824 protein-coding genes, 1 tRNA gene, 7 pseudogenes and 1 riboswitch are annotated in these 915,468 nt (G+C 65.0%); of the genes and pseudogenes, 446 read left to right on the top strand and 386 right to left on the bottom strand.

What is annotated here, in order from left to right; translation table 11 throughout:
* Positions 1 to 28 precede the first annotated feature (28 nt).
* A complete protein-coding gene (locus U0042_RS04430) occupies positions 29 to 820 on the bottom strand; it encodes a GntR family transcriptional regulator (protein ID WP_114812802.1) in 792 nt (263 codons plus the stop codon).
* 442 nt (positions 821 to 1,262) lie between these two features.
* On the opposite strand from U0042_RS04430, the gene U0042_RS04425 reads away from it, so the two are divergent.
* The 7 genes from U0042_RS04425 to acnA all read left to right on the top strand — a co-directional run bounded on the left by U0042_RS04425 (position 1,263) and on the right by acnA (position 10,645).
* Positions 1,263 to 2,246: a malate dehydrogenase gene (locus U0042_RS04425; protein ID WP_114812800.1), complete on the top strand. Its 984-nt coding sequence runs from the start codon at positions 1,263 to 1,265 to the stop codon at positions 2,244 to 2,246.
* A gap of 310 nt (positions 2,247 to 2,556) precedes the next feature.
* Positions 2,557 to 3,573 (top strand): HpcH/HpaI aldolase/citrate lyase family protein, encoded by a 1,017-nt coding sequence (locus U0042_RS04420; protein ID WP_114812798.1) that lies wholly within the window; start codon positions 2,557 to 2,559, stop codon positions 3,571 to 3,573.
* The gene (gene prpB, locus U0042_RS04415; protein ID WP_042304164.1) at positions 3,570 to 4,466 is read left to right on the top strand and encodes a methylisocitrate lyase; all 897 of its coding nucleotides are present in this window, start codon (positions 3,570 to 3,572) and stop codon (positions 4,464 to 4,466) included. Before U0042_RS04420 ends, prpB begins: the two co-directional genes overlap by 4 nt.
* A 51-nt stretch (positions 4,467 to 4,517) precedes the next feature.
* Positions 4,518 to 5,723: a bifunctional 2-methylcitrate synthase/citrate synthase gene (gene prpC / locus U0042_RS04410; RefSeq protein ID WP_327205031.1), complete on the top strand. Its 1,206-nt coding sequence runs from the start codon at positions 4,518 to 4,520 to the stop codon at positions 5,721 to 5,723.
* 109 nt (positions 5,724 to 5,832) lie between these two features.
* The gene (locus U0042_RS04405) at positions 5,833 to 6,369 is read left to right on the top strand and encodes a hypothetical protein (RefSeq protein WP_017773235.1); all 537 of its coding nucleotides are present in this window, start codon (positions 5,833 to 5,835) and stop codon (positions 6,367 to 6,369) included.
* A 35-nt stretch (positions 6,370 to 6,404) separates the two neighbouring features.
* Positions 6,405 to 7,856, top strand: coding sequence for a bifunctional 2-methylcitrate dehydratase/aconitate hydratase (locus U0042_RS04400; RefSeq protein ID WP_114815394.1), 1,452 nt, complete (start codon positions 6,405 to 6,407; stop codon positions 7,854 to 7,856).
* A 71-nt stretch (positions 7,857 to 7,927) separates the two neighbouring features.
* The gene (gene acnA, locus U0042_RS04395; protein ID WP_114815393.1) at positions 7,928 to 10,645 is read left to right on the top strand and encodes an aconitate hydratase AcnA; all 2,718 of its coding nucleotides are present in this window, start codon (positions 7,928 to 7,930) and stop codon (positions 10,643 to 10,645) included.
* A gap of 127 nt (positions 10,646 to 10,772) precedes the next feature.
* Here acnA and U0042_RS04390 read toward each other — a convergent pair whose 3' ends face one another.
* Together U0042_RS04390 and U0042_RS04385 are read right to left on the bottom strand one after the other, a co-directional pair.
* Entirely contained in the window at positions 10,773 to 11,057 is a 285-nt protein-coding gene (locus tag U0042_RS04390; protein ID WP_114815392.1) for a hypothetical protein, read from the bottom strand.
* 87 nt (positions 11,058 to 11,144) lie between these two features.
* Positions 11,145 to 11,852, bottom strand: a complete 708-nt coding sequence (locus U0042_RS04385) for a DJ-1/PfpI family protein (protein WP_114815391.1) — start codon at positions 11,850 to 11,852, stop codon at positions 11,145 to 11,147.
* 162 nt (positions 11,853 to 12,014) lie between these two features.
* Between U0042_RS04385 and U0042_RS04380 the strand changes: the two genes are divergently transcribed.
* From U0042_RS04380 to U0042_RS04370, 3 genes are all read left to right on the top strand, one after another.
* Positions 12,015 to 13,106, top strand: a complete 1,092-nt coding sequence (locus tag U0042_RS04380) for a GlxA family transcriptional regulator (protein WP_114815390.1) — start codon at positions 12,015 to 12,017, stop codon at positions 13,104 to 13,106.
* A gap of 258 nt (positions 13,107 to 13,364) precedes the next feature.
* Positions 13,365 to 14,645, top strand: coding sequence for a bacteriohopanetetrol glucosamine biosynthesis glycosyltransferase HpnI (hpnI, locus tag U0042_RS04375; protein WP_114815389.1), 1,281 nt, complete (start codon positions 13,365 to 13,367; stop codon positions 14,643 to 14,645).
* Positions 14,646 to 14,732: 87 nt separating this feature from the next.
* Positions 14,733 to 15,746 carry a lysylphosphatidylglycerol synthase domain-containing protein gene (locus U0042_RS04370; RefSeq protein ID WP_114815388.1) on the top strand — a complete coding sequence of 338 codons (1,014 nt, stop codon included), beginning with the start codon at positions 14,733 to 14,735 and terminating at the stop codon, positions 15,744 to 15,746.
* 63 nt (positions 15,747 to 15,809) lie between these two features.
* Here U0042_RS04370 and U0042_RS04365 read toward each other — a convergent pair whose 3' ends face one another.
* The 3 genes from U0042_RS04365 to U0042_RS04355 form a co-directional block, all read right to left on the bottom strand.
* Entirely contained in the window at positions 15,810 to 17,483 is a 1,674-nt protein-coding gene (locus U0042_RS04365) for an alkaline phosphatase family protein (RefSeq protein WP_114815387.1), read from the bottom strand.
* Between the two features lie 245 nt (positions 17,484 to 17,728).
* Positions 17,729 to 18,319 (bottom strand): YSC84-related protein, encoded by a 591-nt coding sequence (locus tag U0042_RS04360; protein ID WP_114815395.1) that lies wholly within the window; start codon positions 18,317 to 18,319, stop codon positions 17,729 to 17,731.
* A gap of 76 nt (positions 18,320 to 18,395) precedes the next feature.
* Positions 18,396 to 19,283, bottom strand: a complete 888-nt coding sequence (locus U0042_RS04355; RefSeq protein ID WP_114815386.1) for a helix-turn-helix transcriptional regulator — start codon at positions 19,281 to 19,283, stop codon at positions 18,396 to 18,398.
* A 114-nt stretch (positions 19,284 to 19,397) separates the two neighbouring features.
* Here U0042_RS04355 and U0042_RS04350 point away from each other — a divergent pair, with 114 nt between their 5' ends.
* Complete coding sequence (locus U0042_RS04350; RefSeq protein WP_114815385.1) at positions 19,398 to 20,849, top strand: MFS transporter; 1,452 nt, start codon at positions 19,398 to 19,400, stop codon at positions 20,847 to 20,849.
* Positions 20,850 to 20,924: 75 nt separating this feature from the next.
* Here U0042_RS04350 and U0042_RS04345 read toward each other — a convergent pair whose 3' ends face one another.
* A complete protein-coding gene (locus tag U0042_RS04345) occupies positions 20,925 to 21,452 on the bottom strand; it encodes a GNAT family N-acetyltransferase (protein ID WP_114815384.1) in 528 nt (175 codons plus the stop codon).
* Positions 21,449 to 22,039, bottom strand: coding sequence for a helix-turn-helix domain-containing protein (locus U0042_RS04340; protein WP_114815383.1), 591 nt, complete (start codon positions 22,037 to 22,039; stop codon positions 21,449 to 21,451). Before U0042_RS04340 ends, U0042_RS04345 begins: the two co-directional genes overlap by 4 nt.
* Before the next feature lie 301 nt (positions 22,040 to 22,340).
* Here U0042_RS04340 and U0042_RS04335 point away from each other — a divergent pair, with 301 nt between their 5' ends.
* The 3 genes from U0042_RS04335 (at position 22,341) to U0042_RS04325 (ending at position 23,755) form a co-directional block, all read left to right on the top strand.
* On the top strand, positions 22,341 to 22,718 hold the full coding sequence (locus U0042_RS04335; RefSeq protein ID WP_114815382.1) for a hypothetical protein: 378 nt from the start codon (positions 22,341 to 22,343) through the stop codon (positions 22,716 to 22,718).
* Positions 22,719 to 22,732: 14 nt separating this feature from the next.
* Positions 22,733 to 23,194 (top strand): hypothetical protein, encoded by a 462-nt coding sequence (locus U0042_RS04330; RefSeq protein ID WP_114815381.1) that lies wholly within the window; start codon positions 22,733 to 22,735, stop codon positions 23,192 to 23,194.
* Between the two features lie 132 nt (positions 23,195 to 23,326).
* Positions 23,327 to 23,755, top strand: coding sequence for a lytic transglycosylase domain-containing protein (locus U0042_RS04325; RefSeq protein ID WP_232833658.1), 429 nt, complete (start codon positions 23,327 to 23,329; stop codon positions 23,753 to 23,755).
* Here U0042_RS04325 and U0042_RS04320 read toward each other — a convergent pair.
* Both U0042_RS04320 and U0042_RS04315 read right to left on the bottom strand, forming a co-directional pair.
* Positions 23,752 to 25,101, bottom strand: a complete 1,350-nt coding sequence (locus tag U0042_RS04320) for a nitrate/sulfonate/bicarbonate ABC transporter ATP-binding protein (protein WP_327204997.1) — start codon at positions 25,099 to 25,101, stop codon at positions 23,752 to 23,754. The genes U0042_RS04325 and U0042_RS04320 overlap by 4 nt on opposite strands.
* 23 nt (positions 25,102 to 25,124) lie before the next feature.
* The gene (locus tag U0042_RS04315; protein WP_327205030.1) at positions 25,125 to 26,879 is read right to left on the bottom strand and encodes an ABC transporter permease subunit; all 1,755 of its coding nucleotides are present in this window, start codon (positions 26,877 to 26,879) and stop codon (positions 25,125 to 25,127) included.
* Positions 26,880 to 27,439: 560 nt separating this feature from the next.
* On the opposite strand from U0042_RS04315, the gene U0042_RS04310 reads away from it, so the two are divergent.
* The 3 genes from U0042_RS04310 to U0042_RS04300 all read left to right on the top strand — a co-directional run bounded on the left by U0042_RS04310 (position 27,440) and on the right by U0042_RS04300 (position 29,865).
* Positions 27,440 to 28,249 carry a creatininase family protein gene (locus U0042_RS04310; protein ID WP_114810020.1) on the top strand — a complete coding sequence of 270 codons (810 nt, stop codon included), beginning with the start codon at positions 27,440 to 27,442 and terminating at the stop codon, positions 28,247 to 28,249.
* A gap of 71 nt (positions 28,250 to 28,320) precedes the next feature.
* Complete coding sequence (locus tag U0042_RS04305) at positions 28,321 to 29,532, top strand: YncE family protein (RefSeq protein ID WP_232833285.1); 1,212 nt, start codon at positions 28,321 to 28,323, stop codon at positions 29,530 to 29,532.
* Between the two features lie 126 nt (positions 29,533 to 29,658).
* Positions 29,659 to 29,865, top strand: a complete 207-nt coding sequence (locus tag U0042_RS04300; protein WP_114810019.1) for a ChaB family protein — start codon at positions 29,659 to 29,661, stop codon at positions 29,863 to 29,865.
* Positions 29,866 to 29,916: 51 nt separating this feature from the next.
* Here the strand turns inward: U0042_RS04300 and U0042_RS04295 are convergent, their stop codons facing one another.
* The 4 genes from U0042_RS04295 to U0042_RS04280 all read right to left on the bottom strand — a co-directional run bounded on the left by U0042_RS04295 (position 29,917) and on the right by U0042_RS04280 (position 34,365).
* On the bottom strand, positions 29,917 to 30,756 hold the full coding sequence (locus U0042_RS04295; protein ID WP_114810018.1) for an ABC transporter permease: 840 nt from the start codon (positions 30,754 to 30,756) through the stop codon (positions 29,917 to 29,919).
* A 23-nt stretch (positions 30,757 to 30,779) separates the two neighbouring features.
* The gene (locus U0042_RS04290; RefSeq protein ID WP_198665253.1) at positions 30,780 to 32,042 is read right to left on the bottom strand and encodes an ABC transporter permease; all 1,263 of its coding nucleotides are present in this window, start codon (positions 32,040 to 32,042) and stop codon (positions 30,780 to 30,782) included.
* Positions 32,043 to 32,170: 128 nt separating this feature from the next.
* On the bottom strand, positions 32,171 to 33,220 hold the full coding sequence (locus tag U0042_RS04285) for an ABC transporter substrate-binding protein (RefSeq protein ID WP_114810016.1): 1,050 nt from the start codon (positions 33,218 to 33,220) through the stop codon (positions 32,171 to 32,173).
* 53 nt (positions 33,221 to 33,273) lie between these two features.
* The gene (locus tag U0042_RS04280) at positions 33,274 to 34,365 is read right to left on the bottom strand and encodes an ABC transporter ATP-binding protein (RefSeq protein ID WP_114810015.1); all 1,092 of its coding nucleotides are present in this window, start codon (positions 34,363 to 34,365) and stop codon (positions 33,274 to 33,276) included.
* 140 nt (positions 34,366 to 34,505) lie between these two features.
* Here U0042_RS04280 and U0042_RS04275 point away from each other — a divergent pair, with 140 nt between their 5' ends.
* Positions 34,506 to 36,332: a PLP-dependent aminotransferase family protein gene (locus tag U0042_RS04275; protein WP_114810014.1), complete on the top strand. Its 1,827-nt coding sequence runs from the start codon at positions 34,506 to 34,508 to the stop codon at positions 36,330 to 36,332.
* A gap of 55 nt (positions 36,333 to 36,387) precedes the next feature.
* On the opposite strand, the gene U0042_RS04270 is transcribed toward U0042_RS04275, so the two are convergent.
* The gene (locus tag U0042_RS04270) at positions 36,388 to 40,314 is read right to left on the bottom strand and encodes a DUF748 domain-containing protein (RefSeq protein ID WP_114810013.1); all 3,927 of its coding nucleotides are present in this window, start codon (positions 40,312 to 40,314) and stop codon (positions 36,388 to 36,390) included.
* A 367-nt stretch (positions 40,315 to 40,681) separates the two neighbouring features.
* A complete protein-coding gene (locus tag U0042_RS04265; protein ID WP_114810011.1) occupies positions 40,682 to 42,103 on the bottom strand; it encodes a DUF1254 domain-containing protein in 1,422 nt (473 codons plus the stop codon).
* 391 nt (positions 42,104 to 42,494) lie between these two features.
* Between U0042_RS04265 and U0042_RS04260 the strand changes: the two genes are divergently transcribed.
* The 3 genes from U0042_RS04260 (at position 42,495) to U0042_RS04250 (ending at position 48,660) form a co-directional block, all read left to right on the top strand.
* The gene (locus U0042_RS04260) at positions 42,495 to 45,020 is read left to right on the top strand and encodes a heavy metal translocating P-type ATPase (RefSeq protein ID WP_114810010.1); all 2,526 of its coding nucleotides are present in this window, start codon (positions 42,495 to 42,497) and stop codon (positions 45,018 to 45,020) included.
* A 245-nt stretch (positions 45,021 to 45,265) separates the two neighbouring features.
* A complete protein-coding gene (locus U0042_RS04255) occupies positions 45,266 to 47,296 on the top strand; it encodes a methyl-accepting chemotaxis protein (RefSeq protein WP_114810009.1) in 2,031 nt (676 codons plus the stop codon).
* Positions 47,297 to 47,502: 206 nt separating this feature from the next.
* Entirely contained in the window at positions 47,503 to 48,660 is a 1,158-nt protein-coding gene (locus tag U0042_RS04250; RefSeq protein ID WP_114810008.1) for a porin, read from the top strand.
* Between the two features lie 116 nt (positions 48,661 to 48,776).
* On the opposite strand, the gene U0042_RS04245 is transcribed toward U0042_RS04250, so the two are convergent.
* Positions 48,777 to 49,079 carry a hypothetical protein gene (locus U0042_RS04245; protein ID WP_114810007.1) on the bottom strand — a complete coding sequence of 101 codons (303 nt, stop codon included), beginning with the start codon at positions 49,077 to 49,079 and terminating at the stop codon, positions 48,777 to 48,779.
* A 590-nt stretch (positions 49,080 to 49,669) separates the two neighbouring features.
* Positions 49,670 to 49,825, bottom strand: coding sequence for a hypothetical protein (locus U0042_RS04240; protein ID WP_169743700.1), 156 nt, complete (start codon positions 49,823 to 49,825; stop codon positions 49,670 to 49,672).
* 337 nt (positions 49,826 to 50,162) lie between these two features.
* On the opposite strand from U0042_RS04240, the gene U0042_RS04235 reads away from it, so the two are divergent.
* Entirely contained in the window at positions 50,163 to 51,248 is a 1,086-nt protein-coding gene (locus U0042_RS04235) for a DMT family transporter (protein ID WP_114810006.1), read from the top strand.
* 113 nt (positions 51,249 to 51,361) lie between these two features.
* Here U0042_RS04235 and U0042_RS04230 read toward each other — a convergent pair whose 3' ends face one another.
* The 3 genes from U0042_RS04230 to U0042_RS04220 form a co-directional block, all read right to left on the bottom strand.
* On the bottom strand, positions 51,362 to 52,009 hold the full coding sequence (locus U0042_RS04230) for a hypothetical protein (protein WP_114810005.1): 648 nt from the start codon (positions 52,007 to 52,009) through the stop codon (positions 51,362 to 51,364).
* Positions 52,010 to 52,357: 348 nt separating this feature from the next.
* Positions 52,358 to 52,597: a DUF2442 domain-containing protein gene (locus U0042_RS04225; RefSeq protein WP_114810004.1), complete on the bottom strand. Its 240-nt coding sequence runs from the start codon at positions 52,595 to 52,597 to the stop codon at positions 52,358 to 52,360.
* A 91-nt stretch (positions 52,598 to 52,688) separates the two neighbouring features.
* Positions 52,689 to 54,077 carry a hypothetical protein gene (locus U0042_RS04220; RefSeq protein ID WP_114810003.1) on the bottom strand — a complete coding sequence of 463 codons (1,389 nt, stop codon included), beginning with the start codon at positions 54,075 to 54,077 and terminating at the stop codon, positions 52,689 to 52,691.
* Between the two features lie 336 nt (positions 54,078 to 54,413).
* Between U0042_RS04220 and U0042_RS04215 the strand changes: the two genes are divergently transcribed.
* A complete protein-coding gene (locus U0042_RS04215; protein ID WP_114810002.1) occupies positions 54,414 to 55,496 on the top strand; it encodes an AGE family epimerase/isomerase in 1,083 nt (360 codons plus the stop codon).
* Positions 55,497 to 55,513: 17 nt separating this feature from the next.
* On the opposite strand, the gene U0042_RS04210 is transcribed toward U0042_RS04215, so the two are convergent.
* Positions 55,514 to 57,136 (bottom strand): methyl-accepting chemotaxis protein, encoded by a 1,623-nt coding sequence (locus tag U0042_RS04210; protein WP_114810001.1) that lies wholly within the window; start codon positions 57,134 to 57,136, stop codon positions 55,514 to 55,516.
* 259 nt (positions 57,137 to 57,395) lie between these two features.
* Here U0042_RS04210 and U0042_RS04205 point away from each other — a divergent pair, with 259 nt between their 5' ends.
* A complete protein-coding gene (locus tag U0042_RS04205) occupies positions 57,396 to 57,833 on the top strand; it encodes a PaaI family thioesterase (protein ID WP_114810000.1) in 438 nt (145 codons plus the stop codon).
* 63 nt (positions 57,834 to 57,896) lie between these two features.
* Here U0042_RS04205 and U0042_RS04200 read toward each other — a convergent pair whose 3' ends face one another.
* The 6 genes from U0042_RS04200 to U0042_RS04175 form a co-directional block, all read right to left on the bottom strand.
* Positions 57,897 to 58,745: an ureidoglycolate lyase gene (locus U0042_RS04200; RefSeq protein ID WP_114809999.1), complete on the bottom strand. Its 849-nt coding sequence runs from the start codon at positions 58,743 to 58,745 to the stop codon at positions 57,897 to 57,899.
* An 84-nt stretch (positions 58,746 to 58,829) separates the two neighbouring features.
* Positions 58,830 to 59,573, bottom strand: a complete 744-nt coding sequence (locus U0042_RS04195) for an SDR family oxidoreductase (protein WP_114809998.1) — start codon at positions 59,571 to 59,573, stop codon at positions 58,830 to 58,832.
* Positions 59,574 to 59,644: 71 nt separating this feature from the next.
* Positions 59,645 to 60,532 (bottom strand): amidohydrolase family protein, encoded by an 888-nt coding sequence (locus U0042_RS04190; RefSeq protein ID WP_419150489.1) that lies wholly within the window; start codon positions 60,530 to 60,532, stop codon positions 59,645 to 59,647.
* Positions 60,529 to 61,575 carry an aldo/keto reductase gene (locus tag U0042_RS04185; RefSeq protein WP_114809997.1) on the bottom strand — a complete coding sequence of 349 codons (1,047 nt, stop codon included), beginning with the start codon at positions 61,573 to 61,575 and terminating at the stop codon, positions 60,529 to 60,531. The genes U0042_RS04190 and U0042_RS04185 overlap by 4 nt, the downstream gene beginning before the upstream one ends.
* 20 nt (positions 61,576 to 61,595) lie before the next feature.
* Positions 61,596 to 62,954: a UxaA family hydrolase gene (locus U0042_RS04180; RefSeq protein WP_232833284.1), complete on the bottom strand. Its 1,359-nt coding sequence runs from the start codon at positions 62,952 to 62,954 to the stop codon at positions 61,596 to 61,598.
* Positions 62,955 to 62,986: 32 nt separating this feature from the next.
* Entirely contained in the window at positions 62,987 to 63,310 is a 324-nt protein-coding gene (locus tag U0042_RS04175) for a UxaA family hydrolase (RefSeq protein WP_114809996.1), read from the bottom strand.
* A gap of 214 nt (positions 63,311 to 63,524) precedes the next feature.
* Between U0042_RS04175 and U0042_RS04170 the strand changes: the two genes are divergently transcribed.
* Positions 63,525 to 64,391 carry an IclR family transcriptional regulator gene (locus U0042_RS04170; protein ID WP_114809995.1) on the top strand — a complete coding sequence of 289 codons (867 nt, stop codon included), beginning with the start codon at positions 63,525 to 63,527 and terminating at the stop codon, positions 64,389 to 64,391.
* A 115-nt stretch (positions 64,392 to 64,506) separates the two neighbouring features.
* Positions 64,507 to 65,049 (top strand): hypothetical protein, encoded by a 543-nt coding sequence (locus U0042_RS04165; protein ID WP_114809994.1) that lies wholly within the window; start codon positions 64,507 to 64,509, stop codon positions 65,047 to 65,049.
* A 100-nt stretch (positions 65,050 to 65,149) separates the two neighbouring features.
* Here the strand turns inward: U0042_RS04165 and U0042_RS04160 are convergent, their stop codons facing one another.
* Together U0042_RS04160 and U0042_RS04155 are read right to left on the bottom strand one after the other, a co-directional pair.
* Positions 65,150 to 67,579 (bottom strand): GNAT family N-acetyltransferase, encoded by a 2,430-nt coding sequence (locus tag U0042_RS04160; protein ID WP_114809993.1) that lies wholly within the window; start codon positions 67,577 to 67,579, stop codon positions 65,150 to 65,152.
* Positions 67,580 to 67,615: 36 nt separating this feature from the next.
* A complete protein-coding gene (locus tag U0042_RS04155) occupies positions 67,616 to 68,845 on the bottom strand; it encodes an MFS transporter (RefSeq protein WP_114809992.1) in 1,230 nt (409 codons plus the stop codon).
* A 179-nt stretch (positions 68,846 to 69,024) separates the two neighbouring features.
* Between U0042_RS04155 and U0042_RS04150 the strand changes: the two genes are divergently transcribed.
* The gene (locus U0042_RS04150) at positions 69,025 to 69,546 is read left to right on the top strand and encodes a hypothetical protein (protein WP_157977793.1); all 522 of its coding nucleotides are present in this window, start codon (positions 69,025 to 69,027) and stop codon (positions 69,544 to 69,546) included.
* A gap of 87 nt (positions 69,547 to 69,633) precedes the next feature.
* Here the strand turns inward: U0042_RS04150 and U0042_RS04145 are convergent, their stop codons facing one another.
* The gene (locus U0042_RS04145; protein WP_114810092.1) at positions 69,634 to 71,235 is read right to left on the bottom strand and encodes a peptide chain release factor 3; all 1,602 of its coding nucleotides are present in this window, start codon (positions 71,233 to 71,235) and stop codon (positions 69,634 to 69,636) included.
* A gap of 337 nt (positions 71,236 to 71,572) precedes the next feature.
* On the opposite strand from U0042_RS04145, the gene U0042_RS04140 reads away from it, so the two are divergent.
* The gene (locus tag U0042_RS04140) at positions 71,573 to 71,968 is read left to right on the top strand and encodes a hypothetical protein (protein WP_157977792.1); all 396 of its coding nucleotides are present in this window, start codon (positions 71,573 to 71,575) and stop codon (positions 71,966 to 71,968) included.
* Positions 71,969 to 72,100: 132 nt separating this feature from the next.
* Here U0042_RS04140 and U0042_RS04135 read toward each other — a convergent pair whose 3' ends face one another.
* The 3 genes from U0042_RS04135 to U0042_RS04125 form a co-directional block, all read right to left on the bottom strand.
* Entirely contained in the window at positions 72,101 to 72,388 is a 288-nt protein-coding gene (locus U0042_RS04135) for an H-NS family nucleoid-associated regulatory protein (protein WP_114810091.1), read from the bottom strand.
* Positions 72,389 to 72,520: 132 nt separating this feature from the next.
* On the bottom strand, positions 72,521 to 73,720 hold the full coding sequence (locus U0042_RS04130; protein ID WP_114809990.1) for a serine hydrolase domain-containing protein: 1,200 nt from the start codon (positions 73,718 to 73,720) through the stop codon (positions 72,521 to 72,523).
* A 110-nt stretch (positions 73,721 to 73,830) separates the two neighbouring features.
* Complete coding sequence (locus U0042_RS04125) at positions 73,831 to 74,031, bottom strand: hypothetical protein (RefSeq protein WP_017774240.1); 201 nt, start codon at positions 74,029 to 74,031, stop codon at positions 73,831 to 73,833.
* Between the two features lie 817 nt (positions 74,032 to 74,848).
* Here U0042_RS04125 and U0042_RS04120 point away from each other — a divergent pair.
* The gene (locus U0042_RS04120) at positions 74,849 to 75,685 is read left to right on the top strand and encodes a helix-turn-helix transcriptional regulator (protein ID WP_157977791.1); all 837 of its coding nucleotides are present in this window, start codon (positions 74,849 to 74,851) and stop codon (positions 75,683 to 75,685) included.
* A 49-nt stretch (positions 75,686 to 75,734) separates the two neighbouring features.
* Here U0042_RS04120 and U0042_RS04115 read toward each other — a convergent pair whose 3' ends face one another.
* The 3 genes from U0042_RS04115 to U0042_RS04105 all read right to left on the bottom strand — a co-directional run bounded on the left by U0042_RS04115 (position 75,735) and on the right by U0042_RS04105 (position 78,308).
* The gene (locus tag U0042_RS04115; protein WP_114809988.1) at positions 75,735 to 75,968 is read right to left on the bottom strand and encodes a hypothetical protein; all 234 of its coding nucleotides are present in this window, start codon (positions 75,966 to 75,968) and stop codon (positions 75,735 to 75,737) included.
* A gap of 141 nt (positions 75,969 to 76,109) precedes the next feature.
* The gene (locus tag U0042_RS04110) at positions 76,110 to 76,685 is read right to left on the bottom strand and encodes a BON domain-containing protein (protein WP_232833283.1); all 576 of its coding nucleotides are present in this window, start codon (positions 76,683 to 76,685) and stop codon (positions 76,110 to 76,112) included.
* A 132-nt stretch (positions 76,686 to 76,817) separates the two neighbouring features.
* Positions 76,818 to 78,308 carry a sigma-54 interaction domain-containing protein gene (locus U0042_RS04105; RefSeq protein ID WP_114809987.1) on the bottom strand — a complete coding sequence of 497 codons (1,491 nt, stop codon included), beginning with the start codon at positions 78,306 to 78,308 and terminating at the stop codon, positions 76,818 to 76,820.
* A gap of 386 nt (positions 78,309 to 78,694) precedes the next feature.
* Here U0042_RS04105 and U0042_RS04100 point away from each other — a divergent pair, with 386 nt between their 5' ends.
* Positions 78,695 to 80,098 (top strand): GntP family permease, encoded by a 1,404-nt coding sequence (locus U0042_RS04100; protein WP_114809986.1) that lies wholly within the window; start codon positions 78,695 to 78,697, stop codon positions 80,096 to 80,098.
* A 36-nt stretch (positions 80,099 to 80,134) separates the two neighbouring features.
* Here the strand turns inward: U0042_RS04100 and U0042_RS04095 are convergent, their stop codons facing one another.
* The 3 genes from U0042_RS04095 to U0042_RS04085 form a co-directional block, all read right to left on the bottom strand.
* Positions 80,135 to 80,485, bottom strand: a complete 351-nt coding sequence (locus U0042_RS04095) for a hypothetical protein (protein ID WP_419150488.1) — start codon at positions 80,483 to 80,485, stop codon at positions 80,135 to 80,137.
* The gene (locus U0042_RS04090; RefSeq protein ID WP_114809984.1) at positions 80,482 to 80,814 is read right to left on the bottom strand and encodes a superinfection immunity protein; all 333 of its coding nucleotides are present in this window, start codon (positions 80,812 to 80,814) and stop codon (positions 80,482 to 80,484) included. The genes U0042_RS04095 and U0042_RS04090 overlap by 4 nt, the downstream gene beginning before the upstream one ends.
* A gap of 76 nt (positions 80,815 to 80,890) precedes the next feature.
* On the bottom strand, positions 80,891 to 81,166 hold the full coding sequence (locus tag U0042_RS04085; protein WP_114809983.1) for a hypothetical protein: 276 nt from the start codon (positions 81,164 to 81,166) through the stop codon (positions 80,891 to 80,893).
* A 376-nt stretch (positions 81,167 to 81,542) separates the two neighbouring features.
* Here U0042_RS04085 and U0042_RS04080 point away from each other — a divergent pair, with 376 nt between their 5' ends.
* Complete coding sequence (locus U0042_RS04080) at positions 81,543 to 83,105, top strand: diguanylate cyclase domain-containing protein (RefSeq protein ID WP_198665247.1); 1,563 nt, start codon at positions 81,543 to 81,545, stop codon at positions 83,103 to 83,105.
* Between the two features lie 54 nt (positions 83,106 to 83,159).
* Here U0042_RS04080 and U0042_RS04075 read toward each other — a convergent pair whose 3' ends face one another.
* A complete protein-coding gene (locus tag U0042_RS04075; protein ID WP_114809982.1) occupies positions 83,160 to 84,680 on the bottom strand; it encodes a carbohydrate porin in 1,521 nt (506 codons plus the stop codon).
* Between the two features lie 1,149 nt (positions 84,681 to 85,829).
* Here U0042_RS04075 and U0042_RS04070 point away from each other — a divergent pair.
* The 3 genes from U0042_RS04070 (at position 85,830) to U0042_RS04060 (ending at position 89,154) form a co-directional block, all read left to right on the top strand.
* A complete protein-coding gene (locus U0042_RS04070) occupies positions 85,830 to 85,970 on the top strand; it encodes a hypothetical protein (RefSeq protein ID WP_198665246.1) in 141 nt (46 codons plus the stop codon).
* A gap of 57 nt (positions 85,971 to 86,027) precedes the next feature.
* Entirely contained in the window at positions 86,028 to 87,695 is a 1,668-nt protein-coding gene (locus tag U0042_RS04065; RefSeq protein ID WP_114809980.1) for an NRAMP family divalent metal transporter, read from the top strand.
* A gap of 640 nt (positions 87,696 to 88,335) precedes the next feature.
* Positions 88,336 to 89,154, top strand: coding sequence for a flagellin domain-containing protein (locus tag U0042_RS04060; RefSeq protein ID WP_327205029.1), 819 nt, complete (start codon positions 88,336 to 88,338; stop codon positions 89,152 to 89,154).
* Between the two features lie 175 nt (positions 89,155 to 89,329).
* On the opposite strand, the gene U0042_RS04055 is transcribed toward U0042_RS04060, so the two are convergent.
* The 4 genes from U0042_RS04055 to U0042_RS04040 form a co-directional block, all read right to left on the bottom strand.
* On the bottom strand, positions 89,330 to 89,578 hold the full coding sequence (locus U0042_RS04055) for a hypothetical protein (RefSeq protein ID WP_114809978.1): 249 nt from the start codon (positions 89,576 to 89,578) through the stop codon (positions 89,330 to 89,332).
* 181 nt (positions 89,579 to 89,759) lie between these two features.
* The gene (locus U0042_RS04050; protein ID WP_114809977.1) at positions 89,760 to 90,662 is read right to left on the bottom strand and encodes a transglutaminase family protein; all 903 of its coding nucleotides are present in this window, start codon (positions 90,660 to 90,662) and stop codon (positions 89,760 to 89,762) included.
* Positions 90,659 to 93,346, bottom strand: coding sequence for a circularly permuted type 2 ATP-grasp protein (locus tag U0042_RS04045; protein WP_114809976.1), 2,688 nt, complete (start codon positions 93,344 to 93,346; stop codon positions 90,659 to 90,661). Before U0042_RS04045 ends, U0042_RS04050 begins: the two co-directional genes overlap by 4 nt.
* A 57-nt stretch (positions 93,347 to 93,403) precedes the next feature.
* Positions 93,404 to 96,967 carry a DUF2126 domain-containing protein gene (locus U0042_RS04040; protein WP_114809975.1) on the bottom strand — a complete coding sequence of 1,188 codons (3,564 nt, stop codon included), beginning with the start codon at positions 96,965 to 96,967 and terminating at the stop codon, positions 93,404 to 93,406.
* A 230-nt stretch (positions 96,968 to 97,197) separates the two neighbouring features.
* Here U0042_RS04040 and U0042_RS04035 point away from each other — a divergent pair, with 230 nt between their 5' ends.
* Positions 97,198 to 98,319 carry a zinc-binding metallopeptidase family protein gene (locus U0042_RS04035; RefSeq protein ID WP_114809974.1) on the top strand — a complete coding sequence of 374 codons (1,122 nt, stop codon included), beginning with the start codon at positions 97,198 to 97,200 and terminating at the stop codon, positions 98,317 to 98,319.
* 18 nt (positions 98,320 to 98,337) lie between these two features.
* Here U0042_RS04035 and U0042_RS04030 read toward each other — a convergent pair whose 3' ends face one another.
* Positions 98,338 to 99,348 (bottom strand): alpha-E domain-containing protein, encoded by a 1,011-nt coding sequence (locus U0042_RS04030; protein WP_114809973.1) that lies wholly within the window; start codon positions 99,346 to 99,348, stop codon positions 98,338 to 98,340.
* A gap of 70 nt (positions 99,349 to 99,418) precedes the next feature.
* The gene (locus U0042_RS04025) at positions 99,419 to 100,891 is read right to left on the bottom strand and encodes a circularly permuted type 2 ATP-grasp protein (protein ID WP_114809972.1); all 1,473 of its coding nucleotides are present in this window, start codon (positions 100,889 to 100,891) and stop codon (positions 99,419 to 99,421) included.
* 855 nt (positions 100,892 to 101,746) lie between these two features.
* Here U0042_RS04025 and U0042_RS04020 point away from each other — a divergent pair.
* The 4 genes from U0042_RS04020 to U0042_RS04005 all read left to right on the top strand — a co-directional run bounded on the left by U0042_RS04020 (position 101,747) and on the right by U0042_RS04005 (position 106,519).
* Positions 101,747 to 102,853 (top strand): porin, encoded by a 1,107-nt coding sequence (locus tag U0042_RS04020; protein WP_114810088.1) that lies wholly within the window; start codon positions 101,747 to 101,749, stop codon positions 102,851 to 102,853.
* A gap of 246 nt (positions 102,854 to 103,099) precedes the next feature.
* A complete protein-coding gene (locus tag U0042_RS04015) occupies positions 103,100 to 103,615 on the top strand; it encodes a sugar dehydrogenase complex small subunit (protein WP_114809971.1) in 516 nt (171 codons plus the stop codon).
* A gap of 2 nt (positions 103,616 to 103,617) precedes the next feature.
* Positions 103,618 to 105,228, top strand: coding sequence for a GMC family oxidoreductase (locus U0042_RS04010; protein ID WP_114809970.1), 1,611 nt, complete (start codon positions 103,618 to 103,620; stop codon positions 105,226 to 105,228).
* A gap of 1 nt (position 105,229) precedes the next feature.
* On the top strand, positions 105,230 to 106,519 hold the full coding sequence (locus U0042_RS04005) for a c-type cytochrome (protein WP_114809969.1): 1,290 nt from the start codon (positions 105,230 to 105,232) through the stop codon (positions 106,517 to 106,519).
* Between the two features lie 10 nt (positions 106,520 to 106,529).
* Here the strand turns inward: U0042_RS04005 and U0042_RS04000 are convergent, their stop codons facing one another.
* On the bottom strand, positions 106,530 to 106,961 hold the full coding sequence (locus U0042_RS04000) for a cupin domain-containing protein (protein ID WP_114809968.1): 432 nt from the start codon (positions 106,959 to 106,961) through the stop codon (positions 106,530 to 106,532).
* A 259-nt stretch (positions 106,962 to 107,220) separates the two neighbouring features.
* Here U0042_RS04000 and U0042_RS03995 point away from each other — a divergent pair, with 259 nt between their 5' ends.
* The 3 genes from U0042_RS03995 (at position 107,221) to U0042_RS03985 (ending at position 111,458) form a co-directional block, all read left to right on the top strand.
* On the top strand, positions 107,221 to 108,324 hold the full coding sequence (locus U0042_RS03995; RefSeq protein ID WP_114809967.1) for an esterase/lipase family protein: 1,104 nt from the start codon (positions 107,221 to 107,223) through the stop codon (positions 108,322 to 108,324).
* A gap of 2 nt (positions 108,325 to 108,326) precedes the next feature.
* Positions 108,327 to 109,382 (top strand): lipase secretion chaperone, encoded by a 1,056-nt coding sequence (locus tag U0042_RS03990; protein ID WP_114809966.1) that lies wholly within the window; start codon positions 108,327 to 108,329, stop codon positions 109,380 to 109,382.
* 414 nt (positions 109,383 to 109,796) lie between these two features.
* Positions 109,797 to 111,458, top strand: coding sequence for a methyl-accepting chemotaxis protein (locus tag U0042_RS03985; RefSeq protein WP_114809965.1), 1,662 nt, complete (start codon positions 109,797 to 109,799; stop codon positions 111,456 to 111,458).
* A gap of 215 nt (positions 111,459 to 111,673) precedes the next feature.
* Here the strand turns inward: U0042_RS03985 and U0042_RS03980 are convergent, their stop codons facing one another.
* Entirely contained in the window at positions 111,674 to 112,186 is a 513-nt protein-coding gene (locus tag U0042_RS03980) for a methylated-DNA--[protein]-cysteine S-methyltransferase (protein WP_114809964.1), read from the bottom strand.
* Positions 112,187 to 112,647: 461 nt separating this feature from the next.
* On the opposite strand from U0042_RS03980, the gene U0042_RS03975 reads away from it, so the two are divergent.
* From U0042_RS03975 to U0042_RS03955, 5 genes are all read left to right on the top strand, one after another.
* Entirely contained in the window at positions 112,648 to 112,893 is a 246-nt protein-coding gene (locus tag U0042_RS03975; RefSeq protein ID WP_026121314.1) for a hypothetical protein, read from the top strand.
* Positions 112,894 to 113,121: 228 nt separating this feature from the next.
* On the top strand, positions 113,122 to 114,114 hold the full coding sequence (locus U0042_RS03970; RefSeq protein ID WP_114809963.1) for a DedA family protein/thiosulfate sulfurtransferase GlpE: 993 nt from the start codon (positions 113,122 to 113,124) through the stop codon (positions 114,112 to 114,114).
* A 113-nt stretch (positions 114,115 to 114,227) separates the two neighbouring features.
* Positions 114,228 to 115,949, top strand: a complete 1,722-nt coding sequence (locus tag U0042_RS03965; protein ID WP_114809962.1) for an FAD-dependent oxidoreductase — start codon at positions 114,228 to 114,230, stop codon at positions 115,947 to 115,949.
* 157 nt (positions 115,950 to 116,106) lie between these two features.
* Complete coding sequence (locus U0042_RS03960) at positions 116,107 to 116,817, top strand: glycine zipper 2TM domain-containing protein (RefSeq protein WP_114809961.1); 711 nt, start codon at positions 116,107 to 116,109, stop codon at positions 116,815 to 116,817.
* Positions 116,818 to 117,009: 192 nt separating this feature from the next.
* Positions 117,010 to 118,221, top strand: coding sequence for a winged helix-turn-helix domain-containing protein (locus U0042_RS03955; protein WP_114809960.1), 1,212 nt, complete (start codon positions 117,010 to 117,012; stop codon positions 118,219 to 118,221).
* A gap of 87 nt (positions 118,222 to 118,308) precedes the next feature.
* On the opposite strand, the gene U0042_RS03950 is transcribed toward U0042_RS03955, so the two are convergent.
* Positions 118,309 to 118,593 carry a hypothetical protein gene (locus tag U0042_RS03950; protein WP_017774203.1) on the bottom strand — a complete coding sequence of 95 codons (285 nt, stop codon included), beginning with the start codon at positions 118,591 to 118,593 and terminating at the stop codon, positions 118,309 to 118,311.
* An 836-nt stretch (positions 118,594 to 119,429) separates the two neighbouring features.
* Here U0042_RS03950 and U0042_RS03945 point away from each other — a divergent pair.
* Positions 119,430 to 120,221, top strand: coding sequence for a class I SAM-dependent methyltransferase (locus U0042_RS03945; RefSeq protein WP_114809959.1), 792 nt, complete (start codon positions 119,430 to 119,432; stop codon positions 120,219 to 120,221).
* Between the two features lie 77 nt (positions 120,222 to 120,298).
* Here U0042_RS03945 and U0042_RS03940 read toward each other — a convergent pair whose 3' ends face one another.
* Positions 120,299 to 120,871, bottom strand: coding sequence for a cupin domain-containing protein (locus tag U0042_RS03940; protein WP_114809958.1), 573 nt, complete (start codon positions 120,869 to 120,871; stop codon positions 120,299 to 120,301).
* Positions 120,872 to 121,166: 295 nt separating this feature from the next.
* Here U0042_RS03940 and U0042_RS03935 point away from each other — a divergent pair, with 295 nt between their 5' ends.
* Positions 121,167 to 122,051, top strand: coding sequence for a 2-hydroxy-3-oxopropionate reductase (locus U0042_RS03935; RefSeq protein WP_114809957.1), 885 nt, complete (start codon positions 121,167 to 121,169; stop codon positions 122,049 to 122,051).
* 189 nt (positions 122,052 to 122,240) lie between these two features.
* Here U0042_RS03935 and U0042_RS03930 read toward each other — a convergent pair whose 3' ends face one another.
* The 3 genes from U0042_RS03930 to U0042_RS03920 form a co-directional block, all read right to left on the bottom strand.
* Positions 122,241 to 123,263, bottom strand: a complete 1,023-nt coding sequence (locus U0042_RS03930; protein WP_114809956.1) for an alpha/beta hydrolase — start codon at positions 123,261 to 123,263, stop codon at positions 122,241 to 122,243.
* A 172-nt stretch (positions 123,264 to 123,435) separates the two neighbouring features.
* Positions 123,436 to 123,861 carry an organic hydroperoxide resistance protein gene (locus U0042_RS03925; protein ID WP_114809955.1) on the bottom strand — a complete coding sequence of 142 codons (426 nt, stop codon included), beginning with the start codon at positions 123,859 to 123,861 and terminating at the stop codon, positions 123,436 to 123,438.
* 146 nt (positions 123,862 to 124,007) lie between these two features.
* Entirely contained in the window at positions 124,008 to 124,568 is a 561-nt protein-coding gene (locus tag U0042_RS03920) for a TetR/AcrR family transcriptional regulator (RefSeq protein WP_042300648.1), read from the bottom strand.
* Positions 124,569 to 124,829: 261 nt separating this feature from the next.
* Between U0042_RS03920 and U0042_RS03915 the strand changes: the two genes are divergently transcribed.
* Both U0042_RS03915 and U0042_RS03910 read left to right on the top strand, forming a co-directional pair.
* A complete protein-coding gene (locus tag U0042_RS03915) occupies positions 124,830 to 126,377 on the top strand; it encodes a methyl-accepting chemotaxis protein (RefSeq protein ID WP_114809954.1) in 1,548 nt (515 codons plus the stop codon).
* Positions 126,378 to 126,479: 102 nt separating this feature from the next.
* Positions 126,480 to 126,800, top strand: a complete 321-nt coding sequence (locus U0042_RS03910; RefSeq protein ID WP_114809953.1) for a thioredoxin family protein — start codon at positions 126,480 to 126,482, stop codon at positions 126,798 to 126,800.
* Positions 126,801 to 127,383: 583 nt separating this feature from the next.
* Here the strand turns inward: U0042_RS03910 and U0042_RS03905 are convergent.
* From U0042_RS03905 to U0042_RS03895, 3 genes are all read right to left on the bottom strand, one after another.
* Positions 127,384 to 128,991, bottom strand: a complete 1,608-nt coding sequence (locus U0042_RS03905) for a trypsin-like peptidase domain-containing protein (protein WP_114809952.1) — start codon at positions 128,989 to 128,991, stop codon at positions 127,384 to 127,386.
* 221 nt (positions 128,992 to 129,212) lie between these two features.
* Positions 129,213 to 130,223: an SDR family oxidoreductase gene (locus tag U0042_RS03900; RefSeq protein WP_114810087.1), complete on the bottom strand. Its 1,011-nt coding sequence runs from the start codon at positions 130,221 to 130,223 to the stop codon at positions 129,213 to 129,215.
* 242 nt (positions 130,224 to 130,465) lie between these two features.
* Entirely contained in the window at positions 130,466 to 130,792 is a 327-nt protein-coding gene (locus U0042_RS03895) for a chemotaxis protein (RefSeq protein ID WP_114809951.1), read from the bottom strand.
* A gap of 172 nt (positions 130,793 to 130,964) precedes the next feature.
* On the opposite strand from U0042_RS03895, the gene U0042_RS03890 reads away from it, so the two are divergent.
* Positions 130,965 to 131,087, top strand: a complete 123-nt coding sequence (locus tag U0042_RS03890) for a hypothetical protein (protein ID WP_017774191.1) — start codon at positions 130,965 to 130,967, stop codon at positions 131,085 to 131,087.
* A 106-nt stretch (positions 131,088 to 131,193) separates the two neighbouring features.
* On the top strand, positions 131,194 to 132,060 hold the full coding sequence (locus U0042_RS03885; protein WP_114809950.1) for an SDR family oxidoreductase: 867 nt from the start codon (positions 131,194 to 131,196) through the stop codon (positions 132,058 to 132,060).
* Positions 132,061 to 132,115: 55 nt separating this feature from the next.
* Here the strand turns inward: U0042_RS03885 and U0042_RS03880 are convergent, their stop codons facing one another.
* A complete protein-coding gene (locus tag U0042_RS03880; RefSeq protein WP_114809949.1) occupies positions 132,116 to 132,610 on the bottom strand; it encodes a hypothetical protein in 495 nt (164 codons plus the stop codon).
* Between the two features lie 145 nt (positions 132,611 to 132,755).
* On the bottom strand, positions 132,756 to 133,091 hold the full coding sequence (locus U0042_RS03875; protein WP_114809948.1) for a hypothetical protein: 336 nt from the start codon (positions 133,089 to 133,091) through the stop codon (positions 132,756 to 132,758).
* A gap of 222 nt (positions 133,092 to 133,313) precedes the next feature.
* Here U0042_RS03875 and U0042_RS03870 point away from each other — a divergent pair, with 222 nt between their 5' ends.
* The 3 genes from U0042_RS03870 to U0042_RS03860 all read left to right on the top strand — a co-directional run bounded on the left by U0042_RS03870 (position 133,314) and on the right by U0042_RS03860 (position 135,181).
* Positions 133,314 to 133,529 (top strand): hypothetical protein, encoded by a 216-nt coding sequence (locus tag U0042_RS03870; RefSeq protein ID WP_114809947.1) that lies wholly within the window; start codon positions 133,314 to 133,316, stop codon positions 133,527 to 133,529.
* A gap of 54 nt (positions 133,530 to 133,583) precedes the next feature.
* On the top strand, positions 133,584 to 134,870 hold the full coding sequence (locus U0042_RS03865) for an HlyD family secretion protein (protein WP_114809946.1): 1,287 nt from the start codon (positions 133,584 to 133,586) through the stop codon (positions 134,868 to 134,870).
* Positions 134,871 to 134,959: 89 nt separating this feature from the next.
* A complete protein-coding gene (locus U0042_RS03860; RefSeq protein ID WP_114809945.1) occupies positions 134,960 to 135,181 on the top strand; it encodes a hypothetical protein in 222 nt (73 codons plus the stop codon).
* A 65-nt stretch (positions 135,182 to 135,246) separates the two neighbouring features.
* Here U0042_RS03860 and U0042_RS03855 read toward each other — a convergent pair whose 3' ends face one another.
* The 3 genes from U0042_RS03855 to U0042_RS03845 form a co-directional block, all read right to left on the bottom strand.
* Positions 135,247 to 136,023 (bottom strand): SDR family oxidoreductase, encoded by a 777-nt coding sequence (locus U0042_RS03855; protein WP_114809944.1) that lies wholly within the window; start codon positions 136,021 to 136,023, stop codon positions 135,247 to 135,249.
* Positions 136,024 to 136,128: 105 nt separating this feature from the next.
* Complete coding sequence (locus U0042_RS03850) at positions 136,129 to 136,650, bottom strand: hypothetical protein (protein WP_232833282.1); 522 nt, start codon at positions 136,648 to 136,650, stop codon at positions 136,129 to 136,131.
* Positions 136,651 to 136,753: 103 nt separating this feature from the next.
* The gene (locus U0042_RS03845; RefSeq protein ID WP_157977790.1) at positions 136,754 to 137,383 is read right to left on the bottom strand and encodes a ParB-like protein; all 630 of its coding nucleotides are present in this window, start codon (positions 137,381 to 137,383) and stop codon (positions 136,754 to 136,756) included.
* A gap of 184 nt (positions 137,384 to 137,567) precedes the next feature.
* Between U0042_RS03845 and U0042_RS03840 the strand changes: the two genes are divergently transcribed.
* From U0042_RS03840 to U0042_RS03815, 6 genes are read left to right on the top strand one after another with little or no spacing between them, the layout of a single operon-like run.
* A complete protein-coding gene (locus U0042_RS03840; protein WP_114809941.1) occupies positions 137,568 to 139,760 on the top strand; it encodes a VTT domain-containing protein in 2,193 nt (730 codons plus the stop codon).
* A complete protein-coding gene (locus tag U0042_RS03835; RefSeq protein WP_114809940.1) occupies positions 139,757 to 140,581 on the top strand; it encodes an endonuclease/exonuclease/phosphatase family protein in 825 nt (274 codons plus the stop codon). The genes U0042_RS03840 and U0042_RS03835 overlap by 4 nt, the downstream gene beginning before the upstream one ends.
* A gap of 50 nt (positions 140,582 to 140,631) precedes the next feature.
* On the top strand, positions 140,632 to 140,841 hold the full coding sequence (locus U0042_RS03830) for a hypothetical protein (RefSeq protein ID WP_114809939.1): 210 nt from the start codon (positions 140,632 to 140,634) through the stop codon (positions 140,839 to 140,841).
* A 32-nt stretch (positions 140,842 to 140,873) separates the two neighbouring features.
* Complete coding sequence (locus U0042_RS03825) at positions 140,874 to 142,469, top strand: DHA2 family efflux MFS transporter permease subunit (protein ID WP_114809938.1); 1,596 nt, start codon at positions 140,874 to 140,876, stop codon at positions 142,467 to 142,469.
* A gap of 1 nt (position 142,470) precedes the next feature.
* Positions 142,471 to 144,288, top strand: a complete 1,818-nt coding sequence (locus U0042_RS03820) for an efflux transporter outer membrane subunit (RefSeq protein WP_114809937.1) — start codon at positions 142,471 to 142,473, stop codon at positions 144,286 to 144,288.
* Positions 144,285 to 145,268, top strand: a complete 984-nt coding sequence (locus tag U0042_RS03815) for a glycosyltransferase family 2 protein (protein ID WP_114809936.1) — start codon at positions 144,285 to 144,287, stop codon at positions 145,266 to 145,268. Before U0042_RS03820 ends, U0042_RS03815 begins: the two co-directional genes overlap by 4 nt.
* 92 nt (positions 145,269 to 145,360) lie before the next feature.
* Here the strand turns inward: U0042_RS03815 and U0042_RS03810 are convergent, their stop codons facing one another.
* From U0042_RS03810 to U0042_RS03800, 3 genes are read right to left on the bottom strand one after another with little or no spacing between them, the layout of a single operon-like run.
* The gene (locus U0042_RS03810) at positions 145,361 to 145,861 is read right to left on the bottom strand and encodes a DUF421 domain-containing protein (protein ID WP_114809935.1); all 501 of its coding nucleotides are present in this window, start codon (positions 145,859 to 145,861) and stop codon (positions 145,361 to 145,363) included.
* Positions 145,862 to 145,913: 52 nt separating this feature from the next.
* On the bottom strand, positions 145,914 to 148,988 hold the full coding sequence (locus U0042_RS03805) for an ATP-binding cassette domain-containing protein (protein WP_114809934.1): 3,075 nt from the start codon (positions 148,986 to 148,988) through the stop codon (positions 145,914 to 145,916).
* A gap of 38 nt (positions 148,989 to 149,026) precedes the next feature.
* Positions 149,027 to 150,820 carry a thiamine pyrophosphate-requiring protein gene (locus U0042_RS03800; RefSeq protein ID WP_114809933.1) on the bottom strand — a complete coding sequence of 598 codons (1,794 nt, stop codon included), beginning with the start codon at positions 150,818 to 150,820 and terminating at the stop codon, positions 149,027 to 149,029.
* A 431-nt stretch (positions 150,821 to 151,251) separates the two neighbouring features.
* Here U0042_RS03800 and U0042_RS03795 point away from each other — a divergent pair, with 431 nt between their 5' ends.
* The 8 genes from U0042_RS03795 to U0042_RS03760 all read left to right on the top strand — a co-directional run bounded on the left by U0042_RS03795 (position 151,252) and on the right by U0042_RS03760 (position 160,711).
* Positions 151,252 to 152,550 (top strand): glycosyltransferase family 4 protein, encoded by a 1,299-nt coding sequence (locus U0042_RS03795; protein WP_114809932.1) that lies wholly within the window; start codon positions 151,252 to 151,254, stop codon positions 152,548 to 152,550.
* Complete coding sequence (locus tag U0042_RS03790) at positions 152,541 to 153,191, top strand: HAD family hydrolase (protein WP_327205063.1); 651 nt, start codon at positions 152,541 to 152,543, stop codon at positions 153,189 to 153,191. The genes U0042_RS03795 and U0042_RS03790 overlap by 10 nt, the downstream gene beginning before the upstream one ends.
* Positions 153,188 to 154,468 carry a lipopolysaccharide heptosyltransferase II gene (waaF, locus tag U0042_RS03785; RefSeq protein WP_114809930.1) on the top strand — a complete coding sequence of 427 codons (1,281 nt, stop codon included), beginning with the start codon at positions 153,188 to 153,190 and terminating at the stop codon, positions 154,466 to 154,468. The genes U0042_RS03790 and waaF overlap by 4 nt, the downstream gene beginning before the upstream one ends.
* A gap of 17 nt (positions 154,469 to 154,485) precedes the next feature.
* A complete protein-coding gene (locus tag U0042_RS03780) occupies positions 154,486 to 156,240 on the top strand; it encodes a carbamoyltransferase (protein ID WP_114809929.1) in 1,755 nt (584 codons plus the stop codon).
* Positions 156,237 to 157,439, top strand: coding sequence for a glycosyltransferase (locus U0042_RS03775; RefSeq protein ID WP_232833280.1), 1,203 nt, complete (start codon positions 156,237 to 156,239; stop codon positions 157,437 to 157,439). The genes U0042_RS03780 and U0042_RS03775 overlap by 4 nt, the downstream gene beginning before the upstream one ends.
* 47 nt (positions 157,440 to 157,486) lie before the next feature.
* Positions 157,487 to 158,707, top strand: coding sequence for a glycosyltransferase family 9 protein (locus tag U0042_RS03770; RefSeq protein ID WP_114810085.1), 1,221 nt, complete (start codon positions 157,487 to 157,489; stop codon positions 158,705 to 158,707).
* Positions 158,697 to 159,668, top strand: a complete 972-nt coding sequence (locus U0042_RS03765; protein ID WP_114809928.1) for a glycosyltransferase family 4 protein — start codon at positions 158,697 to 158,699, stop codon at positions 159,666 to 159,668. The genes U0042_RS03770 and U0042_RS03765 overlap by 11 nt, the downstream gene beginning before the upstream one ends.
* A gap of 62 nt (positions 159,669 to 159,730) precedes the next feature.
* Positions 159,731 to 160,711: a UDP-glucuronic acid decarboxylase family protein gene (locus U0042_RS03760; protein WP_114809927.1), complete on the top strand. Its 981-nt coding sequence runs from the start codon at positions 159,731 to 159,733 to the stop codon at positions 160,709 to 160,711.
* A 15-nt stretch (positions 160,712 to 160,726) separates the two neighbouring features.
* Here the strand turns inward: U0042_RS03760 and U0042_RS03755 are convergent, their stop codons facing one another.
* The 6 genes from U0042_RS03755 to U0042_RS03730 all read right to left on the bottom strand — a co-directional run bounded on the left by U0042_RS03755 (position 160,727) and on the right by U0042_RS03730 (position 168,312).
* Positions 160,727 to 162,154 carry a c-type cytochrome gene (locus U0042_RS03755; protein WP_114810084.1) on the bottom strand — a complete coding sequence of 476 codons (1,428 nt, stop codon included), beginning with the start codon at positions 162,152 to 162,154 and terminating at the stop codon, positions 160,727 to 160,729.
* A 98-nt stretch (positions 162,155 to 162,252) separates the two neighbouring features.
* Positions 162,253 to 162,738: a hypothetical protein gene (locus tag U0042_RS03750; RefSeq protein WP_232833279.1), complete on the bottom strand. Its 486-nt coding sequence runs from the start codon at positions 162,736 to 162,738 to the stop codon at positions 162,253 to 162,255.
* Between the two features lie 160 nt (positions 162,739 to 162,898).
* Entirely contained in the window at positions 162,899 to 163,540 is a 642-nt protein-coding gene (locus U0042_RS03745; protein WP_114809926.1) for a cytochrome c oxidase subunit 3, read from the bottom strand.
* Complete coding sequence (gene ctaD, locus U0042_RS03740) at positions 163,537 to 165,573, bottom strand: cytochrome c oxidase subunit I (RefSeq protein ID WP_232833278.1); 2,037 nt, start codon at positions 165,571 to 165,573, stop codon at positions 163,537 to 163,539. Before ctaD ends, U0042_RS03745 begins: the two co-directional genes overlap by 4 nt.
* Before the next feature lie 57 nt (positions 165,574 to 165,630).
* Positions 165,631 to 166,791, bottom strand: coding sequence for a cytochrome c oxidase subunit II (gene coxB, locus U0042_RS03735; RefSeq protein ID WP_269814033.1), 1,161 nt, complete (start codon positions 166,789 to 166,791; stop codon positions 165,631 to 165,633).
* Positions 166,792 to 167,082: 291 nt separating this feature from the next.
* Entirely contained in the window at positions 167,083 to 168,312 is a 1,230-nt protein-coding gene (locus U0042_RS03730; RefSeq protein ID WP_114809925.1) for a zinc-dependent alcohol dehydrogenase, read from the bottom strand.
* Between the two features lie 154 nt (positions 168,313 to 168,466).
* Here U0042_RS03730 and U0042_RS03725 point away from each other — a divergent pair, with 154 nt between their 5' ends.
* The 3 genes from U0042_RS03725 (at position 168,467) to U0042_RS03715 (ending at position 170,759) form a co-directional block, all read left to right on the top strand.
* A complete protein-coding gene (locus tag U0042_RS03725; RefSeq protein ID WP_017774160.1) occupies positions 168,467 to 168,700 on the top strand; it encodes a DUF2795 domain-containing protein in 234 nt (77 codons plus the stop codon).
* Between the two features lie 106 nt (positions 168,701 to 168,806).
* Positions 168,807 to 169,337 carry a PRC-barrel domain-containing protein gene (locus U0042_RS03720; RefSeq protein ID WP_114809924.1) on the top strand — a complete coding sequence of 177 codons (531 nt, stop codon included), beginning with the start codon at positions 168,807 to 168,809 and terminating at the stop codon, positions 169,335 to 169,337.
* Between the two features lie 99 nt (positions 169,338 to 169,436).
* Positions 169,437 to 170,759, top strand: a complete 1,323-nt coding sequence (locus U0042_RS03715) for a cation:proton antiporter (protein WP_114809923.1) — start codon at positions 169,437 to 169,439, stop codon at positions 170,757 to 170,759.
* Positions 170,760 to 170,873: 114 nt separating this feature from the next.
* Here the strand turns inward: U0042_RS03715 and U0042_RS03710 are convergent, their stop codons facing one another.
* Positions 170,874 to 171,290 (bottom strand): response regulator, encoded by a 417-nt coding sequence (locus tag U0042_RS03710; RefSeq protein WP_327205062.1) that lies wholly within the window; start codon positions 171,288 to 171,290, stop codon positions 170,874 to 170,876.
* A 357-nt stretch (positions 171,291 to 171,647) separates the two neighbouring features.
* Between U0042_RS03710 and U0042_RS03705 the strand changes: the two genes are divergently transcribed.
* The 3 genes from U0042_RS03705 to U0042_RS03695 all read left to right on the top strand — a co-directional run bounded on the left by U0042_RS03705 (position 171,648) and on the right by U0042_RS03695 (position 173,599).
* The gene (locus tag U0042_RS03705; RefSeq protein WP_114809922.1) at positions 171,648 to 172,217 is read left to right on the top strand and encodes a DUF4142 domain-containing protein; all 570 of its coding nucleotides are present in this window, start codon (positions 171,648 to 171,650) and stop codon (positions 172,215 to 172,217) included.
* Between the two features lie 101 nt (positions 172,218 to 172,318).
* Entirely contained in the window at positions 172,319 to 172,987 is a 669-nt protein-coding gene (locus tag U0042_RS03700; RefSeq protein ID WP_114809921.1) for a UdgX family uracil-DNA binding protein, read from the top strand.
* Positions 172,988 to 173,452: 465 nt separating this feature from the next.
* Complete coding sequence (locus U0042_RS03695) at positions 173,453 to 173,599, top strand: hypothetical protein (protein ID WP_198665245.1); 147 nt, start codon at positions 173,453 to 173,455, stop codon at positions 173,597 to 173,599.
* An 88-nt stretch (positions 173,600 to 173,687) separates the two neighbouring features.
* Here U0042_RS03695 and U0042_RS03690 read toward each other — a convergent pair whose 3' ends face one another.
* The 8 genes from U0042_RS03690 to U0042_RS03655 form a co-directional block, all read right to left on the bottom strand.
* Complete coding sequence (locus U0042_RS03690) at positions 173,688 to 175,100, bottom strand: MFS transporter (RefSeq protein ID WP_114809920.1); 1,413 nt, start codon at positions 175,098 to 175,100, stop codon at positions 173,688 to 173,690.
* A gap of 90 nt (positions 175,101 to 175,190) precedes the next feature.
* Complete coding sequence (locus tag U0042_RS03685) at positions 175,191 to 176,141, bottom strand: hydroxymethylglutaryl-CoA lyase (protein ID WP_114809919.1); 951 nt, start codon at positions 176,139 to 176,141, stop codon at positions 175,191 to 175,193.
* Positions 176,138 to 177,331, bottom strand: coding sequence for a CaiB/BaiF CoA transferase family protein (locus U0042_RS03680; RefSeq protein WP_114809918.1), 1,194 nt, complete (start codon positions 177,329 to 177,331; stop codon positions 176,138 to 176,140). The genes U0042_RS03685 and U0042_RS03680 overlap by 4 nt, the downstream gene beginning before the upstream one ends.
* Positions 177,332 to 177,435: 104 nt before the next feature.
* Complete coding sequence (locus tag U0042_RS03675; protein ID WP_114809917.1) at positions 177,436 to 178,368, bottom strand: LysR family transcriptional regulator; 933 nt, start codon at positions 178,366 to 178,368, stop codon at positions 177,436 to 177,438.
* Between the two features lie 355 nt (positions 178,369 to 178,723).
* Positions 178,724 to 180,082, bottom strand: a complete 1,359-nt coding sequence (locus tag U0042_RS03670; RefSeq protein ID WP_114809916.1) for an MFS transporter — start codon at positions 180,080 to 180,082, stop codon at positions 178,724 to 178,726.
* Between the two features lie 180 nt (positions 180,083 to 180,262).
* Positions 180,263 to 180,778 (bottom strand): hypothetical protein, encoded by a 516-nt coding sequence (locus U0042_RS03665; protein ID WP_114809915.1) that lies wholly within the window; start codon positions 180,776 to 180,778, stop codon positions 180,263 to 180,265.
* Between the two features lie 283 nt (positions 180,779 to 181,061).
* Positions 181,062 to 181,541, bottom strand: coding sequence for a DUF1348 family protein (locus U0042_RS03660; protein WP_114809914.1), 480 nt, complete (start codon positions 181,539 to 181,541; stop codon positions 181,062 to 181,064).
* Positions 181,538 to 182,221 (bottom strand): TetR/AcrR family transcriptional regulator, encoded by a 684-nt coding sequence (locus U0042_RS03655; RefSeq protein ID WP_114809913.1) that lies wholly within the window; start codon positions 182,219 to 182,221, stop codon positions 181,538 to 181,540. The genes U0042_RS03660 and U0042_RS03655 overlap by 4 nt, the downstream gene beginning before the upstream one ends.
* A gap of 235 nt (positions 182,222 to 182,456) precedes the next feature.
* Here U0042_RS03655 and U0042_RS03650 point away from each other — a divergent pair, with 235 nt between their 5' ends.
* Complete coding sequence (locus U0042_RS03650) at positions 182,457 to 183,134, top strand: YceI family protein (RefSeq protein ID WP_114809912.1); 678 nt, start codon at positions 182,457 to 182,459, stop codon at positions 183,132 to 183,134.
* 49 nt (positions 183,135 to 183,183) lie between these two features.
* Here the strand turns inward: U0042_RS03650 and tdh are convergent, their stop codons facing one another.
* On the bottom strand, positions 183,184 to 184,212 hold the full coding sequence (gene tdh, locus U0042_RS03645) for an L-threonine 3-dehydrogenase (protein ID WP_114809911.1): 1,029 nt from the start codon (positions 184,210 to 184,212) through the stop codon (positions 183,184 to 183,186).
* Positions 184,213 to 184,229: 17 nt separating this feature from the next.
* A complete protein-coding gene (locus tag U0042_RS03640; RefSeq protein ID WP_114809910.1) occupies positions 184,230 to 185,429 on the bottom strand; it encodes a glycine C-acetyltransferase in 1,200 nt (399 codons plus the stop codon).
* A 167-nt stretch (positions 185,430 to 185,596) separates the two neighbouring features.
* Here U0042_RS03640 and U0042_RS03635 point away from each other — a divergent pair, with 167 nt between their 5' ends.
* From U0042_RS03635 to U0042_RS03625, 3 genes are all read left to right on the top strand, one after another.
* On the top strand, positions 185,597 to 186,247 hold the full coding sequence (locus U0042_RS03635; protein ID WP_232833276.1) for a helix-turn-helix domain-containing protein: 651 nt from the start codon (positions 185,597 to 185,599) through the stop codon (positions 186,245 to 186,247).
* Between the two features lie 120 nt (positions 186,248 to 186,367).
* On the top strand, positions 186,368 to 186,766 hold the full coding sequence (locus U0042_RS03630; RefSeq protein ID WP_114809909.1) for a DUF2471 family protein: 399 nt from the start codon (positions 186,368 to 186,370) through the stop codon (positions 186,764 to 186,766).
* Between the two features lie 93 nt (positions 186,767 to 186,859).
* Positions 186,860 to 187,897: a tyrosine-type recombinase/integrase gene (locus U0042_RS03625; RefSeq protein ID WP_114809908.1), complete on the top strand. Its 1,038-nt coding sequence runs from the start codon at positions 186,860 to 186,862 to the stop codon at positions 187,895 to 187,897.
* A 165-nt stretch (positions 187,898 to 188,062) separates the two neighbouring features.
* On the opposite strand, the gene U0042_RS03620 is transcribed toward U0042_RS03625, so the two are convergent.
* Positions 188,063 to 189,268, bottom strand: a complete 1,206-nt coding sequence (locus tag U0042_RS03620) for a DNA-binding protein (RefSeq protein WP_114809907.1) — start codon at positions 189,266 to 189,268, stop codon at positions 188,063 to 188,065.
* Positions 189,269 to 191,430: 2,162 nt separating this feature from the next.
* Here U0042_RS03620 and U0042_RS03615 point away from each other — a divergent pair.
* Positions 191,431 to 192,786, top strand: a complete 1,356-nt coding sequence (locus U0042_RS03615) for a replication initiation protein (protein ID WP_114809906.1) — start codon at positions 191,431 to 191,433, stop codon at positions 192,784 to 192,786.
* Positions 192,787 to 192,904: 118 nt separating this feature from the next.
* Here U0042_RS03615 and U0042_RS03610 read toward each other — a convergent pair whose 3' ends face one another.
* Positions 192,905 to 193,966, bottom strand: a complete 1,062-nt coding sequence (locus U0042_RS03610; RefSeq protein WP_114809905.1) for a ParB/RepB/Spo0J family partition protein — start codon at positions 193,964 to 193,966, stop codon at positions 192,905 to 192,907.
* Positions 193,967 to 193,990: 24 nt separating this feature from the next.
* Positions 193,991 to 194,653, bottom strand: a complete 663-nt coding sequence (gene parA / locus U0042_RS03605) for a ParA family partition ATPase (RefSeq protein WP_114809904.1) — start codon at positions 194,651 to 194,653, stop codon at positions 193,991 to 193,993.
* Between the two features lie 1,399 nt (positions 194,654 to 196,052).
* Between parA and arsC the strand changes: the two genes are divergently transcribed.
* Both arsC and U0042_RS03595 read left to right on the top strand, forming a co-directional pair.
* Positions 196,053 to 196,412, top strand: coding sequence for an arsenate reductase (glutaredoxin) (gene arsC / locus U0042_RS03600; RefSeq protein ID WP_114809903.1), 360 nt, complete (start codon positions 196,053 to 196,055; stop codon positions 196,410 to 196,412).
* A gap of 295 nt (positions 196,413 to 196,707) precedes the next feature.
* Complete coding sequence (locus U0042_RS03595; RefSeq protein ID WP_114809902.1) at positions 196,708 to 196,998, top strand: DUF1272 domain-containing protein; 291 nt, start codon at positions 196,708 to 196,710, stop codon at positions 196,996 to 196,998.
* A gap of 3 nt (positions 196,999 to 197,001) precedes the next feature.
* Here U0042_RS03595 and U0042_RS03590 read toward each other — a convergent pair whose 3' ends face one another.
* Both U0042_RS03590 and U0042_RS03585 read right to left on the bottom strand, forming a co-directional pair.
* On the bottom strand, positions 197,002 to 197,205 hold the full coding sequence (locus U0042_RS03590; RefSeq protein WP_114809901.1) for a zf-HC2 domain-containing protein: 204 nt from the start codon (positions 197,203 to 197,205) through the stop codon (positions 197,002 to 197,004).
* Positions 197,192 to 197,803, bottom strand: a complete 612-nt coding sequence (locus U0042_RS03585; RefSeq protein WP_114809900.1) for an RNA polymerase factor sigma-70 — start codon at positions 197,801 to 197,803, stop codon at positions 197,192 to 197,194. The genes U0042_RS03590 and U0042_RS03585 overlap by 14 nt, the downstream gene beginning before the upstream one ends.
* A 717-nt stretch (positions 197,804 to 198,520) precedes the next feature.
* Between U0042_RS03585 and U0042_RS03580 the strand changes: the two genes are divergently transcribed.
* Positions 198,521 to 198,673, top strand: a complete 153-nt coding sequence (locus U0042_RS03580; protein ID WP_198665244.1) for a hypothetical protein — start codon at positions 198,521 to 198,523, stop codon at positions 198,671 to 198,673.
* A 65-nt stretch (positions 198,674 to 198,738) separates the two neighbouring features.
* Here U0042_RS03580 and U0042_RS03575 read toward each other — a convergent pair whose 3' ends face one another.
* Positions 198,739 to 198,957, bottom strand: a complete 219-nt coding sequence (locus tag U0042_RS03575; protein WP_114809899.1) for a hypothetical protein — start codon at positions 198,955 to 198,957, stop codon at positions 198,739 to 198,741.
* Between the two features lie 416 nt (positions 198,958 to 199,373).
* Here U0042_RS03575 and U0042_RS03570 point away from each other — a divergent pair, with 416 nt between their 5' ends.
* Entirely contained in the window at positions 199,374 to 199,928 is a 555-nt protein-coding gene (locus tag U0042_RS03570) for an NADPH-dependent FMN reductase (protein WP_114809898.1), read from the top strand.
* 76 nt (positions 199,929 to 200,004) lie between these two features.
* Here the strand turns inward: U0042_RS03570 and U0042_RS03565 are convergent, their stop codons facing one another.
* Together U0042_RS03565 and U0042_RS03560 are read right to left on the bottom strand one after the other, a co-directional pair.
* Positions 200,005 to 201,081, bottom strand: a complete 1,077-nt coding sequence (locus U0042_RS03565; protein ID WP_114809897.1) for a hypothetical protein — start codon at positions 201,079 to 201,081, stop codon at positions 200,005 to 200,007.
* 264 nt (positions 201,082 to 201,345) lie between these two features.
* Positions 201,346 to 203,604, bottom strand: a complete 2,259-nt coding sequence (locus U0042_RS03560; RefSeq protein WP_114809896.1) for a hybrid sensor histidine kinase/response regulator — start codon at positions 203,602 to 203,604, stop codon at positions 201,346 to 201,348.
* Between the two features lie 690 nt (positions 203,605 to 204,294).
* Here U0042_RS03560 and U0042_RS03555 point away from each other — a divergent pair.
* The 11 genes from U0042_RS03555 to U0042_RS03505 all read left to right on the top strand — a co-directional run bounded on the left by U0042_RS03555 (position 204,295) and on the right by U0042_RS03505 (position 214,342).
* A complete protein-coding gene (locus U0042_RS03555) occupies positions 204,295 to 204,663 on the top strand; it encodes a response regulator (protein ID WP_114809895.1) in 369 nt (122 codons plus the stop codon).
* The gene (locus U0042_RS03550) at positions 204,656 to 205,279 is read left to right on the top strand and encodes a chemotaxis protein CheC (protein WP_114809894.1); all 624 of its coding nucleotides are present in this window, start codon (positions 204,656 to 204,658) and stop codon (positions 205,277 to 205,279) included. The genes U0042_RS03555 and U0042_RS03550 overlap by 8 nt, the downstream gene beginning before the upstream one ends.
* A complete protein-coding gene (locus U0042_RS03545; RefSeq protein WP_114809893.1) occupies positions 205,276 to 206,220 on the top strand; it encodes a sensor domain-containing diguanylate cyclase in 945 nt (314 codons plus the stop codon). Before U0042_RS03550 ends, U0042_RS03545 begins: the two co-directional genes overlap by 4 nt.
* Positions 206,221 to 206,496: 276 nt before the next feature.
* Positions 206,497 to 207,345, top strand: a complete 849-nt coding sequence (gene hpnD, locus U0042_RS03540; protein ID WP_114809892.1) for a presqualene diphosphate synthase HpnD — start codon at positions 206,497 to 206,499, stop codon at positions 207,343 to 207,345.
* Positions 207,345 to 208,646 carry a hydroxysqualene dehydroxylase HpnE gene (hpnE, locus tag U0042_RS03535; RefSeq protein ID WP_114809891.1) on the top strand — a complete coding sequence of 434 codons (1,302 nt, stop codon included), beginning with the start codon at positions 207,345 to 207,347 and terminating at the stop codon, positions 208,644 to 208,646. Before hpnD ends, hpnE begins: the two co-directional genes overlap by 1 nt.
* Entirely contained in the window at positions 208,643 to 210,721 is a 2,079-nt protein-coding gene (gene shc / locus U0042_RS03530) for a squalene--hopene cyclase (protein WP_114809890.1), read from the top strand. Before hpnE ends, shc begins: the two co-directional genes overlap by 4 nt.
* 2 nt (positions 210,722 to 210,723) lie before the next feature.
* The gene (locus tag U0042_RS03525) at positions 210,724 to 211,464 is read left to right on the top strand and encodes a phosphorylase (protein ID WP_114809889.1); all 741 of its coding nucleotides are present in this window, start codon (positions 210,724 to 210,726) and stop codon (positions 211,462 to 211,464) included.
* Positions 211,465 to 211,691: 227 nt separating this feature from the next.
* Positions 211,692 to 212,570 (top strand): AraC family transcriptional regulator, encoded by an 879-nt coding sequence (locus U0042_RS03520; RefSeq protein WP_198665243.1) that lies wholly within the window; start codon positions 211,692 to 211,694, stop codon positions 212,568 to 212,570.
* 218 nt (positions 212,571 to 212,788) lie between these two features.
* Positions 212,789 to 213,187 (top strand): cupin domain-containing protein, encoded by a 399-nt coding sequence (locus U0042_RS03515; RefSeq protein ID WP_114809888.1) that lies wholly within the window; start codon positions 212,789 to 212,791, stop codon positions 213,185 to 213,187.
* Positions 213,178 to 213,675, top strand: a complete 498-nt coding sequence (locus U0042_RS03510) for a DUF2000 family protein (RefSeq protein ID WP_114809887.1) — start codon at positions 213,178 to 213,180, stop codon at positions 213,673 to 213,675. The genes U0042_RS03515 and U0042_RS03510 overlap by 10 nt, the downstream gene beginning before the upstream one ends.
* A 169-nt stretch (positions 213,676 to 213,844) precedes the next feature.
* Complete coding sequence (locus U0042_RS03505; RefSeq protein WP_232833295.1) at positions 213,845 to 214,342, top strand: acyl-CoA thioesterase; 498 nt, start codon at positions 213,845 to 213,847, stop codon at positions 214,340 to 214,342.
* 230 nt (positions 214,343 to 214,572) lie between these two features.
* Here U0042_RS03505 and U0042_RS03500 read toward each other — a convergent pair whose 3' ends face one another.
* Together U0042_RS03500 and U0042_RS03495 are read right to left on the bottom strand one after the other, a co-directional pair.
* Positions 214,573 to 215,586, bottom strand: coding sequence for a VacJ family lipoprotein (locus U0042_RS03500; RefSeq protein ID WP_114809885.1), 1,014 nt, complete (start codon positions 215,584 to 215,586; stop codon positions 214,573 to 214,575).
* Complete coding sequence (locus U0042_RS03495; protein WP_114809884.1) at positions 215,583 to 218,216, bottom strand: MMPL family transporter; 2,634 nt, start codon at positions 218,214 to 218,216, stop codon at positions 215,583 to 215,585. The genes U0042_RS03500 and U0042_RS03495 overlap by 4 nt, the downstream gene beginning before the upstream one ends.
* A 176-nt stretch (positions 218,217 to 218,392) precedes the next feature.
* Here U0042_RS03495 and U0042_RS03490 point away from each other — a divergent pair, with 176 nt between their 5' ends.
* Positions 218,393 to 218,998 carry an MlaC/ttg2D family ABC transporter substrate-binding protein gene (locus U0042_RS03490; protein WP_114809883.1) on the top strand — a complete coding sequence of 202 codons (606 nt, stop codon included), beginning with the start codon at positions 218,393 to 218,395 and terminating at the stop codon, positions 218,996 to 218,998.
* A gap of 9 nt (positions 218,999 to 219,007) precedes the next feature.
* Here the strand turns inward: U0042_RS03490 and U0042_RS03485 are convergent, their stop codons facing one another.
* The 5 genes from U0042_RS03485 to ispH all read right to left on the bottom strand — a co-directional run bounded on the left by U0042_RS03485 (position 219,008) and on the right by ispH (position 224,456).
* The gene (locus U0042_RS03485) at positions 219,008 to 219,661 is read right to left on the bottom strand and encodes a response regulator (RefSeq protein ID WP_114809882.1); all 654 of its coding nucleotides are present in this window, start codon (positions 219,659 to 219,661) and stop codon (positions 219,008 to 219,010) included.
* Positions 219,658 to 221,172: a cache domain-containing protein gene (locus U0042_RS03480; RefSeq protein WP_114809881.1), complete on the bottom strand. Its 1,515-nt coding sequence runs from the start codon at positions 221,170 to 221,172 to the stop codon at positions 219,658 to 219,660. The genes U0042_RS03485 and U0042_RS03480 overlap by 4 nt, the downstream gene beginning before the upstream one ends.
* A 121-nt stretch (positions 221,173 to 221,293) precedes the next feature.
* Positions 221,294 to 222,034, bottom strand: a complete 741-nt coding sequence (locus U0042_RS03475; RefSeq protein ID WP_114809880.1) for an ABC transporter ATP-binding protein — start codon at positions 222,032 to 222,034, stop codon at positions 221,294 to 221,296.
* 313 nt (positions 222,035 to 222,347) lie between these two features.
* Entirely contained in the window at positions 222,348 to 223,499 is a 1,152-nt protein-coding gene (hpnH, locus tag U0042_RS03470; protein WP_114809879.1) for an adenosyl-hopene transferase HpnH, read from the bottom strand.
* A gap of 12 nt (positions 223,500 to 223,511) precedes the next feature.
* Entirely contained in the window at positions 223,512 to 224,456 is a 945-nt protein-coding gene (gene ispH, locus U0042_RS03465) for a 4-hydroxy-3-methylbut-2-enyl diphosphate reductase (protein ID WP_114809878.1), read from the bottom strand.
* Positions 224,457 to 225,006: 550 nt separating this feature from the next.
* Here ispH and U0042_RS03460 point away from each other — a divergent pair.
* Positions 225,007 to 226,179 (top strand): glycosyltransferase, encoded by a 1,173-nt coding sequence (locus tag U0042_RS03460; RefSeq protein WP_114809877.1) that lies wholly within the window; start codon positions 225,007 to 225,009, stop codon positions 226,177 to 226,179.
* Positions 226,180 to 226,204: 25 nt separating this feature from the next.
* Here the strand turns inward: U0042_RS03460 and U0042_RS03455 are convergent, their stop codons facing one another.
* Together U0042_RS03455 and hpnA are read right to left on the bottom strand one after the other, a co-directional pair.
* Positions 226,205 to 226,777: a hypothetical protein gene (locus U0042_RS03455; protein ID WP_114809876.1), complete on the bottom strand. Its 573-nt coding sequence runs from the start codon at positions 226,775 to 226,777 to the stop codon at positions 226,205 to 226,207.
* A gap of 123 nt (positions 226,778 to 226,900) precedes the next feature.
* Complete coding sequence (gene hpnA, locus U0042_RS03450) at positions 226,901 to 227,914, bottom strand: hopanoid-associated sugar epimerase (protein ID WP_114809875.1); 1,014 nt, start codon at positions 227,912 to 227,914, stop codon at positions 226,901 to 226,903.
* A 166-nt stretch (positions 227,915 to 228,080) separates the two neighbouring features.
* Here hpnA and U0042_RS03445 point away from each other — a divergent pair, with 166 nt between their 5' ends.
* The gene (locus U0042_RS03445; RefSeq protein WP_114809874.1) at positions 228,081 to 228,377 is read left to right on the top strand and encodes an acylphosphatase; all 297 of its coding nucleotides are present in this window, start codon (positions 228,081 to 228,083) and stop codon (positions 228,375 to 228,377) included.
* Between the two features lie 100 nt (positions 228,378 to 228,477).
* Here U0042_RS03445 and egtD read toward each other — a convergent pair whose 3' ends face one another.
* From egtD to U0042_RS03390, 11 genes are all read right to left on the bottom strand, one after another.
* Complete coding sequence (gene egtD, locus U0042_RS03440) at positions 228,478 to 229,446, bottom strand: L-histidine N(alpha)-methyltransferase (protein WP_114809873.1); 969 nt, start codon at positions 229,444 to 229,446, stop codon at positions 228,478 to 228,480.
* Positions 229,447 to 229,781: 335 nt separating this feature from the next.
* Positions 229,782 to 230,672: a F0F1 ATP synthase subunit gamma gene (locus U0042_RS03435; RefSeq protein WP_114809872.1), complete on the bottom strand. Its 891-nt coding sequence runs from the start codon at positions 230,670 to 230,672 to the stop codon at positions 229,782 to 229,784.
* On the bottom strand, positions 230,669 to 232,222 hold the full coding sequence (locus tag U0042_RS03430; RefSeq protein WP_232833275.1) for a F0F1 ATP synthase subunit alpha: 1,554 nt from the start codon (positions 232,220 to 232,222) through the stop codon (positions 230,669 to 230,671). The genes U0042_RS03435 and U0042_RS03430 overlap by 4 nt, the downstream gene beginning before the upstream one ends.
* Complete coding sequence (locus U0042_RS03425) at positions 232,206 to 232,958, bottom strand: F0F1 ATP synthase subunit B (RefSeq protein WP_114809870.1); 753 nt, start codon at positions 232,956 to 232,958, stop codon at positions 232,206 to 232,208. Before U0042_RS03425 ends, U0042_RS03430 begins: the two co-directional genes overlap by 17 nt.
* Before the next feature lie 28 nt (positions 232,959 to 232,986).
* Positions 232,987 to 233,232, bottom strand: coding sequence for a F0F1 ATP synthase subunit C (locus tag U0042_RS03420; protein WP_017774099.1), 246 nt, complete (start codon positions 233,230 to 233,232; stop codon positions 232,987 to 232,989).
* A complete protein-coding gene (locus U0042_RS03415) occupies positions 233,229 to 233,963 on the bottom strand; it encodes a F0F1 ATP synthase subunit A (RefSeq protein WP_198665242.1) in 735 nt (244 codons plus the stop codon). Before U0042_RS03415 ends, U0042_RS03420 begins: the two co-directional genes overlap by 4 nt.
* A 1-nt stretch (position 233,964) precedes the next feature.
* Positions 233,965 to 234,237, bottom strand: a complete 273-nt coding sequence (locus U0042_RS03410) for an ATP synthase subunit I (RefSeq protein WP_114809869.1) — start codon at positions 234,235 to 234,237, stop codon at positions 233,965 to 233,967.
* Positions 234,230 to 234,580, bottom strand: a complete 351-nt coding sequence (locus tag U0042_RS03405) for an AtpZ/AtpI family protein (RefSeq protein WP_232833274.1) — start codon at positions 234,578 to 234,580, stop codon at positions 234,230 to 234,232. The genes U0042_RS03410 and U0042_RS03405 overlap by 8 nt, the downstream gene beginning before the upstream one ends.
* Positions 234,577 to 235,041: a F0F1 ATP synthase subunit epsilon gene (locus tag U0042_RS03400; RefSeq protein WP_114809868.1), complete on the bottom strand. Its 465-nt coding sequence runs from the start codon at positions 235,039 to 235,041 to the stop codon at positions 234,577 to 234,579. The genes U0042_RS03405 and U0042_RS03400 overlap by 4 nt, the downstream gene beginning before the upstream one ends.
* A complete protein-coding gene (atpD, locus tag U0042_RS03395) occupies positions 235,038 to 236,537 on the bottom strand; it encodes a F0F1 ATP synthase subunit beta (RefSeq protein WP_198665241.1) in 1,500 nt (499 codons plus the stop codon). The genes U0042_RS03400 and atpD overlap by 4 nt, the downstream gene beginning before the upstream one ends.
* 158 nt (positions 236,538 to 236,695) lie before the next feature.
* Positions 236,696 to 237,244 carry a DUF962 domain-containing protein gene (locus tag U0042_RS03390; protein ID WP_114809867.1) on the bottom strand — a complete coding sequence of 183 codons (549 nt, stop codon included), beginning with the start codon at positions 237,242 to 237,244 and terminating at the stop codon, positions 236,696 to 236,698.
* A gap of 87 nt (positions 237,245 to 237,331) precedes the next feature.
* On the opposite strand from U0042_RS03390, the gene U0042_RS03385 reads away from it, so the two are divergent.
* Positions 237,332 to 238,111 (top strand): Crp/Fnr family transcriptional regulator, encoded by a 780-nt coding sequence (locus tag U0042_RS03385; protein ID WP_114809866.1) that lies wholly within the window; start codon positions 237,332 to 237,334, stop codon positions 238,109 to 238,111.
* A 72-nt stretch (positions 238,112 to 238,183) separates the two neighbouring features.
* Here the strand turns inward: U0042_RS03385 and U0042_RS03380 are convergent, their stop codons facing one another.
* The 4 genes from U0042_RS03380 to U0042_RS03365 form a co-directional block, all read right to left on the bottom strand.
* Positions 238,184 to 238,570: a hypothetical protein gene (locus tag U0042_RS03380; protein WP_114809865.1), complete on the bottom strand. Its 387-nt coding sequence runs from the start codon at positions 238,568 to 238,570 to the stop codon at positions 238,184 to 238,186.
* Between the two features lie 160 nt (positions 238,571 to 238,730).
* Complete coding sequence (locus tag U0042_RS03375; RefSeq protein ID WP_114809864.1) at positions 238,731 to 238,991, bottom strand: hypothetical protein; 261 nt, start codon at positions 238,989 to 238,991, stop codon at positions 238,731 to 238,733.
* Entirely contained in the window at positions 238,984 to 239,748 is a 765-nt protein-coding gene (locus tag U0042_RS03370; protein ID WP_114810074.1) for a DNA/RNA non-specific endonuclease, read from the bottom strand. Before U0042_RS03370 ends, U0042_RS03375 begins: the two co-directional genes overlap by 8 nt.
* Positions 239,749 to 239,880: 132 nt before the next feature.
* Positions 239,881 to 240,864, bottom strand: a complete 984-nt coding sequence (locus U0042_RS03365; RefSeq protein WP_114809863.1) for a helix-turn-helix domain-containing protein — start codon at positions 240,862 to 240,864, stop codon at positions 239,881 to 239,883.
* Between the two features lie 103 nt (positions 240,865 to 240,967).
* Between U0042_RS03365 and U0042_RS03360 the strand changes: the two genes are divergently transcribed.
* On the top strand, positions 240,968 to 242,224 hold the full coding sequence (locus U0042_RS03360; RefSeq protein ID WP_114809862.1) for a DUF1479 domain-containing protein: 1,257 nt from the start codon (positions 240,968 to 240,970) through the stop codon (positions 242,222 to 242,224).
* A 145-nt stretch (positions 242,225 to 242,369) separates the two neighbouring features.
* Here U0042_RS03360 and U0042_RS03355 read toward each other — a convergent pair whose 3' ends face one another.
* Entirely contained in the window at positions 242,370 to 242,729 is a 360-nt protein-coding gene (locus tag U0042_RS03355; RefSeq protein ID WP_114809861.1) for a DUF3564 family protein, read from the bottom strand.
* A gap of 299 nt (positions 242,730 to 243,028) precedes the next feature.
* Between U0042_RS03355 and U0042_RS03350 the strand changes: the two genes are divergently transcribed.
* From U0042_RS03350 to U0042_RS03340, 3 genes are all read left to right on the top strand, one after another.
* Complete coding sequence (locus U0042_RS03350; protein ID WP_114809860.1) at positions 243,029 to 243,451, top strand: rubrerythrin family protein; 423 nt, start codon at positions 243,029 to 243,031, stop codon at positions 243,449 to 243,451.
* 165 nt (positions 243,452 to 243,616) lie between these two features.
* Positions 243,617 to 244,957 (top strand): (Fe-S)-binding protein, encoded by a 1,341-nt coding sequence (locus U0042_RS03345; protein ID WP_114809859.1) that lies wholly within the window; start codon positions 243,617 to 243,619, stop codon positions 244,955 to 244,957.
* Positions 244,958 to 245,001: 44 nt separating this feature from the next.
* A complete protein-coding gene (locus U0042_RS03340) occupies positions 245,002 to 245,583 on the top strand; it encodes a DUF3501 family protein (protein WP_114809858.1) in 582 nt (193 codons plus the stop codon).
* A gap of 9 nt (positions 245,584 to 245,592) precedes the next feature.
* On the opposite strand, the gene U0042_RS03335 is transcribed toward U0042_RS03340, so the two are convergent.
* Together U0042_RS03335 and U0042_RS03330 are read right to left on the bottom strand one after the other, a co-directional pair.
* Positions 245,593 to 246,060, bottom strand: coding sequence for a GNAT family N-acetyltransferase (locus U0042_RS03335; protein ID WP_114809857.1), 468 nt, complete (start codon positions 246,058 to 246,060; stop codon positions 245,593 to 245,595).
* A 62-nt stretch (positions 246,061 to 246,122) separates the two neighbouring features.
* Positions 246,123 to 246,386, bottom strand: a complete 264-nt coding sequence (locus U0042_RS03330; RefSeq protein WP_114809856.1) for a hypothetical protein — start codon at positions 246,384 to 246,386, stop codon at positions 246,123 to 246,125.
* A 190-nt stretch (positions 246,387 to 246,576) separates the two neighbouring features.
* Between U0042_RS03330 and U0042_RS03325 the strand changes: the two genes are divergently transcribed.
* Positions 246,577 to 248,037 carry a PLP-dependent aminotransferase family protein gene (locus U0042_RS03325; RefSeq protein ID WP_232833273.1) on the top strand — a complete coding sequence of 487 codons (1,461 nt, stop codon included), beginning with the start codon at positions 246,577 to 246,579 and terminating at the stop codon, positions 248,035 to 248,037.
* A 40-nt stretch (positions 248,038 to 248,077) separates the two neighbouring features.
* On the opposite strand, the gene U0042_RS03320 is transcribed toward U0042_RS03325, so the two are convergent.
* The 3 genes from U0042_RS03320 to U0042_RS03310 all read right to left on the bottom strand — a co-directional run bounded on the left by U0042_RS03320 (position 248,078) and on the right by U0042_RS03310 (position 251,615).
* A complete protein-coding gene (locus U0042_RS03320) occupies positions 248,078 to 249,175 on the bottom strand; it encodes an NAD(P)/FAD-dependent oxidoreductase (protein WP_114809854.1) in 1,098 nt (365 codons plus the stop codon).
* Between the two features lie 172 nt (positions 249,176 to 249,347).
* Positions 249,348 to 250,499: an L-threonine dehydrogenase gene (gene yiaY / locus U0042_RS03315; RefSeq protein ID WP_114809853.1), complete on the bottom strand. Its 1,152-nt coding sequence runs from the start codon at positions 250,497 to 250,499 to the stop codon at positions 249,348 to 249,350.
* Positions 250,500 to 250,634: 135 nt separating this feature from the next.
* Positions 250,635 to 251,615: an aldo/keto reductase gene (locus U0042_RS03310; RefSeq protein ID WP_114809852.1), complete on the bottom strand. Its 981-nt coding sequence runs from the start codon at positions 251,613 to 251,615 to the stop codon at positions 250,635 to 250,637.
* A 245-nt stretch (positions 251,616 to 251,860) separates the two neighbouring features.
* Between U0042_RS03310 and U0042_RS03305 the strand changes: the two genes are divergently transcribed.
* The 4 genes from U0042_RS03305 to U0042_RS03290 all read left to right on the top strand — a co-directional run bounded on the left by U0042_RS03305 (position 251,861) and on the right by U0042_RS03290 (position 254,577).
* Positions 251,861 to 252,217: a YciI family protein gene (locus U0042_RS03305; RefSeq protein ID WP_114809851.1), complete on the top strand. Its 357-nt coding sequence runs from the start codon at positions 251,861 to 251,863 to the stop codon at positions 252,215 to 252,217.
* A gap of 136 nt (positions 252,218 to 252,353) precedes the next feature.
* Positions 252,354 to 252,779, top strand: coding sequence for a YciI family protein (locus tag U0042_RS03300; RefSeq protein ID WP_114809850.1), 426 nt, complete (start codon positions 252,354 to 252,356; stop codon positions 252,777 to 252,779).
* A gap of 14 nt (positions 252,780 to 252,793) precedes the next feature.
* Positions 252,794 to 253,249, top strand: a complete 456-nt coding sequence (locus U0042_RS03295; protein ID WP_114809849.1) for a VOC family protein — start codon at positions 252,794 to 252,796, stop codon at positions 253,247 to 253,249.
* A complete protein-coding gene (locus U0042_RS03290; RefSeq protein WP_114809848.1) occupies positions 253,246 to 254,577 on the top strand; it encodes an RNA polymerase sigma factor in 1,332 nt (443 codons plus the stop codon). Before U0042_RS03295 ends, U0042_RS03290 begins: the two co-directional genes overlap by 4 nt.
* 1 nt (position 254,578) lies before the next feature.
* Here the strand turns inward: U0042_RS03290 and U0042_RS03285 are convergent, their stop codons facing one another.
* A complete protein-coding gene (locus tag U0042_RS03285) occupies positions 254,579 to 255,298 on the bottom strand; it encodes an ArsR/SmtB family transcription factor (RefSeq protein ID WP_114809847.1) in 720 nt (239 codons plus the stop codon).
* Between the two features lie 721 nt (positions 255,299 to 256,019).
* Here U0042_RS03285 and U0042_RS03280 point away from each other — a divergent pair.
* Complete coding sequence (locus tag U0042_RS03280; protein WP_114809846.1) at positions 256,020 to 256,493, top strand: hypothetical protein; 474 nt, start codon at positions 256,020 to 256,022, stop codon at positions 256,491 to 256,493.
* 162 nt (positions 256,494 to 256,655) lie between these two features.
* Here the strand turns inward: U0042_RS03280 and gstA are convergent, their stop codons facing one another.
* The 9 genes from gstA to msuE all read right to left on the bottom strand — a co-directional run bounded on the left by gstA (position 256,656) and on the right by msuE (position 265,298).
* Complete coding sequence (gene gstA, locus U0042_RS03275; protein WP_114809845.1) at positions 256,656 to 257,267, bottom strand: glutathione transferase GstA; 612 nt, start codon at positions 257,265 to 257,267, stop codon at positions 256,656 to 256,658.
* 149 nt (positions 257,268 to 257,416) lie between these two features.
* On the bottom strand, positions 257,417 to 258,334 hold the full coding sequence (locus U0042_RS03270) for a LysR family transcriptional regulator (protein WP_114809844.1): 918 nt from the start codon (positions 258,332 to 258,334) through the stop codon (positions 257,417 to 257,419).
* Between the two features lie 243 nt (positions 258,335 to 258,577).
* Complete coding sequence (locus tag U0042_RS03265) at positions 258,578 to 259,360, bottom strand: ABC transporter ATP-binding protein (RefSeq protein WP_114809843.1); 783 nt, start codon at positions 259,358 to 259,360, stop codon at positions 258,578 to 258,580.
* The gene (locus tag U0042_RS03260) at positions 259,357 to 260,733 is read right to left on the bottom strand and encodes an ABC transporter substrate-binding protein (RefSeq protein ID WP_198665240.1); all 1,377 of its coding nucleotides are present in this window, start codon (positions 260,731 to 260,733) and stop codon (positions 259,357 to 259,359) included. Before U0042_RS03260 ends, U0042_RS03265 begins: the two co-directional genes overlap by 4 nt.
* Positions 260,734 to 260,801: 68 nt before the next feature.
* Entirely contained in the window at positions 260,802 to 261,857 is a 1,056-nt protein-coding gene (locus U0042_RS03255; protein WP_232833272.1) for a branched-chain amino acid ABC transporter permease, read from the bottom strand.
* Positions 261,858 to 261,865: 8 nt separating this feature from the next.
* Positions 261,866 to 262,747 (bottom strand): branched-chain amino acid ABC transporter permease, encoded by an 882-nt coding sequence (locus U0042_RS03250; RefSeq protein ID WP_114809841.1) that lies wholly within the window; start codon positions 262,745 to 262,747, stop codon positions 261,866 to 261,868.
* A gap of 16 nt (positions 262,748 to 262,763) precedes the next feature.
* Positions 262,764 to 263,558, bottom strand: coding sequence for an ABC transporter ATP-binding protein (locus U0042_RS03245; protein ID WP_114809840.1), 795 nt, complete (start codon positions 263,556 to 263,558; stop codon positions 262,764 to 262,766).
* A complete protein-coding gene (gene sfnG, locus U0042_RS03240; RefSeq protein WP_114809839.1) occupies positions 263,555 to 264,658 on the bottom strand; it encodes a dimethylsulfone monooxygenase SfnG in 1,104 nt (367 codons plus the stop codon). Before sfnG ends, U0042_RS03245 begins: the two co-directional genes overlap by 4 nt.
* Positions 264,659 to 264,692: 34 nt before the next feature.
* Positions 264,693 to 265,298 (bottom strand): FMN reductase, encoded by a 606-nt coding sequence (gene msuE, locus U0042_RS03235; RefSeq protein ID WP_114809838.1) that lies wholly within the window; start codon positions 265,296 to 265,298, stop codon positions 264,693 to 264,695.
* A gap of 529 nt (positions 265,299 to 265,827) precedes the next feature.
* On the opposite strand from msuE, the gene U0042_RS03230 reads away from it, so the two are divergent.
* Positions 265,828 to 266,907: a sigma-54 interaction domain-containing protein gene (locus U0042_RS03230; protein ID WP_114809837.1), complete on the top strand. Its 1,080-nt coding sequence runs from the start codon at positions 265,828 to 265,830 to the stop codon at positions 266,905 to 266,907.
* A 33-nt stretch (positions 266,908 to 266,940) separates the two neighbouring features.
* Here the strand turns inward: U0042_RS03230 and U0042_RS03225 are convergent, their stop codons facing one another.
* From U0042_RS03225 to U0042_RS03170, 12 genes are all read right to left on the bottom strand, one after another.
* Entirely contained in the window at positions 266,941 to 268,200 is a 1,260-nt protein-coding gene (locus U0042_RS03225) for an acyl-CoA dehydrogenase family protein (protein ID WP_114809836.1), read from the bottom strand.
* A 225-nt stretch (positions 268,201 to 268,425) separates the two neighbouring features.
* Entirely contained in the window at positions 268,426 to 269,727 is a 1,302-nt protein-coding gene (locus U0042_RS03220) for an NAD(P)/FAD-dependent oxidoreductase (RefSeq protein ID WP_114809835.1), read from the bottom strand.
* On the bottom strand, positions 269,724 to 271,019 hold the full coding sequence (locus U0042_RS03215; RefSeq protein ID WP_114809834.1) for an NAD(P)/FAD-dependent oxidoreductase: 1,296 nt from the start codon (positions 271,017 to 271,019) through the stop codon (positions 269,724 to 269,726). Before U0042_RS03215 ends, U0042_RS03220 begins: the two co-directional genes overlap by 4 nt.
* A gap of 91 nt (positions 271,020 to 271,110) precedes the next feature.
* Positions 271,111 to 272,676 carry a DUF3138 family protein gene (locus U0042_RS03210; protein ID WP_114809833.1) on the bottom strand — a complete coding sequence of 522 codons (1,566 nt, stop codon included), beginning with the start codon at positions 272,674 to 272,676 and terminating at the stop codon, positions 271,111 to 271,113.
* A gap of 65 nt (positions 272,677 to 272,741) precedes the next feature.
* Positions 272,742 to 273,656: an ABC transporter permease subunit gene (locus U0042_RS03205; RefSeq protein WP_114809832.1), complete on the bottom strand. Its 915-nt coding sequence runs from the start codon at positions 273,654 to 273,656 to the stop codon at positions 272,742 to 272,744.
* Entirely contained in the window at positions 273,653 to 274,624 is a 972-nt protein-coding gene (locus U0042_RS03200; protein ID WP_114809831.1) for an ABC transporter permease subunit, read from the bottom strand. The genes U0042_RS03205 and U0042_RS03200 overlap by 4 nt, the downstream gene beginning before the upstream one ends.
* Positions 274,621 to 275,775 (bottom strand): ABC transporter ATP-binding protein, encoded by a 1,155-nt coding sequence (locus U0042_RS03195; protein ID WP_114809830.1) that lies wholly within the window; start codon positions 275,773 to 275,775, stop codon positions 274,621 to 274,623. Before U0042_RS03195 ends, U0042_RS03200 begins: the two co-directional genes overlap by 4 nt.
* A gap of 217 nt (positions 275,776 to 275,992) precedes the next feature.
* A complete protein-coding gene (locus U0042_RS03190) occupies positions 275,993 to 277,114 on the bottom strand; it encodes a polyamine ABC transporter substrate-binding protein (protein WP_114809829.1) in 1,122 nt (373 codons plus the stop codon).
* A 92-nt stretch (positions 277,115 to 277,206) separates the two neighbouring features.
* Positions 277,207 to 278,649: an aspartate aminotransferase family protein gene (locus U0042_RS03185; protein WP_114809828.1), complete on the bottom strand. Its 1,443-nt coding sequence runs from the start codon at positions 278,647 to 278,649 to the stop codon at positions 277,207 to 277,209.
* A 28-nt stretch (positions 278,650 to 278,677) separates the two neighbouring features.
* Positions 278,678 to 280,012 carry a glutamine synthetase family protein gene (locus U0042_RS03180; protein WP_114809827.1) on the bottom strand — a complete coding sequence of 445 codons (1,335 nt, stop codon included), beginning with the start codon at positions 280,010 to 280,012 and terminating at the stop codon, positions 278,678 to 278,680.
* Between the two features lie 31 nt (positions 280,013 to 280,043).
* Complete coding sequence (locus U0042_RS03175; RefSeq protein ID WP_114809826.1) at positions 280,044 to 280,844, bottom strand: gamma-glutamyl-gamma-aminobutyrate hydrolase family protein; 801 nt, start codon at positions 280,842 to 280,844, stop codon at positions 280,044 to 280,046.
* Between the two features lie 308 nt (positions 280,845 to 281,152).
* Complete coding sequence (locus U0042_RS03170; protein WP_232833271.1) at positions 281,153 to 281,374, bottom strand: hypothetical protein; 222 nt, start codon at positions 281,372 to 281,374, stop codon at positions 281,153 to 281,155.
* A gap of 386 nt (positions 281,375 to 281,760) precedes the next feature.
* Here U0042_RS03170 and U0042_RS03165 point away from each other — a divergent pair, with 386 nt between their 5' ends.
* From U0042_RS03165 to speB, 3 genes are all read left to right on the top strand, one after another.
* The gene (locus U0042_RS03165) at positions 281,761 to 282,330 is read left to right on the top strand and encodes a cupin domain-containing protein (protein WP_114809824.1); all 570 of its coding nucleotides are present in this window, start codon (positions 281,761 to 281,763) and stop codon (positions 282,328 to 282,330) included.
* Between the two features lie 82 nt (positions 282,331 to 282,412).
* Positions 282,413 to 283,903, top strand: coding sequence for an aldehyde dehydrogenase (locus U0042_RS03160; protein WP_114809823.1), 1,491 nt, complete (start codon positions 282,413 to 282,415; stop codon positions 283,901 to 283,903).
* Positions 283,904 to 284,023: 120 nt separating this feature from the next.
* Entirely contained in the window at positions 284,024 to 284,986 is a 963-nt protein-coding gene (speB, locus tag U0042_RS03155) for an agmatinase (RefSeq protein ID WP_114809822.1), read from the top strand.
* Between the two features lie 50 nt (positions 284,987 to 285,036).
* Here speB and U0042_RS03150 read toward each other — a convergent pair whose 3' ends face one another.
* Together U0042_RS03150 and U0042_RS03145 are read right to left on the bottom strand one after the other, a co-directional pair.
* Positions 285,037 to 286,857 (bottom strand): diguanylate cyclase domain-containing protein, encoded by a 1,821-nt coding sequence (locus U0042_RS03150; protein ID WP_114809821.1) that lies wholly within the window; start codon positions 286,855 to 286,857, stop codon positions 285,037 to 285,039.
* Positions 286,854 to 287,873, bottom strand: a complete 1,020-nt coding sequence (locus tag U0042_RS03145; RefSeq protein WP_114809820.1) for an extracellular solute-binding protein — start codon at positions 287,871 to 287,873, stop codon at positions 286,854 to 286,856. The genes U0042_RS03150 and U0042_RS03145 overlap by 4 nt, the downstream gene beginning before the upstream one ends.
* Before the next feature lie 878 nt (positions 287,874 to 288,751).
* On the opposite strand from U0042_RS03145, the gene U0042_RS03140 reads away from it, so the two are divergent.
* Complete coding sequence (locus U0042_RS03140; protein WP_114809819.1) at positions 288,752 to 289,246, top strand: cupin domain-containing protein; 495 nt, start codon at positions 288,752 to 288,754, stop codon at positions 289,244 to 289,246.
* A 60-nt stretch (positions 289,247 to 289,306) separates the two neighbouring features.
* Here U0042_RS03140 and U0042_RS03135 read toward each other — a convergent pair whose 3' ends face one another.
* The 4 genes from U0042_RS03135 to U0042_RS03120 all read right to left on the bottom strand — a co-directional run bounded on the left by U0042_RS03135 (position 289,307) and on the right by U0042_RS03120 (position 293,041).
* Entirely contained in the window at positions 289,307 to 289,768 is a 462-nt protein-coding gene (locus U0042_RS03135; protein WP_114809818.1) for an SRPBCC family protein, read from the bottom strand.
* A 245-nt stretch (positions 289,769 to 290,013) separates the two neighbouring features.
* Positions 290,014 to 291,105, bottom strand: coding sequence for a TAXI family TRAP transporter solute-binding subunit (locus U0042_RS03130; protein WP_114809817.1), 1,092 nt, complete (start codon positions 291,103 to 291,105; stop codon positions 290,014 to 290,016).
* Positions 291,106 to 291,240: 135 nt separating this feature from the next.
* The gene (locus tag U0042_RS03125) at positions 291,241 to 292,302 is read right to left on the bottom strand and encodes a zinc ribbon domain-containing protein (protein ID WP_157977789.1); all 1,062 of its coding nucleotides are present in this window, start codon (positions 292,300 to 292,302) and stop codon (positions 291,241 to 291,243) included.
* Between the two features lie 322 nt (positions 292,303 to 292,624).
* A complete protein-coding gene (locus tag U0042_RS03120) occupies positions 292,625 to 293,041 on the bottom strand; it encodes a PPC domain-containing DNA-binding protein (protein WP_114810072.1) in 417 nt (138 codons plus the stop codon).
* Positions 293,042 to 293,283: 242 nt separating this feature from the next.
* On the opposite strand from U0042_RS03120, the gene U0042_RS03115 reads away from it, so the two are divergent.
* Positions 293,284 to 293,988, top strand: coding sequence for a glutathione S-transferase N-terminal domain-containing protein (locus tag U0042_RS03115; protein WP_114810071.1), 705 nt, complete (start codon positions 293,284 to 293,286; stop codon positions 293,986 to 293,988).
* 63 nt (positions 293,989 to 294,051) lie between these two features.
* On the opposite strand, the gene U0042_RS03110 is transcribed toward U0042_RS03115, so the two are convergent.
* From U0042_RS03110 to U0042_RS03060, 11 genes are all read right to left on the bottom strand, one after another.
* Positions 294,052 to 294,294, bottom strand: a complete 243-nt coding sequence (locus tag U0042_RS03110; protein ID WP_114809815.1) for a hypothetical protein — start codon at positions 294,292 to 294,294, stop codon at positions 294,052 to 294,054.
* Between the two features lie 229 nt (positions 294,295 to 294,523).
* Positions 294,524 to 294,652 (bottom strand): MFS transporter small subunit, encoded by a 129-nt coding sequence (locus tag U0042_RS03105; RefSeq protein WP_017774035.1) that lies wholly within the window; start codon positions 294,650 to 294,652, stop codon positions 294,524 to 294,526.
* Positions 294,653 to 294,700: 48 nt separating this feature from the next.
* On the bottom strand, positions 294,701 to 296,101 hold the full coding sequence (locus U0042_RS03100; protein ID WP_114809814.1) for an OFA family MFS transporter: 1,401 nt from the start codon (positions 296,099 to 296,101) through the stop codon (positions 294,701 to 294,703).
* 323 nt (positions 296,102 to 296,424) lie between these two features.
* Positions 296,425 to 297,627 carry an amino acid aminotransferase gene (locus U0042_RS03095; RefSeq protein ID WP_114809813.1) on the bottom strand — a complete coding sequence of 401 codons (1,203 nt, stop codon included), beginning with the start codon at positions 297,625 to 297,627 and terminating at the stop codon, positions 296,425 to 296,427.
* Between the two features lie 107 nt (positions 297,628 to 297,734).
* A complete protein-coding gene (locus U0042_RS03090; RefSeq protein ID WP_114809812.1) occupies positions 297,735 to 298,064 on the bottom strand; it encodes a cold-shock protein in 330 nt (109 codons plus the stop codon).
* Between the two features lie 63 nt (positions 298,065 to 298,127).
* The gene (locus U0042_RS03085; RefSeq protein WP_114809811.1) at positions 298,128 to 298,955 is read right to left on the bottom strand and encodes an alpha/beta fold hydrolase; all 828 of its coding nucleotides are present in this window, start codon (positions 298,953 to 298,955) and stop codon (positions 298,128 to 298,130) included.
* Positions 298,956 to 299,017: 62 nt separating this feature from the next.
* Entirely contained in the window at positions 299,018 to 299,434 is a 417-nt protein-coding gene (locus U0042_RS03080; RefSeq protein WP_114809810.1) for a DUF488 domain-containing protein, read from the bottom strand.
* Between the two features lie 138 nt (positions 299,435 to 299,572).
* Positions 299,573 to 299,887: a hypothetical protein gene (locus tag U0042_RS03075; RefSeq protein WP_114809809.1), complete on the bottom strand. Its 315-nt coding sequence runs from the start codon at positions 299,885 to 299,887 to the stop codon at positions 299,573 to 299,575.
* On the bottom strand, positions 299,884 to 300,246 hold the full coding sequence (locus tag U0042_RS03070; RefSeq protein WP_114809808.1) for a hypothetical protein: 363 nt from the start codon (positions 300,244 to 300,246) through the stop codon (positions 299,884 to 299,886). Before U0042_RS03070 ends, U0042_RS03075 begins: the two co-directional genes overlap by 4 nt.
* Entirely contained in the window at positions 300,246 to 301,466 is a 1,221-nt protein-coding gene (locus U0042_RS03065) for an NRAMP family divalent metal transporter (protein ID WP_114809807.1), read from the bottom strand. The genes U0042_RS03070 and U0042_RS03065 overlap by 1 nt, the downstream gene beginning before the upstream one ends.
* Before the next feature lie 19 nt (positions 301,467 to 301,485).
* Complete coding sequence (locus U0042_RS03060) at positions 301,486 to 301,959, bottom strand: hypothetical protein (protein ID WP_157977788.1); 474 nt, start codon at positions 301,957 to 301,959, stop codon at positions 301,486 to 301,488.
* 102 nt (positions 301,960 to 302,061) lie between these two features.
* Here U0042_RS03060 and U0042_RS03055 point away from each other — a divergent pair, with 102 nt between their 5' ends.
* Positions 302,062 to 302,298: a hypothetical protein gene (locus tag U0042_RS03055; protein ID WP_114809805.1), complete on the top strand. Its 237-nt coding sequence runs from the start codon at positions 302,062 to 302,064 to the stop codon at positions 302,296 to 302,298.
* A gap of 29 nt (positions 302,299 to 302,327) precedes the next feature.
* Here the strand turns inward: U0042_RS03055 and U0042_RS03050 are convergent, their stop codons facing one another.
* The 6 genes from U0042_RS03050 to U0042_RS03025 all read right to left on the bottom strand — a co-directional run bounded on the left by U0042_RS03050 (position 302,328) and on the right by U0042_RS03025 (position 308,005).
* A complete protein-coding gene (locus U0042_RS03050) occupies positions 302,328 to 302,906 on the bottom strand; it encodes a methyltransferase family protein (protein WP_114809804.1) in 579 nt (192 codons plus the stop codon).
* A gap of 208 nt (positions 302,907 to 303,114) precedes the next feature.
* Entirely contained in the window at positions 303,115 to 303,972 is an 858-nt protein-coding gene (locus U0042_RS03045) for a sigma-70 family RNA polymerase sigma factor (protein ID WP_114809803.1), read from the bottom strand.
* A complete protein-coding gene (locus U0042_RS03040; protein WP_114809802.1) occupies positions 303,969 to 304,442 on the bottom strand; it encodes a carboxymuconolactone decarboxylase family protein in 474 nt (157 codons plus the stop codon). The genes U0042_RS03045 and U0042_RS03040 overlap by 4 nt, the downstream gene beginning before the upstream one ends.
* A gap of 110 nt (positions 304,443 to 304,552) precedes the next feature.
* Complete coding sequence (locus U0042_RS03035; RefSeq protein WP_114809801.1) at positions 304,553 to 304,879, bottom strand: DUF1330 domain-containing protein; 327 nt, start codon at positions 304,877 to 304,879, stop codon at positions 304,553 to 304,555.
* A gap of 81 nt (positions 304,880 to 304,960) precedes the next feature.
* Complete coding sequence (locus U0042_RS03030; protein WP_114809800.1) at positions 304,961 to 306,034, bottom strand: phytoene/squalene synthase family protein; 1,074 nt, start codon at positions 306,032 to 306,034, stop codon at positions 304,961 to 304,963.
* Between the two features lie 150 nt (positions 306,035 to 306,184).
* Positions 306,185 to 308,005, bottom strand: a complete 1,821-nt coding sequence (locus U0042_RS03025) for an NPCBM/NEW2 domain-containing protein (protein WP_114809799.1) — start codon at positions 308,003 to 308,005, stop codon at positions 306,185 to 306,187.
* 178 nt (positions 308,006 to 308,183) lie between these two features.
* Here U0042_RS03025 and U0042_RS03020 point away from each other — a divergent pair, with 178 nt between their 5' ends.
* The 5 genes from U0042_RS03020 to U0042_RS03000 all read left to right on the top strand — a co-directional run bounded on the left by U0042_RS03020 (position 308,184) and on the right by U0042_RS03000 (position 312,465).
* Complete coding sequence (locus U0042_RS03020) at positions 308,184 to 308,345, top strand: glycine zipper 2TM domain-containing protein (RefSeq protein WP_114810070.1); 162 nt, start codon at positions 308,184 to 308,186, stop codon at positions 308,343 to 308,345.
* Between the two features lie 283 nt (positions 308,346 to 308,628).
* Positions 308,629 to 310,017 carry an ATP-binding protein gene (locus U0042_RS03015; RefSeq protein WP_114809798.1) on the top strand — a complete coding sequence of 463 codons (1,389 nt, stop codon included), beginning with the start codon at positions 308,629 to 308,631 and terminating at the stop codon, positions 310,015 to 310,017.
* A gap of 12 nt (positions 310,018 to 310,029) precedes the next feature.
* A complete protein-coding gene (locus U0042_RS03010; RefSeq protein WP_114809797.1) occupies positions 310,030 to 310,398 on the top strand; it encodes a response regulator in 369 nt (122 codons plus the stop codon).
* On the top strand, positions 310,391 to 311,002 hold the full coding sequence (locus U0042_RS03005; protein ID WP_114809796.1) for a chemotaxis protein CheC: 612 nt from the start codon (positions 310,391 to 310,393) through the stop codon (positions 311,000 to 311,002). The genes U0042_RS03010 and U0042_RS03005 overlap by 8 nt, the downstream gene beginning before the upstream one ends.
* A gap of 56 nt (positions 311,003 to 311,058) precedes the next feature.
* On the top strand, positions 311,059 to 312,465 hold the full coding sequence (locus tag U0042_RS03000; protein ID WP_419150519.1) for an HD domain-containing phosphohydrolase: 1,407 nt from the start codon (positions 311,059 to 311,061) through the stop codon (positions 312,463 to 312,465).
* Between the two features lie 48 nt (positions 312,466 to 312,513).
* Here U0042_RS03000 and U0042_RS02995 read toward each other — a convergent pair whose 3' ends face one another.
* Positions 312,514 to 312,756 (bottom strand): hypothetical protein, encoded by a 243-nt coding sequence (locus U0042_RS02995; protein WP_114809795.1) that lies wholly within the window; start codon positions 312,754 to 312,756, stop codon positions 312,514 to 312,516.
* Positions 312,757 to 312,983: 227 nt separating this feature from the next.
* Positions 312,984 to 313,556, bottom strand: a complete 573-nt coding sequence (locus tag U0042_RS02990) for an Lrp/AsnC family transcriptional regulator (protein ID WP_198665239.1) — start codon at positions 313,554 to 313,556, stop codon at positions 312,984 to 312,986.
* A 191-nt stretch (positions 313,557 to 313,747) separates the two neighbouring features.
* On the opposite strand from U0042_RS02990, the gene U0042_RS02985 reads away from it, so the two are divergent.
* Positions 313,748 to 314,764, top strand: coding sequence for a 1-aminocyclopropane-1-carboxylate deaminase (locus tag U0042_RS02985; protein WP_114809794.1), 1,017 nt, complete (start codon positions 313,748 to 313,750; stop codon positions 314,762 to 314,764).
* A gap of 40 nt (positions 314,765 to 314,804) precedes the next feature.
* On the opposite strand, the gene U0042_RS02980 is transcribed toward U0042_RS02985, so the two are convergent.
* On the bottom strand, positions 314,805 to 315,317 hold the full coding sequence (locus U0042_RS02980) for a DUF1697 domain-containing protein (protein ID WP_114809793.1): 513 nt from the start codon (positions 315,315 to 315,317) through the stop codon (positions 314,805 to 314,807).
* 264 nt (positions 315,318 to 315,581) lie between these two features.
* Here U0042_RS02980 and U0042_RS02975 point away from each other — a divergent pair, with 264 nt between their 5' ends.
* Positions 315,582 to 316,730 (top strand): porin, encoded by a 1,149-nt coding sequence (locus U0042_RS02975; protein ID WP_114809792.1) that lies wholly within the window; start codon positions 315,582 to 315,584, stop codon positions 316,728 to 316,730.
* 166 nt (positions 316,731 to 316,896) lie between these two features.
* Positions 316,897 to 320,808 (top strand): hypothetical protein, encoded by a 3,912-nt coding sequence (locus tag U0042_RS02970; protein WP_114809791.1) that lies wholly within the window; start codon positions 316,897 to 316,899, stop codon positions 320,806 to 320,808.
* A 105-nt stretch (positions 320,809 to 320,913) separates the two neighbouring features.
* Here the strand turns inward: U0042_RS02970 and U0042_RS02965 are convergent, their stop codons facing one another.
* Positions 320,914 to 322,392 (bottom strand): DHA2 family efflux MFS transporter permease subunit, encoded by a 1,479-nt coding sequence (locus U0042_RS02965; protein ID WP_114809790.1) that lies wholly within the window; start codon positions 322,390 to 322,392, stop codon positions 320,914 to 320,916.
* A gap of 15 nt (positions 322,393 to 322,407) precedes the next feature.
* Positions 322,408 to 322,839 (bottom strand): VOC family protein, encoded by a 432-nt coding sequence (locus U0042_RS02960; RefSeq protein ID WP_114809789.1) that lies wholly within the window; start codon positions 322,837 to 322,839, stop codon positions 322,408 to 322,410.
* 270 nt (positions 322,840 to 323,109) lie between these two features.
* Here U0042_RS02960 and U0042_RS02955 point away from each other — a divergent pair, with 270 nt between their 5' ends.
* From U0042_RS02955 to nirD, 9 genes are all read left to right on the top strand, one after another.
* The gene (locus U0042_RS02955; RefSeq protein ID WP_114809788.1) at positions 323,110 to 323,364 is read left to right on the top strand and encodes an RNA-binding protein; all 255 of its coding nucleotides are present in this window, start codon (positions 323,110 to 323,112) and stop codon (positions 323,362 to 323,364) included.
* 316 nt (positions 323,365 to 323,680) lie between these two features.
* Positions 323,681 to 324,223 carry an SUF system Fe-S cluster assembly regulator gene (locus U0042_RS02950; RefSeq protein WP_114809787.1) on the top strand — a complete coding sequence of 181 codons (543 nt, stop codon included), beginning with the start codon at positions 323,681 to 323,683 and terminating at the stop codon, positions 324,221 to 324,223.
* Positions 324,224 to 324,251: 28 nt separating this feature from the next.
* Positions 324,252 to 325,709 carry a Fe-S cluster assembly protein SufB gene (gene sufB / locus U0042_RS02945; protein ID WP_114809786.1) on the top strand — a complete coding sequence of 486 codons (1,458 nt, stop codon included), beginning with the start codon at positions 324,252 to 324,254 and terminating at the stop codon, positions 325,707 to 325,709.
* Between the two features lie 17 nt (positions 325,710 to 325,726).
* Complete coding sequence (gene sufC, locus U0042_RS02940) at positions 325,727 to 326,515, top strand: Fe-S cluster assembly ATPase SufC (protein WP_114810067.1); 789 nt, start codon at positions 325,727 to 325,729, stop codon at positions 326,513 to 326,515.
* 33 nt (positions 326,516 to 326,548) lie between these two features.
* Positions 326,549 to 327,874: a Fe-S cluster assembly protein SufD gene (gene sufD / locus U0042_RS02935; RefSeq protein WP_114809785.1), complete on the top strand. Its 1,326-nt coding sequence runs from the start codon at positions 326,549 to 326,551 to the stop codon at positions 327,872 to 327,874.
* Positions 327,871 to 329,124, top strand: coding sequence for a cysteine desulfurase (locus tag U0042_RS02930; RefSeq protein WP_114809784.1), 1,254 nt, complete (start codon positions 327,871 to 327,873; stop codon positions 329,122 to 329,124). Before sufD ends, U0042_RS02930 begins: the two co-directional genes overlap by 4 nt.
* Positions 329,121 to 329,576, top strand: coding sequence for a Fe-S cluster assembly sulfur transfer protein SufU (gene sufU / locus U0042_RS02925; RefSeq protein ID WP_114809783.1), 456 nt, complete (start codon positions 329,121 to 329,123; stop codon positions 329,574 to 329,576). The genes U0042_RS02930 and sufU overlap by 4 nt, the downstream gene beginning before the upstream one ends.
* Positions 329,577 to 329,603: 27 nt before the next feature.
* A complete protein-coding gene (locus U0042_RS02920) occupies positions 329,604 to 329,960 on the top strand; it encodes an SUF system Fe-S cluster assembly protein (RefSeq protein ID WP_114809782.1) in 357 nt (118 codons plus the stop codon).
* A 1-nt stretch (position 329,961) separates the two neighbouring features.
* The gene (gene nirD / locus U0042_RS02915) at positions 329,962 to 330,294 is read left to right on the top strand and encodes a nitrite reductase small subunit NirD (protein WP_114809781.1); all 333 of its coding nucleotides are present in this window, start codon (positions 329,962 to 329,964) and stop codon (positions 330,292 to 330,294) included.
* Positions 330,295 to 330,318: 24 nt separating this feature from the next.
* On the opposite strand, the gene U0042_RS02910 is transcribed toward nirD, so the two are convergent.
* The 3 genes from U0042_RS02910 to U0042_RS02900 all read right to left on the bottom strand — a co-directional run bounded on the left by U0042_RS02910 (position 330,319) and on the right by U0042_RS02900 (position 333,524).
* Complete coding sequence (locus tag U0042_RS02910; RefSeq protein WP_114809780.1) at positions 330,319 to 331,164, bottom strand: carbohydrate ABC transporter permease; 846 nt, start codon at positions 331,162 to 331,164, stop codon at positions 330,319 to 330,321.
* Positions 331,161 to 332,060, bottom strand: coding sequence for a carbohydrate ABC transporter permease (locus tag U0042_RS02905; RefSeq protein WP_114809779.1), 900 nt, complete (start codon positions 332,058 to 332,060; stop codon positions 331,161 to 331,163). The genes U0042_RS02910 and U0042_RS02905 overlap by 4 nt, the downstream gene beginning before the upstream one ends.
* 231 nt (positions 332,061 to 332,291) lie before the next feature.
* Positions 332,292 to 333,524 carry an ABC transporter substrate-binding protein gene (locus U0042_RS02900; RefSeq protein WP_114809778.1) on the bottom strand — a complete coding sequence of 411 codons (1,233 nt, stop codon included), beginning with the start codon at positions 333,522 to 333,524 and terminating at the stop codon, positions 332,292 to 332,294.
* A 250-nt stretch (positions 333,525 to 333,774) separates the two neighbouring features.
* On the opposite strand from U0042_RS02900, the gene U0042_RS02895 reads away from it, so the two are divergent.
* The 4 genes from U0042_RS02895 (at position 333,775) to thiM (ending at position 337,530) form a co-directional block, all read left to right on the top strand.
* Complete coding sequence (locus U0042_RS02895) at positions 333,775 to 334,548, top strand: SDR family oxidoreductase (RefSeq protein ID WP_114809777.1); 774 nt, start codon at positions 333,775 to 333,777, stop codon at positions 334,546 to 334,548.
* 71 nt (positions 334,549 to 334,619) lie between these two features.
* Complete coding sequence (locus tag U0042_RS02890; RefSeq protein WP_114809776.1) at positions 334,620 to 335,702, top strand: ABC transporter ATP-binding protein; 1,083 nt, start codon at positions 334,620 to 334,622, stop codon at positions 335,700 to 335,702.
* 20 nt (positions 335,703 to 335,722) lie between these two features.
* Positions 335,723 to 336,601, top strand: a complete 879-nt coding sequence (locus U0042_RS02885; protein WP_114809775.1) for a MurR/RpiR family transcriptional regulator — start codon at positions 335,723 to 335,725, stop codon at positions 336,599 to 336,601.
* A gap of 110 nt (positions 336,602 to 336,711) precedes the next feature.
* A complete protein-coding gene (gene thiM, locus U0042_RS02880; RefSeq protein ID WP_114809774.1) occupies positions 336,712 to 337,530 on the top strand; it encodes a hydroxyethylthiazole kinase in 819 nt (272 codons plus the stop codon).
* A 21-nt stretch (positions 337,531 to 337,551) separates the two neighbouring features.
* Here the strand turns inward: thiM and U0042_RS02875 are convergent, their stop codons facing one another.
* From U0042_RS02875 to U0042_RS02860, 4 genes are all read right to left on the bottom strand, one after another.
* Positions 337,552 to 337,728 carry a DUF1328 domain-containing protein gene (locus U0042_RS02875; protein ID WP_114809773.1) on the bottom strand — a complete coding sequence of 59 codons (177 nt, stop codon included), beginning with the start codon at positions 337,726 to 337,728 and terminating at the stop codon, positions 337,552 to 337,554.
* A gap of 91 nt (positions 337,729 to 337,819) precedes the next feature.
* Positions 337,820 to 339,256, bottom strand: a complete 1,437-nt coding sequence (locus U0042_RS02870; protein ID WP_114809772.1) for a cytochrome P450 — start codon at positions 339,254 to 339,256, stop codon at positions 337,820 to 337,822.
* Positions 339,253 to 340,170, bottom strand: coding sequence for an IclR family transcriptional regulator (locus U0042_RS02865; RefSeq protein ID WP_232833268.1), 918 nt, complete (start codon positions 340,168 to 340,170; stop codon positions 339,253 to 339,255). The genes U0042_RS02870 and U0042_RS02865 overlap by 4 nt, the downstream gene beginning before the upstream one ends.
* On the bottom strand, positions 340,158 to 340,997 hold the full coding sequence (locus U0042_RS02860; protein ID WP_232833293.1) for an IclR family transcriptional regulator: 840 nt from the start codon (positions 340,995 to 340,997) through the stop codon (positions 340,158 to 340,160). The genes U0042_RS02865 and U0042_RS02860 overlap by 13 nt, the downstream gene beginning before the upstream one ends.
* A gap of 419 nt (positions 340,998 to 341,416) precedes the next feature.
* Between U0042_RS02860 and U0042_RS02855 the strand changes: the two genes are divergently transcribed.
* The 4 genes from U0042_RS02855 to U0042_RS02840 all read left to right on the top strand — a co-directional run bounded on the left by U0042_RS02855 (position 341,417) and on the right by U0042_RS02840 (position 346,003).
* Positions 341,417 to 342,376 (top strand): MBL fold metallo-hydrolase, encoded by a 960-nt coding sequence (locus U0042_RS02855; RefSeq protein WP_114809770.1) that lies wholly within the window; start codon positions 341,417 to 341,419, stop codon positions 342,374 to 342,376.
* A 104-nt stretch (positions 342,377 to 342,480) separates the two neighbouring features.
* The gene (locus U0042_RS02850) at positions 342,481 to 344,220 is read left to right on the top strand and encodes an FAD-dependent oxidoreductase (RefSeq protein ID WP_114809769.1); all 1,740 of its coding nucleotides are present in this window, start codon (positions 342,481 to 342,483) and stop codon (positions 344,218 to 344,220) included.
* 70 nt (positions 344,221 to 344,290) lie between these two features.
* Entirely contained in the window at positions 344,291 to 344,548 is a 258-nt protein-coding gene (locus tag U0042_RS02845; RefSeq protein ID WP_114809768.1) for a DUF2783 domain-containing protein, read from the top strand.
* Between the two features lie 108 nt (positions 344,549 to 344,656).
* Entirely contained in the window at positions 344,657 to 346,003 is a 1,347-nt protein-coding gene (locus U0042_RS02840) for an MFS transporter (protein WP_114809767.1), read from the top strand.
* Positions 346,004 to 346,189: 186 nt separating this feature from the next.
* Here the strand turns inward: U0042_RS02840 and U0042_RS02835 are convergent, their stop codons facing one another.
* From U0042_RS02835 to U0042_RS02810, 6 genes are all read right to left on the bottom strand, one after another.
* Positions 346,190 to 347,332: a porin gene (locus U0042_RS02835; protein WP_114809766.1), complete on the bottom strand. Its 1,143-nt coding sequence runs from the start codon at positions 347,330 to 347,332 to the stop codon at positions 346,190 to 346,192.
* A gap of 474 nt (positions 347,333 to 347,806) precedes the next feature.
* Positions 347,807 to 348,745 (bottom strand): DUF2242 domain-containing protein, encoded by a 939-nt coding sequence (locus U0042_RS02830; RefSeq protein ID WP_114809765.1) that lies wholly within the window; start codon positions 348,743 to 348,745, stop codon positions 347,807 to 347,809.
* Positions 348,746 to 348,838: 93 nt separating this feature from the next.
* Positions 348,839 to 349,144, bottom strand: coding sequence for a HigA family addiction module antitoxin (locus U0042_RS02825; RefSeq protein ID WP_017773979.1), 306 nt, complete (start codon positions 349,142 to 349,144; stop codon positions 348,839 to 348,841).
* A gap of 153 nt (positions 349,145 to 349,297) precedes the next feature.
* Positions 349,298 to 350,551 carry a polysaccharide pyruvyl transferase family protein gene (locus U0042_RS02820; RefSeq protein ID WP_114809764.1) on the bottom strand — a complete coding sequence of 418 codons (1,254 nt, stop codon included), beginning with the start codon at positions 350,549 to 350,551 and terminating at the stop codon, positions 349,298 to 349,300.
* A gap of 62 nt (positions 350,552 to 350,613) precedes the next feature.
* Positions 350,614 to 353,241: a 2-oxoglutarate dehydrogenase E1 component gene (locus tag U0042_RS02815; RefSeq protein ID WP_114809763.1), complete on the bottom strand. Its 2,628-nt coding sequence runs from the start codon at positions 353,239 to 353,241 to the stop codon at positions 350,614 to 350,616.
* 241 nt (positions 353,242 to 353,482) lie between these two features.
* Positions 353,483 to 355,129 (bottom strand): methyl-accepting chemotaxis protein, encoded by a 1,647-nt coding sequence (locus tag U0042_RS02810; RefSeq protein ID WP_114809762.1) that lies wholly within the window; start codon positions 355,127 to 355,129, stop codon positions 353,483 to 353,485.
* Between the two features lie 458 nt (positions 355,130 to 355,587).
* On the opposite strand from U0042_RS02810, the gene hisN reads away from it, so the two are divergent.
* Both hisN and U0042_RS02800 read left to right on the top strand, forming a co-directional pair.
* Complete coding sequence (gene hisN / locus U0042_RS02805) at positions 355,588 to 356,421, top strand: histidinol-phosphatase (protein WP_198665238.1); 834 nt, start codon at positions 355,588 to 355,590, stop codon at positions 356,419 to 356,421.
* A gap of 93 nt (positions 356,422 to 356,514) precedes the next feature.
* Positions 356,515 to 357,171, top strand: coding sequence for an MlaC/ttg2D family ABC transporter substrate-binding protein (locus U0042_RS02800; protein ID WP_114809761.1), 657 nt, complete (start codon positions 356,515 to 356,517; stop codon positions 357,169 to 357,171).
* Positions 357,172 to 357,248: 77 nt separating this feature from the next.
* Here the strand turns inward: U0042_RS02800 and U0042_RS02795 are convergent, their stop codons facing one another.
* Positions 357,249 to 357,782 (bottom strand): GNAT family N-acetyltransferase, encoded by a 534-nt coding sequence (locus U0042_RS02795; RefSeq protein ID WP_114809760.1) that lies wholly within the window; start codon positions 357,780 to 357,782, stop codon positions 357,249 to 357,251.
* A gap of 304 nt (positions 357,783 to 358,086) precedes the next feature.
* Between U0042_RS02795 and U0042_RS02790 the strand changes: the two genes are divergently transcribed.
* The 3 genes from U0042_RS02790 to U0042_RS02780 all read left to right on the top strand — a co-directional run bounded on the left by U0042_RS02790 (position 358,087) and on the right by U0042_RS02780 (position 362,032).
* Positions 358,087 to 359,484, top strand: coding sequence for a GGDEF domain-containing protein (locus U0042_RS02790; protein WP_232833267.1), 1,398 nt, complete (start codon positions 358,087 to 358,089; stop codon positions 359,482 to 359,484).
* Positions 359,485 to 359,581: 97 nt separating this feature from the next.
* A complete protein-coding gene (locus U0042_RS02785) occupies positions 359,582 to 360,310 on the top strand; it encodes a dienelactone hydrolase family protein (protein WP_114809758.1) in 729 nt (242 codons plus the stop codon).
* Between the two features lie 195 nt (positions 360,311 to 360,505).
* Positions 360,506 to 362,032, top strand: a complete 1,527-nt coding sequence (locus tag U0042_RS02780; protein ID WP_114809757.1) for an acetyl-CoA hydrolase/transferase family protein — start codon at positions 360,506 to 360,508, stop codon at positions 362,030 to 362,032.
* Positions 362,033 to 362,039: 7 nt separating this feature from the next.
* Here the strand turns inward: U0042_RS02780 and U0042_RS02775 are convergent, their stop codons facing one another.
* From U0042_RS02775 to U0042_RS02765, 3 genes are all read right to left on the bottom strand, one after another.
* Positions 362,040 to 362,585: a cytochrome b gene (locus tag U0042_RS02775; protein WP_114809756.1), complete on the bottom strand. Its 546-nt coding sequence runs from the start codon at positions 362,583 to 362,585 to the stop codon at positions 362,040 to 362,042.
* Complete coding sequence (locus U0042_RS02770) at positions 362,582 to 363,676, bottom strand: catalase family peroxidase (protein ID WP_114809755.1); 1,095 nt, start codon at positions 363,674 to 363,676, stop codon at positions 362,582 to 362,584. Before U0042_RS02770 ends, U0042_RS02775 begins: the two co-directional genes overlap by 4 nt.
* An 89-nt stretch (positions 363,677 to 363,765) precedes the next feature.
* On the bottom strand, positions 363,766 to 364,035 hold the full coding sequence (locus tag U0042_RS02765) for a DUF4148 domain-containing protein (RefSeq protein ID WP_114809754.1): 270 nt from the start codon (positions 364,033 to 364,035) through the stop codon (positions 363,766 to 363,768).
* 320 nt (positions 364,036 to 364,355) lie between these two features.
* Between U0042_RS02765 and U0042_RS02760 the strand changes: the two genes are divergently transcribed.
* The 4 genes from U0042_RS02760 (at position 364,356) to U0042_RS02745 (ending at position 368,648) form a co-directional block, all read left to right on the top strand.
* Positions 364,356 to 365,150 carry a transcriptional regulator gene (locus U0042_RS02760; protein ID WP_114809753.1) on the top strand — a complete coding sequence of 265 codons (795 nt, stop codon included), beginning with the start codon at positions 364,356 to 364,358 and terminating at the stop codon, positions 365,148 to 365,150.
* A gap of 109 nt (positions 365,151 to 365,259) precedes the next feature.
* On the top strand, positions 365,260 to 365,781 hold the full coding sequence (locus tag U0042_RS02755) for an RNA polymerase sigma factor (RefSeq protein ID WP_114809752.1): 522 nt from the start codon (positions 365,260 to 365,262) through the stop codon (positions 365,779 to 365,781).
* The gene (locus U0042_RS02750; RefSeq protein ID WP_114809751.1) at positions 365,778 to 366,647 is read left to right on the top strand and encodes an anti-sigma factor family protein; all 870 of its coding nucleotides are present in this window, start codon (positions 365,778 to 365,780) and stop codon (positions 366,645 to 366,647) included. Before U0042_RS02755 ends, U0042_RS02750 begins: the two co-directional genes overlap by 4 nt.
* A 162-nt stretch (positions 366,648 to 366,809) precedes the next feature.
* Positions 366,810 to 368,648 carry an IlvD/Edd family dehydratase gene (locus tag U0042_RS02745; protein ID WP_269814032.1) on the top strand — a complete coding sequence of 613 codons (1,839 nt, stop codon included), beginning with the start codon at positions 366,810 to 366,812 and terminating at the stop codon, positions 368,646 to 368,648.
* Between the two features lie 7 nt (positions 368,649 to 368,655).
* Here the strand turns inward: U0042_RS02745 and U0042_RS02740 are convergent, their stop codons facing one another.
* Positions 368,656 to 369,894: a serine hydrolase domain-containing protein gene (locus U0042_RS02740; RefSeq protein WP_114809750.1), complete on the bottom strand. Its 1,239-nt coding sequence runs from the start codon at positions 369,892 to 369,894 to the stop codon at positions 368,656 to 368,658.
* Positions 369,895 to 369,980: 86 nt separating this feature from the next.
* Positions 369,981 to 370,916, bottom strand: a complete 936-nt coding sequence (locus U0042_RS02735; protein WP_157977787.1) for a phytanoyl-CoA dioxygenase family protein — start codon at positions 370,914 to 370,916, stop codon at positions 369,981 to 369,983.
* Between the two features lie 660 nt (positions 370,917 to 371,576).
* On the opposite strand from U0042_RS02735, the gene U0042_RS02730 reads away from it, so the two are divergent.
* Complete coding sequence (locus tag U0042_RS02730; protein ID WP_157977786.1) at positions 371,577 to 371,984, top strand: hypothetical protein; 408 nt, start codon at positions 371,577 to 371,579, stop codon at positions 371,982 to 371,984.
* On the top strand, positions 371,981 to 373,312 hold the full coding sequence (locus U0042_RS02725; RefSeq protein WP_114809748.1) for a sigma-54 dependent transcriptional regulator: 1,332 nt from the start codon (positions 371,981 to 371,983) through the stop codon (positions 373,310 to 373,312). Before U0042_RS02730 ends, U0042_RS02725 begins: the two co-directional genes overlap by 4 nt.
* Positions 373,313 to 373,376: 64 nt before the next feature.
* Here U0042_RS02725 and U0042_RS02720 read toward each other — a convergent pair whose 3' ends face one another.
* Entirely contained in the window at positions 373,377 to 375,020 is a 1,644-nt protein-coding gene (locus tag U0042_RS02720) for a mannose-1-phosphate guanylyltransferase/mannose-6-phosphate isomerase (RefSeq protein ID WP_114809747.1), read from the bottom strand.
* Between the two features lie 262 nt (positions 375,021 to 375,282).
* On the opposite strand from U0042_RS02720, the gene U0042_RS02715 reads away from it, so the two are divergent.
* The gene (locus U0042_RS02715) at positions 375,283 to 377,196 is read left to right on the top strand and encodes an alpha/beta fold hydrolase (protein WP_114809746.1); all 1,914 of its coding nucleotides are present in this window, start codon (positions 375,283 to 375,285) and stop codon (positions 377,194 to 377,196) included.
* Positions 377,197 to 377,262: 66 nt separating this feature from the next.
* On the opposite strand, the gene U0042_RS02710 is transcribed toward U0042_RS02715, so the two are convergent.
* On the bottom strand, positions 377,263 to 377,934 hold the full coding sequence (locus tag U0042_RS02710) for a phosphatase PAP2 family protein (protein ID WP_157977785.1): 672 nt from the start codon (positions 377,932 to 377,934) through the stop codon (positions 377,263 to 377,265).
* A gap of 773 nt (positions 377,935 to 378,707) precedes the next feature.
* Here U0042_RS02710 and U0042_RS02705 point away from each other — a divergent pair.
* From U0042_RS02705 to U0042_RS02690, 4 genes are all read left to right on the top strand, one after another.
* Entirely contained in the window at positions 378,708 to 379,520 is an 813-nt protein-coding gene (locus tag U0042_RS02705) for a Crp/Fnr family transcriptional regulator (protein WP_114810063.1), read from the top strand.
* A 159-nt stretch (positions 379,521 to 379,679) separates the two neighbouring features.
* Positions 379,680 to 380,843 carry a polysaccharide biosynthesis/export family protein gene (locus U0042_RS02700; RefSeq protein WP_198665237.1) on the top strand — a complete coding sequence of 388 codons (1,164 nt, stop codon included), beginning with the start codon at positions 379,680 to 379,682 and terminating at the stop codon, positions 380,841 to 380,843.
* A gap of 76 nt (positions 380,844 to 380,919) precedes the next feature.
* Complete coding sequence (locus U0042_RS02695) at positions 380,920 to 383,226, top strand: polysaccharide biosynthesis tyrosine autokinase (RefSeq protein ID WP_232833266.1); 2,307 nt, start codon at positions 380,920 to 380,922, stop codon at positions 383,224 to 383,226.
* A 43-nt stretch (positions 383,227 to 383,269) separates the two neighbouring features.
* The gene (locus U0042_RS02690) at positions 383,270 to 384,274 is read left to right on the top strand and encodes an acyltransferase family protein (protein ID WP_157977784.1); all 1,005 of its coding nucleotides are present in this window, start codon (positions 383,270 to 383,272) and stop codon (positions 384,272 to 384,274) included.
* A gap of 53 nt (positions 384,275 to 384,327) precedes the next feature.
* On the opposite strand, the gene U0042_RS02685 is transcribed toward U0042_RS02690, so the two are convergent.
* Positions 384,328 to 384,618, bottom strand: coding sequence for a hypothetical protein (locus U0042_RS02685; protein WP_327205028.1), 291 nt, complete (start codon positions 384,616 to 384,618; stop codon positions 384,328 to 384,330).
* A gap of 432 nt (positions 384,619 to 385,050) precedes the next feature.
* Between U0042_RS02685 and U0042_RS02680 the strand changes: the two genes are divergently transcribed.
* From U0042_RS02680 to wbaP, 8 genes and pseudogenes are all read left to right on the top strand, one after another.
* Positions 385,051 to 386,538: a lipopolysaccharide biosynthesis protein gene (locus U0042_RS02680; RefSeq protein ID WP_114809741.1), complete on the top strand. Its 1,488-nt coding sequence runs from the start codon at positions 385,051 to 385,053 to the stop codon at positions 386,536 to 386,538.
* Positions 386,539 to 386,548: 10 nt separating this feature from the next.
* Positions 386,549 to 387,541 carry a glycosyltransferase family 2 protein gene (locus tag U0042_RS02675; RefSeq protein ID WP_114809740.1) on the top strand — a complete coding sequence of 331 codons (993 nt, stop codon included), beginning with the start codon at positions 386,549 to 386,551 and terminating at the stop codon, positions 387,539 to 387,541.
* Entirely contained in the window at positions 387,538 to 388,182 is a 645-nt protein-coding gene (locus U0042_RS02670) for an acyltransferase (RefSeq protein WP_114809739.1), read from the top strand. Before U0042_RS02675 ends, U0042_RS02670 begins: the two co-directional genes overlap by 4 nt.
* Positions 388,179 to 389,330: an NAD-dependent epimerase/dehydratase family protein gene (locus U0042_RS02665; protein ID WP_114809738.1), complete on the top strand. Its 1,152-nt coding sequence runs from the start codon at positions 388,179 to 388,181 to the stop codon at positions 389,328 to 389,330. The genes U0042_RS02670 and U0042_RS02665 overlap by 4 nt, the downstream gene beginning before the upstream one ends.
* A gap of 18 nt (positions 389,331 to 389,348) precedes the next feature.
* A complete protein-coding gene (locus tag U0042_RS02660) occupies positions 389,349 to 390,287 on the top strand; it encodes a glycosyltransferase family 2 protein (protein WP_114809737.1) in 939 nt (312 codons plus the stop codon).
* The gene (gene rfbA, locus U0042_RS02655) at positions 390,284 to 391,186 is read left to right on the top strand and encodes a glucose-1-phosphate thymidylyltransferase RfbA (RefSeq protein ID WP_114809736.1); all 903 of its coding nucleotides are present in this window, start codon (positions 390,284 to 390,286) and stop codon (positions 391,184 to 391,186) included. The genes U0042_RS02660 and rfbA overlap by 4 nt, the downstream gene beginning before the upstream one ends.
* A gap of 73 nt (positions 391,187 to 391,259) precedes the next feature.
* A pseudogene (locus U0042_RS02650) lies at positions 391,260 to 392,501 on the top strand (glycosyltransferase family 4 protein); the annotation flags it as partial.
* Between the two features lie 214 nt (positions 392,502 to 392,715).
* The gene (gene wbaP, locus U0042_RS02645; protein WP_114809734.1) at positions 392,716 to 394,119 is read left to right on the top strand and encodes an undecaprenyl-phosphate galactose phosphotransferase WbaP; all 1,404 of its coding nucleotides are present in this window, start codon (positions 392,716 to 392,718) and stop codon (positions 394,117 to 394,119) included.
* Positions 394,120 to 394,209: 90 nt separating this feature from the next.
* Here the strand turns inward: wbaP and U0042_RS02640 are convergent, their stop codons facing one another.
* Both U0042_RS02640 and U0042_RS02635 read right to left on the bottom strand, forming a co-directional pair.
* Positions 394,210 to 395,826 (bottom strand): cellulase family glycosylhydrolase, encoded by a 1,617-nt coding sequence (locus U0042_RS02640; RefSeq protein ID WP_232833265.1) that lies wholly within the window; start codon positions 395,824 to 395,826, stop codon positions 394,210 to 394,212.
* A 124-nt stretch (positions 395,827 to 395,950) separates the two neighbouring features.
* Positions 395,951 to 397,159 carry a hypothetical protein gene (locus U0042_RS02635; protein WP_114809732.1) on the bottom strand — a complete coding sequence of 403 codons (1,209 nt, stop codon included), beginning with the start codon at positions 397,157 to 397,159 and terminating at the stop codon, positions 395,951 to 395,953.
* A gap of 358 nt (positions 397,160 to 397,517) precedes the next feature.
* On the opposite strand from U0042_RS02635, the gene U0042_RS02630 reads away from it, so the two are divergent.
* From U0042_RS02630 to U0042_RS02620, 3 genes are all read left to right on the top strand, one after another.
* Positions 397,518 to 398,768 carry a glycosyltransferase family 4 protein gene (locus U0042_RS02630; protein WP_114809731.1) on the top strand — a complete coding sequence of 417 codons (1,251 nt, stop codon included), beginning with the start codon at positions 397,518 to 397,520 and terminating at the stop codon, positions 398,766 to 398,768.
* A gap of 26 nt (positions 398,769 to 398,794) precedes the next feature.
* Positions 398,795 to 399,346, top strand: a complete 552-nt coding sequence (gene rfbC / locus U0042_RS02625) for a dTDP-4-dehydrorhamnose 3,5-epimerase (protein WP_114810061.1) — start codon at positions 398,795 to 398,797, stop codon at positions 399,344 to 399,346.
* Between the two features lie 708 nt (positions 399,347 to 400,054).
* Positions 400,055 to 403,744: an SIR2 family NAD-dependent protein deacylase gene (locus U0042_RS02620; RefSeq protein ID WP_114809730.1), complete on the top strand. Its 3,690-nt coding sequence runs from the start codon at positions 400,055 to 400,057 to the stop codon at positions 403,742 to 403,744.
* A 484-nt stretch (positions 403,745 to 404,228) separates the two neighbouring features.
* Here the strand turns inward: U0042_RS02620 and U0042_RS02615 are convergent, their stop codons facing one another.
* Positions 404,229 to 404,549 carry a high-potential iron-sulfur protein gene (locus tag U0042_RS02615; RefSeq protein WP_114809729.1) on the bottom strand — a complete coding sequence of 107 codons (321 nt, stop codon included), beginning with the start codon at positions 404,547 to 404,549 and terminating at the stop codon, positions 404,229 to 404,231.
* A 46-nt stretch (positions 404,550 to 404,595) separates the two neighbouring features.
* Here U0042_RS02615 and U0042_RS02610 point away from each other — a divergent pair, with 46 nt between their 5' ends.
* The 3 genes from U0042_RS02610 to U0042_RS02600 all read left to right on the top strand — a co-directional run bounded on the left by U0042_RS02610 (position 404,596) and on the right by U0042_RS02600 (position 405,937).
* Positions 404,596 to 404,733, top strand: coding sequence for a hypothetical protein (locus U0042_RS02610; protein ID WP_198665254.1), 138 nt, complete (start codon positions 404,596 to 404,598; stop codon positions 404,731 to 404,733).
* 88 nt (positions 404,734 to 404,821) lie between these two features.
* Positions 404,822 to 405,427 carry a hypothetical protein gene (locus U0042_RS02605; protein ID WP_232833264.1) on the top strand — a complete coding sequence of 202 codons (606 nt, stop codon included), beginning with the start codon at positions 404,822 to 404,824 and terminating at the stop codon, positions 405,425 to 405,427.
* A gap of 330 nt (positions 405,428 to 405,757) precedes the next feature.
* Positions 405,758 to 405,937: a hypothetical protein gene (locus tag U0042_RS02600; protein ID WP_114809727.1), complete on the top strand. Its 180-nt coding sequence runs from the start codon at positions 405,758 to 405,760 to the stop codon at positions 405,935 to 405,937.
* Positions 405,938 to 405,991: 54 nt separating this feature from the next.
* Here U0042_RS02600 and U0042_RS02595 read toward each other — a convergent pair whose 3' ends face one another.
* The 4 genes from U0042_RS02595 to U0042_RS02580 form a co-directional block, all read right to left on the bottom strand.
* The gene (locus tag U0042_RS02595) at positions 405,992 to 408,298 is read right to left on the bottom strand and encodes an LPS-assembly protein LptD (RefSeq protein ID WP_232833263.1); all 2,307 of its coding nucleotides are present in this window, start codon (positions 408,296 to 408,298) and stop codon (positions 405,992 to 405,994) included.
* Between the two features lie 90 nt (positions 408,299 to 408,388).
* Positions 408,389 to 410,683, bottom strand: a complete 2,295-nt coding sequence (bamA, locus tag U0042_RS02590; RefSeq protein ID WP_232833262.1) for an outer membrane protein assembly factor BamA — start codon at positions 410,681 to 410,683, stop codon at positions 408,389 to 408,391.
* 441 nt (positions 410,684 to 411,124) lie between these two features.
* Entirely contained in the window at positions 411,125 to 411,502 is a 378-nt protein-coding gene (locus U0042_RS02585) for a hypothetical protein (RefSeq protein WP_114809726.1), read from the bottom strand.
* Positions 411,503 to 411,919: 417 nt separating this feature from the next.
* Positions 411,920 to 413,524: an SH3 domain-containing C40 family peptidase gene (locus tag U0042_RS02580; RefSeq protein ID WP_114810058.1), complete on the bottom strand. Its 1,605-nt coding sequence runs from the start codon at positions 413,522 to 413,524 to the stop codon at positions 411,920 to 411,922.
* A gap of 314 nt (positions 413,525 to 413,838) precedes the next feature.
* On the opposite strand from U0042_RS02580, the gene ftsH reads away from it, so the two are divergent.
* The 13 genes from ftsH (at position 413,839) to U0042_RS02515 (ending at position 427,726) form a co-directional block, all read left to right on the top strand.
* Entirely contained in the window at positions 413,839 to 415,779 is a 1,941-nt protein-coding gene (gene ftsH, locus U0042_RS02575; protein WP_114809725.1) for an ATP-dependent zinc metalloprotease FtsH, read from the top strand.
* A 203-nt stretch (positions 415,780 to 415,982) separates the two neighbouring features.
* The gene (locus U0042_RS02570; protein ID WP_114809724.1) at positions 415,983 to 417,224 is read left to right on the top strand and encodes a 4Fe-4S dicluster domain-containing protein; all 1,242 of its coding nucleotides are present in this window, start codon (positions 415,983 to 415,985) and stop codon (positions 417,222 to 417,224) included.
* Positions 417,211 to 417,669 (top strand): cyclic nucleotide-binding domain-containing protein, encoded by a 459-nt coding sequence (locus U0042_RS02565; protein WP_114809723.1) that lies wholly within the window; start codon positions 417,211 to 417,213, stop codon positions 417,667 to 417,669. The genes U0042_RS02570 and U0042_RS02565 overlap by 14 nt, the downstream gene beginning before the upstream one ends.
* On the top strand, positions 417,656 to 418,546 hold the full coding sequence (locus U0042_RS02560; protein ID WP_198665236.1) for an FAD/NAD(P)-binding protein: 891 nt from the start codon (positions 417,656 to 417,658) through the stop codon (positions 418,544 to 418,546). The genes U0042_RS02565 and U0042_RS02560 overlap by 14 nt, the downstream gene beginning before the upstream one ends.
* 1 nt (position 418,547) lies before the next feature.
* Positions 418,548 to 419,351 carry an oxidoreductase gene (locus tag U0042_RS02555; RefSeq protein WP_114809722.1) on the top strand — a complete coding sequence of 268 codons (804 nt, stop codon included), beginning with the start codon at positions 418,548 to 418,550 and terminating at the stop codon, positions 419,349 to 419,351.
* Complete coding sequence (locus tag U0042_RS02550) at positions 419,341 to 420,630, top strand: Ni/Fe hydrogenase subunit alpha (RefSeq protein WP_114809721.1); 1,290 nt, start codon at positions 419,341 to 419,343, stop codon at positions 420,628 to 420,630. Before U0042_RS02555 ends, U0042_RS02550 begins: the two co-directional genes overlap by 11 nt.
* A complete protein-coding gene (locus U0042_RS02545; protein WP_114809720.1) occupies positions 420,627 to 421,163 on the top strand; it encodes a hydrogenase maturation protease in 537 nt (178 codons plus the stop codon). Before U0042_RS02550 ends, U0042_RS02545 begins: the two co-directional genes overlap by 4 nt.
* Positions 421,156 to 421,443, top strand: coding sequence for a hydrogenase/urease maturation nickel metallochaperone HypA (locus U0042_RS02540; protein ID WP_114809719.1), 288 nt, complete (start codon positions 421,156 to 421,158; stop codon positions 421,441 to 421,443). Before U0042_RS02545 ends, U0042_RS02540 begins: the two co-directional genes overlap by 8 nt.
* Positions 421,440 to 423,830, top strand: a complete 2,391-nt coding sequence (hypF, locus tag U0042_RS02535; protein WP_198665235.1) for a carbamoyltransferase HypF — start codon at positions 421,440 to 421,442, stop codon at positions 423,828 to 423,830. The genes U0042_RS02540 and hypF overlap by 4 nt, the downstream gene beginning before the upstream one ends.
* Positions 423,830 to 424,072 carry a HypC/HybG/HupF family hydrogenase formation chaperone gene (locus U0042_RS02530; protein ID WP_114809718.1) on the top strand — a complete coding sequence of 81 codons (243 nt, stop codon included), beginning with the start codon at positions 423,830 to 423,832 and terminating at the stop codon, positions 424,070 to 424,072. Before hypF ends, U0042_RS02530 begins: the two co-directional genes overlap by 1 nt.
* Positions 424,069 to 425,208 (top strand): hydrogenase formation protein HypD, encoded by a 1,140-nt coding sequence (gene hypD / locus U0042_RS02525; RefSeq protein ID WP_114809717.1) that lies wholly within the window; start codon positions 424,069 to 424,071, stop codon positions 425,206 to 425,208. Before U0042_RS02530 ends, hypD begins: the two co-directional genes overlap by 4 nt.
* Positions 425,205 to 426,254: a hydrogenase expression/formation protein HypE gene (gene hypE, locus U0042_RS02520; RefSeq protein ID WP_114809716.1), complete on the top strand. Its 1,050-nt coding sequence runs from the start codon at positions 425,205 to 425,207 to the stop codon at positions 426,252 to 426,254. Before hypD ends, hypE begins: the two co-directional genes overlap by 4 nt.
* Before the next feature lie 305 nt (positions 426,255 to 426,559).
* Positions 426,560 to 427,726 (top strand): porin, encoded by a 1,167-nt coding sequence (locus U0042_RS02515; protein ID WP_114809715.1) that lies wholly within the window; start codon positions 426,560 to 426,562, stop codon positions 427,724 to 427,726.
* Positions 427,727 to 427,861: 135 nt separating this feature from the next.
* Here U0042_RS02515 and U0042_RS02510 read toward each other — a convergent pair whose 3' ends face one another.
* From U0042_RS02510 to U0042_RS02500, 3 genes are all read right to left on the bottom strand, one after another.
* A complete protein-coding gene (locus tag U0042_RS02510; protein ID WP_114809714.1) occupies positions 427,862 to 428,779 on the bottom strand; it encodes a prohibitin family protein in 918 nt (305 codons plus the stop codon).
* Between the two features lie 355 nt (positions 428,780 to 429,134).
* Complete coding sequence (gph, locus tag U0042_RS02505) at positions 429,135 to 429,821, bottom strand: phosphoglycolate phosphatase (protein ID WP_114809713.1); 687 nt, start codon at positions 429,819 to 429,821, stop codon at positions 429,135 to 429,137.
* Positions 429,818 to 430,654, bottom strand: coding sequence for an HAD family hydrolase (locus U0042_RS02500; RefSeq protein WP_114809712.1), 837 nt, complete (start codon positions 430,652 to 430,654; stop codon positions 429,818 to 429,820). The genes gph and U0042_RS02500 overlap by 4 nt, the downstream gene beginning before the upstream one ends.
* 334 nt (positions 430,655 to 430,988) lie before the next feature.
* Between U0042_RS02500 and U0042_RS02495 the strand changes: the two genes are divergently transcribed.
* Positions 430,989 to 432,125 (top strand): beta-propeller fold lactonase family protein, encoded by a 1,137-nt coding sequence (locus U0042_RS02495; RefSeq protein WP_419150487.1) that lies wholly within the window; start codon positions 430,989 to 430,991, stop codon positions 432,123 to 432,125.
* Between the two features lie 123 nt (positions 432,126 to 432,248).
* Here U0042_RS02495 and U0042_RS02490 read toward each other — a convergent pair whose 3' ends face one another.
* A complete protein-coding gene (locus U0042_RS02490; protein ID WP_114809711.1) occupies positions 432,249 to 434,660 on the bottom strand; it encodes a TonB-dependent receptor in 2,412 nt (803 codons plus the stop codon).
* 215 nt (positions 434,661 to 434,875) lie between these two features.
* On the opposite strand from U0042_RS02490, the gene U0042_RS02485 reads away from it, so the two are divergent.
* Positions 434,876 to 435,913, top strand: coding sequence for a histidine kinase (locus tag U0042_RS02485; RefSeq protein ID WP_232833261.1), 1,038 nt, complete (start codon positions 434,876 to 434,878; stop codon positions 435,911 to 435,913).
* Here U0042_RS02485 and U0042_RS02480 read toward each other — a convergent pair.
* The 12 genes from U0042_RS02480 to U0042_RS02425 form a co-directional block, all read right to left on the bottom strand.
* Positions 435,883 to 436,554: a response regulator transcription factor gene (locus tag U0042_RS02480; RefSeq protein WP_114809710.1), complete on the bottom strand. Its 672-nt coding sequence runs from the start codon at positions 436,552 to 436,554 to the stop codon at positions 435,883 to 435,885. The genes U0042_RS02485 and U0042_RS02480 overlap by 31 nt on opposite strands.
* Entirely contained in the window at positions 436,551 to 437,780 is a 1,230-nt protein-coding gene (pqqE, locus tag U0042_RS02475; protein ID WP_114809709.1) for a pyrroloquinoline quinone biosynthesis protein PqqE, read from the bottom strand. Before pqqE ends, U0042_RS02480 begins: the two co-directional genes overlap by 4 nt.
* 4 nt (positions 437,781 to 437,784) lie before the next feature.
* Complete coding sequence (pqqD, locus tag U0042_RS02470) at positions 437,785 to 438,048, bottom strand: pyrroloquinoline quinone biosynthesis peptide chaperone PqqD (RefSeq protein ID WP_114809708.1); 264 nt, start codon at positions 438,046 to 438,048, stop codon at positions 437,785 to 437,787.
* Entirely contained in the window at positions 438,045 to 438,785 is a 741-nt protein-coding gene (pqqC, locus tag U0042_RS02465) for a pyrroloquinoline-quinone synthase PqqC (RefSeq protein ID WP_114810053.1), read from the bottom strand. Before pqqC ends, pqqD begins: the two co-directional genes overlap by 4 nt.
* A 43-nt stretch (positions 438,786 to 438,828) precedes the next feature.
* Complete coding sequence (gene pqqB, locus U0042_RS02460; RefSeq protein ID WP_114809707.1) at positions 438,829 to 439,755, bottom strand: pyrroloquinoline quinone biosynthesis protein PqqB; 927 nt, start codon at positions 439,753 to 439,755, stop codon at positions 438,829 to 438,831.
* Complete coding sequence (locus U0042_RS02455; RefSeq protein WP_114809706.1) at positions 439,752 to 440,774, bottom strand: alpha/beta fold hydrolase; 1,023 nt, start codon at positions 440,772 to 440,774, stop codon at positions 439,752 to 439,754. The genes pqqB and U0042_RS02455 overlap by 4 nt, the downstream gene beginning before the upstream one ends.
* The gene (locus tag U0042_RS02450; RefSeq protein WP_114809705.1) at positions 440,771 to 441,340 is read right to left on the bottom strand and encodes a cytochrome b; all 570 of its coding nucleotides are present in this window, start codon (positions 441,338 to 441,340) and stop codon (positions 440,771 to 440,773) included. Before U0042_RS02450 ends, U0042_RS02455 begins: the two co-directional genes overlap by 4 nt.
* A 92-nt stretch (positions 441,341 to 441,432) precedes the next feature.
* Entirely contained in the window at positions 441,433 to 442,257 is an 825-nt protein-coding gene (locus U0042_RS02445) for a formylmethanofuran dehydrogenase subunit C (RefSeq protein ID WP_114809704.1), read from the bottom strand.
* Positions 442,254 to 443,234: a formylmethanofuran--tetrahydromethanopterin N-formyltransferase gene (fhcD, locus tag U0042_RS02440; RefSeq protein ID WP_114809703.1), complete on the bottom strand. Its 981-nt coding sequence runs from the start codon at positions 443,232 to 443,234 to the stop codon at positions 442,254 to 442,256. The genes U0042_RS02445 and fhcD overlap by 4 nt, the downstream gene beginning before the upstream one ends.
* A 101-nt stretch (positions 443,235 to 443,335) precedes the next feature.
* The gene (locus U0042_RS02435) at positions 443,336 to 445,087 is read right to left on the bottom strand and encodes a formylmethanofuran dehydrogenase subunit A (protein ID WP_114809702.1); all 1,752 of its coding nucleotides are present in this window, start codon (positions 445,085 to 445,087) and stop codon (positions 443,336 to 443,338) included.
* The gene (locus U0042_RS02430; protein WP_114809701.1) at positions 445,084 to 446,511 is read right to left on the bottom strand and encodes a formylmethanofuran dehydrogenase; all 1,428 of its coding nucleotides are present in this window, start codon (positions 446,509 to 446,511) and stop codon (positions 445,084 to 445,086) included. Before U0042_RS02430 ends, U0042_RS02435 begins: the two co-directional genes overlap by 4 nt.
* Before the next feature lie 311 nt (positions 446,512 to 446,822).
* On the bottom strand, positions 446,823 to 447,710 hold the full coding sequence (locus tag U0042_RS02425) for a HisA/HisF-related TIM barrel protein (RefSeq protein WP_114809700.1): 888 nt from the start codon (positions 447,708 to 447,710) through the stop codon (positions 446,823 to 446,825).
* Positions 447,711 to 447,724: 14 nt separating this feature from the next.
* On the opposite strand from U0042_RS02425, the gene U0042_RS02420 reads away from it, so the two are divergent.
* From U0042_RS02420 to U0042_RS02410, 3 genes are all read left to right on the top strand, one after another.
* Complete coding sequence (locus U0042_RS02420) at positions 447,725 to 448,822, top strand: ATP-grasp domain-containing protein (protein ID WP_114809699.1); 1,098 nt, start codon at positions 447,725 to 447,727, stop codon at positions 448,820 to 448,822.
* A complete protein-coding gene (locus U0042_RS02415; RefSeq protein ID WP_114809698.1) occupies positions 448,819 to 449,925 on the top strand; it encodes a hydantoinase/oxoprolinase family protein in 1,107 nt (368 codons plus the stop codon). Before U0042_RS02420 ends, U0042_RS02415 begins: the two co-directional genes overlap by 4 nt.
* A gap of 78 nt (positions 449,926 to 450,003) precedes the next feature.
* Positions 450,004 to 450,594, top strand: coding sequence for an aspartate kinase (locus U0042_RS02410; protein WP_114809697.1), 591 nt, complete (start codon positions 450,004 to 450,006; stop codon positions 450,592 to 450,594).
* On the opposite strand, the gene U0042_RS02405 is transcribed toward U0042_RS02410, so the two are convergent.
* The 3 genes from U0042_RS02405 to pqqA form a co-directional block, all read right to left on the bottom strand.
* The gene (locus tag U0042_RS02405; RefSeq protein ID WP_114809696.1) at positions 450,557 to 451,300 is read right to left on the bottom strand and encodes a (5-formylfuran-3-yl)methyl phosphate synthase; all 744 of its coding nucleotides are present in this window, start codon (positions 451,298 to 451,300) and stop codon (positions 450,557 to 450,559) included. The genes U0042_RS02410 and U0042_RS02405 overlap by 38 nt on opposite strands.
* Positions 451,297 to 451,932, bottom strand: a complete 636-nt coding sequence (locus tag U0042_RS02400; RefSeq protein WP_114809695.1) for a DUF447 domain-containing protein — start codon at positions 451,930 to 451,932, stop codon at positions 451,297 to 451,299. The genes U0042_RS02405 and U0042_RS02400 overlap by 4 nt, the downstream gene beginning before the upstream one ends.
* Before the next feature lie 117 nt (positions 451,933 to 452,049).
* Complete coding sequence (gene pqqA, locus U0042_RS02395) at positions 452,050 to 452,124, bottom strand: pyrroloquinoline quinone precursor peptide PqqA (RefSeq protein WP_081601853.1); 75 nt, start codon at positions 452,122 to 452,124, stop codon at positions 452,050 to 452,052.
* A 456-nt stretch (positions 452,125 to 452,580) separates the two neighbouring features.
* On the opposite strand from pqqA, the gene U0042_RS02390 reads away from it, so the two are divergent.
* From U0042_RS02390 to rpe, 8 genes are all read left to right on the top strand, one after another.
* A complete protein-coding gene (locus tag U0042_RS02390) occupies positions 452,581 to 454,080 on the top strand; it encodes a form I ribulose bisphosphate carboxylase large subunit (RefSeq protein WP_114809694.1) in 1,500 nt (499 codons plus the stop codon).
* A gap of 79 nt (positions 454,081 to 454,159) precedes the next feature.
* The gene (locus tag U0042_RS02385) at positions 454,160 to 454,588 is read left to right on the top strand and encodes a ribulose bisphosphate carboxylase small subunit (RefSeq protein ID WP_114809693.1); all 429 of its coding nucleotides are present in this window, start codon (positions 454,160 to 454,162) and stop codon (positions 454,586 to 454,588) included.
* A 78-nt stretch (positions 454,589 to 454,666) separates the two neighbouring features.
* On the top strand, positions 454,667 to 455,716 hold the full coding sequence (cbbX, locus tag U0042_RS02380; RefSeq protein ID WP_232833260.1) for a CbbX protein: 1,050 nt from the start codon (positions 454,667 to 454,669) through the stop codon (positions 455,714 to 455,716).
* Positions 455,717 to 455,737: 21 nt separating this feature from the next.
* The gene (locus tag U0042_RS02375; protein ID WP_114809692.1) at positions 455,738 to 456,832 is read left to right on the top strand and encodes a class 1 fructose-bisphosphatase; all 1,095 of its coding nucleotides are present in this window, start codon (positions 455,738 to 455,740) and stop codon (positions 456,830 to 456,832) included.
* 128 nt (positions 456,833 to 456,960) lie between these two features.
* Positions 456,961 to 457,833, top strand: coding sequence for a phosphoribulokinase (locus tag U0042_RS02370; protein WP_114809691.1), 873 nt, complete (start codon positions 456,961 to 456,963; stop codon positions 457,831 to 457,833).
* A gap of 39 nt (positions 457,834 to 457,872) precedes the next feature.
* Entirely contained in the window at positions 457,873 to 459,927 is a 2,055-nt protein-coding gene (gene tkt, locus U0042_RS02365; RefSeq protein WP_114809690.1) for a transketolase, read from the top strand.
* A gap of 40 nt (positions 459,928 to 459,967) precedes the next feature.
* Entirely contained in the window at positions 459,968 to 461,005 is a 1,038-nt protein-coding gene (gene fba, locus U0042_RS02360; RefSeq protein WP_114810051.1) for a class II fructose-bisphosphate aldolase, read from the top strand.
* Between the two features lie 24 nt (positions 461,006 to 461,029).
* Positions 461,030 to 461,764, top strand: a complete 735-nt coding sequence (rpe, locus tag U0042_RS02355) for a ribulose-phosphate 3-epimerase (protein ID WP_114809689.1) — start codon at positions 461,030 to 461,032, stop codon at positions 461,762 to 461,764.
* Between the two features lie 38 nt (positions 461,765 to 461,802).
* Here rpe and U0042_RS02350 read toward each other — a convergent pair whose 3' ends face one another.
* The 3 genes from U0042_RS02350 to U0042_RS02340 are packed head-to-tail and all read right to left on the bottom strand — an operon-like array spanning position 461,803 to position 465,835.
* The gene (locus tag U0042_RS02350; RefSeq protein ID WP_114809688.1) at positions 461,803 to 463,185 is read right to left on the bottom strand and encodes a DUF6513 domain-containing protein; all 1,383 of its coding nucleotides are present in this window, start codon (positions 463,183 to 463,185) and stop codon (positions 461,803 to 461,805) included.
* On the bottom strand, positions 463,164 to 463,763 hold the full coding sequence (locus U0042_RS02345; RefSeq protein ID WP_114809687.1) for a flavoprotein: 600 nt from the start codon (positions 463,761 to 463,763) through the stop codon (positions 463,164 to 463,166). Before U0042_RS02345 ends, U0042_RS02350 begins: the two co-directional genes overlap by 22 nt.
* The gene (locus U0042_RS02340) at positions 463,760 to 465,835 is read right to left on the bottom strand and encodes a sigma-54-dependent Fis family transcriptional regulator (protein ID WP_114809686.1); all 2,076 of its coding nucleotides are present in this window, start codon (positions 465,833 to 465,835) and stop codon (positions 463,760 to 463,762) included. The genes U0042_RS02345 and U0042_RS02340 overlap by 4 nt, the downstream gene beginning before the upstream one ends.
* A 366-nt stretch (positions 465,836 to 466,201) precedes the next feature.
* On the opposite strand from U0042_RS02340, the gene U0042_RS02335 reads away from it, so the two are divergent.
* The gene (locus U0042_RS02335; protein WP_114809685.1) at positions 466,202 to 466,738 is read left to right on the top strand and encodes a dihydroneopterin aldolase; all 537 of its coding nucleotides are present in this window, start codon (positions 466,202 to 466,204) and stop codon (positions 466,736 to 466,738) included.
* A gap of 118 nt (positions 466,739 to 466,856) precedes the next feature.
* On the opposite strand, the gene U0042_RS02330 is transcribed toward U0042_RS02335, so the two are convergent.
* From U0042_RS02330 to U0042_RS02290, 9 genes are all read right to left on the bottom strand, one after another.
* The gene (locus U0042_RS02330) at positions 466,857 to 467,318 is read right to left on the bottom strand and encodes a hypothetical protein (RefSeq protein WP_114809684.1); all 462 of its coding nucleotides are present in this window, start codon (positions 467,316 to 467,318) and stop codon (positions 466,857 to 466,859) included.
* Between the two features lie 153 nt (positions 467,319 to 467,471).
* Positions 467,472 to 467,981: a formaldehyde-activating enzyme gene (fae, locus tag U0042_RS02325; protein WP_017774778.1), complete on the bottom strand. Its 510-nt coding sequence runs from the start codon at positions 467,979 to 467,981 to the stop codon at positions 467,472 to 467,474.
* A 144-nt stretch (positions 467,982 to 468,125) separates the two neighbouring features.
* The gene (locus U0042_RS02320; protein ID WP_114809683.1) at positions 468,126 to 469,046 is read right to left on the bottom strand and encodes a triphosphoribosyl-dephospho-CoA synthase; all 921 of its coding nucleotides are present in this window, start codon (positions 469,044 to 469,046) and stop codon (positions 468,126 to 468,128) included.
* A gap of 79 nt (positions 469,047 to 469,125) precedes the next feature.
* Positions 469,126 to 470,175 carry an ATP-grasp domain-containing protein gene (locus U0042_RS02315; RefSeq protein WP_114810050.1) on the bottom strand — a complete coding sequence of 350 codons (1,050 nt, stop codon included), beginning with the start codon at positions 470,173 to 470,175 and terminating at the stop codon, positions 469,126 to 469,128.
* 20 nt (positions 470,176 to 470,195) lie between these two features.
* Positions 470,196 to 471,206, bottom strand: coding sequence for a methenyltetrahydromethanopterin cyclohydrolase (gene mch / locus U0042_RS02310; protein WP_114809682.1), 1,011 nt, complete (start codon positions 471,204 to 471,206; stop codon positions 470,196 to 470,198).
* A complete protein-coding gene (locus tag U0042_RS02305; protein WP_114810049.1) occupies positions 471,181 to 472,410 on the bottom strand; it encodes an ATP-grasp domain-containing protein in 1,230 nt (409 codons plus the stop codon). The genes mch and U0042_RS02305 overlap by 26 nt, the downstream gene beginning before the upstream one ends.
* A gap of 44 nt (positions 472,411 to 472,454) precedes the next feature.
* Positions 472,455 to 473,405, bottom strand: coding sequence for an NAD(P)-dependent methylenetetrahydromethanopterin dehydrogenase (locus U0042_RS02300; RefSeq protein ID WP_114809681.1), 951 nt, complete (start codon positions 473,403 to 473,405; stop codon positions 472,455 to 472,457).
* A gap of 60 nt (positions 473,406 to 473,465) precedes the next feature.
* Positions 473,466 to 474,500 carry a beta-ribofuranosylaminobenzene 5'-phosphate synthase family protein gene (locus U0042_RS02295; protein WP_114809680.1) on the bottom strand — a complete coding sequence of 345 codons (1,035 nt, stop codon included), beginning with the start codon at positions 474,498 to 474,500 and terminating at the stop codon, positions 473,466 to 473,468.
* A 304-nt stretch (positions 474,501 to 474,804) separates the two neighbouring features.
* Positions 474,805 to 475,197 carry a 4a-hydroxytetrahydrobiopterin dehydratase gene (locus tag U0042_RS02290; protein ID WP_114809679.1) on the bottom strand — a complete coding sequence of 131 codons (393 nt, stop codon included), beginning with the start codon at positions 475,195 to 475,197 and terminating at the stop codon, positions 474,805 to 474,807.
* A 452-nt stretch (positions 475,198 to 475,649) separates the two neighbouring features.
* Here U0042_RS02290 and U0042_RS02285 point away from each other — a divergent pair, with 452 nt between their 5' ends.
* The 6 genes from U0042_RS02285 (at position 475,650) to U0042_RS02260 (ending at position 481,415) form a co-directional block, all read left to right on the top strand.
* A complete protein-coding gene (locus U0042_RS02285) occupies positions 475,650 to 477,476 on the top strand; it encodes a methanol/ethanol family PQQ-dependent dehydrogenase (protein WP_114809678.1) in 1,827 nt (608 codons plus the stop codon).
* Between the two features lie 235 nt (positions 477,477 to 477,711).
* Entirely contained in the window at positions 477,712 to 478,134 is a 423-nt protein-coding gene (locus tag U0042_RS02280) for a c-type cytochrome (RefSeq protein ID WP_026121428.1), read from the top strand.
* Positions 478,135 to 478,178: 44 nt separating this feature from the next.
* Positions 478,179 to 479,087: a substrate-binding domain-containing protein gene (locus U0042_RS02275; RefSeq protein ID WP_114809677.1), complete on the top strand. Its 909-nt coding sequence runs from the start codon at positions 478,179 to 478,181 to the stop codon at positions 479,085 to 479,087.
* Positions 479,084 to 479,947 (top strand): hypothetical protein, encoded by an 864-nt coding sequence (locus tag U0042_RS02270; RefSeq protein WP_232833259.1) that lies wholly within the window; start codon positions 479,084 to 479,086, stop codon positions 479,945 to 479,947. Before U0042_RS02275 ends, U0042_RS02270 begins: the two co-directional genes overlap by 4 nt.
* A gap of 51 nt (positions 479,948 to 479,998) precedes the next feature.
* On the top strand, positions 479,999 to 480,340 hold the full coding sequence (locus U0042_RS02265) for a carboxymuconolactone decarboxylase family protein (RefSeq protein ID WP_419150486.1): 342 nt from the start codon (positions 479,999 to 480,001) through the stop codon (positions 480,338 to 480,340).
* Between the two features lie 79 nt (positions 480,341 to 480,419).
* Complete coding sequence (locus tag U0042_RS02260) at positions 480,420 to 481,415, top strand: LysR family transcriptional regulator (protein ID WP_114809676.1); 996 nt, start codon at positions 480,420 to 480,422, stop codon at positions 481,413 to 481,415.
* 22 nt (positions 481,416 to 481,437) lie between these two features.
* Here U0042_RS02260 and U0042_RS02255 read toward each other — a convergent pair whose 3' ends face one another.
* Together U0042_RS02255 and U0042_RS02250 are read right to left on the bottom strand one after the other, a co-directional pair.
* On the bottom strand, positions 481,438 to 483,654 hold the full coding sequence (locus tag U0042_RS02255; protein WP_114809675.1) for a glycoside hydrolase family 3 C-terminal domain-containing protein: 2,217 nt from the start codon (positions 483,652 to 483,654) through the stop codon (positions 481,438 to 481,440).
* Between the two features lie 262 nt (positions 483,655 to 483,916).
* Positions 483,917 to 484,825, bottom strand: a complete 909-nt coding sequence (locus tag U0042_RS02250) for a LysR family transcriptional regulator (RefSeq protein ID WP_114809674.1) — start codon at positions 484,823 to 484,825, stop codon at positions 483,917 to 483,919.
* Between the two features lie 231 nt (positions 484,826 to 485,056).
* Between U0042_RS02250 and U0042_RS02245 the strand changes: the two genes are divergently transcribed.
* Genes U0042_RS02245 through U0042_RS02235 form a run of 3 tightly spaced genes read left to right on the top strand, consistent with a single transcriptional unit; the run spans position 485,057 to position 489,592 of the window.
* Positions 485,057 to 487,084, top strand: a complete 2,028-nt coding sequence (locus U0042_RS02245; protein WP_114809673.1) for a TonB-dependent receptor — start codon at positions 485,057 to 485,059, stop codon at positions 487,082 to 487,084.
* Position 487,085: 1 nt separating this feature from the next.
* A complete protein-coding gene (locus U0042_RS02240) occupies positions 487,086 to 487,625 on the top strand; it encodes a YfiR family protein (RefSeq protein WP_114809672.1) in 540 nt (179 codons plus the stop codon).
* Entirely contained in the window at positions 487,622 to 489,592 is a 1,971-nt protein-coding gene (locus tag U0042_RS02235) for a putative bifunctional diguanylate cyclase/phosphodiesterase (RefSeq protein ID WP_114809671.1), read from the top strand. Before U0042_RS02240 ends, U0042_RS02235 begins: the two co-directional genes overlap by 4 nt.
* 175 nt (positions 489,593 to 489,767) lie before the next feature.
* Here U0042_RS02235 and U0042_RS02230 read toward each other — a convergent pair whose 3' ends face one another.
* The gene (locus tag U0042_RS02230; protein WP_114809670.1) at positions 489,768 to 491,171 is read right to left on the bottom strand and encodes a PLP-dependent aminotransferase family protein; all 1,404 of its coding nucleotides are present in this window, start codon (positions 491,169 to 491,171) and stop codon (positions 489,768 to 489,770) included.
* A gap of 336 nt (positions 491,172 to 491,507) precedes the next feature.
* On the opposite strand from U0042_RS02230, the gene U0042_RS02225 reads away from it, so the two are divergent.
* The 11 genes from U0042_RS02225 (at position 491,508) to cyoD (ending at position 503,149) form a co-directional block, all read left to right on the top strand.
* The gene (locus tag U0042_RS02225; protein ID WP_114809669.1) at positions 491,508 to 491,801 is read left to right on the top strand and encodes a 2Fe-2S iron-sulfur cluster-binding protein; all 294 of its coding nucleotides are present in this window, start codon (positions 491,508 to 491,510) and stop codon (positions 491,799 to 491,801) included.
* A gap of 35 nt (positions 491,802 to 491,836) precedes the next feature.
* Positions 491,837 to 492,589: a hypothetical protein gene (locus U0042_RS02220; RefSeq protein WP_114809668.1), complete on the top strand. Its 753-nt coding sequence runs from the start codon at positions 491,837 to 491,839 to the stop codon at positions 492,587 to 492,589.
* Positions 492,590 to 492,606: 17 nt separating this feature from the next.
* Positions 492,607 to 493,956 (top strand): ATP-grasp domain-containing protein, encoded by a 1,350-nt coding sequence (locus U0042_RS02215; protein WP_114810047.1) that lies wholly within the window; start codon positions 492,607 to 492,609, stop codon positions 493,954 to 493,956.
* The gene (locus U0042_RS02210) at positions 493,953 to 495,299 is read left to right on the top strand and encodes an ATP-grasp domain-containing protein (protein ID WP_114809667.1); all 1,347 of its coding nucleotides are present in this window, start codon (positions 493,953 to 493,955) and stop codon (positions 495,297 to 495,299) included. Before U0042_RS02215 ends, U0042_RS02210 begins: the two co-directional genes overlap by 4 nt.
* 12 nt (positions 495,300 to 495,311) lie before the next feature.
* On the top strand, positions 495,312 to 496,562 hold the full coding sequence (locus U0042_RS02205) for an ATP-grasp domain-containing protein (protein WP_114809666.1): 1,251 nt from the start codon (positions 495,312 to 495,314) through the stop codon (positions 496,560 to 496,562).
* 54 nt (positions 496,563 to 496,616) lie between these two features.
* A complete protein-coding gene (locus tag U0042_RS02200; protein ID WP_114809665.1) occupies positions 496,617 to 497,504 on the top strand; it encodes an EamA family transporter in 888 nt (295 codons plus the stop codon).
* Positions 497,505 to 497,535: 31 nt separating this feature from the next.
* The gene (locus U0042_RS02195) at positions 497,536 to 498,801 is read left to right on the top strand and encodes a cystathionine gamma-synthase family protein (protein ID WP_232833257.1); all 1,266 of its coding nucleotides are present in this window, start codon (positions 497,536 to 497,538) and stop codon (positions 498,799 to 498,801) included.
* Between the two features lie 497 nt (positions 498,802 to 499,298).
* On the top strand, positions 499,299 to 500,189 hold the full coding sequence (gene cyoA, locus U0042_RS02190) for a ubiquinol oxidase subunit II (RefSeq protein ID WP_114809664.1): 891 nt from the start codon (positions 499,299 to 499,301) through the stop codon (positions 500,187 to 500,189).
* A 3-nt stretch (positions 500,190 to 500,192) separates the two neighbouring features.
* Positions 500,193 to 502,205, top strand: coding sequence for a cytochrome o ubiquinol oxidase subunit I (gene cyoB / locus U0042_RS02185; RefSeq protein WP_114809663.1), 2,013 nt, complete (start codon positions 500,193 to 500,195; stop codon positions 502,203 to 502,205).
* Between the two features lie 2 nt (positions 502,206 to 502,207).
* Entirely contained in the window at positions 502,208 to 502,816 is a 609-nt protein-coding gene (gene cyoC, locus U0042_RS02180; protein ID WP_114809662.1) for a cytochrome o ubiquinol oxidase subunit III, read from the top strand.
* On the top strand, positions 502,817 to 503,149 hold the full coding sequence (gene cyoD / locus U0042_RS02175) for a cytochrome o ubiquinol oxidase subunit IV (RefSeq protein WP_114809661.1): 333 nt from the start codon (positions 502,817 to 502,819) through the stop codon (positions 503,147 to 503,149).
* A 104-nt stretch (positions 503,150 to 503,253) separates the two neighbouring features.
* Here the strand turns inward: cyoD and U0042_RS02170 are convergent, their stop codons facing one another.
* Positions 503,254 to 504,960: a RecQ family ATP-dependent DNA helicase gene (locus U0042_RS02170; RefSeq protein WP_114809660.1), complete on the bottom strand. Its 1,707-nt coding sequence runs from the start codon at positions 504,958 to 504,960 to the stop codon at positions 503,254 to 503,256.
* Positions 504,961 to 505,157: 197 nt separating this feature from the next.
* Between U0042_RS02170 and U0042_RS02165 the strand changes: the two genes are divergently transcribed.
* Together U0042_RS02165 and U0042_RS02160 are read left to right on the top strand one after the other, a co-directional pair.
* Positions 505,158 to 506,327, top strand: a complete 1,170-nt coding sequence (locus U0042_RS02165) for a zinc-dependent alcohol dehydrogenase (RefSeq protein ID WP_114809659.1) — start codon at positions 505,158 to 505,160, stop codon at positions 506,325 to 506,327.
* Positions 506,328 to 506,357: 30 nt separating this feature from the next.
* The gene (locus U0042_RS02160) at positions 506,358 to 506,990 is read left to right on the top strand and encodes a hypothetical protein (RefSeq protein WP_114809658.1); all 633 of its coding nucleotides are present in this window, start codon (positions 506,358 to 506,360) and stop codon (positions 506,988 to 506,990) included.
* A 26-nt stretch (positions 506,991 to 507,016) separates the two neighbouring features.
* Here the strand turns inward: U0042_RS02160 and U0042_RS02155 are convergent, their stop codons facing one another.
* Entirely contained in the window at positions 507,017 to 507,967 is a 951-nt protein-coding gene (locus U0042_RS02155) for an alpha/beta fold hydrolase (RefSeq protein ID WP_232833256.1), read from the bottom strand.
* A gap of 52 nt (positions 507,968 to 508,019) precedes the next feature.
* Positions 508,020 to 508,577, bottom strand: a complete 558-nt coding sequence (locus U0042_RS02150; protein WP_114810045.1) for a TetR/AcrR family transcriptional regulator — start codon at positions 508,575 to 508,577, stop codon at positions 508,020 to 508,022.
* 717 nt (positions 508,578 to 509,294) lie between these two features.
* Between U0042_RS02150 and U0042_RS02145 the strand changes: the two genes are divergently transcribed.
* Together U0042_RS02145 and U0042_RS02140 are read left to right on the top strand one after the other, a co-directional pair.
* Positions 509,295 to 510,860, top strand: coding sequence for a methyl-accepting chemotaxis protein (locus tag U0042_RS02145; RefSeq protein ID WP_114809656.1), 1,566 nt, complete (start codon positions 509,295 to 509,297; stop codon positions 510,858 to 510,860).
* A gap of 143 nt (positions 510,861 to 511,003) precedes the next feature.
* Positions 511,004 to 512,815 (top strand): methyl-accepting chemotaxis protein, encoded by a 1,812-nt coding sequence (locus tag U0042_RS02140; protein ID WP_114809655.1) that lies wholly within the window; start codon positions 511,004 to 511,006, stop codon positions 512,813 to 512,815.
* 70 nt (positions 512,816 to 512,885) lie between these two features.
* Here the strand turns inward: U0042_RS02140 and U0042_RS02135 are convergent, their stop codons facing one another.
* Positions 512,886 to 513,620, bottom strand: coding sequence for a GntR family transcriptional regulator (locus U0042_RS02135; RefSeq protein WP_114809654.1), 735 nt, complete (start codon positions 513,618 to 513,620; stop codon positions 512,886 to 512,888).
* 307 nt (positions 513,621 to 513,927) lie between these two features.
* Here U0042_RS02135 and U0042_RS02130 point away from each other — a divergent pair, with 307 nt between their 5' ends.
* The 6 genes from U0042_RS02130 to U0042_RS02105 all read left to right on the top strand — a co-directional run bounded on the left by U0042_RS02130 (position 513,928) and on the right by U0042_RS02105 (position 521,058).
* Positions 513,928 to 514,914 (top strand): ABC transporter substrate-binding protein, encoded by a 987-nt coding sequence (locus U0042_RS02130; RefSeq protein WP_232833255.1) that lies wholly within the window; start codon positions 513,928 to 513,930, stop codon positions 514,912 to 514,914.
* Between the two features lie 120 nt (positions 514,915 to 515,034).
* Positions 515,035 to 516,549 (top strand): ATP-binding cassette domain-containing protein, encoded by a 1,515-nt coding sequence (locus U0042_RS02125; protein WP_114810043.1) that lies wholly within the window; start codon positions 515,035 to 515,037, stop codon positions 516,547 to 516,549.
* Positions 516,546 to 517,484 carry an ABC transporter permease gene (locus U0042_RS02120; RefSeq protein WP_114809653.1) on the top strand — a complete coding sequence of 313 codons (939 nt, stop codon included), beginning with the start codon at positions 516,546 to 516,548 and terminating at the stop codon, positions 517,482 to 517,484. The genes U0042_RS02125 and U0042_RS02120 overlap by 4 nt, the downstream gene beginning before the upstream one ends.
* A complete protein-coding gene (locus U0042_RS02115) occupies positions 517,481 to 518,521 on the top strand; it encodes an ABC transporter permease (RefSeq protein WP_114809652.1) in 1,041 nt (346 codons plus the stop codon). Before U0042_RS02120 ends, U0042_RS02115 begins: the two co-directional genes overlap by 4 nt.
* Before the next feature lie 60 nt (positions 518,522 to 518,581).
* Positions 518,582 to 519,505, top strand: a complete 924-nt coding sequence (locus tag U0042_RS02110; RefSeq protein ID WP_114809651.1) for an SMP-30/gluconolactonase/LRE family protein — start codon at positions 518,582 to 518,584, stop codon at positions 519,503 to 519,505.
* Positions 519,502 to 521,058, top strand: coding sequence for an altronate dehydratase family protein (locus U0042_RS02105; protein WP_114809650.1), 1,557 nt, complete (start codon positions 519,502 to 519,504; stop codon positions 521,056 to 521,058). The genes U0042_RS02110 and U0042_RS02105 overlap by 4 nt, the downstream gene beginning before the upstream one ends.
* Here U0042_RS02105 and U0042_RS02100 read toward each other — a convergent pair.
* The 3 genes from U0042_RS02100 to U0042_RS02090 all read right to left on the bottom strand — a co-directional run bounded on the left by U0042_RS02100 (position 521,051) and on the right by U0042_RS02090 (position 525,620).
* Positions 521,051 to 522,709, bottom strand: a complete 1,659-nt coding sequence (locus U0042_RS02100; protein WP_114809649.1) for an amidohydrolase — start codon at positions 522,707 to 522,709, stop codon at positions 521,051 to 521,053. The two genes, U0042_RS02105 and U0042_RS02100, sit on opposite strands and share 8 nt — an antisense overlap.
* A gap of 22 nt (positions 522,710 to 522,731) precedes the next feature.
* Positions 522,732 to 524,333 (bottom strand): DUF3138 family protein, encoded by a 1,602-nt coding sequence (locus U0042_RS02095; protein ID WP_198665234.1) that lies wholly within the window; start codon positions 524,331 to 524,333, stop codon positions 522,732 to 522,734.
* Positions 524,334 to 524,498: 165 nt separating this feature from the next.
* Positions 524,499 to 525,620 carry a polyamine ABC transporter substrate-binding protein gene (locus tag U0042_RS02090; protein ID WP_114809647.1) on the bottom strand — a complete coding sequence of 374 codons (1,122 nt, stop codon included), beginning with the start codon at positions 525,618 to 525,620 and terminating at the stop codon, positions 524,499 to 524,501.
* 200 nt (positions 525,621 to 525,820) lie between these two features.
* Here U0042_RS02090 and U0042_RS02085 point away from each other — a divergent pair, with 200 nt between their 5' ends.
* The 5 genes from U0042_RS02085 (at position 525,821) to U0042_RS02065 (ending at position 531,671) form a co-directional block, all read left to right on the top strand.
* Positions 525,821 to 526,666: a helix-turn-helix domain-containing protein gene (locus U0042_RS02085; protein WP_157977783.1), complete on the top strand. Its 846-nt coding sequence runs from the start codon at positions 525,821 to 525,823 to the stop codon at positions 526,664 to 526,666.
* A gap of 236 nt (positions 526,667 to 526,902) precedes the next feature.
* A complete protein-coding gene (locus U0042_RS02080; protein WP_114809645.1) occupies positions 526,903 to 528,207 on the top strand; it encodes an MFS transporter in 1,305 nt (434 codons plus the stop codon).
* Positions 528,208 to 528,323: 116 nt separating this feature from the next.
* Positions 528,324 to 529,877, top strand: coding sequence for a methyl-accepting chemotaxis protein (locus tag U0042_RS02075; protein WP_114809644.1), 1,554 nt, complete (start codon positions 528,324 to 528,326; stop codon positions 529,875 to 529,877).
* A 166-nt stretch (positions 529,878 to 530,043) separates the two neighbouring features.
* On the top strand, positions 530,044 to 530,955 hold the full coding sequence (locus U0042_RS02070; RefSeq protein ID WP_114810042.1) for a LysR family transcriptional regulator: 912 nt from the start codon (positions 530,044 to 530,046) through the stop codon (positions 530,953 to 530,955).
* A 158-nt stretch (positions 530,956 to 531,113) separates the two neighbouring features.
* Complete coding sequence (locus U0042_RS02065; protein ID WP_114809643.1) at positions 531,114 to 531,671, top strand: carboxymuconolactone decarboxylase family protein; 558 nt, start codon at positions 531,114 to 531,116, stop codon at positions 531,669 to 531,671.
* 152 nt (positions 531,672 to 531,823) lie between these two features.
* On the opposite strand, the gene U0042_RS02060 is transcribed toward U0042_RS02065, so the two are convergent.
* Positions 531,824 to 532,402: a TetR/AcrR family transcriptional regulator gene (locus U0042_RS02060; protein ID WP_114809642.1), complete on the bottom strand. Its 579-nt coding sequence runs from the start codon at positions 532,400 to 532,402 to the stop codon at positions 531,824 to 531,826.
* 182 nt (positions 532,403 to 532,584) lie between these two features.
* Here U0042_RS02060 and U0042_RS02055 point away from each other — a divergent pair, with 182 nt between their 5' ends.
* The gene (locus tag U0042_RS02055) at positions 532,585 to 534,024 is read left to right on the top strand and encodes an alpha/beta fold hydrolase (RefSeq protein WP_114809641.1); all 1,440 of its coding nucleotides are present in this window, start codon (positions 532,585 to 532,587) and stop codon (positions 534,022 to 534,024) included.
* Positions 534,025 to 534,294: 270 nt separating this feature from the next.
* On the opposite strand, the gene U0042_RS02050 is transcribed toward U0042_RS02055, so the two are convergent.
* On the bottom strand, positions 534,295 to 535,203 hold the full coding sequence (locus U0042_RS02050; protein WP_114809640.1) for a LysR family transcriptional regulator: 909 nt from the start codon (positions 535,201 to 535,203) through the stop codon (positions 534,295 to 534,297).
* Between the two features lie 143 nt (positions 535,204 to 535,346).
* On the opposite strand from U0042_RS02050, the gene U0042_RS02045 reads away from it, so the two are divergent.
* Positions 535,347 to 536,111, top strand: coding sequence for an SDR family oxidoreductase (locus U0042_RS02045; RefSeq protein WP_114810041.1), 765 nt, complete (start codon positions 535,347 to 535,349; stop codon positions 536,109 to 536,111).
* 93 nt (positions 536,112 to 536,204) lie between these two features.
* On the opposite strand, the gene U0042_RS02040 is transcribed toward U0042_RS02045, so the two are convergent.
* Positions 536,205 to 537,017: a class I SAM-dependent methyltransferase gene (locus U0042_RS02040; protein WP_114809639.1), complete on the bottom strand. Its 813-nt coding sequence runs from the start codon at positions 537,015 to 537,017 to the stop codon at positions 536,205 to 536,207.
* Between the two features lie 302 nt (positions 537,018 to 537,319).
* Here U0042_RS02040 and U0042_RS02035 point away from each other — a divergent pair, with 302 nt between their 5' ends.
* From U0042_RS02035 to U0042_RS02005, 7 genes are all read left to right on the top strand, one after another.
* On the top strand, positions 537,320 to 538,498 hold the full coding sequence (locus U0042_RS02035) for an ImmA/IrrE family metallo-endopeptidase (protein WP_114809638.1): 1,179 nt from the start codon (positions 537,320 to 537,322) through the stop codon (positions 538,496 to 538,498).
* On the top strand, positions 538,495 to 539,019 hold the full coding sequence (locus tag U0042_RS02030) for a DUF4411 family protein (protein WP_114809637.1): 525 nt from the start codon (positions 538,495 to 538,497) through the stop codon (positions 539,017 to 539,019). Before U0042_RS02035 ends, U0042_RS02030 begins: the two co-directional genes overlap by 4 nt.
* 316 nt (positions 539,020 to 539,335) lie before the next feature.
* The gene (locus U0042_RS02025) at positions 539,336 to 540,598 is read left to right on the top strand and encodes an MFS transporter (protein ID WP_198665233.1); all 1,263 of its coding nucleotides are present in this window, start codon (positions 539,336 to 539,338) and stop codon (positions 540,596 to 540,598) included.
* Between the two features lie 178 nt (positions 540,599 to 540,776).
* Positions 540,777 to 542,288: a sugar ABC transporter ATP-binding protein gene (locus U0042_RS02020; protein WP_114809636.1), complete on the top strand. Its 1,512-nt coding sequence runs from the start codon at positions 540,777 to 540,779 to the stop codon at positions 542,286 to 542,288.
* A gap of 30 nt (positions 542,289 to 542,318) precedes the next feature.
* Positions 542,319 to 543,329 carry an ABC transporter permease gene (locus U0042_RS02015; RefSeq protein ID WP_114809635.1) on the top strand — a complete coding sequence of 337 codons (1,011 nt, stop codon included), beginning with the start codon at positions 542,319 to 542,321 and terminating at the stop codon, positions 543,327 to 543,329.
* 97 nt (positions 543,330 to 543,426) lie between these two features.
* Positions 543,427 to 544,374: an ABC transporter substrate-binding protein gene (locus U0042_RS02010; RefSeq protein WP_114809634.1), complete on the top strand. Its 948-nt coding sequence runs from the start codon at positions 543,427 to 543,429 to the stop codon at positions 544,372 to 544,374.
* A gap of 140 nt (positions 544,375 to 544,514) precedes the next feature.
* Positions 544,515 to 545,813, top strand: coding sequence for an L-fuconate dehydratase (locus U0042_RS02005; RefSeq protein ID WP_114810039.1), 1,299 nt, complete (start codon positions 544,515 to 544,517; stop codon positions 545,811 to 545,813).
* Positions 545,814 to 545,828: 15 nt separating this feature from the next.
* Here U0042_RS02005 and U0042_RS02000 read toward each other — a convergent pair whose 3' ends face one another.
* Complete coding sequence (locus tag U0042_RS02000; RefSeq protein ID WP_114809633.1) at positions 545,829 to 546,761, bottom strand: LysR family transcriptional regulator; 933 nt, start codon at positions 546,759 to 546,761, stop codon at positions 545,829 to 545,831.
* A gap of 122 nt (positions 546,762 to 546,883) precedes the next feature.
* On the opposite strand from U0042_RS02000, the gene U0042_RS01995 reads away from it, so the two are divergent.
* Positions 546,884 to 548,305: an MFS transporter gene (locus U0042_RS01995; RefSeq protein ID WP_114809632.1), complete on the top strand. Its 1,422-nt coding sequence runs from the start codon at positions 546,884 to 546,886 to the stop codon at positions 548,303 to 548,305.
* 34 nt (positions 548,306 to 548,339) lie between these two features.
* On the opposite strand, the gene U0042_RS01990 is transcribed toward U0042_RS01995, so the two are convergent.
* Both U0042_RS01990 and U0042_RS01985 read right to left on the bottom strand, forming a co-directional pair.
* Entirely contained in the window at positions 548,340 to 549,350 is a 1,011-nt protein-coding gene (locus U0042_RS01990; protein WP_232833253.1) for a response regulator, read from the bottom strand.
* Positions 549,313 to 552,741 carry an ATP-binding protein gene (locus U0042_RS01985; protein ID WP_114809631.1) on the bottom strand — a complete coding sequence of 1,143 codons (3,429 nt, stop codon included), beginning with the start codon at positions 552,739 to 552,741 and terminating at the stop codon, positions 549,313 to 549,315. The genes U0042_RS01990 and U0042_RS01985 overlap by 38 nt, the downstream gene beginning before the upstream one ends.
* A gap of 207 nt (positions 552,742 to 552,948) precedes the next feature.
* Between U0042_RS01985 and urtA the strand changes: the two genes are divergently transcribed.
* The 8 genes from urtA to U0042_RS01945 all read left to right on the top strand — a co-directional run bounded on the left by urtA (position 552,949) and on the right by U0042_RS01945 (position 560,660).
* Positions 552,949 to 554,223: an urea ABC transporter substrate-binding protein gene (gene urtA, locus U0042_RS01980; protein ID WP_114809630.1), complete on the top strand. Its 1,275-nt coding sequence runs from the start codon at positions 552,949 to 552,951 to the stop codon at positions 554,221 to 554,223.
* 55 nt (positions 554,224 to 554,278) lie between these two features.
* Positions 554,279 to 555,196, top strand: coding sequence for an urea ABC transporter permease subunit UrtB (urtB, locus tag U0042_RS01975; protein WP_114809629.1), 918 nt, complete (start codon positions 554,279 to 554,281; stop codon positions 555,194 to 555,196).
* Positions 555,197 to 555,257: 61 nt separating this feature from the next.
* Positions 555,258 to 556,439 carry an urea ABC transporter permease subunit UrtC gene (urtC, locus tag U0042_RS01970; protein ID WP_114809628.1) on the top strand — a complete coding sequence of 394 codons (1,182 nt, stop codon included), beginning with the start codon at positions 555,258 to 555,260 and terminating at the stop codon, positions 556,437 to 556,439.
* Between the two features lie 3 nt (positions 556,440 to 556,442).
* The gene (gene urtD, locus U0042_RS01965; RefSeq protein WP_114809627.1) at positions 556,443 to 557,186 is read left to right on the top strand and encodes an urea ABC transporter ATP-binding protein UrtD; all 744 of its coding nucleotides are present in this window, start codon (positions 556,443 to 556,445) and stop codon (positions 557,184 to 557,186) included.
* 48 nt (positions 557,187 to 557,234) lie between these two features.
* Complete coding sequence (gene urtE / locus U0042_RS01960) at positions 557,235 to 557,924, top strand: urea ABC transporter ATP-binding subunit UrtE (RefSeq protein WP_114809626.1); 690 nt, start codon at positions 557,235 to 557,237, stop codon at positions 557,922 to 557,924.
* A 34-nt stretch (positions 557,925 to 557,958) separates the two neighbouring features.
* Positions 557,959 to 559,197 (top strand): formamidase, encoded by a 1,239-nt coding sequence (fmdA, locus tag U0042_RS01955; RefSeq protein WP_114809625.1) that lies wholly within the window; start codon positions 557,959 to 557,961, stop codon positions 559,195 to 559,197.
* Positions 559,198 to 559,222: 25 nt separating this feature from the next.
* The gene (locus U0042_RS01950; protein ID WP_114809624.1) at positions 559,223 to 559,567 is read left to right on the top strand and encodes an FmdB family zinc ribbon protein; all 345 of its coding nucleotides are present in this window, start codon (positions 559,223 to 559,225) and stop codon (positions 559,565 to 559,567) included.
* 67 nt (positions 559,568 to 559,634) lie between these two features.
* Positions 559,635 to 560,660: an aliphatic amidase gene (locus tag U0042_RS01945; protein ID WP_114809623.1), complete on the top strand. Its 1,026-nt coding sequence runs from the start codon at positions 559,635 to 559,637 to the stop codon at positions 560,658 to 560,660.
* A 34-nt stretch (positions 560,661 to 560,694) separates the two neighbouring features.
* Here U0042_RS01945 and U0042_RS01940 read toward each other — a convergent pair whose 3' ends face one another.
* The 3 genes from U0042_RS01940 to U0042_RS01930 form a co-directional block, all read right to left on the bottom strand.
* Positions 560,695 to 561,984, bottom strand: a complete 1,290-nt coding sequence (locus U0042_RS01940; RefSeq protein WP_114809622.1) for an SUMF1/EgtB/PvdO family nonheme iron enzyme — start codon at positions 561,982 to 561,984, stop codon at positions 560,695 to 560,697.
* Between the two features lie 186 nt (positions 561,985 to 562,170).
* The gene (gene fnr / locus U0042_RS01935) at positions 562,171 to 562,929 is read right to left on the bottom strand and encodes a fumarate/nitrate reduction transcriptional regulator Fnr (RefSeq protein WP_017774913.1); all 759 of its coding nucleotides are present in this window, start codon (positions 562,927 to 562,929) and stop codon (positions 562,171 to 562,173) included.
* Positions 562,930 to 563,028: 99 nt separating this feature from the next.
* Entirely contained in the window at positions 563,029 to 563,493 is a 465-nt protein-coding gene (locus tag U0042_RS01930; protein WP_114809621.1) for a universal stress protein, read from the bottom strand.
* Between the two features lie 310 nt (positions 563,494 to 563,803).
* On the opposite strand from U0042_RS01930, the gene U0042_RS01925 reads away from it, so the two are divergent.
* Positions 563,804 to 564,496, top strand: a complete 693-nt coding sequence (locus tag U0042_RS01925; RefSeq protein ID WP_114809620.1) for a FadR/GntR family transcriptional regulator — start codon at positions 563,804 to 563,806, stop codon at positions 564,494 to 564,496.
* 217 nt (positions 564,497 to 564,713) lie between these two features.
* Positions 564,714 to 566,234: an MFS transporter gene (locus U0042_RS01920; RefSeq protein WP_114809619.1), complete on the top strand. Its 1,521-nt coding sequence runs from the start codon at positions 564,714 to 564,716 to the stop codon at positions 566,232 to 566,234.
* A 63-nt stretch (positions 566,235 to 566,297) separates the two neighbouring features.
* Here U0042_RS01920 and U0042_RS01915 read toward each other — a convergent pair whose 3' ends face one another.
* Positions 566,298 to 566,888 (bottom strand): acyl-homoserine-lactone synthase, encoded by a 591-nt coding sequence (locus tag U0042_RS01915; RefSeq protein ID WP_114809618.1) that lies wholly within the window; start codon positions 566,886 to 566,888, stop codon positions 566,298 to 566,300.
* Between the two features lie 162 nt (positions 566,889 to 567,050).
* On the opposite strand from U0042_RS01915, the gene U0042_RS01910 reads away from it, so the two are divergent.
* Complete coding sequence (locus tag U0042_RS01910; protein WP_017774918.1) at positions 567,051 to 567,368, top strand: hypothetical protein; 318 nt, start codon at positions 567,051 to 567,053, stop codon at positions 567,366 to 567,368.
* Here U0042_RS01910 and U0042_RS01905 read toward each other — a convergent pair.
* Positions 567,352 to 568,057 (bottom strand): annotated as a pseudogene (locus U0042_RS01905) (helix-turn-helix transcriptional regulator). The gene U0042_RS01910 and the pseudogene U0042_RS01905 sit on opposite strands and share 17 nt — an antisense overlap.
* A 582-nt stretch (positions 568,058 to 568,639) precedes the next feature.
* Here U0042_RS01905 and U0042_RS01900 point away from each other — a divergent pair.
* The 12 genes from U0042_RS01900 to U0042_RS01845 all read left to right on the top strand — a co-directional run bounded on the left by U0042_RS01900 (position 568,640) and on the right by U0042_RS01845 (position 582,389).
* Positions 568,640 to 569,593 (top strand): dihydrodipicolinate synthase family protein, encoded by a 954-nt coding sequence (locus U0042_RS01900; protein WP_114809617.1) that lies wholly within the window; start codon positions 568,640 to 568,642, stop codon positions 569,591 to 569,593.
* Positions 569,594 to 569,854: 261 nt separating this feature from the next.
* On the top strand, positions 569,855 to 571,435 hold the full coding sequence (locus U0042_RS01895) for an aldehyde dehydrogenase (NADP(+)) (protein ID WP_114809616.1): 1,581 nt from the start codon (positions 569,855 to 569,857) through the stop codon (positions 571,433 to 571,435).
* Between the two features lie 175 nt (positions 571,436 to 571,610).
* Complete coding sequence (locus U0042_RS01890) at positions 571,611 to 572,552, top strand: SMP-30/gluconolactonase/LRE family protein (RefSeq protein WP_114809615.1); 942 nt, start codon at positions 571,611 to 571,613, stop codon at positions 572,550 to 572,552.
* Positions 572,553 to 572,903: 351 nt separating this feature from the next.
* Positions 572,904 to 574,025 carry an extracellular solute-binding protein gene (locus tag U0042_RS01885; RefSeq protein ID WP_419150518.1) on the top strand — a complete coding sequence of 374 codons (1,122 nt, stop codon included), beginning with the start codon at positions 572,904 to 572,906 and terminating at the stop codon, positions 574,023 to 574,025.
* Positions 574,026 to 574,193: 168 nt separating this feature from the next.
* On the top strand, positions 574,194 to 575,273 hold the full coding sequence (locus tag U0042_RS01880; RefSeq protein ID WP_114809613.1) for an ABC transporter ATP-binding protein: 1,080 nt from the start codon (positions 574,194 to 574,196) through the stop codon (positions 575,271 to 575,273).
* Positions 575,270 to 576,157, top strand: coding sequence for an ABC transporter permease (locus U0042_RS01875; protein WP_114809612.1), 888 nt, complete (start codon positions 575,270 to 575,272; stop codon positions 576,155 to 576,157). Before U0042_RS01880 ends, U0042_RS01875 begins: the two co-directional genes overlap by 4 nt.
* Before the next feature lie 137 nt (positions 576,158 to 576,294).
* Complete coding sequence (locus tag U0042_RS01870) at positions 576,295 to 577,164, top strand: ABC transporter permease (protein ID WP_114810037.1); 870 nt, start codon at positions 576,295 to 576,297, stop codon at positions 577,162 to 577,164.
* The gene (gene araD, locus U0042_RS01865; RefSeq protein ID WP_114809611.1) at positions 577,161 to 578,903 is read left to right on the top strand and encodes an L-arabinonate dehydratase; all 1,743 of its coding nucleotides are present in this window, start codon (positions 577,161 to 577,163) and stop codon (positions 578,901 to 578,903) included. Before U0042_RS01870 ends, araD begins: the two co-directional genes overlap by 4 nt.
* A gap of 256 nt (positions 578,904 to 579,159) precedes the next feature.
* Positions 579,160 to 579,393 (top strand): hypothetical protein, encoded by a 234-nt coding sequence (locus U0042_RS01860; RefSeq protein WP_114809610.1) that lies wholly within the window; start codon positions 579,160 to 579,162, stop codon positions 579,391 to 579,393.
* Positions 579,394 to 579,541: 148 nt separating this feature from the next.
* On the top strand, positions 579,542 to 580,471 hold the full coding sequence (gene epsC, locus U0042_RS01855; RefSeq protein WP_114809609.1) for a serine O-acetyltransferase EpsC: 930 nt from the start codon (positions 579,542 to 579,544) through the stop codon (positions 580,469 to 580,471).
* Between the two features lie 19 nt (positions 580,472 to 580,490).
* Positions 580,491 to 581,312 (top strand): AraC family transcriptional regulator, encoded by an 822-nt coding sequence (locus U0042_RS01850; RefSeq protein WP_114809608.1) that lies wholly within the window; start codon positions 580,491 to 580,493, stop codon positions 581,310 to 581,312.
* 99 nt (positions 581,313 to 581,411) lie between these two features.
* Positions 581,412 to 582,389 (top strand): DMT family transporter, encoded by a 978-nt coding sequence (locus tag U0042_RS01845; protein ID WP_114809607.1) that lies wholly within the window; start codon positions 581,412 to 581,414, stop codon positions 582,387 to 582,389.
* A 19-nt stretch (positions 582,390 to 582,408) separates the two neighbouring features.
* Here U0042_RS01845 and folE read toward each other — a convergent pair whose 3' ends face one another.
* Positions 582,409 to 583,080: a GTP cyclohydrolase I FolE gene (gene folE, locus U0042_RS01840; RefSeq protein ID WP_114809606.1), complete on the bottom strand. Its 672-nt coding sequence runs from the start codon at positions 583,078 to 583,080 to the stop codon at positions 582,409 to 582,411.
* A gap of 114 nt (positions 583,081 to 583,194) precedes the next feature.
* Positions 583,195 to 584,118: a LysR family transcriptional regulator gene (locus U0042_RS01835; RefSeq protein WP_114809605.1), complete on the bottom strand. Its 924-nt coding sequence runs from the start codon at positions 584,116 to 584,118 to the stop codon at positions 583,195 to 583,197.
* A gap of 136 nt (positions 584,119 to 584,254) precedes the next feature.
* On the opposite strand from U0042_RS01835, the gene pobA reads away from it, so the two are divergent.
* From pobA to pcaC, 6 genes are all read left to right on the top strand, one after another.
* Complete coding sequence (gene pobA / locus U0042_RS01830) at positions 584,255 to 585,445, top strand: 4-hydroxybenzoate 3-monooxygenase (protein ID WP_114809604.1); 1,191 nt, start codon at positions 584,255 to 584,257, stop codon at positions 585,443 to 585,445.
* 293 nt (positions 585,446 to 585,738) lie between these two features.
* Complete coding sequence (locus U0042_RS01825) at positions 585,739 to 586,440, top strand: 3-oxoacid CoA-transferase subunit A (RefSeq protein WP_114809603.1); 702 nt, start codon at positions 585,739 to 585,741, stop codon at positions 586,438 to 586,440.
* A gap of 16 nt (positions 586,441 to 586,456) precedes the next feature.
* Positions 586,457 to 587,116: a CoA transferase subunit B gene (locus U0042_RS01820; RefSeq protein WP_114809602.1), complete on the top strand. Its 660-nt coding sequence runs from the start codon at positions 586,457 to 586,459 to the stop codon at positions 587,114 to 587,116.
* A 189-nt stretch (positions 587,117 to 587,305) separates the two neighbouring features.
* Positions 587,306 to 588,685, top strand: coding sequence for a 3-carboxy-cis,cis-muconate cycloisomerase (locus tag U0042_RS01815; RefSeq protein WP_114809601.1), 1,380 nt, complete (start codon positions 587,306 to 587,308; stop codon positions 588,683 to 588,685).
* A gap of 26 nt (positions 588,686 to 588,711) precedes the next feature.
* Positions 588,712 to 589,500 (top strand): 3-oxoadipate enol-lactonase, encoded by a 789-nt coding sequence (pcaD, locus tag U0042_RS01810; protein WP_114809600.1) that lies wholly within the window; start codon positions 588,712 to 588,714, stop codon positions 589,498 to 589,500.
* Positions 589,497 to 589,886: a 4-carboxymuconolactone decarboxylase gene (gene pcaC, locus U0042_RS01805; RefSeq protein ID WP_114809599.1), complete on the top strand. Its 390-nt coding sequence runs from the start codon at positions 589,497 to 589,499 to the stop codon at positions 589,884 to 589,886. The genes pcaD and pcaC overlap by 4 nt, the downstream gene beginning before the upstream one ends.
* Positions 589,887 to 589,956: 70 nt before the next feature.
* Here the strand turns inward: pcaC and U0042_RS01800 are convergent, their stop codons facing one another.
* Entirely contained in the window at positions 589,957 to 590,205 is a 249-nt protein-coding gene (locus tag U0042_RS01800; RefSeq protein WP_114809598.1) for a hypothetical protein, read from the bottom strand.
* Between the two features lie 173 nt (positions 590,206 to 590,378).
* Here U0042_RS01800 and U0042_RS01795 point away from each other — a divergent pair, with 173 nt between their 5' ends.
* Complete coding sequence (locus tag U0042_RS01795; protein WP_114809597.1) at positions 590,379 to 590,906, top strand: DUF6496 domain-containing protein; 528 nt, start codon at positions 590,379 to 590,381, stop codon at positions 590,904 to 590,906.
* Positions 590,907 to 590,980: 74 nt separating this feature from the next.
* On the opposite strand, the gene U0042_RS01790 is transcribed toward U0042_RS01795, so the two are convergent.
* Positions 590,981 to 592,309, bottom strand: a complete 1,329-nt coding sequence (locus U0042_RS01790) for an aspartate aminotransferase family protein (RefSeq protein WP_114809596.1) — start codon at positions 592,307 to 592,309, stop codon at positions 590,981 to 590,983.
* Positions 592,310 to 592,510: 201 nt separating this feature from the next.
* On the opposite strand from U0042_RS01790, the gene U0042_RS01785 reads away from it, so the two are divergent.
* The gene (locus U0042_RS01785; protein ID WP_114810036.1) at positions 592,511 to 593,914 is read left to right on the top strand and encodes a PLP-dependent aminotransferase family protein; all 1,404 of its coding nucleotides are present in this window, start codon (positions 592,511 to 592,513) and stop codon (positions 593,912 to 593,914) included.
* On the opposite strand, the gene U0042_RS01780 is transcribed toward U0042_RS01785, so the two are convergent.
* The 15 genes from U0042_RS01780 to U0042_RS01710 form a co-directional block, all read right to left on the bottom strand.
* Entirely contained in the window at positions 593,895 to 595,505 is a 1,611-nt protein-coding gene (locus U0042_RS01780; RefSeq protein WP_114809595.1) for a methyl-accepting chemotaxis protein, read from the bottom strand. The genes U0042_RS01785 and U0042_RS01780 overlap by 20 nt on opposite strands.
* A gap of 323 nt (positions 595,506 to 595,828) precedes the next feature.
* Entirely contained in the window at positions 595,829 to 596,443 is a 615-nt protein-coding gene (locus U0042_RS01775; RefSeq protein WP_114809594.1) for a LysE family translocator, read from the bottom strand.
* Between the two features lie 102 nt (positions 596,444 to 596,545).
* A complete protein-coding gene (locus U0042_RS01770; protein WP_232833251.1) occupies positions 596,546 to 597,013 on the bottom strand; it encodes a GNAT family N-acetyltransferase in 468 nt (155 codons plus the stop codon).
* 18 nt (positions 597,014 to 597,031) lie between these two features.
* Entirely contained in the window at positions 597,032 to 597,562 is a 531-nt protein-coding gene (locus U0042_RS01765) for an aspartate carbamoyltransferase (protein ID WP_114810035.1), read from the bottom strand.
* 19 nt (positions 597,563 to 597,581) lie between these two features.
* A complete protein-coding gene (gene arsB / locus U0042_RS01760; protein ID WP_114809593.1) occupies positions 597,582 to 598,664 on the bottom strand; it encodes an ACR3 family arsenite efflux transporter in 1,083 nt (360 codons plus the stop codon).
* Between the two features lie 23 nt (positions 598,665 to 598,687).
* On the bottom strand, positions 598,688 to 599,182 hold the full coding sequence (locus tag U0042_RS01755; RefSeq protein ID WP_114809592.1) for an arsenate reductase ArsC: 495 nt from the start codon (positions 599,180 to 599,182) through the stop codon (positions 598,688 to 598,690).
* Positions 599,183 to 599,195: 13 nt separating this feature from the next.
* Positions 599,196 to 599,675, bottom strand: coding sequence for an ArsI/CadI family heavy metal resistance metalloenzyme (locus tag U0042_RS01750; protein ID WP_114809591.1), 480 nt, complete (start codon positions 599,673 to 599,675; stop codon positions 599,196 to 599,198).
* A 12-nt stretch (positions 599,676 to 599,687) separates the two neighbouring features.
* Complete coding sequence (locus U0042_RS01745) at positions 599,688 to 600,011, bottom strand: ArsR/SmtB family transcription factor (protein ID WP_114809590.1); 324 nt, start codon at positions 600,009 to 600,011, stop codon at positions 599,688 to 599,690.
* Between the two features lie 279 nt (positions 600,012 to 600,290).
* Positions 600,291 to 601,208 (bottom strand): ABC transporter ATP-binding protein, encoded by a 918-nt coding sequence (locus U0042_RS01740; protein WP_114809589.1) that lies wholly within the window; start codon positions 601,206 to 601,208, stop codon positions 600,291 to 600,293.
* Positions 601,209 to 601,256: 48 nt separating this feature from the next.
* Entirely contained in the window at positions 601,257 to 602,228 is a 972-nt protein-coding gene (locus U0042_RS01735) for an ABC transporter permease (protein WP_114809588.1), read from the bottom strand.
* Between the two features lie 61 nt (positions 602,229 to 602,289).
* Positions 602,290 to 603,357, bottom strand: a complete 1,068-nt coding sequence (locus U0042_RS01730; RefSeq protein ID WP_232833250.1) for an ABC transporter substrate-binding protein — start codon at positions 603,355 to 603,357, stop codon at positions 602,290 to 602,292.
* An 84-nt stretch (positions 603,358 to 603,441) separates the two neighbouring features.
* On the bottom strand, positions 603,442 to 605,331 hold the full coding sequence (atzF, locus tag U0042_RS01725) for an allophanate hydrolase (protein ID WP_114809587.1): 1,890 nt from the start codon (positions 605,329 to 605,331) through the stop codon (positions 603,442 to 603,444).
* Positions 605,322 to 608,984 (bottom strand): urea carboxylase, encoded by a 3,663-nt coding sequence (gene uca / locus U0042_RS01720; protein WP_114809586.1) that lies wholly within the window; start codon positions 608,982 to 608,984, stop codon positions 605,322 to 605,324. Before uca ends, atzF begins: the two co-directional genes overlap by 10 nt.
* A complete protein-coding gene (locus tag U0042_RS01715; protein ID WP_114809585.1) occupies positions 608,984 to 609,637 on the bottom strand; it encodes an urea amidolyase associated protein UAAP2 in 654 nt (217 codons plus the stop codon). The genes uca and U0042_RS01715 overlap by 1 nt, the downstream gene beginning before the upstream one ends.
* 11 nt (positions 609,638 to 609,648) lie before the next feature.
* Positions 609,649 to 610,431, bottom strand: coding sequence for an urea amidolyase associated protein UAAP1 (locus U0042_RS01710; protein WP_232833249.1), 783 nt, complete (start codon positions 610,429 to 610,431; stop codon positions 609,649 to 609,651).
* A gap of 55 nt (positions 610,432 to 610,486) precedes the next feature.
* Positions 610,487 to 610,626: riboswitch (guanidine-I (ykkC/yxkD leader) on the bottom strand.
* 453 nt (positions 610,627 to 611,079) lie between these two features.
* Between U0042_RS01710 and U0042_RS01705 the strand changes: the two genes are divergently transcribed.
* Together U0042_RS01705 and U0042_RS01700 are read left to right on the top strand one after the other, a co-directional pair.
* A complete protein-coding gene (locus U0042_RS01705; protein ID WP_017774961.1) occupies positions 611,080 to 611,244 on the top strand; it encodes a hypothetical protein in 165 nt (54 codons plus the stop codon).
* 16 nt (positions 611,245 to 611,260) lie between these two features.
* Positions 611,261 to 611,482, top strand: coding sequence for a hypothetical protein (locus U0042_RS01700; RefSeq protein ID WP_114809584.1), 222 nt, complete (start codon positions 611,261 to 611,263; stop codon positions 611,480 to 611,482).
* Between the two features lie 13 nt (positions 611,483 to 611,495).
* Here the strand turns inward: U0042_RS01700 and U0042_RS01695 are convergent, their stop codons facing one another.
* On the bottom strand, positions 611,496 to 612,251 hold the full coding sequence (locus U0042_RS01695) for a response regulator transcription factor (RefSeq protein ID WP_232833248.1): 756 nt from the start codon (positions 612,249 to 612,251) through the stop codon (positions 611,496 to 611,498).
* 255 nt (positions 612,252 to 612,506) lie between these two features.
* On the opposite strand from U0042_RS01695, the gene U0042_RS01690 reads away from it, so the two are divergent.
* From U0042_RS01690 to U0042_RS01665, 6 genes are all read left to right on the top strand, one after another.
* Entirely contained in the window at positions 612,507 to 613,145 is a 639-nt protein-coding gene (locus U0042_RS01690) for a glycine zipper 2TM domain-containing protein (RefSeq protein ID WP_114809583.1), read from the top strand.
* Positions 613,146 to 613,236: 91 nt separating this feature from the next.
* A complete protein-coding gene (locus U0042_RS01685) occupies positions 613,237 to 613,722 on the top strand; it encodes an SRPBCC family protein (protein ID WP_114810032.1) in 486 nt (161 codons plus the stop codon).
* Between the two features lie 458 nt (positions 613,723 to 614,180).
* A complete protein-coding gene (locus tag U0042_RS01680) occupies positions 614,181 to 615,704 on the top strand; it encodes a peptide MFS transporter (RefSeq protein WP_114809582.1) in 1,524 nt (507 codons plus the stop codon).
* Positions 615,705 to 615,847: 143 nt separating this feature from the next.
* Positions 615,848 to 617,347 (top strand): PLP-dependent aminotransferase family protein, encoded by a 1,500-nt coding sequence (locus U0042_RS01675; RefSeq protein ID WP_114809581.1) that lies wholly within the window; start codon positions 615,848 to 615,850, stop codon positions 617,345 to 617,347.
* A 238-nt stretch (positions 617,348 to 617,585) separates the two neighbouring features.
* Positions 617,586 to 618,026 (top strand): HU family DNA-binding protein, encoded by a 441-nt coding sequence (locus U0042_RS01670; RefSeq protein ID WP_114809580.1) that lies wholly within the window; start codon positions 617,586 to 617,588, stop codon positions 618,024 to 618,026.
* A 183-nt stretch (positions 618,027 to 618,209) separates the two neighbouring features.
* Positions 618,210 to 619,115, top strand: a complete 906-nt coding sequence (locus tag U0042_RS01665) for a proteasome-type protease (RefSeq protein WP_114809579.1) — start codon at positions 618,210 to 618,212, stop codon at positions 619,113 to 619,115.
* 124 nt (positions 619,116 to 619,239) lie between these two features.
* Here the strand turns inward: U0042_RS01665 and U0042_RS01660 are convergent, their stop codons facing one another.
* Complete coding sequence (locus tag U0042_RS01660) at positions 619,240 to 620,403, bottom strand: porin (protein WP_114809578.1); 1,164 nt, start codon at positions 620,401 to 620,403, stop codon at positions 619,240 to 619,242.
* Positions 620,404 to 620,777: 374 nt separating this feature from the next.
* Entirely contained in the window at positions 620,778 to 622,223 is a 1,446-nt protein-coding gene (locus tag U0042_RS01655) for a YhjD/YihY/BrkB family envelope integrity protein (protein ID WP_114809577.1), read from the bottom strand.
* A 397-nt stretch (positions 622,224 to 622,620) separates the two neighbouring features.
* On the opposite strand from U0042_RS01655, the gene fdnG reads away from it, so the two are divergent.
* From fdnG to selB, 6 genes are all read left to right on the top strand, one after another.
* Positions 622,621 to 625,692 carry a formate dehydrogenase-N subunit alpha gene (fdnG, locus tag U0042_RS01650; protein ID WP_114809576.1) on the top strand — a complete coding sequence of 1,024 codons (3,072 nt, stop codon included), beginning with the start codon at positions 622,621 to 622,623 and terminating at the stop codon, positions 625,690 to 625,692.
* A 10-nt stretch (positions 625,693 to 625,702) separates the two neighbouring features.
* The gene (gene fdxH, locus U0042_RS01645) at positions 625,703 to 626,638 is read left to right on the top strand and encodes a formate dehydrogenase subunit beta (protein WP_114809575.1); all 936 of its coding nucleotides are present in this window, start codon (positions 625,703 to 625,705) and stop codon (positions 626,636 to 626,638) included.
* A complete protein-coding gene (locus tag U0042_RS01640; RefSeq protein ID WP_114809574.1) occupies positions 626,625 to 627,251 on the top strand; it encodes a formate dehydrogenase subunit gamma in 627 nt (208 codons plus the stop codon). Before fdxH ends, U0042_RS01640 begins: the two co-directional genes overlap by 14 nt.
* A gap of 141 nt (positions 627,252 to 627,392) precedes the next feature.
* Positions 627,393 to 628,328, top strand: a complete 936-nt coding sequence (gene fdhE / locus U0042_RS01635; RefSeq protein ID WP_114809573.1) for a formate dehydrogenase accessory protein FdhE — start codon at positions 627,393 to 627,395, stop codon at positions 628,326 to 628,328.
* A gap of 44 nt (positions 628,329 to 628,372) precedes the next feature.
* A complete protein-coding gene (selA, locus tag U0042_RS01630) occupies positions 628,373 to 629,902 on the top strand; it encodes an L-seryl-tRNA(Sec) selenium transferase (RefSeq protein ID WP_419150485.1) in 1,530 nt (509 codons plus the stop codon).
* Positions 629,899 to 631,821 (top strand): selenocysteine-specific translation elongation factor, encoded by a 1,923-nt coding sequence (gene selB, locus U0042_RS01625; RefSeq protein WP_114809572.1) that lies wholly within the window; start codon positions 629,899 to 629,901, stop codon positions 631,819 to 631,821. The genes selA and selB overlap by 4 nt, the downstream gene beginning before the upstream one ends.
* A gap of 3 nt (positions 631,822 to 631,824) precedes the next feature.
* Here the strand turns inward: selB and U0042_RS01620 are convergent, their stop codons facing one another.
* Both U0042_RS01620 and U0042_RS01615 read right to left on the bottom strand, forming a co-directional pair.
* The gene (locus U0042_RS01620; RefSeq protein ID WP_114810030.1) at positions 631,825 to 632,220 is read right to left on the bottom strand and encodes a cupredoxin domain-containing protein; all 396 of its coding nucleotides are present in this window, start codon (positions 632,218 to 632,220) and stop codon (positions 631,825 to 631,827) included.
* 76 nt (positions 632,221 to 632,296) lie between these two features.
* Positions 632,297 to 633,310, bottom strand: a complete 1,014-nt coding sequence (locus U0042_RS01615) for a metallophosphoesterase family protein (RefSeq protein WP_114809571.1) — start codon at positions 633,308 to 633,310, stop codon at positions 632,297 to 632,299.
* A gap of 292 nt (positions 633,311 to 633,602) precedes the next feature.
* On the opposite strand from U0042_RS01615, the gene U0042_RS01610 reads away from it, so the two are divergent.
* Positions 633,603 to 633,695: transfer RNA gene (locus U0042_RS01610), tRNA-Sec, on the top strand.
* A gap of 31 nt (positions 633,696 to 633,726) precedes the next feature.
* On the opposite strand, the pseudogene U0042_RS01605 reads toward U0042_RS01610, so the two are convergent.
* The 17 genes and pseudogenes from U0042_RS01605 to U0042_RS01525 all read right to left on the bottom strand — a co-directional run.
* A pseudogene (locus U0042_RS01605) lies at positions 633,727 to 634,337 on the bottom strand (transposase); the annotation flags it as partial.
* Positions 634,338 to 634,351: 14 nt separating this feature from the next.
* A complete protein-coding gene (locus U0042_RS01600; protein ID WP_114809570.1) occupies positions 634,352 to 635,965 on the bottom strand; it encodes an ABC transporter ATP-binding protein in 1,614 nt (537 codons plus the stop codon).
* Positions 635,962 to 637,107 (bottom strand): ABC transporter permease, encoded by a 1,146-nt coding sequence (locus U0042_RS01595; protein WP_327205026.1) that lies wholly within the window; start codon positions 637,105 to 637,107, stop codon positions 635,962 to 635,964. Before U0042_RS01595 ends, U0042_RS01600 begins: the two co-directional genes overlap by 4 nt.
* 14 nt (positions 637,108 to 637,121) lie before the next feature.
* Positions 637,122 to 638,171 carry an ABC transporter permease subunit gene (locus tag U0042_RS01590; RefSeq protein WP_114809569.1) on the bottom strand — a complete coding sequence of 350 codons (1,050 nt, stop codon included), beginning with the start codon at positions 638,169 to 638,171 and terminating at the stop codon, positions 637,122 to 637,124.
* 7 nt (positions 638,172 to 638,178) lie between these two features.
* Positions 638,179 to 640,029 (bottom strand): extracellular solute-binding protein, encoded by a 1,851-nt coding sequence (locus U0042_RS01585; protein WP_232833247.1) that lies wholly within the window; start codon positions 640,027 to 640,029, stop codon positions 638,179 to 638,181.
* Positions 640,030 to 640,109: 80 nt separating this feature from the next.
* On the bottom strand, positions 640,110 to 640,520 hold the full coding sequence (locus tag U0042_RS01580) for an ExbD/TolR family protein (protein ID WP_114809567.1): 411 nt from the start codon (positions 640,518 to 640,520) through the stop codon (positions 640,110 to 640,112).
* On the bottom strand, positions 640,520 to 641,251 hold the full coding sequence (locus U0042_RS01575) for a MotA/TolQ/ExbB proton channel family protein (protein ID WP_114809566.1): 732 nt from the start codon (positions 641,249 to 641,251) through the stop codon (positions 640,520 to 640,522). The genes U0042_RS01580 and U0042_RS01575 overlap by 1 nt, the downstream gene beginning before the upstream one ends.
* A gap of 30 nt (positions 641,252 to 641,281) precedes the next feature.
* Entirely contained in the window at positions 641,282 to 642,082 is an 801-nt protein-coding gene (locus tag U0042_RS01570) for an energy transducer TonB (RefSeq protein ID WP_232833246.1), read from the bottom strand.
* The gene (locus tag U0042_RS01565; protein WP_232833245.1) at positions 642,079 to 644,229 is read right to left on the bottom strand and encodes a TonB-dependent siderophore receptor; all 2,151 of its coding nucleotides are present in this window, start codon (positions 644,227 to 644,229) and stop codon (positions 642,079 to 642,081) included. The genes U0042_RS01570 and U0042_RS01565 overlap by 4 nt, the downstream gene beginning before the upstream one ends.
* Before the next feature lie 95 nt (positions 644,230 to 644,324).
* Positions 644,325 to 644,963 (bottom strand): TetR/AcrR family transcriptional regulator, encoded by a 639-nt coding sequence (locus U0042_RS01560; protein WP_114810026.1) that lies wholly within the window; start codon positions 644,961 to 644,963, stop codon positions 644,325 to 644,327.
* A 365-nt stretch (positions 644,964 to 645,328) separates the two neighbouring features.
* Positions 645,329 to 645,682: pseudogene (locus U0042_RS01555) on the bottom strand (IS3 family transposase); the annotation flags it as partial.
* 70 nt (positions 645,683 to 645,752) lie between these two features.
* Positions 645,753 to 646,718, bottom strand: coding sequence for a TauD/TfdA dioxygenase family protein (locus U0042_RS01550; RefSeq protein ID WP_114809565.1), 966 nt, complete (start codon positions 646,716 to 646,718; stop codon positions 645,753 to 645,755).
* Positions 646,719 to 646,798: 80 nt separating this feature from the next.
* Positions 646,799 to 647,635: an ABC transporter ATP-binding protein gene (locus tag U0042_RS01545; RefSeq protein ID WP_114809564.1), complete on the bottom strand. Its 837-nt coding sequence runs from the start codon at positions 647,633 to 647,635 to the stop codon at positions 646,799 to 646,801.
* Positions 647,636 to 647,696: 61 nt separating this feature from the next.
* Positions 647,697 to 648,497, bottom strand: coding sequence for an ABC transporter permease (locus U0042_RS01540; RefSeq protein WP_114809563.1), 801 nt, complete (start codon positions 648,495 to 648,497; stop codon positions 647,697 to 647,699).
* 34 nt (positions 648,498 to 648,531) lie between these two features.
* Positions 648,532 to 649,368 carry an ABC transporter permease gene (locus U0042_RS01535; RefSeq protein WP_114809562.1) on the bottom strand — a complete coding sequence of 279 codons (837 nt, stop codon included), beginning with the start codon at positions 649,366 to 649,368 and terminating at the stop codon, positions 648,532 to 648,534.
* Between the two features lie 91 nt (positions 649,369 to 649,459).
* A complete protein-coding gene (locus tag U0042_RS01530) occupies positions 649,460 to 650,497 on the bottom strand; it encodes an ABC transporter substrate-binding protein (RefSeq protein WP_232833288.1) in 1,038 nt (345 codons plus the stop codon).
* Between the two features lie 491 nt (positions 650,498 to 650,988).
* Positions 650,989 to 651,816: a MetQ/NlpA family ABC transporter substrate-binding protein gene (locus tag U0042_RS01525; RefSeq protein WP_114809560.1), complete on the bottom strand. Its 828-nt coding sequence runs from the start codon at positions 651,814 to 651,816 to the stop codon at positions 650,989 to 650,991.
* 282 nt (positions 651,817 to 652,098) lie between these two features.
* On the opposite strand from U0042_RS01525, the gene U0042_RS01520 reads away from it, so the two are divergent.
* Positions 652,099 to 653,061: a sulfonate ABC transporter substrate-binding protein gene (locus U0042_RS01520; RefSeq protein WP_114809559.1), complete on the top strand. Its 963-nt coding sequence runs from the start codon at positions 652,099 to 652,101 to the stop codon at positions 653,059 to 653,061.
* 110 nt (positions 653,062 to 653,171) lie between these two features.
* Here the strand turns inward: U0042_RS01520 and U0042_RS01515 are convergent, their stop codons facing one another.
* From U0042_RS01515 to U0042_RS01495, 5 genes are all read right to left on the bottom strand, one after another.
* Entirely contained in the window at positions 653,172 to 654,338 is a 1,167-nt protein-coding gene (locus tag U0042_RS01515) for an acyl-CoA dehydrogenase family protein (protein WP_232833244.1), read from the bottom strand.
* 25 nt (positions 654,339 to 654,363) lie between these two features.
* Positions 654,364 to 655,428: an aldo/keto reductase gene (locus U0042_RS01510; RefSeq protein ID WP_114809558.1), complete on the bottom strand. Its 1,065-nt coding sequence runs from the start codon at positions 655,426 to 655,428 to the stop codon at positions 654,364 to 654,366.
* A 41-nt stretch (positions 655,429 to 655,469) separates the two neighbouring features.
* Positions 655,470 to 657,020, bottom strand: a complete 1,551-nt coding sequence (locus U0042_RS01505) for an ABC transporter substrate-binding protein (protein WP_232833287.1) — start codon at positions 657,018 to 657,020, stop codon at positions 655,470 to 655,472.
* Positions 657,021 to 657,139: 119 nt separating this feature from the next.
* Positions 657,140 to 658,204 (bottom strand): ABC transporter substrate-binding protein, encoded by a 1,065-nt coding sequence (locus tag U0042_RS01500; RefSeq protein WP_114809556.1) that lies wholly within the window; start codon positions 658,202 to 658,204, stop codon positions 657,140 to 657,142.
* A gap of 78 nt (positions 658,205 to 658,282) precedes the next feature.
* Positions 658,283 to 659,479, bottom strand: coding sequence for an LLM class flavin-dependent oxidoreductase (locus tag U0042_RS01495; RefSeq protein WP_232833286.1), 1,197 nt, complete (start codon positions 659,477 to 659,479; stop codon positions 658,283 to 658,285).
* Positions 659,480 to 659,787: 308 nt separating this feature from the next.
* Between U0042_RS01495 and U0042_RS01490 the strand changes: the two genes are divergently transcribed.
* The 9 genes from U0042_RS01490 (at position 659,788) to U0042_RS01450 (ending at position 668,354) form a co-directional block, all read left to right on the top strand.
* Positions 659,788 to 661,389 carry an ABC transporter substrate-binding protein gene (locus U0042_RS01490; RefSeq protein ID WP_114809554.1) on the top strand — a complete coding sequence of 534 codons (1,602 nt, stop codon included), beginning with the start codon at positions 659,788 to 659,790 and terminating at the stop codon, positions 661,387 to 661,389.
* Positions 661,390 to 661,432: 43 nt separating this feature from the next.
* Positions 661,433 to 662,413 (top strand): ABC transporter permease, encoded by a 981-nt coding sequence (locus tag U0042_RS01485; RefSeq protein ID WP_114809553.1) that lies wholly within the window; start codon positions 661,433 to 661,435, stop codon positions 662,411 to 662,413.
* 54 nt (positions 662,414 to 662,467) lie between these two features.
* Positions 662,468 to 663,436 (top strand): ABC transporter permease, encoded by a 969-nt coding sequence (locus U0042_RS01480; RefSeq protein ID WP_114809552.1) that lies wholly within the window; start codon positions 662,468 to 662,470, stop codon positions 663,434 to 663,436.
* A gap of 9 nt (positions 663,437 to 663,445) precedes the next feature.
* Positions 663,446 to 665,149 carry an ABC transporter ATP-binding protein gene (locus tag U0042_RS01475; protein ID WP_114809551.1) on the top strand — a complete coding sequence of 568 codons (1,704 nt, stop codon included), beginning with the start codon at positions 663,446 to 663,448 and terminating at the stop codon, positions 665,147 to 665,149.
* Between the two features lie 191 nt (positions 665,150 to 665,340).
* Positions 665,341 to 665,907, top strand: coding sequence for an OsmC family protein (locus tag U0042_RS01470; RefSeq protein WP_114809550.1), 567 nt, complete (start codon positions 665,341 to 665,343; stop codon positions 665,905 to 665,907).
* A 176-nt stretch (positions 665,908 to 666,083) separates the two neighbouring features.
* Entirely contained in the window at positions 666,084 to 666,800 is a 717-nt protein-coding gene (locus U0042_RS01465; RefSeq protein ID WP_114809549.1) for a haloacid dehalogenase type II, read from the top strand.
* 32 nt (positions 666,801 to 666,832) lie between these two features.
* Entirely contained in the window at positions 666,833 to 667,024 is a 192-nt protein-coding gene (locus U0042_RS01460; protein ID WP_114809548.1) for a hypothetical protein, read from the top strand.
* A 113-nt stretch (positions 667,025 to 667,137) separates the two neighbouring features.
* Positions 667,138 to 667,359, top strand: a complete 222-nt coding sequence (locus U0042_RS01455) for a hypothetical protein (protein WP_157977782.1) — start codon at positions 667,138 to 667,140, stop codon at positions 667,357 to 667,359.
* Positions 667,360 to 667,397: 38 nt separating this feature from the next.
* Positions 667,398 to 668,354 (top strand): TauD/TfdA dioxygenase family protein, encoded by a 957-nt coding sequence (locus tag U0042_RS01450; RefSeq protein WP_114809547.1) that lies wholly within the window; start codon positions 667,398 to 667,400, stop codon positions 668,352 to 668,354.
* Between the two features lie 143 nt (positions 668,355 to 668,497).
* Here the strand turns inward: U0042_RS01450 and U0042_RS01445 are convergent, their stop codons facing one another.
* From U0042_RS01445 to U0042_RS01395, 11 genes and pseudogenes are all read right to left on the bottom strand, one after another.
* Positions 668,498 to 669,511 (bottom strand): NrtA/SsuA/CpmA family ABC transporter substrate-binding protein, encoded by a 1,014-nt coding sequence (locus tag U0042_RS01445; RefSeq protein WP_114809546.1) that lies wholly within the window; start codon positions 669,509 to 669,511, stop codon positions 668,498 to 668,500.
* A 33-nt stretch (positions 669,512 to 669,544) separates the two neighbouring features.
* Positions 669,545 to 670,294, bottom strand: a complete 750-nt coding sequence (locus U0042_RS01440) for an ABC transporter ATP-binding protein (RefSeq protein WP_114809545.1) — start codon at positions 670,292 to 670,294, stop codon at positions 669,545 to 669,547.
* Entirely contained in the window at positions 670,291 to 671,130 is an 840-nt protein-coding gene (locus tag U0042_RS01435) for an ABC transporter permease subunit (RefSeq protein ID WP_114810024.1), read from the bottom strand. The genes U0042_RS01440 and U0042_RS01435 overlap by 4 nt, the downstream gene beginning before the upstream one ends.
* Positions 671,131 to 671,454: 324 nt before the next feature.
* The gene (locus tag U0042_RS01430; protein ID WP_114809544.1) at positions 671,455 to 672,786 is read right to left on the bottom strand and encodes an LLM class flavin-dependent oxidoreductase; all 1,332 of its coding nucleotides are present in this window, start codon (positions 672,784 to 672,786) and stop codon (positions 671,455 to 671,457) included.
* Between the two features lie 322 nt (positions 672,787 to 673,108).
* A complete protein-coding gene (locus U0042_RS01425) occupies positions 673,109 to 673,684 on the bottom strand; it encodes an SET domain-containing protein (RefSeq protein ID WP_114810023.1) in 576 nt (191 codons plus the stop codon).
* A gap of 582 nt (positions 673,685 to 674,266) precedes the next feature.
* Positions 674,267 to 674,656: pseudogene (locus tag U0042_RS01420) on the bottom strand (IS110 family transposase); the annotation flags it as partial.
* Between the two features lie 371 nt (positions 674,657 to 675,027).
* Positions 675,028 to 676,593 (bottom strand): ABC transporter ATP-binding protein, encoded by a 1,566-nt coding sequence (locus U0042_RS01415; protein ID WP_114809543.1) that lies wholly within the window; start codon positions 676,591 to 676,593, stop codon positions 675,028 to 675,030.
* A complete protein-coding gene (locus U0042_RS01410; protein WP_114809542.1) occupies positions 676,583 to 677,434 on the bottom strand; it encodes an ABC transporter permease in 852 nt (283 codons plus the stop codon). The genes U0042_RS01415 and U0042_RS01410 overlap by 11 nt, the downstream gene beginning before the upstream one ends.
* On the bottom strand, positions 677,431 to 678,468 hold the full coding sequence (locus tag U0042_RS01405; protein ID WP_232833243.1) for an ABC transporter permease: 1,038 nt from the start codon (positions 678,466 to 678,468) through the stop codon (positions 677,431 to 677,433). The genes U0042_RS01410 and U0042_RS01405 overlap by 4 nt, the downstream gene beginning before the upstream one ends.
* Positions 678,453 to 680,021 (bottom strand): ABC transporter substrate-binding protein, encoded by a 1,569-nt coding sequence (locus U0042_RS01400; RefSeq protein ID WP_114809541.1) that lies wholly within the window; start codon positions 680,019 to 680,021, stop codon positions 678,453 to 678,455. The genes U0042_RS01405 and U0042_RS01400 overlap by 16 nt, the downstream gene beginning before the upstream one ends.
* A 128-nt stretch (positions 680,022 to 680,149) precedes the next feature.
* Positions 680,150 to 681,061 (bottom strand): homocysteine S-methyltransferase family protein, encoded by a 912-nt coding sequence (locus U0042_RS01395; protein WP_114809540.1) that lies wholly within the window; start codon positions 681,059 to 681,061, stop codon positions 680,150 to 680,152.
* Between the two features lie 556 nt (positions 681,062 to 681,617).
* Here U0042_RS01395 and U0042_RS01390 point away from each other — a divergent pair.
* The 11 genes from U0042_RS01390 to U0042_RS01340 all read left to right on the top strand — a co-directional run bounded on the left by U0042_RS01390 (position 681,618) and on the right by U0042_RS01340 (position 695,287).
* Positions 681,618 to 682,451, top strand: coding sequence for a methyltransferase (locus U0042_RS01390; protein WP_327205025.1), 834 nt, complete (start codon positions 681,618 to 681,620; stop codon positions 682,449 to 682,451).
* Between the two features lie 167 nt (positions 682,452 to 682,618).
* Complete coding sequence (locus tag U0042_RS01385) at positions 682,619 to 684,226, top strand: ABC transporter substrate-binding protein (protein WP_114809539.1); 1,608 nt, start codon at positions 682,619 to 682,621, stop codon at positions 684,224 to 684,226.
* Positions 684,227 to 685,163: 937 nt separating this feature from the next.
* A complete protein-coding gene (locus U0042_RS01380) occupies positions 685,164 to 686,561 on the top strand; it encodes an LLM class flavin-dependent oxidoreductase (RefSeq protein WP_114809538.1) in 1,398 nt (465 codons plus the stop codon).
* A gap of 11 nt (positions 686,562 to 686,572) precedes the next feature.
* Positions 686,573 to 687,556, top strand: a complete 984-nt coding sequence (locus U0042_RS01375) for an AMP-binding protein (protein ID WP_114809537.1) — start codon at positions 686,573 to 686,575, stop codon at positions 687,554 to 687,556.
* Positions 687,553 to 688,347, top strand: a complete 795-nt coding sequence (locus U0042_RS01370; protein ID WP_114809536.1) for an ABC transporter ATP-binding protein — start codon at positions 687,553 to 687,555, stop codon at positions 688,345 to 688,347. Before U0042_RS01375 ends, U0042_RS01370 begins: the two co-directional genes overlap by 4 nt.
* Positions 688,348 to 688,362: 15 nt before the next feature.
* Positions 688,363 to 689,244, top strand: coding sequence for a branched-chain amino acid ABC transporter permease (locus tag U0042_RS01365; protein ID WP_114809535.1), 882 nt, complete (start codon positions 688,363 to 688,365; stop codon positions 689,242 to 689,244).
* Between the two features lie 13 nt (positions 689,245 to 689,257).
* A complete protein-coding gene (locus tag U0042_RS01360) occupies positions 689,258 to 690,319 on the top strand; it encodes a branched-chain amino acid ABC transporter permease (RefSeq protein WP_114809534.1) in 1,062 nt (353 codons plus the stop codon).
* A 36-nt stretch (positions 690,320 to 690,355) separates the two neighbouring features.
* On the top strand, positions 690,356 to 691,690 hold the full coding sequence (locus tag U0042_RS01355; protein ID WP_114809533.1) for an ABC transporter substrate-binding protein: 1,335 nt from the start codon (positions 690,356 to 690,358) through the stop codon (positions 691,688 to 691,690).
* Between the two features lie 95 nt (positions 691,691 to 691,785).
* Entirely contained in the window at positions 691,786 to 693,141 is a 1,356-nt protein-coding gene (locus U0042_RS01350; protein ID WP_114809532.1) for an ABC transporter substrate-binding protein, read from the top strand.
* A 1-nt stretch (position 693,142) separates the two neighbouring features.
* Complete coding sequence (locus tag U0042_RS01345) at positions 693,143 to 693,952, top strand: ABC transporter ATP-binding protein (RefSeq protein ID WP_114809531.1); 810 nt, start codon at positions 693,143 to 693,145, stop codon at positions 693,950 to 693,952.
* Between the two features lie 69 nt (positions 693,953 to 694,021).
* On the top strand, positions 694,022 to 695,287 hold the full coding sequence (locus U0042_RS01340; RefSeq protein WP_114809530.1) for an SfnB family sulfur acquisition oxidoreductase: 1,266 nt from the start codon (positions 694,022 to 694,024) through the stop codon (positions 695,285 to 695,287).
* Here the strand turns inward: U0042_RS01340 and U0042_RS01335 are convergent.
* The 3 genes and pseudogenes from U0042_RS01335 to U0042_RS01325 form a co-directional block, all read right to left on the bottom strand.
* Positions 695,284 to 695,433, bottom strand: a pseudogene (locus tag U0042_RS01335) (helix-turn-helix domain-containing protein); the annotation flags it as partial. The gene U0042_RS01340 and the pseudogene U0042_RS01335 overlap by 4 nt on opposite strands.
* Positions 695,434 to 695,765: 332 nt before the next feature.
* The gene (locus U0042_RS01330) at positions 695,766 to 696,785 is read right to left on the bottom strand and encodes an IS110 family transposase (RefSeq protein WP_327205024.1); all 1,020 of its coding nucleotides are present in this window, start codon (positions 696,783 to 696,785) and stop codon (positions 695,766 to 695,768) included.
* 153 nt (positions 696,786 to 696,938) lie between these two features.
* A complete protein-coding gene (locus U0042_RS01325; protein ID WP_114812440.1) occupies positions 696,939 to 698,069 on the bottom strand; it encodes a DSD1 family PLP-dependent enzyme in 1,131 nt (376 codons plus the stop codon).
* Positions 698,070 to 698,457: 388 nt separating this feature from the next.
* Here U0042_RS01325 and U0042_RS01320 point away from each other — a divergent pair, with 388 nt between their 5' ends.
* Both U0042_RS01320 and U0042_RS01315 read left to right on the top strand, forming a co-directional pair.
* On the top strand, positions 698,458 to 699,192 hold the full coding sequence (locus tag U0042_RS01320; protein ID WP_114812476.1) for a cupin domain-containing protein: 735 nt from the start codon (positions 698,458 to 698,460) through the stop codon (positions 699,190 to 699,192).
* Between the two features lie 3 nt (positions 699,193 to 699,195).
* The gene (locus U0042_RS01315) at positions 699,196 to 700,521 is read left to right on the top strand and encodes an NAD(P)/FAD-dependent oxidoreductase (RefSeq protein WP_114812438.1); all 1,326 of its coding nucleotides are present in this window, start codon (positions 699,196 to 699,198) and stop codon (positions 700,519 to 700,521) included.
* A gap of 83 nt (positions 700,522 to 700,604) precedes the next feature.
* Here U0042_RS01315 and U0042_RS01310 read toward each other — a convergent pair whose 3' ends face one another.
* Positions 700,605 to 701,525 (bottom strand): LysR substrate-binding domain-containing protein, encoded by a 921-nt coding sequence (locus tag U0042_RS01310; protein WP_114812436.1) that lies wholly within the window; start codon positions 701,523 to 701,525, stop codon positions 700,605 to 700,607.
* Between the two features lie 123 nt (positions 701,526 to 701,648).
* Here U0042_RS01310 and U0042_RS01305 point away from each other — a divergent pair, with 123 nt between their 5' ends.
* The 18 genes and pseudogenes from U0042_RS01305 to U0042_RS01220 all read left to right on the top strand — a co-directional run bounded on the left by U0042_RS01305 (position 701,649) and on the right by U0042_RS01220 (position 720,247).
* A complete protein-coding gene (locus U0042_RS01305; protein WP_114812434.1) occupies positions 701,649 to 702,053 on the top strand; it encodes a RidA family protein in 405 nt (134 codons plus the stop codon).
* 52 nt (positions 702,054 to 702,105) lie between these two features.
* Positions 702,106 to 703,008, top strand: a complete 903-nt coding sequence (locus tag U0042_RS01300) for a GNAT family N-acetyltransferase (RefSeq protein WP_114812432.1) — start codon at positions 702,106 to 702,108, stop codon at positions 703,006 to 703,008.
* 122 nt (positions 703,009 to 703,130) lie between these two features.
* Positions 703,131 to 704,408, top strand: a complete 1,278-nt coding sequence (locus U0042_RS01295) for an NAD(P)/FAD-dependent oxidoreductase (protein WP_114812430.1) — start codon at positions 703,131 to 703,133, stop codon at positions 704,406 to 704,408.
* A complete protein-coding gene (locus U0042_RS01290) occupies positions 704,405 to 705,862 on the top strand; it encodes an aldehyde dehydrogenase family protein (protein WP_114812428.1) in 1,458 nt (485 codons plus the stop codon). The genes U0042_RS01295 and U0042_RS01290 overlap by 4 nt, the downstream gene beginning before the upstream one ends.
* Positions 705,863 to 705,930: 68 nt before the next feature.
* Positions 705,931 to 707,139, top strand: a complete 1,209-nt coding sequence (locus tag U0042_RS01285) for a M20 aminoacylase family protein (protein WP_114812426.1) — start codon at positions 705,931 to 705,933, stop codon at positions 707,137 to 707,139.
* Positions 707,140 to 707,370: 231 nt separating this feature from the next.
* Positions 707,371 to 707,514, top strand: a pseudogene (locus U0042_RS01280) (transposase); the annotation flags it as partial.
* Positions 707,515 to 707,631: 117 nt separating this feature from the next.
* Complete coding sequence (locus U0042_RS01270) at positions 707,632 to 707,976, top strand: hypothetical protein (RefSeq protein WP_157977859.1); 345 nt, start codon at positions 707,632 to 707,634, stop codon at positions 707,974 to 707,976.
* Positions 707,977 to 708,153: 177 nt separating this feature from the next.
* Positions 708,154 to 708,405 (top strand): FxLYD domain-containing protein, encoded by a 252-nt coding sequence (locus tag U0042_RS29945; RefSeq protein ID WP_419150551.1) that lies wholly within the window; start codon positions 708,154 to 708,156, stop codon positions 708,403 to 708,405.
* 27 nt (positions 708,406 to 708,432) lie between these two features.
* Positions 708,433 to 708,780, top strand: a complete 348-nt coding sequence (locus U0042_RS01265) for a hypothetical protein (protein ID WP_157977858.1) — start codon at positions 708,433 to 708,435, stop codon at positions 708,778 to 708,780.
* A gap of 736 nt (positions 708,781 to 709,516) precedes the next feature.
* Positions 709,517 to 710,806: a quaternary amine ABC transporter ATP-binding protein gene (locus U0042_RS01260; protein WP_114812420.1), complete on the top strand. Its 1,290-nt coding sequence runs from the start codon at positions 709,517 to 709,519 to the stop codon at positions 710,804 to 710,806.
* Positions 710,803 to 711,687, top strand: a complete 885-nt coding sequence (locus tag U0042_RS01255; protein ID WP_114812418.1) for an ABC transporter permease — start codon at positions 710,803 to 710,805, stop codon at positions 711,685 to 711,687. Before U0042_RS01260 ends, U0042_RS01255 begins: the two co-directional genes overlap by 4 nt.
* A gap of 145 nt (positions 711,688 to 711,832) precedes the next feature.
* On the top strand, positions 711,833 to 712,714 hold the full coding sequence (locus U0042_RS01250; protein WP_114812416.1) for a glycine betaine ABC transporter substrate-binding protein: 882 nt from the start codon (positions 711,833 to 711,835) through the stop codon (positions 712,712 to 712,714).
* Positions 712,715 to 712,862: 148 nt separating this feature from the next.
* Entirely contained in the window at positions 712,863 to 714,158 is a 1,296-nt protein-coding gene (glyA, locus tag U0042_RS01245; RefSeq protein ID WP_114812414.1) for a serine hydroxymethyltransferase, read from the top strand.
* 62 nt (positions 714,159 to 714,220) lie between these two features.
* The gene (locus tag U0042_RS01240) at positions 714,221 to 715,108 is read left to right on the top strand and encodes a dihydrodipicolinate synthase family protein (protein ID WP_114812412.1); all 888 of its coding nucleotides are present in this window, start codon (positions 714,221 to 714,223) and stop codon (positions 715,106 to 715,108) included.
* A gap of 5 nt (positions 715,109 to 715,113) precedes the next feature.
* Positions 715,114 to 716,448 (top strand): NAD(P)/FAD-dependent oxidoreductase, encoded by a 1,335-nt coding sequence (locus U0042_RS01235; RefSeq protein WP_114812410.1) that lies wholly within the window; start codon positions 715,114 to 715,116, stop codon positions 716,446 to 716,448.
* 17 nt (positions 716,449 to 716,465) lie between these two features.
* Positions 716,466 to 717,959: an aldehyde dehydrogenase gene (locus tag U0042_RS01230; RefSeq protein ID WP_114812408.1), complete on the top strand. Its 1,494-nt coding sequence runs from the start codon at positions 716,466 to 716,468 to the stop codon at positions 717,957 to 717,959.
* A 220-nt stretch (positions 717,960 to 718,179) separates the two neighbouring features.
* Positions 718,180 to 719,181, top strand: a complete 1,002-nt coding sequence (locus U0042_RS01225; protein WP_114812406.1) for a LysR substrate-binding domain-containing protein — start codon at positions 718,180 to 718,182, stop codon at positions 719,179 to 719,181.
* A 31-nt stretch (positions 719,182 to 719,212) separates the two neighbouring features.
* Positions 719,213 to 720,247, top strand: a complete 1,035-nt coding sequence (locus U0042_RS01220) for a GlxA family transcriptional regulator (protein WP_114812404.1) — start codon at positions 719,213 to 719,215, stop codon at positions 720,245 to 720,247.
* Positions 720,248 to 720,402: 155 nt separating this feature from the next.
* Here U0042_RS01220 and U0042_RS01215 read toward each other — a convergent pair whose 3' ends face one another.
* Complete coding sequence (locus U0042_RS01215; RefSeq protein ID WP_114812402.1) at positions 720,403 to 720,993, bottom strand: dimethylsulfoniopropionate lyase; 591 nt, start codon at positions 720,991 to 720,993, stop codon at positions 720,403 to 720,405.
* Positions 720,994 to 721,125: 132 nt separating this feature from the next.
* Positions 721,126 to 722,076: a LysR family transcriptional regulator gene (locus tag U0042_RS01210; RefSeq protein WP_114812399.1), complete on the bottom strand. Its 951-nt coding sequence runs from the start codon at positions 722,074 to 722,076 to the stop codon at positions 721,126 to 721,128.
* A gap of 140 nt (positions 722,077 to 722,216) precedes the next feature.
* Here U0042_RS01210 and U0042_RS01205 point away from each other — a divergent pair, with 140 nt between their 5' ends.
* The 5 genes from U0042_RS01205 to U0042_RS01185 all read left to right on the top strand — a co-directional run bounded on the left by U0042_RS01205 (position 722,217) and on the right by U0042_RS01185 (position 731,582).
* Positions 722,217 to 723,647 (top strand): sulfatase-like hydrolase/transferase, encoded by a 1,431-nt coding sequence (locus U0042_RS01205; RefSeq protein WP_114812397.1) that lies wholly within the window; start codon positions 722,217 to 722,219, stop codon positions 723,645 to 723,647.
* A 45-nt stretch (positions 723,648 to 723,692) separates the two neighbouring features.
* Positions 723,693 to 724,994 (top strand): MFS transporter, encoded by a 1,302-nt coding sequence (locus tag U0042_RS01200; RefSeq protein ID WP_114812394.1) that lies wholly within the window; start codon positions 723,693 to 723,695, stop codon positions 724,992 to 724,994.
* 16 nt (positions 724,995 to 725,010) lie between these two features.
* Positions 725,011 to 726,399, top strand: coding sequence for an FAD-binding oxidoreductase (locus U0042_RS01195; RefSeq protein WP_114812392.1), 1,389 nt, complete (start codon positions 725,011 to 725,013; stop codon positions 726,397 to 726,399).
* A gap of 497 nt (positions 726,400 to 726,896) precedes the next feature.
* Positions 726,897 to 728,252, top strand: a complete 1,356-nt coding sequence (locus U0042_RS01190) for an MFS transporter (RefSeq protein ID WP_114812390.1) — start codon at positions 726,897 to 726,899, stop codon at positions 728,250 to 728,252.
* A gap of 279 nt (positions 728,253 to 728,531) precedes the next feature.
* The gene (locus tag U0042_RS01185) at positions 728,532 to 731,582 is read left to right on the top strand and encodes an FAD-binding and (Fe-S)-binding domain-containing protein (protein ID WP_114812388.1); all 3,051 of its coding nucleotides are present in this window, start codon (positions 728,532 to 728,534) and stop codon (positions 731,580 to 731,582) included.
* 33 nt (positions 731,583 to 731,615) lie between these two features.
* Here the strand turns inward: U0042_RS01185 and U0042_RS01180 are convergent, their stop codons facing one another.
* Positions 731,616 to 732,551 (bottom strand): LysR family transcriptional regulator, encoded by a 936-nt coding sequence (locus U0042_RS01180; RefSeq protein WP_114812386.1) that lies wholly within the window; start codon positions 732,549 to 732,551, stop codon positions 731,616 to 731,618.
* Positions 732,552 to 732,681: 130 nt separating this feature from the next.
* Between U0042_RS01180 and hpaH the strand changes: the two genes are divergently transcribed.
* Genes hpaH through U0042_RS01145 form a run of 7 tightly spaced genes read left to right on the top strand, consistent with a single transcriptional unit; the run spans position 732,682 to position 740,084 of the window.
* The gene (gene hpaH, locus U0042_RS01175) at positions 732,682 to 733,485 is read left to right on the top strand and encodes a 2-oxo-hept-4-ene-1,7-dioate hydratase (RefSeq protein ID WP_114812384.1); all 804 of its coding nucleotides are present in this window, start codon (positions 732,682 to 732,684) and stop codon (positions 733,483 to 733,485) included.
* Complete coding sequence (hpaI, locus tag U0042_RS01170) at positions 733,485 to 734,285, top strand: 4-hydroxy-2-oxoheptanedioate aldolase (protein WP_114812382.1); 801 nt, start codon at positions 733,485 to 733,487, stop codon at positions 734,283 to 734,285. Before hpaH ends, hpaI begins: the two co-directional genes overlap by 1 nt.
* A gap of 19 nt (positions 734,286 to 734,304) precedes the next feature.
* Complete coding sequence (locus U0042_RS01165; RefSeq protein ID WP_114812380.1) at positions 734,305 to 735,780, top strand: aldehyde dehydrogenase family protein; 1,476 nt, start codon at positions 734,305 to 734,307, stop codon at positions 735,778 to 735,780.
* 9 nt (positions 735,781 to 735,789) lie between these two features.
* Positions 735,790 to 736,656, top strand: coding sequence for an extradiol ring-cleavage dioxygenase (locus tag U0042_RS01160; RefSeq protein WP_114812378.1), 867 nt, complete (start codon positions 735,790 to 735,792; stop codon positions 736,654 to 736,656).
* Between the two features lie 22 nt (positions 736,657 to 736,678).
* The gene (locus U0042_RS01155) at positions 736,679 to 737,632 is read left to right on the top strand and encodes a fumarylacetoacetate hydrolase family protein (protein WP_114812376.1); all 954 of its coding nucleotides are present in this window, start codon (positions 736,679 to 736,681) and stop codon (positions 737,630 to 737,632) included.
* Entirely contained in the window at positions 737,629 to 738,618 is a 990-nt protein-coding gene (locus U0042_RS01150; RefSeq protein WP_114812374.1) for a 2-dehydropantoate 2-reductase, read from the top strand. The genes U0042_RS01155 and U0042_RS01150 overlap by 4 nt, the downstream gene beginning before the upstream one ends.
* Before the next feature lie 20 nt (positions 738,619 to 738,638).
* Complete coding sequence (locus tag U0042_RS01145; RefSeq protein ID WP_114812474.1) at positions 738,639 to 740,084, top strand: aldehyde dehydrogenase family protein; 1,446 nt, start codon at positions 738,639 to 738,641, stop codon at positions 740,082 to 740,084.
* Positions 740,085 to 740,228: 144 nt separating this feature from the next.
* On the opposite strand, the gene U0042_RS01140 is transcribed toward U0042_RS01145, so the two are convergent.
* The 3 genes from U0042_RS01140 to U0042_RS01130 form a co-directional block, all read right to left on the bottom strand.
* The gene (locus U0042_RS01140) at positions 740,229 to 741,017 is read right to left on the bottom strand and encodes a class II aldolase/adducin family protein (RefSeq protein ID WP_114812372.1); all 789 of its coding nucleotides are present in this window, start codon (positions 741,015 to 741,017) and stop codon (positions 740,229 to 740,231) included.
* Between the two features lie 36 nt (positions 741,018 to 741,053).
* Positions 741,054 to 742,376 (bottom strand): MFS transporter, encoded by a 1,323-nt coding sequence (locus U0042_RS01135; protein WP_114812370.1) that lies wholly within the window; start codon positions 742,374 to 742,376, stop codon positions 741,054 to 741,056.
* 247 nt (positions 742,377 to 742,623) lie between these two features.
* Positions 742,624 to 743,622 (bottom strand): D-2-hydroxyacid dehydrogenase, encoded by a 999-nt coding sequence (locus U0042_RS01130; RefSeq protein ID WP_419150550.1) that lies wholly within the window; start codon positions 743,620 to 743,622, stop codon positions 742,624 to 742,626.
* Between the two features lie 261 nt (positions 743,623 to 743,883).
* Here U0042_RS01130 and U0042_RS01125 point away from each other — a divergent pair, with 261 nt between their 5' ends.
* Positions 743,884 to 744,087: a hypothetical protein gene (locus U0042_RS01125; protein ID WP_327205023.1), complete on the top strand. Its 204-nt coding sequence runs from the start codon at positions 743,884 to 743,886 to the stop codon at positions 744,085 to 744,087.
* A gap of 190 nt (positions 744,088 to 744,277) precedes the next feature.
* Here U0042_RS01125 and U0042_RS01120 read toward each other — a convergent pair whose 3' ends face one another.
* Positions 744,278 to 745,174, bottom strand: coding sequence for a LysR family transcriptional regulator (locus U0042_RS01120; RefSeq protein WP_114812366.1), 897 nt, complete (start codon positions 745,172 to 745,174; stop codon positions 744,278 to 744,280).
* 80 nt (positions 745,175 to 745,254) lie between these two features.
* Here U0042_RS01120 and U0042_RS01115 point away from each other — a divergent pair, with 80 nt between their 5' ends.
* Positions 745,255 to 745,509: an aminopeptidase N C-terminal domain-containing protein gene (locus U0042_RS01115; RefSeq protein WP_114812364.1), complete on the top strand. Its 255-nt coding sequence runs from the start codon at positions 745,255 to 745,257 to the stop codon at positions 745,507 to 745,509.
* A 781-nt stretch (positions 745,510 to 746,290) separates the two neighbouring features.
* Here the strand turns inward: U0042_RS01115 and U0042_RS01110 are convergent.
* The gene (locus U0042_RS01110) at positions 746,291 to 747,217 is read right to left on the bottom strand and encodes a LysR family transcriptional regulator (protein ID WP_114812362.1); all 927 of its coding nucleotides are present in this window, start codon (positions 747,215 to 747,217) and stop codon (positions 746,291 to 746,293) included.
* Between the two features lie 296 nt (positions 747,218 to 747,513).
* Between U0042_RS01110 and U0042_RS01105 the strand changes: the two genes are divergently transcribed.
* The 10 genes from U0042_RS01105 (at position 747,514) to U0042_RS01060 (ending at position 756,837) form a co-directional block, all read left to right on the top strand.
* Positions 747,514 to 748,428, top strand: coding sequence for a SphA family protein (locus U0042_RS01105; RefSeq protein WP_114812360.1), 915 nt, complete (start codon positions 747,514 to 747,516; stop codon positions 748,426 to 748,428).
* A gap of 65 nt (positions 748,429 to 748,493) precedes the next feature.
* Entirely contained in the window at positions 748,494 to 749,657 is a 1,164-nt protein-coding gene (locus U0042_RS01100; protein WP_114812358.1) for an alpha/beta hydrolase family protein, read from the top strand.
* A 29-nt stretch (positions 749,658 to 749,686) separates the two neighbouring features.
* On the top strand, positions 749,687 to 750,637 hold the full coding sequence (locus U0042_RS01095) for a VOC family protein (protein WP_114812356.1): 951 nt from the start codon (positions 749,687 to 749,689) through the stop codon (positions 750,635 to 750,637).
* Between the two features lie 12 nt (positions 750,638 to 750,649).
* Positions 750,650 to 751,009, top strand: coding sequence for a Rieske (2Fe-2S) protein (locus U0042_RS01090; RefSeq protein ID WP_114812354.1), 360 nt, complete (start codon positions 750,650 to 750,652; stop codon positions 751,007 to 751,009).
* Between the two features lie 31 nt (positions 751,010 to 751,040).
* Positions 751,041 to 752,183, top strand: coding sequence for an FAD-dependent oxidoreductase (locus U0042_RS01085; protein ID WP_114812352.1), 1,143 nt, complete (start codon positions 751,041 to 751,043; stop codon positions 752,181 to 752,183).
* A gap of 14 nt (positions 752,184 to 752,197) precedes the next feature.
* The gene (locus U0042_RS01080) at positions 752,198 to 753,409 is read left to right on the top strand and encodes an MFS transporter (RefSeq protein WP_114812350.1); all 1,212 of its coding nucleotides are present in this window, start codon (positions 752,198 to 752,200) and stop codon (positions 753,407 to 753,409) included.
* Positions 753,406 to 754,221 carry a cyclase family protein gene (locus U0042_RS01075; RefSeq protein WP_114812349.1) on the top strand — a complete coding sequence of 272 codons (816 nt, stop codon included), beginning with the start codon at positions 753,406 to 753,408 and terminating at the stop codon, positions 754,219 to 754,221. Before U0042_RS01080 ends, U0042_RS01075 begins: the two co-directional genes overlap by 4 nt.
* Entirely contained in the window at positions 754,218 to 754,814 is a 597-nt protein-coding gene (locus U0042_RS01070) for a cupin domain-containing protein (RefSeq protein WP_114812347.1), read from the top strand. Before U0042_RS01075 ends, U0042_RS01070 begins: the two co-directional genes overlap by 4 nt.
* Positions 754,811 to 755,863 carry a fumarylacetoacetate hydrolase family protein gene (locus U0042_RS01065; protein WP_114812345.1) on the top strand — a complete coding sequence of 351 codons (1,053 nt, stop codon included), beginning with the start codon at positions 754,811 to 754,813 and terminating at the stop codon, positions 755,861 to 755,863. Before U0042_RS01070 ends, U0042_RS01065 begins: the two co-directional genes overlap by 4 nt.
* Complete coding sequence (locus tag U0042_RS01060) at positions 755,860 to 756,837, top strand: NAD-dependent epimerase/dehydratase family protein (protein ID WP_114812343.1); 978 nt, start codon at positions 755,860 to 755,862, stop codon at positions 756,835 to 756,837. Before U0042_RS01065 ends, U0042_RS01060 begins: the two co-directional genes overlap by 4 nt.
* Before the next feature lie 170 nt (positions 756,838 to 757,007).
* Here the strand turns inward: U0042_RS01060 and U0042_RS01055 are convergent, their stop codons facing one another.
* Positions 757,008 to 758,120 (bottom strand): alpha/beta hydrolase, encoded by a 1,113-nt coding sequence (locus tag U0042_RS01055; RefSeq protein ID WP_114812340.1) that lies wholly within the window; start codon positions 758,118 to 758,120, stop codon positions 757,008 to 757,010.
* A 245-nt stretch (positions 758,121 to 758,365) separates the two neighbouring features.
* Here U0042_RS01055 and U0042_RS01050 point away from each other — a divergent pair, with 245 nt between their 5' ends.
* Positions 758,366 to 759,070 carry an SDR family oxidoreductase gene (locus U0042_RS01050; protein WP_114812338.1) on the top strand — a complete coding sequence of 235 codons (705 nt, stop codon included), beginning with the start codon at positions 758,366 to 758,368 and terminating at the stop codon, positions 759,068 to 759,070.
* A 337-nt stretch (positions 759,071 to 759,407) separates the two neighbouring features.
* The gene (locus tag U0042_RS01045) at positions 759,408 to 760,556 is read left to right on the top strand and encodes a porin (protein ID WP_114812336.1); all 1,149 of its coding nucleotides are present in this window, start codon (positions 759,408 to 759,410) and stop codon (positions 760,554 to 760,556) included.
* A gap of 171 nt (positions 760,557 to 760,727) precedes the next feature.
* Here U0042_RS01045 and glcC read toward each other — a convergent pair whose 3' ends face one another.
* The gene (glcC, locus tag U0042_RS01040) at positions 760,728 to 761,498 is read right to left on the bottom strand and encodes a transcriptional regulator GlcC (RefSeq protein ID WP_114812334.1); all 771 of its coding nucleotides are present in this window, start codon (positions 761,496 to 761,498) and stop codon (positions 760,728 to 760,730) included.
* Positions 761,499 to 761,718: 220 nt separating this feature from the next.
* On the opposite strand from glcC, the gene glcD reads away from it, so the two are divergent.
* The 6 genes from glcD to U0042_RS01010 all read left to right on the top strand — a co-directional run bounded on the left by glcD (position 761,719) and on the right by U0042_RS01010 (position 770,003).
* Entirely contained in the window at positions 761,719 to 763,218 is a 1,500-nt protein-coding gene (gene glcD / locus U0042_RS01035) for a glycolate oxidase subunit GlcD (protein WP_114812332.1), read from the top strand.
* Entirely contained in the window at positions 763,218 to 764,321 is a 1,104-nt protein-coding gene (gene glcE / locus U0042_RS01030; protein WP_114812330.1) for a glycolate oxidase subunit GlcE, read from the top strand. Before glcD ends, glcE begins: the two co-directional genes overlap by 1 nt.
* Positions 764,322 to 764,337: 16 nt before the next feature.
* A complete protein-coding gene (gene glcF / locus U0042_RS01025) occupies positions 764,338 to 765,582 on the top strand; it encodes a glycolate oxidase subunit GlcF (protein WP_114812328.1) in 1,245 nt (414 codons plus the stop codon).
* Position 765,583: 1 nt separating this feature from the next.
* Entirely contained in the window at positions 765,584 to 765,988 is a 405-nt protein-coding gene (locus U0042_RS01020; RefSeq protein ID WP_017773417.1) for a heme-binding protein, read from the top strand.
* Between the two features lie 42 nt (positions 765,989 to 766,030).
* A complete protein-coding gene (locus U0042_RS01015; RefSeq protein WP_114812326.1) occupies positions 766,031 to 768,205 on the top strand; it encodes a malate synthase G in 2,175 nt (724 codons plus the stop codon).
* Positions 768,206 to 768,350: 145 nt separating this feature from the next.
* Positions 768,351 to 770,003: an L-lactate permease gene (locus U0042_RS01010; RefSeq protein WP_419150549.1), complete on the top strand. Its 1,653-nt coding sequence runs from the start codon at positions 768,351 to 768,353 to the stop codon at positions 770,001 to 770,003.
* A 68-nt stretch (positions 770,004 to 770,071) separates the two neighbouring features.
* On the opposite strand, the gene U0042_RS01005 is transcribed toward U0042_RS01010, so the two are convergent.
* From U0042_RS01005 to U0042_RS00995, 3 genes are all read right to left on the bottom strand, one after another.
* Positions 770,072 to 770,938: an SDR family oxidoreductase gene (locus U0042_RS01005; protein WP_114812322.1), complete on the bottom strand. Its 867-nt coding sequence runs from the start codon at positions 770,936 to 770,938 to the stop codon at positions 770,072 to 770,074.
* Between the two features lie 96 nt (positions 770,939 to 771,034).
* On the bottom strand, positions 771,035 to 771,943 hold the full coding sequence (locus tag U0042_RS01000) for an alpha/beta fold hydrolase (RefSeq protein WP_232833450.1): 909 nt from the start codon (positions 771,941 to 771,943) through the stop codon (positions 771,035 to 771,037).
* 54 nt (positions 771,944 to 771,997) lie between these two features.
* Complete coding sequence (locus U0042_RS00995; protein ID WP_114812320.1) at positions 771,998 to 772,933, bottom strand: type 1 glutamine amidotransferase domain-containing protein; 936 nt, start codon at positions 772,931 to 772,933, stop codon at positions 771,998 to 772,000.
* 137 nt (positions 772,934 to 773,070) lie between these two features.
* Here U0042_RS00995 and U0042_RS00990 point away from each other — a divergent pair, with 137 nt between their 5' ends.
* The 3 genes from U0042_RS00990 (at position 773,071) to U0042_RS00980 (ending at position 776,045) form a co-directional block, all read left to right on the top strand.
* The gene (locus U0042_RS00990) at positions 773,071 to 773,658 is read left to right on the top strand and encodes a TetR/AcrR family transcriptional regulator (protein WP_232833449.1); all 588 of its coding nucleotides are present in this window, start codon (positions 773,071 to 773,073) and stop codon (positions 773,656 to 773,658) included.
* A 117-nt stretch (positions 773,659 to 773,775) separates the two neighbouring features.
* Complete coding sequence (locus tag U0042_RS00985) at positions 773,776 to 774,927, top strand: TDT family transporter (RefSeq protein WP_114812318.1); 1,152 nt, start codon at positions 773,776 to 773,778, stop codon at positions 774,925 to 774,927.
* 122 nt (positions 774,928 to 775,049) lie between these two features.
* Positions 775,050 to 776,045, top strand: a complete 996-nt coding sequence (locus U0042_RS00980) for a malate dehydrogenase (RefSeq protein WP_114812467.1) — start codon at positions 775,050 to 775,052, stop codon at positions 776,043 to 776,045.
* Between the two features lie 63 nt (positions 776,046 to 776,108).
* Here the strand turns inward: U0042_RS00980 and U0042_RS00975 are convergent, their stop codons facing one another.
* The 6 genes from U0042_RS00975 to U0042_RS00950 all read right to left on the bottom strand — a co-directional run bounded on the left by U0042_RS00975 (position 776,109) and on the right by U0042_RS00950 (position 783,012).
* Positions 776,109 to 776,849, bottom strand: coding sequence for an SDR family oxidoreductase (locus U0042_RS00975; RefSeq protein WP_114812317.1), 741 nt, complete (start codon positions 776,847 to 776,849; stop codon positions 776,109 to 776,111).
* Positions 776,850 to 776,992: 143 nt separating this feature from the next.
* Positions 776,993 to 777,898, bottom strand: coding sequence for an SDR family oxidoreductase (locus U0042_RS00970; RefSeq protein ID WP_114812315.1), 906 nt, complete (start codon positions 777,896 to 777,898; stop codon positions 776,993 to 776,995).
* Between the two features lie 62 nt (positions 777,899 to 777,960).
* Positions 777,961 to 779,040 carry a HoxN/HupN/NixA family nickel/cobalt transporter gene (locus U0042_RS00965; RefSeq protein WP_114812313.1) on the bottom strand — a complete coding sequence of 360 codons (1,080 nt, stop codon included), beginning with the start codon at positions 779,038 to 779,040 and terminating at the stop codon, positions 777,961 to 777,963.
* 77 nt (positions 779,041 to 779,117) lie between these two features.
* On the bottom strand, positions 779,118 to 780,155 hold the full coding sequence (locus tag U0042_RS00960; protein WP_114812311.1) for a DUF4331 family protein: 1,038 nt from the start codon (positions 780,153 to 780,155) through the stop codon (positions 779,118 to 779,120).
* A 199-nt stretch (positions 780,156 to 780,354) separates the two neighbouring features.
* Entirely contained in the window at positions 780,355 to 781,659 is a 1,305-nt protein-coding gene (locus tag U0042_RS00955) for an MFS transporter (RefSeq protein ID WP_114812466.1), read from the bottom strand.
* Positions 781,660 to 781,674: 15 nt separating this feature from the next.
* The gene (locus U0042_RS00950) at positions 781,675 to 783,012 is read right to left on the bottom strand and encodes a PAS domain-containing sensor histidine kinase (RefSeq protein ID WP_114812309.1); all 1,338 of its coding nucleotides are present in this window, start codon (positions 783,010 to 783,012) and stop codon (positions 781,675 to 781,677) included.
* 297 nt (positions 783,013 to 783,309) lie between these two features.
* Here U0042_RS00950 and U0042_RS00945 point away from each other — a divergent pair, with 297 nt between their 5' ends.
* Positions 783,310 to 784,047, top strand: coding sequence for an SDR family oxidoreductase (locus tag U0042_RS00945; RefSeq protein ID WP_114812307.1), 738 nt, complete (start codon positions 783,310 to 783,312; stop codon positions 784,045 to 784,047).
* Here U0042_RS00945 and U0042_RS00940 read toward each other — a convergent pair.
* Together U0042_RS00940 and U0042_RS00935 are read right to left on the bottom strand one after the other, a co-directional pair.
* Complete coding sequence (locus U0042_RS00940; protein WP_114812305.1) at positions 784,028 to 784,996, bottom strand: LysR family transcriptional regulator; 969 nt, start codon at positions 784,994 to 784,996, stop codon at positions 784,028 to 784,030. The two genes, U0042_RS00945 and U0042_RS00940, sit on opposite strands and share 20 nt — an antisense overlap.
* A 92-nt stretch (positions 784,997 to 785,088) precedes the next feature.
* Positions 785,089 to 785,436: a DUF4148 domain-containing protein gene (locus tag U0042_RS00935; RefSeq protein WP_114812303.1), complete on the bottom strand. Its 348-nt coding sequence runs from the start codon at positions 785,434 to 785,436 to the stop codon at positions 785,089 to 785,091.
* 584 nt (positions 785,437 to 786,020) lie between these two features.
* Between U0042_RS00935 and U0042_RS00930 the strand changes: the two genes are divergently transcribed.
* The 3 genes from U0042_RS00930 to U0042_RS00920 are packed head-to-tail and all read left to right on the top strand — an operon-like array spanning position 786,021 to position 787,662.
* A complete protein-coding gene (locus U0042_RS00930; protein ID WP_114812301.1) occupies positions 786,021 to 786,995 on the top strand; it encodes a helix-turn-helix domain-containing protein in 975 nt (324 codons plus the stop codon).
* Positions 786,982 to 787,191, top strand: coding sequence for a hypothetical protein (locus tag U0042_RS00925; protein WP_114812299.1), 210 nt, complete (start codon positions 786,982 to 786,984; stop codon positions 787,189 to 787,191). The genes U0042_RS00930 and U0042_RS00925 overlap by 14 nt, the downstream gene beginning before the upstream one ends.
* Before the next feature lie 33 nt (positions 787,192 to 787,224).
* The gene (locus tag U0042_RS00920) at positions 787,225 to 787,662 is read left to right on the top strand and encodes a DUF3331 domain-containing protein (protein WP_114812297.1); all 438 of its coding nucleotides are present in this window, start codon (positions 787,225 to 787,227) and stop codon (positions 787,660 to 787,662) included.
* Between the two features lie 27 nt (positions 787,663 to 787,689).
* Here U0042_RS00920 and U0042_RS00915 read toward each other — a convergent pair whose 3' ends face one another.
* The 6 genes from U0042_RS00915 to U0042_RS00890 all read right to left on the bottom strand — a co-directional run bounded on the left by U0042_RS00915 (position 787,690) and on the right by U0042_RS00890 (position 794,536).
* A complete protein-coding gene (locus U0042_RS00915) occupies positions 787,690 to 788,679 on the bottom strand; it encodes a cytochrome d ubiquinol oxidase subunit II (RefSeq protein WP_114812464.1) in 990 nt (329 codons plus the stop codon).
* 32 nt (positions 788,680 to 788,711) lie between these two features.
* Positions 788,712 to 790,106, bottom strand: coding sequence for a cytochrome ubiquinol oxidase subunit I (locus U0042_RS00910; RefSeq protein WP_114812295.1), 1,395 nt, complete (start codon positions 790,104 to 790,106; stop codon positions 788,712 to 788,714).
* Complete coding sequence (locus U0042_RS00905) at positions 790,096 to 792,444, bottom strand: FdhF/YdeP family oxidoreductase (RefSeq protein ID WP_114812293.1); 2,349 nt, start codon at positions 792,442 to 792,444, stop codon at positions 790,096 to 790,098. The genes U0042_RS00910 and U0042_RS00905 overlap by 11 nt, the downstream gene beginning before the upstream one ends.
* Positions 792,445 to 792,596: 152 nt before the next feature.
* The gene (locus U0042_RS00900) at positions 792,597 to 792,941 is read right to left on the bottom strand and encodes a hypothetical protein (RefSeq protein WP_114812291.1); all 345 of its coding nucleotides are present in this window, start codon (positions 792,939 to 792,941) and stop codon (positions 792,597 to 792,599) included.
* An 89-nt stretch (positions 792,942 to 793,030) separates the two neighbouring features.
* Positions 793,031 to 793,537, bottom strand: coding sequence for a Dps family protein (locus U0042_RS00895; RefSeq protein WP_114812289.1), 507 nt, complete (start codon positions 793,535 to 793,537; stop codon positions 793,031 to 793,033).
* A 72-nt stretch (positions 793,538 to 793,609) separates the two neighbouring features.
* Positions 793,610 to 794,536 (bottom strand): bestrophin family protein, encoded by a 927-nt coding sequence (locus tag U0042_RS00890; RefSeq protein ID WP_114812287.1) that lies wholly within the window; start codon positions 794,534 to 794,536, stop codon positions 793,610 to 793,612.
* Between the two features lie 350 nt (positions 794,537 to 794,886).
* Between U0042_RS00890 and U0042_RS00885 the strand changes: the two genes are divergently transcribed.
* From U0042_RS00885 to U0042_RS00870, 4 genes are all read left to right on the top strand, one after another.
* The gene (locus U0042_RS00885; RefSeq protein WP_114812285.1) at positions 794,887 to 795,708 is read left to right on the top strand and encodes an alpha/beta fold hydrolase; all 822 of its coding nucleotides are present in this window, start codon (positions 794,887 to 794,889) and stop codon (positions 795,706 to 795,708) included.
* Between the two features lie 143 nt (positions 795,709 to 795,851).
* On the top strand, positions 795,852 to 796,238 hold the full coding sequence (locus tag U0042_RS00880; protein WP_114812283.1) for a response regulator transcription factor: 387 nt from the start codon (positions 795,852 to 795,854) through the stop codon (positions 796,236 to 796,238).
* A gap of 54 nt (positions 796,239 to 796,292) precedes the next feature.
* The gene (locus tag U0042_RS00875) at positions 796,293 to 798,116 is read left to right on the top strand and encodes an ATP-binding protein (RefSeq protein ID WP_198665354.1); all 1,824 of its coding nucleotides are present in this window, start codon (positions 796,293 to 796,295) and stop codon (positions 798,114 to 798,116) included.
* Positions 798,106 to 798,780, top strand: coding sequence for a response regulator transcription factor (locus U0042_RS00870; RefSeq protein WP_114812280.1), 675 nt, complete (start codon positions 798,106 to 798,108; stop codon positions 798,778 to 798,780). Before U0042_RS00875 ends, U0042_RS00870 begins: the two co-directional genes overlap by 11 nt.
* A gap of 41 nt (positions 798,781 to 798,821) precedes the next feature.
* Here the strand turns inward: U0042_RS00870 and U0042_RS00865 are convergent, their stop codons facing one another.
* The 4 genes from U0042_RS00865 to U0042_RS00850 all read right to left on the bottom strand — a co-directional run bounded on the left by U0042_RS00865 (position 798,822) and on the right by U0042_RS00850 (position 804,160).
* Positions 798,822 to 799,478 (bottom strand): response regulator transcription factor, encoded by a 657-nt coding sequence (locus U0042_RS00865; RefSeq protein ID WP_114812278.1) that lies wholly within the window; start codon positions 799,476 to 799,478, stop codon positions 798,822 to 798,824.
* Entirely contained in the window at positions 799,475 to 800,281 is an 807-nt protein-coding gene (locus tag U0042_RS00860; protein WP_114812277.1) for a sensor histidine kinase, read from the bottom strand. The genes U0042_RS00865 and U0042_RS00860 overlap by 4 nt, the downstream gene beginning before the upstream one ends.
* Positions 800,282 to 800,297: 16 nt before the next feature.
* On the bottom strand, positions 800,298 to 801,284 hold the full coding sequence (locus tag U0042_RS00855; RefSeq protein ID WP_232833448.1) for an alpha/beta hydrolase: 987 nt from the start codon (positions 801,282 to 801,284) through the stop codon (positions 800,298 to 800,300).
* Between the two features lie 140 nt (positions 801,285 to 801,424).
* Complete coding sequence (locus U0042_RS00850) at positions 801,425 to 804,160, bottom strand: helix-turn-helix transcriptional regulator (protein WP_232833447.1); 2,736 nt, start codon at positions 804,158 to 804,160, stop codon at positions 801,425 to 801,427.
* Positions 804,161 to 804,505: 345 nt separating this feature from the next.
* Between U0042_RS00850 and U0042_RS00845 the strand changes: the two genes are divergently transcribed.
* The 4 genes from U0042_RS00845 to U0042_RS00830 all read left to right on the top strand — a co-directional run bounded on the left by U0042_RS00845 (position 804,506) and on the right by U0042_RS00830 (position 811,890).
* Entirely contained in the window at positions 804,506 to 806,650 is a 2,145-nt protein-coding gene (locus U0042_RS00845) for a hydantoinase/oxoprolinase family protein (RefSeq protein ID WP_114812273.1), read from the top strand.
* An 11-nt stretch (positions 806,651 to 806,661) separates the two neighbouring features.
* Positions 806,662 to 808,986 (top strand): hydantoinase B/oxoprolinase family protein, encoded by a 2,325-nt coding sequence (locus U0042_RS00840; protein ID WP_114812271.1) that lies wholly within the window; start codon positions 806,662 to 806,664, stop codon positions 808,984 to 808,986.
* Positions 808,987 to 809,028: 42 nt separating this feature from the next.
* Entirely contained in the window at positions 809,029 to 809,535 is a 507-nt protein-coding gene (locus U0042_RS00835; RefSeq protein WP_114812269.1) for an acetone carboxylase subunit gamma, read from the top strand.
* Positions 809,536 to 809,862: 327 nt separating this feature from the next.
* A complete protein-coding gene (locus tag U0042_RS00830; RefSeq protein WP_419150484.1) occupies positions 809,863 to 811,890 on the top strand; it encodes a sigma-54-dependent Fis family transcriptional regulator in 2,028 nt (675 codons plus the stop codon).
* A 110-nt stretch (positions 811,891 to 812,000) separates the two neighbouring features.
* Here the strand turns inward: U0042_RS00830 and U0042_RS00820 are convergent, their stop codons facing one another.
* From U0042_RS00820 to U0042_RS00755, 14 genes are all read right to left on the bottom strand, one after another.
* Positions 812,001 to 812,477 carry a hypothetical protein gene (locus tag U0042_RS00820; RefSeq protein WP_114812458.1) on the bottom strand — a complete coding sequence of 159 codons (477 nt, stop codon included), beginning with the start codon at positions 812,475 to 812,477 and terminating at the stop codon, positions 812,001 to 812,003.
* Positions 812,474 to 812,800, bottom strand: coding sequence for a (2Fe-2S) ferredoxin domain-containing protein (locus U0042_RS00815; protein WP_114812266.1), 327 nt, complete (start codon positions 812,798 to 812,800; stop codon positions 812,474 to 812,476). The genes U0042_RS00820 and U0042_RS00815 overlap by 4 nt, the downstream gene beginning before the upstream one ends.
* Positions 812,801 to 812,811: 11 nt before the next feature.
* Positions 812,812 to 813,111, bottom strand: coding sequence for a ferredoxin family protein (locus tag U0042_RS00810; RefSeq protein ID WP_114812264.1), 300 nt, complete (start codon positions 813,109 to 813,111; stop codon positions 812,812 to 812,814).
* Positions 813,108 to 814,418 (bottom strand): FAD-dependent monooxygenase, encoded by a 1,311-nt coding sequence (locus tag U0042_RS00805; RefSeq protein WP_114812262.1) that lies wholly within the window; start codon positions 814,416 to 814,418, stop codon positions 813,108 to 813,110. The genes U0042_RS00810 and U0042_RS00805 overlap by 4 nt, the downstream gene beginning before the upstream one ends.
* Before the next feature lie 36 nt (positions 814,419 to 814,454).
* The gene (locus U0042_RS00800) at positions 814,455 to 815,594 is read right to left on the bottom strand and encodes an electron transfer flavoprotein subunit alpha/FixB family protein (RefSeq protein WP_114812260.1); all 1,140 of its coding nucleotides are present in this window, start codon (positions 815,592 to 815,594) and stop codon (positions 814,455 to 814,457) included.
* On the bottom strand, positions 815,591 to 816,439 hold the full coding sequence (locus U0042_RS00795; RefSeq protein WP_114812258.1) for an electron transfer flavoprotein subunit beta/FixA family protein: 849 nt from the start codon (positions 816,437 to 816,439) through the stop codon (positions 815,591 to 815,593). Before U0042_RS00795 ends, U0042_RS00800 begins: the two co-directional genes overlap by 4 nt.
* Before the next feature lie 15 nt (positions 816,440 to 816,454).
* Complete coding sequence (gene nifW, locus U0042_RS00790) at positions 816,455 to 816,793, bottom strand: nitrogenase stabilizing/protective protein NifW (RefSeq protein ID WP_114812257.1); 339 nt, start codon at positions 816,791 to 816,793, stop codon at positions 816,455 to 816,457.
* A gap of 34 nt (positions 816,794 to 816,827) precedes the next feature.
* On the bottom strand, positions 816,828 to 817,964 hold the full coding sequence (gene nifV, locus U0042_RS00785) for a homocitrate synthase (RefSeq protein ID WP_114812255.1): 1,137 nt from the start codon (positions 817,962 to 817,964) through the stop codon (positions 816,828 to 816,830).
* Positions 817,965 to 818,175: 211 nt separating this feature from the next.
* Positions 818,176 to 818,511, bottom strand: coding sequence for a 2Fe-2S iron-sulfur cluster-binding protein (locus U0042_RS00780; protein ID WP_114812253.1), 336 nt, complete (start codon positions 818,509 to 818,511; stop codon positions 818,176 to 818,178).
* 18 nt (positions 818,512 to 818,529) lie between these two features.
* Positions 818,530 to 820,404: a Fe-S protein assembly chaperone HscA gene (gene hscA, locus U0042_RS00775; protein WP_114812251.1), complete on the bottom strand. Its 1,875-nt coding sequence runs from the start codon at positions 820,402 to 820,404 to the stop codon at positions 818,530 to 818,532.
* A 36-nt stretch (positions 820,405 to 820,440) separates the two neighbouring features.
* Positions 820,441 to 820,764: an iron-sulfur cluster assembly protein IscA gene (gene iscA, locus U0042_RS00770; protein ID WP_114812249.1), complete on the bottom strand. Its 324-nt coding sequence runs from the start codon at positions 820,762 to 820,764 to the stop codon at positions 820,441 to 820,443.
* Between the two features lie 11 nt (positions 820,765 to 820,775).
* Positions 820,776 to 821,147 carry an iron-sulfur cluster insertion protein ErpA gene (gene erpA, locus U0042_RS00765; protein ID WP_114812247.1) on the bottom strand — a complete coding sequence of 124 codons (372 nt, stop codon included), beginning with the start codon at positions 821,145 to 821,147 and terminating at the stop codon, positions 820,776 to 820,778.
* Positions 821,148 to 821,177: 30 nt separating this feature from the next.
* Complete coding sequence (gene iscU, locus U0042_RS00760) at positions 821,178 to 821,621, bottom strand: Fe-S cluster assembly scaffold IscU (RefSeq protein WP_114812245.1); 444 nt, start codon at positions 821,619 to 821,621, stop codon at positions 821,178 to 821,180.
* Between the two features lie 74 nt (positions 821,622 to 821,695).
* A complete protein-coding gene (locus U0042_RS00755) occupies positions 821,696 to 822,934 on the bottom strand; it encodes an IscS subfamily cysteine desulfurase (protein WP_114812243.1) in 1,239 nt (412 codons plus the stop codon).
* Between the two features lie 342 nt (positions 822,935 to 823,276).
* Between U0042_RS00755 and nifA the strand changes: the two genes are divergently transcribed.
* From nifA to U0042_RS00675, 16 genes are all read left to right on the top strand, one after another.
* Positions 823,277 to 824,992 carry a nif-specific transcriptional activator NifA gene (gene nifA, locus U0042_RS00750; RefSeq protein ID WP_114812241.1) on the top strand — a complete coding sequence of 572 codons (1,716 nt, stop codon included), beginning with the start codon at positions 823,277 to 823,279 and terminating at the stop codon, positions 824,990 to 824,992.
* Between the two features lie 225 nt (positions 824,993 to 825,217).
* Positions 825,218 to 826,819 carry a nitrogenase cofactor biosynthesis protein NifB gene (nifB, locus tag U0042_RS00745; protein WP_114812239.1) on the top strand — a complete coding sequence of 534 codons (1,602 nt, stop codon included), beginning with the start codon at positions 825,218 to 825,220 and terminating at the stop codon, positions 826,817 to 826,819.
* 104 nt (positions 826,820 to 826,923) lie between these two features.
* On the top strand, positions 826,924 to 827,118 hold the full coding sequence (locus U0042_RS00740; RefSeq protein ID WP_017773450.1) for a 4Fe-4S binding protein: 195 nt from the start codon (positions 826,924 to 826,926) through the stop codon (positions 827,116 to 827,118).
* Between the two features lie 64 nt (positions 827,119 to 827,182).
* Positions 827,183 to 827,587: a HesB/IscA family protein gene (locus U0042_RS00735; protein WP_114812237.1), complete on the top strand. Its 405-nt coding sequence runs from the start codon at positions 827,183 to 827,185 to the stop codon at positions 827,585 to 827,587.
* A 14-nt stretch (positions 827,588 to 827,601) separates the two neighbouring features.
* Positions 827,602 to 828,195, top strand: coding sequence for a hypothetical protein (locus U0042_RS00730; protein ID WP_114812236.1), 594 nt, complete (start codon positions 827,602 to 827,604; stop codon positions 828,193 to 828,195).
* A complete protein-coding gene (locus U0042_RS00725; RefSeq protein ID WP_114812234.1) occupies positions 828,192 to 829,031 on the top strand; it encodes a 4Fe4S-binding leucine-rich repeat protein in 840 nt (279 codons plus the stop codon). Before U0042_RS00730 ends, U0042_RS00725 begins: the two co-directional genes overlap by 4 nt.
* Positions 829,024 to 829,425, top strand: coding sequence for a nitrogen fixation protein NifZ (locus U0042_RS00720; protein WP_114812232.1), 402 nt, complete (start codon positions 829,024 to 829,026; stop codon positions 829,423 to 829,425). Before U0042_RS00725 ends, U0042_RS00720 begins: the two co-directional genes overlap by 8 nt.
* Positions 829,422 to 829,697, top strand: coding sequence for a nitrogen fixation protein NifZ (locus U0042_RS00715; RefSeq protein ID WP_114812230.1), 276 nt, complete (start codon positions 829,422 to 829,424; stop codon positions 829,695 to 829,697). The genes U0042_RS00720 and U0042_RS00715 overlap by 4 nt, the downstream gene beginning before the upstream one ends.
* Positions 829,694 to 830,074 carry a hypothetical protein gene (locus U0042_RS00710; protein WP_114812228.1) on the top strand — a complete coding sequence of 127 codons (381 nt, stop codon included), beginning with the start codon at positions 829,694 to 829,696 and terminating at the stop codon, positions 830,072 to 830,074. Before U0042_RS00715 ends, U0042_RS00710 begins: the two co-directional genes overlap by 4 nt.
* Positions 830,075 to 830,134: 60 nt before the next feature.
* Positions 830,135 to 831,286, top strand: coding sequence for a cysteine desulfurase family protein (locus tag U0042_RS00705; RefSeq protein ID WP_114812226.1), 1,152 nt, complete (start codon positions 830,135 to 830,137; stop codon positions 831,284 to 831,286).
* 28 nt (positions 831,287 to 831,314) lie between these two features.
* Positions 831,315 to 831,533, top strand: coding sequence for a putative nitrogen fixation protein NifT (gene nifT / locus U0042_RS00700; protein WP_114812224.1), 219 nt, complete (start codon positions 831,315 to 831,317; stop codon positions 831,531 to 831,533).
* A 1-nt stretch (position 831,534) separates the two neighbouring features.
* Positions 831,535 to 831,816 carry a hypothetical protein gene (locus U0042_RS00695; protein WP_114812222.1) on the top strand — a complete coding sequence of 94 codons (282 nt, stop codon included), beginning with the start codon at positions 831,535 to 831,537 and terminating at the stop codon, positions 831,814 to 831,816.
* Positions 831,803 to 832,966 (top strand): DegT/DnrJ/EryC1/StrS family aminotransferase, encoded by a 1,164-nt coding sequence (locus U0042_RS00690; RefSeq protein ID WP_114812220.1) that lies wholly within the window; start codon positions 831,803 to 831,805, stop codon positions 832,964 to 832,966. The genes U0042_RS00695 and U0042_RS00690 overlap by 14 nt, the downstream gene beginning before the upstream one ends.
* A gap of 12 nt (positions 832,967 to 832,978) precedes the next feature.
* Positions 832,979 to 833,827, top strand: a complete 849-nt coding sequence (locus U0042_RS00685) for an SIR2 family NAD-dependent protein deacylase (RefSeq protein ID WP_114812218.1) — start codon at positions 832,979 to 832,981, stop codon at positions 833,825 to 833,827.
* 49 nt (positions 833,828 to 833,876) lie between these two features.
* On the top strand, positions 833,877 to 834,173 hold the full coding sequence (locus U0042_RS00680; protein WP_026121177.1) for a 2Fe-2S iron-sulfur cluster-binding protein: 297 nt from the start codon (positions 833,877 to 833,879) through the stop codon (positions 834,171 to 834,173).
* A gap of 13 nt (positions 834,174 to 834,186) precedes the next feature.
* A complete protein-coding gene (locus tag U0042_RS00675) occupies positions 834,187 to 834,561 on the top strand; it encodes a hypothetical protein (protein WP_114812216.1) in 375 nt (124 codons plus the stop codon).
* Positions 834,562 to 834,587: 26 nt separating this feature from the next.
* Here the strand turns inward: U0042_RS00675 and U0042_RS00670 are convergent, their stop codons facing one another.
* From U0042_RS00670 to U0042_RS00650, 5 genes are all read right to left on the bottom strand, one after another.
* The gene (locus U0042_RS00670) at positions 834,588 to 834,830 is read right to left on the bottom strand and encodes an FmdB family zinc ribbon protein (protein WP_114812214.1); all 243 of its coding nucleotides are present in this window, start codon (positions 834,828 to 834,830) and stop codon (positions 834,588 to 834,590) included.
* A 14-nt stretch (positions 834,831 to 834,844) separates the two neighbouring features.
* A complete protein-coding gene (locus tag U0042_RS00665; RefSeq protein WP_114812212.1) occupies positions 834,845 to 835,279 on the bottom strand; it encodes an ArsC/Spx/MgsR family protein in 435 nt (144 codons plus the stop codon).
* 37 nt (positions 835,280 to 835,316) lie between these two features.
* The gene (locus U0042_RS00660; RefSeq protein ID WP_114812210.1) at positions 835,317 to 835,916 is read right to left on the bottom strand and encodes an ankyrin repeat domain-containing protein; all 600 of its coding nucleotides are present in this window, start codon (positions 835,914 to 835,916) and stop codon (positions 835,317 to 835,319) included.
* 39 nt (positions 835,917 to 835,955) lie between these two features.
* The gene (locus tag U0042_RS00655; RefSeq protein WP_114812208.1) at positions 835,956 to 836,564 is read right to left on the bottom strand and encodes a hypothetical protein; all 609 of its coding nucleotides are present in this window, start codon (positions 836,562 to 836,564) and stop codon (positions 835,956 to 835,958) included.
* A gap of 101 nt (positions 836,565 to 836,665) precedes the next feature.
* On the bottom strand, positions 836,666 to 837,100 hold the full coding sequence (locus U0042_RS00650; protein WP_198665353.1) for a group II truncated hemoglobin: 435 nt from the start codon (positions 837,098 to 837,100) through the stop codon (positions 836,666 to 836,668).
* Positions 837,101 to 837,527: 427 nt separating this feature from the next.
* Between U0042_RS00650 and nifH the strand changes: the two genes are divergently transcribed.
* From nifH to U0042_RS00570, 16 genes are all read left to right on the top strand, one after another.
* On the top strand, positions 837,528 to 838,409 hold the full coding sequence (gene nifH, locus U0042_RS00645; protein ID WP_017773469.1) for a nitrogenase iron protein: 882 nt from the start codon (positions 837,528 to 837,530) through the stop codon (positions 838,407 to 838,409).
* Between the two features lie 85 nt (positions 838,410 to 838,494).
* Positions 838,495 to 839,958 carry a nitrogenase molybdenum-iron protein alpha chain gene (gene nifD / locus U0042_RS00640; RefSeq protein ID WP_114812206.1) on the top strand — a complete coding sequence of 488 codons (1,464 nt, stop codon included), beginning with the start codon at positions 838,495 to 838,497 and terminating at the stop codon, positions 839,956 to 839,958.
* Between the two features lie 90 nt (positions 839,959 to 840,048).
* Complete coding sequence (gene nifK, locus U0042_RS00635) at positions 840,049 to 841,608, top strand: nitrogenase molybdenum-iron protein subunit beta (protein WP_114812204.1); 1,560 nt, start codon at positions 840,049 to 840,051, stop codon at positions 841,606 to 841,608.
* Positions 841,609 to 841,619: 11 nt separating this feature from the next.
* Positions 841,620 to 841,940: a hypothetical protein gene (locus tag U0042_RS00630; RefSeq protein ID WP_114812202.1), complete on the top strand. Its 321-nt coding sequence runs from the start codon at positions 841,620 to 841,622 to the stop codon at positions 841,938 to 841,940.
* A 167-nt stretch (positions 841,941 to 842,107) separates the two neighbouring features.
* The gene (gene nifE, locus U0042_RS00625) at positions 842,108 to 843,601 is read left to right on the top strand and encodes a nitrogenase iron-molybdenum cofactor biosynthesis protein NifE (protein ID WP_114812200.1); all 1,494 of its coding nucleotides are present in this window, start codon (positions 842,108 to 842,110) and stop codon (positions 843,599 to 843,601) included.
* A gap of 29 nt (positions 843,602 to 843,630) precedes the next feature.
* On the top strand, positions 843,631 to 845,022 hold the full coding sequence (nifN, locus tag U0042_RS00620; RefSeq protein WP_114812198.1) for a nitrogenase iron-molybdenum cofactor biosynthesis protein NifN: 1,392 nt from the start codon (positions 843,631 to 843,633) through the stop codon (positions 845,020 to 845,022).
* Positions 845,023 to 845,047: 25 nt separating this feature from the next.
* The gene (nifX, locus tag U0042_RS00615) at positions 845,048 to 845,464 is read left to right on the top strand and encodes a nitrogen fixation protein NifX (RefSeq protein ID WP_114812196.1); all 417 of its coding nucleotides are present in this window, start codon (positions 845,048 to 845,050) and stop codon (positions 845,462 to 845,464) included.
* Positions 845,457 to 845,951, top strand: coding sequence for a NifX-associated nitrogen fixation protein (locus U0042_RS00610; RefSeq protein ID WP_114812194.1), 495 nt, complete (start codon positions 845,457 to 845,459; stop codon positions 845,949 to 845,951). The genes nifX and U0042_RS00610 overlap by 8 nt, the downstream gene beginning before the upstream one ends.
* Positions 845,952 to 845,965: 14 nt before the next feature.
* On the top strand, positions 845,966 to 846,163 hold the full coding sequence (locus U0042_RS00605; RefSeq protein WP_114812192.1) for a CCE_0567 family metalloprotein: 198 nt from the start codon (positions 845,966 to 845,968) through the stop codon (positions 846,161 to 846,163).
* A gap of 40 nt (positions 846,164 to 846,203) precedes the next feature.
* Positions 846,204 to 846,509 (top strand): ferredoxin III, nif-specific, encoded by a 306-nt coding sequence (gene fdxB, locus U0042_RS00600; protein ID WP_114812454.1) that lies wholly within the window; start codon positions 846,204 to 846,206, stop codon positions 846,507 to 846,509.
* Positions 846,510 to 846,521: 12 nt separating this feature from the next.
* Entirely contained in the window at positions 846,522 to 847,094 is a 573-nt protein-coding gene (locus U0042_RS00595; RefSeq protein WP_114812190.1) for a nitrogen fixation protein NifQ, read from the top strand.
* A gap of 99 nt (positions 847,095 to 847,193) precedes the next feature.
* Positions 847,194 to 847,784 (top strand): oxygen-binding protein, encoded by a 591-nt coding sequence (locus U0042_RS00590; RefSeq protein WP_198665351.1) that lies wholly within the window; start codon positions 847,194 to 847,196, stop codon positions 847,782 to 847,784.
* Between the two features lie 9 nt (positions 847,785 to 847,793).
* Positions 847,794 to 848,780 carry an LLM class flavin-dependent oxidoreductase gene (locus tag U0042_RS00585; protein WP_114812188.1) on the top strand — a complete coding sequence of 329 codons (987 nt, stop codon included), beginning with the start codon at positions 847,794 to 847,796 and terminating at the stop codon, positions 848,778 to 848,780.
* Positions 848,781 to 848,873: 93 nt separating this feature from the next.
* Positions 848,874 to 849,548 carry a molybdate ABC transporter permease subunit gene (modB, locus tag U0042_RS00580; protein ID WP_114812186.1) on the top strand — a complete coding sequence of 225 codons (675 nt, stop codon included), beginning with the start codon at positions 848,874 to 848,876 and terminating at the stop codon, positions 849,546 to 849,548.
* Positions 849,549 to 849,567: 19 nt separating this feature from the next.
* A complete protein-coding gene (modA, locus tag U0042_RS00575) occupies positions 849,568 to 850,317 on the top strand; it encodes a molybdate ABC transporter substrate-binding protein (RefSeq protein ID WP_419150548.1) in 750 nt (249 codons plus the stop codon).
* Between the two features lie 19 nt (positions 850,318 to 850,336).
* Positions 850,337 to 851,128, top strand: a complete 792-nt coding sequence (locus U0042_RS00570; protein ID WP_114812182.1) for an ATP-binding cassette domain-containing protein — start codon at positions 850,337 to 850,339, stop codon at positions 851,126 to 851,128.
* 52 nt (positions 851,129 to 851,180) lie between these two features.
* Here the strand turns inward: U0042_RS00570 and U0042_RS00565 are convergent, their stop codons facing one another.
* From U0042_RS00565 to U0042_RS00555, 3 genes are all read right to left on the bottom strand, one after another.
* Positions 851,181 to 851,396 carry a DUF3820 family protein gene (locus U0042_RS00565; protein WP_114812180.1) on the bottom strand — a complete coding sequence of 72 codons (216 nt, stop codon included), beginning with the start codon at positions 851,394 to 851,396 and terminating at the stop codon, positions 851,181 to 851,183.
* Positions 851,397 to 851,487: 91 nt separating this feature from the next.
* Positions 851,488 to 851,961: a RidA family protein gene (locus tag U0042_RS00560; RefSeq protein WP_114812178.1), complete on the bottom strand. Its 474-nt coding sequence runs from the start codon at positions 851,959 to 851,961 to the stop codon at positions 851,488 to 851,490.
* Positions 851,962 to 852,062: 101 nt separating this feature from the next.
* A complete protein-coding gene (locus tag U0042_RS00555; protein ID WP_114812450.1) occupies positions 852,063 to 853,112 on the bottom strand; it encodes an SDR family oxidoreductase in 1,050 nt (349 codons plus the stop codon).
* A gap of 115 nt (positions 853,113 to 853,227) precedes the next feature.
* Between U0042_RS00555 and U0042_RS00550 the strand changes: the two genes are divergently transcribed.
* Positions 853,228 to 854,244, top strand: coding sequence for an AraC family transcriptional regulator (locus U0042_RS00550; protein WP_114812176.1), 1,017 nt, complete (start codon positions 853,228 to 853,230; stop codon positions 854,242 to 854,244).
* 247 nt (positions 854,245 to 854,491) lie between these two features.
* Here U0042_RS00550 and U0042_RS00545 read toward each other — a convergent pair whose 3' ends face one another.
* The gene (locus U0042_RS00545) at positions 854,492 to 854,932 is read right to left on the bottom strand and encodes a hypothetical protein (protein ID WP_157977857.1); all 441 of its coding nucleotides are present in this window, start codon (positions 854,930 to 854,932) and stop codon (positions 854,492 to 854,494) included.
* Between the two features lie 296 nt (positions 854,933 to 855,228).
* Between U0042_RS00545 and U0042_RS00540 the strand changes: the two genes are divergently transcribed.
* Positions 855,229 to 858,774, top strand: coding sequence for an autotransporter outer membrane beta-barrel domain-containing protein (locus tag U0042_RS00540; protein WP_232833446.1), 3,546 nt, complete (start codon positions 855,229 to 855,231; stop codon positions 858,772 to 858,774).
* A gap of 93 nt (positions 858,775 to 858,867) precedes the next feature.
* Here the strand turns inward: U0042_RS00540 and U0042_RS00535 are convergent, their stop codons facing one another.
* Positions 858,868 to 859,539, bottom strand: a complete 672-nt coding sequence (locus tag U0042_RS00535) for a protein phosphatase CheZ (RefSeq protein ID WP_232833454.1) — start codon at positions 859,537 to 859,539, stop codon at positions 858,868 to 858,870.
* Between the two features lie 690 nt (positions 859,540 to 860,229).
* Here U0042_RS00535 and U0042_RS00530 point away from each other — a divergent pair.
* Together U0042_RS00530 and U0042_RS00525 are read left to right on the top strand one after the other, a co-directional pair.
* The gene (locus U0042_RS00530; RefSeq protein ID WP_114812170.1) at positions 860,230 to 861,903 is read left to right on the top strand and encodes a methyl-accepting chemotaxis protein; all 1,674 of its coding nucleotides are present in this window, start codon (positions 860,230 to 860,232) and stop codon (positions 861,901 to 861,903) included.
* 16 nt (positions 861,904 to 861,919) lie between these two features.
* Positions 861,920 to 862,462: a chemotaxis protein CheW gene (locus U0042_RS00525; RefSeq protein ID WP_114812168.1), complete on the top strand. Its 543-nt coding sequence runs from the start codon at positions 861,920 to 861,922 to the stop codon at positions 862,460 to 862,462.
* Between the two features lie 121 nt (positions 862,463 to 862,583).
* On the opposite strand, the gene U0042_RS00520 is transcribed toward U0042_RS00525, so the two are convergent.
* The 6 genes from U0042_RS00520 to U0042_RS00495 form a co-directional block, all read right to left on the bottom strand.
* Positions 862,584 to 863,660 carry a protein-glutamate methylesterase/protein-glutamine glutaminase gene (locus U0042_RS00520; RefSeq protein ID WP_114812166.1) on the bottom strand — a complete coding sequence of 359 codons (1,077 nt, stop codon included), beginning with the start codon at positions 863,658 to 863,660 and terminating at the stop codon, positions 862,584 to 862,586.
* A gap of 12 nt (positions 863,661 to 863,672) precedes the next feature.
* Positions 863,673 to 864,482: a CheR family methyltransferase gene (locus tag U0042_RS00515; RefSeq protein ID WP_114812164.1), complete on the bottom strand. Its 810-nt coding sequence runs from the start codon at positions 864,480 to 864,482 to the stop codon at positions 863,673 to 863,675.
* Positions 864,483 to 864,677: 195 nt separating this feature from the next.
* Positions 864,678 to 866,741: a chemotaxis protein CheA gene (locus U0042_RS00510; protein WP_114812162.1), complete on the bottom strand. Its 2,064-nt coding sequence runs from the start codon at positions 866,739 to 866,741 to the stop codon at positions 864,678 to 864,680.
* Positions 866,738 to 867,061 (bottom strand): STAS domain-containing protein, encoded by a 324-nt coding sequence (locus tag U0042_RS00505; RefSeq protein WP_114812160.1) that lies wholly within the window; start codon positions 867,059 to 867,061, stop codon positions 866,738 to 866,740. Before U0042_RS00505 ends, U0042_RS00510 begins: the two co-directional genes overlap by 4 nt.
* Before the next feature lie 26 nt (positions 867,062 to 867,087).
* Positions 867,088 to 867,456, bottom strand: a complete 369-nt coding sequence (locus U0042_RS00500; RefSeq protein ID WP_114812158.1) for a response regulator — start codon at positions 867,454 to 867,456, stop codon at positions 867,088 to 867,090.
* An 8-nt stretch (positions 867,457 to 867,464) separates the two neighbouring features.
* The gene (locus U0042_RS00495) at positions 867,465 to 868,619 is read right to left on the bottom strand and encodes a methyl-accepting chemotaxis protein (RefSeq protein WP_114812156.1); all 1,155 of its coding nucleotides are present in this window, start codon (positions 868,617 to 868,619) and stop codon (positions 867,465 to 867,467) included.
* Positions 868,620 to 869,257: 638 nt separating this feature from the next.
* On the opposite strand from U0042_RS00495, the gene U0042_RS00490 reads away from it, so the two are divergent.
* Positions 869,258 to 870,385 (top strand): aminotransferase class V-fold PLP-dependent enzyme, encoded by a 1,128-nt coding sequence (locus U0042_RS00490; protein ID WP_114812154.1) that lies wholly within the window; start codon positions 869,258 to 869,260, stop codon positions 870,383 to 870,385.
* 529 nt (positions 870,386 to 870,914) lie between these two features.
* Positions 870,915 to 871,265 carry a DUF4148 domain-containing protein gene (locus U0042_RS00485; RefSeq protein WP_114812152.1) on the top strand — a complete coding sequence of 117 codons (351 nt, stop codon included), beginning with the start codon at positions 870,915 to 870,917 and terminating at the stop codon, positions 871,263 to 871,265.
* 171 nt (positions 871,266 to 871,436) lie between these two features.
* On the opposite strand, the gene U0042_RS00480 is transcribed toward U0042_RS00485, so the two are convergent.
* The 4 genes from U0042_RS00480 to U0042_RS00465 are packed head-to-tail and all read right to left on the bottom strand — an operon-like array spanning position 871,437 to position 876,136.
* The gene (locus U0042_RS00480) at positions 871,437 to 872,423 is read right to left on the bottom strand and encodes an ABC transporter permease (protein ID WP_114812150.1); all 987 of its coding nucleotides are present in this window, start codon (positions 872,421 to 872,423) and stop codon (positions 871,437 to 871,439) included.
* Positions 872,420 to 873,400, bottom strand: a complete 981-nt coding sequence (locus U0042_RS00475) for an ABC transporter permease (protein ID WP_114812148.1) — start codon at positions 873,398 to 873,400, stop codon at positions 872,420 to 872,422. The genes U0042_RS00480 and U0042_RS00475 overlap by 4 nt, the downstream gene beginning before the upstream one ends.
* Positions 873,397 to 874,974 (bottom strand): sugar ABC transporter ATP-binding protein, encoded by a 1,578-nt coding sequence (locus U0042_RS00470; protein ID WP_114812146.1) that lies wholly within the window; start codon positions 874,972 to 874,974, stop codon positions 873,397 to 873,399. The genes U0042_RS00475 and U0042_RS00470 overlap by 4 nt, the downstream gene beginning before the upstream one ends.
* A 34-nt stretch (positions 874,975 to 875,008) precedes the next feature.
* Positions 875,009 to 876,136 (bottom strand): sugar ABC transporter substrate-binding protein, encoded by a 1,128-nt coding sequence (locus tag U0042_RS00465; protein ID WP_114812144.1) that lies wholly within the window; start codon positions 876,134 to 876,136, stop codon positions 875,009 to 875,011.
* Between the two features lie 422 nt (positions 876,137 to 876,558).
* Between U0042_RS00465 and U0042_RS00460 the strand changes: the two genes are divergently transcribed.
* Positions 876,559 to 877,287, top strand: a complete 729-nt coding sequence (locus U0042_RS00460) for a FadR/GntR family transcriptional regulator (RefSeq protein ID WP_114812142.1) — start codon at positions 876,559 to 876,561, stop codon at positions 877,285 to 877,287.
* A 27-nt stretch (positions 877,288 to 877,314) separates the two neighbouring features.
* Here U0042_RS00460 and U0042_RS00455 read toward each other — a convergent pair whose 3' ends face one another.
* Positions 877,315 to 878,226, bottom strand: coding sequence for a LysR family transcriptional regulator (locus U0042_RS00455; protein WP_114812140.1), 912 nt, complete (start codon positions 878,224 to 878,226; stop codon positions 877,315 to 877,317).
* A 92-nt stretch (positions 878,227 to 878,318) separates the two neighbouring features.
* On the opposite strand from U0042_RS00455, the gene U0042_RS00450 reads away from it, so the two are divergent.
* Both U0042_RS00450 and U0042_RS00445 read left to right on the top strand, forming a co-directional pair.
* Positions 878,319 to 878,765 (top strand): ester cyclase, encoded by a 447-nt coding sequence (locus tag U0042_RS00450; RefSeq protein WP_114812138.1) that lies wholly within the window; start codon positions 878,319 to 878,321, stop codon positions 878,763 to 878,765.
* 20 nt (positions 878,766 to 878,785) lie between these two features.
* A complete protein-coding gene (locus U0042_RS00445; RefSeq protein ID WP_269814050.1) occupies positions 878,786 to 879,340 on the top strand; it encodes an alcohol dehydrogenase catalytic domain-containing protein in 555 nt (184 codons plus the stop codon).
* Between the two features lie 90 nt (positions 879,341 to 879,430).
* On the opposite strand, the gene U0042_RS00440 is transcribed toward U0042_RS00445, so the two are convergent.
* Complete coding sequence (locus tag U0042_RS00440; RefSeq protein ID WP_114812448.1) at positions 879,431 to 881,170, bottom strand: IlvD/Edd family dehydratase; 1,740 nt, start codon at positions 881,168 to 881,170, stop codon at positions 879,431 to 879,433.
* Positions 881,171 to 881,489: 319 nt separating this feature from the next.
* On the opposite strand from U0042_RS00440, the gene U0042_RS00435 reads away from it, so the two are divergent.
* From U0042_RS00435 to U0042_RS00365, 15 genes are all read left to right on the top strand, one after another.
* The gene (locus U0042_RS00435; RefSeq protein WP_114812136.1) at positions 881,490 to 882,896 is read left to right on the top strand and encodes an MFS transporter; all 1,407 of its coding nucleotides are present in this window, start codon (positions 881,490 to 881,492) and stop codon (positions 882,894 to 882,896) included.
* Positions 882,897 to 882,963: 67 nt separating this feature from the next.
* Positions 882,964 to 883,776, top strand: coding sequence for an N-acyl homoserine lactonase family protein (locus tag U0042_RS00430; protein WP_114812134.1), 813 nt, complete (start codon positions 882,964 to 882,966; stop codon positions 883,774 to 883,776).
* On the top strand, positions 883,777 to 884,574 hold the full coding sequence (locus U0042_RS00425) for an SDR family oxidoreductase (protein WP_232833445.1): 798 nt from the start codon (positions 883,777 to 883,779) through the stop codon (positions 884,572 to 884,574).
* The gene (locus U0042_RS00420; RefSeq protein ID WP_114812130.1) at positions 884,564 to 885,943 is read left to right on the top strand and encodes an MmgE/PrpD family protein; all 1,380 of its coding nucleotides are present in this window, start codon (positions 884,564 to 884,566) and stop codon (positions 885,941 to 885,943) included. Before U0042_RS00425 ends, U0042_RS00420 begins: the two co-directional genes overlap by 11 nt.
* 37 nt (positions 885,944 to 885,980) lie before the next feature.
* A complete protein-coding gene (locus U0042_RS00415; RefSeq protein WP_114812446.1) occupies positions 885,981 to 886,916 on the top strand; it encodes an NAD(P)-dependent oxidoreductase in 936 nt (311 codons plus the stop codon).
* Between the two features lie 24 nt (positions 886,917 to 886,940).
* Entirely contained in the window at positions 886,941 to 887,267 is a 327-nt protein-coding gene (locus U0042_RS00410) for an NIPSNAP family protein (RefSeq protein ID WP_114812128.1), read from the top strand.
* A gap of 12 nt (positions 887,268 to 887,279) precedes the next feature.
* Positions 887,280 to 888,167, top strand: a complete 888-nt coding sequence (locus U0042_RS00405; protein ID WP_114812126.1) for an NAD(P)-dependent oxidoreductase — start codon at positions 887,280 to 887,282, stop codon at positions 888,165 to 888,167.
* A gap of 25 nt (positions 888,168 to 888,192) precedes the next feature.
* The gene (locus U0042_RS00400) at positions 888,193 to 889,623 is read left to right on the top strand and encodes an aldehyde dehydrogenase family protein (RefSeq protein ID WP_114812124.1); all 1,431 of its coding nucleotides are present in this window, start codon (positions 888,193 to 888,195) and stop codon (positions 889,621 to 889,623) included.
* A gap of 127 nt (positions 889,624 to 889,750) precedes the next feature.
* On the top strand, positions 889,751 to 890,143 hold the full coding sequence (locus tag U0042_RS00395; protein ID WP_114812122.1) for a carboxymuconolactone decarboxylase family protein: 393 nt from the start codon (positions 889,751 to 889,753) through the stop codon (positions 890,141 to 890,143).
* A 102-nt stretch (positions 890,144 to 890,245) separates the two neighbouring features.
* Positions 890,246 to 891,595, top strand: a complete 1,350-nt coding sequence (locus tag U0042_RS00390) for an MFS transporter (RefSeq protein ID WP_114812120.1) — start codon at positions 890,246 to 890,248, stop codon at positions 891,593 to 891,595.
* Positions 891,592 to 892,539, top strand: a complete 948-nt coding sequence (locus U0042_RS00385; protein ID WP_269814048.1) for an NAD(P)-dependent oxidoreductase — start codon at positions 891,592 to 891,594, stop codon at positions 892,537 to 892,539. The genes U0042_RS00390 and U0042_RS00385 overlap by 4 nt, the downstream gene beginning before the upstream one ends.
* The gene (locus tag U0042_RS00380) at positions 892,536 to 892,931 is read left to right on the top strand and encodes a cupin domain-containing protein (protein ID WP_114812116.1); all 396 of its coding nucleotides are present in this window, start codon (positions 892,536 to 892,538) and stop codon (positions 892,929 to 892,931) included. The genes U0042_RS00385 and U0042_RS00380 overlap by 4 nt, the downstream gene beginning before the upstream one ends.
* Before the next feature lie 35 nt (positions 892,932 to 892,966).
* Positions 892,967 to 893,746, top strand: a complete 780-nt coding sequence (locus U0042_RS00375) for a carboxymuconolactone decarboxylase family protein (protein ID WP_114812114.1) — start codon at positions 892,967 to 892,969, stop codon at positions 893,744 to 893,746.
* 32 nt (positions 893,747 to 893,778) lie between these two features.
* Positions 893,779 to 893,952 carry a hypothetical protein gene (locus tag U0042_RS00370; protein ID WP_157977856.1) on the top strand — a complete coding sequence of 58 codons (174 nt, stop codon included), beginning with the start codon at positions 893,779 to 893,781 and terminating at the stop codon, positions 893,950 to 893,952.
* A 126-nt stretch (positions 893,953 to 894,078) separates the two neighbouring features.
* Complete coding sequence (locus U0042_RS00365) at positions 894,079 to 894,765, top strand: GntR family transcriptional regulator (RefSeq protein WP_114812110.1); 687 nt, start codon at positions 894,079 to 894,081, stop codon at positions 894,763 to 894,765.
* A gap of 197 nt (positions 894,766 to 894,962) precedes the next feature.
* Here the strand turns inward: U0042_RS00365 and U0042_RS00360 are convergent, their stop codons facing one another.
* Positions 894,963 to 895,934 carry an AraC family transcriptional regulator gene (locus U0042_RS00360; protein WP_114812108.1) on the bottom strand — a complete coding sequence of 324 codons (972 nt, stop codon included), beginning with the start codon at positions 895,932 to 895,934 and terminating at the stop codon, positions 894,963 to 894,965.
* A gap of 94 nt (positions 895,935 to 896,028) precedes the next feature.
* On the opposite strand from U0042_RS00360, the gene U0042_RS00355 reads away from it, so the two are divergent.
* Positions 896,029 to 896,862 carry an oxidoreductase gene (locus U0042_RS00355; protein WP_114812106.1) on the top strand — a complete coding sequence of 278 codons (834 nt, stop codon included), beginning with the start codon at positions 896,029 to 896,031 and terminating at the stop codon, positions 896,860 to 896,862.
* Positions 896,863 to 896,892: 30 nt separating this feature from the next.
* Here U0042_RS00355 and U0042_RS00350 read toward each other — a convergent pair whose 3' ends face one another.
* The 6 genes from U0042_RS00350 to U0042_RS00325 all read right to left on the bottom strand — a co-directional run bounded on the left by U0042_RS00350 (position 896,893) and on the right by U0042_RS00325 (position 903,506).
* Complete coding sequence (locus U0042_RS00350) at positions 896,893 to 897,720, bottom strand: ABC transporter permease (RefSeq protein ID WP_114812104.1); 828 nt, start codon at positions 897,718 to 897,720, stop codon at positions 896,893 to 896,895.
* A 30-nt stretch (positions 897,721 to 897,750) separates the two neighbouring features.
* Entirely contained in the window at positions 897,751 to 899,004 is a 1,254-nt protein-coding gene (locus tag U0042_RS00345) for an ABC transporter permease (RefSeq protein ID WP_114812444.1), read from the bottom strand.
* Positions 899,005 to 899,056: 52 nt separating this feature from the next.
* Entirely contained in the window at positions 899,057 to 900,103 is a 1,047-nt protein-coding gene (locus tag U0042_RS00340; RefSeq protein ID WP_114812102.1) for an ABC transporter substrate-binding protein, read from the bottom strand.
* A gap of 1 nt (position 900,104) precedes the next feature.
* The gene (locus U0042_RS00335) at positions 900,105 to 901,286 is read right to left on the bottom strand and encodes an ABC transporter ATP-binding protein (RefSeq protein WP_114812100.1); all 1,182 of its coding nucleotides are present in this window, start codon (positions 901,284 to 901,286) and stop codon (positions 900,105 to 900,107) included.
* A 21-nt stretch (positions 901,287 to 901,307) separates the two neighbouring features.
* Positions 901,308 to 902,444: an SRPBCC family protein gene (locus tag U0042_RS00330; RefSeq protein ID WP_114812098.1), complete on the bottom strand. Its 1,137-nt coding sequence runs from the start codon at positions 902,442 to 902,444 to the stop codon at positions 901,308 to 901,310.
* Between the two features lie 135 nt (positions 902,445 to 902,579).
* Positions 902,580 to 903,506 (bottom strand): LysR family transcriptional regulator, encoded by a 927-nt coding sequence (locus U0042_RS00325; protein ID WP_114812096.1) that lies wholly within the window; start codon positions 903,504 to 903,506, stop codon positions 902,580 to 902,582.
* A 167-nt stretch (positions 903,507 to 903,673) separates the two neighbouring features.
* On the opposite strand from U0042_RS00325, the gene U0042_RS00320 reads away from it, so the two are divergent.
* The 11 genes from U0042_RS00320 (at position 903,674) to xylB (ending at position 915,373) form a co-directional block, all read left to right on the top strand.
* Positions 903,674 to 904,984, top strand: coding sequence for a flavin-containing monooxygenase (locus U0042_RS00320; RefSeq protein ID WP_114812094.1), 1,311 nt, complete (start codon positions 903,674 to 903,676; stop codon positions 904,982 to 904,984).
* A 69-nt stretch (positions 904,985 to 905,053) separates the two neighbouring features.
* Entirely contained in the window at positions 905,054 to 905,491 is a 438-nt protein-coding gene (locus U0042_RS00315; protein ID WP_017777249.1) for a RidA family protein, read from the top strand.
* A 10-nt stretch (positions 905,492 to 905,501) separates the two neighbouring features.
* The gene (locus tag U0042_RS00310; protein ID WP_114812092.1) at positions 905,502 to 906,179 is read left to right on the top strand and encodes a DUF1028 domain-containing protein; all 678 of its coding nucleotides are present in this window, start codon (positions 905,502 to 905,504) and stop codon (positions 906,177 to 906,179) included.
* On the top strand, positions 906,172 to 907,329 hold the full coding sequence (gene argE, locus U0042_RS00305; protein ID WP_114812090.1) for an acetylornithine deacetylase: 1,158 nt from the start codon (positions 906,172 to 906,174) through the stop codon (positions 907,327 to 907,329). The genes U0042_RS00310 and argE overlap by 8 nt, the downstream gene beginning before the upstream one ends.
* 373 nt (positions 907,330 to 907,702) lie before the next feature.
* On the top strand, positions 907,703 to 908,917 hold the full coding sequence (locus U0042_RS00300; protein ID WP_419150547.1) for an ABC transporter substrate-binding protein: 1,215 nt from the start codon (positions 907,703 to 907,705) through the stop codon (positions 908,915 to 908,917).
* A 55-nt stretch (positions 908,918 to 908,972) separates the two neighbouring features.
* On the top strand, positions 908,973 to 909,851 hold the full coding sequence (locus tag U0042_RS00295) for a carbohydrate ABC transporter permease (RefSeq protein WP_114812442.1): 879 nt from the start codon (positions 908,973 to 908,975) through the stop codon (positions 909,849 to 909,851).
* Positions 909,839 to 910,651, top strand: coding sequence for a carbohydrate ABC transporter permease (locus U0042_RS00290; protein WP_114812087.1), 813 nt, complete (start codon positions 909,839 to 909,841; stop codon positions 910,649 to 910,651). Before U0042_RS00295 ends, U0042_RS00290 begins: the two co-directional genes overlap by 13 nt.
* 13 nt (positions 910,652 to 910,664) lie before the next feature.
* Positions 910,665 to 911,699: an NAD(P)-dependent alcohol dehydrogenase gene (locus U0042_RS00285; protein ID WP_114812085.1), complete on the top strand. Its 1,035-nt coding sequence runs from the start codon at positions 910,665 to 910,667 to the stop codon at positions 911,697 to 911,699.
* A 3-nt stretch (positions 911,700 to 911,702) separates the two neighbouring features.
* Positions 911,703 to 912,875 carry an ABC transporter ATP-binding protein gene (locus tag U0042_RS00280; RefSeq protein ID WP_114812083.1) on the top strand — a complete coding sequence of 391 codons (1,173 nt, stop codon included), beginning with the start codon at positions 911,703 to 911,705 and terminating at the stop codon, positions 912,873 to 912,875.
* 47 nt (positions 912,876 to 912,922) lie between these two features.
* Positions 912,923 to 913,816 (top strand): AraC family transcriptional regulator, encoded by an 894-nt coding sequence (locus tag U0042_RS00275; RefSeq protein ID WP_114812081.1) that lies wholly within the window; start codon positions 912,923 to 912,925, stop codon positions 913,814 to 913,816.
* Between the two features lie 87 nt (positions 913,817 to 913,903).
* Positions 913,904 to 915,373, top strand: coding sequence for a xylulokinase (xylB, locus tag U0042_RS00270; protein ID WP_114812079.1), 1,470 nt, complete (start codon positions 913,904 to 913,906; stop codon positions 915,371 to 915,373).
* Positions 915,374 to 915,468: the final 95 nt, after the last annotated feature.

Raw genomic sequence — 915,468 nt, 5'->3', positions numbered from 1 at the left:
ATGCGCACAAAGCCGCGCATTCGCCGGTTCAGCTCAGATCGTTTTGATAGTAGTACCCGCTCGTGACATACCAACCGCGCCGCACCTCGACGGGCTTGTCGCCGTACGTGTACGACACGCGTTCGACGGAAAGCAGCGGAAAGCCCGACGGCACATGTAGTTGCTCGGCCACGGCCGGGTCGGCAGCCACCGCCCGGATTTTCTCGGACGCACGAATCATGCGCGTACCGAACTCGGATTCGAACATCGCGTAAAGCGGACCCTTGTACTCGGAGAGGCGCTCGAGCGTGAGGCCGCGGAACAGCCCGCCGGGCAGCCAGATCTCGTCGAGTACGGTGGCTTCGCCGTCGAACTGCAGCAGGCGCCGGATCAGCACGACGGGATCGGCGGGCTTCAGCTCCAGCTGGCGTGCGATTTCGGCTGTGGCGCGCAGGCGCCGGCATTCGAGCAGCTTGCTGACGTGCGGATGTTCCGCGCCGTCATCCGCAAGCAATCTGAGGAAGCGAAACTGGGCGCGATCTTCGCTATGGGTCGCAACGAATGTACCCTTTCCCTGGCGCCGCACGAGCAGGTTTTCCGCGGCAAGCTCGTCGATCGCCTTGCGCACGGTGCCCTGACTTACCTTGTAGCGGGCGGCGAGTTCCATCTCGCTGGGAATGATTTCACCGGGCTTCCATTCGCCGGATTCGAGGCTCTGCGTAATGAGGCCCTTGATCTGCTGGTACAGGGGGCTGAACGTAGGCGAGCCGGACGGGGACGCGCCGGTGCCGGCGCCATCCTGGCCAGGGGGGTTAGCAGTGCTCGCCGGGTTCGCATTCATGCGCGCATTTCAACATAAAGCGCGTACCGCCGTCCAGCTTTTCCAGCTCAATACATATGTCTTATATAAGACATAAGATACTGTTGACTTTGACCTGGCCCGCTCCTACACTCCACGTCGAGCCAAGGTTCGCGGGTTGCCGGCGACCGTTGCCCAGCAAGGCTTTCGAGCATGCAGGGCAGCGCACCGGCGCTGCCCTGCACAGGCTGTCGCATTCACGCAGTAGAGGTTTCGATCCGCCCCGCCGCGGCTTCCTCCAGATGCCGCCGGACGTGCCGAACGCGCTGTCGCGAAGACCGGCAACGATGCATGGATGGCGCCGCGCGCGCCCGCCGCCTGCGCTCTGCCGCGCTGTTCGTCCGTTTCATGAACGCTATGCGTAACGCCCATATAGAATGGCGTTTTACTCTGGCGTCTAACGCATCCTCCTGGAGATTTCTCAATGGCTAAGCCCGCAAAGCGCGTTGCCGTCACCGGCGCCGCAGGTCAGATCGGTTACTCGCTGCTTTTTCGCATCGCGAACGGCGACCTGCTCGGCAAAGACCAGCCCGTCATCCTGCAACTGCTCGACCTCCCGCAAGCGCAAGCTGCCGTCAAGGGCGTCGTGATGGAACTGGAAGACTGCGCGTTCCCGCTGCTCGCGGGCGTCGTGGTCACGGACGACCCGAAGGTCGCGTTCAAGGACGCCGACGTCGCGCTGCTCGTGGGCGCCCGTCCGCGCTCGAAGGGCATGGAGCGCAAGGACCTGCTTTCGGCAAACGCTGAAATCTTCACGGTGCAAGGCCGTGCGCTGAACGAAGTCGCCAGCCGCGACATCAAGGTGCTGGTGGTCGGCAACCCGGCCAACACGAATGCCTACATCGCGATGAAGTCGGCTCCGGATCTGCCGAAGAAGAACTTCACCGCTATGCTGCGCCTCGACCACAACCGCGCGCTGTCGCAGCTCGCCGCGAAGTCGGGCAAGCCGGTTGCCTCTATCGAAAAGCTCGCCGTGTGGGGCAACCACTCGCCCACCATGTACCCCGACTTCCGTTTCGCGACGGCCGAAGGCGAGTCGCTGCTGAAGCTGATCAACGACGACGAATGGAACCGCAACGTCTTCATCCCGACCGTCGGCAAGCGCGGCGCCGCCATCATCGAAGCGCGCGGCCTGTCGTCGGCGGCGTCGGCAGCCAACGCGGCAATCGACCACGTGCGTGACTGGGTGCTCGGCACGAACGGCAAGTGGGTCACGATGGGCATTCCGTCGGACGGCTCGTATGGCATTCCCGAAGACATCATCTACGGCGTGCCGGTGACCTGCGAAAACGGCGAGTACAAGCGTGTCGAAGGCCTCGAAATCGACGCCTTCTCGCGCGAGAAGATGGACGGCACGCTCGCCGAGCTGCTCGAAGAGCGCGACGGCGTGCAGCACCTGCTCGGCTAAGCCGCGCATGCAGACCAACCGGGACTCCGTTGCTGTGCGGCGGGTTCCGGTTTTTTTGCGCATGCTCTCGAGCATCCGGGCACGTGACGTCACGCGCGCTGCTTCATGTCGCCGTGCCCATGTACCTGATCCGGACGCGCTCTATCCGGCTTCGCACGCAAACGCCGCGCCCCCTGTTGGTGCGCTTCGCCGGTAGCCTCGGCGATGCGACCAAACGCCGCGCAACTTCACGCGCAGCGAAGACGGCGACGCGGACCAGAGCGCATCCGAATCAGGTTCGTCCACCCTCCATTCAGACCCCACGCCGAAGATGCGCGCCCTGACTCCAGCCGAAGTGCTGTTTGACGGCGAAGCGCCGCCCACCCTCCTGCCCGTGTGCGATCACTACGCCGGCAGCGAGAAGCTGATGCTCAAGTCCCTGGCGTTGCAGCAGGAGCTAGGTCCGGTTTTCGATATCACGCTCGACTGCGAAGACGGCGCCCAGGTGGGCCGCGAGGCCGAACACGCGGAACTGGTCGCGTCCTTCGTGGGCGGCGAGCACGACCGCTTTGGCCGCGTCGGCGTACGGATTCACGACTTCCACCATCCCCACTGGCGCGACGACGTGCGCGTGATCCTGCGCGCCGCCCGCCGTGCGCCGGCGTACATCACGCTGCCGAAAATCCGCAGCGTCGCAGACGCCGCCGAAATGTGCGCGTTCATCGAAGCCACGCGGGTGGAATTCGGCATTGCCCAGCCGGTACCCGTCGACCTGCTGATCGAAACGCACGGCGCGCTCGCACGCGTGTTCGACCTCGCCGCGCTGCCCGGCGTGCAGGCGCTCAGCTTCGGACTGATGGACTTCGTGTCCGCACACGACGGCGCCATTCCCGACACCGCGATGCGCTCGCCCGGCCAGTTCGACCATCCGCTCGTGCGCCGGGCCAAGCTCGAGATCGCCGCGGCCTGCCACGCCCGCGGCAAAGTGCCCTCGCACAACGTGACGACGGAAGTGCGCGACATGAACGTCGTAGCAAGCGATGCCGCGCGCGCCCGCAGCGAATTCGGCTACACGCGCATGTGGAGCATCCATCCCGCACAGATTCCGGCTATCGTCGCGGCGTTCGCGCCCCGCGACGAGGAAATCGTGACGGCCGCCGAGATCTTGCTGGCCGCGCAGGCCGCGCAATGGGGCCCGACGCGCTATCGCGACACGCTGCACGACCGCGCGAGCTACCGCTACTACTGGTCGGTGCTGCGCCGCGCGCGCGCCACCGGTCGCACCGTGCCGCCGGAAGCGGCGCCGCTGTTCGGGCCAGGCCGTCCTGGCGAGGAGCACGCACCATGATCGAGACCACTGATTACCGTTCCGCCGGCGCTGCGTTTCGCGCCGCCGTGGAGGCCGAGCGTCCGCTGCAGGTGGTGGGCGCAATCAATGCGAACCACGCGCTGCTCGCGAAGCGCGCGGGGTTCAAGGCCATCTACGTGTCGGGAGGCGGCGTGGCCGCCGGTTCGCTCGGCCTGCCCGACCTCGGCATCTCGACGCTCGACGACGTGCTCACGGACGTGCGCCGCATCACCGACGTCTGCGACCTGCCGCTGCTCGTGGATGTCGATACGGGCTTCGGTCCGTCCGCCTTCAACATCGCGCGCACCGTGAAGGCGCTGACGAAGGCCGGTGCAGGCGCCATGCACATCGAAGACCAGGTGGGCGCCAAGCGCTGCGGCCATCGCCCCGGCAAGGCGATCGTCGCGCAGGCCGAGATGGTGGACCGCATCAAGGCCGCCGTGGACGCGCGTATCGACCCGGACTTCGTCATCATGGCCCGCACGGATGCGCTGGCGGTGGAAGGGCTCGATGCCGCCATCGAGCGCGCCGTGGCCTGCGTGGAAGCCGGCGCCGACATGATCTTCCCCGAGGCGATGACCGAACTCGGCATGTACCGCCAGTTCGCGCAGGCCGTGAAGGTGCCGGTGCTCGCGAACATCACCGAGTTCGGCTCCACGCCGCTTTTCACCGTGGACGAGCTGCGCGGCGCAGACGTGTCGCTCGTGCTGTACCCGCTCTCGGCGTTCCGCGCCATGAACAAGGCCGCGGAGAACGTGTACCACGCGATTCGCCGCGACGGCACGCAGCAGGCCGTGCTCGACACCATGCAGACTCGCACCGAACTCTACGAGAGCATTGGCTACTACGCGTACGAACAGAAACTGGACGCGCTGTTCGGCCAGAAGAAGTAAGCACGCCGGCGAGACATCACCGCACGGCCCGCACCGCAAGGAGCAAGGCAGATGAGCGAGACCAGGCATTCGAACGGCACTCATGGCGCGGCCGCGCCCGCAGCCGCGGCGTCCGCCGCAGGCGGCTTCAAACCCAAGAAATCCGTCGCGCTTTCCGGCGTGACCGCGGGCAACACCGCGCTGTGCACCGTGGGCCGCACCGGCAACGACCTGCACTACCGCGGCTACGACATCCTCGACATCGCCGGCGCCTGCGAATTCGAGGAAGTCGCTTACCTGCTCGTGCACGGCAAGCTGCCCAACGCCGCCGAACTCGCCGCCTACAAGACGAAGCTCAAGGCCCTGCGCGGCCTGCCCGCGAACCTGAAGGCGGCGCTCGAGTGGATCCCGGCCTCGGCGCATCCGATGGACGTGATGCGCACCGGCGTCTCCGTGCTGGGCACCGTGCTGCCCGAGAAGGACGACCACAACGTGCCCGGCGCACGCGACATCGCCGACCGCCTGATGGCCTCGCTCGGCTCCATGCTGCTGTACTGGTACCACTATTCGCACAACGGCCGGCGCATCGAGGTGGAAACCGACGACGACTCCATCGGCGGCCACTTCCTGCACCTGCTGCACGGCACCGAGCCGCGCCAGTCGTGGGTCGATGCCATGCACGTGTCGCTCAACCTCTACGCCGAGCACGAGTTCAACGCCTCGACCTTCACGGGCCGCGTGATCGCCGGCACGGGCTCGGACCTGTATTCGGCCATCACGGGCGCCATCGGCGCGCTGCGCGGGCCGAAGCACGGCGGCGCCAACGAGGTCGCCTACGAGATCCAGTCGCGCTACCAGACGCCCGACGAGGCCGAAGCCGACATCCGCCAGCGCGTGGCGAACCGCGAAGTGGTGATCGGCTTCGGCCACCCGGTCTACACGATCTCGGACCCGCGCAACAAGGTCATCAAGGACGTCGCTAAAAAACTCTCGAAGGAAGCCGGCGACATGAAGCTGTTCAGCATCGCCGAGCGGCTCGAAAGCGTGATGTGGGACGCCAAGAAGATGTTCCCCAACCTCGACTGGTTCAGCGCGGTCTCGTATCACATGATGGGCGTGCCCACGGCCATGTTCACGCCGCTCTTCGTGATCTCGCGCACCTCCGGCTGGAGCGCGCACATCATCGAGCAGCGCATCGACAACAAGATCATCCGCCCCAGCGCGAATTACACGGGGCCGGAGAATTTGAAATTTGTGGCGCTAAATAGGAGAAAATAGCGTCCGCTGTGCGCTCTCGGGGCGCGTGCAGTTCAACCCGATGGCCGCAAACACGCACTGAACCCGCGGTCGTTCACGTTTAACTGATTAGATAGAAAGGCTTACTCCCATGAAGAAATTGCTGATCGCCACCGTTGTCGGCGTCCTTTCCTCGACGTTGCTGCTGACCGGCACCGATGCGCTCGCCCAGGGCGGCACGTCGACGGCCAAGCCGGCCGCCAAGCCGAAGGCACCTGCGCCGAAGCGCCGCCTGATCAAGCGCAAGCCGAATCCCGCGAAGGAAGCGAAGGTCGATCCGATTCCGGACGGCTCGGAAAAGTGGTCCTGTAACGAAGGCCTGTCGTTCATGCTTCAGGGCGACATGAAGCGCGACCAGATCGTGACGGTTCACTGGGGCAACAAGAATTACCGACTGCCGCGCGAAGTGACCACCACGGGCGCAGACCGTTTCCACGACGCCGCCAGCGGTCTGGACCTCGTCGTGATCCCGGCCAAGGCCATGCTGTTCTCCGACAAGGACAGCTCGCGTCTCGCCGACGAGTGCAAGACGCTGGCCATGGAACAAGGCTCGCCGGCGCCGACGCAAGCCAACGCGCTGAACCGCGCAGGCACCGGCGCTGCTGCCCCAGTGGGCGCAAGCCAGTAAGCGGAGCGCTCCAAGCCGCTCAACGGAAAGCCACGATGTCCGCGCCGATTTCCAATGTCCGGCCCCAGCCGGACCACGTACTGACCGACATAGTCGATTACGTGCTGGATTACCGTCTCGACAGCGCCCTCGCGCTGGAGACGGCGCGTCATTGCCTCATCGACACGCTCGGCTGCGGACTCGAAGCGCTCTCCTACCCCGCGTGCACCAAGCTGCTGGGGCCGCTCGTGCCCGGCACGATCGTGCCCCACGGCGCAAAGGTGCCGGGCACGCCATTCCAGCTGGACTCGGTGCAGGCCGCCTTCAACATCGGCGCGATGATCCGCTGGCTCGACTTCAACGACACCTGGCTCGCCGCCGAGTGGGGTCATCCGTCGGACAACCTGGGCGGCATTCTCGCCACTGCCGACTGGCTCTCGCGCACTGCCGTGGCCGCGGGCAAGCCGCCGCTCGCCATGCGCGACGTGCTGGTCGCCATGGTGAAGGCGCACGAGATCCAGGGCTGCATCGCGCTGGAAAACTCGTTCAACAAAGTGGGCCTCGACCACGTGCTGCTCGTGAAGGTGGCTTCCACCGCCGTGGTGGGCCAGTTGCTTGGCCTCACGCGCGACGAGCTCATCAACGCCGTTTCGCTCTCCTTCGTCGACGGTCATGCTTTGCGCACCTATCGGCATGCGCCGAACACCGGTTCGCGCAAGTCGTGGGCCGCGGGCGACGCCACCTCGCGCGCCGTGCGTCTCGCACTCATCGCGAAGACCGGCGAGATGGGCTACCCCTCGGTGCTCACGGCCCAAACATGGGGCTTCTACGACGTGCTCTTCAAGAGCAACCCGTTCCGCTTTCAGCGTCCGTACGGCTCGTACGTGATGGAGAACGTGCTCTTCAAGATCTCGTTTCCCGCCGAATTCCACGCCCAGACCGCGGCCGAAGCGGCCATGGCGCTGCACGGCCAGATGCAGGCGCTGGGCCGCTCCGTCGATGACATCAAGAGGATCACGATTCGCACGCATGAGGCCGCGATCCGCATCATCGACAAAGAGGGGCCGCTCGCGAATCCGGCGGACCGCGATCACTGCATCCAGTACATGGTGGCCGTGCCGTTGATCTTCGGCCGGCTCACGGCGGCGGATTACGAAGACTCCGTGGCCGCCGATCCGCGCATCGACACCCTGCGCGCGAAGATGCAATGCGTGGAAGACCCGCAGTTCACGAAGGATTATCACGACCCGGACAAGCGCTCCATTGCCAACGCGCTGACCATCGAGTTCGCCGACGGCACGGTCCTTCCCGAAGTCGTGGTCGAATACCCCATTGGCCACAAGCGGCGCCGCGCCGAAGGCATCCCGCTGCTCGTCGAGAAGTTCAGGACGAATCTGGCGCGCCGCTTTCCGGGCAAACAGCAGCAGGCAATTCTCGACGCGTCGCTCGATCAGGCCCGGCTCGAAGCCATGCCGGTCAACGAGTACGTCGATCTGTACGTCATTTGAGCTTCGAATTTGAACGTGTTTCAGGCAAACGTGTAGCAACGTCATTTCCGCGATTAAACAAGGAAAACACCATGGCCCATAACCTCCACAAAACGCTCAAGGAATTCGACAGCGGTTCCGGCAAAGGCAAGTTCTACTCGCTGCCGCAACTCGGCAAGGCACTCGGCGTGAAGATCGAGCGGCTGCCGGTTTCGATCCGCATCGTGCTCGAATCGGTGCTGCGCAACTACGACGGCAAGAAGATCGCGGAAGAACACATCGAACAGCTCGCGAAGTGGAAGCCGAACGCCGCGCGCGTGGACGAGATTCCGTTCGTCGTTGCCCGCGTCGTGCTGCAGGACTTCACCGGCGTGCCGCTGCTCGCCGACATCGCGGCCATGCGCGGCGTCGCGAACCGCGCGGGCAAAGACCCGAAGGCCATCGAGCCGCTCGTGCCGGTCGATCTCGTGGTCGACCACTCGGTGCAGATCGACTACTTCCGCCAGAAAGATGCGCTCGACCTCAACATGAAGCTGGAATTCCAGCGCAATAACGAGCGCTACCAGTTCATGAAGTGGGGCATGCAGGCGTTCGACACGTTCAAGGTCGTGCCGCCGGGCGTTGGCATCGTCCACCAGGTGAACCTCGAGTACCTCGCGCGCGGCGTGCACAAGAAGGCCGATAACGGCGACACCGTGTACTACCCGGACACGCTCGTCGGCACCGACAGCCACACGACGATGATCAACGGCATCGGCGTAGTGGGCTGGGGCGTGGGCGGCATCGAAGCCGAAGCGGGCATGCTCGGCCAGCCGGTGTACTTCCTCACGCCGGACGTGGTGGGCGTGGAACTGAAGGGCAAGCTGCGCGAAGGCGTAACGGCCACCGACCTCGTGCTCACCATCACCGAAATGCTGCGCAAAGAGAAGGTCGTGGGCAAGTTCGTCGAGTTCTTCGGCGAAGGCACGGCGTCGCTCTCACTGCCGGACCGCGCGACCATCGGCAACATGGCGCCCGAATACGGCGCGACGATGGGCTTCTTCCCGGTGGACGAAAAGACCATCGACTACTTCAAGGGCACGGGCCGCACCGAAGCCGAAATCTCCGCCTTCGAGAAGTACTTCAAGGCGCAGCAGCTCTTCGGCATTCCGAAGGCCGGCCAGATCGACTACACGAAGACGCTCACGCTCGACCTGGGCACGGTGGCGCCGTCGCTGGCGGGCCCGAAGCGTCCGCAGGATCGCATCGAGATTGGCCACGTGAAGTCCACGTTCACGGACCTGTTCTCGAAGCCCGTCGCGGAAAACGGCTTCGCGAAGAAGGCCGACGACCTCGACACGGAATACACGACCTCGGACGGCGTGAAGGTGAAGAACGGCGACGTGCTGATCGCCGCCATCACGTCGTGCACGAACACGTCGAACCCGAGCGTGCTGCTCGCCGCCGGCCTGCTCGCGAAGAAGGCCGTGGAAGCGGGCCTCACGGTGGCGCCGCACATCAAGACGTCGCTGGCGCCGGGGTCGCGCATCGTCACCGAGTACCTGACGAAGACGGGTCTCCTGCCGTACCTCTCGAAGCTCGGCTTCGAAGTGGCGGCCTACGGCTGCACGACCTGTATCGGCAACGCGGGCGACCTCACGCCGGCGCTCAACGAAGCCATCACGAAGAACGACATCGTCGCGGCCGCGGTGCTGTCGGGCAACCGTAACTTCGAAGCGCGCATTCACCCGAACATCCGCGCGAACTTCCTCGCGTCGCCCCCGCTCGTCGTGGCCTACGCGATTGCGGGCAACATCACGCGCGACCTCATGACCGAGCCGGTCGGCAAGGGCAAGGGCGGCCGGGACATCTACCTCGGCGACATCTGGCCGTCGAGCGACGAAGTCAACGCGTTGCTCAAGTTCGCGCTGGACGCCAACGCGTTCCAGAAGAACTACGCGCAGCTCACGAAGAAGGGCGACCTGTGGAGCAAGATCGAAGGCGAGGCGGGCCAGGTCTACGACTGGCCGAAGTCGACCTACATCGCGGAGCCGCCGTTCTTCGGCAAGGACTTCTCGATGCAGCCGGCCGCTTCGATCCCCACGGTCAACGGCGCACGTGCGCTCGGCATCTTCGGCGACTCGGTGACGACCGACCACATCAGCCCCGCAGGCTCGATCAAGGAAGACTCGCCCGCAGGCAAGTGGCTGAAGGAAAACGGCGTGCAGAAGGCCGACTTCAACAGCTACGGCTCGCGCCGCGGCAACCATGACGTGATGATGCGCGGCACGTTCGCGAACGTGCGCATCAAGAACCTCATGATCCCGGCCAAGGCGGACGGTACGCGCGTGGAAGGCGGCCTCACGATCCACCAGCCGAGCGGCGAACAGATGTCGATCTACGACGCCGCCATGAAGTACATCGCCGACGGCACGCCCACCGTGGTGCTGGCAGGCGAGGAATACGGCACGGGTTCGTCGCGCGACTGGGCCGCGAAGGGCACGCAGCTGCTGGGCGTGAAGGCCGTGGTGGCGCGCAGCTTCGAGCGCATCCACCGCTCCAACCTGGTGGGCATGGGCGTGCTGCCGCTGCAGTTCAAGGGCGCGGACAGCGTCCAGTCGCTCGGCATCACGGGCGACGAAACGTTCGACGTCGAAGGTCTGGGCGACAACTTCAAGCCGCAACAGGAAGTGACGCTCGTGATCAATCGCAAGGACGGCACGCAGCAACGCGTGCCCGTGCTGCTGCGTATCGACACGCCGATCGAAGTCGACTACTACAAGCACGGCGGCATTCTGCCGTTCGTGCTGCGCCAGCTGCTGGCCGCGTAAGCGTTTTGCAGGGGCTGCGCCCCGCGGGGTGCAGCCAGTTCTTGAAGCCCGACGGTGTCGGGCTTTTTTTTCGTCCGCCTGTTTCGTACGTTGCGCGCGATGACGCGTCGCGGGTACCTCCGCGCGCTCAGCCGCCGGGAAAATCCCCGAACGGATTGCCGGCGTCCTTCTTCTCCGTCGAGAGGTTGTACTCAGCACGCACGGCTTTCAGCACGGCTTCGATGTCGCGCTCGAAACCAGCCGCGTTGCCGAAGTGCTTCATCGTCCAGTTGCAGCCGCTCGCGTCGGGCTCCTGCAAATTGGGGCGCGGCACGCTTATCTTCACGCCCTCGTCGGCGATGTTGTGAATGCGGCCGAGGCGCCGCGTCACTTCTTCCTGCAAGCGCGAGGCGTTAAGCGTTTTGCGTTGCATCGGGCTCCCCTCCTGTTCTGTGCAACGGAAGTCTAGCCTGAGCCCGTGTGTGCCGGACGCACGCTGCGCTGCGCGCTATTCGCCGTCTTACGCCACTCCACCTTCGGACCACACCGCGTCGAGCTTCGCAGCGACGCGCTCCACGATCGCCTTGCGTTGTGCGAACAGCGCGGCCCCGCGCTCGCGTGCCTCGGCGACCACTGCGGCGGGCGCCGTGTCGGGCCGCCCCGCGTTGAACGGCGGCGCCGGCGCGTATTCGAGCTGCAGTTGCACGGCCTGGGCGGTGGCTTCGTCCGCGAGTTCGCTTGCGAGCGTCAGCGCGAAATCGATGCCGGCCGTTACGCCGCCGCCGGTGAAGAGGTTGCCGTCGCGCACCACGCGCTCGCGCACGGGAATCGCGCCGAGCGGCTCCAGCAGTTCGTGGAAGGCCCAGTGCGTGGTGGCGCGCCGGCCGCGCAGCAGCCCCGCGGCACCGAGCACGAGCGCGCCCGTGCAAACCGAAGTCACGAAGCGCGCGGCGCTCGCCTGCCGACGCAGGAAATCGAGCACCTCGGCATCTTCCATCAGCGCGCCCACGCCCGCGCCGCCCGGCACGCAAATCACGTCGAGCGGCGGACACGCGTCGAAGGTCGTGTCCGGCACGAGTACCAGACCACTGCTGGACGTGAGCGGCGCACGGTCTTTCCAGACAAGGTGGACAGCGGCGTCGGGCAGCGACGCGAACACGTCGTACGGACCTGTCAGGTCAAGCTGCTGCACGCGGGGAAACACCAGAAGACCGATCTGTAGCGACATGGCAAACCTCGTTTTCAAGCGGTGGATGGACAAAACCGACTCTACGCCGCCACCGTGTGGCAGTATTGCCATATAACCCTCAGTTTTTGCCAACCTGCTTGTCCGGCCGCACCTCGTCCGCACCGCCGCGACGAAGCCGCCGCCCATCACGCCGCCACCGCCATGCACGCCCCATCGCCATCCGCCGAAGCCAGCCCGCCCTCGACCCCGCGCACCATCGACCTGCTCGCCTTTCCCGACGTGCAGTTGCTCGACGTCACCGGACCGTTCCAGGTGTTCGCCTCCGCGAACGAGCTCTCGCGTGCGAACGGGCTGCCATTGCCGTACGCGCCTCGCGTGATCGCGGCGCAGCCGGGCACCGTGGTGTCGTCGGCGGGGCTTGCGCTTGGCGCGTCGCCGTTGCCCGAAGCAGGCGAGCCGTGCGACACGCTGATCGTCGCCGGCGGCAACGGGGTCTACGCCGCCTCGCGGGATATGGCGCTCGCCGGCTGGGTCCGCGAACACGCCGGGCACGCAAGGCGCGTCGCATCGGTTTGCACGGGCGCGTTCCTGCTCGCCGCGGCCGGCCTGCTCGACGGACGCCGCGTCGCCACGCACTGGACCCGCTGCACGGAACTCGCCCACCGCTTTCCGGCGCTGCGCGTGGAACCCGATCCCATCTTCGTGCGCGACGGCGCGGTGTGGACGTCGGCCGGCGTCACGGCCGGCATCGACCTCGCGCTGGCGCTGGTGGAAGACGACCTGGGCGGACAGCTGGCGCTCGACGTGGCGCGGCACCTCGTGGTGTTCCTCAAGCGTCCGGGCGGCCAGGCGCAGTTCAGCACGGCGCTCTCGTTGCAAAAGGAGAAAGGCGAGCGCTTCGCCGAGTTGCACGCGTGGATGGCAGAGCACCTCGCTTCGGACCTCACGGTCGCGGTGCTGGCCGCCCGCGCCGGCATGAGCGAGCGCAGCTTCATGCGGCACTACCGGGAGCAAACCGGACTCACGCCGGCCCGAGCCGTGGAGCAGATGCGCGTGGAGGCGGCACGCCGCTTGCTGAGCACCACGCGGCTGCCCGTCAAGCGCATTGCGGCGCGCTGCGGATTCGGCAGCGAAGAAACGATGCGGCGCAGCCTGATGCGCGCCATCGCCGTGACGCCCCAGGCTTACCGCGAGCGGTTCGCCGCGGAACAACCGCCCGCCGTGTCCCGGCCGGCGCCGGGTTCCGGCGCGCGCCCCACCCCGCAGACAGACCAACCGACACAAGCGACGTGACAAGACACCGCACAGTTTCCCGGACGTGCCCTCCCCAACCTATCCCCCGCGCATTACGCGGTAAGATGGCGTGCCGATTGCTCACACGCTCTGCCCCCGCTGCCCGACGCCTCGCCCGAATCGCATGACGGTTCATGCTGGTGTCACGGCACGGACGGCTGAATACCGCCTCGCCCTGCGTCCCGCGTCCCCGCCCGTTGCTTTCGGGCGGCGTGCCGGGGCATGGGATTCACCCAACCCTCTCCTTGGGAACAGCGGATGGAACTAGAGCCCGCCCAGAAGCGCCAGCCGGTATGGCCGTTTTCACCGAGCCTGCTCTGGCTGCTCGGCCCGGCGGGGTTGATCGCCGTGAGTACGCTCATTGCGACCGAAGGCGCGGCACACGCGCTTTCCAGCATGCTGACGTGGATCGGCTACGCGTGCGGCCTGTGTGCCGCCTTTGCCGTTTGCTACACGGTTGCGGCCACCGTACTGCTGCCGCGTTTCTTCGCAAGGCCGCGGGCCGCGCCCACGCAATACCCGGCCGTCACCGTGTTGAAGCCGCTGCACGGGCACGAATACGCGCTGCTCGAAAATCTGGAGGGCTTCTGCGCGCAGGACTACCCGGCGCCGGTGCAATTCCTGTTCGGCGTGCACGACCGCAACGACCCCGCGCTGAAAACGGTGGAGGCGCTACGAGCGCTGCATCCGCAAGCCGACATCGCCGTCGTGATCGATTCGCGGCTGTACGGCCCGAACCGCAAGATCAGCAACACGGTGAACATGCTGCCGCACGCGCGGCACGACGTGCTGGTGTTCGCGGACAGCGACGTCGGCGTGAGCGCCCATTACCTGCGCGACGTGGTGGGCGAGTTGCAGCGGCCGGGCGTCGGCCTTGTGACGTGCGCCTATCGCGGCCAGCCGGACCCCGGCTTCTGGCCGCGTCTGTCGGCGAACGCCACCAACTACCAGTTCCTGCCGGGCGTGGTGGTGGGGCTCGCACTCGGTCTCGCCAAACCCTGTTTCGGCCAGACCATTGCGATGCGGCGCGACACGCTGGAGGCCATCGGCGGCTACCTGCCGTTCGCGCACCATCTGGCCGAAGATCACGCGATCGGCGAAGCGGTACGCGCCACGGGCCAGACCGTCGCCATTCCGCCCGTCGCCGTCACGCATGCCTGCGCCGAAACCACGTTCGGGCAACTCGTCTCGCACGAACTGCGCTGGAGCCGCACCATTCGCGCCGTGGACCCCGCCGGACACCTCGGCTCGGCGCTCACGCATCCGCTGCCGTTCGCGCTCGTTGCGCTCGCGCTGGCGGGCGGAGCGGCGTGGTCGTGGGCGCTCGTGGCGGCAGCGCTCGTGGTGCGTCTCGCGCTGAAGCTCCAGGCGGACCGCACCTTGCGGCAGCCGTGCCGCGATCTTTGGCTGCTGCCGCTGTGGGATATCCTCTCGTTTGCGATTTTTGCGGCGAGCTTCGGCTCGACCCGCGTGATATGGCGGGGCGTCAGTTTCGAGGTGGACGGCAAAGGCCTGCTCTACCCCGTTCAGGACAAATGAGCCCGCAGTGAGCCCCGCCTGACGAGCCGGCGCAACGCCCGGCTGATGGAAACACCGAATGACTGAATTACTGCCCACGGATGCGGCATGAAGAAACACCTCGGCCGCATCGCGGCATTTGCCGGACTCGTTATTTCCCTTTGGCTTTTCTGGCGCGACAACCCCGGCGCCGTGCTGACCCTGATGCGCTCGGCAGGTCCGGGGCTCGTGCTCGCGGCGCTCGTGCACGTGCTGCCGATGCTCGCCAACGCGCGCGACTGGCAGACGCTGATCCGCGGCGCCAACCGCCCCAGCTTCGCGCGCATGCTGCAACTCGTGTGGATTCGCGAATCGGTGAACGGCATGTTGCCGGTTGCGCGCATTGGCGGCGAGATCACGTCGTTCCGGCTGCTGCGCCAGCGCGGGCTGCGCGCATCCACGGCCATGGCGAGCCTCGTCGTCGACATGCAGCTCACGCTCATCAGCCAGTTGCTGTTCACCATCGCGGCTATCGGGTACCTGGTGGCGCACACGGTGGGCAACTCGCTGCATCTGGCCACGAACCTGTTCTGGGGCACGCTCGCGCTCGCGCCGGTGCTCCTGCTGTTCGCGCTCGTGCAGCACGCGAATCCCTTCGAACGTCTTTCGCAGTTGCTCAACCGCGTGGCGAGCGGACAGCTCACGGCGCTCGCCGGCCGCTCCGCGCATATCGACCGCGCCATCAAGCTCGTCTGGCGGCGGCACGGCGTGGTGCTGCGCTACGTGTTCTTCTGGCAGACGCTGCAATGCCTCGGCACCGCGCTCGAAATCTGGATTGCGGTGCACTTCCTCGGCGCGAACATCAGCTTCATTGAAGCGGTCGTGATCGAGTCGCTGATTCAGGCCGTGAGCAGCGCCGCGTTCTTCGTGCCGGGCGCATTGGGCGTGCAGGAAGGCGGATTCGTGCTGATCGGCTCCGCCTTCGGGCTGGACCCTGCGACCTCGCTCGCGCTGGCCGGCGCACGACGCGTGCGCGACCTGCTCATCTACGTACCGGGGCTCTTCGCCTGGCAGTTCGCCGAATCGGCGGGTGGCCGGCGCTCGTATCGCACCCCGGCCACCGTGATGGACGGGCGACGCTGACCGCTACACGACGTCGCCTTGCGGCAGGCGAGGCGGTCCCGTCCGCCGCCTCGCCTAAGTGACTTACTCTTCGCGACCGAGCCCAAGCCCCGGCAGCGCGCGCGTGCCTTCCGCGGCCACCGAGTGCAGCAGATCCGGATCGACGTCGAGCGCGCGCAGGATCGTAGGCGCCACCTGCGTGGTCAGCACGTAATCGGGATTCGTACGGCCGGCGTGATGCAGCCCCGGGAACGACACGACGAGGCCCAGGTGGCTGTCGTCGGGTGCGTTGCCGCCGTGCTCTTCGTCCTTCTTCTTGCTCGACGTGTAGATCACGCCAGGATTCGGCTGCACGACGATGTCGGGCGTGCGGCCCAGCGACGGGTCGCCGAACTTCGCCTTCACGCTCTGGCCGTACAGGATGTACGCCTGCGGACCGTCCGCGCAGATGCCGGGCGCGTTGCAGCTCAGGTTGTCCTTGAGCGTCTTCACCACGGCGTTCAACTGGCTCGGGTCGCGCAGCCAGACGAGGCCCACGTCGTCGGTCTGCACGAAGCCCGTGCCCACCAGACCGCTGCCGTCATTGAGGTTGCCCGTCTTCGTGTTGGCCTGGCCGAAGTTGCCGTTCGGGTCCAGGTAGTTGTTGGCTTCGAGCAGCGCCGTGAGCGTGTCGCCGTTCTTCACGAGCTTCGTGTGATCCGTGGGCGACTGGCCATGCTTGGCCGTCACGATCACGAGCGTCGAAGAATAGAGATTGCGCTGCTTCAGTTCATCGACGATGCGGCCCAGCGACTTGTCGAGATACGCAATGGCGTCCGCCACCTGCGGGCCCGGCGTGAAGCTCGCATCCAGATACCCGCCGCCCTTGGCTACCGGGGCTTTCTGCGCGACGCTGAGCGTCTGGAAGTTCGTGCCGAACAGCGTGGGCACGGGCGCGTTGGTCTTGCCCGTCGAGTCCTTGCCGTCGATCTGGTTGACGAGTGCCTCAACGTGGAGGTTGTCGAACTTCTCCGTGTGCGTGTAGACGTCGGTGTAGTCGGACTGGGTGGCCGGGTCGATGGAGTTGATCTCGGTGCGCGCGAGGTCGTCCACGCCGTGACCCGACGGACCGTTCACCCAGTCGTAGCCCCATGCGTGCTTGTCGGCCCACGCGGTTCGCGCGCCGCGAACGTGCTGCTTCACGACTTCGAACACGGTGTTCGTCTTGATGTAGTTGTGCGGATAGACCGGCGTGCATACGCCGTTGATCTTCGCGTTCGGAATGGCCTGCGGATTGAAGGCGCCGCCGCCGTCGAGGTGGACGAGCGCCCCGCCGTTCTCGGCATCAATGCCGGTGGTTTCGTCGAACACGACGTTCCAGCCTTGCTTGCCCTGGCATTGCGTGTCCGAGGGCGCGTAGAGCGTGCGGTCGTAGGACACGTCGTAGAAGAGGCCCGCGGTCTTCGGCGAACCGCCCGTCACGAGCGCAGCAAGACCGGGAAACGAATCGGAAAGGCCCGGCGTGTGAGCGTTGGTGTACGTCACGCCCGATTGAGCGAGCAACGCGAGGTTCGGGCAGGTGTTGCCGGCGACACAGCGGGCGACGTCCTGTTGGTGCAGACCGTCGAAGCTGATAAGGAGCACGTGCTTCACTTGCCTCGCTTCGTGATGCTCATGCTGCTCGTCCTGAGCGGCCTGCGCCGCGGATTGCGCACCGGCGAGTCCCAGGGCTACCGCGCTGGCTGCGGCTACCGCCGACCACTTCCATGTCCGTTCCATTCGTCACCTCGTTCGTTATTGGTAGAACTATTGGGGGAAACTGCGGGGAAACATTCCGACCGAGGTGCCAATCTGCAGGGGCATTGCGTCCCGTGGATGAAGCGGGACTTTCAATTACATTCTCTTACAAGTTATTTCGTGCTCCGTATTGCTTCCATGTCGACGCGGCAACCGCACAAAAACGAAAGCCAGTGCAGGCGCGAACCTGCACTGGCTTGCTGTGCTTCAGCGATTGAGCGCCGCGCTCAGATCATGAGCCGCGACACCTTCGTGCCTTCGAGCGAGATGCCTGCCATCAAACCCGCATTGGTCAGCACGAACGCTTCGACAGGGCTCATGGCCGTCGATGTGTCGAGATTGCCGTTGGCCCCGATCTTCGCGAGCGCAACCGTTGCGTCCGCACCGGCCGACCAGCCCTGGCTCTTGAGGAAGCTGTCCAGCGCTTCCTGCGTCATGAACGCGAAGACGAGTGCCTTCGACTGCGCGCCGATCTGCAATCCGAACGAGCCGCCCAGCGTGCTGTAGTAGCCCGTGGTCTGGCCGCCCACGCGCAGCGCGCCTTCGCCGTACTGCGCGCCGAACCAGAAGCCGGCCGCAATGACGGACGGAAACACCAGCACGCCGCGCGACTTCGCAATCAGTTCCTGCGAACCGTGGACCGTGCTGTAGAGGCGTGCCAATGTGGCGTCCACGCCTGCGTTGATGTTGGCGCGCTTCTCGGTGTTGTCCGCCTGCGTGTTGCCGGTGCCTGGCGGCGTGGTAGTGCAGCCGGCCAGTGCAAGCGCGCCTGTTGCCAGCATGGCGCTGGAACCCGTGATGAACTGACGTCGACGCATGGGCATGGGTGCTTTCCTCCGACGAGTAATTGTTGATTGAAGGTTCGCGAACGTTGCCGCGTGTTCGATTGGACAACTACGACGCGGAAAGTTGCCGCCAGAGCGTCTCGCTCTCTTCGTCAGCAGGCATGTAGACGAGCAGGCGCACGCCGTTCTGCGCGGCGGACCACCAGTTGGTCTGCTGCATGCTGTACGCGCCCACCGACGCGTGACGGAACCGTTTCACGTGGTTCTCGATGCCGACCACCTGATGTCGCGGCCACAACCGGCGAAACTCCGCGGACACATTCATGTAGCGCTGCAACTGCCTTTCCCAGGCCGGGTCCTGCATGTGTTCGGCCATCGCGGCGCGAAAGAGCGCGACCATGCGGTCGAGCGCTTCCTCGCAGTCGCCGAGGCACGCGCGCCACGTCGGATGCGTCAACGCGAGGTAAAGGCAGTTGCGGTCTTCCGGCGGGATGGTGGCGAGGTCGATGCCGACGAGCCTGCAATATCCCGCGTTGAAACCGATAATGTCGAACCGCGCGCTCTGAATGACAGCGGGAAACGGGTTCATCTGATCGAGCAGGCGCTGCCACGCCTCGGAAAGCCGTTCGCAGGATGGCTTCGTCGCCACCGTGGACGGCCGCGTGACGCCGGCCAGCGTGAAGAGATGGCGCGTTTCGGTCTCGCTGCATTGCAGGGCGGCGGCCACGGCATCCAGCACCTTCGCGGAAACGCGAATGGGACGCCCCTGCTCCAGCTTCGTGTACCACGTAATGCCGATGCCCGCGAGCTGGGCCACCTCCTCGCGCCGCAACCCCGGCGTGCGCCGCCGGCCGATGCGCGGCAGCCCGAGCCGCGCCGGGTCCAAGCTTTCGCGCCGGGCTCGCAGGAACCCGGCCAGTTGTTGCAGGCGGTTCGTATCGACCACATCGCTCTCGTCCGGCGCATCGGCGAGGAACAGTTCCGGCGTGGCGTTCATTCGAGTGCTCTCCTTCGTAGCCTGACACAACTTATACCAGTCTAAGCAAACTCTGGTACCAGTCTAAAACGCTCTCCATACTAGCTTTCCAAACGCATTGAAGGAAGGCTTTCGATGACCGCACAGAATTCCCACCCCAAGCTCAGCCAGGTCGGCCTGCTGGTGCTGCTGGCTGGCCAGTTGCTTCCGCAGATTGATTTTTCCATCGTCAACGTGGCACTCGACGCCGTCGCCCACTCGCTGCACGCCACCGAAACCGGGCTCGAACTCATGGTGGCCGCCTACGGCGTAGCGTTCGCCGTGTGTCTCGCAATGGGCGGCAGGCTCGGTGACACCTTCGGACGGCGCCGCATTTTCAACGCCGGCGTGCTGCTGTTCGGCATCTCGTCGCTGCTGTGCGGGCTGGCCAATTCGATGGCGCTGCTGCTCGCCGCACGCGCGTTGCAGGGCGTGGCTGCGGCGCTGCTCGTACCGCAGATTCTCGCCACCATTCACGTGAGCCTGAAGGGCCACGCCCACTCGCGCGCCATCGGGTTTTATGGCGCAATCGGCGGGCTCGCGTTCATCGTGGGGCAGGTGCTGGGCGGATTTCTCGTATCGGCCAACATCGCGGGCAGCGGCTGGCGCAGCGTGTTCCTCATCAACCTGCCGGTGTGCGCGGCCATCCTCGCGTGCTCGCGGTGGATTCCGGAAACGCGCCGCGATCACGCCTCGGGCATCGACCGTCCCGCTACGCTGCTGCTCGCGCTCTTGATTCTCGCCATCCTGCTGCCGCTTTCGATGGGCCCTTCGCTGCACTGGTCGGCGCCGTGCATCGCGCTGCTCGCCGCAGCGGTGCCGCTCATCGTTCTGCTGTGGAAGACCGAGCTGGTGCAGGAACGCCGCGGAGTCTCGCCGCTGCTGCCGCCCACACTGCTGCGGCTGCCCAGCGTGCGCTTCGGCCTTGTCATCGCGATCCTGTTCTTCTCGTGCTGGAGCGGCTTCATGTTCGTGCTGGCGCTCACGCTCCAGGCCGGCGCGGGGCTCTCGCCGGTTCACTCGGGCAATACGCTGATCGTGCTGGGCGGCTCGTACTTCGTCGCGTCGCTCTTCACGGCGCGTGCGGTCGCCAGGTTCGGACGCACGCAAACATTGATGCTGGGCTGCGCGATCCAGATGCCGGGTCTGCTCGCACTGATCGCGACGCTGCATACGGTGTGGCCGCATCCCGGCATTCTGAATCTCGCGCCCGCCACGATGCTGATCGGCGCCGGTCAGGCGTTCATCGTGAGCAGCTACTACCGCATCTCGCTCACGGACGTGCCGCACGAACAGGCGGGCGCCGGCAGCGCCATGCTGGCCACGGTGCAACAGGCGTCGTTCGGGCTGGGCTCTGCGTCGCTAGGCGCCGTGTTCGCGCAGACCCTCCACCATTCGGGCCTGTATCTCGATGCCGTCACAGCGAGCCTCGTTGCGGAATTCTGCGTGATGCTCGTGTTGGTCGTCTGCGCCGCGGTGTATCGCAACCACGATCGAAACGTGGGCATCAACGTGGCCGTGACCGCGGCGCAGGTGCCCGTGGACTGACCACGTGTGTGCCTCGGCCTGGCGGTGCATCTGCGAGCGCGCGATCGCGTCGCTCGTCCCGCGCACCGCGGCCGTTCAAAGCTGCTTGTGATAGAACGTCGTCGCGCAGAACGTGCCGTCCGGCATGAGCGCGTACTTCGGCACCGTTCCCACGCGCTCCCATCCCGCGCGCTGATACAGGCGCTCGGCATCGCCGCCGGTCACGGTGTCGAGCACGAGCACGGTCCTGGCCGCCTCGCGCGCGGCATGGTCCACAGCGGCCATCAGCTGTTGCGCAACGCCGCGGCGGCGCGCCTTGCGATGCACGAGCATCTTCGCCACGTCGGCACGATGCGGCTGATTCTCGGGCTGCGCGAGAATCAACTGCACCGTACCGACGATCTCGCCATCCTCGCCCTGCGCCACGAGCAGCACGCGCTCGCCGCGCGCCACGCCGTGGGCGACGTCGCGCCAGAAGGCGATGGCCTTGTCGCGAGACAGCGGCCACATGAAGCTCACCGATGCCCCGCCTTCCACGCAATCGATCAACACGTCGGCCAGCGCCTCCACGCATGCGGCGGCCTCGTTGGCGCCCACTCGCATCACCGTTACGTTGGTGCTCATCCGTTCCTCCGCGTCGGCATGAAGGGCAGCGTGGTCAGCGCCACGAGATAACGCGCAGGCTTGCGCGTAGGATTGCGAAACACCGTGGGCCGATCCACCCGCATCGCGAGGCAGTCGCCCGCTTCAAGACGCCAGCGCTCGTCGCCCAGCGTGATTTCCATCGCGCCTTCGATCACCCACACCTGCTGATTGATTTCGACTTCGCGCGCACCGGTGTCGTAGGCGACACGTTTGCCGGGCGGGAAACGTACCTCGACGAGTTGAATGGGCGAACGGATAGCAGGCGACAGATGACGACGCACATAGCGTGAGCCGGGATCGGTCCATACCGCCTGCGCGCGTGCACGTGAGACCGGCGACGGCTCGTCCTGTGCAGCGGCGCTCTCTTCGAACAACGACGCAAGCGTGACGCCGAAGGCGGTGGCCAGCTTGTCGAGCACTACCGCGGTGGGGCTGCTTTCGCCTCGCTCGATCAGCGATATGTTGGAGCGGCTTACGCCACTCAGTTCGGCGAGCGCGTCGAGTGAAAGGCCGTGCGCCGCGCGAAGTTCGCGCACGCGGGCCGCAATGAGTTCGGTGACGTCCATGTGTTCCAGTTTAGTGGAAAATAAATCCACCATAAAGGAACAGACGATTGGCGGTTCGTGCGCGGCATCGGAATGCCCATGCACAAACATCTAAGGAAAACCGTTGACGGATGTGTTCGACGAACGCGCACACGTCGTACGAATAAGGCTCGCAGAGCCTTCGCAGTAGGTGCTTAAACCAGTTCGCTCTCGCCGGAAAACCCTGTGTGCCTTGCCCCTGCGTGAATTTGCGCCGAGGGGGTAAATCATTCGCCGTCGCTGCCGATAACGCAGGTCCAAAGCGTGGGAGACAACCGTGAAATTGCTTGCCAGTCTCGTCGTCGTGGCCGTCCTTGCGGGATGTGCCCAGCTCCAGGGACCGAATCAGGACGCCAGCGCGCGTACCGACATCCACACGCCTGCCGCCCCGCCGAAGCTCGTCGATTTCGTCATACCACCGGATGCGCTCGGCGCCCGCGACCCGCAGCTGACTTCGGTGCTCACGAAAGTCGGCGCGCTCGCGTCGAAGCAGTTGCAGCCTACGACGATCGTCGTTTCGGCGCTGCCGCAGGACTTTGCGTATCTGAACCAGTCCGTGAAGCGCGGCATTGCTTCGCAGCGGGCCGGGTCGGTGCGGGTAGAAAACGTGGCCGTGGGCAGTTGCCAGCCCTACAGCATCCAGCTCAAACCCACCGAGTAACCGGAGGCCGACCTATGCTTCGATTCCTGATCTGCACGGCCACGCTCGCATGCGGCACCGCATTCGCGGCCGACTCTGCAAACGTTAGCGCGCCGCCTTCACAGGCACAGGCGCAGACGCAGGCCGCTTCGGGCGGCTCGTCGTCTGCCTTCGTCATCAAGCCGACCACGGCCGCCGCCGCACCGAACCAGCTCTTTCCGCCGGTGCCGTCGCTCGCATCGCTGCCGGGCTCGGCCAGCGACGATGAAGACACGTCGGCGCCTGTCGCCACCACGGGCTCGTCGCATCGTTCGAAGAAATCGCGGCGTGCCGTCGCGAAGAAGGCGCCCGAGGTGCAGGTGCGCGTGGTTGTTACCGAGGAATCGCGCACGCAACTGGCCGCGATGGAAAAGAGACTGGACGCCGCGTTGCAGGAACGGCCGCACGACAAGCGGTCGATTGCGACGGAAGGCGTTTCGGTTGCGATGACACGTTGATGGCCGCGGTTCGTTAGCGGCAAGAAGTCATCGAGTGCAAGAAGCCGTCAGGCAATATCCGGAGTCCCTGCCATGAAACACGTTCTGTTCGCGCCGAAACGCTTCGCCGCATCCAGTCTCGTTTCGCTCGTCATGACCCTCGCCGTGCTGTCGCCCGGCGCCGCACATGCGGACGACAACCACGCAGACGACAACTGCTTCGAACGCGCGGGCACCTATCAAGGCGTGAACCCGCTCATCCTGCGTGCCATCGCGTGGTTCGAATCGAAGGGCGATCCCAATGCCGTGCATCGGAATGCGGACGGCAGCATCGACGTGGGCCAGACGCAGATCAATTCCGTGCACTTCGGCGAATTGCGCCGCTACGGCGTGCCGCCCCACGCGCTGAAGGACGCGTGCGTGAACATCTACGTGGCGGCGTGGATGCTCAAGCAAAAGATGATTCGCTACGGCAACACGTGGCAGGCGATCGGCGCCTACCACTCGGAAACGCCGCAGCTACGCGACCAGTACGCGCGCAACATTCATTCGGTACTGGTTTCGTGGGGGATGTCGGATTAAGACTCCACATCCTCGAGACTGAAGATCTCCGTCTGGTCGTTATACGAGAAGATCTCGGCATAGCGGCCCCAGTCGATCACCGTATCGAGCGTCTCTTCCGCGGCCTGGTCCGAGAGGAAGTCTTCCAGCTCCTGCTCGAAGCGCACGCGCGGCGCGCGGTGGCCCGGCCGCTCGTTGAGCACCTTCTTGATCCGCGCGGCCAGCGGCACGTTGCGCAGCAGGTGCTCCGCGAACATCATCTTGCGCTCCTGCGTGCCGAACTCCGCGAATACCCGCCCCGGCGGCGTCAGGAACACGTCCCCCTCGCGCACGTCCGCGAACCCCAGGTGCTGCAGCATCTCCGCGATCGGAAACAGGTCGTCCACCTCCAGGTGCAGCGAGCGCGCAATCTCCGGCATGTCCGCCCGCCCGTGGTACGGCGGCATCGCCAGCGTCTCGATCAGCCCCGCCATCAGGTTCGTCGACACCTGCGGCAGCCAGCTGCCCAGCTCCAGCTCCTTCTTGCCCCATCCGCCCGTCTGCCGCGCCGTCATCTTCGCGTAGATGTCGTCCACCAGCCGCCGGAACGCCGGGTCCAGCCGGTTGCGCGGGTGCCTGAACGGCACCCTGATCTCCGCCAGCACCCGCCCGGGGTTCGACGACAGCACCAGGATCCGGTCGCACATGAACACCGCTTCCTCGATGTTGTGCGTCACGATCAGCACCGAGCGGATCGGCAGCCGACCCTGCGTCCACAGGTCCAGCAGGTCCGTGCGCAGCGTCTCGGCCGTCAGCACGTCCAGCGCCGAGAACGGCTCGTCCATCAGCAGCAGCGTCGGGTCCACCACCAGCGCACGCGCAAACCCCACCCGCTGCCGCATGCCGCCCGACAGCTCGCGCGGGTACGCGTTCTCGAAGCCGTCCAGACCAATCAGGTCGATGGCCGCCAGCGCCCGCTCGCGGCGCTCGCGCGCCCCCACCCCGCGCGCCTCCAGCCCCGCCTCCACGTTCTGCAGCACCGTCAGCCACGGAAACAGCGCGAAGGTCTGGAACACCATCGCCACCCCCTCGGCCGGGCCCCTGAGCGGCTGCCCCAGGTACTCCACTTCCCCCGAGGTCGGCTCGATCAGCCCCGAGATGATGCGCAGCAGCGTCGACTTGCCCGAGCCCGAGCGCCCCAGCAGCCCCACGATCTCCCCCTCGTGCAGCGTCAGGTTCGCGTCGTCGAGCACCAGCAGCTCGCCCTGCGCCTTGTTGAAGCCACGGCTCACGTGCTTCACGTTCAGGATCTCGGCGCCCGCCACCGGTGCCACGTTCGCCGCGGGCGTCTGTCCGCCCGCCGCCGTTACCGTCTTTGGTTCCTGCATGATCTGCTCTCCGCTTCGCGCATTCAGTCGAGCCGCAGCCGCGATTCGGCGTACGCGTACAGCGGACGCCACAACAGCCGGTTGAACAGGGTGACGAACAGCGACATCACCGCCACCCCAAGGATGATCTTCGGGAAGTCCCCGTCGGCCGTGGTCTGCGCGATGTACGCCCCCAGCCCGTGCGCCACCAGCTTCGTGTCGCCCCACTGCACCGCCTCCGCGACGATGCTCGCGTTCCACGCCCCGCCCGAGGCCGTGATGGCCCCCGTGATGTAGTACGGCAGGATGCCCGGCAGCATCGCCTGGCGCCACCACTGCCAGCCCCGGATGCGGAAGTTCGTGGCCGCCTCCCGGTAGTCGTTCGGGTAGGCGCTCGCGCCCGCCACCACGTTGAACAGGATGTACCACTGCGTGCCCAGCACCACCAGCGGCGAGAGCCAGATGTCCGGGTTCAGGTGAAAGCGCACGATCGCCATCACGAACACCGGAAACAGCAGGTTGGCCGGAAACGCCGCGAGAAACTGCGCGAGCGGCTGGATCTTCTCGGCCAGCGCCGGGCGCAGCCCGATCAGCACGCCCAGCGGCACCCACACCAGCGACGACAGCGCGATCAGCACCACCACCCGCAGCAGCGTGATGAAGCCCAGCACGAACACGTGCAGCACCTCGTCCATGCCCACGCCCGTGTGCACGTACGCGATCACCCGGTACAGCACGTAGGCGGTGAGCAGCACCACGAAGATGCCCCACACGATGTCGGCCGCGCGCGTGCCCAGCGTGCGCGTCACGCCGAACGGGCTGGGCCGCTCGAACGCGGGCAGCTTCAGCGGCACGCGTGCAAGGCGCGCCAGCAGCCAGCCGAACGGCACCAGCATGCGGTGGATGAGCCGCGTGCGCCGGATCAGGTCCAGCAGCCAGGAGCCGGGCGCCGTGCCCGAACTGGTGTTCTCCATGCGGAACTTGTCGGCCCAGGCCACCAGCGGGCGGAACAGCAGCTGGTCGTAGGCGAGGATCACCACCGTCATGGCCAGGATCACCCAGCCCACCGCGTGCAGGTTCTTCTGCGCGATGGCCTGCGCCAGGTACGCGCCGATGCCCGGCAGCGTGATGGTGCTGTTGCCCACCGTGATGGCCTCGGAAGCCACCACGAAGAACCAGCCGCCCGACATCGACATCATCATGTTCCAGATCAGCCCCGGCATCGAGAACGGCACCTCCAGCTTCCAGAAGCGCTGCCAGGCGGTCAGGTGAAAGCCGCGCGAGACCTCGTCCAGGTCGCGCGGCACGGTGCGCAGCGACTGGTAGAAGCTGAAGGTCATGTTCCAGGCCTGGCTCGTGAAGATGGCGAAGATGGCCGCCAGCTCCGCGCCCAGCACGCGCCCCGGAAACAGCGCGAGGAAGAACGTCACCGTGAACGAGATGTAGCCCAGCACCGGCACCGACTGCAGGATGTCGAGCACCGGCACCAGCACCATGCCCGCGCGCCGGCTCTTGGCCGCCAGCGTGCCGTAGGTGAACGTGAACGCCAGCGACGCCACCATCGCCGCGAGCATGCGCAGCGTGGTGCGCATGGCGTACTCCGGCAGCATCGCCGTGTCCAGCGAGATGGCCTGCGTCTGCAGCGTCGACATCGGCGCGAGCGTCTGGTGAAAGCCGATGGCCGCCATCGCGATCAGGCACAGGATCAGCGGGAACGCCACAAAGTCCCAGCCGTTGGGCAGCAGCCGCCACGCCGAGGCGTTCGCGGTGCGGTTCGGATTGAAAAGAAAATCCACCATGACTCAATAAAGGCAATCGCTCAGCAAGTGGCCACGCGGGCGGGGCTCGCATCGAGCCCACGCTGCGCTATGCCGCTCCTTGCTGCTGGCTGATGTTTTCCACGAGAGCCGTACGCACGTAGCGGCGCGCAAGCCAACAAGCAGGCATGCGAACGCCACGCCAAATGGCGCGAATCAAAGGTGCACGGGGAGAATGACTGCGACGCGCACCGTCTGCCTGCTGGCAGGACGGCGGCTTAAAAAGGGAGCGCGGACGTCTTGCCGGTCAGGCGATAAAACCGTTCGAAGATCGACAACTGCTACTGTCCAAGGCATCGGCCCCTTTTGTGACGAAGCCGGAATTCTAGACATTCCGCGAACGGGAAGTCAACACGCGATTCAGCCCCGGCGTGGCTCACCGCAGGCCGTTCCGGCACCGAACGCATTGCCCCGCCACCTGCACAACCCTTGATCTCGAACAAGCCCGCAGGGCGTCCGCTCGAATACATCACTGTGATAACGTCGCAGGACATCGGGCCGGCCCCACCCTCGCCGGCCATGCTTCTTCGCAAGGACTTTTCATGCGCTTTCATGTTCGACACGCTCTCGCCGCCCTCGCGTTCGCCGCCGCGCACGCAGCGGTGGCGCAGGTGCCCAAAACGGTACAGCTGGAAGACCTCACGTGGACCGAATTGCGCGACGAGATTCGCGCCGGCAAGACCACGATCATCATTCCCATCGGCGGCACGGAGCAGAGCGGCCCTTACGTCGCGCTCGGTAAGCACAACGTGCGCGCGAAGATACTCGCCGAACGCATCGCGCAGGGTCTCGGCAACGCCATCGTCGCGCCTGTGATCGCTTACGTGCCCGAAGGCAGCTATGCGCCCACCACTTCGCACATGCGCTTTCCAGGCACCATCACCGTGCCCGACGACGTGTTCGAGAAGACGCTCGAGTCCGCCGCCAACAGCTTCAAGGTGCACGGCTTCACCAACATCGTGTTCCTCGGCGACCACGGTGGTTATCAGAACGACATCCGGCGCGCGGTCGCGCAGCTGAACAAGGCGTGGGCGGGCTCGGCCCGCGCCTTCGTGCCGGCCGAGTATTACGGCACGAGTTCGGACGGCTACGCGCAGATCCTGCGTCAGCATGGCGTGACGGACGCCGAGATCGGCACGCACGCGGGCCTCGCCGACACGTCGCTGCTGCTCGCGGTCGCGCCGCAGATGGTGCGGCTCGACAAGCTGCGCACCGCCCCGAAGCCCGGCGCGGCCGACGGCGTCTACGGCGGCGACCCGCGCCGCTCCAGCGTCGAACTCGGACAACTGGGCATCGACGCCATCGTTTCGCGCACCATCGAAGCAATCAAGAAAGAGACCGCGGGCCACTGAAGCCTGCGCCGCACACACGCGCCCGTTTATCCACCCTCTCTCTATCCAGCAACCGACAAACGGACCTCGCCATGCAACTGCGTCAACCCTTCTTTTCCCGTCGGTCACGGCTCGCCTTCGCCGCCTTCACTGCATTCGCTGCTGTCTCGTTCGCAGGCTTCGGAGCCCGCCACGCGGCCGCGGCGTCTACGGCGTCGGCCGCTTCGGCCGTGACGACCGTGCCCGGCATGCCGCCCGTGCCGAACGCCAGCAATCTCTACAGCGAAGCGGAATCCGGCCACATGAGTTCGGCCGTCGCGGGCGCGCTCGCGCGCGTCTATGTGCCGAACCTGCGCTCCAACGACGTCTACGTGATCGACCCCGCCACCTACAAGGTGGTCGATAAGTTCCAGGTAGGCCGCAGCCCCCAGCACGTCGTGCCTTCGTGGGACCTGCAAACGCTGTGGGTAGCCAACAATGCCGAAGGCCGTAACGACGGCAGCCTCACGCCTATCGACCCGAAAACCGGCAAGCCGGGCAAGGCCGTGCTGGTCGACGACCCGTACAACATGTACTTCACGCCGGACGGCAAGGAAGCCATCGTCGTGGCCGAAGCGCACGCACGCCTCGACTTCCGCGACGCGCACACCATGGCGCTCAAATCGAGCCTCGACGTGCCCCAGTGCAAGGGCATCAACCACGCGGACTTTTCCATCGACGGCAAGTACGCCCTCTTCACCTGCGAGTTCGGCGGCAAGCTGGCGAAGATCGACCTCGTGAACCGCAAGGTGGTGGGCTACCTGGAACTGGACCGCAAGGGCATGCCGCAGGATATCCGCATCTCGCCGGACGGCAAGGTCTTCTATGTGGCCGACATGATGGCCGATGGCGTGTTCGTCGTAGATGGCGACAGCTTCACGAAGGTCGGCTTCGTCAAGACCGGCGTGGGCACGCACGGACTCTATCCGAGCCGCGACGGCACGAAGCTCTATGTGGCGAACCGCGGCTCGAACCTCGTGCATGGCCCGCGTCACGGCAAGGGCAGCGTGTCCGTGATCGACTTCGCCACGCGCAAGGTCGTCGCGAACTGGCCGATTCCGGGCGGCGGCAGCCCCGACATGGGCAACGTCAGCGCTGACGGCAAGACGCTGTGGCTCTCGGGCCGCTTCGACGACGTGGTGTACGCGTTCGACACGACGACGGGCGCCGTGAAGTCGATTCCCGTGGGCATGGAGCCGCACGGCCTCACGGTGTGGCCGCAGCCCGGCCGCTATTCGTTGGGCCATACCGGCAACATGCGCTGACCGGCGGCCGCTCTCCACCGAAGGCGGGCGCGCTGAAACGGCGCGTCCGCCTTCGCGATCACGCCGCGCCCTCAGGCGCGCTTGTTGCGTCGAAGTGGAAGGCAACCCTCGCCAACGGAGCACGCCATGCCGTACGCCTCGAACGACGATCTTCCGCCATCCGTACGCAATCACTTGCCGCCTCACGCGCAGGACATCTATCGCGAGGCCTTCAATCACGCCTTCGCCTCGCATGCGGCCGACCCGGATCACGAAGAAATCGCGCACCGCATCGCGTGGGCCGCGGTGAAGCGCTCGTACGTCAAGGATGGAGACGTGTGGGTGCGGCGCTGACCGGCTTCACGCATCTGCCGGTCAGGCCATCAGTTCGGACGACGCAACCCCTCAAGCCCGCACGGCGCGCGCCGCGTTGCGGCCCCGCAGCCATTCGAGCGCGAGCAGCAGCGACGTCGAAAAGAGAATCAGGATGGTGGCGAGTGCCGCGATGGTGGGCGTGATGTTCTCGCGGATGCCGGTGAACATCTGGCGCGGCAGCGTGGTTTGATCCGCGCCGGCCAGGAACAGCGTGACCACCACTTCGTCGAACGACGTGGCGAACGCGAACAGCGCACCCGAAATTACGCCGGGCGCGATCACGGGCAGCGTGATGCGGAAGAACGTGTTCACCGGATTCGCGCCCAGCGAAAGGCTGGCGCGCACGAGGTTGTGGTTGAAGCCTTGCAGCGTCGCGGCAACCGTAGTCACCACGAACGGCACACCCAGCGACGCGTGCGCGAGGATCAGCCCCGTGTACGTATTCGCGAGCCCGAGCGGCGCGAAGAACAGGTACATGCCCACGCCCACCACGACCACCGGCACGATCATCGGCGAAATGAGGATGGCCATGAGCAGCGCCTTGCCGCGGAACTCGGCCTTCGTGAGCCCGATGGCGGCGAGCGTGCCGAGCACCGTCGCCACGATGGTGGCCGAGGGCGCGATGATGAAGCTGTTCTTCGCCGCCATGCGCCAGTCGTCAGAGGTGATCAGGTTCTCGTACCAGCGCAGCGACCAGCCCGGCATCGGATAAACGAGAAACGTGCTCGACGAGAACGACAGCGGCACGATGGCCAACACCGGCATGACGAGGTACAGCAGCGTGAGCACGGCCATGCCGCGCAGCACGAAATACCACACGCGTTCGGCGAGCGACGTATGCGGCGCGAAGAGAGGTCTGGCGAGTTTCATTGCGGGTTTCTCCGTCGCCGGCTTCAGCCGAGGCTCAGCTGCGAACGCGTGAAGCGCCCGTAGATCACGTACAGCACGGTGGTCGCGGCGAGCAGCAGCCCGCCGAGCGCACAGGCCATACCCCAGTTGATCGTCACGTTCGTGAAGTACGCGACGTAGTAGCTGACCATCTGGTCGTTCGGTCCGCCGAGCAGCGCCGGCGTGATGTAGTAGCCGATCGCGAGAATGAACACGAGCAGCGCGCCCGCCCCGATGCCCGGGTATGTCTGCGGCACGTACACGCGCCAGAACGCCGCGAAAGGATGGCTGCCGAGCGAAACCGCCGCGCGCTGATAGGTGGGTGGAATCGACTTCATCACGCTGTAGAGCGGCAGGATCATGAACGGCAGCAGGATGTGCGTCATGGAGATGTAGACGCCCACGCGGTTGAACAGCAGCGAAAGCGGCGACGAAATCAGGCCGCTCCCCATCAACGCCTTGTTGACGAGCCCCTCGCCCTGGAGGATCACGATCCATGCGGCTACGCGCACGAGAATCGACGTCCAGAACGGGATCAGCACGAGAATCATCACGAGATTCGCACGTCGTTCCGAGAGCGTGGAGATCCAGTACGCGAGCGGATAACCGAGCAGCAGCGCGAGCAACGTCACGGCCACGCTGATTGTGAAGGTACGCGTGAACACCGTGAGGTAGATCTGCTGATCGGGGTCCGAAGGAATGATGTGGCCGAACGCGTCCTGGCGATGGTCGAGCGCGGCCAGCAGGTAGAACGGCGAGTACATGCTGCTGTTCTTCGCGATGGCCTGCCAGTAGGTGACGTCGTTCCAACGGCCATCGATTTCCGCGATCTTCGCGTGGACCTGCGCGGGTGCGAGTGCGTGGCCCGCATCGTCGGTGAGCGGCATGGCGCGTGCGGTCTTCGCGACCAGCGAGCGGAAGCCGGGAATCTCGGTGTTCAGTCGGCGCGCCACAGCGCCCATGGCCTCGCCGTCCTGGATCGCAGTGAGGTCGGTGGCGAGCGCAGCGTAAGCGGCGTCGGACGGCGGGCTCTTGCGGTCCCAATCGTGCAGCACGCCGACGGTGTGCGGCAGGGCCGTGGCCACTTCGGGGTTCTGCACGGCGCGCGTCAAGAGCGCGGCAATCGGCACGACGAAAATCAGCAGCAGAAAAATTGCGAGCGGCGCCACGAGCAGCAGCGCCATCGTCCGCTTGCGCGCCTCGGCAGCCTTCAGCTCGCGCTTGAGCCGCGCAGTCGATCCGCCGGCCTCGTCGGCGGGCATCGTCATCGTCGTCACACCCTGACTCCTCTCATACTCTTCACTGCGCGAACCGTTCGCCTTTCAGCGATGGCTCGCACCGTTGCTTCCCGGGCGCGGCGCGCGGCCCCGCCCGGTCCTTCCTCACGACTGGCTGCTTACTTCGACGCCCACGAGGCGAAGCGCTGCTCCAGTTCGTCGCCGTGGTCCGTCCAGAACGAGATGTTCTGCAGCACCGCGTTCTTGCCGTTGGCGGGCGAGTTCGGCAGGTTCTCCAGCGTCTTCGCGTCGAGCGCCTTGATGGCGGCCACGTTCACCGGACCGTACGCGATGTGCTTCGCGTACTCCTGCTGCGGCTTCGGCGAGAGCGAGTAGGCGATGTACTTCTCGGCCAGATCCTTGTTCGGCGTGCCCTTCGGAATGGCCCAGTAGTCGAGGTCGTAGATGCTGCCGTTCCACACCACCTTCAGGTTCTTGCCTTCCTTCTGCGCGGCGCTGATGCGGCCGTTATAGGCGGTGGACATCACCACGTCGCCGGCCACGAGGAACTGCGGCGGCTGCGCGCCCGCTTCCCACCACTGGATGTTCGGCTTCAGCTCGTCGAGCTTCTTGAACGCGCGGTCCTGGCCTTCCTTCGTGGCGAGCACCTTGTAGACGTCCTTCGGCGCCACGCCGTCGGCCATCAGCGCGAATTCGAGGTTGTAGCGCGCGCCCTTGCGCATGCCGCGCTTGCCCGGGAATTTCTTCACGTCCCAGAAGTCGGCCCAGCCGGCGGGCGCGGTCTTCAGCTTGTCGGCGTTATAGGCGAGCGCCGTGGACCACACGAAAATGCCGGCGCCGCACGTTTGCGGCGCCTCGGGAATCAGCTCCGACTTCTTCGCGATCTTCGACCAGTCGAGCTTCTCGTACAGGCCTTCGTCACAGCCGCGGCCCAGGTCGCCCGACTCCACTTCCACCACGTCCCAGTTCACGTGCTTCGCTTCGACCATGGCCTTCACCTTGGCCTGCTCGCCGTTGTATTCGACGGCGGTCACCTTGTTGCCCGTCTGCGCCTCGAACGGCTGGTTGAAAGCGGCCTTCTGCGCGTCGCCGTTAGCGCCGCCGAAGTTGACGACAGTTACTTCCGCCGCGGCGGCGGCAGTCGCGCCGAATGCGAGGGCAAGCGTAGCGGCGGCTGCGGCGCAGCGCGTCATCCCGATCGTTTTCATGTGACTTCCTCTCTGATGGTCTTTGGTACAGGGTTGTTGTGTACAGCTGCGACTCAGGCGAACACGCGCAGATGCTCGGGCGCGAATTCGAGTGCGACCGGACGGCCGGGCGCAAAAGTGTCGAGCGCATCGGTGCCGAGCGGCACCTTCACGAAGCACTCGTCCTGTTCCGGCAGGCCGCAGCGCATGCGCACGTGGTCGCCGAAATAGATGAGACCGCGCGCCTCGCCGGCGAGCGTGTTGCCGTTCTGGCCTCCAATACCGGAAGCGAGCTTCATGCGCTCGGGGCGAATGCACGCCACCGCGGGCACGCCTGCCTTGGCGCCGCCCACGTTGCGACCCATGAGCCGGGTGCCGTCCGCAAGACGGAACGCGCAGAACTCGCCGTCGACGCTCTCCACCGTGCCGCGCAGCCGGTTGCTGTCGCCGATGAAGTTCGCGACGAATTCGTTGCAGGGCGATTCGTAGAGCCGGTCGACGGTATCGAGCTGTTGCACCACGCCCTTGTCGAACACCGCGACGCGGTCGGACATGGTGAGGGCCTCGCCCTGGTCGTGCGTGACGTAGACGAACGTCACGCCGAGCTTCTCGTGCAGCGACTTGAGTTCGTACTGCATGTGTTCGCGCAGTTGCTTGTCCAGCGCGCCGAGCGGCTCGTCCATCAGCACGAGCTTCGGTTCGAACACGAGTGCGCGGGCAAGTGCAATGCGCTGCTGCTGGCCGCCCGAAAGCTGCGCCGGATAGCGTTTTGCGAAGCCCTCCATGCGCACCATCTTCAACGCGTTGTTGACGCGCTCCGCGCGTTCGTCCGCGGACACCTTGCGCACCGACAGCGGATACGCCACGTTCTGCTCGACCGTCAGGTGCGGGAATAGCGCGTAGTTCTGGAACACCATGCCGATGTTGCGCTTGTGCGGCGGCACGTTGTTGAGCAGCTTGCCGTCGAGCCAGATCTCGCCGCCGGTCGGAAATTCGAAGCCGGCCAGCATCATCAGGCACGTCGTCTTGCCCGAGCCCGACGGGCCGAGCAGCGTGAGGAATTCACCCTGGTAGATGTCGAGGTCGAGCTGCTTGACCACGAGCGATTCGCCGTCATAGGTTTTTCGCACGCCGCGAAAACTGACGATCACGTCCCCTTTTTTCATTGCCCCAGTCCCCTCCTCACAATGCAGTTTCCTTACCATTGGCTCCTCCCGCAAGGCGGGTTTGAGCTAATGGCGTGACCCACTATAGCCGCTTACGGTTCTACAATATGGAACCATTTCATTATTCTGGATAGAGCCACTTGGACACGATCATTCTCGCGGACTGGCTGTCGGCGCGGATCGACCGCGCATGCGGAGAGCCGATGTATCGCCAGGTGCTGCGCCTGATGCAGCAGGCCATCCTCACGGGCCAGCTCGCGCCGGGCACCAAGCTGCCCAGCTCGCGCACGCTCGCCACCGACCTCGGCATTGCGCGCAACACGGTGCTGCACGTGTACGACCAGCTCACCGCCGAGGGCTACGTGATCTCGACCACAGGCAGCGGCACGTATGTGGCGGACACGCGCCCGGACAAGGCGGCCGTGAACGTGCGACGCACGCCTCGCGCAGGAGCGGCGGGTTCGTCCGGAGGTGCGGGCGGATCGGCTTCGTCGACAAGTGGCGCCGCAGTGCCAGCAGCAACAGCGGGAACGGTAACGAGCAAGGCAGCATCGACCACCGGTTCGGCGGCCAGCGAACCGTCGGCGGACACCGCAACCGCAACGCCATGCACGCAGCAACCGGGCGCGCGCCACGAGCCCGGCGCCATGTCGATGCGCGGGCAACGTCTGATCGACCAGGCCGGCGTCTCGCCCAAGCAGTGGGGCGCCTTCATGCCGGGCGTGCCCGACGTCGCGGAATTTCCCGCACGCACCTGGAGCCGCCTGCAGGCGCGCCTGTGGAAGGAAGCGAATCCGGACCTGCTCACCTACGCGCCGGGCGGCGGCTATCGGCCGTTGCGTCGCGCGCTCTCCGACTACCTGCGCGTGGCGCGGTCGGTGAACTGCACGCCGGACCAGATCATCATCACGACCGGCATCCATCAGTCGATGGATCTTGCCGTGCGTCTGCTCACCGACGTGGGCGACCGCGTGTGGGTGGAAGAGCCCTGCTACTGGGGCGCGCGCAGCGTGCTGCAATCGTCGGGGCTCACGCTCGTGCCGGTGCCCGTGGACAGCGAGGGGCTGAACCCGCGTGAATCCGATCTGCTCGATCCGCCGCGGCTCGCGCTCGTCACGCCTTCGCACCAGTACCCGCTCGGCATGGTGATGAGCCTCGCGCGCCGCCGCACGCTGCTCGAATACGCGCGGCAGCACAAGGTGTGGATCATCGAAGACGACTACGACAGCGAGTTCCGCTACGGCAGCCGTCCGCTCGCGTCGCTGCAAGGGCTCGACGAAGCGGGCCAGGTGATCTACGTGGGCAGCCTCGGCAAGATGCTGTTTCCGGGCCTGCGCATCGGCTACATGATCGCGCCGCCGCATCTTGTCGACGTGTTCCGCACGGGCGTGGCCGAGCTTTATCGCGAAGGTCAGTTGATGCAGCAGGCCGTGCTCGCCGAATTCATCATGGACGGCTATCTGACCTCGCACGTGCGCCGCATGCGGGCGCTCTACGGCGAGCGTCGCCAGATGCTGATCGACGCCATTACGCGGCACTTCGGCGAAGCGCTGCCCGTGATGGGCGACGAAGCCGGGCTGCACCTCGTACTCGGCCTGCCCGATCATGCCGACGACCGCGCGGTGGCCGCTGCCGCGTTCGACGCGGGCGTGATCGTGCGTCCGCTCACCGCGTATTACAGCGCGAACGACGCTGGCCGCGCCGGCAAGCGCGATGCAGGCGGCAGCGGTTCCACGCCGCAACGCGGCCTCTTGCTGGGCTACGCGTGCGTGCCCAACGAGAAGATCGACCCCGCCTTCGCCACGCTCGCCGGCGTGATCGAACAGCATGCATTCGGCCGCACGCGTGCAGTGTCGAACCGGGCATCGAGCCGAACGACCCTCGCAACGGCGAAGCAAAACGCCGAAGGCGCAAAAACCGAAGCGCAAACCGAAGCATCGACCGAAGCACAAACCGGCCCGGCATAAAAAATCGCGCCTCCGGGCGGTGGCCCGTGCGGCGCGATGCTTTGCTTAGTCCGACTTACTTCAATCCGAAGTCCACGCGCGTCGCCGCGCCCTTGTCGCTGATGCCGTCGGCGTTGAGCTTCGGCGCGACGATGAACACGCGGCTCGAATCCACCTTGCCGTCGAAATACTGCTGCACGCTCTGCGCGCGACGTTGTGCAAGATCACGCAGGCTGGCCTCGTTGATGGGCGCGTGTTCCGCGAGCGCGCTCTTCATCTCGTCTGCGGGCAGGGACTTCGTGAGGCCGATGAAATTGCGCGGCTTCTTGAAATCCGCAGCCTTGTAGACCTTCGCGAGATAGCTCTCGTACTCAGCCGGGTCCACCTTGATCGACATGGGGTCTACGCTTTCGCCCTTGCCGATGGTGTCCTTGAGCTTCTGCTGACGCACGAGGCGGTCCACGTACAGATTGCGCAGCGCGGGCTCGTCCACGGCCGGATCGACGCGGCCGATCAGATCGATCTTCACCGACGGCTTGTCGGCAAGCGCCTTCGCGATCTTGTCGAGTTTCTGGTTGTCGGCCTCCGTGAGCTCCGCCGAGCCCGGCGCGAATTCGACGTAGCCCAGTTCCTCGCCGCCTCCGCCGAACGCGTTCGCGAGCAGCGTGAACGGCGACGTCACGGCCTTCTGCAAAAGATTGAGCACGGCATGCCAGATCAGGCTGCCGAAACTGAACTGCGGATTGTCGAGCGAGCCCGACACCGGAATGTTCACATCGATCTGCCCTTTCGAATTCTTGAGCAGCGAGATGGCGAGGCGCACGGGCAGCTTCGTCGCCGTGTCGTTCTCGACGTGATCGCCGAACGTGAGCTGGTCGATGAACAGGTGATTGTTCGCGGTCAGCTGGTTGTTCTCGAGCTTGTAGTGCAGATCGACGTTGAGCTTGCCCTTCGTGATCGGATAGCCCGCGTACTTCGTGGAATACGGCGTGAGGTTGGTGAGTTCCACGTCGTGCGCGGTGGCCGTGAGGTCGAGCTGCGGCTTTTCGATGAGCGGATTCACCGAACCGCGAATGGCGACCGGCCCGTTGGCCGCAAGCTTCGCAGCTACGTCGACAGGCGCGGGCGTGGTGGACTGCGTGCCAAATGCACCCACCTTGCCCTGAATGTCGACCAGGTTCGCCGTGTAGTTCGGCTTCACGAAGTTGTCCGTGTAGGTCACGCGGCCGCTACGCAGCAGCAGTTCGCCGAAGTGCATGCGCACCGGGCTCTCCGGCTCTTTCGCCGCCACCACCGTAACGGACGGCGCCGACGCGGGCCGCGCGGCGGACGCCTGCTTCGCCGTAGCCGCCGCGGCGGCCGACGCTGCCGCCGCTTCCGCCGCCGTGGGCGGCGAGAGCGGCACGGGCGCCTTGCCGCTGTTGTCGCGCGTGAGCGACTGCGCCTCGCCGGTCTGATGCGCCACCACGTCCTTGAGATTGAGCTTGCCTTGCGCATCGAGCAGCACGCGACCGTAGAAGTTCGAGAACGTGACGCGGGCGGCGTCCACGTCGGTGCCGCGCTCGTCGTAATTGGCCTTCAGGTTCGTGAGCGCAAGCGAGCGCCAGCCGGCAAACGGGTCCGACGTCGCCTTGTCGAGCATCCGCACGTCCACGAGCGCCGCGTCGCCGCGATACGACGCCTTGAGCGCGTTGCCCTGCGAGGCCGCGAGGTCGCCATTCGCGGTGACGAACGCGCTCGCAATCGTCACGTTGAGCACATTGCCGAAGTACGGCTCCAGCGCGGCCACGTCGAGTCGGTCCGCATTCACGCGCACCGCGGCCTTCAGCGGCGTGGGCGTCACGTCGCCCGTCACGCCGAGCGTGCCCTTGCGGTTCACGGTGGCGTGCAGTTCCACGGGCAACGGACGGCTCATGTTGTCCGTGATCTGCTGGATCTTGAGTTGCAGCGGCGCGACGTTGAGCTTCACCGGCCGTGCCGTGGTGCTGTCGGTGAAGTTGGCTTCGGAATCCGCGAGCGAGAGCGTGCCGATGCGGTAGTGCCATTCGGGCGCGGTCGGTTGGGAGGTCTTTCCCGCTGCGTGGGCGGCGGGATGGGAAGACGCGGGTTCATGCGCTATCTCGTGCGTGCCTGCGAGGTCGGCCAGGTCGATGCGGCCGTCCTTGCGACGTTCCGCGTTCACCTTCAGGCCTTTGAGGTCTACCGCGTCGATGTCCGCTGTGTGAGCGGCCAGGTCCACCTTCTTCACCTGGACGCGGCCGTCGGCCAGGGCAATGGCGGGTTCGTTGCTCGCGCCGCTTGAGCCGCTCGAGCCGCGTGCAGCCCCTCGCATGGCGACCTTCAGCGACTTCAGCTGCATGTCGCTGGCGCCCACCTGGAGCTGGAACGGCGTGGCGCCCCAGTTCGCGCTGACGTTCGCGTGCGCGGTGAGCGTGCCGTCCAGCATCTGCGCGGCCGTCACGCTGTCCAGATACGGTTGGCGCGGCGCGAGCGGCAATGCGTTGACGTCGATCTTCGCGTCGGCCGTCTTCGCCACGAGGCCCAACGCGCCGCTCACGGCAAGCGACCCGCCGCCGTCGAACGCCAGGTTCAGCCCGTAGTGCGCGTTCGTTTTGGCGAGCGTCGAAAAATCCGCGAGCGTGGCCGAGACTTTCGTGGGACCGAACGCGACGGGCTTCGACGGCGTTTCGTCGGTGAAGCGCAGGATGCTGTCGTTGAGGGCGAAGCGCTTGATGGCGAGGTCGAGCGGTGCAGCGGCTGTGGTGGCCGTTTCGGATTTCGGGGCGGACGCCGCAGTGGCCGCCGACGCAGCGCCCGACGACGCGGAAGCCGCTGAAGCGCCAGCGGAAGCCGATGCCGACGCCGCTGCACCCGGCGCCGGCCCTGCAACCGGCGCACTGCCGACATGCGCCGCAGACGCCCCTGCCGACGTCTGCGGTGAACCCGCGAACATCCGCTGCACGCTCAGCACGCCGGACTTGTCGCGCGTGAGGGTGGCATCCGCGCCGTCCAGCCGGATCTCGTCGAAGTGATAGACGCTCTTGAGCGGCTCGAGCGTGGACGCCGCCACGTGCACCGCGCGCGCGGCGAAGAACGGCGCCTTGTTCGGGTCCAGCACGTTGGCGTCGTTCAGGTCCACCGTGCCGGAGACCGTGAGCGAAGGCGTATCGCCCGACATCAGGAAATTGAGCTTGAGGTCCGTGGACAGCTTGCCCGACTGCACCGTCACCGGCAGCTTCGCCGGCACGTACGAGATGAGACGCGGCACGTCGAGCGCATCGAGCCGCAGCGACACCTGCGACTGGCGCGACGCCGCAAACGGCAGCGTCTTGCCGTCGATGGCGAGCTGGCTGCCGTCGATGCGCGCACGCAGCAGCGGCTCCACGAAGATGTCGGTCTTCGAAGCCAGCGTCGCGATGAACGGCACGCCGAGCGACCAGCGGTCCACCACGTGCTGCTCGCCGAGCAGCCGGTCGTCGAACTCGACGCGGCCGTTCTCCAGATGAATGTTGGAAATGGAAAACGGCGTGGGCTTGCTGGACGGCTGCGAGGGCTTAGAGAACTTCTCGATCAGGTCGCTGAAATTGAAGCGTTGGGCGTCGTAGCGAACGATGTGAAAACGCGGCGAATCGATCTGCAGTTCGTCCACGATCGCGGCGCCGCGAAAGAGCGACGTCCACGAAGGCTTAACGATGAGCCGCTCCACATCAGCGAAATCGCCCGAGCCGCCACGTTCGCCGATATGCACGCGGTCGGCCTCGAATCGCAGCGTGTACGGATTGAGCGCAATACGTCCGATGGAAACCGGTCGGTCGAGTTGTTGGCTCAGTTGCTGGGCCGCAATATGGCGAATCAGCGGCGGCGCCGCGAAGAAGCCGAGCAGGCCGAACAGCACGAGAAAGACGACGAGCCCGATCCCGATACGCCGGGCCCGGCGGCTGTGCGCTGCATCGCGCACGGCGCGCAGCGAGGAAGTGAGAAATGCTTTGTTGATGCTTGCCATGCCTCGGATGTGGTCACAGGTGGAACGCGCGTGCGTTGCCCGCGAAGAGCGGGTCCGCGAGGATAGCCGCGCCGGCCAGGCCGGCGAGCCTGCGGGGCTCGCCGCGCGGCGACGGCAGACATCGCACCCAGGGCGAACCGTTGATGTTCAGGTTCGTGGAAGTATATGTCGCGGCCCTGATGGGGGACAGCGTCAGCATTGTGAATGAATGCAAAACGCAAAGCCCGGAGGGAATGCCGGCCACCAAGGCAAGCGGTGGCCGGGGCAGCGCGGCGCGATGGATAGCGGTGCTGTGCGCCGGGCGCGAGGTACCGCGTGGTGTGCTGCGCCGTGCGTGCGTCGATGGTGCGTTGTATCGGCGCGCGCCTTATTGCCGCTCGACGGCGGGCGGCTCCCAGCTGCCGTCCGTGGCCTGCGGCTTCGGCGCGTAGAGCCGCAGCACGAGCTTGAAGTCGCTGCGCGGCGCGGGCACCCAGTTGGGCATCTTCTTCGAACCCACTGCAGAGACGTACACGTCCACAGAACCGTCGCGGCTGCGCCGCAGGCCGTTGCGGTCGCTCAGCGAAACGTGCGCCGGGGCGCTTTCGCCGAGCGCGCCGTCCTTCGTGTACGCCGTAATGGACCAGAAGCCACGCACCGGCGGCAACTGCTTCGCGGCGAAGTGGATCACGTAGCGGTTCGCGCCGTTCAGCGCGTGGCCGTCGCTGTCCTGCAAAACGACCGCGCGCACTTCGTCGTCTTTCGTTCCGAGGCCCAGTTCGGTGAAAGCCGTGTAGGCACGCAGCGCGTAGTCCGAGCCGTACGCGCCCGCGTTGTCGCCGGCCCAGCTCCAGCCGTTGGCCGAGAGCAGGTTCGACGGCGCCGTCGCCACGCGGTCGCGGCCGTCGCTGAAACCGGCGGCCACCGCATCGCTCGCCGCTGCGGGCAGCGCCACAGGCTGCCCCGGCGTCACGCCGAGGTCCGAGAGAATCTTGAGCGCGTGCGGGTCGTCGGGGGCCGGCGGATTGTCGGGCAGCGCCTGCGCGAGGCGGCTGAAGAATCCGTTCGCGTCGAGTGCCGCAGCCCGAACCACGGGGTTCACGGTAGCGGCGGAGTCCGTGGCGGCCCCGTTGCTGCGCGCCGTCTGCGCTGCGGGACGCGCGTCGCCGGTGTACGCCGAAAGCGGCACCACGCGGATGGCACGCTGCAGCTTGCGCACGGCGGCAAGTTCGCGACCACGCGCGGTCTGGATGCGCACCGCGAGCCACACGTAGCGGGTGGGCACGTCGATGCGCTTCACGCCTGCCGGCAGGTCGCCCTTCCAGCCGGCCGCGGCAAACGCGACGGTCTGCGCCTTGATGCCGGTCACGCGGGTAGCACCGGCGTCGCCGGTGGACCAGACCACGTTCGTCCACATGTCGAGCGCGCGGGCATCCACGTAACGGCCGCGCGAATCGGGCAGAGAGACGATGACGGGTTCATCTGCGACGTCGAGCCAGCCCGTGGAATCGAAGGTGTCGAGGCTCGGCATGGTCGGATTCGCGGCGCCGACGGGCGGCAGCGCCTGTGCGTGGCGCAGCGTGTTGACGGGCGCCTGGCCCGGCCCGCTGCCCACGGCGGCGTCGCGCGCAATGTCCATGACGACGAGCGGATAGCCGAACACATAAGAGTCGGACACTTCGTCCTTGACCCAGCCGGTGCTTTTTTCGGTGGGCGCGGGCGCGGAAGCGCATCCCGCCAGAAAGGCAAGGCCTGCGAGCGCAGCGCAGGTCCATTGAAACGAGTAGGGTTCGCGACGATTTTTTATCATTCGTTGATTGTGCGGATCAGTCTGGTCCATAAGATGACGCCGATGGAAACAGGCTGCGCCGCGCGGCCCCGCGGCCGTCTCCTCGCTTCGCCTCGATCTTCTCCCCATCGCGCCGGGTTGTATCGTATCCCTCGCGACCAGGCATGAAAAGGCGTCAATTCGGAATTATCCCTGCCTCGCGAACGCAAAAATGGGGCGCTCCCGGCATGTGGGTCCCCACTTACTTCTAAACGATGCACTTCGCAACGATGCGTCAGGTCCGTCAAACTGACCGGCTTGACCTTCCCATGACTGGAAGGTCGATACTGCGTTCCATCTGCCGTCCGTGCGGGCGTATTTCGCCTGCGCGCCCGGTTGCCACACCCCTGCGCATTGCCATCATTCAATCGCCATGACCGATCTCTCCACCGATCTTCCCACCGAGGCGCGCGCCGAACCCGCGGTGTCGGAGCTGGAAATTACCGGCATGACCTGCGCGAGCTGCGCCACGCGCGTCGAGAAGGCGCTGGCGAAGGTGCCGGGCGTCATGCGCGCGTCCGTGAATCTCGCCACGGAAAAAGCCACCGTCGAGACCGACCGCGCGGTGGCGCCCGATGCGCTCGTGGCCGCCGTCAAGAATGCCGGCTACGGCGCCGCGCCGCTTTCCACCGATGTCGCCGAATTGGCCATCGGCGGCATGACCTGCGCGGCTTGCGCCACGCGCGTCGAAAAGGCGCTGGCGCGGGTGCCCGGCGTGGCGGGCGCCTCGGTGAACCTCGCGACGGAACGCGCCACCGTCAATCTGCGCGGCCCGGCAAGCGCGAGCGAACTCGACGCGCTGGTCGCCGCGGTGCAGAAGGCCGGCTACGAGGCGACGCCGATCGTGGAAACCGAAGCACCGCCCGCCGCCGACGGCACGGACCGCGCGCGCGCCGTCGTGCGTCGCGAACTGGCCTGGGTCGTGATGTCGGCGTTGCTAACCCTGCCGCTGATCGTGCCCATGGTTGCCGCCTGGCTGGGCGCGGACGTGATGCTCCCCGCGCTGCTCCAACTGGCGCTCGCGAGCGTCGTGCAATTCGTGTTCGGCGCACGGTTCTACCGTGCCGCCTGGAAGGCCGTGCGCGCCGGCGCCGGCAACATGGACCTGCTCGTCGCGCTCGGCACGTCGGCGGCGTATGGCGTGAGCGTCTACCAGATGGTTGTCCATCCGGACGATGCCATGCATCTGTACTTCGAAGCCTCCGCGGTGGTCATCACGCTGGTGCGCTTCGGCAAATGGCTGGAAGCACGCGCCAAGCGCCAGACCACGGACGCCATCCGCGCGCTCAACGCGCTGCGCCCCGACCGCGCCCGCATCCGGATGGGCAGCGAGGAACGCGAGGTGCCGCTCGCGCAGGTGCGCGTGGGCACGGTGGTCGTAGTGCGGCCCGGCGAGCGCGTGCCGGTGGACGGCGCCGTGCTGGAGGGCCGCACGCATATCGACGAGTCGCTGATTACGGGCGAAAGCCTGCCCGTGCCGAAGCAACCAAGCGACCCCGTCACGGCGGGCTCGATCAACGGCGAAGGCGCCATCGCGGTCAAGACCACAGCGATTGGCGCGGAGACCACGCTCGCCCGCATCATCCGTCTGGTCGAAACGGCGCAGGCCGGCAAGGCGCCCATCCAGCGGCTCGTGGACCGCGTGAGCGCCGTCTTCGTGCCCGCGATTCTCGTGGTGGCCGCCGTGACGCTGGGCGGCTGGCTACTCGCGGGCGCGTCTGCCGAGACCGCGATCCTCAACGCCGTAGCGGTGCTCGTGATTGCTTGCCCGTGCGCGCTCGGGCTCGCCACGCCGGCCGCGATCATGGCCGGTACCGGCGTGGCCGCGCGCCAGGGCGTGCTGATCAAAGATGCCGAGGCGCTCGAAATCGCGCATCGCATCAACGTGGTCGCCTTCGACAAAACCGGCACGCTGACGGTCGGGCAGCCCAGCGTCACGGCCTTCGAGCCCGCGCCCGAAACGTCCGCCGACGCAGCACTAGCGCTTGCCGCCGCCGTTCAGCGTCAGAGCGACCATCCGCTCGCGAAAGCGGTGGTGCGTCGCTGGGAGGCCGCTGGCGGCGGCGCTCACGAGCCGCCTCTGCCGACCGCTCACGCGCGCGCGGTGCTGGGCCGCGGCGTGGAAGCCGAGGTGAACGGCCAGCGCATCGCCATCGGCAGCGGCGTCTGGCTGGATGAACTCGGTGTGGCGATCCCCGCTGCGCTGGCTGCGCGCGCGGCCGAACTGGAGCACGCGGGGCAGACCGTTTCGTGGCTCTTCTCGTATGACGCTGCTGCTTCGTCGCGGCCGACGCCCGCGCCGAAGTCCAAGCCGCAGCCCGGCGCCGTGCTCGCGCTGATCGGCTTCGGCGACACCGTGAAGCCGTCCGCACGCGCCGCCGTCGCGCAACTGCGGCGCCTCGGCATTCGCAGCGTGCTGATCACGGGCGACAACCAGGGCAGCGCAGCGGCGGTGGCCAGCCATCTCGGCATCGACGAGGTTCACGCGCGCGTGCTGCCCGACGACAAGGCCCGCGTGATCGGCGACCTCAAAATCCGCACCGCAGGCATCGTGGCCATGGCCGGCGACGGCATCAACGACGCGCCCGCCCTAGCCGCAGCCGACCTCGGCATCGCCATGGCTACCGGCACGGACGTCGCCATGCACGCGGCGGGCATCACGCTGATGCGCGGCGACCCGCTGCTCGTCGCCGCCGCCATCGACATCTCGCGGCGCACCTGGCGCAAGATCCAGCAGAACCTCTTCTGGGCCTTCGTCTACAACCTGATCGGCATTCCGCTCGCCGCTTTCGGGCTGCTCAATCCGATGCTCGCGGGCGCCGCAATGGCGTTCTCCAGCGTGAGCGTCGTCACAAACGCCTTGCTGCTGCGCGCCTGGCGCCCCCGGCGTCAGGCTTAAGGGCGCGCCTGGTTCCGGGCCTGCTTGTGGTCCTCGCTCTGGTTGCGGCCAGGGCAAGGACCCTGTCCCTGGTCGGGCCCGCATTCAAGAACCGCCACAGTCTGCCGTAATTGACATGATCGTGACGTAACCCCTGCGGGGCTGCCGCGCGCGCCGTCCGCCCCATCACCGGGCCGACGCCTGGGCGCCGTGCGGCCATGCGGCGCCCGCCGCTTCCCCGCGACTTCCCAGCGCCCAGGAGGCCCATGAAAGTTCTGTTCCCGCGCGGCATGAGTGTCGGTGCGCGGCTCGCCGCGTTATCCTGCGTTCTGGTGGCGTCGATATTCGTCGTCTTCACGTGGGCGCTCACCCACACGGCCGGCCAGCAGGTGAGCCGCCAGGTGCTCGCCCGCATCGACGACCGCGACCGCGCCGTCGCCGCGATGATCCACCTCTTCGACGACGCGCTTTCCGCCGAAGTGGGCCGCTCGATGTCGCTCTTCGCCAGCTTCCTGCCGGGCGAGATCAGCGTCGACGAATCCCAGAAAGTGGACGTGAACGGCGTCGCCACGCCGACGATGAAGGCCGGCGACAAAGTGCTGAACCTCGATTTCACGATTCCCGATCAGTTCCTCGCGAAGAGCGGCGCCATCGCCACCGTCTTCGTGCGCAGCGGCGACGACTTCGTGCGCGTCACCACCTCGCTCAAGAAGCAGGACGGTTCGCGCGCCATCGGTACGCTGCTGGACCGCAAAGGTCCCGCGTATGGCCCTGTGCTCGCGGGCCGCACGTTCACCGGCCTCGCGCCGCTCTTCGGCAAGCGCTATATCACGCAATACAAGCCGGTCACGGACGCGTCGGGCCGCGTGATCGGCGCGCTGTTCGTGGGCGTGGACGTGGGCGCGCAGATTCAATCGGTGGAAGACGGCGTCCGGCAGATGAAGATCGGCAACAGCGGCTACTACTTCGTGGTGGACGCGTCGAAGGGGCCGAACAACGGCAGTTTCATCGTTCACCCGGCCGCCACAGGCCAGCACTTCGACGACGCGAACGCGCCCTACTCGCAGATGCTCGACGCGAAGGAAGGCCGCATCACGTATACGTCCGCCGACGCGACGCTCGGCGAAACCAGTCCGCGCGAAAAGAGCGTCTCGTTCATCACCGTGCCGGAATGGCAGTGGCTGGTGGGCGGCGTCGCGATTCGCGACGAAGTGATGGCCGACGTGACCGCGACGCGCGACCGCTTCGCCGCCTTGGGCTTCGCGCTCGTGATCGCGTTCGCCGTGATCTTCCTCGTGGCCGCGCGCAGGCTCGTGAGCCGACCGCTCGACGAGGCGGCCAAGGCGGCGGCGCGCCTTGCGGCCGGGGACTTAAGCGTACGCCTGGCACATGGCGGCGCTCGCGTGGGACACTGCGTCACTGCCGCCGACGCTCCCGGTGCACCCGCTTCGCATGGTCGCGTGGACGAGATCGGACGGCTCATGCACGCCATAGATGGCATCGGCGAAGGGCTCGCGCGCATCGTCACGCAGGTGCGCCACGCGTCGTCCGATATGGCGGACGGCACCGCACGCATCGCCGCGACGAGCGGCGAGATCGCTTCGCGTATCGCCACCCAGGCAAGCAGCGTGGAAGAAACGGCCGCAAGCATGGAACAGATCACCTCGACGGTTCAGCAGAACGCCGACCACGCGGCACGCGCGAACTCCGTGGTGGGCACCGCCGCGGACGCCGCGCTGAACGGCGGGCGCGCCGTGGAGCGTGTGGTGGCCACGATGAGCGATATCAACCGGTCGTCGCAGAAGATCGCCGACATCACGAACATGATCGAAGGCATCGCGTTCCAGACCAATATCCTCGCGCTCAACGCGGCCGTGGAAGCGGCCCGCGCGGGCGATCACGGCAAGGGCTTCGCAGTGGTCGCCGCGGAAGTTCGCGCGCTCGCGCAGCGCAGCGCGGCGGCCGCGAAAGAGATCGACGCGGTCATCGCCGAATCCGCTGCGACCGTGCAAAGCGGCTACCGCATTGCCGAAGAAGCGAGCTCGACGATGCAGGGCATTGTCGAGCGCGTGGACGAAGTGCGCCACATCATCGCGGACATCAGCGTTGCGTCGCGCGAGCAGTCGGGCGGCATCGAGCAGGTAAATCTGGCGGTCACGCAGATCGGCGAGGCGACGCAGCAGAATGCGTCGATGGTCTCCGAAGCCGAAAACGCCGCCGCCGGCTTGCGCGACCAGGCGGCACAGCTTGCGCAACTGGTGAGCGTGTTCAAGGTGGACCCGCAGGCGCGCGGCTGATCCGATTCCACACGTCAATATAGTGCGCGGCGGCTTCGGGCCGCGCACGCTCTTGCCTGGTTCCGCTTCATGACAGGGCGATGACATCTTCGTTCCAACCTGAGCAAGACTGTTCTCCATGCACAGCGGGTTTTCTCGCGGCGCCGCCTTCTTACACTCCTGACGCAGTTCTTTTCCCCTGCAGCAACAGTTCAGGAGCTATTCCAGTGAAGAAAAAGATTTCGTTTGCGCTTGCGACGGCGGGCGCATTCGCCGCATCGGCCGCGCACGCACAGAGCTCGGTCACGCTCTACGGGTTGATCGATGCCGGCATCATGTACACGAACAACGTCGTGAGCGGCAAGACGAGCGGGCCGCTCTGGCAAGCCACGAGCGGCAACATCAACGGCAGCCGTTTCGGCGTGCGCGGCAGCGAAGACCTGGGCGGTGGTCTCAAAGCGCTGTTCGTCCTCGAAAACGGCTTCAACGTACAAAGCGGCAAGCTCGGCCAGGACAGCCGTCTGTTCGGACGCCAGGCCTATGTCGGTCTTTCGAGCAGCCAGTTCGGCACGCTGACGCTGGGCCGCCAGTACGACTCGCTCGTCGACTATGTGGCGCCGCTCTCGGCTACCGCCGGCACTTTCGGCGACGCCAGCTTTGCGCACCCATTCGACAACGACAACCTGAACCACTCGCTGCGTATCAGCAACGCGGTCAAGTTCGCGAGCAACGACTACGCGGGCATCAAGTTCGGCGGGCTCTACGCGTTCTCGAACAACACGGACTTCGCGATGAATCGCGCCTACAGCTTCGGCGCAAGCTATACGAACGGTCCGCTTTCCGTAGCGGGCGGCTTCCTGCAGATCAATGGCTCGAAGGGCGCCACGGCAAGCAGCCCGGGGGCCGTGGACCTGGCTGAATCGACGGCGAACGGCAAGGGCGGCTTCGCCCTCGGCGCGGACCGTATGCGCTCCTTCGGCGGCGGCATCAACTATGCGTTCGGACCGTTCGTGACGGGCTTCGTCTACACGCGCAGCGAGTACGAGAATTCGGGCTCCTTCGGTTCGACGGGCGGCACCGTGAGCTTCAACAACTTCGAAGTGAACGGCAAGTATGCCGTCACACCGGCGTTGAGCTTGGGCCTCGCATACACGTACACGAACGGGCACGTGGACAACACGTCGACGTTCGGCGCGGACCCGAAGTGGCACCAGGTCGACTTCCAGACGGTCTACAAGCTCTCGAAGCGCACGGACGTCTACCTCGAAGCGATGTACCAGCACGCCTCGGGCAAGAACTACGTCGCGTTCATCAATACGGCAGGCGGCGCGTCTTCGACGGCGAACCAGGTGGTCGGTACGGTGGGCATGCGCACGCGGTTCTGATCGCACGCGACCGCGGCGCGGGGCAAAGCGATGCTCATCGCAACGCCGCCCCCGCGCAGCGGCTTCTGCCGAGGCTCCGGGCCACCGGCGCCTCGCTGTAACGCTTGCGCTGTGCTTCATGCGACGAAGATCGTGGCGACAATGGAAAGCCACATCGCGATCACGCCCGCCAGAAACGCGCGACGCGCGACTGCCACCCGCGACTCGTCGGTCTCATGCCGCATGGGCGAGGTGGCCAGCCACGGCACGCAACCGAGGCATGCGAACCCAAAGAGCGCAAGCAGCGTGACGATCACGTCACCGACCCGCCACGGCGTGGGCTCATGAATCCCCCACCACGTGAGCGAAATCATGCCGATGGAAAACACCGTCGATGCCGCCGAACTGAGTGCGACGACAGATCCCGTGGGAAATTGCATGGACGCCTCCGTGATGGGGCCGCAGGAAGATACGGCCTGATTATCGGCGTGCCCGCTTGCGGCCGACAATCGGCCGAATGGCTAACGGAGTTATCCCCATATTTTGTTGGCAAGGCTGTGGAAAACGCCCGGACATGCCCGGCAAGACACTGATGGACAACGACTTTCGCGTCGCGGCGCAGCGACGTGCAGTCGGCCGCTAAAGGCCTGCCAGCGGGATGTCTTTGCGGTTTTGGAAGTCCCCTGCACAGATCAACAGGAGCAAAGAGGCGCACCTGCGCGTGGCGCCCCGGTTTTCCACATATTTTGTTGGCAAGGGTGTGGAAAACCTGGGCACAGCGGCGGCAAGTGTCTGAACGGTAAGCGAACGCTCCGGAGGCATGTCTGGCGAGCAGCCCGGGGAACCGCGTCTATTCACAGAAGCCGGGAGAGGGCAGCAATTGAAAAGGCCGACTTCCCGTCGAGGGAAAGCCGGCCTTGCGGTGTTCTTGCTGTATCTGTGTCTACGCCGTCCTACGACGGGCCCCACGCAATTCAGCAAAGCGCGCCGCGCGAACGCTGATGCGCGCAAATAGAGCGGAAGATTCCGATCAGTCGCCCAGGATGCCGAACAGCGAAACCTGCGAGCGGCGCAGGCGTTCCGCTTCGCGGTGGCGCGCTTCGTACGAATATTCGGAGTCCATCGGCAGGTGCGGCGACGCGAAGAGATCGCTGACCTTCTGGAACAGTGCGAGGATAAAGCTCATGGCGACTCCCGGCTGGTTGGCGCTGAATGATTAAGGGTTTTCCCTGACGGATGAAGTATAGGGTTTTCCCTAAGCAAATACTAGTGCATTGCAGCATTTCTTTATAACGCTGCCGAATTGGCGGGCTGAGAAGGGTGCCGCGTTGCAGCGACACAACACATGGATGCTCTTCGCCGCGCATCTGCGCCCTCTTTTTAAACAGGGCCAACTCGCGTCATGCGCGGCCATTTGGCAAATGGCGGTGCATCTGCCGATCGGCCGACTGACGTCACGCCCCGCAGGCGTTGTATCGTGGCGTCTCGTCGCTCCATTGCCCATTCAACGAACCTTCGGCCTCATGCAAACCGCTTCGAATCCTCGCCCGGCTCGTCGGCTGAACGCGGCCTTCACGGCGCTATTGGCTGCAGCGCTCTTTGGCGCCACGACGCCGCTCGCCAAGGCGCTGCTCGGGTCGATTTCGCCCTTCATGGTGGCGGGGCTCTTCTATCTGGGCAGCGGCGTGGGGCTCGCCGTCGTCATGGCGATACAGCGAGCAAGGCGGCGTGCCAACGAAGCGGCTCATCGCGACCGCATCGCACGCCCCGAGATTCCGTGGCTGGCAGGCGCAATCGCGGCCGGCGGAGTAGCCGGCCCGGCCCTGCTCATGCTCGGCCTCACCACGACGCCGGCCGCCACGGCATCGCTGCTGCTGAACCTGGAAGGCGTGTTCACGGCGGTAATCGCGTGGCTCGTGTTCCGCGAGAACGTCGATCTGTCGGTCTTTCTGGGTATGGTCGCCATCGTGGCCGGCGGCCTGTTGCTCTCATGGCAGCCGGGTGTGGGCGGCGTCACGACGGGGGCACTCTTCGTGGCGGCCGCATGTGCCTGCTGGGCTATCGACAACAACCTCACCCGCAAAGTCTCCACCCACGACGCGACGATGATTGCCTGCGTCAAAGGGTTGGTGGCCGGCTCGGTCAATCTGGCGATCTCGTTGGGATCAGGCGCCCACCTGCCTGAAGCCGGGACCACGCTCGCCGCAATGGTCACCGGGTTTGCGGGGTACGGCGTGAGCCTTGCGCTCTTCGTTGTCGCGTTGCGCCACCTCGGCACGGCACGCACGGGCGCGTATTTCTCTGTTGCGCCACTGTTCGGCGTGGCGTTGGCCCTCATCCTCTGGCCGCAGATGCCGCCGTGGCCGTTCTGGGCCGCCGCCCTCCTCATGGGGCTGGGCGTGTGGCTGCATCTGCGCGAGCGTCACGAACACGCCCATACGCATGAGCCGATGCGGCACAGCCATCGTCATCGGCACGATGAACATCATCGGCACACGCACGACTTCGACTGGGACGGCAACGAGCCGCATACGCATCCACATCAGCACGACGCCATCGCTCATACGCACGCGCACTACCCGGACATCCATCACCGGCATTCCCACTGAAGAGGGGTGTTCGGCGCCGCGGCGTATCCGCTGGGCTCAGCGCGCATCGGCTGATCGCGGAAATGAAAGAGGCCGCACAAGGCGGCCTCGGCATGCGTCAATGGGCAACGACGTCACGCGTTGGCGGGGCGGCCGGTCTTGACGAGTTCGACTGCGGAAACGGCGTCCACAAGTCCCTTTTCGTCTTTCCCTGCGAGCAGCAGCAAGCCCGCACGCAGCAGTTCGCTCTTCTTCACCTGCACGCCTGCGGACAAACAACGCTGCTTGAGTTCGGCGATCTTCGCGTAATCCGACTTCGGCATCGTGAAACTGTCACGCACCACCTTTTCCTTCTTCGCGCGGCGTACCTTCTCTTCCGTAGCAACCGTGGCGGCTGGCTCGTTCGCTGCCTTAGCGGTCTTGGCAGCCTTGGCCGGCTTCTTCGACGCGGCTTCGGCAGCCTTCTTCTTCGCCGACGTTTCCGCAGCCTTATCCGCGTTCTTTTTCGCGGCGGCTTGCGTTGCCGTCTCGGTTACTGCTTCAGCCACTGCCTTGCTTGCCTTCTTCTGCGGCGTAGCCGGCGCCTTCTTCGCCTTCTCCGGCGCGACCTTCACCGACGCTGCCTTCTTCGCCGTCACAGCGTCACTCGCCGGCTTCGACGTAGCAGCGCGGCGGCTTCCCTTGGCAGCGGGCTTCTCGTTGTCGCCCGTCGCCGGTTCCTCTGCGCCTTTCGGGAAGTGGAACGCTTTCTTCGTTGGCTGCTTGATTTGCGGTGTATTCATCTGGATCCCCGTCGTAATTGGTATAAACAGTATATACGGTTTTCGGGTGCCGATTTTCCCCAGCTGAGCCGCCTACCGGCAACACAGGTCAGTTCACCTCAAGACACCGGAAGGGGAATAGCGAGCAAACAGAGGCTCGCCACATCGAACCCGTGTGACGAGCCGTGAGTGAAGGCTCGGCGGAAAGGCCGCGCGAAAGCGCTGTGCGGCGTTTCACGGCGCAGTCGGACGCGAGCAGCCGGAGGCAAGCAGCTGAAGGTAAGACAAGGAGCAAGGCACGCGTGAACCGTCCGCGCAGAAAAACCGCCTGCGCCCCGGCGATCACGGCCTCGGCAGCCATAGAGGGCTCTAGTGCCGCGTGCCTTCCGCCATCGACATGAGCAACGCCGTCACGTTCACGTCTTCGTCGAGTTCCGGCCAGTACAACTGCTTGCGGTCCATCGATATCGCGAAGTGCTCGCGCTCCGCCTCGGTCGCCGCTTCCAGCACGGGAAACCAGTGCAGCGGAAACTGAATGGCCCGCCCGTCCAGCAGGTCGAGCACCAGATGTGTCCTGTCGAAGTGCACATTCACTGCGTCGCCGCCCATGGTCGTCTCCCGGAAAGAGGAAAGCGACTTAAAAGATAGGCGGCAGCGGCAGGTGGTTCAAGGCGAATATCGTGTCGCGACGCGGGCCGGGTCAATGCGTCGCCGACGACGTTTTCGTCTTATGCGCGTGCTGAGATTTCGCGCTGTGCCGCCCGCCTGACGCAGCGGGATGCTGCGTGGGCTGCGAGGGACCGGCAGCGGAAGGCGCGGTCGCGACCGGTGCACCCGGTACGGCCGGTTGCGGCACGCTGACCGTCGCCGAATCCGTATCGAGCAGCGTGGCGAGCGTTGCCTGCTGATTCATCAGCATCTGCTCCATGCGCTGTTGCTGCGCGGTGGTGTCGCGCGTGAGCCGAACCAGCAGCAACGTCTGCGCGATGCCGATCGCCACCGTCGCGAGCAGCGCGCCCACCACGATGGAAAGCATCCACTTCATTCGCCGCGAGTGATCGGCGGCGGCTCGACGCTGATCGGCGATCACGCCATAGAGGGCGTCCACCGTGTCGGCAAACGCCGTCGCGCGGGCGCGGTCCAGTTCCGGGCTGACGTGGTGTGCAGCGTTGCCGGCCGCTGCGTCCGATGGCGCACTCGGCGCGCGCGGCGCTGCGAATCGCTGCGCCGAAACGCCGGGTTTGAGCGTTGCCGGGCCATTCGCGGCGATGGTCTGCTGGCGCGCCTGAAGTACGGACCGCAGTGCGTCCGAAGCTGGCGCAACGGGACTCGCGATAGACGCGAGACCTTGTGCAGACGTGATGGGTGCGTTGTGTTCCGTCACGGTCGGCGCTGGCGCGCTGCTCGTGTCCTTGTTCGGAGAACGTTCGGCGGCGTGGGCGCCGGGCCTGGCGCCGGAAGAGGGTTCGGAATCCGCATCGCGCTGCGCAGCCGCAGCACGATCACTGGAGGGCCCGGTTCCATTCGCATGCCCGCCGATGCCCGCAGCGAGCGTGTCTGTCGCTTGAGCTTCGTCGTTCGTTCGGGCCGCATCCGCAGCGCCCGAATCTGCATGTGCGTGCCCCGCAGCCTTCTTGCTCACCTCGTCCACAACACCCCGAGCCACCGGCGCCGACACAAGCGCCCCACTATCCACATCTTCCGTGGGCAGCACAGCGGCGCCCTCCGCTTTCGATGCACGTGCCGCGCGCCGCGTCGGCTTCACCTGCTCCGCCGCCGCGCCAGCCGATGCATCGAGCTGCGTCGCCGTCACCGCGGCCAGCACCGCTTCAGGCAATTCGAATCCCGAGAGCGTGCCTTGCCTCACGTCGATCTGCATCGCTTCGACCAGTCCGCGTGTGGGGTCGTCGGGAAAGAGGTCGAGCGTGCTGTCGTCGCGCGGCACGTCGGTGAGTTGCGCCAGACGCTGCACCGATTGGGCGGCGCGCGCGAGCTTGTTTTCGGTGTCCGTGGAAACGGTGGACGCGCGCCGTTTCGTGGACGCGGCGCGCGAGGAGCGAGGGGTTCTGGGTGCTGCGGAATCTGCCATAGGGAACGTGCGATTGTCGCTTCGCGGCGGCTTCACCGTGGTTCGTGTCTCGGTTGTGCCGTCACACAATGCTGTCTGGACCTGCTGCAATTTCAAGGCGGCATTGTCGCACGTAGCCGCGCTTCTGCCGACCTCATTTGCCGCTCGTTCGGCACTTCGGCGTCCTCCGAAACACGCAATGGGGTTACGCCTCAAAGCCCCGCCCGCAGGCGTTGCGCGCCCCATCCGCGATGAGAAACGCAAAGCGAAGAGCGTACAATCGCAACCTTCCCGATCTACCGCCGTCCGCGTGCACGCGCGCAGTTCCACGCACGCGCGGACACGACGCCTACCCCGATGAACGCATCCACGCCGGCCGCCTCGCTGCGCGATCATTTCTCCCAGGTGATTCTGCCGCTGTGGCGCGGCGCCGGCTTCAACGCCGCGCTGCGTCTGCCCTACGAAGCGGTGACGCCGGACGATCACCGTCCGTTGCCCGTCACCCGCTATCGCGCGATGGCGTGCGCGCGCCAGCTGTTCGTCTTCTCGCTCGCCAACGACTCCGCCCACGCGCACACGCTCTTCGACGCCCTGCGCCACACGTTCGAAGATCGTCGCCACGGCGGCTGGTTCTATAGCGTCGGCCCGGACGGCGCGCCGCTCGACACCACGAAAGATCTCTACACGCACGCGTTCGTCGTCTTCGCGTGCTCCGTGTATGGCGCGCAGTTCGGCAATCGCGATGCGCTGGGTATCGTGCACAGTACGTCCGCGCTGATCGAAGAGCGCTTCGCCGCGCGCGACGGCCTCTTCAACGCGGCGCTGGGCGACGACTTTCGCAGCGTCACCGGCACGCCGCTGCAGAATCCGCTGATGCATCTCACGGAAGCCTGGCTCGCCGCTCGCGAAGCCACGCGCGACGCCGCGTTCGACAGCGCCGTCACGCGCCTCGCCGAAGCCATCGCGCGCACGTTCGTGCACGCGCCCACGGGCTGCATCGCTGAGCTGCCCGTCGGCGCCGAGGGCAATCGCGTGGAGCCGGGACATCAGTTCGAATGGTTCTATCTGGTCTCGCGCGCGAAAGGCCTGCTCGGCAACTCGGGCCTCGACGAGGCCATGTCGCGCGCCTTCACGTTCGCGCAACAGCACGGCGTGGACCCTTCGACAGGCGGTGTGGCCGCCGCGCTCGATGAACACGGCGGCATGCTCGATGCCACGCAACGCATCTGGGCGCAGACCGAATATCTGCGCGCGCTCGCCACGCACAACGACGCCGCGGTGCGCGAGGCGTTGCCGCAGCAGATCGAGCGCTTTCGCGAGCGCTTTCTGCATGCGCGCGGATGGTACGAGTGCAAGACGCCCGAAGGGGACGTCGCGCGCGCGGACATGCCGTCCACCACGCCGTACCATCTCGCCACCGCTTACGCTGCGCTGCCTTGATGCGCTGAGGACAGCGCTCAAGCCGCCGCGAACGCCCCCGCCGGCTCCACTCGCCGCGCCGCCGACATCCCACCGCTTCGCGCGTCGCCCAGCACGGCCTCCGAAATCTCGAAGACGGAGACCGCTTCCTTCAGTTGCTGCGTCTGCTGATGCAGCGACGCCGCTGCGGCCGCAGCCTCTTCGACGAGCGCCGCGTTCTGCTGCGTCATCTCGTCCATTTGCACCACGGCCTGGTTGACCTGCTCGATGCCGGTGCTCTGCTCCATCGACGACGCGGTGATGTCCGCCATCATCTGCGTCACGCGCGAGATGGACGCCGACACGTTGCTCATCGCTTCGCCCGCGCGCTCCACGAGTTCCGAGCCGCCCTGAATCTGCGCGACGGATTCGCTGATCAGCGTCTTGATCTCCTTGGCCGATTGCGCGCTGCGCTGGGCCAGCCCGCGCACTTCGCCGGCCACCACGGCGAAGCCGCGGCCCTGCTCGCCCGCGCGCGCCGCTTCCACGGCCGCATTCAGCGCGAGGATGTTGGTCTGGAACGCGATGCCGTCGATCACACCGATGATCTCCGCGATCTTGTCCGAGCTGCGCGCAATGCCGCGCATCTTGTCGACCACTTCGTTCACGACCTCGCTGCCGCGCGACGTGGCATCGAGCGCGGTGTTCGCGAGTTCGTTCGCCTCGCGCGCGTGGTCGGCGTTGCGGCGCACGGTGGAGGTGAGTTCCTCCATGCTCGCGGCGGTTTCTTCCAGCGACGCCGCCTGGTTCTCGGTGCGGGCCGAAAGATCCGCGTTGCCCGTGGCGATTTCGTCGGCGCCGATATGGATGGAGTCCGCCACTTCACGCACCACCTTCACGGTGCGCGCCACGCTGGCCTGCATCCTCGCCAGCCCCGAAAAGAGCCGACCGATCTCGTTCGTGCCCTGAGCCCTGACCGGTTCGTCGAGCTTGCCTTGCGCGATGCGCTCGAAGTGACGCCCCGCGTCTTCGAGCGGACCCACCACACCGCGCCGCAGCGCGATATAGACGGCCGCCGTCAACGCGACGAGCACGAAGAGAATCGCGAGGCCCACGCCGTCGAACAACGCAAGGCGGCTGTCGATCGAATCGAGCGACGCGCGGCTCGCCGCCGTGCTGAACTGCACGAAATTGTGTTGCTCGGTGAGATACGCGTCCTGGAAGGACTGCGTCGGTTGATCGAGGAACGCCTGGATGTTACCCGCGTCGAGAAACTGCGCGAGTTCGGTCAGCGCGCCGTGCAGCTTCTGAAAGCGCTCGGCGAGTGCCGCCGCGCGCGCGGTGTTCTCGGCGCTCATCTTGCGTGCGCTCGTGAACGTCTCGAACGATTTGTCGGCAAGCGCGAGTTGCTCGCGCGCGTGCTGAACGATTTCGGTGGGCTCGGTACCGCCGCGAACCATCCGCGTGCCGGCGCGCGAGAGGTTGATGCGCGCATCCATCAGATGCTGGGTGGTCTCGTTCACCGCATCCATCTGCCGCAGCGCGATGTTGGAGAGATCGCCCACGTCGTCGTGCGTGCGCGTGAGCGACCAGAACCCCAGCCCCTCGGTCACCACCTGCAACACGCAGAAAGCGGCCAGAACACATAACAGGCCCGATGCGACCTTGATCTTGCTGAACATTGAACACCTGACTTGCGAGGAATAGGAAAATCGATGAGGCACGGCAGCGCGCCCCGCCACCTGCGCTCACGTCGGGGTTTACGGCAACGCAAACGTTGGCTTGAGCACAAAAAACAGGGCTGCATGGAGATCGGGCGAAGCCGACGCTGCGGCCAAACCGTCCTTGTCCGATCGCAACTCGCCTCCTATAGTCCTGAGAACGCGAACAGGGCCAGTGTGAGGGACGTCGCAGCGGACGGACCGGCCCCGAGGAACGACAATGACCGATTTACTGGATCGCGCGCGCGGCGCGCTGCATGCCCAACCGTTCAGCATGCTGCTCGGCGCCGAACTGACGCATGTGGGCACGAGGGACTTGACGCTGTGCCTGCCCGTGCGCGACGAACTGAGGCAACAGCACGGCTTCGTGCACGGTGGCGTGCTGAGCTATCTGGCCGACAACGCGCTGACGTTCGCGGGCGCGCTGGCCCTGGGCCCGAAGGTCGTGACGGGCGAATACAAGATCAACTATCTGCGGCCCGCCGTGAGCGGCGTGCTGCTCGCCCGCGCGCAGGTGGTGTACGCCAGCCGTCAACAGGCGACGTGCCAGTGCAGCGTGTTCGTGGTGGATGCCGGCGAAGAAAAACTGGTGGCCGTCGCGCAAGGCACGATCAACCGACTGCCGGAAGAAAACGGGCGCCTCGCCGCTCAGGCGTAGGCGCCCTCTGCAGAGCGTGCCGCGCAACCTGTCGCGGCGCGCCGCATGGCTCATTGGCGCAGCTTATTCAGCCGCATACGTGCGTTGCTGCTGCTCGCCCAGCCCTTGAATGCCGAGGCGCATGGTCTGCCCGGCTTTCAGATACACGGGGTTCGGCTTCACGCCCATGCCCACGCCAGGCGGCGTGCCCGTGGAGATCACGTCGCCGGGTTGCAGGCTCATACATTGCGACAGATACGAGACCAGCTTCGCCACGGTGAACACCATGGTGCGCGTGTTGCCGTTCTGGTAACGATGGCCGTCCACTTCGAGCCACAGGTCCAGGTTCTGCGGGTTCGCCACTTCGTCGCGCGTCACGAGCCATGGGCCGATAGGGCCGAACGTATCGAAGCCCTTGCCTTTGTCCCACTGCCCGGCGCGCTCGATCTGCCACTCGCGCTCGGACACGTCGTTCACGACGCAATAACCGGCCACGTAGTCCAGCGCATTCGCTTCGTCGATGTACTTCGCGGGCTTGCCGATCACCACGCCCAGTTCCACTTCCCAGTCGGTCTTCTTCGAGCCGCGCGGAATCTCCACGTCGTCGTTCGGGCCCACCACCGCGCTCGTCCACTTGTTGAAGACGACGGGCTCCGTGGGCACGGGCAGGTTCGATTCGGCCGCATGGTCCGCGTAGTTGAGGCCGATGCAGACGAACTTGCCGATGCGCCCCACGCACGGCCCGATGCGCGGATTGCCTTCCACCACGGGCAGCGAGGCGACGTCGACCGCGCGCAGCTTCGCGAGGCCCGCGTCGGTGAGCACGTCGCCTGCAATGTCGGGCACTACGTTGGACAGGTCGCGAATCTTGCCGTCGGCATCCAGCAAGCCCGGTTTTTCCTGGCCTTTCGGCCCATAACGAAGCAGTTTCATCGTTGCGTGTCCTGTGTGTTCAGTGGTGAAAAATGCTCATGCGGGTCAATGCGAGTGGTCCGTGCGAAAGCAGACGGCAAGCGCTCAATTCGCCCAGCCGCCGTCGATCACATGTGCCTGACCGGTAGTGAAGCCCGACTCGTCCGAGGCCAGATACAGCGCCAGCGCCGCGATTTCCTCGGCCTTGCCGACGCGGCCCATCGGCTGGCGCGCCACGAACGCCGCGCGCGCGGCGTCTACCGTGATGCCCTGCGCCTTGGCCTGCGCCGCGATCCGCTCTTCGAGCGAGGGCGACGCCACGGTGCCCGGACAGATCGCGTTGCAGCGAATGCCGCGCGTCACGAAGTCGGCCGCGACAGACTTGGTCAACCCTATCACAGCCGCTTTCGACGCGCCGTAGACGAAACGGTTCGGCACGCCCTTGATGCTCGACGCCGCCGACGACATGTTGATGATCGACCCGCCGCCCTTCTCGAGCATGCCGGGCAGGAACGCGCGAATGGTGCGGTACATCGCCTTCACGTTGAGATCGAACGCGAAGTCCCAGTCCTCTTCGCTCGCTTCCAGAATGGAGCCCGCGTGCACGAAGCCCGCGCAATTGAACAGCACGTCGATGGGTCCCACGTCGCGCGCGAGTGCTTCGATGGCCGCTGCGTCCAGCACGTCGAGTTTGTGCGCCTCCACAGGCTTGCCCGCGAGACCGTCGATGCGAATGTCGGTGGCGATCACACGCGCGCCTTCGCGCGCAAACAGCTCGGCCGTGGCGAGCCCGATGCCCTGGCCCGCTGCGGTAATCAATGCTGTCTTTCCGTTGAGTCTTTGTACCATGCACGGCTCCACTCGAAATGGCGCGAGCGACATACTGGCTATTGCAGCACGCGCTCCACGCGAGACATACGTCAGCGAGGTGACAGACGATAGAACGCAGCGGCATTGCCGCCGAATACGGCGTCGCGCTGTGCAGCGGAAAGTCCGGCGAGCAGCGTCTGCGCCGCGTCGTGCCAGCGCAAGTAATCGCCGTTGAGATTCAGCACCGGCCAGTCGCTGCCCCACATCAGACGCGCGGCGCCAAACGTGGCCAGCAGATGATCGACGTACGGGCGCAGCGTGGCCTCGGTCCAGCCCGGCGCCGCTTCGGTGGCGAGGCCCGAGAGCTTGCACTGCATGTGCGAAAGCTGCGCGAGCCGCGCGATGCCGTCGGCCCAGGCGCGAAAGCCCGCAGCGCCGTCGCCGTCATGAATAGGCGGCTTCGCGCCGTGGTCGATCACCACACGCAAACGCGGATAACGGCGCACGAACGTTTCGAGCGCAGGCACGTGGCGCGTGAAGATGAGCGCGTCGAACGCGAGGTCGTGCTCGATCATCGCGTCGACGGCAGGTGCGATGGGCGCGGTGGCAATCCAGTTATCGTCGGGCAGGTCCTGGAGCATCGGACGCAGACCCTTGAATTTCGGCTCGCGCGCGAGTTCGTCGATCAACTGCGGCGCGTTGGGATCGTCGAGCGGCACCCAGCCCACCACGCCCGCTACCGATTCGTCTGCGCGCGCCAGATCCAGCAGGTAACGCGTTTCATCGACAGTAGGCGCGGCCTGCACGACCACCGTGCGCGACACGTGCGCCGCTTCGCGCAGCGGCGCGAGGTCGGCGGGACCGAAGGTGCGATAGAGCGTGGTGAGTTCCGGCGTCAGCCACCCGTAGTCGCCGCGCTCGGGCTTCCAGAAATGCTGATGGGCGTCGATGCGCGGCACCGCGTTCGAATGCGCGGACGGCGTCGATGCGGCCGTCACGGCTGGTCCCCCGGCACGGGCGCCCGCGGGTCGAGCAGTCCTTCCTCGCGCAGCGCGCGCCACAACGCGGCGGGAATTGCGCGTTCGAACGAGCCCACGTTTTCCAGCAATTCGGCCGGCGTGCGTGCGCCCGTGAGCACCGTGGCTACTGCGGGATGCGCATACGGAAACTGCAACGCCGCCGCGGCGAGCGGCACGTCGTGCGCGCGGCACACGGTTTCGAGCCTTGCCACGCGCTCGATCACGTCGGGCGGCGCATCGCCGTAGTTGAACTTGAGGTCGCCCTGCACGCCGCGCGCAAGAATGCCCGAATTGAACGCGCCGCCCAGCAGGATGCTCACGTTGCGCGCGGTGCAGGCGGGCAGCAGGTCATCGAGCGTGCCCTGCTCCAGCAGCGTGTAGCGGCCCGCGAGCAAGGCGCAGTCGATGTCGAACTCGGCCATCGCTTCGAGAATGACCTGGCCTTCGTTCACACCCAGCCCCACGGCCTTCACGGCACCGGACGAACGCAGTTCGTCGAGCGCGCGAAAACCGCCGCCTTCGGTCAGTTGCTTCCAGTAGTGCGCGTTGCGCTCGCCGTGCGTGTAGCGGCCAATGTCGTGCACGAGCACGATGTCGATATCGATCATGCCAAGCCGCTGCTGGCTGTCTTCGAACGAACGCAGGATGCCGTCGTGCGTGTAGTCGTAGATGGCCTGGAACGGCAGCGGGTTTTGCCAGCCTTCGCTGCCGTCGTAGGGCGTGGTGCGCGGCACGAAGCGGCGGCCCACCTTCGTGGAGATCACGTAGTCCGCGCGCGCATAGCGGCGCAGCGCGGTGCCGAGGCGATGCTCGGCCTTCGTGTGTCCGTAGTGCGGCGCCGTATCGAAGTAGCGCACGCCCGCGTTCCACGCGGCGTCCACGGTGGCTTGCGCCTCTTCGTCGGAGAGATCGCGGTACAGGCCGCCGAGCGGCGCGGTGCCGAGACTGAGCCCGGTGACCTCCACGTCGCGGCGACCGATGCGCCGCGTGCCGGCCACTTTGGGGTGCAGCACTGCTGTCATGGTGTCTCCTCCGGGTTCGATCAGTTGGACGCGATCGCAATCGCGCCGCGCGGCTGCACACTGGCGGGCAGGCATGCGGGGCCAACCGGCTCGAACGTCTTGTAGGTCAGGATGAATTCCTGGTGACCGAGCGCCTCGGACTTCGACGGCGCGCCCTGCGCCACCGCCAGTGTCTGTTCGAACACCTCGCGCCCCACTTCGTCGAGCGTGGCGCGGCCTTCCAGAATGCGGCCGGCGTCCACGTCCATGTCGCCCGACAGATTACGGTAAGTGACCGGGTTTGCACACACCTTGATGACCGGCGAAATCGCGGACCCCACCACCGAACCGCGCCCCGTCGTGAACAGAATCACGTGCGCGCCGCAGGCAATCAGCTCGGCGATCTCGGCGTTGTCGCTGATGTTGGGAAAACCGAAGCGCGGCTCGCCGTCGGGCACCACGTCGAGCAGATAGAGCCCACCCGTGGGCGGCACGTCGCCCGGCTTCACGATACCGACGATAGGCGACGCTCCGCTCTTCGCATACGCGCCCAGCGACTTTTCTTCCTGCGTGGTGAGCCCGCCGTCGGCGTTGCCCACCGCGAACGAACCGTGACCGAGCACCGTGTAATAGCGCGCGGCCTTCTCCACGGAAGCCACGATCGCCTCGCCCAGCTCGGGCCGCGCGGCGCGGTTCTTCATGTGGTACTCGCAGCCCACCAGCTCGCCCGTTTCTTCGAAGATGCAGGTGGCGCCGTGTGCGATCAGGTGGTCGAACGCGCGGCCCACGGCAGGGTTTGCCGTGATGCCGCTCGTGCCGTCCGAGCCGCCGCAGATGGTGCCGATCACGAGTTCGTCGAGCGCCATCGCCACCTTCGGCTGCGCCGCGAGTTGCCGGCGCGCGTCGCGCACCCAGTCCACGCCGTACTCGATGGTGCTGCGCGTGCCGCCTTTCTCCTGGATAGTCAGCACCTCCACCGGACGGCCGCTTTCGCGCACCACGTCGGCCAGATAGTGCTTGTTCATGCTCTCGCAGCCCAGCGAGACGAACAGCACGGCGCCCACGTTCGGATGCGTGGCGAGCTGCTGCATCATCTTTTCCGCGTAACTGTTCGGATAGCAGCCGGGAAAGCCGATCAGATGCACGGGCGGTTGCCCTGACGCCGAATCCGTCCCACCCGCCGCACCCACCTCGAAGCCGCCCAGCGGCGCGCGGAAATGCCCGACGATCTCACGCGCCACGTGATGCGCGCACTCCACGAGATAGGCCACGGCCACCACGTTGCGCACGCCCTTGCGGCCGTCGCCGCGCAGCCAGCCTTGCAGCGCGGGCCGCGCCTCGCCCGGGTCGCCCGTTGCCGAGCCGCCCGCCGATGATTCGATTACGTCTGTTTCGCTCATGATTCGATCCGGCACGGCGCGGGCCGCCTTCGTCAGTGGTTCACGAACTCGTGGCCCGAGTCGTGGGTGTAGGTGGGCAGGTAGTCGCTTTCCAGGTTGTGGGTATGCAAGTGCTCGCCGCGCGCTGCGGGCGCGGTCATATGGCCGATGGGAGCGCCGTAGCGCACCACCTTCTCTTCTTTCGCCAGCGCGCGGCGAGCCACCTTGTGGCCCACGTCGATGGTCTTCGCCAGCGTGACGCGCTCGCCTTCGATGTCCAGCTGCGTGCCCGCTTCCAGACGCGCGCCCGCAATCAGGCAGTTGTCCTCCGGGCTCAGCAGGATCAGACGCGGGTCGGTAGGCAATGGGCCGCTCAAGTGTTTCTCCGTGATGCTCGGTGAGCTGTGGCGCTGCGTCGAACAGGGATGCGCAGATTCATTAATGAATCTATTATTCATAGACGAACCTATGGACGTCAAGGTACGCGCACCGCACCATGCGTCCGTGTTTTCCCTGGCGGCGAGGCGGCGCCTCGCCTCTACACTCACGCGCCGGGATAATCCGATGAGCAAGGCAACGGGAACGCGAGCGATGAACAACGGGGACGGAAAGGACAGCGAAGGCGCGGCAGAGCGCGATCACCAGGATCAACGCGACGAGCCGAAAGACGACTCCGACCGCTACCGCGCGCCGGCGCTCGACAAGGGGCTCGACATACTGGAGCTGCTTTCGGACCAGCGCGGCGGCCTCACGCGCGCCGAAATCACAAAGCTGCTGGGCCGTAACGCGAGCGAGATCTATCGCATGCTCGAGCGGCTCGTGGCGCGCCAATACGTGGTGCGGTCCGAAGGCGGCGACCGCTATTCGCTCTCGCTCAAACTCTTTGCGCTCGCGCACCGGCACCCGCCCATGGAGCGGCTGATCGCGTACGCGCAGCCGCTCATGCATCGCTTCGCGAACACGGCCGAGCAGTCGTGCCACCTCGCCGTCTACGATCGCGGCAACCTGCTCGTGATCGCGCAGGTGGACGGTCCCGGCACGTGGGGCATCGCGGTGCGGCTCGGTTCGCGCGTGGGTCTCGTGGACACCGGCTCGGGCCGCACCATGCTCGCGTTTCAGGCGCCGGAGCAGCGTGCGCACATGCTCGCGGAGCACACCAAGGTGAAGGGCGAAGTAGCCATCAACCACGACGCCCTGGAAGACGCCTGCGAGCGCATCCGCGCCGCCGGCTTCCTGCGCAAGGAAAGCCAGCAGATCTTCGGCGTGACGGACGTGACGTTTCCGCTGCTCGGGCCATCGGGCCAGGCCATCGCGGCGCTCACGTGCCCGTTCCTGAAACGCATCGACGAATACGTGGCGCCCTCGCTCGACGACGCCACGAACCTGCTGCGCGAAACAGCCGAAGCGCTTTCGATGTTTCGCGAGGCGGATGGGGCCAACGCGGTGGCGGCGACCTAGCGCAGCGCGCGTCCCACGCTCCGAAGCGCCGTCGAATCCGGTTAGAATGTCGCCCCTCCCGAAACCGCGCCATGCCGGGCAACCTTGCCGGCCAGCGCGCCTCATCTCGTAAGACATGGCGAAACTTCTCACCGACCACGAATTCCAGCGCTTTTCCGAACTCCAGCAGAAGCAGGCCAGCTTCACGATCACGTCCGAAGAGGCGGACGAGCTGCGCGACATCGTTGCCCGCGCGCAGAAGAAGCGCGACGATCGCGCCGCCGCGATGCAGGCCATCGAAACGTACATCCAGCAATTCGAAATCACGCCAGACGAACTCTTTTCGCCCGAGCAGATCGGCGAGGCCGCGCGCACTTACGGCCTGATTCCGGCCGCGAAGAAAGAGCGCGTGCTGCCGCCTTCGCTTACCTTCAACGGCAAGCCGTATCAGTGGGTGCGCGCGTTGCCCGACGAAGTGCGCGAGCCGCTCTTCGAGGCGTTCAAGGCAGGGCAATCGGTGAAGTCGTTCATCGCCACGCCGAAGGACGGCGCACGGTGCGCCGCCACCATCGCGCGTCTCGAGCGCGAAACCGGCGTCGAATACGCCACGGCCTGGCTCGAAGAACTGGCCATCACGCGCGGCCAGGTGAACGAAGCCGCGGCGAAGCTCGCGGCGTAATTCATGGCGCGATGTGTGGCGCGCTTTACGCGGTCATTACGACGCGGTTCGCCACGTAAAACGCTAACGCGCGCCGCAATACACGCGGCCGCGGCCACATTCACGCCGCTGGCTGGGCCGCCTGTTCCGGCTCGTCCAGCGGCAGTCTGAAGGCGACCACGCCGGGGTCGTCGGTGGAGGTCACCGTGAAGCCCACCGCTTTCGCGAGCGCAATCATGCCGGTGTTCTCGCGCAGCGCCTCGCCCACGATCCAATGCGTGCCCCGCGAGCGCACATACGCCACCAGCCTTTCCATCAGCAGCCGTCCCAGCCCCTTGCCCTTCTGGTCCGAACGCACCGCCACCGCGAACTCGGCCGTCTCGTTGTCGGGGTCCGCGACGGCGCGCGCCACGCCGAGCGTGCGTATCGAGCCGTCGGGCTTCGTCTCGGTAGCGATCAACGCCATCTCGCGGTCGTAGTCGATCTGCGTCATGCGGGCAAGCTGCGAGTGATCGAAGCTGCCCACCGCCGAAAAGAACCGCAGCCGCAGATCTTCGGGCGTCATGGACTCCACGAACTCGCGATGCGCGGCCTCGTCTTCGGGACGAATGGGGCGCACGGTGAGGCGTTGGCCGTGCCAGTCGAGGGTCTCTTCCAGCCGCCGCGGATAAGGCACGATGGCGAGCCGGCTGCGCTTGCCCGCCAGCACGATGCGCGGCGTCACGATGACCGTGCGCTCGCGCAGCACCCGCAACATGAGTTGCAGGCCGACGATCTCGCGCACGTCGCACACGGCCTGCGATAGCCGCGTGAGCGCCGCCAGCGTGGGCTCGGGCGGCACGCGCTTCGCATACGGCGTGCGGGACACGATGTCGCGCGCCAGCACCGGGTTCAGCGGCGGCAGGCCATACACGCAGAGCGGCGGCGAGACGCCGTCGATGGAAGGCGTGTCGAAGCGGAAGATGGGACCGAAGTTGTCGTCGTCGTGCAGGGCGACGGCCACGTCCACGATCGGTTTAGCGGCGCGCGACGTCGTGGCGTCGCGCGCACTCTCTTGCGCTGCTTCGGGCTCGGCCGGTTCAACGTCGAGACCGAAGCAGCGCAGCAACGATGCCGCGGCTTCGCCCGTCAGCTCCGTCGTGCCCGCCGCCAGCGCGGCCCGCGCTTCGCGCAGCGCGGCATCCACTGCGCCGGGGTGGTGAATGGGCAAGCTCTCCGGCGTCTGCATCAGGAGCTCGCGGCCCAGCCGGTAATCCACGAGACGGGCAAACGCGCGCGCCAGCCGCGCCGGCGTGCTGTGCACCGGAATGCCATGCGCGTGCAGCGCGTTGCGCGTGGCGGCATCCACGCCGCCGAAGAAGCACGCGAGCAGGCCGCGGTAGGCGTGCCGCTGGTTCTCGATCAACGCCTGCGCCACCTGCGATGCCGGCGCGCTGTGCGTGGACGCATGCACGACGAACGCCGTGCCCGTCTCGCGATGCACGGCCAGCGCCTTGAGCGCCGCGCCGAAATGCTCGGGGCGCGCGTCGTTGCCGAGCACGAGCGGGTTGCCCGCATTCGCGTGCGGGACAGCGTCCGTCACCGCGGCGCACGCCGCCTCGGGCCAGTGCGCGAGCGTGCCGCCCGCGGCGGCGAAGGCGTCGCAGGCAAGGGTGGCCACGCCGCTGTCGCTCGCGATCAGCGTGGCCGTATCGCTCGCCGCCACGCGGCCCACGCCCAGCGTTTCGATTTCGTCGAGCAGGTCGTCGAGCGCATCGACGCGCACCATACCGGCACGACGGAACGCGGAGGTGTACATCGCGTCGGCGGGATCGGTGCGGCCCGTGCGCAAGGCAAGCACAGGTTTGTTGCGCGCCGCGGCGCGCGCTGCCGACATGAACTTGCGCGCGGCGTGCACCGTGCCCAGTTCCAGCAGGATGGCGCGCGTGCCGGGGTCGCTTGCGAGGTAGTCGAGTACGTCGCCGGCGTCGACATCCGCTTCGCCGCCCAGCGCAATGGCGTGCGAGAAGCCGAGGTCGCGCGCACGCGCCCAGCCCAGCACGCCGTTGGTGAGCGCATTCGATTGCGAGACCCACGCCACGCCGCCGGCCTTCACCTGGCACGACGGCGCGCCCATGTGGGCGCCCAGCGCGGGCGACACGACGCCAAGACTGCCCGGCCCGACGATGCGCAAGAGGTGCGGACGCGCCGCGGCCAACGTGTGGCGCACGTGTACGCGGTCGTCGTCGGTGGTCGCTTCGCCTACGATGATCGCGGCGCGCGTGCCCATGCCGCCCAGCCGGTGCACGATGCCGGGCCACGTGGCGGGACGCGTGCAGATGACGGCCACTGTGGGCGCCTCCGGCAGGTCGCCGGCATCGGCAAACGCGGTATGGCCGCCCAGGCTGCCGCTGTCCGTATATTTAGGATTGACGGGCCAGAGCGGCCCCGTGAAGCCGCCCTCCGACACGCGCGCCCACACCATCGCGCCCACGCTGCCGGGCCGCAACGAAGCGCCGATCACGGCAATGGACTTCGGCCGGAATACGGCATCGAGATTGCGTACAGTCACGGCCTCTCCTTGTCGCTGGCTCCACACGATGCCCGATCATGAGCCATCCGCCCTGTGGCGTACATACCCTTTCGCGGCCAGGGCGGCGAGCGTCAACAACGCGAATGCAGCGCCGGCATAAAAGGTGGCCTGAGGCCCGAGGCGATCCCATAGTTGGCCCGCCACGACGCTCGCGATCAGCAGCGCGACGCCGCTCATCAGATTGAAGAAGCCGAACGCGGTGCCCTTCAGGTCGGCAGGCGCGGTCTGCGCGACCATGGTGGCGAGCAGCCCCTGCGTCATCGCCATATGCAGGCCCCACAGCAGCACGCCGAACAGCACCACGGGCCACTGCGCGCCGTGCGCGAGCACGATGTCCGCGGCGATCAGGACGAGCAGGCCCCGGGCGAGCAGCTTCGTGTGGCTCGCGGAATCGGCGAGCTTGCCGAACGGATAGGCCGCGAGCGCGTAGACGATGTTCATGGCCACCAGCACGAGCGGCACGAACGCGACCGGCACGCCGCTCTTCATCGCGCGCAGCACGAGGAAGGCTTCCGAAAAGCGTGCTAGCGCGAACGCGGCGCCGATGAACACGACCCACCAATACGCACCGCCCAGTTTGGCGAGGCTACTGCGCGCGAACGGATTCACGCGCGGGGCACGTTGCGTCGCGGCCGGCTCGCGTATGCCGGCGGCGAGCAGCGCCACCGACGCCAGCGCCGGAATGCCGGCCAGCCAGAACGCGAGCCGGAAGTTGTCCGAAGATAACTCCATGACCACGACGGCAAGCAGCGGACCGATGAACGCGCCTACGGTATCCAGCGCCTGCCGCAGTCCGTAAGCGGCGCCGCGCAGATGCGGCGGCGTGATGTCGGCGACGAGCGCGTCGCGCGGGGCGCCGCGAATGCCCTTGCCGGTTCGATCGGCGATACGCGCCGCGAGCACCACGCCGGAGGTGGGCGCCAGCGCGAAGAGCGGCTTGCTGAGGGCGCTCAGTCCGTAACCCGCCACCGCGAGCCACTTGCGGTGCCCGAGGTAATCGCTCAGAAGGCCCGACAGCGTCTTGACGAGCGGCGTGAGCGCTTCGGCAATGCCGTCGATCACGCCGACGATAGTGGCACTCGCGCCCAGGCTGCCGACGAGGAACATCGGCAGCAGGCTGTGCACGAGCTCGGACGACGCATCCATGAAAAGGCTCACGAAGCCGAGCGTCCAGATGGCGCGCGGAACGTGGCGCTGCAAGGGTGAAGACTGCGCAGGCTCGGTGGCGGGCGGCGGCTGGGTCATCGGAAGGCGGACCTCGTTTGGCGCGAAGGGGAACGTGCAGTATCGCATTCCGATGCTGCGGTTCTAGCGCCCGCGGTTCGCACTGCGACGGAGTCGCGCAGCGACTCAACTTTGTGCTGAAAGAGGCCGTTACCCCGGCTATCTGTCCTCGATGGACGCGCTCACGCGGGGTGCCGCTCATGAAGGTTCGTACGTTCGTACTTATGCTGGCGCTGACGACCGGTTTGGCCAGTGTGCCGTCCGCCTTTGCGCAGACTCAGTCGCAAGCAGCAGCCGTAGTTGCCGCCGACGCCGACAGCCAGGCGCTATTCGGCGCAACGCGGCTTGCGGCCACGCAGGAAAGCGCGAGAAGCGCTACGTGGACGACAGGGACCACCGGGACCACGTCGAGCGGAACAACGATTGCCGCCTTGGGCACCGATGCGTTGAGTCGCGTGAGCGGCAACGTCGGCGTCAACGTGGCGGCGGGTGCGCTCAATGTGCAGGCGAATCAGATCGCGCTGGTGTCGGGCCCGCAGGTCGACGTGGATACGAAACAGCAGACGGAAGCCGCAGTGCGGCTCGAACTGGCGGCGTCGAAATCCGCGGCGCTGGCGGCTTCGCTGGGCGCGGGCGCGCTGGCGGGCGCGAGCGGCAACATCGGTGTGAACCTGGCCGCGGGCGTGGGGAACGTGCAGGTGAATCTGCTGGCGGTGCGCTGATACGCGCGGCAGCCGTTTGTCATTGGAGGTGGTTGCAGATGTTGCGGGCAGCGCGGCCCGCTGCCCGCAACGTCCACGCGCTCGCGCTTACATCGCCTTCCTGAACGGCGCGCCCGAATGCTCACGCAGTTCGTTGAACACGATCTTCGGCCACGCCTTCTGCGCGACCTCGATCTCCGACACGTGCGACGCCAGATACGTGGGCGCATTCGATGCATCGAACGCCATACGCGCAGCGTAGGCGTCCGTGAAGCGGCGCAGCTCGCCGGCGTCCTCGCACGTCACCCAGCGCGACATGCGGTAACGCGCCGGCATGATCCGCACGTCGACCTTGTACTCGGCCGAGAGCCGGTGCGACACCACCTCGAACTGCAGTTGCCCCACGGCGCCAAGGATCATCGACCCGCCGTGCAGCGGCCGGAACACCTGGATCGCACCTTCTTCGCCCAGCTGCTTGAGCGCTTCGCCAAGCTGCTTCGCGCGCATCGGGTCCACCACTTCGATGGTCTGGAAAATCTCGGGCGCAAAGAACGGCAGACCGACGAATTGCAGGTCTTCGCCTTCGGTCAGCGTGTCGCCGAGACTCAACGTGCCATGGTTCGGAATGCCGATGATGTCGCCCGGATACGCCTCCGCCACCGTCTCGCGCCGCTGCGAGAGAAAGCTCACCACGTTGTTGGCGCGGAAGGTCTTGCCCGAACGCGTCACCTTGAGCGCCATGCCGCGCTCGAAGCGGCCCGAACACACGCGGATGAACGCCACGCGGTCGCGGTGCGCCAAATCCATATTGGCCTGCACCTTGAATACGACGCCGGTGAACTTCGGCTCGCTGGGCTCCACGGCGCGCTGCACCGTCATGCGGGCGGAAGGCGGCGGCGCGAGGTCGACCAGCGCGTCCAGCACTTCCTTCACGCCGAAGTTGTTGATGGCGGAGCCGAACAGCACGGGAGACTGCTGGCCGGCAAGGAACGCTTCGCGATCGAACGCGGGCGTGGCGCCCGAGATCAGATCGATCTCTTCCTTCGCGCGGTTCCATGCAAAGCCGAAGCGGCGCTCGCCTTCCTCGTTGCTGATGGCCTGCAGCGTTTCCACCGCGCCGCCCGCCGTGTCCTGGCCGGCGCGGAAGAGCCGCACCTGGTCGCGCTGGATGTCGTAGACGCCCTGGAATTCCTTGCCCATACCGATGGGCCAGGTGAACGGCACGGCCGCCACGCCCAGGTGCTGTTCGATTTCGTCGAGCAATTCGAGCGGCTCGCGCACTTCGCGGTCCAGCTTGTTGATGAACGTAACGATAGGCGTGCGGCGGCTGCGACAGACTTCGAGCAGCTTGAGCGTTTGCGCTTCCACGCCGTTGGCGCCGTCGATCACCATGACCGCCGCGTCCACCGCCGTCAGCACGCGGTACGTGTCTTCGGAAAAGTCTTCGTGGCCCGGGGTGTCGAGCAGGTTGATCACCGCGTCGCCGTACTCGAACTGCATCACCGAGCTCGCCACCGAAATGCCCCGCTGCTTTTCGATTTCCATCCAGTCGGACGTCGCGTAGCGGTTGCTCTTGCGGCCCTTCACGGTGCCCGCGATCTGAATGGCTCCCGAGAACAACAGCAGCTTTTCTGTCAGCGTGGTTTTACCCGCGTCCGGGTGCGAAATGACCGCGAACGTGCGGCGACGTTTGAGTTCGGAGAGTGACATCGGCAAAGGGAGCGACGGCGGCGCGCTCGCGTCCGGTGCGCGGGCGGCCTTGGGCATCACGGGTTCTGGCGCAGGCTTCGCGAGCCTCGCGGCATATGAGGCGGCGGCATGACCGGACGATGCCGCCAGCGGCGAAAATTCGCCGGAAAGGCGCGATGATACACGTCATTGGCCGCCGGTTCTGCAAAAACCGTAGGCGCCTCAAGCCACGGCTCCACAGGGCTGCAAACGGTATTTTGGGGAGCGAAGGCAGGGCCGCTCAGGGAACGTGGCAAGGGCATGAGCAGTTAGCCGCGCATCGCCGCCTTGATCGATTTTCGGGACGATCGTTCTTATCGTGCGGCATCCACATGTCCGTATTCCGATCACTCCGCTTGCGGATATCAAGCTGCTTTTCGGTATGGGCTCCCATAGCCGCATTCGCGGTTCAGAAGAACGTGCTGTTCGCCATGAGCGTCGATGGATCGGCGCGTCCCATGCGGAAACGCCACACGAAATTCAGACTGAAAAACGCGCCAAAGCCGATATGAACCGCATGAGCCATGCGGCGATAAGGCAATGCAATATCGCGAAAGAAATTCGAGAGGTGAGAGCTTGCGGGAAGCCGCAGCGGAATTCGAAGCGCGTAACGGAAATAGACCTGTCAGGCCTATGTACGCCATTTGATGCTGAATCGACCAATACGTCGGTCAATTCGTCCGAAATGAAAAGAGAGGAATGGGAAAATGAGTAAAAGAGGCGGGTAATACGGCGAAAGACGGCCCGCCGCATTCGCCCTGGCGAGCGGCGGACCTCCAATTCTGCTGACAAAAACAAGACGGATCCGCCCGGACGGAATTCACGCAAGTGGACCCGTTCGGAATGGCTATTCGATGAGGAAACGATCGCGATTCTTGCCGGCCAGCCAGGCGGGGGCACGGCCACGGCCGCTCCAGGTCTCGCCGGTCTTGGGGTTGCGGTACTTGGCGGGCAAAGGGCGCTTGCGTGCCACTGAACGCTTGCCCGAAAAGCCAAGTTCTTCGGCGGTTATGCCATATTCCGCAATCTTTTCCTTGATTTCGGCGATGGCTTGCGCGAGTTCCTTTTCGCGTGCAGCGGCAACTTCCTTATGGAGCTTTTCGAGTTGGGCAGTCAGTTGCTTATAGCTTGGCATGAGCATTTATCTCCGGTCTGCAAGGTAAGTGCCGCGATGCGTCGCACAAATGTACGCCATAAAGCGGCATGGACCGGATCGTAAACGATTAAGCGCCGTGAAGCCACCAATCGGCATGCGGTGGAACGCGCGTCAATCGTCGATTGCGTCGTAAAGGCGGCGTTCGAAGTCTGCTGCCATGGGAAACGGCTCGATCGTGCGCAGCTGGATCAGCATCACGCCGATCATGTTTTCCACGGGATCGGCGAACCAGCTTGTGCCATAAGCGCCAGGCCAGCCGAAAGAACCCGCGGAGCGATAACCGAGCGGCAATTGCTGGGCAGGATCGTCCACGACGGCGAGGCCGAGGCCAAACCCCTGCCCGGCCCAATGCACATGCCCGAATGCGGGAATACGGCGCTGGTCGCGCGTGAGGAAGTTCGAGCGCATCAGGTCCACGGAGCGATGCGAGAGCAGCCGAACGTCGTCCACGCGGCCGCGGCCCAGCAGCATGCGCGCGAACATCAGATAGTCCTGCGCCGTGGAAACGAGCCCACCGCCGCCGCTCTGAAAGCGCGCAGGGTTGACCCAGCGGCTGCGCAACGGATGGTCTTCCACCACGCGCCGCATCGTGCCCGGCGCGACGCCGTACGCCGTGGCAAGGCGCGGCAGCTGCGTCTCGTGCACCCAGAAGGACGTATCGCGCATGCCGAGCGGCACGAAGATGCGCTCGCGCAGGAACGCGTCCAGCGTCGTGCCGCATACGCGTTCGATCAGTACGCCGAGAATGTCGGTGGCGATGCTGTAGTTCCAGCGCGTGCCGGGATGAAAGATCAGCGGCAGCCGCGCCGCCTCGGCGAGCCATGCATCCGCATTCGCGAAGGCATCGCGGCGATCGAAGAGCGTCTTATAGGCCTCGGAAAGCGGCCCCATCGACGTGAAGTGATAAGCGTAGCCTGCGCGGTGCGTGAGCAGATCCAGCACGGTAACCGGCGTGCGCGCGGGTTCGGTGTTGTCGAGCGGGCCGGCGGGATCGCGCAACACCTGCGGCGATGCGAGTTCGGGCAGCCACCGCGCCACCGGCTCGTCCAGCGCCAGCCGGTCTTCTTCCGCAAGCATCATCACGGCCGCGCTCGCGACCGGCTTCGTCATCGACGCGATACGAAACAGCGTGCTGTGCTCCATAGGCGCCTGCGACGCTTCATCGCGCCAGCCGCGCGCATCGAACCACGCGGTTTCGCCATGTCGCCACGCGAGCGTGACGACACCGGCCACGTCGCCCCGATCGACATAGCCCTGCATCACCGCGCCCAGTTTTTCCAGTCGCGCAGCCGAAAATCCTGCCCGTCTCATCGAGGCCCCCTGAGTGTTCCAGTCGGCCGGCCCTGGCCGGCATGTTCTTTCAGTATGGCTGCGATGCTGATCGGCCGCGCATGGGGTGCGGTGCGCGGCCGCATGCCGGCTTATTTGGTTCGCGCCTCCAGCGCCTGAAGCGCCTCGTTCAGCCGCCGGATACGGCTGGCTTGCGACGGCACGAGATCGGCCGACTGCACCCGCGCGAGACGATTGCGCCAGTAAGACAGCGGAATGCGATCTTCCGCCGAGATTCTTGCGATGACTTGCTCCAGATGCTCAATGTCTTTTTCGAGTTGATGGTGATTCATTGCTTTCCCCGGAATTGCAATCAAGACCGCTGCACACACGCTCACGTGCGTCCGTGAGGTTTCGGCCGTGCCCTCATAGCGGAAAACTGTGCCGTTTAGTCCTTAGCCGCAACTGCGATGCGGAAAAACCTGCCCTCTCTGTGTTTGCCGGCGCACGTGTGATCCACTATAAAACGCGCGCCCCCGCGACAAACGTTGGCCTCCGCACCGAAATTCTCTTTTTCTCCGCCAAACTGGACGTGAAATGTGCGGAAAGGAGCGGAGAGATTAACGGGCGGTAATTTGCCTGTATATTCCTCATTTGGGGAAAATATGAGCAGCACGGAATGCACGTGTTCGCCGGACCGCCTTCAACATCGGGGGAACCGTGGAGCCAAGCGAGGATGAATATGACCGCCTGCTGCACCGGATATACGACACCGTAGGCGATCCACAGGCGTGGCAGGTCTTTTACGCGCAGCTTGCTGCGCTCATCGATGCGACCAGTATCCATGTGCTCGCGTTCGACAAACGCCATCAGGCGCTGTCATTCAGCGACGGATTTAACCTGTCGCCCGTGGGTGAACTGTTATATATCCAGCGATATCACAGAATCGATCCGCGGCTCGAACTGTTCTGGTCGTATCCGGCCGGAAAATGGTTCCATTGTCATCAGCATTTTGACGATGTATTTGTGCAGCAAAACCGGTTCTTTCAGGAATTCGTGATTCCCGTGGGGCGGCGCTATGTCTCCGCCTGCAAAATATTGGAAAACGAAACGGTAACTGTCATTTTTGCGTGTCTTCGCACAGCCGCACAGGGACCCTTTCCTGCCGCAATGACGGCATTTCTGGAACGGCTCACGCCGCATCTGGAACGGGCAGCGCAATTACAGGCGCAACGCTACGTGTTTTCGACGGACGCGCTCGTCGGCCACGCCTTCGTCAATCGATCGAGGCAGCCGGTCATCCTGACTTCCACGGAAGGCGAACTTCTGCGCCACAACGAACCGGCGCAACACCTGCTGCAAAGTACGTCGCTCGTTCGCATTGCCGGCCGGCGCATCGTGCTGCCCGAGCCGTTTTACAGCCGCTTTCTGGAAGATTGCGCGGAAACCGAACGGCGCGTGCGCAGCGGCGCGCCAGGTGCGTACGAGGACGCCGCCCACTATCGCGTCATGCGCATTCCCGGCGAAGCGGCGCTGCCGGCAAGGCGCCAGGGCCACAGCGGCATGGCCAGCGCGGGCGGCACGGAAGCCGCGAACGGCGGCTCGTCCACTGCGGAGCCGGGCGCCGGCAGCACCGACATGCTCTACGTCTTCTACAACCTGATCGTGCCCGGCGAGGTCTCGGCCACCTTCGGGCTGCGCACCATCGCCATGCTGATCTTCTATCATCCGCGCTCGGCGCCGCCCGTCGACGAAGATCTGCTCGCCGCCGCTTTCGATCTCACGCCGGCCGAAAGCCGCATCGCACACCTGCTCGCCGACGGCCTGACGCCCAAAGACATCGCCGCGCGCGTGGGCGTACAGCCCGACACGGTGCGCAAGCAGATGCAGTCCATCTACCAGAAGACCGGCACGAACCGCCAACCGGATCTCGTCCGGCTGCTGCTCCATCTGCCGGGCGGAAGCGCGGTGGGTTACGTACAGGCCGCGCGCGACTGGAAGTTATGAGCCGACGCCATGAAGCAAGGCGTTGAACAGAAACGTCGAAGCGGAGGCGCTATTTCGCCTGGCAGGCGAATACGAGCGTGCGCGTGTCGCCTTCGACGGAACGGCCCAGCGAATCGAACGCGCCGCCGCAGCGGGCGCGAGCCTGCTGCTCGCACGAGTCCCAACTGCCCGTGCCTGAGCAGTCCACCTGCGTGGTAGGTCGGCCGTCGGAGAGGAAGAGCGGCGGGCCGCTGCTGCAGCCCGCCAGCAGGGCAAGCGTGCTCAGCGCCGCGGCAGTTGCCAATACGCCAACCCTTGCAGTGGGCTTTCTGTCGATCCAGCGTGTGCAAAAGGAACGGTTGCGTGCCATATGGGGGACCCCGGGCTCATCGTTGTTATTCGACGCAGATTTTGCCACGTTGTGCCCCTCGCGCACTGCACCGCATCATTCAGGCGCCGCGAGCGTCTTGTACGGCAGAGGCCCGTGAGGGGTGTCGGTCACACGCATGAAGACCTGCTCGACGTCCGGTATGGCTTCCAGTTCGCGCTGTAGCGCCTGCCGGTCGAACGATGCCGGAGCACAACCCTCCGCATACACGAAGCGGCGCTGCACGGTGATCCAGATGCTCGTGCCCGCCAGTGAACGCGCCGCGGCGCCCTTGAAGTAAGCGCGAATCGCGCCGGCAATGGGCGCGTCGTACAAATAGGAGTTGGGCTTGGTGCACTTGTGGGCAAGCCAGCACGTGGTGCCGCGTTCGACGCGATAGTGGGCGTCGTCTTCGGCCTCGGCGCGGGTCATGAGCGGACCGAGCGGCAACGGACAATCGTGCACGTCCTGGGAAAGTGGGAAGAACGGATCGTTGTACCAGTTCTTGCGCTCGGTCGCGGCCTGTGCCGACGAGGCGGAAAGGTCCGATGCAGCCGTGGCTGCCGACGCCTGAGCCGCAGCCGACGATGCCGCCGCCCCAAACACGCTCGCAACCAGCGCCGCAGCAACGGCTTTCGCGATGGCACCGGCCACCGTGCGCGAACGTCGATACCGCACAGCAGACCACGCGCCGAACCGCGCAACCGCAGTCGCCTCCCCATTCCGTTGCCACGCCGCTGCCTGCCTCATCGTTGTCTCCCGATGGCGGCACGGAAACGCCGCCGGTCACACTTCGATGCCGTATGCCGCAATCTTCTTGTAAAGCGTCGCGCGTCCCATGCCGATGCGCGCGGCCGCGTCCGCGACGTGTCCATCGCAGGCCTTGAGCGCCTCGCCCAGAAAACGCTTCTCGAAGGCCGCCATCGCGTCGGCCCACGATTGCTGGGCGGGCGCGCCAGTTGTGGCCGTCGCTGTAGCCGCATCGACACCGCCCTCCGTCACATTAACCGCAGCGACGGGCGCGCCGCTCGAACCATGCGAAGCGCCGGCCACGGCGATGAACGGCGCCAGCGCGCGTGCGTCGATGCGCTCGCTGTCCGAGAGCATCACCGCGCGCTCCAGCGTGTTGCGCAACTCGCGCACGTTGCCGGGCCATGCGTGCGAGCACAACAACCGCAACGCGTCCTCCTGCAGTTCGAAGTGACCGCCGCGCGCCGCCGTGGAAAGGTCTTCCAGAATCGCGTAAGCGAGCGACTCGATGTCCGACAGCCGTTCGCGCAGCGGCGGTGCGTGGATGGTCAGCACATTGAGGCGATAGAAGAGATCGGCGCGAAAGCGGCCCGCGGCGACGAGCGTGGGCAAGTCGGCCGAAGTGGCGGCGATGATCCGCACGTCGGCGCGCACGATGCGATTCGAGCCGAGCGGTTCGAACTCGCGATCCTGCAACACGCGCAGCAGCTTGCCTTGCAGCGCCAAGGGCATGTCGCCGATCTCGTCGAGAAACAGCGTGCCGCCGTCCGCAAGCTCGAATTTGCCGACGCGACCCTTGCGGTCCGCGCCGGTGTACGCGCCCGGCGCCGCGCCGAAGAACTCGACTTCGAGCAGCGTGTCGGGAATGGCGGCCACGTTCACCGTCACGAGCGGCTTGTCCGCACGCGACGACGCGCCGTGGATGGCATGCGCGAGCAGTTCCTTGCCCGTGCCGGTCTCGCCCAGCAACAAGACCGGCGAGTCGACCTGCGCCGCGCGCCTCGCCTGGCGCTTCACCTCGAGGCTCGCCGGGCTCGTGCCCACGAAGCTCGCGAACGTGTACTTGGCGCGGCGCGCCTGAGCGAGCGACTGACGCGTCGCGATCAGCTCCTGCTGAACTCTCGAATAGTGGGAGAAGAGCGGTGTGAGCGCCTTCAGTTCGTCGAAGAGCGCAAAGCCCACGGCGCCGATGGTCGTGCCCGCATCGTCCTTGAGCGGCAGACGCGTGACGACGAGCGGTTCGCGGTCGGTCTCGAGGATATCGAGCAAGATCGGCTTGCCCGTGGTCACGACGTCGCGCATCAGGCTGTTCGGAATCACGGTCTCGCAGTCGAGCCCGATGGCCTGCTGCGGGTCCGCAAAACCGAAACGCGCGGCGTAGCGCTTGTTGATCCATACGACGCGCGCGTCGGCATCCACAATGAACGTGCCTTCGCTGAAGTTTTCGAAGGTGCGAAAGAGCGAATCCATGGCGCGGCGCAGTACATCGCCATAGGTGGCGGGCAGGCCGGCCCAGTCGTTCATCATGCTGTCAGCGTCTCCTGGCATGCTGGATGTCTCGTTGTCTCCAGTTCGAGAAAACTGTATCCCGCCATGGAGACAAGCGGCAAGCCCGTAAATACACGGATATCGGCGTGGCAAGCGGTCCACGTATGCTGCGCGGCGTCTCCATGTCGAGACAGTTTCTACGATCGTGGCGTCTACGTCGGCGTCGCACACGACACGCAGCCTGTCAGGCCAGAGACCGCAGAGGTCCGCCAGGCAAGCCGATGCGCCGCAAAGCGGCATCGAGCGAATCGTTCGCAGCCCCACGGGCACGGAACCTGCATACAGCGGCGCGCTTCATCGCGCCGCAACCTGCCCCACCGCACCCGCGAAGCCGGCGCGTACACGTAAAACAAACAGGAGACTCAATGTCCTTTGTCATCGTCCTTGCCGCCCTGGCGTTTCTGATGTTCGCCGCCTACCGCGGCTACAGCGTGATTCTCTTCGCGCCCGTCGCCGCCTTGGGCGCCGTGCTGCTCACCGACCCCGCCGCCGTGGCGCCCGTCTTCTCCGGCATCTTCATGGAAAAAATGGTGGGCTTCGTGAAGCTGTATTTCCCCGTGTTTCTGCTCGGCGCCGTGTTCGGCAAGGTGATCGAACTCTCGGGTTTCTCGGAGTCGATCGTGGCGGCCGCCATCCGGTACATCGGCCGGTCGCGCGCGAATGCCGTGATCGTGGCGGTGTGCGCGTTGCTGACCTATGGCGGCGTGTCGCTCTTCGTCGTGGTCTTCGCGGTGTACCCGTTCGCCGCCGAACTCTACCGTCAGAGCAACATTCCCAAGCGCTTGATGCCGGGCGCTATCGCGCTGGGCGCGTTCTCGTTCACCATGGACTCGCTGCCGGGCACGCCGCAGATCCAGAACATCATCCCCACCACGTTCTTCAAGACGACCGCCTGGGCTGCGCCCGCGCTCGGCGTGATCGGCTCGTTGTTCATCATCGTGGTGGGCCTCACCTATCTGGACTGGCGGCGCCGCAGCGCGATGGCGAAGGGCGAGGGCTATGGCACGGCGCTCGTGAACGAACCGGAGCGCGTGGAGACGGCGAGCCTGCCGCATCCGCTGCTGGCCGTCGCACCGCTCGTGCTGGTGGGCGTGGCGAACTTCGCGCTCACGCGCCTGATTCCGCAGTGGTACGGCGCGGCTACCTACTCCGTAGCACCGCAGGTATTGCCTGGCGTGCATGCGCCGGTCACCGCGACCATCAAGCAGGTCGTGGCCATCTGGTCCGTTGAAGGCGCGCTGCTGCTGGGCATCCTGCTGGTCGTGCTGACGGCGTTCAACCGCGTGCGCGACCGCTTCGCGACGGGCACGAAGGCCGCTGTGGCGGGGGCGTTGCTCGCATCGATGAACACGGCGTCCGAATACGGCTTCGGCGGCGTGATCGCCGCGCTGCCTGGCTTCCTCGTGGTGGGCGACGCGTTGAAGAGCATTCCGAATCCGCTCGTGAACGCAGCGGTTTCGGTGAGCTCGCTGGCCGGCATTACGGGATCCGCGTCGGGCGGCATGAGCATCGCGCTGGCGGCGATGTCCGACACGTTCATCAAGGGCGCCGAGGCCGCGCACATTCCGCTCGACGTTCTGCACCGTGTCGTGGCGATGGCAAGCGGCGGCATGGACACGCTGCCGCACAACGGCGCCGTCATCACGCTGCTCGCGGTGACGGGGCTCACGCACCGCGAGTCGTACCGCGACATCTTTGCGGTCACCGTCATCAAGACGCTCGCGGTGTTCTTCGTGATCGCCGTGTATTACGCGACCGGCCTGGTTTGAGCCCTCGCTTAAGCCCTCATTTAAGGCCGCGCCCGCTCAGAACCTCGGATGGCACTCGAACCGCAGCACCGCACCGTGCTGCTGGAGCGCTTCGATGCCGTCCGTTCGTTCGTAGGCCACGCTCGTCTGCATGCCGCGGCTTTCGCAGTAGTCGTTAGCCTCGCTCACAGCGCGTTCATGCGCGCGAGCCCACGCAAGCCGGCCGCCCGTGGCCGAGGCCGACACGGTGTAGGTGCCCGGCTTGTCGGTCGCACTCACGTCGGTTGCCGACGCGCAGCCGGCCAGTACCGCGCTCGCGGCCATCAATGAAACGACCAGCGGTCCCAGCGATCGCGCAAAGCGACGCACGGGACCCGCATGGCCGGTAGAACGAAGCGCCGCCATCATGCACACGGCCCCGTCGCTACGCGCCGCCTCGTGAGGTCGCGGCATTCCAGCGCCGCGCGCAGCTTCACGTGATCGACGATCTTCTGGCTCGTCACACGGCCCACCGCACTGCGAATCCGTTTCGCCGTGCGTAGCAGCGGCTGCGTGTCGTCCGCGCGGTGCGCCCACGCACGGGCCGCGAACCAGCCCACGATCGTCCAGCCCAGCAGGATATTCACCATCGTGATGGCGAACGCGTCGGCGTGTTCGCGCGCGTCCGCTTCGATGGAGGGAATCAGGTACAGGCTCAGCGCGGCGATCACCGCGGCGCCTTCCAGAATTTGCAGCATTGCGCCACCTCGTTATCGAACGTCGGATCTCGACGGCGCGGACCGCACACGCGGCCCGCGCCCGTTGCATCAGCGATCAATGGCCCTTGTACACGTCGCTCGCAATCGAGGCCACGTGGCGCGCACCGGATTGCGACGCGCCGTCCGCCACACCGCCGAACGCTTCGGTGGCCGCGCCGGCCTGGGCGTTCTGCTCGGACGCCACCGTCTGCGAGCTTTGTCCGCGTTGCGAAGCGGGCGCGCCGTCGGCGGGACGATAGAACGGAGCCGGGCCGTACCCGCTCGCGAACGCAGGAGCCGCAACAGCGGCGGAAACAGCGACGAGTACAGCGGCGATGAGCTTGGTCTTCATGACAACCTCCAAAAGTAATTTCGATTCGGGACACTGCGCCGTTCAGCAACTCGCTTCAGGCAGCAGCGACGTTGGAGGGGAGTTTAGAGCAGCTCTATCGAAAAACTATGCCGATAGATTGAAATCACAATTGCGGCCGCATGAACAATCGTGGCCGGCGAGGATGCCGGCGCAGGACCCCGCGCCCCTTGGGCGTTTACACCGAGTGCAGAAAGCGCCGCGGCGGCCGTAAACGAAGTAAGCAGCCGTCCGCCCGGGCGGCAGAGACCTGCGCGAACCGGTCCTTAGGGCGACGAACGGTTTCAACCAGGAAAGGCAACTCCACACGAGGCCACAAAAAGGGGGCCACGCAAACGGCCACCAGCAGGGCCACACCATGTCCGACGGACCGTTCATACTCGATTCCATCCTTGCCACACCGCCGTGCGGCAAGACCACCGTCGCCGGCTCGATTCGTGCGTCGTTGCTTTCCACGTTGTTCGAAAACACGCAGCCGCTGCTGCTCTCTGGCATTGCCAGCACGTTCGTCGCATTCGTTGCGCTCGCGCGGCTGCATCATCTGTGGGCCGCGCTCTGGATCGTCACCGACCTCGCGATACTGGCCACACGGCTCGTCATCATTCGTGGCTTCATGGCGCGCAGCCGCAAGGAAGTCGTGGACCCCATGCCCTGCGCACGCGGGTACGCGCCCGCCGGGCTGGTGGCGTGCGTTTCTTTCGGACTGGGAACCATGGCGTGCGTGATGTCCGGCGACGCGCAGCTCGCCACGCTCGCCATCATGGTGACAGCGGGCATTCTGGGCGGCATCGCATCGCGCAACGCGGCCGTGCCGCGCCTCGCCATCACGCAGCTGTGCCTGGGGGCGCTGCCCATCGGGCTAGGCGGTCTGCTCGCATGGCGCGGCGGTTGGTGGATTCTCATGCCGCCGCTCGGCCTCTATCTCGCGGCGATGGTCTCCGTGGTGCGCCGCCATTACACCGGCCTCGTGGCGTTGATGAGCGCCGAGCAGAAGCACGCCGAACTCGCCGCACGGTTCGACGCCGCGCTCGCCCATATGCCGCTCGGCCTGTGCACGCTCGACAACGCGAATCGCGTGGTGATCGCGAACCGTCGCACGGCGCAGTTGTTCGGCGCCACGGTGGAAGCGCTGAAGCTGAACGTGCCGCTGCCCGAATTCATCGGCCACGTGGGCCTGGTGAGGTTTGGCGAAACGCTGCGCCAGGAACTCGTGAAGCGCTGCACCGCATGGCTTGCGCGCGAAGCCGGTCCGCTCGACCTCGAACTCACCGACGGACGCCAGCTCGAGATGACGCGCAACCCGGTGCCGGACGGCAGCTCGGTGATCATCATCGAAGACGTGACGCAGCGGCGCGAAGCGCAGGCCCAGATTCTCTATTGGGCCTCGCACGATCCGCTGACCGGGCTGCTCAACCGGCGCGACCTGTGCGAGCAGCTGGAACGCCTGCTCGCCATACGCGATCGCGAGCCGCAGGCCACGGTGGCCGTGATGTATCTCGACCTGGACGGCTTCAAGCAGGTCAACGACGCGCTGGGCCACCACGCCGGCGACGAAGTGCTGCGGATGGTGTCCGAGCGATTACGCCGCCTGTTGCGGCAGGGCGAGATCGTGGCGCGCCTCGGCGGCGACGAATTCGCGATCGTGATCGAAAGCGCCACGCGCGCACTCGGCGCGGCGCTGGCGCGTCGCATCATCCAGCAAGTCTCGGGACCGTATCGACTACAAAGCGGCACGTTGGCGCGCATCGGCGTGAGCATCGGCATATCGTTCGCCACGCCGGACGATACGATGGAAGTGCTGATGAAGCGCGCCGACGCCGCTCTCTACCACGCCAAGGAAGCCGGCAAAGGCACGTTCCGCTTCCATACGATGGACGACGCCGAAGAGACCGCCGCCGCGGACAACGTCGCTGGTTCGTGAGGCACGCAGGCCACGCGGGCCACGCAGCGCAATGCAATGCCATGCAGGCGCAGGTCAGAACGCGACCGTGGTACGCAACCCGACAATCGCTTCATTGCCGATACGCTCCGTCACGTTCTGCGGATTCGCAATCCCGCCCGACGGTCGGAACACGTACTGGAAGTCGGCCTGCACTTGCCACCATGGCGCGATCTGATACTGATACGTCGCTTCGACCACCGTTTCGGCGCTGCGCGAGGGCGTGCCCGGCGTAAACGCCGCGGCATCGCTCGCCTCGCCTCGCGCGTGCGAACCGATGTGCGCGTAACCCACGGCGAGACCCGCCACGTCGTTGTCGCGTCCCTTGAACGGCGCCTTCAGCGTGACGCCCGCGTTCATGCCGAAGTCGACGAGATTGCGGTCGCCCGGCGCACCCATGAGACGCGCGAACACACCGATGGATCGCGGGCTGTCCGGGCTCGCGCGCCACACCATCTGATCCGCGACGGCGTAAAAGCTGTAGTCGCCGCGATGCGATGCCGGCGTACCCGTGCTCGCGGGATTGGCGAGCGAGAGGCCGGTGTTGTCGAACCGCTGATCGGCAAAGCGCTGCGTGTTGTACCAGAAGCCGAGCTTGTAGGTGCCCGGCAAGCCGGCAGGCTGCGGCGCGGAGGCGTCCGACGACGGCTGGTTGATCGCGTACTGCACTTCGCCGATAAAGAGCGCGCCGTTGTGCAGGTTGAAGTTGGTGCCGTGCGCGTTCAGCTTCTGCGCGTCGCCGGTGCCGTCGCCCGCGGGATTGCCGTCGAACACGCCCGCGAGCACCGTCACGGAATCCGACACGGCCGCACGCACGCGAACACCCAGCGACGACAGCGGATAAGCCGGGCCGCCCGCGGGCAGGTCGCTGGACGGCAGCACCGGCCAGCCGAACGTCGCGTTCATGAAGGTGTTGCCGTACTGCGTGGACATGAATTCCTGGTCGAGGCTCTGCTGCCCGACCTTCACGTCCACCTTCCCGCCCAGCAACGACTGCTGATACCAGAGTTCCCAGAGCCGCGTAGTGGCATCCGCTTCGATGCCTGTCGCGCTTTGCAGCGTCTGCAGATTGCGCGACGTGAGGTTGGTGCCGTGAATCTGGAACGCCGACACGTTGAAGGTGCCGCCCGGCAAACCGAAGGCCTTTTGCGTATCGAGCCCCAGGCCGAACTGCGTCACGCCCTGGTAGGCGCCGCCTCGCTTCACGCCGCCGGAGAGGTTGTTCAGGTACTCGCTCGTTTCCTGCAAGCCGAGCGTGATGCCGTAATTGCCGAGCCACGGACGCAGGCCGCCCATGTCGCCAAAGAGGTTCGAGCGGTCCCACAGACCCGTGGGTGCCGCTTCGGTTTGCTGCGAGCCCGCGGTCGAGGCGCCGGCCGATGTGTCGGGTTGTGCCTGCGCGCCGGACGCTCCAGTCGTCGCTGCACCCGATGCCGCGGCGGCAGCACCGTTGTTGTCGTCGGCCCATGCGCCAGGCACGATGCCCACGCACAGCAGCATGCACAGGCTCGCGGGAGCACCCGCACGCAGCAGGCTCGTCTTGAGTTTCTTCTTCATGAGTGTGATGCCAAGGTTATCCGCCGGCACTCCGGCAGGTTTCGATCAGACACGTTGCGTATGGCGCGGCCATGAAAACCGCAGCGGTTTGCGCGACAACGAAGCAAACCGCTGCGCGGATGCAACGCACGGAGACACTATCGGCACTCGCGGCAGCAGACCGCGAGCGACCGTCAACCCAGGAGCAAGACGCTGAAACAACCCGAGCGCATCGCGCGCGTGGCGCGAGAGCGCCGGAATGAAGCGCGCTAACCGACTGCGGCGAGCTAGCGGCGAAGGAGAGACCCTGCCCGCTATCTCGCGGTCATGCCGCCGGCCCGAACCGGCGAGGAACATTCACTACACGAGCCTGCGTCCACGAGGGCTTCCTTTCCATTGAAAACGGCCGGATTGTATGCGGGGCGTGAACGGAACGACAAGCAAAAATCACGTAAACGCGCGACGGCGCGAATTATTCACGAGTTATTCATTTACCGGCATTTATTTCATTTCGCTTTCGCGCTTCGACCTGCCCGGCCGATGTGTGACGCGAGAAACAAAGGCACAAAGATATCTTTGTTCTGCTTATCGAAGTCGTTGACTTGCTATTCGGCGGGCGCCTAAAATTCGAGCATCTTCACAAGCGGGGCGAATGCCTTGGATACCTGCAGTAGTCGATCTTCGAACAGTCTCACTGCCTGACCAGCAGGACGTCCGCGCTCTCTTCTTCCAGCCGCCGTCTTGCCAGCAGGCAGACGGTGCGCGTCGCAGTCCCTTCCTTCGTGCACCTTTGTTCGCGCCATGTGGCGCGCCGCAACTTGCGTTCGTTCGTTGCGGGCATCCACATGGCCATTGCGCCCGTGGCTCGCGCCGTGGGCGTCGTTCGTCCGTGCCTTGCCGCCTTGCCTCATGCGAGGCAGCGGGCGCGAGCGTGAACCAACGCGTCCGTCGCATGCGCTCTGAACCAGCGTGCGGGGCGCGCGATAAAGGAGCCGGAATGTCCGATAGCGACCCTGAACCCTTATGCACGACGTGCACGAATTGCCCGACAGGGCCCCTTTCCTATTTCCCTGAGGAAAGCGAGTAGACGCCTCCACTGCGCGCGCAAAGCGCCTTTCTCCGTCTGCTGGCTTTTCGCCCAATGCGTCCCGGGACGCACGGAGAAACATCATGAACTTCGGTCTGCTTGTCTCCCAACTGCCTCGCGTGCACGAATCGCACGCGCACTACGACACCCTGCTTTCGCTGCAGCCCCGTGAATCGCGGCCGCTTGCATGGCTCTGGCGCAGCCTCATGAAGCACTTCGCGTAACGCGCCGCAAGCGCACATCCGTCTCAATCGACAAACCGCCACTCGGGGAGAAAAACAATGTCCACGCCAGCGAACGTTTCACCACCACGCCCCCTTCAACGTAGCGCTGTTCTGGATGACGCCCACCTGGGCGACATCAAGGGCGCGCTCGGCACCATCGCCCACCACGACACGGCGCCGCGCACGCACTGGGGCGCGCGGCTACGCACGCTGCTCGCCATTCTGGGCCCCGGCCTCATCGTGATGGTGGGCGACAACGACGCCGGCGCATTCGGCACCTACACGCAGGCCGGGCAGAACTACGGCACCTCGCTTCTGTGGACCATGCTGCTGCTCGTGCCGGTACTGTTCGTCAATCAGGAGATGGTGTTGCGTCTCGGCGCGGTGACGGGCGTGGGCCACGCGCGTCTCATCTTCGAACGCTTCGGCAAGTTCTGGGGCGCCTTCAGCGTGATCGATCTGTTCCTGCTGAATGCGCTCACCATCGTCACCGAATTCATCGGCATGACGTTCGTGCTCGACTTCTTCGGCGTGTCGAAGATTGCGGGCGTCTGCATTGCGGCGGCGCTCACCATGGCCGCCGTGAGCACCGGCAACTTCCAGCGCTTCGAGCGTTTTGCGGTGTTCCTGTGTGCATTGAGCCTGCTGCTCGTGCCGGTGCTCGTCACCATTCATCCGCCCGTGAGTCAGATGGCGCATGACTTCTTCGTGCCCGGCTGGCCCTCGCACGGCAAACTCTCGGACGTGATGCTGCTCGTCATCGGCATCGTGGGCACGACCGTGGCGCCGTGGCAGCTGTTCTTCCAGCAGAGCTACGTCATCGACAAGCGCATCACGCCGCGTTTCATGAAGTACGAGAAGATCGATCTGTGGATCGGTATCGCATTCGTGCTGATCGGCGCCGTGGCGATGATCGCCTTCTGCGCGGCGCTTTACGCCGGCAAGCCCGAGGCCGGCAACTTCACGGACGCAGGCGGCGTGATCGCGAGCCTCGAAAAGTACGCGGGCCGCACGCCTGCCGTGCTGTTCGCCATCGCGCTGTTCGATGCCGCCATCATCGGCGCGGCGGCCGTATCGCTCTCCACGGCCTATGCGATCGGCGACGTGTTCAAGATTCGCCACTCGCTGCATCGGGGCGTATCGGATGCGAAGGGCTTCTACCTCGTGTACTTCGGTATCGTGGCCGCCGCTGCGGCGCTCGTGCTGATTCCGGGCAGCCCGCTCGGTCTGCTCACGGAAGCCGTGCAAACGCTGGCCGGCGTGCTGCTGCCGAGCGCCACGGTGTTTCTGCTTCTGCTGTGCAACGACAAGGCCGTGCTCGGGCCGTGGGCGAACACGATGAAGCTGAACGTCTTCACCGGAGCCGTTATCTGGGTGCTCGTGATGCTCTCAGTCATCCTCACGGCCGCCGTGATGTATCCGGACATCAGCGGTCACACGATCATCGCCGTGCTCGCGGGCGGCATGCTGCTCGCGGTGGTGGGCGGCATCGCGACGCTCGCGTCGCGCTACGTTTGTCGCGAAACAACGGACGCTGCAACGGCAAGCGCCGCCGCCCATGAACAAGCGTCGCGCGAAAGCTGGCGCATGCCGCCGCTTCACGAGTTGCCGCCGCCCAGACTCACGCTTGCAAGCCGCGTATGGATGGCCGTGCTGCGCGGCTACCTCGTGATTGCCGTAGGCCTCGTCGTCGTGAAGATCGTGCAGATGATGGTGCTCAAATAGCGAAGGCGTCAGCATCGAAGCAGAGCGCCGGGAAGCCATAACGCACGTACCCATGCTTCGGAGACAACCATGGGGGCCATCCTGTGCGGCTCGTCCGACTCGAATGAACAGACAAAACGCTGATCGCGTGCAAGCGGTTTTATCGGCGCGGCTGCTCGAGCGCGGAAGCGCGGCTGCGCGTCTTTTCGCCGACCATCAGAGCGCGCATGATGCACCGCTCGCATAGCAGAACATACCTTAAGTAACGCTTAAGAACTGTGCCCACAAGCATCGGAGCACAACGAAAAACTCGAGCAACAGCGAGGAAGAGATCGTAATGACCTGCACCATACAGGGTATGTTTCGCTTGTCGAATCGCGGCCGAAACCCGCATAATGCTTACACACCGCGCGATTCCTGCGACAGGGCGTACGGTGCTCGGATGTAGTACGAGGATTTTGTACCGGCCACCTGGCCGGTATTTTTTTGGCCTCGTGTCCGGATCTTCCCCACCATTTCGCAGTACCCCAAACAATCTCTCTCAAGTTGTTCGATCTGGCGCCGATAACACGGACAGGTTGCTGGTCCACGGACCGACAAGTACATCGCCGGCAACCTAACTCGTTATCAAACGCACATCCGCACTCCATCGAGGGGATTCATGCTTAACATCAACACCAACATTCTGTCGCTGACGACGCAGACGAACCTCTCCGGTTCGCAAAACGCCCTGTCGCAAGCCATCAACCGTCTCTCGTCGGGCAAGCGCGTGAACACCGCCGCCGACGACGCCGCCGGCCTCGCTATCGCGACCAGTCAGACGGCCGCCATCAACGCGCTGAATCAAGGCGTGATGAACGCGAACAACGGCATCTCGATGGTGCAAACGGCCTCGGGCGCGATCTCGTCGACCGTGGCCAACCTGCAGCGTATCCGCCAGCTGGCCGTGGAATCGGGCGACGGCTCGCTCGGCTCGGCAGCGCAAGCGAATCTGCAGACGGAAGTCACGACGCGTCTGACGGAAATCAACCGCGTCGAAACGCAAACCACGTTCAACGGTCAGGCTGTGCTCGGCGGCCTCGGCAGCGTGGACTTCCAGATCGGCGCATCGGCCAACCAGACCATCACGGCGAACTTCGGTTCGACCACGTGGAACGCGTCGGGCCTCGGCGTCTCGGGTATCGACATCTCGACCACCTCGGGTGCACAGAACGCGATCACCGCGATCGACGCAGCGCTGGCTCAAGTCAACAACTTCCAGGCAACGCTGGGTGCAACGCAGAACACGTTCCAGTCGGCCATCAGCAACACGCAGACGGAATCGACCAACCTGAACGCTGCCAAGTCGCAGATCGTCGACGCCGACTTCGCTTCGGAAACGGCGAACCTCTCGAAGGCGCAAGTGCTGCAACAAGCCGGTATCTCGGTGCTCGCACAAGCGAACTCGCTGCCGCAGCAAGTGCTGAAGCTCCTGCAGTAAGCATCGAACGCACGACGCGCTTATCGGTTGCGTCGCGCGCTATCGGTATGCACAGCGTGGAGTCGCCCTGGTGACCCACGTGCTGTAGAAGGTGGACGGTGAAAACCGCCCACCTTTTTTCATTGAAGCGTCATTCGACGATGTCTCGCGCGAACGTGCACGTTGCGCGTCGTCTTCAGTCGGCACGCAACGTCGACATCTCGCTGTCCAGCAACGCGCGCAATTCGCTTTCGTCGGGCTGCGTGCCCCAGTTGCGCGCGCCCGCCACAGACGCAATTGCGAACCACGAGTTGGGCGGAAACCATTCGTGAAGCAGCGCGCCGTCGCGCAGAATACGAAGGCGCCCCGTCTCTTCGCTGTACTCGGCGCACATCTCCACATTGTCGAATAGCGCGGTCACCGTTCGGTTTCTGGGTGGCAGCATGGGGCACTCCTGTCGGCTGATGGATCGTAGGCATGGCGCGGCACATGCCGCGCGCCATGCGACGTCCGGCCCGAGGGGCCGTGGACGGGAGTCTACGCATCGAAGCGATGGAGAGGTGCAACGGGTCTGCGAGTTTGGTAACGCCGGGTTACGGTGTGCGCGCAAGCACACGCAGAGCGGACTAAACCAGCGTCGGCGCGCCGCCCGTGACGTGCACCGCGACTTCGACCTGGTGCTCGCCGCCGCCCAGGATCATGCCGCGCAGCAGCGACACGTCGCTATAGTCGCGCCCCGTGGCGAGCGTGACGTGATCGAGATCGGCAAGCACGTCGTTGGTCGGATCGAGATCGATCCAGCCCACGCCGGGGCAAAACACGGAAACCCACGCGTGCGATGCATCCGCGCCGATCAAGCGCGGCGTGCCTTCGGGCGGATCGGTGCGCAGATAGCCGCTCACGTACCGCGCAGGCAAACCGAGCGTGCGCAGGCAGCCGATCATCACCTGCGCGAAGTCCTGACACACGCCGTGTCTGAGTTCGAAGGCGCGCGCGGCCGGCGTATCGAACGTGGTCGCCGCGGGCTTGTATTCGAAGTCGGCGTAAACGCGATGCATGAGGTCGATCGCACCGGCCGCAAGCGGCATATCCGGCGTGAAGCTGCGCTGTGCATAGGCACGCAGCTCGGGCAGAAGCGCGATGTTGGGCGACGCAAAGCAGAACTCGGTCTCGGGATGAAACGCGCCGCCCGCGCGAAAACGCAGCGCCTGCGCGACCTCTTCCCAAGGCGGCGTAGCGTCGGGATCCAGCGACGCCCAGCGCGGCGACAGCAGCACGGTGGTCTCGCTCGTCATCTTGAGGTAATCGTGCGGCGAGTCGAACGAGAAATAGAGCAGGTCGTTGCCGAACGCGTCCACGCGGCTCGTTCGGTACGAAGGCTCGGGTTCGATGCGCTCGCTGTGCGCCATCACACGCTGCCACGCACACGTGAGCGGGCGGATCGTCGCGAGATGCTGCGCGGTTTCCACGAGCGTGGAATAGCGGTACACGGTGTGATGCGAAACGGTCAGCACGACGTCGCCGCTCATGGGGCCACCTGCTCGGCAAGTGAATTCGCGTGGCTGAAGTAGCGCGCGCTGATCTCGTTGGATGCCGCGGCCACGTAGGCACCCAGTTGTTCGCAGAGATCGAGCAGCACCGGAAAGCGGCCGTTCTCCCCAGGCTCGCAGAGCTGCTCGAGCGTGGGCAGCGCCGCAACGGGCGGCATGAGTTCAGCAAACGGCGCACGCCGCGTGCCGCCCGCGGCCACGGCGATTTCGTCCAGCTTCTTGCGCAGCCGGTCGTACACGCCATAGAGGCCGCGCGGATTGGTCGGGTCGATCACGAGCAGATCGAGCAGCGCCGGCACCTCGAAGCGACCCGGATAAAGCGAGCGATACGTGAGCGTGCAGTCGAACAGTTGCAGCAGCAGATCGAAGCCGGCAGGCGTGGCCAGCCGGCCTTCGCTTGCGATGACGTGCAGGAACGTGGTCATCGTGGCCACCCGCTCGATGTGACGGCCAACGAAAAGCAGCCGCCATGCTTCGTCGCGCGTCATGCGGTCGCCCTGCGCCCCGCTGATAGCCGAAAGTTGCGTGGCGAGATCTTCCAGCGCCTTCATCAGTTTCATGCGGTCGTAGGGCTCGTAGCGGTCGCGGGCGGCACCGTGGTTGCCGTTACTGTTACCGCCGCCCTGACCGCCGTTCTCGAACATCTGCCGCTGACCGCCCGGCGCGAGCGACAGCCCGTCCAGCGCGTCGCGAAAGTCGTTGCGTGCGGCGAGGATGGTGCGCCAGTGGTCGTTGGAAAGCCGCCCACGCACCTCGCCGCTCGCTCTTGCCTGGCTCGCCAGATTCTGGCCGATGCTCGCGTACCCCGCGTTCTCGTGCAGGTTCGCGACGAGCACGCGCTCGAACGCGTGAGGCGAGCTGCGCGCGAGCGTATCCACCGATGGAATCAGCCCGCACTGCGCCGCGAGTTCCGTTAAGGTTCCGAACATTTCGTCGGCGTCGTTGCTTTCCAGCGACCCCAGTATCAGCCGGCACAGCCGCACGTTGTTCTCGGCGCGCTCGCCGTAACGGCCGCCCCAGAACAGGTTTTCCGCCGCGCGGCTCGATACCATGCGATGCCGGCGCGCGAGGTCGCCGGGCTTCATCGGCGAAGGCAACAGCGAGAAGGTGGAGCCCGGCTGGCTCGACAGCACCCAGGTGTCCACGCTGCTGCCGCCGAACTGCATGGAAACCGATGTCTGATGCTCCGCCGCAAGACGCGTGAAGCCGCCCGGCAGCATGTGCCACTCGCCGTTCAGATCGGCAATGGCGTAGACGCGCAGCACCGAGGGCCGGCCGCGCAGCGTGCCGTCCTCGTAACGCGGCGTGCAGGAATACGGCAACGGCTGCTGGATGGTGAACGCGTCCGCGGCCTGTTCGATGCGCGCGGCCCAATCCGCGAGACGCTGCGGTCCGCGCGCCATGCCTGCCGGAATGTTGGCCGCGCCGGGACCCGTGCTGCCGCCTTGCATGCCGGGCCATGTGGGCACGAGGAAGGCTTCGGAGATATGCGCGAACGCCTGTTGTCGCGCGGCTTCCTCGCCGCACCACCATGTCGGCACGCTGGGCAGCGCAAGCGGCTCGTTGAGCACCGCCGCGGAAATGCCCGGCAGAAAACCATGCAACGCGGGCGATTCCACGAAGCCCGCGCCCGGCATGTTCGACACCATCACGTTGCCCGCACGCATCACCTGAAGCAGCCCCGGCACGCCGATGGTCGAATCGGCCCGCAGTTCCACCGGGTCGCAGAACGCGTCGTCGAGCCGGCGCAGCAGCCCGTGCACGCGCTCCAGCCCGCCCAGCGTCTTCAGGTACAGCATGTCGTTGCGCACCGTGAGGTCTTTGCCCTCCACGAGCGTGAGGCCCAGGTAGCGCGCGAGGAATACGTGCTCGAAATAAGTCTCGCTGAAGGGCCCAGGCGTGAGCAGCGCAATGTGCGGCGAGTCGCCCTTTGCCTTGCGTTCGTCTTCGCGCATGGTGGCGCGCGCGGCCTGGGCGAGCGTGGCGATGAGCTGCGAATACGTGGGCGCAAGGCGCCTCACGCGCAGCGAGCGGAACGCATCGGTAAAGAGGCTCGAGACGATCAGCCGGTTTTCCAGCGCATAGCCGAGGCCCGAGGGCGCTTCGGTGCGCTGCGACATCACGGTCCATTCGCCCGTAGGCGCGCGCGCCAGATCCACGGCCACGATCTGCAGATACTGGCCGCCCGGCGGCGTAAAGCCCTTCATCGCGCGCAGATAGCCGGGGTGGCCGTACACGAGCGCGGGCGGCAACAAGCCACGCTGCAACAGCGTCTGTTCGCCGTAGACGTCGGCCACGATCGCATTGAGCAGCTTCGCGCGCTGCGCCACGCCGCGCTCGATCCGCGCCCATTCGTCTTCGTCGATCAGAAACGGCAGCAGGTCCAGCGCCCAGGGCCGCGGCTCGCCCTTGTCGGCATAGACGTTGTACGTGATGTCGTTGCCGCGGACCTGCTGCACCACTGACGCCGCCGCCTCGTCGAGCCCGGCCACACCGTCTTCGCCGAGCAGGCCGAAGAAGCGCCGCCACGGCTCGCGAATCGCGCCGGCAGCGTCGCGCAGCTCATCCCAGTGCCCGCCACGGGCAGGCAGGATGCGCAACAGCGCGAGTGCTTCGGCATGGTCCGCAGTGGACTCGAACGGCAGGGTCGATTGAAAAGCCAAGGTCTTGGGTGCGTTTGATCGCGTGTTTGGGCCAGTACGTCAGTCGGGTCGGTCAATTCAGGCGCGGCGAAGATCCAGCGTGAACGGGAATTCGAGGCTGCGCGTGCACGGTTCGACTTCCACAGGTCCAGGCGTATGACCGATGGTGAAGAAACGCGCGCGCCGTCGGCTTTCGGCCTCGTACGCGTTGACCGGAAAGGTCTGATAGTTGCGCCCGCCTGGATGAGCGACATGATACTGGCAACCGCCTACGGAGCGCCCGCTCCATGTGTCCACGATGTCGAACGTGAGCGGCGCGTGCACGCCGATGGTGGGATGCAGCGACGTCGCCTGCGACCACGCGCGAAAGCGCACGCCGGCCACGTGCTCGCTCACGCGGCCGGTGGGTTGCAGCGGCAGCGGCTCGCCGTTCACGGTCACCACGTGGCGGCTGCCGTTGAGGCCGAGCACGCGCACTTCGAGCCGCTCCACCGACGAATCCACGTAACGCACCGTGCCGCCCATGGCGCCCTCTTCGCCCATCACGTGCCACGGCTCCAGCGCGTGGCGCACGGTCAGCGCCATGCCGTTCGTGTCCAGTTCTCCCACGAGCGGAAAGCGGAACTCGAAATGCGGCGCGAACCATTCGCGCTCGAACGCGTAGCCGGCTTCGCGCAGATCGGCAAGCACGTCGTCGAAATCCATCTGCACGAAGGTGCCCAGCATGAAGCGATCGTGCAGTTCCGTGCCCCAGCGCGTGAGGCGCGCGGTGTACGGCGCCCTCCAGAAACGGGCTACCAGCGCGCGCAAAAGCAATTGCTGGACAAGGCTCATGCGCGCATGCGGCGGCATTTCGAAGCCGCGCAGTTCGAGCAGGCCGAGGCGGCCAGTGGGGCCATCCGGCGAATACAGCTTGTCGATGCAGAACTCCGCGCGGTGCGTGTTGCCCGTCACGTCGATCAGGATGTTGCGCAGCGTGCGGTCGATCAGCCACGGCGGCAGCCGCGTGTCCGACGCATCGCCGTACGTGCCGAGCAGATCGAGCTGGCGCTGGATCTCCGCGAACGCGACTTCAAGTTCGTAGACCTGATCGTTGCGCGCTTCGTCCACGCGCGGCGCCTGGCTCGTCGGTCCGATGAAAAGCCCGGAAAACAGGTACGAGAGCGACGGATGGTTGTGCCAGTACGCCACGAGGCTCGCCAGCAGATCGGGGCGGCGCAGGAACGGGCTGTCCGCGGGCGTGGCGCCGCCCAGCACGAAGTGGTTGCCGCCGCCCGTGCCGGTGTGGCGGCCGTCGATCATGAACTTCTCGGTGCACAGATACGATTCGTGCGCGACCTGATAGAGGTGCTCGGTGTGGTCCACGAGTTCATCCCAGTTCGACGCGGGATGGATGTTCACCTCGATCACGCCCGGGTCCGGCGTGACTTGCAGCAGCTTCAGGCGCGGGTCGCGCGGCGGCGGATAGCCTTCGATCATGACCTTCATGCCCAGCTCTGCCGCCGTGGCCTCCACGGCGGCGAGCAGGTCGAGATAGTCGTCGAGTGCGGTGAGCGGCGGCATGAACACGTGCAGCAGCTTGCGGCCGCTGCCGAACGCGTCGTCTTCCACCTTGGGGCCCGCCGCGCGGGCGGGGTCGCGCGCCTCGACGCACAGCGCCGTGCGCGTGATCCACGCCGCCGATTCGCCGCGTGCGGGCGGCCGGTTGGGCGTGCCGTCCGCGGAGCCGGTGTCGCCCCCGCCCGCGCCGCGCGCGTATGGCGCGTCGCCTGCGCCCTGTAAGCCGCTCGCGCCGCTTTCTGCGAACGCCGAGAGTCGCTCGGCAAGGCCCATGTCTTCGAGCGCGACTTCATCGGCCAGCGCCAGCGCTTCGTCGCCGGTGGCGGCCACGCCCGCGTCCTGGTACTGCATGCGCAGTTCCGCCGCGGACCGCAGCGGCACCGGCGGTGCAAACGGATCGTGCGCGTGCTGCCACGGGTAATCGCTGGAGGTGACCCACGGCAGCGAATCCAGCGGCAGACGGTAGCCCATCGGCGAGTCGCCCGGGATCAGGTACATGCGCTCGTCGCGGAAGAACCAGGGGCCGCTCACCCAGCGTGCGCCTTGCAGCGCCGGCTGGCCGCGCGCGGCCTCGCGTTCGCGCGCAAGCGGCAGCACGTAGCCCGTCACGGCCTGCAGGCCGGCGTCGAAGACGCGACGCAGGCGCATGCGCTCCAGTTCGTCGTCGAGCCGCGAATCGAACGGATCGACGTTCACGGGCAGGCGCCGTTCGCGCCACAGGTAGTACCAGACGTCCTCGTAACCGGGCTGGACGTATTGCGGGTCCAGCGCAAGCTTGCCCGCGAGGTGGTTGATGAAGCGCTGGGCGTCGTCGGACGTGTAGTACGCCGGTTCCCGTTCGTCGGCGAACAACGTGGGGTCGTGCCAGCACGGCTCGCCGTCCGTGCGCCAGTAGAGCGACAGTGCCCAGCGCGGCAACTGCTCGCCGGGATACCACTTGCCCTGGCCGACGTGCAGAAAGCCCTTCGCGCCGTAGCGGGCGCGCAGCTTGTCCATCAGCGCCACGGCATAGCCGCGCTTGGTGGGGCCGAGGGCGTCCGTGTTCCATTCGGGCGCGTCGCGGTCGCGTACCGAAACGAAGGTCGGCTCGCCGCCCATCGTGAGGCGCACGTCCATGGCCGCGAGATCTGCGTCCACCTGGGCGCCCATTTTCAGCACGCCGTCCCAGCTTTCTTCGGTGTACGGCTTCGTGACGCGCGGCGTTTCCAGCACGCGCTGGATCGACATGGTGTGCGAAAACTCCACCTCGCATTCGTCCACGGCGCCCGAAATGGGCGCCGCGCTGCCGGGCTCCGGCGTACAGGCCACGGGGATGTGGCCTTCGCCCGCGAGCAGCCCCGAGGTCGGATCGAGCCCGATCCAGCCCGCGCCCGGCAGGAACACTTCGCACCAGGCGTGAAGGTCCGTGAAGTCCACTTCGGCGCCGCTCGGACCATCGAGCGACTTCGTATCGGGCTTCAACTGCAGCAGGTAGCCGGACACGAAGCGCGCCGCCAGCCCAAGCTGGCGCAGCGTTTCGACGAGCAGCCACCCCGTGTCGCGGCAGGAACCGGAGGCGTTTTGCAGCGTCTCTTCGGGCGTCTGCACGCCGGGCTCCATGCGAATGAGGTAGCGAATCTCGTGTTGCAGGCGCTGGTTGAGGTCGACGAGGAAGTCGATTGTCTTGCGCGGCGAACGGTCGATGCTCGCGACGAAGTCCGCAAAAAGCGGCGTCGGCTCGCGCTTCACGAGATACGGCGCAAGCTCCTGCGCGAGTTCCGGCGGGTACGAGAACGGAAAATGCTCCGCATGGGGTTCGAGGAAGAAATCGAACGGGTTGTACACGGCCAGTTCGGCCACGAGGTCCACCGTGACGCGGAATTCGCGCGTGCGCTCGGGGAACACGAGCCTTGCCTGGTAGTTGGCGAATGCGTCCTGCTGCCAGTTGATGAAGTGCTCCGCCGGCTCCACGCGCATGGAATACGAGACGATGGGCGTACGGCAATGGGGCGCGGGCCGCAGCCGTACCACCTGCGGCGAGAGCCCGACGAGCCGGTCATAGCGATACTGCGTGACATGGTTCAACGCGACACGAATGGACACACCGGACTCCTCGATTGATTCCCGAATGAACCCCGCGAAGCGGGAAGAAGCGAAAGCGGCGGCACGAAGCCAGGCCCATGCTGCCGATAGCGATAAGCGTGATGACCGGAGCGCGAGCCCCGTGAAGCCGCACGATAATGCACGGCCAACGCGTGTTTACCGTGACGCCGGCGTGCGCGACATGTGCCGCCTGTGGAATGATTGTGACGACCGATGACGGAAGCCAAATAATGAAAACGTTCCATTGCGACCGCTGCCAGCAGCTTGTTTTCTTCGAGAACGTGCGCTGCGAGCGATGCGCCGCCCTGCTGGGCTACGTGCCGCAAAGCGGCGAGATCAGCGCTTTCGAAGAGGCGGGCGAGGGACTGTGGCGCCGCATCGGCGCAGGGCAGCCGCGCATGCCGGACGAGGCGGCCGGATCTGACGCCACCGCCCACGGCGCGCTCTTTCGCCAGTGCCACAACTACGCGGTGGAAAACGTCTGCAACTGGATGATCCCCGCCGATGCCCCCGACACGCTGTGCCGCTCGTGCCGCTTCACGCGCACCATTCCGAACCTCGAGCGGTCCGAGAACCGGCTCTACTGGTATCGGCTGGAAGCGGCCAAGCGGCGCCTGCTCTACACGCTGATGGCCCTGAATCTGCCGGTGCGATCGCGTCTGGAAGATCCGAAGCGCGGTCTCGCCTTCGAGTTTCTCGAAGACACCGCCGAAGACAAGAAGGTCATGACCGGACACAACCGCGGCGTCATCACGGTCAACATCGCCGAGGCCGACGACGCGCATCGCGAACAGACCCGCTCCGCGCTGGGCGAGCCATATCGCACGCTGCTCGGCCACTTCCGCCACGAGACGGGCCACTACTACTTCGACCGGCTGGTCACGGGCCGGCGCTGGCTCGCGCAGTTCCGCAAGCTGTTCGGCGACGAACGCGCCGACTACGGCGCGGCGCTCGAGGCGCACTACCGCGACGGGCCGTCCGCCGAGTGGGCGCAGTCGTACATCAGCGCATACGCCACCATGCACCCGTGGGAAGACTGGGCCGAAACGTGGGCGCATTATCTGCATATTGTGGACACCCTGGATACCGCGACCGCATGCGGGCTCGTGCTCATCCCCGAGCGACCGCACGAACCCACCCTCACGGACCGCACGCCGGTGGACGAAGCGAGCTTCGACGACCTGATGGCGCGCTGGTTTCCGCTCACCTATGTACTCAACAGCCTGAACCGCAGCCTCGGGATGCCCGACGGGTATCCGTTCACGCTGCCGCCGCCCGTCATCGACAAGCTGCGCTTCGTGCATCGCGTGGTCGCCGCAAGCGCTGCGGCGCCTGTTGCTTCGCGGCCCTGACCGCTGCATGGGCACGAGCTACGCCGCCTGCTGCTGCTCCATTTCCGGCGCGAGCGGCACGAGGAAATCGCGGCTGATGCAGCTTGCCAGTTCGTTCACGCGCGCGAGGAAATCGACGAGCCAGGCGTGCAGCCCGCCGCTCAGAATGTCGCCGATGCGCGAGTCGCGCACGTTCGCGTAAAGCTGCACTGCAAGCGCTTCGGTTTGGGCCGAGCGCGTGTTGCGCACGCGGCCAAGAATCTGCTTCGTTTCCTCGAGGCTCGCCGCGAGCGAGCGCGGCCAGTCGCCGAACAGGATCAAAAGACCCGCCACGCGCTCCGGCGTGATGACGTCGCGATACACCTTGCGATACACCTCGAAGCCCGAGACCGAGCGCAACACCGCGGCCCAGTGGTAGTAATCGAGCGAATGGGCAAGCGACTGCGCCGCGGGCTGCGCGTTCGCGCCGCCCAACTTTTCGAGCTGCTCGAGCATCTCGAACTTCACGTCGAGAATGCGCGCCGTGTTGTCCGCACGCTCGATGAACGTGCCGAGGCGAAGGAAGCAGAACGCGTCGTCCTTCACCATCGTGCCGGCCTGCACGCCGCGCGAGAGATGCGAGCGGAACTTGACCCACTCGAAGAATTCGCACGGGTCGCGCTCCAGCACGCCTTCGGCCAGCATGCGTTGCGCCTCGAGCCACGTCGTGTTGATGGTCTCCCACAATTCCGTCGTGATGGAGCCGCGCACCGCGCGAGCGTTTTCGCGCGCCGCCCGCAGGCAACTGATGATCGATGAGAGATTGGCGAGGTCCGCGGACATGAACGCGATGACGTCGCGGCTCTTCATGCCGGCGCCCTGGTGCGCGGCCGCGAAGTTGCCCGCGAGTTCCGAAATGGAAAGCATGGCGCGCCAGCCCAGCCCCGCATACTCGTCCGATTGCGGCAGCAGCGACATCTGGTAGTTCGCATCCAGCATGCGCGCGGTGTTTTCGGCTCGCTCGGTATAGCGGGCCATCCAGAAGAGATGGTCGGCAGTACGGCTCAGCATGGGTGCTCCTGAATGGCGTTGAATCGATGTATCGAAGGTGCCGGTATCGCTGCCGGCTGGCGAGCAGGCGTTATCGCTCCAGCACCCAGGTATCTTTCGTACCGCCTCCCTGTGACGAGTTGACGACAAGCGACCCTTCACGCAGCGCAACGCGCGTAAGCCCGCCCGGCACCATGCGCACTTCGTTCCCGGAGAGCACGAACGGACGCAGATCGATATGGCGCGGCGCGATGCCGGCTTCCACGTAAGTCGGGCACGTGGAGAGCGAAAGCGTGGGCTGCGCGATGTACTTGTCGGGATGCGCGATGAGCGCGGCGCGGAACGCCTCGATTTCGGCACTCGTGGACGCGGGGCCCACCAGCATGCCGTAGCCGCCCGCGCCGTGCGTTTCCTTCACCACGAGTTCGGGCAGATGGTCGAGCACGTACTGCAGGTCGCCCGGCTTGCGGCACATCCAGGTGGGCACGTTGTTGAGAATGGGCTCTTCGCCCAGGTAGAAGCGCACCATGTCCGGCACGTACGGGTAGATCGACTTGTCGTCGGCTACGCCCGTGCCTACGGCGTTGCACAGCGTCACGTTGCCGGCGCGGTACACGTCGAGCAGGCCCGCCGCGCCCAGCGTGGATTCCGGGCGAAACACGAGCGGGTCGAGGAAGTCGTCGTCCACGCGGCGGTAGATCACGTCGATGCGCTGCGGGCCTTGCGTCGTGCGCATGTAGAGGTGATGGTCGTCGACGAACAGGTCCTGGCCCTCCACCAGCTCCACGCCCATCTGCTGCGCGAGGAACGCGTGCTCGAAGTAGGCGGAGTTGTACATGCCCGGCGTGAGCACGACGATGGTGGGGTTGTCCACGCCTTCGGGCGCCGCTGCGCGCAGCGTGTCGAGCAGCAGGTCGGGATAGTGCGCCACGGGGGCCACGCGGTTGCGCGCGAAGAGTTCCGGGAAGAGCCGCATCATCATCTTGCGGTTCTCCAGCATGTACGACACGCCCGAGGGCACGCGCAGGTTGTCTTCGAGCACGTAGAACTCGCCCTCGCCGGCCCGCACGATGTCGATGCCCGCCACGTGCGCGTAGATGTCGCGCGCCACCTTCACGCCCTGCATCTCCGGACGATACTGCGCGTTGCCGACAATCTGCTCAGCGGGAATCACCCCCGCGCGCACGATCATCTGATCGTGGTAGATGTCGTAGATGAACCGGTTCAGCGCATTCACGCGCTGACGCAGGCCGTTTTCGAGCGCGGCCCATTCGTGTGCGGGAAAGATGCGGGGAATGACGTCGAAGGGAATGGTGCGTTCGGTGCCCACACCCGTTTCGTCTTTCGCGCCGTACACGGCGAACGTAATGCCGACGCGCCGGAAATTGAGATCCGCTTCCGCGCGCTTGTTGCGAATCTGCTGCTCGCTCTGCCCGGACATCCATGTGAAGAACTCGCGGTAGTGAGCCCGCGGGTCGCCTGCCTGCGGAAAGGCTGCTGCCGATACGCCGCGCACGTCCAGGTCGCTGCGTTCGAACATCTCGCTGAAGAAAGCTTGCGTCATAACCGGTCATCCAATCGTTGTGCCCGCCATCGTCCGGCCCGGTTGCACACGCGGTTCACCCGCGCGGCGACCGCTCTTCGCTCAAGCGCTTCTTCGATCGACGCAATAACACTGAACAGCGCTTGCGCTGCTCGGTATGGTGCAGCATGCGAGCATGCCGCTGCAATCTTTATCGCCCGATCGAGTAACCGCTATGCGGCGGCCTGCATTTAATCGCAGTCCGAACCGCGCTTTCATCGCTTGCTCGCAATACAGGGATGCGCCCATGCCGGCGCAAACCAGGCTCGCGATGATGGCAACCAGGCGTCGGGTCGATCAACGCAACTTCCATGCCGATTTAAGCGACGGATAAGGAATGGCTAAAGAGGCGCTGAATGCGCAGTTTGAGCGACGCTTGTTGCCGCGAAGCATTAGTCGCATGCACTGCGTTGGTGCCCGATCGTTAAGGCGTGCCCTCGCGCAGTACATCGGGCTAGTTCGGCTTCCCCAACTCGTCGCACGATTTAACAATGCCGACATCCGATGCGCCTTCGCGGCACATGGAATAACTCGTAGACGTCGCTTTGCTGCGTCTCCCGCCGTCCGCGCAAATCGATGAATAACGTGGCAGTTATGCATGCCGCGTAGCACGATTGATTCATCTCGCACACTTATTAATTGCGACAAATCGTCGCAATATGGAACCGGTTCCAATTATAATCTTGCCCGGCGCGAGACGGCGAAGCATGGAGCACTTCATTCAGCCGGCTCGTTGCAGCCGCACGGCCTGTTTGCAGTCGCTTGCACCCGTCGTTCCAGCTGCGCGCTTCCAGACAGGCCGTCCCAGAGCACAACGCCAACTTGCGGATGCCCACCATGAAACTTCGCGCCTCAACCGCCGCCGTGCTGCTCGCAGCCACACCGGCGGTGTATGCCCAAACCAGTGTCACGCTGTACGGCCGTGTGGATGGCGGCCTCGAATACCTGAATCACGTAGCCAATGGATCCGGTGGTACCTCCACGCGCTGGAGCGCGGAAGGCGGCGACTGGGGCACCAGCATGCTCGGCCTCAAGGGCGTGGAAGACCTGGGCGGCGGCCTGACCGCACTGTTCGATCTGGAAACCGCCTTGCAGATCATGAACGGCACCACCGGCGGTGGGCGCATGTTCTCGCGGCGCGCCTATGTCGGTTTGAGCGACGAACGCTGGGGCCGCGTGCAGATGGGCCGCAATCTCTTTATTGATAGCGACGGCGTCTGGGAATTCGATCCGCTCGTGCAGCAGGCCGTGTCGTCGGCGTCGCTGGTGCGCGGGCGCAACTGGCAGCAGACGAGCAACAACGTGGAGTACCACAGCCCCGTGTTCGGCGGCTTCGACGTGCAAGGCCAGTACGCGTTCGGCAACCAGTCGCGCGGCTTCAACGATGGCGCGCCCGACGACTTCGGCCGCTCGGACGGCATCATGCTCACGTACCACTCGCCGCTCTTCGACGTGCGCGGCATCTACGACGAACTGCGCGATCCGAACGGCCGTTTCAGCAATATCTTCACGGCGTCGCGCGAATATTTCGTGGGGGCCAACGTGCGCGTCTCGAAGTTCAAGATCCAGGGCGCCTACACGCACTACGCGGCGCCGGACACGCCGGCCGGTCTCGCCGACAGCGCAGACCACTACTGGCTGGGCGCCACCTACGAGCCGAACCAGCGCTGGGCCGTGACGGCCGCGGGCTTCTACATCAAGGTAGGCGAAGGCGCCGGCGATGCCGCGCACGACCCTTCGGGCCACGCAACGCTCTATGTGCTGGGTACCACCTACAACCTGAGCAAGCGAACGTTTCTCTACGGCACCGTGGCGTATCTGCGCAACAGCAGCCACGCGAACTTCTCGGTATTCGCCACGCCGCGCGACGCGAATCCGAACACGAGTCCGCTCGCAGGCGAATCGCAGACAGGCGCTTACGTGGGGATGATGCATAACTTCTGATGTGGTTTCGCGAGACGACCCGAATGCGCCGCTCGTTGTGGCCTGGGTTGTGACTTGCGTTGTGACCGGTCTCATGGGCGGGGTCGTTTTTTGCTACCGCCCGAATGCCATGCAGTCGATCAAAAGTTGGCCGCGGCGGCGCACGCGCTTCATCGCGCCGCCTGTGCCCGTCTTTACGTTTTCATTAACGCGGCCTTTGCCGGGCTTTCAACGGCACATCACGGCACACCCTCAAAGGACGATCAATTGACACGAGATGAACCACCGATCGCCAGCAGCAGCGAAGCGCCCGTGTCCCACGCGCGGCGCCATTGGCTGCAAGCCACGCTCGCGCTGACCGCCGCGAGCCTCGCGGGCTCCGCCACGCTGAAAGCGCTTGCACAAAGCCCGGCCAGCAGCGCCGACAGCGGCCAGGCGCTCGACGCGTTCATGACGCTGTCGCAGTCACTCACCGGCAAGACCGGCCTGGACCGCGCCGTCGGTGCGCGGCTCGCCGCCGCCCTGCAAAAGAAGACGCCCGACCTCGCGCAACGCGTGCCGCAGATTGCGGGTGCGCTCGCATCGGGCTCGCTGAAGCCCGACGACGAAGCGCTCGCGCTCAAGATTCTCACGGCCTGGTACATGGGCGTCGTAGACGACACGGTCGTCACGTACGAGCAGGCGCTGATGTTCAGCGTCGTGTCGGACACGCTCGTCATTCGCACCTACTGCCCCAACAAGCCCGGTTTCTGGGCGTCGAAACCTGTCGAGAGGCAATCCTGACCATGGCCGACACACAACAAGCGGATATCGTCGTGGTGGGATCGGGCGTGGCCGGAGCGCTCGTTGCGCATCAACTCGCGCTCGCCGGCAAGTCGGTGATCATGCTCGAAGCCGGGCCGCGGCTGCCGCGCTGGGAGATTGTCGAACGCTTTCGCAACCAGTTCGACAAAATGGACTTCATGGCGCCGTACCCGTCCACGCCGTGGGCGCCGCATCCTGAATATGGGCCGCCGAACAACTATCTCATCCTGAAGGGCGAGCACAAGTTCAACTCGCAATACATTCGCGCGGTGGGCGGCACCACCTGGCACTGGGCGGCTTCCGCCTGGCGCTTCATTCCGAACGACTTCAAGATGAAGACGGTCTACGGCGTGGCGCGCGACTGGCCCATCCAGTACGACGATCTCGAACCCTGGTACTACCGCGCGGAGCAGGAACTGGGCGTGTGGGGACCCAACGACGAAGACCTCTACTCGCCGCGCAAAGAGCCGTACCCCATGGCGCCGCTGCCGCTCTCGTACAACGAGGCCACCATCAAGTCGAAGCTCAACGCCTACGACGCGGCCTATCACGTCGTGACGGAGCCCGTCGCGCGCAACAGCGTGCCCTACGATGGCCGCCCCACCTGCTGCGGCAACAACAACTGCATGCCGATCTGTCCGATCGGCGCGATGTACAACGGCATCGTGCACGTCGAGAAGGCCGAGATGGCGGGCGCGAAGCTCATCGATAACGCCGTGGTGTACCGGCTCGAAGTGGGCCCGAACAAGCGCATCGTCGCGGCGCTCTACAAGGACCCGCAGGGCGTTTCGCATCGTGTGGAAGGCAAGTACTTCGTGCTCGCGGCAAACGGCATCGAAACGCCGAAGATCATGCTGATGTCCACGAGCCACGACTTTCCGAACGGCGTGGGCAACAGCTCCGACATGGTGGGCCGCAACCTGATGGACCATCCGGGCACGGGCGTGTCGTTCTATGCGGACGAAAAGCTCTGGCCCGGACGCGGGCCGCAGGAAATGACGTCGCTGATCGGTTTTCGCGACGGCGCATTCCGGTCGCAGCAAGCGGCGAAGAAGATCCACCTGTCGAACCTCTCGCGTATCGACCAGGAAACGCAGAAGATCTTCGGCCAGAAGAAGCTGCTGAAGCCCGCCGATCTCGACGCGCAAATTCGCGACCGCTCGGCGCGCTACGTGCAGTTCGACTGCTTCCACGAGATCCTGCCGCAGCCGGAAAACCGCATCGTGCCGAGCCGCACGGAAACGGACGCCATCGGCATTCCGCGCCCCGAGATCACCTACGCCATAGGCGACTACGTGAAACGCGGGGCCGCTCACACGCGCGAGGTGTACGCCACCGCGGCGAAGGTGCTGGGCGGCACGGACGTCGAGTTCCACGACGACTTCGCGCCGAACAACCACATCACCGGCTCCGTCATCATGGGCAGCGACGCACGCGATTCCGTGGTGGACAAGGATTGCCGCACGTTCGATCACCCGAACCTGTTCGTTTCGAGCAGCGCGACCATGCCCACCGTCGGCACCGTGAACGTGACCCTGACCATCGCGGCGCTCGCGCTGCGCATGGCGGACCAGCTCAAAAAGGAAGTCTGACGTGCTCAAGAAGACCCTGTTCCTGATGCTGGCGGGCGCCCTGGCGATGTCCGGCATGGCGCGTGCGGACGACTCCGCCGAGTCTGCGCCCAGCGGCGACGCCGCGCTCGTGAAGCGCGGCGAGTACCTCGCCGTGGTGGGCGACTGCATGGCCTGCCACACCACCGCGAAGGGCAAGCCGTTCGCGGGCGGCCTGCCGCTCAAGGTGCCCATGCTCGGCACGATCTACTCCACCAACATCACGCCGGACAAGAACACCGGCATCGGTACGTGGTCGTACGAAGACTTCGAACGCGCGGTGCGCAAAGGCGTGGCCAAAGACGGCCACAACCTGTACCCGGCGATGCCCTACGTCTCGTACGCGAAGATCAGCGACGACGACATGAAAGCGCTCTACGCCTACTTCGAGCACGGCGTGCAGCCTATCGACCAGCCGCAGCGCGCAAGCGACATTCCGTGGCCGCTCAACATGCGCTGGCCGCTCGCCGTGTGGAACTGGGTCTTCCTGAAGGAAGGGCCGTATCAGCCGAAGCCCGGCAAGAGCGTCGAATGGAATCGCGGCGCGTACCTCGTGCAGGGTCTCGCTCACTGCGGCACGTGCCATACGCCGCGCGGCGTCACGATGCAGGAGAAAGCACTGGACGAAACGGGCAGCGGTTTTCTTTCGGGGTCCGTACTTTCTGGCTGGGACGGCTACAACATCACGTCGGATGCCAACAGCGGCATCGGATCATGGACCGATGCGCAGCTCACGCAATACCTGCGCACGGGCAGCGTGCCGGGTGTCGCCCAGGCCGCGGGGCCGATGGGCGAAGCCGTGGAGCACAGCTTCTCGCACCTGACCGACGCGGACGTCAAGGCCGTGGCCACCTACATCCGCACGGTGCCCGCCGTGAGCGACGGCAGCACGAAGCCGCGCTACGCATGGGGCCAACCTGTCGACGACGTCGCGACGCTGCGCGGCGTCCGCTTCAACAACGCGACCGATCCGGCGCGGCTCTACCTGGGCAATTGCGCGACGTGCCACCAGGCTCACGGCGAAGGCTCTCCCGATAGCTACTACCCATCGCTGATGCACAACTCGACGGTGGGCGCGCCGAATCCGAACAACCTGGTCCAGGTCATCCTGCACGGTGTGCAGCGCAATGCAGCAGGCAACAACGTCAGCATGCCGGCATTCGCGGCCGACCTGAACGACGCGCAGATCGCGGCACTCACCAATTACGTGACGGCGCACTTCGGCAATCCATCTGCGAAGGTGACAGAGAAAGACGTGGCGAAGCTTCGGTAACTCTTCGTGGTTACGCTGCCGGGTTCTCGCTTGCTGGATCGTACGGCAGCACCTTCTCCTGCTCGTCGGGCCGGTTGCGCGCAACGATCGCGCGCGCCGGCGCCGTGTCGCTCAGATTGAACGGCTGATGCGGCACGCCCGGTGGAACGAACAGAAAGTCCCCCGCCTCCGTGATGACGGACTGCCGCAAGCCCGGCCCATAACGCGTTTCCACACGCCCCTCCAGCACGTAGATGCCTGTTTCGTAGCCGCAATGCACGTGTGGCTCGGCGTGGCCGCCCGGCGGCACCACGACGAGATGCATGGAGAGCGCACGCGTGCCCGCCGTCTCAGCCGAAAGGCCCACGAAATAAGGCAGCCGCTGCACCGTGCTGATCTCCCTGTCGGGATGCACCACGACGAGCGATGCGTTGGCGTGGGCCTGGTCGATATCGACTTGCATGAGAACTCCTTTATTGCGCGGTGCCAAGGGTTAGCCACGAGAGAAGGTGCACACGAAGCGCGAAAGCCGCATCGCTGTGCACTGCCGCGAAGTGCTGCGGCCAACTAGTGCCTCTCGTCTAATCGCGCCAATTTCGTTAGATGTACTGCGCTATTGCAAGGCACATACACTATGCTCCGCTTTCATCCATCGGCATGGGGTAGTGCGGTACGAAGCCTCGCCGGTCGAACAACAAATCGAAAATGGAGAGAGACAAAACATGAAGCGTTCACTACGTTTGGCACGTTCCCGAGTCGCCGCGCGCGCCGTTGCATGGGCGGTAACCGCAGCCTCGCTCGCAGGATGGTCGGCGCTGATCACCGTCAGCGCCACCCCGCCGGTACACGCCCAGACCGCCCCCACCAGCGACTACGCGACCACACGCTATCCCATCATCCTCGTGCACGGTCTCTCCGGCACGGACAAATACCTCGGCGTGCTGGATTACTGGTACGGCGTGCAGCAAGACCTGCAAAGCCGTGGCGCCACAGTCTACGTCGCCAATCTGTCGGGCTTCCAGAGCGACACAGGCCCCAACGGACGCGGCGAACAGCTGCTGGCCTACGTGAAGCAGGTGCTCGCCGTAACGGGCGCAAGCAAGGTCAATCTGATCGGCCACAGCCAGGGCGGACTCACGTCGCGTTATGTCGCGGCGGTTGCGCCGGAGCTCGTCGCGTCCGTGACGACTATCGGTACGCCGCATCGTGGCTCGGAGTTCGCTGACTTCGTAAAGGACTTGCTGGCCACCGACCCCACGGGCCTCTCGAGCGTTGCCGCCGCACAGTTCTTCAACCTCTTCGGCACGCTCACGAACAGCACCAACAACTCGAATCAGGACGCGTTGGCCGCGCTCAACACGCTCACCACCACCAGCGCCGCCGCGTTCAACGCACAGTACCCCAGCGCCGGGCTGGGCGCACCAGGGTCATGCCGCACAGGCGCACCTACGGAGACGGTGGGCGGCAACACGCACCTGCTGTATTCGTGGGCGGGCACTGCGGTTCAGCCTGTCGGCTCGTTGTTCGGCGCAACCGCCACACGCGACACGAGCACGATCCCGCTGGTCGATCCAGCCAATGCGCTCGACCCCTCCACGCTCGTTCTGCTCGGCACGGGCACCGTGATGATGAACCGCAATTCAGGTCCGAACGACGGCCTCGTCTCGATGTGCAGTTCGCTGTATGGCAGCGTACTGAGCACGAGCTACAAGTGGAATCACCTCGACGAGATCAACCAGTTGCTCGGCGTGCGCGGCGCGTATGCAGAAGATCCGCTCGCCGTGATTCGCACGCATGCGAATCGCCTGAAACTGGCCGGCGTGTGACCATGCCGCCGCGTTCCGGCAACGCGCCGCGTAGGCCGCGCCGCAGGTCGTTCACGGCAATCGGGCTCGCCGTCTGTGTGGCTTTCGGCCTCGCAGCAGCGGGCGCCGCGTGGTACGGGAAGACTGCCGCAAACGAACACGCGAATCACGCTCCCACCGGCATCGCGTCCGATCCCGGCCACGCCGCCGTTGCGCAGATGCGCGATGCGGCCACGCAGATCCCGCAGTTGCCGACGTCCCTCGCAGGGTCTTCCGCGCCGCGCCTGCCGCTGGACGCAGGCGGTCGTCTCGCGAAATCGCGCGCGGTGCGCGACTTCTTCGACTATTGCCTGAGCGCGCAAAGCGATTTGAGTTCGAGCGCGCTCGATGCACTGGTGAAGCGCGAAATCGCAGCCCAACTCGACGGCACGCCCGCACAGATGGAAGCGCTCGACGTGTGGCGACGCTATCGCGCGTATCTGGCTGCGCTCGCGTCGCTGCCGGACGCCGGCGCTGAGCCTGCCGGCAAGCTCGATATCGCGTCAGTCCAACTCGCGCTCGATCAGCGCGAAACGATTGCCGCACGCACGCTGGGCGAATGGAGCGCGCCGTTCTTCGGTGCCGAACAGCAGCACCAGCGCTACGAGCTTGCGCGCCTGAAGATTGCACGAGACTCCACGTTGACCGACGAGCAAAAGGCCCAGCGGCTCGCGGCGCTCGATCAATCGCTGTCGCCCGAGGAGCGTGCGACAAAGGAACGCATGCAGCGCCAACAGGCGGCGATCTCGCAGATCGCCAGGTTGCAGGAGTCGGGCGCCTCGCCGGAAGAAACGCGCGCGCAGCTCACGCCGACGCTCGGCCCCGAAGCCGCCGCGCGCGTAGTCCAGATGGAGCAGGAAGAAGCCGACTGGCGCGACCGCTATGCAGCCTACGCCGCGCAGCGCGCGCAGATCGAGGCGCAAGGGCTGGCGCCGCAGGCGCGCGATGCCCAGATCGCACAACTGCGGCAACGCATCTTCACGAAGCCGGGCGAGGCGCTGCGCGCCGCGTCGCTGGACGGCAGCGGCGCCCACCCATAGCGGCGGCCTTTCGAGGCCACGCCCGCGTCGGCAGCCTGCCGACCGCACCACACCACACCGCAGCCCGCCGCAGTTATCCCCACTTTTTGTTCGCAAGCTTGTGAACAACCTTTGCACAAATCGGCCAAGGCGTTGAGCCGAAAGGCGTATTCGCCGCGGCGTCGAATTGCGTCACGGCCGGTTCCCTTCACAGGCGTCCCAAACGAGGTCGTCAGACGTCCCTCAATGATGTTATGCAAAATCATGTGCATGAAATGCAAACACCATGACAATCAACCGCACATAGGAAAGGTTTCGTATTACCCTGGTAGATTGCCTGGATTTCCCTCAAGTAGATGGGGTTAATGCCGTTAAGACCTGTAGCGATGAACAGGACGTGTGTGTCTCACGCGCGTCTTCAATGCAAGGATCGACATGCGCAACAACCAGCCCATCACGCAGCAGGAATACGATTACTCCGCGTCGCAAATGCTCGTCTCCGCGACCGATCTCAAAGGCCGCATCCAGTACTGCAACCCGGCGTTCATCGCGGTTTCCGGCTACACGAAAGACGAACTGATCGGCAAGCCGCACAACCTGATCCGCCATCCCGACATGCCCGCCGAGGCATTCGCGGACCTGTGGGCCACCATTCAGGCCGGCCGGCCGTGGTCCGCCCTCGTCAAGAACCGGCGCAAGAACGGCGATCACTATTGGGTAGCGGCCAACGTCACGCCGGTGACGGAGCGCGGCCAGGTGGTCGGGTATCTCAGCGTGCGCACGAAACCGTCGCGCGACGAAATCCGCGAAGCCGATGCGTTCTATACGCAGATGCGCGAAGGCACGCTGCGCGGCCGCAAGCTGCGGCGCGGCCTCGTGGTGCGCACCGGCCTGCTGGGCCTCGTCGACGCGGTCATGCGCGTGCCGGTCGCCAAGCGCGCCGTGCTGGGCTACGGCGCCGGTCCCGGCGTGCTGCTCGCGGCCGGCGTTGCCGCGTGGCAAGGCATTCCGCCCACACAGTTCTGGATGGCGTTCGCCGCCAGTTGTCTCGCGAGCCTCGTCACGTGGCGCGTGCTCGTGAGCCACGTCGGCAAACCCATCGACGAGATGAAGCGCATTTCCGCGCACGTGGCGGCAGGCGACCTGACCGCCGACGTGCAGGTCATTCGTCACGACGACCTGGGCGAAGTGCTGCTCGCCCTGAACCAGCTGAAGGCGAATCTCACGGCGATCGTGCTGGACGTGCGCCAGCAGATCGACGGCATGCTGGACGCGGCGCGCGAGATCTCGACCGGCAACCTCGATCTCTCGCGGCGCACGGAGCTTCAGGCGGCATCGCTCGAAGAAACGGCCGCCACGATGGACCAGCTGACCACCACCGTGCAGGCCAACGCCGAAGCCAGCGCGCGAGCGCTCGACCTCGCGCGCGAAGCGCAGGCGACGGCCGCCGAGGGCGGTGCGATGGCGGGCCAGGTGGAGCGCACCATGGCCAGCATCACCAACGCATCGAAGCGGATTACCGACATCACTGGCGTGATCGACGGCATCGCGTTCCAGACCAACATCCTCGCGCTGAACGCCGCCGTGGAAGCGGCGCGGGCGGGCGATGCCGGGCGTTCGTTCGCCGTGGTGGCGGGCGAAGTGCGGATGCTGGCGCAACGCTGCGCGGCGTCGGCGAAGGAAATCAAGGAAGTGGTGGAAGCAAGCGTGAACGAGGTGGCCCAGGGCACGCAGCTCGTCGCGCGCACCACCGCGCAGATGCGCTCCATCGACGAAGCGGTGGCCCGCGTCTCCTCGATCATCATGGAAGTCGCGAACGCGAGCGGCGAGCAGGCCGAAGGCATCCGCCAGGTGAATCAGGCGGTCTCGCATCTGGACAGCGCCACGCAGCAGAACGCCGCGCTCGTCGAGCAGGCCGCGGCGACGGCCTCGCGTCTCGTGGAGCAGGCGGACGTGCTCGACGAAGCCGTGCGTCTTTTCACGCTGCCGGGGATGGAAACCAACGGCAATCCGGCAAACTCGGGCAGTGCGTTCCGTGCCAAGAAGGTCGCTGCACAACGCGCCAAGGCGCCCGAGGCAGACGAAATTCCGGCCTGACTGCCTGAACTCGTCAGCCGCACCGATTGATCTGAAAGATCGGCGTAAGTCCCATCTCGACGAGGTGGGTCAATCGGGTCAGGATGGCATTGTCAGGGCCGGCACGCGGGCTGGCTGACCCGAGTAACAACGGCGTTTGAACGGCTCATCCGGCGAGAACGGACGAGCCGTTTTTTTATGGCGTGCCGCCTGAAGTGCAAGCGCTGTCTCGTGGCTCACGCCTCGCCGAACAGGTTCATCTGGCGCGCCGCCGGCTGTTCGTTGCCTTCCAGCGCAAGCAGCGCCTCCTTGCGCTCGATACCGCCCGCATAGCCGGTCAACCCGCCATCGCCGCCGATCACGCGATGGCACGGCACGATGATGGCGATCGGATTGCGTCCGTTGGCGGCGCCCACGGCGCGCGCCGCGCCCAGCCCCAAACCGAGGCGGTCGGCAATACGCCCATAGCTCTCCATCTGTCCATAGGGAATTTTCACGAGTTCGTCCCAGACGCTACGCTGGAACGCGGTGCCGTGTGCGCGCAGCGGCACGGAAAAGCGTTGGCGCGCGCCCGCGAAATATTCGTCGATCTCATCGCGCGCCTGCAGCAGCACGCGCAACGTGGATGCAGGACACTCGGCCGAGCCGAAAGCCGGATCGGCCGGCGCGTACTTTTGACCGACAAAGAACACGCCGGTCAGCGCGTCATGCGCCGCACGCAACAGGATGTTGCCGAGCGGGCTCGGCATGGTGAGCCAATGCGCTTCGCTGTCCGATGTGCCACGCGATGTAATGCGCGATGTGATTGGGGAGGTCATGAGGTCCCGAGGGCGCGGGCGCCCGATCCGGTTCAGATCTTCCAGATGATAGGCGCCTTGCGCCGGCGGCGCCTGGCTTTGGCGCGCCGGCTGGCAACCGCTGGAGCGGCACGCGGCGATGACACCGCCATGACATGGCACGCGAAAACGGATACCGTCGCATGCACCGTCGCGGGGCACGCAAAAATGCGGCAGTTGCGCGGAGACTCGCGTTACACTGCTTCGACAACGCGGCGCGGCAGTCACCGCGCGGTTCACGGCGCGCCGGCCCAAAGGTCCGTCCGGCGCGCTGCAGGCGGGCGTGAGCGATGCGTGTATGCGCGGTCGCATACACAAGGTGCGATGGCCAACCCGCACAATGAATCGATCAACAACGGAAGAGGACAACAGCAATGCGCACGACCGGGTCTTCCGGGGCCATGACCCTGCTAACCGAACACGACGACGCGACGGGGCGCGAGGTACGCACGCTGCGGCTGGAATCGTCGGAAGACGGCAAGAGCATTCTTCTCATCGAGGTTGATGAACGCAAGCCGGGCGTGCACCGCGAAGTGCGTTACGAGATCACGCCCGCCGAGCTGATTGCCGCTATCCGCGCCCAGGGCGCCGAACTGCCCGGCGAGTCGCACAGCCGCTGAGCGCACGAAGGAGCACGTCATCCTGCCGCGGCACGCCGCCCATGCCGCGAACCATCGCTAACTGTCCACACAACACTCGCTTTCCGCTCGCATCCCGCCTCGTGCGCCGCACTTGAATTCGCGGCGCAGCGACCGCATTTCAGGGGACATTTTCATGCCTCGAAAATGCGTCCATAATTCTTGACTCCCCTACCCGCTTCCCGCCCGAAAGGCCCAGGAAGTAAGCCGATGCTACATGACCTCGTCGCGCAGTACGGGCCTGCCATCGTCTTCGCCAATGTGCTCGCCGCTTCGCTCGGGTTGCCCGTGCCCGCGCTGCCTACCCTCATCCTGTTCGGTGCCATGGCAGCCATGCATCCCGGCTCCGTCGGCACGCAGGTGATTCCCGTGCTCGTGCTCTCCGTGTTTGCCACGCTGATCGGCGACAGCGCCTGGTTCCTCGCGGGTCGCATCTACGGCGGCAACACACTGAAGACCATCTGCCGGCTGTCGCTCTCGCGCGATACCTGCGTGAAAAAGACCGAGCGTTTCTTTGGCCGCTGGGGCGTGCGCGTACTCGCGGTATCGAAGTTCGTGCCGGGGCTTTCCATTGTGTCCGTGCCGATGGCCGGCGCGATGGGCACGCCGTATCGCGCCTTCCTCGCGTTCGACAGCATAGGTGCCGTGCTGTGGGCCGGACTCGGGCTGATTATCGGCGTGGTGTTCGCACAGCAGATCGACATGCTCTTCGCGGGCGCGGGCCGCCTCGGGCGCATGGCAGGCGTCGTGGTGGCCGTGCTGCTTCTGCTGTATGCGTCGTACCGCTGGTATCGCCGCCGTCAGCTGCTCAAGAAGCTTGCGGCCGCGCGCATGGAAGTGAACGAGCTTGGCAGCCTCATTCAAACCGGCGCGTCGCCGGTGTTGTTCGATATCCGCTCGGACGAAAAGCGTAAGCTCGATCCGTATGTCATCCCGGGCTCCGTGTTCGCCGACGAGCGGCAACTGGACGACATCATCCAGCGGTATCCACGTGACCAGAAGCTCGTCATCTATTGCTCGTGTCCGAACGAAATTTCGGCGGCGTGGATGGCGAAACAGCTCAACGAAGCAGGTTTCAGCGACGTGCTGCCGCTGCGCGGCGGCCTCGATGCCTGGCGCGACGCCGGCCACACGCTCGAGCCGCTTGCCACGCCGCCGACCGAACCGATGGCGGACGTCGGCATCGAGCCGAAACCGGTCTAACCGAATCGCCCACGTTTGGGCGCAAGCGTCCAGCGGCCCGCGTCGGCACCGCCATGCGCGGGCCGCCGTGCACGCTGCGGCCGTCCTGCCGAATGAACCAGGAGCGCAGTCTGATGAGTTCCATCGAGGAAGTGGAAGTACGCAACGACTCCGCCCCCGTGGTCGCCGAGGCACCGTTCTCGTCGCTCGCCACGCGGCGTCACCAGATGTTCCCGCAGCTCACGTGCGAAGAGATCGACCGGCTGCGCCGCTTCGGCGAAGTCCGGCATTGGGAAGCGGGCGAGCTGCTGTTTCGCACCGGCGAGACGGGGCCCGGCATGTTCGTGGTGCTCAAGGGCTCGGTCAAGGTTTTCCAGCGCGATGGTCTGGGGCGCGAGCGGCTCATCAACGAACATCGCGAGGGCAACTTTCTGGCCGAGGTGGGCCAGTTGTCGGGGCGGCCGGCACTCGTCGACGGCATGGCGCTCGAGCACGTCGAGGCGCTGCTGATTCCGCCCGTGCGTCTGCGCGCGCTGATCGTGGCCGAAGCGGACCTGGGCGAGCGCATCATGCGCGCGCTGATTCTGCGGCGCGTGGCGCTGATCGAAAAGGGGGCCGGCGGCCCGATTCTCGTGGGCAAGCGTCACGATCCGCGGCTGGTGGGCCTGCAGGGTTTTCTCACGCGCAACAGCCATCCGCATTCGGTCATCGACGAAAGCGACGAAGACGCAATGCTGCTCATCGAGCAGTTCGCCGCGCGGCCCGAAGACCTGCCCATCGCGATCTGCCCCGACGGCTCCGTGCTGCATCATCCGAGCGCGCCCGAACTCGCCACCTGCCTCGGCCTGCTGCCTGATCTCGACGACTCGCACGTGTACGACGTCGCCATCGTAGGCGCCGGACCGGCCGGGCTCGCCACCGCGGTGTACGCCGCATCCGAAGGACTTTCGGTCATCGTGCTCGACGCGCGGGCGCCGGGCGGCCAGGCGGGCGCGAGCGCGCGCATCGAAAACTATCTCGGCTTTCCGACCGGCATCTCGGGCCAGGCGCTCGCGGGACGCGCGTTCGTGCAGGCGCAGAAATTCGGCGCGCACGTGGCCATTCCCGTGAAGGTGAAGCGGCTGCATTGCGACGAGCTTCCGCATCGGCTGGAAACGTGCAGCGGCAATGTGGCCGCGCGCGCCATCGTGATCGCGAGCGGCGCGGTGTACCGGCGGCCCGCTATCGAAGGGCTCGACCGCTACGACGGGCGCGGCGTGTACTACTGGGCGTCGCCCGTGGAAGCCAGGCTCTGCAAGCGCGAAGAGATCGTGCTGGTGGGCGGCGGCAATTCCGCGGGCCAGGCCGTGGTTTATCTCGCCTCCCATGCGAAGCACGTGCACGTGCTCATTCGCCGGAGCGGCTTCGAAGCCACGATGTCGCGCTATCTGATCGACCGCATCGCCTCGCTGCCCAACGTGACCGTGCATCCGCATACGGAGATCGGGCGGCTCGAGGGCGACGAAGGCGGGCTTTCGTCGGTGTGGCTGAAGTCGCCGCTGCCCGACGGCACCGACCACTTCGATTCGCGCCACCTGTTCCTCTTCACGGGCGCCGATCCGAACACGGAGTGGCTGCACACCTGCGGCGTGGAACTCGATCCGAAGGGCTTCGTGCTGACCGGTGCGGAAGCCGACCGGGGCGGCTCGGCGTGCGACCTTTCCACGTCTGTCGAAGGCGTGTATGCCATCGGCGATGCGCGCGCCGGATCGACCAAGCGTGTGGCCGCCGCGGTGGGAGAAGGCGCACAGGTCGTCGCGCAGATCCATCAGATGCTGGCCGTGCTGGCGGGCGAAGCGCTGCCGGCCAGCGCATAGAGGCACCCATAGGCCCGCATAGGCACATAAGCGCAAAGCGGCCGCGCCGTGAAGCCGGCGCGGCCCGGCATACAACTGCTTACAAACGTCACACATGGCGCGTGCACCGCACGCGCTCTCCGCGCGTTTTTGCGAGCACCTACCCATGGAGCTTGCTATGAGCGCAAACCTCACCCCCGACGTCCCGCAACGCAATCGCCTGCACCCGCTGGTCGCGGGGGCGGCTGTCTCCGTGATCCTCGCGAGTGCCGCCGGCATCGCGGCCATGACGGGCATCCTGCCGATTTCGAAGGCAAGCACCGCGGAACCCGCAGCCATGCAAAGCGCCAGCGCGCCGGCGGTCAGCGCTGCGCCCACTACGGCCCCCGCCGTGCAGGCCGCGCAACCCGCGCCCACGTACGCGCAAGCCGCGCCTCGCACCGCGCCCGAGCAGGCGCCGGCACGGCCGAAGCCGCATCACTATCGCGCGCCGCAAGGCACCTACGCGAACGGGGAGCAGGCGCAGCCCTACGCACAACAGCACCAACCCGCAATCGATCCCTACGTCGGCGAGGTTGCCTCCATCACGCCGGTGCAGACGGCCGAGCCCACCACAGGCCTGGGCGCCCTCGGCGGAGCCGTGGCGGGCGGGCTCATCGGTAACCAGATCGGCAACGGACGCGGCCGCACGGTAGCCACTATTGCCGGTGCGCTCGGCGGCGGCCTCGCCGGCAACGGCATCGAGCATGCGGTGCGCAAGGCCACGACGTATCAAGTGCAGGTGCGCATGCAGGACGGCACCTACCGCAGCTTCACGTATCAGACGCCGCCTTCGGTTCAGGTGGGCGAGCGTGTGCGCGTAGAGGGCGATTCGCTGGTCGGCGCCTGAGCGCTCCTGCTCTACGTGCCTCGTCGCGCGGGCTTCTCTTCGTGAGAGGCCCGCGCGCATTGTTGGGAAGTGCAGAAGGCAGCGCATGGGCGGCAATCAGGCTACAGTAACGCCAGCCCGCGCCCCGGCCCACAACGATGCACCCCGACATAGCCGGCCCCGCGGTTCTCAACGACAAGAACGAATGCCCGCGTGAAGCCGCTCCCCCTCTCCGCCGCCCGCACCCTGCATCTCGCCGCTCAGGGTCTCGCCACGCCGCCCCGCCGCAAGGCCACCAAAGACGACGTGCTCGCCGCCATCCGTCGCATGGCGCAATTGCAGATCGATACGATTCACGTCGTGGCGCGCAGCCCCTACCTCGTGCTGTTCAGCCGGCTTGGCCCTTACGTGCCGCAGTGGCTCGACGAGCTTCTCGCCGAACGGCGGCTCTTCGAGTATTGGTCGCATGAGGCGTGCTTCGTGCCGATCGAGGACTACGGGCTGCTGCGTCATCGCATGCTCGACCCGGCCGGCATGGGCTGGAAATACGCGGCCGAGTGGCACGACAAGCATCGCAACGAGATCGCGAATCTGCTCGATCACATTCGCGCGAGCGGTCCGGTGCGGTCTGCGGACTTCGCCCGCGAAGGCGGCAAAGGCAACGGCTGGTGGGACTGGAAACCGGAGAAGCGGCACCTGGAGGTGCTCTTCACCACGGGCGAGCTGATGGTCGCCGAGCGCCGCAACTTCCAGCGCGTCTACGATCTAGCCGAGCGCGTGCTGCCCGAGTGGAACGATGCGCGCCACCTGCCGTCGCGCGAGAGCGCCGAACGCGAACTCCTGCGGCGCACCTGCCGGGCGCTCGGTGTCGTGCGAGCCGACTGGGCCGCCGACTACTACCGGCTGCCCAGGCGCCCTTACGCAAACGACCTGCACGCCCTCGCCGACGAAGGCGAACTCGTGCCGGTGCGCGTAGAGGGCTGGAAGCAGGACACATTCGTGCATCGCGACGTGGCCCCGCTGATGGACGACGCCTCGCAAGGCCGCGTTGCGTCGACAGTCACCACGGTGCTTTCGCCATTCGATCCGGTAGTGTGGGACCGCAAGCGCGCGCTGGCGCTATTCGATTTCGATTACGCGATTGAATGCTACGTGCCCGCGGCGAAGCGCAAGTACGGCTACTTCGTGCTGCCGCTGTTGAGCCGCGGGAAGCTCGTGGGTCGAGTGGACGCCAAGGCTCATCGGGCAGAAGGGGTGTTCGAACTGAAGTCGGTGCATCTGGAACCGGGCGTGCGCGTGAGCGGCCGGCTCACCGACGACCTGCGGCGCGCCTTGCAGCGCTGTGCCGACTGGCATGGCACGCCGCAACTTCGGGTGACGGCCGGTCCACGCGAACTGGTGAAAGCGTTGCGCGCGAGCGGTTGAATTCCGGATCGCCGCCGCGCGCTTTTCGGCGCGTTCGCACACCAACCGACCTCGTTGCCGTGAATCGGCCTGAAGGCCGCTACGGTCTCAGCGATCGATCTTCACGCGCAGCTCGCGCGCCGTCTCCAGCAAACCTTCGTACCCGGAACGCGCGTGCTCGGGCAGATCGGGGTCGCCAACCAGCGCACCCAGCGTTTCGATCAGGCTATACAGAATGCCCTTCGCCGCGCCCGCCGCCATGCTCCCCGACTTCACGCCTTCATCCACGTGCGAAAGCGCCGCGTCGAGGTGTTCGAAGTCGGCGGGCGTCGTGCCGCGCTTGTCTTGCGTCTTGTCCTGAATGTCGTGCTTCTGCGAACCATCGCTCGTCATGATGAACTGCCTCTCGTTGCTGTGAACCGGTATGCGGAGGAACGGCCGTAAGCCGATCGGTAATGTCGGTTATATACCGATCGGCTTCGGCCGTCCATTCGGTCGCGCAAGACGGACGATGGTTTGCACAGCGGCCCGCGTGTGCGCGTTCCAGGTCCCGAAAACGCTCACCTTTACGTGTTGGAACGATCGCGTTGACCGGTTGACGAGCGTTGGCGACCGAGTTCAGCGTTGACTGTGAGAGCACAGAAAGGTCTTGAAAAACAGGGGTTTTCGCATTCAACGGGGCAGTTCGAAGGGAACACCCAGGCATGAACCATCGGCCTCGAAACGGTCTTGCGGCGTTCTTGCCGCGGCGGTCCTGAAAACGCTCACCTTCGCGCACGCGGGCGTATCGCCATCGATGCCCTCTCTCATTTTCTTGTTCCGCTCGCCGCGCTGCGGGGGCATGCAGAGCGATGACCCGCCTCGCATCGAACGACGGTTTGCCCGGCTCACTGCTTTCGCGATTTTCGAGAATAACCCTTGAAATCAAGGCTCTTTTTCTCAGCAAGCCATGTGGCGTCCGCGGTGTCCGACGTTCGGCCACAGCGCGAGACGCAGGCTCACCGTCGAGCGAGGCGAGCGGCAAGCTCGTTCGCATTGCTACTAACTGCAGTTCAACACACCGTGATCCGAGCCATCGCGCAAGTCCCGAAAACGCTCACCTTTCGTGATGCGTCAGCCAACAGCAAGGGGCCGAAACGGGCGGTAAACAGTGCCTGTGTCCGCTCGCTTGACGCTCCCTCGCACCGGTTTCAGACTGGACGCCCTTCCCCGCACACGCCTTCATCGCCATGCCGTCCACCATTCCGTTTGTCCCCGGCCGCTTTCGCAACGCCGCCGCGCATTACCTCGCGGGGCGGCCCGCCTATTCGCCGGCCTTGATCCGCCGCGTCGCGCAGGCGCGCCGGCTGGACGGCACGCAGCGGCTGCTCGACCTGGGTTGCGGTCCCGGCCAGTTGTCCCTTGCGTTTTCGACGTGGGTGGCAAGCGCGGTCGCCATCGATCCCGAGCCGGCCATGCTCGACATGGCCACGCAACTTGCGGCGGGCGTTGCGCCCAACATCGAGTATCGGCAGGGAAGCTCCTACGATCTCTCGGCGGAACTGGGTCGCTTTCAGATCACGGTGATCGGCCGCGCGTTTCACTGGATGGATCGCGCCGACACGCTCGCGCGTCTCGACGGTCTGACCGACGCGGGCGGCGCTGTGGTGCTGTTCAGCACGTCGGTGCTCGACGATCCGCTGAACCCATGGTCCGCACAATATCGGGAGTTGCTGGACCACTACGCAAACCGCGACCCCGCGCGTGCGCAGCGCCGTTCGGAAGATTGGGAAAGCCACGACGACGTGCTCTCGCAGTCGCCGTTCGCCTCGCTTGAACGGATATCGGTGGTGGAGCGAAGGCGCGTCTCGGTCGAGCAGTTGAAGGCGCGCCCGCTTTCCATGTCGAGCCTGTCGCGCGAACGGCTGGGCGAGGCGCAGGACGAACTGCTGAACGCAATCGACGAACTGCTGCGCGAGCACGCAAACGTTGGCTGGCTCACGGAGCGCGTGGAATCGACGGCCCATATCGCGACGCGATAGTGAGCATCGAAGCGCGAGCCGCTCGATTCGCCCTCGTTCCGTGGTCGTTCCAGATTCAGACCACGTTCGTGCGGCGGCTAGAAGAGCCGCGGCGTGCCCACCCACACGAGCACCGCTTCCTCGCTGCCCGTGTTCGTCCAGCTATGCGGCACCGTGGATTCGTAGTGCGCGCTGTCGCCGGCGTGCAGCACGAACGTCTTGCCTTCGAGCGTGAGCGACATTTCCCCGGAAATCACGTACAGGAACTCTTCGCCCGCGTGCGTGGTGACCTCGGACTCGTGCTGCCCGGTGGGCATGCGCACCAGAATGGCTTCCAGCTGGCGCCCGCCCGTGACGTTCGTCATGCGGGCGAACAGGTCTGCTGAATCGGCAAAGCCGAAGAACTTGAGGTCTTCCTTGCGGCACACCGAACGTTCTTCGCTGGGCGTATCGACGAAATACTGCACCTTCACGCCGAGCGCCGAGGCAATACCGACCAGCGACGTAATGGAAGGTGTGGCAAGGCCACGCTCCACCTGGGACAGGAACGGCTTTGAAATCCCCGCAGCCGTTGCCGTTTCATCCAGCGTGCGTCGCAACCTGAGCCTTAACGAACGGATCTTGCTGCCCAGTTCGACGGCTGAGCCCATCTTTTCGCTACTTGAAGCCATGGCAGGACGAGAAGCGCCGTAAAAATAGTTGGTCTTGGTAAATCGAGTTTGGTATTGGCGCCCACGCACCCCTCGCGTCGAGCGCCTCGCGCTTCGCGCGTTTTAATCGAGACTAACCTGCTATCTTGCCAGAAAGCCAACGCGAATTGGCTTCACAAAAAGGTAGTGCAAGCCCCTGGTTCTGCCCGTTTCAGTGCAGGAACGATGGCAGGATCAGCGCTATTTCTACTGCACCCGCCGTATCTGCGTTCCCGTAAATCCTCACCTTCCCGCCTTTCAGGACAAGGACGTCATCATGGCAAAGATCGGTTTCATCGGGCTCGGCATCATGGGCGCGCCCATGGCGCTCAACCTTCAGAAGGGCGGCCACACGCTATTCGTCTACAAGCGCAGCGGCGAACTGCCGGCCGGTCTCGCGGAGGGCGGAGCGACGCGCTGCCCATCGTCGAAGGAAGTCGCTGCGCAGGCCGAGTTCGTCATCACGATGCTGCCGGACACGCCGGACGTGGAAGCCGTACTGTTCGGCGCCGACGGCGTGGCAGAAGGGCTCGTGCCCGGCAAGACCGTGATCGACATGAGTTCGATCGCGCCGCTGCAAACGAAGACGTTCGCGCAGAAGATCGCGGCGCTCGGCTGCGACTATCTGGATGCGCCGGTGTCGGGCGGCGAAGTGGGCGCCAAGGCCGCCACGCTCACCATCATGGTGGGCGGCAGCGACGCCGCGTTTCAGCGCGCGAAGCCGCTCTTCGAACTGATGGGCAAGAACATCACGCTGGTGGGCGAGAGCGGCGCGGGACAAACCTGCAAGGTGGCCAACCAGATCATCGTTGCGCTCACCATCGAGGCCGTAGGAGAAGCGCTGCTGTTCGCCTCCAAGGCCGGCGCCGATCCCGCGCGCGTGCGCGAGGCGTTGATGGGCGGCTTCGCGTCGTCGCGAATTCTGGAAGTGCACGGCGAACGCATGATCAAGCGAACCTTCGACCCGGGCTTTCGCATCGAGCTACACCGCAAGGACCTGGGACTCGCGCTCGAAGGCGGCAAGGCGATGGGCGTGCCGCTGCCGAACACGGCGACATGTCAGCAGCTTTTCAGCCTGTGTCACGCGCACGGCACAGGGCAACTCGATCACTCTGCGCTCGTGCGCGCGCTCGAAATCATGGCGAATCACACGGTGGCGTGAAGCAGCGCCACGGCGGCGTTGAAGTCGCGTGTTGCTATGTGGCCCTCGCACGGACTCGCAGTGTCGCGCGCGAACTCACACACGACGCGACGCAGGACAAGCCGTCGATCAAACCGGCGCGGCGCCCCGAAGGCCGGGGCGCCGCGCCGCCTTGAATCGCTACGTTAGACGTGAGAAGTCAACGCAGCGTTACTTCGCCAGCGCGCCGCGCAACACCGCGTTCGCCTGGCTCACCGCACCGCGCGCCGCCGGCGTGTCGGCCAGCGCGTTCAGCATCACGAAGTCGTGAATCGTGCCGTTGTATCGCACCGACGTAACCGGCACGCCCGCTTGCGTCAGCTTGCGTGCATACGCTTCACCTTCGTCGCGCAGCACGTCGTTCTCGTCGGTGATCACGAGCGCGGGCGGCAAGCCCTTGAGGTCGTCCAGGCTCGCGCGCAGCGGCGACGCCGTGATTTTCGCGCGGTCGGACTCGTTGGGCGCGTAGGCGTCCCAGAACCACTTCATCGCCGCCTTCGTGAGCCACGGGCCGTTCGCGAACTCGTTATACGAGCCGTCTTCGAAGTTCGCGTCGGTCACGGGATAGAACAGCACCTGGTAGCGCAGCTTCGGGCCGCCGCGCTCCTTCGCGAGCAGCGTGACCGCCGCCGTCATGTTGCCGCCCACGCTGTCGCCGGCCACGGCGATACGGTTGGCGTCGATGCCGAATTCCGCGGGATGCTGGGCCACGTAGGCCGTCGCGGCATACGCCTGTTCGATGGGCACAGGGTATTGGGCTTCGGGCGAACGGTCGTAGTCGACGAAGATCACGGCCACGTGCGCGCCGTTGGCGATCTCGCGAATCAGGCGGTCATGCGTGTTCTTGTCGCCCAGCACCCAGCCGCCGCCGTGGAAATAGACCACCGCGGGCAGCACGCCCCTGGCGCCCTTCGGCTTGACGATGCGCACCGCGACCTTGCCGGTCGGTCCCACGGGCAGCACGCGGTCTTCCTCTTGCGCCGGCAGCTTCGCCACGGGCTGCGACTGCGCGCCTGCCAGCACGTTGCGGGCGTCGGCCGGCGAAAGCGTATAGATGGGCGGCCCCGCGTGCGCGGCGAGGCTGTCGATGAAAGCTTGGGTGGTGGGCTCGAGCACCGGCGCGGCCTGCGCGGCGGTCGAGGCGACAGCCGTGCCCAGCGCGGCTGCAATGGCGAGTTTCTTGAAGGCGACCATGATGTTGCTCCTTGTTCGAACGGACGATGACGACGTGCCGGCATGCGGTTGTCGAGCGCGGCCTGATCGCGTCGTCGCCCTTGTTTATCTACTAATAGGTAGATTAAGTGACTTGAAAAAAGGGCCATTCCCGCGGCCCTGAATGAACCTCGCGCTTCGTGTGGCTCGCGCCTCAGAGCACGACGAGCTTCACGTCGATGTTGCCGCGCGTCGCGTTCGAGTACGGACACACGATATGAGCCGCTTCGACGATACGTTCCGCCGTTTCACGCGCAAGGCCAGGCAGCGAAATGCGCAGTTCCACTTCGATGCCGAAGCCGGTCGGAATTGCGCCGATCCCCACGCTGCCTTCGACGGACCCCTCCGCCGGGAACGCGATCTTCTCGCGCGCCGCGACGAACTTCATGGCGCCGAGGAAACACGCCGAGTAGCCTGCGGCGAACAGCTGCTCCGGGTTCGTGCCTTCGCCGCCCGCACCGCCCAGCTCGCGCGGCGTGGTGAGCTTCACATCCAGCACGCTGTCCGAAGACGTTGCACGGCCATCGCGGCCACCGGTTGCACGGGCATGAGCGCGGTACAGCACTTTTTCGATCGACATGATTGACTCCTGAGTTGAAAAGAGAACGTCCACTGTGCTTCGATTCGATTAACCACTATCTACTGCTAGATAGACAACAGAACACAAAAACACGCGTCATCCGTGCCCGCCAGACGTTTGGCTCGCGGGCACCGCTTACGCATTCGTTATGCAATCTTCACAGCATTGACCACATCGTCAAGCCGCGCCTTCGAGTGAAACAGGCGGCTCGCCAGCACGCTGCCCTGGAACGACGCGTACAACGCCCGCGCCGCGCTTTCCACCTTGCCGTTCACGCGCAGCGTGCCGCGCGCTTCGCCTTCGGCCAGCACGCCGGCCAGCCAGGCTTCGTTCGTCTTGAAGAACGCCTGCACCGCCTGGCGCACGTTGTCGGGCAGCGACTCGATGTCCGCGGCCAACATGCCGCACAGACAGATCTGGTCGCCGTTGCCCATCACGAGGCCGAACTGCTTCGCGTAGCGCTCCAGCTTCTTTTCGGGCGGCAGCGCCTCGTCGATGCCTCGCAGCGCGGAGAGCACTTCGGAGCTGTACACGTTCACCGCTTCCAGCACCAGGTCTTCTTTGGTCGGGAAGTAGTAATGGATGCTCGACGTCTTCACGCCCACCAGATCCGCGAGGTCGCGATAGCTGAAGCCGTTGTAGCCGCGCGTCATCAGCAATGACTGCGCGTGCTGCAAAACCTGATCTCGGACAGTTGGCGTTTCCATGGGTCGAACTATATCTATCGATTAGTAGATAGTCAAGGGAAATTTTCGGTAATGGGATCACTCCACCTGTCCCTCATTCGCGGCGCCCCGCCCGGCGGTCGATCTCGCGCAAGAAGACCCTCACCGCCGTATGGCGGCACTCAAGTGACTTCCGGTCCTTGCCGTTAAAGCCGGCCGTATACCCCCACGCCGCAGACCCGCCGCTTGCCGGCGCCCGGCACCGCGCAAGGCTTCAGACTCACCCACAGACACAAGCACATCATGTTTTCACGTCTTTCCATCACGGCGCGCCTGTTCGCCACATTGGGGCTTGTCGGCATGCTCACCATCGCAACCGGCCTGCTGGGCCAGGTGGGCATGCGCAGTTCCAACGAGGCGCTCAAGGAAGCGTATTCGCACCAGTTGGCATCGTCGATTGCCATTGGCAAGGCGAACCTGAACCTCACGATCGTTCGCACCACGCTGGACCGCGTGCTGCTGCATCCGGACTCGCCCGACCGTTCCGCGCTGATCGACAAGGCGCTCAACTACCTTGCGGTGTCCGACCGCGCCTGGGCCGACTACCAGCACGTTCAGCGCGGCCCGGACGAGCAGGCACTCGCCGACGCCGTGAGCAACGCGCGCAGCACGTTCCTTCAGCAAGCCATCCTGCCGATGATCGACGCAATGAAGCGCGGCGACCACGACGCAGCAGACAAGATTGCGATGACCGTGGTGCCGCCGCTTTCGGTGGCGCTCACGAAGTCTTCCGACGCATTGGCCGTCTGGCAGCTCAAGGCCGGCCGGGAGGCCTTCGATTCGGCCCAGCAGCAGTCGGCCACGCTGCGCGGCGCCGGCATCGCGCTGATCGTGCTGGGGCTCGTGATGTGCGTCGTGTGCGCAATCGGCCTGCAACGCTCCATCTCGCGGCCGCTTTCGGAGGTGCTCTCGCACCTTCAGCGCATTGCGCGCGGCGATCTCACGAACCGGCTGGAAACCCGCTCGCACGACGAAATGGGCCAACTCGTGAAGGGGCTCGGCGCCATGCAGTCCGGCCTCGTGGAGACGGTGCAGCAGGTGATGCGCGGCTCGGAATCGATCACGCAGTCCACGCGCGAGATCGCCGCGGGCAACAACGATCTGTCGCAACGCACCGAGGAACAGGCGGCATCGCTGCAGGAAACCGCGGCCAGCATGGAGCAGCTCACGTCCACCGTGAAGCAGAACGCGGACAACGCGCGGCAGGCGCACAGCCTCGCGGAACAGGCGTCGCAGATCACGGCGCGCGGCGCCTCTGTCGTCAGCGACGTGATCGGCACCATGAGCGATATCGATCGCAGTTCGCAGCGCATTGTCGACATCATCGGCGTCATCGAGGGCATCGCGTTCCAGACCAATATCCTCGCGTTGAACGCGGCCGTGGAAGCGGCGCGCGCGGGCGAACAGGGCCGCGGCTTCGCCGTGGTGGCGAGCGAGGTGCGCTCGCTCGCGCAGCGCTCGGCGGTGGCGGCGAAGGAGATCAAGGAATTGATCGGCGATTCGGTGAACCGCGTCACCGCAGGTTCACGGCTCGTGGGCACGGCAGGCGAAACGATGGAGGAGATCCAGCGCGCCATCGCGCAGGTGGCGGGCATCATGAACGAGATTTCCGCGGCTTCCGAAGAACAGAGCGACGGCATCGAGCAGGTCAACGTCGCGGTCTCGCAGATGGACCAGGTCTCGCAACAGAACGCGGCGCTCGTCGAACAGGCGTCGGCGGCGGCGATGTCGCTCGAGGAACAGGCGAGCGTGTTGCAGCAGGCGGTGGCGAAATTCCGGCTCGCTTACTGAAGGTGCACTGAAGGCTCGCCGAAGGAACACTGAAAGCCCGTGCCCTGAAGCCTGCGCAGCGTTGCGGTATCGTAGTTCTTCCTATCCGTGAGAGGAGCAACGATGGCAACCACCCCTTATGCGAAGACCGCGCCTTCGCGCGAAGACGTGGCGGCGCTGCCCGGCGCCGCAGTCGTGGAGTTCGGCACCGACTGGTGCGGTTACTGCCAGGGCGCACAGCCGCTCATTTCGCAGGCCTTCGCTCAACACGAAGGCGTGCGGCACCTGAAAGTGGAAGACGGCCCGGGCAGGCCGCTCGGCCGCTCGTTCAAGGTCAAGCTCTGGCCCACGCTGATCTTCCTGCGCGACGGCAACGAGGTGGCGCGCGTGGTGCGTCCCACGAAGGTGGATGACATTGAAGAGGCATTTGGCGCGCTGAACTGACGCCGCGCCGCTCCCGAAAACCTTCACCTTTGATGCCGCCGAGGGGCTTGTGCAACGAGGGCGAAGACGGTGAAGGCGTAACGGCAGGCCGTCGAAACGTCCCGAAAACCCTCACCTTTGGGTCCAAACCGGGGCATGGGGGAGCGAACGGCGTTGCGCCGCCTCACCATTGGGCACGCTCCCGAAAATCCTCACCTGTGCGGCGCGCGGGGCGTTACCTGGCACTCGTGTTGCAGGGGTTTTGCGGGAATGACGCCTTCGGCCGCCTGCGCCGCAGAACCCGTTTCGATTGGAAAAGCCCTTGTTTTAGGGCACTTTCTGCGATTTCCCACGTGAAAACCGGCTTGCGCCGACGCGGCGCGCCTCGTGATGGCGCCGCGCGACCTTGGGCGAGGTGCGGCAGAAGCGTCGATTCCATGAACCGCCAGGAACGCGCATTCGAGCCTGCAAGGAACCTCGGCAAAAGGCCTGCGCCGCAGCCGCTCCCGTAAATCCTCACCACACGCAGCCCACGTCCCGAAAACCCTCACCTTTGTCTGCGATGGCGGTGGCGGCGGCACCACCACCGGCACCAGCGCGGCGTCTACCGCAACCGCACCGAAACAAAGCTGCGCGCGTTGTTCCGCTGAATCAGCAGCGAAACGGCCTTGCCCGAACGCGCCACGATTTCGTTGGCCTGCTCCTGCGTTTCCACCAGCGTTTCATTGAGCGACAACACCACGTCGCCGCGCCGAACCCCCGCTTTCGCCGCCGGATTCCGTACGTCGTCCACCATGAGACCGACGGGCAAGCCCGTCGAGCGCCGCTCGCTTTCGCTCAGCGCATGCATGACGAGGCCGAGGCGCTCCGTGCCCGCCGCAGCGGGCGCGGTGAGACGCACCGGCACCGTGTCCACCGCCGCGGCGCGCCCCGACGCGAACCCGCCCTCGGCCACCGGTCCCGCGCCGGAGTCGTCTGCCGCTTGCACCGCAACCGGCGTCACGCCCGCGGCATCGTCGCCGCTCTTGGCGCCTGCAGCCGCTGCCAGCGTCGTCGTCATCCATCTGCGATTGCGGATCAGCTTCAGCGGCGCTTTCGTGCCGGGCGGCAGCGCCGCTGCTTCGTTCACGAAATCCGCGGACCGGTCGATCGGTTTCTCGCCGATTCGCACGATCACGTCGCCCGCCTTGAGTCCGCTCGCCGCCGCGGGCGAGCCCGCCTCCACGGCGTCCACCAGCGCGCCCGCCGCGCGCGGCAAGCCGACCGCCGCCGCGAGCCCGGGGCTCACGTCCTCCACGTCCACGCCGAGCCCGTTGCCCGGCGGCGCCTTTTGCGCCTGCAACTGCGTGCGCACCTTGTTCGCCGTGTTGATCGGAATGGCGAACGTGAGGCTGTTGTAGCCGTCGGCATCCGCGTAGACCTGCACGTCGATGCCCACCACCTCGCCCGCGCGGTTGAAGATGGGGCCGCCCGAGTTGTCGGGATTGAGCGCCACGTCGGTCTGGAAGAACGGGAAGCTGCTGCCGTCGGGCAGCACGCGCGAGGTCGTGCTCACGATGCCCGCCGTCACCGCGTTATCGACGCCATCCGGCGAACCGATGGTGAGCACGGGCTCGCCGGGGCGCACGCGCGACGAGTCGCCCAGCTTCACGGTGGGCAGCTTCGCGGCATCGATCTGCAACACGGCCACGCCGCTCGGCACGTCCACCGCGAGCACCTTCGCCTTGAACTCGCGCTTGTCGGTGAGGCGGACGGTGACTTCGTCGGCATCGTCCACCACGTGCGCCGCCGTGAGAATCAACCCGTCCGGGCTGACGATGAACCCCGAACCCATGCCGATGATGGCGCGCGGCCCGTCCTGCGTTTGTCCTTGTCCTTGCGGTTGACCCGGCCTCGGTGGCCGCGCGAAAAAAGCCGCGAATGGGTCGGCCGCATCGAGCGGATCCACCGCGGCCGCCTGTACCTGGCGCGCCTCGCCGCTTGCCACGATGTTGACCACCGCGGGCCCGTATCGCTCGACGATGGCGGGAAAGTCGATTGCCGCTGTACCGCTGCCGGTGCCGGAAACGGCCGGCGCCACGCGTTTCGGCGCAGGCGGCAAGCGCACGCCGTTCGCGGCCACGGCGAGGGGCGGTGCGGAGGCACAGGCAACGAGGACGGCGGCGATCGCCGCAGAGCGAAAGACGGTGCGCGAGAGAGACGGGCGGGACACGGCGCACCTCCGGGTGCGATCGTTATGGCCACGGCATTGGCGCAAGGCCTGCAAGCCGGGGCGTGTTTTTCATTTTATGTCGCGGTCCGAAAAAGCCGCCCCGGACAAACACTACCTCGCCTTCTGCGAAGTGCCTTGCGCGCGGCCCTCGTCATTTGTTCCGTGCGCTGCCCCACGCATGCCCGCACATCGGCACGCCCCGCATGCGAACCGGCGCACGTTCACGGATTGCCCGCGCCGCCCGATTCGCCATAGACCTGCCCCGTCACATAGCTCGACTGCGCCGAAGCGAGTTCCACATACACGTGCGCGATCTCGGCCGGCTGACCGGGGCGCCCCATCGGCGTCTGCTGACCGAACTTCTCGACGTTCTCCTGCGTCTGCCCGCCCGTCACCTGCAACGGCGTCCAGAACGGGCCCGGCGCGACGGCGTTCACGCGTATGCCGCGCGAGATCATCTGCTTGGCAAGTCCCTTCGAGAAGTTCGCGATGGCGGCCTTCGTCATGGCGTAATCCAGCAGATTCGCCGACGGGTCGTACGCGTTCACCGAACTCGTATTCACGATGGCCGCCCCAGGCGGCATGTGCGGAATGGCCGCCTTCGTGATCCAGAACATCGCGTAGAGGTTCGTCTTCAAGGTCCAGTCGAACTGGTCGGTGGGAATGTCGAGAATGGAGGCATGGCTCTGCTGGCGGCCCGCGTTGTTGACGAGAATGTCGAGTCCGCCCAGCCCCTGCACGGCCTTCGCCACGAGTTCCTGGCAAAAGCGTTCGTCGCGGATATCGCCCGGCAGCGCCACGGCGTTGCGGCCTGCCGAGCGGATCAACTGGATCACCTCGCGCGCGTCGGGCTCTTCCTGCGGCAAGTAGCTGATCGCCACGTCGGCGCCTTCGCGTGCAAACGCGATGGCAGCGGCGCGGCCGATACCCGAGTCGCCGCCCGTCACGAGCGCCTTGCGGCCCGTCAGCTTGCCGCTGCCGCGATAGCTCGTTTCGCCGTGATCGGGCCGCGGCGTCATGCGGCCGGCAAGGCCCGGCCACGGCTGAGGCTGCGCCGCGAACGGCGGACGCGGATACAGATTGCGCGGGTCGCGCAGCGCGGCGTCGCCGCCCGCGGACGATGCGGCGCTTTCCTGCGCGGCCACGGGCGCAGCAAGCGTGGCTGCGACCAACCCCATACCCGTGCCCTGCACGAATTTCCTGCGCGTTTCCGATACGTTGTCTGACGGCACTTGCATTCTCCTTGCTGACGGACGCGTCCGCGACGGCGGACGCACGCCCTCTATCGAGCAAGGGAAATTCCCGTGAGCCGCGGCACGACGCGATGTGCCGTGCTCGACGCCCTGCGCAGTCGCCACACGAGCGGCGAGCGCATGAAGCGCCACGGTCTGCAATTCTTGCCCGCCGCTTGCAACTGTTCCCCACCGCGCAGCGTACTTGCGCCGCGCTCAGACCAGCCTCGCTTCGCGCCGCATCACTCCGGCGCTTCTTCGTCGGGTGCGAAAGGCTGCTCGATGTGGTCGGGCTGAATGTCCGCATCTTCTTCGAGCGTGGAATCGCCGTCCGCGGAGGCGCGCTCGCCGGTACCCGACTCGTCGGTGTCGCTTTCGCGCGCCGCCTTGCCCGTTTCCAGCGCGTGGCTGTCCAGCTCCGTATCGACGTCGAATTCGTGACGCTTTGCCCCCGCGATATCGCTGCCCGTATCGGACGAATCGCTCGGGCCCAGCGCGCCGGTGTCGTCGCCGTGGCGGCCTTCGTCGGCCGGTTCGGGCAGGTCGTTGTCGGGATTCAATGTGCTCATGGCGGGCTCTCCTCGGTAATCGACGGGTTGTGTCGTGTGCTCTTGTCGTGCGCTCCGAATCACGAGCAACGTGCGTTCCGCGCGGCGGCGCCGGCTCACGTGCGCACACGTGGCGGCATGGCCGTTGCTGTTTGTTCAAGGCAGCCATTGCAACCTTCAAGGAGATCGAGCCATGCCCGACACCCGTCAATCCAACACCGCGCCCGCCAACCCGCAAAAGAGCCGCGATCACGGGCAACAGCAGCAGAACCAGCAAAAGCAGCCGCAACACCAGGGCGGGCAACGCCAGCCATAACACGCGCACGCGGCATTCATTGCGGGCTCGCAGCAGCGAACGCGCAGCCCGCGTTGCCTTGTCACGTTCGCGCGACACCGCCCACTCACACACAGGAGCAGCACCCATGTCCCAAACAAGCCGACCCGACGCGCCGCTTCCCGAACAGGAACAGCGCAACGTTCCCGGCCATACCGGCCCCATGGACCCGAAGCCCGACCACGGCGAACACAGCTACAAGGGATCGGGACGTCTTGCGGGCAAGGCCGCCATCATCACGGGCGCGGACAGCGGCATCGGTCGCGCCGTGGCCATCGCGTTTGCGCGCGAGGGCGCGGACGTCCTGATCGCCTACCTCGACGAACACGAAGACGCGAAGGAAACGGCGCGCTGGGTGGAGGAAGCCGGCCGCAAGGCTGTGCTCGTACCCGGCGACGTAGCGGACCGCGAGCATTGCCGCGAGATCGTGCGGCGCGCCGTGGACGCGTTCTCGCGCGTCGACGTGCTCGTCAACAACGCCGCGTATCAGATGACGCACGAAACGCTGGAAGAGGTCACAGACGACGAATGGGACCGCACCTTCGATACCAACATCGGTGCGATGTTTCGGATCACTAAAGCTGCGCTGCCGCACATGAAGCCGGGCGCCGCCATCGTTAATACGGCATCCGTGAATGCCGACAAGCCGCGCCCCACGCTGCTGCCCTACGCCACCACGAAGGGCGCCATCCAGAACTTCACGGGCGGCCTCGCGCAACTGCTCGCCGAACGCGGCATTCGCGCCAACTGCGTGGCGCCGGGGCCCATCTGGACGCCGCTGATTCCGTCGACCATGCCGCCCGAGCACGTGAAGCAGTTCGGCGCCAACGTGCCGATGAAGCGGCCCGGCCAGCCCGCCGAACTCGCGCCCGTGTATGTGATGCTCGCCTCGAACGAAGCGAGTTACGTGTCGGGCGCGACGGTGGCCGTGACGGGCGGCGTGCCGATCCTCTGATCCGGTCGTGCTTCTGTGCTGCGTGGTTCCTGCTTCGTTTTTTTGCCGCACGGCGCTACCGGTTAGCGTCGCCCTTGCGGTCGGCCGGCACGCCCGTTTTCGTCTGCTCGTCGGCACGAGTGGCGCCCCGCACCGGTTCGTCGCTGGGCGACCGCACGCCGTTCACGTTCAGATACGGCGCGGCCTCTTCGGAGTTCTGCGCGGCCTGGCCGCCCTTGCCGGGCGGGTCGGGTACGTCGCCTGAGCCGAGCGGCACCTCCGCCGTCTGATGGGGATGCTGCTTGCCGCGCGGCGGCATCAAGTCTTCCCTCGGCGTGGGCTGATCGAAGCTGCCCGGCGTGCCGCGTGCACGCAGCGCTGCCTCATCGCTTTGCGTTCGGCTTGACGACGCCGTTTGTGACGACGCGTGCCCAGGCTGCGACGTGGTCTCGCGCTGCGAAGCCGCCGGAGTTGCAGCCGTGGTGGCAGCCGTAGTTGCACTAGAACCGGCGCGGTCGCCGTGTTCCGCCTGGGGCGGCGCGGCCGGCACACGCGGGGTGGGATTCGTCATGGTGACTCCTTCATGGTCGCCGCAACACAGCGACGACGGGGGCACGCCGCCACGCTAATCTGCGCGACGGCGTGCGTCCGCCCTCAACCTCTTGCGGATTGCGGCTTCTTACTGCTACTCACTGCCTGCTGCTCATTGCCGAGCCTTACTGTCCCTTCGTATCGCTGCTCGCGTCGGCGCCGGGCATGTTGGTGCTATCCGTCATGGGCTTCTTCGCGTGATGCTTCTTCATCGTCCGCTTATGAGTCGACGTGGAGTTCATGCTCGTGCCCGTACTGGCCGTGGGACCGGCTACCGCGTTCGAAGGCGCGTTCGGTCCATTGGCGTTGCCGCCTGCAGAACCGCCTCCACCGTTCGAACCGCCCGCCGCCGCGGCACCGCCTTCGCCCGCGCCGCCCGACGAACCTTGTGCAAACGCCGCGCCGCCCGCGCTCGTTACGGCCAGCAAAATCGAAATGAAGATCGCCTTGGTGTATTTCATGACATGTCCTCCGTAATGGGAAAGGCCTGGAACGGCCCTGTAAACGGCCTGAAAAAAGCAGCCGTAGCGGCCGCGAGGCAACCATCGCCCTCCCCACGAGTCAGCAATGCATGTGCCTCGCGAACTGCGCGCCCATTCATCGGCACGGTTTTGCGCGACGCTGCCGGGCACGCGCGTTGCAACGGACAAGCAGTCCGCACTCGCGCATGAGGGAGGTTAACCATGGCAGCCCAGTCGAAAGAGAAGATCGAGCACCCGCATGAAGACCGCAGCGAAAAGCAGATCGACGAATCCGTCGAAGACACGTTCCCTGCAAGCGACCCGCCCGCTACCGGCGGCACCACGCGCATCGTTCCCGACGACGATGACGGCCTCGACGACTCGCCCATGGAGTCGCCCACGGCGCCCGCCCAGCCCCGCACCGGCGGCACGAAGTAACGGGGCGGACCGAAGATGGCGACACACCATCGGCATGCTTAGGGCGCGCCCACGATGAGCGGAGGCAATGAAGCGCGCCCGTCCGGCGACACGAACGACGCGAGCGATTCGGCTCGCGCCGCCGCGCCGCGCGAGCACGACAACGCGAGCGGCCACGAGCCGGGCACCGGCGCGAGCAGCGAATCGCACAACAAGCCGAACAACAGCGGCGGCGAAGGCAACCACAACGACGGCAATCGAGACAGCCAGAGCGAAGGAAATAAAGGCCAGGCCCAAGGCAAGCCCGGCCGCCGCTCGCGCAAGCCATTGCTGATTCTCGGCGCCGTGATCGTGGTGCTCGGCATTGTCGCGTTCGGCTGGTGGTTCGCTACGCGCAACCAGGAAAGCACGGACGACGCCTACACCGACGGCAACGCCATCACGATTGCCCCGAAGGTGTCGGGCTACGTGGTGCGGCTCGCCATCAACGACAACGTCTACGTCCACAAGGGCGACCTGCTCGTTCAGATCGACCCGCGCGATTACCAGGCCCAGGTGGACGCAGCGCAGGCGCAGCTGGGTCTCGCCCGCGCGCAGTTGAATGCCGCGCAGGTGCAGCTCGACATTGCGCGCGTGCAGTACCCGGCGCAGTACGCCCAGGCCCGCGCGCAGATCGCGTCGGCCGAGGCGAACCTGAAGCAGGCGCAGGCCGCGTACGAGCGCCAGCATGCCGTGGACGTGCGTGCCACTTCGCAACAGAACATCGATGTGGCCGACGCGCAGCGTCAAACCGCCGACGCCAACGTTGCAGAGGCACGCGCGCAATTGCAGACGGCGAAGCTCGTGCCGCAACAGATCCGCCAGGCCGCCGCAGCGGTGGAAGAGCGCTTGCAGCAGGTGCGTCAGGCGCAGGCACAACTCGACCAGGCGAAGCTCAACCTGGCGTGGTGCCAGGTGCGCGCGCCATCGGACGGCTGGGTCACGCGCCGCAACGTGCAGTACGGCACCTTCCTGCAAGCGGGCACGACGATGTTCTCGCTCGTCACCCCCCTCGTCTGGATCACGGCGAACTTCAAGGAATCGCAGCTGGACCGCATGCGCCCCGGCGACAGCGTGAAGATTGGCGTGGATGCCTATCCGCAACTCGAGTTGCACGGGCATGTGGATAGCGTGCAGTTGGGCAGCGGCTCGCGTTTCTCGGCCTTTCCCGCGGAAAACGCGACCGGCAACTTCGTGAAGATCGTGCAACGCGTACCGGTGAAGATCGTGATCGACAGCGGCGTGCCGCCCGGTCACACCCTGCCGCTGGGGCTTTCTGTCACGCCGACGGTTTATCTGAAGGAGTCGAACGGCAAGCGTTGAACGCCGGGCGGGCACGCGCCATGCGCGCCGGTATCTGTCCTGGAACCGTCATCCCGGTCCTTCCAGGCGCCGGACAAGGAGCGCTTCAGATGAAACCCACGCAACCCGTTCCCGCACCGTCGCGCTTGCCGTCCGACGGCATGTTCGCTACGGGGTCAGGCAGCGGCCACGCCGGCAGCCATACCGCCGGCGAACCGGCCGCCCATCCGCGCGACGACAACAAGCCGCCACCACGCAGTGAACCCGAGCCGCCCAGCCGGGACCCGCTGCCCGACCTTCCCGATCCCACCGAAGTGGGCGAAGACGGCTGAGGCGGGGCCGCCTCAGCCGCGTCCCGCGCCTTCGCGAACACACGGAAGGCGCGCGATGCCTCGCCTCAAGGCCACGACGTCTCGCGCATCGGCAGCACCATCACCTCGGGAATCACCGTCTCCGGTGGCTGCCGCAGCACGAAGAGGACCGATTCCGCCACGTTCGCCGGGTCCTGCAACGTCGAGGTATCGATGCCCGGAAAGCGGTCCAGCAGGAACGGCGTACGCATGCCGCCCGCCACCACGGCCGACACCTTGATGCCGAACGGCCGCAGTTCCGCATGCAGGCTGTGCGAGAGCCCGAGCAGGCCCCACTTGCTCGCGTGGTACGCGGCGGCATTCGGCCATGCGCGCTTCGACGCCGTCGATGCAATGTTCACGATGTGGCCGCCGCCCGCGGTCTTCATGTGCATGACCGCGTGACGCGACACCACGAACGGGCCCGTGAGATTCGTCTGCAGCACGCGCTGCCACTCGGCCACGGTCAGCACGTCGATGGGCTCGGTCACGTCCACTGCGGCGTTGTTCACCACCACGTCGAGGCGGCCATGCTTCTGCACGATGCGGCCGATCGCTTCGGCTACCGCATTGCTGTCCGTCACGTCGAGTGCAATCGCTTCGCAGCGGCCCGCTTCGTCTTTGCCGCCCGCGCTGCGCTCCGCGATGGCGGCGGCGGTGCGCTCAGCGCCTTCCAGTTTCAGGTCCGCCGCAATCACGTGCACGCCCTCGCGCGCGAGGCTCATGCAGATCTGTGCGCCGAGGCCGCTGCCGCCGCCCGTCACCAGTGCAATGCGTCCGTGCAGATCGTGCCACGAAGGCGGATTGGAACGCGTTTGTGCCATCTCGAACTCCATCATGTAGGGATTGAAGGGAAGTCAAAGCGCACGGACGAACGCCGCGCGGTGACTGAAAAAATGCGGAGAAAAGCGGAAGAAAAGAAAGTCCGCTCAGGCGACCGTCGTGGATTCGGGGTCGCGCCGCGCCGCCCGCGCCTTGGCGAGCGCGCGATACGCCACCGCCACCATTGCGGCAAATGCTTCGTCATACCAGGGATGTGCGCCGCTCACGGCAACGACGATGCCGTCTATCGCGGCACTGCCCCACAGCGCGGTGTCGCCGCTCACGAGCAGATGCGGGCGCAGCGTCTGCAACTCGTGCGAACCCATGCCGGTGCGCCACGACAACCGCGCCTTGTCGAGCGCGAAGGCACGGTAGTCGGCGTCCCACGCCGACACGTCGCCCTCCGAATGCTCGCCGACGATAGCCTCTTCGAACGGCTGATCGCGAGGGTCGAGTGTGGGCGACATCACCACGATGTGCAGAAAACCGGCACCGCATATTTCACGGTCGGCTATCGCGGCGCGCACGGCGGGCAGGGCCAGTTCGATGGCGCGTCGCGCGAGTTCGCGCTCCACGGCGTGGGCCGATTCACGTGCAGCAGCGGAAACCAGAGAGGATGGCGTGGTCAAGCGAATCTCCTTGCGGCCCCCATGGGCGGCGAGCGTTGTGTCACGCTGCTGCCCTTAGCAAGGCGCGTTCCGCAGTACTTCCCGCGCGGTTGTTGTGCGCGCTTCATAGCCCCACATGCTGTGCCGAATGCACGCCCGGGTCATACCCCGGCAAGCCCCGCGCCTGCTCGTCCCGCGACGCCTTCAGCGCCTGCGCCAGCGCCATCGCGAACCCCGCGATCGTGCTGAAATCGCCCTTCACGCGGGAACGAAAAAAATCGGCCCACGCAAACTTGGCGTTGAATTGCGGCGGGTCGCGATAAACGCCTGCCACGCGCACGAACGCCGCAATGCTTTGGTACGGGTCGTCCGGCATGGCCATGATGGATTCGGGCAACGCCTGCGGCGCAATGGGCTGGCCGTCCGGACCGAACGGATGCAGCCAGCCGCGCGCGTTCATCTGCGCCGCGAATGCGGCCGGCGTGCACGCACTGAAGTCCTCGGCAATCTCCACGGGCAATTCCTCGATGCCCATTTCGCACCAGGCGCGCGCCCAGTGGTGATGGTCGATCACATGGAGCAGCCCCGCCGGGCCGCGCACCACGCGCAACGCCCGCTCGCGCATGAAGCGTATGCGCGCTTCGGGCGGCACGGCGAGCGTCGCGGCGCATTTCGCGCGCGCGTATTCGAGCCCGAGCGCGCCTTGCGTAGGCCGCAGGTGTTCGGCATTCGCGACCGCTGCAGTCGTGTTCAAACGCACCTCCGCCTGGGTTGCGCTTCAGTTGCGCGTCGTTGTGCTTTCACGCCCCTCCGTCGCACAGCGCGTGCCCACCCCGACCCGCGCTGCGCACGAGGAACGCCCCTTGCAACGCGCCCCTATTGGAGCACTTCATCGGAACGCTTCACCGGAACAAATCGACGGAACACCTGGAGCCCTCATGCCCTCGTTGTTGCAGCCCGGCACGACATGCCGTTGCATCCGGCGCGCAAACCGTCTGCGCGTGCTCGTAGACGCCGCCGCGTACTTCGCCGCCGTGCGGCACGCCATCGCGCGCGCCGAGCACAGCGTCTTCATCGTCGGTTGGGACATCGATAGCCGGTTGCAACTCGTGCCCTGCAAAGGGCACGAGCAGCCGCCCGATGGTCTGCCCGCGCCGCTCGCCGATTTCCTCTGCGCGGTCGCGGAACGCAACCCGCACGTGCGCATCCACGTGCTGGCCTGGGACTTCGCGATGCTTTACGCGCTGGAGCGCGAATGGCTGCCGTCGTACCGGCTCGGCTGGCGAACGCATGCGCGCGTGCGCTTCCGGCTGGACGGGCAGCATCCCGTGGGCGCCTCGCATCATCAGAAGATCGTCGTGGTGGACGACCGGCTCGCGTTCGTGGGCGGCATCGACCTCACGCGTTCGCGCTGGGACACGCCCGCCCACGCGCCGGACGAGCCGCTGCGCCGCAACGTCCATAACGTGCGTAAAGCACGCGCGCAGCCCTACGCGCCCTTTCACGACGTCCACACGATGTTCGACGGCGAAGCGGCAGAGGCCATCGCCGAACTCGTGCGCGAGCGCTGGCTGCGCGCCTTCGGCAAGGCTCGGGCACGCGCGGCGGCGCAAGACGTGCAGCACACGAGGCACGATCCGACGCACGCGCCGCCGCCACCGCACGATGCGTCGTCCGACGCCTGGCCGCCCTTCGAGCCCGCCGACTTCGAAGCCGTGGACATCGGCATCGCGCTCACGGAGCCCGCCTTCGGCGGCCGCGCGCCGGTGCAGGACATTCGCGCGCTCTATCTCGCGGCCATCGCGGCGGCGCGCGAGAACATCTACATCGAGAACCAGTACTTCACGGCGAGCCCCGTGGGCACGTCGCTGGTCGCGCGGCTCACGCAGCCCGAAGGGCCGGACGTCGCCGTCGTCGCGCCGCGTGCGCAAACCGGCTGGCTTCAGACCATGACGATGGGCGTGCTGCGCGCGCGGCTCTACCGCATGGTGAAGCGCGCCGACGACCACGGCCGCCTGCGCCTCTACTACCCGCACGTCGACGGCCTCGGCAACGACTTCGTCAACGTGCACAGCAAGCTCATGATCGTGGACGACGAACTGCTCTTCGTCGGCAGCGCGAATCTCAACAACCGGTCCATGGTGCTCGACACCGAATGCAACATCGCGCTCGAAGCGCGCGGCGACCCGCGCATTCGCGCCGCCATCGCGCAGGTGCGCAACCGGCTGCTCGCGGAACACCTCGATGTAGCCGTGGCCGATGTCGAACGCGCCTTTCAGACGCACGGGCGGCTGCACGCGGTAATCGAAGCGCTGCGCCACGAAGGCCGCGCGCTCGTGCCGCTCGATCCCGAAGTGGAGCCCGAGATCGATCGCCTCGTGCCCGAAGAAGCGCTCATCGACCCTGAAAAACCCGTGTCGCCCGACGAACTCGTACGCGAGTTCGTGCCCGGCGGCGAGAGCCGTTCGCTCTCCGCGCGCCTGTTGATTCTCGGCGGCCTCGCGCTCGCGGTCGTGGCGCTCGCGCTGTTGTGGCACTTCACGTCGCTGCGCCATGACCTGAACTTCACCGCGCTCACGCAGACAGCCACGGCCATCGGACACTCGCGCTTCGGTCCCGTGCTGATCGTGGGCGCGTATGCGTTGGCGGCCATCGTGTCGGTGCCCATCACGCTGCTCATTGCGCTGGCGGGCTTCGTATTCGGTCCCGGCGCCGGCAGTGCCTATGCGTTGACGGGCACGCTCATCGCCGCGCTCGTCACCTACGGCGCAGGCGTGTGGCTCGGGCGCGATGCCGTGCGGCGGCTCGCGGGCGCGCGGCTGAACCGGCTCTCGGAGCGGCTGGGGCGCCAGGGGCTGGTCGCGGTGGTCGTCCTGCGCGTGTTGCCGCTTGCACCGTTCACGCTGGTCAACCTCGCGGCCGGCGCCTCGCACATCGGCCTGCGCGATTTTCTGCTGGGCACCGCGCTCGGCATGGGGCCGGGCATCGTGCTCGCGGCGTCGTTCGCGCATCAACTGGTGGCGGCCGTGCGGCATCCGAGCGCGGCGTCGATTGGCCTGCTCGCGGCCATCGGCGTGGTGCTGGTGGCGCTTTCGTTCGCGCTGCAACGCTTCTTCGCGAGGGGTCGATGAAAACCGGCACCGAATTCACTCCACTCAGTGCCCCCAAGCGCGACGACCCGGCCTCGCTCGCCGGCAACGACAACCACGCACGCGCTGCCGAACTGCGCATCGCCACCTGGAACATCCACGGCGCGACCGGCGCGGACCGCGTGCAGTCGGCGGAACGCATCGCAGCGGTCGTGGGCGAACTGGACGCGGACATCGTCGCGCTGCAGGAGGTGCCGCTCGGCGACGCCCGCACGCCGAACGCGCTCGACGTCTTGCGCGCCGCCACGGGCCTGCACGCAGTGGAGGGTCCGACGCTCGACACGCCGCGACGCCGCTTCGGTAACGCCGTGCTTTCGCGGCTGCCTGTGCGCGCGGCGCGCACGCTGGACCTCTCGTTCGGTCAGCGCGAGCCGCGCGGCGCGCTCGATGTGGACCTGCACCATCGCGGCGAAACGTTTCGCGTGGTGGCCACGCATCTGGGCCTCTCCGCGCGCGAGCGGCGCGCGCAGATCCACCGGCTGCTCTCCGCATTCGACCGCCCCGACCTGCCCGTCATCCTGCTCGGCGACATCAACGAGTGGTTCGTGTGGGGCCGCGCGCTCCGCATGCTGGTGGAGCACTTCCGCGCGGCGCCCGCGCCGCGCACGTTTCCGGCGCGTTGGCCCGTGTTCGCGCTGGACCGCATCTGGATGCACCCGGGCGAGCGGCTCATCGACGTGCGGGCGCACGCCAGTCCTCTGGCGCGCATCGCGTCGGACCACTTGCCGCTCGTGGCGCGCGTCGCGGCAAGCCCGCAGCGGGCAACCACGCAACGCGACGAAGCCGGGCGCGCGGCTTGCTGATGCAACGTCGGGCTTCATTCGTAGACCCGTTCATTTGAAGGAGAGCTGTCATGGCCAATCGCCAATCGAAAGCTGACGAAAACGCACCGCTGCAGCCCGAGACCGACAAGCAAACCGGCACCGGCACGTTCACCACCGACGTATCGGAAACGGACGACGAAGGCACCACTGTCCGCGAAGCCGAAGTGCGCGAGGACGATCTCGCCGAAGTCCGCCCGTCCGAAGGCGAGCGCGGCGGCGGATCGGGCCAGTCGCATTGAGGCGGCTTGCGATCTCGCGCTAGTTAGAGCGGATGAGTGACGAGCACAACCCTGGACAAAACCAGGGCCACGACGCATGGCGACCCGCTGCGAACCCGTGGGTGATCGCCATCGTCGTCACGCTTGCGGCGTTCATGGAGGTGCTGGACACGACCATCGTGAACGTCGCGCTGCCCCACATTGCGGGCACGATGTCGGCAAGCTACGACGAGGCCACGTGGACGCTCACCTCGTACCTCGTCGCCAACGGCATCGTGCTGCCCATCTCGGCGTTCTTTGCGCGGCTGCTGGGCCGCAAGCGCTACTTCCTGATCTGCATTGCGGCCTTCACGGTGTGCTCGTTCCTGTGCGGCATCGCGACGAACCTGGGTCAGCTGATCGTCTTTCGCGTCTTGCAGGGCTTCTTCGGCGGCGGGCTGCAACCGAACCAGCAGTCCATCATTCTCGACACGTTTCCCCCGGAAAAACGCGGGCGGGCGTTCTCGATCTCGGCGGTGGCCATCGTCGTCGCGCCCGTGCTGGGGCCGACGCTGGGCGGCTGGATTACGGACAACTTCTCGTGGCGCTGGGTGTTTCTGCTCAACGTGCCGGTGGGCATTCTCACGACGCTCGGCGTCATGCAACTCGTGGAAGATCCGCCGTGGGAGCGGCGCGCAAGCGGCCGGCTCAGCATCGACTACATCGGCATCGGGCTCATTGCGATAGGTCTGGGCTGTCTTCAGGTCATGCTGGACCGCGGCGAAGACGACGACTGGTTCAGCTCGCCGTTCATTCGCATCTTCACGGCGCTGGCGGTGGCCGGCATGGCGGGCGCGGTGGCGTGGCTCCTGTACACGAAAAAACCGGTGGTGAACCTGGCGTGCCTGCGCGACCGCAATTTCGCGCTGGGCTGCGCGACGATTGCGGCCTTCGCGATGGTGCTCTACGGCAGCGCCGTGCTGGTGCCGCAACTCGCGCAGCAGCAGCTGGGTTACACAGCCACGCTCGCAGGCCTCGTGCTCTCGCCGGGCGCGTTGCTCATCACGATGGAAATTCCCATCATCAGCCGGCTCATGCCGCACATCCAGACGCGCTGGCTCATCGCCACGGGCTTTCTGCTGCTGACCGTGGCGCTTGCGTACTCGCACATGCTTGTGCCCAACGTGGACTACGCCACGCTCGTGAAGATGCGCAGCGCGCAGTCCATTGCCATCGGCTTTCTGTTCGTGCCCATCACGACGCTCGCGTATCAGACGGTGCCGCGCGAACTCAACAACGACGCCTCCGCGCTGCTCACCATGTTCCGCAACGTGGCGGGGTCCATCGGCATATCGCTTTCCACGGCGATGATCCGCGAGCGGGCGCAGGCGCGCATGGCGCATCTATCGGAACATCTCTCGCCGTTCTCGCAAAACTACCAGGACGCGTTGCAACGCGCGGCGCACACCATCTCGGACCTCACGGGCCAGCCGCCCGCGCAGGCGCTGCAAACGGCCACGGGCCGCCTCTACGAGACGTTCGTTTCGCAGGCCACGATCCTCGCGTATCTCGACGTGTTCGCCATGCTGGCTGTGTTCTGCCTGCTGTGCCTGCCGTTGTCGTTCTTCTTCTCGCCGGTGAAGGCCGCCGGCGGGGCGGGTGGGCACTGAGATGACGCGGCACCGTTCTTTCAGCGGACAACGAGCGCGGACAAGCGCAGCGGCATGCACGCTTGCAGTTGCCACGTTGCTGCTCGTGAGCGCCTGCACGGTGGGCCCGGACTTCAAACCGCCAACAGCCAACGTGCCCGGCCAGTGGCACGACGTACAGCGCGAGGCGTCTGCTACGTCTGCGGCCTCTGCGGCTTCAGCAACATCGCCAACCTCGCAGACACCCGACCCGCCGCACGTCCAAGGCGCGCATCCGCATTCGTCGCCCACCACGGATTCGGACCCGGACCCTCGCTGGTGGCACACCTTCCAGGACCCGACGCTCGACGCGCTGATCGACCGCGCCGTCCGCGACAACCCCGACCTCCAGCAAGCCGTGTTGCGCATTGCCGAGGCGCGCTCGCAAGCGCAGTCCGCAGCGGCCCAGGGCCTGCCGAACGTGCGCGCAACGGCCAGCTACACGCGCGAGCAACTCGGCATCAAAGGTCTGCTGGAGGAACAGAACGCCTACGACTCGGTCAACCGGCTCGGGCAGCGCGGCGGCCCTTCGGTGCAACGCGGCGCGAACCAGTTCCTCGACCAGCTCACGTCGCCCGTCAATCTCTGGCAGGCGGGCTTCGACGCTTCGTGGGAAGTGGATCTGTTCGGCCGCGTGCGGCGGTCCGTGGAAGCCGCGAACGCGCAGACCGAAGCGGCAATGGAAAGCCGCAACGACGCACTCGTTTCGCTCGAAGCCGAAGTCGCGCAGACCTACGCGCAACTGCGCGGCGCGCAGCAGCTTCGGCACATCGCGAGCGACCTCGTGAACCAGCAGCGCGAAATCGTGACGCTCACGCAAAGCCAGGCGAGCGTGGGCATGACGAGCCAGCTGGACGTGCAGAACGCGTCGGCCCAACTGGCGCAGACCGAAGCGCAACTGCCGCTCTACGACCAGCAGATCACGCAGGCGCTCAACGGTCTCGCGTATCTGGCGGGCGAGGCGCCGGGCGCGCTGGACGCCGACTTGCAGACGCCCGGCGCGGTGCCGCCCGTGCCGCCCACGGTGCCCGTGGGCCTGCCCGCGACGCTCGCGCGCCGCCGTCCCGACGTGCGCCGTGCGGAGGCGGAATTGCACGCGGCCACCGCGGACGTCGGCGTGGCCACCGCGCAGTTCTACCCCGACATTTCGCTCACCGGCCAGGTGGGCACGCGCGCGGGCCACGCAGACAACCTCGCCCGCTGGTCGCATCTGTTCTATTCGTTCGGACCGGCCATTTCGCTGCCCATCTTCGAGGGCGGGCAACTCGTGTCGAACCTGCGCCTGAGCCAGGCACGCGAAGCGGAAGCGGCACTCGCCTGGCGCAGCGCCGTGCTCGTGGCGTTGCGCGACGTGGACAACGCGCTCGCCGTCTATCGCACCGACCAGGCGCGCCGCGACGCGCTCAACGACAGCGTGGCCGCCGAGCAGGCCGCATTCGACCTTGCCCGCGACAGCTATCGCAAGGGCCTCGTGACGTTCATCAACGTGCTGGACGCGGAACGCCAGCTTGCGCAGGGCCGGCAGCAGGCCGCTCAACAAACCATGCAGGTGACGACGGATCTCGTCGCGCTGTACAAGGCGCTGGGCGGCGGGTGGCAGGCGGCGTCCGCGGGTTCGGCGTCCGCGGGTTCGGCGTCCGCAGGTTCGTCAGCGCAAGCGCCGCAATCGTCGAAATTCGCGCAATCAGCGGGCTCGCCGTTGTCTTCGCTCTCCGCTTCGTCGCCGCATGCGGCACCGCCTCCACGCTTCGCGCGACCCGTGCCATCCGCACCGTCTCTCGCATCGAAACCGCAGCCATGACCTTGTCCTCTGCCTCAAGCTCGTCCGTGCCGCGCATCACCGTCATCGTGCTGACGCACAACCGCATGCGCGAAGTGACCGAAACCGTCGCGCGGCTGCTCGCGCTGCCCGAACGTCCGCCCGTGATCGTCGCGGACAACGGCTCCACGGACGCCACCGTCGAAACCCTGCGTGGACGTTTTCCGTCGGTGCGCGTGGTGGCGTGCGGCGCGAATCTGGGCGCGGCCGGCCGCAACCACGCGGTAGCCCTCGCGCAGACCGACTACATCGCCTTCAGCGACGACGACACGTGGTGGGAACCGGGGTCGCTTGCCTACGCCGTGCGCGTGCTCGACGAAGCGCCGCAGGTCGCCGTGCTCAACGCGCGGGTGGTAGTAGGCGAAAACGCGCGCGCCGATGCCACATGCGAGCGCATGAGCGCGAGCCCGCTCGCCGGCACGGGGCTGCCCGGCCCCTTGCTGACCGGCTACATGGCCGGCGCCTGCGTGTTCCGGCGCGCGGCGTTTCTCGAAGTGGGCGGCTATGAGTCGAAGTTTTTCATCGGCGGCGAGGAAGAACTCGTCTCGCTCGATCTGCTCGCGCGCGGCCACGCCATGGTGTATTGCGACCGGATGGTGGTGCATCACCATCCATCGCCCGCACGCGACGCAGGATTGCGGCGCCGCATGCTGGCGCGCAACGCGGCGTGGGTGGCGTGGCTGCGCCTGCCGTTGCCGATGGCCCTCAAGGCCACGCTCAAGGCGCTGCGCGTGCTGCGGCACGAGCGCGCGTTATGGCACGATGCGCCGCGACTGCTGGGCGGCATCATGTGGGCGTGCCGCCGCCGACGCGTGGTGCCCCCCAACGTGCTCGCCATGCGGCGTGAGGTGCGCAACGCCGAACGCACCGCCGACTGGCTCGCGGACCGCGACGCGGCGTGGCTGCACCGGCGGCGCGCGGCAGGCGAAGGCGGGTCGGGGGAACCGCAGCGGCGTGCTTGAACGTCACGCTTGATGTCATGCTCGAGGTCACGCGTGAAGTCACGCTTAAATTCACGCATGATGCCGCGTGCGGCACCCCACATGGCCGCGCGCTACGACTCCCCTTCGCGCTTTCGAATCACGCTGAGTTGCCCGTTACGTTCCAGAATCGCCGCCTCCACGCGCGCGAGGTCCCGTGCGCCAAGCGACTGCCGCACGCTCTCGTAGATATCGGTTTCCGTAATGAGCGCCGCGCCCATCTGCTTTTCGTCGAAGCATCCGTGATGGAACACCTCGCGCTCGATGCCCACCACCATCCGTTCCAGCGCACGCGAATGCACGCACGCCCAGGCGAGCGCGCGATGCAGCACCACGATCACGAGCGACGCCACCACCGTGGGCACGAACGGCGACGCGCCCACCACTGCGCGGCTCAGAATGGCGCCCAGCAAAAAGCCCACCACGTAGTCGAACGGTGAGCGCTGGCCGAACGAACGTCGGCCGGAAATGCGCACGAGCACGAGCGCCAGCAAGAAGACGACCAGCGAGCGCATGCCCATCTGCAACGCGTCAAGATTCCGGCCTTCGCCGAACAACGCCACGAGCGTATTCATATGCCGCCTCCCTTTGCCTTGTTCGAATGTCGTTGTATGCGTCGCTGCCGCGCTACGCCGGATGCGAGACGGCGGGCGCGGTGCGTGACGTGCGCGCGACCCGGCGTATCGCATCGATGAGCTGGTCGGCAGGCACAGGCTTGGTGAGATGCGCCGCAAAGCCGGCAGCGACGGTGTGGCCATTCGGCGTACCGGTCGGCGAGCCATTCGTCGTGCCGGTCGGCGAGCCACTCCATGCGCCACTCTGCGCGCCATGCGATGCGCCGTTCTGCGCGCCGTTCGCAGATCCGTTCGGCCCGCCATTCGGCAAGCCACTCGGCGAGCCATTCGCCCCACCATTCGCCCCCGCACCCGGCACGCGCGTCGCCATCCCCACCCCGGCAAGCGGCACGGGCGACTGCACCGCGCCGTCTTCCGTGAGCGTGTAGCCCGTCAACGCGATGGCGGGCAGCCGGGCGCCGGGGCGCAGCCCGCGCCGCGCTTCGAGATCGCGCACGCGGCGCAGCACGTCGAAGCCGTCTTCCTGTTCGAGCACGATGTCGCAGACCAGCACGTCGGGCCAGGCGTCCATGGCCTCGCCTTCGAGCATCGCGAGCGTATCGTCGCCGCCCTGGGCCGTCTGCACGCGTGCGCCCATCGAGGAAAGCATGGCCTCCAGCGCATCGCGCGTCTCTTCCTGGTCGTCGATGGCGAGTACTGCGATGCCCTCCAGCGGCTGGGCTTCAAGATGCCGCGCCGGCTGCGAAGGCGCGGCTTGCGCGGGCGTAGTTGCCGACACACCCGGCGCGCGCATCGACGCCGCCGAAGCGAAGGACGCCCTCGAACCCTCCAACGCCGGCGACGCCGATGTACCCACCGGCACATCCACCACCGGCCGCAACGGCAACGTGACCACATACGCGAGCCGCGTCTGCACGGGCATCACCGTAAAGCCGCCGCCTGCCGACACGATGGTCGCCTCCAGCTCTCGCGCGCGTTCCTGCGAAAGCTCGGCGGGCCGGTCGCCGGCGCCCACCACGGTGAGCCATGCCTCGTTGCCGAAGTGGTCCGCGCGCAGTTGCACGCTGCCGCCGCGCAGCGCATGAGCCAGTTCGTTGCGGCACAGTTCGGCCACCACGCCGGCCAGCTTGTCGCGCTCGCCTGTAATGAAGAGGCCCGGCTCCGCCACGAGCGTCGTGAAGTCGGCACGCTGGCGCGCGGCGTCCGTGCGCACCAGCGCCGCCACATGGGCCACGAGTTCGTCCAGCTCCACCGGCTGCGCCACGAGCCTGCGTTGCGCGCGCTCCAGTTCGCCCTGCTGCTGTTGCAGCGACCACATCTTCATGTACACGCCTTCGCGCGCGAGCAGCGCTTCGTGCGTGCCCTGCTCCACGATGTGACCGTGCTCCATGACCAGAATGGTGTCCGCGTCCACCACGGTGGAAAGGCGGTGCGCGATGGTAATGGACGTGCGCCCCTGCGCGAGGCGCTGCAATTCCAGCTGGATGGCGCGTTCCGAACGCGTGTCGAGCGCCGAGGTGGCCTCGTCGAACACGATGATGCGCGGGTCTTTCAGAATGGCGCGCGCAATGGCGATGCGTTGCCGCTCGCCGCCCGAAAGCCGCACGCCGCGCTCGCCCACCTGTGTGTCGTAATGATCGGGCAGACGTTCGATGAAACTGTCCAGCTGCGCCGCGCGCGCGGCGCGCACCACGTCCGCGCGCGTGGCGCCGGGCCGGCCGTACGCGATGTTGTAGGCGATCGTGTCGTTGAAGAGCACCGTGTCCTGCGGCACGATGCCGATGGCTTCGCGCAGGCTGGTTTGCGTCACGTAGCGCAGGTCCTGGCCGTCGATGCGCACGGTGCCCGACGTGGGCTGATACAGCCTGAACAGCAGCTTCACGAGCGTGGATTTGCCCGATCCGCTACCGCCCACCACGGCCACGGAGGTTCCCGCGCCCACACGAAAATCGATGTCGTGCAGCACCTGGCGCTGCGTGTCGTAGCCGAAGTCCACGTGGTCGTAGGCGATCTCGCCCGCCTGTATGGCGAGCGGCTGCGCGCCCGGCTCGTCCAGGTCTTCGCCCACGCGCCCTTCGGCCGCGAGAATGCCGAACATGCGCTCCACGTTCACCATCGCGTCGTTGGTCTCGCGAAACACGAAGCCGAGCGAATTGAGCGGCAGACACACCTGGATGATGTACGCGTTCACGAGCACGAGGTCGCCCACGCTCATGCGGCCCACCATCACGTACTGCACGGCGAGCAGCATCACGGACGCCACGCCGAACGCAATCACCGCGCTCTGGCCGATGTGCAGCGTGGAAAGTGCGCGCTGGTTCGCCATGCGCGCCGTGATCCAGTGGCCGAGAATGCCCGAGAGGCGCCGCGTCTCCAGCTCTTCCGTGGCGAAGTATTTGACCGTGTCGTAGTTGAGCATGCTGTCCACGAAGCGGCTGTCCGTCTGCGCCTCCAGCCGGTTCACGGCGCGCTGGTGCACGAGCCGCCGCCGCGTGAAGATCACCGTGTAGATCGCGTAGACCACGAACGTGATGCCGATGATGGCCGTGAACGTGGCGGCATAGCTCGTCGCCATGATCGCGATGACCGAGCCGATTTCGATCAGCGTGGGCACGATCGTGAAGATGGCGATACCGAGCAGATAGCCGATGCCGTCCGTGCCCTTCTGCACGTCGCGCACCACGGCGCCCGTCTCGCGCGTGGCATGAAAGCGCGCGCCCAGGCGATGCAGATGCGCGAAGGTGCGCTCGGTAAACGACGCCACCGTGCGCTGCGTCACCACGCTGAACACCACGTCGCGCACTTCGTTCAGCGCGCCGCTGACGAAACGCAGAATCGCGTAGGCCAGCACGAGAAAGACAGGAAAGAGCGCAAGCGGCGACGGGTGACTCACCTCGTCCACGATGCGCTTGAGCACGAGCGGCACGCCCACCGCGGCGAGTTTCGCCGCGACCATCAGCGCGACGGAAACCAGCGTGACGTTGCGGTACTGCCAGATGGCGCGGCCCAGGTCCACGAAGATGCGGCGGCGCAGGGCGCGCGTATCGGGCGGCGCAGGCCGCGGCGCGACGGAAGGCGCCGAGGTAGCGCCCGACTGTGAAGGGGTGCGCGTGCTGTCGCTCGCCATGCCGGGGTCCCGCGACGGCGTCAACTGTCGCCGTTATCCTAGTGCCCCGGCAGCACCGAGGCCAGCACCTGCTTCGCCGTGCCCGCAATCACACTGGCTTCGCGCGGGTCGCCCTTCAGGAGCATGTGCGCGAAGTGGCGCGCCTGTTCGAGCGTGACGTGCGGCGGCAGCGGCGGCACTTCGGGGTCGCTCTTCACTTCCAGCACCACGGGACGGTTCGAGGCCAGCGCCTCTTCCCAGGCGGGCGCAATCTGATCGGGCTCCGAAACGTAAATGCCTTTCAGGCCGATCAGTTCCGCGAAGCGGTGGTACGGCACGTTCGGCACCTGCTGCGAAGCATCGAACTTCGGGTCGCCTTCCATTACGCGCTGCTCCCACGTCACCTGGTTCAGGTCTTCGTTGTTGAGCACCATGCAGATCCAGCGCGGGTCGGCCCACTGCTGCCAGTACTTCGACACGGTGATGAGTTCGGCCATGTTGTTCATCTGCATGGCGCCGTCGCCCACCAGCGCGATGACGGGCCGCGACGGATGCGCGAACTTCGCCGCAATCGCATACGGCACGGCGGCGCCCATCGACGCGAGGCCGCCCGAAAGCGAGCACATCATGCCGCGACGAATCTTGAGGTCGCGCGCGTACCAGTTTGCGCAGGATCCCGAATCGCTCGTGATGATGGCCTGATCGGGCAGACGCGGCGAAAGCTCCGTGAAGGCGCGCTGCGGGTTCACGCCGCGCTCGGACTTCGCGGGCTCCAGCGCGCGCTTGTGCAGCGTCTTCCACCACGAGTCGGTCCAGCGTTCGATGCGCTTGCGCCACGTCGTGTCCTCGCGCTCGTGCAGGAGCGGCAGCAGCGCGCGCAGCGTTTCGGCGGTGTCGCCCACCAGGTTGACCTCCATCGGGTAACGCAGGCTCAGCATGTCGGCCTTGATGTCGATCTGCACGCCGCGCGCCTGGCCTTCCTTCGGGAGGAACTCGGAGTACGGAAAGCCCGAGCCCACCATCAGGAACGTGTCGCAGTCGGTCATCATGTCGTAGCTCGGCAAGGTGCCGAGCAGGCCGATCGGCCCCGTCACCCACGGCAGGTCGTCGGGCAAGACGGCCTTGCCGAGCAGCGCTTTCGCCACGCCCGCGCCCAGGCGGTCGGCCACGGCGATCACTTCGTCCGTGGCGCCCAGCGCGCCCGCGCCCACCAGCATCGCGACTTTCTTACCGGCATTGAGCACGTCCGCGGCGCGTTGCAGGTCGTCTTGTTGCGGCACGACCTTGGGCCGCGAATAGCCCACGCCCGAATGTACCGTTCCGTGCTTGCGGCCCGGCGGCTCATACGGCAATTCCTGCAGATCGTTCGGCAGCACGAGCGCGGTCACGCGCCGGTCGGCCACCGCGATGCGCACCGCGCGGTCCACGAGGTGCCGCACCTGGCCCGGCACCGTGGCGAGTTGCACGTAGGAGCCGGCGACGTCCTTGAACATCGACACCAGATCCAGCTCCTGCTGGTAGTGCCCACCCAGCGAGGCGCGCGCCTGTTGTCCGGTAATGGCGAGCACGGGCATGTGGTCCATGCGCGCGTCGTAGAGACCCGTGATGAGGTGCGCAGCCCCCGGGCCGGAGGTCGCGATGCACACGCCCAGCTCGCCGGTGAATTTCGCGTGGGCGCAGGCCATGAACGCGGCCATTTCTTCGTGTCGGGCCTGAATGAATTCGATCTTCCCGCCCGCGCGATTCAAGGCGCCGAACACGCCGTTGATGCCGTCGCCGGGATACCCGTAGATGCGGCGCACGCCCCAGTGATAAAGCCGGTCGACGATGAAGTCACCCACAGTAGCAGCCATGAAACGCCTCCTTTGCTTGACCCAAGCGGCGGGGCAAGAAGCGCTCCCGGTCCTCGCGCGGCATCGCGGGCGCACAACGGGCGCGCGTGTTTTCGCGGTCGGACAAAACCGGTACACCGCCCGCTCCTTATTTACACGCGGCGTGTAAGAAGCTCAGCGGCGCACCTCGCGCGGTGGAGAGACACGGTGCAAACCGGCGATGGCCTGCGTAGTACTTCCCAGTGACATGCAGGCGTACCGCGTTCACGCCTTCCTCCATGCAGCGATGGGCACACGCCGTGCTGAATCCCTATCCATACACGGCCGTCGATTTCCCTACGCGCGGCGCCGAGCCAAACGTCCCAACGTCCAAGGGTTCGATAAGGCCCCGGCCCGCGCGCCGGACGCCGGCCCCGTTCGAACACAAGAGAGCCATCCGCGAAGGAGCTTCGATGAAAGTCGCCCTCATCAGTGAACACGCCTCTCCGCTTGCAGTAGCCGGCGGTGTCGATAGCGGCGGTCAGAACATCTACGTCGCGCACGTGGCCCGCCAGCTTCACAAGGCCGGCCACCAGGTGGACGTGTTCACGCGCCGCGACCGTGCGCTGCTGCCGCTCGTCTCCAACATGGACGGCGTGCGGGTCGTGCACGTGCCGGCCGGGCCGCCCATGCAGTTGCCGAAGGAAGAACTGCTGCCGTGGATGGGCGAATTCGCGGATTTCCTCACGGGCTTCTGTCGCGGCGAAAGCCGGCCCTACGACGTGCTGCACGCGAACTTCTTCATGTCGGGCCTCGCCGCGCTGAAGACGAAGGCCGCGCTCGGCATTCCGCTCGTCATGACGTTCCATGCGCTCGGCCGCGTGCGCCGCCTGCATCAAGGCGCGGACGACGGCTTTCCCGACGAACGCTTCGCCATTGAAGACGAACTCGTGCGCGAGGCCGACACGATCATCGCCGAATGCCCGCAGGACGAGGCCGACCTGATCGAACTCTACGGCGCAGACCCGCAACGTATCGACGTGATTCCGTGCGGCTTCGACACCACCGAACTGCGGCCCGTGTCGCGGCGCGCCGCGCGCGAAGCGCTGGGCTGGCCGCAGGACCGCTTCACGGTGCTGCAACTGGGCCGGCTCGTGCCGCGCAAGGGCATCGAAAACGTCGTGCGCGGCATGGGCGTGCTGCGCCAGCGTTACGACACCGACGCGCATCTCTACGTGGTAGGCGGCAACGCGGACGCGCCCAACGAAATCGCCACGCCGGAAATCGCGCGGCTGCGCGGCATTGCGCGCCAATGCGGCGTGGAAGACTGCACGACTTTCGTGGGCCGTCGCGGGCGCGCGCAACTGCGCTACTTCTACAGCGCCGCGGACGTGTTCGTGACGACGCCGTGGTACGAGCCGTTCGGCATCACGCCCGTCGAGGCGATGGCGTGCGGCACGCCCGTGATCGGCGCCGACGTGGGCGGCATCCGCTCCACGGTGCGCGACGGCGAGACCGGCTTCCTCGTGCCGCCACGCGACCCCGACGCGCTCGCCGCGCGCATCCATACGCTCATGCGCAACCCGGCGCTCGCGCGTCGCATGGGCGAAGCGGGCATGGCGCGCGCCAAGGCGCAATTCACCTGGCGCGGCGTGAGCGACGCGCTGCTGCGCGTGTACCGCCGCGTCGCCGAACTGCCCAGCGAAGCCGAGCATGCCCGCGCGTCGCGCGAAACGGCAAGCCAGGCCGCCAGCGGAGGCTCATTCGCGTGAACGGACTCCCTACGCGCGATGCCGCGGTGTTTCTCGACAAGGACGGCACGCTGCTGGAAGACGTGCCGTACAACGTCGACCCGGCGCAGATGCGCTTCACCAGCGGTACGCGCGAAGCCCTCGCGCTGCTCGCCGCGCACGGCTTCAAGCTGATCGTCATCAGCAACCAGCCGGGCGTGGCGCACGGCAGGTTCGCGCTGACCGCCCTGCGCGGCGTGCAGATGCAGCTTGCCCGCATGTTCGGCACCTGCGGCGCGGAACTCACGGCGGCGTACTGGTGCCCGCATCATCCCGACGGCATCGTCTCGCGCTACGCGCGCCACTGCCGTTGCCGCAAACCCGCGCCGGGCATGCTGCTGCGGGCCGCGCGCGAACACGCCGTCGACCTCGCGTCGAGCTGGTTCGTGGGCGACATCCTCGACGACGTGGAGGCCGGCAACCGCGCGGGCTGCCGTTCCATCCTGCTCGACAACGGCCATGAAACGGAGTGGAAGGCGGGCCCCTACCGCGTGCCGCATGCGCGCACGCGCGACCTCTACGGCGCCGCGCTCACCATCGTAGAGGCGCGCGAGCGCCAGGTGCGCGTGGGGCTGCTCGCCGACGTGGCGGACCGCGGGCTACGCGTGGGGAGCGTGGGATGAACCGCGCGAAGACGTTCATGTTTTCCGCGCTGCCCACGACGCCGCACGCCTTTGCGCCCGCGGCGCGGCCGGCGGCCGTCTGGGGGCCGGAGGTGCGGCGCATTCTGTGCGTGCGGCTCGACAACATGGGCGACGTGCTCATGACCACCCCGGCCATGCGCGCGTTGCGCGAAGCCGCGCCGGGGCGGCAACTCACGCTGCTGGCGTCGTCGGCGGGCGCGCAGATGGCGCCCTATCTGCCCGACGTGGACGAAGTGATCCGCTACGACGCGCCCTGGGTGAGCGGCCAGGCCGAACCTTCTGCGCAGACCGACCTGCACATGCGCCGCGCACTCGAAGCCGGCCGCTTCGACGCCGCCGTGATCTTCACCGTCTATAGCCAGAACCCGTTGCCCGCCGCGCTGATGTGCTACCTCGCCGGCATTCCGCGGCGGCTCGCCTGGTGTCGCGAGAACCCCTACCACCTGCTCACGGACTGGGTGCACGAAAAAGAGCCGCAACAGCACGTGCGCCATGAGGTGGCGCGACAACTCGCGCTCGTGGAGCACGTGGGCGCAACGACTCCCGACACGCGCATGCGCTTCGCCGTGGCCGACGAAGACCGTCACACGCTCGACGCCCTGCTCGCCACGCACGGCGTGCGTGCCGACACGCCGTACGTCGTGCTGCATGCGGGCGCGAGCAGCGCGTCGCGGCGGTATCCGCCGGAGCGCTTCGGCGAAGTGGCCTCGCACATCGCGGCGCAGTTGCGCTGCCCGGTGCTGCTCACGGGCGGCCTGGAAGAGCGCGAGACCGTGCAGCGCGTGACGAGCGCCACGCGCACGAGCATGCGCCGCTATCTCTGCGACCTCTCGGGGCTGCTCACGCTCGGCCAGCTTGGGGCGCTGCTGGAACGCGCCGCCGTGCTGGTCTCCAACAACACGGGGCCCGTGCATATCGCCGCGGCGCTCGGCACGCCCGTGGTGGATCTCTACGCGCTCACGAACCCGCAGCACACGCCGTGGCAGACGCCGAGCCGCGTGCTGTTCCATGACGTGGACTGCCGCTGGTGTTATCGCAGCGTCTGCCCCGAGGGACACCATGCGTGCCTGCTCGGTGTGCCCGCCGCCGAAGTGGCCGAAGCGGCGTTGCAGCTTGCGGCGCCGCGTCTCTCCCCTCCGTCGCCGCCTGCGGCTGCACGCCCCGCGCCGCGCGGCACCGCCGGCCCGCTGCCCGTCAAGACCAGCCGCTGGCCCGGCGAAGCCGCCGTGCTCGCCCGGCTCCCGAAAACCTCCTGAACGTCCGGACTCGCGCCATGTACACACTCGGAATCAATGCCGTCTATCACGACAGCGCCGCCGCGTTGATGCGCGACGGCGTCGTGCTCGCCGCCGCCGAGGACGAGCGCTTCACCCACGTGAAGCATGCCAAGCGCCCGGTGCCCTTCTCGACGTGGCAATTGCCCTACGACGCCATCGACTTCTGCCTCAAGGAAGCGGGCATCACGCTCGCCGACGTCGATCACGTGGCGTATTCGTACGACCCGTCGCTCTTTCCTGGCATGCCTAAGCAAGAGGCGCTCACCATCGAGCTGCCGTTTCACCCCACGAAGCGCAAGCCCACGAATCCCTCCGAGTCGCCGTGGGACCCGCTGTTTCTAAGCTATATCGTGAACGCGAAGGCGCAGTTGCTCGACGGCGCGCCGCATCACCTCATGAAGCGCTTCAAGGGCGTGGACCGCGAGAACGGCTTTCAGTGGCACTTCGTGGAGCACCACCTCGCGCACGAGGCGAGCGCATTTCTCGCGGCCCCGTTCGACGATTCCGCCGTGCTCACCATGGACGGCCGCGGCGAAGGCGTCACCACCAGTCTGGGCAAATTCGTGGACGGCGAATACACGCGTCTGCGGCAGGTGGAATTGCCGCACTCGCTGGGGCTGCTCTATGAAGCGGTCACAAGCTGGCTCGGCTTTCTGCACTCGTCGGACGAGTACAAGGTGATGGCGCTCGCCGCCTACGGAAAGCCCGCCTACGTGGACTATTTCCGCGGTATCGTGCGCTACCGCAGCGACGGCACATACACCGTGGACGCGCCGCGCCTCGTCGAACGCTTCGGCCCCGCGCGCGAGCGCGGCGGCCCGCTCGAGCAGCGCCACTTCGACATTGCGTGCTCGTTGCAGCGCGTGCTCGAAGAGACCGTGTTGCAGCTGGCGAACTGGCTGCATGAACAGACGGGCTTGCCGAACCTCTGCATGGCGGGCGGCGTGGCGCTCAACTGCGTGATGAATTCGAAGGTGCGCGACGAGGGTCCGTTCAAGGACGTGTGGGTGCAACCCGCGGCGGGCGATGCCGGCACGGCGCTCGGCGCGGCGCTCTGGATCGACTGGCGCGAGCGTGCCGCCCAGGGGAACGCCGGCGAGCGCCGCCGCCACTGGCGCATGGACCACGCGTACCTGGGCCCGGCGTGGCCCGACGACGAGATCGAACAGTTCCTGCGCTGGAGCAAGCTGCCGTTTCGCCGCCTCGACGACATCGCGGGCGAAACTGCGGCGCTGCTCGCGGAGGGCAACGTGATCGGCTGGTATCAGGGGCGCACGGAGTTCGGGCCGCGTGCGTTGGGCGCGCGCTCCATTCTGGCTTCGCCGCTCGACCCCGGCATGCAGGCCAAACTCAACGAGATCAAAGACCGCGAAGACTTTCGCCCCGTGGCGCCCGTGGTGATGGAAGAGCACGCCGCGGACTGGTTCGCGAACGCGCGCGTGGCGCCGTTCATGCTGTTCGTGTTCGACATCCGGCCCGACCGCGCCGACCGCATTCCCGCCGTGCGCCACGTGGACGGCACGGCACGCGTGCAGACCGTCAACCGCAGGCAGCATCCGCTCTACTACGACTTGCTCGACGCGTTCCGCCAGCGCACCGGCGTGCCCGTGCTCGTGAACACGTCGTTCAATACGCGCGGCGAGCCCATGGTGAATTCGCCGCGCGATGCAGTCGAATCGTTCTGGACGTCGCCGCTCGACGCACTCGTGATCGGTCCGTTCCTCGTCACGAAGCACGGAGGCCAACGATGACGCCGCCAGCACGCGGCGGCGCGGCGCCGGTTTCGTTGCGGGCGGTGGGGGCTGAGGCTCGGCCCGAGATTCGGCCTGAGGTTCATGCGCAAGCCGAAGCCGCGGCCGGGACGGTGCCCACGCCAACGTCCGACGACGCGGCCGGCACGCTTGAAGCCGCGACATCTGCCACCACCGCCACCGTCGAACCGCTGCGCCCCGCCGCGCAGGCCGTGCCCGCGCGGCCCGACGTCTCCGTGGTCGTACCCACCTACAGGCGCGCGGCGTTGCTCGAAAAGTGCCTCGACGCGCTGGTAGCGCAGGACTACGACCCCACGCGTTACGAGATCGTGGTCTGCGACGACGGGCCGGACGACGACACGCGCGCGCTCGTCGAACGCACCGCCGAGGCGGCACGCGCACGCGGCCTCGTGGTGCGCTACGTGCCGGTCACGCGAACGCAAGGCCCGGCCGGCGCGCGCAACGCAGGCTGGCGCGCGGCCCACGCCCCGCTCATCGCCTTCACCGACGACGACACCGTGCCCGACCCGCACTGGCTCTGCGCGGGCCGCGATGCCATGGCGGCGAGCGGCGCGGCGGCTGCATGCGGCGACATCGTGGTGCCGCTGCCCACGCGCCCCACCGACTACGAAGCGGACGCCGCAGGCCTCACCGTGGCCGAGTTCGCCACGGCCAACGCGTTCGTCACGCGCGCGTTTCTGGAACAAACCGGCGGCTTCGACGAACGCTTCACGCAGGCGTGGCGCGAAGATTCGGACCTGCAATTTTCGATCATGCGCGCGGGCGGCCGCGTGGAGCACGCGCGCGGCGCCGTGGTCGTGCATCCCGTGCGGCCCGCGCCCTGGGGCGTGAGCATCGCGCAGCAACGCAAGGCGCAGTTCGAGGCGCTGCTGTACAGCAAGCACCCGGAGTTGTACCGGCAGCGCATCCGACGCTGGCCGCCGTTGCATTACTACGCGATTGCCGCGGGCGCATTGCTCGCCGTCGCGGGCGCGCTGGCGGGCGTCACGGAGCTGGCCGCGTTCGGTGCCGCCGTCTGGTTCGTGTTCACGCTCGCCTTCTTCGTGCGCCGCATGAACGGCACGAGCCGCCGCTCACGCCATATCGCCGAAATGGCGTGGACGTCCGTGCTCATTCCGTTTCTCTCGATCTACTGGCGCCTGTATGGCGCGTTCAGGTACCGCGTATGGTTCCTCTGACTTCGCGTGCTTCCCGGCGCGTGGGCGCGCAAGGCGGCAGCGCGCCCATGCTGCGCCCTGTCGCGCCGCGCCGCGTGGCCGTGTTCCGCGCGCTGCAGCTAGGCGACATGCTGTGCGCCGTGCCCGCACTGCGCGCCATGCGGCGCGCGTGGCCTGCGGCGCACATCACGCTGATCGGCCTGCCCTGGGCGCGCGCGTTCGCCACGCGCTACGCGGAACTCGTCGATGAATTCGTGCCGTTTCCGGGCGCCCCCGGCTTCGTCGAACAGGAACAGACCAGCACCGCGTTGCCCGTCTTCTACGCGCAGATGCGCGCGCGTCACTTCGATCTGGCCATCCAGCTGCACGGCAGCGGCAGCCGTTCGAACGGCGTCGTATTCAACCTGGGCGCCGTCGCGTGCGCGGGCTTCGTGCCGCCCGAAGAAACGCATCAGCTGGCCGGCTGCTTCATTCCGTGGCCCGAACAGTTGCCGGAGCCGCTGCGTTATCTCGCGCTCATGCACGCGCTCGGCCTGCCGGCAGACGACGCCACGCTCTCCATTCCCGTGACGCGCCCCGATCGCGACGAATACGCGGCGCTGGCCGCAAGCTGCCATATCGAGCCCGAGCGGCTCGTGCTGATTCATCCCGGTGCGCAGTTGCCGTCGCGGCGCTGGCCCGCCGTGCGCTTCGCCGCGGTGGCCGATGCCCTCGCCGACGCGGGTTGCCAGGTGGCGATCACCGGCAGCGAAGCCGAATTGCCGCTGACGGGCGAGGTGCTGGGCGCGATGACGGCGCCTGCGCTGCATCTGGCGGGCAAGACGTCGCTGGGCGGCCTTGCCGTGCTGGTGTCGCGCGCGCGCCTCGTGGTGTGCAACGACACGGGCATCTCGCACGTGGCCGCGGCCATGAAGACGGCGAGCGTGGTGGTGGCATCGGGCAGCGATACGCGACGCTGGGCGCCGCTCGACAGCGTGCGTCACCGCGTACTCGCGGACTGGCCGGCCTGCCGGCCCTGCATGTATCGCGACTGTCCCTACGGTCATCCGTGCGCGCTCAATGTTTCGGTGGAGAGCGTGGTAGATGCCGCGCGCGAGCAACTGACGCAGGCGCTGCGACTGCGGACGCCGGCAGACGCCGCCGACGATGCGCCCGACGCAGCCCACGCGCACAACGCATCCGCGCCGCCGAATCAGCGCGTGCATGCGGACTCGCTGCGCGCCGCGTCTTCCGCGTCTGTTTCGGCGGCACCGCCTGCCACCCCGAAGGAAGTCCGTCATGTCCGATAACAGCGTTCACAGCCCGCAAAAAAGGCTGCGCGTGCTGACGTGGCACGTGCACGGCAACTATCTCTACTACCTCACGCAGGCGCCGCACGACTTCTACATCGTGACGAAGCCGGGCAACCCGCCCGGCTACGCGGGTCGCGTGGGCGTGCTGCCGTGGGGGCCGAACGTGCACGAAGTGCCGGCCGGCGAAGTGGCGGCCCATCGCTTCGACGTGGTGCTCTACCAGCATCGGCTGCACTGGCAGGACGACCGGCACGCGCTGCTGTCGCGCGAGCAGCAGGCGTTGCCGCGCATCTACCTGGAACACGATCCGCCGCAGACGAACCCGTTCCAGCAGCCGCATTGGGTGGACGACCCCGGCGCGCTGCTTGTCCACGTCACGCACTTCAACCGGCTCATGTGGGACAGCGGCAGAACGCCCACGCGCGTAATCGAGCACGGCGTCGTGGTGCCGCCGCACGTGCGCTACAGCGGCGAGCGGCCGCGCGGCATCGTGGTGGTGAACCACCTCGCGAAGCGCGGGCGGCGCCTCGGCGCAGACGTGTTCGCCGCCTTGCGCGACGAGGTGCCGCTCGATCTGGTGGGCATGCAGTCCGACGAACTAGGCGGGCTGGGCGAGATCGGCAACCTCGATCTGGCCGCCACCATCGCGCCCTATCGCTTCTTCTTCAACCCCATTCGCTGGACGAGCCTGGGCCTTTCCGTCGTGGAGGCCATGACCATCGGCATGCCCGTCGTGGGGCTCGCCACCACGGAGCTTGCCAGCGTGATTCGCAACGGCGAGAACGGCTTCGTGCACACCGACCCCGCGCAACTCGTGCAGGCCATGCGCGTGCTGTTGCACGACCCGGTCGAAGCGAAACGGCTGGGCGACGGCGCGCGCCACACGGCGCTGGAGCGCTTTTCCATCGAACGTTTTGCGCGCGACTGGGACGAGGCGCTGCGCGAAGTGGCCGCGTAGCAGACAGAGGCTGGGGACACGGAAAACACACGCGGCGCGTGCCGCGAGCAAGGAGCATGTCGATGAAAGATCCGCTGCGCAAACGCATTCTGGTCACGGGCGGGGCCGGTTTTCTCGGCTCGCACCTGTGCGAACGGCTCGTCACGCAAGGGCACGACGTACTCTGCGTCGACAACTTCTACACGGGCACGCGCGAAAACGTGGCGCATCTGCTGGACTGCCCGAACTTCGAACTGATGCGTCACGACATCACGTTCCCGCTCTACGTGGAGGTGGACGAGATCTACAACCTGGCGTGCCCGGCGTCGCCGGTTCACTACCAGCACGACCCGGTGCAGACCACCAAGACGAGCGTGCACGGCGCCATCAACATGCTGGGGCTCGCCAAGCGCGTGAAGGCGAAGATCTTTCAGGCATCGACGAGCGAGGTGTACGGCGACGCACGCGTGCATCCGCAGACGGAAGACTACTGGGGCCACGTGAATCCCATCGGCCCGCGCTCGTGCTACGACGAAGGCAAGCGCTGCGCGGAGACGCTCTTTTTCGACTACCACCGCCAGCACCGGCTCTCCATTCGCGTGGCGCGCATCTTCAACACGTATGGGCCGCGCATGCACCCCGCGGACGGCCGCGTGGTCTCCAACTTCATGATGCAGGCGCTGGCCGGCGTGCCGCTCACGGTGTACGGCGACGGATCGCAAACGCGCTCGCTCTGCTACGTGGACGACATGGTGGACGCGTTCATCCGCTTCATGAACGCACCGGACGACCTGTGCGGCCCCGTGAACCTCGGCAACCCCGAAGAGATCACGATGCTGCTGCTGGCCAGACGCGTGATCGCGGCGACAGGGTCCACGTCGAAGATCGTCTACCGCCCGCTGCCCGCCGACGACCCGTGGCACCGTCAGCCCGACATCTCGCTCGCCACGGCGAAGTTGGGGTGGCAACCGCATACGCCGCTGGACGAAGGACTGGCGGCCACGGCGCGCTATTTCCGGGCGTGTATGGAGGCAGCGAGGGAGATGGGGGCGCACGCGGTTTGAGCCGCAATCGCGGGGCTACTTATGAATCGCCCCGCGTACTGACCGCACATCGCGCGGCGTCACGGGTTGCGCGTCATTGCCCCACGCCGTGCGCACGAACGTGAGCACGCGCGCCATCTCCGTGCTCGTGAGGTGCCCGGCGAACGACGGCATGCGGTGCGGCTCGGGGCCTTCCTGCGTGTCCGGGCTGCGCCCGCCTTCCACGAGCAGCCGCACGAGCGACGTCGCATGCGGCGACAACACAACGGGGTTGCCGGCGAGGCGCGGATACTTGTTCGCCACGCCCATGCCGTCCGCCTGATGGCAACGCGCGCAGTACGACTGATAGAGGCCGGCGCCGGGCCGCTCGATCTCGCCCGTCTTCAGCGCGCGCACCGACTGCTGCGCGGCCATCGATTGCGGACTGTAGCGTCCATAGGGCTGCCGCGCGGGCAGGCTCTTCAGATACGCGGCAATCGCGTCGAGGTCTTCGTCGTCGAGGTACTGCATGCTGTCTTCCACCACCTGCACCATGCTGCCGAAGGGCGCGAGCCCGCCGCCGTGACCCGTCTTCAGGAACGACGCGATCTGTTCGCGGCTGAAGCGTCCGAGCCCGGAGCCGGGGTCGCCCGTGAGGTTCGGCGCGAACCAGTGGTCGTTGGTGCCGCCCGTCAGATACAGCGGATCGCCCTCGTTGTAGCCGCGCTCCTGATACGCGGGTCCGCGCGGCGTGTGGCACGCGCCGCAGTGACCCAGCGTCTGCACGAGATACGCGCCGCGGTTCACGAGCGCATCGCGCTGCGGTTGCGGCTCGAAGCGCGAATGCGACGCGAAGGCCCACGACCACAAACCGAGCACCCAGCGCTGATTGAACGGAAACGGCAGGCGCGTTTCGGGCGCCGGTATCGAAACGGGTTGCACGCCGTGCATGAAGTAGGCGTAGAGCGCGTGCATGTCCTCGTCGTTGATGCCCGAGAACGACGGGAACGGCATGGCCGGATAGAGCCGCTTGCCGCCCGGCGCCACACCTTCGCGCACGGCGCGTGCGAAGTCGTCATAGGTGTAGCGGCCAATGCCGGCGTTCGGGTCCGGTGTGATGTTGGACGAGTAGATCGTGCCGAACGGCGACGCCATACCGAGACCGCCCGCGAACGGGATGGGCTTCGCGGGGGCGTGGCCGTCCTGCGCCGGTGCTTTGCCAGGCGGCGCGGTGTGACAGCCGGCGCAGTCCGCGGCTTTGGCGAGATAGGCGCCGCGTGCGATGAGGGTGGCGTTGGCGTCGGCCGTGGGAGTGGCGGCTGAAGCGGCGTTGGATGCGGAGGCCGAAGCCGCCGGCGAAACTGCGGACGCATGATCGGAGAGGCTCTGTGCAACGCCGGCATGGGGCGTCACCACGCTCAATGCAATCGCCACCGCCGCTGCAATGGCCGACGCACGGCGGTTGTGGCGCAGCGCATCGGCCATCACGAAGGGCAACGGAGCGCGCCTCGGCAGACGCTGCCGGCACGCACGGCGCCGTGCGCCATCGCCGTGGCCGCCGTAGTGGCGATTGCTGCTCTGCTCTACCACGTCCTGCATGGCGCAACCACCACAACGGCGATGTCCGTCGCAATCAGCGCGAACAGGAACAGCGTGCTGGAAAGCGCGCCCACGCGCGCGAGAAACCAGTCGCGCTCGGCCCAGCGCGGCGGCATGACGCGGCCCGCGTCGCTGCCGCCCGCCGGTGTCGAAGGCGCAGCGGCATATCGCACGGTTTGGTTGTTGCGCTGCCAGTTTCGCCACGCCACGAACGTGCCCACTGCGCCCAGAACGAAACACACCACGCTCAACATCACGACGGCAGCGGACGCCCATCGCATCGAGTTCGCCACGCCCAGGCCGCCCGTGTACGGATCGCAGCCCTGCGCCGCGAGCGCCTCGGAAATGCAGGTCTGCCCCACCCACGCGAGCGGTGCCCCGAAGATGCCGACGAGCCATGCCAGCAGTCCCGTACTGCGCCGCTCATGCGGCGCGTTGCGTCGAGGTTCGCGTCCTCCGTCGCCCGTCATGCCGATGCCCTTCGCCCGTTGTGCAGACGCAGGCGCCGTCCCCTTCCGCCGCGACGGAAACATGCGGGAGCCGTAAGAGCCGGTCTTATCCGACATCATCGTCCCTCCGGCGTGAATGCATGCGGCGAGTCGATGCATGGGTGAAATGCTTGCGGACCGTTCATGTCGCTCCCCTGAATAGATAGGGTGTGAGATAGATCGTGCTGAAAATGAAGAGCCATACGGCATCCACGAAGTGCCAGTACAACGAACCGATGGTGAGCGGCGCGCAGCGCGCGTCGTCGAAATAACCGCGCGCCGTCCACAGCAGCAGAAACGCCAGCACGACGATGCCCACCACGACGTGCGCCATGTGAAAGCCCGTGAGCGTGAAATAGAGCGACCCGTAGAGGTGCGTGGTGAGTCCGTACGGATGGTCGTGCCATTCCTTCAGCTGAATGCCCGTGAACACGATGCCGAGCACCACGGCCACGCCGAGCAGCACGGCGCCCATTCGCGGACGTCGGCGCCGCACGCAGCGCTCGGCGAACCACACCACGCCGCTGCTCGACAGCAGGATGACCGTGTTGAGGCTGCCGAGGCCGAGCTTCGGCAACCCCTCGGGCGGCCACGGTCCTCTGTCCAGCACCGCGAGATAGAGATACGAAAAGATCAGATAGCCGAACAGCGATGCCTCGGTCACGATCATCGTGAGGCAACCCCACCAGCCGCTCGCGCGCGTGCCGGCGCTGCCCACGGGCAACGTGAGCGGCACGGAGGGCTCGGGCGCGTGCGTATGCGCGTCTTGCAACGTGTCGCTCATAGCGCGCTCCCGCCGCTGCCCGCGCCCGTGACGCGGTACGGCTCGCGCTGCACGAGTTGCCGGCGCGGCCACAGCCACACGACGATGGAGATCGCGCAGCCCAACACCATCAACGCCGTAAAGACCCAGGCGCGCAACCCCATGCCCGCGAACACGAGCGAAGCGAACACGCCCAGCGCAAACGGCGCATACGAGTCTTCGGGCATCTTGAGGATCACGTCGGGCTGCGCGTCGAGCGCCGTGGTGCCCAGCGCCTCACGTCCTTCGCTCAGCACGTAGCCCGTTTCGAGCTGCGAGCGCGCATGGCGCGTGTCGGGTTCGTCCATGCGGCTTTCCCACAGCGGATGACGGCTCGCCACGAAGGGCAGCACCGCGAAGTTGTACGGCGGCGGCGGCGAGGTCACGCTCCATTCGAGCGTGGGCGCGTCCCACGGGTTGTTGCCCGCGCGCTTGCCGTGACGCAGGCTCACGAATACGTCGATGAGAAAAAGCAGGACGCCCGCTGCGAACAGAAACGCGCCCAGCGACGTGATGAGGTTCACGGTGTTCCAGCCCATGTCCGGCGCGTAGGTGTAGATGCGTCGCGGCATGCCGAGCAGCCCCGCCAGATGCATCGGAAAGAACGCGATGTTGAAGCCCGCGAAGAGCGTCCAGAAACTCCAGCGGCCCAGCCGCTCGCTCATCATGCGGCCCGTGAACTTCGGAAACCAGAAGTAGAGACCGCCGATCACCGGGAACACGTTGATGCCGAGCAGCACGTAATGCAGATGCGCGACCACGAAGTACGTGTCCGTGAGCTGCCAGTCGAGCGGCACGGCCGCAGTGAGCACACCCGACACGCCGCCCACCACGAACAGGAACACGAAGCCCGCGAAGTACAGAAACGGCACGCGAAACACGGGGCGTCCGGTCCAGATGGTCGCGATCCACGCGAACGTGGCCACCGCGCTCGGAACGGAGATCACCATGCTCGCCGTGCCGAAGAACGAGAGCGCGAGCGGCGCAATGCCCGTGGCGAACATGTGATGAATCCACACCACGAAGCCGATCACCATCGTGATGACGGTGGACAGCGCAACCGGCGTGTAGCCCACGAGCGGACGGCGACAGAACACGGGCAACGCGTCCGAGACGATGCCCATGGCGGGCAGCACCACCACATACACCCACGGATGCGCGAAGACCCAGAACAGGTGCTGCCACAAGAGCGCGTGCCCGCCGTTCATCACGTCGAAGAAATGCGTGCCGATGCGGCGGTCCATCCACAGCATGAAGAACGCAAGGCTCACTGAAGGGACGGCGAGCAGATTGCCCGCCGACGCCGTGAGCGTGCCCCACACGAGCACCGGCATGCGGTTGAGCGACATGCCGTGCGCGCGCATGCGCATGAGCGTGACGACGAAGTTCGCGGCGCCCACGGTCGTGGAGATGCCGAGCAGCACCATGCCGAGCGCGTAGACGTCGATGTTCGGTCCGCTCGCGTATTCGAGCCCGGAGAGCGGCACGTAGTTGAACCACCCGGCGTCCGGCGCCTGGCCCAACGGGAAGCTCGAATAGAGGAACACTCCCGCGAAGAGGAACAACCAGTACGAAAGCGCGTTGAGCCGCGGAAACGCCATGTCGCGTGCGCCCAGCACGAGCGGCCACAGGTAGTTGGAGAAGCCGGACAGCACGGGCGACGCGTAGAGAAAGATCATCGTCACGCCGTGCATCGTGAAAAGCTGGTTGTACTGCTCCGGCGTGAGCACGTGCATGTTGGGCTGCGCAAGCTGCACGCGCATGACGAGCGCCTCCACGCCGCCCAGCAGCAGGAAGGCGAACGCCGTCACGATGTAACGCAGGCCGATGGTCTTGTGGTCGACGGTGGAAAGCCAGCCGCGCCAGCCGGGCCGCGTTTCCCAGAGTTCGCGCAGGCGCTTCTCCGCTGCGCTGCCCGCGTCGATGCGCCCGCGCAGCAGCGGACGTTCGAGCACGGGCGCGGACGTGGCGGCGAACACCGTGGCGCGAGACGCGTGATCGGGCGGGTTCGGCATCGTGTTACGGCTCCTTCGGCTTCCTTCGGTGATGCGCCTGGTTACAGGCGTCGTTCGTCATTGCAGCGTGGCGAGATACGCCGCGAGCGCATCGGCCTCTTGCGCATTGAGCGCAATGGAGGGCATGAGGCCGTCCGGCTTGATGCGCTGCGCGTGGCGTATCCAGTCCAGTTGATGCTCGGGCGTATTGCTCAACGCCCCCGCCGCGATGAGCCGCCGCGAAGCGAGATGCGTGAGATCCGGCGCCTGAGCGCCTGCGGATGGCGTGCCGCGCACGGTGTGGCAACCGGCGCAGCGCGCCTCGAACAAACGCGCGCCCGCGCGAACGGCGGCGCCGGTAGCGGACGGATGCGGCGCGGCTTGCGCGGACCACCAGGCATCGAAGGCCGCGCGATCTTCGGCCACCACCTCGAACGCCATGTGCGCGTGCTGCGCGCCGCAGAACTGCGAGCACTGGCCGCGATAGATGCCGGGCGCGTCGGCCTCGATCCACTGCTCGTTCACGCGGCCCGGAATGGTTTCCGTCTTGCCGGCGAGTTGCGGCACCCAGAACGCGTGAATCACGTCGGCGCTGCGCAATTCGATCTTCACGGGCTCGCCCACGGGTATGTGAATTTCGTTCGCCGTCGCGAAGTTGCGCGCCGGGTTCGCGGGGTCGCGATAGTCGACCTTCCACCACCAGTCGTAGGCGGTGACCGCGATGGTGAGCGCGGGCGTGCGCGACGGCGCGGCCACGGAATCGAGCGTCACGAGCATGTAGACGAGCGCGCCGAACAGCGCCACCGCCGAAACGCCCGTGCCGACGTAGATCCACTGCATGCCGCCTGCGTCGGGCGGCAGGCGGTCGCTCGCAGCGGGCGCGCGTCGCCTCGCAATCGCGATGACGAGCAGCACGGCCACGATCACCATCACCGCAGTCACGAGCGCCGCGAGCGCCCAGCCCAGGTACATCGTAGGTCTCGCCGCCGGACCCGCCGCATGCAGGAAATAGTTGAGCGGAGCGGCTTGTGCGTCGCGTGCGTCGGCCACGCCGAGTGCGGCGACGGCAGCGGTGTTTGCGAGTACTCCAACAGCGGTTTTTGCGAGTCCAACAGGCAGGCCGCGGCGGGTCCATCGCGTGAAGCCGAAGCCGCGCACGCGAGCGATGCAGCGCACCCTGCGCGCCCCGCCGTCGCATAACACCGCCGTGTTGCCCGTTCGCCTTGCTCGCTCCGTCATGCCGCGCTGCCCTCAAGCTTGCATCTCGCTTGCTGCGTTCCGTTCGACGGCGCACGCGTTCCGGCGCGCCGTCTCTTCATGGCAGCAATTCCCAAGGGCGGAGCAAGATTCGGCCCAGCGTGGTTGCACTGCACGAGCGCCCGCGGCACGACGTTACCGGCTGAGACTCCATTGCGGCTTCCCGCGCATTCGGCAGATTTTTCTCGCACGCGCCCGTGCATGCGCACGGAAACATTTGCAAACGGGCAGTACGCGTTACGCGCCCTGCCCTGGCGCCTTTTGCGCTCAGCGTCATGGCTCCAGCTTCACCTTGATCCAGCCGGGCTCGCGCACGTCGAAGGCGCGATAGGCGTCGATGGCGTTCAGGATCGGCTCGCGCTGCGTGAGCACGCTCACGGGGTCGATGCTGCCGTTGCGCACCAGTTCCACCAGATGCGGCGTGATCGTGCGATGGTTGCAGTTGCCCATGCGCACGGTGAGGTTGCGGTTCATCGCTTCGCCGATAGGAAAGAAGCGGTCCGAAGGCGGATACACGCCGATGACGGCCACCGTGCCCGCCTTCGCCACAGCCGACACCGCCCACACCAGCACCTGCGAAGGCCCGCTGCCCGGTTGCCACTGGCGCTTCTCACCCTTCTCGCCGTTGTTCGCGGACGCACGCTGCGGCGCGATCTCGTGCACCTCCTCGTCGAACTCGAGCGCGCGGTCGCGTTGCGCTTCGGCGGCCGGTCCTTTCTGCGCGCGTTCGGCATCCACGCCCACCGCATCGATCACGCGGTCCACGCCAATGCCGCCCGTGAGTTCGCGAATCATCTCCACGGGGTTCTCGTTGTCGAAGTTGATCACTTCGGCGCCTTGCGCACGCGCCATGTCGAGTCGCGACTCGATGCGATCCACCGCGATCACGCGGCCCGCGCCCATCAGCCGCGCGCTCGCAATCGCGAACTGGCCTACGGGGCCGGCGCCGAACACCGCCACCGTATCGCCAGGACGCACGCCCGCGAGTTCCGCGCCGAAGTAGCCCGTGGGGAAGATGTCGGACATGAGAATGGCGCGGTCGTCGTCGATGTCGTCAGGCAGGCGGATCAGGCTTGCGTGCGCGAGCGGCGTGCGCGCGTATTGCGCCTGCAGGCCCTGGAACGGACCGGTGGTTTTCGGGCCGCCGAAGAACGCGGTGCCCGCGAGGCGTCCGTTCGGATTCGCGTTGTCGCACTGCGCCGTGTAGCCCGAGCGGCAGTACGAGCAATAGCCGCACGAAATGGTGGAGGGAATCAGCACGCGGTCGCCCTTGCGCAGATTGCGCGCGCCGCTGCCCACTTCTTCCACGATGCCTACGCCCTCGTGGCCCAGTATCGTGCCCGGCACCATGCCGCTGAAGGTGCCGCGCACCATGTGCAGGTCCGTGCCGCAGATCGCGCTCGAGGTGAGCCGCACGATGGCGTCCGTGGGTTGCTGCATGCCGGGGTCGGGCACGGTATCCAGCCGGATGTCGCCTATGCCGTGAAATACCACTGCTTTCATGATCGTTCCTCCTCGTCACTACGTGGTGGTTGCAGGTTTCGGATGCAGCTTGCGTGGTGAGGCGAGCAAGCGCGGCGCCTGAAAGCATGGCCATGCAAGGCACGTGCGTTGCTGGACACAGGGTGAGTCCGCAACTCGACACAAGGAGGCAAGCATGTCCCAACACCCGGCTCAATCGCAGGATCACCGCCACCCCGGACGGCCCAGCCCGATCGCGGTACAGAAAGCGCTTGGCGGCGTCGATTACCCCACCACGCGCGAAAAACTCGTCGAGACGGCCCGGCACCACGGCGCCGGGCAAGACGTGATGGACCTGATCAGCCGTCTGCCGGATCGCAACTACGACAGCCCGGCGTCGGTGTCGAAAGAGATTGCGCGGCTGCATTGAAGCCGCGGCTTAACCAGCAGGAAGCAAGGCGCACGAAGGCACGAGGTTCGATGCGATGCGGCGGTACAGCGGCATACGCACGAACCCGCAACGTAAGGAGGACATCATGAGCACACTCAATCCCCGCGGCACGCAAGACGGACAGGGCGCACGCATTGTCGGCAAGGGCAGCGAAACGGCGGAAGGCCCAGGCCCGGAAGTCATGGCCGCCGACACGCTGGAAGGCAACAAGGTGATTAGTTCGGATGGCGAAGATGTGGGCAAGGTGAAGGACATCATGCTGGACGTGCGCAGCGGCCGCATTGCCTATGCGGTGATGTCGAGCGGCGGCTTTCTCGGCATCGGCGACAAGCTGCTTGCCATTCCGTGGAACGCGTTGACGCTCGACACGGACAGCAAGTGCTTCCAGCTGGCCATGCCCGCAGAGCGCGTGAAAAACGCGCCGGGCTTCGACAAGGACCACTGGCCTTCCATGGCCGACCGCAGCTGGGCGAGCACGGTGCATGAGTTCTACGGCCGCGAACCGTACTGGAGCGGTTATGGCGGCTACGGCGGGGTAGGCTCGGACGCTCTCGGCACGGGCGATCTCGGACCAGGTTCGTCGGACGCGCCGGAAGCAGGCGGGGTGAAGCTGTAACCGCTCGCGGGCGCTGGCCGGGCTGTACACGCGGGGTCGTGTGCAGTCCGCCAGCGCTTTTTTACGTGCGCGCGGCCCGCGCCGCGCACTGGCCCGCCTATGCACGAAACACTCTGGTTTCTGATTGTGGGCGGCGTGCTCGTGTTCATGGGCATCGCAGCGTCCACGCTCAAGCGTCTGCCCGTCAGCGCGGCAATGGTCTACCTGCTGATCGGCTTTCTGCTCGGCCCCCCTGGCATCAATCTGCTGCAACTCGATCTGGTGCGCGACGCGCACACGCTGCGCGTGCTCACCGAGATCGCGCTGCTCGTGTCGTTGTTCGCCATCGGCTTGAGGCTGCGTGTGCCGTTCAAGAGCCGCATGTGGCTCCTGCCGTTGCGGCTGGGGCTGCTCGCGATGATTGTCACCGTGCCGCTGCTCGCGTGGTTCGGCGTGCAAGTGCTGAACCTGGCGTGGGGACCGGCGCTGCTGCTGGGCGCCATGCTGGCGCCTACCGACCCCGTGCTCGCGCACGACGTGCAGGTACACAACCCCGGCGACCTGGACCGCGTGCGCTTTTCGCTTTCGGGCGAAGGCGGCGTGAACGACGGCATCGCGCTGCCCTTTGCGCTGGCCGGTCTCGCGCTGTGCGAAAGCGGCGGCGGGCAGGCGCATGCGCTGCCTTCCTGGCCGTGGCTGTTCGGCGAGGCGTTGTGGGGCGTGGCGGGCGCGGTGGTGATTGGCGGCGCGCTGGCGTGGGCCACCATGCAGACGGTGGCGTGGCTGCGCACGCGCTACGCCAGGGCGCTGGGGCTCGAAGGCTTCTTCGCGCTCGGGTTGATCGAACTCGCTTACGGCGCCGCACAGCTTGCGCACACGTATGGCTTCATCGCCGTGTTCGCCGCGGGCGTGACGATGCGGCGTGTCGAACACCGCGCAAGCGGCGAACGGCCGCCGCGCGAAGTCATCGGCTCGGTGGATTCCGACGACGTGGATGCCACTGCGTCGGACCCGCAGAAAGCGCATGCGTACATGGCCGAATCGGTGCTGGGGTTCACGATCGAAATGGAGCGCATCGCGGAGGTGTTCGTGATGACGGTGGTGGGCAACGTGGTGGCGAACCTGCGCGAGCCGCTCTTCACCTGGTCCTGCCTCGGCGTGGTGGCGGCGCTCTTCTTCGTGGTGCGGCCGCTCGCGGTCACGCTTTCGCTGGCGGGTGCCGGGGCCACGCCCGCGCAACGCCGCCTGATGGGCTGGTTCGGCATACGCGGCGTGGGGTCGTTCTATTACCTCGCGTATTCGCTGGAGCAAGGGCCGGTGAAGAGCATCGTGCCGCTCGTGCCGTTCGTGATTGCCACGATCGTGGCGTCGGTGATCGTGCACGGCATATCCGCAACGCCGTTGATGAACTGGTATCGGCGGGTGCGGCATGCATCCCGTTGAAGTGCTGTCGCGTTGAAGTGCTTGCGGGCGGCTTGAAGGCCGCGTCAGCGCGGTTGCGTCACTTTTTCAAAGGCGGTGCAAAGATTCGCGGGCTCGCCGCGCTTGGGCCGCGGCTCATGGCATAGGCGCGCCGTCCTGCCTGTCGTTGCCATCGACGGGCGGCGCCGTGGCGCGTTCCAGTACGCGAAGCAACAGGCCCGGCGTGAGCGGCTTCGCGCAATGCGCGTCGAAGCCGGCGGCGCGGGCGCGAAAGCGGTCTTCGCTGGAGGCGAACGCGCTGAAGGCGATCAGCAGGATGTGCCCCGTTTCAGGGCGCGCCCGCAGCCGGCGCGCGAGTTCGAGGCCGTCGAGGCCCGGCATCGCAATGTCCAGCACCACCGCGAACGGCTGCCAGTTGGCTGCGATATCGCAGACGCTAAGCGGGTCCGTCACGGCGCGGCATTCGAAACCGTCCGCGTCGAGCAGCAATTGCAGCGCGTCTGCGGCCTCGCGGTAGTCGTCCACCACGAGCACGCGGCGGTGGGTCGCCATGGCGGGATGGAAAGCGCGCCACAGCACGACGTCTTCGAGGGCCGCCCTCGTGTTTCGAATGTCTCTTGCCCCGGGGTCGTTCACCTATGGTCTCCTGCCGGACAACATCCGGTTGTTCGCGCGGCAGCGGACGCCGCGCGCCGCTCGAATCGCGTCGGTCTGGCTGCGCAAGAGGCGCGCCCGCGCCGGCCGCCGCCCACTGCGGTACGACGCTTGCTGTCACTCCTATCGAAGCACCGCACGGCTGCGGTGTGTCTGCGGTTCACCTTGTGTTTCCCGATACGCCGCCGTGCAGGCAATCCGACCACATCTGCCGATTCTCAACTCGATTTCCCAACTCTTCACGCAGGAGGACCCATGAAGCGTCACCTCGCTCTCGTCGCCGCAGCCGCTGTATGTGCAACCCCCGTACTGCTCGACGCCACGCCGGCCTGGTCGCAGACCACGCAGGCCGCGTCCACCACCGCCGCCAACCCGCTGCCCGAACCCGACCAGCGCTTCGTGCAGGCCGCCACCATGTCGAGTTCCACCGAAATCGACGCGGCCAAGCTCGCTTCGGATCAGAGCCAGAACAAGGACGTGAAGTCGTTCGCGCGCCACATGCGCCTCGACCATACGAAGCTCACGGTCCAGCTCAAGATGGCCGCGCCGCATGGCGTGCAGGTGCCGAAGGACAACAGCGACACGTCCATTCTGGATAGCCTGAAACCGCTGAAGGGCGCGGAGTTCGACAAGGCATACGTGGAAAAGGTGGGCCTTGAAGGACACAAGCAAACCATTGCCGCCTTCAAGGACGAAATCGCGAACGGCCAGAACGCGGACCTGAAACGCGCAGCGCAAAAGGCGCTGCCCACCATCGAGCAGCACTACAAGATGGCGCAGGATCTCGCGCAGAAGCTCGGCGTTTCGACGGCGTCGGCGCAATGAGCCGCGAGCGGCTGCGGGCCGGTTCACGAATGAGCGGCCTGCGAGCCGTGCATGGCTGCGCGTGCCCGAATGGCGCGAGCAGCCTGGGCGGGCCTTGAAACATGATCTCCGGCAACGATGGAGACAAGCCCGCTCGTCGTGTTGCGCGCAGCGACGTGCAAGTGGAGCGCGAGCAGCAGCCCGACACGCTCGACGCATGCCGCCGCTGCGCGCTCTGGCACGACGCCACGCAGCCTGTGCCGGGCGCCGGGCCTGCTCATGCGCCCATCATGCTGGTGGGCGAGCAGCCCGGCGACAAGGAAGACCAGCAGGGCGCGCCCTTCGTGGGCCCCGCCGGCGCGCTGCTGGATGACGCGCTGCAGGCGGCCGGCGTGGCGCGCGAGGCAGTCTATGTGACCAACGCGGTGAAGCACTTCAAATGGGAACTGCGCGGCAAGCGGCGCATGCACAAGACACCGGCGCAGCGCGAAGTGGAAGCGTGTCACTACTGGCTGGAAAGAGAACTCGCCGACGTGAAGCCCGCGGTGCTCGTGGCGCTCGGTGCAACGGCGCTTTCCGCGCTGATGCAGAACGCCCACATGCGGTTGCAGGATGCGTTCGGCCGCGTGATGGAACACGAAGGGATGCTCGTGATCGCGACGTGGCATCCGTCGTATGCGCTGCGCGCGCCGGACCCGGCCACGCGCAAGCGCGCGTTCGACGACATCGTGGAGGCGCTGGCGAAGGCGGGCAAGCTGGCTGCGCAGACGAAAGCCAGGCGCCGCCGATGATGTGAGCGCCTTACCGGCACTTCGGCCCTGTCGTCATACGGGTTCGCGCGAACACCTCACGCCATGAAACCGGGGGTCCCGAAAACGCTCACCTCTCGCGTTCAAACGGACTGGATTCAATGCCGCTCAGGCCCGCCGTACAAGGCTGTGCGGCCTTCATCTCCTGGAACGGCTCACCGCTCCCGAAAACGTTCACCTTTGCCGTCGGAAGCAGCTTCGGCTTCATTTGGCTTGCAGACCAATGAGCGACTCATCGGGAACGCGAGGTGCAGGGTGCATTGGCTTGCTCCCGTACGCAGCCCCACGAAATTTACGAGTGAAAGAACGCGTAAGGCCGTACCGATTCGCCGTTCTTTTCGGCTCATCGCGCCTCTCCCGGCAGCCCTACGCTTCTGAAGCGCGGCTTTGCCCGTTCACACAACGCGGGCGCCAACGCGCTTTCGCAACACGCTTCATGGAGATGGTATGCGCCGACTCGTCATTGTCCTGACGTTCGCGGGCCTCACGCAGTTGCAAGCCTGCGCGAGCACTGCGGGCAACCTCGCGCTGGGCGCGGGCATTGGCGCGGTCGCTGCGGTTTCGGCCCTCGTATGCGCGATCGGTTGCCATTGACCTGCCTCGCGACGCAATTCGCACGAGGCGAAGCCGGCCAACACGACACCTAAACGCACCTCCCGAAAACCCTCACCTTTTGCCGTACTCAGGTCCTTCTCGCCGTGCGCGGGGAAGCCATCGCGGCGCGGGCGTCCTCTTTCGCTTCTTCGGTCGTGTCACGGTCGGCGCGATCGGCATGGTCCGCACGGCGCAGCGTGTGCGGCAGGCCATACAGCACGATGCCCGCACAAACAAGGCTCATTGCGCCGATCACGTAGAGCGCCGGCGTGGTGCTACCGGTGAGATCGCGCACGCGGCCCACCATCACCGGACTCACGATGCCGCCCAGTTGCCCCAGCGTGTTGATGAGCGCGATGCCGCCTGCGGCGCCCGCGCCGGCCACGAGCCTGGGCGGCAAGGCCCAGAACGCGGGAATGGAAGCGATCACGCCGGCGCCCAGCACGGCAAGCGCCGCAACGAGCAACGCGGTCTGGTGATCGAAGAAGCCTGCCGCGAAAAATCCCACCGCCGACATGGCAAGCAACGCCGCCACGAACTTGTGGCGTTCGCCGCTCACGTCCGAAAGGCGTCCGACGATCACCATGCATGCCGCGCCGCAGATGTACGGCACCGCCGTGAGCAGACCGATGAGCGTGGGGTTATGCGTGCCCGCGCTGCGAATCAGATGCGGCGCCCAGAAGTTGAGGCCGTACGACGCCACCTGAATCAGGAAATACACGAGACCGAGCGTGAGAAAACCCGGCGTGCGAATCGCCCCCAGCAGCGAATGACCGCCGCTGCCGGGCTGCCGCTGCTGCGCGATGGCCTCGGCCAGCTGCGTCTTTTCGGTGGACGAGAGCCAGCTTGCGTCGTCGATACGATCCTTCAGGACGCGCAGCACGAGAAGGCCCAGCACGATGCAAGGCATGCCGCCCAGCAGGAAGAGCCAGTGCCAGCCGCGCACGTTGAGCACGCCGTCCATGTGACCCAGCACGAGGCCCGAGATCGGCGCGCCCACCAGCCCCGAAAATGCGGAGGCCAGAAAGAGCAGCGACGTGATGCGTCCGCGATGGCTGGCGGGAAACCACAGCGTCAGGTAGTACAGCACGCCGGGCGCGAAGCCGGCTTCCATGGCGCCGATCACGAACCGCAAACCGTAGAACTGCCACTCGTTGTTGACGAACACCATGGCCGCGGTCGCAATGCCCCACGAAATCATGATGCGGGCAATCCATCGGCGCGCGCCCACCTTGTAGAGCAGCATGTTGCTCGGCACCTCGAACAGCACGTAGCCGATCACGAAGAGACTTGCGCCGAGCCCGTAGGCGGTGTCGGACAAGGCGAGGTCCGTCTGTAGCTGGAACTTCGCGAAGCTGATGTTGATGCGGTCGAAGAACGCGAACAGGTAGCAGATCATGATGAGCGGCATGAGCCGCCACGCCGCTTTTCTGACGATGTCCGCTATGGCTTGCGCGTGGTGGTCGACGCCGTGCGCGGCAACCTGGCTGGAATGATTCATGGTGTCTCCTTGCCGTGCCCCGCGATGCGGGGCGGCGATGTGTGTTGTTATCGGAAAGCGTGTGGCTTGCAGTGACGTCTTGCAGTGCCCCTACGAAGCGGACACGGCTTGCGGAACGGGATGCAGGTCGCAGTTGCGGCCCGCCTTTGCGACTTGACCCGGTACGTCGTGCCCGAGCAGCGCAGGCAGCGTGCGAGACAGGGCGATCAGCTTCGGCAGGTCGATGCCGGTTGGAATGCCCATCTGCTCGCACATGTTCACGAGGTCTTCGGTGCAGATGTTGCCCGATGCACCGGGCGCAAACGGACAACCGCCCAGGCCGCCAAGCGCAGCATCGAAACGGCGTGCGCCTGCTTCGTAAGCCGCGAGCACGTTAGCGAGACCCAACCCGCGCGTGTTGTGGAAGTGCAGCGTCAGCGCGTGGGCCGGCAGCCTCTCCAGTGCACGTCGCACCATGCGCGCGACCTGACGTGGGTTCGCCATGCCGGTGGTGTCGGCGAGCGTCACGCCTTCGATGCCCATCTCGCGGTACGCATCGACAATCGCGAACACGCGCGCTTCATCTATCGCGCCCTCGAACGGGCAACCGAAGGCCGTGGCAACCGTCGCGTTCAGACGCACGCCGGAGCGCTTCGCGAGCGCCACGATGCTGCCGAATGCCGCGAGCGACGCTTCGCAACTCATGCGCATGTTGGCGCGGTTGTGCGTCTGGCTCGCGGACATGACGAGATTGAGTTCGTCGGCGCCTGATGCCAGCGCACGTTCAGCGCCCTTGAGGTTCGGCACCAGCGCCACGAAAATCACGCCGTCATGTCGCCGGATGCCCTGAAACACAGCCTCGCCGTCGCGCAGTGCCGGCACGGCCTTGGGCGACACGAACGAGCCGGCTTCAATACGCGTGAAGCCCACGGTGGAAAGCGCGTCGATGAGCGCAATCTTGTCCACCGTGTCGACCCACGTAGGCTCGATCTGCAGGCCATCGCGCGGCGCGACTTCCTGCACGATCAGCGCGTCGTATTGCGTGCCTTCGCGAGCGTTCATTGCACGGCTCCTTCGCGGCGCAGCCGCGCGATGTCTTCGTGCGCGAAACCGAGGGCCGCCAGCACGCTTTCGGTGTGCTCACCGAGCGACGGGCCGCTCCAGCGCACTTCACCCGGCGTGTCGGAAAGCTTCGGCACGATGCCAGGCATTCGCACGGTGGCACCGCCCGGCAGCGTCGTGTCCAGCAACATGCCGCGCGCCTGATAGTGCGGATCACTAACGATATCGGCCACGGAATAGATGCGGCCCGCGGGCACCTCGGCGCGCTCCAGCACGGCGAGCACGTCGGCAATCGAGTGATGCGACGTCCACGCGACAATCGCGGCGTCCAGTTCGGCGCTGCGCGCCACGCGTCCGTCGTTGCGGGCGAGTGCGGGGTCGTCGGCCAGATCGGGTCGGCCAATGGCGTTCATCAGTCGTTTGAAGATGGGATCGCTGTTGCCCGCGATCACCACGAACGCGCCGTCTTCCGTGCGATACGTATTCGACGGTGCAATACCGGGCAGTGCGCCGCCGCTGCGTTCGCGCACGTGTCCGAGCAGATCGTATTCGGGCACGAGGCTTTCCATCAGGTTGAACACGCTCTCGACCAGCGACACGTCCACCACCTGGCCTTCGCCCTGCCCAGTCTTCACGCGCAGCACCGACATCAGCGCGCCGATCACACCGTGCAGCGACGCGAGCGAATCGCCAAGGCTCACGCCTGCGCGGGCCGGTGCGCCGTCCGCGTCGCCCGTGGTGTAGCGGATGCCGCCCATCGCCTCGCCGATGGCGCCGAACCCGGGACGGTCGCGGTACGGCCCCGTCTGACCGTAGCCCGAAATGCGCACCATGGTGAGTCGCGGGTTGAGCGCGTGCAGCGCGTCCCAGCCGAGCCCGAGCTTTTCGAGCGCGCCGGGCCGCAGGTTTTCCACGAGGATGTCCGCGTCGGCCAGAAGGCGCTTGACCACCGCAACGCCGTCGTCGGACTTCAGGTTCACGCAGATCGACTTCTTGTTGCGTGACTGCAGGTACCACCAGAGCGAGGTGCCCTCGTGCAGCTTGCGCCACTTGCGCAGCGGGTCGCCGCCGTCCGGCGCTTCGATCTTGATGACCTCCGCGCCGAATTCGGCGAAGAGGCGCGCGGCGAAGGGTGCCGCGATGAGCGTGCCGATTTCGACTACGCGTATGCCGTGCAACGGACCGGCCATGTTGCTGTCTCCCGTGTTTCATCGATGTTGGGAGACAGACTAGAAGCGCGCCGCGGGTGTGTCCAACCGCAATTCGGCAACAGGCTTTCGCGTTTGACGAACGCTCAGTGGACGTTCGAAGCAGCGTCGGCTTCCACGGTGCGCAGATGGTCGTACAGCGCGCGCGCAACGGGCGAGAGCACCGCCTCGTCGCGCACCACGAGAACGAGTTCGCGCTTTGCCCATTCGTCGCTGAGCATGACGGCGGCGAGGCCCAGCGGCCGGCCCATGATGCCGTACACGTTCGCCGGCAGCACGCCGACGCCCATGCCGGCCTGCACCATCCGGCACACGGCGTCGAAGCCCGGTACGTGAATGCGCAGCTTCAGCGGCTTGCCGCACGCACGCGCCGCAGCATGCGTGCGCGCGTTGATCGAACTCGCGGAATGCAGGCCGACGTGGTCGCTCTCGAGCGTATCGGCAAATGCAATGCGCGCGCGTCCTGCAAGCGGATGGTCTTGCCGCATCACCACGCAAAGCTCGTCGTGCCGGTAGTGCACGGTATGAAGGCCGCGCGCATCCGTTTCGCCCGCGCAAATGCCGAGATCGACCAGACTGTCGGCCACGGCTTCCACGACACCGGCGCTTGGCCGCTCCTCCAGATCGATCTTCACCTGCTCGTTGAGCGCGAGGAACGCACGCAGATCTTCGGGAAGAAATTCGACGATGGCCGAGAGGTTCGCCATCATCCGCACGTAACCGCGCACGCCGCTCGCATAGCCGGCCAGTTCGATGCCGATGTTCTCGATGCCCCGCATCACGAGACGCGCGTGGTGCAGCAGCGTTTCGCCGGCCGGCGTAAGCGTCATGCCGCGCGCGGTGCGCTGGAACAGCGTCGAGCCCACGGCCTGCTCCAGTTCGAGCAGCCGCTTGCTGGCTGCGGAGACCGCGATCGCTTCGCGGTCGGCGGCACGTGTGAGCGTGCCTTCCTCGTACACGGCAATGAAGAGTTGCAGCGTGGTGAGGTCGAGCCGCTTCAACAGGTTCTTTGGCGCCATGGCGGTACGGATGCGCAACGCGCGCTTCGGTTCGGACGATGACGCGCATTGTGCACCGGGTTGCCGGCGCGGGTGGCTGCGTGGGTGCTGCGTCGGTGCTGCGGTGCGTGTTCAGGGCGGTGGCGGGGCTCATTCACGTCGCGTGAAGGCTTGACGCATGAGTCCCGAAAAGCCTCACCATTCAGCGGCTGTGTTCGGCGGAAAGGGAGTGAAGCGCGTGCGTTAGGCCCCGTATTTCCAGGGGTTTTCGTTGTTGCGGGCAGCTGGGCATCGAGCATGTCAGGGTGCGCAACGCACCCTCCCGAAAAGCCTCACCTTTTGCCGAAACGGCGCAGTTCGTGCGCCGTTGCCGAGGTCAGTGACCGAGCGACTCCACTTCGCGAGCAGACACTTCGACGGCATGCGGCCGTGCCATCTGCTTGATCAGCAATGCTGCGCATGCCAGCACACCAGCGGCGGCGATGGTGGCGAATACTCCGGCGAACGTGAAGTGACGGCGCGTGAGTTCCGCCACGAGGAACGAGCCCGCAATGCCGCCGAAGCGGCCCACGCCCAGCATCCAGGCCACGCCCGTGCCGCGTCCTTCGGTGGGATAGAAGGCGGCGGCAAGCGCGGGCATCGACGATTGCGCGGTGTTCATCAGCACGCCTGCCACGAACACGATCAGCACGAGCAGACCGATGTTGCCCACGGCCTGCCCGATGCAATACACGCTAATGGCCGTGAGGGCATAACAGGCCGCGACCATGCGGTTCGGATTGAAGCGGTCCATCAGCACGCCGAGCAGCACCGCGCCCACACCACCCAGCGGAAACAGCGCCGAAATGAGCGTCGCGCTCCTGGGCGTGAGGCCCGCGTCCTTGAGCAGGATCGGCATCCAGTTGATCGACGCGTAAAAGATCACGAGGCCCATGAAGTAGGCGAGCCACAGCATTGCGGACCCCAGCAGGTAAGCACGCGAGAGCACCACGCCCAGACCTTTGCCGCCCGTTTGCGGCGCGGTCTCCGTCATCACGAACGACGCGGCGTTCAGCGCATCCGGCGAAATGCGGGCAAGCGCGGCCCGAATGCGTTCGACAGGACGCCGGTTCGCCACCATGAAACGCACCGACTCGGGCATCTTCAGCATGAGCGCGACTGCGAGCAGCAGCGGCGCCACGCCGCCCAGCACGAGCACGCTGCGCCAGCCGAACTGCGGAATCATCCATGCGGCAAGGAAACCGCCCAGCGCGGCGCCCAGCGGGAAGCCGCAGAACATCAGGTTGATGACCGTGGCACGCCGGCGGTCGGGGCAGAACTCGCCCATCATCGTGACCGCATTCGGCATGGCCGCGCCCAGGCCCACGCCTGTGACGAAGCGCAGCGCCGTGAGTGGCCCGATGCCGGACGAAAACGCCGAGACGAGGCAGACGAGGCCGAACAGGCACACCGACCCGAGCAGCAACACCCGGCGCCCCAGGCGATCCGACAGCGGGCCCGAAACGAGCGCGCCGCACGCAAGGCCGAATAGCGCGGCGCTCAGCACAGGCGCGAGGTCCGGCTTGGTCAGATGCCACTCGGTGAGCAGCGCGGGCGCAATGAAGCCGATGGCCGCGGTATCGAAACCGTCCAGCAAGACGATCACGAAACACATGAGGAAGATGAGCCACTGAAACCGGCCGAACGGCTGCTCGTTGATGAAGGTCTGTACGTTGACCACCGAGGTGCGATTCATCGCGTGTCTCCCGCTATAGTCGGCGCGGCAGGGCTGCCGCGTCCTTTTTGTGACTTCGCATCAAGGTCCGCGTGGCGCGGACTTGATCAGCGTCAAAGTCTCGCATCGGCGGCGGCCTCAAGCAACGGGAAAGCCCGGATAGGGCCTATCCGGAAACGCGATAGTGCGCGTGCGGCGGCCCTAGAACTTCACCCTCAACTGGAAACCGAGGGTAAACGGCAAGTCGTCCGAGGGAATGGGCGGAATCACGATGACGTTGGCGCCCACGCGCCGGTACTCGAACATCAGCAGGGGCGCCACGACCGGGCCGATGGTGTGGTCGCGTCCCAGCCCCCAGTTGCCGTAGTTGTAGCCGGAGATGATGCCGCCCATGACGGCGACGCGCACGAAGCCCCAATGCGCAAACTCCGGCGCCCAGACAGCGCCGCCGTACCACGACGGGCGGCGCAACGAGTTGCGAAACCCGCCCGCCGTGAGCGCCCATTGCTGCCCAGGCCAGCATTCGATGCCGAGGCCGGGGTTGAAGTCCTCGAAATGCTTGTCGGGGTTGACGTGATAGGAGCCCACCATCGCATCCACCCAGAGGCCGTTCGCACACCAGTTGGCCGCGCGGGCGCTGCTCGTGGCCGTCAGCAACGCGGCGGCCAGTGCGGCGGCGAGGTACGCGGGCTTCTTGTTGTTCCGCCTGAAGAGCATGTCTTCTCCATCGCCGGTCCAGTGCCGGCGCGATTCGTTTGTTGTCCGAGAGGGTTCTGCGCCCGAAAAAAGAAGGGCGACAGCAAGCCGACCCAAGTCGCGAACTGTACCGCAACAGGCGGAAAACGCAGTGGAAGACGTGCTCGGGCAAAGCGGCACGCGCGTTGCGCGGCGGTACAGACCTGGGCGCAACGATAAGGAAAAGCGGCGTCAGTTCCGTGAAAATCGCTGCGCCGCAACGGTGTAGCTGGGAATGCGAGAAGAGACTTCGGCGGATGCGGCTTTAGAGGCCCAGGTCCGAGAGGCCCGGATGGTCGTCGGGGCGACGGCCGAGCGGCCAGTGATAGAGCCGTTCGCTCTCGCGAATCGGCAGGTCGTTGATGCTTGCGTGACGACGCGCCATGAGCCCGTTCTCGTCGAACTCCCAGTTCTCGTTGCCGTACGAGCGGAACCAGTGGCCCGAATCGTCGTGCCATTCGTAGGCAAAACGCACGGCAATGCGGTTGCCGCCGAACGCCCACAGTTCCTTGATCAGGCGGTAATCCAGCTCGCGCGCCCACTTGCGACGCAAGAGCCCCACGATCTGCTCGCGGCCCGTCACGAACTCGGCGCGGTTGCGCCAGACGCTTTGCGGCGTGTAAGCGAGCGAGACGCGCTCGGGGTCGCGCGTGTTCCACCCATCTTCCGCGGCGCGGACTTTCTGGATGGCCGTCTCTTGCGTGAAGGGCGGAACGGGCGGGCGAGTTTCGACGGACTGGGTCATGGCGTTTCCTTGGACGGGGTGGAACGGGAGGGCCGCCGCGATGACGGCTTCGACGGTCGTGCAGAACTCGTAGTGGCATCGAGCAGACGTTCGGCGGCGGCGCGGGCGTCGAGCGCCGTATCGGCGTCGCCGCTCACGAGCGCTACGCCGATCGCGCCGTCGATCAGAATCAGCCATTGGCGTGCGAGGCGTGCCGCCTGCCGGCGGTCGCTGGCGACGGACCCGAAGTAGTCGTCGCATTGCTCGCGCACGAAACGCAGCAAACGCTCCTTGTGATCGCGCGCGACGACGCGGATGGGGTCGTCGGGCGCGCCGATTTCGCCGGCGGCATTCAGGAAGGCACAGCCATGAAAGTCCGGCGACGCAAACCATTCGCGCAGCACGTCGAACATGGCGAGCAGCCGCGTGCGCGGCGTGCGCGCACGGCCGAGCGTGCCTTCAACGAACCAGCGCATCCAGCGTTCGTCGCGCCGCTCAAGCGCCGCGGCCACCAGCGCATCTTTCGATTCGAAATGCGTGTAGAAGCTTTTGCGCGCCGTACCGGACTCGCGCACGATGGCATCCACGCCCGTGGCGTGAATGCCGCCGGCGTAGATCAGCGCCTCGGCTGCATCCAGCAGGCGCTCGCGGGCGCTTGCCTGGGATGCGACGGATGGGTCGTCGAGCGGTGCGGCTGGCATCTGTGGGTCCTTGCAAGTGTTTCGCTTTCTTGATTCGCCACCTTGATTGGCTACGTCGCCTTTTTGGTGGAACGATCATTCTCCATGTGCGCAATGTAGAACGATCATTCTCCTACGTCAAGTGCCTTGAATGCGAAAGGGAGTGGGACGGGGCGGTGGTCACGCGGGTGGGCGTCGAGCAGTTGCGCTATCGTGTTGCCCATCACGCCGCTCATGAACCGGGAGGGAGAAAGGAATGGACCGAACTGTCGTTGCGGGTACTGCAAGACTCGTCGCGCGTGGTGCACTGGCGCTTGCGTTGACGGTGCCCGTCGTCGTGCTGAATGCCTGCACACCGCTGAGGGTCGTCACGCATAGCGTGAGCACGAAGGAAGCCAGCGTGCCTGCGGGACACTATCAACTAGACCCGCATCACTGGAACGTGTCGTTCGATGTCGATCACTTCCATTACTCGCGCTTTACGATGCGCTTCGACAAGGTGACGGCGCAGCTCGACTGGCGTCCCGATGGACTGGCCGGCAGCAGCGTGGCGGCCACGATAGACGCAGCGAGCGTGGATACGAACGTGCCGGTGCTCGACAGGATGGTGAAGGGTACGGATATGTTGGACGTGGCCCGCTATCCGCAGGTCCGCTTCGTCAGCACGCGTTTCGAGCGCACGGGCGACGCGCGTGGCACGCTCACGGGCGACCTCACCCTTCACGGCGTGACACAGCCCGTCACGCTCGATGTCACGTTCAACGGCTACGCACCGAACCCGCTCACCAAGGAAGCCACGTTAGGTTTTTCCGCGCAAGGGCACTTCAGTCGCGCGAAGTTCGGCTTGTCGACGTGGTATCCCGCCGTGGGGGACGACGTGCGCGTGCGCATCGAAGCGGAGTTCGTGAAGCCGGCCGACGCGGCCGGAACCTGAATAGCGTAAGCGCGCGGGGCCAGGACGGCCCGCGCAGGATGACGTTGGGTCACTCGGTCCAGTCGAGAATCACCTTGCCGCTCTCGCCGGAAAGCATGGCGGCAAAGCCTTTTTCGTAGTCGTCCACGGCGAACCGGTGCGTGATGATGGGCGACAGGTCGAGCCCGCTTTGCAGCATGGCCACCATCTTGTACCAGGTCTCGAACATCTCGCGGCCATAAATGCCCTTGATTTCCAGCCCTTTGAAGATGACCTGATTCCAGTCGATCGCCGTTTGCGCAGGTGGAATGCCGAGTAGCGCCACCTTGCCGCCGTGGTTCATGGCTTCGAGCAACGCCGTGAATGCACTCGGCACGCCCGACATTTCGAGCCCCACGTCGAAGCCCTCGGTCATGTGCAGTTCGTTCATCACGTCGCGCAGCGATTCGCGCGACACGTTCACCGCCCGCGTGGCGCCCATCTTGCGCGCGAGATCGAGCCGGTAATCGTTGATGTCGGTAATGACGACGTTACGCGCGCCCACGTGCTTCGCGATGGCCACCGCCATGATGCCGATGGGCCCCGCGCCGGTAATCAGCACGTCCTCGCCGACCAGGTTGAACGAAAGCGCCGTGTGCGTCGCGTTGCCGAACGGATCGAAGATCGCGGCAAGATCGTCCGGAATTTCAGGCGGAATCTTGAATGCGTTGAAAGCGGGAATGACCAGATACTCGGCGAATGCGCCTTCGCGGTTCACCCCCACGCCCACCGTATTGCGACACAGATGCCGGCGCCCCGCGCGGCAGTTGCGACAGAAGCCGCACGTGATGTGCCCTTCGCCCGACACGCGGTCGCCAATCGCGAAGCCGCGCACTTCCTGGCCCATCTCGAGGATTTCGCCAACGTACTCGTGTCCCACGTGCATGGGCACCGGAATCGTCTTCTGGGCCCAGTCGTCCCACTTCCAGATATGAATGTCCGTACCGCAGATCGCGGTGCGGCGAATGCGGATCATCACGTCGTTGTGACCCACTTCAGGCTTTTTGACGCGTGTGAGCGTGAGGCCCGGCGCGCGTTCGAGTTTTGCGAGTGCTTTCATGTGCGCTGTGTCCCGTATCAAACAATGCCCAGCGACTTGCCGACGCGCGCGAACGCATCGACGGCGCGATCGATCTGCTCCGGCGTATGCGCCGCGCTCATTTGCGTGCGAATGCGCGCGCGCCCCTTCGGCACCACGGGATACGAAAAACCGATCACGTAGACGCCTTCCTTCAGCAACGCGTCCGCCATGCTCGACGCGATCTGCGCGTCGCCGAGCATCACCGGAATGATGGGATGTTCGCCAGGCACGAGCGTGAAGCCGAGGTCTGTCATGGCGCGGCGGAAGTGGGCACCGTTGCCGCGTACGCGCTCGCGCAGTTGGGCGCCCTCTGCGCTTTGAACCAGCTCGAGCACCTTCAGCGACGCAGCCGCGATGCTGGGCGTGAGCGTGTTGGAAAACAGATAGGGACGCGAGCGCTGCCGCAACAGTTCGACGATCTCCTTGCGTGCGGCCACGTAGCCGCCCGATGCGCCGCCCAGGGCTTTGCCGAGCGTGCCGGTAATGATGTCGATGCGGCCCGCCACGCCGCAGTATTCGGGCGTGCCGCGGCCGTGCTCGCCGATGAACCCCACGGCGTGCGAGTCGTCGACCATCACGAGCGCGCCATATCGGTCGGCCAGATCGCAGATGCCGGCGAGGTTCGCGATGATGCCGTCCATGGAGAACACGCCGTCCGTGGCGATCAGCTTGAAGCGCGCGCCGGCGGCATCGGCTTCGCGCAGCTTCGCTTCGAGGTCGGCGAGATCGTTGTTGCGGTAGCGATAGCGTTTCGCCTTGCACAGCCGCACGCCGTCGATGATGCTCGCGTGATTCAGTTCGTCGCTGATCACAGCGTCGGACTCGTCGAGCAGCGTTTCGAAGAGGCCGCCGTTCGCATCGAAACAGCTGGAATACAGGATGCAATCGTCGGTCTGCAGAAATGCGGCGAGTGCGCTTTCCAGTTGCTTGTGCACCGTCTGCGTGCCGCAGATGAAGCGCACCGAGGCCATGCCGAACCCGTCGTTATCCAGACCTTCTTTCGCCGCCGCGATGAGGCGCGGGTCGTCGGCGAGCCCGAGATAGTTGTTCGCGCAGAAGTTGAGCACGTCGGCGCCGCTGGCAAGCCGGATGTCCGAAGACTGCGGGCTCGCAATGACGCGTTCGGTCTTGTAGAAACCGTCTGCGCGAATCTGGTCGAGCGTGGTGCGCAAATGGGCGAGGTAGGGTTCACGCATGAACGAGGCTCCTGACAGGATCGCGCCGCACGAGGCTCGTGGCCCGGCGGCAGTTGCCGGCCGGCCGACTATCCAGCGGAGTACCACGCTGCTATAGTCGCCGTCAGTCTTACCGGAAATTTTCGTTTTTCCGAACTATAGTTCGGTATATCGAACAACTCTAAACGATGGGTCATCAAATGGCAAGCTCGGGCAACCGGCGCACGTCCGCACTTTCGAAGTCTTCCGCAACAGCCGCTGCGGTGGCACCGGCCGTGCCGGCCGTCGCTGCGCCGCCGCGGGTGGGCGAACAGATCCAGCGGCTGCGCAGCGAGCGGCACATGACGCTCGACGACCTGTCGCGGGCCGCGGGCGTATCGAAATCGATGCTATCGGAAATCGAGCGCGACAAGGCGAACCCGACCATTGCCGTTGCGTGGCGGCTCACGAACGCGCTGGGTGTCAATCTGGATTCGCTGTTCGCGCAGCAAAGGGCACCGGAGGCTATTGCGGTGGCTGGGCCGCACGATATTCCCACGCTGAACGGCCACGACGCCGGTTATCAGTTGCGTGTGTGGGGACCGATCGAACTCGCCGGCCGTTTCGAGTGGTACGAGCTGACTTTGCAGCCGGGCGGCGCACTCGTCTCGAGCGCGCACGAGCCGGGCACGCGGGAACATCTCACGGTCCTGCAAGGTGCGATGGAAGTGGAAGCGGCCGGCACGAAGCGACGGCTCAAGGCCTCCGAAACGGCGCGTTACGTTGCAGACCAGCCGCACGCCATCCGCAACGCAGGCAAGGCGGACGCGCGGGCGCTGCTCGTCGTCATTCACGGGTGAGGAAACGCTGCGAGCGCGCCGAACGGTGCGCTGCATGAGATGGTTGTTCGCACCGCCGTGTCGAGGTTGCGCCCAATACTGTATGTTTGTACAGTATTGGGCGATCGACCGGAGCAGAACATGAACACCCCGAACGACCACGACCTTGCCGCGCTGCGCTTTCAGTCCGCGGCGCGCGACCTCAACCACATCGTCCGACGTATCGCGTCGCGCTATATCGTGCAGCGCGTGCCGCTCACGTGGCGGCTGCTGCACGCAATCGAGGCTGAAGCACTCGCCGACCTCGGCTTCGCCAGCCGCCATGACGAGGCGATGCTGAACCTCTTTCAACGTCCGCACGGCCTGTCCTACCCAGAGACCGACGACGTAGTCGACTTTGGCGCGTCCAACGCGTTGCCGCCGGTGTTCGCATTTGCTGTCGCCGCGTACGAGCGGGCGCTCGAAAGCGTGGACCCGTCCGCCTCCGGGCGGTCGCAGGCGGCCCGTTCCGTACGCCGACAACGCGCATGGGGCGGCTGAGCCTCCGTTGATCGTCTACCCGGAGAGAGCGTGAGCGTTTGTTGGCGTCTCAATCCGAGGCAACCAATTGACGCAACTAATGGGAGTTAGCCGATGTCTGCGCCGTCCCGTTCCGAGGTCGCAACGCGCGATGCGCAACGAAGCGACCTCTTCGATCCGCAACGCGAAGATTGGCTCCGCGACCCGCACGCGGCCTTTGAGGTGTGGCTCACGGCGCAAAACTTCCGGGCATCGTCGGCGGACATTTACCGCGCGCAGTGGGGCCAATTCGTCGACTGGCTCAAGGCGAGGCGCAAAAATCTCCATACGGTCGACATGCAGACCATCGCCAATTTCGTTGCAGAGCGCTCCATCCGGAAGACGCAAAAAGCCCGCTATTTAAGGCTCATTGAGCGCGTACTGGATCACGTCCGGCAGATGGAGCATGCGTCCACCAACCCGGCACGGTTCATCGCTCAGGACGCCGACGCGGCTTGGCGAACCGCGCGCGACAACGAGCCGACGGGTTTCCTGACCGTGGCCGAGCGCGCCACGTTGGTGGCGTATCTGTTCACACCGCTTTCCAGCACCTCGGCGGCACAACGCTGGCGCGAGCGCCGCGACCGGGCCCTGGTGGCCGTGTTTCTCGGCGGAGGTTTAAAAACGGGCGAAGCAATAACGCTTTCCATTAGTTGCGTCACGAACAGTTCACCGTGGGTCGTGATCGAAGCGGCCAATCCCGAATTCACGCGTCGCTCGCGTCTGTCGCCGTTCAGCGTCGCGCTGCTCGATGCCTGGCTGGCGGAACGCTCTGCCGCGGATTTGCCTGGGCCGCTCGTATTCCCGGCGTCCCCGTCCGGGCGGCCCATGCACAAGGCGACGGTGCTGCGGGCGGTGGACGCAATCGTCGAAGCCGCGGGGCTCGCGCGCGAGGGCCGGGCCAGCCCGCAAACGCTGCGCAATACGTTTGCCGCCGATCTATTCGAAAGCGGCGTGAGCGCGGAACTCGTCGGACAGTGGCTGGGGTTTGCACAGGCTCTGTCGGCGCACCGGCTGCACCGAGCGTGGAAGGCGTGGGCCGATCGAATCGACGTGTCGGCCCGGCGTGCCGACGTGTCGTCTGGAGACGATCCGAAAGCGCGCGGACAATAGCTGAGCGGAAGCGTCGACGGCCACTATCGTGATAGGCACCCGGGGCGGTGAGTCCTGAAAACGCTCACCTTTGGCCTGGCAATCGGTTCCCGTATCAGCTCACCCATGGCGCGCCGTCATACGTGCAACGGATCGGCGGTCGTGCCTTTCAGTACGGCGATGAAGCTAGATCGAAGTGGAATGCGCGTCGACAGACATGAAGCGCGTGACCGCCTCCAGCCTCGATGCCCCCATGCCCGACGAGTGATCGCATTCCGGACACGACAGCTCGAACTGGTGATCGACCTCGGAAAGCTCCGGTTCACCCTCCGCGCACTTCGGGCAGTGCGACGGCAGGGTGACGTGACCATCCAGCATGGTCCCCATGGTCGCGAGTTCCGCCGTTGTCAGCCGGCCCTCGGTGGCCAATGAGCAGAGAAGCGTAGCAACGCGCGGGTCCACACCGTTTTGCAAGCGCAAGGCCGTCAATTCATGCGTAAGAGCATCGATTTCGTCGGATTGTTCACGAAGTTTGGCGTCCAGTCGGTCGGCCCGCGCCTTGGCCGCGGAGAGTTGCTGGATGAAGTCGAATTCCTTGCGACTTGCGTCGCGCTGGGCCGTCTGCCAGGTGGCTGCCATCGACCGCAGCGAATCCAGCTCGACTAGCATCGGCTTGACGCGCCGCTCGGCTTCGGCCACGGCGTCCTTGATCTGCTGAGCGTAGTGCTCGGTGCTTTCGCGAAGGTCGGCGTGGAGTGCGTCGATCCGGTCGCGCAAGGTCGCGTTGGTGGCTTGCTCGGCATCGATGCGTTTGCGCAGCGCCTCGTTTTCAGCCTCGAGGCGCCGCGCGGTGCTTTGCAGGTTTTCCTGGTGGGCCGCACCATGGGTGGTCGAGGCCGCCAATTGGGCCTCGAGCTCCCGAACGCGCGTCCATGCGGCTTCGGCGCGAGCTTCGCTGCGATGCACGTGATCGTCGGCGGCGGCACGCAGCAGTTCGGCATCGCGAACTTTTTGCTCGGCTGCGGCGAGCGCCTGGTGAATCTCGGCGCGCTCGTCTTCGAGCAGCGCTTTGGCGTGTGAAACCGCTTCCTCGAACAGCGAGCCGAGTAGTTCGCCCGCACGGTCTTCGAGTCCTTTCGGTATAACGCCGGCACCTACGCGGACACGCGACGCTGCCCGAATGCGCTCCCAGAAAAGATCGATGTCCTTGGGGATGTCGCTCGCGCTGCCGGTCTGCGTCAAATCGCGGACGGCGGCCATCGACGGACGGACGCCCAGATCGAAAAAGAGCCGCTTGCACGCGTGGAGCGATAAGTCCTGTCGTCGAGCGCCGCTCGCCCGCATGGTTTCCAGTTCCTGGCGTATTGTTGAGCGTTCTTGATCAAGATTCATTCGGGCCTCATGGAGTTACACCGTTCGAATCATAACAAACTACGTATTTTTTGATACGTTTTGGTGGCCTTGGACGTCTATCTTTCTCGGAAGCCTCGCTTAGCTGCTTGCGCTGCGTCGTAGGTCGATGGCCGAAGCAATTTCCGTGAAACAAAACTAAGATTAGGCTATAACCGCTTGTTTCTAAAAGGAAATAACGGCTCATTCATTGTTTTGTCACTGTTTCACGCTGCTGCAGAGCCAGCCGGCCTCTCTTCTAGGACAAATGTTCAGAGAGCTCACTGCTTTTATCTTGAGAGATATAAAAGTAAACACCCTTGAACCAAGTTAAAAACGTTAACGCCATGGTGAAGCCTTGGTAGACAAGGGTTTCCGGGCGATCGGGTGAGAAGGTGCGGGACACCTGGTGAGACAGTACGGGATAAGCCGGTGACGAGGTTCGGGGGAGGCGGTGAGGAGCTGCGGGAATCGAAGTGAGCGGGTTCGGGAAGCGATTCATTGCGACTGCCTTGCGTGGGTGAGACGTTACGGGATCACATGGCTTGCGAAGCCTTTTTGCACTTAAACAGTGATCGGCGGTGTGCAGAGCAGCATAGTGAGCCGATTCGGGAGCGGCCGGCGCCGGGATATTGGCCGTTTCCTTGCCCTCCGCTGATGTGAAGGTGAAGTATCACGGGAAGAAACGGCGTCCAGAAGTGAGATTTTTCGGGACGGCTGCCCGGTCGTTGCGCGGATATTGGGCCTTCTCGAGGCAATGGTGAGCGTTTACGGGATTGGAAATGTCGACCAAAGCGCCCAGTCAGCATTTGTGCGCCGGTTTGTGAGTTTGGGGCTCAATGGTGAGGTTCTTCGGGATAGCGTTTCGATAGCTGCGACTGTCCGCTTTGGCCATCCGACTGGATATTTGGTGAGAGTTTTCGGGATAACCGGGGCGCGTTATGGCGCCGTGAGGTGAGCGTTTTCGGGAGAAAGCGCTATATCGGCTCCCGCGCACGCTCGATTTGTGGGCTCTTGCGGGCGGGCTCCTTGCGCGGCCACGCAGGTAAAAGGTGAAGCTTTTCGGGACCGGCCCATCGCCGATCGGCTGTGGCCCAGGTGCCCGGTTGCCCGGAACAGGTGAGCGTTTTCGGGAGGAGAACAGTGCTTCTGGAATGCCTTCTATTTTGCTAAATACCCGCCAGGATTGGGAATTTCGCCAGGAATACGGAGAGGTGAGCGTTTTCGGGAGCGACTTCGGAGACGCTTCGCGAAGCATTCGGGCGCTCAGGAAGTAGTCATCGGTGAAGCTTTCCGGGAGCGTAGGGGCGATCTACGCGATGTGGCTTGAGCGTAAATCACGACTGGGCGCCGCTCCTCCGGAAGCGGACGGTGAGACTTTTCGGGACTCATGCGACGCATAGCTGCGAATTCCCAGCCCTCATTCTCATCGCCCACCGCACAGGCGACGGTTTGTGAACGGCGCAGCTACTGTCCGACCGACCCCGTCTCGTACCGCAGCGGGTCATCTAGAGCAAAATCCTCCGATAAGCCTGCCGAGTAGTTACGCAAGCAAGGTTATGGCGATGGCCGGTCGCCGGCGGATGGATAGGCGGGGCGCTGTTTGGCGCTATTCCTCGATCTTCCGTTCGTCGTGCGTCGCGCTTCGGCGCACCTCACGTCCTCATTCGGCCTTCCCGAGACGATATAAGTGGGGACGGCTACCGGACTGCCGCTCAGGGGTTTGGAAAGCAGGGCCTTCGTCCGGGCCAGTGGGCGGACGATGTTGCGGTTCGAGACCGCTCGGGGGGGCTGCGCAAAACGGTGTCAGCGCCGGGCGGAATGCGGCTGGGCACGGGATGTGGTGGTGGGTGAAAGCGATTTCCCCCGGCCACATTTCTAGTGTGCATCCCGTCGCGAAATCGCCACAGTCTGGACGGTGAGCGGATACGGGAGTTGAGAACAGCGGCACGGTTTGGCGTTTCTCCGGTCGACTTACGCCTGGTCCACACGCCTCATAGCGACCGCGAAACGTTCAGTTGGATTGAAGGTGAGCGTTTTCGGGACCCACTCGCGGTGAGCCGTGGTTCGTAAACGCAGTTCACCGGCAATGGTGAGAGAGGCCCTATGGACGCATATCACCCGTGAAGGTATGCTGTCGCGAAAATCTCTCATCGACCCGACGCATGGCCACGAAGCGCGCGAAGAAAACCGATGTGGTGAGTCCTAGCTCAGCCGAATTGCGGAAAGCCGTCGAGGCCATTGCGATCCAGCCGAAGAGCGGCAAGATCACCCTGCTCACCCGCAAGCTGTTCAACGTGCTGTTGGCGGTCGCCCAGCAAGCTGACGAGTCGGGCGATACCTACCGCGCGTTGCTGTCCGATATCGTGGCCAATTCGGCGTTCGATTCCAACGACACGGCACTCGTGAAAGAGCACCTTCGGCGAATGGTTTCAGTGCAGGTCGAGTGGAGCCAGGGCACTTCCAGCCAGAAGCCCGGCCGCAAGTGGGGCATCTCGACACTTATCGCCGACGCGGAAATTCTGGAAGACCCGCAGACACGTCGTGTGTGGGTCGAATTTTCGTTCGCGCCGAAGATCAAGAAGAAGTTGCTCGATCCGGTCCAGTACGCTCGACTGAGTCTCCAGTTCCAGAGCCAGTTGCGCAGCAGCGCGGGGCTCGCGTTGTACGAGATTTGCGTTCGATACCTCACGAATCCGAGTCATCTCACGATGCGCGAGCCGTGGGAATGGTGGCGTCCCATTCTCTCCGGAACGCCGGACACCGAGGCTGGCGACGAAGCCAAGCGCGAGTACAAATATTTCAAGCGCGACTATCTGCGTCCCGCGATTGCCGAGGTGAATGCCGTTACGAACATCTTCGTCGAGTTGATCGAACATCGGGAAGGTCGTCGTGTGGCGGAGATCCAGTTCCGTGTCACTGAGCGCAAGCAGCCCATGCTCGCGCTCGACGAGCATCCCAACGTATTCGACAGCACGCTGGTGGATCGCATGGTGAAGCTCGGCATTCCGCTCAAGGAAGCGCAATCGCTGTATGCCGATAGCGAGGAAAACCGGATTCGCGCGGCACTGCAGATGACCGAACAGCGCATGCGCAGCACGACGCTGCCCCCGGTGCGCAGCGCGGCGGCGCTGTTCAAGGACGCCCTCAAGAAGGGTTATGCGCCGCCGGTGGACGCGTTGCCGTCTGCGGGCGGCGGCAAGTCGTCCGGTGGTGCCACGGTGCCGGCGGACGATCTCAAGGCGCGCCTGTTGAGCGAATACGCAGCGTATCGACGCAAGGAAGCCCAGGCGCTCTACGAGGAGCAAGGCTCGGTGGAGCAGGGCCTCGCGCGCGAGACGTTCGAGTCCGACGAACTGCCCGGCTTGGGCTCGCATCTTCGTGACGACTGGCGCCGACGTGGGTTGGAGTCAAAGCTGGCCGAAACGGCGTTTTTCGATTGGCTCGCGCGCAAGACGTGGGGCGAGCCGACGGACGGCGATCTGCTTTCGTTTACTTTGAGTCAGTCGAGAGCCGCTTGATGTGTGACGCTGCTCGTTGCGGCAGTGACGTTATTCGCGCGGATTTTCACGACGGCCGCTGAGAGCGGGCCCGAAAGCGCTGGGGGCGCCGCGAAGGCGCCCGCCATAAGCTCCCCTCTTACTTCTGCGCGAGGATCTGTTCGATCTGCCGCAGGATGTCGTCGCGTTTCTCTCTCGACAAGCCGCGCAATCTGAGCTCGAGTCTGTCGTCTCCATACGATTTCAGGTCGCCGACGGATACGCCATCCAGCTTCACTTCGAGGCGTTGCGCGTAGCGCTGACGGCCCGTCGGCTTTGGAGTCTCCTGCGGGCTCGCCCTGCCCTTCACGATATCCGCCACCTGACGCGTACTGAGGTCGTCAGCGAGGATCCGGTTGATGAGACGCAGGGTCGAGTCGGTTCCGCGTGCCGTGTGATAGCGGCCCACCTGATAGGCCATGTTGGAACCAAAACGTTCCGGACGTGCCACCATTTCCTGCATGACGGGCTCGGGCAGTTTGGCGATGGATAGCGCGACGGCGACGGTGGACTCGTCGAGACCGAGATGTTCGGCCAGCTCCTTCTGACTCTGGAAATGCTTCTCCTCGATGAAGCGTTTCCAGACGACAGCGTTGTCGAAGACGGTTTGCGAATCGCGCTGTACGTTGAGGTCGTAGCCGAGCTTGTAGCTCTGAATTCCGATCGGCAGATCGATAACGACGGCCTTTACAGCTTCCTTGTTCGCCTCCTTCAACGCCCGCACGCGCCGCCCTCCGTCGCTGACGAAGTACGTACCCGGATTGTCGTAGTCGGGGATGACGTGAATTGGCTGCTGCTGACCTTGCTTCGCCAGATTCACGGCGAGCTCGGCGATCGACGACTTCAGGTAGAAGTATCGCGGATTGAAGGGACTCGGCTTGATTGCTTTGAGCGCAAGTTCGATGACCTGTCCGGGCCGATACCCCTGCGCAAGGCGCCACGCGCGGTACTCCGCTGATTCATTGACGGTATCCGTCGGCTCCAGATCATCTGGCACAGGCTTCAGCACAGGCTGACTTGCACGGCCCACCGATTCACCGGTTTTCGGCTTGCTTTGTACGAGGCCGTCGATGGCGTTGAGGCGATCGAGTGCGGTGCGCTTTTCGCTGCTGGTTGTGTCGGGCCGCGCCTGGAAGCCTTTTGCGAACTGGGATGATTTCATTCAGGGTCCTTTATGCGCATAAAGTCAGGGAAGCATGCTGGCGATTTCATCCGCACATGCCCGTATTTCGATGCTTGCCAGCTTTGCGCCGCGATCGCTCATTTGCAGGACGGTTTGCCCTAACGCCATTGCTTGCTTGTACGCCTCGCGCGTGGGAATTTGCGTTTTGAGCAGGGGGAAGCCGAGTTCTTCCAATGCACGCTTGAGTTCGCGCGTTAGCATGCGCTTCTCTTCCGTCTTGTTGAGCAGGAAGACCGCCCGAAGATCTTCGTTCATCACTTGTGCCTGCTGGATAAGCTTCACCAGACCCACGCTCGACCAATAGTCAGCAGGCGACGACGAAGTGGGAATGACAGCAATGGAGGCAGCAAGGAGTACGACGCCCGAAACCTTTTCGGTGATGGACGGCGGACAATCGACCACGATGATGTCGTAGTCGCCGATGAATTTCTTTATCTCCCGGTGGATCTGCCCGCCTGCCTCGGAGAGGTTTACCACGGGGAACGGGATGCCGGTTTCACCTTCCGCGGATGCGCTTGCCCAGTGAACCAGGGTATTTTGCCCGTCGGCGTCGACGACCAGAACTCGCTTTCCCCTTTCATGGAATGCAGCGCCGAGATGCATGGCTATCGTGCTTTTCCCCACGCCGCCCTTTTGTTGAGTGACTGCGATGATTTCAGCCGCCAATTGTTACCTCCGTTTCGATGCCGGTGAATTTTACCTTGAAGAAGTTTATTTTCAATGACTTTGTCGTGGAGAAACCACCGATTGGCCATTCGGACGAGGGGTTTATGCGCATAAACGCGGAGGCGCGCGGCTTCGTGCTGTCGCCGATGAGTAGATGCGTGTACGGCGAGAGTTTCTATGCGATGGTTCGCCGATCGTCTTCCCGGAATGGACTCACGTGTGATGCGAGTACGTCTTCGCCAATGAAGTCTGAGCTCGGAGCGGCATTAGGGCATCGTGCTGTTCCGCGAAGCGACGGCTCCATATGTGAAGCCCCACTAAGGTGTTGCGGCGAGGCGATTATTGAGCTCCGTTGAACCATACGTGTGTGGTGCGAAGCTCTCCCGGGCGTGTTGCCAGCTACGTCCGGCGGACACGCTTTATGCGCATAAACCGAGGGGCTGGTATGCGCGCGTGGCATCCGTGGATGGTCACAATTCGCTCGAGGCCGTAGTACGCGACGAGGTTCGGGATGTGGCGACGTCACGCATCTCTGAGGGCTTCAGCCCGATGGCCGCGGCGCCCCGGACGGCCTCGTGCGGCGCGCTCGGTACCAACCAACGCGCTTGATCCCAACGTCTAGGAACGCCAGGTCAGATCAGTCATCTCCCTCGTCCGGCCTTTTCCTTCATTTCGCGGACAACATCCGCCTTGCGGTGCGTCGTATGTCGCGCGCTCAGCCTTCTTGGCGCCATCTCAGCCGCATCGGGGTTTCAGTGCCGCACCGTCAGAAGCCCTCGGAGCGACATGGCCAAAACACCGCGGAGGTCTGTTCTTCCTTCCCGGAGGGAAACTAGTCGGCGCGTCAAAGCGAAACGTATCTAGGACATCAATGGCAATCGCGGCGCCGACAGCAAGACCACGAGCGGCAATGCCCTCGCGTTTCGTCCGGTCAGTTCAGCCGCGCTTTGTCGTCATGCGGGCTGGGGACTTATCCGTCTAATGAGAAGAAATAAAACTGGACAAATAAATCGAACTGCAAGAAGACGAAGAGCAGTCGCTACGCAGTGAACGCCTGCCTCGCGCATATCAACAAAGCCAGAGCTTTCAGCCTTTGTTGCTTCGTCATTGCCAGCCTCGAATGAAGCAACGAGCGCCGACGTTGATCGCCGGGTAGCAAGCTAAAATTCCATCGCCGCGCGGGGCGCACCCGGCGCGCAGTGAAAACACGGATCGCGTTCTCCATCGGGGTAACACGCGGAAGCGACGCATCAACGGCCTAACCTCGTTTGTCTGATCGCCCAAAACAACACAGTGTCCGAGTCGCGGCCCGATAGTCGATTAACCGCCGGCGCCAAACCAGGCAGACCGCAGACCACCCGCTCGCGCACCATCCACTTACCTCGACATCAATTGACCCATGATCACGATTTACCACAACCCGCGGTGCTCGAAATCTCGTGGCGCTTGTGAACTCATCGCAGGCCTTGGCGACACCGCGCACGAAAAAGTCGAAGTTATCGAATATCTGAAACAGCCGCTGTCGGTCGTTCAGTTGAAGGAACTGAACCGCTTGCTCGGCTGCCCGGCGCGCGACATGGTGCGCACGTCCGAGGCCGAGTACGAAGCCCTGAATCTAGGCCGGGAAGGCGTGACCGACGACGAGTTGTACGACGCGCTCGCAAAACATCCTGTGTTGCTGCAGCGGCCCATCGTCGTTCGCAATGGGAAGGCTGTGATTGGACGTCCGCCGGAAAACGTCAACGCGCTTTTCGACTGAGTGCGCTTTCATCGGCGTTGTTATCCGAGCGCCGACGCTGGCGGGATTCGAGGCCGAAATGGCGGAGGTGCGGAAGAGGCGGTCGCTACACTTCGAGACTCGCTCACCGGTACGAGGCAAGACAAGACGACGGCGAAGCTTGATTGAGCCAGGGGATCGCACCAGAAAACCGCGTCGATTCCTCGATTGGCCAGCAACGCAGCCGTCTCTCGACGCGAGTACCGGCACAGCTGTTACGCGGCGTTCGTGCCCGAGACTGGATCGCACGAGTGCTTCCTCCACCTGGAAAATCGCCATGCTCGAACTCCGACCGTCCTGCGAAGCATGCGGCAAGGCTCTGCCGCCCGACGCGCCCGATGCGATGATTTGCAGCTTCGAATGCACCTTCTGCGAAGCGTGTGCGACCACGATGCTGCGAAATGTCTGCCCGAACTGCGGCGGCGGCTTCGAACATCGGCCCGTCCGTCCGAGGGCGATGCTCATGAAGTACCCGGCAAGTACCGAGCGTCGCGATGCGTCCGTCGATTTCGCCTCGCACGCGCGCTATCTTCAAGACTACGCAGCGAAACCGCCGTCGCAGCGCTGATCGTTACTCTTCGCGTGCGGCGGACTCGTTGTCCGAGATGCCGCTCACTTCATGCGCCGCCGCACGAAGCAGCGCAATGTGCAGCCGATAGTTGCGGCATCCGCTGCACGTGGGCAGGTGCACGCGGACGGCGAGCCATTCGCTCGCGGTGAGCCGCCTGTCGAGCGCGTCCGAAAGTAGTCGCGTGATGTTCTTACACTTGCCCATGCGCGTCCTCGCCTGAAAGACCCTTTTCGGTCAGGCACGTCCGCAAGCGCAGCCGCGCGCGATAGATCAGCACGCTGCAGTGGTTGGCGGTCAGCTCCAGTTCGGCGCAGATCTCGGCGATTTCGAGGTCGAGAAACTCTCGCATCATGAAGACGCGTCCAATGTGTTCGGGCAAATGATCGAGGCACATCTCGAAAAGCTGCCAGAACTGCTGCTGTTGCAGCACGATCTCCGGCGTCGGCCACGGACGTGGTTTCGCATACGCTGTCCAGTGTCCGTTGTCCTTGAAGAGCTCGCGATCGAGAAGGGCATCGTCGTCCAGTTCGCCTTCGAGCGACGAGATGTTCACTGTGCGCTGCCGTATGCGCAACGTATCCACCAACTTATGGCGGAGGATGCCGAAGACCCACGTCTTGTGCTCGGACTGCGCGGAGAACCGGTCCGCGTGCATCCAGGCGGCGGTCAGTGCTTCCTGGACGGCGTCTTCGGCCGCCGCTGCGTCCCGCAACTGCAAGCGGGCAAAGCGAAGCAGGTCGCGCCTCAACTGAGCGAGGTAGACCGGATCGTCCGGCGCCGGCCGGGCCGCAACGGTGCTCATGCGAGGTGCCCAATGTCGCGCGCCGCTTGCCGCGCCAAGGCGGTCCAACGGCGAGCGCGAGCGTCCGGCCGAAGCGGGCTGCCAAGGACGCTTCCGCGTAGTGCAGACGGCAAGAGGCGAAGCATCGGATGCGTGGTCATGTCGAGGAGCGTGGTTGGCGAATGTCGGCCGGCACGGCGAACCGACGCGCCGACTGTCGCCTGCTTTGTGCCGCGAGACGCGCTCCGACAATGCCATGCCGCGTATAGCAGGACGATCTGGCGCTATGGCACGTCGGACCCGGAGCGCATTTTCTCTCACATTCCGCACCTTATGTTTATGTAGCCCGCCCGCATGGACGCAGTTCCTCAGGACTATGTCGGCGCGGAAGCGTCCAAATGACAGAGGCACGGCTTGGGGTACTTACAGCCGAGGAAATACATCGTTGCAGTTTCTGAAACGGTAGGGGCCCCGAAGCCGGTGCTCATCTCTGTCACCGTTCCTCCATTCCGCAGCAGAAAAGCGCGAAACCCATTGCCTGTAGGCCCTCTAGGCCCCGCCCGAGCGGCGCGAAATCAAACAATGCCCAGCACAGGGAAACAGCGCCCTGACTCCCGACGCACACTGTTGCAATTATCAAGAAAATGTCTTTTCCGCGAGCCTGTTTTTAGGTGAACGCTCCGTCGCTATTCTCCAGCCACCGATCAACGTCGATCGACCACCCTCAGGAGCGACACCATGAAACGCATTCTTCTCGCCATCGTCTCGTCGGCCGCCTTGCTCGCCACCGCGACGGGCGCAGCCCATGCGGCCACTCAAGCCGCCAGCCAGAACAACGCGTCGACGTGCCAGGGCCCCGCCTCGTACTGCAACGTGTTCTTCGGACAGTAAGCTGGTCGCCTCCGGCAGGGGATGACCCATCGATGGCCATCCCGACCGGCAGGCGTCGGCGGATGCTAGGTCAAGCCGCCGCCGTCCATGCCGTTACCCCGCTGCCACACCTCTTTGCCGCGCTCGGACAGTTCACCACAGCTGTGTTCGGCGTCGGCCTCAGTGCCCTCCACGGCCATTTCCCCTCCGGCTTGCTCCTGCGATTTCTGCTTCTGATGTTTGCGGGCCGCCAGCCTTTCATCCTGCGATTTACCGGCGTAATGCCGGGGTGATTCGGAAGTCATCGTGGGTCCTCCATCGGTTGGGCGCTGTGCCTCGGCCGCCTCGTTCGCCACATGGGACGAGGCGCGGGCTGAAGAGCAGCAGCACAGACGATCCGCAAGCCGCGTTCCGAGGACATCGGCACCTCATAGCCCCGATTGGCGCCTCTTGCCGAACCGCACCTGGCCCCTCGCCCAAAAAGCCGACGTAAACCCCCATAGCACAAGCCCCTGGCCAAACTTGTCCACAAAGTTATTCAGCGAAACTGTGAATATCTTTCCGCCATGCCAGGTTATCCACCGGCACCAGGCAAATCCTGCGGGCCGGCGCGGCCAGAGCGCCATGCCAGAAAGACGCACCCCGCCTCACCGCCTATGATTGAGAGAGGTTCACGTCGCCATCTGTCCCGTCCGGCGGGACCATTCGGGGGGATCTCAACATGGCTTGTCACATTGCAGTGCTGGTGGGTAGCCTTCGTCAGGACTCGATCAATCGCCAGCTGGCGCGCGCCGTCACCTCGCTTCTGCCTCAAGGCTTCACCGCCGAATTCGTCGACATCGGTGCCTTGCCGCTTTACAGCCAGGACTACGACGCCGATCTACCGGAGCCCGCGCGCCAGTTCAAGGCGCGCATCGAGGCCGCCGACGCGCTGCTGTTCGTGACGCCCGAGTACAACCGGTCGATCCCGGGCGTGCTCAAAAACGCCATCGACTGGGGTTCGCGCCCGTGGGGCAAGAACTCGTGGGCGGGCAAGCCCGGCGCGGTGCTGGGCACGTCGCCCGGGGCCACCGGCACGGCGCTCGCGCAGCAGCATCTGCGTAACGTGCTTTCCTATCTGGACGTGGCGCTACTTGGTCAGCCCGAGATGTTCATCAAACACGACGCAAGTCGGATCGACGCCAACGGGAACATCCTCAACGACGACACCCGCAAGTTCCTGCAAGGGTTCGTCGACCGCTACGTGGCCTGGGCGACGCGTCTGCGCCGCGATTGAGGGCCAAGGCCCACGGTGAGCGCCGGGGCCGGCCCATCGCGCTGGCTCCGGCGTCCGGACGCGTGTTTCGCTCCGATCAAACCGCTCGATTCTCCCCAGCACGCTCCCATCCATGCCGTACTGCGCTGCGGATCTTGTCCCAGGCGTCGGCGGGGAACGTCGTTTCCCAGCCGTGCCGCGCATCGGGTTCGATTTCCTCCCATGACCGCCCGACGTACCTGACGTCGCGGGCGATCATCACGCCATAGCGGTACGCGCTCTCGAAGTCCTCGAACGGCTGGCTTTGGCGCTCCGGCTGGCCCGCGTGGTGGCCGCGAAAGTCTTCCTCGTATTCGACGTACTCGTCCGGTATGGACGGAGCAGCCTTTGGCGGCGCTGCGCGCATGCCCGGCGGCGGCGCGGCTTCGTACCCCGCCGGCGGCTCCTCTTCGTGGGCTGGCTGCGGGCTGCCCAGCGATTCACCCGTGGGCGCGGCGGCGCCGGATTCGGGCGTGAAGACGGCGCCGCATCCCGGCGCGCTCGCCGACGCGATAGCGGTAGCCGCCGCGTCGTTGCTCATCCGCACGCTGGTTTCGGGCGGCACGTCAGCGGCTGCTTCTTCGGTAGGGGAATGCCGTGACCGCGGCGGCGTGGCCGGCGCAACTTCGTCCTGCGCCGGCATGGCGGACGCCGGCTGCCGGCGCGGTACCACCGCCGGACGCAGACCCAGCTCGTCGAGCACCGAGTGCTCGCGCACGGAGGCGGGGTCCGTGGCGCGGCTCGTTCGCTCGTCCCAGCCCGGCGGACGCTCCACGACTTCCAACGCGCCGAGCCCGGCTAGCGTCTGGGCCGCGAGTTGCGCCTGCGCGTCGCTGTCCGTGTCGACACGAACCAGTACGGCGCCTCGCCGCAGCGCCTCGCGCACCGCTTCGGGTTGCTCGGGGTGGTCGCCGCCGTCGTAGCGTTGGGCGCTGGTGGCGAACAGGCTCGCCACGAACCGCTCGATGTTGGCGAGCAGGCCGCCTTCACCTGCTACGCCGATGCCTTCCGTATCGCCTGCGGCGGGGCCGCGCAGGCCGATGTCCGTTGCCGCGAAGCCCGCCTGCAGCAGCGCGTTGCGCGCCGCTTCGGCTTCGCCGAACGTCTGGAACAGGCTTGTCACGGTGTGTCGCATCGTTTTCTCCTCGGCATGGCGTCATGGACGGGCGGCGCGCCGCTGCCTCGTCATATCGGCAGAACGCGCTCACAGAAAAGGATATGCAACCGATGTGCCGCCTTTCATGAATTGCGCGACGGGCGCCTCATTCGCGTGGAATGCGCGCGGCCCGCTCGCGCCGCCATCTTCGCGGCGTGAAAAATTTCCCACGACCGCCGCCGATGCTGCGCGTTTTTACAAGCGCAGCGCGCGCCATGTCCAGCTGCAACGCCGGCCGGCATGTCAATTCGCCAGGTGCGTGTGCGACGGCAACTCGCGCTGAATGTCGCGCAGCATCTTCTCGAGCAGGGCGATATCGAATGGCTTCGCGAGCACGTGCGCATCCACGTGGCGGGCCCGGTCCAGTTCTTCGGCGTAACCGGTCACGAGGATCACCGGCAGCTTCAGCGCGCGCTGCTGCACGGCTTCGGCCAGGTCGATGCCGTTCATCGTGCCGGGCATGTGGATGTCCGAGATCAGCAGATCGAAGGGCAGGTGCCCGCCCGTTCTGACCGCGTTGGCCTCGGCTTCGTCGATCAGCTTCATGGCCTCGTCGGCCTGACGCGCGCATTGCACGTGGTGACCCATCATTTGCAGCAGCGCTTCGGTGCCGGCCGCCACTTCCTCGTTGTCTTCCACGAGCAGCACGCGCAGGCCGTGCGCCGCGGCTTCTTCCACGCCCGGCTCGGCGGGCCGCTCGATGTGCGGCAGGCCCGAGGCGCGCGGCAGATAAAGGTGCACGGACGTTCCCGCGCCGATGGCGCTGTCGATGGCCGCGAGGCCGCCCGACCGTTCGCAGAAGGCGAATACCTGCGGCAGTCCGAGCCCCGTTCCCATGCCTTTGGGCTTGGTGGTGAAGAGCGGTTCGAAGGCACGCGAGAGCACCTCCGGCGGCATGCCGACGCCCGTGTCCTCCAATGAAAGCTGCACGAAGTCGCCCGCGAGCGGAAAGCCCTCGCCGGGCCGGAAACTGATGTTGCGTGCCCGCACCGTGAGGCGGCCGCCGTTCGGCATGGCATCGCGCGCGTTCACGGCGATGTTGATGAGCGCGAGTTCGAGTTCGGCGACGTCGACCTCCATGGGCCAGACGTTCTCTTCGATGTCCATCACGAGCGACGCCTTCGCGCCAAGCGACGCCTTCAGCAGCTGGCGGCACGCCGGCAGCCAGCGCGCCACGGCGATCGTCTCGCTGTGCAACGGCTGCTTGCGCGCGACGCCCAGCAGTTGCCGCGTGAGCGACTGGCCGCTCTTCAACGCGCGCTCCATGGCCGCAAGCTCGTGCTCGATGCCCGGCACGCCGCGCCGCCGCGCAATCTGCACATTGGCCGAGATGATCATCAGCAGGTTGTTGAAGTCGTGCGCGACGCTGCCCACGAGGTTGCCGAGCGCCTCCATCTTGCGCGACTGCCGCCACGCCGATTCGATGGAGCGGCGCATCGCGGCTTCGGCCTGCCAGCGCTCCCAGGCTTCCTCTTCGGCCGCGAGGCGTTTCAGCGAAAGCCAGATCACGCACCACAGTGCGATGGACGGCGTGAACATCGAGAGCAGCAGCACGCTCAGGTGGCGGTACCACTGCGCCCAGATAGCGGAAGTCCGATAGCCGCACGAGACGTACACCGGATACGAGCCCACGCGCCGGTACGCGACGATCAGGCTGTCGTGGTCCGTAGGAGAACGCATGCGTACCACGCCGGAGGTGCTGCCGCGCGCCAGCGCTTCGCCGAGCGGCGAGCGCGGGTCGACGGCGTCGCGTGCATGGGTGGCAGCGGGATAGCCGACCAGCACGGCGCCATCGGAGCGCACGAGGTTCATCGTCATGGGCGATTTGCCGAGCAGCTCGCGGTAGAACGTATCGAAGTAGGAAGGACGCATGGCGACCGAGACGATGCCGTCGAACGCGCCCGACGCGTCCCTGCGCGCAATGCCGGTGTTGAATACGGTCCCGCCGCGCACGGCGCCCTGCATGATCTTCGAGACGTGATCGAGCACCGTGCCGTTGCGAATGCCCACGAAGTCCGGCCGGGTGGCGATGGAAACCGCGGGCGTGGGCCAGAAGGCGCTGGTCGCGAGCAGCGTGCCGTCCTTGCCGAAGATGGAGACTGCGGCCACCTGCGGGTAGCCGCCGCCAATCGATTTGAGCTTCTCGTGAATCCAGGCGCCGCGCGAGCGCACGCCCGCGTCGTCGAGCCCTTGAACGAGGTCCACCACGCGCGCGTCGAGCGTCTCGTTCATGTCGAACACCTTGATCGCGTGTTCTTCGGCAACCCGTGCGGTGCGTTCGGTGGCATCGGAGGCGTCGGCCTCACGACTGCGCAGGTCGTCGTAGGCCATGGTGGCCACGTAGATGCAAGGCAGCACGATCGCAGCCACAAGCAGCGCAATGAGCGTGAGGCGGCGCATCGCGAAGTCGTGCTCGGGAACGGCGGGGAAGAGCGGGGCGTCATCTCCTTCCGCCGTGGCGCCCGGACGACCTGCGGGCGGGACGGATGGGTCTGGGGTCATCGTGTGACGGACCAAAATCTTACCGGGATCGGGTTGAACGTCATCATAAACGAGAAGAAGTATGTGTCCGGCATGAACGGCAGGAGCAAGCCGCGTGCACGGCCCTTCCTCGGCAGTTTTGCCGCGCTTTCCCGCCAATCAGCGAAAAATCGCGAAGCGCAAACGTACACAAAAGGATAAAACTTAACCGTATGACGAAAGCACGGCAGAAACCTTTTGGAAAACGGGAAAATCGGGTTGTTTTTGTTTGTCAGATGCTTATTGGCGAGTTGCATTTTCGCCGCTTTAATTTGAAAATCGGCGCCACGATAAAAAACGAACGCGTCCACAACGTCTGGACGCACGATGCCGCGAGGGCCAGCCCAAAACCACCCGCACCAGCACGGGAAGGCAAGGCAGACGCGGACATTCCGGCGCGGCGCCTTGTGATACGCCGCCGTTCGCGTACAGGTTCCTTACGGGGTTGGCATTCGAACATGCAGGGCGTCATCTTCCATTGCGGATTCGCAAGCAGCGAACCGTGGGCCATGTCCCACATTGCGTCGCGGCGAGCGAGCGGCCTGCGGGCGGCTTCCGCGGGCCTTGCAGCCACCTTTCCCCAGCCGTGTATCTATGCGTGGCGACTAAAGAACGGCCGTTAGTCGCCGTTAACTCGCCCGAACTCATCCCGCATTTGCATTCAAGTCCGCCATGTCCCTTCCCATCGTGATCGCCGACGATTCGCTGCTTGCCCGCAAGGTGCTCACCAAGGCCTTGCCGGACGACTGGGACGTGGACATCACCTATGCGTCAAATGGTCGCGAGGCGCTTGCCGCGTACCGCGCCGGCAAGGCGTCGGTGATGTTTCTGGACCTCACGATGCCGGATATGACGGGCTATCAGGTTCTGGAGGCGCTTCAGCACGAGGATCTGAATACGTTTGTGATCGTCGTGTCCGCCGACGTCCAGCCGATGGCCCAGGAGCGTGTGCGCACGCTCGGCGCGGCTGCGTTCGTTGCGAAGCCGGTCACGCCCGAAGCGCTGTTGCCGATCCTGAAGGAGTACGGGTTGTATGCCTGAGCCAGTCCTCACCGAAGACCAGCGCGACGCGCTGCAGGAGGTCGCCAATCTGGCGATGGGGCAGGCCGCGACCCGGCTCGCGGTACTGCTCGACACGTTCATCGAGCTTTCGGTGCCGCGCGTGCGCGTGGTCGACGTAAGCGAAGCGGCCGAGGCGCTGCGCGAAATGACGGGTATAGAAGATGCGGTGACCGCAGTGCGCCAGGGCTTCCGCTCGGAGATTCGCGGCGAAGCGCTCGTGATCTGCCGCAGCGGCGAAGTGAGCGACCTGTGCTCGCTGGTTCAGGACCCGTACGCGAAGTCCGCCTACGAGGCGACGAGCGAAGAAGAACTGGTGTTCGACGTGGCCAACGTGCTGACGGGTGCGTGCGTGTCGTCGATCCTCGATCAGCTCGGACGCCAGCCCGTGTTTTCGCCGCCCGGACTGCTCGGCGAGTCGATCTCGCTCGAAGAAGTCTTCCAGCCGAACGTGCTCGCGTGGGAAGTGGCGCTGCTCATCGAGGTCAACTTCGCGCTCGAAGACCAGCGTTTCCGCGCGCATCTTGTCATGCTGATGGCCGAGGAATCGATTCGCCACATGAGCGAAGCGCTCGATGCCCTGCTTTCCAGCTTATGAATGCGCCTGTCGTTACGCCGTCTTTGTCCGACCTCGTCGTCGAGCGGGTCGGCTTCGGCATTTTCGTGCTCGACCGCGACATGAACGTGCTGATGTGGAACCGGTTCATGCAGGACCACAGCGGCTTGCGGCCCGAGCAGGTGATCGGCCGCTCGATCTTCTCGAGCTTCCCCGAACTGCCGCGCGTGTGGCTCACGCGCAAGGTGGAAAGCGTCTTCCAGCTGGGCAGTTTCGCGTTCAGTTCGTGGGAGCAGCGGCCGTATCTTTTCAAGTTCGACCATGACCGGCCCATTACGGGCGGCGTGGACTACATGCAGCAGGACTGCACCTTCATGCCGCTCATGCGCGAGCGCGAGGTGGTGGCCGTCTGCGTGACCGTGTCGGACGTGACGCACGTGAGCATCGTGCAGCGCGAACGCGAAGAAGCCGTGGCCAAGCTCCAGGAATACGCTGACCGCGACGGGCTCACCGGCATCGCCAACCGGCGGTGCTTCGAAATGCGCCTGCGCGACGAGTTCTCGCGCTGGCAGCGCTACGGCGGCGACCTTTCGGTGCTGCTGTTCGATCTGGACCACTTCAAGAAGATCAACGACCAGTTCGGCCATATGGTGGGCGATACGGTGCTGCGCGTGATGGCGCAGCGGGTGGCGGGCGTCGTGCGCGTGCAGGATACGTTCGGACGCTTCGGCGGCGAGGAATTCGCGCTGCTGCTGCCGTGCACGCCGCTCGAGGACGCCATGCGCGTGGCGGAAAAGATTCGCCAGACGATCTGCGATACGCCTGTGGACGTGCAGGGCGACCCGGTGCCCGTGACGGCGAGCGTGGGCGGCGCGGCGGCGCGCAGCGGCGTGTCGGCATATGAAGCGCTGATCAACGAGGCCGACGCCGCGCTGTACAGCGCGAAGCGCCAGGGCCGCAACCGGTCGGTGGCGTTCACCTGAGCGTCGCCCGAGTGCGCCGCGAGTGCGCGTAACAACGCCGAGGCGCGATCCGGCGACCGGCTTCACGACCGCGTTTCGCGGTCCGTCCCCGAACCCGCCGGCCGAGCCGGCCGCGACTGCGGCACCCCTTAAAGGTTGTTATACTTTGGCCCGTTTCCGGCCTGGCTGCCGGTGCCTCGCGCGTGTCCGCGCGCGCGGGCGACCCGCTCCACGATCATTGTGCTGCGGGCCTGAATTCCTGACCGCCCCCTCGCGGGCGCCCCAGCGGAGATCGTCTTGGCCGTTTCCAATCTCGTCGTGGACGATACAGCAACCGATGCCGCTGCCATGTCGTCCGGCAGCTCGTTCTATCTGGCAATGCGCATCCTGCCTGCGGCACAGCGCGATGCCATGTACCAGGTCTACGCGTTCTGCCGCGCCGTCGACGACATCGCCGACGGCGACCGCCCGCGCGCCGAACGCGCCGCCGCGCTCGAAGCGTGGCGCGCCGACATCGACGCCTGCTACGCCGGCACGCCGCGCGCCTCGCTCGCGGCGCTGACGCGGCACATCCATACCTTCGGACTCAAGCGCGAAGACTTCCACGCGATGATCGACGGCATGGCCATGGACGCCGCTGCCGACATCTGTGCCCCCGACGAAGCCACGCTCGACCTGTACTGCGATCGCGTCGCGAGCGCGGCCGGCCGGTTATCGGTGAGGATTTTCGGGATGGAGGAAGAGCCGGGGCGCCAGCTCGCACATCACCTCGGCCGTGCGCTGCAACTCACGAACATCCTGCGCGACATCGACGAAGACGCGGCCATCCACCGCTGCTATCTGCCGCGCGAATTGCTCGCGCGCGAAGGCATCGCCGTGAGCAGCCCGGCCGCCATCGTGGACGACCCGTCGCTGCCGCGCGTCTGCATGACGCTCGCCGAGCGCGCGAAGGAGCACTTCGCCGCTGCCGACGCGATCATGGACACCGCGCCGCGCGCCCAGGTGAAGGCGCCGCGCATCATGTCGGGCGTCTACCGTTGCCTGCTGGATCGCACGCTGGATCGCGGCTTCGACATTCCGCGCACGCGGGTCAAGAAGCCGCGGGCGCGGCTCTTGTGGATCGTGGCGCGCTACGCATTGTTCTGATGCCGAGGCTTGTCCACGTGATCGGCGCGGGCCTGGCCGGTCTGGCCGCTGCGGTCCAGTTGCAGCGGCGTGGCGCGCGGGTGGTGCTGCACGAAGCGGCGGCGCAGGCGGGTGGCCGCTGTCGCTCGTATTACGACGAAGCGCTCGGCGCGACCATCGACAACGGCAATCACATCGTGCTGTCCGGCAATCACGCCACGCTGAACTACGCGCGCGTGATCGGCTCGAGCGACGAACTGGAAGGGCCGCACCGTCCCGAATTCGCGTTCGTGGACGTCGCGGCGGGCACGCGCTGGACGGCGCAGTTTTCGTCAGGCTGGCTGGCCCGCTGGATCTTCAATGCCGAGGCGCGCGTGCCGGGCGCGCGTCCGCTGGATTTCGTGCAGCTCGTGCCGCTGCTGCTCGCGAAGCCGGGCCGCACGGTGGCGCAGACGCTGCGTGGCGAAGGCGCGTTCTGGACGCGCCTCGTCGAACCGCTGCTCCGCGCCATGCTCAATGCCGAGCCGCGCGACGCAACGGCGCAGCTCGCAGGCGCACTCGTGAGGGAAACCTTTGCGGCGGGCGGCGCGGCGTGCCGGCCGCTCGTGGCGCGCGACGGACTGGCGAGCGCGTTCGTCGATCCGGCGCTGCGGCTGTTGCAGCACGGCGGCGCGGTGATCCGGCTCGGCTCGCGGCTGCAATCGATGGCATTCGACGAGCGCCCGGCCACGGCAAGCGGCATGGCTGCCGCGCGCGTGAGCGCGCTGAATTTCGGCGAGGAGATCATCTCGCTCGGCGAAACGGATGCCGCCATCCTCGCCGTCCCGCCGGATGCGGCTCGCGCGCTGGTGCCCGGTATTCAGACGCCGCAGCGGTCCAGCGCCGTGGTGAGCGCGCATTTCGCCGTGGAGCCGCCGTTCGGCACGCCCGCGGCCACGAGTTTGCTGAACGGCACGGCGCAATGGATGGTGGCCTCCGACGGCCGGCTCTCCGCGACCGTCTACGCCGCGGACCGCTTGCTCGCGATGCCGCGCGAGGCGCTGGCGCGGGCGATCTGGGCGGACGTGGCGCAAGCCGCGTCGCTGCCCGCGGAGCCCATGCCGGCCTGGCAGATCGTGACGGAAGCCCACGCCACCTTTGCCGCCCGGCCGGACGAAGAGACGCGCCGGCCCGGCACGCGCACACGCTGGAACAACCTGATGCTGGCGGGCGACTGGACGGCCACCGGTCTGCCCCCAACGATTGAAGGAGCGATCCGCTCGGGCCAGAAGGCCGCGGACCTCCTGCTTGACGTACCGATTGCACCGATGGAGCGCCGATGAACGATTTGACCCAAGCCTTGCCAATGGACGACTCCGCAGCGGATGCCGCGACCTTGCCGGCAGGTGACGCTGCAAACGAAGCGGCGAACGACGCGGTGAACGACGCCCGCGCGCTGCCGCTTGAAGCCCACGCGCCCGCGCTGGCGTCGCTCGATGCGAGCGTGGCGCGCGCCACCGACGCGATCCTTGCCGCCCAGAAGCCCGACGGCCATTGGGTCTACGAACTCGAAGCCGACGCCACGATCCCCGCCGAATACGTGCTGCTCGTGCACTACCTGGGCGAGACGGCCGACGTCGAACTGGAGCGCAAGATCGGCCGCTACCTGCGCCGCATCCAGCTGGCCGATGGCGGTTGGCCGCTTTTCACCGACGGCGCAATGGACGTGAGCGCCAGCGTGAAGGCGTACTTCGCGCTGAAGATGATCGGCGACGCCGAAGACGCCGAGCACATGGTCCGCGCGCGCAACGCGATTCTGGCGGCGGGCGGCGCGGAAGCCGTGAACGTGTTCACGCGCATCCTGCTCGCGCTCTACGGCGTCATCACCTGGTACGCGGTGCCGATGATGCCGGTCGAGATTACGCTGTTGCCCAAGTGGTTTCCGTTCCATCTTTCGAAGGTGTCGTACTGGGCACGCACGGTCATCGTGCCGCTGCTCGTGCTCAACGCGAAGCGGCCGCGCGCGCGTAATCCGCGCGGCGTGCGTATCGACGAACTGTTCCGCGGCGCGGCCGTCACCACGGGCCTGTTGCCGCGTGCGCCGCACCAGAACGAAGGCTGGTTCGCGTTCTTCCGCGCCGTGGACGGCATTCTGCGCACCGTCGATCCGCTCTTTCCGGGCTATCTGCGCCAGCGCGCCATCGACGCCGCCGTCGCCTTCGTCGACGAGCGCCTGAACGGCGAAGACGGCCTGGGCGCGATCTTCCCCGCCATGGCCAACGCCGTGATGATGTACGACGTGCTCGGCTATCCCGCGGATCACCCGAACCGCGCGATTGCCCGCCGCTCCATCGACAAGCTGCTCGTCATTCACGAGGACGAAGACGAGGCGTATTGCCAGCCGTGTCTTTCGCCGGTGTGGGACACGTCGCTCGTGGCGCACGCGCTGCTGGAGACCGGCGACGCGCAGGCCCGGCAAGCGGCGCTGCGCGGCCTGGAATGGCTGCGCCCGCTGCAGGTGCTCGACGTGCGCGGCGACTGGATCTCGCGCCGCCCCGACGTGCGGCCCGGCGGCTGGGCGTTCCAGTACGCGAACGCGTATTACCCCGACGTGGACGACACCGCCGTGGTGGTGATGGCCATGCATCGCGCGGCGGGACTCACGCAGTCGGACGTCGATAGCGAAGCCATTGCGCGTGCGCGCGAATGGATTGTCGGCATGCAGAGCAGCGACGGCGGCTGGGGTGCGTTCGAGCCCGAAAACACACAGTACTACCTCAACAACATCCCGTTCTCCGACCACGGCGCGCTGCTCGATCCGCCCACTGCGGACGTGTCCGGCCGTTGCCTTTCGATGCTCGCGCAGCTGGGCGAGATGCCGGGCACGAGCGAGCCGTCGCGTCGCGCCTACGACTATCTGCTGAAAGAGCAGGAATCGGACGGCAGCTGGTACGGCCGCTGGGGTATGAACTACATCTACGGCACGTGGACAGCGCTGTGCGCGCTGAACGCGGCCGGCCTGTCGCACAGCGACCCGCACATGACGCGCGCCGTGCAGTGGCTCGTCTCGATTCAGAACGACGACGGCGGCTGGGGCGAGGGCGGCGAGAGCTACAAGCTCGACTACCGCGGCTACGAGCGCGCGCCGAGCACGGCCTCGCAGACCGCCTGGGCGGTGCTCGGCCTGATGGCCGCCGGCGCGGTGGATCATCCCGCCGTTGCGCGCGGCATCGCGTACCTTCAGGCGAACCAGCAGGAACATGGGCTGTGGGACGAAACGCGCTTCACGGCGACGGGCTTTCCGCGCGTGTTCTATCTGCGCTACCACGGCTATCGCAAGTTCTTCCCGCTGTGGGCGCTTGCCCGCTATCGCAATCTCAAGCGCGACGGCGTCGCGCGCGTCGCGGTCGGAATGTGACGATGCGGGCGCCAACGGTTGCCGTGTCCGGGGACGCGGCGGGCCTGCCCGTCATCGTCGTGGCCGGCATGGCGTTCGAAGCGCAGATCGCGCGCGGCGAAGGTGTGGAGGCCGTCTACGCGGCGCGCGCCGATCTGCTCCAGCGCGCTCTGCGGGACGCGATGCAGCGCGGCTGCGCGGGCATTCTGAGTTTCGGCACGGCGGGCGGACTCGCGCCCGAACTTACGCCTGGCACGATCGTCGTGGCGGATGCGGTGGATGGCCCGCTCGGCCGCGTCATGACGGACACCGCGTGGACTCAGCGGCTCGCGGCGGCATTGGCGGCCTCGCCGCTGGCAGCACGACTGCGGCGCGGCATCCAGGCCGCCGTGTCGGCGCCGCTGACGACGGCGGGGGACAAGCAGGCTCTCTACCGGTCCACGGGCGCGCTCGCGGTGGACATGGAATCGCACATCGCAGGCGCCGTTGCTGCGGCGCAGGGCGTGCCGTTCGCGGTATGCCGCGCGGTGGTGGACCCGGCGTGGCGCTCGCTGCCCCCGGCCGCCATGGCGGGACTGCGTGACGACGGCAGCACGGCGGTGCTGCCTGTGCTGCGTGAACTGGCCCGGCGGCCGGCGCAGCTCGGCGCGCTCTTGCAAGTAGCCGCCGACGCCCGCGCCGCACGCGTCTCCCTCGTGCGGGCACGGCAGACGCTCGAACGGGCTCGGGCGCTGTGGCCGGTGTCGGTGGGTAGCGTCCGCTGAGGGCGCCGGAGCTGCGCCGAGGCTAACGGTGAATGCGCCTTGCCGGTCGGCTGTACCGGCGCTGCCGGCGCAGATAACGCGTGTGCGGCGCCCCGACGCGGGGCGGCCCGCGTGCCGTGCACGCGCCTGACCAGCCCGCTATATCATCTCTTTTCGCCGGCACCGGGCGGGTGGATATCGTCGCAAGGCCTGTTTTGCAGGGGCAGAGCGAAGCGAAGGGGAATCGGATGAAGGCAGCAGGAGAAGGGGCCGAAATCGCAGTCGGGACCGAGGCGCGCGCCCAGCCGCAAGTGCCGCCGCAACTGCCTCATACCGACTGGATCCACCGCGCGCACCAGGGCGACATCGAGCGCATCGAGGCCTTCTTTCACGCGCACGCCTACGACATGCACCGGCACGACACCTACGCGATAGGTCGCACGCTCTCGGGTGTCCAGTCGTTCCACTATCGGCGCCATTTCGTGCACAGCCAGCCGGGCCGCACGATCGTGATTCACCCCGACGAACCGCATGACGGCGAGGCCGGCTCCGAGCACGGCTTCCGCTATCGCATGGTCTACGTCGAGCCGGCGCTGCTTCAGCAGGCGCTGGGCGGCCGGCCGCTGCCGTTCGTCGAGGGCGGCATTTCCGACGATCCGCGCCTGTATGCCGCCACCGACGTGCTCTTGCGCGGCATGGACTGCCCGCTCGATCCGCTCGAGCGTGACGACGCCATTCTCGATCTGGCACTGGCGCTGGACGCCGTTTCCGGCGCCCGTCGCCTGCGCCAGGCGGCGGACTATCATGCGGCGCGGCGGGCTCGCGAATATCTGCACGATGCGCTCGACTGCGCGGTGAGCCTCGACGATCTGGCCGCCGCCACGGGCCGCGACCGCTGGAGCCTGTCGCGCGATTTCCGCGCATTCTTCGGTACGAGCCCGTACCGCTATCTGACGATGCGCCGGCTCGACCGCGTGCGGCAGCTAATGGTGCTGGGCCGTCCGCTCGCCGAGTCGGCCGCAGCCGCAGGCTTCGCCGACCAGAGCCACATGACGCGCCACTTCACGAAGACGTATGGCCTGTCCCCGTCACGCTGGCTGAAGACGCTCGCCGGCATGGGGCGCTGAGCGGCCACTGTCGAGTCGATCAGCCTGGCCGGTCCGTTCAGCCATCACGCCGAGGGCCGGCAGACCATGCATCGGCGGGCGGCGAGGTCGAATTGGGCTTCCCGCGCCGCGGCCCGGTGAGCCGCCCACTTCCGCCCCTGCTTGCACAATCGTTCAAGACGCATTGAGCGCGCGCCGTCTACGCTCGCCCTTCGTAGCATCTGACGAAGGAGACGCACATGACACCCACCGACCATCACGCCCCAGCTGAAACGGCGTACGCGCCCATCAATCTGGCGGCCAGGCTCGCACTCATCCACGACCAGTGGCAGCAGCGCGTAGTCGCCGAAATGAACGACTACCAGTTCAAGCTCGTGAAGATCCAGGGCGACTTCCTCTGGCACGACCATCCCGATACCGACGAGACCTTCATCGTGCTCGAAGGCACGCTGCGCATCGATTTCCGCGACGGCTGCGTCCATGTCGGCGCGGGCGAGATGTTCGTGGTGCCGAAGGGCACAGAGCACAAGCCGTTCGCCGAGGGCGAAGTCCAGATGATGCTGATCGAGCCGCGCGGTGTGCTCAACACCGGCCGCGAGACTAACGAACGCACGGCGAGGAACGACGTATGGATCTGACGAACGAGGATGCGCGCGCCAATCCCGCTCCGGCTTCTGCTGCGGGCGCGTCGGCAGTGGAAGCCGTGCAGGCACGGCCCGTTTTCGATACCAAGATTGCGGTGATCCTGCGGGACGACCTGCCCGTCTGGAAGAAGCTGAACGTCACGGCGTTCATCGTGAGCGGCATTGCGGCGACTGTCGAAGGCGTGGTGGGGCCGCGTTACGTGGATGGGTCGGGCAAGTCGTATCTGCCGATGTTCCGGCAGCCGGTGCTCGTCTATTCCGCTAGCGACGAAGAACTGCGCCGCGCATTCAAGCGGGTGTCCGAACGCGAACTGGACATGTCGATCTTCACGGAAGACCTGTTCGATACCGGCCACGACGACGACAACCGCGCCGCCGTGGCAGCAGTGCCGACCGATGAACTGAGGCTGGTCGGCATCGCCCTGCGCGGCGAGAAAGGACGCGTGGACAAGGCGCTCAAGGGTTTGCGGCTACACGGCTAGAGCCGCTGCCCTGGGGGACTTCGTATCGGGGCGGGGGGCGGCTCGGGCAGCACGCGGGGGGGCTTGTATTGACTAGGGTAAACCCTTATATCTGTTATAAGATAAGAGTTAACCCTAGTCTTGCCCCAATACGTCGGGCCGGACCGCACTGATCGAGGCACGCCAGATGATGAATTTCCACACCCGCAAATGGGTCAAGCCCGAAGACCTGAACCCCAACGGCACGCTGTTCGGCGGTAGCCTGCTGCGCTGGATCGACGAAGAAGCCGCGATTTACGCGATTTGCCAGCTCGACAACCAGCGCGTCGTGACGAAGTTCATGTCGGAAATCAATTTCGTCAGTTCGGCGCGCCAGGGCGACATCATCGAACTGGGCATGACGGCGACGCATTTCGGGCGCACGTCCATCACGCTGCGCTGCGAAGTGCGCAACAAGATCACGCGCAAGAGCATCTTGACCATCGAGAAGATGGTGTTCGTCAATCTCGACGAGCAGGGCAACCCGGCGCCGCACGGACGCGAGCGCATCCGTTACGCCGACGAAGCGTTCGCGCGCCATCTCGAACGCTCGCAGACTGCGGCCCGTGCCGTGGCGGCGGCGCCCGGCGCATTGCTGGAAGGCGGCGAAGAGGCGGACCACGAACCGGAAGAGCAAGCGGCGCACTAACGGCGTGTGGCGGCGGCCAGATGGCCGCTGCTTCTGTATGGTTTTCGCGCAGCGGTTCGGCGAAGAAGAAAAGGTCCGTTGCTGCATACAATACAAAGCCCTGCAAGGCGTCACGCCTTGCAGGGCTTTTGGTTGCTGCTGCGCCGGGGAGCGCGGGATCAGGCGCGTGGCGGACTCTGGAGCCGGAGCAGCAGCGGTTGGCGCCTCGCCAGGCGTTCCACGTCGCGCCTTTACTGCGCCGCAGGCGCGCTGGCAGGCGTAGCGGCACCATCGGACGCCGCAGCCGGCGCCGCAGTCTCATTGGGCCCGGACGCGGCCTTGGCCGGCGCGGCCGTTCCGGCCTTGCCGCTTACGCCTGCTCCCGGCGCGCCAGCGGCGCCCGCTGCCGCGGCGTTACCCGCCGCACCGGTTGCCGGCGTGGTGTCCGCCGCCGCGCCGCTAGCCGCAGCAGTACCGGCCGCCCCCGCCGCACCGCCCGCAGCAGGCGCGCCGCCGGCATTGCCCGTGTCGCCATCATCCGACGCTCCCGGGTCGCCGTAATCCGGCAACGCAGGCGGCGCCGAGGAGCTTTTCAAAAGCGACTTGCGCTGCTGCGTATAGGCGTCGCGCACGAACGAGTACTTGTCGAGCGCCGCCTGTTCCAGCAGGTTCGACGCGCCCAGCAGGTCGGAGCGCACGCTCACGAACTGCGCGCCATACATCGGATTGCGTACCGCCGGCTCCATGTAGTTCATCGGATTGAAGCGCACGTCCACGGCAAGGCCCACGCTGTCGCGGAACGAGCTTGGACCGAAGATAGGCAGCACCAGGTACGGCCCCGACGGAATGCCCCAGCGGCCGAGCGTGAGCCCGAAGTCCTGTTTGTGTTTGGGCAGGCCGGCAGGTGTCGCCCAGTCGAGCAGGCCGCCCAGGCCGAAGGTGGAGTTGAACGCCACGCGCATGAGGTCTTCGGTGGCGTCCGTGATCTTCAGCTGCAGCAGGTCGTTGGCGAAGTTGCTGATGTCGCCGAGGTTCGAAAAGAAGTTGCTCACCGCCGTGCGAAACGGCTGCGGCGTCACCTTCTGGTAGCCCTTCGCGATGGGCACCGCGATGGCCTGGTCCACCGTGTCGTTGAACTTGAAGATGGCGCGGTTCATCGGCTCCAGCGGGTCGCCGGGTTTGCGCTCCGGGCCGGTTGCGCAGCCGGACGTCAGGGCGGTCGCGCCTACGGTTGCAAGCACCAGTGCGGCGTTTCGCTTCTTCATTGATCGATTCCCTGAAGTTGTTTTGTTTTGCGCGCGCGCTCCACGCGGGGTCGGCCCATCAGTACCGGCTGGAACACCACGGCGCCGATCAGCGTGCAGAAGAGCGCGAGCGCGAGCAGCCGCCCCATGCTGGACGTGCCCGGGTGATGCGAGAGCCACAGGCTGCCGAACGCCGTCGCCGTGGTGGCGGCGCTGAACATCACCGCGTGCGTGAGGCTCGATTGAAGCAGCCCCGTCTGGCCCGAGCGCCACGCCATGACGAAGTAGATCTTGAAGGCGACGCCCACGCCCAGCATCAGCGGAAGCGCGATGATATTCGCAAAGTTGAGAGGCATGCCGAAAACCACGCAAAGCTCGAGCGTCACCACGGCGGACACCAGCAGCGGAATCAGCGTGCGCAGCACGTCGGCGAAGCGTCGCAGCGCGAGCCACAGCAGCACCGTAATGGAGAGCACCGCCCACGCGCCGGCCTGCAGGAACGCCTTGATGATGGTGTTGGCCGAATGGAGGATCGAGATCGGGCCGCCGATGGCGCCGGGCTCGGCGGCCTTCACGGCGTGCGCGAAGTTGCGCAGCATGACGTCGTCGTTGGGATCCACGCCGGGCGGCACTTTCGGCGCGACGTCCACGAGCGCGTGGCCGTCCGGCGCCACCCAGTCGCGCACGATGCCGGGCGGCAGCGTGGCGCGGGTGATCTCCGTGGGTTGCAGCAGGTTCGCGAGCTGTCCGAGCGCGAGCCTCAACGGTTCGGCGATGGCCTTTTCGGCGCGATCGCGCGTGGCGGCGTCTGCGTTGGCGAGCTTCGTCAGCGTGGCCGAGAGGTGCTTCGCTTCGGCGGCGCCCGCGCCCGGGTGCTCGTCGGCGGCGAGCGAGAGCTGGTTCGCCGCGCGCTTGAGCGCCGCGACGCGCACGGCGTCGGTGGCGGCCGGTGCCGGAGCTTGCGTGAGCGCGGGCAGAAGCTGCTGGGCGGCGCTCGCAATGAGCATCATCTTCTGCTGCTGGTCGCCGGGTATGAAGCTGGAGAGCGTCGTCGTGCGGCCCACCTGCGGCAGCGCGGAGAGGTGTGACGCGATGCGGTCCGCGTCCGCGAGCGACGAGCCCAGCACGCTCACGTCGTTGACCGAGATGACGGGCGAGTTCTTCAGCGCGAGCAGCGTGGCCATCGACTCCGTATGCGGATCTTTCAGATGCAGCGGGTTGAAGTCGAACTGAAGACGTGCGAGCAGCGGCGAGGCGCCCACCACGACGACGAGCGTGCCGATCAGCACCGGTTTGCGGTGGCGGTCCAGAAACGCGTCGACGGGCGCGAGTTGCTTGAAGCCCGGCGGCGTGGCTTCGCCCGGCGGCGCGAACAGTTTGATGAGCGCCGGCAGCAGCGTCATGCTTGCGAAATAGGCGACGAACATGCCGACGCCGGCAATCCGCCCAAGTTCGGACACGCCGCGATAGGCCGTGGGCAGGAACGAAAAGAAGCTCTCGGCCACGGCCACGGCGGCCAGCGTGAGCGGCACGCCCACGCTGCGGCCGGTATTGACGAGCGCGGTCTCGATACGGTCTTCGTGGTAGCGCTCCTCGCGGTACTTCACGCCGAACTGCACGCCGAAGTCCACGCCCAGGCCGACGAACAGCACCATGAACGCCACGGAGATCATGTTGAGCGCGCTCACCATCATCAGACCGAGCGCCGCGGTCACGGCGAGGCCGACCGCGAGCGTCACGAGCACCGCGACGATCATGCGGCCCGAACGCAGCGCGAGCCACAGAATGCCGAGCACGACGAGCAGGGTGATGGCGCCGTTCAGCGCGGCGCCGTCTTCGACGGAGGCGAATTCCTCGTCGGCGAGCGGCTGTTCGCCCGTAAGCCGCACCTTCGCGCCGTAGCGCGTGTCGAGGTGCAGCGCGGCGGCCTGGGCGCGAATGGCTTCCGAGGCGCTCGCGCCCGCGCGCAGCTTCGCGTAGTTGAGCACCGGCTGCACGGTGACGAACGCGTAAGCCGGTTTCGCGGCGGCGTCTTTATCGACGAGTCCGCGCCACGAAAACGCCGGATGCTGGCCGGCCAGCACGCGGTCGAGCACGTCGGCGCTTTGCGAGAGCAGATGCGCCATGTTGGGCAGCTTCACCTGGCCGATCTGCAGCGGCAACATCAGGCTCGTGGTGAGCACGCCGGCAAGGCCGGTCAGGCTCGGATCCTGCGCAAGGGCATTCACCAGCGGACGCGCCTGCACGAGCTGGCCGGTGGTGTTGAGCACGTCGTTCACCGGCAGGAAGAGCAGGCCGTTGTGCTGGAAAAAGGGCCCGCCTGCGGGCTGCGTGACCGAGCTGAACTCGCTCGTATCTTTCTTGAGGCTGGCGGCCAGTTCGTCGGCAGCCGTGTCGGCGAATTCGGGGGCGTCCGCTTCCACCACGACCAGCACGGTCTGGGTGCGTTGCGGGAAGGCCTGGTCGATGGCGTCGCCGAGCGCGGCCCAGTCCTTGTCGTTTTCGATCAGCTGGCTGACGTCGGTGTTGATGCGAAAGTGTTGGGCAACGTAGAAGCTGCTCAGAACGGCGAGTATCAGGGAGACGGCGATGACCCACGCCGGGCGGCGTACGGACCACGCGACGAGGCGGACGATAAATGGCTTCAGCATACAGGCGGGGGCCCTGTCGATGGCGTGTTGTCTGGAAAGAGCGCACAAGTATACCGACGCCGCCCGCGCGGGCGCGGCAGCGCGGCACGCCAGGCGGCTGGACCAAAGTCGGTATACTGGCCCGTTGCGGGGCGCGATCGACGCGATCCGCACCTCTTTTTAAGTCCGGAACAGCAATGAAACGTTATTTGTCAGCTTGTGTGGCAGCTTTCGTGGTGTCCACCTCGGCTTTTGCCCAGGCCACGCCGGATGCCGTGGTGAAGAACGCCGTCGAAGGCACCGTGACGGCAATGAAGGCCGACTCGCAGGCGCGCGGCGGCGACATGGGCAAGATCACGCAGGTGGTGCAGACGCACTTCGTGCCGTACACGAACTTCCAGCGCACGGCGCGCATCGCAGTGGGCAAGGCATGGTCCACTGCAACCCCTGAGCAGCAGCAACAGCTGTACCAGCAATTCCAGACGCTGCTCGTGCGCACGTACGCCGAGTCGCTCTCGCAGCTCCGTAATCAGGACGTCACGTTCAAGTTTCTGCCTTCCAGCACCGCGGGGGGCGCGAAAGATACCGTCGTGCAGTCCCACGTGATCAGCAACGGCGGCGACGACGCCATCGACTACCGCCTGGAAAAAACGGCATCGGGCTGGAAGATTTACGACATCAACATGATGGGCGCGTGGCTGATCCAGGTGTATCAGACGCAGTTCGCCGACCAGATCGCCAAGGGCGGCATCGACGGGCTCATCAAGTTCCTGGTCGACCACAACGCCCGAACGGCGGGCTGAGCCCACGGGTCACCGCTTGCGGTCAGACCCGCGGCGGTGCTCCACGGCGAACTTGATCAGTTCGGCCTGCCCCTCGATATCAAGCTTCCGCTTCAGGTTGAGCCGGTGGGTCTCCACCGTGCGCACGGAAAGGCCGCACTGCTGGGCAATCTGCTTGCTCGACAGCCCAAGCGCGAGCGCATCCAGAATGTCGCGCTCGCGCGGTGTGAGCCGTTCCACCGGCGTCTGCATCGCGGACGCATGGATCATCTTCTTCGCAATGCCCGCGCTGAAGAACGTCTGCCCCGCGAGCACGGCCTCGATGGCGTGGACGATCTCGGTCGCGGGCGAGTCCTTCAGCACGTAGCCGCCCGCGCCCGCGCGCACGGCCTGCGTCACGTATTCGATGTTGTCGTGCATGGAAAGCATCAGCACGCGAATGCCCGGAAAGCGCTCGTGAAACAGGCTGGCGAGCGCGATGCCGTTCATGCCGTTCATCCCCACGTCCATCAGTACGAGGTCCGGTTCAATGGATTCGGCGAGCGCGAGCGCTTCGTCGGCGTTGCCGGCTTCGCCCGCCACCCGCAAGTTCGGCACGGCTTCGAGCCGCGCGCGCAGTCCGTCGCGCACGAGCGGATGGTCGTCGACGAGCACGATGCGGGCAGGGGATGCGGTGTGGTTCATGTCGAAGTCCCGGTGCGGGAGGCCGGCGTGGGCAGGGTGGCGGCATAGACGGCGGTAGTGTCCGCGGCGGGCTCGTCGCTGGTGCGCTTGTGCGGCTGCGATGGCGCAAGAGGTTCGCTGGGTGCCGGCTCGGCCGCGGCGCTCACCGGCACGCGCGCGCTGATGATGGTGTGGCCGGGCTGGGACGCGATGGCCAGCGTGCCGCCCAGCGTTTCCAGCCGTTCGCGCATGTTGCGCAGGCCGATGCCCGCGCGCGGGTCGGCGAAGGCACGCTCCACGTCGAAGCCGCGGCCGTTGTCGGCGACGGTGAGGGTGACGGCGCTCGATGCCACGTCCAGTGTCAACGCCGCGCGCTTCGCCTCGGCGTGACGCACGATGTTCGTGAGTGCTTCCTGCGCGATCCGGAAGAGCACCGTGTTCACCGCGTCGGGCAAGGCCGCCGCGTGCGTGTGCGCGATCTGCGTGAAGCCGATGTCGATGCCCGTCTCTTCGCCCATCTCGCGGCTCAGCTGTTCGAGCGCGGCGGCGAGGCCCAGGTCGTCGAGCATGGCGGGGCGCAGCGCGTGCGAGATGCGGCGCACTTCGCGCAGCGTGTCGCCGAGCCGCGTGAGGCTCGTGGCGAGCGCGGTTTCCGCGGCCGGCACGCGCGTCTCGCCGCGCTCGAGCCGCGCGAGCGCCGATTCCAGCAGCAGTTTCGCCGACACCATCATCTGGCTGATGCCGTCGTGCAGCTCGCGCGAAAGGCGCGCCCGCTCGTTTTCCTGCGATTCGACCACCTGCTGCGCGAGGCGCTTGAGCTTCGCGTCCGCGCTGCGGTACTCGCTCACGTTCAACACCAGCGCGCAGATCGCGATCACGGCGACGCCCGCGAGCGCGATGCCGCCGATCCACGTCATCGTGCGCTCGATGTTGGCCGACGCGTGTTCGTCGATGCCCGCGAGCGTCGCGTTTACGTCGTCCAGATAGATGCCGGTGCCGATCATCCAGCCCCAGCGCGGCAGCGGCACGACGTAGCCCAGCTTCGGCGCAAGCTTGCCCGTGGACGGCCGGTGCCACATGTAACGCACGTAGCCGCCGCCGTTCGCCGCCGCCGCGATGAGGCGCTGGATGGTGAGCGTGCCGCCCGGGTCGCGCAGGTCCCAGAGGTCGCGGCCCACCAGATTCGGCTCGCGCGGATGCATGAGCGAGCGGCCATGCATGTCGTAGACGAAGAAGTAGCCGTCCTTGCCGAAGTCCATCTTTTCGAGCCGCTCCAGCGCGCGGGCGCGCTGCGTGGCGTCGTCGCGCGCATCGTCTGCCGCGTTGTCGTAGAGCGGCGCGATGGCGCTGGTGGCCAGATCGACGTAATGCTTGAGTTCGATTTCCTTGCTGGAGAGGTACGCCGCCTCCATGGTGGCGTGCTGCGTGCGGGCGAGGGCAGTCGCCTGCTGGCGCACGCCGATGCCGATTCCCGCGATCGCCACGAGAAACGGCACCACGGCTAGCAGGAAGATCCTCGTCTTCAGATTCATCGTAGGAAAACACGGCGGCCGCTGCGGAGAACCCGGTAGCGGCCTTACGCTGTCACGCGCGTGTAGCAAGGGGAAAGCGAATACTACACCGCCGTGCGCCTACGGCTGAGGGGTGGTTTCGCTAGTGAACGGAGCCGGTCGATTCGCTCGCTTGCAGGCCGTTTGCGCCAGCCGGCGCGTCCCATCGCACGACGAGGCCATCGGCCATGACGCCGACGCGGTCGGCGAAAGCGAATGACGGCGCGGCCTCGTCGCGCGTGGCGACGAGCGCGGTTTGTCCCGCAGCTTTGAGGATGCGCCGCAGGTCTTGTGCGAAGGCGTCGCGGGCGGCGGGGTCGAGCGGTGCGAACGGCTCGTCCAGCAGGAGCAGTTCGGGCGACGACGCCATGGCGCGCGCCAGCAGCACGCGCTGGAGCTGGGCCGGCGTGAGGGCCTCGGGCAGTGCGTCGGCGAGGTCCGCTATGCCGACCTGGGCCAGCACTTCCTTCGCGCGGGGTTCCTGTTGGTCGCCACTCAGCGCGCCGAGCGCGAGTGCCACGTTTCTTGCGACGTTGCGGTCCGGAAAGAGCGTGTCGTCCTGGACCATCATGCCGATACGACGACGGTACGGCGGCAGCGCCATGCTTTTCGAGGCGACGGCAGCGCCGTTGATGGCGATGGTGCCGCCGTGGAGCGATTCGAAGCCGGCGATGGCGCGCAGCAACCGCGTTTTCCCGGCGCCCGAGGCGCCGGTGATGCAGCCAATCTCGCCGCGTGCAAGCGCGAGGTTGAAGCCGTTGGCATCAGGACGCGATTTCCTGTGCTCCGGGCAGTTGGTTCCAATGGCGAGTCTTACGGCATTCAGTTCGAGCAGCATGGTCATGGCGTTCGGTGTTTCGGCGGGCAATACACAGTCGGATTACCTCGCGCGAGACGATTATTTCAAAGCAGGAGAAAGCAAATTGTAATGGGTATGGGAAGGCGGACCAACTGCTACGAGAGTGATGATGGGTCCGACGCGCTGAAACGCCCGGCCTCGCGGCCTTCGTGAATGCGCACGGGTTGTTCGCGCCGCGCCGTATAAATCCCTCGCATAAACGCGAAGGGCGTAACGGCATGAACCGTTACGCCCTTCGTGGCAAATCCGATATCGAAGGCGCCCGCCGCAACGGGCGCCCACGCGGTGAAGCGCGAACTCAGTGCGCGGCGACGGTCGCCGGCTTCTTCGTTTGTGCCGCGTGCTTGATTTCTTCCAGCTTGATTTCGACGTGCCGCGAGAAAACATATTCAGCGGGACGCTGGCGATCGAGCGGGATATCGCGTGCGAATGCGCCTTCCGTCTTGGGTCCCTTGAGACTGACCTTGAGCGCCTTCAGCGGGTGCGCCACTGTGTCCATCACGGCCGTGGCTTCGAAGCCGCTGTGGACCATGCAGTCCGCGCACTTCTCGTAGTTGCCGGTGCCGTACTTTTCCCACTCGGTGGTTTCCATCAGCTCCTTGAAGGTCTTCGCGTAGCCTTCGCCCACCAGGTAGCAGGGGCGTTGCCAGCCGAACACCGTGCGCGCGGGGTTGCCCCACGGCGTGCAGTGATAGGTCTGGTTGCCGGCGAGGAAATCGAGGAACAGGCTCGACTGGCTGAACGACCACTTCTTGCCGTTGTTGCCGCGCTTGAAGATTTCGCGGAACAGATGCTTGGTCTTGTCGCGGTTCAGGAAGTGCTGCTGGTCCGGCGCGCGCTCGTAGGCGTAGCCCGGCGAGACGGTGATGCCGTCCACGCCGATGGGGCCCAGCGTGTCGAAGAACGCGGCCACGCGCTCGGGAATCGCGTCGTTGAAGAGCGTGCAGTTGATGTTGACGCGAAAGCCGCGGCGCTTCGCTTCGCGGATCGCGGCGACGGCCTTCTCGTACACGCCTTCCTGCGACACCGAGTGATCGTGCATGTCCTTGTCGCCGTCCAGGTGGACCGACCACACGAAATACGGACTCGGCTGATAGTCGTCCATCTTCTTTTCCATCAGCAGCGCGTTCGTGCACAGGTACACGAACTTCTTGCGGCTGATGATGCCCTTCACGATCTGCGGCATTTCCTTGTGCAGCAGCGGTTCGCCGCCTGCAATGGAGACCACCGGCGCGCCGCATTCGTCCACGGCTTGCAGACATTCCTCGAGCGAGAGGCGCTGGTTCAGGATGGGATCCGGATAGTCGATCTTGCCGCAGCCGTTGCAGGCCAGGTTGCAGCGAAACAGCGGTTCGAGCATGAGCGCGAGCGGATAGCGCTTGTTGCCCCGGAAATGCTGGCGCGCAATGTAGGCGCCAACGCGGACTTGTTGCAGCAGCGGAATAGACAAGAGATGTCCTCCTTAAACTTCGCGCGCGGCGAGCGGTTGCATCAGCTTCGACGGCAGCTTGAATTCGACTTTTTCTTCACGACCCGTCATCGTCGATACCTCGACAGGCCCCAACGCGCGTAGCGCGTCGATTACGTTTTCCACCATTTCTTCCGGCGCCGACGCCCCCGCCGTGATGCCGACGGCCTGCGCATTCGCAAACCATTCGGGCTTCACTTCGGAGCCATCGGCGACGAGGTAGCTCGGCACGCCCGTTTCGCTGCCGATCTCGCGCAGCCGGTTCGAGTTCGAGCTGTTCGTTGCGCCCACCACGAGCAGCACGTCCACTTGCGTGGACAGCTCGCGCACGGCCGCCTGGCGGTTCTGCGTGGCGTAGCAGATGTCCCGCGTGTCCGGACCCACGATGTCGCTGAAGCGGTTGAGCAGCGCATCGATGATGCCGCGCGTGTCGTCCACCGAAAGCGTGGTCTGCGTGACGTAGGCGAGCGGCGCATCGAGCGGCAGATCGAGCTTCGCGACATCGGCTTCGCTCTGCACGAGCAGCACCTTGCCCGGAATCTGGCCGATCGTGCCTTCCACTTCGGGATGGCCCGCGTGGCCGATCAGGATCAGCGTGCGTCCCGCGCCCACATACTGACGGCCCTGCACGTGAACCTTCGTGACGAGCGGACAGGTGGCGTCCAGCACGTCGAGGTCGCGTTCTTCGGCGGCCACCTCCACGCTCTTTGCCACGCCGTGCGCGCTGAAAATGGCGACGGCGCCGTGCGGCACCTCATCGAGTTCCTCGACGAAACGGGCGCCCTTGTTGCGCAGATTTTCGACCACGTGCCGGTTGTGGACGATTTCATGGCGCACGTAGACGGGTGCGCCATGCTTCTGCAGGGCGCGGTCGACAATTTCGATCGCGCGAACGACCCCCGCACAAAAGCCGCGGGGTTGGGCAAGGATGACTCGCATAGGGTGGCGAACTCCGACTGACGCGGGTTTCGAAGAAGCCGTTTGAACCACGCCCGAGCCATGCTCGAAGCGGGTTTAAACGGCTTTATCGCCGCGACCATCATATTAATTGGTGTTTCTGAAAACCGGCAGAACGCCGGCACACCTGGGCCAAACGCGCATTCTAACCTCATCACGCGCGCTTTGCTTCGCGCGCGACACCGCCGGAAATATGCGGCAAGGGCGTCTGCGGGCGGGGCTGGCGCGGTGCAACAGGCGGCCGGAACCCTTAAACTATGCCGCCCTGTGTGCTGTCGTTCATGGAGCGCGGTATGGGCCTGCGTGGCCGGGCGCCTTACGTTCGCATTACAGGCGAAATTCGGGCGACATTTCGCAGCTCGGGAGAATCCGTGCGCGACCGCTCATGGCTCGCGTGGGGGCGTGCGGGCAAGGTGTAGCCGATGCGGTTGTATCGTGGCGGCCGCGCCGCTGCCCGCGGCTGCGGCCCGTGCGACCCGCCGCGGGCACCTCAGGGCCTCCTGATCCATCCATCATTCGAGGGCAAAGCCGGATGGCTGTTCTATTTGTGTTGTCGTGCATCTCGTTGCTGATCTGGTGCGTGCTGCTCTTCGCGCGCGGCGGTTTCTGGCGCGAGCGTCCCGCCGCGCCGCTGCCCGTGGCCGAACCGGCCGGCGGCTGGCCCGCCGTGGTGGCGGTCGTGCCCGCGCGCAACGAAGCCGACGTCATCGCGAAGGCGGTCACGTCGCTGCTCATGCAGGACTACGCGGGCGCGTTTCACGTGATCGTCGTCGACGATCACAGCACCGACGGCACCGCGGACGCCGCCCGCGCCGCCGCCTTGCAGCTCCAGCGCCCGGACCGGCTCACCGTGATCGGCGCGAAGCCGCTGCCCTCGGGCTGGTCGGGCAAGGTGTGGGCGCAGTCGCAGGGTATCGAGGCCGTACGCACGCTCGGCCTGCCCACCGACTACCTGCTGCTCACCGACGCCGACATCGGCCATCCGCCCGAGGCGCTCACGCAACTCGTGATGCGCGCGACGGTGGAAAAGCGCGATCTCGTTTCACTGATGGTGCGCCTGCGCTGCGACACGCTGCAGGAAAAGGCGCTGATTCCCGCGTTCGTCTTCTTCTTCGCGAAGCTCTACCCGTTCGCGTGGGTCAACAATCCGCGCAACAAGACCGCGGCCGCGGCGGGCGGCTGCATGCTCGTGCGGCGCGAGGCGCTGGAAGAAGCGGGCGGCATCGAATCGATTCGCGGCGAACTGATCGACGATTGCAGTCTGGCGGCGCGCATCAAGCATCGCGGCGAGGGGCGCCATGCGATCCGGCTCGACGTGGCCGCGCGCAGCGTATCGCTGCGTCCTTACGAGAGCTGGCGCGAGATCTGGAACATGATCGCCCGCACCGCCTTCACGCAACTGCGTTATTCGCCGTGGCTGCTGGCGGGGACGATGGCGGGCATGGCCGTCATCTATCTCGTGCCGCCGGTCGTAGCGCTCGCGCTGGGTGCGGCGGCGTGGCCGGCGTGGCTCGCCTGGGCCGCCATGTGCTGCGCCTACGCGCCGATGCTCTCTTACTACCGGCGTTCCCTGCTATGGGCGCCGGTGTTGCCGCTTATCGCGCTGTTCTATGTGGGCGCCACGTTCGCGTCGGCATGGCGCTACTGGCGCGGCAAGGGCGGGCAGTGGAAGGCGCGCGTACAGGCGCCGGCCCAGGAGCGTTGAAGCGAGGGACGCGGCCCCCGACGCATCAACGCTGCGTCAACATCATGTACATCTGGATGACCATGTCCGGCGAGAACGTGAACGGCACCCAGCCGTGGCCGGTGTGGCGCATCACGAGCAGGCGGTCGCCGTTCGACTGTTTCTGCACGGCCATCACGGGGTTCTTCGTCGAGACGAAACGCCAGCCCGGCGGCAGGCCGGCCGGCGGTTCCGGCGTCATCGAAGCGCGCGCATTCGAAAGCTCTTCGATCAGCTGACCGATCTCCTCGGGACGCAGCGTGACCATGTGGCCCGCAATCGTCATCGTGATTTCGTTCTGGCTGGGGCGCGCGATTTCGAGCGTCGGCTTTTGCGCGGCGGGTTCGCTCGCGGTAGCCGCGGCTGCTTCGGGTTCGGCATGCTGCTCGACCGCAGAGGCTGCAGAAGCCGAAGTGCTTGCAGCAGCCGGTTCGGCGGTTTGCGCCGCAGGGGCTTCGTCGCGAGGGGCGGGCGGCACGGGTGCCGCTTCGGCGGGGCGCGTGGCGCGTGCGGCCACCACGGCTTGAATGAGCTGATCGACGCCCGTTTCGAGCGCGCCGATCTGGTCTTGAAGGTTCATGCGGAGCTTCTCAGGTAAGACCCGCGATTTTAACTGCTGCGCGCACGCCGTGACCCGCTGCCGCTGCCCGACGTTGTAACAGTCGTGTAACAGCACGCTGGCGCGAGCGGCTCCGGCGGCGCGTCACTTGCCGCTCAGATAACCCGCCTCGCGGAACCAGTCGAGCGCGTCCTTCAAGCCTTCGCGATAAGGCCGCGCGCGATAGCCGAGTTCGCGTTCGGCCTTCGCCGAACTGAAGTACATCTTGTTCTTCGACATCCTGAGGCCGTCCACCGTCACGAACGGCTCGCGCTTCGTGAAGCGCGCCACGGCTTCCGCGCCCACGGCGAGCGGATAGAGCGGCCAGCGCGGCAGCGCCAGCGTGGGCGGCTTGCGTCCCGTGAGGCTGGCGATGTCCGCGAGCATCTGTTGCAGCGGCAGATTCTCGCCGCCCAGGATGTAGCGCTCGCCCACCTTGCCGCGTTCGAGCGCGAGGAAATGTCCCGCGGCCACGTCGTCGACGTGCACGAGGTTGAGCCCCGTATCGACGAACGCGGGAATCTTGCCGAGCGCGGCCTCGACGATGATGCGGCCCGTCGGCGTCGGCTTCACGTCGCGCGGGCCGATGGGCGTGGAGGGATTCACGATCACGGCGGGCAGCTTGTCGTTCGCGATCATCCGTTCCACGGCACGCTCGGCCAGCACCTTGCTGCGCTTGTAGACGCCGATGGCCTGGTCCGCGGCGAGCGGCGAGGTTTCGTCGGCGGATTGGCCCGAGCTTGTGACCTTCAGCGTCGCAACGCTGCTCGTGTAGACGATGCGCTCCACACCTTCGTGCAGCGCCGCGCGCATGGTGGCCTCGGCGCCTTCCAGATTCGCGCGTTCGATTTCGGCCGGGTCCGGCGCCCACAGCCGATAGTCGGCGGCCACGTGGAACAGGTAGCGCACGCCGCGCAACGCGGCACGCATCGAGGCGACGTCGCGCATGTCGCCCACGACGATGTCGGCATCGAGCGCTTCGAGGTTCTTGCGCGGGCTCGATGCACGCACGAGCACGCGTACCGCGAAGCCCTTTTCTTGCGCGATGCGCGCGACAGCCGAGCCGACGAAGCCCGATGCGCCGGTAACCAGCACGAGGTCGCGGTTTTGCTCGCTCATTCGGTAGTCGATTCCTGATGGATGAAGAGGACGCGGCGGCACGCATCATGCAAAAGCGCAAAAGCAACGACGCGCCGATGCCGGGTGGCCGCGGGTGCCCGCGATTGTACGGCTTTGCGGGAGCGCGACTACAATGCCCGCGTGAAAAGATACAGGAGGCGATGCGATGACCAGTACGGACCTGGATTCGCGAATCGAAACGTATTACGTGCGGGTGCGCGGCATCGTGCAGGGCGTCGGCTTTCGACATGCCACCGTGCGTCAGGCGCACGCGCTCGGCATCAAAGGGTATGTGGCCAATCTCGAGGACGGGTCGGTGGAAGCCGTCGTACAGGGGTCGGCGAATCAGGTGGACAGGATGCTCTCGTGGCTGCGTCGCGGCCCGCCGTCGGCGCGCGTAACGGAAGTGGCAAGCGAAGAGCGTTACACCGAAAAGCGCTACGAGCGCTTCGAGCAGCACTGAGCGCGAAGGTTACGCGCGGCAACCGCGCAGAAGCGCAAGTGCAGGCCGAGGCGCGCACGCGCACCACGCCTGCGCCCGCATGACTATTCCGCCCGTCGACTTACGACACGACGAGCAGGCTCTCTGCAAATCCCCACTCGCACTCTATCCACTGGCGCCGGCAGGTAAAGCCCGCATCGCCGGCAATGGCCGGCACTTCGTCGGCCAGGTACTTGTGGCTGCTCTCGGTCCAGATAGTTTCGCCCGGTGCCATCGTCACGGTGAGGTCCGCTGCGCGCACGTGCGCTGTGACGTGCCGCGTGGCGCGCAGATGCATCTCCACGCTGCGCGCGTCGGCGTTGAAACGCGCGACGTGTTCGAACGCATCGAGCGGAAAGTCGCCACCCAGTTCGCGATTGATGCGCGCCAGCAGATTCAGGTCGAATGCGGCCGTTACGCCGATGGGGTCGTCATACGCGGCGAGCAGCGTATCGACAGGTTTCACGAGGTCCGTGCCGAGCAGCAGCGCGTCGCCGGGTTTCAGCATGGCGCGGATGTCGCGCAGAAAGCGCGTGGCCGCGAGCCGCGCGAAGTTGCCGATCGTGCTGCCCAGGAACAACACCAGCAACTGCTCGTTTTCGGCACGCCGCTTGCTCACTTCGGCGAGCCCGGCGAGGTAATCGCGCTCGTAACCCACAATCGAAATGCGTTCGATGTCGCCCAGTTCGCGGCGACATAATTGCAACGCGGTGCGCGAAATTTCAATCGGACAGTACGCCGTGGGGCGCTTGCGGCACAGCGCTTCCAGGATGCGGCGCGTCTTGCGTCCGCTGCCGCTGCCCAGTTCCGCCACGGTCACGCCGGCGGGCAACTGCGCCACGATATCGACGGCGTGCTGCGTGAGCAGGCGTTCTTCGGCGCGCGTCACGCCGTACTCCGGCAACGTCGTAATGGCCTCGAACAGCGACGAACCCACTTCGTCATACAGATACTTCGAGGGCAATTCCTTTTGCGGGCGGCGCGTAAGTCCGGCGCGGACGTCGGCGGCGAAAGCAGCGGAGAAATCTTGCGATAGCGCGGGCAGAGTCATGAGGGCTCCAGTCGGGCGGTGTGCAATGGGTGGCGAAGTTCGTGCGGCTGCGCGTTGCATGTTGTGCGATGCATGTTGCGCGATGCGTGTGACAGCGGCAGCAGAGTGAGCAGATGAAGCAAGATTCGCGCGTGGGTGTGCGCAGCGCAGGACAGGGCAGCGGATCAGCGGAGGCCAGCTAACCTTGGCGAACCCAGGCGAACGTTCAGACGCGGGAAGAGAGTGGCAGGACTTACGTTCTAGTGCATGACGCTCGCGAAGTCCATGCAACCTGCGCGAAGCCCTATGTTTCGTGGGGGATTGATGTTGCGCGTGCGCCGCGCAAAACGGCGGCCCTAATCGGTTCGTGCGACCGATGCCGCCGCCGTCAGCTCCACGATGTCCGACGTGATCTCGTCTTGCCGCACGAGCCGGTAGCGCTGCGTGAGCGCGTCGAGCCGGTCTTTCAGATTCGCGTGCGCGGACATCATGGCTCGCACGCGCGCTTCGTTCTCCGCCGCGAGCGAGAGCGCGGCGGCCTCGCACAGTTCCGTGTAGACGTAGGCTTCGGCAAGACCTGTCAGCAGTTTGTCGGCAGGAAGTGTCAGCAGCGGAGGCTGTTTGCGCGACGCCACATGAAAGCGCGCGAAGTCGAACGGAATCAACTGGCGCTGTACGACTTCCGTCTGCGTGGCGAGCGCGGGCCGCGCGTGAATGATGGACACGCGCCTGATGAGCGAATCTTCGAGGCGACGGTAAAGCTCGTCGGTCACATTGCCCGCGAAGCCGGGTACGTCGTCGGCGTGCGTGACCATCGGCGTGGACCACGCGACAGGCAGGCCGCGTTCCTCGGCTGTCGTGGCGCCGCGCGTGCCGGTCACGATCAGTTCACACGGACCTGACTGGAGCGCGCGTGTGGCGGCGTCGAGTATCGGTTCGTTGAACATGCCGACGAAGCCTTGTTCGGAGCCCATTGCGATCACGAGGTGCCGGGCGCGCGACTGCACCGCGCTGCGCGTTTCGTCCGCTGCCGCTGCCGCTGCCGCTGCCGCGCGCCGGTCGGGTTCCACGCGCAGCACTTCAGCAATGGCCGCCGCCACTGTCGCCGCCGTGGACCGTATGCCCGCCAGGCGGCCCTCTGCCTCGCGAGCGCGCGCCGCCGCAATGCCGCGCATGGCCGACACCACCGCCTGCAACTGCTGCGCGGTGCCGATCTGCGCTTCGAGCGCGCCGAGCTTCCCGCTCATGCCGCTGCTCCCACGGCTTGCGGCGGCGCATGTTCGAGCACGAGCGCACGCACGGCTTCGACGAGCCGCGTGCGCGCGGCGGCATCCAGCGACGCTGATGCCACGTTCGCCCCTTCCGCATCGATGCGGCCGTTGCCCGATGCCGCGAGCGTCTGCCGTACGCGCGCCGCCACTTCGGCCGGTACGTCGTCGAATACGCCATCGGCGAGCGCGGCGAGAAGCGCCACTTCGTCCACCGTGCGCAGCGGGCTGAAGCGCGGCTGCGCGATGAGTGCGCGAATGCGTTTGCCGCGCTCGATCTGCGCCTTCACGCGCGCGTCCGTGAGACCACCGAAGCGCGTGAACATTTCGAGTTCGAGGAACTGTGCGTATTCCAGCCGCAATCGTCCCGACACGTCGCGCAATGCCGCGGACTGCGCCTTGCCGCCCACGCGGCTCACGCTCAAGCCCACGTCCACCGCGGGCCGCTGGTTCGCGGCGAAGAGCGACGAATCGAGCACGAGCTGTCCGTCGGTAATCGAGATGAGATTGGTGGGAATGTACGCGGCCAGATTGCCCGCATCCGTTTCAGCGATAGGCAAGGCCGTGAGCGAGCCGCCGCCATGCGCGGCCGAAAGTTTCGCCGCGCGTTCCAGCATGCGTGCGTGCACGTAGAAGATGTCGCCGGGATACGCCTCGCGCCCCGGCGGTTCGCGCGTGAGCAACGCGAGTTCGCGGTGCGTGGCGGCGTGCTTCGTGAGGTCGTCGATGACGATGAGCGCGTGCTGCCCGCGATCGCGAAAATATTCGGCAATCGAAAAGCCCGCGAACGGTGCGATCCATTGCAGCCCCGGCGCCGACGCCGCGGACGCCACCACGAACACGCAGCGCTCGGGCGCGCCATGCTCGCGCACCGCTTCGATCACGCGCTGCACGGCGGCGGCGCGCTGCCCCACCGCGACGTACACGCAGATCATGTCCGTATGCTTCTGGTTGACGATGGTGTCCACCGCGAGCGAAGTCTTGCCGGTCGCGCGGTCGCCGATGACCAGTTCGCGCTGGCCGCGCCCCACGGCGAAGAGCGCATCCACGAGCAGCACGCCGGTCTCCACGGGCTCGTTCACGAGGTCGCGGTCCGTAATGGAAGGGGCGTTGCGTTCGATGGGATAACGCGTTGCCGCCACGATGGTCTCGTCGCGGTCCAGCGGTACGCCGAGCGGATCCACCACACGTCCCAGCAGGCCTTCGCCCACGGGCACGTCGAGCACGGACCCCGTGCGCGCTACCCACGTTCCCGCATGCACGCTCTCGATGTTTTCGAGCAGCACGACGCTGATCGTGTCTTCGTCCAGCGTATGCGCGAAGCCCTTGGCGCCGCCGTCGAAGTCGAGCAGTTCGTAGAGCGCCGCATCCGGCAGACCGGAGACGAACGCGATGCCGTCCGCGATGCGTTCGACACGCCCCAGCGCCTGAGCATGCGGGCCGAGGCGCGCAGTCGAAAGCGCCTCGCGCTGTTGATCGAGCCACGCGCTGTCGGCGGCGCCGGGCATGTCGTCAGGAAGCGTTTTCATCGTGAGCGGACTGTAGGGTGGTCATGATCGACGTGAGGTCATGGCGAAAGCTGTTGCGCACGGTGGCATGCGGCGCCGTGAGTTCCAGACCCGCGATGAGCGCCGGGTCTTCGTGCACGGCGATGGCGACCGGGCAACCGAGCGCTGCGGAAAGCGCGGCTTCGCAGGCGTGCTGCTCGTCGATAGAAAGCGCACGCGGCGCCGTGATATCGAGCGGCGCGCCGCGTGCGCCCAGTTCCGCGCGAATGGGTTCGGGCAGCGCCTTCACGCCGTCCACGATGCCGCCGATGAAGCCTTCCACGCGCGCGCTGGCCGGCAAGCGGTTCAGCAAACGGCTCGCGATATCCACGGCCAGTTGTGCCGCCCGGCCTGCTGACGCGTTTTCCTGCACGACGCGTGCGCGCGCCATGTCGGCTTCAGCGTCGGCGCGCAGTCGATCGGCGTCCGCGTGGGCCGCCGCGAGCAACGCCGTTTTCTGCGCGGCCACTTCGGCGTCGATGGCCTGGAGTGCCTGGGTGCGCGTTTGCGCGAGCTGCGCGGTGGCTTCGCGCGCAGCGTCGCGTTCCGCTTCGGCGTCGTGTTTCGCGGCGTTGGCGTCGTCGATCAGCGCCTGCGCCGCCTTCTGGCGCTGCGCGATGATGTCCGCCACCGGGCGAAACAGAAAACGCGCGAGCAGCCACACGAGAATGACCGCGTTGACGGTCTGCAGCGCGAGCGTCGTCCAGTCTATCCGCATGACGTACTGTCTCCGGAGCGGTTCGCCGTCACTTCACGAACGGGTTGGCGAACAGCAGAAGCAGCGCGATGACGAGGCAGTAAATGGCCATCGTCTCGATCATCGCGAGGCCCACGAACAGCGTGCGCGACACGGTGCCCGCGGAATCGGGCTGGCGCGCGATGGCGTCCATGGCCGCGGCCACCGCGCGCCCTTCCGCAAGCGCGGGGCCAATGGCACCGAACGAAACGGCGAGCGCAGCCGCCGCAATGCTGACGATTTCGATGAGGTTCATGCGTTTCCTTCCTTGTCGCGATTGGGGTGACGAACCGGGGATTGAGGTGGCTCCGGCGGCTTGCGAGCGGATTCGCTCACGGCCGCGCCGATGAAAACCGTAGCGAGCACCGCGAAGATGTAGGCCTGCACGGCGCCGGTGAGAAGGTCGAGCGCCATGAGCGGAATCGGCACGATGAGCCCCGCGAGCGAGAGCACGATGCCGATCACGAACACGCCGCTCATCACGTTGCCGAACAGACGCACCACGAGCGAGAACGTGCGCGTGATCTGCTCCACCACGTTGAGCGGAATCATCACCCACGTGGGTTCCGCAAAGGTGGCCATGTAGCCGCGCAGGCCGCGCGTGCGAATACCGTAGTAGAGCGTGGCGAGCAGCACGAGCAACGCGAGCGCGGCGTCTGTTTCAAGGTGCGCCGTGGGCGGTTCGATACCGGGCACGAGCGACGACCAGTTGGCCACCAGCACGAAGATGAACAGCGTGCCGATGAGTGCGCGATAAGGCGCCGGGTCCACCTGCATGGTGTCGCGAATCTGCCCGTCGAGCGTGCCGACGACGAGCTCCACACACGTCTGCCATTTCGACGGCACGAGCGAGAGGCGCCGCGTCACGAGCAGCGAGACCGTAACGAGCAACGCCATGATGGCCCACGTGACGAGCACGGCGGCCGTGATGGGCACCGGTCCGATATGCAGCACCGGTACGGATTCGAGCGGCGAGCGCATGCTCATGTCACGCTCCGCGCCGGTAGAGCGGCCACATCAGAGCCTGGCGCGCCAGCAGGAACGCCGCGGCGCCCGAGAGAAACGCTGCGGCACCGGCGCGCGCGAGCACGAACAGGATCGCGCACGCTATCGCGATGCGCGCGACTTGCATGCCGAACGCCGCCGCCATTCTGCCGGCCGCGAAGAGCCGCCCGTTCCAGTGCAGCGACGCGAAGTGCAGCACGCCCGCGGCGAACCCCACGGCCGCACCTGCGATCAGCCAGAAAACGAAGCTAGTCATGATGGTTTCCCTGTTGCCGATGCATCCACTTCCACGCGGACCACAAGCCTACCGCCGCGCCGATCATCAGCAGCGGCGCCGAGAAAAACACGCGCGTGGCAAAGAAGCGATCGAGCCAGCGTCCAATGAGCAAGCCAAGCAGCGTGGGCACGACGATGGTCCAGCCCAGAATGCCGATCTGGCCGAGACGGCTTGCGAGCGTCGGCTCCGGTTCCGCGCGTCCACGTGCCTCGCGGTTTGCCGCGCTTTTTGCGGCGCGGGCCACGCGGTCTTCGGCGTCGTCTTTGTCGGGCGGCGGCGCGCCATGATCGTCGCGCGCGTCGCGAGCGTCGGGGGCTGTCATTCAGAGGTCTCCTCGCGAACGGGAATGCCGCCTTCCGACGACGCATCCGGCCGCAGGAAGCGCACCATCTGACGCACGGCGCGCGCGTGCAAACGCAGTTCGTCGACGCGCGCACGGCGGCGTGCTTCCAGTTGCGCCGCGCGCGTGGCCTGCACGTCCGCTTCCAGACGTTCGAGCGACTCGCCCGGAATAGCCTCGCGGCAAGCAATCTGGATGCGGCTGCCGTTGTCGGAGACGATCAGCGCGCCGCCGTCCACGGCGCAGAAGTGCTGAATATCGTCGGCGGTGCGCCAGCGCACGACGGAGGCGCGCAGCAGCGTGACGAAGTCCGCGTGGCCCACACGAATGCCGAAGCTGCCGCTCCCGTCTTCGGCGCGCAGCGAGACGATGCCGAGATGGTCCACGAGCACGCCCGCGGGCGTGGCGATGGTGAGCGTCAGGGCCGGCGTATCGGTGCTCATGACGCGGCCTGTCGAGTCTGTTGCGCGGATGTGTTGCCGGAAGCCGCGCGGGCTTCCTTCTCGCGTGCCTCTTCGAGCGTGCCCACCATGTAGAGCGAGCTTTCCTGCCACGTATCGCAGTCGCCCGCGAGAATCGCCTTGCAGCCGGCAATGGTGTCCGCAATCGGCACGGACCGGCCGGGCTGACCCGTGAACGCTTCGGTCACGGCGAATGGCTGCGTGAGGAAGCGTTGCAGACGGCGCGCGCGCTGCACACGCACGCGGTCCTCGGCGCCCAGTTCTTCGATGCCGAGCAGCGCGATCACGTCCTGCAATTCGCGATGATGTTCGATGATCCGCCGCACTTCCGTGGCGACGGCGGCGTGCTCTTCGCCCACCACGAGCGGATCGAGCAGGACGGATGACGACGCGATGGGATCGATGGCCGGGTACATGCCCTCGGCGGCCATGGCGCGCGAGAGCACGACCATGCTGTCCACGTGGGCCGCGATGGTGGTGACGGCGGGGTCGGTGAAGTCGTCGGCGGGCACGTAGACCGCTTCGATCGCAGTGACGGATACGTTGCCCACAGAGACGATGCGCTCCTGCAGCGCGGCCACTTCGCTCGCGAGCGTGGGCTGATAACCCACGCGCGACGGCATGCGTCCGAGCAGGCCCGATACTTCTGCGCCGGCCTGCACGAAGCGGAACACGTTGTCCATGAGCAGCAGGACGTTCTGGTGATGCTCGTCGCGAAAGTATTCCGCGATGGTGAGCGCGGTGAGCGGCACGCGCCAGCGCGCGCCGGGCGGCTCGTTCATCTGGCCGTACACGAGCACGGTGCGCGGCAACACGCCGGACGTGCGCATGTCGAGCAGCATCTCGTGGCCTTCGCGCGAACGCTCGCCCACGCCCGCGAAGACGGAGATGCCCTGGTACTGCTCGACCATCGCGTGAATCAGCTCCATCACGAGCACGGTCTTGCCGACGCCCGCGCCGCCGAACATCGCGGCCTTGCCGCCTTGCGCGAGCGGCGCGAGCAGATCGATGACCTTGATGCCGGTGGTGAAGAGGCGCGGCGCGCCCGACTGCGCGGCCAGCGGCGGCGCGTTGCGATGAATGGGGCGGCGCGGCGTGTCGGCACCGGGCCGCTCGCCGCCGTCGCGCGTTTCGCCCAGCACGTCGACCAGACGGCCCAGCACGGCGTCGCCCACCGGCACCTCGATGGGACCGCCGTGCGCCTGAACCTCAGCGCCGCGCTTGAGGCCCGACGTGGATTGCAGCGCAAGCGCCCGAACCGCGCCGCCGTTCAGATGCGCCTGCACTTCCGCGATGACGGGCTCGGCGCCGTCTGTATCGATGGCAAGCGCAGATTCGATGGGCGGCAGCGCTTCAGCGGGGAACGCGACGTCGATCACCGCGCCGCGCACGGCCAGCACGTGGCCCGTTGCGGCGGCTGGCGCGTGGACGGCGGGTTCGTCGGACTGCGCTGCGACTGTGTTGGATTCGACCGGCACGAAGCTGCCTCGCGAAGACGTCAGGGAATGCTCTGACGATAGCCGCGGTGCCGCCTGGCCGGCTGATCTTCATCAAAGATTGCAGGGGCGCCGCGGGTTGGACCGCCCGACGCCCTTTCAGTTGCCTTGCCTTACGCGGTAAGACTTCAGCCCCCCGTTCAGTGTCCGTGGCGAGCGGCTTGCCCGCGTGGCGGGTTGATGCGCGTGGGGCCCACCTGGGCTTCGATGTCGGCTTGCAGCGAAGGGCGCCATCCGAACGCGAAGAGCGCTTCCGCCAGCACGAACAGGGGCCCGATCAAGAGGCCGATCACATCGTCGGCGAAGGCGGGCTTGCGATGTTCGTAAGCGACGTGGCCCACGAACTGGAAGATCCAGCCCACCACGAAAAGCCCGGCACCGACCGCGAGCCACACGAGCGTGGTCTGCTGCGCGACCCACTGCCCGAATGCCACGCATACGACGGAGAACGCGGCCATCATCACGCCAAGCGGAATATCGAGCACGAGGTAATAGAGCGTGGCTGCGCCGAACAGCGCCCACGCGGGGGACACCGTCATCGGCAGCACGCCGAGGTTCGATGCGGGCCGGGCAAGCAGAACGGCGAGCGCGACCACGATCATGGGAATGCCCACGAAGTGGGTCGCGATATTGCGGCGGTCGCGATGGTAAGCAGCGTATTGGGCGAGTTGCTGGGTGAGCGTCTTCACGGGTGTCTCCCTTATGTGCAAGTTCGCTATGATCCCGGGCAGCACTGCAACAGACCTTCGGGTAGCCGACATTTCAGCGCATCTGCCATGAGCTTGCCTACCGATTCGAATGATCCCTCGAATGCGTGCACGCCGACCCCGGCGCTTGCTACGGCACTCGCGCGCAGCCTGTGGTTCCGATCGGCGCCGCAGGCGTTGCAGTCGGCGCTGATCACGGCGGGGCGCGAGGTGCGTTTGCTCGCGGGCGAGCGGCTCTTCATGCGCGGCGACGCGGACAGCGGCCTGTATTGCGTGATCGACGGTCTCGTGCGGATCGGCGCCGCGAGCTTTGCGGGAAAAGAAGCGTTGCTTGCGGTGATCGAACCCGTTAACTGGTTCGGCGAAATCGCGCTGTTCGACGACCGTGCCCGCACGCACGATGCCTACGCCGAGCGCGATTCCACGCTGTTTCACGTACCGCGCGCTACGTTGCTTGCGCTGCTCGAGGCCACGCCCGCGTGGTGGCATACGTTCGGTTTGCTGCTCACGCAGAAACTGCGGCTCGCCTTCGAAGTGATCGAAGAAGCGGCGCTGTTGCCGGCGGCGCAGCGCGTGGCGCGCCGGTTGATGCTGATGGCAGGCGGCTTCGAAAACACACAGGCCGGGACCACGCTACCCACACGCATCATCAAGGTGCCGCAGGAAGACCTGGCCATGATGCTCGCGCTCTCACGGCAGACCATCAACCAGATTCTTCGTCAGTTCGAGATGCAGGGTGCGTTGAAGCTGCGCTATGCGGAAATTGAAATCGTGGATGCGGAAAAGCTCGCGGCTCTGGCCGATGTGACCGCATCAGACGTGGCTCCATCGAAAAAAGGGCGAGCCTGAAGCTCGCCCTTCCAACGCCGCAACGGTCTCGTGCTGCAACCGTGCGGCGCATGCTACATGCAACTGTCGTTGTTATTCCGTAGCGTTGGTCTTCGTATCGCCGCCGGCCTTGGCCGTGGCGCCGGCCTGCACGTTCGCCGATGCGCCTTCCGCGGCCGGCGCGGTGGTCTTGCTGGTCTTTTCTTCGACCTTCGCCTTGGTCGCGTGAACCTTCTTCGCTGCGACCTTCTTCACTGCGTGAGCCTTCTTCGTGACCTTCTTGCCCGCTTCGCTGGTCTTGTCGTCGACCTTGGCGGCACCGTCTTGCGCCGTGGTCTTCACGTCGGACGCCGCTTGCGTGAGGGCCGGCGTGCTGGCCTTCAGGTTCGCCTGGGCGCCCGCCGATACCGGCGCGGAAGCTTGTGCGAAAGCGGTCGAAACGAGCAGGGCGGATGCGAGCGCAGCGAAAATCGTCTTCATACTTGACTCCTTTTGTTGGCAGCTGAAAAAGGTCAGCGCTGCCCATTCAACGCAAGCGTGGACACGCGAGTTGACCCTCGCGCGGTGACAAAACGTAAGCGAGGCAAGCATTCGTTTCGCAGCGAAAGCGCATGACTCAAGAGATGAACAGGGGTCCTGCCTATTTGAACGGGTTGTTGACCACGCCCGGTTTCGCGTCGGGCTCGTCGCTGATTTTTTCAGGTAGGTCCGATTGCGCCTGCAGTGTCTCCACCACACTGTCGAGCGCCTGCTTCAGCGCGAGCGCTGCCTTGAGCCCGCGCTTGTCGCGCGTGATTTCCAACGTGCCCGACACGACGACGCGCGTCGTGCCGTTCTCTACCGTGAGCGCGTCGCCCTGAACGTTGAGCACGTCGTCATCGTTTGCATATGCCTTAAACACCTTTGAGTCCTCCCGGACGTTGGTCTTTCAGATTCTCCGGAATGCCAGGAAACCGGATGCCGCTCGCCGCTTCGATGTCGTGCACGGAGCGAATCTCGTAGCGGTTCGTCGCCACGTTCTGCGTCACGATGGCGAAGGCCAAGTCACGCGACGGCAGGTACACCACCTTGAACAGCTCCGTGGGCACGAAGACGCGCGACGGGCCAATGGTCTGCAACTGCGCGCCCGTGAAGAGCGGCCCGGTGACCACATACGCTTCGCCGTAGCGGCTCGCGAGCCTGCGCACGGTCGATTCGATGCGCGCCCACAACCGTTCGTTGTTTTGCCGGTTCTGCGGCACGACGTTGGCAAGCGAGAACGATTCTGCCATTGCCTGCGGGTTCCAGCGGTTGCCGGCGGGGCTCATGTGGCCGCGGTCGAAGCCGCTGCGCTTGTAGTCGGCGAGCGTGGCGCCTTCGCCGGCCGGCAGACGGTCGTCTTCGAAGAAGCGGTTGGTGCGCGTCATGTCCTGCGCGTCGGCAACGTGCACGCGCGTGAGATGTTCGGCGGACCAGAGCGGACCGTGCGTGATGCCGGAGTGCAGCACGACGAAATCCGAATAACACAAGAGGCGTGTTCTCGGCTCCATCTTCGGATTGGTGAGCCGGGGGAACTGACCTTCGGGAACGAACTGGGTGCAGGCGGAGGGCGAAGAGAAGGGCGAGGCGGCGGCGTGAGCCGCAATGGAGAGCAGCAGGCAGGCGAGCAGCTTCTTCATGAGTGCAGTTTCGATGAACGGGGCCGCAAGTATAACGGCGATCATCGGCTGCGCAGTACGTTGAAACGGTCTGTTTCGTTTGCATGTGGCGAGGCTCTGGAACGGCCCTTGGGCGAGCCCGCGCATCGCTGTTCAAGGGCTCTTCTTTGTGCCTCTTCGCGACTTGCGCCGTTGTAACGAAGGCGAGCGTTCGGTGAGATTCACTGTCGTTGTCGCGGTGGTGTTGCCGTTCGCAAACTGGCTTCGCCACGACGCGGGCGTGGTGCCTTTCATCGACTTGAATTGCCGGTTGAAGTGCGAGACGTTGGGAAAGCCCGATCGCAAAGCGATGACCGAAACCGGCAGCGACGTGTCCGCGAGCATGCGTGCAGCGTGTCCGATTCGCACGCGCGTGATGTAGCGGCCCACGCTCTCGCCTAGGTGCTGCACGAACCAGCGATTGAGCGAGCGTTCCGAGAGACTGGCCGCCGCGCTCAATTCGGCGAGCCGCAACGGCTCCGCGAACCGCGCGTCGATCAATGCGAGTACTCGGTTGATGCGCTCGGGCTCGTGGCCGCTCGGCCTGCCTGCCCGCCCAGCCCGGCCAGCGGCGTTCGACGACGCGAATGCATGCGGTGAGGCGAGCGGTTCGCCGTGGGCATCGGCGAGCAGACAGAGCACATCGAGTGTGGCGGCAAGGCGCACGCGCGCTTCGGCAGAGAGCAACGCATCGACACGTTCGCGCACAGCCGTGGCCGCGTCGCTCGCAAAGGCGAGACCGCTTGCCGAACGACGCAGCAGGCGACGCAGCGGCTCGTATTCGCCACAGCAGTCCGCCATGCGCCGCGCCCAGTCGCCGTCGAACCAGATCACGATGGCCACCTGGGGCAGCGAGGCGTCGATGGAGCGATTCGACGCCCACGTGTGCGGCAGATCGGGCGGCACGAGCACGAGGTCGTCCGCGCCGTATTCGCTCACGGAGTCGCCGATGTAGCGCTTGCCGCGGCTGTTCATCGTGAGCGTGAGTTCGTACTCGGGATGGTGGTGCCATTCGAAGGGAATCTTCGGCAGGCGCCGGTGATAGACCCGAATCGAACAGCTCTCGCCGAAATCGACGCGTTCGTAAGCCGGCTTCATGTCTGAATCCGCAAAGTCATTGGCCGGATCGTATCACCGGCCACACCGTGCCGCGCCTATGCTCGTCGCACACATCCCAACGAGATTCATGAAGGAGACAACCATGACGCCTGTGACGACGCCCTTGCGCATCGACGATCTGCCGGCCGCCATCCGCGCAGCCAAACGCGAATTGAAGACGGCGTTGCCGAATTACCGCGAGGTGTTCGCCGAGGTGGAGGCAGAGATGATCCGCGAGGCAAACGCGATCGAAGCACAACGTGCAGCCGGCCGGGCCGTGATTCCCGAAATCGATTTCGCCGACATTGCCGCGGGCCGCGTGCGCGACGAGCAGATCGCGCTCGTGAAGTCGCGCGGCGCATGCGTGATCCGCCGTGTGTTCGATGCAACGCTCGTCGAGCAATGGGACGACGAGATCGCGCAATACGTTGAGCGCAATCGCCTGGACGAGCGCCTGCAGCATCGTGCCGAAGACCGCTACTTCGGCAACCTCGCGTCGAGTAAGCCGCAGATTTACGGCGTGTACTGGTCGAAGCCGCAGGTCATGGCGCGGCAGTCGTCGGCGCTCACCACGGCGCGCGTGTTCCTGAATCGGCTGTGGCGTGCGCAAAGCGAAGGGCGCGTACATTTCGATCCCGACCACGTTCCCGCTTATGCCGACCGGCTGCGGCGCCGGCCCCCGGGCTCGGAATCGCTGGGGCTCTCGGCGCATTGCGATGGCGGGTCTGTCGAGCGCTGGATCGAGGCCAATTTCCGCAAGGTCTATCGCCACGTGTTCGACGGCAACTGGCGCCGCTACGATCCGTTCGACGGCGCGTATCGAACGGAAGTACGCGAAGTGCCGTCGCCCGCGGTGTGCTCGATGTTCCGCACTTTTCAGGGCTGGACCGCGCTCACGCAGCAAGGTCCGGGCGACGGCACATTGCAACTCGTGCCTATCGCGAACGCGATGGTCTACATCTTGTTGCGCGCGCTCCAGGACGACGTACCCGACGACGATTTGTGCGGCGCAATGCCGGGCCGCGCGCTCTCCATCAAGCCCGAGTGGCACGCGCCGCTGTTCCGGGCGCTGTCGTCCATCCCGCTCATGCAGCCAGGCGACACCGTGTTCTGGCACAGCGACGTGGTGCATGCGGTGGAAGACGCGCATCGCGGCAAGGGCTACAGCAACGTCATGTACATTGCGGCCGCGCCGGCCTGTGCGAAGAACGATGCGTATCTGAAGCGCCAATTGGCGGCGTTCGTGACGGGCGAAAGTCCGCCCGACTTTCCCGCGGACCATTTCGAAACCGACTTCGCAGGCCGCGCCACGCAAAACGACCTCACGACGTTGGGCCGCGCGCAAATGGGTATGGAATGACAGCGCAAAAAAAGGGCCGCCTTGTGGCGGCCTGAATGCGTGGACTACGGCGCCACTCTATGCCGCCAGACTTAAGAAGCGCTTAAGACGCGCGTTTTCCGACGCACGAGGCACCGCGAAAAAACGGAAAGCGCGACGCGAGAAACTAGTCGCCGAAGATGCGGTGTTCGGCCAGCACGTGCTCGCGGTCTACCGCTTGCAGCCGCCAGTACCCTGTCATCTGCGCACACGCGCTCGCCGACGACCACGCGGCATCGCCCTCCGTGGCACTGATGCGTTGCTTGCGGTCCACGTGCAGCCCGCGCAGCGTGCATAACGGTTCGGCATCGCTCGGGGCGCACAGCGCAGTGACGTCGCCGGCGTCACGCAATTCGCCCCATGCGGGCAGATCGATCCCTTGATGTGATTCGCGCGACCAACGGTGCTCGTCGGTGTCGAGCCACAGCACAGCGTAGTCGTGATTAACGGTCGGATCGGAACCGTTGATCAGAATGGTCAGGCGCATGGCAGTTCCGTGCGAGGGAGGAAGGGCAGTGAGACTTATCAGTCTATGACAGCGAAGGCGTTATTCAAGGGCACCGCGCAGGGCACGATAGGGTAGCCACGAGGTCGATATTGCTGCGCTACAGCACACACAACCAAACGAGGAAAGCGCGCAAACGGTGTTCCAGCTATCGAGGGGATTGAAAAACACAATTGGGAACGCGAGGCGCAACTTCTAGATTAAAAGGCACGGTGCGCACACGCGCCTGTTCGCGGCAAGCCGCGCGCCGTCCCCCCAATACAGACTGGAAGGAGGCACAGATGGCACAGCTCAAGGGCTCGAAGACGGAGGACAACCTGAAGCAGGCGTTCGCCGGAGAATCGCAGGCGAACCGCCGCTACCTGTATTTCGCAGCGAAGGCCGACGTTGAAGGCCAGAACGACGTGGCCGCCCTGTTCCGGTCCACGGCGGAGGGCGAAACCGGCCACGCGCACGGCCATCTCGAATATCTGGAAGCGGTGGGCGACCCGGCGACGGGGCTGCCCTTCGGCTCGTCGCGGCTGAACCTGCAGTCCGCCATTGCGGGCGAAACGCACGAATACACCGACATGTACCCCGGCATGGCGAAGACCGCGCGCGAAGAAGGCTTCGACGAAATCGCGAACTGGTTCGAAACGCTCGCCAAGGCCGAACGCAGCCACGCCAACCGCTACTCGAAGGCACTCGAAGCGCTGTCCGACTGAGGGCACGCTGGGCTCGAGGCTCAGCGCATAGTGCACGGCAGAGCCGCTGCTGCCGCGCCTCGTCCTGGCTCTTTGCAAGCCGACGAGGTGCGCCGCTTCGCGCATCGAGCGCACGCGAGGCGGCGCACGAAAACACGAGCATCCATAACTAGAACAGGAGACGTCATGCCCCACAAGGAAGGCAGCCTTGAAGCGCCGACGCGTCATCCACTCGACTGGCGCAGCGAGGCGTTCTATGACGAGGCATTGCTCGACAAGGAACTGGCTCGCGTATTCGACATATGCGCCGGGTGCCGCCGCTGCGTGTCGCTGTGCGGCGCCTTTCCGACCTTGTTCGATCTCGTGGACGCAACAGAAACGGGCGAGGCGCACGAGGTCGATCCGAAGACGTTCGGCGGCGTAGTAGATCAGTGCTACCTGTGCGACCTCTGCTACATGACGAAGTGCCCGTACGTGCCGCCGCATCAATGGAACGTGGACTTTCCGCATCTGATGCTGCGGGCCAAGGCGATTGCGTACCGGCGCGGCGAAGTGAAGCTGCGCGACAAGGTGCTCTCCAACACCGACGCACTCGGGCACTTCGCCGGCATTCCCATCGTGACGCAGGCCGTCAACGCGGTGAATCACACACCGGCCGCGCGCGGTGTCATGGAAGGGGCGCTGGGCGTGGACCGCAAAGCCTGGCTGCCCGACTTCGCGCCGCGCAAGTTCCGCAGCGCCGCGCGGCCCGCCACGGCCACGCGCGTGCAGGACGGCGAGCGCACGCCGGGCAAGGTGGCCATCTACGCAACCTGCTACATCAACTTCAACGAGCCCGGCATTGGCCACGATCTGCTCGCCGTGCTGGACCACAACGAGATTCCGTACGTGCTCGTATCCAGCGAAGCGTGCTGCGGCATGCCGTTGCTCGAGCAGGGCAACCTGGACGGCGTGGCCGCGAAGAAGGAAAAGAACATGCCGGTGCTCGCGAAATACGCGCTTGAAGGCTATGCGCTGATGGGCGCCATTCCCAGTTGCGTGCTGATGTACAAGCACGAGCTACCGCTGATGTTCCCCGGCGACGAAGACGTGCTTGCCGTGAGCGAAGCGTTCTGGGACCCGTTCGAATACTTCGTTTCGCGCCATCGCGACGGGCTGCTCAAGACCGACTTCAAGACGCCGCTCGGCAAGGTCTCGTATCACGTGCCGTGTCATGGCCGCGTGCAGAACATCGGGCGCAAGACCTTCGACATGCTCGCGCTCGTGCCCGATACGAAGGTGGATGTCGTGGAGCGCTGCTCGGGTCATGCCGGCACGTTCGGCGTGAAGAAGGAGTTTCACGCGATGTCCATGAAGATCGGCACGCCTGTCTTCAAGGCGATGGCGCAGCCGGAGACCGACTACATCGCGTCCGACTGCGCGCTCGCCGGGCACCACATCGCCCAGGGCATCGAAGAGAACAATCTGCCGGACAAGGCGCAGCTCGCGCATCCGCTCACGCTGCTGCGTCGGGCGTACGGCATCTGAGAATCTGGGCGTTCACTCATCACGTTCGACACCGAGGACATTCGATGACTATTGCAAGAGAGTCGCTGTTGACGCTGGAGGCCTACGCCAAGGTGCGCCAGGCCATGCGCGGCGACGTGATCGAGCATAAGAAGCGCCGCACCGTCACGCTCGGCAATCACCTCACGTTCCTGTTCGAAGACGAGTTCACCATTCGCTACCAGATTCAGGAAATGCTGCAAATCGAGAAGATTTTCGACGAGGACGGCATTCAAGGCGAACTCGATGCGTACGTCCCGCTCGTACCGAACGGCAGCAACCTCAAGGCGACCTTGCAGATCGAGTACGAGAACGAAATAGAACGCCGCGCCGCGCTGGCGCGGCTGATCGGCGTGGAAGACCGCGTGTTTCTTCAGGTGGGCGACGAGTCGCCCGTCTATGCGATCGCAGACGAAGACCTGGAACGCGAGAACGCCGAGAAAACGTCGGCGGTGCATTTCGTGCGCTTCGAGTTGAGCGAAGCGTTGAAGGCGCGACTCAAGGCCGGCGCGCCGCTCAAGATCGGCTGTGACCATCCGAACTACCGCGTGCCCACGAAGACCATCGAGCCGCCTGTGCGCGATTCGCTTCTGGCCGACCTGGCCTGAGCGATCGCGCTACAGGTCTTTGCGGTACATGACGAAGCCGGGCTTTTCAGCGACGCCGTCGTAAAGGCGCATTGCCGTGTGGTTCGTCTCGTGCGTGTGCCAGTACACGCGCGCCGACCCGCCTGCCTTGGCGGCTTCGTACACCGCGAGAATCAGCGCGCGACCCACGCCCTTGCCGCGCTCGCTTTCCAGCGTGAACAGGTCCTGCAAATAGCAGACGGGACCGAGCATCGTCGTGCTGCGGTGAAAGAGGTAATGGACGAGGCCAAGCAGGCGGCCGTCGCGCTCCGCGACGAATGCGTGCATGGGCTCGTAGCCATCGAAGAAGCGCAGCCACGTGGCGCGCGTAATTTCACTGGAAAGCGCGGTCTTGCCATGGCGACCGTAGAAGCGGTTGTAGCCGTCCCAGAGCGGCAACCACGCTTCGAAGTCTTGCGGGGCGACGGGGCGGACGGTAAGGGCTTCAGTCAAGGTCATCTCTCCTGGAATGGTCTGTTGTGAATGGGCGCGAAGACGTGTCTTCTTGTGCCCTGCTTGCGTCATTGCGCGGCCGTGCATTGCACGAGCGCGGCGAGCCTGTGTTCGCTGCCGGCGTCGACTGCGGCCTTTTGTTTCTCTCGAACGACTGGGTCCGCGGACCGTTGCTCATGCTCGACGGCGTGCACGCAGGCCGCGAAGTTCGTTTGCGCCGTTTCGACTGGCTTCACAGCGTAGTAGCTCATCGCTGCCGTCGCGGCGATAGCGGCGCCCGCCGTCAGCACCACGACGCCATGCGCGCGCGTTTTCTCCTCGTGGCCGTGCAAGCCACCGGGCTTCCGTGTCTGCCCAACGCTTCGGGCGAATGTCTCGCGATGAGTTGTCATGTACCGTGCCTCGCCAGGTTGAACGCGTCGCGGCGAAAAAGAAGAAACGCGCGACCGACCTGACCTAGCTTAAAAAAATCGTGGCACCATTGTTAGTCCCACATGGACGAAAAAATCTGGAGCCACACACGTGGACTACGCTTTGTTGATGTCGAACTTCGCGCGGCAGGCGGGCCGCAAGCTCACGCAGCAGGATCTGCTGTACGAAAGCCTGCGCAAGGCGATTCTGGATGGCGACATCGGGCGCGGTACGCAGCTCGTTTCCACGCGCGCACTCGCGGAGCAGCTCGGTATCGCGCGCAATTCGGTGCTGTACGCGTACGAGCGGCTCAACGAAGAGGGTTTCATAACGGCGAGCCGTCATGGCTCGTGGGTCAATCGTGTGGGTGCGGCGAACCCTGTGCCGGCCGCCGGCCGTAGCGACGCGAACGGTGCCGGCTTGTCGCGACGCGCGCTGGCCCTGCCGCCCAGGCGCAGCGCCAGTAGCGCGGGCCACGGCTTTCGGCCCGGCGTACCCGCGCTCGACGAATTTCCGCTTGCGCAATGGCGCATCGCGCTGGAGCGCGCATGGCGTTATACGGACGCACGCGATCTCGGCTACGGCGACAGCGCCGGCCATCCCGCGCTGCGCCGTGCCATTGCGCAGTACGTGCGCGTTTCGCGCGGTGTGCGCTGTACGGCGGAACAGGTTTTCGTGACCGACGGCACGCAGGCGAGTCTCGACCTCTGCGCCCGCATGCTGGCCGACGTGGGCGACAGCGTGTGGATCGAAAACCCCGGCTACAACGGCGCGCGCGTCGCGTTTCTGGCGGCGGGCCTCGACCTTGTGCCGATGCACGTGGACGCCGCCGGCATGGTCAGCACGCCCGCCGACTGGCAGCGCACGCCGCCGCGCCTCGTCTATCTGACGCCGTCGCATCAATATCCGTTGGGCAGCGTGTTGAGTCTGGAGCGGCGCAGCGCGTTGATCGAGCACGCGCGCGCGAACGGCGCCTGGATCATCGAGGACGACTACGACAGCGAACTACGCCACAGCGGCCCGCCGTTACCGTCCATCCAAGGTCTGGTTGCCGATGCGCCCGTGGTTTATCTGGGCACGTTCAGCAAGACCATGTTTCCCGCGCTGCGCATTGCGTTCATGGTGGTGCCGCCGTGGCTCGCCGCGGACACGGCTGTCGCGCTCGGCTCGCTCGCGCGCCAGGGGCGCGTAGCGGATCAGCTCGCGCTGGCGGACTTCATCGAAAGCGGCCGGTACGCAAGGCATTTGCGGCGCATGCGGCGCGTCTATCAGCAACGGCGCGCGGCGCTGGTCGAGGCCATCGGCCGGCATATGGCGGGGCTTGTGACCGTGTCTGCGGATGCGGGCGGCATGCACCTGAGCGTGCGACTCGATGTGCCCGTGAACGACGTTGCCGTGAGCGACGCCGCACGCGAGCAGGGCCTGCATGTGTCGCCGCTCAGCATCTATTGCCTTCGCGCGGAAGACGCCGCCCGGTACAACGGCTTCTTGCTCGGCTATGCGGAGATCGTGCCGCAACACGCAGACGCGCTCGTTGCGAGACTCGCGCGCGTGATTCGCGGCCTGATGTGAGCGCGGCGCCGCAAGCCGAACCTCGTGGGGTATCGACGCGCTATTCGGCGCGAAGCCAGCGCAGCAGCGAAGCGGTGTCGCCGCTGCCTACTGCGCGGGCCACGCGCTTGCCGATGGCCGCGCCGAACTTGTACGCGTGGCCGGAGCACGCGGACACCACGAGCGCGCGGCCGATCTGTTCCGCGAAGAAGCGCGTGTCCGCGGTGAACGTGTAGACGCAGGTGCGCACGTTCGTGATCGCGTACTCGTCGATGCGTGCAAGCGGCGGGGAAAACAGGCTGCGCACCGCCTGGCCTTCATCGGGTAACGGCTCGCGATTCGTATCGGCATCGGCGTGGGCGGTCTTGCGCGAACTCGCGCCGAACTTGAGCCCGAGCGTGCCCACCGGCGGCAGCACGTAGCCGCCCGAGCTACCGCCAATGTCGACGATGGCCGGGGCCTCGCGCCATGCGTGCTCGAGATCGGCAGGGGGCTGTACGTAGACCACGACGTTGCGCCACGTCGTCAACGTGCGCGCAAGCGACGGGAAGAGTCGCGTCACCCATCCGCCGGCAGCCACAACGAGGCGATCCGCTTTCAGTGTGCTGCCGTCTTCGAGCTGAACGGACGCGTGGGCCGGGTCGACGGAAAGCGCACGCGTCTGCGTGCGAATCTCCACGCCGCGCTGCGTAAGCCACGCGGCGAGATCGCGCGCAATGCCTTCGCACAGCAGCGCGCCGCCTTCGTGGTCGAGCCATGCGTGGCGAAACGTGGAGGCGTCGAGGAACGGATAAAGACTTGCGGCCTCGTTCGCGCTCAGCGCTTCATAGCGAAAGCCGACGCGGTCCAGCCCGGTGCGGAACAATTCGGCGTCGTCGCCTGTGTGCTGTGAAATGCCCAGCACGCCGCGCCTTGCATAGTGCGAGACGCCCAGGTCGTTCCAGAGCGCATCCCACGCATCGAATGCTTCGTTGATGTTGCGCGCGTAGCCGTCGACGCTACCGTACGCGCGACGGATCATACGGTGTTGATCGCCTGATGCGCCGAGCCGGTTGGGAATGGAGCCCTGTTCCACGAGCGTGACGCTGTGGCCGGCTTTCGTGAGTGCCCAGGCGCTGGTGAGGCCGGTAATGCCTGCCCCGAGGACGGTGACTTGCATGGCTGCTCCTTGCTGAAAGCCCATACAAGTCTAGCAGTGCAGGTTCAAACGTGGCAGGAACGAAGCGCCAGGCGCGCCGGGCAAAAAGCACGAAGGGCGGAGAATCCGCCCTTCGTGTGTTGTGACAGGCCGCTTGGCGGCCTGCTTTCAAAATGGCTTATATCGCAGCGGCTTACATCGCGGCCTTGAAGATGCCCACGATATCTTCGTGGCTCGCCTTCAACGGATTCGTGAGGCCGCATGCGTCTTTCAACGCGTTGGTTGCGAGCGTGTCGAAGTCTTCTTCCTTCACCTTCAGATCGCGCAGCCCTGCGGGAATGCCGACGTCGCGTGCCAGCTTGCTGATGGCCTGAATGCACGCCTGCGAGCCTTCGTAATTCGAGAGCCCCACCACGTTGACGCCCATTGCCGCGGCCACGTCGCGCAGCCGCTCCGCGGCCACACGCGCGTTGAACGCCTGCACGTGCGGCAGCAGCACCGCGTTGCACACGCCGTGCGGCAAGTCATAGAAGCCGCCCAGTTGGTGAGCCATGGCATGCACGTAACCCAGCGACGCATTGTTGAACGCCATGCCCGCCAGGAACTGCGCATAGGCCATGTTCTCGCGCACGGCCAGATTGTTGCCGTCCGCTACGGCCGCGCGCAGCGACGCGGAAATCATCGTGATGGCCTTCAATGCGCAGGCATCCGTAATCGGGTTCGCCGCCGTGGAAACGTAGGCCTCCACGGCGTGCGTGAGCGCGTCCATGCCGGTGGCTGCGGTCAGGCTCTTCGGCATGCCCGTCATCAACTGAGGATCGTTGACCGAGAGCACCGGCGTGACGTGCTTGTCGACGATCGCCATTTTGATGTGGCGGACTTCGTCGGTGATGATGCAAAAGCGCGTCATGTCAGAAGCCGTGCCGGCTGTGGTGTTGATGGCGACCATGGGCAGTTGCGGACGCGCGGAGCGGTCCACGCCTTCGTAGTCTTTGATCTCGCCGCCGTTGGCGGCCACGAGCGCAATGCCCTTGGCGCAGTCGTGCGGCGAGCCGCCGCCCAGCGAGATCACGCAGTCGCAGCCGTGTTCGCGCAAGAGCGCGAGGCCGTCGGCCACGTTGCGTGTGTTCGGGTTCGGACGCGTGCCGTCGTAGACGCAGCTCTCAATGTGCTGCGCTTCGAGCAGCTTCTGCACGCCGGCGACCACGCCGATTTCGTTGAGCACCTTGTCGGTGACGATCAAGGCCTTGTGCAGGCCATACTCTTTCATCGACTTCGCGGCTTCTTCCAGACAGCCGGCGCCGATCATGTTGACGGACGGAATAAAAAACGTGGAGGCAGGCATCGGTTCGCTCCCTGGCGATAAAGGTGACCTGCCTCGACGTTACGCCGCTCGCCGCGGCAATTTCTGATCCATCGCAAACGACAGACGATTTGACGCAGCGGCTATACGGCACGAATGAGCCTGCGTGCCGCGCGGTTAAACGTACCCCGCCACGTGATGCGGCACGTAAGGCGCTTCGAGTTGCGCGATTTCGTCCTTGGTGAGTGCGAGCGAGAGCGCCGCGATCGCATCGGTCAGATGATGCGGCTTCGAGGCGCCCACAATCGGCGCCGTGACGGGATGTTTCTGCGCGACCCACGCAAGCGCCACTTGCGCGCGCGACACGCCGCGCGCATTCGCGATCTGCGCCACGGCTTCCACGACTGCGCGGTCCGCATTAACGGTGGCGTCGTAGAGCCGGTGCCCTACGTCGTCGGAGTTCTGACGCTCCGTGGTCTCGTTCCAGTCGCGCGTGAGGCGACCGCGCGCAAGCGGACTCCACGGCAGCACGGCAATCTTCTGGTCCGCGCACAGCGGCAGCATCTCGCGCTCTTCCTCGCGATACAGCAGGTTGAGGTGGTCCTGCATGCTCACGAACGACGTCCATCCGTTGAGCCGCGAGGTGTAGAGCGCCTTGCTGAACTGCCACGCATGCATGGACGACGCGCCGATGTAGCGCGCCTTGCCCGCTTTCACGACGTCGTGCAGCGCTTCGAGCGTCTCTTCGATAGGCGTGTGATAGTCCCAGCGGTGGATCTGATAGAGATCGACGTAGTCCGTGCCGAGTCGGCGCAGGCTGTTGTCGATCTCGTTGAAGATGGCCTTGCGCGAAAGCCCCGCGCCGTTGGGGCCTGGGCGCATGCGGTTATAGACCTTCGTTGCGACCACGATGTCGTCGCGCTTCGTGAAGTCGCGCAGTGCACGGCCCACGATCTCTTCCGAGGTGCCGTCCGAATACGTATTGGCCGTGTCGAAAAAGTTGATGCCGGCTTCGACGGCCTCGCGAATGAGCGGACGGCTGCGGTCTTCGTCGAGCGTCCAGCTGTGATTGCCGCGTTCGGGCACACCGTACGTCATGCAGCCGAGACACAGCCGCGACACTTCGAGTCCGGTGGAACCGAGCCTGACATAGTCCATTGCGGTTTCTCCTTGATGAAAGCAGAGGGTGCGGCCAACGCGATCGCGCCGCGAGAGAAGCATCAAGCCTATAACAGCCGGCCCGCCGCTGCAGGCGGGCCGGCTATCGCCCGCCGGTTTGAGTGACGCATCGCGCCGCGTGAGTTGCGGTATGCTCAGCACGCACCGTTCTGTTGCGTCCGTCGTTGTCCATCGAAGTTCTCCGCCGTTCCCATTGACCCTTGTGTCGTTCCACTGGAGCTTTCATGGCGTCCTACATGCTACTCATCGCCGAACCGCGCGGGCAGCGCGACGACCGCACGATGCCCGAGGGCGAAGCGCTCTATCAGCGCATGCTCGACTTTGCCGCGGACCTGAAAGAGCGTGGTCAACTCGTCATGACGCAATCGTTGCGTTCGGATCGCGACGCCGTGCGTGTGCAGGTGCGCGAGGGCCGTCCGCGTCTCGTGGACGGTCCGTTTGCCGAAGCGAAGGAAATGATCGGCGGCTTCTTTCTTATCGAGTGCGCGGGCCGCGACGAAGCGGTTGCCATCGCGCAGCAGTGCCCCGCGGCGCAATGGGCCACCGTGGAAGTGCGCGAGCTTGGTCCCTGCTTTACCTGACCAGGTATTTACCCTGGTGACACGCATCGTCGCCGCGTTTCGTGTCGATTCGCCCGCGCGCCGTGCGTCGTGTGAATGAAAGCGTGCCGGCAAGCGCCGGCCTTCATTCAATCGACCGGCCCAAAAGGAGAACGCGATGCGATTCATGATCATGGTGAAGGCGACGGCACAGAGCGAGGCGGGCGAGATGCCCGCCGACGACTCCGTGTTCGCCGCAATGGCGACTTATCACGAGGAACTGGCGAAGGCGGGCGTGCTGCTCGACGCGTCAGGCCTGCAACCCACGTCGAAGGGCTGGCGCGTCCGTTATTCGGCGGGCAAGCGCAGCGTGATCGACGGCCCGTTCACGGAGACGAAGGAACTGATCGCCGGCTACACGCTGATCCAGGTGCGTTCGCGCGAAGAGGCGATGGAGTGGGCGCGGCGCTTCCCGGCGCCGTTCGGCGAAGCGGCCGATGGCGAGATCGAAGTGCGCCCGCTCTACGAGCTTGAAGACCTCGAACAGAGCGAGGCGATCCGGCGTTTTCGCGAACTCGACACCACCCGAACCACGACGCGCTGAACGAGGAGAGAACCATGCACAAGCAGATCTTCGTCAACCTGGGCGTTCGCGACCTCAGGCGCGCGATGGACTTCTTCAGCCACCTGGGCTTCACGTTCGAACCGAAATTCACGAACGACCAGGCGGCCAGCATGATCGTCGGCGAGAACATCTTCGTGATGCTGCTGTACACCGAATTCATGGCGACGTTCACGAGCCGGCCCGTAGCCGATCCGCGAGCGAGCACCGAAGTGCTCGTCTGTCTGTCGTGCGAAAGCCGTGCCGAAGTGGATTCGCTCGTGGAGAAGGCGCTGGCCGCGGGCGGTCGCTCCGAGCGCGCGCCCCAAGACTACGGCTTCATGTACGGGCGCAGCTTCGAGGACGTCGACGGGCATCTCTGGGAACTTGTGCACATGGTGGGCGATCCGCCCACTGCCGCCGATGCCGGCAAGAGCAACGCGCAGAGCAGCGCGGGCACAGGTGCAGCGTGACGGGTACGGCGACCAGCGCGACGCATCGGGCGATTGAAGCCGTATGGCGCATCGAGTCCGCGAAGGTGATTGCCCACGTGGCGCGTGTGGTGCGCGACGTGGGGCTCGCGGAAGAGATTGCGCAGGACGCCCTCGTCGCCGCGCTGGAGCGCTGGCCCGAAACCGGTGTGCCGGACAACCCCGGAGCGTGGCTCATGACCACCGCGAAGAACCGCGCGCTCGACCGGCTGCGGCTTGCCGCGCTGCACGCACGCAAGCATGAGGAACTGGGCGCGGACCTCGATGCGCTCGAAGCGCACGTGGTGCCGGATTTCGTCGATGCACTCGATGCCGCGCGCGAAGACGACATCGGCGACGACCTGTTGCGGCTCGTGTTCACCGCGTGTCATCCGGTGCTCTCCACGGATGCACGCGTCGCGCTCACGTTGCGGCTGCTGGGCGGGCTGACCACCGACGAGATCGCCCGCGCGTTTCTCGTGGCCGAGCCCACCATCGCGCAGCGCATCGTGCGCGCGAAGCGCACGCTTTCCGCGGCGAAAGTGCCGTTCGAGGTGCCGCGCGCAGAGGCGCGTGCGCTGCGTCTGGAGTCGGTGCTCGAAGTGATCTACCTCGTCTTCAACGAGGGCTACTCGGCCACGGCCGGCGACGACTGGATGCGGCCCGCGCTGTGCGAAGAGGCGCTGCGGCTCGGGCGCGTCCTCGCGCAACTCATGCCGGAGGCGAGCGAAGTGCACGGCCTTGTCGCGTTGATGGAGATCCAGGCGTCACGCCTTCACGCGCGCGTCGATGCGCAAGGCCGGCCCGTATTGCTCGCCGATCAGGACCGCAGCCGCTGGGACACGCTCCTGATCCGCCGCGGTCTGGCCGCGCTGGAGCGTGCAGAGACGCTAGGCGGCGCGCTCGGGCCTTATGCGTTGCAGGCTGCACTTGCGGCCTGCCACGCACGCGCTCGCACGGTGGAAGAAACGGACTGGCCGCAGATCGTCGCCCTCTACGACGCGCTCGCGCAGGTCGCGCCATCGCCCGTGGTGGAGCTCAATCGCGCGGTGGCCGTGAGCATGGCATTCGGCCCCGCGGCGGGGCTCGAAATCGTCGAACAGCTCGCGGACAATCCCGCGCTTGCGAGCTACCCGTGGCTGCCCGCCGCCCAGGGCGACCTGCTCGCAAAACTCGGACGACGCGGCGAAGCGCGCGCGGCTTTCGAGCGTGCCGCCGCGATGACGCGAAACCGGCGCGACCAGGAAGTGCTGCTCGCGCGCGCGGCCGAAATGGGAACGGAGCTGGGCGCCGACGCCGGCGCGCCCTCGGAAGCGAAGAAGCCGCGCTGAATCACGGCTCGCACGAAAGCGTGCCCAGGCGGCCTTCGATGCCGAGATGCGCTTTCAGCGCGTCCCAGCCCGACGGCGTGACCTGCACCGCACGCGATGACTTCTCGCGCCGCAGCCAGCCATGACCGCACATCACCGTCATGAACTGCACGCCGAGCGGGCCTGCGAGGTGATGCTGCCGCTCGGTCCAGTCGAGGCATTGCCGCGCGAGACCGCGCCGCGTCGGCTTGATGGCGGCGACGTCGAGCCCGATGCCGGCGAACCATTGGTGTCCGTGCGACGTGATCTCGAACCGCTTGTCGTCGGTTTCGACCAGCGCGCCGCGGCTCACGAGCGCCTGCGTCACCGCCACGCCCACTTGCCCGGCCAGATGGTCGTAGCAGCAGCGCGCAAAGCGCAGCCGCTGTGCCTGCGGGCTGAGCGGCTTGCGTGGGACATCGCGCGTCTGCGGCACGATGGACGCGAGGTTTTCCAGCACGAGCGCCACATGCGGTCCGCTGAGTCGGTAATAGCGATGCCGCCCCTCCGTTTCCACCGCCACCAGCCCGCCGTCGAGCAACCGCGCCAGGTGCGTGCTGGCCGTCTGTGCCGTGACGCCCGCAGCGTAGGCCAGCTCGCCGGCGGGCAGCGCGCGACCGTCGACGAGCGCGAGCAGCATCCTGGAGCGCGCGGGGTCCGCGATCAGGAACGCGGTGGACGCGATGTTCGGTTGCACTTCCATGGGGGTCTCCGTGGCTCTGTCCGTTGCCGTTTCGTGGTGCTCTCCGTTGCCAGCGAGGTCATGATAGGCCGTCGCCGTGCATGCACGCTTCGATGCGCGTCGAAGCGTTGGAGCTTGGTGCGACGCCACACTGGGCACATGTTCCTGTCCGGGCCGTTCATACGATGGAAAGCCTCCTGACCACGCGCGGGCCCTTCGCATTTCGCAACGCCGCGTACTGGCTGCGACGAGCATCAGCTATGTCGTCGTGAATCTCGATACGTCGATCGGCACGGCAGGCAGGCGCGGCGCTGGGCGTTGCACTGTTCGGGACGTTGCTGGCCATCGAGCCGCGCTTCATCGACGGGATGCGCGAGTCGCTGTGGGTCGCCTGCGCGCGCTCGGCGGTGGCGATTGCCGTGTGGTGGGGTGGTACCAGGCAATACAGGCGGCGCGCGGGACGGTGGATCGCGGTGGCATGATGCCGAACGTCAAAAGTTGATGCGCATAAACTTTTGGCGGGCGAGGGCGAGCTGGGAAAGCTGCCTCATCAATTGAGGCTGCCGCTTGCACGGCGTATAGATTCGCGCGGTTTGCTGTTTGCGGTTTGTCATTTGCCGCGGCACCGATCCATGCGTCGCAACACGTCTCCGTTTGCCCGCTTCGTTCACCTTCGGGAAGTGCGTTTGCTACGCTTCAACGGTCCAGGCGGCGGCCGTCGCCTGTCTTTCCGGAGGCTTTCATGTTGCGAACGCTTGTCCGTTGCAGCCTGCTTTCCACGCTGTCCGCCGCCTTGACGGCGTCCATGGTGATTGCGCCGTCCACGGCGTGGAGTGCCGATTCGGCGTCCACGGCACCGTCGCCGGCAACGGCGTCTACCGCCAATTCGGCGTCCGCAGCGCAGCCCGCCGGCGACACCTTCCTGCTCACCATCTTCCTGCGGCACGACGAGTCGAAGCCACTCCCGAAGATCAACGAGCAACTGCGCGAGCAGGGGTTCTACAAGACGTTTCCGCCGCCCGGCATCGAGGTGGTGTCGTGGTACGTCATGATGGGCGTGGGCCAGGTCGTCACGCTGCGCGTGCCCGCCAGCCGCTTGCGCGAGGTGAATCGCGCCATCGAAAACACGGCGTGGGGCGGCTATCGCACCGAGTTCTATCCCACTTACGACTACAAAGCGGTTGCCGAGCACATGCGCGCAACTAACGGTCAGTGAGGGGCGGAGGGGACGAGTGGGCGGCTATGGGGTGACGGGTTGGGCAACGTCCGCTTGGTAGGCTAATGGCGCCCCGGTGAGCGCTCACTTACGCCACACCTCAAGCCGCGTGCGATGAGCACTCTTCTCATCGCCCGGAAGCTGCGGCTGCTATAGGTACCGCTACGCGTCGGGCGCCGCTTCTTCCGCGGCGACTGCCGCCTTGACCGCTTCTCGCGCGCCGACGCGTTCCATGAAGCGCGCGAGCGCCGGCCAGCCGTCGATGTCGATCGAGAATCGCGGCAGCCACAACAGCACCGTGTACAGATAAGCATCCGCCACACCAAAGCTGCCCAGCAGATAGTCTTGCCGTGAGAGCGTGGCGCCGACCGTATCGAGGCGTTTGCATAGCTTCTGCCTGAAAAGCCCTTTCACCGCATCCGGAATTTCGGCACTGAACAGCGGACTACAGCCGGCATGAATTTCCGAGGTGATGAAGTTGAGCGTCTCGTGCAGCCGCACGCGCTCCCAGCTTCCGCTCGGCGGCGCGAGTCCCGACTGAGGCTTCAGGTCGGCCAGATACTGAAGTATCGCGGGGCCTTCGGTGAGCACTTCCCCGTTGTCGAGCACGAGCGCAGCAACGTAGCCCTTCGGGTTCACCGCGAGGAAGTCCCCACCCTCGGATGTGCGCTTCGTTTTGCTGTTGACTCGAATAAGATCGAACGGCAGACCGAGTTCGCGAAGGACGATATGCGGCGACAGCGAACACGCGTTGGGAGCGAAATAGAGTTTCATAGCAATGGATCGTGGGTCGTATCGAGGTGCAGGGCGCGATGGTCGGCGGCTTGCGTCGCCGCGTGGCGGACTGTCCCGGTCAAGCGATCCTATGGCCTTGTCCTGTGCTCCACAAAATTAGAATTCGAGCGAGCCAGCATCAGCTCGTCTTATGACATCGTCGAGATGTCGCGCGCGGGCCGGCGGCCTGCCACGGCGGTTCGTTGCAACTGATCGAACAACGCCTGGATCGCGGGCGCGTTGCGGCCGGCTTCGGAGCACGCAAGGCCGAACTCGCGGTACATCGGCGTACGCAGATTCAGTACACGCAACCCCTCTCGCTTATCGGGCAACGTCGATTCGGGAACGAGCGACACACCCACGCCTTCGCGAATCAGCTTGAACGCCGTCGACCAGTCGCGCACGCAGATGCGAACATCGGACAACGCGAATCCCGCGCTTTCCAGCAGCCATTTGCTGTTTCGACGACACCCGCCTGTGGCGAGCACGTACGGTTGGTCCACCAGTTCTTCGAGCGACACCGCGATGCTGCTCGACCGGCGCCCCAGCGGATGGCCAGTCGGTGCCGCCACGACCCACGCATCGCGCCCAAGCACCAGCGCATCACGCTCGGGACCGGCATCCAGAACGATGCCGACATCAATGGACCCGTCTGCAAGCCAGGCTTCGATTTCCTCGTCGGTGCCCTCGAGCGAAATGACCTGAATGCCCGGATACAGCTGTCCAAACGATTGCAGGAAGCTCGGCAACAGGCTCGCAAAGATCGAAGGAAAAGTGGCGAGTCTGATTCGCCCGCCGTGCAGTCCGCGTGACGCATCGACGAGCGACTTGATGGACTCCCATTCGGCGATCATGCGTCGCGCCCGCTCGATCACCTGCTCGCCGATCGCCGTTACGGTGGTGCTGCGCCGGTCTCGCTGAAGCACCTTCACGCCCAGCATGTCTTCCAGTTGACTGATGGCCTGGCTTGCGCCGGATTGCGTCACGCCGATCTGCGCAGCGGCCTTCGAGATCGAGCCGGCGTCCGCCACAGCCAACAGCAGCCGCCAATGCATCAGGTTCATCATGATCGGTCATCCGGCTTATCGTTGAAGACGCGCCGCGCGAATGACCCTACGAGTGCATTTTTCAGGCACTTCGGTTGTCGAGCAAAACTCGTCGGCCCCCTTCACGCAGCGGGACTCATTTTCGCATGGCACCTCTTTTCGGGATGACACGGCACACGTGCGCGCAGCGTGATGCGCGATCATGAACACGAGGCCTGATCGAAAGAAGATCTCGAATACATGGAAACGAGATTGCGCGAGTCGTCACTGAAGCCCCACACCTGCGTCCGCTCTCGCTCGTTTGGCCCCACCCAGATACGCATCGCGAAGCGCGTCCGACCGTGCCAGCTGAGCAGCGGCTCCTTGCGCCACGACGTGTCCGCTCTCCAGCACGTACCCGTATTGCGCGTGCCGTAGCGCGACCGCTGCGTTCTGTTCTGCGAGAAGCACGCTTACGTGGTCGTCCCGATTCAGCGCGGCCACCACGTCGAATATCTCGTCTACGACGTGTGGCGCAAGGCCCATCGAGGGCTCGTCCAGCAGGATCAGCGATGGCCGCGCCACTAGCGCGCGACCCAGCGCCACCATTTGCTGTTCGCCGCCCGACGTGTGCCCCGCCAGCGCATGGCGTCGCTCCTTCAGTCGCGGAAAAATGGCGTACACGCGTTCCAGTTCGGAATCGAGCGTGCGGCGGTCCGGCTTGCGCACGAACGCGCCAATGCGCAGATTCTCTTCCACGGTGAGATGCGCGAAGCAGCGCCGCCCTTCCAGCACCTGCACCAGGCCGCGTTCTGCGAGCGACCACGGGTCGATATTCGCGATCGGTGCGCCGCAATAGACGATGCGCCCCGCTTCCAGTGCGCCGCGCTCCGCACGAATCAGATTCGAAATAGCCTTCAGCGTCGTGGTCTTGCCTGCACCATTGCCGCCCAGCAGCGCAACGAATCCGCCTGTCGGCACGGTCAACGACACGCCGTTCACGACGGGCGCGAGCCCGCCGTAGGCCACGCGAATGGCGTCGACCTCGAGGATGGGCGTATCGCTCATGCACCTACGTCCTTGCTGCAATCGCGCGGCGTGATGCCTTTTTCCTTGGCGTAGGCATTCGCGGACTTTTCGATGATGGGTCGCAGCAACGCGCGGTCCGCCTGCACCCAGCCGCTCACCACGTTCCACTTCGTGCCGTCCCACTGCTGAAAGCGCACAGCGCCGCCGCCTTCGTGGTCCGCGCACGAGAGCTTGAGCGGCTGCACGAGCCCGTACGCGCCAAGCTGCTTGAGTCGCGCGTCATCGAGATTCAGATGCTCGAACCCCCAACGCACCTGCTCGCCGGTGAGCGGCTTGTTGCCGAAGCGCGCCTGTGCCACACGCAGCGCCTCGACGTTGAGGATGCCGTTGACCACGCCGAGGTTGTAGTACACGGTGCCGAACCGCGCTGGGTCTTTGAGGTTGCCGTTGCCGCGCTTGATCACGTATTGGTCGATGGACTGGAGCACGGGGTAGTCGGTGCCCGACGGGTGCGTGGTGATGGAGAGAAAGCCCTTCGCCGCGTCGCCGGCGGGCCGCACGTCTTCTTCGGAATTGCTCCAGATGTTGCCGATGATGTGGTTGGCCGGGTACCCCACCTTCTGCGCGGACTTGAGCGCAACGGGATTCATCACGCCCCAGCCGCGCAGAATCACCCAGTCGGGGTTGATGCGGTGAATCGTGAGCCATTGCGAGCCCTGCTCGTTGCCGGGGTGCGGCACCTCGATTTGCGTGAGCGAGAAGCCGTATTTCTTCGCGAGAATCTCGAGTACCGGAATCGTCTCGCGGCCATAGGGCGAGCCGTGATACAGCACCACGATCTTCTTGCCCTGCAATGCGCCCAGCCCGCCCGACTGCTGGCCGATGTAGTTGATGATGGCCGACACCTCGCTGTACGGATTCAGCTGAAGCGGGAAGACGTACGGGAACACGGCGCCGTCGGTGGAATCCGTACGACCGTGGTTGATCGTGATGAGCGGCAGACGGTCCGCCGTCGAGCGGTCCAGCGTGGCGTACGCAATGCCCACCGAAAGCGGGTTGGTGGCCGCGGCCGGCGCGCCGTTCAGGCCATGCTTGAGTCGCTCATAGCATTCCACGCCCTTTTCCACTACGTATTCGGTTTCGCACTCGCTCCACGTCAGCTTGACGCCGTTCACGCCGCCGTCGCGTGCATTCACGAGCTGCAAATAGTCGATGAAGCCGCCGAAGAAGCCGCTGCCGCCTGCCGCATACGGTCCTACGCGATAGCTTTGCAGCGGGAAGTACTGTTCGCCGGTGGCTTGCGCATAGGGTGCGTTGCTGAACGTAAGGGCCATTCCCAGCGTGGCGGCGGCGAGCGCGGAAAAGAGCCTGGCGCGGGCCGAATGCCTGGGTCGATGCGTCGGTTGGGTCATTGTTATGGGATCCTTATCGAAATGGAAGTGCGTAAGAAAATGAATACGGGTACGATCGCGAGATCCGCTCAAGCGAAGTAGCGCCGGCGAAGCCGCTGCAAGATGGTCTGAACGAGGCGCGCGAGCCCTTCGGGTTCCCGCACGAGGAAGACGATGATCAACGTGCCCAGCACGATCTTCTGCAGGTTCTGCAATTGGCCGGCTTCTATGCCCACATGGGCGAGTGCGCTCGCGGCGTTGGAGAGCAGGATGGGCAGCAGCACGATGAAGGCGGCTCCCAGCAGGTTGCCGCCCACGCTCCCCATGCCGCCGATGATCACGATGAACAGCACCTGAAACGACAGGTTCAGATCGAAACCGTGCGGCTCCACCGTGCCCAGATACACGAATGCCCACAGCGCGCCCGCAATGCCAATCACAAACGAACTCAACGCAAAGGCGTAGAGGCGCGACGCCGCGACGGGAATGCCGATCACGCTCGCGGCAGTGTCCATGTCGCGCACGGCCATCCAGCGCCGGCCCAGTTCGCTGCGTACCAGCCGTGCGCCGAACGCGAAGAGCAGCGACACGGTGCCCAGCACGAAGAGATAGCGCGACACAGGTGTGTCGATTCGCCAGCCGCCGATAGCGAGTCTTGGGGCGGCGAGCACGCCCGACGTATCGTCGTTGGAAAACCAGCTGACCTTCGTGAACAGCCACTCAACGAAGAATTGCGCGGCGAGCGTCGAGACGATCAGATAGAAGCCTTTGATGCGCAATGCAGACAAGCCGAACAGCGTGCCCACGGCGGCTGTGACGAGCCCGCCGCCCAGCAGTGCGAGGGGCAACGGCAGGCCTGGCACGCGCACGATCAGGTTATACGTGGCGTAGGCGCCCACGGCCATGAATGCGGCGGAGCCGAGCGAGAGTTGGCCCGCATAGCCCGTGACCAGATTGAGCCCGAGCGCCGCCGCGGAAAGCACGAGAAACGGCGTGAGCACGGCGGTCAACCAATACTCGCTGGCGAAGGCGGGCACCAGACCGAATAGAACGATCACGGTCGCGAGGCTTGCGAAAAGCGTCCATACGGGCTGGCTTCGCAGGTGGGTTGCGGCGGAAGGCGCGGGAGCAAGACGGGTAGACATGGCTTGCCTCACACGCGTTCAACGGCCGGCTCGCCGAAGAGTCCCACAGGACGCACCAGCAGGCACAGCATCGCGAGAACATAAGGAAACCAGTTTTCGATGCCGCCGCCCACCAGCGCGCCGACATAGACCTCGGCCAGCTTCTCGGCTCCGCCCACGATCAGGCCGCCTACGATCGCCCCGACAACCGACGAAAAGCCGCCGATGATCAGCACGGGCAACGCCTTGAGCACGACGAGCGAGAGCGAGAACTGCACGCCCAGGCGTGCGCCCCACAACAGCCCGGCCACGAGGCTCGCAAAGCCCGCAAGCGCCCAGACGACGGCCCACACGCGCGGCAACTTCACGCCGACAGCGAGTGCCGCGAGCGGGTCGTCGGCCACGGCGCGCAGCGACAACCCAAAGCGGGTGTATCGCGCGAGCAGCGCGAGCGCTGCGACCAGCACGCCTGCGGTCGCGGCTGCAAAGAGATCGAACTGGCTCACCATCACGCCCGCGAACGCGAGCGGCTTGTCGTCGATGCCGATGTCGAGCCCATGCACCTGCGCGCCCCAGAACAGTTGTGCCGCGCCTTCGAGAATGAAGCTCAAGCCGAGCGTCGCCATGAACAGCACGATGGGCGGTCGATTCACGAGCGGCCGCAATACGAAGCGCCCAACGGCAAGCGCAATCGCAACGAGCGCGGCGAGTGTGATCGTGAACGCGAGCCACGGGGCCACGTGCCGCTCGACGAGGCTCACGAACGTCAGCGCGCCGAAGAGCACCAGCGCGCCCTGCGCGTAGTTGAAGACGCCCGAGGCCTTGTAGATCAGCACGAAGCCGATCGCCACGAGCGAATACATGACGCCGGCAAGCAGGCCGCCCACCAGCACTTCGAAAAAGAAATCCATGGATTCAGTCCATTGTTCAGCGGCGTGTGCCGAGATAGGCGGCCAGTACCGCGGGGTCTGCGCGCACCTCGTCGGGTGTGCCGTCTGCGATCTTCTTGCCGTAATCGAGCACCACCACGTGGCTGGAAATGTCCATCACCACGCCGATGTCGTGCTCGATCAGCACGACCGTTACGCCGAGGCGCGCGTTCGCATCCGCGATGAAGCCGGCCATCTCGGCCTTCTCAGCGGCGTTCATGCCGGCCATCGGCTCGTCGAGCAACAGGAGCCGTGGTTCGGCGGCGAGTGCGCGCGCCAGCTCCACGCGCTTCTGCAATCCGTAAGGCAGCGTGCCGACGGGCGTGCTGCGGTAACGCGCGAGATCGAGTGCATCGAGCACGCTATCCGCGCGTTCGCGTTGCGCTGCTTCGTCGCGCCGCGCGCGCCCCACGCCGAAGGTCTGCTCGAACCACGTGCTGTGCCGGTGCAGGCTGCGCCCGGTCAGCACGTTGTCGAGCACGCTCATCCGCCGAAACAGCGCGATGTTCTGGAACGTTCGCGCAATGCCCGCATGCGCCGCGTGATAGGCGTTCATCCGCGCGTAGCTTCGTCCTGCGAAGCGTATGGAGCCGTGCTGCGGCGCGTACACGCCGTTGATCACGTTCAGCAGCGAACTCTTTCCTGCGCCGTTCGGACCGATCAGCGAGCAGATGGCGCCGGCCGACACGTCGAAGCTCAGATCGACGATGGCACGCACACCATCGAACGACAGCGAAACGCGTTCGAGCGCAAGCAGCGAGGCGTCCGCGGTATGCGTTGCCGCCGCGTTCATGCCGCCTTCGCCTCGCGTGCCGCCTCGAGTTCACGCACGAGCGGCAGCACCTTTTTGCCGAAGTACTCCACTTCCTCGATGAAATGCAGGAAGCCGGCAAGCACGAGGTCGACGCCCACGGACTTCAGCTCGACGATACGCTCGGCAATCTGCTGCGGCGTGCCGATCAGATTCGTGCGGAAGCCGTCGTTGTACTGCACGAGATCTTCGAAGGTCGACTTGGCCCAGTTCCCTTCGCCTTCGGGCGACGCCTGGCCCGCCTCTTTCACGGCATCGCCGAATGCATGCACCGCTTCCACGTGCGCGTGCCGGATGATGTCGTCCAGCACGGCCTTCGCTTCTTCCTCGGTATCGCGTGCAATGACGAAGGCGTTCACGCCAATGCGCACCTTGTGTCCGTTCTTCTCGGCCTTGCTTTGAATGTCGTCGATTTGCGCTTTCAGGTTTTCGACTGTGTTGCCGTTCGTGAAGTACCAGTCCGAGACGCTCGCTGCGTTATCGCGCGCGGCACGCGAACTGCCGCCCTGAAAGATCTCGGGATGCGGCTTTTGAACGGGCTTCGGGCTCAGCGTGTATTCGTTGAAGCGATAGAAGTCGCCCTTGAACGTGAAGCGGTCTTGTGTCCAGATGCCCTTCAAGGCACGAATGAATTCGTTGGAGCGCCGATAGCGCTCGTCGTGTTCGAGCCACGGTTCGCCGATCGCCGTGAACTCGCCCTTGAACCAGCCGCTCACCACGTTGATCGCAATGCGGCCATTCGAGATGTGGTCGATGGTGGCAATCTGCTTGGCCACCACGGCCGGATGCCACGGTCCTGGGAGGATGGCGGCGAGCACCTTGAGCTTTGTCGTGGCCTGCAAGAGCGCCTGACTGAACGACACGGATTCGTGCTGGTATTCGGCGCCGTAGCCTGCCGTGAAGCGAATCTGGCTCAGCGCATATTCGAAGCCGGCGTCTTCTGCCACGCGTGCAAGCTTCTGGTTGTATTCGAGGCTCCAGTCCGTGCGTTGCGGGATGGTGCTCACAACGAGCCCGCCGCTTACGTTGGGCACCCAGTAGGCGAATTTGACGGCGTCGTCGCGGGAAACGGTTTCAGTCATCGGAAAATCCTCGTGAGAGAAAGAAGAGGGGAATTCACGCGGCGGCCGTGACGGCTTGCGCGGATGAATGCGTAGGGAAGGAACCCGCGTGGCTCAGCGGCGACCGTTGCTGTATAGAGGGCAATGCCCGCGAAACGGCGAGCGCGAGACGTTCGCGCAGAGCATCGCCGGCAACGGCGTAGCCCTCGAAATCGCGTTCCGACGCATAGACGCCGACGGGCAAGGTGCGCGCCTGGAAGAAGCTGAAGAGCGGACGCAACTGATGGTCGATCACGAGTGCATGCCGTTCGCTGCCGCCTGTTGCGGCGAGCAGCACAGGCACGTCGATCAACGCTTCGTGATGCACGAGGTCGAACAGATGCTTGAAGAGCCCGGTAAACGAGGCGCGATAAACGGGACTCCCCACGACGAGCAGATCCGCCGACTCGATGGCGTCGATATGAGCCCGTACGTCGGCCGGCAATTCCTCGCGCGCGAGTGTTGCGACGAGGCGAGGTGCGATTTCGGCAAGCTCGACAAGATGCGTGTCTGCATCCCGACCCGTTGCAATCTTAGTCACCAGATGTTCCACCAGCACATGCGTGCGCGACGGCCGACGCACACTGCCCGATACCCCGACGATTTTCAGTTTCCTGCTCATACGGCTGTGTCCTCTCATCGCAAGACGGTGATGGTTCGTCAGGATCACTATGCGAGGAGCATGCCAACGCCGGCACGAAAGATTTGCGGCACGTGCGAGCGGCGCGCCGTGTCGCTCCGGCAAGGCCTGGAGCGCATCGCGCTGCCTATATCGTGTGCCGCGAATTGGTTATGCGCCTGGGTGATGAACGCAGGCAAGCAGCGCCGCTGCGCGACTGCTGCGTCATGAGCAGCGCTGCTGCTGCGACATGACGCGATGCTTGCGGCGGCGTAAGGACGTCGTACCTCGGCGCAAAAAGACGAGTCGTGCTGCCATAGCAGCAATCCGACTTTGGTTATGGAAACAAAATCGCTTGCCGGCGCCGCGATTTGTTCAGAATGATCTGCCCGGCATGCGCGCGCAATAGAAGCGACGCAGCGGCCCATGCTCCTCCGATAGACGACAGACCCAGGCCATGAATCCGTCCGTCCACTACCTCGCACATCGCCGGCACGAAGCTGCGCCTCACACGTCACCGTCGGTCATCGCGATGCCCGAGAGGCGCTCGCTGCATGCGAGCCCGACCTCCGCTTCGCTGCGTGCCACCGCACAGGTGTTTGCCGATCCGCGCTCGCTCGCGTTGCTGGAGCGTATCCAGTTGATCGCACCCAGTGACGCCAGCGTGCTGATCGTCGGCGAGACAGGTACGGGTAAGGAACTCGTGGCGCGTCACGTTCATCATCTGAGCCATCGGCGCGATGCGCCGTTTGTCGCCGTGAATTGCGGTGCGTTTTCCGAGTCGCTCGTGGAAAGCGAACTGTTTGGACATGAAAGGGGCGCGTTCACGGGCGCGCTTTCCGCGAAGCCCGGGTGGTTCGAGGCGGCGCAGGGCGGCACGCTGTTTCTCGACGAGATCGGCGATTTGCCCTTGCCCATGCAGGTGAAACTGCTGCGCGTGCTGCAGGAGCGCGAGATCGTGCGGCTGGGTTCGCGCACGAGCATTCCTGTCGACGTGCGCGTGGTGGCCGCCACCAACGTGCATTTGCGAGATGCGGTGGCAGCCGGCCGTTTTCGCGAAGACCTTTATTACCGTCTCAATGTCGTGCAGCTTGCGGTGCCCGCATTGCGCGAACGGCCCGGCGACATTCTTCCGCTCGCGCAGCACTTCATGCGCACCTATCGCGAGCGGCTCGGGTACGGCGCACGCGAACTGGACGAAGCCGCGCAACGCAAGCTCAGTGCGTACGGTTGGCCCGGCAATATTCGCGAACTCGAAAACGTGGTTCATCACGCGCTGCTCGTTTGCCGGCGCGACAGCCTGAGTGAAGCGGATTTGCACCTGCCGTCGCTCGACGTGCCATGCGTACGCAGCATCGAGCCCGAACGCGAACCCGAGCCGGTGACGAGTGCGGAGCATGCGCTGGAAGCGGTGCTTCGTGCGCTGTTCCGCGAAGGCGAAGACAAAGACGAAAACGGCGGACTGTTCGAGCGTATCGAGAACATGGTCATGCGCGTGGCGTTCGACTACAGCCGTCGGAATCAGGTGCAGGCAGCACGGTTGCTCGGCATCAGCCGCAACGTGCTGCGTGCGCGGCTCATTCGCGCGGGTCAGATCGACGCGTTGAGATAGCACGCGGCAACATGTGCCGCGTGCGCGTCGCATTCAACCGGCGGCGCGTTGCTCCTGTGCGGGCTTGCCTGCGCCGATCTGCCAGACGTAAGGCGGCTCGGTGCCGTTGATTTCCCAGTTGCCGATGATTCGCTCCTTGTAGATGAGCGGATTGTGCGACGCGGCCGTTCGCGCGTTGCGCCAGTGTCGATCCAGCAGCTTCTGCTCGCTCGTGCCTGAGGCGCCGAGTGCGTTGAAGAGGTCCGTGGCTGCGGGCAAGACCAGTTGCGCCACGGCGACCTGCGCTTTCGCCGTTTCCAGTTCTGCGTGAACGTTGGCGTCGTGCTCGGCCTCGCGATCTTCGCCGAAGTGCGTGTCGTAGGCGCGCTGCACGGCTTCCGCTGCGCGCCAGGCGGTGGCCTCGGCCGCGTAGACACGCGCGGCTATCTCGCCCACCACCTGCTGCACCTGCGCGTCGTCGCGCACGGCGGCGGCATTGCCGTGGCTATAGACGCGCTTGCGGTTGCGCACTTCCTCCGCCACGTCGCGCACGATTGCGCGCCCCGTGCCCGCGATTACCGCAATCAGCACGAGCTGATAGAAGGCTGTCTGGTACTTGAAGCGCGTGGCAAAGTCGATGATGTGCGCTTCTTCCACCACGGCGTTTTCGAAGGTCGACGTGCCGCTGCCTGTGGTGCGTTGACCGAAGCCGTCCCAGTCGTCGCGGTGCCCCACGCCGGGCTGATGCGTGCTCACCGCGGCGATCACGTCGAGGCCGTCGTCGCGGCGTGCATAGACGTCGATCCAGTCCGCGAAGATGCTGCCTGTGCTGTAGTACTTGCGACCGTTCACCACCCAGCGGTCGCCGTCTCGCGAAACGCGCGTGATGACGTCGCCGATCTTCACGTCGCCCACTTCGGTCCATGCGTTGCCCACGAGGTCGCCCGCCACGAAGCGTTCGAGCCATGCGTCGCGGCTCGCGCCAGGCGCGGCGTTCAGCCGGTCTTCCACAAATGCGAAATGGCCGCGTAGCGCCTGCGGCAACGCGGAGTCCGCTTCGGCGAGTTCGATCAGCAAGCGCGCAAGTTGAGGCAGCGAAGCGCCGCCGCCGCCGTATTCGAGCGGCACGCGCACGGCGCCGAAGCCGGCGGCCTTCAGCCAGCCGATCTGCTCGTACGGCAGCGCGCGCGTGCGTTCGCGCTGAAGGGCGCCTTCGGCAATTCGCTTGAAGATGGGGCGAAAGCGCGCGGCGAGTGATTCGTAGTCGACTGCAGACGTGGCGGGAAAAGGCGCAGGTTGAGTGAGCTGGTTCATAGGCGGACCGGTCAGGTGAACAGGTAGGGCAGGCGATGTACCTGCAGGTCCGCTCTTCTAGCACTGGCTATGCCATGCCGTGCGTTTTGCGCCCTTGCGCAAGGCGTGGCGTGCCAGTGGTGTGCTGGCGAAGCGTTGAAGCGGTCAAGGAACCGTTGTCGGGTTGCTGCACGCAGGGCAGTTGTGTTGCCGTGCTGCTGCGTGAGGAGCAGCACGGCCGTAGCGCTACAACCACTCCCTCACCCGGTAATACAGCATGCCGAGTTCGAGCGCCGGCTGTCGCCACGCTGGCCCGCCTGGAAAGCGCGCGTGTTTGATCTGCGCGAACAGGTCGAACGCGGCGCGTTGCCCGACGATAGCCTGCGTGACGACGCGCCCCGCTATGCCCGTGAGCGCCACGCCGTGCCCTGAAAAGCCCTGCACGTAGAAGTAATTCGCGTCGATGGCGCCGAAGTCCGGTGCACGGTTACGTGTGACGTCGACGAAACCGCCCCACGTGTGCTGCACTTTTGTGTCCTCCAGTGATGGGAACACGCTCACCATGCGCTTGCGAATAGCCTCGGCCAGTTGCGTGGGCGACGCGGCAACGGAACTCGCGCGGCCGCCGAACAGCAGGCGATGATCTGCCGAGAGCCGGAAGTAATCCAGAAAGAAGTTGTTGTCGCAAATCGCCGCGCGGCTGGGGATCAATGCATCGGCGCGTGCCTTGCCGAGGGGTTCCGTGGCGACGATGTACGACGCTATCGGCGCAATGCGCGCGGCGATGGACGACGGCAGCACACCGCCCGGCGCCGCGTTGCAGCAGGCCACCACGAAGCGGCAGCGCACTTCGCCCGTTGCGGTGCGCACCACGGGCTTCGCGCCGCGCACCACTTCCAGCACGGGTGAATGAGCGAACAGCAGCGCGCCCTCGCGTCTCGCTGCCGCGGCGAGGCCCAGGCAATACTTGAGCGGATGCAGATGCCCGGAGAACGAATCGTAGACGCCGGCCAGGTAGCGCGGCGACGAAACGTACCGCTGCACCTCGTTGCTGTCGAGCCACTGCAATCCGCTGTAGCCCCAGCGCGTGGTGGCCGCCTCCATCCAGTGGCGCAGGTCCGGCACGCGCTTCGACTTCGTTGCGACGGTGACGTAGCCCGGCGTGAACTCGCATTCGATGCCATAGCGTTCAATGCGCTCGCGCACGAGCGCCACGCCTTCCACCGACATGGCCCACGCCGCACGCATGCCGTCTGCGCCCAACTGCTGCTCCATCACTTCGTCTTTCGCGAAGCCGGTCAGCATTTGGCCGCCGTTGCGGCCCGATGCGCCCCAGCCCGCGTGATGCGCGTCCACCACGGCCACCGTGAGGCCGCGTTCGCGGCATTCGAGTGCGACGGAAAGCCCGGCGTAGCCGGCGCCGATCACGCACACGTCGGCATCGACGGTGCCTTCCAGCATGGGGTCGTCGGCACCGCGCGGCACGCTGGCTTCGTACCAGGAGTTTCGCGCGAGCGCATCGGCGCGCGCGTCAAGGCTTGAGGTCATCCGAGCCAATCCTTCATTCGATACCACGCCATCGCGAGCACGAGGGCCGGCGTGCGCAGCGCGCTGCCGCCCGGAAAGTCGCGATGACGAATCTTGCCGAACAGGTCGAAACGGCTCGCCTGTCCGTGGATAGCTTCCGCAATCAGCTTGCCGGCAAGCCCTGTCGTGTTGACGCCGTGGCCGGAAAAGCCCTGCGCGAAATAGACGGTGGGCGCGATGCGCCCGAAGTGCGGCGCGCGGTTCATCGTGATATCCACGAAGCCGCCCCACGCGTAATCGATCTTCACGTTGGCCAGTTGCGGAAAAGTCTTGAGCATATCGCGGCGCATGGCTTCGCCCAGGTTGCGCGGCGCAAGCGTCGAGTAGCTGACCTTGCCGCCCCACAGCAGCCGCGTGTCCGGCGCGGGGCGGAAGTAGTCGAGCACGAAACGGCTGTCGCATACGGCAGCCTGCGCGGGCATCAGTGCCTGGGCGCGGGCGTCGCCGAGCGGCTCTGTTGCGATGACGTAGGTGCCGACGGGCATGATCTTGCGTGCCACGTCGGGCGCAAGCGCACCGAGGTAGGTGTTGCACGCGAGCACGACGAACTTCGCGCGAACCGAACCGCGCGCGGTCTCCACCACATGCCCGCCGTTCGCGTTGACGAGGCGCGTCACGCAACTGTCTTCGAAGAGGCGCACACCGTTTTGCGCGGCCGCGCGCGCAAGGCCCAGCGTGTAATTGAGCGGGTGCAGGTGGCCGCTGTCGGGATCGAACAGGCCGCCGAGGTAACGCGAAGACTGCACATAGGTACCCATCTCGCTGGCTTCGACGTAACGGAAGCCCTCGTAGCCGAAGCGCCGGGCTGCTTCGTCGCGCCAATGCTGCAAGGCGAGCACATCGCGCGGCTTGTTGGCGGCCGTGAGGTAACCCGGCATCAGCGCACAGTCGATGTTGTGCTTCGCGACGCGCTCTTTCACGATGGCGAGCGTTTCGAGCCCCATGTCCCAGATCTGCCGCACTTCGCCTTCGTTCATGTACTGCGCGAACGTGTCGATATCGCAGGCGAAGCCGCCGATCATTTGCCCGCCGTTGCGCCCGCTCGCGGCCCATCCGACTTTCGACGCTTCCAGCACGGCCACGGAATAGCCGCGTTCGGCGAGATTGAGTGCGGCCGACACGCCCGTGAGGCCGGCGCCGATCACGCAAACGTCGGCATCGATAGACCCTTCGAGTGACGGGTAGCGCGTGGTGTCGTTGACGGTGGCCGCGTAATACGACGCGGCGTGAGGCTGATTGCAGAATGGGAGCATGAGGGACGATGCGAAAGAGGGCGCGGCGCCGCAGAGGTGCGGCGCCGCGATTCAGCTACAGGTCAAACTACAACGCGAGACATCGGAGCGATCAGAACGAGTAGATGAACTGCGTGGCGATCAGGTCGTTGCTCTTCGTGTACGAACCGTCGTTGCGCAGGAACACGTTCTTGTTGGCCCAGTCGTGGCGATATTCGACCTTCACCGTGATCTGCTGGGTCGGATAGAACAGCAGGTCCAGCGCTACGTCCTGGCGGTTTGCACCCTTGCACTCGAAGCCGAGGCCGCCATTGGCCTTCGATGCAGCCAGGCAGTCGGCACCGATGCCGAAGCCGTTGGCGCTGTCCATGCCGTTGCCAGCTAGCACGATGCCGCCGCCACCGCCGCCGTTCTTGCTATCCACGAGCAGGTCGTAACGCGCCGTAGCACCCATGCGTCCCAAGCCCGGCATGTTGAACTTGCGGTGCGCGAGCAGCGAGAGACCGTACCATTGCGCGTTGCCGCCGTTGAAGGCGGCGCGTTGCTGCTGACCGTAGTCGATTTCCGCGTTGTACTGAACGTCTGCGAGCGTGTAGGTTGCATCGAGTTCGCCGAAGACGTAGTAGCCGGCCGAGCTTGAGGCCTGGCCGCCGGGGCCGTAGGTCACAGGAATCGGATTGCCATTGGAGTCCGTAGCGGCCGATGCCGACAACGTCTGCCGCCCGAAATTGAACGACCCGCCGATATCCAGCGCGCTCGACCACGTGTAGTCCGCACGCGCCGTGAAGGTCGGAATCTTGTTGCTGGTCGTGATCGGTTCGCCGAACGCGTTCGTGCCCGTCTGCGTAACGGAACCATACGTGCGGTACTGCTCGTTGCCGAGGAAGAACTTCCACGCCCAGTTGCCCGACGTGTAGTTCGCGCCGATACCGATGTAGCTGCCCGGATCCGAGAAGTCGTACAGCAGGTTATGCGTGAGCGTGAGCATCTGGTTCGACTGCTGCACCTCATAGCCGCCGAAGCTCGGAATCAAGCCCGCCACGAGCGTGGTGCTCGCGGTGAGCGGCACGTTCACCACCGCCGTGTTGAGGATGTTGTTGCCGATGTTGCCGTGCTCGTTGGTGAGCAGCGTGATGCCGTTGCCGCGGTTCGGCATCAAGGTGATTTCGGCGGACGGCGCCATCGGGCCTACGCCAAAGGTCTTCTTGATGTCGAGATAGAGGTCGCCGAACGTGCTGTTGAAGTAGTTGTAGGCGCTCTCGTGATTGGCGAACAGGAACGACGACGTGCCCGGCGCGCGGTTATACACGTAGGTCGGGTCGATGTAGCCCGTAACGGAAAGACCCGCGATCGGCCCCGTGTTCGCAGCGTCGGTGAGTGAGTCCACCTTGAGCTGCTGGTTTGCGATCTGCTGCTTCATTTCCGTTACTTCGTCGTTCGTCAGCGTGGCGCGAGCCTTGCCATAGTCCGGCGACGAGATATCGACCGGCGCGGGCTCGGCCGCAGTGGCCGCGCCGGCCGCCGGCTTCGTGGCCAGTTGCGACTTCAGGTCCTTCACTTCCTTTTGCAGCGCGTTCAACTGCGCCTGCAGGGCCTTGATCTGCGCGCTTGTGGAGTCTGCGAATGCGATGCCGGGCAACGCCCCGGCCACGAGCAGACAGATTAGCTTCTTTCTCATCAGGATTCTCCTTATCGTCGGTCGTATGGCGGATCACTTCGGCTTCAATGCGTGTGGCGTCTGCTTCAGGCCGTGCCGAGCGTTTTGCGCGCGGCGGCGGTTCGGGGTTGCGGCGAATCGGTGTCGGACGTATCCGAATGCGAGGGTTGCGAAAAAGCCATCTGCATGTCGCGCAGACGACGCCGCTCGCGTACCACCATGAACTGGTTCACGACGATGACGCCGACCGTCACGGCCGTAATGAAGAGTGTGGCGAGCGCGTTCATTTCAGGATTCAGGCCGAGGCGCACGCGCGAGAACACGACGAGCGGCAGCGTGGTGGAGCCGGGCCCGGAGAGAAACGCGGAGAGCACGAGGTCGTCGATGGAAAGCGTGAACGAGAGCAGCCAGCCCGAGATCAATGCCTGCGAGATCAGCGGCAAGGTGATCACGAAGAACACCTTGAGCGGCGTGGCACCCAGATCGAGCGCGGCCTCTTCCAGCGACTTGTTCAGTTCCTTCACGCGCGACTGCACGATGATCGCCACATACGAAACGCACAACATGACGTGACCGATCCACATCGTGAAGACGCCGCGTCCCTTGGGCCAGCCCAAGATCTGCTCCATCGCCACGAAGAGCAGCAGCAGCGAGATGCCCTGAATCACTTCGGGAATCACGAGCGGGGCGTTGATCATCGCGGTGTACAGCGTGAAGCCGCGAAAGCGCCCGAAGCGCGCCAGCACGAACCCGGCCCACGTGCCGATCACCACCGAAGCGAAGGCCGTCATCAGGCCGATCTTGAGCGAGAGCCACGCGGCCGAAAGTAGTTCGTCATCCTGAAGCAGTGCCGCGTACCACTTGAACGAAAAGCCCGACCACACCGTCACGAGCTTCGATTCGTTGAACGAGTAGACGACGAGGCTGATGATCGGGATGTACAGAAACAGGAAGCCGAGCGAGAGCACGCCTACGGAAAGCGTCTTGTTGGGCTTGATCATTTCGCGTCTCCCAGTTCTTTGACCTGGTAATACTGAAAGACCGCCATCGGTACGAGCAGCAGCATGACCATTGCGACCGTTACCGCGGAAGCCATGGGCCAGTCCATGTTGTTGAAGAACTCGTCCCACATCACACGGCCCAGCATCAGCGTGTCCGCGCCGCCCAGTAACTCGGGAATCACGTACTCGCCCACCGCGGGAATGAACACGAGCAGGCTGCCCGCGATGATGCCGTTCTTCGAAAGCGGCAACGTGATGCGCGTGAATGCTACCCACGGCTTCGCGCCCAGGTCGTAGGCGGCTTCCAGCAGCGTGAGGTCCATCTTCACGAGGTGCGCGTAGAGCGGCATCACCATGAACGGCAGATACGAATACACCATGCCGATATAGACGCCCGCGTCGCTGTGATAAAGCCGCAGCGGGTTATGGATGAGGCCGATGGCCATGAGCGCGTGATTGAGCAGCCCGTCGTCTTTCAGGATGCCGATCCAGGCGTAGACGCGAATCAGGAACGACGTCCAGAACGGCAGCATCACGCCCATCATCAGAATGTTGCGCGTGGCCGGGGCCGAACGTGCGATGTAGTACGAAATGGGGTAGCCGATCAACAGGCACAGCAGCGTGGATACGGCTGCCATCTTCAGCGAGCTGATGTAGGTGGCGATGTAGAGGCTGTCCTGCAGCAGGAACGCGTAGTGCCCGAGCTGCAATGCGAAGTGCACCATGCCGTCCTTCACGCTCATCAAGGCCGTGTAGGGCGGAATGCTCATCATCTGGTCGGCGAAGCTGATCTTCAGCACCAGCACGAACGGCAACGCGAAGAACACCACGAGCCATACGAACGGCACACCGATTACCGTGGAGCGTCCGGATGGAATGAAGCGCGAAAACGCGCGTGCCAGCGTGGCGCGCACCGACGCGGCGCTGCCGTTCACCACCGGCAAGGAGGGGGAGGCAGGGTTTCTCATTGCGTCAGCACCACGCCGCTAGCCGGCGACCAGGAGACGAACACGTCGTCGTTGTAGTCGGGCGCACCGTCTTGCATGAGGTGCGAGCTGGAGAGATTCGAGACCACGACTTTGCCGCTCGGAAGGCGCACGTGGTAGAGCGAATAGCTGCCCATGTACGCAACATCCGTTACCACGCCGCGCGCCCAGTTATGCGGCGCAGAGGGCCGCTCGCGCGTGACGCGCACACGCTCGGGCCGCACGGAAATGCCCACCGGCATGCCGAGCGGACCGGTCACGCCGTGGCTCACATACATGCGCGCTTCCAGGTCTTCGCTTTCCACGAAGATGTGATCGGGCTCGTCTTCCACCACCACACCTTCGAAGAGATTGGTCGAGCCGATGAATTCCGCGGAGAAGCGGCTGTTCGGAAACTCGTACACCTGGTTAGGCGTACCGATCTGCACGATGCGGCCTTCGCTCATCACGGCGAGGCGGCTTGCCATCGTCATGGCTTCTTCCTGGTCGTGCGTGACCATCACACAGGTCACGTCCACTTTCTCGATGATGTTCACGAGTTCGAGCTGCGTCTTCTGGCGAATCTTCTTGTCGAGTGCGGACATCGGTTCGTCGAGCAGGAGCAGCTTGGGGCGCTTCACGAGCGAGCGCGCCAGCGCCACACGTTGCTGCTGACCACCGGAAAGCTGATGCGGCTTGCGTTGTGCGTAGCGGCTCATCTGCACGAGGTTCAGCACGTCGGCTACGCGATCGCGGATCTCGTTCTTCGGCGTGCCTTCCTGCTTGAGGCCGAACGCGACGTTCGCTTCCACCGTCATGTGCGGAAAGAGCGCGTACGACTGGAACATCATGTTCACGGGCCTGCGGTACGGCGGGAGCGTGGCGAGGTCTTCGCCGTCCACGAAGATGCGGCCGGAGGTGGCCGTCTCCAGTCCGGCGAGCATGCGCAGCAACGTGGACTTGCCGCAGCCGGAACTGCCGAGCAGCGCAAACAGCTCGTTCTTCGCGATGCTGAGGCTCACGTTGTCCACGGCGGTGCTGTCGCCGAATTTCTTGACGACGTTTTCGATGCGCACGAACTCGTCGGTTTTCGTTTGCCCCGCCGCGGGCGGGCGCGCCATCTGTGCGGCATTGACTGAAGGCGTCGATTTCATGATGTAACCATTCCTTCCTTGCTGGACCTGCGCAATCGCAGGCGCGAGTGCTCCCACACGAGGCGCGCACGGCGATTCGCAGGGGGGACTGCTGCGGTAATCGGGGAGACCGCGCGCGTTCGCACGCGCGCTGCCGAACTGCCGGATTGCTGACTTCGCGCGGAAGAGGTGTCGAGCGACGCCTTTCCCGCAAACGTGGACGGTGTTGTGCGTCGGGTTAGTGACCGGTCTTCAGCTGAGCCCAGAGACGGTTTTCAAGACGCAGGATGTCTGCCGGCATCGGCCGCATCAGCGTCATTTTCTTCAGCACGTCTTCGGACGGGTAAACCGTGGTGTCCTGCGCGACGGCGGGCACGACGAACTGGCGAGCCGCGCGATTCGCGGTGGGGTAGAACACTTCGTTCGTGATCGCGGCGTTGACCTTCGGGTCTTCGATGTAGTTGATCCACTTCATGGCCGCTTCAGGATGCGGCGCATCCTTCGGAATCACCATGACGTCGAACCACAGCAGGCCGCCTTCTTTCGGGTTCGAGAACTTGATCTCATACGAACGCTTGGCTTCTTCTGCACGGCGGCGCGCAATGCCGACGTCGCCGGACCAGCCCAGCGCCACGCAGACGTCGTTGTTCACGAGGTCGTTGATATAGCCCGACGAGTTGAACTGCGTGATGTACGGGCGAACCTGCTTGAGCACCTGGAACGCTGCCTGGTAGTCCGCAGGGTTCGTGCTGTTCGGGTCCTTGTGCATGTATTGCAGCGTGGCGGCGAACACGTCCACGGCCTGATCGAGGAACGACACGCCGCAGCCCTTCAGCTTGGAGAGGTATTGCGGATCGAGCACCAGCGCCCAGCTGTCCACGGGCGCGTTGTCGCCCAGCGCCTTCTTGACGGCCTGCACGTTGTAGCCCACGCCGTCGGTGCCGTACGCCCAGGGCACGCCGTACTGGTTGCCCGGGTCGGCGTCGGAAATCATCTTCATCAACACGGGGTCGAGGTTGGCCAGATTCGGAATCTTCGATTTGTCGAGCTTTTGGTACACGCCGGCCTGGATCTGCTTGGCCATGTAGTTCGACGTGGGCACCACGATGTCGTAACCCGAGCTGCCTGCAAGCAGCTTGGCCTGCAGCGTGTCGTCGCTGTCGTAGTTGTCGTACTTGACCTTGACGCCGCTTTGCTTCTCGAAGTTCGGAATCGTGTCCTTCGCGATGTAGTCGGACCAGTTATAGACGTTCAACTCGGTGTCGGCCGCCTGCACCGCCGGACTCGAAAACGCCGCGAGACCGCCGAACACGAGAACCGCCGCACTTGCGACTGCATGACGAAGATGACAAACACGCATGGTTATTCCCCTGAAGGTGAGAGCCGGACGGCGGCTCGCCCCGGTACACCCCCGCGGTGCACCCCATAGGCCGCCGTCCGAAGGTGTGGCAGTTACGAAAGACCCAGTTGTTGCGCCGTTGCGTCGACGGCCATCTTCGCCTTCGACACGAGTTCGTCGATTTCCTGCCTCGTGATGACGAGGGGCGGCGAAAGCAGCATCCGGTCGCCGGTGGCTCGCATGATGAGGTTGCCGTTGAAGCAGAAGTCGCGGCAAAGCGTGCCTACGTCGCCGCCGTTTTCGAAGCGCTTGCGCGTCTTCGGATCTTCGGCAAGCTGCAACCCGGCAACGAGACCCGCGCCCGCAATCTCGCCGATCAACGGATGACCCGCGAACGTTTCGCGCAGCAGTTGCTGGAAGTACGGGCCCGTATCGTTCTTCACGCGCTCCACGATCTTGCCGTCGCGCAGCAGTTTGAGATTCGCCAGTGCCACGGCAGCAGCAACCGGATGGCCCGAATACGTGAGCCCGTGGTTGAACTCGCCGTGCTCGATGATCGCCTTCGCAACGCGCTCGTGCAGACCCACCGCGCCCATCGGGATGTAGCCGCTCGTGAGACCCTTGGCCAAGGTGATGAGGTCCGGCTCGAAACCGAAATGCTGGTGTGCGAACCATTCGCCGGTGCGCCCGAACCCGCCGATCACTTCATCGGCCGCGAGCAGGATGTCGTACTTGCGGCAGATGCGCTGGATCTCCGGCCAATACGTGGAGGGCGGGAAGATCACGCCGCCGGCCCCCTGGAAAGGCTCACCGATGAATGCGGCCACGTTTTCCGCACCCAGCTCGAGAATCTTCGCTTCGAGCTGCTGCGCGCGTGCCAGGCCGAACGCCTCGGGTGTCATGCCGGCCTCGGCTTCGCCGAAGTAGTAGGGCTGGTCGATGTGAACGATGTGCTCGACTTTCGAAGGCATCTGTTCGTGCATGTAGCCCATGCCGCCCAGCGTGGCGCCCGCAATCGTGGAACCGTGATAGGCGTTCTTGCGCGAGATGACGTACTTCTTCGAAGGCTTGCCTTGCGTGATCCAGTATTGATGCACCGTGCGCAGCACCGTGTCGTTGCCTTCCGATCCGCTGTTGCAGTAGAAGAAGTGCGTGAACGGTGCCGGCGTGATTTCCGCCAGTAGCGCGGAAAGCTCGATGACGGGCGGGTGCGTGGTCTTGAAGAACGTGTTGTAGTAGGGCAGCTCCTGCATCTGCCGGTAGGCCGCTTCCGCCAGTTCCTTGCGGCCGTATCCCACGTTCACGCACCACAACCCGGCCATGCCGTCGATGATCTTGTTGCCTTCGGAGTCCCACAGATAAACGCCCTGCGCCTTCACGATGACGCGGCTGCCCGAGCGATTCAGCGAACCCATGTCCGAGAACGGATGGATATGATGCGCCGCGTCGAGCGCACGATATTCCGCGGTGCTGCGTTGCTGGGCGACCTGCGCGCCCGCCACGGGGGCGGCAGGTGCCACCTGTACCCATGCCGATTCTTCTGTCCGGTAAGTCATGTTGCCTCCAATGTGTCTGCGCGTCGCGTTAGACGTGCAGCAGCAGATGTTTGCGTTCCCACGAACTGATCACGCGGAAGAACGCTTCGTATTCGGTTTCCTTCAGTGCCAGGTAGGCCTTGACGAACTTCTCGCCCAGCATCGAGTTGAGCGGCTCGCACGCGGCCATCAACGTGAGACCTTCTTCGAGGTTGCGCGGCAACTGGTACGGCAGTTCGTAGCCGTCGCTCGTGAGCGGGTCGGTGGGCTTGAGGTGCTGCGTCATGCCGAGGTAGCCCGCCGCGAGCGTTGCCGCGATGGCGAGATACGGATTGCAGTCCACGCCCGGAATACGGTTCTCGATACGCCTTGCAGCCGGCGACGAGTACGGAATGCGGAAACCCACCGTGCGGTTGTCGAAGCCCCATTGCACGTTGATGGGCGCGGCCATGAAGCGCGAGAGCCGGCGATACGAGTTGATGTACGGCGCGAAGATGGGCATCAGCGCGGGCGTGTACTTCTGCAGGCCGGCGATGTAGCCGTAGAACATGTCGGTGGCCTTGCCGTCGCTGCCCGTGAAGAGGTTCTGGCCGGTCTCTTCGCTCACCAGACTTTGATGCACGTGCATCGCGGAACCGGGCTCGTTCTCCATGGGCTTCGACATGAACGTGGCGTACATGTGATGGCGCAGCGCGGCTTCACGCACGGTGCGCTTGAAGAGGAACACGCGGTCGGCCAGGTTGAGCGGGTCGCCGTGCAGGAAGTTGATCTCCATTTGCGCGGCGCCCACCTCGTGGATGAGCGTGTCCACCTCCAGGTCCTGCACGTCGCAGTACTCGTAGATGTCCTCGAAAAGCGGATCGAATTCATTGACCGCTTCGATCGAATACGCCTGGCGGCCCGTTTCGGGACGTCCCGTGCGGCCCACGGGCGGCGCGAGCGGCATGTCCGGGTCCTTGTTCATTTCCACCAGATAGAACTCGAGTTCCGGCGCGACGACAGGCTTCCAGCCCTTCGCCTTGTAGAGATCGAGCACGCGGCGCAATACGCGGCGCGGGGAAATTTCGACAGGCGTGCCGTCGAAATGGACGCAATCGTGAATGACCTGCGCGGTGGGATCGACGGCCCAGGGAATGATGCGGATGGTGGACGGGTCGGGCACGCAGACCATGTCGGGGTCCGTCACGCCGGTGAGGGTGCCGTCTTCCGGATACTCGCCGGTGACGGTCTGGATCATGACGGCCTGGGGCAGACGCATCGACTCGCCTGATTCGAACTTGCTGCGCGGAATGATCTTGCCGCGCGCAATGCCGGCCATGTCGGGAATGATTGCTTCGATTTCAGTGATGTGATGCTTTTTCAGAAATTCGTCTATTTCATGCATGATTGTTCTCTCAGTATTTGTGAGGGCCGGCTCAGACTTTCGCGGCGATGGGCGCGTGAAGGTCGGCCCCGATCTGTATTCGGGCAAGCATCCGTTCGCGGCACGCGGCACCGAACGCGCGGAAGATCGCGGTGGATAGCGCGTCTTCGGCATGCTTCCATTCGGGATGCCATTGCACGCCGAGCGCAAAGGCGCGCGCGCCTTCCACGCTTACCGCTTCGATCAGCCCGTCCGGCGCCACCGCTTCGACCGCGAGGCCCGCACCGAGCTTCTCGATGCCTTGCCCATGCAGCGAATTCACGCGGGCTTCGGTGGCCCCGGAAGCGAGGCGCTGCAACACGCCGCCTGCGGTGAGGCGAATGGCGTGCGCGGGTCCGTACTGCACATGGAGTTCCTGGTTCTTGTCCTCGCGGTGGTCGTCGAGGCCGTCCACGGCATGCACTTCCTGATGCAGCGTGCCGCCGAACACGACGTTCATTTCCTGAAAGCCGCGGCAGATGGCGAGTACCGGCACGCCTGCTTCGATGGCCGCGCGCATCAGCGGCAGCGTGGTGGCGTCGCGTGCCGGGTCGTGCAGTGTGCCGGGCGCGCTGGGCCGGCCGCCGTAACGGTGCGGCTCGACATTCGAGTAGCTGCCGGTAAAGAGCAGGCCGTCCACCGCATCCAGAACGTCTGCCGCCGTCTGCCGCACGCCGAGCGCGGGCAACAGCATGGCGAGCGCGCCGGCGCCGTCCACCACCGCCGCGATGTATTTCTCGCCGGTGACGTGCGACGGGTGCGAACCCATCATGGTTCTATCGGCTGTTATGCCGACCAATGGTTTTTTTTGCATGACTTCACGTTGCCTTTTATTGCCTTATTTCTGTTTCGCGAATAACGATTAACAAAATAAAGGCGCGACATGACCCCGCGGCTGCGCAAATTGCGAAAGCCGCTTCTTGAAGGGCACTACAGGCGGTTCGACGCTAGCGAACCGCGCTGCGCGTTTCGATCATGTAGGCTGTCCGCTTCGGTCCAATGTGCGGCGCAATGCAGTTGAAGCGCGCGCGCAACGGACGACCGCATACCGTGGCGTGGACCATCGCACGAGCGAGGCGCCGCAATAGACGGGTGAAGCGAACCGCGAAAGGAGGAGAGGCGCTACGGCAGCAGCGAAGCGACTTCGTCGGTGCGCACGGCGATGAACGCGCGCGCGGACGTTGCGTTGTGACGCCGTACCGAACGACGGGACAGGATGGTGAAGACGGACAGGAACAGGCGAGAGGCAAGCCTGCCGCTACTGCCGTCGGAGATGGACGAGTCACTGCGAAGACACCTCGCATGACTTCGATCCCACCTTACCAGAGGGCCACGGACTCTCACGATTACACTCGACTGACGACGTTGAAAGTATTGAACGCCCCGCTCGATGAAACGCACGGAGCGTTTAAGGAATCGGGACATTGGCCGGCCGCTGGGAGCCATCGCATGCGCAACGTATTGATCGAACCGCGCATTGTGACGACACCGTGATGCCGACCTTGTAGATCAGCATATACGAGCCAAAAACGCCGTCAAATCTTTTTTTCGAAAACTCGACTCAGGGGTTTCCCCGAGGTCGGAATAAATCATTCAAAAAAGGAATAGGGTTTGGAGCGTCCATTATTTCGAACACCTTGCAGGGTTTCCCCAGGCGGAAAACGGGGGAAAGTGATTAGAATATTCAACACCTTTCCTACGCACCCGTCGTATTCCGACGCTCTCTCATCGTGTCCGAAGCCGCATCCACGTCCACTGAAGTTGCTACCCGTTTGCGTTACGTGCGTAAGAAACATGGGCTTTCGCAGCGCGAACTCGCAAAACGCGCGGGCGTGACGAACGGCACCATCTCGCTCATCGAGCAGAGCCGCGTAAGCCCTTCCGTGGGCTCGCTCAAGAAGCTGCTCGAATGTATTCCCATGAGCCTCGCCGAGTTCTTCACGTTCGAAGTGGTGGAAGACCGCACGGTGGTGTCGCGTCGCTGCGAGATGCCGAATCTGGGCAGCGCTTCCATCGAGTTCTATCTTGCGGGCGCCAGCGTGAAAGACCGCAACATGGGCATCATGCGCGAGGTCTATCAGCCGCTCTCAGATACGGGCCCCGAGATGCTCACGCATGCAGGCCACGAAGGCGGCGTCGTCGTAGCGGGGCAACTCGAGCTGACTGTGGACGGCGCCACGTGGCTGCTGGACCCCGGCGACAGCTATTACTTCGAAAGCCGCTTGCCACACCGTTTTCGCAATCCCAGCGCGGAACACGTCTGCGAGGTCGTGTCGGCGAATTCGCCGCCCACCTTCTGACGTTGCGCCAACGCGGCTCGCATTCGCACGCTGCGCCGTGCTGCGTGTGCTGGCGCGAGCCGCCCAACATTGAGGCATCCTGATGGACAAGACGACTCTGGCTTACTGGCAGGACAAGGCCGCGACGCTCGCAATCGAAGGGCGCGCATTCATCGACGGCGAATACCGCCATGCGCAGTCGGGCAAGACATTCGACTGCGTGAGCCCTATCGACGCGCGCGTGCTTGCGAAGGTGGCGGACTGTGGTGCCGCCGACGTCGATGCGGCAGTGGCCGCGGCACGCCGCGCGTTCGACGCGCAGGTGTGGGCAGGGCTGAACCCGCGCAAGCGCAAGGCCATTCTGCTGCGCTGGGCTGCGTTGATGCGCGAGCATCTCGACGAACTCGCGTTGCTCGAAACGCTTGACGCGGGCAAGCCGATCGGCGACACGACAACTGTCGATGTACCGGGCGCGGCCTATTGCGTCGAATGGTTCGCCGAAGCCATCGACAAGGTGGGCGGTGAAGTCGCGCCCGCGGACCATCATCTGGTCGGGCTCGTGACGCGTGAGCCGCTTGGCGTAGTGGCCGCCGTGGTGCCGTGGAATTTCCCCATTCTGATGGCCGCATGGAAGTTCGGCCCCGCGCTCGCCGCCGGCAATAGCGTCGTGCTGAAGCCCTCGGAAAAGTCGCCGCTCACGGCGATCAAGGTCGCGCAGCTTGCGAAGGAAGCAGGCTTCCCGGCGGGGGTCTTCAACGTGGTGCCGGGCGGCGGCGAACCCGGCAAGCTGCTCGCGCTTCACAACGACGTGGATTGCCTTGCGTTCACGGGTTCCACGAACGTGGGCAAGCTCATCATGCAGTACGCGGGGCAATCGAATCTGAAGCGCGTGTGGCTCGAGTTGGGCGGCAAGTCGCCGAACATCGTGTTGCCCGATTGCCCGGACATGGACCGCGCCGCCAACGCCGCGGCCGGCGCGATCTTCTACAACATGGGCGAGATGTGCACGGCGGGTTCGCGGCTACTCGTGCATCGCGACATCAAAGACGTGTTCATCGAGAAAGTCATTGCCGCCGCACGCAGCTATGTACCTGGCAATCCTCTCGATCCGAAGGTCTCGATGGGGGCCATCGTGGACCAGGTGCAGCTCGATCGTGTGCTGGGCTATATCGAGGCGGGGCGCAAGGAAGCGAAGCTGCTGACGGGCGGTGCGCGCGTGAACGAGTCGTCGGGCGGTTTCTATGTGGAGCCTACCGTGTTCGACACGGCGCCCGATGCGAAGATCGCGCGAGAAGAAATCTTCGGCCCGGTGCTCTCGGTCATCACGTTCGACTCCATCGACGAAGCGGTCAGCATTGCCAACGACAGCGACTACGGCTTGGCCGCCGCGGTCTGGACCGGCAATCTCACCACGGCGCACGAAGTGGCACGACGTCTGCGCGCGGGCACCGTATGGGTCAACTGTTACGACGAAGGCGGCGACATGAATTTCCCCTTCGGCGGTTACAAGCAATCGGGCAACGGCCGCGACAAGTCGTTGCACGCACTGGAGAAGTACACCGAGCTGAAGTCCACGCTCGTGCGGCTGCGCTAAAGGATTCGCAAGCCAGCGCGGCGGCGCGTACGCAAGGTGCCGCCGCGTTCCCAATGAATCCGACTCCCGGCACGTTGCCGCAGAACGCGCGCACGCGCCGGTCCTCCAACAGGTCATTTCATGACTGAGCTCCTCTATGGCGACGGTGCGATCCGCCGCTCCTCTCTCTACGGTTCTTCTATCGAAAACACCTACGCGGGCGTGCTCTCGTTCATGCGACGCACGTACACGCGCACACTGGACGGCGCGGATGTCGTCGTCTCCGGCATACCGCTCGATCTTGCGACGACGTTTCGCTCCGGCGCACGTCTTGGGCCCGCGGGCGTGCGTGCGGCGAGCGTGCAACTCGCGGAACTGCACCCGTACCCATGGGGCTTCAATCCGTTCGATCAGCTCGCCGTGATCGACTACGGCGACTGCTGGTTCGACGCGCACAATCCGCTTTCCATTAAACCGGCCATCGTCGAGCATGCCCGCACCATCCTGAAGTCGGGCGCGAAGATGCTCACGTTCGGCGGCGATCACTACGTCACATATCCGCTGCTGATCGCGCACGCGGAGAAGTACGGCAAGCCGCTTTCGCTCATTCACTTCGATGCGCATTGCGACACCTGGGCCGACGATAGTCCCGACAGCCTCAACCACGGCACGATGTTCTACAAGGCTGTGAAGGAAGGGTTGATCGATCCGAAGACGTCGGTGCAGGTCGGCATTCGCACGTGGAACGACGACTTTCTCGGCATCAATCTGCTCGACGCGGCGTGGGTGCACGAGCATGGGCCGCGCGCCGCGGTCCAGCGTATTGCTTCGATCGTGGGCGACCGGCCTACCTATCTGACCTTCGATATCGACTGTCTCGACCCTGCGTTCGCGCCGGGCACGGGCACGCCGGTGCCCGGCGGCCTCACGTCTGCACAGGCGCTCGCCATCGTGCGAGGGTTGGGGAGCGTCAACATGGTGGGCGCCGACGTGGTGGAAGTGGCACCGGCCTACGACCAGAGCGAGATCACGGCGCTCGCCGCCGCGCACATTGCGTGCGATCTGCTGTGCCTCTGGCGGCAACGCAAGGTAGCCGCACGCTGATGTGATGCAATGGCGCGGCAGCATTGGGCCTTCGTGAAAGCCGCCGCGCTTTACTCTACCGGTTCGGCGTCGTCCTGCGCCGGCATGGGCGTCGTGTCGTTGTGTTGAGCGGGCTTTGCACCCGCTACCTTCAAGCGTTGTACTTCCGGCAGCTGGCAATAGCGCAGCGAGAAGCTGCGTCCTTCCGACTTCGCCGCATACATGGCCGCATCCGCGTTGAGCAGCAGTTCGCGGGCGGACGAGCCGTCCTGCGGATACTCCGCAATGCCGATGCTCGCGCCTACGGTCATGCGCCGGCCGTCCACGGGCAGGTCGTCGTCGAGTGCCCGCACGATGCGATCCGCCAGTTCGGAGGCCTGATCAGTTGCCAGAGCACCTTCCACGAGCACGATGAACTCGTCGCCGCCCAGTCGCGCCACCGTGTGCTCGCCGGTCAATACCTGCTGCAAGCGGCGGGCCACGGCCGTCAGCACACTGTCGCCAACGGAATGGCCGAACTGGTCGTTGATCTGCTTGAAGCGGTCCAGGTCCACGAACAACACAGCCAGCCGGTCGTGATGCGCGGCGGCCTGGCGTATCGCCGTTTCGAGCCGGTGCATGAAGAGCATGCGATTAGGCAGGCCCGTGAGCACGTCGTGATTGGCCAGATGCACGAGTTCGTGCTGCTTGTCGTGCAGCGCATTCACCTGCGAGCGGATCTCGCGCCGCATGCGGTCGAAGCAGCGGGCCAGCACGCCGATTTCGTCCGTGCGCCTGAGCGGCAGCGGGTCCATGGTGTGCTCGGAAAGGAAATGCGTGGCGGCGTGCGTGAGGATCTGGAGAGGCTTCGTGAGCGCGCGAGCGAACAGGATGGCAAGCAGGATGGCGAGCGCGCTGGAAACCAGCACCATGCGCACGATCTCGTCGCCCAGCAGGTTCGCGCCTGTCAGCACGCCCGCAAGCGGCTTGCCGAGACCCAGCACGATGAAGCGATTGCCGGCGGTCTGCCCGAAGGGTCGCCGCACGAAGGCGAGTACTTCGCCCGGCGCCTGTTCGGGGTGAGCGAGGCCGTTGAGAAGCAACGTGTCTGTCGAGCGCTCGAAGAGCGGCTGCGTGGCGGGAAAACTGTCCTGCATGAGGATGCGGCGGCCTTTGTCGAAACCGAAGGTTTTCGACACATCGGGATGCACGAGGAAGTCGCCCCATTCGTTGGCGAGATACACGTCGTAAGCCGCAGGCAAGTCGGCCTGCAGCCGCTGGAACATCGCGGCCAGATCCACGTCCACCACCACCACGCCCACCACGCGCCCGGCTGGCGTCGCCACGGGCGTGGCAAGGCGTAGCGTGGGACGGCCCTCGGCGTAGTGCGAGCCGTGTTCGTGATTGATGGTGATGGGTCCCACATACACGCGGCCTGGCGGCAGCGCCAACGTGTCGAACACGTACGCGAACTGGCCCTTCTCCTGCAGGCTCTCGTCGCCGACCTGCGTAGCGCCCGCGCCTTCGCGGTCGAAGCGGATCCGTTCCAGACCATAACCGTCGCGTGAAATGAGCCGCGCCTGCAGATACTCGGAATGGTGCTTCATGAAGCTCGCGAACACCTGCGAGAGCCGCGCGCGGTCCGGGCGGATGGCCTTGTCGTCCGTGGCGCTCGCAACGAGCGAGGACGACGGCATGGCGGCGAGCACGAGCGTGTCGGCGGCCATGTCGTCGATGGTCTGCGAAAAGCGCTGGCCGAGCAGCTCTGTCGAAGTGAGCAGATTGCGACTGGCTTCGCCCACCAGCATGGTGCGATTGGCGCGGTACGCGTAGTAGCCCGTCGACCCGGATGCAAGCACGCCGATTAGCGCGAGCAGAATGGAGAGCTTGAAGGTCAGGCCCGAGCGGATCATTGGAAACGCTCCGGCCGGTCGCCCGAGACGATGCGGTTCCACAGCGACTCGCGCTGTTCGGCGTTTTCCACGGGTTGAATCCAGACGAGGTGGGCGTGTTCGCTCGTATAGCCCGGCGGTTCGGTCAACGTATCGGCAAGCCCCTGGCGTTGGGGCAGCAGCGCGCTGACGTCGGGTTCCAGCATGTAGTTGATCCACTCGAGCGCAAGCGCGCGGTTCTTCGCGGCCACCGTCATCGCCCAGCAATCGAGCCATGCTAGTGCGCCTTCGTCGGGAATCACGTAGCCGACATCGGCCCCGGCTTTGCGCAACTGCTCGAGTTGCTGCGTGCCGTAATTGCCGAACATGAGCGCAACCTTGTGTTGCACGAAGAACGCCGTGGCTTCTTCAGGCAGCGTGTAATAGGTCAGCAGATTGCGACGCAGGTCCACGAGCTTCAGCGCGATCTTGTGCATCTGCTCGGGGCTCAACTGGAACGGCTGCGTGTAGCCGAGTGCGAGCGCGGCGAACGAGAAGTTGTGCTGCGCGCTGTTGAAGTCGAGCACCTTGCCGCGGTAGCGCGGATTCCATAGCTCGTTCATCGAGCGCGGGGCCACCGGCACCTGTTTGCGATCGTAGATGAGACCCATCGACGAATAGGTGAACGGAATGCCGTACGCATTGCCGTTCTGCGTGAGCCCTTTGATGGACGACAGCGCACGAAAACGCGGCAACTGACGTTGCGTGTTCGGCAGACTCGCGAGATCGAGCGGCGCGAGCAGGTTCTCCTGCGTGTAGCGATGAATCTCAGCGGTGTTGGCCGCCAGCACGTCGAACTGCGGCACCTTGCCCGTGTGCATCTTGCTCCACAGCGCTTCGTCCGAATCGACAAAGGTGACTTCAACGTGCGCGTTGTAGCGCGACTCGAAAGTCTTTACGACGTCGCTGTCGGCGTAGCCGGGCCATGCGAGCACGCGCAGCACGTTGTCGTACGCAAGCGCGGGCGCCGCTGCAAGCAGCAAGCCCGGGAACAGCATCGCAAGCCATAGCGCACCAGATAACGCACCCAATTGCACACGAAATCGCGCACTAAATGGCGCACCAAATCGCACACAAATCAGCGAAGTGCCGCGCACGAAGGAACGAAACGAGAGGGTGCCGAACGCGGGAATGAATGTACCGGCAAGAACCCTGAATACGAAACGCGCGAAACTGCCAGACAAATGGCCGCATGCGCGCGTCGCCTTGCGCGAAATGCGCCCACGGCTTCGCGGGCTGGGCAGTGGAGAAGGGCCGACGCCGAGGCGCATTTGTCCGTCCTTTGCGATCACATGCACAAACTCAAAAACTGTCCCTCGCGGTCTGCCCTGGAGCATGCCGCAATGGCCGAAGCGGCCGAAGCCATATCGGCTGCGGCTCAGCATTTGATGGTGTAGCAGTGGTGCTGGGCGGCAATCTTCAGATAAAGCTTTTCGCCCGAGGGAGGTCGCCGCGTCGCGGCGCCGTCCCGCGTTTATAGCATCAAATCTGTCCTTTTTGGACGCGTAACAATTTAGCGGGTACTGAGCAATATCCGAAATGCTGCCCTTCCTTTAACGGCTTGCCGTCCGCAATCTTTAGACGCCGCGACGACTGCGCGGTACACGCGCAGCGATGGATAGCCAACCGCATTGGCTTGCGGCGTGTCGCAGGTGGGGTGCCAAACTGGAAACCGCGATCGCGGGTATGAGTGGTGCCCGCCATTTTGTTAAAAGAGGCGGGCGCATTGTACGTGTCGCGCCATTTCGTATGAATGTTAAATTGCGATGGCGGCGCTGTTTAAAGCGCTTGTTGCACGTGTCCCGATGCGGGCACGCAGTCACGACGCGAAAGACTGAATCAGAAGGGCGAAAGCAACGCCAACAAGGAGTCCCACATGGAACGACCCGGCTTCATCCGGCATTGGACAGAACTGGAAGACGAAGACAACAAGCACTACAAGGGCGACACCGAGCGCATGGCGATCAACGCGCCGCTTGCCCGCAAATTGGGACTGACGCGCATCGGCATTCATCACAACCGCTTGCTGCCGGGACGGCGCACGTCGTATCCGCACGCCGAAAGCGCCGAAGAGGAGTTTGTGTTCGTGCTGGAAGGCACGCCGGACGTGTGGATAGACGGCCATCTGCACCGTCTCGAACCGGGCGATTCCGTGGCGTTTCCGGCGGGTACGGGAATCTGTCACACGTTCATCAACAACACGGATACCGAGGTGCGGCTGATAGTGATCGGCGAGCCGCCAAAAGACGAGAACCGCATTCGCTACCCGATGAACGAGGCGTATGAGGCAACGCGCGCGGACCGATGGACCGACTGGCCCGCGCGCGAGATGGGCCCGCACGATGGCAAGTCGGACCGGGGCCGATCGTAGTGGCGTTCCAGCGATGCGCGGCCCGCCCGGGCGAGGGCATGCCCGTGGCCCGCGCGCCGCTCAATGCACCTCGGGGTGCGCCGCTGCCACCACCTGGCCGGTTTCGAGCAGCGACTTGAGGTTCGACAGAATACGCGGCCAGCCGCCCGAAACAGCCTTGATGAAGCCGGAATCCGGCAGGTCGCGTTCCATCGCGTGCGTGACCGTGAGCTTCGCCGCATTGGGTTGGGGCTCGATCTCCATCACGCACACCGAATAGCCTTCTTCCTTCAGCTCCGGCCTGAATTCGTTGCGCCAACGCAGGGCGAGCCGCTTCGGCGGGTCGAACGCCACGATCTCGCCGGTGTCGGCCACGCGCCCGTCCGGGAACAGCATCTTCCACGAAGCACCGGCTTTCCACTCGGCTTCGATGTGCATGCCGAACCAGTACTGCTTCATGAACGCGGGGCTGGTGAGCGCGTCCCAAAGCGCTTCGGGCGACGTGCGGATGTAGGTGACGTAGACGAAGGTGCTGCCGGCCATGATCGGGCTCCTTTGTGCAGGGGAAGGCGTGCGTGCGCGGCACCGTGAGACGCCGGATGCTGTGCCGACGCAGCCGCTGCCGTCGATCAGGATAATATGCAACCATAAGGTTGCATGTCAAGGCGCGGGTTCGTGTGGCCAGTGTGCGTTGCGCACCTGAAAAAATCGCGGCGTCTGCGAGCCATTGCGCACACCATTGCGCCCAACGCCGCAGCCGGATTCATACAAACGTTTGATCGAGTCTCTCACTTGCACAGCAGAAGCAGACGCTCCTGATTCGTGCAGTTCGTTCTTGGCGCGGCTCTGCGCGTGGCGGCCTCTTGTGGCGCTCCATTGCCGCCCTCCGCTCGCCGCGCAATGCACGCGCGCAGGCGCCTTTCGACGGGCGGATAGTACTGCCACCCCTTGCCGAGATTCGGCAACTCCAGCTTGACCTGCTTCCACTTCGGATGCCCGTGCTCCTGAAGGTTGTCGAAGTTCTCGCAAAGCGAATCGGCGAAGCGGTTGAGATGGAAGACGGTGTCGCGCAGGCCGTAGTCGTACGTCACGAGAAACGCTTTCACGGTGAACGTGGGCACGTCCTCCTTGAGCCAGTTCGGGTAGCTGGAGGTGCGGATCGTCGCGGGGAAATAGGCCTGCTGCGCGCGCGCCGTTTCGGGCGCGGATGGGTCCACGCGCAGAATGCGCAGCTGTTGCAGCAAATCGGGGTTCATGTCGGTGAAGAGCTTGGCCGGTTGCCCGGCCACCACCACGGCCACGTCGATCTTCTTGACGATCAGCGCGGCGAGCGCGTCTTCGTTGCTGAAGTGCTGCACGTTCTGTTCGGGAATGGGCTGGCCGAACATCAGCCGGTACAACGTGGTGGCCGACTGTGCCGTGCCGCTGCCGATGAGGCCCACGCTGATGGTCTTGTCCTTGATCTCGTTGATGCTTCGCAACGGCGAGTCCGCGCGCACGAGGAAATGAATCTCTTCGTCGTAGAGCGGCATGATGAGCCGCAATGGACGAATCGTGCTGCCCGCATCCGGGTTGCCCGCGTTCGCCATGTCGAGATAAGCCTGGTACACGTCCGACTGCACGAGCGCAAGCTTCACGCCGGGCTCGTAGCGCATGCGCTGCACGTTTTCCGCGGAACCCTTCGATGGCATCACCTCCAGATCGATGCCGGCCGGCTCCGCCACCCATTTCGACAGATCCTGCCCGATCTGGATGTACGTGCCGCGCTCAGGGCCCGTCACGATCTTGTAGCGCGCCGGCGGCGTCGCGGCCCAGGAGAAGGTCGCGAAACAAGCCGCGAGCATGAGCGCGAGCCAGCCCGCGAGAAGTGTCTTCAACATGGTTGTCCCCTCATTCGTGCAAGGTGGAACACGCGCGCGCCGACGCGCGGCGCGCGAAGCGTGGTCGAAACGGTCTTCGGTCGTGGCGGGGTGCGAGGTGCTGGCGATGCGAATCGTCGTGGAAAGTGCGCGCGCTTACTGCGCAGGCGCCGCGTTGCTGGGCGGATGCTTCCAGCCCGATTCCACGATGGCGCGTTGCTGTGCGTCGATCTCGCTGGTGTCGGGCGGGCTCGCCGTATTCGTTGTCGAATCCGTCGTCGCTGCTTCCTTGCGTGGTGCGCGTGATGTATGCGCTGCCTGCGCGGCGGCTCGCGCGGGAGCATGCGACGCCTGCTGTTGCGGAAGCGCTGTCCAGGCCGACGCGACGATGGCGTGTTGCAGCAGCGCCTTGGCGTCGTTGCTGCCCGAGTCGATGCTGAGCGCGGTGTTCGCGTATTGCCGCACGCAGGGCCACATGCGGTTCTGTTCGCACTGCCGCGCGCTGCGCAGTGCCGCGTCGCGACGCACTTCGATAGCGGCAAGGTCGCGCTGGAACTGCCGCACGTCTTCGCGCTTCGGCTCCATTGCCGCGGCGGCGTCGAGCGCGATGCGCGCATCGCTGAGATTATTCGTGGCAAGGCTCGCGCGCGCGGCGCGCAGACTTTCGACGAGATTCGCGAAACGCGGAGCCTGCCGGGCCGAATCCGCGCTGGCTTGTGGCGCGTTTGCGGTGCTCGTGGTGGCGCTCGTTGCCGTGCCGCTGGACGACGCGCCTGGTGTGGACGGCGTGATGGAGCCGCTGGCGGTGCGCGCGACGTCGGTGGTATCCGATGCTCTGTCCGGGCGATTGCCGGTGAGCAGCAACAGGCTCACATACACGAGCGTGAGCGCCGTGACGATCATCGCAGCGCGCATGAAGCCCCAACGCGATTTGCCTCGGGGCATGGCGCCTGGGCTTTCCAGCGAAGCGAGCGCATCGGCGTAAGGCGTGTGCGCCGGTGCCACAGGTGCGGCGGCGATGAGCGCGGCGTGTTGCGCCGGTTGCATCGTGGCGCTCGCCACGCTCGCCTGTGCGGCGGCCGCTATTTCTCCCGGTGCGGCAAGCGGATGATCGATGCCGCAATACGGGCAAAACGCGACGTGCTCGTAGAGCGCCGTGCCGCAGCGCCTGCATGATGGTGTGGGGGAACGCTGACGTCGAGCTGTCTGAGTGAACATGCGGTGGTCCTGACGGCGTTGGAGAACGACGTGAGGCATGCTCTGCATCGCGGCAGGCGTGTGCGACAACGCCTGCCGCCAGTCGCCTGCTGGCATCGCCATTGGCATCGGCACGCACAGTGCTGACGCGATGGCCGCTCGAACAATATGTGAGGTTTACCGCAGAAGGTCAATCGCCGTTCTTACCTACAGTGTGGGCTCGACCGCTATTCCGGACCACGAAATGTGCTTTCTGCATAGCGCGATTCGCACTACGTCATTGCTCATACGAAGGCGAACGGCGTTTCGATGAATCGCGTGCAATGGTCCGATGAAACCGCGCTTACGCGCCGTCGTTCGCATGACGGATGACGAGTTCGGCGAAGCCTGTGCGCGGATCGATTTCGCGTGAAAAACGGTGCTCGGGCAGCAGCGCCAGCACGATCTCCGCCGTGGTGCGAACCATGCAGCCGGGCGCTACGTGTCCGCCGAATACTTCGCCACGAGCATTTGCAACCGACATGTGCAGATGCGCGCCGTCGGGAGAGAGCGAGCCGGCGAGCGTGAGAATTTCGAGGTCGCCATGCAGTGCCGTGGCCTCTTGTGCGCCGGCGTATCGCAACTGCGCGACGCTGAGACTGCCCATGCCCTGCACGACGAACGCGGCCTGCACGCCGACGTCGCGCAATGCGTGCTGAAGCGCGACACGAAGATCGTCGCCTGGCGAGAGGCGCAAGGGATGAAGAAAAGACGTTTGCATGTTCGGGTCCACGTTTGAAGGCGCGACATCGCGGCGCGACAGGCGACGCCGCCCGCCACGAGTTTCGTCCGATATTTGAACACGTCACCGCGCGCGTAGCGAAGGCCGCACGCGCATGGCTTTCCTGTGACAAAACGACGGAGCAGATAGAATTCGGCGGGCATCGATTGCATTCGTCATCGCACGAAGCCGGTCTTGCGCACGGCTTCGTGCCTCCTCCATTCGCCATGAAGGACCTTCGCATGAACGAACTGTCTGCGTTTCCCATTACGGCCAGGTGGCCCGCGCAACACCCCGATCGCATCCAGCTCTATTCGCTGCCCACGCCGAACGGCGTCAAGGTTTCGGCGATGCTCGAAGAAACCGGCTTGCCGTACGAGCCGCACCTCGTGAGCTTCGAGAACAACGACCAGATGTCGCCGGAATTTCTCTCGCTCAATCCCAACAACAAGATTCCGGCCATCATCGATCCCAACGGTCCCGCGGGCCGCCCGTTCGGCCTCTTCGAATCCGGCGCGATCCTCATCTATCTCGCGGACAAGGCGGGCCAGTTCATTCCGCAGGACGCGGAAGGCCGCTACGAGACCATTCAGTGGGTGATGTTCCAGATGGGCGGCATCGGTCCGATGTTCGGGCAGGTGGGCTTCTTCCACAAGTTCGCGGGCAAAGAGTACGAGGACAAGCGTCCGCGCGACCGTTACGTGGCCGAATCGCGCCGGCTGCTTGGCGTGCTCGAGCAACGCCTCGCGGGACGCGCGTGGATCATGGGCGACGCCTATACGATTGCCGACATGGCGACGTTCCCCTGGGTGCGCAACCTCGGGGGCTTTTACGAAGCAGGCGACCTCGTCGGCATTCAGGACTTTCCGAACGTGCGGCGCGTGCTGGATGCGTTCGTCGCGCGGCCTGCGGTGCAACGGGCGCTGGACATTCCGAAGCGCAGTTAAAGCGGCCGTAGCGGCAGCAAGGTGCGCCGCTACGACACGCAAAACACGACATGCCGCGCGGTGTCACTGACCCACGGCGCGGCTCGCGGCAACCAGTGCGCTCTTCGCCTGCACGAGCACGTTGGCGGCGCCGGCCATCGTGTCCACGAGCGCCACGGCAAATGCGAATTCGGCGGGCGTGGTCCAGCCCGGTTGATGGATGATCCTGAACAGTACGTCGTAACCGTCCTGGCTCGCGAATTCGTCGGCGGCCTTGCGCAGCGTCGCGATCTTCGCTTCCAGCTTCGACACGTGATCGTGTTCCATTTGCGTCTCCTTAAAGTGTGGCGTAGCGGCGAAACTGCGCGGGCCGCTACGTTCACAAAACGCAAATGAAGGTGCCGGTTTCAAACGGCGAAGGCCTCGGCGTCGTGCGTGGGCCAACTTTATGCTCAACCGATCGAACCCGACCGATTGACGCGCCAACATGACAAAAGGCCGGGCATGTGCCCGGCCTTTTGCGTTCCGCAGTCAGCGTTTCGCCGTCAGCAGCGCATCAGCTGAACAGCTTCATCGCCTGCAGGAGCGTGTTCACGACACCCCACGCCAGCGGAATCAGCACGTAGGCCCAGAAGAGCGCCATCAATGCCTTGTTGGTGGGATGCGGCGCGGCCGTATTGCTCATGAAAGTCTCCTTGGTTGCGTCTATGCGTTTGCGCTGAGCGTCGATCGATCAACGGTCTGCTGCGAGCTGCGCGTCGGTCATGTGATGCCGGTCGTCCACGCGCTTCACGAGCAGGTTGGAGATGAAGCCCACCACCAGCAGCACGGCCATGATGTGAACCGTCATCGTGTAGGCGTCGGCCTTCGCCACGCCGTGCGCCACTTCATAGGCGCGGATGTAGTTGACGAGCACCGGGCCTGCCACACCTGCGGCCGCCCACGCCGTCAGCAGTCGGCCGTGGATGCCGCCCACGAACGCGGTGCCGAACATGTCGGCGAGGTACGCGGGAACGGTGGAGAAGCCGCCGCCGTACATGGAGAGAATCACGCAGTAGGCCAGCACGAAGAGCGCGATGTTGCCCGTGGCCGCGAAGCCGGGCACGAGGTAGTAGAGCACCGCGCCGAGCACGAAGAAAATGAAGTACGTGTTCTTGCGGCCCACCCAGTCGGAGGCCGAGGCCCACACGAAACGTCCGCCCATGTTGAAGAGCGACAGCAGACCCACGAAGCCCGCGGCAGCCGCCGCGGAAACCGTGTTCTTGAAGCTCTCCTGAATCATCACGGAAGCCTGGCCCAGAATGCCGATGCCCGCCGTCACGTTGAGGAACAGCACGAGCCAGATCAGATAGAACTGCGGCGTCTTCAGCGCCTGATCGATATGCACGTGATTGCGCGTGATCATGCGGTGCGAGGTGTCCGGCGGCGTCCAGCCTTCGGGCTTCCAGCCGGCGGGCGGTACGCGAATGGCCAGCGCGCCGATCGACATCGAAATGAAATACGCAATGCCGAGCACGATGAACGTTTCGGCCACGCCCACGCTCGTGTCGCTCTTGAAGTGGTTCATCAGCGCGACGGAAAGGGGTGCCGCGATCATCGCGCCGCCGCCGAAGCCCATGATGGCCATGCCGGTGGCCATGCCGCGGCGGTCGGGGAACCAGCGGATCAGCGTCGAAACCGGCGACACATAACCGAGCCCGAGGCCAATGCCGCCGATCACGCCATAGCCGAGATAAAGCAGCGCGATCTGATGCAGCCACACGCCGATAGCCGAGACGATGAAGCCGCCGCCGAAGCAGCATGCCGCGGTAAACATGGTGCGCCGCGGGCCCACGTGTTCGAGCCACTTGCCCGCAAACGCGGCGGAAAGGCCCAGAAACACGATGGCCAGCGAGAAGATCCAGCCGAGCGTAGTGAGCGACCAGTCGCCCGGCGCCGATTGCGTAATGCCGATCACCTTCGTGAGTGGCGCGTTGAACACTGAAAAGGCGTAGGCCTGGCCGATGCACAGGTGCACGGCGAGCGCTGCGGGGGGCACCATCCAGCGTGAAAAGCCGGGGCCGGCAACAGTGGCTTCTTTCGAAAAGAACGAAGGCGAGCCGGCGCGGCCTTCCGGCTCAGAGATGCTGCTCATGGGTGTCTCCTGTAGGTGTGGTCATCTGGTTATCGGCTCTTTCGCGCTCTTTTTGTAGGTTTTAAGCGAAGCCGTAATGATGCGCCGACAACGATAGGACCCGGGCGGAGACTTGGCAATATGATACGGAAATGCATAAAAGCGACGGCAAATTGCCGTCTGGCGCCAGCTTCCGGTTGGGCTTGGGGTTCTCCCCAGGAGCCGGCGCGCTGGGTTGCTGCAACGGTCTGCGTTCGGAAGCGCGCCTTTTGCCGCCGCAGAATGGCGGCTGGAAAGGCCGCCGGAAAGGCCACCAGAAAGGCGCGCATCCAGACCCGTCGAAATCAGGCGCCGTTCGAAAGCACCGTTCCGATGGCACGCGCAACGTATTCCACGTTGCTTGCGTTGAGGCCGGCCACGCACATGCGGCCCGAGCGCAGCAGATAAACGCCGTGCGCTTCGCGCAAGCGCAGGACCTGGGCCTCGGTGAGCCCCGTGTAGGTAAACATGCCGCGCTGGGCCAGGTAGCGTTCGCGCATGCGGTCGTCGGCGTGGCCCTTCAGGCCTTCGTGAATGGCGTGGCGCATCGCGATGATGCGTTCGCGCATGGACGCCAGTTCTCGTTCCCACGACTCGCGCCAGTCGGGCGTACCCAGCACCGCGGCCACGATGCGTGCGCCGTGCGTCGGCGGATTGCTGTAGTTCGCCCGCACGGTCGCCGTGAGCTGACCCTGAACGTTGCGCGCGATGTCCGCGGATTCGCACACCACGCTCAAGCCGCCGCAGCGCTCGCCGTACAGCGAAAAGTTCTTCGAAAACGAATTGGCGACCACGAGCGGCAATCCCGCCGATGCCAGCATGCGAATGCATGCGGCGTCTTCGTCCAGACCCGCGCCGAACCCCTGGTACGCCATGTCGACGAACGGAATCAGCTTGCGTTCGCGCAGCACGGGCACGAGTTCCGCCCATTGGTCGTCGGTGAGATCCACGCCCGTGGGGTTATGGCAGCACGCGTGCAGCAGCACGATGCTTTGCGCGGGCAACGTCTTCACGGCTTCCAGCATGTCGCGAAAGCGCAGGCCGCCCGTGTAGTCGTCGTAGTAGGGGTACGTATTGACCGTGAAGCCCGCGCCCTCGAATACGGCGCGATGGTTTTCCCAGCTCGGGTCGCTGATCCACACCTGCGCGCCCGGGAAATAGCGCTTCAGAAAGTCCGCACCGATCTTCAGCGCGCCGGAGCCACCCAGCGTTTGAAGCGTCGCGATACGGCCGCTCTTGCGCGCTTCGTGTTCCGCGCCGAAGACGAGCGCCTGCGCGAGGTCGCGATATTGCACGTGGCCCGCCATCGGCAGATAGGGCCGCGGCGTGATGTTGCCGAGCAGCGCGGCTTCGGCCTTGCCGGCAGCGGCCATGACGGGCAGCTTGCCCGCGTCGTCGAAATAGATGCCGATGCTCAGATTGACCTTGTTCTGCCGCGGGTCGTGCTGAAAATCTTCGTTCAGGCTCAGGATCGGGTCGCCGGGATAGGCGGGAATGTGTTCGAACATGACGTCTCCTCGATATGAAAACAGTGCGGGCCGATGGGCTGCCGTCGCGCGGGCCGCATCGGCTTCGTTCAATGGGGATTCTGTGCCGCAGCCGATGGACGGCGCCTTCATTTCGGCGGCAGCGTCCGCACGAATTCGAGTGCCCCGTCGATCAGTTTGCGGCGCAGCGCGTCTTTGCCATAGGCCTCGGGCGCGGCCCAGACCCAGCCCGGCATGACGCGGCCTTGCGAGATCATGGGCGCAATGCCCGCTGTTTTGAGTGCCCAGCCTTCGTTGCCCTTGCCGAGGCGCACCAGCATGCCGTCCAGTCGCGCCCCGCACAGCAGATTGCCGTGCAGCATCCACACCCAGCCGCCGAACATCGCCTTTTCCGTGAGGCCGGGCAGCGCGCCCAGTTCTTCGCTCAGGAGTGTTTCGAGACCGCGGTCGCGTGCCATGACGGTTGCCTGACAGGGAAGGGTGGTGGAATGCGGGCAACGTGATGATATCGCGGGGCTCGTTCAGCCCGCGGTGAGCCACTCGCTCACGGTTTGATTGAATTGCGGCGCGTCGTCCACCATGACCCAGTGCCCGGCGCGAATCGCGCATACCTTGTTGCCGGGTTGCGCGGCCAGCGCCTCGGCCCATTGCGGCGAATGGAACATGAACGGCTTGCGCGTGCCGTAGATGAACAGCATGGGGCACGTGGGCGCGAGTTTCATCATGTTGCGGAACGAGCCGTGAGCGCCGGTCCACTGGATGAAGTACGGGTAGTCCATGTGCGAACCGATGAAGTCCGCATGCGACGGCACGCGCAGCAGATGCGCCATGTACTTCGTCATGCGGTCGCCGGTTCGCCCGCCGATTCGCCATGCAACGGCGAGCCACAGCTGGTAGCCCACGATCATGGCTTTGCTCTTTACGGAGAGCGAGTTCAGGTATTGCCGCGAGGCCGCATCGCCTACGTCGATGCCGACAATTTTCGCCACGCGCTCCGGGTAGCGCATGCAGAACTGGTAGCCGAACACGCAGCCCCAGTCGTGCAGCATCATGATGGCCTTGCCGTCGCCGCACGTGCGCTCCACGGTGTGGCGGATGGTCTCGACGATTTCATCGAGCGAGAACGCCCTGCGCGGTTTCGACACGTCGAAGCCCGGCAGCGTGAAGCGCACGCAGCGGTAGTGCGTGCCGAAATGTTCGACCTGGCGGTCCCACAAGCGGTACGTGTCGGGCCAGCCATGAATCATCACGATCGTTTCGCGGCTCGATGCCTCCGCGCTTTCCCCTCCCGCGTTCCCTGCGCTTTCGACGATCACGTCGATGCCGTCTACGACGAGCGTTTCCTTCACGGCGTGTGCTCCCTGATTCGTTGTGGGTTGTTATGGCGTCGAGCTTCGCGGCGCGGTTGTTTTCAACTGCCCTTGTTTTTGTGATCCGTCAGGCTCGCGCCGCGTTCTTCGAGCAGGGTGCGCAGCACGGAGCGGTGGCAGCGCGATTCGTCCTCGCAATAGCAGCCGAGCGAAAGGTTGGTTTGATGCGAGAGTGCCGCCAGCATGTCGAGCAGGCGCGATGCGTCGCCCTTGTTCATTTCGGCGCGGAAGTGCTTCACGAACGCGGTCCACGTTTTCGCGTCGCCGGTGGCCTGGGCCGCCTGAGCCTGCTTCACGAGTTCGGGGTCCGGCGAAAGCTGCGGCAGCCACACGTCGTAGTAGTCGCGGCTCGCAAACTCCTCCTTCGGCACGCCGCGAGGCGGCCGGCGCACGGTGCCAAGGCGCAGGCCTTCATCGGGCTCGCGCGGCTCGCCAAGTCTTACGATGCGTATCGTCATCAGGAATGCTCCTTTCCTTTCCGCAGCATGGGCAGTGGCACGTCACCCGCGTCACCCGCATGCTACCGCGCTGAAGACGGGCGCTTCGAATGTCGATAGATTCCTCCTTCGTCTCAATCGGGAAATTCCCTATCCGATTCAACGGCGTACCTCGGCGCCGGCAATCAGGCGTGGATACCACGGGTCGGAGAGATCGAGCTGTTGCCACGGTATGCGGTAAGGCTTCGGGTCGCGCTTCGGACGCAGCGCGGGCGGCAGCAGTGCGGCAATCATGGAAAGCGAGAGGCGTTCGATCAGCGCATGAGGACCAACGTGGAATTCGTCGACGACCCAGTCATCGCCCTTGCCGTTGCCTTCCCGGTGGGCGCAGACGGCTTCGATCCGGCCCACGCGTTTGCCCTCTTGCGTGCGAACGGTGCGGCCCACCACGAGTTCGATATTCACGAGCGTCATTCGCCTCTCCCCGGCAGACGTTCCATACGCCGGGCCACCCAGCGCTGCCATGCAAGCAGTGGCGTTTCGTCCACGTCGACGTCGATGGCGACGTCGAGATTCACCGACGTGATCTTCGACCACGGAATGCGGCAACGGCCGGCATCGCGAGTGCGGCTGAATCGACGGACGAGCCATGTTACCCACCGCCCCATGCGCGGACCGACGCGATACGCGAGCACGGCCGGCCCCGCTTCGAGTGCAACGAGCCGCGGCGCCAGGCCTTCGCGCAACTCCACGACGATGCCGTCCACGCGGCCCGTGTTGATGCCGTTGCGGTCCACCAGTTGTTTGTCGAGCAGATCGCGCACCAGCTCCATCACGACCCTCCGAGAATTTCGAGCGGCAGCGTCACGACTGCCAGCACGAACGAAAGCGAAACAATCAGGATGACGCAAAGATTCGCGATCACCCCGTTGGCATGCTTGCCCACATAACTCGTGTCGTTCATCAGCACGAGAAACGGAAAGACGCTGAACGGCAGGCTGACCGCAGTAAGCGCCATCGAAAAGGTGGTGACCTTGAGCGGATCGATGCCGAACACGATGGGCAGCGCGGCGAGCAGCAGCGACACCGTATACGTCATGCTGAATCCTGCGTTTTCGCGGGGCTTCGCATCTTCGCTCCATCGCCAGCCGAACGCCTGAGCGAGCATGTAGGCCTGCTGCAACGCTATCTCCAGCGTCGCGCCGAACGACGCGATGGCGAGCGAGAGCACGAGCAGCACGAAGCCGGCCATGCCCAGCGTCGGCACCAGCAGAAGCGGCAACTGGTGGTAGTCCTCCACTTGCCGCACGCCTTGCGGCATCAGCACGGCGCCTGCAACGATCAGCACGGCGAGTGCGATGGTGCCGCCGAAACCCATGCCGATGGCTGAGATGGCGCGATTGGCGCCGAGCATGCGGCGGTCCCATTTGTCCTCGATCGCGCCCGACGAATAAAACAGGAACAACGAAGGCGTGATGCAGGCGCCCAGAATGCTGACCGCGATGAACCAGTAACTGGCAGAGTCATGCGGCGCCTGGCGCGGCACCAGACCCGCCGCCACGGCGTGCCAGTCGGGCCGCGCGAGCAGCGCCGCCACGATGAAGCAGCAGGTCACGAGACCCAGCAGCGACACACCTTTCTCGATCAAGCCGAACGACCCTTTCCACAACAGCAGCCAGGCGAGTGCGGCGACCGGCAGCGCCCACCATCGGTAGCCGATGGACGTGGCGAATTCCAGCGCGATGCAAACGCCGCCGATCTCGGCCGCCAGCACCAGCAGATTGACGAGCAGCGTCGCAAGGAGCGGCCACAGAAACAGCTTGAAACCAAAGCGGTCGCGCATGCCGTCGGCAATCGTATGGCCGCTGACAGCGGCAAAGCGGCCCGCCATTTCGGCGAGAAACGCGATGCAAACCGTGCCGAGCACGAGCGCCCAACCCAGCCGATATCCGAAGCCGGCGCCCGCTTGTGCCGACGTGGACATGGACCCCATCTCGAGGAATCCGCCCACACTCGTCACCACGCCGAGCGATATCTGGAGGAATTTCTTCATCGCTGTGCCGGGAGGTCCGCTAGAGGCTGCGCGCAGGGGATGAATGGGCGATGACGTCGTCGAGCGTCTGCTTTGCACCGGCTATGCCGCTACGGTTGTGTGCCGCGAGCGCGGCATCGGCCTGAGCGAGTGAGCGGGCGATCTGCGAGGCTTGCTCCAGCACCGGAGCCGCGCGCGGGTCGCCTGAATGGAACGATGCCTGGATGTCGTCGGCGGTCGTGGCGACGTTGCGCGACAGCGTGCGCAACGCGCTGCGCGCATAGAAGCCGGGCACGTCGCCGCGCAGCGACGCATCGAGCACGAGCGACGCCGAGCGCGCAAACGAGAGCAACGTGCTGTACCGCCATGACTGCTGCTGGGGTGCCGGCTCGCCGCCGCGGACGCCGCTCGCGAGCGCGACGCAAACGATCAGTAAGCAGGCTCGACAAGAGCGATGGGATGGCGGCATGGCGGCGTGGGCGAGAGTGCGCGGCGTCTCAGGGGGCGCCAGCATCTTGCGTGCCTGCTTGCCGGTGGCGGCGTGGCCCGCTACGCGGTGGGTACGTGCGTTGCGGCACTCGCTCTTCGTCTTGTTGAAGAAAGAAAGGGGAACGCCATGACCATGACGGCCATTCGCCAATCGGACACTGCGGTGCAGGTCGACGACAACGTCTACACGTTCGGAACGAAAGACGATGCCGACGCGTTTCTACGCTGCGTGGCGGACACGTCCCTCGACGCCTGCAAGGCCCGGCACGTGCCGCTTTCCGTGCAGTCCGCCGCGCCGAAGGTCGAGCCTGAGGACCCGAATCGCGGCAGCACGATTTCGCCTTCGTTGGGGGGCATGCCTTGAGGAGGAGTGGCATGCATGCCACCCTCCCCTCAAACCACCCACGGCACCAACGCCTTCACCCGACGCGCGTACTCGTCGTACTTGGCGCCGAACTGCTCGCGCATGAAGCGCTCCTCCACGATGATGCGATGCACGATTGCAATCAGCACGAGGACGAAGGCCAGCACCGCGCGCCACTGGCCGATGGCGAGTCCGGTTCCGGCGAATGCGAGCGCAAGGCCCGTGTAAATGGGATGGCGAACCAGCCGGTAGGGCCCGCCTGTGATGAGTTCATGATCGGCTTTCACCGTGACCACGCCGCTCCAGTTGCGGCCCAGGTAGACGCGCGCCCACACGGCAAATAGCAGCCCGGCGACGGTCAGCACCGCGCCCACCGTCCACCATGCACGCCATTGCGACGCCGGCAGAAAGCGCTCCATGAGCGTCGGCACCGGCACGTATCGCACGGTCAGCAGCGCTGCCGCGGCGAACAGCAGCGCCACGTTGACGAGACGCGGCAGTGCGGCCTGGCGCCGGACGGTGGCCTTGACGTTGCGCGCCAGCGCGAACCAGGCAGTGAGCCACGCTAACCAGATGGTGGGAAAGAAGGCTGCATAGAATGCGCTCAAGCTCAATTTCGGCTCCCGGCCAGGCGCGCGCAGTGGCTGCCCGGCATGCAGTTACATGATTCGAGGATGCAACTCTGGAGAGGCCCGGCGACGCTCGACAGCGCGCGTCTGGGCCAACGCTGGCGTCTCGCGCAAGCGCGTCCGATGATATCGCAGCGCAGTGAAAACGGGACGAACGGGGGTCGTCCCGGGAAGAGACCTGATGGTTCTAATGCAGATGCCGCAGCTTGTCGGGATTGCGCACCACGTAAATGGCCACCACCTTGCCGTCTTCCATTTCGAGCGCGGTGGTCTGCAACTCGCCATCGGCTTCGAGGGTGACGAAGCCGGGCAGGCCATTGACGAAGCCCGTGCGCACGAGTGTCGAACCGTTCTTGCGGAACAGCTCGGCCAGGTGCGCATGCACCTTCATCACCTTGTCGAAGCCCAGCACGGGTTTGCCTGCCGCGGACCGCTTGCCGCCGCCGTCGGCGTGGATGCTCACGTCGGCCGCGAGCATGGCGCCCAGCGCGCTCATGTCGCCGCTGCGCGAGGCGGCAAAAAAGGCTTCGGCAATTTCGAGCCCGCGTGCTTTCTCCACGCGAAAGCGCGGCCGCGCTTCGCGCACATGTGCGCGAGCGCGTGCCGCGAGCTGGCGGCACGCGGCGGGTTCGCGCTGAACCGTGCGTGCGACCTCGTCGAAATCGAGACCGAATACATCGTGCAGCAGGAACGCTGCGCGTTCGAGCGGCGAGAGGCGTTCCAGCGCCAGCATCAGCGACAGCGTGACGTCTTCCTGCTCGTCGTCTTCCACAACGGGCTCCGGCAGCCACGGGCCGATGTACGTTTCGCGCTGGTGCCGCGCGGACTTCAGCTGGTCGAGACACATGCGCGTCACCATGCGGCGCAGGAACGCTTCGGGCACGCGCACTTCGCTGCGGTCCACGTGCATCCAGCGGATGAACGCGTCCTGCACGATGTCTTCGGCGTCTGCGACCGAACCCAGCATGCGGTAGGCCACGCGAATCAACGTGTGCCGCAGCGGGTCGAAGTCCGCTGCGGCGTCTCTTGCGGCGCCGCCTGTCATCCCGCCACCGCTCGCGCGCGGGCCTTCGCCGCCGCCGGATCGATCCACAGGCCGAAGCCCACGGCGAGGCGGTTCCAGCCGTTGATCACGTTGATCATGACCGTGAGCTTCACTTGTTCCTCCTCGGTAAAGTGTTCGTCGAGTGCGGCGCGCGCGTGTTCGAGCGACGGGCCTTCGGAGAGCCGCGTGAGCGCCTCGGTCCAGCCGAGCGCCGCGCGTTCGCGCTCGCTGTAGCAGGGCGCTTCGCGCCAGGCCGACAGCAGGTAGAGGCGCTGTTCGGTCTCGCCTCGCTCGCGAGCGTCGGCCGTATGCATGTTAAGACAGTTCGCGCACCCGTTGATCTGCGACGCGCGCACCTCGACAAGCGCGACGAGGCCGGGCTCAAGGCTGCCCGCCGCGGCGAGCGAGGTGCTCATCCAGGACTTCATCAGCGCGGGGGCGGCGGCGAACGGGTCGAGTCTGGCAGTCATGGTTCCATCTCCTTTCGTTGGGGGGTTCCCTGACATGACGAGATGGGAGGCGGCGCGTGTGACATCGGCCCGAAAAATTTTTTGGGGGACGGGCTCAGGCCTCGGCGGTTTCAATCTCGCTGCAACACGTCCGTCGCGCGATGCGGCGCTTCAACGGTATCGATGAGAATCACGTCGCCCACCGAATGCTGCGTACGCAGCGGCAGAATGGCCTGATACGCGGGCGACCCGTACCATTCACGCGCGCATTCGCGATCGGGAAACTCGATGACGACGAGGTCGCCGTCCCAGCGGCCTTCCAGCAGTTCAGTCGGCCCACCGTGCACGACGAAGCGGCCGTTGAACGGCGCCAGCGTGGCGTCGATGCGTTCGAGGTATTCGACGATGGCGGGGCACATCGTGACGCTGTGAAGATGGGCGACGGCATAGGTGGACATGGCGGCTCCGGTTCGATCGTGACGCCTCGCACACCGCGCGAGGCACGGTTCGATGCTAGCGGACGCCCCGCCGCAATTCGATTACCTCGCAGGTAATGACCGCGCCTCGATGCTGGCGATGAGCCGGCCCGTCCACGTACGCAGCATCGCGTTCGACGGTGCCGCGAGCGTGGAGCGCGCCACGATGCCGTACACCTCGCTGCGTCGAATTTTCGAGACCTTCGCCGGGTCGAGCCACGCGTCGTTGCTGACGAGCAGCAGCAGCGTTTCGAGGCCGATCAGAATGGGCCACAGGCAGGCAAGACGCAGCCGCAGCTGAAGCGCGGGAATGGCGAGCGTGTATTCGACGGCGTCGCGGTACAGGTCCAGCGTCTTGCCCACCAGTTCGAGCATGAGCGGCCGAGCGCGCCGCGAGGCATCGGGCAGCAACAGGTCGTGCGGCGTCAGGCCGTGACGCGCGAGCATCGACGCGGGCAGATAGCAGCGGCCGATGCGCAGGTCTTTGCCGCAATCGCGCAGCACGTTGGTCATCTGCAGGGCTTTGCCGAAGCGCACGCCGCGTTGCAGCGTCGCCGTGCGATCGCTTGTGAGCACACCGGGCAGATGCGCGTAGGTCATGCGCGTCCAGAACTCGCCCACGCAACCGGCGACGAGGTAGGTGTAGTGGTCCAGCGCGTCCGGCTCGCCGAGTGCCGCGATCTGGCCGGAGCGTTCGTCCGGAAACGTGCGCAGATCGAATTCCATGCCTTGCGTGAGCGTCGTCACGATGTCGCGCACGGCGGCGCGGTCGGTGTCGTCCAGTTGCGCGAGCACGGCGAGGGCGGGCCCCACGGATTCGAGCAGCGTCTTCTCGTCGGACTGCGTTTGCTGCGCGCCCACTTCAGTGGCAAGCCGTTGCGTGAAAGCGGCTTCGCTTTCCCCGGCATCGTGGTGCGTGCCGTTCACGTGAGCACGCAACGCGAGCAGCAGCGCAAGCCGTTGCTCGGGCGGAATCAGCGAGGTATCGGCAATCGTGTCCGCGGCACGCGCCAGCAGATAGGCGAGCCCCACCGGGTCGCGCATGCCCGCCGGCAACACGCGCAGCGTGAGATAGAAGGAACGCGAGACGCCTTTGAGCAGCGGGCCGAGCAGAAACTCCCGGGAAGCAGGACGCATGGATGGATTCGGATGGTGAAGAGTGGACAGCCGGCAAACCAAGCCGGCATTGTATCCGCGCGCAGCGGTTCGCATCGGCGTGGCTTGCCTCAGCGGCATCACGCGTTGGACCCGAATTGCGCCCCCGCATTGCACCCGCCACGCGGTTCCCTATGGCGCACCCACCGAACCGCTCGTGCAAACCACGGAGGGATCGGCCCACGCTGCGCGATCGCGTGCATCGCCGCCCGAGCGTGGCGTAACCACGAGCCGCAACGTATCGCGGCCTGAGATGTCGACACGCACCGTCTTCGGCGGCGTGGCTGCACTCAGCGGGCCGCTGTCGTAGAGCAGGACGTTGTCGGCCCAGACCTGGAACGCGGCGCGGCTCGTGGGCGGCGAACGACGATCGAGGCCGATGTCGCTCTGAAACGAACTGCACTGCCGGCCGAGCCGATAGACGATCTGCGTGGGCACGCTCACCGCCATGCCGTCGCGATACGCAACGCCGCCCGCGACGATCGCGTCGGCCCGCTTTGCACCCGCAGGCAGCAACGGTTGCGGCGCGGCAGCCGGCCATACCTTCACGCCCACCTCGCTATCGGGATCGTTCGCCGCCGAGCCCGCACGCGTGACCGACCAGATCCAGCGCTGCGCGGCGAGCGGCCCCGTCGCGGCGACGGGGTCGCGTCCGTCGAGCCGGATGAGCCGCGCGCCCGTGGCCGGCACGGTGACGCTGACGCTGCCATCCGCGACGGGCAACGGCGAGCCGGTGAGCAGATCCCACGCGTGATGCGGCGCATCCAGACCCACGCTCGCGAATCGCACGGTGGCCTGCACAGGCGCCGCACCGCGATTGATGAACGCCACCGCGCGCGTGCCGCTTTGCACGAGCGGCCTGGTCCAGACCTGCAACGCACCCATGCTGTCGGTTTGATCGAGCACGGCGGGCAGCGCGAGCGCGTCCTGATTCACCGCGATGATGCCGGGGTTCGTGAGCAACGCGCGTGTGGCATCGCGCTGCGTGCGCACGTCGTTGCCCGCGTTCAGCGGGCTCGCCATGACGGCCCACATGATGAAGTGCGCCACGTCCTGATCGGCGCTGAACGCGTGGCCCACCTCGAGCATGTCGAGGTCGTTGAAATAGCCCGGCACCGCCCATGCGGCATCCGCCGCCGCGATATCGACAATCGACTCCACCGACGCGAACGATTCCGTGATGTCCTGCGAAATGCGCGACGTGTCCGCGTAGGCCGGGGCGTAGAACGTGCCGTCGTCGGCGAACCGCGTGCGCAGCGTGCGGTTGTAGCTGTACGGATTGATGCTCAGATACATGGGCCGGCCGCTTGCCGCGATGCCCGCGCGCATGGCGGCAAACGTACTGAGTTTGCCGCCGCACAGGTCGAGCTTGAGGTAGTCGACGCCCCAGTCGGCGAACGTTTGCGCGTCGATGCGCTCGTGCCCGAGGCTGCCCCCGTTCGCACCTTGCGGCCAGCTGGGCGGATGCCGGTCTGTAGACATGCCCGCGCACGTGCTCACGTTGCCCGACGTGTAGAGCCCGAACTTCAGGCCCTTGCTGTGCACGTAATTGGCGAGCGCGGCGATACCGCCGGGAAACGCGTGTGCATCGGCATAGAGCTTGCCGGTCTTCGGGTCGCGCCCGCCTACCCAGCAATCGTCCACGGTGACGTAGCGGTATCCCGCCTGGGCCATGCCGTTGGATGCCATCGCGTCGGCTACGGCGAGAATCTTCTTCTCGTCGATGTTGCACGAGAACGCGTTCCACGAATTCCAGCCCATCGGCGGCAACGCATAGCGCACAGGCGCCGTGGCCACGCCGCGATCGGGCGGACCCGCGGAAACGGCGCCCTCGTCGCGGCCCGGCGTGCTGCATGCGCAAATCAGCGCGGCCAGCATCAGGGCGAAAACGCAGGTGGTCGCCTGCATCGCGCGTGTCGAAGCGGTGTGGAGCGAGGTGAAACGTTTGCGCATGCGTTGTTCTCCTTCCGCGCGTGGCGGCAACGACTCCACGCCGCGAGCAAACCGCACGCCCACGTCGCCAACGGGCGGAACGAAACGGGCGAACGACGCAGCGGCACACTGTTTGCTGAATGAAAGACATCAGTTTCAGTTCAGGGACAAGACCATGAAACGACTTCTCTTCGTCAGCATGTGGGCCGCGGCGCTGCTGGTTGCGCCGCTTTCGGGATGCACGCTGGGCGGCGCAGCGGCAGGCGGCTACGTGGGCCACGAGGCCACGCACGGCAGCACGGTGGGTACCGTAGGCGGCGCGGTGGCGGGCGGCATCATCGGGCACGAACTGGGCAAGTAAGTCCCGCAGTCTGCACTGCGCCTGCAGCGCACGCCATATCGATCAAGCAAGATAGCGGCCCCCGGGAAAAGGGGCCGCAGTTCATTTCATCGCTTCCCGACTTCAGCGCGAAGTCGCGGACAATCGCCGCGCTGTATTTCGCGTCCATCACAGGGATTCCCCGCATTCTGCAGATGGAAAGAGCGGCCGTTAACGCAGATGTCGATCACGTTATCGTGCGTGCGCAGGTTCCGCCCCAGCCCTCTGCGAGAGCAGGCCTGTTCGCCCATGCATTGTTCTCGCCATGTCGGACGTCACCAGAACGCAGCTCTCGGAAGCCATCGTCGAACTCGTCAATTGCGGCGTGTTTTCGGTGGATCGCGACATGCGCGTGCTGTCGTGGAACCGCTTCATGGAGTACCACAGCGGACGGCTTGCCGAAGACGTGGTGGGCCGGGACCTCTTTTCGCTGTTCCCCGACCTCGCGCGCCGCTGGTTCACGAAGAAAGTGGAAAGCGTGTTCGCGCTGGGCGTTTCGATGTTTTCGTCGTGGGAGCACCGGCCGTATCTGTTTCGCTTTGAGCATTCGCGTCCCATCACGGGAACGATCGACGCCATGCGCCAGAACTGCAGCTTCGTTCCCATCGACGACGGGCACGGCACGGTGATTGCCGTGGGCGTGACCATCGTGGATGCCACGGACATCTGCATGGCGTATGGCGAGTTGCAGGAGCGCGAGAAGATGGCGACGGACATGCTCGCGGAACTGACGCAACGCAACGCGCAGCTGTCGGCGCTCAACGACGAACTGGCGCAGGCGCATCAGCAGTTGCTGCAGTCCGAGAAGCTTGCCGCTATTGGCCAGCTTGCGGCGGGCATCGCGCACGAGATCAACAACCCCGTGGGGTTCGTGCTCTCGAACTTGAACACGCTGTCGGGCTATCTCGCCACGTTGACGCGTTACGTGGAAGACGTGGGCGCGGCGGTGGCGCGCAGCGGCGACGCCGGTTTGAAGGCCGCGGTGGCGGCGCTCGAAAAACAGGCGGACCTGGGCTACGTGCGCGACGACGCGCCGGCGCTCGTGGCGGAATCGAAGGACGGGCTTGCGCGCGTGCGCGACATCGTGGTGGATCTGCGCGATTTCTCGCGTGTGGACAGCGCGCATCAGTGGGAATGGGTCGACGTTCACCGCTGCATCGAATCCACGCTGAACATCGTGCACAACGAGGTGAAGTATCTGGCCGAACTCGTGCGCGAATACGGCGAGCTGCCGCAGGTGCATTGCATTCCGTCGCAGATCAACCAGGTCGTGCTGAACCTGGTGGTGAACGCCGCGCAGTCGTATGCGGGGCTGCATGGCGAGGGCGCACATCGCGACGCACGGCGCGGCACGATCACCATTCGTACCGGCTACGAGGCGAACGAAGGCCGCGGCGCGCCTTTCGTGTGGTTCGAAATAGAGGACGCCGGCTGCGGAATCGCGCCGGAGAACCTGAAGCGCATTTTCGATCCGTTCTTCACGACGAAGCCCGTCGGCACGGGCACGGGGCTCGGGCTCTCGGTGAGCTACGGCATCGTGAACGCGCATCACGGACGGATCACGGTAACAAGCGAGCGCGGCGTGGGCACCACGTTCCGCGTCGCGCTGCCGGTGGACGGCGCCGCAGACGCAGCGTTGCCGGCAGCCGGCTGACGAGGAGGTGGTATGGCTTTACCCATCATTGTTGCGGACGATTCGATGCTTGCCCGCAAGTTGTTGATCAAGTCCTTGCCCGACGACTGGGACGTGGACATCGCGCAGGCAGCCAACGGCGCGGAGGCGCTGGACCTGTATCGCGCGGGCAAGGGCGCGGTGATTTTTCTGGACTTGACCATGCCGGTCATGGATGGCTTCACGGTGCTCGAAAGCATTCGCCACGAAGGCATGAACGCCTTCGTGATCGTGGTATCGGCGGACATTCAGTCCGGCGCGGTGGAGCGCGTGAAGGCGCTGGGTGCGATCGGCTTCGTGCCGAAGCCGGTTTCGACCGATCGCATCGTGCCTATTTTGAAGGGGTACGGGCTCTATGAATGAACTGTTTCTCAACGAAGAGCACCGCGACGCCCTTCAGGAAATTTCCAACATCGGCATGGGTAAGGCCGGTGCCGCGCTGGCGGAGCTGCTGGGGGCGTTCGTCACGCTGTCGGTGCCCGACATCAAGCTGGTGAGCGCGGATCAATTGCGCGCCGAGCTGATTGCCGCGGAACAGGCGAAAGACGTGCCGCCGCCCGTGCGTCAGTCGTTTCAGTCCGACATTTCGGGCGAGGCCATCGTGCTGTTCGGGCGCGACGGCCGCCGCGAACTCAAGGAACTGATGGGCTACGAAGACGTGTCGAGCGACCTGGAAAGCGAAGTGCTGGCCGACATTGCGAGCCTGCTGGTGGGCGCGTGCGTGTGCAGCGTATTCGAGCAACTGGGCAGACGGCTCTCGTTTTCGCGGCCCACGTTCGTGCTGCCCGACGGACTCGTGCGCGCGCTCGGCGAACAGCACCTGGGCCGCTGGGACATGGCGCTGCTGCTCGAAGTGCATTTCACGCTGGAACGCGGCGGCTTTGTGGCGAAGCTCGTGATGCTGTTGCCCGACGCGGCCATTCAGAAGATGAAGTCCGCGCTCGAGCAGTTTCTTGCGGCGCTATGAACGAAGCGGAAAACGAGACCACGATGGGGGCCGTCATGACAGCGTACGAAGACAAGATGCACGACGTTCCCGCATCGTCGGCAGGGGCGCCGGGGGCCGCGGATCTTCCTGCGGCTACCGAAGAGGCCGGCGCGGATGCCGCTCATGTGGAAGCCGTGCTCGTCGACGACAACACGCCGTGCGTGCTGCTGGTGGACGACGAGCCCGGCGTGCTTTCCGCGCTGCGCCGGCTGCTGCGGCCCACGGGCTACCGCGTGTTCACGGCCGAAAGCGGTGCAGCAGCGCTGGAACTGCTGGCGTCCGTGGAGGTGGACGTCGTGGTGTCCGACATGCGCATGCCCAACATGAACGGCGCCGAGTTTCTCGCGGCCGTGAAGGCGCTGTATCCCGAGACCGTGCGCATCCTGCTCACGGGTTATTCCGAACTGGATTCCGCCGTGCACGCCATCAACGAAGGCGGCGTGTACCACTATCTCAACAAGCCCTGGGACGACCAGGAACTGCTGCTGACGTTGCGCAACGCCGTGGAGCAGCGTGCGTTGCAGCGCGAGGCCATGCGGCTCACGGAACTCACGCGGCAGCAGAACGAGGCACTGCGCGAGTTCAACACCGAACTGGAAGTGCAGGTTCACGCGCGCACCGAGGAAATTCGCCAGACGGTGCTGTTTCTCGAAGACGCGCAGCATGACCTGAAGAACAACTTCGCGACCATGGTGCAGGTGTGCGCGAACATGATCGAGCTGCGCTGCGGCGCCGTGGCGGGTCAGTCCACGCGCGTGGCGGATCTCGCGAGGCAAATCGCGCTCGCGCTCGGCATGAGCGGCTTGCAGGCGCAGGATGTGTTCTACGCCGGCCTGCTGCACGGCATCGGCAAACTCGCGCTGCCCGACGAAGTGCTGCGCAAGTCGCTGGACCGCCTTTCGCCTGAAGAACTGCAACTCTTCTATCAGCACCCGTTGCGGGCGCAGATGGTGCTCACGCCCGTCACGCAGCTGGCGCACGTCGCGCAGATCATCCGGCAACAGTACGAGCGGTACAACGGCCGCGGTGTGCCGGATGGCCTGATTGGCGAAGACATCGTGATGGGCGCGCGCGTTCTGGCGCTGGCTCGCGATTTCGAGGGCCTGTGCAGCGGCGGCATCGTGAAAGACCCCGTGACGCCGCAGAAAGCGGCGGCCATGATCCGCTCACAAGCCGGGTTGCGTTACGACCCGCTCGTAGTGGAGCGTTTCTTCTCGGTGCTGGAGGAACGGGCGAAACAGGAAGGCGGGGACCCGCTGGAGCAAATCAAGAGCGCGCAGCTACGCGAGGGCATGCGGCTGGCCGACGACCTGCGCACCGGACGCGGCGTGCTGCTCATGACGAAAGAGAGCGTGGTCAACGCACATCAGATCGAACAGATCAGGCGCTTCGAGGCGCAGGAAGACAAACCCTTCACGATCGTGGTTCATCGGTTCGCATAAAAACAAAACGCCGATGGGCCGTGCATGGCAGCGCGGCGTGTGTGCGATTCAGCGCACGGGCTGCGGCGGTGCGGCTTCCGTGCTGTCCGCTGTTACAGCAGAGGCTTTCGGCGTAGCGGCAGTGCCGTTGTTCGGCGCTGCCGCTTGCTCGGTCTTCGCTGCACACACGGCGTCGGCAAAACGCTGCAACGCCGTGAGCGAGCCCGACACGCTGTGGTAGCTCTGTTGTCCGATCTGCGCATCGAGCAGCACTTGCATGCCTGCTTTTCGTGCGAGTTCGAGAATGTCCATGAACCGGCTCCCTGGGCGTCTGCACCTCGTGCGTACGCCTGTGATGGCTTATAAGGGTCTGCCCAGTCTGCCTTGCGTTGCCGACATGGCCGCGGGGCATGTTCTGTTGCATGTTCGCCATGCTTCGTTAACACATGGCACGGCGCCGGTATTCCACCAGGCTGCTTGAACCAAGCATAGAACCGCACACCGCGTGCCGATCCGATGAACAGTGGGCAATAGACAACCTATTTCAGGCCCTGGATGGGAAACGCCGTGGTGGAAAGAATTTCCTTCAACACCATGAACGTGCGGATCTGGCGCACGCCGGGCAGGTAAAGCAGCTGTTCGGCGTGCAGGCGATTGAAGCTGTCGCTGTCTTTCGTGCGCACCAGCATGAAGTAGTCGAATTCGCCGGTCACGACGTGGCACTCCATGCAGCCCGCCACTTTTTTGGCGGCCTTCTCGAAATCCGCAAACGATTCGGGCGTGGAGCGGTCCAGCACCACGCCGATCACCACGAGCATGCCCGCGCCCAGCGCTTTCGGGTCCAGCAGCGCCACGACGCCGCGAATGAGCCCCGCCGCCTTGAGCCGCTCCACGCGGCGCAGGCACGCGGGTGCGCTGAGATTGACCGTGGCGGCGAGGCTCACGTTCGAGATGGACGCGTCGCGCTGCAATTCGCGCAGGATGGCGCGGTCGATGCGATCGAGTTCGACTGCCGGCTGCGCGGCGTCTGCGGTCTGCGGCGCGGCCGTGGTCCGGCGGCGCGGGGTGGCTGCGCGGCGCGACGAAGAGGCACGCAATTTTGTTGTGGGCATGGGTAGGTGGGAGCAATTCTATTAAGCAAGAGTTCGTACTGCTCTACGCAAAGTAGGGCAGCGCAATTTTTTTCGCAAGCTCATTTCTGTGCGGCTTTTCTAAGATGAACGTTCTGCGGCAACGTCGGCACGGCCGCATCGGCGCCACCCCCATCCTCCGTCATCACCCGCTTACGTACTGGAGCTCCGCCATGAATCTCAAGCGCTTCCCTCGCTATCCGCTCACGTTCGGTCCCACGCCGATCCAGCCGCTCAAGCGGCTATCCGACCATCTGGGCGGCAAGGTGGAGCTCTACGCCAAGCGCGAAGACTGCAACAGCGGCCTCGCGTTCGGCGGCAACAAGACCCGCAAGCTCGAATACCTGATTCCCGAAGCGTTGGCGCAGGGCTGCGACACGCTCGTTTCGATCGGCGGCATCCAGTCGAACCAGACGCGTCAGGTGGCCGCGGTCGCCGCTCATCTGGGCATGAAGTGCGTGCTCGTGCAGGAAAACTGGGTGAACTACTACGACGCCGTGTATGACCGCGTCGGCAATATCCAGATGTCGCGCATCATGGGCGCCGACGTGCGGCTCGTGCCGGACGGCTTCGACATCGGCTTTCGGCGCAGCTGGGAAGAGGCGCTGGAGAGCGTGCGCGCCGCGGGCGGCAAGCCTTACGCGATTCCGGCGGGCTGCTCGGACCATCCGCTGGGCGGGCTCGGTTTTGTGGGCTTTGCCGAGGAAGTGCGCCAGCAGGAAGCCGAACTCGGCTTCAAGTTCGACTACGTGGTGGTGTGTTCGGTGACGGGCAGCACGCAGGCGGGCATGGTGGTGGGCTTCGCAGCAGACGGGCGCGCGGACCGCGTGATCGGCATCGACGCCTCGGCGAAACCGGAGAAAACGCGCGAACAGATCACGCGTATCGCGAAGCAAACGGCGGAAGCGGTGGACCTGGGCCGCGACATCACCGAGCGTGACGTGGTGCTCGACGAGCGCTTCGGCGGCCCTGAATACGGGCTGCCGAACGAAGGCACGCTGGAGGCGATCCGGCTGTGCGCACGCATGGAAGGCATGCTGACCGACCCGGTCTACGAAGGCAAATCGATGCACGGCATGATCGAGCGCGTGCGCAACGGCGAATTCCCGGCGGGGTCGAAGGTGCTTTACGCGCACCTGGGCGGCGTGCCGGCGCTCAACGCCTATAGCTTCCTGTTCCGCGAGGGTTGAGCGGCGGCATCGTCGGGTGCATGGGCGACCACGTCGCAAGCTATTCGGTCGCCCACGTTGCCAGCGTTTCTATCGTGTTCATGTTGCGCGCCGTTCCGGCGCTCGCAGCCGGAATCTTCAGCTTCGAACGCGCCATGCCGCTGCCGTAGTGCACGAAGATCTCGCGTGTGCCCAGCGCGATCTCTTCGTCTTGCTGGCCGGTTACGCGTGACAGCGCGTCCGCGGCCGGCGGCGTATCGAGGAAGATGGCCACCGTGCGATTCGGCGCGGCCGTCTTGAACGGATTGCCGGCCAGCACGGCCATCAGTTCTGCGCCCGTGCGGATTAGCACCCCCACGGGCTTGCCGGCATAAGCTTGCAGCCCGCTTTCGAGTCGGGCCTTCACCGCAGGTTCCGCGAGCCTGCTTTCGAACACCACGTTGCCGCTCGCAATGTAGGTGCGCACGTTGGTGAAGCCAACGGATTCGCAGATCGCCCGCAGATCGGACATCGGCAGCTTGCCTGTGCCGCCCACATTCACGGCGCGCAGCAGCGCCACGTATCGCATCGTCATCCTCATCCCTCCGGGTTGTCGGTTTTTGACCACACGTTTTTTCGGAGCGCCTCGACCGCCCATCAGGCCGCCGAGCGCTCAGCGCCGACCCTGCGGCCGGCGCGGCATCGTGCCGCGATTCTCTCCGATTCTGCAAAGGACTCGTCCAGATTGGACAATATGCCTCCTCGAATCGGCCGACTATGCTCGCGGCCGCGGCATCAGTCGGCACATCCACAAGCTGACGAGCCGTGCAGAAAATCAGTCGCTTAGGGGATCAAACTTATGAAGAAAATCACTATTTCCATGGGTGTCGGCACGCTGTTCGCAATGAGCGCGTCGTCGGCGTTCGCACAAAGCTCGGTCACGTTGTATGGCCTCGTCGATACGGCCATTCGCTATCAGACCAATGCCGGCCCCGACGGCAAAGACCTGATCGGCATGACAGTGGGCCCCGAAACGCACAGCCGCTGGGGGCTGCGCGGCACGGAAGACCTGGGCGGCGGGCTGTCGGCCATCTTCCGTCTTGAAAACGGCTTCGAGCTGGGCGACGGAAGGCTGCACGTGGCGAACACGCTGTTCAGCCGGCAGGCCTACGTGGGTCTGTCGAGCACACGCTACGGCGCGCTCACGTTCGGCAATCAATACGCGCCGCTTTACGACACCATGGGCGACATCTTCGACCCCATGACCGTGGGCGACTACTGGCAAGACAGCTGGGCGTACAACGGCATCGGCAACTACCTGACCGTGCCGAACTCGGTGAAGTACGCCGCTTCGTACAACGGCCTTTCCATCGACGCCATCTACGGCTTCGGCAATCACGCCGGCGCGATGGGTCTGGACAGCACGTATGGCGTGGAATTGACGTACGCGCACGGCCCCGCGTCGATCAACGCGGGCTTCCAGCAGACTTCGGTGTCGTTGGCGAACGGCAGCGCGATCAACGGCGCGAAGGTCAACTTCCTGCACGTGAGCAGCGCGTACCAGATCACCTCGACGGTACGGCTCCTCGCCGGCTGGCTGCACGGTCAGGACAAGACCGGCACGACGGACGCCAACATGCAGCAAGCCGGCGCGCCCACGCTGAACGGCCACAGCCCGAACCGCATCGACGACACGTTCTACGTCGGCGCCAACTGGCGCGCCACGCCGCCGCTCCTGATCACCGTGGCGGGCTACTACGGCCACGCGCGCAATGCTGAACGGCTGGACGGCACGCTGGGCTCGGGCGTCAACTACTCGGCCACGATGCTGGCCGAATACTCGCTCTCGAAGCGCACCGAAGTGTATGGCACGGTGGACTTCGCACGCGGCACGGGCGCCTTCGCCGCCGACTACCCTGGCGTGACCAATCCGGCCACGGGCAATGTGGATCGCATCGGCCGCACCAACAACGTCGGCGCGGCAGTGGGCTTGCGGCAGATGTTCTGACGAGCGAGTGCGGGCTCATTGCGCCGTTAGCTTCGCGTGACGCGACGCAAGTTCCGGCCCCGCGCGAGCCCGGTATTTCCGTTGCGCTGTACTGCAAGGTCAGGCGCCGTTCGGGGCGCCTGCCGGTCCGGCCTGTGCCGGACCTTGCCTTGCAGGAGAACGCGCAATGTCGACGCCCATCACCGGTTCCACGGGTCACCCCAACCCGACTGTCACCGATGACGCCAACGCCGGCCACACCGCGGGCAATGCGCCCGCGAACGGCCAGAACGCCAACGGCCAACCCACGGCTCAATCCACGCCATCCACCACGGCGGCGAATCACTCCACCCTCGGCGCGCTCGCGAACGGCGCGAAGCGCGTGGGCGGCAAAGCGGTGGATGCCACACGCAACGGCCTCGCCAAGACCGACCCCGTGCTCGCGCCCACGGCCGCCGCGGGCTACGAGCTATGGGCGGCCAGCAACGCGATTGGCGCGGGCTCCGGGCTTGCCAGCACGTTCAGCGGCGCGAATCACGCCACCTCCGCGGCATCGGCGGCGGCCAACGGTATCGGCATGCTGCCTTCGGCGCTCGACGTTGCGGCCACCGCAGTCGGCTTCGGCAACAAGGCGTTCAAGCTCGCGGACGCCAGCAAGAAGGCGAAGACCGAAACCCCCGGCAGCGTGGAGGGACGCGACGCCTCCACGGCGCTCAACCAGGCGCGCGGCAATCTGGTGCGCGCCACGCCCGGGGCGATTCGCGACGTGGGCCTTGGGTCCGCTGGGCTGGCGGGGCGCATCTACACGGCAGCGCATCCGGGCCACTCCATGTACGGCGACAAGGCGGCATCGGTGACGGCCGACGGCGCGCTCGCCATTCCTTCGGGCGCCATGTATCTCGCCACGGGCGCGCTGCAAAGCGCGAAGGTGGACCGCGGCGTGGATCGCACGCAGGCGCTGCGTTCGTCGGTTCTGAATCCGCCCAGTGCGCGCACGGACTCGCAAAGCGAAGCCATGCGCAAGCTGGACGATGCCTTTGCGTCGGGGCATCTGAGCCCCAACGTCTATTCGATTCTGCGCACGCGCAGCGACGCCGAGGTGCAACGCTTCGTCGACAACTTCGCGGCGCTGGGCGCCATCGGCCAGCAGCGTCTCGCGAAGGTGCTCCACTTTCCCGGCGAACAGATCGCGATGAAAGTGCTCAACATGGGGCGCACCACGAATCTCAACACGGCCAGCATGCGTCGCGCGGCGCGCGAAGAAGTGATCGACGCGTTCATCTCGAAAGACGTGCGGCCGGGCCGCACGGCCGCGCTCTTCGATGAACTCAAGACCGTGCGCAACGAGGCCTTGGGTGCGAAGACATCGCCCGACGTGGTGGCACTTCAGCGAACCATGCAGGAAGCCGGCGTCGATGCGAGCCAGTTCAGCCCGAATACGTTGAAGGCGATCGCCGCGTCGGGGCAGCAGGCCGCGTTCGTTGCGCGCTATAAGGCGCTCTCGCCCGAGGAGAAAACGCGTCTGCAATCCACGCTGCATTTCGGCTCGTGGCGCTTCTGGAAGAGCGACGCTACGCTGCCCACCACGAAGCATCAACGCTCCGACATTCGCGCCGCGCTCATCAGGCAGTTCGCGAGCGGCGCGAGTCTGGACCGCCTCGACGCGATGAAGGTGCGCTACAACCAGAAGGTGCTGCCGTTGCAAACGGGCCGCACGCACCTGCAACCGGCGCCCGTCGATACGATGCGCACGCACATCCTCGCGCATCAGGACAACACGCTCAGCACGCTCAAGGAAGAAAAGCGCCACGCGAAGATTCAGGTGGGCTACGGCGTGGTGAATGCGGCTGCGGGCGTGGCCGAGCTCGCCGTGAACCCGGGCGCCGCGGCCGGCATCAGCGCGACGCGTGCCGTGCTGAGTCCGTTCTATCTCGCTTATGCGGGGCGGCGTGGCGTGGTGGGCGAGATCAACTCGCAGAACGCGAAGCCTGTGAATGCCGCGATGCGCGAAGAAGCGTTGCTGCGCGCGTTGCCGCAGGTGCACGAACGTATCGTGGCGGGCGGCGCGCAGACGAGCCGGTTGCGTCATCCGCAGCAGTTTCTGCGCGACGAACTCAAGCTCGGCGATGCCGATATCCGCAAGGTGCAGACGCTGGAGCGCGACGGCAAGGGCGCCGAAGCGCGCGCGTTCCTCGCAGAGAAGAACCCGGAGGCAAACGTGCTGATCGCGCTGCGCGTGCTCTCCGAAGAAAGCGCCGGGCTGGGTACGGATGCGCAGCAGCAGAACGCGCTGCACTTCATTGCGAACGAAGCGGCGTCGAGCGGGAACGGTACGCTCGCCTGCATCCATCACCTGTCCGAGCCGGACGCCACGTTTGACGCATTGAAGAAGCACCTCGTCGACGACGTGTCGTACAACCCCGCCGCGGGCATCGATACGCTCGCCCGCCAGCTTTCGAAAGGCACCGCGATTGTGGACGTGGGCCTCGAAAACAAGGCGCGTTACGTGGGCCAGCCTGAGCAGGACATTGCGCGCGATCTGCAACAGCGTTTCGCTCGCGACAATCCGTCGTTTGCCACGCGGCTTTTCACCGCCGACCTGTTCGGCGGAGGCGACCGCGCCATTGCCGCGCGCAACATGCTGCGCGATTTTCGCTTCAGCGAAACGGAGATCGCGCAGCTTCAAGGCATGGGCAAGCAAGACGCGGCGACGTGGCTGGAAGGCCACCTGTTCGGCGAGAACCTGCGGCGCCGCTTTTCCACGCAGATGCTCGATCAGGGCGGACGCGACGCGGCGGCGCAGGCAGTGGACCACATGCCGCAACACGAGGCCGACGCGCGCGAGCCGCTCACGTGGCGCCACAACCTGGAGCGCGCGGGCATCAACGTGATCGACAACGCCGGCACGCCGGGCCTCGATTCGATGCTGCACGCGCTGTATCAGCACATGTCGGGCAAGACCGATTCGTCGTCCAGCGCGATGCAGCGCAAGGTGATGGACGCGCGGCGCCGCGTGATTGCGGAGGTCACGCAGGGGCAGCCTGGCGCGCACGTGGACGTCACGCAGCATCGCGACGCCATCGTGCGCATTGCGGGCCAGGTGTTCGGCAAGCCGGGCGCGACGGTGAAGATCGTGAACGCGTCGGGACAGGGCCAAGCCGAACGCGTGGGCGCGGGCCGCGACAACGCTCGTGCGCCGGTGGCCGCTGTGCTCTGCTACGACGGGCAGACGGGCCGCACATTCGCGCTGCACGGCGGCGACGCGGAGCGGCTCAGAATGCGCGTGTCGCCGGAACCGCCGCAGGTGCCCATGCCCGCGCTCGAGGAAGAAGGGGCCTTCACGCAGAGCGTGTTCGCGGAACTGGGTATGTCGCCGGCGGAGCGTTCCGCTGGCAGTCCCATGTTGAGCCGCTCGACTTCGGCTTCGTCGTCCTCGTCGTCAGCTTCGTCGTTATCGGCGAGCACCGTATCGGACACGCGCACGCAGCCGCCTGCCGACACCCCGATCCACACGCACGACGACCTGCATCGTTTCGTGACGGGTGGCCGGCAAGTGGGCACGGTGGTGGAAACGGGCCGCTCCGATCTGCTTGCCGATCGAAACCGGCTCTTCGAATTTCAAGGCCTCGTTTTCCGCGGCGATTCACGCCCGCCGCAGCAGATCAGAAACGATGGCGGGTTTCGCAGCCGCAACGACCTGAGCGTTCCGGCGAACCGTCTGGAAGCGCAGGGCCTTGCAGCGGGCAAGGGCGCCACGGGGCAATCGGGCGTGTCCACGGCGAAGCAGATCGAGCATGCGCTGCCCTACTGCAACAGCGGCGAGCGCGACGGGTACATCTACATCGTGGACACGCGCCGGCTTCCACCCACCGAGCACGCGTACGACATGGCCGGCATCACCATGGAAAACGGCTACAAGAACACCGACGAAACGGGCGGCGAGGTCAACGTAACGCACATTCCGAATTCGGCAATCGTGGGCTGGCTTTCGGTGGAGGATGCCGACGATGTGATCGATCATCCGCAGGGCGTGGGCTCTATCGCCAACATCCAGAACAGGATTCATCTGAATCCGGACTATACGAACGCGCAGCCTTGACGCGAAGCAGGAAGCGCAAGCGCCGGCCTTGATGGCATCGGCGCTTGCGCTGCCATAACGCGCCGCGTGTTGCGGCTTCTACGCGGGCTTTAACGACGCAGCCCGTCACGCGTTGGGCGCTTCGCTTCCCGCTTCCGAATGTTGAGGCGATGCTTGCCCTTCGTCCTGCGCAGGCGGCTGCATGGTGCGCTTGAGCAGCGTGGCACCGATCAACGCCGCTGCCGCGGCGAGCGCGCCGCCGAACATGAACGCGACGTGATAGCCGCCGTTCAGCGCCGTCACGGTGTCGGCCCCCGCCTGCGCAAGCGACGACGTGCGCGCCGCCGCGAGGCTCGCGAGAATCGCCAGTCCCAATGCGCCGCCCATCATGAATGCCGTGTTCACCATGCCGGACGCAAGGCCCGATTCGCTGGGCTTCACTTCGCTCATGGCCGCGAGCAACACGGGATTGAACGCGATGCCGGCGCCGAAGCCGAGCAGCATCATGCCGGGCAGCACGTCCATGACGAAGTGGCCGTCCGCCGGCGCGCGCGCGAACAGCAGCAAACCCGCGGCGGCAAGCAGCAACCCTGCCGCAAGCGGCGCGCGAATGCCGAAGCGCATCACGATGCGCGCGGAAAGCCCCAGCGAAAAGCTGCCCATGATGAGATTGGCGGGCAGAAACGCCAGCCCCACGCCCAGCGGGCGGTAGTTGAGCACGCGCTGCAGATACAGCGCCGAAATGAAGAACCACGCGAACATGGCTGCGGCCCACATCACGCCCACCACATTGGCCACCGCGATGCTGCGCAGCCGGAACAGGCCGAGCGGCATGAGCGGATGCTGCACGCGAGACTCGATGACGAGAAATGCCGCAAGCAGCACCACGGCTGCGCCGAGCAGGCCCAACGTCTGCGTCGAAGTCCAGCCCGCTTCGTTGCCGTTGACGATGGCGTAGACCGCGAGCATCAACGCGGCCGTCACGGTCACAGCGCCGCTCACATCGAGCCGCTCACCGTGCGCATGCCCGCGGCCCGCCGGAATCAACGCGAGACACAGCGCGTAGACCGCGATGCCGATGGGCAGATTCACGAGAAAGATCCAGTGCCAGCTGAGCACGTTCGTGAGCAGACCGCCCAGCAACACGCCGATGCTGCCGCCGCCTGCGCACACGAAGCCATACACGCCCATCGCCTTCGCGCGCTCGCCCGGCTCGATGAAGAGATTCATGATGAGCGAGAGCGACACGGCGGATACCACGGCACCGCCCAGCCCTTGCACGGCGCGCGCGCAGACCAGCATCGCCTGCGAGTTCGCGATGCCGCATGCAAGCGAGGCGAGCGTGAACAACGTGATGCCGCCGAGGAACAGCTTGCGGTGTCCGTAGAGGTCGCCCAGCCGTCCGCCCAGCAGCAGGAAGCCGCCAAACGTCAGCATGTAGCCGTTCACCACCCATACAAGGGAGGTCTCGCTGAAGCCCAGATCTGCGGCGATGGAAGGCAACGCCACGTTCACGATGGTGCTGTCCAGCACGATCATCAGCACGCCGAGGCAGAGCACAACCAGTGCGAGCCACCGTTTGCGGTCTTCGATGTTATGCGTCATTGGTTGGGCTCCTGGCTAGCCTTGTACGACATCGCCCGCGATCATCCACGGTGTGCCGAAGCGATCCGCCACCATGCCGAACACTTCGGCCCAGAACGTCTTTTGCAACGGCATGACGACGTTGCCGTTTTCCGAGAGCGCCGCGAATACGTGCTGCGCTTCCGCGACGGTGGCGTAGGTGAGCGAGAGACGGAAGCCTTTCATGCCGTCGTAGGGATGGCCGACCGGGCAGTCCGATGCCATCAGAACGGCACCGCCGTCCAGCACGAGGCGGGCATGCAGGATGCGCTCGCTCGTGCCTGGTGCGAAGTTCTCGCAATCGGTGGTATCGGGCGCGTCCGCGTAGGTCATCATCGCTTCCAGTTCGCCACCCAGCGTGTGCTGGTAGAAACGCAGCGCCTGTGCACAGTTGCCGTCGAACAGCAAATAGGGATTGAGTGCTTGCATGAGGTCTCCTCCGTGGCTTGCGCCGGTGGGACGTCGAGTCTAGCACTGCACGTCTTGGCCGCCGTGTCGCCGCTTCGCGCGGCGGAGCGTGCAATCGCGCGATGCGAACGGCCGCCCTTCGCGCGACAAGTCGACGCGCGGCGCGCCAGCCGACGCGGCCCGAAGGCGGGCGCAATTGACTGCACGCTGCGTGCCGTCCATCATGGGCGCACACTTTCACGAGGTGCTTGCGCAACACCGCGCGCGCCGGGCGTACAAGAGGGACACATCATGGCCGAAATCCTGCTCAGTAACGTCGAAGACAGCGTGCCGGACGAGGAAATCTCCGAATTCCTGCAACGCTACGGCTTTCCCCCTTTCACTGCGATAGAACGCCTCAGCGGCACGGGCAATATGCCGTCGGCGCTCATCACGTTCGGCGATTTGTCGCATGAGGCACTGCGTCTGCTCCAGGAACGCGTGCAGAACGTCTACTGGAAGAACCACACCATCAACCTGCAGATTCTCACCGAGAGGCCGGACTGAGCGGTCGTGCCGTGCTGCCGCTCTGTGCGGCAGCACGTTTTCAAGGTCCGCGTTCACGCAGACCCACGCACTCGCATACGCTCACATCCCCGCCCACGCCCACGCGCGGCGAGACCCATGCATGTAACAGGGTTATGCATACGGGTCTAGAATGAATCTCGTTGTTGCGGCGCGCTCCACTGTGCGCTCGCACGCATCAATTCCACCATGAAATAAGGGCTATTCCGCTTTACCGCGCGGATCAATAACCCTTTAAACAGGACTGTTTTAGTACGGATTAGTACGCGGTTCCGTACGCGTTTGCGGAGGCATCTCAATGCTGCGAATGAGCAAGCTGGCGGACTACGCCACCGTCATGTTGACCGTGATGGCGCGCGACCCGGACACGATACAGAGCGCCGCCAGTCTCGCTGCTGCGTGCGGCATTCCCGCGCCCACCGTATCGAAGGTCATGAAAATTCTGGCGCGCGGCGGCATGGCGGTTTCGCTGCGCGGCGTGAGCGGCGGCTATCTGCTGCCGCGCGCCGCAGATCGCATCACGCTCGCGGACATCATCACCGCCGTGGATGGCCCGTTCGGCATGACGGAATGCAGCGCCGTGCCGGGGCAGTGCGAGCAGGAAGCCATGTGCGGGGCGCGTGCGAACTGGCAACGCATCAATCGCGTGATATTCGAGGCGCTGCGGCAGGTGTCGCTTGCCGATATGGCCGGGCCCGCATTGCGCGCCGTGGACATCAGCGCGATACGCGCACGCGGCGTGCCGCGGCCGTCGTCCGCGGCTCCAGCCGTGACTTCGCGCACCGCGCGCATCGCGGCCAAGGCACCGCGCAAGGCCACGGCCCGTACCCAACCGGAATAGCGCAGCAAGCATAGAGCGGAGAACAGGCATGAGCACCGTTACGACGAGAATCGACGATCTGATCCGGCGCGAATACGAGCACGGCTTCGTCACCGACGTGCAGTCCGACACGCTGCCGCGCGGTCTTTCCGAAGACGTGATTCGCCTGATCTCGGCGCGCAAGAAAGAGCCCGCGTTCATGCTCGAATGGCGGCTTGCGGCCTATCGTCATTGGCTCACCATGACCGAGCCGCATTGGGCGACCGTGCAGCACGCGCCCATCAACTATCAGGACATCGCGTATTACTCCGCGCCTGTGAGCGGAGCGGCGTCGAAAGACCGGCCGAAGAGCCTCGACGAGGTGGACCCGGAATTGCTGCGCACGTACGAGAAGCTCGGCGTGCCGCTCGCGGAGCGCGAGATTCTGGCGGGCGTGGCCGTGGATGCCGTGTTCGACAGCGTTTCCGTCGCCACCACGTTCCGCAAGAAGCTGGGCGAACTGGGCATTGTGTTCTGCTCGTTTTCCGAGGCGGTGCAGGAGCATCCGGACCTGGTGCGCAAGTACCTTGGCTCAGTGGTGCCGCACACCGACAACTTCTTCGCCGCCCTGAATTCCGCGGTGTTCAGCGATGGCTCGTTCTGCTACATCCCGCCCGGCGTGCGCTGCCCGATGGAGCTTTCCACGTACTTCCGCATCAACGCGCGCAATACGGGGCAATTCGAGCGCACGCTGATCGTCGCGGACAGGGGTTCGTATGTGAGCTACCTGGAGGGCTGCACGGCGCCCATGCGCGACGAGAACCAGCTGCATGCCGCCGTGGTGGAACTGGTCGCGCTGGAAGGCGCGCAGATTCGCTATTCGACGGTGCAGAACTGGTACCCCGGCGACGAGAACGGGCGCGGCGGCATCTACAACTTCGTGACCAAGCGCGGCGACTGCCGCGAGGCCAACGCGAAGATTTCGTGGACTCAGGTGGAAACGGGTTCGGCCATTACGTGGAAGTACCCGAGCGTGATCCTGCGCGGCGACAACTCGGTGGGCGAGTTCTATTCCGTCGCGCTGACCAACCACTATCAGCAGGCCGACACCGGCACGAAGATGATTCACCTGGGCCGCAACACGCGCAGCACGATCGTCTCCAAGGGCATTTCGGCGGGGCGCGGCAGGAACGCGTATCGCGGGCTCGTGAAGGTGGGGCGCGCAGCGGAAGGCGCACGCAACTACACGCAGTGCGATTCGTTGCTGCTGGGCGATCGCTGTGCAGCGCACACGTTCCCCTACATCGAAGTGAAGAACCCCACGGCGAAGGTGGAACACGAGGCGTCGACCTCGCGCATCGGCGAAGACCAGCTCTTCTATTGCCGGCAGCGGGGTTTGTCCGCGGAAGACGCCGTGTCGATGATCGTCAACGGCTTCTGCAAGGAAGTGTTCAAGGAACTGCCGATGGAATTCGCCGTGGAAGCGCAGAAGCTGCTCGGCGTGAGCCTGGAAGGCAGCGTCGGTTAAACGAGGTGGAAAACATCATGCTCGACATCAGCAATCTCAGCGTCGAAGTGGACAGCAAGCCGATTCTGCGCGGTCTCGATCTGCACGTGAAGGCAGGCGAAGTGCACGCCATCATGGGCCCGAACGGCTCGGGCAAGAGCACGCTCGCTCATGTGCTGGCCGGCCGCGAGCAGTACGTGGTGACGGGCGGCAGCGTGCAATACGCCGGCCATGATCTGCTTGCGCTTGCGCCCGAAGAGCGCGCACGTGAAGGGCTTTTTCTCGCGTTTCAATATCCCGTCGAAATTCCGGGCGTGAGCAACGTGTATCTGCTCAAGGCCGCGTTGAACGCGCAGCGCCGGCATCGCGGCGAGCCGGAGCTCGACGCGATGGAGTTCCTTCAGATCGTCAAGGCGAAGATGGCATTGATGCAGATGGACGAGAGCCTGCTGTATCGCGCAGTCAACGAAGGCTTTTCGGGCGGCGAGAAGAAGCGCAACGAAATGCTGCAGATGGCGGTGCTGGAACCGAAGCTCGCCATTCTGGACGAGACGGATTCGGGCCTCGACATCGACGCGCTCCAGCTTGTGGCACGCGGCGTGAACGCGATGCGCAGCCCAGACCGAGCCATGGTGCTCGTCACGCACTATCAGCGGCTGCTCGATTACATCGTGCCCGACTACGTGCACGTGCTGTCTCACGGCCGCATCGTGAAGTCGGGCACGCGCGAGCTTGCGCTGGAACTGGAACGCAAGGGCTACGGGTGGATCACCGACGAAGCGGGCCAGCAACCGCAAACGGCATCGGAGCAACGCGCTACGCGCTGAGCACGCTAACGACATCGAACAGGAGTCACGGCCATGAGCGCATCCACGCTCGACCTTTTCCTCGCCGCGTTCAAGACGCTGGCGCGCACGCTGCCCGGCGCGGAACTGGCCTGGCTGCGCGGCGCGCGGCGCCATGCGCTGGATCAGTTCGAGGCGCTTGGCTTTCCCACCACGCAACTCGAAGACTGGAAGTACACGAACGTGACCACCGTCGCGCAGCGCGCCTGGCACTTCGCGTCGCCGCGTGGCGACGACGTGGACGTGGCGAGCATCGTGAATGATCTCGTGCTCGACAGGGCAGCGGGACGGCTCGTGTTCGTGAACGGACGGCACATTCCGCGATATTCGCGCCTGCCGGACCTGCCCGAAGGCACGTTCGTCGGCAGCCTGACGCGCGCGATGCGCGAAACTCCGCAGCGCCTCGAAGCGGTTATCGCGCAGCACGCGCCGCATGACGCGTTCGCGGCGCTCAACACGGCGTTCATGAGCGACGGCTATGTGGTGGTGCTGCCGCGCGGCGCACAGATCGAAGCGCCATTGCAGATGCTGTTCATTACCGACGAAGCCGGCCTTGCCATGCACGCATTCAATGCCGTGCTGGCCGATGCGGGCGCGCGCTGCTCGGTTGTCGAACAGTTCGTCGGCATTGCGGACGACGCTTATCTCGCCAACACGGTGACGAAGATCGTCGCGGCTGCGCAGGCGGACATTCAACATTGCCGCATACAGCAGGAGGCGCGCACTGCGTTTCACTTCTCGCGGGTCGACGTGGCGCAGCAGCAGGCGAGTCGCTTCACGTCGCATTCGTTTGCGTTCGGCGGCGCGCTTTCGCGCACGCAGATCGACACGCGCCTGTCTGCCGTGGACGCGCATGCCGGGTTGAACGGCCTCTACTTCGTGGGCGCGCGGCAGCACGTGGATCATCACACGCGTATCGATCACGAGAAGCCGCGCGGCACGAGTCGCGAGTATTACCGCGGCGTGCTGGACGGCGCCTCGCACGGCGTGTTCAACGGACGCGTGATCGTGCATCCCGACGCGCAGCAGACAGATACGCACCAGGCGAACCACAATCTGCTGCTCTCGCGCGACGCGCAGATCGACACCAAGCCGCAACTCGAAATTCATGCCGATGACGTGAAGTGCACGCACGGTGCAACGGTCGGTCAACTGGACGAGAACCCGCTCTTCTATCTGCGCGCACGCGGCATCGACGAACGGATGGCGCGCGCGCTGCTGATCTGGGCGTTTGCGCGCGACAGCGTAGACCGCGTCGGTATCGAAAGCGTGCGCGCCAGGCTCACGCGGCTGCTGCTCGCGCGCATGCCGGAAGGTGAGCGTATTCGGGAGATGGTATGAAACCGATGGAACGCATGCAGGGTGTAGACGAAGAGACCGTGGCGCAATGGCGACGCGATTTTCCGATTCTTGAAGAGCGCGTGTACGACGCGCCGCTCGTGTACCTCGACAACGGCGCGACGACGCAGAAGCCGCGCGCGGTGATCGAAGCGGAACGCGCCTATTACGAGCACGACAACGCGAACGTGCATCGCGGCGTACATCTGCTTTCGCAGCGCGCGACAGACGCTTACGAGGCCGCGCGTGCGCGCATCGCGTGCTTCCTTAATGCCGCACGTCAAGAGGAAATCGTCTACGTGCGCGGCACGACGGAGGCGATCAATCTCGTTGCGCAGAGTTTCGTGCGTCCGCTCGCGAAGCCAGGCGATGAAATTCTCGTCACGGCCATGGAGCATCACTCGAACATCGTGCCGTGGCAGATGGTGTGCGAGCAGACAGGCGCGGTCTTGAAGGTGGTGCCAATCGACGAAAGCGGCGCGCTGGATGTCGAGGCGTTCGAACGCATGCTGGGCGAGCGCACCCGCATGGCTGCCATCACGCACGTGTCCAACGCGCTCGGCACCATCAATCCGATACGGCGGCTCGTGGCGGCAGCGCATGCGCGTGGCGTGCCGGTGGTCGTGGACGGTGCGCAGGCCATCGCGCATGTGCCGGTGGACGTGCAGGCGCTTGACTGCGATTTCTACGCCTTCTCCGGTCACAAGATCTACGGGCCAACCGGCATCGGCGTGCTCTACGCGAAGGCGGAACGGCTGGAGGCGATGCCGCCGTGGCAGGGTGGCGGCGACATGATCCGCACCGTGACCTTCGAGAAGACGCAGTACAACGCCATTCCGTGGAAGTTCGAAGCGGGCACGCCGAACATTGCCGGCGCGGTCGGCCTTGCGGCTGCACTGGATTACGTGAGCGGCATCGGCATCGAAGCGATCGGCGCGCACGAGGCCGATCTGCTTGCCTACGCGACCCAGGCGATACAGCACATCCCGCAGGTCAGGCTGATCGGCACGGCGCCCGACAAAGCCGGCATTCTCTCGTTCGTATTCGGAGATGTGCATGCGCACGACGTGGGCACCATCGTGGACCGCTGCGGCGTAGCGGTGCGTGCGGGGCACCATTGCGCAATGCCCGTCATGCAGCGCTACGGCGTGCCGGCCACCGTGCGGGCGTCGTTCGCGCTGTACAACACGCGTGGCGACGTCGATGCGCTCGTGCAGGCGTTGACCCGTGTGAGGGAGGTATTCGGAGCATGAGCGATTTGCGCGACCTCTATCAGGAAGTGATCTTCGACCACTATCGGCACCCGCGTAATTGCCATCCGTTGCCGGATGCGACTCACCAGGCCGAGGGCTATAACCCGCTGTGCGGCGACCGCATCACGCTGTATCTGAAAGTGGAAGACGGTGTGGTCAAAGAAGCGGCCTTCGACGGCGCAGGCTGTGCGATTTCCACGGCGTCCGCATCGATGATGACGGAGGCGCTCAAGGGCCGCCCGCAGGCCGAAGTGGAAGCGCTATTCGGGCGCTTTCGCGAGATGGTGACGGCGCCCGCAGGCGAGCCCGTGCCCGACGAGGCCGCGCTGGGCAAGCTCGCGGCATTGGGCGGCGTGCGCGAGTTCCCCGCACGCGTGAAGTGCGCGACCCTCGCGTGGCACACGCTGCACGCCGCCTTGCACGGCGAGCGCGACGCCGTCTCCACGGAGTAAGACGAGCCACCACGCGAGGAAAGCACCATGACCGCATTCGACGAAGCGCCGCAAAACGATCCAACGCAGTCCGACAACAGCGAACTACGCGACCGCGTGATCGAAGCCCTGCGCGGCGTGTTCGACCCTGAGATACCGGTGAACATCTACGACCTCGGGCTCGTGTATGGCCTGAACGTGGACGACACCACAGGCAAGGTCGCAATCGACATGACGCTCACGGCGCCCGGCTGTCCGGTTGCGCAGACGTTTCCCGCTACCGTGGAAGACGCCGTGTTTTCGGTGGCCGGTGTGAACGACGTTCACGTGGAACTGGTGTGGGAACCGGCGTGGTCGCTCGAAAGAATGTCTGAGGCGGCGCGCCTTCAGTTAGGGATGCTCTGAGATGTCGCGCTGGGTCGAAGTGGCCGCCATAGAGAACTTTCCGCCAGGCACCGTGCGCAGCGTCGAGGTGGATGGCGTGCAGGTTGCGGTATTCAACGTGGACGGCACCTGCTACGCGATCGAAGATATTTGCCCGCACGACGGCGGCGTGTTGACAGGCGGTGCAGTGGAGGGCGACGAGGTGATCTGCCCGCGTCACGGCGCCCGCTTCTGCATCAAAACGGGTAAGGTGCTGGCGCCGCCGGCCTATGAAGATGTGGCCGTGTTTCCTGTGCGAATCGAAGCCGGCAGGGTGCAGGTGCGCGATGCCCGGTGGGACGAATCGGGCTTTTGAACTCGAAGCCCGTGATCCGCGCGCTCACTTCACCGCGCCGAGCGCCAGCCCCTTCACCAGATACCGCTGCAACCACGCGAACACTACCGAGACAGGCAACGTGGCGCACAGCGTGGCCGCCATCACCAGGTGCCACTCCACGGTGTACTTGCCGGCCACCATGTCCGTGACCTGCACCGTGAGCGTCTTGTTCTCCGGCGAACGGATCAACGTGTAGACCACGGCGAACTCGTTCCATGCATTGATGAACGTGAAGATCGCCGTCACCACGACGGCCGGCACCGCGAGCGGCAGAAACACGCGCAACACCGCCTGCGTGCGGCTGCATCCTTCCAGCCAGGCCGATTCCTCCAGATCGCGCGGCACCGTCTGAAAATACGACGAGAGCATCCACACGGCGAATGCGATGTTGAACGCGGCATACGAGACGATCACGCCGATCTTCGAATCCACCAGATTGCCGTCGCCGTAGGGAATCATCGCGGCAAGGCGGAAGAGACCCACCACGAGCAGGATGGGCGAGAGCATCTGCGTGACGAGCAGAAACTGGCGATACGCGCCGCGTCCGCGAAACGGAAAGCGCGCCATCGCATAGGCCGCGGGCAGGCTCACGGCAAGCGCGAGCAGCGTGGAAAGCGAGCTGATGATCACGCTGTTGCGCAACGCCACGCCGAAGTTCGCGGCGTCCCACATGTCCACGAAGTTTTGCCAGTGCCAATGCACAGGTAGCCAGCGCGCCGGGTAGACGAACACTTCCGACGCGGGCTTGAGCGCGGTGAAGAGCATCACGGCGAACGGAAACAGCACGACCGCGATGAGCGGCGCGAGCGCAAGCCAGCACCAGAGCGTACGTTTGGCTTTGGCGCTCATGCCGGCTCTCCCTGTGCATTCGTGCCTTTCGCCTGGAGCCGCAGGTACGCCATCGAAAAGACGAACAGCATGACGAGCATGATGAGCGACACCGCTGCGGCTTCGCCGGGCCGCCCAAGACGAAAGCCCAATTCGTAGAGATACGTTACGAGAATATGCGTGCCGTTGTCGGGGCCGCCTTGCGTCATCACCCAGATGATCGGAAACGAATTGAACACGTAGATCACGTTGAGCAGAATCGCCATGTTGATGAACGGCTTGAGCAGCGGCAGCGTGAGCTTGCGGAACTGCTGCCACGCGTTGGCACCGTCGATGCGCGCGGCTTCGTAGATGTCGCCGGGCACGGAAGACAGGCCGCCCAGCAGAATCGTTACCGTGAATGGAATGGAAACCAGAATGCCCACCGCGATTTCCACGGCAAACGCGAGTTCGGGCGTAGCAAGCCAATGAATAGGCCCGGCGATCAGGCCCAGGCGTTGCAGCGTGACGTTGACCATGCCGTAGTCGTCGTTGAACGACCAGCGCCACACCACGGCGGTCATGGTGAGCGAGACGGACCACGGCAGCATGATGATGGTGCGCGCCACGCCGCGGCCATAGAAGTCCTGATTCAGAATCAGCGCGACCGGTACCGAGATCAGCACTGTGCCGCCCACTACGCAGGCCGTCCACACCAGCGTTCGGCGCAGCGAATCGGTGAACACGGGGTCGGCGAATACGGTGTAGAAATTCTGCAAGCCGCTGAAGCCGCGAATCGCGCCGAAACGCGAGACTTCGTGCAGCGACTGGAACACGATGTTGTAGATCGGATAACTGATGATGAAGAGCGCGAGCAGCAGACTCGGCACGATCAGCAGCCACGGCGCGGGCGGTTGCGTGGAAGCGGAGCGGCGCATGCGTGTGCGGCCGGAAGGCGACGCGCTGGATGCGGGGTCCGGGGTTCGGCCGGAGGTCGTGTTGGAGGTCACGTTGCGGTCCTGCGGGGTTGCTGCTGGCGTTCTGGGTCGCGTCGTGTGCCGCGTCAGTCTGCGGGCAGTGCCGCGATGGACCACGCATGGTGCGTGGATTCATCGCGACAAACCGCCCGGAATTTCATCAGAGGGTGCGCTGGATGGCGACGAACGCCGTTAATGGCCCAGCGCCTTGTTGGCTTCCGCCGCGGCGGCGTTGAGTGCGTCGGCGGGCTTCGCCTTGCCCAGATAGATGGCCTGCATCGCGTTGGTCACTGCCTTGGCCGTGTCTTCCCAGCCCGTCACCGTGGGCGCGAAGCGTGCGTTCGGCAGCAGTGCGATGAACGCCTTCGTGTCCGGATCGTTGAAGGCCGGGTCGGTTGCTTCGGCCTTCGTGGTGGGCAGGAAGCCTTCGGTGCTCGTGAACTCGACACGCGGTTCCTTCGTGAACAGATAGTCGAGGAACTTCCACGCCGTCTTCTTCGCCTTCGAGTTCTTGAACATCACGATCGAATCGGTGACGGCATACGTCGCGCTGTTGGTGCCCACGGGTACCGGCGCGATGCCGTACTTGATGTTCGGCGCTTCCTTCTTCAACTGCTTCGCGAGGAACGGTGCCGAGATCACCATCGCGACGCGGCCCTGCTTGAAGAGGTTCTGCACGTCTTCGCGGCTGTAGCCCGTCACGCCCGGTTCGGTGAGACCTTCGTCGATCATCGACTTGTAGAGCGTGGCCGCCTTCACGCCGGCGGGCGAGGCGAACGCGGCCTTGCCGTCTTTGCCGATCACGTCGCCGCCGTTGGTCCACAGCGCGTAATACCAGTACACGTCCGTTTCGATTTCCTTGCCCTGCAGGCCGAAGCCGGCCACGCCCATCGACTTCAGCTTCTTCGACGCGGCAATCACGTCGTTCCACGTTTTCGGCCCGTTGGGGAAGCCCGCCTTCGCGAGCAGGTCCTTGTTGTAGTAGAGGCCGCGCGCCGACGCGGCGATGGGCAGGCCATAGGTCTTGCCGTCGATCACGCCCGGCGCGAGGAACGGGCCGATGAAGCGCGCCTTGAAGTTCGCGTCCATGTAGCCGTCCAGCGGTTCGGCCACGTCGTCTTTCACGAAGTCGAGCAGCCAGCGCGTGCCGACGATGGCGAGGTCCGCGTTGGCGCCGCCTGAAATGTCCGTCTGCAGTTTCTGTTGCAGCGTGTCCCAGTTCACGTCTTCAATCTTGATGGTGGTGCCGGGGTTGGCCTTTTCGAACTGGCGGGCCATCTTCTCGAAGTACGGCGCCGTGGCGTCGCTGTAGTGCGCGACGGTGACGCGGACCGTATCGGCCTGCGCCGCATGGGCGATACCTGCGAACGCTAACGCCACGGCGAGCCTGCCGAGCGCGGTGGATACACGTGCCTGTAACGACATTTCTCTCTCTCCTGGGTGGGTCCGCTGCCGTAGCGCCGGCGGCTTGGGCTGAATTGTTTGAAAAAATCCTACATGACGAAAAAAAGCTTGTCACGTAGGATTGTCGATATTCGTCGCACGCGGGTTTTGTGACTAACATGCTGTAAAAAAGGGGTATTTGTGCGATGCGTCGTTTGCGGGCGGACCGTCTGCAAGCAACGGGATCACGGCTCGGTGCGCACTATGTAGGAAATTTACACAAGGGGCGGCGATGAATCGCGTGGTGCTTGTGACGGGAGCATGCGGCGGAATCGGCAGCGTGCTCACACAGCGTTTTGTGGAAGCGGGCGATACGGTGCTCGCGCTCGATATGAACGAGACGGCGCTTGCGGCGCTTGCCGACACGCTGGGCGCGGCACACGTGGCGCCCGTGGTGGCGGACCTGGGTGATGCCGCGGCCGTGCGCGATGCCGTGGCGCAAGCGGTCGCACAGCGCGGGCCGGTGGATGTCGTGGTGGCGAACGCGGGCGCGGCGCTGGCCGGCACGCTTGCGCAGACCGATGCCGCGAGCTGGCAGCACGACGTGCATCTGAACCTGAACGGCACGTATCACACGGTGGAGGCGGTGCGTGAGTCGATGGTCCAGCGCAAAAGCGGCGTGCTCGTGCTGATCGGCTCGGTCAACGGTATGACGGCGCTGGGGCACCCCGCCTATAGCGCGGCGAAGGCGGGGCTCATCAGCTACACGAAGGCGCTGGCAATCGAGCTGGGACGTCATGGCATTCGCGCCAACATCGTGTGTCCGGGCACCGTGAAGACGCAGGCGTGGCAGGCGCGCGTAGATAAGGATCCCCAGGTATTCGAGACATTGAAGAAGTGGTACCCGCTCGGCGACTTCGCGACGCCCGACGACATCGCGGACGCCGTGCTGTTTCTCGCTTCGCCGATGGCGCGCGTGATTACGGGTGTGGCGCTGCCCGTGGACGGCGGCCTGATGGCGGGCAACCGGCTGATGGCCGCGGAGCTGACGCTGGAATCGCTGTAACGCATCGCAGAAGCGCATCTCAGAAGCGCATCGTAGAAACGAACGCAACGCATGACTGAAGAGGTCCTGGTATGGCGGCAGTGCAATTGAACGGCATCTACAAGCGGTATGGCGAAACGCAAGTGGTGCACGGCATCGATCTCGATATCGACGACGGCGAGTTCGTCGTGCTGGTAGGCCCCTCGGGCTGCGGCAAGAGCACGTTGATGCGCATGATTGCGGGGCTCGAAGAAATCACGGGCGGCGAACTGATGATCGGCGGCACGCGCGCCAATACGCTCGCGCCGCAGCAGCGCAACGTGTCGATGGTGTTCCAGAGCTACGCGCTCTACCCGCATCTTTCGGTCTACGACAACATCGCGTTCGGCCCGCGCATTCGCAAAGAGCCTACGGAGCGCTTCAAGCCGCGCATCGAGGCCGCGGCGAAGATGCTGAATCTCTCGGGCTACCTGGACCGCCTGCCGCGTGCGCTTTCCGGCGGCCAGCGTCAGCGTGTGGCGATGGGCCGCGCCGTGGTGCGCGAACCGGCGCTGTTCCTGTTCGACGAACCGCTCTCGAATCTGGACGCGAAACTGCGCGTGCAGATGCGCACCGAAATCAAGGCACTGCATCAGCGGCTCAAGAACACCGTGATCTACGTGACGCACGACCAGATCGAGGCCATGACCATGGCCGATCGCATCGTCGTGATGAACGCGGGCCGCATCGAGCAGATCGGCCGGCCACTGGAGCTATACGATCGTCCGGCGAATCTCTTCGTGGCCAGTTTTCTGGGTTCGCCTGCCATGAACTTCGCTGCCGGCGAAGTGGTGGCGGGCGACGCAGGTCTTGCGTTGCTGGTGGAAGACGGCCGCCGCATTGCGCTGCCATCAGGTGCCGCCGCGCCGGGCGCACGCGTGACGCTCGGCATTCGTCCCGAGCACATCGAACTCGCGAGTGAAGACGCGAGCCAGGCCGGCGATGCGTCCATGGAGATCGAAGTGATCGAGCCGACCGGCGCCGAAACGCACCTATACGGGAAAATAGGGGGAAGCACGTGGTGTGTCACCACGCGCCAGCGGCCCGCAATCGGCCCCGGCGCGCGCGTGACGTTGAAGTTGCCCGCGGCGCATCTGCATCTGTTCGATACGCAGAGCGGTACGCGTTGCACGTAATTGAGAGGAAGCGCACAAGCTTGGCTGCACCGAACCTGATTCCCCATATCCGCAACGCCCTGACCGATTTGCGGCCCGCCGAGCGCAAGGTCGCCGAGATGGTGCTGGGCGACGTCGACTTCGCCATGCGCGCGAGCATTACCGAACTCGCGCAGCGCGCCGACGTGTCGGAGCCTTCCGTGACGCGCTTTTGCCGCGCCGTGGGGGCGCACGGCCTGCGCGACTTCAAGATGCAACTGGCCCAAAGCGTGGCAGGCGGCTTGCCGTACGCCTCGACCGCGGTCGCGCGCGGCGACGACGTGCGCACGCTGCTCGACAAAGTGGGCGAGGCCGCCGTGCAGGGCATCACGCATGCGCGCGACGCGCTCGACCCTGCCGCGTTCGAAGCCGCGATTGCCGCGCTCGCACAGGCGCGGCGCGTCTACGTTTTCGGCGTGGGCTCCGGTTCGGGCCTCGTCGCACAGGACGCGGCATTGCGTTTGCTGCGCCTCGACATTGCGGCCACGGCATTTACGGACGGGCATTTGCAGCGCCTTTACGCCGGCCTGATGGAGCCCGGCGACGTCGCGTTCGCCATCTCGCATTCGGGGCGCAGCGTGGAAGTGAACGAGAGCATCCAGATTGCGAAGGAACGCGGCGCGACCACAGTGGGCCTCACGAACGTCGGTTCGCGGCTGGCGTGGCTCGTGGATATTCCGCTGTTGCTGCGCATACCGGCGCCGATTGATCCGAACACGCCTGGCGTGTCGCGGCTCGTGCATCTTTCCATCGTGGATGCGCTTTCGATTGGCGTGGCCTTGCAACTGGGACCGCAGACGCTCGAGAAGATGCGCCACGCGAAGGCGCGTCTTGCGCACGATGCCGAACCGGTGGCCGGCAGCGCAGACGAAATGCAGTGAATTTGCGCTTGCGCCTGCAACGCGCACTGTGAGGCTTGCGTCGCGCGCGGCACGCGGTTAGCGTGACGGCCTCCTCGCAACACTGCACATCATTCGGAATGCCAACGACCATGAGCGACAAACCGGTTCAAGAACTGCCCGACCACATCGCGGCAACCACGTTTGCCGAATTTCGCGAGGCGAAGCCGCTCGTGCATTGCCTCACCAACGAGGTGGTACAGACCTTCACGGCGAACGTGCTGCTCGCGTTGGGCGCGTCGCCCGCCATGGTGGTGGACGAAAGCGAGGCCACGCAGTTCGCGGCCATCGCGGGCGCGGTGCTGATCAACATCGGCACGCTGTATCCGGCGCGCGGCGAAGCGATGCTCGCGGCCATCACATCGGCCACGCGTGCCGGCAAGCCCTGGGTGCTGGACCCCGTCGCCGTGGGCGCGCTCGACTATCGCACGGCATTCGCGCGCGGCTTGCTCTCGTTGAAGCCCGCGGCGATTCGCGGCAACGCATCCGAGATCATGGCGCTTGCCGGCCGCGATGCACGCGGTCGCGGCGTGGATAGCGCCGACGAGTCGCTGGCCGCGTTGCCCGCGGCGCGCGACCTCGCGCAGCAAACGGGCGCGGTGGTGGCCGTGACGGGCGCCGTGGACTACGTGACCGACGGCACGCGCGACTACGCCGTGAGCGGCGGCCATCCGTTGATGACGCGCGTGGTAGGCACGGGCTGCGCGTTGTCGGCGGTGGTGGCGGCGTTCTGCGCATCGAGCAGCGGCCCGAAGGGCGATCGCCTGGCCGCGGTGGCAACGGCCTGCCGAACCATGGCACGCGCGGGCGAGCATGCGGTAGCGGCAAGCGAGGGGCCGGGCAGTTTCGTTCCGGCGTTCCTCGATGCGCTTTATCGAATGTCGGCCACGAATGGGGCTGACGGCGGTTGAAGCATCAGAAGGCGGGCGCCTTCAATCCACCACCTTTTTGGCAATAACCAGCCCCAGCACCAGAAAAACGATACACAGCACGACGAAGATGCCGAACAGCAATTTGGCGATTGCCGCGGCGCCGGCTGCTATGCCCGTGAACCCCAACAGGCCGGCGATGACTGCAACGATTGCGAATACCAAGGCCCATTTCAGCACGATGATTCCTCCTGGAAGGTGCAGACATCTGACGCGGTGAACTCAGCAAGCACCGTTCCCGAGGGCTCGTCGCGCCGCGAAGGCCTTGCCGCTATCGCAGCGTGAGCTTCACCGGCATCGTGCTGGGCACCATCGTGAAGGCCTGCACTTCCTGGATGTTCGCCGGGTCCGTTGCCAGTTCCATCGAGAAGTTCGCCATCAGCATGGAAAGCACGAGGCGCATCTCGACGCTCGCCAGGTGTCGGCCCGGGCACACGCGCGGTCCCGCGCCGAATTGCAGATAGGCGCGCACGTCGTGTGCGCCCTGTTCGCCTTTGCGGATCCAGCGGTATGGGTCGTAGCGTTGCGGGTCTACGAAATTTTTTGCATCGAGCATGGCAGGCCGCGCGAGGAAGAACATGCGCGTGCCTGCGGGCAGTTCGACGTCGCCCACGCGCACGTCTTCCAGCGGCTCGAACGAGTGCACAGAGGCCACGGGTCGCAGCCGCGTCGCTTCCGTCGCGATGGCTTCGAACAGATCCAGTTCCTTGAGCGTGGCGTAGTCGGGGCACACGCCGCGTTCGTTGTGTTCGCCGCCCGCGTTGAAGATGCGACGCGCGTCCTCGTGCAACTGTGTCTGCAATGCCGGGTCTTCTGCGAGGTACGGCAGCGTCCACGCGATGGAATCCGCCGTGGTGTCTTCGCCCGCGAGCAGCAGCGTCAGCACGTTGGCGGCGATCTGGTCGTCGGTGAGCACGGAGCCCGGTTCGTCGCGCATCGCGAGCATCGCTTCGAGCAGGTTGCGCGGCGTCTCCGAAGGCTCGTCGCGCATGCGGTCGCGGGCGCGCTGCATCATCTCGCGCACATAGCGGTGCACTTCAGCGAGCGCGTGGTCCACCTTGCGGTCGCGCGGCAGCTTCACGTAGCGCCAGTACGGAAAGAGCGCGTTGATGCGGGCCATGACCGTGGGCAGGATCAGTTCGAGATGCTCCTGGATCACGCCGTGCTCTTTTTCCAGCGTGCGCGGGTCTTCGCCGAACGCGAGCGCACTCGTGACGTCCACGGTGAAGCGCTTCAGGTCTTCGGTCATCTCCACCGTTTCGCCGCGCTGCGCGGCACGTAGCCAGCGCTGGCGCAGACGTTCGGTGATCTCCACCAGCGTCGGGTAGAACGCGCGGACGTTCGGAATGGAGAGCGCCTGCATGACGAGCCGGCGCTGCGGCTCCCACGCGGGGCCTTCCGCGGAAAAAAGGCCGTTGCAGCCCATTTCCTCGAGCACCGCTTCGATAGGCTGATAGCGGCGGTAACGATGCGGCCGCTCGCGCATGATGGACTGGATCAACTCCGTATCGGTCCACACGGTGATGGGAATGTTGCCCACCTGGAAGCGGAACGGCGCGCCCAGTTCTTCGGCCCAGCGTTCGAGAATCAAATGCAGCCGTGCGGGCGAAAGCTGGAGCAGATTGCCGACGAGCGGCAGGCCCTTCGGGCACGGCAGGTCGGCGACCTGGCGCCACGATGTGCGAGGTTCGGCTGCGGCATTCATCATGACTCTCCTGGTTGTGCGCGAACGGATGCTTCGCGTGCGGCTTCCATGTCGATGTAGCCGAAGCGCCGCGAAAGCCGCTGCGTGGCGGCGCAGAGCGTGTGCGCCGGGTGGCCTGTGAGCCCGGCATCGAAAGCGCCCGAGGGACCCATGAGCGCGATCACGAGGCACACGCTGCCCGTGTGGTCGAAGACGGGCGCGGCGACCGTGCTGATGCCGGGAATGGGTTTGTCGATGGCGGTATCCGCGCCGTGGGTGCGGATTTGCGTGAGGACGTCGGCGTAGTCGCGCGCGGCATGCCGCGCGGCGGTGTTGGCAGCGGTCCTGGCAACGGCCTCGCCCGCGAGCCGCAGATCGTCTTGCGGCAGAAGCTGGGCCAGCACGTCGTCGTCGAGATACGCCGCGAACACGCGGCCGATTGCCGTATTCACGAGCGACATCACCGTACCGGGACGCAGGCTCACATGCAGCGGCCGCGGCGATTCTTCGAGCCGCACGACCGTGGGCCCGAGCGGCCCGAGCACGGCCATCGCGACGCTCATGCCCGTGGACGCGGCCAGCGCCACGATCTCCGCTTCGGCCTCGCGCGGCGGCGAAAGACGCGCCAGCGCGATCAGACCCAACTCCAGGCCGAGCGGTCCCGCTTCGAAGCGGCCGGCGCTGTCGCGGCTCAACAGGCCGATCTTCTGCAAACTCACCAGATGCGGAAACGCCTTCGCGGGCGGCATGCCGGCCGCGGCCGCGAGGTCGCGCAGCGTGAGCGGTGCGTTGGCCGCCACGAGTGCGGCGAGCAACTCGCCGGTGTTGTCGAGCGATTGAATGCCGCGCTGCTGTCTGGCTTCCACGGTTTCAGCGGCTGCCGCTTTGCCGCGTGCGGCATCGCGACGGGAGGCATTGGGCGGCGTTACGCGGCGCATGATGTGTCGAGGGACGAAGACTGAAGCGCGGCGCCGATTTCCAGCGCGGCGGCGCGCATGACGCGCGCGACGGCGCCGTTCCATTTGACGTCGATGGCACCCGTTGCGCCGATCGCGGTGAGCGCGAGGCAAAGCTGGTTCTGTGCGTCGAGTACGGGCACGCAAAGGCTGCTCACGCCGGGCGTCGGCGCGTCGATGCCGCGTTCCATGCCGCGTGCGCGAATGCCTTCCAGCACGGCTTCGAATGCGGCCCGCGCCGCTGCGTCGGCGTGCTCGCCGCGCTGCACCGCGCCCGAACCTTCAGCGGATGCGGACTGGCCGGCCCACATCGGCTGCAAGCGTTCCGCCGGCAGGAAAGCGCAGAAGACGCGGCCCGTGGACGTGCCCGGCAACGACATCACCGTGCCCACATGCAGGTTCACGTGCAGCGGCAGGCCGCCATGCTCGTAGCGCACGATGGTGGGCCCCTGCGGACCCGCAATGCAGATCGCCACGCTGAAACCCGTTTGCTGCGCGAGCGCGGCGGCGTGCGGCACGGCGCCGCGAAACGCGGGCTGATGTTCGAGATGCAGCAGGCCGAGGCGCAGCGCGAGCGGTCCCGGCTCGTAGCGACCCGACAGTTCGTCGCGCTTGATGAGCCCAAGGCGCGTGAGGCTGACCAGGTACGCGTGCGCCTGGCCCGACGGCAGGTCGCCGCTGGCCGCGAGGTCCGAGAGCGCGAGCGGTCCGCGCGCGTCGGCGAGCGCGCGCAGCAGCCGGCCGCCTACTTCGACGCTCTGAATGCCGCGCTGCGTTCGGGTTGCCGAAGCGGATGCCGGTGCCGGCACCGCTGCGGCGTTGTTCGCGAGGCTTGCGCGCCCTGCGTCCTCGCGCGCCTTGCCGCGTGCCTGCGCCGTCGCGTTCCTGGCTGGTCTCGTCACGCCGTTTCCGTCCGCTGGAAGAAAAGGTCTCATGTTAACCGAAGGTTTCGGGGTTTCCCGCATGCCGGCGGCCACCGTAGGGCTGCAATGGCGTGGTCCGCAGAGGGGCTTTAGAAGATTAGCGTATAGCAACAACATTCGTTATTGACAAATAACAAGCCACCGTCCTATGATGGATTCACCCCGACACAACCGCCACTCAACCAGTCCAACCGGGGCGAGACATTTCCACCATGCCGGCGCGGCTGCGGCTGCGCGCGTCCCATCGGCGTGCTGCCCTGCGGCACGGCGCTCTCGCCTCGTCCAGACTTTCACGGAGACAGACGATGGCAAAGGCATTCGCTTCGCAGGCCGACCTGGAGCAGAAGCAGATCACCTTCACGCAGCTTTCTGAAAACGCCTGGGCCTACACGGCCGAAGGCGATCCGAATTCGGGCGTGATCGTGGGCGACGACGGCGTGCTGATCGTGGACACCACGGCCACGCCCGCGATGGCGCAAGACCTCATCGCGAAGATCCGCACCATTACCGACAAGCCCATCAAATACGTCGTGCTCTCGCACTATCACGCGGTGCGCGTGCTGGGCGCGTCCGCCTATTTCGCCGAGGGCGCGCAACAGATCATCGCGAGCCGCGGCACCTACGAGATGATCGTGGAGCGCGGCGAGGCGGACATGAAGTCGGAGATCGAGCGCTTTCCGCGCCTCTTCGCGGGCGTCGAAACCGTGCCGGGCCTCACGTGGCCCACGCTCGTGTTCGAGCGCGAAATCACGCTGTTTCTCGGCAAGCTCGAAGTGCGCATCGCGCACCTGGGCGCGGGTCACACGAAGGGCGATACGGTGGTGTGGCTGCCCTCGCAAAAGGTGCTGTTCTCAGGCGACCTCGTGGAATACGACGCGGCCTGCTATTGCGGCGACGCGCAACTCGCGCAGTGGCCCGCCACACTCGAAGCGCTGCGCGCGCTCGGCGCCGAAAAGCTCGTGCCGGGCCGCGGACCCGCGCTCACCACGCCCGAAGACGTGAACAAGGGCCTCGACTACACGAAAGACTTCGTGACCACGCTGCTCGCGCAAGGCCGCGCGGCAGTGGCGAAGCAGATGGACCTCAAGGGCGCGATGGCGCTCACGCGCGAAGCGATGGACCCGAAGTTCGGCAACGTCTTCATCTACGAGCACTGCCTGCCGTTCGACGTGACGCGCGCCTACGACGAGGCGAGCGGCATCGAGCATCCGCGCATCTGGACCGCCGAGCGCGACAAGGAAATGTGGAAGGCGTTGCAGGGCTAGGCGCGGCGCGCGCGAACAATAGCCTCGCGCGTGACCGACCGCGCTGAAGGTAACGCTGAAAGCCAGGCGAAAAAGCGCGAAGAAGAGAAAGGTGGAGACAAAACATGATCGACTATCAAACGCTGACGTTCGACTACAAGCCGTGCGCCGAACAACAGCCGGGCAGTGAAGCGAAGGTGCATCCGGTGGTGGTCGTGGGTGCGGGGCCCATCGGGCTCGCCACGGCTATCGACCTCGCACAGCGCGGCGTGCCGGTCGTGCTGCTCGACGACGACTGCACGCTCTCTACGGGCTCGCGCGCCATCTGTTTTTCGAAGCGCACGCTCGACATCTTCGACCGTCTCGGCTGCGCCGAGGGCATGGTTCAGAAGGGCGTGAGCTGGAACGTGGGCAAGGTCTTTCTCAAAGACGAACTGGTCTACACGTTCAACTTGCTGCCTGAAAGCGGGCACCATCGGCCGGCGTTCATCAACTTGCAGCAGTACTACCTGGAAGGCTTCCTCGTGGAACGCGCGCAGGCGTTTGCGCAGATCGATCTGCGCTGGAAGAACCGCGTGACGGGCATCGAGCAGCACGGCACGCCGGGGTCGCCGGACGCGGGCGCGACGCTCACCGTAGAAACGCCCGACGGCACCTACACGCTGCACGCGCGCTACGTCGTGGCCGCCGATGGCTCGCGCAGCCCCGTGCGCAAGCTCATGGGTCTGGACAGCCATGGCCGCACGTTCAAAGACCGCTTCCTGATTGCCGACGTGAAGATGGAGGCCGACTTTCCGACGGAACGCTGGTTCTGGTTCGATCCGCCGTTTCATCCGAACCAGTCGGTGCTGCTGCATCGGCAACCGGACAACGTGTGGCGTATCGACTTTCAGCTGGGCTGGGACGCCGACCCCGTGCTCGAAAAAACGCCGGAGCGCGTGATTCCGCGCGTGCGCGCACTGCTCGGTCCGGATGCGAAGTTCGAACTGGAATGGGTGAGCGTGTACACGTTTTCGTGTCTGCGTATGGACAGCTTCCGCCACGGTCAGGTGTTGTTCGCGGGCGACTCGGCGCACGGCGTGTCGCCGTTCGGCGCGCGCGGCGCGAACAGCGGCGTGCAGGACGCGGAAAACCTCGCATGGAAGCTCGCGATGGTGCTGGAAGGCCGCGCAACGGATGCGCTGCTCGACACCTACGCCCGCGAACGCGAGTATGCGGCGGACGAGAACATCCGCAACTCCACACGCTCCACCGACTTCATCACGCCGAAGAGCGCGGTGAGCCGCCTGTTCCGCGACGCAGTGCTCACGCTGGCACGCGACCACGCGTTCGCGCGGCAGCTCGTGAACAGCGGGCGGCTCTCGGTGCCGGCGGTGCTGCACGAGTCCGTGTTGAACACGCCCGACGCGCAGCCCTTCGCAGGCCAGATGATGCCGGGCGCGGCGTGCTGCGATGCGCCCGTGCAGGTGTGCGGCCAAGCTTCCTCGACTGAGGATGCGAATGGCGCGTCTGCATGGCTGCTGCACTGGCTCGGTCAGTCGTTCACGGGGCTGCTGTTTTGCGGCGATGCGGCTCGACTCGATGCGCAGACGCAGGCTGCGTTGCAACGTATCGCGCAAGGCCCGGTGCCGACAAAGATCGTCGCCGTGGTGAGCGAAGGTGCGAACGCGCCCGAAGGCTTGCCGCCATCGGCCATCGTCTTGCGCGACGTGGAAGGTCTCGCGGCGGCACGTTACGACGCGACGCCCGGCACGTTCTATCTGATTCGTCCGGACCAGCACGTTTGCGCACGCTGGCGGCAAGTGGACGCAGACCGCGTGGACAACGCGCTGAAACGCGCACTGTGCGTGGGCGGCACGGCATAAGGAGCGGCATAAGAAGTGGCATGAAGCGCGACGCCTCGCCACCCCGCCGCGAACACAGAGGAGGAGACAGATGACACTCAACACTCAACCGAATCTCACACGCCCCGACGACTTCTACGAGGCGCTGATCGACATGCATCGCGACATGGACGATGCGCAGAGCCAGTCGGCCAACGCGCAATTGATCCTGCTGCTCGCGAATCACATCGGCGATTACGAGACGCTGACCGAAGCCATGCGCATTGCGCGCGAAGGCGCGCTGGCGCAGCGGCGCCCCGGGTGCGAGCCGCCGCAGGCGCCTTCCGTGCCGCATCCGATGGCGGCCTGATCGCGGCTTGATCGCGGCACAACCGCATCGCACACCATCAGCGGCGCACCAGACGCCGCATCGAGACAAGCCCGGCCCCGGGTTTCATCCTTGTTTGGAGAGAGACACATGCCTCAATCGATTGCATCGGACCTCGCGTCCGAGGGAAGCGCGTCGTCCGGCGTCGCGCAGTCCACTGCTCATGCCCACGACGACGCGCTGTACAGGAAGGTCTCGTGGCGCATCGTGCCGTTCCTGTTCGTGTGCTACGTCGTGTCGTTTCTGGACCGCATCAACATCGGCTTTGCGCAGTTGCAGATGAAGCACGACCTGGGCTTCAGCGACGCCATGTACGGCCTTGGCGCAGCGGTGTTCTACGTGGGCTACGTGCTGTGCGAGGTGCCGGGCAACATGCTGCTCGCGCGCTTCGGCGCACGGCGCACGTTCACGCGAATCATGCTGCTGTGGGGCCTTGCCTCCACGGCCATGATGTTCGTTGCCACGCCAACGCATTTCTACGTGCTGCGTTTCGCGCTGGGTGTCTTCGAGGCGGGTTTCTTTCCGGGCATCGTGCTGTATCTCACGTACTGGTATCCGGCGCGGCGGCGGGCGGCGGTGCTCTCCGTGTTCTTCGCGGGCGTGGCCGTGGCCGGCGTGCTGGGCGGGCTCTTCTCCGGCTGGATCATGCGCGACATGAGCGGCGCGCTGGGCCTTGAAGGCTGGCGATGGATGTTCGCCATCGAAGGCGTGCCGGCCGTGTTGCTGGGCTTGATGGCGGCGTGGTGGCTCGTCGACGGACCGCAGGCCGCGCGCTGGCTCACCGCAAGCGAGAAGGCCTGGCTCATCGCGCAGCGCGATGCGGACCATCGCGGCCCAGGCCATGCGCATTCGTCGCGCTCGTTCGTGGATGCGCTGCGCAACCCGCGCGTGTACCTCTTCGCGTTCATCTACTTTTCGCTGACGTGCGCATCGCTCACGCTCAACTTCTGGATGCCGCTGATGATTCGCGACTTCGGCGTGCACGACGTGCTGTGGATCAGCCTCTACACCGTGATTCCGAATGCCATCGGCGCAGTGGGGCTCATGCTCATCGCGCGTCGCTCGGACCGTCGCGGCGAACGCCGTTGGCACTTTGCGACGTGCACCGTGGGCGGCGGCATCGCACTGGCGCTGCTCACGCTGCATCTGTCGAGCCTTGCTGCGATGCTCTCGATTCTCTCTGTTGCTGCGGTGCTGATCTTCGCGGCGCTGCCCATCTTCTGGACCGTGCCGCCCACGTGGCTCGCGGGCAATGCCGCCGCTTCGGGCATTGCGATGATCAGCAGCATCGGCATTACCAGCGGCATTGTGAGCCCGTGGGCCATCGGACTCATCAAGACGCATACGGGCAGCATGGACAACGCGCTCTATCTGCTGGCGCTGCTGCTGTTTGCGAGCGGGGCGGCGTTGCTGGTGGGCGTGCGGCGCGAAGGTTGATTCGCGGCGCGCACTCAGCGCAGCGCGACCGATCTGCACAATGCGTAGCCAAAAACGACAAGGGCGAAGGCCGGACATCCGGACTTCGCCCTTGCTGGTTCCTGCGGCTCGTGGCGTTCGATGAGCACAGATTCAAGGCCTCAATACTTCAAAGCCCCGGCGCGTCGGCCCTCGAACGCACAACGCCTAGAACCGGTGACGCAGACCCACCGTCACGGCCACCTGCTGGTTCGTGTCCGAGGTCGAGAGGCCGTTGATGACCGCGTGGATGCTGCTGTTACCCGTATCGCTCACGTGCTGGTACACACCTTCGAGGTACACATCCGTGCGCTTCGAAAGCGCATAGTCCGTCTGCAGCGTGAACTGATTCCACTTCGGGCTCACGCCGGCGATGCGGCTGTCCGTGTACGTGTACGCGCCGGAAATCGAAAGAGCCGGCGTCAATTGATAGCGGCCGTTCAACTCGTAGTTGTTGAAACGTGCGCTGCCGCTTGCAAGCGAGATGCCGCTCGACGTGCCCGATGCCGACGAGCCGATGCCCGTCAGGCTGCTCAGGTGCGTTTGCGTGACGAGCAGACCGACGGTTGCGGCGCCGAAGCCATAGTTCGCGCCCACGCCCCAGGTGCGTTGCGTTTTCGCGGTGAAGGTGGCGTCGTCGCTGACGGCGCCGCTCGAGTTGAGCGAAGTGCCGCTGTTGTTCAGTTGCAGATAACCGGCCGCAACGTTCAGCGAATTCCAGTTGTACGACACGCCGAAGCTGTACGCGCGGTTCGTGGCGAAGCCGCCCGCGTCGTTCGAGAAGCCGTACAGGCCGCCGAACTTCAGGCCGCCGTATTTCACGCTCTGGTACTTGACCGAGTTGCTGACGCGAAACGAGTTGTCGAGGTTGTCGTTATCGAACGGGTGAGCGGCCTGCGTGCCGCCGTAGCCCGTGCCGGTGAGCGCGAGCGGGCCGAGGTAGTCGACCACGGAATCGTACTGGCGGCCCAGTGTGAGCGCGCCATATTGCGAACTGGTCAGGCCGACGAATGCCTGGCGGCCGAATTCGCGGCTGCCTTGACCGAGCTTGCCGGTGCCGATGTTGAAGCCGTTTTCGAGGGTGAACACGGCCTTCAGTCCGCCGCCCAGGTCTTCGGCGCCACGCAGGCCCCAGCGGCTGCCGTTCACCGCGCCGCTCATTTCCTGAACGTTGCTGTGGCCGCCCTGGTTGTTCGTGTACGTGATGCCCGCATCGATCAGGCCGTACAGCGTCACGCTGCTTTGTGCGTGCGCTGTTCCCGCGAGACCGAGCGCGGCCATTGCGCTGAGCGAGATGAGTGTCTTTTTCATCGAAACTTCTCCGAAGATCGTTTGCTTGAGTGCTGCTGGATGAGAGGCGACGAGAGCAGGTCCGCTTGTGGACCGGCCATGCGTTGCGTGTCCGGCGACCGTCTTCTGCGGACCGCCAGGCCCGCGATTAAAGCGCATTCGCTGCGCTGCACTGTCGGTTTTCGACAACGCGCGCAATTACGGTCCGTTTCGCGGCGTGGCGCGTGTAATGAGGCGCGGCGGCGGGGACGTGATCGATGACGAGAGGGGATTGCTGAACCGGCGTGGCGTGCGTTTCGCCCCTTGCTTCAGGGGCAAAAGGGCGTGCGCCGAAATGCGCGTGAAAGCGCGGGCGTGGTGAGGGGCACGTGCGGCGCGCACGACTCGCGTCGTGCTTGTGCACGACTTCCGTTACGGGCCGTCGTCTGCGGAAAGATTTGTGAACAGCGTGAGCGGGATGGTCAGGCGCCGGGGCGGCTCACGCTGTCTCGTGAATTACTGATTCGCCGGCGTTGCAGCCGGGGTAGCGGGTGCCGCCGGTGTTGCAACCGCGGCTGCCGTGGAATTCGTCGTGGCGGATACGCCCATGAGTGAAGCCGCAGTGGCGATCGAGCTGTTGTTGGCGACGGTGCCGCTGTTGGCCACATGGGTTGCGGCGTCGTTTGCCGCATGCGTGTTGTTCGCCGCGACCGAGGTCGAAGCGGGCGCCGTCACGTTCGCCGGCGCGGCAGGGTTTGCCGTTGCCTGCGTCGCAGTCTCCACACTCGCCGGTGCGGTCTTCGCTGCGCTTGCCGCGACGGGAGCCGCAACCGGCACCGCAACCGGCGCCGTGACGTGCTGCACGATGGGCGGCGGCAGCGGCGTGACGTCGATTGCGCCGCCCGGCACCGGCGTGGACTGCGCCTCGTTGTGCAGGTAGCGGCCCATGAGGTCGAAGAAGCGGTCGTAGAACGTGCCCGACTGAATCGTTTCGCTCGACACCTTCACCATGGCGTCGTTGTTCGAGCGGATAGGCAGCGAGAGCGAGCCGAGAATGGAGAGCCCCACGCTCGCTGACGTATCGCTCTTCTTCAATTCGTAGCCGTTCTGCACGGCGTTCGCGTAGACCACGCTCGTATTGGCCGCGTCGCCCTGGGTGCAGACCACGTGGAATTCGATGACCACGTGCGAGTCGCTCCCGGGCTGGAAGTTCTTCGTCGCGTCCACGGTGTCGGGGCGCGTCATGGTGGTCATGTAGCCCTGGCTCAGCAGCGCGCGGCGCGCGGCTTCGCAGGTGCGGACGTTGTCGTTGTCGAAGTTGTGCAGATACGGGCTTGTGCCCGAGTTGAACAGTTCTTCGTCCTGGAACTTCTTCTGCGGCGTGGACGAGCACGCGGCCAGCACCGCGAGAAGCGGCACGAGAAGAAAGGGAGACGCTCGGAAAAACGGGGACATGGTGTGGGAGACCTGCAAGACACATCAGACGGCATGCATTGTAGTGCAGGTGCAGCAAACGCGACGGGAAGGCCCGGTCGCGCGGGCCACGCACTAGAACAACGCGCCTTGCTGCTCCGGCACCATCGGCGTGACGTTGAGTTCATCCAGTCGCAGCCGGGCCCGCGCGAGGTCGTGAAGCAGTTGCCTTTGCAGCCATGTTTCGGCGCCGCCGCCGAACGCCTTGTCGAGGCGCAGCGCCATTTCGGGCGAGATGCCCGCTTTGCCGCTCAGCAGATTGGTGAGCGCCTGGCGGCTCACGCCCAGCACCTCGGCGCAGCGCGTGACGCTCAGATTGAAGCGTTCGAGGCAGTTCTGGCGCACCAGAACGCCGGGGTGGATGAATTCGCGATCGGACATGGTCGGCAACGATATCGGCGAAACGGATGGTCGTCAATCGACAAGCGCCGCTTGTCGTGTGGGCGCCACGCCTTGTGGGGCGTGCCTCCGGGCGGACCTGGGTGGACTTAGGCCGCCAGCGACAGGGCATCGCCGTTGGATGAGGCCGTTGACTCAGCCGAGGCTCACGCGCACCGGTTCGAACCCTTCGCGGTAACGGCGGGCGAGGTCCGCGGCGGTGTCGCGAAGCAGGCCTGAGGGCACGGTGAGCGCCTGCCCGATGCCGTCGGCCATGTCGTCGATGCCCACCGCCACCGGCGCGACCTGCACTGGCTCCCAGGTCGCCGCGAAAGCCGTCTGCTTCGTTATCGATGCCTCCGTGCCCTTGGCAGACGCCCGCTGATGAAGATTCACGCGGGGAAGCGCGAACGCCATGGCGACGATCCTGCCGTGCAGGCTGCTGCCGCAATACACGCGGCTATGGGCAATCAGCGCGCAGATGTCCCACACGTTCAGCGACGAAAACACTCGGACCGACGCCGCTGCACTGAGCCGCGACGCCAGGCGTTCGTAGCAGGCGGCATCGTCGTGCCACGGCGCGGCGCCCGCACGAAACAGCACCACGCCGAGCCCCGTGCGGCGCGCCATGCAGTCGAGTTCACGGGCGAGGGTGTCGAGCGTCGCGTCGTCGCCGAAGTCGGCACTGAACTGCACGGCGGCGTAGCCCTGCGGAAAGGCGGCACGCAGTGCACTCAGCCCGTTTGCGGCGGCACGGCGGCGAATCGTTTTGCCGAACAGTTCGGCCACCATCACGGCCGGGTCGGGCACGAGCCGCGCCGCAATGCCGTGGGCCTTCGCGATCGCATGTGTCTCGCGGTCGCGCACGCTCACGTGGTTTGCGTCTTGAAGACTGGCGAGCACTTCGGCGCGCAATGCCGGATCGCGCGACGCCAGATCGGCGCCGCCCACGGCATTGAAGATCACGCGGTTCAGGTCGCGCTCGCTCAGCCCGCCCAGTGATGCCCGCGAGAGTACATAAGGCGCGAGCGCCGCGATGCCGAAGCGGCGTTGCGCCCATGTGCGGCCGTCGCGCTTCCAGGCGTTTTCGCTCGCGAGCGTGGCTTCCAGATCGCGGGGCGACGCGAGCATGACGGCGGCTTCCCATGCATTGCACGCAAGCAACTCGCCGCCCGCGTGAATCACATCGGGCGCGCGTCTCTTCAACGTGGCGAGGAGCGGCGCAATCGCGTGCACCTGATGACCGCCGTACTCACGCAGATCACGGTCGGCCAGACCCGCGAAGCGCACGTCGCGACCCGGCAGCATGCGTTCGACGACATGCGCGAACAGCAGGTCGCCGAAGTTGTGCCGGTCGAAGGCGCCGAACACGATGGTCGGCGCGTGCTGGCGGTTTGCGCTGCGCGACATGCGGGTGGTGGCTACGGCGCGCAGGCAAGCCGCGCGCCGCATGAGTGGCGTGGAAGGCCATGCTACCCGATGAGCGCGTCCTCCACGGTGCGCAGCGCCTCGGTCACGAGACGCTGCTGCTCCTGCCGGTGCGGACGCATCGACGAATGCGCGCCCGCCGCCGTCGCCGTGCGGCACACGTCGCGCAGACGGCAGCCTGCGGGCAATGTGCGCAATACGCGCTCCAGGTCCTCGCGTACGGAACGCCATGCGCCCTGGTTGCGGTCCTCTTCCTGGGCCCAGACGACTTCCGCGAGATTGGCGAACTTAGCCAGCTCGCTCGCGAGTTCAGCGTGCGGGAACGGATACAGCTGCTCGACGCGAATCAGCGCGACTGTGGTGTCGTGTGCCGCGTTGCGCGCGCGTTGCAGTTCGTAGAACAGCTTGCCGCTGCACAGCACGGCGCGCGTCACGGCGTGGGCATCGGCAATCTCCGTATCGCCTATCACCGGCTGGAACGCTCCTTCCACGAACTGTTCGAGCCGCGCATGCGAGGCCGGGTTGCCGTAAAGCTGTCCCTTCGGCGACATGACGATGAGCGGCACGGGCCGCTGCGTCATGGCTTGCTCGCGCAGCAGATGGAACCATTGCGCCGACGTGGACGGCACCGCCACGCGCAGATTGCCGCCCGCGCACAGTTGCAGGAAGCGCCCCAGGTAGCCGTTCGAATGCTCCGGGCCTACACCTTCGTGGCCGTGCGGCAGCAGCACCGCGAGCGCGGACTGGTAGCCCCACTTGTACTCGCCGGCCGCGATGTACTGATCGATGAAGACCTGCGCGCCGTTTGCGAAGTCGCCGAACTGCGCTTCCCAGATCGTCAGCCGGCGCTTCGCCTGCACGCTGTAGCCGTACTCGAAGCCGAGCACGGCTTCCTCGGTGAGCGGCGAGTTCACGATATCGAACGCGCCTTGCCGTTCGCCGATGTGCTGAAGCGGGACATGCACGCCGCCCATGCCCGGCAGCGCGGCCTGCGCGTGCCACACGGCATGGCGATGCATGAAGGTGCCGCGGCCCACGTCCATGCCCGAGAGACGAATACCGTGGCCGTCTTCGAGCAGCGTGGCGTAGGCCAGGTTTTCGGCGAAGGTCCAGTCGGCGGCGTTGCTCGCGCTTGCGACGGTGGCTTGCCAGCGCGCCGCGATATTGCGCACGAACTCGTGCAGCCGGAAGCCGGCGGGCGCGCGCGTGAGCGTTTTCGTCAACGATTGAAGGCGCGCGAGCGAGACCGGTTGAAACGAGGCCGGCGACGTATGAGCTGCCGTACGCGCGGCAGCCGCATCGGCGCCAGTCGCCTCGCTTTCCGGCCGCTGCGCCTCCAGCCTGCCTAGCGCCTCGGCGCGCAGCGCATCGAGTGGCGTGGTGAGCGCGAGCGCATCGTGATACAGCTCCGTCACCGTGGGATGCACGCCCACCGCGGCCTGCGTGAGCGGCTGCGTGATGGCCGGAATGTCGTGCTCGGAGTGACCCAGGCGCCGGTAGCCGATCAGGTCGATGACGACGTCCGCGCCATGCTTCATGCGGTAGTCGAACGCGATGCGCGCGGCACGCAGCACGTCTTCGGGATGGTCGGCGTTCACGTGGATCACGGGCGCGTCGATCATGCGTGCGATGTCCGTGCACCAGGTCTGCTCGCACACGTCCATGAGGTTCGGCGTGGTGAAGCCGATCTGGTTGTTCACGATGACGTGGATCGTGCCGCCCAGCGCGTAGCCGCTCTTGCGCGTGAGGTTCAGCGTTTCCATCACGATGCCCTGGCCCGCGAACGCGGCGTCGCCATGCACGACGACAGGCACGCAGCCCGCGCCGCGATGCTCGTCCTGCCACGCGCGCGCCATGCCGCTCACCACGGGATACACGCTTTGCAGATGCGACGGGTTGTGCGCGAGGAACACGTCCACGTGGCCGTGGCGCGTCGCTTTGCGCGCCGTGCTGCCCAGGTGGTAGGCGAGGTCGGTCTGCGTGGCCGCGATGTCGGACTCGGGGTCGAGGCACGCCAGCATCTTCCGCACGGGAAAGCCCAGCACGTTGACGAGCGTATTCAGGCGCCCGCGATGCGGCATGCCCAGAAACATCTGCTGCACGCCGTGGCTGCCGGCGTGCTCGATCAGCGCGTCGACGAGCGGAATGAGGCTCTCGCAGCCTTCCAGCGAGAAGCGCTTCGCGTGTTCGTTGCGCTCGGCCACGAGGCGCTCCCACATCTCCGCGTCGAGCAGGCGGCGCAGCAGCGCTTCGCCCTGTTCGGGCACGACACGCGGATACAGCAGCTCCGCTTCCATGCGCGAAAAGAGCCAGCGGCGCCGCGCTTCGCTGCGCATGCCGCTCGCGTCGAGCCCGAGCGCGCCGCAGTAGACGCGCTTGAGCTGCCGCTCCAGTTCTTCGATGGTGACGGCCGCGGGAAAGCCGTCCTTGTCCGATGGCCGGATCTGGTCGGGGTCGAGCCCGTGGAAGGCGGGCGTGAGTTCAGGGACGTCCGCGCGCGGGGCGAGGTCGAGCGGATCGAGGTTCGCGATGCGGTAGCCCTCGTGGCGGTGCGCCTCGATGAACCGCGCAATCTGCGATGCGGGAACCGCCGCGGCGGCCGCGGCAGGCTGGGCCGACGAGCCGAAGGCAAACCGCGGAACGGCAACGTGATCGGAATAGTCGTTGGACATGTCTGGTAGGCACTCGAGAGAAACCGTTGATCGGATCTCGTCGTCTGCACCAGAGTCACACGTCCGGCCCGTACGGCGCGCGCGGCGCCGACGCGATACGTCAGCAGGACGGGTGCCCTCGTGCGGGCGGCGAGACAGCTGGAGCGCGCACGCGCGCCCCTTTGCTTCATCTACAGGCCGGCCTCGCGGCCGGCCTGTGTCTCCGTCCTCTTTGTGTATCTGTTGGTTTGAAACGTTTGCGTCAGCTGCCGAGCAGCAGCGGTTGCGGCGTCACGTTCAGCGCCCCGGCCGTGCTCGCGCCGCGCGGCGCGCGCGCGCCTTGCCAGCGGTCCATCGAAGACGTGTCGTCCAGCTTGAACGCGGCCACCATTTCGGTGAGCTGCGCGGCCTGGTCGCGCAATGCCTGTGCGGCGGCGGCGCTTTCCTCCACCAGCGCGGCGTTTTCCTGCGTGACCTGGTCCATCTGCGTGACGGCGTGATTGATCTGCTCGATACCGTCGCTCTGCTCCTGGCTCGACGCACTCATTTCGCTCACGATGGACGTGACGTGCGTGATGCTCGTCACCACTTCGCGAATGGTCGCGCCCGCTTCTTCGACGATCTTGCTGCCGTTGTCCACGTGGCTCACGGAGTCCTGAATGAGCGTCTTGATTTCCTTCGCGGCCACCGCGCTGCGTTGCGCCAGGCTGCGCACTTCGCCTGCCACCACCGCGAAGCCGCGGCCGTTTTCGCCGGCACGTGCTGCTTCCACCGCCGCGTTCAGCGCGAGGATGTTGGTCTGGAACGCGATGCCTTCTATCACGCTGATGATGTCGACGATCTTGCGCGACGACTCGTTGATGGCGCTCATCGTGTCCACCACGCGGTTCACGGCTTCGCCGCCGCGCGACGCGATGACCGAAGCGCTCGACGCCACCTGGTTCGCTTCGCGCGCGTTGTCGGCGTTCTGCTTCACCGTGGACGTGAGTTCTTCCATCGCCGCCGCCGTTTGTTCCAGCGCGCTCGCCTGCTGCTCGGTGCGGCTCGACAGGTCCATGTTGCCGCTCGCCACTTCGCGCGATGCCATCGTGATGGTCTCGGTGCCCTTGCGCACCTTCGCCACGATGCCGTGCAGGTTCTCGGTCATGCGCTTGAGCGCGCCGAGCAGGCGGCCGATCTCGTCGTCCGAGTCGCCTTCCAGGCGGTGCGTGAGATCGCCCTGCGCGACGGCTTCGGCAAGGCTCAAGGCACGGTTGACGGGCCGCGTGATGCTGGCCGTGATGAAGTAGCCCGTGGCCACGGCCACCAGCAGCGCCGTGAGCGAGAGCAGCACCATCTGGATCTTGGCGTTATGGCCTTCTTCACGTGCGCGGTCCGAGTCCTTCTGCATCTGGGCCGCCTGGTAGTCCACCATCTTGTCGACCAGCACGTAGTACTGGTCCTGGCGCTGCGCGAGTTCGCCCTGGTAGAGTTCGCGCGCGTCCTGCGGGCGGTTCTGGGCCACCAGATCGAAGAACTTGCGCACGTCCACGCCGTAGGCGCTGCGCGCGTCGAACTGCTCCTTGTAGAGCGCCTTGCCCTCGTCGCTCGTCAGCAGTTTCTCCAGCTGCGCGTAGGCGTCGGCATTGGCTTTTCTGATGACGACGTAGTCGTCCATGTACTTCTTCGTCTGCTCCGGCGTGGTGGCGAGCAGCAGGTTGCTCAGAATGCCGTTGGCCTTGTAGCCGTTGTTCTTGATCTGGTTGCTCAGCGCGATCAGCGTGTAGCGCTCGCTGACGATGGAGTCCATCTTGGCCGTGCTCGAATCCAGATGCTGGACGCCGACCAGTGCCGTGCCAATCAACAGGGCGATGACGAGGCCGAATGCCGAACTGAGCCGGACCCCGATTCTCAGGTTTGAGATCCTCATGTAACGCAATTCCTATATCAACGATGCTTGAGATCGGCGCAACGCGAACGGCAAGGCTCGTGCGTGCCGGCGAACATCACGCCGGGCGGCAGAAGACTTGCGATACCGTTGCAGACCGCATAGGGGCAAGGATGGTGGCGCACGCCGATGCCGACCGCATAAAAGTCGCCGGGGCGGGCTGCCGAGGCCCTCTGTTGCCGCAGCGACGGTGTGCAATACCGTCCTTTGGGTCTCCGGCGGGGCCTTGACCGCGTTTACGGCAATTCGTCCGAAGAATTAAGGGGACGCGATCACGCCGGGTACTGCGTCCAACCGGCTGGAATATGCGCTGCCGCAGCAAAAGCACCCAAACTGGGCTCAGGATGCCGACCCACGCACGCGCGCCGTGCGGCTATGGGATCATGTGGCGACGCGTCAAGACCGACGGGCGGGCGTGAGGCCCGCCCGCAAGGCACAGGATGAAAGCCATGACCGACCCAACCGACCCGACTGAATCAGCGCTCCGCTACCGCCGCTTTGCGGAAGAGGTACTGGCAGAAACGCGCCGCATCGCGCTCGCCCAGTTCAGGCAACCCATCGACATCCAGACCAAGGCCGACGAGAGCCCGGTCACCCTTGCCGACCGTTCCGTGGAAGCGCATATCCGCGCGCGCCTCGGCGCCGCGTTTCCGGACCACGGCATCTATGGCGAAGAGGAAGGGCAGCAGAACCTCGACGCCCGATATGTCTGGGTGATCGATCCCATCGACGGCACGCGCAGCTTCATCAGCGGCGTGCCGTTGTGGGGCACGCTGCTTGCGCTGCTCGATGCCGGGCGGCCGGTGTTCGGCGTGATCGACGCCCCCGCGCTCGGCGAGCGATGGATCGGCACGGCCGAGGGCTGCTTCGCTTCAACGGGCGCTGGCGTGGGCAGCGGTCAGGGCTCGCGATGCACGACGAGCGGCTGCACGACGCTTGCGGCGGCCAACGTCTCGGCCACCTCTCCCGACATGTTTTCAGGCGAGGAATATGCGGTGTTCGACGCGTTGAGCCGGCGCGCGCGCTTTCGTCGCTTCGGCGGCGACTGCTACAGCTACGCGATGCTGGCCGCGGGCCACATCGACGCCGTGGTGGAAGCGGGGCTCGCGCCTTACGACTACCTCGCGGTGGTGCCGGTGATCGAAGCCGCGGGCGGCGTGGTGACGGACTGGAAGGGCCGGCCGCTCGGCATGGGCAGCGATGGCCGCGTTCTGGCTGCCGCGACCGAAGCGCTGCATCGGGAAATGCTGGCGTACACGGCGTCGCTTGCGTGACCGGGGCAGGACGCACAGACATGACTCCGCGATGACCCGCCGACATCACCCACACGTATTACCCCGCATGAACCCATTGCTCAGGTCGAACCCATGAGAAAACTCTTTGTGAATCCCGTTGTGGCGCTGCCGTTCGCCTTCTTTGCCCTGTTCGCGTTCAGCGGCGCGGCGCATGCCCAGGTGGACGACAAGTCGGACCCGCAGGCGCTCATCCGCACCGCCACGCAGCAGGTGCTGGACGAAGTGCGCACGCGCAAGATCGAGCCCGACGACATGACGCGCATTCTCGACATCGTGAACCGCGACATTCTTCCGTACATCGACTTCCAGCGCACCACGCGGCTTTCCATGGGCCGTTACTGGCGAACCGCCACGCCCGCGCAGCGCCAGCAGGTGGAAGAGCAGTTCCGGCTGCTGCTGATCCATCTCTATTCGGGCGCGCTTGCGCAGCTGAAGCCTGACCAGAAGATCCAGTACCCGCCCATGCGCATCGCGCCCACGGATACCGACGTGGTGGTGCGCACGATCGCGGAAACCAACGAGCGGCCCCTGGAGATCGACTATCGGCTCTACCGGTCGCCGCAGGGCTGGCGCGTGTACGACCTCAACGTGCTGGGTGCGTGGCTCGTGCAGACGTACCGCCAGCAGTTCAGCGACAAGATCACGGAAAGCGGCGTGGATGGACTGATCGCGTTCCTCAGGCAGCGCAACGAGCAACTCGCGGCGGGGCGGGCGCAGCAGTCGCAGTGATCGCAGCAGTGATCGAGGCTTGCGGTTTTGCCGGGCCGCCGCCTGTGGCTACCGCGCGATGAGACGACGAGGCGTGATCAGCGGGCGTTGTCGTGCGGCGCGGCCTGCGGTTCGTCCGCGAGCAATGCCCAGCGTTCGTGGTCGCGCCATTCGCCGCCAATGCGCAGATACCGCGGTGAAAAGCCTTCCTGCCGAAACCCCAGCCGACGCACCAGCGCAATGGAGGCGACGTTTTCGGGCTGAATGTTGGCCTCCAGCCGATGCAGCCCGAGATCGCCGAACGCGAAGCCGATCGCCGCGCGCAGCGCCTGCGTCATGAGCCCCGTGCGGCTGAATTCCTGCATGCCGTAGTAGCCGAGGTAGGCGCTCTGAAAAACGCCGCCCACAATCTCGTTGAGGTTGATCACGCCCACCACGCGGTTCGACGCCGCCTCGCGCGCGAGGAGATTCACGTTCGGCCCCGTGAGGCCGCGGACGAACCAGGCGTCGAAGCCGGCTTCGTCTGTGAACGATGCCACCCACGGCAGGTGGTACGACTGGTTCTCGCGGTTGGCCGCGATGAGGTCGGGCGCGTCGGCGCGAGTCACGCGCGACAGTCGGATGGCGTTCATGGTGTTCCTCTTTTTATGGCGACGAACAATAGCGCATCGCACGCCGCGGAAAAAATTCGCCGGCCGTATAGAGCACCGATGCGGCACGTCCCTACATGTGCCGCAGCGCAGCGAGCCCTCGATTCCGCCCGGCGCGATGCCGTTATAAACTGACGCGCGCCGTGTTTCGCCGGGCGGTCGGGTCGGTTCAATGAACCACGTTCAATGAACCACGACAGGCGGTCCCGGAAAAGCGCAGCAGGCCAGATAGTCTGATGAACACACGTTCCCTATGTCCACGTGCGCCGATCCCGATGACGATGCCATGCCGCCTGCCGTAGAGGCGTCGGCCGGCGCCGAATGGGCCGCCCTGGCCCGGCTCGCGCAGCGGCATTTCGGCGTAGAGGCGGCCTTGCTCACGCGCGCGGGTGGCGACGGGCAGCGCCTGCTGGCCAGTGCCGGCCCGTTGCCCGTGGCGCTGCCGCCCGATCTGTTCGCGCTGTCTCACGCGGGCGGAAACCTGCTGGACACCGTGGTGGTCGTGCCCGACACGCAAGCCGACGAGCGCTTCCAAAACCACGCGGTCCGCGTGCGCGCAGCGGGCGCCACGTCGGATACCCCGTCGTGCTGGCCGCGCTTCTTCGCCGCGTGCGCCGTGACGGCGTCCACCGGCCAGCATCTCGGCGCGCTGTGCCTGCTCGACCACGCGCCGCGCACCTTCGACAACACGCAACGCACGTTTTTGTCCGAACTCGCCGCGCTTGCGGCGGCGGGCATCGAACGTGTCGAATCGATGACCGCGCTGCGCCTGCGCGTCGGCGAACTGGAGGCCTGCGCGGAGCTCGTCACGCTCGCCCTCGCGGGCAGCGGCACCGGCGTGTGGGACCGCGACATCCCGAGCGGCACCATCCGCTATTCGCTCGAATGGAAAGCCATGCTGGGCTACGGGCCGCACGACCTGACCGATCGCATCGAAGACGCCATCGCGCGTTTGCATCCCGACGATGTCGAATACGTGCGGGCCGCCATGCAGGCGCACTTCGAGAATCACACGCAGACGTATTCGGTGGAACACCGCATCCGTTGCAAGGACGGGCGCTACAAGTGGATCTGCAGCCGCGGGAAAGTGGTGAGCCGCGACAGCGAGGGCCGCGCGCTGCGCATGGTGGGCACCTCAACGGACATCACGGAACTCAAGCGCGTGGAGGCCGAGTTGCAGGAACTCGCCACCATCGATTTCCTCACACAGTTGCCCAACCGCCGTCACTTCATCATGCAGAGCGAAGCCGAACTGGTACGGCTGCGCGGCATGCGCGGCCGCGCGTCGGCGGTGCTGATGTTCGACCTCGATCACTTCAAGGCGCTCAACGACCGCTGGGGTCACGCACTGGGCGATCGCGCGCTCAGCCACTTCGCGGCGCTGCTGCGCGAAGAGCTGCGCCCGGGCGATATCGTCGGGCGCGTGGGCGGCGAGGAATTCGCGATGGTGCTGCCCGGCGCGCCGGTGGAAACGGCGGTCGCGCTCGCGCAACGCGTGCAGCAGCGCGTGTTGCAGACGCCGATGATGCACGGCGACGTCGCCATCGTGATGACCGTGAGCGTGGGTATCGACTCGATGCTCGCCGACGACACCGGCGCCTACCAGTCGTTCTCGCGCGGCGACGAAGCGCTCTATGCGGCCAAGGCGCGCGGACGCAATCGGATCGAGGTGTACGGCGTGTAGTCGCGTCTTCGCCGGGTTGTTTCGTGTCTGTGCGCCCTGCCGACGCCACCGCACCAGTTTCGCTATGCTAGCGACTCCCTCAAACAAGGAGCGTCCCATGAAGCCGAATGCAGGAACCACGACGGGAACCATGATTCCCTTTCGCCGCCCTGACGGCCAGGAGCTGCAAGGCTATCTGGCCAAGCCGGAAAAGCCCGAAGGCGCGCCGGCTGTCGTCGTGATTCAGGAATGGTGGGGCTTGAACGACCAGATTCGCGGCGTGGCCGACCGCCTCGCGCAATGCGGCTATATCGCGCTCGTGCCCGACCTCTATCGCGGCAAGTCCACGGTGGAGGAAGAAGAGGCGCATCACCTGATGGACGGCCTCAACTTCGGCGACGCCGCCACGCAGGACATCCGCGGCGCCGTTCAATACCTCAAGCAGCACTCCGAACGCGTGGCCGTGATGGGCTACTGCATGGGCGGCGCGCTGACGGTGCTCACGCTGTGCAATGTGCCGGAGGCCTCCGCAGGCGTGCTGTGGTACGGCTGCCCGCCGCTCGACTACGTGGATGCATCGAAGATCAAGGTGCCGGTGATGGGCCACTGGGCCTCGCAGGACGGCTTCTTCACGCCCGAACTCGTGGACGGGCTCGCAGCGAAGTTCACCGAGGCGAAGGTCGACTTCCAGTTCCACCACTATCTGGCCCATCACGGGTTCGCCAACGAAACCGCCGTGGGCCCGGGTCGCATCGCGGCCACGCAGTTCGATCCGGTCTGGTCGCAACGGGCGTGGGACCGCACGCTGACGTTCCTCGGCCGCACACTGTGGCCCGCGGCGAAGTAACGCTGTATTGCAGGTCCGGAATCGTTATCGCTTGACGCACGTCAAGCAGCGGAAGCGGCCAGGCGTCGAACATTCAGCCACTCGACAAAAAGCCACGTAGTTACGCCGGCCACGGGCCGCTTCCCTCTAATCGCACCACGCGTCGTACCTGGCGGGACCGTCCGGCATCAGAGGATTTCATCTGGAGGACCCGCAATGGGATCGACACGCATTTTGAACACTCAACTCCTCGAACGCGTCATGTCGGCGGAAGACGCCGCGAAGCTCATTCGCCCTGACATGACCGTCGCCATGAGCGGCTTCACCGGCGCCGGCTACCCGAAGGCGGTGCCGGCCGCGCTGGCCCGCCATATCGAAGAGACGCACGCGCGCGGCGAAGACTTCCGCATCCGCGTATTGACCGGCGCTTCCACGGCGCCGGAACTCGACGGCGCGCTGGCGCGCGTCGACGGCATCCAGATGCGGCTGCCGTACCAGTCGGACCCCACGTTGCGCGAGCAGATCAACGCGGGCCGCATCGACTATCTCGACATTCACCTGAGCCACGTGGCACAGCATGCGTGGTTCGGCTTCTTCGGCAAGATCGACATCGCGATCATCGAAGTGAGCGGCGTGACGCCCGACGGCCAGCTCATTCCGTCCACGTCGGTGGGCAACAACAAGACGTGGATCGAGCAGGCCGCGGGCGTGATCATCGAAGTGAACGAGCAGCAGCCCGAAGGCCTCGACGGCATGCACGACATCTACTACGGCACGGCGCTGCCGCCGCGGCGCAGGCCGATTCCGCTCGTGCATCCCGCGGACCGCATCGGCGAGCCGTGGCTGCACTGCCCGCCGGAGAAAGTCATCGCGGTCGTGAAGACGAACGCGCCGGACCGCAGCAATGCGTTCTCCGAGCCGGACGAGGTCTCGCAGCAGATCGCGGGGCATCTGATCGAATTCCTGCGCCACGAAGTGCGCCACGGCCGCGTGCCGGCCTCGCTGCTGCCGCTGCAGTCGGGCGTGGGCAACATCACGAACGCCGTGCTCGCGGAACTGGGCAAGGGCGCGTTCCAGAACCTCACCGCTTTCACCGAGGTGATTCAGGACGGCATGCTCGATCTGCTCGAGAACGGCACGCTCTCTGTGGCGTCGGCCACGGCGCTTTCGCTGAGTCCCGCCGCGGTGACGCGCTTCGCGCAGAACCTCGGCACGTTCCGCGAGCGCATCATTCTGCGGCCGCAGGAGATCAGCAACCATCCGGAACTGGTGCGGCGCCTCGGTTGTATCGCGATGAACGGCATGATCGAGGCCGACATCTACGGCAACGTGAATTCGACGCACGTGATGGGCACGCGCATCCAGAACGGCATCGGCGGCTCGGGCGACTTTGCGCGCAACGGCTATCTGTCGTGCTTCATGTCCGCGAGTACGGCGAAGGGCGGTGCGATTTCGCGCATCGTGCCGATGGCGAGCCACGTGGACCACACCGAACACGACGTGGCCGTGATCGTCACCGAACAGGGCCTTGCCGACCTGCGCGGCCTTTCGCCGAAGCAGCGCGCGTGCGAGGTCATCAAGCACTGCGCGCATCCCGACTATCGGCCCATGCTCATGGACTACTTCGAGCGCGCAAGCCGCGAAAGCTACGGCAAGCACACGCCGCATCTGCTCAACGAGTCGCTGTCGTGGCACCAGCGCTATGTCGAGCAGGGCACGATGCGCGACCCGAAGTGGCCCTGAGCATTCGTCAGGCGCGGCCTTCTCCGCGCGCCATGCTGGCGAGCACGCCGTCGCGACGTATCAGCCCGTGATACAGCGCGGCGGCGAGGTGCAGCAGCACCACCGCGAACAGCGTGAGCCCCAGCACCGTGTGCAGCGAGCGCAGCGTCGCGTAGAGCGTCACGCTGTGTGGTGCGATAGGTGGCAGATGCCACGGCCCGTACAGCGTGACTGGATAGCCCGCGGCCGAGAGCATCGCCCAGCCGATCAACGGCATTGCCAGCATCAAGGCGTATAGCGCGAGATGCGAGAGCTTCGCCGCGGCGCGCTGTACGCCGGGCAGGTCGGCGGGTAGCGCCGGTGTGCCATGCGTGAGCCGCACGCCGGCTCGCACCAGCACGAGCAGCAACAGCGTGACGCCGAGCGGCTTGTGAATGGCGATCAGCACGTCATGGGCGCGCGATACCGTTGCGACCATTCCCACACCAATGAACAGCATGGCGATGATGGCGACCGCCATGGTCCAATGCAGCGCGCGTGCGGCCACGCTGAAGTGAGTGCGCGTGGTGCTCATGAATGGTCTCCCTGGCTGCCTTCGTTGCCTTGATCGACAGGCGGCGCGCCATGCTGCGCTTCCTCGCGCGTGCGGCGGTTGAACGACACGGAATACGCGGATGAACGCGCGGCAAGCAGCGGATCGTCGGACGGCGTAATGCCCGCGGGCAAAACGGTGGGATCGAAATTCACGTCGCGGCAGGCGCCCGCAGCCTGCGGAACGCTGCGCTCGATCACCAGCGTGCCGGCGTCGATGTGCGGACGGTCTGCGGGCCAGACGCGCGTGGCGTCGTCGACCGGGTCGCCCGGCGCGGCCACCGTCAATATCAAATGCCAGCGCAGAGGCCCCGCGGCGAGCCGTTGGGTCAGGTCTTGCGCGAGGAAGTTCGGGTTGTGCGCCGTTTGCGGGTCGAGCGCCATGTAGGGCAACTCGGGCACCATCGACCACCGTACCGCGTGCGTCTCGCCGTTCGCATTGGTGAAGCGGAACGCGTTGACGCTGTAGAACGTGGCGTTCGCGAAGCTCGACGAAGGCTTGTGCGTGGCGACCCACTGGCGCAGCGGCGCGGATTCGGGCGTGGCCGCATAGAAGGCGGCCACACGCGCGGGGTCCGGCTTGCCGGTCGCGGCCACCGGCTGCAATGCCTGCAATTGCCGATAGAACTGCTCGGGCGTGCGCACCGCGAAGACCGGCACCGTGTTCATGCCCGTGCGCCACTGCTCCCCATCGCGAAGCTTGAACAGCAGCGACATGCTCTTGACCGGCACGCTGTTGTCCGGCGCGCCGGGGTTGCTGCCCGGCATCGAAAAGCGTCCGATGAGCGGCGTCACGCCGGCACGAAAAATCTCCGCGCGAGAAAGCGCTTCGCCTGCGCCGTTGCTTTCGAAATGACCCTCGAAACATAGGCCTTTTGCGTGATTGCGCCGGTAGCCGGCGTGCGTGCCGCCGTCGGTCTGCAATTGATCGACGACGGCAGAGGCGGAAAGACGCTTCGGCGTCAGCCAGCCGGCGGTCCAGACGAATGCGCCGCCGGCGAGCAGCACGACCGCGCCGATGGCGGCGAGCCGGCATGGCACGCAGACCGGCGCAGAGTGGAAGGGACGGTTCACAGGTATTCCTCGTTTGAGCCAGGTGGGTGAACCCGTGAACAGCACGCGCGGCGGCTTATTCCCGCCGCAGGCTTTTTTTGCGCGCTAGCTTACTGCGCAGCCGCGGCGGCCGTTGCGTGATTCGCGGCGCCGGAGACCGCGTCAGGTTGCTGCGCGAGGCGCTGCTGCTTCCTCTGCGCCACGACGTTGGCGAAGATCGGATTGACGTCGGGGTACGAGGTGTCCGTGACGAAATCGAGCCCGTTCTGCTGGGCTTCGATCAATTCCTGATACACCTGCGCGCGCGTCTTGCCTTCGGCGAACACGGCGGTGGAGGTGAGCGCGGCGGCGCAGAGAACGAGTATGGAAGAGCGCTTCATGGTGACTCCTTGAAAGTGGTGCGGGTTGCCACGGGCGAACCATGAGCGCCGTGCCGATATTCCCGAGCGGGCCGCGAAAACCCGCAAAGGCGAAATAAAGTTGCGAGGCGGGAATAGGCGCGGTGCGCGGCCGGTTAACGGTCTCCCTCGCTCTCCCTCGGTGCAGGTCTGCGCGCGCGGCGAACGGCCGGCAAGCCATCTGAAAGACCTGAAAGGTCGGCGATGGAATAAGACGCGCCGGCTCGTGTTAGCCGGATAAGCACTCCCGACCAACGCCATACGTCACGACAGGCCACGAACCTCGCACCACCGCTGCTGCCATGAACCGCACCGACCTCCGCCACGAGCCACCGCTTTCCGAAATGGACCTGCAAGCGTTCGCAGACGGCCAACTGGCGTCCGCGCAGGCCGACCGTCTGCACCGCTATCTGGAGAAGCGGCCTTCTGAGGCGCGGCGCGTGGCGTTCTATGGCCGGCTCAATGCGCAGTTGCAGCACACCTTTCGTGCCGCCGACGACAACGCCGCCGGCTATCTCCACGGTGCCGCCTTCTTTCGCGCGTGGCTGCGCGTGGCCGCGCGGCACGCTGTTCGCATTCTTGCCGCGGTGCTCATTGCAGGCGCGTTGGCGGGCGGTCTGCTGGCGGGCGCGACGCGCGTGCCGCAAGCCGAACTGGCGAGCCTGGCGTTTTCGGCCTTGCAGCATGCGTCCGCGGATCAGACCGGCAGCGTGATGCGCGCATCCGACACGCCCGACGCCACGCTTGCCGATACCGCGCCCAATATTTCGAGCGTCGGCCTGCACCCCGTGGCACCGCTCGCCGTGCAGGACGGCTGGTTCACCCGCGCTTCCGGCTTCGTCTACCGCAACGCGGCGGGCGAACCCGTCGTGCTGTTGCGCGCCTGGGACGTCACCGCGCAGCCCATGCCGCAATGGCGCGCGTACCGGCAGGGCTCGATGCGCGCGCTTTACTGGACCGACGGCCACACGCGCTACGTGCTGGTGGGCGCCGCCGCCGCGCACGGGCTCATGCACGCCGCCGACGCGCTCACCATGCACAGGTTCAGCGCAGCGCCGGAGAAAACGGCGTACGGTGACGAAGCCGGAAAACCCTGACCACTGCCATTGGAATAAAACACCGCGAGGCGTGTTTGCCCCGACGTCCGCCGCGTGAACCGGCGTGTCACCTGCGCCCACACGAGGCCCAAGCCGCAAAGGAAGCACGATGAGTGTCCGCGACGAACTGATAGAACACGTACCGCGCCTGCGACGATATTCGCGCGCGCTGCTCCACAATCGCGAACTGGCCGACGACCTGGTGCAGGACACGCTGGAGCGCGCCTTGCGCAACAGCCATCAGTTCCAGCGCGGCACGGACTTGCGCGCGTGGCTCTTCACGATCATGCACAACGTCTTCGCGAACCAGATGCGCCGCCCGGCCGGGCGCGCCACGCATGTTTCCGTCGACGACGAAGAGCACACGTTCGAGAACGAACTCGCCGTACACACGAATCCGTCGAGCGGGCTCGAAGTGCGCGATCTCGACTTCGCCTTGCAGCGCCTGCCCGCCGAGCAGCGCGAGGTGGTGCTGCTCGTGGGGCTGGAGGAAATGAGTTACGCGGATGTCGCGCTTGCGCTCGACATTCCGATCGGTACGGTCATGTCGCGGCTCTCGCGGGGTCGGGAGCGGTTGCGCGCCTTGATGGTGGGCACGCAATCCAGCGCAAAACTGAAGGTGGTGCGATGAACGAACGGCAAACGACGATCAGCGAAGAAGAGATCCACGCCTACGTGGACGGCACGCTCGCGCCCGAGCGTCGCGACGAGATCGACCAGATGCTGGAGCGGCAACCCGAACTCGCGGACCGCATCAGCCATTACTTCTCGCTCAACAACCTGCTGCACGAGCGCTACGACCGCGTGCTCGACGAGCCCGTGCCACCGCACCTGCAATTGCCCGCGAAGCGGCGCTGGCGCGACGCTGCCAACTGGCCGCAGTTCGCGGGTTTTGCCGCGGCGCTGCTGGTGGGCGTGGGCATCGGCGTGTTCAGCAACTTCGGCAGCAGCATCATGATGGCGGGCCGCATGGGCCAGACGGCGGGCGAGGCGCCTGTGCGCGACGCGAGCTTCACGCCGGACCCGGGGCAGTCGTTTGCGCGGCAGTCGGCCATCGCGCACGTGGTCTACGCGCCGGAGGTGACGCGCCCCGTCGAGGTGGGCGCCGACCGCGAACAGGAACTCGTGAAGTGGGTGTCCAGCCGGTTGGGCACCGACGTGCGTCCGCCCGTTCTCACGCGCACCGGCTTCGATCTGATGGGCGGGCGGCTCTTGCCCAGCGCCGACGGCCCCGTGGCGCAGTTCATGTACCACGACCACAACGGCGAGCGCATCACGCTGTGCATTTCGCGGCGCAAGACGAGCACGAACACGACGGCGTTCAAGCTCTACCAGGACGGCCCGGTGAACGTCTTCTACTGGATCGACGGGGACGTGGGCTACGCGGTGTCGGGCGGCATCAACCGCAAGACGCTGCTCGAAATCGCACACGACGTCTATGCGCAGCTCACGCCCGACGAAGGCGGCGCGCCCAAGGCGGCGAGCGGCGCCCACTGAACCTGCCGGACCCACGGAACGCGCCGGCCGCGGCGCTGGCGCCTGTCATGCAGCACGAACAGCGCGTTCCGTTTAAGCTTGATGCTTCCACAGGCGTGCCGTCGCGCGGGAAGCCTTGTTCCCGTGCGGCGCTCGCCCACACGAGAGAACAAGGAGACAAGCGTGTCGAAGCATTCGCCCACTGATCCGGCCAACCACGCTGCAAGGAGCGGCTCGCAGCCCGGGACCACACAGGGCCGGCTGCGCAGCCGCCGCTGGTTCAACGACCCCTCCGACCCCGGCATGACCGCGCTCTATCTCGAGCGCTACATGAACTACGGCATTACGCGTGAAGAGTTGCAGTCGGGCAAGCCCATCATCGGCATTGCGCAGACAGGCTCAGACCTCGCGCCGTGCAACCGTCACCACATCGAACTGGCGAGCCGCGTGCGCGACGGCATTCGCGACGCGGGCGGCGTGCCGCTCGAATTCCCGGTGCATCCCATTCAGGAAACGGGCAAGCGGCCCACCGCCGCGCTGGACCGCAATCTCGCGTATCTGGGTCTCGTGGAAGTGCTGCACGGCTATCCCATCGACGGCGTGGTGCTCACCACGGGCTGCGACAAGACCACGCCCGCGTGCCTGATGGCCGCGGCCACCGTGAACATTCCGGCCATCGTGCTGTCGGGCGGTCCCATGCTGGACGGCTGGTGGCAAGGCAAGCTCGCGGGCTCGGGCACCGTGATCTGGCACGCGCGCAAGCTGCTCGCCTCGGGCGAGATCGATTACGACGGCTTCATGAACATGGTGGCGTCGTCGGCGCCGTCGGCGGGACATTGCAACACGATGGGCACCGCGCTTTCCATGAACTCGCTGGCCGAAGCGCTCGGCATGTCGCTGCCCGGCTGCGCCGCCATTCCGGCGCCGCATCGCGAGCGCGGCTGGATGGCCTACGAAACCGGCAAGCGCATCGTGGGCATGGTGGCCGAGAACCTGCGCCCCTCGGACATCATGACGAAGGGCGCCTTCGAAAACGCCGTGGTGGCCGCGGCGGCGCTGGGCGCCTCGTCGAATTGCCCGATTCACATGGTCGCCATTGCGCGGCACATGGGCGTGGACCATTCGCTCGACGACTGGCAGCGCCTTGGCCCCGAGGTGCCGCTGCTCGTGGACTGCCAGCCCGCCGGGCGTTTTCTGGGCGAAGCGTTTCATCGCGCGGGCGGCGTGCCCGCCGTGATGCGTGAGTTGCTGACCGCAGGTAAGCTGGACGGCAGCGTGCGCACGGTGACGGGCCGCACGCTGGCCGAAGACCTGGCGAACGTGCCCGCGCCCGACCGCGAAGTGATCCGCGCCTACGGCAAGCCGCTGAAGGAAGCGGCGGGCTACGTGGTGATGACGGGCAATCTGTTCGAAAGCGCGGTGATGAAGATCAGCGTGATCGACCCGGCGTTCCGCAAACGCTTTCTCTCCGACCCGGCGCATCCCGACGTGTTCGAAGGCAAAGCCGTGGTGTTCGAAGGGCCGGAGGATTACCACGCGCGCATCGAAGACCCGGCGCTGGGCGTGGACGAACACTCGGTGCTCGTCATTCGCAACTGCGGACCGGTGGGCTACCCCGGCGGCGCGGAAGTGGTCAACATGCAGCCGCCCGCCGCGCTGCTGAAGCAGGGCATCGATACGCTGCCCACCATCGGCGACGGACGGCAGAGCGGCACGTCGGCGAGTCCGTCCATTCTCAACGTGTCACCCGAGGCCGCGGTGGGCGGCAACCTCGCGCTGCTCAAGACCGGCGACCGCATCCGCATCGACCTCAACACGCGCAAGGTGGACGTGCTGATTCCCGAAGCGGAGATGGCCGCGCGGCGCGCCGCATGGAAGGTGCCCGCGCTACAGCACAAGACGCCGTGGGAAGAGATCTATCGCAGCATGGTGGGCCAGCATGCGACCGGCGCGTGCCTGGAGCCGGCCACGCTGTATCTCAACATCATCGAAACGCGCGGCGAATCGCGGCATAACCACTAAGGCGGCATTAGCCGACGGCAGGCGCGGCGCCGTAGACGGCGTCGCGCACGTCGGTGCTGAACTGGCCGCGCATGCCTTCGAACGCGGTATTCGTGAAGGCCACCACCGTGAACTCGTTGACCGGGTCCACGAACCACGTGTGACCGTACACGCCGCCCCATTGAATCGTGCCCGCCGGTTGCGGCGTTTGCGCGAGCGCGGCATCGTGAATGACGCCCCAGCCGTAGCCGAAACCCCAGCCGGGCCCGCGCGTCTCGATGGACGGGTCCACGTGGTTCTTCATCATGAGCGCCACCGTTTCCGCCGACACCACGGGCGCGCCGCCCGTGCGAATGGTCTCGAAGAACTGGAGCAATTCGGGCGCGGTGCCGATCATGCCGCCGCCGCCCGAGGGGAACGCGTGGGCGTCGAACGCGCGCGACGGCGAGAAGCGCACCGCGTAGCCCACGTCGGGCGGCAGGAACACGTCCATGCCGTCATGCATCTTCACGGGCGCGGTCGAACTGTTGGCGTAGGGCACCACGAGCGGTGTGCCGGGCGGCACATGAAACGTCGTTTGCCGCATGCCAAGCGGCCCGGTAACGAGTGCCTCCACCGCCTGCGGCAGCGTCATGTGCGTGACGCGTTCGAGCACGGCGCCCAGCACGTCGATGGCCACCGAATAACGCCACGACGTGCCGGGCGCGTAGACGAGCGGCGCCTGCGCGATGCGGCGCAGGTTTTCGTCGAGATCGAACGGCACGTGGTCGATGCCATCGGAAATGCCGAACCGGTGATACGGCGAATCGGGCGGCTCGTGAAAGCCGTAGCGCAGCCCCGCGGTGTGCGTGAGCAACTGATGGATTGTGATGCGCGGCGCGGTTTCATGCGTGCCCTCTGTGCCCGGCGGCAGGCGCGGCGTGAAGTCGGGCAGCCACTTCGTGACGGCGTCGTCCAGCGCCAGCCGGCCTTCTTCCACCAGCCGCATCGCGGCAAGACTGACGATGGGCTTCGTGACCGAGGCGAGGCGAAACAGGCTGTCTTCGCGCATGGCGACGTGCGCCTCGCGGTCCGCGAAACCGGCGGCGCGCGCATAGGCGCGCTGGCCGCGGTGCGCCACGAGCACCACGGTGCCGACGATGCGTTGCTCGTCTAGGGCACGGTCGATGGCCGCATCGAGCCGCGCGGCCATCGCGAGAGAGTGGGTCTCGTCGGAAACGGGTTGTACGGGGGCGGGTGAAGCGGCATTCGCGTTGACGTCGGACATGCGCGGCTCCTCGTGAAGTGAACGGCGATCAATGTATCGCCTTCCCGGGAAGCTCGCACGACACGCCTCGGGTGGACGCCCGGGGCCTATGTCCTGCTTTGCCGTGCCAGCAGCCGCCGCAACCGTCCTACGTAAAACGCGGGATGGTAATAGCGGTTGCGCGCCACACGGCGGGCCAGCTCGATGACGGCGCCGCCTCGCCAGAGCCACAGCTTGCGGCGCCGCGCGGCCGTCTCGTTGGGCCGCTTCAGCCAGCTGTGGTCGCGCGGCGCCGCGGGTCGGCGCGAAGGGCCGGCGAACACGAGGATATAGGCGAGCCTCACGTCGGCCGTCATGTTGGGGGCCGCCGAATGCAGCGTGCGCCCCGCGTGAATCACCGCGTCGCCGGGCTGCAACGGGCAGTACACCGCGCTGTCTGCATCGAAGTTGCCGATGCATTGCAGTGCGTGGACACGCGCGTCGCCGCCGAGCGGCTGATGGGGCAGCACGCCGAGCTTGTGCGAGCCCGGTATGTAGCGCATGCAGCCGTTCTCGACGGTCGCGAGGGTGGTGGGCATCCAGAACGCGATCTGGTCGCGTTCGCTGTCGCGTTCGGCCTGATACGCCTCGTCTTGATGCCAGGGCGTTTCGGCTCCGTGAAAGGCCGGCTTGAGAATGGCGTGGTCGAACGCGAATTCCGCGTCGTCGCCCAGCACCTGGCGTGCAATGGCGTAAGCGGATTCGAAATAGGCGCTCCGGCGCAGCACGGCCGCGTAGTTCTGCGGTCGCACGAGTTCCGTCAGACTGTTCGCGCCCAGCGAGTCTTCCGGGTCCACCAGGTCGCGGCGCGCACCTTCCTTGAAGCCCACGCCGCGCGCGAGCAGGTCGCGAAGCACGGCGTCCATGATGGCGACGTCGGCGGGGGGCGCGATTGCGCGCACGGTAACGAAGCCGCGTTCTTTGAGTTCGTGCAACTGTTCTGTCGAGAGCCTTGTGAGGCCATCTTTCACACGAACGTCTGTTTCAGTGAGCAGGGTTGCCACGGTGCCCTCGGCAGTCGCGCATCGCTTTCCGAGGTGGATGCGATGCCCGGATACAACAGTCAGTCCGGCACGCTGCGGCTGCGACGTAAAAGGCTGTCACAGGCCGGTGGAAACTGTTGCAGGAGCAACAGGATGTAAGCGCCGCTAGCCGGACGGGAAGCGGGCGCAGTAGGGTAGTGCATCGAACGGCGAACCTCCGCGTCGTCATCCTGCGGGCACGCGCACGCCGCTTCGCTACTGCACTGATCACCTCCGGCACCTCCATAGAGCCCTCCAGGACTCCAGCATTCGCGATGCCGGCGATCACTGCGGATATTTACCTGTATTAACCTTAATGCGGTATTTATTGCCTCATTTGCAGCGACATATAAAGCCTGGGGGCTGTATATGTTACGGCGATGCTATTTACGAGGAGGGTCAAATTCGGTTCGGTAGCGTACATAAGTACCGGCAGCACGACTGCAATTATTCTCACGCCGGCGCAGGGTCAAACTGCGCAGGCGTCCGCTCCGGCAATTGAAAGTTCGTTTTCTGCGTACTGGAAATCTAGCTGCCCGCTGACGAAACCGGTGGCTTCGCCGCGATTCGTCAGACTGCACGAGAAGCCCGCCAGAACAAGGGTTAGACGACGGTCCTCAGCCCACCACGAGGCTGCGGCCCGTGCTTTCTTTGTTGCTCGTGTTTGCGATCTTCGCGCGCGCGATTCGTGAGTGTTTGTTAATGGCGTTTCAAACTATGTCTATAGCAGGCTCGATGAAAAGCAGTGGGTACAAGAATTCAAACGCGGATTTTTCACTCAACGGCGAGTCGGTAGATATGTTTAGGGTTTTATTTTTGCGCGGCAATTTTTACGCTCGCCAATTGGCTGGTCGATTTGCATTGCCGTGCGCGGAATGGATCGGGTCGTCATGGCAAATTCGTGCGATGGGTTTTTCGGGTCGCATTGCGATCTCCATTGCGACCCTCATTGAATCCGGCGGCGGCGCGCTTGCCCGTATGAGCGGCGCGCCAACGCGTAGCGCGGCCTTGCGGCGGCGCAGGGATCCCGGCATGAGCCTGCGGCCATGAACGCGCCTCCCCGCCGCTCGCTGGTGCTCGTATCGCGCGCGCCCGCCGACGGACTCGGCGACGTGCTGCTTCAGCACGGCTGGAACGTGATGATCGCGAACTCCGCCAGCCAGCTACGGCGCCAACTGGCGCGCCACCGCCCCACCGTGGGCGTGTTCGATTTCGCGAGCGGCTTTTCGGCGCTCGAAATCGCCACGTTCCGCTCGTCATTCATCCGACGGGAGCCGGGCTGGGTTGCCGTAGTCGGCCCCGGGCAGACAGGGAGCGAAGCGCTGCGCCATGCCATCCACAGCTATTTCTCGCGCTTCGTCGCGCTGCCGTGCGAGACAGAGCGCATCGTGGAGGCCGTGGAGCGCGAACACAGCATGGCGATGCTGGAAGACACGCCGCCGCCCGGCGACAGCATGGACGGCGAGATCGTGGGCGCCTGCGATGTCATGAAAGAACTCTTCCGCTCCATTGCGAAAGTGGCCAAGAGCGAGGCGTCGGTGCTGATATCGGGCGAGTCGGGCACCGGCAAGGAACTCACGGCGAACGTGATCCACAAGCGTTCGTCGCGGCGCAACGGCCCTTTCGTGGCGATCAATTGCGGCGCGCTTTCGCAGCAGCTCGCGCAGTCCATTCTGTTCGGCTATGAACGCGGCGCGTTTACGGGCGCCTGGCAGCGCAGGCTCGGTCTAGTCGAAGTCGCGCATGGAGGCACGCTGTTTCTGGACGAAATCGCGGACCTGCCGCTCGACAGCCAGGCCATCCTGCTGCGCTTCCTGCAGGAGCGAAAGATTCAGCGCCTCGGCGGCACGGAGCAGATCGACGTCGACGTGCGCGTGATCTCCGCGGCCAACGTGAGCCTCGAAGAGGCCGTGGCCGAAGGGCGTTTTCGCTCGGACCTCTATCACCGCCTCTGCGTGCTCGGCATCGAACAGCCGCCGCTGCGCGAACGCGGCAGCGACATCGCGCTGCTCGCGTGGCACATACTGGACCGCTATTTGCCCATCGACGGACGGCGCCAGATACGCGGCTTTTCCTCTTGCGCGATTCGCGCGATGTACGAGCACCCGTGGCCCGGCAACGTGCGCGAGCTCATCAACCGCATCAGGAGGGCCATCGTCATGGGGGAGCAGCGTGTGATCACCGCAGCGGACCTCGAACTGGAGGACCGCGTGGGGGAGCTCGAAAATACGCTCGTGCAGGCGCGCGCCGCGGCCGAGCGCGAAGCGATCGAAGTGGCGCTCATGCGTCATGGCGACCGGCCGCATCGCGCGGCACGCGAACTGGGCATTTCGCGCGCCACGCTGTACCGGCTCATGGCGAATCACGGCGCGCGCTGAAGCGTGCGTGCGAGAAGCGCCTCTGGGACGCACCCGCCGCGTGCCGCGAACGTGCCTGGAGCGTTCAACGTACCTTCACGTTGCGGCCTACGCGAAGGCGCGGATTCGGCTGACGCTGCGGTTGTTGCGCGAGCTGCGGTTGTTCTTGTGCCTGTTCCTGCGTTGGCGGGTCCGTAGGCGTCGTCGACTGCTGAACCGCCACGCTCTTGTCGAGCCGACCGTAGTTGTCGTCGAAACGCACGATGTCGTCTTCGCCCAGGTACGTGCCCGACTGCACCTCGATGATTTCGAGCGGCGTCTTGCCCGGATTGCGCAGGCGGTGCACGGTGCCGAGCGGGATATAGGTCGACTGGTTTTCGGTCAGCAGGAACGTCTTCTCGCCGCACGTCACCTGTGCCGTGCCGCGCACCACGACCCAATGTTCGGCGCGATGGTGATGCATCTGCAACGAAAGGCTTTCGCCCGGCTTCACGACGATGCGCTTCACCTGAAAGCGCTCGCCCGAATCGAGCGAATCGTAGTAGCCCCAGGGACGATGCACCTTGCGGTGATTGTCCGCTTCGGGACCGCGCTCCGCACGCAGGCGCGAAACGATGTTGCGGATCTGCTGGGCGTTGCGCCGGTCGGCAACCAGTACGGCATCGGGCGTTTCCACCACTACGACGTCGCGCAGGCCCACGCAAGCCACGAGGCGGCCCTGCGAGTGCGCGAACGTGTTGGTGGTGTCTTCGAACATCACGCGGCCTCGCGCCACGTTGCCCGCCGCGTCTTTGGGCATGATCTCCCAGATCGAGTCCCATGAACCCACGTCGGACCACGGCGCATCCATGGGCACCACGACGCCCGGCAGGTTGCCGCATTCCGCGAGCCGTTCCATGACCGAATAATCGATGGAGTCGTTGCGGCAACGCGCGAAGTCTTCGGGATGCAGTTGCACGAAGCGGCCGTTCGATGTCGCGTTGCGATGCGCCGCTACGCAGGCCGCGTGAATGTCGGGGCACAGCGTTTCGATGGCCTCGAGCCACACCGAAGCGCGCACCACGAAGATGCCGCTGTTCCACCAGTATTCGCCCGAGCGCACGTATTGTTCGGCCAGCTCGCGATGCGGCTTCTCCACGAAGCGCTCGATCGTGTAGCCGCCGTCCGCGCCGATCGACATGCCCACGCGAATGTAGCCGTAGCCCGGCTCCGCATGACGCGGCAACACGCCGATGGTGGCCACCGCACCGTTGGCCGCGTAATGCGCCGCGCGCGAAACCGCTTCCTGGAACGCGGCCGCGTTGGGCACCGCGTGGTCGGCGGGCATGACGACGAGAATCGCGTCCTCGCCTTTCGCGCTTGCGACGAGCGCCGCCGCGGTCAGCGCGGGCGCCGTGTTGCGCGCGCAGGGCTCCAGCACGATGCGCGCGCACTTGCCGCAATCGTCGAGTTGCGAAGCGCTGATATGACGATGTGATTCGCCGCACACGAGCAGCAATTCATCGGAGACGGTCCACGACGTTTCGAGGCCGTCCAGCCGCCGCGCCGTTGCGGCAAGCAGCGACTCTTCACCGAGCAGCTCGATCAGCTGCTTCGGATACTGTTCGCGCGACAGCGGCCATAGTCTCGTGCCGGCGCCCCCGGCGAGGATCACGGGTTGCACGACGAGTGCGGCGTGAGAGGCAATGCTGTTCTGGTGTGCGGCGTGCGGCGCAAGTTCGGTGCTCATCGATGGGGCTCCATGCTGGCGAAGAATGCGCAATCACCATACGGCGCGAGGCGTTCGACCTCTGTACGGAAGCCAACTTACTGCCCGCCACGGCGTTGCAAGACCCCGAGGATGCAGCCAGCAGCGTGCCTGCCGGGCGCCGCAACGTAAGTGTGAAAACGCACCAACGCATGCATTTTCCTTACCCATACTGCAACGGCAGGGAGGGCTGATGGAGACATCAACGTGACGCCACGCGTCACCCACAACAGGAAAGAAAGACATGAGACCGGTCGTTTTCAACGGACACGCCGGCTGGCTGCACGACGCCGAGGGTGGCGAGGGCGTCGTGCTCTGCAACCCGGCGGGACACGAAGCGATGTGGCTGCATCAGGCGATACGGCATCTCGCCATTTACCTCGCGTCGCGTGGCGTGCCGGTGCTGCGCTTCGATTACCTCGGCACCGGCGATTCAGCGGATACAGGCGACTGGTTGCGCCCCGCTCAATGGGCGGCTGAAGCGGCAGATGCCGTGAACTATCTGAAGCGGGAAGCGGGGGTGGAACGCGTGTCGCTGGCCGGCTTCCGATTCGGCGCCACAGTGGCCGCGCTGGCTGCAATGCTTACCTCCGTGGAATCGCTCGTCATGCTGGCGCCCGTGGTGTCCATGCGTCTTTTCATGCGAGAAATGGGGGTGCTGCACCAGACGTGGCGCGAAAAGGCCCGTATTTCAAGCGCCGATGCATTGCCTCCGTCGGGCGCGCACGACATCTTCGGCCATCGCTTCAGCGAAGCGGGGCTTCAGGCGTTGCGCGACCTCGACCTGTGCAAGCTCGAAACGCCGCCTGTGCGGCGCGTGCTGATCGCGCACAGCGGCTTGCGCGACGGCAGCGCGAATCTCGCGGAGCACTGGAGCGCGCAGGGGCTCGACGTGACCTCCATTGGGTTCGACAACTATTTTCAGACGCTACAGCCGCCATGGCTCACGGAAACGCCGGATACCACGCTGCGCTCTATCGCGGACTGGTTCGCGAGGGACGCCGCGCCGCGCACGCAGCCAGCGCCCGCGCCGGGCAGCGTCCCGCCCGTACTCATGCTGCAAGGCGCGGTGGAATCGCCGCGACGTATCGGCGATGGACGCCTGTTCGGCGTGCTGTGCGAACCGGCCCCGCATCGCGGACCGCAAGGGCACGGCTCCGTGTTGCTGATCGCCAATACGGGCGCGACGCACCATGTGGGCGACGGCCGTTTTGGGGTCGAACTCGCGCGGCAGGTGGCGCAACTCGGGCACGCGTCGCTGCGCATCGACGCAGACGGTATCGGCGAGAGCCTCGGTGCCACGCACACGCGTGTGGCGGGCCAGACCGCGTATGGCGCCATCGCGGCCGATCTTTCGCATGCTGCGAACTGGCTCGTGGACCAGGGCTACGACCATGTCGTGGTGGTGGGCATCTGCGCGGGCGCGTATGCGGGCCTGCGTGCGGCCACGCTAAACCCGGCGGTGCGGGGGCTTGTGCTCGTGAACCCGGCGAGCTTCCTGCTGCCCGAAGACTGCACGATTCAAGGCGCCACGCAGCGCCCGCGAGGCTCGCCGCGCGCGCATCTGCGGTCCATGATTCGCGCCGCGAAGTGGAGCCAGGTGGTGCGCGGCGAAGTGCAACTGCGGCCCGTGCTGCGCACGATGTGGCGGCACGCGCTCGCCCAGGCACAGGCCGCGATCGCCACGGTCTCGCGCGACACGCTCTATACGAGCACGCCGAACCACCAGGTACGCACGATGTTCAAGCGGCTCGATGCCTCGGGCGTGCGTGTGCGCCTCGTGTTCAGCCTGGAAGACCACAGCCTTGACGAGTTCTATATGTACTTCGGTATCGGCGGGCGCAGCCTGCGGCGCATGCCGTACGTGAAGGCGCTCGTCTTTCCCGGCATGGACCACGAGGTGCTCAATCGCGGCGCCCGCGAGCACGTGCTGGCCGCCTGTCACGCGGTATTGAGCGAAGTGCCGGGCGCACTGGAAGCGGACGGCGCACACGGCGCGCTCTCCGGTTCGACAGCGGACCCCGCTGCGGGCGACTCTGCCACGGCCGCCGCGCTCGCCGCGCAAACCGCAGCGGTCACGGCCGCTGCGAGCCACGAAGCACTGGACCTGAACGTGAGCATGAGTTCGAAGCTCTCCAGCTTCGGCAAGCAGGTCTGACTCTGTTAGAGAAGGGTGCGCGCGGCACCCTCTCGCTTTCCGCCTTGCTTTCCCCCTCGCTTTCCATTAGCGCGCTTCGTCGAACTGTGTCCTGCTCCACTGCGAGAGCTGCGGCGCCTTGTGGTCGATCCATATCGACACCGGCGCCACCTTGCCATGACAGATCACCACGAGCGCCAGTGCGAATGCGGTGAACGGCGTGGGGTCGCGCATCGTCGTGACGTCGCCCGTTGCCTCGCGCGCCTGACGCAGCATGATGGGCGCACACGTGGCCAACGATACGAGCGTGCCGATGGCCAGACCGCTCACCACCTCCGACGTGGAGTGAAATCCGATTAGTACGCGCGAGGCGCCAATTGCGATGGCGAACGCGAGACCCAGCCCGAAGAGACCCATGACCGTGCGCGGCGAATTGCGGCTCGCGAAGAGCGCGAGCAACGTGGGATACACCGCGCTCGAAAGCATGGTGTGTCCGCTGATCACCGTGAAGTCCAGTGCGGGCATCGCGATGCCCCAGCCGGCGTGAGCAATGCGGCTCGCGGCGACCGCGAGCACGCCCGCGCTGAAGCAGCACGCCCACGTGAAGAGCGGGCGCCAGAAGCGCTGCGCGGCGAACCAGGCGAGCACGAGCGCCGCGAGCGGCACGGTGAGAAACGGGTCGCCGAAGTTCGTGAGGTAGAGCAGGAGGTGCAGGATGAAGTGCATGACAGCGTCCGTGTTGTCGTTGTCAGGGGCCACGCGTTCTTGCTGTGCGGCACGGGACGATTGCCGCAACGCGTAAGCCGGTCGAGCCGAACATGTACCACACTGACAAGCAATGCGACGTGCGGTTTCCCACATCAGTAATTTCGTTATTCCTCGGCTTTCATTGTTCTTTTAAAGCGGTAATACTGACGCAAAGCGAAAGCATGGCGAGAGTATTTAAGGTTATCTTAAGAAATGCACTGTCGTGTCATTCGTGATTTTCAATAAGCGAATTACCGTGTGAATTAATAGGAAAAGGCCGATCGTGCAAAAGCCAATATGCGCCATATCGCTTTCATTTAGCTTTTAACGTTTCAGCGATGAGACAGTTCCGGCCACCGGATAGAAGGCCGCCAGCCGTGTTTCGGCGGTTCGGACCGGCCCGGCGCCCCTCGCGCCATTCCGTGATTCCCCTAATGGCGGGGCATTCCACCTGCATGAATGCAATGCAACAAAATGTAGCGATTTGTATCCGATACTCCATATCCGTCTTTTCGCCTCCGGATGGTTCATATGTGAGACAGTCGGGCGATGCCATGTAGAAGGCGATTCGCGCCGTCAGAAAAAAAACGTTCGTAAACAGCGCATTGATTCACATGGCATGCAACTGGCTTTGGGAATGCCGGCAAAACGGAGGATGGTGTCCAGACGCCCCGATGCACCAGCAGATCGCCTGGTGCACTGCGGTAACTGAGGTGTAAGCCAGCCTGTCATTTTCACCCTACGCATGCCCACGAGGCGTGTGGCCAGACCCAGTGGAAACGATCATGCCCGACTTGATGACCCAGCAACTCGAGAACCACCTGCTCAGTGCGCTACCCGAGGCCGAGTTCGATGCGCTCTCGCCTCACCTGCAATTGCGGCGGCTGCAAGCCGGCCAATTGCTGTCGGATTCCGGCGAGCCTGTAAAACAGGTGTATTTCCCCGCCACCGCCATTATTTCCATGATCTTTTTGATGGCCGACGGCGCTACTGCCGAAGTGGCCGCAGTGGGAAATGAAGGCGTCGTGGGCGTGCCCGCACTCATGGGCGGATTCGCCATGCCCACGCGTATCGAAGTGCGCAGCGCGGGGTACGCGTACGTCATGAGTGCGCAGGCGTTCAAGCGCGAATTCGAACGCCACGGCCTCATTCACCGGCTGATGCTGCTGTACATCCAGGCGTTGCTCACGCAGATCGCGCAAAGCTCGCTGTGCAACCGGCATCACCACATCATGCGTCAGGTGTCCAGCTGGCTGCTGCTCACGCAGGACCGGCTCAAGACGAACGAACTCGACGTGACGCAGCAACTGATTGCCACCATGCTCGGCGTACGCAGGGAGGGCGTAACCGAAGCCGCCGGCAAGCTCCACGACGCGGGTCTCATCTGCCAGCGCCGTGGTCATATCACCATCCTCGACCGCGACGGGCTCGAAGAGCAGGCCTGCGAATGTTACGGCATCGTCAAGCGCGAATTCGAGCGGCTCCTTAGCGCTGCTGAAGAAGAAAAGAACAGAAGCATCGGCTCCCGAGAATCAATGGCGTTGCCGTCGCGCCCGCGTCTCGACCTTGGCCGGCTGGCCCAGGCCGCGCAATGCTGAGTGCGGGCGCGCGGCGCCTCGCGCATCGGGCTTCGTTCGAAGCGCGCGCCTGACGCCGGCAACTTCCCATTCGAACGTGGACTTTCGATGCCGGCAGTGGCCGGTAGCGGAGAGCATTTCGTCGGGACTGGAGCGCCCGGCGATTACCGGAAGAGCGACATGAGCAGAAAAAACAGGATCATTGCCTGCCTCGTGAGTGGGGCAGTAGCGGGTTGTTCCGCCGTGCCCGGGCCGTACCTCGACCCTTCGCGCATGCAGAAAGAACCCGAAGCGAGCACGGAAAAGCCCGTCTATACCGTGCATATGATCGACGCAGGCGTCATTGCGCAGCAGATCAAGTTCGACGAAAGCAATACGCAGGCACTTCCACAAGAGGTGGCGAGACAGGGAGATTACCGGGTGGGCGCGGGCGACGTGCTCAACATCATCGTATGGGGGCACCCCGAACTCACGGTGAACGGCGGCGCGACGGCGGCCACGCCGGGCAACGTGACGGACCCGAACGCGCTGAACGGCCCCAACGGCGCCGGCAATCCGGGCGCGCTGGTGGACCCCAACGGCGAGCGCGTTTCAGCGGATGGCGCGATTTATTTTCCGACCGTGGGCCGCGTTCACGTGGCCGGCATGACGGCTGCGGAAATTGCGTCCACGCTGCGTACGCGGCTTGCGAGTTACGCGGTGAAGCCGCAGCTCGACGTGCGCGTGGCGCAGTTCCGCAGCCAGCAGGTGCAATTGGCGGGCGATCTGAAGAATCCGGGCACCATGCCCATCACCGACGTCAAGATGACGGTGGTGGACGCCATCGCTCGCGCCGGCGGCGCGCAGCCCGATGCCGACCTGCAGCGCGTGCAACTGACGCGCGACGGCAAGACCTACACGCTCGACGTGCAGCGCACGCTGGATCGCGGCGACGTATCGCAGAACGTCGTGCTGCGTGCAGGCGACATTCTGTACGTGCCCGATCACAACGCGAGCCGCGTGTTCGTGCTGGGCGAAGTGACGAAGCCGCAAACGCTCTTCATGAACAGGGGCAAGCTCACGCTCGCCGATGCGATTGCGGACGTGAACAGCATCGACTCGCGCTCGGCGCAGCCACGGCAGGTGCTCGTGATCCGACGCACGCCGGGCGATCCGCGCAAGCCGACCATCTACCAGCTCGACATGACTCAGGTGGACGCAATTCTGCTTTCCACCGAGTTCGAGCTCCAACCGCTCGACGTGGTGTACGTGGGCACGGCGGAAGTCGCACGCTTCAACCGTCTGCTGGAACAGCTGCTGCCGACCATGACGAGTCTGTACCTCATTTATTCGGTGGGCAAATGAGCCACGAGATCAGTCGTTTTTGCAAAGCCTTTGCAAATCTGTACCAACCATCCTGCTTTCTTGAGGGGTGACAAACGTGAATACGTCCAGTATCGACGCAAGACATCTGGGAGGACCAGGTCCGCACGACAGCTCGCCTGACGTGCGTGAAGTACTCCGCCTGCTCTCCGACCACTTGTGGACGGTGATCGCCATCGCTGCTGGAACGGTCGTTCTCGCCGCGGCCGTGGTGTTTCTGATGAAGCCCACCTACTCGGCGAACGTGCTGGTGCGCGTGGAGGCGCAGGACCCCAACGCGTTCGGCATCGCGCAGCAGGGCGAGATCGTGGTGGGGCAGAAGCCGCTCGCTACCGACGCGGAAATCGCGATGATGCAAAGCCGCCGCGTGCTCGAACCGGTGATGCGGCAGTTCGGGTACGAAGTGAGCGTGACGCCGCGCAAGGTGCCGGTGCTCGGCACCATCGCGGAAAAGCTCGCCTCGCCCGGCAAGCCGTCGCGTCCCTGGTTCGGGCTCGATGCGTTCGCTTGGGGAGGCGAACGCATTCACATCGAGTCCGTGCACGTGCCGTATACGCTCGAAAACAACCGGCTGCGGCTGCGCGTGCTCGAAAACGGCCGCTACGTGCTGCTCGATCCCGACGGCAATGCATTGCTCACTGGCTCCGCGGGCGCACCTGCTGCGGACGGCCCCGTTTCGATGCTCGTGACGCAGCTCGATGCACGGCCCGGCACGGAGTTCTACGTGACGCCGCTCAACGAGGTGAACGCGATCAAGCGCTTTTCGAAGGACCTCAAGGTCGTGGAGAAGGGCAAGGAAACGGGCGTGGTGCAGATCACGTTCGAAAGCAGCGATGCCGCTACGGCCGCGAACGTGGCCAACGCCATTGCGCAGGGGTACGTGGCTGCTACCGTGACGCAGCGTCGCTCGAACGACAGCAAGACGCTCGACTTCATCAACCAGGAACTGCCGCGGCTGCGGGATGAACTGAAGCAGGCCGAGGCGCGGCTGACCGACTACCGCGCGAAGGCGGGGTCACTGCAACCGACCGCGGAATCGCAGTCGTACCTGCAGGGCGGCATCGACTTCCAGCGGCAGATCGCGACGCTGCAACTGCAACGCACACAGTTGCTCCAGCACTTCCAGCCTGGCAGCCCGCCGGTGCAGAACATCGACCAGCAGCTTGCGCAGTTGAACGCGCAAAAGGCCCAGTTCGACGCGCGCTTCAACAGCATGCCGGAGTCCGAGCGCACGAGCGCGGACCTCACGCGTAGCGCGAAGGTGGCCGAATCGATCTACGTCGCGATGGTGAACAAGGCCGAGGAACTGACGGTACGCCGCGGCGCGACGACGGGCGATGTGCATATCGTGGATGGCGCAGTACGTCCCGCCGATCCGGTCTCGCCCGACGTACCGCTTGTGCTGGGCGCGAGCGGCGGCGTCGGCTTGATGCTCGGTTCGCTGTACGTGTTCACGCGGCGCCGTCTGTTTACGGGCGTGACGGACCCGCGTTTCGTGGAGCGCAGCATGAGCGTGCCCGTGTTCGGGTCGATCCTGTATAGCGCGCAGCAGGCGCGGCTGGATCGTTCGGCGTCCGCAGCGGGCGCGGGGGCCGTGGTGGCCGAGCCGGCCATGCCGTTGCTCGGCCCTGGCCGCGAGGGGCGTGCCGACCCGGTGGCGTGGCCGCCCGCGGCGCAGCGTCTGCTGGCGCGCAGCTTTCCGCAAGACCCTTCCGTCGAGGCACTGCGTGGTGTACGCACCGCGCTGCACCTCAACGTGCAGGAGACTTCGGACAACATGATCGTGGTGACGGGCCCCACGCCCGGTACGGGCAAGAGCTTTCTCGCCGCGAACCTCGCCGTGCTCGAAGCGGAAACGGCAAGACGTGTGCTGCTTGTGGACGCGGACATGCGCTGTGGCCGCATTGCGTCGCTGTTCGATCAGCCGAATGCGGACGGCCTCTCGGAACTGCTCGCGGGGCGTCTCAAGATCAATCAGGCGATACGTCAGACCGGCGTGCCGGGGCTTTCGCTGCTCTCGTGCGGCCGCTATCCGGGCAATCCGTCGGAGTTGCTGATGATGCCGCACTTCCGCAGCCTGCTCGAGGAGTTCAAGCAACGCTTCGATCTGGTGATCGTGGATACGCCGCCGCTGCTTGCGGTGAGCGATGCGGCCATCGTCTCGCATCGCGCGGGCAAGACGGTGCTCGTGCTGCGCTCGGGCACGCAGACCGAGGCCGAGATCGAAGAAACGGTGACGAAGCTGGAGCGCGCGGGCGCCTGGGTGGTGGGCGCGGTGTTCAACGCCGTGCCGTTACGGCGTAGCGAACGGCGCAGCTACAGCTACATGTCCGTCTATTCGAACCACAACCACGTGGCTGCATGAGCCCTTATATGAGCACCCTGCGTCGAACACGGAGAGCACCGGTTTGCTGAGAGACGACTTCGAGGACTACGCCCGCGGCATCGGCATTGTGCTCGTCGTATATGGGCATGTGCTGCGCGGCTTGATGAGCGCGGGCATCGTGCACGCGGACCAGTGGATCGCGCAGACCGACTACGCGATCTACACGTTTCACATGCCGCTCTTTTTCGTGCTGTCCGGGCTGCACGTGGAGCGCAGCCTGAAGCGCGGGCGCATCGGTTTTCTCGCACGCAAGGTAGAGACGGTGGTGTACCCGTATCTGCTCTGGTCGGTCCTGCAAGGGCTCGTGCAGTGGGCAGCGGCGGGCGACACGAATCATCCGTTCACGCTCGCGCAGCTCATGTCGATTCTGTGGGATCCGTTCGGGCAGTTCTGGTTTCTCTACGCGCTTTTTCTCTGCCAGGTATTCGTGTGCGTGACGGGCACGGCGCGCGTCGTGCTCGTGCCGTTCGCGATCGTCGCGTATGTGATCGGCAGCGTGCTGGACTACGGCATTTTCACGACGGCGCTCAAGTTCTTCCTGTTCTTCGCGGCCGGCATTCTGCTCGCGGGGCAGTTTCGCGATTGGGTCGCACGCGTGTCCGCGTTTGGCTGGATCGTGCTCGTGGCCGTCATGCTCTGGTTTGCCATCGGCTTCGCGCGCGACCTGGGCGATTACAACGGCATTGGCGCGTTGCCGGCCACCACGCTCGGCGTGCTGCTGGTGTGCCAGCTGGCGCTACGACTGAGCGAATCGGTACGGTTCGCCGCGCTCAAGCTGCTTGGGGTGGCGTCCATGCCCATCTATCTGGGCCACATTCTCGGGGCCTCGGGCGCGCGCATCGTGCTCATGCATTTGCATGTCGAGAATCTGTATGCGCATCTGGCGGCAGGCATGGCCGCAGGCATCGCATTTCCGCTCGCGCTCTATTTCTTCTCTGCACGTGTGCGGTTCGAAAAGCGCCTGGGGTTCCCCGCAGTGGGACCAGACGTCTTCGGCATGCGGCGTTCCGCGGGAGCGTTGAATTGAAGCGCACCGCCACCGTGGTGTTGCGCGTGCCGCGCGTTGCGCGCGGGCTCGAGCTAGCCGCGCGTACCGCCGCTGCTGCCGTAGCCGAAGACGCGCGCGAGCCAGCGGCCCGCGGCAAGCCAGGTGGGGGTCTTACGCTGAGAGCTGAGCGGCGTGCTGAGTGGCGTGCGATAGGGCAGACCCGGCACACCAGAGGTCTGTCGCCTTTCAGCGATTTCGTCGCGCGTGAGCATGCGTTCCGTGCGCTCGTCGGCGCGTCGGGCGGCCACGCACAGCGCCACGACCACGATGATCGCTAGAATCTGCAGCACGGCAAGGATGATGAGGAAGTGCATGGTGCTCACGGAGAAATCGCTGCAAGCCGGGGCAGCACGGTAGCGGCTGCATGGTCCGCAACGGAATCGACAGCGCAAGTTTGCCACGACCGCATGGCACGCCGGTTCGTCGAACAGCGGCAGATTCGCGGTGCAATTCGACGCGTGGCGCAAAGCGGAAACATTTGCCGGTCGCTTTCCTCGGCGCATGGCGCGAAATACCGACGAATTGCTGCCGCGAGTATACGCCCGGCGCCTTGCCGTTTGCATGCATGCCACGTGCGCGGAGCGAAGTTTGCATCGCCCGCGCAAAGCCTTGCTGCAAGCCGCCGTAAGACCGATACGCGCCGGAGGGTGTGTTCGACTCCGTACATTACTCGGCATGTTCCCTCGTTACAGTGGTTCGGTAGATGCAGCGCAGCATTCCGTTTCGACCCACCTCCATCCTTCACGCCAATCACGATGCTCAAACGGAGTTTGATCGCCAACTATGCCGGGCAGGCCGTGACCGTCGCGCTCGGTCTCGTCATGGTGCCCACCTATGTTCGCCATCTCGGAGTGGAGGCGTATGGCCTGATCGCTTTCAATGCCGTGCTGCTCGCCTGGGTGCAGGTGCTCGACTTCGGTCTTTCGCCCACGCTCACGCGGGAGCTTGCGCGTATGCGCGACAGCGCGTCGAGAAAGGAAGCACGCCTGCTGTTGCAGTCGCTCGAAAAATTCGTAGCGGGTACGTGCACGATTCTGGTTCTCTGCTCGCTCGTTGCCGCGCCGTTCTTCGCGGCGGACTGGCTCAACGCGAAGGCGCTCCCCGCTGGCGAGATCAGGATCGCGTTCGTGCTGATGATGTTCACCGTCTCTGCGCGCTGGCTTTCGTCGCTGTACCGCGGCGGCATGGTGGGCATCAACCGGCAGGCCACGCTCAACGTCGTGGTGGTGACCTTCGCGATCATTCGGGCCGTGCTCGTGGTGGCGGTGATATCGGTCTGGCCGCGCGTCGAAGTGTTCTTTCTGTGGCAACTGGGCGCGTTCGTGGGCGAGAGCCTGACGATGCGTCTGCTGCTCGGTCGCGCCATCGACGCACCGCTCCTCACGCGTACCTTCTCGCGCGCCGTGCTGATGGCGCGGGCGAAGCTATCGCTTTCCATCGCTTTTTCCGCGCTCGTGTGGGCCACGTCCACGCAGATCGACAAGGTGATTCTTTCGAAGATCCTGCCGCTTTCCGCGTTCGGCGTTTTCAGCATGGCCACGCTGCTGGCAAGCGGCATTCTGTTGATGGCGAGTCCCATCGAGCAGGCGTTCATTCCACGCTTCACCGCAGATAGCGCGAGCGAAAAGGCCGAGGTGGCGCCGGGCTACTTTCTCGCGAGCGAAATCATGATGATCGCCGTCATTCCGGTGGCCACCATCTTCGCGTGCATGCCGGACCTCGTGATGAAACTGTGGTCGGCCAGTGCGCCTTCCACGCCCGAAGCGTGGCGCGTGCTGCAATGCTATGCGGTGGGCAACGCGTGTTCGGCCATTGCGGGCTTGTCGTTTCTCGTGCAATACGCGGCCGGCAACCTGTCGCTGCACATCAAGGGCAACCTGCTGTTCATCTCGATTCTCGTGCCCGCGGTGTTGTTCGGTGCCGTTCATCTGGGTGCGCGCGGCGTGGGCTATGCGTGGCTCGCGGTCAATGTCTACCAGTTGCTGATTTGGGTGAGCATCGTGCACCGCAAGTTTCTGCCCGGTATCAACGTGGCCTGGTACAAGGGGCTCTTCACGCGCGTGGCGGTGGTGGGGCTGCTGGGCGTGGCGTTCCACTACGCGGACCTCTCGCAACAGCCGCGCATTGCGCTGTTCTTCCTGCTGCCCTGCATCTGGCTCTTGATGGTGGCCGCCGCGGTGGCCGTGTCGCCCATCTTGCAGCGCAAGGCCCGCGACCTGGCCGGACGCTTCGTGCTGAACTAAAAGGACCGCCATGAGCCCATCAGACGTCAAAACGCCCGAACAGCCGGTCATCTCGGTAGTAGTCCTATGCTACAACCTGGAGAAATATATCGGCGAATGCCTGGAGAGCGTGGTCTCGCAACAGATCGACGTGCCGTTCGAAGTGATCGTGAGCGACGACGGTTCGAGGGACGCATCCATGGCCGTCATCGAATCGTTCCAGGCGCGCTATCCGCAGCTCATCCGCATCGTGCGGCACGAGCACAACGTGGGCTACTCGCGTAATTTCGCCGACGCCATTGCGCCGGTGCGCGGCGAATACATCGCCTGCATCGACGGCGACGATCTCATGCTGCCCGGCAAGCTGGCGCGGCAGTACGAGTTTCTCGAAACGCAGCGCGAGTTCGGCATGGTCACGCACCGCATGCGTACGGTGAACGCGGTGACGAAAGAGCCCGTGGATTTCCCGTTGCCCCGCGCGAAGCCCGCAGTGTTCGACGGCGAATACATGATCGAGAACGGTCCGTTCTTCTTCACCAGTTCCACGATGTTCCGCACGGCGCTGCGCAAGCGTTACCCCGTAGACCTCGAGCTTGAAGTGGTGGCCGATGTCGCCAACCTGCTGCAGTCGTTCCACGGCACCCAGGCACGCTATCTGGACGAAGAACTCGGGTTGTATCGCGTGAACCCGAATGGCTTCACGTCCACGGTCATCCGCAACCCCGCGCGGCATGAAACCAGCATCCGCGACATGATGCGCACCTTCGACATGGCCGACGCCATGGGTATGGCGAAAGACGTGACCGACCGCGCACGGGCCAGGCTCTTCCTGCGCTCCGCCATTCTCTATCTGGAAAACGGCCACTACGAAGCATTCGAACGCTGCATCGAAACCAGCGTGAAGTTTGCGCGTGTGGGCGCGAAGCAGGAGGGCTTGCACGCGATGCGCCGCTGGCCGCGCACGCTGCGTCCGCTCTACACGTTCGCAAAACAGATGGCCGGCCGACAGCCGGTGCGCGCATGAGCGTGCTCACCGGCCCCATTGCGCGCTTCGGCGAACTGCGCTGGATAGACCGGATCAACGCGCTGCAACTCGCTTACTACCGCGCAAAAACGCAACTCTGGTACGCGCACGCCTTCGCAAAGGTGGGTAAAGGCAGCGCGATTTTCCGGCCGATGCTGCTCGCCAACGTGCATTACGCCTGGATAGGCGAACGCGTGCTGATCCGCCAGGGCGCGCGCATCGAGCTGATTCTGACCGACCCCGCCGCGCCGCCGAATCTCACCATCGGCAACGACGTGAACATCGAGCAGAACGTGCACATCGTCTGTGGGTCGTCCATCGAAATTCAGGACGACGTCACGATTACCGGCGGCTGCGCGATTGTGGACGTCGAGCATCCGTACGAGGACGTTCACGACCCGGTGCGCATCGGCTGCCGCGTGAGGACGCGCGGCAATCGCGTCGTGATCGGCACGGGCAGCTTTATCGGCTTCGGGTCGGTGATTTTGCCGAACGTGGCGATTGGACGACACGCGGTGGTGGGAAGCCATTCCGTAGTGACACGAGATGTGCCTGACTTCAGCGTGGTGGCCGGAAATCCGGCTCGCATCATCAAGCGCTTTAGCTGGCAAACGCGAACCTGGGAGCGAAGCGAATCATGAACGTACTCATTACCGGTGGTGCCGGATTCATTGGATCGCACCTTGCCAACAAGCTGGCGAAGCAGAACGCCAACGTCACGGTGCTCGACAACCTCTCGGAGCAGATTCACGGCGACGACCCGTATCGCAAGTCCGCGCTGTTTCTTTCGCTGGATCCGTCGGTGCGCTTCATCGAAGGGTCCGTTGCGGACAGGCACGCGCTCGAACGTGCGATGCAAGGCCAGGATGCCATCGTGCATCTCGCCGCGGAAACGGGCACCGGGCAGTCCATGTACGAAGTCAGTCACTACGTAGACGTGAATGTGGGGGGCTGCGGCCTCATGCTGGACATTCTCGTGAAGAACCGCGAGAACACGGTGAAGAAGGTGGTGGTGGCGTCGTCGCGTGCCATTTACGGCGAAGGTAAATATCGCTCGCCGGCGGTGGGCATCGTCTATCCCGGCGCGCGCCGCGAAGAAGACCTGCGCGAAGGGCGCTTCGATCATCTTTGCCCGGTATCCGGGGAGCCGCTGGAATGCCTGCCCACGGACGAGGATTCGAAGATTCATCCGTCTTCGGTGTACGGCATCACCAAGTACGACCAGGAACTGATGGTGATGACCGTGTGCCGTTCCATTGGCATTGGCGCGTCGGCCTTGCGTTATCAGAACGTGTATGGGCCGGGGCAGTCGCTCTCGAATCCCTACACCGGCATTCTTTCCATCTTCTCCACGCGCATCAAGAACGGCCACGAAGTGAGCGTGTTCGAAGACGGCCTGGAGAGTCGCGACTTCGTTTATATCGACGACGTGGTGGACGCCACACAGGCTGCGCTCGTTCGTAGCGAGGCGAACGACTACGTGTTCGGCATCGGCTCAGGAGAACGCACGCCCGTGATCGACGTGGCGCGCAAGTTGCGCGAGCTCTACAACAGCGACGTGCCCATCAAGGTGACGGGCGCGTTCCGGCTGGGCGACATTCGCCACAACTACGCCGACCTCACCCGCGCAAGCGAACGGCTGGGCTACGCACCGAAGGTGAATTTCGACGAAGGCATCAAGCGTTTCGCACAGTGGGTGGATGCGCAGGAAGTGCAGCCGGACCGCTACGAGCGCAGCATCGTGGAGATGCAGGCACGCGGCCTGTATCGCGCAAGCCGTGCGGCCTGAGCAGAGGAGCGCCGGAACATGAACATGGAGCCTACGAGGCGCCGCGTTGGCGTGGTCACCGTGCTGTATCAGTCGGACGATGTGCTGGAGGACTTCTTCGCGAGCCTCAAGGCACAGGAAGGCGTGGACATGACCCTCTACGTCATCGACAACAGCGCGAAAGACAGCGGCAGCGTGCTGGCCCGCAAGCTCGCGGCCGAAGCCGGCATCGACGCGCGCGTCCTGTTCAACAACGCGAACGTGGGCGTGGCGCGCGGCAACAACCAGGGCATTGCGATGGCGCTGGAAGACGATTGCGAGTACGTGCTGCTCGCCAACAACGACGTCGAGTTTCGCGACCCGCACACCATTGCGCGGCTGATCGAACCGATACGCGACGGCGCCGCGCTCGCTACGTTTCCGAAGATCACGTATCACGGCACCAATCGCATCTGGTGCGCGGGCGGACGCTTCTGGCCGCTGAAAGCCATCACCACGCATGTAGGCGACGGCGACGAAGATCATGGTCAGTTCGATCACACGTGCTTCTCCGAATATGCACCTACGTGCTTCATGGCGCTGCACGCGAGCGTATTTGCGCGCGTGGGCATGATGGACGAGCGCTATTTCGTCTACTACGACGACGCCGATTTCGTCTGGCGTATGAACCATTGCAGCATTCACCTGCTGTACGTACCGGCATCGCATGTGGCGCACAAGGTGAGCTTTTCCACGGGCGGCGATGAAACGCCGTTCAGCCTGTTCTATTGCACGCGCAACCGGCTCTACTTCAGCCGCAAGAATCTGCGGTTTCCGTCGTCTGTGGTGGCGCAGGCGTATTCCGTGCTCGCGATGCTCGTGAAGTGCCCGCGCTTCACCCCTGCGGGGCGGCGCAGCGTGCTGCGCGGCATTGGCGAAGGCATGCGCTTGCAGCAGGTGGCGGACGGCATGCCGGCAAACGCAAGGAGAGCGTTGTGAACCGAAAGGGAATCATTCTGGCGGGCGGCTCCGGCACCCGGCTTTATCCGATCACGCATGCCGTGTCCAAGCAGATGCTGCCCATCTACGACAAGCCGATGATCTATTACCCGCTTTCCACGCTGATGGTGGCGGGCATACGCGACGTGCTCGTGATCTCCACGCCGCGCGACGTGCCGTGCTTCCAGGCCCTGCTGGGCGACGGAAGCCAGTTCGGCATGAACATCCAATACGCGGAACAGCCCTCGCCCGACGGACTCGCGCAGGCGTTCGTGATTGGCCGCCGCTTCGTGGCGGGGAACCCTTCCGCGTTGATTCTCGGCGACAACATCTTCTATGGCCACGATCTCGTGAAGCAGCTGGAAAGCGCGAACCGTCGTACCGAAGGGGCCACCGTGTTCGCGTATCACGTGCAAGATCCGGAGCGCTACGGCGTGGTGGAGTTCGACGGGAACTTCAGGGCACGTTCGATCGAAGAAAAGCCCAAGGCACCCCGTTCGAATTACGCGGTAACCGGCCTCTATTTCTACGACCGCCACGTGTGCGACATCGCCGCGGACATTCGCCCTTCCGCGCGCGGCGAACTGGAAATCACCGACGTCAACATGCAGTACCTCGAACGCGAGCAGTTGCACGTGGAGATCATGGGACGCGGCTATGCGTGGTTCGACACCGGGACGCACGATTCGCTCACGGACGCGACCAGCTTCATCGCAACCTTGCAGAAGCGGCAAGGAATGATGATCGCGTGCCCCGAAGAGATCGCGTGGCGCAAGCGCTGGATCGATCGCGAGCAACTCGAACGGCTCGCACAACCGCTTTCGAAGAACGGCTACGGCACGTATCTGCTGAACCTGTTGCGCGATCAGGTGGCGTGGCCTTCCGCATCGGTTGCGTGAGGGCTCGGCCCTCTTTAATGCGGACGGGCTTCTGTGCGAATCCGAACCGAAGGGCAGTGATCGGGCCCATAGCATCGGCAGTGAAGACCCAGCGCGTGCGCCCTTGCGCGGCGCACGTTTCATGGAGGCTTATTTGATGAAGGTCGCGCTTGTTCACGACTGGCTGGTCACGTATGGCGGATCGGAGAAAGTGCTCGAGCAGATCATCGAGTGCTTTCCCGACGCGGACGTTTTCAGTCTCGTGGATTTCATGTCGGATCGTTCGTGCCTGCATGGGAAGAAGGCGACAACGTCGTTCGTGCAAAAGCTGCCTTTTGCGAAGCGTCATTACCGCAGCTATCTGCCGTTCTTTCCGCTGGCTATCGAGCAGTTCGACCTCTCCGGTTACGACCTCGTGATATCGAGCTCGCACGCCGTGGCGAAGGGCGTGCTCGTGGGCCCGGACCAGGTGCACATGAGCTACGTGCATTCGCCTATCCGCTACGCGTGGGACCTGCAGCACCAGTACTTGCAGGAGGCTCGGCTCACGAAGGGCCTGCGTTCGTGGCTCGCGCGCATCGTGCTGCACTACCTCAGAACATGGGATGCGCGCACGGCCAACGGCGTGGACCTGTTCGTCGTGAATTCGAGCTTCATTGCGCGGCGTGTGGAGCGCGTGTATCGGCGTGAGGCCGTCGTGGTGAATCCGCCCGTGGATATCGAGGCGTTCGAACCGCGTGCGCGCAAAGAGCCGTTTTATATAACCGTTTCGCGCATGGTGCCGTACAAGAAGATGGATCTCATCGTGGAGGCGTTCGCCTCCATGCCGCAGCGCAAGCTCGTGGTGATAGGCGACGGTCCGGACATGGAGAAAGTGCGGGCGAAGGCAGGACCGAACGTTGAAATTCTCGGGCACCAGCCTTTCGATGTGCTCAAGGACCATCTTCAGCGTGCGAGCGCATTCGTCTTCGCGGCCGAAGAAGACTTCGGCATTTCGGTGGTCGAAGCGCAGGCATGCGGTACGCCCGTGATCGCGTTCGGCCGCGGCGGCGCGCGTGAAACCGTGATCGACGAAAAGCACGCGCATCCCACAGGACTTTTCTTCGACGAGCAGAACGTGGACGCGATTCGCCGCGCCGTGGATCGCTTCGAGGCAAACCGCGAGCGCTTCACGCCTGCAAATTGCCGCGCAAACGCGGAGCGTTTTTCCAGGGCGGCGTTTCGAAACGGCTTGCTCGCCGCCGTGCTGGAAGCGAGCGAGTCGCGTAGTCATCTGCCGGCAGGCGAACGGATTCGCGCGGCACTGGCGCCCGCGATGCTGCACCGGCCCGCGCCGCTCGACCTAATGGATGCACCGATGCTCGCGGAGCCCACCTGAGCGCCGCGAAGATCGCAGCCGTTCGAGTGTGTGCCACGAAGCAGCGGTGTTCCGCGCTTGTCCCTGAGAACCAGAACTGCATGCAAGTAAAGCGAGGGAATTTCAAGTGAACTCAACCGTCAGCGTTGGCTATGCTTCAGCGCCCCGACAGCTTCTGCGCCCGTTTCCGTCCTTGACGAACAAGGCGGCGCTTGCCGCTTCGGACGTGTTGGGCTTCACTGTGGCGCTGCTCATTACCACCCACGTGCTCGGCTCGTTTTCCACCGAAGGGCAATCGAGCGTCTGGGCCTCCATGGCGAAGCACCCCGTGCTGATTTACATGGTGCTCGTAGGAACCGGTACCGCATGGTTCTGGCTGCGGCTGCGTCATTACACATGTCGTCGGCCGTTCTGGCGCGAGATCGAAGAGATTTTTCAGACGCTGCTCGTGCTCGCCGTCATTCACCTCGCGCTCACAACGCTCACGAAAGGCATGTTCTCGCGCGGCTGGTGGGCGCTGACATGGAGCGGCGCGTTCGTGCTGGTGCCGACATTCAGGGCGTTGACGAAACGCGCGCTGGATGCGGCGAATCTCTGGAAGCGCTCCACGCTCATCGTCGGTTGCGGAGAAAGCGCGCTCGAAGCGAAACAGGCGCTGACGAGCCAGCGTTTTCTGGGCGCTGACGTCGTGGCGTATATCGCACCCGACGGTCGCCCCACGGCGAAGGCTCGCGTGGATGCGCCGGTGTTGCACGGCATGACGCCTGCCACGTTTCGCATGCTGCCGGGCACGCAGGTGGTGATCGCACTGGAGCAGGAAGAAGAGGCGTTGCGTAATGCGTGGGTGCGCGGCCTCACGCAGAACGGCGTACGCGACGTAACGGTGATGACGTCGATGCGCGGCGTGCCGCTCTGCAACACCGACATCTCGTACTTCTTCGGCCACGAAGTGATGATGCTGCGTGTGCAGAACAACCTGGAGCGCTTCTCCGCGAAGGTGCTCAAGCGCATGTTCGACGTGCTGGCCGGCGGCTTCCTCATGCTCATGCTGCTGCCCATCTTTCTGCTGCTGGCGGCGCTGGTTGCGAAGGACGGCGGCTCGCCGTTCTATGGGCACACGCGCATTGGCCAGAACGGACGCCGCTTCAAGTGCTACAAATTCCGCTCCATGGTGCGCGATGCGGACAAGGTGCTGAAGGACCTGCTGGATCGCGACCCGGTTGCGCGTGCCGAGTGGGAGAAGGACTTCAAGCTCAAGAACGACGTGCGCGTCACGCCTGTGGGTGCGCTGCTGCGCAAGACGAGTCTCGACGAATTGCCTCAGCTGTGGAATGTATTGCGCGGCGACATGAGCCTTGTCGGCCCGCGCCCGGTGGTGGAGAAGGAAATTGCGCGCTACGGCGACGAGGCTGCCTACTATCTGCTGGCGAAGCCGGGCATGACGGGTCTTTGGCAAGTGAGCGGACGTAACGACACGGACTACGCACGCCGCGTGTTTCTCGATGCCTGGTACGTGCGCAACTGGTCGCTCTGGTATGACATCGCGATTCTGTTCAAGACGGTGGGCGTGGTGTTGCGGCGCGACGGCGCGTATTGAACGACAACGGCAGGTGGGCGGGCCTCGTTGCTCTCGAAGGAGCAACGAGGCCGCGTGCGTTGGCAGAGCCGTGTCGCCGCTCTCGTTCGCTTACTGTTGCGATGGGGTCTTTACGGCAGGAGCGGAAATCAGATAACGCGGCAACGGTCCCACGCGCCAGGTGAAGGCTTCGTCGGATACGGTCACGGTTCTTTGCGCCCCTTGCCAGTCGCGCTCCACATAGGATCCCGGCGGCAGTTTCAACGACACGGTGCGTTCGTCCGTGCCTACCGTCCACCCCGCAATAATTGAATCGCCGCCTTGCGTGCCGTAACGATAGGCCTTCGCGTCGTCGGTATCGACGAGTGCCGATTGCCAGCGACGGTTGCCCAATGTCGTGGCCAGCACAGAGGTGGCCACGAACGCGGGCTTCGGCGAAAGATCGTGATGCAGCAGCCCGAAGTTGTGCTCGAAGTTGTTCGGGTCGGTGCCGTCGTCGATGAAGTCATACCAGAACAGCACGCGCACGGCATCGTAGCGGCGCGAGAGCAGGTAGCTGCGCGCGATGTTGGCGGCCTGGCTCGTTTCGTCCTGACCCGGCACCTTCGGATTGACGGGCCAACCCAGCTCGGTTATCCAGATTTGTAGCGGGCGCCCGTCGGCCTTCATGTTGTCTGCGGCGAACCGCTTGAGGTACGGCCACGTGGAGGGAATGCTGACTGAGGGAATAGGCGCGCCTTGCGCCGCGTAGCCCTTTTCGGGCGTGTTCGGCGTCATGTACGGATGCACGCTGAAGCCGTCCTGGTCGTTGAGGCCGCCGCGTTTCATGAGCGCCACCATGCAATCGGCACCCGGGCCGCCGCCCGAACCGCCCCCGCCGCACGAAATCACGCTGGCGTTGGGGCTGATCTGCTTGATTGCGCTGTACGCGTCCTTCAGCAACGCGAGGTAATGGTCGTAGCCGATGCGGTTGAAGTCCGGTTCATTCCATATCTCCCAGTGCGTGATGGTTTTGCCGTAATGGCGTACCACGGCGTCCACGTAGCGCACGAACAGGGCGCGTGCCTGCGCTGTCATGGGGAAGGTGGAGCCCTTGAAGAGATCGGGATACGCGCCGGCGTTGCCGTAATCCAGCACGCCGAGCACAGACAGCCCGAATTGCGATGCCTGCGCGACGTAGTCGTCGTAGCGCGCCGGGAATACGAAGCGGCCCGGCTTCTTTTCAATTTCCTGCCAGTAGAGTTCGTCGCGAATCCACGAAAAACCCGCCTGTTTGACGAGCGGCAGCACCACCTGGGGCGAGCCCTGCCCCTGAACGAAATGCGTGACCACGCCGAAATCGGGTGGGCCTACGCCATCGCGCGGCGTCACGACAGCCACGGTGACCGATGTGCGCCCGGATGCTTCGCCATCCTGAGCAACGAGTTCGGCGTCCACGCGATATAGGCCGGGGCCTGGCGGTGTGATGTTCACCTGCACCGTCTTGCCTTGTGCCGCTGCACCGACCGTCGTGCGAAACGAAGCCGCGGGCTTCGTCGATAGCCGGCCTTCGTCGTCGTAGGGGAACAGCGTGAGCCGCAGCGTCGAACCGGGCGATTCGACTGCGCCCGTCTGGAACTGCAATGCCACGGTTTTTCCCGGTGCGGAGATCAACGCATCGGGACGATTCGCGGCACGAAGCTCGGCCGCGCTCATGCCCGGCATGCCGGCAAGCGCGAGCGCCAACACGGACGCACGCAGCGCAAAGGCACAACGAACACGGACGCGGGCACGCGGGGCAGACTTTTTCTTCGGCATGGTGCGGACTGCACGGTGCAAAGCCGTGCGGGTTGCAATGGTCGAGTCGAGGCCGCTAGCGGAACGCGTGTCCCGGCGGCGGCGCGGCGGGTACGGGCTTGAGGCGGCCCAGCAACCGCATGCGTTGCGGCACGGGCATGCGGGCCCGCGCGTCGGCAAGCCAGACGGAGAAGCGCGGCCAGTAGCAGATCAGATACGCGAGCGGCACGAACGACGTCACCATCGTCGGCCCCAACGTGGCCGTGATGAGCAGACCCATGAGCATCACGAAGCCGTCGCTCGCGGTGAAGCCGAGCACGCCCAGCAGGATCAGCGCGGGAATGAGCCCCATGTCGATGATGAGGCCTGGAATGCTCGCGAACGTCACCTCGTCGACGTAGTAGACCGCGCGGTTCATGTGCACGTAGGGCAGATAGCCGTAGTCGTTGAGCAACTGCTGCGTGGACACGCCCTTGATGATGTCCGAAAAGCGCGCATCGAGCAGGAAGGGGTATCCGCCCATGCGGTGTGCGAACGTGGGCACGCCGAAGAAGCCATGCGCTCTCATGTAGAGCCCTATCGCGCCCATCGTCACAGTGAAGATGGCAATGGCCACAAGCGGGTGGATTGCACGCAGCTGCCGGCGCGCAACGTAAAGCACGGCGAAGATGGCCAGCACGGCCGATGCCTTGGACAGGCTGATGAAAAGGCCGATCCAGTAGAGCGTCATCACGAACTTGCTGGTCTTGTCGCGCTGCATGAGATACAGCACGAACGACGCGGCAAGCAGCGACGAAAAGAAACCTGCCTCGCGCGAGAAGCCGCAGACACGCGCGAAATAGAGAATCTCGTAGAAATTCGTGTTGGTCTGCGTGGCGGAGTCGCCCCAGAGCATCTTCGACACTTCGTCGGGACCCAACTGCACGGCGAGGCTGTAGTCCGCGTAGTAGGCGATGAACTGCACGATGGCGAAGAGCACATTGATGCCCATCCAGAGGTGCAGGTAGTCGATCTTGCGCGCGTACGTATACATCAGATAACCCACGCAGATCGCAATGGAGATCACGCGTGCCGCCGCCATGGGGCTGCTGATCAGGCACGCCGCCACGGCGATGGTGAGCGGCAGCGCCCAGCGCCGCACGGTGGCCAGCGCAAACGAGGCAAAGCCGGGGTCGAGCAGCGGCAGCATGACGTACAGATAGATCGTCACGCCTTTCACCTGCGGATTGAAGATCACGCAGGTGAAGAACATATAGAACAGCATCGAAATGGTGCGGGCGTACATCGGGCTCTCCGGCATCGTGGGCCGCGTTCTGCGCCGCCGCGGTCCCGCATGCGCGCGTGGATGCGGGCAGGTGCGGCTTCCGGCGGCGCTGGCCGTCCGTTGAAAGTGCCAGGTTATGCGACGCCCGAAGGCTGCTCAGTTCGGAACCGTACTTAGCGGCGGGCGCGTTGATGGCAGACACGGAAAGCACGGCGATGCCGCGAAGACGGGCAAGCAGCGGCGCAAAAACAATTTCGCGCCACCTGGAGCTAAGTGCGAAATCGTACTGAGCGGCCCCCTTGCCTGATCGCCTAATGCAATCGTGCGCCGCATCATTGCGCCTCGCTTGACCGCAATCCACGCTATGGAGCAGTGCCTGATGAAACCGATCACGATGTCGGCCAAAGCCGCCACCGCGACCGCACAAGTCCCCCTCGCGGGCGCCGCAGACCAACCTCATGTGCGTGAGCTGGCTGGCGGCAGGTTCGCGATAAACGGAAAGTTCGCCTCGCAGCGCATGACGGGCGTGCAGCGCGTGGGCTATGAAATGGCGATTGCGCTCGTGCGGTCGGTGCCGAACGGTGCCGACCTGCCGCTCTTCGTCCCGGCCGATGCGCGCGCCGACGTGGCGTGGCCCGCGGCCGCATCCGTGAGTTCGCCGCGAGGCTTCGCCGCGCGCTGGATGAAGCGCATTTTCAGGGGCGCACTGTGGGAGCAACTGGTGCTGCCGTTTGCATCGGGCGGTCGCACGCTGCTGAGCTTCTGCAACATCGGCCCGCTGCTCGCACGCCGCCAGGTGCTCATGGTGCACGACGTGGCGGTCTACGACCTGCCCGAAAACTACTCGTGGAAGTATCGGCTCTGGTATCGCGTGGCGTATGCCGTTCTGACGCGGACCGCGAAGCACATCGTCACCGTGTCCGAATTTTCGAAGCAGCGCATCATGGCGCGCCTCGGTATCGACGCAAGCCGTATCTCGGTTGTGCGCAACGGCGTGGACCACTTCCATCGCGTCGTGCCGGACGCGCGCATTCTTGCACGGCTCGGCCTGAGGGAAGACCGTTACGTGCTCATTGTGGGCAGCCTTTCCGTGGGAAAGAACCTCGCACGCGTGCTGGCCGCCGTCGAGCAATTGAGCGAGCGCGATCACGACTGGCAGTTCGTGGTGGCGGGCGGTTGCGATCTGCGTGTATTCAATGGCAAGGCGAAAGCGGGCTTGCGGCCGTCGGATCACGTGATTGCTGCGGGATTTGTTTCGGATGGCGAATTGAAAGCGTTGTACGAGCACGCAGCCTGCTTCGTGTTTCCTTCTCTCTATGAGGGGTTCGGCCTGCCGCCGCTCGAAGCGATGTCGTGCGGCTGCCCGGTGATCGCGTCCCGGGAGGCGTCGCTACCCGAAGTGTGCGGCGACGCCGCCATGTACTGCGATGCGCGTTCGGTGGAAGACATCGCGCGAAAGATCGCGCAGATGATGAGCGACAAGGCGCTGCGCGACACGTGGCGTGCGCGCGGACGCGAGCACGCGAAGCATTTCCGGTGGGATGCCGCCGCGCGCGAGCTGCTCGATGTGCTGGAGCGCGAAGCGGGCGTGCAGGGCCGCCGCGACCGCGCCGCGCGCGGGAGGATTTGAAACTCGTCTATACGGAGCAGGCCGAGATGGCTATTGAGGTGAAGGAGACAGCAATTGCGGAGGTCAAAATAATCGAGCCGACCGTGTTCAGCGACAGTCGTGGGCATTTCTTCGAGAGCTTCAACGCGCGCGAATTCGAAGAGAACGTGGCGCGAGGACACGTGTTCGTGCAGGACAACCATTCGCGTTCCACGCGCGGCGTGCTGCGTGGGCTGCACTATCAGATCCAGCGGCCCCAGGGCAAGCTCGTGCGCGTGATGGTGGGCGAAGTGTTCGATGTCGCCGTGGACTTGCGGCTCAGTTCACCGAGCTTCGGCAAGTGGGTAGGCACGCGGCTCAGTGCGAAGAACTATCGGCAGTTATGGGTGCCGCCGGGATTCGCGCACGGCTTCATCGTGCTGTCGCCGTCTGCCGAGTTGCTCTACAAGACGACGGACTTCTGGTTCCCCGAGTACGAGCGCAGCCTGCTATGGTCGGACCCTGAAGTGGGCATCGATTGGCCCAATGGTGCCGAACCGGTGCTGTCGCCGAAGGACGCGTCCGGCAAGCTGCTTTACGAGGCGGAGTGTTTCGCCTGAAAGCGCTTCTATGTGGGCAAGGCGGGCGGGCGCAGCCATCGCCCGCTTCCGTCTAACCCGCCAGGTATTCGATGGCACTGACCACGAAGGTATAGGCGCTGATGCAACCGCCCAACGTGAAAGCGCCGCGCACGAAGTCGTTCATGAAAGCCTCCAGACAAGGTGTGGAGGCGCCATTAGAGCCGAATCAAAATAAAAATGAAAGTAAATCGAAAGAAAAATGTTGGGGTGTGGGTCGGCTTCACCGTGCTCGCTGCCGCCTTGGCAGCCACGTGTCGGAAAACGGAATGCGTTGGACTCAGGCACGGTTAGCTGGACTCGAAAGCACGGAATTGACTGGAGTGCCGGGAAGACGGGGGAATCTCTGTGTTGCCGCGCTTGGCAGCCGACGTCAGGCGTCGTGAAGATGGGGCTGTGTTCGAAATGGCGGGAGGCGGTTCATGAGCCATTGCCGTTACCGACAGCTCCGAAACGGTAGTGGCTGTTCTCAGCCTTATTAGTGTCGTCCTTCATTGGGGATGCCTTTCGTCCAACACTCATATCTGCGCAGACATGTGCGCTCAGAGGACAGGCACACGAGAGACTTGGTGGTCTGCGTTGCCTATCCAACAGCCATCCGCTACAACATGACAAATGTAGTCGTAAGCCAATACGCGTCTGAGAGAGGTTAAAGTATGGATTACCTGTATCGCCTAGCCGCCTTCTCTCATGAACACAAAAACGAAAATCACGGATCTCCCCGATTACCCTGCCATCAAGAAGCTTGCTTCGGCGTTGCACCGTCTGGACGCACATCACCATGGCGCCGCCATTATGATTGGTGCCGGCTTCAGCCGAAGTGCAGCGCTTCATGTCGGCGGCGAAAAAAGGGTTCCTCTCTGGACTGAGTTCACCAGAGGTCTGGCGCGCGACCTGTATGTCAATGAGGCAACGTTGAGCTTCGCCGATCCACTACGCGTCGCGGAGGAGTACCGTGCGTACTTTGGGCAAGGGGCGCTCAACGACAAGATCCGCTTTGAAATTGACGACGAGGCCTGGCGGGTCGGGCCTCTGTATCGGTCAATCCTGACGCTCCCGTGGTCGGAAGTCCTGACCACCAACTGGGACACTTTGCTTGAACGAGCGGCACAGGAGATTCACAGCCCCTATTACACCACTGTCACCAAGACGTCGGATCTCGCCTGGGCTCAGTCTCCGCGCATTGTAAAGCTCCATGGCACCATTGGCGTCACGGACAACTTCATCGCGGCGCAGGAGGACTATCGCACATACCCGGAGCGTTTCGCGCCATTCGTCAACTTCGCACGGCAGGTGTTTATCGAGAACGAGCTCTGCCTGCTAGGCTTCTCAGGTGACGATCCGAACTTCCTTCAATGGGCAGGTTGGGTCCGTGACCATCTGGCGAACCATGCGCGAAAAGTCTATCTGGTCGGTGCCCTGAACCTCTCCGCAGCGCGTCGTAAGCAACTTGAGTCGACCAATGTTGCGCCGGTTGATCTGTTCCCAGCTGTCGCCCACATCAGCGATCCAGATCTCCGCCATCAGGAGGCCATCACTCTGTTTCTGCAGGAAATGAGGAACGAGGAAGAGTTGCGGATAAAGCCACACGATTGGCAGCCCACAAGCTTGCTCAACAACTCGGCATATCCCGCTGACCATAGCCGCATTTATCATGACGCGGAATATGGCGCGAGTCTGCTCGCCAGCCAACTGGAAACATTACGGCAAGATCGCAAGTCGTATCCGGGCTGGGTGGTATGTCCCCCTTCGCTGCGCTGGCGGTTGGCGAACCAGGTGAATAGTCCATTCCCTAATCCGAAAAACCTAGCGGCTCTCGTCTCCGACGACCGAGCACGATTGCTATATGAGATTGCCTGGCGGTGCGCTACCACATTCGAGCAAATCAGCCCCTGGCTTTCAGATGCTCTTTTCGAAGTGGCGCAATTAGATCAACCATGCGCCCTCAGCGAGCGCCAGCAGTCTGAGATCGCTCTTGCACTGCTCAACAACGCTCGCTGGCTTCAACCCGCAGATGATGATCAACAACGAATTGTCGACGAGCACGTCGAGGCTCTTATCGTCATTATCGAAAAGCACGCCTTTTATCTGCCAGATAGTGCTGCGGAGGTGGCTTACCACCGGGCGCTCGCAGCACGAGACCGGCTTGATTATGACGGTTTGGCCGGGCTAGTGGATAGCATTTCCGGAGAAGACGTCATCTGGAAGCTAAGAAAGGCGGCCTTGCTTATGGAACTCGGCCGGGCGGACGAGGCAACTGAACTGCTCGCACTGGCCTACGGAAATCTGCGCGAAAACCATCGTCGCGACCGACAGTCTATTCCGATTATGTCGCGACTGCTTTGGGCACACTGGCTTCTGGAAGCGGTGCAACGCGGCAGTTTAAGCGAGGGATCCGAAGAGTTGCCCTCGTTCGTTGAAAGCACCTACCGGAGATGGAAATGCGACCCTTGGTCGTGGTTAGATGCACTTCGTGCTGGCATCGATAACCGCCAGAAAGAGTATCTCAAACGTCGGAATCCGATTGAACCGCAGTTCGGGCAAGGTCGCTATCGCGACCGTTCAAACGAATCGCCGAACGTCAATGACGTATCGGACTTCCTACTTCTTGATGGTTTGAGCAGAATCTGCGGAATTCCGTTGCGCATGGACAGCCGTGGTATTGGCATCGGCCTGCTGGCAGACAAAGCGACAAGCCTTGTGCTCAATGGTGGGACAAGCGATGAACTATTGGACCTAACGCTGGCGATCCGTGCCGCTAGCAGCGACACCTCGCCAGCGGTCAAGGATGTGTTTGGGCGCATCAATGTTGCGTGCCTTGGCCCGCGTGTCGTGGATGCTCTGGTTCCCAGGATTTTGTCGGCCGTGAAGTACTGGCAGCTGGAGCGGAGTAAGGCCACCAAAGGCGGCGCCAGTCTGTCTAAGCTTCGGGTTCTCATGGAGGTTCTCGCGAGGTTGGCTGTCCGGGTGCCTCCCGCGCAGGCAAAAGACCTGTTCGTGCTTGCTACCTCGATGGGGCAGCAGCCGGAAATGCGACACATGTGGCTTTTGGACGCTCTCGACTCTCTTCTGACTAACTCGCTCGAAAGTATTCCGAAATCTAACCAGTCGGACGTACTTCTAGTCGCTTTGAAATTCCCTCTGCCGCAGGAGATCGCAGGTGGCGACACCCTAAACTGGCCAAATCCCGTCGTCAAACATCCTGGCGCGCGAGGGGCTTCTTCCATCGTCGATGAACGTATCGCGCAGTTGATAGACGCCGTGCGAACAGGTGTAGGCGCTTCAAAGTGCGCTCCATTGCTCCGTCTGCTGCCGCTTGCCTGCGAAGCTGATTTCCTCACGTCGGTCGAGCAAGAAAAGTTGGCAAACGCCGTCTGGGGTGAAGCGCCTGTGTACGCCGCGTTGCCGGAGACCGGCTTGCTCCCGCACACGCTGCTAATCCTACCGACGAGAGACGCGAGTCGGGCTGAAGCGCTTGTTCGCTCAAGTCTGTACGACTATAGCCTTGAGATTCTTGAGAATACGCAAACGGAGCTGCGCAGGTTCCCTTCACCAGAGATAAACCGGGCCGTCTCGATCCATGAAGGCATGGCCAGCGCAGCAGGAGATGAGACAACTCATCTGCTTCCGACTGTGGATCAGGCCCTGTCTCTATTTGAACGCCTCACTACCTGGAGACCGGCCCCTGAGCAAGGTGGCCTATCGGACCTTGCCGCGGCCGCCAGACGGCAACTCGCGGAGAGTATCGGCCGTGCACTCTCATATGCTATTACGCCGGCGCTTGCAGCGGAGGCGAAGACAGCTTCCCGGTTGCGGCAACTTGAGGCCTTCTATTCAGAAGTGGATGGGGCCAGAACGACACTCCCGGCGTTCGTCTACTTCGCAAGTGCGGATGCGCGATCAGCCAAGACGGTCGAGAAGATGATTGCGTCGTCATTGCGGGGCCGGGATCCAATTCGGGTTATCTACGCAACATTTGCTCTGCGCAAATGGATGGACCTGCCAGACTCCACTTCCTCGACCGAGTTCAGCAAACTCATCTCAATAGCGATTGGCATCATCGAGTCCGGACGCACGATTGCACTACACCAACTCCTCTGGCTCGCAAGAGAACTTCTTTCTGGAAACCGCTTGTCCGATGACCAGTGCGTAACGCTATCCGAGATAGTGCCGGAAGTCTTCAGGGCAGCAGACTACAACAACATCGAACCAAACAGTGAGGAAGCTGTCACCGCATCAACTATCAGGGCGGAGTGTGTGAAGTTGGCGCAGGCGCTAACGCAACGATTCACAGACAACGAGGATTTGAAAGAGCTGGTTGTTGGTTCAAAAGCAGATCCGCTACCAGAGGTACGATTTGCATCGAACTCGGGTCATTGAGGTAGCGTCGGCCCGACTGATGCAGCGCCATCGAACTCGAACTCGTGAGCGGCGCCACAACCAGGGGGATTGTAGACGGTCTCAGACAATCAAGCCTTGCGGGTGATTGGCGTCCGGCAAGCAGTGCATTTGCCGTTCGATCCCGTGGCTCGAAAGGCGACTTTTACCGATGGTGCTACGTGTGGCGTCGAGCAGTAATCGACGGCTCATTGACGAGGAGCAGACACTTCACTGTTCGAAGTATGCGAGGGCCCAAAGACCGCTCTCTGCCCCACGCACCCTTTCGCATAGGCGCGACGCAGGCCGCTCTAACACTCCGGCCAATCCAACAATTTCGGTCTTAAATCCGGCGGATCCAATTTATTCGGTTCCGCGCCATCTATAGCGTGACCGAATTCGTTGGCCACTCTTTGCCTTTACGGGACGCTCGATCCAATGAATTCCGTTCCCCTGCGCACGAGAAAACCGGCGCGCGTGGCGTCCGCTAGGAATTCGTATACGAGCTGCACCATCCGCCTGAGGCCACGAGCTTCGTGCCGAACAGCACGCAGCTGCCCCACGCATCGCCGCTTTTGCCCTGGAACAGCGAGCACGTGCCGCAGCTTTGTCCGGCCGCATAGATGGGAAAGCGCGCCTTGTCCGCGCGTGCGGCGTCTTCTACATAGCCCAGCGATTTCGCTGTCGGATCGCTTTCACTTACCTTCTCGTCGGCGGCGAGCGCGTTGCGGCTGAGAAGCAGCGCGGGCGCCACGCCGGCGCTAACGACCATGACGTGACCCAAAAATTGACGGCGCGATGTCTTCATGATGTACGTGGTGTGTCGGTGTCGTGTGGGGAGATGAAGCAAAGGCGTGATGCGTGCGCTCTGCGATGGCAAGTATCGCAGCGTCGCGGCGAAGGTGCATGCAGATGGACAGGAGCGCCTGTCGGCGGCGCCACTGACCCGTGCCATCGGCATGGCCCGCCGCGAACAGGAACAGCCCCATTAACGACGTTCGAGGAACTCAAGGTTTCGCGGGCCATGCCGATATAACGGCGATTACAAACCAAATCGGGGGATTTATGATTCGTATCGCATTGGCGCTGCTGTTCGTCGGTCTGCTGGCAGGTTGCAACACGACGCTGCATGTCGAAAAGCCGGACCCCACGTCCGGACTTTATGCAACGCATACTGAGCTGAAACCGGCCGACGTGCGCGTCGAAGAAAAATTCGATCCGGCTTACACCCAGATGGTCTATCTGAAAATCAACGCCGAAACGCCGAACCCGCGCTTCGTCGATTTCTTCATGGCCGCGCTCAAAGACATGCACACCTTCAAGAAGATCGTGACGAAGGACGACTTGCAGGCCATCGTTATCGAGCACAACCTGGGCAGCAAGGTTCCGAGTGTGTCGGACCTCGTCGGCCTGAACAACCTCAGCAAAGAAATCGGTCCCTTCCTGATTGTCGAACCGAATGCGGTGTTCAAGGGCGGCTACAACTTCGAGGGCACGCTGAAAGCGATCGACGCCAGCACGGGGAAAACGGTCCTGCTGATCGACATGACGGCTTTCAACATGGCGGGACTCGACGATCCGCTGTTCCATCCGATGCTCAATGGCTTCATCAACTGGACGCGCAACCAGCCCGTGGCCGCTGCAACACCGACAGCCGCACAGCCGTCAAACGCCTCCAAGCTCTGATGGCAGGGAGCCCGGCCCGCGCGTGGGCCGGCCCCACCGAAATCCACGAAAAGGTCAAAAAAAAAAGGACCCGAAATTCCGGGTCCCTAACATCGGCCCTGGTCCTGGCGGACACGGGGGCCGAACGGCCGTTGCTGCTCTGGTCTCCAGGGGAGAGAGGCACTGCGCGCCGGATCGCCGTGCAAGGCGGGTGCGCAACGCGAACCGACTGTACGGGTGCCCACTTAAATGAAACTTAAACGGCGCACCAGGGTAAACGTTGCGGTGGTTGCGGGTATAACCTGTGCTCCCATCGGGAGTTCGCCCGTTCAATCCCTTCAGGGGCCTGTGATGCCTGACATCGTGACCGCCCGCGCCGCCGCGCACCGAAAATCGCGCTTTGCCCCGCGCAGGCAGGCGGGCTCCATCAGGACCGCCGTCGTGCTCGTGCTGGTTCTGCTCGGTCTTGTCGCTTCGCTCGTGGTCGGATTCGGCCTGTTCGGCGTCGTGCTGAGGCTCTTCATGCGGTGAGCGCGTGTGTCGCGCACGCGACAGGGCGGATGAGCAACGTTGTCGCCCGTCTCGTCACGGGTAGTCCGTAAACCGCGACGCGGAAGCGGGCACGCCCGGCGCGCTATAGCCGGCGACGCTCGCGCGAAACTGCTGAAGCAGTCCGTTGTCGATGCGGCTCACGCCGTTCAGTTGCAGCTGCATCAGCAGCCGTGTGCCGCTCGTCGGCGTGTTCGTGCTGCTCGTGTTGGTGTACTTCTCGAAGGCGAGGCTCACGGCCCAGCAGTCGGCCTGGTATTGCATGCCGAGCAGGCCGGCCACGGTGCGGTGAACGCCCATGTCGTAATCGATCATGCCTACCGCCGACATCCGGCGCGAGAGCGGCCATTGGCTCGAGAGAAGAATCTGGTTCACCGCCGCGTCACCGAGCGTCGCGTTCGCTTTCGCATAGAGATAGGCGGCGTTGAACACCTTGCCGTCTTCCGGCTTCCAGCTCAACCCCGACGTAGCCTGCGCGAACGCGTTGTTCGACTGGTCGTATGCGACGGCCTGTTGGACGCTGATGTTTTGGCCTATGTTGAACGATGCGCCTGCGATGACGTTCGAGGGACCTGTCGAAGGCGGAATGTCACCTGACATCGTGACTTGCGTGGAACGGAAATAGTATTCCTGGGCGAGCACGAAGCGTGCGCGTTCCGCGCCGGTCGCGGCATCGAGAAAGCGCGTCGTGATGCCTGCCGTCACGCGGTTCATGTCGGACACGCGGTCGCCGCCCACGAAGCGGTTGCTGGTGAAAATCTCCGCCAGCCCGAAGTCGAGCGGCGCCGTGTCGAAGATGGGCGCGAACGTCTGGTTCCGGTAAGGCGTGTAGACGTAGTAGAGACGCGGCTCGAGCGTCTGGATCATGTCGACGCCGAAGAGGCGGATGTTGCGCTCGAACGTTGCGCCTGAATCGAAGCTCAGTGTGGGAACGTTGAAGCTGAACGTCTTCGGCTGGCCCGCAGGGGCATTGCTGCCGATGCTGCTGAGATCGTACGACGCGAAGTGCCATTGCACTTTGGGCATGACGTACCAGCCCGGATGCACGATGGCGTAACTCGCGTAGGGGTCGAACGTGAAGCGCTCGCCCTGCGTGGAATGTCCGACGGGAATCGAAAAGCGCGTGGCGTTCACCTCTGCGCCGAAGTCGAATCCCGCAACGTTGTAGCGCGTGTATTTCGCGTCTATTTCGGGCTCGCGATTGTACGGTGGCGACGTCGTGAACGACTGCCAGTCCTGCACGCGTGCGAGCACGGACCACGGGCCGTGGTTGTACGTGACGCCGGCTTCCTGCTGAAACACCGTCTGCGAACCCAGCACAAAGGCGTTTTGACCAAGGTCCGTCGGCACCGCGGCATCGGACACGCGGTTGTAGTTCACATACGCCGCAAGTCCGTCGCCCAGCGTTTGCCGATGCTCGAACGAAATCGAATAGCGGTTCGTCTTCGTGATCGAATCGTGGGGCAGGTACGCAATGGAGAGAGCGCCGGACGAATTCGCTGTCAGATAGCGATAGTCGGCTGTCAGCATGGCGCCGCGTTTGGTCATGACGCGCGGCGTGAGCGTCAGGTCGTAATTGGGCGCCAGATTGAAATAGACGGGCAACTGGAAGTCGTAGCCGCTCGTCGAACTGAGCGAGAGCGTGGGCGGCAAGAGCCCTGTGGCGCGTTCGCCGTTGAGCGGAAACGTGAGCCACGGAAACGCGAAAAGCGGCGCGCTGCCGAAAAACAGCACGCCGTTGTACGCCACGCCCTCGTTCTCGCCCTGGTCCAGATCGAGGCGCGAAGCGCGCAGATGCCACGCGGGACTTTCGACGCAATCGCACGTGGTGTATGTCGCGTCGTAGGCCGTCTCGCGCTCTGCGTCGATGAGGTCGATGCGCGAAGCGCGGCCCGAGCCGTTCGTCAGCGTGAAATGGTAGGCGGGCGTGCTCATCGTGCCCGCCGTCTCGCTCACCCGAAGATGGGCGTCCGGCCCGCTGAAAATATTGCCGTCCTGCGTGAGCTGCACGTGGCCGTAGGCGTCGGCCATATCGGTGTCCACGTCGTAGTGGAGCGCATCGGCCTTGACCACGGACGTACCGCTCCGTAATTGCGCGTTGCCTTTGAGTGCGAGGTCCGTGTTGCTGGTGCCTGTTGCGCTGCTGCTGTCGGTGAATGTCGAAGCCTTTTCACTGGGTGCGAGCGGATGATCCGCGAGTTCGGGCGCGAGCTGCAAGCCCCATGCGCCGTCCAGGCGATAGGGCAGAGCGGCTTGCGCGGCGAGTTGCGCATACGCGAGGCCCGGCAGGCACGCGATGCATGCGGGCGCGGCGAGCAGCAGATCGAGAGGAAGCCGAAGCATTCCTACTCTGACGCGCAACCTGCGGTGGCGTAACGATACGGATCGCAAATCAATGAGCGAGGCAGTAGCAGATGAATGAGGCCGGACGCGTCAGAACGACGTGCCGATCTGGAACTGGAATTTCTGGTACTGGTCGCCTGCATGCCGCACCACGGGCAGACCGAAATCGAGCTTCAGCGGGCCGATGGGCGAGATCCATTCGAGGCCTATGCCGTAGCTGTAGCGCAGCCCGTTCGCCCCCGTGCTGCTGCCTTCGGAGCCCCACACGTTGCCGCCGTCGAGGAACGTGAACACGCGCAGCGTGCGGTCGTAGCCCGTGCCCGGCAGCGGGAACGTGACTTCGATGTTGCCCACGATCATCTTCGAGCCGCCGATCGGGTCGCCCGTGCTCGTGTCGCGCGGGCCGAGCGAACTGGTCTCGTAGCCGCGCACCGACCCGATGCCGCCCGCGTAGTAGTTCTTGAAGATGGGGTATGCCTTGCCGTTCAGGCCATTGCCGTAGCCGCCCTGGAAGTTGAAACCCAGCACGAAGCCGCGCGCGAACGAGTAGTAATACTGGGCCTGCACGTCGGCCTTGTAGTACGGCGTGGTGCCGGCGGGCGTGCCGTACTCGGCGTTGGCCTGGGCGTAGTAGCCGCGGCTGGGCACGAGCGCGCTGTCGCGCGCATCGCGCGACCAGCCGACTGTGAGCGGGATGTTGTTGGAAACGCGGCCGAAGTCCTTCACGTAATCGATATAGGTTTGCGGCGTGGCCGAGTCCGTATCGAGCCGGTCCTGCTCGAAGCCGAGGCCGAAGTAGATCATGTCCGACTCCGAGAACGGAATGCCGAATTTGAGATCCGCGCCGGCCGCGATAATCCGGAAGCTCGAACTGCTCGAGTAGTAGAGCGGTTCTGTCGTGCGGTAATAGACGTCCGTGATGCGCTTGATGCCGTCCACGGTGAAGTACGGGTCCACCTGCGTGACGGTCAGCGTTCGGTACGAAGTGGCGGTGTTGACGTTCACGGAGAGCGTGTTGCCGGAGCCGAACACGTTGTCCTGCGTCACGCCTGCGGAGATGATCGGCCCTTCGCCCGAGCCGTAACCGAGGCCCAGCGAAATGGTGCCCGTGGGCTTTTCTGTGACCTTCACGTCTACGTCCACCTGATCGCGCGATCCTTCCACGGGCACGGTCGTCACATCGACGTCGGTGAAGTAGCCGAGGCGATTGAGTCGGTCCTTCGACAGCGTCAGGCGCGACGAGTCGAACCACGAGCTTTCGAACTGCCGCATTTCGCGACGAATCACTTCGTCGCGTGTGCGCGTATTGCCTTCGATATTCACGCGCCTCACGTACACGCGGCGTCCCGGGTCCACCTGAAGCGTGAGCGCAACCTTGTGGTGTTCCTGATCGATCTGCGGCACTGCGTTGACGGTGGCGAACGCGTAGCCGTATTCGCCCAGCTTGTCGACCAGCGCCTTCGTCGCGGCCTGCAGTTTTTCCGAGGAGAAGCGCTCGCCCGGCTTCATGGCGACGAGCTTGCGGAGCTCGGCCTCGCGGCCCAGCAGATCGCCCGCCAGCGTGACGTCCGACACCGTGTACGGTTCGCCCTCGTGCACGGTGACGGTGAGGAACATGTCCTTCTTGTCGGGCGAGAGCGAGACTTGCGTGGACTCGATGTTGAACTCCAGATAGCCGCGGTTCAGGTAATACGAGCGCACGTTTTCGAGGTCGCCCGTGAGCTTGTCTTTCGAATAGAGATCGTCTTTCGTGTACCAGGAAAACCAGTTCGGCGTGGACTCCTGCATCTGGTCGCGCAGCACGTCGTCGTCGAACACCTTGTTGCCGATGAAGTTGACCTGGCGAATCTTCGCGCTCGGTCCTTCGATCACGGCAAAGAGAATGGCGACGCGATTGCGGTCGATAGGCGTGACCGTGGTGGTGACCTCCGCGGCATAGAAGCCGCGCGTGAGGTACTGGCGTTTCAGTTCCTGCTCGGCGTGGTCCACCAGCGCGCGGTCGTAGTTGCGGCCCTGCGAAAGCCCCACTTTGCGCAGCGCCTTGGTGAGGTTGTCCTTGTCGAACTCGTGCAGTCCGGAAAAGTCGATTGTGCCGATGGCGGCGCGTTCCACCACGCGCACGATCACGACATTGCCTTCGGTGGCGATCTTCACGTCGTTGAAAAAACCGGTGTCGTACAGCGCGCGAATGGCTTCGGACGCCTTGTCGTCCGTGAACGTATCGCCCTGTTTGATGGGCAGATAGGAAAACACGGTGCCGGGCTCGGCGCGCTGCAGCCCTTCAAGGCGGATGTCCTGAACGACGAAGGGTGTGGTGGCATGCGCGGCGGGCGCCGCGATGGCGCCGATGGCGCCGGCAATCACGATGTCGACGCGTGGCGTCATGAACCTGGAAAAGAATCTGGACTTCATGTTGACCGGTAAGGAGGCGGCAGAAGGTTCGGGTGATACCCGACCGTTTGCCGCACGAACGAATACGCCTGAGAGGCGGGAGGAACGCAGTGCGGGCGCGGCGCATAGCGTTCAGCTGGAATCGAATGGCGCATGTGAAAGGTTGCGGCGTGCCAGCGGGCTTCGGTCTCGCGGTTGCACGCGTCACCAGGCGGTGCGTCTTTCGTGTTGAGCAGCCACACGGTCAGTACACCGGGAATGACACTTCGCACCATGGTCGGCTCCAGCGACGCAACAGAGCACATCACGAGCCGTCCGCCGGGCGTCGGTAGCGGGCGGCAGCACACAGAAGCAGCCGGAAGCGATACAGCGGATCGTTCTACGTGCTCGTGGTCACGTCTGAACGACGACCTGCGGCGCCGGCACACAACGGCGCTAATTCATCACGGGATGGGCGGCGAATGCGGCTGGAGCGGGCTGCATTTCGAGCGCGTCGACCAGCTGGCAAACGCTGCGAGCGGGCAGTGCATACGCAGTCCAGCCCATACCGGCGTGGCGCAACATGAGCACGGGGCCGTCGAAAAGCGGCGTGCGGTCTACATGCCAGCTCGGGTCCACTTCGAGCGGATAGTTGTGCGAGGGCACGGGCGTCATGGAATGAGCGGGCGACATGCCGGCCCGTAAGGCGACGAGCTTTTCGATGAGCGTGTCCACATCGGCGGCGCCCAATACGGAAGACCGGCCTTCTATCGTGAAGCGCACCGCAACCGTGCCGGCTTCGTTCACGGGCTCCATTGTCATCAGGTGGTACATGGCAGTCGTTCCTGGACGGGGACAGGTCGTCGGCGGTGTTTACCGTCGAATGAGGCGCAGCATAGTGAAGTTGTTGTTGTGATCGGTTGCCGTTGCGTTACGCATCGTTAATCGATTAATAACGTGGCGTGGTTCGAAGCGGGCGCGGTTGCATGACCGCGCATGCAGTGAAGAGAGTCAGGCAGGGAGTCTGTGTGGCGCTGGCCGGTATCACGCATCGCGCTTAGGGGACATACGCGGGCCAGCGCAGGCATTGCGCCTGGCATTGCGCGGGGAGGAAAGGTAAGCGCTGGTAAGTGGGGGCGGACGTGCCGCACGGCGTAGCTGCGTGCGCCTGACGGCAGCGCGGCGATCGGCGGGCGAGCCGGTTAAAGGGCGCTTGCGAGGCGCCCGGCATCGCTGGTCTTCGACGAAGACTCAGCTTGCGGGATTGTCCTCGTCGCCTTGCGATGGCCCGCCTTCGTCAGGCCCGCCGATGATCGAGATCTGAAACGTAGACGTGCCCGCGAGCGATTCGAGCGACGGGTCTTCGGGAATGTGCGCGAGCAGCGGCAGAATCACGGAGCCGCCGATCACCGCGCGCCGGCTATTGTCGGCGGGACGCAGGCCCCATACGTCCTGATACACCACGGGCACCAGCTTGCCATCGCGCGTGGTGTTGCCGAGGTACAGCATCACGTGGCCGCCGATGTAGATGAGCGTGCGCATGGGCACGCCGTGATGCGCGAGGTAATCGAGGCGTTCCGTGGGCGAGGCATCGGAAAGGTCGGTCATGCGTCCCGCGCTCATCTGCGTGGACGAATGGCGCGGCAGCCACACGCCGAATGCGGCGAAGATGCTTTGGAGTTCAGAAGAACAGTCGTTGTAGAAACCCGCGTTGCCCCAACCGTACGGGCGGCCGATCAGATTCTTGAGCAGCATGGCGAGATGGCGCGGCGTCGCGGCGAGCGGCATGGGCGCGATCTGCGATGCGTCGAGCGTGGCCGTGCGAATCACGGCGCGGCCGTCGACGTCGCGTGCGGGCACGAGCACGTTCCACGTGTTGGCCGAAGCTGAACCCGCAGACGCGGCCTGCAACGGCAGCAGGCTGCCCGCAGGCGCATTGAAGCGGAACGTGCCCTGCGTGTCGCTCACGGGCGCGGATGCCGCGATCACCGCACCCCACATCTTGCTCGCAGCGGCGCGCCACGCCAGCACGAACGCGTCGTCCACCATGCCTACGTGGTCGCTTTGCACCCAGCCTTGCAGGTCCGGTGTCTGCACGTAACGCCACGCGCCGTCCGCGCTGCTGCCGAGCACATAGAGCGGCGTGCCGGGGCGCACCGCCGAAATCTGCAAATTGTCGAAGGGATAGCCTTCACCCGCGATGTGCCAGTCGTAGAACGACGGGTCCATGGTGGGCAGTTCGCGCACGAGCAGATTGCCCGTGGCAATGGCCCGTTGCGAGCCGGCGTAGTGCGGCGTGCCCTCGAACTGCGCCACGTTCATGTTCTTCGCGATGGCGTCGATCCACGCGCCCGTATGCGGACGGAAGTTCTGCCCGTAGCCGATATGGCGGCCCGTTTGCTCGCGGTTGTCGAACCAGCTCAGGCGCCGGCGCTGCAATGACGCAATGGCTTCGCCGCCGTCGCGGTACACGGTGTGGTCGATATACGCGGGGTTCCAGGGCGAGGGTGCATCGGCGTTGGCGGTGCCGCTACTCGAGCCTGTCCCCGTGCCGAAATAGCGCGCGTAAAGCGCCGCTTCATGCTCGCGCTGTTCGTTTGCCGAGAGGAAGGGCCGGTCGTATGCCGCATCGCGCGGGTCGATCCAATGGTCCACGTTCTGGTCGTACGCGTCCATCGGGAAGAGGCCGACCACGTCATGCGCGGGCGCGGCTTCATCCGCCGGCCGGGCGGGCGGCGTGGCGCAACCGGCCAGCGTGAGCGCGAGCCAGAACGCAACAGCGGCGGCCGGCAAGCGCGCGGCCGAACGCCGAGCGATGGGACGGGACAGCGGGAAACGCACGAAATCGAGGGACATGTTGTACAGCGCGACGAGAACGGGAAGGCACAGAAAAGCCGGACAGCCATGCCGCACGCCGACAGCCCGATGAAAGCCGGCCGCCGCGGCACGCCCGTGATTGTGAGGCAAAGGGCGGCGGGCCGCCACGTTGCGCGGTGCCGACAGCACGCCAGGTCCGCTTGATCCACCGCTTGATCCACATCAACGGGGCCGGAACACGCTCGCGCGAGTCTTGAGTCTGTTCAGATGCGAAACGATGGGCGCGGCGCGATAGGCACGGCGCGTTGCCGCCCGGACACCCGCATCGCGCGCTTCACGAGGAGGCGGTAGCCATGCGCAAACACACTTTACGGGCAGGACTCGCCGCGGCGGCGTTCGCGGCATGGGCGTACGCGGCGCCCGTCCTTGCGCAGCCCATTCCCGTGAGCGGCGCCAGCACGGCCGGTCTCGCCGATCTGACGACGGCCTACCAGAACGGCGCGGACGACCCCGCCGTAGGCGCCACCGGCGATTCCGCGAAGGTCCGCACGCTCGCGTACTCCGAATTCGTCGCGCTCGTGGAGAAGGGCGGCGTTCGCAGCGTGCGGATCGAAGGGTCGACGCTGACCGGCAAGCTCGGCAACGGCGGCACGTTTCGCACCGTTGCGCCGGCCGATGCCGCGTTGATCGACCGCCTGCTGAGCCATCAGGTGCGCATCGAAGCCGCGCCGAACAACGGCGCCGGGTTTCTCGACAGCCCGCTCTTCCAGTCGCTGCTCATCGGCGTGCTGATGGTCGGTGCGATTCTCTTCACGTCGCGGCAAGGCACGCAGGGCAGCGGCAGCAACAAGGCCGCGAGCTTCGGCCGATCGCGCGCGAGGCTCATTTCGCCGGACGCGCATCGCACCACGTTCGCCGACGTCGCCGGCATAGAAGAAGCCGCGGGCGAGCTGGACGAGATCGTGCGCTATCTGCGCGAGCCCTCCGCGTTCCTGCGCCTGGGCGGTCGCGTGCCGAAGGGCGTGCTGCTCGTCGGGCCGCCGGGGACCGGCAAGACGCTGCTTGCGCGCGCCGTGGCGGGCGAAGCGGGCGTGCCGTTCTTTTCCATCTCCGGCGCCGAATTCGTCGAGATGTTCGTGGGCGTGGGCGCCGCGCGCGTGCGCGACCTCTTTCGCGAGGCGCGCCAGCACGCGCCGTGCATCGTCTTCATCGACGAGATCGACGCCGTAGGCCGCCACCGCAGCAGCGGCGCGGGCGGCAACGACGAGCGCGAGCAGACGGTGAACCAGCTGCTCGTGGAAATGGACGGCTTTTCCGGCAGCGAAAGCGTGATCGTGCTCGCGGCTACGAACCGGCCCGACGTGCTCGATTCAGCGCTGCTGCGCCCGGGCCGCTTCGACCGCCAGGTGATGGTGCCCGCGCCGGACACGGCGGGCCGCCAGAAGATTCTCGAAGTGCATATGCGGCCGGTGCCCGTGGCGGCGGACGTCGACTCGGCCGTCATCGCGCGCGGCACGCCGGGCTTCGCCGGAGCGGACCTCGCGAACCTCGTGAACGAAGCCGCGCTCATCGCGGTGCGGCGCGGCCACGCGCGCGTTTCCATGGCCGATTTCGACGAAGCGCGCGACAAGGTGCTGCTGGGTCCCGAACGCCGCTCGCTTGCCGTGACGGCGCGCGAACGCGAAATGACCGCGTATCACGAGGCCGGGCATGCGCTCGTGGCGCTGCGCTCGCCTCATCAGGACCCGTTGCACAAGGTCACCATCGTGCCGCGCGGGCGTGCCTTCGGCGTGACGCTTTCGCTGCCCGAGCGCGACCAGCATTCGTTTTCGAAGCGCCAGCTGGAGGGGCGCCTCGCGATGATGTTCGGCGGGCGCGTGGCCGAAGAACTCGTGTATGGCCGCGAGGAAGTCACGACCGGCGCAAGCGACGACATCCGCCAGGCCACGCGGCTTGCGCGCCGCATGGTGACGGAGTTCGGCTTCAGCGAGACCGTGGGCGTGGTCTGCTGCGAGAGCGGCGTCGATCCGCAGGGCATGCCGGTTGCGATGTCGGCGGCCATGGCGGCGACCATCGACAGCGAGGTGCGGCGCATCACGGGCGAGGCCGAATCCGAAGCGCGGCGCATTCTGGTGGCCGAGCGCGCCGTGCTGGAGCGCATCGCCCAGGCGCTGCTGGCGCGCGAAACGCTCACGGGCGAGGAGATCGACGCGCTGCTCGAAGGCTCGCGCGAGCCGCGGCGCGAAGACGCGCAGGTCGAGCACGAAGAACTGGAGCACGCCACGGCGGCGTGAGAGGCCGCTGCCCGCGCACGAACGCGGCAGCGGCGCGAAGCATCATGTTGGTCAGCAGGACGCAGGTGCGCCGCCTATACTCAACTGAGCTCAAATGAGCTCAAATGAGCTGAACTGAGCAGAACCGGGCGGCGCCGTCCTTGCCCCCCATGGGGGCACAGTCTTTCGAAGGCGCACGTCTACCCGTTCACAGGTGCTTGAGCATGACCTCGTCATCGTTCGCACACAGTCCGCCCGCCATGCTCGACGCGAAGGGCCTGACCGCGCTCATCCAGGCGCTTGCCGCGCGCGCGTACCGCGTCATCGGCCCCACGGTGCGCGACGACGCCATCGTCTACGACGACATCGCGAGCGTCGACGACCTGCCCGCAGGCTGGACCGACTACCAGGCACCGGGGCGCTACGAACTGCAGCGCCGCACCGACCAGGCGCTCTTCGGTTTCGCGGTTGGCCCGCATTCGTGGAAGCAGTTTTTGCATCCGCCTGTGGAGCGGCTCTTCACCGTGCGTAAAGACGGCGAGGGCCTCGCGTTTGCCGAGTGCAGCGCGTCCAACGAGGCCAATGAGTCCAACGAGGCCGCCGATCGCGTGCCGCAGAAATTCGCCTTCATCGGCGTGCGCGCTTGCGAGCTGAACGCCATCGCGATACAGGACCGCGTCTTCCTCGCCGGTGCATGGGTGGACCGCGGCTATGCGTTGCGGCGGCGCGATGCCTTCATCGTGGCGGTGAACTGTTCGCAGGCGGGCGGCACGTGCTTTTGCGCATCGATGCAAACCGGACCGAAGGCGACCGAAGGTTTCGACCTCGCGCTCACCGAGTTGCCTGCCGCAGCCGACGGCACGAGCGGCCGCTTCGTCGTAGAGGCCGGCAGCGCCGCGGGCGCCGACCTGCTCGCGCAGCTTGCGCACGGCGAGGCAACGCCAGCCGACATCGACGCAGCCCATGCCGTGGTGGCGCGCACGGCGCAGCAGATGGGCCGCACCATGCAGACGGACAACCTCAAGACGCTTCTGCAAGACAACCTGCGTCATCCGCGCTGGGCCGAAGTGGGCGACCGGTGCCTCAGTTGCGGCAACTGCACGATGGTGTGCCCCACCTGCTTCTGCACGACGGTCGAAGACCACACCGACCTCGCGGGCACCACAGCCGAACGCGTACGCAAATGGGACTCGTGCTTCACGCTGGATTTTTCGTGGCTGCATGGCGGCAGTGTGCGGCAGTCCGGCGAGGCGCGTTACCGTCAATGGCTCACGCACAAGCTGGCGGGGTGGATCGACCAGTTCGGTACTTCGGGCTGCGTCGGCTGCGGGCGCTGTATTACGTGGTGCCCGGTGGGTATCGACATCACGGAGGAAGTGGCTGCGATCCGGGCCACACCCGGCGCCACGACCCCAGCAGGCGCCGCGAATGGAGACGGCAACGGAGACGGCAATGGAAGGCCTTGAGCAGATTCTCGGCGAGCATGCGTTCTTCGCCGGCTTCGCACGCGAGCATTTGCAACTCGTGGCGGGCTGCGCGCGCAACTGCCGCTTCGACACGGGCGATTACCTCTTTCACGAAGGCGACTCCGCCGACGAGTTCTATCTGATTCGCCACGGCCGCGCGGCGCTCGAAATATCGGCGCCGGGGCAGGCGCCCGTGGTGTTCGAGACGCTGGGCGAGGGCGAGATCATCGGCGCATCGTGGCTCGTGCCGCCGTACCGCTGGATGTTCGACGCCCGCGCCATGACGCTCACGCGCGCGGTGGGCATCAACGCCGCCTGTCTGCGCGGCAAGTGCGAGGCCGATCACGACCTCGGCTACGAAATGATGAAGCGCTTCCTGCCGATTCTCACGAAACGGCTTCACGCCACCCGCCTGCAGATTCTCGACGTCTATGGAAAACGATGACGTTCGCGTGACTTCGGCCACGCTCGCGCGCGCTTCGTGCGATCCGTGCGACGCATTCGATCCGTTCGTGCCGCAGGAGTACCGCGTGGCCGCGCGGCGCAAAGAGCTGCCGGACGTCGTGACGCTCGAACTCGAGCCGCTCGCGGGCGGGCGGCCCGCCTTCGCGCCGGGCCAGTTCAACATGCTCTACGCATTCGGCGTGGGTGAAGCGGCCATCAGCATGAGCGGCGACTCCGCCGCAGAAGGTACGTTCGTGCACACCATTCGCGACGTGGGTGCCGTGAGCCATGCGCTCGCGCACCTCGCGGCCGGCGCCACGCTCGGTGTGCGCGGGCCGTTCGGTGCGGGCTGGCCGATGCAGACCGCGGCGGGCACGGACGTGGTGATCGCCGCAGGCGGCCTGGGCCTCGCGCCGCTGCGCCCCGCCATCTACGACATCCTGGCGAATCGCGGGCGCTATGGGCGTGTCGCGATTCTCTTCGGCTGCCGCAATCCCGAAGGCATGCTGTATCGCCGCGAGCTGGAGCGGTGGCGGCAGCGCTTCGACATCAGCGTGGAAGTGATCGTCGATCACGCGGACGCGCACTGGTTCGGCCACGTCGGCGTGATGCCGTCGCTCATCGCGCGGGCCGCGTTTGATCCGCGCGACACCACCGCGCTCGTATGCGGCCCCGAGGTGATGATGCGCTTCACCGCGAATGCGCTTCGCGACCGCGGCGTGCCCGACACGCGCATCTATCTTTCGATGGAGCGCAACATGAAATGCGCGGTAGGCCTGTGCGGCCATTGCCAGTTCGGCCCCACGTTCGTCTGCAAGGACGGCCCCGTGATGCGCTACGACACGATCGCGCGCTATCTCGCCGTGCGGGAGGTATGAGATGAACGCCGCCGCAAGCCAGCCGCGCAGTGCAACGAACAAACGCCCGCGCCTTGCCGTGTGGAAGTTCTCCTCGTGCGACGGCTGCCAACTCTCGCTGCTCGATTGCGAAGACGAACTGCTCGCACTCGCCGACGCCGTGGAAATCGCGAACTTCAGCGAGGCGTCCAGCGCCGTCATGCGCGGACCCTACGACCTCTCGCTCGTGGAAGGGTCCATTACCACCGAACACGACGCGCAGCGCATTCACGACGTGCGCAAGCAATCGAAATACCTGGTCACGATTGGCGCGTGCGCCACGGCGGGCGGCATTCAGGCACTGCGTAACTTCGCGGACGTCGATGCCTTCATTGCCGCCGTCTACGCGCGGCCCCGTTACATCAGCACGCTGGCCACATCCACGCCCATCTCGTCGCACGTGCGCGTGGATTACGAGCTGCACGGCTGTCCCATCAACAAGATGCAACTGCTCGAAGTGATTACCGCGTATCTGGCGGGGCGCAAGCCTGCCATCGCGGCGCATAGCGTGTGCATCGAATGCAAGCAGCGCGGCAACGTCTGCGTGATGGTGCAGGGTACGCCGTGTCTCGGGCCCGTCACCCATGCAGGCTGCGGGGCGATTTGCCCGTCGTATCGGCGCGGCTGTTATGGCTGCTACGGTCCGATGGAAACGCCCAACATGCCGGCGCTTTCGCGCGAATGGCGGGCGCTGGGCGCAAGACCGCGCGACATCGAGCGTGCGCTGCGCACCTTCAACGCAGCGGCCGAACCGTTCCGCGAGGAGAGCGAACGTCATGGCGACTAAGACGATCCGCGTGGACTACCTGGCTCGCGTGGAAGGCGAAGGCGCGCTCGATCTGCGCATCCGCGACGGCAAGGTGAGCGAGGCGCGGCTCAACATCTTCGAGCCGCCGCGTTTTTTCGAGGCGATGCTGCGCGGGCGCGGTTATGCCGAGACGCCGGACATCGTCGCGCGCATTTGCGGCATTTGCCCGGTGGCGTATCAGATGAGCGCCGTACATGCCATCGAGCATGCGTTCGGCGTGCGCGTGGAAGGCCAATTGCGCGCGTTGCGCCGGCTGCTCTACTGCGGCGAATGGATCGAGAGCCACGCGTTGCACGTGGTCATGCTGCACGCGCCGGATTTTCTCGGCTTTCCCGATGCCATTGCGATGGCGCGCGAGCACGGCGACGTGGTGCGCAAGGGGCTCGCGTTGAAGAAGGCCGGCAACGAGTTGATGCGCGTGCTGGGCGGCCGTGAGATTCATCCGGTCAACGTCAAGGTGGGCGGCTTTCATCGCGTACCTCGCAAGGCCGAACTGGCGCCCGTGGCGGAGAGCTTGCAACGCGCGCGCGACAGCGCCGTCGATCTCGCGCGCTGGGTCGCGACCTTCGACTTCCCCGACTACGAGTGCGACTACGAATTCGTCGCGCTGCGTCACCCCGACGAATACCCCTTCAACGAGGGGCGAATCGTGTCGAGCAAGGGTATCGATATCGGCATCGAGGCGTTCGAGCAGACGTTCGAAGAGCGCCATGTCTCGCATTCCACCGCGCTGCATGCGTTCGTGAAGGAGCGCGGCGCGTATCTGGTGGGGCCGCTTGCCCGTTACGCGCTGAACTCCGACCGCCTGCCGCCCGCGGTGCGCGCGCTGGCCGCCGACGCCGGGCTTGAATCGATATGCCGCAATCCGTTCAAGAGCATCGTGGTGCGGGCCATCGAACTGGTCTACGCCTGCGAAGAAGCATTGCGCCTGATCGCCGCGTACGAGCCACCGCCGCTTTCCGCCGTGCCGGCCGAGCCGCGTTCGGGCACGGGCTTCGGCTGCACCGAGGCGCCGCGCGGCATCTGCTGGCACCGCTATACGTTCGACGCCGAGGGCACCATTCTGGATGCGCGCATCGTGCCGCCTACGTCGCAGAACCAGCCGAGCATCGAAGCGGATCTCGCGGCCGTGGCGCAATCCGTGATCGACGCTTCGGACGACGTGATTCGCGACCACTGCGAACGCAGCATCCGCAACTACGACCCCTGCATTTCGTGCTCGGCGCACTTTCTCAAGCTATCCGTGGAGCGGTCATGAGCCACGCGACGCAAACACACGCCCCCGCACGCACGGTGCGCGTGATCGGCATCGGCAACCCCGATCGCGGCGACGACGGTGTGGGCGCACTCGTCGCGGCGGCACTCGCGGGCCGTTTGCCCGCTGACGTGTCGCTGCTCACGCGCGGCGGCGACATGATGAACCTGGGCGACGACATGGGCGGCATCGACGCGCTGATCTGCATCGACGCCGCCGCGCCGCTGGGCGAACCCGGCCGCATCCGTCGGCTCGATCTCGCCACGCAGGCGCTGCCGCGCGAGATGCCGTTCGCGTCGAGCCACGCGTTCGGACTCGCGGACGCCATCGCGCTGGCCGAAGCGCTGGGCGTGGCGCCGAAAGACATCGTCGTGTTCGCCATTGAAGGCGCGTGCTTCGACGTGGGGGCACCGGTTACGCCCGCGGTGGCGGCAGCCGTTCCCGAAGCCGCGAGCCAGGTGATAGCCGAGGTGGAGCGACTGCGCTGCGACTCACGCGACACAAACTGCCCGCCCAGGGAGCCATCCGATGCATGAAACCGGAATCGTGCGCGACCTCGTGCGTCGCGTGGTAGCCGCTGCACTCGAAGCCGACGCCGAGCGCGTGAGCGAAGTGCATGTGTGGCTCGGCGCGTTGAGCCAGTTTTCGCCCGAGCATTTTCGCGAGCACTTCGACGAAGAGGTGCGCGGCACGCTGGCCGAACAGGCGACGCTGAAAATCGAGACCTCGCACGATGCCGCGCATCCGAACGCGCTGCACGTGGTGCTGCAAAGCGTGGCGCTGGAGGTGCCCGACGAGCGGAGCGAAGTGCCGTGAACGCACCGCAGCGCACCTTCGCGTACGCACCTGGGCACGACGCCGTGATGCGTCTGCGCATCGTTGCGACCGGCGCTGTGCAGGGCGTAGGCTTTCGTCCGTTCGTGCATCGGCTTGCCGTGAGCGAAGGTCTGTGCGGATTCGTGCGCAATACGGGCGACGGTGCTGTGATCGAAGTGGAGGGCGATGCGCTCGCGCTGGAACGCTTCGTTGCCCGCTTCGATACGGAATTGCGGCACCCCGCGCAGGTGCGCGAACGCCGCATCGAACGCATGGCGGCTTGCGGCGACGAGGCATTCGCGATCGCGGCCAGCACGCACGAACGCACGCAGTTCGCGGCGGTGCTGCCCGATCTCGCCACGTGTGCCGAATGCCTCGACGAGATCGACGACCCGGCCAACCGCCGCTATCGCTATCCGTTCACGACGTGCGTGCATTGCGGTCCGCGCTTCAGCCTGATCGAGTGTGCGCCGTACGACCGTGAACGCACGGCCATGCGGCGCTTCACGATGTGCGCGGCGTGTCAGGCCGAATACGACGACCCTGCATCGCGGCGTTTTCATGCCGAAACCAACGCGTGCCGGCGTTGCGGCCCGAGGCTTGCGCTCTTCGATGCGCACGGCCGGCCAATATGCATGGACGACGACGCGCTCGGCCAGGCCGCGGACGCACTGCGCGCAGGCGCCATCGTGGCGATGAAGGGCCTGGGCGGCTTCCAGCTGCTCGCGGATGCCTGCAACGATGCAGCCGTGCGCTTGCTGCGCGAACGCAAGCGCAGGCCGTCGAAGCCGTTCGCCATCATGACGCCGGACTTCGACGCAGCGACTGCGCTCGCACAGGTCGGCGCAACGGAGGCGGCATTGCTGCGTTCCGCCGCCGCGCCCATCGTGTTGCTGCGTGCGCGCGAAGATGCACCGGCGCTCGCGCCCTCCGTGGCGCCTTCGCTTCCGTGGCTCGGCATCATGCTGCCGTACACGCCGCTGCATCACCTGCTCATGAAGCAACTCGGTTTTCCCATCGTCGCGACGAGCGGCAATCGTAGCGGCGACCCCATCGTCTGCGACGAGCGCGAAGCCATTCAGACGCTTCACGGTGTGGCCGATTTGTTTCTGATTCACGACCGTCCCATCGTGCATCGCGTGGACGATTCGGTGGTGCGCGTCGTGGCGGGCGAACCCGTCGTCATTCGGCACGCGCGTGGTTACGCACCGCTCGTGCTCGCGACGCAGGCCGTTGACTCACGCGGCGCGTCTGCGGTGCTCGCGCTGGGCGGCCACGGCAAGAGCGCGGTCGCGGCAGCAGCGGGGCAGCAGATCGTGCTGGGTCCGTATATCGGCGACCTGGACGGCAGCGCGGCACGCACGGCCTTCGCGCAAGGAACGAACGACATGCAGCGGCTGTTCCCGATGACGTCGCCGGCCGTTGCGTGCGACACGCATCCCGACTACTACAGCACGCAGTTCGCGGCGAAGCTTGCGGGCGAAGTGCGGCACGTACCGCATCACGTCGCCCACGTGCTGGCCGGCATGGCGGATCGGGGCCTGGAGGCAGAGCCGGTGCTCGGCGTTGCCTGGGACGGCAGCGGCTACGGCGGCGACGGCACGGTATGGGGCGGCGAGTTTATCGCGGTGGAGCGTAACCGCAGCGGTTACGTTTATCGTCGCGTGGCGCACGTGCTGCCGTTCCGATTGCCGGGCGGCGACGCCGCGATGCGCGAACCCGATCGTGCCGCATTCGGCGCATTGCATGCCGTGTTCGGCGAGGCGATGTGGTCGAAGCACGTCTTGCCGCCCGTTGCGGACGCGGCACCTGAAGCACGCCGCGTGTTCAACGCCATGCTTGCGCGCGGCGTGCACGCGCCGCTTACGTCGAGTGCCGGCCGGCTGTTCGATGCGGTGTCGTCCATCCTCGGCGTATGCCGACACAGCAGCTTCGAGGGCGAAGCGGCGCTCGCCCTGGAAGCGGCGGCCAGCCGGTCTTCGCAGGACTTCGCGCTTGCGCCCGCGGTGCTGCGAACCCACGCGAACGACGGCATGCTCGTAGCCGACTGGACGCCAACGCTCGCCGCACTCGTCGAAGCGAGCGAGGCCGGCGTCGATGCCGCTACGCTCGCCGCGGCCTTCCACGATGCGCTCGCGCAACTCATCGCCGATGTCGTGGTGCAAGTGACCGCGCGTGCCGCTACACGGCATGTGCTGCTCACAGGCGGCTGCTTTCAGAACGAACGCCTCGCCTCGCGCGCGCTCGCGCGTTTGCGCGAGGCCGGTTTCGAAGCGTTCACGCATGGCCGTGTGCCGCCCAACGACGGCGGCCTCGCGGTGGGCCAGGCGTTGTTCGCAACCGCCGCCACGCACGCACAGTGTGCAGAACACGAGGAGAAACGCTGATGTGCCTCGCCGTTCCCGGCCAGATTCTCACCATCGATGGCGACGACCCGCTCATGCGCCAGGGGCGTGTCGATTTCGGCGGCATTGTGAAAGCGGTGAACCTGGCCTATGTGCCTGAGGCGATGCCTGGCCACTACGTGCTCGTACACGCGGGTTTCGCGATAGCCGTGATCGACGAGGCCGAGGCGCTCAAGACACTCGCGGCGCTTGCCGACCTCGACGCTGGGGAGCACGACACATGAAGCACGTCGACGAATGGCGCGATCCTGCCGCCGCGCATCGCTATGCGGATGCGATTGCGAAGATCGCCACGCGCCACTGGACCATCATGGAAATCTGCGGCGGGCAGACCCATTCCATCGTGCGGCACGGCATCGACCGCATGTTGCCGCCCGGCATCACGCTGCTGCACGGTCCAGGTTGCCCGGTATGCGTCACGCCGGCAGGCATGATCGATACCGCTATCGAGCTGGCGCGCCGGCCCGAGGTGATCTTCTGCTCGTTCGGCGACATGCTGCGCGTGCCGGGCGAACGCGACAGCCTGCTCGCGGCGAGGGCGCATGGCGCGGACGTGCGCGTCGTCTATTCGCCGCTCGATGCCGTGGCGCTGGCGCGTAGTCATCCTGAACGTCTGGTCGTGTTCTTCGCCATCGGCTTCGAGACGACGGCACCTGCCACGGCCATGGCCGTGCTGCAGGCCGAACGCGAGCAACTGGCGAATTTCTGTCTGCTCGTTTCGCACGTACTCGTGCCGCCCGCCATCGAAGCGATACTCGCGGAGCCGGGCAACGGCGTGAACGGTTTTCTCGCCGCCGGGCACGTGTGCACGGTGATGGGCTATGCCGACTACGAGCCGCTCGCGCAGCGGCATCACGTTCCTATCGTGGTGACGGGCTTCGAACCCGTCGATCTGCTGCACGGGCTCTATCTCTGCATTCGCCAACTCGAAGCAGGCGAAGCGAAAGTGGAGAACCCCTACAGCCGCGCCGTGCGACGCGAGGGCAACGCCGCGGCGCGTACCGCCGTGGCCCAGGTCTTCAGCGTGCAGGCGCAGCGCTGGCGCGGCATGGGCGAGATTGCCGCGAGCGGTCTTGGGCTTGCGCCGCGCTATCGGCGTTACGACGCGCTCGCGCGCTTCGCGAACCTCGACGTACCCGCCGAACACGCGAACGAATGCATTGCAGGCGAATTGCTGCGCGGCCGGCGCAAGCCCTGCGATTGCCCCGCATTCGGTACACGGTGCACGCCGGAGCATCCGCTGGGCGCAACGATGGTGTCGTCCGAAGGCGTGTGTGCCGCGTACTACCGCTATCGTCGCGCGGAGAGCCGCCACGCGCCGGGCGAACAGGAAGCCCGCACAACGACAGGCACGCTATGAGCGAATCGTTCTTTTTTCCTGCATCGTGCCCGCTGCCCACCGGCTGCAAAGACGTGGTGGAACTCGCGCACGGCGGTGGGGGACGCCTCACACACGAACTGGTGGAGCGGCTGTTTCGCCCCGCGTTCGCAACGTGCAACGAAGACTTCACGCACGACGGTGCCACCTTCGATGCCGGCAACGAACGGCTCGCATTCACCACGGATTCGTACGTCGTGCGCCCGCTGTTCTTTCCCGGCGGAGACATCGGCTCGCTTGCCGTCAACGGCACCGTGAACGACCTCGCCATGTGCGGCGCCGAGCCGCGTTATCTGAGCGTGGGTCTCGTGATCGAAGAAGGCTTCGCGCTTGCCACGCTGCAGCGCGTGGTCGAATCGATGCGTGCAGCGGCGCTCGCCGCGAACGTGCGCATCGTGACCGGCGACACGAAGGTGGTGGAGCGCGGCAAGGGCGATGGGCTGTACGTCAACACATCCGGCGTCGGTGTGGTGCGCGCGCCCGCGCCCGTGGTGCCGCAGCGCGTTCGAGCAGGCGACGCCGTGATTCTGAGCGGCGACATCGGCCGCCACGGCATGGCGATTCTCGCGGTGCGCGAAGGGCTAGGCTTCGAAACGGAACTCGCAAGCGATTGCGCGCCGCTGGCCGACACCGTGCTGGCACTCATCGACGAGGGTATTGAACTGCACTGCCTGCGCGATCTCACGCGTGGTGGTCTTGCAACGGGACTCATCGAAATTGCGGAAGCCGCGAACGTTGCGATGGACCTCATCGAGGCCGCCATTCCGGTGCTCGACCCTGTGCGCGGCGCATGCGAACTGCTCGGGCTCGATCCGCTCTACGTGGCCAACGAGGGACGCTTCGTCGCGTTCGTTCCTGCCGACCACGCCGGCGGCGCAGTAGAGCGGCTGCGTCGCTTCGATCCGCGCGCGACGGTGATAGGGCGTGTTGTGTCTGCGCACGGCAGGCCGGCCGTTCGCCTCAACGCCCTCGGCGGCGCGCGCGAACTCGACATGTTGAGCGGCGAGCAGTTGCCGCGCATCTGTTGAATTCACGCAAGCGGCAGCAGGAAGCGAAACGACAGCTACGTTGCGTTTCGTAAGCCACGCAAGCCCTCTCTCTCTTCATCTCGAACAACTCTCGCGGTTCGCAAAGCTGGTGCGAACCTTGCGTTCCGATGCCGCGTGTTCATCGGCTCGCGACGACACGCGGCGTGTTATCGCAGCCGCTGCTTCACCAATGCATCACATGCAGTTTCGAACTGGTGCAACGGCATGCCCTTTTTTGCGGCATGGCCGATGCTATCCATGGCAGTCCGCCAGAATCGGCCAGAATCAAAACGGAGCTTGAAAGCATGAAGAAAACCTTGCTGACAGTGACACTCGCCGGCGCCTTCGCGGCAACCGCACACGCACAAAGCAGCGTGACACTGTATGGCCTCATCGACACCGGCCTCACGTACACGAACAACCAGGGCGGCCACAGCGCCTGGCAGATGGCGACGAGTTCGACGCAGAACACCGTGTTCGGCCTGAAAGGCTCGGAAGACCTGGGCGGCGGCCTGCATGCCAACTTCAAGCTGGAGCAGGGCTTCAATCTGAACAACGGCACGCAGGCGTTCCCCGGCGACGGCTTCGGTTCGCAGGCCTGGGTGGGGCTGCAAAGCGATCCCTACGGTTCGCTCACGTTCGGCCGACAGTTCGACGTGGTCAACGACCTGCTCGGGCCGCTTTCCGCAGAGGCCAACACGTGGGGCGGCAACATGGCCGCGCATCCGTTCGAGAACGACAACCTCGCGGCCAATTCGGTCGTCATCAACAACGCGGTGAAGTACACGAGCCCCACGTTCTACGGCGCCACGTTCGAAGGCATGTACGCGTTCAGCAACAAGGCCGGCGCATTCGCAGACAACCGCGCCTACGGCTTCGCGCTTTCGTGGGCACAGGGTCCCGTGAACGTCGCGGCGGGCTATCTGCAATTCAACAACGCGGGCGGCGGCGTGACGGGCACCACGCCGAACGGCGCGATTTCGCAGGGCGACGGCAGCGCGAACTTCGTCGCGCAGCGTCAGCGCATCTGGGGCGCGGGCGGCAACTACACGTTCGGGGCCGCAACGGTGGGCCTCGTCTGGAGCCACACGCAGATCGACAACATGGCCGGCGTGTTCTCGTTCGGAACGGGCGGCTATCTGCCGCTCGCAGGAACGCTGCGTCTCGACAACTACGAAGTGAACGCGAAGTACGCCATCACGCCGGCATGGAGCGTGTCGGGCGCCTACACGTACACGGATGGGGCCTACGGCAGCGGCACGACCGTCGCGTATCCCGCATGGCATTCGGTGATGCTGCAAACCGATTACTCGCTCAGCAAGCGCACCGACGTCTATCTGGAAGGCGTCTATCAGCACGTGCGCGGCGCACCGGCCGGCACCGTGCTGAGCGAGGCGATGATCAATACGCTGTCGCCTTCGTCCACCGGCACGCAGGTGGCGGTGACGATGGGGTTGCGGCACGCGTTTTAGTGAGCCGGCCCCTTCTGCAACGCGGTGAAGACGTAGCAGAGGGGGCCGAAGTGGCATAACGCAAGCAGGCGTCGGCGCTTACCGGTGCCAAATTCGGTTGCCAGACTCGGTTGCCCGCCGCGCCGTTTTTGCGCGTCACTGTTTCGCGTTCTGCACGTTGAGGAACGGGATGGGCGCGCCCGCGTAAATTGCCTCGGGCAATTTGCCGTCCCACTTGTCGGCCTTGGCTCTTTCGACCTCGATGCGCCGCAGTTCGAGCACATCGCGATTTTGCGCCAGCGCCTCGTTCTGAAGTCTCAGCGCCTCCGCCTGAGCTTTAGCCACCGTCAGGTTCGCATACGCTTCGCCATCGGCCTTGGCCCTCAACGCGGTGGCCTCCGCTTCGGCAATCGCGATGTTCTGCTTCTGTTCCGCTTCCACCGTGCGAACCTTGTTTTCAGCGGCCAATCGCAACTGCTCCTGCGTGACCTTCTGATTGATCGCGGCCATGTATTCGGGAGAAAACGAGAAATTGCGCATGTCGATGTTGATGACGTGCGCGCCATACAAGGCGAGCTTGTCCTTGAGTGCCGACGCGATGTCCGCCGACACCTTGGCGCGCTGGGCGATCAGGTCGGGAGCGGTATAGCGCGCGGTCACGGCCTTGAAAACTTCCTGCGTGGCCGTTTGCACGTACGAGGCGAGATTGCCGTCGTGGCTGTATTTTTCATAGACTTCTGCCACCCGGTCCACCGAAATGCTGTAGCGAACCGTCATGCTGACCTTGACCGGCTGGGTGTCGCTGGTACTGCCGTCCGCATTTTCAATTTGCGCTTCTTCGGCCCGCACGCTGAATAGCGTCAAGTGCTGCCACGGCGGGAGAACCACGAGCCCCTCGTTTTCAATCCCCTTGATGGCGCCGAATTGCGTGACAACGCCTCTCGAGCCTGTAGGCACCGTGCGGAATGGCCATAACCATATGGCGATCACCGCGACGACGATTCCGGACAACACGAATTTGAGTTTGCTTCGCGGAATGAACCGATCGACTGCGTCGGATGGAGTTTGCACCATTTCTATTCTCTTTGATGTTGGTGAGGTGTCGGGTGGCGATAAATGACGCTGCGGTTAATGCGATTTAAATTTTTCCCCTTTTCATGCAATGACAACCGGCGATTCTAGAGCATCGCCCGAAGCGCTCAAATCAATATCACGAAGGGTTCCAGTTCGCTATCCTGGAACGGTGAATTGTTTTAACGAAAAGGGAAACCGAGGTCGTTTTTTTGAACCGACGGGCAGAACAGATCAGGGCCGGCGTGATGCCATGACGCCCAGCGGTGCAGATAGATGGAAGACGCAGGCGAAGGAAGGGCCGTTGCGACCGTTTTCCTGTGGGGTCGAAGGCGTGCCGGCGGACGGCGATGCCCCCTTACTGCTCCGACACCACCCTCGCCCGCGCCAGCAGCGCGGGCAACCTCTCGAACGAATCGATGAGTCCGTCGCAGGGCAAGGCCTGCGCGCCGTTCGGCCCGGCATAGCCGTAGGCGACGATGAAGACAGGCATGCCCGCGGCCTGCGCGGCGGCCACGTCGACGGGCGAGTCGCCGACCAGCACGGTGTTCGCCGCATCCGCGCCCAGCAGTTCCGCCGCATGCCAGAGCGGCTCGGGCGCGGGCTTCATGTGGGGAATCGAGTCGCCGGCCACGAGCGCATCGAGTTGACGGGCGAGTCCTGTCAGCGCAAGCAACGGCGCCGCGAGCGACCGCGGCTTGTTGGTGACGCAGGCAAGCGCGTACCCTTCGCGCTTCAGCGCGTCGAGCCCTTCCGTCACGCCGCCATACACGGTGCCGAGGCGCCCGTTCACCTGCGCGTAGTAGTGGTGAAACACGGGCTCGGCGCGCCCTGCGCTCAAACGCCGGTCCAGGTGCGCGGCTTCGAGCGAACGCCGCACGAGCGCCGGCACGCCCCGGCCTATCAGACCGCGTACGGTGTCCAGCGTCAGCGGCTCGGCGCCGAATTCGGCCAGCATGAAATTGACGGCCGCGGCGATGTCCGCCGCGGTGTCCACCATCGTGCCGTCCAGATCGACGAGCACCGCACGTGTCGGGCGGCTCATCGGCGCACCGTCGGATGGAGGGTGCCGACGGGCAGGCCGCCGGGCGTCGCAAAGCTCGCAGGCTTGACCGCGGCGCCGGGGAACAAGGTATTGCCGTGCCAGCGGCGCAGCGTGGCCAGATCGACGAGCGTGCACGGCTCGTGCGTGGCGTGCAGCGCGAGCGGCTCGTCCGCGTCGCCCAGATGCGGCAGCACGCGTAACGCGTCGTCGAAATCGTGATGAGCGGTGTAAGCCGTGGGCGTCACGATGGTGGGGATGCGTGCGGCGCGCGCGGCACGCAGGCCGTTGGCCGAGTCTTCGAAGGCGATGCAGTCGTTGCCGCTCAAGCCGAGGCGTTGCAGCACGTCGAAGTAGACGTCGGGCGCGGGCTTTTTCACGGGCGTGGTGTGGCCGTCGCAGACGGCCGCGAAGCGGTGGCGCCAGTCGGCGCCGAAGGGCGTGCTGAGCAACGCATCGAGGTTGGCCGGCGTCGTCGTGGTGGCGATGGCCACGGGCAGGCCGGCGTCGTTGGCCTCGCCGATCAGCCGCGCGATGCCCGGGCGCAGCGGCAGGCCGCCTTCGCGCAGCAGCGCCGCATAGTGGCGCGTCTTGATGGCGTGCACGGCGTCGATCACCTCGCTCACGCGCGAGCCCGCGGCCTCTTCGGGGTCGGCCATGCGCCAGTAATGAAGCAGCCGTTCCTTGCCGCCCGCCACGGAAAGCAGCCGCGTATAGAGCGGCTCGTCCCAGTGCCAGTCCAGTCCCGCCTCGGCGAAGGCCGCGTTGAAGGCCTGGCGATGAGCGGCTTCGGTATCGGCGAGCGTGCCGTCAACGTCGAAAATGAGCGCTTGCATGGGCTGGTCCTGTGATGGTCCCGCTGAGAGCCGAGGCGGCGGGTCGTGCGGTGTGTGCGTCGGTGCAGGCCGCAAAGCAGGCCTGGAAGCAGACCTGGACGCAGGCCTGAAAGCAGGCGCCGACACATGACCCGACAATAGCGAACGCACGCGGCCGTGTGAATTCAGACATTCTTTCGTTGCCGATAAGCCGGGGCTTATTTCGGGAAGTTCTCCCGTTTCGCCTTTATTGCCAAACCGCGTGCCGATGGGCTACTTTGGATCATTGAGCTTCGCGGCGCGCGGCCCTGCTGTCTTGCGGCACGCCGTTTCCGATGTGGACAAGGAGAACAAGATGCTGGAGACACGCTGTTCCTTCCCTCGCTCGAACCCCGCGGGTGCAAAACGCACCCATGCCGCAAGGCGCCGCGTGCGCCCGCTGACGCTGGCCGTCGCGTTCGCGCTTGCGGCCGGCAACGCCTTTGCCGCGGATGCGCCGGCGCCCACGGCCTACGTCACCTCTGAAAAGGCCGGCGTGGGCGTGATCGACCTGAACCAGATGACGCTCGCGAAGACCTTCCCGGTGGGCGCGGACGGTCCGCGCGGCTTGAGCCTCAATGCAGACGGCACGCGCCTGCTGGTGGCGAACAAGAACACGCGCGACCTCGCGGTGATCGATACGGCCACGGGCAACGTCGTGAACCGCGTGAAGATCGGCAAGAACCCGGAGTATGTGCGCGTGCACGACGGCTACGCGTACGTGACCTACGAGCCGGGCGAAGATGGCGGTCCGCCTGGCGGAAAACCCGGCAAGCCCGACAAGCCAGGCAAGCCTGGGGCGGACGACGACGACGCCAACAAGCCGCCCGCCGAAATCGCCATCGTCGACATGAAGACGTGGCGTGTGATCCGCTCCGTCACGAGCGGCCACGAAACGGAAGGCATCGCGTTTTCGCCGGATAGCGACGCGATGCTCGTCGCCAACGAAGGCGACGACACCGTGTCCATCTATCACTCGCGTACTGGTCAGCCCATTCGCACGGTGAAGCTCACAGCGGGCGGACGGCCGCGCGGCATTACCGTGTCGCCGGACGGCAAGTATTACGTGGTCACGCTCGAATCGCTGAGCAAATTCGTGGTGCTGGACGCGCACGACTTCAGCGTGGTGAAGACCGTGGACACGAAGCTCGGGCCCTATGGCATCACGTTCGGCCCCGAAGGACAGCGGCTATTCGTGGCCGCCGCGCGCGACAAGACGCTGCAGGTGTTCGACGGCCACAGCTTCGAGCACGTCGCAGACGTACCGGTCGGCCAGCGCTGCTGGCACTTCAGCTTCACGCCGGACGGCACAAAGCTGTTGCTGGCCTGCGGGCGCTCGGACGCGGTCTACGTGCTCGACGCGAAGAGCTATCAGCCCATCAAGCAGATCGGCGACCTGCCGCTCGCCTGGGGCATCGTCACCTGGCCGCGCAGCGACGGCACCATCGACTGAAGCTGCATCGCATCACAGGCTCACGCGCGCATTACGCGCGTGAGCCTGTTTTCTACGCACGCAAATCACGCATGCAACTCATGCATGCAAGTCAAGCACGCAATGCACGCGTGCGCCCACCGCCTACTTCCACGCGTACCGCAACCCCACCCACATGCCGCGCGGCGCGCCCGGTCCCACGAATTGTTCGTTCACCGGGTTCGCGCCGTCGAATGTGTGGCCCGGGCCGTTGAAGAAGTTCTCGCCCAGCACGCCGTAGCTCGCGTAGCGCTTGTCGAGCAGGTTCGTCACGGTGGCGAACACTTGCAGTTGCTTCGTGGCCTGCCAGGTGGTGTCGAGGTCGATCAGGAAGTAGCCCGCAATCTTGCCGTTCACGTCCTGGTTGTTTTCGTCGCCCTGTGCGTAGATGCTGCCGCGCCACGTGAGGTTCGTGCCGACGGTCCACTTCGGCAGCGGCTTGTAATCGAGCCGCAGTTTCACGGTGTTTTGCGGAATGCCGGGAATATGGTCGCCGGACTTCACGGTGATGTTGCCCGATGCATCCGCGCTCGAATTGCTCGCGCTGTTTTCGGTCCACGTGGAGCGGTAAGTGGCATTCACGTAGCTGTAGCTCGCCGTTACGGCGAACGGGCCGAATTCGCTGCGCCCCGCCAGTTCCAGACCCTGGCGCCGCGTTCTGCCCACGTTCTGGAAGAAGCCCTGGTTGCTCGACGCGCCGTTGCTGCTCACGAACTGGATGTCGTTGTCGAGCGTGGTGCTGTAGACGGCGGCGCTCCACGTGGTGTTGGCGCCGATGCGTCCGCGCGCGCCCACCTCGAAGGTCTTCGAGATCACGGGTTGCAGCGCCGGGTCGGACACGAACTCGTTCGGCAGCGAGCAGGGCGCGGCCGGGTCCGCACACGCGAGTTCGATGGCCGTGGGCGAACGCATGCCTTCGTTGTAGGTGGCGTAGGCCGTGAAGTTGCGCGTGGGGTTCCAGTTGATGCCCACGGCCGGATTGAAGCGCGAGAACGTATGGTGTCCGTCGAGTTGCGGCTGGATGCCGCTTTCGTCGCCGATGGTGGCCGACGCCCAGTTGTAGCGACCCGCCAGCGTCAGCGCCCATTGCTTCGTGAGCGAGAGCGTGTCGCTGAAGTAGATGCCGTAGTTGGCCGAATGCGTTCGCGCGTCGGTCTGAAGCGCGAAGTCGCCGATGCCGACTGTCGCACGCGTCGACGTGAACGCGGCGTCCTGCGATGAAGACGTGTAATGCGAGTTCGAAAGATCCGCCGAGACGCCGGAGACGAACTGGTTCTCCATGCCGGCGAGCTTGCCGAGCAGCGTGAGTTGCAGGCTGCCGCCGTAGCTGCCCGTCGAAACCACGGACTGAACGTTGGTGGCCTGCAACGTGTTGACGGTGCCGTCCGCGTTCAGCTCGCCGTAGTTCGTATTGTTGTTGCTGCTGAGATTGCTGTTGCGGAACTGGCGGAAGTACGCGTTGCCGCTCAGCTCCACGTTGTCGTTGAAGAAGTGATCGCCCGAAAGCGTGGCGTAGCCCACGCTGTTCTTGTTTTCGTCGGGGAACGTGTACGGTTGCGCGGGGTTGCTCAGGAACGAGCGCGGAATGGTCTGGCTGCCGTGCAGGTCGTTGTCCGCGCCGCCCGCGGAAAACGAGAGCGTGGTGTCGGCGTCCGTGTAGCGCAACTTGCCGAAGGCCTGGCGCACGCGGCTCGCGTTCTGTGCGGCCCAGCCGTTGTCGTTGGCGGCGCTCGCGGTCACGTAGTAGTCCAGATTCTGGCCGATGGTGCCGCCCTGCTCGATCTGCGCCGTCTTGCGGCCCCACGAGCCCACCTGCACCTCGGCCTCGCCGCCGGGGCTCGTCCTGCCGTTCTTCGTCGTAATGGCAATGGCGCCGCCCAGTGTATTGAGCCCGTAGGTGGGATTGGAGCCGGGAATGAGCTGGATGGTGTCGATGGCCTGCGACGGAATGAGGTCCCAGTTCACGATGTCGCCGAAGGGCTCGTTCACGCGCACGCCGTCCACGAATACCGAGAGCCCTTGCGGCGTGCCCAGCAGCGGCGACGCCGTGAAGCCGCGGTAGTTCACGTTCATCTGCCAGGGGTCGCCCTGGGCGTCGGAGATATCGACGCTCGGCAGGTTCTTCGCAAAGTAGTCGATGAGCGTGTTGCGATGCTGTTCGTCGATGTCCTTGGCGTGCACCGTCTGCACGTTGGCGGGCACCTGGGCGAGCGGCGTGCCGATGCCGAGCAACGGCGTGGTGCCCACCACGACGACCGGTGCGAGCGTGGTTTCGGGAAGAGCGGTGCTTGCGGCGCTGTTGTTCGCGCTGTTGTTTGCACCGTCGCCCGCAGCGTTGGGCGCTTCGGCGGCCGCCGCAGGTTGCGAAGCAGCCGTCGCAGCCGCAGGCGCCGCCGCCTGTGCCCACGCCACGCCCGAAACCCCGCTCAGCGCACCCGTGATGCATGCGCCCAACACACCAAGACCGGTGCGCCGCGCGCGCAGACGCCTGCGGCGCAAATGAATCGGAATGCTCATTGTCTCTGCTCCACCTGTTCGATGTTTTTGTCGTTCGCTGCAGATCATGGCCACGCGCGATGCCTGCATGCCGAAAGCTTCGCACAGGGCATGGCGCGCAGAACCGGGAGCTTTTCCTGATCTTGGCCGGAACCCTTCCCGAAGCGTCAAAAGGTTCGAAAAAGGCTGGAAAACAGGTGCTCGCGTGCAAACGGGCTGAGTACAATGCGAGCGTGATGGCACACGATCAAACCGACCTGTCCAACGTCCCGAAGGCGACTGGCACGAGCCCGCGGCCGCCGCGTTCCACTGCGTGGCGCGATCTGCTGTGCGTTGTCGTCATCACGGTGATCGCGTGGCTGCTCGCCATGATGTTCGACTTCAGCGAACTCACGTATCGCTTCACGCGTCATCTCGAACGCTTTCAACTGGACGAACTGCCCGCCACGTTATGTGTGCTCGCCGTGGGCCTGGCGTGGTTCTCGTGGCGACGCTATCGCGAAACGCAGCGCGAACTGGCACGCCGCCGTGTGCTGGAAGAAGAGGCTGAACGGCTGCTCGCGGACAACCGGCGTCTCGCGAATCAGGCATTGGAAGCGCAGGAACAGGAGCGCCGACACCTTGCGCGCGAACTGCACGACGAGTTGGGGCAGTACCTGAACGCGATGTCGCTGGACGCCTCGCGCGTGCGCGACCTCGCCGGCGAACGCGAACCCGAGATTCATCGCATTGCGCTTGCGCTCGTGCAGAGCGCGGGCCACGTCTACCGGCAGATCGGCGGCATGATCCGCAGGCTTCGGCCCATCGGGCTCGACGAATTCGGCTTGCCGAGCGCCCTCGAACATTGCGTGGACGGCTGGCGCGAACGCCTGCCCGACGCGTCGTTTTCGCTCACCATCGAAGGCGATTTCAGCGGACTCTCCGACGTGCTCAACATCACGCTCTACAGGCTCGTGCAGGAAGGGCTCACGAATGTGTCGAAGTTCGCGCGCACGTCGCGCGTCGAGATCTTTCTCGTGCGGGCGCCGCGCGATGCGGCCGCCGGGCAAGTGAGCGAGGGGGCGCAGAGCGACGACGAGATCATCGTCTCGATGGCCGACAACGGTCCGGGCACGGACCTGGGCGAGCCGCGTGCGGGGCTCGGGCTCATCGGCATGCGCGAGCGCGTGGAAGCGCTGGGCGGCGAGTTCCAGCTGGCGAGCAAGCCCGGCGAAGGCTTTCTCTTTTGCGCGCGTCTTCCGGCTCAGGCGGGGCTCGCGGGTCCCGTGAACTGAAGGCCCTGAAGGCCCAGGCGGCTCGCCATCTGCGCAAGCTGCACGCCGTTGTCTGCACCGAACTTCTGGCGGATCACCGACTGATGGTTGGCCACCGTCTTTTGCGAAAGCCCCAGTTTTTCCGCGATGCTCTGCAACGTGTAGCCCTGCACGAGGAGCCGCAGCACTTCGAATTCGCGCGCGGACAGCTGGCGTCCCGGCGGACCTTCGCTGAACGCGTGGCGCAACGCGAGCGTCTGCGAGATGTCGGGGCTCAGGTAGCTCGCGCGTCGTGCCACCGTGCGCACCGCTTCGACCAGCACGTCCGGCGCGCTGGCCTTCGTCACGTAGCCGAGCGCGCCCGCGTCCAGCGCACGGCGCACGAAGATGGCCTCTTCATGCACGCTGAAAATCAGCACGCGCGCGTGCGGCTCGCGGGCCAGCATGCGCCGCATGGCTTCGATGCCGCTTGCGCCCGGCAACGACACGTCCATCACCACCACGTCCGGTTGCAGCGCGCAGAAACGCTGGTAGGCCGCGGCGGCGTCGGCGGCCTCGCCGCATACGGTCACGTCGGCATTGAGTTCGAGCAGGCGCCGGTAGCCCTCGCGCACCACGGCATGATCGTCCACCAGCAGGACGGAAATGGCGTTCTCGGTCATCGCACGGCTCCTGCGGTATCCGACGTGTGATCTGTGTGCTCCGCCTGCGCGGCCAGCGCGCGCGAGTTGGCGTCGTTGCGAAACAGGATGGGCTGTTCGCGCAAAGCCGACGCAGGCGCCGATCGGGCCACGGCTGCCTCGCGCACCACGCTCACCACTTTTTCATGCAGGGGCGACTTGTCGCAGACCGGGTCCGCATTGGCCGCGTCGCCCGTGAGCAGGTAGGCCTGGCAGCGGCAGCCGCCCAGGTCCTGCTCTTTTTCGTCACAGCTGCGACACGGTTCCTTCATCCATGCGGTGCCGCGGTAGTGGTTGAACGCGTCGCTTTCGTACCAGATGCTGCGCAGCGATTGTGCGGTCACGTTCGGAAACGCGAGGCCCGGCAGGTCGCGGGCCGCATGGCAGGGCAGCGCGGTGCCGTCCGGCGCGACGCCGAGAAACACGGCGCCCCAGCCGTTCATGCAGCGCTTGGGCCGCCGCTCGAAGTAGTCGGGCACCACGAAGAAGATTTTGCAGAGGTCGCCGTGCGTTTCGCGATAGCGCTGCACCACGGCCTCCGCGTCTTCCAGTTGCTCGCGCGTGGGCATCAGTTGCGCCTGGTTCGCCTTGGCCCAGCCGTAGTACTGCGTGTTCGCGAGTTCGAGGTACTCGGCCCCCATCGCGAGCGCCATTTCGATGATGCGGTCCACGTGCGGCAGGTTGTAGCGATGCAGCACGCAGTTGAGCACCATCGGAAAGCCGTGCGCCTTGATGAGGCTCGCCACGCGCCGCTTCAGATCGAACGTGCGCGTGCTGGAGAGGAAGTCGTTGAGTTCCTGTGTGGAGTCCTGAAACGAGAGCTGGATGTGATCGAGGCCCGCGGCCTTCAAATCGCCGATGCGCTTTTCCGTGAGCCCGATGCCCGACGTGATGAGGTTCGTGTAGAAGCCCAGCTTGCGCGCTTCGGCTACGAGCACTTCGAGGTCGTCGCGCAGCAGCGGCTCGCCGCCGGAAAAACCGAGTTGAGCCGCGCCCAGTGCACGCGCTTCGCGCAGCACGTCGAGCCACTGTGCCGTATCCAGTTCGCGACTGTGCGCCGCGTAGTTGACCGGGTTCGAACAGAACACGCAATGCAGCGGGCAACGGTAGGTGAGTTCGGCAAGCAGCCAGAGCGGCGGCGGCACGGCGGGCGAGGACGCCTGCGAAGCGTCGGCAGCAGGAGAGGCAAAAGCAGCAGATTCGTTCATGGCGCTACTCCAGCCAGCCGCGCCGCTGCGCTTCGGCTACGAAAGAGCGGACTTCGCCGCCGATGCCCGTGGTGTTGAAGGCCTGTTCGAGATCGGCGATCAGCGTGTCGATGTTGCGCGTGCCGTCGCAGCGCTTCAGGATTTCGGCGGCGCTCTGGTTCAGCTTCACCATGCCCTCGGGGTACAGCAGCACGTGCGCGTCTTGCGCCGGCTCCCATTGCATGCGGAACAGCGTTTTCAGCTTCAGGTTGTGCGCTTCGTCAGTCATTGCGGAAAGGCCTTTTCGATCGAGTCGAGCATCGTCCAGAGGATGTCGAGCTTGAATTGCAGAATCTCGAGCGCGCGTTCCTGCTGGTCGCGCCGCGTGAAGTGGTCGAGCGTGACTTCGAGGCCGTGCTCCACGTCGCGTTGCGCACGCGTGATGCGCGAGCGGAAGTAGTCGAGGCCCACGGCGTCGATCCACGGGTAATGCCCGGGCCATGTGGCAAGACGGTCGCGATGGATCTGCGGCGCGAACATCTCCGTGAGCGACGAGCACACCGCTTCCTGCCACGGCGCGCGGCGCGCGAAATTCACATAGGCGTCCACGGCGAAACGCACGCCCGGCGTGACGAGCCGCAGCGACCACAGGTCGTCGCGCGAAATGCCTACGGCGTCGGCCAGACGCGCCCACGTTTCGATGCCGCCTTCGTCTTCGCCGTAGCCGTCGTGGTCCAGGATGCGCTGCATCCAGCGGCGGCGCGTGGCGCGGTCGGGGCAATTGGAGAGGACGGCGGCGTCCTTCAACGGAATGTTGATCTGGTAGTAGAAGCGGTTGGCCACCCAGCCGCGAATCTGCGCGGGCGAACAGCCGCCGCTGTTCATCTTCACGTTGAACGGATGATGAATGTGGTACGACGTGCCCTTCGCGCGCAACTGCTCTTCGAATGCCTCGCGGCTCCAGGCCGGCAGCGCGGGGTCCACCTCGCGTACCGGCGCCGTGCCGTAGGTGTCGTTGATGTTCATGCCGTCTCCGTTTGATTTCGTGTGGTCAGGGCGTTCGATGCATTCAAAGCTCGAACGCCATGCCGTCATACGCGACTTCGATGCCGTGGTCCGCCAGCTCGCGCCGCTCCGGGCCGTCTTCCACCAGAATCGGGTTGGTGTTGTTGATGTGGATGAGCACCTTGCGCGGTTTGCGCGTGCCGCTGCCGATCGAATCGAGCACCTCGATCATGCCGCCCGGGCCCGATTGCGGCAGATGCCCCATGTCCGCGGACGTCTTCTTCGACAGCCCGAGGCGGATCATCTCGTCGCCGGTCCACAGCGTGCCGTCCACCAGCAGTAGGTCGGCTTCGCGCATGGCGGCCAGCACGTGCGGCTCGATGGCGCCCAGGCCCGGCGCGTAGAACGCCCGCTTGCCCGTCTGCAGGTTGATGAACGTGAGCCCGATGTTGTCGCCGCGCTCCGGCGCATTGCGATGCGGCGAGTACGGCGGGGCTTTGCTCGAGAGCGGCAGCGCTTCGATCTGCAATCCCGGCAGCGCCGCGACGGAAAACGGGCTGCCGTCCAGCGCGACAGGGTGATGCTCCACGCCGCAGTAATGCGAGAGCATGGGACCGATCGGAAAGCCCGTGCAAAGGTCTTGCCACACGGCGTGCGTCGCGTAGAGCGGCAGCGGCGTATCGCGCTCGCGCAACATCACGAGGCCGGTGACGTGATCGATCTGCGCGTCGATCACGAGCGCCGCGGCAATGCCGCTGTCGCGCACGCGGCGCGCCGGTTGCAGTTCAGGATGCGCGGCGATCTGCGCGAGCAGGTCCGGCGACGCATTCACGAGCAGCCAGTCTTCGCCGTTCGTGCTCACCGCAATCGACGACTGCGTGCGGCGCGTCGCCTTCACCGTGCCGCGTCGCACGCCGTCGCAATTGCGGCAGTTGCAGTTCCATTGCGGAAAGCCGCCGCCCGCGGACGATCCGAGCACCTTGATTTTCATGTGGCGTAGCGCAGCGTGCGCTCCTCGCGGTTGGGTTCGGCAAACAGGCGATCGATGGCGCGCGCCACGCGCCGGTGCAGCGCGGGGTCGCTTGCGAGATGGCCCGCGCCCGGCACGCATTCGGTCTGCGCGTGCGGCACGGCACGCGCGAGACGTTGCAGATTCAGCGGCGGGCACACGGGGTCGCGGCTGCCATGCACGGCGGCAATCGGCACGCCGGCCTGCGCCGCGCGACGCGCCAGCGCAAGCAGACGCGTTTCACCCAGCCAGCAGCGATGCACGAGATAGTGCGATTGCACGCGGTACTTCGCGACAAGCCGGTCCGCGCGCGCAGCGGTGACGCGCGGCATCCGCGTAGCCGACGCCACGGCGCCGCGTCCGCACGAACGCGCGAGCACGACGTCTTCGTAGTCGCGCCATGCGAGCGCCACGGCACGCTGACGTGCGCGGCTCACGCCGTGTTGAAGCAACGCGTGGCAACGACGCAGCAACGCGCCGGGACGCGCGCAACGCGCGGCGGACGCAAGCTTCGCCCACTGACGCGGAGCACGATGGCGCGAAGTCACGAAGAGTCCGCGCACTTCGCGTTCCGACGCGAGAAAGAGCCCGCGCAGCACGACCCCACTTAGCGATTCGGGATGCTGCCCCGCATAGGCGAGCGCCAGCGCCGCGCCCCACGACCCACCCAGCACGCCCCAGCGTGCGATGCCAAGGCGCACGCGAATGGCTTCCATGTCGGCGATCAGAGCATCGGTGCGGTTATGGCGCACGCTGCCGCGTGGTCTCGAAGCACCCGTGCCGCGCTGGTCGATCAGCACGACGCGGTGGCGAGAGAGGTCGAAGAGCCGCAGCGCGCCGGGCTGACTGCCGCTGCCGGGGCCACCGTGCAACACGGCCACCGGCAGGCCGTTCGCCGCACCGGCGACGGCGTAGCGCACGCGGTGCCCGTCGCGCGTGCGCAGCGTGTGCGGCATGAGCGGCAACGCGCGTGAAGACGGCGTCATGGCGGTCACGCTCATGGCAGCATTCTCGCCATCACGTTGTCGCGGTCGATGAACTGGTGCTTGAACGCGCCCGCAATATGCAGCACGACGAGCACGATCATCGCGTAGGCGATGTAGCGATGAACGCCGAAGAAGAGGTGGCGCATGCCCGCGTCGTCCCAGCCCCAGCGCGGCAATGCGATGCCCCAGAAGCGCGTGCCGTAGGTGTTGAACGACGAGCCCAGATAACCGGTGACCGGCATGGCCACCATCCCGACATATAAAAGAACCTGCGTGGTGCGCGCGGCGGCGCGTTGCCACGGTGGCATCGGCGGAAGCGGCGGCCGGTTACGGACCGCGCGCACCAGGATGCGCAGAAGCACCAGCAGGAAAACCGTCAACCCGAGCGACTTGTGGAAGTTGATGAGCGTCGCCTTGATGGGCAGCCCTTTGGGCAGGCCGACCATGTACAGGCCCAGCGCGAGCAGCCCGATGATGGCGAGGCCGATCAGCCAGTGCAGCACGATCAGCGAGCCCGCGTAGCGACGCGGTTCGTGCAAACCGGTGGATTGGCGTGCTGCGGAGGAATGCGCCGTCGTCATCCCGATGTCTCCTGGCGTTCTTGGGTTGTGCCTGGGTTGTGTTTTCGTTGTCGAGGTGTTCTGCCGAACACTCTCCTTTACCGTGCGCGGCCTCAACGGGGAATCAGTATTTCTCCCCTGCCGTCCACGGCGAGGTCGCCGGTGTAGCGGGCCGGCAGACGTGCACCGCTCCACGCGGAAAACGGTGCCATTTCGCCTGCGAGGTTGCGTACGAGCAGCGACCAGAACACGCCGAAGCCGCGCCCGCCGCCTGTGAAAGTGGGCGGCAAACGCTGCGGTTCGCGTGCGAGCAGCAGCGTGCCGCGCCGCATACCGTACGCATAATGCGGGCCCAGGTCGCCCGCAATGCAGACGGTACCCGCCACGAGTCGCGACGCAGCACATTCGCCTGCGTTGCCGCCCACCAGCACGAGACCGCGCCGCATGCGGTCCGCGAGGCGCGCGCCCGCGTTGCCGTGAATGGCAAGCGTGCCGCCTGTCATGCCGTCCATGTCGCCCGGCAGCGCGCTGGCCGCAAAGTCGCCGGTGTTGCCGCTCACCACGAGCCGGCCGCCGCGCATCTCGCAGGCCGTGAAGTGGCCCGCATCGCCGCCGATGGTCATGACGCCGCCCGCCATGCCGTGGCCCGCGTAGTCGCCGGCCGCGCCCTGCACGACGAGCTGGCCGCTATTCATCGCGACGCCGAGCCGGTCGAGCCATGTGTCTGCGCCTTCGATCATCAGCGTGGGGCCGCCTGCATCGCTCTCACTGCGCGCCACATCGAACAGATCGCCCACGGCAAATGCCTCGTTGCTCGCATGCAGCACGATGCGTTCGATCTCGGCGAGCGGTTTGCCGTCGAGCAGTTCGGGCAGCAGCGGCGATGCGTCCACGCGAAAGCCGGGCGCCGTCTTCACGCGCAAGGTCGTGGTGCTCATGCGCGGCTCCCGTCCAGTCCCGCCGCAAGCGCGTGCAGATGGAAGTGATAGGGCCCGAGCTTGCCGCCGTAGTTGCCCGCCGAAATGCGCAGCACGCCCGCCGCGCGGCCGCGCGCGGTGGCGGCCACGATGCCCGTCGTCATCGCGGCGGCCACGTCGGCTTCAGTGAGTCCGTCGATCACGATTTCCAGCACGCAGCCCACTTCGTCCGTCAGTTCGCTGCGCGGCGAGAGGCCCACGAGCGTGGGGCAGAACGCGTCGTTGGTGGAGGCCGTGGCGCCGCGATACTTCGAGCCCACTTTCGACCCCGACCGCACCACGCCGCCCGGAAACGGCATCACCACGTTCGGCAGCTGGCACATGGCGGCCACGGCGGCTTCGGCGGCGGCGAGCGCCGCGTCGGTGTCCGTGGCGAGCAGCAGCAGATTGCCGCCGCCCACGGCCTTCACGGTGGGCGCCGTGTCTTCGCAGACGAACTCGCCATCCATCACCGGCACGCGCCAGTAACGCGTGGTGCCGATCATCTTCGAAATCTGCCAGCCGTCGCCGAAGAAACGCAGTGTGCTGCCCAGCGCCGCGTTATCCGACAGCGGCGCGCGGCTCGTGGCGCGATCGATGCCGCCGTACACCGCCGTGGTGGGGCACGTCAGCACGCATTGGCCCACGCGCCGCTCCACCTGCTTCGCCAATTCCTTCGACGACACCGCGAACAGCAGCACGCTCACGCCCGGCCGCCCATCGGGCGTTTCGTCGGGCGCGAGTTCGCGTTCGATACCGGCCTCGCAGCCGCAGCCGATCACCGAGGTCGCGAAGCCCGTCATCGAATGCGCCGCGTGGTGCGCCCACTGCGGCGTGTGCGCGGTCACGACGAGCCGCGTCGCCTTCATCGGGAAGGCTTCGGCAAACGTCCTGTCGATCAGCGTGCCGTTGATCGCGAGGGGCGCGGTGTCGGTCGTCGCGGGCTGTTCGTGCTCCATCTCTCGGCGTCGGATTGGTTGCTTGGTGGTTGCTTGATGGTTGCGCTTGCTGTGCGTTCAGCGCGGGTTCGCGCGATTCAACGCGTAGTTCAGCGCGCGGTTCAACGGTTCACCGCCTCCTCTGCGGAGAAGCATTCGACCGGCAACAGCTTGCCTCCGCGGCAGCACGCGCACGCTTCGTCGTTGCTGATGGCGGCGTGCGCGAAGTTCGTGGTGAGATTCGCGTTGCTCCACGCGCGCAGGGTCTTTTCGATGCCGCGGTCGTATTCGGGCGTCACGAAATGAATGCCGCCCGTGGGCACCGAAACGAGCGTGCCGTCGCGCGCTACGAGGTGGCCGTCCTTGAACACGTAGGCGGGCGACGTGAACATGCGTTCGCGGTCGTCCTGGTTGCGATAGACGGCGATGTCCGCCGCCGCGCCTTCGCCCAGATGTCCGCGGTCGCGCAGGCCCAGCAGCTTCGCGGGGCCCGCGCGCGTGATGATGGCGATCTCGTACAGCGAGAATTCGCGCTTCAGTTCGCGCAGCGTGCTGGCCACCTGTGCCTCGGGGTGCAGCTTCGCAAGCTGCTCGTCGCGAAACGACTTGTCCATCAGAAGTCGGATCAGATGCGGGTAGCTCGTGAACGGGCCCCCGTTCGGGTGGTCCGTGGTCATCGAAACGCGCCATGGGTCGTCCACGAGCAGGAAGATCTCGAGGCCGATGATCCATTGCAGCGCGTTCACGTAGCTCTGTTCGCGATAGCGGAACGGCACCACGCCGCAGCCAGCATCGCATTCGATGTCGCCTACTACCCACTTGTGCGGCCCCGCGAGCGGCGCGTTGCGGAACTGCATCATCGTGTCGCCGGAAGCCGTGACGGTCTGCCCGAAGATCACCTGGCCCACGTCGATGGTCACGTTGGGCCGCGCGTTCACGGCCTCGGCAATCTCGCGCGCGCCCGACGAAAATTTCTGCGGCCCTTCGGTGCCGTAGCTGTGGAACTGGATGTGCGTAAGGTGAATGGGCAGGCCGTCCGCGGCATCCATGGTCTTGATCGTGGAGGCGATATTGCCTGGCACGCCCAGGTTGCTCGCATGCACGTGCAGCGGATGCGGCACGCGCAATTCCGTGAGCGCGCGCGTGAGCGTGCGCAGCACGTCGCGTGGCGTGATGCCGTAGTGCACGTGCGTTTCGTCCACGTCGAGCGCGCGCTGGTTGAACTTGAACGCCGAAATGCCGCCGGGGTTTACCACCTTCACGCCGAGCGCCTTGCTCGCGTGCAGCGTCCAGCCCACGTAGTCGCGAATGCGTTCCGTGCCGGCGCCCGAGGCCAGCAGTTGCAGGAACAGCTCGTCGTTGCCGAGCATCACGTAGGCGCCGTGATCGATGATGGGCGTGTCGCCCATTTCCAGATGCGCGTGGCGCGCGTTCGAGGCCATCATGGCGGGCTCGAACGCCGCGGTGTAACCCATTTCGGCGTAGCGGTAGCCGGTGGCCAGCGTGCCCGGCGTGCAGACGCCGCACGAGGGCAGACGCAGATAGCGACCTTCGGCGTCGCGCGTCGATTCGCGCACGGCGCTGCCGTCGGCCTCGCAGGCGCGCGCGCGTTCGGCTTCGCGCGCGAGGTCGGCGCGATGGTCTTCGGGCAACAGGAGGCGCGAGATGTTGGTCTTGCCGCCGCCGATGTGCGAATGCAGGTCGATGCCGCCCGCCATCACGACCATGCCTTCGGCGTCGTACTCCACGTCGGCGGGCACATGCTCTGGCACGTTGACGATACGGCCGTCGCGAATGGCGATGTCGCGGCGCTGGCCGTTCACCCCGTTGATCGGGTCATAGACCGTGCCGCCTTTGAGTCGAATGAGGCTCATGAGGCTTCCCCGTCCGCGGGCGCGGTTTGGTGTATGGCCTGGGTCACGCCATGTTCGGCGGCAAGCTTCATGTGAAGTTGTGTGGCCACGGCATGCACCGAAGGCAGCGCAGCGCCCCGCGCGGCGGCGAGCGGAACGACCACGGAACTGTCGACGCGAAACAGATGCCCCGTGCCGTCGATGCCCGGCGTCGCGACGGGAATAAACACCGTGGCGGCACCGCGCGCTTTCGCCGCCTCCGCCAGCGCGGGATGACCGAGCACGACGGCAGGCACGCCGGCCGTGAGCGCCGAAGGCCAGCCGTGCGGGCCGAAGCTCGCCACCCACAGCAGCGCATCGGCTTCGTTCGCGGCCAGCAGCGTTTCCGTGCGATAGCGATACGGGTCGTAGTCGAGCGTGGCGCCGCCTGTTTGCGAAGCCGCTGCCGACACGCGTAGACGCAGCGGCAAACCCGAAAGCCACGTCACCGCCTGGTTCACGGTGAGCGCGCCGTCGTCGCCGCCCAGGGGCAGGCAACCCGCGCGCGTCGTGAGATTCGCGGCCTTCGCGATGCGGTTCAGCGCTTCGATCAGCAGCGCCGCGTGCGGATGGGGCAACGCCGCGGGCTCGTAGACGAACACGGTGTAGCGGGCCGCCGCGATGCGCGCCTGCAATGCGGCGAGTGCGTTGGCTGCGGCGCGGGCCTCGGCGGAAAGCGTCTCGGGACGACGGCCGTTCGCGAGCGCGGACCAGATGGCGAGCGTATCGAACGGGTCCGCGTTGGCGAGCAGCGTTTCGCTTTGCGTGTGCGTGAGGCCGGTCGCGGCAGGGTCCGGCGCGCAGCCTACGAATACGAGTTCGCGCGCCGTCGAGGTGCCGCCCAACGCGCGCGTGAAGAAGCGCGGATAGCGCTGCGAAGGCGTGCACGCGAAGAACACGATGAGGTCCGCGCGTGCGCGCACTTCGGAGAGCGTGGTGAAGAACGCGCCGCGGTCCTGGAACGCGAGCGTGGCGGGCGTGAGCGCGTCGCCGTGCAGATGGTCGAGCGTGGCGCCGCATTGGGCCGCGAGCGTATAGAGCGCGCGCGCGCCGGCTACGTCGGTGGCAAGCCCGCCGAAGAGCGGACGGCGCGCCGCGCCGAGCAACGTTGCCGCACGCGAGAGCGCGGCATCGAGCGACGCGTCCTGGCCGTCCACGATAGCCGGCGTGGTTGCATCGCTCGCGCCAAAAGTGGCGAGCGCCTGCGCGAGCCGCGGGCAGTCGTGACCGGACACGGCGAGCGTGCCGTCGCCCTGCGCGCTGACCGTGAGGTCGTCGCAGAGCAGCGGACAGAACGGACAGGTCCAGTCGTGCGTGTCGTGCACGTCGTGAACAAGGCGAGTGGGCGACGCGGCAGAGGGCGCACCCGCACCCGTCGACGACGATTCGTTGGGCGAAAGAGGCATGGCGCCGTTTTAGCAAGGTCCATGCCGAAATGTGTGCTTTCGAACTGAGCCTGGTGTGTGGGCCAGGCAACGCTGCGCAGCGTTGCGCATGAAATCGCGTGGACGTGCCTCGTCTTATGTGCGAGGCGCGTGCGATGCCAAGGCCGCGATGCGCCGCGAATGCGCGTTTTGCAGTGCGTCACGGCGGGCCTGTTCGCTCAAGTGTCGCTTGAGTGTTGCTGGATGGCGCGATGGCAAGCGCGAGCGTTCCAGCATCGAACAGGTTGTGTGTCGTTGCGGCACACAGTGTCACTGCAAGGGCACGCGCTGCCTCACCGGCTTGCCGTCTCCTTACAGCGCAACGCGTCTGTATGCGCGCCGTCGTCTGGCATGGAATTTGTGTGATCTGCCCGCGCGTCGGTGGCGGGCCGCACGCGGCCATCGTGAAGTGCCGAGGCGACCAGCCACGCAGTGGCGCCCGCCTGTTCGGCACGCGCGAGGTCTTGCGCATCGCGAATGCCGCCTGCGCCGATCACCGTGGTGTGTGCCGGCACGCTCGCGCGGATGCGTTCGAAGGTGGACAGGTCGGGCCCTTCGTAGCTGCCCACCTGGTCGAGCGTCATCGCGATCACGCGGTGCGGCCACCAGGTGAAGACCGTGTGTGCCGCGTGGGACGGGAATAAAGCGGACTGCGTAGCAGTTTGCGAGAGGGTTTGCGAGAGATGTTCCGCGCCGGCAGCGAGCAGCTCGCCGGCGCGATGATCGAGCGAGAGGATGGGCGAGTGCCCCGCGTCTTCGGCTTCGCGTAACGCGTGGAGGTCGCGCAGCGACTCCGAGCCGAACACGGGCACGAGCGTGGCGAGCGCCGCCGGGGCGGTAGCGGTCGCGTCGTTCGCGGCATCGGCGTGGCGGATCGCGGCGAAGACGGCCTGCATCGCGGTGTAGTTCGCGTAGCCCGCGTCGAGCCAGATCTCCGTGCCGGGCAACGCGCGGCGCAGGGCGGCAAGCGTTGCGACATGCGCGCCGTGCCCGAGGATGGCGCCGAGGTCGGCGACGTAGAGCGTCTGCGCGCCGCTTGCGGCAAGCAGCGCGCGAGCCACGGCAACGGGCTCGCTGGTGGCGGCGAGCGGCGACTCAATGGGCCGATAGGCGCTGCGTTCGCCGCGCACGGCACGCACGGCATGGCCGTCGAGCAGATCGAGAACCGGTATCACGAGCATAGGGGCGCATTCCTTTGACCAGCATCTTTGTCTACGAGTATCTCACCGGCGGCGGCATCGCCCCCGAGCTGGCCGGCGCAGGCAGTCTCGCCGATCTGAGCGCGCTGATCGTGGAAGGCCGCGTGATGCGCGACGCGCTCGTGGCGGACCTGCATGCGCTGGGCGGCGTCGACGTGACCTTCGCGAGTTCGCCGTTCGAGAACGCGGTGCCGGGGCACGCGCATTGTATGGCGCGCGCCGGCGAAACGATGACGGACTTCGTGGCCCGCGTGGCGCGCGACCACGACTACACCTGCGTGATCGCGCCCGAATGCGACGGGCTGCTGCTGGGGCTGCACGACGCCGTGAGCGCATCGGGCAGCGCGCGCTGGCTGGGCTGCACGCGCGACGCCATTGCGCTCGCCACCAGCAAGCGCGCCACCGCGGCGCGGCTTGCGGCACACGGTATTGCGGCGACGCCTGCGATCGAACCCGCCGAACCTGGACAGCCCGGCGAACCCGCGGACATGGCATCGGTCGATGCTGCCCAAGCACATCACGGCCGCTGGGTCGTGAAGCCCGACGACGGCGCGGGCGGGCTCGACACCTTCGTCTTCGACCGCTTCAGCGACGCCCGCGCCGAATACCTGGCGCGCCTCGCCGACGGTCGCAATCCCGTGCTGCAGTCGTGGGTGGAAGGCGAGCCGCTCAGTCTTTCGCTCGTGTGCGGCGAGCATGGCGTGGAACTTCTCAGCATCAACCGTCAGCGCATCGCGCTCAACGAACGCGGAGCCGAGGCGCACACGCCGCAGATCGTGGAATTCGACGGCGTGCAGGTGGACCGCATCGACCGCTCCGGCGAGCGCGGCCGGCAGCTTGCGGCGCTCGCCCGTCGTGTGGCGGAAGCGGTGCCGGGGCTGCGCGGTTTCGTCGGTATCGACGTGGTGTGGAACCCCGAGCGCGGGCCGGTCGTGGTCGAGATCAATTCGAGGCTCACGGTGGCCTATGCGAGCCTGAGCGACGCGCTCAATCGCAACGTGGCCGCCGACCTGCTCGCGGCGCACGGCGTGCCGGTGAAGCGCGGCGCCGCGCGGCAGCCGTCGCACGTGCAACCGTGCGGAGTGCAGCCTTGAGCGCCGTGCGCGAAACGGCGTCGGCGCTGCCTGGGGCCGTATTCGGCTGGGACGTGGGCGGCGCGCACGTGAAGGTCTGCGCCGTGGACGCCACGGGCGCCGTGCTCGACGTCGCGCAATGGGCCTGCCCGCTCTGGCAGGGCCTGGATCATCTCGAACACACCATCGGCCTCGTGCTCGAACGCTGGCCCGAGGCGGCCCAGCCTGCCGCACGCCATGCCGTGACGATGACGGGCGAGATGGTGGATCTCTTTCACGACCGCGCCGAAGGCGTACGCGAGATTGCCGGCACGCTGGCGCGCCGGCTGGGGCGCAACGTGCGCTTCTACGCGAACGACGCCGGGTGGTTCACCGAAGCGCAGTGCGCGGCGGGCTGGCGCAGCGTGGCCTCGGCGAACTGGCTGGCCACCGCGCGCTGGGTGGCCACGCGCGTGCCCGACGCGGTGCTCGTCGATATCGGCAGCACGACGACGGACATCGTGCCCATCGCGGGCGGCAACGTGGCGGCGCGGGCCACCACGGACGCGGGCCGGCTCGCGACCGGCGAACTCGTCTATCAGGGGGTGGTGCGCACGCCGCTGTGCGGCGTGGCGCATCGCATCGAATTCGGCGATGCGTGCGTGAACGTGATGAACGAATGGTTCGCGACCACCGCGGACGTCTATCGCGTGACGGGCGAACTCGAACCGCTCTACGACCTGCATCCGAGCGCGGACCACGGCCCCAAGACGGTGGCCGCGAGCGAGGCGCGGCTTGCGCGCATGATCGGCCGCGACGCGCACGAGGCGTCGCACGAAGCGTGGCGCCGCTTCGCCTTGCAGTGGCGCGCGCTTCAGCTGCGCGAAATCGGCGCGAATCTGGCGCGTGTGGTGGTGTTAAAGCCGGGCCTCGCGAAAGCGCCGCTCGTGGGCGCGGGTTGCGGCCGCTTTCTCGTGGCGGCGCTCGCGCGCGACGAGGCGCGCTCCTACGTCGATTTCGGCACGCTCGCGGGCGTGCCCGGGCATTGCGCAGACTGGGCCGCCACCTGTGCGCCGAGCGTGGCGGTGGCGTTGCTGGCCTCGCAGGATACGGAGCAACGCGAGCGCCTGCGCGGCGCCGCATGAGCCACGGCGACAGCCCCATGCCGGGACAGAGAAAAGCAGCAGTCAGATGAAACGAACGCGAATGCGAGGACAACCGTCATGTGGGTGGTCAAGATCGGGGGCAGCCTGAGTCACGAGCCGACGCTGCGCACGTGGCTCACCGAACTGTGCGAACTGGGCGGCGGGCGAGTGGTGATCGTGCCCGGCGGCGGCGATTTCGCGGACAAGGTCCGCCAATACCAGGGGGAGTGGCATTTCGACGACCTCGCCGCGCACAACATGTGTCTGCTCGCCATGACGCAGTACGCCATCCTCATGCAGGGCGTGCTGCCCGAACTGGTGCTCGCGTCGAGCGAGGCGAAGATCCGCCGCGCGCTGCGCGACGGGCACGTTGCCGTGTGGGTGCCCACGGCGCTCATGCGCGACACGCCGGACGCCATGAGCAACTGGGACACCACGTCGGACAGCCTTGCCGCGTGGCTCTCCACCATGCTGAACGCAGAGCGGCTGATCGTGGTGAAGTCGTGCCCGATAGGCGACGGCGAGCCGCTCGAAACGCTTGCTTCGAGCGGCGTGGTGGACCGTCGTTTTCTGGACTACGTGAACGAGGCCAACTACGTGGTCGAGCTTTTCAACAAGGACAACGCCGCGCTCATGCGCGAACGTCTGCTGAATGTGCCGGTGAGTTGAGCGGGCGAACCATCTCGGCGGGGCGATGCAGCGCACTTGCCCATTGCGCGACGCGCTGCGGGTCGAGACGCGAGCGCCGCCCGTCGGCGCACAGCGCGGTGCGAAAGCCCGCCACGTCCGGCGCGAGTTCGCGAATCTGCGCCAGCTGCCCCCAGCCCAGCGCGCCCGCAATGCCGCACAACGCACCGCGCGAACGCGCAAGCCGCAGCCAGCGCGCGAGCGTGCCCGTGTCCACGTGATCGAACAGCGTGAGGCCGTCTTTGCCGGCGGTGTCGAACATCAAGCCGGTGAAGCCGAGCGTGGCCGCGTGCTCCACCAGTTCGTTATCCACACCTTCCACGCCGCCGTCGCAGAGCAGCACGGGCACCACCGTGGCCGGCAGCGATGCGAGTTCGTCGAGGCAACGGCGTGCGGCCGGCCCGGGTGCGATACCCACCTTCACGTAATCCACGCCCGCGTCGGCCACGTCGATGACGCGCGCGGCGATTTCATCGAGCGCCTCAGGTGGCACGTCGCCTATCGTCGCGCTGATGGGCTTCACGGGATACTGCGCGCGCAGCCGGCTCGCAATGCGCGCGATGGCGCCGGCGGGCAGGCCGCCCAGCGCGCCCTCGTTCGGCTCCTTGAGGTCGATCAGTTCCGCGCCGGCGCGGGCGGCTTCCAGCGCCTCGTCTTCCGAGCGGACGCTCGCGAGCAATGCGGTCATTGCAGTTCTCCGTGATGCGGGTGGGGATCGAGTTCGCCCGCGGGTTCGGGGGTCTTGCCGCCGGGCTCGCGTCCCGCATGGGCGCGGTGCCGGGCGACGGCCGCCGTGAGCCAGGCCCAGGCGGCGCGTTCGGTATCGCCGGCGGTCTTGTCGATGGCGATCTGCAGGTACGCCATTTCGCGGTCCACCTTGTCGGCGGGCAGCATGGCAAGTCGGCTCACCAGAATCGCGCCTTCCACCACGGCGGCCTGCGCGCGGTTGAAGCCTTCGAACGGCGCGTGTTCCTCGCGGTGCACGCAGCGCATGCGCAGCACGGGGCGCGTGGCGTCGTCGCTCATGTCCTCGAGTTCGAGCTCGGCGTGCGAGAGCGAATCCGCCAGACGCACGCTGTTCACGCGGCTTGCGGCAACGGTGGGCCAGTCGGTGGCGAAGCGCGTGACGCAACCGGCGAAGACGCGAACGTCGGTGGTGAAGTTCACGACCGCCGCGCGTGTGGCGACGATGTTATCGAGTGTGGCGGAGGGCCGGAACGGGGCGAGGATCACGAAGCCGCCCTCGTAGCGAATGCCCATGGGCGCAACGTGAGGCCGGCCGTCGGGCGCCGCCGTGGTGACGATCGTTTCGAAAATCATGTGGGAACGTATGTCCAGGCGGAGCCTGCGCCGGCGGCGGCACGATTCAAAAAATAGAAAGCCCGCGAAAAGGGCCGCACAAGGGCCGGAAAGACCCGTCAGGCGGCCCGTGCGGGCTTATCGCGTAGCGATATACATCGTGATTTCAAAGCCTAGACGCATATCGGCGTAGCTTGGGGTGGTCCATTGCATCCTTGTATCCCTCCATGTGAATGAATCAGGGAAATCACCATGTGCCGGCGCAATGCCGAACACCACGGCGTGCGGCGTCATGCAAGCTCCGTGCCGGAGATCCTGACAGTACGCCTGCGCTGCCATTGCCCGGTGCGGTACGTGGGCGATATGCAGTTCGCGGCACCTGCCGGTGTAAGACACCAGAAGAGCGAGCCAGACCATAACGTTATAGCCCATTTACGGCGGTGTGCCGGAAACGCAGCAAAGTGCTCCATCCGTTTTTGCCGCGCATTTTTACGCTGTCGCGCGGCGTTCGATTCGCATCACAAAACACCGTTCGGCAATGCGAGATCAATAAGGGATCGTTTAACCCTGGCGAATTAAATCGTGAATTTTCAATGCGGGCGCGGTTGCCTACAGTGCGTCCCATGCGCTTCGTTTTTTCCGGAACGCTTCGCCAACCAGGGATACGCCATGAACGACTTCAGTCAAGCAGCGATCGACTCCGCACGTGAAACACGCAACCCGCGCAATCCGCGCGAACGTTACGCCGCGGGCGTCATGAAATACCGCGAGATGGGTTACTGGCAACCCGACTACACGCCGAAAGATACGGACGTGATCGCGCTCTTTCGCATCACGCCGCAGCCCGGCGTGGACCCGGAAGAAGCCGCGGCGGCCGTGGCCGGCGAATCGTCCACGGCCACGTGGACCGTGGTATGGACCGACCGCCTCACGGCGTGCGACATGTACCGCGCGAAAGCGTTTCGCGTGGAGCCGGTGCCTGTTTCGCGCGCCGACGAACCGCAGTACTTCGCGTACATCGCCTACGAACTCGACCTGTTCGAAGAGGGCTCCATTGCGAACCTCACGGCGTCGATCATCGGCAACGTGTTCGGCTTCAAGCCGCTGAAGGCGCTGCGCCTGGAAGACATGCGCATTCCGGTGGCGTATCTGAAGACGTTCCAGGGCCCGGCCACCGGCATCGTGGTGGAGCGCGAACGGCTCGACAAATATGGGCGCCCGCTGCTGGGCGCCACGGTGAAGCCGAAGCTGGGTCTCTCGGGCAAGAACTATGGCCGCGTGGTGTACGAAGGTCTGAAGGGCGGGCTCGACTTCCTCAAGGACGACGAGAACATCAACTCGCAGGCGTTCATGCACTGGCGCGACCGCTTCCTCTTTGCGATGGAAGCTGTGAACCGCGCGCAGGCCGAAACGGGCGAGGTGAAGGGCCATTACCTCAACGTGACGGCGGGCACGATGGAAGAGATGTACGAGCGCGCCGAGTTCGCGAAGGAGTTGGGCTCGTGCATCGTGATGATCGACCTCGTGATCGGCTGGACCGCGATTCAGTCCATGGCGCGCTGGGCGCGCAAGAACGACATGATCCTGCACCTGCACCGCGCGGGGCACAGCACCTACACGCGCCAGCGCAATCACGGCATCTCGTTTCGCGTCATTGCGAAGTGGGTGCGCATGGCGGGCGTGGACCACGTTCACGCGGGCACCGCCGTGGGCAAGCTGGAAGGCGATCCGCTTTCGGTGCAGGGCTATTACAACGTGTGCCGCGAAGCGCACAACGAGGTCGATCTGTCACGCGGCCTGTTCTTCGATCAACCGTGGGCGGGTTTGCGCAAGGTGATGCCGGTGGCCTCGGGCGGCATTCACGCGGGGCAGATGCATCAATTGATCGACCTGTTCGGCGACGACGTGGTGCTGCAATTCGGCGGCGGCACCATCGGCCACCCCGCGGGCATTCAGGCGGGCGCCACGGCGAACCGCGTGGCGCTGGAAGCCATGGTGAAGGCGCGCAACGAGGGCCGCGACATCCTCAACGAAGGGCCCGACATTCTGGAGGCCGCTGCGCGCTCGTGCACGCCGCTCAAGCAGGCGCTGGATACGTGGCGCGACGTGACGTTCAACTACGCGTCCACGGACACGCCCGACTTCGCCGCCACGCCCACGGCTGCCTGAGCCAGGTCCGCGACGTCAGCCACGTCCGCAACCTGACGCGGTTCTTGCTTCATCACTTCATCTGCACACGAGGTTCGCCATGCGCATCACACAAGGGACGTTTTCTTTTCTGCCCGAACTGACCGACGAAGAGATCAGCGCACAGATCAACTATGCGCTGGGCCAGGGCTGGGCGTGCTCGGTCGAATACACGGACGACCCGCATCCGCGCAATACCTACTGGGACATGTGGGGCCTGCCCATGTTCGACCTGCGCGACGCGGCCGGCGTAATGCAGGAAGTGAAGGCGTGCCGCGCCACGTTCCCGCGGCACTACATCAAGGTGAATGCGTTCGATTCGGTGCGCGGTTTCGAGACCATGCGGCTCTCGTTCATCGTGAACCGGCCGCCGCACGAGCCGGGTTTCCGCCTCACACGCCAGGAGGCACACGGTCGCGTGCAGCGCTACGTCATGGCGAGTTATGCGGGCGAGCGTCCCGAGGGCGAACGCTATGGCGCGCAGGAGTGACGTAGCGGTTTGCGTTCGCTCCGAATGCATCGGCAACACGACGTACCGCTGAACCATGAACCTCTCAGGGAGACGGCAATGACGGTGGAGGCACCCATCGAGCAGCGCGCGCCGGGCCGCAGTGTATCTGCGGCGGGCCGGCACGACGGCGAACCGCAGACCGCGCCTTGCGAAGCGACGCATGCGGCAGGCGGCGCTGACTCCGCACACGTGGACCTCGCCGCGCTCTATCGCGATTCCGGTATCGGCGACGTGCTGGCCGAACTGGATCGCGATCTGGTCGGCCTCGTGCCCGTGAAGACGCGCATTCGCGAAGTGGCGGCGCACCTGCTCGTGGAGCGCGCGCGCGATGCGCTCGGCCTTGCGGGCTCGCCGCCCACGCTGCACATGTGCTTCTCCGGCAACCCCGGCACCGGCAAGACCACGGTTGCCATGCGCATGGCCGAGGTGCTGCACCGGCTCGGCTACATTCGCCGCAACCATCTGGTGTCCGTGACGCGCGACGACCTGGTGGGTCAATACATCGGCCACACCGCCCCGAAAACGCGCGAGGTGCTCAAGCGCGCGATGGGCGGCGTGCTGTTCATCGATGAAGCGTATTACCTGTATCGCCCCGAAAACGAGCGCGACTACGGGCAGGAGGCCATCGAAATCCTGCTGCAGACCATGGAGAACCAGCGCGACGACCTCGTCGTGATTCTGGCGGGCTACGCCTCGCGCATGGAGATTTTCTTCGAGAGCAACCCGGGCTTTCGCTCGCGCATTGCACACCACATCACGTTTCCGGATTACGACGAGGCCGAGCTGCTCGACATAGCGGACCGCATGCTCGCCACCATGCATTACCGGTTCGACGCGGATTCGCGTGAGGCCTTCGCCGACTATCTCGCCATTCGCACACGCCAGCCGGGCTTTGCGAACGCGCGCTCCGTGCGCAATGCGCTGGACCGCGCGCGCCTGCGCCAGGCCAACCGTCTTTTTGCCGCTGCCATGCAAACCGATGCGCCTCTCGATGCTTCCGCGCTCACGCTGATTGCCGCCGCCGACGTGCGCGCGAGCCGCGTGTTCAGCGAGCCGATGGCAGGCGCCGCTCACGGTGAAGGCCATGCCGGCGCGCCCCCAGGTTAACGACACCATCAGGAGAGCGCCATGCTCGACGGACGAACCACCCTCTCGAAGTTTCTGATCGATACGCTGGACCGCGAGCCGTGCCCGGCCCAGGCGGCCGGGCTCTCTGCCTTGCTGATCGACGTGGCCGCCGCCATCAAGGCCATTTCGGCGGTACTCACGCGCGGCGCGCTGGGCGGCCAGCACGGTTCCGCGCAAAGCGTGAACACGCACGGCGAGGAGCAGAAGAAGCTCGACGTCGTCACCAACGAAATCTTCGTGCAGCAATGCGAGTGGGACGGTCTGCTCGCCGCGATGGTCTCCGAGGAAATGGAGGAGGTCTACGCCATTCCGAAGGTGTACCCGCGCGGCGAGTATCTGTTGGCGTTCGATCCGCTCGACGGCTCGTCGAACATCGACATCAACGGCGTGGTGGGTTCCATCTTCTCCGTGCTGCGCAATACCGGCGAGCCGCAGGCGCAGGTGGGCGAGAGCGCATTCCTGCGGCCCGGCCGCGAGCAGGTGGCGGCGGGCTACGCCATCTATGGACCCTCCACCATGCTCGTGCTTTCCGTGGGCACCGGCACGCATGGGTTCACGCTGGAGCGCGACGTGGGCAACTTCGTGCTCACGCATTCGAACATCAGGATTCCGGAGGAAACCGAAGAGTTCGCCATCAACGTTTCCAACGAACGCTTCTGGGAGCCGCCCGTGCGCCGCTACGTGCAGGAGTGCAAGGACGGCCGCACGGGCTGCCGCCAACGCGACTTCAACATGCGCTGGATCGCGTCGATGGTGGCGGAGGTGCATCGCATCCTGATGCGCGGCGGCGTGTTCATGTACCCGCGCGATTCGAAGACCTCGGCCATGGAAGGGCGTCTGCGTCTGCTCTACGAAGCCAACCCCATGAGCTTTCTCGTGGAGCAGGCGGGCGGCCACGCCATTACGGGCCGCGAGCGCATTCTCGACGTGCAGCCGCGCCGGCTGCATGAACGCGTGCCGGTGATCCTGGGATCGAAGCAGGAAGTGGAGCGCATTGGCCGCTATCACGGCGAATACGACCGCGGCGAGGACAAGCCTTTCACGTCCCCGCTCTTCGGCACGCGCTCGCTGTTCCTGCCGGATTTCACGGCTTGAGCCTGTCTTGAGCGCGAACTGAGGCGCCGTTGTCGCGACTCGCCGCCGCATCGCCTGGGCGATGACGCAGCGCTGTGCGAGCGCGCTATCCGCCGAATCGAACAACATTGCTATCCGGAGACAGTCCCATGTCGGTCAAACATCCCATCATCGCGGTGACGGGCTCCAGCGGAGCGGGCACCACGACCGTGATGAAGAGCTTCGCCCACATCTTCAGACGCGAGCACATCAAGGCGCAGATCGTGGAGGGCGACGCCTTCCACCGTTACGACCGCAACGGCATGCGCGAGGCCATGAAGCAGCGCGAGCACGAAGGCGTGCTCAACTTCAGCCACTTCGGGCCGGAGGCGAATCTGCTCGAAGAACTTGAATCGCTGTTCGTGAGCTACGGCGAGAACGGCACGGGCAAGCTGCGCCACTACGTGCACGACGAAGGCGAAGCGCGCGTCTACCAGCAGGACGCCGGCACCTTCACGCCGTGGGAAGACGTGGAAGCCGATACGGACCTCATGTTCTACGAAGGGCTGCACGGTGCCGCCGTGACGGACAAGGTCGACATAGGACGCCATGCGGACCTGCTGGTGGGCGTCGTGCCCATCATCAACCTGGAGTGGATCCAGAAGCTGCATCGCGACCAGAACATGCGCGGCTATTCGCACGAAGCCGTGGTGGACACCATCCTGCGCCGCATGCCCGATTACGTGAACTACATCTGCCCGCAGTTCTCGCGCACGCATGTGAATTTTCAGCGCGTGCCCACGGTGGATACGTCGAACCCCTTTATCGCAAGGGAGATTCCGCAGCCCGACGAGAGCTTCGTGGTGATCCGCTTCGCGCGGCCGAAGGGCATCGACTTTCCGTATCTGCTCACCATGCTGCACGACTCGTTCATGTCGCGCCCGAACGTGATCGTGGTGCCGGGCGGAAAGATGGGCCTCGCCATGCAGCTCATCTTCACACCGATGATTCTCCAACTGCTGGACCGGCGCGCGCGTGCTTGAGCGTGCCCGCAAGCATGCAAAAACTCAGGGAGAACTCCGATGAGTGCTGTTGCAGAACCCGTTGCTGCCGCCGCGCAGCAACAGATGGCCGACGCGCTGCGCTTTCTCGCCATCGACGGCGTAGAGGCCGCGAAGTCGGGCCACCCCGGCATGCCGCTCGGCATGGCCGAGATTGCCGTCGCGTTGTGGGACCGGCATCTCAAGCACAATCCGCACAACCCGGCGTGGCCGGACCGCGACCGCTTCGTGCTCTCGAACGGGCACGGGTCCATGCTGCTTTACGCGCTGCTGCATCTGACGGGCTATGACTTGCCTGTCGATGAATTGAAGCGCTTTCGTCAGTTGCATGCGAAGACGCCGGGGCACCCTGAAGTGGGCGTGACGCCCGGCGTGGAGACTACGACCGGGCCGCTCGGCCAGGGTCTCGCCAACGCCGTGGGTATGGCGCTGGCCGAAGCACTGCTCGCGCGCGAATTCAACCGGCCGGGGCATGCCATTGTCGATCACCGCACCTACGTGTTCGTGGGCGACGGCTGTTTGATGGAGGGCATCTCGCACGAGGCGGCGTCGCTCGCGGGCACGCTGCGGCTCGACAAGCTCGTCGTGCTCTACGACGACAACGGCATTTCCATCGACGGTCACGTCGTGCAATGGTTCGCCGACGACACGCCCGCGCGGTTTGCCGCCTATGGCTGGCACGTGGTGCGCGACGTGGACGGGCACGACATCGACGCCGTGGACGACGCGCTGAACGAAGCGAAAAAGGCAGGACGTCCCACGCTGATCTGCTGCAAGACGCTGATTGGCAAGGGCTCGCCTTCGAAGGCCGGCACGCACGACGTGCACGGTGCGCCGCTGGGTGCGGAAGAAGTAGCGGCCACGCGCCGCGCGCTCGGCTGGCCGCATGCGCCGTTCGAAGTACCCGACGACTTGCGCGCGCGCTGGAACGCACGCATGCGCGGCGAGGCGGCGGAGGCCGAGTGGCGTCGCCGTTTCGAGTCGTACCGCCAGCATTATCCGAACGAGGCCGCCGAATTCGAGCGCCGCATGCGGGGCGAGCTGCCGGCGCAATGGCGCGATGCGGTACGCGCGATGCTGCGCGACACGGACAGCGCGGCGCAGACGGTCGCCACGCGCAAGGCATCGCAGCAGACCATCGCCATGCTCGCGCGCGTGCTGCCTGAACTGCTGGGCGGCTCGGCCGACCTGACGGGCTCGAACCTCACGGACTGGAAGGGCGCCGTCGATGTGCGCATCGAAGCGAACGGGCCCTCGGCGGAGTTGAAAGGCGGCAACTACATCCACTACGGCGTGCGCGAGTTCGGCATGAGCGCGGTGATGAACGGTATCGCGCTGCATCGCGGCTACCTGCCGTTCGGCGGCACGTTCCTCACGTTCTCCGACTACGCGCGCAACGCATTGCGAATGGCCGCGTTGATGAAGACACGCACCGTCTTCGTCTTCACGCACGATTCGGTCGGCCTGGGCGAAGACGGGCCCACGCATCAACCGGTGGAACATGCGGCGAGCCTGCGTCTGATTCCGGGCCTCGACGTCTGGCGGCCCTGCGATACGGTGGAAACCGCGCAGGCGTGGGCCAGCGCCGTCGAGCGAGAGGGGCCGTCGTGTCTGCTGCTGAGCCGCCAGAACGTGCCGTTCGTGTCGCGCAGCGCGCAGCAGATCGAAGCCATTGCACGCGGCGGCTATGTGCTGCGCGACTGGTCTTTGCCGTCCACGGCACAACGCGTCGTGCTGATTGCTACGGGTTCCGAAGTAACGCTCGCACTGGACGCCGCCGCACAACTGACCGACGCGGGCGTCGCGGTGCGCGTGGTCTCGATGCCCTCCACCACGGTGTTCGATCGCGAGCCGGCTGCCTGGCGCGATGCCGTGCTGCCGCCCGGCGTGCCGCGCGTAGCCGTGGAAGCCGGCGTGCGTGCGTTCTGGCGGCAATACGTGGGCCTCGACGGCGGCGTGGTGGGCATCGACTCGTTCGGCGAATCCGCACCGGCTGCTGCGCTGTTCGCGCACTTCAACCTCACCGCGCAGGCCGTGGCCGACGAAGCCCGCCGCGTGGTGCACGTCGCGCGATGATCCGCTTCCCCTTTTCCTGAACCTCGACGAGGAGTGAATGATGGCTCTTATCGCATTGCGCCAGCTACTGGACCACGCAGCCGAGCACGGCTACGGCGTGCCCGCATTCAACATCAACAACATGGAGCAGATTCACGCGATCATGACCGCCGCGCAGTCCACGGCGAGCCCGGTCATCCTCCAGGCGTCGTCGGGCGCGCGCAAGTATGCGGGCGAGCCGTATCTGCGGCATCTCGTGCATGCCGCCATCGAAGCGCATCCCGACATTCCCGTCGTGCTGCATCAGGATCACGGCGCGAGCCCGGCCGTGTGCCAGCAGGCCATTCGTTCGGGCTTCACGTCGGTGATGATGGACGGGTCGCTGCTGGCCGACCAGAAAACGCCGGCCACTTACGACTACAACGTGGACGTGAGCCGCCGCGTGGTGGAAGCCGCGCACGCGGTGGGCGTTTCGGTGGAGGGCGAACTGGGGTGCCTCGGTTCGCTCGAAACCGGCGAAGCCGGCGACGAGGACGGCGTGGGCGCCCTGGGCAAGCTCTCGCGCGAACATCTGTTGACCGATCCCGAAGAGGCGCGACAGTTCGTGCAGGCCACGGGCGTGGACGCACTCGCCATCGCCATCGGCACTTCGCACGGCGCCTACAAGTTCACGCGCGAACCCACGGGCGACATTCTCGCCATGGACCGCATCGCTGAAATTCACGAACGCATTCCGAACACGCATCTGGTGATGCACGGTTCGTCGTCGGTGCCGCAGGAGTGGCTCGCCGTGATTCGCGAATACGGCGGCGAAATTCCCACCACGTACGGCGTGCCCGTGGAAGAGATTCAGCGCGGCATTGCGCACGGCGTGCGCAAGGTCAACATCGACACCGACATTCGCCTCGCCATGAGCGGCGCGATGCGCAAGTCGATGGCGAGCGCGCGGTCCGAGTTCGATCCGCGCGTGGCGCTGAAGGCGGCCACGGCTGCGGCTGCGGCGGTATGCGTGGAGCGCTTCGAGGCGTTCGGCTGCGCGGGGCAGGCGGCGCGCATCAAGCCGCTGCCGCTCGATGCGATGGCGCGCCGTTATCACTGAGACGACAACCGAAAGAGGCCGCACATGCGCGAATTCCTGATTGCCCCTTCGCTGCTCTCGGCGGACTTTGCGCGTCTGGCCGACGAGATTCGCGACGTCACGGCGGCCGGCGCCGACTGGATTCATCTGGACGTGATGGACCACCACTACGTGCCCAATCTCACCGTCGGTCCGCTCGTGTGCGCGGCCATTCGTCCGCATACGCGCGTGCCCATCGACGTGCATCTCATGACGTCGCCCGTGGACCCGCTCGTCACGGCATTTGCCGAGGCGGGCGCGAACACCATCAGCTTTCATCCGGAGGCTTCGCATCATGTGCACCGGACCATCGAGCTTATCAAGGCGAGCGGGGCGCGCGCGGGGTTGGCGCTCAACCCGGCGACGCCGCTTGCGGTACTCGACCACGTGCTGGAGCGGCTCGACGTGGTGCTCGTCATGTCGGTCAATCCGGGCTTCGGCGGCCAGGCGTTCATCCCGCAAACGCTCGACAAGCTGCGCAGCCTGCGCGAGAAAGTGGCGGTAACGGTGGAGCGTACGGGCCGGCCCATCGCGATCGAAGTGGATGGCGGCGTGAAGGCGTCGAACATCGCGCAGATTGCGGCGGCGGGCGCGGATGTGTTCGTGGCGGGTTCCGCCGTGTTCGGCGTGGACGACTACGCGAAAGCGATGGGCGAACTGCGCGCCGCGCTGGCCGGTGTCCAGGAAGGCGAACGGGTGGGCGGGATAGCGAACGCGGTGCTGGAACCGGCCGTGCGGTGATGCACGTGTACTTGCACCCGCACATGCACCTGCGCGGCTTACGTCTTCTTTCTGGTGCTCCCCGGCGCCTGCCACACACATAGATCGTCTTCGGGCTTGTCTACTGCGCAGCCCCAGTCGAGCGGCTGGTCCTGGTCGAAGCGCTTGCCCAACTGCCAGGCAATCTGCGCGCGCGCCAGCTGCACGCCCATGTAGAACGCGTGACCGCCATCCGTTTCGAGGCCCAGTTGCGGATACAGATCGAACGGGTCCACGGCACGCCGTTGGCCGTCGCGGTTGTAGACGTGGATACCTTGCGTGCTGACCTGCACGCGGAAGTTTGGGTCGCGCACGCCTTGTGCGATCTCGTCGATTTCCGCGGGGCTATAGGGAAAAGGGCGCTTTTCGTGCACCGTGGCGAGTCGCGCGTCGATTCCCTTCGGCAAGACCTGCGCCGTGCGGGCCGCGTGCATCACGCGCCGCGCCACGTCGGCTTCGCGCACGGCGCGGCGCGCGTGCAGGCTCACCGATGTAGTCAGCACGGCGGCAATGCGCAACTCTGCCGCCATGCCGAGCAGCACCGCGTTGATGCCGCTCGTGTCGGCCTCGGTGAGTTCCGTCACGTTGCCGATGCCCATCATGATCGCCACGTCGGGATGCCGCTCGCGCAGCCGCACATAGCGCGCAATCGACGTGGCGAGGCCGAACGGAATGGGGTCGAGTATCGGATCGGCCAGAAACGCGCGGCCACGCGCGGTCATCGCTTCGACGGCGGCGTCGAGCGAGGCTTCGTCTGCGGGCTCGCGTGCCACGAGTATCGGCGTGGAGGGCACTTCGTCTGCCACCCAGAGCGTGTCGACGTTCAGGCTCATCAGGTAGTCCGCGCCGGCGCGGCCGCCGCGCACGAGTTCTTCGGTGCGCATGGAGTCCACGCTCACGCGATAACCCTGCGACTTGAGCAGCCGCACCGCGTCTTCCAGATGCGGAAACGGCGTTTCGGGCAGGCAGCCGATGTCGATGACGTCCGCGCCCTGCGCCGCGTAGTCCTTCGCGCGCGCGGCGATGCCGGTGAGATCGAGGCGCGGCGCATCCACGATCTCCGCGAAGATCTCGGTCTCGTAGCGCGTGAGGTCGAAGGGCTGCGCCTTGCGGCCGAAGAACTGCGGCAGGTCTTTCACTTCTTCGGGGCCGCGTTCCACGGGCACGCCGTAGTGCTGCGTCAACGCATCGAGGTCGCCGCGGCAGCGGCCCGGCACGATCACGCGTTGCGCGGCGATGGGCGCGGGTACGCGGCGGCGAATCAGGTCCGCGGTCATGAGCGCCGCCACTTGCAGCCCGATCTCGCGCACTTCCCAACTGAACGGTGTGGGCGTCATGCTTTCCAGCACGTTGATGAGGCTCTTTTCGGCGAGCCGCCCGGTCAGGAAGACGATGTGTTCCATGCGAGGTCGAGCGTGGCGAGGCGGGCGTCGAGCGCTGTCTTCAATTCGTCGAGCGAGCGCGCCACGGTGGTGTACTCGAAGCGCGAGAGGCGCTCAACGTTCTCGAGTTCGATGGCGCGCGGCCGCAATTCGACCCATTCCGTCGGGCTTTGCGTGATCACCGTGGGTTCGGTATCGCATGCAAAGACGATGCCTGGAATGCACTGCTTGCCCGCCTGCGCAAACATGTTGGTGGGCAGCGTGTCCGAGATGCCGAAGGCGCACTTGGCCACCGTGTTGCTCGTGGCGGGCGCGATGACCACCGTGTGGTATTCGCCGTGATAGAGCATGCCCACGGGCACGCCGCTCGCGCTGTTGTCGCGCAGCACGCGGTGAAAGTGCTCGCGCAGCTTGGGCACGGTCCAGCCGTAGAGCGGCAGCACTTCTTCGCCCGCGGCGGAAAGAAAGATGTCCACGCCCGGCAACTGCTGCGCGAGCGCGATGGACTCCTGAAGCATGTGGCCCGAGCCGGTCACGCACCATGCGAAGCGCGAGTCCGGCTCGAACGTGCTGAGGTCGCGCGTGGACGGGCGACTCATGCGCTGCCGGGGGGCATCGAGCCGTCGTGCGACAGCGGAATGTGCAGCCTGCGCATCTTGCGATACAGCGTGTTGCGGCTGATGCCGAGCGAGCGCGCCACGTTGCTCACGTTCCAGCGGTGCTTCTCGAGCAGCGAGAGCACGGTTTCGCGTTCGTTCAACTGAATGGCGTTGAGCGCGGAGAGGTCGAGCACCTCGTCGGGTTCCGCATCGAACTCGGGTTCGGCGGGCCGCTTGAGCACGGCGGGCTCCGCACTGGGCGCGCGCTGCGTGACCTCGGCGGGCAGGTCGGCGAGCCGGATGCACTTGCCGTCGCACAGCGCGATGGCCATTTGCAGCACGTGCCGCAACTGACGGATGTTGCCGGGCCAGCTGTACGAGAGCAGCGCCTGTTCGGCTTCGGGCGAGAGCTCAGGCGGAGTGTCGGTTTCGCCTGCGAGCAGATGGTGGATCAGCGGCAGTTTGTCGAGCCGTTCGCCCAGCGACGGCAGCGTCAGCTCCACACCCTTCAGGCGATAGTAGAGGTCCGCGCGGAACTGGCCTTCCTGCACGAGTTCGAGCAGATTGCGGTGGCTCGCGCTGATGAGCTGGAAGTCCACTTTCACGGTGGTTTCGGCGCCCAGCGGCGTCACTTCCTGCTCTTCGATCACGCGCAGCAGGCGCGCCTGCAACGCGAGCGGCATGTCGCCGATTTCGTCGAGAAACAGCGTGCCGCTGTTGGCCTGCAGAATCTTGCCGCGTCGGCCCTCGCGCTGCGCGCCCGTGAAAGCACCCGCGCGATAGCCGAACAACTCGCTTTCGATCAGCGTTTCGGGCAGCGACGCGCAATTCACGGGCACGAACGGCCCCGCCGCATGCGGGCTCACGCTGTGCAGCGCATGGGCGAACACTTCCTTGCCGCTGCCGGTCTGGCCGCGCAACACGATGGGAATCTTCCGCTGAATCACGCGCACGCCCAGTTGCACCTGCGAGGCCATGCGCGGGTCTCCGAATTCGAGGTGCGCGACTTTTTCGAGATGCGGTTCCGGTGCCGTGCGGTTCTGGGCGGCGCTGCCGCCGACGTTACTGCTGCTTGCGGGGCTCGCGCTCGTTGCGGACCGCGCGTTGGGATCGGTCATGAGCACGCGCGTGGCGCGCGCGGCGTTGCTCTGCGGGCTTTGCGCCACGAGGAAGAAGCGGTTGGTCGCGTTCGCGCTGTACACCGTGACCGGATGGAACGAGCCGCGAATGCTGCGCGCAATCATGTCTTCCAGCGAAGCGTTGAACGCTTCTTCGATGCGCTTGCCGCGCAGTTCTTCGAGCGAGCGGAAGCCCAGCTGGAAGAGCGCGCTGCGGTTGGCGGCGAGCACGGTACTGTCGTCGGCCACGGCGAGCTTGCCCACGTGCAGCGTGCCCACGAATTCGGGCCGGCTGTGGAAGTGGATCATGTTCGCGTGGCGATAACGCGCATCGAGCAGGCGGTTTTCGATCATCTGCCGCGACATGCCCACGAGCACGAGCGAATGCTGCTGCAGCAGCCGCGAGCGGCTCGTTACGTCCAGCACGCCGGCCACTTCGCCCTTGTCGTCGAAGATGGGCGCGGCCGAACACGTGAGCCCGGTGTAGCGCGGATAAAAATGCTCGTACTGGCACACGGCGATGCAGTCGCGTTCCGCGAGGCACGTGCCCATGCCGTTGGTGCCCGCTTCGCGCTCGCTCCAGAGCGCGCCCACGCGAAAGCCGTCTGGCGCGACGGACTCCGCGAACGGCACGGAAGACACCTGATGAAGAATGGCCCCTTGCGCGTCCACCAGCACGACGGCGAGTTCGGGGTCGGCGAGCTGCTGGTAGAGCGTGGTCATTTCGAGCTTCGAGCACGCGATGAGATCGCGCAGCGCTTCGCGGCGCGAGCGCAATTCGTAGTCGGTGAGCACCGGCGGCGTGACGAAGCGGGACGGGTCGAGGTGGTACTCGTTCATGCAACGCGCCCACGATTGCGCCACGGACTCGCTCATGGGCCGTGTAGACAACTGATGGTTGACGACGTTGAGAACTTCACGGGCGTGCATACTGCTGTCGGCAAGCAACGGCATGGGACTTGTCTCCGTGGCGTACGCACGCCTGTCGGCTGGTGGAGCCGGCGCGCGCCGCCTTATCGATAATGTTCGTCCACTTGTTGCACTGCGGTTTCTTGTGCCCGCATGCGCAGCCTGCGGTCATCGTCGTGAAGCGTGATCGATCTGTACATGGCCGCTTAAAAACTCTACGCCGTCTGGCGTTCCCGTTCAATAAGCAGTCGCACGGGGGAAGGCACAGTGTGCCCGATTTTTGCTCTTTGCTGTTCGGCCCATCGTCGGGTATGCAAAACGAAAGTCGCTGTGCCAACTTTGGTACAGAGTGCTTCGCTTTCCCGGGAACTGTCCCTTTTCAACGAGCCGCGCGCGGCGGAGCAGCACACCATGAACCGTATCGAGAGCCTTCGCCTCGTGAGCCTTGCCGACGTCACCACGGACGCCGGTTTTTCCGCCGGCCACGTGCGCCCGCGATCGCAGACGGCAGAGGCCATGCCCGAGCAGATGGACATCGTGTTCGTCGAAAACTTCGTGGCCCAAACCATTATCGGCATAGACCACGAAGAGAAGGATGCCGCCCAGCCGGTACGCATCAATCTTGCCATCGGCCTGCCGCGCATTCGCGCGTGCACGACGGACCGCATAGAGGACACCGTGAATTACGCAGCCGTGCGCGAGGCGCTGCTGGCGCTGCTCGCTACGCATCGGCTGACGCTGCTCGAAGCCTTGGCCGAGGCCGTGGCGCAATTGCTGATCGGCGAGTTCGGTGCGGCGTGGGTGCGTGTGTCGATTGCCAAGCCGGCGAAGTTCGACGACGTGACGGCCGTGGGCGTGCAGATCGAGCGGCGCCGCAGCGGGACGGATGCGCCGCGCATGAGTCTGGAGGGTTTCGCGTCGCTCGGCGCGGGACTCGTGCCGAACTGAGGTGGGCGAGCGCCGCCACCCAGGCGGTGCCCGTTCAGTGCGTTGCGGTGGTCCGTGCGCTGCGTTGCAGCAGCGGCTGCCTTATTTCGCGGCTTCTATTGCGCCGCTTTTATTTGGCTTATTTGGCAGTAGGAGCCGACGCCGATGCCGTGGTCTGCGAACCCAGCCCGCAGGCGTGGTAGGCATTGGCCTGTAGCGTGCGGAATTTCTTCGTCTGGCGCTTCGCTTCATCCACGCGAAACTCGGCGCCGCCTTCGCCGCCCAGCGTGGCGTACTTCGCGAACGTGGACTGGTCGATGAAGTCGTTATAGGGCAGTGCGGCTGCCATCTTGTCGATTACGCACGAGCACTTGTAGACGTTCACGAAGTCGTGCCCGTTTTCGTCCATGCAGCTGAGCACGTATTCCACGCGGCCTTCGGTCGGATAGTCATAGCCGCCTGCCGGCGCCTTGGCTTGCGCTTGCGCCGCCTGCTGCGCGGCTGCGGCATGCGGGGCCGCGCCGTCCTGCTGGGCCCATGCAAGCGGTGCGAAGAGCGTCACGCACGCGCCGGCCAGCAACATACGGGATCGTCTCGTCATCTGTTCCCCCTCAATGGCTGACGTGCCGGTCCGGCCACGTACAGCCGCACCGGCAACGCAACATGCCGGGCGCCGCCTGGATTGCGTCCAGACGGTGCCCGGCTTCTCTCAGGTTGTCGAATTCCACGACGTGTAGCGCGTGCCCGCTCTGCTTCAACCCGCTGCGAACGGGTGCGCCACGCTGGCCTTCTTCGACACCACCTCCGCCGCTGTGGGCTGGCCGGCCACGGCGCGCTGGATCGCCTCGCGGGTGGCCTTGTAGTTGAACTCCTGGATCTTCTTGTCGTCGTCGGCGAGCCAGTGAATGAACACGCCCACGCAGATGAACAGATCGTCCGCTTCGTCCTGCGGAATCGTGCCGTCTTCCACGCTGTCGGCCACGGCGAGCGCAACCGCATGTTGTGCCGGGCCGAACATCTGCACGGCCTGCTTGGCGCCCTTGATCGTCACCTTGTTGAACATCACCGTAGGCGGCTTGGTCACGAGGTTCGGCGCAACGACGGCGAGCAGCGACGTGAAGCCGTCCTTGTTGTTGGTCAGCGCGTTGCAGAACGCCGTTTCTGCGGCTGAACCTCGCGGTCCGATGAGCAGGTCGATGTGTGCGACTTCGTTACCGTCGCCGACGAGCGACTCGCCTATCAGGACGCGATTGATCTTGGCCATGCTGTTCCTCCATGAGTGAATGGATCTGCTGACTGCGTGGTTGCCGTCTGCATCGTTGGTTCGAGGTCCCCGAGCGTGCAGGAGCGTGGTGAAGAACGGTGGCTTTAGCTATCACTTTCCGTGCCAGTTCGCGTGCTGCGACGCTCATGTTTCATCGCCGCGCGCAGGCGGTGCGCACACCCAGCCCTGCGGCGCGAGACGGCCTGCCACGAAGAGCGTTGCGACAGTGAGGTCGGCGCTCGTGCCGGGATTGATGCCGCGCGATTTCAGTTCGGTATCCCATGCATGGAGGTCGCGCAATGCGTCGTGGCCCGCTGTTTCGCGGGCCGCCGCGCGCCAGCGGGCGTGCTGCGCGCGTGCCGCAAGCGTGACACTCTGCGCCAGCGCCATGCCGTGTTTGCGCACAATGTGCGAATCGGGATGGCGCGCGAGGAACGCGAGGAACACGTTGAGCGTGACCAGACGCGGCGCCTCGGCCGGCATGTCGTCTACGGCGGCGAGGCCCGTTTCGAAGATGTCTGCGAAGCCGTTCGCGTATTGGCGCGCAATGCTGTCGCGATGCGCGGCGAGCTGCATGGCGGCGCGTAAATCGACGGTGGGCGCGGTGTGGACCGATTGCTCCGGCGCCTCGCCCAGGCCGCCTGGATTCGCGAGCGCGATGGCGCGATAGGCGTCGCGCGCATCGTCCACCGTGAGCCGCGCGAGCACGCGTTCTGTTGCAGCGCGCCAGTGCTGCGCGGCGCGTGCGTCGCCAACGCGCTCGTCGAGTTCGTCCAGCGCGGCAGCCAGCGGCGCCACGAGCAGCACGATGCCCAGATTCGTGTTGCAGCCTGCCACTTCGCGCGTGCGCGCGACGGCCTCCAGAATCCGCTTGCCGACGGGCGCGCCGTGCGCGAACAGCGGACCCACGGCGGCTTGCGCGCTGGCCACAAACTGCGCGGCCGTCATGCCGTGCCCCTCGCTGGCCACGCTGACGTTGCCGGGCTTCGGCGTTTCGACGTCGAGCCGGCACGCAGCGAGAAACGCCGCGCGCGCGAGGTCGAATGGCGTGGGCGGCGTGGTCATGGCGTGTTCGATGGCGCGTTATGGGACACGTTATGGGACACGTGGGGTGGCACGGCGACACGTGTCGCCGCAAGCACGCTCATGCGGCCGGCGACGCCGCCAGCGGGGGCGCGTCGCCCTGCTCGTTCGCACGCGCGAGCGCGGCGCGAGTCACGGCCAGCTTGCGGTCGAGCAGGTCGTCGACGAGGGCGCCCGCGAGGTCGACCGTGGTGACGGATTGCAGCCCGCGCCACGCCGCCACGCCGTTCACTTCGAGCACGAGCGGGCGGTTCGCGTCGTCGGGATTCGGTATGAGGTCGACGCCCGCGTAGTCGAGGCCCAGCGCATCGGCTGCGCGTATGGCGGTCTGCGCCAAAGCCGGGTCGAGCGATTCGGGCTCGCAGCGCCCGCCCTGCGCGAAGTTGTGGATCCAGCCGCGTCCGCCCACGCGCCGCATCGCGGCCACGGCCCGTCCGCCGATCACCATCACGCGCCAGTCGTAGCCCGGTCGCGTGCCTTCCACATAGCGCTGCAGATACGCGACGTGCCGATAAGGCGCAAGCGAGGGCAGGGGCGCGAGCGCGGCCACCTGCGCGCCGGACGTGCGCTTCGCGCCCAGCCGCTTGAGCCCGCGTCCCTGCGAACCGAACAACGGCTTGAGCACCACCTGACGTCCCGCGGCGGCCTCGCGCATTAGCACGCGCTGCGCAAATGCCGTGGATTCGCCGGCCCACGTTGCGGGCGTGGCGATGCCGCTGCGATGCAGCAGGAAGCTCGTCATCGATTTATCGACGCTGCGTTCGATGGCGCGCGCGTCGTTGTACACGGGCACGCCGCTTTCGCGCAGCGCATGCAGAATGCCGAGCCGCAGCGTGACCTGCTCGAAGCTGCCGCCCGCAATGCCGCGCACGAACACGGCATCGGGCAGCGTGTGGCCGTAGCCGGGCAGCGCGAGGCCGTGCGGCGCCCACGTGGTGTCGATGCGGCACGCCGCGAGGTCGATGCAACGCGCCTCCACGCCGCGCGCGCGGAACGCGTTCTTGAGGCGGCCCGTGTGCCAGCCGGTCTCGTCGGTCATGATCGCGACGCGCACGCCTTGATGCGTGACTCGCTGCGTGCCGGCTGGGTTTGTCGTATCGGAATCGCTCATGCTGTCTTGCTTTGCCTGCGTCATTGTTCGCGCCATTGCTCGGTGAGCACGGCGGCATCCACGCGTCCGCCGCGATACGTGGCGCCGCTTTCGAGGCTGCTCACCCACGCCTCGGCGGGCGCGAAGAGCGCGGGGTCGATCTGGTAGAAGTCGTAGCTGAAGGACTTGAAGACTTCCGCGAAGGGGCGCCCGTAGTCGCGCGAGCACGACGACGGCAATTCGGCGGCAAGGCGCTTCGCCACCGCGTCGTGCTTCACGGTGAGATGCACGCGGCCGCCGTAGAGAATGGCGTCGTTGGTGCGGCCCATGGCTTCGATGCCGTCCGGCGCGGGCGGCGGCAGCGGCGCAGAGCCGCTCGCTTCCACCACTTCGTCGAGCGGCACGCCGAGCACGTGCACCTTGTGCATCGCCACTTCCACCACGCGTGCAATCACCTGCACCGTTCCTGCCGCCGACGACGTGGGCGTGACGATGAGCGTGAGCCGGTCGGACGCGAGGCCGCAGTCGCGCAGCACCTTGTCGACGATCACCTTCGGCGGCAGACGGTCCACTTCGAGCACGAGCACGCCGCGGTCGTGCCGGTCGCGGTAGCCGAGCTCGCCGAAGAGCGGCTCCTTCACCGCGAGCGCGCGGGCCGGGCCCGAGCCGAGCGAGAAAAATTTCTTGCCGCCCGTTTCTTCCTTCGACGCCGCAAGGCTCCACCCCGCGTACTGGCTGCCCAGACACGCGAGCACCGGCGACGACGTGTGTACGTCGATCATCGTGGGCCATAGCGGTTCGCTGCCGAAGTCGCCGTGTACCGCTACACGGCCGAGGCCGCCCATGCAGATGCGCGCCACCAGCACGCCCGCTTCCACGCTGCCGCGCGTGTCTACGCCGGCGTCCACGATCACGGTGCCGTCGTCGGTGTGCGAGACGGCCACGCTGTAGTACGCGGCGTCGTCCACGAGTTGCGCGACGAGCGCTTCGCTGCGGGCATTGACGCTCAATGCGGCGCCGGCCGTTTCAGGAGTGGCAGTGGATGAAGGCATAGTCGGGCTCGTGGCAGGTTTCGATACGTTCGAGAACGGCTTCGCGCTGAAGCGCCAGCGCGCGATGCACCTCGGCAAGCGTGGGCGCGCGCACGACCAGCGTGCACACAGGCTGGCCGGCTTCAACGAGCGTGTCCGGCATGGGCACGTCGCGGCACGCGGGGTCGTGCAGACACGCGTCGCTGAACGCCTGGGACACGACGAAGCGGCGCGGCGAAAACAGCACCTGCTGCCCGGCACGCCAGGCGGCATGGGTAGGTGCGGGATCGGGCAGCCTTCCACGCCGGCATGCATCGATATGACAGGCAAGCAGCCCGCGCGGCCACGCGTGCGGCCACACGGTCTCGTAGAGCGTCATGGTGGACGAGGGGCGCGCGTTGATTTCGAGTAGCTGGATGGCGTCGCCGTCCAGCAGGAAGTCGCAGCTGTTGATGCCGGTGAGGCCCGCGTGGGCGCATAGCGCGCTGACGGCCTCGTGCACCTGGGCGACCACGCGCGGCGGCAGCTCGATGGGACCGACGGCGCCCGCATGCACGAACGGCAGGTTGCCCAGCGCGCAGGTGAGCTGCTCCGCGAAGCCGAGAATGGACACCTCGCCGCGCGCCCCGATGAAAAGCGCGGAGACCGAACGCCCTGCGCTGTGCCGCTGGAAATAGCCTCGCTTTTCGCTGCTGAGGCTTGAAAGCGCACCGCGGCCAAGCGAATCCGCGCCTTCGATGTGCGTGCCGCCGCAACCGTGCGCGCGCTTGAAGAGCCACCCGTGCAACACCTCGGGCACCGTGAACGAGACGGCGGGATGCGCAATGTGCAGCGCGTCGAGCAGCGCGAAGAAGCGTTCGGGCTCGCGCACCGCGGCCGTTGCCTCTGGGCTGTTGCCGATCAGGCGCGGCAAGCCGCGCGCATCCAGAAGCTCGCGAGCGAGCGGTTCGATGCCGCTCGTGCCGATCCAGCCCAGCAGGTTGGGCAGACGCGTGACGCGTTGCAGCGCATCCACGAGCCGCGCGCCGTCGATGCAAAGTCCATGACTCGCGGGGCCGCTCACGTCGAACCAGATGGCGGATGCCTCGCGCGTGTCGCGGTCGCCGAAGATATCGAGCGCGGCCACGCGCAGGCCGGCGCGTGCCGCCGACTGCGCGAGCATGCGCGCCGACAGCCCGGCCACCGCCACGAAGGGCGCTTGCGAGGACGAGGGGCGCGCGATCATATGGGCCATATCAGGCGTCGGTGAGTGCCAGGCGAGCCGTGCGTTCAGCCCAGCTCGCCCGCTACCGCGCGGGCCTCGGCGAAGGCTTCGGGAAAACCCAGATAAACGGGCTTGCCCGCCGTGCGCATGCGCACGAACAGCCGGTGCTCCACCTGGTACTTCACGTTGCCGATGGCGAGCGCGCCGATGCCGATGGCGCCGTCCGCGGTCGTGCCCGGCGTGGATGCGCCCGGCGCGGACGCGAGCGGCTTGCCGTCGTTCATCACGTTGACGCCTGCGATGCCTTCGGGCGGCACGGCGTTGACGTCGGCGGCGATCAAGAGACGCTTCGCATGGCCCAGGTCTTCGGCGCTCACCACCTGAATGCCGGCAATGGCCGTGGCGAGCAGAATTTCGGTATCGGCCAGCGCCCGCCGCAGTGCTTGCGGCGTCGCGGTGGAAACGCCCGTGGTCTTGATGCCGAAGCGCTCGTTGATCTCGTCGCTCACGCGCGTAGCGCGCGCGGCGTCCACGTGGCTCGCGATGGCGACGTCCGCGCCCAGCGACGCAGCCATTGCCGCCGCCACGCGTCCCACCGCGCCGGTGCCGCCCGCAATCAGCACGCGCTTGCCGCCCAGCTCCATGCCGAATTCCTTGCGCAGATGCCGCTCCACGAGCGCGACGAGCGCGGCCGCCGTGGTGTACGAGCCGCTCGGGTCGGCGAACACGGAGACTTCGAACGGCGGCACCATCGCCTTGCGCGCGGTGTCGAGCATGTCGGCGGCGAGCATCACGTCGCGTCCGCCAATGAAGATGCCGGTGCGCGACACGCCTTTCGGGCCGCGCGAAAAGATGGCGTCCTGGGTCAGGTTCGTGACCATGGTGCCGTCCACGTTGCAGTACGGGACGATGACCTGGTAGCCGGCGTCGGCGGCCATGTTCACGTCGAACGGGCTCATTTGCGGCGTGGCCGTGAACATGTGCAGGATGTAGGGCCTTTCAATCGGGTCGGACATGGCAGCGGGCTCTTGGTAGTGGCGAATTCGGTGACGGGCTGCGCGGGCGAAGGGTTGTCGTCATGCCGCGTCCACGCGCGCTTGCCGCAGTTGTCGTGATTCGGCGGCGCGTACCGTGGCGCCGCGATTGCGTCCGCTCACGATCGCGCATTCGATGTGCGGCATGCCGCGCGTAGCGTCGCGCGCGGTGGCGAGCGCGAGTTCCGCTTCGCGCGCGGAGCCGACGATTGCGAAGCCCGTGGGCCCCCACGACGTTTGTCCGATGCCGGCGAGGCGTTCCGCGGCCACGGCGCGAACGGCGCGCTCCACGTCCGGGCTCGTGAACACGCCGCCTTGCACGGGCGCGAAGTATTCGCCGATGGTCTGTTGCATGTCCGTGACGCCGCGCGCGAACGGCGCGAAGTTGGCCTCGGCGGCGCCGGGCAGAATCTGCATCAGCACGACGTGACACAGGTGCGCCGCCAGCTCGCGCGGAAACGGCGCGAGCGCGGCCAGCCCGCGCCGTTCTTCCGCGCCGTGCAGGCCTTCGCGCGAATGATCGGTGACGAGCAGCACGCGCCAGCGCTCGGGAAACGGCTGGCGCGAGATCAACGGCGCAACGGCGTTGCGCGGCGGCTCACCTGGGCCCGCGTCGAGCAGCAGGCCGCCGGAATCGAAACCCAGCACGCCGATGCCCGAGCGCATGCCGCGTCCCAGCAGCGCGGCCAGTTCCGCGCTCGTCGCCTCGCAGCCGGCAAGGCGCACGAAGGCCGTACCCACGGCGAGCGCGAGCTGCGTGCCTGAGCCGAGGCCGGTATGTGCGCGCGGCGTGCGGCGCACGTGGATGGCAAGCGTGAGGGGTCCATAGGCGGCCTTCAAGCGTTCGAGACAGATGGCGATGCGTTCGCGTTCGGACTGCGTTGCCGTGCCTTCTATCTGTTCGTGTTCCGCATGCCGCGCCTCGATCTGCGTCCCTTCGCCCTCGATGACGAGCCCGAGACTGCCGAACGCGCGCCCGAGCGAGGCGCTCGGGTCCAGAAAGCCCAGATGCAGACGCGCGGGCGCATCGACCGTCACGCAGGCCTGGGGTGGAAGGCGGCGAATGTGAAGCGGCATCGCGGGTGTCCTGAGAGTGGTGGCTGGCGGCTTGCGACAGAGCGGCCGCGGATCTGTGGCCCGCGCCGCGCCCAGGGCTGGTGGCCGGCGCGGGCGCGGCGCGGCTGGGGACCCCCGAAGCAGAAGGCGTACCAGCGCGCTCGCGCCCGGCTGGCGCGGCGCGAGCGGCTGGCGGACGGCCGCGCAGGTGCGCTTGAGTGCGAGCTGCGCTCGACGCTTTGCGCCGGGCGAGGCGCACTATGTCACCTGGGTTCGAGCCTGGGTGACGTCACGCGAGCAGGTGCGCCGGGTGCCTCGGCCGCTATCAGGCTGGCGCCTTCGGCGCGTCGTACTTGATATAGCGGAAGCGCTGATCGTCGGCGGGCGTGCCTTCCAGCGGGCCGCCTTCCAATGCCGGCTGCCACTGGATGAACGACTCCATCTTTTCGGCCAGCGCAAAGTCCTTGTCCGTGATGCCCTTCGCGCTGTGCGTCTTCAGCTTCACGGTGACGAACGCATAGGAGACGGTGAGGTCCGGGTGGTGCCACGCCGCTTCCGCCAGATGCCCCACGGCGTTCACCACCATCAGCGTGCCCTTCCAGCCTTCGGTGCGGTACTTGCGCCTCAGCCAGCCGTCTTCCAGATACCAATGCTGCAGTGTGCCAACGAGGCGCTGCTGCACTTCGTCGTCGCTATAGACGTGCTCTTCCTTTGCCATGACGGTCGCTCCACGAGAGGGTGAACGGGCTGCTCCGGCAGCGGTGCAAGGGCCGCGCCACGATGCTTCGCGCATCGCGCCGGGACGTTGCGGCGGCGGCGCGCCGCACACGTATGCCGGAATTGACACAGTATGTGCCGCCCACTGCGTCGCAGTCAGACGAGCGCGTGACAGGCGCCGCTCCCTTCGCCGCGTTCTCTTCATGCGATATGAAGGCAACGCGGTCCGCGCCGCACGCAGCAGCGGCCTTGCCGCGCAGACCCTCTGTGCCACGGCGAAATAGCGCTCCATTTCCGGCATGGAATATGCGTCGAGCCGTCTCGCGTGATGAAGCCCGGCATCGATCGGGCGCACCGCATATCGTTACCCCCATCGAGAAGGCGCGCCGATGCGACCAGGTAGCGTGGGCCATTCTTGAGTTCAGTGAACAGCAAGACAATTCTGGAGGGGACATGAACTTACGCACCTTGGTTCTGGGGCTTGCCGTCGTAGCATCGGCGGCCCTGAGCTCTATCGCTGCAAATGCCGATCCGCAACTGGACGGACTGATCAAGAACCCTGCGAACTGGGCGGCTCAGGCCGGCGATTACTCCAATCACCGCTATAGCCCGCTCAAGCAGATCAATGAAAACAACGTGGGCAAGCTGCAGGTCGCGTGGACCATGTCCACCGGCGTGCTGCGCGGTCACGAAGGCTCGCCGCTCGTGATCGGCGACACGATGTACATCCACTCGCCGTTCCCGAACAAGGTCATCGCGATCAGCCTGAAGGACCAGACGTTCCTGTGGCAATACCAGCCCAAGCAGGACGATCAGGTGGTGTCCGTGATGTGCTGCGATACGGTGAACCGCGGCCTCGCCTACGGCGACGGCAAGATCTTCCTGCAACAGGCCGACACCAAGCTCGTCGCGCTGGACGCGAAGACGGGCGACGTCGTGTGGACGGCCACGAACGGCAATCCGAAAGCGGGCGAAACCAACACCAACGCGCCGCACGTATTCGGCGACAAGGTGCTGACCGGCATTTCGGGCGGCGAGTTCGGCGTGCGCGGCCGTCTCATTGCGTACGACATCAAGACCGGCAAGGTGGCCTGGACGGCCTACTCGACGGGCCCGGACAACGAGATCCTCGTGAACCCGGACAAGACGATGACGTGGTCCGACGGCAAGATGGTGCCGGTGGGCGCGGACTCGTCGTTGAAGAGCTGGAAGGGCGACCAGTGGAAGCTGGGCGGCGGCACGACCTGGGGCTGGTACTCGTGGGACCCGAAGCTGAACCTGGTTTACTACGGCACCGGCAACCCAGGCACGTGGAACCCGACGCAGCGGCCCGGCGACAACAAGTGGTCGCTCTCCATCTTCGCGCGCGACCTCAACACGGGCGAAGCGAAGTGGGTCTACCAGATGACGCCGCATGACGAGTGGGACTACGACGGCGTGAACGAAATGATCCTCGCGGATCTCACGATCGACGGCAAGAAGGTGCCCGCCATCGTTCACTTCGACCGTAACGGCTTCGGCTACACGCTGAACCGCGCCACGGGCCAGTTGCTGGTTGCGCAGAAGTTCGATCCGGCCGTGAACTGGGCCGACCGCGTGGACCTGAAGAGCGGCCTGCCGGTTCGCAACGTGGCGTACTCCACGCAGCAGGCCGGCGCGGATCATAACGTGAAGGGCATCTGCCCGGCAGCGCTCGGTTCGAAGGACCAGCAACCCGCGGCGTTCGATCCGTCCACGAGCCTCTTCCTCGTGCCGACCAACCACGTCTGTATGGACTACGAACCGTTTGACGTCGATTACGTGTCCGGCCAGCCGTATGTGGGCGCCACGCTGTCGATGTACCCGGGCCCGGGCGAGAACGGTGCGATGGGCAACTTCATCGCGTGGGATGCGGCGAAGGGCAAGATCGTCTGGTCGAAGCCGGAGCGTTTCTCGGTGTGGTCCGGCGCGCTGGCTACCGCAGGCGGCGTGGCGTTCTACGGCACGCTGGAAGGCTACATCAAGGCCGTGCGCATCAAGGACGGCAAGGAACTGTGGCGCTTCAAGACGCCCTCGGGAATTATCGGCAACGTGTTCACCTACCTCTACAACGGCAAGCAGTACGTGGGCGTCTATTCGGGCATTGGCGGCTGGGCCGGCATCGGCATGGCAGCGGGCCTGCAGAAGTCGACGGAAGGCTTGGGCGCGGTGGGTGGCTATCGTGAACTCGCGAAGTACACGGCGCTCGGCGGCACGCTCTTCGTGTTCGCGATTCCGGGCGGCGGCACGACGAGCGAGTAAGTGGCGCGCTTCAGCATGAAGTCGAAGTAAGACAGTGGAAGTGAATCAGTCGAAGTGAATCAGACCCGCGGGGCAGACCCCGCGGGCCACGAGCAAAGACGGGAAGCGGACGTCGCCGGCCTGCTGCGCAGCGGGCGGCCGGCGGCACGCCGCGAGAGCCGTACCCCATCACGACATCGAGCAGTTGCATGGACGGCTGCATCAAGGTGTTCGGAAAGAACCAGGAGACATACGCATGAAAGGAAGATCAATCTTGTTGCTGGCAGCGGTTTCTTCCGCAGCAGTCTTGCTACCGGTTGCATACGCCCAGAACAACAGTGTTCAGGTTGCCCAGGTGGCGTACAAGGTGGTGGACGGCAACAAGGTCGACAGCAACACGCTGCAGGGCTGGAAGACCTGGCGCGCGCTCGACTGCGAACGCTGTCACGGCGCACAGCAGCAGGGGCTCGTCGGACCGTCGCTCGTGGATGCGTTCAAGACGCTCGACAAGACCGAATTCCATCGCACCGTATTCGGCGGCCGCGTCGACAAAGGCATGCCCGACTTCAGTTCGAGCCAGATGATGCAGAAGAACTGGGAGAACCTCTACGCGTATCTGAAAGGGCGCTCGGACGGCCAGATCAAGCCCGGCGACCTGAAAGCCATCGATTCGAACTGACGGCCGCAAGACGGCGACCTCGTTTCTATTCACCGGAGGTTTCGATGCGTCATGGCAAACGGATGCCGCTGCACGCCGCGCTCACGGCGGCAGCCTTGTGTGGTGCCGCGCTCGCGAGCGCGGCGGTGCGTGCCGATGGGCCGGCGTTGCCCAACAACGACGGCGCGGACGGCGTGCTGAGAGTGTGCGCCGACCCGAACAACATGCCGCTCTCGAACAACAAGGGCGAAGGCTACGAAAACAAGATCGCGAGCCAGATGGCGAGCGACTTCGGCTACAAGCTCGAGTACACGTATTTCCCGCAGCGCATCGGCTTCGTGCGGCACACGCTGCGCGAGAAGGACGACGATACGGGCCGCTACAAATGCGATCTCATCATCGGCGTGCCGAAGGGGTATGACATGACCTCGACGACGCAGCCGTATCTGCATTCCACTTACGCGATGGTGTTCGCGAACCGGCCGGAACTGGCGAACATCCACACGCCGGACGACCTGCTCAAGCTGCCGCCCGACGAACTGCACAAGCTGCGCTTCGGCATCTTCACGCAGACGCCCGCGGTGGACTGGCTGCTTGCGCACAACCTGATCGACCAGGCCGTGTCGTACCAGGTGCAAAGCGGCGACCCGCAGAACTACCCCGGCGAAATGATCGAGCACGACCTGCGCGCGGGCAACGTGGACGTGGCGTTCCTGTGGGGGCCCATTGCGGGCTACTTCGCGAAGCGCGCCGGCGACACGGTGAAGATCGTGCCGTTCCCGGCCACGCCCGGCATCCGTTTCGACTACGAAATATCGATGGGCGTGCGTTACGGCGAAAAAGACTGGAAGGACAAGATCGACCAATGGATCGGCGCGCACCACGACAAGATCGACCAGATTCTCACGAGCTACGAAGTGCCGCTGCTCAAGCCTGCCGGCGCCCAGGCGGGCAACTCGACCACGTCGCCATGAGGGCGGCGCGAGTGGCGATGTCGCGCGCGTCGTTGCGTGCTTCGTGGCATGAGTTAGGGCGCGCCATCGGCGTTGCGGTGGTTCCCGCTGCGGTGGCGATAGCGGCCGTGTTCGCCGCGTCGCCTGTCACGTCGGCGAACGCGGCGCAGGCCGCCGCATCGGATCCCATCACGCCTGCGGAGCAGCTCATCTTCATGGCGGCGCACATGCAAGGCATCGCGCCGCAAACGGAACTCGACTACACGATGGCGAGCCCGGATGCGAAGCCGGCGGGCGAAGACCGCGTGCGCGTGCTGGTGACGAGCCCGAACAATGCGAAAGCCGACGCGCAGGTGTCGGACGGCACGGGCGCCGTGCCGCTGCCCAACAGCGGGCTGCAGTGCAACCCCGTGATTATCTATTTCCTCGAACGCGACATTGCGGAGATGGAGCGGCTCACGGGGGGCAAGAAGCGCTACTTCCAGCAGCGCCTGCGCCTCGCGCTGGCGGCGGGCCCCACCATCGAGACCGTAAGGCGCGAAGTGGACGGCAAGCCTGTCACGGCACAGCAGATCGTGGTACAGCCGTACCTCCACGATCCGAACGCGGCGCGTTTTCCCGAGTACACCGGCAAGCGCTACACGTTCCTGCTGGCCTCCGCGGTGCCGGGGCGAGTCGTGCAGATTCGCTCCGAAGTGCCGGGGGCCAATAACGACTTCGCGCATCCGGTGCGTGTGGAGACGCTCAGTTATCAGGCGGAAGTGCGCAAGCTGGCGCCGGCTCCCGGCGCACCGGCGAGCGGCCCGATCAATGCACCCACCGGCGCGCCTGCCAAGCCGCAGGCCAACGCACCGGCCGATGCGACGCACGCCAGCCGCTGACGCGGCGGCGCGCGCCACGGCTCCACTGAACGCTTACTGGAAAGGTCTCGCATGCTGATCGACACGAAGGACTATGCAGCGAAGCTCACCGCCGCGCTCGGCGCGCTGGGCAACACGGTGCCCGCCACGCTCGCGGGCTTCGAGGCGCTGGACGGCGCCGCGGCTCGCAAGGGCGTGCTCGATGCGAAGACGCGCGAGCTGATCGCGCTCGCCGTGGCCGTCACCACGCGCTGCGACGGCTGCATCACCGTGCACAGCGCCGCGGCTGCGAAGGCGGGCGCGACGAAGGACGAAGTGGCCGAAGCGCTTTCGGTGGCCATGGCGCTCAACGCGGGCGCCGCGCTCGTCTATTCGGCCCGCGCATTCGACGCCTTCGATCAGCAGGGCGGTTGAATCCCCGGGCTGGTCCGCGGGTTGATCCGCTCGCCGCCATTCATCCACTGTTTCACGTCTCGCAGCGGACGGTATCGTCGTGAATTTCGTTCGTTCGCTGACCTTGCGTCAGCTGCAGATCTTTCTCGTGGCGAGCCGCTACGCGAGTTTCGCGCGCGCGGCCGAAGAACTGCATCTCACGCAGCCTGCCGTTTCGATGCAGATTCGCCAGCTGGAAGAAACGGTCGGCCTGCCGCTCTTCGAACGTATCGCGCGCAAGCTCGCGCTGACGGAAGCCGGCGAGAAGCTCACGCATCACGCGAGCCGCATTCTCGGCGCCATCAAAGACGCCGAAGACACGATGACCTCGCTCAAGCAGGCCGACAGCGGGTCGATTGCCGTGGGCATCGTGAGTTCGGCCACGTACTTCGCGCCGAAACTGCTCGCGCTCTTTTCGCATCGCTACCCGAAGGTGGACGTCAACTTTTCGGTGGGTAATCGCGATGCGCTGCTGCGCATGCTGCAAGACAACGCCATCGACCTCGCCATCATGGGTCGTCCGCCCGCGGAACTCGACGTGGTGACGGAGCCGCTCGCCTACCATCCGCAGGTCATCATCGCGCCGCTCTCGCATCCCCTCTGCGAAGCGCGGCGCTTCGACCTGCAGGAGCTGCGCGGCGACACGTTCCTGTTGCGCGAGCCCGGCTCTGGCACACGCATGGCCGCGGAAGAAATGTTCCGCAAGCACCTCTTCACGCCGCGCAAGGTCGTGACGCTCGGCAGCAACGAAACGATCAAGCAGGCGGTGATGGCGGGCATGGGCGTGAGCCTCATCTCGCTGCACACGCTCGCGCTGGAATTGCGCACGCGGGAAGTGGCGACGCTCGACGTGAACGGCACACCGATCGAGCGCACCTGGCATGTCGTGCATCTGCGTTCGAAACAGCTTTCGCCGACCTGCACGGTGTTTCGTCATTTCCTGCTGGAGCACGCGGCGCAATGGCTCGAACGCGAATTCGCGCCGCTCTCGCCCTTCACGTCCTTCACGAACGCGCCGGCGAAACCGCCGGCGCGTGTGAAGTCGGAAGAAGCGTAGCCGCCGCGTTATTCCGCTGCGCTTACCGGCTCTGCAGGCGGATGTCGCGCGACGAAGCGCCCACGTACACGGCGCTGCCCGGCACGTACTTCCACTTGTTGCCCGACGTGTCCCAGATGCTCTGGAAGCGTTCCGGAATCACGACGTTCACCTGACGTGCCTCGCCCGGGTTCAGGTAGACCTTGTGCCAGCCTACGAGGCGCTTCGGCGGCTCGCCGTTGTAGTTGACGCCCAGATACACCTGCGGCACTTCCGCGCCCGCCATATGGCCGTCGTTCTTCACGGTGAAGCTCGCAATGAGCGTATGGTCAGGCGCCTTGCGCACCGAGAGGCCCGAGTACGAGAAGTGCGTGTACGAAAGGCCATAGCCGAACTCGAAGAGCGGGGTGATGTTCTTCGCGTCGTACCAGCGGTAGCCCATGTCGAGCTTCTCGGCGTACACCGGATCGTTCGGGAACGTGCCGTCCTGGCCCCACGTCGGCGTGTCCTGATCGCGCGCGGGGAACGTGACGGGCAGCTTGCCCGACGGATTCACCTTGCCGAACAGCACGTTCGCAATGGCCTGGCCGCCGCCTTCGCCCGGATACCACGCTTCCACGATAGCCTGCACCTGGTCCTTCCACGGCATCAGCACCGGGTTGCCGCTTTCGATCACGACGATGGTGTGCGGGTTCGCCTTCGCCACGGCTTCCACGAGCTGATCCTGATTCGACGGATTGCTGAGCGCGAGGCTCTGCAGTTCGCCGAAGTCCTCACCCGAAGGCTGCGTGACGACAACGATCGCGACGTCGGACTGCGCTGCCAGCGTCGTCGCCTGATCGATTTCCTGCTGCGTATAGGCCCGGAACGGCGACTGCTGATCGCTGTTGCCCGCGAAGCTGACCTGCGCCGTGGGGGCGAGCTGCTGGATCGCCTTCACGATGGGCACGTTGAGCGTGATCCACGGGTTGGGCCACCAGTTGCAGCCCGTCGACGTGCCGAACGTGAGCCCGCCGCAGCCTGCGAACGCGCCCGTCACCGGATGACGCGTATCGCCGGAACCACCGCCCGTGATGACCGCTGCGTCCGCGTGACCGCCGATCACCGCGATGCGCTTGAGGCTCGCAGCCGCAAGCGGCAACTGTGCGTTGTCGTTCTTGAGCAGCACGAGCGACTGTTCCTCGGCCGCCTGCGTGAACGCCGTGGCCGCGGGGAAGTCGATTGCGCCGCCGGCTTTGGGCGGATCGTCCATGATGCCGGTGCGGATCATCACGTAGAGCTTGCGGCGAACCATGTCGTCCAGACGCGCCTCGGTGATCTGATGGCTCTGCAGCGCCTGGCGAACGAGCGCGGGCGTGAGGTAGACGGTCGGGCCCACGTCCTCTTCTTCATCCAGACCCGCGTTGATGGCGGGCGCGGTGCTGTGCGCCGCACCCCAGTCGGACTGCACCTGGCCCTGGAAGCCCCACTCGTTCTTCAGCACGTCGGTGAGCACGTGCGGGTTCTCGCACGCGTAGGTGCCGTTGATGCGGTTGTAGCTGCACATCACGTTGCCGGGACGCCCTGCGCGCGCCGCAATTTCGAACGGCAGCAGATAGAGTTCGCGCAACGTGCGCTCGTCGATCGTGTCGTTGCCGCCCATGCGGTTGTGTTCCTGCTCGTTGCCCACGTAGTGCTTGATCGTGGCGATCACCTTGCTGTTCTGCGTGGCGATGGTGCGTGAGGCGAGCATTTCGCCTGCAAGCACAGGGTCTTCGCCGAGGTACTCGAACATGCGGCCGCCGCGTGCCTCGCGTGCGAGGTTGGTGCCGCCGCCCAGGCCCATGCCGAAGCCCTGGGCGCGCAGCTGTTTCGCGATCTGCGCGCCGAAGGCGTAGGCAAGGTGACGGTCCCAGCTTGCGGCTAACGCGATGGTGGCGGGGAACGTGGTGCTGGGTAGCTGCGTGCTGCCGGAACCCGTGGCCGAGTCGACCATGTTGAGGTCAGGAATGCCGAGGCGCGGCACGCCCTGGATGAAGCCCGCACCGCCGTTCGGCACGTCGCTCATCTGATACTTCGAGTGAATGAGCTGAAGCTTTTCGTCGAGCGTCAGTTGCTTGAGCAGAACTTCGGCGCGCCAGTGCGCACCGTTGTCGGCGATTGCTGCGGGAAACGATGCGGTGAACGGATTCGTTGCGATGTCGAAGTCGTTCTGGCCCGCGTGGGCGCCAGCGGTCGTCATCGCCAACAGCAGGGCCATTGGCCAACGTTTGACCTGCATGTCTCTCTCCATGAGTGTGAACTACGGTGGTACCGATCACACCGATCCGGCTCGTATCCGGACAACCCTTCGAGACGCGAGACAGTACCGGCGACGTTGATGCCCCGTGAATCGCGACAGTGCCGCAGCGCTTTTATGCGTGCAGCCCGTGGCGGCCGGCGATGTGGCTACGGCATTTCATGTAGCCAAACTCCGTGTTTACTCATGGTATGGAAGTAAGCTCACTACAGGCTCACTACGTGCTCGGGGTTTACCCGGCGCGTCAGGTACGAAGATCCGGGTGAGCGTGGGCGAGGTCGGTCACCCATTCCGTGAAGGCACGAATGCGCGAATTGAGGTTCTGCCGATGCGGGTAAAGAATGGAAAGCGGTGTGGAAGGGCAAGGGCAATCGGTCAGTATTTCCCGAAGGCGCCCCTGCGCGATCAGTTCCGTCACCATGAAGCGCGAGGGCTGGATGATGCCGTAGCCTTCCACGCCCGCGGCGATATACGCGGACCCGTCGTTCACGGCGAGCAGGCTTTCCATCTGCACGGTGACGGTCTCGTCGTTCTTCAGGAATTCGAAAGGAAATGTGCGGCCCGTGCTGGACGATACGTAGTTCACCGCGCGATGTTGCGCGAGGTCTTCGAGCGTAGCCGGCGTGCCGTATTCCTCGAGATAGGCGGGCGATGCACACACCACCATGCGCGCACTGCCGATGCGCCGCGCCACGAGGCTCGACTCTTCGAGCGAGCCCATGCGGATCACGCAGTCCACACCGTCCTGAATCATGTCGATGTTGCGGTCCGAGAGTCCGAGCCGCAGGTTGATGTGCGGATACGCGTGGTAGAACTGCCCGAGCGCCGGAATCAGCAAGGTGCGCGCAATGGTGCCGGAGGTATCCACGCGCACGGTTCCCGTGGGGCTGGACCGCTTGTTCGAGAGCGACGATTCGGCGTCCGATATCTCCGCGAGAATGCGCACGCAGCGCTCGTAGTACTGCGCGCCGTCTTCGGTCACGCTGACCGAACGCGTGGTGCGATTGAGCAGGCGCACGCCCACATGTTCTTCGAGCGAGCGGATCAGATTGCTCACGGTGCCGCGCGGCAGGTCCAGCATGTCGGCCGTTTTCGAAAAGCTGTTGGTCTCGACGACGCGGGTAAAAATTTCCATGGCCTGGAGACGATCCATGCAGGGGCTCCTCGACGGTGAGTGGGTGCGTGATGGTGGGGTCCGCCTTGCATGCCGTGCAGCGAACGGACGCGCACATTGTACGGGGCCAGAACTGCGAAGGCCGCAAATGCTGGAATACCCCTGTTTTAGCGGGGGATTACGCGTGCCATTGCAGCGCGGCCTCAAGTTCGCCGCCGCTTCTGTCGATATCCCCGGTAGAGCCAGAATAACCATCCGTAATCCCGGGCGATGCCGCACGAACCCACAAAACTCCGCATAGTCATCGCCGCGGTATGTTGCGCAACACCCATCTTCCTGATGAACGAGAGCAGGGCGGAGGAAGCGGCAACGCCTCCGTCCGGTGACGCTTCGGCCGTGCTTGCCACGATGCCGCTTGAAGCGTTGATGCAAATGACGGTGACGTCGGCCTCGAAGTTCGAACAGCGGGTGAGCGATGCGCCCGCCGCGGCCGTGGTGCTCACCGCTGTCGACATTCGCGACTTCGGCTGGCGCACGCTGGGCGATGCCCTTGCGTCGCTGCCGGGCCTCTACGTGAGCTACGACCGCAACTATGCGTATCTCGGCGCGCGCGGCTTCTTGCGGCCCGGCGATTACGACAGCCGCTTCCTCGTGCTGATCGACGGCTACCAGGTGAACGATGCCGTCTACGACGAAGCGCCCATCGGCACCGAGTTCCTGATCGACATGGACCTCGTGGAGCGCATCGAGTACGTGCCGGGTCCAGGCTCCGCCGTGTATGGATCGAATGCGTTCTTCGGCGTGGTCAACGTGATCACGAAGAAGGGCAGCGACATCAACGGCACACAGGTGGCCGCCTCCGCGGGCAGCTTCGGCGAGAAGCGCGGACGCGCGACCTGGGGCTGGCACGGCGAAAACGGTGCGGACATCGTGCTGTCGGCGAGCGCCTATGACCGCAATGGGCAGAGCCTCTACTATCCCGAGTTCGATACGCCGGACCAGAACCACGGCGTGGCCGTGGGACTCGACTACGATCGCGCGCAGCAGTTTCTCGCGAAGTTTGCGTATCGCGAGTTCTCGCTCGAGATCGCGCACAGCAACCGCACGAAGGGCGTGCCCGATGCGCCTTTCGGCGCGCAGTTCAACGCGCCGTACAGCCTCACGGATACGCAGAGCTTCGCCAACGCGGCCTGGCATCATCCGCTTGCGACGGGCGTGGAGTTGAGCGCGTCCGCGTACTGGGGACGTTACGACTACCGCAGCCCCGTGTACGTGATGGGCGACCCGCCGCAACTGAGCATCGACGGCGATCATGCCCTCTGGTACGGCACCGACGTTCATATGGTGATCACGTCCATCGCGCGCAACAAGATCGTGTTCGGCGCGGACTTTCGCCGCAACGCGCGCCAGGACCAGTACAACTTCGACGTGAATCCGTACCAGCAGATGCTCGACGATCACCATTCGAGCAATCGTGCCGGCGCTTACGTGGAAGACGAAGTGCAGTTGCCCGCAGGCTTCGAACTCAATGCGGGCCTGCGCTACGACTACGAAACGATCGCGAAAGGCAACCTGAGCCCGCGCATCGCGCTCATCTACAAGCCCACGGAGCGCGATACGTTCAAGGCCATTTATGGCCGCGCCTACCGCGCGCCGAATGCCTTCGAGCTGTACTACGCGACGCCGGGCGACGGCGGGCAGCTCGCGAATCCGTCGCTGAAGCCCGAGCACATCACCACCACCGAATTCGTTTATTCGCGTGACCTGGGGTCGTCGGCGCGTGCCACGCTCTCGCTCTTTCACTACGACATTGCCGATCTCATTTCAGAGACGACGGATGCGAGCACGGGCCTGCTCGTCTATCGCAACCTGAACCACGTGGAGGCGAACGGCGCGGAACTCAGCTACGAGCAGCAGACCCTGGGCGGCATTCGCGTGCGCGCGAGCTACTCGTGGCAGCTCGCGCGCGACGAGGCGACGGAAAGCGTGCTGCAGAACTCGCCGCGTCATCTCGGCAAGCTCAACGTCGTCGTGCCGCTCGCCAACGACAGGGTGCGCGTGGGCGCCGAAGCGCTGTGCACAGCGTCGCGTCTTACCCAGGCGAGCCGCACGGGCGGCTATTGCATCGGCAACGTCACAATCGGATCGTCGAAGCTTGTGCCGCACAGCACGGTGTCGTTCTCCGTCTATAACGTGACGGACAAACGCTACGCGGACCCGGCCGGGCCGGCGTTCATACAGCAGGCCATCGCGCAGGAGAGCCGCACGTTCCTGTTCAAGCTGGTGTACGGGATGTGACATGCGCAAGACTGTCCAAGCCCTGTTGATCGCCGGCGTATTCGTGAGCGCGCTATTCTGGCGGTCGGAGAGCCATGCCCAGGTGGACGAAGCCGCGTTGAAGGCCGCCTTCATCTTCAACTTCACGGTATTCGTGACGTGGCCGCCGGGTGCGCTCGCCGATGGACACGTGGTGGTCTGCGCGGGTGCCGGCGGCAGCCTCACGCCTGCGCTGCAGAAACTCTCGGGCCGCGCGGCCAACGGCATGACATGGGTGGTGCGGGTGATCGCGCCGGCGCCAGGCGAGGGCGGCGCGAACACCTGCAACGTGGTGGTCGTCTCCGGTGCCGATGCGGCCGCGCGCGCATTGCGCTCGCTCGCTGCCGCACGTCAGCCCGTACTCGTCATCGGCACCGACGAAGAAGCGGCGCAGGCGGCCCCCGGCATTCTGTTGTTTCGCGACGGCGACCACGTGCGGTTCGATATCGACAACAGCCAGCTCGTGCGGCGCAACCTCGTGGCGAGCTCCAGGCTGCTTTCTTTGGCAAGGAGCATTCAGTGACGACGCAACCGGAGGTTCGCCCGACGGATTCAGGCTGGCGCGTGCAACTCGCCGGCGTCGTCACGGCGCTCGTCATCGCGATGATTGCGCTCGCGTTGTACCAGGGGCTCTCGATGGAGCGCGAGCTGTGCGACAACGCGCGCCTGCAGGCAGCCATCGTCGCGCAGAACGCCGCCGCGCCGATGATGTTCAACGACCGTCAGGCTGCGCAGGAAACGCTGAGCGCGCTGCGTATCCTGCCGTACATCCGCAGCGTGGCGATTCTCGACAAGGACGCGCACGTATTCGCCTTGTATGGCCCCGAGGTGAGGGTGCCGCGCACGCTGCAACCCTTCATTGCCGCCGAACGCGACGGCAGCGCCTTCGGGCTGCGTTCGGTCACGGTGAGCGCGCCCATCACGTACAACAGCGCGCATTTCGGCGACGTGGTGCTGGTGGCCTCCACGGGGCAGATCCTCTCGCGCTTCGCAAGCTACGTGACGCTGCTCGTGCTGGTGTGCCTCGCGTCCGTGGCGGCCTCCGGCATCGTGATGCGGCGGCTCAAGGAACGCATGTCGAGCGCGGAAAGCCAGCTTGCGTGGCTTGCCAATACCGATCCGCTCACGCATCTGCCCAATCGCCGCGCGTTCTACGACGAACTGGGCACGCGCCTTGGCGTGCCGGTGCGGCAGCGCACGCCGCTCACGCTGATGCTGGTCGATCTCGACAACTTCAAGATCGTCAACGACACGCTGGGCCACGGCGCGGGCGACGAACTGCTCGGCGCGGTGGCGCGCGAACTGAAGGCGGCGGTAGGCCGCCACGATCTGGTGAGCCGCATCGGCGGCGACGAGTTTGCGATTCTCGCCGTGGACCGCGGCAGCGCCCAGCGCAGCGCGGCGCTTGCGGCACGGGTGGTGGAACATACGCGCCGCGCGTTTCGCGTGGCCGACGTGGAGCTGCACGTGAGCGCGAGCGTGGGCTACAGCCGCTATCCCGACGACGCACAGCGTCTGGCCGATCTCGTGAGCAGCGCGGACACGGCGCTTTACGTGGCGAAGAGCCAGGGCAAGGGCCAGGCCGTCGCGTTCCGGCCGGAGATGACCGAGGCCGCAAAGCGGCGCGCCCGTCTTGAACGCGAGCTGCGCGAAGCGCTCAACACCGACGCGTTCTACGTGGTCTATCAACCGAAGTTCAGCTGCGGCGCCGGCGCGACGGCGGGCGTCGAGGCGCTGGCGCGCTGGCATCATCCGCTGGAGGGCGAGATCTCGCCGGCCGAATTCATTGCGGTTGCGGAGATGAGCGACCTGATCGCGACGCTTGGCCTGCGCGTGCTGGAAACGGCATGCAACGACATTGCACGGCTCAATCGCGACACGGGTGTGGCGCTCGAAGTGTCCGTGAACGTGTCGGCGCGGCAGTTCAGGCATCCGCAGTTCGCGGAGCACGTGTTTTCGGCGCTGCGGGCGAGTGGGCTCGATTCGTCGCTGCTCGAACTCGAACTCACGGAAAGCATGCTCATGACCGACGTGGACGACAGCGTGCGCCTGCTGCGCGAATTCCAGTCACACGGCGTGAGCGTTTCGATCGACGACTTCGGCACGGGCTATTCGTCGCTCTCGTATCTGCGCACGCTGCCTATCGACCTGCTCAAGATAGACCGCAGCTTCGTGAAGAGCCTGCCGCGCGAGGGCAAGGAGATCGTGAAGGCCATCATCTCGATGGCGCACAGCTTCGGCCTGGAAGTGGTGGCCGAAGGCGTGGAGACGTGGGAGCAGTTTGCGCTGTTGCGCGATATCGGCTGCGACCTCGTGCAGGGTTATCTGACCGGCAGGCCCGTGCGGCTGGAAGTGCTCACGGCCGACATCGTGCGCGAAAAGGCGAACCTGCCGCATCGCGCGGGCCGCGAGTTTCGCGCGGTGCAGCGCGGCGCGGCCAAGGTTGCCGATGGTATGCCGCCGCTGCCGGAGCAGCAGAGCGAGATATAGCCTGTGTGAAGCAAATCGATGTCTTGAAGTGCATCGACGCATCAGAAAACCTGGTCTGGCCTCTGTGTGTCCAGGAGGATTGCGCACTGCTGCCGGGCAGATTCGACTGGCGCTTGCCAGCACGCTCACGCCGCCGCAAATGTCCCGTCAAGATGGCATTAAGCGATGCGTGTCTTCACGCCAATGCCACTGCGCTTTCAAGAAAGGCCTGCGCTTGCCCGTCACTCATGTAAGCGGCGTTGAAGCGCAACCAGGGTGACATCTGCTTATCAGGACGGTAATGCGTGCCGGGCGCGATGCTGATGCCAAAGCCGGTTGCATGCTCGACCAGTCGCGTGGAATCGTCGATATGAGGAACGCGCGCAAACACAAACATGCCGCCGCAAGGCTCCTCGTAAATTTCCCATCCCGATCGCCGCAGTTGCTCGACTGCCCGCATCAAGGCGTCGTTTACGCGATGCCGCAGTTTTTCCATGTGTCTGCGATAAACGCCTCGTTCCAGTAATGTCGCGACAACACTTTCGGAGAATCTGGTACCGCCCATGCTTGTCAACGTCTTCACGTCGACGAGGTCTCGTACGAGATCGGTATGTGCGGCGATATATCCGAGGCGCAGGGACGAAGACAAGGTCTTGGAAAAACCACCGATATAGATGACGCGATCGAGCTGGTCCAGCGCCGCGAGCCGTTGTGTAGGGACCGGTTGCAAGTCTGCGTAGACGTCGTCTTCCACGACTGAGAAATCATGCTGATGTGCGAGTTGCAGAATCCGGAATGCGACTTGCGGCGCTATGTTCGTGGCGGTGGGATTTTGAAACACCGTATTGACAAAGAAGAGCTTCGGACGATGTACGGCAAGGAGTGCCTGCATCGCATCGACGTCAGGCCCTGACTGGCGGCGCGGAACGCCGACGAGTTGAATTCCCTGAAGCCTGAGTAAGCCAAACAGATTGAAATAGCCGGGGTCTTCAACGAACACCGTATCGCCGGGGCGCAGCATCATACGCGTGACGAGGTCAAGTGCGTGGCTCGCGCTGTGCGTGATGAGAATTTGCTGGGATGGCACGTCGATCGCGAGACATGCAAGTCGCCGAGCGATTTGCTCTCTCAGCACCATGTCCCCCTGTGGCGCAGCGTAGTCGACGAGGCTCGCGACATCCGTGCGCGACACCTGCCGCACACATTGCGCGATGTTTTCGACGTCGCGCCAGGCGGCAGGAATGAAACCACTCGACAAGGGGGAAGCGCTCGCCGGTGCGTTGAACTGGCGCAGGATCTGTCCTGATTCCGCGCGCGCCACACCGGGGTCTGCGCCGCGCTGCCCATGGTCCTGCGCGCTGGCGGAGTGCGTGACGTAGAACCCCGAGCCGTGCCGAGGCTCGATCAGGCCTCGCGAGACCAGATCGTCGTACGCCTCCATGACGGGAAAACGACTGACGCGGTTCGCAGCAGATAGCTGGCGAATAGAAGGAAGCCGTGCACCCACAGGCAACTGCCGCGAGCGAATCATGTCTTCGACCTGGTGAACGAGCTGCTCCTTGAGCGGTGCAGGCTTCATTGGATCAAGCTTGATTTTCATGGAGTTCGTTTCCGGCGAAGTGTTCACTGGATTTTAACTGACACTTCCCGGTGACAGTCGACAACTGTTCATTCCATTCTCGTTTGTGCGGCGAAACAATAGGCTTGCTTGTGACGAGTCTTTAAGCGGATCACGTCAATTCGGAGTTGAACCTCCTTCTTTTTCAGATCGATAGCAGATTTGCTTGTGGTGGAAATCGATATTCTTTCCGCCGGTAAGAATATTCATGACTTGAAAAATATTTTCCACTTGAGAAATAGATAAGGAAGGCGAATTCAGAGAATGCAGTTTGCATCGAAAGATGCGATGTCTTGATCGGTGTTAATTGGAGGAAGGGTGCACAAGGTCGTGGTCGACCCGCAAGGTCTGGAAGCGTGGCTTTCCACAGGCAGCTCTCTCACTGAGTTGGAGTTCGAGTTGTACGGTGAGCAGACCGTTCCATTCGGCTGCAAGGCAGGGGCTTGCGGTACCTGTGTAATCAAGGTCGAGGACGGGGTAGCCAATCTCGGTGTCAAGGCGGACGAGGAGCGGAATTTTCTCGAAACGCTTGGATATCGTGGTGCCGAGTTCAGGCTTGCCTGCCAATGTCGTCTGAACGGAGATGTAAAAATCCGTCCAATGTCGCTGTAGTGCTAGAAATGTTAAAACAACCTGAGAGAACTGTAATGATCAATCGAGTGAAGAACGTGGGCTATGAGAGCCGGTTTCCGTTTATTAATGCAGCGCGTTCGGCCGCGCTTCGGTCGGAGATCGATGCCCTCATCGATCGGCAGATCGAACAATGGTATGAGACGGTCCCTTATGCCGCACACCTCGAAGGCAAGACCGTGGATTCGGCCTATTACCAGCGGCATCTGATCGAGACGGCATGGCGAATCCGTCTGCTGCGCGTTGCGGAGTCCAAGGCGCTTGCGGAGATTGCCAAGCGTAGCCCCGAGGCTGCGCAAGTCTGGGCCAATTACGAGCGCGAAGAAATGCTGCACGACGAGTTGTTCATTCAGGACCTGGAACGCGCGGGGGTTTCGCGCGACGTGTTTCTCGCCACGGAGCCCTATCTTTCAACCAAGCTGCTGGCAGGCTACTTCTCCTATCTGCTCGATCACGAGGGACCGCTCGGTGTCGTGGCGTACTCCTATCTCGTCGAGTACGTGAACGTCAAGCTGGAGCCCCGCAAGCTGGAAGCACTGAAAGACTCGATCGGCGAGCAGAACATCGGCGGGCAGATTTCGCATTCGCACACAGACGTCAACGACGATCACCCCGGCGAAGTCTGGTCGGCCATCCGTCACCTGCTGCGTAACGACGAGGACATCGATGCACTCAAGCGCTATCTGGCGGAGCATCAGACCGTGCTGGCCCTGTACTTCAAGGAGCTTTACGAGGACAAGGTCGGTGCGACGCTCAAGGTCGCCGCGTGATCGGCGAGGAGAATCTGATGGCATCCGATGGCGTTCTCATTCTGAGTCACTGTGGATTTTCGTTCGCGGAGGATCTGGTAGCCGCCTGTCGCACGAGAGGTCTTGCTGCATGGATCCTGACGTCGGTGCCGCTTCCCGAGCACGGAGAGAAGCGGATCGACACGCTGCGAATGCTGGCCGATGAAGTGTTCGTCGCCGGAACACATGAACTCGGAACGCGCGACGTGGAAGAGGCGCTCGCTTCGTTGCGCGGGAGGGGACTGCGTATCCGTGGATGTATCAGCGTCTGGGAAGGGTATCGAGCGCTGATGGCATATGCCAACGCATTGCAAGGCGTGTCGGACTTGCCATGGGCATCGATCGAGCAACTGCGGAACAAGCTGGAGGTCCGGCGCACGCTCAGGCGGGCGGGTCTGTCCAACGTCGACGCCATGGCGTTGACGCCCGATGTGCTGGAGAAGGCCAAGCGAGATGGCAAGGCGTACTTCGTGAAACCAATATGGGGCATCGCCTCCTATGGCGCGTTTCGGCTCACGCCCGAGACGGACTGGTCCACGCTTGACGCCGTCATCGCCCAGACACGCCACGACACGCTCTATGCGGGCGTACTCGGCGGGGAGCCCGAATTCCTCGTCGAGTCGTTCGTGGACGGCACGGAATACAGCTTCGAGGTGCTTGCGGTCGACGGCCGGCGGTTCGTGACGGGTATCCATGAAAAATGCCAACTGACGGAAGGCGGCGGCACGGTTCTCGAGAACAGCTGTACGAGTCCGCCAGTGTCGCTCGCAAACATCGCAATCGCTGCCGGCATGGCGTGGGTCGACGCGATATCCGCCTGCCTGAAGCTGGATTGGGGATGTTTTCACATCGAAGCGCGCTTCGATGGCGAACGCTGGGAACTCATCGAAATCAACCCTCGTATAGGTGGCAGTCTGATCTCACACAGCGTGAAGGCGCTCAACGAGTTAGCCAGCGTGCTCGAACTCTGGCTCGATCAACTCGTGTCTCAGTCTGACGGTAGACCCTCGGTCGGCTACCTGCGCACGCTTTCCGAACTGTCGTACTCGCATGATGGCGTTCCGCCAACGAATCTCGCAACCTTCTTTCGCGTGTATTTCGCGTCGCCCGGGCGAATCGAAAGCATACGGGTCGAGCGGACGGAGCCGTCGCCGGCAATGACGCAGATCCTGTTGAAGGCGGGCGACGTAATCGAGACTTCTGCACGAGAAGTGTTTCTTGGCCAGGTTCTATGGAGCATGTCTCGCGAGCGGCGCGACCGTGAATTGCCGCGTTTGATCGAATTGTCGGAGAGCGCCATCGGCGTGCAATATGCCGTCGAAAACCCGACCGAGGAGAAAGCCGCATGAGCCAGCACGATCCTGTTCTTCTGATCGTCGACTACAACCTCACTCGAGTGGCGGACGTCGAACGCATGGCGCGCCATGCTCGTTCCGGTTACGGTGCCTCGACTGTGTTGATCCGCCCGCGCCCCACGGCACGGGACTACGAAATCGCCGAGTACGTTGTTGATCTGGACCCGTTGGCCGATGGATTTGTCGATACCGCGTTGGATCGCCTCACTCGGTTCACCGGTCGCGTCCATGCCGGGCTGGTTTTTTCCGATAACGCAGTGCAACGCGGTGCCGAGCTGCTCGAGCGGCTGGGACTACGCACCGACTCCGCGTCACTTGCGGAGGCCGCCTTTAGCAAGAGCGCTTATCGGGAGTCGGAGTCGAGAGTCCGGAATCTGCTGGAAGCGCAGTCCATCATGGTCCCGCGGAGCGTAGGCGTGGCCGATCTCGATGAGCTTCGGCATTTCGCCGCGCAACATCCGGATGGATTCGTGCTCAAGCCAGCTTGCGAGGGAAACAACCGCGGCGTTGTGATCGTGCATGACGGCGACGATCTCGTCCAGGCATTCGCACTCGTGCAGCCGTACCTGCACAACGGTGCGATCGCCGAGCAGTTGATTCCGTTTCGCCGGGAGTTTTCGTTCGACGGGGTAGGGTCGATGGAGTTCATCACTGAGAAGGTCAGTGCGGAGGGACGATATCCGGTCGAGATTGCGCAGATCCTTCCGGCTCGCATCACGGAAACGGAGCGCAACACGCTGACGCGGGCCGGTCGCCTCGCCAATCTCATTGTCGGGCAACGCGACGGCGCATTTCACAACGAGATCCGGCTGAGCGACGACGGACGGCGAGCCGCTGTTGTGGAGCCGAACCGGCGACCGGCCGGCATGAAGATCTGGACACTTGCACAGGCGGTCTACGGCGTCGACTTCTACCGGCAATGGGTGGACGTGGCGTTTGGCAACGAACGCAGCGTGCCGGTGCGCGCGACGTCGACGGAGGCGGCGACGGTCATGCTGGGCGTGCCGGTCGACGGTCGTTATGAGCGGCCGGAGGAAGAAGATGCCTACGCGCTTCTACGCGAGACAGTGCAGCGCGCGGAAGCCGCGTGCGGTATCGGGAACGGCTTGATAGACGTGCTTGAGTACGCGTGGCTGTCGCCTGACGCCCGTGAGATCCCCGCCGTTCCTCTGGAGAACTCCGACTTTGCCGCACAGGTCTGCTTCGCGATAGACAGCGGCGTGGTCGATTTGCGGCTCCTTATTCCGGCTCTCCGCAAGGCATGGCTTTCCGTACTCGATGAAGCACTTGGGCGGGAGCATTTCGGACTCAAGCGGCAGGCCGTCGACATCGCGTGAAAGGAATGGAAGATGAATATCCTGATTCTTCATCGCGTCCCTTATGGACGTATCGAATACGAGCGCGGCATCGATCACGACGCTCACCAGGTCACTTACTTCGGCAAGCAGGAAGCATTGGACACGCTACCGGGTGGCCTGCGTTGCCGAGCGGTTCGTCGTGCGGGCGAGCGCAGCGCGTATGACGAGGCAATTGAGCTTATCGAACGGACTGGCGACCGTTTCGATCGCATCATCTCTCTGTCCGAATACGAGTTGCTCGATGCGGCCCGGCTGCGTGAAGCATTCGGCGTTCACGGGCCTTCGGTGAACGAAGTGCAGCTCGTACGGAACAAGGTATTGATGAAGCACGCCGTCGCGAATGCCGGCTTGCGAGTACCGCGCTTCGCGGCCTTGCCCGAACTCATCCAGCGCCCCTTTGCCGCCGCGTGGCATGGCCCGACCGTGCTGAAGCCGCATAGCGGCGCATCGAGCGAGGATGTCAGGGTATTCGCATCGCTGGACGACGCGCTCCACGCTGTCCACGCGAAACAGACCGGTATCGCACGGCTTGACGGCGAGATCCCTCTGACGGATCAGTACCAGATTGAAGAGTTCGTGACGGGGCACGTCCTTCATTTTGACGGCCTCGTTGCAGACGGCGAACTGCTGACCACCACCGCGAGCCGCTATGTCGGCACGTGTCTCGGTTATGCCAATGGCGAGCCGCTGGGGTCATTTCATTTCCCGTTGTCGCCGCTCGCCCGAGACTGGACGGCGAGCATCCTCGCGGCAGTGGGCATCCGGAACGGCAGTTTTCATCTCGAAGCGATCGACTCTCCCGACGGCCTTGTTTTTCTCGAGGTGGGTAATCGGGTCGGTGGGGCAGACGTCGTCGCGACTTTCGAACTGGCAACGGGTGTGCATCTGCCATCCGAAGAACTACGCATTCTGGTAGGTGCCGGTGCAACGAGCGGTCTGCCGGCGACACAGACTTCTCATGAGTGGCACGGCTGGTTCGTATTCCCGGGACATGCCCGCGCAGGGGAGGAGTACGCCGGCATGACAGGAATCGATCGATACCGGTCCGACCCTGCGGTGGTTCGTTGGGTGGAACTGCCCGCAGGCAGCGCATTGCAGCATCGCGTCACGTATTCGGCGGGCGAAGCGCCATTAGCCGGGATCGTCGCGTTGCCTGCGGCGGCCGAAACCCAGGCGTGGCTGCAAGGACTCTTCTACGCCGCGCAACAACGCGCATCCGGCTCGTGGTCCAAAGCCGCGTGATGTCACCGCATCGTCGTGCCGTCAATACTCTTCCAATCGTCCACAAGGGATATCGTGAAAGCGAAAGACATTCTTCTTGCGATTTTCGTCACAGCCATCTGGGGCGCGAACTTTTCTGTGATCAAGCTAGGACTGGCCTCGATAGATCCTTTCCTGCTCGCCGGCATACGCTTCGCACTCTGCGCCATTCCGGCTGTCTTCGTGCTTCGCAGGCCACAGGTGAGCATTGGATACCTGGCGAGCTACGGTCTCCTGTTCGGGGTGGGGCTTTGGGGCATCGTGAACCTGGGAATTCAGGCGGGCCTCTCGGCAGGCATCGCCTCGCTTGTTCTGCAATTCAGCGCGTTCTTCACGATCTTGCTCGGCTCCGTCGTTTTCAAGGAATCGATTTCACGATATCAGTACGCCGGTATTGCGGTCGCGCTCGGGGGGCTTGCCTCCATCATCACGATCACCGATGGCTCGGTGAGTGTGCTTGGGGTTGCACTCGTCGTGATCGGCGCACTGTCGTGGAGTTCGGCCAATATCATCATCAAGCGAGCAGGCACGAAGGACGTGCTGGCGTTCCTCGTCTGGTCGAGTCTGTTCTCGCCCATTCCGCTCTTCGCAATTGCATGGTTGGAGCATGGCGCACACGTGTACGTCGATACGTTTTCCAGCCTGAACTGGAAAGCCGTTTTCTCCATCCTGTTTCAGGTCTACCCCACCACGTTGTTCGGCTATTGGGCCTGGAACAGGCTTCTGAAAACGTATCCGGTGTCTCGCGTCGCGCCGCTGTCGCTGCTAGTGCCGATTTTCGGCATGATCGGCTCTGTGCTGATTTTCGGCGAGCATATTGGCGCGCCGAAGATTGCCGCAACGGCTCTCATCGTTCTGGGGCTCACCATTGGTCTGTATGGAAAGCACATCAGCAGCGTGATCTTGCGCCGTGCGCAGGCGTGATCAGCGTTCCGTATCGAGGAGAGTGCCGCATATGAACGGGGAAGAGATGCCCGACGCGGGCGTACACATGTCGATGACACCTGTCTTGCATGCAGACCGGCTGGCCGGGGTCGAGCACGGCGCCATCCACAGTCCCATACACACGTCCGTCCAGTACACGTTCGAGCGCACCAGCGATCTGATCGATCTGTTTCAGGGGCGTTTGAAAGGGCGCTTCAACTACGCCCGTTCGGGTACACCAACCATTGCCGCTCTGGAACGAAAGATCACGCATCTGGAAGGAGGCCGGGAGACAGTTTGCTTCGCGAGCGGGATGGCGGCGATTTCGGCGGTCTTCCTCAGTCTCCTGCGTGCAGGCGACCACATCGTGGTGAGTCGGTTCCTGTTCGGCGGGACGGTGAACCTGCTCGATACCCTGCAAGGGTTTGGCGTGCACGTGAGCTTCGTCGACACATGCGACGTGCGCAACGTCCGGGCCGAAGTGGGCGAAAACACGCGTTTGGTATTCGTTGAGACGGTGGCAAATCCAGCGACGCAGATTCCCGATCTAGAGTCGATTGGGCAGTTGTGCCGGGAACGCGAGCTATTGTTCATCGTAGATAACACCGTGACCTCACCTGCCCTCTTTCGTCCCGCCACTGTTGGGGCGGGTCTGGTCGTGAATTCGTTGAGCAAGACCCTCGGCGGCCATGGCGTCGCATTGGGCGGCGCGGTAACGGATACCGGCCGGTTCGACTGGACGTTGTATCCGAACATAGCGGCGCGCTATAGAAACGCCGATCCCGCTCAATGGGGCATTCAGCAGCTGCGCAAAAAGGGATTGCGTGACGTCGGCGGCGCGTTGTCGTCTGATCACGCGCACCGTATTGCTATTGGTGTTGAAACCCTCGTGCTGCGAGCGACACAAACCGGTGGAACTGCATTGGCGTTGGCGCGATTCCTTCGCGAGCACGCCGCGATCGGCGAGGTGCACTATCCGGGGCTGGAGACACACCCTCAGCACGAGCTGGCGAAGCGGCTGTTCGCAAACGGCGCGTGGTTGCTCTCTTTCGAACTGAAGCGCGCCAACGACATGATTCCGTTTCTTGATCGTCTGCGCGTTGCCGGTCGCGGCACCGGCATGGGAGACAACAGAACGCTCGTCATTCCGGTTGCTCCTACGATCTATTGGGAGATCGACCGGGAAGTCCGGGAGCAGATGAAAATTTCGGACGGTTTGATACGCGTCTCGATCGGGCTGGAGGACCCCCGCGACTTGATACGCGACTTCGATGAAGCGCTGCAGTTGTGTTCCTGAGCGGCACACTCTTGGCCGCCTGAATCGCTGCGTCGAATTGTCGCGCGACGTAGTGGCTCCGAACGCATGTAACGGCATCGTCGTCACGCTTTTCGTGGTTTATCGCTTCAGTCACTTGCACACTCATCAATTGCGCACGGCAGCCGCTTATCGGCATGCAAGCAGCGCATTAGCGACGCATTACTGAACGGCGCAGGGCAGTTTAGCGCCATCTCATTCATGTACTGCTCAATTCGCGTTGCCGTTCGCAGTGTCCGCGCAGTGTTCGGAATTGGACTTTTCCTTGTCCGAACACAACCTTACTGTTTGCTGTCATCTATAAGACTTGACGTTTTCTTGTTGGACGTCAAGGTAATTTCCCGCCCGTTTCAATAGAATCCGCCGCTTACGACACGGGCGCGTTCGCGCACGCGCGACGTGCGGTCCGCTCCGTTGTTCGTTCCCGCCGATCCGACCAGATCACCCAATCAGACCACACAAAATTCCAGGCAAATTCGATGGCTAGAGCTATCTTGAAGCGGGCGTGGACCTTCGCTGCAATCGGAGCGGGCACCTGCCTTGCCGGCTGCAGCAATCTCGATGTTCTCGATCCCAAAGGCAGCGTAGGCGCTGCGGAAAAGTCCCTCATCGGCACGGCCACGTTCACGATGCTCATCGTCGTCGTGCCGGTCATTCTGCTCACGCTGCTGTTCGCATGGCGCTACCGCGCGTCGAACCGTAACGCGACCTATGCGCCGAAGTGGGCCCACTCCACGGCTATCGAAGTTGTCATCTGGACGGTGCCCACACTCATCATCCTGTTCCTCGGCGTGCTCACGTGGCGCACCACGCACGAGCTCGATCCGTACCGGCCGCTCGAATCCTCGGTGAAGCCGATCAACGTTGAAGTGGTCGCGCTGGACTGGAAGTGGCTCTTCATCTACCCCGATCTGGGCATCGCCTCGATCAACCAGCTCGCCTTCCCCGTCAATACGCCCGTAAATTTCCGCATCACGTCGGATTCGGTGATGAACTCGTTCTTCATCCCGCGCCTGGGCAGCCAGATCTACGCGATGGCGGGCATGCAGACGCGTCTGCACCTGGTGGCCAACGAGGTGGGCGACTACGCGGGCGTGTCGGCCAACTTCAGCGGCAAGGGCTTTTCGGACATGAAGTTCCGCGCGCTCGCCACCACGCCCGAGCAGTTCAACGCGTGGGTGGAGCAGGTCAAGCACGCGCAGGGGCGTCTCGACATGAACGCCTACGGCACGGTCGCACAGCCTTCGGAGAAGAATCCGGTCGAGTACTTCTCGTCCGTGGATCCGCGGCTCTTCCATAACATCATCGCGAAGTACAACAACGGTCACGTCCTCGACATGAAGGACGAGGCCTGCGGGACGAAGGGGTAAAGCATGTTCGGAAAACTCACGCTCGAGGCGATCCCGTTCGATCAGCCCATCATCATGGGCGCAGGCGCCTTCATGGGGCTCGCGGTGATCGTGGTGCTGGCCGCGCTCACCATCACGAAAAAATGGAAGTGGCTGTGGAGCGAGTGGATCACCACGGTGGACCACAAGAGGCTCGGCATCATGTACATCATCGTGGCCACGCTCATGCTGCTGCGCGGCTTTGCAGACGCGGTGATGATGCGCATGCAACTGGCGCTCGCCTATCATTCGCCGGGCTATCTGCCGCCGCATCACTACGATCAGGTCTTCACGGCGCACGGCGTCATCATGATCTTCTTCATGGCGATGGCGCTGATGGTGGGCCTCTTCAACCTGATCGTGCCGCTGCAGATCGGCGCGCGCGACGTGGCCTTCCCGTTCATCAACTCACTGAGCTTCTGGATGACGGCGGTGGCTGCCATCCTCATCAACATCTCGCTTGTGATCGGTGAATTCGCGCAGACGGGCTGGCTCGCGTATCCGCCGTTGTCGGAATTGCAGTTCAGCCCCGGCGTGGGGGTGGATTACTACATCTGGAGCCTGCAGCTTTCAGGTGTGGGCACGCTGCTGACCGGCATCAACTTCTTCGTGACGATCGTGCGCATGCGTGCGCCCGGCATGACGTTCATGAAGATGCCCGTGTTCACGTGGACGGCGCTGTGCTCGAACGTGCTGATCATGGCGACGTTCCCCATTCTCACGGTCGCGCTTGCGCTGCTCGGTCTGGACCGTTACCTCGGCATGCACTTCTTCACGAACGACGCCGGCGGCAACGCGATGATGTACCTCAACCTGATCTGGGCGTGGGGCCACCCCGAGGTGTACATCCTCGTGCTGCCCGCGTTTGGCATCTATTCCGAGGTCATCGCGACCTTCGCGAAGAAGCCGCTCTTCGGCTATCGCACGATGGTGTACGCCACGTGCGTGATCATGGTGCTCTCGTTCCTCGTGTGGCTGCACCACTTCTTCACGATGGGCTCGGGCGCCGACGTGAACGCGTTCTTCGGCATCATGACGATGATCATCGCGATTCCGACGGGCGTGAAGATTTTCAACTGGCTGTTCACGATGTACCGCGGCCGCATCGAGTTCACCACGCCCGTGCTGTGGACCATCGGCTTCATGATCACGTTCACGATCGGCGGTATGACCGGCGTGATGATGGCGATTCCGGGCGCGGACTTCGTGCTGCACAACAGCCTGTTCCTGATCGCGCACTTCCATAACGCGATTATCGGCGGCGTGGTGTTCGGTTATCTCGCCGGTTTCCATTACTGGTTCCCGAAGGCCTTCGGCTTCAAGCTGGACGAGAAGCTGGGCAAGCGCGCGTTCTGGTTCTGGTTCACGGGCTTCTACGTTTCGTTCATGCCGCTCTACGTGCTGGGCTTCATGGGCATGACGCGACGCCTCAACCACTACGACAACCCCGCGTGGCACCCGTGGCTGATCGCTGCGGCGTTCGGCGTGGTGCTGGTGGCCATCGGCGTGCTGCATCAGATCGCGCAGGTCGTGCTGGCCGTGCGCAACCGCAAACACCCCGACTATCGCGACGTGACGGGCGACCCGTGGAATGGCCGCACGCTCGAATGGGCCACGTCGTCGCCGCCGCCGGTCTACAACTTCGCGGTAATCCCCACGGTGCATGAGCTGGATGCGTTTGCCCACATGAAGGAAACGGGGCAGGGGCTGGGCGTCAAGGCGTCGTCGTATCGCGACATCCACATGCCGTCGAATACGGGCGCGGGCTTCTTCGTCGCCGTGTTCAGCCTCGCACTCGGCTTCGCGCTGGTGTGGCACATCTGGTGGCTCGTGATCGCGTCGCTCGTTGCCGTGGCGGCAACCGTGATCATTCACAGCTTCGGCGACAACGACGGCTACATCATTCCCGCGGCGAAGGTTCGCGAGATCGAAGACGACATCCGCCGCCGTGCGGAAGGTGAAGAACGCGGCCTCGTGCCCGAATCCGTGGAGGCCTGAGCATGGCACACAACACGCTTGTCAACGGCGCGCACGACCTGGCCGCCGACCATTCGCCGTCACACTCGGTGTTCGGCTTCTGGCTGTACCTGATGACAGACTGCGTCATCTTCGCCTCGCTGTTCGCGGTGTTCGCCGTGTCGTCGCAGCAGTTTGCGGGCGGCCCCAGCGGCAAAGACCTGTTCGACATTTCGGGCGTTGCGCTGGAAACGGCTGCGCTGCTGTTGAGCAGCATCACCTACGGTTTCGCGATGCTCGGCGCGCACAAGCAGCAGCGCGGCGCCGTGCTGGGCTGGCTCGCGGTCACGTTCGTGCTGGGTCTCGCGTTCCTCGGCATGGAAATGCGCGAGTTCTCGGCGCTGATCGCGGAAGGCAACGGGCCGGGCCGCAGCGCGTTCCTGTCGTCGTTCTTCACGCTGGTCGGCACGCACGGCCTGCACGTGTTCATGGGCCTCGTGTGGATGGTGGTGCTCGCCGTGCAGGTTATTTCGCGGCCCACGCTGAACGAGCGGGCAATCCGGCGTCTGACGTGCCTGAGCCTTTTCTGGCACTTCCTCGACATCGTCTGGATCTGCGTTTTCACCTTTGTCTATCTCGCGAGCGTACTTTAAATGGCTCATTCGCATTCGGCTCATACGGAAGGTGGGCACGGCAGTTTCGGCAGCTACGTTGCCGGGTTCGTGCTCTCGGTGCTGCTCACGGCAGGCGCGTTCGGCATCGTCATGAAGGGCTACCTGCCGGCGCATAGCGCGCTCATCGCGCTCGCGGTGCTCGCGATGGTGCAGATCGTCGTGCACCTCGTGTTCTTCCTGCACATGAACGCGTCGTCGGGACAGCGCTGGAACGTGATGGCGTTCAGCTACACGGTGCTCACGGCGATCATCCTCGTGTTCGGCACGATGTGGGTGATGCACAACGTCAGCGTCAATATGATGTCGCGGTAACCACGGCGCCTTCTTTCCACGCTGTACCCGCCGATGGCCGGAGCCCTGCGAAGAGCAGGCTCCGGCCATCGGCTTTATGGACCGCCATTGCGCAGGTCGATGCGTCAGGCACGCTTCACGTAGCCGGCAAGAAACGTACGCGTCGTGCCATTGGGAAACAGGATGACCACCTGGTCGCCGGTAGCCAGCACGACTTCGCCCTGGCCGTATCGCGCCACGCGCACACGTTCACCCACTTGCCAGCCGCGCTGTGCCGCTTCGCGCCGGCGGCGCGCAGCATTCGGCAACGACGCGCGTTGCGCGGGCGGCAGCGCATGCGCGGTGGGCGGATGCAGACAGTTGTCGCAATGCCCGCAGCGTTCCACTTTGCCGCTGTCGTCGAAGTGTTCGAGAATCAGCCGCCAGCGGCAGCGGCCGCTTTGCGCGTAATCGATCATGCGTTCCAGCACGCGCTTGTCGCGACGGCTCATTTCCTCGAAACGCTGCACGGCGTCTTCGATGGCTTTGCGCGCAGGCGCGGTGTCGGGCAGTCTGATGCGGCGGCGCCGGTCGCGCATCAGCACACGCTGCTCGGTGAGCATCTTCACGCAGACATCGAGCTTGTTGCTGCCCACCTTTGCGCCCGCCTCGGGCAACGCCTCGCGTAATTGTGCAAGCGTGAGCCCGCCCGGCGACGACTCGCGCGAAGCCGCGAGCGTATCGCAGACACGCTGCGCCAGTGCGGCATCCGGGTAGCGCCCCGCCATGAAGAACTGATGGATGCGGCGGTCGTTGAGATCGAACAGCAGCACGCAATGCGCCGCTTCGCCGTCGCGCCCCGCGCGTCCCGTCTCCTGATAGTAGGCGTCGAGGCTGCCCGGCATCTGGTAATGGACGATGAAGCGGATGTCGGGCCGGTCGATGCCCATTCCGAACGCGTTTGTCGCCACCATGATGCGTGCTTCGCCCGACATGAAGCGCTCCTGCTCCGCTTCGCGAACACGCGCCGTGAGCTTGCCGTGGTATCGCGACACGGCTTCGCTGCCGTGCCGTTCGGCGAGCCAGTCGCGGATACGTTCGGCTTCCGCGACCGTGGCCGTGTAGACGATGCCGGCGCCCTCGAATGCTTCCAGCGTCGTCAGAAGCTGCGCGCGCTTGCGTTCGGTCGCGCGGGACGACGCCTGCGGTCCCGCCGCGCTCGTCTGCACGACACGGTACTGCAGATTCGGCCGATAGATGCCCGTGCGCACCACGTTGGGCTCGCGCATGCGCAGCGACTGCACGATGTCGTCCGCCACTTCGCGCGTGGCCGTGGCGGTCAGGGCAAGGAGCGGCGGGCGGCCAACGGCATCCAGCGCGACGGGAATATCGAGAAACGCAGGGCGAAAATCGTGGCCCCACTGCGAGATGCAATGCGCTTCGTCCACCACCGCGAGGCTCAGGCGCGGTGTATCGGGCTGCCGCAGCAGATCGATGAAGGCGGGCGACGCGAGCCGCTCCGGCGTAACGAACACGATGCGCACTTCGCCGCCCGCGATGCTCGCCAGCGCCTTGCGCTCCTCCGTGCGCGTCACCGTACTGTTCACCAGCACGCTTTGCACGTGGTTCGCGGCGAGCTTGTCCGCCTGATCTTTCATGAGCGCGATGAGCGGCGACACGACCAGTGTGAGCCCCGGCAGATGCAGTGCCGGAAGCTGGTAGCACAGCGACTTGCCCGCGCCCGTGGGCATGACGGCGAGCGTATCGCGCCCCGCAATCACGCTGCGGATGATGTCCTTCTGACCGTCGCGAAGGCTTGCGATACCGAAGTGCTCGCGCATCGTCTTGCGCATGGCGCGTAGCGCGCGTTCAGGTGGTTGGGGCACGAGCGATCCCTGGTGGGCGTTGGACGGACGGCAGGCGGGACCAAGCACGGCGCGTACCTCGACGCGGAACGGCGATTGCTGATTCCGTCACGGCTATCCAGTCCGGCGCGAGTCGCGTGCCGGCCGCAACCCATGACCGGCGATCGACGAACGGAGGATGCAGCATGAGAGCGCTCACGTGGCACGGCAAGAAAGATATTCGGTGCGACAGCGTACCGGACCCCGCAATCGAAGATCCGCGCGACGCCATCATCAAGGTGAGCGCGTGCGCCATCTGCGGCTCGGACCTGCATCTGTTCGACGGTTTCATGCCCGGCATGGAGAGCGGCGACATCATGGGGCACGAGTTCATGGGCGAGGTGGTGGAAGTAGGCAGCGGCAACAGCGCGCTGAAAGTGGGCGACCGCGTGGTGGTGCCGTTCACGATCATTTGCGGCGAATGCGACCAGTGCAGACGCGGCAACTTCTCGGTATGCGAGCGCACCAATCGCAACAAGTCCGTGGCCGACAAGGTGTTCGGTCACACCACGGCGGGCCTCTTCGGCTACACGCATCTCACGGGCGGCTACGCGGGCGGGCAGGCCGAATACGTGCGCGTGCCGTTCGCCGATAAAACCCACGTGAAGATTCCCGACGGACTCACGGACGAGCAGGTGCTGTTTCTGGGCGACATCTTTCCCACGGGCTGGCAGGCGGCCGTGCAATGCGATATCGAACCGCACGATACGGTGGCCATCTGGGGCGCGGGGCCGGTGGGGCAGATGGCGATTCGCAGCGCCGTGCTGCTGGGCGCGAAGCAGGTGATCTCCATCGACTACGTGCCCGAGCGGCTTGCCATGGCGCGCGCGGGCGGCGCCATCACGATCGACTTCAAGGAAGAGAGCGTCGTGGAGCGCCTCAAGGAACTCACGCAAGGCAAGGGTCCGGAAAAGTGCATCGACGCCGTGGGCATGGAATCACATGCCACACGCTCCATTGATTCCATGTACGACCGCGCGAAGCAGGCCGTCATGCTGGAAACGGACCGTCCGCATGTGCTGCGCGAGATGATCTACGTGTGCCGGCCGGCGGGCACGCTTTCGGTGCCAGGCGTGTACGGCGGCCTGCTCGACAAGATTCCGTTCGGCGCTGCCATGAACAAGGGCCTGACGTGGCGCATGGGGCAAACGCATGTGAACCGCTGGACCGACGACCTGTTGCGCCGCATTCAGGAAGGGCAGATCGATCCGTCGTTCGTCATTACGCATACGGTGCCGCTGGAACGCGGGCCCGAGATGTACAAGACGTTCCGCGACAAGGAAGACGGCTGTATCAAGGTGGTGCTCAAGCCGTGAGCGCGAAGCGCCGGTCATGAGGAGACGTGCATGAGCGAAAGTTGGGAAGTGGAACAGGAACCTGCCCGCGAGCCGACGCGGCGAACGTTGCGGCCCGAGTCGCTTGCACGCGGCCTGGGCTGGTTCAGCATTGCGCTCGGTGTGGCGGAACTGATCGCGCCACGCGCCGTGTCGCGCGGCGCGGGCATGAACGAGCATGCCGGCCTTGTGCGTCTGTACGGGTTGCGCGAACTGGCGTGCGGTCTGGGCATCCTGGCGTCGCGAGACCCTTCGCCGTTTCTCTGGGCGCGCGTGGCAGGCGATGTGGCGGATCTCGCCACGCTCGCCGCGGCACACGACGATACGCACGAGCGCAGCCGCGAGCGGTCCGCACGGGCGGCCGTGAATCTCGCGGCGGTGACGGCGCTGGACGTCTACGTGGCGAGCCGATGTTCGGATCGCCGTGCATTGCGTGATCGATACGGGCGGCTCTCCGGGTATGACTACGAGGACCGCACCGGTTTTCCGCAGGCGCCGGACCAGATGCGCGGCGCGGCGTTGAAAGACTTCACGACGCCGCGCGACATGCGCACGCCCGAGGCGCTGCGCGGCTACGCGACCGGTAACGAGGACGACCCGCATGCGGGCATGAGCGAGGAAGAGCGGCGTCGGAAGCTGCATTGACGGCACGCGCACGGGAGCGTCTCTGCCTACGCGAAGAAGCGCGCGAGTTCCGCAGCAACGGTGGCCGGTTGCTCTTCGGGCAGGAAGTGCCCGCAATGTCCGATGGTCACGCCCTGCACGTTCGCGGCGCAGGCCTGGAGCGGTGCGGCCATGTTGGGGATGGAGCCCTGGTCGGCGCTCAATGCGAGCACGGGCATCTGCAACTTGCCTTTCTCACGGAGCGCGCGATTCTGGCGCGCCGATTCATCGGCCGCGCGATAGTAGGCAAGCCCCGCACGCAGGCCGCCTTCGCGCGTGAAGACGCGCACGTATTCGTCCATGTCGGTGTCGGAAAACGTCTGCGGGTTCGCGGTCTTGCGGCGCAGAAACCAGTCGAGGTAGGTGCGCTCTTTTCCTTCTATCAGCAATTCCGGCAGGTCGGGTATGGCGTGAAACGCGAAGTGCCAGGTGCGCCACGCGCGATCCGGGGCAATGGGCAATGCGTCGGGCAGCGTGATGCCGGGAATGCCCGCGTCGAGCAGGGCGAGGCGCATGACGTCTTCGCCGAATAGCGCGGCATAGGGATACGCGACCCAGGCGCCCACGTCGTGCCCCGCGAGATAGCAGCGCTGCACGTCGAGCTTGCGAAGCAGCGCGTGCAATCGCGTGGCGAGCGTTTGCGTGTCGTAGCCGTCCAGCGGACGGTCGGAATCGCCCTGGCCCGGCAGGTCAGGCGCGATGACCCGATAGCGCGTGCCCAGCAGCGGCATGACCTTGCGCCACGCGAACCAGCTTTGCGGATAACCCGCGAGCAGAACGACCGTCTCGCCATCTGTCTTGCCGCCGGTCACGTAATGAAGCCTGACGCCGTCGACGCTTTCGAAGCGATGATCGAACCCGTAGAGTTGTGCGTCCGGCAGCGAAACCGGACCGGGGTCGATGGCACGTGCGGAGATGGGCGCGGCACTGGGCATGATGGACTCTCCTGGTGATTGCATGAGTGGCGCCTCTTTATAGGAAATGATCGTTTCCAAATGAGGCAAAAAAATTTCAGGTCAGCAGCTTCAGGGCCTGATCGGCTGCAGCCACCATGTCGTTGCGCGTGCGCCCCGACTTGCCGATCAACCGGAAACCCTGGAGCACGGCAAGCAGCACGCGAGCCACGGCCGTTACGTCGATATGCTGCGCGACCGAGCCGTCTTCCTGCCCTTGCCGGAGCAATTGGCGCAGCAGGTCTTCGGTACGCCGCATGGCAGCCTCGACCTGGGCTGCGATTTCGTCGTCGAAGGTGGCGAGCGCCGTGGCGCTGGAAACCACGAGACAGCCGCGCCGACCTTCGCTGCCGTGCGACGACTGCGCGTAGAAGTGCAGCATCGCGCGAATCTTTTCGTAGCCGTTTGGTTGCCGGTCCAGCAGCTTGCGCAGCGCGGCATTGCGCATGTCCACGTAGTGCGCGAAGGCCGCGAGAAAGACGCCGCGCTTGTCGCCGAATGCCTTGTAAAGACTGCCTGCGGTAAGCCCCGTTGCGTCGCTCAGATCGCCCACGGAAGTGGCGTGATACCCGCGCTCGCGAAAGACATGCACGGCGCCATCGAGCACCGTAGCCATGTCGAATTCGCGCGGACGGCCGGGCCCGCGTGAGGAAGCGGAGGAGATGGAAGCGGAAGCCATGCGGCGATTATAGGAAATGATCGTTTCCGAATCAACACATGAAGCAGCGCGGCGTGCTTTCCTTGGCACGCTGGCCTGATCGATGCCCTTGCTCTATTTGCTCGACACTTGGGCGGTCTCGCCCACCGTAGTGGTCGTGCGCTTCACCGAACGCACAGCTTCGCCGATGCCGGCCCGGAAAAGCGATTATCAAAATAGCGCTTATCAGCTTCCCGAAGCCGATGTATAACCGGACGGCCCTTTCCCGTTTGGTCGTCGTCGCGGCTTTACTTAAAGCTGTAGAGAACGGCGGTCGATCTTGGAACTTGAGGGCGCGTGCAATGAAATATCCGATTATTTTTTCAGGGCCGCATCGACTTAAAATGAGATATGCCCCGGCAGTCGACATGGCGCGCGACGCTTCAAAAATCGCGCCTGATCCCAAAGCTCACGGGGTTGCGTGCAGCGTTCTGCCGCGCGGCGTTGCTTGATTCATGTCAATCGGCGCTGCTTTCCCGCTGAAATAATCCGGAGCAGAGCGCTTCTCCGGATTCCAGTCACACGCATAACACGCATAACGGCGGGTAAGGAAAAGCGGGTTGCAGCAACAATATTGAAAGATTAGATCTGGTTGCGGAATAACAGAACATCTTCGAAACGACGGCGGAATTCAGCATGTATCTGGGAAATATGAAAATCGGGGTGCGCCTTGGCGCGGGTTTCGGCTTTGTCTTATTGCTCATGACGGCGTTGATCGTGGTGGGGCTCGTGCGGCTGACGAGCATCGGCACGATCAACGACAGGCTGGTGGGCCGCGAATGGGTCAAGGCCGACGCGGCCCATACCATCGATGTGCTCACGCGAGCGAACGCGCGCGGCACCATGGAGCTGTTCGTCACGACGGACGCAAGCAAGGTCGCCGCGATATACGAACGCATCGACGGCAACAAGAAGGCCATCACCGAGGCACTGAATACGCTCGGCACGCTGGCGGAGAGTCCCGAAGAGAAGGCGCAACTCGAGCAGACCACGGTCGCACGTGTGGCCTACGTGAAGTCCTTCAGCGAGGTCGCGCAATTGCTGAAGGACGGCAAGCGCGATGAAGCTACCGCGACGTTGAACGGCGCAACGCTGCCCGCGCTGGACACGCTTCAGGCGCGCATCAAAGACATGGTGGACTGGCAGACTCAACTCGTGAAGGCGAGCGCCGCGCGTGGCCGGCAAGACATCGATTCGGCGCGGCATCTGATGGTCGAACTGGGCGTGGCCGCCGTGTTGATGGGCATTGGCTTCGCGTGGGCCATCACGCGGTCCATCACGCATCCGCTGGGCGAGGCGGTGCGTGTTGCACGCACGGTGGCCTCGGGCGATCTCACGAGCCACATCGACGTGCGCACGAACGACGAGACCGGCCAACTGCTGCACTCGCTCAAGGACATGAACGAAAGCCTCAAGCAGATCGTGCGCAAGGTGCATCACGGCGCGGACACCATCGCCTCCGCGTCGAGCCAGATCGCGAATGGCAACCTCGACCTGTCTTCGCGCACGGAAGAGCAGGCCAGTTCGCTCGAAGAGACGGTGGCCTCCATGGAACAGCTCACGAGCACCGTGAGGCAGAACGCGGACAACGCGCGGCAGGCCGATCACCTCGCGCGATCCGCATCGGAGGTCGCGGTGAAGGGCGGCGCCGTCGTGCGGCAGGTGGTGGGTACGATGAACGACATCAAGGTGTCGGCGGGCAAGATGGTGGACATCATCGGCGTGATCGACGGCATCGCGTTTCAGACCAACATCCTCGCGCTGAACGCCGCCGTGGAAGCGGCGCGCGCGGGCGAAGACGGGCGCGGCTTCGCGGTGGTGGCGGGCGAGGTGCGCAACCTCGCGCAACGCTCCGCGGTGGCGGCGCGCGAAATCAAGGAGCTGATCGGCGGTTCCGTGGCCAACGTGGACATGGGCGGCGAACTGGTGGCCCAGGCTGGCGCAACGATGGATGAGATTCTGCACAGCGTGCAGCGCGTCACCGATATCATGGGCAACATCACGGCGGCGAGCGAAGAGCAAAGCCTCGGCATCGAGCAGATCAACCAGGCCATGGGCCAGATGGATCAGGTCACGCAGCAGAACGCGGCGCTGGTGGAAGAGGCTGCCGCGGCCGCCGGCTCGCTGCATGAGCAGGCCAACCAGCTTGCGCTTACGGTGGGCGCATTCAAGGTGGAGGGCGCCAACCCGGCGTTCGCTTAGTTCGCCCGTTACTCACGGTTTATTACATCCACCCAACGTCGCCTTAAAACACAAGTTTTTCCTCCTTCGTGCCGATAAACCGTCCGGAGATCTGTTTCCGGAAGTCAGCCACCCATCGTCACGAAAAATAGGAAAAACACAGCATGCTTGCAACGATTCGAGCGCGTATTCTCGCGACCTGTGTCGCTATCGTCGCCACGGCGCTCATCATGACGGGCGGTCTTGTCTATGTCGTGGTCAAGCACCACAACGACGAGACCATCAACGAGAATCTGAAGTCGACGCTCGCAGGGCAGGCGCTCGCCATCGATCAGTGGATCGCAAGCCGCGCGAAGCAGGTGGGCGTGCTGGCCGACGCCGTGCCCGCGGGCGACGGCGACCCGATGCCGTCCCTGCGGCTCGTCATGCAGTCCGGCGGTTTCATTGCGGTGACGCTGGGTCTGGCCGACAAGACGGCTTACTCGCCCACGCCGCTGCCGGCCGGTTACGACCCCACGGCGCGGCCCTGGTACAAGCAGGTGGTGGCCGCGGGCCATCCCATCGTGACCAGCATCTATCGCGATGCCGTAACGGGCAAGCCCACGTTCTCGTTCGTTGCGCCCGTCATGCGTGACGGTTCGATGAAAGGCGCCATCGCCGCAGGCGTGCTGCTGGAAGGCGTGAGCGGCATCGTGGCCGCCATTCATCCCACGCCGGCAAGTTCGGCGTTTCTCGTCGACAAGAACGGCAATCTGCTGGCCCTCGGCAAGACCGATCTCATCATGAAGCCGGCCACCGACCTTTCGCCGGACCTCACGGCCCAGGCGCTCGATTCGCTGCAGTCGGCGGACGCGCCCATCGAAGTAACCATCGACGGCGCAACGAAGTTGCTGCGTGCCGAGCCCATTGCCGGCACCGATTGGCGACTCGTACTCGCGCTCGACAAGTCGGACGTCACGGCCGGCATGCGCGCCGTGGCCACCACGACGCTCGTGTGCATCATCGTTGTCGTGCTGGTGGCGGCGGCACTGGTGGGCGCGCTCACGAACGCGGCCTTCCGGCGCATCCTGCTCGTACGCGACGCGCTCAACGACGTGAGCAGCGGCAGCGGCGACCTTTCGAAGCGTCTGCCCGAAGAAGGCAACGACGAAGCCGCGCAGATCGCGCACGCCTTCAACCTGTTCAACGCGAAAATCAGCACGACGCTGCTGCAGATTCGCGAGAGTACCGAGTCGGTGCGGGTGGCCAGTTCCGAGATTGCGCAAGGCAACCAGGATCTGTCGAGCCGCACCGAGCACACGGCGTCCAGTCTCCAGGAAACCGCCGCCGCGCTCGAAGAGATTGCCGGCACCGCGCGCAACTCCGCGGATGCAGTGGCGCAGATGAGCCAGCTCGCGGAGTCGGCCTCGGGCGTCGCGATGCGCGGCGGCCAGGTGGTGAGCGAGGTCGTGTCGACCATGAACGAGATCACGCAGGCCTCCACGGAGATTGCGGACATCATCGGCGTGATCGACGGCATTGCCTTCCAGACCAACATCCTCGCGCTCAATGCGGCGGTGGAGGCGGCACGCGCCAGCGAGCACGGCCGCGGCTTCGCCGTGGTGGCCGGCGAAGTGCGCGCGCTCGCGCAGCGCAGCGCGCAGGCGGCGCGTGAAATCAAGGCGCTGATCGAGTCGTCGGTGGGCAAGATCGAAGCGGGTTCGCGCCTCGTGCAGACCGCGGGCACGACGATGGACGAGATCGTGGCAGGCGTGCGCGGCATCACGAACGTGATCGGCGAAATCAGCGTGGCGACGAACGAGCAGAGCACCGGGCTCGGTCAGGTCAACCAGGCGCTTTCGCAGCTCGATCATTCGACGCAGCAGAACGCGGCGCTGGTGGAGCAGTCGGCGGCATCGGCGGCGCTCTTGCGCGAACAGGCCGAGAAGCTCGCGCAGGCCGTGGGCGGGTTCAGGCTGGCGGGCGTGCGGGGCTAAGCACAGAGCGGGCGGATTGCGAAGCACCCGCAGTGCTTCCAGGCTCGAGGGCGGCACAGGCCGCCCTTTTTCATTCCTCGCTTTCGAACAGATCCACGTGCGCGTCGAACACGCGCTGCTGGCGCTGTAGCGCATCGTCGAGATGCGCGAGCAGCGCGCGCTCGGCGGCATCGGCGTCGTGCCGCACAAGCGCGTCGATGACCTGCTGGTGCTGCGCGAGCGTGAGCGCGCCTTCTTCGGGCTCGCGAGCCGTGACGTAACGCACGCGGTCGATGGGCGCACGCACCAGTTCGATCAGCTGGAGCGCCTTCGGCAACTGCGCGGCGTTGCCCACCGTCGTGTGAAAGCGATTGTCCTGGCGGATCGATTCCACCGAATCGCCGCGTTCCACCGCGCGCCGGTGCATTTCCTGAATGTCGTGCAGCAGATGCAGCTCGCGGTCGCTGATGCGCTCCGCCGCGCGCCGAATGCTCGCGCTTTCCAGCACGCGCCGCAGCAGGGCGCTTTCGGCGAACTGCTCGCGGCGCACCGGCGCGACGAACGTGCCGGACTGCGCCGCGATGGTCACGAGTTCTTCGCGCGCGAGCTGCTGAAGCGCCTCGCGCACCGGCGTACGGGAAATGCCCAGCGTTTCGCTCAACGCGCGTTCGAAGACGACATCCCCCGGCAGGATCGCCATGGTCACAATGGCTTCGCGCAACAGCTTGTAGATTTGCGTGGACAGCGGCTGGGCGCGGTCGAGCGCAGGCTTGCCGGGCAGCACGCGCGCAATGAACTGCTGCGGATCGTTACGTTCTGATTTCATGGGGTCAGGGTAATGCGGCCGGCGTGGGAAGACAAAAAATGCTCGCGGAAATGCTCACAGCGACGCGTTCAACTAGTATATTAGTTGCCTGCTGCGACCGTTAGTGCCATCGGCACAGTCGCCGCCACCGGCCACGTCTTCCCCCGTCCCCATTCGCTGCCGGCCTTGCCAGACTTCGCCGGAGCCTCCATAGGCAACGCGGCGGGCAACACAGGGCAACACACGGGAGCACCGCGCGTGTCCGGACATAACAGAAAGGAGACAGCAAGTGCGTTCGTTACTCGCTTCAGCAGTTCTCGGACTCTGCATGGTCGGCGCCGTCGGCATGGCGTACGGGCAGGCCGCCACCGGCAACACCTCGTCCATGAAAATCGCGCTTTCCAACAACTACGCGGGCAACAGTTGGCGGCAGACCATGTTGAAAAGCTGGGCCGAGGTGGCCGACCCGGCCGTGAAGTCCGGCGTCGTGGCCGCGGCCCCCACCTTCACCACCGCCGAAAACCAGGCCACCGAGCAGGCCCAGCAGATCCAGAACCTGATCCTGCAGGGCTACAAGGCCATCGTCATCGACGCCGCCTCGCCCACCGCGCTCAACGGCGTCATCAAGCAGGCCTGCGGAGCCGGCGTCACGGTGGTCACGTTCGACGGCATCGCCACCGAACCCTGCGCCTACCGCATTGCCGTGGACTTCCACAAGCTCGGCTCCATGCAGGTGGACTACATGGCCAAACGCCTGAACGGCAAGGGCAACCTGCTCGAGATTCGCGGGCTGGCGGGCGTTTCGGTAGACGACGAAATCCATCGCGGCATCGTGGACGAACTCAAGAAGTACCCGGGCCTCAAGATTGTCGGCTCCGTGCATGGCGACTGGACGCAGACGGTGGCGCAGAAGCAGGTGGCCGGCATTCTGCCCACGCTGCCGAAGATCGACGGCGTCGTGGCGCAAGGCGGCGACGGCTACGGCGCGGCCAACGCGATCAAGGAAGCGGGGCGTCCCACGCCCATCATCATTCTGGGCAACCGCCAGGAAGAACTCGCGTGGTGGGCGGCGCAGCGCAAGACCGGCAACTACGACACGCTTTCCGTCACCATTCCGCCGGGCTGCTCGACGTTCGCGTTCTGGGTGGCGCAACAGTTGCTGGCCGGCAAGAAGCTGCCGCACGACATCCAGATGCCGCTGCTCGAAGTGCAGGCCGACCAGCTCGACAGCGTGCTCGCGAAGACGCCGCAAGGCGGTCTCGCCAACAAGCTCTATACGCGCGACGAAGTGCTCAAGGTGGTGGACGCGAAGTAGGTTGCCGTGAGGCGTGAAGCGCGGCGCGCAGCGTTCGTCATGCGCGCCGCGGCATCGCAAAACACGTCGCAAAACGTTGCAAAGGGCACCGCGAAAGACACGACACCAGGGAGTCGGGCATTGAACGATCCAGCTGTATCGAACGCCACCTCGCCGGACGCCGACGTGCTGATCCGCCTTGCCGGCATCAGCAAGACGTTCGGACGCGTGAAGGCGCTCTCCAACGTAAGCTTCGATTTTCACGCGGGCGAGTGCGTGGGCATTGCCGGCCACAACGGCGCGGGCAAGTCCACGTTGATGGCCGTGCTGACGGGCGTGTTCACGCCCGAAGAGGGCACCCTCGCCATCGACGGTCGCGCGGTGAGTCACTACGACCCGAACGCCGCGCGAGCCGCGGGCGTGCGCTGCGTGTTTCAGGAACTGTCGCTCTGCGCGAACCTGGGCGTGGCGGAAAACATGACCATCGTGCATCCCGGGCTGCGCGGCGGCGACTGGCGCAAGCGCGCCACGCGCCTCATGCGCGAACAGCTCGACGCGATCTTTCCGGGCCACGGGTTGAAGGGCCATGAACTGATCGGCGACCTCACGCTCACGCAGCGCCAGATGGTCGAAATTGCGCGCGCTTTCACGGTGACGGGCGACCCCGTCAAGCTCGTGATTCTCGACGAGCCCACCTCGAGCCTGGACGCGCACACCGCGCAGCAATTGCTCGCGTACATTCGCCGCGCGGGCGAGCGCGGCATCGCCACCATTCTCATCAGCCACATGCTGGGCGAGATTGCCGAAGCCGCGCACCGCGTGCTCGTGATGCGCGATGGACGCGTGGCCGCCGTGCTGCCGCGCGAGTCGATCACGCACGACGCGATCATTCGCGCGATGGGCCAGCACGTGGACGTCGAACCCGACGCCGCCGCCGCGGCGCAAGGCGCGCGCAGCGCCGCCGCGCAGGATGCGGGCGCCTATAGTTGGGCGCTGGGCGGCCAGCGGCAATGGCGCATCGAAGCCCCGCACGGCGAGGTGATTGGCCTTGCGGGGCTGGCGGGCCAGGGGCAGAGCGAGGCGCTGCTCTCCATCTACGAAGCGGCGACGAAAAGCCATGAGCGCGTGGCGTTCGTGGCCGGCGACCGCGCACGCGACGGCGTGTTTCCGCTGTGGTCCATCGCGCAGAACCTCGACATTCGCTGGCTGCTCGACCGCATGAAGAATGGCACGGCGCGGCGGCCGTCGCTTGCGAACGTGATCGACCGACGCGCCGCACAGGACGTAGCCGACGCGTGGCGCGAACGCATCGGCATTCGCGGCGCGCCGATGAAAGCCAACATTCTTTCGCTTTCGGGTGGCAATCAGCAAAAGGTGCTGTTCGCCCGCGCACTTGCTTCGGATGCCAAACTGATTCTCATGGACGACCCCACGCGCGGCGTCGATATCGGCACCAAGCGCGACATCTACCAGCTCGTGCGCAACGAAGCCGCGCGCGGCCGCACGTTCATCTGGTACACCACCGAGAACGACGAATTCGCCTACTGCGACCGCACCTACGTGTTTCGCGCAGGCGGTATCACGCGCATGCTGCTCTCGCACGAATGCGACGAGCAGTCGCTGCTTGCGGCCAGCTTCGAGGAGGCCCACGCATGACCCTCACGCTCGACCGGGCGCGTTTGCGCGCGTTGCTGCCCGCGTTCTCGCTGGTGGCGGTGCTCGTGCCCATCTTCTTTTTGCAGCCGGCCACGTTCAGCTACTTCGGCCTGGGGCTCTTGCTGAACCTGGCCGTGCCGCTCGTGCTCGCCACGCTCGCGCAGCTCGCCATCATCACGGCGAACGACCTCGATCTCTCGATTGGCCCATTCGTGAGCCTCGTCGCGTGCATCGGCGCCACGTTGCTCGTGAACCAGCCGCTCGTCGGCGTGGCGGCGCTCGCGGGCTGCGTGGTGCTCTATGCCGCCGTGGGCGCGCTCGTGGAGATGCGCCAGATTCCGTCCATCGTCGTCACGCTCGGCCTCTCGTTCGTCTGGAACGGGCTGGCCGTGTTGCTGCTGCCTTCGCCGGGCGGCACGAGCCCGGCGTGGATCAGCAGCGTGATGGGCTACCAGACGCCGCTCGTTGCCGCGCCCATTCTGTGGTCCACGGTGATTGCCGTGGTGGGGCATCTGCTCCTGATGCGTTCTTCGGTGGGCGTGCGTTTGCGCGGCGCGGGCGGCAATCCGCGCGCCATGAGCCGCTTCGGCTGGTCGCTCGTGCGCAGCAAGGCCACGCTCTATGCGGTGGCGGCGCTCTTCGGCGTGCTTTCGGGGCTGTGTCTGCTCGGGCTCACCACGTCGGCCGATGCGAACCTCGCGTTGCGCTACACGCTGATGTCCATTGCCGCCGTGATCCTCGGCGGCGGCGAATTCGTGGGCGGTCGCGTGTCCGTGATCGGCGCGGTGCTGGGGGCCGTGACACTCACGCTCGCGGCGTCGTTCCTCGCCTTTCTCAACGTGTCGTCGGACTGGCAGATCGCCGTGCAGGGCGCGATTCTGATCGTCGTGCTCTCGTTGCGCGTGCTGCTGCAACAACGGGGAGGCGAGCAATGAGCGGCGCCCACGAAACCCGCCGCGAGGTGAAGGCCGTGCCCGCCGTTCATCAGCACGAACGCCATGAGCCCAGTGCGGGCACGCCGCTCTCGCAGCTTGCTGCGCGCTTCAGGCCTTCGCAGGCGCCGTGGCTCTGGTCCGTGGTGGGCGCGGTGCTCGTGTGGCTCGTCACCGCGGGCGTGTTCGGCTTCGGCATTGCAGGCAACGTCGTGCAGACGGCGCTCGTGTTCGCCATCTTCATGGTGTTCGTGGGCCTCGGGCAGATGCTCGTCATCACGGCGGGGCCCGGCAACGTCGATCTTTCGATTCCGTCGGCCATCGCGTTGAGCGGCGTGGTGGGCGTGCAGGTCATGAAGAGCCAGGACAGCATGATCGCGGCGGGCATCGGCGTGGCGCTTGCCGTGGGCGTGCTGATCGGTCTTGCGAACTATCTGCTGATCCGCTTGCTGCGCATTCCGCCCATCATCGCGACGCTCTCGTCGAGCTTCATCGTGCAGTCGGTGGCAATCACGCAAAGCCGCGGCATGCCGCCTCCGCCGCCCGCGCTGCAGGCGTTCTCGCACGATCGCTTCGTCGGCTTGCCGGATATCGCGTGGCTCGTGCTCGCGGTTTCGATCGTGCTCGCGCTGTTGCTCTATCGCACGGTGTTCGGCCGCAGCCTCTCGGCGCTCGGGCAAAACGCGCGCGCGGCCTGGCTTGCGGGCGTGAAGGTGGAGCGCGTGCGCTGCCTCACGTACGTGTTGTGCGCCACGTTCGCCGCGCTCACGGGGCTGCTGCTGGCGGCCGTGTCGGGCGGCGCGGCGCTCGACATGGGCGTGGAGTACATGCTGATTTCGGTCGCGGTGGTGGTGATCGGCGGCACACTCGTGACGGGCGGCCGCGCATCCGTGGCGGGCGTGTGGGGCGCCTCGATGTTCCTGTTCCTCACCAACGCCATGCTCAATGCGCTGGGCGCCGGTGCCGGCGTGCGCTCGGTGGTCTACGGGCTGCTGATCATCGCGGTGGTGGCGCTGGCGGGCGGCCGGCCCGCACGTTAGCCGCCATCTTTTGCACGCAGTCCTGCCTTGGCTATAGAACGACAGAACGAGGGTCCAACCATGCAACCCAACGAATATGAAGTCCACGACGCCCGCTTCCGGGCGCTACTGCAACCGAACGCGCAGTTCGAAAAACTCGCGGGCGGCTGCATGTGGGCCGAAGGGCCGGTCTGGTTTCCCGCGGCCGAATTCCTCGCGTGGAGCGACATTCCGAACAACCGCATGCTGCGCTGGGTGCCCGGCGCAGGCGTGGGCGTGTTTCGCGCATGCTCCAACTTCAGCAACGGCAACACGCTGGACCGCGAAGGCCGCCTCGTCACCTGCGAGCACGGTACGCGGCGCGTCACGCGTACCGAGCACGACGGTCGCATCACCGTGATTGCGGACCGCTACGAAGGCAAGCGGCTCAATTCGCCGAACGACGTGATCGTGCGCTCGGACGGCTCGATATGGTTCACCGACCCGGACTACGGCATTCTGAGCGACTACGAGGGCTACCGCGCGCCAAGTGAGATCGGCAACTGCAACGTGTATCGCGTGTCGCCCGACAACGGCGCGGTGACGCCCGTTGCCGACGACTTCGCCAAGCCCAACGGCCTCGCGTTCTCGCCCGACGAAACGCGGCTCTATGTGGCGGATTCGGGTTCGTCGCATATCGAAGGCGGCCCGCATCACATTCGCGTATTCGACGTGGACGCGCACGGCACGCTACGCAATGGGCGCGTCTTCGTCGACGTGGCGCCCGGCGTGCCCGACGGCATGCGCGTGGACGAGCACGGCAACGTCTGGACCAGCGCAGAGGACGGCATTCATTGCTACGCGCCGGACGGCACGCTGCTCGGCAAGATTTTCGTGCCCGAAACGGTAGCGAACCTCGTGTTCGGCGGCCCGAATCGCAACCGCCTGTTCATTGCGGCGAGCACGTCGCTGTATTCGCTTTATGTCGGCGTGCGCGGCGCGGCGACTTATGGAGACCGGTCATGACGACCTCTGAAATGGCTGCGCCTCGCAATCTGTCGAAGGCGCTGATTCTGCTCGACGCACGCGACGACGTGGCGATTGCGCGCGAACAACTGATGCCCGGCACGCGGCTGGACGACGACGGCAACGTGGCGGGGCTGATTCCGCCGGGCCACAAGGTCGCGCTGCGCGACGTGAGCGCGGGCGCGCCGGTGCGCCGCTACGGCCAGATCATCGGCTTCGCGAGCAAGCCGATTCGCCGCGGCGAACACGTGCACACGCACAACCTTTCGATGGGCAACTTCGAGCGCGACTACGCTTACGGCGAAGAAGCGCACGAAACCGCGATGGCCGCGCAACCCGCCACGTTCCTCGGCATTCGTCGCGACGACGGCCGTGTGGCCACGCGCAATTACATCGGTATCCTGACTTCTGTGAACTGCTCGGCCACGGTGGCGCGCGCCATTGCCGACCACTTCCGCCGCGACATTCATCCCGAAGCGCTCGAACGCTATCCGAACGTGGACGGCGTGGTGGCGCTCACGCACGGCCAGGGCTGCGCGCTGGACGCCGAAGGCGAGCCGCTCGTCGTACTGCGCCGCACGCTGGCCGGCTACGCGCGGCATCCGAACTTCTACGCGGTGCTGATCGTAGGACTGGGCTGCGAGACGAACCAGATCGACGGGCTCGTCGCGTCCGAGCATCTGGAGCGCGGCGCACGGCTGCGCACGCTGACCATCCAGCAGACGGGTGGCACGGCGCGCACCGTGGCGGCGGGCATCGAACAGGTGCAGGCGCTGCTCGCGGATGCGAACCGCGTGACGCGCGAGCCCGTGGAGGCGAAGCATCTGATGGTGGGCCTGCAATGCGGCGGCTCAGACGGCTATTCGGGCATCACGGCGAACCCCGCGTTGGGCGCGGCTGTGGACCGGCTCGTCGCGCACGGCGGCACGGCCATTCTTTCGGAGACACCGGAAATCTACGGTGCCGAGCATCTGCTCACGCGCCGCGCCATCTCGCGCGAAGTCGGCAAGAAGCTGATTACGCGCGTGCGCTGGTGGGAAGCGTATTGCGCGCGGCTCAACGCGAACATGAACAACAATCCGTCGGCGGGCAACAAGGCGGGCGGGCTCACCACGATCCTCGAAAAGTCGTTGGGCGCCGTGGCCAAGGGCGGCACGACGCGGCTGGTCGAAACCTACGAATACGCGGAAGCCGTGCGTGCGCATGGCCTCGTGTTCATGGACACGCCGGGCTACGACCCCGTCTCCGCCACGGGCCAGGTGGCGGGCGGCGCGAACCTCATCTGCTTTACGACCGGACGCGGCTCGGCCTATGGATGCGCGCCGTCGCCCTCGCTGAAACTGGGCACCAACAGCACGCTGTGGCAGCGCCAGGAAGAGGACATCGACGTGAACTGCGGCCGCATTCTGGACGGCGAACAGACCGTCGATCAGGCCGGCGAAGAAATCTTCCGGCTGATGCTCGCGACGGCCTCCGGCCAGCGCACGAAGAGCGAACTGCACGGGTACGGACAGAACGAGTTCGTGCCGTGGCAGTTGGGGGCGATCATGTAGGCAGTGCGCCGTAAACGGCTTCGCCTTCGAACACCGTCATCGCCACTTCAACCTGCGCGACTTCGTGCGGCGCCACCGTGCGCAGGTCGTGTTCCAGCACCGCAAACGACGCCGGCCGCCCCGCGGCCAGCGTGCCGAGCGCGTCGTCCACACGCAGGCTGAACGCCGCGTGGTACGTGTGGGCCTGCAACATCGTCTCGAGGTCGACGCACTGATCAGGCAGAAGCGCGGCGGCTTGCGAGTCGCCGATGCTTGCGCGCCGCATGGCGCTTTCGAAGGCCACGAGCGGATTCTGCGTGGAGACTGGCCAGTCCGAACCGCCTGAGAGCATCGCCCCCGCGCGCTGCAATTCCGCGAACACGTACTGGCGCTCCATGCGCGCATCGCCGAGCAGCGATGTATAAAGCTGCCGCAACGCGGGCTCCATGTTGGCCCAGACGGCCTGGATGGACGCAATCGCGCCCGTCTCGCGAAAGCGCGGCACGTCGTCTGGATCGATCAACTGCACGTGTGCGAGCTGCGCGCGACGGTCGCGCAGATGGGCTGGGCCGCGCTCCCGATTGAGCGCATCGAGTGCGTCGAGCGCCATACGCACCGCGCGGTCGCCCACCGTGTGGAAGTGCAGATCGAAGCCCGCTGCGTCGGCGGCGAACACCGCTTCGCGCAACTGCGCGGGCGCCCAATGCGCTTCGCCTGCGTGCGGTACGTCGGCGTAGGGCTCGAGCAGCGCCGCGGTATGGCTTTCCAGCACGCCATCGATGAAGATCTTCGCGGTGTGGGCGCGCACGCGGTCCGTTGAGCAGGACGCACGCCAGTGCTGCATCTTCTCGATCTGCGGCGCGAGTGCCAGCGTGGGCGACACGAGCAGGCCGAGGCTCACGTGCGCGAGCAGTTCGCCAGCGTCGTCGGCACGCTTATAAGCGTCGACGAGACGTTGACCCACCATCGCGTCGAACCATCCTGTCACGCCGAAGCGATGCGCCTGCTGCAATGCCTTGCGCAATGCCGCTGCGGATTCCACCGGACTCATTTGGGGCAGATGCGGGAAGAGCCGGTACAGCGCGGCTTCATGCACGAGTCCATTCGGCTCGCCGTTTGCGGCGCGACCATAGATGCCGCCCTCGGGGTCCGGCGTCGAAGCGTCGATGCCGAGCAGGCGCAGCGCCGCCGTGTTGAGGCAACCGGAATGCACGTCGTAGCTGATCAGCAGCAACGGACGGTCGGGCACCATCGCGTCCAGCGCTTCACGGTTCGATTGCTCGCCGAGCACTTCCAGCACGACGTTGCCCGCCGCCACCCACGCGCGTTGCGGATGCGTCTGCGCGCAATGCTGCACGGCTGCGCGGATGCCGTCGAAGGTCTGGATGCCGCCCAGGTCGGCGTCGCAGGTCAGCTGGAAACCATCTACCGGATGCGCATGCGAATCCGTGAAAGACGGCACCACCATGCGGCCGCGCAGGTCGGTGGCCGCGCCGCCGCGAAACGCGTCGGGCAACTGCGCATGCTCGCCCACCCAGGCCACGCGGCCCGCGCGCGTCACCATGCAGTCCACGTAGCGCGGATGGGTGCCGCCCGTGTAGACGGCGGCGTTGTAGAAGGTGTGATCGCGATAGCGGGAGCCTGTGGCGTCGAGTTCGGAAACGAAGGTCATAAGCAGTGGCACTCGGGGCAAATCAGAACGAATAGAGAAACTGCGCGGCGAGCAGATCGTTGCTGCGTGAATAGCTGCCGTCGTTCATCAGGAACACGGGGTGGTTGGCCTGGTCGTGACGGTATTCGAGCTTCACGGTGATCTGATCGGTGGGGTAGAACAGCAGGTCCGCGGTGAGGTCGTAGCGGCGCGCACCCTTGCACTCCGTGCCGTTTGTCGTGGAGGCGCGCCAGCACGCCGGGTCGAGGCCGAAGCCGCTCGTCGGGTTCACGGACGGCACGGACCCGGAGAGCCCGTACGCAATGTTCGGCGCGCCGCCGCCGTTGGCGGAGTTGTCGAGATAGTCGAAGCGCAGCGTCGCGCCCATGTGGCCCAGCCACGCGCTCGTCCACTTGCGGTGGCCCTGTAGCGACAAGCCGTACCAGCGCGCGGTGCCGCCGTTCCATGCGCCCTTTTGCTGCTCGCCGTAGTCGAGCTGCGCGTTGAGTTGCAGCTTGTCGCGCGTGTAGGTGAGATCGGTTTCGATGTAACGCATCATCCCGAACGGCGACGACGAGGAGCATTGGTAGCCGTAGCCGCTCGCGCACGGCGAGAGCAGCGTGCTGCGGCCGTACATGCCGGCCACGCCGATGTCGAGCGCCGTGGACGGCACGCTGTCGTAGCGCACCACGAGCGAAGGCAGCCAGTTGCTGTGCGACGTGTTGTTCGGGCCGGATGCCACGGTGCCCGCCGTGTGCAACTGTTCGTTGGCGATGAACACTTGCCAGAAGCGCGTCATGGTGGCGTTGTTGCCCTTTACGCCCACGCCGAGAATGCTGCCGGGCTCGCTGAAGTCGAACAGCAGGTTATGCGTGAGCGTGACCATCTGGTTCGACGGCTGGAACTCGTAACCGATGGGGCTCGGCACGAGGCCCGCCACGAGCGTGGTGAGCGAATTGAGCGGCACGGTGGCGTCGGCCTGCGTCACGATGTTGTTGCCCACGCCGCCGCGCTCGTTGGTGAGGCCATTGCCGGCACCGCGATTCGGCTCGATCACGAGTTCCGCGGCAGGCGCGAGCGGCCCCACGCCGAAGGTCTTCTTGATGTCGAGATAGACGTCGCCGATCGTGCTTTCGTAGTAGTCGTAGACGCCCGCGTTGTGGTTCAGGAACTGGAAGCTGCCTGCGCCGCGCGCACGGTTGTAGAGGTAGACCGGGTCGATGTAGCCCGTCACGCTCAGCCCGGCGATGGGACCGTGCGTGGCGGCGTCTTCGAGCGCGTCGGTTTTCAGCGAGAGGTTGTTGACCTGCTCGCGCATCTGTCGCACGTCGTCGTTCGTGAGCATGGCGGCGGATTCGGAGGAGAGCGGTGCGGGCTGTCCCGCTGCGGGCGCTGCGTTTGCCGAAGCCGCAGGCGCCTCCGCCGTTGCCGCAGCCTCGCCGTGCGTATTCGGCCTCGATTGGCTCGCGCGCTGCTCGGCCTTGAGCGTTTTCACCTCGGCCTGTAGTTCGGCGATCTGTGCGCGCAATGCGCTGAGCGCCGCGTCGAGCTTGTCTGCCTTGCCGGCGGCGTTGCCTGTGCCCGCCGCGTATGCCGTGCCCTCGAACGCGAGGGCGGCCATGAGTGCCATTGCCTTGAGTTTCACGGTAAGAAGTCCCGTAGAAATGAACCGTAAAAGCGAACCGTCGAGACGAGCCAGCCCTGGCCGCGTGCTGGCGCAAGCGGCAAAGGGAAGGCGGGGAAGCGGAAGTGGCTGAGGCGCTGTTTGTCGTGTTGTCAGCGCGAGGCGCCTCGGGTCAGGCGAGCGTCGCTAGTCGGCCTTGTACTGCTGCCAGAGCCGCGTGATGAGGCGGTTGAGTTCCGTGGGCAGCGGCTTGACCGGTTGCAGCTGCGCAAACCGCTCTGCCGTGGGGAACACGGCGGGGTCGGCCAATACCTCGTGCGGCACGAGTCGGTTCGCGGACGGCACGGCGGTGGGATACGACGTGTCGTTGGTCAGGTTCGCGCTCTCCTGCTCGGAGATCACGAAGTTGATCCACTTGAGCGCGGCCTCGGGATGCGGCGCGTCTTTCGGAATGGCCATCACGTCGAACCAGATGGGGCTGCCTTCCTTTGGTAGCACGTACTGGATGTGGTACGTGCGATGCGAGTCGAGCGCGGCGCGCCGTGCGACATTGACGTCGCCGGACCAGCCGAACGCAATGCATACGTCGCCGCCCGAGAGGTCCGAGATGTAGCTGCCGGTGCTGAACTGCGAGACGTAAGGGCGAATCGCCTTGAGTACTGCGAGTGCATCCTGGTAGTCGCGCGGATTGGTGCTGTTCGGGTCGCGGTGCATGTACATGAGCGCGGCGCCGAACATGTCGCGCGGCGAATCGAGCAGCGAGATGCCGCAGTGCTTGAGCTTCGCGGCATTGGCCGGATCGAACAGCAGCGCGAGGCTGTCGAGCGGCGCGTCTTTGCCGAGCGCCGCCTTTACGCGCTCCACGTTGATGCCGAGGCCGTCCGTACCCCACGTCCAGGGAATGCCGTAGCGGTTGCCAGGGTCGGCCGCGGTGAGCATGGCCATGAGCCTGGGGTCGAGCAGCGTGGAGTTGGGCAGCTTCGTTCGATCGATGGGACGATAGACGCCGGCCTGCAACTGCTTCGCCCAGAACGCGTCGGACGGCACCACCACGTCGTAACCGGAGTTGCCCGAGAGCAGCTTCGCCTGCAGCGTTTCGTTGCTGTCGAACTCCTGATAGACCACGTGGATGCCGGTCGCCTTCTCGAAGTTGGCAACGGTTTCCTTGCCGATAGAGTTGCCCCAGTTGTAGACGTTGACGACTTCGGGCTCGGCATGGGCGCCCGCGCAGAGCGTGGCGGTGAGCGCCAGTGCGACCGTTTTGAAGCGCACTCCGAACAGATTTCTTGCTTTCACTTTTTTCTCCATCCCGCGTTGACCGGCTGCGTGTTTGACGGTGTGCTTGACCGTTGAATGCAGTGTACGAACGCGAAAAAGGCACGTCTGTCCCCGTCACGGGGGGACAGACGTCATGGGCCGACATGCCTTCTCGGGCGGCGTCCTCATAGGCGCCCCGTTTTTGTCGTGGTATGCATGCGCGAAACAACGCTGGATCAAGAGGCATTCCTATGAATTGCGCCGACGCGCGGGACACCGATTCCCCCACCGCCTCCCCCATTGCGCTGCCGCGCCTGCCCGAACTGCCGCAGCTCGTGAACATGGTGGACGCGCTCGCGCCCGTGCTGTGCGCGGTCGGCACGCCGCAGTTCGTGGCGAGCCTGTACGAGTGCGTGGTGCGTTTCGTGGACTGCGACGCGCTGCATCTGGAGCGCAGCAGCGCCGATTCGCCCGCCTTCGAGGTGGACTGGATCGGCAGCCACGGCACGCGTCCCGACGACATCCGCCGCATCATGCAGATCTACTTTGACCGCTTCGTGCAGCGCGACAAGGCCGTCATGCGACAGGAGCGCGGCGAAGACATCACGCTCACGCAGATCTCCGTGTACGGCATAGAAGACGGCGAACTGCGCCACAAGGTCTACGACGCGGGCGACATTCACGACGAGTGCATGCTCACACGTACCACGCAGGGCGAAAGCTATCTGATCTCGGTGTGCCGCTCGCGACGGCTTCCGGCGTTTTCGATTCGCGAGCTGAGCGTGCTGCGGCAACTGGGTCACCTGCTGTTGCCGCTGGCGGCGTTGCATGGCCGCATGCCGGACGCGGCACAAGGCACCGCGCCGGCTCGCGCCTCAGGCTCGGATGCGCTTGCCGCGTATTTCGCCGGGCAGCGCGTGAGTCTCTCGTCGCGCGAGGCGACGGTGTGCCGCGCGTTCCTGCAAGGCATGACCACGGACTCGGTGGCCCGCACCCTGGGTGTCAAGCAGTCGACGGTGGAAACCTACGCGCGGCGTGCGTTCGCGAAGCTCGGCGTGGCCTCGCGGCGGGAGTTGCTGGCGCTGGTTTATGCGTGAAGCGAGGCACAGGGGCGTGGTGCCTCGTGGCGAACACATGGCTTCGCACCGTCCGACGCCATTCGGCGGCCGCCCGATATGTCCCGACTAAATAGCCTGACTACATAAACGCCGGGCACATTCATTCCCCGGCTTTTTTGCGGGTAAACCCCGGTCACAGCGCGTTCTTCGGTCGATATAGTTTTACTATTCGAGGCCGTCGCACCCACGACAACGGCCCGTCAACTGGAGACGGAATGGACGACAACATGACGGCCGCGCAGCCCGCGGCCACGGCGGGACGCATTGCGAACCTGCGCTGGACAGTACTCTTCTGGCTGCTCGTGGGCGGCATCATCAACTACCTGGACCGCGCGAGCCTTTCCATTGCCGCACCGGAAATGATTCGCGAGCTGGGCCTCACGCGCACGGACATCGGCCTGCTCGGCACCGTATTCGCGTGGACCTACGCCGTCATGCAACTGCCGGCGGGCTGGATCGTGGACCGCTTCGGCGCCAAACGCGCCTACGCCGTGGGCATGATCTGGTGGAGCGTGGCCACGTACCTGACCGGCGTGGTGGGCGCGCTCTCGGGGCTCGTCGTGATGCGCGTGCTGCTCGCCATAGGCGAAGCACCGTGCTGGCCCACGGCGGCCAAGATCACGTCGGTGTGGTTTCCGGGCAAGGAGCGCAGCTTCGCGACCGGCATCTGGGATTCCTCCTCGAAGTGGGGCCCGGCGCTCGCGCCCGCGTTGCTGGTCGCGCTCATGGCTGCGTTCGGCTGGCGCGCGCTCTTTCACGTGACGGGCGCGGCCGGCATCGTGTTCGCGCTGCTGTTCCTCGCGTTCTACCGGAATCCGCGCGAGAGCAAGCGGCTTACGCGCGCCGAATTCGCGCATATCGAGGCGGGCGGCGGCGGCCACGAACGCGCGCTGGGTCAGGGCTCGCATCGCGCGTGGTCGGCGCTCTTCAGGCAGCGCAGCGTGTGGGGCATGATCCTCGGCTACTTCTGCGCCATCTGGTTGTGGAATCTCTTTCTCGTGTTTCTGCCGCTGTATCTGCTCGACCGCTTCCATGTGACCTTCGCGCAGCTCGGGCTGTACGCGGCCGTGCCGTGGGTGGGCGGCGCGCTGGGTGAAATTGCGGGCGGTTATCTCACGCGCCAGCTGGTGGACAGACGCGTGGCGACGCCCATCGGCGCGAAGCGCGCCATGCTGGTGACCTGCGCGATAGGCGCGGCGGCGTGCGCCGTGGCGATGCCGTTCGTCGCCTCGCTCAACGGCACGCTCGTGGCCACCACGCTCGGGCTCGCGTTCATTGCGGCGATGATCGGCAGCGCGTGGGCGCTTGCCGCGGACATCGCGCCGCCGCCGCTCGTGGCGTCGGTGTCGTCCATCCAGAACTTCGGCGGCTACTTCGGTGGCGCGTTTTCGCCGGTGGTGGCGGGCTATCTGGTGGACCACACCGGCTCGTATGCCATTGCGCTGGTGAGCGGCGGCCTGATTGCGGGCTGCGCCGCGCTCTTTTACGGCCTCATGGTGCGCAAGCCCGTGCCGGCGTGACCGACGGGCAGAGGCGGCGCGGCCTCTGCCTCTGCCTTTGCCTTTGCCCCGCGCTCAAGCCCCGAAGAACTGCGCCGTTAACGTAGTTATCTGACAACTTCAGGACTTGACGCGGCATGCGCAACATAACGGTTCGAACCAGCCTCCTCGTCGTACTCGTCATCTTCGGCGCGATGATTCTCGTGGGCGGCGTGATGGGGGTGGTCGCGTTGAAGCTCGCGAACGGGAACGCCCAGCGTCTGCACGAGATTGCGAGCCAGACGATTCTCGCCAACGACGGCTACAAGGACAGCACCCGCACGCGGGCCGCGATGGTTCGGGCCTACTCCGCGCTCAAGGAGCAGAAGGACACCGCCACGCGCGATTCGGCGCTGCAAAGCGCGAAGAAGACCTTCGACCTTTCCGCCGCGGAAACGCAGGCGCTGCGTCAGGCGCCGGCTATCGAAGGCGTGCCTGACGAGTTGAAGCAGCAGCTCGTGGATTCGTCCACGCAGCTTGCCGCGGTGCTCGCGCGTGCTTCCGACGCGCTGCGCAACGGCGACACGGCCGCCTATGCCGACATCAACGGCCGCGAGATCACGCCGGCGGGCGCGGCGTATTCGGCGAGCGTCGAGAAGTTTCAGCGCCTCGCCAACCAGCTTTCGCAGGACACGCTCGCGCAAGGCAACGTGACCTACCAGTGGATTGTCGGCATGGTGTTCGTGGGCGTGGGCCTCGCGCTTGTGCTCATCGTGGTGACGCACTTCGCGTTGCGGCGCACGGTGTGCGCGCCACTGGCCGAGGCCGCGGGGCTGCTGGACCGCATGGCATCCAACGACCTGACCGTGCGCGTGCCCGAGGCCGGCCGCAGCGAGATCGGCCAGCTGTTCGCCGCGATGCTGCGCATGCAGTCGGGCCTCTCGCATACCGTGGCCGGCGTGCGCGACAGCTGCGAGGAGATTCACCGCGCCGCGCGCGAGATCGCGGCGGGCAATCTCGATCTGTCGAGCCGCACCGAGCAGCAATCGGCGTCGCTCGAAGAGACGGCGGCCAGCATGGAGCAACTGACCTCCACGGTGAAGCAGAACGCCGGCAACGCGTCGCAGGCGAGCGCGCTCGCCACGGGCGCCGCCGACCTCGCACAGCGCGGCGGCGACGTGGTGGGCCGCGCGGTGCGCACCATGAGCGACATCAGCGGCAGCTCGCAGAAGATCGCCGAGATCACGGGCATGATCGACAGCATCGCGTTTCAGACCAACATTCTCGCGTTGAACGCGGCCGTGGAGTCCGCACGCGCGGGCGAACAGGGACGCGGCTTCGCGGTGGTGGCAGGCGAAGTGCGGGCGCTCGCGCAGCGCAGCGCGAAGGCCGCGCAGGAGATCAAGACGCTGATCGCCCAATCCATGGACGACGTGCGCAACGGCAACGACCTCGTCACGCAGGCCGGTCAGACGATGAACGAGATCGTGGACGCCGTGCGCAACGTGGCCACCATCATGAGCGAAATCACCACGGCCACGTCCGAGCAGACCGCCGGCATCGAGCAGGTAGGCCTCGCCGTGGGCCAGATGGACCAGGTGACGCAGCAAAACGCGGCGCTCGTGGAAGAGGCCGCCGCAGCGGCCAGTTCGCTGGAGCAGCAGGCGCAGTCGATGAAGGACGCGGTGTCGGCGTTTCGGTTGGTGAGGTAGGTTGGGCCACGAGTTTTTTTGTCGGCCGGCTGCCGCCGTACGATAGCGCCGCGACACCGCGCGCCGGCCGTCTTTCGGCGGCGGGACGTACATCGCCGACGATGTTTCATTGGTAACGATGTTATGTTGCCTGTTCGCCGCCACATTTCATTGAATGGAAGATCAGGTGGACAGACTCGAAGCCATGTCGATCGTGCTGCTCACGATCGAAAAAGGTAGTCTCACGGCGGCCGCGAAGGCGTTGAATATGCCGCTTCCGACCGTGAGCCGGAAGGTCACCGAACTCGAAGCGTATCTCGGCACAAAATTGCTGCATCGGTCGACGCGCAAGCTGACTTTGACCGATGCGGGCGAGGCTTACGTCGGGTCGATCAAACGCATCATGCAGGACATCGAGGAAGTCGAACGCGCCGCGGCCGGCGAGTACACCACCCCACGCGGAGAGTTGGTTCTCACTGCGCCCGTACTGTTCGGCGATATGTACATGTTGCCCATCGTCACGGACTTTCTCGCGGCCTATCCCGAGATCAACGTCCGCCTGCTTCTCTCCGACCGCAATCTTCATCTCTACGACGACCACGTCGATATGGCGGTCCGCATTGGCACCCTGCCGGACAGCAACATGATCGCCACGCGGGTCGGCACGATGGATACGCTGGTGTGCGCTTCGCCGGACCTGCTGGCCGCGCACGGCGTACCGAAACACCCCGGTGACCTGGAAAGGCTTCCGTGTGTCGTCTTTGCCGGCCCCTCCACCACTGCCTGGTGGTTCCGCGATCCTGCAACCAGACGCGATTTCGACGTCAAGATCCAGCCGCGGCTCGCGGTGACCACGGCCGAGGCTGCCGTGCAGGCCGCGCTTCGCCACACGGGTTTCACGAGGGTCTACCGCTACCACTGCGATGCCGCGCTGGGCGCAGGGGCGCTTGTCCACGTCCTGCGGAAGTTCGATGTCCAGTCGATTCCGGTGAGCCTCATCCACGGTGAGCGCGGACTGTTGCCGCTCAAGATGCGGGTCTTTCTCGATTTCGCTGCCGACCGGTTACGGTCCGCCATGTCGGCGCTCGGTCAGGCCTGATGCGTGGTCGCTGCGTCGAATCCTCTTTTTTGCCGTCGAACCATACTTTCGCCGTATGGAAGGTCGGTTCTCGAAAATAGCCAATTATTGTTTTGAGCGGAAGTCCCTACTATGCCTCCTACCGAAGCCACAGTGGCTCGGATCAACGGAGAAATCTCATGGCCCGCCTTCCCATTCCCTCGAAAGAAGCCGCACCCGCCAAAGCGCAACCGATCCTCGCGAACTACGAAAAAGTGCTCGGCGTGATTCCGAACTTCTTCGCGCTGATCTCGCAATCGCCCGACGCCCTGAAAGCGATCGCCGACATGCACGGGACGCTCGGCAAGAGCCTCGGTCACAAGACCCGCGAACGCATCCACGTGATGACGGCCGAGGTGAACGGCTGCAACTATTGCCTGTCGGCGCACACGTATCTGGGCGCGAAGCTGCAAGGTCTCACGCCGGAAGACATGGAACTCAACCGCGACGGCCATTCGACCGATGCCAAGGCCGACGTCGCGCTGCAGTTCGCCTACAAGGTCGCGACGTCGCGCGGTCACATCGAGGACGCGGATGTCGAAGCCGTGCGTGCTGCGGGTTACACCGACGAACAGATCGTGGACATCGTCGCCGAAACGGCGTTCAGCTTTATCACCAATCTGTTCAACAACACGTTCAAGACCGACATCGACGCGACGTTCCCGCCGCTTCGGACCCGCGCTCGCCAGGCGGCCTGAAGTCCGGATGGAGCGGGCACCGGTATCGGCATCGGCGTTCGCCCCTCCAGGATCGATGGTTGATGGCTCCGTTCCGACCATGCGCGACTTGTCATGTGCGCGTGGTCGGTCGGAACGCTTTTAAGGTGATACGCGGATCGCCGCACATCGATCTATTCGGACGTGCGATCGGTGCTGTCCTTTGCGAGTTCGGTCAATGCGGCCATCGCGCGCTTGTACGGTCCGATATCCCCGTTTGCAGCCTGCAGAATGAGTGCCCCTTGCAGGCGCGCCACCCAGTCTTCCGCGAAATGCCGCGCCCGTACCGGCGACATGCCGCTTTCACGCGCCAGCGCTTCGATCGCGTCGATCCAGTGCGAAAACGCCTGTAGCAGACCCTGCTTCGCAACCGTGCCGATGTCCGATGTCGCGAGTTGACCGAGCAGGCACGGCGTGCGTCCACCCAGGTAGAGCTGGTCCAGTGCCGCCACGATCTTGCGGATGCGGGTTCTCAACGCGCCGGCCGACCGTGCCGCGCCCAGGATTTCGCTATCGATCATCGCCGTTGCGCGCTCCAGTACCGCCTCGGCCATCTGTTGCTTCCCCTCGGGGAAATGGTGATAGAGGCTCGATTTGCCGAGGCCGGTTGCGCTCGACAGATCGGTAATCGATGCCCCCTCGAACCCGCGGTCCCTGAACACTGTGAACAGCCGGTCGATGATTTCGTCCTTCGATGCCTGAGCGGTGGCCATGGTTCTTTTGCCTCTTCAAAAAAACTGATCGTTCGGTACAGACGGAAAGGGTAAGGCGCCATGATCCATAAATCAATCCTTGACATGCGCATCTTCACCTACTACTGTACCGATCGTTCGGTACAGTGAATTCGCGCAGTCGATTCAGACCGACGCCTCTTTCCGTGATCCAGGAGAACTCGATGTCCACGCTCGCCACGTATCAAACCGTTTCCGTCGCCGACCGCCGCACCGGCACCGCCGTCAACCTGTTCTACCGCGAAGCGGGGCAGAAGGACGCGCCTGCCGTGCTGCTGCTGCACGGTTTCCCGACTTCGAGCCATCAGTACCGCGGGCTGATCGACCGTCTGGCCGACAAGTACCGCGTGATCGCGCCGGATCTGCCCGGTTTCGGTTTTTCGGATGCACCGGACGCGAAGACGTTCGGCTATACCTTCGACCACCTCGCCGAAGTGATCGAAAGCTTCACCGATACGATCGGCCTGACGCGCTACGCGTTGTACGTGTTCGACTACGGCGCGCCGGTGGGCTTTCGCCTCGCAGCGTCGCGCCCTGACCGCGTGTCCGCGCTCGTCTCGCAGAACGGCAACGCCTATGAGGAAGGTCTGAGCGAAGGGTGGAACCCGATACGCGCCTATTGGGAAGAACCGTCCGATGCCAACCGTGCGCAGTTGCGCAGCCTGCTGGCGGCAGGAACCACGCGGTTCCAGTACGAACACGGCGAGGCCGATACGTCGCATATCGCGCCGGAGAGCTACACGCTCGACCAGCATTTTCTCGATCGCGCGGGCAACGACGAGATCCAGCTCGACCTGTTCGGCGACTACAAGGCGAACGTCGCCGCCTATCCGCGCTTCCATGAATATTTCCGCACGCATCGTCCGCCGACGCTCGCCGTGTGGGGCCGGAACGATCCGTTCTTCCTGCCGGCAGGGGCTGAAGCGTTCCGGCGCGACATTCCCGATGCGGAGGTGCGTTTCATCGAGGCTGGGCACTTCCCCCTCGAATCGCATCTGGACGAAGTGGCCGGCATCATTCGGGCATTCTTCGCGCGGACACTCGACGTTGCACAAGGGCCGGCATTGTTCGGTGCACTGAATGACGTGCCGGCGTCGGATGAAACCAGGCCGCTATTCGACGCCATGCGCGGCGTGTTTGGTTTCGTGCCCAATCTCGGCCATGCCCTCGCGGTCGAGCCGCCGGTGCTCTCCGCATACCTGGCCTGGCTCCATTCGCTCGGTACAACTTCGCTCGATGCGGTGGCGCAGCAGGTCGCCATGGCCGCGGCAAGCAGTGCGAATGCCGCCGACTATGGCGTGGCCGTTCATGCGACGCTCGCCGGCAAACTCGGCGCATCGGCGGACGTGGTCGATGCACTGCGCAGCGGTAGCGTGCTCGCCGATCCGAAGCTTGAGGCCGTGCGTCAGTTTGCGACGGCCATCGCGTCGAAGCGCACGCAGGTATCGGATAGCGACGTCAACGCGCTGAAGGCGGCGGGTTTCGATCGTCGTGCGGCGGTGGCGATTGCGATGGCCGTGGCGGGCAAGACGCTCGTCAACACGGTCGCGCACCTGTCGCGGGTCGAGATCGACGCCGGCTTTCAGCCGGGTGCCGCGGTCTGACGTGCCGCGTGGAGGCGGCAGCGAATGGCCGCCCCGACGTAGCTTTGCGGATGGCGGCAGGCGTGGGGTGCCGTCCGCCATCTGCAAACTGACGCCCCATCCACGTATCCGAACATCGACTTCCATCGATATCGATGCTTGGAATCATGAACGGCAAGCGAGTGCGGACGCGCATCGTCACTTAGCGGTTCGCTTCAGAGCACGCAAACCTGTCACGCGTAACCGATACCCCAAGCGCGAAAAACACGGCCCCCTCACCGCAAAAAAACCTCACTCCCTATCCCACGGCGGCACCCCGCCAAACGCCTCGGCCAGAAAATCGATCATCGCGCGAATCTTTGCGCTGAGATGCCGGCGGCTCGGGTACAGCGCGAGTACGTCGATGTCGGGCAAGCGGTACTCCGGCAGGATCTGCACGAGCTTGCCGGCGCGCAGGTCGTTGCCCACCAGAAACGTGGGTTGCCAGATCACGCCTTGCCCCGCGAGCGCCGCGGCGCGTGTGGTATCGCCGTTGTTGCTGCGCATGAGGTAGTTGACCTTCACGGCGTGCGCCTTGCCCTTGCTGTCGATGAGTTGCCATTCGTCGCCGGTGGCGGCGTACAGGTAGCCGATGCATCGATGCCCGGCGAGGTCAGCCGGCGTCGCAGGGGAGCCGCAACGTTTCAGGTAATCGGGCGAGGCGCACACGATGTTTCGCGACGTCGCGAGCTTGCGCGCCGCGTGGTTCGTCGAGCCTGTGCGTGAAATGCGAATGGCGAGGTCGTAGCCTTCGTCCACGATATCGACCACGCGGTCGATCAGCGCAACGTCGAGTTCCACGCGCGGATACCGGCGCATGAACTCGGGCCACAGCGGCGCCAGATGCAGAATGCCGAAGCTCACGGGCGCATTGATGCGCAGCCGTCCGCGCGGTTCCACCGACGCGGACGACACGAGCCCTTCGGTTTCCACCACGTCGTCGAGGATCGACTTGCAGCGCGCGTAAAGCGTTTCGCCGCCTTCGGTGAGCGAGAGTTTGCGCGAGGTGCGGTTGATGAGACGGGTGCCCAGATGCGCTTCCAGCTCGTTCACGTAGCGCGTCACGTTGGCGGGCGACGTTTCGAGCGCATCGGCTGCGCGCGTGAAGCTGCCGCGGCTCACTACGGTCACGAAGACTTCATAGGCACGCAGTCGGTCCATATCCGTCTCCGATCATTCAAGTTTGCTGAATGATATACCCACGTTTTATGCCTTCTTGTGCCGGATGCCCGCGCCTATAGTGCTGCTCACCGGCTGGGGCATGGGGCTCCTGCCAGCACAGCACACTGCAGCAGGAGATGAACATGCAACGCTTGACCGGAAAAGTCGCCATCGTGACGGGCGCCAGCGCGGGAATTGGCCGTGCCACCGCGAAACTGTTCGCCGCGGAAGGCGCAAAAGTGGTGGTGGCGGCGCGCCGCGCATCCGAACTCGAAACGCTCGTTGCGGAGATTGCGCGCGAAGACGGCGAGGCCGCGTTTCTCGCGGGCGACGTGCAGTCCGAAGAGTTCGCAAAAGCGCTGGTCGATCTCGCCGTAAGTCGCTTCGGCCGCCTCGACATCGCCTACAACAACGCGGGCACGCTGGGCGAAATGGGGCCGAGCACGGGCGTGTCCGAGGCGGGCTGGTCCGCCACGCTCGCCACCAATCTGACCAGTGCCTTCCTCGGCGCGAAGCATCAGATTCCGCAGATGGTGAAGCAGGGAGGCGGGTCGATCATCTTCACGTCCACCTTCGTCGGCTATTCGTTCGCGTTTCCGGGTAGCGCCGCCTACGCGGCGAGCAAGTCGGGTTTGATCGGCCTCACGCAGGCGCTAGCCGCCGAGTACGGGCCGCAAGGCGTGCGCGTGAACGCCGTGCTGCCCGGCGCCGTGGACACGCCGATGTACCGCGGCATGAACGACACCGCCGAATCGCAGGCCTTCGTGACGGGGCTGCATGCGCTCAAGCGCGTGGCACAGCCGGAGGAACTGGCGCGCTCGGTGCTATATCTCGCCTCCGACGATTCGTCGTTCGTGACGGGTACCGCTTCGCTGGTGGATGGCGGCGTGTCGATCACGCGGACCTGAAGCGCGCTTCGTGGTGCGGATGAGGGCTTCTGGGTTTGCCTCTGCTTGTGCCTCTGCTTCTGCCTCTGCTTCTGCCTGGCCGTGCAGTGCCCTCTATCGTGTCGCCACGATCACGTGCGCCTGAATCTTGCCGGCCACCGGGCCGTTGCCGTAGCGGCCGGCAAGCGCCTGGGCGGCACGCTGCGTAGCGAATTCGAGCAGGCGGGCGTCGCGGGCCTCGATTTCGTTGCGCAGCGGTGTGCCCTGGCAATACGCGATGGCGACGCCGTGTGCCGAGGCCGCGCGACTCAATTTCTCCTGCGTCTCGATCGTTATCGTGGTGAAGCCCGCTCGACTCAAGTCGTCGCGAATCAGCGCGACGTCGTAATAGCCGTGCGGCGTGCGGGCGAGGAACCGCGGCGGGTCGTGCGGAAACACGGTGGCCAGTGCGCGCGTGATCTCGTCGGCAAAGGCGTTCTTTTCGATGCGGTCCCACACGTTGAACACAAAGCGGCCGCCCGGCTCGAGTACACGACGCGCCTCGGCATAACCCGCTACGCGGTCCGGAAAGAACATCGCGCCGAACTGGCAGCAGACCACGTCGAAGGCGGCATCGTCGAACGGCAGGTGAAGCGCGTCGGCCTGCTTCCACTCGATGCGGCTGTCTGCGCCTTGCCGCTCGGCGGCATAGTCGAGCATAGGCTGGTTGAGGTCGGTCACCACGTAGCGTGCATTCGCGCCGAGCCTGGGTGCCAGCGCCCGCGTGACCGCGCCGCTGCCTGCGGCCGTTTCAAGCACCGAGCCGGGCGACGAAGCCGCGACGAGCGCGGCCAGGTCGGCAGCGTAGCCCTCGAAGATGAGGGGCACCATCAGCGTGTCGTAGAACTTCGGGATGGAGCCTGAAAACACCTTGTCGCGCTCGGTCATGATGCCTCCTTGAAGGCACGCAATGTGCCGTCGGGCACGCGCTGCGAACTGCGCATGGGCGAACGATGAGCTATGGTGGGTGCGCGCAGTGGGCGCGTCAATGCGTGATCTGCGAACGTTTGGGTCGGGTTTGGATTATGGGGCGGGTGCGATCGGACTGAGCGTTCCCCGTGATCATCGATGAACCATTTTTCTACGCGGTGCGGCGTTGTACGGCAGAGGCTGGCTCCTTTGCTCTGTGATAACCTTTGGCGCTATACGCTCAAAATTCTCGCTGTAACCAAGTATCGGATTCAACCAAGATGCCGCAGGTAAATCCCCAAATTCTCGTCTGGGCTAGAGAAACTGCTGGCCTCAGCATTGACGGGGCTGCCAAATCGTTGCAGCTCGGCGGTGCTCGGCAAAGTGGCACCGAAGCGCTGGGAGAGTATGAGAAGGGTACGAGGGCTCCGAGCCGCCCCCTGCTTCTCAAGATGGCGAAGGTCTATCGCCGGCCCCTTCTTACGTTCTATCTCCCGCAACCTCCTGTGAAAAGCGAACGGGGTGAGGACTTCCGAACGCTTCCCGGCGGCCGTGCATTCGAAAGTGCCCCCACACTGGATGCTCTCGTTCGAGATGTGTTTGTCCGCCAACGTCTGGTGAAATCTATTCTCGAAGACACGGACGAGGCCGAGCCCTTGAATTTCGTCGGTAGTATGACGTTGGGCCAGCCCGTGGACTATGTTGCCAAGGTGATCTGCAAACGACTCTCGTTTGACCTGAACGAGTTTCGGCGCAAAAGAACCGTGGAAGAGTCGTTTAGTTACATGCGCGGGCTGACGGAGCAACTCGGCGTCTTTGTGCTTCTGATTGGCAATCTTGGCACGCATCACACGGCACTTAGCACAGACGTTTTCAGAGGGTTCGCGTTGGCAGAAAAAGTAGCGCCCTTTATCGTTGTCAATGATCAGGACGCGAAAGTAGCGTGGTCGTTCACCTTGCTCCACGAGTTGGCTCATATCTGGCTTGGACGTACGGGTTTAAGCGGGGCTGATTTCGAACAAAAGATCGAACAGTTCTGTAATGACATCGCAAGTGAAATTCTTTTGCCTGAAGCCGAGATAGACGACCTTGGTCCGTTGGGGGACGACCGGCAGAAAATAATGTCGGCTATCAGCGATTTCGCGAGTCGACGTAAGGTAAGTCGCACCTTGGTTGCGTATCGACTGCTGAAACGTCGCAAAATCCATCGCAATCAGTGGGCGGATCTTACGGAGGAGTTTCGCCGAAGCTGGGAGGCGGAGCGGGCCAAGAAGAAGGAAGAAGCGGCGGACGCAGCAGGAGGTCCAAACTACTACGTGGTGAAACGACACCGGGTCGGCAATGCGCTTGTTGAGGTTACACGTAGAGCGATAGCAGAGGGTTTCGTGACGCCCACCAAAGCGGGCCGAATTTTGGGGGTTAAGCCCGCCAATGTTCAGGCGTTGGTAGCGCCAGCATGAAGATTTACCTCCTCGACGCTAACGTACTGATCACAGCCAACCGGGATTACTACTCAATGGAGATGGTGCCGGTGTTCTGGGAATGGCTGTTGTACATGGCCGAGTGCGGACGTGTGAAGATGCCGATCGAGACGTTGGAGGAGGTTCGCGACGGTGGCGGTAAAGCAAAAAAAGACGCCTTGGTGACATGGCTCAATCGCGCGGAGGTTTATGAGGGACTCCTTTTACAAGAAGATGCTGCTCCAGAACTCGTTGCTTCTGTCATAGCGAAAGGCTACGCACCTGACCTCGATGAGACGGAGCTCGAGACAGTCGGAAGGGATCCGTTCTTGATAGCGTACGCCGTAGCGGACCCCGACAATCGCGTCGTGGTGTCAATCGAAGTGTCCGCACCGGCTAAAAAACGAGCGAACCGGCGGGTGCCGGACGTCTGCCGCGACAATGGCGTTTCTGTATGCAACACTTTCACGATGCTGCGAGAACTCGGCTTCACGACGGCTTGGACTAAGCCGGGGGCGTAGCGGCACGAGCGTTGATTCGGTATCCACCTCGCTGTCCACATCCGCCTCACTTCGCCGACGCTGCGTCCGACGGGCTCGGTCGCCTTGCTAACGCAGTGGGGGGCTGACCAAAATGATCGCTTCAAGACAACTGCTATCGGGAAGTAGTGCGGTGCGCGACCGAGTGGCTCTATCACTCGCCGTGGCGTCTTCGACTTAAGCGTCGGCTGCGATTCGACAACCGCCCGTCGCAGATCCACGAGCCCGGGTTTCACCCTGTCGATTTCACCCCATCCCATTCGTCATCGTCATACGAACCCGACGAAAGGAGGCACCCATGCGGCAGCACAACGAGCATCGCGTTTCCACAGAAGCCGGCTCCCACCCCGACCGCAGCCGCTACCGCTGGACCATCGTGATCGCCGGCGCCGTCATGACCTGCGTGGCGATTGGCGCGATGTTCTCGCTCGCCATCTTTCTCGCGCCCATCACCGCCGACACGGGCTGGTCGCGCGCCGGTATTTCGAGCGGCATGACGCTCAACTTCCTCGTGATGGGCGTAAGCGGTTTCGGCTGGGGCGCGCTCAGCGACCGGCTCGGCGCGCGGCCCGTGGTGCTGGCGGGCGCCGTGTTGCTGGGGCTCGCGCTCACGCTTGCGAGCCGCGCGCAGTCGCTCGTGCAGTTTCAACTGGCTTACGGCGTGCTGGTCGGCGTGGCGGCGAGCGCGTTCTTCGCGCCGATGATGGCGGCCACCGCCGCCTGGTTCGACCGGCAGCGCAGCCTCGCGGTGTCGCTCGTATCGGCCGGCATGGGCGTGGCGCCGATGACCATTTCGCCGCTCGCCCGCTGGCTGGTGTCGGCCTACGACTGGCGCACGGCCATGCTGCTGGTCGGGGTGCTCGCGTGGGCGCTGCTGTTGCCGGCGGCGCTTCTGGTGCGCCGTCCACCGGCGGCGCCCATTGCCGACGCAGCGGCGGCCATGCCATTTGCCGAGGCGCACGGCATGCGCGGCATCGACGCATTGCGCACCCGCCAGTTCCTCGCGCTGGGCCTCACCTACTTCGCGTGCTGCGCCGCGCATTCAGGGCCCATCTTCCACATGGTGAGCTACGCGATGCTCTGCGGCATCGCGCCAATGGCAGCGGTGAGCATCTACAGCGTGGAGGGTTTGGCGGGTCTGGGTGGCCGCTTGTTGCTCGGCGTGCTCGCGGACCGCTTCGGCGTGAAGCCCGTACTCATTGCCGGGCTTCTCGTGCAGGCCGTGGTGATCAGCGGTTATCTGTTTGCTCGCCGGCTGGAATCGTTTTATGCGCTCGCGCTGATTTTCGGTTCGGCATACGGCGGTGTCATGCCGCTTTACGCAGTGCTTGCGCGCGAGTACTTCGGAACGCGAATCATCGGGACAGTGCTGGGCGCAGCGACCCTGCTTTCCAGCATGGGCATGGCGCTCGGACCTGTGATGGGCGGCTGGATCTTCGACTTCTCCGGGCGCTACACGTGGCTCTATCTCGGCTCGTCGCTGGTGGGGCTGGGCGCCGTCGCCATTGCGCTTGCGTTTCCGCCGTTGCCGGACCGCGAGCGGTCGGCGCAGTTCGCGTAGCGCTGCGGCGTTGCACAACGACTCGCGCGACCCGCGCAGCGTCGGTCGCTATGCCCTTTCCAATGGCCTGGATTTTCTCGTGCCGTGCCGTCCTATCGAGGATTTCCGCAGCTTGAGCCGCTGCCGTGCAGCGTCGTAGAATCGCTGCACATTGCCCTGGGGGAGCCTCCTACGCGCCATGATCCCGCTCATTTCCGTTACGAAGCTCAGCAAGAGTTTTCCCGGCGTGAGGGCGCTTCATGAAGTCCAGTTCGAGCTCATGGCCGGCGAGGTCCACGCGCTGATGGGCGAAAACGGCGCGGGTAAATCGACGCTCATGAAGATTCTCGCGGGCGTCTATACGCGCGACAGCGGCGACATGCTCTACGACGGCGAGCCTGTCCACTTTCAGAGTCCGCGCGAAGCGCAGGCGCGCGGCATCGGCATCATTCATCAGGAACTCCAGCTGATGAATCACCTCACTGTCGCGCAGAACATGTTCATTGGCCGCGAGCCGCGCAAGGGCTTCGGCGTGTTTCTCGACGAAGAGCGGCTCAATGCGCAGGCACGCGAAATTCTCGCGCGCATGCACGTGAAGATCGATCCGCGTGCCGTCGTCGGTTCGCTCACGGTCGCGAAGCAGCAGATGGTGGAGATTGCGAAGGCGCTGTCGTTCGATTCCCGCGTGCTCATCATGGACGAACCCACCTCCGCGCTCAACGACGCCGAGATTGCCGAACTCTTTCGCATCATTCGCCAGTTGAAGAGCCGCGGCGTGGGCGTGATCTACATTTCCCACAAGATGGACGAGCTCAAGCAGATCGCGGACCGCGTCACGGTGATGCGCGACGGCGAATATGTGGCGACCGTGAGCGCGCAGGAAACGAGCGTGGAAACCATCATCGGCATGATGGTGGGCCGCACGCTGACCGACGTGGCGCCGCCCGACAGCGCAGCGAGCAAAGGCGAAGTGGCGCTCGAAGTGAAGCGGCTGAACGCCGGCCCGCTCGTGAAAGACGTGAGCTTTACGCTGCACAAAGGCGAGATACTCGGCTTCGCCGGTTTGATGGGCGCGGGCCGCACGGAAGTGGCGCGCGCCGTGTTCGGCGCGGACCCGGTGGAGTCGGGCGAGATCGTCGTGAAAGGCGCGAAGGCCACCATCAAGCGGCCCAGCGACGTCGTGCGCCACGGCATCGGCTACCTCTCCGAAGACCGCAAGCGCTTTGGGCTGGCCACCGCCATGGACGTCGAAGCGAACATCGTGATGTCGAACCTGCGCAGGTTCCTCGCGTTCAACTTCTTCCTGCGTCGCGCGCAGATTCGCAAGACCGCATCGCATTTCATCCGCCTGCTGGCCATTCGCACGCCGTCGGCCGCGCAGGAAGTGCGGCTGCTTTCGGGCGGCAACCAGCAGAAGGTGGTCATTGCGAAATGGCTGGAGCGTGATTGCGACGTGCTGTTCTTCGACGAACCCACGCGCGGCATCGACGTGGGCGCGAAGACCGAGATCTACAAGCTGCTGCGCGCGCTGGCGGCGCAGGGCAAGGCGATTGTGATGATCTCGTCGGAATTGCCCGAGATTCTGCGCATGAGCGATCGCATCGTCGTGATGTGCGAGGGCCGCATTACCGGCGAGCTTCTGGCGAACGAGGCCACGCAGGAGCGCATCATGCAGCTCGCCACGCAGCGCGAAACGTTGAAAGCGGCGTAAGCAAAAAGAACTTCGTGAGAGGTCCATGACATGACAGTGCCTACGGAAGGTTCAACGCTTGGCGACGAGCGGCGGCCATCGGGCGTGAAGGCGCTCAGGGCGCGCATCTTCGCGCCCGCGGCGCTGCAGAAGATGCTCGCGTTCGCAAGCCTGATCCTGCTGCTGCTGTTCTTCAGCTTCGCGTCGCCGGCTTTCATGCAGATGGACAACATCCTCGGCATTCTGCAGGCGACCGCGGTGAACGGCGTGCTCGCCATCGCGTCCACGTTCGTCATCATCACGGGCGGCATCGATCTTTCCGTGGGCACGTTGATGACCTTCACGGCCGTGATCTGCGGCGTGTTCCTTACGTTCTGGCACCTGCCGATGTGGATCGGCGTGCTGGCGGCCATCGGCACGGGTGCGCTCACGGCGAAGATGAAGATTCCGCCGTTCATCGCCACGCTCGGCATGATGCTGTTGTTGAAGGGGCTGTCGCTCGTCATCTCGTCGGACAAGCCCATCTATTTCACCGACACCGAAAACTTCTACATGATTTCGCAGGACTCGCTGATCGGTTATCTGCTGCCCAGCGTGCCCGTGCCGAACGCGGTGTTGATCCTGTTCTTCCTCGCCATCGTGAGTTCCATCACGCTCAATCGCACGGCGCTTGGGCGCTATACGTTCGCGCTGGGCAGCAACGAGGAAGCGGTGCGCCTCTCGGGCGTGAACGTGGACCGCTGGAAGATCGCCATCTATGGCCTGGGCGGTGCGATTTGCGGCATCGCGGGCTTGCTCATCGCTTCGCGTCTGAATTCCGCGCAGCCCGCGCTCGGGCAGGGCTGCGAACTCGAGGCGATTGCGGCGGTGGTGATCGGCGGTACGTCGTTGAGCGGCGGCTCGGGCACGATTCTCGGCACCATCATCGGCGCGTTCATCATGAGCGTGCTGACCAACGGCCTGCGCATCATGTCCGTCGCGCAGGAATGGCAGATCGTGGTGACGGGGCTCATCATCATTCTCGCCGTGTACGCCGACATCCTGCGGCGCAGGAAGCGGTGACGCGCGCGGTGCATCTGGAAGAACTCGAAGATAGGGAGCGGGTCAGCGCTCCCCCATACGGCTGGAGGTTGATAGCCCACCTTAGGAGGAGATGTCCATGTTGAGAACGAAAAGAAGCGTGGTCGGCGTCGTGACCGGGATCGGCATGCTCGTGGCGGGAGCGGGCATGGCACATGCTGAGGAACCCTACATTCCGCTCATCTCGAAGGGCTTCCAGCATCAGTTCTGGCAGGCCGTGAAAGCGGGCGCGGAAGAATCGGCGAAGGCGCACAACGTGCGCATCACGTTCGAAGGCCCGGAAACGGAGGCCATGGTGGACAAGCAGATCGACATGCTCTCCGCCGCGCTTGCGAAGAAGCCCCAGGCGCTGGGCATTGCGGCGCTGGACAGCAAGGCCGCGATTCCGCTGCTCAAGCGCGCCCAGGCATCGAAGATTCCCGTGATCGCGTTCGATTCGGGCGTGGATAGCGACATCCCGCTCACCACCTGCGCAACGGACAACCTCGCGGCCGCCGCCCTTGCTGCCGACAAGATGGCCGGCATGATCGGCAATGCGGGCGAAGTGGGCGTGATCGTGCACGACCAGACGAGCCGCACGGGCATCGACCGGCGCGACGGCTTTCTCAACGAGATGAAGGCGAAGCACCCGAACGTGAAGATCGTTTCGGTGCAGTACGGCGGCGGGGACCACCTGAAATCCGCGGAAATCGCCAAGGCCATGATCGAATCGCACCCGAATCTCAAGGGCATCTTCGGCGCCAACGAAGGGTCGGCGGAGGGCGCTGCCATTGGCGTGAAGGAGTCGGGCAAGAAGCTCGTGCTGATTGGCTACGACTCGGGCAAGGAACAGAAGGACGACATCAACTCGGGACTCATGGCGGGCGCCATTACGCAGAACCCGGTCGGGATCGGCAAATGCGTGGTGGACTCTGCCGTGAAGGCACTGAAAGGCGAGAAGCTGCCGAAGAAGGTGGACACGGGCTTCTACTGGTACGACAAGAGCAACATGACGGACCCGAAGATTGCCGCGGTGCTCTACGACTGAGCACCATCGCCGAACACGCGGCACGAGAGGTAGGGCGGCAGGCCCTTCCTCTCATTCGATTTCACGCCATCCGTATGCGCCCACGCGCGGCGTCGACATGCGGATGATCGACCATGGCGGTTGTTGCGGAGAATGCCCAGATGACGACGATTACACGGCTGTCCGTGCGGGACATCCGCTTTCCGACTTCGCGCTCGCTCGACGGCTCCGACGCGATGAACGCGGCGCCCGACTATTCGGCCACCTACGTCACGCTCGAAACCGATTCGCCGCAGGGCTTCACAGGACACGGCCTGACCTTCACGATCGGGCGCGGCAACGAAATCTGCGTGAGTGCCGTGCAGGCGCTGGCGCCGTTGATCGTCGGCAAGTCGCTCGAACAGATTACGGCGAACATGGGCGCCTTCTGGCACGAGTTCACCTCGGACAGCCAGTTGCGATGGATCGGCCCGGACAAGGGCGCCATTCATCTGGCCACAGCCGCCGTGGTGAATGCCGTGTGGGACCTGTGGGCGAAGGCCGAAGGCAAGCCGGTGTGGAAGCTGCTGGTGGACATGCGCCCCGAGGAACTGGTGCGTTGCCTCGACTTCCGTTACGTAACGGACGCCATCACACCGCATGAAGCCATCGCGCTACTGCATCGCCATGCAGCGACGCGAGCCGTGCGCGAACAGGAGATGCTCGCGCACGGCTACCCGGCGTACACCACGTCCGCAGGCTGGCTGGGCTACGACGACGACAAGATCCGGCGGCTCGCGCGCGAAGGCATTGCGCAAGGCTGGACGCACTTCAAGCAGAAGGTGGGCGGCAATATCGAAGAAGACGTGCGGCGTGCCCGCATTCTGCGCGAAGAAATAGGCGAGCGCTGCAAGCTGATGATGGACGCGAACCAGGTATGGGACGTCGACGAAGCCGTGACCCACATGCGGCGCCTGGCCGAATTCGACCCGTGGTGGATCGAAGAGCCGACGAGCCCCGACGACATTCTCGGTCACGCGGCCATTCGCCGGCGCATTGCACCCATCGGCGTGGCCACCGGCGAGCACTGCCATAACCGCGTGATGTTCAAGCAACTCCTGCAAGCGCAAGCCATCGACTTTTGCCAGGTGGACAGCTGCCGCCTGGGCGGCCTGAACGAAGTGATCGTCGTGCTGCTCATGGCCGCGAAATACGGCGTGCCTGTGTGTCCGCATGCGGGCGGCGTGGGATTGTGCGAGTACGTGCAGCACATTTCGCTGTTCGACTACATCTGCGTGTCGGCGTCGCTGGACAATCGCGTGCTCGAATATGTGGACCATCTGCACGAGCATTTCGTCGATCCCGTGGTGATCCGCAATGGCCGTTATATGCCGCCGCAGCGGCCGGGCTATGGCATCGAGATGCACGCGGCGTCGCTCGAACGGCATCGGTTTCCTGATGGGCCAGTGTGGCAGGGGTGAGGGGTGTTGCCGGGCTCATCGGTTTGAATGACCCGCTGCGGGCCGGCCGGCACCGAATCGCTCGACCACGAAGTCGATGAAGCTGCGAAGCTTCGGCGACGTTTGGCGCTCGGGCAGATACAGCAGATTGAGCGGCCTCTCGGGAGCAGGAAAGCCGGGCAGTACCTCGACCATGCGCTTCGCGCGAATATCGCCGCCCACCAGAATGCCGGGCAGCATGGCGATGCCGAGGCCGCCCAGCACAGCGCGGCGCAATGCCTCGGCGTTGTCGATCCTGAGCTTGCCGTCGACGGCGATGCTCAGTGGTCCCTCCGGTCCGTGAAAGGTCCATTCGGGCTGCGCGGCGTGCCACTCCGAGCGCGGCGGATAGGCATAGGTCAGGCACTGATGCGAGGCCAGCGACTCGGGCGTGGAAGGCACGCCGTTCGCCTTCAGGTAAGCGGGCGACGCGCACAGCACGAGCCGATACGGCGCGAGAGGGCGCGCCACCACGTCGGGATTGCGCAGCGTGCCGATGCGGATGGCCGCTTCGAAACCATCGTCGATCAGATCCGACAGCGAATCCGTCGCCACGATGTCCAGCTTCACTTCGGGATAGCGGCTGCAATAGTCGGCCATGGCCGGAACCAGGCATTCGTTGCTGAAGACGACAGGCGCCGTCACGCGCAGCCGTCCGCGCGGCGTCGCGAGATGATCGAGCGCGAGGCGTTCCGAGTCGTCGACGAGCCCCAGAATGTCGACGCATCGCTCGTAATACGCCTGCCCGAATGCGCTGACCTGCTGCTTGCGCGTGGTGCGGTGAATCAGCCGCGTGCCGAGCCGCGCCTCCAGCGCCTGAAGATGATTGCCGACCATGGTGGGCGACAGATCGCAGGCCACCGCTGCCGCCGTGAGGCTGCCCGTTTCGACCACGCGCACGAAGACGGTCATCGCTTTGAGAAGGTCCATTGCCCCATATTAGTGGGTTCTGTTGCAACCTGCCCTGCGTTTATCAAGCCGGGCTGCGGGAATAGAGTGGCGTGCACGATGAGCGGATCGCCCGGTCCGCATCGCTTTTTGCGCAGACCACGATGCACAGAGACCTCGACTCGTTCACGCCGTCACCACGCCTCGCCCTGCTCGCGACGAGCCTCGGCTTCGTCATCATCTGTCTCGACGTGACGGTCGTGAACGTCGCGCTTGCACGCATTCGCGCGAGCCTTGCCGTCGATGCCACGGCGCTCGAATGGGTCGTCAACGCTTATACGCTGGCGTTTGCGAGCCTTCTGCTCAGTGCCGGCGCGCTGGCCGACCGGCTGGGCGCGCGGCGCGTGTTCGTGAGCGGCTTCGCGGTGTTCACGTGTGCGTCCGTGGGATGCGGTTTGTCGTCCGGCGCGGCGATGCTCGTCACGTCGCGCGTGTTGCAGGGCGTGGGTGCCGCGCTGTGCGTGCCGTCGTCGCTGGCGTTGCTGGGCGCCGCATTTCCCGAGGCGCGTGCGCGCGCGAAGGCCGTAAGCGTCTGGGCAGGCACGGCGGCGCTCGCGCTGGGCGCTGGGCCGCTCGTGGGCGGCGTGCTGGTGGACCGTTTCGGCTGGCAGGCCATCTTCCTCATCAACGTGCCGGTGGGTGTGGCCGGTATCTGGCTCACCCTGCGCCATGCACCGGATACGGTTCGGCAAGCCGCGCGCCGTATCGATCTATTGGGGCAGACGCTCGCAGTTGTCACGCTCGCTGCGCTCACGTATGCCGTGGTCGAAAGCGGAAGGCTGGGGTGGACGAGCCTTACGGTCATGACGGGACTCGTCTGTTCGCTCGCGACAGGTGTGCTGTTTGTGATCGTGGAAGCGCGGCAGGCGCAACCGCTGCTGCCGCTCGCCCTGTTTCGCAACGCTGCGGTCAACGTAAGCGCGTTGACAGGACTCTCGCTGAACTTCGGTTACTACGGGCTCATGTTCGCAATGAGCCTGTTTTTCCAGAACGTGCGCAACGACACGCCGCTCGAAACGGGCCTCGCCTTCCTGCCGATGACGGCCGTCGTCACCGTTGCGAATATCGCTTCGGGCGCGCTCACCGCGCGGTTCGGATACCGGCTTCCGATGATCGCGGGTCAGGTGCTCGCCGCGGTGGGGTATGGGTCGCTCGTGTTCGTTCACGCCGACAGCAGCGCGCTCGTTGTCTCGCTGCCGTTGCTCGCGGTGGGCGTGGGCGTGGCGCTCGCCGTGCCGTCCATCAACACGGCGGTGCTGGCGCATGTGGGGCCGTCTTCGTTCGGCATTGCGTCCGGCGTGCTGAATACCGCGCGTCAGATTGGCGGTGTGCTCGGTGTGGGCATGTTCGGTTCGCTGACCGGCGTGGCGGCGCGTGAGTGGGTAAGTGGATTGCACGTGGCGGTGGCGCTCGCGGCGGGGATGACGCTCTTCACCGCGGTGATTGCCGCGGTGAGCCTGGAGGCGTCGCGTTCAACGGCACGCGCCGGCACGTGCGCCGCGCGAGCCGTTCGTAGCGTGGATTAAGCGCACGACGACAGGCCACGATCGCGGCAAAACGCTACGAGCGGTCCAGCGTCTTCACCACAAGCGCTGCCGCAGCCGCACGCGTTTCCACGTGCAGCTTGCGGAACAGATGTTCGAGATGCTTGTTCACCGTGCGGGCCGCCATGCCCAGAATGTCGCCGATGTCGCGATTGGTCTTGCCGCGCGATACCCACAGCAGCACTTCGGCCTCGCGCGCCGTCAGTGCGAAGCGTTCGACGAGCGCGTCGCGATGCGCGGCGTCGTCCACTTCGGTGAGGATCACGATCCATTCGCCCGGCTCGGGCGCGGGCGCCACGGTTGCCGAACGCCGCACGTCGCCCTCCGTGAATTCGTGCACGGCCTTGGTGGGGCAGCCGCGCGCAAGCCAGTCTGCGAACCAGCCGCGCAGCGTGGGCGGCAATCGTGGTGGCGCGATGGCTTCGTCGGACGGTTGCCCGTCGCGTGCACGATACGCTTCGATCTGCCGCGCGGCCTGCGGGCTCTGCCAGCGGATCGTGCCGTCTGCGGCAACGACGAGCGCGGCGCGCGTTTCCAGCGACAGCGCCGCGTTCGCATAAAGCTGCGCGCGCGAGCGCCGCACGTGTGCGCCGATGCGCGCGCAGACTTCCTCGGGCCGCACCGGCTTCGTCACGTAGTCGATGCCGCCCACGCGAAAGCCGCGCACCACGTGTTCGCTCTCCGTCAACGCCGTCATGAAGATCACGGGCAAGTGCTCGTGCCGACTGTCCTGCTTCATGCGCGTGCAGGTTTCGAAGCCGTCCATGTTGGGCATCATCGCGTCGAGCAGCACGACGTCGGGCGTCACGCGCGCAAGGCACTTCAATGCCGCTTCGCCGCTCAACGCGACGAGCACGGCGTAGCCGTGCGCCTGCAACGTATCGGAGAGGAATGCCAGGTTGTCGGGCGTGTCGTCCACGATCAGCACGACGGGCCGGTTGCCGAGCCACGCGGGCGGCTCGCCCAGGTCGGCGCGACCATCGCTCGCGTCATGCAGTGCGGCTGCCGGGCAGTCTGTCGAGTTCATTCTCTAGGTCCCTTAGCTGAAAGCGCTCGGCCAGTGCGCGCAGGGCGTCGACCTGGCCGCGCAGGGCAGGGTAAGCGGCGCGCGCCGCGTCGAGCTGTTCGACCACGCCTTGCACGTAGCCCACGTCGAGATGCGCGCGAATGCGTTGCAGAACCGGCTCGGGCAATGCAAGCCGCGCTTCGGTACGAACCGGGCTCGCTGCGTCGGCGAAGGTTGGCGCGGGCGAGGCGATCCACTCGATTGCGAGTAGTTGCGCGAGCTTGTCGAGCAGCACGTTCACCTGCAACGGCTTCACGAGATAGCCGGCGCAACCGGTGGCGCCGGCGCGCTCGCGGTCGTCGGCGAATGCGTTGGCGGAGAGCAGCACGATAGGCGCGCTCGACAACTGGTTCTCGCCGATGATGCGGCTGGTCTCGTAGCCGTCCATGAGCGGCATGGAGATGTCCATGATGATGGCGTCGGCAGCGTGCGTGCCGAGCCAGCGCAGCGCGTCGGGGCCGCTCGCCGCTTCGGCCACGTCGAAGCCGAGCGGCGTGAGCAATTGCGCAACGATGCCGCGCTGGTCCGCCAGATCGTCCACCACCAGAATCGTGCGGCGTGCGCCCGCGTAGCCCTGAATGGCCGCGAGTTCGGTGCGCGCGTCGGCCGCGCTGTGTACCGCGGGCGCGAACAGTTTCACCACGAAGCGCGTGCCGCGGCCCACTTCGCTGTCCACGTCGAGGCTGCCGCCCAGCGCATGCGTGAGCAGACGGCAGATCGTGAGGCCGAGGCCCGCGCCGTGATCGTGCGCGTGCGCCGCTTCGCCGCGCTCGAAGGGCAGAAAGAGCCGTTCCATTTCGGCGGCGGGAATGCCGGGGCCCGTGTCGACCACTTCGAATTTCAGCGTGTCGAGCGCGTGGCTCACGCGTAGCGTGACCTTGCCGGCGGACGTGAAGCGGATCGCGTTGCCGATCAGGTTGGTCAGAATCTGCCCCATACATTTCTGGTCGGACTTCACGGTGGCGGGCAACCGTCCGATAGTCTGCACCTCGAACGACAACGCTTTTTCCAGCGCCTGCGGGCGCAGCATGGACGTGACGTGCGCGACGAAGTCGGCAAGCGGCACTTTCGTGATGTTGAGTTGCAGCTTGCCGGCCTCGATGCGCGCGACGTCGAGCAAGCCGTCCACCAGCGCAAGCAGATGTTCGCCGCTGCGGTGGATGGTGCGCACGGCGTTGTAGCGCAACGGCGAGAGTTCGTCTTTCGCCTGCAGCAGCAATTGCGCGTAACCGAGGATGCTGTTGAGCGGCGTGCGCAGTTCGTGACTGAGGCCCGACACATAGCGACTCTTCGCCTGGTTCGCCGATTCGGCGGCAGCGGTTGCGCGCTTGAGCGCCGCGTCGGTTTTCTGGTGCGCGTCGATCTCCTGCATCAATAGCTCGTTTTGCCGTTGCGATTCTTCCTGCGTGACGCGCCGGCTTTCGCGCTCCAGCACGAACCACCAGGCCGCGATGCAGCCCACCAGCGAAAGCGCGAAAAAGATCTTGAGGAAGCTGCCGGCAATGGCCTGCCCTGCTGGCGAATCCGCCGCGGCCAGCGACGTGATGCTCTGCGACCAGATCAGATAGAGCACGCTGGCCAGCACTGTAAGCATCGCGAGTACGAGACTCGCGTAGTGGACGAGCCGCATTGCCGCCGGCCCGAGCCGTGCACGCGGAAATACGCGGTGCAACGCGAGATCGACCTGCGTGGCGAGGCGCGCGTGCGGCTTGCAACGATCGTGGCAGCGCGAGTCGAGTGAACAGCAGAGCGAGCAGATCGTGCCGCCGTAAGCGGGGCAATGCGCGGTGTCGTCGGGCTCGAAGGTGTTTTCGCAGATCGCGCAGCGCAGCGACGTTGCGTCGCCCGTGGGCTGCGAGGCGCGCGCGAGGTAATAGCGCCCGCGTGTGGCGATGGCGAGCAGCGGCGCGCAGACGAACGCCACGCCGAGCGCGATGAACGGCGACATGGCTTCCCCCAGCGCGCCGAATGCGCCGCCGTGGGCCAGCATGCCGACGGCCGCGGCAATCAGCATGGCGCCCACGCCCACGGGGTTCACGTCATAGAGATGCGCGCGCTTGAACTCGATGTAGCGCGGGCTATAGCCGAGCGGCTTGTTGACCACGAGGTCGGCGAAGAGGGCGCCTATCCAGGCTATCGCCACGTTCGCGTAGAGCGAGAGCACCTTGCCGATGGCGTCGAACACGCCCATCTCCACCAGCAGCAGCGCAATCATGACGTTGAAGACGAGCCACACCACGCGCCCAGGGTGACTGTGCGTGAGCCGCGCGAAGAAGTTCGACCACGCGAGCGAGCCCGCGTAAGCGTTTGTCACGTTGATCTTCAACTGCGAAACGATGACGAACAACGTCATGGCCGGCAGCGCCCAATTGGCGAGTCCCATGCGATCGAGCAACTGGTGATACGCGACGAGATACATCTGCGTGGGCTGTGCCGCGTGCGCGATATCCACTTCGTACTGGATCGCGACGAACGCGAGAAACGCGCCGCCCAGCATCTTGAGCGCACCGGGCACGATCCAGCCCGGCCCGGCGGAAAGCAGCGCGAGCCACCAGCGTATGCGGTTCTTTTCGGTGAGCGGCGGCAGGAAGCGCAGGTAGTCCACCTGCTCGCCCACCTGCACGATCAGCGCGAACACCACGGTCGCGGCTTGGCCGAAGGCGATGAGGCTGAACGCGCGGCCTTGCGGCGCGAAGCCCGCGAACGTGGTCCATTGGGCAACGAGGCCCGGATGCTGCCACAGTACGGCTGCGTAGGGCAGCACGAACAGCACGAGCCAGAGCGGCTGCGTCCAGCTTTGCAGACGGTTGATGAGCGTAACGCCGAACATCACGATCGGAATCACGACGAGCGAACTCAGCACGTAGGCGATGGCGAGCGAGATATGAAAGTACAGCTGCAACGCGAGCGCCATGATGGCCGCTTCGAGCGCGAAAAAAATGAACGTGAAGATCGCGTAGAACAGCGACGTGACGGTGGAGCCGATATAGCCGAAGCCCGCGCCGCGCGTGAGCAGGTCCATGTCCACGCCGTAGCGCGCCGCGTAATAGCTGATGGGCAGGCTCGTCAGATAGATCAGCACCGAGACGGCCGCGATGGCCCAGAACGCGTTGGTGAACCCGTAGTTGATGACGAGGCTGCCGCCTATCGCTTCCAGCACGAGAAACGACACCGCGCCGATGGCCGTATTCGCGACGCGCAGCTCCGACCAGCGGCGAAACGAACGCGGCGTGAAGCGCAGCGCGTAGTCCTCGAGCGTTTCGTCGCCGACCCACGCGTTGTAGTCGCGCCGAACCTTGACGATGCGCTGCGTGCCGGGCGCGCGTACTGAACTCTGGTGCATCTGGGACATGAAGATGATCCGGATTGGTGCCCGACAGGTGCCGCATGGGCCCGCAAGCGGCGCGAGCCATGCCCGGAGCAAATTACATTCCAGTGCGATAGCGGGGAATACGTCAATCGACGTATTTCGATCGCCAATTTGGCTTCCTACATTGCGTCCAACCCTCGAAACCCGTCCGCGGCCAGTGCGCTGCGGGCCCACGACAAGGAGAACGTGATGTCCGCAGACGATCGAATCGACGACGACGCCCACATGCCCTCGCCGCTGCGCCGGCGCCTGCTGAGCGGTCTCGCCGCTGCCCCGCTCATGGCGCTCGGCTTGCCGCGCACGTCGTTCGCGCAAGTGCCGCCCACGGCCAAGGTGAACACCACGCACCTCGCCGTAACCGACACCACCGTGACCGTCGGCCAGCTGCACTCCGCAACGGGCACCATGGCCATTTCGGAAACGGGCTCCATTCAGGCGGAGCGGCTCGCCATCGAACAGATCAACGCGATGGGCGGCGTGCTGGGGCGCAAGATCCAGATCATCCAGGAAGACGGCGCGTCCGACTGGCCGACTTTCGCGGAGAAGTCGAAGAAGCTGCTCGAAAACGATCACGTGGCGGCCGTGTTCGGCTGCTGGACCTCGGCCTCGCGCAAGGCCGTGCTGCCTATCTTCGAGAAGGACAACGGGCTCCTCTACTACCCCACGTTCTACGAAGGCCTCGAACAGTCGAAGAACGTCTTCTATACGGGCCAGGAAGCGACCCAGCAGATTCTCTGGGCGCTCGACTGGGCTTCGAACACGAAGAAGGCCAAGACGTTCTTCCTGATCGGCTCCGACTACATCTGGCCGCGCACGTCGAACAAGATTGCGCGCCGCCATATCGAACAGCACCTGCACGCGAAGGTGGTGGGCGAAGAGTATTACCCGCTCGGCACGACCGAATTCAATTCGCTGATGAACAAGATCAAACTGGCGCGCCCCGACTGCATTTTCGCGACGGTGGTGGGCGGTTCGAACGTGGCGTTCTACAAGCAGTTGAAGGCGGCGGGCATCACGCCGCAGAAGCAGTTCCTGCTGACGCTTTCCGTGACGGAGGACGAAGTGCTCGGCATCGGCGGCGACAACTTCGCGGGCTTCTATTCGTCGATGAAGTATTTCGAGTCGCTCGATAACGACAACAACAAGAAGTTCGTGGCGGCATTCAAGGGGCGCTACGGGCCGAAGTCGGTGATTGGCGACGTGACCCAGGCTGCGTACCTCGGTCCCTGGATCTGGAAGGCTGCGTGCGAGCGAGCAGGCAGCTTCGACGTGGACAAGGTGGTGGGCGTGTCCGCGGGCATCGAGTTGCCCAACGCGCCGCAGGGCTACGCCAAGGTGGATGCGAACCACCACCTGTGGAGCCGGTCGCTGATCGGCGAAGGGCAGGCGGACGGGCAGTTCAAGGTGGTCGCGCAATCCGACCAGCCGATTCAGCCCAATCCGTTCCCGAAGGGCTACATGTAATCCCGCAACCCGCCACGGCGCGGCGGCCACGCGGCTGCCGCGCGAGGAGCGTTCGATGTCCGCTACCGACATTCTCAACATCACGCTGATGCAGGGCTTCGCGGGTCTGAGCCTCTTCAGCGTTCTGCTCCTGATGGGGCTCGGGCTCGCCGTGATCTTCGGCCAGATGGGCGTCATCAACATGGCGCACGGCGAGTTCATGACCATCGGCGCCTATACGGTCTACATGTTCTCGTGGTTCGCGCAGAACGTGTGGCATGCGTTCACGCCGGTGTACTTCTTCTTCGCCATCGTGGCGGCGTTCGTGCTCGCGTTTGCAGCGGGCTGGCTCGCCGAATGGGCGTTGATCCGCCATCTCTACCGGCGTCCGCTCGACACGCTGCTCGCCACCTGGGGCTTGAGCCTCGGCATGCAGCAGGTGTTTCGCTCGACCTTCGGTCCGAAGGAGGTGAGCCCCGCGTTGCCTGACTGGCTGATGGGTTCGTGGGAGCCGGCGCCGGGGCTCGACATTCCGGTGAGCGGCATGTTCGTGATGGGCCTTGCGCTCTTCATGACGGGCGGCCTGCTGCTCGCGCTTTACCGCTCGCGCTGGGGGTTGCGTGTGCGCGCCACCGTGGCCAACCGCCCCATGGCCAACGCGGCGGGCATCAACACGCGGCGCACGGACCGCATGACGTTCGCCATCGGCTGCGGCATTGCGGGCGTGGCGGGCGCGGCGTTCACGGCGATCGGGTCGACGGGGCCTACCAGCGGTTCGCTCTATATCGTCGATTCGTTTCTCGTGGTCACGTTCGGCGGCGCGGCAAGTCTGCTGGGCACGGTGGCGTCGGCATTCGGCATCGCGCAGATGCAATCGATCAGCGAGTTCTTTCTCTCGGGGTCCATTGCGCGGGTGCTCACGCTGCTTACCGTCGTGGTCATTCTGATGCTGCGCCCGCAGGGATTGTTCGCCTCGAAGGTGCGGCGCGCGTGAGCGCATGGCGGGCCTCGCTGTGCCGGGGCCTTCACCGATTCACTTGTACGGAGAGAGGCACATGGAACCCATCCAACCCGCAGCGGGCGGCGTATCTGGTCGAAGCGCTCCATCCGCGCGACCCGGGCCGGCGCGTGGCGGCTGGCGCGCAATGGCCGCGCGGCTCGACGCGTCGGGCTATGCGGGCATCGTGATTCTCGCGCTGCTCATCGTGGTCGTGTTTCCGCTCGCACTCGACACGTTTCGCCTGAACCTGATGGGCAAGTATCTGACCTACGCGTTCGTCGCGGTCGGGCTCGTGATCGCGTGGGGCTACGGCGGCGTGCTGAGTTTGGGGCAGGGCGTGTTCTTCGGGCTGGGCGGCTATGCGATGGCGATGTTTCTGAAGCTGGAGGCATCGGACCCGGTAGCGACACGCACACAGACCACGCCAGGCATTCCCGACTTCATGGACTGGAACCAGGTCACCGCACTGCCGGCATGGTGGAAGCCGTTTCACTCGCTGCCGTTCTCGATTCTCGCGGTGCTCGCGGTACCCACGGCGCTCGCGTTCGTGATTGGCTATGCAATGTTCAAGCGGCGCGTGGGCGGTGTGTATTTCGCCATCATCACGCAGGCGGTGGCGCTCATTCTTTCGGTGCTCATCATCGGGCAGCAAGGCTATACGGGCGGCGTAAACGGCATTACCGACCTGCGCACGCTGCTGGGATGGGACATTCGCACGGACCACGCCAAGCTCGCGCTGTACTTCGTGAACGCGGCGCTTTTGATCGGTGCGCTGCTGGCCTGCCGCTGGGTTCAGCGCGGCAAGCTGGGCACGCTGCTGCTCGCCATGCGCGACAAGGAAGACCGCGTGCGCTTTTCGGGCTACGACGTGGCGATGTTCAAGGTCTTCGCGTTCTGCTTCGCGGCACTGCTCGCGGCGATTGGCGGCGCGATGTTCACGCTGCAGGTGGGTTTCATGTCGCCTTCGTTCGTGGGCATCGTGCCGTCCATCGAGATGGTGATCTATGCGGCGGTGGGCGGGCGCATGTCGCTGGTGGGCGCGGTGTATGGCGCGATTCTCGTCAACCTCGGCAAGAGCTGGTTTTCCGAGAGCTTTCCGAATCTCTGGCTCTATCTGATGGCGGCCATGTTCATCGGCGTCGTGATGGTCTTTCCGAACGGCCTCGCGGGACTCTACGAGGAACACGTGAGACCGCGCGTGCGGCGGCTGATCGGGGCGGAACACAAGGAGGCGTGAGTCATGAGCAATACCGATTTTCTGCTGGCAATCGAAGACCTGACCGTGTCGTTCGATGGCTTTAAGGCCATCGATTCGCTGAACCTCTACATCGAGTCCGGCGAGTTGCGCGTGGTGATCGGACCGAACGGCGCGGGCAAGACAACGCTGCTCGATCTTATCTGCGGCAAGACGAAGGAAACGGCGGGCAGCATCAAGTTTCGCAACGAGGAAATCACGAAGCTTGCCGAGTTTCGCCGCGTGCGCAAGGGCATTGGCCGCAAGTTCCAGACGCCGTCCATCTACGAAAACCTGACGGTGGCGCAGAACCTGGAGGTGTCGTTTCCGCGCGGACGTTCCGTGTTCGGTGCGCTTGCCTACCGCGCCGACGACGAAGTGACGGATCGCGTGTGTGCAGTGGCCGAGGAAATCGGCCTTGCGGCCTCGCTCGATCTTGAAGCAGGCCTGCTGTCGCACGGTCAGAAGCAATGGCTCGAGATCGGCATGCTGCTCATGCAGGATCCCGAACTATTGATGCTCGACGAACCCATTGCCGGCATGAGCGTGCGCGAACGCGAACTGACGGCCGAGCTGCTGGACCGGATCTGCCGCAATCGCTCGATGATCGTCATCGAACACGACATGGCGTTTGTAGAACGCATCGCACACAAGGTGACCGTGATGCATCAGGGCAAGATTCTCGCGGAAGGGCCCATGGCGCAGGTGCAGGCCGACCCGCGTGTGATCGACGTCTATCTTGGCCACTGAGTCGGCCACCGAGTCGGCCACCGAGTCGGCCACTGAAAGGAGGACATCATGCTCGAAGTAGACGACCTCGTGGTGAGCTACGGCCAGAGCGAGGTGCTGCACGGCATCGGCTTTTCCGTTGCAAAAGGGGAAAGCGTGGCCGTGATGGGCCGCAACGGTATGGGCAAGACCACGCTCTTCAAGGCGCTGATCGGCATGCTGCCCGCCAGTCGCGGCACGGTGCGCGTGAGCGGCGCGGACGTATCGAAAGAAGAGAGCTATCGCCGTGTGGCCAAAGGCATTGGCTACGTGCCGCAAGGGCGGCAGATTTTCGCTTCGCTCACGGTGGAGGAGAACATTCGCACGGGCCTCGAAAACGCGGCGAGCCAGCAGGTGCCGGACGACCTTTATGCGCTGTTTCCCGTGCTGTTCGACATGCGCCGACGCAAGGGCGGCAATCTCTCGGGCGGCCAGCAACAGCAACTCGCCATTGCGCGCGCGCTTGCCACCGACCCGAAGGTGCTGCTGCTCGACGAGCCCACCGAAGGCATTCAGCCGTCGGTCATCAAGGACATCGCGAAGGCGCTGAACCAGATTCGTGCGACGCGAGACATCGCGATTGTCGTCTCGGAACAGGTGTTGAGCTTCGCGCTGGACGTGGCGGACCGGCTGTTCGTGATCGAGGGCGGACGCTTCGTGCATCAGAGCACGCGCGATGCCGGCGATACGGGTCGCATCCGCGAATACCTTTCCGTTTAGTCATACCAGGTACCTGAATAAAGGAGGGAATGAAATGGCTGAAACGCTCATCAAGGTCGATCTGAACCAGTCCGCCTATGAAAACGAACAGGTTCACAACCGCTGGCATCCGGACATTCCGATGGCCTGCTGGGTGAACCCCGGCGACGATTTCGTTCTGGAGACCTACGACTGGACCGGCGGCTTCATCAAGAACGACGACAGCGCCGACGACGTGCGCGATATCGATCTCTCCATCGTGCATTTCCTGTCAGGACCGGTTGGCGTGCGCGGCGCGGAGCCCGGCGATCTGCTCGTGGTGGATCTGCTCGACATCGGCGCGAAGGCGGACAGCCAGTGGGGATTCAACGGCTTCTTCTCGAAGACGAACGGCGGCGGATTTTTGACGGACCACTTTCCGCACGCGCAAAAATCCATCTGGGATTTCCACGGCCTTTATACGAGTTCGCGCCATATTCCCGGCGTTAATTTCGCGGGGCTGATTCATCCGGGTTTGATCGGCTGCCTGCCCGACCCGAAGCTGCTCGACACGTGGAATGCCCGCGAAACGGGGCTGATCTCGACGGCGCCGGAACGTGTGCCGCCGCTCGCGAATCCGCCGTTCGCGGCCACGGCCCACATGGGCAAGCTGGCGGGTGACGCACGCGACAAGGCCGCGGCCGAAGGCGCGCGTACCGTGCCGCCGCGCGAGCATGGCGGCAATTGCGACATCAAGGACCTTTCGCGCGGCTCGAAAGTGTTTTTCCCCGTCTACGTGGACGGCGCGGGCCTTTCGGTGGGCGACCTGCATTTCAGCCAGGGCGATGGCGAGATCACGTTTTGCGGCGCGATCGAGATGGCCGGCTGGGTGCATATGCGCGTGAATCTCATCAAAGGCGGCGTGGAGAAATACGGCATCCGCAATCCCGTGTTCCAGCCCAGCCCCATCACGCCCGCCTACAACGACTATCTGATCTTCGAAGGTATTTCGGTAGACGAACAAGGCGGCCAGCACTACCTCGACGTGACGGTGGCGTATCGGCAGGCGTGCCTCAATGCCATCGAGTATCTGAAGAAGTTCGGCTATTCCGGGGCGCAGGCGTATTCGTTGTTGGGGTGCGCGCCGGTGCAGGGGCATATCAGCGGCGTGGTGGATATTCCGAACGCCTGCGCGACGCTGTGGCTGCCCACGCAGATCTTCGACTTCGACATTCGCCCGAACGCTGATGGACCCGTGCGCCACGTGCAAGGTGGTGTGGACATGCCGTGCTCGCCCGATCTCGTGAAGTCATGAACCACTAAACGATTCGGAGCCCGATATGCCGATCTACGACTTCGAGTGCGCGCACTGCGGACCGTTCTCCGTCATGCGACGCATCGCGGACCGCGAGATGCCGTGCCATTGCCCCGAGTGCGGCGGCGAGAGCACACGCCTGATGACCGCGCCCTCGCTGGCGTTGATGGCCGGCACGAGCCGCATCGCGCGCGCGACGAACGAGCGCGCGGCTCACGCGCCACGCCAGTCTGCGGACGGCCCGCCGCTGCGCCACCGGCCGGGCTGCGGCTGCTGTTCGGGCGGTCGCACCACGCTCGCGGGCGCGAGCGCGCAGACGTCGGCGGGGCTCAAACGGCCGGCGGGGCGCCCGTGGATGATCAGTCACTAGCCCGTTAGCGCGGGCCGTTGCGGCGAGGTCCGCATCAGGATTACGCGCCTTCAAGGAGAAACGAATCATGCGACATGGTGATATTTCGAGCAGCCGCGATTGTGTGGGCGTCGCAGTGGTCAATTACAAGATGCCGCGTCTGCACACGAAAGCCGAGGTGCTGGAGAACGCGCGGAAGATCGCCGACATGGTGGTCGGCATGAAGCAGGGGTTGCCCGGCATGGACCTCGTCGTGTTTCCGGAATACTCGACGCACGGAATCATGTATGACCGTCAGGAGATGTTCGACACGGCGGCCACGATACCTGGAGAGGAAACCGAAATATTTTCAGCGGCGTGCCGCAAGGCCAACGTGTGGGGTGTGTTCTCGCTGACCGGCGAGCGGCACGAAGCGCATCCCGACAAGGTGCCGTACAACACGCTGATCCTCATCGACAACCGCGGCGAAATCGTGCAGAAGTACCGCAAGATCATGCCGTGGACACCGATCGAAGGCTGGTATCCCGGCGACCGTACCTATGTGACAGAAGGGCCGAAGGGCATCAAGATCAGCCTCATCATCTGCGACGACGGCAACTATCCGGAGATCTGGCGCGATTGCGCGATGGGCGGCGCGGAACTCATTGTGCGATGCCAGGGGTACATGTACCCCGCCAAGGAACAGCAGGTGTTGGTGGCGAAGGCCATGGCGTGGATGAATAACACGTATGTCGCGGTGGCGAATGCGACCGGATGGGACGGCGTGTATTCGTACTTCGGTCATTCGGCCATCGTCGGTTTCGACGGGCGCACGCTGGGTGAATGCGGCGAAGAAGAGATGGGCGTTCAGTATGCCGAACTATCGCTCGATATGATTCGCGACGCGCGGCGCAACATGCAGTCGCAGAACCATTTGTACAAGCTGCTTCATCGCGGATATACGGGCACTCACCATTCCGGCGACGGCGCCAACGGCGTGGCGGCGTGCCCGTTCGGCTTCTATCGAAACTGGATCGAAGATCCGGAAGGTACACGGCGCGCCGTAGAGGCACTCACGCGCACCACGCCCGGCACGGCGGAGTGCCCGATAGAGGGCATCCCGCATGGCGAGTAAATGGCTGGCGTTCCGGTCAGGGTGTGAGGGACGCTCACGCCTTCACACACCTGAACCCCGCATACACGTACTGATACCGCGGCTGAAACCAGTTGCGGAACGTGGGCCGCAGCATGCAGCGCGCGGTCCGCGCGGAGCCGCCTTTGAGCACGTAATGCTGGCCGTCGAAGAAATTCGCCGAGTAGCCGAGGTAGAACGGGAACGGCTCGAAGCCGGGCAGCGGTTCGAATAGCGTCGAGGTCCATTCCCAGCCGTTGCCGTACAGCCCTTCCGCGCCGAACGTACCGCGGCTTGCGGGGAAGGCGTCCACGGGCTGCGGGTCCCAATTGCGGAAGTCGAAGTTGCCGCTCTCGGGTTGGTCGATGCCGTGCGCGGCGCGCTGCCATTGCGCTTCCGTGGGCAGCGATTTGCCGCGCCAGCGGGCATAGGCGCTTGCCTCGGCGTGGCTCACATACGCGGGCCATGCGGGCGGCAGGTCGATCTCGTCGAACATGGTGCGCAGTGTCCAGCCGTTACCGGCTTGCGACCAGAAGACGGGATGCTCGATCTGCTGCGCTTCTTTCCACGCCCAGTCCTTGTCGTTCCATAGAGCCCGCTCGCGATAGCCGCCGGCCTCCACGAACTCGCGGTACTCGCCGTTCGTAACCATGTAGCGGTCTATCTCGAACGCGGGCACGTCGATACGCGCTTCGCCGTACTCGTTGTCCCAGCCAAAGACGCCACGTTCAGGCGGCATGCCGAGAATGGCCGTGCCCGCGGGCACGTGCACCATCGAGGGCGAGACGGTGTGGGAGCCGTCGCTCCCCGTCGTGCGGGCGGCATGCGATGGCGCATGCTTCTGGTCGAGTGCCAACTGATGCAGCATGTACGCGAGCGTTTCCACATGCATGAGCCGATGCTCGATGGCCACGTTCAGCAACTGCGTCGGCGAGCCGGTGTGGATGGCGCCGCTGCCGAGATCGAAGGCATGCAGGCGGGTGTCGATCTGCTCGCGAGCGCGCTGCGCGTAGTCGCGGACGACATCGAGCGCGGGCCAGTCGCTGGGCACGTCGGTGGGCAGGCCACCGTCCACGGGGTCGATACCGAACGCAAACAGCGCGTCGAGCTTCGGATCGAAAGAGGGCAGCTCGAACAGGCGCTCGCTGAACAGATTACGGTCGAACGCTTCCAGGTGCCCGATGTAGAACACGATGCGGTGCCGTTCGCCGATGGGCCGCTCGTAGAGGAAGTCGCGCTTCACGGCGTCGAACAATGCGTCGCTCACGCGGCGCGCTTCGAGAAGACGTTGGACGAGCGGGTGGATCTCAACTGCGTCGCGGTTCATTGCGCCGGCTCTCCTGAAGGGAAGGTCGTGAAACTGTACCGCCTTCGCAGAACACGTGCCACGTCACGCGACAGCGCCGCGGCCTCGTGACGAGGTGCGCGGCGCACTGGATGGGAGTGAGAACGGAAAGGCCCTGAAGCAGGGCCGGCGGCTGTGTCGAGACGCGAGCCGCGCGCGCGGAAGGGCTTAGATCTGCCGCAGCCCTTCGATGTCGACGATGCGGATGAATTTGCCTTGCGTGTCGATCAGGCCGCGCTTTTGTAATCTCGACAGGGTGCGGCTCACGGTTTCGAGCGTCATGCCGAGATAGCTGCCCATGTCTTCGCGCGTCATGCGCAGGTTGAATTCCGCCGACGAATAGCCGCGCTGCGCGTTGCGTTCCGAAATGTCGAGCAGGAACGCGGCCACGCGTTCGTCTGCGGAAAGCGAGCCGAGCACCATCATTTGCGCCGATTCGCGAATCAGTTGTTCGCTCATGAGGCGATGCAGGCGTTCCTGCATGGCGCTGACTTCGCGGCACATCGTCTTGAGGGCGCCGTAGGGAATGATGCATACGGAACTGTCTTCGAGCGCGATGGCGCTGCACGCGTGGCGGTCTTCGCTGATGCCGTCGAGGCCGAGCGCCTCGCCGGCAAGCCGCAGACCGGTGACCTGTTCGCGGCCGCCGCGGTGCGCCATGACGGTCTTCAGTGAACCGGACCGCACCGCATAAAGGCTTTCGAACGGGTCGCCGATGCGATAGACCGCCTCGCCGCGCCGCACGGCCCGAGCCGTGCAGATCAGCGATTCGAGCTTCGGCATTTCGTCGGCGGCGAGGCCCTGCGGCATGCACAGCTGGCGCATGGCGCAGGTCGAGCAACGGGCGGCGGTGCGGGACGGCGTGGACGCCGCCACGTGCGTGGTACGGCGCACGGTGGTTTGCGGAATGGCGGTCGGGGTCAGCATGGCCTGCTCCTGGGAACGTTTGAAGAATTTTCCCATCGCGCGCCGATGTTGATCAGCGACAAATCGACGCGCACCGGCCGCACGGCCCTTTGCGCGAGGTCACGCCTCCTGCACGCCGCTCGCGGCGGATGGAATCAGCAGCACCGGCAGGCTCGCCTGACGCACGCAGTGTTCGGCGATGCTGCCGAGAATCAGACGCCGGAATCCGCGGCGGCCATGCGTGCCCATCACCACGAGGTCGGCGTTGAACGCCTTCGCGCGCGCGAGGATCAGCGTGGGCACGTCGTCGAGCGACGACGCTTCGCCCGTCGCCAGTTCGCCGGCCACGCCCTTCGCGCGCATCGCCGCGCCAAGCTCGGTGGCGAGCGTCTTGCCCTGCTCGATCATCTGCGTGCGCAGGATGGACGGGTCGTAGCCGGGCGCCTCGAAATAGAGCGGCGTGTTCTCGATCACATAGAACGGCTGAAGTTCGGCGCCGGTCGAGCTGGCCAGGTCGAGCGCCGCGTCGAACGCGCGGCGCGATGTTTCGCTGCCGTCGACCGCGACGAGAATGCGTTTGTACATAGGGAACCTCCACGTTGACGGGAAAGGACGCCGGGCAGCTTAAACGATCGTGTGGCACGCCGCATCGAAAGATGGACGGAAGCAGGATGTCAATTCGGCGCTTGCCAAGTCGAGCCGAGCGGCCGGCGTCCCTCTCAGGTGCTTGCGTTCGGCCTTCCGACCGCAAATCGATCGACGCGGCCGCATCTTTGCGCATGAGCGCGGCCGGGTTTGCCTTACAATCGACACCAATTTTTGACAAGCTGGCGGCTGTACGCCGCTGTTGCTTCGACCCGCGACCACGACAGGCGACGATCACAAGCAAGCGACCATGGCGAGCGAACGTAAGGCGACCGGTCTGCCGGAACAGATCTACACGGACATTCTCAACCGCATTCTCGAAGGCGAGTACAAGGAGGGCGACCGGCTGCCCACCGAGCACGCCCTCGCGGAGCGTTTCGAGACGTCGCGGCCCACGGTGCGCGAGGCGCTGGCCCGGCTGCGCGCGGACGGCATCGTGGTGACGCGGCACGGTTCTGGAACGACGGTTGCGCGTCGGCCCGATCCCGACGTGCGTCGCTTTGCGCCGCTCGAAACTCTCTCGGACATTCGCCGCTGCTACGAATTCCGCGTGGTGACCGAGGCTGGCGCCGCCGCGCTCGCCGCGCAGCAGGCTGAGCCCGAAGACATCGAGGCCATCCAGCAGGCGTGGGACGATCTCGAGCGTGTGGTGCAAACGCAGGGCATCGGTGCGAAAGACGACTTTACGTTCCATCTCGCCGTGGCCCGCGCGTCTCGAAACCAGTTTTTTATTACGGTAATGTCCTTCATCGAAGAACAGATCGTGTTCAGCATGAATCTGTCGCGCAACCTTTCGCTGGTGAAGACGATCGAGCGTCAGCGCATGGTTCAGGCCGAGCATCTCGCGGTGCTGGAGGCCATTCGCCGTCACGACGCGGCGGGCGCGGCCGACGCCATGCGTCGCCATCTGGAGAACGCACGAGACCGGATGTTCGGTTCGTGATCGCACGGCGCGGCCGGTTTTCCGGCGCGCCGGGCCTGTCCGCCGGGTTCGGTCCGCGGGCTTGCGCCGAGGATCGGTCCGTTGGACCTGGCCGCGGGCTCGCTTGAGGACCTGCTCTTTCCCTTGCGTCTTTTTCGCGCATCATTTGCGCCGCCCTGAAGTGACTTCGCCTTCCTCTACCTCTGCCTCCCTGCCTTTTCGTCACGCGCTGCTCGCCATGCTGGGCATCGGTCTCGTCAACATGCTGGTCGCGCTCGACCAGACCGTGGTGAGTACCGCGCTGCCGTCCATCGTCGCGGAGCTGCACGGCTTCGAGTACTACGCGTGGATCGCGAGCGCCTATCTGCTGGCCTCTGTCGTGACCGTGCCGGTGTTCGGTCGGCTGGGCGACTACTTTGGCCGCAAGCGCTTCGTGCTTGCCGCAGTGATCGTGTTCACGTTGGCTTCCGTGCTGTGCGGCCTTGCCACCAGCATGCCGTTCCTCGCCATCGCGCGCGGGCTGCAAGGCGTGGGCGGCGGCATGATGGTGGGCACCGCTTTCGCTTCCATTCCCGATCTGTTTCCGGACCCGCGTGCCCGTGTGCGCTGGCAGGTCGTCATGGCGGCGGCGTACGGCATCGGCACGGCGGCGGGGCCGTCGCTCGGGGGCTGGCTGAGCGAGCATTTCGGCTGGCGGTCCACGTTCTTCGTCAACCTGCCGGTGGGCGTGCTCGCGTTCTACTTCATCTGGGCGCATCTGCCGTCTTACCGACGCGAACGCACGGGCGAGGTGCGCATCGACTGGGGCGGCGCGGCGCTGGTGGCGCTGGTGCTCGGCTGCTTTCAGGTGTTCATCGAGGCGGTGCCGAAGGACGGCTTTACCACGGGTAACCTGATTCTCGCGGCCGTGGTCGTGGGCGGGACAGCGGCACTGCTGGCGTGCGAGCGGCGTGCGACACATCCCATCATCCCGCTCGACCTCTTTCGCGACGCGCAGATCGTGACGCTCTTCATGCTCTCCACGCTTTCGGGCTTCGTGATGTTCTCGCTGATCTTCTTCGCGCCGCTGCTGCTGCAAGGCGGCTTCGGGCTGTCGCCCCAGCAGGCGGGCCTCCTCGCTACGCCGATTGCCGCGTGTATCGCCATTGGCAGCCTCATCAACACGCGCATCGTGATTCATTTGCCGAAGCCCACGCTGATTCTCTCGATCGGCTTTGCGTTGCTTGTCGCGGCCTCCGCGGGTCTCGCGCTCGCGACGCAGTCCACGCCGCATCTGTGGCTCGAGGTGGCGATGTCGGCCGTGGGCATCGGCTTGGGTTTCATCCTCAACAACCTCAACGTCTTCGGCCAGGAGATTGCCGGACGGGAGCGTTTCGGCATCACCACGGCGCTGCTGCAATCCACGCGCATGGTGGGCGGCATGCTGGGCACGAGCATTGTGGCGACCATCGTGAACCGGCATTACGCCTCGGGCGTGGAGGACGCGCTGCAGGTGCTCGGCAAGCCGGCGGCGGCGCGCTGGCAGCCGGAGTTGGGCGATCCGCGAATCCTCATCGACGAAGGGCTGCGCGACAGTCTGCTGAACCAGCTGCGGGCCGCCGGACTGGACGGTCCCGCGCTCATGGAGGCCGTCAGGCACATCCTCGTGCAGTCGATTCACATTGGTGTGGTGTTGACCGGCTGCGCCGCGTTCGCGGCCGTGCTGATCGTGCGCCGCATTTCGCACATCACGTTCCGGCGCGCTCCGCGAGCCGGCTGAGCGGCTTTCACGGCGGGCGGCTGCTTGCGGCGGCAGCCGCCCGGTTCGATTGTCAGACCACCGTCATGCAGCCGCTGCCATCGGTCCGAACAGCGCCACGCGGGTTTGCGGGCTCACCGCGATATCGAGCGCAATGGCGTTTTCCGTGCCGATGCGCATGGGCGGCCCGAGCCGCGCCAACTCGATGCCGGTGCGGCGCAGCAGACGCTCGATGGGCGTCGTCGTCACCGTGACGTAACGCGTAATGCCCATGCGGTCCGCGAAGGTCACGAGCGCGTGGATGGCGTGCATGGTTACGTCGGCAAAACCGAACGATTGGTCCCCGCCCGCTTCGATGGCAAAGCGGCTCAGCTCCCAGATGGTCCGTCCAGCGGGCGCAGCCTTGCCCGCCAGCAATTGCGGGAAGGTGTCGCGCAGCATGTTCGGCCCTTCGGTGGGCATCAGCCGCCAGCATCCCCGCACCTCGCCCGCCGGCTCCTGAATCAGCATGTAATGCGGCCCGAGCGCGTCGTAGCCGTCGATCTCCATGCCTGCAATGGTGGGAATATCCCAGCCCATGCGGTCGCGGAATACGCGGGCCCTGAGCCGGTACATTTCGTTGATATGTTCGTTATCGAATTCCTGCCGCAAACCGATCCGGATTGTTGCTTGCATGACGTTCTCCCGACACGTGTTGATGGCCCAAATACGTGTCGAAAGTTATGCATTTTGGGTAGAAAAACTACCTACCTACCTGGATAGGTGCGCGCGTGCGCGCAAGTGCGGAGAATCGGTCCGGCAGCAATTAATCAACAGGCATAACGGGCAGGGACCACCATGGAACTTCTGGAAAATCACTGGCAACCCGCGACGGGACAAGTGCGGACGACGGCAGAACTGGCATCGGCGATCGACCGCGTGCAGATCATTGCGTACCGCAAACGGAAGAAGGAAAGCCAGCGGCGTTTCTGGGCGCGCTTTGGCGTGACGCAATCGCGTGGAAGCCGCTTTGAATCGGGCGCGGAAATTCCGGCGCCGGTATCGATTCTGCTGGGACTTTATTTCAACAAGACGATCTCGGACGGAGATCTGGGCAGGGCGGAGCGCATGCTGTTCCGTCGTGATTCGGACGGCTCGATCAGCCCGGATCTATAAGGCCCAACTGAGTGGCGATCACGGCGGCTGCCCGCCGTGAATTGACACCGAATTTCGCGCGAATGTTTTTCATGTGGAAATTCACCACAGCCTCGGAGCAATTGAGGATGTGTGAAATCTCCCACGTGGATTTGCCGAGCGCAGTCCACTTCAGGCATTCGCGCTCGCGCGGGGTGAGTTTGGGAATGAGCGTCTGCGCGTGCGCGCTCAAATGGCGCTGACTCGTGTCGATCACGAGGTCGCGCATCAATACCGAGGTTCGGCAGTGCAGTGTCGATGTGCTGCCAGAACTTGTCGTTCGGATTCGAATCGTTCACGAAGCACAGCATGCCGGCTTCCTGACGCGGCCCGTGAATGGGTAGCGTCACGCCGGCGCGCAGGCCATGTGCGGTCGCTTCTTCGTACATGGACTTCTGTGGCGTGGTAGCGAACAGATCAGGCGACCACACGAGCGGCGACGAGTGCGTCGTGCAGTGCGAGACAGTTGGATCGATATAGGCAAAGCCCTGATCCGTATAGGCCTGCCGCCACGTCGACGCGTAGTTGCTGCGCACGTAGGCGTCCTCGAGGCGCATGCCCGGGCGCGGCAGAATGGCGAGCAGAACCTGACTGAAGCCCCACGAGCCGGCGAGACCGGCAACGGCGTCGAACCATTGCGTCTCGTCGGATGCGGCCAGTATCGGCGACATCTGCTCAATGAAATGTAGCGGCACGGTATTACTCTCGATTCGCGGCTGGCCAATGCCGCAGGCGGCGCGGGGAGGGTTGCGCCCCCCTCTTCAGGTTGTAACAATTTATCACTAAATTTCAGTGCGGTCGTTTTTGTTCCACGTATTGACGTTGCCGCGCTGCTCCGGCTTACGTAACAGGCCACACGCCGCGGCGGCGACAGCCAGCCACGGCCTTTGCGCATGGGACGGCCAGACGACTGGTATGTGCGTTGCAGATGATTTGCCCGTGATTATTACAGGTCGCCTTGCGCAAGACGCAAATTTCCGCTGCAAATCGCCCAATGTTGCGCACGGGACACGCGGGTTTAAAACACCATCGGCGGATTAGAACTTCAAAAAGAATATTTTGCTTTGATCGCGAGCCAATATTCGGCTGAAAGAATTAATCATGTGCAGGGCCAATATATTCGGCAGTGCTTCATCGCAATATTCCGAATCCGCCGTACCCGCCATGCCTCGGCGCCGCGCCTCAAACTTGTTTGACAACTGACGCGCGAAGGTGCCACACTGCGGCATCCCGAACACGCTTGCCGAGGTGTCATGAACGTCTCTCCGATCGTCGAAAGCGAATTCGCCGCCACGGTGATGGCCGTGCCGCCGCTGGCGCGTCGCAGCGACTACACGCTCGACGAGGCGCAGAACCTCAAGCTGATCCGGCACATCGAGGCAGGCGGCGTGCGCACGCTGCTGTACGGGGGCAATGCGAACCTGTACCACGTGCCGGTGAGCGAGTATCGCGAGTTGCTAGACATGCTGGCGACGAGTGCCGGCGATGCCACCCGCGTGATTCCGGCCATCGGGCCCGACTACGGCAAGATGCTCGACCAGGCGCGCATTCTCTCGCAGACGCCATACCGTACCGCGATGGTGTTGCCGCTCGGCGGTTTCACCACGCCGGAAGGCGTCGAGACAGGGCTCGCGCGCATTGCCGACATTGCCGGTATTCCGCTCACGCTGTACGTGAAGAGCGAAGACTATGTGGACGTCGACACGCTCGCGCGGCTCGTCGACAGGGGCACATTGATTGCGGTGAAGTACGCGATCGTGCGCGACGATCCGGCCGACGACCCCTGGCTGCGCCGTCTGCTGCAAAGCGTGAATCGGGCGAAGGTGATTTCGGGTATGGGCGAGCGGCCCGCGCTCGTGCATGTCCGCGATTTCGGTCTTGCCTCATGGACGACGGGTTCGGGCTGCATCGCGCCGCGCGCCGTCATGGCCTTGCTGCGCGCCGCGCAGCAAAACGGGCTGGGCGAGGCCGCGGGAATCTACGATGCGTTCATGCCGCTGGAAACGCTGCGCGACGAGATTTCGTTGATCCGCGTGCTTCACGATGCTGTCACGTTCTCAGGCATTGCCGACATGGGCGCCATGTTGCCGTTGCTGAGTTCGACGCCGGCGTCGGATCATGCGAATATCCAGGCGGCGGCGCAGGCGTTGCTTGCGTTCGAGCAGGAGCAGGGCTGGATGCACCCGGGCCAATCCCGGGCCTGCTGATAACGGTTCGGCCGCCGACTGCGTCCGAACGGATGCCTTGCCGGCACGGCACGAGCCGACGGATCGGTTCGGCGCCCGCGGTGTGCAGCCAGGCAGACGCCCGCAGGGCACACGCGAGGCCCCGCGGCGCGACTGGTCTTCGCTGGCCGGTCACTACGCGTGGCCAGCCGGCATAACCCTCTTCCACACACTATGCGTCGGGCGGACATGACGGTGCCGTGACAGGTACCGCGGCCACTGGCGCTTCACAGGAGTTTCACGATGCAGATTACCGGAGAGATGCTGATCGGCGCGAGCGCCGTACGAGGTACGAAGGGCACGTTGCGCGCCTTCGACCCCGCGCGCAATGCCGAGATCGAGCCGACGTTCGGCGCGGGCAGCGTTACTGAGGTGGAGCGCGCGTGTGAGCTGGCCGCGCAGGCCTTCGACGCGTATCGCAGCGCGCCGCTCGAAACGCGGGCGCGTTTTCTGGAAGCCATTGCCGAGAACATCCTCGCGCTCGGCGACACGTTGATCGAGCGCGCCCAGGCCGAGTCGGCCTTGCCGCGGGCCCGTCTGGAAGGCGAGCGCGGGCGCACGGTGGGGCAGTTGAAGCTCTTTGCGTCGCTCGTGCGCGAAGGCCGCTGGCTCACGGCCACGTTGGATTCGGCGATGCCCGATCGCAAGCCGTTGCCGCGCTCGGACCTGCGCATGCAGAAGATTCCCGTCGGTCCGGTTGCGGTGTTCGGCGCCAGCAACTTCCCGCTTGCGTTTTCGGTGGCGGGCGGCGACACGGCGTCCGCGTTCGCGGCCGGCTGCCCGGTGGTCGTGAAGGCGCACCCGGCGCACCTCGGCACGTCCGAACTGGTGGGCCGCGCGATCCAGAAGGCCGTAGCGGACTGCGGTCTGCATGAAGGCACGTTCTCGCTCGTGATCGGCGCCGGCAACGAGATCGGCGAAGCGCTGGTCGCGCATCCCGCCATCAAGTCAGTGGGCTTCACGGGTTCGCGCCGCGGCGGTCTGGCGCTGGCCGACATCGCGTCGAAGCGTCGCGAACCGATCCCCGTCTTCGCGGAAATGAGCAGCATCAACCCGGTGTTCGTGATGCCGGGCGCACTGGCCGCGCGCGCCGATTCGATCGCGAACGGCTTCGTGGAATCGGTCACGCTGGGCGTCGGCCAGTTCTGCACGAATCCGGGCCTCGTCATCGTGCTCAACGGACCGCATACCCAGGGCTTCATCGACGCCGCCGCTCAGGCGCTTGCGAAGAAGGGCGCGCAGACCATGCTGACTGCGGGCATTGCAGCCGCGTACCGCGAAGGCGTCGCGCAGCGCGCCGAAACGAGCGGCGTGAAGAGCGTGGCGCAAGGCACGCCGAGCGACGCGTCGTGCTCCGCGCTGCCCGCGCTGTTCACCACCACGGCGGCCCAGTTCCTCGCCACGCACGCGCTGGAAGACGAGATCTTCGGGCCGACTTCGCTGATCGTGACGTGCGCCGACGTGGGCGAAATGATGAAGGTGGCCGAGCAGATCGAAGGCCAGCTCACGGCCACGCTGCAGATCGAACCGGACGACTACGAACTCGTGCGTGGCCTGCTGCCCACGCTGGAGCGCAAGGTGGGCCGCATCCTGGCGAACGGGTACCCGACCGGCGTCGAGGTGTGCTACGCGATGGTTCACGGCGGACCATTCCCCGCAACGAGCGACCCGCGCGCCACGTCGGTGGGTGCGACCGCGATCGATCGCTTCCTGCGCCCGGTCTGCTATCAGGACCTGCCGGCCGAGCTGCTGCCCGAAGCGGTGCAGGACGGCAATCCGCTGAAGCTCTGGCGTTTGCGCGACGGTCAGCTGGGACGCGACTGAGCGGTCGTGGCCGGAGCCGGGTAGCGCATCGCGGCGGTGGTGGCATCGAAGTCGCCGCGGTTCGTCGGCTCGCCTTGCCGGCCCGCGCTGCCGGCCCGTTTCTGTCCGTATCGCTGCGCTTCCCGCAACGTTCTTCGACACGGGCGTCGCATCTCGCCCTCGCTTGTCCTTCACCATGACCGACCTCACCAGCCGCCGCTATCCCGACCCCGCCATCCGCGTGCTCGATCCGCGCTTCACGGCCTTGCGGCTTGCGTCGGCGTCGGTGGAGTGCCTTTATCAGGGCGCGCGGTGGTCCGAAGGTCCGGTCTGGTTCGGCGACGGCCGCTATCTGCTGTGGAGCGACATTCCGAACAACCGCATCCTGCGTTGGGACGAGGAAACGGGCGCCGTGAGCGCCTTTCGCCAGCCGTCGAACAACGCGAACGGCAACACGCGCGACCGCGAAGGCCGGCTCGTGACCTGCGAACACCTCACGCGCCGCGTCACGCGCACGGAGTACGACGGCACCCTCACCGTGATCGCGGACCGCTATCGCGGCAAGCGCTTCAATTCACCGAACGACATCGTCGTGAAGTCCGACGGGTCGATCTGGTTCACGGACCCCACCTTCGGCATCGACGGCTTTTACGAGGGCGAGAAGCAGCCGTCGGAACTGCCTGCATGCGTCTATCGCGTCGATCCGCAGTCGGCCGAGGTAACCGTCGTGATCGACGACGTGCTCGGCCCGAACGGTCTCGCCTTTTCGCCCGACGAGTCGATTCTTTATGTGGTCGAGTCGCGTTCCGAGCCGCGCAAGATTCGCGCGTTCGACGTGGGCCGCGACGGCCGCACGCTCTCGAACAATCGTGTGGTGATCGACGCCGGCGCCGGCACGCCCGACGGCTTTCGCGTGGATATCCACGGCAATCTCTGGTGCGGCTGGGGCATGGGCACCGACGAACTCGACGGCGTGCGTGTGTTCACGCCGCAGGGCGAGGCCATCGGCCATATCGCGCTGCCTGAGCGCTGCGCGAACGTCTGCTTTGGCGGGCGCCACCGCAATCGTCTTTTCATGGCGGCAAGCCACGGCCTTTACGCGCTTTACGTGAACACACAGGGCGTGAAGGGCGGTTGAAACGGACCGCGCGCCCCTCCGTCAAGTTGCCAAACAAGTAAAGGTTTCCACTACCAGGCCGTCGTCCCGTCTGCGTGCTGCATGATAGGTGAAAGCCTTGCCAGTAAAGGGCTTGTGTGCGCTCAGGCCGACTTTAATGGCGCCATCCCGTGCGGATAATTTGCTTGACATCGGCGCCGGGCGTTCGTTATTTTGCGCTAACCGGGGACCGGTGGCAGGACGCCGTGCGAACCTGCTGCGTCTCATCCGCACCGTCCACGGCGCCCACATCAAGAGAACAACCGAGGAGATGCGATGACCTTTTCTGGCAGATGGTCGGTCAGGCTGTTGGCAACGTGCGCCGTTGCAGTGATGGGCGTGGCCACGCAGGTTCCTGCCGCGCGCGCGGCGGACGCCGTGACGCTCAACATCGTCGACGTGGCGGGCGACCTCCAGCTCACGCAAAAGGGCTTCGAGGCGTTCAAGGCGAAGTACCCGAACATGGTGTCGAACATCACGTACACCAACGCGCCGGCGCCGCAACTGCCGGGCAAGATCAAGGCGATGCAGGCGGCCGGCCGTTCCGACATCGATCTCGTGCTCACCGGCACAGACGCTCTGGCGGCCGGCATCGAACAGAACCTCTGGCTCAAGCTCCTGCCCGACCAGGCGTCGGCGTTCCCCGGCGTGCTGGACCGCTACGCGCCGGGCCCCCGCAAGATGCAGGATCTCGCGCAGGGCTTCGGGCTCGAAGTCGCGTACATGCCCGCAGGGCCGCTCATCGAGTACAACCCCGCGAAGGTCAGCAATCCGCCGAAGACGCCCGACCAACTGCTGCGTTGGTGCAAGGCGCATCCCGACCGCCTGATCTACGCGCGTCCGGCCAATTCGGGACCGGGTCGCACCTTCCTGATGGGCCTGCCCTACGTGCTGGGCGACAAGGACCCCATGGACCCGATCCACGGCTGGGACAAGACGTGGGCCTTCCTCAAGCAGCTCAACGACTGCATTCCGTACTACCCGGGCGGTACGTCGGCGGTGATGAAGGAACTGGGCGAAGGCACGCGCGACATGACCGTGACCGTGACGGGCTGGGACATCAATCCGCGTGCGCTCGGCATCGTGCCGGCCGACTATCGCGTGCAGTCCTTCGACAACATGACGTGGGTGAACGACGCGCACTACATGGTCATTCCGAAGGGCGTGCCGAAGGAAAAGCTCGACGTGCTCTTCAAGCTGATGAACTTCATGCTCGAGCCCGCGCAGCAGGCGCTGACCTGGGACGACGGCTACTTCTATCCCGGTCCCGCTGTGAAGGGCGTAACGCTCGAACAGGCGCCGGCGCACAGCCAGGACGTGCTCAAGAAGTACGGCCGGCCCGAGTATCCGAAGCTGATTGCCGAGCGTCCGTACGCACTGCCGCTCTCCGCGCAGGCCATGGTGGCCGCGTTCCAGAAGTGGGACCGCGAGATCGGCGCACAGAAGACCAAGTAGATAGGCAAGGCGCCCAGCGCGGCGCCGCTGTCGCGACATCGACACGTAAGGCCGGCGCCAGGGGTGTGTCAGGAGTGTCATACGCGCCGGCCGCGCTATACCAGACCAGACCGAACCAGCCCACCACGGGGCTGCCCCCATACCGGACGGAAAGACGAGGAACGCACGATGAATCGTCACTTTGAAGAGCTGCGGCTCGAATCCGTGAGCCGCAGCTTTACCAACACGGAAGGCCATGCGGTGGCGGCCTTGCAGGGGCTCGATCTGAACATCCGCCGCGGCGAATTCATTGCGCTGCTCGGGCCGTCGGGCTGCGGCAAGTCCACGGCGTTGAACTGCATCGCGGGGCTGCAGCCGCTGTCGGGCGGCGGCATCTGGCTCGACGACCGGCGCATCGACGTGCTGCCGCCCGAGAAGCGCGGCTTCGGCATGGTGTTCCAGAACTACGCGCTGTTTCCACACATGTCCGTGCTCGATAACGTGGGCTTCGGCCTCAAGATGCGCGGCGTGGCGAAGGGCGAAGCGCAGCGGCGCGCGCGCGAGGCGTTGCAACTCGTGCAACTCGTCGGACACGAGCGCAAGCTGCCGGGGCAGTTGTCGGGCGGCCAGCAGCAGCGTGTGGCGATTGCACGCGCCATCGTGATCGAGCCGCCGCTCGTGCTGATGGACGAGCCGCTCTCGAATCTCGACACGAAGCTGCGCATCGAAATGCGCGCGGAGATCCGGCGCATTCATAGCCAACTGGAGCGCGCGACCCTCTACGTGACGCACGACCAGGACGAGGCGCTTTCCATGGCCGACCGCATCGTCGTGATGAAGGAGGGCGTCGTGCAGCAGGTCGCCACGCCGAAAGAGGTGTATGGGCGGCCGAAGAACCTGCACGTTGCGCGTTTCATGGGCTATCGCAACGTGGTGCCCTTCACGCTGCAAGCCGCCGAGGGCGAGCGCGTGCGGCTTGCGAATGGCGGCGTGCAATTGATCGGCACGCCGATGGAAGCATTCAGCGCCAAGGCCGTGAGCGTTGCGTTGAGACCGGAGGACATCGAGCGCGCCGCGCCAGGCGCCGAGAACGCCTTCGACGCCGAAGTGGAAACCGTCGAGTACGGCGGCCGCGATTCGCTGATTCGCGTGAAGACCGCATTCGGTGCGCTGTGGGCTCGGCTCGCCGGCGAGTTTGCAGAAGGCGAGCGCATCAGTCTGCGCGTGCCGGCTGCGCGCACGCTGGTCTACGACGTGGAGGCGCCGTGAACGCGAACGCCGCCACGTTGCCCGCCAGCGCCGCGGCGCCCAGCGATCCAAAGCGTTGGCTTGTTACGCCCGCGCTCCTTTTCATCGTCGCGCTGTTCATCTATCCGTTTGCGTATGGGCTCGTGCTGTCGTTCCAGCCGATGAACGGCGGCAGCGTCTGGGCCAACTACGCCACGTTCTTTTCCGATACTTCGCTCTGGCCGACGATTCTCGTCACGCTCAAGCTCGCCGTGCCGGCCACGCTCGTCAACGTCGGTGTGTCGGTGCCCGTCGCGTTTGCGCTGCGCCGTCCGTCGCCGTATCAGAAGCTCGTTACCACGCTGCTCGTGATTCCCGTCACGCTCGGCACCGTGCTGATCGCGGACGGCATGCTCACCTACTTCGGTCCGAACGGCTGGTTCCCGCAGACGCTGCATGCGCTGCATCTCTACGCCGACGAAGTGCGCCTCACGCACAACTATTGGGGCGTGTTGATCTCGCTCGTGGTGTCGGGTTTCCCGTTCGCATTTTTGCTCACGCTTTCCTACGTCACGGGCATCGACCCGACGCTCGCGAGCGCGGCCGCCACGCTCGGCGCCGGACCGTGGCAACAGTTTCGCCGCATCTATTTTCCGTTGCTCGTGCCGGGCCTCACGATGGCAGCGTGTCTTTCGTTCGTGCAGGCGTTCTCGGTGTTTCCGTCCGCAGTGCTGCTCGGCGCGCCTGCGGGCCCCACGCGTGTGATGTCGATTGCCGCCGCCGAGGCCGCGTTCGAAAACTACGACTACTCGCTCGCTTCGGCCATCGCCATCGTGATGGGCTTCGTGCAGTTGATCGTCGTGGCTGCGATGTTAGGCGCGCGCCGCTTCTTCTATCGCGGACCCACCACCGGAGGAAAAGGCTGATGACCACCGATCGCGAAGCGAGACAAGAGTGGCGCCGCTCCGTGCCGCGCGAGCTGGCATCGCATGCCGGCGCGGCGGGCTCGTCGCATGCCGTCATGAACATCTCTGCGAGCGACGAGAGCGATGGCGGATCGCGCATGCGGCGTCATCCCGAAGGGCAATCGGCAAGACGAGGCCCGCGTGCGAGTCTGCCCGACCTCGTATGGAAAGCGCTCGTGTGGGGTGCGATGGCGTTCTTCCTGCTGAACGTGCTGCTGCTCATTGCCACCGTGGCGATCAACTCGATCGCCACGCGCTGGTTCGGCACGCCGCTGCCGCAAGGGTTCACGCTGCACTGGTACGCGCAGGCATGGTCCGACTTTCAACTGGCGAGCGTGCTGTGGGTGACGGTCGAAGTGGTGGGCGCCGTTGTGCTGCTTTCCATCGTGCTGGGCGTGCCCGCGGCCTACGCGCTCGCGCGCGTGCAGTTTCGCGGCAAGCGGCTTGCCATGCTCGTATTCCTGCTGCCGTTGATGGTGCCGCCCGTCACCTACGGCATTCCGATGGCCACGGCCATGTACAAGTTCGGCCTCGCGGGCACGCTTGGCGGCGTGATCCTGGCGAACCTCGTGCCGGCCTTGCCGTTCGTGATTCTCGTGATGACGCCGTTCATCGAGCAGATCGATCCGAACCTCGAAGCCGCCGCGCGCATTTTCGGTGCGAACACGTTGCGCTATTTCCGCTACGTGCTGTTGCCGCTGCTCGTGCCCGGCATGCTCGCGGCGGGTCTGCTCGTGCTGGTTCGTACCATCGGACTCTTCGAACTCACGTTCTTCACGGCGGGGCCCGCCACGCAAACGCTCGTCGTCGCGCTCTATTACGCGGTATTCTCGACAGGCGTGCGGGCGCCGCAATCCATCGACGCCATGGCCATGATCTACATGGCGATCACGCTGATCTGGGTGATCATCGCGCTGCAGTTCGTGAGCCCGACCCAGATCGTCTCGCGTGTGAAGGAGAGAAAGTGACGAAGAGAAAGACCCCGGAAGAACTGCGCAGCCACCGTTGGTATGGCGTCAACGACCTGCGCTCGTTCGGCCATCGTTCGCGCACCTCGCAGATGGGCTATAGTCGCGAAGAATACGCAGGCAAACCCGTTATCGCGATCCTCAATACGTGGAGCGAAATCAACCCTTGCCATACGCACTTCAAGCAGCGTGTGGAGGAAGTGAAGCGCGGCATCTGGCAGGCCGGGGGCTTTCCCGTCGAGCTTCCCGTACAAACGCTTTCCGAGCCGTTCCAGAAGCCCACCACCATGCTCTACCGCAACTTCCTCGCGATGGAGGTGGAAGAGACGCTGCGCTCGTATCCCGCCGACGGTGTCGTGCTGATGGGCGGTTGCGACAAGACCACGCCGGCGCTGCTGATGGGCGCGATATCGATGGACCTGCCCGCCATCTTTCTGCCGGCCGGGCCCATGCTGCGCGGCAACTGGAACGGCGTGACGCTGGGCTCGGGTTCGGACACCTGGAAGTACTGGGCCGAACTGCGCGCAGGCCACATCACTGAAGACGACTGGCAAGGCGTGGAAGGCGGCATTGCGCGCTCGCCGGGTCACTGCATGACGATGGGCACGGCGTCCACCATGACGAGCGCGGCTGAAGCGCTCGGCTTCACGCTGCCCGGCTTCGCGTCCATTCCCGCGCCCGATTCGCGGCACGCGCAAATGGCGGCGAAGACGGGCATGCGCATCGTCGAGATGGTGTGGGAAGACCTGAAGCCCTCGGACATTCTCACGGCCGGTTCCGTGGATAACGCGGTGACCACGTGTCTCGCGCTGTCGGGCTCGACGAACGCGATCGTGCACATGATCGCCGTGGCGCGCCGCGCGGGTATCGAACTCACACTCGACCGCTACGACGACATTTCGCGCCGCACGCCGGTGCTCGCCAACATCCGGCCCACGGGCGAGTACCTCATGGAAGATTTCTTCTATGCGGGCGGCCTGCGCGCGATGCTCAAGGAACTGGGCGATCTGATCGACGGCATGCAGAAGACGGTGAACGGCAAGAGCATCGGCGAAAACATCGCCGACGCGCAGGTCTTCAACGACGACGTGATCCGCCGGCGTAGTGCGCCGCTCATGCCCGACAACGGACTCGCGGTACTGCGCGGCAACATCGCGCCCAACGGCGCGGTCATCAAACCGGGTGCGGCCGCACCGCATCTGCTCGTTCATACGGGCCGCGCCGTGGTGTTCAAGGACTACAACGACATGGCCGCACGCATCGACGACGAAGCGCTCGACGTCGACGAACACAGTGTGCTCGTGCTGCAACACGCGGGTCCCGTGGGCGCGCCGGGCATGCCCGAGTGGGGTCAACTGCCCATTCCGAAGAAGCTGCTGCAGAAAGGCGTGCGCGACATGGTGCGCATCTCGGACGCACGCATGAGCGGTACGAGCTACGGCGCCTGTGTGCTGCACGTGGCGCCGGAGTCGTTCATCGGCGGACCGTTTGCGCTGGTACGCGACGGCGACCTCATTGAACTCGACGTGCCGCAGCGCAAGCTGAATGTGCTGGTGTCGGACGAGGAACTGGCGCGCCGGCAGTCCGAGTGGGTCGCCCCGCCGCCGCGTTTCACGCGCGGCTACGGCGCCATGCATCAGATCCACGTCATGCAGGCCGACAAGGGCTGCGACTTCGATTTCCTGCAACGCGGCGGTGCAGGTGGCCCGCAGAATGCAGGCGAACCGGAGATCCACTAGGCGCGAAAGACGCCATGTCCTGGTACTTTTCCTGATGGCTTTGCGCCCTACCACCCGTGCCTTTGTTCGCGACTTGAACGGCTCGCGGTAATTTGCTTTTTTCCTTGGATCGCCAATTTTCTTGAGAGTATGATCCTCTTTCGACAGTTGGCGCGTGCGTAATCGACGGCCCCATCGAGCGGCCGGGTGTGGGTTTCACGGCAGTTCCCGACGCGCCTTTTGAACCAGACAAGGGCAGTCAGGGCGGGTGACACTCATGCACTTCGACGCTGCATTCACGCATCGTGGCTATCTGCTGAATTGCGCTCCGGCGCGTGCCGGCGACGGCAGCTGGCAACCCTACGTGGTCATTTCACGCTCCAGCGACGGCGAGCTCGTCGCTAACCGCTTCTTTCCCACCGACCTGCGTTTTTCCGACGAAGCCGCGGCCATCGCCCACGCGCGCGACTGGGCCGTGCGCTGGATCGACGCGAGCAGCATGACCATCTGAGGCGCGCAACGGTGCGTCTTCTCCCATCTGTGTGGCCCGTCGATACGACGCGCGCCTGCCTTGCCTGTCCGGCGACTCGCTACAAAACGCGGTAATCTCTGGGGACACTTCACTTTTCGCCGCGCAACGCGCGGCTGTCGTTGTCACCATGTCAAATCCGTCTTCTTCGAACTGGGGCCTGGAGCAGATCGTCGCAGAGCTGCGCGCGTCGCGCGAGGAACTGCATCGAACGCGCCATCCGCGCGGTATTCGCGAACTGCCGTCGCGCGAAGCGATGATCGGCATCGTCAACGGCCTGCGCGCCGCGCTGTTTCCCACGCACTACGGCGCGCCCGACCTGACGGACGAAAGCGTCGACTATTACGTCGGGCACACGCTCGAAAGCACGCTGCGGCTGCTCTCAGAGCAGATTCGCCGCGCGCTGCGTTTTTTGCCCGAGCATGCAGAAACGCCGGACGAATCGCTGCGCGCGCGTGCCTTCGAAGTGGCGCGCGAGTTCGGCGAGCAGTTGCCCGGCATTCGCGCGCTGCTGGTCAGCGACATTCAGGCGGCCTATGCCGGCGACCCGGCCGCGCAGCACATCACCGAAATCCTGCTGTGCTATCCGGGCGTGCTCGCGGTTACGCATCATCGGCTCGCGCATGCGCTGCACCGGCTCGGCGTGCCGCTGCTCGCACGCTTCATCAACGAGATCGCGCACTCGGCCACCGGCATCGACATTCACCCGGGCGCACAGATCGGCCCCAGCTTTTTTATCGACCACGGCACGGGCGTGGTGATCGGCGAAACCGCGATCATCGGCGAACGCGTGCGGCTCTACCAGGCAGTGACGCTGGGAGCGAAGAGCTTCGCGGCGGATACCGACGGCACGCTCGTGAAGGGCAACGCGCGGCATCCGATTGTCGAGGACGACGTCGTGATCTATGCGGGCGCCACGATTCTGGGCCGCGTCACGATAGGCCGCGGTTCGGTGATTGGCGGCAACGTGTGGCTCACGCACAGCGTGCCGCCGGGCAGCAGCGTGACGCAGGGCAAGGCACGCGAAGTGGAACGCAACGAAGCAGGGCGGCCGACGTGAGCGGCGCGCGTGCGCAGCCATGAAACGCGCGCCATCCGACCGCGTGCGCATGCTGCGCTGCGCGATCACAGGCGTCGAGGCCACTGCCGCGACCACGGCGCACACCTTCGCACGTCACTCGCACGACCACTTCGGCGTGGGCATCATCACGCACGGCGGGCATCGCTCGGCGAGCGGTCGCGGGCCGGTCGAGGCGCGCACGAACGACGTCATCACGGTGAATCCCGGTGAGGTTCACGACGGCCGGCCGTTCGACGAACGCGGCCGCGCGTGGCAGATGCTCTACTTCGAACCGGCGCTCGTGTTCGATGCCGCGGCGGAGCTTGCAGGCGCCGACGCATGCAACCTCGAACTGACGCGTCCCGTCGTGTACGACCCTCGATTGAAAAAGCTGTTCGAGCGGCTCTTTGCGATTGCCACGAATGCTGTCCACTACCCGGACGCACTCGTTCGCGACGAGGCGTTGACCGCGTTCTTCGAATGCGTGATTCAGACGCATGCCACGCTGGCGCCCCGACGTTTCGCGCTCGGCTCGATCACACGCGCCAAAGCCCGCATCGACGACGACCCGTCCGCGCCGCACACGCTCGCCGCGCTCGCTGCGGATTCCGGCATGAACCGCTTCCAGCTGTTGCGGGCTTTCGCACGCGACGTCGGCATGGCGCCGCACGCGTATCTGGTCCAGCGCCGCGTCATGCTGGCGCGGCGTTCGATTGCGTCGGGCCTCGCGTTGGCCGATGCAGCCGTCAATGCCGGCTTCGCGGACCAAAGCCACATGACGCGCGCGTTCGTGCGCATGTTCGGCGTGACGCCGGCCGTCTACGCCGACGCGGTGCGGTAAGCAGCCACTCCAACGCAGCAACACTGCAATTTCCTTCAAGACCCTTCATCGCCGGCGAACCTAAGCTGCGGCTCCATTCCCTCTCATGGAGCGCACAGCATGAATTCGAGGCACACGGGTTATCTTTTTTGCGGACTCGCCATGATCGGCGTGGGCAGCACCGTCGTGGTGAGCCGCGAGATCGCCGCGGGGCTCGCGCCGTTCTCGGCCACCGCGCTGCGTTTCGCCATCGCGTTTCCGTTGTTCGTCGCCATCATGCGACTGCGTGGTGTGCGCTGGCCGCGTCTCGGTCTGCGCGACGCGATGCTCGTCGTTGCCCAGGCGGGCGCGGGCAGCGTCGGCTACACGGTGTTGCTGATTAGCGGGATGAGGCTCGCGTCCGCTGCCGATGCCGGCGTGATTGCGGGCACGTTGCCCGCGGTGTCGGCGCTCGTCGCTGTTATTGCGCTTGGTGAGCGGATGAACGCGGCGCTTGCCGGCGCGGTCGCGCTCGCGACTGTGGGTGTGCTCGTGTGCACCGTGCCGCTTTCGGCGTTGAGTGCTGCCGGGGCATCGTGGATGGCGAGCGGCAGCGCACGCGCGGCAGGCTCGCTCGCCGGCAATGCGCTGGTGTTCGCGGCGGTGGTGTGCGAGGCCCTGTTCATCCTCATCAACCGGAAGCTGCGCGCGACGGTGACGCCGTTGCAATTGTCCGCGTTGATGAGCGGCATCGGCTTCTGTGTGGCCATCGTGCCCGCGCTGTTCGAGGCGCCCTGGCGCGCTGCCTTCGATGCGCCTGCGGTAATGGGCGTGGTCTATTACGCGCTGGTGCCCACGGTGGCGGGCTTCATGCTGTGGTACGCGGGATCGGCGCGCGTGACGGGCGGCGAGGCGAGCGTGACGACTGCGCTCGTGCCGGTGTCGTCGCTGGTGTTTGCAGCGCTGTTGCTGCACGAGACGATCAGGCCGGCACAACTGGCCGGCATGGCCTGCGTGCTGGGCGCGATTTTGCTGGCCACTATACGGCGGGCGCGAAAGTGCAGGACGGCGCCAAGCGATACGCCGCTGCATGCGGCATCACGCGAAGTGCACGACTAGCGCTGGCCCGCCCACGACCTTACGTGTTCGCGATACTCGTTCCCACCGGATTGCCGACGATGGAGAGAAATTCGCGACGTGTCGACGGATCGGTACGGAAGGTGCCCAGCATGCGCGACGTCACCATTTCCACACCCGCCTTGTGCACGCCGCGCGTCGACATGCACTGATGCGCCGCCTCCAGGATCACGCCCACACCGCGCGGTTGCAGCACCTCGTTGAGCGTATCGGCAATCTGCACCGTCATCTTTTCCTGGATCTGCAGGCGCTTCGCGAACGCGTCCACGAGGCGCGCCAGCTTCGAAATGCCCACCACGCGACGATCCGGCAGATAGGCCACGTGCGCGCGGCCGATGATGGGCACCATGTGGTGCTCGCAGTAGCTCTCGAAGCGGATGTCCTTGAGCACGATCATCTCGTCGTAGCCGTCCACTTCGGCGAACGTGCGGGCGAGAATCTCGCGCGGGTCGGTGGCGTAGCCCGCGAAGAATTCCTCGAAGGCACGCGCGACGCGCGCCGGGGTGTCTACGAGACCTTCGCGCGTGGGGTCGTCTCCGGCCCAGCGCAATAGCACGCGTACCGCTGCTTCGGCTTCTTCTCGTGTGGGCCGCGGCTCGGCGCTGCTCTTCGCAGCACCGGTTTCCTGCGGCGCGGGTTTCGCGTGACTTGCGGTCCTCGTTGCGTCGGTCATCCATCTACTCCTGTCTGCTTGTCCGCCTGGCGTTGCGCCGTTGGGGTGTTGGCCATTGTTCCACGTTTTGTGTCCGCGCGTGCCTGGCGAAAGCCCCCAGTACGCGGCCGGGCGTCATTTGGGCCACTCGTCCATGGCGTCGTTGAAGAGTTCGGAGACCACGCTGCGCAGCCATCCCGTGCGCACGTCGTTGTGGAACTTGCGATGCCAATGCTGCTTCAGGTCGAAGCGCGGCAGCGCAACAGGCGGCTCGACGAGCTTGATCGACGCGTGCTCGGCCACGTACGCAAAGCCGATAGCGTGCGGCACGGTGGCGACGAGATCGGTGCGCGCAAGGATGAACGGCAGGCTCATGAAGTGCGGCGTTTCGAGCACGGCGCGGCGGTGCAGGCGCTTCTTTTCCAGGAAGCGCTCGAGCACTTCCTGGCTGCGGCCTTCGGCGCGCACCACGGCGTGGCCGAGCGAAAGGAACTGCTCGAGCGTGAGCTTCTCGCCCGCCAGCGGATGGTCGCTGCGCATGAGGCAGATGAAGCGGTGTGTGAACAGACGCTGCTGAAAGAAGTTGCTGGCCGTGAGGTCGGGAAAGTAGCCGATGGCAAGGTCGACGTCGCCCGATTCGAGCCCGCGTTCCACCTGCGCGGGCGGTAGCGAGACCGAACGCAGGCTCGCACGCGGCGCGCGCTCGGCGAAGAGTTGCAGCAGACGCGGCAGGAACACGATCTCGCCCACGTCCGAAAGCGCGAGCGAGAACGTGCGTGTGGTCGTGGCCGGGTCGAAGTCCTGAGCCTCGAGCATGCCCTTTTCGATGCGCACGAGCGCGTCGCGCGCGGCGGGGATCAAGGCGAGCGCGCGCGGCGTCGGCTCCATGCCGCGCGAGGTGCGTACGAAGAGCGGGTCGCCGAAGTATTCGCGCAGGCGTCCCAGCGCGGTGCTCACGCGCGGCTGGCTCACGCCGAGGCGCTCGGCGGCGCGGCTCACGTTGCGCGTGTCCTCCATGGCAACGAGGTAGGGAATCAGGTTCAGGTCGAGGTCGGTCATCGGCAGGAGAAGCTTCGAGGGCGGTGCGGCACTATCGTATTTGCGTATACAAGCTATGCCCGGAATGCGGTTGCCGCATATTGGGGAAAGCGCCGACAATCGCTCCACCATTCGAAAAATTGTTCAGGAGACGAACATGCGCACCCAGGTAGCCATCGTCGGCGCAGGCCCGGCGGGTTTGCTGCTTTCCCATCTGCTGCGACGCGAAGGCGTCGATTCGATCCTCGTGGAGGCGCAGTCGCGCCAGTACTGCGAGCAGCGCATCCGCGCCGGCGTGCTGGAGCAGGGCACGGTAGACACGATCAACGAAGCCGGGCTCGGCGCGCGCATGCAGCGCGAAGGGCTCGTGCATCACGGCATCGAACTGCTGTTCGGGCGCAATCGCCATCGCATCGACATGACGGGGCTCACGGGCGGACGCGCCATTACCATTTACGGCCAGCACGAGGTGGTGCGCGACCTGATCGATGCCGCCGACGCGCACGGGCATCACATGTTCTTCGAAGCGAGCGGCGTATCGCTACACGGCCTCGCAGGCGACGCGCAGCGCGATCGTCCCGAAGTGCGCTTTATGCATCAGGGCGTGGAGCAGCGCATCGAGTGCGATTACATCGCGGGCTGCGACGGCTTTCACGGCGTCTCGCGCAATTCGATTCCGGCTTCGGTGCTGCGTACCTACGAGCGCGTGTATCCGTTCGCGTGGCTCGGCATTCTGGCCGAGGCCGCGCCCAACGCCGCCGAACTGGTCTATGCCCATCACGAGCGCGGCTTCGCGCTGTACAGCATGCGGTCGCCTTCCATCACGCGGCTCTATCTGCAGTGCGCGCCGGACGAAGACCTCTCGCAATGGTCCGACGACCGCATCTGGTCGGAACTGAAAACGCGTTTCGAGAACGACGGCGGCTGGCAACCTGCGGAAGGCGCCATCCTGCAAAAAGGCGTGACGCCGATGCGCAGTTTCGTGGCCGAGCCGATGCAGTACGGCCGGCTCTTTCTTGCCGGCGACGCTGCGCACATCGTGCCCCCCACCGGCGCGAAGGGCATGAACCTGGCCGTGGCCGACGTGCGCGTGCTCTCGCAGGCGCTGGCCGCGCGCTATCGCGACGGATGCACCGACCTGCTCGACGCCTATTCGTCCACGTGTCTCGAACGTGTCTGGCGCGCCGAGCACTTCTCGTGGTTCATGACGAACATGCTGCACCCTTCGGCCGACGACACGCCGTTCGTCAATCGCCTGAAGATGTCGGAGCTGAATTACGTGACGACGTCGGAGGCGGCGGCGCGTTCGCTCGCGGAAAATTACGTGGGCCTGCCGTTCGCCGCATAAGCGGATTGCCGCGCCTATCGGACACACGCCGGGCACATACCCGACACATGCCCGGCGCGCACGAAGCAAGGCCGTCCCGCGAGGACGGCCTTTTTGCTCATGGAAGCCCCTGCCTTGACAAGGCGCGCGAGCGCCTCGGATAATGCGCCGAGAAGTTCGTTAATCGAATCGTAGTTCTATATACGAACAACGAGGCGAGCCGAACGAATCTGGCACCCGCTCGCTCGCCGAGCGGCGCCGTGCAGCAACGTCCGGCACGCCCCGGAATGGCATCGAATGGCCGAGGACCTGGCATGATCAACAAGATTTTCGAATCGCTTCAGTCGGCCGTGGCCGACATTCACGACGGCGCCACCGTGATGATCGGCGGCTTCGGCACGGCGGGCATGCCGTCGGAGCTGATCGACGCGCTCATCGAACACGGCGCGCGCGAACTGACCATCGTGAACAACAACGCCGGCAACGGCGACACGGGTCTTGCGGCTTTGCTGAAGGCAAAACGCGTGCGCAAGATCATCTGCTCGTTCCCGCGGCAAACGGATTCGTGGGTGTTCGACGGTCTCTATCGCGCCGGCGAAATCGAACTGGAACTGGTGCCGCAGGGCAACCTCGCGGAACGCATTCGCGCGGCGGGCGCGGGCATCGGCGGCTTTTTCACGCCCACCGGCTACGGCACGAAGCTGGCCGAAGGCAAGGAAACGCGCCTCATCGACGGCAAGCACTATGTGCTCGAATCGCCGCTGCATGCGGATTTCGCGCTGATCAAGGCGTACAAGGGCGACCGCTGGGGCAACCTGGTCTACCGCAAGACGGCGCGCAACTTCGGGCCCATCATGGCGAGCGCCGCGAAGGTCGCCATCGCGCAGGTTTCAGAAGTCGTGCCGCTTGGCGCGCTCGATCCCGAAGTGATCGTCACGCCCGGCATCTTCGTGCAGCGCGTGATCGAAGTGCCGCAGGCGGCGCACGCCGCGCAACGGTCGCAACAGGCAGCCTGAAGGACGGAGACACTTCATGAAACGACTCACCCGCGATGAAATGGCGAAGCGCGTCGCGCGCGACATCCCCGAAGGCGCCTACGTGAACCTCGGCATCGGCGTGCCCACGCTGGTCGCCAATCATCTGGATGCCGACAAGGAAATCTTCCTGCACAGCGAGAACGGCCTGCTCGGCATGGGCCCCGCGCCCGCACCGGGCGAAGAAGACGACGAACTCATCAACGCCGGCAAGCAGCACGTCACGCTGCTCACGGGCGGCGCGTTCTTCCACCACGCCGATTCGTTCGCGATGATGCGCGGCGGCCATCTCGACTACTGCGTGCTGGGCGCGTTCCAGGTGTCGGCGAGCGGCGACCTCGCGAACTGGCACACCGGCGCGCCCGATGCGATTCCGGCCGTGGGCGGCGCGATGGACCTCGCCATCGGCGCCAAGCAGGTGTTCGTGATGATGGAGCACCTCACGAAGCAGGGCGAAAGCAAGATCGTGGAGACGTGCTCGTATCCCGTCACGGGCGTGGGCTGTGTGGACCGCATCTATACCGATCTCGCCGTGCTCGACGTGACGCCCGAGGGCCTTGCCGTGCGCGAAATTTTCTCGGATATCGGCTTCGACGAGTTGCAGCGTTTGACGGGCGTGCCGCTCATCGACGCCACGCAGGACCGCCGCGCGGCCTGAACGGGCGGGGCGATGCTGGGTGCTGCCCGCAGCGGTACGCACGAGCAAACGGTAAGCCCCGCCGGCACACGGCAGTTGGGCGACAATGAGCGTCAAGCTGCCGTCTGCGTGGCGATCTAACCGACGCTTCGCTTGCCGACGCATCCGCTGCCCGCTCCATCCGACTCTGCCCACGGGATTTCCGTCACCATGCCCGAACGTCTCGAACCTCTCGAACGTCTCACCAGCCTGATCTGCGGCACGCAGGCGATGAACGACATCTGGTCCCCGCGCGCCACGTTGCAGCGCATGCTCGACGTCGAAGCTGCGCTTGCGCGCGCGTGTGCCGCGCACGGCGTGATTCCGGCGCAAGCCGTGGCGCCCATCGTCGCGGCGTGCCAGGCCGATGCACTCGACGCCGACGCGCTCGCCCGCGATGCCGCGCTCGGCGGTAACCTCGCCATTCCGCTCGTGCGCCAGCTCACGGCGCGCGTCAAGCCCGCCGACGCCGAAGCCGCGAAGTACGTCCACTGGGGCGCGACGAGCCAGGACATCATCGATACGGCCACCGTGCTGCAACTGCGCGCCGCGCTCGATCTGATCGACCGCCATCTGCAATCCGCCTGCGCGGTGCTGGCTAACCTTGCGCGCACGCATCGCGCGACGCCCGCTGTCGGGCGCACGTGGCTTCAGCAGGCGCTGCCCATCACGCTCGGCCTCAAGTTCGCGCAATGGCTCGACGCCTTGCTGCGTCATCGCGATCGCCTCGCTGCGCTGCGCGAGCGGGCGCTGGTGCTGCAATTCGGCGGCGCGGCCGGGACGCTGGCGAGCCTGCGCGACGCGGCATCGGCCGTGAGCGCGTCGCTCGCACAGGAGTTGCAACTCGCGCAGCCCGCGTTGCCGTGGCACACGCAGCGCGATCGCATCGCAGAGGCCGCGTCGTTCTTCGGCATGTTGATCGGCACGCTCGGCAAGATCGCGCGCGACATCTCGCTGCAGATGCAGACCGAGATCGGCGAACTCGCCGAGCCGGCCGCGGCCGGCAAGGGCGGGTCGTCCACCATGCCGCACAAGCGCAATCCTGTAGGTTGCGCCGCGGTGCTCACCGCCGCCACGCGCGCGCCTGGGCTCGTGGCCACCGTGCTGGCCGGCATGGTCCAGGAGCACGAGCGAGCGCTGGGCGGATGGCAAGCCGAGTGGGACGCGCTGCCCGATCTCGCGCGGCTTGCGGGCGGCGCGCTCGCGAACATCGAACAGATAGCGTCCGGGCTCGAAGTCGACACCGCGCGCCTCGCCGCGAATCTCGATGCTACGCACGGGCTGATTCTGGGCGAGGCCGTGATGCTCGCGCTGGGCGACCGCATCGGCCGGCTCGATGCGCATCATCTCGTGGAGCAGGCATCGAAGGCTGCCGTGCAGACGCGCCGGCCGCTCTTCGACGTGCTCGCCGAAGACGCCGCCGTTACGCGTCATCTCGACGTCGCGCAGCTGCGCACGCTGCTCGATCCGGCTCATTACGCGGGCGAGGCGCAAGCGTTCGTGGATGCCGTGCTCGCGCGGTATGCCGCCGTCGCCGCGTCGAACGAATAACCCTGAAAAAAGAGGAGTAGCGATTCATGCCGTACGCCACCGTAAATGGCACGAGGCTGCACTACCGCGTGGACGGCGAGCGCAGCGACGCACCCTGGCTCGTGCTGTCGAACTCGTTGGGCAGCGACCTTTCCATGTGGACGCCGCAGGTCGCCGCTTTCGCGAAGCACTTCCGCGTGCTGCGCTACGACACGCGCGGCCACGGCCATTCCGACGTGCCGCCGGGCTCGTACACCATCGAGCAGTTGACGGGCGACGTGGTGGACCTCATGGACGCGCTCGACATCGAGAAGGCGCATTTCTGCGGCGTTTCGATGGGCGGGCTCACGGGCGTGGGGCTGGCCGCGCGGCACAGCGCACGCGTTGGCCGCATCGTGCTCTGCAATACGGCGGCGAAGATCGGCTCGCCCGAAGTGTGGGGCCCGCGTGCCCAACGCGCACGCAGCGAAGGCATGGCGGCGCTCGCCGACGCCGTGCTCGCGCGCTGGTTCACGCCCGCGTTTGTCGCGCGCGAGCCGCTCGTGTTCGCGTTCATCCGCGACGTCTTCGTGCATACGGATAACGAAGGCTACGCATCGAACTGCGATGCGCTGAACGCGACGGATTTGCGCGGCGAGACGTCCGCCATCCGCACGCCCGCGCTCGTGATCTCCGGCACGCATGATCTCGCCGCCACGCCCGCGCAAGGACGCGAACTCGCGGCGTCGATTGCGGGCGCGCGCTACGTCGAACTCGACGCCTCGCACATTTCCAACATCGAGCAGGCCGACGCATACACGAAGACCGTGCTCGACTTCCTCACGGAGCAGGCATGACCGACGACGAACGCTATGAGGCCGGCATGGGCGTGCGGCGGGCGGTGCTGGGCGACGCGCACGTCGACCGGTCGCTCGCGAATCGCACGGAATTGACCGAGGAATTCCAGAACTTCATCACGCGCTATGCGTGGGGCGAGATCTGGACGCGCGACGGCTTGCCGCGCCACACGCGCAGCCTGCTCACCATCGCGATGATGGTGGCGCTCAACCGGGGCGAAGAACTCGCGCTGCATCTGCGCGCCGCGAAGAACAACGGCGTGACGCGCGACGAGATCAAGGAAGTGCTGCTGCAGACCGCGATCTATTGCGGCGTGCCGGCGGCCAATTCCGCGTTCCACCTCGCGGACCGCATCTTCCGCGAAGAGGACGAAGCGAAGTCCTGACGAAGCCGCGGGCAGGCCGGGCGGCGCGTGGAGACGCATACCCGCGCCGCCTCCGCTTACTCCCGCTTACTTACGTTTCGCGATCGTGCTCCGCGACGTACTGGCGCAGGCTCGCCACGAGCGCCGCTTCGATGGCGCGATGATCCGCGTTGCTGAGCGAGCCCGCCTCCTGTTCGTCGCCGAACAGCGTGGGCGGCGCGTCGTACACCCCCACCTCGTGGCCTTCGCGAAACACGCGTATTTCATGGCCGTGTTCGCTGTATTCGGCCATCCAGTGCGCGCCGTCGATGTGGGTTCCTGCCCGGATCGATGCTTTCATGATGTCCTCCGCGGAGCCGCTCGCTTACGCCTCGCGCCTCGCATGCGCGCCGCGTGCCTCGGCACCTGCCGCCACGATACGCCGTCGCCGCCCCAAACGCATCCTCCAGCACAGGCCCGGGCATACCCGTTGCTCGCTTGATTGCATGCCAACAGCCACTCTGGAGGACTGTCATGCCTGAAAAGAAAACCATGGAACGAGCCCGCAGCGCGAAGCGCGCGGGCAAGGCGCCCAGCACCCAGGCAGGGGCGTTCGTGAACGAAGAGATCGACCACGTGCGCGAAGGCAAGCACGGTGTGAAGTCGGCGAAGCAGGCCGTCGCGATCGGACTTTCGAAGGCGCGGCGCGCCGGCGTGGATATGAAGCCGCCTGCCCGCGGCAAGACCAGCACGGCCACGCGCAAGAAGGCGGAGAAGGACTACGAGGCCGGCCACAAGCCCGCGTCGAAGCGGGCAAAGAGCGCCAGCACCGAGTCGAAGACGAAGCGTTCGCGCACCACGACGGCCGTGCTCAAACGCGAGAGCGGCGAGGGCGCCTCGCATCGCGCGATGTCGAAACAGTCGCACTCGGCGGCGAGCCGTCGTTCGGCGTCGAGCCGCTCGGCCGCCGCTAAGAAGGCAGCGCGCACGAAGGGTGCCGCCGGGCGTTCCGCAGCCGCAAAAAAGGCGGCTCATACGCGAGCCGCCCGGGCACATCACTGATGCTTGAATGAAGCGTTTCGAGTGAAGGCGCCGCGGGCGCCAGATGATTCACCAGGCGCCACGGCGGTACGGCATCAATCCACGCTGGCCAGCGCTTCGCGCACGGTGCCGAAGATCGTGTCGATCTGTTCCTCGCTCACGATCAGCGGCGGGGAGAAGGCGAGGATGTCGCCCGTGAAGCGGATCAGCACGCCCGCCTCGAGGCACTTGAGGAACGCCTGATACGCCCGCGCGCCCGGCGCGCCGTCGCGCGATTCGAGCTCGACGCCCGCCACGAGCCCGAGATTGCGGATGTCCTTCACGTGCTTCGCATCGCGCAGGCTGTGGGCGGCGGCTTCGAACTTCGGCGCGAGCGCATGGGCCCGCGCGAAGAGGTCTTCGCGCCGATACAGATCGAGCGTGGCCACGGCCGCTGCGGCAGCCGCAGGGTGCGCGGAGTAGGTGTAGCCGTGGAACAGCTCGATGGCGCCCGGCGCGCCGCTATTCACCACCGTATCGTGGATGGCGCGGCTCGCGGCGACTGCGCCCATCGGAATGGCCGCGTTGTTGATCGCCTTGGCGAGCGTGATGAGGTCCGGCGTCACGCCGAAGAACTCGCTCGCCGTGGCCTTGCCGAGCCGGCCGAAACCCGTAATGACTTCGTCGAAGATCAGCAGGATGCCGTACTTCGTGCAGATCTCGCGCAGCCGCTGCAGATAGCCCTGCGGCGGAATCAGCACGCCGGTGGACCCCGCCATCGGCTCCACGATCACCGCGGCGATGGTCGACGCATCGTGCAGCGCGACGATGCGCTCCAGTTCGTCCGCCAGATGGGCGCCCCACGCCGGCTGGCCCTTCGAGAACGCGTTGTGTTCGAGGTTGTGCGTGTGCGGCAGGTGGTCGACGGCCGGCAGCAGCTGGCCTGAGAACGTCTTGCGGTTCGGCGAGATGCCGCCCACCGAAATGCCGCCGAAGCCCACGCCGTGGTAGCCGCGCTCGCGGCCGATCAGCCGCGTGCGCTGGCCTTCGCCGCGCGCGCGGTGGTACGCCAGTGCGATCTTCAGCGCCGTATCCACCGATTCCGAACCCGAATTCGTGAAGAAGATGCGGTCGATCCCGGCCGGCATCAGCTCCGCCACCTTGCTCGCCGCTTCGAAGGCGAGCGGGTGGCCCATCTGGAACGTCGGCGCGTAGTCGAGCGTGTTCAACTGCTGCGTGATGGCGGCAATGATCTCTTCGCGGCCGTGCCCCGCGTTCACGCACCACAGGCCTGCGCTGCCGTCCAGCACCTGGCGGCCGTCGGTGGTGCGGTAGTACATGCCTTTGGCCGACTCCAGCAGGCGCGGCGCGGCCTTGAACTGGCGATTGGCGGTGAAGGGCATCCAGAAAGACGCCAGATCGTCGATGACAGGGCGCGAAGTCATGGTTTTTTCTCCTCGAACAGGTAGCGAAACTGTAGCGCCCAGAGTTAAATGTCGGCATATACAGTTCATGTACTGCTCTGATAACTGTGTTGGTTAATCTGCGTGCACTGTATTGGTTTTCGGTCGCGTGTCCGCGCCTGGCGAACCCTTCCCCAACGAACTCAACTCAACCAACCGCGCTTGCCGCTGCTGTTCCTGACGATGATCGACCTTCAACTGGAGCGCGGCCGCCGCACGGCGCCCACGCTCGTGGACCAGGTGGTGCAAGGCTTTGCCGCCGCCATCGAGGCGCAGAACCTGCGCGCGGGCGCGCTGCTGCCTTCGGTGCGCCAACTTGCGCAGACGCATTCGCTTTCCACTTTCACCGTGACCGAGGCCTACAACCGGCTCGTGTCCATGGGTCTCGTCGTCGCGCGGCGCGGCTCGGGCTACCGCGTGGCGCCGCGCGCGCAGGCGGTGCGCCCCAGCCCGGCCGGCTGGCAACCGCCCAGTCTCACGGCGACGTGGCTGCTGTCGGACGTGTTTGCCGATCACTCCGTGCCGATCAAGGCCGGCTGCGGCTGGATACCGGCCGAGTGGATCAACGAAGGCGGCTTGCGGCACGCGCTGCGCGCCATGACACGCGTGCCGGCCGTGCGCCTCGGCGACTACGGGCACCCGTACGGTTTCGCGCCGCTGCGCGAGCGCGTGGCCGAGCAACTGGATCGCCACGGCCTGCCCGCCGAAGTCTCGAACGTGCTGCTCACGCACGGCGCCACGCAGGCGCTCGACCTCGTCGTGCGCACGCTGCTGCGTCCGGGCGATGCGGTGGTGGTCGAAGATCCGGGCTACTGCAATTTCCTGCAGATCCTGAAACTGGCCGGTCTCGCCGTGCACGGCGTGCCGCGCACGCCGGCCGGCATCGACGCCGACGCGCTGGAGCGCGTGGTGGCCGAGCACGCGCCCAAGGCGCTCTTCGTCAACACGACGCTGCAGAATCCGACCGGCGCCACCTTCACCATGGCCAACGCGTTCCGCGTGCTGCAGATCGTGGAGCGTCAGCAGATGTGGGTGATCGAAGACGACGTGAGCCGTGAACTGGCGCCCGCGGGCGCGCCCATCTTCGCCGCGATGGAGGGCCTGCAGCGCGTGCTCTACGTGGGCGGTTTTTCGAAGACCGTCACGCCCGCGCTGCGCTGCGGCTACGTGGTGGCCGAGCGCGACGTGCTGCGCGAACTGGCGCGCACGAAGATGGCGGTGGGGCTGACGTCGTCGGAGGCGATCGAGCGCATTGTCGACAAGGTGCTTGTGGAAGGGCGGTACGCGCGGCACGTCGAAAGCGTCAACGAACGGCTGAAGGCCGCGCACGCCATCGTGGAAGAGCGCCTCGACGCGCTCGGGCTCGAGGTGTTCCACCGGCCGCGCGCGGGGCTCTTCGTGTGGGCGCGGCTGCCCATCGAACCCGAGCGCGCTGCCCAGGTGGCCACCGATGCATTGCGCGCCGGCATCTGGCTTGCGCCCGGTTCCTACTTTCGTCCCGACGACGCCGCGTGCCCGTGGTTCCGCTTCAACGTGCCGTATTCCACCGACGACGCGCTGTGGAAGTTCATCGCGTCGGTGCGGTGAGCCGCGGCGCGTATGACGTGTGGGACGCGTGGCGCGAGTCGTCCGTATTGAATACGGAAACGGCCGCGCTCAGACGCTGTGCCTGATCTTCGAGCGCACTCGCCGCCGCGGCCGCCTGTTCCACCAGCGCCGCGTTCTGCTGCGTGACCTGGTCCATCTGCGCGACGGCGCGATTCACCTGGTCGATACCCGTGCTCTGCTCCGATGCCGCCGCCGCGATCTCGCCCATGATCGAACTCACGCGTGTGATGGCGTCGACGATCTCGGACATCGTGGAGCCCGAACGCTCCACGAGTTGCGAGCCCGACTCGACGCGCGCCGTGGAACTTTCGATCAGCGTCTTGATTTCGCGCGCCGCGGTCGCGCTGCGCTGCGCAAGCGAGCGCACCTCGCTGGCCACCACCGCGAAACCGCGCCCCTGTTCGCCGGCCCGCGCGGCTTCCACGGCCGCGTTGAGCGCGAGGATATTGGTCTGGAACGCGATGCCTTCGATCACGCCCACGATGTCGCCCACCTGGCGCGAATCGTCGACGATCTGGTGCATCGTGCCCACCACCTGCTGCGTGAGTTCGCCGCCCTGCGCCGCGAGGTCCGACGCGTTGCGGGCGAGCGAACTGGCCTGCGTGGCGTTGTCCGCGGTCTGCTTCACGGTGGACGTGAGTTCTTCGATGCTCGCCGCCGTCTGTTGCAGCGAGGCTGCCTGTTCTTCCGTGCGTTGCGAGAGGTCCGCGTTGCCGGACGCGATTTCGCTCACGCCCGTGTTGATCGATTCGGTGCCTTGGCGCACCGTGTTCACGGTGCTGACCAGCGACTCCTGCATGCTGCGCAGCGCCGTGGCGAGGCGCCCCATTTCGTTCTCGCCCGTCGTGGCGATGCGGCCCGTGAGGTCCCCGGCGGCGATGCGCTCGAACTGCGCGACCGTTGCATCCACGGGACCGACGATCGCGCGAACCAGCACGATGCGCGCAATCCACACCAGCACGAGCGAGAGCACCATGCCCACGGCCACCGCGACGCACACCGCGTAGAAGCGCGCGTGCGCTTCCTGATAGCGCTGGGCGCCGCGATCGATCTGCAGTTTTTCCAGCGTGAGCATCGCCTTTTCGTAGGCGCTGTAGAGCGACGGCAACTTGTGGCCCTGAAGCTGCTGGAACGCGTTGCGGTCGCCGGCCTTCAGCGCCGCGAGCGCCGGTTCTACGCCTTCATGCAGGAACGTGCTGCGCTTGTCCTGCATGTCCCTGATGAGGCGTTGCTGTTCCTCGCCGGTTTCGGCAATGCTCAGATAGTGGGCGAGCCGCTCGTCCGAAATCTTCTGGTATTGATCGAAGCGCTGCAGAACCGCCGTGGCGCCTTGTTCGTCGTTCAGATCGACGAGCGACGCATACGTGGCCAACGCAAGGCGCAGCCGCAGCAACTGGCCGGAGCTGCCCTCGAGGTCAGCAACGGCCGGCGTATCGACGGTGTACATCTGCTGCAACGAGAGGTTGCTCGCGCGCAGCGACAACAGGCCGGCCGCTGCGCCAACCAGCAGCGCAAAGCCGAAGAAGGCCACCAGCCAGGTGAGCCAGGCACGAATCGACAGCTTCTTCAACGTGGTCTCCTTTCACATTCTTCGATGCACTTCGTGATGCGCCGCGCAACGGCACGCAAGCGTGCCGCGGGCAGAGGCCTGCCATGGGCGCAATGGCGGCCTTGCTGATTCTGTATTGCGGGGAAGCGGTTAAGAGAAGCCTGAATACGGGATGTCGGCATTCATCCGACAAAACTTGAGGCTGTGCGGCGAGAAGTTCGCCGGAACGGCGAGAGGGCGGTGAAAAGCAGGGAAGCGACGAAGGCGAAGCGAACAGGGCAGCGGAGCGGAGTGGCGGAGACGACGCGGCGGAGACGAAAGAGGGCGGCCGAAGCCGCCCCCGTTTAGCCGAGCAGATGCAGCGCGGCGGGATACATCGACGCCACGAGCAACAGCGCCATGACCACGTTGAAAGCACGCAACCGCCGCGGGTCCGCGAGGAAGCGCCGCAGTGCCGTGCCGAACGCGGCCCAGAGGCAGATGCACGGCAGCCCGATCACGTAGAAGAGCGACGCCATGATGACGGCGTTCACGCCGAAGTCGGCGGAAAGACGGATCGTGGTGGCGGCGGTGAGCACCATCATCCACGCCTTCGGGTTGATCCACTGGAACGCGATGGCCTCATGAAAGCGCATGGGACGACGTTCGCCCTTGCGCACCTGGATCTCGCCCGAGGTGCCGATCTTCCACGCGAGATAAAGCAGATACGCGATGCTCGCCACTTCGAGCACGCTATAGAGCATCGGGAAGCGCCGGAACGCTTCGCCCAGCCCGAAGCCGACGGAGAGCATCAGCAACACGACGCCCGCACTGATGCCGAGGATGTGCGGCAGCGTGCGCCGAAAGCCGAAGTTGACGCCCGAGGCCAGCAACATGGTGTTGTTGGGGCCGGGCGTGATGGTGGTAACGAGCGCGAAGAGGATGCCTGCGGGCAGCGCGCTCAGGAGTTCTGCGGACATGGGGGGCTCCTGGTGGCTTGTTGGTGATTTCGAGCCAGTTTATCGGCAGGAGCCGGTACAGTACCTGTACAGATTGGCAGATGGGCGCCGGTACGCTGCCGATCAGGAGTTGCTCGCACTCACCGCTTTCCACAAGCACGGATGCGTCTGCGGACAGAGATGCGTGAATTCGGGCAGGCCGCGAATCGCTTCGGGAATGCGGCTGCGCTCGATGTGCTTGAATCCGCGCCGCGCGAAGAATGCGTGGGCGGCGTCATCGTTTGGAATGAGGTAAAGCGCGCGTAGGGATCGCGTTTGCGCTAGCGCCATGGACGCGTCGATCAGGCGGCTGCCCAGACCGGATGCGCGCAGGCGCGGGTGAACCGCGACCGAACGCAACAGCGCCGCATCGCCGGCTTGTTCCAGTCCGGCTACGCCGATGATCCCGGCGTCGCGCACGGCCACGTGGAAGCCGTCGAGGCTTTGCGCCGTGAGGTCGCTCGCGGGCAGCCCGCAGAGGTCCAGCAACGCGACGATGCCGTCGAAGTCCGTGGCGGCGGCGCGGCGAATCTCGTAGTCAGGCGTGCTCATGCCAGCCCTCCTTTACGTTCACGGTGTTGAAACGTCTGCGGGATGGTGATGCATCGCGCCGGCATCGTGCCCGGCCATCGCATCGTGTCCATGATCGGACACCTGCGCGTCGAACCAGTCGTGCAGCGCGGCGACCAGACGAGGCTGTGCGCTGCGATACACGATTTCGCCGCCGTCGCGCACGTCGCGATAGTCGATCTTCAACTCGCCGGGCTGTGCCGCGCGCAATACGGCGAGGCCCGGCATGTCGTGGCCGTGGATCTGCTCCGGCGCCCCGAAATCCCCTGCGGAGAAGCGACGGGCGATCTCGGCCAGATGCCCGCGGATCAGCGCGGCCTGCCGCGCGTCGGGATGCCTCGTGACGACCCGCTGAATGCCGCCGTAGGCCGTCTTCGTAAAGATGTGGGTGGTGGCCGCGAGCGAGAACGGCATCACGTCCGCGCCGTGCTGCGCGACTTCCTTCTGGCGCGCCGTGACGTCGGCATAGGCGGGCAACGAAAGAGCCGCCGCGCCGAGCAGCACGACGAGCGATGCGATGAGGCTGCTTATCCGACGGTTTCCCGATGTCTCAAGCACGTTCGTACCACGCCTTTGAACGGTTGACGATACGCACCACGAGCAGCATGACCGGCACTTCGATCAGCACGCCCACCACGGTGGCCAGCGCCGCGCCCGAATTGAAGCCGAACAGGCTGATGGCGGCCGCGACCGCCAGTTCGAAGAAATTGGACGCGCCGATGAGCGCCGACGGGCAGGCCACGTTGTGTTTCTCTCCCACCGCGCGGTTGAGCCAGTACGCGAGCGCCGAATTGAAGAGCACCTGGATCAGGATCGGCACCGCGAGCAGCGCGATCACGAGCGGCTGGTCGAGGATGGCTTCGCCCTGGAACGCGAACAGCAGCACGAGCGTGGCGAGCAGCGCCGTGATGGACCAGGGGCCGATCTTCGCCATCGCGGCATCGAATGCGGCCTGGCCGCGAGCGAGCAGCGCCTTGCGAAGCATCTGCGCAAGCGCGACCGGAATCACGATATAGAGCACGACCGAAGTGAGGAGCGTCGCCCACGGCACGGTAATGGCCGAGATGCCGAGCAGCAGGCCGACGAGCGGCGCGAAGGCCACGACCATGATGCTGTCGTTGAGCGCCACCTGCGAGAGCGTGAAGAGCGGATCGCCGCCCGTCAGCCGGCTCCAGACGAACACCATCGCCGTGCAGGGCGCGGCGGCGAGCAGGATGAGGCCGGCAACGTAGCTGTCGAGTTGCGCGGCGGGCAGCATCGGCGCGAACAGATGCTTGATGAAGAGCCAGCCGAGAAACGCCATCGAAAAGGGTTTGACGAGCCAGTTCACGACGAGCGTGACGCCGATTCCCTTGATGTGCTGGCGCACCTCGTGCAACGAGCCGAAGTCCACCTTCACGAGCATCGGAATGATCATCACCCAGATCAGCAGGCCCACGGGCAGGTTGACCTGCGCGTATTGCATGCGGCCAATCGCCTGGAACACAGCCGGAAAGAACTGACCGGCCAGGATGCCCGCGACGATGCACAACGCGACCCAGACGGTGAGGTATCGCTCGAAGAAGCCGATGGGCGGCCTGGCCGGTGGCTTCACAGGCGGCTTGTTCGAAGCGGTGAGGTTGGTGGCGGTCATGAGGCGGTTCGCAAAAGAAAGGCTCAGCTTTTCAGGATGTCGTTCAGCGCGTGTTGAAGCTCGGCGTCGCTCAGGCGGTCCAGTGGAACAGCAAGCAACTGCAGCATGCGATAGCCGATGGCCTGCCGCGTGAGTTCGAACGTCTGCCGTTTGCCCTCGTCGCCGCCCGGCGCATTGGACGGATCGGCGTAGCCCCAGTGAACCTTGACGGGGCTGCCCGGCCAGAGCGGGCATTGCTCCGCGGCCGCGCTGTCGCACACCGTAATGACGATGCGCATGCGCGGGGCGCCGTCCGCAGTGAATTCGTCCCAGCTCTTGCTGCGATAGCCCTCGGTGTCCACGCCCGCGTTCGCGAGCGCTTCGAGCGCGAACGGATTGATACGGCCGCTCGGCGCGCTGCCGGCGCTATAGGCGCGCACGTCCTTGCCCAGCTTCTGCGCCCAGTGGTTCAGCATGCCCTCGGCGAGCACGCTGCGCGCGGAATTGTGGGTGCAGAGAATGAGTACGTTGGTGGTCATCGCGAACGCTGCCTCATTGCTCGCCGACGGCCGGTGTCGCGGCCGCGCCCGTAGTGGCGCCGCGCGGCGCGCAACAGGCGGATGCACCGGGAGCGGGCGACTGCAATTGCCGGTTGCTCTCGCCATAGACGAGCGCGCTGCCGAGGCTATGAAAATGCTCCCAGGCAATGCCTTGCGGGTCCACGATCCAGTGCTTGTCGCTGCGCGCGTAGCAGCAGGTGGTTTCGCCCTCGTCGAGCAAGGCCATGTCCGCAGCCTTCGCGCGCTGCGCGAGTTCGGCCAGTTCGTCGGGCTCGTCCACCTGGAAGCCCAGATGGTCCACCCCGGCCTTCGTGCCGCGCGTCGAGATGGCGAAGTTCACGCGGGGATCGTCGAGCATCCACTTCGCGTAGTCCGCTTCGACGCGTGTGGGTTCTGCCCCGAACAGCTTCGTATAGAACGCGATATTGGCCGCGAGATCGTCAACGTGGACATGGACGTGAAACCGCTTCATGGATGTTCTCCTTCAGCATTTGCAGGAATCGGCGCCCGGCGTGAGGCATGCCTCGCCCTGGCAACAGTTTTCGGTCAGAAAGCCGAGCAGCGCGTTCATCTGCTCGAAGGCGGTTCGGTAGATCAGGCTGCGCCCGTCGCGTTCCTGCGTGACGAGCCCCGCGTTCATCAGCTCCTTCAGATGGAACGAGAGGGTCGCGTTGGGAATGTCGAGTTGGCCCGCAATGGCGCCCGGCGTGAGCCCGGCCGGACCCGCCACCACCAGCATGCGGAACACGCGAAGCCGAAGCCCGTGAGCGAGCGCCGCGAGGGCGCGAATGACGTCGTTCTCTTCCATATTTCGAATATAGTCGAAATATTGGGGCGGCGCCAGTCAAATGAAGAAGCCTTGGCTGGCTGAGGGGTTAAATGCGAGGGACTAAACGCAGGGGATCAAACGCCGACAGGCGAAACCGGGCACAACGCGCGCGACGGGCCGCACGTGCGCCTTTCGCCCTTCGCGCGCAACCCGAACGCCCATCGCGAATGGCCTCGCCCGATCGATCGCCTTGCAGAGCCGTCGCGCGATGCGACCGCCGCCCGGAAACCCCGTTCAGGCCTCCGCGACTCCCGGCGCTCACTCTACGTCGTCGTTCACGTCCGTCATGCGGATCATGTGCGGGCTCACGCGCGCGTCGTCCTCGGGCGATTCGTGCGATTGCGGCGGGTGGATCAGCGCGTCGAGCCTTGCGCGCGTGGCGAGAAATTCCGGCGACGTGAACTGCTCGTAGCTGCGCGGCCTCGGCACGGGCACCTCGATCAACTCCTGCACTTCGCCCGGATGCGCCTTCAGCACGAGAATGCGGTCGGCGAGGAAGATGGCTTCGTCGAGGTCGTGCGTAATGAACAGGATCGTGATGTCGACGTTGCGCCAGATGTCGAGCAGATGCGCCTGCATTTTGGCGCGGGTCTGCGCGTCCAGCGCGCCGAACGGTTCGTCCATGAGCAGGATGCGAGGACGGTTCGCGAGTGCGCGCGCAATCGCCACGCGCTGCTTCATGCCGCCCGAAAGCTGATGTGGGTACGCGTTCGCGAATTTTTCGAGGCCCACCAGATCGAGCCATTGCAGCGCCTCGCGCTCCGCTTCGGCGGCGCCCTGGCCGTTCATTCGGAGCCCGAACATCACGTTCTTCTTCACGGTGAGCCAGGGAAACAGCGTGTAGCCCTGGAACACCATGCCGCGGTCGGCGCCGGGGCCGTCCACGGCTTTGCCGTTCACGCGCACTTCGCCGCTCGTCTGCGTTTCGAGCCCCGCGAGAATGCGGATCAGCGTGGACTTGCCGCAACCCGACGGCCCGATCACGCAGACGAACTCGCGCCGGTGCGTCGTGAAGCTCACGTTGTTGAGCGCGACGTGCTCGCCCTGAGGCGAGGCGAAGCGCTTGCCCAGATTGCTGACCTCCAGCACGGGCTCACGCGCCTTGAGACGCGCAAAGCGCGCCCGCACCGCATCGGACTGGAGGAGGTAGTCGGGTATGGATTGCGGGGACAACATGATGCGCTCCTTGAGAGTCGATGCGAGTGCGGCGGCAGAGGGCAAGCGTTACGCCTTGAGCGTGCGGTCCCACGGAAACAGCTTGCGGCCGAGCAGCGCGAGCACGAGGTCCGTGCCCAAGCCGATGATGCCGATCATCATGATCGCCGCGTAGACGTTGTCGAAATGCTGGTAGCGCGCCTGCTGCGTGATGTACCAGGTGATGCCGGAGCTCGTGCCCACCAGTTCCGCGACGATCAGATAGGTCCACGCCCAGCCGAGCAGAATGCGCTGGTCGCGGTACAGGTCCGGCAGGATGCCCGGCACGACGACGTGCGTGAGCAGCTTGAGCCGCCGCGTGCCCAGCGTCATCGCGGCTTCCAGCAGCCCGTATTCGAGCTTGCGTGTGGTGTTCGCGATGATGAGCACCTGTTGAAACAGCGTGCCGATCACGATGATGGCGATCTTCGGCGCGTCGTAGATGCCGAGTATCGCCACCATGAGCGCGCCGAACGCGGGCGCGGGCAGATAGCGGAAGAACTCGAAGAACGGTTCCTGCAGCCGCGCGAGCGCGCTGTACGTGCCGCACACAATGCCGAGCGGCACGCCGATCGCCGACGACACCACGAAGCCCCAGAAGATCACCTGGATGCTGTGCCAGAGGCTCTGATGCAGCCACACGCCGTCCTGGCCCGCGGGCGGCGTGGTGAACGCCGTGTAGAACGCACGCAGCACTTCGTGCGGCGCGGGCAGATAGACGGGATTCGCGCTCACACCCGTGGGCAGCGCGGCGTGCGTCTGCCGCGCGTGCTCCAGTTCGTCGGCGAACACGGCCTTGTCCACGCGCATGCCGGGCTGGAAATAGTCGACGCTGCCGGGCGTCGTGATGAGCACCTGCGGATGCCACACAAACGGCACGTAACTCACGATGCACCACACGAGAAGCGGCAGCAGGAACGAGCCGGCCGCGAGCATCCATTTCGCGCGCGGCGGCAGTTCGCGGCGCACGGCAAACCATCCCGTCTGACTCATTCCGGCCATGGCGTTCTCCAGCAATTTCCCTGGTTGGCCACGGGCGCCATGCCCGTGGCCGTGCTTACTCTTACTTCAGCGCCGCCGTGAGCGACGGATCGATATACGCGTTCACGTCCTGCGGCGTCTTGTACACCGCGTATTTCACGTTGAACGCGTCGGCGGTGCGGCTCGAACCATACAGCGACTTGAAGCCGTCGGCCTTCACGTAGGCCGCGCGCGCTTCGGGCAGCGTGAGCAGCTTCGTGCCTTTGAGCAGCGGCAGATACTGCTCGGGCTTGAGGCCCACGCGGTTCGCCATGATCTTCACGGCGTCGGCCTGCGTGGCCGGATCGCCGATGTAATGCACGACGCGGTACCAGATCTTCGCGAGCTTTTCCCAATCCGCGCGATGCGAAGCGAGGCTCACGGGATTTACGGCGAGCACGTCGTAGATGAGCCCCGGTTCGTCGGCCGACGTGAACACCGGACGCGCGCCCGGCACCTGGCGCAGCGCCTCGCCCGCGTTCGGCTGCCACGCGGCGATGGCGGAAACATCCGCGGAGGCGAGCACCTGCGGCGTCTCGTTGGTCTTCGCGTTCACGAGCGTCACGTCGCCTTCCTTCATGCCGTTGCGCTGCAATGCGTCGAGCAGCAACAGGTGATCGACCACGCCGAACTCCACGCCGATCTTCTTGCCCTTCAGGTCTTTCAGCGTGCGCGCGGGCGGCTTCGCGACCACCATGTCGTTGCCGTTCGAGTAGTCCGTGATGAGCGCCATCACGTTCTTCGCGCCGTTCGCGCCCATCGTGAGCGCGTCGCCGTTGGTGACGAGCACGGCGTCGAGCTTGTTGGCGGCGTAGGCGTCCATGGACGCGGCGTAGTCGAACCATTCGAACTGCACGTCGAGGCCCGCTTCCTTGAACCAGCCCTTGTCGATGGCCACCTGCCACGCCACCCAGCCGGGCCAGTCGCTGTAGCCCACGCGCAGCGGCGCGGCAGTAGCGGACTGCGCCGCGGCGGCGAAGAGCCCCGTGGCGAGCGCGGCGGCGCCGGCCGCACGCGCGAGCCACCGGCATACCGAGCGCTTCGCGAGAACCGTGGCGCCCGTGGCGGCTCGCGAGGGCGAGCCGGATGCGATTGCGAACTTCGTCTTCATGGGTGATCTCCAGGCAGGATGGTCAACGGCTTGCTTCAGTGAATCGGTGGGTCTGGTCTCGCTTCTTGATGGCGACGGTGCGGCTCATGGCGTTGCGGCGGCGTTGGTCGTGGCGTCGGTGCCTTCGCGGCCGGGCTGCGCAACATGCCGCCGATACGCGCGCCAGCCGCCGTATGCGCTGATGTCCTCAGCGCCCGCGAGCGCCGCGCTTTCGCAGAGGAAACCCTGCACGACGCTGCCGTCCGCGAGCGTGAGCGTGCCGATGCCGAGCGGCGCGCGAATGCCCGTCACGAACGAGCCGTACGCGGCCACCGGCATGTCCCACACCTCGACTTCGATGGCCGTGCCGCCATCGCTTACGCGAACGAGGCCGGGCTTCACGGGCGTGCCCGCCGTGGCAATGGGCAGCGCGTAGAGGCGATAAGCGGGAGCCGTCGTCGTGGTGGCGACGAGCGTCGCGTTGCGTTCGGTGAGTTGCACGTTGAGCGGCTCGCCGCTCAAATGCGCACCGACGACGGCGACGCGGACGGTGGCGGCATCCGTCGATTGCGGTTCGACGCGTGTGTCAGGTGCCGACGCCTCTTGCGTTTCACCCAGCCACGCCCGCGCAAGCGCGAGCAGCGCTGCGTCGTCGTGAGCGCGGGCCACGAATGTCACGCCGAACGGCAACCCCGCATGCGCACCTTCGGCGCACACACCTGCCGGCACCGCGAGCGCGGAGAGATCGAGCAGATTGACGAAGTTCGTGTAGTAGCCGAAGCGCGCGTTCACGCCGATGGGGTCCGCTTCCAGTTCCGCGATGGTCGCCGTGGTGGGCGACGTGGGCGTGACCATGACGTCGATGTGCTCCCAGACTTGCGCGGCTTCGAGGCGCAACGCAGCGAGGCGGTCGAAGGCGGCGAAGGCGTCGGCGGCACTCCAGCGTGCCGCGCCGCCGATGATCTGCCGCGTGACCGGATGCAGCGCGTCGGGCTGCGATTCGAAGAACGCGCGGATCGCGGCGAGCCGCTCCGCCACCCACGGTCCTTCGTAGAGCAGGCGCGCGGTGGCGAGGAACGGCTCGAAGTCGATTTCCACGAGTTCGGCGCCTGCGGTTCGCAGCTTGTCGAGTGCGACGTCGAACGCGGCGGCGTACGAGTCGTCGCCGTAGAACGCGAGTTGCGCCTTGCGCGGCACGCCGAAGCGCACGCCGCGCAATGTTGCGGGGGCGACTGCGAAAGCGCGGGTGGAAGGCTGCCACGCACGCGCATACGGGTCGCCGTCGGCCATGCCGTGAGCGACGTCGAACACGCATGCGGCGTCGCTGGCCGACTGCGCGAAGATCGAGACGCAATCGAGCGACCGGCACGCGGGCACCACGCCGAGCGTGCTCAGCACGCCCTTGGTCGGCTTGAGGCCGACGAGGCCGTGGAACGCGGCGGGCACGCGCCCGGAGCCTGCGGTGTCGGTGCCCAGCGAAAACGCCGCGAGCCCGAGCGCCACCGCCACAGCGCTGCCCGAACTGGAGCCGCCCGACGCGTAGCGCGGGTCCAGCGCGTTGCGGCATGCGCCGTAAGGCGAGCGCTGGCCCGAGAGGCCCGTGGCGAACTGGTCGAGATTCGTCTTGCCCACGGGAATGGCGCCCGCCGCGATCAGCCGCTCCACCACCGGCGCGCTGCGTTCGGGCGTGTACGCGTAGGCCGGGCAACCGGCGGTGGTGGGCACGCCGGCGAGATCGATGTTGTCCTTGATCGCGAAAGGAATGCCGTAGAGCGGCAGCGAAGCGGGATCGCGGCCTTCCAGCCGCTGCGCGTAGGCCATCATCTCGTCGCGCGTGAGGGCGCGGATCCAGACGTGATGCGCATCTTCGCCCGATGTGCGTGCGGCGAGCGCATCGACGAGTTGTGCCGGCGTAAGGCTGCCGTCCAGATAACGTGCGCGCAGCGACGCTATCGACATCGCCCGGGCGCTTTCCGGCAGAACGTTCACTTGCATGTGGCCTCCTCGCCGGTTGCGGTTGCGTCCACTGTTGCTGTTGCGTCATTGCAGGCGGCAGCGTTCACGTGCAGCACCATCAGCCGCTGGCCCGCGACCACGGCATCGCCCGCCGCGCAGCCGATGGTTTCGATCACGCCGTCCGCGGGCGCGGCCACGGCGACTTCCATCTTCATCGACTCCACGATCGCCACGTCTTGCCCTTCGGTTACGCGTTCGCCCTCGGCCACCAGCAGCTTCCAGACGCTGCCCGATACGTCGGCGGCAATGGCGCGGCGGTCGTCGGGCAGCACGGCTTCGTTCGCTGCATCGCCTGCTCCGCCGTTGGCGTTCGCCTCTGCCTCGGCCGCGTAATCGGCCTGGCCCGCGGCGCGCCAGCGTTCGCGCTCGGCTTCGAAGGCCGCTTGCTGGCGCGCCTTGAACGTTGCGATGGATGCCGCTTCGTCCTTCAGAAAACGCTCGTACTCGCCCAGATCGAACACCGACTCTTCGATGCGCAGCGAGCGGCGCCCCGCGATGAAGTCGCTGCGCCACTCGGCCAGCTCGGCCTCGCTCACTTCGAAGAAGCGGATCTCGTCGAAGAAGCGCAGCAGCCACGGCTTGCCCGCCACGAATTCCTGCGTGCTGCGGTAGCGGTTCCACATCTGCACAGTGCGTCCGACGAACTGGTATCCGCCGGGGCCTTCCATGCCGTAGACGCACAGATACGCGCCGCCGATGCCCACGGCGTTCTCCGGCGTCCACGTGCGCGCGGGGTTGTACTTCGTCGTGACGAGCCGATGCCGCGGGTCCACGGGCGTCGCGACGGGCGCGCCCAGATAGACGTCGCCGAGGCCCAGCACCAGATAGCGCGCATCGAACACGATGCGCTTCACGTCGTCGATGCTGTCGAGCCCGTTGATGCGGCGAATGAACTCGATGTTGCTCGGGCACCAGGGCGCGTCGGGCCGCACCGACTGCATGTAGCGTTCGATCGCGATGCGCGTGGACGGGTCGTCCCACGAAAGCGGCAGATGCACGATGCGGTTGCGCACGCGCATGGCGTCCACGGCGGGCAGGGCGGCTTCGGCTTCGCGCAGATGGTCGATCAGCCGCTCGCGCGGGAGCGCCGTGCTGTCGAAATGCACCTGCAACGAGCGGATGCCGGGCGTGAGGTCCACGATGCCGGGCAACGGGTTCGCGGCGAGCCAGTCCATCAGCGCGTGCACGCGAAAACGCAGCTTGAGGTCGAGCACGGGCGGGCCGTATTCGATCAGCAGGTTGCGGTCGCCGGAGCGGCGATAGACCACGCCCACGCCGTCGCCTGCGTGGTCGTCGCGATGCAGTACGCAGTCGTGCGCCGCGTTCGGCTTCCCGCTTTTAGAGGCAGCCGCGGACACATCTGCCGGCACGAAGCGCACCGTATCGCCCGGGCGCAGTTGGCCGAGCTTCCACAAGTCGTCGCCGATCACCGTGACGGGGCACACGAAGCCGCCCAGGCTTGGGCCGTCGGGGCCGAGAATCACGGGCATGTCGCCCGTGAAGTCGACGGCGCCAATGGCATACGCGTTGTCGTGAATGTTCGACGGATGCAGCCCGGCTTCGCCGCCGTCCGCGCGCGCCCATCGAGGCTTCGGGCCGATCAGGCGCACGCCTGTGCGGCTCGAGTTGTAGTGCACGGTCCAGCGCGCGTCGTAGAGCATCGCGATGTCGTCGGACGTGAGGAAGTCGGGTGCGCCGTGCGGACCGTCCAGCACGCGCAGCTCCCACGCGTGCGCGAGCGCAGGTACACGCGCGGGCGAGAGCGTGGCGCCGGCGTCGCCGCGGCCCGCGTGCGGGCCGACGTGGAGCACGTCGCCCTTGCGCAGCGCGCGGCCCGCGTGGCCGCCGAATTGCCCGAGCGTGAAGGTGGCCTTGCTGCCCAGATAGTCGGGCACGTCAAGGCCGCCCTTCACGGCAAGGCACGCGCGCACGCCTGCGCCGGTCACGCCGCCGAGCTTTAGCACCGAGCCAGCGGCGGCGCGCATCACGGTCCAGAAGGGCACCGTCTCGCCATCGAGCGAGGCCGCGAGCGGCGCGCCGCCCAGCGCGAAGAGCGTCTCCGTGTTGAAGCGCAGCGTGGCGCCGACCATCGTGAATTCGAGGCCGGCGGCATCCGCAGCGTTGCCGAGCAATTCGTTGGCAAGCCTGAACGAAAGGTCGTCCATCGGCCCCGAGGGCGGCACGCCGATGTCCCAGTAACCGAGCCGCCCCGGCAGTTGCTGCACCGTGGTCTGCACGCCGCCGTCCAGCACGTCGATGGTGTGCGGCGCGAAATGGAAGCGGCCCAGAAAGCCGGTGGTCTGCTCGCCGCTCGCGAAGGTGGGCGAGCCCGCAATCGCGCGCAGGTAGTCGAGGTTCGTTTCGATGCCGTAGAGCCGCGTGTCGGCGAGCGCGCTGCGCAGTTTCGCGAGCGCGGCGTCGCGCGTCGCGCCGGTCGCGATGATCTTCGCGAGCAGCGGATCGTAGAACGCGCTCACCTCGGTGCCGGCGTCGACCCAGGTATCGACGCGAACGTCGGCCGGAAAAGCGACGTGCGTGAGCGTGCCCGAGCCGGGCTGGAACTGCTTGTTCGGGTCTTCGGCGTAGACGCGCACCTGAATGCTCGCGCCGCGCGGCGAGTGTGCTGCTTGCGCCAGCGTGGCGAGCGGCGGCAGCGTGCCTTCGGCCTGGCGGATCATCCACTCCACCAGATCGATGCCCGTCACTTCCTCCGTCACGCCGTGCTCCACCTGAAGCCGCGTGTTCACTTCAAGGAAATAGAACGCGCGCGTGGTGACGTCGAACACGAATTCGACGGTGCCCGCGGAGGCATAGTCGACGGACTTCGCAAGGCGCACCGCGGTGTCGTGCAGCGCCGCGCGTTCCTCGTTCGTGAGCCCCGGTGCCGGCGTTTCTTCGATCACCTTCTGGTTGCGCCGCTGCACCGAGCAATCGCGTTCGCCGAGCGCGATCACGTTGCCCGCGCCGTCGCCGAACACCTGCACCTCGATGTGACGCGCGTGCTCGACGAACTTTTCCAGGTAGACGCCCGCGTGCGCGAAGTTCGCTTCGCCAAGCCGTGCCACCGACGCGAACGCCGCTTCGAGCTGCGTGGCGTCGCGGCACAGCGACATGCCGATGCCGCCGCCGCCCGCGGTGCTTTTGAGCATGACGGGGTAGCCGAGCGTGGCGGCGGCATCGAGTGCCGCCTTTGCGTCGGCGAGCAGCCCGGTGCCGGGCAGCAGCGCCACGCCGCTGGCTTGCGCGAGTTCGCGCGCCGTGTGCTTGAGGCCGAAGCGCCGCATCTGCTCCGGGCGCGGACCGATGAAACGCAGGCCCGCGGCTTCGCATGCCTCGCCGAACGCCGCATTTTCCGAGAGAAAACCGTAGCCCGGATGAATGGCCTGCGCGCCCGTGCGGCGCGCCGCATCGAGTATCGCGCCCGCGTCGAGGTAGCTCGCGGCGGCGGGCGCGGGCCCGATGCAGACCGCTTCGTCGGCCTGCATGACGTGCATGGCATGGCGATCGGCTTCCGAATACACGGCCACGGACGCGATGCCGAGCCGCTTCAGCGTGCGGATCACGCGGCACGCAATCTCGCCGCGATTCGCGATGAGGACCTTGTCGAAGGTTTTCTGAAGCGTATGTGCCATCACGCGCTCCAGATCGCGAGCCGCACGGGCGTCGGGTTATAGCCGTTGCACGGGTTGTTGAGCTGCGGGCAGTTCGAGATGAGCACCGTGACGTCCTGCTCCGCGCGCATTTCCACGTACTTGCCCGGCGCCGAGATGCCGTCTTCGAACGTGAGCTTGCCGAACGGCGTGACGGGCACGTTCATGAAGAAGTTGATGTTGCTGACGATGTCGCGCTTCGTGAGCAGCGCGCCCGCGCCGCACGTGCAATGCGTGATCGCGTTGAGGAAGCTGTCGCGGCAGTTGTGCATGTGGCGCTTTTCGAGCGCGTAGCGCACGGTGTTGCTCTCGGCCGCGCAGGCGCCGCCCAGCGTGTCGTGACGGCCGCAAGTGTCCGCAACGATGGTGAGCAACGCGTTGCCGCGATTCGACATCAGCACGCTGCCCGCCGTGAGGTACAGGTTGCGTTGCGCGCGAATGGTGTACTGCGCGCTATAGCGTTCGTGCGGATCGGCGCTGCTGTAGAAGAGCGTGTCCACGGCCTGGTTGCCTTCCAGGTCGATGATGCGCAGCGTTTCGCCGCGCTTCACGTCGTGAAGCCAGGGCTCGCCTGCGGGCAGCGTGAAATCGTAGTGGGCATGGCGCAGATCGAGCGCGCTTTCGATGATCGGCATGGCGGCGCTCCTTACGCGAACAGACGGTCGGTGTTGATGAAGCCGCGGCCGTTTTCGGGGCACGCGGTGCGGCACGGGTCGTCGGCGGGGGCGGACGCGTCGGCGGCATAGGCGCGGTAGGCGATCACGCGCACGGGCTTCGGCTCGTACGGTGTGCGCGGGTCGAGCGGATGCGGCGCCGTGGAGAACGCTGCGAGCGTGTTCATCTCGAAGCGCAGATCGAGCGTGCTGCCGGCGCGCGAATGGCCCGGCACGAAGTCGAGTGCGCCGTCGTCGCCCACGGCGACCTTGCTGAAGAAGTTCACGTTCGCGACGAGGTCGCGCTCGCCCAGGCCGTATTTCGCGAGTTCGAGCACGAGGCTGTCGCGGCCGTTGCGGATCATGTCGTTGCGATGCGTCTGATAGCGCGCCGTGCCGTACTTCTGCGCGAAGAGCGCAGCGTCGCCCACGCCGCCGAGCGGATCGTGCCAGCCGAGCGTATCGGCCGTGATGGAGGCCATGACGCGCCCCATGTCCGAATACAGCACGTGGCCGCGCGTGAGGTGCGCGGTGTGCTGCGCCTTCAACGTGTCGGCCATGTTGTAGCGTTCGAGCGGATCTTCCTGGCGATAGAACACGGCAGCGAGATTCGCGCCGCCTTCGATATCCACGATGCGCAGCGCGAGGCCGCGACGCAGTACGGCGGACCAGTGCGTGCCCGCGGGAATCACGGTTTCCCACAGCGGCGTGACGGCGGGAAGGGACGTGTCCCGTGTAGCGGGCAGCGCGGCGTCGGCTGGGAGGCTGGACGGCATGGAGGCTCCTGGGTCGGATTGGACAAAGCGTGAGAGGGCGACGAACGACATCGCGACCTCCCGGGCTTTTATCCCTCCGTGGAGCCTCGGCGCCGCCTTGCAGGAAGGTGGAGACGAGACCGGATTGCTCTCGGACCAGGCATCGTGTGCGCGGCTTGCGCGGCGGTCACGACCGGAACCCTAGCGATCCTAAGATGATGCAAATTGCTTCGCACCTCTCGCGGGGTAACTTAGCGAGTTCTGTGCCAGAGGCGGGTATGGAGGCCGCCGCGAACACGCGCACGCCGCACAGGGCAAGCGTTGCGCCCGCATGTGTGCGTGTGCACGGCGCGCGCGTTGAACGCCATTTGCAAGCCGTCGTGCGCGCTCACGAAGCGGTGCGTGCACCGAGGCAAGGCGTGCGAGGCACCACGACGAGGCACGATGCTCGCCGCAACTGCGCAGCACACGCGCTGTTCAGGGCGCCGAAAGCCCCGCCAGACGGGCGGTTCGCCCATTGTTGTGGAACAGCAAACTGTGAATTCAGCGTTGCCCCGTTGATGCAGATCGGGAAATGGCCCACCTTACGCATCAACGGGCGACCAGAAGTGGTAGCCCCGCTGAACCGATCAACCTGACTCAATCGCATTCGCGGACGTGGAGCATGAGATGGATATCGTCGATCTCGCCCGGCAAGCTGGCATGACGGTCGTGCTCGATGCGCGCATCGGGCGCGAGGAATATCGCACCGTGCACGGCTCGGTTGCTGCGCTGGAGCGCTTTGCGGAACTGGTGGCCGCATCGCTCGAATGCGAATCCGCCCGCGAAAACTGATTGCAAGGAGATGGCCATGAGCTTCGACGACTCGACTTTCCAACGCGCCAACGTTACGCGTCGCGTGCACGACGACAATAGCGAACCGCGCCTCGAGCATGCTGAAACGCGCACGCGGAGCGGCGACGCAACGCGCGCTCCGGTGCGTACGCGCAACTGGGCATGGGCGAACAGCAACGAGACGTACGACTGGATGGATTCGCACACGCCGGTTCCGCCGTCTGATCTGCTGAACTGACGGACGTGCGCGGCTACGCGACTTCGGCGGACGTTGCGGCGTCCGCCATGTCGAGCCGGTAGCCGCGCGCATAGACGGCACGCAGCTGGACGCCATGCGTGCCGTTCAACGCCAGCTTTTTGCGCAGCTTGTAGATGTGCTGTTCGAGCGTGCGTCCCACGATGTCGTCCGAACTGCTCCACACCGCGCCGGCCATCTGCCGGCGACTCACATACTCCCCGCACCGCGAAAACAGGATCCACGCCACGGCGAACTCGCGCGGCGTGAGGTCGATAGTCTGCATGCCGATGTGGACGGTGCACGTGCGCCGGTTGAGGCCATACGCGCCGACCACGAGCCGGTCCTCTGCATGGGCGAACCCTTCGTCGCCGCGCGTGCGTCGCAACGCCAGATGCACGCGCAAGACGAGTTCGCGCGAATCGACCGGGGAAAGCACGACTTCGTCGGCGCCCGCATCGAGCAACTGCTCGGCGGCGTCCAATCCTCCACGAATGCCTACCGCGATGAGCGGCACGCGCGAACGCTCGTGAGCCCTGCGTTGCGCGAGGGCGGGCGGTGACGATGCCGCGTCGCTTTGCGCATCCATCAGGATCGCGCTGAAGGTGGGCTGGTTGGATGCGGCAGCAGCGCGCGCGAGCGCTGCGCTGTCGGCGAAATGAACGCACGTGGCGCCGTCTTCGCCAAAGCATGCATCGACGAGGCCAAAGAGACTCGCGCTGCCTGTCACGACGGCGAGCCGCACGTTGCGGCACAGGGAAGGTGAGTGCATGGCGTCGCGCCTCGTTGTCGTGATGGCATGCCCACACAACACCCGACCGGGCCGCGTTATTCCTCCCACGCTTTTTCTCTCCGGCAGGCTGCCTGAACTGCTTCGCGAGGCTTGCGCGACGGGCCGCAAAAGACTTTACACACTGTTACTCGGGACCACGAAAAATCGGCGTCGCCTTTCCCTATACTCCGCGCATCATCCGTTACGCCCGCGGGCGCGGGCACCACGGCTACGGCAGCACATCGAGTACAGATCATGAAAAGCACGCGTTCAGTCAGGCTTCTTGTTGGGACCGTTATCGGGGCCGGCGCGGCACTTGCGCTTGCCGGATGCGCCGTGCCCGGGCCGTCGCCTTATGGATCGTCGTACGGTGGCGGGTACCAGGCGCAGCCCGCATATGCCCAGCCGCAGCCGGCTTACGCGCAGCCGGGGTACGTGCAGCAGCCGTATGAACAGCCGGGCTATCAACAGCCGTACGACACCCAGGGCTACCCGCAGCAGCCTGCGCCGCAGCCGTATCCGCAGCAGCCGGCCGCCGGTTACGGCACGCAATACGGCGTGGTATCCACTATTCAGCCGCTCGTTTCCAACGGCGGCCCGGCAAGCACGGGCGGCGTGGTGGGCACCGTGGCCGGGGCGCTGGTGGGCGGCGTGATCGGCAACCAGTTCGGGCGCGGCCATGGCCGCGACGTCGCGACCGTAGTGGGCGCACTGGGCGGCGCGGTGGCGGGCAACCAGATCGGTCAGCAATACAGCAACTCGACGCCGTCGGGCTATCGCGTGGTGGTGCAACTGAGCGACGGCTCGTCGCGTGCGTTCGACGTGAGCAACCCTGGCGATCTGCGTCCCGGCGACCGCGTGCAGATCAACGGCAATCGCATCGACCGTTACTGATTCCGCCTGGACTCTGCCAGGACGGACCGGGACCTCCATGTGCTTCGTGCCGGTTCAGAATAAGAACCGGCACACGACCACGGAGGCTGCCGTGCGCAACAGCCAGTACGCGTTCACGACGACATGGCGCATGCACGCGCCGTTGCAGGCGGTGTGGAGCGCCATAGAAGACTGCGCGCGATGGCCCGAATGGTGGAAGAGCGTGGAGCGCGTGGAAGCCATCGAAGCCGGCGACGCGCGCGGCATCGGCGCGTTGCATCGCTATACGTGGAAAGGAGCGCTGCCGTACCGGCTCGTGTTCGACATGCGCGTGACGCGCATCGAGCCGCTCGTCGCGCTCGACGGCTATGCCACCGGCGCCGTGGAAGGCGCAGGCCACTGGCGCTTTACCGAGCAGGACGGCGTGACCGTGGTTCGCTACGAATGGCACGTGCGCACCATGCGCACGTGGATGAACCTCGTCGCGCCATTCGCCCAGCCGCTCTTTCAATGGAATCACGACCATGTGATGCGCGAGGGCGGCAAAGGCCTCGCGCGCCTGCTCGACGTGCCGCTTATTGACATCGAGCACGGCTGAATTTCGCGGGCTACAATCCGGCGCCGGGATAACCCTGGGTGACCGAACTGTCTATCGTCTGCAGAATCGCTGCGCCTGCGGTGCGACATAACCTTTCGCATCGCCTGCATTTTCCCTGCAAAAACCCTTTGATTTGCAACCCTGTCGCGCGCAGCGATCCTGCGACCGGCACTTCGCAACGGCACACCCTGATCGGGCGTTCGCCTGCCGACCTAAAAATGAACCGCACCCTCTCTTGCATGAAACGCCTGCGCGTGTCGCCGGACGACGAATGCCGGCTACCTGACCGGCACAGCCTCGCGCCTCCTTCCTGCCTCGCTTTTTTCCCCGCTTTGTCTTCTTCGACGCGCACGCGCACATGAGCGCTCCGGCGTAACGCCGACCGCTCAGTGTCTTCACGCACGGCCTGGGCGATGAGCCACGGGCGTCGTTGCAATTGCATCCACACGAGGTACCCGATGAATCAACCTGTTTCGCAGATGCGCTCGTTCTCGACAGTCTTTCTGATCGAGATGTGGGAGCGTTTCGGCTACTACGGCATGGCGGCACTGCTCGTGCTGTTCATGGTCGACAAGCTCGGTTTCGCCGACGAGCACGCCAACCTCACCTGGGGCGCCTTTACGGCGCTCGTCTATGCGGCGCCTTCCATCGGCGGCTGGATCGGCGACAAGGTGCTGGGCGCGCGGCGCACCATGATTTTCGGCGCGGCGGTGCTTGCGGTGGGGTATCTCATGCTCGCCATGCCCAACGACAGTCTCGACCACATGTACGCGTCGCTGGGCGTGATCGTGGTGGGCAACGGGCTCTTCAAGGCGAACTCGGCCAATCTCGTGCGGCGCATCTATGAAGGCGACGAAGCGCGCATCGACAGCGCGTTCACGATGTACTACATGGCGGTGAACGTCGGCTCGACGGTGTCGATGCTGGCCACGCCGTGGATCAAGGACCACTGGGGCTGGCACGCCGCGTTCGCGGTGTGCTGCGCGGGCATGGTGCTCGGCGTGCTGAACTTCGCGCTCATGTATCGCACGGTGGCGCACGTGGGTTCGGCGCCGGATGCGCAACCGCTCAAGCTTGGGCGTGCCGCGGCAGTGACGCTGGGCGGCATCGCGCTCGGGCTCGCCACTGTGTTCGTGCTCCAGCACAAGGCGATTGCCGTGGCGTGTGTCTATGCGGCCGGCGTGGCGATTCTGGCCATCTTCGCGTGGATGCTCGCGCGTTGCGAACGGGCCGAACGTGCGGGGCTGATCGCGGCACTCGTGCTCACGTTGCAGTCCATTCTGTTCTTCATCTTCTATCAGCAGATGTCGACCTCGCTCACGCTGTTTGCGTTGCGCAATGTCGACCCGCTGTTCTCGGTTGCGGGCGTGCCGCTGTTTTCGTGGAGCGCTGCGCAGTTCCAGGCGCTCAACCCGATCTGGATCATGATCCTCTCGCCGCTGCTCGCCACGCTCTACACGCGGCTCGCCAGCAACGGCCGCGACGTGCCCGTGGCCGGCAAGTTCGCGGCGGGCTTCGCGGTGGTGGCCGCAGGGTTCTTCGTCTTCGCGGTGAGCGGCCGGTACGCCGTGGACGGCCGCGTATCGTCGTGGTTCATGGTCTGGGGCTACGGTCTCTACTCGCTGGGCGAACTGCTCGTGAGCGGCCTTGGGCTCGCGATGATCGCGCGCTACGTGCCTGCGCGCATGGGCGGCTTCATGATGGGCGCGTACTTCGTCGCGACCGGCGTTTCGCAGTATCTGGGCAGCGTGGTGGCGAACTTTGCGCAGATGCCGTCCGGTGAACTCGATCCGCTGACCTCGTTGCCGCTCTATACGAAGCTGTTCTGGGGACTGGGCTGGCTCGCCGCCGTGGGCGTTGCGATTGCCGTGGTGCTGCTGCCGCTCATGCGACGGCTTTCGTCCGAACATCATCGGTCGTCCAAGGGTGCGCGTGCGCAGGCCGACGAGCGCCGCGCCGCGGCGCCGGCTGCGCTGGATTGATTCGCGTAGTACAGGGACTCGACGTCATAAGCAAAAAGCCCCGCGCGCCGGGGCTTTTTTGCATCCGGCCGCCGGCATGCGCTTCACGCGTCGGGCGCGAATCCGGTCTGCCAGAATAACTGCCTCGAAGCCGAGGAGTTGCGATGGACATTCACGTCACCGTAGAAGGACGCCACGATCTGGCAGGGCAAATCTACAGGCAGTTGCGCTCGGGAATCGTCGAGGGGCGGCTGGCGGGCGGCACGCGTTTGCCGTCCACGCGCGACCTCGCCATGCAGCTTGGCGTGTCGCGCAAGACGACGCTCGACGTATTCGAACGGCTGCTCGCCGAAGGCTATCTCACGGCGCGCGCCGGTTCGGGCACGTTCGTCGCAACCGGGCTGCAACGGCTGCCGTCCGAGCGTTCGGCGCAGATGCGCATGGTCGGGGCCACCCATGCGAGCCAGGACCGACCGGTGGCGAGAACGCTCGCGAAGGCGGCGCCCGTATGGGACGCCGTGTCGAAGACGCTGCCGCTGCCGTATCCCGAGCGCCGCCTGCGCGTCGACTTCATGGGCGGTGTGACGGACAAGTCGCGCTTTCCCTTCGACGTGTGGCGCCGTTGCGTGAACCAGGCGCTGCGCGCGCAGGCCCGCGGCGTGGGCGCTTATCGCGATGCGGCGGGCGAGCAGGAGTTGCGCCTCGCGATTTCGCGCTATCTCGCGTTCAGCCGCGCGGTGGCGAGCAACTGGGAGGACGTGATCGTCACGCAGGGCGCGCAGCATGCGCTCGATCTGATCGCACGCGTCGTGCTGAGAACAGGCGACGTCGCGGCGATAGAAGACCCCGGCTATCCGCCCGCGCGGGCCTGTTTTCTTGCGGCGGGCGCCAAGGTCGTGCCGGTGCCGGTCGACGGCGAAGGATTGATTGTCGAGCGGTTGCCGAAGAACGCGCGGCTCGTCTACGTCACGCCTTCGCACCAGTTTCCGCTGGGCATGCCGATGAGCCTCGAGCGGCGCGTCGCATTGCTCGAATGGGCGCAGCAACGCGGCGCCGTGATCATCGAGGACGACTACGACTGCGAATTCCGCTTCGAAGGGCGTCCCATGGAGCCGCTCAAAAGTCTGGATCGCAGCGGAATCGTGGCCTACGTGGGCACGTTTTCGAAAACCGTCTTTCCCGAACTGCGTGTGGGGTACGTGGTGCCGCCGGTGTCGCTGGCCCAGCCGCTCATCACGGCGCGCAAGGCGACGGACTGGCACGGCTGCACGCTCACCCAGCGCGCGCTCGCCACGTTCATGCTGAACGGCGACTTCGCGCGGCACCTGCGGCGCATGCACAAGGAGTACGCCGCGCGGCGCGCTGCGTTGCTCGCCCATCTGCGCGGACCGCTTTCGGCGTGGTTCGCGCCCGTCGTACCGACCACCGCGGGCATTCATCTCGCGGCACGGCTGCGCGCGCCCATTCACGAGGCGGCGCTGATACGCGCGGCCGCCGACGTTTCGCTCGGCGTGTACGGACTCACGCCGTTTTATGTGAAGGCACGCCCCGAACAGGGGCTCATGTTCGGCTATGGCGCGATGGACGTCGCCCATATCGACGACGGACTCCATGCTCTGGCTGCGCTGATGCCGCGCCTCGCGCGTTCGCGTAATGGCGCGTAACGCGAGCCCGCGCATCGAGAAAAGTGCCTTGGCAAAGGGGTGGGGCAGCCGCGGTGCCGCGTTTACCCCATAAAAAAGGCGCTAAAACGTGCGCCATAGTCTGCGCCGCGCAACAAACTGCGCGCGTGGCGCACAAAAGATTCGCGCAAAACGCCGGAGCGCTTGTAGAATCCGCCGTTGAAGAGGCCGCATGGCGCGGCGCCTTCATGATTCATTGACCAACACTGGTAGGAGAAACATGCCGACTTCCGCAAAGAAAGTGGCCAAGAAGGCCGCTGCCCCGGCCAAGAAGGTTGCCGCGAAGAAAGTGCCCGCAAAGCAGGCTGCAGCTAAGAAGGTCGCCGTGAAGGCGTCCGGCGTTCCGTCGCCGATCAAGGACACCTTCACGAAGGCCTCGCTGGCTGCTCACATTGCAGAGCGTGCCGCAGTCGAAGTGAAGGCCGTGAAGGCCGTGCTCGGCGCACTCGAGGACACCATTCTCGGTTCCGTGCACAAGAAGGGCGCAGGCGAGTTCACGCTGTCGGGTCTTCTGAAGATCGTCGTGCAGGCTGTGCCGGCGAAGAAGAAGCGCTTCGGCAAAGACCCGTTCACGGGCCAGGAGCGCTGGTTCCCGGCGAAGCCCGCTTCGGTTCGCGTGAAGGCACGTGCGCTGAAGAAGCTGAAGGACGCAGCGGCCTGATGACGGCTGCGCCGGCGCATCGTCGCCGGCATGCTTCAAGCAATCCCCGCGGGTGCATGCCCGCGGGGATTTTTCTTGGCCGGTGTCGCCCGGCTTCGGGAAAGTCCCTTTGCGGCAGGCCTCGGGACCGCGGTGGTGCGGCGGTACAATGCCGTGATTATTGGCTTTGGGCGGGACAGATTCATGACTTACTGTGTGGCGATGTGCGTGGATGAGGGACTCGTGTTCCTGTCGGATACGCGAACCAACGCGGGCGTCGATCACATCAGCACGGCGCGCAAGATGTCGGTGTTCGAGCAGCCCGGCGAGCGGTTGCTCGTGCTGATGGGCGCCGGCAATCTCTCGCTGACGCAGGCAGTCCTCCACGTGCTGAAAGAGGCGACGCCCGCGGGCCGTCCTACGCTCTGGACGGCTTCCAGCATGACCGAGGCCGCGCGTGTGGTGGGCGACGCCGTGCGCGAGGTCTATCAGCACGAGGCGCGCTCGCTGCAGGAGTTCGGCGTCGACTTCAATTGCAGCTTCATCCTGGGCGGCCAGATCGCCTCGCCGCGCGTCGAGGGCGAAGGCGCCGTCCATGCGGGTACGAGCTTCGCGCAGCGTCCGCGCCTTTTCATGATCTACGCGGCAGGCAACTTCATCGAATCGTCGGACGTGAATCCGTATTTCCAGATTGGCGAATCGAAGTACGGCAAGCCGATCATCGACCGCGTGCTGACGCCTTCCACGCCTCTCGACGAGGCAGCGAAGTGCGCGCTGATCTCGATGGATTCCACGTTGCGCTCGAATCTTTCGGTGGGGCTGCCGCTCGATCTGCTCGTGTACGAAGCGAACGCGCTGCGCGTGACGCGCTTCGTCACGATCGACCATGACAACGCGTACTTCGACATGATTCACCGTACCTGGGGCGAGCAGTTGCGCCAGGTGTTCGCGGAGATTCCGGACCCGGCGTGGGAGAGCCCCGAGGCTGTGCCGCTGCAGCAGCGCGGCCGTGCGCCCGTCGTGCTGCCCGCCACCGGCGAGGCGCGCGAGGTGCCCGCGCAGCCGGCGCAGACGCTTGCGCAGGCGGACAAGGTGAAGGCGCAGCGCTAGCGCGCTACGTACGACGCGTTTGCCGGTGTAGAACCAGACCGGGCGCAGAAAAGAAAAAAGCCAGCCGAAGAGGCTGGCTTTTTTGCTGCGGCAGTGTTTCGCCGCAGCTTCGCACGAAGTTCGATTAGAACTTGTGGCGGATACCCAGGCTGACGATTTCCGACGAGCGGGCGTTGGAGTCGTAGCCGTAGTCGGCGACGGATGCCGTCACACCGTTGCCGCTGGCACGCTGGTATGCGCCAACCAGGTACACGTCCGTGCGCTTCGACAGGTTGTAGTCGCCACCCAGGGAGATCTGGTTATACGTCTTCGACGCACCGTTGCCCTTGCCATGCGTGAAGGTGTAGCCAAGGCCCACCAGAGCTGCCGGCGTGAGCTGGTAGTTCACGAAGCCAGCGCCAACGTCGTAACGCTCCGTTGCCGTGAAGCTCGAATAGCCGTCCGGCTTGTACATCGCGTTGCTATAACGTGCGCCGGCCGTGAACGGGCCAACCACGTATTGCAGCGCAACCGAGGCGATGTTGATCGACTTGGCCGATGCAAACGCGCTGTTCACCGACGAATCGAACGTCGCATCCGACGTCACACCCGAGCCCCAGCCTGCGGGCGTCGCCGTTGCGGCAACGAAGCCACGGCCAGCCAGCGTGCTCGCGTTGTCCATGACGATGTAGCCGGCAGCCACGCTGAACGGACCGTTCGCGTACGTTGCTGCAGCCGACCACGTCTGGCCCGAACCCGTCGAACCTGCCACGCCGCCGAACGCGTAGAACGCTTCGAACTGGAAGCCGGCGTACACGGGCGACGTGTACTTGACGGCGCTGTTGGTACGCGAGCTGTTGTCGTTGTTGTCGACGTCGCCCGGGGTCGTGAACGTGGAACCCCAGTAGTTGTCGGCGGTCAGCGGTTGAACCAGGTCGACCACCGGGTCGTACTGGCGGCCGAACGTGAGCGTACCGTACGTGTCGTGCGTCAGGCCGACGTATGCCTGACGACCAAACATGCGGCTACCTTGACCAAGCTTGCCGGTGTTGATGTCGAAGCCGTTTTCCAATTGGAAGATCGCCTTCAGGCCACCGCCCAGGTCTTCCTGACCCTTCAGGCCCCAGCGGTTACCTTGCAGGTTGCCGCCGATCAGGTGATACAGGCTGTTGTTGTTCGAGTCGGCGTTGTGCACGTACTGGAACGACTCGTCGATCACGCCGTACAGGGTGACGCTGCTTTGAGCGTGCGCTGCGCCGGCAGCGCCGAGCAGGGCCAGCGAGAGGGTCGAAAGTGTAAGCTTTTTCATCCATTTCTCCACGCAGATGATTGATTTGTTGTTGCGCGATGGAGAATAACGCAGGCCGTACAACGGCAAGAACTGAAAAAAATTGAGTGTAGCCAAAATGTAACAACATGCACAAAGCCTTGTATATAAAGCGTGTTCGCGATAATTGCGTATCTCGCAACACTCTCTCTCATTTGTACATTATTGTTGTTTTGCGCACAGTGACGCGGTGAAATTGGTCTGGCAACTCACGCAAATGAAAGTCGAATGAAATGAATTCTTGACGCCAGCCGCCACTGTATTAAGGAGCCGCTAACAAACCGCCGTACGCCGTTTCGCTGGCGATTCGACCGCCTGCGCCGGCGTTGACCTGTCTCAAGATGCCGGAAGGTCTCTCACCGCTTGCGCGGCCATGCAGCCTCGGCATCGTCGCCATGTCGGCGGTTCGAAGGGGCGGGCTTGTTATCGACACGGCGTTCGCCGCCGGCGAGGCGACTCCTTGCCGCTGTCATGAACAGCGCGGCCCCCGTGGCAAGCAGGACCGACGTCCAGGGGTGCCGCTTCACATACCGATTTGCCGCTGCAGCGGCGCGGCCCGATTGAACGATGGCGTCGGCCGCCGCTCGCGTCGCTTTGCGCTCCATGCCGATTGCCGTGCGGCCCACCCGCACTACGCGCACCGCGAAGCGCGCTTTGTTGTCCTTCGTATATAGCGGGGTGGGACGCGCGCCGTGGTCGGCGCCATGGGCAGTCTGAGTGGCTAGACTGGTCCGTGCAGCACGCACGCCCCACTCCTTCGTTTCCCCACGTCCCCCGGCTGCCGCTGCTGCCCTCGTCACCCCGTCCACCGCCCGCGGCGCACCCCCATCCGACCTTCGCACGCTCCCGGCAACCGTGGATGCCGCGAGCACCGACGCCAGCTTGGCCCGGCTTCCCGGCGGCACGTTGTCCTGGCTGCCCCAGGCGCCGCGCGGATCGTGCAGCCGTCCGCGTGCCGCCGCGAATTCGGCGCCGAGCAGCAACACAGCCGCCGAGAAGTACAGCCACATGAGCAGCACCGCCAGCGACCCGGCCGCGCCGAATGCGCTCGCCATGCCGGCGTGCGCGAGGTACAGCGCAAAGAGCTTCTTGCCCGCCGTGAACAGCACGGCCGCTACCGCACCGCCCACAATCGCATCGCGCCAGCGCACCGGCGCATCGGGCAGAAACTTGAGCAGCGCGGCGAAGGCGACGGCGAGCACCAGCAGCCCCACGCCGAGCTGCAACAGATCGCCGATCACGACGTAGGGTGAAGCCGCCCCCAGCATCTCGCCGACGAACGTAATGGCGGTATCGAGCACGAGCGAGACGATCAGCAGAAACGCGACGCCCAGCACGAGACTGAACGAGATGAGCCGCACGCGCACGAGGGCGAGCACTGTCGAGGGTCGCGCACCGGGGGGCGGCGGCCACACGATGTTGAGCGCCGTATTGAGCGACGAGAAGGTCGCCGAGGCGCCGATGGCGAGCATCGAGAACGAGATGAGGGCCGCCACGTTGCCCGCGTTCTTGCTGCGATGGGCGTTCTCGACGATGGTCGTGATGGCCGCGGACGCATCGTTGCCGAGCACCATGCGCACCTGGTCGAAGAGCTCGCTGCGTGCGGTGTCGGTACCGAAGAACCAGCCTGCCACCGCAATCACCATCACGAGGGTGGGCGCGAGCGAAAAGGCCGAGTAGAACGCGATGCTCGCCGCAAGCGAAGTGCAGCGATCGTCGGAGAACTTTTTGAACGCGCCGATTGCCCACGAGGCTTCTTTGCGCGCGGCGGACTGAATCCGGTCCGGGGAAAGCGTGTCCATGGTGTTCCTTCGCGGCGAGGCAGGGCGCCGTCCAGTGGTCTTGCACGAGTCCAGAGCAAAGCGGAGACCCAAGGTGTCCGCATGCTCCACTGTATATAAGCGGCAAGGTCTCGGCCTTGACGTCATGCAGGCCATGCACGGCGCGCGGCAACGCACAGGTTGCGGACCGCGCCGTCCGACCATTTTGCTGCACGACAGCACAGGCGTGTCCGAAGCCCGCGCTACGTCCACCCACCGGGCTTGCCGGCAAAAAAGCGAGTGTCTTTGTGTCGTGCTATCGTTCGGCCCGTCTCGCCCGGCCGGCGGGTCGCTTCACGTGTGCCGGCTTGCTGACGTTTTTGTAAGAGACGACCTATACTTTTGATTCACACTCAATAACCAGAAGCCGAGGACGACTATGTTGCAAATGTCCCGGCGCCAGTTTCTGAAGATCACCACAACCACGCTCGCCGGATCGAGTCTTGCGCTCATGGGCTTTTCCCCTGAGAGCGCGGTTGCGGAGGTTCGTCAGTACAAACTGGCGCGTACCACTGAAACCCGCAATACCTGCCCGTACTGCTCCGTGGGCTGCGGCATCCTGATGTACGGTCTCGGGGACGGCGCCAAGAACGCCACCGCGAGCATCATCCACATCGAGGGCGACCCGGACCACCCCGTCAATCGCGGCACGCTGTGCCCGAAGGGCGCGAGTCTCATCGATTTCATCCACAGCCCGAGCCGTCTCAAGTACCCCGAGTACCGTGCCGCCGGTTCGGACAAGTGGCAGCGCATTTCGTGGGAAGACGCCCTCGACCGCATCGCGAAGCTCATGAAGGCGGACCGCGACGCGAATTTCGTCGAGGCCACCGCGGACGGCAAGAAGGTCAATCGCTGGCTCACCACCGGCATGCTGGCCGCGTCGGCGGGCAGCAACGAAGTGGGTTATCTGACTCACAAGACGATCCGCAGTCTGGGGATGCTCGCGTTCGACAACCAGGCACGTGTCTGACACGGCCCGACGGTGGCAGGTCTTGCCCCGACGTTTGGCCGCGGCGCGATGACGAACCATTGGGTCGACATCAAGAACGCAGACGTAATCCTGGTGATGGGCGGCAATGCAGCCGAGGCGCACCCATGCGGCTTCAAATGGGTCACCGAGGCGAAGGCGCACCGCAAGGCGCGCCTGATCGTGGTCGACCCGCGCTTTACGCGCACGGCGTCGGTCGCCGACTACTACGCGCCCATTCGCACCGGCACGGACATCGCATTCCTCGGTGGGGTCATCAACTACCTGCTGACGAACGACAAGATCCAGCACGAGTACGTGAAGAACTACACGGACTTCACGTTCATCGTGCGCGAAGACTTCGCCTTCAACGACGGCATCTACTCCGGCTACGACGCGCAGAAGCACACCTACGCGGACAAATCGTCGTGGGACTACGAGCGCGGCGACGACGGCTTCGTGAAGGTCGACGAAACGATGCAGCATCCGCGCTGCGTCTATAACCTGCTCAAGCAGCACTACTCGCGCTACACGCCCGAGATGGTGGAGAAGGTCTGCGGCACGCCGAAGGACAAGTTCCTGAAAGTCTGCGAGATGCTCGCCACGACGGCGCAGCCGGGCCGCGCCGGCACGGTGCTCTACGCACTCGGCTGGACGCATCACTCGGTGGGCGCGCAGATGATCCGCACGGGCGCGATGGTGCAGCTGCTGCTCGGCAACATCGGCATTGCGGGCGGCGGCATGAACGCGCTGCGCGGGCACTCGAACATCCAGGGCCTGACGGACCTCGGCCTGATGTCGAACCTGCTGCCCGGCTACATGACGTTGCCGACCGAAGCGGAGCAGGACTACGAGGCGTACATCGCGAAGCGCGCGCAGCAGCCGCTGCGTCCGAACCAGCTCAGCTACTGGAAGAACTACCGCGCCTTCTTCGTGAGCTTCATGAAGTCGTGGTGGGGCGACGCGGCCACCGCCGAGAACAACTGGGGCTACGACTGGCTGCCCAAGCTCGACAAGTCCTACGACCTGCTGCAGGCGTTCGAGCTGATGCATCAGGGCAAGATGAACGGCTTCATCGCGCAGGGCTTCAATCCGCTCGCGGCGGCGCCCAACAAGGCGAAGAACGCGGCGGCGCTGGCCAAGCTGAAGTGGCTCGTCATCATGGACCCGCTCGCCACGGAAACGTCGGAGTTCTGGAAGAACTTCGGTGAGTACAACGACGTGGATTCATCGGCTATCCAGACCGAAGTTTTCCGTCTGCCCACCACGTGCTTTGCGGAAGAAAACGGCTCGCTCGTGAATTCGGGCCGCGTGCTGCAATGGCACTGGAAGGGCGTGGAGCCGCCCGGCGAAGCGCGCAGCGATCTCGAGATCATGTCGGGGCTGTTCCTGCGTCTGCGCGCCGCGTACAACAAGGACGGCGGCAAGCTGCCCGAGCCCATCGTCAAGTTGAGCTGGCCCTACGCGAACCCTGCAAGCCCGACGCCTGAAGAACTCGCCAAAGAGTTCAACGGCAAGGCGCTCGCCGATCTGCCCGATCCGAAAGACGCGACCAAGGTGCTCGTGAAGAAGGGCGAGCAACTGGCCGGCTTCGCGCAACTGAAGGACGACGGCAGCACCGCGAGCGGCTGCTGGATCTTCTGCGGTGCGTGGACCCAGGCCGGCAACCAGATGGGACGGCGCGACAACTCGGACCCGACGGGCATCGGTCAGACGCTGAACTGGGCGTGGGCGTGGCCCGCGAACCGGCGCATTCTGTACAACCGTGCATCGTGCGACCCGGCCGGCAAGCCGTTCGATCCCACGCGCAAGCTGATCGCGTGGAACGGCGCGGCGTGGAGCGGTGCCGACGTGCCCGACTACAAGGCCGACGAGTCGCCCGACACGGGCATGGGTCCGTTCATCATGAATCCGGAAGGCGTGGCGCGCTTCTTTGCCCGCGACGGCATGAACGAAGGTCCGTTCCCCGAGCACTACGAGCCGTTCGAAACGCCGCTCGGCTACAACCCGCTGCATCCGCAGAACGCGCAGGCCACGAACAATCCGGCGGCACGCGTGTTTCCGGACGACCGCGCATCGTTCGGGAAAGCCAAGGATTTCCCGCACGCCGCAACGACGTATCGCCTGACCGAGCACTTCCACTTCTGGACCAAGCACGCGCGGCTCAACGCGATCGTGCAGCCGCAGCAGTTCGTGGAGATCGGCGAGGAACTGGCGAGCGAAGTGGGCGTGGTGGCGGGCGATCGCGTGAAGGTGTCGAGCAACCGCGGTCATATCGAGGCAGTGGCAGTGGTGACGAAGCGGATCAAGCCGCTCATGGTGGACGGCCACAAGGTGCATACCGTGGGCATTCCGCTGCATTGGGGCTTCACAGGCGTGGCGAAGCCGGGCTATCTCGCGAATACGTTGACGCCGGCAGTCGGCGACGGCAATTCGCAGACGCCCGAGTTCAAGTCGTTCCTCGTGAAAGTCGAGAAGGCTTGAGGGGGCGGACATGGCACTGCAATCACTCGATATCAAACGCCAGTCGGCCACGACCGTGCAGCCTCCCGCTGTGCGCGAGCCCGTTACCGGCACCGTCGCAAAACTGATCGACGTCTCGAAGTGCATCGGCTGCAAGGCCTGCCAGACGGCGTGCATGGAGTGGAACGACCTGCGCGACGAGGTGGGCACCAACGCCGGCGTCTACGACAATCCGCGCGACCTCACGGAGCATTCGTGGACCGTGATGCGGTTCTCCGAATACGAGAACCCGGACGGCAACCTCGAATGGCTGATCCGCAAGGACGGCTGCATGCACTGCGAAGATCCGGGCTGTCTGAAGGCGTGTCCTTCGCCGGGCGCCATCGTGCAGTACACGAACGGCATCGTGGATTTTCACGAGGAAAACTGCATCGGTTGCGGCTACTGCGTGACGGGCTGCCCGTTCAACATTCCGCGTATCTCGAAGCAGGACAACCGCGCGTACAAGTGCACGCTGTGCTCGGATCGCGTGGCCGTGGGGCAGGAGCCGGCGTGCGTGAAGACGTGTCCGACGGGGGCCATCGTGTTCGGCACCAAGGAAGACATGAAGCAGCACGCGGCCGAGCGCATCGAGGACCTCAAGGAGCGCGGCTTCGAGCATGCGGGCCTCTACGATCCGCAAGGCGTGGGCGGCACGCACGTGATGTACGTCCTGCACCATGCGGACCAGCCTTCGCTCTATCACGGTCTGCCGGATAACCCGAAGATCAGTCCGCTCGTGCAGTTATGGAAGGGCGTGGCCAAGCCGCTCGCCGTGGCCGGTATGGCCATTGCGGCGCTGGCCGGGTTCTTCCACTACACGCGTGTCGGTCCGAACGAGGTGACGCCGGAAGAAGAAGCGTCCGCGCGCAAGGAAGCGGAGCAGTTGCGGGGCGAACGACGGGAGCGTAGCGATGAAACAAACTGATCCCAACCTGATCGTGCGTTACACGCCGAACGAGCGCACCAACCACTGGATCACCGCGATCTCGTTCGTACTGCTGGCGATTTCGGGCCTCGCGATGTTCCATCCGTCGATGTTCTGGCTCTCCGCGCTCTTGGGCGGCGGGCAGTGGACGCGCATTCTGCATCCGTTCATCGGCGTGGTGATGTTCGTGTCGTTCCTCGTGCTGGCGCTGCGTTTCTGGCACCACAACTATCTGGACGAAAGCGACTACCAGTGGTTGCGCCAGATGAACGACGTGCTCGCCAATCGTGAGGACAAGCTGCCCGCCATCGGCCGCTACAACGCCGGACAGAAGCTGCTATTCTTCGTGATGGTGGCCTGCCTGCTGCTGTTGCTTGCGAGCGGCATCGTGATCTGGCGGCGCTATTTCTCGTTCTACTTCCCGATCGAAGTCATCCGTCTTGCCGCTGTCGTGCATGCCGTGAGCGCGTTCGTTCTCATCATCGGCATCGTCGTGCACGTGTATGCGGCGTTGTGGGTGAAGGGCTCGCTGGGGGCGATGGTGCGCGGCACGGTCACGCTCGGGTGGGCGAGAAAGCATCATCCGCGCTGGTTCCGCGAGAGCATCAAGTAAGCCGGGCGCCGCGCCGGTACCGCCGGTTTTTAGAGGCGGCCGGCCGCTGCATCGCAGGCCGCCGCCCCCGCAAGGGCGGCGGCTTTTTCATTTGAAGACTATGGCGCACACGCGCCATAGCGGGTTTGAAGAGGGACTGTTGTGGTGCAACGCATTCTTGAGCCGGGCCAGATCGAAGCGCTGGACCATTCCGCCATTGCCCGCATCCGGTTGCCCGAGCGCGCCACGCTCTTCGCCACGCGCGCCGCGCGCCTGCGCAAGCTCGCCGAGGGCAATCCCATCGCAGGCTATGTGCGCCTGATGGCCGTGCTGGTCGACGCGCAGCAAAAGACGCTGGAACAAGGCTTCTCGGCGCGCATGCCCTCGGCGGATGCCATCGCCCAGGCGCAACAGCACAGTATGCCGCTCGTGCCCGCGCTTTCGCCGGATCGCGATACGGCATGGCACGACGTGCTGCATCAACTGCTCGATAGCGTGGCAGCCGCGGGGCAAGTCACGCCGACGCTGGCCGGCGTGCTTTCTGCACTACGCGCGATGCCTGCCGACGAACTCGAACGCCAGGCCGACGCGATGCTCGCGCAGCGCTTCAACGAAGTGGCGCCGGCCACGGCCCCGTTCATCATGGCGGCCTTGCAGGTGGTGTGGACGGATCTGGCGAGCCGGCTCGCCGAGCGCGACATTCCCTATGTAGATACGCCCGGCGTGTGCCCCGTGTGCGGCGGGCCGCCGGTTGCGAGCGTCGTGCGCGTGGGCGGCCGCTACCAGGGCTACCGCTATCTGCAGTGCGGCTTGTGCGGAAGCGAATCGCACATGGTGCGCGTGAAGTGCTCGAATTGCGAATCGACGAAGGGCATCGCGTATCACGGCATCGAAGGCGTGAGCGAGGCGCTGAAGGCCGAGTCGTGCGACGAATGCCACACGTACCGCAAGATCGGCTATCAGGAGAAGGACTTCGACTTCGAGCCGCTGGCCGACGACCTCGCCAGCCTCACGCTCGATCTGCTGATGAATGAAGCGGGGTATCGACGCAGCGGGCCGAATCCGCTGCTGTGGCCGGAAGTGCCGTCGGACGAATGACGGCGAGCAGAGACAAGCAAACACGAAAGAGGGGGAAGCGGGGCGTGGGCGAAGTGGCAGGTCATCAATCGGGCGAAGAGCGGAACGAGGGTTGCGCGAGCGGCGGGCGCGATCTCAAGGCGCGGCTTGCGTCCATTCCCTCCGTGGAGCGTGTGATCGCATCGGCCGCGGCGCAGCCGCTCATTGCCGAATATGGCCGCACGCAGGTGCTTGCAGCGATTCGCGAGACGCTGGACGGCTGGCGCCGCGACGTGCAGACCGCGAATTCCGCAGCCGCCGACGATGCCCCCTTCGACGAGACACGCGCCACGGCCGCTGCCGCCCACGCACTTGCCGCGCGTTCGCAAAGCCGCTTGCGCAGCGTGTTCAATCTGACCGGCACTGTGCTGCATACGAACCTGGGTCGCGCGCTGTTGCCCGACGAAGCGGTACGCGCTGTCGTGCGTGCGCTCACGCAGCCCATGAGCCTCGAATTCGATCTGGCCACCGGCCGCCGCGGCGAACGCGACGACCTGATCGAAGCGCTCGTCTGCGAACTCACGGGCGCCGAGGCGGCCACGGTCGTCAACAACAACGCCGCGGCCGTGCTGCTCACGCTGTCTGCGCTTGCCACGAAGAAGGACGTCATCGTGTCGCGCGGCGAACTGGTGGAGATTGGCGGCGCGTTTCGCATTCCCGACATCATGAGCCGCGCCGGCGCGAAGCTGCGCGAAGTGGGCACGACCAACCGCACGCATCTGCGCGATTACGAAGAAGCCATCGGCGCGCGCACCGGCCTGCTGATGAAAGTGCATTGCAGCAACTACGCGATCGCGGGCTTCACGAAGAGCGTGGAACTCGACGAACTCGCGCCTCTGGCCCGCAAGCATGGGCTGCCGGTGGCGGTCGACCTGGGCAGCGGTACGCTCGTCGATCTGGCGCAGTTCGGCTTGCCCGCGGAGCCCACGGTGCGCGAGACCATCGAAGCCGGCGCCGACGTCGTGACCTTCAGCGGCGACAAACTACTCGGTGGCCCGCAGGCGGGGCTGATCGTGGGCCGCGCCAACCTCATCCGCAAGATCAGAAAGCATCCGCTGAAGCGCGCGCTGCGCGTGGGCAAGCTCACGCTCGCCGCGCTCGAACCCGTGTTGCAGCTCTATCGCGCGCCCGAGTTTTTACGCGAACGGCTCACTACGCTGCGTTTGCTCACGCGGCCAGGCGAAGAAATGCGTGCGACCGCGCAGCGCGTGATGCCGGCGCTGCAACGTGCGCTGGGCGACGCGTACCGCGTGAGCGTGGAGCCGATGTTCAGCCAGATCGGCAGCGGTGCCTTGCCGGTGGATGTGCTGCCGAGCTTCGGGCTTGTGGTGCGTAGCGGTGGCGTTCCGGGTATCGCTCATGCGGCCACCACCGCGGCCGCAAGCAAGCGCGCCGGCCGTGGCCGCGCGCTGATGAAGCTCGAAGCTGCGCTGCGCGCGCTGCCGCGTCCCGTGATCGGCCGCATTGCCGACGACGCGCTGCATCTCGACCTGCGTTGTCTCGAAGCCGTGGACGAAGCCTCGTTCGTCGCGCAATGTGCGGAGCTGCATCTGTGATTGTCGGCACGGCAGGCCATATCGACCATGGCAAGACCACGCTGGTGCGTGCGCTGACAGGCGTCGACACTGACCGCCTGAAGGAAGAAAAGGCGCGCGGCATTTCCATCGAGCTCGGCTACGCGTACACGCCGCTCGCGAACGGCGACGTGCTCGGCTTCATCGACGTGCCGGGCCACGAGAAACTGATTCACACGATGGCGGCGGGCGCGTGCGGCATCGACTTCGCGCTGCTCGTCATCGCCGCCGACGACGGCGTGATGCCGCAAACGCGCGAGCACCTGGCCATCCTGCAACTGCTCGGTGTGACACGCGGCGCCGTGGCGTTGACGAAAGCGGATCGCGTGGAGGCCGCGCGACGCGAGCAGGTGCGCGCGGAAATCGTGGCGTGGCTCGCGGGCGGCCCATTTGCGGGCATCCCCGTGTTCGAGACGTGCGCGACGATCCCCGACGATCCCGGCGTAGCGGCGCTCGATGCCTATCTGCGCGACACGGCCATCGCTTTTCGCGCGCGCCGCGACGACGGCCTCTTTCGCCTCGCCGTGGACCGCGTGTTCACGCTCGCAGGCCAGGGCACGGTCGTGACGGGCACCGTATTCGCGGGACGCGTGAGCGTAGGCGACACGCCGGTGCTCGCGCCCGCGGGGCGTCCCGTGCGCGTGCGGAGCATCCATGCGCAGAACCGGCCGGCGGACGCGGGCCACGCCGGTCAGCGCTGCGCGCTCAATCTCGCAGGCATCGAGAAGGACGCCATCGCACGCGGCGACTGGATCGTGGATAGCGCGCTCGCCAGCGCGTGCGAACGCATCGACGTCGAACTCACGTTGCTCGGCGACGCGGATATCACGCTCAGGCACTGGTCGCCGCTGCACGTGCATCTCGGCACGTTGCATCGCGTCGCAAACGTTGCACTGCTCGAAGGCGACACGCTCGCGGCGGGGCGGACCGCGCGTGTGCAACTCGTCTTCGATACCCCCGTGTGTGCGTTGCCGGGCGATCGCCTGATCGTGCGCAACGCCCAGGCCACGCGAACCGTGGGCGGTGCGCGCGTGCTCGATCCGTTTGGCCCCGTGCGCAAGCGGCGCACGCCTGAACGCATGGCGTGGCTCGACGCACTGCGCACCTGGCTCGACGTCGGACAGATCGAACCGCTGCTCGACTGCGCGCCACGCGGCCTCACGCGTTCGATGCTGATGCGTCTGACCGGCTTGCCCGCGCATCTGCTCATGCTTGCGCCGCATGTCATCGAAGTGCCGCTCGCAGGTAAAGAGGGCGACGACGCGGCCATCATCACGCACGGCCACTGGACGCAGATGCGCGAGCAAATGGTGGGCGCGCTCGAGTCGTTCCACGCGCGCTTTCCCGACGAGCAGGGACCGGACAGCGCGCGTTTGCGGCGCATGTCGGCGCCGCTCGCGAGCGATGCGCTGTGGCACGCACTCGTGGACGCCGCCGTGCACGACGGCGTCATTGCGAAGAGCGGCCCGTGGCTGCATCTGCCTTCGCACAGCGTGGCACTGGATGCCGGCGAAGAGCGGCTCGCCGATGTCCTTCGGCCCATGCTGGCGGAAGGCCGTTTCGACCCATCCTGGGTTCGCGATCTTGCACGGACAACGAACGAATCCGAGGAAAAGGTGCGCGCACTGCTGCGCAAGCTGGCACGGCTCGGCGACGTGTACCAGGTGGTGCGCGATCTTTTCTATCATCGCGACGTGGTGCTCGAACTCGCCCGGCTCGTTGCCGGGCTCGCACGCGAACAAGGCGGCGCGGTAGGCGCGTCGGCATTTCGCGATGCCACCGGGCTGGGCCGCAAGCGCGCCATCCAGATCCTCGAATTCTTCGACCGTATCGGCTACACGCGTTTTCATCGCGACCTGCATCTGCTGCGCGCCGACAGCCGCCTGCATGAGCTGCTTTGACGCCTACTTCACGACGATCACGCCGGTCATGTGCGGATGAATCGAGCAGAAGTACTTATAGGTGCCCGGCGTGCTGAACGTGAAGGAGAACTTGTCGTCCGAATCCATGGGCGGCGACTTGAACGCACGCGGGTTCGCATCGTTGACGACGGTGTGCGCAATGTCGTCGCGGTTCACCCACGTCACGGTGGTGCCCTTCGCCACCGTGAGCGTGGCCGGGCTGAAGGCGAAATTGTCGATATTCACCGTGTTGGACGACGATTGAGCCGCGTCTGCGGCGAAGGCCGCGGGCGCGACGGGAAGCAGCGCGAGGGCGGCGCATAAGAGCGCCGTGCCCAACGCCATGACGTTGAATCGCCGCACCCTACGCGGCGGCGCCGCTTTTGCGAAAGACCTCATCGGTTTCTCCGGAATCTTTTGAATGAAGAACGGCACGTGACCGTTCAAGACAACACGACGTCGACGCGAGCCGCGCTCACGCTCCGAGCGGCGAATCGACCAGCGCGAGTTCTGTGCGCCCCGGCACGAAGTTCACGGTACGCACGCCGAGCACCGCATGCAGACGATCTTCGGGCACCTTCATCGGACCCGGCCCAGGGCCGACGCCTGGCGCGGCGATAGGAAATGCCGTGGACATTGCCGAATGAAAACTCACGTTGCCTTCCACCTTCTGGAGTACCTGGTGAATGTGGCCGTTGAGCACCGTGACCGAACCGAAGCGCTTGAGGTAGCCGAGCGCTTGCGCGCTGTCGTCCGTGCCCCAACCCCATTCCGGGTAAAGGGACCACAGCGGAATGTGCGTGAACACCACGACGGGCGTGCTGCCCGTCTTGCCGCGAAGATCGCGTTCGAGCCACGCGAGCTGTTCCGCGCCGAGCGAACCCAGACCGCCGCTCTTCAAATTCAGCACGTTGACGAGCGCGACGAAGTGGACGCCGTTTTGATCGAAGCTGTACCAGCCCTTGCCGCCGGTGCCTTTCGAAAAGCGCTCGAAGAACGGCTGACCGTCGTCGATCAGCACGTCGTGCTCTCCGGGAATGTAGTGCACGTCGAGCGCGGCGCCTCGCACGATCTGCTCGGCCGTATCGAATTCGACAGGCCGCGAAAGATGGCTCACGTCCCCCGTGTGAAGCATGAACGCGGGCGGACGGGGCAACGACTTGATCTTGTCGACGGCTTCCTGAAGCGTTTTCTCGGGCGTGGGGTTCGGCTGCTTGTTGAAGCCGATATGGCTGTCGCTGATCTGCACGAACGTGAGGGCGTGCTCGTCCGATGTGGCGCCCCAGGCGTCGCCCACGATGCCCAGCGTTCGCGGCACACCGCCGCTCAGGGACCACACCACGCCCGTGCCGGCCCACGCCATGCAGGTGAGCGCGCGCCGGCGCGCTTTGCCGCGCTGCGTGAGATTGTCGTGCGAGGTGCCGCGGTCGTCGTCGGGGTTCGCGCTCGTGCGGTCAAGCGCGCGGCCGGGCGTTGTGTCGTCGTTCATCGTCGCTTCCTCTGTTCTTTCCGGTTGAGGGAGACGTTCCGCGTGTGCGGCGTCCGACCGTGATACCGCTGGCGTGCGCGGATTATTCCCGCGCATGCGGACAAGCGGCGAGTAACGACCGACCGGGATTAAATCGACGCGCGCGACAGTTCCTCTATTTTTGGCTCGCGCATTTTCGCGGCGCGCACGCAGGCGGCATGCGATAATTCGCCGCTCGCAGGCGTGCCGCATTCCGGATGCGGCCCGTGCCCGAACCGGATTCGGCCACCGCTGCCTGCAGTTTCTTTCCGAAGGAAGGCATCCGTATCCGGTGGTGCGGCTGGGCTTCAAACCCAGTAGGGGACGTCAGCCGTTCCCTTGTAGGTTCGACTCCTGCTGCCTTCCGCCGTCCGGTCATACACGAAATCCATCGACTAGACCTGGTTGGCGGCTGACGGCCGTCCCAGTGGCTGGCGATCCGAGACCGGCACCTTCTTGCGCTTGCGGCGGCGCACCTGCAACTTCTCTTCCGCATACAGCCGCTCGACTCGCTTGTGATTCACCAACTGGCCTGACTGCCGCAGCTTCAGATAAATCATCCCTGAGCCGTAACGGCGATGCCGTTGAGCCAATGCCACGATCTCAGCGCGTAGCGCCTGATTGCGGTCCGGCGCCGGCTTGTAGCGAAACGCGCTGGCGCTCATGCCGATTACCCGCAAGGCCCGGCGTTCGCTCAGGCCTCGATCGATCAGATGGCGCACCACCTCTCGGCGTGAGGGGGCGCTCACCACTTTTTTCGTAACGCCTCGCGCGTCACCTCGTTTTCCAGCAATGACTCGGCCAGCAGCTTCTTTAACCGGGCGTTCTCGGCCTCCAGTTCCTTCAGGCGCTTGGCGTCGGACACGCTCGCGTCGCCGAACTTGCTGCGCCACAGGTAGTAGCTGGCCTCGGAAAAGCCATGCCGACGGCACAGCTCCTTGATCGGGATCCCTGTCTCCGCCTCCCGCAGGAAGCCAATGATCTGCTCTTCGGTGAACCGCTTCTTCATGTCCAATTTCCTGACTACGTGATTGGACTCCAAATCGCCGCGCTAACGAGCTTGCGAGTGTAGGCATGCATGGGTGCGTCGAGTATCGCGAGCGTTTCGCCTGCCTCGACGATCTTGCCGCGGTATATGACCACGAGACGGTGCGATACGGCGCGCAGCACGTCGATATCGTGGCTGATGAACACGTAGCTCAAGCCGTGCCGACGCTGCAGCGCGGTGAGTAGCGCGAGAATCTGTTGCTGGATTGACACGTCAAGCGCGCTGGTCGGTTCGTCGAGCACGAGAATGCGCGGATCGACGGCGAGCGCGCGTGCAATCGCGATGCGCTGGCGCTGGCCGCCCGAAAACGCGGCGGGCAGGCGCGAGGCCGCGTCGGCGGGCAGGCCGGTTTCGGCGAGCAGCGCGGCCACGCGCGCGTGCCGCGCATGGGCGGGCAGATCCGGATGATGCAGCGCGAGTCCTTCCCCGACGATCTCGCCCACGGTCAGGCGCGGCGCGAGCGAGCCGAACGGGTCCTGAAACACCATCTGCACGTGCGCGGCCAGCGCGTGCCGCGACGGCGGTTGCGCTTCGTCATTGAGACCGTCGAGTCCCGCGAAACGGATCGTGCCCGCCACCGGCTGCACCAGCCCGACAATGGACGCCGCGAGCGTCGATTTTCCGCAACCCGACTCGCCGAGCACGCCCAGAGTTTCGCCCGCCCGCAGATGCAAGTCGATGCCATCGAGCACGGTATTCGTCCCCGCACGCAGCACGCCGCGCCAGCCCGGCACGCGCGCGCGATACCCGGCGCGCAGACCGTCGACGGCGAGTACGCGCGGCGCGTCGTCGGAAACTGGCGCGAGCGTGCGGCGCGGCGCGCTGTCGAACAGCTTGCGCGTGTAAGGGTGCCGCTGCGCCGCGAATAGCGCCTCGGTCGCGCCTTGCTCGACGATCGCGCCATGCTGCATCACGGCCACGCGATGCGCGAAGCGCCGCACCAGATGCAGGTCGTGTGTGATGAGCAGCACGGCGAGGCCGCGTCCGTCGGCGTCGGCTTCCTGCAGCTCGATGAGCAGATCGACGATCTGACGGCGCACGGTCACGTCGAGCGCGGTGGTCGGTTCGTCGGCGATCAGGAGACGCGGGTTGCAGGCGAGCGCCATCGCGATCATCGCGCGCTGGCGTTGTCCGCCCGACAACTGGTGCGCATAGCAATCGACCTTGCACTCGGCCTCGGCAATACCGGTGCGCCGCAGCAGCGCAATCGCGCGCTCGCGCGCGGCCGTGCCGCGCAGGTTCGCATGCAGACGCAGGCTTTCGCCGATTTGTCGCCCGATGCTCCAGAGCGGATTGAGCGCCGTCATCGGTTCCTGAAACACCATGGCGATGTCGCGGCCCCGCACGGTGCGCCATTGCGCCTCGCTCTTGCCGAGCAGTTCCTCGCCCGCGAGCCGCACGCTGCCGCTCACCTGGGCGGCGTCGGCAAGACCGAGCAGCGCGAGAGCCGTGAGACTCTTGCCCGAGCCCGATTCGCCGACCAGCGCCACGCGTTCGCCGGCCGCGATCGTCAGGTCGAGATCATGCACAATGCTTCGTGATCCGAAGCGAATGCCGAGTCCATTGACTTCGAGAACAGGCTTCGTCACGAGCGCTCCTGAGTGTTGTCATGCGCGCGATGCCGATCCGGCGACAGCGACTCGCGCAACGCGTCGCCGATGAACGTGAGCAACAGCAGCGTGACGACCAGCGCGCCGATCGCGGTCGACGAAATCCACCACGCGTTGAGATGGTCCTTGCCTTCGGCGAGCAGTTCGCCGAGGCTCGGCGCGGGCGGCGGCACGCCCAGTCCCAGGAAATCGAGGCTCGCGAGCGACAGGATCGCCGCGCTCATGCGAAACGGCAGCCACGTGATGACGGGCGTGAGACTGTTCGGCAAAATGTGCCGCCACATGATCTGCCAGTCGGAGAGGCCGAGCGTGCGTGCGGCGCGCACGTAATCGAGCGCGCGCTTTTGCAGGAACTCGCTGCGTACGTAGTCGGAGAGCGTGATCCAGCCGAACGCCGCGAGCAGCACGAACAGCAACGCGAGGCTCGGTTCGAAGATCGACGAAAGAATGATCAGCAGATACAGGTCGGGCAGCGCGTTCCAGATTTCGATCAGGCGCTGGCCGAGCAGATCGACGCGGCCCGCGTGATATCCCTGCAGCGCGCCCGCAAGCACGCCGATCAGCGCGCCGCTGAGCGTGAGCGCGAACGCGAACAGCACGGAACTGCGCAGGCCATAGAGCGCGCGTGCGAATACGTCGCGGCCGTAGGCGTCGGTGCCGAGCCAGTTCAGTGCCGATGGCGGCGCGGGAAACGGGCGCGCGTCGTGGTAGTTCACGGTGTCGTAGCGGAACGGGCACGGCGCATAGAGCGCGAAATTGCCGTCGCGCGAAAACTGGTCGCGAATGAACGGATCGAGATAATCGGCCTCGGTGGGCAGCGCGCCGCCGAAGTCACGATCGGCGTAGACGCGCAGCGCCGGAAACAGCCAATGGCCGTGATAGCGCACGACGAGCGGCCGGTCGTTGCTGATCGCGCCCGCAAAGAGGCTGGCGGCGAACAGCATGGCGAACACGATCAGGCTCGCCCAGCCCAGCCGTTGACGGCGCAGGCGTCGCCAGAATGCCGTCGAAGCGGGAACGTCGGGAGCGGCGCATTCTATGGGCGCGTGTTCCGGCGCGGCGGGCATCTCATCGGCGGACGCTTGCTGCGGCTCGTTGCGCAGCGGTGTGATCGCTTCCATGCAGAACCCCGAAGTCAATGGCCGTTGCCGCCGAAGTGAATGCGCGGATCGATCAGCGCGTAGGCGAGATCGCCCGCGAGCCGCGCGACGAGACTCACCACTGTGAACACGAACAGCGAGCCGAGCACGACCGGATAGTCGCGGCCTACGATGGCGTCGTACGAAAGGCGGCCCACGCCGTCGAGCGAGAACAGCGTTTCGATCAGCAGACTGCCGCTCACATAGGCGGCGATGAACGCGGCGGGCAGGCCGGTGGCGAGCGGCAGCAGCGCGTTGCGCAGCACGTGACGCCAGACCACGGCGCTGCGCGTCGCGCCTTTCGCGCGCGCGGTCAGCACGTATTGGCGCGCGAGTTCGTCGAGAAACGCATTGCGCGTGAGCAGCGAAACCACGGCGAGACTGCCCGTCACCGAAGCCGTCACCGGCAGCACCAGATGCCAGAGCCGGTCGAGCACGCGCTGCGTGAGCGGTAGCGCGTCGTGACCTTCCGAGCCGAAGCCGCCGAGCGGAAAGACATGCAGGAACAGATCGCCGCCGAACAGCATCATCAGCAGCACGCCGAGCACGAAGCCGGGAATCGCGTAGGCGGCCAGCAGCGCTGCGCTGGTGGCAAAGTCGAACGCGGTGCCGCGATGCAGCGCCTTCGCAATGCCGAGCGGCACCGCAATCAGATACGTGAGCACGAGCGTGAAGCTGCCGAGCGTGACCGTCACGGGCAGTTTGCTGCGAATCAGTTCCCACACGGAGCGATGCTGAAAGAACGACTGGCCGAGGTCGAAGCGCGCGTAATGCGCGAGCATGCGCACGTAACGCGTGAGCGGCGGCTGGTCGAAGCCGAACTCGCGGCGGATGGCCGCGATCTGCGCTGGATCGACGCCCTCGTTGCCGTGATAGTCGCCGTTGCCGCCGCCGCCCTCGCCATGAATGGATGTGCCTTGCAGGCGCGCCATCACCTGCTCGACGGGACCGCCGGGCACGAACTGCATGATGACGAAGGTGACGGTAAGCACGCCGAGCAGCGTGGGAATCATCAGCGCGAGGCGCCGGCCGATATAGGCGATCATGACGTGCTTAATCCTGTCGTTGCGCGTGTGCGTTCTGCGGCTCGGCGTGCCACCAGCCGATCACCCAGTCCATCCACGGATATTGCTTCGGCACCCGCGCTGGCGGTGCGATGCGGCGGTTCCACGCGACGCGCGCGTGCGTGATGTGCCACTCCGGCACCATGATGCGTTCGCAGCGAAGCACCCGATCGAGTGCGCGTGACGCCGCCACCAGTGCGTGTTCGCTCTGCGCGTGCTGTACCTCGGCAATCAGCGCATCGACCGCGGGTGAGGCCACCCCGGCATAGTTTTCCGAACCTGGCGTGTGCGCGGCCTCGCTGCCGAAGCGCCGCGCGAGTTCGCCGCCGGGCACGCTCGCCGCGCGGTAGCCGAGCGTGGTCATGTCGAAGTCGAAATGCTTGAGCCGCTCGTTGATGACTGTCTGGTCCATGATGCGCAGGCGCGCGTCGATGCCGAGCATTCTCAGGTTGCGCACGATGATCATCAGAATGCGCTGCATGCCGGTGCCGTCGTCGAGCAGTTCGATCGTGAACGGCACGCCCGATGTGTCGCGCAGCACGCCATCGCGGTAATGCCAGCCCGCGCTTTCGAGCAATGCTTCGGCGCGCGCGAGATTGCGGCGCAGGCCATTTCTCCCCGTAGTCTGTGGCTGCGGCGGCACGTCGCCGAATACCTCGGGCGGCAGGTTCGCGCGCAGCGGTTCGAGCAACGCGAGTTCGTCCGCGCCGGGCGCGCCGCGCGCGGCGAACTCGCTGTCGTCGAAAAAGCCTTGACTGCGCTCGTACTGGCCGAAAAACATGTTGCGGTTGATCCACTCGTAGTCGAGTGCAAGACCCACGGCTTCGCGTACGCGCCGGTCCTGGAACTTCTTGCGGCGCAGGTTGAAGAAGAGGCCCTGCGCGGCACTGATGCCTTGCTCCGCGAATTCCTGCTTGTGCAGCGTGCCGGCGGCGAAACCGGGGCCGCTGTAATTGCGCGTCCATTGCTCGGCGCTGCCTTCGAACATCGCGTCGATGTCGCCCACGCGAAATGCCTGGAGCGGCGCGGCGGCGTCGCTATAGAGGCGAAAGCTCACGGTGTCGAAGTTGAACATGCCGCGCCGCACGGGCAGATCTGCGCCCCAGTAATGCGGATCGCGCCGGTAGACGATCTCGCGGTTGCTCGCGCGCGAGGCGATCAGATAAGGGCCGCTTGCGATGGGCGATACGGTCGCTAGCTGGTCGAAGCTGTGCTGGCCGCCCGTGGGCGTGCGCGCCCAGTCGCGCGAGAACACGTAGAGGTCGCCCGCGTCGAGTACGGCACGTCGCTCGGCCGCGCGGAAGTCGAAGCGCACGGTGTGCGCGTCGAGCGCGTGCGCCGCGCGGATCGACGCGTAGCGGCCGCTGTAGAACGGTGAGGTGGGTGCGTGGCTCAGGCATTCGAATGACCAGACCACGTCGTCGGCGGTCACGGGTTTGCCGTTCGAAAAGCGCGCCCTGGGATTCAGATGGAACGTCGCGGAAAGTCTGTCCGGTGCGATGGCCACGCGGTCGGCAAGCAGCGGATATTGCGTGCTGACGTCGTCGAGGCTGCGTTGCATCAGCGTCTCGAACATGAGGATCGGCGCGGCCGGTGCCGCGTTGCCGCGCAACAGGAACGGATTGAGCGAGTCGTACGACGTGACGATGGGCGTGGCGTCGATGTAGTTGGTGAGCCGCAGCGTACCGCCGCGCGACGGCGCGTCGTCCGAATAGGGCAGGCGCGCGGGCACGGTCGCGGGCCGCGCGTCGTCGAACAGCGTGAGCGTGGTTTGCCTGGGCGGAGCATCGGGCGCAGTTTGCGTCGTGCGGCTTGCGTCGAGCGTCGTCGCGTGTGCCATTGCGGCCGCTTGCGCCAGCGCGAACGCGCATACGCGCGTCCAAAACCGCGCGCGCCGTTTGCCTGACTGCCGGGGCGCGATCACGGCTGCGGCTGCGTCACGAGCGACAGCTTCGCGATGCCCGCGTGCTGGATCGCGCCCATCACCTTCGCGACGGGACCGTAGGGCACACGCTCATCGGCCTGCAACGCGACAGCGAGATCGGCGTCCCGCTGCTTGCGCTGTTCGAGCAGACCTTCGACCTGCGCGAGCGGCACGGGCTGCTTGTCGAAGTACACGAGGCCAGCTTCGTCCACGCTCACGGTGAGCGGCTTTTTCGGATCGACAGAAGCAGTGGCCTCGGTCTTCGGCAGATTCACGTGAATCGCCTTGTTGAGCAGCGGCGCGGTGACGATGAACGCCACCAGCAACACGAGCATCACATCGACGAGCGGCGTGATATTGATTTCGCTGAGGACGTCGTCGTCCTGGTTCGAGGAGGAGAAGGCCATCAGGCAGCGACCTCCCCGGCGCGGGCGGAAGCGGGCCGCGCCGCATCGGCGCGAACGGCATGCGCGGCCGCTAGCGACGGCTCGAAGCGGAATTGCTGGCGTTGCGCGAGCGCGTAGAGGTTGCCTGCGTGATCGTCGAGACGCGCGACGATGCCTTTCACGCCGCGCACGAACAGGTTGTACGCGAGCACGGCGGGCACGGCCACGGCAATGCCGATACCGGTGGCCACGAGCGCTTCGCCGATCGGTCCGGCGACCACGTCGATGCTGGCCGAGGCGGCGTGCGCGATCGACTCCAGCGCGTGGATGATGCCGAACACCGTGCCGAACAGGCCGACGAAGGGCGCGACGCTGCCCACCGAAGCGAGCCACGCGAGCGCGTATTCAAGGCGGCGGCGCTCGTGCGCGATCTGGCGCGTGAGCTGACGTTCGAGCGTGTCCTGGCGGCTCCAGAGCGATTCGGCGCTGTCGCTGTCGTAGGCGCGTGCTGTCTCGAGTGCGTCGAGCGCCGCGGCCGTCAGGCGGGCCTTCGGACCGTCGGGCAATTCGATCGCGGAGATGGCGGCGAGCGAGCGGACGCCTTCGAGCGCAGCGCCGGCCTCGCGGTCAGCGCGCGCGGCGCGGATCTGCTGCACGGCTTTCAGGACGATCAGCGTCCACGTCGCGATGGAGAACAGGCCGAGCGCCCAGAGAGCGCTTTGCACGATGAGGTTGAGGGGAAGCGAATTCATGGGGAGGTCCTCGTGGTTCAGTCGATGCGGTCAGTCGAGCTGGAAATTGAGCGGCACGTCGACCCAACCGTCGATCGGCGTGGCGCCGCGTTTGGCGGGGACGAAACTCCAGTGGCGCACGGCGGCGATGCCGGCTTCGTCGAGCACGCGATGTCCGCTGGAACGGCGGATCTCGATCGTGTCGGGAGAGCCGTCGGCGCGCACATGCACGTGCAGCACGACCTTGCCTTGCCAGCCGTAGTCCTGCGCCGTGGGCGGATAGTCGGGCGCCGGGTTGTGCAGGTAGTCGGCGTTGCCGTCGGGCAGTGTGGTTTTTTCTGGCGCGGCGGGCGCGGGCGTTTGTACTGGCGCGGTAACTGGCGCAGGCGTCGGTGTGCTTTGGGGCGGCGCGGCCACGGGCGTGGGCGCGAGTGAAGGCGCCGGAGCAGGGCGTGGCCGCGCCGGATGCGCGTGCGCGCGCTGCGGCAACGGCTTGGGCGGCGTAACGGGTGGGGTCGGCGAGGCCTTCGGCGCCTGCGGCAGCGCCTTCGGTGGCGCGTCCATCTGCAAGGCGATCGGCGGCGTGACGACCGGTGCGGGCGCAGCGGGCCCGGCATGCCGCCACGCGGCAATCAGCGCCACGTGCAGCAGCGTGACTGCGAGCGCGCACCGCACCACACCGCGCGCCGAAACGGGCCGCGCTTCATACGCCTTTTCCCGAACCTCGTCCGCCGCGAACACGCGAACTTCGCGCGCGGCACCACGTCCGGCGTCGGCAAGGAGAGCGCGATACACGGCGAAACGCCGTGCGTGCAGCGCGTCGCCGCCGGACGAGAGCAGGGCGGCGCTCACAGATCGAAGCGCGCGTTGAGCGCGAGCGTGCGCGGCGCGCCGACGAACATATAATCGGACTGGAGGAAGCCCCAGTAATGCCGGTTGAAGAGGTTGTCGACTTCGGCACGCAGCGTCACGCCATGCCCGGCCACCGTCGTGCGATAGCTCAGCCCCGCATTGACGAGCGTGAAGCTCGGCAGCACGTAGTTGTTGTTCGCATCGGCCATCATGCTGCCGTAGTAGTGCACTTCCGCGTTTGCGGTGAGGCCCGTCACGCCCGGAATGCGATCGCTGATCTGCAGCGTGGCCTGCCAGCGCGGAATGCCCTCGATGCGCTTGCCGATCAGATCGGCCTCGGTTTCGCTATACGTGCCCGCTTCCCACGCGGTGCTCGCTGCCACGCGGAAGCCCGCGGGCAGATCGACGTGACCGTCGAGTTCGAGTCCGTTGATGCGTTCCTTGCCGTTCGAAACGTAGACGTTCTGCGCATTGCCGTACTCCGCGCCGCGCTCGATGCGGAACAGCGCCGCCGACGCGCCCACATGGCGGCCGTCGTATTTCACGCCCACTTCATACTGCTTGCTCTTGATCGGATCGAGCACCTGGTTCGCGTTCGCGTAGCCTTGCGCTGCCGTGCCGCCGTCTTCGAGCGCTTCCACGTAGCTCGCGTAGAACAGCAGATCGCTGCGCGGACGGAACATCAGCGCGAGCGTGGGCGTGACCGGATTCTGCGTGTAGCTGACCGGTGACGCGGACGGCGACGTCCACGACGTCTGGTGATAGCTCGTATAGCGAATGCCTGCGAGAATCGACCAGTATTTCAGGACGCTCAGCGTATCGCTCGCGAAAATCGACTTCTGCTGCGAGTTGAAATTGTTGTACTGCTGGCTGTAATCGTAAGTGCCGTCCCATGTGTGCTGTGTAATCGTGTCGTAAAGATTGTTCGAGCCGATATCCGTATAGAGATAGTGAGGCACAGTCTTTTTCGAGAGCCATTGCTCGGAGGCGCCCAGCCCCACCTGATGATCGACCGGGCCCGTCGAGAACTTGCCTTCGAGCGTCGCCTGGACGACGTCATAAATCGACGATCCGCGCGAACGGTTCAGATAGGTATTGAAGTCGCCTTGCTCGTCGAGCAGGTCGAGCCACTGGCCGGAATAATTACGCTCGTCCTTACTGTGGCTATAGTCGATGCTCGCCTTCCAGACCGGATCGATCTGCCAGTGCAGGCCACTGCCGACGAAATACACGTTCGAATTGAAGAACGTGTCGCCGTAAGCGGAGAGATTCGTGCGTCCGCTCGGCGCGCGCGGCAGGCCCGTGCCGGTGTAGTCGCTGAGCATGACGTCCTGAATGCCGCCGTCGACCTTGCGCGACTGATAGAGGCCGTCGAAGGTCCACGTGAGCGAGCGCGTGAGCCGCGCGTCGAGCGACAGCGACTCCGAATTGCGCAGCACGTGCGCGTCGTTATACGTGTCGCCCTGTTCGTGCGTGATGTTGAAGCGATAGCCGAACATGCTGTCCGGACCAAAGCGGCCGCCCGTGTCGATGTGCTGGCTGAACACGGAGTCCGAGCTATAGCCCACGTCGGCGCTGAACGTGAATGTATCGGTCGGCTTCTTGGTTACGAAATTGATGATGCCGCCGGGCGCGCCGAAGCCGTACATGAAGCCCGATGCACCCTTGAGCAATTGAATCGATTCGAACGATTCGACCGGCAATTCGACCGTCGTCATATAGAACGGCAGGCCGTTGATCTTGTAGCCGTTGTAGTCGTCGAGCGGAATACCGCGGACGTTGATCGAATAGGCGTTGAACGAATAGGTGTCACCGAGCGACATGACCGCCGAGTCTTCCGCGAAGACCTTGCCAAGCGATTTCACCTGACGGTCCTCGAGATCCTGCTGCGTGACCACGCGCGTCGAAAACGGCGTTTCCAGATCGGAACGCGTGCCAAGTGCGCCGCTCGACACCTCGGGCGCCTGCTGGCGCGTGCCGTTGATCGTCACCGTAGCGAGGCTGCGGACCTTGTTGTCGCCGGTTTTGTCAGAACCGGACGTGGCGTCGTTCGCCGGGCTCTGTGTGGAACTAGACGTGTCGTCGGCGTAAGCGAGGCTCGTGGTCAGCGTGCCTGCGCCGATCAGCAACGCCGGAATTACTCGCAAATGGAATATGCTTCTTATCATATGTAGTAGTCCGATATATTAATATTGATGTCAGTCAGGCATACCTTGGCGAGAAGGTCAAACGCGATCGGGTATCAGGGCATAGGCAAAGGCTTGAGCGCGAGCGGGCCTTCTATGTGCGTGCTCAGCATTTCGATGAAGTGCTCGAAAGCCTGGTCGGGAACCGACGCATCGCGTACGAAGAGCTCCTGCAGGCACAGTCCGCGAATGAAACACGCGATCACGTAACGCGTGAGCCACGGCACCGGCGACTGGTCAATGCGCGTATTGGCCGGATGGTGGCTCATGTCGTCGCCGATCGAATGCGTGAGCAGCGCCGCGTTGAAGCGCTCGCGCAGATCGGCGTCGCTGCGCAGCGCGCCGTAGAACTCCTGCGTCATCGGAAACGTCTCGCGCATTTGTGCGCGCCAGACGCGGACTTCATCGCGCACGCTGGCGCCAGTTTCGATGCGCTGTTCGAGTGCGTCGAGTTTGCCGCTGATCCACGCCACGTATGCAGCCACCAGCAGTTCGTTCTTGTGGGGAAAGTGATGAAGCAGGGCGCCGCGCGAAAGGCCCGCGCGCTGGCAGATTTCGCTGATCGACGCCTTGGCGAGACCGACTTCTGCGAGGCAGGCGAGCGTGGCGTTGATGAGCGCACCGCGCGCCGCCGTGCTGCGTTCGTGTTGCGTGCGCGTGGCGCGTGGTGTGATACTCGGAGCGGCGTTATTCATGGTGCTGGACGGGAACGTCACGCGGCGCACGTGAAGCGGCGGTGCATCGCGGACGTTCAAAAAGCGCTAGGGCAACATACAGTACGGTCGGTATGTTATTGAGCGCGCATCACCGTGTCCAAGAAAATTCCCTCACATGCTTATCTGATGGATACGGGGCGGCGTACGGTATTCTCGGGCCCAGAGAGCGGCTTTTAATCGTCTCCTGACAAGCTTGTCGAATTCGACGGCAATAGTGGTGATAAAGCGGTATTCAATAGAGCGACGCTGGCGCGGAATCACTTGCAGGTGAGTCGCGCAAAATCGGGCTGTGGGATAAACCAGTACGATTTTCCCTGATGCGGGGCTGGCCGGGCGTGGCGAATTCAACGCCGGTTAGTGTTGCGCCCCAGCGAGATTTTGATCTGCTTTTCGTGGTACCCCCGGATATAGGCGTCCAGCCCACCAATGAACTGCTCAATCGTTGTCGATTGCCAATTCCGTGGATACGACAGCTCGCTCTTCAACCGGCCAAAGAAGCCCTCGCACGCCGCATTGTCCGGTGAGTACCCTTTGCGTGACATCGAACGAACCAGCTTTGCGCTGGCGATACGGAAGATTCAGTCTGACCAACGATAGTGCGCGCCGCGTTCAGCGTGCACGATAGGCCGGTCATTTCCAGATGCGACCGTCTCGACGGCTGCATCGAGCATTGAGTTCACAAGGTCTGCGTCGGGGCGCGCCAGGCGGCCCGACGCAGGCGCCGCGCCGGTGTCGACGCAGCAGTGAGCGCTTTTCAGGGTTCGTCGGTCATTGCAGCGCGACGTTCGGCCCCTTGAGGGCGACGCTGCGGCGGCCGTCGATGCTTACCGGCACGTCCCCCTGCACGGTGGCGCGCCGTACGATCCGGCGCGCATCGCCATAGTCGTTGATCGCATAGTGTTGTGTGGCGCGATTGTCCCAGATCGCGACATCGCCCTCTTGCCAGCTCCAGCGCACAGTATTCTCCAGTTGCGTGACATGCTCGTGGAACGACTGCAGCAGGCGCGTCGAATCCTGCGCAGAAAGTCCCTTGAATCGCTGCACGAAATGGCCGAGTACGAGCGTGCGCTCGCCCGTTTGCGGATGCACGCGCACGACGGGGTGCTCGGTTTCGTACACAATCGAGGTGAAGACCTCGCGGTAGCGCTTGAGCTGCGCGTCGTCGGCGTGAGCGTGAGAAGACGCGTAATCGTAGGCGTTGGTGTGCAACGCCCACAGCGTATCGGCCAGCGCGCGCAATGGCTCGGGCAGATGCGCGTAAGCGGCGGCGGTATTGGCCCAGACCGTGTCGCCGCCGACAGGAGGGATCACCACAGCTCGCAGGATCGAGACCTTCGGGTAGGCGTCGACGAAGGTCACGTCGGTGTGCCAGGAGTTCGCCCTTGCACCGTGCAACGAATCGAGTTCGAGCAGTCGCTGGCTACCGCTTGCGGAGGGTACGGTCGGATGGGCCACGGCTTCGCCGAAGCGGCGCGCGAAGGCCTCCTGCGCTTCGTCGTCCAGATGCTGCTGGCCGCGAAAGAACAGGACCTTGTGTTCCAGCAGCGCGGCTTCGATCGCGGCGAACGTGGCGTCATCCAGCGTTGCACCCAGCCGCACCCCGTCGATCTGCGCGCCGATGCGTCCCGCTACCCGGCGCAGCGTCAGCGGCGTGGCGGCACGTGCGGCTTCGCGCCCGGAGTGGGGGCCATGATGGGATGCGGCAGACGTAATTCCTGCGTGAAGATCGGACATCGTGAGTCTCCTTGGTGTGAGGTCGACGCGTGCCGTTGCACGCGAACGAGGCAGCGAAACGAAATGACCAATATCTGGCTCTACCAGGCGAGTTTCCATTGATCGACCGGGACAGCAGGCGAGACGAGGAGCGTCTCGTCACCAACGTCGGCGGGATCGCCGAGATCGGCGAGCACGGACTGGCGCAGGCCAACGAACGCCGGCGAGTCGCGGCGCCGCGGACGCGGCAGCTCGACGTCCACCACGCGCCGGATGCGACCCGGCCGGGTATCGAGGGTGACGACGCGATCACTGAGCCAAATGGCTTCTTCCACGTCGTGCGTGACCAGAATCATCGTAATACGCTCCTGCGCCCAGATCCGCTGCAACTCGTTTTGCATGCGTGCGCGGGTCTGTGCGTCGAGCGCACCGAAGGGCTCATCCAGCAACAGCACACGCGGCCGGTTGACGAGCCCGCGCGCGATCGCCACGCGCTGTGCCATGCCGCCCGAGAGCTGATGCGGCCATGACTGCGCAAAATCGCTCAGGCCGACCAGTTCGAGATGCGCGGCAACCGCCGTGCGCTTCTCGCGCATGCTGAGCCTCGCGTTGCGCAGCGCAGTCGCCACGTTCTGCTCGACCGTAAGCCACGGAAACAGGCGGTGATCCTGGAAGACGATGCCGCGTTCCAGCGAGGTACCGCGCACCATTTCAGCGCCCGCACGGATCTCGCCCACATAGTCGGTGTCGAGCCCTGCAATCAGCCGCAGCAGCGTAGATTTACCGCAGCCGCTCGGTCCGACGATGCTCACGAACTCCCCCGCGCGTACGTGCAGGGAAATGTCGTCGAGTATGGTGAGCGCGCTGTCGCGCTGAACATACCGCTTGCCGACATGCTGGATATCGAGTGAATCGGACAGTGTGCTGGTGGGGGGCATAGTGCCGGCTCCGAAAGAATTCCATGATTACGGTTCGTGGCGCGCGAGCCCAGAAGCGTATTCAGACTCGCGCATCGCCGCGCCGCGCCAATATCTTGCGTTCGAGCGCGCGCGCCGCGGCGTTCAATGCCCAGCCCGTCACACCCACCACCACAATGCCAAACAGGACCAGATCCATACGGAACTGCTCGCTGCCGTCGATGAGGGTATTGCCGATACCGCTGCCGGCGACCAGCAGGTATTCCGCGCCGAGTGTCGCGAGCCACGAATAGATCAGCCCAAGATAGAGGCCCGTGAATATCGACGGCAGGGCGGCGGGCAAGATCACATGCCGCGCCAGTTGCCCGCGCGTATAGCACAAGGCACGCGCAACTTCCACGTACTGGCGCGGCACAGCATGAATGCCGTCGCAGGTGTGCGCCGCCACGGGTAACAGCGCCGCGAGCGAGAGAAACACCACCTTGGCGGCGTCGCCCAGCCCGAACCAGACGGAAATGAGTGGAATCCACGCGAACAGCGAGATCTGCTTGAAGGTATCGAAGCTCGGGCCGATGACGCGCGCAGCGATGCGTGAAAACCCTAGCGTCACGCCGAGCAGCAGTCCGCCTGCGGTCCCGATCAGGAAGCCGCAGGCTTCGCGCGCAAGCGAAGCGCCGAGGGCTCGCACGAGCGCGCCGCTCGACACCTGGTCCCATGCGGTATGCAGCACCTGGGCGGGACTCACGAGCAGGCCGCTATGAGGCCCGCGCTGAGCGGCGAATACCCACCAGATCGCGCAGGCAATGAGCGGCAACACCAGCCCGCGCAGATCGGGGGTATAGGCTTTGCGCGCAGCGTTGGCGGGTGCGGAACGGGGGTTCATGACGGAGCGGCTCCGGGGGCGAAGTGCACGGTGCTCACTCGCGGAACGCCGAAGGTTGGCCACGACGCAGATGCGCCTCCAGTGCGTCGAGCAGCCGGTTGATTACAAAGCCGACGGCCCCGACGATCACGACCGCGGCCATAACCAGATCGAGCTGAAATAGTTGCCGCCCATAGACGATCAGATAGCCCAGGCCTTCGGACGACGCCACCAGTTCCACCACCACGAGCGCGAGCCACGACTTCGTGAAGGCCAGCCGTACGCCGGTTGCGAGCGTGGGTACCGCGGCCGGTAGAACAACATGCACGATACGTTGCCAGCGCCCGTAGCCGAAAACGCGCGCCACCTCGTCGAGCGCCTCCGGCACCTGGCGGAAGCCTTGCAACGTGCTCAATGTGACGGGCACAAGCGCCGCATGAGCAATCAGGAGATACTTGAGCGGCTCGCCAACCCCGACCAGCAGCAATAGAAACGGCAGCCAGCCGAGCACGGGAATCTGCACGATGGCGTTGAAGCCCGGCAGGATCCAGGCTTCCAGGCCGCGCGAAAGCCCGAGCGCCGCGCCGATCGCGAAACCGGTTAGCGCGCCAGCGCTGAAACCCAGCAGCACGCGCTGCAGACTCACGAGGGTGTTGCGCCAAAGGTCCCCGCTGGCGGCGAGATCGGCCAACGACCGATAGACGGCTTCGGGCGGGGGAAGGATCTGCGGCGCGATCCAGCCGTGCGCGCTGCCTTCGCTCCAGAGCACGAACAGCGAGGCTGGCAACAGCCACGGCGCGAGCCGCCACAGCACGGCATTCAGGCGTGCAGAAAGCCTGGCGGTCCGCAGCGCACGTGTGCCGGCTTCGATTCTGATGGCCGTATCGCTCATGGCGGTTTTTTTCAGGACGTCATTTCAGTGTAGAGGGGCAGTCAACCGGGCCAGCGTCGGTCCGATGCGAGGGCAGTACTCAAGGCATCGTTCAAGGTAACGGCTTTCCCGCCGCATCGTAGGCCGTCCAGTAGTGGTCGAGCTTGAGCGTATGGAGTGCCGTGACGAGATAACGCGGCTCGATCCAGCTGTCGACATCCACCGGCTGGCGGATCAGCTTGAGCTTGAGCGCGTCTTGCGCGACCGCCTTGTAGCGTGCGACAAAGAACGCGTCGAGCAGCGGCGAGTTGCGCGACTTCAGACTCTGACCGGCATATTCGGCTTGCCAGGACGAGTAGGGCACGCCACTTTTCGCCCAGAGTTTGAACAGCGCGTCGCGGTTCGCTTCGTCTGACGACCACTGTGCGCCTTTGACGAACACGGTAACCACGCGTTGCACGATGTCCGGATGAGCGCGATCGAAATCGTCGAGCACGAGCAGATGGGTTTGTCGCGTGAACTGGGGGCCGTCGTTCTGCGACTCGTAGATGATTTTTGCCAGCCCTGCGTCGCGCAGCTTGTAGAGGTGGTAATCGTTCACGGACGCATCGATGCCTTTCGACGCCAGCGCGGCGAGCGAACTCGCGGTGTCGAGGTTGATCACCTTGAGGCTGCGTTCGTCCAGTTCATTCTTCGCCAGCACATTGTCGGCGACCAGTTGCAGGTTAGTACCCCGAAAGATAGCGACGCGGCGGTCCTTGAGATCCTTGATGGATTGAATATCCGAATCGGGCGGGACCGCGATCTTGATACCGGTGCGCACGCCCGCGGCGAGTAGTAAATGGGTCTTGAGGCCGTTGGCGCGCGCCAGTACCGCCGGAAGATCGCCCTGGAAGGCGAAATCGAGCGCCTTGTTGGCAATAGCTTCGTTCACGGCGGGTCCGGCGCCCTTGAAAAATACCCATTCGACTTTGATGCCGTCGGCGGAAAATTCCTTCTCCAGCAGTTGTTGCAACTGGACGGTGGCGGCCGGCGATCCGCCGAAGGTCGGCGGATCGCCGGCCCCTTGCTGGGCGACGCCAATGCGAATTACCGAGGGTTTGTCAGCGAACGCGGCGGCAGCGCCCAGGGACAACGCCGCAACGAGCATGAGCCTGAAAAGCAGGATGAGAGGGCGTGAGCAAAGCATGGATCGTTGAAGTTCCCGGAATTGGCCGTCGATGGGGAGCGAAGCAGGTCGGGCGATCTTGCGTCGTTTATTCTGTTCGACGTCTGGCGAGGGAACAAACAACGAAACAGACTATGCTTATCGGGCGTATCGGGATGACGTCGCGCGCGTTGCGGTCTTTGCGCTGCCCGTTTTACAAAGGCCTTCACGCTCGCCGACAAAGGCCTTCAGGCCCGCCGCGCCACGGCAGATTCGTTTCAAATCCTTTCCGCGGCAACGCCCAACCCGATCGGCGTGTGTTGCCCGTTAGAACAGGTGCTTGATGCCGGCCGACACTGCCGCTTGCATGCTGGTACGCAGCCGTTGCGTAGCGCTCGGAGGCCTTCGAGAGCGAGTAACCGGCGCCCAGCTCCACGGCTCATAACGCGCGCCGCCGCTGCCGTTCGACATCGGCGTGAGTCAGGCCGGTTGGGCTAACGCGGGAAGTAATCGGGCAGGCGGTAGCCCTTATAGGCGTCGTTGCGCAGGATCGCGGTGCGAAATTCATCCGACCGATAGGCGGCGACAATGTCGGCGGTCTCCTGCGAATTGCGGTTCGCCGACTTGACGACCACCTGATTCACGTAGGGCGAAAGCATCTGTTCGAGCGCGAGCGCTTCGGCCAGGCGGTGCCCGCTCGAAATGGCGAAATTTCCCTGGATCGCCGCAAAATCGACGTCCTCGAGCGCACGCGGTGCCTGCGCGGTTTCGAGCGGCACGATACGAATACCGGTGGGATTGGCGACCACGTCACGCTCGGAGACGTCGACGGGATTGGGATTCTCGCGAATGCGGATCCAGCCGATGGCCTGGAGAATCTTGAGCGCGCGTTCGAGGTTGACGGGGTCGTTCGGCACGGCAACCGTTGCGCCGGCTTTCACTTCGGCGAGGGAATGATGGCGGGTGGAGTAAAGACCCATAGGCGGCGTAGGCACCTGCACGACGCCGACCAGATCGGTTTTGTTGCGGTCGTTGTAGGCTTTCAGGTAGACGCTGTGCTGCATGACATCGGCGGCGATTTCGCCGTGCCACACGGCCTGATTGGCTTCGAGCCCGGTGCTGAAGTCGACGTACTGGACGGTGTAACCCTTGCGCTTGAGTTGCGGCTCGACGCCCTCGCGGAATTCATCGGCGTAAGGGCCGGGCACGAAGCCGACGCGCAAGACGTGCGCGTTGGCGTCGGCAGCCTGGGCGGTCTGTGTTTGTAGCGCAAAGAGCGTGAAAGTGGAAAGCAATGTTTGGATAACTAATCGATGGCGCATGGTGGGTTGCTTGATGTCTTGAAGGGTTCTGAAGGAAGCGTTGATCGTCTGACGTGGGCCGCATCAGGCCGATTATGGTTGTCGCTTCATGGAGCGGCCAATATCGATTCGAGATTTACATATCGGCTAGCCGCACAGACCAGCAAGCCGACCGCGAGGCGAAACGGTTATCTGCGACGCGAATTAGCAGCGCAGGATTTGATGGTTTCCACGCTGCCACGCGACTTATAGGATCGGCGTCGTCCCTATTTTTCCATCGATTTCACGTCGAACCCATCGAGCATGAACGCACGCCGCAACTTCATCCGCATCTCCGCCTCAGCCGCGGCACTCGCCGCCATATCCGCACTCGGCACGTCTTCCGCGCGCGCGGCTAGCACCGCGCGCACGCTGCGCATCGGCAATCAGAAGGGCTATCTCAGTCTGCTCAAAGGGCGAGGGACGCTGGAAAAGCGGCTCGCTCCGCTCGGTGTTTCAGTCACGTGGACGGAGTTCGACGCAGGCCCCGTGCAACTGGAAGCGCTCAATGTGGGCTCGATCGACTTCGGCGACGTGGGCGAAGCACCGCCCATCTTCGCGCAGGCGGCCGGCGCGCCGCTCGCCTATGTCGCGGCCACGGTGCCGCGCCCACAGTCGGAAGCGGTGCTCGTGCCTCACGCTTCGACCATCCGCGGCGTGGAGGATCTCAAGGGCAAGACGGTCGCGCTCAATCGCGGCAGCAATGTCCACTATTTCCTCGTGAAGCTGCTGCAAGCGCACAACGTTCAGTATGGCGACGTGAAAGTCGTCTTCCTCGCGCCCGCCGACGCGCGCGCGGCCTTCGAGCGCGGCTCCATCGACGCATGGGTGATCTGGGACCCCTTTCTCGCCGCCGCGCAAAAAACGCTCGATGCCCGCATTCTTGTCGACGCAACCGGCGTGGTCGGCAACCGGGCCTACTATTTCTCGTCGCTCAATTACGCGAAGCAAAACCCCGATGTCATCAAGATCCTGATCGGCGAATTGAGCCAGATCGATCAATGGGGGCAGGGCAACCGCGCGGCGCTTGCCACCCAGCTAGCGCAATTGTGGGGCTTGCCCAATGACGTGGTGAGCGAGGCGATCACACGCGTGCAATTCGGGACAGGGCCTATCACGAAAGCCATTCTTGCCGAGCAGCAGCAGATCGCCAATACGTTTTTCGACCTCAAACTGATTCCGAAGCGCGTGAACGTGCTCGAAGCGGCGGCGCCGGGAATCGTTTAGTCATCCATTGCTGTTCGATCCGATTGAGCCAAAGGCGCCTGCGCACATTCCGGCGAATCCGTTGAATCCACAGCCCCGGCGCGCACGCCGGGGGGCGCTTTCCCGGGTTTTCACAGGCCCAGCGCGCGGCGCGCGGCCATCGTACGCAGCAAGCTGTTGGACGGCGCGTGAATGCGCGCGCACTGCACATTGCGGTGATGGCGTTCGAGCGGATTGCGCCGCGCGATGCCATGATTGCCCGCGAGTTCCAGCGCGACATCCACGGCCGCGATGGCGTTGTCCACGACGGTATGTTTGACTGCGGCGGATAATTCGGTGGGCGCGGTGCCCGCGTCGATCGCATCGGCGTGCGTACGCAAGAGCCAGTCGTTGGCCGTCAGCAGCATTTCGATGCGTCCCACGCTTTCCTGCACGATGGGCACAGTGGCGAGCGCCGCTCCGCCGAGCGCCCCCGGCTTGCGCTCGTTGAGGAAAGCGAGCAGCCAGTCGCGGGCGGCGCGCGCCGCGCCGTCGTAGACCGTGCCGACCAGACTGAAGTACCACGCCGTGGCGTGCGGATCGCGCTGTACGCCGAGATGCGCGGGCTTCAGGCCGACGACATCGTCAACGGGAATCGCCACGTCCGTGAACACTACGTCGTGACTCGCCGTGGCCCGCATGCCGAGCGGGTCCCAGGTCTCCACGATGCGCACGCCTGCCGCCTTGCGCGGTACGAGAAAGTGGCCGAGGCGTGGCTCAGGCTCGTCGGTGCGGGCCAGCACGTTGATCCACGTGAGCAACGGCGCGCCCGTCACATAGACCTTGTGCCCCGTGATACGCCACACGTCGCCTTCGCGGCGCGCGAGCGTTTCGGGCAGGCCCCCATGCGAGGGCGAGCCGAGCGCGGGCTCGACCTGCGCCGCGTTGACGAGCGCGCGGCCTTCCACGCTGGCACGTGTGAGACGCTGCGCGAGCGCCGCGGGCCATTCGCCCGTGTGTTCGCGCGCGTCGCGCACGATCATGGCGTGCTGGCTGTAGTGCATCGAGAGAATGAGCGCGACGGATGGGTCGCCATAGGCGATCTCCGCAACAATGGCGCGCGAGAGCGCGAGCTCCGCGCCGTAGCCGCCATTGCTGCGCGCAATGTTCGCGCGCAACAAACCGGCTTCGCGCAACGCGCGGAACTGATCGAGCGGCGCGGTGGCGTTGCGATCATGTTCGTCGGCCACGGCGGCGAAGGTGCGGCCGAGCAGCGCGGCGCGTTCGACCAGCGCGGCGTCCGGAGTGAATGCGTTCACGGTGCGCTCCCCTGGCATCAGCGGATTAACGCTCGCCGCCCGGCGCGCGCACGTCTTGCGGGGCGCCATGACGCACGAGTCGTCCGAAGAACGGATGGCCGGGATCGTTGAAGCCAGGTGTCGACGGATGGCCGCTCGCAACGAGCGAATCGACAAATGCTTCGTCTTCCGAGTCAAGGCGATACTGGAGCGCGGGCAGATAGTCGCGCCATTGCGACTCGGTGCGCGGGCCTGCGATGGCCGAGGTGATATAGCGGCTGTTGAGCACCCACGCCAGCGCGAATTGTGCGGCCGTGAGATTGCGCGAGCGCGCATGCGCCTCGACGCGCCGCGCGATTTCGATCGTCTCCGGACGCCATTCGGTTTCGCTCAGGCGGCGGTCCTGGCGCCCCGCGCGTGTGTCGGCGCCGGGCTGTGCGCCAGGCTCGTACTTGGCGGTCAGCACGCCGCGCGCAAGCGGGCTGTACGAGATCACGCCAAGGCCATAATGCCAGGCGGCGCTCAACTGCTCCGCTTCGACCTGGCGATTGGCGAGGTTGTAAAGCGGCTGGCTCGCAACGGGGCGCGGCGCACCCAGCAGATCGGCCACGCGGCTGAATTCGGCAATGCGCCACGCGCGATGATTCGACAGACCATAGTGACGCAGCTTGCCGGCTGCGATGAGATCGCCGAGCGCGCGCACGGTTTCCTCGACCGGCGTGTGATGGTCTTCGCGATGCAGATACACGAGGTCCAGATAATCGGTGTTCAGGCGCGCGAGGCTTGCTTCGACGGCACGGATCACGTGCTTGCGCGTGGCACCCGTCGCATTGATATCGAGATCGCCGCCCGGCGTGAAGTCGAAGGGGTTGCCGAACTTCGTGGCGAGCACCCAGCGGTCGCGCTGCCGGCCAATATGGCGGCCGACCACGCGCTCCGATTCGCCCTGGTGGTAGACGTCGGCGGTATCGATTGAATTCACGCCTCGCTCCTGCGCCGCGCCGATGATGCGCTCGGCGGTGGCCTCGTCGGTTTGTCCGCCGAACATCATCGTACCGAGCGTTAGCGTGGAGATTTTCAGGCCGCTATGGCCAAGTTGCCGGTATTCCATGAATTTCCTCAGGTCGTTCAAGCAAGGTGGCGTGTGCACGCTTAGTGCGAAAGCCAGACATCGGCGAAACTCGCGGCCGTGCCGTCAGGTGAAATGGAATGGTCGTGCACACGCTTCGCGGCGAGCGTGATCCATTGCGGCGAGACGAGGTTCAGGTCGGGCAGGTCTCGCTCCAGAATGTGCTGGATCTGCGCGAATTGCTGCTTGCGTTTCGTTTCGTCGCTTTCTCGCGCGGCTTGTGCGAAGAGGCTGTCGATTTGTGGGTTGCTGTAGTGCGAGCCGTTGGTGAAGGGCACGCCGGGGCGGAAGTTGTCGGTCGTGTACAGGCGCGCCACCCCCACGACCGGATCGAACAGATTGCTCATGCCGTTCGTCGTGAAATCGAACTGCCGATCGGTGTAGACGCGCTTCAGATAAGCGGCGAGATCCTGATTGCGGATCGTCACGGCGATCCCCACGCGGGCGAGCGCCGACTTGATGTACTCGCCCGTGCGCGCGGGTAGGTCGCCGATAGGCAGCGGGTCGAGCGTAAGCGCGAAGCGCGTGCCGTCCGCCTTGCGCGGATAACCGGCCTCGTCGAGCAGGTGGTTCGCGCGCGCGATGTCGAACGGATAGGGCGAGGGCGCCGCGTCGTAGTAGGGGTTCGACGGCATCAGCGGGCTCGCGGTTGGCGTGGCATAGCCGTAGTAGATGATCTTGCGGATCACCTCGCGGTCGATCGCAGAGGCGATCGCCTGGCGCACCTTCAACTGCTTGAGCACGGGATTGTCGAGGTTGAATTCGATGCGCTGCACACCCGCCTGGAACTCGTAGCCGCGCGTTTCGATGCCGAGCTTCGGATTGGCCTTCAGACGATCGAGGTCGGCGAGCGGCACGGGCGTATCACCGCCGATATCGACGGAGCCATCCTCGAATGCCACCGCGCGCGCGGCGGGGTCAGCGATGATCTTGACGATGATGCGGTCCAGATACGGCTTGCCGGGGTTCCAATAGTCGTCGTTGCGCGCATATTCGATGTAGCTGCCGCGCACCCATTTGACGAAGCGGAACGGTCCCGTGCCGATGGGCGCGTTGTTGGCCGGATTGGCGAGCACGTCCTTGCCCTCGTAGAGGTGGCTGGGCAGGATCGGCGTTTCCGAGGCCGAGAAGGCGCGGATCAGCCACGGCGCAGGCTCGCTGAGCGTGAGCACAACCGTATAAGGGTCGGGTGTGGCGATGGCGCTCATGTGCGCGAACGTCGTGCGCGCGCGAGGATGGACCTTGCGCAGCGCTTCGATGGACCACGCCACGTCTGCCGACGTGAACGGCGCACCGTCATGCCATTTCACGCCGTGCCGCAGATGAAACACATAACGGCGGCCGCCGTCCTCGATTTCCCATGAGGTGGCGAGCAGCGGTTTGGGCTTCAGGTCGAAGTCGTAATCGAGCAGCCCTTCGATCACTTTCGGGCTGACCTTGAGGACATTCACGGCGGTGGTCGCGACATCCACGAGCGCCGTCGGCTCCGGCGTCACCACGAAATTGAGCGTGCCGCCGCGCGTTTGCGCGTGCGCGGCCACGTGCGCGAGTACGCTCGCCGTCACCACGAGCATGAGGAAGATACGGCGGCGCGCCGTAAGCAGGAGGGCAGGAATCATTGGTTCGGCTAAGGCGATCAGCGGAAAAGGCGCGCTGACGGGCAGCGCTTCATGAGGGTTGTCGATGGATCGAACTAGGCGGCGATGGCGGCGGCGCGCTGCGCGCGACGCGCGAGCGCCGCTTCGAGCGGTGCGGGCTCGACCCATTGCGCGAAGTCGAAATCGGCCGGGATGAATCCGTGCTCGAAAAGGAAGCGCTTGAAGTGCTCTAGCGCGTCGAGCGCAGCGGCGTCGAGTCCGATTTCCAGCTGCCGGTGCAGCCCGGCCGGATAGGCGCGTGTGACCCAGTGCTCCGCGCTGCGTACTTCCCGCCCGACATAGCGTGTGACCTCGCCAGGGTGCGCGCCAGCCCACGCGGCGACGTCGAGCGTACGCGCGAGCACGCGCTCGACGAGATCGGGCCGCTCGCGCAGTAGTTGTGCATCGACCGTGAGCGGCCGTGGCGTGCCGTTGTTGGCATGCGCGCGGCGATCGGGATGCGCGCTGATTTCGATCAGCACGCGTGCGCCGAGGACGTTGGCGATGTCGAGGCCCGTCGCGCCCTTGATGAACACCACGTCGGCTTCGCCGCGCAGGAGGGCCACCGCCTCGCGCGAAAATTCGTGGGCGCGCTGGGTATCGAGCCACTCGGCGAGCGGGGCGGTATCCTGCGCTTTGGCATGGGCGAGGCCGCGGGGAGCGTGCGGCAGATCGACAAGCTCCACGTCGGCGGGCGAGACGCCAGCCGCTTCGAGCAACGTGTGGAAACCGCGCAGTGCCGTGGCGCGATGAAAGTCGACCACTTCGGCCGCTGTATTGATTGGCAATCCGAATCGACGCCCGGCGAGCGAAGCACGCGTTGCCGTGAGCTTCGGATCGAGCGTGATGAGCCCCTGGAACTCGTCGACCCAGCTTAGGCCGACAAGCCGCGTGTCGCTGCCTTGTGCGCGCGCCCACAGTGCCGGTATGTTGCCGCCCTGCCGGAACGACCACGGCTGCGTGTGCGTGAAATGCGAGCGACGGATGGCCGGGTCGTCGGCGTCCTGCAACGCCTTCACTTCGATGCCGTCGACGGCGAATTCCTCTTGCAGCAAGCCTTGCTGTGCGGCAATGCCGAAAGGAGTCGGCGCCGGGCAACGGGTGTACCAGAGAAGCGTCATGTTGATTCCTTGGTCGCGAGTGGGGGCGCCGCGCGCGAGTTCTGCGCAGGCAGTGCGGAGCAGGCGGGCAACCTGCGCTTAGCGGCGCAGCCCGGCTTCGTGCAGCAAAGGCAGCACACGCTCGCCGAAGAAGTCGAGGTCGGGCTGAAAATCGAAGAAACTCAACTGCACGCCGTTGATGCCTGCCGCATGCAGCTTGACGATCTTCCCGGCCACCTCTTCAGGCGAGCCCACGATCGTGATGTTGCCCCCCACAGCGCGCGAGGCCGCTTTTACACGATCCTCGAAACCACCGCGCCACGCATGCGCGTCGCTGTCGAATCGATGAAAGCTCCCTTCGTCGGCGTGCGCGACGATGGCATCGTGATAGGCGTGCGCCTCGGCGGACGTCTCGCGGCAGATCACCATCGGATTGATCAGCGTGCGCACCTCGCGCCCATACGCACGCGCGGCGGCCTTCACCCGCGCGGTGTGCGCGGGCAGCGCCTCCAGCGCACGATCGATCTGCGGGCCCGCCGGGCTCGTGATAAACACCACGTCGGAGTAGCGAGCCGCAAAGTCGATGCCCGCGTCGGACCCCGTCGCATTGATGAGCAGCGGGCGCCCGTAGCGCGGCTTGGGCGTGACGAACGCGCCTTGCAGTCGCCAGCTTGAAAGTTCCGGCTCGAAACTGAAGTTATCCGGTTGAGCCCACAACTGTTGAACGGCGTCGAGGAATTCGGCCGCCATGTCGTAGCGCCGGTCGTGCTCGATACGATTCCAGCCGAACATTTCGTGTTCGACCGCGCGGTGCCCCGTAACCACATTAATGCCCCAGCGGCCGCGCGAGATATGGTCCAGCGTGGCGGTGAACTTCGCGAAGTGCAGCGGGTGCCACGGCCCGTAGAGCACATGCGTCGTGGCGGCGAGGATGATGCGCTCGGTGCGTGCGGTGAGCGCCGCCAGCGTCATGAAGGAGTCGAGCGCCTGGCCGTCGAATACGCCGCCATAACCGCCTTTGGGCAGCCATTGCGACAGCGCGAAGACGAGATCGAAGCCGAGCGCTTCGCACTTCTGCACGAGCGCGGCGTTGTAGTCGAACGACCAGTCCGTGCCGCGTGGCAGCGTGGAGGCGCTCCAGCCGCCCGCCTGTATCGGCAGGAACAGGCCCAGCATGAGCGGCTGCGCGAAAGCGCGCGCCACCGGGCTGTCGGCAAAGGCGGCGGGAGAGGCCACGGGAACGAAGGGCGTCGATGCGCGGGAAGAAACGGCAGACGATGCATGCGGCTGCGCCACGGGAGCCACGGAAGTTTCGCTCAAGACGGACACCTTGGAGGTTCGTTGCGGCGCAGGGCGCCTTGCGGGTGGATCGATGGAGTAAACACGCCGCACGTGCGAATAACAAAGAAGCTTTTCTGCTTTGCAATTGACGAGCCGCCTCGCTGCATTGCCCGTTGGGCACGCCGGGTCATATGGTTAGCAGCATCGCTTGGTTAGCGCGTGAGAGGGCCGTTGCTACGATTGCAGGTCTGTCGCCACGGCGCGAATTTAACGGCTCTGGCAGATCGCCACGCCCGACCTCATCGAAATCGGAACGCATCAGCATGTCACGTTTGACCCGTCGAGAATTTCTTGTTGCAAGCGGCGCGGCCGTCGCCACAGCGGGCTTTCCCGCGCTCGCCCGCGCCCAGGGCGCAGGCGAGCGCAAGCGCGGCGGCACGCTGAACGTATTGATCAACCCGGAGCCGCCGGTGCTGGTGTCGATCTTCCAGACCACGGGACCGGCGCTCGCCGCGAGCTCGAAGGTGCTGGAAGGGCTGCTCGCCTATGACTTCGACCTGCGCCCGCAGCCGCAACTCGCGACCGCCTGGACCGTGAGCCCCGATGGATTGCGCTACACGTTCAAGCTGCGGCCGAACGTACGCTGGCACGATGGCCAGCCGTTCACGTCCGCCGACGTGGCGTTCTCGGTGGAACTGCTCAAGGCGATTCACCCGCGCGGGCGCAGCACCTTTGCGAACGTGACGAAGGTGCAGACGCCCGACGCGAACACGGCCATCATCGAGTTGTCGAAGCCCGCGCCATTTCTCATCAAGGCGCTGTCGGCGGGCGAGTCGCCGATCGTGCCGAAGCATCTGTACGCCACTGGCGATCCGCTCACCAACCCGCACAACAACGCGCCAATCGGCACCGGGCCGTTTCGCTTCAAGTCGTGGACGCGCGGCGCGAGCATCGTCTACGAACGCAATCCCGACTACTGGGACGCGGGCAAGCCGTATATCGACGCGCTCGTCTACAAGGTCATTCCCGATCCGGCCGCGCGCTCGGCGGCGTTCGAAACGGGTGCGCTCGATCTGGGCGGTGAAAACCCCGTGCCGCTCACCGACTTGCCGCGCCTTACGCAACTGCCGCAGCTCACGACAGAAACGCGCGGCTACCGCTTTCTCGAACCGCTCGCGGAAATCGACTTCAATCTCGATCATCCGGTGTTGAAGGACCCGCGCGTGCGCCAGGCCATTGCGCACGCGATCAACCCGCAGGTCGTGCAAAAGACCGTGGCCTACGGTTACGCCGACGTCTCGCCCACGCCCATCACGCCCGCTTCGCCGTATCACGACGCACAGATCGCGCCTTACGCGTTCGATCCGCATGCGGCCGAGGCGCTGCTCGATGCAGCAGGCAAGCCGCGCGGTGCGGACGGCGTGCGCTTCAGGCTGACGCATGATTTCCTGCCGTACGGCGACATGTACCAGCGCCAGGCGGGCTACGTGAAGTCGGCGCTTGCGCGCGTGGGTATCGACGTCACGGTGCGTTCGCAGGATTTGCCGTCGTTCCTCAAGCGCGTCTATGCCGACCGCGAGTTCGACTTCACCAGCATCGGCGTGAACACGCTGTTCGATCCGGCCGTGGGCGTGCAGCGTCTTTACTGGTCGAAGAATATTCGCCCCGGCGTGCCGTTCTCGAACGCGCCGCATTACAGCAGCGCGGAAGTGGACCGCCTGCTCGAAGCCGCCTCGGTCGAGCTCGACGAAAATCGCCGCGTGGACCTTTACAAGCAGTTCCAGCAGACCGTTTATCGCGATCTCCCCATCCTCAATCTCGTCGCGCCGCGCATGGTTACGCTCGCCAACCGCCGCGTGCACGATCACACGGTGAGCGCGCAGGGTCTGGAGGGCAACTTCGCCGATGTCTGGCTGAGTGCCTGAACGGCGTGCCGAACTGCGCATCAACGAGCAACGGAGCCCGACGATGAGCCGAAGCACCCGCTGGCAAACGATCCTGCGCCGCACCGCCTGGCAGGCGCTGCCCACGGTGCTCGGCATCGTGATCCTCAACTTCTTTCTGCTCAAGCTGATGCCGGGCGACGCCGCCGACGTGATCGCCGGTGAAGCCGGCTCCGCGACGACGGAAACGATGACCCTGCTGCGAGCGAAGTTCGGGCTCGACCAGCCCGTGCTCGTGCAGCTATGGACGTATCTGGAGCATCTCGCGCATTTCAGCCTCGGCTATTCGCCGCGCTACGACATGCCCGTGATGCAACTGATCCTTTCGCGGCTGCCCAATACCTTGCTGTTGATGGGGGTGGCGCTTTCACTCGCGCTCGTGGTGGGCGTGGTGCTCGGTGCCGTGATGGCGCACTGGGCGGGCGAGTGGCCGGACCGCGTGCTCTCGGTGTTCGCGCTGCTGTTCTATTCGACGCCGGGCTTCTGGATCGGTCTCCTCGCCATCATTCTGTTCGCGGTGCGGCTGGGGTGGCTGCCGAGCGGCGGCAACGTCACGATCGGGGCGAACCTGCACGGCTTCGCTTATGCCGCCGATATCGCGAGGCATGTGCTGCTGCCGGCGGCGACGCTCGCCACCTTCTTCGTGGCGATCTACGCTCGTATCACGCGCGGGGCGATGATCGAAGTGCAGCGTCAGGATTTCGTGCGCACGGCGCAGGCCAAGGGCCTGAGTCCGTGGCGCGTGACGTTGCGGCATGTGCTGCGCAACGCGCTGATGCCGCTCACCACGCTCGTGGGGCTGCATTTCGGCACGCTGCTGGGCGGCGCGGCCGTGACGGAGACAGTGTTCAGCTGGCCGGGGCTCGGCCGCCTCGCGCTCGATGCGGTGCTGGCGCGCGATTTCAGCGTGCTGCTGGGTGTGCTGCTGTTGTCGTCGCTGCTCGTCATCGTCGCGAACGTTCTCGTCGATCTGCTACAGGCGTGGCTCGATCCGCGCATCGGTTGAATCAGTGGCGTCGCCGGAGCGGCGCTTCGGCGACGCCTTCACGGAGGAACCTCAATGAGTTTCGAATCGCCGGACCTGCCGGTTCAGGCGCGGCGTGCCGCCGCGAGCGAGGGTTCGTCGTGGCGCCGTCAACTGGCGTTCGCGCTGCTTGGCCGCCGCCGCGGCGGCGATGCCGCGCGGCACGGCGGTCGCGCGTTCTGGCGCACGCTGTTGCGCAATCCATCTGCGTGCGCCGGTCTCGTGCTGCTCGCCGCGTTCGTGCTGCTGGCGGTGCTCGCGCCGCGACTCTACCCCGGCGACCCGCTCGACATGGTGGGCGGCCCGTTCGAGTGGCCGGGCAGCGACCCGCAATTCGCGCTCGGCACCGACTCGCTCGGGCGCGATGTGGCGGCGGGCGTCGCCCATGGGGCGCGTGTGTCGCTGCTGATCGGCGCGGCCTCGGCTGGCATCGGGCTCGTGATCGGCACGCTCGTAGGCGCCATCGGCGGCTATTTCGGAGGCTTGATCGACGACGCACTGGTGCGCGTCACCGAACTGTTCCAGACGGTGCCGTCCTTTTTGCTGGTGATCGTGCTCGTGGCGATCGGGCGGCCCAACGTGGTCGTGATTGCACTCGCCATCGGCATCGCTTCGTGGCCCACGGTCGCGCGCATCGTGCGCGCGGAATTTCGCACGCTGCGGCGCTCGGACTTCGTGCTCGCGGCGCGCAGCCAGGGGTTCGGCAACACGCGCATCATTTTTGGCGAGATTCTGCCCAACGCGTTGCCGCCCGTGATCGTCACCGCCTCGGTGATGGTAGCGAGCGCCATCCTGATCGAATCGTCGCTGTCGTTTCTCGGCATGGGCGACCCGAACGTCGTGAGCTGGGGCGCGATGATCGGTTCCGGACGCGATTCGTTGCGTACGGCGTGGTATCTCACGGCGATTCCGGGCGCTGCCATCGTGCTCGCGGTGCTCGCCCTCAATCTGCTCGGCGATGGTCTCAACGAGGCCCTCAATCCGCGCCAACGGCAGCGACCGTAAAGGTGTCACGTGAGCCAACTCCTTGAAGTGCGCGATCTGCGCGTGAATTTCGGGGCGCACGAAGCCGTGCGCGGCGTGAGCTTCGACATTGCCGAGGGCGAGACGCTCGCACTCGTAGGCGAGTCGGGCAGCGGAAAATCCGCTACGGCGCTTTCGCTCATGCTACTCGTTCCGCAGCCGGGGCGCGTGACCGGCAGCGTGCGCTTCGAGGGGCGCGAGTTGCTGGGCTTGCCGCCCAAAGCGGTGCGCGAACTGCGCGGCCGGCAGATCTCGATGATCTTTCAGGAGCCGATGACCTCGCTCAATCCGGTGCTCCCGGTTGGCGCGCAAATCGTGGAGGCGCTGCGCCAGCACGATACGCTGTCGCGCGAGGCCGCCCGCGCGCGCGCCGTTGAACTGCTCGATCTCGTACGCATTCGCGAACCGCAGCGTCGCTACGACGATTATCCGCACGAGCTTTCGGGCGGCCAGCGCCAGCGCGTGATGATCGCGATGGCGGTGGCCTGCCGCCCCCGCTTGCTGATTGCCGACGAACCCACGACCGCGCTCGACGTGACGATCCAGGCGCGCATTCTCGAACTGCTCGACGCGCTGCGCCGCGAGCTTTCGATGTCGCTGTTGCTGATCACGCACGACCTGGGTGTCGTGGCGGACCATGCGGACCGCGTGGCGGTGATGCTGGCCGGGCGCAAGGTGGAGGAGGCGGCAACGCCGGAGCTGTTCGCGCATCCGCGCCATGCCTATACGCGCGGACTCCTGGGCGCCTCGCTCAATCTGGCCGACGATCTTCACTACCAGGCGTGGACCTTGCCGGAAATCCGCCACACGGTTACGTCGGACCAGCCTGGTGAGCACGGCGGCTTCGTCGTGGTGCCGCGCACGGTGCCTGAACGCGCGGTGTCGAGCATTCAGGCCGCCGACGCTGCCCCGTTGCTCGCCGTACGCGACCTGCGCGTGACGTATGCGCAGCGCCATGGCGCACCCGCGCATCATGCCGTGGACGGCGTGACGTTCGATATCGGCCGCGGCGAGACGGTAGGGCTCGTGGGCGAATCGGGCTGCGGCAAGTCCACGCTTTCGCGCGCGATCATGCGACTCACGCCGGTGGCCAACGGCTCGATCGCGCTCGAGGGGACCGATCTCGTCGCGCTCGGCGAGCGTGCGTTGCGGCCTTTGCGGCGCAAGGTGCAGATGGTCTTCCAGGATCCCTATGCATCGCTCAATCCGCGCCGCACGGTGGGCGACATTCTCGAAACCGTGCTGGCCGTGAACGGCGTGGGCGACGCGACAGCGCGCCGTGCTCGCGTGCGTTCGGCGCTGGAGCGCGTGGGGCTTCCCGCGGCGTCCCCTGGCCGTTTCCCGCATGAATTCTCGGGCGGGCAGCGTCAGCGCATCGGCATTGCGCGCGCACTCGTGCTCGAACCCGCGTTGCTGATCTGCGACGAGCCGGTTTCCGCGCTGGACGTCTCGATTCAGGCGCAGATCCTCAATCTGCTCGTCGAACTCAAGCGAGAGCTTGGGCTTTCCATGCTCTTCATCTCGCACGATCTGTCGGTCGTGCGCTACATCGCCGACCGCGTGCACGTGATGCAGCAGGGCAAGATCGTCGAAAGCGGCGACCACGAGAACATCTGGCGCGCGCCTCGGCATCCGTATACACGCACGCTGCTCGCCGCGATTCCCGGGCGCGAGCTGGAAGCCGAAGCCGCCTGAACGCACTGTGCAATGATCCGCGCGCTCGAAGAACCGCCGCGTCTGGCGGGCGTAGCGGGCGACGCGGAAAGTTCGCGGCCTGAACGCATCAAATGCCGCCCCGGCGTTATGCCATGGAGGAGCCTGAGTCTTTTGCTGAACCCGGTTTTACCGCACTCGACAACGAATCGGCCAACGAACCCAGATCGATCATGACGACACTGAACGAGTATCTGACACAGAAGCGCGCGGCGTGGCTCGCCAAAAAAGAGGAGGCACGCAGCAATCCCGGCCTGAAGGCCAATGTGCTCAAGGCGCAGGTGCGCGCGCTCGGGCGCAGTGGCGTGCGCGAGATCCGCATCCGCGACTTTCAGGTGATCAGCGACAGCCCGCCGGATTTCGCGGGCTACAACCTGGGCCCCGCTTCGCCCGAGCTTCAGCTTGGCGTACTGGGAAGCTGCCTCACGCATATCACGCTGATCCAGGCCGCAGAGCGCGGACTGGCCATCGACTCGATCGAAGTCGAGGTGACGGGCGAGCAGCATCCGCTCGCCCAGCAGCCGGGCTTCGAGAACATCCCTATCTTTCCGCACAATATCCGCTATACGCTCGATATCGTTTCGCCGGAGTCCGCCGAGACGATTCGCGCGCTCCATGAAGCCGTGGAAGCCGTGTGTCCGATCTTCAACCTGCTCAAGCAGCCGCAGACGATCGATGGCGAGCTTCGGCATACGGTGTCCGCGCCCGCGGTGTCCACCGCGCAAGAGCAGGCGGCCTGAGCGCACGTCGGCGTTCGGCGCAGAGGGGTGCGCGCGACGGTCAGCGAAAGTTCCGCGCCAGTGCTTCAATGCGGGTTGCGCCGCCTTTGCCTTTCGCCTTTGTCTTCCGCTTTTGCCTGGTGGCATCGGCGGTTCGCCCTATGTCGTGTTCCGATCCTCTGACCTTTCTGGACCCTATGACGCATCCCATCGAAATCAAGGCCCTCGTATTCGACGTCTTCGGCACGGTGGTGGACTGGCGAAACGGTGTCGCGAGCCACACCGCCGCTTTTCTGCAACGCCACGCGCCGAATCTCGACGCTTTCGAATTCGCCGACGCCTGGCGGCGCGAGTATTCGCCCTCCATGGAGGAAATTCGCAGCGCGCGCCGGCCGTATGTGCGCCTCGACGTGCTGCATCGCGAGAACCTCCTGAAAGTGTTGGAACGTAGCGGTATTACCGGAGTCGCGGACGCCGAGATCGACGCACTCAACCTGGCCTGGCATCATCTCGATCCGTGGCCGGAAGTCGTCGAGGCGCTTGGTCGTCTGAAGCGCCGCTTCATCATCGCGCCGTTGTCGAACGGAAACATCCGCCTCATGGTGGATATGGCGAAGCGCGCCGGTTTGCCCTGGGACGCCATTCTCGGCGCCGAGGTGGTGCGCGCGTACAAGCCATCGCCGCAGGTGTATAGCGAAACCGTGGACATTCTGGCGCTCGAGCCTGCCGAACTGTGCCTTGTCGCCGCGCATAACAGCGATCTGGCGGCCGCGCGACGGCAAGGGCTTTCGACTGCCTTCGTGCTGCGGCCTACCGAACACGGCGCGCAGCAGAAAACAGATCTGGCCGCCGAGCAGGCGTGGGATTTTGTCGTGAACGATTTGAACGAGCTTGCGAATCGGCTGGGTTGCTAAGGCGTTTTCCGGCGAGGCACGCAGGCAGATTCATGGCACTGCTGTTGCCCTCACATGACCTCGACGTCGTGCAACGCGTGAGTGATCGCGTGCTGGTGCTCAAGGACGAGCGCGCGGTGGAAACCGGCGCGACCGCCGAGGTGTTTGGCGCGCCCCAAGCCGACTACACGAAGCCGTTGCCGCGGTCCGCGCCGGATTTGCGGGTTCAACGCCGGGCGGCTTGATCGCGGGAGGTGGGGAATACGACAAGCGCGAGGAAAACCCGCGCCACGGGAAGTTCCTAAGCACAAATCGTTCGTTCCCACGCCGCGGCGGCGGTTCGATACTCGATGAATCGATGGTTCCCTTCGTGGCCTCCATTCATGACCCAGTCCTCGGCACCCGATCATTTCGCAAGCGGAACCTTGCGCCTTATCGGCCCCGACCCGACAACTGGGTCGTCGAGCGTGCCGGCCTCGGTGACCTGGAGACGCACGAGGCGCGCATGGCCGCGGACGTGCGCGCCGATTTCGATGTTTCGCACTACGAGCAACGCGTCGTTCGCCAAGCCGCGCGGTAGCGCCGTTCCCTTAATTCCGTCCCCATCCGCTTGCCATCATGAACGCACAAGTCATCGCAGACATCGCAGACGACAACCCGATCCGTATCGAGCCGCTTTCGGCCCATATTGGCGCCGAAATCAGCGGTGTCGATCTTTCGCGGCCTTTACCGCAGCCGCAGATCGACGCCATTCGCGCCGCGCTGCTCAAGTGGCGCGTGGTGTTTTTCCGGGAGCAGTTTCTGAGCCACGAGCAACAGGTGGCCTTCTCGGCACAATTCGGCGAGTTGACCGTGGGGCATCCGGTTTTCGGCCATGTCGAAGGGCATCCCCAGATTTATTCGATCGCCAAATTTCGCAAGGCCACGCGCTTCGAAGGCGCGCCGCTGCTGCGGCCGTGGACGGGCTGGCATACCGACGTGACCGCCGCCGTGAACCCGCCGTTCGCCTCCATCCTGCGCGGTGTGACCATTCCGCCCTATGGCGGCGACACGCAGTGGACCAACCTTGTCATCGCCTACGAGAAACTGTCCGCGCCGCTGCGCGCCTTCGTCGACGGCTTGCGCGGCGTGCATCGCTTCGCGCCGCCTGCGGGTGCGAGCGGCACCGGCGCCTTCGAACAGGCAGTGAAGGACCAGCCGCTCGTGAGCGAGCACCCGCTCGTGCGCGTGCATCCGGAAACGGGCGAGCGTGCGCTTTACGTGAGCCCCGGCTTCCTCAAGCAGATTGTCGGCCTCGCGCCGCGCGAGAGCCAGGTGCTGCTCGAACTGCTTTGGGAACACGTCACACGGCCCGAATTCACGGTGCGGTTCAAGTGGGAACCAGGCAGCATCGCGTTCTGGGACAACCGCTCGACCGCGCATCTTGCGCCCACCGACATCTTCGATCTCGACTTCGACCGTCAGCTATACCGCACGACGCTCGTGGGCGACGTGCCCGTCGGCCCCGATGGCAAGCCCTCGGTTGCGATCCAGGGCTCGCCCGTGGGCGCGGCCGCCGCCGTTGCGCTCAACTGAGCGGGACAACGCGCAAACCCGGCGACGATTCAAGATCGGGCAACGTCGCAGCGTTGTCCGTCTGCGTAAGCGTGACCACGCCAACCGCCTGCGTGGGGTGTTTCAGACATACGATTTCCGGTCCATGGCGAAATGGGCGAGCCTCACACCTTGACGCTGTAATCGGCGACCTTGATCGGCGCGCTGATGATCTTGCGTTGCGCAAGCCAATCCGCCGCGCGTTGGAACTGAGCCATGAAGGCCGCGTCGTCGGGTTCGTGGAACTGGTTCACGCGCTTCAGGCTCGCGAGATAGTCGCGCACCTGGTCCGGATATTTCGCCTCTCGTTGCACAAGCAGTTCCGATTCGGCGGAATGCTGCGTCTGCCAGGCGCCTTCGACGTAATACGCATCGAGCACGGCGCGCACAAGCTCGGAGTTCTCTTCGGTGAATCTGCGACGCGTGACCAGCGAACTGTAATCGATCAGGAAATCGAGATCGCGGCCCTCGTTGAAAATATCCTTTGCATCGTTCGAATAACGCGCGATATCCACGGCGGGCGACCACATCGACCACGCGTCGACCCGGCCCTGCGCGAAGGCGGGCGCGGCATCGGGCGGATTCAGATAAACGAACTCGACTTTGCTGCGATCGACGTGATGCTTTTCCAGCGCCGCGATGAGCAGGAACTCGCCGAGGCCCGAGCGGTTCACCGCCACTTTGCGACCCGCGAGGTCGGCCACCGAATTGATGCCGCTCGTCTTCTTCACGATGATGGCCGTGGAGCGTGGCGAATACACGTCGAAGCCGGTGAAGACGATGGGGGAGCCGGCCAGCATGGCGGCGAGCGCAGGCGTCGTCGAACCCCAGAAACCGAAATCCGCACTGCCGCCCACCACGGCCTGGATCGAGGGGGCGTGGTTCGGGAACGGGCCGATCCACTCGACCTTGATGTTCTTCGCCGCCAGCGTCTTCTCGAACACGCCGCGTTGTTTGGCGATGTCGGGCAGTGCACCGTAACCCCAGCCGATGCGCACCGTATCGGTGTTGCGCGTGAGTTTCGCGGGTGGCGTTGCCTGCGCCGCCTGCGCGGGAAGCAGGTGCGCCGCAGCGGCGCCGGCCAGCAGTCCGCCCGCCGCGCGCAGGAGTTGGCGGCGAGTCAGTGAAGCGTCATTCATTCGTGATCCTTTCTGATGAGCGGAGGAATCGATTCAGTCCGGCTGAACGCCGAGTTCTCCGAGTAGCGCGAGCCGCAGTGCCTGCGGCGTGTGATCCTGAGTGTCGAACGAAGCGGCGATGCCCCCGGCGCGCATGACGAGAATACGGTCGGCGAGCACGATCGCTTCATCGACGTCATGCGTCACGATCAGCACGCCCGGCGCATGATGTGCGACCAGTTCCTTGACGAGTCCGTGCATCCTGATGCGTGTGAGCGCATCGAGCGCGGCGAAAGGCTCGTCGAGCAGCAACAGCGCGGGATCGCGCACGAGAGCGCGCGCCAGCGCGACGCGTTGCGCCTGGCCGCCGGAAAGATTGCGCGGCCAGTCGAGTTCGCGGCCCGCGAGGCCCACTTCGGCCAGCGCACGCGCCGCGCCGCTGCGGCCGATGCTCGCTTCATGGCCCAACGCGACGTTCTCCCACAACGTGGCCCACGGCAGCAGACGATGCTCCTGGAACACCACGGAAGGGCGCTCGGGCGCGCGAATCTGCCCGGCGTCGGGCGTGTCGAGCCCCGCGAGCGAGCGTAACAGCGTGGTCTTGCCGCAGCCGCTTTCGCCCAGCAGCGCGACGAATTCGCCTTTGCGGATATCGAGGTCGAGTGCTTCGATCACGACGCGAGCGCCGTAACGGCGTTGAAGACCGCGTACCGAAACGGCCAGCGTCGATGCGACGGATGCGGCTTCGTGTTCGTGGCGAGGCGCGGCATTTGAGTGTGCCGACAACGTGGCTGAAGCGCTCATTGTTTTTCCCCCTTCGCGTAATTCGCATGCCAGGACAGGAAGTGCACTTCGAGCGAGCGAACCAGCGCATCGGCGACGACGCCGATGATCGCGTAGATGATCATGGTCAGCAGAATGACGTTGGTCTGCAGGAATTCGCGCGCGTCCATTGCCAGAAAGCCGATGCCCTTTGTCGTCGCGAGCGTTTCCGCGATCACGAGTGCGAGCCACGCGTGGGCGAGCGCATAGCGCACGCCGGTCAGGATGGAGGGCAACGCTCCGGGCAGAATGATCCGGCGCACGATGGCTGGCCATTTCATGCCGATTACCTGGGCGAGCTCCATCAGCTTGGGATCGACCTGGCGGATGCCGAGCATCGTGTTGATGTAGATCGGGAACAACACGGCAAGCGCGACGAGAAAAATCTTCGCGCCTTCGCCCACACCGAACCACACGATGACGAGCGGCAGCGTCGCGAGAAAGGGAATGGCCCGGACCATCTGGATCGACCGGTCGATGAGCGCGTGGCCGAGCCTTGAAGAGCCCACGAAAACGCCCAACGCAAGCCCGATTGCACCGCCGATCAGAAAACCGACCGCAGCGCGCAACAGCGAAACGCCGAGGTGGACGAACAGATCGCCGTTGCGTGTCAGAGTCCAGGCCGTGACGGCGACGCTGCCGGGCGCGGGCAGCACTTGCGGCGCGAGCCAGCCCACGCGCGCGGCGACTTCCCATATCGCGACAATCAATACGGGTATGGCCCACGAGAGCCAGTAGTAAAAGCGCTCCTTCAATACCGGCGAGCCGGCCCGTGGCAAAGCGATGTAGCGGTTGGGAGAAGAGGTGACGTCAGCCATGAATTCGGAACTTGCGCAGTGATCGGCCGGCCCGCTGGATTGAAAAAATCCGCGTTGGCGCGGCATGGAACGGGCTATTAAAGACGCATGAGCGTAGCCGTGACAAACGGTTTCTTATGCTTAGCTTTTCCGGATTGATGCGCTGCAATTCGCGCTTGCATCATGTGTGAATTGCATGATTAAATGAGAAAAATATGCGCGAAGTGAATGGCGCATTTCGCGGCATGCCGCATCGCAATCGGTCCGATTCAGTCGCGGGCCCGATTCAGTCGCGCGGATAACGACCACTTCGCGGCCTGCGCTTGCAGATACACCGAACGTGAGCTATTCGTTCGCAAAAAAACGGTTGGCGGGCCGTTTCAGACCCAGATGCTCACGCAGTGTCGTCCCTGTGTATTCGCGCCGGAAAATGCGACGCCGCTGCAATTCGGGTATGACCTTTCGGACAAAATCATCCAGTCCCCCAGGCAGCCACGGGAACATGACGTTGAAGCCGTCGCTGCCTTCCTCGACGAGCCATTGTTCCATCTGATCCGCGATATCGCGCGCCGTGCCCACCATCTCGAGCCCCGAATAGCCGCCCACGCGCTGCGCCAGTTCGCGGATCGTCAGCCGTTCCTCGCGCGCCCAGTCCACGACACGCTGACGTGCGCTACGGCTCGCATTGGATTCGGGTATCTCGGGCAGCGGGCCGTCGGGATCGAAAGCGGACACGTCATGACCGAGCGCGATGGACAGCGAAGCGATGCCGCTGTCGTAGTGCACGAAGCGATCGAGCAGCGCGCGTTGCTCGGCGGCCTCTTCGCGGGTTTCGCCGACCACCACGAAAACACCCGGCAGGATCTTCAGGTCGTCGCGCGCGCGGTGAAAGCGTTCGAGCCGACCCTTCAAATCCGCGTAGAAGCGCTTGCCGGCTGCCAACGTGGGCTGTGCAGTGAACACCGCATCGGCAGTCTGCGCTGCCACCTGCATGCCCGCTTCGGATGAACCGGCCTGCACGACCACGGGCCAGCCTTGCACGGGACGCGCGATATTGAGCGGGCCGCGCACGGAGAAATAGTCACCGCGATGGTCGAGCACATGCAGTTTCGCCGGGTCGAAATAAAGACCCGTATCGACCTCGCGGACAAAGGCGTCATCGGCCCAGCTGTCCCACAGGCCGGTGACCACCGCATGAAATTCGAGCGCGCGCCGATAGCGCTCGTCGTGCTCCATATGCGTATCGCGACCGAAGTTGCGCGCGGCCTCCGGATTCGATGTGGTGACGAGATTCCAGCCTGCACGCCCGTTGCTCAGATGATCGAGCGAGGCAAAGCGGCGCGCAATGTGCCAGGGTTCGTCGAAGGTGGTCGAGGCCGTCGCCACCAGGCCAATTCGCTCTGTCACCGCGGCGAGTGCCGAAAGTAACGTGAAAGGCTCGAACGACGTGGCCGTGTGGCTCCGCTTGAGCGCATCGATCGGCATGTTGAGCACGGCGAGATGATCCGCCATGAAGAAGGCGTCGAAGCGTGCCTGTTCCAGCAGTTGAACGCAATGCTTCAGATGCGTGAAGTTGAAGTTGGCGTCGGGCCATGCGCCCGGAAAGCGCCATGCGCCTGTGTGCAGGCTTACGGGGCGCATGAAGGCGCCCAGATGGAGCTGCCGATTGCGGGTCATCGTGTACCCATGCGGAACGTGCCATGACTGCGCACCATCCCGCGATCATGACGGTCTGCGCCTGGCACGGTCAACGCTGCGCTTGGAAGCATTTCTGCTTCGCTATGCGCGCTTGCGGGAATAGAAGCGCAAGTGTGTCAGAGCGCGGAAAAAAGCGGCCGGAGATCGACGCGAATCGCTATGCAATCTGCGCCGGGCTTCGCTATAGCCACGCGACAGCGCTGACATCAATCCCGGCTGAGTCCGCAATTCGCCGATTCGTTGAAGTAGCAACAAGTGGGAAACCTATTGATGTGCGGCCTCGGCCTGCTGGCGGGCATGTTCAGCGGCGCGATTCTGGGCAACCTCGGCAAGCCCCTTCATTGCCGGCCTGATCTGCCGGCCGGACCGATACCTGACCATCGTTCGCCAGAACTGCCGCCCGTTTGCGGCGCACGGCCAGCATCGTCCCCCGGCAGGTCGACGCCCCGCAGCGACAGAGGTACTCACGCAAGAGCCGCGGTGTGTGTCGTTCTTCAACGATCAGCGCGTAGTCGAGCCCGAGTTCCTCGCCCGCCGCAATGTCACAGATCGCCCGGATGTAGATACGACCGTTGTGGTCTTCTGCTTCGCAATTTGGCGCGCAAGAGTGATTGATCCATCGGGCGCTGTTCCCGCCCATCGCGCCGTCGATGACCTGTCCGTTGCCCAGATCGAAGTAAAACGTATGGTTCGGCTGCGACGGGTCTCGCGGAGGGCGTCGAGTCGCTTCGTCCCACGCGATCCGCTTGCCTTTGTACTCGCAGATAATTTCGCCCACATCAAGCGCCCGCAGGGCGAACACGCCCTTGCCGTGGATTGGCGAACGACGCACCGAAATGTTGCGCGACGAAGGTCGGCTGCTAACAGGTATTTGCATCGGAAGAGAAGCGTCGTAGGGATTGCTGCGGAAACGCCTCATTATGCGGATCGCAAAAAACTGCGGCAAGCCGTACTGCATTCTTTCGCCGCTCCATAGGCTGCCATTCAGAGTCATCGGCCGCCGAGGATGTCGAACAAAAACACAGCGGGCAAGATGAAGCTCATTCTCTATATGGTCGGGTTGGGCTGCGACTCGTTCGCCATCTCCAGGCCACACCAGCGAAACGCGGATCCTCGTGAAGTCCTTGCTCGGTAGCCCAATCCAACGCGATCCGGTGGAGCGCCGTTGCGTAATCCTCATTCGGACCGTGAAGGGCAACCGGATCATCCTGCTCTCCATCCGGGAGATCGCGGAGCAATGTTTGCACCTTCGAGCCAAGATCCGCATCATCTGACATCGTCTAGAACTACCGGGAGCGCTTCCTGCAATAACCGGTGTGCCAGGCGTGATCGAATCCACGGTCCGATGTTGGTGCGAATCGTAGCAGCTGCTTGTTCCATCCCTTCACGCGAAGCAGCGGCAGCGTCGGTACTGTCGATCGCTTGAAGGGTTCGGCGAGTCTCTTCTTCATGAGCTTGGCTTCATCAATTGGGCGCGCATCCGGTGCATCGCCAGGATTGATTGCTGAGCTTCGCTCTTGATCGCAACAAACCGCGCTTCGGGTTGCTGCGCAGCAGTCCAGATTGCACGCGCATCGGCGGCATCAGATTTGTTGCGCAAGACGAAGGGGCGTACCGAATGTGCGGAGATGAGCCTGACATCATGACCGAGCTGTTGTAACTGCCGGGCCCAGTGGTGAGCACCGCCGCAGGCTTCAATCGCCACAAGCGAGCGTTCCCGCTTTGCAAAGAAATCCGATATCTCACTTCGATTGAGCTTCACGCGCTCGACTTTTCCCGTGGCAACGTCGACTGCATGCAACTGGAAGACATGCCTGGCGATATCCATACCGATGACGGGCGTCTTCATTTGGAGACCTCCGTGCGATCTGTCGGGTTCGACGCACCACTGTATGGTCAGTTACAAATGCTCTCGGTTACTGGGTTTTCGCTGCTCCGTTACCGGGGGTTGGACAATGTTCGACCGGCAGTCACGGTCGTTGTCCCGGCGCTGTCGGTCTGACGGCTGATTAACGCTTGCCGGCCTTTCACGGCATCGAGCTTCATCGCGGCTATGCGGAATCGCATCGCGTGCCTTGGCTGGGCTTCGATGGTTCGCTGAGCGGGGAGGCGAGCGGTGCGCCTGCCTCGTTGCCCGGCATTCACGGCTATTTGCAGGCGCTCGATTACGAAACGCGCCGGGTGACGTGTCCACGGGTTTCTGGTGCGGATCAGTCGCGTTCAGGTCGGCGCGGCGAGGGCGAGCGCATCGTGCGGGACATAGCGCGCCTGCGTGCCCACGGGCGCGCCTTCACGCAGATGCAGCACGTCGTGCGCGAGCGCGTGCAGCGTCGCGCGGTCGTGCGTGATCAGCAGCATGGCGAAGCGCCGCTCGCGTTGCAGCCTCGCGAGGAGTTCGAGCAGCGTTGCGGCCACGAGCGGGTCGAGCGCCGAGGTCGGCTCGTCGCAGACCAGCAGCGCGGGCCGCGCGGCCAACGCGCGCGCGATGCACACGCGCTGCTTCTGACCGCCCGACAGCTCATGCGGATAACGCCGCGCGTAGCTCGCGTCTAGCCCGACCTGTTCGAGCAGCGCGGCGGTCTCGGCGTCGCGCCCCGCGCCGGACGGCGCGCCGGCAAGTGCGAGCGCGTGTCCGATCGTCTCGCTGATCCGCTGTGCCGGATTGAGCGCGAGATCGGGAATCTGATGCACCAGCTGGATTGCGCGCAACGTCTCACGGCCGCGTTGGCGCAGCGCGGGTACGAGCGGCGCGCCGTTCAGGCACAGCGAACCGGCGGACGGTGCGAGCAAGCCGGTGACGATACGTGCAAGCGTCGACTTGCCGGAACCGGACGGCCCGACCACCGCCAACGTGCGGCCCGCATGCAGCGCGATCGATACGTCGCGCAGGGCCACATGGCCGTTCCGATAACGCACGCCGATGTGCCGGGCTTCGAATAGCGGCACTTGCGTGCTGTGTTTCCCGGGCGCCCGGTCGTCGTCGGCGTGATGGACGTTGTCGTCGCGGCCGGCGCGCTGCGCATCGAGAAGCGCACGCGTATACGGATCACGCGGCGCCGCCAGCATCTGCTGCGCGCGGCCCGACTCGATCACGCGTCCGTTACGCAGCACGAGCAACGCGTCGCAGATTCGTCCTATCGACGGCAGATCGTGGCTGATGAACACGGCCGCCGTGCCCGTCGCCGCCAGCGTCTCCCGGATCAGATCGAGCACGCGCGTGCGGGCCTCGGCGTCGAGCGCGGCGGTCGGCTCGTCGAAGATCACGATGTCCGGCGAGGCGCACAGGGCCATCGCAGTCATCGCCCGTTGCAGTTGTCCGCCCGAGGCTTCGTGCGGGTAACGCTCGCCGAATCGCTCAGGGTTGGGCAGGCCGAGTTGCGCGAACAACGCCACGGCGCGCTCGTGTGCAGCGCGCTTCGAGAGAAGCTCGCGCGCGACGGCGATCTCCACGACCTGATCGATCAGGCGCCGCGCCGGATTGAAAGCCGCCGCCGACTGCGCCACATAGGCCACGCGCGTGCCGCGCAGCGCGGCGAGTTCGCATGGACGCAGGGCGAGCACGTCGGTTTTGCCGAGCAGGACGCGACCCGCGCCGCGCACGAGTCCGTCGCGCAGATGGCCGAGCACTGCGAGGCCGAGCGTGGTCTTGCCCGCACCGGACTCGCCAATCACGCCGAGCGTTTCGCCGCGTCGCAACGTGAGCGAGACGTCGTCGAGCACGGGGGTGCCGTGTGCGTTGCCTTGCACCGACAGGCGTTCGACGCGCAGTACGATGTCATCGGCCACGGCGCGTCCCCCATTCGAGCACGCGGTTCACGCTCAGGCTGAACGCGGCGATCAGCAGGCCGGGAAACAGCGCGGCCGCAACGCCGAACAGCACGCCGTCCTTGTTGTCTTTCGCGAGACTGCCCCAGTCCGTCGCGGGCGGCGGCAGGCCGAGGCCGAGAAACGAAAGCGTGGCAATCATCAGCACGGCGAACACGAGCCGCAAACCGAGTTCGGCGACGAGCGGCGTGGCGATGTTCGGCAGCACTTCGCGCACGACGAGCGTTGCCAGCCGATCGCCGCGCAGCCGCGCGACATCGATGTAATCGAGCGGGCTCACGCTGGCCGCGAGCGCGCGCGTGACGCGAAAGAGCCGCATGCCTTCGAGCAGGCCCACGACGATGCACAGCGTCAGCGCGCCCGGCGTGACGACCGACAGCGCGACGAGCGCGAATACCAGCGAGGGGATCGACATCAGCACGTCGGCGAGGCGCGCCAGCACCGTATCGAGCCAGCCGCCGCGCAAGCCCGCAACCAGCCCGGCCATGCCGCCCGTGAGCGACGCGAACAGCACGGAGAGCAGCGCGAGCGTGAGCGTCGTGCGTGTGCTCCAGAGCAGGCGCGAGAGCATGTCGCGGCCCAGATTGTCCGTGCCGAGCCAGGCGAGGCGCGAAGGCGGCTCCCAGTTGCCGGCGAACACCTCGTCGGCAGCGTGAGGCGCGAGCAGCGGCGCGGCGACGCAGACCACGGCGCACGCGAGCAAGAAGCCGAGCGAGAGCCAGGGACACCGCGGCGCTCGGAGCCCTTGCGGTCGTGCGGCGGTGACGCGGCTTCCGGATGAGGCTTCGATGGGCGTAGTCATCGATGCGGTCTCAGGCGGGGATCGAAAAGCATGGCGACGAGATCGGCGGCGAGATTCAGCCCGGCGTAGATCGCCGCGAAAGCGATGCCGCACGCCTGTACGGCGGGAATGTCCCGCTTCGAGACGCTGTCGACCATGTACTGGCCGAGGCCGGGCCAGACGAAGATCGTCTCGACCACGACCGCGCCCACCGTCAGCCACGCGAGATTGAGCGCGACGATGTTGGCGATCGGCGCGACCGCGCAGGGCAGCGCGTGGCGCCAGACGATGCGCGCGGTGCCGAGCCCCTTGAGCCGTGCCATTTCGATGTAGGGCTGCGCCAGCACGTCGATCAGCGCGGCGCGGATCATGCTCGCCATGTGGCCAATCACGGCGAGCGCGAGCGTCGCGCAGGGAAGCGCGAGCGCGGCGAGATTCTCGCGCGCCGGGCCGTCGGCGCCGAAGTTCGCCGCGCTGCTCGGCAGCCATGCGTGCGCAACGGCGAACAGCAGGATCAGCAGATAGCCGGTGAAGAATTCGGGCAGAGCCACCGAAACGCGCATCAGCGCGAGCAAGGCCCGATCCAGCAGACCATCGCGGTTGAGCGCCGCCGCGACGCCCGCCGCGAGGGCAAGCGGCAACGCGAGCGCGGCGGCCGCGCCCGCGAGCAGCAAGGTGTTGGCAAGACGCGGCAACACGCTTTGCATCACGGGCGTGCGCGTGGTGAAGCTCCTGCCGGCATCGCCGTGCAGCAGCGCGCCGAGCCAGTCGCCGTATCGTTGCGCGAGCGGCCGGTCGAGCGCCAGCTCGTGTTCGAGCGACTGCACGGCCGAAGGCGTCGCGCTCTGGCCGAGAATCGTCGCGGCGATGTTGCCAGGTAGCAGACTCGTCGCGGCGAAGATCAGCGTGGCGGCGGCGAACAGCGTAAGCGCGGCGTGCGCGAGCCGGCGCAGCACAAAGGCGATCAGCAACCGCATACGCTGCCAGGCACGCGGCGAGGCGCTCTGCCAGGAGCGGACATCGCCCGCCGCGCGTGCGTTCAGCTCGCGAACCATACCCGCTCGGCGGCGCGCGAGCCGACTTCGCCCGGAATGTCCACATAGCCGCGCAGATTGGCGCGCGACGCCCGCAGCGAATCGGCGTACAAGGGAATCACCGATGCGCCCTGTTCGGCGTACAGCACCTGAATGTCGTGATAAAGCTGGCGGCGGCGCGTCTCGTCGGCTTGCGCGCGTGCCTGCGCGACCAACTGGTCGAACCTGGGGTTCTTCCACTTCGACTCGTTCCACGGCGCGTCCGAGACGCAGACCATCGAAAGATACGCGTCGGCGGTCGAACGGTTCGCCCAAGACGACGCGCAGAACGGCTGCTTCATCCAGACCTGGGTCCAGTAGCCGTCGGCGGGCACGCGGTTGACGTGAAACGGAATGCCCGCGCGTGTCGCCGACGCCTGATAAAGCTCGGCCGCCGACACCGCGCCGTTGAAGGTCGCGCCGTCCGCTGCCGTGAGCACGATCGGCTGGCTCACGCCCGCTTTCTTCCAGTAGAACCGCGCCTTGTCGGGGTCGTAGGCGTGCTTCGGAATGTCGTTCGTATAGAAACGGTTCGACGGAAACAGCGGATTGTCGTTCGAGACCGAGCCATGGCCGCTCAGCAGCGAGTTGCGCAATTGCTCGCGGTCGATCGCGTACTTGAGCGCCGTGCGCAGGTCGTTGCTGGTGTAGGGCGCCGTGTCGGCGAGCATCGGAAACAGAATATTCTGCGTGTCACGCGCGCGATGGATGACGATGTTCGGCGTATTTTCGAGGCGCTTCGTGACGCGCGGTTCGACGCGATTGATCAAATGCACGGAGCCGCTCAGCAGCGCGGCTACCCGCGCGGCACTGTCGTTGTAGGCCACGGTCTCGACCGAGTCGACAAAGCCGCGCGAGCTGTCCCAGTAGTTCGGATTGCGGCGCGTGAGCGTGCGTACGCCGGGCTGGAAACGTTCGAGCACGAAGGCGCCCGTGCCGATGCCCTTGTCGAAATCCGCACCCGCCGGCGTAATGCCGAAGTGGACGTCGCCGAGCAGCCACGGGAAATCGACGTTCGGTGTGGCGAGGCGGAACGTGAGTTCGTTCGGCCCAGTGACGGCGATATCGCGCACCGGATCGAGATAGCTCTTCGCGGCGGATTGCGAGTCCTTCGTGCGATGGTGATTCAGCGAGTAGATGACGTCGGCGGGTTCGAGCGTCTTGCCGTTGTGGAATTGCACGCCCTGGCGCAGCTTGAACACCCAGACCGTCGCGCCTTGCCGGCTTTCCCAACGGGTCGCGAGGCCCGGGCGCAGCGTGCCGTCGTCGTTGAGATCGGTCAGCGTATTGAAGATCTGGCGCCCGACGTTGTACATGTACTCTTCGAAGTAGAACGCCGGGTCGATGCGGTCGGAACTCGATGCCGTGTCTATGCCGAGAATCAGGTGTCCACCGCGTTTAGGTGTGTCGGCCGCGCGCGCGCTCAAGGGCACTAGCGCGGCGGCCGCGCCGGCGGCGAGGCCGCCGCCGGTCAGTTGCAGGAAGCGGCGGCGTGACGCGTGGGCCGGCGCAAACGTATCCGTATCGTTCGACATAGACAGCTAGAAGAGAAGTGAAAGAGTCGGGTCGAAGGCCGCGCTGAACGTGCTTAACGTGGTCATTGCGGCTTCATGGCGTGCTCATCGATTGGCGATACCCGCGCTGACTGCGGGTTGGTCGCTGGTCACTGCACCGTTTCGCGCAGCGCTTCGGCGAGACGTTGGATATGCTCGGGGCCGATACCGCAACAACCGCCGATCAGCGATGCACCCGCAGCGGCCCATTCGCGGGCGAAGGCGAGGTAGCCATCGGGTTCGAGATCGCCGCGCAGCGCGCTCAATCCGGCGTTCGCGGCGCCGCGCTGACGCTCGGGTTCGAACGCATTGGCGTAGACACCGAGCTCGAGCGCCGCGCCCGCGTGTTCGCGCGCTTCGAGTACGGCGGCTTTCATGATTTCGGCCTGGCTGCAATTGAAGAGCAGCGCCTGCGCGTTCAACGCACGCGCGGTATCGACCGCGGCGCTCACGTTTTCGCCCGAGCGCAGCCGGGCGGGTGCGTGGCCCGCGGCAATCGCAGGCACGTCCTCAGTGTCGTCGAGCGTGAAGGAGAGCCAGAGCGGTCGCGCGTCGTCGCCCAATGCGGTGCGGATCGCGCGCGCTTCGGCTGTCGAGCCGAGCGTTTCGCCGAGCCACAGATCGACGTACGGCGCGAGCCCGCGGATGAGCGTATCGAGCAGCGGCGCGGCGCGCCCGGCGTCGAACAGATCGGGGCGATAGGAGCCGAATAGCGGCGGCAAGGAGCCCGCAACCTGCACGGGGCGCACGCTGTTGGCGACCGCTTCGCGCGCGAGCCGGCCCGCGCGGTCGGCGAGTTCCAGCCCATGCAGCGCAAAGCGCTCCTCGCCAATATGGAACGGCACGACGGCGTAGGAGTTGGTCGTCACGACATCGGCGCCCGCGCGTACGAATGCCTCGTGGGCGGCGCGTACGTAGCGGGGCGCTTCGATCAGCGCCAGCGCCGACCATTCGGGTTGTTTGAACGGCGCACCCATGCGCAATAGCTCGCGGCCCATGCCGCCGTCAAGAATGCGGATCATCGTCTCGTTACCTCCGAGCGGCGATCATACGGGCGCGCCGTTCCGTCCCCAACCAGTAAATGGCGATATCGTTATTACGCTTCGAAAGGAAGATGGTGATGCGGCGTCAGGCACGCCGGCAAAGGTTGGACGCGCCGGCCTGTGAGTCGCAGTCAAACCAGGATCACGTGCTATCGCTCAAGGAACATGCGTCACGGCAGCGTGTGTTTTTTCGGTTCGCATTGGGCCGCATTGGGTTCGCAAGCGCGCGCGATGTGCTCTCCCGCGAGAACGCGTCGCACGAACCCCAGCACGTGGTCGAACGAGCCGCCGCTCCATTCAATGCCGGACTCCGCGTGTTTGTCTCGTCACACACGAGCGCTTCATGAAGTGACATCGGGCTGGCGTCAGATAGCGAAGCCGCCTGGCAGTTGCTTGCCAGAAATCGGCATGCGACCGGTAAAGCGGGTATCGTCTCTCCTATCTGAAATCCGGATCGCAGCCCATGAATCGATTCAACGACCGCCGCACGCCGGCAAACGCCGCGTTGCCGCGCGCACTCTCCGTTGTTACGACGTTGATCGCGCTGACGATAACGGGCTGCACCACCACTTCGCCGTCTGCTTTGCAGCCTGTTGCGCATGAAGCGCAAGCGCGTCCTGCCGCTGCGCGTTCCCTTGATGCCGCCATCGATGGCGCTCAACGCAGCGAGAAGGCGAGAGCACGCGACGTTTATCGCCACCCGAAACAAACGCTGGAGTTCTTCGAACTGGGTCCGTCGCAAACGGTGCTGGAGATCGCGCCGGGCGGCGGTTGGTACACAGACATTCTTGCGCCGTGGCTGCACGACACCGGCCATCTGTACGAGGCGCAATATCTCGGCCCGGCGGGTGCGCCGGATCTCGAAGAGCGCGCGACCGACGACGCCTATCTTCGCAAGCTGGCCGGCGACCCCGCCATCTATGGGAACGTCGTCGTTGGTCGATTGCACGCAGGCGCATTTTCAGGCTTCGACGCGCACGAGCGCTTCGACCGCGTGCTCACTTTCCGCAACATCCACAACTGGATCAAGGATGGTCAGCTCGATGCGAATTTCCGCGCGTTTTATGGCGCGCTGAAGCGCGGTGGGGAACTCGGCGTGGAAGAGCATCGCGCCCGGCCCGGCGCGTCCTTGCAGCAAATGATCGATACGGGCTACGTGACGGAAGCCTTCGTGATCGAACATGCGCAGGCCGCGGGTTTCGTACTGGTGGCGCGTAGCGAGATTAACGCGAATGCGCGGGATACGAAGGACTATCCGCATGGCGTATGGTCGCTGCCGCCGACCTACGCTGGCGGCGATGCTGACCGGGATCGCTATGCCGCAATTGGTGAGTCGGATCGGATGACACTCAGGTTCGTCAAGCCATAGCCGCACGGGCAAGCGCCTTAGAACCGCGACGACTTTCGTTGTTCGAATAAGTTGGTGGCGCCCGACCGGCTGTGCCAGGAGAATCGTCCGGTCTATTCGGGACTCCACCATGCGGGACTCCACCATGCCACTCCGTCATTCGGGCGCATCGCTTATGCGCCCCGCTCATGCGCCTCGGTAAGCTGCTCTGCGCAGCGTTCATTTCCTGTATCACCGTGGTGGGCGCTGCCGCTCACGCGGCTTCAGCCGGCACGCTCGTGTTTTGCAGCGAGGGCAGCCCCGCCGGCTTTGATCCTGGGCAGCACACCACGAGTACGGATTTCGACGCAAGCACGAATACGGTGTACAACGAGCTGGTCCAGTTTCGCAACGGCACCCTTGACCTCACGCCCGGACTCGCCACGAGCTGGGACAGTTCGCCGGATCAGCGCGTCCACACATTTCACCTGCGTCACGGCGTGAAGTTCCAGACTACGGCCTGGTTCCGCCCTGCACGGGATTTCAATGCTGATGACGTGCTGTTCACGTTCAATCGCATGCTGGATCCTCAGCAACCCTTTCGCAAGGCATATCCCACGAGCTTTCCGTACTTTACCGATCTGGGCTTTGACAAGAACATCGAGCGCATCGAGAAACTGGATGACTATACGGTGCGCTTCGATCTCAAGACACCGGACGTCATTTTTGTGGGTAATCTCGCGATGAGCTTTGCGTCGATTCTCTCTGCCGAGTACGCAGCGCAACTGAGCGCGGCACACCGCGAGGCCGACATCAACCAGTTGCCCGTGGGTACCGGGCCGTTCGTGTTCCGCTCGTACCAGAAAGATGCGGCGATCCGTTACGACGCGAATCCCGACTATTGGCGGCCTGAGGACGTCAAGCTTGCACACCTCGTCTTTGCCATCACACCCGACCCCAAGGTGCGCATCCAGAAGCTCGAGAGCGGCGAGTGCCAGGTGTCGGTGTTTCCGCGTCCGACGGATCTGGACACCATCAAGCGCAATCCGAAGCTGAAGATCGTATCGGGTGTCGGGTTCAACGTTGGCTTCGTTGCATACAACACGCAGCATCCGCCACTCGATCGCGTGAAGGTGCGCGAGGCGCTTGACATGGCGATCGACAAGCCCGCCATCATTCAGGCCGTGTTCGCAGGCAATGCGAAGATTGCGACGAACCCGATGCCGCCCGCTCAATGGTCGTACAACACGACGCTCAGGGATGCTCCATACGACCCGGCGAAGGCGCGCGCACTGCTCGCGCAGGCGGGGCTACCCGACGGCTTCGAGTTGACGCTATGGGCGATGCCCGTGCAGCGGCCCTACAATCCGAACGCGCAGCTCATGGCGCAACTCATCCAGCAGGACTGGGCGAAGATCGGCGTGCGCGCGAAAATCGTGAGCTACGAGTGGGGCGAATACAATCGGCGCGCAAAGCAGGGCGGCGAACACGACGCGCTGCTCTATGGCTGGTCGGGCGACAACGGTGACCCCGACAACTGGCTGGGTGCGCTGCTCGGCTGCGAGGCTGTGCACGGAAGCAATGTGTCGAAGTGGTGCGATCCTTCATTCAATTCGCTGATCGAGAAGGCGCGCTCGGACACGAATGTCGCGGAACGGACGTCGCTCTACGAGCAGGCGCAGATCATCTTCAAGCAGCAGGTGCCGTTTACGCCCATCGCGCACTCCATCGTTTCGCTGCCGGCTTCGAAGCGGGTCGACGGACTCGTCTTTTCGCCGCTCGGCAGTCATCGCTTCGATGGCGTTTCGTTGCAGTAACCCTGCTGCGCGGAGGAGCCATGGCCTCCATTCGCTCGTTTGATTCGTCGCGCCGCTTCGGCAAACGGAATTCCCGAGTATCCATGAAATACCGGTCATTGATTCAACGAAGCCGCCGCGGTGAAGGCGGGCAATCATCGCGTCGTGCGATTGTCGCTGTGATTGTCCTGGCGATTGCGCTTGCGTGTGCCGAAAGAGAAGTCTCCGGTGCACGCGACGGATCCTTCCGCTCGCAGATCGCGGCATACATGCACCGTATCGCTAGCGCCCGTCCTGGCTGAGATGTCAAGGCGGTGTTGCCGGACATGCGCCACCTTCATCGAAGCCGACGAACTCGCTCAATCCCTCGACGATCTCTTCCATGAGCGCAACGCTCGCCCACTGGCCGCGCGCGTCACCGATAGCCGAACGCCTTGATGCAACAGAACCCTTGCGGGTTGCTGGCCTGGCAGCAGGGGGCTGCTTCTATGCTGCTGCATATGCACCATTCATCTTTTTCCCGGCCCCATTCGAATTGCAATGCATTGCCGGCGAGTACGCGTGAATACCCGTTTCAATCCGACAGCGAGCCGAATTAGCCAATTGGCATGCAAATCGCTTTATAGGGCGCTTTGGTCATTACCAGCATCGATGAGCACAGCGTGAATCGACACTCCAGCAAGCAGCGGCATAAATGCCATAGCAGCGATTGTGCTGTTTTCATGTCGCTTCATATTTTATAAAGAAATAGTTATTGGTTTTCATTGCGAAATATATTGATTGAATTTCGCGTTTCAGGTGCAAAGCGATTTTTACCCAGCCGCAGCAAAGGTGATGGCTGCGGCTTTTCGTCGACTATCCAGATGACGTCACCCACAGGCCACGCTGAACCCGCTACGAACCCGGATTGCGGCGATCGTTCCGGCAGCGGTCCTGTACGCACCGGGGAGTCCCCAGCATGAGCAAGACCATCCGTTTCAACGCATTCGAGATGAACTGTGTCGGCCACCAGTCGCCGGGCCTGTGGGCCCATCCGCGCGATCGCTCGTGGCAATACAAGGATCTCGAATACTGGACCGATCTCGCGAAGCTGCTCGAAAAAGGCATCTTCGACGGCATCTTCATCGCGGACGTGATCGGCTATTACGACGTCTATCGCGGCAGCCTCTATCACGCGCTCCAGCAGGGCGTGCAGATCCCCGTCAACGACCCGCTGCAGCTCGCCGCACCGATCGCGCTGGCCACCGAGCACCTGGGCATCGGCATCACCGCGTCCACGTCGTTTGAGCATCCGTATACGTTCGCGCGCCGGCTGTCGACGGCCGATCACCACACGAAGGGACGGGTGGGCTGGAACATCGTCACGTCGTATCTGGAGAGCGGCGCGAAGAACGTCGGTCAGAGCGGCCTCGCGGTCCATAACAACCGCTACGAGATCGCGAACGAGTACGTCGAAGTGCTCTACAAGCTGTTCGAGGGCAGTTGGGAAGACGGCGCCGTGGTGCGCGACCGCGAACGCCGCATCTTCGCGCACCCGGAGAAGGTCCACGAGATCGGCCATAAGGGCCGCTATTTCGACGTGCCCGGCTATCACCTGTGCGAGCCGTCGCCGCAGCGCACGCCGGTGCTGTACCAGGCCGGCGCGTCGGGTGCGGGCAAGGCGTTTGCCGCGCAGCATGCCGAATGCGTGTTCGTGTCTACGCCGCTGCGCGCGACGCTGCGCGAGTACGTGGCCGACATTCGCCGTCGCGCGGCCGAGGTGGGACGCGATCCGCGCAAGGTCCTCACCTATGCGCTTGTCACGCTGATCGTCGACGAAACGGACGAGAAGGCGCAGGCGAAGTTCGAGGAATACAAGCGCTACGTGTCGTACGACGGCGCGCTCGTGCTGATGTCGGGCTGGACCGGTATCGACTTCGGCCAGTACGCCCCCACCGATCTCGTCAAGCACGTGGAGACCAACGCGATCATCTCGGCGGTCGAACACCTCGCGAACGGCGACAAGGCCTGGACGATCGACGAACTGGCCCGCTGGGGCGGCATTGGCGGACTCGGGCCAGTGTTCGTGGGCTCGCCTTCGACGGTGGCCGACATCCTCCAGGAATGGGCCGAGGAAACCGACGTCGACGGCTTCAACCTCGCCTACGCGGTGGCGCACGAGACTTTCGAGGACGTCGTGCATTACCTCGTGCCCGAGTTGCAGCGTCGCGGCGTCTATCCCACCGCGTACCGGCCGGGCACGCTGCGCGAGAAGCTGTTCGGCGAAGGGCCGTATCTGGGGCAATCGCACCCGGCTGCGGGCTATCGCGACATCGAGCGCGTCAAGCTCAAGCAAGAGCAAGTCGTGCCGGTTTGAGGGAACGAGACATGGATGACGCCGTTTTGATGACCGTCGATGCGTTACCCGACGCGGCCACCGTGCGATTTCCGGCGGACCTGGAGGCACGCATCGCTCATTGGGCGCAAACGCGGCCGCAGGCGCTCGCGCTGCTGCACAAGCAGCGCGGCCAGTGGGGCGCGTTGCGCTGGGAGGACGTGCCGCAAAGGGTGGCGCAGCTGCGGCAGGGCCTCGAATTGCAGCGGCCAGGTCCAGGCTCGGGCTCGCGTCTCGCGGTGAGCGGCGCGCTGGAACCGGATCTGATCCTGATCGCGCTGGCCGCCCACGCAGCCGGAGCGGCGGTGGTCAGCGTGGATCGCAACGCGCATGCGGATACGCTGCGCCGCGCGCTCGAGGCGGCCGCGCCGACCCATGCGTTCGTGCAGGACAGGAAGACCGTTTCGGCGTGGCTTGCCAGCGGATACGCGCCGCCGGGGCCGGCGACGCTCTATTCGGCCCAGTCGGTGGCCCACCACGGCGGTGCATGGCAACTCGTCGCGCTCGATGCACTGGCCGGTCCGGCCGGCAGCGACAGCGCGTTTCATGCGCGGACCGGGTTGCGGCACGCGCTGCGGCATCAGCGGGTGTCGTGGGTGGAAGAGGGCACCGAATGGCCCGGCGGGCTGGAACAGGTGCTGGCGTGCTGGCTGGAAGACGGCGACGTGCTGGCCTCGCCCGAGGTCGGCGCTTCGTCCACGCGGGATCGTCATGAGGTCCAGCCGGATCGGCTGCTGGCTTCGCCCGCGCATCTCGAGCGGCTGGAGGCGCAATTGCACGAACGCCTCGCCGCGGCGGGCAGCTGGTCGCGTGCCTTGACGGATCGCGCGGCCGAGCGGCCGGGCGGGTTGTTCTCGCGTTGGCTGCTGGGCCGCGTGGACGCTCTGCATGGCTTGCCGCGCGGCGGCCGCGAGGTACGCGGGGTGCTCGAGGCCGCCGTGCCGGCGGCCGGCCAGCCGCACGAGGGGGCGGCATGACGCACGAGCTCAACGCCGCGCCGCCCGACGTCATCCTCGAAGTCCGCGACATCTCGCTGTCGTTCCTTGGTGTGCAGGCGCTTACGCAGCTCTCGTTCGCGGTGCGGCGCGGCGAAATCTGCGCGCTGATCGGGCCCAACGGCGCGGGCAAGAGTTCGCTGCTGAACGTGCTCAACGGCGTCTATACGCCCGACTCCGGCGAGATCCACTACGAGAACGAACACTTCCGGCGCCTGCATCCGTTCGCTGCGGCGAAGCGCGGCATCGGCCGCACGTTCCAGAACAACGCGCTGTTCAAGAAGATGAGCGTGCGCGACAACGTGCTGGCCGGGCTGTCGCGCCATTCGCACGCCACCTTCCTCGAACAGGCGCTGCGTTTGCCGCGGGCGAGGCGCGAGGCCGCCGATTTTCTCGCACGCAGCGAGGCGGTGCTGGAATTCCTCGAACTGCAGACGTATCGCCATACGCCTGTCGGGAACCTGCCCTACGGCGTGCAGAAGCGCGTGGAGCTGGGGCGGGCGCTCGTGTCGTCGCCGCGGCTGCTGCTGCTGGACGAGCCGATGGCCGGCATGAACGCCGACGAGAAGCAGGAGATGAGCCGGTTCATTGCCGACATCAACCGCGATCTCGGCGTGACCGTGGTGCTGATCGAGCACGACGTCGGCGTGATCATGAGCCTCTCCGATCACGTCGTCGTGCTCGATTACGGCCGCAAGGTCGGCGACGGCACGCCCGCCGAGGTGCAGGACAACCCGGAAGTGATCGCAGCGTACCTCGGTACGGTGCACTGAGCGGAGCGCAAGTCGATGAGTTTTTTCCTCGAAACCCTGATCGGCGGTTTGCTGTCCGGCACGATGTATTCGCTGGTCGCGATCGGGTACGTGCTGATCTACAAGGCGAGCGGCGTGTTCAACTTCGCGCAGGGTTCGATCCTGCTGTTTTCCGCGCTGCTCTTCGTCACGCTGCTGGAGAAGGGCGTGCCGTTCGCGGTCGCGCTGCTGCTCACGATCGTCGCGCTGATCGTGCTGGCAGTCCTGATCGACCGCTTCGTGCTGCGGCCGCTCACCAACCGCAGTCCGATGACGCTGTTCATGGCCACGCTCGGCTTGTCCTACGTGGTGGAGGGCGCGGCGCAGGGCGCGCTGGGCGCCGACGTGCATGCGCTGAACCTCGGCATCGACGACGTGCCGATCTTCGTCGGCGGCGTGATGATCAGCCAGTTCGATCTGGTCGCCGCCGTGACCGCCGGCGTGCTGGTGGTCGTGCTGGCATTGCTGTTCGAGCGCACGCGCATCGGCGTCTCGTTGCGGGCCGTGGCCGACGACACGCGCGCCGCGCTGTCGATCGGCATCAACCTGAACCGCATCTGGCAGATCGTCTGGTCGGTGGCCGGCGTGGTCGGCCTCGTGGCGGGTCTGCTGTGGGGCGCGCGCCAGGGCGTGCAGTTCTCGCTCTCGCTCGTGGTGCTCAAGGCGCTGCCCGTGTTGATCATCGGCGGCTTCACATCGATCGGCGGGGCGATTGTCGGCGGCCTGATCGTCGGCGCCTCGGAGAACCTGGCCGAGACCTATATCGGTCCCTACGTCGGCGGCGGCATCACGGCCTGGTTCGCCTATTTCCTCGCCCTGGCGTTCCTGTTCGTGCGTCCCGCCGGCATCTTCGGCGAGCGGACCATCGAGCGGGTTTGAACGAAGGACTCTCATGACCGATACGACACTTTCCGCCCGCCAGCGGTATGCCGCGACCCGGCTGTTCAAGGACCCGATCTCCGGCCGCGGCGCGCTGGCGTTGCTGCTGGTGCTGGCCTTCGTCATCGTGCCGTGGCTCGGCAACGAATACTGGCTCAATGCCGTCCTCGTGCCGTTCCTCGTGCTGGCGCTGGCGGGCCTCGGCCTGAACCTGCTGACCGGCTACGCCGGGCAGACCTCGCTCGGCTCGGGCGGCTTCATGGCGGTGGGTGCGTTCGTCACGTACGCATTCCTGATCCGCGCCAACCTTGGCTTTCCGCTCGCACTGCTGCTCGGCGGACTGGTGGCGGCGCTGGTGGGCGCCGTCTTCGGCCTGCCGAGCGCGAAGATCAAGGGCTTCTACCTGATGGTCACGAGCCTCGCCGCACAGTTTTTCCTCGAGTGGCTGTTCCTGAAGTTTCCGTGGTTCTACAACTACGGCTCGTCGGGGACGATCTCGGCGCCACGTCTGACCGTGTTCGGATGGAACGTGGTGAGCCCGCTGGACAAGTATTACCTCGTCCTGCTGACGGTGACGCTGCTGACATGGATTGCATGGAACGTGACGCGCAGCCAGACCGGTCGAAACTGGATGGCGATCCGCGACATGGATACCGCGGCGTCGGTCGTCGGCATCCGCGTGAACAGCAACAAGGTGCTGGCGTTCGCGGTCAGCTCGTTTTACCTCGGCATCGCGGGCGCGTTGTGGGTGTTCGTCTATCTGGGCTCGGCCGGCGTTCAGAGCTTCGGGCTGTCGCGCTCGTTCCAGATCCTCTTCATCGTCATCATCGGCGGGCTCGGGAGCCTTACGGGCAGCTTCATTGGCGCGGCTTTCATCAGCCTGTTGCCGCTGGCGCTCGACCTCGCTTCCCATGCCCTGTTCCAGGGGCGGGTGGACGACGGACTGTTACAGAACATCCAGAAAATAATATTCGGGTTACTGATCATTGGTTTCCTGGTCAAGGAACCGGAAGGCATTGCCCGTCTTCTGCATACATTGCGCGCCCGGTTGCTCGTGTGGCCGCTGCGCTTCTGATTCTCCCCACTCTCTACGTTACGAGGATGTCGTTATATGGCGCACCTGTTTTCTAAAACTGTTCTGATGTTGTTCGCGGCCGCGAGCCTTGGCTTCGGCGCGGCGGCGGCCAGCGGCGCCGCCACGCAGTACGTGCCGCTGCCGACCTATCGCGTGGGACCCTATGCATCCAGCGGGACGCTCTGGTGGGCCGGCGAACGCGATTACTTCCGCTATATCAACGACGTCCAGGGCGGCATCGACGGCATCAAGATCGACTACGAGGAGTTCGAAACCGAGTGGAGCCCCGATCGCACCGTGGAGGTCTACGAGCGGGTCAAGAACGGCAAGAACGGCTCGCCGCTCGCGTTCTTCTTCACGCACGGCACGCCGGCCACCTATGCGTTGATCGAGCGCGCCGCGGCCGACAGGATTCCACTGATCGATCCCGCCGGCGGGCGCACTGAGTCGACGGACGGCACCGTGTTCCCGTACGCGTTCCCGCTGCTGTTCAACTACTACAGCCAGGCTTCGGTCGGCATCAACTACATCGCGCAGCGTGAAGGCGGGTTCGACAAGCTGAAGGGCAAGAAGATCGTGACGGTCTATCACGATTCCGCCTACGGTCGCGAAACCCAGCCGGCCATCGCGCTGCTCGCGCAGAAGTACGGTTTCGAGAACATTCAGATTCCGGTGGCCGATCCCGGCAACGAGCAGTCGGCGCAATGGCGCCGCGTGCGCGAAATCAAGCCCGACTGGGTGTTCCTGCGCACCTGGGGCGTCTCCACGCCGGTCGCGCTCAAGACGGCGGCGCGCTTCGGGATTCCCGCCGACCACATCATCGGCGACGTGTGGGCCGGTTCCGAGGCCGACGTGATTCCCGCCGGGGATGCGGCCAGGGGTTATCAGGCGCTGGCGCCGTATCCGGGCGGCGCGGATTTCGAAATCCACAAGCAGCTGCGCAAATACATTCTCGACACCGGCAAGAGCGATCTGCGCGATCCGAAGTTCTTCGGCTCGGTCTACTACAACATCGGTCTCGTCAACGCCGCGCTGGCCGTGGAAGCGCTGCGCACGGGCTACAGGAAGTTCGGCGCCCATCCGCTCAACGGCGAGCAAGGACGCTGGGCCTTCGAGCATCTCGTCATCGACGACGCGCGCCTGAAGCAGATCGGCTTCTATGGCCTGCTGCAGCCGATCCGTATCACGCCGACCGATCACGAGGGCGGCGGCGCGGCGCGTATCGAGCAATGGGACGGCCAGAAGTGGGTCGTGAAAACCGGCTGGATTTCGGCGGACCATGCGCTGCTGCAGCCGCTGATCGAGTCCAAGGCCAATGCGTACGCGAAGGAAAAAGGCATTACGCGCCGCGATCCGTCTAAGGACAACTGAGTTCCGGCTTCGCTGTTCAGAAGACCGGCGCCGCTTCATGAGGAGGCGGCGCCGCACGACACGCGTATCACTTCATCTACACCCATTACAAGATCATGTTCACAACTCGTGCAGTTCTCAAACTGACGCTGACCTCCGTATTGGCGCTCGGCTTTGCCGTCGGCGCGGCGGCGCTGACGACGACGCCCGGCCCCGACTCCGGCAAGCAGTTCCTGCCCATCGCCAGTTACCGCGTGGGCCCGTACGCCGCCGTGGGCGCGCAGATCTGGGCCGGCCGCATCGACTATCTGCGCTACATCAACGAGGTGGAAGGCGGGATCAACGGCGTCAAGATCGTCTGGCAGGAATGCGAGACGGAGTGGACCGCCGAGAAGGGCGTGGAATGCTACGAGCGCTTCAAGCACGGTCTCAACGGGGCGCCGGTGCCGCTCTATTACCCGAACGGCGCGCCGGCTGCCTATGCGCTGGCCGACCGCGCGCTCCAGGACCACATTCCACAGGTCACGCTCGCGTATGGCCGGACCGAGGCCGCCGACGGCAGCGTGTTCCCCTATATCTTCCCGGTGGTCCTGACGTTCTATAGCGAAGCCTCGGCGGTGGTCAACTACATCGCCAGCAAGGAGGGCGGCCTCGACAAGCTCAAGGGCAAGAAGATCGTGACGCTGTATCACGATTCGGCCTATGGCCGCGAGACCATCGAGCCGCTCAAGCTGCTGGCGAAGCAGTACGGTTTCGAGAACATCCAGATTCCGTTCGCCGACCCGGGCAGCGAGCAATCGGCGCAGTGGCGGCAAATCCACCAGATCAAGCCTGACTGGGTTTTCCTGCGCACGTGGGGCGTGTCCTCGCCGGTTGCGATTCGCACCGCCGAGCGCTTCGGCTTCCCGGCGAACCGCATCATCGGCGACGTCTGGGCGAGTTCGGAAGAGGACGTGCGTCCGGCAGGCGACGCGGCGAAAGGCTATCTCGCGCTGACGCCCTATCCGGCGGGCGCCAGCTTCGAGATCCACCGGCGCCTGAAGAAATACATCATCGATACCGGCAAAAGCGATCTACGCGACACGAAGAACTTCGGTAGCGTCTACTACAACTCGGGCCTTGCGGATGCGGTGATCGAGGTGGAGGCCATTCGCACGGCGCAGGCGAAGTTCGGCAAGCGTCCGATCACGGGCGAGGAAGGGCAATGGGGCCTCGAGCATCTCGATCTCGACGACGCGAAGCTCAAGCAGGACGGTGCCTACGGGTTGTTGCAGAACCTCAAGCTCTCCTGCGCCGACCATGAAGGCGGCGGTGCCGTGAAGGTACAGCAATGGGACGGGCAGAAGTGGAACGTGGTGAGTGACTGGGTGCAGGCGGACCGCAAGCTGCTGTGGCCGCTCATCAAGGTGAAGTCGGCCGCCTATGCGAAGGAAAAGGGCATTACCCCCCGCGATTGCAGCAAGGAGTCGTGAGATGAGCGCCGCCGACGAACGGGCCCTGCCCCCAACGGACGATCGCGCCGCAGAGGAACTGCTGCGCGTCGAGAACATCGAGGTCATCTACGACGGCTCGATTCTGGCTGTCAGCGGCGTGTCGCTGGCGGTGCCGCGCGGCGGCGTGATCGCCCTGCTCGGCGCCAACGGCGCGGGCAAGAGCACGACGCTGAAGGCGATTTCCGGTCTCGTGCAGGCCGATCGGGCTCAAGTGAGCCGCGGCGGCATTGTCTTTCAGGGGCAGTCCTGCACGCAGACCGCGCCGAACCTGCGGGTGCGCGATGGCATCGCGCACGTGCTGGAGGGGCGTCATGTGTTTGCGCATCTCACCGTTGAAGAGAATCTGAGCAGCGGCGGATTCCTGCGGCGTCCGGGGCGGCAGCAACTGAAGGCGCGTCTGGAACGCGTTTATGCCTGGTTTCCCCGCCTCAAGACGAAGCGCGCGGTCCAGGCGGGCTACACGTCCGGCGGCGAGCAGCAGATGATCGCCATCGGCCGGGCGTTGATGACGGAACCGTCCCTCGTGTTGCTCGACGAGCCTTCGATGGGGCTGGCTCCGCTGATCGTCGGGGAAATTTTCGACATCGTCAGCCAGCTCAACGAGAAGGAGCACGTGAGCTTTCTGGTGGCGGAGCAGAACATACCGCTGGCATTGAAGCACGCGCACTACGGCTATGTGCTGGAGACCGGCAAGGTGGTACTCGAGGGTGCCGCGCAGGACCTGCTGCGCAACGAGACATTGCGCGACATTTACCTCGGAAAGAAGCTGGCAGCCGCGGCGGGGGCGTGAGGCCGGGCAGGCCGGCGGGTTGTGCAGCAACGGATAGAACGTTTTTTCAATCTTTCAGGATTGCATATCATGAGCGAACATAGTCAGGAACAGAAGAATGCGGCCCGTCCGCGCGTGAATTCGCCCGAGCCGTTCGCGGCCCGTCCGCGCCCCAGTGTGCCCGCGCACGTGATTCGCGACGACGCCGAGGCGATCGCGACGGCCCGGCGTCTCGCCGTCGAATTCGCGCGCGAGGCGTCGCAGCGCGACCGGGAAGGGTGGCTGCCAATCGAAGAAGTCGATGCGTACTCGCAATCCGGCCTGTGGGGTATCACGGTGCCGCGCGCCTACGGCGGCGCAGACGTGTCGTATGCGACCGTCGCTGAGGTCATTCGCCTCATCGCGGCGGCCGATTCGAGCATCGCGCAGATCACGCAGAACCATCTCGCGCTCGTGGCGCACATCACGCTGGATGCGAGCGAGGCGCAGAAGCAGGAACTGTTCGGCTTGGTGCTGCATGGCTACCGCTTCGGCAACGCATTTTCGGAAAAGGACAGCCGCAACGTCGCCGCGTTCGAGACGCGACTGGTCGAGGACGGGAACGACGTGGTCGTCAACGGCAAGAAGTTCTATACGACCGGCGCGCTGCTCGCGCACCTCGTGCCCATCGTCGCGGTCGATGCCCAGGGCAAGGGCTTTCTCGTGTTCGCCGATCGGGACGCGCCGGGGCTCACCGTCACCAACGACTGGTCGAGCTTCGGTCAGCGCATCACGGCGTCGGGCTCAGTGACCATCGACAACGTGCGCGTAGCGAAGAGCCGCGTGGTGCCGGTCGACGCATTCGACCGGCCGACCGCCGCCGGACCGATTTCGCAGATCATCCAGGCCGCGATCGATGCGGGGATCGCCCAGGGTGCGCTCGACGAGACGGTGGCATTCCTGCGCACGAAGAGCCGCGCATGGATCGATAGCGGGAAAGAGCAGGCGACGGAGGATCCGTTTACGGTCGCCGCGATCGGCACGCTCGCATTGCGGCTTCACGCCTCCGAAGCGCTGCTCGAACGAGCCGGTCATCACATCGACGAGGCGCTTCGCAGGCCCGGCGACGAGACCGTGACGGCGGCGGCCCTGGCGACCGCGGAGGCCAAGGTGCTCACGACCGAAGTCGCGATCGAGGCCACCAACCGCCTGTTCGAACTGGCGGGCACGCGCTCCACGCTGCAGGAGCATAACCTCGACCGCTACTGGCGCAATGCGCGTGTGCATACGCTGCACGATCCGGTGCGCTGGAAATATTTTCACATCGGCAACTATGTGCTGAACGGCGTAAACCCGCCGCGCCACCCCTGGAACTGAAGCTCGCCACTCTTCTCGAATTCTTCACACCACGCCTTGAGAGAATTCTTCGTCGGGTAACCCAACTGGCGGATTGTCGCCTTGATGCGCTTCCCGAGTTTCAGGTACAGCTCGACCGCCCGAAGGCGGTCTTCGTATGAATACATGGACTACCTCCAAAGTAGTCCAGGATTTTGTCCGCATCCCCGCCGGGTCAGGTTTCCGTGCATGTATGGACCCGACGCGCTTTGCAAGCTCTTGACGATGATTGGAAATGGTCTGCATGCATGTATCCGGCTTGCTAGTGGGCAGTTGCCGAAGCACGCCCGCAGCCTTGATGAGATCCGCGCACCCTTGTCCTGAGCAAATCAACGGCTTGAACTACGTGGCCGGCACGGAAGACAGGTTTCAGGATGCTGGTTCTACCGATTTCGTCATCACGTACTAGAGCTACGCAAACCTGCGCTGGGTGATGCGGGAACCTAAACCTGTACTGCGTTCATGGTACGGCTGGCCTGTACGATGCTTCAGTACTCAGCAGGACCTGAAGGATACGTGCGCTCTTGTTGGGCAGTGCTACTGCCGCACAGTTGTAGCCGCGTCGGGCGATCAGTTGCTGCAACCATCGGCTGCGCTTGTCGGTCTTGCCAGACGCGTATTGCAAAACGGTCCTTGTACCGTGGATCAGAAGAGTTCGCAAATAGGTATCGCCGCGCTTGCTGATGCCCTGCAACCGGGCCTTGCCCCCCGAGGAATATTGATGGGGCACTAGCCCGAGCCACGCTGCAAGGTGACGCCCGTTGGAAAACTGTTTGGCATCGCCGATAGCGCCAACAACGGCGCTCGCAGTTAACGGACCGATACCCTCGACCGCAGTAATCTTGCGGCACAATGCCGAGTTCTTTACGAAGTCTTTTATCGCCACTTCCAGCCATTGAATCCGAGCTTCCAGCGCCTGCAGGTGCTGCAGCATGTCGGTAAGCAGCGCCTGGCAGAAAGTCGTCAGTTCGGAGCTCCCGTTACTCAATAAGGTCGGGATGGTTCGTTTGAAAGCCTGCACCGAGCGCGCGACGATCAGGCCGCGCTCGGCCAGCAGTCCTCTGATCTGGTTGATGACCGCGGTGCGCTGGCGTACCAGGACGGCACGCATTCGATGCACGGCCTGGATGTCTTCCTGCTCGACCGATTTAACGCTAACGAAGCGCATCGACGGACGTGAGGCTGCTTCGGCGATTGCCTCCGCATCGTTGCGGTCGTTCTTGTTTGTCTTCACGAACGGCGTCACATATTGAGGGCTTAACAGGCGAACCTCGATACCCATGCCGGTAAAGCGACGCGCCCAATGATGGGCTGAACTGCAAGCCTCCATTGCTATGACTCGCGGGCGAAGCTTTTGAACCGTCTCGATCAATGCTCCACGCCCGACCTTGGAGCGATGCACCGCGCGCCCGCTACGTTCAGCACCGTGAAGCTGGAAGACGTGCCTGGCAAGATCAATGCCGAGAATATCGATTTCCATGATGAACCTCCCGATGTGGTCCCGTTAAGAGGACATTCAGCAGTATCGCGCTTCCCCGAAGGGGCGTCGGGTCCATTTCAGTAAATCAACAGTCCAACGGCTTTCGGGCGCGATCGACGCGTCGCATATCGACGCTTTCAATCCCGACGTTCGTTACCAGCCATAGAACCGCGGCCAGGTTTCGATCTGTCCGTCAGCACCTACGGCATGATAGGCGGGATGTTGCGCGCCCGTGGCGCACGCATGGTTGGGCAGGATTCGCAGACGTGTTCCGATGGGGAACCGCTGATCGATTTCGTGATCGGGTGCGCCGCATCGTGAGACGATGCCATGCTCCTGGTTCGCGCCGCTCATCAGGTATCCGTCCAGCACGCTACCGTCTTCATGACAGACGAGTCCGTAGCCGAAATCCCGCTTCTGGCGCTGCGTGCCGCGGTCGCGGCTCATTGCCATCCAGCCCGCGTCGACAACGGCCCAGCCTTTCTCTTTCTGGTGGCCGATCACAGTGGTCAATACGCTCAACGCGATCTCGGATGTCTCGTTCACGCCCACGTTGTGCATGACGAGATCGAACATGACATAAACGCCTGCCCGAACCTCGGTGACACCTTCAAGATGCTCAGCGGTCAGCGCGGTGGGTGTCGAGCCGATGCTGACCACGTCGCATCGCAGTCCGGCGGCCCGCAGACGCTCAGCGGCGCGCACGCAACCCGAACGCTCCTGTTCGGCGATGTGTACGAGGGCATCATGTGCATCGTAGTCGTAGCTGGACCCTGCATGGGCCAGCACGCCACCTAGATGCACGCCGCCGTTGCAGAGTGTTGTTGCTACATCAAGGAGTGTGTCGTCATCGGGCACGATGCCTGAGCGATGGCCGTCCACGTCGATTTCGATCCAGACCTCGAAGGCTTCTTCGTGTTCGCGACCGAAAGCGACGATCGCTTCGGCACAGGCGACGCTATCGGCGACGATCTTCAGGTCGCAGCCTTGCCGGCGTAGCGCCAGTGCTTGCTGGAGTTTCGTCGGGGCGATGCCGACGGCGTAGACGATGTCGCGAATGCCGCTTGCAAAGAACTGTTCGGCTTCCTTGAGTGTGGACACGGTGATACCCCGCGCACCGGCGTTCATTTGCGCCTGGACCACCTGTTCGCATTTGGTTGTCTTGACGTGCGGCCGGAACCTTACGCCGAGCGCATTCATGCGCTGCTGCATCCGCTCGATGTTGTGCTGCATGCGCGCGACATCGATCAATGCGGCCGGGGTGTTCAACGACTCCAGATTCATGTGCGACTCCTGGCTATTCTTCGCGCGATCGACGTCGGATGCAGGTATCGCGCCTAGGCAGAAGCCACTATAGGAGTTTGTCGAGAAGTTGTGCTTAACAACTGATAAACCAGCCATTAAGCATCCGTGAATGTCGATGTGTCGAAGACGATGCTGCGTCAGAGGCGCGAGATTCGAGCATTTCGCTATCGCATGGAGTGGTCGAGGCCCGTTCGGTATGCCGATAGTCGTCGCTTTTCGACCAGGAACAACGATGGGACAGGCGCTGGCTCGGCCTCTCATTAATTAGCGTTTAACCCCCGCTTGTCCGAAAATTAACCACATGAACACGCTTGCGTCGCACAATGGCGCGCAACAACGATGAGCCATGCCGCCGACAGGAGAAAAGGTGACCACAGCATTCGTATTGCACCGTGCCGACGGAGCGCCTTGTTCGACCGTGTTCCGCAGACAGGCATTCGGTGGGAACGACCCATTCGCGCAGTATCGGGAGATCGCATGGGAGGGGCCCGGCTCGATGGTCGCAGGTCGTATCGACTTCGTTGGCGAGGTTGACGTACCGAGCTTTCCGCACATTGAAACCATCGTGGTCGTGGAAGGCGAACTCACGCTGGAAGCGGCCGGAATGGCACCGTTAGTGCTCGGCCCACAGGAGGGCGCCGTTATCGGAGGCGGGACCGCACTTCGGGTGAGTGCCGGGTCCCGAGCACGCTTCGTATTCTGCGCGGCCGATTGCCAGAGCCCTACGCGACGCGGCCTTTTTCCCTTGCGCGCCGACGCCGACTTCAAGCCGTCTTCATCGCTGCCCGCGGAGCTGCTGCTGGGCGCGGCCCCCCAATGCCGCAGCGACAACGTCTTCACCGAGGAGGGCGCAGAGTACCGCGCCGGTACGTGGGATTCGACGCCTTACCATCGAATTGTCCGCCCGCATCCCGTGAACGAATTCATGCAGCTTCTGGCCGGCAGCGTGCGGTTCGCTGCCCCTGATGGCAGTGTGCTGTCGCTCGGCACGGGCGACGCGCTCTTTGTGCCTCGCGGTACGTCGATGGGATGGGAAAGCAGCGATCACGTGGCGAAGTTTTACGTTATCCAAACTGTCCGCGCTTCAATCGAACGAGATTAAATCATGTCGCCTCCGCTGCGCCACATACAGACTTCGCCCACGCTGCCAGCCGCCGCCGACGTGGTGGTGATCGGCGGCGGCGTGATCGGCGTCTTTGCTGCCTACTACCTGGCTCAACGCGGGGTTTCAGTCGCCCTGGTAGAGAAGGGGAGGATTGGAGCCGAGCAGTCAAGCCGCAACTGGGGCTGGTGCCGGCAGCAGAACCGTGACGCTCGCGAATTGCCGATGGCCAGCAAGAGTCTCGATCTGTGGGAGCGATTCGCTCGCGAATCGGGCGAAGATACCGGCTTTCGCCGCTGCGGGCTGCTGTATCTCAGCAATGACGACGCCGAGTTGTCCCGTTGGGCCAGTTGGGGCGACTTTGCAAAGACCGCTGGGGTGACCACCTACATGCTCGATAGCCAGCAGGCCACCCAGCGGGGCGGCGCGACTGGCCGAGTCTGGAAAGGCGGGGTTTTCTCGCCCAGCGACGGCACCGCCGACCCCGGCAAGGCCGCGCCGGCCGTGGCCGCCGCACTCATGAATCTTGGCGGCAGCGTCACCCAACAGTGCGCGGCCCGCGGCATCGAGCTGGAGGGAGGGCGGGTTGCGGGCGTTGTCACCGAAGTCGGCGTCATCAAGACGAAGACGGTTGTGCTCGCGGGTGGCGCGTGGGCGTCGTCGTTCTGTCGCCAGCTTGGCATTCGTTTTCCTCAGGCGTCGATTCGCCAGTCCATCCTCAGTGTGTCGCCTGTAGAAGGTCGCGTGCCGGATGCGCTATTCACCTCAGGCGTATCGATTACTCGCCGCAGCGATGGAGGCTACGCGCTGGCCATCAGCGGGCGGGCACGCGTGGATATGACGCCTCAGTTGCTGCGGTTCGCTCCGCATTTCGTGCCTATGTTTGCGAGGCGCTGGCGCAACCTTCTGCCGGGAGGGCTGGAAGGTATTCGCGGCGGTCATGAAATGCTGAAGCGGTGGCGGCTCGACGCGCCAACACCCATGGAGCGCGTGCGTATTCTGGACCCGAAGCCCGATCGGGCGACGGTGGCCGAAACGCACCGCCGCGCGATCGAGCTTGTGCCTGAGCTTCGCGAGGCCAGAATCGCGCATGCCTGGGCTGGTTTCGTCGACAGCACGCCGGACGGCGTGCCAGGAATCGGCGAGGTGCCAGGCGTACCGGGACTCATCCTGGCAGCGGGTTTTTCAGGGCACGGCTTCGGAATAAGTCCTGGCGCAGGCCATCTGATTGCGGATCTCGCCACGGGTGCCGAGCCGATCGTGGACCCCGTACCGTATCGGCCCAGCAGGTTCGCCCACTCCGCATGGGGCAAGGTGGCGGATTTCTAGTGCGAGAGCCGACGGCCGGCGTTCGGCGCGAACGCCGGCTCAACGGCAGGGAGGCGGATTGAAGGGCAATGTTCCGTGCCAGGTCAATTCCGCCAGGGCACCGGGTGGAACGCCTGCTTCGCGGCCTCCAGAAATACCCGCTGGCGGATGGTCAAGCCTTGACGTGTGGGCGTAAGCGCCATGATCGGTGCGGGTTCAAGGCGCCACGCCGGCAAGACCCGCTTCAGTTTTCCGTCTGCGACCAGCCGTGCGCAGTCCCATTCGGATCGGGCGACAACGCCAAGGCCATCAACGGCCCAGTCGCGAACCACGGTGCCGTCGTTCGACGACAATGCGCCGTTCAACCGGACCGTGACGGCTTTGCTTACGCGCTTGCCCGCTGCATCGTGCTGAGTGAAGCGCAGACGGGTCACGTCTTCGTCGTTCTCCCGCAAGGTCAGATAGGGGTGTCGTGCGAGTTCGGACGGATGCTTGAGTTTCGACAGGCTACGCGCAAGCGCGGGGCTCGCGCAAAGGAAGCGGTCGTTCGGGGCCAGAAAATGGCCTACCCAGGAAGACCCTTTGATGTGGCCGATGGAAACGACTACGTCCGCACCCGCCGCGGCGGAGAGCGGACTTTCGACGAGGATCAGCGAGATCGCCAGATTCGGATGCGAGCGATACAGGTCTCGAACGAGGGGCCCGACATATTCCCTGCCGAACCCGAACGGTGCCACCACGCGCAAATGCCCGCTTACTCCGCCCGATTCTCCCGAAACGCGGGACGGAATGGACTCGATCCGCTCCAGGATTTCGATTGCTTCCTGAACCAGGCGGTGGCCTTCGTCGGTGAGGGAGATGCCTCTGGCCGCGCGCGTCGCGAGGTTCACGCCCACACGCTCTTCGATGCGCTGAAGGCGTACGGTGACCGCGGGCGGCGTCAGGTTCAACAACCTTGCCGCGGCCGCGAGCGATTGCGATACGCCGAGCGCGCGGAGCAACTGCATGTCTTCCAGCTGGAGCATTAAGGGTCCGTTAACGGTCAATTCATTGGAGATTAAACACGACAAAAATATTTTTTTCTATAGTGGGTCGCATTCACGTGGCCATCTCTGTGGGCAGCGTGCTTTCTACGTGGAGCGGTCGTCATGGATCAGCATGAAAACGGTGCGCAGTGGCCCCAGACAATGAATCCCGCTGGGCTCGCAACGCCAGGTGGCCACTACAGTCACGTTTCGATCGCGAATGGTCTGGTTTTTGTGTCGGGGCAACTTCCCATCGACGCGACCGGCCGAAAGCTCACGGATGCGTCTTTTGAAGCCCAGGCCGAGCAGGTTCTGGCAAACCTGGCTTGCGCACTGGCCGGTGCAGGCAGCGATGTCACGAAACTCGCCCAGGTTCGTGTCTACATCGTCGACATCGAGCATTGGGCGCGTTTCAACGAGATCTATGCGCGCTGGGCTGGCGATGCGAGACCCGCTCGCGCCGTGGTGCCGGTTCCCGCATTGCACTTCGGTCTGAAGATCGAAATTGAAGCGGTTGCGGCGATCTAGCGTGGGCGATTCGACTCGTGGCTGAACGAATATATTTGGCAGGGCAGATTAAATGAAACGGGAATCAATTGCGAACTTTCCGTCTTCCACGGCGGGTATTCGGTATCGAACGTTTACCCCGGCCGATGTGCCCGCGGCCCACGCGCTTTCCATGGCGCTTGCCTGGCCATACAGGCAGGAAGACTGGCAATTCTCCGCTGAGACCTCGACGGGATTCGTTGCTGAAGAAAAGGGTGTCGTCATTGGCACAGCGATGTGCTGGAAGTTCGGCGCGGACCGGGCCTCTCTCGGGCACGTGATTGTGTCGTCCCGGCACCAGGGCCGGGGCATCGGCCGCGAACTGATGAAGGCCGTGCTCGACGAGCTGGGATCGCGCGTCACCTTCCTGCATGCGACGCTGGCCGGTCGTCCCCTCTACGAAAAGCTTGGCTTCAGCGAGTGCGGATGGTTGGATCAATGTCATGGGAACGTCAGCAAGGCTCTTCCAGTCGCGTTGCTGGAGGGCGAGCGGCTGTGCGCGGGGACCTCTGCCGACTTCCCTTCCCTCATCGAACTGGCCTCGCGCGCTTGCGGTCTGGAGCGTCGTTCCCTCTTGATGGCGTTGCTCCAGCACGGCGAAAGCGTGTTGCTTGAGCGCGATGGCGAGATCGTCGGATTCTCGGTGCTGCGCCGTTTTGGGCGAGGGCATGTGATCGGACCCGTGGTTGCGCTACGTTCGCACGACGATGCACGCGCGAAGGCGCTGATCGGCTATTGGTTGAGCGGACGCGAGGGCGAGTTCATTCGTATCGACGTCCCTGTTGAAACAGGGTTGACGGACTGGCTAAGCGGGCAGGGATTGAAGCGAGTGGACACCTGTCCGAAGATGGTTCTGAACGCATCAGCCACTGAACATCGTGGAGCGCCCGACCCGGTCTGCCGGTTGTATGCGCTGGTCAGTCAGGCCATGCTTTAGGCTTGCGCTGCGAACGGCGGCTCGGAAATCGCGAATTTGCCGCCGATTTTTAAGCACCGCTTTTGCTGCTCGTGCGCACGGTTCAGGGTTTGAGCACCTGTGCGCCCGCTTGGGAGTGTGTGATGCATCTGGGTTCTTACTGGCTGGATACCTCCGAGCCCTTCGCCGGCAGCACGCCCGAGATCGCCGGTGGAGAATGCGACGTCGTCGTGGTGGGCGGGGGAATCACGGGCTCGGCAGCTGCATTGGCGCTGGCAAAGAAAGGTGCGCGCGTCATTGTGTGTGAAGCAGGAACCGTGGGACAGGCTGCGTCGGGCCGCAATGGCGGCATGTGCAACAACGGCTTTGCGCAGGACTACGCGTCGCTCTCGCAGCGCATTGGCACCGAACTGGCCAACCGGTTGTATCGCGCGTTCGACGCCGGTGTCGATACGGTCGAGCGGCTGGTTCGGGAAGAGTCGATCGATTGCGATTTCGTGCGCAGAGGAAAACTCAAGCTCGCAGCGAAGCCCGAGCATTACGACAAGCTGGTGCGAAGTCAGGCATTGCTCGCGGCGGGCGTCGACCCGGATACGCGCGTTGTGACGAAGGCCGAGCTTCGTAGCGAGATCGGTTCGAACCGGTATCACGGCGGATTGATCCTGGAGAAGAGCGCGGGGATGCACGTCGGGCGCTATGTTCGAGGCCTCGCGAAGGCTGCGCAGGCACGTGGCGCGCACATCCTTGAACATGCGCCGGTTCTCGGTTTGCAGCGCGAGGCTCGCGGCGCATACGTGGCACGAACCCCGCATGGAACGATCCGCGCGTCACAGGTGCTGCTCGCGAGCGGTATCTCGCAGGTGGGACCATTCGGCTGGATTCGCCGCAGGATCGTGCCGGTCGGCGCTTTCATCATTGTCACCGAGCCTTTGTCGCAAGAGCTGCTCGACCGGTTGCTGCCAACTCGCCGGATGGCGACCGATACCAAAAACTTCGTCAACTTTTTTCGTGTCACGCCCGACAACCGGATGCTGTTTGGTGGTCGCGCGCGTTTCGCGACGTCGAACCCTGCGTCCGACGAAAAGAGCGGACTGATTTTGTGCGCTCAAATGGCCACAGTGTTTCCGGAACTCGCAAACGTGCGCATCGACTATTGCTGGGGCGGCATGGTCGATATGACGGCCGACCGCCTGCCGCGCGCGGGGCAGAAAGACGGCATCTACTATTCGATGGGATACAGCGGCCACGGTACGCACATGGCCACGCTGATGGGTACGCTTATGGCGGAAATCATGGACGGGCGCGCCGACCTCAATCCGTGGAACGACTTCGCCTGGCCTGCCATTCCCGGTCATTTCGGCAAGCCATGGTTTTTACCGCTGGTGGGCGCCTGGTACCGGCTCAAGGACACATTGCAATGAATTCACCTGTTCGTCACCTGATGCAAGCTGGAAGGCTGGATCGGTTCTACACCGACGGGGAATGGACGGTTCCCGACGGCACCGACCGAATCGCCGTGGTTTGCCCGTCTACCGAAGACACGGTCTGCGAGCTCACTGCTGGAAACGAACGCGATGTGGACCGGGCAGTACGCGCCACGCGCAGGGCCTTCGCTTCGTGGTCCGTAACGTCGCCGCAACAGCGTGCGGCCTTGCTCGACCGCGTTCATGCCTTGGTACTCGAACGTGCGGAGTTGTTTGCCACGGCACTGGCCACGGAAATGGGCGCGCCGATCAGTTATGCCCGTGGCGCGCACGTGCCGTTTGCGGCCGAACATATTCGGGTCGCGCGCGACAATCTGGCGAGCTATCCGTTCCGAACCCAGCGAGGAACGACCGCGATCGTGCGCGAGCCCATCGGCGTGTGCGCGCTGATTACGCCATGGAACTGGCCCATTTATCAGATCACCGCGAAGGTGGGCCCGGCGCTCGCGGCAGGGTGCACCGTGGTCCTGAAACCCAGCGAACTCTCGCCGCTCAGCGCGCTGCTCTTTGCAGAAGTGATGGCGGACGCTGGCGTTCCCGCAGGCGTATTCAATCTGGTGAACGGAACGGGCGCGGCAGTGGGCACATCGCTTTCGTCGCATCCGCAGGTCGACATGGTTTCGATCACCGGCTCGACACGGGCGGGCGTGCTGGTTGCGCAGGCGGCGGCGCCCACCGTCAAGCGCGTGGCGCAGGAGCTCGGCGGCAAGTCACCCAACGTTGTGCTGCCCGATGCCGATCTGCCGCGCGCCATCGCGCCAGGCGTTGCCGCCGCGTTCCGCAACATGGGCCAGTCGTGCAGCGCACCCACGCGGCTCATCGTGCCGCGCGGCGCGCTGAAGCGCGTCGAGGAACTGGCCCTCGCAGCCACGCAGCAGATGATTGTCGGCGACCCGTTCGCCGAAGCCACCACGCACGGACCACTGGCCAACCGCGCGCAGTTTGACCGCGTGCAGCAGATGATCGACGCGGGTATCGACGAAGGAGCGACGCTTATTACGGGCGGCGCCGGAAGACCCGCGGGACTCAGCCGAGGCTTGTATGCGCGGCCCACGATCTTTTCCGAGGTTCGCACCGACATGACTATCGCCCAGCAGGAGATCTTTGGTCCTGTGCTCGCCATTCTTCCTTACGATACCGTCGAAGAAGCAATCGCTATCGCGAACGATACGGTGTATGGGCTCGGCGCGCATGTGCAGGGCACGGACAAGGCACTCGTGCGTGCGGTGGCTGCGCGCATCCAGTCGGGCCAGGTGCATCTGAACTATCCGGCGTGGGACCCGCAGGCGCCGTTTGGCGGCTACAAGCAGTCGGGGAACGGTCGCGAGTATGGGATCGAAGGTATGGAGGAGTACATGGAGGTGAAGTCGATCCTCGGGTTCTACGATTAAAGCAGCGCCCACGCCTCGCGCGATCACAGTACAGAATTGAAGCCATTTGCCTGCTAAAGGTGCCGAGATTGGAACCCTCCGTGATTCCCGAGACTTCGTTGAAAACGCATCACGCACATTGGGCTAAATTGCGGCGTGACCTGCACGCCCATCCCGAGTTGCGATTCGAAGAGCACCGAACGGCGGACGTGGTTGCCCGCGAGCTTGAAGACCTGGGCTATGCCGTCTCGCGCGGGCTGGGCGGCACGGGTGTGGTCGCGAGTCTGCCCGGCGCGTCTGCCGAGTGGGGTATCGTGCTGCGCGCCGATCTGGACGCGCTGCCGATCCGGGAAGCCAACAATTTCTCGCATGCATCTTGTGCGGATGGCGTCATGCATGCGTGCGGGCACGATGGGCACACAGTGATGCTGCTGGGCGCGGCGCGCATCCTGAAGGAATTGCCGCAGTTGCCAGGCACCGTTCACTTCGTGTTTCAGCCAGGCGAAGAGGGCGGCGCCGGCGCGCGCAAGATGATCGATGACGGGTTGTTCGAACAATGCCCTACGCAAGCGGTATTTGGCATGCACAACTGGCCCGGTTTGCCGGCGGGACAGTTTGGTTTGCGCACCGGCCCCATCATGGCCGCGGGCTCCCGATTCAGGATCACGGTAACGGGCAAGGGGGCGCATGCGGCGCAGCCGCATCTGGGCCTCGATCCCATCCCGCTCGCCTGTTCGATGGTGCTGCAGTGCCAGACCATCGCCGCGCGGCACAAGAACCCAACGGATCCCGCTGTTATTTCCGTCTGCATGTTCCATGCGGGCGATACGGACAACGTCATTCCCGACAGCGCCGAGCTGCGCGGAACGATCCGCACGTTGTCGTCGGGGCTGCAGCAGCAATTGCAGCGGGACATCGAGCGCATGTGCGAGGGGCTGGCTTCGGCCTATGGCGCGCAGGTCGAGGTGACTTTTTTTCAGTACTATCCCGCGACGATCAACACGCCGGACGAGACGGCGTTGTGCGAAGCGGTGATTCGGCAGACGTTTGGAGAGGCCTGTCTTGATAGCGACGTCCCGCCGAACATGACCTCCGAAGACTTCGGTTTCATGCTGGAAGAGCGGCCCGGCGCGTACGTGCTGATCGGTAATGCCGCGACGGGAATGGCTGCGCCCGGCCTGCATCACCCGAAATACGATTTCAACGATGACATCATTCCCGTTGGCGTCCGGTATTGGGTTGCATTGGCGCAGCGTTATTTCGCTATGGCGCAGGAGAAGGGCGCGCAGCGGCGATGACGCTCGCACGCATGTTCGTGCGCGCCACCACAGCGACGCCCGCTCCACCCGCCGCGCTCAGAACCTGTGCCGGATGCCGGTGATGGCAACGAACTGATTGTCCGTTGAGAACGCTGAGAAACCGGTGATATTCGCAACGGGGGCAAATCAACACTGAGCGGCCCCCGGGGAAACAGTGCCATGATGTAAGCGAGTTTTCGGCGGACTTTTCGATGGGAAAGGAGCCGTGCAATGAAACGCAAACGCTTCAGTGTCGAGCAGATTGTGGCGGTGTTGAAGCAGGCCGAAGCGGGCATGCCAGTGGCCGAGCTGATTCGTCACGTGGGTATTTCGGAACAGACCTTCTATCGCTGGAAGAAGGTGTACGCCGGACTGATTCCGCACACCATGCTTTGAGAGAATTCTTCGTGGGGTAACCCAGCTGGCGGATTGTTGCCTTGACGCGCTTCCCGAGCTTCAGGTACAGCTCGACCGCCCGAACGCGGTCTTCGTATGAATACATGGACTACCTCCAAAGTAGTCCAGGATTTTGTCCGCATCCCCACCGGGTCAGGTCTCCGTGCAAATCAACATGGTGAGCGAATTGGACCGTCTGCGCTGTCCGATCGCGATAAGGTCTTCGCCGATTGGACTGCAAACTTTGATGGCCTCCGCTATCCGTTCGAGAAGTACGAGGACGATACAGCGGGGGAATATGAAGAGCGGGGTAGCACATGGCTATCCGAAGGCGGAAGTTTGGAGGATGCGACGTTTCGCTTCCATTCAGAGCAGCTTTTCGGAATGCTGTATGCCTTGCGCATAGAGGCACAAGAGCGACTGCGGAAACTGCCGCAATGACGGGGCGGAAAACGTCGGCCAGGCCGGTACAAGGAAAAGAAGATCACTCTACGTTTGAAAATACAGAAGAAAGACGGAATCAGTTGGCGCGTCTTGCGAGTCGCGTTGGCCACTGTGGCGCTTTCGGGCGGGAGCGCTTTTGCTGCGACGATCTTCGATGATCAGCTCGCGCGCCAAATGAATCTCTCGTATCAGGTAGGGCCGATGAACAACGTAATCGGCACTGTGTCGAATCGCAGTGGTCAAGACGCAGACGTGACCATCGAGTTTAAGGGTTACACGTCTGATGACGTCGTTACTCAAGGTAATCCGCAGGCAACGATAGAACATTTGGGCGCTGGAGAAACTGCTCGGTTTCAATGCGCGGGATTCTTCGGAATGGTTAGCAAGGTCTCCTTGATCCGTGTCCGCGCGGTCGCGCCTCCCTAGGAAAACGCAACCTGAAGTGGGGTAACTATGACGGCGTCCGCGGTCATCGCGGCGAGCGTCGTTGCCGCGAATGCAGGAACAGCGAAAGCAGGCAGCGCCGTGTTGACGGTAATCATCACGGCAGCAGCTTCATTTGCTGGTGCAGCTCTGGCAGCATGGATGTCGCTGCGGATTGCAGGGCAGAGGATGCAGCACGAGCGGCGGCAGGAAGCTGTGAAGCGAGCCTTCGATTCCGCAGGTTCGCACATGGCTGTGGTCGCCATTGACAAGTACGTGCAGTTTTGCGAAGAGTACACCGATCTGTTCCGAGAAACGCTACGCGGAATAATTCAGACAGGCCCGCACGAGAACGCGCTGAGCTATGCAGCGTGTTGATTTGCTGTAGCCGTCCTATCTCCGATCTGGTGCTGGAACTCTGACCAATCGCGCTATCACGGACGAGCAACTTATCGACGCACGTAGCACAAGCTCGAGCAGCACGTCCTGCGAGCCGATCAGCGGTGCGTGCAGCTCACGACCTGCAGCGTCGAAACCGACCGGCTGTGACAGGCTTCGGCAAGACGAGCCGTCGTCTTGCCCGTAAGGCCGGAAGACGTCATGTGAGGCCGCGGTTTCCTGGTGTTTTCCCTGGTCTGTCTTCGTAAGGATTTGCCCTGGGACGGGCCGCTTCCACCGGCTCGTCCCCGCGGCACAAGGCAGCTCGCCTTGCCGGTCCAAATTGCCCGGACAGCCCGCCAGTATCGGCATTCCGGGTCGTTCTTCCCGTCGCCTGACGCCTGACCTGCCGCTGGCGGTTTCCCATGCATTACCAAAGGTATGGGAAAGGGCCCAGAAAATGTAGCTGGAGGAGGCAATTTGGATTGATACCCTCCAATCACTGCATTAACTGCCTGCCGGACGTCAATCTGTTCGAATCTTTATTCGACGCCGGGCAGACATCCGGCAACATCCGGTCGAATGGTGTGACGACTGTGTTCGGCGGGCACGTGCTGGCGAAGATCTCATACAGCTGAGGCAAGCAAGCGTTGAAGCCCACAGGATCGCCACACGAGTTCTATCCGCAAAGCAGTTCGTAATCCTTAATTTCTGAACTAGTCAGTTGGGATACAGCATGAGCCAAAATCTGACGTTTGCGCCGGACAATCTAATGCCGTCAAGTGCAATCGACACGGCCGCTGCGCGTCCGGCGGCTCGGCCCGTCGCCGTATCGGGAACCGATATTCTGACGGTGAACAACCTGTCGAAAATCTTCGGTTCGAAGCCCGAGGTTGCTGCGGCATTGGTCAAGCAGGGGCTGGGGCGAGACGAAATTTTCAAGCGCACCGGCAACATGGTCGCGGTCAATAACGTCAGTCTCAACGTGAAGGCGGGCGAGATCTTCGTCATCATGGGCCTCTCGGGCTCGGGAAAGTCGACGCTCGTTCGGCTGCTCAACCGGTTGATCGAGCCGACTTCCGGACAGGTCATTCTCGAAGGCCGGGACATTGCGCCCATGTCGACGGATGAACTCAGGGACGTGCGCCGCAAGAAGATGGCGATGGTGTTCCAGTCGTTCGCTCTGCTGCCGAATCGAACGGTGCTCGACAACGTTTCGTACGGGCTCGAAGTGGCGGGTATGAAGAAGAGCGAGCGCTATGAAATTGCGCGAGCTGCCCTCACGCGAGTCGGGCTCGACTCGTACGAGAAGCTGCTGCCCGGCGAGCTGTCGGGCGGCATGCAGCAACGCGTCGGCCTTGCCCGAGCGTTGGCGGTGAACCCTTCTGTGCTGTTGATGGACGAGGCGTTTTCCGCACTGGACCCGTTGATCCGATTCGAAATGCAGGGCGAATTGCTGCGGCTCCAGAAAGAGGAGCAGCGAACCATCGTCTTCATTTCGCACGACATCGAAGAGGCCATCAAGATTGGCGGCCGAATCGGCATCATGAAGGACGGCTGCCTGATCCAGGTCGGCACGCCGGCCGAACTCATCCAGTCGCCGGCGGACGACTATGTGCGGGACTTTTTCCGTCATGTCGACGTTTCCCGATTCCTGAAGGCTTCCAGCTTGCTGACCGGCGTGGAGCGGGGGCTGATTGCCTGCGATGTCGCGACGCCGGCAGAGCGTTACCTCAATCACCTTATCGACAGCGGCGCCGAGTGCGGCTACGTATGCGACGAATCGGGCCGCTACCAGGGCGGCGTGACGCCCGCGTCGCTGCACAAGGCCGGCACACGTCCCATTCGCGAAGCGTTGCTCCCTGGTCTGAAGGCGGTTTCGCTGGACGCCGATCTGCAGGAGCTTGCGGCCATTGCCCTCGGCCAGGAGCACGACGTTCCGGTTGTGGACGCAGCCGGGAGACTCGCCGGTGTGGTGTCCTGCAGAACGATACTCAGACACGTTATGGAGCGGAGGGCGGTATGAACTCGTCAATGATCGGCAAGTTTGCGGAAGACGCGGTCAACTTTCTCTTCCATCATTTCCGGGGCGCCTTCGACGCGTTTTCGGCTGCACTGGGCACCGTCGTCAAGCTGCTCGAAGACGGGCTCGCTGCGGTCCCGTTCGTGGTCATGCTGGTTGTTCTCGTGGCGCTCGCGTTGTGGCGTCGCGGCGTCGTGTTCGCCGTCTTCGTCGGCTTTGCACTGCAGGCCATCCATTACATGGGTCTGTGGACGCAGACCGTCTCGACGCTCGCGCTCGTGATTGCCGCCACGTTCTTCAGTCTGATCATCGGTGTGCCGCTCGGCATCTGGGGCGCGCGAAACAGGCGAGTCGAACTGATTCTGCGTTCGTTGCTCGACTTCATGCAAACCATGCCGGCGTTCGTCTATCTGATTCCGGCCGTCATCCTGTTTGGCCTCGGCCGGGTTCCCGCGGTGATCGCCACCGTCGTGTTTGCGATGCCGCCGGTGGTGCGTCTCACGACGCTCGGTATCCGGCAGGTTCGTGAGGAGCTGCTCGAGGCAGGACGGTCCTTCGGTAGCACCGATGCGCAACTGCTCTGGAAAATCCAGCTGCCGAACGCGCTGCCTTCGATCATGGCCGGCGTGAATCAGACCATCATGATGGCGCTCTCCATGGTCGTGATCGCTTCGATGATCGGCGCAGGCGGCCTGGGCGAATACGTGCTGAGCGGCATTCAGCGTCTCGACATCGGGATCGGCTTCGAAGGCGGCCTGGGTGTCGTGCTGCTTGCAATCGTGCTGGATCGTCTGACCGAAACGTTTGGCGTCAAGGCGAAGAAGAAAACCAATGTGGTGACGCGGAAGGCCAAAACGGGCGTGAGCGGCGCGGCGCGTACCTAGTTGGGGGAGTTGGGCGACTGCGTCGATGGTGGTCGGGATTCGGGCATGTCGGGTGAGCGGGAGAAGTCGAAGCGGGTGGGGACCAGATACGCTACATGGTGCATCCGTCAAACATATGGAAGTCTATTCAATAAGGAGTTCTAACATGAAACGCAGTTTCCTGAAGTCGTTTCTCGTGAAACTGGCGATATCGACGGTTGCAGCCACGAGTATGGGCAGTGTGCCGGCGATGGCCGCGGAGCCGGTCAAGATCGCGGTGACGAACTGGGCCGACGTGCTGGCGGTGGCCAACGTCGCGAAGTACGTGCTCGAAACGAATCTCAAGCAGCCGGTGCAATTCGTGCAGGCCGATATCGGCATTCAGTACCAGGGAGTCGCGCGGGGCGATCTCGACATCATGGTGGGCGGCTGGCTGCCGGTCACGCATGCGACTTACTACGCGCGCTACAAGAACGACATGGACGACGTCGGCATCATCTATACCGGCGGCCGGAACGGCTGGGCCGTTCCGGCCTATGTTCCCGAGTCCGATATTTCTTCGATTTCCGATCTGAACAAGCCCGACGTCAAGAGCAAGCTCAACGGAACCATCCAGGGTATCGAGCCGGGCGGCGGCTTGATGCAGGCGTCGGAAAAGACGATTCAGGCCTACAACCTTGCGGGCTACAACCTGCAGTCGTCGAGCGAGGCCGGCATGCTCGCCGGCGTGTCGCGTGCCTACCAGTCGAACCAGTGGATTGTGGCGACGGTGTGGAGCCCGCACTGGCTCTTCCAGAAGTGGAAGATGCGCTACCTCAAGGACCCGAAGGGCACGCTGGGCGGCGAAGAGCAGATTCATGCCTTCGCGTCGAAGCAGTTCGCCGGCAAGTTTCCCCGCGCCGACGTTTTCTTCAAGCATTTCAAGTTGACGCTGGCCGACGTCGAAGCGGTCGAATTCGACGGCAACAACACGAACGACTACGCGGGCGCGGCGAAGAAATTCGTCGATGCGCATCCGGACAAGCTGAAGGCGTGGTTACAGCAATAAGTAGCCGCAGCGCTCGTCGCGGGTCGGCACGTTGCCCTGATTCGCATGCGAGCGCCGGTATTGCGGCGGGCACAAGGACGCCCGCCATTCCAATGATTTTCGCAGTCCTGCGGAGCCCGCTTTACACGACTAATTCCGGGAGTGACAAGTGAACGAAAGCTCGCGTTTTTTCTCTGAAAAGCTTCAGAGCCGCGACCCGGTCATCGCATCGGAGATTGCTCTGGAGTTGCGTCGCCAGCAAACCCAGATTGAACTGATCGCTTCCGAGAACATCGTTTCGTCGGCAGTGATGGAAGCGCAAGGTACGGTATTAACCAACAAGTATGCGGAAGGTTATCCCGGCAAGCGCTATTACGGCGGCTGCGAACACGTCGACCGGATCGAGGCACTGGCCATCGACCGTGTGAAGGCGCTGTTCGAGGCCGGATACGCCAACGTGCAGCCGCATTCCGGCGCGCAGGCGAACGGCGCGGTCATGCTCGCGCTGGTCAAGCCCGGCGATACGGTCATGGGGATGTCGCTCGACGCGGGCGGGCACCTCACGCACGGTGCGCGCCCGGCGCTGTCCGGCAAGTGGTTCAACGCGGTCCAATACGGCGTGAGCCCGCAAACGTACCGCATCGACTACGACCATGTCCGAAGGCTCGCGCAGGAGCATCGGCCGAAACTGATCATCGCGGGCTACTCGGCTTATCCGCGTGAACTGGACTTTGCGGCCTTCCGCGATATTGCGGACAGCGTCGGGGCGATGCTGATGGTCGACATGGCGCACATCGCCGGCATTGTCGCGGCCGGCAAGCACGCGAATCCGGTCGCATTTGCGGACGTGGTGACGTCCACCACGCACAAGACGCTGCGCGGGCCACGCGGCGGCTTCATTCTCACCAACAACGGCGACATCGCCAAAAAGATTAACTCGGCCGTATTCCCCGGATTGCAGGGCGGTCCGCTGATGCATGTCATTGCGGGCAAGGCGGTGGCGTTCGGCGAAGCGCTGCGCCCGGAATTCACGGCCTATATCGAGCAGGTGCTGCGTAACGCTCAGGCGCTCGGCAACGTTCTGAAATCGGGTGGACTCAATCTCGTGACAAGCGGTACCGACAACCACCTGTTGCTCGTGGACCTTCGCACGAAGCGGCTCACGGGGACGCAGGCCGAGAAGGCGCTGGAGCGGGCGGGTATCACGTGCAACAAGAACGGTATTCCGTTCGACACCGAGAACCCGACGGTGACCTCCGGTATCCGGCTCGGTACGCCGGCGGGCACGACGCGCGGCTTCGGCTGTGCGCAGTTCGAGCAGATTGGCGAAATGATTCTGGACGTTCTGTCGGCGCTCGAACGCGAGCCCAACGGAGACGAACACGTGGAGCGCGCGGTGCGCGGCCGTGTGAGAGATCTGTGCAGCCAGTTCCCCATCTACTCCCATACCGAAGCGTTCGTCTGAGCGGCGACGCCTGGGAACGATGGTTTGGATCACTCATTGAAGGTTACTGAGAGGAAATTGAAATGAGCTTCGAGGGCGTACATACCCCGCTCGTGACACCGTTCAAGGCAGATGGCGAAATCGACCATGACCGGCTCGGCAAACATGCCGCTGATCTTGCGGGCCGGGTTTCCGGATTGGGCGTGGGAGGAACCACGGGCGAATACTACGCATTGAGTTTCGACGAACGGGTACGGACCTTCAACACCGTTGCCGGTGCAGCAGGCGGCAAGGCCTATTTGACCGCGGGCATCAACGCCACTACGACGAAGGACGTGATCCGCCTGGGCGAGGAGGCAAAACGCGCGGGCCTGAACGCATTGCTCGTTGCGGCTCCCTACTATGTCCAGCCGACCCAGCAAGAGTTGCTCAACCATCTGCTGAAGGTGGACGACGCGCTCGACATGCCGATCATGCTCTACAACTTCCCGGCCCGCACGGGAACGGAGATCAGCGACGGCGTGCTGGCGACGCTGCTGGAGCGGCCGAACTTCATTGCGATGAAGGAGAGCACGGGCGACGTTTCGCATCTGCATCACCTCGCCACGCACTTCAAGGACCGGCTGGTGCTCAGCTGCGGAATGGACGACCAGGCGCTGGAATTCTTCGCGTGGGGTGCGAAGAGCTGGGTCGGCGGGGCGTCGAATTTCCTGCCCGAAGCGCATACGGCGCTCTTCGATGCATGCGTCAGACAGGGCAACTTCGCGTTGGGCCGCAAGCTCATGACGCAATTGCTGCCCGTGCTCGAACTGCTCGAACGCAGCGGCAAATTCATTCAGTACGTTCGCTATGGCTGCGAGCTGGCCGGCAATCCGGTCGGCGTTGCCCGTGCGCCGCTCGGTGCGCTGTCCGCGGAGGAGCGCAGCGCGTTCGCAAAGCTCGTCAATCCGCTCCTGCATAACGCTCAGTAATTTTCATGGCCTCGAAACTGGAATTCGCGCGGTTTCCCGCGCCGGATGGCGTGAACGGCTGGTGGGAGAGTTTGCCGCCGGCAGCGCAGGCTGAGACGGTATCGTCCGCGTACGAATGCGACTGGGTCGTCATTGGCGGCGGCATTACGGGGCTCTGTGCCGCCCGCCGTCTGGCGGAACTGGCGCCGAACGCGTCGGTTGCGCTGGTGGAGGCGGATCGCATCGGGCGCACTACGGCGGGCCGCAATTCCGGTTTCTTCGTGGACTTGCCGCACGACATCAGCAGCGAAGGCTATTCGCGAAGCGTCGAAGCGGACAAGGCCGACGTGCGGCTGCAACGCCATGGCATCGACTATGTGCGCTCGGTCGTGCGCCAGCACAACATCGAATGCGACTGGCGGGACGACGGCAAATATCACGCGTCGGTGAACAGGCGGGGCCAGGCCGCGCTCGCTCATTTTGCCGAGGGGTTGAGCCGTATCGGCGAGCCCTTCGACTGGCTCGACAAGGCCGCGATCAAAGCTGTGACCGGCACGGACTTCTACCAGGGTGCACTGTTCACGCCGGGGTGCAGCACAGTCCAACCCGCGGCCTTGATGCGTGGTCTCGCGGCGACCTTGCCACCCAACACGAAGGTCTTCGAGATGAGCGCCGTGAAGGCGATCGAAGACTGCGGCAACACGAAAGTGCTGACGTTCGCCCATGGCACGATCACGGCAAAGCGCGTGGTGCTCTGTACCAACGCTTACGCAGCGACGTTCGGCGCGGGACATTCGAACGGCCTGCTGCCCGTTTACACGTTTGCGTCCATGACGCGCGTAATGAACCCGGACGAGGTCGGAAAGCTGGGCGGCGCACGCTCTTGGGCGCTGATCCCGGCCGACCCCATGGGTACCACCGTTCGTCGCCTGATCACCGACCGCATCTGCATACGCAATCACTTCGCGTTCCGGCCCGGTCTCGAAGTGTCCCCGGCCGATCTGGCCAAAGCGAAGAGCCTGCATCAACGTTCTTTCGACCGGCGTTTTCCGATGCTGAAGGACGTCGAGCTCGAATACACCTGGGGCGGGCCATTGTGTCTGTCGGCCAATAGCGGAGCGCTGTTCGGACGTCGCAACGACGGTGTCTTCGAGGCCGTGGGCTGCAATGGTCTGGGTCTGAGCAGGGGGTCGGCGGCGGGCAAGCTTATCGCCGAGTACGCCCTCGGGCAGTCCAGCGCGCTTATTCATCAGCTTCTGAACCAGCCGCATCCGCGTTTGCTGCCCGCGCGTCCCCTGGCGGACGTGGCGGTGTCCGCGGCGATCTGGGTCAAGGAATTCACGGCAGGCGTCGAGCTTTAATTTTCGAGGACAAGACAATGACGACTTATCAGGAATGGAAGCACAAGGCGGAAACGTTGCCGCTGGATGGCCGGGCGTTCATTGCCGGGCAACGGTGCGCCGCGCTTTCGAATGAAACGTTCAGAACGCTGAACCCTTCGACCGGCAAGGTACTGACCAACGTCGCGAAGTGCGATGCAAAAGACGTCGATCGCGCGGTCGTTGCGGCCAGAGCGGCATTCGAAAGCGGCGTCTGGTCGAACGCCACGCCCGCACAGAGAAAATCCGTGCTGCTTCGTCTGGCGCAACTGATCGAGGACAACGCCGAGGAACTGGCCCTGCTCGAAGCGCTCGAGGCCGGCAAGCCGATCAGCGAATGCCTGGGCCTGGACATTCCGGAGTCGGCGGCGTGTATTCGCTGGCACGCGGAAGCCACCGACAAACGGTACGACGCACTGTCGCCCTCCGGCCCGGGCGTGGTCAGCATGATCACCCGTGTGCCGATCGGCGTTGTCGGTGCGGTGTTGCCGTGGAATTTTCCGGCGCTCATGCTGGCCTGGAAGATTGGCCCGGCGCTTTCCGTCGGCAACAGCGTCATCGTGAAACCCGCCGAGCAGACATCGCTCTCGACGCTGCGCATTGCCGAGCTCGCCGCGCAAGCGGGTGTGCCGGCCGGGGTTCTCAGCGTCGTGACGGGCTTCGGCGAAGGGGCGGGGCAGGCTATCGGGTGTCACGCGGATATCGATCTAGTCGCCTTCACCGGTTCCACCGAAACCGGCAAGCGCTTCCTTCACTATTCGGCCGACACGAATCTCAAGCGTGTCGTACTCGAATGCGGGGGCAAGAATCCGCAGGTCATCCTGCCCGATGTCGCGAATCTCGATCCCGTTGCGGAGAATGCGGTTGCCGCCGCGTTCTGGAACATGGGCGAGAACTGCAGCGCGGGCTCGCGCATCCTCGTGCCTGCCAGCAGGAAAGCCGAATTGCTGGAGAAGGTTCAGGCGGTGCTGAAAGGCTGGAAGACCGGCGATCCGCTCGATCCCGAGGTGAAGCTGGGCTCGTTGATCGAACAGCAGCATTATGAAAAAGTGCTGCACCACATCGGGAAAGCGCAGGCGGAAGGGGCGCGTGTGGTGTGCGGTGGCAAGGCAACACTCACCGAAACGGGCGGATGGTTCGTCGAACCCACCATCTTCGATAACGTGACGCCCGAAATGAGCATCGCATGCGAAGAAGTGTTCGGTCCGGTAGCCTGTTTCATCGAATACAGCGACATCGATGACGCGGTCCGGATTGCCAACGACACGTGCTACGGACTCGCCGCATCGCTGTGGACGGACAACGTCAATCATGCGCACAAGGTTGCGGCGCGAATCCGGGCGGGTACGGTCACGGTGAACTGCTTCGGCGAAGGGGATCTGTCGACGCCGTTCGGCGGGTTCAAGCAATCGGGCTTCGGCGGCCGCGACAAATCGATCTACGCCCACGACCAGTATTGCGAACTGAAGACCACCTGGCTCAAGCTCGATTAACGGGCTCGACCAGGCCGGCGGGGCGAAGCGCGAAAGCCGCACGGCTCCCGGGATTCACCTCTCTTGCCAGCCGGCGGGATGGCCAGCAGACTCCCCGGTAGAAGTCATGCGCGATTCGGGGCGCGATCGGAGGCGCGGTTCCTGCATGGCCGCAGGATAATGCGGCTGTGCGCCCTCCACGCGCCCCGGATTCGCGCGTTTGCGCTTGAAAGGTGAACCCATGCAAAAGAAGCCATTATTTGCCGACAGGCTCCTCGCCCAGATGCCGTCGCTACGGGCGCTGAGATGCTTCGTCACCGCAGCGCGATACGAAAGCTTCACACAGGCGGCCGAAGTGCTGTGCGTGACTCAGGCCGCCATCAGCCGGCAGATCAAGGAACTCGAAGACTCGCTCGACGTGGCCCTGTTCGAACGCACTGGCCGACACATTGCGCTGACCGACGCCGGACGCATTCTCTACAACGCGTCGTACCTCTCGATCATGAACATCGCGGAAGCGGCCGAGGCGGTACGGCGCTCCGACAAGCACGCGTTGACCATTTGCGTGTCGCACACGTTCTCCGCGTTGTGGTTGTCGTTCAGACTGCCGTCGTTCCGCAGGCGGTTTCCGGATATTCGGCTGCACGTGATGGTCACCGAGCACTTCATGGAACTCGACGAGCTCATGGAGCCCGACATCATCGTTACGAAAAATCCGCCGCGCGAGGCGGAATACGAAGTGGAGCCGCTCTTCGACGACGTGGTCTACCCGGTCTGCAGTCCCTCGTTTCGCGAGCGACATTTCCACGGCCGGTCCTTGCAGCCGCTCGATCTGCTTGCGCATCCCACCTTGAATCTGTCGCTCCTCGGGCGAGCCCAGATCTGCGAGCATGTCGATTGGCGCGTGTGGAGAAACTGGTTTCAGCAAAGCGACGGCTCCGACCGGTTCGTTGACGACGAGCATCTAGAGAGCAATGACTACCGGTTGCTTGTCGCTCAGGCGGAGGCGGGCGAGGGCACGCTCCTCGGCTGGCATCACCTGGTGCATCGTCAGGTGGAGGAGGGGCGCCTCGTCCGGCCGGTTCAGGAGTCGCTGGTGTTTCACGACCGGCATCACTATCTGATTACGCACAAGAATGCGAAGTTACGGCCCGAGTATCTGCAGTTTCGGGAGTGGCTCCTGGAAGAAGTGGCCGTGATGATGCGCGGGTGGCACGGGGCTGAAGCCGAGATCGTGAAATAGCGGTTAACGGAATCGGAATTCAGACTGTCTCATGTGCACCCGTTCAATTGAATCCGCGGCCGACACCGGCGGAAAAATCCGCTTCGGCATCGTGTTGTTGCCGAACTTCACGCTGACCGCGTTTTCCGGATTCGTCGACCTTCTGAGACTGGCAAGCGATGAAGGCGACATGAGCCGCCCGGTGCGCTGTTCGTGGACTGTCGTGGGGCCATCGCTCGTCCCAGTTAGAGCCAGCTGCGGAATCCAGATTACGCCGTGGACCACCTACGAAGAGGGGGAGTCTTTCGACTATGTCGTGGTGGTGGGCGGCCTGCTGCATTCCGGACCGTCGGCCGGCGAGGCGACGCTGCAATTCATTCGCGCGGCCGCGCGTACTTCCGCGACGCTGGTCGGGATCTGCACCGGGGCATTCGCCTTGATGCGAGCTGGCGTGATGGACGGCTACCGGACCTGTGTGAGCTGGTTCCATTACTGGGACTTTCTCGAACGATTTCCGCGTGCCGAGGAGCGCAATCTTGTCGCCGACCGGCTCTTCGTTATCGACGGCCGGCGCATTACGTGTTCGGGCGGCCGAGCGTCGATCGACGTGGCGGCGGCCATCCTGCTGCGGCATGTCGAAGCCACCATCGTGCAGAAAGCGCTTCGTATCCTGCTCGTGGACGATGCGCAGAAGGGCAATGCGCCGCAACCCTATCCGCCGGGCCTCGAGCCCGCCACGCATCCCAAGGTGAGGCGCGCCATCCTCCTCATGGAGCAACACGTGGGAGGCCCACTCAGTCTCGCGGAACTGGCGCGGAGGCTGGACGTGTCCGCGCGCCAACTCGAGCGCCTCTTTCTCGCTGAAACGGGGAAGTCTCCCAATGCGTATGGCCGACAGATCCGGATACGGACAGCCGCATGGTTGCTGACGAGCTCGGACGGTACGGTCGCAGACATCGCGACGTCCTGCGGTTTTTCGGACGCCTCCCATCTGGGGCGCGAGTTCAGAAAAGAGTTTGGCGAATCGCCGCATGCGTACCGCGTCGCGAGAACGCAGAGCCGTACCGCGGCATCGGTGCAGGTCTAACGCAAGAAGCGTAGCAGCGTCGCCTCGCGGTTGATGCTTCGCAGGTCTGTCTCGCCGTTGAACTAACCACTCGGCAATTCCACGTTCTTGCGTCGATCCTGGTACCGGGCAGCCGGACGGTGGTGACGGGAAGGGCGCGGCATGCTGAGTCGCGGCTACGTCAGCAGGCTCCAGATGGCAAGGAACGGTGTATCGCCGGATCTCATCGCATGTACGTTATGCGGCGCATTGTGAATCCCTCCGCCGATTCCCGGATCGAACCATTCCCCGCCTTGCTGGCGAAATTCCCCGGGCGTGAGCAGTACATACGCCTCCTCCGGCGGATGGCTGTGGTCGGGGTAGCGGGTATTCGGCGCCATGAGCGAGAAACCGAGTTGAACGTCATAGCGGCTTTCGGCGCCACCCGGGCCGCAAATCATCCCGTGGACATGATCCTCGATGTAACGCGGGCTGCCGTGTGAACCGGAGGTGCGGCGCGACCATCCCAGTTGCGGTTCCAGGGCCTTTATGGCACGTGCGACAGGGCCCATTTCGGCGCTTTGCGCCGTCACCGTGGCGAGTGCAGCGTCGAGCCACTCGCATGCGGGGTATCGTGCGCCATGCCGGATCTCGTCGTCTGAAGGAGCGCGCAGTCGCTCGAAGACGCGTGCCGCGACATTTCGCCCGGCGCCTGGCAACGACGTAGAGCGGAAGAGGTGTTGAGCGATCTCGATAAACGTCGATATGTTGTCTGACCGAAGTGCCATGAGGGCTCTCCAAAAAGGTTCGTCCAGGATCACCTGGTAGCGTAGCGCCGATCTCGATGACCACCTTAACGCTCGATCTGCCTGTAGATGCTACGGCGTCGCGATGAGCATTTGCATTGCGGCCGCCAACACCTACGTGAGCAACAACGACGAGATCCGCTTTTCAGCGGTCTCGATACAACTTAGCGCAACGGGTAAGACAGGATTCGCAGACGTGTGGTTATAGAAGAGCTGCACCGTTTCCAGAAAGCAGGTTCCGCCTAACGGAAGGATGACAAGCTTTTCGCGATTCACCGCTTGCCGTGCGACTGCGACTGGCATCAGTGCAAGAAATGGATATGAGGCAATCATCGCTTCGTTCGCTTGCAAAGAGATGGATTGCACGCACCCATCGGGAAACTCGAGTTCGTGCTCATGCATCCACGTTTGCAGTGCAAGGAAGGTCGGTGCTTCGCGGGGCGGAAGTATCCAGGGCAGGCCGGCGAGATCGGCAGCGGCGACCGTGCGGCGCGCGGCGAGCGGATGCTCGCGCCCGCAAACCACGACGATCGGATCATCCAGAACGGCATGCGAGGCAAACGGCGCCGCTTCAGCACGCGGTGGTCCTGTGCGGCTCAGAACAAAGTCGAGTGCGCCCGCGGCAAGCATTGGAAACAGGCGGTCGCTGGTGGCCTCGTAGAAACTCACGTTGACATGCGGCGCGCGCTTCTTCAGTTCGCTCACAATTTCGGGGGCGAACACCGGCATCACCGTCGCGACCGCGCCGACGGAAATCTTGCCCGAGATGCCGCTCGTCATCGCATCGATCTCGAAGCGCGCCTGCTCGAGCTGATGAAACACTTCGCGGGCGCGCTTCATCAGCGTCTCGCCGACGGGCGTAAAGAACAGCCTGTTGCCGACGCGTGACAGCACCGGCACACCCAGGCCCGCTTCCAGCTCCGCTAGCTGCTTCGACACGGCGGGTTGTGTGACATTGAGCTTCTCGGCGACGAGCCGGATCTGCCCGAGACTGTCGAACATCGTGAGGAGGCGCAGGTGACTGAGTTTGAGCCCGGCCTGAAAAAAGCGCTCGATCGCATTCATTGGCGTGTTGGATTGAGGGTAAACGGATAACCAATGGTTATTCGCTTCGAAAAAAATGTCAATTGCACCTCATGCGCACCTGGACCAATATGGGTCGCAGGAGACGCTGCGATGGAAAACATGAGCCGTCCAGACACACGATGAAACCCACAAACGTCCTTTTCATCCTGTCCGACGAACATCAGCACAACCTGATGGGATGCGCCGGGCACCCTCTCATCAAGACCCCTGCGCTCGACGCGCTCGCGCGGCGCGGCACGCGTTTTCGCAATGCCTACACGCCGTCGCCGATCTGCGTGCCGGCGCGCGCGAGTCTTGCCACGGGCCGCTATGTTCATGACAACCGCTGCTGGGACAACGCCATCGCTTACGACGGCAGTTTTCCCGGCTGGGCGCAGCATCTGTCGGCGAGCGGCGTGCTGACAGAGTCGATCGGCAAACTGCACTACAAATCGGAAGTGTCGCCTGTCGGTTTCCGGAAGCAGCATCATGCCGTGCATATTCTCGACGGCATCGGCCAGGTGTGGGGCTCCGTGCGCAATCCGATGCCTGGGACGATGGGCCGCTCGCCGCTCTACGACAAGATCGGCGCGGGCACGTCCGACTACAACCGCTTCGACATGCGCGTTGCCGATACCGCGTGCAGCTGGCTTGGCGAACACGCCGATGACGCCGGGCCCTGGGTACTGTTCGTCGGCCTCGTTGCGCCGCATTTTCCGCTCGTCGTGCCGCAGGAATACCTCGATCTCTACGATCCGCGCGAAATCGACCTGCCGGCGCTGCATCCTTCGACAGGCTATGTGCGGCATCCGTGGGTCGAACGACAGGCGCGGCATATGGATCACGACGCCGCGATCGGCAGCGACGAGCGTCGGCGCCTCGCCGTTGCGTGCTATTACGCGCTCGTATCGTTTCTGGACGCGCAGGTCGGCAAGATACTCGCGGCGTTGCGCGAGAACGGCCTCGACGAATCGACGACGATCCTCTACAGCAGCGACCACGGTGACAATCTCGGCAAGCGCGGCATGTGGAATAAATGCCTGATGTACCGGGAATCGACGGGCGTGCCGATGATCGTCGCCGGTCCCGGCATTCCTGCGGCGAGAGTCAGCGAAACGCCTGTCTCGCTGGTGGATATCCAGAACACGCTGCTGGACCTTACGGGCTGTCATGCTGCGCCGATCGACGGTCCGGGCGAATCGTTGGCGCAACTCGCATGTGCGCCCGACGCGCCCGAGCGGGTCGCCTTCAGCGAATATCACGCGGTGGGGTCGGAAAGTGCCGCCTATATGCTCGCGGATAGCCGCTACAAGTATCACTATTACCTCGGCATGCGGCCGGAACTGTTCGATGTGAAGAACGACCCGGAAGAGCTACGCGATCTCGCGTCGTTACCCGAATACGCCGAAGTACTGGTGCATTTCGAAAGACAGCTTCGCGCGCTGGTCGACCCCGAAGCAGCAGATGCCGCCGCGAAAGCCGACCAGGACAGACTGGTGGAAGCATTCGGCGGGCGTGCCGCTGCGCTGAAAACCGGCACGCCCGCTGCGACACCCGTACCGGTCGAATAGTGCCGGTCGTAGACATACCGATAAAAATGACACGGAGACAACTCGATGGCCTCAGCAGACGTTGCGGCGGTTCCCCACCAGCCGGCGATCAGGCATAAGTGGAAGACGGTAATTTTCGCAAGCCTCGGCGGCTCGCTGGAGATTTACGACTTCATCATCTATGGCGTATTTGCGCGTGAAATCGCGCGGCAGTTCTTTCCCGCAACCGATCCGCTCGCATCGCTGATCAGCACGTTCGGCGTGTTCGCGATCGGCTACGTGTCGCGACCGTTGGGCGGCATCGTGCTGAGCAGTCTCGGCGACCGCTTCGGGCGCCGCGTAATCTTTCTTGTCTCCGTGCTGGCGATGTCGGCGGCGACGATCGGCATCGGGCTGATTCCGGGCTATGCATCGATCGGCGTGATGGCGCCGGTGCTGCTCGTGCTGCTGCGTCTCGCACAAGGCTTTTTCCTCGCGGGCGAGTTGCCCTGCTCGATCACGTACGTCGTCGAAGAGATTCCAGCGCGCGCAAGCCTCGTCAGCGGACTCGTAATCTTCTGCCTGAATTCCGGTGTGCTGACTGCGACGCTGATCAGTCTCGCGCTGCACTCGCTGCTCAATGCCGCGGATGTGCTGACGTACGGCTGGCGCATTGCGTTCATCTTCGGCGGCGTGATCGGACTGATCTCGTACTGGTTGCGTACGTCGCTCGAAGAGTCGAACGAGTATCAGCGTCTCAGAAGCCACAGGGTCAAGCGTCCGTTCAGGAAGGTGCTGACCGATTACCCGAAGCAGATCGCGATCGGTGTCGGGGTGGCAGGAATCGTGAATGCGTCGAACAGCCTGCTTTTCGTGGTGCTCCCGTCGTACCTCACGACGGTCCTGCACTACGCGCCCACGGCAGTCAGCGCCGGGCAGAACCTCGGCATCGCAACGATGTCCGTTTCGCTTCTTTTCTTCGCATGGCTCGGCGATTCGGTACCTTCGCGGTATTGGCATCGCACCGGATCGCTCGTGATGCTGCTCGGCAGCTATCCGTTCTACCGTCTGGTGGTTGCGCATGAGATCGATCCGTTGCTTGCTTTTACGGTGATCGGCATCGTCGGCGGCTTTGTAAACGGCGCGTACGCGTATCTGCTCGCCGATCTCTTCCCGACCAACGTGCGTTTTAGCGGCATTGCGCTGTCGCTCAATCTTGCAACCGTGATCTTTACCGGCGTGACGCCGCTGGTCGTCACGCAACTGCTGCATCACACGGGCGCGTTGACCGCGCCTGGCATCTTCCTCGCGGGCGTCGCGCTCATCGCGTTGATCGCGGGGAGCTTTGCCGGCCGCTTCGGCGGACAGATCGAACACGCGACGGCCTGAGTGGGAGCCCAGAAACATGCATGCACAGGATATGGACGCGCTTCACCTCGCGCTGGTCGAAACACTGGGGGAGGACTGCGTGTCGGTCGATACCTCCGTTGCCGATGCGCACGCAGGCGACTGGAGCGACGCGCCGCGTATGCGGCCGCGGATGACGTTGCTGCCGCGCACGCCAGAAGATGTCGCGCGCGCATTGCGCGTGCTGGCACAGCATCGGCAAGCCGTCGTCGTGCAGGGCGGCTTGACGGGTCTCGCGGGCGGCGCGACGCCGCAAGCGGGTGAGGTGGCCCTGTCGCTTGCGCGCGTCAATGCGATCGAATCGTTCGACAGAATAGGCGGCACGCTGACCGTGCAGGCCGGCCTGCCGCTCGAACAGTTGCAAACGTTCGTCGAAGAGGAAGGCTGGTTTTTTCCGCTCGATCTCGGTGCGCGCGGCACGTGCCAGATCGGCGGCAACGCGGCGACGAATGCGGGCGGCAATCGCGTGATCCGGTTCGGCACGATGCGCGACCTGATTCTCGGACTCGAAGTCGCGCTACCTGACGGCACCGTGCTGTCGATGATGAACCGTGTCACGAAGAACACGACAGGCGTCGATCTCAAGCAGCTCTTTATCGGGTCCGAAGGCACGCTGGGCGTCATTACGCGTCTCGTGCTCAAGCTGGAACCCATGCCTTCGGCGGCGAATACGGCGCTATGCGCGGTCGCATCGTTCGACGATGCAGCGCGGCTTCTCAAGTCCCTGCGCGCGCGCCTCGCAAGTCTTTCTTCGTTCGAACTGATGTGGCAGGACTTCATGAGTGCGGCGATGGATATCGCCCATTTGAAGGCGCCGTTCGGCGACGCGTATCCCGTGTATGTACTCGTCGAAACACTGGGCGAAGCCGACGACGACCGGCTTGCGCTCGAACGGTCGCTCGAACAGATGCTCGAGGAAGGCATCGTTCAGGACGTGATCATTGCGCAAACCATCGAACACGCGAAGCAGTTATGGGCATACCGTGAGGCGGTTGGCGAATTGCTGTCGAAGCTCAAGCCTCACGCGGCGTTCGACATCGGCATACCGATGGAGAGGATGGAGCGCTTCGTGGAAGCGGTGCGAACCTCCCTCGCCGCCCGCTTCCCGCAGCAGACGCATCTGTTCTTCGGTCATCTCGGCGACGGAAACCTGCATGTGCTTTCGGGTCCGTATGCGGCCGCTTCAGACTTGCTGGAAGTCGAAGAGCGGGTCTATGCGACCGTGAAGGAAGCGCAGGGTTGCATTTCCGCCGAACATGGTATCGGCGTGATCAAGGCGCCTTTCCTGCATTACAGCCGCTCAGAGCCAGAAATCGAATTGATGAGGAAACTCAAGACGCTGCTGGACCCCACGGGGATTCTGAATGCGGGCCGTGTGACGAAGTAAGGTCACGCCTGTATACGGCGGCTGTGACGCACGGAAATTTCAACGTCTCTTTTGGTCCGCGTTACTGCTCTACATTGCCTTCGAGTTGGAACACCTGCTACGGTCCGATGCCGGTCGACGGCATCGGACCGTAGCAGGTTGAATCCGCAGTCATTGCCTGCCATTCGCGCGGAGTACTGCACGACAAGGCCACGCCCGGAAACTGGCCGGGTTTCGCGGCGCCGTGCGGAATGACGGCCATGCCCGGTTTATATCGGCGCAGGGAGCACGGCTGCTGTGCGTGGTGTGGCGCGGCTCTACGGCTTCGACGCCTAAGCGTGCCGAAGCTCGGGGGAGCCTCGCACGTATAACGACGGCAGCCGTAAACGTTTCGAAATTTCGGCATCCTAGGCAGGCCGATTAACAAGTTTGGCTTTACAACCACACAGAAAAGATCGTTTGTGGCCGCAATGCTCCGAAGTCAAACTGCATGAACATAAAAAACCTGGAGACATGCCATGACACCCGTCGATCCCCCGTCGGTACCGCTTACGCAGCTAGATGACGAAGAGGTCACCTACGCGCGTGTAACACGACGCATACTTCCCTTTCTGTGTCTATGCTTCGTCATCGCGTTCCTGGATCGCATCAACATCAGCTTTGCGAAGCTTCAGATGGTCTCGGAACTGGGCTGGAGCGAGCAGATATACGGCCTCGGCGCCGGCATGTTCTTCGTCGCGTATTTCATTTGCGAAATTCCCAGCAACCTCATCATGCTGCGCGTCGGCGCGCGCCGATGGATCGCGCGCATCATGGTGACCTGGGCGTTGCTGACCGCCGCGATGAGCGTGGTGCACTCGCCGACGTCGTTCTATGTCATTCGGTTTTTGATCGGCGCCGCCGAAGCCGGCTTCTTTCCGGGCGTCATCCTTTACCTCACGTACTGGTATCCGGCCAAACGGCGTAGCCACATCATTGCGCTCTTCATGACGGCCATTCCGATCGCCGGCGTGCTCGGCGGACTTGTGTCCGGCTGGATCCTCAGCTCGCTCGATCGCTATCACGGTCTGTCTGGATGGCAATGGCTCTTTATCGTCGAATCGATTCCGTCGCTTCTGGTCGGTATTGCAGCGCTGTTATATCTGGACGACGGGATCGAATCGGCGAAATGGTTGACGCCCACGCAGAAGGCGTTGCTGCGCTCGCAGCTGGCACAAGACAATGCCGGGAAAAGTAAGCACTCGATCGGTGCTGCGCTCACGAGCGGCCGAGTCTGGTTGCTGGCACTGGTCTATTTCGGCAGTTCGATGGGGCAGTACGGTTTCGGTTTCTGGCTCCCGACGATCATTCGACAAACCGGCGTTGCGTCTCCGGTGCAGATCAGTCTGCTCTCAGCCATTCCTTATGCTTTCGGCGTGGTAGCGATGTTGTGGGTGGGACGAAGCGCCGACAGGCGGCGCGAGCATCGTTTCCACTTCGCCGTTCCGGCGGCGTTGGGCGCGCTGGGTCTGGTTGGCTGTGGACTCTACGCCGGTAATACGGTCCTCGCGCTGACCGCGCTTACTATCGCGTGTATGGGACTGTCATGTCTCGCGCCCGTTTTTTGGGCCATTCCTACCGCTATGCTCGATGGTGCTGCCGCCGCGGCGGGCATTGCCTTGATCAACTGCCTGGGTAATCTGGCCGGCTTCGTCAGTCCTTCCATGATGGGCTGGATGAAAGATCACACGGGGAGCACCAATCCGGGGATGGCCGTGATCGCAGCATGGCTGTTGCTCGCGGCGGCAATTGTCATTGTCGTGTGCAGGCGAGTCAAAGCTATGGATTCGGGCACCAGTGAAGGAAACAGGCCCGGTGTTTTGACCTCGACCTGAAGTGCCTGGCTCCAACACAGTTGGAGCCCTATCTACAGCCCTCTCTGCGTCTCTCATTTGGCCCAAAGAAGACCGCGCAGATTCGCGGTAGTTCGCCACGGTAGTTCGCCAGTAACCGCTGGCGACTCGTCACGTTGGTTTCGCGCATTCGACGCATCGCTCACTTCGTCACCGGGGCAAGCGGGAGGGAGCGTCGCGGCTGACGCCTCGGCGACGGCAACCTTGACACATCAACTTTCGCAACGATAGAAGCAGCAACGATCGAAAGGCATGACAAAGATGGCGATTGCACGAGTGCAGGTCGAGGAGACCTCAAATCCGGGCACGACACGCTTCCTGCGTGATCTGAAAGCGTGCGGATTCACGGGCGACATCGACGCCAGTCATGCGACGCGCACCGTGCTGGCTACGGACAACTCGATCTATCGTCGCTATCCGGCAGCAGTCGTCTTTCCGCGCGACGCGGAAGATGTCATGCGTATCGCGAAGCTGCTGAGCGACGAACGGTTTCACGGCGTCGCGGTAGCGCCCCGCGGCGGCGGGACGGGAACCAACGGGCAGTCGCTGACCGAAGGCATCGTCGTGGACATGTCGAAGCACATGAACCGCGTCATATCGATCGATCCGGAAGCCCGCACGGCGCGGGTGCAGGCGGGAGTGGTCAAGGACCAGCTCAATCGTGAACTCGAACGACACGGGCTCTTTTTCGCCCCCGAACTGTCGACCTCGAATCGCGCCACCATCGGCGGCATGATCAACACGGACGCGAGCGGACAGGGCAGTTGCACATACGGCAAGACGCGCGATCACGTGCTCGAACTCGATACCGTGCTGCTCGGCGGGGAGCGGCTGACGAGCGTGCCGGTCGACGATGAAACGCTCGATGCGCTGTGCGCGCGCAACGATGCGGTCGGGCGCGTGTATCGCACGGCGCGAGGCATTCACGATCGCGAAGCCGGGCGCATCGCCCGGCACTTCCCGAAGCTGAATCGCTGCCTCACGGGCTACGACCTTGCGCATTTGCGTACGGACCAGGGCGCCTTCGACCTGAACAGCCTGCTCTGCGGCTCGGAAGGCACGCTCGGCTTCGTAGTCGAAGCGACGCTGAACGTATTGCCGATTCCGAAGCACGCGTGTCTCGTCAACGTTCGCTATATCAGCTTCATGGATGCGCTTCGTGACGCGCGCGCGCTGATGACGCACGAGCCGCTCTCGATCGAAACGGTCGACTCCACGGTGCTGCGACTGGCGCGTGAAGATATCGTGTGGCGCAGCGTCGAAGCATTCTTTCCGGACGACGTCGATGTCGAAGGCGGCGCGCAAGGCATCAATCTGATCGAGTTCAGCGGGGACGATGACGCGACACTGCGCGCGCGCGTCGCTGCCTTCATTGATCATCTGGCGGCCGATACGAGCGTTCGAAGGCTCGGCTACACCGTTGCCGAGGGCAAGCAAGATATTCACCGCGTCTATGCCATGCGTAAGCGCGCGGTCGGGCTGCTTGGGAATGTGCAGGGCGAGAGTCGCCCCCAACCGTTTGTCGAAGACACGGCCGTACCTCCCGAACATCTGGCCGATTACATCGCCGAATTTCGCGCGCTGCTGGACGGGTTCGGGCTGCGCTACGGCATGTTTGGACACGTCGACGCGGGCGTGCTGCATGTCCGGCCCGCGCTCGACATGCGCGATCCGAAACAGGCTGCCCTGATCCGGCCCATCTCGGATGGCGTGACGGCGCTCACGATCAAGTACGGCGGGTTGCTGTGGGGCGAGCATGGGAAGGGCATCCGTTCCGAATACGTACCCGAATACTTCGGACCGCTCTATCCGGCTTTGCAGCAGATCAAGGCCGCATTCGATCCGCACAACCAGATGAACCCGGGAAAGATCGCAACGCCCGCCAATACGGCAGCAACGCTCCTGAAGATCGACCGTACACCCCTGCGGGGCGAGGTTGACCGTCGTATCGACGAACGCGTGTGGCAGGCCAACGCCGATGCCGTGCACTGCAACGGCAATGGTGCCTGCTACAACTTCGACCCGGACGATGCCATGTGTCCGTCGTGGAAGGCGACGCGGCAGCGCGTGCATTCGCCCAAGGGTCGCGCGTCGCTGATGCGCGAATGGCTGCGGCTGCAAGGGGACGCGAACGTGGATCTCGGCGCCGCAGCCACGAATGCGGCGTTGCCGGTACGCCTTGTCAACACGCTGCAGAAACGGCGCGGCGACGACGATTTTTCACATCAGGTCTACGAAGCAATGGCGGGGTGTCTGTCGTGCAAGTCGTGCACGGGGCAGTGTCCGGTCAAGGTCAGCGTGCCGGAATTTCGTTCGCGCTTTCTCGCGATGTATCACACACGCTATCTTCGGCCGCTGCGCGATCATCTCATCGGGTCGCTCGAATTCACCGTACCTGGGCTGGTCGCCGTTCCGGGCGCACGGCGCGCCTATAACTGGATCTTGAACACCCGGCCGGTGCGGGCAATGCTGGAAGACAAGATCGGGCTCGTGGACTGCCCTCGGCTCAGCCTCGCATCGTGGAAGCAGGCGGTGCGCAGGGCGGGCGCCGAGGAGGCCACCCCGGAGCGGATCGCGGCGCTGACGCAGGCAGAGCGCGACAACAGCGTCATCGTGGTGCAGGATGCCTTCACCCGTTACTTCGAAACGCCGGTCGCCGCGGCCTTCCTCGAGCTGGCGGCGCGCCTCGGCTATCGCGTGCTGATCGCACCGTATAGCCCCAACGGCAAGCCGCTGCACGTCCAGGGTTTTCTCGCAGCATTCGGACGGGCCGCACGGCGCAACGCCGAACGGCTTTGCGCCCTGGCAGCAACAGGTATTCCCCTCGTCGGCATCGATCCCGCGATGACACTCGTCTATCGGCAGGAATACAGAAAGGTCGATGGCTTGAAGTCCATGCCGGAGGTATTGCTTCCGCAGGAATGGTTACGCGACGCGATGAGCCGGCGCGCATCGTCGGGCCATGCCGTGCACGCGTTCCGTCTACTGCCGCACTGCACGGAGCGCACCAACGCACCGAAGGCGACCGCGTCGTGGACGGAGGTGTTCGAGGCAGCGGGAGCAATACTGACGATGCCGGCCAGCGGTTGTTGCGGCATGTCGGGCACCTACGGACACGAGGCGCGCAACCGCGAGATGTCGGCGGCGATCTTCCACCAGTCCTGGTCGCGGCACGTGAGCGGCGCGCCCGCGCCGTTGGTAACCGAAGCCGAACTGCTTGCGACCGGCTATTCCTGTCGCTGTCAGGTCAAACGTCTTGCGGGACGTCAACTGCGGCATCCGGTTCAGGCCTTGCTCGACATCGTTCGCTGAACCCGCCGGGCGAGATCCGGGCGCGATATCGTTTTATCTGGTGCGCGGGGCGTGGCCGAACTGTCTCGACCACGCTTCCATCCACGGCCCGAGAAACGTCGCAAACCCTTCTACCGCCGGCGAAGCCGCACGCACGGAAGAGCGGTAGAGACAGACCTTTCTCTGCACTTCCGGATCCACCACGCGCTTCATCACGATATCGAAAGCCGACGCGAGCACGCCGACATAGGCCGGTGCAAGCGTCGCGGCCAGCCCTTGCGCGGCGATGCCAAGCGCGGTCGAAATATTGTCGACCACGTCGATGGGCGTTACGCGTTCGCCTTCCGGCGTGCTGAGCCGCATCTGACTAACGCTGTGCTCGTGATCACGCCCGGCGGCGACGAGCGGCGTCGTCATCAGGTCGCGCCAGCGCAGCACCTTCCGGCGCGCCAGCGCGTGATCTTTCGCACACCACAGCACCCATAAACTGTCGAACAGCGCCTCGCGCACGACGCTGGTATCGATGATGCGATCCGGCCCGATCGCGAGATCCACGTCGCCGACCGACACGGCCGATACCAGCGCGTCGACCGGCAAGTCCCGCACTCTCACGACGACTTTCGGACGCTTGTCCCGATACTCGCGGATGGCCGCAGGCAACGCCGTGCTGGCCAGCACCAGCGGCGCGCCGATCCGCACCACGCCCGCGGCGCGATTGCGCACGTCGTCCGCCGCGCTTTCCGCTTCCCTCACATGTCGCAGGATGGTTTCCGCCGATGCCAGAAAGTCTCTGCCGGCTGTGGACAGATTGACCTGCCGCGTCGTACGGTCGAACAGACGAAACGACAGGATATTTTCGAGTTCTGCGATGAGCTGGCTGACTGCCTGCGGCGTCATGCCCAGACGCTGCGCGGCGCCCGCGAAGCTATGAAGCTCGGCGACGCAGACGAAGGTCTCGATCTGGCGGAAGGTGAATTTGGTCAGCGACATGGCCGCATTATCAAGCGCGGCTTGATGAAAGTCGAGGATTCATTGTTTGTCTGCGGGCGGCTCGCGACCCACACTTCAGTCTCAAGAAAACGACGACGCCAGCATCATCTGGTGCGGCCAGGAGACGACATTGCTGGACTCAGACATCCATCGCGAGCTGGCTCGCGAACTCGACGAGGCGCAACGTACCCGCAAGCAGTTGCGCCATTTCACCCGGCGCTATCCGGACATGTCTATCGACGACAGTTACGGAATTCAACGTGAGTGGATTGCGCTGCAGAAGGCGCAGGGGCGCACGGTGATCGGGCACAAGATCGGCCTCACGTCGCGCGCGATGCAACTCGCCTCGCAGATCACCGAACCCGACTACGGTACGTTGCTCGATCACATGCTGCTGCGTGACGGCAGCGAGGTCGATATCGGTCGCTTCATCGTGCCTCGTTTCGAGGTGGAATTCGCGTTCGTGTTGGGCCGCGACCTGAAAGGGCCGAACGTCTCGCTGTTCGACGTGCTGAACGCGACCGACTACGTGGTGCCCGCGCTCGAACTCATCGACGCACGCATCGAGCAGCTCGATCGCGATACGCGTGCTCCGCGTCAGGTACGCGACACCATCGCCGACAACGCGGCGAACGCGGGCATCGTCATAGGCGGCAGGCCGTGCAAGCCGAACGACGTCGACTGGCGCTGGGCAGGCGCATTGCTCTTCAAGAACGGCGTGATCGAAGAAAGCGGTCTCGGCGCGGCCGTGCTCGGGCATCCGGGCAACGGCGTCGCCTGGCTCGCCAACAAGCTCGCACCCCACGGCGAAATGCTGTCGGCGGGCGAGATCGTGCTCGGCGGTTCGTTCACGCGGCCGGTGGCCTGCGCAGCCGGCGACACCTTCCACGCGGACTATGGCCCGCTGGGATCCATCTCGGTCAGGTTCGTGTGATGAATCGAACCGCCAACACGTTTAAGGCAGCGCTGCGCGGCAAGCGCGTTCAGTTCGGCTTGTGGCTCGGCCTCGCCGACCCCTATGCGGCCGAGCTCTGCGCGACAGCGGGCTTCGACTGGCTGCTCATCGACGGAGAGCACGGCCCTAATGATCTGCGCACCATGCTCGGCAGCCTGCAGGCAATCGCAGCTTATCCGTCGCATCCGGTCGTGCGCATCCCGGAGGGCGATACGTCGCTGATCAAGCAGGTGCTCGAAATCGGCGCGACGACCTTGCTCGTGCCGATGGTCGAAACCGCCGAACAGGCTCGCGAGCTGGTGCGTGCAATGCGATATCCGCCCGCCGGCATACGAGGCGTGGGTAGCGGACTCGCACGTTCGTCGCGCTGGGGCCGCGAACGCGATTACCTTCACACGGCAAACGAACAGATGTGCCTGCTGGTGCAGGTGGAAACCGAACGCGGCCTCGCGAACATCGACGAGATCGCTCAGGTGGACGGCGTCGACGGCGTGTTCATCGGACCCGCGGATCTCGCGGCTTCGCTCGGACATCTCGGCAACGCGGGTCATCCTGACGTCCGGAAAGCGATCGCGTATGCGTTCGAGCGCATCGCCGCTGCACAGAAGGCATCGGGCATCCTGGCGACCGAAGAGTCGCTCGCCGACTCATACGTGTCGATGGGCGCGCGCTTCGTCGCGGTTGGCGTGGACGCAACGATGCTCGCAAAAGCCGCCCGCGCCCTGATTGCGCGCTTCAAACCCGACGACGAGCCTGCGTCGGAGCACGCGGGATATTGAATTCACCGAAGGATTGAACATGAGCACTTCACAGATCGAAGTAGCGGGGGTATTGATTTCGCCCGATCACTATATCGATGGTCGGCGCGTCGGGTCGCCGGAAACGTTCGAATTGCGCAGTCCCATCGATCAGCGCGTGCTGGGCGTCGTTAGCGAAGGACTCGAAGATCATGTCGAAGCGGCCATCGAGAGCGCGCGCGCCGCGTTTCCCGCATGGTCGTTGCTGAGCGCAGCCGAGCGCAAGGTTTATCTCGACCGGTTCGCCGACGAGATCGGCAAGCGCGCGGACGACTTCTGCCGCGTGGAAAGCACCGACGCGGGTCTTCTGCTTTCGCGCATGCGCCATGGCGTCGTGCCGCGCGCCATGCTCAACATCCGCTGGTTCGCCAACCATGCGCTTGATCTGCAAAATCGGCCCATCGATACGGAGCAGGCGCATCATCGCGTTCGCCACGATCCGGCGGGCGTCGTGGTCATCATCACGCCGTGGAATTCGCCGCTGCTGCTGTCCACGTGGAAGCTCGGTCCCGCGCTCGCGGCAGGGAACACCTGCATTCTCAAACCGCCTGAATGGGCGCCGCTCACCTGTTCGCTGCTGGCCGACGCCGCGCAGGCCGCAGGCCTTCCACCGGGCGTGCTCAACATCGTGCAGGGCACGGGAAGCCGCGCGGGCGCGAAGCTCGTCGGTGATCCGCGCATCGCACGCGTGTCGTTCACCGGGAGCGTGCCGACCGCCCGGCGGATCGCGCAAGCGGCAGGAGCCAATCTCGTGCCGTGCAGTCTTGAGCTCGGCGGCAAGAGTCCCTTTATCGTGCTCGAAGATGCCGACCTCGACGGCGCGGCGGCCACGGGCGCGCTGATGTATCGCAACGCCGGGCAGGTCTGCCTCGCCGGGACGCGCTTTCTCGTGCATGAACGCGTCGCGGATGCATTCGTCGAGAAGATGCGTGCCCATGTCGAACGCCTCGTCATCGGCGATCCGCGCGAGGAGGCGACCGAGATCGGTCCCATCATCCATCCGCGACAACTGGAACGGGTCGAAGGCTTCGTGCAGCGTGCCGTCGAGACAGGCGCGCGCGTCTTGTGGGGCGGCGACCGCCATGCGTTCGGCGCGCAGTACTTCCAGCCCACGATGCTGACCAACGTCGGCCAGCACGACGAGATTGTGCAGAACGAGGTGTTCGGTCCTGTGCTGACGCTTCAGACCTTCAGTGACGACGACAGCGTGGTCGCGCTCGCGAACGGCACGGACTATGGGCTCGGCGGCGTGTGTTACGGCGAGACCGATCATGCGATCGCCGTCGCGGACCGCGTGCGCACCGGTTTCATCTGGATCAATAGCTTCGGCGTGCGAGATCTCGAAGCGCCTTTCGGGGGCATCAAACGGAGCGGCATCGGCCGCGAAGGCGGGGACTGGAGCTTTGAATTCTTTTGCGACGTCAAGGATGTCGTCATACCCAGGAAGCCGTTTCGCGCGAGCTTCAGCCACCGTTAAGGAGACAACATGGGGCGTATCGTCGGGGCCGCTATCGTTTCGCATCATCCCGGTCTGATGCAGTGTGAAGAGTTTCGCCGCGCGATGGGCGCAGGTGAAGATTCCGACCTCATCGCAGGTTACGCGCGTCTGCGCAAAAAGATCGAGGCGGTCAAACCGCATGCCATCATCGTTTTGGACAGCCACTGGTTCACGACGGGCTACCACCTCGTGGACGGCGCCGCGCGCTACAAGGGCATCTATGTGTCCGACGAGATGCCGTGGTATCTCAATGGCGTGCATTTCGACTATCGGGGCCACCCGCAACTCGCGCAAGCCATCGAAGCGGTCTCGCGGGAGCAGGGCGGCTATAACCGGGTAATCAATCATCCGCTGCTCGAGCGCCAATACGCGACCGTCAACCTGGTCAAGCACCTGAATCTCGAACACAACGACACGCCGGTGGTATCGGTGAGTTCGTGTCAAAACTGCGAGTGGCCGCATTTTCTGAAATCCGGCGAAGCGATTGGCGAAGCGATTCGCCGTAGCGATCTCGACGTGGTGCTGCTGGCGTCAGGTGCTCTGAGCCACAAGTTCAACGGCATCGACTGGCAGCCGAATCATCCGCGGCTATTTCACGAGAGCAACGTGTCGTCGCGTGAAAACATCGAAAGCGACAAGGGTGCGCTCGAATTCATGGCTAGCGGGCGTCACGATCAGATTCTCGACCGATGGCAGGACGAGTATCGCCTCAAGCCGTGGGAAGCCTACGGCGCGCACTATCTCCAGATGCTGGGTGCGATGGGCGGCCGCGAATGCCGGTGGAAAGGCGAAGCACTGTCCGCTTACGAGAACGCGCGCGGCACGGGAAACATCCACGTGTGGTTCCAACCCTGATCGGCGATAAGGAAGCAACGACATGCAGTTCGAATTTCCGTTCGACACCTTACCTGCCGTGCTCAGCGGACCGCGCGTCGAACGTCGAAGAGTGCTCGTCGGCGGCAGCGCTTTTTGGGGCACGGTCGTCGAAGATGGGCCGCAACGTGGCTACCTGAAACTGGACGACGGCCGCGTGCTGGACGACGTGGATGCGCGCGCTTATCTGCCGCCGGTCGACCCGGCGAAGATCGTCGCGGTTCACATCAGTTATAGCTCGCGCAGCTTTGAGACACGCAACAAAGCGCGGCCGACCGAGACGCCGACGTACTTCACCAAGCCCGGCACATCGCTTAATGGCCACAATGGCGACATCCTGAAGCCCGCGGACTGCAAGTACCTGAACTACGAAGGCGAGTACGCGGTCGTGATCGGCCGCACGTGCCGCAACGTGACGCCGGACGAAGCATGGGATTACATCGAAGGCTTCTGTCCTGCGCTCGACATGGGCCTGCAGGACTTTCGCGACACCGATCAGGGCAGCATGCTGCGCGTCAAGGGCGCGGATACGCTGCTTCCCATCGGGCCGGGCATCGTGCGCGGCGTGAATATCTTCGAGCAGACCTTGCGGACCTATGTGAATGGCCGCGTTGTGCAGGAAGCGCATATCGGCGACGAGACGATCTGGGGCCCGCACTACGTGATTGCCGATCTCGCGCGGCACATCACGCTGTTGCAGGGCGACGTGATCCTCATGGGAACGCCTTGTCACTCGCGCAGCATCGATCCGGGACAGGTGGTCGAGTGCGAGATAACGGGCCTCGGCAAGGTGCGCGGCACGGTCGTAGCGATTGATGCGCCGCGCGCGTCGGCACTCGGTGTCGGCCATGCGCCGACCGACTCGCCCGAAGTGCGTCGCGTGGCGCTGGGCTTCGACGAACGCGTTCCGGAGCACCTGAAACGCAATCTGAGCGACAGCAAAGAGCGGACATCATGAAACGTGTGTGTGTCGTCGGAGCCGGGGCGATCGGCGGTTTCATCGGCGCGAGGCTCGCGGCAGCCGAACAATGTACGGTCTCGGCACTCGCGCGCGGCAAGACGCTGGATGCGCTGCGCGAACACGGCTGGAGACTTCGTTCCGACACCGGCGATATCCAGGCGCCGGTCACGGTCAGCGACGACGCCGACGCGCTCGGGCCGCAGGACGTCGTCATCGTCGCGGTCAAGGGGCCGGCACTGGCCGCTGTTGCTCAAGGTATCGCGCCGCTGCTCGACGTGCATACCGTGGTCGTGCCCGCCATGAACGGCGTGCCGTGGTGGTTCGCGGACGGCGTTGCCGCACTGAAGGGTGCTCGGCTCGAGTCGGTCGATCCTGACGGCATCGTCGCGCGGGAGATCGCGACGCAGCGCGTCGTCGGCGCAGTCGTGCATGCAAGCGCGGCCACGGTCGAACCCGGTGTCGTTCAGCACCGGATGGGGCGCGGCCTGGTCGTCGGCGAGCCGCATGGCGGACCGAGCGCACGCGTGCAGGCGCTCGCCGATCTGCTGGCGGGAGCGGGCTTCGATGTGAAGCGGTCGGACGATATCCGCCAGGACATCTGGTACAAGCTCTGGGGCAATCTGACCTTGAACCCGGTCTCGGCGATCACCGGCGCAACGGCCGACAAGGTCCTCGGCGATCCGCTCTTGCGGGCGTTCTGCTCGCGGGCGATGACCGAAGCGTCGCGCATCGGCGGCGCCATCGGCTGCGCAATCGATCAAGGCCCCGAAGACCGCCACGAGATGACCGCGAGGCTCGGTGCGTTCAAGACGTCCATGCTGCAGGACGTCGAGGACGGGCGACCGATCGAACTCGACTCGATCGTCGCGGCCGTGCATGAACTCGGTGCGCGGCTCGACATCCCCACACCGAACATCGATGCATTGCTCGGTCTCACACGCGTATTCGCGCGAGTGCGCGGCCTTTATCCTGAGAACGCATAAGCATGCCGACCAACCATACGATTCACCAGAATTTCATCGCGGGCGAGTGGATGGCCGGCGACGCTATTGCCGAGAACATCAATCCGTCCAACCTGCACGATACGGTCGGCCTATACACGCGCGCCAATGCGATGCAGGTCGACATGGCGATTGCCGCCGCCGCGGAGGCGCAGCCGAAATGGGCCTTAACTACGCCGCAGCGGCGGTTCGACGTGCTGGATGCGATCGGTAGCGAAATTCTTGCGCGGCAGGCCGAGCTAGGCGATCTGCTGGCACGCGAGGAAGGCAAGATCCTGCGCGAAGCGGTCGGGGAAGTGGTGCGTGCGGGGCAGATTTTCAAATTCTTCGCCGGGGAAGCGCTGCGCTCGCGCGGGGAACTGGTCGCCTCGACACGCCCCGGCATCGACGTCGAGATCACCCGGGAACCGGTCGGTGTGGTCGCTTTGATCACACCGTGGAACTTTCCGATCGCTATTCCTGCGTGGAAGATCGCGCCGGCACTCGCGTACGGCAACGCCGTCGTGTTCAAGCCGGCCGATGTCGTCTCCGGCAGCGCGTGGGCGCTGGCTGAAATCATCAGCCGCGCAGGCCTGCCACACGGCACGTTCAATCTGGTGATGGCGAAAGGGCGCGACATCGGCGACGCGCTGACGAGTGACGCCCGCATCGCGGCGGTATCCTTCACGGGCTCCGAAGCGACGGGACGCAGTGTGGCGGCCTCGTGCGTCATACGTGCAGGCACGATGGCCAGGTTCCAGCTGGAGATGGGCGGGAAGAATCCGCTGGTCGTGTTGGAGGATGCCGATCTCGAGGTTGCCGTCGAATGTGCGATCAACGGCTCGTTCTACTCGACCGGCCAGCGCTGCACGGCGTCGTCGCGCCTCATCGTGGCCGAGCGTATCCATGACCGGTTCGTCGAAGCGTTGGTGCGCCGCCTGTCCGCTCTGACAATCGGCGATGCGCGTGATCCCGCTACGCTGATGGGGCCCGTGGTCGATGCTACCCAACTGCAGCAGGATCTCGATTACATCGCCATTGGGAAGAGCGAAGGGGCGACCGTCGCGTTTGGCGGCGAAGCGGTGGAGAGGATCGGCGGCCAGCGTGGCCATTTCCTGCAGCCCACGCTGTTGACCGAGACGCATAACCGGATGCGCGTCAATCGCGAGGAGATTTTCGGACCGGTCGCGAGCGTCATTCGAGTGTCCGGTTTGGACGAGGCGATCGCGGTCGCCAACGACACGCGATTCGGGCTGTCGGCGGGAATCGTCACGACTTCGCTTGCAAACGCGCGCCGCTTCAGGCGCGCTGCGCAGGCAGGGATGGTGATGGTGAATGCGCCGACCGCAGGTGTCGATCCGCACGTTCCGTTCGGGGGACGCAAAGCGTCGAGCTATGGCCCCAGAGAACAGGGACGTTATGCCGTCGAATTCTTCACTGCGGTCAAGACGGCTTACGTGCAGGCCTGAGCGGGCCGCCCGGACACGCGGTACGAAACATTTAGATCGGTGTGTCGTCCACGTCGCGATCTTTGTGGCAGAGCCCGTCCTCGTTATGAAGCAGGTACGCCGTGGGGAGAAACCACGGCGCGTTTTGATGCGCGTACGAACCGCTCAGTCACGATACGACGGATCGATGCGATCGAGCTTGCGCAGCAGCGCGGGCCATTCCATCACGCCGTAGGGACGGCGCGTCTGCGGCTGATAGTTCATGTAGGTTCGCTCGAGCACCTGCGGCGGCACTTCGTTCAGTTCCGTGTTGCAGGCCATCGCCGCGAGCTGCGTGCGACACGATAGCTCCAGCCGATGCATTGCGTTGAACGCTTCAGGAATCGTGAAGCCAACTGTCAGCAGGCCGTGATTGCGCAGGATCAGCGCGTTGTTGTCGCCGAGATCGCGCACCAGTGATTCGCGCTCCGACAGGTCCAGCACGACGCCGCGGTAATCGTGATAACCGATCTTGTAGAAGCGCATCGCGGTCTGCGTGAGCGGCAACAGCCCGCATTTCAGCGATGACACCGCCATGCCCGGCCAGCTATGCGTGTGGATCACGCAGACGAGATCGTGCTTCGCTTCGTGGATCGCGCCGTGAATCACGTAGCCCGCGCGATTGATCCCGTAGTCGTTGCCAATGAAGGTAGGCTTGCTGAGGATGTTGCCCTCGTTGTCGATTTTGATGAGGCTCGACGCGGTGATTTCCTCGTACATCATCCCGTAGGCATTGATGAGGAACGCGTTGTCCTCGCCGGGCACGCGCGCCGAGATGTGATTGGCGGCCATGTCGGACATGCCATATAGCGCGATCAGCCGGTAGCATGCGGCGAGATCGACGCGCATTTGCCACTCGGCCTCAGAGCATTGCTCGCGCGCGGAGAGAATGCGGAACTCGGGTAGTTTGGTCATCAAGGCTCCTGCTGGTGAAGAGGGATTCAAGCGGATTCAGGACGGCATCTTCACGTCGCTGCGCCGCAGGCTCAGCGTCGCGATGAGCGTGCAGCCGATGCACGCCGACGCATAGAGATAAAAGCCGTTTTCGTGGCCGATGCTCTTGAACCACAGTCCGGCGTAACCGGCGGTGCCGCCGAAGATCGCGGTCGCGATTGCGTACGGCACGCCCACGCCAAGCGCGCGCAGCTTCGCAGGGAACAGTTCGGCCTTCATCACCGAGCACACCGACGTGTAGCCCGAGACGATCAGAAGCGCCAGCGCGAGCAGGAGAAACGCGGTGGTCGCGTCATGCGTATGGGCAAGCGCGCTCAACAGCGGGTAGGTGCCGAAGGTTCCGCCGATGCCGAACCACAGCAACAGCGGGCGCCGTCCGATGCGGTCCGACAGTGCGCCGAATAACGGCTGCACGATCATGAACAGCGTCAGCGTGGAGAGCGACAGCCACGCGCTTTGCTGCGCGCTTAGGCCCACGGTGTTGACGAGATAGTTGTGCATGTAGACGGTGTAGGTGAAGAACGCGAGCGTGCCGCCGGTGGTCAGGCCGAACACGAGCAGCGAAGGCCGCCACTGCTCGCGCAATGCAGTCAGACCACCGCCGCGTTTTTCCTTGTCTTCCAACGCACGGAAATCCGGCGTTTCGTCGATGTTGCGACGCACCCACCACGCCACCAGCGCGAGCGCCGCGCCGGCGAGAAACGGCACGCGCCAGCCCCACGCGACCAGTTCGGCGCGCGTGAACACGCTGCCTTGCAGCACGACCTGCACCAGCGTGGCGAGCAATTGGCCGAGGATCAGCGTGACGTAATGAAAGCTGCTGTAGAAGCCGCGTCGCCCGGGCCGGGCGATCTCGCTGAGATAAACCGAACTCGCGCCATACTCGCCGCCGAGCGAGAAGCCCTGCACAAGCCGCGCGAACAACAACACGAGCGGCGCCGCGAAGCCAATCTGCGGATAGGTCGGACACAGACCGATGGCAAGCGAGCCGAAGCACATCAGCACGACCGACAGGGTGAGGCCGGCGCGGCGTCCGCGGCGGTCCGCATACAGCCCGATGAGCCAACTGCCCACCGGGCGCAGGAAGAAGCCGAACGCGAATATCGCTGCGGCGGAAAGCAATTGGATCGTGCGGTTTTCGCGCGGGAAGAACGACGCGGCGAAGTAGATCGAGAAGGTCGTATAGATGTGGAAGTCATACCACTCGATGAGATTGCCGATCGATCCGCCCGCGATTGATTTGAGCGCGCTGCGGCGAAGCGCGGGTTGTCCGCTCGCGACAATCTTGCTCGCGGCCACAGTGGGCGAAGACTCGCTCATGTTTGTCTCCTGTACGCCGGTTAAAGCCGGCGAAGTTTGTAGATGGCGTTATGTGTTGAAGGCGTGGCCAGCCACGGTGCCCGCGAGTCAGGCGCATGTACCGATGATGGTGCAGACGACGTCCAGGTGCGGTACGCGTGGACCGGGTATCGAGGCGCGAACTAAAATGTCTCGGCCCGACTGCTGCCAGCCTTCGTGATGTTTTGTGAGCCGTGGACGGTGCTGCTGTGCGCGATGCACATGCTCCTCAGGCGCGCGCTTCGTTGACGAGCGGATCGCCGCGTTGCCAGCGCGCGAGGTTGTCGAGCCAGATGCGGCCGACGGCTTCGTAATGGCTATCTACGTGACCGGCAGTATGCGGCGTGACGATCACGTTCGGCAGGTCCCATAGCGGCGAAGCGTATGGGAGCGGCTCATGTTCGAACACGTCGAGGAACGCGCCGGCCACATGTCGTTCGTTCAGTGCCGCGATCAAATCGTATTCGACGACCACTTCGCCGCGCGCCACGTTGATGACATGAGCGCCGCGCGGCAGCATCGCGAGTCGGCGGGCATCGATCAGTCCGCGGGTGAGTGACGTGAGCGGGCAGGCAAGAACGAGCCAGTCCGCTTCGGACAAGACGCGGTCAAAAGATGCGAAGCTGACGAACCGTGGCGACGCGTGCGCATCGCTCGAGGTTTCGGCGCTATCGTTCACTTCGCGGCGTACCACGATCACCTGCATGTCGAGCGCACCGAGCAACGTGGCGATGCGTTGGCCGATCGCGCCGTAGCCTACGATCACGGCGGTCTGTCCTGCGATGTCGTGCGGCAGGGCATCGCCGAGCAGCGGACGCCACTCATGTTCTCGCTGCGCCTGCATCAACTGCGGCAGACGACGCGCCAGCGTGAGCAGTCCGGCGAGCGCCATCTGCGCGACAGGCCGTGCGTTCGCACCCGATGACGTCGTGACCCGCACGCCGCGCTGCAGCAGCTCGTTGAAGATCGGCCGGTCGACGCCCGCTGAATGCGTATGCACCCAGCGCAGTTTGCGGGCCGCACGCATGGAGTCGTAGAAGCGCAGTGTGTCGTCGGTCAATTCGTGCTTGGTCGAACTGCCCGTTACGTCGCGCGTGACGACGGCGATGTCGGCATCGACATGCGCGGCGGCGTCGTTCGTCAGGAGCCGATAAGGCTGGTCACCGAGCACTGCGGCGATATCGTTTTGAAAGCGCTCGGCGGCTGCGCTGGATAGCAGGATGTTCAAGCGAGTGTCGTCTCCATTGTTTCGACTGTCCCCACCGTCGATGCAAGGCGTCGTTTGGCTATTTCGTTGCGGGAAAACCCGCAGTGTCGTTTCACCATTGTCTCCAATGGCCACGGCTTTGGTGCGCTTTTTGGTGAAAGCAGCGTTTCCATCTGGATAACACTCGCGCGCTGCACACGTGCCAGTGATGCTTGTATCGAGGCGGCGAACGGGGCGCACGAGGTGACCCCACCTTGACTCGGAGTGATGCTGGTGTGTGCCGTGCTGCCGCTTCAGATGTTCGGTGACGACGGCGAACGGCACGAACTATGGCTCGGCGGCGTGTGCTACGGCGAGACCGATCATGCGATCGCCGTCGCGGACCACGTGCGCACAGGTTTCATCTGGGGCAATAGCGCCGGCATGCGAAATCTCGAAGCGCCTTTTGGGCGCATCAAGCGAAGCGGCATCAGTCTGCACGGTTGATGCGCCGGCCGATTTGCTTGAAGGGCGCCGTGCAGCGCCCGGTTTTGACGAATGGGCGCCCGGGCATTTGAAACGGAATTTGAAAAAAGCGAGGAATGGCCAGCAGAATTAAATCTTCAGGAGATTGCAGCGGGCGAGAACAGGAATTTTGGTTTGCCGGTATTGTTGCGTCGGGCTGGATTATGGGGATTTATTCGAGCTTCGAAAGCAGGCATTCGAGAAAACGCTTGATCTCGGGATAATCAGACAGGTCTCGATGATTTGATGTGCAGACGTAAAGTTGGCGTTCTGACCATTCGTCCAGTAGTTTTATTGACTTGAGATTATAAGGCGTTAAGTAAGGGGCAGCGTTGGGTTCCGGGATTACACCAATTCCGATTCCTTCCTGAATAAGTCGACATCTAGCTTCGTAATTCCCCACTTCAATTCTGACATCTAGAGGTCGTGACAGGCTCCGTCCAGCAAACGATGAAAACGCCTCATAGGTATGCCGCGGAAAATAACCTACGAACGGGTATGAGGTAGCTGCATCGAGATGAATCTCGTCAAACCGTGCGAGCGCATGGTCTCTCCGGGTAACGAGTACAATACGATCCCGCTGAAATGGAAAAGATGACACGCCCGTTGCCGGCGCTAACGCGTGATAGATTCCGACATCGGCTTCGTTTTCGGCCACCAGGCGCGGAATGTCGTAGCTGTAACGCTCCTGGAGATCGACACGAGCGGCAGGCGAACTCAAAAAATACTTCCGCATCATTTGTGGCAGGTACGCAATAATTGACGATGGATTTGCCACCAATCTGATTTTTGGATGTCCAGCCTTTCCGAATTCGGTTACAACGTCTTGAGCTATTTCGACGCGGCGCAAAATCGCTTTGGCATGGTGATAGAGCGACATGCCCGCAGGGGTGCCTTGGACGCCACGCGCATGGCGTATCAGAAGATCAACTCCGAGCCGCCCTTCAAGCTCAGCAATGCGCTTACTCGCGCCCGATGTAACAAGGTCGTTCTCTTCTGCCGCTTTAGTCAAACTCTTTGACTCAATGGCCGAAACAAAAATCCGAAGACTTTGAAGGTCAAGTTTCATTGAATTGCGTAGTAACCCTGTCAATTGGAAATGACGCTATTTCTATCGGTCGAAATTACCTGGTTTTCGTCACGTCGAACATGATACGTGATCGAGCCGCGAACTGGGCCGACATGCAATATCGCAACGCGAACAACATGACAGATCGGTCGGCGTCCCCCGGAGCGTTGTTGAATGTGTCGGCCGGAACGGGGATCGATTTCGGCAAACACGCACTCGATGACTTCTACGAGCGTTTCAAGGACGACCCGCTGGTCGTCGACAAATGGTTTGCCCTCCAGGCAGTGCAACGGGGTACGCTCCAACGGCCGGCCGTCGAGATTGTGCGCACTTGAGGCTGGCCCAATTTCCGTCCCGGTCTTAGTTGGAAAATTCCGGCTCTTGAGGCTGGCCCAATTTTGCGGACTGGCGCCGCGGGATGCCGGAGTGGAAAGCGAACAGCAGGTGGCTGCCGGCCGGCACACTGGCGGCATTTTTCTTGGAGGTCGAACCACGACCGTGCGACTTATCCAGAATGGCCGGGAGTATGGCAAAGCCCGACCGGCGCTCCTCGAGCTGGTCGGCCCCGACTGACGCCCGGCACGCCGGAGGACGGCCAGTTGTTTGCGCTGGCGAGCGTCGTCAAACACTATGAGGCGAAGCATGTTGTGGATCTACCGGAAGGCGAGGGACGATGGTCGCGAAGCACCACTGGAGCGCTGACGATTTGATTTCGGTCCGCAGCGGTTTCTGCGGTCGAAATTTCGATTAAGCGCTCCTGGAACTGGCTCGATTAGCGCCGACGGGCGTGCGATGGTGAGCATCGGTCCGGCAAGGTGTAAGCCACCCGATAGACGGCCGGGTACGGGTGCCGAGATGCCGTTCTCCGGAAAGCAGCAAGCGTCATTGGCCACAGATGCTTTGACGCGAAGTATGGGTAGGATGATGGGTACGTGTTGACCGTAACGGTGGGAGTCAAACCTGGCGCAGCTGCCCGCACGGTAGTTGGCGTTTGCTGCCTTCCGCCAAGCGGGTGTCCCGGGCATCCCGATATCACGCTTCCCACCGCTTAAGCAGCGCTCATGGTGTTGTATCGACCGGTTGAATTCGCCACCGGTTACGCTCAATCGCGATGATCTAGACTGCGCCATGCCGCGCGTGGTCCATCGCTGAGACGGCCTCTTTCAGCAGCGCGCGCAACCATGTGAGACCGGGGTCCGACGTGCGATGCTTGTGCCATTGAACGGACTGTTCCATCGTCGGCACAGCGACCGGCACGTCGCGCAGCACGATGGGCAGGCTGCGCGCCGCCGCTTCGGCAAGCCGCCGGTGCATGGTGGCGATGCGGTTCGTGCCGATGAGCAGATGCGGGGGCGAGAAGAAGCTGTACGTGCTCGCCTCCACGCGTCTCTCGACGCCAAGCCGCTGCATGAACCACGCTTCGATCGCTGTCTGCCCCTCGCCCACCTGCACGACGATGTGGCCCGCCGCCATGTAGCGCTCGTTCGTCATTTCGCCCTTCGCGAGCGGGCTGTGCTCCCATACGACACAGCAGAACGTTTCCTCCAGCAGCACTTCGGCCGGGTGCTCGGTCGAGCAGTATTCCTTGGGGATGATGAGCAGGTCCGCTTCGCCGCGTTCAAGCACGCGGTGCGGATAGGCGACCTGCGGGCGCAGATCGAAGCGGATGCCGGGCGCCCGCTCGTAGGCGAGCCTGAACAGGTGCGGAATCAGCGTCGTCATCGTGTAGTCGGACACGAACAGCCTGAACAGTCGATTGGCCTGCGCGGGCACGAATTCGGGCTGCGCCGCCACCGTCGCATCCACCCGCACGAGGATGTCGCGCACGGCGTCCTTCAGTGCCTCGGCACGCGGCGTGGGTTCCATCTTGCGACCCACCTGCACGAGCAGTTCGTCGTCGAAGTACTCGCGCAATCGCGCAAGCGCGTTGCTCGTCGCGGACTGGCTCAGGTGGATTTTCTCGGCGGCGCGGCTGATGTTCTGTTCGGTCAGGAGCGCGTCGAGCGCGACAAGCAGGTTGAGGTCGAGCTTGTTGAACCGCATGCGTGGTGTCTCCGTGCTTCCATTCTTGTTGCGGTGTGAGAGCGGTTCTTAGGGTTTTGCCTGAGTGTATTCACACCATCGATATCGCGCATGGATTGAATCCATTTCTGCAATACGTCCGGCTATCTTAACCTACGTCACATCTCGACGCGATTACGCATGCATCGCATCGGGAGGCCAGCGTCAAGGCACTTTGGGCATGCACGTACCGCGCGTACGTGCACCCTGCACGCCACGCTTTCCACTACTAAAGAGACGCCGCGCGGCACGAGCGCCGCGCAGGTTGAGGAGACAGCATGTTGAAGAATCCGGTTGCAATGGCCATCGGCTGTGCCGTGTTGGCCGCCGTTTCGGTGAACGAAGCACAGGCATTCGAAGGCGGCGTTTCGCCGTACCCCGCTGGCGCGGTAGGCACCAATTTCGCGAATCTGCCGCCCATTCCGGGCCTCTTCGCGCTCGAGCAGTTCAACTACAGCTTTGCGAACGGGCTCTATGGCAACGACGGCAAGAAGCTGCCCATCCCGTTTCACTCGTCCGTGTTCTCCGAGACCACGCGTCTGCTCGTGGCGTATCCGTTTCATCTGCTCGGCGCGAACGTCTACACGCAGCTCGTCATCCCGGTCGTCTCGCTGCATACGACCGTGGCGGGGCAGTCGGGCACGCAGAACGGTCTTTCCAACATCACGCTTACGCCAGTCTTGGTGCAATGGCACCTGTCGCAGAACCTCTCGATTGCGTCGGGCATCGACGTCGCGTTCGAGAACGGCTCCTACAGCCCCGTGAAGGCGAGCGTCGCGGTGGGCTACACGTCGGTGCAGCCGGTGTTCTCGATTCGCTACAACGCGCCCAACGGCCTCGACATCGGCATCGCCAACCGTCTGCTGCTGAACGCGAAGAACGGCACGACGAACTATCGCTCCGGCGACGGCTATGTCGGCGAGTTCGAAGCGGGCTGGAACTTCGGCCCGTGGAAGCTCGGCGTGGTGGGCGCGTATCTGAACCAGTTCAGCGACGACAAGGCAAACGGCGTGAACGTGGGCAACCGCATGCGCACGTTCGGCATCGGTCCCTCGCTCGTGTACGACGCGCGAAGCTGGAACATCAACCTCAACTATCAGCAGGGCGTGTATGCCGCGAATACGTCGAAGAGCAACAACGTGTGGCTGAACATCGCCATTCCGCTGTGGCCCGGCTTCGGGCGCAAGGGCTAGCAAGGGCCAGGCGCGCTCACACGCGCCATCGCAGGCAATACGTCATTTCAACGAAGGCAACCCGTATGTTTCGCTACTTTCCTACCAACTACGTCTGGAATCTGTCCGTAGATCTCGCCATCGAAATGGGCGCGCGCATGGGCGAAATCGAGGACATGTGTGCGCCGCTGCAGGAAGCGTCGCGCCAGCCCGATGCGGAAGGCACACGCGCGTTTCGCGAAGCCTGGGTCAAGACGGCCGACCGCCTGTGCGACCTCGCGGGTGAAGACGAAGCGCGAGGCCGGCTGCTCTCGGCCGGCGAGAAATACCGGCGTGCCGCGATGTATCTCATCACGGCCGAGCGCATGCTCGCGCACGATGCACCCGATCGCATCGACCTGTACCGCCGTTCGCTCGATACGTTCGATCGGGCCATCGCACTGACGGGCGAAAACTGCGAGCGCGTCGCGATTCCCTACGGCAACGGCCACCTGTCCGGTCTGCTCGTGAAGGCGGAGCAGGCGGACGGAGCGCCAAGCCCGCTGCTCGTGCAGGTGAACGGCCTCGATTCCACGAAGGAAATGAAGTACTTCGTCGGCTTGCCGGCATGGCTCGCGCGGCGCGGTGTGTCGTCGCTGATCGTGGATCAGCCCGGCACCGGCGAAGCGCTGCGGCTTCACGGCATGCATGCGGTCTACAACACCGAAGTCTGGGCGAGCCCCATCGTGGACTGGCTCGAAACGCGCGCCGACGTGGACGCGAAACGGATCGGCATGGAAGGCGTCTCGCTCGGCGGCTACTACTGTCCGCGCGCGGTTGCCTTCGAACCGCGCTTCGCGTGCGGCGTGGTGTGGGGTGCGAATCACGACTGGCGCGACGTGCAGAAAAAACGCTTGCAGCGCGAGGGCAATTTCCCGGTGCCGCATTACTGGAAGCACGTGTGCTGGGTGTGGGGCGCCAAAGACATCGACGACTTCATGCGCATTGCGGAAAACGTGCATCTGGACGGCGTGGTCGAGCGCATCAAGGTGCCGTTCCTCGTCACGCACGGGTCGAAGGACTCGCAGATTCCCGTGGCCTGGGCGCACCGCACCTACGAGCAGCTCGTGAACAGCCCGAAGCGCGAACTGAAAATCTTCACGGAGCGCGAAGGCGGCGTGCAGCACTCGAGCTTCGACAACTCCATCAACGCGGGGCACTTCATTGCCGACTGGGTTGCCGAAACGCTGGGCGGACGCACCGCGCGCTGATCCCTCCACCTCTTTAGAACGCCTATCTCATGAACATCATCGGACCCGATACGCTGGTCTTCGGCGTGGACGACGTCGCCGCCTGTAGCCAGTATCTGATCGACTACGGCCTGCTGCCGGTGCGCCACGACGCAACGGGCGGCCGTTTCGAAGCGCTCGACGGCACGGGCATCGAAATCGCGCATCGCGACGATGCGCGCCTCGCACCTGCGCTCGGCACGGCGAGCATGCTGCGCAAGACCATCTACGGTGTCGCCGATGCCGCGACGGTCGATGCCATCGCGCAGGAACTGCATCGCGACCGCGAAGTGCGCAGGCTTGCCGACGGCTCGATCGAATCAGTCGACGACATGGGCTTCGTCATCGGCTTTCAGGTGACGACGCGCCGCGCGCTTGCGCTGCCCGCCGAGACCGTGAACGCACCGGGCGCGCCTGCCCAGCGCGCGCCCAACGTAGTCGGCGCGCGCGACGACGCCGCGCTCACGCCGCGCACGCTGTCGCATGTCGTCTACTTCGTGCCGGATGCCGCACGCGCCGAAGCGTTCTACGTGGAGCGTCTCGGCTTTCGCTGCACGGACCGCTTCTCGGGCGTCGGCCCGTTCCTGCAACCGGCCGGCACGCTCGACCATCACACGCTGTTCATGATCGAGACGCCGCCGTTCATGAAGGGCTGCGAACACTTCACCTTCCATATGGGCGGCCCGACCGAGGTGCTCCAGGCCGGCACGCGTTTCGTCGCGAAGGGATACCAGTCGTTCTGGGGTCCGGGGCGTCACCGCTTCGGCTCCAACTGGTTCTGGTACTTCAACAGCCCGTTCGGTTGCCACGTGGAGTACGACGCCGACATGGATCTGCACGACGAGGCATGGAACGCGCGCGAGGCGCCTCTGGGCGCTGACTCGTCGCAGTTGTTCCTGTTCCAGCATCGCGAGAACTGGGCGCCGGGCGCTCCGCCGCCGGCCGCCGGCAAGGCGGATTGAGCGGGCACCGCCATGTCCGGCCCATTGCTTCCCATTCGGCTTGCGAGCGTCGCCGATCTGCCCGATCCCGGCGCGCGCGGCTTCGATCCCGACGGCACGGGGCGCGACACGCTGTTCGTCGTGCGCCGCGGCGGCGAGCTTCACGCGTGGCGCGACGCATGCCCGCATTTCGGCGACACGCCGATGGCCTGGCGCAAGGACGCCTATCTGAACGGCGACGCCACGCGCATCGTCTGCCACGCGCACGGCGCGCAGTTCGACATGGCGAGCGGCGTGTGCCTGCTCGGCCCGTGCCTTGGCCAGCGGTTGATTCCTGTGCCGATCGAAGTGACGGACGACGGCGGCATCATGCTGATCCCGCAAGACACATGACCCATCACACAAAACTCAAGGAGACACCCAGATGACCACCCCTATCCAGCGCGTCCTCGTCATCGGCGGAGGCTTCTCCGGCATGACCACGGCGGTTCAGTGCGCGAAGCTCGGCATGGCCGTCGATCTCGTGGAAATCGACGAAGGCTGGCGCTCGTATGGCGCGGGCATCAGCATCGGCGGCCCGACGTTGCGTGCGTTGCGCACCGTGGGCGTGCTCGATGCCTTCTTCGAACGCGGCTACGGCGGCGACGGCGTGAACCTGTTCACCGCCGCGGGCCAGCCCATCGGCACGTTGCCCACGCCGCGCGTGGCCGGCGACGACGTGCCCGGCGGCGGCGCCATCATGCGTCCCGCGCTGGCGGAGATTCTCGCCAACGCGACGCGTGCGGCGGGCGTGCACGTGCGGCTCGGCTGCACGTTCTCGCAGGTCGCGCAGCGCACAGACGGCGTGGACGGCGGCGTGGACGTGACCTTCACAGACGGCACGCGCGGCAGCTACGACCTCGTCGTGGGCGCCGACGGCCTCTACTCGAAGGTGCGGGCCGCCGTGTTCCCGAATGCGCCCAAGCCGCGTTACACGGGCCAGGGCGTGTGGCGCGCGGTCGTGCCGCGTCCGGCGGAAGTCGTCTGCGCGACGATGTGGCTCGGGCAGAAGGTGAAGGTCGGCGTCAATCCCGTTTCGCAGGAAGAGATGTACGTGTTCGTCACGGAAGACCGGCCGACCAACGAGCACATCGATCCCGCCGACTGGCCGCGCCTGCTCTCGGACCTGCTCGCGCCGTTCAGCGCGCCGCTCGTTCAGTCCATCCGCGCGCAGATCGGGCCGCACTCGCGTTGCAACTACCGTCCGCTGGAAAGCCTGCTGCTGCCGCAGCCGTGGTTCAACGCACGCGTGGTGCTGGTGGGCGACGCGGTACACGCCACCACGCCGCATATGGCCGCGGGCGCGGGCATCGGCATAGAAGACGGCATCGTGCTGGCCGAGGAACTCGGGCGCGCCGCAACGTTGCAGGCCGCGTTGCAGGCATTCCAGACGCGGCGCTGGGAGCGCTGCCGCATGGTGGTGGAAAACTCGGGGCGCCTCGGCGAGATCGAGATTGCCAACGGCGACCGGGCCGAACACACCCGCATCATGCGCGAGACGCACCAGAGTCTCGCGCAGCCTATCTGACGACGGGAGGCACGATGGAAACGGATCTTTCCGCGGCACACGCCGCACATGTCGATTCACCGACCGGCACCGACGCGGACGCGGCTGGCCGACTGCGCGTGTCGGCCATCGTCGTCCTGATGATCGCGCACTGCGCCGGCATGGTCGACCTGGTGGCCTTGCCGGTGTGGGTCGGCACGTTGATCGGCGCGTACCGGCTCGATGCGCAGCAGGCCGGCCTGCTCGCCACGCTGTTTCTGGCGGGCGCCGTGGTGAGCAGCCTGTTCTTCTCGCCGCGCCTGAACCGTCTGCCGGCCCGCGCGATGGCGACGCTCGGCTTCGGCACGGCGACGCTCGCCTTTGTCGGCATCGTTGCGATAGACGGCTATGCGGCGATGGCGGTCCTGCACGCGGTGGCCGGCATCGCCTCAGGCTGCGGCTTGAGCTTCACGCACGGCACGATTGGACGCAGCCGCCGTCCGCATCGCCTGTTCGCCATCGCGGGGCTGGCGCTGGGCGTCTTCGCCATCGCGTTTCTGGGCGCGACGCCTGCGTTGATCGCGCAACACGGCGGCGCCACGCTGTTTCGCGTTTTCGCGGGCGTGATGGGCGTGGCGACGGTGGCCTGCGCGCTGGCGTTTCCGTCCCTTCGCACGCAGCGCAGCGCGGCCACGGCCGCCGAGCCGCGCTTCGAGCGCGCGGTCTGGTTCGGCATGGTGGGCGTGGGCTGCATGGCGCTCACGCAATCGATGATGTTCAGCTTCGTGCAGCGCATCGGGCTCGACCACGGCTTCGGCTTCGGCGCGGTAACGGCAACGCTGATTGCGCTCGGCCTCGTCGATCTGTTTCCGGCGCCTGTGGCGGCGCTGCTCGAAGGGCGCATTGCGGGGCGCAGGGTGGTGCAGGCCGGCCCCATCGTGCAGGCCGTGCTCGTCCTCGTCATTACGCAAAGCGCGACCTTCGCGCCGTATGCGGTGGCCACCTCGGTCTTTGCCGCCGTGATGATCTTCACCCACACCTTCGCCTTCGGCATGCTCGCGCGAATCGACCGCACGGGACGTGCCGTTGCCGCGACGCCCGCCATGCTCATGACGGGCGCCGCCATCGGGCCGCTGTTGGGCGGCACGCTCGTCAAGCATTCGGGCTACGGCAGCCTGGGCGTAGCGGCGGTGGTCATTACCGTGGCGGCGGTGTTCTGCCTTTCGCGACTCGAGGGTCGCCGTGATTCGCAAGGAGCCAGGGCATGAAGCCTGTTCGCCGGTTTGTCGATCTCTCCATCTATCTGGAAAACGACGTGCTTTCCGATCCGCCGCCGCTCGCGCCGAAGATCACGTATCAGAAGCACAGCGACACGTTGCCCGAATTCATGGCCATGCTGCCGGGCACGAAGCCCGAGGACTATCCGGACGGCGAGGCCGCCGCCGCCGAATGGGTCACGCTGACCACGCACAGCGGCACGCATCTGGACGCGCCCTGGCATTTCCATTCGACCATGGACGCGAAGCTGGGCGAAGCGCGGCCTTCCATCACCATCGACGAGGTGCCGCTGGAGTGGTGTTTCCAGTCCGGCGTGAAGCTCGATTTCCGCCATTTCCCCGACGGCTACGTCGCGAGCGCCGCCGACGTCGAGGCCGAGCTGGCGCGTATCGGCCACACGTTGCAGCCGCTCGATATCGTCGTCGTCAACACGCGGGCCGGTTCGCGCTATGGGCACGGCGACTATGTGAACGCAGGCTGCGGCATGGGCTACGAGGCTACGCTGTATCTGCTCGAACGCGGTGTGCGTCTGACCGGCACCGACGCGTGGAGCTGGGACGCGCCGTTCTCCTATACCGCGAAGAAGATTGCGCAGACGGGCGACACGTCGCTGATCTGGGAAGGGCACAAGGCCGGGCGCGACATCGGCTATTGCCATCTGGAGAAGCTGCACAACCTCGAAGCGCTGCCGGCCACGGGGTTCACGATCAGTTGCTTCCCGCACAAGATTCGCGGCGCGTCGGCGGGTTGGACGCGCGCCGTCGCGATTTTCGATGACGTTACTTCGGAGCCCGCAGTATGAGTTTCCCCCCCATTCGCCGTGTCGTGACCGGTCACGACGCCGACGGCCGGGCGGTCGTCGTTTCCGATGGCCCGTTGTCCAACATCGCGGAAATCGCCGCGATTCCGGGCACGGTGTTTCACGAAGTCTGGAGTACGTCGGAAAGTCCGGCGCGGGTCGACAACGGTCCCGATCCTACGGTGGGCGCGCTCATGTTGCCGCCGCCCAGTCACGGCACGCGCATGCGCTTCGTCGACATTCCGCCCGACACGCCGGAATTTCTCGCGCACGGCGCGGCGAACATGCATGCCGCGTTCAGCCAGATCGGCGACGCCGATGCGTCCACCGTCAAGGCCGACTCGCCGCATCCGCTCATGCACCGCACCGAATCCATCGACTATGGCGTCGTGATCGAAGGCGAGATGACGTTGATACTCGACGACGCCGAGGTCGCCTTGAAGCCCGGCAGCGTGGTGATTCAGCGCGGCACCAACCATGCCTGGGCGAACCGTTCGGGGCGCATGTGCCGGATGCTGTTCGTGTTGATCGACGGTGTGTACGACCCGGCCATTGCCGCCGCGCTCGCGGGCCACGCGCAAGAGGAGGCGCGATGAAATTCAGTTCGTTAGCCGATGGCCTGGATGGCCGCCTGCTGCTCGTATCGCGCGATCTTCGTCATGCCGTGGAGGCCACACCGATTGCGCCGACGTTGCTCGATGCGCTGCAACGTTGGGACGAAGTCGCGCCGCTTCTGAAGGCGCGTTACGACGCGCTCAATGCCGGCGCGCTGCCCGAGGCACGTCCGTTCGATCCGCGAGCATGCGCCGCGCCGTTGCCGCGCAGCCCGCAATGGTGCGACGGCTCGGCGTTCCTGAACCATGGCCGCCTCATGGAGCAGGCGTTCAATACGCCGCCCATTCCCGAGTTCGACACCGTGCCGGTCATGTACCAGGGCGCGAGCGACGACTTTCTCGGCCCGCATCAGGACGTGCCCTTGCCGGACGAAGACCACGGCATCGACTTCGAAGGCGAGTTCGGCGTGGTGGTGGCGAACGTGCCGATGGGCGTGTCGCCTCGCGATGCGCTTGGGCACATCCGCCTCGTCGTGCAGCTCAACGACTGGAGCCTGCGCGCATTCGGCCCGCGCGAAATGAAAACGGGCTTCGGCTTTCTGCAAGCCAAACCCTCCACGAGCTTCGCGCCCGTCGCGGTCACGCCCGACGAAATCGGCGAGCATTGGCACGATGGCCGCGTGCATCTGCGGCTTCATGTGGAGTGGAACGAACGCTGGTTCGGGCATCCGCATGGCGGCGAAATGAACTTCGGTTTCGGCGATCTCATTGCACATGCCGCGCGAACGCGCCGGCTGTCGGCGGGGACCATCGTGGGCTCCGGCACGGTGTCGAACGTGGACCGCCACGCCGGGTCGGCATGCATTGCCGAGCGGCGCGTGATCGAAATGATCGATGAAGGAAAGGCGCGCACACCGTTCATGCAGTTCGGCGACCGCGTTCGCATGACGGCGCGCGACGAAGCGGGCGGCGCGCCGTTTGGCTCGATCGAGCAGCAGGTGGTGCGTGCACCTCGCGGCGTAGAAGAGATCGCAAACGAGGCTGCAAACGAGGCTGCAAGCGAGGCTGCAAGCGAGGCGCCGCGATCATGAGAGTGCTCGTCACGGGAGCCGGCGGGTTCGTCGGGCGAGCGCTCGTCGACCGGCTGCTGCGCGAAGGCATGGCGCAGCCCGGTGATGTGTCGGAACTCGTGCTGATCGACCGGCACATGGAGGCGACGCAAGCGCCAGACGACGCACGCGTCACGGCGGTTGCCGGCGATTTCGGCAGCCCGGCGGTTCTCGAACCGCTACTCGCGAAACCGGTGGACGTCGTCTTTCATCTGGCAAGCGTGCCGGGCGCGCAGGCCGAAGCCGAGCCGGCCGCGGGCGACAGCGTGAATCTGTGGGGCATGCTCGCGCTGTTCGAACGCCTCGCGAAGCAGGCGGGGCAGCACGAAGGCCGTACGGTGCGTGTCGTCTACGCGAGCAGCGTGGCGGTGCTGGGCGAACCGTTGCCTCGCTCTGTGGATGAGCACACGGCGCCGCACCCGACCATCAGCTACGGCACACACAAGTTCGTCGGAGAGCTGATCCTCGCGGACTGGACGCGTCGCGGCATGCTCGACGCGCGCTCGCTGCGTCTGCCGGGCATCGTGGCGCGGCCGGAGTTGTCGTCGGGGCATGGGTCGGCGTTCATGAGCCAACTCTTTCGCATGGCGCAGCGCGGCGAGGCCTATACATGCCCCGTCTCGTCCGCGGCCACCGCATGGTGGATGTCGCGAAGATGCTGCGTCGACAACCTGCTGCACGCCGCGCGCATGCCCGCGGCGTCTTTGCACACGGGCCGCGTGTGGACGCCGCCCGTCTTGCATCTTTCGGTGGGCGAGGTCGTGGATGCCTTGCGCCGGCGCTTCGGCGCGTTCGCCATCGACTACGCGCCCGTGGAACCGATCGAGCAGCGCTTTGGACGACAGCCGCCGCTTGCGGATCGCCGCGCCGTCGAGGCCGGTTTCCGGCACGACGGCTCCATCGACGCGCTCGTGGACGCTGCGCTTGAACGGGTGCACGGCGAAGCCCCGACCTGACGGTGCGAGCCGTTTCGCGCGGCGCGAGTGCGGGCGCCTCTATGCCCGCTAAATCCAGCGCTTCGACGCTATGCCTTGCCTCGCTCGGACATGCCGCGCATGACGAACGCCATGCGAGCATGGTCTCGATCCACTGTTTATCCGTGCAGGCGCAGTGTGCGACGTGCCGCTCACGGACTCTTCGCTGCCACGGGTTCTTCCATTGCCTCACACCCCGGCCGGTCGAACAGTGCCGCCATGCCGCACGTCGACGCGTACATCCGCACGCTGCTGTGCGCCACGCCCGGCACTTCCACGACACGTTGGCTGAAGCGCCCACCGTTCTCCGAGCGCAGCCACGCGGCGTAGTTGAGCCCGCGCGCAAGGCGGGTGGGCCCCTGCATTTCGGCGCTGCATGAACGGTCCAGTTCCTTGTGGTTCGGATCGTTATCCGCGGTGCCGAGCAGGTACACGATGTCTTCCGACAGATAGTGCTGCTCGATTGCAGACGCCGAGACGGGCTGTTCCACATAAGGCGGCAGCGCGCCGCTCAGCCCATATTCCCAGCGGTCGAAGTGCGCGCACGTTCCGCCTGCCGCCGCCACCGGGCGTTGCGCATTGAAATACAGATACGACGACGGATTGGCCACGACGTAGCGCATCGCGACGCCGTGGGCGAGCAGCGGCGCCTGTCCCCGTCCCACTGCCGCGTAGCGCTGCACATACTGGCCGCCCGCCGAGTGGCCCGCCAGCACGACCTGATTGAGCGACGGGAAGAGCCGCCGGTCGGCGAGGCGCGCGAAGATGGCATCGATCACGCTGAACGAACTGATGGGTGCCGGGCCGTGTGCGTCGTAGCCGTTCTTCCAGCCCTCCCGGCCCCAGCGCAGCATGTCGTCGGGCAGACGGTGCGCTTCGATGTCCGCGGCAATGAGGAACTGCGGCGTGATGACGATGGTGTGCGCGGCCGCCGCGCCGGCCTTGCTCGCGGCGTTATCTGCCGACGTCAGGTCGCGCCGCGGCCAGCCGTGAACGACCACCACCGCGCGCGTCACGTCGGGCTGCGGCACCGACCAGTCGCGCGACGCGTGGATGGGCACGACGCCGCGGCCGGCCGGTGTCACCACCTCCAGCCGGCCGTCCAGGACGATCGGCACGGGCGTGAGCACCAGCGGATCGATCGTGGTGGCGCGAGATGCGGCGGCTGTGGTCGAAGGCGGGCGCTCTGCGCATCCCGAGGCGATCTGCAGGAACAGTCCAACGGCGACGGCAGCCAGCACGCGCGTGGAGGAAGCACAGAGCATGTCGATCCTTTTCGTTGTCCGGGGTGAATCTCTTTAACGGACACGCGCGTGGAATCCGTCGCGCCGCTCGACGAGCGTGTAGTCCGGCTGTCCGCATGCAGATGAAAGCACAGCCCGCCTTGCAGAAACGCCGCCGGCCGCGGCCCGAATCATCGTTCGACAGCCACCTTGTGTTGCCCTATATTGCGACCACGCATGGCAGAGGGCAGGCTTTCGGTTATCGATCCATCTATCAGGAGCGAATCATGGCGGCAGAAAAAGTGGCGATGGTGACAGCGGCAGGCAAGGGCATGGGCGCGGCGATTGCGAAGGAACTCGCGGCCACCGGTTATCGGGTTGCGCTGATGTCGCCGTCGGGCAGCGCGGTCCAGCTGGCAGCGGAGCTGGGCGGCTTCGGGCTGTCGGGGTCGGTGACCGAGGTGGCCGACATCGATCGCCTCGTGCGCGAAACGCTCGACAAGTATGGCCGTATCGATGCCGTCGTGAACAACACGGGCCACCCACCCAAGGGCGATTTGCTGTCGATCGAAGACGAACAGTGGCACGCGGGCCTCGATCTCATCGTGCTCAGCGTGGCGCGTGTGCTGCGTCGTGTGACGCCTGTGTTCCAGGCACAGGGCGGCGGCGCGGTCGTCAATATTTCGAGCTTTGCGGCCGATGCGCCGGAGCAGGCCATGCCGGTGTCGTCTGCGCTGCGTGCGGCGCTCAGTTCGTTGACGCGCCTGTACGCCGATCGTTACGCCAAAGAAAACATCCGCATCAATTCCGTCTTGCCGGGCTTCATCGACAGCTGGCCGGAGACGCCCGAAATCGTTGCGCGCATCCCGATGGGCCGCTTCGGCAAGACCCAGGAAATCGCGAAGACGGTGGCCTTCCTGCTGTCCGATGGCGCAGGCTACATCACCGGCCAGAACATTCGCGTGGATGGCGCAATCGTGCGCGCGTTGTGATGCTTGATGCCGCTTTCCGCCGTTGAAATTCATTCGATGGCGAAACGCCTCGGCCTGTGGACGGACCGCAACGGGTTCCCGCCGTTGGTACGTCATGTTCGACGGCCGAGTCCAGAGGCCCGCGCCTGCCACCCACTACCCGCTACCCTTTACCTCTTTCCCCGCCCGATAAACAGCCCCGTTTTCAGAGAGCACCTTTCCGTCGCAGCGTACTAAACGCGGAAAATCGGCTCATTACACTGCGCCCGTTGCATCGCAGGGAAACCTCGACGCGGCACACAGATGCAGCGCACCCGCGTTGCAACCGGATAACGAAAGGGTTAGGGGAAAAATCGCCATGAACAAGCGTTGGGGGATCGTCGTGCCCGCCGCCATGCTTGCTGCCGTCGCGCATGCTCAAAGCAGCGTGACGTTGTACGGCAAGATCGAGGACGGCATCAACTACACGAGCAATGCACGCGGTCACGGAACCGTGCAGCTGCAAAGCGGCTACGACTACGGCAGCCGCTGGGGTATCAAAGGCACCGAAGACCTGGGCGGCGGGTATCAGGCGATTTTCGACCTCGAGAGCGGCTTCGACGTGAACACCGGCAAGATGAGCCAGGGCGGCCGGGAGTTCGGCCGCCAGGCGTTCGTCGGCATCGCGTCGGATCGCTACGGTACGTTGACGGTGGGCCGCCAGTACGATCCGAGCGTCGACATCTTTTCTCCGCTCACCGCAAACGGGAACTGGACCGGCTACCTGTTCGCGCATCCGTACGACAACGACAACACCGACTACTCGTTCCGCGTGAACAACTCGGTGAAGTACGTGTCGCCTGTATGGCACGGCGTGACGGCAGAGGCCATGTACGCGTTCAGCAACCAGGCGGGCGGCTTCGCGAACAACCGTCTGTATAGCGCCGCCTTGCAGTACCAGCAGGGCGGGCTGACCGTAGGCGCGTCGTATGTGAAGATGAACAACGCGCGCAATGCCGATTCCACGGGCGCCGTCACCGGCGACAACACGTTCGACGCGTCGTCGCAGCAGAACATCGGCATCGGCGTGAATTACGCGTTCTCGAATGCCCTCATCGGCTTCGCGTATTCGCATGTCGACGTCTACGATCCCACGGCGAACGCGTACTTCACCGGAACCACGCAACCGGCGGGCGGCACGTGGAAGTCGTGGAAGTTCGACAACTTCGAAGTGAACGGGCTCTATCACCTCACGCCTGCGTTCTACATCGGCGCCGCGTACACGTACACGCAGGCTCGTGTCGCGTCGACGGTGGGCGCGTTCAATCCGAAGTGGCACCAGTTGAGCACGAAGTTCAATTACGACATGTCGAAGCGCACGTCGGTGTTCCTGGAAGGCGTGTACCAGCGCGCGATCAACGCGCACACGGGAACCGACTTCGACTACGCATACGTGCCGGGCGGCGCGGACATTTCGTCGGGCCCGAACCAGTACGTGGTGCGTGTCGCGCTGCTGCATCACTTCTGAGTGCTGCGCCGTGCACCCGAACGGCTGAGGCACGGGTGCACGCGCGAGGCGCGGCCTACCTTCGAATCAGCACGCAGCCGCCGATCAGGAGCGCGGTTCCCATGACGCGGGAAAGGCTGGAAGCGAACGGAACGCTGCGTTCAGCAGCGAACGCCGTGCCTTGCCCGGCGTTCACGTCCACCCCTCGAGCCGCAGCGTCGCCCGCACGAGGCGCTGCTCTTCGTTCTCGATCTCGCGAAGATAGTCGACCACGTTGCGGATGTGCTCGCTCGCCGCGCGGCGCGCCTGCTCGGGCAGCCGGCCGGTTACGGCGTTATAGAAGCGCGCGTGCTGACGGTCGATCTGCTTCTTCAGCGGTTCGCGGTGGTAGAGGTTGTTGACCGATGCGAACACCGAACTCAACAGCAGGTCGGTGAGCGACTGCAACGTATTGACGAGGATAGGGTTGTGCGACGCCTCGTAGATCGCGCGATGGAACGCGTGATCGAGCCGTGCCCGTTCGGCGGGCGGCAGATCCTGCGCTTCGGGCGCGTTCATTTCCTCGTAGCGCCGCGTGATCAGGATGAAATCGGCTTCGGTGCCGCGCAGCGCCGCCAGCCGGGCTGCTTCCGCCTCCAGCATGCCGCGCACCTCGAACAGGTCGTAGAGCGTGCGCGGCTGCGACGCGAGCAGATGCATCATCGGCGTGATCTGCTCCTGCGGCGTGAGGTTCGCGACGAACGACCCCTTGCCGTGCTGCGTTTCGATGATGCCGCGTGCGCGCAGCACCTTCATGCCTTCGCGCAATGCGGTGCGCGAGACCCCCAGCTTTTCCGTGAGGCGGCGCTCCGAGGGCAGCGCCTGGCCCACCTTGAGCACGCCGTCGACAATCAGTTTCTCGATGCGCTCGGCCACTACGTCGGCAACGCGCCGGGCGCCGGCTGTCTGTTCCTTGCTGTCCATGCTGGTATGACCGCTTTCTACGGGATCACGTGAGTATCTCATAAGTGCATGAATTAATTGAAATAGACAGGTGAAAAAGAGCCCCGAGAAGGGTGCCTGTAAAAGAACTGGTGTGACCAGTGCCGAAGGGGCTGGACAGCGCGCCGCCCAGCCACAAGAATCGCGGGCATTCGAGACGATGGGGTACGGCTGGGGACGCACCCGCGATGGAGACGACGTAATGAGCTTTACCTACGACGAGACGATCGACGGCCCGCTGCCGACGGTGGATCGCGCCGAACTCGCCGCGGCGCTTCGCGCCCGCGCGCCCGCGCTGGAAATCCTGACTGACCGCGAAGATCTGCGACCCTTCGAGTGCGACGGCCTTGCCGCCTATCGGACAGTGCCGCTGCTCGTCGCGCTGCCGTCCACCATCGAGGAAGTGCGCGCGGTGCTCATGGAGGCCACGGCCCGCGGCGTGCCCGTGGTGGCGCGCGGCGCGGGCACCGGGCTGTCGGGCGGCGCCATGCCGCTCGAAAAGGGCATCCTGCTCGTCATGGCGAAGTTCAACCGCATTCTGGATATCGACGCCGACGCGGGCACCGCGCGCGTGCAGCCGGGCGTGCGCAACCTCGCCATCTCGCAGGCCGCCGCGCCGCATGGGCTTTACTACGCGCCCGATCCGTCGTCGCAGATCGCGTGCTCGATCGGCGGCAACGTCGCCGAGAACGCCGGCGGCGTGCACTGTCTCAAGTACGGCCTCACGGTGCACAACATCCTGAAGGTCGACGTGCTGACCATCGATGGCGAACTGGTCACGCTCGGTTCCGAGGCGCTCGACAGCCCCGGCTTCGACCTGCTGGCGCTCTTCACCGGCTCGGAGGGCATGCTCGGCGTGGTGGTGGAAGTCACCGTGAAGCTGCTGCCGAAGCCGCAGAGCGTGAAGGTGCTGATGGCGAGCTTCGACGACGTGGAGCGCGCGGGCGGCGCGGTGGCGAAGATCATCGGCGCGGGCGTGATTCCCGGCGGCCTCGAGATGATGGACAACCTCGCCATTCGCGCGGCCGAAGACTTCATTCATGCGGACTATCCCGTGGACGCCGAAGCGATTCTGCTGTGCGAACTCGACGGCGCGCGCGACGACGTGGAGGAAGAGGCCGAACTCGTGGGTGCCCTGCTGCGTGAGGCCGGCGCGAGCGACCTGCGCGTGGCGCGCGACGAGGCCGAGCGGCAGCGCTTCTGGGCCGGCCGCAAGAACGCGTTTCCGGCGGTGGGGCGCATCTCGCCGGACTACTACTGCATGGACGGCACCATCCCGCGGCGCGAACTGCCGCGCGTGTTGAAGGGCATCGCCGCCTTGTCCGAACACTACGGGCTCAAGGTCGCGAACGTGTTTCATGCCGGCGACGGCAACATGCATCCGCTGATCCTGTTCGATGCGAACCAGCCCGGCGAAATGGACCGCGCCGAGGCGCTGGGCGGCCGCATTCTGGAGCTGTGCGTTGAAGTGGGCGGCAGCATCACGGGCGAGCACGGCGTGGGCCGCGAGAAGATCAACCAGATGTGCGTGCAGTTCAAGCGCGACGAGATCGAATATTTCCACGCCGTGAAGGCGGCGTTCGACCCGTCAGGCCTGCTCAATCCCGGCAAGAACATTCCCACGCTGCACCGCTGTGCCGAATTCGGCGCCATGCACGTGCACCGCGGCGGCCTGCCCTTTCCCGAACTGGAGCGGTTCTGATGCGACGCGAACTGGATTCGATGGACAACAGCGCCGCGCTGATCGCCCAGGTGGAAGCGGCGCTGGCCGCCCGCACGCCGGTGCGCATACGCGGCGGCGACAGCAAGGCATGGCTCGGGCGCACGCTCGGCGCGCCGCACGTGCGCGAGGTGCGTGAAGTGCGTGAGATCGATACGCGCGGCCATCGCGGCATCGTCCACTACGACCCGACCGAACTCGTCATGACCGTGCGCACGGGCACGCCGCTCGCCGACGTGGAGGCCGTGCTGAACGAAGCAGGGCAGATGCTGCCGTTCGAAGCGCCGCGCTTCGGCGGTGCGGCCACCGTGGGCGGCATGTTCGCCGCGGGGCTCTCGGGCCCACGGCGCCCGTGGGTGGGCGCGGTGCGCGACTACGTGCTGGGCTGCCGCGTAATTACGGGACACGCGCGGCACCTGCGCTTTGGCGGCGAGGTGATGAAGAACGTTGCGGGCTACGACGTGTCGCGGCTCATGGCGGGCAGCTTCGGTTGCCTCGGGCTCGTCACCGAAGTGTCGTTCAAGGTGCTGCCGCAGCCGCGCGCCACGCGCCACCTCGCGCTGGAACTCACGGCGCAGCAGGCGCGCGAGCGGCTCTTCGGCTGGCGCCGCGAGGCATTGCCCATCACGGGCGCCTGCTACGCCCAGGGCGTGCTGCAACTGCGGCTGGAGGGCGGCACGGGCTCCGTGCGCGCCGCGCGCGAAGCGATCGGCGGAGCCGACGCCGACGCCGCCTTCTGGACCCAACTGCGCGACTTCACGCGGCCGTTCTTCGCGGACGAACGGCCGCTCTGGCGCCTGTCGCTGCCCGCCGCGGCGCCGCTTGCGCCGCTCGCTGCGCTGCCGGGCGATGCGCTGCTCGACTGGGGCGGCGCGCAGCGCTGGCTCAAGACCACCGCCGGCGCCGACGCCATCCGCAACCTCGCGCGCGAGCTTGGCGGCCACGCGACGGCGTTCACGCAAGGCGTGACGGACTCGCCGTTCCAGCCGCTGCCCGACGCCCTGATGCAACTGCACCGGCGCCTGAAGGCACAGCTCGACCCGCAGGGAATCTTCAATCCGGGCCGCCTGTACGCGGACCTTTGACGCTGGGTGCCTCACGATGCAAACCAATCTGAGCGAAGCCGCGCAGGCGCTTGAGCGCGCCGAAGAGGCCGAATCGATCCTGCGCGCCTGCGTGCACTGCGGCTTCTGCAACGCCACCTGTCCGACTTACCAGTTGCTGGGTAACGAACTCGACGGGCCGCGCGGGCGCATCTATCTGATCAAGCAGGTGCTGGAAGGGCAGCCCGTGACGGAAAAGACGCGCTTGCACCTCGACCGCTGTTTGAGCTGCCGGAACTGCGAGACGACGTGCCCCTCGGGTGTGCGCTATCACGCGCTGCTGGACATCGGCCGCGCCGAAGTGGAGCGGCGCACGGCACGACCGGCGCGCGAGCGCTGGCTGCGCGCGGGGCTGCGGCACGGCGTGTCGCGGCCGGCCGTGTTCGCCGGGCTGGTCGGTGCGGGTCGCGCCGCCCGCGCGCTGCTGCCCGAAGCGCTGCGCGAGAAGATTCCCGCGCACGCGCCCACGGCGCGCCCCAGCCCACGGCCGCCCGCGCGCCACGCGCGCCGCGTGCTGATGCTGGAAGGCTGCGTGCAGCCCACGCTTACGCCCGGCACGAACGCGGCTGCGGCCCGCGTGCTCGACCGCCTCGGCATCAGCGTGACGCCCGCGCCGCGCGCCGGTTGCTGCGGCGCCAACGAATACCACCTGAACGCGCAGCAGGCCGGGCTCGCACGCGCGCGACGCAATATCGACGCGTGGTGGCCCGCCATCGAAGCCGGCGCCGAGGCGATCGTCATGTCGGCGAGCGGCTGCGGCGCCTTCGTGAAGGAGTACGGCCACCTGCTTCGCTTCGATGCGGCCTATGCCGACAAGGCCCGGCGCGTGAGCGCGCTGGCCCGCGACCTGGTCGAGGTGATCGCCGCCGAACCGCTCGACGCGTTCGCGCCCGTCGCGGGCAAGCGCATCGCGTTCCATTGCCCGTGCACGCTGCAGCACGCACAGCGCCTCGGCGGCGCGGTGGAAGGCGTGCTCACGCGGCTGGGCTTCGACCTGACGAGCGTGGCGAACGGTCATCTGTGCTGCGGCTCGGCGGGAACGTACTCGCTCACGCAGCCCGAGATTGCGAAGCGACTGCGCGAGAACAAGCTCGACGCGCTCGAAGCCGGCCAGCCGGAGGCCATCGTGACGGCCAACGTCGGCTGCCAGACGCACCTGAACGGTGCGGGCCGCACGCCCGTCAGCCACTGGATCGAACTCGTGGATTCCCTGCTTTCCCCCAACCCTCAACCGAACCTCTGACATGCAGACCAAACCCGTGCTCGGCGCCGCCGAGGCACACCGTATTCTCGAAGCCGCCCGTACTGAAGCCGAGCGCAACGGCTGGGCCGTGGCCATTGCCGTGGTGGACGACGGCGGGCACCCGCTCGCGTTCGCACGTCTGGACGGCGCGGCGCCCATCAGCGCCTACATCGCCCAGGAGAAGGCGCGCACCGCGGCACTCGGCCGCCGCGAGACGAAAGCCTACGAAGAGATGATCAATGGCGGTCGCACCGCCTTTCTTAGCGCGCCACTCTGCGCGACACTGGAGGGCGGCGTGCCGGTGGTCGTCGACGCAGTGGTCGTGGGCGCCGTCGGCGTGTCGGGCGTGAAGTCCGACCAGGACGCACAGGTCGCCAGTGCGGGCGCGAAGAGCGTGGCCGCCTGAGCGCGTATCACCGTTAAAGAGTTAGCCGACGAAGGAAGCGAAATGATCGAACACCACGGACTTCAGGTCGACGAAGGGCTTGCCCGCTTCATCGAAACAGAAGCGCTGCCCGGCACGGGCGTTGCGCCCGATGCGTTCTGGCAAGGTTTTGCCGCGCTCGTGCATGACCTCACGCCGCAGAACCGCGCGTTGCTCGCCGAGCGCGAGCGCCTGCAGGGCGAACTGGACAACTGGCACCGCGCGCATCCGGGCCCGGTGCGCGATCTCGCGGCCTATCGCGCGTTCCTTACGCAAATCGGCTATCTCGTGCCCGCGCCCGCGCAGGTTGCGGCGACCACGGCGAACGTGGACAGCGAGATCGCCACGCAGGCGGGGCCGCAGCTCGTCGTGCCGCTCTCGAACGCGCGCTATGCGCTCAATGCCGCCAACGCGCGCTGGGGCAGTCTCTACGACGCGCTCTACGGCACCGACGCGCTGCCCGAAGACGGCGGCGCCACGCGCGAGGGCGCGTACAACCCGGTGCGCGGTGCCCGCGTGGTGGCGTTCGCGCGCGACTTCCTCGACCGCGCTGCGCCGCTCGCGGGCGGCTCGCATCGCGATGCGACCGGCTACGCCGTGCAGGCTGGCGCGCTCGCGGTGAAGACCGCGCAGGGCACGCTGGCGCTCGCCGACGCGTCGCAACTGGTCGGCTACCAGGGCGACGCCGCCGCGCCCACGGCCATTCTTTTGAAGCATCACGGCCTGCACATCGAGATCCAGATCGACGCTTCGGCGCCCGTCGGCGCGACCGATCCGGCGCACGTGAAGGACGTGGTGCTGGAGGCGGCCGTCTCCACGATCATCGACTGCGAAGATTCGGTGGCGGCCGTGGACGCCGAAGACAAGGTTGCGCTCTACCGCAACTGGCTGGGCCTGATGCAGGTCACGCTGACGGAGACGGTCGCGAAGGGCGGCCGCACCTTTACGCGCGCCCTGAACGCCGACCGCGCGTACCGCGCGCCGGACGGCTCGGCGCTCACGCTGCACGGCCGCTCGCTGCTGTTCGTGCGCAACGTCGGCCACCTGATGACGACGGGCGCCGTGCTGGACCGCGACGGCAACGAGATTCCGGAAGGCATTCTGGACGGCGTGGTGACGACGCTGTGCGCCATGCACGACCTGAAGTCGAAGCGCAACTCGCGCACGGGCTCCATCTACATCGTGAAGCCGAAGATGCACGGCCCGAGCGAAGTGGCCTTCGCGGACACGCTGTTCGCCCGCGTGGAAGACCTGCTTGGCCTGCCGCGCGCCACGATCAAGATGGGCATCATGGACGAAGAGCGCCGCACCAGCGTGAACCTCTCCGCGTGCATTGCGGCCGCGGCTTCGCGCGTGGCGTTCATCAACACGGGCTTTCTCGACCGCACCGGCGACGAAATGCATACGGCCATGGAGGCCGGCCCGATGCTGCGCAAGGGCGACATGAAGTCCACGGCGTGGATCACCGCCTATGAGCGCAACAACGTGCTCGCGGGTCTGGCCGCAGGGCTGCGCGGCCGCGCGCAGATCGGCAAGGGCATGTGGGCGATGCCCGACCTGATGCACGCCATGCTGGAGCAGAAGATCGCGCATCCGCGCGCGGGCGCCAACACGGCCTGGGTGCCGTCGCCCACGGCCGCCACGCTGCACGCGCTGCACTATCACGACGTGGACGTGCAGGCGGTCCAGCAGGACATGGAGCGCATCGACTACCGCAGCGAGCGCGACGCGCTGCTCGACGGGCTGCTCACGGTGCCCGTGGTGGAGCGTGCGCAGTGGAGCGACGAGGAGATTCGCCGCGAAGTCGAGAACAACGCGCAGGGCATTCTCGGTTACGTCGTGCGCTGGGTGGAGCAAGGCGTGGGCTGCTCGAAGGTGCCCGACATCAACAACGTGGGCCTGATGGAAGACCGCGCCACGCTGCGCATCTCCAGCCAGCACATTGCGAACTGGCTGCGGCATGGCGTCGTGTCGCGCGACTTCGTGCTCGACGTGTTCCGCCGCATGGCCGCGGTGGTCGACACGCAGAACGCGGGCGACGCCAACTATCGCCCGATGGCGCCCGACTTCGACACGTCGTATGCGTTCAAGGCCGCGTGCGCGCTCGCGCTGCAAGGCAAAGACCAGCCGGCCGGCTACACCGAGCCGCTGCTGCATCGGTATCGCCTTGCGTTCAAGCGTCAGGAGCGGGTGGACTGAGCAACGAGAGCGGGCGCTTCGGCGCCCGCTTTTTTTTCGTCTGCTTCGGGCCGCGCCGCACCCGAAGCAGCGCTTCATTGGGACTGCGGCGGCATATCGATAAAAGTTCCATCCACGGGACATAGGAGACATAGTGAACCCCGCTTTGGCCGCTTCGGCATTACCCGTAGGCACCCTCTTCGCGCAACCGCTGACACCTGTCGGCAATTCGCTTGCGCTCTCGTTTCTCGTTGCCCTCGTTCCAATCGCGGTCGCGCTCGCGATGCTGGGCATTCTGCGCCGGCCCGCCTGGCAGGCCTCGCTCGCCGGGCTGATCGCGGGCCTCGTAATCGCGATCGGCGTGTGGGGCATGCCCGCCGGGCTCGCGCTCGACGCCGTGGGCGCCGGCATGACGCTCGCGCTGATACCTGTGATGTGGATCGTGGTCAACGCGCTGCTGCTCTACAACATCGCGGTGAAGTCGGGACGCTTCGACCAGTTCCGTCAGTGGATGCTCGACCATCTTCCCGACGACCGGCGCCTCGTGCTGCTCGTCGTGGCGTTCTCGTTCGGCTGTCTGCTGGAAGGCATTTCGGGCTTCGGCACGCCGGTGGCGATCACGAGTGCGCTGCTGGTCGGACTCGGCTTTCCCGCCATCGAAGCGCTCACGTTCACGCTGATCTTCAACACGGCGCCGGTCGCGTTCGGCGCGCTTGGCGTGCCGATCACGGTGCTGGGCGCGGTGACGTCGCTGCATCCGCAGACGCTCGGCGCGATGGTGGGCCGCCAGTTGCCGTTCTTCGCGTTCCTGCTGCCGTTCTACGTGGTGGGCATGTACGGCGGCGTGCGCTCCATCGGCAAGCTGTGGCCGGCGCTCGTGGTGTCGGGCGGCAGCTTCGCGCTCGCGCAGTTCGTCACCTCGAACTTCCTCGGCTATGAACTGACGGACGTGCTCTCGTCGCTCACCTCGCTCATCGTCACGATCAGCTTCCTCAAGGTCTGGAAGCCCGAGCCCGATCCCGCGTTCGCCATCGCACGCGACGCAGCGAGCCGTTCGACGCGCGCGAAGAGCCACGCGGAGCGCATCGGCTACGGCGGCTGGCTGCCGTGGATCGTCGTGTCGGTGGTGGTGATCTTCTGGGTGCATGCGGGCATCGCGTCGATCGGCCAGGCGAACGTGAAGTGGCCGGGCCTGCACAACGCCGTCTACATGACGCTCTATCACAAGTCCTATGCCGCGGTCTGGTCGTTCCAGCCGCTCGGCACCGGCACGGCGATTCTGCTGGCGGCGGTGATTACGGCGCTGTGGACGCGCGTGGGTTTCGGCGACTTCGTGGCCTGCGTCGCGCAGACCTGGAAGCAGACGCGCATCGCCATCGCGACGGTGATGATGATCGTGGCGCTGGCGTACCTGCTCAACTACTCGGGCATGAGCTACACGCTCGGCATGGGCGTGGCGTCCACGGGGGCGCTGTTCCCGCTCGTCTCGGCCACGCTCGGCTGGGTAGCCGTGTTCCTGTCGGGTAGCGACACGTCGGGCAATGCGCTGTTCGGCAATCTGCAGGTGGTGGCCGCGAAGCAGCTCGGCCTCGACCCGGTGCTGATGGCCGCCACCAACTCGTCGGGCGGCGTGATGGGCAAGATGATCTCGCCGCAAAACATCGCGACCGGCGTGGCCACGACGGACCTCAAAGGCAAGGAAGGCGAAGTGTTCGTGCGGACTTTCTGGCACAGCGTGTTCCTCACGCTGGTGCTCGGCGTGCTCGTGTTCCTGCAGCAGCACGTGCTGAGCTGGATGATTCCGGCGTTGCCGCATTGAGCGGAGGCTTCAAGCGAGTCCTGCGTCCCGGCTGGCGGCACCTACTGTACCAGCCGGGACGGTCAGCGTCAGCGCGCTGCTTTCCCACCCCAGCTTGCCGCGTGATCCGTTACGAACTGCTCGAAGGTGCGCGGGGGCTGCGCGAGCAGCGTCTCGACATCGGGGCTCACTGCCGCCGCGTGGCCGGCCGCGATAGCGCGATTCAAGCTCATGACGGTTTCGATCGACCACGCGTCCAGCTGCGCTTCCCGCATGGAGGCGATCGCGGCTTCATCCGGCACGGCCACGTAGCCGATGCTGCGTCCCAGCGCTGCACCAATGCGCTCAACGACGTCGGCGTTGGACAACGCCTCACGGCCGGTCAGCGTGTACGTCTTGCCGGCGTGCGCGGCAGGTTGCCGGAGAATCGAAGCGTTGACGGCCGCTATGTCGCGCACGTCGACGAACGAGACCTTTCCCTCGCCCTGTGGCAGATAAAGCGTCCCTGCGCGGATCGCATCGCCGTAGAACGTCAGATAGTTCTGCATGAAGCAATTTGGCAGCGTCAGCGTGTACGCCATACCGGACTGCTTCACCAACTCGTCGATCTGCCTCTGGACGAGACCCACCGCAGAAGGGTTTGCGGACACGGCTTCGGCCCCCGACGAGCGAACGATGTGCTTGACGCCGGCCATTCTGGCCGCGTCGAGGGCATTGCGGGCCAGCTCGACCATGTCGGCCTGCAGCGGAAGCAGCAGGAACAGGGTGTGGATGCCGCGCAACGCGGGCACGAGGCTCGCGGGGTTCGCGAGATCGGCATGGCGGGTTTCGATGCCCTCAACGGCTTTGCCGGTGGACGACATGGCCACGAGGTTCGCTCCGGCCGCTTTAAGCGCGTTGACGAGTTCGCGGCCTACGGTGCCGGTGGCACCGGTAACAAGAATGGTGTTCGACATGCGGTGTGGGTCCTTGATAGAACGTGAGTTTGAGTACGCTGCCAGCCGTTGGAGCGCGCAGCGTGTGCCTAGGGGGGCAGGCCATCCAGGAGCATTTCAGACGGCGGGGCAGAGGGTTGATTGGGTGTCCAGAACGAAGCGGGCAAAGTCGTCCGGCTTGTCGAGCGAAACGATGTGACCGGCGTCATTCAGAACGATCGTCTTTGCATTCCTGATCAGCTTCACGTTCGCTTCGCGTTCGACCGGACGCGACCAATCGCGATCGCCGTAGACCAGCGTGACGGGGGCGTCGATCCTTGTGTAGCCCTGTCTTGCCGAAACGTAGCTCGGCAAGGCTCTGTACATGGCGCGCGCGAGCTGTGAGTAGCCCGGGCGTTTTCCGCTTTTCAGCAATTCGTCGATGAAGTCCGGCGGCAGGTTGCGCGGGTCGTGAAGGCCGCCTTTGAGGATGCCGGCGAGTGTGGACCGGCTTTCCATGGCCGCGAAAGCCGGCCCGATAACGGGCGCGCGCACGCTCTTGACGACGAGGGACGCGAGCAGATTTGCCCGCTCCACACCCGGAAGATAGTCGTACGGGTTGAAGGCAACGACTTGTTTCACGCGATCGCGGAGTACGGCTGCCGCGGTCAATGCCAACGTGGCGCCTAGCGACTCGCCCACCAGGGTGACGTCGCGCAGATCGAGCCGTTCGATGAAGTTCACGACATGTGTGCGCATTGCCGGCTCTTGATAGTCGGCGCCAGGCACGATTTCCGACCACCCAAAGCCGGGGTAATCGAACGCATACACGGTGAAGCGACCGACGAGCTTCGGGATGACGCGCTGAAACAGGTCCAGCTGGGTACGAAGGGAGTGCAGCAAAACCAGCGCCGGACCGTGGCCCGCGCGCAGATAGCGGACCTGAGGGCCGCCGTTCGTCAACGACATGAAAGCCGGTTTGTGACTGGGCCACCAGTGTTGCGTATAGTCGACTGCGTCTTGAGTAACCATGATTTCCTGATTCATAGGGAATGCGAAGTAAAGCGCGTATTGCTGGCGATTCTGCAGGCGTTAATGTGGTCAGGCGCGAGCGGTAGCGGTTTGTGCGGCCGGTTGCCCGGAGCGAGAGTCACCGCCCGCGCATCGTGACCGCTCGACTGCCGCAGCGTCGAGCACTGCGGCAAACATGCGGGCAAAGGTGTGGACGTCTCCCGGCCAGCGCGCGGACACGTAGTTGCGGTCGCGCACCACCCAGGCGGGACGATTGTCCGTCGCGGTATCGCGGGCTGTACCGCTCGTCTTGCGTCGGAAATCGGGGTCGCCTGCGGGAACGTCGACGAAGTCCCCGGCGCTGGCGAGGGCGCGCGTGACTTCTTGCTGTACGGACATGTACCCGGCCGGTTGTCCCGCGGCCTCCGTATAGGTGCGGTAATAGTTGCGATCCCAGAAGCGCCCGACATGGGCCAGCACACTTGCCTTGCGTTCGAGCGCCCAGGTGAGCGCCGTGGTCTTTCTTCCGTATAGCACGGAGAGGCCATCGGCCCGCGTGCTGCGGGCGGCCAGCAGCACGCCATGACAGATCGCGGCCACCGGTTTTTCCTCGGCGAAGAAGTCGGTGGTGACGCGCTGAAGGTGAGAACTTTCGAGGTACTCGCGCATGCCGCGCGCCCAGTGTCCGCCGCCCAACAGCAGGCCGTCGAAGTCCTTGTGTCCGGTCTGGTCCCAGCGGATGGGGTTCGCAAAGTTCGCGTCACGCTGCATTTCGGCATAGGCGCGCCGGGCGTCCGCGTTGGCACCCAACAGGTGGCCCAGGACGCGGACATTGCGAAGCACCGGAATGCCGCTCCAGGGGTCTAGCCCGATACCAGAGAGCATGATCGGGTCGCAGGCGCCCGGTTTGCCGTCCGGCGTTGCGAAGACGACCTGATGGCCGCACTGGGTCAGGATTTTCCAGCTCACTGAGACTTCGGAGGGATCGAAATCGCGGCTGGGAAGCGGCAGCAGAATTTGGCTCATGGCGAGAGTCCTTTCGATGGAGACGGTTGGCTCGATTGCCTCGGTTACATCGAAGTCTGGGCTCAGGCGTCGATGTGATGACATATAACATAACGGCGGCTTGACCGGTCGTCAAGCAAAATGTTATAGATAATCACATGACCAAAAATTCAAACGGAAAAACCTCCGCGCGGGCCGGCTACCATCACGGCGACCTTCGGCGGACGCTGGTGCGAATCGCACGGGAAGAGATTGCGCAGAGCGGTGCCCATGCGGTGTCGCTGGCCTCGCTTGCGCGGCTTGCCGGCGTTAGCCAGCCGGCCCCTTATCGGCATTTTGCGGACCGCGACGCATTGCTCGAGGCGGTCACGACGGAAGGGTTCGACGAGTTCTCGGCGACGCTGGCCGCCGCCGCATCGGCTGGAGAGGCAGGCGGCGCGCTGAAAGCCATGGCGCTTGCCTATGTCGCATTCGGCGAAGCGAATGTCGAACTCTATCGGCTGATGTTCGCGTCGCACGTCGTGCCCAAGGCGGGCTCGGGAAGCGCGCTGGAAGCCGCCGCCGTGGGCGCCTTCAACCGCTTGCGTGAAGCCTTGTCCGCTACGACTCCCGCAGATCGCGTCGACGACGAAGCCCATCTGGTCTGGGCTCAACTGCATGGGCTTGTCATGCTGAAGGCGGACGGCCACATCAAGCGTCCGTTGTCGCAACTGGTGGAGGTATCGAGCCTCTTCAACCGGGGCTGATCATGCCGGGCGTGCCATGCCAATAAGGTATCCCGCAGATACCAAACCTGTATTTTTCGTATGGCAGCGTGCGCTCTACATTGCATTCATCCGATGCCTTTGAAGAGGGACACTGCGATGAACGCGAAAACGTATGGCGCATTGCCGACGCACCGTCGGCAAGGATGGGCGGAAAGAGTGCGGCAATTCACGCCGAACTGGTTTGCCATGACGATGGGCAACGGCGTCGTGTATCTCGTGCTGGCGGGACTGCCGTGGCATTTCGCCGGGCAGACGGCGTTGGCCCAGATGCTCTGGGCCGTCAGCATCGCGCTTTATGCCGTCTTCACGGCGATGCTGATCGGGCGCTGGGTCTTCTATCCCGAGACGATCCGGCCGATGCTGCATCACCCGCTGCAGTCCATGTTCCTCGGCGCGGTGCCCATGGGGCTGGCGCCGATCATCAACGGCATCGTGCTCTTTGCTGGTCCGCATCTGGGCGACGGCGCCTATCAGCTCGCCTATAAGCTGTGGTGCCTCGACGCGCTGCTCGCGATCGCCGTGGCCATCGGCGTGCCGTACATGATGTTCACGGCCCAAAGCCACGCGTTCGAGCGCATCACGGCGGTGCTGTTGCTGCCCATCGTCGCGCCCGAAGTGGCTGCGGCCAGCGCCGCCGTGCTGGCGCCGCATGTCGATGCGCAAACGGCCCGCTTCCTCGTGGCCGCGGGCTACGTGCTCTGGGCGCTTTCGGTGCCGCTCGCGTTCAGCGTGCTCACCGTCGTTTTCTTCCGGCTCGTCATTCACAAGCTTCCGCATCGCGACCTGGGCCCGTCGAGCTGGCTCACGCTGGGTCCGATCGGCACCGGCGCACTCGGTCTGCTGACCCTCGGTCTCGCCGCGCCCGCTGCGTATGCCGGCACGCCGCTCGCTGCCACGGCGCTGGTCGCGCGTGACATCGGTTTGATCGGAAGCTTGCTGCTGTGGGGCGTGGGCCTCTGGTGGCTGGCTACGGCCATGCTCTTCACGGTGCGCTACTCCCGCGAGGGCTTGCCCTTCAATCTTGGATGGTGGGGCTTCACGTTCCCGCTCGGCGTCTACACCGTCGCGACCTTCGGGCTGTATCGCGCGACAGGCTTCGCTGCGTTTGCCGTGTTCGGCGGCGTGCTCGCGACGATGCTGGGCGCCTTCTGGGTGGTCGTGCTGTCGCGTACGTTGCGCGGTCTTGCGCGTGGCGAACTGTTCCATGCTCCGTGCCTCGTTGCTCTGTCGCGAGCCGCGCTGGGCTGATCCGATCGCTCCCGCGCCGCGTCGGTCCGCGAAGTGTGCGAGACCCGTGGCGCATCGAATGGGCGTGTGAATCCGCTCGATCCCTGCGCCCTTACGTTCCCTTCTCCATGAGAAATCTCATGATGTCCAAACCCGCACAGCGTGTGGCCGTCACCGGCGCGGCCGGCCAGATCGCGTATTCGCTGTTGTTCCGCATTGCCCGCGGCGACCTGCTGGGCGAAGATCAGCCCGTCATCCTCCAGTTGCTCGAACTGCCGCAAGCGCTGGAGGCGCTGCGTGGTGTGGTGATGGAACTCGAAGACTGCGCCTTCCCGCTGCTGCGTTCCATCGAAATCAGCGACAACCCGCGCGTCGCGTTTCGCGACGCCGACTACGCGATGCTCGTGGGTTCGCGTCCGCGCGGCAAAGGCATGGAGCGGCGCGATCTGCTGGCAGCCAACGGCGCGATCTTCCGCACGCAGGGCGAGGCGCTCAACGAAGTGGCGAGTCGCGAGATCAAGGTGCTCGTGGTCGGCAATCCCGCCAATACCAATGCGTGGGTGGCCCGCCGCTATGCGCCGGACCTGCCGGCCGACGCCATTTCGGCCATGATCCGCCTCGACCACAATCGCGCGGTCTCGAAGCTTGCCGCGCGCTGTGGCGTCGCAGTAGACGCGGTCAGCCGCATGATCGTCTGGGGCAATCATTCGCCCACGATGTACCCCGACTATCGCTTCGCGTTGATCGACGGACAGCCGGCGGCGGTGCGCGTGGCCGACGAGCGCTGGAATCGCGAAGTCTTCATTCCGGAGGTGGCGCGTCGCGGCACCGCGATCATCGAAGCGCGCGGGGCATCTTCCGCGGCCTCGGCCGCGAATGCCGCCATCGACCAGATGCGCGACTGGATTCACGGCAGCGCCGACGGCTGGGTGTCGATGAGCGTGCCGTCCGATGGCTCTTACGGTGTGCCCGAAGGGCTCATGTTCGGCGTGCCCGTGATCTGTCGCGACGGCACGTTCGAGCGGGTTGCGGGGCTCGAGATCGACGCGTTTGCGCGCGAGAAGATCGGCGCTTCGGTACAGGAGCTGGTGGAAGAATCGCTCGCCGTCGAGGCCATGCTCTTCGCGCACGGCGCATGACGGTGGCAGGCGCACGGGAACGGGCACGCCCGTGTCCGTTCCCGCGCATATGCGTTGTGCGGCTCAGCACATGCCGCCGTTCGCGCGCACGACCTGGCCGTTGATCCAGCCGCCTTGCGGACCCACGAGGAAGGCGACCACGCTCGCGATGTCTTCGGTCTGCCCGAGCCGTTCCAGCGGATTCATTTTCGCCATGCGGTCGATGAGTTCGGGGCTCTTGCCCGCGAGGAACAGATCGGTGGCAACGGGCCCGGGCGCCACGGCGTTCACGGTGATGCCGCGCCCGCGCATTTCCTGCGCGAGAACCTGTGTGAGACCTTCCACGGCGCATTTCGTGGCGATATAGACCGCATACGTGGGCAGACGCATACCGGTCACGCTCGTCGTCAGGTTCACGATGCGTCCGCCGTCACGCACGCGGCGTGCGGCTTCGCGCGACACGTTGAACGCACCCTTGAAATTGATGGCGACGGTTCGATCGAACGTGGCGTCGTCGAAATCCACGATCTTTGCCTGATTCATGACACCGGCGCTGTTGACGACCACGTCGATGCCGCCGTACGCCCTTTGGGCCGCATCGAACAGGGCGATGGCGGCTGCCGGATCGGCAATGTCTGCTTTGACGAGCAAGGCGTCGCCACCCGCCTCGCGAATCTTCGCGGCGACTTCTTCTGCGGGACCTGCATGGCTCGCGTAGTTGACGACGACGCGAAAGCCGTCTTGCGCGAGGCGAATGGCGATCTCGGCGCCAATGCCGCGCGACGAACCGGTGACGATGGCAACCTTGCCGGACGATGAGGACATACCGCGCTCCTTGAGATAAATGCCCGGTCGCGGTCGGCGGGCATCGCACGACCGGCGCCGGACGGTTGAGTGGATGGCTTGTATCGAGACGGCATCGCGCTGCGCCGGCGGCGCTGGCACGCGCGCCGACGCAGCGTGCCCCCTCAGGCGGCGGTGTGGACCTGCGGCACGAGCAACTCGCCTAGCCCTACTCGATGCAGCATCTCGGCCCGCAGCCGGTCCAGAACGGTGAAGCCCACATTCGCGCCGTCTTCGGTGGGGTCGATGTGCACGCGAAACGGCCGCTTGCCGAACGGCGCGTCCACCACCTTCACGATGGCGTCGGCGACGAGGCTCGCATCGGCGTCCGGCGGCACGATGGCGGCGAACGCTTCCTGAACCTCCTTGCCGAAGCCGGCGTACGGTCCTGTTTCGTACTCGGCGGCGCGAGCCTGATCGGCGGGCAGGCCGGCGTGCGGGAAGTGGTTGGTGCCGCGCGTGAAAGCGCCCGGCACGATGATCGACGTTTCGATGCCCCAGCGCGACAGCTCGCGCGCGTAGAGCACGGCGATGGCGTCCATGGCGGCCTTCGCGCCGAAGTAGGGCGCAAGGTACGGCGGCGTGCCGCCGGCCGCGCTGCTGCTCGATACCCACACCACGAGCCCTTGCTTCTGGCCGCGCAGGTGCGGCAGCACCGCGCGGTTCACGCGCTGCGTGCTCACCACATTGACGTCGTAGAGTTGCGTGTACTGTTCCGGCGTGAACGCTTCGGCCGGGCCGAATGCCATATGGCCGGCGTTGTGAATCAGCACGTCGATGCGTCCGGCGTCGGCGATCACCTTCGCGACCGCCGCCTCCACCGACGCTTCCGACGACACATCGAGTTCCACCGTGCGCAGGTCCGTACCGGCCTCGCGCGCGCGGGCCGTCATCTCTTCTGCGACCGGCGCATTGTGGCCGCGCGTGTCGCGCATCGAGGCATAGACGGTGTAGCCGGCTTTCGCCAGTGCTTCGGCAGTCAGGCGCCCGAAGCCGCTGGAGGCGCCGGTGATGAGAACGACTTGGCTCATGATCGAATCTCCCTGAACGGTTGGATGGCGTGAAACGCGGGTCAATGGGATAACCCATGAAGTCATGCGTCGTGCGCGTCGCGCACGGCGTGTTCGGGGACGACGGACCATCGCTCTTCGATGCGTCCGAACTTCCATATCGCAGCGGAAACGGCCCACGTCGCGACGAAGAGTCCGACGATGGCGTAGCCTGCCTGGTTGAGATTCACGCTCGAGGTCCATGCCGCAAGGACGCCGTGCTTGCCCGCTGCGCCGAGCGCGGCATCGAGCAGGCCCAGCACTTCGATGGTGGCAATGCCCACCGCGACGCTGGTGGAAAGACCCGTCACGACGAGGTTGTAGTAGATCTTGCGCACGGGCTTGTCGAGCGCCCACCCGTAGGCATAGCTCATGAACGAGCCGTCGATCGTGTCGAACAGCAGCATGCCCGCCGCGAACAGCACGGGCAGGCAGAGAACGGCGTACCACGGCAGCCCCGATGCCGCGCCCGAACCCGTCAGCACGAGCAACGCGATTTCCGTGGCGGTATCGAAGCCGAGGCCGAAGAGCAGGCCGACGAAATACATCTGTGCGGGCTTGCGCACGATGCGCATGAGCGGCGCGAGCACGTGCGTCACGAGGCCGCGCGCTTCGAGGCGCTGCGTCAGATACGCGTCGTCGTAGCGGCCGGTCTTCATGTGCCGGAAGACCTGATAGATGTCACGGAACGCAGCCACGTTCAGCAACGCGATCACGAAGAGAAAGCCGCTCGAAATGACGGCACCCAGCACGCCCGTCAGCGTGCGAAACGTGGAGCCGCTGTCGACCAGATGGCTCGACACCGAACGCATGCCCACCGCGATCAGCAGCGAGAGGCCGAACACGATGCTCGAATGGCCGAACGAAAACCAGAAGCCCACCGACAACGAAGGCTTGCCTTCGCCCACCAGCTTGCGTGTGGTGTTGTCGATGGCGGCGATATGGTCGGCGTCGAACGCGTGGCGCATGCCGAGCGCGTATGCGGCGATGCCCGCGCCGATGCCCAATGCCGCGGAGCCCCCGCCGCGATGCAGCGGCGCGACGAGCGCGAGCAGCGTGCCCCAACCGGCAAGGTGGAGGAGCGCGATGAAACCGCCCATCGCGGCGACAGGACGTGTAGACATGGCGGCTTGGTCAATAGAGAGAAGGCGGGGTTGGCGCGCCTCGCCGCGCACGGCTTGCGCGGCGGAGCGCACCCGCGTTATGCGACGGCCTTGGGCACGTACGGAAACGTGGAAGAAGGCTTCGACGTGACCGACTCCTTGCCGATGCCGAGACTGATCGGCGTGTTCGCGGCCATCGTGAACATCACGTCGGGCGCGTTGTCGGTCATGCTCCGGCCGTTCCAGAGTGCGACGCCGAACACGGCCGGCGTGCCCACCGTGTACGGCAGCATGTTGGGCAGAAAGCGATGTGCGAGAGCGGTGGCATAGCCTTCGGGGTCTTCGGTCGTGCCGTTGGCCCGCACGGCGCCGGCAATGGAGCGGATGAGCTGCGCGCCGTACGTCTCGAAGTCGTCGGCGGGGCGGCCTGCATTCAGACGGTCGCCCAGGTCTTCGTTGTACTGCGTGAAGAGCGGGTGAATCATGGGCAGGCCCACGCGGTTGATGGAGCGCCAGCCGCCTGCGTCCGTGGCGAGTGTCGCGACCGCCCATACGCCGATGTTGCGGCTGGCGCCGGCTGTGGCGAGCAGGTCGGCGTCGGGCACTTCCAGCACGATCGAGTACACCGTGTGGCCCGCGAAGAGGTTGCGTGCGTCGGCGGGTTGCCAGCTGCCGAGGTCGAGCGGCGTGCCGTCCTGGAATGCGTGGCCCACCGCATGCAGAACGTCGGGTTCGATCCAGAACGGGTCGCCCGCGCGGCCCGCCCATACACGCAGGCCGGAAGGCGCCGTCACGGTTTCGTCCGTGCCGCCGCGCGCCACCACTTCGCCCTGTGCGTGCGGGTCCGTTGCGTCGGCGCCGGCAATGCGGCGCACGACGAAGCGCTGTTTGCCTTGCGCGTCGCGTTCGTCGAACGTGATGCGATAAGTCAGGTCCTCGACGGCGTCGTGATCCAGATCGATCTTGAATTCATAGAAGCCTTCGGGATGGTAGCCGGGCGTGCGTCCTTCGCCCGCTATCGAGTGGCACACGTTGATCACGAACGCAGTGCCCGTTTCGCCGCGAAAGCAGTACAGATCCGTGATATCGAGGCGCACGTCCTGACGGGCGAGCGGGGAGTCGAGATGGTGAGACATGGTTCGATCCTTTCCGTAGGGTCAACGACGATGGGGCGGCGCCGCATCGCGCGCGCCGGTTGCCGCGCATTGCGCTGGACGACGGAAAGGAGTGTGGCGCGCGAGCGGGGCACGCGCTGTCGGCAAACGTGAGGGCATTGCCGATTCGCACGGCGACGATGCCGTGCTCGCGCGACTAACCCGCGACTAACGCGCCGCGCTACGCGCTGGCGGCGGGGCCTTGCGCGCCCGCGGTGTTCGAAGCGCGCAACAGGAGCAGGGCGATCAACGTGACGGCGGCGGACACGAACACGTACCACCCGGCGGCCGCGTGCGAGCCGCTCCATGCGGCGACGGAGGCAACGACGAACGGCGTCGTGCCGCCGAACAGCGCGACGCCCGTGGCATAGACGAACGACATGGCGAGGGCGCGCCCGCGTACCGGAAACATTTCGAGGATCACGACGATGGTCGGCCCACCCGCGAGTGCGGAGAGCCCCGCAAACAGCGCGACGACGCAAAAGAGCGCGATGGGTTGCGGATGCGTAGCCGCGTAGTGAAACGCGGGCACTACGGCGAACATCGTCAGCGCGCGGGCGAGCGCGATGGTGCGCACGCGGCCGATGCCGTCCGCGAGCCGGCCCCCTGCCACCGAGAGCGCCAGCGTGACCATGCCCACTGCCGCCGTCGTCATGAACGAGGCGTAGGCGGACGGCGACGCGCCCGCCACGCCGAACGTGGTCGCGTAAGTGGCTACATAGGTGGGCACGGTGCCGCCGAAGATCAGCACGACGGCGAGCAGCCATTGCCCGCGCAAGCGGGCCAGCATGCCGCGAAACGGCTGCGCCTCGTGCGGCGGCTGCCACGTCTCGGCAATATGACGGCGCAGGTAGATCTGCACGGGAATGAGCGCGGCGGCGAGCGCGAACGGCACGCGCCAACCCCATCGCCCGATCTGCTCCGCGGTGAGCAGACCGTACAGCGCGATGCCGCAAACGCCTGCCGCGACGAGCGCGAGCCCTTGCCCCGCCATCAGCCAGCCGGCGTACAGACTCTTTCGTCCGGCCGGGCAATGCTCGATCAGCAAGGCCCCCGACGAGCCCATTTCCCCGCCCACGGCCACGCCTTGCAGGATCCGGCAGAGCAATACCGCTATCGGTGCGAATCCGCCGAGCGTCGTATAGCCCGGCGTGAGCGCCACGCCGAGCGAGCCCGCGGTGACGAGTGCCCCCGTCAGCAACAGCGCCGGCTTGCGCCCGGCCGTGTCCGCCTGCGTACCGATGACGAGCGCACCGACAGGCCGCGACAGGAATCCGGCCGCGAACGTGCCGAGCGAGAGCAGCGGTCCGTATGCGCCCACGGCATGCGGAAAGAACGCACGCGCAATGAAGGCGGCGAAGACCGTGTAGCAGAAGTAGTCGAAGAATTCGATCGCATTCGCGAGCACGATGGTGGCCAACGTTGCCGGCGCTAGACGGTGCGAAGCCGTTGCGTCGGCGTGGCTGTAGTCCGGGGAACGGTGCATGGGCATTGCGCTGCTTCAGCGCGAACCGTCGTTGCCGTTCAAGGCCGCACGCGTGGCGTGCGCGACGAGTCTGCCGGTGCCGTGCGCGCGAGCCGAACGGGGCAGCGTGAAGCAGAACCGCGTGCCCGCGTCGCCCGTGTCCGCCACCCATATCGCGCCGCCGTGCGCTTCGACAATCGACTTCGAGATAGGCAGGCCCATGCCCATGCCGTCGCTCTTGGTGCTGGAAAGCGGTTGAAAGATCGCGTCGGGCTGCAAGGCCTGGATGCCGCCGCCCGTGTCCACCACTTCGAAAAGCGTCTGCGAGTCGTTATAGCGGCGTGCCCGCACGGTCAGCAGCGGCGCGCGGCCGGCGGCGCTCGCGGCGGCAATCGCGTGGATGCCGTTGATCAGGAGATTGGTCAGCACCTGCTGCAGCTGGATGCGGTCCGCGTAGGCGGTGACTGCGGGCTCGATCTCCTTTGCCAGCGTGATCGCGTGTGCGTTCGCTTCCGATGCGATCAGCAGCATCGCGGAATCCACGATCTCGGCGCAGTCGAGTTCGACCGCCTCCACCGGCGCGCCCGCGAGAAAGCCGCGCAGACGCCGGCAGATGCCCGCGATGTCGTCGGTCCACTGCGACGCATGGCGGAACGCGGCGAGCGCTTCGGTCACGTTGGGTTCGGGCCGATCCAGCCAGCGCACGGCGGCGTCGAGCCCCGTGCGGACCGCGCCGAGCGGCTGGCCGATCTCGTGCGTGATGGACGCCACGAGCTGCCCGACCATCGACACGCGCGCCGTGCGCGCCATCTGCGCGCGCAGCGCCTGCAGCCGGTCGGCGTTTTCCTTGTGCTCGGTGACGTCGAACGCGTAGAAATGCAGGCGCCTATATTGAGCGATGTCCTTCGGCAGCGAACAGCGCCAGACGATGGGCACTTTTCGGCCCGTGAGCGTGGTGAGAACGCGTTCGCCCTGGCACGATGCGTGGCCTTCGAACATCGCGCGCAGCACCTGCGAGTTGCTGAACCGGTTCGCCGGCAGCAACTCGCGCGACCATTCGAAAAAAACTTCCTTCGACGCGGCATCGAAGAGTGCGAGCGTCGCGTCGTTGGCATCGACGAACGTGTGCAGTTCACGCAGCTTGTCGATCACCTCGGGGTGCTGATCGATGTAGGACTCGAGATCGTCGATGCCGTTCGTTCTGAGCGAGTCGACCCACGCTTTGATACCCGACCAGTCCTCGATCAGAATCGGAATGGGCGCATCGCGGAACAGCCCGTCTGTTTCGACAAGCGCTTCGTTCGCAACGTGCGCGGACGCATTCAACGGTTTCTGTGTCGGCGCGGCTATCGCCTCGGCATTTGGCTCGTTCATGCGGCAGGTCCCGATACGGGCGTGTGGACAACTTTCCCTGAACTGCGGCGGCGGGAAGTCGCGACAAGAAAGTTGCGGCGATTATACAAAACCAAAATGCTGCGAAAACCGTCTTGAAATGCTTTTCGCAGCGCCTTTGCGGGCACATCGCATTCATGCGTTACGCCGATTTTCGCAGTGTCTGCGTTTGTCTGCTTTCAGAGCGTGCAAATCGAAAAACATCGTGTCGGTGCGGCGCGCATAGTGGGACACGCACCGGGCAGGCCGGTGCCTCACCACACTGAAAAAGGAGCAGAAATGTCGAATGCGTCGAAAGTCGCCCTCGTCACGGGCGCCTCGGGCGGCATTGGCAAGGCCGTGGCTTTGCGTCTGGCAGCGGACGGATTCGCTGTGGTCGGCCACTATGCGGGCAATCCCGCCGGAGCCGATGCACTCGTCACGGAAATCGTCGGGCGCGGCGGCGAGGCCGTCGCCGTCAAAGGCGACGTGAGCGAAGCCGCGGACGTCGATGCGCTCTACCGCCGCACGATGGACACGTTCGGTCGCCTCCATGCCGTCGTCCATTGCGCCGGCATCATGCCGCTCTCGCCCATCGTGCCGGAAGGACTCGACGTGTTCGACCGCACCATTCGCGTGAACCTGAGAGGCAGCTATCTGATCATGGCTCATGCACTGTCGCATCTGGGCGAAGGTGGGCGCATCGTCGCGTTTTCCAGTAGTGTCATCGCCAAGTCGTTTCCGGGCTATGGCGCCTATATCGCCTCGAAGGCGGGCGTCGACGGCATGGTGCGTGTGCTTGCCAATGAACTGCGCGGCAAGCGCATTACCGTGAACGCCGTGGCACCCGGCCCCGTGGCGACGGAACTCTTCCTGAAGGGCAAGACCCAGGAACAGATCGAGCACCTCGCGCATCTCGCGCCGCTCGAGCGGCTCGGTCAGCCGAACGACATTGCGGGAACCGTGGCGTTTCTGGTGGGCGACGACGGCGAATGGGTGAACGGCCAGATCGTCTACGTCAACGGCGGCTTTGCCTGAGGCTGCGGGCGCTTTCGGGGCCAACGGCTTCGGAAGCGCCGACTGCGTCTGCTTCGGCCGCCGTTGCATCGAGCGTGCCGCTTGCCACGAGGTCGAACAGCGCCTGGCTGCTGGGCGACAGCGACCGTCCCTTGGCCCATACCATGTGCAGCGGCCGCACGATGTGCAGGTCCTCCACCTCGATGATGGTCAGCTCGCCGCGCCGCAATTCTTCCGTCACGCTGAGCGTCGAGATATAGGCGAGTGCGTGCTGCGAAAGCAGCATGCGCTTGATCGCCTCCGTATCGCTCACCGACATGAGCGGTTCGATGTCGAGCCCCGCGCGCCGATACGATTCTTCGATGATGGCGCGCGTACCCGAGCCGGGTTCGCGCATGATGACGGCCTGATCCACGAGTTCGCGCGCGCGCAGCTTCTTGCCCGCGCAGGGATGCCCCGGCGCCGCGATTACCGCGATCTCGTCGGAGCCGATGCGGCGCGCGTGAAGAATGGAGTCGTCGAACGGCCCTTCGATGAAGCCGATGGTGAACGTGAGATCGCGCAGCCCGGCTTCCACGCGTTCGGTGTTCGTGACGGTGAGGTCGATGGCGACGTGGGGATGACGCACGTTGAACCGCGCGATCGCATCGGGAACGAAGTACACCCCGAGCGTGCCGCTCGCGCCGATCTTCATGTGCCCGGAGCCGAGGCCGGCGAGTTCCGCCAGCTCTTTCCCGGCGGCGTCCGCGAGCGTGAAGATGCGGCTCGCGTATTCGTAGAGCAGCTTGCCGCCTTCGGTCAGCGCGACGCCGCGCGGCAGGCGGTCGAAGAGCATCATGCCGAGACGGTCTTCCAGTTCGCGAATCTCGCGCGTCACGGCCGGCTGGCTGACGTGCAGCCGCTCCGCGCCGGCGCTGATGCTGCCCGCGCGGGCCACTTCGTAAAAGGCGAGCAGGTGAGTGAAGTTCATGTGATCTCGAAGAAGGACCGCGCGTGCCCAGCGGAGCCGGCCGTCGGCCGGGCCCGGCTGGGCAGCGGGGACAGTGCGCGCAGCATGAGCGCTCAGCTGCCGAAGTACAGGTTGCAGAAGCTCACGGGGCCGACGCAAGAGGCCGGTGCGCGCGTTGCCGCGTGGACACGCATGCCGCTTGCCGCGGTGCCGTTCATCGGTGCGCCGCCTACGTCGTCTGCGGCCTGTTGCTGTTGGGCAGCCACCTTTGCTTCGGCTGCCTGAATGTCGGCGGGGTACTGCGGGTCGTTGCCGATCGCCGGATTGTAGCCGGCCTGCTCCACGCGAATCAGGTCGGCGCGCACTTGCGCACGCGTGATGGGCGTCGTGCTTTGAGCGAAGCTCAGCGCGGGCGCGGCAAGGGTACCGATAACGAGGGCGAGGCTGGCAAGTGTTTTCATGATGAGACTCCTTCAGTTGAGTTGAGCGCGAAACATTTTTCGCGGTTGATCGATCGTTGATGGCCGATCGCTGTTGACCCGTACCGCAGGGCCTACCGAAGCCTGAGCGGCTCTTTCGTGCTTGCCTCTGCGGCGTGTCATTCCTGTTTACACCGGCGGGTCCGACTTATTCCCGCTGCGGCGATGACTTGTGAGTCGATGGTGGCCAGTCCTCGCATCACGTTGCGAAGCCCACCTATACGGATGTATAGAACGTCCCATCCGATTGCCGACGCAGCGTTCGCCTGCGCCTGGGTTCGTGCGCGAGCCGCGTGCCGCTTTGCAACCACGCGGCCGCAAGAAGCGGCGCGTTTCCACTGTGTCGGGCTCTGGGCCGTCTACACGCCGTGCTCTATGCACGCCGCAGCAGTGCCCGACTAAACCTTCATATGACGCGATCAAACCATCGGCGGGCCTGAGCCACCCTTTCATGGCTTCGGACAACGCCTTTGTACGGCTGGTTGGGCGCAGCGGGTTTCGATACCTTGTGTTCACCGCGCCGCAGTGCCCCGCGCGCAATGCTTCACGATCCCAGGTAGCCAGTCATGATTCTCTTGTCACCGAAACTTTCCGAATCCGCCGCCTCGGCCTCCGATGCCGTGGCGCTTGCCGGCTCGCGGCCGGTGTCCAGTCCGATCAGTGCCGAGCATGCGTGGCGCGATCCCGGCGCCGCCGCCTGTGATGCCGACATCGCGCTCTCGCGCTGGACCCGCAACGCGGCGCAACCGCTCGAAGTGGTCAACAACGGTAGCCCGCGCTGGCATTGCATCGGCATCAACCTGAAGTGCACCACGCTGACGTTCTCGCATGCCGGGCGCACGCTCGTGCAAGGGCGCGTGACGGCCGGAGCCGCGCAGATCACGGCGCCCGGCGTGGCGTGCCGCGCGGCGTTCGAAGCGCCGAGCGACGTGCTGCATCTGTTCGCGTCGCAAGCGGTGTTCGCGGAATGCTACGAGGACCTGTTCGGCCATCCGTATGCGGGCGATATCGTGATAGACGACCCGCGCCTCGTGCGCGACCCCGCGCTCGAACGGCTGGGCCAGGCGCTTGCCGTCTCGCATACGCAGGACGCCACGCTCGGCAAGGTCTTCGCCGACAGCGTGAGCCTTGCGATCGTGTCGCGCATCGTCGCGCGGCACTTCGCGGTCGACGGGCGCGACGCACGCAACACGCGCGGCGCAGCCGCGCTGCCGCCGTGGCGCATGCGCCGCACCGTCGAATACATCGACGCGCATCTTGCCGATTCCATCGGTCTTGCCGACATGGCGCAGAGCGCCGGCCTCACGCGCATGCATTTCGCGGCGCAGTTTCGCCGCGCAACCGGCTTGCGGCCGCACGAATACCTGATGCGGCGGCGTATCGAGCACGCGCAGCAGTTGCTGCTCGAAACGCGCCACGGCGTACTCGACGTTGCGCTCAGCTGCGGCTTTCGCTCGCAGGCGCATTTCACGACGGTGTTCAAACGCTTTGTCGGCGAAACCCCTTACTGCTGGAGGATGAAGGCCCATGTCGATCGATGAGCAGATTCCCGCGTTCCTCGCGATCAGCGAGGCCTTTCTTCGTGCAGCCGACAGCGCTTTGCCGGCGAAGCACGCGTGGCTGACGGCCGGGCCCTTTCCCGAGGTGCGGATGCCGTGCTGCGGCTTGCGTGTAGACGACGCCAGCCGGCCGACGCGCACCGGGAGCGACGATACGTTCGCCGCGCAGCGCGCCTGAACGATCCAATCTATCGACACAACGAGGACAGCAATGGACTTCGCGACGAACATGACCCCGGTGGACCCGTGGACGCAGACACTCGGCCTGCTTTCCCAACTGTGCGGCGGCGATGCGCGGCCTGCGGCGCGTGGACGCGAGACGCAACTTTTGCGCATGGCGGGTTCCGCAGGGGTGTCATCCGCTCGTGCGGAACCGGGCAGTGCGATGCGCCGCTCGGTCTCGCTGAGCGTGATCGAGCGTCCCACGTCGACCACCGTGACTATCGCATGGCGCGATGCGACGCACTGCTCGTACGGCGACCAGCTGTGGCACGTGGCACGCGCACGCAGAAGCGGCATCTGCGCCATGAGCGGGCGCGCGATCCGGCGTGGCGACCTCGTCTACCATCCGCGGCGCAGCCGCCCCAAGCCGCTCAACGACGGCGCAATGATTCTTGCCTCGGTGCTGTGCGACGTGGACGCCGGCTGAAGGGTCATCGCGCGAGAGCCGGGCGGGTCACTCGCCCGCTCGCGCTGCACCCATTACCTTGCCGCGGAAGACCGAGTACTGATAGAGGTTGTAGCCGATCATCACCGGAAACACGAAGCCGATGCCGATCAGCATGAACACGAGCGTGGCCGTGTCGGATGAGGCTTGAAGGATGCCCAGCTTGCCCGGCACGAAGTCGGGATAGAGGCTGACGGCAAGACCGGTGAACGAGGCGACGAACAGCACGATGGCGGCGCGAAACGGTCCGCGCACGCTGCCCAGATAGAGCGACCCGACGAGCCACGCGAACGAAAGCGCCGCGCACGCGGCCAGCACGGCAAGCAGCGGAAACACGCCGGGCTCGAGCCACCGTTCGCGTCCTGCTGCGTTGCCTGCCCACGTGGCCGCCGTCAGTAGGGCCGCGGCGGCAACGGTCAGCACGGCGCTCAGCAACGCGATGCGCCGCGCCCACTGTTCGAGTGCGCCCACTGTTTTCTTCGCGAGGTAAGTTGCACCGAGCAACGTATAGCCCGTCACCACGCCGATTGCCGCGACGACGGAAAACGCCACGCCGAACGCGCCGGGCGCGAGCCCCGTGACGATGCGGCCCAGCACGATGCCCTGCGAGAGCGCGGCCACCAGGCTGCCCACGCCGAACACCGCATCCCACGCCGGCCCATGCCGGCCGCCGTGGCGAAACTCGATGGCCGCGCCGCGCATGATGAGTCCGGCGATCATCGTCATCACGGGTACGTAGAGGGTCTGCATCAGCAGCGCGTAGGCGGCCGGAAAAGCGCCGAACAGGGCGCCTCCCACCACGACGAGCCAGGTCTCGTTCGCGTCCCACACATGGCCGATCGACTCGACCATCACGTCGCGCTCGGCGCGGCCGCTTTTGAGCAACGTGAGCATGCCCACGCCCAGATCGAAGCCGTCGGTCACCACATAGAAAACGAGCATGAGGCCGATCAGGGCGAACCACGTGAAGGCCAGCATGGAATGAGCGGAAGTGTTCATCGGCATTTCGCCGCAGAGGGCGCGCAAAGAGGTCAATAGTCCGCGGTCGTGGCCTGCTCGCGGATGGCGAAGGGACGGGGCAGCGGAGCGGCGAGGTCCGGGCCGCTCTTCAGCCAGCGACGCGCGAGCGCGAAGAACGTGACGAGCAGCACCGCGTAGAACGCGGCGAACATCGCGAGGCTTCCCGTCACCGAGGCAGGCGGCACGGCCGATGCGGCGTCGCTCGTGCGCAGCAGCCCGTAGATCACCCACGGTTGCCGCCCCACCTCGCGCACGATCCAGCCGGCTTCCACGGCGACGTAGGGCAGCGGAATGCAGAGCACCCATGCCGTCAACAGCCTGCGCCGCGCGAGCAGCCGGGCCAGGTCGCCTCGCGCGTGGTACAGGGCGTACATCGTCCACACCGCGAGCAGCGCCAGCACGAAGCCGATGCCGGCCATGGCGCGGAACGCGTAATAGATGAGCGGGATCATCGGCGGCTGGTCGGCGCGCGGGAAGTCGGCGAGACCTTTCACCTGCCCGTGCAGCGAATGCGTGCCGATGACGCTCAACAGCCCCGGGATCTCGATCGACCAGTCGTTGCGCTGTTGCGGTTGATCGGGCCACGCCAGCAGCGACCACGGGGCGCCGGTGCCGGGCGCGTTGGTGGTCCAGTGGCCTTCGATGGCGGCGCCTTTCGCGGGCTGCGTCGCGAATACGCTGACGCCGCTGGAGTCGCCCAGCCAGATCTGCAGCGGCGCGACCACAACGAGCACCGCGAGAGCAAGCTTGAACGAACGCGCAAAAAACGCGGGCTGCCGGCGGCGCAGCAACTGCCAGGCAGAGATACCGGCAATCACCACCATGCCCGTTTCGATGGCGGCTGCCCACATGTGCGAAACGCCCCACACCATGTCCGGATTGAAGATGGCGGCCACGTAGTCCGTCACCACCAGTTTGCCGTTCACCACCGTCACGCCGGCCGGGGTTTGCATCCACGAGTTGGCCACCATGATCCAGAACGCGGAGAGCGTGGAGCCCAGCGCGACCATCGACGTGGCGAACAGATGAACCCTGGGCGACACGCGGTTCCAGCCGAGCATCATCACGCCGACGAATCCCGCTTCGAGCATGAACGCCATCGCGCCTTCGAAGCCCAGGATGTTGCCGAAGAACGAGCCGCTGAACTGCGCGAACCCGGCCCAGTTAGTGCCGAACTGGAACTCCATGGGAATGCCGCTCACCACGCCCACGGCGAAGTTGAGCACGAGCAGCCGGCTCCAGAAGCGCGCATGGCGGTAGTAGAGCGCGTCGCCGGTGCGAACCCACAGCGCTTCGACCAGCAGCAGAAACGCGGAGAGGCTGATGGTCAGGATGGGCCACAGAATGTGGAAGATCGCGGTCAGAGCGAACTGCGCACGCGAGAGGCTGACGACGTCACCGAGCATGATCGTGCTCCCCGGCGTTGAACGCCACGGCGAACGCAGCGGAGTCCGGCCCCACCGCGGCGGTGCGAACCACTTTGACCGGCACCGACTTGTACGAGGGCGTGCGGCTTTGCGGATCGAAGGCGTCGAGCGGCACGAGCGGGTTCGCTTCCGGATAGTAGGCGCCGCAGCAGCCGTCGGGCAGCGAGTATTCGATCACCTTGAAGCCGCGCACGATGCGCTCGATGCCGTCGTTCGAGAGCGCGACGATGTCCACCCGTTCGCCCGGATGCAGGTTGCGCCGGCTGAGTTCGCGCGGATTCATGAACACCACGTCGCGCTGCCCGAACACGCCGCGATAGCGGTCCGAGTGCGAGTACAGCGTCGTGTTGTACTGATCGTGGCTGCGCATGGTCGTGAGGCGCAACGCGTCGGGGTCGTCGTGATGCAGGTCTTCGTCCAGACCGCTGAATACGAGGAAATTCGCGCGACCGCTCGGCGTGGCCCACACGCGCTCGCGCGCCGTCGACGCCAGATGAAAACCGCCGGGCACGCGAATGCGTTCGTTGTAGGCCTGAAAAATCGGGAACACCGTTTCGATGGCGTCGCGAATGCGGTCGTAGTTCGCCACCAGCTGTTCCCAGGGCACACGCGACGCGTGGCCCAGCGTTGCGCGCGCGATGCCGGCAACAATGGCCGGTTCGCTGCGAAGGTGGTCCGAGGCCGGCGCGTTGCGTCCCGCCGACGCGTGGACCATCGACATCGAATCTTCCACGGTGACGGATTGCGGCCCTTCGGCCTGAACGTCGATTTCGGTGCGGCCAAGACACGGCAGGATGAGCGCTTCCTTGCCGTGCACGAGATGGCTGCGGTTGAGCTTGGTCGCCACATGCACGGTGAGGTCGAGCCGGCGCATCGCGGCCTGCACGCGAACCCAGTCGGGCACGGCCGCCGCGAAGTTGCCGCCCAGCGCGATGAAGACGCGCGCGTCGCCGCGCATCATCGAATCGATGGCTGCGAGCACGTCGTGGCCGTGCGCGGCAGGCGGACGAAAACCGAAGGCGCGTTCGATGCCGTCCATGAGTGCCGGCGAGGGCTTTTCGGTGATGCCCACCGTGCGGTTGCCCTGCACGTTGGAATGTCCGCGAACGGGGCAGATGCCCGCGCCGGGGCGGCCGATATTGCCGCGCAGCAGCGCGAGATTCGCGATCTGCTGGACGTTCTCCGTGCCGCGTCGATGCTGCGTGAGCCCCATGCCGTAGACGAGGATCACGTTCTGCGCCTTCATGTAGACCTGCGCGGCGTTCGTGATGTCGGCCTGCGAGAGCCCGGCGTGGCGTTCTATCGCGTCCCACGGCGTGGCGCGCAGGTCGGCCAGCAACGCGTCGATGCCGACGGTGTGGCCGGCGATGAACGTGGTGTCGAGAATGCGCGGCGCGCCGGCGGCGAGCGCCGCGTCGTCCGCTTCCACAATCGCCTTCATCATGCCCTTGAGCACGGCCACGTCGCCGCCCACGCGCACCTGATACAGGAACGTGCTGATGGGCGTGGAGCCTAGCGTCGCCATTTCGAGCGGATCTTGCGGTGCGGCGAAGCGTTCGAGCGCGCGCTCGCGAAACGGATTGAACGAGACGATCTTCGCGCCGCGGCGCGACGCCGCGTGCAGATCGCTCATCATGCGCGGGCTGTTCGTGCCGGGGTTTTGTCCGAAGATGAAGATGGCGTCCGCGTGCTCGAAGTCTTCGAGCAGCACGGTGCCCTTGCCGACGCCGATGGACTGCGGCAGCCCGACGCTCGTGGCTTCGTGGCACATGTTCGAACAGTCGGGAAAATTGTTCGTGCCGAACTCGCGCACGAAGAGCTGATAGAGGAATGCCGCTTCGTTGGAGGCGCGGCCCGAGGTGTAGAAGTCGGCCTGATCGGGATGGTCGAGCGCATTCAGATGCTTGCCGATCAGCGCGAAGGCGGCGTCCCACTCGATGGGCACGTAGCGGTCCGACGCGCTGTCGTAGACCATGGGATGCGTGAGGCGCCCGGCCATTTCGAGGTCGTAGTCGTCCCAGGTTTCGAGTTCCGCCACGCTGTGCGCGGCGAAAAATGCCGGCGTGCACCGCTTCGCCGTGGCTTCCCAGGCCACGGCCTTGGCGCCGTTCTCGCAAAACTCGAACGACGACGTGTGCTTCGGGTCGGGCCATGCGCAGCCGGGGCAGTCGAACCCTTCGGGCTGGTTCATGTGCAGCAGCGTCTTCGCGCCGGACACGGCGATGCCTTGTACCGCGAGCGCCTCGCCGGTTGCCTTGAGCGCGCCCCATCCGCCGGCGGGTTCGCTGTAGATGCGTACGACTTTCTTGCGGGCCATGTCGGATTCCTTGTTCCGTTCGCTTCGATGCTCGTCGATCCGCGTTCGGCGCGATTGAGCCGTTGCCGCACGCGTTTCGGATTCGCACGGTGCGGTGAGCGCGCGCGTCGTTACGACGGGTGGCTTGGCCTGGCGTGCAGCCGCGCGTTCCCTCAGGTCCAGTATTTCGAGTCGGTAATCGACTGGCGGTAGCCAGGTGCCGAACCCGGTGCGCGATGTGCCGCGCGCGGGCGCAGCACCTCTCTCGAACCGGTCAGTTGCGCCGTGCTCGTCGGGGGCGCGGGCGTTTCATGGCGACGCACGGCTTGTCGTGCCGGTTCGGGTGCGTCCGGCGCATCGCTTGCCATGCGCTCCAGCGGCAACTGCATGTCGGTGCCGACGGAGAGAACTGCGTCGGTGAATGTCGGCAGCCCGACCACGTGCGTCACGGCCGCGGCCACGGCGGCCAGCGCCACGAGGCGCAAAGGCTTGATGGATCCCATGGCGATGGGTTTCATGGAAACACTCCGTGCGAAACGGGCCGCCCGCCGAACAGCCGCCAACGCAAGCCGGCGTGGAATGACGGCCCGGAAGTTGAGCGCCTGCGTCAGCGGCACGCTTCGGCGAGAAACCAGGCGCGCCGCTGCGCTTCGTCGATCCAGTTTTCGAGCAGGCTTGCCGTGGCCACGTCCCGATGGCTCTCGCACACTTCGTGTGCTTCCAGCATGAAGGCGGCCAGTTGCAGATTGTCGCGGCGCAGCTCGTTCAGCATCACCTCGGCACGCAGTCCGGTTGCATCGTTGTCCGCGATGCGCTGACGTCGCGCCACGTCGCCGATGGAGCGCAGCGTCGTGCCGCCAATCTTGCGCACGCGCTCGGCTATGTCGTCGGCAATGGCGAAGATTTGCACGCCTTGCTCGTCGAGCATCAGGTGGTAGTCGCGGAAATGCGCGCCCAGCATGTGCCAGTGAAAGTTCTTCGTTTTCAGGTAGAGCGCGAACACGTCGGCCAGCAGCGGGTTGAGCGCGTCGGAGATTGCGCGGATGGCGCGCTCGTCGAAGCCGGACGTGAGGCGTGCGGCGGTGGCGTGAATGGTGTGATTAGCGTTGGACATGGTGAGACTCCTTTTCGATGAACGTGAATGACGGCGTAGATCGCGCTGGCCTCGCAAACGGCGCGGGAACAATCAGGTCAGCTCATAGCCGTCGCGGGTGGGAATGGGCGGCGGCAGAGGCGCCCCGCACATCTCGAGCAGGGTTCGTTCGATGTGCCGGACGATGGAATCCAGCGCGAGGCTGTTCTGTGTCGTGCCGAACGGCTGCGCCATCTCTGCCGCGATGGCTTCCAGCGCCAGCAGCGTGTACGAAAGAAAGACGGAAATGAGCGGCGTAAAGATGCCGACGGAATTCACGAGCCCGAACGGCAGCAGCAGGCAGTAGGTGTAGACGGTGCGGTGAACGAGCACCGCATACGGAAACGGCATGGGCGTCGACGCGATGCGTTCGCAGCCGCCCGCTACGGCATGAAGCTCGTCGATGTGCTGGTTCCAGACGTATAGCGACGTATCGCGCACGTCGCCCGCCGTCGTGAGCGCGGCAATGCGTTGCCGCATTTCGTGGAGTATCGCCGCGGCGGGGTAGGCCTTCGCTGTGGCGATGGGGTCGCTGGCGGCAGCGTGCGTCGAATCTGCGCGTGGCGCGCCGTCGAGCATGGACACGGGCCGCAATTGCGACTTCAGCGCATGCGCGAACGCGATGATGCGCTTCACCAGTTCGGCTCTGTCCTCGTGAGAGACAGCGGGCGCGAAGCACAACAGGTGCGACGCGAAGGCGCGCGAGACGACGAGCGCCTCGCCCCACAGCGCCCGCGCCTCGACGTAGCACTGGTAGCTCGCGTTGTTGCGAAACGCGAGAAAGATGGCGAGCGTCAGCCCGATCAGCGTAAAGGGCGTGGTATCGGGCAGGATCTTTTCGCCGAAGATCGCGCCGTCGGTGAAGAGCGCGAACAACGCAACGAGCAGCAGCAGCGCGAGTTGCGGAATGATCGTGCGAAGCACCGAGCCCTTCCAGACGAAGAGCATGCGAAGCCAGTTCTCGTGGTTTCTGATGATCATTCTCGTGGGGCGGAGATCGCGACGTGGCAAGGGCCGGGTGGCCGATTCATGAGCCGATGTTGAGCGTTCGCGTGCCTCGCGGCTTTCGAATTCGCCCGCCGTGCAGCCGATTTGCACGACGGCGGGTGAGCCCATGCCGCGAAGCAACGAAGCCGGCGCGCGCGCCGACCGTGCAAATCGGAAAACGCCGGTTCGCACCGAAAAGGCTCGGGCCCGTGCGCTTCGATACTGATGCCGGTGCGCGACCAGGCCGCCTGCAAGAGGCAGGCGAGCGGAGCGTCGCGCGAACCGCCGTATGCGGCCTGCCTCGCGCAGCGCCGCGAAAGCGGCATCGACCGGGAGCATGAACGATGGCAACGCTCGTATTGAAAGACGGCACGGAACTCTTCTACAAAGACTGGGGCGAAGGCCGGCCCGTCGTGTTCTCGCACGGCTGGCCGCTGAATGCCGACGCGTGGGATGCGCAGATGATGTATCTCGCCGCGCGCGGTTATCGCGTCATCGCGCACGACCGGCGCGGCCACGGGCGGTCCAGCCAGCCGTGGGCGGGCAACGACATGAACCGTTACGCAGACGACCTGGCGGAACTGATCGACTTTCTCGATCTGAAAGATGCGGTGCTGGTGGGGCACTCCACGGGCGGTGGCGAGGTGGCGCGCTACATCGGCCGGCACGGCACGGGCCGCGTGGCGAAGGCTGTGCTGATCGCCGCGGTGCCGCCGCTCATGCTGAAAACGCCTGCGAATCCCGGCGGCTTGCCCCTTTCCGTGTTCGACGACATTCGCAAGAACGTCATCGAAAACCGCTCGCAGTTTTTCAAGGACCTGGCCACGCCGTTCTACGGTTTCAACCGGGCGGGCGCAAGCCCGTCGCAGGGCACCGTGGATGCGTTCTGGTACGCGGGCATGCAGTGCTCCATCAAGGGCGCGTACGACTGCATCAAGGCGTTTTCGGAAACCGACTTCACCGGCGACCTGAAGAAGATGACCGTGCCCACGCTCGTGTTGCAGGGCGACGACGACCAGATCGTGCCGCTCGACGATTCGGGCCGGCTTTCCGCCGAGATCGTTCCCGACGGCCGCCTGAAGGTCTATCCGGGCGCGCCGCACGGCATGTGCACGACGCACGCGGACAAGGTGAACGCCGACCTGCTCGCGTTCATCGAGGCTTGACGGGCCGGCAAGCCGTCTTTCGCGATGCAGCCGCCCCTATACCTACATATGATTTTCGCGGCGGGGCGTTTTCATTAAGATCGGTTCGACGTAGCGGGCAGTCCCGCCCGCTGTCAGCGTCATTTCGGCCGAGGACCCGTCGTTTGCACATGAATCCGATCGTTTCGATTATCGACGACGACGAGTCCGTGCGCGTCGCAACGTCGAGCCTCGTCCGTTCGCTTGGCTGGGGGGCAAGGCTCTACGCATCCGCGGAGCAGTTCCTTGCAAGCGACGAAGTAGACGGCGTGACCTGCATCATCTCCGACGTGCAGATGCCCGGCATTTCCGGGCTGGAGATGTACCGGCGTCTTCTGGACAGCGGTGTCAGGCTGCCTGTCATTTTCATTTCGGCCTTCGCGTCGGACCTCGTGCGCCGCCAGGCGCTCGAGATCGGCGCGCTCTGTGTGCTGAGCAAGCCTGTGGACGCCGCCGAGGTCTCGCGTCATCTGGAAACCGTGAAGACCGGTGGCGCGGATGCGGCGCGTTGAACACGCGCGCATGCCGCTTTTCTTTTTCTTGGGGCGGCATGCCGCGGGATGGCGATGGTGTTGAATCCGGGATCGACGAGGCTCTGGCGTGAGAACGCGGGCCTGCCGTATGCGGTGGCGGGCGCCGTCGCGCTGGTCGTGTTCGCCATCGACGCGTTCACGCCGCTCGATATCGCCATCGCCGTTCTGTACGTCGTCGTGGTGCTGCTGGTGGCGTCCACGGGGTCGCGCCGCACGACCACGGCTGTCGCTTACGGGTGTGTGGCGCTGACGCTGCTCGCTTTCGCGCTCTCGCACGACGAGCACTATTCGGGCGGCGCGGTGGCGCGTTGCGCGGTGAGCCTGCTCGCCATCGTGACCACGGCCATGCTCGCACTGCGCGATCAGGCCAATACGGCGATCCTGCGCGAGCGGCTCGAGTTGCTCGACCTCACGCACGATGCCATCGTCGCGCACGACATGAACGACAGGATCACGTTCTGGAATCAGGGCGCGGAAAAGCTTTACGGCTGGACCGCCGCGCAGGCCATCGGCCAGCCCATTCACGAACTGACGCGGACGCACGCCGCCATCTCGCTCGAAGACATTCGCCGCGAAGTGCTGCGCTCCGGCGGATGGCAAGGCGAGTTGCAGCGCGTGCGCAAAGACGGCGAGACCGTGATGATCTCGAGCCGCTGGGCGCTGTGGCGGGACCTGCGCGGCCAGCCCGTCGCCATTCTCGCCACCAACAACGACATCACGGACCGCAAGCAGGTGGAGCACGCGTTGCGACGCAGCGAAGCCTTTCTCTCGGACGCGCAGCGTCTCAGCCACACGGGCAGCATCGCCACGCGGCTGGCCGACGGGGCCATGTGGTGGTCGGAAGAGACGTACCGTATTTTCGAAGTGTCCACGGATGTGGCGCCCGGCATCGAGCAGATCGTGGCGCGCGTTCATCCCGAGGACGCCGCCGCCGTGGGCGAAGCGCAGCACCGCGTGTTGACGGGCGAGCCGTACGTCGACATCCAGTTTCGTCTTCTGATGCCCGACGCCCGCGTGAAGCACGTCCACTATGTCGCGCACCTGGTGGCGCAGCAGGCCGACGCCGAGTATGTCGGCGCGCTCATGGACATTACAGAGCGAGTCGTCGCGCAGGACGCGCTCGACCGCTCCACGGCCGAACTTGCGCATGCCACGCGCGTGACGATGCTGGGTGAACTGGCCGCATCGATTGCGCACGAAGTGACGCAGCCGCTCGCGGCCATCGTAACGGCGGGCGACGCCGCTTTGCGCTGGCTCGACCGGCCCACGCCCGACGTGGCGGAAGCGCGGCAATCCATCGAACAGATGACTCGCGACGCGAAGCGCTCCACCGACGTGATCCGCCGCATTCGCGGCATGGCGCGCAAACGCGCGCCGGACGAGGCCGTGCTCGATCTGAATATGGTTGTGAGAGAATCGCTCGACCTCGTTCGGCGCGAGCTGGAGAGTCAAAAGGTCGACGTCGAAACCGACTATTCGGCGGCGCCGCAGCGCGTGCGCGGCGACCGCGTGCAGTTGCAGCAGGTGGTGGTCAACCTCATGCTGAATGCGGTGCAGGCCATGTCGGGCATCAAGCCCGGGGCGCGGCGCCTCGTGGTTCGCACACGCGCATTCGACAGGCGCCATGCGCAGGTGGTGGTGGAAGACACCGGCACGGGAATTTGCGAGGCAGACTTCGATCGTCTCTTCAGCGCGTTCTTCACGACAAAAGAGGATGGCATGGGCATGGGACTGTCGATCTGCCGGTCCATCGTGGAAGCGCACGGCGGCCGTATCTGGGCCGAGTCCCGCGAGCATCCGGGTGCGGTCATGCAGTTCGTGTTGCCACTCCATGAGGAAATGTGTCATGAGCACTGACGCGGAAGATCCGGCCGGGCAATCCATCGTCTACGTCGTCGACGACGACGAGTCGATGCGAACGGCCGTGGACATGCTGCTTCGCTCAGTGGGACTGCGCGTGGAGGCGTTTGCCTCGGCGGCGGAATTTCTCGCGTTCGACAAGCCGGACGTGCCCAGCTGCCTCATTCTCGACGTGCGCCTGAAAGGCCAGAGCGGTCTCGCGGTTCAGGAGCAGATCGCGGCTGCGGACCTGCATCTGCCTGTCATCTTCATGACCGCGTATGGCGACATTGCGATGTCGGTGAAGGCGATGAAGGCGGGCGCCATGGACTTTCTCGCCAAGCCGTTCCGCGAGCAGGACATGCTGGATGCGGTGACGGCGGCGCTTGCACGCGACGAGCAGTGGAGAAGCGAGCACCGCTCGCTTGCCGATCTTCGCCGGCGGTACGCGACCTTATCGGCGCGCGAGCGCGAAGTGATGGCCTTCGTGGCGAGCGGGCTCATGAACAAGCAGATTGCGGCCGAGCTGAACCTGAGCGAAATCACCGTGAAGATTCATCGCGGGCAGGCCATGAAGAAGATGGAATCGCGTTCGCTCGCCGACTTCGTACGCAAGGCGGAAGCGCTCGGCATCAACCAGCCGGGCGAAGCCGCCGCCGTGGCGAAGGTGCGCAACAGTTGAGTCTTCGGGTTGCCCGCACCGTTGCGTATTCAGTCGCGCAATCAGTCATTGCCCGCCAACCGGTTCTCGCGATCGACGAGGCCCAACGCGTCGGCCTTCAGCACGAAATCCGCGAGCGACGGCGACTGCATTTTTTTCATCGCCTGGCCGCGATACAGTTTCACCGTGATCTCGCTCAGGTTCAGCTCGGTCGCGATCTGCCTGTTCAGCAATCCGTTCGCCACCATCGTCATGATGGTGCGCTCTCGCGGCGTCAGCAGTTCATAGCAGGTGCGCAACACGGCTGCGGAGCGTTCGGCTGCGCGCCGCTTGCGGTCGGCCTCCAGCCCGCGCGTCACCGCGTCGATCATGTCTTGAGCCCGGAAGGGCTTCGACAGGAAATCGACGGCGCCGGCCTTCATGGCGTCGACAGACATGGCAATGTCGGCGTGCGCCGTCATCAGGATGACGGGAAGGCGCAGCGTGTGCGCAATGTGCTTCTGCACCGCGAGCCCGCTTTGTCCCTTGAGCCTGACGTCGAGCACGACGCAACTGGGTACGTCGGGCAGATCGAGCGCGAGGAACGCCTGTGCGGCGGCGAACAGCTTCACGTTCAAACCCACCGAGTCGAGCAACGATTGCACGGCCTCGCGCATCGCGCTGTCGTCGTCTATCACGAAGACGGTCGGCTCGTTTGCGCCGCCTGTCGTCCCCGTCATAACGCGCTCCGCTGCCCGAATCCGCAGGGCACGGCGCTTGCCGTGGGCACGCTGAATTCCACGGTGGCACCCGGCCCGTCATTGTTTCGCATCGATATTTCGCCGCCCAGCGACTGAATGATCGCGCGGCAGATCGACAACCCGAGGCCCAGACCGTCGGGCTTCGTCGTAAAGAACGGCTCGAACAGCCGCTGCGCCTGTTCCGTACAGATGCCCACGCCCGAATCGCGCACGGCGACGATGACGTGGCCGCGACAGTCGCCGCGCGATTCGATGACGAGCTCGCGTTCAGGGCCGGCGGCCCGCTCCATGGCCTGAATGCCGTTCATCACGAGATTCACGATCACCTGGGCAAGCTGAACGCGGTCGCCCAGCGCGGGGCGCAGGTCGGGATCGAGCCGTGTCGTGAGCGTCACGTCGTGGTGCAGCAGTTCGCGCCGCACGAGCGGCAGAACCTCTTCCACCACGTCGTTGATGAAGAGCGGCGCAACGTGCGGCGGCGTGCGCATGGTCAGCGCGCGCAGGTGCCGGATGATCTCCGCGGCGCGCTGGCATTCCGTCGTGATACGCCGCAGACACGACAACGTGTTGTCGATGTCGGGCGAATCCCTGCCCAGCCAGTTCAGCGCCGCGGCGCTTTCCGCACCGATGGCCGCGAGCGGCTGTCCCAGTTCGTGCGCGACCATGGCGGCCATCTCGCCGCAGGTGGCGACGCGCGCCGCCTTGCACGGCGACACGCTGTTGCGTCTGCGGCTGACGATGCCGGCAATCGTCACCGGGAGCAGGGCGAGCAGGCACTTCATGGCTGGGCAGACCGGATCAAGGCGCGAGATGCGCCTTGATCTCGGCCGAAATCTGGCGGATCGCGGCCTGCGGCTCGGGATCGCTCTGAATGCCGTTCAACAACACGAAGTCGTGGATCATCCCGTTATAACGCGTGGCGATGACCGAAACGCCGGCCTCCTTGAGCTTGCGGGCGTAGGCTTCGCCTTCGTCGCGCAAGGGGTCGTTTTCCGCGGTGACGACGAGCGCGGGCGGAAGTCCGTGCAACTGTTGCAGGCTCGCGCGCAGCGGCGAGACGTAGGGGTTGTTGCGCTCGGCGGCAGTGGGCGCGTACAGGTCCCAGCCGTACTTCATGAATGCGCGGGCAAGGAACCGGCCGGTGCCGTACTCGTGATAGGACGCGGTGTCCACGCTCGCGTCCGTCGCCGGAATCATGAGCACCTGATAGCTGATCTTCGGGCCGCCGCGGTCTTTCGCCATGAGCGTGAGCGCCGCAGTCATGTTGCCGCCTACCGAATTGCCCGCCACGGCGATGCGGCCGCCGTCCGCGCCGAACTCGCCGGCGTGGGCCGCCACCCATTTCAGTGCGGCATAGGACTGATCGAGCTGGGTAGGAAAGCGCGCCGCGGGCAGCGACGTGTACTCCACGAATACGCCGATCTGTCCGGAGTCCACCACCAGGTCCCGCAACAGACGCTGATGGTTCTGGAAATTGCCCACGATCCACACGCCGCCGTGAATGAACAGCAGCACGCCCGGCTTACCGGCCACCTGATCCGGCTTCATGATGTAGATCTTCACGGTCTGACCATCCTGCGTGATGGTCTGCTCGGTCGTGCTCGCCCCGGACATGTCCACCGGCGTCTTGTTCTGCAGCGCGGTCAGGATCTCTTGCGGTTTCGGTTGGGGGAGTTCCCAGAACGGGCTCGTGTCCTTGTTGATCTCTCGCAGAAAGGCGCGAACCTGTGGGTCGATTCGAGGGTCGGTGGCCGCGTCCGGCGCCGCCGAGGCGGTTTGCGTCATGAGGGCTGCTCCGAGGGTCAGTGTTGCGAGTGAGAACACGTGCTTCATGGTCATAGTCTCCGGGGTGGGAGCGACCTAGTGTGCTCAATGCAGCCGGCGCGCGCTTCTGTCAAATGACCAGTCTGACGACCGGCGTGCGATCAGCCGGCCGGGTTCTCGACTTTGGCGACAACGGCGCCCAGCGAAGCGCGCGAGGTGATGCCGGTCTTCGCAAAAATCTGCCGCAGGTGATAGCCCACGGTGCGGTGAGAGAGGTACAGCCTGACGCCGATCTCCTTGTTCGACAGCCCTTCGGCCGCGAGTTGCGCGATGTGAAGCTCTTGTGGCGTGAGCGTTTCCCACGCGCGCTCGGTGCGCCGTCGGCTGGTTTCGCCCGAAGCACGCAGTTCCTCGCGCGCGCGGTTGCCCCAAGGTGAAGCCCCGAGCGCATCGAAGATGTCGCGCGCCTCCCGCAAGGGCGCTCTCGCCTTCGCCGACCTGCGCTGCCGGCGCAGCCATTCGCCGTAGGCGAGCAGCAGTCGCCCGCGCAGGAACGGCCAGTTCTTTGCGCACGGCCCAAGGCCTTGCAGGAAGAATGGCTCGGCGTCGGTCGGCGCCGCGAGCAGCGCCTTGGCGTAATTCAGCATGGTCTCCACCCACGGCACGGGCGTGGGCGCCGCGACACGTTCCACTTCTTCGATCACGCCACGCACGGCGTCCGCGTTGCCGGAAAAGACGCCGGCTTCCACGAAATCCGCGAGGCCGAAAAACTGAAGGCCGGCGTTGAAGGCCGGATCCGAAGGCGTAAAAAGGCGCCGCAGATGTTCGTATGCCTCCCAATGCCGGCCCGCGCCGATAGCCGATATGCCGCGCGCTACCTGCAACATGGCGAGCAAAAAGCTGGCGCCGATAGAGAGCGCGAGGCGTTCGGCCTGCGCGGCGAAAGCCTCGGACTGCTCGATGTCGCCCTGCATTCCTGCCAGCCGCGCTTTGACGATGGTGGCCGCGGCGATCCACGGCGTGCCGCCCGTCTCTTCGGCGAAGCGGACCGCTTCTTCGGCTTCCCTCATGGCGCTTGTCCAGTGGCCGACTTCCATCTCGGCCCACGCCTGCGCGAACAGCACGCGCGCGAGGTCGCTGAGCCGCCCCTGTTCCCGTAGCGCGGCGCTCGACTCCGAGAGAAAGCCGACGCCCAGGTCGAAGGCGCCGATGACGTCGGCCGTGCTGCCCAGAATGCGCGCGACGGCAGGGTCGCCGTGGCGTGTTTCCGAAAGTTGCCGCAGCGTGGCGTGCAAGGCGCCGCCGAGGCGAAGCGGCTCGACGTAGGCACAGATGGCGATCAGGCGCGGGTCGGTGGGCGGCAGTTCGAGGCGGTTTGCCGCCGCCAGAACCCGCGCGCCCAATGCTTCGCCGGCGCTGCTCCACCAGTAGCGCTGCGCCGCGCGCCACACGAGATTGCCCGCCAGATCTTTCGCACCGGCGGCTTCGGCCTGAGCCGCAAAGTCGATCAGGGCTGGAATCTTCGCGGGGTCGCTGAGGGCGGGCGGCTGGATGACCTCGCGGCACCAGCCCACCCGCGCCGACGCAAGCTGATCGCAGGCGTCCACGTCGGCCTGGCGCAGCAGACGCTCCAGCAGTTCAGGCTGGCCCAGGTCGGCCGCCAGTTCGGCTGCGCGCAAGAGCCGGTCGGTCCGCGCGCTTGCCGTGCTGCTCAAACGCGCCGCGTTTTCCAGCACCTCGATGGCCATGGCGACGGCGCCGCGACGCAGGGCGCGCGCCGCCATGCGGTCGTAGTCGTCGGCGAGTGCGTCGTCGGTGCCGAGGGTGGCCGCCGCGCGATGCCACAGCCGGCGGTCCAGCTGGTCCTGAATGATGGCCGCGAGCGCCGCGTGAATCTTCTGGCGCGTGGCCGGGTCTGCGGCCTGATGCATGGCGGACCGAACGAGCGGATGCCGAAAGCGCACCTCCGTTCCGTCGATCTGGATCAGCCCGGCCGCGATGGCGGGCGACAGGGCGTCGAGGCCGGACCGTTGGCCCAGCACCGCTTCGCCGGCCGAGAGAATTTCATGCAGCGACGTGCCGTCGTTTTCAGCGGCCACGAACAGCAGCGTTCGAGTCGCGACCGGAAGGTCGGACAGGCGGCTCGAAAAGGCAAGCTCGAGGCGCTCTGTCAGCGGAAGCCACGGCGTGTCCGAAGCCTGCGCGGCGCGCTCGCCGCGCGGCAGTTCCAGCAGCGCCAGCGGATTGCCCGACGCCTCCTCGAGAAAACGGCTGCGCAGGTCGGCGGGCAGGTTCGGGGCGTGGCTGTCCAGCAGGCGTTCGGCATCGGCATGGCCCAGCCCGGAAAGCCGCATCCGCAGGGTGGACGCGTCCCCGAAAGAACGGTTGAAGTCGTCGCGCATGGCCACGAGCAGTACGACGGAGTCCGCACTCAACCTGCGCGAGATGAAGGCCAGCACGTCGTAGGTTTCCTGATCGAGCCATTGCGCGTCGTCGGCAACGAGCAGTACCGGCTGGCTGCCGGCGGTCAGCAGCGTCAGCGTGGCGAGCGCGACCAGAAAGATGTCCGGCGGCCCTGCGTCGTCGCAGACACCGAACGCCGTGAGCAACGCAGACCGCTGGCGCGGCACGAGGCTCGCCGCGCGCTTCATGAGCGGGCGCAGCGCAAGTTCGAGCGCCGCGAACGGCAAATGAACTTCGGCGCGCACGCCGGTCATCGTCAGGACAGCGATGCTTCGTTCCGCCGCCCGATGTCTGGCGACTTCGAGCAGCGCGGATTTGCCGATGCCGGGCTCGCCCGTGATAACGAGCGTCGAGCCGCGGCGGTCGATCTGGTCGATCAGGTGATTGATCAGCGCGATGTCGTCGGCCCGGCCTTCCAGCGGGAGGGGCGCCATGTGGTTCGTCAAGTGCGGGGGTGTACGGGGTGAATAGCGTGCGCCGCCCAGCATGGTGAACGGCTCGCATTGGAAACGGCGATAGTCTACCCCGCCCACCGAACGACCGATTTCAGGACTGCACGATTGTCCGGATTCCGTCCGTCCGACCTCCGCAACGGCGATTCCCGCCTTCCGTCGAACCCGATCGATCTCCGCCCAAAGCCTTGCCGTAAGCGGCTCCGCAGGCCCAGCAGCGCACGATGGCATGCCTGTTGCACAAGGCGGCCCGGCGTCGCAGATGCGGCGTAGTCGTGTCGCGGTGAGCACCGCGACGCCATGACACCAATCTTTGGAGACGAAAACATGGAAGGGCTTTCGCAAGTCCAGGTGTTGGGCATCGATGCCGGCGGCACGATGACCGATACCTTTTTCGTGCGTGCGGACGGGCGGTTTGTCGTCGGCAAGGCGCAGAGCAATCCCGAAGACGAGTCGCTCGCCATCTTCAATTCGTCGCAGGACGCACTGGCCCACTGGCAGCGCGACGTCGATCAGGTCTACCCCGAACTCGTGACGTGCGTGTATTCCGGCACGGCCATGCTCAACCGCGTGGTGCAGCGCAAGGGGCTCGACGTGGGCCTGCTCGTGAACAAGGGCTTCGAGCACGTGCATCTGATGGGCCGCGCGATTCAGAGCTACCTGGGTTATGCGCTGGAGGAGCGCATCCACCTGAACACGCATCGCTACGACGAACCGCTCGTGCCGCTCGCGCGCACGCGCGGCGTGACGGAACGCACCGACGTGCAGGGCGACGTGGTGATTCCGCTGCGCGAAGCCGAAGTCCGGCAGGCCGCGCGCGAACTGGTGGCCGCGGGGGCGAAGGCGATCGTGATCTGCTTCCTGCAGTCGCACAAGAACGCGACGAGCGAGCGGCAGGCGCGCGACATCGTGCGCGACGAGTTGAAGTCGATTCGTGCGGACGTGCCGGTGTTCGCGTCCGTGGACTACTACCCGCAGCGCAAGGAAAGCCACCGCATGAACACGACGGTGCTCGAAGCCTACGCAGCGGAGCCTTCGCGGCAGACGCTCAAGAAGGTCAGCGACCGTTTCCAGAAGCACGGTGCGAAGTTCGACCTGCGCGTGATGGCCACGCACGGCGGCACGATCAGCTGGAAGGCGAAGGAGCTTGCGCGCACGATCGTTTCGGGGCCTATCGGCGGCGTGATCGGATCGAAGCTGCTGGGCGAGGCGCTGGGCTACGACAACATCGCGTGCTCGGACATCGGCGGCACGTCGTTCGACATGGCGCTCATTACGAAGGGCAACTTCGCGATTGCCTCGGACCCGGACATGGCGCGCCTCGTTCTCTCGCTCCCGCTCGTCACGATGGACTCGGTGGGCGCGGGGGCGGGCAGCTTCGTGCGGCTCGACCCGTACAGCGGCTCCATCAAGCTGGGCCCGGACAGCGCCGGCTATCGCGTGGGCACGTGCTGGCCCGACAGTGGCCTCACCACGGTTTCGGTATCCGACTGCCACGTCGTGCTGGGCTATCTGAACCCCGCGAATTTCCTCGGCGGTCAGATCAAGCTCGACGTCGACCGCGCACGCGAACACATCAAGGCGCAGATCGCCGATCCGCTCCACCTCACGGTCGAAGATGCCGCGGCCGGCGTGATCGAACTGCTCGACCTGCAGCTTCGCGAGTACCTGCGCTCCAACGTCAGCGCGAAAGGCTACAACCCCACCGAGTTCGTCTGCTTCTCGTACGGCGGGGCCGGCCCGGTGCACACCTATGGCTACACGGAAGGGCTCGGGTTCAAGGACGTCGTCGTGCCGGCCTGGGCCGCGGGCTTCTCGGCGTTCGGCTGCGCGTGTGCGGATTTCGAATATCGCTACGACAAAAGCGTGGACCTTGCACTGCCCCAGGCCGCGTCCGATGCCGACAAGGCCGAGGCCGCGCAAACCATCCAGAAGGCGTGGGCCGAACTCACGGCGAAGGTGATCGAGGAGTTCCGCATCAACGGCTTCAGCGAGAAAGACGTGATTCTGCGGCCCGGCTTTCGCATGCAGTACATGGGCCAGCTCAACGACCTGGAGATCGAGTCGCCTATCGCGAGTGCGGCCACCGCGCAGGACTGGGACCGTATCGTGACCGCGTTCGAAGACACCTATGGGCGCGTCTACGCCAGCTCGGCGCGTTCTCCCGAACTGGGTTTTTCGGTGACGGGCGCGATCATGCGCGGCATGGTGCTCACGCAGAAACCGGTGCTGCCAGAGGACGCCTCGGGCGGCCGCACGCCGCCGCAGGCCGCGCGCGTGGGCACGCGCAAGCTCTATCGCCACAAGCAGTGGCACGACGCGGTGGTGTGGCGCATGGAGGCGCTCAAGCCGGACAACGAGATCGTGGGCCCCGCGATCATCGAATCGGACGCCACCACCTTCGTGGTTCCGAAGGGTTTCGCGACCACGCTCGACAAGCATCGCCTCTTCCATCTCAGAGAAGTCCGGTAAGGAGACACACCATGAACATGATGTCCAGCCAGGAAGTCGGCTTTGCCGATCTTCTCAAGAACGGTCAGACGCTCAAGCAATTCCGCGACGGCATTCTGGAGCGCACCGCGCAAACGGGCCACTACAATGGCCTCGCCCGGCTCGAACTCAGAGAGAGCGACCCCATCCGCTACGAGAAGATGTTTTCGAAGCTGCGCGGCGGCCTCGTGCACGCGCGCGAGACGGCGAAGAAGATCGCGGCGAGCCCCATCGTCGAGCAGGAAGGCGAGCTGTGCTTCACGCTCTACAACGCGGCGGGCGACTGCGTGCTCACGTCCACGGGGATCATCATCCACGTCGGCACGATGGGTGCCGCGATCAAGTACATGATCGAGAACAACTGGGAGGCCAACCCCGGCATTCATCCCGGCGACATGTTCACGAACAACGACTGTTCCATCGGCAACGTGCACCCGTGCGACATCGCCACCATCGTGCCGATCTTCGCGCACGGCAAACTCGTGGGTTGGGTGGGCGGCGTCACGCACGTGATCGACACGGGCGCGGTGACGCCGGGTTCCATGTCGACGGGGCAGGTGCAGCGCTTCGGCGACGGCTACATGATCACGTGCCGCAAGACGGGCGTGAACGACACGCCGCTGCGCGACTGGCTGCACGAGAGCCAGCGTTCCGTACGCACGCCGAAATACTGGATTCTCGACGAGCGCACGCGCATTGCAGGTTGCCACATGATTCGCGACCTGATCGAAGAGGTGATTGAAGACGAAGGTATCGAGGCCTACGAGAAATTCGCTTACGAGGTGATCGAAGAAGGGCGCCGCGGTTTGCAGACCCGCATCAAGGCGATGACGTTGCCCGGCAAGTACCGCAAGGTCGCGTTCGTGGACGTGCCGTACAACCATCCCGACGTACAGACGTCTTCGGCATTCGCGAAGCTCGACTCCATCATGCATTCGCCGGTGGAAATGGAGATCCGGCGCGACGCCACCTGGCGCCTCGACTTCGAAGGCGCGAGCCGCTGGGGCTGGCACTCGTACAACGCGCATCAGGTGGCGTTCACGAGCGGCATCTGGGTGATGATGACGCAAACGCTCGTGCCGACGCAGCGCATCAACGACGGCGCGTACTTCGGCACCGAATTCCATTTGCCGAAGGGCGCCTGGATGAATCCCGACGACCGCCGCACGGGCCACGCGTACGCCTGGCACTTCCTGGTCTCGGGCTGGAGTGCGTTATGGCGCGGTCTTTCGCAAGCCTATTTCAGCCGCGGCTATCTCGAAGAAGTCAACGCGGGCAACGCCAACACCTCGAACTGGCTGCAAGGCGGCGGCATCAATCAGGACGGCGACATTCACGCGGTGAACAGTTTCGAGGCGTCGTCGTGCGGCACCGGCGCGTGCGCGATCAAGGACGGGCTCAACCATGCGGCCGCGATCTGGAATCCCGAAGGCGACATGGGGGACATCGAGATCTGGGAAATGGCGGAGCCACTGCTCTACCTGGGCCGCAACGTGAAGGCCAATTCGGGCGGCTATGGGAAATACCGCGGCGGCTGCGGTTTCGAGACGCTGCGCATGGTGTGGAAAGCCCAGGACTGGACGATGTTCTTCATGGGCAACGGCTACATGAACAGCGACTGGGGCCTCATGGGCGGATACCCGGCGGCCACGGGCTACCGCTTCGAGGCCCATCACACGGGCCTCGACCAGCGCATTGCGCAGGGCGAGAGTCTGCCGCTGGGTGGCGACACCAATCCGGACGTGCCCGACTACGAGAACCATCTGAACGCGGGCGCACGCATCAAGCGCGACCAGCAGTGCATGACGACGGAAGACTGCTACGACAACTACGACCTCTATCTGAACTACCTGCGCGGCGGCCCGGGCTTCGGCGATCCGCTCGACCGCGGCATCGAGGCGATCGAGCGCGATCTGAACAACGCGGTGCTGTTGCCCGAGTACGCGCAGAAGGTCTACGGTGCGGTCGCGACGAAAGACGCACACGGCATCTGGCATGTCGATGCGAAGCAGACGGCGCTGCTGCGCATCGAGATTCGCAACCAGCGGCTCGCGCGTTCGCAGTCCACGCGCGAGTGGATGAAGAGCGAGCGCGAGCGGATTCTCGTCAAGCACGCCTCGACGCAGGTGAAGCACATGTTCGCCACGAGCTTTGGTCTCTCGGCGAAGTTCGAAGCGCAGTTCCGCGCGTTCTGGGATTTGCCCGAATCGTGGACGCTCACCGAAGACGAACTCGACGTGCCCACCTACGGCTCGAAGTTCCGCATGGATCTTTCGAAGATGCCCGACGTGAACACGGTCGTGCTGGTCGAAGAGTGACGCGCGGCGTTGCCCTGCAAACTGTCTACGGAGAAAGTGAAGATGTCTACTTACACGAAGGAACAGATCGCGAACCTGGTCGACGGCACGCTCGACTGGGAGACGACGTTGCGCATGCTCTCCATGCCCAAGGACGGCGAGCGCTTCGAGATGTACCTCGACGCGCTGCAACGCAAGCTGGGCTGGAAAGATCGCATCGTTCTGCCGCTGGGCCCGCACCTCTATATCGTCCAGCAGCAGGCGTCGAAGAAGTGGGTCACGCAATGCGATTGCGGACACGTGTTCTGCGACTATCGCGAGAACTGGAAGCTGCACGCGAGCATTTTCGTGCGGGATTCCGAGGAGGCCATGGAAGAGGTATACCCGCGGCTCATGGCGCCGGACACCCAATGGCAGGTGTATCGCGAGTACTACTGTCCCACCTGTGGGGCCATGCACGATGTCGAGGCGCCCACGCCGTGGTATCCGGTGGTTCACGACTTCGAGCCCGATATCGAGGGTTTCTACGCAGAATGGCTGAAGCTGCCGGTGCCTGAACGCGTCGATTGATAAGACGTTTGATCCGGACGACGTTTGACCCGCCCCGCTCTCGCGCATGCGAAGCGGGGCGTTCGTTTTCCGGACGTTCGATTTTCGAACGGTTCCGCTGTTTCCCTACACTTTTTGCGGAGCCGTGACGGCTCGCGCGGGCACGGGTGTGGAAACGAAGCATGCGTCCACGCGGGCGCATGCATTGGCGTACACATTGCTTGTCGGAGCCGCGCATCATACGATGCAGGCGTGGTGGTCGCGCCATTGCCGCGACGCACCGCCGGATAAGGGCCGAAACATACGGCCAGGCCATTCGCGCCATGCGCGAATGGCGAGGAGACACGCATGCAACATACAGGAACGCCCATGGACTGGTTTTCCAGTCCGGAGCACGACGGCAGCATCATGTCCGCATGGGAGCATCTCGTAGGAGGGGGCGAGTGGCGTTCGTCCGAGGTGCGCGGCGTGGTGGACGATTCCTGGCAACGCTGCCTTGTGGGCCGCGTCGACCCCGCGGTGGATCGTGCGCCGCCGCCCATCGGCGAAAATCAACTGAGACATTGGCTGGCCGGGAATGCGCAGCTCGTCAACGCGAGCTTGCCGCTGATGCAGCAAACGCGCGAACTGCTTGCGCAGACCGGCACCGTCATGCTGCTCGCCGACCCCGAAGGCATGATCCTTCAGCACGAAGGCGACATGCGCATCATCGACCCGGCGCGTGAAGTGGGTCTGGTGCCGGGGTGCAACTGGACCGAGCTCAATTGCGGCACCAACGCGATCGGCACCGCGCTCGCGCTGCGGCAGCCCGTGCAGATTCATGGCGCCGAACATTTCTGCGCGGGCATCAAGCGTTGGACCTGCTCGGCAACCGTCATTCGCGATCCGCTGGACGGGCAGGTACTGGGCGTGATCGACGTATCGGGGCTCGCGGATACCTACAATCGCTATAGCCTCGCGCTCACCGTATCGCTTGCGGGCCGCATTGAAAGCCGCATCGCGAAAGACGCGATGGAGCGCCGCCTGCGCATGCTGGACCGGTGCGCCTCGCGCTTCGGTTCACTTGCTTCGGATGCCATATTGATTGTCGACGAACGCGGGCGCCTCGTTAAGGCGAACGCGCAGGTCGTGCCGGCGCTGCGGCGCTTCGGCTTCGACGTGCAGATCGACGCGGGCTTCACGGTGCCGGGCCTGACCTGTCTGTCCGACGCGGGGCCTTCGGCGAATGCTCCTGTGTGGCTGCATCACGCGCACGTAGAAACCTTGCGAGAAGGGGACGCGATACTCGGATTCATGATCGTGATACCGCGAAGCGAAGTCGTGCGCGGGCCGGTTCAGATGCCGCGCGGACGTGATGCGCAGCCCGATTCGACCGGCGCGTTCAAGCGCCTCGTGGGCGACAGCCGTGTGTTGCGCGACGCCGTGGACAAGGCACGTCAGCTTGCACGATCGCGCGTTCCCGTGCTGCTGCTCGGCGAAACCGGCGTGGGCAAGGAGCTTTTTGCACAAGGCATACACCAGGCAAGCGAGCGAGCAGATGGGCCGTTCATCGCGCTCAACTGCGGCGGACTTTCGAGAGATCTGCTCGCGAGCGAACTGTTCGGCTACGCCGAGGGGGCCTTCACGGGCGCGCGCAAATCGGGGGCGGCAGGCAAGATCGAGGCGGCCAACGGCGGCACGCTGTTTCTCGACGAAATCGGCGAAATGCCGGTCGACATACAACCGCATCTGCTGCGCGTGCTTGAAGAAAACGAAATCTACCGGCTTGGAGAAAACACGCCGCGCAAGGTGAATTTCCGCCTGGTGGCGGCGACCCATCGCAACCTCAAGGACGCGATTGCCGGCGGAACGTTCCGGATGGACCTGTTCTACCGGATTGCCGTAACGACCATTTCGATCCCGAGTCTGCGCGAGCGCACCGAGGATTTGCCGGCCCTCATTGCATACTGGCTGGAGCGCCTGTGCCAGTCATACGGCGTGCCGCAGCGCTCGTTCGACGACGAAGCTTATGCGCGTCTGCTGGCGTATCCGTGGCCCGGCAACGTGCGCGAGCTGCGCAATGCGATAGAGGGCTCGCTGTTGCTGGCGAGCGGCAGCGTGATTACCGTGGACAAACTGCCGGCCGAGATTCGCGCGACGGACGGTTTCTCCCGCTATGCCGCGAAATCGGCGGCGGCTGCGGAGCTGGGAAGCGCCGAAGATTCGCTCAAACTGGCGGAGGCCGAGACCATCCGCCGTGCGCTGGATCGCAATGCCGGCAATCTCACGCAAACCGCGAATCAACTCGGCATCGCGAAAAGCACGTTGTACGAGAAACTGCGTCGCTATGACCTGATTGCGCGGGTAAGCGACGTGCGCAGACGCGCGGCGAATTGATCAAGGCCGATGCGTATTACAAGGAGCAGCGCTGAGAAGATTCAATGCGCGGTTCGCGTCGAGGGTGGCCGTCGAGCGCAACGGGATTTCATCGAACGGGCCAACGATCGTCACGATTGCGCAAGCAACGCCTCTACCACGCCGAACCCGATACGATCCGCCGGGTCGAGCGCGCGCAGTTTGACGACGAGCGCGAGCGCGGCGGCCCGTTCGCCGCGCCGTACGTTGATGAACGCCAGCGCTTTCAGCGTGAACAGCCAGAAGCGCGCAGGCCCGGGCGTCGAAAAATCGGCGTCGCCGGGCTGCACCGCGCGCCAGTCCGCGGCGAGGTGCGCCTGCAACGCCGCCGCCGCGAGCGCCTTGCGCGCCACTTCGTGCGCGGCGTCCATCTCGCCGCGGCTCGCGTGAAACTTGTAGAGCAGGTAATACGGCGGCAGGCAACGCGGGAACGTAAGCACGGCCGTCCACAGCGCGGCGCCGGCCTCGTCGGGCGTCCCGCTGCGCGCGCTATCGATCAGACGCTGCACGGGCGGCGGCACCTGGCCGCCGAATAGTTCGGATGACTCAACGCCCGTGAAGATGTTCACCACACCGCCTCGGGTGCGAGCAGCCGCGCCACCGGCTCGCCGCCTTCCAGATGCGACGTGAAGATCTCCCCGACGTCGTCGGGCGTCACGCCGCGATACAGCACGCCTTCCGGATAGACCACCACGTTCGCGCCCTGGTCGCACGGGCCGAGGCAGCCGGAGTACGTGATGGCCACCGTCTCGTAAGCATTGCGTCTCTGCTGCTCGGCCCAGAACGCCTGAATAAGCGCGGCCGAACCCTTGGCGCCGCCGCACGAACCACGCGGATGCTGCGGCGGCCGGTTTTGCGTGCACACGAAAACATGCCGTTGCGGTTTGCTCATTGCGAGAGTCCTCAGCCGAACTTGAACAGGATGCCGTGCCCGCCGCGCGGGTACTCCCATTCCACGTTGTTGTGCTCCGTGCACAGGATGCGGCAGCTGCCGCATTCGAGGCACCCGTCTGTGATCAGCGTGACCGAGCCGTTGCCCTCGGCCTTGTAGCACGACGCGGGGCACACGAAGGTGCAGCTTTTCGACCCGCACTCGTTGGTGCACACGTCCGCGTTCTTGATGCGGATGTGAGGCCGCCCCGCGTCTACGCGGTAGCGGTTCTGGAACAGCTTTTCCTCGACGTTGACGGTTACGGTGTTCACCGGAATGCCCTCCAGAGTTTGTATGCGTCCCCTACGAGCCCGGTCAGCGACCGGCTCTTGCGGAAGCTCGACATGACTTCGCGTTCCTTGCTTCTTTTGTCGACACCGTCGACGGTGATCATGGTGCGTGCGGCGCGCGCCACGAGATCGGGCCACGTCGTGAAGAACTGCGGGTTGTTGTGCAGCACGGCGGGCATGTCGCGGTACTTGCGCAGGTCTTTCATCACGAAGCTTTCGTCCAGTGCGGCCTTGTATGCCTTCAGCGTACCGGCGCGATAGCCGTTGCCCGCAGCCTTCGCAGCAATCACCGTTTCGGCGGCCAGCCGGCCCGTCGTCATGGCGAGGTTCGAGCCTTCGCGATGCGCGGCATTCACGAAGCCGCCGGAGTCGCCCACGATCATCCAGCCGTTGCCGTACACCTGCGGCACGGCGTGAAAGCCGCCTTCGGGAATCAGATGCGCGCAATACTCCTTCATTTCGCCGCCTTCGATCAGCGGCGCAATGGACGGGTGGCGTTTCATCTGTTCGAGCAGCACGTAAGGGCTCGTGCGATTGGGGTTCTGCTTGAAGTCGCTCAGCATGCAGCCCACGCCGATGGTCAGCGACTCCTTGTTGGTATAGAGAAAGCCCGTGCCCATCATGCCGTCGGTAATGCGGCCCACCATTTCGATGACCACACCCTCTTCCTCGCCCACGTTGAAGCGCTGGCGAATGGTCTCCTCGGGCATGAAGAGGATTTCCTTCACGGCGAGCGCCACGTTGCGGGCTTCTATTTCGCCGTGAAAGCCGGCCTTGCGCGCCAGCGTGGAATTCACGCCGTCCGCGAGAATCACCACGTCGGCATACACGTCGCCCTGTTCGCGGTCGCACTGCACGCCCACGACCTGGTCGCCGTCCATGATGAGGTGGTTCACCGTCGTTTCGCAGATCAGCAGTGCGCCGGCCTCGCGTACCTTCGACGAAAACCATTTGTCGAACTGCGCGCGGATGATCGTGTAGCGGTTGTACGGCGGTTTGTTGTAGTCGTCGCTGCGCATGTGGGTGCCGACGAACGACGTGTCGTCGAGCATCCACATGCGCTGTTCGATGATGTGCCGCTCGAGCGGCGCATCGTCGCGAAAGTCGGGGATGATCTCTTCGAGCGCCTTCGCGTACAGAATGGCGCCCTGCACGTTCTTGCTGCCCGGATACTCGCCGCGCTCGATCTGCAGCACCTTGAGGCCGGCCTTCGCCATGACGTAGGCGGCGGCGTTGCCGGAAGGGCCGGCGCCCACGACGATGGCGTCGAATTGCGAGGGTTTTTTCATCGGCGTCTCCTTAGGACGTCAGCTCGTGCAGCCCACTCATGCAGCCTGCTTCCCGCGCAGCGCGAGATGCTCCGCGAAGGCCTGCGTCAGCGCCGGCAGCACCTGCAATGCGTTGCCCACGATTCCGTAGTGCGCGAAGTCGAAGATAGGCGCGTTCGGGTCCGTATTGATGGCGACGATCACGTCGGCGCTTTCCATCCCCACGCGGTGCTGGATGGCGCCCGAAATGCCGGCCGCGATGTAGAGCCGCGGCCGCACCGTCTTGCCGGTTTGGCCCACCTGGCGGTCGGCCTCCACCCAGCCCGCCTGCACGCACGGCCGCGTCGCGCCCACTTCGCCGCCCAGCACGCGCGCCAGTTCGAACACGAGCCGGAAGTTGTCGGGATGCTTGAGCCCCTTGCCGCCGCTCACGATCACGTCGGCATACGGCAGGTTGATCTTGTTGCTGTTCGCGTCCGCAATGAAGTCGAGCAGCTTCGTCACGATCTGCGTTTCCACCATGCCCAGCGTTTCCTGCACGATCTCGCCTGCGCGTTCGGGCTGCGACTGCGGCATCGCCATCACGCGAGGGCGCACGGTTGCCATCTGCGGACGATAGGCGAGCGTCATGATCGTGCAGAGCAATGACCCGCCAAACGTGGGCCGCGTGGCCGCGAGCGCGCGCGACGTGGGGTCGATGTTGAGCGCCGTGCAGTCCGCGGTGAGGCCGGTGGCGAGGGTGGTCGCTACAGACCCCGCGAGGTCGCGGCCCATCGACGTGGCGCCCAGCAGCAGAATTTCGGGCTGGTAGCGATTCACGAGATCGGTGAGGCCCTTCGTGAACGGCTCGTTGCGGTAGCCGAGCAACACAGGGTCGTGCATCACGTAGGCCTTGTCCGCGCCATAGGCGAACGCCTCGGCGGCGAACCGTTCGAGCGGTTCGTCGGGCCCGCCGAGTATTGCGACCGACACGTTGCTGCCCAGCGTATCCGCCAGCTTGCGTGCCTCGCCCAGCAGTTCCCACGACACGCTGTGCACGTGGCCGCGGTCGTGTTCGAGGAACACCCACACGCCCTTGTACGCCTTCAGATGTTCGGGCAGTTCGAGGTTGCGTCCCGCGGCTTTCTTCGCGGGCGCGGCGGGGGTTGCAGCGACTTTGCCGGCGGGCTTTCCGGCATCGGTGGCGGGCGTGTTCATGGCGCTTCCTTCGTGAGCAGGTCGGCCTCCAGCGTCGGATGGCGCGTGAAGATCTTCTGCAACAGATTCATGGAGACGTCGCGCAGGTTCGACACGTCGAGCACGAGCATTTCCGCTTTCTCGCTGCGCGGCGTCGGGCCGAACACCTTGCTCACCACCGTGGGCGAACCCTTCAGGCCGATCTTGCTCACGTCTTCTATGCCGGCCTGTTCGCGGTTCCACTTGCGCACCGGAAAACCGGCGGCGTGAATCATGGCGGGCAGCGTCGCGAAGCGCAGCTCGTTGGTGTTTTCGAGCATCGTCACGAGGCACGGCAAGGCGGTTTCCAACACCTGCACGCCGCCTTCTGCGCGGCGTTCCACGCGAATGGTGCGGGTATCCGGATTCACGTCGACGATGCGCGATACGTAGGTCAGCAATTGCAGCCCGAGGCGTTTCGCGATGCCGGGGCCGACCTGCGCCGTATCGCCGTCGATGGTCTGCTTGCCCGTGAACACGACGTCTACGGCCTGCTCTTTCGCGATCTGCCGGATGCCGGCCGCGAGCGCGTACGAGGTGGCGAGCGTGTCCGCGCCGGCGAAGGCGCGGTCGGTGACGAGCACCGCGTCGTCGGCGCCGTAGCTGATGCATTTGCGCAGCGCCTCTTCGGCCTGCGGCGGACCCATGCAGAGCGCCGTGACCTTGCCGCCGAACTGGTCCTTCAGACGCAGCGCCTCTTCCAGCGAAAAGAGGTCGTACGGATTCACGATGGCGGGCACGCCCTGCCGCATGATGGTGTTGGTGACCGGATGCACGCGAATCTGCGCCGAATCCGGAACCTGTTTTATGCAGACGACGATATGCATGGCGGCTCTCCTCGCTCAGGCGGCGTCGCGCGCGGGCATCGAGGCGCGCAGACTCTCGATCGAAACGTGCTGGCGGCCGTCCACGTCCTGGAACACCTTGAACACCTTCTGCTCGGCGGGCGTGGAGACCACGAAGTCGCCATAAGCCTTCGCGAGCAGGCTGTGATAGGCCGTGTACATCGCGGCTTCGTTGCCCTGGGCCATCGCGTCCTGCTGGCGGATGTACTGGAAAAAGCGCTTCAGAATGTGCAGCCGGCTCACGTCCACCACTTTCTGGTCGAACGGAATGCCGAAGAAGCGCAGGAAGTCTTCGGCCGACGAGAGCGTTTTCAGTTGTTCGATGAAGCCTTGCATCGCAGTGACTCCTTCATGGCGTTCCATACGTCGCTCAAGACACTTCTTCCAGCGTGCCGCGCGCTTCCACGAGAAACCGGTAGAGATCGCTCGTGCTCGGTGCCTGCTTGTAGCGAACCGCGAAATGGCGAATGCGCGTGAGCAGCAGCGGCACGAGCTGTTCAGCGATATTGAGACCCAGCGCGTCGTATGCCTGCCGCACGCTTTGCGATCCTGAATGTTTGCCGAGCACCACGGAGCGCTCGCGGCCCAGTTCGGCCGGATCGAAGCCTTCGTAGGTGGTGGGGTGCTTGGCGATGCCGTCTGCGTGTATGCCCGATTCGTGCGTGAACACGCCGCCGCCCACAATGCTCTTGTTGAGCGACACGTTGCGGCCCGACGCCTGTTCGACAAGGCGCGAAATGCCGAGCAGCGACGTGGTGTCCACGCCCGTGTCGCGCCCCAGAAGATGGCGCGTGCCCATCACGACTTCTTCCAGCGCCGCATTGCCCGCGCGCTCGCCCAGACCATTGACGGTCGTGTTCGCATGCGTGGCCCCGGCGCGCAGTGCGGCGAGCGTATTGGCCGTGGCGAGGCCCAGGTCGTCGTGCGCATGAATTTCGATTTCGATATCCACGGCTGCGCGCAAACGGGCAATGGCCTCGTAGGTGGCGAACGGGTCCAGCACGCCGAGCGTGTCGGCAAAGCGCACGCGCTGCGCGCCGCACTGCTGCGCACGCCGCGCGACGTCGGCAATGAACGCCGGGTCCGCGCGCGACGCATCTTCGAGACCCAGCGAAACCTTGCGTCCGCTCTTCGCCGCTTCGGTAATCACGCGCGTGACCTGCGTGAGCGCCCAGCTGCGCGGTTGCCGCAGCTTGTGCTGAAGATGGATGTCCGACACGGGAATCGAAAGATGCACGATGTCGGGATTGCAGCGTAGCGCTGCGGCAAGGTCGGCTTCGGTGAGTCGCCCCCAGACCATCATGCCGGCGTCCAGATTCAGGTCCACGATGGCCTTGATGCACGCAATCTCTTCTTCGCCCATCGCCGGGATGCCGATTTCGAGTTCGGGCACGCCGGCGCGCGAAAGCGCCGTGGCAATCGCGCACTTCTCGTCGACCGTGAACGCGACACCCGCTGTCTGCTCGCCGTCGCGCAGCGTAGTGTCGTTGATGATCGGGTTGGACATCGGTGACCTCTCTGGTGGTTGCGACATGAATTGCAAGGGCTATGCCAGCGAGGCCAGCAACGCGGAAAGGGCTTGAGGCAAGCGCTTTTCGCGCAATCTGTCGCGATCCGGACCGTCTGCGCCCGCGTTGTCCGTGTCGCGAATGTTCTGTTTCAGACAGCCGGGGGAGGGAGTCGTACGTGTGTGGCTCAGCGCGCGTGCAGCAATGCGCTCAGCGTTCGCGCGCGAGGTTGCGCGTGTGGCGCGGCAGTTCGACGACGAGATCCGCGTCGCGCAGCTTCACGCAGCAGGCAAGGCGCGATTGCGCGTCGAGACCCCAGGCGTGATCGAGCTGATCGCTTTCGTCGTCTTCGGGCGGCGCGAGCGATGCGCCGCCTTCGCGAACGTAGACGTGGCACGTCGCGCACGCCGCGACCATTTCGCAGGCATGTTCCAGCGCAATGCCGGATCGCACGAGGCCCTCGCACAGCGACGCGCCGCGTTTGATGTCGAGCGTCTGCCCTTCGGGGCATATCTCGGGATGGGGAAGCACCTGAACGCGCGGCATGGTCGCTTACCGATGCGATCAGGCGAGGCTGTCGAGCTCGCGGCCGGTCAGCGCGGCGCGAATCGATGCGTTCATGCGGCGCGCGGCGAATTCCTCCGTGGCCTCGGACAGCACGGCGGCCATCGCCTTGAGCGTATCGATCGGCGCGCTGGTTTCGAGTGCGTCGGCCACGCGAAAGCCCGCTTGCCGGATGGCGGCGAGTTCGGCTTCCGAGAGCAAGCCGGCGTCGTCGGCCAGCGCGGCTTCGGTGGCATCCAGCAGGCGTCGCGCGTCGATCTGTGCTTCGCGCAGCATGCGCAGTTGCATGTCGTCGGTCGAGGTTTCAATGGCCTCTTTCAGCATGGCCGCCACCTGGGCGTCGCTCAGGCCGTACGACGGCTTCACTTCGACGTGCGCTTCGGTGCCCGTGCTCTGTTCGCGCGCGGTGACGGCGAGCAGGCCGTCGGCGTCGATCTGGAACGTCACGCGAATGCGTGCGGCGCCCGCCACCGCGGGCGGAATGCCGCGCAACTCGAAGCGCGCGAGCGAGCGGCAGTCCGTCACGCCTTCACGTTCGCCTTGCACGACGTGAATCGACATCGCGGTCTGCCCGTCCTTGAACGTCGTGAACTCCTGCGCACGCGCGAGCGGCAGCGTGGAATTGCGCGGAATGATCTTCTCGACCAGGCCGCCCATCGTTTCGATGCCGAGCGACAGCGGGCACACGTCGAGCAGCAACCAGCCGTCGCCGTTGCCATTGCCGGCCAGCACGTCGGCCTGCTTCGCGGCGCCGAGCGCGACCACCTGATCGGGATCGATGTCCGCAAGCGGCTCGCGGCCGAAGAATGTGCGCACCGCGTCGCGGGCCAGCGGCATGCGCGTCGAGCCGCCCACCAGCACCACGCCGGCGATATCGGTTATGTGCAGCTTTGCGTCGCGCAGCGCACGACGCGTGGCGGCGAGCGTGCGTTCGATCAGCGGCGTGCCTAGCGCGGCGAACGCCGTGCGGGAGAGGGTGCTTTGCCAAACCGTGCCGTCGGCCATTTTCGCCACGGCCTCAACGGCGTCCATTTGCGAAAGCGCTTCTTTCGCCGCACGCGCCGCAACGAGCACCGCACGCTGATCGCGCGGCCCGAGCGACGCGACACCGCCCACGCCGTGCGCTTCGCAGAGCCACTGCGCGATGGCGTGGTCGAAGTCGTCGCCGCCCAGCGCGGAGTCGCCGCCGGTCGCAAGCACTTCGAATACGCCTTGCGACAGCCGCAGAATCGAAATGTCGAACGTGCCGCCGCCCAGGTCGTAGACGGCGAAGGTGCCTTCGGCCGCGCGGTCGAGCCCATACGCGACGGCCGCCGCAGTGGGCTCGTTCATCAGCCGCAGCACCGTGAGGCCCGCGAGCTTCGCGGCGTCTTTCGTGGCCTGGCGCTGCGCGTCGTCGAAGTACGCGGGCACGGTGATGACCACGCCCGTCAGGGCGCCGCCCAGCGACGCTTCGGCCTGCTCGCGCAACGCACGCAGAATCTCGGCCGACACTTCGACGGGCGAGCGCTCGCCCGCCACGGTGGCCACGTTCACCATGCCGGGCCGGTCGACGAAGCGATAGGGCAGCGCGCCCGCATCGGGCAGGTCGGCGAGGCGCCGCCCCATGAAGCGCTTGGCCGAGACGATGGTGTTGGCCGGATCGTCCGTGACGTGCGCCTGCGCTTCACGTCCCACTTCGATTGCGCCCGAAGGCAGATAGCGCACGATGGAAGGCATCAGCAGCGCGCCTTCGGCATCGGGCAGCACGCGCGCAAGCGCGCTTTGCACCGTGGCGACGAGCGAGTTCGTCGTGCCGAGGTCGATGCCGGCTGCGAGCCGGTGCTGATGCGGGGCGGCCGCGCGGCCGGGCTCGGCGATCTGCAGCAGGGCCATGAGCGTGTCCTTCGAAACGGTTCGGATAACGAAGCGTCAGACCGCGAAGCTTTCTCCGCATCCGCAGCTGGCTTTCGCGTTCGGGTTGTGGAACTTGAACCCTTCGTTCAGCCCTTCGCGAACGAAATCGAGTTCGGTGCCGTCGAGCATCGGCAGGCTCCGCGGGTCCACTACGATGGTCACGCCGTACGCCTCGAAACACTGGTCTTCGGCATTCGGCGTGTCGACGAATTCGAGCGCGTAAGCGAAGCCCGAGCAGCCGCTCGTTTTCACGGCCACGCGCAGCCCCACGCCGCTGCCGCGTTTTTGCAGCGACCGTTCGACGTGCCGCGCCGCGGCCGGGGTCAGGGAAATGGACATGGCGACCTCACTCACACGGAGAACGAACTGCCGCAGCCGCAGGTGCTCTGCGCATTCGGGTTCTGGATCACGAAGCGCGAACCTTCCAGCCCGTCTTCGTAGTCCACGCGCGCGCCGAGCAGATATTGCTGGCTCATGGCGTCGATCAGCAGCGTGACGCCGTCTGTCACGACCTGCATGTCGTCTTCGGCCACCTGGTCGTCGAACGAGAAGCCGTACTGAAAGCCCGAGCAGCCGCCGCCCGACACATACAGCCGCAGCTTCAGTTGCGGGTTGCCTTCCTCTTCGATCAGCGAGGCGACCTTCGCGGCGGCGCGCGTGGTGAAGTCGAGAAATGCGGGCGCGGATTGCGGCGCGTCGGCCACGGGTTGCAGCGTTTCCATGATGCGGTGTCCTCGTTCAGATGAGCGCGTTCACTGGGCGCCGGACGCGCAGACCGGCTGTTCGGTGGTGAGGCCGTCGCCTTCATCCGCTTGCGTGTGCTGGCGCGCGCGGAAATCGGCGACGGCGGCCTTGATGGCGTCCTCGGCGAGGATCGAGCAGTGAATCTTCACGGGCGGCAGCGCGAGCGCCTCCGCGATCTGCGTATTGCGAATGGTCATGGCCTCGTCGAGCGTCTTGCCCTTCACCCATTCGGTCACGAGCGAACTCGACGCGATGGCCGAGCCGCAGCCGTACGTCTTGAAGCGCGCGTCTTCGATCACGCCGTCGCGGTTCACGCGAATCTGCAGCCGCATCACGTCGCCGCAGGCCGGCGCGCCCACCATGCCGGTGCCCACGGCGCTGTCGTCTTTGGCGAAGGACCCGACGTTGCGCGGGTTTTCGTAGTGGTCCAGAACCTCGTTGCTGTAAGCCATCGCATGCTCCTCGTGGAGAACTGCGGAATGCGGAATGGGTGGAACGCGCTCGGTGCCTCAATGCACTGAGAGCCTCAATGCGCCGCCCACTGAATAGAAGCCAGGTCCACGCCCGCGCGCGCCATGTCCCACAGCGGGCTCATCTCGCGCAGGCGGCCCACCACCTGAGTCACCTGGGCAATGGCGAAATCGATTTCTTCTTCCGTCGTGAAGCGGCCCAGCGAAAAGCGGATGGAACTGTGCGCGAGTTCGTCTTCGCGCCCCATCGCGCGCAGCACGTAGCTGGGTTCCAGGCTCGCCGACGTGCACGCGGAGCCCGACGACACCGCGATGTCCTTGATGCCCATCAGCAGCGATTCGCCCTCCACGTAGCGAAAGCTCACGTTCAGGTAATGCGGCGCGCAGTGCGCGAGGTCGCCGTTGAGGCACACGGCGTCGATGGCGCAGAGACCGGCCCAGAGCCGGTCGCGCAGCGCGCGGATGCGTTCGGTGTCGGCCTGCATGCTCTCGCGCGCAAGCCAGAACGCTTCGCCCATGCCCACGATCTGGTGCGTGGGCAGCGTGCCGGAGCGCATGCCGCGTTCGTGGCCGCCGCCGTGCATCTGCGCTTGGAGGCGCACGCGCGGCTTGCGGCGCACATAGAGCGCGCCGATGCCTTTCGGGCCGTACATCTTGTGCGCGGAAAGCGACATGAGGTCCACCGGCAGCGTGTCGAGGTCGATGGGCACCTTGCCCGCGGCCTGCGCCGCGTCGACGTGGAACAGCACGCCGCGGCTGCGGCACAGGGCGCCGAGCGCGGCGACGTCGTGCATGGCGCCCGTTTCGTTGTTGACCAGCATGGCCGACGCCAGCACGGTGCCCGGTTTCAGTGCGGCCTCGAACGCGGCCGGGTCCACGCGGCCGTCGGGCTGCACGGGCAGCACCGTGACCTCGAACCCTTCGCGTTCCAGTTCGCGCAGCGTGTCGAGCACGGCCTTGTGCTCCGTGGCGACCGTCACCAGGTGGTTGCCGCGCGAGCGGTAGAAGTGCGCGGCGCCCTTCAGCGCGAGGTTGTTCGATTCCGTCGCGCCCGAGGTCCAGACGATCTCGCGCGGGTCCGCGTTCACGAGGCTCGCCACCTGTTCGCGCGCCAGTTCCACGGCTTCGTCGGCGGCCCAGCCGTAGGCGTGCGAGCGGCTCGCCGGGTTGCCGAACAGCTGCGTCATATAGGGCAGCATGCGGCGCGCGACGCGCGGGTCCACGGGCGTGGTGGCCGCGTAGTCCAGATAGACGGGCTGGGCGCGGCGTTCAGGGTCACGGGCAAGGTCCGGCATGGCGAACTCCCTTGTTGGGGACATCGGGCGCATCGGGGCGGGTCGATCCGGCGGCGCGGATCACATCAGGCCGCCAAAATTTGCAACATCCATGCCACGGTTTTTTTTGACGGGTATTGTTATTTCCTCGGCACGCAATGTTTTTTTTGTACGTTGCCCGGGCCAAATCGCGGTGCAGGCTTGTCCGGTTTGTCGGCTCCATGTCGGCTTTGTCGGGCTGCTTCGCGAGGCGGCCTGGCGTCGGCGCTGGTCCGTCTTGGGCTGAATCTTGCTTTGATGGCGGATCGTGCTGTTGTTGCGCCGTGGCGCCTCGACCGGGCCACAGCACGAGCGGAGGCATTCATGCAGAACGCAGGTGCAGGCGAGGCCCGTCGCGAGCTTGACGCGGTCTATGAAGTCAGCAAGACGCTGGTGTCGTCTCTCGACGTGGCGCAGACGTTCCGCACGTCGCTGCAGTACCTCCTTCACGCGCTGGAGTGGCGGCGTGCGTTCGTCGTGGTTGCGGAACCCGGCGGGCAGCTGCGCGGGCTGTGCAGTGCGGGGCTTTCCAGCGACGAGCATCAGCGCATTCGCTTTCATCCGGGCGAAGGCATTGTGGGGCGCGTCTACAAGAGCGGGCTGCCCGCGGTGGTGCCGGACGTGCGCGACGAACCCGTGTTTCTCGATCGCACCGGCAGCGCGGGCGTGCCCGGCGAGTTCGGCGACGCGCGCATCGCGCTGCTCGCTACGCCTTTGCGCCAGGAGCACCGCACGCTGGGCGTGCTCGCCGTGTTCTGCATGAACCCGGGCGGCACGCGCATGTTCGCGGGCGACCTGCATCTCATGAAGATCGTCTCCACGCTGATGGGCCAGGCGCTGCTGCTTCATCGCAGCGTGAGCGCCGCGCACGACCGCATGCAGGAAGAAGTGCGCCGCATGCAGAAGGCCATTCGCCCGTTTCAGCCGCTCGATCAGGTGGTGGGCGTTTCGGAGCCCATGCGCCGCATCTTCGAGCAGGTTCACCAGGTCGCGCCTGCGCGCACCACGGTGCTGCTGCGTGGCGAGAGCGGCACCGGCAAGGAAGTGATCGCGCGCGCCATTCATCGGCTCTCGCCGCGCGGCGAGCAGGCGTTCGTTTCAGTGAACTGCGCGGCGCTCACGGAATCGCTGCTCGAAAGCGAACTGTTCGGCCACGAGAAGGGCGCCTTCACGGGCGCGCAGGGGCAGCGCAAAGGGCGCTTCGAACTGGCGCACGGCGGCACGCTGTTTCTCGACGAGATCGGCGACATCTCGCCCTCGTTCCAGGCGAAGCTGCTGCGCGTGCTGCAGGAACGCGAGTTCGAGCGCGTGGGCGGGTCGGCGCCCGTGAAGGTGGACGTGCGCCTCATTCTCGCGACGAACCGCAATCTGGAGCGCATGGTGAAGGAGGGCGAGTTCCGCGCCGACCTCTATTACCGCATTAACGTGGTGAGCATCCAGTTGCCGCCGCTGCGCGAACGCCGCGAAGACATTCCGGAAATGGCGCAGTACTTTCTGGACCGCTTCAATCGCGACAACGGCCGCGAGCTGCGTTTCAGTCCCGACGCCATGCGCGTGCTGACGAGCTGCTACTGGCCTGGCAACGTGCGCGAACTGGAGAACTGCGTGGAGCGCACGGCGACCATGACGCATAGCGACGTGATCGACCGTCTCGCGTTTCTCTGCCAGGAAGACCAGTGCCTCACGCGCGTGCTGCATCACATCGAGCGCGAAGACGCGGTACGGCCCGCGCGTCTTGCGGACATTCCGATTCGCGAGATTCCCGGCACGCCCACGCGCGATGCGGGAACAGGCGCCCCCGAAAGCGATGTGCCGTATGCGTTGCCCGACGATTTCGCCGACGACGTCGCGGCGGACGCCGGCGCGTGCCGCCCCGCAGACAGCGACGAAGGCAAACCCGAAGGCGAACGCGAGCGGCTCATCTGGGCCATGGAGCGTTGCGGCTGGGTGCAGGCGAAGGCCGCACGTCTGCTCAGAATCACGCCGCGGCAGATCGGCTACGCGCTGCACAAGTACGGCATCGAAGTGCGGCGGTTCTAGCACTGCGCCGAGCACGACGCGTCGTTGTGCGCTTTGTCGCAACAGCGACAGAAACGCGGGGCCTTGTTGGTTTGCGTGACGTCGAGGCCCGACAAACCCATCACAAAACACACGACAAAACGCACGCATGTAAGCCACATCCGCGATTTCGCGGGCCCTGCGTGAATGGCATGGATCTGGCTTTTATCTCCTCGCGTAGCCACCCACGGTTGCGAGGAGATATCCATGCAAGATCGCGCGAATGCCAGCACGCTGCCCGCTGCCGCCTATATCGGCATCGGGCAGATCAAGCCGCTCGGCTCGACCATCGATGTGCCCGCTGCCGGCGGCGGTTGCGGTTCGCAGGGCGGCGAGGGCAAGGCGAGCTGCGGTTCGTCGGGCGGCCCCGACGACATGCCCGCCGAAATATGGGAGAAGGTGAAGAACCATCCCTGCTATTCCGAAGAAGCGCATCACCACTACGCACGCATGCATGTGGCCGTCGCGCCCGCGTGCAACATCCAGTGCAACTACTGCAACCGTAAATACGACTGCTCGAACGAATCGCGGCCCGGCGTCGTGTCGCAGAAGCTCACGCCCGAGCAGGCCGTGAAGAAGGTGGTTGCCGTCGCCAGCGAAATTCCGCAGATGACCGTGCTCGGCATTGCGGGCCCCGGCGATTCGCTGGCGAATCCGAAGAAGACCTTCGACACGTTCCGCATGCTCCAGGAGCAGGCGCCGGACATCAAGCTTTGCCTTTCCACGAACGGCCTCGCCCTGCCGGACCTCGTGGACGAGATCTGCCAGTACAACATCGACCACGTCACCATCACCATCAACATGGTGGACCCGGCCGTGGGCGCGAAGATCTACCCGTGGATCTTCTGGGACCACCGGCGCGTGACCGGTTACGAAGCCGCGCAGATTCTGCACGAGCGGCAGATGAAGGGACTCGAGATGCTCACCGCGCGCGGCGTGCTCACGAAGATCAACTCCGTGCTGATTCCCGGCATCAACGACACGCATCTGATCGACGTGAACCGCGAAGTGAAAAAGCGCGGCGCGTTCCTGCACAACATCATGCCGCTCATTTCCGAAGCGGAGCACGGCACGCACTTCGGCCTCACAGGCCAGCGCGGCCCGACGGCGCAGGAACTGAAAGCCGTGCAGGACGCCTGCATGGGCGGCGCGAATCTCATGCGCCACTGCCGCCAGTGCCGCGCGGACGCGGTGGGCCTGCTCGGCGAAGACCGCAGCGAAGAGTTCACGCTCGACAAGATCGAACAGATGGAAGTGGTGTACGACCTCGACCGTCGCCGTGAATACCAGAGCCGCGTGGAAGCGGAGCGCGAGGCGCAGCACGCGGCGAAGCAGGAAGCGCTGGCCGCCGCGCAGGCCATCGACGTAGCCGACGACCTCAAGGTGCTGGTCGCCGTGGCCACCAAAGGCGGCGGACGCGTGAACGAGCACTTCGGCCACGTGACCGAATTCCAGATCTTCGAGGTGAGCGCAACGGAGGCGCTGTTCGTGGGTCATCGCCGCGTGGACCTGTACTGCCAGGGCGGCTACGGCGACGACGAACAACTGCCCTCCGTGGTGCGCGCCATCAACGACTGCCATGCGGTGCTGGTCGCGAAGATCGGTGCTTGCCCGCGCGACGAACTTGCTCAGGCGGGCATCGAACCCGTGGACGAGTACGTGGGCGAGTTCATCGAAAAAGCCGCGCTCGCGTGGTTCAACGGCTACCGCGAACGCATCGCGAGCGGCGCGATTGTGCACGAAGACCGCGGCGACGCGGCCATCCGGCAGGGCGCTTTCACGGGCTCGGCCGCGGGGGCGGCGGCGTAGCGGCAAGCATTCACAAGCGCATAAGCGGACCACACGAGCGGGCCGTATGACACGCGGCCCGTTCGGCATCAGTCACACAGATCACCATTCAAAGGAGTGTCCCCATGGCCCTGAAGATCATCGGCTCCACCTGCACCGGCTGCTCGGCATGCGAGCCGGAGTGCCCCAACGTCGCAATCAGCGAGAAAGGCGGCGTGTTCACCATCGACCCGAAGAAGTGCACGGAGTGCGACGGCCATTTCGACAGCCCGCAGTGCGTCGCCGTGTGCCCCGTGGACGGCTGCATCGTCCAGGCGTGAGCGCCGGCACGCGCCGCGCAACTGCCTGACCGCTCGACTGCCTCAACTGGAGACCCCCCGCACCATGCTGCCCCACGTTACCGTCACTCCCGCCGCGGAGAAGTTCATGCGCCGCATCGTGCGCTTTTCGGGCTTGCCCGCAGGCGCCGGCTTTCGCCTGCTCGTGAGCCCCGGCGGCTGCTCCGGCTATCAGGCCGAGTTCAGCGCCGAGGCGGCGCTCAAAGAGGGCGAGGAGGCGCTGGAGGTGGGCGGCCTGCTGCTCTTCCTGCCCGCGGAAAGCCGCCTGCTGCTGGACGGCGTAACCATCGACTTCGTCGATACGCCGACGCAGTCGGGCCTCACGTTCGTGAGCCGGAACCAGGCGCCGTGTGCGTGCAGCAGCACGGGCGCGAGCGAGCCCGGTGTCGCGCGCATCGACGTGGGCGCCATCGGGCGCGGACGCCCGCCGTTGCCGCCGCAGGCGTCCTGAAGCGGGCCCACGCCATGACGCAGCCTCTCACGTTCGAAGGCCACGCTCTGGACGACGCGATGGCAAGCTTCGCGCAGTCCGCGCTGGGCGGCGGGCTCGCGCCCGAAGCCGAGCAGCTCGTGGCCGAAGCGGGCCGGCTGCGCGACCGTCCCGACGAGGCGTTGGCGCGGCTCGAACGTGCTCGCGCGATGGCGCCCGGTCATCCGGTGCCGCTCATTGCGCTGTATCGCTTCCACTTCTATGGGCATCGGCTGGCCGAGGCACGCAACGTGGGAGAGGCGGCGCTCGCCGTTGCGCGCGCGGCGCTCGGCACGCGGTTCGATGCCGAACCGCCGTCGCACGACGCTGTGCGCTACGACGCCGCCGTGCGCTTCTATCTGTTCACGTTGAAGGGGCTCGCGTATCTGCACATGCGGCTTGGCGAACTGGATGCGGCACGTGCGCGGCTTGCCGAACTGCGACGCCTCGACCCCGACGATCAGGTGGGCAGCGCGCTGCTGCTGCACGTGCTGACGCGCCACGAAGAAGAGGCAGACGCTGATGCGCAGCCCGACGGCTTCGCGGCGTTGCGCGCGTATCCCGCACGCGGCTGGGCGGCACAACCATGAACACGCGACGCGCCCCCTCCGCAGACATTCCGCCGCGCCACTGGCAGGGCGGGCCGGTGAACTGCGCCGCCTGCCCGCACCAGGCATTGCGTGCGCTCTCCGGCGAAGCCGGTTGCGAGCCCGGCCATGCCTGCATGCAGGACGCCTACGCGCGCCGCATCGACCGCTTCTTTCGTTGGCATTCCGAACTAGGCAACGCGCATCTCGAACATCCCTATTTCGAAGTGCGCGCCATCGCGGCGCGCCACGCGGACGTGTTCCGTCTGCCCGCCTTGATCGACGATCCCGACGAAACCGTGCGCCTGCAAATTGCAGTGCGTTTGCCGCAGGCGCAACTTGCGCGCATGGCGGGCGACCCGCATCGCGAAGTTCGCATTCGCGTCGCGCAGCGGCTCGCGCCCGAGGCGCTCGCGCATCTGCGCACGGACCCGGACTACGGCGTGCGCGAGTGGGTCGCACGGCGCTTGCCTCACGCGCTGCTGCCGCTGATGGCGAACGACCCCGACCGCGTAGTGAGAATGCGCGTGGCCGAACGTATCGAGATGCCCGCGCTGCTGCGCATGGCCGACGACACCGAACCCGAGGTGCGCCGCATCGTGGCTGCGCGCTTGCCTGCCGCGCTCGTCACGCGACTCTTCGACGACGCGGACTGGCGCGTGCGCTGGGAAGCCGCGCAACGCGCGCAGCCGCATACCTTGACGCCGCTCTTGGCCGACCCCGACGAGGAGGTGCGCGCGGTTGCGCGGCAGCGTATCGAAACGCTCTCTGTCGCGGTGGCCGGCAAGGACGACGAACGGCTTCACCCGCGAGCATGGCAAGGAGCCCACCATGGCTGACATCAACCGCGACGACGACGCCATCGAGATTGCCTTTCCGCCGCGCTTCACGTTCGGCGAGCGCGTGATCGCGCGAACGGTGGTCCGCAACGACGGCACCTACACGGGCAAGGACATCGGCGACGTGCTGGTGAACAAGGGCGATATCGGCTACGTCACGCGCATCAACACGTTCCTGCAGCAGTTCTACATCTACGCGGTGGACTTCGTGGAAAGCGGTCACCGCGTCGGCATGCGCGCGAAAGAACTGTGCACGCTCGACAACCTGCCCGACGACGTGCTCGAACGACTCGGCGCGCGCGCAGGAGCGCTTGCCGATCTGGGCCGTGGCGCGGCCGCCGGTGAGCACGCGGCAACACACGAAACAGACGAAGCGGAGGGCTGCGCGCGATGAGCACCGTACTGACCGAGCCCGCCTACGCGTGGGGCATGCGCGTGGTCGCACTGGACGACCTCTGCAACGACGGCAGCTACCCCGACCGCGCGCAGGACGAGTGCCTCGTGGCAGCGGGCACGCTAGGCGAGATCGTCAACGTGGGGCGCGTGGTGGAGAGCGGCGAACCGGTGTACCTGGTCGAATTCGGCAGGCAGGTAGTGGGCTGCACGGAAGACGAGATCGCGCCCGCGCCCGCAGGACTGCAACCCGAAGACGAGGTGAGCCCATGATCGCGCGTACGACGCGAAGCGGCCGAGGCACGCAGGCGCCGCATCGCCTATGGCCCGAGAGCGGCCCGGTGGCCGACTTCACGCAACACCAGATCGAGCGTGCGTTGCGCCACCGCGCGCGGTATCGGTATGTGCGTCCGCGTGTGGCACACGAGGCGGGCGGCTATCGCATCGAGAGCCCGTGCTGTTCGCGCAACGTGGACCGCGACGGCGGCGTGATCGACATCGCGTGGCTCACGCACGACGCGAACGGCATGTGGCATCTGCACGCGCGCGATCACGTGCTGCACGAATGGACCGAGCAATGCGCGAGCCTCGACCTCACGGCACTGCTCGACATCCTCTGCGTGGATGCCGCGCGCGTGTTCTGGCCATGAAGCGCGGCCTTGCACCCGGACGTTTCATCTAACGCAGCCGCGCGACCGACGGAGCCCGCCATGATCTACCTCGACCACAACGCGACCACGCCGCCCACGCCGGGCGTCGTGCAGGCCATGCTGGCCACGATGACGGACGTGTGGGGCAACGCGTCGTCGCAGCATCGGCAGGGGCAGCAGGCGAAGCGCGCGCTCGGCGCGGCGCGCTCGCGCGTGGCGGGCGCGCTGGGCTGCAAGCCCGCCGAAGTGATCTTCACGAGCGGCGCGACCGAGGCGAATCATCTTGCGGTGCTGGGCCTTCACGCGGCGGCGCAGGGCACGGGCCGCCGCCGCATCGTGTTCAGCGCCGTCGAGCATGCGGGGCACCTGGCGCTTGCGCGAGCGCTGATGGCGCAGGGCGTGCCCGTGGACTTCATCGGCGTGCAGGCGGACGGCACGCTCGACGTGGACCACGCAGCGCGTTTGCTCGGCCCCGACGTGGCGCTCGTTTCGCTGATGGCCGCGAACAACGAGACCGGCGTGCTGATGCCCGTGCAGAAGGTGTACGCGCTCGCGCGGGCCGCGGGCGCCCGCATGCACGTGGACGCGACGCAGTTCGTCGGCAAGGTGCCGTTCGATTTCGCCACCTTCGGCGCCGATGCCGTTTCGCTGTCGGCGCACAAGATCGGCGGGCCCAAGGGCATCGGCGCATTGCTGTTGCGCGAGCGCGTGACGTTGCTGCCGCAGATGCAGGGCAGCCAGGAGCGTCGCCGCCGCGGCGGCACCGAAAATCTGCCGGCCATTGCCGGTTTCGCGGCCGCGCTCGACGCATTGGGCGACGTCGAGGCGAAGGCCGCCCGCGTGGCGCAATTGCGCGATGCGTTCGAACGTGGGCTACAGGAAGCCTTGCCCGGCGTGCACGTGTTTTCTGCCGCTGCGCCGCGCGTCGCGTCGACCAGTTATCTGCGTTTCGGCGCGTTATCTGCCGATGTCGTGCTTCAGCGGCTCGATCAGCTGGGTGTGTGCGCATCGTCGGGTGCCGCGTGTTCGTCGGGCGGCAGCGAGCCGTCGCACGTGCTGACCGCGATGGGCGTGTCGCGCGACGAGGCGTTGGCCGCCGTGCGCCTCTCGCTCGGCGACACCACGACCGCGCGCGATATCGAATACGTGCTGGCGGCGTTGCCGCCGCTGCTTGCGCCGTCGCTTCAAGGCACCACGGCGCACGCCGCATGAACTTCCCCCGAACCCAGGAGCTTCCGTCGTGAAAGTCATGATCCGCAAGGACAGCAAGGGCGCGTTGACCGCCTACGTGCCCAAGAAGGACCTCGAGGAGCCCATCGTTTCGATGGCAAGCCCGCAGATGTGGGGCGGCCTCGTCACGCTCGCAAACGGCTGGCGGCTCGAATTGCCCGAGATGGCCGCCGACACCACGCTGCCCATTACGGTGGAAGCGCGGCGCCTCGCCGACGTAGAGGACTGAGATGGCGCTCGACACGAACCAGGTGCAGGCGATTGCCGACGTGTTGCGCACCGCGCCCACACTGTTCGATGCGGCCGCGAGCTGGCGCGAGCGCTACCCCGCGGTGCGCACGCTGCGCGTGGCCGCCGCGGACATGCGCGACGAAACGCCGGCACTGGAATGCGGCACACGCCGCGCGTATTTCGCGATGTCGAACGGCATGTGCGTCTCCGTTACGCGCGAGGCCGCCGAAGCCAACATGGTGATCTTTGCCGAAGATGGAGCAGCGCATGGAACTCGATGAAATTGCGCTCAGCGAGCCCGAGTGCGGCGCGCGCGAGATCGAACTCGTCAACGCGGTGTTGCAGTCGTCGCGCTGGAGCGACGGCCCGCTGCTCGAATCGTTCGAAACCGCGTTTGCCGGCTGGTGCGGCCGCGCGCATGCAGTCGGCGTAGCGAGCGGCACGCTGGGCACCTGGATCGCGTTGCGCGCGCTGGGCCTGGGCCAGGGCGACGAGGTGATCTGCGCGTCGCACACGTGGCACCAGGTGGCGCAGGCCATCACGCTTGCGGGCGCCACACCCGTGTTCGCGGAGATCGACTACTGGAGCGGCTGCCTGAGCGCGGCGAAGGCGCAGCAGAAGATTGGCCCGCGCACGCGCGCCATTCTGGCCGGCAACACGAACGGGCATCCCGCGGCGTGGGGACCGTTGCGCGAACTCGCCGGCACGCATGGCCTGACGCTGATCGAAGACAGCACCGAGGCACTCGGGTCGCGCTACATGGGCCGCAACGTCGGCACGTTCGGCGACGTATCGGTGTTCGATTTCTCCTCACCGTCGGCGCTGTGCACCGGCGAAGGCGGCATGCTCGTCACCGACGACGAACGCCTCGCGCACGAACTGCGCTACCTGCGCCAACGGCGCGTGGCGGACCGCGGGTCGGTCTCGGTGGGGTCGCGTGTGCCGTTGCAGGCCGGCATGAGCGAACTGACGGCTGCACTCGGCCTCGCGCAACTCGCGGGGCTCGACGAACGGCTCGCGCGGCGCAAGCAGGTGGAAGCCTGGTATCACGAAGCGATGCAGAGCTTCGAAGGCATCAAGCCGCCGTATCTCGCGGAAGACGTGGAGGAAGTGCACTGGATGCTCTACGTCGTGCACCTCGGCAAGCGCTTCACGCAGAGTGCGCGTGCACAGATGATCGACGACATGAAAGCGTGCGGCATCGAAACGGCGGCATACAGCCATCCGCTGCACGAGCAGTTCCACTACATGAATTCGGGCGACGCGATTGGCCGCAAGCGCGGCACGTTGCCCGACACCGAACGCATCGGCGACCGCGCGCTCGCCCTGCCGCTGCACACGCAGCTCGACGCCGACCAGGTGCGCTACATCGTGAAGACGTTGAAGGACACCGCGACGAACGTGGGCGCGGGTGCCGCCATTTACCTCTGAGGGACCGCATTCATGAGTCTTCCCGTTTCAATCGACCACATTGCCCGCCAGATCGAAGACGGCAACGTGGTGCCGTATCTGGGGCCCGGCATGCTCGCGCTGTGCGACGACGTGCGCGTGCCCACGACGTCCGGGGCGCTCGCGCAGATCATGACCGCGCGCGTTGCCGTGCCCCACAAGATCCGCAACCGGCTCACGCAGGCCGCGCAGTTCATCGAGAACTTCAAGCATCGCAAGACGGTGGTGAGTCTCATGAACGAGGCGTTCGGCGCCACGCCGGTGCCTTCGGCGCTGCACCGCGCGCTCGCCGCGAGCGGCGCGGGGCTGTACGTGGACTGCTGGTACGACGACACGTTCGCCACCGCGCTGGCCGATGCGCGGCCTGCTGGCCAGTGGGCGCAGGTGCAGGGGCTTTCGCAGGCGGAACACTTCGGCCAGTGGTTCGGTGCCTACGATGCAGCGGGCGCACCGCTCGAAGACGTGCCGGCGGCCGGCGCGCTGCTCTACAAGCCCATCGGCTCGCACGCGCCCGCGGGTAACTATCTTGTGTCGGACAGCGACTATGTCGAGGTGTTGACCGAGATCGACATTCAGACGCCCATTCCGCCCGCGGTGCAGACATGGCGCAGCGGACGCAGCTTCCTGTTTCTGGGCTGCCGCTTCGACGACCAGCTGGCGCGCAGTTTCGCGCGGCAGATCATGAAGCGGTCCTCCGCCACGCACTGGGCCGTGTTGCCCGACGAGCCCACGCGTATGGAGGCGCGGTTTCTCGCCGAGCAGCAGATCACGCGCATCGCGATGCCGCTCGCCACGTTCGCCGGCGAACTGGTGAGCGCGCTGCAACCCGCGCTGGCGGCCTGAGCCGGCGCGTTTTATTACCTTCCACTTCTCCACGTTCACACATCACATCATGACGACTCTGACCGTACTGCCTTCGGGCAAGACCTACGACGTGACGGCCGGCACCACGCTGCTGCAGGCACTGCGCGATGCAGGCGAAAACATCGCGCACAAATGCGACGGCAAAGCCGAATGCGGATCGTGCCACCTGTTCGTGCAGGAAGGGCGCAAGAGCCTGTCGAAAATTCAGCGCACGGAGAACGAGAAGCTCGACACGATTGTGGGCGTGGGCTCGAAGTCGCGCCTCGCCTGTCAGGCCGTGCTGGGCGACGAAGCCGTGACGGTCGAACTGCTCAGCTTTGTTTGAGCGTTGCGGCGCCATGAACGGAGCGCGCGCAATCGAAGACAGCGCCCGGCTCTCCATCGTCGAGCAGGCGGGCGTCGTGGTGCTGACGCTTGCCGAAGGGCTCGGGCGCGACGAGCTGATGCGCTCGCGGCTCACGCGCACGGAGGTGCACCGTCAGTTGCTGCGTCTCGCGGATGGTGCGCTGGGGCTCAGCGAACCGGTCTGTGAGGCGATGCCCGAGATCGACTGGATCGGCTGGCAGCGCATGCGTGCGCGCCTCGCGTTGCCGCCCGGCGCGGAGCACGAGGACGCGCTGTGGTTCGCGTGCGAGTCGCTCGTGCCCGCCACGCTGCTGTGGCTACGCGTGCATCGTCAGCGCCAGGGCGCATTGTTTCGGATGACGATCTAAGCGATTTAAGCGAGCTAAGGTGAGACCTAGTTCTGACGCAACACCTTGTTGCGTTCGGCGGCCGAGTAGTGGCTCATATGCCCTTCGCGTGCAGCCTGGCGGCGGGCCGACGCGATGATCGCCTTGCTCTTGCCCGGCGGCACCGGCGCGCTGACCTGCTTGTCGAGCGCGGCGCTGCCGCAACGCGGGCAGACGGGCGCACTGCCGGCGCGCACCAACGTTTCGAACTGCAACTGGCAGTCGCGGCAGCAATAGTCGTAAAGCGGCATTTCAAGACTCCTGTTCAATGAGATGCGGCATCGCATCCGCTCGTCGCGGCGGCGCAGCCTTCCAGAGACAGCGGCTTGCCGGCGATGGCGGCTTCGTTTCCAAGTCCTATCCATGCATGCACGCGCGCCGTGTCGAACCCCACCATGCGCGTGTCGCCCACCTCCATCAGCGGCCGGCGAATCAGCAGCGGATGCGCCAGCAGCAACGCGAGGGCGTTGCCGGCGTTGAGCGACTCGGGGACGATGCGGCCCGCCTTGATGTCCGGTGCCGCGCGGTTGAACCACTCGGGCACCGGCAGCGGTTCGAGAAACGCGAGCAGCGTGCGGGGCGTCCACGGCCAGCGCAGCAGATTGCGGACCTCCAGCGTGTGACCGGCGGCCGCGAGCAGCGCCTGCTGCTTCGCATTGCCGCCGCAGCCGGGCTTCTCGTAGAACGTGACGTGCGCCATGTGCGTCGCTCCTCGTGTGGCGGCGGTGATGTGCGGCTCAGGCGGCCTTGTCTGAAACGAACCGCAACCGATCCGCCCCGATAGCGGGCCGCAACCCGCCGTGCTTCTCTTCGCCCAGACGGCGTGCCGTGCGCAGCAGTTCGAAGCCGCGGTCGGCGGCCATGTCGAATGCGTTGCGGCCGTCCGGCGCATAGAGCCCTTCGCTTGCGCCGAGCGAGAGCAGCAGTTGCATCACTTCGACGCGGCCGCTCGCCGCCGCCTGCATGAGGCAGGTGATGTCGCTGTCGTTCGCGTGGTCGATCTCGATGCCCGCTTCCACGAGCCGCAGGATCGTCGCGGGTGCGCCCGCGAGGCACGCGTACCAGAGCGCGTGGTTGCCCTCGTCGTCGAGCGCATCGACGGGCACGCCCGCTTCGAGCAGCGCGGCCACCACGTCGTCTTCGCCATGCAGCGACGCCAGCATCAACGGCGTAACGCCTTCGTGGCTGCGTGAACGGAGGTCGGGGAAGTCGTGGTGGGCAAGCCACGTCGCAAGCGCTGCGGGCACGCTGTGTTGCGTGCCCGCGTCGACGGCGGACGCAACGCGGCGGCTGGCGCTTTCGCGCACGACGGGAACGGTGTCGGTGTGCAGTGACATGAGCGCGCTCCGGCTCGGGGTTCTGTCGGGTTGGGGACGTCAGACGGGACGGTTTTCGCTGGGGTCGCGCACGGGGCCCATCAATTCGAGGCCTTCGGCGTAGGTGATCGTGTCGAACGTCACGTCGAAGCGAAGCGCCGCATCGGCAATGGCGTCGAGCTTGCCGGCCGTGTCCTTCTTCTTCAGGTCGTTCTTCTCGAGGTAGAGCAGTTCGAGCATCTCGTTGTAGACCGTGGATTCGAGAATGGGCAGCACATAGAACATCGCGCCCTTGTACGGCACCTGGTAGCGTTTGCTGAGGTCGATGTTGTCGCAGAACAGAAAGTACTTGCCGCCTGCGGACAATGCGTCGCCCAGCACTTCCGCCACGTCTTTCAGATGCTCGAAGCTCAGCAGCCAGCCGGCGAAGAAGGGCAGTTGCGGCTCGCCGGTTCTCGCGACGGCCATGACCTGCTCGCACGAAAGCTCGGGCGGGCGAGCCTCGTCCGCGAGCTTCGGTGCGAACCGCAGTGCGAGTTCGCCGCGAAAGCCGACGCGGCCGAACGTGTTCGTGAGCCCCTTGAAGACCGGGTTCAGCAGGCGGCCTTCCTGTTCCAGACGGGCGAGGGCGGTGTTGTCGAGTTCCTTGCGGATGAGCGTGTCGGTCATGACAGGTTCCTTGGCTACAGGGCTATGGAGCTACAGGGGGCGACTGCATGGCAGAACGCCGCTTGGTTTTGTTTCGTACTTCGTCGGCACCACGTTCGAATTCAGTTGCCGTTGTTGCGCATCCAGTCCGCGATCTTGAAGAACGCGAGCATCAGCTTGTCGCGCAGCGCGGCGTCCGTGCCGGTTTCGTCGAGCGCGGCGCGCATGCACGCAAGCCATGCATCGCGTTCGGCCGCGCCGATGGGAAACGCGGCGTGACGCATGCGAAGCCGCGGGTGGCCGCGTTCTTCCGAATAGCGCTTCGGCCCGCCCAACCATTCGCAGAGATACCGCACGAGCACGGCCTTCACAGGCGCGAGGTCGGGGCCGTGCATCGCGCGAATGCCGCGCGCGTCGGGCCGCGTGTCCATCTGCCGGTAGAACGCATCCACGATGCGCGTGACCGCGGCTTCGCCGCCTATCGCTTCGAAAGGCGGCGAAGCGTGGCTGGCTGAAGCGTGGCTGGCATCCACAACAGGAACGGTGAGCGGGTTCATGGCCGGCTGCGGTGCAACAACCGTACCAGCGACAAAACACACCGCTCACGCATGAACGCATGCACGAGAGCCTTCGCACACGGTGTTGTTTGCGACGAAACGCCCACGCTTTTGTCGGGAAGCCGACAGCGCCGCTGTCGCCTCGCACGCACGGCGACCGCACCGCGCGAATGCGCAGACCGGACGCGAAGCCCCGCTATTGCGGGGGTTCCGGCGTTTTTCGACCGCTCGCGCGAAAGATGGCACGGAAGCTGCACTGGAGCCGTCCGCGGACACACTCCGGCCCATGCGTGAATCGAGAGAAGAAGACCATACGGACACCACCGGCTGAGGACCTGGTCGCGGCTTTGCAGTCTGCTTTGCAGCTCTGCTTTTCGCTTTGGTACGCACCCCTCGTTTCAACCTATTCCTGAACTGGAGAACGTGAATGTCTCAACTTCGGCAAATCGCCTTTTATGGCAAAGGTGGCATCGGCAAATCCACCACGTCGCAGAACACGCTCGCGGCGCTCACCGACCTCGGCCAGAAGATCCTCATCGTCGGCTGCGACCCGAAGGCCGACTCGACGCGTCTGATCCTGCACGCGAAGGCGCAGGACACCATCCTGTCGCTCGCCGCGGAAGCGGGTTCGGTGGAAGACCTCGAACTCGATGACGTGATGAAGATCGGCTACAAGGACATTCGCTGCGTGGAATCGGGCGGTCCGGAGCCGGGCGTGGGCTGCGCAGGTCGCGGCGTGATTACGTCGATCAACTTCCTCGAAGAGAACGGCGCGTACGACGGCGTGGACTACGTCTCGTACGACGTGCTGGGCGACGTGGTGTGCGGCGGCTTCGCCATGCCCATTCGCGAGAACAAGGCGCAGGAAATCTACATCGTGATGTCGGGCGAGATGATGGCCATGTATGCGGCCAACAACATCTCGAAGGGCATTCTCAAGTATGCGAACAGCGGCGGCGTGCGCCTGGGCGGCCTCGTCTGCAACGAGCGCCAGACCGACAAGGAACTGGAACTGGCCGAAGCGCTCGCGGGCATGCTGGGTTCGCGGCTCATTCACTTCGTGCCGCGCGACAACATCGTGCAGCACGCGGAACTGCGCCGCATGACGGTGATCGAGTTCGCGCCGGATTCGAACCAGGCGAACGAGTATCGCCAGCTCGCGAGCAAGATTCACAACAACGCCGGCAACGGCACGATCCCGACGCCCATCACGATGGATCAGCTCGAAGATCTGCTGATGGAGCACGGCATCATGAAGGCGATCGACGAATCGCAGGTCGGCAAGACAGCCGACGAACTGGTCGCCTGAACGGGAAGCGGTGGCCGCCCGCGCGTTGCATGCGGCGCGCGGGCCGTCACGCAGCGACGCACAATCCTCACATCTGGAGCATTCCATGACCGCCACGGTTGAAGAGCGCAAGGCCGCGAACAAGGCCCTGATCGACGAAGTGCTAAAGGCCTATCCCGAGAAAATGGCCAAGCGGCGCGCCAAGCATTTGGGAACCTTCGAAGAGGGCAAGCCCGACTGTGGCGTGAAGTCCAACATCAAGTCGCTGCCCGGCGTGATGACGATTCGCGGCTGCGCCTATGCGGGGTCGAAGGGCGTGGTGTGGGGGCCGATCAAGGACATGATCCACATCAGCCACGGCCCCGTGGGCTGCGGGCAGTACTCGTGGGCCGCGCGCCGCAACTACTACATCGGCACCACGGGCATCGATACGTTTGTCACCATGCAGTTCACGTCCGACTTCCAGGAGAAGGACATCGTGTTCGGCGGCGACAAGAAGCTCGACAAGATCATCGACGAAATTCAGGAGCTGTTCCCGCTCAACAAGGGCATCTCGATCCAGAGCGAATGTCCGATCGGGCTCATCGGCGACGACATCGAGGCCGTGTCAAAGAAGAAGAGCAAGCAGTACGAGGGCCACACCATCGTGCCCGTGCGCTGCGAAGGTTTTCGCGGCGTGAGCCAGTCGCTCGGCCACCATCTGGCGAACGACGCCATTCGCGACTGGGTGTTCGACAAGACCGACGGCGCGAAGCGCCCCGAGTTCGAATCCACGCCGTACGACGTGGCGATCATCGGCGACTACAACATTGGCGGCGATGCGTGGTCGAGCCGCATCCTGCTGGAAGAAATCGGCCTGCGCGTGATCGCGCAGTGGTCGGGCGACGGCTCCATCGCGGAACTGGAGAACACGCCGAAGGCCAAGCTCAACGTGCTGCACTGCTACCGGTCGATGAACTACATCAGCCGGCACATGGAAGAGAAGTACGGCATTCCCTGGGTGGAATACAACTTCTTCGGGCCTTCGATGATCGAGAAGAGCCTGCGCGAGATTGCGAGCCACTTCGACGACACCATCAAGGCCAACGCGGAACGCGTGATCGCGAAGTACCGCCCGCTCGTGGACGCCGTGATCGCGAAGTTCAAGCCGCGCCTGCAGGGCAAGAAGGTGATGCTGTTCGTGGGCGGGCTGCGTCCGCGCCACGTGATCGGCGCGTATGAAGACCTCGGCATGGACGTGGTGGGCACCGGTTATGAGTTCGGCCACAACGACGACTATCAGCGCACCACGCACTACGTGAAAGACGGCACGCTGATTTACGACGACGTGACGGGCTACGAGTTCGAGAAGTTCGTCGAGCAGGTGCAGCCGGACCTGGTGGGCTCGGGCATCAAGGAAAAGTACGTGTTCCAGAAGATGGGCGTGCCGTTCCGCCAGATGCACAGCTGGGACTACTCGGGCCCGTACCACGGCTACGACGGTTTCGCGATCTTCGCGCGCGACATGGACATGGCGATTTCGAGCCCCGTATGGGGTCTTGCGAAGGCGCCCTGGAAAAACGCGGCATAAAACAGCAGTTTTCAGGCGCAAGCGGTCGGCGGCCGGCGAGGCCGCCGCTTCGGTCGCCGACCTCATCGATACCGATTCAGGAGTGACGTCATGCCCCAATCCGCCGACAGGATTCTCGATCACGAGCTGCTGTTCCGCGAGCCGGAGTATCAGGAAATCTTCCGGACCAAGAAAGAGAACTTCGAGTTCAACCATCCCGACGAGACGGTCAAGCAGATCGTCGAATGGACCAAGACCGAAGACTACAAACAGAAGAACTTCGCCCGCGATTCGCTCACGGTGAACCCCGCCAAGGCGTGCCAGCCGCTCGGCGCCGTGTACGTGGCGAACGGCTTTCACAAGACGCTGTCGTTCGTGCACGGCTCGCAGGGCTGCGTGGCGTACTACCGCTCGCACTTCTCGCGTCACTTCAAGGAACCCACGTCGTGCGTGAGTTCTTCGATGACCGAAGACGCGGCGGTGTTCGGCGGCCTCAACAACATGATCGACGGCCTCGCGAACGCGTACAACCTCTACAAGCCCGAGATGATCGCCGTGTCGACCACGTGCATGGCGGAGGTGATCGGCGACGACCTCGACGCGTTCATCAAGAACAGCAAGCAGAAGGGCAGCGTGCCGGAAGACTACGACGTGCCGTTCGCGCACACGCCGGCCTTCGTGGGCAGCCACGTGACGGGCTACGACAACGCGCTGCTCGGCATCCTCAAGCACTTCTGGGACGGCAAGGCAGGGACCACCGCGCCGCTCGTGCGCGTGCCCGACGAGAGCGTGAACTTCATCGGCGGCTTCGACGGCTTCGTCGTGGGCAACATGAAGGAAATTCGCCGCATCTTCGATCTGTTCGGTGTGACGGTGAACGTGATCTGCGACCCGTCCGACACGTGGAATACGCCCACCGACGGCGAGTTCCGCATGTACGAAGGCGGCACCACGAAGGAAGAAGTGGAGCGCGCGCTGCACGCGAAGGCTACCTTCGTGTTCCAGGAATACTGCTGCGAGAAGACCACGAAGTTCATCGCGGAACACGGCCAGGAAGTCGTGGTGCTGAACGCGCCTGTTGGCGTGGCGGGCACGGACCGCTTCCTGATGGAAATTTCGCGCGTGACGGGCAAGCCCATTCCCGCACAGCTCGAAAAGGAGCGCGGCCAACTGGTGGATGCGATGGCCGACAGCCAGGCGCACCTGCACGGCAAGCGTTTCGCGCTGTACGGCGACCCGGACCAGATGCTCGGCTACACGCAGTTCCTGCTGGAACTGGGCGCCGAACCGGCGCACGTGCTGGCGACCAACGGCAACGACGACTGGGCCGCGAAAGTGCAGGCGCTCTTCGATGCCTCGCCTTACGGCGCAGGCTGCAAGGTGTACCCGAAGCGCGACCTGTGGCACATGCGTTCGCTGCTGTACACGGAACCGGTGGACTTCCTGATCGGCAACACCTACGGCAAGTATCTGGAGCGCGATACGAAGACGCCGCTCATCCGCATGGTGTTTCCGATCTTCGATCGCCATCACTACCACCGCTATCCGACGTGGGGCTACGACGGCGCGCTGCGCGTGCTCGTGATGCTGCTGGACGAGTTCTTCGAGACGCTCGATGCGAACACCATCGTGCCCGCGAAGACCGACTACAGCTACGACATCATTCGCTGAAGGGGGCGGCCATGGCAGACCCGGTACTCGTCAAGGTCACGCTGGACGGCCGCAAGGTCGAGGTGGTCGACGGCTGGGTCTGCCTCGCGGGCGTGCGCGAAGCCGACCATCTGGTGCCCGTTCTCGAGCATCCGAACCGGCAGGCGATTGCGCGCAACGTGCCGGACGCTACGCACGTGGCGGGACGGTTGCCGTTGAACCATGCCGAAGCGGCCATTGCGCAGGGCGCGATGGCCGCCTCGCAACGCGAGTTCGACGCGAGCCCGGCCGGCATTACGCAGCGCATTCGCGTCGCGGTGTGGGCGAAGAGCGCGGCAGAGGGGGCGGAGTAGTCGCCTCATGTCGCAATTCCTTCAATCCCGCCAATCCGCGTTTCGATGACGACAATCGGCGCGCACTTCGCGCGCCGCAAGCACGGCCGTAGCGCGCGTTGCTGGCAGTCAACCCGTGGTACGGAACTTGCCAGTTTCGATCGACCCCACATCGTCAGGAGCCCGTCATGTCCGCTTCGCTCAAGGCCAAGATCGCCGAAGTCTTCGACGAGCCCGGTTGCGACAAGAACCAGGGCAAAAGCGAAAAGGAGCGCAAGAAGGGCTGCACGAAGCAACTTTCGCCTGGCGCGGCCGCGGGCGGTTGCGCGTTCGACGGCGCGAAGATCGCATTGCAGCCCGTGGTGGACGTCGCGCATCTCGTGCATGGCCCCATCGCCTGCGAAGGCAATTCGTGGGACAACCGCCATGCGGCATCGTCGGGGTCCACGCTCTATCGCACGGGCTTCACGACAGACATCAACGAACTCGACGTGGTCTACGGCGGCGAGAAGCGGCTCTTCAGAAGCGTGCGCGAGATCATCGAGAAATACGATCCGCCTGCCGTGTTCGTCTATCAGACCTGCGTGACGGCGCTGATTGGCGACGACATCGAAGCGGTGTGCAAGCGGGCGTCCGAGAAGTTCGGCAAGCCCGTCATTCCCGTCAATTCACCGGGCTTCGCGGGGCCGAAGAACCTGGGCAACAAGCTGGGGGGCGAGGCGCTGCTGGATTACGTGATCGGCACACGCGAGCCGGAATACACGACGCCGTACGACATCAACATCATCGGCGAATACAACCTCTCGGGCGAACTGTGGCAGACCAGGCCGCTGCTCGACGCGCTGGGCATTCGCATTCTCTCGTGCATCTCGGGCGACGGGCGCTACAACGAGATTGCCGGCTCGCATCGCGCGAAGGTCAACATGATGGTCTGCTCGAAGTCGATGATCAACATCGCGACGAAGATGCAGCAGCGCTACGGCATACCGTATTTCGAGGGCTCGTTTTACGGCATCGGCGACATGAGCGATACGTTGCGGCAGATCGCGAAGCTGCTGGTGCAGCAGGGCGCGCCGGAAGACCTGCTCGAACGCACGGAACGCCTGATCGCAGCGGAAGAGGCGCGGGCCTGGGCACGTATTGCGCGTTATCGCGAGCGGTTGCAGGGCAAACGCGTGCTGCTCATTACCGGCGGCGTGAAGTCGTGGTCGGTGGTCGCCGCGTTGCAGGAAGCGGGACTGGAGATTGTGGGCACGAGCATCAAGAAGAGCACGAAAGAGGACAAGGAGAAGATCAAGCAGATCATGGGCGACGACGCCCACATGATCGACGACATGACGCCGCGCGAGATGTACACCATGCTGCGCGATGCGAAGGCCGACATCATGCTGTCGGGCGGGCGCTCGCAGTTCGTCGCGCTGAAGGCGCGCATGCCGTGGCTCGACATCAACCAGGAGCGGCATCACCCGTACGGCGCATATGAGGGGATGGTGGAACTCGTGCACGAGATCGACCGGGCGATTCACAACCCCGTGTGGCAGCAGGTGCGCATTCCGGCGCCGTGGGGCGACGACGGCGAGACGCTGGACGCGGTGCGCGCGCCTGTTGCGGCCGTGGAGCCGGCAGTCTTTCCCGGCGTGCGTGCATGGGCGATGGGTCTCGAGCCCGGCGTGCCGGCCTGAATGCAAGCGAGCGCAAGGGAGCGTAGATCATGGCCGTCGTAGTCGAATCGAAAAAAGCCTGCGCTGTGAATCCGCTCAAGATGAGCCAGCCGCTCGGCGCGAGCTATGCGTTCATGGGGCTCGACGCGTGCATGCCCGTAATGCACGGCTCGCAGGGCTGCACGTCGTTCGGTCTGGTGCTGCTGGTGCGGCACTTCAAGGAAGCCATTCCGCTACAGACCACGGCAATGAACGAAGTCACCACGATTCTGGGCGGCTACGAAAACGTGGAGACGGCGCTGCTCAACATCCGCAAGCGCGCGGCCCCGAAGATCATCGCCATCTGCTCGACGGGTCTCACCGAAACGAAGGGCGACGACGTGGAGGGCTATCTCACGACGGTGCGCAAGCGCAAGCCCGAACTGGACGACACGGAACTCGTCTACGTCTCCACGCCGGACTATGTGGGCGGCTTCGAAGACGGCTACCGTCACGCCGTGGCCGCCATCGTGAAGGCGCTGGTCAAGCCGCTGCCTGCCGTGGCGAGGCAAGTCACGTTGTTGCCCGGCAGTCATCTTTCACCGGCCGATATCGACGAAGTGCGCGAGATCGTCCATGCATTCGGGCTCGACGTCATCGTGCTGCCCGATCTCTCGGGCTCGCTCGATGGCCACATTGCGCCCGACTGGCGCGGCACCACGCTGGGCGGCACGACGCTGGAACAGATTCGTGCGGCGGGCGCGTCGGCGTTCACGATCGGCGTGGGCGAGCAAACGCGCGACGGTGCGCAGGCATTGCACGACATAGCCGGCACGCCGTTCGAAATATTCGAGCGGCTGACCGGGCTCGAACCCAACGATCGCCTGCTTCAGCGCCTCGCGCAACTTTCGGGGCGGCCCGTGCCCGCGAAATACCGCAGGCAGCGCAGCCAGTTGCTCGACGCGATGCTCGATGGTCACTTCTATACCGGCGGCATCAAAGTCGCGATCGGCGCGGAGCCGGACTTGCTGCTCGCGCTCGGCGCGCTGCTGCACGAGATGGGCGCGGAGCTTGCCGTCTGCATCAGCACCACGGCGTCGCCTGCGCACGAACGGTTGCCTGCAAACGAAGTGGTGCTGGGCGATCTGGAAGACATGGAGCGTGCATCGAGCGATTGCGATCTGCTCATCACGCACTCGCATGGGCGGCAAATGGCGGAGCGGCTCGGCAAACCGCTCATGCGCGTGGGCTTTCCGGTGTTCGACCGCGTGGGCAACGCGCACCGCTGCCAGGTGGGCTATCGCGGCACGATGAACCTGATTTTCGAAGTCGCGAATCTCATGATCGAACAGATTGCGCATCACCACCCCGGCGACTGGCCGTTGCCGCAGGCGTCGGTGGACCTGGCCGCGCGCGACCCCGCGCGTGAAGTGAAGATTCCGGTCGTTGCGGCCGGCGCGTGAACCCAACGTCACGAGGAGCCTACCCATGAAAATCGCATTCGCGACCCAGGACAAGGTGCATGTCGATGCGCACTTCGGCTGGGCCAAAAGCATCGTTACCTACGACGTGACGGCGGAGGGCCACACGTTCGTCGAAACGTTCGACTTCGGCGGCAAGCTGGAAGAAGACGGCGACGAAGACAAACTCGCGCCCAAGCTGGAAGCGGTCAAGGACTGCGCGATTCTGTATGTCGCCGCGATTGGCGGGTCCGGTGCGGCGCGTGTGGTCGCGCTGAAGATTCATCCCATCAAGGTGCCGCAGCCGGAGCCCATCGAAGGCATCCTGGTGAAGCTGCGCGACGTACTGAAAGGCACGCCGCCGCCATGGCTGCGCAAGGCGCTCGCGAAAGACGGGGCACGTTCATACGATTTCGAAGAGGACGACGAGGTATCTCATGGCTGAAGCCGTCACCGACAACACGCACGCGGACACGGAAGGCGACGCGTCGCTGCTCGCCACGCCGTTCGTGCAGCAGCTTATCCGCCAGTTGCGCGCGCAGGACACGCACGGCACGTGGGAAGGCAAGAGCGATCTGCAATTGCTGAAGCCGTACATCCTGACGCCCGAAGAGCGCCGTGCCATTCCGATCATGGGCGACCCCGACCCGGAAACGCTCTGGCATCTGGAGCTGTTCTACAACGCGATTGCAGTGGCCATCGAACGCGAAACCGGGCAAATGGTGTCGCCCATGATGAAGATGAGCCACGAAGGATTCGGCCGCATGGTGCTGATTGCGGGGCGGCTCGTGGTGGTCAACAAGCAGCTGCGCGACGTGCATCGCTTCGGCTTTCCGTCGCTCGCGAAGCTGGCCGAGGCGGGCGGCAAGTTTCTCGGCGAGGCCGTCGAGATGATCCGCACGTATCCGGCAGTCGCGCAATACGGCGCGTGAAAGGGGAGAGCACGATGAGCGATGCCGACGAACTGAAGGCGCGTCTGAAGAAACTCAACGCGCAGGCCACGCAGGCCAAGATGGATCTGCACGATCTGTCCGAGGAATTGCCGACGAACTGGGAACAGATTCTCGTCGTCGCGCAGCGTTGCCACGATGCGCACGCGGCGCTCATGGACGCACGCAAGGCCGCAGCCGCGGCTTCGGCGTGAGCCTGCCAGAACCACGGCCAGACCACCCTTAGAGGCGATCATGAGCGACACCTTCAGCGTGACATTGCCGAGCGGCGAGACCTGGACGCCGACCTTCGTGTCGACGCTCGACGAGGAAAAATGCATCGGCTGCGGCCGGTGCTTTCGCGTGTGCCCGCGTGGCGTGCTCGAACTCGTGGGGCTCGACGACGAAGGCGCGCACATTCGTCTGGACGGCGACGACGAAGACGACGAGTACGAAAAGAAGGTGATGACCATCGCGCATCGCGAGCTGTGCATCGGTTGCACGGCGTGCGCGAAGATCTGCCCGAAGAAGTGCTATACGCACGTGGCCGCGCAGATCTGAATACATTGCGTCATGGACTTCCACGCCACCCTGATGCGTCACGCGGTGAGCACCGACAATCCGACGGTGCTCGCGCTGGCCGGTGTGCTCGCGTCCGCATTCGAACAGGACGGCGTGCACGTGCTGCCCATTCGCGGGCTCGACGTGCAGCAGACGCAATGGCTGCTCGACCGCTGGTTTCCCGGTGTAGAGGCCGCGCTTGCGCCTGCGTGGACCTCGGCGTCCGCTTCAACGGCGCAACACGGCTCGCGCTACGACGAAGTGGAAGACCTCGTCATGCTGTTCGCCGATCACGTCGATGCGCGCGCGGGCACATGCGAAGAAGCCACCTGTGTGGGACATGCGCTGGCGTGCGCGTGCCTGGGCGCGAATCATCTCTGGCAGGACCTGCGATTGCCGTCGCGGCGCGAGCTTTCGGCGCTGCTCGGGTACTGGTATCCGCGGCTCGCCGCAAAAAACGTCCACGACATGAAGTGGAAGAAGTTCTTCTACAAGCAGCTGTGCGAACGCGAGGGGCTCTTCGTCTGCAAGGCGCCCAGTTGCGGCGTGTGCACGGACTACGCGCACTGCTTCGGGCCCGAGTAGCGCACATGCGATTCCGGCGTAGTACTTGCTTTGGCATGGGCATCGTTATGTATCGCGATATATAGCCGACAAACTGGACAAGACCTCCGACACACGCTCATGGAACCCACTTCTGCGGCCACGCCGCGTGCGCGCTGGACACCGTGTACGCGCGCCTGCTACCGGACCTTGCGCTGGCCGGTTGCGCAATCGTCGCGCGATCCCGTATTGCACGGCGGGCATGCCATCTGTCCGCCGATGCCGGCGCCGCCGCATCGTCTGCTCGCCATCTGCGAGGAAGCGGGTTTGCGCGAACTCGTGCGGCAGCACATGCACCGCCTCAGAACGACTCCGCTCTTCATTCACGCGGGCGACTGCTTCGACTGCGTGACGGAGCGCGTGGCCGACTACGTCGTGGAGGCGTGCGGCGGGCCGCTCTACTACAGCCAGCGTCATGCGCACCTGCAGGCGGGCGCGGGCTTGCCGCTATTGCTCGACGAAGAGGGACGCGAGTTGTGGCTCGTGCAGTTGTGGCACGCGTTCGACGACGTGGACTTTCCCGCTGCGCTGCGTGCCGACTTCTGGGGCTGGGCCGAACCGCTTTCCGTTCATCTGCTCGCGCCGCGCGCGCGTCACGATGGGCTCACGCGCTACGCCTACGACACCGTGCGCAGCTGGTTTGCGGCACCCGCTCGCGATCTGAATCGCTAGACCTGAACCATGTCCGATCTCGTACAACGCTACGGCGTGTTTCTCAACGTCGAAAATCCTCACGACGATGCGCGCGACGCCCTTCGGCAAACCGTTCGCACCGGCATGGCCGCGGAACAGATGGGCTTTCGCGACGTGTGGGTGGCCGAGCATCACTACAGCCCGTTCGCCATCGGCAGCGCGCTCACGGTGCTGCTTTCGCACATTGCGGCGGGCACGTCGACCATCCGGCTCGGCACCGGCGCATCGCTGCTCGCGTTGAACGACCCGCTGCGCGTGGCGGAAGACGTCGCCTCGCTCGATCTGCTGAGCGGCGGGCGTATCGAATTCGGGGTGGCGCGGGGCGGTCCGTTTCCCGCGCAGTATCGTCCGTCGGGCATTGCGTCTGCGGAGGTGGCGCGCGAGCGCATGCACGAAGCGCTCGCGTTGATCGAGCGGCTGTGGACCGAACGCGACACGTGCTTCGAGGGGCGCTTCTTTCGCTACGAAAGCGTGGCCGTTTATCCGCGTCCGTTACAGCGGCCGGTGCCGGTGTGGCTCGCGAGTCTGAGCGGGCAGTCGCCGCAGATCGCCGCGCAACACGGCTACGGTCTGATGGCCGCGCCTTCCGCGGATCTCGATCAGGTCGCGGAACGGGTAGCGGCGCAGCGCGCGCAACGCGGCGCCTTTCCCTTCGCGATCGCGCGTTTCTTCCACTGCGATGAAGACGGGCGGCGTGCGATGGAGCACGGCATCGAAGCCGTGCGCGCGTACCCGCGGCTGATGGGCGTGCACTTCCCGCCCGGCAAGCTGCCGCCGATGTTCGCGCCCGATGCGTCCAACGACGTGATTCTCGCCAACGCGATCATCGGCGACCCCGAGCAGTGCATGGCGCGCGCGAAGGCGTTGAGCGCGCGGCTCGGTGCGCATCGATTGCTGCTGAAGCCGGCGACGCACGATGCAGAGAAAGCGCGCGCCTCGCTCGCGTTGTTCGCGCGTGCAGCGGGGCTCGGTTGAACGTGATCGCGCTATACGACGATGGCCGGCGTGCATGGCTTGCATCTTGCACTACCTGCTGCATCGCCCGATTCATCACACGGATTGTCGGAAATGTCGGATTCCCTACATTCGATGGACTGGTCGCCATTCTGGCTTTCGCTGCGCGTAGCCGGCATTGCGACGGCGCTGGCGCTCGTCGCGGGCATTGCGCTGGGCTGGCTCTTTGCGCGCCGGCGCTTTCCGGGCAGCGCGATGCTGGAGGCGGTCTTCATGCTGCCGCTCGTGTTGCCGCCCACGGTGATCGGCTACGGGCTGCTGGTTGCGGCCGGCCGGCGCAGCGTGGTGGGCGGCTGGCTGTATCGGCAGGTGGGTTACACGGTCGTCTTCAACTGGCACGGTGCCGTGCTCGCGTCGGCCATCGTCGCGTTGCCGCTCGTGCTGAAGTCCGCGAATGCCGCCTTTGCGGGCGTGGACGGCTCGCTCGAAGCTGCGGCGCGCACGCTGCGCCAGTCGCCGTGGTCGGTGTTCGTGCGCGTCACGCTGCCGCTCGCGTGGCCGGGCATTCTGGCCGGCACGTTGCTGGCCTTCGCGCGCGCCATGGGCGAGTTCGGCGCCACGCTCATGGTGGCGGGCGACATACCGCACCAGACGCAGACACTTTCCATGGCCATCTACGACGCCATGCAGGACGGCCGCGATCAGGCCGCGTTGCTGCTGGTGTTCGTCACGTCGGCACTCTCTATCGCGGTGCTGGTGCTGTCGGGCCGCTTTCTTTCTCTTCGCTGACTTCGTGAGGTGATTCGTGATACGTCTTCGCGCCGTTTTGTTCGCCATCCTGATTGCAGTGCTACCTTGTGCCGTGTTCGCCCAGCAACTCACCGTTTCGGCCGCGGCCAGTCTGACCGAGGCATTCAACGAGGTGGGCGCGAAGTTCCAGGCGTTGCATCCGGACGTGACCGTGCGCTTCAATTTCGCGGCCTCCGGCGTATTGCTTCAGCAGATTCGCGAGGGCGCGCCTGTCGATGTATTCGCGAGCGCGGACGAGCAGACGGTGACGCGCGGCGTGCAGGCAGGGCTGTTCGATGCCGCGACGCGGCGCGACTTCGCGGCGAACGAACTGGTGCTGATCGTGCCCGCGGCGCAGGGTTCGCCCGTGAAGAGCGTGGCGGATCTTTCGAATCCGGCCGTGCGGCGAATCGCGATCGGCAAGACATCGACGGTGCCCGTGGGTCGTTACACGCAACAGGCCCTTGAAAAAGCGCTGCTCTGGAATGCGCTTACGCTGAAATTCGTGCAGGCCGACAGCGTGCGCCAGGTGCTCGATTACGTGTCGCGAGGCGAGGCCGAAGCGGGCTTCGTCTATCGCACCGACGCCGTGCTGATGCCCGGCAAGGTGGAGATCGTGCAGACGGTGGGCGGCCACGACCCGGTGACCTACCCCGTCGTCGCGGTCAGCGCGAGCCACGAGCAGGCGCTTGCGAAGGCGTTCATCGACTACCTGCTGAGTCCTGCCGCGCAAGGCGTTCTGAAGCGCCACGGCTTCTCGCAGCCGTGAGCCGTGACGTAGCCGCACGATGATCGATATCGACCTTGACGCCACCGTCTGCGACGGCGCACGGCGTTTCACGCTTGCCACGCGTTTTATGTCCGATGCGCAGGTAGTGGCGCTTTATGGACCCTCGGGCGGTGGCAAGTCGATGACGCTCAGGGCCATGGCGGGGCTGCTGACGCCGCAGCACGGGCATGTGCGGATCGGCGCGCGCGTGCTGTTCGATTCGCGCGAGGGCATCGACCTGCCGCCGGAGCAACGCAGCGTCGGCTATCTGTTTCAGCACTACGCGCTGTTTCCGCATCTGAACGTGCGCGACAACATTGCGTTCGGGCTGACGAACTGGCGACGCCGCCGGCTTTCACGCGACGACGCGCGACATGTGGAGGAACTGCTGGAGACGTTCGGACTAGCCGCGCTGGCGTCGAGTCGTCCCGCGACGCTTTCGGGCGGGCAGCAGCAGCGCGTGGCGCTGGCACGCGCGCTGGCGTGCCGACCGCGCCTGCTGTTGCTCGACGAACCGTTCGCTGCGCTGAACCCGCTGCTGCGCGACGATTTGCGTGCGCAGCTGGCGGACGTGTTCGCGCGTTGGCAGATGCCTGTCGTGATGATCACGCACGACATCGACGACGTGTTGGCATTGGCGGATGTTGCGTTCGTGGTGGAGAGCGGCCGCGTTGTTCGCGAGGTGGATGTGCGAAGCGGCGAGTCGCGGGCTATGACTGCTCGCGCGCTGTCGCCGGAGCGTGGCACGGCACCGCTCGATGCGCGCGCGCACCGCGTGCGGGAACTGCTGCACGTGCATGCGGCGCGGTGACAGGCGTGGGAACGTGACGGACGCTGGCGGCCTGCCTTGATGCGATGGCGCGCTAGTCGCGTTTGCGCAGCGGATCGAGCAAACCGCGCAGGCCGTTATGGTCCATCTCGTGCATGAGGGCGAGCAGCCGTCCGATCTCGCCGCGCGGAAAGCCTTCGCGGGCGAGCCAGTTGAGGTAGTGGCCCGGCAGGTCGGCAATGAGCCGGCCTTTGTATTTGCCGAAGGGCATGGCGAGCGTGACGAGGCGTTCGAGGTCTGGGGCGGACATGGGCGATATTGTGCACGGCTTTGCGCTCGTGCAGGGTGGAGCGCGGCCGGATGTTCGATGCGTGTCGCCGTACGCTCCTTCAATCGCGGCTTTACGAGGCGTCTTCGCCGTACAGTTCGAACACGCTGTCGATTTCGACCGGAATGCCCATCGGCAGCGTGTGCACGCCAATTGCGCTGCGGGCAGGCAAATGGTCCGCGCCGAACAGGTCCAGCAGCACGTCGCTCGCGCCATTGGCCACCTTGGGATGCTGCGTGAAAGACGCCGACGCGCGCACGTACACGGTGAGCCGCGTGCAGCGCCTGACGCGATCCAGTCCGCACTGTTCGTGCAGACAGGCCAGGATCATCAGCATCGTCAGCTTTGCGCAGTGCTGCGCGCGTTCGATCGTCATGTCGTCGCCGACCACGCCTGCAACCGGCGCGCCGTTTTCGAAGGGTCCGAGGCCTGAAACGTGCGCCTGGTTGCCTACGATGGATACGGTCCGATACGAACCGAGCGGCGCAATGGGTGGGGGCAGAACCAGTCCGAGTGTTGCGAGACGCGCTGTTGTCGTTTCAGGCATGGCGTTTTCCTCAAGCAAAAAATTGCAGTGCGTTCGACGATGTCCGGCATCGCGGTGGGTGAGACGTTACCAGTAACTTCGCAAGTGCGTGCGCGAGGCGGCTAGCGGGTATCGCGCAGCAGCCCGAGCCGCACGAGGCTTTCCGCGGTGGCCACGATGGCCTCTTCGCGCGGACGAGGCGACCAGCCGAGCAGGCGCATGGCCTTTTCGCCGGTGGCATTCAGATTCAGGCCCAACAGCGGCAGGGACCCTCTCAGCGCCGGGTCCCTGAACGCACCGAGGCGCACCACCCAGTTGGGCAGCACGCGTGTGGAGACACGCCGCGCGGCCGGACCCATACGCGCTTTCAGCACGCGGGCCACGTCGGCCAGCCACATGCTTTCACCCGCGATGGCGAGAAAGCGTTGGCCCCTCGCGGCTTCATGGGTCATGGCCCGCAGATGCAGATCGGCCACGTCCCGCACGTCGACGAAACCGCAGTTGATCTTCGGGTTGCCCGGCTGGCCGTCCAGCATGTTTTTGATGAGGCGGATGGAGTGGGAATAGTCGGCGCCCAGCACGGGCCCGAGCACCGCGACGGGGTTGATCGCGCACAGTTCCAGCCCTTGGCCTTCGCGCGCGACGAAGTCCCAGGCCGCGCGTTCCGAGAGCGTCTTCGACTTCTGATACGGCCACACATTCGTGCTCGTGAGGTCGCTCCAGTCGGTTTCGTCGAAGGGCCGCGTCATGGGCCCATGTCCCGCGCAGATCGCGCCGAAAGCGGACGTCAGCACCACGCGCCGCACGCCGGCGTCGCGCGCGGCGCGCAGCACGCGCAGATTGCCCTCCACCGCGGGCCTGATCCAGTCGTCTTCGTTTGCCTGCTCGCCTGTGGGCGTGGGCGACGCCCCATGCATGACGTACGTGCAGCCGGCAGCGGCCGCTGGCCAGCCTTCATCCGAACCGAGATCGGCGAAGACGAACGACAGGCGGTCGCCGGCATCGACTCCGCCTGTCTTGAGGTGCTCGCGCACTTCGGCCTCGCGCGCGAGCGAGCGGACCGTGGTGCGCACACGATAGCCGTGGTTCAGCAGCGCCAGAATGCAGTGCTGCGCAATGAATCCGGTTCCTCCGGTGACGAGAACCGATACGTCGTTGTTGTTGCCGTTCATGATCATGTCGATAAGGACCCTCGGCGTCCCGTCCGCCGCGCAGATTGCCGACCGCGCTGCGTGCAGCGACCGGGACGAAGAACCGCGAGATTAAGGTCCAACCGCGGGATTGTTAATGCTCTATAGTCCGGTTTACTTGCGCAACCGTACGATCATGAGCGCCGATCCCTTCTCTGACATCCTCAAATTCACGAACGCGGAATCGCTCGCGACAGGCGGCTTCACGGCCGGCGGCACCTGGGCCGTCCGTTTTCCGGTGCCGGAGAAGATCAAGTTCTTCGCGGTGGTGAAGGGCTCCTGCTGGGTTGCTATCGACGGCGAAGCGGAGCCGATCCGTTTTGAAAGCGGAGACGTGGGCCTCCTCACGGCGAGGCGCGCTTTCGTCCTGGCGAGCGATCCGGGTGTTCCGCCCGTCGACGCGATGACGGTGTTTTCCGGCGCGGGACGATCGGCCGTCCGGTTGGGCGAGGGCGACGACTTCGCCCAGATCGGGGGACATGTTCTGCTCGATCCGGCAAGCGGGCGGTTGCTGTCGGACGTGCTGCCGCCGTGGATTCACGTGCCGGCCGCCTCGCCGCAAGCGACGACGTTCCGGTGGCTTCTCGACCAGCTCGTGGAAGAGCGTGCGGGCGATCTGCCTGGGGCACAGCTCGTGTCGGCACAACTCTCGCAACTGCTCTTCATTCAGATTCTGCGGGCGCACCTGAAGACGTCCGGGCCCATGTCGGGGTGGCTGCGGGCGCTGGGCAACCCGCGCATTGCGCCCGCGCTACGGTTGATGCACGACGATCCCGCACGCGCCTGGCGTCTGGAGGAGCTTGCCAGCGCATGCGCGATGTCGCGCACCACGTTCGCTTTCCACTTCAGGACGAGCGCGGGCGTTGCGCCGCTGACCTATCTGGCCGAATGGCGCATGCGCCTCGCCGAGCGCCGTCTGCGCGAGGAGAACACGCCGGTCGCCGTGGTCGCCCAGGCGCTCGGCTATTCCTCCGAGAGCGCATTCAGTCATGCCTTCAAGCGCATGACCGGCCGTTCGCCGAAGGCGTATCGCCATGCCGCAGGGGCCGCGGCATCGCCTGCCGTGGTGAAAGACGTTGCCGACGCCTTCGTCGCGGACCACAGCGCCGATTGATCGGACCGTCTGACGTCGGGCAGGCAATGCATTTATGGCTCGCTGTTATGGCCTCGTCTCAATTGGCATCGGCGAAAAGAATTTCCGTTTACTTGCCGCATTGACGCAGCTCTCCTTTTGCATGGCAGATACATTTTTACTGATTAAGGGGCGGCCTTAGCATAATGCGAGGTAAAAACAGGATCGCATTTCCATATAGTGGGATGAAATAAAAGAGGTGAGGGGCGCGCCATTCATTCCTCGCCACTTAATGCAATGAGCCAGTTCCGACACTAAAAGCACGGCGCGCCTGCGGGTGCTTTTTAATCCAATACGCCACTTCGCTGATTCGCCGCCCGCCCGAATAATCCCGAATCCCTACGACCGTGAGATAACGCGGCTTGCCGTCGCGGCCGACGCATCTGCTAGCGCCCGCAGTGGCTTTCAGACAGGCTCTCAGAAAGATCCCGCCGCGGGCGCGGACCCGCCTGCAGCGGGCTTCCGAGCCCGTCCGGCGAGCCATTTGAGGTTTGTTGAGCATCTCCTGCGCGGCTTTGCCTGGGATATTGCTGCGCAATAAAAAGATAATCGCAAACGTTTGCCTATTTGCAGTATCGCGCGCCAATCGTTTGCGCCATGGTAATTCGTTGCTGCCCTTTAACGATTGAAAGAGGTGTAAGCGCCATTTCCCTCTATTTGAGAAAATCATTTAACGATCCTTTGCATTTGATTTTTTGAAATTTCCTTATATTCCGCACTCGTGCAGGGACGTGGATTTTTACGGATAAAAGTCCCCTTCCGTCGAATCCTTCAGCCGCCGTTCGAAGCCCCGGCGTCCCGTGCTTCGAACATAGACGTAAAACAATCCCAAAAAGGCATACGCGGAAAATGAAAAAAGAGCGCTTACCCCACGAGGCGTCGCACTGTGGCGCCAATTTGCGCAGGAGCCGGCATCAAATTTCCTGCATCACGCTGAATCCCCGTCCGAAGGCGACAACGCTCGCGGTGCTCGGCTATATCGCCCTGATTCCCGCGCTCGCTCACGCGAACTGCACGACGTCGGGCACGACGACCACTTGCGACACGACCACGCCGTCGCCATGGACGACGATGATCGGCACGGGCCCGACGGAAGCATCCGGTTCCCAGGTGACGGTAGGCCCCAATGCACAGATCGTCGTCGGCAACAGCAGCGCCATCGCGCTGTCGGACAACGCGAACATCGTCGTGCAGTCGGGCGCGCTGGTGCAGAACAGTGCGACGAACACCACCGGCACGTACGGCACGGGCGGCAATACGATCGATTTCCGGAACAACAGCACGTTGACGGTCGAGCAGGGCGCGACGGTGCTCGCCAACGGCACGGAGAGCGACGCGGAGGCCGTCAATCCGGAGGGCACCGGCAATACGATCATCAACAACGGGACCATTCGCGGCGTCAATTCGGCGGCCATCTGGTTTCAGAACACGTCGGGCACCAATACGGTCATCAACAACGCCACAGGCGTCATTCAGGCGCCGGGCAACGTGATGGGGGCGTCGGGCAACGGCGCTGTCGTGTTCACCAACCTCGGCAAGGTGGTGGGCAACCTGGTCTTCGCAGGCGGCAACGACACGCTGAACATGTACACCGGATCAAGCGTGTCGGGCACCATCAACGGCGGCGGCGGCAGCAATCTGCTGACGCTCAACGGCACGGGCACCGACACGCTGCCCACCACGATCACCAACTTCCAGACGCTGCAAAAGAAGGACAGCGGGACCTGGACGATCACGAATCCGATCGGCGGCATGGGCGTCACCTCCGCCGAGGTCCAGCAAGGCACGCTGGTTCTGACCGGCAACAACGCGAGCTATACCGGCTCGATGCTCGTGGACGAGGCGGGCACGTTGCGCGCGAGTGCGCAGAGTCTGCCGGGCGCGGTGACGGACAACGGCCTCGTGCAGTTTCAGCAAGACACGGCGGGCACCTACACCGGCCTCGTGAGCGGTTCGGGCGCGGTGGAAAAAGACGGCACGGGCACGCTGACGCTGGCGCCCGCCGCCGCGGGCGGCAACACCTATACCGGCGGCACGGTGCTGAGGCAGGGCGTGCTCGCGGTCGCGGCGGACAGCGCGCTCGGCGGTACGTCGGGCGGCGTGACCTTCGACGGCGGTACGCTGCAGTTCGGCGGCGCGTTCGATCTTGCCGGCACGCGCGCGCTCTCGGTTACTTCGAACGGCGGCACGATCGACACCCAGGCCTTCGACTCGACGATCAACCAGAGCATCAGCGGTTCGGGCGCGCTCGACAAAACCGGCTCGGGAACGCTGACGTTGAACGGCGCACTGGTCGGTCCGATCGCTGCCGAGGTTCAGCAGGGCACGCTCGTGCTGAACGGCGACGGGTCGTCTTTCACGGGAAGCGTGACGGTGGACCAGCCTGGCGTGCTGCAGGCCAGCGCGCAAAGCCTGCCGCCCACCGTAACCAACAACGGTCTCGTGCAGTTCGAGCAAGGCGTGGACGGCGTCTACACAGGCGCCATCGGCGGCTCGGGCGTGGTCGAGAAAGACGGTGCGGGCACGCTGACGCTTGCGCCCGCCGCGGCCGGCGGCAATACGTACACGGGCGGCACCGTGCTGAAAGCGGGCACGGTCTCCGTGGCGGCGGACAGCGCGCTCGGCGGTACGTCGGGCGGCGTGACGTTCGACGGCGGCGCGCTGCAACTGGGCAGCAGCTTCGATCTGGCCGGCACGCGCCCGGTATCGATCACGTCGAACGGCGGCACGATCGATACGCAGGGCTTCCAGTCGACCATCGCGCAAAACATCACGGGCGCCGGCGCCCTCGCGAAGATCGGCACAGGCACGCTCGTGCTCGACGGCGTCAACACGTATTCGGGCGGGACGTCGGTGGCGGCCGGCACGCTCGTGGTGGGTGATGCGTCGAGCGCGGGGGCGTCGGTTGCGGGGCCGGTCACGGTGGCAACGGGCGCCGTGCTCGGCGGCTACGGCACCGTCAATGGCGAGGTCACGAACAACGGGACCATCGCGGTGGCCAATGCGTTGCCGTCGGCAACGGCAACGGCGGGCGCGCCGGGCAGCTTCACGATCAACGGCCAATTGACGAACGCGGGCCTCGTGCAACTCGGCGGCGGCGCGCAGGCCGGCAACACGCTGAACGTCAACAGCTATGTCGGGCAAAACGGCGTCATCGCGCTCAACACCGTTCTCGCCGCGGACAATTCGGCTTCGGACAAGCTCGTCATCAACGGGGGCACGGCGACGGGGGCCACCACGCTAAAAGTGACGAACGTGGGCGGCCAGGGCGCGCCGATCGTATCGAACGGCATCGAGGTCGTGGCGGCCACGAACGGCGCGACCACCGATACGAGCGCGTTTACGCTCGCGGGCGGCACGGTGAAGGGCGGGGCGTACGAATACTACCTGGCGAAGGGCGGCGTGAGTGCGGACACGTCGCAGAACTGGTACTTGCGCAACACGGTGCCCGCCGCGAGCAGCGCAGCGGCGACAAACGCGAACGGTAGCGGCGCGTCCACCGTGAGCGCAGCAGCGGGCACGCCGGCATTGCCGGAGGCGAATGCCCATGCGGTCACGCTTTATCGCCCCGAGGTCGCGCTTTACGCACAGGTTCCGGGCGTCATGCGTCAGCTCGACTGGATGCAGATCGACGAGTTTCATTTGCGTCAGGGCGACCAGATGCTGCTGAACGAAAAGGGCAGCCTGCCGGCAGGATGGGGTCGTGTCTGGGGCGCGCATAGCGTGCTGTCGGAAGGGGGCGATGTGAGTCCGCAATTCGACGGCTCGATGGGCGGCGTGCAGGTGGGACACGACATCTGTGCGGACGGCACCCCGGGCGGCCATCGCAACCACTATGGCTTCTATCTCGGCATGGCGCGCGCGACGGGCGATGTCAGCGGATTTGCGGTGGGCGTGCCGGGCGCCGGCGTCGGACATCTCGCGGTCAACGCATACAGCCTCGCCGGCTATTGGACACACATCGGGCCGAGCGGCTGGTATACGGATGCGGTCATTTCCGGCAGCGCACTCGCGGCGGATACGACATCGAGCGACAACATCCGTTCGGGCACGCACGGTACGGCCGTCACGGCATCGATCGAAGGCGGCTTGCCGCTGCCGATCGGGCATGGACTCACGGTGGAGCCGCAGGCGCAACTGGTCTACCAGCATCTGTCGATCCGCGATCTGAACGACGGCGCCTCCAGCGTAGGGTTCAGCAGCGGCAATAGCGTGCTGGCAAGATTCGGCGTTCGGTTCGAGGGCACGTGGGACGCGCTCGGCGCCGCATGGCAGCCCTATGTGGGGTTCAACGTGTTGCACGCGTTCGCGAGCGGCGACCACCAGACCTATGACGGCGGAACGTCGATCGGCACGCCGGTCAATCAGACAACGGCCCGCATCGACGTCGGCGTGGTCACGAAGTTCTCGAAGCACGGCAGTGCGTATGCGGCTGTCAACTGGGGCACGAATCTGGACGGCGAGCACGTGCGGACCGTTGGCGGCAATGTCGGCGCGCGTTGGTCGTGGTGATTCGGCGGCGGCGATGAACACCGCCGCCTTCTCGCGCTATCTGCGTGGGGCGGCGGTGTTGCCGAACGGGTAGCAGCCGGTGCGTAGCCGCGTTCAGAACCCGAGGCTGGCAAGCAGGTCGTCGACCTCGGAGTCGTCCAGTTTCTCCAATGCAGGGCGTGCGGGTGATTGAACGGGTTCGCCTTCCGTCGTGATCTGGGCCGCCTGCGACGCAGCGAGGTGCTCGAGCTTTTCAGGCGCGACACTTTCCAGCAGCACGGCAAGCAGTTCCCTTTCGATCACGAGAATGATGTCGAGGACTCGGCGGATCACTTGTCCGCCCAGATCCTGGAAGTCCTGCGCCATGAGCACCGTGAGCAATTGGGTGTTGGTCGTACTCGCGGTGTCCGACGCCTTCGAGAGGAATGCCTTCGTGTCGTTCAGGAGATGACGCGTCTTCTCGCGTTCACCCGGCGCCGCGTACCACTGCGTCCACCGGGCGTCCAGATCGCACGCCAGTTTTTCGAGTTCATCCTGAAGCAGTCGGGCCGAGTCGGTCGCATTCAGCGTGCAATCGGCACGCTGCTCGAAAACAGATGCCACATATCGAAGACCGTCACGGGCTTCGGGCACCACTTCCGCGGCCAGCAGGAGGCGTTTGTCGAGACCGAGTTCGCGCAGGGAATCGTGCAGTACCCGGGTCAGCTGTCCCACGCGGGAAAGCGTTCGTTCGGTCGCTTGAGCGTCCGTAGTACCTTGCATATGAATCTCTATTGACGGGTTCATGTTCACATCGCGCTTACGGCGCGCGCGGCCTGGGTGTTCTCCAGCATCGGCGGCTCCGTGACGTCGGGTTCCAGCGCGTTACGCGCAGCGCGCCTGATGCTCGCCGCGTTACCGGCGTCACGTTGACGGACACAGGGCCACGGTATCAATAACGGCCAGGGAGGACGTTACTGTAGGGCGAGTTCTACCAGGGATAACGATGAACCGTGCTGGAGGGTCGTGCGCTTCCCTTGGAGGCGTGGCTGATTTTCAGGCGCTCATTTGAAAACAATTTGACGTATATCAATTGAGAAAAAATGGCGTATGAATCGCCTTTAGCAAATCAAGCGACGGCAGGGCGCGATCACCTCGAAAAAAGCGCGACACTTCTTTAGCAATGAAATACCGGCATGTTGAATCGCTATGATGCGGACTGCATTTTCAGTGAAATAAAGCGCATCGCGGCGATCGCGCTCGATGCGGGCACTGGATGATTTTTCAAAAAAATCGCGACATGCGCCGTTCGCCTCGCACGTTACAAACAATTTTATGGAAGAGGGATTAAGACGTAGTCGTCGCCAACCGATATCCACGTCTATAAGCAGGGCTCGCACCGACGCGGATGGCGGCGGTGCCCGCGATTTAATCCGTCCCCGTAGTAGCGATTGAACACAAGCCCTGTTGAATCCCTTTTTCAAGGACACTTTCACTATGCTCGGTAATATCAAGATAGGCATCCGCCTCATCGCCGCATTTCTCGTCGTCGCATCGGCCAGCGGTATCGTGGGCATGGTCGGCATCAGCAACGCCAGCAAGCTCAACGAACTGGCCGACCACCTGTACAGCAACGAAGTGCTCGGCGTGTCTTACATCAAGGAAGCCAATATCGACCTGATTTATATCGGGCGCGCTCGCTCCAATGCGCTGTTGGCCACCACGGCGGAAGAGCGTGCGAAGTTCCTCGACATGATGAACAAGTCTTTCGATTTGTTGAAAAACAACATGGAAAAGGCGCGCCCGCTCATGACCTCGGAAAAGGGCAAACAGTTGCTGGACGACTTTTCGCGAACCTGGGAAGCGTACCTCCGCGATCAGGCAACGCTCGCTCCGCTCATCAGTGCGAGCAAACTCGCCGACCACGATCCCGCGCTGACGGCCGCGCTGGCGGCGGTACGCGAAAAGGCCAACGTGCTCGACGACACGATGACCCAGCTCGCGCAGGTGAAAGAGGCCGCCGCGAAGCAGGCATCCGAGGAGACCTTCACGTTGTACGAGCAAAGCCGCTCGCTGATGATCGGCACCATTGTGGCTGCTTTGGCTCTGGGCGCGCTGCTCGGCTTCGTCATTAGTCGCGGTGTAAGCAAGCCGCTAGGGCAGGCGCTGGACGCCGCCAACCGGCTCGCCGACGGCGACCTTACGGTTCGCATCGAATCGAAGAACCGGGACGAGGTGGGGCAACTGCTGCGCGCGATGCAAAACATGATTACGAAGCTCTCCAGCGTGGTGGGTGAAGTCAATAGCGGCGCCGAAGCGCTTGCGGGTGCGGCCGAGGAAGTCAGCGCGACTGCGCAATCGTTGAGCCAGGCGTCCAGCGAACAGGCGGCCGGCGTCGAAGAGACCAGTGCGTCCATCGAGCAGATGACGGCGTCGATCTCGCAGAACACCGAGAACGCGAAAGTGACCGACGGCATGGCGCAGCAGGCCGCGAAAGAAGCCACTCACAGCGGCGAAGCGGTTAAAGCCACCGTCACGGCCATGAAACAGATTGCGCAGAAGATCGGCATCATCGACGACATCGCTTACCAGACCAATCTACTGGCGCTGAATGCGGCCATCGAGGCGGCACGCGCGGGCGAACACGGCAAGGGCTTCGCCGTGGTGGCCGCCGAGGTGCGCAAGCTCGCCGAGCGCAGCCAGGTGGCGGCGCAGGAAATCGGCACCGTGGCGGGCTCCAGCGTCGAGCTGGCCGAGAAGGCCGGCGCGCTGCTCGATTCGATGGTGCCCAACATCAAGAAGACGTCGGAACTGGTGCAGGAAATTACGGCCGCGTCCGAAGAGCAGTCGTCGGGCGTCGGGCAGATCAACGTGGCGGTCAGTCAGTTGAGCCAGACGACGCAACAGAATGCCTCCAGCTCCGAGGAACTGGCGGCAACCGCCGAAGAGATGAGCAGCCAGTCCGAGCAACTGCGGCAAGCCATGACCTTCTTCCGCCTTGCAGCGGGCGGCAACACGGCGCGCGCGGGCGACGCCGGCAGCACGCGTACCTCGGCTGCACATACGCGCGCGCATCGTGCGGTGAAGCCGGCCGGCGGCCTGGCATTGGCGCCGGCGCTCGCATTCGCCAGCACCGAGATGCCCGACGAATCGCAATTCGCGAAATTCTGATGCGGGGGCTCGAATCATGAACCAGACTCTCGCTTCCGGCGCATTGCGTGCGCACATCAACGCGCCCGAAACGGCGGACATCGCCGAGCCCGCCCAGGTGCTGACTTTCATGCTGGCCGGCGAAGCCTTCGGAATCGGCATTCTGTCGATCAAGGAAATCATCAGCTACACGGCGATGACGACGGTGCCGATGATGCCGGCGTTCGCGCGCGGCGTCATCAATCTGCGCGGCGCGGTGGTGCCGGTAATGGATCTGCTCGCGCGCTTCGGCAAGCCCTCGTCCGAAGTAACGAAGCGCACGTGCATCGTGATTGTCGAAGTACAACTGGAAGGCGAGCGGCAAGATATCGGCATCGTGGTGGATGCCGTGAACGAAGTGCTCGACATTCCGGCTTCGGAGATCGAGCCGCCGCCGTCGTTCGGCTCGTCCATTCGTACCGAGTTCATTCAGGGCATGGGCAAGGTACGCGGCAAATTTGTGATCCTGCTCGCGTTGCAGAACATGATGTCGGCAACCGACATGGCGGCGCTCCAGGCCGTTGCCGAAACCGCACATTGACGTACGCTGACGCACGTTGACGCATATTGAAATAAGCAGCGCCATCGAGCCGCAACGGTCTACACCGTTGCGGCTCGATGCGTTTACGCGTGTGGATGGGGTTCGAAGCGTCGCGCGGCACTCAGGACCGATGAGCCTGAACCAGCGCGATTTCCTGACTGATGGCGGACAGCGGTACGACCTTGTCGACGCCGCCGCGTTTGATCGCCTCGCGAGGCATGCCGAACACGACGCAGCTCTCCTCGTCCTGCGCAAGCGTACGCGCGCCGGCGGCGTGCATCTCGGCAAGCCCGGCCGCGCCGTCGTCGCCCATGCCCGTCATGATGATGCCGAGCGCATTGCGGCCCGCGCTACGCGCGACCGAGCGAAACAGCACGTCGACCGACGGGCGATGACGATTGACGAGCGGCCCGTCGATAACGTCGACGAAATGCTGTGCGCCGCTGCGCCGCACGGCCAGATGCTTGCCGCCGGGCGCGATCAGCGCGCGCCCCTGCGCCACGCGATCGTTGGGCTCGGCTTCCTTGACCTCGATCTCGCAAAGGCGATTGAGCCGCTCGGCAAACGCGGCCGTAAATTTTTCGGGCATGTGCTGCACGACCACGATGCCAGGAGAGACGCGCGGTAGCGCCGTCAATACGACTTCGAGCGCCTGCGTGCCGCCCGTCGACGTGCCGATTGCCACGATGCGTTCGGTCATCTGCGAGAGTGCCCCGGGCATGCCCGGCGGCAGCACCGCATCGGCGGTGTGTTTAGGCACCGGCACGACCACGGGATGCCGGCGGGCGAGCCGCGCCGCATTCACGCGCGCTGCGGCGCGAATCGTCGTGGTCAGTTCGTCGGCCGCTTCCAGCAGAAACTGCTTGAGCCCGAGCCGCGGCTTGGCGACCACGGACACGGCGCCCGCCGCCATCGCGTCGATGGTCGTGCGCGCGCCTTTTTCGGTGAGCGTGGAACAGATGACGACGGGCGTGGGCCGTTCCGCCATGATTTTTTTTAGGAACGTGATGCCGTCCATGCGCGGCATCTCGACGTCGAGCAGAATCACGTCGGGCCAGCCGTGCGCGAGACGGCTCATGGCCGCGATGGGGTCCGCGACCGCATCCATTACGTCGATGCCGGCTGCTGTCAGCATGCCGGACACCACCTGTCTGACGACTGCGGAGTCGTCCACGATCAATACACGGATTCGAGCCATCGATATCTCGCCTCAATGCCCGGCACGGCCGGGTTTGCGAAAGATCGACGGCGCGACCGGGATCAGGTCGATGCCGAGATCGTGCAGGCTTTCCGAGTGCCCGATGCAGAGATATCCATCGGGACGCAATAGCGACACGACGCGCTGAACGACCTCGCGTTTCGTCGCCGCGTCGAAGTAGATCATGACGTTGCGCAGGAACACCACATCGAAGCGCCCGAAGTCGGGCAGCGGCGCGACCAGATTGGCCTGCGCGAAACGCACGTGCTGGCGCAGCGAGCGGTCGACGAGCAGCGTTCCTTCCTGCACACCCGTGCCGCGCAGGCAAAACCGTTTCCGGTAATCGGCCGGCATCTGGCGCGCGCGAATGTCGGGGTAGTGGGCGCGCTGCGCGGCCTGCAACATGCGCGTGCTGATATCTGTGCCGACGACTTCGAAAGACCGTCCTCCGAGGCGATCGGCCAGCACCATGGCGATGCTGTACGCCTCCTCACCGCTGGAGCAGGCCGCGCTCCAGGTGCGGAACACCGGTGCGCGGGCGTCGGAAGCGACCGTGCCCAGGAAGTCGAAGTGTTTCGGCTCCCTAAAGAAATACGTTTCGTTGGTGGTCAGCAAATCGATGGCGATCTGCCGCTCGGCGCGATGCGCGTCGCTGGACACCAGCGCAAAGTAGTCGCCGTAGCTTTCCAGCTGGCATGCGCGCAGGCGCTTGGCCAGCCGGCCGCTGACGAGCGCCTTCTTCGCCGGCGCGAGACTGATTCCCGCCGCGTCGAAAATGAAGGCCTGAAATTGCCTGAACTCGGAATCGGTGATGGCTTCCATCTGTGCTCGCTATTGCGGGTGGTGCGGCATACGGCATGCCGTATGTGTCGCCGGCGCTGATCAGTAGGAAACGAACCTGATGTCGAACATCTCTGCGCCAGGCAGGAACGTGAGGTATGGCGCGGAGTGCGGCACGGCATCCGGCGCCGCGGTCTGGGGCAGGGTGGAGCGAGTCATGGGTCGGATACTCGGGACCTAGCAGATTGCGAGAGCCGCGCTCCCGGAGTTCGAACCCGTGGGTCCGGCCATGGCCATCAAATCGGCGATGTCGAGAATCAGGGCGACTTCGCCACTCCCGAGAATCGTCGAGCCGCTCACACCGCGAACCTTGCCGAACACTTTCGAAAGAGGCTTGATGACAGTCTGCGCTTCACCAAGCAGGCGATCGACAAGCAGACCGAAACGTTGGCCGGCATGCTTGACGACAACGATGTTCGGGCGTGCGCTTACCGGCCCATCCAGTTCGAAACGCTCGCGCAGCCGGATGAACGGCAGCACCTGGCCGCGCAGATCCGTGTAGTCGTGCATGCCGCTCGCCGAAAATTCGACGCACTCTTCGACGGCGTCGAGCGGCAGGATGAAGATGGAATCGCCCACGCAGACCTGAAAGCCGTCGATGATGGCGAGCGTGAGCGGCAATCTCACCGAGATCGTGGTGCCGATGCCCGCGCGGCTCTGGATGCCGATGCTGCCGCGCAGTGCGGTGATGTTGCGCTTCACCACATCCATTCCCACACCGCGGCCCGACAGGTTCGTGACGCGTTCGGCCGTCGAAAAGCCCGGCTCGAAAATGAGCGCATAGACTTCGTCGTCGGAAAGCGTCGCGTCCTGGGGCACCAGCCCGCGCTCCACCGCCTTTGCAAGGATGCGGGTGCGGTCGAGCCCGCCGCCGTCGTCGCTCACCTCGATCACGATAGAGCCCGAGTCATGGAAGGCGTTCAGCGTCACCGTGCCCTGTTCCGGCTTGCCGCGCGCGCGGCGAATGTCCGCAGGCTCTATGCCGTGGTCCATCGAATTGCGAACGAGGTGCGTCAGCGGATCGCCGATCTTCTCCACCACCGTCTTGTCGAGTTCGGTGTCTTCGCCTTCGACGACGAGGTCGATGCGCTTGCCGAGTTCCTGCGCGACGTCATGCACGACACGGCGAAAGCGATTGAACGTCGCGCCGATTTTGACCATGCGCAGTTGCAGGGCGCTGTCCCTCACCCTCTGGATCAGACCGTTGAGCGTTGCGGCGGATTCGCGCAGCTCCGTGTTCTGCGTCTTGCGCGCGGCAAGCTCCGTGCTGGCCGAGGCCGTGATGAGTTCGCCGACCAGATCGATCAGATGGTCGAGCTTGTCGGCGTCGATGCGAATCGAGCGCGAATCGGCGGATTTGTTCTCGCGCGTGGTGCCGCTCGTGCGGGCCGGCGCTGCGGCGGCAACCGTTGCGCCTTGCTCGGGCGAGTGAGGCTCCGCAATCGGATCGGCATCGTCTGCGGCTTCGGCGGCGGACTGTATCGGCGGTGCCGCGGTTTCGTCGCTATCGGTGCGGATTTTCAGCTCGCAGTCGTCGCGAATGAATTCGAAAGCGCCTTCGATAGCCTGCCTGCCCGCGTCGCTGAGCAGTTCGATTTCGAACCCGAGAAAGCAGGCTTCGGGATCGAGTGCATCGAGCGAAGGCACACGGTTGCTGTTCGCGCTCACCCGTGTCACCTCGCCAAGCCGCGCAAGATAAAGAATGATGGAGAGCGGGTCCATTCCGTTGCGCAACACCGGTTCGCCGCATTGCAGAGAGATCAGCCACCGTTGCATCGATGGCGCTGCGGTGGGTGCGGCACGGTCGTCCGTTGCGGCATCGGAACCGGTTGGCATCGCGTGTTGCGGCGCCTCGAGATAGCGGCCCAGCGCATCCACCAACGGCTGTGCCTGCGCAAGCAGGGCCTCGTCTGTGCAATTTCCGGTTTCCGCCGTGAGCTCGACGAGCAGGCCGATGTGGTCGCCGCATGCGAGCAGCAGCGAGATCAGCGATTCGTCGACGCCGATCTCGTTGTCGCGCACGCGGTCGAGCACGCTTTCGACCACGTGCGTGAACGCCACGATGCCGTCGATACCGAAGAGTCCCGATGACCCCTTGATCGTATGCGCTGCACGGAAAACGGCGTTGATTTCATCGCTCGGATCAGCGCTTTCGCGCATGCTGAGCAGGCCGTTTTCCATCAGCCCGAGCAACTCGCGACTTTCGACGACGAAAGTCTGCAGTGCGTCGTCCATATTCATAAGGCTGGCTCCTGAAGCGCCGAAAGCGTGTCGACCGACGGCTGCGCCTGCGTCAACGTCTGGGCCACACCGAGCAGCGCGAGCGTCGCCAGCACGGCATCGTTCGCACCGACGAATTCGCAGGCCTGCTGACGCTCTGCTGCACGGCGTCGCGCGGCGACGAGCAGTTGCACACCGGCGCAGTCGATCTCCGGCACGGCCGACAGGTCGAAGTGCACGCAGGGGCCGCGCTCCAGCACGTCCAGCATGAATTCCTTGAGTTCCGCGGCGTGATAGATCGTCATCGGCAATTCGATCGGCGCGGTATAGGCGGCATTCATCGCAGGGGCTCCGTCGTCGTGGCGATTCAAGGCAACACCAGCTTTTCGACGGCGGCGAGCAGTTGCGGCGGCTGGAACGGTTTGACGACCCACGCCTTGGCGCCGGCCAGCTGGCCCTCGCGCTTTTTCGCGTCCTGGCTTTCCGTGGTCAGCATGACGATCGGCGTGAACTTGTAGGCGGGCATCTGCTTGACTGCCTTGATGAACGCGATGCCGTCCATGTTCGGCATGTTCAGGTCGCTGATCATCAGATGAACCTTCTGCCCTTGCAGTTTCGCCAGCGCATCTTTGCCGTCGCATCCCTCGATGACCTGGTAGCCCGCGCCCCGCAGTGCAATGCCGACGACTTGGCGCACCGACGCGGAATCGTCGACGATCATGATGGTCTTAGCCATGGTGGTCCTCAAAAGAAAGTAATGTCGGAGTTCGAACTAACTGGTTGCGTTTGGATCGGCGCGTGTTTTTGAGCCTGGGCGTTGCCCCGATGCAGCGCGCGTTCTTCGGCCATGGCATAGGTGCGCTCGAGTTCGTCGAGCAATTCCGCCGCATCGAGCGTCGGCAGGGCCTCGCCGGCTTTGTATTGCGCGCAGTGTTGGTCGACGACGGAGGGCAGGCGTTCGATGTTGGCCTTCACGTGCTGCATGATCTGACTCACGCGGTCCTGAAACTGCAACTGGACCAGTGCTTCGTATACCTCTGCCTTGATGCTGCGACTCTCGCCGCGCAGCAGTTCGGTGGCCGATTCGAGGGACGAAGTGAACTCGCGAAAGCGAACCAGCACCTGCTCGATGGCGTTTTGAGAGTCGGACATGGCGACGGTGTCGTGCTCCGCCGTCTGCTCGGCGGCGTTACATGCGGAGACGATCGCGTCGCGGATCGTGTCGATCTTGGCCGCGATGCTCACGCCCGTTTCGCTCGATCTGCGCGATAACGCGCGCACCTCCTGCGCGACGGTTGCGAATCCGCGCCCCACGTCGCCCGCATGCGCTGCCTCGATGGCCGCGTTGATCGCGAGCAGGTTGGTCTGTTGCGTGACGAGCTTGATGGCTTCCACCATGTCGCGCAGTTCATCGATGAAGCCGTGCAGCCCCTGCACTTTGGCGAGCATTGCGGCCTTGCTGTCCACTGCGGCGCGCAGCCGTTGCACGACGGCCTGCAACTCGAGTTCGCTGGAGGCGTAAACGTCGTTGCCGCCGGAGGCGCCTTCGCCGCTAGTCGAAACGCCGAGCACGGTGTCGAGTCGCGAAGCAATGTCGCCGAAGCGACCGCTCAGCGCGGTAATGGCTTCTTCCATCTGCGCGCGTGACGCTTCGATGTGCCGGGCCCAGACGGGAGCAAGCTCGTCGCTGAACGCACGCTGGCTGTCGAAATACCGCGACAGTTGTTGCAGGACGCGCAGGTCGGCGTTCCGCTGCCATACGCCGGCCACGATGCCGGCGATTGCGAGGCCTGCTCCGACGGCCGCACCGCTGACACTGAACGACGAAAAGGCGAGGCAAGCCAGCGCGCCGGCGCATCCCAGAACGGGAGCGAGCAGCCAGACAAATCTATCTTGCATATGCGTGATCGGCTTATGGATAATCTTTGAACGCCACGAGAACGAGTGCCGTCCGATATTCGGGGAGACTTAAATAGCGGATATGAGCGCGTTTACGTTCGCTGAATTTATTTCTTGATGAGGGAAACCCGGGGCGCGGCGGGCAACGCTCAAAAAAAAGCTCGTTCAGGCAGGAATGGCGGGTCGTTTTATTTCTATCCCGGCCGTCGGAAGGAAGGTTCTGCTCCGCGCCGCAGTGGAATTGCGGGCGCCATACTTATTTCGTCGGGTAACGCCCGCTTTATATCGGGACGAATCGGGAGTGCGGCGACGAGATGGGGATATCCGTTTTTAAGATTGTGCCCTATTAAAAATGGAATAATCCAAAACGCATGTTTACGAAAACGGATTAAAAAACAGATAATGATTTCGGCTGGGCGGAATTGACCTGCATCAAGCGATTATTCTGTGCCGCAATACGTCATGAGTGGATTTCGCATCGCTTCAACGCATGTGGCAAACCTTACCGCCGGGATAGCGTCCGAAGCCTCCCGTCAGCCAGGGCTTCTACCCGTTCGATAGCCCCTGGCAACCCGCTGCCGGCCGCAAGAAACTGGGACATACTGGCGGATATTGTCCAGCCCACAACGGAGGCGAGTGTGCCAGGTTTACTTCCCCAGGTCGACCGCGAGGGTCTCCTCGAATATTCGGTCGTGTACACGGACCGCTCTATCAACCATATGTCGCGACTCTTCCAGGGCGTCATGCGCGACATATCCGGCGCACTGAAACGGGTCTACAACGCGAAGTCCGTCGTGGTGGTCCCGGGCAGCGGGACCTTCGGCATGGAAGCCGTGGCCCGGCAGTTCGCGACGAACAGGAAGTGTCTGGTGATCCGCAATGGCTGGTTCAGTTTCCGCTGGTCGCAGATCTTCGAGATGGGCGGCATCCCGTCCGAGTCGATCGTGATGAAGGCGCGCCCTGTCGAAGCGGGACGGCAGGCGGCCTACGCGCCTGCTCCTGTCGAGGAAGTGGTCGCGGCGATCAGGCAGCACAAGCCCGATCTGGTGTTCGCACCGCACGTCGAAACCGCGTCCGGAATGATGCTGCCCGATGCCTATCTGCGCGCCGTGGCCGACGCCGTGCATGCGGTCGGCGGCATGTTTGTGCTGGACTGCATCGCCTCGGGCGCGGTGTGGGTCGATATGCAAGCCGCAGGCGTGGACGTGCTGATTAGTGCACCGCAAAAAGGCTGGAGCGCGTCACCTTGCTGCGCGCTGGTCATGCTCGGTCCGCTCGCCCGCGAAAGAATCGAGACGACCACCAGCACCAGCTTCGCCTGCGATCTGCGCAAATGGCTGCAGATCATGGAGACCTACGAGAACGGCGGCCACGCGTATCACGCCACGATGCCCACGGATAGCCTCGCGACGCTGCGCAACGTCATCAAGGAAACGGAGGCATACGGTTTCGCCAAAGTGCAGGCCGAGCAACTGGAACTCGGCGCGCGCATCCGTGCGCTGCTGGTCGGAAAAGAGTTCAGAAGCGTAGCGGCCGAAGGCTTTCAGGCACCCGGCGTCGTGGTCAGCTACACCGACGACGACGGCATACGAACCGGCAAGAAATTCGCCGACGTCGGCTTGCAGGTGGCGGCCGGCGTTCCGCTGCAATGCGATGAGCCCGAAGACTTCAAGACCTTCCGCATCGGATTGTTCGGTCTCGACAAATTGCACGACGTCGAAGGAACCGTGGCGAGGTTCGCCGACGCGTTGGGCCGCATTGTGTGACGGAGACCGACGCCTTGGCCAGGTAAGGCCGCGCCCGGTTCGGGGCGTCGGCCCTGGCAGGGCGCCCGCCGGCCATGATCCTGTCGGGCCATGGCCCGCATCGCAGCATCTCTCATCCCCTCGTGCACTTCCGGCGTAGCGCCGCTACGCGGAAGGCGCCCAACCGCCTGCGGGACGCCGGGATAGTCCGGGGCCACGCGTCCACGTTGCGCTCACTCTCAAGCCCTCTGTTCGCCCGTTTCGGTCGATTGCCACGATGCGTGGAATAAGCGCAGGAATCCGGTGTTCGCTTCAATGTGGGCCGCGGGCAAGGCGTTGAACCGGGGCGGGGCAGGTGCCCGGTCGATCGTCCTCGCTCACCCGCCATTTTCAGATGGCAAGTTTGTAATGATCGGGTTGCCGTGCTGAAACCCCTGCCGGAGCAAACTACGCATCAGTCGACGGAGCAGCCGTTCAGCGTCTCTGTATGACTCTTCCGCTGTCGTCTTGAGTCACCTGTTTCATCAACTTACCTTTAGGAGTATTGATCATGTCCAGGATTCTTGCCGGTCTCGTTTTCGCCGCTGCCACCCTTGGTGCGCCGGTTCTCAGTTTCGCCCAGTCGACCGGTCCCGTTACCCGGGCAGAAGTCCGTGCCGATCTCATTCGTGTCGAGCAGGCTGGCTACAACCCGGCTCATAGTCACGACGTCGACTACCCGGCCGATATCCAGGCGGCGGAAGCGAAGATCGCTGCGCAGAGCGATCAGCAATTGACCATGCAGGCCGTCGGCGGTGTCGCGCAGAACGGCGCCTCGGAATCGGGCATGGCGCGCCACACGGCGATGCATTCGAGCTGCGTCGGCCCGGTCAGCTTCTGCAACGTCTTCTTCGGTAGCTAAGTGATCCGCGCGCGACCCTGTGCCGTTTGCACTCGCGCATAGGGTCCGCACCGACGTCGGCATCGCCAGGCGCGTAACGATGTGCAGGATGGTCCCGTGATTCAGGCCGCGCGCAGCGATGGTGGCCCGCTAATGACGGAAGCCGGCGTGGCCGGTCTCATATCCGTCGCCCTAGCTCTCCCGCTTGCTGCGCCCGTAAAGCAGCAGCATCGAGGCAATCACCACGCCGTAGATGATCTGCCGTCCCGCCTCCGGCATCTGCGCGACCGAGAGAATCGATTGCAGCAGGGTAATCAGGATGGCACCGGCCACCGTGCCGAGGTACGAACCCCGGCCACCCAGGATCGACGTCCCGCCCAGCACGACGGCCGCGATGGCGGGCAACAGGTAGGCATCGCCCATCGACTGCGCCGCCTTCGATGCATAACCCGCAAGCAGCACGCCGCCGAACGCCGCGAACGCGCTGCACACCGCGAACGCGGCCACGGTCACGAGCCGCGTGTTGATGCCTGAGAGATATGCTGCGCGTTCGGTATTGCCGATGGCGTACAGCGTGCGGCCGAAGGTCGTGCGCGACAGCAGGAAGATCGTGGCTCCGCCGATCACCACCCACAGCGCGACGGCGTTCGGCACGCCCGGCACGAGCCAGCCTGCCGCGAGCCAGCGCATGATCTCCGGCGCGGAATCCTGCGGCGACGATCCGCCCGTGTAGACGATCATGATGCCCTGCGCGACCGCGTTGGTGGCCAGCGTCGCGATCATCGATGGAATGCGCAGCAGCGCAACCAGAATGCCGTTGACCACGCCGATCAGCACGCCGCAGCCGATTCCCGCTGGAATGGCGAGAGCGCGTCCCAATTCGCCATGCCCTGCGACGGCGCACGCCATCATCGCGCCGACGGTGATGGTCCACGGCAGAGACAGATCGATGTGGCCGAGCAGAATCACCATCATCAGGCCGGTCGCGATGATGCCGAGGAACGCGCCCACCTTCAGTTGCAGCAGGATGTATTCGGGCGACGTGAAGCTGCGCGAAAACATACCGCCCACGAGCAACAGCGCCACGATGCACGCGAACGCGATGAGGATAGGTTTGTCGATTCTGCGCGTGAGTCTCGACACGAGCGTGGTCCGGCTGCTTGCGGGAACGTCGGTCATTGGAACCACTCCAGACGGTTGCGCACCCTGAACAGGCCGCATGCGCCGATCGCGACGGCGAAGAGCAGAATTACGCCCTGAAACAGCGGCTGCCACAACGCGTCGACATTGAACACGAACAGCAGGTCGCCAATCGAGCGGAACGCGAACGCGCCGAAGATCGCGCCGATCGCGCTGCCTTTGCCGCCGAGCAGCGACACGCCGCCGATCACCACAGCCGCAATCGAAAACAGCGTGTACGAGTTGGCGCTGCCGAGGCTTGCTTCGCCGGTGTCCGTGAAGAAGGTGAGGAAGAGTCCGCCGATAGCCGCGAGCAGACCGGCCAGCGTATAGCTCGCGAACTTCGCGCGGCGGATCGGCATGCCGGAAAGGAACGCTGCGGCTTCCGAGGAGCCGGTCGCATACGCCGCTCGCCCGATCGTCGAGCGTTTGAAAGGAATCCAGACGATTGCCACTGCGGCGAGCAGGATCAACAGACTCGCCGGCACGAAGGCGGCCACCTTGCCGGTCAACGCGTCGCCGAGATCGTCGTTGATCGTGCCGCCCGGAACCGGACGTAACAGCAGCGCGAAACCGTAGTACAGCGCGCCCGTCGCGATGGTCGTGACGATCGGCTGCAGCCGGCCGAAGATGATGATCACGCCGTTGAGCGCGCCGCACAATGCGCCGGATGCCAGCACGGCTGCAATGCCGAGCGCGGTGTGCAACGCATCGCCCACGACGAGCCACGAGCCGATGCAGTTGGTCAGTACGAGAATCATGCCCACGGAGAGATCGATGCCGGCTGTCAGCACCACGAGCGCCTGGGCCATGGAAACGAGCGCGAGCAGCACGGCCTTGTTCGCCGCCGTCTGGAACACGTTCGCCGACAGCGCGGACGGATAGTTGAACAGATAGATCGCGAACATCAGCACGAAGAGAGCGAACGCGAAGCTCGTGCCGCGATTTTCGGCATACCAGTAACGCAGACTGCTCATGATGCGACTCCCGTGGAAGGCGAGCGCTGCCCGACCGGCAGGTCGAGCGCGCTCGCGATCAGGTTCTGCTCGGTGATCTCCGGACCGACGAGTTCCTTCTTGATGCGGCCTTCGTACAGCACGAGCACGCGATCGCAGCAGCCGATCAGCTCGTCGTAGTCCGTGGAATAGAACAGGATCGCCGCGCCTTCGTCGGCGAGGCGCCGCAGCAGTTGATAGATCTCCTGCTTGGTGCCGACGTCGATGCCGCGCGTCGGGTCGCTGAGTAGCAGGATGCGCGGCTTGCGCGCGAGCCACTTCGCGATCACCACCTTCTGCTGGTTGCCGCCCGAAAGCGACCCCACGGCCGCATCGACGCTGGACGACTTGATGGCGAGCAGCGTCGTCATCTCTTCGACCAGCGCCTGCTGACGCTCGCGGTCGATCACGCCCGCGGTGGACATCCGGTCGAGCGCGGCGAACGACAGGTTCTCACGCACGGACATCGGCAGCATGAGGCCTTCGGTTTTGCGGTCTTCGGGAATCAGCGCCATGCCGATGCCGTTCGCGCGCGCGGCCACGGGGCTGCCGATCGACACGGCCTTGCCGTCGATCTCGATCGTCCCCGCGCAACCACGCAATACGCCGAAGAGCGCGAGCAGCAGTTCGCGCTGACCTTGTCCGTCGAGCCCGCCCAAGCCGAGAATTTCGCCGGGCTTCAACGAGAAGCTGATGCCTTGCAGCGTGTCGTTCCACGAAAGGTCGCGGCAGGCCAGCACGGGCGGGGCAGGTTTGCCGGCATCGTGATGCGCGGGCCTGGGCGGGAACGCATGCTGATATTTCCGGCCGATCATCATTTCGACGACCTCGTTGTCCGTGCGCGTGCCGGCTTCGAAACTCATCACGTGACGACCGTTGCGATAGACCGTGCATTCGTCCGCGAGCGCCTTTACCTCGTGCATGCGGTGCGAGATGAAGAGCAGCGCGAGCCCTTCGTCACGCAGGCGTTTGAGCACTTCGATGACGCGCGCCACGTCGGCTGCGGTCAGCGCCGATGTCGCCTCGTCGAGAATCAGGATGCGCGGCTCGTGCGCGAGCCCCTTCGCGAGTTCCACCATCTGCTGGCGCGAGAGCGGCAGGTCGCGCACTTTGGCGAGCGGATTGATGTCCGGCGCGCCGGCACGCGCGAGCGCGGCCTCGGCCTGGCGCCGTTGAGCCTTGCGGTCGATCATGCCGAAGCGGCGTGGCGGATTCGACGCGAAGATGTTGTCCGCCACGCTCAGGTCGGGAATCAGCGAGAGTTCCTGATACACGCAGACGATGCCGGCCGCGTTCGCCTCGGCGGGCGAGCCGAACGCGACCGGGCGGCCGTCGAGTTGCATGGTGCCTTCGTCCGGCTGCACGACGCCGGACATCACCTTCAGCAGCGTGGACTTGCCCGCGCCGTTCTCGCCGAGAATCGCGTGGATGCGTCCGCGATGCACGGCGAGCTGCGCATGGTCGAGCGCGATGGCACCGCCGTAACTCTTCGACACGCCCGACATCTGAAAGAGCGGCTGCTCCACCTGGTCCCGCTGCTGCGCATCCTGCGGCATGCTGCGTCTCCCGTCATGTCGTGGGCCGACCTGGTTACTGGTTGCCCTGGCTCTGCTTAATGATTTCCTGCGCGGAGAAATTGATGCCGCACGTGGGAAACGAGTTGCCGACGAAGAAGTTGTCGGACTCGTTCGGGAAGTAGTTGACGCCCGCCTTGAGCTTCGCGTCGTCGGTCACGTCAAGCGGCAGCTTGATGGCCACGGGGATGGTCTGGCCGTCGAGCGCGGCGAGCGCCGTCTTGATCGCCACCGCGACCTGCGCGGGGCCGCTGCCCGCCGACGTGCACTTCAGCCCCTGCGCGCCGTATTGCGCGCAGAACTTGCGAAAGCCGTTCTCCGTTTCGCCGCCGAACGGCACAAACGGATGCTTCGCGTCGATCATCGCGCGCACGACGCCGGTGTCGCCGCCCTGCGCGGAAATGCCGTCGAAATGGCCTTGCACCGCGATGGCATCGGCGGTGGCTTTCTGCGCGACGCCGTCGTCCCATTTGCCGTAGACCTGTACCACGTTCCACTTCTTGCCCGTCGAGTCGAGCGTCTTCTGGAAGCCGTTGTGCCGGTCGGTGTCCACGGACGTGCCCGCCACGCCGCGCACTTCGAGCACCTTGCCGCCGCTGGGCAGATGGTCGGCGAGCCACTTCGCCCACAGCACGCCCAGACCGTACTGATCGACGTCGACGTTGATCGCGTCTTCGCTGTCGAGCGTGTTGTCGAAGGCGACCAGCACGACGCCGGCCTTCTTCGCGCGGCGAATGGCCGGGCCGAACGACGCGGGGTTCTGCGCATCGACGATGATCGCGTCGTAGCCGGCGTCGATGAAGTTATTGACGGCCGAGATCTGCGCGGGCACGTCTTCGCCGGTCGACACGACCTTGAATTCCTTGAGCTTCGCCGCGACGGCCGGCTGCGCGGTATAGGCCTTGGCCGTCTTGATCATCTGGATGCGCCAGGTGTTCGCGATATAGCCGTTTACCAGCGCGACCCGGTAGGGTCCGTTTTTCTTCGGATACCTGACGAACTTCGTATCGCTCTTCCAGGGGACCATGCAGCTGGGGTCGCTGGACGGCCCGGACACGATCGATGCCTGCGCGAAAGACGCGCCTGCGTACAGCGCCAGGGCCGCAGTTGCCGCCGCGCGTAGCACGTGGATTCCTGAAAGCATGTTGTCTCCAGTTTGTTGGATTGAACCGACTGACCGTTTGCCGGCGCACGGCTTCCCGGAATGGCCGGGACGGTGTGCGTAATGCGGGGAATCTTGGGGATTGCTACAGCGGAACCAGATCGGACGCGTCGAGCCGGCGGAAAGGATTCTTCAAAGGCGTGCCCTCGAAGCGAAAAGAAGGGCCTGCGCAAACGCCTCCCATCTGATACGACGGATTGTTACTGGCATACCAATCCACGCGCGATAGTGGTTTACCACGGTGCCCGACGCTTTCTTTCGCGCAGCCCGACAGCTTGCTGTGCTGCGCCTCGCGGCTTGCGAACGCGCGCTCGGGCAGGCTCGGCGCGCCGCGGGAAGTGGTATACCATTTCGGCGAACCTGCGCCGCCAGCCCGGCGGCATCGAAGACGACGGGAAGTCTGGATGGCCGATCTCTCGCACATGCCTCACGGCCGCGCTGCCGACACGGATGCGGCGGACCGTTCGTACGTCGGCCTCGCGAAGCAGATCTACGATCTGATCGTGGCCGGCGACGTCGGGCCGCGCGCACGTCTGCCCTCTGAGCGCACGCTCGCCGAGCGCTTCGGCGTGAGCCGCACGCAGGTGCGCGAAGCGATCATCGCGCTGGAGGTGCAAGGGCTGGTCGAGGTGCGTGTGGGGTCGGGCATCTATGTGGCCGAGGCAGCGCAAGGGCGATCGAGCGCGTTCGAACTGCCGCGCGGATCGGGTCCGATAGAGACGCTGCGGGCACGCGCGGTGATCGAAAGCGAAATCGCGGCGCTCGCCGCGACTGAACACCGGGACGCCGATCTCGACCGGCTCTTCGCCGCGATGCGCGCAATGCGCGAGAACATAAACGACAAGGCCGCGAACGAGGCCGCCGACCGCGCGTTCCATCTGGCGATTGCGCGGGCGACGGGCAACGGCATGCTGCAAGGCGTGGTGACCGCAATGTGGGACAGCTCGCGCGCCGACCCGTTGTGGCAAAAAATCGAGGAGCACTTTCATACGCCGGCGCTGCGCGCGGCTTCGCAGGACGATCATCAGCGCATTTTCGCGGCCATCCTGGCGCGCGACGCGGCCGCTGCGCGCACGGCGATGCAGGCCCACCTCGCGCGCGTGATCGACGTGTTTACGCAGGCGTGGCGGTAGGCGACGAGTGCGTTGCGCCGAAAGCGCTCACAGCGACGACGCGACGTTTTCGATCAGCGCCCTGAACCACTGCTGCGCGGCAAGGCCATCGCTTCGGCGATGCCAGATCAAATGGAGCACGATTTCCGGCAGCGCGACCGGCGGCGGAAAGAACGCCAGTTTCCGGCTGGCCGGCGAGTTGAGCACCACGCGTTTGAGGATCGTGGCAATCATGCCCGAGCGTGCGACGATGGCCGGCACCGCGAACATTTGCGGCAGGGTCAGCGCGAGCGTGCGCTGTTTGCCCTGCTGTGCCAGCGCCTCGTCCACGAGGCCGTGCCGTTGCCCTTCGGGCGATACGAGCACATGCGGCAAGCTGAGATAGGTCTTCATGTTCATTGCGCGCCGCGCCGCGGGATGATCGCGGGCGATGATCGTGACGAACTCGTCGCGAAGAATGGGCCGCGTCAGTATTCGACTTTCCGCATGTGAGGGCGGTATGCCGATGGCCACATCGATTGCACCGGCATCGAGCAGATCCACGGCATGGTCGCGGTCATGGAAAGCGTGCACGTCGATCGAGACACCCGGCGCCTGTTGTGCGATCGCCTCCAGCAAGGTGGGCAGCAGCACGAACGCCGGATAGTCCGACAACCCCAGATTCACCTTCAACGTAGCGGTGCCCGGCACGAACTCCGGCTTCTTCACCAGCGTGGCTTCGATTTGCCGTAACGCCTGCATGATGGGCTGCGCCAGTTCGCGCGCGCGTGGCGTGGGCAAGAGGCCGTCGGCGCTGCGCAGAAACAGCGGATCGCCGAACTGCTTGCGCAGCCGCGACAGCGCCGCGCTCATGGCCGGCTGACTCACGCCCACCCGCGTGGCGGCGCGCGTGACGTTGCGCTCGCTCATGAGGGCGTCGAAGGCCGCCAGCAGGTTCAGGTCGATGCCGTGAAAATCCATAAATCGAATAATCGTTTATATCGCCTATTTGTTGGATGAATCTTACCTTGGGTCGCACACTCTCGTCGTTCCTAACCACAGAGAGCCCACCCATGAATGCATCCAACTCCGAACTGGCCGACCTTCTGCACGCCGAACGTCTGGCCGTGGAAACGTTGTATCGTGCGTTTAGCGAGCAGAACCCCGATCTCGTCGATACCGTGCTGGCACCCGACTGGGAGGACATTCCGCTCGCGCCGGGGCAGGTCTCGGGGCCCGCCGGCATCAAGCCGATCATCCGCAGCTTCGCCGACGCCTTCCCCGATGGGCGCATCGTCATTCACGACGTGATCCAGACGCCGGGCCGCATCGGCGTGCGCGCCGAGATCAGCGGCACGCATCGCGGCGAGCTGTTCGGCATTGCGCCTACCGGCAAGCAGGTCACGTTCCGTCTGCATGAGTTCCATGCTCTGGACGGCAAGCGCATCACGACGACATGGCACATGGAGGACTGGTTCGGCCTGTTTCTTCAGCTTGGCCAGTTCCCTACGCAATCCTGAACATCGCTATGAGATCCATCATGAAAGCAGCATTCGTTCATGGCTTCGGCGGTCCCGACGTCGTTACCGTCGGCGAGACATCCCTGCGCGCGTTGCAGGCCGATGAGGTGGCGGTTCGCATCGAGGCGGCAAGCCTCAATCCTTTGGACCTGAAGATCATTGCGGGCTATATGCAGTCGTTCTTGCCGGTCGCGTTTCCGTATACGCCGGGCACCGACTTCAGCGGCGTGGTGGAGGCAACCGGTGCGCACGTGAAGCATCTGAAGGCGGGCGACCGCGTGTTCGGCCGTAGCGCGCCGACCGCCGGCGGCGCGTTTGCGCAGCGTCTCGTAATCGCCGCCGATGACCCGTGCGTGATTCCAACGGAAATGAGCTTCGAGCAGGCGGCCTCGCTTCCCACTGCGTTCGGCACCGCACGGCTCGCCCTGTTCGATGTGGGCCGACTGGAGCACGGCCAGCGCGTGCTGATTCACGCGGCGGCCGGCGGCGTCGGCCCGCAACATCGACCTCGTAACGAGGCTGGGGGCAGACGAGGTAATCGACTACCGTACCGAGGACTTCGCGCGAGCGCGTGACATTGGGACGATTCTGCCGGCGCATGCTCAAGCGCGGCCCACCGTGATCCGTTGCGTGCGGGGCCGCAAAGCGTCTGCGTCGTCTCTGGCTCAATCACGCGGACGCGGCACCTTGACGGTCATTTCGGTGGCCGCGAGAAAGTCGAAGTCGCAGCCCTTGTCGGCCTGCGTGATCGATGAGAGGAACAGCTTGCGATAACCGCGCTCCTGCGCGGCCACCGCGTGCGGCGGCCGCGCGGCGGCGCGTTGCCGAAGCTCCTCGTCGCTCACGAGCACGTCGATCGAGCGGTTCGTCACGCTCAGGCGGATGCGGTCGCCGCTGCGCACGAGCGCGAGCGGGCCGCCTGTCGCCGATTCAGGCGTCACGTGCAGCACGATGGTGCCGGCTGCAGTGCCGCTCATGCGGCCGTCCGAGATGCGCACCATGTCTTTCACGCCGAGTGTCGCGAGCTTCTTCGGAATCGGGATGTAGCCTGCTTCGGGCATGCCAGGTGCGCCGATGGGCCCGATGTTCTTGAGCACGAGCACGTCGTCCGCTTGCACGTCGAGTTCGGGGTCGTCGATGCGGCGCGCCAGGTCTTCCGCGTTTTCGAACACGACGGCGCGTGCTTCGTGTTCCATCAACTCGGGATTGGCTGCGGATTGCTTGATGATCGCGCCGCCCGGAGCGAGATTGCCGCGCAGCACCGCGATGCCGCCTTGCGGAAAGATGGGCTGGTGAAGCGGACGCACCACGTCTTGCGCAAAGCTTGCGGGCGCAGCATCGAGTTCTTCGCCCAGCGTGCGGCCCGTCACGGTCAACGCGTCGAGGTGCAGCAGCGGCCGCAGTTCGCGCAGCACGGTGGTGAGCCCGCCGGCCTTGTGCAGATCTTCCATGTAGTGCTTGCCCGAAGGCTTCAGGTCGACGAGCACCGGCGTTTCGCGCGCCATGCGGTCCATTTCGTTCAGGTCGATCTCTATGCCGAGCCGCCCGGCGATGGCCGTGAGATGAATGATGCCGTTCGTCGAGCCGCCTGTTGCGAGCAGCACGCGCAGCGCATTTTCGAACGCGTCGGGCGTCAGAATGCGTTCGGGCGTGAGCTTCTGTCCGATCATCGCGACGGCCGTTGCGCCCGTGCGCTCCGCAATGCGGATGCGGTCCGCCGTGACCGCGGGCGCACTCGCGCCGCCGGGCAGCATGATGCCCAGCGCTTCGGCAATGCAGGCCATCGTGCTTGCCGTGCCCATCACCGAGCAGGTGCCCACGGTCGGGACAAGCTGGCTGTTCACCTCGTCGATTTCGTGTGCGTCGATTTCCTGGCCGCGAAAGCTGGCCCAGAAGCGCCGGCAGTCGGTGCATGCCCCCACGCGCTGGCCGCGATGCGAGCCGGTCAGCATCGCGCCCGTGACGAGCTGGATGGCCGGCACGCCGGCCACGGCCGCGCCCATCAGCTGCGCGGGCACGGTCTTGTCGCAACCGCCGATCAGCACCACCGCGTCCATGGGCTGCGCGCGGATCATCTCTTCCGTGTCCATCGACATCAGATTGCGCAGATACATGCTGGTGGGGTGCGCGAAGCTTTCGCCTATCGAGATGGTGGGGAACTCCACGGGCAGCCCGCCCGCGAGCATCACGCCGCGCTTGATGGCCTCGATCAATTGCGGCGCGTTGCCGTGGCAGGGGTTGTAGCCGCTGCCCGTGTTCGCGATGCCGACAATGGGGCGCGAGAGCGCGTCGTCGGTATAGCCCGCGCCTTTGATGAAGGCCCTGCGCAGAAACAGCGAGAAGCCTTCGTCACCGTAGCTCGTGAGCCCTTTCCTCAGTCCCTGCTTCTCTGATGGCTTGCCCATGATGTCATCAATGAAATTATCGATAATCATTGGCGGCGATCTTATCGGCATTCGTGGGGAGCCGCAACGAAGCGGGCTGGTGCGTTGCGCGGGGCGGGCCTTCCGCGAAGCATTCTGCAGTCACCCTAGCGGCAGCGGCAGCGGCACGGCGCGACGCTGCACGGCGGCTCTCGATTCGACGGATCATTCACGCCGACAAAGCGTTTATATTCTTGACGGATTGTATGACAAGAATATAATCAGCCTCATGCCTTGTACTGAGGCGGTGAGCCGTTGCCTGCGTGCGGCCGCCATGACGACAACGAATCGGAGACAGCAAATGTACGGTGATGCCAGTGTCGGAGCACGCCTCGATGGGTTGCCGCTCTCGCGTTTCCATTGGCGTCTGCTCGGGCTGATCGCCGCTGGCATGTACTTCGATTCGTTCGATATTTACATTGCGGGCACCGTGCTCGCCGCGATGATCCACAGCGGCGAATCGACACTCCGCCTGAATGCCACGTTCGTTTCGGTCACGTTCATCGGCATGATGACGGGCGCATGGCTTGCCGGCTGGCTTGGCGACCGCTTCGGCCGCCGCTTCTGTTATCAGTTCAACCTGGGCATCTACGGATTCGCGTCCATTGCCGCGGCGCTCGCGCCGTCCATCTATTGGTTGATCGCCTTCCGTCTCGTGATGGGAGTCGGCATGGGCGCCGAAATCGTGGTGGGCTACGGCACGTTGAGCGAGTTCATTCCGGCGTCGTGGCGCGGGCGCTTCGGCACGATCCTCAATCTCATCATCAACACGTCGTTGTTCCTCTCGACGTTTCTCGGCTGGCTCATCGTGCCGCACTACGGTTGGCGATGGATGTTCGCCATCGCGGGTTGCGGCGCACTGGTGGTCTGGTTTCTTCGCAAGTCGATGCCCGAATCGCCGCGCTGGCTCGCCACGCACGGGCGCGTGGAAGAGGCGCAGTGCGTTGTCGAACGGATCGAGGCGGAGTGCGGTGCATCGCCGGGACTTTCGCCGACGGCTGGGACGGTAGCGTCCACGGTTGTTCAGGAAGGCCGCATGAGCGATCTGTTCTCGCGGCGCTTGCTCGCGCGCACCATCACGGCCGTGGTGGTGCTCGTCGCGTTGTTCGTGGTGAACTACGCGTTCGTCAGCTGGATTCCCACATTCCTCGTCCAGCAGGGACATAGCGTTTCGAGTTCGCTCGGACTCACTGCCGTGATGTTTGCGGGCGGTCCCATCGGCTCGCTGGTTGCGTTCTCGCTTGCCGAGCGGCTTGGCCGCAAGTGGGGCATTGTGCTGTTTTCGCTCGTGTGCGCGGGGTTTGGCGTAGCGTATCCGTTCGCGCAGTCGGCCACGGCGATTGCGGCGCTCGGCTTCGCCATCACCGCGTGCATCTACGTGCTGTCGTCGTTCAGCGTCGCCACCTACGTGCCTGAACTGTTTCCCACTGCATTGCGGTTGCGCGGCTCGGGCGTGGCCAATACGGCAGGCCGCGCGGTCAGTATCTTCGTGCCGTTCGCGGTGGCGAATGCCTTTACGCACTTCGGCATTGCAGGCGTGCTGGCGCTCATCGTCGGAACGCTGCTGACGCAGGCGCTGATCGTCGGATTGCTCGGCACTGAAACGCGGCGCCGCTCGCTGGAGTCCATTGCTGCCGACGTAGCCGTTCCAATGGGTGGGATGCAAACGGCCGGCAGGCCGGGCAACGCGCCCACGGCCATTGAATGACGGTTCACGGCGACGCAAGCCGCTTCGTGAGCGGCGGCCCCCTCAACAACGAAAGGACGGACGAGACATGGAATCACCGGGCGAGGACTACCGCATCTACGCAATCAAGTACGCGCACTTCGAGCGCCGTTCCCGCGACAACTTCATTGGCGGCGATTCGCACGATGTGCCCATGCCGCTCGACTATTTCGTGTGGGCCGTGGTGGGTGCGTCGCGCACGTTCATCGTGGATACCGGGTTCGATCAGGCGATGGCCGACAAACGCGGCCGCACCATCACGAACCGCGTGGAGCACGGTCTCGCGAAGATCGGCATTCGGGCGGACGAGGTGGAAGACATCGTGATTACGCACATGCATTACGACCACGCCGGCAATCATGGGCTGTTTCCGCGTGCCCGCTACCACGTGCAGGACCGCGAAATGGCGTACTGCACCGGCCGCTGCATGTGCCACCACGCGCTCAGCCATCCGTTCGAGCCGGAGGACGTGAAAGAGATGGTGGGGCGTCTTTTTGCCGGGCGCGTGCAGTTTCACGACGGCACCGCGGAACTCGCGCCGGGGCTCACCGTGCACTGGGTCGGCGGGCATACGAACGGTCTGCAGATCGTGCGCGTGCAAACGGCTCGCGGCTGGGTCGTGCTTGCGTCCGACGCTTCGCATTTCTACGCGAACATGCAGGAGGAGCGCCCGTTTCCCGTGGTCTACAACGTGGGGGACATGATAGAGGGCTACGAGACCGCGCATCGTCTTGCCAGCTCGCCGGACCACGTGATTCCAGGCCACGATCCCGCGGTGCTCGCACGCTACCTCGCGCACGACGCCGAGACGGAAGGCTGGATCGTGCGACTCGATCTCGAGCCTCGGGCCACGGGGCGATAGATGGCACGGCGAGGCATGTTGCGCGGCAAGGGCGCGCTTGTTACGGGATCGTCGAACGGTCTCGGGCTCGCCATCGCGAAGGGGCTGGCGGGCGCGGGCTGCGACGTCGTGCTGCACGGCCTGGAGGAGCCCGAGGACGTGGCGCTCACCGTGTCGGACATCGCGGCGGAATTCGGCGTGGAAGCGAGCTACGTGCGAGCCGACCTCGCGAATGCGGCAGGCGTCGATGCGCTGCTCGACACGGCAACACGTTGGCTGCACTCGCTCGATGTGCTGGTGAACAACGCCGTGGTCCGCCATTTCGCGCCACTGGACACGTTTCCGATGGATCGATGGAACGACGCGCTCGCGGTGAACTTGACCGCTGCCTTCCGCGCAATCCAGCGGGCGCTGCCCGGCATGCGCGAGCGCGGCTGGGGCCGCATTCTCAACATGACGTCCGTGTACGGCACGCGGGCCGTTACGAATCGGGTCGATTACGTGACGACGAAGACGGCGTTGCTCGGGCTCACACGTTCGGTGGCGATCGAGACCGTGGGCCAGGGCATCACGTGCAATGCGCTTTGTCCGGGATCGGTGCTCACGCCGAATATCGATGGGCGTATTCACGAATTGATGCAGGCGCAGGGACTGGATCGCGGCGAAGCGGTGCGCGAGTTTCTGAAGGGCAAGCAACCCGGCGGCGAGCTGATCGATGCCGCGCACGTCGGCGAACTGGCCGTATTTCTGTGCGGGCCTGCCGGAAGCCAGATCACGGGCGCGCTGATGCCCATCGAAGGAGGCTGGCTTGCAGGCTGATCTGAACGCGAAGCAGGTTCCTCGCGAGGCTGCCGTCACGCACGTGCTATCCCGTTTCGTCAGTTCGGCACAGTGGCGCGACATTCCGCGCGAGGTGCGTCACGAAGCGAAGCGCGCGCTCGTCAACTACTTCGCCGTGGCGCTAGCGGGCGCACGCGATCCGATGATCGACAAGGCGATGGAGGTGTATGGGCGTTTCAGCGCGGGCAGGTACGCGACCCTCATCGGTCGCGACGAGCGCATGGACATGCTGAACGCGGCATCGTTGAACGCGATGAGCGCGAACGTGTTCGACTTCGACGACACCCATATTCCTACCATCATTCATCCCACCGCACCGATTGCCGCTGCGCTCTTCGCGCTGGCCGAGTGCCGGCCCATGACGGGGGAGGCGTTGCTGCTCTCGTTCGTGGAGGGTGTCGAAGCGGCGTGCCGCATCGGCAATGCGGTGTCGCCGGAGCATTACCAGCGCGGCTGGCACATCACGTCGACATGCGGCGTGTTCGGCGCGGCGGCCGCCGTTGCGCGTGCGCTTGCGCTCGACGCGAAGCAGACCGGATGGGCGCTCGGTCATGCCTCGGGCCAGGCGGGCGGGTTGGTCGAAACGTTGGGCACGATGTCGAAGAGCGTCAGTGTCGGAAATGCGGCGCGCAACGGGCTCATCTCCGCGCTGCTCGCAAAAGAGGGATTGGCCGGTCCCGACGCGCCGCTGGAAGGGCCGCGAGGATTTCTCGCGGTGGCGTGCTCGCACGCGGACACCCGCCGTATCACCGAAGGGCTCGGGCGCGAATGGGCGTTGCTCTCGAACACCTACAAGCCGTACCCATGCGGCGTCGTGCTGAACCCCGTGATCGACGCGTGTCTAGACCTGCGCCGCGATGCTCGCTGGACGTTGGACGAGATCGAATCGATAGAGATCGTCGGCCATCCGTTGCTGCGCGAGCGTACAGATCGACCCGGCGTTCGCACGGGTCGCGAATCGCAGGTCAGCGCGCAACATGCGGTGGCCGTCGCGCTATCGCGCGGCAAGGCGGCCCTTGCGGAGTTCAGGGACGACGCAGTGAGCGATCCGGTGTTACGCGCATTGGGCCGCCGGCTACGCTTCATCGACGATCCCGCGTGGCAGGTCGAGGCCGCGCAAGTGACGCTCGTGCTGCGTTCCGGCGAGCGTCTGACGCATCGTGTGCTGTGCGCACGTGGCAGCCTGGGGGCTCCGCTCGTGGACGTGGAACTGTCCGGCAAGCTCCGTGATCTGGCGGCGTATGGCGCTACCGGCGTCGCGGCGCAGCCGCTCCTCGATCTGCTCTGGGCGCTCGATACGGCGCCCGATGCCGCAGCACCGATGCGCGCCGCGCGGGCCGCGCCGTGATGCGGCCGCTATTCACTATTCACCTGCGAGGATGAAGATGACGAACGATCCTGAGGATAGCCAATCAACGGCAGAGCGAAAGCCCGGCGTGCTGGGTTTCGTCGGCGTCGGTACGATGGGCCGTCCCATGGCGCGACGTCTGATCGAAGCGGGACACGACCTGATCGTCTACGACCGCGACGACGTTGCCGTGCAAGAGCTGGCCGGTCTGGGCGCGCGCGTGGCGAAATCGGTACGCGAAGTGGCGGACAAGGCGCGCATCGTGTTCACGAGCCTGCCGACCCCCGAGATCTTCCGGCAAGTGGCCATTGGCCCCGATGGTCTCGTGAGCGGCGACGCGCTGAAGATTCTGGTCGACCTCTCGACCGTCGGTTCGCGCGTCGAAAAGGAAGTGGCGCAGGCATTGCTCGCCCGCGGTATCGAAACGGTGGATGCACCGGTCAGCGGCGGCGCGGCAGGCGCAGGCAAGGGCACGCTTGCGATCATGGCGGCGGGCGCGCCGGCATCGCTCGACGAAGTACGTCCGTTGTTCGACGTGCTGGGCAAGGTCTTCGTGGTGGGCGGCGTGCCCGGCCAGGGACAGTTGCTGAAGCTGTTGAACAACATGCTGTCCACCACTGCGTTCGCGATCACGTCGGAGGCCTACGTGGCCGGCATTCACGGCGGCCTCGACCCCGAGGTCATGATGGCGGTGTTCAACGCGGGCAGCGGCAAGAACGGCGCGACGCTCGACAAGTTTCCGAAGCACGTGTTGCCCGCCACATTCGATTTCGGCTTTCCGGTGGGCAGCGTATGCAAGGACATTGGGCTCGCTGTAGAGGAATGCCAGGCATTGGGCGTGCCGATGCGGGTGGGAAGCGCGGCACGCCAGGTCTGGAACGACGCGGCGATGCAGGACGGCGCCGCATGCGACATGACGGAACTCGTGAGATATGTCGAGCGCTGGTCGTCTGCCGGCGGCCTCGACGATTGAATGGCACATCAAAAGGAGAAACAGATGATTGTGGAAATGCGCATCTATCACTGCGCGCCGACGCGACTGCCTGCGCTGCTCGAGCGCTTTTCGAACACGACGCTCGGCTTTTTCGAGAAGTACGGCATCCGCCAGATCGGTTTCTGGACCACGCTGATCGGCCCGGACAATCACGCGCTGACCTACATGCTGGAATGGGAAAGCCTTGCGGAGCGCGAGCAGAAGTGGAACGCGTTTCAGGCCGACGCGGAGTGGATCGCGAAGCGCGCCGAGACTGAGGCGGTACGGCCCATCGTCGAGCGTATCGAAAACCACTTTCTCGTGCCGACGGCGTTTTCGGCACTGCGCTAGGAGGCGGCCATCATGAGTCAACCACGACGCATCGGCTTCATCGGCCTCGGCATGATGGGCGCGCCGATGGTGCAGTGCCTCGCCCATGCCGGTTTCGAACTGTTCGTCGACGACGCCGATGCGGCGCGCGCCGAGGCCATCGTTGAACAGACCGGCTCGCAACGGCTGCGCAGCGAGAACGCAGGCGCGCTCGATGTGCTCATCACGATGCTGCCGAATTCGGCGATTGTGGAGCGCGTGCTGCTTGGGAGCGGCGCGGACGGCTGGGCGAGCCGTCTGCATGCCGGGGCGGTTGTGATCGACATGAGTTCGTCGGAACCGGAACGCTCGCGCAAGCTGGGTGCCGTGATCGAGGAGCGCGGCCTTGCGTATCTCGATGCGCCCGTTTCGGGCGGCGTGAAGAAGGCGAAGGAGGGCACGCTCGCGATCCTCGTGGGCGGTGCGGAAGACGTGTTCGCGCGCTGCCGGCTGGTGCTGGAGGCAATGGGCAAGAGCCTGCTGCACATCGGCGGCGCGGGTGCCGGCCATGCGGCGAAGGCGTTGAACAACTACGTGTCCGCGGCGGGACTGGCGGCGACCGTGGAGGCGCTGCATATCGGGCAGCGCTTCGGCATCGAGCCGTCGGTGATGACCGACGTGCTCAACGCGTCGTCGGGCCGCAGCAATACGTCTGAAAACAAGGTGAAGCAGTTCATGTTGAGCGGCACCTTCGCGTCCGGCTTCGCGCTCCAACTGATGACGAAAGACCTGAAGATTGCGCGCGCACTGGCGCAATCCGTGGGGTATCCGATGACGCTCGGCGAAACCTGCGTCGCGATGTGGGACGAAGCCGCACAACGTTGCACCCCGGCGACCGACCACACGGAAATGTACCGGCTGCTGCCATCGAGCGGATCCTGAACGGGCGCGGCTAACCGGAGTTCTCATGTCACACACTGCACAGTTCTACATGGACGGGCGCTGGACGGAACCGGTCGCGCCACGCTGGATGGACGTGATCGATCCAGCCACCGAGACGGTGTTCGAGCGGCTCGCGCTCGGCAACGCGCAAGATGTGGACCACGCCGTCGCGGCTGCGCGCAGGGCGTTTGCGACGTGGTCCGCATCGAGCGTCGCGGAACGCATTGCGTTGTTGAAGCGCGTACTCGAGATTTATGAGCGACGCTACGATGAATTCGCCGAACTGATGCGCCGGGAAATGGGCGCGCCCATTACGTTCGCCCGCAACGGCCAGGCCGTACGCGGCACCGCGCATCTGAACGCATTGATCGAAGTGCTGGAGCACTTCGAATTCGAGGAGCAACGCGGTAGCACGCGCGTCGTGCTGGAACCGATCGGCGTGTGCGGTCTCATCACGCCGTGGAACTGGCCGGTCAATCAGATCGTCGTGAAGATTGCGCCCGCGCTCGCGGCCGGCTGCACGATGGTGTTGAAGCCGAGCGAGTATTCGCCGCTCAGCGCGCTGCTTTTTGCCGAAGTGCTCGACGAGGCTGACGTGCCGCCCGGCGTGTTCAATCTCGTGAATGGCGACGGCCTGGGCGTAGGCGAGGCGATTGCGACGCACCCGGACATCGACATGGTGTCGTTCACCGGCTCCACGCGCGCGGGCGTGCTCGTGGCCCAGGCGGCGGCCCCCACAGTGAAGCGTGTTGCGCAGGAACTGGGCGGCAAGTCGGCGAACGTTCTGCTGGACGACGTCGATCTGGAAGCGGCCGTGACGCGCGGTGTCGCCGCGTGCTTCACGAACTCGGGACAGTCGTGTTCGATTCCTACGCGAATGCTCGTGCCGCGCCATCTGATGGCCGACGCGGCGCGCATCGCGAAGCGCGCCGCCCAGACGTATCGCATCGGCGCAACCGACGACCCCGCAACGCAACTCGGCCCGCTCGTGAACCGCAACCAGTTCGAGCGCGTGCAGATGCTGATCCAGAAGGGTATCGACGAAGGCGCACAGCTGGTTACGGGCGGCACAGGGCGTCCAGAAGGCATCGATAAGGGTTACTACGTGAAGCCCACGGTGTTCGTCGACGTCACACCCAACATGACCATCGCGCGCGAAGAGATCTTCGGCCCCGTGCTTTCGATGATGGCGTACGACACCGAAGCGGAAGCCATCGCCATGGCCAACGGCACCGATTACGGGCTCGCGGCATACGTGCAGTCCGGCAGTCTCGAACGGGCGCGCAAGGTGGGCCGTGCGCTGCGAGCGGGCGGCGTGCATCTCAACTATCCGCCTGCGGATTTCCACGCGCCTTTCGGCGGCTACAAGCGGTCAGGCAACGGCCGTGAGTGGGGCGAAGCGGGGCTGCGCGAATATCTGGAAACGAAGGCGCTGGTGGGCTACGGCGGCGCGTGAGCGCGCGCCGGTTGCACGCAAAGGGATACGCAAAAATTTTTTGCTCGTTTTGATTGTATGACAAGAATGCAATCATGCTGTCATGCAATAACAATGCTGAATGGAACGAAACCGGGAGGATCGCGCGATGAGCAATGAACGCTTTGAGCAGGGCTTCGAAAATCGCAAGGAGGTGCTGGGGGCGGCGCACGTGGAGAAGTCGTGGGCCAACGCAGACGATTTCAATCGCCCCATGCAGAAGTTCGTCACGGAGAGCTGCTGGGGAGACATCTGGGGCGACAAGACGCTGCCGTTCAAGACGCGCAGCATGCTGAACCTCGCGATGCTCACCGCGATGAGCCAGCATCACGAACTCGCGGTGCATGTGAGAGGCGCGTTGCGCAATGGCGTGACGAAGGAGGAGATTCGCGCGGTGCTGATGCAGGCCGCGATCTATTGCGGCGTGCCGCTCGCGCTCGCGGCGTTTCGCGTGGCGAGCGACGTGATCAAGACCTACGAGGCGGAGACCTCGGCCGTCTGAACGATAACGAGACACCGCGGCACGCGGCGTCCGGCATCGAAGACGCCGACGGCCATGCGGGGAAAACGCGCCGCGAGGCGCGGACAATGAACGGAGACAACGATGAAGACCCTGACAGCAGACGAAGTCGTAGAGCGGAACAGCGATCAGTCGATCGAAACGAAGCGTCGCAATGCGATCAAAGGCGCGTTCTTTTCCGAGTTCATCGACATGTTCGATATCTATCTGCCGGTGGTGGTGCTCTCGCCGGTGCTGGCGTATTTCCAGCCGCCGCATCTGTCGAGCGGTATGGAAACGATCCTTGCGTCGCTGGTCTTCATCACGACGTTGCTGGGCCGCCCGGTGGGCGCGCTGCTGTTCGGCATGATCGCGGACCGTGTAGGACGTCGCAGCGCATCGATCTGGTCAGTGTCGGGCTTCGGCATCGTCACGTTGTTGATCGCGCTGCTGCCTGGCTACCAGAGCATCGGGATCGTGTCGTATTGGCTGCTGGTACTGCTGCGATTCGTCGACGGCATCTTTCTCGGCGGCGGCTACACCGGCGCGATGCCCCTTGCAATCGAGTATTCGAAGAAGGCACAGCGGGGCTTCGTGGGCGGCTTCATCATCGCGGGCTTTCCGGCTGCTTACGTGACCATCAATCTCGTTGCGATGGTGATGTTCGTGCTGTTTCCGCTGAACGGCATGAACTCGCTGTACGCACAGTGGGGCTGGCGCATTCCGTTCGTGATCGGCGCGGTACTCGCGGGCATTCTGGCGCTGTACTACGTCCACAAGGTTGCGGAATCGGAGATCTGGAAGAGCGAGGCCGGCGACAGGCCGAGCCAGGCGGAAAAGCTGCCGCTGACCGACCTGCTGCGCGGCAGCAGCGGCCGCAACCTGCTTCAGGTGCTTCTGATGATGACGGGCTTCTGGCTTACGCAAAACATCATCACGATTTTTCTGCCCACCGGGCTGCTCGTCAAGACGCTGCACCTGACGGGCTTCCAGATGACGCTTACGCTGATGGTCACGTACTGCGTGCTGTTCTTCAGCTACATCGCCTCGGGCATGATCGCGCAACGCATCGGGCGGCGGCGTTTCTTCGTGATCGTCGGTCCCGCCATTGCAACGGTGGGGGCGGCACTGATGTACGCGCTGGCCACTGTGCAGGGCCTGTCGCTCACTACCATCATCGTGCTGACGTGCCTGCTTGCGGTGCTCGTCACGTCTCCGTGGGGTGTCATCGTCACGTACATCAACGAGCGTTTCGTCACCGATGTGCGCGCGACGGGCTTCGGCGTCGGCTTCAGCCTTTCCGTGATCATTCCGTCGTTCTACGCCTTCTATATGAACTGGCTCGGCGCGTTCATGCCGCTGCATCTGACGTCGGTCGTGCTGCTGACGGTGGGTGGTCTGATCGGCGCGATTGGCGCGTTGATGGGACCGGAAACGAAGGACGTCGATTTTTGAATCACTCACCACAGGAAACCGGAGAGATGAACAAGGAGCGGATCGGATTCATCGGCCTTGGCAACATGGGCGGCCGCATGACGCGGCGGCTCGTGAATGCCGGCATTGCCGTGCTTGGCTACGACGCCACGCCGCAGCGGGTTGCCTCAGCGGGCGCGCAGGTGGCCGGCTCGATCGAAGAGGTCGTGAAGTTCGCGGACGTCGTGATGATGTCGCTGCCCGACAGCAAGGTGGTCGAAACGGTCGTCGAAAGCGAAGGCGGTGTGCTTGCGCACTGCCGCGCTGGGCAGATCGTGGTGGATCTGAGCACGGCAGCGGCCAGCTCGACGATACGGCTCGCACAGCGCTTCGCGCAGAAAAGCGTCCAGTACGTGGATGCCGGCATTTCCGGCGGCGCGGCCGCAGCGGAGAAAGGCGCGTTGACGCTGATGGTGGGCGGCGACGAACGCGCGGTGGCATCGATCGAATGGGCCTTTGCGCCCATCAGCGCGAAGGTGGCGTACATGGGCGCGAGCGGTGCGGGACACACGACGAAGCTGTTGAACAACTTCCTGAACGCGGTGAGCCTCGCGGCGAGTGCCGAGGTCATGGTCGCGGGCAAGAAGGCGGGGCTCGATCTGCGTCTGCTGCTCGACGTGCTCAACAGCAGCAGCGGCGTGAATTTCGCGACGCTGAACCGCTTTCCGAAAATTGTCGAAGGCGATTATCTGGACGGCGGTCTCACGGGCAAATTGATGACGAAGGACGTTGTGCTCTACGTGGATCGCGCCCGCGAACTGGGCGTGGTGTCGCTGAATGCGGCAGGGCCGCTCGCCAGCTTTGGGCTGGGCACCGCACTCGGCTATGGCGACGTGATCAGCAACCGCGTGGTGGACGCGATTGGCGATGTGTCGGGCGGCGTGCGGCTGTTCGATGGAAAACGTAACGAGGAGAAGCAGCAATGAAGGTATTTCATGGCAGAGCCGCCGGTGGTCATTCAGAACAGCGCGGCGAGACATTCACCGGGACGGTGTTCGCAGACCCGGTCATGCCCGCGACGAACGGTGTGACCATCAACACGGTCTTCTTCGCGCCGAAGGGCCGCACGTACTGGCACACGCACGAGCAGGGCCAGGTGCTGCAGGTAACGGCAGGCAAAGGGTGGATCTGCGTGGAAGGCGAGAAGCCGCAGGAAATCCGCCAAGGCGACATCGTGTTCATCGGCCCGAACGAGCGCCACTGGCACGGCGCGAGCAGCGCCAGCTACATGGTCCATATCGCCACCTCGCTCGGCAAGGCGACATGGCAGGAAGAAGTCGCGGAGTCCGACTACCCGAAGGGTTTGGGTGCGGACTGATTTTGTCGGGCCGTTGCTATCAGGAGGAACGCTCGATGCATCGTACAGAGCAACCGGCGCGCGCCGCCGATCCCCAGCAGATCAAGGACGACTTCGTGCGCGTGCATGGAATCTGGAATGCGGCGTGGGAAAGCATGCTGCACCTCGATGCGGGCTTCGTCGAGGCATACGTGCAGTTTTCCGCGGTTCCGCAACGGCACCGCCATCTCGACGACAAGGTGCGCGAGTTCATCGCACTGGCCGCAGACGCCTGTGCGACGCAACTTTACGCGCCGGGCGTCGCGCATCACATCGAGCGTGCGCTGGCGTTCGGTGCGACCCGCGAGGAATTGATGGAGGTACTCGAACTGGTGAGTACGATCGGCATTCACACGAGCAACGTGGGCGTGCCGATATTGCTCGAGGTGCTCGAAGAAGAAGGCTTGCGCGCAGCACCGGCACCGCTCGACGAACGTCGTCGCGCGTTGAAGGCGGCTTTCGAAACTCATCGCGGCTATTGGCATTCGACGTGGGAAGGGTTGCTCGAACTGGATCCTGATCTCTTCGAGGCGTACGTGGCGTTTTCGTCAGTACCGTGGCGCACGGGCGTGTTGAGTCCGAAGATCAAGGAGTTCATGTATTGCGCGTTCGATGCGTCCGCCACTCACCTCTACGTGCCGGGTCTGAAGCTGCACATGCGCAACGCATTGCGCTACGGCGCGACTGCCGGAGAACTGATGGAGTTGCTCGAGATTGTGAGTACCACGGGCATTCACGGCGCCGAACTGGCTGCGCCCTTGCTTGCGGCGGCGCTCGATAGGCATGGGTCATGCTGACGCGCGGCGAGTTTCCAGCGTGGCCTGAGCGCATGAAACGTGTGCACGGCGAAAGCCGTGCGTTTGCACGGATCGTCGCGGCGGAGCCCGCACGCGGAACGGATTCGGTGTTCCGGGCGCTTCAGGGCACGACACTTTCGCGACTTGCCTCCAACGGCGACGAACATGCACCTGTGCGCACGGTGGCGATTCTCGGCTACAACTAGGCCAGCGAACACCTAGGCCTGATCGCGGGGTGCCCGTCTTTCATCGCGTGACAGAAGCAGGTTGGAGTGAAGTATCCGGAGTGAAGTATCATGGCGACTGGGTTTTTGTCTGACGGGAAGACAATAATGTCGACTGATATCGAATTGGTCCGGCCTGAGACGTTGCGGCACCAGGTCGAGAATGTGCTTCGCCAGGCGATCATGAGCGGCCGTTTCGCGCCGGGTGCGCGGCTGATCGAACGGGAGTTGTGCGAAACGCTGGGCGTGAGCCGCACGTCTGTGCGCGAGGCGCTGCGTAAGCTGGAAGCGGAAAAACTGGTGCGCAACGTGCCGCACAAGGGGCCGGTGGTTGCGGTGATGTCACGCGAAGAGGCGGCCGAACTCTACGCGTTGCGTGCGCTGCTGGAAGGTTTTGCCGCGCACGAGTTCGCGCGGCTGGCAAGCGACGCTGCAATTGCGCAGTTCGGCGAGGCGGCGAAGGCGTTGCGCGCCCAGGCCACTGCGCAAAACCAGTCGGGCGTGCTGGAAGCCAAGACCGCGCTATACGACGTACTGCTGGACAACTGCGGCAACCGGCTCGTCAAGGAAATCCTGACGAGCCTTTATTCGCGTGTGAATCTGCTGCGCGCGACCTCGCTCATGCATCCCGACCGGCTGCCAAGCAGCCTGAAGGAAATCGACCGCCTCTACAAGGCATTGAAGGCGCGCAACGGCGAAGAGGCGCAGGCGCTCGCACGTCAGCACGTGCTGAACGCCGAGAAGGCCGCGATGCGCATGCTGGAAGAGCAGGGCGATGCACAGGCTGCGTCGTAACGTTGTTGCCGCGTTCGGCCCTCAGGGTCGCTTCATTCAACGCCGGTTGCGCGCGGCGCTTTGGCGTTTTCGCGGGCCAGGGTACGCAGCTTCTTCCTGCCGAACACCATCGCCACGACCAGCAGGACAATCAGCCCATGCGAGACATTCAGCTCCCATGCCCTTGCAAGCCGCAGCGCGCCCGCATCTTGCAGCAGTCAGTGTGAAGACACGTACGTTGCATCCGGGAATGCAGGCGGAATCGCAAAGCTCTCGCGCATGCGCCGCGTCTCTGCCGCGGGCGGCAAGCCAAAAAGACGCTTGAATTCCCGGCTGAATTGCGACGGGCTCGTGTACCCCACGGCGACGCTTGCGGCCTCCGCCGAAAGGTCTTCACGCACCATCAGGAGCCTGGCTTGATGCAGGCGCGTCGATTTCAGGTACTGCATGGGCGAAACCTGAGCGATGGTCTTGAAGTGATGGTGGAAGCTCGGAAGACTCATGCCCGCTTCCCGCGCAAGCTGGCTCACGTCGAGCGGCTGCGCGTAGCGCGCGTGAATGAGGCGTAGCGAGCGGCCTATCTTTCCGAACGGGCCCCGCATGGAAAGCGCCTCTCGCATCGAGCCTCCCTGAGGGCCGGTGAGCACGCGGAAATACAGCTCGCGCAGCAATCCAGGCCCCAATACGGCGGCTTCGAGCGGCCGGTGCATCGCATCGAGAAAGCGCAGCACGGAGCCCGACATCGTGTCGTCCATGGGTGTCGACATCATGCTTAAAGGCGGTTGCATGTGCGTTGCGCCTCCTTCGCTGTCGATCTGCGCCGCGAGTTCGGCGGCCATCGCGAAGTCCAGATGCAGGTACAGCGCGAGCAGCGGGCGCTGCTTCGTCGCATCGGTTTCCATGCTGAACGGAACGGGTACCGAAACAGCCAGATAGTGATGCTCGTCATACAGGTAGAGCTGGTCGCCGAAGTAACCGCGTTTGCGGCCCTGGCACACGATCACGATGCCGGGGTCATAAAGAACCGGCGTGCGCGAAAGCGCTCGATTCGAACGCAGAATGCGGACGCCCGGCAGCGGGGTCAGGTTGTAGCCCTCCTTGGGAGCCAATGCCTGCAGCAGGGCAACCATGCGCTTGCGGCTGTCCTGCGACGGCTTCGGACGGGGTGCCGAGGTACGCTTCGTGCTCATAGTTTTGTGCAAGAAAAACAGCGGAATTGGGCTTATGTGGTGGTCCTCGCGAGAGTAGCATGCATTCTCCAACTGAAATTCGGGAGAAGCTTCCGTGGCATCCAGCAAGATTCTGCTTATCACCGGCGTCAGCAGCGGCTTTGGCCGCGCGCTCGCCGAAGAGGCCCTCGCGGAGGGTCACACAGTTGTCGGTACCGTACGCAGTAATGAGGCAAAGCGCGATTTCGAGTCGCTGTCGGCGAACGCCGCATTTGCACGCGTGCTCGACGTAACGGAGTTCGATGTGATCGACGGCATCGTGCGTGAAATCGAAACGTCCGTCGGCCCCGTGGATGTGCTCGTGAACAATGCGGGTTATGGGCACGAAGGCGTCGTAGAGGAATCGCCCTTATCGGAGTTGCGCAGGCAGTTCGACGTGAACGTGTTTGGCGCAGTGGCGATGATCAAAGCCGTGCTGCCCTTCATGCGCGAGCGCCGTCGCGGCCACATCCTGAACATCACGTCGATGGGCGGCTTCATTACGATGCCAGGCATTGCCTACTACTGCGGGAGTAAATTCGCGCTGGAGGGTATCTCCGAGGCGCTCGGCAAAGAGGTCAAGCCGCTCGGCATTGCCGTGACGGCAGTGGCGCCGGGCGGATTTCGCACGGACTGGGCGGGCCGTTCGATGACACGAACGCCCCGTTCGATTCCCGACTACGACGAAGTGTTCGATCCGGTCCGCAAGGCGCGTGCGGAGCGAAGCGGCAAGCAGCCGGGCGATCCCAGGAAAGCTGCACGGGCCATGCTCACTGCAATCGCTTCGGATCATCCGCCGGCGCATCTGCTGCTGGGCACCGACGCACTTTCACTCGTGCGGAACAAGTTGTCTGCTTTGACGGCAGAGATCGATGCGTGGGAATCCGTGAGCGCCTCGACGGACGGCTGAGAATCGCCGCAGGTTGAACGCCGCCGCCGGTCAGACCAATGCCTGACTGGCGGCGGCCGCTCGGCCGCGCAGCCAGTTGATGCTCGCGAAGAGCAGCACCGCAAAAACGATGAGCATCGTGGCCACGGCGAGAATAGATGGGTCGATGGAGTCGCGAATGCCGCTCCACATCTGACGCGGAACCGTCTTCTGCTCCGGGCCGCCGATGAAAAGAATCACGATGACTTCGTCGAACGAAGTGGCAAAAGCGAATACGCTGCCCGTTGCCACGGCAGGGGTGATGAGCGGTAAGGTGACGCGGCGAAACGCGGTCCACGGTGTGGCACCCAGGCCGGACGCCGCGCGCAACAGGCTCTGATCGAAGGAAAGCAACGAGGCCGTCACGGTGATGACCACAAACGGCGTGCCGAGTGCGGCATGTGCCAGTATCACGCCCGGATAGGAATTGACGAGGCCGAGTGGTGCGAAGATCAGGTAGAACCCCGAAGCAACGACGACGATCGGCACGATCATCGGCGAGATGACGATCGGCATGACGACCGAGCGCAACGGGAATTGCGAGCGCGACAGGCCCAATGCAGCGAGCGTGCCGAGGCACGTTGCGATCAACGTGGATGCCGCGCCAATGCCGATGCTGTTCAGCAACGCACGCTGCCAGTCTGCGCTCGTCAGAGCCTGCTCGTACCAGCGAAACGAAAAGCCCTGCAACGGATACGAAAAATACGAGCCCGAGTTGAACGAGAGCGGAATGATGGCGAGAATAGGCGCGACCAGAAAGAACAGCACGACTGCCGTGTGCAGGCGCACCCAGCGTGCGGCAATACGCTCCGTCAGTACCGTGTTGCGTTTGTCTTGCATGACTCTTCCTTCAATGCGAAGCGACTTCGATCAACCGAATCGCAGGCGGTCGATGCCGACGATACGGTTGAACAGGAAATAGAAGATCGCCGTGAAGATCACGAGATAGGCCGACAGCGCACCCGCAAGTCCCCAGTTGAGTTGCGTGTTGGTCTGTATGGCGATGAGCTGGCTGATCATCTCGTCGCCGGCGCCGCCGAGCAGTGCGGGCGTGATGTAGTAGCCGAGCGCGAGCACGAAGACGAGGAAGCATCCCGCGCCGACACCGGGCAACGTCTGCGGCATATAGACCCGCACGAATGCCGTGAACGGATGTGCGCCGAGCGACTTCGCAGCGCGCACATACACGGGCGGCACGCTCTTCATCACGGAATAGATGGCGAGAATCATGTAAGGCAGGAGCACATGCGTCATGCCGATCAACACGCCCGTGCGATTGAAGACGAGCGGAATGGGATGCGACGCGAGCCCGAGCCCCGAGAGCACGCTGTTCACCACGCCGCCCGGTTGCAGCAACACATACCACGCGGTCGTGCGCACGAGCAGCGACGTCCAGAACGGGACGATAACGAAGAGCATCAGACGGTTGCCGCTTTTAGCGGGCAGATTCGCGAGCAACCATGCGACCGGATAGCCGAGCACGAGGCAGAACAGCGTCACCGTCGCGCTGATCCATATCGTGCGTCCGAATGCTTCCCGATAGACGGACGCATTGGCGGGCATCGACGCGATCGACCCCTGCGGCGTAACCTGTGCATCGACGGCGGCAAGCAGGTAGTCGGGCGTCGGCGATTCGGCGGCCCGCTTCAGCAAGCGCCATATTTCCGGCGAATTCCAGCGTTCGTCGATGGCGATGAGCGCGGGTTTCCATGCGGGCGGCGTATCGTCGCGAATGTTGCGGGCGGTGCGCATCAGGAGGCTGCGAAACTCGGGCTGCGCGAAGTTCAGTCGCCGCGCAACGGTGCCGAGCTGTTCGTTTTCCTGCGCTTCTTTCAGGCCGGCCGCAAGCAGCGCGAAGATGTGTTCGTCGGGCACGCCGTTGCCGTCCCACGCGTTCAATGCATGAGTGAGGCCGGGCATGCCCTCCGCGAGTTCGTGGTTCTGCACGCTGCGAGAAAGCAGCAACAGAATGGGGGCGATGAATGTCGAGAGAAGAAATACGATCAGCGGCAAGGCGAGCAGAAGCGCCCGCATCGAAGCGCGCCGTTGCGCCTTGTTATAGGACGCACGTCCATCGGCTCTCGTTCGAGAATCGGTGATCGAAGCGTGTATCGATGCGGGCATGGTCGTCATCTCGCCTTGCTTGAGTCTCATTGCCAGGTCTTACTGCCGAGTCTTATTGCGTCAGCCAGACCTGGAAGCGCTTGTTGATCGCGTCGGCGTTATCGGCCCAGAAGTTCGCGTTGATCTGTACCGCACGCTTGAAGTTTTCAGGAGCGGTGGGCATGTCGGCGAGTCGCTGCTTGTCGACGAGCGCAACGGCATCTTTGCGAGGCGGCGCATACGCGATGTACTTCGCCAGATCGGCCGACGCCTTCGGTTGAGCCTGCGAAACGATGAATTTCGCCGCCGTATCGGCGTGCTTTGCGCCGGCCGGAATGCCCCACCATTCGAAGTCATAGACCTGCGCATCCCAAACGGTCTTGAACGGTTTGTGGTCCTTTTTCACTGCATCGTCGATGCGGCCGTTATAGGCCTGCACCATGACGACCGCACCGTCGGCAAGCAGCTGCGGTGCCTGTGCGCCCGACTCCCACCACACGATGTCCTTCTTGATCGTGTCGAGCTTCTTGAATGCGCGGTCTACGCCGGCGGGCGTGCCCAGCACCTTGTAGACATCCTTCGGCGCGACGCCATCTGCAATCAACGCCCATTCCATCGCCACCTTCGGCGACTTGCGCAGGCCGCGCTTGCCCGGGAATTTCTGCACGTCGAAGAAATCGTTGACGGTGGTCGGCGCCGTCTTCAGCTTGCTGGTGTCGTAAGCAAAGACAGTGGACCACACCATGCTCGCGACCGCGCAATCGCTGATCGAGCCCGGAATGAAGTCGCTGGTTTTACCGAGCGATTTCTTGTCGAACTTCTTGAGCAGACCTTCGTCGCAGGCCGTGATCGCGTCGTTGGTTTCGAGGTCGATCAGGTCCCACGTCGTGTTCTTCGCCTGTTCCATGGCGGACAGTTTGGCGAGGCCGCCGTCATACGATTCGAGCGAAAACTGCGTGCCGGTGGATTGGGTGAACGGATCCATCCAGGCCTTTTTAGCGGCGGCTTCGAATGCACCGCCGAACGTGACGACGTTCAGCGTTTCCGCGGCCTGTGTGGTCACGGTAGCGAAAGCGAGTACGGCGAGTGCGGCGCATTGTGCTTTGAGTCGGGTGCGCATGTCAGTTGGCTCCTGCGGGTGCGGTCGTGATGAGGGAAGGTGAGGGAGTGGCGGGAGAGCGGAGGGCGGGCGCACGCGGCGGCACGCTTGTCGCGAGAATCTTGCAGTCGTCGTGACGCCACGCGACTTCGATGGTGTCCCCGGATGCGGGTAACGTGTGACGCTGCGTATTGGGCACCTTCACGACAATCGAATCGCTTGCGCCGAGCGTCAGATGCACGCGGTGATGGTCGCCGCAATACACCAGTTCTTCGACGCGGGCGCGCACCACGTTGTTATGTTCGTCCACATGCGAACCTTCCACGGCCGCGATGTGTGCGCGTTCGGGGCGCAGTGCCAGCATGGCTTCGTCGCCTACGCGCAGGCCGCGCTCGCATCGTCCGCGAATGAGGCTGCCGTCGGAAAGCGCGAGCGTGGCCCAGGTGTCGTCGCAGCTCACCACGCGTCCCGCCAATCCGTTGTTCTCACCCACGAAGTTCGCCACAAAGGCGTTCTGCGCGTTCTCGTAGAGTTCGCTCGGCGTCGCCGCCTGCTGAATGCGGCCGTCGGAAAACACCGCGACGCGATCGGACATGGTCAACGCTTCGGCCTGATCGTGCGTGACATAGACGATCGTCAGCGACAACTCGCGGTGCAGCCGCATGATCTCGTATTGCATCGTTTCGCGCAGGCGCTTGTCGAGCGCGCCGAGCGGTTCGTCCATCAGCACCACGCTGGGCTCGAATACGAGCGCGCGCGCGAGTGCGACGCGCTGTTGCTGTCCGCCCGACAGCTGCGCAGGACGGCGGTTGGCCAGATGGGGCAGCTCGATCATGTCGAGCGCGCGCTTGACGCGGGTCTTTTGTTCCGCGCGGCTCACACGTCGAACCGAAAGCGGAAACGCGACGTTCTCGGCGATGGTCAGGTGCGGAAACAGCGCATAGTTCTGAAACACCATGCCGATGTCGCGCTGATGCGGCGGCTTGTCGTCGAGCCGCTTGCCGTCCAGGCGAATCTCCCCCTGCGTGGGCGACTCGAATCCCGCGAGCATCATCAGCGTGGTCGTCTTGCCCGAACCGGACGGTCCCAGCAGCGACAGGAATTCTCCCTTGCGAACGTCGAGGTTCAGATCGTCGACGACGTAGTTTGTGCCGTCATACGATTTGCTCACGCCCGAGAACGAAATGAAGGAAGGGTTCGACATCGTGATTGCGTCCTGTCTTTCTTAATGCGATTGCAGCTTGCCTGCGAGATAGCGTGCGAAGTCGTAGTTGGGGCGTTCGAGATGGCTGAGATGCCCGGGCTTCGCAAGCGGTGCATGCACGCCGCGGAACACCGCTTCCACGCCACGCCGGTCTTCGGCGTTGACTTCGTCGAGCAGCTTCTTGAGTGTGACCATGTGCTTGTTCGCTTCAGGGTCGGCGATAAACTCGGGCGCGAGGCCACCGCCAAAGCGGATCTGCACTTGCCCCACGCCTTGCGGTTGTAGCGCGAGATACCAGAAATAGCCGGGCGTAAGCGTGACGAGATGCGTCGGATAGATCGCCAGCAACGCCGTGGTCTTGCGCCAGTGGCCCGTCAGGCGCGTGTTGTCGGGGTGCGCATTGCCGATGGGCAACGACGCCTCTTTCGTGATCCAGTGATAGTTGAACGCGGCGTGGCCAGGCGGGCACTCCATCTCCTCGAGCTTCGAATGCGGTCCCACCGTAGCGCGATGCAGCATGGGCAGGTGATAACTCTCCATGAAGTTTTCCGCGAGGATCTTCCAGTTCGTGTCCCACACGTGCTCTTCATAGAACGTTTCGATGTAATCGCTCATGCCGTACGCTTCGATCAGCGTGGTCAGCCCGGCGAGTTGCTCCTGCACGGGCGGCGCAGCAGGGTCCAGCGTCACGTAGATCCAACCTTGCCATTCTTCGCAGCGCACGGCGGGCAGCCTGTACTGTTCTTTGCAGAAGCCTGGCTGCCGGTCCATCATGGGCGCGCCCTTCAGCGCACCGTCGAATGCGTAGTTCCACCCGTGATAAGGACAGATCACGCGCCGCACGTTGCCGCGCCCTTCCAGCAGTACCGACATGCGATGCAGGCACACATTCGACATTGCTTTGAGCTGCATCTGTTCGTCGCGCAACACCACGACAGGCTGTGCGCCGATTCGCGCCGTCAGGTAATCGCCGGGCGCCTTGAGTGCGCTTGCACGCCCCAGGCACTGCCATTCGCGCGCGAAGATGTGCTGCTCTTCGAGCGCAAGAAAGTCGGCCGACGTATAGACACCGGGCGGCATGGCCCTGGCATCGCTGAACGAGCGATCGCATCCGTCGCGCAAGGCATCGACCAGCTTGTTCAGTGCCGCGTTGTCCATGGCGTGTTCCCTCGCATGCCTTTCGAAAAGCGCGTGCCGCAATGCGCTCGACATGGACGGAATCTATCAAGCCAATATGCCAGTCAAAATATTGTTTTTGGATACAAGGCAAAGCTTTTGGCTATGCAGAGGCCCTCAGGCGTCGATATGCAACCGCCGGATGTAGTTCTCGCAGAACGACGTGAAGCGATGCACCACTTGCCGCGGCTTCATCGTGCGCGACTGCGCAATGCCGAGCGTCGTCGCGTTGGCGCTTTCCTTGAAACGCTTGATGACGAACTCTTCGCCATCCACCGTGCGCGTGGATTTGAGCGGGAAGTTGAGCAGGCTATAGCCGAGTCCGTTGGCCACCATGCCGCGCACGACTTCCGGTTGCGACGAGCGAAACGCGGGTACAGGTCTGCTGCCGACAGCGTCGAACAGCGCGGCGAAATATTCGCGGCTATGCGGTAAATCGAGCATCACGTAAGGCTCGTGCAGCAGATCGGCCAGCGAAATCTTGCGTGCGCGCGCGAGGCGATGCGTGCGCGGCAGGATCGCGTACGGCGGCAAGGAAAGCAGCGGCGTGAACGCGATGTCTTCCGTGAGGTCGAGGCTATAGGTCAGCGCTATGTCGAGCGAGCCGTCGTGCAAGCCGCGCAGCAGCGCATCCTGGTGCCCCTCTACCGTGCGAAACGAAATGCCCGTATGAGCCTCCGTAAAGCGGCTGATGAGCCCCGGCATCAAAGGCGGCGCGAGCGACACAAGGCAGCCCAGAGCGATGGCCCCCGTCATGCCGCCATCCATTTCCTTGGCGGCCATCTGCAATTCTTCGGCGATCTTGAGCAGGTTGCGCGCCTGGCCCAGCAGATCGCGCCCCGCTTGCGTAAGCGAGAGACCGCTCGCGTGATGCCGGATGAAAAGCTGCACGCCGAAAGACACTTCCAGGTCCGCCAACGCCGTCGAGACGGACGGCTGCGAAATGTGCAGTTCCTTGGCGGCGGCGGTGAAGGACAAGGTTTCCGCCGTGACGACGAAGTACCGCAACTGGCGCAGCGAATAGCGTAACGGGTGGTTTTCCATCGGCGTCGCTCCACGGTTTCTGAGCCTGAATGCGGCGCATTGTGGCGGCGACAAAAAAGCTTGCATAGGAAAACCCGATGCCATGCATTTTTTGAAAATATTTTGTCGATCCTGCCCCGGCGCGTAGATTCCGACGACGACATTCGGTCTCCCGCAAGGACATAGCCATGACAGTGGAAACAACATCGATCGATACGCTGGTGGTCGGCGCAGGCCAGGCCGGCGTCGCCATGAGTGAACATTTGAGCCGGCACGGCGTGCCGCATCTGGTGCTGGAACGCGCGCGCATTGCGGAGCGCTGGCGCACGGCACGATGGGACTCGCTCGTCGCGAACGGTCCGGCATGGCACGACCGGTTCCCCAATATGGCGTTCGCCGAAACGGCGCCCGATGGCTTTGCGCCGAAGGAAGAGGTGGCCGACTATTTCGTCGCGTACGCAAAAAAATTCGATGCGCCGATTCGCACAGGCATCGAGGTGAAGAGGGTGGTGCGCAACAATGGACGGCCTGGTTTTACCGTGGAGACGTCCGATGGCGTGATGGAAGCGAGGCGTGTGGTGGTTGCCACCGGGCCGTTTCAGAAGCCTGTGATTCCATCCATCGCGCCGCAGGACGCAGCGCTTTTGCAGATTCATTCCGCCGACTATCGCAACCCGCAGCAATTGCCCGAGGGCGGTGTTCTCGTGGTGGGTGCGGGATCGTCGGGCGTTCAGATCGCCGATGAATTGCAGCGCGCGGGCAAGCGCGTGTTTCTCTCGGTCGGTGCGCATGACCGCCCGCCGCGCGCGTATCGCGGACGCGATTTCTGCTGGTGGCTCGGCGTGCTCGGCGAGTGGGATGCCGAGGTCATGAAGCCGGGGCGCGAGCACGTCACCATCGCGGTGAGCGGTGCGCGCGGCGGGCAGACCGTGGACTTTCGCCGGCTCGCACATCAGGGCATCACGCTTGTCGGTCTGACGAAATCGTTCGAAGGCAACGTGGCGCACTTCGACGCCGATCTTGCCGAAAACATCGCACGCGGCGATGAAAACTATCTTTCGCTGCTCGACGCCGCGGACGCCTACGTCGCGCGCAACGGTCTTGATCTGCCCGAGGAACCCGACGCGCGCCTCCTTCCGCCGGACCCCGAATGCGTGACCCATCCGCTGCTGAAACTCGATCTCGCACAAGCGGGCGTGACGTCCATCATCTGGGCGACAGGCTTTGCCACCGACTTCGGATGGCTGCAGGTCGATACGTTCGACGGGAACGGCAAGCCCAGGCATCAGCGTGGCGTATCGAAGGAGCCGGGCGTGTACTTCCTCGGCTTGCCGTGGCTGTCGCGACGCGGTTCCGCATTCATCTGGGGCGTGTGGCATGACGCAAGGCATATCGCGGACCATATCGTCATGCAACGCAAGTATCAGACGTATTACGACGGGCCTGATTCGCAGGCGAAGAAACCGCAGCCCGAGCAACAGGTTCGGGCGACCGCGTAATCACGCCTCTACGCGAACCATTACGCAAAAAGTGACGCAGACAACCAGACAAACGACGAAGGTGAATCGATGAGCCAACCTACGCACACCCGTATCCGCATGTTCAACACGAAGGATACGTACCCGAACCAGACGCTCGACAACGATCTTTGTCAGGCCGTGCGCGCGGGCAACACCGTCTATGTGCGCGGGCAGGTCGGCACGGATTTCGACGGCAATCTCGTGGGCCTGGGCGATGCGCGCGCGCAGGCGGAACAGGCCATGAAGAATGTGAAGCAACTGCTCGAAGAAGCGGGCAGCGACCTTTCGCATATCGTCAAGACCACGACGTATCTCACCGACGTGCGCTATCGCGAGCCGGTCTATCGGGAAGTGGGAAAGTGGTTGAAGGGCGTGTTCCCGATTTCGACCGGGCTTACGGTCGTGGCATTGGGTCAGCCGCAATGGCTCATGGAAATCGACGTCATCGCCGTCATTCCCGATGGTTGGACGCCGCCGAAGGCTTGAAGGAGCGCGCATGACTTTCTCTATCGTCGGACGCTGTGAGAAGACGGGACAACTGGGCGTTGCGATCAGTTCGTCCAGCATTGCGGTGGGTGCGCGTTGTCCATGGCTGCGCGCTGGTGTCGGCGCAGTCGCGACGCAGAACGTCACGTTGCCCGCACTCGGCCCGCGTGTGCTCGATCTGCTCGAAGCGAGGCGGCTCGATCCATCTCAGGCCTTGAAACAGGCCCTCGATGCAGACGAATGGCGCGAGTATCGCCAGGTCACGGCGATCGACGCGCAAGGCCGGACCGCGTTCTTCAGCGGCAAGGAAGCACTCGGCACTTATCACGCCGTGGCGGGCGACCAGTGCGTCGCAGCGGGCAACATGCTGGCCGGCGTACACGTGATCGAAGCGATGCCGGCTGCGTTTGCCGACGCGCAGGGCACGCTCGCCGACCGTCTGCTCGCGGCGATGCGGGCCGCAATGGCCGCAGGGGGCGAAGCGGGGCCGGTCCATTCGGCGGCGCTGAAGATCGTCGGCGACTTGAGCTGGCCGCTCGTGGACCTGCGGGTCGATTGGGCCGACGACGATCCCATCGGTCAGCTCGGCAGCCTGTGGGCCGCCTACAAGCCGCAGATGCAAGACTACGTCACACGCGCGTTGAACCCGACCGTGGCGCCCAGCTACGGAGTGCCAGGCGATGAGTGAGATGTCGAGTCGCGCGCTGCTCGAAACGCTGGTGGGTTTCGCAACAGTGAGCCGCGACTCCAATCTCGCGTTGATCGCGTTCGTGCGGGACTTCCTCGCGCAGCAAGGCGTTGAATGCGAGCTGTTCTACAACGACGAGCGCACCAAGGCGAATCTCTTTGCCACGATCGGCCCGCGCGATCGCGGCGGCGTTGCGCTCTCGGGGCATACGGACGTGGTGCCCGTGGAGGGCCAGGCGTGGACTATCGATCCCTTCAGTCTCGTCGAAAAAGAAGGCCGGCTCTATGGGCGGGGCACGGCCGACATGAAGGGCTTTCTGGCATCGGTGCTTGCGGCGGTGCCGATGTTCGTCCAGCGCGATCTGAAGATGCCCGTGCATCTCGCGTTCTCGTACGACGAAGAGGTGGGCTGCCTCGGCGTTCGTTCCATGCTGGACGAACTCGCACGGCGCGAACATAAACCGGTGCTGTGTCTGATCGGCGAGCCCACTGAATTGAAGCCTGTGCTGGGGCACAAAGGCAAGCTCGCCATGCGTTGCTGTGTGAAAGGCGCCGCGTGTCATTCCGCTTACGCGCCATATGGCGTGAACGCGATTCAGTATGCGGCGCGTCTGATCGCTCATCTCGAAGAAATCGGACAGACACTCGCGCAGCCCAAGCACCACGACGAACGGTTCGACCCGCCATACTCGACGGTACAAACGGGCGTGATTCGCGGCGGGCGTGCGCTCAATATCGTGCCCGCCGAATGCGAGTTCGATTTCGAAGTGCGCGCGTTGCCGGGCTTCGACGCCAGCACGGTCGCCAACAGATTGCAGCAGTACGCCGAGTCCGAACTGCTACCGAAGATGCGCGCCGTGAAGCCGGAAACCGGCATCACGCTTCAAGCGCTTTCGGCCTATCCAGGACTGGCGATCTCGCCGCAGAGCGAGGCGGCGCGTCTCGTCGCGCTGCTGGCGGGATCGACGGAATTCGGCACGGTCGCGTTCGGCACCGAAGGCGGCTTGTTCGAACAGGCGGGCATTCCGACTGTCGTATGCGGCCCGGGCAGTATGGATCAGGGGCACAAGCCCGATGAATTCGTGACGGTCGAACAAATGCGCGCGTGCGACGCCATGCTCGTGCGGCTCGCCGATTACCTCTCGGCATGATCGCCACATGATCGAGCGCTGCGTTCCGCGCTGAACGCAGCCTCGACCTGTTCACACGCCATTGCTGCGACGCTTCACGCGTCCATACCGGGGCACACCCGTGCCCGAGCGCACGCACTCACGCTGCGCGCCGATCCTCCCCGGCGATACGAATTTCCGCACCGCACACAAGCATTGAGAAAAAAGTATCGACAGCCGCGCTGCTTTGGCGTGGCTGACGCGACAAGGCGGGTGGTACCGTGCAAACGCTATCCGCCCGGATGCACGAATGTCCGGCTGATAACGAGAATTCCAATCAAGATTCCAGGAGACAGCTGTGAACAGATTCCATCATGGCGCACTGTGTGCGCTCATCGGCGCGACCGTGCCGGTCATGTCGTTCGCGCAATCGTGCAATGTGCCCGTACTCAAGGTGCTCGGGCAGAAGACGTTGGGCATGGCGGTGATGGAGAAGTCGCTGCCGGACTATGAAAAGAAGAGCGGCACGAGGATTGAGATCAGCTATTTCGGCGAAAGCGACCGGCGCGCGAAGTCGCGGCTCGATGCTTCGACAGGTGCGGGCTCGTACCAGATCTACTATGTGGACGAAGCCAACGTCTCGGAGTTTGCACAGGCGGGCTGGATCGTTCCGCTGCTCAAGTACTACCCGAAGGAAGCCGATTACGACGACTTTCTGCCGGCGCGCCGCGCGGTGGCGAGCTACAGGAACGTCGCGTATTTCGCACCCCTGATCGGCGGATCGGACTTTCTGTTCTATCGGCGCGACCTGCTCGAGAAGGCCCACATGCCGGTGCCGCGCACGCTCGACGAACTCGTTGCGGACATCAAGAAGCTCAACGCGCCGCCGAACCTCTATGGATGGGTGGCGCGCGGCCAGCGCGGCTCGGGCATGAACGTCTGGCGCTGGGCGCCGTTCATGCTGGGCGAAGGCGGCACGTGGACGGACAAGTCGGGCCAGGCGGATTTCAATTCGCCCGCTGTCGTGAAGGCGACCCAGCTCTACACCGATCTCTTCCGCTACGCGCCGCCCGGCTCGGCCACGTATGACTGGAGCAATGCGCTCGAAGCGTTCCGCTCCGGCAAGGTGGCATTCATGATCGAGTCCACGCCGTTTGCGGACTGGATGGAAGACCCGACCAAGTCGAGCGTCGTGGACAAGGTGGGTTACGCGCGACCGCCCGCACCGCTGCCCTCGGCTGCCTACGGCCACGGTCTGGCCATTTCCGCGGTGGGCGCGAAGGACGAATGCACGCGTCAGGCGGCGGGCAGGTTCATCGCGTGGGCAACGAGCAAGGAGCAGGAGCAGGCGCGCCTGCGCGCGAACGTGTTCAGCGACTACAACCGCACGAGCACGATTCAGAGCGACTACTTCCAGAAGCACGTGAAGCCGCAGATTCTGGCCGGCCTGAAAGATACCGGCCCCGTTTCGCAGGTCACGTTCTGGCGCACGCCGCAGTGGCCCGATATCGGCGACAACCTGGGTGTCGCGCTCGAAGAGATCTTTACCGGCACGCAGAAGGACATCCAGGGCGCGTTGAACGATGCCGTGCAGTACGCCCAGGACGCGATGGAACACGGGCGCAAGTGACGTGTTCCCCGGGGCACGGCGACGTGCCTCATTCCGATGCATGCTGGAGCAGGCCATGTTCAATCGCGGCAAGACCAGTCTTCCGTTCGTGTTTCTCGTGCCGCCGCTTGTCGTGATGGCGGTGCTGGGCCTCGTGCCCACTGTGGCGGCCATCAATCTCGCGCTCAAGAACCGCGTGCTTCGCTACACAGATAGCGAGTACGTATGGTTTCGCAACTTCGTGCGTCTGGCGACGGACCGGCGTTTCATCAACTCCATCGAGGTCTCCGCGATCTGGGAGGTCGTCACCGTTTTGGGCGCGGTCGCGGTGGGCATCGTGATCGCCGTCTATCTGTTCGAGAACGTGCGTGGGCGCATGCGCAATCTGATCGGTGTTCTGTTGATCGTGCCGGTCTTGCTGCCTCGCGTTTCGGCGGCGTTCATCTGGAAGTTCATGTACTCGCCGTTGAGCGGCATTCTGAGCTGGCTGTTCGGCGTGTTCGGCATACCGAATACGGCCTTTCTGTCGGACCCGTCCATGGCGCTCTACGCGGTCGCGCTGGTGGACATCTGGCAATGGGGTCTGTTCTTTGCCGTGGTCGTGCTCAAGCTGCTGGAGACGCTGCCGCCCGAGCCGCTGGAAGCCGCCCGGCTCGACTATGCGAAGACGTGGCAGGTCTACGCGTGGATCGCGCTGCCCATGCTGAGAGCGCCGATCATGAGCCTCGTGTTCATCAAGATGGTGGAGTCGCTGCGATCGTTCGACCTGATCTACGTGATGACCAAGGGCGGCCCCGGCGTGTCCACCGAAACGCTGGACATGTACGCGTATTCGCAAGGCATCGGTCTTTCCGGCAAGGTGTCGTACGCGTCGAGCATGGCGGTGCTGATGATGGTGGCCACCACCCTCATCTTTACCCTGATCTGGAAACGGGTGAGCAAATGGGAAGACTGATATCCCGCAGCACGGTCTTGCTGTTCGGCGGCGCGCTCGTGCTGGTGGCCGCATTTCCGATCGTGTGGGCAGTGCTCAACTCGCTCAAGCATCTGCTCGACATTGTCACGCCCACGCCGCGATTCATTTTCACGCCGACGCTGGAAAACTACCGTCAGGTCATATCGAGCCCTGAAGTGCTCATTGCGCTGCAAAACAGCGCGTTGATCGTGGGCACCGCCGTGCTGTTGGGCACGGTGCTCGGCGTGCCGGCGGCCTACGTGATTGCGCGCTTTCACGTGCCGGGCAAACGCGACATCCAGTTCTTTCTGCTCTCGCTGCGGTTTTTGCCGCCTGTCGCGGTGGCGATTCCGCTCATCGCCATCTGGATCGACCTGGGGCTCTACGACACGCGGCTCTCCATGATCGTGACGTATCTGCTGACCACGCTCTCGACCATTACATGGCTTTCGATTCCCGTGTTCCAGCGCATGCCGCGTGAGATCGAGGAGGCCGCGACGCTGGACGGCTACGGGCCTTACGCCGTGTTCTGGCGCATTGCGCTGCCTAGCTGCGGCAGCACGTTGATGGGCGGCATCGTGTTCAGCTTCGTGCTGGTCTGGAACGAACTGATGATCGCGCTTGCGCTCACGTCCTCGCGCAGCGCGACGCTGCCTGTCGTGGCGTCCGCATTCACGTCGCTGGGCCAGGAAGTGCCATGGGGCGTGATCAACGCATCCACGGTGTTGCTCGCCATCCCGCCCATCATTTTCGTGGGCGTGCTGAGCCGCCTGCTGAACTCAATGCTCAAAGGAAAATAAGGAGAACGCTCCGATGAAAGCCCTCGTACTCGAAGAAGCACGCCGCCTGAGCCTGCGCGACATCGACCTGCCGCTCGCGGTGGGGCCGCGCGACGTCAAGATCCGCATCCATACCGTGGGTGTGTGCGGCAGCGATGTTCACTACTTCACGCACGGCCGCATCGGGCCGTTCAAGGTGGAGCAGCCGATGGTGCTCGGCCACGAAGCATCCGGCACGGTGGTGGAGGTGGGCGAGGAGGTGAGTCACCTCAGCGTGGGCGACCGCGTCTGCATGGAGCCCGGCATTCCGCAGTTCGATTCGCCCGCCACCATGCGCGGGCTCTACAACCTGGACCCTGCTGTGCGCTTCTGGGCCACGCCGCCCATCCACGGTTGCCTCACGCCGTATGTGGTGCATCCGGCGGCGTTCACGTACCGTCTGCCCGATAACGTGAGCTTCGCGGAAGGCGCGATCGTCGAGCCGCTTTCCATTGGCTTGCAGGCGGCCAAGAAGGCGGCCATGAAGCCCGGAGACGTAGCGGTCGTGATCGGCGCGGGCACCATCGGCGCGATGACGACGCTCGCGGCGCTGGCAGGCGGCGCATCGCGCGTGATTCTCGCGGACGTGGTGAAGGAGAAACTCGCGCATTTCGCCAACCATCCTGCCGTGGTGACGGTGCACGCGGCGGAGCAATCGCTGCCCGACGTGGTGCGGCAGGTGACGCAGGACTGGGGCGCCGACGTGGTCTTCGAAGCATCGGGCAATGCCGCCGTATTCGAAACGCTGCTCGATCTCGTATGCCCCGGCGGATGTGCGGTGCTCGTCGGCATGCCGGCGAACCCGGTCGCGCTGGACGTGGTTGCGATGCAGGCGAAGGAAGTGCGGCTCGAGTCGGTATTTCGTTATGCCAATATCTTTCCGCGAGCGCTCGCACTCATCAGTTCGGGCGCGATCGACGTGAAGCCGTTCATCTCTCGCAAGTTCGCGTTCTCGCAGGGTGTGAAGGCGTTCGAGGAAGCCGCCGCGGGGCGCCCCGAAGACGTCAAGATCCAGATCGAGATGGATTGAGCCATGGCCAATATCGTCTGCAAGGGGCTGACCAAGCAATACGACGGCGGCGCGCCAGTGCTGCACCCGCTCGACCTGCATATCGAAGAGGGCGAGTTCGTGGTGCTGCTGGGTCCGTCGGGTTGTGGGAAGTCCACCATGCTGAGGATGATCGCGGGGCTCGAGGACATTACCGGCGGCGACCTGCTGATAGGCGGCACGGTGGTCAACCAGACGCCGGCGCGCGAGCGCAACGTCGCGATGGTGTTTCAGAACTACGCGCTCTATCCGCACATGAACGTGTACGACAACATCGCGTTCGGTCTGCGCCGGCTCAAGACGCCCAAAGACGAAATCGACCGTCGTGTGCGCGAGGTGGCGGCCACGCTGAATCTCGACGCGCTGCTCGAACGCAAGCCGCGTGCGATGTCGGGCGGTCAGCAGCAGCGGGCGGCCATTGCACGCGCGATGATCAAGACGCCCTCGGTGTTCCTCTTCGACGAACCGCTCTCGAATCTGGACGCGCAACTGCGGGCGCAGTTGCGCACCGACATCAAGCGTCTGCATCAGCGCCTGAAGACCACCACGGTGTACGTGACGCACGATCAACTCGAAGCGATGACGCTTGCGGACCGGGTCATCCTGATGCGCGGCGGCCGCATCGAACAGCAAGGCACGCCGACCGAGCTTTACCGGTACCCTCGCACGTCGTTTGCGGCAGGCTTTATCGGCACGCCGGCCATGAACTTCCTTGACGGCGTGGTGGAGCGCAACGGCGAGACCATCGCGGTGCAAATGAAGAGCGAACGCTGGGAACTACACGGCGCGCGCTTCGGCAGTCTGTCCAACGCGCAGGCCGTGAAGCTCGCGGTGCGGCCGAACTACGTGCGTATTGGCGCGGCGGCGCGCGCTGCCGGAACGCTCGCGCTGCAGGGCACCGTGGAACTGGTCGAAATGCTGGGCGCGGAAGCGCTCGTCACGGTGGAGTGTTCGGCAGAGCGCGTGGCCGCGCTGATTCCGGCGACCAGCGTGCCGACGCCCGGCGCGAACGTGACGCTCGAATTCGCCGTGCACGACCTGCATGTGTTCGATGCGAAGAGCGGCGAAAACCTCTCGCTCGATCTGCAGTACGATGCGGCAAACCAGCCGCCCGACCACTCCACCCACCACGCGGCGCCCACGCTGGGTGTGCATTAGCCCCGCCATGAGATGCGCCGCGTAGCGACACGTGAAGGAGACGACGCATGAATCCGGATCTCGAACTCGTTCATACCCGGCAGGATGAATCGTTCCGTGCATGGGTTCACGACTATCCGCACACGGTGGCGAAGTGGCATTTCCATCCGGAGTACGAGATTCACGTCATTCGCGAATCGTCGGGCAAGTGTTTCGTTGGCGACTACATCGGCGACTTTGCGCGAGGCAATCTCGTGTTGACGGGACCGAACCTGCCGCACAACTGGGTGAGCGACGGCGGCCATGAGGTCGCTGTACCGTCGCGCGACCTGGTGCTGCAGTTCTCGCGCGAAGCGGTGCAACGCATGGTGTCGGCGTTCGCGGAGCTGGGCCCCGTGCTCGCGCTCATCGACGAGGCTTCGCGCGGCATCCAGTTTCCCGATCGTCTCGGTCTTGCCGTCGCACCGCTGATCGAGGCGCTGTGCGACGCGCACGGAGCACGCCGCGTGGCGCTGCTCATGACGATTCTCGACGAACTCACGCACTGCGCGGACAGAAAGATGCTGGCGGGGCCGTCCTACGACGTCAACGCGCAGCGCTACATGTCTTCCACGATCAATCAGGTGCTCTCGTACATACGCCAGAACCTCGCGGGCAATCTGCGCGAAATCGACGTGGCGGAGCTTTCCGGCATGAGCATCAGCACGTTTACCCGCTTTTTCAAGCGACATACCGGCTGCACCTTCGTGCAGTACCAGAACCGGTTGCGCCTGAACGAGGCGTGCGAGCTGCTCATGTGCACGAGTCTTGGCGTGACGGACATCTGCTATCGCGTGGGCTTTAACAACGTGTCCAATTTCAACCGGCAATTTCTGGCGCAAAAGGGCATGCCGCCCTCGAAATTCCGCGCGCTGCATCGGCTCAACGAACCGTCGGCGCACGCGCAGAAAGAGGCCGCCTGAACACGTATCGGACCGCTTTCGGGTCAAGCCGGGGCAACCTTCGCTCACCCGCTGCCCACGCTACCCGCCCATCAACAGGATCGCACCTTGAGTTATATCGGCATTGATCTCGGTACTTCGGAAGTCAAAGCAGTTCTGACGGACGATTCATCCAACGTCGTGGCGAGCGCCGGCATTGCGCTGCGTGTGGACCGTCCGCATCCTCACTGGTCGGAGCAGAGCCCGCAGGACTGGTGGCAGGCAACGCTCGATGCCGTCGACGCGATTCGCGCGGCGCAACCTCGCGCATTTGCGCGGTTGCGCGGCATCGGGCTTTCAGGACAGATGCACGGCGCGACGCTGCTGGACCGTGGGGCAAACGTGCTGCGCCCGGCCATTCTCTGGAACGACACGCGCGCCTATGCCGAGTGTGTCGAACTGGAAACGCTCGTGCCGGATTCGCGCGCGATTACCGGCAATCTGGCGATGCCGGGCTTCACCGCGCCGAAGCTGTTGTGGCTCTCGAAGTACGAGCCGGCCGTGTTCGCCTCCGTGCAGAAAGTGCTGCTGCCGAAGGACTATATTGCGTGGCGCTTGACGGGCGAGTTCGTCTCCGAGATGTCCGATGCGTCGGGCACGCTGTGGCTCGATGTCGGCAGGCGGGACTGGTCGGATCGCATGCTGGAGGCTACGGGGCTGACGCGTGAGAACATGCCGCGCCTCGTGGAGGGCAGCGAGCCGGGCGCACCGTTGCGCGACGACTTGCGTCGCGAATGGGGACTGCATGAGCGTGTGGTGGTGTGCGGCGGCGCGGGAGACAACGCGGCGAGCGCCATTGGCATTGGCGTCGCCAAGACCGGCGATGCGTTTCTTTCGCTCGGCACCTCAGGCGTGCTGTTCGCGGCGACCGGGCGCTACGCGCCGAACCCCGCCCAGGCCGTGCATGCGTTTTGCCACTGCGTGCCGGGTCAATGGCATCAGATGAGCGTGATCCTCTCCGCTGCCGCAAGCCTTCAGTGGTTGTCGCGCGTGCTGAAAACGACCGTTGCCGAACTGGTGGAAATCGCGCCCGCGGGCGAAGCGGCGACAGCGCCCATCTTCCTGCCCTACCTGAACGGCGAGCGCACGCCGCACAACGCAGCGGATGCGAAGGGCGTGTTCTTCGGCATGACGGCATCGCACGACGCCGCGGATCTCGCCTACAGCGTGATGGAAGGCGTGGCCTTCGCGATGGCCGACGGCTATGCGGCGCTGCAAGGGGCCGGCACGCAACTGGAGCGTGCATCGTTTATCGGCGGCGGCTCGCGCAGCGCGTTGTGGGGGCGTCTGTGCGCTACGGCGCTCGGCTTTCCCCTCGACCTGCACGAAGGCAGCGAAGTAGGCGCGGCTCTCGGCGCCGGGCGACTCGCGCGTCTCGCCTGCAGCGGCGAGGCGCTCGATGCCGTATGTGTGGCGCCGCCCGTGGTCGAGCGATACGAGCCTTCCGTGCCGATGCGGGCGATGCTGGACGAGCGGCTCGCACGTTACCGGCGCCTGTACCACGCGTTGAAGGACGAATTTCGTGCTTCGGCCATCTGATTCACGAACGCCGACGCCTTGAGATAGCTCAACAACGAACCCGCAATTCACGACCAGGATTTTCCGGTTGCAGATCGGGGCAGATGCCGCCGCGG

This window comes from Paraburkholderia kururiensis, from assembly GCF_034424375.1.
Classification (GTDB): domain Bacteria; phylum Pseudomonadota; class Gammaproteobacteria; order Burkholderiales; family Burkholderiaceae; genus Paraburkholderia; species Paraburkholderia kururiensis_A.
This window is presented reverse-complemented; position numbering and strand designations above follow the sequence as displayed.

Excerpts from the sequence above, each read along its gene's own strand:
- U0042_RS04430 (WP_114812802.1), bottom strand. The coding sequence starts at position 820 with ATGAATGCGAACCCGGCGAGCACTGCTAACCCCCCTGGCCAGGATGGC.
- U0042_RS04425 (WP_114812800.1), top strand. The coding sequence starts at position 1,263 with ATGGCTAAGCCCGCAAAGCGCGTTGCCGTCACCGGCGCCGCAGGTCAG.
- U0042_RS04420 (WP_114812798.1), top strand. The coding sequence starts at position 2,557 with ATGCGCGCCCTGACTCCAGCCGAAGTGCTGTTTGACGGCGAAGCGCCG.
- prpB (WP_042304164.1), top strand. The coding sequence starts at position 3,570 with ATGATCGAGACCACTGATTACCGTTCCGCCGGCGCTGCGTTTCGCGCC.
- prpC (WP_327205031.1), top strand. The coding sequence starts at position 4,518 with ATGAGCGAGACCAGGCATTCGAACGGCACTCATGGCGCGGCCGCGCCC.
- U0042_RS04405 (WP_017773235.1), top strand. The coding sequence starts at position 5,833 with ATGAAGAAATTGCTGATCGCCACCGTTGTCGGCGTCCTTTCCTCGACG.
- U0042_RS04400 (WP_114815394.1), top strand. The coding sequence starts at position 6,405 with ATGTCCGCGCCGATTTCCAATGTCCGGCCCCAGCCGGACCACGTACTG.
- acnA (WP_114815393.1), top strand. The coding sequence starts at position 7,928 with ATGGCCCATAACCTCCACAAAACGCTCAAGGAATTCGACAGCGGTTCC.
- U0042_RS04390 (WP_114815392.1), bottom strand. The coding sequence starts at position 11,057 with ATGCAACGCAAAACGCTTAACGCCTCGCGCTTGCAGGAAGAAGTGACG.
- U0042_RS04385 (WP_114815391.1), bottom strand. The coding sequence starts at position 11,852 with ATGTCGCTACAGATCGGTCTTCTGGTGTTTCCCCGCGTGCAGCAGCTT.
- U0042_RS04380 (WP_114815390.1), top strand. The coding sequence starts at position 12,015 with ATGCACGCCCCATCGCCATCCGCCGAAGCCAGCCCGCCCTCGACCCCG.
- hpnI (WP_114815389.1), top strand. The coding sequence starts at position 13,365 with ATGGAACTAGAGCCCGCCCAGAAGCGCCAGCCGGTATGGCCGTTTTCA.
- U0042_RS04370 (WP_114815388.1), top strand. The coding sequence starts at position 14,733 with ATGAAGAAACACCTCGGCCGCATCGCGGCATTTGCCGGACTCGTTATT.
- U0042_RS04365 (WP_114815387.1), bottom strand. The coding sequence starts at position 17,483 with ATGGAACGGACATGGAAGTGGTCGGCGGTAGCCGCAGCCAGCGCGGTA.
- U0042_RS04360 (WP_114815395.1), bottom strand. The coding sequence starts at position 18,319 with ATGCGTCGACGTCAGTTCATCACGGGTTCCAGCGCCATGCTGGCAACA.
- U0042_RS04355 (WP_114815386.1), bottom strand. The coding sequence starts at position 19,283 with ATGAACGCCACGCCGGAACTGTTCCTCGCCGATGCGCCGGACGAGAGC.
- U0042_RS04350 (WP_114815385.1), top strand. The coding sequence starts at position 19,398 with ATGACCGCACAGAATTCCCACCCCAAGCTCAGCCAGGTCGGCCTGCTG.
- U0042_RS04345 (WP_114815384.1), bottom strand. The coding sequence starts at position 21,452 with ATGAGCACCAACGTAACGGTGATGCGAGTGGGCGCCAACGAGGCCGCC.
- U0042_RS04340 (WP_114815383.1), bottom strand. The coding sequence starts at position 22,039 with ATGGACGTCACCGAACTCATTGCGGCCCGCGTGCGCGAACTTCGCGCG.
- U0042_RS04330 (WP_114815381.1), top strand. The coding sequence starts at position 22,733 with ATGCTTCGATTCCTGATCTGCACGGCCACGCTCGCATGCGGCACCGCA.
- U0042_RS04325 (WP_232833658.1), top strand. The coding sequence starts at position 23,327 with ATGACCCTCGCCGTGCTGTCGCCCGGCGCCGCACATGCGGACGACAAC.
- U0042_RS04320 (WP_327204997.1), bottom strand. The coding sequence starts at position 25,101 with ATGCAGGAACCAAAGACGGTAACGGCGGCGGGCGGACAGACGCCCGCG.
- U0042_RS04315 (WP_327205030.1), bottom strand. The coding sequence starts at position 26,879 with ATGGTGGATTTTCTTTTCAATCCGAACCGCACCGCGAACGCCTCGGCG.
- U0042_RS04310 (WP_114810020.1), top strand. The coding sequence starts at position 27,440 with ATGCGCTTTCATGTTCGACACGCTCTCGCCGCCCTCGCGTTCGCCGCC.
- U0042_RS04305 (WP_232833285.1), top strand. The coding sequence starts at position 28,321 with ATGCAACTGCGTCAACCCTTCTTTTCCCGTCGGTCACGGCTCGCCTTC.
- U0042_RS04300 (WP_114810019.1), top strand. The coding sequence starts at position 29,659 with ATGCCGTACGCCTCGAACGACGATCTTCCGCCATCCGTACGCAATCAC.
- U0042_RS04295 (WP_114810018.1), bottom strand. The coding sequence starts at position 30,756 with ATGAAACTCGCCAGACCTCTCTTCGCGCCGCATACGTCGCTCGCCGAA.
- U0042_RS04290 (WP_198665253.1), bottom strand. The coding sequence starts at position 32,042 with ATGACGATGCCCGCCGACGAGGCCGGCGGATCGACTGCGCGGCTCAAG.
- U0042_RS04285 (WP_114810016.1), bottom strand. The coding sequence starts at position 33,220 with ATGAAAACGATCGGGATGACGCGCTGCGCCGCAGCCGCCGCTACGCTT.
- U0042_RS04280 (WP_114810015.1), bottom strand. The coding sequence starts at position 34,365 with ATGAAAAAAGGGGACGTGATCGTCAGTTTTCGCGGCGTGCGAAAAACC.
- U0042_RS04270 (WP_114810013.1), bottom strand. The coding sequence starts at position 40,314 with ATGGCAAGCATCAACAAAGCATTTCTCACTTCCTCGCTGCGCGCCGTG.
- U0042_RS04265 (WP_114810011.1), bottom strand. The coding sequence starts at position 42,103 with ATGATAAAAAATCGTCGCGAACCCTACTCGTTTCAATGGACCTGCGCT.
- U0042_RS04260 (WP_114810010.1), top strand. The coding sequence starts at position 42,495 with ATGACCGATCTCTCCACCGATCTTCCCACCGAGGCGCGCGCCGAACCC.
- U0042_RS04255 (WP_114810009.1), top strand. The coding sequence starts at position 45,266 with ATGAAAGTTCTGTTCCCGCGCGGCATGAGTGTCGGTGCGCGGCTCGCC.
- U0042_RS04245 (WP_114810007.1), bottom strand. The coding sequence starts at position 49,079 with ATGCAATTTCCCACGGGATCTGTCGTCGCACTCAGTTCGGCGGCATCG.
- U0042_RS04240 (WP_169743700.1), bottom strand. The coding sequence starts at position 49,825 with ATGAGCTTTATCCTCGCACTGTTCCAGAAGGTCAGCGATCTCTTCGCG.
- U0042_RS04235 (WP_114810006.1), top strand. The coding sequence starts at position 50,163 with ATGCAAACCGCTTCGAATCCTCGCCCGGCTCGTCGGCTGAACGCGGCC.
- U0042_RS04230 (WP_114810005.1), bottom strand. The coding sequence starts at position 52,009 with ATGAATACACCGCAAATCAAGCAGCCAACGAAGAAAGCGTTCCACTTC.
- U0042_RS04225 (WP_114810004.1), bottom strand. The coding sequence starts at position 52,597 with ATGGGCGGCGACGCAGTGAATGTGCACTTCGACAGGACACATCTGGTG.
- U0042_RS04220 (WP_114810003.1), bottom strand. The coding sequence starts at position 54,077 with ATGGCAGATTCCGCAGCACCCAGAACCCCTCGCTCCTCGCGCGCCGCG.
- U0042_RS04215 (WP_114810002.1), top strand. The coding sequence starts at position 54,414 with ATGAACGCATCCACGCCGGCCGCCTCGCTGCGCGATCATTTCTCCCAG.
- U0042_RS04210 (WP_114810001.1), bottom strand. The coding sequence starts at position 57,136 with ATGTTCAGCAAGATCAAGGTCGCATCGGGCCTGTTATGTGTTCTGGCC.
- U0042_RS04205 (WP_114810000.1), top strand. The coding sequence starts at position 57,396 with ATGACCGATTTACTGGATCGCGCGCGCGGCGCGCTGCATGCCCAACCG.
- U0042_RS04200 (WP_114809999.1), bottom strand. The coding sequence starts at position 58,745 with ATGAAACTGCTTCGTTATGGGCCGAAAGGCCAGGAAAAACCGGGCTTG.
- U0042_RS04195 (WP_114809998.1), bottom strand. The coding sequence starts at position 59,573 with ATGGTACAAAGACTCAACGGAAAGACAGCATTGATTACCGCAGCGGGC.
- U0042_RS04185 (WP_114809997.1), bottom strand. The coding sequence starts at position 61,575 with ATGACAGCAGTGCTGCACCCCAAAGTGGCCGGCACGCGGCGCATCGGT.
- U0042_RS04180 (WP_232833284.1), bottom strand. The coding sequence starts at position 62,954 with ATGAGCGAAACAGACGTAATCGAATCATCGGCGGGCGGCTCGGCAACG.
- U0042_RS04170 (WP_114809995.1), top strand. The coding sequence starts at position 63,525 with ATGAACAACGGGGACGGAAAGGACAGCGAAGGCGCGGCAGAGCGCGAT.
- U0042_RS04165 (WP_114809994.1), top strand. The coding sequence starts at position 64,507 with ATGGCGAAACTTCTCACCGACCACGAATTCCAGCGCTTTTCCGAACTC.
- U0042_RS04155 (WP_114809992.1), bottom strand. The coding sequence starts at position 68,845 with ATGACCCAGCCGCCGCCCGCCACCGAGCCTGCGCAGTCTTCACCCTTG.
- U0042_RS04150 (WP_157977793.1), top strand. The coding sequence starts at position 69,025 with ATGAAGGTTCGTACGTTCGTACTTATGCTGGCGCTGACGACCGGTTTG.
- U0042_RS04145 (WP_114810092.1), bottom strand. The coding sequence starts at position 71,235 with ATGTCACTCTCCGAACTCAAACGTCGCCGCACGTTCGCGGTCATTTCG.
- U0042_RS04135 (WP_114810091.1), bottom strand. The coding sequence starts at position 72,388 with ATGCCAAGCTATAAGCAACTGACTGCCCAACTCGAAAAGCTCCATAAG.
- U0042_RS04130 (WP_114809990.1), bottom strand. The coding sequence starts at position 73,720 with ATGAGACGGGCAGGATTTTCGGCTGCGCGACTGGAAAAACTGGGCGCG.
- U0042_RS04125 (WP_017774240.1), bottom strand. The coding sequence starts at position 74,031 with ATGAATCACCATCAACTCGAAAAAGACATTGAGCATCTGGAGCAAGTC.
- U0042_RS04120 (WP_157977791.1), top strand. The coding sequence starts at position 74,849 with ATGACGGCATTTCTGGAACGGCTCACGCCGCATCTGGAACGGGCAGCG.
- U0042_RS04105 (WP_114809987.1), bottom strand. The coding sequence starts at position 78,308 with ATGATGAACGACTGGGCCGGCCTGCCCGCCACCTATGGCGATGTACTG.
- U0042_RS04100 (WP_114809986.1), top strand. The coding sequence starts at position 78,695 with ATGTCCTTTGTCATCGTCCTTGCCGCCCTGGCGTTTCTGATGTTCGCC.
- U0042_RS04095 (WP_419150488.1), bottom strand. The coding sequence starts at position 80,485 with ATGATGGCGGCGCTTCGTTCTACCGGCCATGCGGGTCCCGTGCGTCGC.
- U0042_RS04090 (WP_114809984.1), bottom strand. The coding sequence starts at position 80,814 with ATGCTGCAAATTCTGGAAGGCGCCGCGGTGATCGCCGCGCTGAGCCTG.
- U0042_RS04085 (WP_114809983.1), bottom strand. The coding sequence starts at position 81,166 with ATGAAGACCAAGCTCATCGCCGCTGTACTCGTCGCTGTTTCCGCCGCT.
- U0042_RS04080 (WP_198665247.1), top strand. The coding sequence starts at position 81,543 with ATGTCCGACGGACCGTTCATACTCGATTCCATCCTTGCCACACCGCCG.
- U0042_RS04075 (WP_114809982.1), bottom strand. The coding sequence starts at position 84,680 with ATGAAGAAGAAACTCAAGACGAGCCTGCTGCGTGCGGGTGCTCCCGCG.
- U0042_RS04070 (WP_198665246.1), top strand. The coding sequence starts at position 85,830 with ATGAACTTCGGTCTGCTTGTCTCCCAACTGCCTCGCGTGCACGAATCG.
- U0042_RS04065 (WP_114809980.1), top strand. The coding sequence starts at position 86,028 with ATGTCCACGCCAGCGAACGTTTCACCACCACGCCCCCTTCAACGTAGC.
- U0042_RS04060 (WP_327205029.1), top strand. The coding sequence starts at position 88,336 with ATGCTTAACATCAACACCAACATTCTGTCGCTGACGACGCAGACGAAC.
- U0042_RS04055 (WP_114809978.1), bottom strand. The coding sequence starts at position 89,578 with ATGCTGCCACCCAGAAACCGAACGGTGACCGCGCTATTCGACAATGTG.
- U0042_RS04050 (WP_114809977.1), bottom strand. The coding sequence starts at position 90,662 with ATGAGCGGCGACGTCGTGCTGACCGTTTCGCATCACACCGTGTACCGC.
- U0042_RS04035 (WP_114809974.1), top strand. The coding sequence starts at position 97,198 with ATGAAAACGTTCCATTGCGACCGCTGCCAGCAGCTTGTTTTCTTCGAG.
- U0042_RS04030 (WP_114809973.1), bottom strand. The coding sequence starts at position 99,348 with ATGCTGAGCCGTACTGCCGACCATCTCTTCTGGATGGCCCGCTATACC.
- U0042_RS04025 (WP_114809972.1), bottom strand. The coding sequence starts at position 100,891 with ATGACGCAAGCTTTCTTCAGCGAGATGTTCGAACGCAGCGACCTGGAC.
- U0042_RS04020 (WP_114810088.1), top strand. The coding sequence starts at position 101,747 with ATGAAACTTCGCGCCTCAACCGCCGCCGTGCTGCTCGCAGCCACACCG.
- U0042_RS04010 (WP_114809970.1), top strand. The coding sequence starts at position 103,618 with ATGGCCGACACACAACAAGCGGATATCGTCGTGGTGGGATCGGGCGTG.
- U0042_RS04000 (WP_114809968.1), bottom strand. The coding sequence starts at position 106,961 with ATGCAAGTCGATATCGACCAGGCCCACGCCAACGCATCGCTCGTCGTG.
- U0042_RS03995 (WP_114809967.1), top strand. The coding sequence starts at position 107,221 with ATGAAGCGTTCACTACGTTTGGCACGTTCCCGAGTCGCCGCGCGCGCC.
- U0042_RS03990 (WP_114809966.1), top strand. The coding sequence starts at position 108,327 with ATGCCGCCGCGTTCCGGCAACGCGCCGCGTAGGCCGCGCCGCAGGTCG.
- U0042_RS03985 (WP_114809965.1), top strand. The coding sequence starts at position 109,797 with ATGCGCAACAACCAGCCCATCACGCAGCAGGAATACGATTACTCCGCG.
- U0042_RS03980 (WP_114809964.1), bottom strand. The coding sequence starts at position 112,186 with ATGCCGAGCCCGCTCGGCAACATCCTGTTGCGTGCGGCGCATGACGCG.
- U0042_RS03975 (WP_026121314.1), top strand. The coding sequence starts at position 112,648 with ATGCGCACGACCGGGTCTTCCGGGGCCATGACCCTGCTAACCGAACAC.
- U0042_RS03970 (WP_114809963.1), top strand. The coding sequence starts at position 113,122 with ATGCTACATGACCTCGTCGCGCAGTACGGGCCTGCCATCGTCTTCGCC.
- U0042_RS03965 (WP_114809962.1), top strand. The coding sequence starts at position 114,228 with ATGAGTTCCATCGAGGAAGTGGAAGTACGCAACGACTCCGCCCCCGTG.
- U0042_RS03960 (WP_114809961.1), top strand. The coding sequence starts at position 116,107 with ATGAGCGCAAACCTCACCCCCGACGTCCCGCAACGCAATCGCCTGCAC.
- U0042_RS03950 (WP_017774203.1), bottom strand. The coding sequence starts at position 118,593 with ATGACGAGCGATGGTTCGCAGAAGCACGACATTCAGGACAAGACGCAA.
- U0042_RS03945 (WP_114809959.1), top strand. The coding sequence starts at position 119,430 with ATGCCGTCCACCATTCCGTTTGTCCCCGGCCGCTTTCGCAACGCCGCC.
- U0042_RS03940 (WP_114809958.1), bottom strand. The coding sequence starts at position 120,871 with ATGGCTTCAAGTAGCGAAAAGATGGGCTCAGCCGTCGAACTGGGCAGC.
- U0042_RS03935 (WP_114809957.1), top strand. The coding sequence starts at position 121,167 with ATGGCAAAGATCGGTTTCATCGGGCTCGGCATCATGGGCGCGCCCATG.
- U0042_RS03930 (WP_114809956.1), bottom strand. The coding sequence starts at position 123,263 with ATGGTCGCCTTCAAGAAACTCGCCATTGCAGCCGCGCTGGGCACGGCT.
- U0042_RS03925 (WP_114809955.1), bottom strand. The coding sequence starts at position 123,861 with ATGTCGATCGAAAAAGTGCTGTACCGCGCTCATGCCCGTGCAACCGGT.
- U0042_RS03920 (WP_042300648.1), bottom strand. The coding sequence starts at position 124,568 with ATGGAAACGCCAACTGTCCGAGATCAGGTTTTGCAGCACGCGCAGTCA.
- U0042_RS03915 (WP_114809954.1), top strand. The coding sequence starts at position 124,830 with ATGTTTTCACGTCTTTCCATCACGGCGCGCCTGTTCGCCACATTGGGG.
- U0042_RS03910 (WP_114809953.1), top strand. The coding sequence starts at position 126,480 with ATGGCAACCACCCCTTATGCGAAGACCGCGCCTTCGCGCGAAGACGTG.
- U0042_RS03895 (WP_114809951.1), bottom strand. The coding sequence starts at position 130,792 with ATGAGCACATTGAATCCCGACAACGACCTGCCCGAACCGGCCGACGAA.
- U0042_RS03890 (WP_017774191.1), top strand. The coding sequence starts at position 130,965 with ATGCCCGACACCCGTCAATCCAACACCGCGCCCGCCAACCCGCAAAAG.
- U0042_RS03885 (WP_114809950.1), top strand. The coding sequence starts at position 131,194 with ATGTCCCAAACAAGCCGACCCGACGCGCCGCTTCCCGAACAGGAACAG.
- U0042_RS03880 (WP_114809949.1), bottom strand. The coding sequence starts at position 132,610 with ATGACGAATCCCACCCCGCGTGTGCCGGCCGCGCCGCCCCAGGCGGAA.
- U0042_RS03875 (WP_114809948.1), bottom strand. The coding sequence starts at position 133,091 with ATGAAATACACCAAGGCGATCTTCATTTCGATTTTGCTGGCCGTAACG.
- U0042_RS03870 (WP_114809947.1), top strand. The coding sequence starts at position 133,314 with ATGGCAGCCCAGTCGAAAGAGAAGATCGAGCACCCGCATGAAGACCGC.
- U0042_RS03865 (WP_114809946.1), top strand. The coding sequence starts at position 133,584 with ATGAGCGGAGGCAATGAAGCGCGCCCGTCCGGCGACACGAACGACGCG.
- U0042_RS03860 (WP_114809945.1), top strand. The coding sequence starts at position 134,960 with ATGAAACCCACGCAACCCGTTCCCGCACCGTCGCGCTTGCCGTCCGAC.
- U0042_RS03855 (WP_114809944.1), bottom strand. The coding sequence starts at position 136,023 with ATGGCACAAACGCGTTCCAATCCGCCTTCGTGGCACGATCTGCACGGA.
- U0042_RS03840 (WP_114809941.1), top strand. The coding sequence starts at position 137,568 with ATGCCCTCGTTGTTGCAGCCCGGCACGACATGCCGTTGCATCCGGCGC.
- U0042_RS03835 (WP_114809940.1), top strand. The coding sequence starts at position 139,757 with ATGAAAACCGGCACCGAATTCACTCCACTCAGTGCCCCCAAGCGCGAC.
- U0042_RS03830 (WP_114809939.1), top strand. The coding sequence starts at position 140,632 with ATGGCCAATCGCCAATCGAAAGCTGACGAAAACGCACCGCTGCAGCCC.
- U0042_RS03825 (WP_114809938.1), top strand. The coding sequence starts at position 140,874 with ATGAGTGACGAGCACAACCCTGGACAAAACCAGGGCCACGACGCATGG.
- U0042_RS03820 (WP_114809937.1), top strand. The coding sequence starts at position 142,471 with ATGACGCGGCACCGTTCTTTCAGCGGACAACGAGCGCGGACAAGCGCA.
- U0042_RS03815 (WP_114809936.1), top strand. The coding sequence starts at position 144,285 with ATGACCTTGTCCTCTGCCTCAAGCTCGTCCGTGCCGCGCATCACCGTC.
- U0042_RS03810 (WP_114809935.1), bottom strand. The coding sequence starts at position 145,861 with ATGAATACGCTCGTGGCGTTGTTCGGCGAAGGCCGGAATCTTGACGCG.
- U0042_RS03805 (WP_114809934.1), bottom strand. The coding sequence starts at position 148,988 with ATGGCGAGCGACAGCACGCGCACCCCTTCACAGTCGGGCGCTACCTCG.
- U0042_RS03800 (WP_114809933.1), bottom strand. The coding sequence starts at position 150,820 with ATGGCTGCTACTGTGGGTGACTTCATCGTCGACCGGCTTTATCACTGG.
- U0042_RS03795 (WP_114809932.1), top strand. The coding sequence starts at position 151,252 with ATGAAAGTCGCCCTCATCAGTGAACACGCCTCTCCGCTTGCAGTAGCC.
- waaF (WP_114809930.1), top strand. The coding sequence starts at position 153,188 with ATGAACCGCGCGAAGACGTTCATGTTTTCCGCGCTGCCCACGACGCCG.
- U0042_RS03780 (WP_114809929.1), top strand. The coding sequence starts at position 154,486 with ATGTACACACTCGGAATCAATGCCGTCTATCACGACAGCGCCGCCGCG.
- U0042_RS03775 (WP_232833280.1), top strand. The coding sequence starts at position 156,237 with ATGACGCCGCCAGCACGCGGCGGCGCGGCGCCGGTTTCGTTGCGGGCG.
- U0042_RS03770 (WP_114810085.1), top strand. The coding sequence starts at position 157,487 with ATGCTGCGCCCTGTCGCGCCGCGCCGCGTGGCCGTGTTCCGCGCGCTG.
- U0042_RS03765 (WP_114809928.1), top strand. The coding sequence starts at position 158,697 with ATGTCCGATAACAGCGTTCACAGCCCGCAAAAAAGGCTGCGCGTGCTG.
- U0042_RS03760 (WP_114809927.1), top strand. The coding sequence starts at position 159,731 with ATGAAAGATCCGCTGCGCAAACGCATTCTGGTCACGGGCGGGGCCGGT.
- U0042_RS03755 (WP_114810084.1), bottom strand. The coding sequence starts at position 162,154 with ATGGCCGATGCGCTGCGCCACAACCGCCGTGCGTCGGCCATTGCAGCG.
- U0042_RS03750 (WP_232833279.1), bottom strand. The coding sequence starts at position 162,738 with ATGACGGGCGACGGAGGACGCGAACCTCGACGCAACGCGCCGCATGAG.
- U0042_RS03745 (WP_114809926.1), bottom strand. The coding sequence starts at position 163,540 with ATGAGCGACACGTTGCAAGACGCGCATACGCACGCGCCCGAGCCCTCC.
- ctaD (WP_232833278.1), bottom strand. The coding sequence starts at position 165,573 with ATGCCGAACCCGCCCGATCACGCGTCTCGCGCCACGGTGTTCGCCGCC.
- coxB (WP_269814033.1), bottom strand. The coding sequence starts at position 166,791 with ATGACGGAGCGAGCAAGGCGAACGGGCAACACGGCGGTGTTATGCGAC.
- U0042_RS03730 (WP_114809925.1), bottom strand. The coding sequence starts at position 168,312 with ATGAAAGCAGTGGTATTTCACGGCATAGGCGACATCCGGCTGGATACC.
- U0042_RS03725 (WP_017774160.1), top strand. The coding sequence starts at position 168,467 with ATGTCCCAACACCCGGCTCAATCGCAGGATCACCGCCACCCCGGACGG.
- U0042_RS03720 (WP_114809924.1), top strand. The coding sequence starts at position 168,807 with ATGAGCACACTCAATCCCCGCGGCACGCAAGACGGACAGGGCGCACGC.
- U0042_RS03715 (WP_114809923.1), top strand. The coding sequence starts at position 169,437 with ATGCACGAAACACTCTGGTTTCTGATTGTGGGCGGCGTGCTCGTGTTC.
- U0042_RS03710 (WP_327205062.1), bottom strand. The coding sequence starts at position 171,290 with ATGGCGACCCACCGCCGCGTGCTCGTGGTGGACGACTACCGCGAGGCC.
- U0042_RS03705 (WP_114809922.1), top strand. The coding sequence starts at position 171,648 with ATGAAGCGTCACCTCGCTCTCGTCGCCGCAGCCGCTGTATGTGCAACC.
- U0042_RS03700 (WP_114809921.1), top strand. The coding sequence starts at position 172,319 with ATGATCTCCGGCAACGATGGAGACAAGCCCGCTCGTCGTGTTGCGCGC.
- U0042_RS03695 (WP_198665245.1), top strand. The coding sequence starts at position 173,453 with ATGCGCCGACTCGTCATTGTCCTGACGTTCGCGGGCCTCACGCAGTTG.
- U0042_RS03690 (WP_114809920.1), bottom strand. The coding sequence starts at position 175,100 with ATGAATCATTCCAGCCAGGTTGCCGCGCACGGCGTCGACCACCACGCG.
- U0042_RS03685 (WP_114809919.1), bottom strand. The coding sequence starts at position 176,141 with ATGAACGCTCGCGAAGGCACGCAATACGACGCGCTGATCGTGCAGGAA.
- U0042_RS03680 (WP_114809918.1), bottom strand. The coding sequence starts at position 177,331 with ATGGCCGGTCCGTTGCACGGCATACGCGTAGTCGAAATCGGCACGCTC.
- U0042_RS03675 (WP_114809917.1), bottom strand. The coding sequence starts at position 178,368 with ATGGCGCCAAAGAACCTGTTGAAGCGGCTCGACCTCACCACGCTGCAA.
- U0042_RS03670 (WP_114809916.1), bottom strand. The coding sequence starts at position 180,082 with ATGAATCGCACCTCGGTGGTCAACGTACAGACCTTCATCAACGAGCAG.
- U0042_RS03665 (WP_114809915.1), bottom strand. The coding sequence starts at position 180,778 with ATGCTCTTCAGGCGGAACAACAAGAAGCCCGCGTACCTCGCCGCCGCA.
- U0042_RS03660 (WP_114809914.1), bottom strand. The coding sequence starts at position 181,541 with ATGACCCAGTCCGTCGAAACTCGCCCGCCCGTTCCGCCCTTCACGCAA.
- U0042_RS03655 (WP_114809913.1), bottom strand. The coding sequence starts at position 182,221 with ATGCCAGCCGCACCGCTCGACGACCCATCCGTCGCATCCCAGGCAAGC.
- U0042_RS03650 (WP_114809912.1), top strand. The coding sequence starts at position 182,457 with ATGGACCGAACTGTCGTTGCGGGTACTGCAAGACTCGTCGCGCGTGGT.
- tdh (WP_114809911.1), bottom strand. The coding sequence starts at position 184,212 with ATGAAAGCACTCGCAAAACTCGAACGCGCGCCGGGCCTCACGCTCACA.
- U0042_RS03640 (WP_114809910.1), bottom strand. The coding sequence starts at position 185,429 with ATGCGTGAACCCTACCTCGCCCATTTGCGCACCACGCTCGACCAGATT.
- U0042_RS03635 (WP_232833276.1), top strand. The coding sequence starts at position 185,597 with ATGGGTCATCAAATGGCAAGCTCGGGCAACCGGCGCACGTCCGCACTT.
- U0042_RS03630 (WP_114809909.1), top strand. The coding sequence starts at position 186,368 with ATGAACACCCCGAACGACCACGACCTTGCCGCGCTGCGCTTTCAGTCC.
- U0042_RS03625 (WP_114809908.1), top strand. The coding sequence starts at position 186,860 with ATGTCTGCGCCGTCCCGTTCCGAGGTCGCAACGCGCGATGCGCAACGA.
- U0042_RS03620 (WP_114809907.1), bottom strand. The coding sequence starts at position 189,268 with ATGAATCTTGATCAAGAACGCTCAACAATACGCCAGGAACTGGAAACC.
- U0042_RS03615 (WP_114809906.1), top strand. The coding sequence starts at position 191,431 with ATGGCCACGAAGCGCGCGAAGAAAACCGATGTGGTGAGTCCTAGCTCA.
- U0042_RS03610 (WP_114809905.1), bottom strand. The coding sequence starts at position 193,966 with ATGAAATCATCCCAGTTCGCAAAAGGCTTCCAGGCGCGGCCCGACACA.
- arsC (WP_114809903.1), top strand. The coding sequence starts at position 196,053 with ATGATCACGATTTACCACAACCCGCGGTGCTCGAAATCTCGTGGCGCT.
- U0042_RS03595 (WP_114809902.1), top strand. The coding sequence starts at position 196,708 with ATGCTCGAACTCCGACCGTCCTGCGAAGCATGCGGCAAGGCTCTGCCG.
- U0042_RS03590 (WP_114809901.1), bottom strand. The coding sequence starts at position 197,205 with ATGGGCAAGTGTAAGAACATCACGCGACTACTTTCGGACGCGCTCGAC.
- U0042_RS03585 (WP_114809900.1), bottom strand. The coding sequence starts at position 197,803 with ATGAGCACCGTTGCGGCCCGGCCGGCGCCGGACGATCCGGTCTACCTC.
- U0042_RS03580 (WP_198665244.1), top strand. The coding sequence starts at position 198,521 with ATGAAACGCATTCTTCTCGCCATCGTCTCGTCGGCCGCCTTGCTCGCC.
- U0042_RS03575 (WP_114809899.1), bottom strand. The coding sequence starts at position 198,957 with ATGACTTCCGAATCACCCCGGCATTACGCCGGTAAATCGCAGGATGAA.
- U0042_RS03570 (WP_114809898.1), top strand. The coding sequence starts at position 199,374 with ATGGCTTGTCACATTGCAGTGCTGGTGGGTAGCCTTCGTCAGGACTCG.
- U0042_RS03565 (WP_114809897.1), bottom strand. The coding sequence starts at position 201,081 with ATGCGACACACCGTGACAAGCCTGTTCCAGACGTTCGGCGAAGCCGAA.
- U0042_RS03560 (WP_114809896.1), bottom strand. The coding sequence starts at position 203,604 with ATGACCCCAGACCCATCCGTCCCGCCCGCAGGTCGTCCGGGCGCCACG.
- U0042_RS03555 (WP_114809895.1), top strand. The coding sequence starts at position 204,295 with ATGTCCCTTCCCATCGTGATCGCCGACGATTCGCTGCTTGCCCGCAAG.
- U0042_RS03550 (WP_114809894.1), top strand. The coding sequence starts at position 204,656 with ATGCCTGAGCCAGTCCTCACCGAAGACCAGCGCGACGCGCTGCAGGAG.
- U0042_RS03545 (WP_114809893.1), top strand. The coding sequence starts at position 205,276 with ATGAATGCGCCTGTCGTTACGCCGTCTTTGTCCGACCTCGTCGTCGAG.
- hpnE (WP_114809891.1), top strand. The coding sequence starts at position 207,345 with ATGCCGAGGCTTGTCCACGTGATCGGCGCGGGCCTGGCCGGTCTGGCC.
- shc (WP_114809890.1), top strand. The coding sequence starts at position 208,643 with ATGAACGATTTGACCCAAGCCTTGCCAATGGACGACTCCGCAGCGGAT.
- U0042_RS03525 (WP_114809889.1), top strand. The coding sequence starts at position 210,724 with ATGCGGGCGCCAACGGTTGCCGTGTCCGGGGACGCGGCGGGCCTGCCC.
- U0042_RS03520 (WP_198665243.1), top strand. The coding sequence starts at position 211,692 with ATGAAGGCAGCAGGAGAAGGGGCCGAAATCGCAGTCGGGACCGAGGCG.
- U0042_RS03515 (WP_114809888.1), top strand. The coding sequence starts at position 212,789 with ATGACACCCACCGACCATCACGCCCCAGCTGAAACGGCGTACGCGCCC.
- U0042_RS03510 (WP_114809887.1), top strand. The coding sequence starts at position 213,178 with ATGGATCTGACGAACGAGGATGCGCGCGCCAATCCCGCTCCGGCTTCT.
- U0042_RS03505 (WP_232833295.1), top strand. The coding sequence starts at position 213,845 with ATGAATTTCCACACCCGCAAATGGGTCAAGCCCGAAGACCTGAACCCC.
- U0042_RS03500 (WP_114809885.1), bottom strand. The coding sequence starts at position 215,586 with ATGAAGAAGCGAAACGCCGCACTGGTGCTTGCAACCGTAGGCGCGACC.
- U0042_RS03495 (WP_114809884.1), bottom strand. The coding sequence starts at position 218,216 with ATGCTGAAGCCATTTATCGTCCGCCTCGTCGCGTGGTCCGTACGCCGC.
- U0042_RS03490 (WP_114809883.1), top strand. The coding sequence starts at position 218,393 with ATGAAACGTTATTTGTCAGCTTGTGTGGCAGCTTTCGTGGTGTCCACC.
- U0042_RS03485 (WP_114809882.1), bottom strand. The coding sequence starts at position 219,661 with ATGAACCACACCGCATCCCCTGCCCGCATCGTGCTCGTCGACGACCAT.
- U0042_RS03480 (WP_114809881.1), bottom strand. The coding sequence starts at position 221,172 with ATGAATCTGAAGACGAGGATCTTCCTGCTAGCCGTGGTGCCGTTTCTC.
- U0042_RS03475 (WP_114809880.1), bottom strand. The coding sequence starts at position 222,034 with ATGACCATGCTGCTCGAACTGAATGCCGTAAGACTCGCCATTGGAACC.
- ispH (WP_114809878.1), bottom strand. The coding sequence starts at position 224,456 with ATGCGAGTCATCCTTGCCCAACCCCGCGGCTTTTGTGCGGGGGTCGTT.
- U0042_RS03460 (WP_114809877.1), top strand. The coding sequence starts at position 225,007 with ATGGCTGTTCTATTTGTGTTGTCGTGCATCTCGTTGCTGATCTGGTGC.
- U0042_RS03455 (WP_114809876.1), bottom strand. The coding sequence starts at position 226,777 with ATGAACCTTCAAGACCAGATCGGCGCGCTCGAAACGGGCGTCGATCAG.
- hpnA (WP_114809875.1), bottom strand. The coding sequence starts at position 227,914 with ATGAGCGAGCAAAACCGCGACCTCGTGCTGGTTACCGGCGCATCGGGC.
- U0042_RS03445 (WP_114809874.1), top strand. The coding sequence starts at position 228,081 with ATGACCAGTACGGACCTGGATTCGCGAATCGAAACGTATTACGTGCGG.
- egtD (WP_114809873.1), bottom strand. The coding sequence starts at position 229,446 with ATGACTCTGCCCGCGCTATCGCAAGATTTCTCCGCTGCTTTCGCCGCC.
- U0042_RS03435 (WP_114809872.1), bottom strand. The coding sequence starts at position 230,672 with ATGAGCGGGAAGCTCGGCGCGCTCGAAGCGCAGATCGGCACCGCGCAG.
- U0042_RS03430 (WP_232833275.1), bottom strand. The coding sequence starts at position 232,222 with ATGAAAACGCTTCCTGACGACATGCCCGGCGCCGCCGACAGCGCGTGG.
- U0042_RS03425 (WP_114809870.1), bottom strand. The coding sequence starts at position 232,958 with ATGCGGATAGACTGGACGACGCTCGCGCTGCAGACCGTCAACGCGGTC.
- U0042_RS03420 (WP_017774099.1), bottom strand. The coding sequence starts at position 233,232 with ATGAACCTCATCGAAATCGTCAGCATTGCGGCGGCTGCGCTCGCCGTT.
- U0042_RS03415 (WP_198665242.1), bottom strand. The coding sequence starts at position 233,963 with ATGAGCATGCGCTCGCCGCTCGAATCCGTACCGGTGCTGCATATCGGA.
- U0042_RS03410 (WP_114809869.1), bottom strand. The coding sequence starts at position 234,237 with ATGACTAGCTTCGTTTTCTGGCTGATCGCAGGTGCGGCCGTGGGGTTC.
- U0042_RS03405 (WP_232833274.1), bottom strand. The coding sequence starts at position 234,580 with ATGACAGCCCCCGACGCTCGCGACGCGCGCGACGATCATGGCGCGCCG.
- U0042_RS03400 (WP_114809868.1), bottom strand. The coding sequence starts at position 235,041 with ATGAGCACCGATACGCCGGCCCTGACGCTCACCATCGCCACGCCCGCG.
- U0042_RS03385 (WP_114809866.1), top strand. The coding sequence starts at position 237,332 with ATGAGCTTGCCTACCGATTCGAATGATCCCTCGAATGCGTGCACGCCG.
- U0042_RS03380 (WP_114809865.1), bottom strand. The coding sequence starts at position 238,570 with ATGAAGACGATTTTCGCTGCGCTCGCATCCGCCCTGCTCGTTTCGACC.
- U0042_RS03370 (WP_114810074.1), bottom strand. The coding sequence starts at position 239,748 with ATGAAGAAGCTGCTCGCCTGCCTGCTGCTCTCCATTGCGGCTCACGCC.
- U0042_RS03365 (WP_114809863.1), bottom strand. The coding sequence starts at position 240,864 with ATGAAGCCGGCTTACGAACGCGTCGATTTCGGCGAGAGCTGTTCGATT.
- U0042_RS03360 (WP_114809862.1), top strand. The coding sequence starts at position 240,968 with ATGACGCCTGTGACGACGCCCTTGCGCATCGACGATCTGCCGGCCGCC.
- U0042_RS03355 (WP_114809861.1), bottom strand. The coding sequence starts at position 242,729 with ATGCGCCTGACCATTCTGATCAACGGTTCCGATCCGACCGTTAATCAC.
- U0042_RS03350 (WP_114809860.1), top strand. The coding sequence starts at position 243,029 with ATGGCACAGCTCAAGGGCTCGAAGACGGAGGACAACCTGAAGCAGGCG.
- U0042_RS03345 (WP_114809859.1), top strand. The coding sequence starts at position 243,617 with ATGCCCCACAAGGAAGGCAGCCTTGAAGCGCCGACGCGTCATCCACTC.
- U0042_RS03340 (WP_114809858.1), top strand. The coding sequence starts at position 245,002 with ATGACTATTGCAAGAGAGTCGCTGTTGACGCTGGAGGCCTACGCCAAG.
- U0042_RS03335 (WP_114809857.1), bottom strand. The coding sequence starts at position 246,060 with ATGACCTTGACTGAAGCCCTTACCGTCCGCCCCGTCGCCCCGCAAGAC.
- U0042_RS03320 (WP_114809854.1), bottom strand. The coding sequence starts at position 249,175 with ATGCAAGTCACCGTCCTCGGGGCAGGCATTACCGGCCTCACCAGCGCC.
- yiaY (WP_114809853.1), bottom strand. The coding sequence starts at position 250,499 with ATGCCTGCCTCCACGTTTTTTATTCCGTCCGTCAACATGATCGGCGCC.
- U0042_RS03310 (WP_114809852.1), bottom strand. The coding sequence starts at position 251,615 with ATGGACTATGTCAGGCTCGGTTCCACCGGACTCGAAGTGTCGCGGCTG.
- U0042_RS03305 (WP_114809851.1), top strand. The coding sequence starts at position 251,861 with ATGGCGTCCTACATGCTACTCATCGCCGAACCGCGCGGGCAGCGCGAC.
- U0042_RS03300 (WP_114809850.1), top strand. The coding sequence starts at position 252,354 with ATGCGATTCATGATCATGGTGAAGGCGACGGCACAGAGCGAGGCGGGC.
- U0042_RS03295 (WP_114809849.1), top strand. The coding sequence starts at position 252,794 with ATGCACAAGCAGATCTTCGTCAACCTGGGCGTTCGCGACCTCAGGCGC.
- U0042_RS03285 (WP_114809847.1), bottom strand. The coding sequence starts at position 255,298 with ATGGAAGTGCAACCGAACATCGCGTCCACCGCGTTCCTGATCGCGGAC.
- U0042_RS03280 (WP_114809846.1), top strand. The coding sequence starts at position 256,020 with ATGTTGCGAACGCTTGTCCGTTGCAGCCTGCTTTCCACGCTGTCCGCC.
- gstA (WP_114809845.1), bottom strand. The coding sequence starts at position 257,267 with ATGAAACTCTATTTCGCTCCCAACGCGTGTTCGCTGTCGCCGCATATC.
- U0042_RS03270 (WP_114809844.1), bottom strand. The coding sequence starts at position 258,334 with ATGATGAACCTGATGCATTGGCGGCTGCTGTTGGCTGTGGCGGACGCC.
- U0042_RS03265 (WP_114809843.1), bottom strand. The coding sequence starts at position 259,360 with ATGAGCGATACGCCCATCCTCGAGGTCGACGCCATTCGCGTGGCCTAC.
- U0042_RS03260 (WP_198665240.1), bottom strand. The coding sequence starts at position 260,733 with ATGACCCAACCGACGCATCGACCCAGGCATTCGGCCCGCGCCAGGCTC.
- U0042_RS03255 (WP_232833272.1), bottom strand. The coding sequence starts at position 261,857 with ATGTCTACCCGTCTTGCTCCCGCGCCTTCCGCCGCAACCCACCTGCGA.
- U0042_RS03250 (WP_114809841.1), bottom strand. The coding sequence starts at position 262,747 with ATGGATTTCTTTTTCGAAGTGCTGGTGGGCGGCCTGCTTGCCGGCGTC.
- U0042_RS03245 (WP_114809840.1), bottom strand. The coding sequence starts at position 263,558 with ATGAACGCGGCGGCAACGCATACCGCGGACGCCTCGCTGCTTGCGCTC.
- sfnG (WP_114809839.1), bottom strand. The coding sequence starts at position 264,658 with ATGACTGAAACCGTTTCCCGCGACGACGCCGTCAAATTCGCCTACTGG.
- msuE (WP_114809838.1), bottom strand. The coding sequence starts at position 265,298 with ATGAGCAGGAAACTGAAAATCGTCGGGGTATCGGGCAGTGTGCGTCGG.
- U0042_RS03230 (WP_114809837.1), top strand. The coding sequence starts at position 265,828 with ATGCCCGAGAGGCGCTCGCTGCATGCGAGCCCGACCTCCGCTTCGCTG.
- U0042_RS03225 (WP_114809836.1), bottom strand. The coding sequence starts at position 268,200 with ATGAACCAGCTCACTCAACCTGCGCCTTTTCCCGCCACGTCTGCAGTC.
- U0042_RS03220 (WP_114809835.1), bottom strand. The coding sequence starts at position 269,727 with ATGACCTCAAGCCTTGACGCGCGCGCCGATGCGCTCGCGCGAAACTCC.
- U0042_RS03215 (WP_114809834.1), bottom strand. The coding sequence starts at position 271,019 with ATGCTCCCATTCTGCAATCAGCCTCACGCCGCGTCGTATTACGCGGCC.
- U0042_RS03210 (WP_114809833.1), bottom strand. The coding sequence starts at position 272,676 with ATGAGAAAGAAGCTAATCTGTCTGCTCGTGGCCGGGGCGTTGCCCGGC.
- U0042_RS03205 (WP_114809832.1), bottom strand. The coding sequence starts at position 273,656 with ATGATCAAGCCCAACAAGACGCTTTCCGTAGGCGTGCTCTCGCTCGGC.
- U0042_RS03200 (WP_114809831.1), bottom strand. The coding sequence starts at position 274,624 with ATGAGAAACCCTGCCTCCCCCTCCTTGCCGGTGGTGAACGGCAGCGCC.
- U0042_RS03195 (WP_114809830.1), bottom strand. The coding sequence starts at position 275,775 with ATGAAATCGACGCCTTCAGTCAATGCCGCACAGATGGCGCGCCCGCCC.
- U0042_RS03190 (WP_114809829.1), bottom strand. The coding sequence starts at position 277,114 with ATGCGTGTTTGTCATCTTCGTCATGCAGTCGCAAGTGCGGCGGTTCTC.
- U0042_RS03185 (WP_114809828.1), bottom strand. The coding sequence starts at position 278,649 with ATGACTTACCGGACAGAAGAATCGGCATGGGTACAGGTGGCACCTGCC.
- U0042_RS03180 (WP_114809827.1), bottom strand. The coding sequence starts at position 280,012 with ATGCATGAAATAGACGAATTTCTGAAAAAGCATCACATCACTGAAATC.
- U0042_RS03175 (WP_114809826.1), bottom strand. The coding sequence starts at position 280,844 with ATGCAAAAAAAACCATTGGTCGGCATAACAGCCGATAGAACCATGATG.
- U0042_RS03160 (WP_114809823.1), top strand. The coding sequence starts at position 282,413 with ATGGACAAGACGACTCTGGCTTACTGGCAGGACAAGGCCGCGACGCTC.
- speB (WP_114809822.1), top strand. The coding sequence starts at position 284,024 with ATGACTGAGCTCCTCTATGGCGACGGTGCGATCCGCCGCTCCTCTCTC.
- U0042_RS03150 (WP_114809821.1), bottom strand. The coding sequence starts at position 286,857 with ATGATCCGCTCGGGCCTGACCTTCAAGCTCTCCATTCTGCTCGCGCTA.
- U0042_RS03145 (WP_114809820.1), bottom strand. The coding sequence starts at position 287,873 with ATGCTGTTCCCGGGCTTGCTGCTTGCAGCGGCGCCCGCGCTTGCGTAC.
- U0042_RS03140 (WP_114809819.1), top strand. The coding sequence starts at position 288,752 with ATGGAACGACCCGGCTTCATCCGGCATTGGACAGAACTGGAAGACGAA.
- U0042_RS03135 (WP_114809818.1), bottom strand. The coding sequence starts at position 289,768 with ATGGCCGGCAGCACCTTCGTCTACGTCACCTACATCCGCACGTCGCCC.
- U0042_RS03130 (WP_114809817.1), bottom strand. The coding sequence starts at position 291,105 with ATGTTGAAGACACTTCTCGCGGGCTGGCTCGCGCTCATGCTCGCGGCT.
- U0042_RS03125 (WP_157977789.1), bottom strand. The coding sequence starts at position 292,302 with ATGTTCACTCAGACAGCTCGACGTCAGCGTTCCCCCACACCATCATGC.
- U0042_RS03120 (WP_114810072.1), bottom strand. The coding sequence starts at position 293,041 with ATGCAAACGTCTTTTCTTCATCCCTTGCGCCTCTCGCCAGGCGACGAT.
- U0042_RS03115 (WP_114810071.1), top strand. The coding sequence starts at position 293,284 with ATGAACGAACTGTCTGCGTTTCCCATTACGGCCAGGTGGCCCGCGCAA.
- U0042_RS03110 (WP_114809815.1), bottom strand. The coding sequence starts at position 294,294 with ATGGAACACGATCACGTGTCGAAGCTGGAAGCGAAGATCGCGACGCTG.
- U0042_RS03105 (WP_017774035.1), bottom strand. The coding sequence starts at position 294,652 with ATGAGCAATACGGCCGCGCCGCATCCCACCAACAAGGCATTGATGGCG.
- U0042_RS03100 (WP_114809814.1), bottom strand. The coding sequence starts at position 296,101 with ATGAGCAGCATCTCTGAGCCGGAAGGCCGCGCCGGCTCGCCTTCGTTC.
- U0042_RS03095 (WP_114809813.1), bottom strand. The coding sequence starts at position 297,627 with ATGTTCGAACACATTCCCGCCTATCCCGGCGACCCGATCCTGAGCCTG.
- U0042_RS03090 (WP_114809812.1), bottom strand. The coding sequence starts at position 298,064 with ATGGCACGCGACCGCGGTCTCGAAACACTCCTGAGCGAAGAACTGGGC.
- U0042_RS03080 (WP_114809810.1), bottom strand. The coding sequence starts at position 299,434 with ATGACGATACGCATCGTAAGACTTGGCGAGCCGCGCGAGCCCGATGAA.
- U0042_RS03075 (WP_114809809.1), bottom strand. The coding sequence starts at position 299,887 with ATGACGCTCGTGAATATCGAACTCGTGGTGGGCCGCACCGTTCGCACG.
- U0042_RS03070 (WP_114809808.1), bottom strand. The coding sequence starts at position 300,246 with ATGGAGCTGGTGCGCGATCTGCTCGACAAACAACTGGTGGACCGCAAC.
- U0042_RS03065 (WP_114809807.1), bottom strand. The coding sequence starts at position 301,466 with ATGAAGAAATTCCTCCAGATATCGCTCGGCGTGGTGACGAGTGTGGGC.
- U0042_RS03060 (WP_157977788.1), bottom strand. The coding sequence starts at position 301,959 with ATGCTGGCGCCCCCTGAGACGCCGCGCACTCTCGCCCACGCCGCCATG.
- U0042_RS03055 (WP_114809805.1), top strand. The coding sequence starts at position 302,062 with ATGACCATGACGGCCATTCGCCAATCGGACACTGCGGTGCAGGTCGAC.
- U0042_RS03045 (WP_114809803.1), bottom strand. The coding sequence starts at position 303,972 with ATGACAGGCGGCGCCGCAAGAGACGCCGCAGCGGACTTCGACCCGCTG.
- U0042_RS03040 (WP_114809802.1), bottom strand. The coding sequence starts at position 304,442 with ATGACTGCCAGACTCGACCCGTTCGCCGCCGCCCCCGCGCTGATGAAG.
- U0042_RS03035 (WP_114809801.1), bottom strand. The coding sequence starts at position 304,879 with ATGTCCACCTATGCCGTCGCCCATCTTCACAGCGTCACGATGTGCCCC.
- U0042_RS03030 (WP_114809800.1), bottom strand. The coding sequence starts at position 306,034 with ATGCGTCCTGCTTCCCGGGAGTTTCTGCTCGGCCCGCTGCTCAAAGGC.
- U0042_RS03025 (WP_114809799.1), bottom strand. The coding sequence starts at position 308,005 with ATGCGCAAACGTTTCACCTCGCTCCACACCGCTTCGACACGCGCGATG.
- U0042_RS03020 (WP_114810070.1), top strand. The coding sequence starts at position 308,184 with ATGTGGGCCGCGGCGCTGCTGGTTGCGCCGCTTTCGGGATGCACGCTG.
- U0042_RS03015 (WP_114809798.1), top strand. The coding sequence starts at position 308,629 with ATGTCGGACGTCACCAGAACGCAGCTCTCGGAAGCCATCGTCGAACTC.
- U0042_RS03010 (WP_114809797.1), top strand. The coding sequence starts at position 310,030 with ATGGCTTTACCCATCATTGTTGCGGACGATTCGATGCTTGCCCGCAAG.
- U0042_RS03005 (WP_114809796.1), top strand. The coding sequence starts at position 310,391 with ATGAATGAACTGTTTCTCAACGAAGAGCACCGCGACGCCCTTCAGGAA.
- U0042_RS03000 (WP_419150519.1), top strand. The coding sequence starts at position 311,059 with ATGCACGACGTTCCCGCATCGTCGGCAGGGGCGCCGGGGGCCGCGGAT.
- U0042_RS02995 (WP_114809795.1), bottom strand. The coding sequence starts at position 312,756 with ATGGACATTCTCGAACTCGCACGAAAAGCAGGCATGCAAGTGCTGCTC.
- U0042_RS02990 (WP_198665239.1), bottom strand. The coding sequence starts at position 313,556 with ATGCCCACAACAAAATTGCGTGCCTCTTCGTCGCGCCGCGCAGCCACC.
- U0042_RS02985 (WP_114809794.1), top strand. The coding sequence starts at position 313,748 with ATGAATCTCAAGCGCTTCCCTCGCTATCCGCTCACGTTCGGTCCCACG.
- U0042_RS02980 (WP_114809793.1), bottom strand. The coding sequence starts at position 315,317 with ATGACGATGCGATACGTGGCGCTGCTGCGCGCCGTGAATGTGGGCGGC.
- U0042_RS02975 (WP_114809792.1), top strand. The coding sequence starts at position 315,582 with ATGAAGAAAATCACTATTTCCATGGGTGTCGGCACGCTGTTCGCAATG.
- U0042_RS02970 (WP_114809791.1), top strand. The coding sequence starts at position 316,897 with ATGTCGACGCCCATCACCGGTTCCACGGGTCACCCCAACCCGACTGTC.
- U0042_RS02965 (WP_114809790.1), bottom strand. The coding sequence starts at position 322,392 with ATGACGCATAACATCGAAGACCGCAAACGGTGGCTCGCACTGGTTGTG.
- U0042_RS02960 (WP_114809789.1), bottom strand. The coding sequence starts at position 322,839 with ATGCAAGCACTCAATCCCTATTTGCTGTTCGACGGCAACTGTGCACAG.
- U0042_RS02955 (WP_114809788.1), top strand. The coding sequence starts at position 323,110 with ATGGCCGAAATCCTGCTCAGTAACGTCGAAGACAGCGTGCCGGACGAG.
- U0042_RS02950 (WP_114809787.1), top strand. The coding sequence starts at position 323,681 with ATGCTGCGAATGAGCAAGCTGGCGGACTACGCCACCGTCATGTTGACC.
- sufB (WP_114809786.1), top strand. The coding sequence starts at position 324,252 with ATGAGCACCGTTACGACGAGAATCGACGATCTGATCCGGCGCGAATAC.
- sufC (WP_114810067.1), top strand. The coding sequence starts at position 325,727 with ATGCTCGACATCAGCAATCTCAGCGTCGAAGTGGACAGCAAGCCGATT.
- sufD (WP_114809785.1), top strand. The coding sequence starts at position 326,549 with ATGAGCGCATCCACGCTCGACCTTTTCCTCGCCGCGTTCAAGACGCTG.
- U0042_RS02930 (WP_114809784.1), top strand. The coding sequence starts at position 327,871 with ATGAAACCGATGGAACGCATGCAGGGTGTAGACGAAGAGACCGTGGCG.
- sufU (WP_114809783.1), top strand. The coding sequence starts at position 329,121 with ATGAGCGATTTGCGCGACCTCTATCAGGAAGTGATCTTCGACCACTAT.
- U0042_RS02920 (WP_114809782.1), top strand. The coding sequence starts at position 329,604 with ATGACCGCATTCGACGAAGCGCCGCAAAACGATCCAACGCAGTCCGAC.
- nirD (WP_114809781.1), top strand. The coding sequence starts at position 329,962 with ATGTCGCGCTGGGTCGAAGTGGCCGCCATAGAGAACTTTCCGCCAGGC.
- U0042_RS02910 (WP_114809780.1), bottom strand. The coding sequence starts at position 331,164 with ATGAGCGCCAAAGCCAAACGTACGCTCTGGTGCTGGCTTGCGCTCGCG.
- U0042_RS02905 (WP_114809779.1), bottom strand. The coding sequence starts at position 332,060 with ATGCGCCGCTCCGCTTCCACGCAACCGCCCGCGCCGTGGCTGCTGATC.
- U0042_RS02900 (WP_114809778.1), bottom strand. The coding sequence starts at position 333,524 with ATGTCGTTACAGGCACGTGTATCCACCGCGCTCGGCAGGCTCGCCGTG.
- U0042_RS02895 (WP_114809777.1), top strand. The coding sequence starts at position 333,775 with ATGAATCGCGTGGTGCTTGTGACGGGAGCATGCGGCGGAATCGGCAGC.
- U0042_RS02890 (WP_114809776.1), top strand. The coding sequence starts at position 334,620 with ATGGCGGCAGTGCAATTGAACGGCATCTACAAGCGGTATGGCGAAACG.
- thiM (WP_114809774.1), top strand. The coding sequence starts at position 336,712 with ATGAGCGACAAACCGGTTCAAGAACTGCCCGACCACATCGCGGCAACC.
- U0042_RS02870 (WP_114809772.1), bottom strand. The coding sequence starts at position 339,256 with ATGATGAATGCCGCAGCCGAACCTCGCACATCGTGGCGCCAGGTCGCC.
- U0042_RS02865 (WP_232833268.1), bottom strand. The coding sequence starts at position 340,170 with ATGCGCCGCGTAACGCCGCCCAATGCCTCCCGTCGCGATGCCGCACGC.
- U0042_RS02855 (WP_114809770.1), top strand. The coding sequence starts at position 341,417 with ATGGCAAAGGCATTCGCTTCGCAGGCCGACCTGGAGCAGAAGCAGATC.
- U0042_RS02850 (WP_114809769.1), top strand. The coding sequence starts at position 342,481 with ATGATCGACTATCAAACGCTGACGTTCGACTACAAGCCGTGCGCCGAA.
- U0042_RS02845 (WP_114809768.1), top strand. The coding sequence starts at position 344,291 with ATGACACTCAACACTCAACCGAATCTCACACGCCCCGACGACTTCTAC.
- U0042_RS02840 (WP_114809767.1), top strand. The coding sequence starts at position 344,657 with ATGCCTCAATCGATTGCATCGGACCTCGCGTCCGAGGGAAGCGCGTCG.
- U0042_RS02835 (WP_114809766.1), bottom strand. The coding sequence starts at position 347,332 with ATGAAAAAGACACTCATCTCGCTCAGCGCAATGGCCGCGCTCGGTCTC.
- U0042_RS02830 (WP_114809765.1), bottom strand. The coding sequence starts at position 348,745 with ATGTCCCCGTTTTTCCGAGCGTCTCCCTTTCTTCTCGTGCCGCTTCTC.
- U0042_RS02825 (WP_017773979.1), bottom strand. The coding sequence starts at position 349,144 with ATGTCCGATCGCGAATTCATCCACCCCGGCGTTCTGGTGCGCCAGAAC.
- U0042_RS02820 (WP_114809764.1), bottom strand. The coding sequence starts at position 350,551 with ATGTCGCGCAGCGCAAACCGCCAGCACGCGCCGACCATCGTGTTCGGC.
- U0042_RS02815 (WP_114809763.1), bottom strand. The coding sequence starts at position 353,241 with ATGTCCAACGACTATTCCGATCACGTTGCCGTTCCGCGGTTTGCCTTC.
- U0042_RS02810 (WP_114809762.1), bottom strand. The coding sequence starts at position 355,129 with ATGAGGATCTCAAACCTGAGAATCGGGGTCCGGCTCAGTTCGGCATTC.
- hisN (WP_198665238.1), top strand. The coding sequence starts at position 355,588 with ATGAAAGCCATGACCGACCCAACCGACCCGACTGAATCAGCGCTCCGC.
- U0042_RS02800 (WP_114809761.1), top strand. The coding sequence starts at position 356,515 with ATGAGAAAACTCTTTGTGAATCCCGTTGTGGCGCTGCCGTTCGCCTTC.
- U0042_RS02795 (WP_114809760.1), bottom strand. The coding sequence starts at position 357,782 with ATGAACGCCATCCGACTGTCGCGCGTGACTCGCGCCGACGCGCCCGAC.
- U0042_RS02790 (WP_232833267.1), top strand. The coding sequence starts at position 358,087 with ATGCCGCCTGCCGTAGAGGCGTCGGCCGGCGCCGAATGGGCCGCCCTG.
- U0042_RS02785 (WP_114809758.1), top strand. The coding sequence starts at position 359,582 with ATGAAGCCGAATGCAGGAACCACGACGGGAACCATGATTCCCTTTCGC.
- U0042_RS02780 (WP_114809757.1), top strand. The coding sequence starts at position 360,506 with ATGGGATCGACACGCATTTTGAACACTCAACTCCTCGAACGCGTCATG.
- U0042_RS02775 (WP_114809756.1), bottom strand. The coding sequence starts at position 362,585 with ATGAGCACCACGCGCACTCACTTCAGCGTGGCCGCACGCGCGCTGCAT.
- U0042_RS02765 (WP_114809754.1), bottom strand. The coding sequence starts at position 364,035 with ATGAAGCGCTCTTCCATACTCGTTCTCTGCGCCGCCGCGCTCACCTCC.
- U0042_RS02760 (WP_114809753.1), top strand. The coding sequence starts at position 364,356 with ATGAACCGCACCGACCTCCGCCACGAGCCACCGCTTTCCGAAATGGAC.
- U0042_RS02755 (WP_114809752.1), top strand. The coding sequence starts at position 365,260 with ATGAGTGTCCGCGACGAACTGATAGAACACGTACCGCGCCTGCGACGA.
- U0042_RS02750 (WP_114809751.1), top strand. The coding sequence starts at position 365,778 with ATGAACGAACGGCAAACGACGATCAGCGAAGAAGAGATCCACGCCTAC.
- U0042_RS02740 (WP_114809750.1), bottom strand. The coding sequence starts at position 369,894 with ATGTCCGACGTCAACGCGAATGCCGCTTCACCCGCCCCCGTACAACCC.
- U0042_RS02725 (WP_114809748.1), top strand. The coding sequence starts at position 371,981 with ATGAACGCGCCTCCCCGCCGCTCGCTGGTGCTCGTATCGCGCGCGCCC.
- U0042_RS02720 (WP_114809747.1), bottom strand. The coding sequence starts at position 375,020 with ATGAGCACCGAACTTGCGCCGCACGCCGCACACCAGAACAGCATTGCC.
- U0042_RS02715 (WP_114809746.1), top strand. The coding sequence starts at position 375,283 with ATGAGACCGGTCGTTTTCAACGGACACGCCGGCTGGCTGCACGACGCC.
- U0042_RS02705 (WP_114810063.1), top strand. The coding sequence starts at position 378,708 with ATGCCCGACTTGATGACCCAGCAACTCGAGAACCACCTGCTCAGTGCG.
- U0042_RS02700 (WP_198665237.1), top strand. The coding sequence starts at position 379,680 with ATGAGCAGAAAAAACAGGATCATTGCCTGCCTCGTGAGTGGGGCAGTA.
- U0042_RS02680 (WP_114809741.1), top strand. The coding sequence starts at position 385,051 with ATGCTCAAACGGAGTTTGATCGCCAACTATGCCGGGCAGGCCGTGACC.
- U0042_RS02675 (WP_114809740.1), top strand. The coding sequence starts at position 386,549 with ATGAGCCCATCAGACGTCAAAACGCCCGAACAGCCGGTCATCTCGGTA.
- U0042_RS02670 (WP_114809739.1), top strand. The coding sequence starts at position 387,538 with ATGAGCGTGCTCACCGGCCCCATTGCGCGCTTCGGCGAACTGCGCTGG.
- U0042_RS02665 (WP_114809738.1), top strand. The coding sequence starts at position 388,179 with ATGAACGTACTCATTACCGGTGGTGCCGGATTCATTGGATCGCACCTT.
- U0042_RS02660 (WP_114809737.1), top strand. The coding sequence starts at position 389,349 with ATGAACATGGAGCCTACGAGGCGCCGCGTTGGCGTGGTCACCGTGCTG.
- U0042_RS02635 (WP_114809732.1), bottom strand. The coding sequence starts at position 397,159 with ATGTACGCCCGCACCATTTCGATGCTGTTCTATATGTTCTTCACCTGC.
- U0042_RS02630 (WP_114809731.1), top strand. The coding sequence starts at position 397,518 with ATGAAACCGATCACGATGTCGGCCAAAGCCGCCACCGCGACCGCACAA.
- rfbC (WP_114810061.1), top strand. The coding sequence starts at position 398,795 with ATGGCTATTGAGGTGAAGGAGACAGCAATTGCGGAGGTCAAAATAATC.
- U0042_RS02620 (WP_114809730.1), top strand. The coding sequence starts at position 400,055 with ATGAACACAAAAACGAAAATCACGGATCTCCCCGATTACCCTGCCATC.
- U0042_RS02615 (WP_114809729.1), bottom strand. The coding sequence starts at position 404,549 with ATGAAGACATCGCGCCGTCAATTTTTGGGTCACGTCATGGTCGTTAGC.
- U0042_RS02600 (WP_114809727.1), top strand. The coding sequence starts at position 405,758 with ATGCCTGACATCGTGACCGCCCGCGCCGCCGCGCACCGAAAATCGCGC.
- U0042_RS02595 (WP_232833263.1), bottom strand. The coding sequence starts at position 408,298 with ATGCTTCGGCTTCCTCTCGATCTGCTGCTCGCCGCGCCCGCATGCATC.
- bamA (WP_232833262.1), bottom strand. The coding sequence starts at position 410,683 with ATGACGCCACGCGTCGACATCGTGATTGCCGGCGCCATCGGCGCCATC.
- U0042_RS02585 (WP_114809726.1), bottom strand. The coding sequence starts at position 411,502 with ATGTACCACCTGATGACAATGGAGCCCGTGAACGAAGCCGGCACGGTT.
- U0042_RS02580 (WP_114810058.1), bottom strand. The coding sequence starts at position 413,524 with ATGTCCCTCGATTTCGTGCGTTTCCCGCTGTCCCGTCCCATCGCTCGG.
- ftsH (WP_114809725.1), top strand. The coding sequence starts at position 413,839 with ATGCGCAAACACACTTTACGGGCAGGACTCGCCGCGGCGGCGTTCGCG.
- U0042_RS02570 (WP_114809724.1), top strand. The coding sequence starts at position 415,983 with ATGACCTCGTCATCGTTCGCACACAGTCCGCCCGCCATGCTCGACGCG.
- U0042_RS02565 (WP_114809723.1), top strand. The coding sequence starts at position 417,211 with ATGGAAGGCCTTGAGCAGATTCTCGGCGAGCATGCGTTCTTCGCCGGC.
- U0042_RS02560 (WP_198665236.1), top strand. The coding sequence starts at position 417,656 with ATGGAAAACGATGACGTTCGCGTGACTTCGGCCACGCTCGCGCGCGCT.
- U0042_RS02555 (WP_114809722.1), top strand. The coding sequence starts at position 418,548 with ATGAACGCCGCCGCAAGCCAGCCGCGCAGTGCAACGAACAAACGCCCG.
- U0042_RS02550 (WP_114809721.1), top strand. The coding sequence starts at position 419,341 with ATGGCGACTAAGACGATCCGCGTGGACTACCTGGCTCGCGTGGAAGGC.
- U0042_RS02545 (WP_114809720.1), top strand. The coding sequence starts at position 420,627 with ATGAGCCACGCGACGCAAACACACGCCCCCGCACGCACGGTGCGCGTG.
- U0042_RS02540 (WP_114809719.1), top strand. The coding sequence starts at position 421,156 with ATGCATGAAACCGGAATCGTGCGCGACCTCGTGCGTCGCGTGGTAGCC.
- U0042_RS02530 (WP_114809718.1), top strand. The coding sequence starts at position 423,830 with ATGTGCCTCGCCGTTCCCGGCCAGATTCTCACCATCGATGGCGACGAC.
- hypD (WP_114809717.1), top strand. The coding sequence starts at position 424,069 with ATGAAGCACGTCGACGAATGGCGCGATCCTGCCGCCGCGCATCGCTAT.
- hypE (WP_114809716.1), top strand. The coding sequence starts at position 425,205 with ATGAGCGAATCGTTCTTTTTTCCTGCATCGTGCCCGCTGCCCACCGGC.
- U0042_RS02515 (WP_114809715.1), top strand. The coding sequence starts at position 426,560 with ATGAAGAAAACCTTGCTGACAGTGACACTCGCCGGCGCCTTCGCGGCA.
- U0042_RS02510 (WP_114809714.1), bottom strand. The coding sequence starts at position 428,779 with ATGGTGCAAACTCCATCCGACGCAGTCGATCGGTTCATTCCGCGAAGC.
- gph (WP_114809713.1), bottom strand. The coding sequence starts at position 429,821 with ATGAGCCGCCCGACACGTGCGGTGCTCGTCGATCTGGACGGCACGATG.
- U0042_RS02500 (WP_114809712.1), bottom strand. The coding sequence starts at position 430,654 with ATGCAAGCGCTCATTTTCGACGTTGACGGCACGCTCGCCGATACCGAA.
- U0042_RS02495 (WP_419150487.1), top strand. The coding sequence starts at position 430,989 with ATGCTGGAGACACGCTGTTCCTTCCCTCGCTCGAACCCCGCGGGTGCA.
- U0042_RS02490 (WP_114809711.1), bottom strand. The coding sequence starts at position 434,660 with ATGAGCATTCCGATTCATTTGCGCCGCAGGCGTCTGCGCGCGCGGCGC.
- U0042_RS02485 (WP_232833261.1), top strand. The coding sequence starts at position 434,876 with ATGGCACACGATCAAACCGACCTGTCCAACGTCCCGAAGGCGACTGGC.
- U0042_RS02480 (WP_114809710.1), bottom strand. The coding sequence starts at position 436,554 with ATGACCGAGAACGCCATTTCCGTCCTGCTGGTGGACGATCATGCCGTG.
- pqqE (WP_114809709.1), bottom strand. The coding sequence starts at position 437,780 with ATGAACGAATCTGCTGCTTTTGCCTCTCCTGCTGCCGACGCTTCGCAG.
- pqqD (WP_114809708.1), bottom strand. The coding sequence starts at position 438,048 with ATGACTGACGAAGCGCACAACCTGAAGCTGAAAACGCTGTTCCGCATG.
- pqqC (WP_114810053.1), bottom strand. The coding sequence starts at position 438,785 with ATGAACATCAACGACACCTACGGCACGGCGCCGGTACGCGAGGTGGAC.
- pqqB (WP_114809707.1), bottom strand. The coding sequence starts at position 439,755 with ATGAAAATCAAGGTGCTCGGATCGTCCGCGGGCGGCGGCTTTCCGCAA.
- U0042_RS02455 (WP_114809706.1), bottom strand. The coding sequence starts at position 440,774 with ATGAGCGTGACCGCCATGACGCCGTCTTCACGCGCGTTGCCGCTCATG.
- U0042_RS02450 (WP_114809705.1), bottom strand. The coding sequence starts at position 441,340 with ATGACGACGGCGCATTCCTCCGCAGCACGCCAATCCACCGGTTTGCAC.
- U0042_RS02445 (WP_114809704.1), bottom strand. The coding sequence starts at position 442,257 with ATGAGCACCACGACCTTGCGCGTGAAGACGGCGCCCGGCTTTCGCGTG.
- fhcD (WP_114809703.1), bottom strand. The coding sequence starts at position 443,234 with ATGGAGCACGAACAGCCCGCGACGACCGACACCGCGCCCCTCGCGATC.
- U0042_RS02435 (WP_114809702.1), bottom strand. The coding sequence starts at position 445,087 with ATGAGCCTCATTCGACTCAAAGGCGGCACGGTCTATGACCCGATCAAC.
- U0042_RS02430 (WP_114809701.1), bottom strand. The coding sequence starts at position 446,511 with ATGCCTCTTTCGCCCAACGAATCGTCGTCGACGGGTGCGGGTGCGCCC.
- U0042_RS02425 (WP_114809700.1), bottom strand. The coding sequence starts at position 447,710 with ATGCTCGTGATACCGGTTCTCGATCTGCTCGACGGCCATGCCGTGCGT.
- U0042_RS02410 (WP_114809697.1), top strand. The coding sequence starts at position 450,004 with ATGTGGGTGGTCAAGATCGGGGGCAGCCTGAGTCACGAGCCGACGCTG.
- U0042_RS02405 (WP_114809696.1), bottom strand. The coding sequence starts at position 451,300 with ATGACCGCATTGCTCGCGAGCGTCCGCTCGGAAGACGAGGCGCTGGAA.
- U0042_RS02400 (WP_114809695.1), bottom strand. The coding sequence starts at position 451,932 with ATGATTTTCGAAACGATCGTCACCACGGCGGCGCCCGACGGCCGGCCT.
- U0042_RS02390 (WP_114809694.1), top strand. The coding sequence starts at position 452,581 with ATGAACGACTTCAGTCAAGCAGCGATCGACTCCGCACGTGAAACACGC.
- U0042_RS02385 (WP_114809693.1), top strand. The coding sequence starts at position 454,160 with ATGCGCATCACACAAGGGACGTTTTCTTTTCTGCCCGAACTGACCGAC.
- cbbX (WP_232833260.1), top strand. The coding sequence starts at position 454,667 with ATGACGGTGGAGGCACCCATCGAGCAGCGCGCGCCGGGCCGCAGTGTA.
- U0042_RS02375 (WP_114809692.1), top strand. The coding sequence starts at position 455,738 with ATGCTCGACGGACGAACCACCCTCTCGAAGTTTCTGATCGATACGCTG.
- U0042_RS02370 (WP_114809691.1), top strand. The coding sequence starts at position 456,961 with ATGTCGGTCAAACATCCCATCATCGCGGTGACGGGCTCCAGCGGAGCG.
- tkt (WP_114809690.1), top strand. The coding sequence starts at position 457,873 with ATGAGTGCTGTTGCAGAACCCGTTGCTGCCGCCGCGCAGCAACAGATG.
- fba (WP_114810051.1), top strand. The coding sequence starts at position 459,968 with ATGGCTCTTATCGCATTGCGCCAGCTACTGGACCACGCAGCCGAGCAC.
- rpe (WP_114809689.1), top strand. The coding sequence starts at position 461,030 with ATGCGCGAATTCCTGATTGCCCCTTCGCTGCTCTCGGCGGACTTTGCG.
- U0042_RS02350 (WP_114809688.1), bottom strand. The coding sequence starts at position 463,185 with ATGGAACACATCGTCTTCCTGACCGGGCGGCTCGCCGAAAAGAGCCTC.
- U0042_RS02345 (WP_114809687.1), bottom strand. The coding sequence starts at position 463,763 with ATGAGTCGCCCGTCCACGCGCGACCTCAGCACGTTCGAGCCGGACTCG.
- U0042_RS02340 (WP_114809686.1), bottom strand. The coding sequence starts at position 465,835 with ATGCCGTTGCTTGCCGACAGCAGTATGCACGCCCGTGAAGTTCTCAAC.
- U0042_RS02335 (WP_114809685.1), top strand. The coding sequence starts at position 466,202 with ATGAACCGTATCGAGAGCCTTCGCCTCGTGAGCCTTGCCGACGTCACC.
- U0042_RS02330 (WP_114809684.1), bottom strand. The coding sequence starts at position 467,318 with ATGACGAGACGATCCCGTATGTTGCTGGCCGGCGCGTGCGTGACGCTC.
- fae (WP_017774778.1), bottom strand. The coding sequence starts at position 467,981 with ATGGCCAAGATCAATCGCGTCCTGATAGGCGAGTCGCTCGTCGGCGAC.
- U0042_RS02320 (WP_114809683.1), bottom strand. The coding sequence starts at position 469,046 with ATGACCACGCCGCCCACGCCATTCGACCTCGCGCGCGCGGCGTTTCTC.
- U0042_RS02315 (WP_114810050.1), bottom strand. The coding sequence starts at position 470,175 with ATGAGCGATTCCGATACGACAAACCCAGCCGGCACGCAGCGAGTCACG.
- mch (WP_114809682.1), bottom strand. The coding sequence starts at position 471,206 with ATGCCTTCATCCACTGCCACTCCTGAAACGGCCGGCGCCGCATTGAGC.
- U0042_RS02305 (WP_114810049.1), bottom strand. The coding sequence starts at position 472,410 with ATGATCGCGCGCCCCTCGTCCTCGCAAGCGCCCTTCGTGGCGGTGGCC.
- U0042_RS02300 (WP_114809681.1), bottom strand. The coding sequence starts at position 473,405 with ATGTCCGACCCGATTGAAAGGCCCTACATCCTGCACATGTTCACGGCC.
- U0042_RS02295 (WP_114809680.1), bottom strand. The coding sequence starts at position 474,500 with ATGCCGCTTCACATTCGCCGCCTTCCACCCCAGGCCTGCGTGACGGTC.
- U0042_RS02290 (WP_114809679.1), bottom strand. The coding sequence starts at position 475,197 with ATGGCAAAGGAAGAGCACGTCTATAGCGACGACGAAGTGCAGCAGCGC.
- U0042_RS02285 (WP_114809678.1), top strand. The coding sequence starts at position 475,650 with ATGAACTTACGCACCTTGGTTCTGGGGCTTGCCGTCGTAGCATCGGCG.
- U0042_RS02280 (WP_026121428.1), top strand. The coding sequence starts at position 477,712 with ATGAAAGGAAGATCAATCTTGTTGCTGGCAGCGGTTTCTTCCGCAGCA.
- U0042_RS02275 (WP_114809677.1), top strand. The coding sequence starts at position 478,179 with ATGCGTCATGGCAAACGGATGCCGCTGCACGCCGCGCTCACGGCGGCA.
- U0042_RS02270 (WP_232833259.1), top strand. The coding sequence starts at position 479,084 with ATGAGGGCGGCGCGAGTGGCGATGTCGCGCGCGTCGTTGCGTGCTTCG.
- U0042_RS02265 (WP_419150486.1), top strand. The coding sequence starts at position 479,999 with ATGCTGATCGACACGAAGGACTATGCAGCGAAGCTCACCGCCGCGCTC.
- U0042_RS02255 (WP_114809675.1), bottom strand. The coding sequence starts at position 483,654 with ATGCAGGTCAAACGTTGGCCAATGGCCCTGCTGTTGGCGATGACGACC.
- U0042_RS02250 (WP_114809674.1), bottom strand. The coding sequence starts at position 484,825 with ATGGATCGTCTCCAGGCCATGGAAATTTTTACCCGCGTCGTCGAGACC.
- U0042_RS02245 (WP_114809673.1), top strand. The coding sequence starts at position 485,057 with ATGCCGCACGAACCCACAAAACTCCGCATAGTCATCGCCGCGGTATGT.
- U0042_RS02240 (WP_114809672.1), top strand. The coding sequence starts at position 487,086 with ATGCGCAAGACTGTCCAAGCCCTGTTGATCGCCGGCGTATTCGTGAGC.
- U0042_RS02230 (WP_114809670.1), bottom strand. The coding sequence starts at position 491,171 with ATGAAAATCAAGCTTGATCCAATGAAGCCTGCACCGCTCAAGGAGCAG.
- U0042_RS02220 (WP_114809668.1), top strand. The coding sequence starts at position 491,837 with ATGATCAATCGAGTGAAGAACGTGGGCTATGAGAGCCGGTTTCCGTTT.
- U0042_RS02215 (WP_114810047.1), top strand. The coding sequence starts at position 492,607 with ATGGCATCCGATGGCGTTCTCATTCTGAGTCACTGTGGATTTTCGTTC.
- U0042_RS02210 (WP_114809667.1), top strand. The coding sequence starts at position 493,953 with ATGAGCCAGCACGATCCTGTTCTTCTGATCGTCGACTACAACCTCACT.
- U0042_RS02205 (WP_114809666.1), top strand. The coding sequence starts at position 495,312 with ATGAATATCCTGATTCTTCATCGCGTCCCTTATGGACGTATCGAATAC.
- U0042_RS02195 (WP_232833257.1), top strand. The coding sequence starts at position 497,536 with ATGAACGGGGAAGAGATGCCCGACGCGGGCGTACACATGTCGATGACA.
- cyoA (WP_114809664.1), top strand. The coding sequence starts at position 499,299 with ATGGCTAGAGCTATCTTGAAGCGGGCGTGGACCTTCGCTGCAATCGGA.
- cyoB (WP_114809663.1), top strand. The coding sequence starts at position 500,193 with ATGTTCGGAAAACTCACGCTCGAGGCGATCCCGTTCGATCAGCCCATC.
- cyoC (WP_114809662.1), top strand. The coding sequence starts at position 502,208 with ATGGCACACAACACGCTTGTCAACGGCGCGCACGACCTGGCCGCCGAC.
- cyoD (WP_114809661.1), top strand. The coding sequence starts at position 502,817 with ATGGCTCATTCGCATTCGGCTCATACGGAAGGTGGGCACGGCAGTTTC.
- U0042_RS02170 (WP_114809660.1), bottom strand. The coding sequence starts at position 504,960 with ATGCGCAAGACGATGCGCGAGCACTTCGGTATCGCAAGCCTTCGCGAC.
- U0042_RS02165 (WP_114809659.1), top strand. The coding sequence starts at position 505,158 with ATGAGAGCGCTCACGTGGCACGGCAAGAAAGATATTCGGTGCGACAGC.
- U0042_RS02160 (WP_114809658.1), top strand. The coding sequence starts at position 506,358 with ATGAGCGAAAGTTGGGAAGTGGAACAGGAACCTGCCCGCGAGCCGACG.
- U0042_RS02155 (WP_232833256.1), bottom strand. The coding sequence starts at position 507,967 with ATGCAATCACCAGGAGAGTCCATCATGCCCAGTGCCGCGCCCATCTCC.
- U0042_RS02150 (WP_114810045.1), bottom strand. The coding sequence starts at position 508,577 with ATGGCTACGGTGCTCGATGGCGCCGTGCATGTCTTTCGCGAGCGCGGG.
- U0042_RS02145 (WP_114809656.1), top strand. The coding sequence starts at position 509,295 with ATGTATCTGGGAAATATGAAAATCGGGGTGCGCCTTGGCGCGGGTTTC.
- U0042_RS02140 (WP_114809655.1), top strand. The coding sequence starts at position 511,004 with ATGCTTGCAACGATTCGAGCGCGTATTCTCGCGACCTGTGTCGCTATC.
- U0042_RS02135 (WP_114809654.1), bottom strand. The coding sequence starts at position 513,620 with ATGAAATCAGAACGTAACGATCCGCAGCAGTTCATTGCGCGCGTGCTG.
- U0042_RS02130 (WP_232833255.1), top strand. The coding sequence starts at position 513,928 with ATGGTCGGCGCCGTCGGCATGGCGTACGGGCAGGCCGCCACCGGCAAC.
- U0042_RS02120 (WP_114809653.1), top strand. The coding sequence starts at position 516,546 with ATGACCCTCACGCTCGACCGGGCGCGTTTGCGCGCGTTGCTGCCCGCG.
- U0042_RS02115 (WP_114809652.1), top strand. The coding sequence starts at position 517,481 with ATGAGCGGCGCCCACGAAACCCGCCGCGAGGTGAAGGCCGTGCCCGCC.
- U0042_RS02110 (WP_114809651.1), top strand. The coding sequence starts at position 518,582 with ATGCAACCCAACGAATATGAAGTCCACGACGCCCGCTTCCGGGCGCTA.
- U0042_RS02105 (WP_114809650.1), top strand. The coding sequence starts at position 519,502 with ATGACGACCTCTGAAATGGCTGCGCCTCGCAATCTGTCGAAGGCGCTG.
- U0042_RS02100 (WP_114809649.1), bottom strand. The coding sequence starts at position 522,709 with ATGACCTTCGTTTCCGAACTCGACGCCACAGGCTCCCGCTATCGCGAT.
- U0042_RS02090 (WP_114809647.1), bottom strand. The coding sequence starts at position 525,620 with ATGGAGAAAAAAGTGAAAGCAAGAAATCTGTTCGGAGTGCGCTTCAAA.
- U0042_RS02085 (WP_157977783.1), top strand. The coding sequence starts at position 525,821 with ATGAATTGCGCCGACGCGCGGGACACCGATTCCCCCACCGCCTCCCCC.
- U0042_RS02080 (WP_114809645.1), top strand. The coding sequence starts at position 526,903 with ATGGACGACAACATGACGGCCGCGCAGCCCGCGGCCACGGCGGGACGC.
- U0042_RS02075 (WP_114809644.1), top strand. The coding sequence starts at position 528,324 with ATGCGCAACATAACGGTTCGAACCAGCCTCCTCGTCGTACTCGTCATC.
- U0042_RS02065 (WP_114809643.1), top strand. The coding sequence starts at position 531,114 with ATGGCCCGCCTTCCCATTCCCTCGAAAGAAGCCGCACCCGCCAAAGCG.
- U0042_RS02060 (WP_114809642.1), bottom strand. The coding sequence starts at position 532,402 with ATGGCCACCGCTCAGGCATCGAAGGACGAAATCATCGACCGGCTGTTC.
- U0042_RS02055 (WP_114809641.1), top strand. The coding sequence starts at position 532,585 with ATGTCCACGCTCGCCACGTATCAAACCGTTTCCGTCGCCGACCGCCGC.
- U0042_RS02050 (WP_114809640.1), bottom strand. The coding sequence starts at position 535,203 with ATGGACCGACTGCGTGCCTATGAAGTCTTCGTGACCGTAGTGAGCCGC.
- U0042_RS02045 (WP_114810041.1), top strand. The coding sequence starts at position 535,347 with ATGCAACGCTTGACCGGAAAAGTCGCCATCGTGACGGGCGCCAGCGCG.
- U0042_RS02040 (WP_114809639.1), bottom strand. The coding sequence starts at position 537,017 with ATGACCGAGCGCGACAAGGTGTTTTCAGGCTCCATCCCGAAGTTCTAC.
- U0042_RS02035 (WP_114809638.1), top strand. The coding sequence starts at position 537,320 with ATGCCGCAGGTAAATCCCCAAATTCTCGTCTGGGCTAGAGAAACTGCT.
- U0042_RS02030 (WP_114809637.1), top strand. The coding sequence starts at position 538,495 with ATGAAGATTTACCTCCTCGACGCTAACGTACTGATCACAGCCAACCGG.
- U0042_RS02025 (WP_198665233.1), top strand. The coding sequence starts at position 539,336 with ATGCGGCAGCACAACGAGCATCGCGTTTCCACAGAAGCCGGCTCCCAC.
- U0042_RS02020 (WP_114809636.1), top strand. The coding sequence starts at position 540,777 with ATGATCCCGCTCATTTCCGTTACGAAGCTCAGCAAGAGTTTTCCCGGC.
- U0042_RS02015 (WP_114809635.1), top strand. The coding sequence starts at position 542,319 with ATGACAGTGCCTACGGAAGGTTCAACGCTTGGCGACGAGCGGCGGCCA.
- U0042_RS02010 (WP_114809634.1), top strand. The coding sequence starts at position 543,427 with ATGTTGAGAACGAAAAGAAGCGTGGTCGGCGTCGTGACCGGGATCGGC.
- U0042_RS02005 (WP_114810039.1), top strand. The coding sequence starts at position 544,515 with ATGACGACGATTACACGGCTGTCCGTGCGGGACATCCGCTTTCCGACT.
- U0042_RS02000 (WP_114809633.1), bottom strand. The coding sequence starts at position 546,761 with ATGGACCTTCTCAAAGCGATGACCGTCTTCGTGCGCGTGGTCGAAACG.
- U0042_RS01995 (WP_114809632.1), top strand. The coding sequence starts at position 546,884 with ATGCACAGAGACCTCGACTCGTTCACGCCGTCACCACGCCTCGCCCTG.
- U0042_RS01990 (WP_232833253.1), bottom strand. The coding sequence starts at position 549,350 with ATGAACTCGACAGACTGCCCGGCAGCCGCACTGCATGACGCGAGCGAT.
- U0042_RS01985 (WP_114809631.1), bottom strand. The coding sequence starts at position 552,741 with ATGTCCCAGATGCACCAGAGTTCAGTACGCGCGCCCGGCACGCAGCGC.
- urtA (WP_114809630.1), top strand. The coding sequence starts at position 552,949 with ATGTCCGCAGACGATCGAATCGACGACGACGCCCACATGCCCTCGCCG.
- urtB (WP_114809629.1), top strand. The coding sequence starts at position 554,279 with ATGTCCGCTACCGACATTCTCAACATCACGCTGATGCAGGGCTTCGCG.
- urtC (WP_114809628.1), top strand. The coding sequence starts at position 555,258 with ATGGAACCCATCCAACCCGCAGCGGGCGGCGTATCTGGTCGAAGCGCT.
- urtD (WP_114809627.1), top strand. The coding sequence starts at position 556,443 with ATGAGCAATACCGATTTTCTGCTGGCAATCGAAGACCTGACCGTGTCG.
- urtE (WP_114809626.1), top strand. The coding sequence starts at position 557,235 with ATGCTCGAAGTAGACGACCTCGTGGTGAGCTACGGCCAGAGCGAGGTG.
- fmdA (WP_114809625.1), top strand. The coding sequence starts at position 557,959 with ATGGCTGAAACGCTCATCAAGGTCGATCTGAACCAGTCCGCCTATGAA.
- U0042_RS01950 (WP_114809624.1), top strand. The coding sequence starts at position 559,223 with ATGCCGATCTACGACTTCGAGTGCGCGCACTGCGGACCGTTCTCCGTC.
- U0042_RS01945 (WP_114809623.1), top strand. The coding sequence starts at position 559,635 with ATGCGACATGGTGATATTTCGAGCAGCCGCGATTGTGTGGGCGTCGCA.
- U0042_RS01940 (WP_114809622.1), bottom strand. The coding sequence starts at position 561,984 with ATGAACCGCGACGCAGTTGAGATCCACCCGCTCGTCCAACGTCTTCTC.
- fnr (WP_017774913.1), bottom strand. The coding sequence starts at position 562,929 with ATGCTGACCCCGACCGCCATTCCGCAAACCACCGTGCGCCGTACCACG.
- U0042_RS01930 (WP_114809621.1), bottom strand. The coding sequence starts at position 563,493 with ATGTACAAACGCATTCTCGTCGCGGTCGACGGCAGCGAAACATCGCGC.
- U0042_RS01925 (WP_114809620.1), top strand. The coding sequence starts at position 563,804 with ATGGCGAGCGAACGTAAGGCGACCGGTCTGCCGGAACAGATCTACACG.
- U0042_RS01920 (WP_114809619.1), top strand. The coding sequence starts at position 564,714 with ATGCTGGGCATCGGTCTCGTCAACATGCTGGTCGCGCTCGACCAGACC.
- U0042_RS01915 (WP_114809618.1), bottom strand. The coding sequence starts at position 566,888 with ATGCAAGCAACAATCCGGATCGGTTTGCGGCAGGAATTCGATAACGAA.
- U0042_RS01910 (WP_017774918.1), top strand. The coding sequence starts at position 567,051 with ATGGAACTTCTGGAAAATCACTGGCAACCCGCGACGGGACAAGTGCGG.
- U0042_RS01900 (WP_114809617.1), top strand. The coding sequence starts at position 568,640 with ATGAACGTCTCTCCGATCGTCGAAAGCGAATTCGCCGCCACGGTGATG.
- U0042_RS01895 (WP_114809616.1), top strand. The coding sequence starts at position 569,855 with ATGCAGATTACCGGAGAGATGCTGATCGGCGCGAGCGCCGTACGAGGT.
- U0042_RS01890 (WP_114809615.1), top strand. The coding sequence starts at position 571,611 with ATGACCGACCTCACCAGCCGCCGCTATCCCGACCCCGCCATCCGCGTG.
- U0042_RS01885 (WP_419150518.1), top strand. The coding sequence starts at position 572,904 with ATGGGCGTGGCCACGCAGGTTCCTGCCGCGCGCGCGGCGGACGCCGTG.
- U0042_RS01880 (WP_114809613.1), top strand. The coding sequence starts at position 574,194 with ATGAATCGTCACTTTGAAGAGCTGCGGCTCGAATCCGTGAGCCGCAGC.
- U0042_RS01870 (WP_114810037.1), top strand. The coding sequence starts at position 576,295 with ATGCGGCGTCATCCCGAAGGGCAATCGGCAAGACGAGGCCCGCGTGCG.
- U0042_RS01860 (WP_114809610.1), top strand. The coding sequence starts at position 579,160 with ATGCACTTCGACGCTGCATTCACGCATCGTGGCTATCTGCTGAATTGC.
- epsC (WP_114809609.1), top strand. The coding sequence starts at position 579,542 with ATGTCAAATCCGTCTTCTTCGAACTGGGGCCTGGAGCAGATCGTCGCA.
- U0042_RS01850 (WP_114809608.1), top strand. The coding sequence starts at position 580,491 with ATGAAACGCGCGCCATCCGACCGCGTGCGCATGCTGCGCTGCGCGATC.
- U0042_RS01845 (WP_114809607.1), top strand. The coding sequence starts at position 581,412 with ATGAATTCGAGGCACACGGGTTATCTTTTTTGCGGACTCGCCATGATC.
- folE (WP_114809606.1), bottom strand. The coding sequence starts at position 583,080 with ATGACCGACGCAACGAGGACCGCAAGTCACGCGAAACCCGCGCCGCAG.
- U0042_RS01835 (WP_114809605.1), bottom strand. The coding sequence starts at position 584,118 with ATGACCGACCTCGACCTGAACCTGATTCCCTACCTCGTTGCCATGGAG.
- pobA (WP_114809604.1), top strand. The coding sequence starts at position 584,255 with ATGCGCACCCAGGTAGCCATCGTCGGCGCAGGCCCGGCGGGTTTGCTG.
- U0042_RS01825 (WP_114809603.1), top strand. The coding sequence starts at position 585,739 with ATGATCAACAAGATTTTCGAATCGCTTCAGTCGGCCGTGGCCGACATT.
- U0042_RS01820 (WP_114809602.1), top strand. The coding sequence starts at position 586,457 with ATGAAACGACTCACCCGCGATGAAATGGCGAAGCGCGTCGCGCGCGAC.
- U0042_RS01815 (WP_114809601.1), top strand. The coding sequence starts at position 587,306 with ATGCCCGAACGTCTCGAACCTCTCGAACGTCTCACCAGCCTGATCTGC.
- pcaD (WP_114809600.1), top strand. The coding sequence starts at position 588,712 with ATGCCGTACGCCACCGTAAATGGCACGAGGCTGCACTACCGCGTGGAC.
- pcaC (WP_114809599.1), top strand. The coding sequence starts at position 589,497 with ATGACCGACGACGAACGCTATGAGGCCGGCATGGGCGTGCGGCGGGCG.
- U0042_RS01800 (WP_114809598.1), bottom strand. The coding sequence starts at position 590,205 with ATGAAAGCATCGATCCGGGCAGGAACCCACATCGACGGCGCGCACTGG.
- U0042_RS01795 (WP_114809597.1), top strand. The coding sequence starts at position 590,379 with ATGCCTGAAAAGAAAACCATGGAACGAGCCCGCAGCGCGAAGCGCGCG.
- U0042_RS01790 (WP_114809596.1), bottom strand. The coding sequence starts at position 592,309 with ATGACTTCGCGCCCTGTCATCGACGATCTGGCGTCTTTCTGGATGCCC.
- U0042_RS01785 (WP_114810036.1), top strand. The coding sequence starts at position 592,511 with ATGATCGACCTTCAACTGGAGCGCGGCCGCCGCACGGCGCCCACGCTC.
- U0042_RS01775 (WP_114809594.1), bottom strand. The coding sequence starts at position 596,443 with ATGTCCGCAGAACTCCTGAGCGCGCTGCCCGCAGGCATCCTCTTCGCG.
- U0042_RS01770 (WP_232833251.1), bottom strand. The coding sequence starts at position 597,013 with ATGAGCACGCCTGACTACGAGATTCGCCGCGCCGCCGCCACGGACTTC.
- arsB (WP_114809593.1), bottom strand. The coding sequence starts at position 598,664 with ATGACCGCCACCAACCTCACCGCTTCGAACAAGCCGCCTGTGAAGCCA.
- U0042_RS01755 (WP_114809592.1), bottom strand. The coding sequence starts at position 599,182 with ATGACCACCAACGTACTCATTCTCTGCACCCACAATTCCGCGCGCAGC.
- U0042_RS01750 (WP_114809591.1), bottom strand. The coding sequence starts at position 599,675 with ATGAAGCGGTTTCACGTCCATGTCCACGTTGACGATCTCGCGGCCAAT.
- U0042_RS01745 (WP_114809590.1), bottom strand. The coding sequence starts at position 600,011 with ATGGAAGAGAACGACGTCATTCGCGCCCTCGCGGCGCTCGCTCACGGG.
- U0042_RS01740 (WP_114809589.1), bottom strand. The coding sequence starts at position 601,208 with ATGTTGTCCCCGCAATCCATACCCGACTACCTCCTCCAGTCCGATGCG.
- U0042_RS01735 (WP_114809588.1), bottom strand. The coding sequence starts at position 602,228 with ATGGCCGGAATGAGTCAGACGGGATGGTTTGCCGTGCGCCGCGAACTG.
- U0042_RS01730 (WP_232833250.1), bottom strand. The coding sequence starts at position 603,357 with ATGAAGACGAAGTTCGCAATCGCATCCGGCTCGCCCTCGCGAGCCGCC.
- atzF (WP_114809587.1), bottom strand. The coding sequence starts at position 605,331 with ATGCAAGTGAACGTTCTGCCGGAAAGCGCCCGGGCGATGTCGATAGCG.
- uca (WP_114809586.1), bottom strand. The coding sequence starts at position 608,984 with ATGGCACATACGCTTCAGAAAACCTTCGACAAGGTCCTCATCGCGAAT.
- U0042_RS01715 (WP_114809585.1), bottom strand. The coding sequence starts at position 609,637 with ATGCCGATCATCGAAAGCGCGCTCGATCTGCGCCATGCCCACTACGAT.
- U0042_RS01710 (WP_232833249.1), bottom strand. The coding sequence starts at position 610,431 with ATGCCGTCCAGCCTCCCAGCCGACGCCGCGCTGCCCGCTACACGGGAC.
- U0042_RS01705 (WP_017774961.1), top strand. The coding sequence starts at position 611,080 with ATGGATATCGTCGATCTCGCCCGGCAAGCTGGCATGACGGTCGTGCTC.
- U0042_RS01700 (WP_114809584.1), top strand. The coding sequence starts at position 611,261 with ATGAGCTTCGACGACTCGACTTTCCAACGCGCCAACGTTACGCGTCGC.
- U0042_RS01695 (WP_232833248.1), bottom strand. The coding sequence starts at position 612,251 with ATGCACTCACCTTCCCTGTGCCGCAACGTGCGGCTCGCCGTCGTGACA.
- U0042_RS01690 (WP_114809583.1), top strand. The coding sequence starts at position 612,507 with ATGAAAAGCACGCGTTCAGTCAGGCTTCTTGTTGGGACCGTTATCGGG.
- U0042_RS01680 (WP_114809582.1), top strand. The coding sequence starts at position 614,181 with ATGAATCAACCTGTTTCGCAGATGCGCTCGTTCTCGACAGTCTTTCTG.
- U0042_RS01675 (WP_114809581.1), top strand. The coding sequence starts at position 615,848 with ATGGACATTCACGTCACCGTAGAAGGACGCCACGATCTGGCAGGGCAA.
- U0042_RS01670 (WP_114809580.1), top strand. The coding sequence starts at position 617,586 with ATGCCGACTTCCGCAAAGAAAGTGGCCAAGAAGGCCGCTGCCCCGGCC.
- U0042_RS01665 (WP_114809579.1), top strand. The coding sequence starts at position 618,210 with ATGACTTACTGTGTGGCGATGTGCGTGGATGAGGGACTCGTGTTCCTG.
- U0042_RS01660 (WP_114809578.1), bottom strand. The coding sequence starts at position 620,403 with ATGAAAAAGCTTACACTTTCGACCCTCTCGCTGGCCCTGCTCGGCGCT.
- U0042_RS01655 (WP_114809577.1), bottom strand. The coding sequence starts at position 622,223 with ATGGACACGCTTTCCCCGGACCGGATTCAGTCCGCCGCGCGCAAAGAA.
- fdxH (WP_114809575.1), top strand. The coding sequence starts at position 625,703 with ATGGCACTGCAATCACTCGATATCAAACGCCAGTCGGCCACGACCGTG.
- U0042_RS01640 (WP_114809574.1), top strand. The coding sequence starts at position 626,625 with ATGAAACAAACTGATCCCAACCTGATCGTGCGTTACACGCCGAACGAG.
- U0042_RS01620 (WP_114810030.1), bottom strand. The coding sequence starts at position 632,220 with ATGAGGTCTTTCGCAAAAGCGGCGCCGCCGCGTAGGGTGCGGCGATTC.
- U0042_RS01615 (WP_114809571.1), bottom strand. The coding sequence starts at position 633,310 with ATGAACGACGACACAACGCCCGGCCGCGCGCTTGACCGCACGAGCGCG.
- U0042_RS01595 (WP_327205026.1), bottom strand. The coding sequence starts at position 637,107 with ATGGAAGCGATCACACCGCTGCGCAACGAGCCGCAGCAAGCGTCCGCC.
- U0042_RS01590 (WP_114809569.1), bottom strand. The coding sequence starts at position 638,171 with ATGATCGCCTATATCGGCCGGCGCCTCGCGCTGATGATTCCCACGCTG.
- U0042_RS01585 (WP_232833247.1), bottom strand. The coding sequence starts at position 640,029 with ATGGCACACGCGACGACGCTCGACGCAAGCCGCACGACGCAAACTGCG.
- U0042_RS01580 (WP_114809567.1), bottom strand. The coding sequence starts at position 640,520 with ATGGCCTTCTCCTCCTCGAACCAGGACGACGACGTCCTCAGCGAAATC.
- U0042_RS01575 (WP_114809566.1), bottom strand. The coding sequence starts at position 641,251 with ATGAATTCGCTTCCCCTCAACCTCATCGTGCAAAGCGCTCTCTGGGCG.
- U0042_RS01560 (WP_114810026.1), bottom strand. The coding sequence starts at position 644,963 with ATGAATAACGCCGCTCCGAGTATCACACCACGCGCCACGCGCACGCAA.
- U0042_RS01550 (WP_114809565.1), bottom strand. The coding sequence starts at position 646,718 with ATGTCCGATCTTCACGCAGGAATTACGTCTGCCGCATCCCATCATGGC.
- U0042_RS01545 (WP_114809564.1), bottom strand. The coding sequence starts at position 647,635 with ATGCCCCCCACCAGCACACTGTCCGATTCACTCGATATCCAGCATGTC.
- U0042_RS01540 (WP_114809563.1), bottom strand. The coding sequence starts at position 648,497 with ATGAACCCCCGTTCCGCACCCGCCAACGCTGCGCGCAAAGCCTATACC.
- U0042_RS01535 (WP_114809562.1), bottom strand. The coding sequence starts at position 649,368 with ATGAGCGATACGGCCATCAGAATCGAAGCCGGCACACGTGCGCTGCGG.
- U0042_RS01530 (WP_232833288.1), bottom strand. The coding sequence starts at position 650,497 with ATGCTCGTTGCGGCGTTGTCCCTGGGCGCTGCCGCCGCGTTCGCTGAC.
- U0042_RS01525 (WP_114809560.1), bottom strand. The coding sequence starts at position 651,816 with ATGCGCCATCGATTAGTTATCCAAACATTGCTTTCCACTTTCACGCTC.
- U0042_RS01520 (WP_114809559.1), top strand. The coding sequence starts at position 652,099 with ATGAACGCACGCCGCAACTTCATCCGCATCTCCGCCTCAGCCGCGGCA.
- U0042_RS01510 (WP_114809558.1), bottom strand. The coding sequence starts at position 655,428 with ATGGAATACCGGCAACTTGGCCATAGCGGCCTGAAAATCTCCACGCTA.
- U0042_RS01505 (WP_232833287.1), bottom strand. The coding sequence starts at position 657,020 with ATGCTCGTGGTGACGGCGAGCGTACTCGCGCACGTGGCCGCGCACGCG.
- U0042_RS01500 (WP_114809556.1), bottom strand. The coding sequence starts at position 658,204 with ATGACGCTTCTCTGGTACACCCGTTGCCCGGCGCCGACTCCTTTCGGC.
- U0042_RS01490 (WP_114809554.1), top strand. The coding sequence starts at position 659,788 with ATGTCACGTTTGACCCGTCGAGAATTTCTTGTTGCAAGCGGCGCGGCC.
- U0042_RS01485 (WP_114809553.1), top strand. The coding sequence starts at position 661,433 with ATGAGCCGAAGCACCCGCTGGCAAACGATCCTGCGCCGCACCGCCTGG.
- U0042_RS01480 (WP_114809552.1), top strand. The coding sequence starts at position 662,468 with ATGAGTTTCGAATCGCCGGACCTGCCGGTTCAGGCGCGGCGTGCCGCC.
- U0042_RS01470 (WP_114809550.1), top strand. The coding sequence starts at position 665,341 with ATGACGACACTGAACGAGTATCTGACACAGAAGCGCGCGGCGTGGCTC.
- U0042_RS01465 (WP_114809549.1), top strand. The coding sequence starts at position 666,084 with ATGACGCATCCCATCGAAATCAAGGCCCTCGTATTCGACGTCTTCGGC.
- U0042_RS01460 (WP_114809548.1), top strand. The coding sequence starts at position 666,833 with ATGGCACTGCTGTTGCCCTCACATGACCTCGACGTCGTGCAACGCGTG.
- U0042_RS01455 (WP_157977782.1), top strand. The coding sequence starts at position 667,138 with ATGGTTCCCTTCGTGGCCTCCATTCATGACCCAGTCCTCGGCACCCGA.
- U0042_RS01450 (WP_114809547.1), top strand. The coding sequence starts at position 667,398 with ATGAACGCACAAGTCATCGCAGACATCGCAGACGACAACCCGATCCGT.
- U0042_RS01445 (WP_114809546.1), bottom strand. The coding sequence starts at position 669,511 with ATGAATGACGCTTCACTGACTCGCCGCCAACTCCTGCGCGCGGCGGGC.
- U0042_RS01440 (WP_114809545.1), bottom strand. The coding sequence starts at position 670,294 with ATGAGCGCTTCAGCCACGTTGTCGGCACACTCAAATGCCGCGCCTCGC.
- U0042_RS01435 (WP_114810024.1), bottom strand. The coding sequence starts at position 671,130 with ATGGCTGACGTCACCTCTTCTCCCAACCGCTACATCGCTTTGCCACGG.
- U0042_RS01430 (WP_114809544.1), bottom strand. The coding sequence starts at position 672,786 with ATGACCCGCAATCGGCAGCTCCATCTGGGCGCCTTCATGCGCCCCGTA.
- U0042_RS01425 (WP_114810023.1), bottom strand. The coding sequence starts at position 673,684 with ATGCAAATACCTGTTAGCAGCCGACCTTCGTCGCGCAACATTTCGGTG.
- U0042_RS01410 (WP_114809542.1), bottom strand. The coding sequence starts at position 677,434 with ATGACTACGCCCATCGAAGCCTCATCCGGAAGCCGCGTCACCGCCGCA.
- U0042_RS01405 (WP_232833243.1), bottom strand. The coding sequence starts at position 678,468 with ATGGTTCGCGAGCTGAACGCACGCGCGGCGGGCGATGTCCGCTCCTGG.
- U0042_RS01400 (WP_114809541.1), bottom strand. The coding sequence starts at position 680,021 with ATGTCGAACGATACGGATACGTTTGCGCCGGCCCACGCGTCACGCCGC.
- U0042_RS01395 (WP_114809540.1), bottom strand. The coding sequence starts at position 681,061 with ATGATCCGCATTCTTGACGGCGGCATGGGCCGCGAGCTATTGCGCATG.
- U0042_RS01385 (WP_114809539.1), top strand. The coding sequence starts at position 682,619 with ATGCGCCTCGGTAAGCTGCTCTGCGCAGCGTTCATTTCCTGTATCACC.
- U0042_RS01380 (WP_114809538.1), top strand. The coding sequence starts at position 685,164 with ATGAGCAAGACCATCCGTTTCAACGCATTCGAGATGAACTGTGTCGGC.
- U0042_RS01375 (WP_114809537.1), top strand. The coding sequence starts at position 686,573 with ATGGATGACGCCGTTTTGATGACCGTCGATGCGTTACCCGACGCGGCC.
- U0042_RS01370 (WP_114809536.1), top strand. The coding sequence starts at position 687,553 with ATGACGCACGAGCTCAACGCCGCGCCGCCCGACGTCATCCTCGAAGTC.
- U0042_RS01365 (WP_114809535.1), top strand. The coding sequence starts at position 688,363 with ATGAGTTTTTTCCTCGAAACCCTGATCGGCGGTTTGCTGTCCGGCACG.
- U0042_RS01360 (WP_114809534.1), top strand. The coding sequence starts at position 689,258 with ATGACCGATACGACACTTTCCGCCCGCCAGCGGTATGCCGCGACCCGG.
- U0042_RS01355 (WP_114809533.1), top strand. The coding sequence starts at position 690,356 with ATGGCGCACCTGTTTTCTAAAACTGTTCTGATGTTGTTCGCGGCCGCG.
- U0042_RS01350 (WP_114809532.1), top strand. The coding sequence starts at position 691,786 with ATGTTCACAACTCGTGCAGTTCTCAAACTGACGCTGACCTCCGTATTG.
- U0042_RS01345 (WP_114809531.1), top strand. The coding sequence starts at position 693,143 with ATGAGCGCCGCCGACGAACGGGCCCTGCCCCCAACGGACGATCGCGCC.
- U0042_RS01340 (WP_114809530.1), top strand. The coding sequence starts at position 694,022 with ATGAGCGAACATAGTCAGGAACAGAAGAATGCGGCCCGTCCGCGCGTG.
- U0042_RS01330 (WP_327205024.1), bottom strand. The coding sequence starts at position 696,785 with ATGGAAATCGATATTCTCGGCATTGATCTTGCCAGGCACGTCTTCCAG.
- U0042_RS01325 (WP_114812440.1), bottom strand. The coding sequence starts at position 698,069 with ATGAATCTGGAGTCGTTGAACACCCCGGCCGCATTGATCGATGTCGCG.
- U0042_RS01315 (WP_114812438.1), top strand. The coding sequence starts at position 699,196 with ATGTCGCCTCCGCTGCGCCACATACAGACTTCGCCCACGCTGCCAGCC.
- U0042_RS01310 (WP_114812436.1), bottom strand. The coding sequence starts at position 701,525 with ATGCTCCAGCTGGAAGACATGCAGTTGCTCCGCGCGCTCGGCGTATCG.
- U0042_RS01305 (WP_114812434.1), top strand. The coding sequence starts at position 701,649 with ATGGATCAGCATGAAAACGGTGCGCAGTGGCCCCAGACAATGAATCCC.
- U0042_RS01300 (WP_114812432.1), top strand. The coding sequence starts at position 702,106 with ATGAAACGGGAATCAATTGCGAACTTTCCGTCTTCCACGGCGGGTATT.
- U0042_RS01295 (WP_114812430.1), top strand. The coding sequence starts at position 703,131 with ATGCATCTGGGTTCTTACTGGCTGGATACCTCCGAGCCCTTCGCCGGC.
- U0042_RS01290 (WP_114812428.1), top strand. The coding sequence starts at position 704,405 with ATGAATTCACCTGTTCGTCACCTGATGCAAGCTGGAAGGCTGGATCGG.
- U0042_RS01270 (WP_157977859.1), top strand. The coding sequence starts at position 707,632 with ATGAATACATGGACTACCTCCAAAGTAGTCCAGGATTTTGTCCGCATC.
- U0042_RS29945 (WP_419150551.1), top strand. The coding sequence starts at position 708,154 with ATGAATCTCTCGTATCAGGTAGGGCCGATGAACAACGTAATCGGCACT.
- U0042_RS01265 (WP_157977858.1), top strand. The coding sequence starts at position 708,433 with ATGACGGCGTCCGCGGTCATCGCGGCGAGCGTCGTTGCCGCGAATGCA.
- U0042_RS01260 (WP_114812420.1), top strand. The coding sequence starts at position 709,517 with ATGAGCCAAAATCTGACGTTTGCGCCGGACAATCTAATGCCGTCAAGT.
- U0042_RS01255 (WP_114812418.1), top strand. The coding sequence starts at position 710,803 with ATGAACTCGTCAATGATCGGCAAGTTTGCGGAAGACGCGGTCAACTTT.
- U0042_RS01250 (WP_114812416.1), top strand. The coding sequence starts at position 711,833 with ATGAAACGCAGTTTCCTGAAGTCGTTTCTCGTGAAACTGGCGATATCG.
- U0042_RS01240 (WP_114812412.1), top strand. The coding sequence starts at position 714,221 with ATGAGCTTCGAGGGCGTACATACCCCGCTCGTGACACCGTTCAAGGCA.
- U0042_RS01235 (WP_114812410.1), top strand. The coding sequence starts at position 715,114 with ATGGCCTCGAAACTGGAATTCGCGCGGTTTCCCGCGCCGGATGGCGTG.
- U0042_RS01230 (WP_114812408.1), top strand. The coding sequence starts at position 716,466 with ATGACGACTTATCAGGAATGGAAGCACAAGGCGGAAACGTTGCCGCTG.
- U0042_RS01225 (WP_114812406.1), top strand. The coding sequence starts at position 718,180 with ATGCAAAAGAAGCCATTATTTGCCGACAGGCTCCTCGCCCAGATGCCG.
- U0042_RS01220 (WP_114812404.1), top strand. The coding sequence starts at position 719,213 with ATGTGCACCCGTTCAATTGAATCCGCGGCCGACACCGGCGGAAAAATC.
- U0042_RS01215 (WP_114812402.1), bottom strand. The coding sequence starts at position 720,993 with ATGGCACTTCGGTCAGACAACATATCGACGTTTATCGAGATCGCTCAA.
- U0042_RS01210 (WP_114812399.1), bottom strand. The coding sequence starts at position 722,076 with ATGAATGCGATCGAGCGCTTTTTTCAGGCCGGGCTCAAACTCAGTCAC.
- U0042_RS01205 (WP_114812397.1), top strand. The coding sequence starts at position 722,217 with ATGAAACCCACAAACGTCCTTTTCATCCTGTCCGACGAACATCAGCAC.
- U0042_RS01200 (WP_114812394.1), top strand. The coding sequence starts at position 723,693 with ATGGCCTCAGCAGACGTTGCGGCGGTTCCCCACCAGCCGGCGATCAGG.
- U0042_RS01195 (WP_114812392.1), top strand. The coding sequence starts at position 725,011 with ATGCATGCACAGGATATGGACGCGCTTCACCTCGCGCTGGTCGAAACA.
- U0042_RS01190 (WP_114812390.1), top strand. The coding sequence starts at position 726,897 with ATGACACCCGTCGATCCCCCGTCGGTACCGCTTACGCAGCTAGATGAC.
- U0042_RS01185 (WP_114812388.1), top strand. The coding sequence starts at position 728,532 with ATGGCGATTGCACGAGTGCAGGTCGAGGAGACCTCAAATCCGGGCACG.
- U0042_RS01180 (WP_114812386.1), bottom strand. The coding sequence starts at position 732,551 with ATGTCGCTGACCAAATTCACCTTCCGCCAGATCGAGACCTTCGTCTGC.
- hpaI (WP_114812382.1), top strand. The coding sequence starts at position 733,485 with ATGAATCGAACCGCCAACACGTTTAAGGCAGCGCTGCGCGGCAAGCGC.
- U0042_RS01165 (WP_114812380.1), top strand. The coding sequence starts at position 734,305 with ATGAGCACTTCACAGATCGAAGTAGCGGGGGTATTGATTTCGCCCGAT.
- U0042_RS01160 (WP_114812378.1), top strand. The coding sequence starts at position 735,790 with ATGGGGCGTATCGTCGGGGCCGCTATCGTTTCGCATCATCCCGGTCTG.
- U0042_RS01155 (WP_114812376.1), top strand. The coding sequence starts at position 736,679 with ATGCAGTTCGAATTTCCGTTCGACACCTTACCTGCCGTGCTCAGCGGA.
- U0042_RS01150 (WP_114812374.1), top strand. The coding sequence starts at position 737,629 with ATGAAACGTGTGTGTGTCGTCGGAGCCGGGGCGATCGGCGGTTTCATC.
- U0042_RS01140 (WP_114812372.1), bottom strand. The coding sequence starts at position 741,017 with ATGACCAAACTACCCGAGTTCCGCATTCTCTCCGCGCGCGAGCAATGC.
- U0042_RS01135 (WP_114812370.1), bottom strand. The coding sequence starts at position 742,376 with ATGAGCGAGTCTTCGCCCACTGTGGCCGCGAGCAAGATTGTCGCGAGC.
- U0042_RS01120 (WP_114812366.1), bottom strand. The coding sequence starts at position 745,174 with ATGAAACTTGACCTTCAAAGTCTTCGGATTTTTGTTTCGGCCATTGAG.
- U0042_RS01115 (WP_114812364.1), top strand. The coding sequence starts at position 745,255 with ATGATACGTGATCGAGCCGCGAACTGGGCCGACATGCAATATCGCAAC.
- U0042_RS01110 (WP_114812362.1), bottom strand. The coding sequence starts at position 747,217 with ATGCGGTTCAACAAGCTCGACCTCAACCTGCTTGTCGCGCTCGACGCG.
- U0042_RS01105 (WP_114812360.1), top strand. The coding sequence starts at position 747,514 with ATGTTGAAGAATCCGGTTGCAATGGCCATCGGCTGTGCCGTGTTGGCC.
- U0042_RS01100 (WP_114812358.1), top strand. The coding sequence starts at position 748,494 with ATGTTTCGCTACTTTCCTACCAACTACGTCTGGAATCTGTCCGTAGAT.
- U0042_RS01095 (WP_114812356.1), top strand. The coding sequence starts at position 749,687 with ATGAACATCATCGGACCCGATACGCTGGTCTTCGGCGTGGACGACGTC.
- U0042_RS01090 (WP_114812354.1), top strand. The coding sequence starts at position 750,650 with ATGTCCGGCCCATTGCTTCCCATTCGGCTTGCGAGCGTCGCCGATCTG.
- U0042_RS01085 (WP_114812352.1), top strand. The coding sequence starts at position 751,041 with ATGACCACCCCTATCCAGCGCGTCCTCGTCATCGGCGGAGGCTTCTCC.
- U0042_RS01080 (WP_114812350.1), top strand. The coding sequence starts at position 752,198 with ATGGAAACGGATCTTTCCGCGGCACACGCCGCACATGTCGATTCACCG.
- U0042_RS01075 (WP_114812349.1), top strand. The coding sequence starts at position 753,406 with ATGAAGCCTGTTCGCCGGTTTGTCGATCTCTCCATCTATCTGGAAAAC.
- U0042_RS01070 (WP_114812347.1), top strand. The coding sequence starts at position 754,218 with ATGAGTTTCCCCCCCATTCGCCGTGTCGTGACCGGTCACGACGCCGAC.
- U0042_RS01065 (WP_114812345.1), top strand. The coding sequence starts at position 754,811 with ATGAAATTCAGTTCGTTAGCCGATGGCCTGGATGGCCGCCTGCTGCTC.
- U0042_RS01060 (WP_114812343.1), top strand. The coding sequence starts at position 755,860 with ATGAGAGTGCTCGTCACGGGAGCCGGCGGGTTCGTCGGGCGAGCGCTC.
- U0042_RS01055 (WP_114812340.1), bottom strand. The coding sequence starts at position 758,120 with ATGCTCTGTGCTTCCTCCACGCGCGTGCTGGCTGCCGTCGCCGTTGGA.
- U0042_RS01050 (WP_114812338.1), top strand. The coding sequence starts at position 758,366 with ATGGCGGCAGAAAAAGTGGCGATGGTGACAGCGGCAGGCAAGGGCATG.
- U0042_RS01045 (WP_114812336.1), top strand. The coding sequence starts at position 759,408 with ATGAACAAGCGTTGGGGGATCGTCGTGCCCGCCGCCATGCTTGCTGCC.
- glcC (WP_114812334.1), bottom strand. The coding sequence starts at position 761,498 with ATGGACAGCAAGGAACAGACAGCCGGCGCCCGGCGCGTTGCCGACGTA.
- glcD (WP_114812332.1), top strand. The coding sequence starts at position 761,719 with ATGAGCTTTACCTACGACGAGACGATCGACGGCCCGCTGCCGACGGTG.
- glcE (WP_114812330.1), top strand. The coding sequence starts at position 763,218 with ATGCGACGCGAACTGGATTCGATGGACAACAGCGCCGCGCTGATCGCC.
- glcF (WP_114812328.1), top strand. The coding sequence starts at position 764,338 with ATGCAAACCAATCTGAGCGAAGCCGCGCAGGCGCTTGAGCGCGCCGAA.
- U0042_RS01020 (WP_017773417.1), top strand. The coding sequence starts at position 765,584 with ATGCAGACCAAACCCGTGCTCGGCGCCGCCGAGGCACACCGTATTCTC.
- U0042_RS01015 (WP_114812326.1), top strand. The coding sequence starts at position 766,031 with ATGATCGAACACCACGGACTTCAGGTCGACGAAGGGCTTGCCCGCTTC.
- U0042_RS01005 (WP_114812322.1), bottom strand. The coding sequence starts at position 770,938 with ATGTCGAACACCATTCTTGTTACCGGTGCCACCGGCACCGTAGGCCGC.
- U0042_RS01000 (WP_232833450.1), bottom strand. The coding sequence starts at position 771,943 with ATGAATCAGGAAATCATGGTTACTCAAGACGCAGTCGACTATACGCAA.
- U0042_RS00995 (WP_114812320.1), bottom strand. The coding sequence starts at position 772,933 with ATGAGCCAAATTCTGCTGCCGCTTCCCAGCCGCGATTTCGATCCCTCC.
- U0042_RS00990 (WP_232833449.1), top strand. The coding sequence starts at position 773,071 with ATGACCAAAAATTCAAACGGAAAAACCTCCGCGCGGGCCGGCTACCAT.
- U0042_RS00985 (WP_114812318.1), top strand. The coding sequence starts at position 773,776 with ATGAACGCGAAAACGTATGGCGCATTGCCGACGCACCGTCGGCAAGGA.
- U0042_RS00980 (WP_114812467.1), top strand. The coding sequence starts at position 775,050 with ATGTCCAAACCCGCACAGCGTGTGGCCGTCACCGGCGCGGCCGGCCAG.
- U0042_RS00975 (WP_114812317.1), bottom strand. The coding sequence starts at position 776,849 with ATGTCCTCATCGTCCGGCAAGGTTGCCATCGTCACCGGTTCGTCGCGC.
- U0042_RS00970 (WP_114812315.1), bottom strand. The coding sequence starts at position 777,898 with ATGAGCCAAGTCGTTCTCATCACCGGCGCCTCCAGCGGCTTCGGGCGC.
- U0042_RS00965 (WP_114812313.1), bottom strand. The coding sequence starts at position 779,040 with ATGTCTACACGTCCTGTCGCCGCGATGGGCGGTTTCATCGCGCTCCTC.
- U0042_RS00960 (WP_114812311.1), bottom strand. The coding sequence starts at position 780,155 with ATGTCTCACCATCTCGACTCCCCGCTCGCCCGTCAGGACGTGCGCCTC.
- U0042_RS00955 (WP_114812466.1), bottom strand. The coding sequence starts at position 781,659 with ATGCACCGTTCCCCGGACTACAGCCACGCCGACGCAACGGCTTCGCAC.
- U0042_RS00950 (WP_114812309.1), bottom strand. The coding sequence starts at position 783,012 with ATGAACGAGCCAAATGCCGAGGCGATAGCCGCGCCGACACAGAAACCG.
- U0042_RS00945 (WP_114812307.1), top strand. The coding sequence starts at position 783,310 with ATGTCGAATGCGTCGAAAGTCGCCCTCGTCACGGGCGCCTCGGGCGGC.
- U0042_RS00940 (WP_114812305.1), bottom strand. The coding sequence starts at position 784,996 with ATGAACTTCACTCACCTGCTCGCCTTTTACGAAGTGGCCCGCGCGGGC.
- U0042_RS00935 (WP_114812303.1), bottom strand. The coding sequence starts at position 785,436 with ATGAAAACACTTGCCAGCCTCGCCCTCGTTATCGGTACCCTTGCCGCG.
- U0042_RS00930 (WP_114812301.1), top strand. The coding sequence starts at position 786,021 with ATGATTCTCTTGTCACCGAAACTTTCCGAATCCGCCGCCTCGGCCTCC.
- U0042_RS00925 (WP_114812299.1), top strand. The coding sequence starts at position 786,982 with ATGTCGATCGATGAGCAGATTCCCGCGTTCCTCGCGATCAGCGAGGCC.
- U0042_RS00920 (WP_114812297.1), top strand. The coding sequence starts at position 787,225 with ATGGACTTCGCGACGAACATGACCCCGGTGGACCCGTGGACGCAGACA.
- U0042_RS00915 (WP_114812464.1), bottom strand. The coding sequence starts at position 788,679 with ATGAACACTTCCGCTCATTCCATGCTGGCCTTCACGTGGTTCGCCCTG.
- U0042_RS00910 (WP_114812295.1), bottom strand. The coding sequence starts at position 790,106 with ATGCTCGGTGACGTCGTCAGCCTCTCGCGTGCGCAGTTCGCTCTGACC.
- U0042_RS00905 (WP_114812293.1), bottom strand. The coding sequence starts at position 792,444 with ATGGCCCGCAAGAAAGTCGTACGCATCTACAGCGAACCCGCCGGCGGA.
- U0042_RS00900 (WP_114812291.1), bottom strand. The coding sequence starts at position 792,941 with ATGAAACCCATCGCCATGGGATCCATCAAGCCTTTGCGCCTCGTGGCG.
- U0042_RS00895 (WP_114812289.1), bottom strand. The coding sequence starts at position 793,537 with ATGTCCAACGCTAATCACACCATTCACGCCACCGCCGCACGCCTCACG.
- U0042_RS00890 (WP_114812287.1), bottom strand. The coding sequence starts at position 794,536 with ATGATCATCAGAAACCACGAGAACTGGCTTCGCATGCTCTTCGTCTGG.
- U0042_RS00885 (WP_114812285.1), top strand. The coding sequence starts at position 794,887 with ATGGCAACGCTCGTATTGAAAGACGGCACGGAACTCTTCTACAAAGAC.
- U0042_RS00875 (WP_198665354.1), top strand. The coding sequence starts at position 796,293 with ATGGTGTTGAATCCGGGATCGACGAGGCTCTGGCGTGAGAACGCGGGC.
- U0042_RS00870 (WP_114812280.1), top strand. The coding sequence starts at position 798,106 with ATGAGCACTGACGCGGAAGATCCGGCCGGGCAATCCATCGTCTACGTC.
- U0042_RS00865 (WP_114812278.1), bottom strand. The coding sequence starts at position 799,478 with ATGACGGGGACGACAGGCGGCGCAAACGAGCCGACCGTCTTCGTGATA.
- U0042_RS00860 (WP_114812277.1), bottom strand. The coding sequence starts at position 800,281 with ATGAAGTGCCTGCTCGCCCTGCTCCCGGTGACGATTGCCGGCATCGTC.
- U0042_RS00855 (WP_232833448.1), bottom strand. The coding sequence starts at position 801,284 with ATGACGCAAACCGCCTCGGCGGCGCCGGACGCGGCCACCGACCCTCGA.
- U0042_RS00850 (WP_232833447.1), bottom strand. The coding sequence starts at position 804,160 with ATGGCGCCCCTCCCGCTGGAAGGCCGGGCCGACGACATCGCGCTGATC.
- U0042_RS00845 (WP_114812273.1), top strand. The coding sequence starts at position 804,506 with ATGGAAGGGCTTTCGCAAGTCCAGGTGTTGGGCATCGATGCCGGCGGC.
- U0042_RS00840 (WP_114812271.1), top strand. The coding sequence starts at position 806,662 with ATGAACATGATGTCCAGCCAGGAAGTCGGCTTTGCCGATCTTCTCAAG.
- U0042_RS00835 (WP_114812269.1), top strand. The coding sequence starts at position 809,029 with ATGTCTACTTACACGAAGGAACAGATCGCGAACCTGGTCGACGGCACG.
- U0042_RS00830 (WP_419150484.1), top strand. The coding sequence starts at position 809,863 with ATGCAACATACAGGAACGCCCATGGACTGGTTTTCCAGTCCGGAGCAC.
- U0042_RS00815 (WP_114812266.1), bottom strand. The coding sequence starts at position 812,800 with ATGAGCAAACCGCAACGGCATGTTTTCGTGTGCACGCAAAACCGGCCG.
- U0042_RS00805 (WP_114812262.1), bottom strand. The coding sequence starts at position 814,418 with ATGAAAAAACCCTCGCAATTCGACGCCATCGTCGTGGGCGCCGGCCCT.
- U0042_RS00800 (WP_114812260.1), bottom strand. The coding sequence starts at position 815,594 with ATGAACACGCCCGCCACCGATGCCGGAAAGCCCGCCGGCAAAGTCGCT.
- U0042_RS00795 (WP_114812258.1), bottom strand. The coding sequence starts at position 816,439 with ATGCATATCGTCGTCTGCATAAAACAGGTTCCGGATTCGGCGCAGATT.
- nifW (WP_114812257.1), bottom strand. The coding sequence starts at position 816,793 with ATGCAAGGCTTCATCGAACAACTGAAAACGCTCTCGTCGGCCGAAGAC.
- nifV (WP_114812255.1), bottom strand. The coding sequence starts at position 817,964 with ATGTCCAACCCGATCATCAACGACACTACGCTGCGCGACGGCGAGCAG.
- U0042_RS00780 (WP_114812253.1), bottom strand. The coding sequence starts at position 818,511 with ATGCCGCGCGTTCAGGTGCTTCCCCATCCCGAGATATGCCCCGAAGGG.
- hscA (WP_114812251.1), bottom strand. The coding sequence starts at position 820,404 with ATGGCCCTGCTGCAGATCGCCGAGCCCGGCCGCGCGGCCGCCCCGCAT.
- iscA (WP_114812249.1), bottom strand. The coding sequence starts at position 820,764 with ATGTCCATTTCCCTGACCCCGGCCGCGGCGCGGCACGTCGAACGGTCG.
- erpA (WP_114812247.1), bottom strand. The coding sequence starts at position 821,147 with ATGGAAACGCTGCAACCCGTGGCCGACGCGCCGCAATCCGCGCCCGCA.
- iscU (WP_114812245.1), bottom strand. The coding sequence starts at position 821,621 with ATGGCTTACAGCAACGAGGTTCTGGACCACTACGAAAACCCGCGCAAC.
- U0042_RS00755 (WP_114812243.1), bottom strand. The coding sequence starts at position 822,934 with ATGCCGGACCTTGCCCGTGACCCTGAACGCCGCGCCCAGCCCGTCTAT.
- nifA (WP_114812241.1), top strand. The coding sequence starts at position 823,277 with ATGCAGAACGCAGGTGCAGGCGAGGCCCGTCGCGAGCTTGACGCGGTC.
- nifB (WP_114812239.1), top strand. The coding sequence starts at position 825,218 with ATGCAAGATCGCGCGAATGCCAGCACGCTGCCCGCTGCCGCCTATATC.
- U0042_RS00740 (WP_017773450.1), top strand. The coding sequence starts at position 826,924 with ATGGCCCTGAAGATCATCGGCTCCACCTGCACCGGCTGCTCGGCATGC.
- U0042_RS00735 (WP_114812237.1), top strand. The coding sequence starts at position 827,183 with ATGCTGCCCCACGTTACCGTCACTCCCGCCGCGGAGAAGTTCATGCGC.
- U0042_RS00730 (WP_114812236.1), top strand. The coding sequence starts at position 827,602 with ATGACGCAGCCTCTCACGTTCGAAGGCCACGCTCTGGACGACGCGATG.
- U0042_RS00725 (WP_114812234.1), top strand. The coding sequence starts at position 828,192 with ATGAACACGCGACGCGCCCCCTCCGCAGACATTCCGCCGCGCCACTGG.
- U0042_RS00720 (WP_114812232.1), top strand. The coding sequence starts at position 829,024 with ATGGCTGACATCAACCGCGACGACGACGCCATCGAGATTGCCTTTCCG.
- U0042_RS00715 (WP_114812230.1), top strand. The coding sequence starts at position 829,422 with ATGAGCACCGTACTGACCGAGCCCGCCTACGCGTGGGGCATGCGCGTG.
- U0042_RS00710 (WP_114812228.1), top strand. The coding sequence starts at position 829,694 with ATGATCGCGCGTACGACGCGAAGCGGCCGAGGCACGCAGGCGCCGCAT.
- U0042_RS00705 (WP_114812226.1), top strand. The coding sequence starts at position 830,135 with ATGATCTACCTCGACCACAACGCGACCACGCCGCCCACGCCGGGCGTC.
- U0042_RS00695 (WP_114812222.1), top strand. The coding sequence starts at position 831,535 with ATGGCGCTCGACACGAACCAGGTGCAGGCGATTGCCGACGTGTTGCGC.
- U0042_RS00690 (WP_114812220.1), top strand. The coding sequence starts at position 831,803 with ATGGAACTCGATGAAATTGCGCTCAGCGAGCCCGAGTGCGGCGCGCGC.
- U0042_RS00685 (WP_114812218.1), top strand. The coding sequence starts at position 832,979 with ATGAGTCTTCCCGTTTCAATCGACCACATTGCCCGCCAGATCGAAGAC.
- U0042_RS00680 (WP_026121177.1), top strand. The coding sequence starts at position 833,877 with ATGACGACTCTGACCGTACTGCCTTCGGGCAAGACCTACGACGTGACG.
- U0042_RS00675 (WP_114812216.1), top strand. The coding sequence starts at position 834,187 with ATGAACGGAGCGCGCGCAATCGAAGACAGCGCCCGGCTCTCCATCGTC.
- U0042_RS00670 (WP_114812214.1), bottom strand. The coding sequence starts at position 834,830 with ATGCCGCTTTACGACTATTGCTGCCGCGACTGCCAGTTGCAGTTCGAA.
- U0042_RS00665 (WP_114812212.1), bottom strand. The coding sequence starts at position 835,279 with ATGGCGCACGTCACGTTCTACGAGAAGCCCGGCTGCGGCGGCAATGCG.
- U0042_RS00660 (WP_114812210.1), bottom strand. The coding sequence starts at position 835,916 with ATGTCACTGCACACCGACACCGTTCCCGTCGTGCGCGAAAGCGCCAGC.
- U0042_RS00655 (WP_114812208.1), bottom strand. The coding sequence starts at position 836,564 with ATGACCGACACGCTCATCCGCAAGGAACTCGACAACACCGCCCTCGCC.
- U0042_RS00650 (WP_198665353.1), bottom strand. The coding sequence starts at position 837,100 with ATGAACCCGCTCACCGTTCCTGTTGTGGATGCCAGCCACGCTTCAGCC.
- nifH (WP_017773469.1), top strand. The coding sequence starts at position 837,528 with ATGTCTCAACTTCGGCAAATCGCCTTTTATGGCAAAGGTGGCATCGGC.
- nifD (WP_114812206.1), top strand. The coding sequence starts at position 838,495 with ATGACCGCCACGGTTGAAGAGCGCAAGGCCGCGAACAAGGCCCTGATC.
- nifK (WP_114812204.1), top strand. The coding sequence starts at position 840,049 with ATGCCCCAATCCGCCGACAGGATTCTCGATCACGAGCTGCTGTTCCGC.
- U0042_RS00630 (WP_114812202.1), top strand. The coding sequence starts at position 841,620 with ATGGCAGACCCGGTACTCGTCAAGGTCACGCTGGACGGCCGCAAGGTC.
- nifE (WP_114812200.1), top strand. The coding sequence starts at position 842,108 with ATGTCCGCTTCGCTCAAGGCCAAGATCGCCGAAGTCTTCGACGAGCCC.
- nifN (WP_114812198.1), top strand. The coding sequence starts at position 843,631 with ATGGCCGTCGTAGTCGAATCGAAAAAAGCCTGCGCTGTGAATCCGCTC.
- nifX (WP_114812196.1), top strand. The coding sequence starts at position 845,048 with ATGAAAATCGCATTCGCGACCCAGGACAAGGTGCATGTCGATGCGCAC.
- U0042_RS00610 (WP_114812194.1), top strand. The coding sequence starts at position 845,457 with ATGGCTGAAGCCGTCACCGACAACACGCACGCGGACACGGAAGGCGAC.
- U0042_RS00605 (WP_114812192.1), top strand. The coding sequence starts at position 845,966 with ATGAGCGATGCCGACGAACTGAAGGCGCGTCTGAAGAAACTCAACGCG.
- fdxB (WP_114812454.1), top strand. The coding sequence starts at position 846,204 with ATGAGCGACACCTTCAGCGTGACATTGCCGAGCGGCGAGACCTGGACG.
- U0042_RS00595 (WP_114812190.1), top strand. The coding sequence starts at position 846,522 with ATGGACTTCCACGCCACCCTGATGCGTCACGCGGTGAGCACCGACAAT.
- U0042_RS00590 (WP_198665351.1), top strand. The coding sequence starts at position 847,194 with ATGGAACCCACTTCTGCGGCCACGCCGCGTGCGCGCTGGACACCGTGT.
- U0042_RS00585 (WP_114812188.1), top strand. The coding sequence starts at position 847,794 with ATGTCCGATCTCGTACAACGCTACGGCGTGTTTCTCAACGTCGAAAAT.
- modB (WP_114812186.1), top strand. The coding sequence starts at position 848,874 with ATGTCGGATTCCCTACATTCGATGGACTGGTCGCCATTCTGGCTTTCG.
- U0042_RS00570 (WP_114812182.1), top strand. The coding sequence starts at position 850,337 with ATGATCGATATCGACCTTGACGCCACCGTCTGCGACGGCGCACGGCGT.
- U0042_RS00565 (WP_114812180.1), bottom strand. The coding sequence starts at position 851,396 with ATGTCCGCCCCAGACCTCGAACGCCTCGTCACGCTCGCCATGCCCTTC.
- U0042_RS00560 (WP_114812178.1), bottom strand. The coding sequence starts at position 851,961 with ATGCCTGAAACGACAACAGCGCGTCTCGCAACACTCGGACTGGTTCTG.
- U0042_RS00555 (WP_114812450.1), bottom strand. The coding sequence starts at position 853,112 with ATGAACGGCAACAACAACGACGTATCGGTTCTCGTCACCGGAGGAACC.
- U0042_RS00550 (WP_114812176.1), top strand. The coding sequence starts at position 853,228 with ATGCTCTATAGTCCGGTTTACTTGCGCAACCGTACGATCATGAGCGCC.
- U0042_RS00545 (WP_157977857.1), bottom strand. The coding sequence starts at position 854,932 with ATGATTTTCTCAAATAGAGGGAAATGGCGCTTACACCTCTTTCAATCG.
- U0042_RS00535 (WP_232833454.1), bottom strand. The coding sequence starts at position 859,539 with ATGAACCCGTCAATAGAGATTCATATGCAAGGTACTACGGACGCTCAA.
- U0042_RS00530 (WP_114812170.1), top strand. The coding sequence starts at position 860,230 with ATGCTCGGTAATATCAAGATAGGCATCCGCCTCATCGCCGCATTTCTC.
- U0042_RS00525 (WP_114812168.1), top strand. The coding sequence starts at position 861,920 with ATGAACCAGACTCTCGCTTCCGGCGCATTGCGTGCGCACATCAACGCG.
- U0042_RS00520 (WP_114812166.1), bottom strand. The coding sequence starts at position 863,660 with ATGGCTCGAATCCGTGTATTGATCGTGGACGACTCCGCAGTCGTCAGA.
- U0042_RS00515 (WP_114812164.1), bottom strand. The coding sequence starts at position 864,482 with ATGGAAGCCATCACCGATTCCGAGTTCAGGCAATTTCAGGCCTTCATT.
- U0042_RS00510 (WP_114812162.1), bottom strand. The coding sequence starts at position 866,741 with ATGAATATGGACGACGCACTGCAGACTTTCGTCGTCGAAAGTCGCGAG.
- U0042_RS00505 (WP_114812160.1), bottom strand. The coding sequence starts at position 867,061 with ATGAATGCCGCCTATACCGCGCCGATCGAATTGCCGATGACGATCTAT.
- U0042_RS00500 (WP_114812158.1), bottom strand. The coding sequence starts at position 867,456 with ATGGCTAAGACCATCATGATCGTCGACGATTCCGCGTCGGTGCGCCAA.
- U0042_RS00495 (WP_114812156.1), bottom strand. The coding sequence starts at position 868,619 with ATGCAAGATAGATTTGTCTGGCTGCTCGCTCCCGTTCTGGGATGCGCC.
- U0042_RS00485 (WP_114812152.1), top strand. The coding sequence starts at position 870,915 with ATGTCCAGGATTCTTGCCGGTCTCGTTTTCGCCGCTGCCACCCTTGGT.
- U0042_RS00480 (WP_114812150.1), bottom strand. The coding sequence starts at position 872,423 with ATGACCGACGTTCCCGCAAGCAGCCGGACCACGCTCGTGTCGAGACTC.
- U0042_RS00475 (WP_114812148.1), bottom strand. The coding sequence starts at position 873,400 with ATGAGCAGTCTGCGTTACTGGTATGCCGAAAATCGCGGCACGAGCTTC.
- U0042_RS00470 (WP_114812146.1), bottom strand. The coding sequence starts at position 874,974 with ATGCCGCAGGATGCGCAGCAGCGGGACCAGGTGGAGCAGCCGCTCTTT.
- U0042_RS00465 (WP_114812144.1), bottom strand. The coding sequence starts at position 876,136 with ATGCTTTCAGGAATCCACGTGCTACGCGCGGCGGCAACTGCGGCCCTG.
- U0042_RS00460 (WP_114812142.1), top strand. The coding sequence starts at position 876,559 with ATGGCCGATCTCTCGCACATGCCTCACGGCCGCGCTGCCGACACGGAT.
- U0042_RS00455 (WP_114812140.1), bottom strand. The coding sequence starts at position 878,226 with ATGGATTTTCACGGCATCGACCTGAACCTGCTGGCGGCCTTCGACGCC.
- U0042_RS00450 (WP_114812138.1), top strand. The coding sequence starts at position 878,319 with ATGAATGCATCCAACTCCGAACTGGCCGACCTTCTGCACGCCGAACGT.
- U0042_RS00445 (WP_269814050.1), top strand. The coding sequence starts at position 878,786 with ATGAAAGCAGCATTCGTTCATGGCTTCGGCGGTCCCGACGTCGTTACC.
- U0042_RS00440 (WP_114812448.1), bottom strand. The coding sequence starts at position 881,170 with ATGGGCAAGCCATCAGAGAAGCAGGGACTGAGGAAAGGGCTCACGAGC.
- U0042_RS00435 (WP_114812136.1), top strand. The coding sequence starts at position 881,490 with ATGTACGGTGATGCCAGTGTCGGAGCACGCCTCGATGGGTTGCCGCTC.
- U0042_RS00430 (WP_114812134.1), top strand. The coding sequence starts at position 882,964 with ATGGAATCACCGGGCGAGGACTACCGCATCTACGCAATCAAGTACGCG.
- U0042_RS00425 (WP_232833445.1), top strand. The coding sequence starts at position 883,777 with ATGGCACGGCGAGGCATGTTGCGCGGCAAGGGCGCGCTTGTTACGGGA.
- U0042_RS00415 (WP_114812446.1), top strand. The coding sequence starts at position 885,981 with ATGACGAACGATCCTGAGGATAGCCAATCAACGGCAGAGCGAAAGCCC.
- U0042_RS00410 (WP_114812128.1), top strand. The coding sequence starts at position 886,941 with ATGATTGTGGAAATGCGCATCTATCACTGCGCGCCGACGCGACTGCCT.
- U0042_RS00405 (WP_114812126.1), top strand. The coding sequence starts at position 887,280 with ATGAGTCAACCACGACGCATCGGCTTCATCGGCCTCGGCATGATGGGC.
- U0042_RS00400 (WP_114812124.1), top strand. The coding sequence starts at position 888,193 with ATGTCACACACTGCACAGTTCTACATGGACGGGCGCTGGACGGAACCG.
- U0042_RS00395 (WP_114812122.1), top strand. The coding sequence starts at position 889,751 with ATGAGCAATGAACGCTTTGAGCAGGGCTTCGAAAATCGCAAGGAGGTG.
- U0042_RS00390 (WP_114812120.1), top strand. The coding sequence starts at position 890,246 with ATGAAGACCCTGACAGCAGACGAAGTCGTAGAGCGGAACAGCGATCAG.
- U0042_RS00380 (WP_114812116.1), top strand. The coding sequence starts at position 892,536 with ATGAAGGTATTTCATGGCAGAGCCGCCGGTGGTCATTCAGAACAGCGC.
- U0042_RS00375 (WP_114812114.1), top strand. The coding sequence starts at position 892,967 with ATGCATCGTACAGAGCAACCGGCGCGCGCCGCCGATCCCCAGCAGATC.
- U0042_RS00370 (WP_157977856.1), top strand. The coding sequence starts at position 893,779 with ATGAAACGTGTGCACGGCGAAAGCCGTGCGTTTGCACGGATCGTCGCG.
- U0042_RS00365 (WP_114812110.1), top strand. The coding sequence starts at position 894,079 with ATGTCGACTGATATCGAATTGGTCCGGCCTGAGACGTTGCGGCACCAG.
- U0042_RS00360 (WP_114812108.1), bottom strand. The coding sequence starts at position 895,934 with ATGAGCACGAAGCGTACCTCGGCACCCCGTCCGAAGCCGTCGCAGGAC.
- U0042_RS00350 (WP_114812104.1), bottom strand. The coding sequence starts at position 897,720 with ATGCAAGACAAACGCAACACGGTACTGACGGAGCGTATTGCCGCACGC.
- U0042_RS00345 (WP_114812444.1), bottom strand. The coding sequence starts at position 899,004 with ATGCCCGCATCGATACACGCTTCGATCACCGATTCTCGAACGAGAGCC.
- U0042_RS00340 (WP_114812102.1), bottom strand. The coding sequence starts at position 900,103 with ATGCGCACCCGACTCAAAGCACAATGCGCCGCACTCGCCGTACTCGCT.
- U0042_RS00335 (WP_114812100.1), bottom strand. The coding sequence starts at position 901,286 with ATGTCGAACCCTTCCTTCATTTCGTTCTCGGGCGTGAGCAAATCGTAT.
- U0042_RS00330 (WP_114812098.1), bottom strand. The coding sequence starts at position 902,444 with ATGGACAACGCGGCACTGAACAAGCTGGTCGATGCCTTGCGCGACGGA.
- U0042_RS00325 (WP_114812096.1), bottom strand. The coding sequence starts at position 903,506 with ATGGAAAACCACCCGTTACGCTATTCGCTGCGCCAGTTGCGGTACTTC.
- U0042_RS00320 (WP_114812094.1), top strand. The coding sequence starts at position 903,674 with ATGACAGTGGAAACAACATCGATCGATACGCTGGTGGTCGGCGCAGGC.
- U0042_RS00315 (WP_017777249.1), top strand. The coding sequence starts at position 905,054 with ATGAGCCAACCTACGCACACCCGTATCCGCATGTTCAACACGAAGGAT.
- U0042_RS00310 (WP_114812092.1), top strand. The coding sequence starts at position 905,502 with ATGACTTTCTCTATCGTCGGACGCTGTGAGAAGACGGGACAACTGGGC.
- argE (WP_114812090.1), top strand. The coding sequence starts at position 906,172 with ATGAGTGAGATGTCGAGTCGCGCGCTGCTCGAAACGCTGGTGGGTTTC.
- U0042_RS00300 (WP_419150547.1), top strand. The coding sequence starts at position 907,703 with ATGTCGTTCGCGCAATCGTGCAATGTGCCCGTACTCAAGGTGCTCGGG.
- U0042_RS00295 (WP_114812442.1), top strand. The coding sequence starts at position 908,973 with ATGTTCAATCGCGGCAAGACCAGTCTTCCGTTCGTGTTTCTCGTGCCG.
- U0042_RS00290 (WP_114812087.1), top strand. The coding sequence starts at position 909,839 with ATGGGAAGACTGATATCCCGCAGCACGGTCTTGCTGTTCGGCGGCGCG.
- U0042_RS00285 (WP_114812085.1), top strand. The coding sequence starts at position 910,665 with ATGAAAGCCCTCGTACTCGAAGAAGCACGCCGCCTGAGCCTGCGCGAC.
- U0042_RS00280 (WP_114812083.1), top strand. The coding sequence starts at position 911,703 with ATGGCCAATATCGTCTGCAAGGGGCTGACCAAGCAATACGACGGCGGC.
- U0042_RS00275 (WP_114812081.1), top strand. The coding sequence starts at position 912,923 with ATGAATCCGGATCTCGAACTCGTTCATACCCGGCAGGATGAATCGTTC.